A 740,561-nucleotide genomic window follows, 5' to 3' on the forward strand; every position below is an offset into this window, starting at 1 on the left:
TTTACAAAAACTTCCAGGCCGCCGATGACTTTGACAAATTCGTCAGCGAGCTGCGCCCGGACATCCCCACAGAAGACGAGTAAGCGCCGATGAGGACGGACAAGACAGGCGCTGACCTTCGGTACATGCGCCTGGCACTGTCGCTCGGGCGGCGTGGGTTCGGGCGCGTTTGGCCCAATCCCGCAGTTGGCTGCGTGATTGTGCGGGATGGGCGGATTGTTGGCCGGGGTTGGACCCAGCCAGGTGGTCGCCCTCATGCCGAGGTTGTGGCGTTGGCGCAGGCTGGGGACGCTGCCAAGGGCGCGACGGCCTATGTCACGCTGGAACCATGCGCCCATCACGGAAAAACGCCGCCTTGCGCCGAGGCTTTGATCAACGCCGGTATCGCGCGGGTGGTTTGCGCGCTGGGTGATCCTGACCCGCGCGTGGATGGCGGCGGGTTCGATATGTTGCGGGCAGCGGGGATCGAGGTTCAGACCGGGCTGTGCGAGGCCGAGGCGCGCGCCGATCAAGCGGGTTTCCTCAGCCGCGTCACCCGTGGCCGCCCGATGCTGACCCTGAAACTGGCCAGCAGCTTTGACGGGCGGATTGCGACTGCCAGCGGCGAAAGCCAGTGGATCACCGGGCCCGAGGCGCGCCGTCACGTTCACGCGATGCGCGCCACACATGATGCAGTGATGGTTGGCGCCGGAACCGCCCGCGATGATGACCCGTCACTGACCGTGCGTGGGCTGGGCGTGGATCACCAACCCGTCCGCGTGATCCTGTCCCGCCATCTGGATTTACCCTTGGACAGTCAACTTGCCCGCACTGCGCGCGAAATACCTGTCTGGATCTGCCACGGTCGCCGCGCCGCGCCCGAGCTTGTGTCTGCTTGGGAAGGGATTGGGGCCGTGTTGATCGCGGTTGACGAAGCGCAGGCGACGTTGGACCCAGCCTCTGTTCTGCAAGCGCTTGGTGAACGTGGCCTGACCCGCGTCTATTGCGAAGGGGGCGGGGGCCTAGCGGCCTCGCTTTTGGTGGCCGGGATGGTGGACGAGCTTGTGGGCTATGGGGCCGGGCTGGCCATCGGGGCCGAGGGCCGCCCGTCGCTGGCTGCGATGGGGATCAGTCGATTGGCGGAAGCGCCAAGGTTTGATCTTGTGGAATGTCGTGACATAGGTGGCGATGTGTTGCACCGTTGGAGGCGTAAGAACGCCTAGCGCCACAGATAGGCGTAGCTCGCGAACACCCCCTGCAACTTCGCCAACAGCCGCGTTCCACTTCGTCCCTTCGGTAAGTCACCCGAGGCCAGACGATCCACCACCACCTCGACCGGGCAGGCGGTTTTCGTCACCGGATCGAAATAGCGCGGATAGTCGATCAGCACCGCATGGGTCAGCGCGATCAGATCCGGGCGTGCGGTGCGGCGATCCGGAATCTGCCCAAGATCCGTGGTCAGCCCCCAACCGGCATAGAAGGGCGCCCCCAAGCAGGTCACAGGCACGCCACGCAACAGCGCCTCGAACCCCATTGTCGAGGTCATGGTCCACAGCGCGTCCACGTGGTCCAGCAGTGCAATCGGGTCCGCCTGATCGGCAATCAGGTCGGCATATTTCGCAGCCTCGTCCGGCGGAATGCGCCCATCCCGCAGGCCCGCTTCGACATCCGGGTGCGGCTTATAGATGATCACTGCTTTCGGATTGTTTGCGCGTACGCGTTTCAGCAGGTCTAGATTGGTGGCCACACTGGTCGTCCCCAACCGGATCGAGGCATCATCCTCAACCTGACCCGGCACCAGAATGCGCGGGCCATCCGGCAGCGCGTCCAGCCCGGCAGGCAGGGGACGGTCCAGATTGTACTTGCCCAATCGAGCTTCAGAGATTTTTGCAATCAGGCGCGCGGCGCGGTCGCGGGCGTGGTCGGGCAAGGTGGTTGCGGCGGCGATGTGACGCTCTAACCGGCTTTCGCGGGTCGGGTCATAATAGATGCCCAGATCATCGCGCACCAAAGACAGGGGCGGCACAAGCTCGGCCCCCAACCCGCGCGAGCGCAGGAAGCCGTCCTCAACGCGCAGGGGCAGGCGGTGTGAGGCGTGGACGGGTTGTTCTTTCCCGGCCCAAACCATCAGGGGGCGTTCGGATGTTTTCGCCCCATCTGCTGCCCGCTTGGCATTGTCGTCGAACACCATGGCCGCGTCCGCCTTGAAGAACTCGGCCAAGGGGCGGCGTTTCCACAGGCGCATGCCGCTGGCGACATAGCCTTGGCTGTCCTCGCGCCACGCGCGTGCCCGCGCCTCGAGCGTGTCCAAGACCTGCTCGATCTCGCACAACTGGTCGCGATAGGGATCGTACCAAGTTGGGTACAGCATCATAGCGCCTGCAAACAGTTGAGCGCGGGTCAGGGCGCGGCCGCGTCGGTTCACGGGTTGCTGATCCTCGGTCAGGCCCCAACCGGCGTAGAAGGGCTGCCCGAAAACGTGGGGTTTGTGCCCGGCCAGTATGGCCTCGAACCCCATGCCGGAGCTGACTGTATAGACTGCCATGGCCCCATCCAGCAGTGCCCACGGACTGACCGGGTCCGAGATCAACTGGACCTGTTCATTCTCGTCCTCGAGCCCAAAATGGCCGGTGCGATGACCCGCCATTGTTTCGGGGTGGGTCTTGATCAGAATGCTTGCGTGGGGATGGTCCAGACGCGCGGCGACCAGCATGTCGCGGAAGGTCGCATCCGCTGCGCCGCCATAGCGGATCGAGGCATCGCCCGCCGTCTGATCCAAAACCAGCACATAGGGCGCGTCCGGCACGGGCAGATCGGGGTGGAAAGCGTTGTACTTCGACAGATGGCCGGACTTCATCCGGTCTATCGCCGCACGGGCGCGGTTCAGAAGGTCGCTGTCATCCAATGGGTCGTGTTTCAGGATGTGTTCAAGCCGGGACGGGGCGGAGCCGTCAAAATGGACGCCCAGATCATCCAGCATAAGGCCCAACGGTGGCTCGCCCGAGCGGCCCGGAAGGACGGATCGCAGGAACGCATCCTCGACCCTTAAAACCGGGTGGTCTTTGCGACCGGCAACAGCCTCGCCTCGGCTGGATGTTGGGCTTTTGCCCCATGTTCCGACCCAATCCCCGTCGCTGGGCAGGCCCAGCCGGATCTGCCAGCCTGCAAGCTCAAGAATACGCTTCACCCGCGTCTGGGTCAGAAAGCCGCCATTATAAACGAAAAGCCGCCGGGGCTGCGAGCGACCGGCGGCAAGATGTGCTGTGGTGTCTGTGGTCAAGGGCAATGGCCCGATTAATTGGACAGGCTTTGGTTCAAGGAGGAGATCGAACCCGCCGTCGACAATGTGCCCGTCAGCGCCGACACCACCTTGGACCACTGCGTATACGGTGCTTCGGTCACGTAAACCGTATCACCATCGCGGATTACAAAGTCACGCGCCATGAACAGCCCATCGGCTGCGGTCAGGTCCAAAACATAGACCATGCGCTGTGGCGACTTCAGGTCTTTGCGCCCAAGAACCGCATTTGCGACCTCGGGACGTTCATCGCGCAGAACGAACACGCCTGTCGGATCGGCAGTCGCAGGGGACAAGCCGCCCACTTGGGCGATGGCTTCTACAGCAGACAGGGTCTGGCTTTCAAAGCCGACGCGGCTTTGGGCTCCGGTTGCACCAAGGGCGGTGAAAGTGCGGGTGTCGGCTTCGACCAGAATGCGGTCGCCGCCACGCAGGGCGATGTCCATCTGCGGGTGCTTGAACAGATCTTCAAACCAGATCTCCCCCGTTTTGTTGCCGCGGATAACTTTGACTTTGGCAATCTCGGGTTCGATCGACACGCCACCGGCGCGCGCCAGCATGGCGTTCAATGTGCGAGTCGGGCGTTCAATCGGATAGACGCCTTGCCCGTTGATGGCCCCCGTGACCGACACGGTCGCCCCGTCACCAGCCATACGGGTAACCGTGACTTGCGGGTCGGGGGTTTGTTCAGCCAGTTTGCTGGTGATCACGCGGCGAATGGCCTCGGGTGCGTTGCCGGCGGCTTTCACACGCCCTGCATAGGGAATGAAGATGTAGCCTGCGCCATCGACCTGCACCTGTTCAAGCGCGGCGGGCGCGCCTGCGGTGGTCAGAATGCCGTCTTCGACGTTTTCCCAGATCGCGATACCCAGCGTGTCACCGGCGCGAATTGTGTCCGATCCGACCACAGCGCTGCTTTGGAAATCAGAGCTAAACCCAAGGGCGGGGACGACCGAGGTGGCGCGCGTAACGTGATCGTTGACCTCAACGATATGAGAGCTGCCGTTGTTCTGGACCGAACCGGCGTAGATCTCTTGCTTGTTCGGACCGGTGCGCGGAAGCGCGCAAGCCGCAAGTGCAACAACAGCGGTCGCCAAGATCAAGTGCTTGGTCCAATTGGATTTTCTGGTCGTCACTGCCCGGACCCCTTCATGGAGGTTTGATTCATTCCCGAAAGAATACAGCGTGACGGGGCAAAACTCCAGCAACGCAGAAGGCGCGTTAATTAACCACGCTTAACTGTTGCCGTGGTGCCGCTGTCCCGTGTTCCAGCGCCTGATAGGGGTCGTCTTCGGCCAGCATCATGTCCACCACTTGCCGCAGCAATTGTCGGCGCCCGCGCGACGAATAGAACCCGCCCGCCACTTGACTGGTTTCCAGCAGGTAGTGGCGATAATCGCGATAGGCGCGTTTGTCGGGGCGGGTGGGCGTGTCGAAGAACTCGGCCAGGGGCTGTTCGGACACGAATTCAGGCTTGGCATAGACGGCGTTTCCAAACAGCTTAAGCGGCAACCCGCGCCACAGCACTTGCTGCGCAGCGGTCGAGTTGATCGTCACCGCTGAACGCGCATGATCCAGAAGTTTCGCCAGCTTGCCGCCGCGTACATAGTGTACGCGATCCGCGATCCCGTGTGCCTGCGCCAATCTGCGAATTTCACGTCGTTGCGGGACGCGCCCATCCTCAAGCGGGTGGGCTTTGAAAACCAGATGGTGATGGGTGGGGGCACCTTCGGCAAATCCCGCGATCACCAGCTCAAGAAACTCGGTCATTGTGGAAAACGGGCTGTGCATTTGAAAGCTGGAATCATGTTCCAATTGCAATAGCGCCAAGTGATAGGGAAAGCCGCCGTAGCGAATGCGCAACGAAGCCCGGATCCGGGCCGCCGCGATGAAAGGCATCAAAACAAGGCGCTGCAAATAAAGAAGAAACTCGTTTCCGACGCTTAGTGCGCGATGGGGACGGAAGTTGCGATAGCGTTGGTTCAAGAACATGACGAACCAGTGATACAGCGCGCCATAAAAGACGTGATGGCGCATGTCGCCCCAATGGGCCGGGGCCTCGGGCATGTCGGGTTCGACGTCCTGAAGGATCTGCTGCATATGCGCCACGTCATAACCCATCAGGCGCGAGTTTCCGTTGGATCCGTCCCGCTCGTATGTCACCCAGTAGGGGCGCAGATATCCTTCCTCGAACACATGAATGGTTAGGCCACGTGCACGGGCTTTTTCGATGGCCTGAGCGTGAATTGGACGGGTATCACCGTACAAAACGATGTCGGTGATGCTGTGATCGTCAACAATCTGCTCGAACCGATCCGCCCATTGATCCTGAGGGTCCGTGAAGGGAATGTAACTGTCTTTACCGTGCCAAAACGCCTGATCGCCGCGGTTAAACCCGACCCGCCACACCTGCGCTCCCGACCGACCAAGCATCTTGGCCAGCCGCCAGAAGAAAGGCCCATGCGGCCCTTGTAGGAACAGGAAGTTCCGGTTTTCGCCTGTGATGCGCGCCATACCAGCCAGTTACCAAATCATTACGTGCGTTAACCGCGTTATAAACCTAGTAAATTTTGGTTATAGGGGAATTAACAGAGGCATGCGGCAAAATTTGGGCTGTGTGCGTGTTTTTGTGGGTCTGTCCGTCGGTGCGTGCATCTTGGCTTCTATCCGCGCCGTGTTTCCGTTAGAGCAGAAGCACAAACACGATGCAGGAGGCAACATGTTCACTGGGATCATTACCGATGTGGGGCGCGTTGAGGCGCTGGAGCAAGCAGGCGACATGCGGGCGCGGATCGTGACTGCGTATGACACAGCCGGGATTGATCTGGGGGCGTCGATCGCCTCGGACGGGGTGTGTTTGACGGTCGTGGCATTGGGCGAGAACTGGTATGATGTTGATATTTCAGCCGAAACCGTTTCGAAAACCAATCTGGGTAACTGGAATGTTGGCCGCCGCGTGAACCTTGAACGCGCCTTGAAAGTGGGCGACGAACTGGGTGGGCATATTGTGTCTGGCCATGTGGACGGGGTGGCGGAGATCGTGTCGATGAATGTGGAAGGTGACAGCACCCGCGTGCGCTTCCGTGCGCCGTCCGAGCTGGCGCGCTTCATTGCACCCAAAGGATCTGTAGCGCTGAACGGAACATCCCTGACCGTGAACGAGGTCGAGGGTGACGAATTTGGCGTGAACCTGATTTCGCACACCAAGGAGGTGACGAATTGGGGGCAGGTGCAGGTTGGGGATCGTATCAACCTCGAGATCGACACATTGGCGCGTTACGTGGCGCGTCTGGCGGATTACGGACAGTCTTAATTTCTGTTAGGTCTGATCTATTCGGTCTAATCTCTGTTTGAAATATTCGTATGTGGGCATATGATCGGCGAAATCCCTTTGTGACGGAGATCGCCCATGCCTCTTATTCGCCCCACTCGCCGTGATCTTCTGCGCTTGGCCGCAGTTGCCCCTGCCTTCGCCATGCCCACCACCGCGCGCGCCATGTTGGGGGCACCCACCGACGGCAATCCGGCGCATTTCAGCTTCACGCTGGGGCAGGCGAAAATCACCATTGTCTCGGACGGCTATTTCACCGTGCCCTTCGGCGGGCAGGCGATGAACGCCCCCGAGGACGAGAAACTGGCCTTCATGGCCGTGCATTACATCGACCCCGAGGTCGGCTATTCCCACACCAACCACATGTATATCGAGCTTGGGGACGCCAAGGTGTTGGTCGATGTGGGATCCGGCAATCGTTGGTTTGACACGACGGGGCAGTTGATGGGCAATCTCGAGTCCGCCGGGATCGACCCATTTGCCATCACACACGTGGCCATCACCCACGCCCACCCAGATCACATTTGGGGCATTCGTGACGATTTCGACGAGCCGATCATTCCTGACGCGGAATATCTGATGGGGCAGGCGGAACGCACCCATTGGCTGCAAGACGGTCTGGTCGACCGCGTGGCACCCGAGGATCAGCAATTCGTGCTGGGTGCCGTGAACTCGATCAACGCGGAAGGTCTGGAATGGACTCTGGCATCGAATGATCACGAAATCGCGCCGGGCATTCGCATGATCGACACGCCGGGTCATACGCCGGGGCATATGTCCGTGGCGGTGGAAAGCGACGGGCAGCAATTGATCGCGCTGGGCGACTGCATGACCCACGCCATCCTGAACTTTGCGCACCCCACATGGTTCTCGGGCCGTGATTCTGATGGTGCGCAGGTTGGGGAAACACGCCACATGCTTCTGGATATGGCCGCAACAGACCGTATCGCCGTCTTGGGCTATCATTTCCCGTTTCCCGGCGTGGGCCATGTCCGTCGCGACGGGGATGCGTATCAGTTTGTCCCGGCGCTTTGGCAGTTCTAGTCTGTTTTCGTGACGTCTCGGGGTGATTTCCCACCGCCTTTGGGCTGGCATTGACCGCGCAGCTGCGCTACTCACGCCCCGAGCTTTAAGGGGAACGCGCCATGTCTGAAAGCACCACATACGAAAAGCCGGGTCCGGTCGAAGCTGGATTGTCTGATGCCATTTCCTCGGCCGAGGAAATCATTGCCGAAGCCCGCGCCGGTCGGATCTATATCCTTGTGGACCACGAAGACCGAGAGAATGAAGGCGACTTCGTCATTCCCGCCGACGCTTGCGATGCTGCGGCAGTTAACTTCATGGCGTCTCATGGGCGCGGGCTGATCTGCCTGCCGATGGAATCGAAGCGCATTGATGAACTGGGGCTGCCAATGATGGCGATGCACAACTCGTCGCGCCATGAAACCGCGTTCACTGTTTCGATCGAGGCGCGCGAGGGCGTGTCGACTGGCATTTCTGCGGCTGACCGCGCGTTGACCGTCGCGACCGCCATCAACCCCGACAATGGCCCGGCCGAGATCGCGACCCCTGGCCACGTTTTCCCCCTTCGCGCGCGCAATGGCGGTGTGCTGGTCCGCGCGGGCCATACCGAAGCCGCCGTGGACATCTCGCGTCTGGCGGGCCGCAACCCGTCGGGCGTGATCTGTGAGATCATGAACGAAGACGGCACCATGGCACGTCTGCCGGAACTGGTTGAAATTGCAAAGAAACATGGCCTTAAGATCGGAACGATTTCGGACCTGATCGCCTATCGCCGCCGCCACGACAATCTTGTGCGCGAGACAGGTCGCGAGGCCATCACCTCGCAATTTGGTGGCGACTGGGAGATGCGCATCTTCACCGATATGACCCACGAGATCGAGCATGTTGTGCTGATCAAGGGTGACATCACCACGGATGAACCCGTGTTGGTCCGCACCCATGCGTTGCAGGAAGCCCAAGACGTGCTGGGCCTTGGTCCGAAACCGGCTGACGAGCTGCCGCGTGCCATGCAGATCATCGCGGACGAGGGCAGGGGCGTTGTCTGCCTGTTCCGTGAGCCGCGCAAGACGCTGCATGCGGACGAGGAGGAAGGCCCGCGCACCGTGCGCCAGATCGGCCTCGGCTCGCAAATCCTGTCGACATTGGGCCTGAATAAGATGGTTCTTTTGACCGACAGCCCCGAGACGCGTTATGTGGGGCTGGACGCTTATGGGCTGACCATCACCGCCACCCGCCCCATTCAGAAGGACTGAACCATGGCCACCGCAGAACAGCATTACATTCTGGACCGCCCCAGCTTTGACAAGCCGGTGAAGATCCTGATCGTCGTCGCGCCATACTACAAAGACATCGCAGACAATCTGGTCGCGGGTGCCAAGGCGGAAATCGAGGCCGTTGGCGGCACTTGGGATATCGTTGAAGTGCCCGGTGCGCTGGAAGTGCCCACTGCAATCTCGATGGCGGACCGTCTGTCGAATTTCGATGGCTATGTCGCGCTGGGCTGTGTGATCCGGGGCGAGACCACGCATTACGAAACCGTCTGCAACGACAGCTCGCGCGCGATCCAGTTAATGGGCCTGAACGGGCTCTGCATCGGCAACGGCATCCTGACCGTGGAAAACCGCCCGCAGGCCGAAGTCCGCGCCGACGTGAACGATCAAAATAAAGGCGCCGGAGCAGCCGCTGCGGCCTTGCATCTGGTCGCGCTTTCGCGCAAATGGGCGTCTGCAAGCAAGGGCGTCGGGTTCAAGACCCTCTCGGATTCGATCAAACTTGCCGGTGATACGAAGGATACCCCAACCGCATGACGCTTTCCGGCAATCAGAAACGCCAGATGAAATCCACTGCCCGCTTGTTTGCGGTGCAGGCGCTGTTTCAGATGGAAGCCTCAAGCCTGACCGCAGACCGCGTGATGGTCGAGTTCGAAGACTTCCGCTTTGGCGAAGAATTTGACGACTACACCATGGCAGAAGGCGACAGCCGTGTTTTCCGCAAGCTGGTGGGGGATGCGGTGAACCATCAGGCCAAGATCGACCAGATGACCGACCGCGCGCTGGTGGCCAAATGGCCGATTGCCCGCATCGACCCGACTTTGCGCGCGCTGTTCCGCGCCGCCGGAGCCGAGCTGATCGAAGGCGACACGCCCCCCAAGGTCGTGATCACCGAGTTCGTTGACGTGGCCCGTGCGTTTTTCCCGGAAGGGGACGAAGCGAAATTCACCAACGCGGTTCTGGATCATATGGCCCGCGAGGCGAAGCCCGAGGCGTTTTAACGCCGAGGTCGCCATCCGAGCAAATCAAGCGTGTGAGGCGAAGCCCGAGGCGTTTTAAGCTCCGGCGAAGCAGCAGATTTCAGAGGCCTTTGGGATGCGACCCATTGGCCTCTTTTCTTTTTGGGCAGGGGTCCGCATACTGGCCATATTCACCGAGGGGAATGTGTCATGCCAAAACTCGTCCGCGTCTATATCAAAAACGTTCTTGTCGGATTTGCGCTGTCCGCAGCTTTTGTTGCGGCGCTGCTTTACATGAACGTCGGCAATCTGTGGCACCTCATTTCGACTTCGGACATGGGATGGATTGCCGTCCTGATGCTGTTCATGTTCAACGGGATTGTCTTTGCGGGTGTGCAGTTTGCCTTTGTTATCATGCGGATGGAAAGCCATGATGACACGCCTAATGGCGGCAAGCGACAGCCCGTGATCACCGGCGAACCCGCCCGCGTGAAGGTGGCCGCAAACCGCTGAGCCCCTTGCAGGGCAGGCCGATTGCGGCGATGATCCCCTATCAATGAAAGGGATCCCATGGCTGGTGGTTGGGCGCGCGACGGCGCGGTAAGCGAACAGATAGAAGCATCCGTCTCGGACGAGCTAGCGCGGATGAAGTCCAAGACGCAGCCTGTCGGCGAAAGCTTTACCCATTGTGCAGAATGTGAAGAAGAAATCCCCCAAGCCCGGCGCGAGGCTTTGCCTGGTGTGAAGCTGTGTATCGACTGTGTGCAGGAACGCGACGCGGCCTTCAAAATGCGCCCGGGGATCAATCGGCGCGGGTCGAAAGACAGCCAGTTGAAGTAAATCCATCAATTTCAGTAATTTGAGTTTTCCGAGAACCTAATGACAACTGAAATTTCTGTGTCATTCCAAAAGTTAACTGCCCAAATTCGAGAAGTGCTCGACCCATTGGGTGTGAGAGAGGCTGAGCGTGGTGTGCTTATTACTGGCCATGTTCCGCATGTGGCACCCCACGCCTATCTCGCCCGCATATATGCGGGGTTGGATGAAAGTGGACTTGAAGCGGCGGAAGCAGAATGTGGCCGCTTTATCCCGGAAGTATATCGCGAATTCTTGCAATGCTCGAACGGCCTAAGGCTTGGGAATCTTAGCCTCCATGGAACGACCTTCGGATTAGTTGACCGGACCGACTATCTGGTCGGTCATCCGATCAGTCTTTCGTATCAGAACGTCCACGAACGCCCAAACTATATTCCCAATGGTCATATGGGGATCGGGGCGATGAACGGCGAGTGGCATTCGCAGGGTCACCTCTATCTCGCCTCTACTGGTGAGGTGGAGATGTACCATCGCGACGCGAATTTATTAGGCGCGCGATGGGCGTCTTTTGAAGAGTTTCTTCTAAGTGAGATCCCACGCCAGCTGTCTCTGTATGATGACGAAGGACGGATTAAGTCGGATGTTAAGAAGCTTCCGGGGGATATAGAAACATGGGAAGAAATTGCGAAAGCAAAGAAAAGTGAGCAAGCCCGTGCATCTGGTCTTCGCGGTAAGCTTGCCGGAATGTTCAGACGATAGGTTTCAAGCAGAGAAACAAAACCCGAATACTCCCATAACAGAATTCGTAGTGCTGAATGCCAATCAGGACACTGCGATGGCGCCGCCGCAAGTGGTAACTTCGTTTTTTGGACCGGCACGTGCATCGCACGGGCTGCGCCCGACCCTCCCCACGGGAGGGCGTCTTGCACGCTTGCTTGTCAAAGTGACGTTTCGATTGAAGCGCAGGGTCATTCCCCAGCTATTGGAGGTGTCGCCCTCCCAGGCTCGGGCGTCGCCCTATGGCTGGGAGGGGAGATTAACTAGGTGTGCTGATCCTTGGCTGGGGCCTCGGGTGTTGGGCACTGAAATCAGTCCATTATGCTGATTTCCGGGTCTGCCTCACTCCATCGCCTCAAGTTCGTCAATGAAGCCTTCGATCATCGACAACCCTTTGGCCCAGAAATTTGGATCCGACGCGTCCAGTCCGAAGGGGGCCAGAAGCTCTTTGTGGTGTTTCGATCCGCCAGCTTTCAGCATGTCGAAATACTTCTCTTGGAAGTCCGCGTCGCCTTCTTCGTAGACGGCGTAGAGCGCGTTCACCAAGCCGTCGCCAAACGCATAGGCGTAGACATAGAAGGGCGAGTGGACGAAGTGGGGGATATAGGCCCAGAAGGTCTCGTATCCGGGCATGAAATCAAAGGCTTCGCCCAGGCTTTCGGCTTGCACGGACATCCACAGCGCGTTGATGTCATCTGGCGTCAGCTCTCCTTCTGAACGGGCTTCGTGCAGTTTGCATTCGAAGTCATAGAAGGCGATCTGGCGCACGACCGTGTTGATCATGTCTTCCACTTTACCCGCCAGCATGACTTTCTTTTCGGCGGGCGTTTTTGCCTCGGACAGAAGTTTGCGGAAGGTCAGCATCTCGCCAAACACCGATGCGGTTTCGGCCAGCGTCAGCGGGGTGGATGACAGCATCTCGCCCTGATCGGCGGCCAGCACTTGGTGCACGCCGTGGCCCAACTCGTGCGCCAAGGTCATCACATCGCGCGGTTTGCCCAGATAGTTCAGCATCACGTAAGGATGCGCGTCGGTGACGGTGGGGTGGGCGAAGGCGCCGGGGGCTTTTCCGGGCTTCACGCCAGCGTCGATCCAACCATCGGTGAAGAAGGGTTTGGCGATTTCGGCCATGCGTGGATCGAAATCGGCATAGGCGTCCATCACGATCTTTTCGGCCTCGGGCCAATTGACCAGTTTGTCGTCTTCCATCGGAAGCGGCGCGTTGCGGTCCCAGACCTGCATCCGGTCAAGCCCCAGCCATTTGCGTTTCAGCTCGTAGTAACGGTGCGACAGGCGCGGATAGGCGTCGACCACCGCGTTGCGCAACGCTTCTACCACTTCAGGTTCCACATGGTTGGACAGGTGGCGTCCGGTCTGCGGGGTGGGCATGTTGCGCCACTGGTCCTCGATGGCCTTTTCTTTGGCCAAAGTGTTGTGCACGCGCGAGAAGATTTTGATGTTCTCACCAAGAACGCGGGCGATCTCTTCCGACGCCGCCTGACGCGTGGCGCGGTCCTGTTCGGTCAGCAGGTTGGCGGTGGCTTCCAGCCCACGCTCTTCTCCGTTCACGGTGAACATCAGCCCGGCGACGGTTTCGTCAAACAGCGTGTTCCACGCGGACGCACCGACCGAGGATTTGTCGTGCAGGAATTTCTCGAGCTCGTCCGACAGCTGATATGGGCGCATGGCGCGCAGGCGGTCGAAGACGGGCTTGTAGCGGGCAAGATCGGCGTTTTCTGCAAACCAGCCGTCCAGCACAGCGTCATCAATCCGGTTCACTTCCAGCGAGAAGAAGACCAAAGGCGCGGTGAACACGGTGATCTGCTCTTGGCAGTTTTGGAAGAACTGCGCGCGGTCGGCGTCGGTGGTTTCTTGGTAATACCGCAGCCCCGCGAAGGACATGATGCGCCCGCCGATCATCTCGATCTTTTCATAAGCCAGTACACAATCCAGCATGCCTGCCGCATCCAGATCCGCCAGTTTTCCTTGATAGGTTTGCGCGAAGTCCGCGCAGGCGGTCTCGAGCCAGTTCAGATCGCGCTCAAGCTCGGGTGCGTCTTGTGACGCGTACAGATCCGACAGATCCCATTCCGGCAGATCCCCAAACGGGTTGTCGCCTGTTCCAGCTGTGGCGTCGCGCAGAATTTGGGGGGGTAGGGTGGAAAACATGGGACCTCCAGAATGTGGTTTCCCAAGACATAGGCGGTGGGGGGCAGGGTTGCAATCGGGCGAAGGCATGTTCTGAACACCTGGCGCAAAGGGCGTGCTTTGGGGCAGGAATTGGCCGATTTTCCCCCCAGGGGGGTTTTGACCCGGCCCCATGGTCCCTTTATAGGAAGGGCAACTATCCTTAGGAGCGTGCGGCGTGATTAGATTCGTCCTTGGTATTTTCGGTGCCGTCTTTACCGGCATCACCCTTGCGATCTTCATGGCCGCCTTGGTCGTGGGGGGCGTTTTCTGGATGTATTCCAGGGACTTGCCCAGCCACGAGCAATTGGCGAATTATACGCCAGCAACGATTAGTCGGGTCTATTCTGGCGAAGGTCAGCTGATGGACGAGTTCGCGCGCGAGCGTCGCCTGTACACGCCTGCGGATGAAATTCCCGATCTGGTGAAGCACGCTTTCATCTCGGCCGAGGATAAAAACTTCTATAATCACGCAGGGTTTGACCCGCGCGGGATTGCGGCGGCTGCGATTGAAGCAGCGCGTGGTGGGGCCCTTCGTGGGGCGTCGACCATTCCGCAGCAGGTGGTGAAGAACTTCCTGCTGTCCTCGGAACGCTCAGCCGAACGTAAAATCAAAGAGTTGATCTTGTCGGTGCGTCTTGAGAACACCCTGTCCAAGGATGAAATTCTGGCGCTGTATCTGAACGAAATCTTCTTGGGCCAGAACTCGTATGGTGTGACCGCCGCCGCCCAGACCTATTTCAACAAAACGCTGGACGAGCTGGCCCCCCACGAAGCTGCAACCTTGGCCGCAATGCCGCAAGCTCCCAGTAAATATCATCCGGTGCGTGCGAAGGAACGTGTGACGAGCCGCCGCAATTATGTTCTTCGCGAAATGTACCAGAATGGCTATTTGGAGCAGGCGGTTTATGAGGCGGAAAGGGATCTGCCGCTGCGGTCGGTCCAGAATGGTGATTTTGAAAGCTTCCGCACAGCGCTTCCTGAACGTGACTATTTTACCGATGAAATCCGCCGCCAGCTGAGCCGGGATTTCGGTGAAGAAGAGTTCTTTACTGGCGGGTTGACCGTCCGCGCCACCGAGAACCCGAAACTGCAACGTGTCGCGGCCGCAAGCCTGCGTGCTGGGCTTGAGAAATTCGACCGTAGCCGCGGTGTTTGGCGCCCGACCGGTGTAACGTTGCCCGAAGCCGCGCTTTCAGACGAGGCAAGCTGGCGTCAGGCGCTGACGGACACCAAATTCCCGCGTGACGTGGAAGGCTGGTATCCTGCTGTGGTGCTTGAGGTCGGTGGCAATGACGCGCGCATCGGCATCGAAGGCGTTGAAGAAGACGAAGACGGCCATTGGATCCCCGCCAAGGATGTCACATGGGCGCGCCGCTTGAACAAGGATGGCAGCCTTGGTCGCAAGGCCCGCGTGGCGGGTGACCTGCTGAAGGTGGGCGAGGTCGTGCATGTGCGCCGTATGGTGAAAGACGACGATGGCAGCTTTATCCGCTGGACCCTGCGCCAGATCCCGGAAGTGCAGGGCGGCTTTATGGCGATGGACGTCAACACGGGCCGTGTGATCGCGATGCAGGGCGGGTTCAGCTATCAGCATTCGGTTTATAACCGCGCGACTCAGGCGCAACGCCAACCGGGGTCAAGCTTTAAGCCCTTCGTCTATGCGGCGGCTTTGGACAGTGGCTTTTCGCCCGCGACGATCGTAATTGACGCGCCGATCGAGGTTGAAAGTGGCGGCAAGATTTGGCGGCCCAAGAACGCCTCGAACCAGTTTTACGGCCCAACGCCTTTGCGCACCGGGATCGAGCAGTCTCGTAACCTGATGACAGTTCGTCTGGCACAGGAAATCGGGATGGATACTGTCGCTGGTTACGCCGAGCGTTTCGGCGTCTATGACCGGATGAACCCGTTCCTTGCGAACTCGCTTGGGTCCGAGGAAACGACGCTGTTCAAGATGGTTGCGGCTTACGCCATGTTTGCCAATGGCGGTGAACGGGTGGAACCCACTTTGGTGGACCGCGTACAGGACCGCTGGGGTCGTACTGTGTATCGCCATGACCGCCGCGACTGTGTGGACTGCACCAATCCGGTGCTGGCGGCAGGGGAAGAACCGACGATTGACAGCAACCGTGAACGCGTAATGGACGCCATCACCGCCTATCAGCTGACATCAATGATGCGCGGCGTTGTACAGCGCGGAACTGCAAGCCGTACTGTGAACCTGCCGGTGCCGACCGCAGGAAAGACCGGGACGACCAACGATGGACGCGATGCATGGTTTGTGGGCTTTACCTCGAACATCGTGGCAGGGTGTTACATCGGCTATGACCGCCCGCGCACCATGCCCGGCGCGTCTGGTGGCGGGATGTGTGGCCCTGTCTTCAATCGCTTCATGAAGGAAGCCATCAAAGAACTGGGTGGCGGTGATTTCGCCGTGCCTCCGGGTGGCCATTTCATCAAGATCGACCGTTTCTCGGGTGCGCGTCTTCCGAACAACGCGAGCGGCGATCACGTGGTGGCCGAGTATTTCCGCGATGGAGAAGAGCCGCTTTTCGGTGTGATGTTCGATGGTGGCTTTGCTATGGGGGCTAACTTGCCTTTGTTTGACCGCGGCGGATCGGATGCAAATGCGGCGAAGGTCAAGACTTCGACCGGGAAAACGGTTGTGGTGCCGGGCAAGGCGGACTTTGGGTCGCTATCCTCTGGCGGACTCTACTGATCCAGGTGCAGCAACCTTAAATAGAGTGAGTTTTGCAAAGGCAAACTGGGCTAAGGCGAAATCTTCTGCAAAGAAACGCATTTTGCCCATTGTCTTTCCCCGACCTCAACACTTATGTTCAGAGGACGGAGGTGCGTTTTGTGAAAGACTACCCCGGACCAGAGTTTCGCTGTCATGGCGACGGATGCCGGCCCGACAATGCCGCAGACCACATCATGACAGGCTAAAAGCGCTTCGGGACGCGTCCGCATGACGGACTGGCCGCTGAAGCCGGAAATTGATGACTCGGCAGCAGGTTAACAATACTTGCCCCGGTGTCTGAAAATACGCCCGATTTTGCATTGCAAAGTGGGTAAGTGAATGGGTTTCGCGCGAACCGCCGGGGTAACCGGACAGGATAGGCGAGGCCGGAGAAGAAACGCGATGATGCGTGCGAAGATCGAGCAAGGACAGGCAGGGGGGCGTATGCCCCTTCAATTGTTGTCCCATCCCCCGCATCTGCTCGCCCTGACAAGTCACCCCTTTCCTGTCGCCGGTCCACCGGGTCGGCGCGGCGATCCGGGTGCAGAAAGACAACATGGCAAAGAAGATGCTTATCGACGCCACCCACGCCGAGGAAACTCGGGTTGTGGTGGTCGACGGAAACAAAGTCGAAGAATTTGACTTTGAATCCGAGAACAAACGCCAGCTTGCTGGCAACATTTATCTGGCAAAAGTAACACGGGTTGAACCGTCGCTTCAGGCGGCGTTTGTCGACTATGGCGGAAACCGCCACGGGTTCCTGGCGTTTTCGGAAATCCACCCGGATTACTATCAGATCCCGGTTGCAGACCGCGAAGCGCTTTTGGAAGAAGAGCGTGCCTATGCTGAAGCGCTGGCCGCTGAAGAAGACAAGCCCAAAACCCGTCGCCGTCGCCGTTCGCGCTCGCGTTCCAAAGCGGAAGAGACCAAGTCCGATGATGCGGTCGCAACCAAAGAGATCGAACAGCCCGCAAGCGGGATGGATGTGATTGATCTGGACGATGGCGGATCGGATGCCGATGAAGGCCATTCGCCGATGGATCTGGTCGCCGAGACCCCGGTTGAGGAACCGACAGACGAGGCCACTGCCGACGCGCCTGAGGCTGCGGAAGCCCCAGCAGAGGACGCCGCAAAGGACGCTGCAGAGGCCAAGGACGACGCCGAGAAGGCCAAGGAAGCTTCGGCCAAGGATGCATCGGACGATGCGGAAGGCACCAGCAGCGACGATGATGACAGCGACGACGAAGACGAACCGCTGGAGGCATCCGAAAAGGATGACCAGATCGAGCGCGTCGCCGATGACGACTCGACCGAAGAAATCCGCCCGCGCCGCAAGCCGCGTCCGAAGCGCTACAAGATTCAGGAAGTGATCAAGGTCCGCCAGATCCTTCTGGTCCAGGTCGTCAAAGAAGAACGCGGCAATAAAGGTGCTGCCTTGACGACTTATCTGTCGCTGGCAGGTCGCTATTGCGTTCTGATGCCGAACACCGCGCGCGGTGGCGGGATCAGCCGCAAGATCACAAACGCCTCGGACCGCAAGAAGCTGAAGGAAATCGCCGCCGAGATCGATGTGCCGAAGGGCGCCGGTCTGATCGTTCGGACCGCGGGCGCCAAACGCACCAAGACCGAGATCAAGCGCGATTATGAATACCTGCAGCGCCTGTGGGAACAGATCCGCGAGCTGACGCTGGAAAGCATCGCACCCGCCAAGATCTATGAAGAAGGCAACCTGATCAAACGCACGATCCGCGATCTGTATAGCCGCGAGATCGACGAAGTGTTTGTGGAAGGCGAGGCCGGCTATCGCGTGGCCAAGGACTTCATGAAAATGATCATGCCGTCCCACGCCAAGAACGTGAAGCACTACCAGGATCCCATGCCGCTTTTTGCGCGCTATCAGGTGGAAAGCTATCTGTCGGGCATGTTTAACCCGACCGTTCAGCTGAAATCCGGTGGCTATATCGTGATCGGCGTGACCGAGGCCTTGGTTGCCATCGACGTGAACTCGGGCCGGGCCACCAAGGAAGGCTCGATCGAGGAAACGGCTCTGAAGACCAACCTTGAGGCTGCCGAGGAAGTCGCCCGCCAGTTGCGTCTGCGCGACTTGGCTGGTCTGATTGTGATCGACTTCATCGATATGGATGAGCGTCGCAACAACAACGCCGTTGAAAAGCGGATGAAGGACAAGCTGAAGACCGACCGGGCGCGCATTCAGGTGGGCCGCATCTCGGGCTTTGGTCTGATGGAGATGAGCCGCCAGCGTCTGCGCCCCGGCATGATCGAGGCGACGACCCAGCCGTGTAACCACTGCCACGGCACCGGCCTGATACGCTCGGACGACAACCTTGCTTTGAACATCCTGCGTCAGCTGGAAGAAGAGGGCGTGCGTCGCCGTTCGCGCGAGGTTCTGGTGAAGGCGCCTGTCGGCATCGTGAACTTCTTGATGAACAACAAGCGCGAGCATATCGCGCAGATCGAAGCGCGTTACGGCATGTCGGTTCGGATCGAAGCCGATCCGTTCCTGATCTCGCCGGATTACACGATCGAGAAGTTCAAAACCGCCACGCGCGTGGTGCCTGATGCAGCGCCTGTTGTGTCGGTGGATGCTTCTATCATGGCCGATATTGATGACGTCGAAGAGGCCGAGGTGATTTCGGAAGAAACACCCGAAGCCGAAGGCGAGGACAAGCCCAAGAAGCGCCGTCGTCGTCGCCGTCGTCGTCGCGGTCGCGGTGGGGATGATCAGCAGGAAAGCGGTCAGTCCGAGAACGGCGAGGCCGAACAGGCCGCATCTGAAGGCGATGGCGAAGCCGAGGCTGCTAAGGGCGCTGAAGATGCACCCAAAGAAGTCGCGGACGATGCCACCGAAGAAAAGCCCAAGCGCAAGCGCGCCACCCGGTCGCGTAAGAAGAAGACCGATGAGGTTGCGGCTGATGTCGATGGCTCGGATGCGGTAGCGGTTGAATCTGCTGACGCAGAAGCACCTGCCGAGGACGAAAAGCCCAAGAAGCCCACGCGCAAGCGTCGGACAACCAAAGCAAAGGCCGAGGAAGAGGCGAAAGCCGCTGAGGCTGAAACCTCTGACGAGGCCAAGGCGGAAGCCGCCGAGGACCCTAAAACAGAGGCGACCGAAGAAAAGCCGAAGCGCAAGCGCGCAAGCCGCGCCAAGAAGCCGAAGGCCGAGGAAGCTCCGGCCGAAGCTGAAGCCAAGGCGGAAGACGCGCCTGCCGAGGAAGAAAAGCCTAAGAAACCGGCCCGCAAACGCACGACGCGTAAAAAGGCAGAACCGGTCGCGGAAGCACCCGCAGCAGAACCCGCACCGGCTCCGGTCGAAGCTACGGTCGCAGAAGCACCTGCTGTGGCACCGGAATCTGCGCCAGAGCCTGCTCCGGTGGCCGAGGTTGCCTCGGACGAGCCGCCGAAGCCAAAGCGCAAGGGGTGGTGGTCGCTGAACCGCTGATCGCATGCACAGAAAGAAAAAGCCGGGCAGATCGCCCGGTTTTTTTCGTTCAGCTTCACGTTTATCCGTGTTTGATGAAGTAATAGGTTACGCCATCCGGGCCTGATGTCTCATCCTGCCTGATAAGCTCGTGCCCTTGTTCAGCGCAAAAATGTGGCACGTCGATCACGGCAGCGGGGTCGGTGGCTTGCAATCGCAGGATCTGTCCCTTTTCAAGAGATTTCAATCGCTTGCGGGCTTTTAGAACGGGCAGGGGGCAGAGCAGCCCGATTGCATCCAGATCGTCATCATAGGTCATAATTTTCCATAAACGCTGTGGATTTCCCTGTCCATCCGTTACGAGGTTGCGCTTTGTCGCGCAGATGTGACAAAGCGGCAGGTGACGCCGCCCAAAACCCACGTTATGTGAGGCATATGTTTGGAATTGAACTGATCGATGCAAGCCTTGTGCCTGCCCTGACCATCGCGTTTTTCGCGGGCATCCTGAGCTTTCTCAGCCCCTGCGTGCTGCCCATCGTGCCGCCCTATCTGGCCTATATGTCCGGCGTCAGCATGACGGAAATAAACGAAGGCAGTTCGTCGGGCCGGGGGAAGGTTCTGCTGGCAGCGCTCTTCTTCGTGCTGGGGCTGTCGACGGTGTTTCTGTTCCTCGGCTTTGCGGCCTCTACCTTCGGGGCAATGTTCCTGGCCAACCAGACGCTTTTCGCGGGCATCGCGGGCGTGGTTGTCATGATCTTCGGCGCGCATTTCCTCGGTGTGATCTCGATCCCCTTTTTGAACCGCGAGGCACGTCTGGACGCGGGCGACCAAGGTGGCAGCGCCTTCGGGGCTTACCTGCTGGGATTGGCCTTTGCGTTCGGTTGGACGCCTTGCATTGGCCCGCAGCTGGGCGCAATTCTAGCGCTTGCCGCCAGCGAGGGATCGGTTGCGCGTGGCACGGTGCTGTTGGGGGTCTACGCGATTGGCCTTGGCATTCCCTTCCTGTTGTTTGCCGCTTTCTTTGCGCGTCTTGGCGGCCTGATGAGTTTCATGAAACGCAATATGGAACGGATCGAACGGATCATGGGGCTGCTTCTGTGGACGATCGGTCTGTTGATGCTGACGGGCGGCTTCTCGCGCTTCTCTTACTGGCTGCTCGAGATGTTCCCGGCTATGGCCACGCTGGGCTAATCTAGCGCGTGATTTCTGCATCCCGGGGGTTATGTCCTTAACCATTCCGGTTTAACCTGCCAAAAAGTACAGGCCGGGCAGATGAGCAACCACGCCGACACATCAAAAATCGTGCGCCGTCGCCGGGTGTTTTACATCCCCGGTTACGACCCGATTCACCCGCGAAGGTACCGCGAGCTTTACCGCAAAGAAGGGGCCGCGCAGGCCGAGATCTCGAGCTATGAGTTGGACCTGATCGGGCGGCAAGGTGCTGCGACTTATGGCTGGCAAGTACTGGGCCGGATCGATGGTCACGAGGTCGAAGCCGAGTTCGACGTGCTGGTCTGGTCCGACATCGTGCGCGACAGCATGAATCTGAACATCGCGCAGACCTATTTGATGATGGCACGCACTGCGTGGACCTATATCAGCAGCGGGACGCTCAGGCGGCTGATGTGGCTGCGCAAAGGGCCGGTGATTGCGGCGCTGTATCCGGTGGTCGCGTTGATCCTGCAACTTGTCTTGGCGATGGTTGTCGGTGGGATTCTTGGCGGATTGACCGAATGGGCCGTGGGCGGGTTGTCACCGCTTCTTGGACGGGTGCTGGGCTGGGCGGTGACGCTGGCAATTATCACCGCGCTACTGATCTGGTTTCGCAAAATCGACAACAAGCTTTTCATTTACTACCTGATGCATGACTACAGCTATTCCGCGTCCACCAAGGGTGCCAACCCGCCCGAGCTTGAGGCGCGGATGGCGGAATTTGCCGACCAGATCGCCGAGGCGCTGGCCACCGATGTCGACGAGGTGTTGGTGGTCGGGCACAGCTCGGGCGCGCATCTGGGCGTATCGATCCTTTCTGACCTTCTGGCGCAGGGAAGGGTGCCAGAAGGCGGGCCGCAGCTGAATTTTCTGACCCTTGGGCAGGTGGTGCCCATGGTCAGCTTCCTGCCCAAAGCAGGGCGTCTACGGCGTGACCTGCACCTGCTATGCCAGCAGGATCAAATCGCCTGGGTTGACGTCACCGCGCCCGGTGATGGCTGTGCCTTTGCTTTGTGTGACCCGGTGTCCGTGTCGGGCGTTGCGCCGGATCGGGGCAAGCGCTGGCCCTTGGTGTTTTCTGCCGCCTTCACGCAGACCCTGACGCCCGAGCGTTGGGCAGAACTGCGCTGGCGCTTTTTTCGGCTGCATTTCCAGTATCTCTGCGCCTTTGATCGCCCTCGGGATTATGACTATTTCCAGATCACGGCGGGGCCGAAATCCCTGCGGGATCGCTATCGGGATCGTGCCCCGTCGAAAAGCCGTATTGACGTTCCGGCGTCGAAATACACATCAATGGTGCCATGACGGATCCGTTACCCCCAAAACCGCCTTCACGCCCCGGTCGGGTGTCTCTGTGGCGCTATGCGAAGCTCTTTCGCAAAGACATCCTGTCGGCGCAGCCTGCGCGACTGTACCACGCGTGGATGGCCGAGTTTCGGACCCCGTTTTTCCGCAGTTATATGTGCAATGACCCCGAGCTGGTGGATCTGGTACTGAAGGAGCGCCCGGACGATTTTCCGAAATCTGACCGCATCCGCGAGGGGTTGGCACCGCTTTTGGGTAACTCGGTCTTTGTGACGAATGGCGAGGTCTGGAAACGCCAACGCCGTATCATCGACCCAGCCTTTGAAGGTGGTCGCCTGCGCAAGGTTTTCCCGGCCATGTGGGATGCTGCCAACGCCGCCGTCGCGCGGTTCGAACCCCACGCCACTGGCCAGCCGGTCGAGGTCGAAAGCCACACCAGCCATGCCGCCGCCGATGTAATTTTCCGCACGCTGTTTTCCATTCCCATCGAACACAAGGTCGCGGGCCGTGTGTTCGACGAGTTCAAAAACCACCAACGCACCCAGCCTGTGTTGAACCTTGGGGCGTTCCTGCCCTTGCCAAAATGGTTCCCCCGCTTTCACAAGCGCGATACCAAACGAACGGCCAAGGTCATTCGTGGATTGATCCAACAGCTGACGCAGGACCGGATGAAAGCCATTCAGGCGGGCACCGCGCCCGATGATCTGGCGACCAAGATCATGACGACGCCTGACCCCGAAACCGGCGTCTGTTTCGACACGGACGAGATGGTCGATCAGGTCGCCATCTTCTTTCTGGCCGGCCATGAAACCAGCGCCTCGGCCCTAGCATGGGCGCTTTATCTGCTGGCGCTCTATCCCGATTGGCAAGACCGCGTGGCGGACGAGGCGTGGGGCCAGATCGACCCCGAGAAGATCTTCTTCTCGGTCATGTCCAAGCTGCAACTGTCGCGCGACGTGTTTCGCGAGACGATGCGCCTCTACCCTCCGGTTCCCATGATGGTCCGCGAGGCGACATGCCCCGAGCGTTTCCGCAAGCGCGATGTTCCTAAAGGCAGCCAGATTGTCCTTAGCCCTTGGCATCTGCACCGGCATGAACGGCTATGGGATCGGCCTGACAGTTTCGATCCGGATCGGTTCCAGACCCCCAATGGCAAGGAATGCCTCCGCAACGCCTATATGCCGTTCTCAGCGGGGCAAAGGGTCTGTCCGGGAGCGGGATTTGCGATGATTGAAGGGCCGCTGATCCTGTCCATGCTGGTGCGGTCCTATCGGTTTGAGCTGGTAAAAAACCGCCCCGCCATGCCCGTCGCCCACCTGACGGTTCGCGGAGAGGATGGAATTTGGTTGTCGATTACGCCACGTAAAGCGCCGGGAAATGCGCAAGCATAACAATAAGATATTTGGCCGGTCGCAGATCTGACAACTGATGCGGGTGTTTTCCCCGTTTACCCAAACGTCAACTGCGCCAATATCACCCCCATCAAGGCCATCACATTGGGGAATGTAACGATGCCGACAGCTGCCAAAATGACATCGCACAAGCGGGGTATGTATCGAATGGTTTTTCCCGCTTGGCGTATCTTGACCGTCCGTGACGAGACGGAAGACAAAGATAATACCTTGTCACGCGAAGAGATCGAAGGGATCTTCGAAGACGTTCTGCGTTGCGATCCTGACCAAAAGGGGCTGACCCCAGAGGAACTGCGTGAACGGACCCGTACCGATCGGATCCGTGCCGCGCTTATAAGCTGAAACGCCGCGGGTTAACCGCCTGCAAGATCCTGCGTGTACCTCAATACATAGACCCGGATGGCCGACGCCAATCCACGATCCACCCCACGGTCGTTGTCGATCTCGGCGGCCAAGGCGTTCAATGGCAGTCCGCGGGCTTTCGCGATTTCCTGAAAGGCTTTCCAGAATTCAGGTTCCAACGACACCGAGGTCCGGTGGCCGTGCAGGGTAAGCGAGTGCTTTTCTGGTCGGCTCATGTGTCGCGATCCTGCTTATGAGCGTCAAACAGCCGCGCAATCCGCGCGGTTTCCGCCTTGTCCGCGTCTTTTTGGGCCTTGGTCCGGCCGAATTTCACAGCATTCTCGGTAGCGCGCTGCTTTTTAGCAGTCCGCGACCGCTCTTTTCGTTTCTTTGAGAGAGAAACGACCTTGTCCGTCACTTGGGATCTCCACCCAAGCTTAGTTGCCACGAAATCCCATATCGGTCGTTCAACCATCCAAAGAGGGGCGAGAAGTCATAGGTTTCCAAGGGCATTAGGATCTGGCCATCGGCGGACAGAACTTTCCACGCGTGACGAAGATCGTCAGCGCTGTCATGTTCAACAAACAGCGAAACGGATGGGGTTGGGCCAAAGTCGTGGCCGATGGGGCTGTCGATCACATGCAGGGTTGATGCCCCGAGGGTGACCGTCGCGCGAAGGATCTTGCCATCCTCATAGTCCGTGCGCGATGTGATTTGCAGCTTGGGAAACGCTTGTGTCCAGAGGGCCAGCGCATCGGCTGCCTGGCCCTCGAACATGATTTGTGGATTGACGCGCATCAGGCTTTCGGACCGATCATCTGCTCGGGGCGGACGACCTCGTCAAAGGTTTTTTCGTCCACGAAACCAAGGGCGATGGCCTCTTCCTTCAGGGTGGTGCCGTTCTTATGCGCGGTCTTGGCTACGGTGGTCGCGTTGTCGTACCCGATGGTTGGGGCCAGCGCCGTCACCAGCATCAGGCTTTCTTTCATCAGCTTGTCGATGCGCGGCTCGTTGGCTTTGATGCCGTTCAGCATACGCTCGGTGAAGCTATCGGTCGCGTCGCCCAGAAGCTGGATCGATTGCAGCAGGTTATAGCTCATCATCGGGTTATAGACGTTGAGTTCGAAGTGGCCTTGCGAGCCTGCGAAGGTCATCGCGGCGTTGTTGCCCATGACGTGGGCGGCGACCTGTGTCAGAGCCTCGGCCTGTGTCGGGTTCACTTTACCGGGCATGATGGACGAGCCGGGCTCGTTTTCCGGCAGGATCAGTTCGCCAAGACCCGAGCGCGGGCCAGAGCCCAAGAAGCGGATGTCGTTGGCGATTTTATAGCAGCTGCCAGCAACCGTCGCCAAAGCGCCCGACATGAAGACCATGGCATCGTGGGCCGACAGGGCTTCGAACTTGTTGGGTGCGGTGACGAAGGGCAGGTCGGTGATGCGCGCCATATTGGCAGCGACTTCTTCGCCCCAGCCCATCTTGGTGTTCAAACCGGTGCCAACGGCGGTGCCGCCTTGGGCCAGCTCATAGATGCCGGGCAAGGCGGCTTTTACGCGCGCGATGCCTTGGCGGATCATGTGGGCATAGCCCGAGAACTCCTGACCCAATGTCAAAGGGGTCGCGTCCTGTGTGTGGGTACGGCCAATCTTGATGATGTCTTTGAATTCTTCTTCCTTGGCCTCAAGACCTTTCAGAAGTTTCTCTAGACCGGGCAGCAGCACGTCACGAACCGACATGGCGGTGGCGATGTGCATGGCGGTCGGGAAAGTGTCGTTCGACGACTGGCCCATGTTGCAGTGATCGTTCGGGTGTACCGGGTCTTTGGACCCAATTACGCCGCCCATGATTTCAATCGCGCGGTTGGCGATCACCTCGTTGGCGTTCATGTTCGACTGGGTGCCCGACCCGGTCTGCCAGACAACCAGCGGGAAGTTGTCGTCAAACTTGCCGGCCACCACTTCGCTGGCGGCCTGAATGACCGCATCAGCGATATCTGCATTCATCGCGCCCGAGGCTTTGTTGGCTTCGGCACAGGCCTGCTTGATCACACCCAATGCGCGCACGATGGCGACGGGCTGCTTTTCCCAACCGATGGGGAAGTTCATGATCGAACGCTGCGTTTGAGCGCCCCAATATTTGTCTGCGGGGACCTCGAGCGGGCCAAAGCTGTCGGATTCGGTGCGGGTCTGGGTCATGTCTTTGCGCCTTTGTCAAAAATACCGCGTTCTTCATAGCGGACCGGGCGCAAAGTTCAATCCTGTATACCGTGGGATACCGCTAACGTTGGCGGTATCCCCGTTGTTCACCAGATCTAGTGCGTCTGTCGGCGGAATTCATACACCCGTGCAGGGGGCAGGTTGTTCCAGACAATGCCGCGATGACGCGCAAAGATGCCCAGTTCGATCTGCATATCTTCCGAAATCGGGCAGTTGGGTGCATAGGTGATCTGGGTAAAGAAGCCGCGCGGCGACATCACGTCGAAGGCACGGCCCACGACTTCGCGCTGAATCTGGGGCCGGGCAAGAACAGGCACGCCGGACACAACAGCATCAATGCCGCGCAGACCCAGATCCCGAATGTCCTGAGCGGGTCTGTTCATAACAGTGACGCCGGGAAATTCCCGCTTCAGCGCTTTGCAAAACTCGAGATTGGTTTCCAGCAATGTAAGGCGTTCAGGTGCGACCCCGCGTTTCAAAATGGCGCGGGTGAAGCTGCCAGTGCCGGGTCCGATTTCCACCACAGGTCCGGTGGTGTTTTCCAACCCTTCGGTCATTTTACGCGCGACAGCGGCAGACGACGGTGCAAGCGCAACAACCTGCGTCGGGCGACGCAGCATTTGCCCAAGAAAAAGAGAGATATTTTCAGCCATAACAGTTCCCACAGAAGGTGTTTTGCGCAGTCTGTACGGCGAATGTAACGGCCGCATGGCGGCAGCCTGTGGAATTGGTTTTACTTGCGGAAACTGTCCAAGTTTACGATCTCGGCGTCGTGATGCTCTTCTTCTACATCTTCGGCAAAACCAGCTTCTGCATCGTCGTGTTCGGGGTCAGACACGGGCTGTTCTTCTTCGGCTAGATCTTCGTCTCCGGCCAAATGCAGGTCGGGATGGTGTTCTTCCTGAAGCTCAAACCGCAGGCCGAATTCGACGGACGGGTCCACAAAGGTCCGAATCGCGTCATAGGGCACATAAAGCGTTTCCGGGATGTCACCAAAGTTCAGCGTGACCGAGAAGCCATCCGGCCGCACGTCCAAGTTTTCGAACCAATGTTGCAATACAATGGTCATGTCGTCGGGAAAACGATCATGCATCCAGTCTGCAATTTCGACATCTTCGTGGTGAGTGTCGAAATTGATGAAGAAATGGTGCTCACCCGGCAGTCCATCACGTGCCACGTCGCTCAGAACTTTGCGGATCAAACTGCGCATGGCGTCATGCATCAGGTTTCCATAGTCGATCTGGTCGGGCGTATCTGACATGGGGCGGGACCTCTTGTGCTTTGGGTCAGAATAGGGGCAGGGCGCGGGGAAGGGAAGATGGGAAGTGATCAGGCGAACAGAAGATTTCCGCCCAACCCGGCCAGTGCCATACAGATCAGCGTAACCGGAAGGGACAGTCGGGTCAAAAGCAGAGCTGAAACTGCGCAAAGTCCGACGGCCATCAGGTCAACGGACGAAAGGACAGGGCGTGCACCGGGCAGTCCGTCCCAGATGGGGCGGGTTTGGTCGAAGAAGACCGTCAAGGCGAACCACAGCATCAGATTGGTGATGACGCCGACGATCGCGGCAGTGATGGCACGCAGGGCGGCATCTAGCCGGGGTTGGCTGGTCAGCCATTCCACATGAGGGGCCGCGGTGAAGATCCACAGAAAGCACGGCACGAAGGTGGTCCAAAGCGTCATCAAGCCAGCCGCAAAAGCAAGCCCAACGCCCGCCAGATTATACCCCGCCATGAAGCCAACGAACTGGGTGACAAGGATAAGGGGGCCGGGGGTGGTCTCGGCCAATCCAAGCCCGTCGACCATCTGGCCCGCGCTGATCCAGCCTTCGGCCTCGACCGCGGCTTGTGCCATATAGGCCAGTACGGCATAGGCTCCGCCAAAGCTGACCACCGCGAGCTTTGAGAAGAAAAGCCCGACATCCACCAAGAAATCCGCGCCCAGAAGGGCAGCAAGCGCGATGGGGGTCCCCCAAAGCACGCCCCATGTGGCGATGGTGGACAGGGTGTTTCTGGCTTGTGGCAATTGTGATGTTGCGGTTGTGGTTTGGCTGACTGGGCGCAGTGCGCCGAACAGAGCTGCCGCGACAATGACCAGCGGGAAGGGCAAGCCGAACAGATAAAGCGCGACGAAAGCCATCAGCGCCATTGCCCAGTGTAGCGGTCGTTTCAATGTCTTGCGGCCCAAGCGCCACAAGGCTTGCAGGACTACAACAACCACGGTGGCTTTGATCCCCAGAAACAGCGCCTCGACCGCTGGGACATTGCCCCAGTTGGCATAGGCCAGAACCAGTGCGAACATGAGCGCTGCTCCGGGCAGGACGAACAACAGCCCCGCGATCAGCCCCCCGAGCGAGCCGCGAAGTCGCCATCCCGCATAGGTACACAACTGCATCGCCTCGGGACCGGGCAGAAGCATACAGAAGGACAAGGCGCGCAGGAACTGATCCTCGGTCAGCCAAGGGCGATCCTCGACCAATTCCTTGTGCATGACCGCGATTTGCGCGGCTGGACCGCCAAAGGACATCAGGCCGATGCGGGTGAAAATGCGGGTCAGATCCGCCAAGCTGGGAGGTGTCATTTTGCCCCCCGGTTGTCGGGCCAGTCATGGGTTTCGTCCGCCCCGTCGCGTGCCCAGCGATAGAGCGCGTCATAGAAGGGCATCGCCGCGTCCAACTGTTGATTGTCGCTTTTGTATTGTCGCGACAGACCGACCGATAGGGCCAGAAGCCCTGCGGCCTCGGGCACCTCGGCAAGCCGATTGGTGTCGGCTGCACGCACAACATTCGCCAGACGCGACAGGGCCGGGGTCGCCAACGCGAACTCCTCGATCATCGTGTCAAAGCTACAGTTGGGCCCGCGATGGGACCAAAACGTATCCTCGATATCAAAAGGGGTGGCGTCATAGCGCGCGGCCACATCCTTAACTTGCGCAGGCGGCACGAACAGGAACCGTGCATTTGGATCCACAAAACGACGGATCAGCCATGGGCAAGCGATGCGGTCGATTTTAGGCCGATGGCGAGTTACCCAAAGTGTCGCGCCGTTCTGTTTGGCGGGGATCGATGCGGCGGGGACACGCGGAAGTTTGGCATCGCGCCAAGCATAATTGCCGCCGGCCAGAACCTCGGCCCGCAGCCCGGCATCGCGCATCATCGCGGCCGCTCCGTGGCTCTGCTTGCCGCCTTTCTGACAGATGGTGACAACAGGGCGGTCATCCAATGAGGGCAGCAAGTTACGAATACCAATGTGTGGATGGCGCACCGCGCCGGGGACCAGAAACGGGTCGGCGTCAAAGTCCTCGTCGATCGAGACATCAATTAGTACCGGCGCGTAGGGCGTGCCGATCAAGCGCATCAACTGTGCAGGTGAGATTTCGGAAAATGCAGGCATGGCTGGGCATCCTTCAAACAAAATTGGAGATGGATGCGAACCTTGAGCCTTGGCCTCACGGGGTGGTCACGCGAACCCCATAGGCAGTTTGTGCCAGACCCAAGGGGCAGGGGTCAAGGTCTTGAAGTACGGGGGAAATGGAAGTGCAGGTTTCTGTTGCCAGGTACCTGCGAACCCCGCCAAACGCGGCTAGGCGTAAGGACTTAAGTTTCGGCGACCCGAACTGCTTACGCAGCCAGAGCCATTGCCGGAGCTTTGTTGTCGTTTGCAACTAGCTTAATTGAACCGATAACGGTGGTATCTCACCGAAACAAAGCTAACCCCTTTAGACGTCCGTCGATCCTATTTCGCCCCCACGATATCAAGGTGTCCCCAAACGAAGGATGCCCCTGAGTGCATTATGGTGGAGGCGCCGGGTACCGCCCCCGGGTCCGATCCGCTTATTACGAGCGCGTTTATGTCCATAGTCCCCGAGGGGACAGATCATATGTAAGGTGTGAAGAGGGGATTGAAAAGGGGGTTAGAGTTTCAAAAGATCGTCAAATGACACAATGCGCTTCATCTCTGATTTTGACACAAGTTCAGCATTTCTGCCAATTCGATGTGCAAGCTGCGAGAAGCCATCTAATTGCTGTTTTGCAATAAAGTTCTGATATGAACAGCTAGCCAACATGCGATTGATAGAAGCTCCAGTTCGGAGAGCAGCACCCTTTCTAAGACCAATAATCGCTGACTTGCTCGATACCGGCAGAATTACTTGCTCTATTTGGTCCTTCTTTTGCGTAAAAGGCGCGCAACCACTGCTAAGAGCAAATGCCAGCGTAGTGTCAGGCAAAATGAAGTCGTCTTCTGCTCCGTGGGTAAAGTACTCTAGCTGGGAGTGAAGATTGACGCGCGGAGACTGTTCGAAGCTTTCTCTTAGTGATTTTATGTGAGCCTGCTTAGCTACCTCTGACAGGCTTCTTATGAATGGATCGAGTTCTGCATTCATCAGACCCACTATCTCCTTACCGCCTCGCCGAATGAGTTCCGGTAGTGCTAAGTCAACTAATGTACGTGTTGTTTGCCGAGCGTCGACCGGAACCTGATGTTCAGCAAGAATGTCATCCAACAATTCGGGATGATTTTTTAGGAAAGCTCTTAGAAGAACCTGAATGTGCTTCTCCGATGTCAAATGGTCTTTGAGAGTTTCAAATACTACGCGCCCAATGTTTGATATTTCTGTGCGGAGGAAGGCACTTCTCATCTCAAGATGTGCGATTACTGGGGCAACAATACTTGAATCTAAATCGTAGCCCGGTGGGGCCTTGCGCGCGATATGAACTAATTCTTGAGCGGAATTCTCGAAAGCAGTTATGTTTTCGTCTGCCTCTGACCCTTGAGGACCATAGAAGAAATCATCGCTACCAAACTTGTTGGTCGATGTTTGCCAAGCTTCACCAGATTGATCGTAAACCCAAATATGGTGGTGTTTTCCGCGTTTTGTCCCAAAACCACGTTGGAGCATTTGCCAAACATGGTGGTGGTTTTTCCCTGCCATCTTTACCCGAGCATTACTTTTTGAATAGGTTTGAAGCTAGTGATGTAGTGTAACTAGCAAGTCTATCTAGTGCCTTGTCTGTTCGAGGGCCATCTTGTGCTTCAACTGCATCGGCAATCTCGGTATGGAGCTCCACAATCCGGTCCCGATCCCTCTGCGTATAGGTGATCATGTTCATCAAGGGCTGCATCGCCTCGACCGCGCCCGCCAGTTGGTAGGACAGCACCGGATTGCCCGCGCCATCGACCAGCGCCCGGTGGAACGCCACGTCTGAGGCACAGAACGCCTCGTCGGTCAGGCCGGGTTGCGATTGGCGGTGGATTTCTGCCCGCATGGTGGCCAGTTGGTCCGGCGTGCGACGTTGGGCGGAAAGCGGCGCGCAGGAGCGTTCCAGGGCGTAACGCGCCTCGCACGCGGTCTCAAAATCCACGCGGTTCATCGACAGAAGCAGGGTCGAGGTGGTGATCTGCTGGTCATAGGCCTCTTCAAAGCTCATCCGATTGACGAATGCCCCGCCGGATGCCCCCCGCTGGGTGCGGATCAGGTTTTGTGCGGCCAGACGTTTCAACGCCTCGCGCACGGTGGAGCGGCCCACGTCGAATTTCTCGCACAGCTCGGCCTCGGAAGGCAGGCGTTGATCCACGATCAGGCTGCCCTCGATGATGGCGTCACGGATGGCCTCGGCGATCTGGGTCGAGAGGTCTTCGTTTTCGTTCAGGTCCGTTTTCATGCCGCGTCTTGCTGCCCAATTTGTAATTGTCTGACATTTTAATTGCCGTGCGATCAATTGTCAGACATTATTATCCCGACTCGCAAGATGGAGGAACCATGCCGCTCACGTCAAGGATAAGAACCATGGGCGCGCCACATTGGCTGGCGCTGTTCGGGTTGATCCTTGTGGGCTGGGTGCTGCTTTACGCGATGGCGCTGCCACCCGACGCGCTGGAGCTGTCACGCATCTATGGCGTCGAATTCTGGCGCACTCTCTGCGTGGTCGAACCCGACAAGGCCGGCTTCTGGGGGTTGTTTGCCATGTGGGCGGTGATGTCGGCTGCGATGATGGCGCCGACGGCGTTGCCGACCTTCGCCACCTATGACGACATGATCGCGTCTGGTGCCGGGTCGCAGCGCGGTTTTTTAGAGCTGGTCGCTGGCTATTTGGTGATCTGGCTGGGCTTTGCTGTCATCGCCGCTGCCGGGCAGTTGGTGCTTTTCCGTGCTGGGCTGCTGTCACCGCTGGGGCAAAGCATCTCGCCATGGCTGACGGGAGGGCTTCTGATCGGGGCAGGCGCTTACCAGTTCTCGTCCCTCAAAGACAGTTGCCTCAGCCAATGCCGTCAGCCGATGACCTTCTTCATGCAATATTGGCGCGAGACCCGTTGGAACGCGGTCGCGCTGGGCCTGCGGCTGGGGGCGATTTGTCTGGGCTGCTGCTGGGCGCTGATGCTTTTGGGCTTCGTCGGCGGGGTGATGAACCTCGCCTTCATGGGGCTCGCCACTCTTATCATGATTTTTGAAAAACTGCCCGATCTGGGCCGCTATCTGACGCGCCCCTTGGGCTGGGCGCTGATCGCGGGCGGGATCGTGGCGCTTGTCCAGGGAGGATAACATGGACGGATCGCAAATTGGCACGGTCGAATGGACCATCAAGGGGGAGCTGATCCTCAACTGTAACTGCACGGTCTTCTGCCCCTGCGTGGTCAGCCTTGGAGACCACCCGCCGACGGAAGGCTACTGCATGGGTTGGGCGGGTATCCGCATTGACAGCGGTCAGTATGGTGACGTGGATCTGTCGGGTCTGAATGTCGGTCTTCTGCTGGAAATCCCGGGCCGCATGGCACGCGGCAACTGGAAAGCAGCGGCCTATATCGACGACCGCGCCAATGACGAAGCGTTCGAGGCGCTCTGCCACATCTTCACGGGTGCTGCCAAAGGCACCACGGGCCTGTTCAAAATGCTGGTCAGCGAGTTTCTGGGCGCCGAGCGTGCGCCCGTGTCGTTTGAAACCGAAGGCAACACCCGTCGCCTGATCGTTGGCAAAGCCATTCGCGGATCGGTCACTCCGGTGCCGGGTAAGGGCGGGGCGGAACAGGTGATCACCAACACCAATTACTGGATGGGTCCGGACATTACCGTCGCCAAGGCAGACGAAGCGCGCGTGCGTGCCTTTGGGCGTGTGTGGGATTTCGATGGCAAATCCGCCGAGATCTGCCAAATCGATTGGAAGGGCCCCGGTCGCTAACGCGGCCGAAGGACCCCACGGGAGCGCGACCCATGGCAAATTCCGGTGCAATGATCTCACCCTCTCGCCGCCTGCGGCGCACCCCATTCTCGGACGGTGTCGAAGCCGCCGGGGTTAGGGGGTATACGGTTTATAACCACATGCTGCTGCCGACCGTCTTCAGGTCGGTGGAAGAGGACTATGCCCATCTGAAGCGGGCCGTGCAGGTCTGGGATGTGTCTTGCGAACGACAAGTCGAGGTGCGCGGTCCAGATGCCGCCCGTCTGATCCAGATGCTGACCCCGCGTGATCTGTCGAAGATGCAGGATGGGCAGTGTTTCTATGTTCCCATGGTGGACGAGACGGGCGGGATGCTAAACGATCCAGTCGCAGTAAAGCTGGGCGAGGACCGGTTCTGGATTTCGATCGCGGACAGTGATCTGCTGTTTTGGGTCAAGGGGCTTGCCTATGGGTTCCGGCTGGATGTGCTGGTGGACGAACCAGACGTCTCGCCCTTGGCCATTCAGGGGCCGTTGTCGGATGAACTGGCCGCGGCTGTGTTTGGCGATGCGGTACGGGATATCCGCTTCTTCCGCTACAAGCGGTTGGAGTTCCAAGGGCGTAGCCTTGTGGTTGCCCGGTCGGGTTACTCCAAACAAGGCGGTTTCGAGATCTATGTCGAAGGATCCGACATCGCGATGCCCCTGTGGAACGCGCTGATGGAAGCCGGCAAGCGCATGGATGTCTATGCGGGTTGCCCCAATGGGATTGAGCGCGTCGAAGGCGGGCTTCTGTCTTATGGCAACGATATGACCCGCGAAAACACTCCGCACGAGGCCGGATTGGGGCGGTTCTGTTCGACCGAAAGCGCGCTGGGCTGTGTAGGGCGTGATGCCTTGTTACGGGTGGTCAAGGAAGGCCCCGTTCAGCAGGTCCGCGCGATCGAGATCCTGGGCGGCGTACCACCCTGCGACCGGGCTTGGCCCTTGATGGATGGGGATCGGCAGGTGGGGCAGGTAACCTCGGCCGCCAATTCGCCCGACTTTAATACCGGTGTCGCCATCGGCATGGTGAGGATGACCCATTGGGACACCGGAACCGAGCTTGATGTGATGACACCCGACGGGCCGCGTGCGGCGACCGTCTATGACACTTTCTGGATTTGAGGAGACGACAATGTTCAAAGCATTGATGATGGAGCAAAATGACGAAGGGTTGGCCCAAGCGTCGATCAAGGAGATCGGCGAAGACGCGCTGCCCGAAGGCAATGTGACTGTCGCCGTGGAATACTCGACCGTGAACTACAAAGACGGGCTGTGCCTGTCGGCCAAGGGCGGCGGTTTGGTGCGCAACTATCCGCATGTGCCGGGGATCGATTATGCAGGTACCGTCGAGGCGTCGGAGGATGAGCGTTACAAGCCCGGCGACAAGGTCGTTCTGACCGGTTGGCGCGTGGGTGAAGTGTCCTGGGGCGGGTATGCCCAGAAGGCACGTATCTCGGCGGACAAATTGGTGCCGCTTCCCGAAGGCCTGACCACCCGTCAGGCAATGGCTGTTGGGACGGCGGGCTTCACCTCGATGCTGGCGGTGATGGCATTGGAAGACCACGGGCTGAAACCGGGGCAGGGGCCAGTACTGGTTACCGGCGCTGCGGGTGGTGTAGGCTCGGTTGCCACTGCCATTCTGGCAAATCTGGGATACGAGGTTGCTGGCGTAACGGGTCGCCCGGAGCAAGCAGACTACCTGAAATCCTTGGGCGCGACCACCATCGTTGCACGTGAAGAACTGAACGAAACCACCAAACGCCCTCTGGAAGCCGAGACATGGGCAGGCTGCGTGGACGCCGTGGGCGGTGACATGCTGGCACGTGTGTTGGGGCAGATGAAATATGGGGCCTCGGTATCTGCCGTGGGTCTGGCTGGTGGCGCTGGGCTGCCTGCGACCGTCATCCCCTTCCTTCTGCGCGGTGTGAACCTTCTGGGCATCGACAGTGTTATGCAGCCCTATGACAACCGCGTGCGTGCTTGGAAACGGATTGCCAGTGATCTGCCGATGGACAAGCTAGAGGCAATTGTGCAACCGGCCGCCTTGGCGGATCTTCCGGCGTTGGGTGCCGATATTCTGAAGGGGCAAGTCAAGGGCCGTGTCGTGGTGGATGTGAACGCATAAGGGGCTCTGCCCCAGAGGCAAATCGTGGATTTGCCTCTTCCCCGGGATATTTGAAACAAGAAAAAGGCGCGTGATGTAAAAGCCACGCGCCATTCTTGTCTGGTAGACAGAAGGTGGTTAGAAGTTAGTTGTCCGAATTTCGCGGACTGTCCCAGAACGCCGGTTAAGAGGTGTTGATGGGACTGGCTGGAAGACCTGCCTGACCTTGAAACTCAGGGGGCAGGGTGATCCCCCGAAAAACTGAAAAGGAGCTTTCCATGGCTGAACTTGACGTCAACTGGGTGCGCGCACAATTCCCGGCATTTGCGGAACCGTCCTTACAGGGGCAAGCTTTCTTTGAGAACGCGGGCGGGTCTTATACCTGCAAGCCGGTTTTGGACCGGCTCAATCGATATTACACCCAGCGCAAAGTACAGCCTTATGCCAATTTTGATGCTTCGCGTCTGGCAGGCGAAGAAATGGACGAAGCGCGTGCGCGTCTGGCAGAGATGATGGGGGTGGATACAGACGAACTGTCTTTCGGGCCGTCGACCACGCAGAACACCTATGTTCTGGCGCAGGCATTTCGGCAGCATTTGTCGCCGGGCGACGCCATCGTCGTTTCCAATCAGGATCACGAGGCGAACTCGGGTCCTTGGAGGCGTGTGGCTGACGAAGGGTTCGAGCTTCGCGAATGGCAGATTGACCCGGACACCGGCCATCTGGACCCGGCAGGTCTGGACGCGCTTCTGAGCGACGGGAAGGTCAAGCTGGTCTGCTTTCCCCATTGTTCGAACGTGGTGGGTGAGATCAACGACGTTAAATCTATTTGCGCCAAGGCGCGTGCGGCTGGGGCATATACTTGCGTGGATGGCGTCAGCTATGCCCCGCATGGGTTTGTGAACGTGGATGCGCTGGGCGCGGATATCTATCTGTTTTCGGCCTATAAGACCTATGGTCCGCATCAGGGGATCATGGTGATCCGCCGCGCGCTGGGCGAAGCACTGCCCAACCAAGCGCATTACTTCAACGCGGGCAGCCTCTATAAGCGTTTTACCCCCGCCGGTCCGGATCACGCTCAGGTGGCGGCTTCGGCCGGGATGGCGGACTATATGGAGGCCTTGGCCATGCATCATGGTGCGACGGGCAGTCCAAGCGATCTGGCCGCTGCCGCACACACGCTGATGCGCGATCACGAGGTGACGCTGCTACAGCCGCTTTTGGATTATGCTGCGGCCAAGAATTCGGTCCGGCTGTTGGGGCCTTCGGTGGCGGCCAGCCGTGCGCCGACTGTATCACTGGTCTCGGCCAAACGGGGCGAGGATTTGGCAGCTGCGTTGGCCTCGATGGGCATCATGGCAGGGGGCGGAGATTTCTATGCTGTACGTGCGCTGAAAGCCCAAGGGCTGGAACCCGATCACGGCGTGCTGCGGGTCAGTTTCACCCACTATACGACCGCCCAAGAGGTCACGAAACTGATTGACGCGCTGGATCAGGTACTGTGATCTGACCTGACCAAACCTCGGCCCAAGCGGGCCGGGGCATCCTTTGAAATACTGCGCCTGCAAAGCCGTTTTCCGCAGTTGCACAGCAGCCATCTTGCCAGCTTGCCCATCTCCGACATAGCCTTCCAGCAGATATCTATGTGTTTCTGGGGGGTGAAATGATCCTGACTGATACCAAAGATCAGGGCGATCTACCGCGGTATTTCGCGCAAGTTTTTGCGATTGCCAAACGTATGAACAAAGGGCGATTGGACTTTGTCATGCCGGATGGGCGCCGCTTTCGCGCGGACGGCGCCAAGCCCGGCTATGTGGCCGAGCTTCATGTCCATGACCCCGATATTTTCGCGCGCCTGATCCGCGAGGGCGATCTGGGCTTTTGTGACGCCTATATCGAGGGCGGCTGGTCCACGCCCGACCTGCAAGCCTTTCTGGACTTGGTGCAGGATGACAACGACATCATTTACGATGGGTTTCCCGGCCAGATTTTCCTGCGCGCCTATGAGCGGATGCGCCATCTGATGCGGGCCAATACCAAGAAACAGGCGAAGAAAAACATCTCGGCCCATTACGATCTTGGGAATGACTTTTACGGGGCGTGGCTGGACGACACGATGACCTATTCATCGGCCCTGTTTCGCACGGGCCAAGAAAGTCTGGAGCGCGCGCAGGAAGAGAAATACGCCTCGATGATCGACGAAATGGGGGTCGGGCCGGGGGATCATGTGCTTGAAATCGGCTGCGGATGGGGCGGGTTCGCGGAACACGCAGCGCGTAAGGGGATCCGCGTCACCGGGCTGACCATTAGCCAAGAACAGCATGATTTTGCAGTGGAGCGTCTGCGCCGTGCAGGCTTGTCTGACTTGGTCGAGATCAAAATGCAGGATTACCGCGACGAAACCGGACAGTATGACGGCATCGCATCGATCGAGATGTTCGAAGCGGTGGGCGAAAAATATTGGCCGATCTATTTCGACACGGTGAAATCCTGCCTGAAGCCCGGCGCGAAGGCGACCTTGCAGATCATAACTATCGCCGAGCGCCGATTTGCCGCTTATCGAAAGGGTGTTGATTTCATTCAGAAATACATCTTTCCGGGCGGGATGCTGCCGTCAAAAACCGTGCTTCAGGATGAAGTATCACGGGCGGGGTTGGACACGCGCAACCAGATTACGTTTGGCGAAAGCTATTCTGTGACGCTGCGCCGCTGGTTTGATCGCTTCAATGGCAGCTGGGGCAAAATCGCGCCCATGGGATTTGACGACAGGTTCCGACGGATGTGGAATTTCTATCTGACGTCCTGTGCCGCCGCGTTTCACGCGGGAAGCTGCGATGTCGTGCAGTTGACGGTGGCGCGGCGATCTGGATAATCTTGTGAAAAGCCGGTGCGTTACGCCATAATATGGCCATAAGCCGATCTTAACGATTAAATAACGATAACAGCCACCGAGAGGGCAGTGAACTTATGCCAACAGCCGCGAAACTTGTCTCTGCGATCCTTTTGGCCGCGGTCGGTTGGCTATGTGCCGAAATGGTAAAGCCCCTGATGCCCGAGGGCTCGGATCTGACCTATCTGGCGCCGACTTGCGCGGCCGTGGGGTTGGTTGTCGGCTGGTGGTTTCTTGGCCCACGGGCCGACCGTGGCCTTGGGACGGCTGGTGCAAACGCGGCGACCACTATTGTTGTACAGGTCTTCTGCACGCTGTTCGTGTTTTCATTCTCGGAAATGATCGATAATTCGCTGCGCAAGCGATACAATGGTGCGGTCGAGGCCGTTCAGGATATCTTCGTAATCGGGTACGAGTCTGCAATCGAATTTACCACGGCCGAGATCGCTGCCACCGCCATTCTGGGCGCGTTCATTGCGTCAACTTGTGCCTTTTACGCCGCCCGCAAATGGGGATAGTGGATCTGCGCGTGACATCCCACGTGCAGATGTGAAAGGGATTCTGTGACCTCGTTGTTCTTTTACGGCACCCTGTGCCACCGCCCGCTTCTGGATTTGGTTTTGGGGGGCGAAAGTGTGTGCCGGATTAGCCCGGCATTTCTGCATGGCCATGTAGCAAATTGGGTTAAAAATCAGCCATTTCCGATGATTTCCTCAAGCGACGCATCATCCCGCGTAGATGGGCTTTTGGTGCAAGATCTGTCTGACGAAGATGTGGCGCGGTTGGATTTTTACGAAGGCGGATTTGACTATGCGTTGAAGGATGTCACCGTGCAGACAGACCCCGACGGGGCCTCTGTTGCGACGCAGGTTTATTTCCCGACGCCCGGACTTTGGACGCCGGGAAAGACTTGGAACCTGACCGAGTGGGAGGCGCAATACGGCGCGATGACCGTCGAAGCCGCGACCGAGGTGATGGAGGGCTATGGTCATCTCACCCCCGCCGAGATCGCCCACCGCTTTCCTATGATCCGCACCCGCGCCGCCAGTCGGGTGCGCGCACGGACCGAGCCCGCGCCAACGACGTTGCGGGCAAGCTATGGCGTGCAAGATGTTTCGGTCCAAAGCCGGGGCCGCCCCTATGCCAAGCATTTCACGATGGAGGAACAGGTGCTGTCCTTCCGCAAATATTCGGGCGAGATGAGCGAGGTCGTGGACCGCGCCGCATTCGTCGGCGGGGATGCGGTGATCGTGCTGCCTTATGATCCCGTGCAAGACCGCGTAATGGTGATCGAACAGTTCCGCATGGGGCCTCAGATCCGGGGCGACGTGCACCCGTGGCTGCTGGAACCCATCGCGGGCCGGATCGACGGGGGGGAAACGCCTGAAGACAGCGCACATCGTGAGGCGATGGAGGAAGCCCGGCTAAAGCTTGACCGCCTGATCCCCCTGACTCCGCATTACCCGAGCCCTGGTGCCAGCACCGAGTTTTTCTATCCCTTCATTGCCCTGTGCCATCTTCCTGATGATGCAGGGGGAATTGCCGGTGTCGAAACCGAAGCCGAGGACATCCGTAGCCACGTTATTTCATTCGATCACCTGATGGATCTGATCACCTCGGGCGAGGCGAATTGTGGCCCGCTGGTCCTTGCCGCCTTCTGGCTGGCCGCCAATCGGCAGGGGTTGCGCACGCATTCGTGATGCTCGGCCCTTGAACCGCCTATTGTCTGGTCCTACAGATGGTAGAAACGACGCGCGATAAGGGGCTGAAAATGGACATCAAACGCGATCTTGAAGCAACCGTGGGCAATACGCCCCTGATCCGGTTGAATGCAGCATCCGAAGCGACGGGCTGTGAAATTCTGGGCAAGGCCGAGTTCATGAACCCGGGCCAATCCGTCAAGGACCGCGCGGCGCTGTTCATCATCCGTGACGCGGTTGCCAGCGGCGCGCTGAAGCCGGGCGGAACCATCGTGGAAGGGACTGCAGGCAACACCGGGATTGGACTTGCGCTGGTTGGTGCGTCGATGGGTTTTAAAACGGTGATCGTAATACCGGAAACTCAGTCGGAAGAAAAGAAAGACATGATCCGTCTGGCCGGGGCCGAATTGGTTCAGGTGCCTGCGGTTCCTTATAAGAATCCCAACAACTATGTGCATTACTCGCGCCGTCTGGCCGAAAAGCTGAATGAAAGCGAACCCGCGGGTGCGATTTGGGCCAACCAGTTTGACAATGTGGCAAACCGTCAAGCGCATATCGAAGGCACCGGGCCCGAGATATGGGCGCAAACAGGTGGCAAGGTGGATGGCTTCACCTGCGCGGTCGGGTCGGGCGGGACACTGGCCGGTGTCGGAATGGCACTTCAGCCAAAGGGCGTGAAGGTCGCGCTCAGCGACCCGATGGGATCGGGCCTTTATTCACTTTACGAATCCGGAACTGCCGCAGCTACGGGGGGCTCGATCACCGAAGGGATCGGGCAGGGGCGGATCACCGCGAACCTTGAAGGCTTCACGCCCGATATGCGGTTCCAGATCCCCGACGACGAAGCCCTGCCGGTGATCTATGATCTTCTGCAAAGCGAAGGGCTGTGCCTTGGCGGCTCGTCCGGGATCAACGTGGCGGGCGCGATGCGCATGGCGCGCGAAATGGGGCCGGGCCATACGATTGTGACGGTGCTGTGTGACTATGGTACGCGGTATCAGTCAAAGCTGTTTAATCCCAGCTTCTTGCGAGAAAAGGGCCTGCCGGTGCCGGATTGGTTGGATCGCGACCCGGCCTTCATGCCCGAGGTGTACGAGGACATTTGATGCGAATCGAAGAGCGATTGCACGGTTGCCTGCCAGTATTTCTGGTCGCGCTCAGGGCGTGGTGCATCGCGACCCTGCTGTCGCTGCCGCTGGCCGCTGCGGCGCAAGAGGCTGCGACCACCGCGAACACCCCATCCTATTTTCTAACCGATGATGGCGCGCCGGATTATCTGGTATGGTCGCGGGTCGCTGAACGCGCCGAACGGGTGCTTGAAATCGGTACGGCCTCGGATCAGGCGATGAACGATTTGCGTGACGAGGTCGCGAGTTGGCGGGGTTTGTTTGAATCTGCTCAAGAAGAAAACTCTATCCGTATCAATACGTTAAAGACGCAACTTGCCACGATTGGCCCGGAGCCCGAAGATCCCGGGAGCGAGCTTGCTGTGCTTACACAGCGCCGGGCCGAACTGAACGAAGAACTTTCCGAAGCGCAAGCGCCGGTCAACGAGGCACAAGAGGCATTTGCCCGCGCCGAAGTTCTGATCAACGAGATTGACGGCGAGCTTCGATCGCGTCAGGCGGATCAACTGCTGGAGCTTGGGCCGACACCGCTTAATCCCGCCTTGTGGCCCAGTGCAATTGCCGAGTTGAATGAAACCTTCGAGACCGCCATATCCGAAGTTCAGACCGCCTGGGGCAGTGAAGCGCAGCGCCGGGATTTGAAATCAGATCTTCCCGTGACGATCGCATTGCTTGCGGTTGGGCTTTTGCTGTTGATGCGGTCGCGAAGCTGGCTGATCCGTCTTGGCGGGCGGCTGCGCCAAATACGCAAGGGGCCTGCGCGTGGCGTTGTGGGGTTTGTGATTTCGCTTGGTCAGGTTATTGCACCGATGTTCGGTCTGCTGGCATTCCTGATCGCCCTGAACTTGGCTGGCGTGCTGGGGCTGCGCGGGCAGGTGATTGCGGATGCGCTGCCCGATGCGGGCCTGTTCGTCTTCATCTCACTTTGGATTGGCACCCGCCTTTTCGGGCCCGAGGGAAACCATGCTTCGCTTTATCTTCCGACGTCAGCGCTGCGGGCCGAAGCGCGCATTCATGTGGCGCTTTTGGGTGTGGCTTTGGGCCTGTGGACCATCCTAAGTGAAGTGGGAGATTACGAAGGGTATACCGATGCAACCATGGCGGTCTTGGGCTTCCCGCTGACGGCCGCCGCTGGGTTCGTGTTGGTGCGCCTTGGGCGTCTTCTGCGGCGTCATCTGGGCACGGGCGCGGCCAGTGCCACCAACCTGTTCCGGGCACGCACCATTGCCTTTATCGGCCGCGCCAGCGAAGTGGTGGGCTTCGCAGCGCCGGTGGCCGCGGCGGTTGGCTACTCTACACTGGCCGTGTCGATCTTGGTGCCGACGATCCTGACACTTGCTTTGCTGGCTATCCTCGAAATCCTGAACAGCCTTATCAAAGCAGTCTACGCCACCTTAATGCGACTGGACGGCGAGGCCACCGAGCAGGCGCTGTTGCCAGTGATCATCAGCTTCTGCCTGACCTTGGCCGCGGTGCCCGTGCTGGCCTTGATCTGGGGCGCCCGCGCCACCGAACTGGCCGAGCTTTGGTCAACCTTCCTGAACGGCTTCCAAATGGGTGAAACGCGGATTACGCCCCGCGCCTTTATGGTCTTCGCCATCATCTTTGCCATTGGGTATGCGGCCACGCGGGCTTTGCAATCTGCGCTACGCAACACGATCCTGCCGAAGACGCGCATGGACAAGGGTGGGCAGAATGCGATTTCTGTGGGCATTGGATATGTCGGGTTGTTTCTGGCAGCTGTGATTGCGATTACCGGGGCAGGGATCGACCTTAGCTCGATCGCGATCATCGCCGGTGCTCTGTCCGTGGGTATCGGTTTTGGTCTGCAAACCATCGTTTCAAACTTTGTATCGGGCATCATCCTGCTGATCGAACGCCCCATTTCCGAGGGCGATTGGATCGAGGTAAACGGCCAGATGGGCTATGTGCGCGATATTTCGGTTCGGGCCACGCGGATCGAAACATTTGACCGCTCGGATGTGATTTTGCCGAACTCTGACCTCGTGTCGGGGGTGGTGACGAACTATACGCGAGGCAATTCAATTGGGCGGGTGATCATTCCGGTGGGCGTGGCTTACGGCACTGATACGCTGCGCGTAGAAGCCATCCTGCGCGAAATTGCCGAGGCGCATCCGATGGTGACGGTCAACCCGGCGCCGTCCATTGTGTTCCAAGGTTTCGGCGCTGATAGCCTTGATTTCGAGATCCGCGCCATCTTGTCTGACGTAAACTTCATGCTGTCGGTGAAAAGCGAAATAAACCACGAGATTGCCCGCCGTTTCGTCGAAGAGGGGATCGAGATTCCGTTTGCTCAGCGAGACATCTGGCTGCGTAATCCCGAAGCGCTTGCAGGCGCGACGGCGGCATCGCCGGTGGCTGCATCTGATGCGTCATCGCAAAGTCCGAGCCGCGATGCGATGACTGTTGAAGATATGAACGGGGATGGAGAGGGCGATGAGTAAGCCTCTGTTTCAAGATGATGCCTTTCTAACCGAGGCCACAGGCCGCGTGGTCGCGCATACCGAGCAAAGCGGCGTGGTGCTGGATCAAAGCCTGTTCTATCCGACAGGAGGAGGACAGCCGGGGGATCGCGGAAGGTTGACGTGGGACGGCGGTGAAATGCTGATTGCAACCACTGTGAAAGGCGAAAACGGAGCGATTGTTATGGTGTCCGGTGACGGGCAGGGGCTGCCGCCAGTTGGGGCCGAGGTGAAACAGGCGCTGGATTGGGATCTGCGCCTGCGCCACATGCGGATGCACACAGCGCTTCACCTTCTTTCAGTGGTTATCCCGCTGCCTGTCACAGGTGGTCAGATCGGCGCCGAGAAGTCCCGTCTGGATTTCGCTATGGAGCACCCGCTTGAGGATAAACAGGCCGTTGAAGACGCACTGAATACGTTGATTGCGCGCGATCTTCAGATCACAACCCGCTGGATTTCCGATGCCGAGCTTGAGGCCAACCCCGGTTTGGTCAAAACCATGTCCGTCCAGCCTCCTAAAGGGGCAGGACAGGTACGGCTGGTGCGCATAGGGACCGATGACGAGCAGGTTGATCTGCAACCCTGCGGAGGAACGCATGTGGCGCGCACCTCCGAGATCGGTCGCGTACGCATCGGCAAGGTCGAAAAGAAAGGTCGTATGAACCGACGTGTGGCCCTGCATCTGGAGGACTAGCCCTGCCGCGCGGGATTGGCCCTGACGGGCCGCGCCCGCTTGGCGGAGGCCGCAGCAAGCTGCGGTAGATTTCATGCCTCCGGCGGGGATATTCAAAACAAGAAAATGCGTGGATCGTTGCGGTGTTCTGGGACGGGCGTATATTCGCGCCACCAGTTGTGAAAAGTGACAATGACCGCTTGAACCCCGCCACACTTCCGAATAACAACGTCGGCGGAGCGGTGGCCGAGTGGTCGAAGGCGCACGCCTGGAAAGTGTGTAGGCGGGAAACCGTCTCGAGGGTTCGAATCCCTTCCGCTCCGCCACCTTACCCTTTCCATCGATAGAGCTAAGTCAGCCTGACGGGGAAACACCCTTTATAAGGAAGGGTATATTTGCCGTGGTTTTGAGTTTCGCTCCGCTTCGATTGCATTCCGTCATTTTTCCCAGAAGCATCAAATTCCGATGGTGTTGGTTGAGTTTACGTTCCTGCTGCGCGATGCCATCGATGCGAAGTTCTTACTTCGTGGGCGGTGTTTCTTCGACCGTGTCGTCAGGGCGGAGTGGCCATTCGATTTGCAGAGCTTCGGTCAGATCCAAACGCTGAAGTTTGGTTTCAACCACTGTCACCTTCTCGACATTGATCTTGACCGAGGGCTGAAGATAGCCCGCAGAAATGCCCGTGATCTGGCGGTTTTGGATGGTTAGGGCAACGCCTGCCGCCTCGACGGAAAGTGTCACGGGAAGACGTACTTTGCGCAGGTCCATAGCCTCGCCAAATGTTAATCGGATTTCGGGTGTATGCGTGATCTTCAGCTTGTGTTTGATCAGCGCAGCGATACGTGGTTTGCCGTCTGTGGGACCCTTTTCACCCATCAGGGCACGTACCGACTTCATACCCTCCCAGGCTTTCAGGAACGTGTCAAAAAGCGAGATTTTTAGCGCGCTTTCAACCGCTTGGGCCGCGCTTTTATGCAACGTCTGACTGTCCAGCCCCGCGCCTGTAAGACGCACCCCTGCATCGCCTTTGGTCAGGGCAGATTTGACCGCCTCGACGATGTTGCTGAAATCGGCAGGCGGGATCGAGGTTACAAGCGTTTGAGATGTGTCGTTCATGATGCTTCGTCGCTTTCTTCCTCATTGATGATGGTGATCTCGGCGACTATTCCGGGATCAACCGTCAGTATGATTTCGGGCATTTCGGCTGGGATCGTTTCGATCTTTGGTGTGTTGTCAGGCTTTGCGTAAATCCGCGGCGTGGCGGCCAGCTTTGTGGGGGATTTGTCTGCAATCGGTTTCGGTGCCGTCATCTTGCGGATCGGCCAGATCGCGCTGCCCAGAAGCAGTACGGCCACCGCGGTTGGGACGATCCAATTCGCGACAGGGGCCGCCGTTCTTACAAGCATGATGCGTTGGGTTGCAAGCACGCGCGCATCAGGCCCCACTGCCTGTACCGTGACGGCCTGTGATGTGCCGCGTTCGGGCATGGGAAGCGCGCGGGTCCATGTCTGATCATCGGTGTAAGCGGCGGACAGGATCACGGCATCATTCTGATCCAAAACCTCGATCCGCGTGTCGGCACCGGCGCCTTGAAGCTGCACGCTCAGCTGACCTTCTTCGCCGTCCGACTGAAGCTCGGGGGCAGGGGTGACGGTCAGGGAGACGGCTGTGCGGACAAGGGTCAGGTCGACGCGATCATGATCGTGTCCAGCGCTGTCGCGCGCGACAAACGAAACCACGGATTGGGCACCCGGCGACGGCATTTTGACTGTGAACTCCGCCGCGCCCGCATAGTCTTGCGCTTTGTCGGGTCCATCAGTGCTATGATAAACCACGATGGTATCGGGCCAAGCGAGGGCGATATGGACTTGCACGGTGGCGGTCGGGGCACTGCTTTCCAGTTTGGCCCCGGACAGTCCTTCAGCAGTCAGGCTTAATGTCATCTGTGTTGCTCGCCTGAGTGTTACGGTCTGCTGAGCACGCGCCAGACCCTTATTGTCGCGCAGGGTGAATGTGATGTCTTGCCGGATGCCGGGGTCAGGCATGGCAATCCAAAAGGGTAAGGGCGTGTCTGTATAGGGCTCGGTTTGGGTGCGTGTGTCCGTTTGCAGTTGAACCGAAGCCCCCGGCCAGGGATTCGTCACGCGGGCCATGATATGAATACGCTGATCGGTGGTTTCAAGCTGCGCATCTTGCAAATTCGGCGATGCAAGGATCAAGGTCATGTCGGGCAATCTTCGAAGCGCAAATCGGGTCTGGGCAAGAGGTCTCGTCTGGGCGTCCAGCGCCTCGATCACCAATGGGCGCGTATCGCCCGGGGACAGTCGAAATGGGAAAGTGAGGTCGCGACCTTGATACTGTTGCTCTAGCACAGTGCCGCCCCCTTGTGCGGTCACGCGCACCCAAGTGACTGTCTGGCGGCGCGTCGGATCCGTGACCGAGACCACCACGGTTTGTTCTGCCTCGGTCGGGCCCGAAGAGGTGCGGGCGCTGATCGAGACTCCAGCGCGTGCGTCCTTGAAGCGGTCCAAATCTGCACGCAGGTCGCGCCAGGTTTCGATGCCCGTCGGGTCAAATCGCAGGATTGCGTTGCAGCTTCCCCGCCCGATAATGCCGTCGACAGTTCCTGCATTGAACCCCAGCTCGTTCAGCAATGCTTGGATATTTCTGGCTAGCCTGACATTCAAACCCGTCGATGGGCCGCAGGCGGGCAGGCGCCGGATGGACACACGCTTGGCGCTGGAGTTTCCAACGCGGTCCGTCGCCGTGATTGTGACGACCCGTGGTTCGTAATTGTTCGGCAAACCGAGCTTGAACTCATACTCTCTTCCGTCGCGACTGGACGGAAGCGCTCCGCCCGTCTCAGTACGGGCAACACCGCTTGGGTCAAAGATGTCGGCTATGATCGTCGCTGACCCGGACGAGGCGGTAAACTCTTGTTTCAACGGCAATATTTCCGGTCCTTGCTGGTCAGAAGGTGTGGGCGTCGGCGTGGGTGAGGGAACATCGTCAGTTGGTGAGGCGTCGCGAAGCAGCCTGCGCACCGCCCGCGCGGCCTGACCTTGGATCATCATGTCGCAAAGGCCTGTGCGAACGGCAAGTGGGGCAGCCTGTTCTGGCACCAGTTGCGTTCGAATGTCCTGTTCGTTCAGGAAACGCGCCAGGTTCGGATTCTTAACGCATATTGTTTGGCTCTGTAGAACGCTCAGTGCATTCCGATTTCCCTGTCCAGACAACAGATTGACGATCACTCGCTCGGTTCGGTCACTGCCAAAGATAAACCCATCCGGCAACGATTGAGCGGTGACAGATTGAAGTGTAGCGAACCAAAGGATCAGCGCGGCTGCGACACCGCGACATTGCGAGCGCATCTTAAGACCCATCCATGAAAATGCCGGTGTAAGGCGCTTTTAAATATCAAGATCATAGCACAACTCTGCGTGGAAATCTAATTCCGCCCGCAGAAAGGCCGCGGATGGATTGGCAAAACTCTAGGGCCAGACCCCATCTGACGCGTCAAAACTGGCTTGATTTCGACCCTGTTCGAGCGGCCGTTCTACTGTCAAAAATTACCGAACAATGAGCCCGAAAAGTAGAGACTGTTGCAAAAAACGGGATCTGCGAGGAAAATGGAAGCATAATTTTTAACTATAAATTGATTCCTTTTCTCATGTCGCACTGAGGAGTTTACCCATGTTACTCCGTATTTTTTCGCGGTTTTTTATGATGCTAGCGGTACCTGTCGCCGCATCGGCACAGCTTTTCTCTGGGCCGCTTGACGAGGCGCTTCTGGTTGGCCGGGACGAAACTACTTTTCCCCCCGCTGACGAAGATTACTTTGCCGAAATGGACAATGGCATCGCGTTGACGCCTGATGAAATCAAGGGCCGAAACATGTGGATGGTCTGGACAGGCGGCAATGATTTGCTTTGGGACACGCTGACTATCGACACGTTCGGGCAGTTTGATCTGCTTAAGACCCTGTCATCACATCCCAGCCTGCCGGCGCAGCGCAGTAATCGGTTTGAACAGTTGGGTCTGATCAACGAACCTTGTTTCGATCAGGCCGCCGGCCCGGGGGCGGATCGCTATGGCTTGTGGTTGGATGTCCGCCAACCCGATTGTGCCCCCGATCCATTTGCCAATGCCGACAAATACCCCGGCGTCGAGATCGGCGCACGCGGGCGCAATATGCCGGTCGGATCGTATTACGGCGAGCCAACGGGCGTGCTTGGCCTGCGCTTGTTCCCGAACCCAGAATTTGACGAACGTGCCCAGCAGGATTGGGATGCGGAACGGTTTTACACTGATCCCGATTACTACAACGACGACGATCTGATCCGTCCCTATCGCGTCGGCATGTCCTGCGCGTTTTGCCATGTGGGACCCAGCCCGATTAACCCACCCGAGGATCCCGAAAACCCGGCCATGAATAACCTGAACGCCACGGTCGGGGCACAGTATTTCTGGTTTGACCGGGTTTTTGCATGGAACCCGGATGACCGCCAATACATGGTCCAACTGATCCACACAGCACGTCCCGGTACGTTGGATACGTCCTTGGTGTCGCCGGACTATATCAACAACCCGCGCACGATGAACGCGATCTATCTGCTGGAAGAACGTCTGGCGGTTGCCCGTCGATTTGGCGAAGAAAGGTTGCAAGGGGGCGAACGCGACAACAAGCAGTTTCAGGACTATGTGGCCGAGGGCCCGCTGACCGAGCTTTTCGAGGAACCGGACCTGAGCTTTAGCCCGCGTGTCCTGAAGGATGGGGCGGATTCGGTGGGCGCTTTGGGCGCGCTGAACCGGGTCTATCTGAATATCGGATTGTTCAGCGAGGAATGGACCCGCCACTTCAATCCGATTGTGGGCGGTAAAGAAATCACGCCGATAAAGATCGAAACTGCGCAGAAGAACTCGGCCTATTGGCGGGCGACTGAAGATCAGTCGCCACTGACCGCATTGTATTTCCTGAAAGCGGGTCGGCCCGATCTGCTGAAAGACGCGCCGGGGGGCGAGGGGTTCCTGTCTGATGACGCCGAGACCGTGGATCGCGGCAAGACGGTCTTTGCGGAAAACTGCGCGGGATGCCATTCGTCGAAACTGCCCGAAAGCGCCTATGAGGCGATGCCCGGCGGCTGCTCGGGCCCCGGTTATCTGGAGTGCTTCCAGCGCTATCGCGACTTGGTGGGCTCGGACGCCTTCAAGGAAGAGATGCGTGCGATTGTTCATGCCGATGACTTCCTTGACGGGAACTATCTGTCGAACGAGCTGCGTATTCCCGTCACCCTGCTTCAGACCAACGCATGTAGCCCGCTGGCGACCAACGCGATCGAGGGCAACATATGGGACAACTTCTCGTCCTCCTCTTACAAGGCGTTGCCGTCGGTGGGGACCATAAAGGTGCATCACCCGAAAACCGGCGAAGAATATGATTACGTGATGCCCGCAGGTGGACGCGGATATACCCGCGTGCCGTCCCTGATCAGTCTCTGGTCCACGGCGCCATATCTGCTGAACAACACGGTGGGCTATTACAATCAGGACCCCTCGGTTCAGGGCCGGATGGAAGCGTTCGAGGACGGTATCACCAAGATGCTTTGGCCGGAAAAGCGCCTGCGTGACAGTGTGTTGGGGGACAAGGTGCCGGGCGTGATCGACCGGACCACCGAACAAAGTTATCTGATTATTCCCAAAGGGTTCCAGCCCGAGTTTCTTGTAAAACTCTTGACGCCTTTGCGCGACAACCTGCCTTGGCTGTTCACATTGGACGGAGATATCGAGCTTGGCCCGATCCCCGCAGGCACGCCTATCGGGCTTTTGGCAAACCTGAATATCCGGCTGGACAACGCGGACCTGCTAGAGCGCTTGGACCATGATTTCGAGCTGGCCAAGCTGGTGATCAAGATCAAGCGCGATTTGAAGGAACTGCCTGACGACGCCAGTGATGAACAGGCCCGCGCCATCTTTGCGGATTTGGTCGAGCCGTTGCTTGAACTTAGCAAATGCCCCGATTTCGTCGTCAACCGCGGCCATTACTTCGGCACCAAACTTGCGGATGAAGACAAAGAGGCCCTGATCGCCTTTCTTAAACGCTTCTAAGGAGCGGGACGGTGGAGCCAGAATATGACTATATCGTCGTCGGCTCGGGTGCCGGCGGAGGCACGGCAGCTGCGCGGCTGGCCGAGGAGGGCGCGCGCGTGTTGCTGTTGGAAGCAGGTGGGGATCCGCGGTCGATGTCGGGCGGCGTGCGGGATATGGACGAGGCCGCGAACCGGCTGCCCGACGACTATGATGTTCCCGCGTTTCATCCTTTCGCCACCGAAAACGAAGCGCTGCGTTGGGATTTCCATGTCAGCCATTACACGGATTCCGAAGCCCAAGCCCGCGACCCAAAGGCTGGGCCCGAAGGTGTTTTGTATCCGCGGGCGGGTACCCTAGGCGGCTGCACAGCGCATAACGCGATGATTTTTGTTTATCCGCACCGACAGGACTGGCAGAGGATTGCGGATCTGACAGGGGATGATGGCTGGTCGCCCGACGCGATGCACGCCATCTTTCGCAAGATCGAAAACTGCAAGCACCGACCTGTGCAGCGGACCCTGAACTCAATCGGGTTTGACCGCACAGGGCACGGGTATGACGGGTGGCTGACGACCGAGAAATCCATCCCGCGCGCTGCCCTGCGCGATGACGCGATCATGGATGTCGTGCGCACTGCGGTGCGCGAAAGCCGTGGCTCGACAGGCGATGTCCTTCGCCGCCTGCGATGGTTGGCCAACAGCGCAGCCGACCCCAATGACCGCGACCGGATCGAAGATGATGCCGACGGGATGATCTATACCCCGCTGACCACACGAGATGGGGTACGGATAGGATCGCGCGAGAGGGTGCTGGACGTGGCAAAGCGTTACCCTGATCGGCTGACGGTCCAACTGGACGCGTTGGCGGCCAAGGTGCTTTTGGACCACGAAAATCGCGCCATCGGCGTCGAGTATTTGAAGGGCGCGCGCCTTTACCGCGCCCATGCCAATCCCAGTGATAGGCCCGGCGAAACCATTCAAGCATTTGCGGCGCGCGAGGTCATCTTGGCGGGCGGAGCCTTCAACACGCCACAGCTTTTGATGCTGTCGGGCATCGGCGACCCCGCCGAGTTGACGCCGCATGGCATCGCCCCGAAGGTCTCTCTTCCCGGTGTTGGGCGGTCGCTTCAGGACCGGTACGAGGTCACGGTGGTAAATCGCATGAATTTCGACAGTTGGGAGAGTATGAAAGATTGCCGCTACAAGGTTGGCGACCCGCTTTGGCGGCATTGGAAAGATCAGGGCGCGGGGCTTTATTCCACCAACGGTGCCGCGCTTGCGGTGATCCGACGATCATCCGAAAACCAGCCCGTTCCTGACCTTTTCTGCATGGCGCTTATGGGCAAGTTCAGTGGGTATTACCCCGGCTATGCGGCCGATTTGGCGGCCAGCCGGAACCACCTCAGTTGGGCCGTTTTGAAGGCCCATACGCTGAATAGGGCAGGGCGGGTGCGCCTGGCCTCGGCCGACCCGCGTGATCGGCCGATCATTGATTTCAACTACTTCGCCGACGGAGGCGATGAAGACCTTTCAGCGGTTGTCGAAGGCGTCAAATTTGTCCGTAAGCTCTGCGCGCCGTTGCACAAGGACGGAAGCATCGCCGAAGAAGAACTTCCCGGCGCGGACGTACAAACCGACGCCCAAATTGCCCAGTTCGTGCGCGACCATTGCTGGGGGCATCACGCGTCCTGTTCCTGCCCCATCGGACCTGCCGATCAGGGCGGCGTGTTGGACAGCCGCTTGCACGTTCACGGCACCACGGGGCTTCGGGTCGCGGACGCGTCCGTCTTCCCGTACATCCCCGGATTTTTCATCGCATCCGCCGTCTACATGATCGGTGAAAAGGCGGCCCAGATGGCGCTGGCTGATGCGCAATCGCAACCAAAAACTAAGGGCAAACGATATGGCACATGATATCGAAACACTGATGGACTTGGAGCAAGAGGAGCTTGATGAGCTGTTCTCAAGCGTCGATGCCGGACCCATCCCTGATGGCGAGGCCGAAGGCACTGCGATTATCGCGCCCGGCACGCGGTTCACTCCAATCATTTCACATTTCATCAACAGCTTCGCGTGGCAGGGGAAGGTGTTCGACAGCGATAAAAGCGTGTTGAAAAACCGTATCCTACCCTTTGGGCTGAACGCCATTCTGGCCAAGGTCTACAAGGATAAAAGTTGGCTCGACGGCAAGGAGTGCATTGTTTTGGATTACTCCGACACGTCGATTGTCGCGCAATGGATCCGTGACGAAATTCGGCAAATCGGCCCGAATATGTATCTGGGAAAAGTCTATTGGGACGACAATCGCCTGATTGATTTCGCGCTTGAATTCAACATCGAGGCCTGAGGCAGACAATGACCCAGCAGGACACATTCTTCATCCTCGCCCCGGTCGCCGAAGACCGGGCGGATGAGCTTTTGTCTTTGCTGGAGAGCATGACCATCAAGCCCGGTTTCGCTGATCCGAATAACTCGTTTGTGCCCTTTGGCCAGTTTGACCGCCTGCACGTGGCCCGCTTCTTTCTGGTCGAAGCCAACACGTGGCGTGATATCGAGGTCTACGGCCAAACGCCCGAGCCTTTCCCGCTGCAGCTTGCCTTTCTTGGCGATGTCGATGGGGATCGACAGTCGTTTCTTAAGGATTTGGTGCAGCGCTGTTCTGATGGCTTGTTACAGATTTTCAGCCATTGCGAAGGGTTTTCGCAAGGCACCGACCTTCAGCGCTGGATGAACGATCACAATGTCGCCGAGGCCGCCAATTATGTGAACATGCGCGGGCGTACGGTGCGTCAGGTGCAGGAAGAGGACGCACTTGCTGCCGCGTTGCGTGGTGAGTTGGCTTCTGTGGTTCAGGCGCATGGGGCAGCGGATGTTCTTGGCCTGCATGAGCATCTGGTCGAGTTCGTGGACCGTCAGAAAGCCAATGGCGTGCTTCAACTGACCCCACCGGCGCGCGTGGGGCTGGGGCAGCGGATCTGGAACTGGATCGACCTTATCCACCTGCCGCTTTTACTTTTGCTGCTATCTCCGGTTTTGCTTCTGATCCTTCCGGTTTTCCTTTTTATCCTGCGCAGGCACGAACGCTCGGATCCCGAAATTCTGCCGCGTCCCGACGATGCCCACATCAAGGGTTTGGGCCGGTACGAGGATCACGACGTCACCAACCCGTTCTCGGCCTTTGGCGATGTTAAGCCCGGCCTGTTCAGGCGTGTGGTCACGACCGTTGCGCTCTATCTGCTGAACTACTCGGCGCGACATATCTTTGGGCGTGGCTATCTGACCCGTGTGCAGACCATCCATTTTGCCCGCTGGGTGTTCGTCGACAACAAGCGCCGCGTGATGTTTTGCAGCAATTACGACGGGGCGTTGGAAAGCTATATGGATGATTTCGTGAACAAGGTCGCGTGGGGGCTGAACCTCGTATTTTCCAACGGGGTAGGTTATCCGGCGACCCGGTTTCTGATCAAAGGTGGGGCCGAGCAAGAAGCGAAGTTCAAGCGATATCTGCGCAATCGCCAGCTGCCAACGCAGGTTTGGTATAAGGCCTATCCCGGCCTGACCGCGCGCGATCTGGCGCGCAATGGTGAAATCCGCAAAGGCCTTGAGACGCGCCCGAATGGCGCGAAGGCCCTGCGCAATTGGGTGTCAAAGATATGACCCAGCCGCCCGACATCCCCGCCGATCCCGTCGCCTTCGATGACATGCAAGGGTTGGTCCGTTTCGGACATGGCACTTTGGTCGAAGCCGAGTTTATCCTGTGCACCGTCAAAGACCCCGTCATGGCACGTGAATGGCTTCAAGGTGCGCCTGTCACATCCGCAGTAACCTTGGACAGCCCCCCACAAACCGCGTTGCAGATCGCCTTCACCGCAGCCGGGTTTCGGGCGTTTGGCCTGCCGGACGAGACGCTGTCGGGCTTTGCACAGCCGTTTTTGGCGGGCATGGCAGGCGAAGACAGCCGGTCGCGGCGGCTTGGCGATACGGGGGCGAACGCGCCTGATGTGTGGGATTGGGATGGGGCCGAGGCGCATGTTTTGGTCATGCTTTATGCCCGCAAAAACGGTCTTATGGGGTGGAAGGCCGAAGTGCTGACAGCCACGTTCAATGCCGCCTTCATGCAGGTCCAGACCTTTCCCACACGGCCCAGCGATGGGCTTGAACCCTTCGGATTTCGCGATGGCATTTCCGAGCCGAAAGTCGATTGGCAGAACGCCCATCCGCCCTCGAAACATGGGCGCGAGGATTACAGCAATTTTATCTCCCCCGGCGAGGTCATATTGGGGCATCGCAACGAATATAACGAACGCTCTGCCGCGCCGATTGTGGATGTGCCTGAACATCTCGATTTGGGGCTCAACGGCTCTTATCTGGTGTTTCGGCAGCTGGCGCAGGACGTGCCCGCGTTCTGGCAGTATGTCGATGCCGAGGCCAACGGCGATCCCGCGCAGCGCGAGGCGCTGGCGGCCAAGATGGTCGGGCGTAAGCGCGATGGCACGCCGCTTATTCACGGCAGGCGCGATATCGAGGGATCGCCGCGCCGCAATAACTTTACGTACGAGGATGACACCAACGGTGTCACCTGTCCGCTGGGCGCGCATATTCGCCGCGCCAATCCGCGCACGGGCGACCATCCGCACCAGCTTGAGGGGCGCATCGGTTGGCTTCTCAGTACTTTGGGGTTTAGGCGACGGCGTGACAAACTGCCGGGACGGCATGATCTTGTTGCCTCGACCCGGTTTCACCGACTGGTGCGGCGTGGGCGGGTCTATGGGCCAGAGATCACGCCCGAGGACGCCCTGTCAGGCAAGGGCGCATCAGACGCGCGCGGGCTGTTGTTCATATGCCTCTGCGCCGATCTGGTCAGGCAGTTCGAGTTCGTCCAGAACGCGTGGATCGCGTCGCCGACCTTCAACGGACTGACCGGCGAGGCCGACCCGTTGCTTGGCGGGCGCACCCCCGTCTGTGGCGTTCCCAGCGACGGGTTTTCAGTGCAACGCGCGGACGGGATCGAGGATCGCCACACCTCGCTTCCTCGGTTTGTGACAGTGAAAGGCGGGGGCTATTTCTTCCTGCCTGGACTGCGCGCGCTTCGCTTCATCGCCAATCATGGCAGTTCGGAGGTTTGAATGCGTAAGATCCTGATCCCGATACGTCGCCTTATTCATTGGGCCACACAGGCCGGATTGCATTTTGAAAGACGGTTGGAGCCGTTTTTTCGCCGACGCTTGAACGGGCTTGTCCGCCAGCCCATTGCGCGATTGATCCAGCGGCTAAAGAACCGAAAGCGCGAAGATCTTGGGCTGAAACTGGCGGAAGAGAAGATTTTCGACTGGGAAGAAGAAGCGCTGCAAAACATCATTGATGAGATGCGCGCGCAGATGAACCTGCATTTCCAACCCGGCGCGTACGAGCGGGGCGGAAACACAAAGACGCACGGGCTGGTCAAGGCGACCTTCACCGTGCTTCCTGATCTTCCCGAACATCTGCGCCACGGGGTCTTCGCCACGCAGCGCGACTATCCAGCCTATATCCGCTTTGCGGGCCCCGGACCGGATGTACCCGAAGACATTCGTGACGTCGGTTTTGGATCAATGTCCGTTAAGCTGATGGATGTGCCCGGATCAAAGTTGATGAAGGAAGAACGCTTCACACAGGACTGGCCTGCTGTCGTCACCCCAACCTTTGTCACGCCCGATGTTCGCGAGAACGCGAAGCTGCAATACTGGAGCACCATTGACGAGCCGCTTTGGTATTTCCTCAACCCGTTCGACAGCCATATTCTTGATTTCCTGATGCAGGGTCTGTGGAACGAAACGCAATACAACCCGTTAGGGCAGCGCTATTACAGTTGCGTGCCGTATCTGCTGGGGGAAGGGCAGGCGATGCTCTATTCCTATGTGCCGCGCAGCGAGGTTCATATGGATATTCCCGGCGTGCCCTTTGGCCGGGTGCCGCCAAATTATCTGCGCGACAACATGGCCAAGACCCTGCGTGATGCGCCGGTCGAATTTGACATGGTTGTGCAGGTGCAGACCGATCCCCACCTGATGCCGATCGAGGATGCCTCGGTCCTGTGGCCCGAGGCCTTGTCGCCTTGGATCCCCGTCGCTCGTATCCACATTCCCATGCAGGATTTCGAACGCCCCGCCCAAATGGCCTTTGGGCGCAATATGCGGATCAACCCATGGCATTCCCTTCCCGAACACCGCCCCCTTGGCAACCAAAGCCGCGCGCGGCGACGGATGTATCAGGAACTGGCGGCGTTCCGGCAGCATATGAACCGGGCCGACCATATCGAGCCGACCGGGGATGAGGTCTTTGACTGAACGCGCCTATGTGGCCCCGGCCTTTCGCGTTGGATGTTCCGGCTGTGCAGTTACCCTGAGCTAGGGGGGCACAACATATGGTAGATTTTTGCGTGTTTTCAAATTGTTCTTCAAAGATGTTGCATTGCGAATACTCACGTGTTTCACTGTTTGCGCAGCCCGGAGCAGTGACGCCAATTGGTCGATACATCTGGGAAATCAGCCGCGAGGGCTGGTGACTGGCCGTGAAACCGAAGATCCGCGGCCCTTCAAGTCAAAAAAGATCTGGATAGGGAACCCCCCAACAATGAAGAAAACTGTAAAAAGCGCCCTTGGTGTATTTGGTGCCGTGTTTGCGTTTAGCCAAGGCGCGGCAGCAGAGGAATGTGGCGATGTCACCATCGCCGAAATGAACTGGGCCTCGGCCGAGTTGATGGCCAATGTTGACAAGATTATCTTGGAAGAGGGCTATGGCTGCGATGTCGAACTGATCCCCGGCGCCACGCAAACCACCTTTGCCTCGATGAACGAAAAGGGCCAACCGGATGTTGCGCCCGAACTTTGGATCAACGCGGTTCAGGCCCTTCTGAATCCCGCCAAGGAAGAGGGCCGCCTGGTCGCCCTGAATGATGACGTGATCCAAGGTGTAGGCGAAGGATTCTTCGTGACCCCGGCTTTCGTCAAAAACCACCCCGAGCTGGACACCGTCGAAAAGCTGCTGGCCCACCCGGAACTGTTCCCGGATGCTGAAGACCCCTCGAAAGGTGCTATGATGGGCTGCCCGTCGGGTTGGGGCTGTCAGTTGGCCATGAACAACCTGTTCAAAGCCTTCGACATGGAAGCCAAAGGCTGGACGCTGGTTGATCCGGGCTCGGCCGCTGGTCTGGACGGCGCAATTGCAAAGGCCGCCGAGCGGGATGAAAACTGGATCGGCTATTACTGGTCGCCCACCGCTGTGATCGGCCGCTATAAGCTGGTGCAACTGCCCACAGAAGCCGAATTCCAGGGGCAAGAACACTGGGACAACTGCATCGTTCAAGAAGAATGTGCTGATCCCAAAATGACCAGCTATATCGCGTCGGCAGTTGAGACCGTTGTGACCAAAGACTTCATGGACAACGCCAGCGCTGCTTCGGAATACTTCAAGGCGCGCACCTTCCCCAGCGACGCCATGAACGGCATGCTAGTCTTCATGAACGAAAAGCAGGCCGGTGGCGAAGACGCAGCCTATGAGTTCCTTGAGCAGCATATGGATATCTGGACGGCTTGGGTGCCTGCAGATGTTGCCGAGAAGGTTAAAGGCGCGCTCTGATCCGCTTGATGTAAAAACAAAAAAGGGCTCGCGCAGGTCGCGGGCCCTTTGCGCAAGGACAGGGTAAAACAGGGGGAAACCATGGATTGGTTTTTTGAATTCCCAGAGATGAAGCGCCGGGATCTGGCCGATCTCAAGACCTTCATCGACGACGGGTTTCGGGATTTTTCGCGGGCATACGGAGAGTTGCTGGAAGCATTCTTCTATCCGCTTTTGAAGTTTTTGGTGTGGTTCGAGAAGCTGTTGCAAAACTCGCCTTGGCCGCTGGTCATTCTGGCGCTTGCCGCGTTGGCATGGCTGGGATCGCGGTCGTGGAAAATCACCACAGGGGCGGTGATCGCGCTGTTGATCATCGGCTATCTGGGCATGTGGGAAGACACGATGTCGACCCTTGCGATGATCTCGGTTGCGACGCTTTTATGCATCGTGTTGGGTATTCCCGTTGGCATTCTGATGGCGCGCTCCAATCGGGCGCAAGCTGTCATCACGCCCATTCTGGACATCATGCAGACCATTCCGGCTTTCGTGTATCTGATCCCGGTTGTGATGCTTCTGGGCATCGGCAAGGTGCCGGGCCTGATCGCCGTCTGCATCTATGCGCTGCCGCCGATCGTGCGCCTGACCAATCTGGGCATCCGTCTGGTCGACAAGGACGTGATGGAGGCCGCAGAAGCCTTTGGCGCGTCCTATAAGGAAAAGCTTTTCGGGGTACAGATCCCACTGGCGCTTCCCAACATTTTCGCAGGCGTCAACCAAACGATCATGATGGCCCTGTCGATGGTCGTTGTGGCCTCGATGATCGGTGTGAAAGGGCTGGGACAACCGGTTCTGAAAGCGATTACCAACCAATATTTGGCGCTGGGTCTGATGAACGGTCTGGCCATTGTTGTGCTGGCGATCATCTTCGACCGCGTCAGCCAAACCTATGGCAAACGCCTGCAAGCCTATCGGGAGAGCGGACATGGCTGATGATGTAAAGATTTCGATCCGTAATCTGTACAAGATTTTTGGCAAGAATCCGTCGCGCGCCATGCAGCGCGTGCGCGAAGGCCTGTCCAAGGACGATTTGTTGGAGCAAACCGGCCATGTGCTGGGGATCAACGATATCTCGCTAGACATGAAAGCACGGCAAATTCAGGTGGTTATGGGGCTGTCGGGGTCGGGGAAATCCACCCTGATCCGTCACCTGAACCGCCTGATCGAGCCCACGGCGGGCGAGGTCATTGTCGATGGCGAAAACGTTCTGGAAATGAACGAGGACAAGCTGCGCGACCTTAGGCGTTTCAAGATGTCGATGGTATTTCAGAAGTTTGCGCTTCTGCCGCACCGGACCGTTTTGCAAAACGCCGAATACGGGCTGCTGGTGCAGGGCGTGGATGAAAGCGACGCGGCCAAGCGCGCACGTCACTGGTTGGATCGTGTGGGGCTGTCGGGGTACGAAGACTATTTCCCCGGTCAACTGTCCGGCGGGATGCAGCAACGTGTGGGGCTGGCCCGCGCGCTGGCCACTGACGCTGATATCCTGCTGATGGACGAGGCATTTTCTGCCCTCGACCCGCTGATCCGCATGGATATGCAAGGCATCTTGCTGGAACTTCAGGAAGAGCTGCACAAGACCATTGTCTTCATCACCCACGACCTGGACGAGGCTCTGCGCATCGGCGACAACATCGCCATCCTGCGCGACGGGGCGTTGATCCAAGCGGGCGACGGGCAGGACATCGTGCTGCACCCGGCGGATGATTACATCGCGGACTTCACGCGCGAGATCAACCGCGCCAAAGTGGTGCGCTTGCGCGCGCTTCAAAAGCCGTTGAACGGGTCAATTCCAGCGGGTGACGCGCTGGCTGATACCACGGTTCTGGAAGACGCGCTGGAAGCGATTGCCGGGGCCGAGGGTCATCAGGTGCCCGTAAAAGACGCCTCGGGCAAAGTGACCGGTCAGGTTCATCTAGCCGACGCAGTGGCGGCGATGCACGTCTGATCTGTCATATCAAAAACACATATCAAAAACACGAAAGGGCGGCCATTTGAGCCGCCCTTTTTTGTGGGTTGAAGCCTGTTACTTGCCCTTCCAAACCGGATCGCGCTTTTCGGCAAAAGCTCGTGCGCCTTCCAACTGGTCCTCAGACCGATAAAGCTTTTCGACCGTTTCAAACTGGCTTTTGGTGATCTTGTTCAGGGCATCTTGGAATTTCATGTCTTCGGCCTCGCGCACCACTTCCTTGATGGCCGCATAGACCAAGGGCGGGCCTGAGGCGAGCAGATCCGCCATCTCGCGCGCCTTCGCCATCAGATCGCTTGCCGGATAGACATGGTTGATCATCCCCCAACGGGCGGCTTCCTCGGTGTCCAGCCAGCGCCCGGTAAACAGCATCTCCATCGCGATGTGATAGGGGATCCGTTTGGGCAGCTTGATCGAGGCCGCATCCGCCACCGTGCCCGACCGAATTTCCGGCAGGGCGAAGGTTGCGTGGTCTGCGGCCAGAATAATGTCGGCGGACAGCGCCAGCTCTAGCCCGCCGCCGCAGCAAATACCGTTCACTGCGCAGATCACCGGTTTGTTCAGCCCCCGCAGCTCTTGCAGCCCGCCAAAGCCACCGACGCCATAGTCACCATCCACCGCATCGCCCTCTGCCGCTGCTTTCAGGTCCCAACCGGGGCAAAAGAACTTTTCGCCCTCGGCAGTCAGAAGTGCCACGCGCAGGTCGGGATCATCGCGAAAGGCAGTGAAGACATCACCCATGATCCGGCTGGTGGCCAAGTCGATTGCATTGGCTTTAGGCCGGTCAAGCGTGACCTCAAGCACGTGGCCATTGCGGGCTGTGCGGATGGGGCCACTCGATAGGTTTGTAAGGTCGGTCATGTCTTTCCTCCGGTGCGGATCAGGGCGTCAGCCGCCACAGCACCATGTGCCATAACGATCAGCGGGTTCACTTCAATTTCGGCCACGGGATGCGCCGTGACATAGGCTTGCAGGGCGTCAATGGCGTCCAGCACAGCATTCAAATCGACAGGCGGTGCGCCGCGATAGCCTGCCAGAAGTGGGGCGATTTTCAAACGCTCAAGGGCAGCTTTCATGTCGTCGCGCGGGGCAGGGACCATCAGGGCCTGATTGTCCTTCATAATCTCGGTCAGCGTGCCGCCTGCCGCGACGGTCAGAACATAGCCATGGGCTGGGTCATGGGTGATACCGATCAAAAGCTCGGCCAGACCGCCTGTGATCATCTCTTCCACCAGAAAGCCGCTGGCGGGCATGGCGTCGGCTGCAGCCTTTACAGCCTTGCCCGAAGTCAAGTTCAACACCACGGCACCGGCTTCGGTCTTGTGGGCGATGCCTTCGCCTTTCAAAACGACGGGGAATCCAATCTCGGTGGCCGCCTGCGCCGCTGCGTCTGGTGTCGAGGCCCGCGCAGTCCCCGGCACCCGCAGCCCGAAGCCGGCCAGTGCAGTTTTCGCCTCCGCCTCGGTCAGGGTGGCGCCGGTGTCGGATGGGGCCGCGTGCAAAACGGGCACTGGGCAGGGGGCGTTCAGGTTCGCCGCAAGCTCGATCGCGGCCATCGCCTCGGTCATGCCGGAAAACGGCACGATCCCGCGTCTGATCAGATCCGCTGCGACATTCTCCGGCATGGTGTCGGGCAGTGATGCCAAGATCCCCATCGGTCGCTCGGTTGCAGCCATGGCGTTTTCCACCGCTTGGATAACTTTATCCCATTCCGCAGTGTCACAGCGGTCTGCACGAGGGAAGTCCAGAACCACCAGTCCCAATGCCAGATCGCCCTGCATCAATGCGGTGAATGTGGTGCTCATGGCGTTCACGTCGCCCCAGATATATGTATGGTAGTCCAACGGGTTAGCCAGCGCCACTTTCGTTCCCAATACCGCCCGCAATCCAGATTTTTGCATGTCGCCAAGGGGCGGGAATTCAATCGCTCGGTCGTGGCCTGCATCCGCGATCAAGCTGGCCTCTCCTCCCGAGCACGAGGCCGAAGCAATCCGGTTCGATCCAAGCGGCCCGGTGATATGAAGCAACTTCAGCGCCTCAAGTAGGCTTGCCAAATCGTTCGCCTGACCGATGCCAAGGCGCGACAACAGCGCCTGCGCGCCCGCATCGCTGCCGGCCAATGACGCAGTGTGCGAGATCGTCGCCGCCTGCGCCTGTTCGGACTGCCCCACTTTCAGCGCGACAATCGGCTTGCCAAGCATATGGGCATGTTTGGCCAAGGCCTCGAACGCGGTGATGTCACCTATGCCTTCAATATGCAGGCCAAGGGCAGTCACACGCGTGTCATCCAGCAATGCGCGCCCGATTTGGGAAAGATCCGTCTGTGCCTGATTGCCCGCTGTGACCACATAGGCCAAGGGCAGGCCCCGGCGCTGCATGGTCAGATTGATTGCGATGTTCGAGCTTTGGGTGATGATCGCCACGCCTTTGTCACAGCGGGTCGCGCCATGCTGGTCGGGCCAAAGAGCGGCACCGTCCAAAAGGTTCAGAAAACCATAACAGTTGGGGCCGATGATCGGCATGTCGCCAGCGGCATCCAGAAGCGCCTGTTCCAGCGCAGCGCCATCTTCCAACTCGGCGCTGGCTTCACGAAACCCCGACGCAAAGCAGATCGCGCCGCCTGCACCGGCAGCAGACAGCGCTGTGACGGCTTCGATCGTCACGTTGCGGTTAACGCCGATAAAACTGGCGTCGGGGGCTGCGGGCAGGGCTTCGATCGACGGAAAGGCGGGGATCCCGCCGACTTCGGGCTTTGTCGGGTGGACGGGCCAAATGTCGCCCTGAAAGCCGACCTTGCGGCATTGCTCTATGACATTTGCACACCACGTGCCGCCGCCGATCACCGCGATCGAGCGGGGGCGAAAGAGGCGATCAAGGGGTGCCTCTGTCTGCGCCATTTAGCCCTTATCCTGATGTGTGGCAGAGCTGTCGATATGCCCCAAATCCCTGCCAGGATCGATCCGATCACGTACGATCTGCTTCAATACGCGCGCGTCGGGAAAACCGCCATCGCGTTTACGCTCCCAAATCAGATCTCCATCAAGCGTTATTTCGAAAATCCCGCCAATCTCGCCGGGAACAAGCGCCACGCCCCCAAGGTCAGCGCCAAAGCTTTGCAGAAGCTCCTGCGCCATCCAGCCTGCCCGCAACAGCCAGTTGCAGCCGGTGCAATATGTGATTGTGATTTGCGGTTTGATCTTTTGGTCTTGTGTCATGTCTTAAGCTCCTAGTGGCCGGAACAGGTCGCGACTGATGATGTGGCGCTGGATTTCCGAGGTGCCATCCCAGATGCGTTCCACGCGGGCGTCACGCCAGAATCGTTCGATGGGGAAGTCGTCCATCAACCCCATGCCGCCAAAGACCTGCAGGCTGGCATCGGTGACGCGGGCCAGCATTTCCGAGGCATAGAGCTTGGCCGAGGCGATCTCGCGGTTGGCGGGCAGGTTCTGGTCCAGCCGCCATGCGCCCGACAGGGTAAGCCAATCGGCGGCGTCGATTTCCGTGATCATGTCGGCGATCTGGAAACTGACACCTTGAAACTTGGCGATGGGTTGGCCGAATTGCTTGCGTTCGGCGGCGTAGTCGACGGCAAGGTCAAAGCAACGGCGTGCACGCCCCACGCAGAAGGCGGCGACGGTCAGGCGGGTGGCATAAAGCCATTCGTTCATCACCGCGAACCCACCATCAACCTCGCCCAGAACCTGTGCGTCAGGCAGGCGGCAATTGTCGAAATCCAGCACATAGTTTTTATAGCCGCGATGGCTGACGGATTTGTAGCCTTCGCGCACGTCAAAGCCCGGCGTGCCGCGATCCACCAAGAAACAGGTGATACGTTTCTTTGGGCCTTTGGGGGTTTCGTCGACGCCCGTCGCGATGAAAACAATAAAGAAATCAGCGTGCTCCGCGCCAGAGATAAAGTGCTTGGACCCGTTCAAAACCCAATCACCGCCATCCCGCATCGCGCTGGCTTTCATGCCGCGCACGTCCGAGCCAGCATCGGGTTCCGTCATGGCCAGCGCATCCATCTTCTCGCCCCGCACAGCGGGCAGAAGATAGCGTTCGCGCTGCTCACCCTCGCAGGCCATGAGGATATTCTGGGGGCGTCCGAAGAAATGGGTCAGCGCCATGGACCCACGCCCCAGCTCGCGCTCGACCAGAGTGAAATCGAGGTGAGATAGCCCCGCGCCGCCAACCTCTTCCGGGAAGTTGCAGGCGTAGAAACCAAGATCGATACACTTTTGCTTGATCTCCATCCCAAGCTCATGCGGCACCTGTCCGGTGCGCTCGACCTCGGCCTCATGTGGGTAGATTTCATTTTCCACGAAGGACCGCACAGTCGAAACGATCATTTCCTGCTCGTCAGACAATCCAAAATGCATCACGCGTCTCCTTCTGCGTGGAGTTTGGCCAGCGCCTCGACCCGCGCCTGAACGGCAGGGGCAGGTGGGCAGGACTTGCGGGTGTTAAGGTCAACATGCAGCAAAAACTGGTCGCATGTTGCCAGCGTTCCGCCGTCTGATGCGCGCTTCATCTCGTGCCACAGGCGCAGCTTCTTGCCTTCACCAAGGGTGATGCGGCTGTCCACATAGAACGCGTCGCCCGCGTGGCATTCATCCAGATAATTCACGGTGGTTTCTGCGGTGAAATAGCTAAGGCCTGATGCGATATAGCCCGCATCCGCGCCCACATGCACCATAACGCGGTCGGCGGCGTCGGAAAACACCTGCCCATAGCGGCTTTCGTTCATGTGCCCGTTATAGTCGGTCCAATCGATGGGCACGTCGCGGGACATGGTGCGCAGCGGGGCGGCGTCATTCATGCCCGGCACCAAAGCGGCCTCGTGGTCGCGGATGACTTTGCCTGCGCCAGACCCTTGCCCGCGCGCTTTCAAGGCTCGCATCATCGACACCAGATTGTCGTCGCGCAGTCGTTCCAATTCGCGGATCGAGAGGTGACCGGATTGCGCATCGGATTGACCCGCAATCAAGTCGACCAGCTCATCCGTGAACTCGGGCACGTCCATCAGTTTGGTCCATGGCCATTCAAGGGCGGGGCCGAATTGCGCCATAAAGTGTTTCATGCCCGCTTCTCCACCCGCGATGCGATAGGTTTCAAACAGGCCCATCTGCGCCCAGCGAAGGCCAAAACCCATGCGGATCGCCTCGTCGATTTCCTCGGTCGTGGCGACGCCGTCTTTGACCAACCACAGGCTTTCGCGCCAAACGGCTTCCAGCAGGCGGTCGGCGATATGGGCGTCGATTTCCTTGCGCACGATCAGGGGGAACATGCCAATGTCGCGCAGGATTTCGGCAGCGCGGGCGCAGGTGCCAGCGTCTCCGACCAGCTCGATAAGCGGCAGAAGATAGACCGGGTTGAACGGATGCGCGACGACAGCGCGCGCGCCTTTTTCGTTCAGTTCCGAGGGTTTAAAGCCCGATGTTGAGGATCCGATGATGGCTGTGTCGGGGGCGAACTCTGTCAACCCTGCATGCACCTTGTGTTTCAGGTCTAACCGTTCCGGCACGCTTTCCTGCACCCAATCCGCACCCGCGACAGCCACTGCCAGATCGACGTGATAGGTCAGCACCCCTTCGGTTGGCAGCGCTGTATCGTACAAACCGGGCAGAGACCGACGGGCATTGTCCAGAACCTCGCCGATCTTGCGTTCAGCTTTCGGGTCGGGGTCAAACACCGCGACGTCCCAACCGTTCAAAAGGAAGCGCGCGGCCCAGCCGCCGCCGATGACGCCACCGCCGATGATTGCTGCTTTTTGTGTCATGGTGCCAATGTCTCCGTATGGCCGTCGATGGACAGAACCTGTCCCGAGATTTTATTTCCAGCGTCAGAGGCCAGGAAATGAATGCTGTTTGCGATGTCCTGCGCTGTGACCCAGGTCTTCATAGACACGCCCTTTACGTATTGGGCGCGGGTTTCTTCGATGCTGCGACCGGCGGCTGCACTTTCACGCTCTAATACCCGCTCCATCCGGGGTCCTTCTACGGCTCCGGGGCAAATCGCGTTGACGCGGATGCCATGGGGGCCAAGTTCCATCGCCAAGGTCTTGGTCATTCCGATCACCGCCCATTTCGCCGCCGCATAGGGCGCGCGCAAGGGATAGCCAAGGATGCCGGCCGTTGACGACGTCATGGTTATCAGACCATGCCCTTGCGCCTTCATCACGCGCGCGGCCCAACGGCAGGTCAGAAAGGAGCCATGTACATTGGTGGCGATGCAGCGCTGCCAGTCATCATAGTCCAGTGTTTCGACACTGCCCGCGGGACCACCCGTGCCTGCATTGGCGCACACCACATCGACGCCGCCCCAGCGGGTTTCAAGATCAGACAGGAATGCGTGCATCTCTGGTTCTGATGTGACATCTGCCACACCTGCGATGGCATCTGGGTGAGCGCTGGAAAATTCCGCAACAGCTTCGGGGTCCGCGTCGCAGACAGCAACCTGATCACCGTCCGCAATGAAGCGTTCAGCAATGGCGCGTCCGATCCCGGCAGCGCCCGCAGTGACGAGTATCCGGCGGCTCATCTTAGACCGGGGCACGTTTTGTCAGCCCCAGTTTCTCGCGCACCTCAGTAGGGCCAATTACGCGTGCGCCCATGTTTTCGATGATGGTGACCGAGCGTTCAACCAGTTGTGCATTGGTCGCCAGCACGCCTTTCTCGAGCCACAGATTGTCTTCCAGACCGACGCGCACATTGCCGCCCGCCAGCACCGCAGCGGCGACATAGGCCATCTGATCGCGGCCAAGCGAGAAACCCGACCATGTCCAATCGGACGGCACATTGTTCACCATCGCCATGAAGGAGTTCAGGTCATTCGGCGCGCCCCACGGCACGCCCATACACAGCTGAACCAGCGCGGGACTGTCCAAAACGCCTTGTTCCACTAGGGTTTTCGCGTGCCACAGGTGACCGGTATCGAAGGCTTCAATCTCGGGCTTGACGCCAAGCTCGGTCATCATGCGGCCCATGGCTTCCAACATGCCGGGAGTGTTGGTCATGACATAGTCCGCTTCTGCGAAATTCATCGTGCCGCAATCCAGCGTGCAGATCTCGGGCAGGCATTCGGCCACGTGGGCCACGCGTTCCTCGGCCCCGATCATGTCGGTGCCAGCCGCGTTTACAGGGAAGGGCGCGTCGGGAGAGCCAAAGACGATGTCGCCGCCCATCCCGGCGGTCAGGTTCAGCACCACGTCGACCTCGGCGTCGCGGATGCGGTCAGTGACTTCACGATAGAGCTTTAGGTCGCGGGCAGGGGCGCCCGTTTCCGGGTCGCGCACGTGGCAGTGGACAATAGCGGCGCCTGCTTTCGCGGCGTCAATGGCGCTGTCGGCGATCTGTTTAGGGCTGCGCGGCACATGGGGCGAACGATCCTGCGTGCCGCCCGATCCGGTCACGGCGGCGGTGATGAAAACCTCGCGGTTCATTTGAAGCGGCATCCTGGTCCCTCCTGATGCGGAAATTCACATGTTCATCACAGGGGGAATTGACGCTGAGCAATGTGCGAAGTTAGTAGATACTATGCGAAATTGGTCAAATTCAACCGCTGCGACGCGGCAAATTACCTTTCTGGCGTTCCAGCAGTTTTCGAACCACGGGCTTGCCAACCTGATGGAGCCGTTTCGCGCGGCCAATTCCCTGTTGGGCAGACCTGCCTATCGGTGGGAGATTATCACCCCCGATGACGGGCCGGTCACGTCTTCCAGTGGATTGCCGGTGATGCCCACAATATCGCGCAAGGATATGGGGCGGGGGGACCTGCTGTTCGTGATCTCAAGCTACGGTCAGAAGGATCTGGCGACCCCTGCGGTAAGCGCCATGTTGCGCGGGCTTTCACGTCAGCATGGGCGTGTGGGCAGCATCGACACGGGCAGTTGGTTGCTGGCTCAGGCGGGGCTGTTGGACGGGCGGCGGGCCACCATCCACTTTGATCTAAGCGACATTTTCGCCGAGCGCTTCCCGAATATCGAGGTCGAGCGGATGCGTTGGGTCGAGGATGGCGATCGGATCACTTGCGGCGGCGCGATGGCTGGCTTCGATCTGTCTTGCGAGTTGATTGGGCAAGATCACGGCGCGGCTTTGGTGCTGGAAATCGGGCAAATGTTTATGTCGGGCATGCCCAGCCAGCCGCGCACGGTGTCGCGTTTGGGTGGGGATCGGCGGGCGGATCGTTGTCTGTCGGAAATGGCCGCGAACATCGAAACGCCTTTGCCGATGCCGGAACTGGCCCGCCGGGCGGGTTGTCGTCAGCGCGATCTTGAACAGCGGTTTCGCAAGCTTTTTGGCGCGTCGCCGCAGAAGGTCTATCGACGGCTCAGGCTGGATGCAGGCAAGAGGATGTTGCAAGAGGGCGGGCTGGCAGTGGCCGAGGTCGCGCTTCGCTGTGGATACGCGGACGCCAGCGCCTTCGCCCGCGCCTTTCGCGAGGAATACGGAGCGCCGCCCCGTGCGTTTCTAGATCGCGGCATAGGTTACGGCAGCGGGTAGGCGCCGATGATGGGGCCATGCAGGGCGATCAAAGCCGCATAGGCGGCAAGGCCGATTGCCACCCGAAACAGCCCGTTCAGGCTGGGGCGAAACTGCCGCGTGGTGTTTGCCAGCTGTTGCCATTCCGCGGCCCCCAAAACACGTTTTTGTCGCCGGTCGATGATCCTCATCCCAAGGGCAGAAAACCCTGCGAAAATGCCAAACAGGATCACATGGGCAAGGTTGCCATTGGGCAGAAGATGCCCCACGGCCCAGATCAGCAGTACCACCAAAAGCGGGTGGCGCATCCAACCTATGATGCCGGGGGCAAGCGGATCATACAGGTGATTGTTGCGCCCGCCGAAGGACAGCGGATTGGGACGGGCGATGGCGAGGGCTGCGATAATTGTCGCCAGTGCCATTGCAAGAAGTGTCACGTGGTTTCGCCACGGCGCCCACGGCCAAAGCTGCACGATTGGCGCGTGGTTTGCGGCGTAGATCACAATGCCAAGGGCGGCGATGGACAGCGCCGAATAGGCAAGCGTGAACCCGCGCGCACCGATGCGGGCTACGATCCACGCCTTGTTGGTAGGTCGCACTGGGATCGAATGCGTCAGGAAAAACAAAATGATCGCAAGGGTATAGAGTATCCATCCCGCCATGTTTGCTTGTCCTTGCTTGGGGTGTCTTAGCCAGCAGAGCGCTTAGTGCGTGATGCGGAATTCTTCCAGAAAACAGGCACAGCCTGTCAATGCCGCATAGTCGTCAGTCACAAGGCGGATGGGGAACTGATCCAGAAATGGCCCAAAGCGCCCCTTGTCCTGCCATGCCGCTTCGAACCCGGTCTGATCCAGCCATGGGGTGATGGCGCGTGACATGCCGCCCACCAGATAGATGCCGCCAAAGGGCAGGGTGGTCAGGGCCAGATCACCCAGTACGGTGCCAAGGAATTTTGCGAACAGGTCAATGGCCTCTTTCGCTATGGCATCCCCGCCCGCTGCGGCGTTAAACACCTGCGCCGAGGTCGCGCCAACGGGCTGGCCCGCCTTGTGGCGCAGCCAATCGTGGCAATGTCCAAGACCGCGCCCGGACAGCGCGTCTTCGATGGCGGCATGACCGAAACGGGTGCGGATATAGTCCGCGAAGACAAGCTGTTCCGCATTGCTGACGGGCAGGGTGGCGTGACCGCTTTCGGCAGGGGGCACCAGCCGTCCGCCCGGCGCTTGATAGGCCACGGCCGAGTTGAACCCGGTGCCGATGCCAACGACAAGATGCGCAGCCTCGGGGCTGGCGGATTGGCCCGGGCGTATCACCTCGATATTTGTGGGGGCGATAGAGCCGACCGCATGGGCCTGCGCCTGAAGGTCGTTCAGCACATGTGCATCCTGTGCGCCTGTTGCTTCGGTCAAAGACACGCCGTCGATGGTCCAGTCCAGATTCGTCAATCGCCCGGCGCCATCGCGCACGGGACCGGCAATGGCGACAGCCACTTGTTCCAGCGGCACATCAGCGTGCTGGTCGCAGTAAGTCGACAGGATCTCGGTCAGGCTGGCGTGGTCCGCATTGGGGAACTTACGAACGCTATCGGGCAAAACTTGTCCGTTTTGCGCGATGGCAACGCGCGTGTTTGTGCCGCCGACATCCGCGACGATCGTGTGGTGGGGCATCAGCGTTTCAAAGCCTCTTTGACAGCGTCAAACGATGCCTTCGGATAGCGGTTTAGCGTCTTCCAGTCCACATGTAGCAGACCAAATCGTGGCGCATATCCCAGCGCCCATTCGTAATTGTCTAAAAGCGACCAGATGAAATAGCCTTTCACCGGTAAACCTTGCGCCAATGCAGCCTGTACTTGTTCCAGATGAGCAGCCAAATATGAGATGCGATCAGGGTCGGACAGTGGATCGCCCGTCAGTTCCGTTTGCCCGGCCATCCCGTTTTCGGTCACATAGATCGGCAAGTCGCCGGTGTATTCGCGCTGCACCATGATCAGAAAATGTGACAGGCCTTCGGGATAGACCTCCCAACCCATCGCGGTTTTGGGCAGGGGACCTTCGACCTCGACCGTGGCGGGCCAAGGGGTGCCCTCGGGGGCGGGGTCATAGAGCTTGCGGGTATAGTAATTCAGCCCGATCCAATCGAGTGGCTGGGTGATCGTATCGAAATCATCCTGCCAACCCTCCGGCAGATGCGTGCCAAGACCGTCCAATACCTCGTCCGGGTAGCAGCCTTTGGTGATGCCGGAAATGAAGAAGCGATTATAGATCGCATCCTGCACCTTTGCAGCTTGTCGTGCCCCATCGATTTCGCTTGCAGGGGCTGCGAACTCCATATTGCAGACCGCGCCAAGGTTCTTCATGCCCAGCCCGCGCATGACCTGCGTGGCGCGCCCGTGGGCCAGCAGCACGTGATGCATGGCGCGGGCGGTGGCGCGGATGTCACGCAGACCGGGCGCGTGGGCCCCTTCGAAATGCGACAGCCACGACACACACCAAGGTTCGTTGATGGGGGCGGCGGACCAGACGCGGTCTCCGATCCGGGACATGAGAACCTCGGTATAATCCGCGAACCAACTGGCAATATCACGATTGCGCCAGCCACCAAGGTCAGACAGGGGCGAAGGAAGTTCCCAGTGATAGAGCGTCGCGGCGGGTTTGATCCCGCGCTCTAACAGCCCGTCGACCAAGCGGTCATAGAAGTCCAGCCCCGTGGCATTGGGCGTGCCGCGCCCCTCGGGCAACACGCGGGCCCAACTGGTCGAGAAGCGGTAGACGTCGAAGCCTGCATCCTTCAACAGGTCCAAATCCTTGTCCAGCCGGTTCAGATGATCGCAGGCGATGGCTCCGTTTTCCGCCCCCACCACATTGCCAGGAGTGGCCGCGAAATCGTCCCAATGGGTGCGCCCGGCACCCCCTTGGGCGTGGCCTTCAATTTGATAGGCCGAGGTTGCGGCGCCGAACAGGAATTCGGCTGGAAAGTCAGAGCGATGTGGCAGCATCATCAAGTTACCTTGGGTGAGGGATTGATTAGGGATCACGGCGCGCGGGGCCGGTTGACATTCCCAAAGTCAGCTCGGCTTCAAGCAGGATTTCGGTCGGGCTGTCCTTGCCGTTGATGATGTCGATCAGCATCTGTGAAGCGCGCCGTCCCGCCTCGCGGACCGAGGAACGGGTGGCGGTAAAGACAGGGATATCTGCGCCGTTTCGGAAGTAACTCAGGTCGTCGTCATAGGTGATTAACGACACGTCGCGCCCCATGGTCAGGCCCATTTCCTCGATCCCGCGACGCACGCCAATGGCCATGATGATCGAGCTGGCAAGGATCGCGGTGGGGGGGGCTGGACGCGCCAAAAGGGTGCGGGTCAGGTCGTGACCCTGTGCTTCGGTCATCTCGCCAGAAAACATCAAGGAGGGATCCGGGGCGATACTGCGCGAGGTTAGAGCGGCCTCGTACCCTGCACGGCGGCGGGCGGCAAAGTCCATATGCTCCAGCCCGTTCAAAAGTGCGATACGTTGGTGTCCCAGATCCAACAACAGCTCGGTCGCACGCTGAAAAGCGCGTGTGTTGTTCACGTCGACCCATGCGTAAGGGGCGGTGGCGTTGGTGCTTCGCCCATGCACCACGTAAGGAAGGCCCAGATCGTTCAGAAGGGGAATACGCGCATCATTCAGGCTGGGCGCGTGGATGATCAACCCGTCCACATTCCGCTTGGTGGCAAAGCTGCGATAGGCCTGTTCCTCGTCATCATCGGACACAACCGACATCAGCATGTCAAAGCCATTTCGGGAATACACCTCGCCTGCGCCAGCAGTGAAATCCGCAAAAACTGGGTTTACCATCTCGTGCTTGGCGCTGATGGGAATTACGTGCCCGATGGCCATGGCACGACCCGTGGCCAGCGCGCGGGCGCGGGTATTGGGGGCGTATCCATGGGCGCGGGCGGCGGCGGCGACCTTCTTGCGTGTAGCTTCGGATACTTCGGGATAGCCGTTCAAGGCACGGCTGACCGTTGTCGGGGAAAGACCGAGCAGATCAGAGAGTTCCTTGAGTGTCATAGCGGGTTATCCAAAGCGTTTTGGGTGTCGATTTTGGTCGGAAACCAATAATGCTGTGCCCTAAGCTATTCCTGCGTTTGCTGAGATGTAAAGGTAAAAAACATCAAAATGGTGGCGCTAACACACCTGTTGACAGGAATCGCTTTAGGGGCGACTGTTGGTTATTCAAAGCGCTTTGGGGATTTTCTGTAACCCCTCGGGCGCACCGGCTTAGTTCGGTGAAACATCATCGAAACCGATGAAATGTCGTGGGAGGACATTATGAAGAACGTGTTTTACGCAAGCGCCGCGGCGCTGGCCTTGTCGGCTGGTGCAGGTTTTGCAGATGATCATCTGAAATTTGCGCCAGGCGAAGGCGCGTTCACCTGGGATAGCTTTGAAGCGCTAAAGTCTATGGACCTGTCAGGCGAGGTAATCACCGTCCTTGGCCCATGGCTTGGCCCAGACAAAGAACTGGTGGAAAGTGTTATCCACTATTTTGAAACCGCAACTGGCGCGGATGTACAATACTCTGGCTCGGACAGCTTCGAGCAACAGATCGTAATTGATGCCGAAGCCGGCAGCGCGCCCAATATCGCTGTCTTCCCGCAGCCGGGCCTTGCGGCTGATATGGCGTCGAAAGGGTTTTTGGCGGCCTTGCCGGCTGGCTCTGACGACTGGGTTCGCGAAAACTATGCCGCCGGGCAAAGCTGGGTTGATCTGGGAACCTATGATGGGAAAGACGGAACGCCGGCACATTACGGGTTCTTCTATAAAGTCGATCTGAAATCTTTGGTCTGGTACGTGCCTGAAAACTTCGAAGATGCGGGCTATGACGTGCCGCAGACGATGGAAGAGCTGAAGGCGTTGACAGATCAGATCGTGGCGGATGGCGGCGTGCCGTGGTGCATCGGTCTGGGATCAGGTGGGGCAACGGGTTGGCCTGCGACGGATTGGGTCGAAGACATGATGCTGCGCACGCAGACGCCTGCCGACTATGACGCTTGGGTGTCCAATGATCTGAAGTTCGATGACCCCAAAGTGGTCGCCGCGATCGAAGAGTTTGGCGCGTTTGCCCGCAATGACGCCTATGTCTCGGGCGGGGCGGGGGCTGTTGCCACCACCGACTTCCGCGACAGCCCGCAAGGCATGTTCGCGTCGCCTCCGCAGTGTTACATGCACCGTCAGGCCAGCTTCATTCCCAGCTTCTTCCCGGAAGGCACCGAAGTGGGTGTGGACGCAGATTTCTTCTATTTCCCGGCCTATGAAGGCAAGGATCTGGGCAAGCCCGTCTTGGGCGCTGGCACCGTCTGGGCGATCACGTCTGACAGCAAAGGCGCGCAGGCCTTTATGGATTTCCTGAAATCCCCCATCGCACACGAGGTTTGGATGGCGCAAACTGGCTTCTTGACCCCGCATAAGGGCGTGAACAGCGGTGTCTATACTGACCCGACTGTGGCCAAGATGAACGACATATTGCTGAATGCAGACACCTTCCGTTTCGACGGGTCAGACCTGATGCCGGGCGCGGTTGGCGCGGGTGTTTTCTGGACCGGCATGGTTGACTATGCGGGTGGCAAGGATGCCGCCGAGGTTGCAGCGTCGATCCAGTCTACTTGGGACTCGATCAAGTAAGATGAACTGATAAGCACGTCCTTGGCGGATATATCCGCCGGGGACATCCAAGCCGATTGCCCATCGGTTGGAGGGAGGGGACATGCAACAAGCCATCTTCGCGCTATCCACGATCATCATCGGTGTCTTTGGATGTGTCGCCTATTTTTATTTCTCGAACATCATTCTGGATCGGCTGTTGCCCGCAAAGGGTCCGAACGCTGGACGGAACATCAACCGGGCGAATGCCATCCGCCCTTGGCTGTTCGTCTTCCCGGCGCTGGCGATCCTGTCGATCTATCTGCTTTATCCCGTGGTCTCGACCTTTCTGCTCTCGCTGCGTGATACGAAGGGCGAGTTTATTGGCGCGGGCAACTACACATGGCTGGCCGGGGACGAGAAGTTCCGCGAAAGCCTTGTAAACAACCTGCTTTGGCTTCTTGTTGTGCCCGCCGCCTCGACCTTCTTTGGTCTGGTGGCCGCCGGTCTGACCGACCGCATCAAATGGGGGCAGGCGGCGCAAAGTCTGATCTTCATGCCCATGGCGATCAGCTTCGTCGGAGCGGCGGTGATCTGGAAGTTCATCTATGACTATCGCGGCGCGGGTCAGGGCGAGCAGATCGGCCTTCTGAACGCGCTGGTTCAGGCGTTTGGCGGCGAGCCACAAGCGTGGATCACGCTGCCGTTTTGGAACAATTTCTTCCTGATGGCGATCCTGATCTGGATACAGACGGGCTTTGCCATGGTGATCCTGTCAGCTGCCCTGAAAGGCATCAGCGAAGAAACGATCGAGGCCGCGTATCTGGACGGCGCAAGCCCGCTTCAGGTCTTTTTCAAGATCAAAATCCCTCAGATCTGGGGCACGATTGCGGTGGTCTGGACGACCATTACAGTGACCGTCCTGAAGGTCTTTGACATCGTCTTTGCCATGACCAACGGCCAATGGGGCACGCAGGTTCTGGCCAATCTCATGTATGACTGGATGTTCCGCGGCACGCCTGATTTCGGGCGCGGATCGGCCATTGTTGTGGTGATCATGCTTCTGGTCACGCCGGTCATGGTCTGGAACATCTACAACGCTCATAAGGAGACACGCTGATGGATATGGCAGGGGGCAAATCCCGCCTGACATGGGCGGTCAATCTGTCGGCAGCCGCGCTGGTGCTGTTGTGGATCATCCCGACGGTGGGGCTTTTGATCAGCTCGTTTCGGGATCGGGACGCGATTTCGACCTCGGGCTGGTGGACGGCTTTGTCGGCGTCTGAGAAGAACGTGATCGAACGCGCCTTGGCGCCCGGCGAGGCGAAGCTGGAAGGCGACATCTGGGTGCTTGAAGGGCAGGTGCTGGCAGGGCAGGGCGTGAGTGTCACGGCCTTTGGTATCACCTCAAAGGAGCCGGAGGCCTTCGCGCCCGGCGACACCGCAACCCACGCGCGTGGGCATAAGATCACCGTGCAGGCGGATGGGACCTATCGCATTGAATATGCGGAAGAACCCAGTGGAAGCCGGGGCCAGCGCCTGTTCGTGCGGGCCGAAACGCCACCGGGCTTTACCTTGGACAATTACCGCGAGGTGCTTTTTGCCGAGGGCATGGGGCAGTCGCTGATGAACACGCTGACCGTGACCATCCCTGCCACCATCATTCCCGTGCTGGTCGCCGCCTTCGCCGCCTATGCGCTTGCGTGGATGGAGATGCCGGGCCGCGCACTTCTGGTCGCAGCCGTGGTAGGCCTGCTGGTCGTACCGCTTCAAGTCGCCTTCATCCCGCTTCTAAAGCTGCATAACGGGGTCGGGCTGGGCAAAGGCTATCTGGGCATCTGGCTTGCGCATACGGGATTCGGATTGCCCTTGGCGGTCTTTCTATTGCGAAACTATATGGTGGGCCTGCCGGGCGAGATCATCGAAAGCGCCCGCGTGGACGGGGCCACAGATTTCCAGATCTTCCGTCGTATTATTCTGCCGCTTTCCTTCCCGGCGCTGGCCTCTTTCGCGATCTTCCAATTTCTGTGGGTTTGGAACGACCTTCTGGTCGCCAAAGTCTTCCTTGGCACCGGCGAGGACGAGCTGGTCATGACCGGTCGCATCGTGGAGCTTCTGGGCTCGCGCGGGGGGGATTGGGAAATCCTTGCGGCCTCGGCCTTCGTGTCCATCGCGGTGCCAATCTTCGTTTTCTTCTCACTCCAACGCTATCTCGTGCGCGGCCTGCTGGCCGGTTCCGTCAAAGGGGGCTGACACATGAACGCAACCGTTTCTCAACAAGATATGAGACACCTGACCAAGGACACCGATTGGTGGCGCGGCGCGGTGATCTATCAGATCTATCCGCGCAGTTATCAGGACGATAATGGCGATGGGGTGGGGGATCTTGCAGGGATTACGCGCCGTCTGCCACATATCGCGTCGCTGGGCGTGGATGCAGTTTGGATTTCTCCGTTCTTCAAGTCCCCGATGAAGGATTTCGGCTATGACGTGTCGGATTACTGCGACGTGGACCCGATGTTCGGCACTCTGGATGCGTTCGACCAGCTGATCAGCGCGGCCCATGGGCTTGGGCTGAAAGTGATGATCGACTTGGTGCTCAGCCACACGTCAGACCAGCACGCATGGTTTCAGGAAAGCCGTCAGGATCGCGAGAACGACAAAGCCAACTGGTATGTCTGGGCCGAGCCGAAACCCGATGGCACCGCGCCGACCAACTGGCTGTCGATCTTCGGCGGTTCGGCGTGGCAGTGGAACGGGAAGCGGCAGCAATATTACATGCACAACTTCCTGACCTCGCAGCCTGATCTGAACTTCCACGAACCCCAAGTGCAAGAGGCGCTGCTGGACGTGGCGCGGTTCTGGCTTGAGCGCGGCGTAGACGGGTTCCGCCTGGACACGATCAATTTCTACACCCACGACGCCCAACTGCGCGACAACCCACCGCTTGCGCCCGAGGATCGCAACAGCACGATTGCGCCCGCGGTGAACCCCTATAACCACCAAGAACATCTCTATGACAAGAACCGGCCCGAAACGCTGGACTTCCTGCGCAAACTGCGCGCGGTGATGGAGCCTTATGGCGCTGCGGCAGTGGGCGAAGTGGGGGATGCCCAACGCGGTCTGGAAATCATGGGCGACTACACCCGTGGCGATGATCTGGTGCAGATGTGCTATGCGTTCGAGCTGTTGTCGGGCGATCAACCTGATGCGGGTTTTATCGCCGATCTCATGAACAAAGTGGCCGATGTCGCGCCGGACGGCTGGGCCTGCTGGGCTTATTCGAACCACGATGTCGCCCGCCACGCCACCCGCTGGGAGCTGTCCGATCAGGCGCAACGCCTGTTCATCACGCTTCTGATGTCCTTGCGTGGCTCGGCCTGTATCTATCAAGGCGAAGAGCTGGGTCTGGCCGAGGCCGAAGTCGCGTTCGAAGACCTTCAAGACCCCTATGGCATTGAGTTCTGGCCCGAATTCAAAGGCCGTGACGGCTGCCGCACGCCGATGGTGTGGGACAGCACCGCGCCGCAAGGGGGGTTCTCGTCCAACGCTGACACGTGGTTGCCTGTGGCCGAGGATCACTTGCCCTTGGCGGTCGATCAGGCCGAGGCCCAGAGTGACGCGTTGATCCATCACTATCGCGACGTCATCGCTCTGCGCCGCGCCCATCCCGCGCTTGCTAAGGGCGAGATGCTGGATCTTCTGTCGGATGGGCCGCTTTTGCAGTTTGAACGCCAGCACGGGGACGAACGGATCCTATGTCAGTTCAATCTTGGCAACACCCCGATCATCGCGGACCGTCTCGGCGGTGACTGGCAAATGCTGATCGGCGATGACACAGCCGGCATCCCCGCTTGGGGCGCTCGGATTATGAAAGAAGAGGTATAGCCATGGCTGATCTGAAGCTAACAGATGTTGTTAAAAGCTATGGTAATGTGAATGTCCTGAACGACATCAATTTGGACATCCAAACGGGCGAGCTGATCGTCTTCGTCGGGCCGTCTGGCTGCGGGAAGTCGACGCTTCTGCGGATGATTGCTGGGCTCGAGAAGATCACCGACGGCACTTTGGAAATCGACGGGCAGGTCGTCAATGACGTCCCCCCCAGCCAACGCGGCATTGCGATGGTGTTCCAATCCTACGCGCTCTATCCGCATATGACGGTGCGCGATAATATGGCGTTTGCGCTGAACATCGCGAAGAAATCAAAGGCCGAGATTGACGCCGCCGTCGACAAAGCCGCCAGTGCATTGCAGCTTGGGCCATATCTGGATCGCCTGCCAAAGGCGCTTTCCGGCGGGCAACGGCAGCGCGTCGCCATTGGCCGCGCGATTGTGCGCGATCCCAAGGTCTATCTGTTTGATGAGCCGCTTTCGAACTTGGATGCAGCCCTGCGTGTCGCAACCCGGATCGAGATCGCGCAGCTGAAAGAGGCGATGCCCGACAGTACCATGATCTATGTGACCCATGATCAGGTCGAGGCGATGACGCTGGCCGACCGTATCGTGGTTCTGGCCAACAAGGGCATCGCGCAGGTGGGCAGCCCGCTGGAACTTTACGAACGTCCCCGGACCGAGTTCGTGGCACAATTCATCGGCTCGCCTGCGATGAACCTTCTGCCTGGCAAAATCACCGCCACTGGCGCGAACACGCAGGTCACTCTGGACGCCGGCGGTGTGGCCACGACCCAGATCGCCACGACCGAGGCCGACATGGGCCGCGTGGTCAATCTAGGCGTCCGCCCCGAGGATTTCGTGATTGCCGAGGATGACGCGATCTTCGAAGGCGAGGTCGAGATTGTCGAAGCCTTGGGCGAGGTTTCGCTTCTGTATCTTCCTGCGAAAATGTCCGTGGGCGAGGGCGCAGACAGCGCCAACCAGACCCACCTGATCGCCAAACTGCCCGGCATTCATGATGGGCTGAAGGGCCAGAATGTGCGCCTGACGGCGGAACCGTCGAAGCTGCAAATTTTCGCGGATGGCGTGACGATGCGAACCTGAGGACTGGCCAACCTCTCCCACACCACTCACATGGCCAAAGGGTCGCAGAGGATGCTCTGCGACCCTTTCAAATGCAAGGCAGCGCCCCCATCCGCGCTTGCCCATCCGCGCCCCGGTTGCTATTGCGGGGGACGAGATTTCGGACAGGGAACGAACCCATGCGGGCAGAGGCTCAGAACAACGTTGATGCAATCGAGAAATCCTTGGCGCTTTTGCGGCAGCGGATCGGTTGGGAAACGGCGGAACATCGGTTGGAGGAATTCAACGCGATGACCGAGGACCCTGACCTGTGGAACGATCCCGACCGGGCGCAGAAGCTGATGCGCGAACGTCAGTCTCTGTTGGATTCCGTCAATGGTTACAAGGCCATGGCGCAGGACATGCAGGACAACATTGACCTGATCGAACTGGGCGAAATGGAAGAAGACGACGAAGTCGTTGCCGAGGCCGAGGCCGCTTTGGCTGCTCTGGTCAAGAAAGCCGCCGCCGCCGAGCTGGAAGCGCTGCTGGACGGCGAGGCGGACAGCAATGACACGTTCCTCGAGATCAACTCGGGCGCGGGCGGGACGGAAAGCTGTGACTGGGCGTCGATGCTGGCGCGGATGTATGTCCGCTGGGCTGAAAAGCAGGGCTATAAGGTCGAGCTTCAGTCGGAAAGCGCGGGCGAAGAGGCGGGGATCAAGTCCGCGTCTTACAAAATCTCAGGCCACAACGCCTATGGCTGGCTGAAATCGGAAAGCGGTGTGCACCGTCTGGTGCGGATTTCGCCATATGATTCCGCGGCCAAGCGGCACACCTCGTTCAGCTCGGTCTGGGTCTATCCCGTGGTCGACGACAATATCGAGATCGAGGTGAACCCGTCCGATATTCGCATCGATACCTACCGGTCCTCGGGCGCGGGCGGCCAGCACGTAAACACGACGGACTCGGCGGTCCGGATCACGCACATTCCAACGGGCATCGTTACGACCAGCTCGGTGAAATCGCAGCACCAAAACCGCGACATCGCCATGAAAGCGCTGAAATCGCGCCTGTATCAAATGGAACTGGATCGTCGGAATGCCGCCATCAACGAGGCGCATGAAAACAAGGGTGATGCAGGCTGGGGCAACCAGATCCGGTCCTATGTGTTGCAGCCTTATCAGATGGTGAAAGACCTGCGCACGGGGCACGAGACCTCTGACACCAAGGGCGTGCTGGACGGCGATTTGAACGCGTTCATGGCGTCGGTTCTGGCGCAAGATGTGGCCGGGAAATCGCGGGCCGAAGCCAACACGGACGAATAATCCCGCCCGAAAGACGGTAAAAAGCCCCGGTCAGGATCTCTGGCCGGGGCTTTGTTTTTCAAGCTGTTAGCCGTCGATCTTCGCCGCCATAATCGCGATGGCCTGCTGATAAACCGTCGCCGCGTTCCATTCCTTAATCACGCGGAAATTCGGCTGTCCTTGCTGATAACCTTTGCCAGGCTTCCAGCCTTTCTTGCGTAGAAAATTCGCCGTGGTCGCCATCGCGTCCGCCAGATTATACAGATCCACGCGCCCATCGCCCGAGGCATCGACGCCGTATTTATAGGCGTTTCCGGGCAGGAACTGAGTGTGCCCCAGCTCGCCATGTTTTGCGCCGCGCGTGTTGCCGGTGATTGTGCCCTGATCCACCAGTTTCAAAGCACCGATGGCGTGGGGTTTGAAGAAGTCCGAGCGGCGGCAATCGAAGGCCAGCGTGGTGATTGCGGACACAACCGGCGTGTTGCCCATGAAGCCGCCAAACCCGGTCTCCATCCCGTGGATGGCCAGCAGAACGCCGGCGGGCACTCCGTATGCTTTCTCAAGCGACTGATAGAATTTCGGGTTCTGCGCCAGTCGCTTGCGCCCCTGCGCTTCGATCGTGGCGGACCCTCGGATCTGCATGAATTTGGACAGGGAATAGCGGAAAGACTTTTGGTTGCGATCCGCGCTGATTGTGGCGGACGAATACTTGGCCGAGGCCAACGCCTGAAGCCCGCGTTTCCCCACGCCCGCCTTCTGCGCCTCTTTCGCGAAGCTGGCTTTCCACGCGTCAAACCCGGCCGAGGTATTGCTGCAATTAGCAGCCATGGCAGCGCCCGAAGTTAGGCAGATGGTACATCCAATGGCGATGAACTTTTTCATAAATAGCATGTCGAAATTCCTGTCACACAAAACGGCACGGGGCGCAGCGCCCTTGAAGCCATCCCTACGAAAGCGCGTTCGCGGTATCCGGGTCAAGCTTTTGTTCATTCTCGTCATGGGGCAGACGCGAATTTCTGGCCCAGATGTTCGTCGGCTGCATTCCTTAACACATTCAGAAACTTGACGGATGCCAAATGACCCGCAACACTCGGCCTGCGCGCGAAAAGAAAAACAATAACGTGCACGGAGGAGATATGTCTGACGCAACCCAATTGGAGGCCTCGCCGCCGCCAAATATCCAATCCATTTCCGTCTCGGATGTGCTGTCAGCCCTAAAGTCAGGAATTCAGGACTTCAAAACCGCACCCGCGTTCGGGCTGTTCTTTGCACTGTTTTTCGTGCTGGGCGGGATTGTTCTGTTTCTTCAACTCAAGGTGATAGATCAAAGCTATTCGATCATTCCTGTCGCCTTCGGCTTCCCGTTCCTTGCGCCCTTTCTGGCCGTTGGCATGTACGAGGTCAGCCGTCGGTTAGAGGCCGGAGCGCCGCTGGACTGGCCACAGATCTTGGGCGTGGTGTTTAATCAGAAAGACCGGCAGTTTCCATCGATTGCGATGGTGCTGATCATGGGCTTTCTGTTCTGGATCTTCGTGGCGCATATCGTCTTTATGCTTTTCATGGGGTTGCACCCTATGACCAACATCACCTCGAACTGGCAGGATGCGCTGCTGAGCAGAAACGGAATTACGATGCTGGCCGTGGGCAGCGTGGTTGGCGGCATCATGGCTTTCGTGGCCTTTGCCCTGACCGTGTGCAGCCTTCCGATGCTCTTAGACCGCGAGATGGATTTCATCTCGGCCATGATTTATTCGTTTCAGTCGGTGGTGCAGAATTTTGTCCCGATGTTGATATGGGGCGCGCTGATCGCGGTTCTGCTGGTGCTGGCGATGCTTCCTTTGTTCTTTGGCCTTTTCATCGCGTTGCCCATACTGGGTCATGCAACCTGGCACCTGTATCGCAAGGTCATGTCGTTCGACGATTGATCGCTGCAAGACTTGCAACAAAAAAAGGCCGCCCACGGGGCGGCCTTTGCATTGGTATGTCCAAATAAGCTCTGGCTTAGGCTTTCTCGGCCGGGGCAGGGGCCGCGGTCTGAACCTTTTTCGAGGCACCCGAAAGCGGGTCGTCTTGACGTTGAACCGAGCCTTCGAAATGCGCACCGCTTTCGATGGCGATGGTTTTGTGGATAATATCACCTTCGACACGCGCGGTCGCGGTCAGGCGGACCTTCAGGCCACGCAGCCGGCCAATGATGCGGCCGTTGATCACAACGTCATCACCAATCACTTCACCGCGTACGGTGGCGCCTTCGCCAACGGTCAGTTGGTGGGCGCGGATGTCGCCTTCTACGGTGCCTTCGACGATGATGTCGCCGGTCGATTTGACGTCGCCCTTGATGACAATGTCAGACGACAGCGTCGATGCGGGCGGCTTGGCTTTCGGGGTCGAAGACGGCACGGGCGGTGTTGATGCCTTGGGGGGCATCGCTGGCTTTTCAGCCGCGGGAGCCGCCGCAGTTGTGTCCTGTCCGCCGGCTTTCGGGCCGGGCTCGTTGATCTTGCTTTTAGAAAACATCGCGTGCTGCCTTGATATAGATCATGGGGTTGATCGGACGTCCGCCCACGCGCACTTCATAGTGAAGATGCGGCCCGGTCGAGCGTCCACTGTTTCCAATATCACCAATTCGCTCCCCGCGCGAGACCCTTTGTCCTTTGCGCACGTTCATGCGCGACAAATGGGCGTAACGGGTTTCAATACCGAACTCGTGTTGGATTTTGATAAGCCGTCCATAGCCCGAAGACCATGCGGCGTGAATGACGACCCCATCTGCCGGTGCATAAACCGGGGTTCCGATAGGGGCGGCAAAATCTGTGCCATTATGCATCCGGCCCCAGCGGGTGCCAAAGCCAGACGTGAAGCGGAAGTTCGACTTCACAGGCATGCCAAAGGGCATTTTCTGGGCGGCGATGCGATAAAGGTTCATGCGGTCAAGCTCGCCCAGAATGCGGTTAGCGCGTTCTGTGTAGGCGTCAGGTGCACCGCCGCTGGTCGATAGGATCAGCGGGGTCAGCGGGCCACCCTGACCCGAGTATCCTCGGCGGATCTGCCCAAGAATGTTGTCTACAGACATACCCGACTTGGCAAACATTTTGTCCAGTGGTTCCAGCGAGATTGACACCGCGTCTTCCAGTTGGCGGAAAATCTGGTCGTTGCGCTCTTCGCGCAGACGGGCCTCGTACATCATGTCTTGGGCGAATTGCTCGGACTGGGCGGCGTTGGCAGCGATCTTGTCGCGCTCGGCAGCGGTGCGGGCCAGTTCCTCGGTCATGAAGGCCAGCGTTGCGTTGCTGGCGGCAGAGGGGGCGCCGGGGGCGGCGCTATCCGCGTTTTCACGCGCTGCGGCCAGCATCTCTTCCAAGCTGCCTTTGGCCTGATCGCGCTCGCCGATGGTGCGGCGCAGGGTGGACTGGATGACGCCAATGCCGGTTTCCAGCTCGCGGCGACGTTCTTCAGATGCCAACAGCTCGCTTTGCATTTCCGAAATCTGCGAAAGCGCCAGATTGAAGCGTTCTTGGGCGGCAATCGCCTCGACGCTGCGGGCGTCGCGTTCTTCGGACAGGGTTTGAACGCGCTGTTCGTAAAGCTGTTTGTCCCGCTGGGCTTGGTCGCGCAGGTTGCCCGATCCAATCGAATCCATCAGCAGCACGGCGGTTGCGATAATCGACCACGCAAAGAACGCGGCCGAGCCGGTCCAGCCAAGTGCTTGTGTCAGAGGAGACAGTCGAATGAATCGCGTTCCGTCCTCGGATCTCAGGAAAAGTCGCTGCTCGGGGAAAGCCCGCTCGAGCAGATGATTGGTCTTGGTGATCAAGTGGTTATGCAATGTGCAATTCCCAGTGTCGTCCCTAGTTCCCCTGTCTGTGGCGGTTGGATGCTCTTGAAGGCATTCCGACAGACCCGTGGTGCTTAGCGTGGAGCCTTCGCGCACGCAAGAAAATTTGGGGAATTCATCAACTTGCCGCAGCGAAACGGGCAATTTTCTGCCGATTTATTGCTATCAGAACAGGTGTGATGTGGTCAGGAAATCCTGTCCCACAATATCTGGTGTCAGATCTTGCGGGGCATTCTGATTTTCAGCAAGCGGTTGCGTCAATTTGGCGTACCGCGTTGACGGTCCAAGGCTTCCTCGGCAAGGGGCCAGTAAAAGTCCGGCGGCAACCCGGCCTCGGCGCGTTTTTCTTCGTTGAAAGGGGGCTTTAGCGCGCCGTGGAAATAGGTGAGCACAAGCTGGTGGAACGTGTCTTTCGGGTCAAGTTCGTGACGCCCACAAAGGAAGTGAAACCACTTGGACCCATAGGCCACATGGCCGACTTCCTCGGAATAGATCACTTCCAGCGCGGCCACCGTGTCAGGCAGGTTTGCCTTGCGGAAAATCTCGATCATGCCGGGGGTGACGTCCAGCCCGCGTGCTTCCAGTACCATCGGCACCACAGCGAGCCGACCCAGAAAATCTGTGGCCGTATCTTCCGCCGCGCGCCACATGCCCGCATGAGCGGCCAGCGCGCCATAGTGGCTGTCCAAGGCTTCAAGACAGTCGCATACAAGATTGAAATGCTTGGCTTCTTCATCAGCGGCTTTCACCCAGTCATCATAAAACCCAAGCGGCATCGGCGTGTCGGTGAACCGCGCGATGATATCCCAATGAAGGTCCACCGCGTTCAGTTCGATATGTGCCACGGCGTGCAGCAAGGCGATCTGACCGGGACGCGCACCCGGACGGCGGCGGGGTACATCGCGCGGGTCTTTCAGCTCGGGCTTTTCCGGACGCGCGGGGAAGTCAGGCGGGGTGGCCTGACCGATGACGCGCTCGCGGTCCTGCAAGGGGGATGTGATCTGACCCGCCTCGCGTGCAGCAAACCATGTGGCGGCGTATTTGCGTGCCAAGGCGGTTTTTTCGCGCCCGTCTGCGGTGCGAAGAATCTCGTTTGCCATTTCGGCCAAGGGCTTTGGCAGGCCGGTCATGCGCCCGCCACCAGTTCGCGCGCAGTGTCCAGAACATCCTGCGCGTGGTCTTTCACTTTCACCTTGGTCCAAACCTGCGCAATGCGGCCATTCGCGTCAATCAGAAATGTCGAGCGCGTAATGCCCATATAGGTGCGACCATAGTTCTTCTTTTCGCCCCACGTGCCATAACGTTCACAGACGTCACCTTCGGCATCAGAAAGCAAAGGAATGGCCAACGTGTGCTTTGCGCGGAAGTTCTCGTGCTTTTTCAAGCTGTCTTTCGACACGCCCAACACCTGCACGCCAAGCGCTTGGAACTCGGGCAGCAGCGCGGTGAAGTCCAGCGCTTCGGTGGTGCAACCGGGGGTGTTGTCCTTGGGATAGAAGAACAGAACCACCGGCTTGCCTGCCAATTCGGACAGGGTCACAGGGTCGCCGCCATCCTGCGGAAGGGTGAAATCCGGCGCGATGTCGCCAATTGCGGGCAGGGTCTGGGTCATGTTTCTGGAACTCCTTCCGTTAAGCCGTTAGAACCGTTGCAAAACATATGCTGGCGGTGCTGAGCGTAGCAACGAACCGATTTGCGCGGTGGCATTGTGCCGATGGGGCGGTAAATCCGGGCTCGTGCCCTTATTCAGGACTTTCCCCGTCTTGGTATTTTGGGCAGAATGATTGAAAAGACAGGGGGCTGCAAGGCCGGTCCGACAGGCAGAATGACCAGTGATACGACGCCAGATGATGACCTGACTGGCGTGCCTCCGAAAGGCGGTGCGCAAGGGACGGCGTCGCAGGGTCGCGAAACTGCCGGTGAAATGAGCATCGAACAGGCCGAGGCTGCCGTGCTGGCGGCCAGCGCCCGCCGCCTGCCATTGCGTGGGCTGGTTGAACAAGCCTTCATGCGCCTTCGCAAGCCGCGCCGAGTGGAAAACTTGGTTCGCTCCGACCGCGATGATCAGCCCCGCCGAAAGCGTGACCTTCCTAAACTTCGCCGGTCGGAACCGGCTGCGTCCGAGGCCGCAAGCCTCGACGTTGTGCCCTCGCGTGATGTGCCTGATGCGACACCGGTGGCCGCGCCCACGCCAAAGCCCAAGTTGCCCCGTAAGTTGAAACGCCGCATGGGCGTCTGGACCGTGTTCCTGTTTGGCGCTGCGGCATTGTTTCTGGCGCTGGTGTCTTTGTCCGTTTCGGGTCGCGTGGTTACGATGCCCGATTGGGTGGCCCAGCGGGTCGAACAGCATTTGAATGCGCAATCGGATGCGGTCGGCCTTTCGCTTTCACGGATCGAGCTTGGCGTGTCCGGCAATGGACGCCCCCGGTTGCGGCTGATCGATCTGGGTATTCGTGACGAAACCGGATTAGAGATCGGGCGTCTGAACGCGGTCGAAGGCTCGGTTTTGTTCTGGCCGGTTTTGTCCGGGAGGTTGGAACCAGCGTCGCTGGAACTTTCGGGTGCGCAGATTACTGTGCGCAGACAAGCGGACGGGGCTTTCGCCCTCAGCTTTGGGCAGGGGGTCGGCGCGACTGGCGACTTTGCTAGTGTTCTGGACGGCATTGATAAGGTCTTTGCGGCTGGCGCGCTGGCTTCTACTGACGAAATCCGCGCCGGTGGGCTGACCATCACGCTTGAAGACGCTCGCACAGGCCGGATTTGGCAGGTGACCGACGGGGCGCTGGTCATCACGCAGGACGCTGATGATGTCCGCATGGAAGTGACTTTCGACGTTTTTAACCAGACCGAAACTTTGGCCGAGACAGTGCTGGAATTTCGGAGTGCCAAGAATTCCTCGGCGGCCGAGTTTACGGCGCGATTCAAGAATGCGCTTTCCGCCGACATTGCCGCTCAATCTCCGCTTTTGACCTTCCTTGGGATCGTGGATGCGCCGATCTCGGGCGAGCTGTTGACCACGATGGACGAGGATGGAGCGATTTCCGACTTGTCCGGGTTTATGGAGTTCGGCGCGGGCGCGATTTCGCCCGATGCCGGGGCAAAACCGGTGCGGTTCAATGGGGGGCGGGTTCAGATTGACTATGACCCTGAACGCGAGCGCATGGATTTCTCGGAAATGTCGCTGTCGTCTGAATGGGTGCAGGCCCAAGCGGCCGGGCATGCTTATTTGCGCGGTTGGTCGGGTGGTTGGCCGACCGAACTGATCGGTCAGATCCAGCTTTCCGAGGCTGAAGTGAACCCGTCAGACCTGTTTGAAAAGACTGTACTGCTGGGGCAGGGCAGCGCGGATTTCCGGCTGCGGCTGGACCCGTTCGAAGTGATGATCGGCCAGGCCTATGTCACCCATGAAGACCGCCAGATTGCTGGATCAGGCCGGATTTCGGCGGACAGTGACGGGTGGTCCTTGGGATTTGACAGCCGCGCGGACGAAGTTACACCCGCGCAGGTTATCGCCCTGTGGCCCGAGGCGCGAAGCACGCAAACCCGTGAATGGATCCGCAAGAACGTGTCGGATGGCCGTTTTCAGGACGTCGCGGTTGCGTGGCGCAAGCACGGCGATGCGCCTGCACAGCTGAATATGAGCGCGTCTTATAAGGATATGACGATCCACGCGGTCAAAGACATGCAACCCATTGAAAATGCGGATGGACGTCTGGTGATTGAAGGACGGAGATTGTCCATCGTGGCAGATCGCGCTGTGGTGCGTCCGCTGGATCAAAACGGAAAGCTTGCCAGTGTTCTGGACGCATCGGGTACTCAGTTCATCATTCCGAAATTGGCGAAACCCCGCCCGGCGGGCGCTGATCCCAACATCGCCCGGCCGCCGGTCCCAGCCGAGGTTCACCTGTCTGTCTCTGGAACGATGAGTGCTGCGCTGAATCTGCTAAACGCCAAACCCTTCCGCGTGTTTCGTGCAAGCGAGGGCAAGATGGGGCCGGACATCGCCACCGGCCGTGCGACTGTCAGGGGGCGTATTGATGTTCAAATGCAACCGAAGCTGCCGCGGGATGCGATATCTTACGACCTGACCGCCGATCTTCGTAATGTCGCCAGCTCTAAGATCGTGCCCGGCCACGATTTGGAACTGCCCAAAGCTTTGATGCGTTTTGATGACAAGCAGCTAAGCCTTCAGGGGCAGGGAACCTTGTCGGGCCTACCGGTCACAGGTCTGTGGAAGTTGCCGTTTAAGGCCGGGAAAGCCGCCGAACAATCCACCGTTACCGGGCAGTTCCCTTTGAACACCAAGATGCTGGATGTCTTTAAGGTCGGCCTGCCCGCCGGAACCGTGCAGGGTGAAGGGCGCGGAGATTATAAGATCGTGTTGGCAAAAGACACGACCCCGCGTCTGACGCTCGAGGGCAATCTGAATGGCGTCGGTTTGTCGATCCCAGCTTTGGGTTGGTCCAAATCCAAAGGTTCGGACGGGCAGGTCACGCTCACCGCAGATCTGGGCGAGGTCCCAAGGATCGACCAACTGGCGCTGACGGCTCCGGGTCTTACGGCGGCGGGGCAAGTGAACATCCGCACGGAAGGCGGTTTGGATACAGCGATATTTGACCGGGTGAAGCTGGGCAATTGGCTAGACGCTAAGGTTACGCTGACCGGGCGTGGTGCGGGCGTTCCGGTGGCTGTGACGGTTAATGGCGGCTCGATTGACATGCGCGGGGCCACGTTTGGCTCGGGCGGGGGCGGTGGATCTTCCGGGGAAACCCCGATTGATTTGAAACTGGATCGGCTGACCATTTCGGAAGGCATCGTTCTGACCCCGTTCGAGGCCAATCTGAAAACCACGTCACAGGGATTATCTGGCCGGTTCGAGGGCCGCGTATCCGGCAAGCCCGTGATCCGTGGCACTGCAGCCCCGCAACCCAACGGCACCGCCTTCCGTATCAAGGCCCGCAACGCAGGCGCTGTCATGCGCGAGGCCGGGCTGTTCAAATCCGCCAAGGGCGGCAAGATGGAGCTGGTTTTGGCCCCGGCCGGCGGAAAGGGCGTCTACGACGGAAACCTCGAGATCACCGACGATATCTCGGTCCATAATGCACCTGCGATGGCCGAGCTTTTGTCCGCCATCTCGGTCATTGGTCTTTTGCAGCAACTGGGCGGGCAGGGCATACCCTTTACCGATGTCGACGCCCGCTTCCGGCTGGATCCCGAAAAAGTCACCATTTACGAGGGCGCGGCCTCGGGCCATTCAATGGGGATTTCGATGGACGGGTATTACTATCTCGGGGCCAAGCAGATGCAGATGCAGGGCGTCATCTCTCCGTTCTATCTGGTGAACTCGGCGGGGCGCATTTTTGCACGGAAGGGCGAAGGGCTGGTCGGGTTCAACTATCAGCTTGGCGGTTCGGCCACCGACCCGCAGGTGTCAGTCAATCCGCTGTCCGTCCTGACGCCCGGAATTTTCCGCGACATTTTCCGGCGATCGCCTCCGCCCAAGCCGGAATGATTGACGCGGGCGCGGATCAGCCATATGTGCGCGGCCATGAAACTGAGTGATTTTGACTTTGACCTGCCCGAGGATCTGATTGCGACCCGCCCCGTGCGCCCGCGCACGGCGAGCCGTCTTTTGGTCGCAACGCCTGACAGGCTGACCGACGCCCATGTAGGCGACCTGACCGATTGGCTGCGGCCGGGGGATCGGCTGATCCTGAACGACACCAAGGTCATTCCGGGCCGTCTGTTTGGCACCCGCACCCGTCCGGGTGGGGCCCCCGGCGAAGGCATTGCCAACATCGAAATCACGCTTCTGTCGCCCGATGGACAGGGCCAATGGCACGCGATGGCCAAGCCGCTTCGCAAGTTGAAAGAGGGCGATGTGATCGCGTTCTCGGACGATCTGAATGCTGAGTTTCTTGGCCGTGACGATGATCAGGCGGTGCTGCGGTTCAATCTGGAAGGCGACGCGTTTGACGCAGCGATTGCCGAAGCCGGGAAGATGCCCCTGCCGCCCTATATCGCTGCCAAACGCGCGGCGGACGCGCAGGATAACGAGGACTATCAGACGGTGTTCGCCCGCAACTCGGGTGCCGTGGCCGCGCCCACAGCGTCGCTGCATTTTGACACTGACCTTTTGGACCGCATCAAAGGGATGGGCGTCGGCCTGACCCATGTCACGTTGCATGTGGGGGCGGGGACGTTCCTGCCTGTGAAGGTCGATGACGTTTCAAAGCACAAAATGCATGCAGAATGGGGCGAGGTGAGCCAGAAAGCGGCGGATCAGATCAACGCAACTCTTGCCGAAGGCGGGCGAGTGATCCCGGTAGGCACAACGGCGTTGCGCCTGATTGAAAGCGCCGCCATCGCAAAGGGGCAGATCGCCCCGTGGACGGGCGAGACCGACATCTTCATCACACCGGGTTTTGAGTTCTCGATTGCAGATGGATTGATGACCAACTTCCACCTGCCCAAATCCACGTTGATGATGCTGGTCTCGGCTTTGATGGGCACACAGCGGATGCGCGACATCTATGCCCATGCGATAGCCGAAAAATATCGCTTCTTTTCTTACGGAGACAGCTCGCTTCTGTTGCCGCACGGTGCCGATCGGGGCGCGTAAAGGCCGGAACGCGACTCTACGAGGTCGCGAAAATGCGTTTCTGAACGGACAGGGTCGGTTAGACTGAACATCTCGGATTGGCGGAGGACTTCATGCTTCAGGTTCTGGCAAGCTCTTGGGCGCTTCTGTTGGGCGTCATGCTTTTGATGGTTGGCAACGGCGTGCAGGGCACGTTGTTGGGGATTCGTGGTGGGCTGGAAGGCTTTTCCACATTCGAGCTGTCCTTGGTCATGTCTGGCTATTTTGCAGGCTTCCTGTTTGGCTCGCGGATGGCTCCGGTGATGATCCGCCGGGTCGGGCATGTGCGGGTCTTTGCGGCACTTGGGTCGTTTATCTCGGCCGTTCTGATCCTCTATCCGGCGATGACCAACCCGATTGCCTGGACGCTTCTGCGCGTTGCGGTCGGCTTTTGTTTTTCGGGCGTGTATGTGACGGCGGAAAGCTGGCTGAACAACGCCGCTGACAACGAAAACCGCGGCAAAGCCCTGTCGCTTTATATGTTCGTACAGATGGTGGGCATTATCGCCGCACAGGGCCTTTTGGTGCTGGGCGATCCCAACGACTTTATCTTGTTCATCATCCCGTCAGTGCTGGTTTCGATTGCCTTTGCACCCATCCTTTTATCAATCAACCCGACCCCCGCCTTTGAAACCACTAAGGGCCTAAGCCTGCGCGAGCTTTTCACGATCTCGCCCTTGGGCTGTGTGGGCTTCTTTATCCTTGGCGGCGTCTTTGCGGCGCAGTTCGGAATGGCCTCGGTCTATGGTCAGCAGGCGGGGCTGAGCGTGGCGCAGATTTCGGGCTTTGTGTCGACTTTTTATATTGGCGGGCTGGTGCTGCAATATCCGATCGGCTGGATTTCTGACAGAATGGACCGCCGCATCCTGATCCTGGTTGTCACCGCCGTCGCGGCGTTCGCTGGGTTCCTGCCGGTACTCCTGTCTTCAAGCTATTCCGTGCTTTTGGGCGCTGCGTTCCTGATGGGCGGTATGACCAACCCGCTTTACGCCCTGCTTCTGGCCTATGTGAATGACTTTCTTGAGCCCGATGACATGCCCGCGGCCTCGGCCGGTTTGATTTTCATCAACGGGATCGGCGCGATTGCCGGGCCGATCATCTCGGGTTGGGTGATGGGCGTCATCGGCCCCAGCGGGTTCTGGGCCTATATGGCGATTTTGCTTCTGGCCTTGCTGGCGTATGGCCTGTGGCGTTCGACCCAGCGTTCTGCCCCTGCGCCTGCCGAGACCGGTGCGTTTATGACCATGGCCCCAGCGACGTCCCCCGTTGCGGTGGACATGGCGCAAGAGTTTTGGGCGGATGAAGCCGAAGCCAGTGACGAGGACGAAAGCTGAGGGCGCTAAATGCCGACAGGGCTTGCAGTGTTCCCCACGCCCGTTAGGGTAATGGGTGGGAGGACAATATGGCCACAGCGCAAACGATCATCCACTTCTGGGTCGACGAAACCGGGCCTGACGGCTGGTATAACGGCACCGAGGCGTTGGATGACACCATCCGCGACAGGTTCCTACCCAGTTGGGAGGCAGCGCAGGCAGGCGCTTTGGATCAATGGCAGGACACAGCCGAAGGTGCCTTGGGTTTTCTGATCCTGACCGACCAATTCCCCCGCAACATGTTTCGCGGCGACGCGCGGTCTTTTGCGACGGATGCTGCAGCCTTGGCCTGCGCCGAGCGTGCAATTGATAACGGGCTGGATTTGCAGATCGACCTGCCCACACGACAGTTCTTTTACATGCCATTCATGCATTCGGAAGAGATGGCGATGCAGGACCGTTGCATCGAACTGATGCAAAACCGCATGTCGGAACCGCGCGGGGCGGGGGATACGCTGCATGCCCGCGTGCATCGTGAAATCATTCACCGCTTCGGGCGGTTTCCCTATCGAAATGACGCTCTTGGGCGCGACAGCAGTGCCGAAGAAAAGGATTTTATCACCAATGGTGGCTATGGAAGCATCCTTCACGCGTTGCAAGATGAACAGAAGTAAGGCGATTTTCCCGGTTTTCGCTGAGCGAATAGCAGGGTTTCGCTGAGGTAATTGATCCATTGAACAAAATAGTTTAATGCCAAACTATCTTGGATGAGGAGGAGCCACCCATGGCAGGACAGAGTTTTGATACGATCGTGATCGGCGCAGGGCCGGGCGGCTATGTTGCAGCTATTCGGGCGGCGCAGCTGGGCCAAAAGGTGGCCATCATCGAACGCGAGCATCTGGGCGGTATCTGCCTGAACTGGGGATGTATCCCGACCAAGGCGCTTTTGCGCTCGGCCGAGGTGTTCCACTTGATGCACCGCGCCAAGGAATTCGGCCTGTCGGCTGGCAAGATCGATTATGATTTGCCCGCTATTGTAAAGCGCTCACGCGGCGTTGCAGCTCAGCTTTCGGGCGGCATTGGCCACCTGATGAAGAAAAACAAAGTGACTGTTTTCATGGGGGAAGCAACGATCCCCGCCAAGGGTAAAGTCTCGGTCAAAACCGAGAAAGGCACAGAAGAGTTAACCGCCAAGAACATCGTTCTGGCGACCGGCGCCCGTGCTCGTGAACTTCCGGGGCTAGAGGGCGACGGCGATCTGGTTTGGACGTACCGAGATGCGCTGAACCCGCCGCGCATGCCGAAGAAGCTTTTGGTCATTGGATCGGGCGCGATTGGCATCGAGTTTGCCAGCTTCTTCAACACCTTGGGTGCAGACACCACCGTGGTCGAAGTGATGGATCGCGTACTGCCTGTGGAAGACGCCGAGATCTCAGCCTTCGCCAAAAAGTCTTTCGTCAAGCAGGGCATGAAGATCATGGAGAAAGCCATGGTCAAACAGCTGGACCGCGCCAAAGGCAAAGTCATCGCCCATATCGAAGCTGGCGGCAAGGTAGAAAAGCAAGAGTTCGACACTGTGATTTCTGCCGTCGGGATCGTCGGTAATGTGGAAGGTCTGGGGCTGGAAGAACTGGGCGTCAAGATCGACCGCACCCATGTTGTGACCGACGAATACTGTCGAACCGGCGTCGATGGCCTTTATGCCATTGGCGACATCGCCGGCGCACCGTGGCTTGCCCACAAAGCCAGCCACGAAGGCGTCATGGTCGCCGAGCTGATCGCGGGGCTGCATGCTCATCCGGTGAAACCCGAAAGCATCCCCGGCTGTACCTATTGTCACCCGCAGGTGGCCAGCGTCGGCCTGTCCGAAGCCAAAGCGAAAGAGCAGGGGTTGGACATCAAAGTCGGCCGCTTCCCCTTCATCGGCAACGGCAAGGCCATCGCGATGGGCGACGCCGAGGGCATGATAAAGACCATCTTCGACGCCAAAACAGGCGAGCTTCTGGGCGCGCATATGGTCGGCCCGGAAGTGACCGAGATGATCCAAGGCTATGTGGTTGGCAAAACGCTGGAAACCACGGAAGAAGAGCTGATGCACACGGTCTTCCCGCACCCGACGATCTCGGAAAGCATGCACGAGGCTGTGCTGGACGCCTATGATCGCGTCATTCACATTTAAGATGATGATAATTAAAGGAAAAGGCCGGGTTGATCGCCCGGCCTTTTGCGTTTCTTAGGCCGCCACCTTAAGTCCCGCCAACATGTCCAGAATACGGGTCCAGCCGCCCTTATGGTCCTGAAGACTTTGTTCCGATGGGAAGCGGACGTGGCGCAAAGTCAGGTCGGTTCCGCCATCTTTGGGCGCGAAATCCAGCGTCACGACTGAATCTTCCTGACTGTTCTGCGACATCCACGTAAAGGCCAGCTGATTGGCACGGTCGATCACACGATACTCGCCCGTATGGGGCAGGTCGCCCGCGTTTGGCACACGCATCATGATCAAAAACTGCCCGCCGACTTTGGCGTCCACCTTGGCCTCGGGGATGGTCACGCCTTCGCCGGGTATCATGAATTTTGCCAGCATCTTGGGGTCCAGCCACGCGTCAAATACGCGTTCGGGTGGGTGAGGGATGTGGCGGGTGATTTCCAGGGAAAGTTCAGTCATTGGCGTCCTCCTTCAAGGCAGCTTCAAGGGCGTCCAGGCGCAGCGCCCAGATCGACCGGAGTTCGTTAAACCATTGATCGACAAGTAAAAGAGGTTCCAGTTGAACCTCGATCAAGTGTTCACGCCATTCGGTGCGGCGTGTCACCAGCCCTGCGGCTTCAAGCGCTTTGATGTGTTTTGATACGGCGTTCAGACTGATGTCGAACCGCGCCGAGACATCAGTGATCCGCAGCGGACCTTCCTGCGCGAGCAGCGTCAGGATGGCGCGGCGCGTCGGATCAGATGCCGCTTTTAAAACCGTGGACAGGGTGTCTGTATCATGTCGTTCAACCATATGGATGAATAACATGCTGAATGCCTTCAGTCAACCCGTGGGGTGAATGATGAATTCGGCACAGAAAACCCGCGCTTGAAAGATCCAGCGCGCAATTGAGCGCGATAGGTCAAAAAATCTAAAGCTGGCATGTAGTGCTAATCCTGTCGGTAGTTGGCAGCATGTTCCTGCAATGTTCTAACTTTTCGATTGTCTCGCCGCGGGCTTTGCCCTAACCGTTACTGAAGTGTGAATTGGGGGTCAGAATGGCCGAGTTGAAAGAAATACAGGTCCGCGGTGCGCGCGAGCATAATCTGAAATCGATCGACGTGGATATCCCGCGCGATAAGCTGGTGGTGATCACTGGGCTGTCGGGTTCAGGCAAGTCGTCCTTGGCGTTTGATACGATCTATGCGGAAGGGCAGCGGCGCTATGTGGAAAGCCTGTCAGCTTATGCGCGCCAATTCCTTGATATGATGGAGAAACCCGACGTGGATCACATCGCGGGCCTGTCGCCTGCGATTTCCATCGAGCAGAAAACAACGTCGAAAAACCCGCGCTCGACTGTCGGCACGGTGACCGAGATTTACGACTATCTGCGCCTGTTGTTTGCCCGCGCGGGGACGCCGTATTCCCCGGCCACGGGTCTGCCCATCGAAGCTCAGCAAGTGCAGGACATGGTCGACCGTGTGATGGCGATGGAGGAGGGCACCCGTGCCTATCTTCTGGCCCCGATCGTACGCGACCGGAAGGGCGAATATCGCAAGGAATTTCAAGAGCTTCAGAAGAAGGGCTTCCAGCGCGTCAAAGTAAATGGCGAGATGTACGAGCTGGATCAACCGCCCACACTGGACAAGAAATACCGGCATAACATCGACGTTGTGGTGGATCGCGTGGTTGTGCGCGATGGGATGGAGCAACGACTGGCTGACAGTTTCCGCACGGCGTTGGATCTGGCCGACGGAATCGCATTGTTCGAGACCGCCCCGAAAGAAGGTGATCCCGAGATTATAACCTTCTCGGAAAACTTCGCCTGTCCGGAAAGTGGCTTCACCATCCCCGAGATCGAGCCGCGTCTGTTTTCCTTTAACGCCCCCTTTGGCGCCTGCCCGGAATGCGATGGGTTGGGAAAAGAACTGTTCTTTGATGAACGCCTCGTGGTGCCGGACGCCACGCTGAAGGTCTATGACGGCGCGCTGGCTCCATGGCGGAAGGGTAAGTCGCCATACTTCCTGCAAACGATTGAATCGATTGCGAAACATTACGAGTTCGACAAGAACACCCCGTGGAAAGACCTGCCTGCCCATGTGCAGCAGGTGTTTCTGTATGGCTCGGGCGAGGAAGATATCAAGTTCCGCTTTGATGAAGGCGGGCGGGTCTATGAGGTCACGCGGCCCTTTGAAGGCGTCATTCCCAATATGGAGCGCCGCTATCGCGAGACGGATTCGAACTGGATCCGCGAGGAATTTGAGCGGTATCAGAACAACCGCCCTTGTGGCGCTTGTGGCGGGTATCGCCTGCGGGACGAGGCATTGGCGGTCAAAATCGGTCCCGCCGATGATGCTGACAAGCTGCTTCACGTAGGGCAGGTGGTCGAGATGTCGATCCGCGAGGCTTTGGCTTGGGTCGAGGACGCGCCGAACCATCTGAGCGTCCAGAAAAACGAGATCGCGCGCGCAATCTTGAAGGAGATTCGCGAGCGCCTTGGGTTCCTGAACAATGTGGGTCTGGAGTACCTGACACTCAGCCGCAATTCAGGCACGCTTAGCGGCGGGGAAAGCCAGCGGATTAGGCTTGCCAGCCAGATCGGTTCGGGCTTGACCGGGGTGCTTTACGTGTTGGACGAGCCCTCGATTGGCTTGCACCAGCGCGATAATGACCGGCTTTTAACCACGTTGAAGAACCTGCGCGATCAGGGGAATACTGTCATTGTGGTCGAACATGACGAAGAAGCCATTCGCGAAGCAGATTTCGTCTTGGACATCGGCCCCGGTGCCGGTGTGCATGGCGGCGAGATTATCGCTCAAGGCACGCCCAAAGATATCGCGGAAAACGAAAATTCTGTGACAGGACAATATCTTACCGGTGTGCGCGAGATCGCAGTGCCGACCAAGCGGCGCAAAGGGAATGGCAAAAAAATCACCGTGAAGAAGGCCACGGGGAATAATTTGCAGAATGTCACGGCGGACTTCCCTTTGGGCAAGTTTGTTTGTGTGACGGGCGTGTCGGGCGGGGGTAAATCCACCCTGACGATTGAGACTTTGTTCAAGACCGCCTCGATGCGATTGAATGGTGCGCGCCAGACCCCGGCACCCTGTGAAACCATCAAGGGGCTGGAGCATCTGGACAAGGTGATCGACATCGACCAGCGCCCCATCGGGCGTACACCGCGATCAAACCCCGCGACCTATACCGGGGCGTTTACGCCTATTCGCGAGTGGTTTGCTGGTCTGCCTGAAGCGAAAACCCGTGGCTATAAGCCCGGTCGCTTCAGCTTCAACGTCAAAGGCGGGCGATGCGAGGCGTGTCAGGGCGACGGCGTCATCAAGATCGAGATGCACTTCCTGCCCGATGTGTATGTACAATGCGAGACCTGCAAGGGGGCCCGCTATAACCGCGAAACGCTTGAGGTTACGTTCAAGGGCAAGTCCATCGCGGATGTGCTGGATATGACGGTCGAAGACGCGCAGGAGTTCTTCCAAGCCGTGCCCTCGATCCGCGACAAGATGGACGCGTTGATGCGGGTCGGGCTGGGCTATATCAAGGTGGGTCAGCAAGCAACGACCCTGTCCGGCGGCGAGGCGCAGCGGGTGAAGCTGTCCAAGGAATTGTCCAAACGATCGACCGGTCGGACGCTTTACATTTTGGACGAACCGACCACGGGGCTTCACTTTGAAGACGTTCGTAAGTTATTGGAAGTGCTTCATGAATTGGTTGATCAGGGGAATTCGGTTGTGGTGATCGAACACAATCTGGACGTGGTGAAAACCGCCGACCATATCATTGACATCGGCCCCGAAGGCGGCGATGGCGGAGGCACGGTGGTAGCCAAAGGCACACCCGAGCAGGTGGCGAAGGTGGCCGAAAGCCACACTGGGTATTATCTGAAAGACCTGCTGAAAAAGTCGTGATACATCAGGCGAAAATCGGTGTTGGAGGCAACGAATTGCGGGCAAAACTGTTTGGGGAAGTGCATTTGCACCTTGGGGCGCATCGAACTGGTTCGACGTCGTTTCAGACGCTACTAGGCGAGAACTTCGACAATATTCAGTCTCAGGGAATTCGCGTGGGTTATTCCCGCCGCCATCTGGCTCCGAATGGCCATCTAGAGCTAAGGCTGCGCCACCAAGAGCTTGCGAAAGGTAAGCAAAAGCGCAAGCAACAGATTGCGAAAAGCCGATCTCAGATTGTTCCGGTCGTAAAGAAGGGGATTGGTCAACAGGCCATTCTGTCGGAAGAAAACATGATTGGCATCATGGCCTCGTTCGAGGAAGGTCGGTTTTACCCGCACACGCGCGCGCGTTTGACGCTGTTGCGCAAAGCGCTTTATCCAAGTGCAGTTGGGAATGTTTTGTTGTTGGTGCGGTCTTACGATTCCTTTTTCGAATCGGCGTTTCGTAAACGTGCCGAGGTGAACGCACTTCCCGAGTTTGTGGAAGTTGCGAAACTTCAGGCTGCATTTAGTGGGGGGTGGCCGGATGTGGTTGAAGATATCCTTGCGGCTCTTCGTCCAAAGCGATTGATTGTTGCTGCCTATGGCCGCAATCGTGATGATTTGGATTTGTTAAGCCAGCTTTGCCCAAAACTGGATGTCGCGTCCATGAAGCGACCGAAAAAGTGGGTAAATTCCAGCTTCTCGGACAGAGCATTGTTCGAGTGCCAGAAGATGTTGAACGCGGGGGAAGAGCTTCCGCGTGAGGTCGCAAGAGAAATCAGGGACGCGTTTGCAGACGCAACTTCGGACAGGCCCTTCGCAAAATTTTCACCCGAACAAGCCCGCGCGTTGCAGGATCGGTATCAACAAGATCTGGAAATTTTGCGCCGACATTCGGGTATTCGATTGATCGACGCCTAGTGCGGGCAGGGTGGTTGAGCCGGTCTGACCTGCGTTGCAACTGGGATGTTCCGCGCGGCAAAATGGCGTTCTGTTTGGTCACAAAAAAAGCCCGGAGGTGATCCGGGCTTTTCTATTATTTCTATATGGTTAACCGTCGAAATCGACTTCTTGAATTAGTTTCAGAGCCTCGGCGCGATTGCCGGCCACTTCCATCAAGTTTACACCATCTGCTGTGAAATCACCCCAGCTTTTGACAACGGGATCGGCTTCAGTTCCCGGTGCGATCGGGTATTCAAAGTTCTGCGACGCATAGATTTCCTGTGCTTTCGGCGAAGACAGGAATTCCATCAGCTTGATGGCGTTGTCTTTGTTCGGTGAATGCTTGGCCAGCGCCATACCAGACAGGTTCACATGCGTGCCCGAACCTTCGAAAACAGGGAAGATGACGTTCACGCTGTCGGCCCATGCTTTTTGCTCTTCATCGGCCAGCATTTTGCCCATGTAATAGGTGTTGCCGATCGAGATATCGCATTCACCAGCCCAAATCGCTTTGACCTGAGCGCGGTCGTTGCCCTGAGGCTTGCGCGCGAGGTTGGCTTTCAGACCTTCCACCCACGCCTTGGTCGAGGCTGCGTCGTGATGGGTCAGGTGAGCTGAGACAAGACCCAGCGTATAGCTGTGCGTGCCAGAACGGGTGCAGATGCGACCCTTCCATTTCGGGTCTGCCAGATCCTCATAGGTCGTTACTTCACCTTCGGCCACGCGATCCTTCGAGGCATAAACGATCCGCGCACGCGAGGTCAGGCCGAACCATTGGTCCGCCGGATCGCGATAAGCGTCGGGAATGTTGGCTTCCAGTGTGTCGGATTGCACGGGCTGGGTCAGGCCGGCCTCGACCACACCAGCAAGGCGCGAGATGTCGACGGTCATGATCAGGTCTGCGGGGCTGCGTTTGCCCTCGGCTTCCAGACGCTCGACTACACCTTGTTTCAGAAACGCCACGTTGACGGTGATGCCAGTGTCTTCCTGAAACGCATCCATCAAGGGCTGGATCAGCTCGGGCTGACGATAGGAATAGACATTCACTTCGTCAGCGCTTGCGACGGCGGGGGTTAGGGCTGTGGCACCAACAAGGGCCATTGCAATCGTGCGAGCAGGTTTCATCGCGCGGTTCTCCTTCGATTACGTTGGGGTGTTTAAATCCGAGTATTTTGCTTGGGTCAATGCCTGATAGATTTGATAGGAAAAATGCCGCAGGTCACTTTTGGGCGCGTTCGGCGGCTTTCTCGGCCTCCCACATTGCGTCCATTTCTTCCAGGTTGGATTGCTCGGGCGTGCTGCCTTTTTCGGCCAATCGGCGCTCGATCCCTTTGAAACGACGCTCGAATTTCGCATTGGCGTGACGCAGGGCTTCTTCGGGTTCCACGTCCAGATGACGTGCCAGATTGGCGACGACGAACAGAAGGTCGCCGACTTCCTCGCGCAGTTCGTCCTGTCCCAGCGTGTCGCGTGCCTCGGCCACTTCCTGCGCCTCTTCGGTGATCTTATCCAGAACCATGCCGATTTCGGGCCAATCGAACCCCACACGGGCCGCACGTTTTTGCAGCTTCACGGCGCGCAGCAGGGCGGGCAGACCGATGGCGACCCCATCCAACACGCCCTGTTGCGCCTTGGCAGCGCGTTCGGCTGCTTTGATGGTTTCCCAATCGCGGGTTTGTTGTTCGGCAGACTTATCCCGGTTCTCGTCTCCGAATACATGGGGATGCCGCGCAACCATTTTGTCCGACATGGTGTCGGCCACGTCGTCAAAGCTGAATAGACCTTTTTCCTCGGCCATCTGGGCGTGGAAGACGGATTGGAACAGCAGATCGCCCAACTCGCCCTTCAACTCGTCCCATGCCTCGCGTTCAATCGCGTCGGCGACCTCGTAAGCCTCCTCGATCGTATAGGGTGCGATGGTGCTGAAATCTTGTTCAATGTCCCACGGGCACCCCGTTTCGGGATCGCGCAGTCGGCGCATAATCTCGCGCAGGCGGTCCATTCCGCCGTTTGGGTTGTGCACAAGCTGGTCGGACGAATTGGTCATTGCATTTGCCCCTTTTTCAGGAAACCTTCGACCCAATTCAGGAGGGCCCCATGGCTGTTATCAACCGTATCGCTGATTTTGACAAAGATATGAAGGGCTGGCGCCGTCACTTGCATCAGAACCCTGAATTTGGATTGGAGTGCCATCAGACCGCGGCGTTTGTCTGTGACCGGCTGCGCGAATTCGGCGCAGATGAAATTCATGAACAGATCGGCGTTTCAGGTGTTGTCGCGATCATCAACGGGCAGGGCGAGGGGCCGACCATAGGCTTGCGCGCCGATATGGATGCCCTGCCAATGGACGAGATGACAGGGCTTGACTATGCCTCGAAAAATCAGGGGCTTATGCATGCGTGCGGCCATGACGGGCACACCACGATGTTGCTGGGGGCTGCGCGGTACTTGGCTGAGACGCGGAATTTCCGGGGGCGGGTCGCGCTGATCTTTCAACCGGCCGAGGAAAACTTCGGTGGGGCCAAGCATATGTGCGACGAAGGCATGATGGATCGTTTTGACATATCCGAGGTCTATGCCCTGCACACCATGCCGGGGATCGAGCTTGGCCATTTTGTGACCACGCCCGGTCCGGTGATGGCGGCCGTTGACACTTTGCGCGTGACAGTCACAGGTGTTGGCGGGCATGGCGCTTACCCGCATGAATGCGTCGATCCGATCCCGGCGATGGTTGCGATGGTGCAGGCGCTGCAAACCATCGTCAGCCGCAACCTGCGTCCCTTGGACGAGCTTGTGGTCTCGGTCACGGAACTCCATGCAGGCACGGCGGACAATGTGATCCCCGAAGCGGGCTGGTTCGGTGCGACGATCCGGTCCTTCACGCCAGACGTGCGCAAGATGGTCGAAACCCGCATTCGCGAGATTGTGGAGGGCCACGCGGCCAGTTTCGGCGTCACAGTCGAAATTGACTACGAGCTGGGCTATCCGCCGATGATCAATAGCGCAGACGAAGTTGCAAAGGCCGCTGATGCCGCCCGCGATGTGTCCGGTGCAGAGCGCGTCGACGACGCCGCCGGGCGCGAGATGGGGGCCGAAGATTTCGCCTATATGCTGGAAGAGCGTCCCGGCGCGTATCTGTTCCTGGGGCAGGGCGAGGGGCCTGGGGTGCATCACCCGAAATTTGACTTCAATGACGAGGTTGCAGCCCATGGTGCCAGCTTTTTCGCCCGTCTGGTCGAGCGTCTGAACCCGGCCACTTAAATATGATCAAATTGCTGGTGCAGGTCACCGGGCTGTGTTAGCAACGCACAGCGAAAAGGAGAAGCGACATGGCATTGGAAGACGCCGCCAAGCAGGTGGATACAGCGATCACGCGCGATGGTTTTAAAGGGCTTTCCTATGAAAACACCTTTGGGGGCGTGTCGTCCTTTCTGCGCCGGACCTATACCAAAGATCTGACTGACGTGGACATCGCCGTGACCGGCGTTCCATTTGATCAAGCGGTGACAAATCGCCCCGGAACCCGGCTTGGACCGCGCGCCATTCGCGAAGCGTCGAGCCTTCAGTCGCCGGATCCGGCCTATGGTTGGGATTTCGACGTGCTGTCGGAATTTGCGGTCGCGGATTACGGTGATTTGGCTTTTGATTATGCCCGGATCGACCAGTTTCCAAAGACGCTCGAGGCACATATTGCGTCGATCCTTGATCAGGACGCGGCCTGCCTGACGCTGGGGGGGGATCACTACATTACTTTCCCGATCCTGCGGGCGCATGTGAAGAAGCACGGGCCGCTCAGCCTGCTGCAGTTCGATGCTCACACGGACACTTGGGCGGATGATGACATGAACCGCGTCGATCACGGCACCATGTTTTATAAGGCGGTAAAAGAGGGGCTGATTGACCCCGCGAAATCCGTTCAGGTGGGGATCCGCACCACGAACGAAGACACTCTGGGCGTGAACATCATCGACGCGCGCGAGGTGCATGAAACCGGCCCCAAAGCCGTGGTCGAAAAGATCAAATCCATTCTGGGCGATAGGAAGACCTATCTGACCTTCGATATTGACGGTCTGGACCCGGCTTTTGCCCCCGGTACCGGTACGCCGGTTTGGGGCGGTTTGACGTCTGCTCAGGCGTCGATCATCCTGCGTGATCTGGCTGGGATCAATGTGGTTGGGGGCGATGTGGTCGAGGTGTCTCCGCCCTTCGACACCACCGGCGCGACGGCCATTGCAGGCGCGCATGTGGCGATGGAGATTTTGAATCTCATTGCCTATAACAAGCGCGTATAAAGCGCGCTTCGCAACGCCTTTTGTGGCAGGAAAGGCCCGTTTATGAAAATTGCCCTGTGGATTTTGGCGTTGGTAGCGGCTTTGGCCGCGCTTTTGGCCATATACGCCCGGTTGAAGCCTATTGATCCGGTCCGGTTCACAGCCCAGCCCGGACCGATGGAACCGGGGAAGCATGCGCTGGATGGTGGGGTGAAATGGGTAATCCCTCTGGCGGATTTGCCCGAAGAAGCCATGGGTAAGTTGTTGAAGATCATACGGAATACGCCGCGCACGCGCGAAGTGGCCTTGGATCAGGGCAATACCTTCATCACCCGATCCCGCGGCTTTGGGTTTCCGGATGTGACGCGGGTGTGGGTCGCAGGCAACGCCCTGCACATACACGCACATCTTGTGATCGGAAAATCAGATCTTGGGGTCAACGGGAACCGAGTGGGACAGTGGATTGATCAGCTTCAATCCTCGATCCGCTGACACGCAGCCGTCGCCCGTTTCGCGCCACATCGGTACGTTCAGGCTCATCTCGCAGCGGGCGGTGAAGGCGCGGCCGTTCACATAGAGGCAGATGGACTGCCCCAGCTCGACCCGGCCGCCAGTGCTGTCTGTGCAAAAGCAGTCGATGACCTTGCCTCCTGGCCCGGTCACATCCGCGAAAACCGGCGCGGCGACCATCGCTGCACCAATTGCTAGTCGATACATCATACCAACAGTCTAGCACGCCTGCGCCTCTTGACCAAATCCGCGTAATCATAGACACCATCCCTATGGTTCCTATGGAAAAACTCAACGCGATCACCGAGCGCTTTCAGTATCTTGAAGCTCGCATGGCCGAAGGGCTATCGGGCGATGAAATCGCGGCCCTTGGACGCGAATATGCCGAGCTGAAGCCAGTGGTGGACGAAATCGCCCTCTATCAGCAGCTTCTGGACGACATCGCCGAGGCTGAGCTGATGATGGACGATCCCGACATGCGGGAATTGGCCGAAGAAGAACTGCCCACCCTACGTGAACGTCTGCCCGAGATGGAGCAATCCATGCGGCTGGCGCTTCTGCCCAAAGACGCCGCCGATGCGCGCCCTGCAATGATTGAAATTCGTCCCGGCACCGGAGGTGACGAGGCCGCATTGTTCGCGGGTGATCTTCTGCGCATGTATCAACGCTATGCCGAGGCACGCGGGTGGAGCTTTGATATCGTTGAACAAAGCCTGTCCGAGCTTGGTGGTATCAAGGAAGTCACCGTCCATGTGAAGGGCGAGGGCGTCTTTGCGCGACTGAAATACGAAAGCGGTGTGCACCGCGTTCAGCGTGTGCCGGAAACGGAAAGCGGCGGGCGGATCCATACGTCGGCAGCAACCGTTGCGGTGCTGCCGGAAGCCGAGGATGTGGACATTCAGATCGACTCCGGAGACTTGCGGATCGACACGATGCGCGCGTCCGGGTCTGGTGGCCAGCACGTGAACACGACGGATTCGGCGGTGAGGATCACCCACCTGCCCACGGGCATCATGGTGGTCAGTTCGGAAAAGTCTCAGCACCGCAACCGCGAGATTGCGATGCAGGTTCTGAAAACGCGGCTTTACGATTTGGAACGTCAGCGCGTCGACAGCGAACGCGCGGCGGACCGGAAGTCTCAGGTCGGGTCGGGGGACCGGTCCGAACGGATCCGCACCTATAATTTCCCGCAGGGCCGCATGACCGATCACCGTATCAACCTGACGCTCTATAAGCTGGATCAGGTGATGAACGGCGATCTGGACGAGATTGTGGACGCCCTGACCGCCGAGGACCAAGCTGCGCAGCTTGCGGATCTGGACGCGTGACGACCGGGTCCGTTCTGTTGGCCGCGGCCGTGGGGCGATTGCGCGCTGCTGGGATAGACGATCCGGCCCGTGATGCGCGTATTCTGCTGGCACATGCGTTGGGGGTGGATCGCAGCCGCCTAACCTTGGTCGTGCAGGATGATGTGACGCCTGAACAGGAAAATGCGTTTGAGCGGGCCATCAAGGCCCGCGTCTCCCGCCAACCCGTCTCACAAATCACTGGTCAGCGCGCGTTTTATGGGCGGGATTTCATTGTGACTGGGGACGTGCTGGACCCGCGCCCAGATACCGAGCTTTTGGTTGATCTTGCGCTGTCTTCGCCGTTTGAAACAGTACTGGACCTTGGAGCAGGATCGGGCTGTATCTTGTTGTCTTTGCTGGCAGAACGACCTGAAGCAATGGGGCAGGGGGTGGACCTGTCCGATGCGGCCTTGGCCGTTGCCCTGCGTAATGCAGACCAGCTTGGCCTGCTGGATCGGGCCGCGTTTCACGAGGGTAGCTGGTTTGCACCAATCGACAATGTGCGGTTTGATCTGATCGTTTCGAACCCGCCTTACATCACCCAAGACGAGATGGTCGAGCTTTCGCCTGAAGTGCTCGATTGGGAGCCGCATATGGCACTGACCCCCGGCGGGGATGGGCTGGACGCCTATCGGACCATTGCGCAAGCCGCGCCTGCATATCTTGAAGCCGGTGGGCGGCTTTTACTTGAGATCGGGCATCTGCAGGGGCAAGCGGTTTCGGATCTCTGCGCTGCTGCCGGGTTTCGGTCCGTCACTGTTCATCAGGACTTGGCCGGGAAGGATCGCGTTGTGGCGGCTTCGGGCTTTTCGGTGGCATGACCTTCAGATCGTGCCCTAAACCCCTCGAAAACCCGCAAAACATCGCCAAATCACGTAAAAATACCATATAAGGCTTGTGTTTTTCCGGGCCACATGGTTAGCAAGGATACCAGCGCCGCAGTCCACACGGACCGCCGCTGGGAACAAGCCCTAAAAATCGGATCAACGGCTGCCAAGCAGTCAACGACCGAGACAACAGCGCGGCAAAGGCCGCAAGACTGTGCTGAAACCGGATACTTATATATGAGATCGTCGAAATCACGTTCGCGCAACAAGTCGAACCGCAACCGGAACAACCCGGGTAACATCATCAACCGCGTGTATGATAGCTCGGGCCCTGAAGGGAAGGTGCGCGGTACGCCGCAGCAGATTATCGACAAGTACAACCAGCTGACGCGGGATGCGTTCTTGTCGAACGACCGGGTGGCTGGTGAGAACTTCCAACAGCACGCGGAACACTATACCCGCCTTCTGGGTGAAGCGCAGCGCGAGATCGAGGCCCGCCGCCAGCAGGCAGATCAGCAGAACCGCGAACGTCAGCAGCGTGATAAAGATGCGCGCGCTGAACGCGCCGAAGCACAGTCCGCCGCTGCCGCAACAGAACAACCCGTACCGGGCGAGGGCGATCAGCCCGATCTGGCACAAGCGCCACAGCCTGACGTTGCTGAAGGTGGTGATAACGGTCTGGTCGAAACGCCGGAAAGCAAACCGCGTCGCCAACCATCGCGCGCGCGCAAACCGCGTAAGCCCGCCCGCAAGGATGACGCTGCCCCCGCGCCCGAGGCAACGGATCCGTCAGGCGAAGCCGCCGAATAATCTGCCAGCGATATGGCAATAAAAAACCCCGGCTTGGCCGGGGTTTTTTGTTTTTATCAGAATGGTTTAGTCTGTACCGCGATAGGGCTCGACATATTGAAGCGCCATATCCCACGGGAAAAAGATCCAGGTGTCTTGGCTGACTTCCGTGATGAACGTGTCCACCTGCGGACGCCCTTTGGGTTTGGCATAGACCGTTGCAAAATGCGCCTTGGGATACATCTGACGCACCAGTACCAGTGTTTTCCCGCTGTCTACCAGATCGTCGATGATCAGAATGCCTTCGCCATCCCCCATCAACTCTGCATCCGGAGATTTCAGCACTTGGGCTTCGCTCTGCTGATCGGCCTTGCCGCCGCCCGCATGATAAGATTTCACACTGATCGTATCGACGGTACGGATGTCCAATTCGCGGCTGACGATCATTGCGGGGGCCATGCCGCCACGGGTGATCGCCACAACCGCGCGCCACGCGCCGTTATCCGGCCCTTGCCCGTCCAGACGCCACGCCAGCGCACGGCTGTCGCGGTGGATCTGATCCCAGCTGATGTGAAAGCCTTTTTCGTGCGGCAGACGATGGTCGCTCATGACATGCGTTCCTTACTTGCGGCCGGTGGTCACGTCGATATCGGGTGCGTCGACGGCCTTCATACCAACCACGTGATAGCCCGCGTCGACGTGATGCGTCTCGCCGGTTACGCCCGCGCCCAGATCCGACAGCAGGTACAGGGCCGAATTGCCCACATCGTTGATCGAGACGTTGCGGCGCAGGGGCGAGTTCAGCTCGTTCCATTTCAGGATATAGCGGAAATCACCGATACCAGACGCGGCCAGCGTTTTGATCGGTCCTGCGGAAATCGAGTTCACACGGATGCCGTCCTTGCCCAGATCCTCGGCCAGATATCGCACAGAGGCCTCAAGAGCGGCTTTCGCCACGCCCATGACGTTGTAGTGTGGCATGACCTGTTCAGCACCGTAATAGGTCAGCGTCAGCATCGAGCCACCTTCGGTCATCAGATCAGCCGCGCGGCGCGCCACAGCGGTGAAGCTGTAAACCGAGATGTCCATAGTCATGCGGAAGTTTTCCGGGCTGGTGTCGACGTAACGGCCACGAAGCTCGTTTTTGTCCGAGAAGCCAATGGCATGGACGATGAAGTCCAGCTTGCCCCATTTCTTTTCCAGCTCGGCAAACAGCGTGTCGATCGAACCCTGATCAGCAACATCGCATTCCAATACGATGTCCGATCCCAACTGCTCGGCCAGTGGCAGAACGCGTTTCTTCAGCGCGTCACCTTGATACGAAAAGGCAAGCTCGGCACCGGCATCGGCGCAGGCTTTTGCGATTCCCCAAGCAATGGATTTGTCATTTGCGAGACCCATAATCAGGCCGCGCTTTCCCTTCATCAATTCGGTCGACATAAATATTCCTTGTCCCGAGATACTGCGTTAAGACCGTTTAGGCGATTGACGGTGCGTCTTCAAGTGTGGCTTCGCGCTATGTGCTTGTGAAAGGGCGGGATTTGGCCCACCAATCCGGGGTGTTTATGCGAACTTGATCCCAGTCAGAAGGAAAGCAAATGTCTGAACGTGAAGGAATTTTTGCAGGCGACGATCCCTTTGCGATTGCGCGAAGCTGGTTGGCCGAGGCTGAAAAATCCGAACCGAATGATCCGAACGCCATCGCCTTGTCGACGGTGGATGCGGACGGCATGCCCAATGCGCGCATGGTCCTTTTGAAGGATATCGAAGACGATGCCTTTGTTTTCTATACGAACTATGGATCCGTCAAAGCGCAGGAAATCGAACAGGGCGGCAATGCGGCCTTCGTAATGCACTGGAAAAGCCTGCGCCGGCAGATTCGCGTCCGAGGAACAGTTTCCCGCGAAGAAGGCGTGCAGGCGGATAATTATTTTGCGTCGCGTTCTTTGAAAAGCAAGCTGGGGGCGTGGGCCTCGCGGCAGAGCCAACCCTTGGCCTCGCGTGCCGCACTGATGGCAAAGGTCGCCAAGGTCACTGCGCAACATGGCCCGGCCCCGCAACGTCCTGATTTCTGGGGTGGATATCGGATCCAACCTGTCGAAATCGAGTTCTGGGCGGATGGTGCTTTCCGGCTTCACGACCGGTTTCGTTGGACCCGCGAAGCGGCCGATCAGGGCTGGCAGGTATCGCGTCTGAATCCTTGAAAAACAAATTACTTTTTGAGTTTACCTACCCAAAAATACAGGGGGTTAGGGCTTGCGTCGCCTCTGTAAACACCCCAATAGTAAAACGGGGATGAAAATTGCTTGAGGTTAATATGGCGCAGATCGGTGACGCTCGCGTGCCTGATGTGGTACAGGGGCAGGTTAAATGGTTCGATCCGAACAAGGGGTTCGGGTTCGTCGTCTCGAATGAAGGCGGCGCGGATATTCTGTTGCACGCCAATGTCCTGCGTAATTTCGGCCAAAGCTCGGTCGCCGATGGATCGAGCATTGAAATCACCGTTCAGGCGACGGATCGCGGGCGTCAAGCTGTCAGCGTGTTGTCGATTTCTCCTCCGGAAGGGGAAAGCGATCATCAGCTAGAAGAAATCGTTGAAGGGCTGGTTGATCCCGAAAGCATCGGCGAAATGGAGCCCGCGCGCGTCAAATGGTTCGACAAGGCCAAAGGGTTTGGGTTTGCCAACACCTTCGGCAGCTCGGAAGATATTTTCGTTCATGTCGAAGTGTTGCGTCGGTCAGGGTTGGCCGATCTTCAACCCGGCGAGGCGATCAGCATTCGTACCGCCGACGGCAAGCGCGGCAAGATGGCTGTGTCGGTCCACGCTTGGGATGCCGCTGTCGAAAGCGGATCCGACAGCTGATGTTTGCCCGGTGGGCCGGCGGTGTGCTTGGCTGTGGGGTGGCCGCTTTCTGCGCCCCTGCATTTGCTGGTGATTGCAGCCCTGACCGGATCAGCATCCGTGGCGACTGGGGGCAGGCGGCCTTTACCATAGAAGTCGCGGACGATCCGAATGAGCGCGCACAGGGCTTGATGCATCGCGAATCCATGCCGACGACCCATGGTATGTTGTTCGTGTTCGACGCGCCGCAGCGGGCCAGTTTCTGGATGAAAAACACGCTGATCCCGCTGGATATGATCTTTGTGCAGTCTGACGGCACAGTTTCGCACGTTCACCACAACGCCATTCCCCATGATACGACGCCGATTGATGGAGGCACCGGCGTCTATGCGGTGCTCGAGGTGAATGGTGGGCTGGCCAAACGCTTTGGTATTGCTGAAGGCAGCGAATTGCAGCACCCGGCCTTTGATCCGGCGACTGCTGCATGGGCCTGCGATGGGGCCAACTCAGAATAATCGACTTACGATGCAGTTTGTGCGGTTTTCTCTCTTTTCATTGCCGAAACACATCGGTAAGGAGGGGGCGTTCGGGGCGTAGCGCAGTCTGGTAGCGCACCTGTTTTGGGTACAGGGGGTCGCAAGTTCGAATCTTGCCGTCCCGACCACTTTTCAACATCTTAGGCCGTCAGAGGCCGGTGGTCGGAAACACGTCCCCCGATGTCGACGCGAGTCGTCGTAAGATCGTTTTGAATGCCTCTTCCGATTTGGTAGGAGTCTGACCGTTGCGGCTTAGAAGCCCAACCGGGCGTGCGATTTGAGGGTGCGCGACTGGCTTGTAACCGATGACGTCGCGGGGAATTCGCAAAACCGCCGATTTTGGCAACAGGGCTAACCCGATGCCCTCGGTCACCAATTCCAACGCTGTTGTCGAGCGCCGGAACTCGTAGGACCATTGCAGGGGCAGCCCGGCGCTGGCCATCGCCTCGTCTATCAAAAGCCGGTTCCCTGTGCCACGTGCGGGCACGATCAAGTCTTCCTCAGCAATATCGCTCCAGGTTACTTTGTCTTTCTTTGCAAGGGGATGGGTCGGAGGGAACACGATCACGATCTGATCGTCGAACAATGGTTCAAACTGGGTGTTGGGTTCCAGTTCCGGGATCGAGCAGATGCCGAAATCAGCTTCACCCTTGGCGACGGCCTCGGCCACGGCATTGGCAGTTTGATCCAGAAAACGGAACCGTGCGGCATGCCCTTCGCGCCGGAAAGTCTTGATAGCATCTGGCAGGATCAGGCCCGCAACGGTGGGGATGACCGCGACGGTCACCAGAGCGTTTCGCTGATGTTCAAAGGCAACGCTTTCATCGCGCATTGCCAGTGCCGTTTCATGAGCATCCGCCAAAATAGCTTCGGCGCGGGCTTGCAGACGTTTCGCTGCCAGTGTCGGCTTCACCGCGCGCGTGGTCCTTTCAAACAGCGTGGTGTCCAGCGCGGTTTCCAGCTTTTGAACCCGGCGGGTGACGGCGGATTGTGACATGTTCAATCGCGCCGCGGCCAAGTGAAAAGATCCTGTTTCCTTGACGGCCAGGAACGCTTCGAGATCGTTGAAATCATAATTGATGAGCATTTCGCATTAATTGCGGAACTTATGGCATTGGTCAAATTAAAACCACTTTGCTATCCGGGTTTTGTGAGGACACCAGACATGAAAACCCAATACGACATCGCAGTTATTGGCGGCGGCAACGCGGCGCTTTGCGCAGCCATGACCGCCGCCGAGGCAGGCGCCAAGGTGCTGATCCTTGAAACTGCACCCAAAGAATACCGTGGCGGCAATTCGCGCCACACCCGTAACTTTCGCTGTATGCATTCCGGGCCGCTTGGTCCCTTGGTCGAAAGCTATAGCGAGGAAGAATACTTCGCCGACCTGATGAAGGTCACGGCAGGGAAGACCGACGAACACCTTGCCCGCTTGGCAATCCGCACTTCGGAAGAATGCCTTCCTTGGATGGAACAGCACGGCGTACGCTTTCAGCCCTCACTGTCGGGCACGCTGTCCTTGGCGCGCACGAACGCGTTTTTCATGGGCGGGGGCAAGTCGCTGGTGAACGCCTACTACCGGACGGCTGAAAAGCTGGGCGTGGACGTGCTTTACGAGGCTGCGGTGACGCATCTTGAGCTGGACGGCGATCAGATCACCCGCGTCGATTACACCCACGATGGACAATCCCACTCGATCAGCCCTAAATCCGTAGTCGTCGCCTCGGGCGGGTTTCAGGCCGATACAGAATGGCTGACCCGCGCTTGGGGGGAGCCTGCCAAGAACTTCTTGATCCGCGGCACACCTTATAACCGGGGTGTCGTTTTGGCGGATCTGTTGGACCAAGGCGTTCAGTCTGTTGGCGACCCGACGCAATGCCACGCCGTGGCGATCGACGGGCGCGCGCCCAAGTTTGACGGGGGCATCGTGACCCGGCTGGACTGCGTTCCGTTCTCGATTGTTGTGAACAAAAACGCCGAGCGCTTCTATGACGAAGGCGAGGATGTCTGGCCCAAACGCTATGCGATTTGGGGCCGTTTGGTTGCCGCGCAGCCCGATCAGGTGGGCTATGTGATCATCGACGCCAAGTCCTTGAATTTGTTCATGCCTTCTGTGTTTCCACCGTTGAAAGCGGACACGCTGGATGAACTCGCAGCTATGATGGATCTGCCCGCCGACAAGCTGACCGCCACGGTTGACGCGTTCAACGCCGCCTGTGGCGACACCTCGAACTTCCACCCGACCGAACTGGACGGCGTGGCGACCAGCGGGATCGCTCCCGCCAAAACCAACTGGGCGCGGCCGATCACCGAGTCGCCCTTTTATGGCTATTCCCTGCGCACCGGCGTGACCTTCACCTATTTGGGTTTGAAGGTGGACGACAACGCGCAGTGCAGCACGGAAGACGGACTGATCAAGAACCTGTGGGCCGCCGGGGAAACCATGGCCGGGTCCATCCTGGGGCAGGGCTATTTGGCCGGGTACGGCATGACAATTGGAACCGTCTTCGGACGCATCGCAGGACGAGAGGCCGCCGCATATGCAAACTGATCTGCTTCAAGAAGCCCGCCGTCAGGCGGAAATCTGCAACGCCTGCCGCTATTGCGAGGGCTATTGCTCGGTTTTCCCGGCATTGCACCGCGAACGCGCGTTTTCGGACGGGGATCTGACCCAGCTGGCGAATCTCTGCCATAACTGCCGGGGCTGCTATTACGCCTGCCAATACACCGCCCCGCACGAGTTCGATTTGAACCTGCCCAAAGCGCTGGCCGAGGTGCGTCGCGACAGTTGGGAAAGCTATGCTTGGCCCGGTCCGTTCGCCCGCGCGTTCCAGACCCACGGGATGCGCATCGCACTGGCCTGTGTTCTGGGCTTTGCGGTGCTGTTTTTCGCCATCCGCGCCATCGGATCCGCCGGGGGCGAGGGCTTCTATGCCGCGTTGTCCCACAACGCAATGGTTGCGATTTTCCTGCCTTCCTTCCTGTTCCCGCTTCTCAGCCTTGCCATCAGCCTGCGAAATTACTGGAAATCGGTGGACGGGCAGCCCCTGCGTCTGTCCCATATCGTGGCCGCCTTTGGGTCGGCTGCGAAGATGAAAGACCTTGCCGCCGGCCACGGCGATGGGTGCAATTTCGAGGACGAAGACCGGTTCAGCCACGCGCGCCGTCACGTGCATCAGGCGGTTATGTATGGCTTCCTGCTGTGCTTCGCCTCGACCGCGTCGGGGACCGTGATGCACTATGCGTTTGGCATGCACGCGCCTTACGGCTTCTTTTCGCTGCCCAAACTGCTGGGCATACCCGGAGGCATCCTGTTGACCGTCGGAACAATCGGCATGGCCATGCTGAAGCTGAAAGCGGATCGCAACCTTGCGGACGCCAAGGCGTGGGGGGGTGAAATGGCCTTCATCGCGCTTCTGGGCTTTGTCGGTTTTAGTGGCTTGGTGCTCTATGCCTTGGGTGGAACGCCGATCATGCCCGCGCTGCTTGCCATCCATCTTGGCGCTGTGCTCAGCTTTTTTCTACTGACGCCTTACAGCAAAATGGCGCATGGATTCTATCGCTTGACCGCCTTGATCCGGGAAGAACAGAACAAGCAACCGACCCCTGAATTGAGCGCCAAGCCCGGCGCGCGAAATGCGCTGCGCAATCAATGACGAGGTGACAATGACCGATCGATTGATGCAACAAAGAATGATGGGTCCGAAGGGTTGGACCAAATACGGCAGAGGGCGGAAATGAGTAGTAATGCACGCTCCCGTTTGTTGACGCTTGCCGCGTCCTTGGTCGGTCTAGGGATCTTCTATGTCTTAGGCCTGCCGCTGCCTTTCCTGTTTGGACCCATGTCCGGCTGCTTGATTGTGGCGCTGGCGGGCGGAAAGATGCAGGGGTTCGGACAGGCCTCGGTCGGGGCGCGCACCATTCTGGGCGTGGCGGTCGGCGCGACAATCACGCCCGAGGTGTTGGGCCAACTGCCGCAAATGGCCGGGTCGGTCGCGCTGGTTCCGATCTATATCTTCACCATTGGGCTGGTCGGTGTTCCCTTCTTTCGGCGCGTCTGTGGCTTTGACCGGGTGACGGCCTATTACGCGGCAATGCCCGGCGGGCTGCAAGACATGATCATTTTTGGGCAAGAGGCCGGGGGCAACCCACGCACACTGTCTTTGATCCACGCAACTCGCGTGTTGATCATTATCAGCATCGCGCCGATCCTTTTGACCTCATTCTATGGCGCGAGCCTAAGCAATCCCATGGGCCAACCCGCCGCCGAACTGCCCCCGCACGAGCTTGTGCTGATGGTTCTTGCCGCTTTGATTGGCTGGAAAGGGGGCGAAAAGATCGGCCTTTTTGGAGCATCCATTCTTGGTCCCATGATTGTCTCTGCAGCGCTGACCCTGACCGGGTTCCTGCATTCACGTCCCCCCGCCGAAGCCATTCTGATTGCTCAGTTTTTTATCGGGTGCGGGGTCGGTGTGCACTATGTGGGTGTCACGCTGTCCGAGCTGCGGAAGGTGGTTTTTGCGGGGGTGGCATTCGTCTTGATCCTTGCTGTGCTTGCGGCCGGATTTGCCCAGCTTGCGGGCGCATTGGGCGTCGCCGGCGGGATCGAAGCTTTCTTGGCCTTTGCGCCGGGTGGGCAGGCGGAAATGACCGTGCTTGCCATCGTCGCCGGGGCGGATCTGGGATTTGTGATTGCGCACCATTTGACACGGATCGTGCTTGTAATCACCGGCGCGCCACTGGTGGCCGCCTTTATGCGCCGGACCAGATCTGAGGATTGATCATGTGGATTGGCGCGCCGTCGGCGAAGGCGTTGATCTGCGCATAGATGTCCGAAAACTGCTTTTCGAACTCGTCTTCCGTCACGAAGCCGATATGCGGCGTTGCGATCAAGTTAGGATGCGCCAGCAGGGGATCGCTTGGATCGGTCAAAGGCTCGGTGTCGAAGACGTCGATGGCGGCCATGCCGGGGCGGCCTGCGTTCAGGGCATCTAGCAAAGCGCCCGGCGCAATCAATCCCGCGCGTGATGTGTTCACCAACAACGCATCAGATCGCATTGCAGCAAGATCCTCAGCGGTGATGACCCCTTTGGTTTCGGGCTTTAGGCGCACATGCAGCGACACGATATCGCTGTCTGCAAAGAACGCAGCGCGATTTGGCGCAACGTTCTGCCCATCAGCAACAGCGCGCGCGCGGCCTTCCTCGGACGCCCACCAGATGACCTGCATTCCGAACGCCTGCGCATAGCCCGCCACAGCCCGTGCAATCCGGCCATAGCCATAAAGCCCCAGCGTCCGGCCATGCAGCGTTTTGCCCACGCCCGCCTGCCAGGTCCCGGCTTTCGCGCTGGTCATCTGTCGGGGTAGATCCCGCATTCCGGCCATGATCAGGGCCCAGGTCAGCTCGGCCGCTGCATGGTTGGTGCCGCCGCCTGACGGAATTTTCGAGCACAGAAGCACGTTCTGATCGGTGCAGGCATCCACATCCACATGGGGATAGACTCCGCGCTGGCTGATCAGACGCAGGTTGGGCAAGCGCTCCAACAAGGTGCGCGTCACTTGGGTGCGTTCGCGAAACAGAACCAGAGCGTCGGCATCGGACAGGCGCTTGGCAAGCGTATCCACATCCTTTGCGTGGTCGGTCCAGACGGTCACGTTATGATCGGTCAACAACTGAAAGCTGGGCAAATACCGCAGCGTGTCAAACCAATCGTCCAGAATGTGGACGCGCATGTTTACTTACCGCGCTTATAGGCTTCGATCGCCAAGGCGACCCGGTCATGAAGCTCGGAAAGTTGCTTGGTTTCGCTTGATTGGCAGCTTCGCTCAGCCAAGCTTTTCCCAAGAGAATCGCGCACCATACGCAAGCGTTTCATCGCGTCATTTACTTCGCAAATTGCATCGGAAGAAGTCATAATCGTTATCTTTCAATGTGATAGCAGAACAGGAACAAGTGTACCGCGCAGCACGCGCGCTGTCACGCCTCCGAAGAAATCCTCGCGGAACTTCGAATGCTCATAGGCGCCCATGACCAAAAGACAGGGGTCTGTCTCGCGGCAATAGTCGATCAGCGCGCGGGCAATGCCCGGCTCGGCTGGGATGGCCTTATGTGTGGCTTGGACATTGTGGCGGGACAAGTGGGTCATCACGTCGTCAACAGGGCGCGGGGTGGGCTCGTCGCCTACGGTCAGGACGGTGACGCGGCCTTGATCTTCCAAAAGCCCAAGGCTGTCTGACAGTGCCCGCGCTGCCGCCCGGCTTCCGTCCCACGCCAAGGCGGCGTGAGAGTGCCGGACATCCGCGTCGTGATCGCGTGGCACGATCAGCACGGGGCGACCGCTCATCAAAGCGATGCGGTCCGGGTGGATCGAGACATGTTCGTCCACCTCTTCCGTGCCGTCATGACCGACGACCAGCAGGTCAAAGTTGCGGGCCGTTTCAGACAAAACCGCATCGACCCGGCCCGAGGCTTGCGCAAAATGCAGCCGATCTCCAAGTCCCAGCTTGGGGCGCAGCGCGTCGAACCGGTTTTGGATTTCCGACAGGATATCGGCATTGGCCTGCGCAATGATCTCGCGGGCTTTGGCAGGGACCCACGCGGCGTTGCTGTTGACGGCCTCGTGTTTCGAATGGGCCAAAAGCGCGGTGACATGGGCACCGCCCTTTGCCAGTGATACAGCGTATTTCAGAGCCGAGACCGAGCTGTCAGACCCGTTGAAAGCAACAAGTATATTGTGGATGCTCATGTAATCTCTCCTTGTCCCGGCCAGATACTGGCGGGCACGTACACATTACCATCCGCCAGTTTGCGCGCAGTACGCACCAGCCCGGCCGAGTTCAGCGAAAAGCCGTCTTCGTTGGAAAAGTCGACCAAGACTTCGATGGTGCCCGAGGCATGTTCCAGTACCAATCTAGCGGGGTTCTGATTGGGGCGTGCCAACAGCCCGTCCGAGACGCTGCCCGGCGTCAAGGCGCAAGAGGCCAGACATTGCGCACCCGTGACAGCCATGGTCGGGTGGGTTTTCCACGGCATGAAATACCGCACTGCAATGCTTCCACCGTCCCGCGCCGGGGCCAGCAGGCCAAATTTTGGCGTCACGGATTTCGTCACATCGCCCATGCCCATCTTTTCGCCCGCGGCGATGCGGATGGCTTCCATTCGGGTGAAGAAGTCGGTGTTGGTATCCAGATCCTCGGCGCTTTCGTGTCCGGTCAGGCCGAAATCCTCGGCCCGTGCGATGACGATGGGCATGGCGACATCCATGCAGGTGACCTCGATCCCATCAATCGTGTCGCGCAGATTTCCGGTGGGCAGGAATGCTCCGGTCGACGATCCGACCACCCCCATAAAGCTGAGCTGGATGGGCGCGGACCTACCGGGCGTACCTGCGATCTGTGTCGTGCCTTCATAGGTCAGCTTCCCGCCCGGCGTTTGCACTTTCGCAAGCACTTTGGCCCCGGTGTTCACAGCGCGAATGCGAATCTCGGTCTCGTCGCCCGTGGGCGTGATCAGACCCATTTCAATGGCAGCAGGGCCGACGCCGGACATGATGTTTCCGCAGGTGGGTTTGTAATCGACCAGTCGATCCTCAACCGAGACTTGGGCGAAGAAGTAATCCACATCCGCCCAGTCATCCATGCTTTTTGACAGCATGGCGACTTTGGTGGTCACGGCGGCCCCGCCGCCGATCCCGTCGATGTTCAGCGTATGGCCCGAGCCGACCGCTGCGATCAGCACCTCGGACAGAGTGTCCAGATCTTCCGGCAGATCTTCGCGCCGGAAATATGGACCTTTCGAGGTGCCTCCACGCATGTGGATATAGGGGATGGCTGTCTGGGTCATTTCAGCGGCCATGGCAGGTCAACTGCCCCTTGCAACAGGCCCGGAGGGAAGTCGCGGTTCAGCGCCCCTGCCATCAGGCACATAAAGCCGATGCCACAGGCGGTCAGGATCAGGGTTTTGCCCCAACCCGCGCCCGCGCGCACCCTAAGGAAGGTGATCAGGAAGCCCACCAGCGCAAGGATGAAGCCGACAAACCACGTGGCAGCGATCAGGCCTGCGAACCATGCCAGCGTGGACCACAGACCGTAGGGTGCATCCGCGTCCTCGCCCGCGACTTCCTTATCTGCAAAGATCGCGTCGCCTTCCGGGCGGCGCATCATCTGTACCAGCAAGATCAGGCAGCACAGCAGCGCAAGGCTTCCCACCACCAGTGGGATGATTTTGTCGGTCAGGTTATAGTCCGGGATCATGTTGGCGTTGATCAGGGCGACCACCAGATAGGCGGCGATCACCAGAAGGAAGATCAGCGGCGCGCGTTTCGAACCCGACTGAACCTCGCCCTCGGCCATGATGGCTTTCGCCTGACGAAGGCCCAGCACCACCGACACAAGAGTGATGATGATCAACACGATCACGATGGGCGAGAAGACATAATCGATGCCTTCCTCAAAGCTTTTGCGGAAGCGGAAGGAGGCGATCTGGAACGCTTGGTTCGAGAACTTCTCGACCGGGTTGGACAGCACGAAGCCAATCAGGAAAGCCGGGCGCGACCAGTCAAAGCGGCGCAGGAAAATGCCGATCAAGCCGATGGCAAACAGCGCCAGAAGGTCTTCGAAGTTTTGGCCCGACTGGAAGGCGGCGAAGCTGATCAGCATGAACAGGAACGGCGCCAGATAGGTGAAACGGATCGTGGTCAGCTTGGCGATCCCACCTGAAGCCGCGATGCACAAGACGGTGCCCACGACGTTTGCCAGCGCCAGCAGCCAGACGATCGAATAGGTGATGTCGAGGTTGTTTTTCAGCATCGCTGGGCCGACTTCGATGTCGCCCGAACCCAGAAGGGCAATCGCGCCGATGAAAATCGCCATCGAGCCTGAACCGGGAATACCGAACAGAAGGGTGGGGACCAGACCGCCGCCCTCTTTCGCGTTGTTCGAGCTTTCCGGCCCGATCACGCCGCGCACTTCGCCTTTGCCGAAATTCGTTTTGTCTTTGGTGGTCTGCACCGTGTGCCCGTAGGCGATCCAGTCGACGACCGAGCCGCCAAGACCGGGGATGATCCCCACGACCACACCGATGATAGAGCAGCGTACCGACAGCCATTTGTTGGCCATCCAGTCGCGTACACCGTCCATCCAGCCTGCGCCCAGCGAGGCGCCCTTGGCGATGGAACGGTCCTGACGCAGCAGGGACACGATCTCGGGGATGGCGAAGATGCCAAGGCCCACGATGACCAGTTTCAATCCGTCCGTCAGATAGGGGATGTCATAACTCGCCATACGCAGCGAACCGCCGGCGTCAGCCTCGCCAATGGTGCCGATCATCATGCCCAGCCCAGCCGCCGCCAGACCTTTCAGGGCAAAGCGGCCGGCAAGGATGGCGACCATCGACAGGCCCAGAATGGTGATCATCAGCATCTCGGGCAGGCCGAACGCCAACACGATGGGTCGGGCGACCAGAATAAACATAGTCAGGAAGGTAGCGCCCACAAGCCCGCCAAATAGGGACGAGGTAAAGGCCGCGGCCAAGGCCCGTGCGGCCTGACCGTTTTTGGCCATTGGAAATCCATCCAGAACAGTTGCCTGTGACGCGGATGATCCGGGGATCCCCATAAGGACCGATGCGAATGTATCCGAAGTAGGCACAACGGCGACCATGCCGATCATCAACGCTAGACCAAGCACCGGGTCCATGCCGAACATGAAGGGCAAAAGCAGGGACAGGCCCGCGATGCCGCCCAGACCGGGGAACACGCCTACGGCCAGACCCATCACGACGCCAAGAACAAGATAACCCAGAACGACGGGTTGCAAGATCAGGGCCCACGCTTCTCCAAGCGCGGGAAGTGCGGTGGCGAAGATCTCCATCGGAGCCGCCTTTCTATTAGGAAATGTTGGAAAGGGCGCGCGGCCAGCGTTGGGCCGCGCGCCAAGGGTGGGTTACTTCAGCGACACGCCATAGGCGTTTTGCAGCCAGTCGGTGACATAGGCTTTGGCGCTGTCCGGAACCTGCGTGGCCGTGCCCAATGCAGACTGAGCACCTTCACCAGTGAAGACCGGGTATTTGCCAACGCGCTTGGACGAGATCTCGGCAAAGTCAGCGCGAGCTACAACGTCTTGGAACGCTTTGGTGTAGGTGTCGATCACATCTTGCGGCGTGCCAGCAGGCAGGAAGGCCAATTTCTGAACCGGGAAGCCGGCGACAAAGAAGGCTTTCCACGCGTCCCACGCATCGCCCGAGGTTTCGCAGCCATCTGTGGCTTCGCAGACCTCTTTGAAGGTCGGGATGTCGGGGAAGGTCGGGTCACGCACGATGTTGCCATCGGCGTCCAGTGCACCCCATGTCATCATCGGAACAGCCTTGCCATCATTGACCAGCGCAGTCGATCCGCCCAGATAACCCGACGAGGTCTGATAGTCGATATTGGCTTCGCCACGTTCAAACATCAGGCGGCCATCACCACGGCCTTTGATGCCGAAGACGGGCTCGACATTCATACCCAGCATTTGCCAAGCCAGCAGCGGCACAAGGTCAAGACGGGTCGCGCCTTGCGAGCCATAGATGAAATCGGTGTCCTTCAGCGCGTTGGCCGAGCCGTCGAACTTAGCGCCATCTTCGGCGTTCAGGTAAGCCACGCCGCCGGTGCCCGAGGCCATGACCGGGTTCCAGTCGTTATATTCGTAACGCACGCGCGGATCGTCCAGCAGATACGGGAATTGCGTCGATCCCGAGGTGCCGAACAGCAGCGTGCCGTCTTCGTGCTCTTGTTCTTGGAACCAGTTGGCCCCTTTGGTCGAACCAGCACCGGGCATGAATTTCACGACCACGGTCGGCTTGCCGGGCAGGGCTTCCGACAGCAGCGGGCCGAAGAAGTTCGCCCATTTGGCCGATCCACCGGTTTCCGAGAACGGGATGACCCATTCAACGGTTTTGCCCGAGAAATCGACCTCGGCGGTGGCGGGTGCGGCCACTCCAGCAGCAGCGATCAGGCCCATCACAGCACGACGAGTAAAGTTTGATACGGTCATTGGTTCCTCCCTGTTGACCAGACAATCACAAGGACGTCCTCTGCGCCATCATGATTGAATTATATCTTTCGAGGGTTGATTCCCCCCGCAATCTCTTGAACATGGTGGGCCAACCTTGCGTGAACCTTGCGGACCTCAATATGCGAATAGTCGTCGTTGAAGATAACGAACCCTTGGCCAAGGCGATCTCGTATCGTTTGCGGGACCGTGGGCATTCGGCGGATGTTTTACATGATGGGGCGGATGCGGATGCGTTCCTAAAGCAGGAAAGCGCGGATCTGATCGTGTTGGACATCAACCTGCCGGGCAAGTCGGGGCTCGAGGTGCTGCGGGATCTGCGCGCGCGGGGGGACAATGCGCCGGTGATCCTTCTGACCGCGCGAAGCGAACTGAGCGACCGTGTGGCTGGGCTGGACCTTGGGGCGGATGACTATCTGGTGAAACCGTTTGAAATGGACGAGCTCGAGGCCCGCATCCGGGCGCTCTCACGCCGCCGGAACCTAGAATTTGGCGCGGTCGAGACCATTGGCGATCTGTCCTTTGACCGCAACGCGCGTCAGGTCTCGGCGAACGGGGCAGCCATCGACATTCCGCGGAAGGAATTGGCGGTATTTGAATGCCTGTTGGAACGCCGAGGGCGTATTGTGTCAAAGCCCGTCTTGACTGACCACGTGTACGGCATTGGGGCAAATGTGGACGACACAGCGGTCGAGCCTCTGGTCTCGCGCTTGCGCCGCCGATTGTCAGACCACGGCGTTGTTATCAAAACGGCGCGCGGGCTTGGCTATATGCTGGATGTGGTCGCCTCATGACGCGGGTTTTTTCCCTTCGCCAGCGGCTTTTCACCCTCATCCTTGTGCCGCTTTTGCTGATGGGTTTGGTGCTGGGCTATTGGCGTGTCTCGGTCGCGCAAGACACGGCGGAAGAGCTGTTCGACCGTTCCCTTCTGTCCGCCGCCTTGGCGATTTCGCGGGACGTGGCGATTTCCGGCGGCGATGCGCTTTTGCCGTCCACCAGCGACTTGATCAGCGACGCCACCGGGGGCGAGGTGTTCTATCACGCAACGGGACCGGACGGGATCTATGTGACCGGCTATGCCTATCCGCCCGCAGGGGCCCGGCCGAATGCGGATCCTTTCACGCCTCACTATTATAAGGCCATGTATCGCGGCGAACCCGTCCGGGTGTTACAGATCAGCGAGCGCGTGACCATCGAAGGCGTAACAGGCAATGCCACCGTCACCGTCTGGCAAAGACTATCGGAACGCAGCCGTTTTGCCACCCAGCTTGCCTTGCGGGCTGCGGGCTTGATCGGCGGGTTGCTGATCACCTTGGCGCTGGTCGTCTGGTTCGGCGTGGCGCGTGGTCTGCGGCCATTGCTTGACCTGCAAGGGGCGATCGAGATCAGATCGCCAGATGACCTCAGCCAGATCCGGCGCCCCATTCCTATAGAGGCGCAGGGGATCGTTGATAAGCTGAATCGCCTGTTTTCCAAGGTGCAGGGAAGTATGAATGCCCAGCAGGTCTTTATTTCAAACGCAGCACACCAGCTGCGCAATCCGGCGGCGTCGGTGCAGTCTATGGCGGAAAGCCTACGGGATGCGCCAACGCGCGAGGATCGACAACAACGGATCGAGGATCTGGTGGTTGCAGCGCGTGCATCCGCGCGTGTCACCGAGCAGCTGTTGTCCATGGACCGACTGCGTCAGCCCATGCCCGACAGCCGCCGGTCCAGCTTTGACCTGACCTATTTGCTGCGGCAGGTCTGCGCCGAAGTCGGCCCAGATGTGCTGTCTCGCGGTGTTGAGTTTGAATTCATCGCCCCTGAAGTGCCCCTTCAGATTACCGGCGATCATGTGTTCATCGCCGAAGCGGTGAAGAATATGATCGACAACGCGTTGAAACATGGCGGGGCCGGGCTGAGCGCCATCACCGTCGAATTGCAAAAGTCTGGGGATAAGGCGCAAATCACAGTTCGCGACGATGGAAAGGGCTTGTCACCCGAACAAAGCGCCGCCGCCTTGGGCCGGTTTTCGCAGGTCGAACCCTCGCAAGGCAGCGGGTTGGGGTTGGCGATTGCCGCATCCGTGGCCGAACGTCACGGCGGATCGCTTCGGATCAATCGGGTTGCCAAGGGGGCAAGTCTGACTCTTGGTTTGATGCTGGACCCTGCTTTTAACTAGGTTAGCCTTCACACCATGCGCTTGGTCCTCAGCACTACATATAGTGGTATCCCCTGGAATTGTTCGCGAAAAAGAAACAATCGCGATGGCAACCATTCATGGAAAATGAATCGGCAACTCTTCGTCCAAGGGGGCATACGTCCGGTGATTCTCGGCCTTGGTGGTGCGTGGGGATATTGCCTGTGGCGTAAAACCCGCAGCTAAGTGCTAAGGTGGCCATAGCTACTAGTGCGAATGTAACTTCAAGCAACATATAGTGTTTGAAGCGTAAACCAGCTAATTTGCTAGCAAAAGATATCTTCCCGTTAAAATTGAGTATGAATAAGAATCAACCGAAGCTAGCCCGATGCCCGCACGACTAGGCACGTCAACAGAAAAGAGTTGGGGATATCTTTGAATTAGTCGTTGACGGTATAGGGCGGTCTACGCCAGATTGTGGGGGCTAGTCGGAATGGCCACAATATATAGTGGCCCGCGGTTGGTAGGGCGAGACAGGGACCATGCTTCAATCTTGAAGTCAAAAGGGTGTGCCACCTTGGTGTGCGGCACTCAGCGATATTCCTGTGTCTGATCCTCAGCCTCTACGACTAGCACGAATTTGATGGAATAGGGCAGATCCCATGCGTTGACCGGGCGCAGGGAGCCACTGAAGGGACTGGACAGGGCACAATGAAGATTGAACGCAAATTCACAAAATCGGGGCAGGGCGCATACGCAGAGTTGGAGTTCACGACGACGTCGTCCGAGATTCGCAACCCCGACGGCACCATCGTTTTCAAACTGGACGATTGCGAAGTGCCGACTAGTTGGAGCCAAGTGGCTTCAGACGTGATTGCGCAGAAATACTTCCGTAAGGCTGGCGTCCCGGCGGTTCTGAAAAAGGTCAAGGAAAAGGGTGTGCCCGAATTCCTGTGGCGCTCGGTTCCTGATGAAAAGGCGATGGAAGACCTGCCCGAAGATCAGCGTTTCGGCGGTGAAACCTCAGCCAAGCAGGTGTTTGACCGTCTGGCAGGCGCGTGGGCGTATTGGGGTTGGAAAGGTGGCTATTTCACCACCGAAGAAGACGCCCGTACCTATTTCGACGAAATGCGCCACATGCTGGCCAGCCAGCGCGCCGCGCCGAACAGCCCGCAGTGGTTCAACACCGGTCTTCACTGGGCCTATGGCATCGATGGGCCTGCACAGGGTCACTATTATGTCGATCACAAGACCCGCAAGCTGACCCGTTCGAAGTCTTCCTATGAGCACCCGCAGCCCCATGCCTGCTTCATCCAGTCGATCGGCGATGATCTGGTGGGCGAGGGCGGCATCATGGACCTGTGGGTTCGCGAGGCACGTCTGTTCAAATACGGCTCGGGCACCGGCACCAACTTCTCCTCCCTGCGGGCAGCGGACGAACCGCTGTCGGGCGGCGGCAAATCCTCGGGCCTGATGGGTTTCCTGAAAATCGGTGACCGCGCGGCTGGCGCGATCAAGTCGGGCGGCACCACCCGTCGCGCAGCAAAGATGGTGATCGTGGACAGCGACCACCCGGATATCGAGGAATACATCAACTGGAAGGTCAAGGAAGAGCAGAAAGTTGCATCGCTGGTCGCCGGATCGAAGATGCACGAACAGCATCTGAACCACATCTTCGCCGCCATTCGTGCATGGGACGGTAAGGAAGAAGACGCCTATGATCCCAAGGTCAACGATACCCTGAAAGACGCCGTACGCGCCGCGAAAAAGGTCGCAATCCCAGAGGTTTACGTTAAGCGCGTTCTGGACTACGCCAAGCAGGGCTATGGCTCGATCGAATTTCCGACCTATGACACCGACTGGGATTCCGAGGCTTACGCCACCGTTTCGGGCCAGAACTCGAACAACTCGGTGCGTGTCACCGACGCCTATCTGAAAGCCGTCGAGGCTGACGCGGATTGGGAATTGATCCGCCGCACAGACGGCTCGGTCGCCAAGACCATTAAAGCGCGCGATTTGTGGGATCAGATCGGACACGCTGCTTGGGCCTGTGCCGACCCCGGCATCCAGTATCACGACACGGTTAACGCATGGCACACCTGCCCGGAAGACGGCCAGATCCGCGGCTCGAACCCGTGCTCGGAATACATGTTCTTGGACGACACCGCCTGTAACCTGGCGTCGATGAACCTGCTGACCTTCTTGAAGGATGGCGAGTTCCAGGCCGAAGACTATATGCACGCGACCCGCCTGTGGACCATCACGCTGGAAATCTCGGTCATGATGGCGCAATTCCCGTCGAAAGAGATCGCGGAATTGTCGTATGTTTTCCGTACCTTGGGTCTGGGATATGCCAATATCGGCGGTCTTCTGATGAATATGGGTTACGGCTATGACTCGCCCGAAGGTCGTGCGCTGTGTGGCGCGCTGACTGCGATTATGACCGGCGTTTCCTATGCCACTTCGGCCGAAATCGCCGGAGAGCTGGGCGCGTTTGAAGGCTATGAGCGCAACAAGGACCACATGCTGCGCGTGATCCGTAACCACCGCAACGCCGCCTATGGTGCCAGCGAAGGCTACGAAGATCTGGCCGTGAAGCCGGTTCCGCTGGACCTGAAAAACTGCCCCGATGCCAAGCTGGTCGATTTGGCCATGGGCGCATGGGACGAAGCCTATGCGCTTGGTGAAAAGCACGGTTATCGCAACGCACAGGTGTCTGTGATTGCGCCGACCGGCACCATTGGTCTGGTGATGGACTGTGACACGACCGGGATCGAGCCGGACTTTGCGCTGGTGAAGTTCAAGAAGCTGGCCGGTGGCGGTTACTTCAAGATCATCAACCGCTCGGTACCCGCGGCCCTTGAAAAGCTGGGTTATGACAGCGCACAGATCGAAGAGATCATCGCCTACGCCGTGGGTCACGGCACCATGGGCAACGCGCCTGCCATCAACCACACGACCCTGATCGGCCACGGCTTTGGTCAGAACGAAATCGAGAAGATCGAGGCAGCATTGCCATCGGCCTTCGACATCCGCTTTGTATTCAACCAGTGGACGCTCGGCGAGGAGTTCTGCACCAACGTTCTGGGTATCCCGGCTGAAAAGCTGAACGATCCCGAGTTCAACCTGCTGCGTCACTTGGGCTTTACCCGTCAGGACATCGAAGCCGCGAACGATCACGTGCTGGGCACGATGACGCTGGAGGGCGCGCCGTTCCTGAAGGAAGAGCACTATAACGTCTTCGACTGCGCCAACCCGTGCGGCAAAAAAGGCAAGCGTTTCCTGAGTGTTGACAGCCATATCTACATGATGGCCGCAGCACAGTCGTTCATATCGGGTGCGATCTCGAAAACGATCAACATGCCGAATGACGCAACCATCGAAGACTGCCAGAAAGCTTACGAACTCAGCTGGTCGCTGGGTGTTAAGGCCAATGCGCTGTATCGCGATGGCTCGAAACTCAGCCAGCCTTTGGCGGCGGCTCTGGTCGAGGATGACGAGGAAGCAGAAGAAATTCTGGCCTCGGGCTCGGCCCACGAGAAAGCCGTTACACTGGCCGAGAAGATCATCGAGAAAGTGGTGATCAAAGAGGTCGCACGCGGACGCGAGAAGCTGCCTGAGCGTCGCAAGGGCTATACTCAGAAAGCCATCGTTGGTGGTCACAAAGTGTACCTGCGCACCGGCGAGTACGAAGACGGCAATCTGGGCGAGATCTTCATCGACATGCACAAGGAAGGCGCTGGCTTCCGTGCAATGATGAACAACTTCGCGATCGCCGTGTCGGTTGGCTTGCAATACGGTGTGCCACTGGAAGAGTTCGTGGACGCCTTCACCTTCACCAAGTTCGAACCGGCAGGCATGGTTCAGGGCAACGACTCGATCAAGAACGCGACGTCGATCTTGGATTACATCTTCCGCGAATTGGCTGTGTCCTATCTGGACCGCACCGACCTGGCACATGTGAAGCCGCAAGGCGCTGCCTTCGACGATCTGGGCCGAGGCGAAGAAGAAGGCGTATCCAACGTCCAAGAACCGTCCGAGACGGCAGCCACTAAGTCTTTGGAAGTGCTGAAACAAATCAGCTCGACCGGCTATCTGCGCAAACGTCTGCCGCAGGAATTGGTGGTGCTGCAGGGCGGTGCCGAAGCGGGTGCTACGGCGCTTAGCGGCTCTGACCCGATCGGCGCGTTGAACACGTTGGTGCCAGAAACGGCAGGCGGTGAAACCGCTGTGGTCGAGATGTCAGTGACCGAGACTTCGGTTTCGACCGGGACGGTGAACACCATCGACGCGCGCACCAAAGCCAAGATGCAGGGCTACGAAGGTGATCCCTGTGGCGAATGCGGAAACTATACGCTGGTACGCAACGGCACCTGCATGAAGTGCAACACCTGTGGGTCGACCACGGGCTGTAGCTAAGAGAATTGAGGGTTGGGGCGCAGAAGTACCAGTTCTGCGCCCCGGCTCATCCCTCGCTTGATCAGTGTGGGCGAGAGAGAAACCTATTCGACCGCACTGGTCGACTAAATAAGGAAACCACAGCCGAACTAGGCAATCAATGACGCACTGACTTACCCACAGGTTTGCCACCAAGAAATGCTCGCAGCCTGTGGATAACTAGAAGGAGGTTAGCATGCCTCGTAAACGGATCATGGTTACCCGTGAAACAGAAACCGGATTGAATACCCACTTCAATGTACCTGGAAGGGGAGAAGTTCCGCGAGGACGGCTCGCCAGCGAGGTGGAAAGGGGGCTTCACGAAGGCTACCACGTGCGTCGTGTGGAGGGTCGCCGGATTATCGCGTCTAATCCAAATGGGTCAGAACGCGACAATCTAGGTTAACAGTTTCGTCTGGGCCGCCCTGTCCCAAGTGGCGGCCCGGGCAAGGTTAGGGTGGGTCTGGGGGATGCCCGCCATCCTAACACGGGGCAGGTGCGCTTGCCCCAGACACAGGTAGGGCCGCAGGCAATAAATCAGAGCGGTACCAATGATGAGCCCTATCAGTGAAACTGGGGTGTCCTTCGGGACACCCCGTTTTTCTTTTGCCAAGAAAAACGCCCGGTCGCAGGTGCAACCGGGCGCTCGTCATTTTCAGGATCGTTTGCTTATGTGCCGCGGGACAGGGCTGCGACGCCGGTCCGTGCAACATCACTTAGGCCCAAGGGGCGCATCAGATCGGCGAAGGCGTCGATTTTCTCGGTCGTGCCGGTGATTTCAAAGACAAAACTGTCCAGCGTGCTGTCCACCACATTGGCGCGGAAAATATCGGCCAGACGCAGCGCTTCAACACGCTTGTCGCCCGCGCCTTCGACTTTTAACAGGGCTAGTTCCCGCTCGACCGCAGGTCCTTCGACGGTCAGGTCATGCACTTCGTGGACTGGAACGATACGGCCCAGTTGCGCTTTGATCTGTTCGATTACGGCGGGTGTTCCGGTGGTTACGACGGTGATGCGCGACCGATGTCCTTCGTGATCAACCTCGGCCACGGTCAGGCTTTCGATGTTATAACCACGGCCAGCAAACAACCCGATCACGCGCGCCAGAACACCGGCTTCGTTGTCAACAACACAGGCCAGTGTGTGGCTTTCCACGATGTCCAAATGTGGGTCACGCAGATCATATGCCGACTTGCGCGAAGAGCCTTTTTTAATTTTGAGTGCAGACATTTAGAGGCCCTCCTTAAACCAGTGTTGCGCCAGCGGCACCGATAACGCCCTGCGTCTCGGCCTCGCCCATCAGCATGTCGTTATGGGGTGCGCCCGAAGGGATCATCGGGAAGCAATTGGCGTGTTTTTCAACCAGAACGTCCAGAATGAACGGACCGTCATAATCCAGCATTTCCTGAATCGCGTCGTCCAGTTCCGCCGGGTCCGAGACCTGACGGCCTTTGCAGCCAAACGCCTCGGCCAGCTTCACAAAGTCCGGCAGGCTTTCCGACCAGCTGTGCGAATAGCGCTCGCCATGCAGCAATTCCTGCCACTGGCGCACCATGCCCAGACGTTCGTTGTTCAGGATGAACTGCTTGATCGGTGCGCGGAATTGAACCGCGGTGCCCATTTCCTGCATGTTCATCAGCCAGCTGGCATCGCCTGCCACGTTGATCACACAGGCGTCGGGATGCGCGATCTGCGCGCCCAGCGATGCGGGCAGGCCATAGCCCATCGTGCCCAGCCCACCCGAGGTCAGCCAGCGGTTCGGATCTTCAAAGCCAAGGAATTGTGCGGCCCACATCTGGTGCTGGCCGACTTCTGTGGCCACATAGCGATCCTTGTCCTTGGTCAGCGCCTCAAGTCGTTCCAACGCGTGTTGCGGTTGGATGACCTTATCGGTGTTGGTGTAGCTTAGGCAGCGGCGCTCTTTCCATTCTGCAAGCTGCGCGCCCCAATTGGCCAGACCGTCTTTATTGGTCTTGCGTCCGCGGGCTTTCCAGACTTTCAAAAGGTCTTCCAGCACGTGGCCCACATCGCCAACGATCGGCAGGTCCACATGGACCACCTTGTTGATCGAGCTGGGATCAATGTCTATATGCGCCTTTTTCGAGTTCGGGCTGAACGCGTCCAAGCGGCCGGTGATCCGGTCGTCAAACCGCGCACCAACGCAGATCATCAGGTCACAGTCATGCATCGCCATGTTGGCTTCATAAAGCCCGTGCATGCCCAGCATTCCCAGCCAGTGTTCACCCGAAGCAGGGTAGGCGCCCAGACCCATCAAGGTCGAGGTGATCGGGAAGCCGGTCGCATCCACCAGTTCACGCAGAAGCTGGCTTGCGGCAGGGCCAGAATTGATGACGCCTCCGCCAGTATAGAAGATCGGACGCTCGGCGGTTTCCATCAGCTCGGCCAGCTCGGTGATCGCCTCTATATCGCCGCGCATTTGCGGCTGATAGTGGCTGGTTTCGATCTTGGCGGGCGGGGTGTAGCTGCCGGTGGCGAACTGAACATCCTTTGGGATGTCGATCAGCGTCGGACCCGGACGGCCAGAAACCGCGACATGGAAAGCCTGATGTATGGTGTCGGACAGCTTGTCGGTCTCTTTCACCAGCCAATTGTGCTTGGTGCAGGGGCGGGTGATGCCAACGGTGTCTGCTTCCTGAAAGCCATCGGTGCCGATCATAAAGGTCGGAACCTGACCGGTCAGAACAACCAGAGGGATCGAATCCAGCAACGCATCGGTCAGCCCGGTCACGGCGTTTGTCGCGCCGGGGCCGGATGTTACCAGCACTACGCCGGGCTTGCCGGTCGCACGGGCATAACCTTCGGCGGCGTGGACTGCGCCTTGTTCGTGACGGACCAGGATGTGACGAATGTCATTCTGCTGAAAGATCTCGTCATAGATCGGTAGGACAGCGCCCCCGGGATAGCCAAAGACTGTGTCCACACCCTGATCCTTCAGGGCTTGAACTACCATTTTCGCTCCGGTCATCTGACGTGTCATCTTCTTCTCCGTTCCACGTGCGCTTCTCACAAAAAAGCCCCCGATCTTCTCGGGGGCGCATGGGGTTCCATTATGGTTCCGTTACCGGCCCATGCGCCAATTTTCAACAATCACTAGGACGCCGCCCATTGCAGTTTTCCCATGTTCTTGCCCAAGGAGATCCTTGAAGGCTTCTTCCATCTGTGCGCGGGACATTATGAGCGGTGGACGGACGCGTCAACAGCGAAAGCACGTATAAAATGTCGCGCAGGTGAATTTTTTGTAATTTTCGATCATTTTTGGGTGGGATTGGCGCAATTATTGGAAATTCAGATCGCGATCTGTCCGGTTTTCCATGATTTCAGCGCGCGATACCATGCGCGCGCAGCAATACTTCTGGTCTTTGCAGGTGATCAGGTCTCGCGTTGAGCCTTGCTGGCGGTGTCGGGCAGGGTGATGCTGGCGACTTGTTCAGCGATGGGATCGGTTGACAGAGGGTGCAGCTCGGCCGAGTAATCTTCGTCGACATTCAGCGGCGTCCAGTGATTGTCGCGATAGATCTCGATTGACGAGAACGTGGCCTTATAGTCCATCTTCGGGCTGCCGGGCACCCAATAGCCCAAATAGACGTAAGGCAAGCCCGCCTCGCGCGCGATGTCTATATGATCGAGGATCATATAGGTGCCAAGGGATTTGCGGTGCCAATCTGGATCGTAGAAGGAATAGACCATCGACAGCCCGTCTTCCAATACATCGGTCAGGCAGACAGCGCGCAGGGGGCCGGTGGCGTCATCACCGGGTTTTTGATCGGGCCCACGTTCGGCATATTCAATCACGCGGCTTTTGATCGGGGTTTCTTCGATCATGGCGGCGAATTCGAACACATCCATATCCGCCATACCGCCCTCGGCGTGGCGATTGTCCAGATAGCGGCGGAAAAGCTCATACTGGTCTTCGCTGGCCCAAGGTGCGCGAGCGCGGCGTTCCAGCATTGCGTTGCGTTTCGCAGTGCGCCGTTGGCTTTTGTTGGGTTCAAAGTCTGCCACCCGGATCCGTGCGGACAGACAGGCCGAACATTCGGCGCAGGATGGGCGATAGAGAACGTTTTGCGACCGTCGGAACCCTTGCTTTGACAGGGTGTCATTCAGCGTTTCCGCATGTTCGCCTTGCAGGGCTGTGAACAGCTTTCGCTCCATCCTCCCGTCAAGATACGGGCATTCCTGCGGGGCAGTCACATAGAACTGAGGGGCAAGCGGAAGTGTATGGCGCATGGGTTCTCGGTTTTACGTCAGATCGGGACGAGCCTAGCCTGACCAAGAGGGATCGGGCAAGCCCCCGCTTACCAACACAGTAAACAAGGGCTTTTAGTTGCTGATTTGGCCTTAGCGGCGTTCAGAGGCGCGGTTGATCGCGGCGGTGCCCAGCACCATGTCGCCCAGACCCTGACCGCGTGCGGTGGTGAACATCATCACGAGCGAGATCATTTGCAGCACCACAGTCGACATCGACAGGTAATACCCCAGCGTATGCAAGGCAGCGGTCTGGCGGTCAAAGCGCTGCCCGTCATGGCGGCGCAGCTCGATCGCGGTCAGGCGCATCCCGATTGTGGCGGACTTCCGGGTCAGGGCAGTCATGCGATAGACAAAGCCCACCGCCAGATAGACCAGACCCCACAAGAAGAACCCGATGCCAAGGGTCAAAAGCCCAATCAGGATACAGATCGCAACAATCAGCACGACGTCGATGACCCACGCCAGTAGGCGCTTCAGCGTCACGTCCTGATAGAACTCGGCCTGGGTGTCCGGGTCCGGCAAACCCCAAAGGCCTGCGCCGTGGGTGTTGCTGTTGTGGTCAAAGGAATGCGTCATTCGGGGTCTCGGGTCTTTCTTGTCAAAGGGAACCCGGCCCACTGGGGGCCGGGCAGAACAGCAAACTTAGGGGCAGTTTACTTCTTTTTGCGCTTGGGTTCATCCAAGATTTCGACATCCTCGGCCGTGTCTTCGGCGTCATCGTCAGACATGTCTTCTTCGTCGATGGTCGAATTGCGGGCGGCTTCGGCGCGTTCGTCCATGAACTGGTCGAACTCGGACTTGTCCTTTGCAGCGCGCAGGCGTTCAAGGAAGGCTTCGAAAGCTTCCTGTTCGCTCATCAAACGACGCAGGGTTTCTGCCTTATAAGCGTCGAAGGCCGAATTGCCCGAGGTTGCAAAGCCGTGGCGATGCGACATGTGACGGTCCTGCCAAGCCTGACTTTCATGGTGGTGGCGGTGAGAACAGGATTTCGAAAACATGCGTTTGCTCCAGATCATATAAGCCAAGAGGGCAAGACCGACGGGCCAGAACAGGATGAAGCTGACGACCATCGTAGCGATCCAAGCGCCTTTACCGCGTGCGTCCAGCCACGCCTCGGCGCGCGAGAACCAGCCGCGGGGGGCGGTGTCATAGTGGGTGGTGTGGGTTGCGGTGTTCATTGCGGTCTCCATCGTTCTGTCTGTGTTGCGTTTGAATGTGAATGCCTTTCACATGAGTAAGAGATGGGGGTTTCGGGGCTGGGTTCAAGGAGAAATGTGAAAGTATTTTACATTATTCGAGGATCGCGCTGATAATAAACGAAAAAAGCCGCCAGATTTGGCGGCTTTTTGTTTTGGTGTCGTCGCAATTAGTTGCGCGACCCGAACCACATGCGGCTGAAAAGCCCGTCTTTCAGCATGAATTGGTGATATGCCCAACCCGCGATATGGGCCAGAATGGTGAGCATCAACAGTTTTGACAGAACACCATGCGCCCTGCGCGCAGCGAGATGGTCAAAACTTTCGGGCAGGGGGCTATCCGCGCCGAAGAACACGATATCATGCAGTCCCGCGCCCAACGAGATCGCCATGCCGCTGGCGACCATCAAGAACACAAGTATATAAAGCGCCCAATGCGCCGCGGCGCCGGCAAGGTTCAAAAGCCCGTTTCCCGTTTCGGCCTTCGGCGGATGTGCGCTGCGCAATCGCGTCACAAGGCGCAGGATCATCAACACACCTACGATTATGCCGATAGACATGTGGCCCCGCAGGCTGAACATTTTGTCAGGGTGATCATTGGGCAAGGCGGCCAGCACGTTCGACCCCATGACCAACGCGACAATGACCATTAGGGCGACAAGCCAGTGGATGGCGACGAGAAGAGGGTGATAGCGTTTCATGGCGTTCCTCTTGTCTGTTGTGTCTGCCACGATACTTGCGATTGCAAATACATTAAGGGGAAAGTTGCAACTGCAAATGTCGTGACCTATGTTGTGAACCAAAGCAATGTAGGTCTGCCAAGGTGCCCTTATGAACAAACCCGACTCTGTGCATCCAACTCTGCGCGATCAGGCCAATATTACGCGCAGCACCAGTGCGGGCTGGATGTTGCAACGACTGGCTTGCATGACGGAAACCCAGATGCAGGCGCGGCTGAAGGCGCATGGGTTGAAGATGGATCACTTCATCGTGCTTATGGCCCTGACCGAGAAAGAAGGCGCCAGCCAGACTGAAATCGGCGCAGGGCTGCGGCTTGCAGGCTATACCGTCTCGCGTGCGCTGGATGCGCTGGAAAAACAGGGGCTGGTCACGCGCAAGCAGGACGAACAGTCGCGGCGCACGCATCGCGTATTTCTGACGGGCGAGGGCAGGGCGCTGATGCCCTTAATCTTCGGGATCGTTGGCGAGCAGAACAAGGATCTGTTGGATCTGCTGCCCCCAAATGATCAGCGCGAGTTTTTGCGACTTCTGACGCTATTGAGCAAAGCTGCGGGGTCCGGCTGCGGCTGACGTTCAGGTAAATTCACCCGGTAGCGCCCCACAGATGCGGATCAGATCATGTGGCGTTGCGGGGAACACGTGTCGTGGCGTACCCGCTGCGGCCCAAACCTCGTCAAAGTCCAAAAGACGCGCGTCATAAAAGGCGCGTACGGGATTGGTCAAACCCACGGGCGACACGCCCCCGATGGCAAATCCGGTTTCGGCGCGGATCAGTTTCGCGTCGGCTTTGCCCAAGGCCTCGCCTGCCAAGGTCGACGCCTTTGCTGCATCCACTTGATTGCCGCCCGCTGTCAAAAACAGCACCACATGGCCCGAGCTTTCGCCGCGAAAGATGATGGATTTCGCGATCTGGTCGATCTCGCAACCGCACGCGCGGGCGGCATCTGCGGCGGTGCGCGTGCCGTCCGACATCTCGACCACTTCTGTGGCGATGCCTGCGTCTTCAAGCGCGGCTTTGACCCGTTTCAGGCTTTTGGACATGGTGCTTCCTGTCGTCGTTTCTGGTCCGTTCCGCGACCATAGCCATTCGGCGCCAGCAAACAAGCTGCACAGAATGGTCGCAACCCCGTTTCCCATGTTGACCCGACCCGCCGCCCGGCGCAGTTTGCACATATGAGCCAGAAACCCTTCGCCGCCCGCATCTCTCGTACTCCCATCGCGTACGAGGCCGAACCCGCCGCAGATATCGACACGCTGTTCGCGGATCTGACGCCGGATCTGCGCGGCGTGCTGTCTGGGGCGGCAGGCTGTTCGCCTTACCTGAAAGGGCTGATGGAGAAGCAGGCGGATTGGTTGCGCGAAGCGCTGAGCATCGCCCCCGAAGACGCCATCACTGCTGCCATGCAGGACATGAACCGCGACAGCGACAGCGCTTTGCGAAAGTCCTTGCGCATTGCCAAACAGCGCATCGCGCTTATGACAGGGCTGGCGGATCTGGCAGGCGTCTATCAGCTGGAGCACGTCACCGGCGCGCTGACTGATTTGGCGGATTTCGCCACCCATTCTGCCATGACCTTCCAAGTCGGCCATGAAATCTCGCGCGGCAAGCTGCCCGGCATGACCGAAGATGACATCGAGGCCGCTGGCGGCATGGTCGCATTGGCAATGGGCAAGATGGGCGCGCACGAGCTGAACTACAGCTCGGACATTGACCTGATCATGCTGTTTGACGACAGCAGGTTCGAGGGCGCGGATTTCCACGAAGCCCGCGCCAGCCATGTGCGCGCCACCCGTAAGATGAGCACGATGCTGTCGGAACTGACCGAGGACGGATATGTTTTCCGCACCGATCTGCGCCTGCGTCCGGATCCGTCTGTGACGCCCGTCTGCGTCTCGATGGAAGCTGCCGAACGCTATTATGAAAGCCTTGGCCGCACGTGGGAACGCGCGGCCCACATCAAAGCCCGCCCTTGTGGCGGCGACATCGCAGCGGGCAACGCCTATCTGACCCGCCTGCGCCCCTTCATCTGGCGCAAGCATCTGGATTTCGCCGCCATCCAAGACGCTCATGACATGCGCTTGCGCATTCGTGAACACAAGGGGCTGCATGGCGACATCACGCTGCCCGGCCATGACATGAAACTGGGACGCGGTGGCATTCGCGAGATCGAGTTCTTCACACAAACCCGCCAGATCATCGCGGGCGGACGCGATGAAGGGTTGCGGATGCGTGGCACCGTGCCGGGGTTGGCCGCGCTTGCCGAGAAGGGCTGGATCCCCTCGGATGTGGCTGAAATCCTGACCCGCCACTATCGATTCCACCGCGAGGTTGAACACCGCGTCCAGATGTTCCGCGACGCCCAGACACACAACCTGCCTAAAACCGACGACGAGTTCGACCGTTTGGCCCGCATGATGGGCGAGGGCGACACGGATGTGCTGAGAGCCCGTATCCACGACGCGCTGGCTGAAGTTCACGAAGTGACTGAAGGTTTCTTCGCCCCCGACGGCACCTCGGCCGACAGTCGCGAGTTGTCGGAAGGCGAGGCCGAAATCGTCAGCCGTTGGGAAACCTATCCTTGCCTGCGCTCTGCTCGGGCCGTCGAGATTTTCAACCGCCTGAAGCCCGACCTGCTGGCTCGTCTGGCCGATGCACCACGTCCGCATGACGCGCTGATCCAGTTTGACGGCTTTCTCAGCCGTTTGCCTGCGGGGGTGCAGCTTTTCTCGTTGTTCGAGGCGAACCCGACGCTGGTCGATCTGATCGTCGACATCGCTGCCACGGCGCCCGCGTTGTCCGCCTATCTGGGTCACAACGCGCAGGTGCTGGACGCGGTGATCGGTGGCGGGTTCTTTGAACCGTGGCCCGGTGGCGCGGCACTTGAGGCCGAATTGGTGGCGCGACTGGACAATGCCCCGGACTATGAGACCAAACTGGATGGCGCGCGGCGCTGGATGAAGGAATGGCATTTCCGCATCGGCGTTCATTTCCTGCGCGGGTTGATCCATGCGCGCGAGGCGGGTGCGCAATATACCGACCTTGCGGATGCGGTCATTCGCGGGCTGTGGCCGGTGGTCGTGGACAATTTCGCGCAGAAACATGGCACACCGCCGGGGGCAGGTGCCGCGATCATTGGCATGGGGTCTTTGGGCGCGCGGTCTTTGTCTGCGACCTCGGACCTTGATCTGATCATCATTTATGACCCGGAAGGCGTGGATATGTCGGACGGGAAGCGCGTTTTGGCGACGCGCCCTTATTATGCCCGGTTGACGCAAGCCTTCCTGACCGCGCTATCCGCACCTATGGCTGAAGGGCGGCTTTACGAGGTCGACATGCGCCTGCGCCCATCCGGGCGACAGGGGGCTGTGGCGACTTCGATCGAAAGTTTCAAAGCATACCAACGGGACGAGGCGTGGACGTGGGAACACCTGGCCCTGACCCGCGCACGCGTGGTGACGGGGCCCGAAGGGCTGACCAAGGATTACAATCAGGCGCGAGCCGAGGTTCTGGGCTTACAGCGCGACCCGGCCAAGGTGATCAACGACGTGATCGAGATGCGCAATCGCATTGCGGGGGCTAAACAGGCAGGCGGCGCGTTGGACGCCAAGCTGGGCGAAGGACATCTTCAGGACGTCGAACTGGTGGCGCAAGCTGCCGCCCTTTTGGCCCCGCAAACGCCCCGCGCCCCAGACGAGCAGATCGCCCAAGGTGTCGCCATTGGCTGGTTTTCTGACGCGCAGGGGCGCGATATGGCAAAGTCCCATGACCTAATGTGGCGATTGCAGGCCGCGTCCAAACTGCTGTCTGACGGTCCCTTGGACCTTGAAACCTTGGGGCAGGGCGGGCAGGATCTGCTTCTGCGCGAGACCGGGGCGAAAAGTAAGGCCGCCCTGATCGAGGATCTTAAGAATAAAGCAAGGGCCGCCGCCCGAGCCATTGATAAGGTGCTGGCCAACCCGCCCGGGTGACGCCAGCCGGAGGACCACATGACCGACCTAATCGCTGCCATTGATCCACGCGGGCTGATCCGCGACAGCTATGTGATCGAAGGGATCACCCCGGGGGAATGCCGCTCGATCTTTCTGGATTGGGCGTTGTTTGATGATCATGACATGGCGCAGGCAGAGCGGATCAAGACCCTGCTTGATCACTATGGCCCCACGGACCCGAACCATCCGATGACGATGGTTTTGACAGATGCGTTGGAGGAAAAAGCCGAACCGAAGCGGCGCGGCGGGCGCAAGGCGCGGGTCGGGAACTAGCACCACACAAGCTCTTTTATATGGAAAGACCCGCCAATCAGGGCGGGTCTTCTTGGTTTTGATCTGATGGCCAGCCGGGCTTACGCTTCGATATGCTCGGCTTCTTTGGGCAGGATCAGGTTCAGGATGACACCAGCCACGCCCGCAAGGCCGATACCCGCCAGCGAGAAGCCTCCGCCAAACGGGATCGACAGCCCCCCAATCCCGATCACCAACACGGTCGAGACGATCACCATATTGCGGCTGTCGGTCAGCGCATCCGCGCCGATCCGCACCAGCACGGTCAAGCCGACCACCGTCACCATTCCGAACATCAGGATCATTATACCGCCCATGACGGGCATGGGAATGGTCCCCAGCGCGCCCGAGACCTTGCCCACGAAAGCCAAGGCAATCGCGAAAATCGCCGCCCATGTCATCACCGCCGGGTTGAAGGCGCGGGTCAGGGTGACGGCTCCGGTGACCTCGGAATAGGTGGTGTTGGGCGGACCGCCGACCAGACCAGCGAACACGGTCGCCAGACCGTCGCCCAGCATGGTGTTCTGGATGCCCGGCTCTTTCAGATAGTCCTTCTTGGTGACCGAGCTGATGGCCATCACGTCCCCGAAATGTTCAATTGCCGGGGCGATGGCGACGGGCAGAATGAACAGGATCGCGGCCAGATTGAACTCGGGCGCAACAAAGCCGGGCGTGGCAAACCATGCCGCATCTGTCAGGCTTTGGAAGTTCACAAGGGTCTCGCCGGTGATGGCGCCAAGGATCAGCGCCGAGACATAGCCTGCAATGACGCCAAAAATGATCGGAACTACTTTGATCATACCACGACCACGTATCGCGATCAGCATGGTGGTGCCAAGCGAAATGGCGGCCAAAATCAACGCATAGGATTTCGGCATGATCTGCGTGTCACCCGCCAGACCTGTGGCCATATTGATGGCCACGGGGGCCAGCGCCAAGCCGATCACCATGATCACCGGTCCCACCACGACGGGCGGCAGATAGCGGTGCAGCCAGTCAGAGCCCCAAATGCGGATCGCGAAGCTGATCACCACATAGAACAGACCCGCTGCTGCAAGCCCGCCCAAGGTGGACGGAAGACCCCACGTCTGCACCCCATAGATGATCGGCGCGATGAAGGCGAAACTGGATGCCAAGAACACCGGCACCTTGCCGCGTGTGACGATCTGGAAGATCAGCGTTCCGACGCCTGCGGTGAACAGCGCCACGCTGGGATCAAGCCCCGTCAGCAGGGGCACCAGCACAAGCGCCCCGAAGGCCACGAACAGCATTTGCGCGCCTACAAGCGCCTGTCCGGGCCCGAATTTATAGTCGGTCTGAGTGATGTCGCGATTCATTCCCACGTCCCTTTGTCTGAGTTCTCCGCTGTTTAGCGGTTCTGCCGCGAAGGGACATCCCAAAAGGGGACTGGCTGGATTAAGCCTCGTCTTTTGGACGCATCATCAGCCAGATCAGCGATGCGCCTGCAAGGGCTAGGAAGGGAACCATGGCGATGTTCACCGCGCTCCAGCCTTCAACGGCGGTGCCGCCCGAGCAATTCATCAACCCGCCTGACGCCAGCGACGCGATGGTCACGCAGCCAAAGACGATCATGTCGTTCATGCCTTGCACGCGACCGCGTTCTTCGGGTGCGTGGGCGCTGCCAAGCATTGTGGTTGCGCCGATGAAGCCAAAGTTCCAGCCAACACCCAAAAGGACAAGCGCGATAAAGAAGTTCTCTAACTCGACCCCTTGCAGGGCGACGACGCCGGACAGCGCAAGAATGACAAGGCCCGAGGCGATCACCGTGCGCACCCCAAAGCGTGCGATCAAGTGGCCGGTGAAGAAGCTGGGTACGAACATTGCCAACACGTGGGTTGTCACGATATTGCCCGCCATTTCGGTTTCGAACCCGCAGCCCACAACAGCCAAAGGTGTCGAGGTCATGACAAGGTTCATTAGCGCATAGGACACCATCCCGCAGATGATCGCGACGGCAATGACAGGATCACGCAAAAGCTCGAGCCGAGTGCGCCCTTTGGGATCATCCGCCTTCGGAGCTTCGGGTTTGGGAATGTCCAATCCCAGAAACAGGAATGCGCCGATGACGTTGATCGCGACCACGGCAAGATAGGCCCCAAGGAAGGGCACAACCATCAAATCATTGGTCACATTGAAAAGCTGCGGGCCGATCACAGCCGAGGCTAGCCCACCCGCCATCACATAAGAAATCGCTTTGGGGCGGAACTCTGGGCTGGCTGTATCAGTCGCGGCAAAGCGATAGAAACCTTGGGCGGACATGTAGATGCCGGTGAAGAACGAGCCCAAAAGGAAAAGAAGGAAATCAGATTGAGTTAGCGCATAAGCACTGATAGCCGCCCCAATGGTGCCACCTGCACAGCCAACCCAAAACCCGGCGCGTCGTCCATATTTCTGCATGAAACTGCTGAGCGGGTTTGCCCAGATCATCGTGCCACCGACCATCATCGAAATCGGAAGCGTCGCCCAGCAAGCATTGCTGGCAAGACTTTGCCCAGCAAGTCCTGCCATGGTGAACAACAAAGGCATCTGCGCACCAAGAAACGCCTGCGCAAGCACAAGAATGGTCACATTGCGCTTGGCGCGCGCGTCGTCGGCAGGTGTCAGGGTCGCATCGGTCATGCGCATATGCGTATCCATGCATGCCAGCTTTGACCAGAGCGAAATTGTACCCTTTGGTGGGGGGGATTGTCGCGCCTACGCCTTGTCGATCAAATGCGCAAAACTGCCAGACACGTGCCCCTCGATCAGCCCCATCGGAGCCAAAGCGCGGCCTTCTGCGTCGGTGGCATCAAACAGCGGTGCGCCTTCGGCCAAAAGCGTTGTGGCATAGTGGAATTCGTGGGCGTTCCAGTGACCGGAAAAAGGGCCGTTGGCCGCGTTGAGGGCGCGGTATCCAAGATGCAGCTTGCGTTTGGAAAAGCTGGTTTCCAAACCCAAAAGTCCCAGCATTTCATGACGATCGCCGTTTTTGTCGGTGATCGCGCGCCCAAGCGTCATATAGCCGCCGCATTCACCATAGATCGGGCAGGTGGCCGATTGCATTCCCTGTTTGAAGTTTTGCGCGGCGGCCAGTTTGCCTGCGTGCAGTTCGGGATAACCGCCGGGCAGAAAGATGAAATCTGCGTCGGGGGCGGGGGCGTCGTCGGCGAGCGGCGAGAAGGGCAGAACCTCGGCCCCGGCGGTGCGCCAGTCCGACAGGATATGCGGATAGGCAAAGGCAAACGCCTTGTCAGACGCCACCGCAATCCGCTGACCCGGAGGTGTCAGGCGCGTGGCAGCTCCCGGGTTAGCAGCGGTTTGACCCGCCAAAGCCACCAGCGCGTCCAGATCAAGTGCCGTTTCAACCACATCCGCGACACGGTCCAGATAGGCTTGCAGATCGGGATGTTCCTCGGCCTGAACCAAACCAAGATGGCGCGAGGGGTGTTCAAGGCCGGACTGACGGTACACGGCCCCCAGAACCGGGATCAGGCTGTCTTGCAGGCTGGCGCGCAGCATCGCCTCGTGCCGTGGACTGCCCACATGGTTCAGGATAACGCCTGCGACGCGGACATTCGGGTCGTGCTGTGCAAAGCCGTTCACCAAGGGGGCGACCGAATGGGCCAGACGGGCGCAATCGATCACTAGCACAACAGGAAGCCCAAATATACGCGCCAAATCAGCGGTTGCGCCACGTCCTTCCGGTGGTGCGCCGTCAAACAAGCCCATCGCACCTTCGATCAGCAGTAATTCAGCGCCAGAACGGGCCAGATCATGCAGACGCGCGGGGCCCATCGCCCAAGCGTCTAGATTGGGGCATTCGCGCCCACAGGCGGCGGCGTGAAACCGGGGGTCGATATAGTCGGGGCCGGATTTTGCCCCGCTGACATCCACGCCACGTCGAGACAGCGCGCGCAACAGGCCAAGCGTCAGGGTGGTTTTGCCACTGCCCGAGGATGGCGCGGACAGGATCAGGCCCTTGGGCGAAGGCATCAGCGATCCTCGGCCGGGCGGCCACGGCCCAGCGGATCGGTGTTTCTCGGGTCCAGACCGGCGGCCAGTGCCTGCCAATCCAGCGCCTGCCGCATCAGAACAGCACGTCCCACACAGATGATGGCGGGCGCACCGATGCCTTCGCGATCCGCGTCTTCAACGCAGGTGCCAAGGGTGGTTTCCAAGACGCGCTGATCGGGCGTTGTGGCATTCATGGTGATGGCGACGGGTTCGTCTTTCGCACGACCAGCGGCCATCAGCTCGGACCGGATGCGGTCCAGATGCTTCATTCCCATATAGATCACAATGACTTGCGACCCCTGTGCGATCGCTGGCCAGTTCAAAGATCCGGTGGCGTTGCCAGACTGGTCGTGACCCGTGACAAATGTCACGGACTGGTTCACATCGCGGTGGGTGACGGGGATGCCTGCATAGGCCAGCCCGCCAATCCCGGCGGAAATGCCGGGAATGATACGGATCGGGACACCGTGTTGCACAAGCGTCTGGCCTTCCTCGCCGCCACGCCCAAAGACAAACGGGTCGCCGCCCTTCAGACGCAAAACGCGTTTGCCTGCGCGTGCCAGATCCACCAGCCTTAATGAAATATCACGCTGTTTCGCTGACGGTTTCCCGCCGCGCTTGCCGGCATAGATTACCTCGGCCTCGGGACGCGCCCAGTTCAGGATCTCGGGCGAGACCAGCGCGTCATGCACGATCACATCTGCCTGCATCAGCGCGTTTACGGCGTGAATCGTCAAAAGTCCGGGATCTCCGGGGCCAGCGCCGCACAGCCAAACCCAGCCGGGTTCCAGCGTGGGCCAGTTGTGGCCGGGCAAAACAGGGGCGGTATAGGTGTGCGAGTCGGTCATGCGCCCCTTATGCACCCGTTGGCCGCGCACGAAAAGCCGAACTGCGACGTCACAGAACGGATTGGCGGCGCTGATTTGCCAGCCTATAGTCAGTACGATGGAACAGACAGCCCCCCTCGAGTTGCGCCGTGGATGGACCACGGGCGCCTGTGCGACCGCCGCAGTGAAAGCGGCGTTGGACGCGCTTTGGGGGCAGGGCGCACCGTCGCGCGTGACGATCACGTTGCCGCGCGGAGAAACCCCCGATTTCCTGATTTATGACCTGATCTCCGGTGACACTTGGGCGGAAGCGGCAATCGTGAAGGACGCGGGTGACGACCCTGATGTCACCCACGGGGCAGTGATCCGTGCGCGCGTGACCCCAGCCAAGCCGGGGCAAGGCGTGTTCTTTGTCGCGGGTGACGGCGTGGGCACAGTGACAAAGCCCGGCCTGCCGATTCCTGTCGGTCAACCTGCCATCAACCCGGTGCCGCGCCAGATGATCAAAGGTGTCGTACACGAAGCCTCTGCCACCTATGACCAGCCTGCCGACGTGATTGTCACCATCTCGGTCGAAGACGGGGCGGCGCTGGCGGAAAAAACGTGGAACCCGCGGCTTGGCATCAAGGGCGGGCTGTCCATTTTGGGGACGACGGGCATCGTGCGGCCGTTTTCGTGTTCGGCCTGGATCGCCTCGATCCATAGGGGGATTGATGTTGCGCGGGCCGAAGGGCTGACCCATGTGGCGGGTTGTACCGGAGCCACGTCCGAGAAGGTCGTGCAGGGGCTGTTTGGCTTGTCAGACGGGGCGATGCTGGACATGGGCGACTTCGCGGGTGGAATGCTGAAATATCTGGCGCGCAATCCGGTGGACCGCGTGACCATCGGGGGCGGCATCGGTAAGCTGACCAAGCTGGCGCAGGGCGCGCGGGATTTACATTCGGGGCGCAGTCAGGTGGATTTTGATGTGCTGGCAGAGTGGCTGGAGGATCCTGAGGTTGCTGGAATGAATACAGCCTTGCAAGTTTTTGAAAAACATGGGGAAGTCATGTCTTCCATGATTGCCGAAAAGGCGAAGGAACAGGCACATCAAATCCTACGTGGTGCACCAATTACCGTAGACATCACTGTGATTGACCGAAAGGGCGAGATTATCGCGCAAGCCCTGTGAAGATCCTTCTTTTGGCGGGAACGGGCGAAGCACGCGCACTTGCGCAGCTTTTGGCGGATCAGGGGCAGGACGTTCTGGCTTCGTTGGCTGGTGTGACGCACTCTCCTTTGGCCTATCCGGTGCCGACGCGGGTCGGTGGGTTTGGCGGAGAGGCTGAACAACAGGGCTTTATGGCCGCCCAAGGCTTTGACGCAGTGATCAATGCGACGCATCCGTTTGCGGCGCAGATTTCTGAGCGTAGCTTTCGTATATGTCGTTCATTATCAGTGCCTTACCTTCGCTTGTTAAGAGCGGAATGGTGTGCGGATAGCGGCGATGACTGGCATCTGATCGACCATATCAACACGGCGTCCAAGCATGTACCGCCCGGCGCACGAGTTCTTCTCGCAACCGGGGCAGCTTCGGTCGCAGATTGGGCCGCGCTGGCCGAGGGGCGGACGCTGTTTTGCCGCCGCGTGGATGCGACAGACGATCCTTTTCCTTATGATGGCGGCTGGATCGTCGGACGCCCGCCATTCTCGCTTGAAGAAGAGTTGGAGACGTTGCGCAGCCACCGCATCACCCATTTGGTCAGCAAAAACGCAGGTGGGCCGACCAACGCCAAATTGCTGGCCGCACGCCAGTTGGGCGTGCCGGTGGTGATGCTGAACAGGCCTGCTTTGCCCGGTTGCGACTGCGTAGAAACCCCTCAAGAGGCGCTGGAATGGCTGATACGGTTGACGCATTGATCCAAGGGCAGGGCTGTCTGCAACGCGAAGCGGGTGCGCTTTGCGGGATCGAGCCGCGGTTCCGGCCCATTTGGGATCAACTGGACGAAATTCCGTTGCGGTTGCGCCCGGACGGATTCGCCGCCCTGATGTTCGCCATCGTGGGGCAGCAGGTCTCGACCGCATCCGCCGCCGCGATATGGGGCAGGGTGCAACAGGCAGGGTTTGAGGATCCCGCCAATGTCATCCGCGCCAGCGATCAGGATCTGGCCGATGTGGGCCTATCACGCCCGAAAATCCGCTATGCTAAGGCTTTGGCTGAAGCGGGAATAGACTATCCCGCGTTGCACTACCTGCCATCCGATCAGGTGATCAAGACCCTGACCTCCGTGCCCGGGATCGGCGCGTGGACGGCCGAGATCTATGCGCTGTTTGCGCTGGCCCGCGCAGACGTGTTCCCAGCAGGCGATTTGGCCCTGCAAGAGGCGGCAAAACGGCTGTTTGATCTGCCCGAGCGGCCCAAAGAAAAGGCTATGCGGGCCATGGCGCAGGCGTGGTCCCCCAACAGGGGCGTTGCGGCGCGGTTGCTCTGGGCCTATTACCGCATGGAAACAGAACGCGAAGGGATAGGCGAATGACCCGGATCTTGGAAAGCAAACGGCGCGAAGCGGCCTCGGGCACCACGAAATCAGTGGTGGTGTTTCTGCACGGCTATGGCGCGGATGGCGCGGATTTGCTTGGGCTAGCCGATCCTTTGTCGGAACACATGCCCGATACCACCTTCATCGCCCCCGATGCGCCCGAGAAATGTTTGGGCAACCCGATGGGATACCAGTGGTTCCCGATCCCGTGGCTAGACGGTTCATCCGAAGAAGACAGCATGCGCGGCGTTGAAATGGCGACGGGCGACATCAACGCCTTTCTTGATCAGGTTCTGGAGGATGAAGGCATCGAGCCTTCGCAACTGATCGTGTTTGGCTTTTCGCAAGGTTCGATGATGTCCATGCGCGTATTGCCCCGCCGGGACGAGCCGATTGCCGGTCTGGTCGCGTTCTCGGGTCGGATGTTGGAGCCGGATCAGTTTGCTGAAAACGTGGTGTCGAAACTGCCCATTCTGCTGGTGCATGGTGATCAGGACGACATGGTGCCTCCGGGTCATTTCAGTGAAAGCGGCGAGGTGCTGCAAGCTGCCGGGTTCGAGACCTATGGCTTCATTATGAAAGGCACAGGCCACGGCATTGCGATGGACGGTTTGTCGGTCGCGCTAAGCTTCATGTTGGACAAGCTGGGGCTGGCCCCGGCCGAAGCCGCCAACTGATCACATCTGGCCCACTGCCTGTCACATCCCTGAGATAATCCGATGTTATCCCGCTGATGACCCCATATGTTGGGGTTGTCAGGTTGCCTTATCAATATATAGTCAGCCTATAAGCATGGGGCGGGCGTCCCCGCCCCGATAACCTTTTGAGGGTTTATACGGGCGAGGATTGGATGCGTCATGGATGGAGATTTCAGGACTGATTTTGTACGGGAAGGCGGCGGCGTTAAACAGCGTTCCGCCTTGGTGTTGAACGCGGATTTCAGGCCATTGTCCTATTATCCGCTGTCTCTCTGGCCTTGGCAGGAGGCCGTGAAGGCCGCCGTGCTGGATCGGGTCAATATATTGGCCGAGTATGACGAGGTGGTCAGAAGCCCGTCGCTTGAGCTGAGGATCCCCTCGGTCGTGGTATTGAAAGACTATGTGAAACCTCAAAAGCGCGTGGCCTTCACGCGCTTTAATTTGTTTTTAAGGGACGAATTTTGCTGTCAGTACTGTGGGGCGAAGGGGGATTTGACCTTTGATCACGTGGTGCCACGGGCTGCGGGCGGCGTGACCAGCTGGGAAAACGTTGTTGCCGCGTGTCAACGTTGCAATCTGAAGAAGGGGTCGAAGCCGCTTCGGCATTCGGGGCTGACATTGCGCAAACCTGCGCGCCAGCCCACGGCAGAAGAGTTGCGCAATGTGGGGCGGAAGTTCCCGCCCGGTCACTTGCATGACAGTTGGATGGACTTTCTGTACTGGGATACCGAATTGGACGCGTAATCCCTTCTCGGAACAGCGCGCAGCGCCCGAGCGTTCGTCTGCCCGTCCCGGCGGGCTGGTGAAGTCGCTCTGGAAGCGTGTTCAGATGGGGCAGTCGGATTTCGCACAGATAAACTGCCTGATAGGCAGGTTTGGTCGCCATCCCACGGGCAGATCAACGCTCTTTGTTTCTCGACTTCGCATCTTTTCCCATGACGCCGCAGCCCATTCCCGCTAGCGTTTCCGAAACAGCAGCGAGGCTTCCATGTCAGACCCATTTTTCACCCCTGTTTCAGGCTTTGACCTGCCGCGCTTTGCAGGCGTCCCAACTTTTATGCGGTTGCCCTATGTGGATTTTGATCACCCGCGGCTTGCCGAGGTGCAGGTCGGCCTGATCGGCGCTCCTTGGGATGGCGGCACAACCAATCGTCCCGGCCCGCGCCACGGTCCACGCCAGTTGCGCGACATGTCCACCATGATCCGCGCGCAAAACGGGGCAACTGGCGTGCGCCCGTTCGAGGCGATGAACTGCGCGGATCTGGGCGACGTGGCCCCGAACCCGGCCGATGTGATGGACAGCTTGAAACGGATGGAGGCGTTCTATGCCCGCGTTCACAGTGCCGGCATTCGCCCCCTGACCGGGGGCGGGGATCATCTGTGCACCCTGCCGATTCTGCGCGCTCTGGCCAAGGATGGGCCGCTTGGCATGGTGCATTTTGACAGTCACACGGACCTGTTCCATTCGTATTTCGACGGCACCATGTACACGCACGGCACCCCCTTCCGCCGCGCAGTTGAAGAGGGGCTGCTTGACCCCAAACGCGTGGTGATGATCGGTATTCGTGGCACAGCCTATGACAGCGAAGATCGTGATTTCGCCGAAAGCGTTGGCATACGGGTTATCCCGATCGAGGAGTTTCACGCTCGTGGTGTTGACGATGTGATGGTTGAAGCGCGCGAGATTGCCGGGCAGGGCGCGACATATGTCAGCTATGATATTGATTTCGTTGATCCGGCCTTTGCTCCGGGCACCGGCACGCCCGAGGTGGGAGGCCCGAATTCCTATCAGGCGCTTCAGGTCGTGCGCACCCTTCAGGGGATGAACATTGTCGGGGCCGATCTGGTCGAAGTCTCGCCCCCGTTCGATCCCAGCGGTGCGACCGCATATCTGGGTGCATCGATCATGTTCGAGCTTCTTTGCGTAATGGCCGGATAAGGCGAGCCTTTATCCGTCATACACTTGTGACCTTTCATAAGAATGCTAGACTTGACGAGGCGAAGTGGTTAGAAGGCCATTGAGCAAGAAAGTTAGCGCTAACATAACTGGAGTTCCCAATGGTCTCGCGTGTTATTCCTGTCGATCCGTTTGATCTGGTGATTTTTGGCGGTACAGGGGATCTGTCGCGCCGAAAAATCCTGCCCGGTCTCTATCGGCGCTTCCTTGATGGGCAGATGCCGGAAGGCGCACGGATCATCGGGGCGGCGCGCAGTGATCTGGACGATGAAGGCTTTCGCGATTTCGTGGAAGAGGCCGTGCGCAAGTTTGTGTCCAAGCGCAAATGCGATCCGGACACGTTGGCTGCCTTCCGCGAAACGCTGTTCTACGTGCAGGTCGACGCGATGGGCGATGGCGGTTGGGAAGATTTGAAAGCCAAAAGCCAATCGGGCCGGGTACAGGCGTTTTACTTTTCAGTCGGGCCGCGCCTGTTCGGGCCAATTGCCGAGCGTTTGCACACCAAGGGCATTGCCGGTCCCGAGGCGCGGATCGTGGTGGAAAAGCCCTTTGGTCACGACCTTGAAACTGCGCGCGCCTTGAATGCCACGTTGGCCGAGCATTTTGATGAAAGCCAGATTTACCGCATCGACCATTATCTTGGCAAAGAGACCGTGCAGAACCTGATGGCTCTTCGTTTCGGCAACATGCTGTTCGAGCCGCTTTGGAACGCGCAATACGTGGATCACATCCAGATCACTGTGGCTGAAACCGTCGGCGTCGAGGGGCGGGGCGAGTATTATGACAAGTCTGGCGCGATGCGGGACATGGTGCAAAACCACCTGATGCAACTTCTGTGTCTGACCGCGATGGAGCCGCCCTCGAAGTTTGATTCGGACGCTGTACGGGACGAAAAGCTTAAGATTATCCGTGCCTTGGACCCTGTTGCGCCCGAAGACATGGTGCGCGGGCAATATGCGGCGGATGGTGATGTGGCGTCCTATCTGTCCGATGCGGATACAGACAGCAGCGACACGGAAAGCTTTGTGGCGATGAAGTTGCATATCTCGAACTGGCGCTGGAATGGCACGCCGTTCTATCTGCGCACGGGCAAACGCCTGAAGGCCCGCATGTCCGAGATCGTCGTGCGTTTCAAGGAACCACCGCATTCAATTTTTGAAGCTGATACCGGCCAATCTGCTAACGAGCTGTCCATTCGTCTTCAGCCTAATGAGGGCATGGACTTAAAGGTTACGATCAAAGAACCGGGGCCGGGCGGGATGCGTCTGATCGACGTGCCCTTGGACATGACCTTTGCCGAGGCATTGGGCGAAGAAGCTGCCGATGCTCCAGATGCTTATGAGCGCCTAATCATGGACGTGATCCGGGGCAACCAGACGCTGTTCATGCGTGGGGACGAGGTCGAGGCCGCTTGGGCCTGGACCGATCCGATTATTGAAGATTGGGAACGTCGCCGCGACAAGCCTGCCAGCTATGAACCCTTCTCGACCGGACCGGAAGAGGCGCTTATGCTTCTGCATAAAGATGGCCGCCGCTGGAGGGAGATTCGCGAATGAATCTGGTTGAATACCCCGATCGGGACATGATGATGCTGGATCTGGCAGATGTGCTGGCGTCCGAGCTGACCCAAATGCTGGATCACGAAGACCGGGCGTCTTTGGCGGTTCCGGGGGGCACAACACCCGGGCCGGTGTTCGATGCGCTTAGCGCCGTGGATTTGGACTGGGCGCGGGTGGATGTTTTGCTGACGGACGAACGTTGGGTGCCAGAAAGCAGCCCGCGGTCCAATACGGCGCTCTTGCGCAAGCGCCTGTTGGTTGGACCTGCTGCCAAGGCCAATCTGGTCCCCCTTTACGCCGACACCCCGCGGCCCGAGGACGCTTTGCAATCGCTTTCGCAAGGTGTTCAGGCGATTACGCCGATCTCGGTTCTGCTTTTGGGCATGGGCGAGGACATGCATACGGCCAGCCTGTTTCCAGGGGCCGATCATCTGGACGAGGCTTTGGCCCGCCACGCGCCGCCTTTGCTGCCCATGCGCGCACCGGGTGCAGACGAGCCGCGCGTCACACTGACTGCGCCCATTTTGAACGGGGCCATGGCCAAGCACCTGTTGATCCTTGGCGATGCAAAACGGGTCGCGCTGAAAGGCGCGATGGCCGAGAAACACACCCAACTTGCACCTGTTAAGGCCGTAATGTCGGATATGACCGTGCATTGGGCGGAATAATCGCGGGCTGACGCCAAGCCCTTGGGGAAGAATATGACAATTGAAACGCTGACTGCCCATCACGGCAGATTGACCGAAACGCCTTTGAAAGATTTGTTCGACGCGGACCCAGATCGGGCGGCACGCTACAGCTCTCGGGCCGTTGGGATGCATCTCGATTGGTCGAAAACCGGGTTGGATGATCAGGCAGTGGATCTGCTGTTGGAGTATGCGGACAAGGCAGGGATCGCCGAACGCCGCGCCCAGATGTTTCAAGGCGACAAGATCAATCTGACCGAAGATCGTGCTGTGCTGCACACAGCCCTGCGCGCCGGCCCCGACGCACAGGTGTATGTCGATGGCGAAGACGTCATGCCCGGTGTGCGTGACACTCTGGAACGGATGCGGGATTTCGCGACGCGCCTGCGCTCGGGCCAGATCCGTGCGCCGGGGGGCGGACGGTTTCGCGATGTGGTAAATATCGGCATTGGCGGCTCGGACCTTGGGCCTGCGATGGCGGCACAGGCGCTGTCGCCCTATCACGACGGGCCGCGCGTGCATTTCGTGTCCAACGTGGATGGGGCGCAGATCGCTGATGTTCTGCGCGGGCTGAACCCGGCGGAAACGCTGATCATGGTGGCCTCGAAGACGTTCACCACCATTGAAACCATGACCAACGCCGCAACTGCGCGCGACTGGTTGCTGAGCGATGTGCCAGTGGATGCAGTTGGGCTGCATTTCGCGGCTTTGTCCTCGAACCTCGAGAAAACTGCTGAATGGGGCATTGCTGCCGAGCGTGTCTTTGGGTTCGAAGATTGGGTCGGTGGGCGCTATTCGATGTGGGGGCCGATTGGTCTTTCGCTGATGATCGCAATTGGCGCGGATCGTTTCGATCAAATGCTGGCAGGTGCACGGGCGATGGATCAGCATTTCCAGACTGCTGAGGGCCGCACCAACATGCCGTTGATGCTGGCTTTGGTCGGGTTCTGGAACCGTCAGGTCTGTGGCTATGCCACGCGCGCCGTATTGCCCTATGAGCAACGTTTGGCGCGTCTGCCTGCCTATCTTCAGCAACTGGAAATGGAGAGCAACGGCAAGCGCGTGGCGCTTGATGGGACCGTGCTTAAGCTGCCTTCAGGCCCTGTGGTCTGGGGCGAACCGGGGACCAACGGTCAGCATGCGTTTTATCAGTTGATTCATCAGGGTACGGACATCATCCCGTGCGAATTCATGGTCGGCGCAGAAGGGCACGAACCCGATCTGGCGCATCAGCATCAGCTTTTGGTTGCCAATTGCCTTGCCCAGTCGCAAGCCCTGATGATGGGGCGCAGCATGGATGAAGCCCGCGCGTTGATGGCTGAGAAAGGCTTTGAAGGGGACGAGCTGGAGCGCCAAGCTGCGCATCGCGTTTTTCCGGGCAACCGGCCTTCCACCACCTTGGTCTATCCCAAGCTGACACCCGAGGTGCTGGGCGCGATTGTCGCGCTTTACGAACACCGCGTGTTTGTCGAGGGGGTTCTGTTGGGCATCAACTCGTTCGACCAATGGGGCGTCGAGCTGGGCAAAGAGCTGGCCGTAGCACTGACCCCTGTATTGCAGGGCGAAGCCTCGGCCAAGGGGTTGGACGGATCAACACGCGCGCTTATTCAGGTTTTGGACCAGTTTAAGGCGTAAGGTCTTTGATTTAGAAGCGAAAAATCAAGCTGCGTTCACGCTTCCGCTGGCGCTGGCCAAGTTCTGAATGGCGTCGTAAACCTGCCTGCGTTTGGGCTCGGCCTCCATCAGCACTTCGTGCTCGCAGCCCTGCATCAACACCAGCCGCCCATTGTGCCAACGCTCCATCAAGTCATGGATCGGCTTGGGCTCGACGATGCGTTCTTGCGTGCCAAGGAAGGTAACGGTTTGCGTGCTTGGGGCGGGCAGTTTCATCAGGTCTGTCGTCTCGCGCAGCGCGGCGTACAGCCAGCCCGCAGTGGGGCCGCCAAGCGTAAGTTCTGGATGGGTGCTGGACTGTCGCTGCATCAGCGCGTACATCTCGGGGTCGGTGGTTAGCATGTTGTCGTCAAAGGGCTGAATGTCGACATAGGTTTTGCGCGCGGTGCCGGGGGTCAACATCTGCTTCCATGGGGTGTGATGCAGCGCCCAAGACACGCCCCATGCGATTGGGCGCAAGAACGAAGTGATGGTGATGCCCCACATTGGCGCGCTGAAACAGGCGCCGTTTACGTCCAGCCCCTCGTGCAGAGACCGCAAACCGATGCATCCGCCCATAGAATGCCCCAGAAGGACGAAGGGGCGGGGCAGGTCCAATTCCTTGGCCAGCTCCATCATGGTGGCGACGTCCGTCTGATACTCGGCAAAATTGCCAACATGGCCCAAAAGTCGATCTTGATCGGCGCGATCCGACAGACCTTGCCCACGCCAGTCAATGGTCAGCGTCGCAAATCCTTGATCAGCCAGTTCAGAGGCAATCAGGCCATATTTCTCGATATATTCGGTGCGACCGGGGAAAAGCAGAACCGTCCCGGCCGCGTGGGATTCCGGCGCGGCTGGCCAATATCCAAGCCGTATCTTCACTTGGTCCGAGGTCATGCGCCAGAAAGCCCGACCATTGGCCGGGCCTTGCGCGATGTCTTCGAACAATGGAGCGTTGGAGTTGTCCATGCCGCGTCTTCCAGTCGTTCCCTTTGGGGATCCTGTCAGGATCGTCAGGCCAGAACAGCACCCAGCTGCATGGCAAGCCCCATATTTCCGTCGACCGCCAGTTTGCCGGTCATGAAAGCGGTGGTCGGGTTCAATTCGCCCGACAGCATTTCCTGAAAGACATCAGCATCTGCAGTCAGGGTCACATCGGCTTCGTCATCGCCTGCGCGCACACCGTCACCGTCGATGATGATACCACCTTCGCCATTGATCACAAACTTGGCGGTGCCACCGTCAAATCCGCCATTTACTTTTTCGCTCAGGGCGGCCACTGCCGCGTTGATCACGTCGCTCAAGTCTAATCCTCCGAAAATTGCCCGTCGGGCAGTGATGTTGCTTGCATGCTAAATCAAAGTTTCCGTTCACGTAAACCTGTATTCCATCAAAGGACGCAAGGGAACTTGTTAGAATTTTCATCTATGGTTTGGGATACACGCGAAAGTCACTGTGCGCGAAGCATATCGTGCGCTAACATTCGGTATGCGCATGTTCTTGCTGATCTTGCTGTTTGTCGTGACGATGGGGGCCGTTGGGCCGTCCCAAGCGGTTGCGCAGGATCGGCAGGCGCAGTTGGACAACCTGTTCTCACAGCTTCAAACCGCCGATGCCAGCAATTGGGAAGCGTTAGAGGATGAGATTTGGGAGCTTTGGTCCCGGTCCGGTTCGGATGCGATGGATCTTTTGCTGCAGCGCGGGCAAAGCGCGATCGAGGCCGGGGATCTGGGCCGCGCAGTCGCGCATCTAAGCGCCTTAACAGATCACGCGCCGGGCTTTGCGGAAGGGTGGAACGCCCGCGCGACGGCCTTTTATTTGCAAGGTCACCTTGGCCTGTCGCTGGACGATATCGCCCGCACTTTGGCGCTTGAACCCCGCCACTTCGGCGCGTTGACGGGGCTGGGTTTGATTTTGGAAGAGCTTGGTGACGAAGCGCTTGCCCTAGATGCTTATCGCCACGCCCTTGCTATACATCCGCACAGTGACGACATAAAAGACGCCGTGACCCGTTTGGAACAGAAACGGGTGAAGGATATTTGACCGCCATAAGGCGGGGCGTCGAAAGGGCAGAGCATGGTTTCCGACAGCGCACGGGGTGGCCCGCGGATCACTGCCGTTTTGGGTCCGACCAATACCGGCAAAACGCATTACGCGCTTGAACGCATGTTGGGCTATCGCTCGGGCGTGATCGGCCTGCCGCTGCGCCTTTTGGCGCGCGAGGTCTATGACAAGCTGGTCGCCCTGCGCGGTCCCAACGCGGTGGCGCTGGTCACCGGCGAGGAACGCATCGTGCCCGACCGCGCCCAATATTGGGTCGCCACCGTCGAGGCGATGCCGCTGGGGCTGGGCGCGGATTTCGTCGCCATTGACGAAATCCAGCTCTGCACAGATGCCGAGCGGGGGCATGTCTTCACCGACCGTCTTCTTCATATGCGCGGCACACAGGAAACGCTGTTCATGGGGTCAGACACGATGCGCCCTGTGATCGCTGGCCTGATCCCGGACGTACAGTTCCTGCGGCGTGAACGGTTTTCCGAACTGATCCATTCCGGCTCGAAAAAGCTCAGCCGGATGCCGGGGCGCTCTGCCATCGTGGGCTTCTCGGTCGACAACCTCTATGCGATTGCGGAGCTGATGCGCCGCCAGAAGGGGGGCGTGGCCGTAGTGATGGGGGCGCTTTCCCCACGCACACGCAATGCGCAGGTCGAGATGTATCAGAACGGAGATGTCGACTATCTGGTCGCCACGGATGCCATCGGCATGGGGTTGAACCTTGATATCGACCATGTGGCGTTCTCGGCTTTGACGAAGTTTGATGGTCATCGGATGCGTCGTTTGCTGCCCAGCGAGCTGGCACAAATTGCGGGCCGGGCAGGGCGGCATATGAACCACGGCTCTTTTGGGGTGACGGGCGAAGCTCCGCTTTTGTCCGACGAGGTCGCGGACGCCATCTGTTCGCACCAATTCGCGCCCGACAAGAAGGTTTTTTGGCGCAACCGCGATCTGTCCTTTGGGTCTGTATCCGCACTGATCCGGTCACTTGAAGCGCCAACCGGCAATGACTGGCTGACCCGCGGGCGGGATGCGGACGACGTCATGGCGCTGAAACTTTTGGCTAAAGATGCCGAGGTGACAGCGCGCGCCAGCGATGGGCGCTCGGTCTCGTTGTTGTGGGAACTTTGCCAACTGCCGGACTTCCGGGGTATCAGCCATGGCGAACATGCAGGCCTGATCACCCAGCTTTTCAATGACATTCACCAATATGGCCGCGTCAAACGCGACTGGTTTGCGCGTCAGGTCAAGCGGATCGACCGCACCGACGGTGATATTGACGCGCTGTCTAAACGGCTGGCTTATATCCGCACATGGACCTATGTGGCGCAACGACGCGACTGGCTGGACGATGTTAGCCATTGGCGTGGCGAGACTCGTGCTGTAGAAGATCGCCTGTCAGATGCTTTGCACGAGCGTCTGACCCAAAGATTTGTTGACCGGCGCACCAGCGTTTTGCTGCGCCGGTTGAAGCAGAAGGAGAGCCTTGTGGCTGACGTGAACGATAAAGGTGAAGTTACGGTAGAAGGCCAATTTGTTGGTCGGTTGGAAGGGTTCCGGTTCAGCCAGGACTCTGCCCAGACACCGGAAGAGGCGAAAACCCTGCGGGCGGCCAGCCTGAAGGCCTTGGCGCCGGAATTTCACCTGCGGGCGGACCGTTTTTATAACGCGCCCGACACGGAAATGGATTTCACCGAACAAGGTGGCCTGATGTGGGGCGAACATGCCGTTGGCAAGTTGGTCAAGGGCGACGACGTGGCCAAGCCGCGCGTGCATGCTTTCGTTGATGACGAAGCCGGATCGGACGTGGCTGAAAAGGTCGCTCGCCGTTTGCAGCATTTCATCGACCGCAAGGTTCAGGCGCTGTTCGAGCCGCTGACAGCGATCGAGAAGGACGAGGCCATGACCGGCATGGCCCGTGGTTTTGGGTTCCGCATGATCGAAAACCTCGGCATCATCCCGCGCGATCAAGTCGCGGCCGAGGTGAAAGATCTGGACCAAGACGCTCGTGGCGCGCTGCGCAAACACGGTGTGCGCTTTGGTCAGTTCACCATCTTTATGCCGCTGCTGCTGAAACCCGCGCCCACGCGTCTGCGTTTGGTGCTGGACAGCCTGTGGAAAGGTCTGGCCGAATTCCCCGAAAGCCCGCCCCCCGGTCTGGTGACGATCCCTGTGATCGAGGGCGTGGATCACTCGGCCTATTTGCTGTCGGGCTATCGCCCCGCAGGCGCACGTGCGATCCGCATCGACATGCTGGAACGTTTGGCCGACCAACTGCGTGTGGAAGACAGCCGTGGCGGTTTTGAAGCCAAGGCAGATATGTTGTCGATCACTGGCATGACATTAGAGCAGTTCGCTGATCTGATGCAGGGTCTCGGCTATAAAGCCGAGAAGGGCGAGCGCGAGAAGGTAAAGGCTGCGGTCGAAGCCACCGCTGAGCCTTCGACCGATGCGCCCGCAACTGAAGAGGCAACCGCCGAGGCACCTGCCGCAGAAGAAGCACCTGCTGAAGCCGTTTCCGAAACTGCCGAAGACACCGGTCCTGAAATGGAAACCTTCTTCACCTTCACATGGGGTGGCTTTGGCCGCGCGCGTCAAGGTGGTGCAGGCAAACCGCGTGGCGAACGTGGGCAGGGCAAGCCGGGTGGCAAGCCCCGTGGTGACCGCGCAGGCGGCAAGCCCAAGCGCGGCAAGGGTCCGAACAAAGGCCCGCGCGACATGAAGCCGAAAAGCTATCAGTCGGGTCCGAAGAAGGAAAAAGCCATTGATCCGGACAACCCGTTTGCAGCGGCCCTGATGGGGCTGAAAGACAAAGGCTAAGCCGCGATGGCGGATACACAGGGGAAGGGCGGCAGGCCGCCCGCCCCGGACACCACAAAAATGCGCGTGGACAAGTGGTTGTGGCACGCGCGTTTTTTCAAGACCCGCGGGCTGGCCACCAAGCTGGTCACGGCTGGGCATATGCGGGTCAACGGCGACAAGATCGCGAAAGCCTCTTATGGAATCACCCAAGGCGATGTGCTGACCTTTCCGCAAGCGAAACAGGTCCGTGTGATCCGTATTCAAGCGCTTTCAACGCGTCGCGGCCCAGCACCCGAGGCCCAAGCGCTTTATGAAGACCTTGATCCGCCCACTGCGACGGCGGATAATGTTCCGCAATCCAATGCCGCTGCGCTAAAAACGGTCGGGAAGGGCCGCCCTACTAAGAAAGATCGTCGCATCTTAGATCAAACCCGTAGGTCCATGCTTGATTGATCCCGCGCGCTGTCCTAAGTGAGGCCAAGACCAACCTGAAGGTGCCCCAATGACCTATGTCGTCCAAGACAACTGCATCGCCTGCAAATACACCGATTGCGTGGAAGTTTGCCCCGTAGACTGTTTCTATGAAGGTGAAAACATGCTGGTCATCCATCCGGACGAATGCATCGACTGTGGTGTGTGCGAGCCAGAATGCCCCGCAGACGCCATCCGCGCGGATACCGAGCCGGGGACCGAAAAGTGGGTCGAATTTAACCGCAAGTACTCGGAACTGTGGCCGGTGATTATCGAGCGTAAAGACCCGCTGCCCGAAGCGGAAGAGCGTGACGGTGAAGATGGTAAGCTCGATAAGTATTTCTCGGAAGCGCCTGGCGAACAGTAAGCCGGTTTCCTAACCGAAAGGTGGGGCGCATGTCGTGGAATTTGACCAGCCGGTCAGGGTTCTGCGATGCAGCGCTTTTCCACACTTGGTTTTTGTGGTATTCTGTATCTTAAATACGGGTCGACTGTGACGCTCTGTTCCTGAGGCAGGGCGTTTTGTTTCGGAAAATGATGCGACGGATCACGCGCAAAGACTGCGCCGCCAAGCCGTTTGCGCGCAGTTTCAAGAACCATGACGCCCGACTGTAACAAAGACGCGAAGGATCGCCTGTAATGAGCAAGAAAAAGCTGGATTTCCGCCCGAACGAATATGTTGTCTATCCCGCCCACGGGGTTGGCCAGATTGTGTCGATCGAAGAGCAGGAAGTCGCTGGCATCGAGCTTGAGTTGTTTGTGATCTCGTTTGAGAAAGACAAGATGACTTTGCGCGTGCCCACCGACAAAGCCACCGAAGTTGGGATGCGTGGGCTGTCCAGCCCCGACGAGATTTCCAAGGCCATGACCACGCTGAAAGGCAAGGCCCGCGTGAAACGCGCCATGTGGTCGCGCCGTGCGCAGGAATATGAACAAAAGATCAACTCGGGCGACCTGATCGCCATTGCCGAGGTCGTGCGCGATCTTCACCGCACCGATGACCAGCGCGAGCAGAGCTATTCCGAGCGTCAGCTTTATGAAGCTGCGTTGGAGCGTTTGACCCGCGAAGTTGCCGCCGTGGGTGGCGGGGACGAATTGGCCGCGCAGAAGAAGGTCTCGGACGTTCTGATGTCGCGCGCTGCGTAAGCAGATACACTGAAAATTCAGAAAAGCCGTCTGCCACCGTGCGGGCGGCTTTTTCTATGCGATCAGGTGGATCATGACGGCGAGCGCGATGATCTCGCTGATTTGTTGCGAGGCGCCCAGTACGTCGCCGGTTTGCCCGCCGATTTTAGCTTTCGTCAACGCGGCTAATGCGACAGTGCCAAGACCGATGCAGGCTATAAGCGCGGGCAGGGCACTTGGTATCAGGATCAGCACCACCAACGCCGTCACGCCACAGGCAATCCAAGCGGTGCGCGCGGGCGGGCGTCCCACTTGGTTGGCCAGCCCCGCGCCGCGCGCGTTGGGAAGGGCCGCCATCAGAAGCACCATGGGAAGGCGGCTGGTAACCGCGATGACCACCAGCGCTGGAAGCACAGAAGGGGCGGTCAGAAGCGCGGCAAGGGCCGAGGCGCGCAGGCCCAGTGACAAGACCAACGCGATGACGCCATAGGCGCCGATCCGACTGTCTTTCATGATCTCAAGCCGCCGCGCGCGCTCAAATCCACCCCAAAATCCGTCGGCGACATCGGCCAGACCATCTTCGTGCAGAGCACCTGTCACCATGATCTGTCCCAACAGCGTCAGACAGGCCGCAAAGAGCGGTGGCAGGCCGACAGACACAGCCCCGACCCCCAGTGCCCATCCGATCAAAGCAGGCACCAAACCAGCCAAGGGCCACGCCCAAGCCGACAAGGCCGCTCGCTGGGTTGCCAGCTTGGTATCCACCCGTATCGGTAGACGCGTCAAAAGCCCTATCGCCGCTGGGATATCCGCTGGATGCAGGATCGACGTCGATCTGTCGTGTTTGGTCATATTTGGTCTTTTGCAGTCTGGTTGCAGTTGTCCCCCATCGGTAAAGAGGGTGGGGAAATGAATCAATCAAGGAGTCTCGCCATGTCGCAACAGCCATTCTCGACCCTGGCCGAGTTCAAGGCGCTGCTTGAGGCGGCGAAAGGCCCGGACGCGGCGGCGATTCAAGCGGCCCAAGAGCGCAATGGCCAGCTGACAAAACCTCCCGGCGCGCTGGGACGGTTGGAGGAGCTGGCGATCTGGATGGCAGGCTGGCAAGGCAATGGACGTCCTGAATTGACTGCGCCTCAGGTCGTTGTGTTTGCGGGCAATCACGGCGTGACTGCGCAGGGCGTATCGGCCTTCCCGGCGGAAGTGACCGAACAGATGGTTCTGAACTTTCAGCACGGCGGGGCGGCGATCAACCAGCTGTCCAAGGTCGCTGGGGCGTCGATGGACGTTCATGCGATCGATCTGGACCGCCCAACGCGGGATTTCACCCAAGGCGCAGCCATGAGCGAAGACGAGGTCGTCGCGGCGCTTCTGGTGGGGTGGAACGCGGTCAGCGACAGCGCGGACCTTCTGGTGACGGGCGAGATGGGAATTGGCAACACGACCTCGGCCGCCGCGCTGTTCTTGGCGCTTTACGGTGGCGAGGCCGAAGATTGGGTCGGGCGCGGCACTGGCGTGGATGACGATGGTCTGGCGCTGAAATCTCGCGTGATCCGCGAGGGGCTGGCCGCGAACCCTTCGGCATCCGGCAACGGGCTGGAAGCACTTCGTTGTTTAGGTGGGCGCGAGGTCGCTGCAATGGCTGGGGCCATGGCGCGCGCCCGTGTGCTTGGTGTTCCGGTGATCATCGACGGGTTCATCTCGACCGCTGCGGCGGCCTGTTTGCATCAGGCCGTCCCGGGTGCGCTGGACCACGCAGTGGCGGGGCACGTTTCGGCAGAGGCGGCCCATGCCAACGCCTTGGACCGTCTGGGAAAAGAACCGCTTTTGTCGTTGGGCATGCGGCTTGGCGAGGGCTCGGGCGCGGGGGTTGCGATCAGCATCCTGAAAGCCGCCGTGGCCTGTCATTCCGGCATGGCGACCTTTGCCGAGGCTGGGGTCTCGGACGGGTAAATTGCTTAGAATATCGAAGAAAACGGCCGAGGCGTTGCTGCGCCTCGGCCTTTTATGTTTCAGGTCATGCGGCGAGCGCGTCAATCACCCAAATGGCAGCACGTCCAATGTGACCGTGCGGCTTCCTTTCTGGTAAATCAGTTTGGTGGTCGAGATCGACACGACCTTGCCGCCATCCAAACGGCTGCCAACGCCCACCTTCACATAGCGGCCCGATGGCATACGGATCAAAGCACGGCGCGACGAGGCCGAGCCGTAGATCCCAATCAAGCTGATTTTCCGCAAGTTGATCGCGTTCTTGATCGTGGCTTGTTTCGCGACCGACGCGCGGGTTGGGATCGCGGGCGACGTGGTTTGGCGCGGAGATACGGCGGCCACGGCAACCGTCCCGTCCGAGGCATTTCCATTCGGGCGCGCCTTGGCGACAATGCGCGAGAAGTTCTTGGGCCGTGCCTTTGGGGCCGCCGAGCGGTTGACGGCCAGTGCTGTTGGCGCAATTCCAGCGGCTGCAGCGTTTTCCCCCGCCAAAGCGGCGGCAATTGCGTCGGCTTGTGCTTGGGCTTGAGCCTGCGCGGCGGCAATGATCGCGTCAGGTCGGCCACGTGGGCGCAGTTGCGCAAGTTCCGTGCGGGTTCGTCCGCCCAACAGCAGCCGTTCATTGCCCTCGACCAGTCCTTCCGGGCGGGCGCGGGGGCGCACAGACGGCTCGGCCTCGGCCAGCTCGGTCGGGGTGTCGGCGGTGTCTTCAGGCGTATCTTCGGCAACTTCTGGCTGGGCCACTTCGGGCCGCGGCGCTGGGGCTGGGACAACGTCAGGTCGGCCAGCAAAGACCAACGCCCCCGCCGGGGTCAACGCGCCTTCGGGCGTGGCTTCGACAAAGCCGCGGTCGTCCAATGTGAACACGGTTCCAAGGGGCGGTGGCGGGTTGGTGTTAGGCGTCGGCCCGCCTAACGGACCCGCCGTCAGTGCGGTCAGCGCCACTGCGTCATGCCCGCCGGTCTTCGGGTCAATCGAGGCCACATAAAGGTCATCGATGCGTCCCGCCGTGACGTCCTCCAACGGTGCGGGGGCACGTTGCCAGATCCCTGTCGCGGCATAGCGCGCTTGCGCGGCTTCCTCGGACAGGGGGGCAGGTGTTTGACTGTCTTGAATATCGTTTTCGACCAAGGCGGGATCGACAAGGTCGCTGTCTGCGCCAAAGACCGCATTGTCATCTGCATCCGATTGCGCCGTTGTGATCGCATCTTCAAACGGATCTGCCTGTCCCGATCTGCTCGCAGTTGTCGAATCCGATAGAAACAGCATCGACCAAATGACCAAAATGGCCATGAAAAGAAGCAGACCAAGCACCAAGTATAGTCCAAGGAAGCGGGGCTTTCCGCCCACTTTCTGGGTCTGGCGGGCTCCGAAGACGGTCAGCGCTTCGGCCTCGCGCGTCCAGCTGCCTTTCGGGGCTGCTGTGGCGTCGCCAGCCGCAGCGGGGGGGGGCGGCGCGACGGGTGTGACCTGCGGCGACGGGGCAGGATCAGGTTTTGTCTGCCCCTTGCGCAGGATTTGCCCGGCTAAGGCTGCTGCGCCCCCCGGCTTGCCTTCGGCAGGCGAGGTTTTCCCTGCGTTTGGCTTGGGCGACGGTATCTTGCTGGCAGCCTGTCGACCCAAAGCACTGGCGCGCTCGGCGGCGGCGCTTAGGCCAGCAGCACCTTTGCGCGCAGCCTTGCCAAGGCTTTCCTTGCTGCGCTCGGCTGTGGCTTTCGCCTTGGCCTTGGCATCGGCGGTTTTCGAAGGCTTAGGGGCTTCCTCAAAGGCCACTGGGGCCGTGACGGGCACGTGAACCTTAGTCGGAGGGGCTTTGGGAATGGACCGTGCGGGTTCCTCGGGGGGATCAATCTCGGTTTCGGTCTGGGCAAGCCCAAGCGACAATCGCGGCTCGGCGGGCAGAGGCTCAGGTTTCGGCGCTGGAGGCGACACCGGGGGCTTCGGCGCACTGCCGGCAGGTTTTGCTGGCGCCACATCTTTGGGCGCATCAACATTGCGGCTGGAAGCAAATCCGATTGCAGGAGCGGCAGGGGGTTCAGGAGCGGGGTCAGATACTGTTTCTGGCGTTGCGACCCGAGGCTCCTCGGCAGGCTCCGGCGGTGTCTTGGCTTTAACCGGCGGCTCTGGCTTCGGCTCGGGCACTGGAGGGGCGAGCTCTGTGGCGTCGATCCCGGCGGGCAGGTCCGGCGTCGGGGGGAAGGGGGCCAGCGCGGGAATGTCGGTAGCAGGCGGGGTGCTTTCGCCCAGAACTAGCGGCGCTTCGTCGGGCGCAGGCGCAACCAGTTCTTCGATCTCATTGGTTTCGGTCTCAAGCGCCGCTGCATCCAGAAGCTTGGGCACGGGGCGGGCTTCGCGCTCCAGCGTGGTGGTGCTGCCGTCTACGGAACCGAAATAGACTTCGCCAGAAAATGCGCCTTTGGGGCGTGCTACGAAACCGACCGGGTTCATCCCGTGTTCGTCCGCAAAGCCCAAAGCCTCGTCCAGTGTTTCGCGGGCGACGACGGCCACATGCACCATCGCGTCTTCACTGCTGTCGGACTGCCAGTCAAAGACTAGATCCTCGACCGGATAGGGGGTCAGCCCTTCCAGCCCCTCGCGAATACGGGCTTCGCGGGTGACGTCATCAGGCCCGGGCGCGGTCATCGAGGTGAACAGGATTTGCGATCCAGGCACGATCAGTTTGGTGGAAAGCGTCCCTGATCCAAGCGCCGCCGCCTTGTCGCGCAATGCAGCAAAAGCCGCCCCAAGGTCAGGCTCGTCCAGCCCCACCTTGCCAACAAGCTGCCACCCGCCCTTGCCGCGATGGACAAGGCCGATCCCATCGTGATTGAGATCAAGCGCAAAGCTTGGTTTCATTGGGACCCCGTCCTTCTTAAATTGCCCCAAACCGGGCACACCTTTTGCGGCGATGCAGTCGCCAAATACCGCTTTGAAACTATAGCAGGAAATTGCCCATGGGAAGGGGGGGCATCGTCGCGGGCTTGCCTATGGCGAAAGACAGCGCAATCTGACCGAAAGAAGGAGATCAAGATGCGGAAACTCTTATCAATTATTGCGATTACCATCGCCGCAGCCGGTGTTTCACAGGCCGAAACCGCCCCGCAGCTGACCGTGACCGGGCAAGGTGTTGCGCAGGTGGTGCCGGATATGGCGCGGATCAGCCTTGGAGTGAACGAACGCTCGGACGATGCAGGCCAAGCGCTTGAAGCAGTGGCCGGGTCAATTGCCCGTATGCTGGAAAAACTGACCGAGGCCGGTGTGGCCGAGCGCGATGTGCAAAGCACGCAGGTCAACCTGTCGCCGCAATATGACTATAACCGCAAAAGCGACGGCGCGCCCGAACTGGTCGGTTTTATCGCCAGCTCGACCTTGTCGGTGAAGGTACAAGAGCTGTCGACGCTTGGGGCGATCATGACCGCAGTAACGTCGGTCGGGGCGAATGAAATCCATGGGCTTCAGTTTGATGTGAAGGACCGCGCAGGGGCCGAAGACACGGCGCGCAAACTGGCTGTTGATGACGCGATGAGCCGCGCCAAAGTTCTGGCCGAGGCTGCGGGGGTGAAACTCGGGTCCGTCCTGACGATGCAGGAAGGCGGTGCATCGCCCGGTCGCCCGGTCATGATGGCGATGGAACGGGCCTCGGCCGACATGCCGATTGCCGCTGGTGAGATGGGCATCAATTCCAGCGTGACGATGGTGTTTGAACTGGTTGAGTGAACGGGGTCTAAGAAGCTGTAAGCAAAAAAGAACCCCGCCGATTTGGCGGGGTTCTGTGTTTTGGATGTGGCGCGACTTACGCTGTCGCCGCCGTCAGCGCTTGATCCAGATCGGCGATGATGTCGGCAGCGTCTTCTGTCCCGATTGAGATCCGGACCACGTTGGGGGCCGCGCCTGCTGCGACCTGCTGCTCTTCGCTCAGCTGACGGTGCGTGGTCGAAGCCGAGTGGATGATCAGCGACCGCGTGTCACCAAGGTTGGCCACGTGGCTGAACAGTTTCAGGCTGTTAACCAGCTTCACGCAGGCCTCGTACCCGCCTTTCACACCCACGGTGAACAGCGCGCCCGGACCTTTGGGCGCAATCGCCTTGGCTCGGTCGTGATAGGGTGACGAGGGCAGGCCCGCATAGCTGACGCTTTCGATGCGGTCGTCGGCCTCCAGCCATTCGGCAACTTTCTGGGCGTTCTCAACGTGTTTCTGCATGCGCAGCGACAGTGTTTCGATCCCCATCAGCGTGTAATGCGCGCCCTGCGGGTTCATGGTCATGCCCAGATCACGCAGGCCAATGGCGATGCCGTGGAAGGTGTACGCCATCGGGCCAAGTGCCGCACCGAAGGTCAGCCCGTGATAGGCGGGCTCGGGCTGGCTGAGCGACGGGAACTTGTCCGACGCCATCCAGTCAAACTTGCCGCTATCAACTACTGCGCCGCCGGTCACCGTGCCGTTGCCGGTCAGGTATTTGGTGGTCGAGTGCACGACGATGGTCGCGCCCAGCTCGATCGGCTTGACCAGATAGGGCGTGGCCGAGGTGTTGTCGACGATCAACGGAACGCCTGCTTTGTCGGCAATCGCAGCCATGGCGGGGATGTCGGTGGGCACGCCCGCCGGGTTCGCGATGCTTTCGCAGAAGACAGCGCGGGTGTTGTCATCGATGGCGGCTTCTACTGCGGCAGGATCGTCAAAGTCCACCAGTTTGGCTTCCCAGCCGAAACGTTTGAAAGTTTGGGTGAACTGCGTGACGGTGCCACCATAAAGCTTGTTCGACGCGACGATGTTCAGGCCCGGACCCATCAGCGGGAACAGCGCCATGATCTGCGCCGCGTGACCCGAGGAACAGCAGAACCCGCCTGCGCCGCCTTCCAGCGCGACGATGCGATTGGCCAGTGCGCCAACAGTCGGGTTTGTCAGGCGCGAATAGATATAGCCAACTTCCTCGAGATTAAACAAACGCGCCGCGTGGTCTGCGTCTTGGAAGACATAGGCGGTGGTCTGGTAAATCGGCACCTGACGGGCGCCTGTGGCCGGATCAGGTTCAGTGCCTGCGTGGATTTGCAGCGTGTCAAAGCCCTGTGGGCGCTCGTCGGACATGGTTCTCTCCCTCATTCGTGGTCTCGGGAAGGCTAGGGGAAAGGGGGCCGGGCTTCAACGCCTCAGCGGGGCTTAACCCATGAAATTTGTCGCTTTAGACGGCCCTTCGCCTTTTCCGGGCGGGCTGGTCCTTTGTTCTGGATTTGCTAAGCTCGGCGGGAAACCATTCCAGAGGACCCAATGCTGATCCCATTCCACCTTGCAATCAACGTGCGTGATCTTGACCAAACCCGTGCTTTCTATGGCGATCTTCTTGGCTGTACCGAGGGCCGATCCACCGACACGTGGGTCGATTTCAGCTTTTTCGGCCATCAGCTGAGCTTTCATCTGGGTGAACCCTTTGCAACCTCCAACAGTGGAAAAGTCGGCGCCCATATGGTGGCCATGCCGCATTTCGGCGTGGTGCTGGCCTATGACGACTGGCGCGCACTGGCGGATCGGCTTGAGGCAGCTGGCACCGACTGGGTCATCGCCCCCACAGTGCGTTTTGAAGGCGAACCCGGCGAGCAATGGACGATGTTCTTTCGCGATCCAAGCGGCAATCCGATCGAGGTGAAAGGCTTTCGCGATATGGGCGGGGTGTTTGACTGACAAAGGAAGGCTTGGCAACGCCTGCCGTCGTCAAATCGGTTGCGTATAAGTTTCTATTTCGGTATTTCATGAAATATGGAAATAGAAGTATCGAATCGCTTGGCCATCCTAGGTCACCCGCTACGCCTTAAGATCTTTCGGCTGCTCATGCGTCGCTATCCGGATGAGCTTTCGGCGGGCGAAATCTGTGACGTTCTAGCGCTTAAACCCAGCACGGCGTCGAATTATCTGTCGGCGCTGATGGGGGCGGGACTAATTGCGCAGAAGCGGGATGGGAATTCGCTGCTTTACGCAATTGACATGAAGCCATGCCAACAAACCTTCAATTTCCTGCTGAACGACTGCTGCCGGGGCCGCCCCGAGCTGTGCCAGCCTACCAATCTGATCTCACATGAAGGAGACACCAAAATGCCAGATCAGAAATATAATGCCCTGTTTATCTGCTCGGGCAACTCTGCCCGCTCGATTTTTGCCGAGGCCCTTCTGCGGGATCTGGCCGGGGACCGCTTCAATGCCTATTCAGCCGGCACCAAGCCGACATCCGAGCTGAATTCCTTTGCCGTGGATGTGCTTGAACAAAAGGGGCATGACGTGACCGTGTTGCGGTCGAAAAATGTCAGTGAGTTTCAGGCAGATGACGCACCGAAAATGGATTTCGTCTTTACCGTCTGCAATCAGGCTGCAAACGAAGAGTGTCCAAGCTGGCAGGGGCAACCAATCAGCGGTCATTGGGGGTTGCCGGACCCGGTGAAAGCCACCGGGACGGATGCAGAAATCAGTCTGGCTTTCCAAGGCACGTATGGTGCACTGCGCAACCGTATTATGGCGTTTGCAGCCTTGTCGGTCGAAGCGCTTGACCGTGTGTCCTTGCAGAAAGCTGTGGACGACATAGCCAGGCTGGACCAGTGATCACCGCATCCAAAACCCTTCACGCTTGATCGTATTGCGGATGGCTTGCTCTTTCTTGGGCAGGTTATCCCGATCAAACAGTGCACGGACTTTCTGCCCGCGCCCCTGAAAGATCATCCGTTTCATCGGGTCGTATTCCTTCAGAACCTTCTTGATCTTGTTGGGGGCGGTGGAGGCTTCGATGACCTCGACCACGCGGTCGCTTTCACGGGCATAGGCTAGGGGTAGGATGCGCCAGTGGCAACTAATGTCGCCGTCCAGACCGTTCAGTTCCGGGCCGGGGCGCCCCCCGCCAAAGCTTGAGATCACAAGGGGCAGGGCGATTTGATCGAGCCACGGGTAAAGCGTCTGGCAGACCAGTTCTTCGGGGCCATCATGATGGATTGCAACGGCGTAGTCTTTGAAGCGGCGACCAAATTCGCGCGGGCAGGGGCCAAAGAACCAGCCGGCGTTGAAATACATATAGCGTTGCCAGTATTCGTCGGGCCAGCTTTGGTCCAGCGAGGCTTCGAAATCTAGTTCGAACTTGTCATAGAGTGATTTCCAGATCTGGGTATAGCCGGGGCCATAAAGCTCGATCGTGGGCCACGTATCCTCGCGTTTCATCGACGCCGACGGGCGGTCAATCGGGATCGGCAGTTCGGATAGTTTTCCCGTGATCACCGTATCTGTGTCAAAGAACAGAAACGGCTCGCTTTCGGGCAGGGCCAGCAGCGCTTCGATCTTGTTGCCATAGGGATAGTGGCGACCAAATTGCTGGGCCTCAAAAGGCACGATCTCGGCCCCGAGCATTTCCAGCGTCTCGCGGATATGCGGTTTCAGGCGTGGGTCGTCCAGCCACAGATCACCGGGCTGCGGTTCGGCGACCAGAAGGCGGCCCTGAAAATCTGGGTCGCTGTGGCGCAGGCTGGCGGCGAACAAAATTGCTTCATACGCCAAGCGGCCATCTTGGGCGACAATCACGATATTGGGCGAAGTCGTGGTCTTTTCGCCTGTTTTCTTGGAAGTCGCCATCACTGCTTTGCCCGCGTTGTTCTTTGAGGCAGTATAGGCAGGTAATTACCGAGTCTGAAAGAGCGTGTTGGTCGCTTTGAAAGGTTCAATGGAATCTGTCCAAAAGGGGGATCTTATGCGCAAATACATGGTTTTGGCGGCAATTTGGGGCGCGATGGTGATCCCCGCATCAGCGCAAAATATGACCACCGCCGCCGAGGTGCGCCCGATCTTGAACGCCACGCAGGGAAACTGGGTGGCTGTGCGCGAATACAATGGGCAGGATCTGCTGTATTTCACCCATCTTTTGGCGTGGCGCTGCGGGCTTGAATCGATCCATTTCAGCATCAATGGCGGCGAGGAGCGCCCGTTCAAGGCCGAACCGTGCTACGAAGACGAAGCCACGCCCAACGCGCTGAAAGTCACCGACTTGTTGCCCTATCAGCAGTTCGAGCTTCAATCCGTCGACACGGTTGAAGTGCGTATCGTTTATGATGACGGGGCCGAGACCGTGGCAGGCTATAAACGCGCTCAGATCCAGATTCAGTAAGTCTTAGCCGATGGGTGTAAACCGCCCGAAATGGCCTGCCTGAAAGGCCAGCGGCGCGCCAGGGTCAAGCGTTACGCGCAGCACTTCGCCGATCATGATCGAGTGATCTCCGCCCACGTGAACGGTGTGGGTCGCGCATTCGAACCGGGCCAGACAGTCCTCGAACAAGGGAACGTCATGGGCGCCGTTGATCAGATCAACAGGCGAGAAATCGGCGCCGTTCATCGCGAAGTGGCGTGCCAGCTCTGTCTGATTTTCTTTCAGCACATGGATTGCGAAATGCGGGGCTTTGACGAAAGCGTCATGACGCTCGGACACATGGGCGGGGCACCACAGGATCAGCGGCGGATCCAGCGAGACCGAGGTGAAGCTGTTTACCGTCATGGCAATCGGACCGGCGTCCGAGCCCGCCGTCACCACTGTGACGCCCGTCGCGAACTGACCCAAAGCCTGACGGAACTCGCCCGCGTGATCGGGGCTTGGGGTGAAGCTGGTCATCGACAATTCGTCCTGTGTTCGCGCGGTCAGCAGAAGCTGCGGTTCGGCGCGGACACTAGCCCGAGAGCACCGGCGTGGAAAGGTGAAAAGCGACGTTCACAGGCGTGCGAGGGTCACTCGGCTACGGCAAATCCGTGGATCAGCTGGCGAAGGCCCAAGGCAGCACCCGCGATGATCGCCAGAAACGTGACTGGTGCCCCGTAATACAGAAGCGAAAACGCCGATAGCCCTTGCCCGACCGAGCAGCCAAACCCGACCACAGCGCCGATCCCCATGATCACCGCCCCGCCGATCTGGCGCTTCAATTCGCGCGGATCTTCGCAGGCTTCCCAGCGGAAATGACCCTTGAAAAGGCTGCCAATGAAGGCGCCTGTCAGTACGCCTACCACGGATCCCACGCCGAAATTCAAGTTATTGCCCGACGAGGTCATCAGATAGATCATCATGTCACCCAAAGGCGCGGAATATGTATGGCTTTCCACGGGGATAGCGTCGAACCCATTTGCCAACACCCAAGCAGTTCCACCCCAGCCAGTGACGACAGCGATGCCTGCAATGGTGGCCCAGAACAGCTCGGGTTTCGAATGGCGGAGTTCATGGTTGGCGAGCATTGCCAGCAACAGAATAAGCCCCACGACGATGCCGATATGGGCGGCAGACAGGCCAGTTAGCCTCTCAAGTCCAAAGGCGAGCGAGGGCAGGGCAGAGGGGTCAGCGGGCGTTTCGGGGAACAGCGTGACGCGCAGGCCCGCCAATGGCCCCGAGATGGCCACATAGGCCGAAAGGCCCATGACAAGCACTATGACGAACGAGCGAAGGTCACCGCCCCCCAGCCGCGCCAGCGCGCCGAAGCCGCAATTGCCCGACAGCGCCATGCCATAGCCAAAGAGCAGTCCACCGATGATCGAGGCCAAGGGGTTCCAGCCCAGTCGCAGGTAAACCGTATCCGCCGCAGGCAAATGGCCTGTGGCAATCAGCAGATGGCTGCCGATCATGGCCACACCAATGGCCACGCCCCACATGCGCATCCTTAGGCCGGAACCCGCATAAAGCGCGTCCTCAATGGCGCCCAATGTACAGAAACGTCCAAGTCGGGCGGCGAGCCCCAAAAGAATACCGCCGATTAAACCGACAAATGCGGCAAGGCTGGTGTCGCTGATCCAGTCGAACATGGAACCTCCCAATTCCAGTGGGTCGTGGATCGGCTAGGGTTGCAAAAGGGGCAGAGGTTATTCGGCCGCCTTACGCTCTTCCGAAGCCGGGGTGTCGATCGAGCAGAACAGCTCGTAAATCACTTCCAGAATGCGCCGGGGGCGATCATCCGTCAGCGAATAATAGATCGTTTTGCCGTCGCGGCGCGGGGTCACAAGACCTTCCAGACGCAAGCGGGCCAGTTGTTGCGACACGGCGGCCTGACGGGCGTGCAGCAATTTCTCAAGCTCGGTCACGGATTTCTCGCCGGTCACCAGATGGCACAGGATCATCAATCGCCCTTCGTGGCTGATCGCCTTCAGAAGGGTCGACGCATCGCAAGCGCTGGTCATCATCTTGTCCAGCTCTTCGCGCGACATGTCTTCTTTTATGACGGGCAATGCCATTGCGACTGGTCCTTGTGGTCCGTTACCGTTTCCGGCCTCATTTAATAGGAGGCTCGGTTTTTTGCAATCATCGTTGCGGTTAGATGACTAAGTCGTGTTCTGGTGGCCATAGTCTTGAAACACAGGCGTTTGGGGCGGGTTCAGCTGCCTTGATCCGCCGTGGGGGCTGTGTAGTCCGTGTTCTCGATCAACATCTGCTCTAAAAGCGCCCAAAAGAAATCTTCCCCCGGATAGCCCTGAAGCCGGGCAAGTTCTTTACCGTCCTCAACCAGAAGGAAAGTTGGCGTGAAGACAACAGGGGTAGCTGGCATCACGCCCAGCGTTTTGGGCCCATCCTTGCGTTTCAGGTCACTCAGCTCGATCTTGCGCAGGGGCGCGTACTGGCCTTCCGAAGTCTTCGGATAGATATCGCCCAACTCTTTTTCCCATTTGGCGCACCATGCACAGCCGGGCTCTTCGACCATGACCAGCTCGGCAGCCTGAGCCATATAGCCAATACAAATCATGGCTGTAGACAGCAAGCTTAATGTAAATCTACGCATTCCGCAGCCCTGTTCTTGACATCTGGTTGACCTTCGTTTCATCCAATAGGTAAATTGAATATGTTCTGAATTCAAGGAAGCCTTCATGCTGGACATATCCTTTGCCGGAGCGGCGCTTGCAGGGCTTCTGTCATTCTTTTCGCCTTGTATCCTGCCGATGGTGCCGTTCTATCTATGTTACATGGCCGGGCTGTCAATGACCGAGCTGACGGGCGAGGGCAAAATCAACCCCGGAGCGCAACGCAGGTTGGTTGCGGCGGCACTTGCGTTTGCCTTTGGTGTCACCTCGATCTTCATGCTGCTTGGGCTGGGGGCGACTGCTTTGGGTGCGGCCTTTGCACGATATCAGCAAGAGCTCAGTTATTTTGGCGCGGGTATTTTGGTGCTGTTCGGGCTACATTTCTTGGGAATCATGCGCATACCTTTTCTTTATCGTGAGGCGCGATTGGATGGGCTATCACAGCCCAGCTCGATCCTTGGCGCCTATCTGATGGGGTTGGCGTTTGGTTTCGGATGGACGCCCTGCGTTGGGCCGGCATTGGCTTCGATCCTGATGATAGCAAGCGGCATGGGGGATCTGATGCGCGGGACGCTGTTGTTGGCGGTCTATGGGCTGGCAATGACGCTGCCTTTTGTACTAGCAGCGATGTTTGCACGCCCGTTTTTGGCGTGGGTCGTACGCAATCGGAAGTATTTGCCGTGGGTCGAAAAGGGGATGGGCGCGATGCTGATCTTGTTCGCTGTTCTGATCGTTTCAGGGCAGGTGAACCGGATCGGGCAGTGGCTGCTCGAAACCTTCCCAGCGTTGGGATCTGTCGGGTAAAGCACCTTTCTGGCGGACGCAGATGTTTGTCAAATCGTGCGATTAACAGGCGATATATGTTCGAAATATAATATTAATTCAAATAACGGAATTTGATGTTGCGAAAGTTGCTTCTCCTGCGTAGTTTGACCAGATAACGGTTTATGGGAGGAAACATGAAGCGGACAACGATCTCGCTTTGCACCCTGTTGATTGCAGGGCTGGGAGCGGCAAATGCCGAAACGGTGGCACCTACCTCCGTCGCGTTTGAAGACGGGGCCGTGGCCCAATCTTTGACCGGCGTTGCAGGCAATGCAGAAGAGGGCGCCAAAGTCGTTTCGACCAAATCGCTAGGTAATTGCGTTGCGTGTCACGAGATTCCTGATCTGGCAGATGTGCCATTTCACGGAGAAGTCGGCCCTATGCTGGAATACACCGGGGAAACTTGGAGCGAAGCCGAGCTTCGCGGAATTCTGGTAGATGCCAAGATGACCTTTGAAGATTCGATGATGCCATCGTTCTACAAGGTCGAAGGCTTCACACGTTTGGGCAACGCCTATACCGGAAAAGCGCATGAGGGCGAGGTGGAACCGCTTCTGACTGCTCAGCAGATCGAAGATGTGGTCGCCTATCTTATGACGCTGAAAGAATAACAGCGGAATTCGCTGTTCAATCACTCACAGGAGACTAGAGATGAAATTCACTCGACGTGATGCTCTGGCACTTGGGCTCGGCGCGACCGCCGTTGCCATGCTGCCGATGCGCGCACTGGCTGCTGCCGACGAAGCGATTGCCGCTTTCACCGGTGGTGCTGATATGGGCGAGGGCGGGATCACCCTGACTGCGCCGGAAATCGCTGAAAACGGCAACACTGTTCCGATCTCGGTCGACGCCCCTGGCGCGGCTTCGATCATTGTTCTGGCCGCGGGCAACCCGACCCCGGGCGTGGCGCAGTTTAACTTTGGTGAAGCAGCCGGTTCGCAGGCTGCATCGACCCGTATGCGTCTTGCCGGCACACAGGATGTTATTGCCATTGCCAAAATGGCAGATGGCAGCTTCGTTAAGGCGCAATCGACTGTAAAAGTCACTATCGGCGGCTGCGGCGGCTAAGCGCGGAGCAATCCCAGCAAAAGTAGATACCGGTTTTGCGGTTCGGGATTGCGACCAAACAGATACTGGAGAACAGAGATATGGCAAAAGGTTCAAAACCCCGCGTTAAGGTCCCCAAGACGGCTGCTGCCGGTGATGTGGTGACCATCAAGACCCTGATCAGCCACAAGATGGAGTCGGGTCAACGTAAAGACAGCGACGGCAACCTTGTTCCGCGCTCGATCATCAATCGCTTCACTTGCGAGTTTAACGGCAAGTCGGTCATCGACGTGACGCTGGAACCTGCAATTTCGACCAACCCGTATATCGAATTTGACGCTAAGGTTGATGAAGCAGGTGATTTCAAATTCACTTGGTACGACGATGACGGTGACGTGTACGACACGACCAAATCGATCGCCATTGGCTGAGGCCAGCGCAGGGAGGAGACAATAATGAAAAAAGGCATCGCAGCTATACTGACGGCCTCGACCATCTTCGGGGCAGCCACAGCCACGGCCGACGAAAGCGCTGAACTCACCATCAACGGCGAGATTGACATCGTAACAAAAACCGCCGCGCCTGCTCATCTTTCGGATGTGTTGGACGAGGTTATGTCTGGCTGGCGTTTCCGGTCCGATCAGACGCAAGAAATGCAGATGGATGATTTCGACAACCCCGGCATGCTGGGTGTTGAAGCAGGGATCGAGATCTGGAACACCGTAGACGGCTCTAAGGGCAAATCCTGTGCGGATTGTCATGGCGAGCCCGAGGAAATGGCAGGCGTGAAGCCGGTTTATCCCAAGTGGAATGATAACCGCGAGCGGGTGGAAACCATTCAGATGGCCGTGAACAACTGTCGCGAAAACGCCATGGGTGCTGAGCCTTGGAAGTATGACGCTTCTGACGCGATCAATGTCGAGGCCCTGCTGGCGTCGGTATCGCGTGGCATGCCCGTGAACGTTGCCATCGACGGCCCGGCCGAAATCGTGTGGGAGCAAGGCAAAGAGCTTTACTATACCCGCACCGGTCAGCTGGAGCTGAGCTGTGCCAACTGTCACGAAGACAATTACGGCAACATGATCCGTGCCGACCACCTTAGCCAAGGTCAGATCAACGGGTTCCCGACCTATCGTTTGAAAAATGCCAAGCTGAATGGGGTGCATTCGCGCTTTAAAGGCTGTATTCGCGATACGCGTGCCCACACCTACAGCCCCGGTTCGGACGAGTTTGTAGCTCTGGAACTATATGTCGCGTCGCGCGGCAATGGTCTGTCGGTCGAAGGCCCATCGGTCCGCAACTAAATCAAAGACCCCGCCCAAACAGGATTTGGGCGGGGTTTGCTTTATTCGAACACATTCAATCCCCGGCATGGGTGAGGCGTGCAAGGGGTTGAAAACCAAGGAAAACCGCTCATGATTTCTCGCCGCGACTTTCTTCAGGTCTCGATGGCCGCGTCTGCGCTGTATGGCGCGTCGGGCTTTGGCAACTGGGCCAAGCTGGCTGCACAGCAGGCGCTGACCCAAGATGACCTTCTGAAGTTTGATACGTTTGGCAATGTCAGCCTGATCCACATCACTGACATTCACGCCCAGCTGAAACCGATCTATTTCCGCGAGCCCGAGATCAATCTGGGTGTCGGCGCGGCCAATGGCCAGATGCCGCACGTGACCGGCGCGGATTTCCGCAAGGCCTACGGGATCGAGGATGGCTCGCCCAATGCTTATGCGCTGACCTATAACGACTTTTCGTCGCTCGCGCAGGCCTATGGCAAAGTGGGCGGCATGGATCGTGTGGCGACCGTTGTGAACGCCATCCGCGCGGAACGTCCTGATGCGCTGCTTCTGGATGGCGGTGATACGTGGCACGGGTCTTATACCTGCCACCACACCGAAGGGCAGGACGTGGTCAACGTGATGAATGCGCTGAAGCCCGACGCGATGACCTTCCACTGGGAATTCACCCTTGGGTCCGAACGCGTGAATGAGATCGTCGAGGGATTGCCCTTCGCCGCCCTTGGTCAGAACATTTTTGACGCTGAATGGGACGAGCCCGCCGAGCTGTTCAAGCCCTACAAGTTCTTTGAGCGTGGCGGGGCGAAGGTTGCCGTGATCGGTCAAGCTTTCCCCTATATGCCGATCGCTAATCCGCGTTGGATGTTCCCGGAATACTCCTTCGGGATCCGCGACGAGAACATGCAGGCCATGGTCGATGAGGTGCGCGCTGCCGGTGCGGAACTGGTTGTTGTGCTCAGCCACAACGGCTTTGACGTGGACAAGAAGATGGCCAGCCGCGTGAAAGGCATCGACGTTATCCTGTCGGGTCACACCCATGACGCGTTGCCCGAGCCGGTGCAGGTCGAGCAGACCTTTATCATTGCCTCGGGGTCGAACTCGAAATTCGTTAGCCGCGTCGACCTAGACGTACGCGACGGGAAGATGATGGGCATCCGTCACAAGCTGATCCCGATTTTTGCCGACGTGATCACGCCGGACGCCACGATCACCAAGCTGATCGACGAACAACGCGCGCCTTATAAAGAGCAGTTGGAAGAGGTGATCGGCACGACCGACACCCTGCTTTATCGTCGTGGCAACTTTAACGGATCATGGGATGACCTGATCTGTGACGCTCTGATTTCCGAGCGCGAGGCCGACATTGCCATGTCGCCGGGCGTCCGTTGGGGGCCGAGCATTCTGCCGGGGCAGGAAATCACCCGTGAAGACATCTGGAACGTGACCTCGATGTCTTACGGCGAAGCGTACCGCACTGAAATGACAGGTGAATTCATCCATACGATCCTCGAGGATGTGGGCGACAACCTGTTCAACCCTGATCCCTATTATCAGCAGGGCGGCGACATGGTGCGCATCGGTGGCATGGGCTATCGCATCGACATCTCGAAGCCGCAGGGCGAGCGCATCACCGATATGACGCTTTTGAAAACCGGCGAGGCGATCGACCCGTCTAAGACCTATGTGGTTGCGGGCTGGGCCAGCGTCAACGAAGGCACCGAGGGTCCACAGATCTGGGATGTCGTTGAAAGCCACATCAAGAAACAAGGCACTATCAAGTTGGATCCGAACAACTCGGTTCAGGTTGTAGGCGCTTAAAACCATTGGCTCGGGCGCATGTGCATCCGGGCCATTTTTTCAAGTCTATTCATGCAAATAGACGAATATGGATATGTAATGGGAGAGATGCCAGATGAGTGACAGCTCGAACAATCACAGCACCAACCGGCGCGGGTTCTTGAAAGGGGCCGCTGCAACAGGTGCAGCGCTTGGCGCCGCGGGCGCGGTAAAGGCAGAAGGTGATCCGCTGATCACCGAAGTGCAGGACTGGGCATCTGGCCTTGGCGATGGCGTCGATGCCACGCCTTACGGCATGCCGATCGAATTTGAAGACGACGTTGTGCGCCGCAATGTGGAATGGCTGACGGCTGACACGATATCCTCGATCAACTTCACGCCAATCCACGCTCTGGATGGCACGATCACCCCGCAGGGCTGTGCGTTTGAACGCCACCACTCGGGCGCGATCACACTGAAGAAAGAAGACTATCGCCTGATGATCAACGGTCTGGTCGATACGCCGCTGGTGTTCACCTATGAAGACCTCGAGCGTTTCCCGCGGTCGCAACAGACGTTCTTCTTGGAATGTGCGGCGAATACCGGCATGGAATGGGCGGGCTCGCAGCTAAATGGCGCGCAATACACCCACGGCATGATCCACAACATGGAATACACTGGCGTCAGCCTGCGGACCTTGCTGGAAGAGGCTGGTCTGGATGCTGCAGGCGAGTTGAAAGACAAATGGGTCTATGTCGAAGGTGCGGATGCGTCGTCGAACGGCCGCTCGATCCCGATGGAAAAAGCGCTGGATGACTGCATGGTCGCCTTCAAGGCCAACGGCGAAGCCTTGCGGATGGAGCATGGCTATCCGGTTCGTCTGGTTGTGCCCGGTTGGGAAGGCAACATGTGGGTCAAATGGCTGCGTCGGATCGAGGTGATGGACAAGCCGGTTGAAAGCCGAGAAGAGACCTCGAAATACACGGACACGCTGGAAGACGGCACTTCGCGCAAGTGGACGTGGGCGATGGATGCGAAATCCGTTGTCACCAGCCCCAGCCCTCAGATGCCGATTAAGCACGGCAAAGGCCCCTTGGTCATCACCGGTCTGGCATGGTCGGGCAATGGCGCGATCACCGCGGTCGACGTGTCGCTGGATGGCGGCGTGACGTGGCAAGAGGCCCGCTTGGCCGAGCCTGGCAAGAAGATGGCGCTGACCCGCTTCTATCTGGATATCAACTGGGATGGGTCCGAGATGTTCCTGCAATCCCGCGCGATGGATGAAACCGGATATGTTCAGCCCACCAAAGCGCAACTGCGCGAAGTGCGCGGGTTGAACTCGATCTATCACAACAATTGCATCCAGACGTGGCACGTCAACGCAAACGGGGAGGCAAACAATGTCGAAGTTTCCTAAATTCCTGATGGCAGCGTCTGTTGCTGCTTTGACCGCTGCCCCTGCGATGGCAGAAAAGCTGGGTCTGGGCCGCACCGCAAGCGAGGCCGAAGTGGCTGCGTGGGATCTGGATGTGTTCCCGGACGGATCGAACCTGCCTGCGGGTTCGGGTGACGTTTTGACCGGGGAAGAGGTCTTTGCCGAACATTGTGCCGCTTGTCACGGTGATTTTGCCGAAGGCGTGGACAATTGGCCGAAGTTGGCCGGGGGCATGGATACGCTGAACCACGAAGACCCGCTGAAGACGGTTGGATCCTATTGGCCGTATCTTTCAACAACGTTCGACTATGTGCGCCGCTCGATGCCGTTTGGCGCGGCGGGGACGCTGTCGGATGACGACACCTATGCGATCGTGGCCTACATCCTGTACTCGAACGATCTTGTGGATGACGATTTTGTCCTGTCGAAAGAGACCTTCTTGGATGTCGAGTTGCCGAATGCAGATGGCTTCATCGTGGATGACCGCGAAGCCACGGAATATGGCAAATTCACCAATCGCTGCATGAGCGATTGTAAGCCCGGCGCGGTGGAAATCACGGCGACTGTTGTGTTCCCCGGCGACCCGAACTCGGGCACGGATGCGACGCCGATCAGCCAAGCTGTGATGGGGACAGCCGCTGTTGCGGCGGAAGCTGAAGCGCCCGCTGCTGCCGAGGAAGCTCCGGTCGAGGAAGCCCCGGCTGAGGAACCTGCCGCTGAAGAAGCTGCCGCACCTGCCGCGATGGCCTTGGATGAGGAGTTGGTCGCCAAGGGTGAGAAGGTATTCAAAAAGTGTAAGGCCTGTCACAAAGTTGGCGACAAGGCCAAGAACGGCACCGGCCCGATCCTGAACGGCGTTTACGGTCGTGAAGCTGCGGTCGTGGACGGGTTCAAATACTCGAAACCCATGCTGGCCGCCGGCGAGGGTGGTCTGGTTTGGGATGAGGCCGAGCTGACCGCTTATCTTGCCAACCCGCGCAAATACATGAAGGGCACCAAAATGTCCTTTGCGGGTCTGAAGAAAGACAAGGACATCACTGCGGTACTGGAATTCCTGAAATCGCACAGCCAGTAAGCTGGCGGAAGTGAACCTGAAACGGGCGTTGCCATCACGGCAACGCCCGTTTTTCGTTGGCGCAACAATTGTTCATGTTATGCACGAATTTGTATATGAAAATTATTGAGTGGATATACTTCACTCGTTAAACTCTTGCCTATGGGACGGATTCGAAACGCTGCGATAGGGGTTGCGGTTGCGCTTTGCACCGCAACGCCTTCTTTTTCTAATGAAATTGGGGATGCATCCGAGGGCGAAAAGCTGTGGAAAGAATGCAAATCCTGCCACTCGGTTGGTGAGGGCGCGAAGGACCGCGTTGGGCCGCATCTGAACGGTATTTTCGGGCGTCGTGCAGGTGCGCAAGAGGGGTTTAGATACTCTAAGGGTCTGGTCCGCATGGGCAAGGATGGCTTGATTTGGGAATTCGATCTGCTGGATCGCTATATCGAAAACCCCAAGGCTTTTGCGTCGGATACGCGCATGTCCTATCGCGGATTGAAGGACGAACAGAAACGGGCTGATTTGCTGGCGTTCTTGCGACGTTATTCGGATAATCCGGGCGATATTCCTGAAGCGGCACCGACTGCGGCAGGGACGGACCATTCGGTCGATCCAGCCATTTTGGCTATTCAGGGCGATCCGGAATACGGCGAATACCTGTCGTCGGAATGCACTTCTTGCCACCAACTGTCGGGCGACAATGACGGCATTCCGGGCATCATCGGCTGGCCCACAGAAGACTTTGTGATCGCCATGCACGCCTATAAGGACAAGTTCCGCCCGCATCCGGTGATGCAGATGATGGCGGGCCGCCTGTCCAATGACGAGATCGCGGCTTTGGCTGCCTATTTCGAGGTGGTGAAGCCATAGAAAAACACACGCGGGCCGGGAGGGGTCCGCGTTTTTGCGACGGTCGCGCGCTTACGCGACCAATAGGGAGGAAAACATGAAAATTAACAGACGTTTGTTTATGGGGGGCGCAGCCGCCGGGGCCGCGGCCACCACGCTGTCGGCGCCGATGGTACATGCTGCCGGTCACGGCAAGCCGAAGGTCGTTGTGATTGGCGGCGGGGCAGGCGGGGCGACTGCTGCGCGCTATATCGCTAAAGACAGCAAAGGCGAGATCGAGGTCACGCTCGTTGAGCCTACCCGCAGCTACTACACCTGCTTCTTCTCGAACCTATACATGGCGGGTTTCACCGATCTGGGATCAATCGCGCATAGCTACGGCAAGCTGGCAGCTGAATACGGCATCAATGTTGTGCATGACTGGGCGATTGATATCGACCGCGAGGCGCGCACCGTGTCGCTGGCCGGTGGTGGTTCGTTGAACTATGACCGTCTGATCCTGTCGCCGGGCATCGACTTTGTTGACGGCGCGGTTGAAGGTTGGGATGTCAGCCATCAGAACGCGATGCCGCATGCCTATAAGGCCGGTTCGCAGTCCGAGCTCTTGAAAGCGCAGGTCGAGGCTATGCCGGAAGGCGGCACCTTTGCCATGGTTGCCCCACCCAACCCGTTCCGCTGCCCTCCTGGGCCGTACGAGCGTATCTCGATGATCGCCAACATTCTGTCGAAGAAAAACCCGACGGCCAAGATCATCATCGCCGACCCGAAAGAGAAATTCTCGAAGATGGCTTTGTTCCAAGACGGCTGGTCGCGTCACTATGACGGTATGATCGACTGGATCGGCAGTGATTTCGGCGGCGGCAACGTGTCTGTAAACCCGCATGATATGACCGTAACCATCGACGGCGAAGAGACCAAGGTCGATGTCTGCAACGTTATCCCAGCGATGAAAGCGGGCAAGATCTGCGACATGGCTGGAATCACCGAAGGCAACTGGGCGCCGGTGAACCCGCACACAATGCAGTCGCGTGTGGATGAAAACATCCATGTTTTGGGTGACGCCAGCCAGCAAGGCGATATGCCGAAATCGGGTTTCTCTGCGAATTCTCAGGCCAAGGTGGCTGCAATGGCCGTGCGCTCGGCTTTGACTGGATCGAAACTGTTCCCGGCGAAGTTCACCAACACCTGTTGGTCTTTGATCAGCGACGATGACGGTGTGAAAGTGGGCGCAAGCTATGAAGCCACGGACGAGAAAATCGCCAAGGTTGATGGCTTCATCAGCGCCGTCGGCGAGGACGCTGAACTGCGTCAGGCCACATATGAAGAAAGTGTTGGCTGGTATTCCGGGATCACCTCGGACATGTTTGGCTGATATTCTTGCCAGTATTCGCGGTTGCGAATATGTTCAGATCAACACGGGGCCCGGATGTCTGGGCCCCGTTTTTCACGGGGCTTTGCGCGAACGGCCCTCAAATCAAGAGGAGCACTTATGCGCAAATATCTTGGAACGGCGTTTTTGGCTGCCGCTGCATTGGCCGCCCCGGCCTTGGCGGATGACCACGGCAAACAAATGAGCGATCAGGCCATCACATACGCCTTTGACGGCAGTTTCGACGATGCGACCTTCGCGGTTGAAAGCGCCATCGTGGGGTTGGGGTTGGTGATTGATCATGTCAGCCATACTGGCGAAATGCTGGAACGCACCAAGGGCGATGTCGGTTCTGACGTGAAGATCTTCGAGGCCGCTGATATTTTCCTGTTCTGCTCGGCCAAAATCAGCCGCGAGGTGATGGAAGCAGATGCCGCAAATATTTCGTTCTGCCCGTACAGCATCTTCGTGACCGACACGAATGGCGAGGTACGGGTAGGGTACAGCACTTATCCCGAAGGCGAGATGCAGAAGGTGCAAGCGCTTTTGGATGGGATCGTGCTGGAAGCAATCTCTGAATAAAGACAATTTGTCTTGAAAAACAAGGCCCCGCGTGCCGCAATGACACGCGGGGCCTTTTGCTTGACGTCTGGTTGTCAAAGAAGCATTCGTAAAGATGAATGTTAATCTTGTTCCCAGTGTTTGGCTGACCTAAATTTAACAGGTGAACGGAAAACCTGCTGAGGCATGACATGATCGAAACTGAATTTACACCGCTGGCAGCATCGCTGGGGGGCGCGCTGATCGGGCTGGCCTCGGTTGGGCTGATGTGGGTGCGCGGCAATATTCTGGGGGCCACTGGCATTTTAGCTGGTTTCATGCAGCCCAACAGCTCGGCTGATTGGGCATGGCGTGCGGCCATTTTGGCCGGGATGCTGACGGGTCCGTTCGTTTATCTGTTCGCCACCGGTGGGTTCCCCGAGATCCAAGTGCCGGTTAGCCGGCTTTCGATGATCGTGGGCGGCGTGATCGTCGGGATCGGCGTGACCTATGGATCCGGCTGTACCTCGGGTCACGGTGTTTGCGGCATGTCGCGCCTGTCGCCGCGCAGCATTGTCGCAACGCTCAGCTTTATGGCTGGCATCACCGCTATGGTGTTTGTCATACGCCACATCTTTGGCCTGTAAAGAGGAACCGAAATGCAGTTGATCTTCATCTATGTCATCGGCCTTATCTTCGGTCTTGGGATTTCGATCTCGGGCATGGCAAATCCGGCCAAAGTGCTGAATTTCTTTGACTTTGCTGGCACGTGGGACCCCAGCCTGATCTTCGTGATGGGCGCGGCCATTCTGGTCACTGCGCCCGGGTATTTCCTGGTTCTGAAGCGCCCAAAACCTGTCTTCGGCACAGGCTTCACTTTGCCCGGCACAAAGCTGATTGATCGCCGTCTGGTCGGTGGCTCCTTCACTTTCGGTCTGGGCTGGGGCTTGGCGGGCTTTTGCCCCGGTGCTTCGCTTCCGGTGATTTCGACAGGCAACCCAGATGTTTTGATTTTCACGGTGTCTCTTATCGTCGGCATCTTCGCTGCCCGTTTCATGATCCAGCGATCCGCGCAACGGCGCGACGCCGCAACTGCAAATTAACCCCGGTCCATCCGGGCTCTAAGGAAAGGACATGTCATGATTGACCATCCCGTAAGCACCGACCTGATCCCCGAGATCAAGGCGTTCTTCGAGCCTGAGTCCAGCACGATTTCTTACGTGGTCAAAGACCCGACCTCGGACGCCTGTGCGGTGATCGACAGCGTGATGGACATCGACTATGCCGCAGGCCGGGTTTCATCCGAGCACGCAGACGAGATCATCGACTATATCAAAGCCGAAGGGCTGAAGCTGGAATGGCTGATCGAAACGCATGTGCACGCAGATCACCTGTCGGCCGCCCCCTATATTCAACAGAATCTGGGCGGAAAGATCGGCATCGGCAGCCAGATCACGGTTGTGCAGGACGTCTTTGGTAAGGTCTTCAATGAAGGGACTGAATTCCAGCGCGACGGCAGCCAGTTCGACGCATTGTTCGAGGATGGCGACACCTACAAGATCGGCAATATGGAGGCTTATGCGATCCATACTCCTGGCCATACACCCGCCTGTATGGTGCACGTGATTGGCGATGCTGGATTTGTGGGCGACACGCTGTTCATGCCGGACGGAGGCTCGGCGCGTGCGGACTTCCCCGGTGGGGATGCGGGCATCTTGTATGACTCGATCCAGAAGGTTCTGGCGTTGCCGGATGATACCCGTCTGTTCATGTGCCATGATTACGGCCCCAATGGCCGTGACATTCAGTGGGAGACCACAGTGGCCGCCGAGAAAGAGCACAATATCCATGTCGGTGCAGGCAAATCCCGCGAGGAATTCGTAAAATTTCGCACCGAGCGCGACGCCCAGCTGGACATGCCGCGATTGATCATTCCGTCGCTTCAGGTCAACATGCGCGCGGGCGAGATGCCCCCGGCGGATGAGGACGGCAAGACTTTCCTGAAGGTTCCGGTAAACGCGCTTTAAGAGGTTCCGATGCAAACCAAGAAACTGGATGACACGATCACGGTAGCTTACCAGATCGCAATTGAGGATGTGAAAACCATCCGCGATCAAGGGTTTACCCTTTTGATGTGCAACCGCCCGGATGGTGAGGATCCGGGCCAGCCGCTTTGGGAAGACGTGAAAGCTGCGGCCGAGGCGGCTGGGATGAAAACAGCCTTCCTGCCCATGTCTTCGCGTGAAGATGTGATGGCATTGAAAGAGCCGTTCCGTGCGGTGATTGAGGCCGCGGATGGTCCGGTCTTTGCCTATTGCCGTACTGGCACACGTTGCGAAATCCTGTGGAACTTCGCAATGAGCTGATCCGGCCAGACTTTCGTCAACAGGTTTAAAACAAACGGAATTTAGCCATGGGTGTGAACAGGGCTATGGCGGCGCTCGGCGCTGCCATTTGACCATTTTTGCCCATTCATGACTGGGAACGCTGCTAAGATCAGGGGCGTGTTCCGGCCGGGCATTTTGGCAAGATTCTTAAGCCACACGGTGATTGCCGGGTTCATTACCGCTTCGGGTTTGCTGATCGAAAATGCGGATCTGAGGGCCAGCCCCTTTGGCGTGGCTTTGCTGGTGCTCGGTTTCGGGGTGAGATCGGCGTGTCTGCTGGTGTGGTCCTGTCAATTTGATGCAACACGCCGCGATGTGTGCTTTTGGACCCGTGGATTAAAGGCGACGCTGCGTAACCTAGGGCAGGGTGGCCAGATTTATTGAACGCTTGTACAATTCTTGCTAGGGCGGGCCAACATTTTACGGAGGCTTGCCCATGCACATCACAGAAAACACCGTCGTCACCGTTTCAGGCGGAGCATCCGGACTGGGTGGCGCTGTCGCTCAGGCGCTTGCTGCCGCTGGGGCCAAGGTTGGCATTTTCGACCTGAATGAGGAAGCCGGACAGGCCATGGCTGAAAAGCTGGGCGGCGCCTTTGCCAAGGTGGACGTGTCTGACGCGGCATCTGTCGCCGAAGGGTTCAAGACCCTGCGCGCGGCCTTGGGCCAAGAACGTGTGATGGTGAACTGCGCGGGCATCGCGCCAGCCGCCAAGACCCAGTCCAAGGGCGAACCCCATGATGCGGGCCTTTATGCCAAGGTGATTGGCGTAAACATGATCGGTACGTTCAATTGCGCCAGTCAAGCCGCAGCCGGCATGGCAATGGCTGACCCCGTGACCGATGATGGTGAACGTGGTGTGATCGTCAACACTGCCTCAATCGCGGCGATGGACGGCCAGATCGGCCAGCTGGCCTATGCCTCGTCCAAGGGCGGCGTGGTAGGCATGACCCTTCCCATGGCGCGTGACCTGATGCGTGACGGCATTCGCGTGATGGCCATTGCGCCGGGCATCTTCAAGACACCGATGGTTGCAGGCTTGCCGCAAGAGGTTCAGGACAGCCTTGGCGCTCAGGTTCCATTCCCCTCGCGCCTTGGTGACCCGGCGGAATTCGCCGGTATGGTGCGCCATATCGTCGAAAATTCCTTCCTAAACGGCGAAGTGATCCGTCTGGACGGCGCTGTGCGCATGGCGCCGCGCTGAAGGCTTTACTTGTGTGAATGAAAGAACGTGACGTGAAGCGAAAGTCTGTTATAGACCCTTCGGAAATACGCTGGGCTTCCCGTCAGCAATATGTGACGCAACGATAACTGGAAAGGGCGCGAATATGTCGATCACCACCGAAGAGCTTAAAACCGCACGCGACGCATGGGGAAATGGCAAGGTCGTTATCTCAAAAGCATTTGAAGAAGGTGGAATCGAAGCGGCGCGAGTTGTCGCCGGAGAGCACCTGGATGCTTTGTATGGGCATGCTATGGGCCCAGTCCTTTTCAAACCGACCATGGCAAGCGGGGAACAGACCTTTCGCACAACCAAACCCGGAGCGCTTGCCTATTTTTGCGGACATTCCGAGGAATATCCTCTGGATGCAGGCTTTGCAATTCAGGGGTGGCGCTCGACGGAAAGTGTGACCGCGGCCGAATTCATCGAAGGTGATGTGGCAATGTGGATGGGCTGGATCATGCTGACCGACAAGAATGGTGATGTCACTAAGGTCGACAAGAGCTTCGGTTATAAGAAAGATGCAGAAGGCGTGCTGCGTATTGTCCTGCACCACTCGTCGCTTCCTTATCAGCCCTAATCCAAGCGCGATCCGAGAAAACAACCGATACGCGGCTTGGCCCGTGTATCGGATACGTTGGGCATCTATTGATTTGTAGCGCCAAACGCACATCTATATCCTTTCGTCGACAGAGCGCGGAATAGGCTGCGTTGGTCAGCATGGAAAAGCGTATGAACGACATCCAACAAAGCGCCCGTTTGTCCGTGGCCCCCATGATGGACTGGTCGGACCGCCACTGCCGGTATTTCCACCGACTGATGAGCCGTCGCTCGTTGCTCTATACGGAAATGGTCACAGCCCCCGCTTTGGTGCGGGGCGGAGCATTGCATCTGCTGGACTATAATACCGAAGAACACCCCGTGGCTGTGCAGCTGGGCGGGTCGGATCCGGTGGAACTTGCCGCAGCCACCAAACTGTGTGTCGAGCGTGGCTATGACGAGGTGAACCTGAACGTGGGTTGCCCGTCGGATCGGGTTCAGTCGGGGACATTTGGGGCCGTGTTGATGCGCGACCCAAATCTGGTGGCAGATTGCATGGCTGCAATGAAAGACGCCGCACAAGATATTGAAGTTACGGTAAAATGTCGTATCGGCGTGGACGATCAAGTGCCGGACGAGGTGCTGCCGGATTTCCTTGAGAAGGTCCAAGCCGTCGGTGTCAATCGTTTCACCATCCACGCCCGGAAGGCATGGCTTCAAGGGCTCAGCCCGAAAGAAAACCGGGACATCCCGCCCTTGGACTACCCGCTGGTCCATCGCATGAAACAGGATTTCCCGCATCTGCATCTGTCGATTAATGGCGGAATCACAACGCTCGAACAAACCCGCGCACATTTGGAAGTGATGGACGGGGTGATGATCGGACGTGCAGTTTATCACGACCCGGCCACCGTGCTGCTGGGGGCCGATCAGGCGATCTTTGGCGACACTGCCCCTGCGCGATCAGCGCATGAGGTGGTCGAGTCGATGTACCCCTATATCGAGGCCCGCTTGGCCGAAGGCATCCGCTTGCATTCCATCACTCGCCACATGCTGGGCATCTTTACCGGCCGTCCCGGTGCGCGCAAATGGCGGCGCATTCTATCGGAAGGCGCGCCCAAACCGGGGGCAGGGGTTGCGCTGGTCGCTGAAGCCCTGTCATCTGTGCCTGAACACGTCCCCGTTGAATAAGGCCGCCCAATGCCAGACCTATCCTTGCTTCTGCCTATGACCGCGCTTTTGGCGGTGATCGGAGCGTTTGCGGGTGTCTTGGCGGGGCTTTTGGGCGTAGGTGGTGGGATCGTTTTGGTGCCTGCGTTTTTCTATGCATTCTCGGCGCTTGGCTATGGCTCGGATCAGTTGATGCAGATCTGCTTAGCGACCTCGCTTGCGACGATTATCGTGACCTCGATGCGTTCGGTCCTGTCTCATAACAAGAAGGGCGCGGTGGATTGGGGGATCTTGAAGGCGTGGGCGCCGGGGATCGCGGCGGGTGCGCTGATTGGGGTGATCGTCGCCTCGGGCCTGAAATCCGTTGTTTTGCAGGCGATTTTTGGCACGCTGGGCTTGGGCATCGGCCTGTATCTGGGACTGGGCAAAGCCGATTGGAGGCTGGCCGAAGATATGCCCAAAGGCCCGCGCGTTGCGATCTTCGCCCCCATTCTGGGCTTTCTGTCCGTCCTGATGGGTATCGGAGGGGGCAGTTTCGGTGTTCCTTTGATGACCCTACATGGGCGGCCTATTCACAAAGCGGTGGCGACGGCGGCAGGTTTTGGTGTGCTGATCGCAGTGCCATCCGTTTTGGGGTTCCTGTTCGTCAATATTGACCCGGCAGTGCGCCCGCCTTGGACCGTCGGGGCCGTTAACTTGCCTGCCTTCGTGTTGATCGTGTCGATGACCCTGTTTACCGCACCTTTGGGGGTGAAATTAGCCCATGCCATGGACCCGAAACCGCTGAAACGGGTGTTCGCCGTGTTCCTGACGTTGGTGGCGTTGAACATGCTTCGCAAAGCACTGGGATGGTAGACCACCTGCACGCCTTTGACCGCCAAGGCTGGGTCAAGTTTCCATATGATGACGCCATCGCAGGATGGGTCGAGCACGTCACACCATACGCCCGTCAATCACGCAACGATCCCGACCAGATCGCCAAATGGCTGCGCGCTGGGAGGACGTGGTTTGTCGGTGTGAATGCAATCGACAATGATGGGGAAGGGCGTGTGGATGGCGGGCCCGCACTTGCTGGTAAATTGCGAGATTTCATCGAGAGCCGATTTGGCTGGCACGATCTGGATCGGGCGCAGGTGTCGATCACCTATCCCGGCTATCCTCAACCAGACCCGCACGACAGCGCCGCTGGGTTTCGTTATCGCCGTGATCGCGACGCCGCGCATCTGGACGGGGTCAAACCCGAGCTTCCGGGCAATGCGCGCTGCGTGGACGAGGCGCATGCCTTCGTCATTGGCATCCCTCTGAACCAGACAGATGACCGCGCCAGCCCCTTGGTCTTGTGGGAGGGCAGCCACCGGATCATGCGCGACGCGATGAAAACGGCGTTTGACGGCGTCCCCGCCGACCAGATGTGCCGCCACGACATTACCCAAGCCTATCAGGCCGCGCGCCGCGAAGTGTTTGAAACCTGTCCGCGCATCACACTCCATGCAATCCCGGCGAAACCTATCTGCTGGATCGGTTTACGCTTCATGGTGTGGCTCCGTGGAAAGATGGGGCCAATGCGCCGCCCGAGGGGCGCATGATCGCCTATTTCCGCCCGGACATGCCCGGCGGAGTGCGCGACTGGCTTACCCTGCCTTAGTTGCCCCGTCAGCCGTCAGAGCAGCAATAACATTGGCGCTTAGTGGGCGTTTCGTTTTGCCGTCATGTTCCAGTGTGACCACCACTGTTTCGCCCGAGCAGCGTAGCTCGCCGTTTACCCAGACGCCGTATTCCAGCACGAACGAGCTGTTGCGAAAACTGGTGCAGCGCGCCGTAACCACATAGGTCTCGCCCAGAAACATCGGCTTGAGATAACGGGCGAAATTCGTGGCCAGCACGACCTGCGGGTCATCTGCTGTGCTATAGCTGCTGACCTTATGCGTGTGGAAATACGGGACACGGATGTCTTCAAACCATCGCAGATAGACGATGTTGTTCACATGGTTCAGTGCGTCCAGCTCGTGAAAGCGCACGCGATCCATTTGCCCAAAAATTCCAGCCCTCGGGCACACCTGCGCTTTGCAGTTGCTGGGCGTTCAATGGGGTGACCAACGGGATGTTGGAAAGCGGATCAGTCATGGAAACCTCGGGCGGACGATCTATGCGGGGAACTTGGAGCGGGTGAAGGGAATCGAACCCTCGTCGTCAGCTTGGGAAGCTGCTGCTCTACCATTGAGCTACACCCGCCATACCTCATGAGCTATGCCAAAGGACAGGGAAGTTCAAGCGCTTATCGGGTTATCCCCGGCGACGACGTCGGCGGCGACCGCCCCCGTCTTCATCCCCGCCCCCGGTGTTGAAGCTGGGGTTCGGCAGATCAACGACCGAGCGCAAAATTGGGAAAGGATCGGCCGAGTTCGGCATCGCCGAGGCATTCACAAAGTGCTCTTGGAACTTTTCTTCCACAGCGGTTTCGATCTTGGTGATTTTGCGCACTGTGTCCTCAATCTCGGACCGCGCGGCGCGGTTCAGAAGAGCGATGCGTGCACCGGTGCCAGCCGCGTTCCCAGCCGACGTCACCTTGTCTAATTCGCAATCCGGGATCATACCAAGAACCATCGCGTGTTTGGCCGAGATATGCGCGCCGAACGCGCCCGCCAGAACCACGCGGTCCACCTTGTCGACGCCACGCTTGTCCATCAACAGACGTGCCCCGGAATAAAGCGCCGCCTTGGCCATCTGGATGGCGCGGATGTCTCCATTGGTAACGGTGATCGGTTTCTGATCCTCGTCCCCGTCCCACAGTCGATAGGCGTTGGTGCGACCATCGGCAAAACAGCGGTCGGTGCCGGTTTGCTCGGCCGATCCGATCAGCCCGCCCGCATCCACCAACCCGGCCATACGCATTTCTGCGATCACCTCGATGATGCCCGAACCGCAGATGCCGGTGACACCCGTGACAGCGGTTGCGGCAGAGAAACCTTCCTCGTCCGACCAAATATCCGAGCCGATCACGCGGAAACGGGGTTCCTTGGTGATGGGGTCGATCTCGACCCGCTCGATGGCACCGGGGGCGGCGCGTTGACCCGCGCTGATCTGCGCGCCTTCAAATGCAGGGCCCGTGGGCGAGGAACAGGCCAGCACGCCGCCCTTATCACCCAGCAGGATTTCCGCATTGGTGCCTACATCGACGACCAGCACAAGATCGTCGGATTTGTCCGGCGCTTCTGACAGCGCCACGGCAGCTGCATCCGCGCCCACATGGCCCGCAATGCAGGGCAGCATGTACAGACGCGCAAGGGGATGGATGGTCAGGTCAACATCCGTCGCCCGCAGCCGCATCGCGTCCGAGGTCGCCAGCGCGAACGGCGCCTGTCCCAGTTCGAACGGATCAATGCCAAGGAACAGGTGGTGCATCACCGGGTTGCAGACGACAACCACGTCCATGATCAGGGATTTGTCGATCTCGGCATCGGCGGCGATCTGGGTGAAAAGCGCGTCCATGCCTTCACGCACAGCGGTTGTCATCTCTTGCGCGCCGTCGCTGTTCATCATCGAATAGCTGACCCGGCTCATCAGGTCTTCACCGAAGCGGATTTGCGGGTTCATAAGACCTGACGAGGAGACCACTTCCCCTGTCGACATGTCGCAAAGGTGCGCGGCAATGGTCGTCGACCCAAGGTCCACGGCCATGCCATAGACGCTGCCCTCGTGATAGCCCGGCCAGACATGCATAACGCGCGGCGGATTTTCTTCGTCACCCAAATGGACGGCGACAGTGACCTTCCATTCGCCCTTGCGCAGGCAAGGTTGGAGTGTCGAAAGAATGTGAAGGTCTGCACGTACACCTTTGATTTCCCACTGCTTTTCAAGGGCCGTGACAAGGCGTTCCAAGTCGCCCGATGGTTCGTGCATGTCGGGCTCTTCGACCTCGACATAGAAAAGTTTCACAACTGGATCCAGCGTGATGTCCCGTGCCTCGGCCCGTTTGCGGACCACCTGTTTGTGGACTTGGCTTTCCGGCGGCACGTCCACGACCACGTCGCCTTGTACCGTGGCCTGACAACCCAGACGGCGGCCCTTGGGCAGGCCGCGAATGTCGTCATAGCGTTGCTCGACCTTGTTCCACTCGGACAGGGCGTTCTCTTCGACGGTGACGCCATGTTTCGTGAATTCGCCAAAGCTGGGCGTCACCTGACATTTCGAGCAGATGCCACGCCCGCCACAAACAGAATCCAGATCCACGCCCAATTGCCGGGCGGCAGTCAGAATTGGGGTGCCAACCGGGAAACGGCCCCGTTTGCCCGAGGGGGTAAAGATGACCAAAGGATCCTGAGACATTGCGCGCGTCTTTCCTGTTGATTTTCCATCAATTTAAGGAACGCACCGGCGCGCGCAATGCCTGCATGCGGCATAAAATGCCCGGAAACGCCGTTTTTTGCCGTGGTTCGCCGATCAGCGCTCTTGTTCGGCCAACCAATCCAGAATTGCATCGCGATTCCCGTCCAGCAGGGGGGCTGGGCCGGGTTGCTCTGTGTCGTCGATGCTGCCCATCTTGATCGGGTTGCCGGCCGAGACGAAGGGGTTTTCGCCGTCGGGCGCTGGAAGATACTTGACCATGTTGCGGGCCAGAATTTGCGGATCCTGCATGGCTTCGGCCACATTCTGGATCGGTGCGCAAGGGATGCCTTCTGCGGTAAGGAGCTTCAGCCAATGGTCGCGCGGATGGGCCAGTGTCATCGTCTCGATCCGACGGCGCAGAAGCATTACGTTTTTGCACCGCGCAAGGTTGTCTTTGAACGCGGGCAGGGTGGCCCATTGTGGCTTACCCAACACCTCGCAAAGTTTGGCGAACAGGACGTCATTGCCGCAAGCGATAACCATCAATCCATCGGCGGTGTGATATGTCTCGAACGGCGCGATCGAGGGGTGGCGCGCGCCCGAGGGTTCCGGCGAGATGCCGGTTTCGCCCACGATGGCAATGGCATGTTCGATGATGGCCAACTGGCTGTCCAGCATCGCCACATCCACTTTTTGCCCCTTGCCGGATTTTTCCCGCTGGAAAAGTGCTGCCAGTAACCCGTGTCCCAGAAACATGCCCGCGACAATATCCCCGACCGACGCGCCCACACGCACAGGTTCGCGGTTTTTCTCGCCGGTGATCGACATGACGCCGCCACGTGCCTGCACCACCATGTCATATGCAGGTTTTAACGCGTCCGGCCCGGTGTGCCCAAAGCCCGACACCGCGCCATAGATCAGATGCGGGTGGCGTTCCGACAGGTCATCCCACCCATAGCCCAGACGTTCCATCACGCCGGGGCGATAGTTCTCCATCACCACATCGACCTGCGCCAGAAGGCGCTCAAAGATGGCGCGATCGGCGTCGTCTTTCAGGTTCAGGGCAATGGATTCTTTATCACGGTTGATGGTTGCGAAATAGGCGCTGTGACCGTCGCGGAAGGGCGGGAAGTGACGCGTATCATCGCCGGTTCCAGGCTGTTCCACTTTAATGACCTTCGCGCCCAGATCCGACAGGATCATAGAACAATACGGTCCTGCCAGAACATGGGTTAGGTCCAGAATGGTAACGTCGGAAAGAGGGGCGGCCATGGGATGTCCTTTGGGTTTTTGTGATCGCTAACGGGACGAGGCGCTTTAGACTTTGCTATAGATCAAGTTTCACAAATCCATCACAGAAGAATGAAAAAAAACGCGCCCGATTGGACGCGTTTTTCAGAATCTCGTCGTGTCAAAGCTTATCCCCGACGACGACGACCGCCGCGGCGACCACCGGCGGCCCCTGCGCCCCCGGCATTGGTCGAGTTGAACTTGATCCACTCGGCGCCGCCTTCGTCGTTGTTGGTCAGGAAGTTGGCGGCGCGGATGGCCTCCATTTCCTTACCTGCTTTAGGCTTGGTCGAGCCAAGACCAAAGAGCTGGCAGAAGGTCTCGTCATCCATATCTGCCGGGATCACGATGCCCTTTGCTTCCACTTCGGCCTTCTTTTCAGCCAGTTTCTTGGGGCCAACGGGCAGGGCGATTGGGTTCATGATCGCCGAGGTCATACCGGTGGCCATGGCCATCGGCAGGAACGCGTTGTTGATGCCGTGGCGGTTTGGCAGACCGAACGAGATGTTCGAGGCGCCACAGGTCGTGTTCACGCCAAGCTCTTCGCGCAGTCGGCGGTTCAGTTCAAACACCTGCAGGCCAGCGGTGCCCATCGCGCCAATGGGCATGACCAGCGGGTCGACCACGATGTCATGGGCGGGAATGCCGAAGTCAGCTGCGCGTTCTACGATCTTCTTGGCGACCGCAAAGCGCACTTCCGGGTCTTCCGAAATGCCGGTGTCGTCGTTCGAAATCGCCACAACAGGCACGTTGTACTTCTTGACCAGCGGCAGGACGATTTCCAGACGCTCTTCCTCGCCGGTGACCGAGTTCAGAAGCGGACGACCATTAGCGGCTTCCAGACCAGCCTCGAGCGCGCCGGGAACCGACGAGTCGATGCAGAGAGGGCAGTCGGTGACGGCTTGCACGGTTTCAACCAGTTTGCGCATCAGGTCGGGTTCAACAAAATTGTTGTCGGCATAACGCGGATCTTCGGCCATTTTGTTCGAGAACACAGCGCCCGAGTTGATGTCCAGAATGGTCGCGCCAGCGGCCACCTGCGCCAGAGCGTCAGCTTCCACACGGCTGAAATCGTCGCGCTCCAGCTCTTCGTTCAGGATTTTGCGGCCAGTCGGGTTGATGCGCTCGCCGATCACGGAAAACGGCTGGTCAAAGCCGATGATCGAAGTCTTGGTCGCGCTTTCGACGATGGTACGTGTCATTCTTGATTATCCTTTGGTCGCGTTCACAGGGGCATTTACTGGGGCGGTGTTGTCTCCGCCATGCTCGATGGCCCAGTTGGCGTTGGTCTTGATCCCACCCAGCGGGAAGAAGTGCACTTGGGTGATGTTGAAGTCGGGGTTGGCGGCTTTGTGCAGCGCCAGATTGTTCAGAACTTCGGTCGGTTCATGCGGCAGCAAAAGCTTCGACACGTCCTTGGCGCGCTTTTGCAGTACTTTCAGGGACGGGCCCACGCCGCAGGCAATCGCGAATTTGATCATGGTCTGTAGCTTGGCCGGGCCTGCGATGCCGATATGGATCGGCAGGTTCATGCCGCGCTCGGCCAATTCGTTGGCCCATTCGATGACCGGTTCGGCCTCGAAACAGAACTGGGTGGCCAGCGCCATGTCCGCGTCGGTGCGGTTCGAGAATTTCTGCTTCCAGTCCAGCGCCGCATAGGTGTTGGCGCGACCGCCTTTGGGGTCGATGTCCAGATTGGGCTCGGGGTGACCGGCAACGTGCAGGTTGGTGAACCCCGCCTGATCAAACAAACCCGTTTCCAAAAGCTGCATCGAGCTGTCGAAGTCACCGACCGGCTCGGCTACGCCACCTGCAAGGATCAGACCCTGCTTCACGTCAGCTTCGCCCTGATATTGGGCAATCCAGTCGGCCAAGGTGGCTTTGTCCTTGATGATGCGCGCCGGGAAGTGGGGCATCGCGTCGAAGCCTTCTTCCTTCAGGCGCTTGGCGGTGGCGACCATGTCCTCGATCGGCGTGCCTTCGATATGGGCGATATATACGCGCGTGCCTTCGGGCAGAAGATCACGGAAGTCTTCGACCTTGCCAGCCGTGCGGGGCATGACTTCGATCGAATAGCCCTTCAGGAAGGCCTGCAGTTCGGGGGAAGCGGCATTGGCCTGACCTTCGGTCGGCTTCTTGCGGAAGTTCAACAGCGCCATGGCTGCCTCCTTGATAGAGGGTGGGATCAAGCCCATCCGTCGTTGCCAATCAGAGCGACAAGACGCTCTTTGTCATATTCCGCATCCAGACGCGCGGCCTCGGCCGTTGCGATCTCTTGCGGGTCACCTTCGACAGAATAGGGGTCGGCCTTGCGCCACTCTGCCAGATAGGCGTCGCTGTCTTTTGCGTTCACCTTCATGGCAGCCCGGTCAATGGCCTGTTCGAAACGCTCGGGCAGGGGGGCTTTCGACCCACGGCGCCCTTTGCCCACGATCACTTGGGCGGGGATGTCCCTCCAGTAAACGATGGTGACGTCTGGCATTGCGATTCTCCCTGTTCTTCGTTCTCTATTCGTAATCGCGCACGGCCCTTGCCTTGTGTCGGTTTTCGACACGCCGCGTTTCAACAGCGACTTCACAGGGCGGCGTTCAAACGATCCGCGCCAATGGAATACGAAAAACAACGCGGGCAGGCTATGCCCTGCGCGGTGAAAACCATTCATGTTGATTATGACGTAAGAGCGTTACATTTGCCGTTCCGCAGGGATTGCCAGCGCGGGCCCAGCACCCTATCTTGAAGGTAACTCGAAAAATGGAGGGCGTGTTCAATGGCGCCCAAGCGTCCCAGAGGTGCGGGCGCGTTCCCGAAAGCGGTAGAAACCCCCGCGCCGTCCCCCGTGGATCCGGCCAGCCTGTACGCTGCTCTGGACCTCGGTACAAACAGTTGTCGCATGCTGATTGCCCAACCAAAGGGCAGTCAGTTTCACGTCGTGGACAGTTTCTCGAAATCGGTGCAGCTGGGTCGGGGGCTTGAAGCGTCCGGGCGACTCAGCCGGTCATCCATGTCGCGCACCATCCAAGCGCTGCGCATTTGCCGCAAGAAACTGATCAAGCATGATGTGAAACGGATGCGCCTTGTCGCAACCGAGGCCTGCCGTCGCGCGACCAACGGAAAAAGCTTCATGTCAAATATCCGGCGCGAAACGGGCCTGGATCTGGAGATCATCAAGCCCGAGGAAGAAGCCCGCCTTGCCGTGGTGTCCTGCGCGCCTTTGGTGTCCACCAAGACCGAACAGCTTTTGGTGGTGGATATTGGCGGCGGCTCGACCGAGCTTGTCTGGATCGACCTGTCCAAAGTGCCCCCGTTGGAGCGCTCGCAATCCATTATGCGCATGGGGCGTGGTTTTTCTGGCGGTGTGGGCGATTTCCCAACCGCAAGCGTGGTCGACTGGATTTCCGTCCCGCTGGGGGTGGCAACCTTGCGCGAGATGTTTGACGACGTGGAAGACGACGCGGGCCGCTATGCCCTGATGTCGGTCCATTTTGAAGAACAACTGGCCGATTTCAGCCCCTTCTATCACGAACCGCCCCGCGAAGGGTTCCAGATCATCGGTACCTCTGGCACCGTCACGACCGTCGCTGCGACCCATCTGGGCCTGCGCCGCTATGATCGAACCCGCGTGGACGGGCTGCGCATGACGTCCGAGCAGATCGAGCGCGTCATTCAGGGCTATCTGGCAATGGGCCCCAAAGGGCGGCGCGTAAATTCGCACATCGGACGAGACCGGCAATCGCTGATCATGTCCGGCGCGGCCATTTTGCAAGCTCTTCTTCGTGTCTGGCCGACTGATCGCTTGTCAGTTGCGGATCGTGGCCTTAGAGAAGGCATCCTTTATTCTCAAATGTCCTCGGACGGCGTGTTGGAAGGCGGACCTTTCTGATGTCTCAAGACGGTGGTAACTCGGGCGGCTCCCAAGGGGGTGGCAATAAGTATTCGAAGCGCACGCGCAAAAGCTCGGGCCGGGGGCAGCGTGACCTGACCGTGAAGGTGAAAACCGCGCGGGGGCGGCGCAGCTCGTCGACACGTTGGCTTCAGCGCCAATTGAACGATCCTTATGTGCAACGTGCCCAAGCGGAAGGTTTCCGCGGTCGCGCCGCTTATAAGATCATGGAGTTGGACGACAAACACCGGTTCTTGGTGAATGGCGCCCGTGTGGTGGACCTCGGCTGCGCGCCGGGTGGCTGGGCGCAAGTTGCCGTGCCGCGGATTAATGCGTTGGGCGAAAAATCCGGCAAGCGCATCGGCACCTATCTGGGTGTTGATCTGCAAGAGGTCGAAGCACTGGCCGGTGCCCGGTTCGAGCAGCTAGACTTCATGGAAGACGATGCCGACCAAGTGGTGCGCGACTGGCTGGGCGGCAAAGCCGACGTGGTCATGTCCGATATGGCGGCTGCCAGTTCGGGCCACAAACAAACTGACCATTTGCGGATTATCTCGCTTTGCGAAGCGGCGGCTTATTTCGCATTCGACGTGCTGGACGAAGGCGGAACCTTTGTCGCCAAAGTGCTGGCAGGTGGGGCAGAAGGCGAGCTTCAGAAGCTCTTGAAGACCAAGTTCAACAAGGTGATGAACGTCAAGCCGCCCTCAAGCCGGTCCGACAGCTCGGAAAAATTTGTGGTCGCGATGGGCTTTAAGGGCTGATCTAGGTTTGGGGCCGCACGGCGCGTGTAGCCCTTAGCCTGTCGTCTTTTGAATAGCCCTTAGGCCTCACATCTGACACAACCTTATCAAACTGAATTATCGCCCCGCCACAGGGCTGGGGAAAACTGGAAAGGTGCAACATGCGCGCACAACCTCAAGCCAGCCATTTCATCAATGGCGAATATGTGGAAGACACCGCCGGGGCCGAGATCGACGTGATCTTCCCGGCCACGGGCGAAGTGATTGCCAAGCTGCATTCGGCCACGCCTGCGATTGTGGAACAGGCTATCGCCTCGTCGTTGGCGGCACAGGCCGATTGGGAAGCGATGACAGGGACGGAACGTGGCCGCATCCTGCGCCGCGCCGCCGATATTATCCGCGAACGCAACCACGACCTGTCGGTTTTGGAAACGCTGGACACCGGCAAGCCATATCAGGAAACCAGCGTGGCGGATGCGACCTCGGGTGCGGATGCGTTGGAATATTTCGGTGGTTTGGCCGCGTCGCTGACCGGCGAGCACATCCAGATGCCGGATGGGGATTTCGTCTATACCCGCCGCGAAGCGCTTGGCGTGTGTGTGGGCATCGGCGCGTGGAACTATCCCACCCAGATCGCCTGCTGGAAGGCCGCACCTGCGCTGGCTTGCGGCAACACGTCGATTTTCAAACCTTCGGAAACCACACCGCTGTCTGCCCTGAAAGTGGCCGAGATCATGATTGAAGCGGGTGCGCCTGCGGGCATCTTCAATGTGATCCAAGGCTATGGAGACGTTGGGGCCGCGCTCGTTACGGATGACCGCGTGGCCAAAGTGTCTCTGACCGGGTCGGTGCCGACGGGCCGCAAGGTCTATGCTGCTGCTGCCGAGGGAATGAAACACGTCACGATGGAACTGGGTGGCAAGTCGCCGATGATCGTTTTTGATGACGCGGATGTTGAAAACGCCGTATCGGGTGCGATCCTTGGCAACTTCTATTCGTCTGGGCAGGTTTGCTCGAACGGCACACGGGTTTTCGTTCAGAAAGGCGTCAAAGAAGCCTTCCTGAAACGTCTGGCCGAACGTTTGGACGGCGCCGTCATCGGCGATCCGCTGGACCCCGAAACCTCGTTCGGGCCGATGGTCAGCGAAGGGCAGATGAACATCGTCCTGAACTATATCGAAAAGGGCAAGGAAGAGGGTGCGCGTCTGGCCTATGGCGGGGCGCGGATCGACGGTGAAGGCTTCTATCTGCAACCTACTGTTTTTGCCGATGTGACTGACGACATGACCATCGCGCGCGAGGAAATCTTTGGCCCCGTCATGTCCGTTTTGGATTTCGAAGACGAGGCCGAGGTCATGGCCCGCGCCAATGACACCGATTTCGGGCTGGCCGCAGGTGTATTCACCAATGACCTGACCCGCGCGCACCGTGTGGTCGCCGGGTTCGAGGCTGGCACTTGTTATATCAACACCTACAACGATGCGCCGGTTGAGGCACCGTTCGGAGGCTCGAAAGCATCGGGTGTGGGGCGCGAAAACTCGAAAGCGGCGATCGAGCATTATTCCGAGCTGAAGACGGTTTACGTGCGTCTGAGCGATTTGGAAGCGCCGTTCTAAGCGTTTGACCTGAAATGATAAGCCGCCCAGCCGCATGGCTCGGGCGGCTTTTATTTGCCTAGTGATTATTGTGCCGATCTAACTGCATCAGCGCCAGCGCAAGGCCTGAACAGATTGTGACACCTGTCATCAATGGAAGGGGGGTGCCATTAAAGGCCAGCCCGATGGGCGCGGCGATGGCCATCGCCGACATCGTCGGAAGCGCGCCGATGATCGCGGCTGCGGTCCCGGCGACATGACCCAGCGGCTGGATGGCCAGCGCGTTCAGGTTGCCGAAGCTCAGCCCATTCAAGAAGAACAGGGTTGCAGCCCAGAGGCAGAAAATGACCAATGCGCACGTTCCTTGTGGCTCGAACATACACCAGAAGGTCAGGGTCAGACCGGCCAGTACGGTTTGCGTCGCGAAACCCGCTTGAGCCAAGCGGCGCATGCCGATCCGCATCACCAACTGCGCGTTAAGCAGGCCAGATGCCGCTGAAAAGACGGTAATGAGCGCGAAATAGATCGGCCATCTTGTCCCTGCGTCCAACACATCGACGAAGATCTGCTGGGCAGAGCTGATAAAGGCGATCAACTGCGCGAACGCAAAGGTGATCACCCCCATATACAGCAGCGTGACTCGGCTTTTCATAACGATTGCAAACGATTCCAGCGTGGGGCGCGGGGATAGTGGGCGACGGCGCTCGGGTGGAAGCGTTTCGGGCTGGCGCAGTAGGAACCATGTCAGGATGGCGATGGCCACAAGGATGTAAGTGGTGAACATATGGCGCCAACCAAAGCCCAGCACCACCCATTGCCCGATCAACGGTGCAACCGCAGGAACAAGGACGAAAAAGGTGAAGGCCATCGAGTTGACCCGCGCCATTTGGCGCCCTTCATATAGGTCTCGGGTCATGGCCATACCACAGGTTCGTGGACCAGCGGCGCCGACACCTTGGATGAAGCGCCAGAACAAAAGAGCTTCCAGCGTTTGTGCCCAAAGGGCCGCAAAGGCCGCAAGCATGTAAAGCACCATGCCCAGCGCCAGAGAGTAGCGCCGCCCAATCGCGTCAGACAAAGGGCCAAAAATTAACTGCCCGGCACCGGCTCCGATTACGAAGGAACTGATCAGAAGTTGCGCCCGGTTGACGTCTTCAGGGACCAGAAGGGCAGCGATTTCCGGCAGGGCGGGCAAGATCGAGTCGATCGAAAACGCAACCATCGAAAACAGGGCTGCCATCAGCAGCACATATTCCCGCAAGCTTAGGGGCTTGACCGGAGGGTTGGTCATCAATCTCACTGAATGGGCGCCCCACTTTGATTATCCTGCGCATCCAACTGCGCAGTGATGTCGTCGATAACCTGTTGCCACAGCGAAATTGGTTGCGCACCGGGCACAACGTGTTGGTTGGCGATCAGGAAGGTCGGGACCGAGTTCACGCCCTTTTGTCGCGCATCCATATCGCGGGCCAGAAGATCGCTTGCATCGGCTGAAGACGCCAATAGGCGGGCGACCACGTCACGCTCCATTCCAGCGGCTGCGCCGATATCGGCCAGAGCATCGCTTTGGCCAATGTCCTGACCGTCCACGAAATAAGCGCTGAACAGTCGGTCGACCACGGCGTTCTGCTTGCCTTCAAGCCCAGCCCAATGGATCAGTCGATGGGCATTCATCGTGTTGGGCGTGCGCTCGATCCCTTCAAGGTTCATCTCAAGTCCCGATGCGGCAGCTTCTTCAACCACCGGCATATAGGCTTTGATCGCGCCATCCTTGCCGCCGAACTTGCCTTCCAGATAGGCACGACGATCCATGCCTTCAGGCGGCATTTCCGGGTTCAGCTGAAACGGGTGCCATTGAACCTGAAACGGGTGGTCCGGGCGTGTTTCCAATGCTTTATCAAGTCTTGTTTTTCCGATGTAACACCAAGGGCAAATCGGATCAGAGAAAATATCCAGACGGATCATGTGGTACTCCTGTGGCGCTAGCTCTATCTGGGATTGAAAGGTTTGGAAAGGGCTCAGTTGATTTACCCTGACGTCCTCTCAATCAATAGGCGCAAAGCTGCGCGTGAAAGTTTGTTGTTTGTGGACCGGGGCAAGTTGTCGACAGGCCGGAATATCCGCGGGCATTTATAGTGCGCCAGCAGGGCGTGGGCGTGTTGGGACAGCTCGTCTTCGGTCACGGTCGTATCCGAAGGGATATAGAAGCATCCGATTACGCTTGCATCGGCCTTCACAGAAATTTCAACACAGGCGGCTTCGATGATCGCGGGGTGCTGGGCCATGACGGCTTCGACCTCGATCGGAGAAACGCGAAAGCCGCCCGCGTTCATGATATCATCCGAGCGGCCTTCATAGGTGAAAGCTCCGTCTTTGGACATCGAGGCGCTGTCGCCGGTTAGAAACCAGTCGCCTTGAAACTTAGCTTCGGTGGCGTCGGGTGCGTTCAGGTACTCCAGCATTAATCCGGGGTCGTTGCGGTGGATTGCAAGCGTTCCGGCTTCGCCCAAGGGGGTGGGCGTGCCGTCTTCGCCCAGCACCGCCAGATGCCGTCCGGCCTGCCCAAAGCCCAGCGCGCCGTCGGGTGCAGGGCGCGCGGGCGAACCTGAGATAAAGGTCGAGCATTCAGACATTCCGAACGCCTCGTGAATGGGGGTGCCTGTCTGATCTTCCCATCGGGTGCGGGTGGTGTCGGGCAGTTTCTCGCCCGCAGATAGGCCGTGGCGCAGATTGGGCAGCGGAGGCAAATCACGCTTCAGTATCTGTCGGTAAACCCCCGGTGCGGCTGCGAAAATCGTGATATGTTTGCGGTGCAGAAACTGCGCCAGCTGGTCTGGCGTACTGCCAGAAGCAGGGATCATCGCCGTTGCGCCAACCGACCACGGATCCATCAATCCCGTACCCAGCGTATAGGTCCAGTTGAAGGCGCCTGCATGCATCACGCGGTCGTCCGAGGTGATCCCGTACCACCCATCCCACATCATCTGCCGCGCCCAAATGGCCCTATGCGCGTGCAACACCGCGCGCGCTTGGCCGGACGTGCCCGAGGTGAAGATGATATAGGCCGGACGTTCCGGGTCGCCTTGATGATAGGGGGCCGGGGGCAGGTCGGTGAAACCGTGCAGGGTTTCGGTGGTAACAACCGGGCATGACACTGGTTTGGGCAGCGCGATGCCGGGATCTGCGATGATCAGCGCGGGGGTGACCAACTTTTCCATGCGCGTGATTTCGGATTGGGTCAGTTGGGACGAGCTTGGGATCGGCACCAGCCCCGCTGCGATCGCCCCTAGAAAGCCCAACGGGAAGTCCAAAGTGTTGCCAAGGCGAAGAAGAACGCGATCCCCTGGTGCCAATCCTTGCTCCAGAAGGCCCGTCGCCACGCCCAGCACCGCACGCTCAAGCTGCGCATAGGTCCATGTGGCATCCTGTGCGGAGTCTGTTGATACGATTTCCAATGCGGTCTTGTCGCCCAAACGCTCTGCGTGTTGCAGCACGTATGCGGCCATGTTGAATGGCGTCGGGGGGGAACGCAGAGGGGCAGAGGGGATAAGTTGCGAAATCATCGCCCTGATGTGCCAAGGCTTGGCCCCTGATGCAAGCCGTGTGGTTGCATCAGCCCAGATTGTCTGTATGCAAGAAGCATGACGAAGCCAGACCAACCCAGCCTGATCAAACTTGCCCGCGAAACCGGGGAAGACCTGCCCGATCCCAATCCTCTGAACTTGGGCGAACGCGTGCGCGATCTGCGCAAGTCGCGCGGGTGGACGTTGGAGCAGGCCGCAGGGCAGGCGGGGCTTGCCCGTTCGACCCTGTCCAAGATCGAGAACGGGCAGATGTCACCGACTTATGAGGCGTTGAAAAAGCTGGCCGTTGGGCTTGAGATTTCAGTGCCCCAACTGTTCACCGCGCCCAAATCGGCGCAAGTGTCAGGTCGCATGGCGATCACCAAGTCAGGTGAAGGCGCGGCCCATCCCACCACAACTTATGAGCACGAGATGCTGGCAGGTGCTTTGACCAAAAAAGCCATGCTGCCTTACCGTGCCCGTGTCCGCGCCCGTTCGTTTGATGAATTTGATGGCTGGGTCCGTCACGATGGCGAGGAATTCCTCTATGTCCTGACCGGCGCCATCCGCCTGATCACCGAGTTCTATGAACCGGTCGAGATGCGCCGCGGCGACAGCGCCTATTACGATGCCTCGATGGGGCATAACGTAATCTCGGTCAGCGAAGAGGATGCGATGATCCTGTGGGTGACCTCGCTGACCTGAGGGTCACGCCTCGGGGAACCAGTGGCGGGTGCGGTTGGCTATGGCGACCAGCGACAGCATCACAGGCACCTCGACCAACACCCCGACCACAGTTGCCAGCGCTGCGCCCGAGTTTAGGCCGAACAGAGAAATCGCCACAGCCACTGCAAGTTCAAAGAAGTTCGACGTCCCGATCATACAGGCCGGGGCCGCGATGTTGTGCGGCAGCTTCATCGCTTTCGCAGCGCCATAGGCGATGACAAAGATGCCATAAGTCTGGATCAAAAGCGGCACTGCGATCAACACGATGGCCAGCGGTTTGGCCAGAATGGTCTGCGCCTGAAAGCCGAAAAGCAACACGACAGTGGCCAGCAACCCGACCACAGACCACGGTTTCAGCCGCGCAAGAAAACCGTCCAATGCGGCGGGGCTTTTCTTGATCAGGCGCGCGCGGGTGACGATCCCTGCCGCCAGCGGCAGGACCACGTAAAGGATCACCGACAGAAGCAGCGTTTCCCACGGGACGGTGACGTCCGAGATACCCAAAAGGAAAGCTGCGATGGGGGCGAAAGCGAAGATCATGATCACGTCATTCACACTGACCTGAACCAGCGTGTAGGCCGGATCGCCTTTGGTCAGTTGGCTCCAAACAAAGACCATCGCCGTACAGGGTGCCACGCCCAACAAGATCATGCCCGCGATGTATTCATTGGCGGTTTCAGGCTCGACCAGACCGGCAAAGATCACTCGGAAGAACAGCCAGCCAAGGGCCGCCATGGTGAAGGGCTTGATCAGCCAGTTAATCACCAGCGTCAGCACCAGCCCCTTGGGGCGGCGGCCGATATCCTTGATCGAGGCGAAATCAACCTGAACCATCATCGGGTAAATCATCACCCAGATCAGCACGGCAACCACCAGGTTGACCTTCGAGATCTCAAGTGCTGCGATGGTTTGGAAAAGCCCGGGCAGAAGGTTACCCAGAAACACGCCCGCGATGATACACAAGCCCACCCAGACGGACAGGAAACGTTCGAAAATACCCATGAGACCTCCGGGCGGTAGATGATCGTGTTATGCGATGCCTAGCCGCCGACAGAAGTCAGTTCAACCCAAAAGCGTTTCTGGTTAGATTGGCGTCCGACATGAAACTGAAATGCCCACACGCCATGTATGCTGCATACCGTTTCTACACCATGTTTCGCCAAAAAAATGTGGACAGGATCTTATTCCTCGTACCACCAGATTTCTGGCTGGAAGCCCAGATAGTCGCCATACATGGGAATGCGCTCGGGGAAGTGTAATTCCTTGGCGTGGGCGATCCATGAAACATCGCGATACCAGACCGGAATGACATATCGCCCGGCCATCAGTAGGCGATCCAGCGCTTTGGTGGCAGCGCGGAAGTCTTCTTGCGTGGTGGCGGTGGGGATGGCTTCAATCATCGCGTCAATGGCGGGGCTTTGCACGCCCATCAGGTTGCGGCTGCCCACTTCATCCGCCGCAGCGCTGCCCCAGTTGAACGTCTGTTCATTGCCTGGCGACAGGGATGCAGCGCGTTCAATATAGGTCATGTCGAAGTCAAAAGAGCGGGTACGTTCTTTGTATTGGGCGCTGTCGATCGAAGTGACCGAGGGCGCGATCCCCATGCGGTCCAGCGCCGCAATGAAGATATCCATCGTCTGGCGGGTCTCGTTTGCGCCTTGCTGCAAGACGATCTCAAAGGTGAAGGGCTCGCCGTCTGCGTTTTTCATCTTGCCGTCCTGAATGGTCCAACCTGCTTCCTCCATCAACGCCATCGCCTTGCGGATGCCCGCGCGGTTACGCTCGGACCCGTCTGACACTGGCAGTTGATAACCGTCCATCGCGGCGGCGGGGATCTGTTCTGCAAAAGGCTCCAACAACGTGCGGACCTTGCCTTCAGCTGGCGCGCCAACCTCCATGCCCAGAACCGAGTTGCCGAAATAGCTGGGGATCCGCTTGCGGTCGCCATCATTGATGGTCTGGTTGATGAACTCATAGTTAAACGCGTGGATCATCGCGTCGCGTACACGCAGGTCCGCGAAGACCGGGTTGCGGGTGTTCATGACATAGCCATAGAGCCCGCTGGGACGCTGATGGGTGATCTCGGACAGGACAATGTCGCCTGATTGCACCGAAGGGAAGTTGAACTGCGTGGCCCATTTCTGGGCGTTGAACTCGCGGTGGGTGTTGGCCTCGCCGGCCTTGAAGGCCTCAAACGTCACGCCGCCGTCGCCGTAATAGTCAAACCGTATCTCGTCCAGATTGGCTTGGCCGCGCATGAAGGGCACGTCTTTACCCCAATAGTCTGGATTGCGCTTAAGGGTCAGATAGCGGCCGGGCTCGAAATCGCCAATGGTATAGGGGCCCGAGGTGATGGGCAGCACGTCAACGCCCGAGGCTTCGAAGTCTTTGCCTTCCCACTGGGCCTTTTTCAGAATTGGGCGCATACCGGCCAGCAGAACCAGCTCGCGGTTGGCTTCGGTGAAGGTGAATTTCACGCTGCGTGGGCCGGTTTGTTCAAGCGACGCAACCTGCTTCCAAAACCCGTGATAGCGGGGATGGCCGATGGTGCCCAATGTCTCGTAGGACCAGATCACATCTTCGACTGTGACGGGCGACCCGTCCGAGAACGCGGCCTCTTCACGAAGCTTAAACTCGACCCAGCTGCGGTCCTCGTCTGTTTCGATGGATTCGGCCAGCAATCCGTAAAGCGAGAACGGCTCGTCATAGCTGCGGCCCATCAGACTTTCAGCCAGCATGAAACGCAACTGCCACGGGGTGCTGCCTTTGCGAATATAGGGATGCAAGCTGTCAAAAGTGCCGGATTCGGCAAAAACGATTCGGCCTCCTTTGGGCGCGTCCGGGTTCACATGGGGCAATGCGGTGAAGTCAGCGGGCAGGGCTGGGTCGCCATACATCGCGATACCGTGTTGCGGTTCTGCAAGGGCAGTCAGCGTCGATGACAGCGTCAAAATGCCTGTTGCGATCATCCCGCGAAACTTTTGGTGTATATTTGCTCTCATTGCGAAAGGATCCTTCACGCCCCTGATTTGTTTAGGGAAACACTAGAGGTGGAAAACAGCCTTTTCAAACTTTTAGCTTGGATAAAGGCGCTGAACCGCTTATAAAGAATTCACTGCTCGATAGGTTTCTTGCCTGTATGAAACCTGCCTCAATAACTTTGCGCCCGCCTTGTGCGGGCGTTTTTTTTATGGCGATTCTGTCGACAGGTTCCACATCTAGCCCGGTTTGCGAGGCATGAAGAATCGGGTGATTCCTTGCCGTGCTTTCCCCGCCGAAATCGCTGGTGCCTTGGATTCCTTGCGCTATGCTGCATCGCAACAGAATTCTCTTCGTGGATAAGGAACGCAAAAATGGCCATCACTACGTCGTTGGAGGGTAAAACCGCAATTGTCACCGGATCGAACTCGGGCATTGGGCTTGGGGTCGCGCGGGAACTGGCGCGTGCGGGCGCGGATGTCGTCCTGAACTCGTTCACTGATTCTGCGGATGATCACGCGATCGCGGATGCCATTGGGCAGGAATTCGGCGTGACGGCACGCTATATCCAAGCCGACATGTCCAAGGCGGATGACTGCCGCGCGCTGGTCGAAAAATCTGGGCGTTGCGACATTCTGGTGAACAATGCGGGCATTCAGCATGTCGCCCCGGTCGAGGATTTTCCCGTAGACAAGTGGAACGCGATCATCGCGATCAACATGAGTTCGGCTTTTCACACCACCGCTGCGGCGATCCCGCAGATGCGTGCCAACGGTTGGGGGCGGGTGATCAATGTTGCATCCGCGCATGGTCTGACTGCGTCGCCCTATAAGTCGGCCTATGTTGCGGCCAAGCATGGTGTGGTTGGCTTGACCAAGACCGTTGCGCTCGAGACCGCCGAGGATCCGATCACCGTGAACGCAATCTGCCCCGGCTATGTGCTGACCCCGCTGGTAGAAAGCCAGATCCCTGACACGATGCGCGAATACGATATGAGCCGCGAAGAGGTGATCAAGAACGTAATGTTGAAACGGCAGCCATCGAAAGACTTTGCTACAACCGAACAGATGGGCGGAACCGCGATCTTCCTGTGCTCGGACGCGGCTGCACAGATCACCGGGACGACGATCTCGGTCGATGGTGGTTGGACGGCGCTGTAACCGATGGCCAAGCCAAAACGGATTAACCTGGCCCTGCAAGGGGGCGGGGCGCATGGCGCCTTTACCTGGGGTGTGCTGGATTGCCTTCTGGAAGACGAAGGTATTGAAATCGCCGCGATCTCGGGCGCGTCGGCGGGGGCGCTGAATGGCGCCGCCGTAAAATCGGGATTGGTCGCAGACGGGAAGGGCAATGACCGTGACGCCGCCCGCGCGCAGTTGGATGCGCTGTGGCACCGCCTTGCGGGCGTAAATGACCTGCGCCTGACCACGTGGCTTGCGCAATTTGCCCCACAAAGCGACCTGATCAGTCAGGCGCTGGAAAAGACGCCCGTCTTCGCCTGGGCTGATATGGCCAGCCGGATGGTCAGCCCCTATGACTATGGGCCGTTCTATATGAACCCGCTGAAATCGGTTGTGGATGCGTTCGACTTTGACCAAGTCTGCGCCTATACTGGCCCGAAGCTGCACATCTCGGCCACGAATGTGCGCACCGGTAAAATCCGGGTGTTTCAGGGAGAGGAAATCTCGACCAACGCAATTTTGGCATCAGCTTGCCTGCCGACCATCTTCCAAGCGATCGAGATGGAGGACCCGAAGACCGGTAAGGTTGAGGCTTATTGGGACGGCGGTTACACCGGAAACCCGGCACTGTTCCCGTTGTTTGACCGCTCGCTGCCGGCAGATGTGGTGGTGGTGAACATCAACCCATTGTTCCGGCCTGATGTGCCCACCACCGGGCAGGATATTCAGAACCGTATCAACGAGATCAGCTTTAATACTTCGCTGTTGCGTGAATTGCGCGCGATCAGTTTCGTGAAGCGATTGATTTCCGAAGGTCAGATGTCATCGGATCAAATGCGGGACGTGTTGGTCCATATGATCGCCGATGATGTGTTGATGCGTGATCTGTCCATCGCAACCAAGCTTATCCCAACGGCAGTGATGTTGTCGCGGATGAAAGAGGCTGGGCGCAATGCGGCAAAAACTTTCTTGTCCGCGCATCGCGGGGATTTGAACTCTCGCAGTACAGTTAATCTGGAAGAGATGTTTGGCTAGCGGCTAGTGCAGGGTTCCATTCAGGACGCCAAGCAACAGCTTTGCGGCAATTGCCCACATCACGACACCTATGATCACATCAAGAACCCGCCACGAGGCGGGTTTTTGCATCACAGGCGCTAAGAAACGTGCGCCATAACCCAGCGAGAAGAAGAAAACGAAGCTGGAAATCACCGCGCCCGCGCCAAAGGTGAACCGGGTGGGCCAGTCGGGGTAGGACGTGGAAATCGCGCCGATCAAGCCCAGCGTATCCAGATAGACATGTGGGTTGGCCCAAGTGAAGGCCGCCGCGATGGCCAAGGTGGCCCAAAGCCCACGGGATTTGCCCGCGATCTCCATCGCATATTCACCTTTCCATGCCGCGATGAACCGCAACAGGCCGTAGACGATCAAAAAGGCCGCACCCGCCAGTGCCATGACTGTGGGCAGGGACGGCATGGCTTCGACCAGCGCGCCGAAACCGGCCACGCCAGCGGCGATCAAGACCGCATCAGAGGTTGCACAGAACAGGCACAGCCAGAAGACATGCTGTTTCATCAGCCCTTGGCGAAGGACAAAGGCGTTTTGGGCACCGATCGCAAGGATCAGGGAAAACCCGGTGGCGAACCCGGTCAGTGCAGGGGCGAAACTCATGCGTCTGGGATCTCTTCCGGTGGAAGGCTTGGATCCTTGGAATTCGGATAGACCAGCCCGGCTGAGATCACCAGTTTCGCAGCATCTTCAACCGTCATGTCCAACTCGACCACGGAATGACGTGGAACGAAGAGCAAAAAGCCCGAGGTCGGGTTCGGCGTGGTCGGCAGAAAGACCGAGATGATATCCTCGTTCACCGGAATCCGCGCGTCAATCTCGCCTTTGGCTTTGGTCGAAATGAAGGCAATCGCCCAAATCCCTTTGCGCGGATATTCCACCAGACAGGCCTTGTCGAACTTCGTTTCCGTCGATTGGCTGAACACGGTTTCGGCAATCTGCTTCAACCCATTGTAAAGCGAGCGCACAACCGGCATGCGGTCGACCACGCGCTCTCCCCAAGCCAAGAAGGACCGGCCAATCAGACCCTTGGTGATCCAACCCACCAAAACCGTGAATGCCAGAAAAACAACCACGCCAAGACCGCGTACATTGACCCGCACATCCTCGCCGAACAGCATCTTGAACCACTCGCTGTCGCCGAAAAATCGGTCGATCAGGGCGTCGGGGTGATAGATTCCCGGGACAAAAGGCAGAACCCAACTGTCGATCCAGCCCACAAAGGTCCAGATCATCCAGATCGTGATGGCAATGGGAACCACAACCACCAATCCCGCAAGGAAGTTATTGCGCAGACCGGTAAAGGGGCGCCACTTGCGCCTGTGTTGGTCGTCCTGTTCGCTCATGAAGGTGGGTTCCCGTATCGTCTTCGCGCAAAACTTATGTGCTTGGGGCTGGATCGGCAATAGCCCTAGCGTCAATTTGACCTGTGAAGCGGGGATTTTCAGGGGCTTAGGTACTGTGCGCACCGGTTGGGGCTGGACGTGCTGTTGCGGATACGCATATCACTTTCCTAAGTAACCCATTCAGAAAGCACCAAACCCAGATGAGCGCGCACCGTGAAACCGCCGTATCAGACCTGACCGAAGAACAGGCGAAAAACGAACTTGCCCGACTGGCGGACTTGCTGGCCGCTGCCAATACGGCCTATCACGGCGAAGATGCGCCACAAATCTCGGACGCTGAATATGATGCCGCCAAGCGCCGCAATGCCGAGATCGAAGCACGTTTTCCGCATTTGAAGCGCGCAGACAGTGCCTCGGACCAAGTGGGGGCGGCCCCTTCGGAGGGTTTTGGTAAAATCGCCCATGAGGTGCGGATGCTGTCCTTGGGCAATGCGTTCAGCGACGAAGATGTCGCGGAATTTGTCGGGCGCATCCGTTCGTTTCTGGGTTTGGACGCCACAGCCCCGCTGGCCCTGACCGCCGAACCCAAGATCGACGGGTTGTCGCTGTCGATCCGGTACGAGGGTGGCAAGCTGGTCCATGCGGTGACACGCGGCGACGGGTCCGTGGGCGAGAATGTCACCGAAAATGCACTGACAATCAAAGACATACCGAAGGTTCTTGAAAATGCACCCGAGGTGTTGGAGGTGCGGGGCGAGGTCTATATGTCCCATGATGACTTCACCGACCTGAACGCACGTTATACAGCGCGCGGCGGCAAGAGCTTCGCCAACCCGCGTAACGCAGCGGCGGGGTCTTTGCGACAGCTGGATGCCTCGATTACCGCAGATCGACCACTGCGCTTCTTTGCCTATGCGTGGGGTGCGCTGTCTGCTCCGCTGTCTGACACCCAGATGGGCGCGGTCGAGCGACTGGCTGAGCTTGGGTTTCAGACCAACCCGCTGACCCAGAAATTTACCGATCTTGAAGACCTTCTGGCGCATTATCACAGCATCGAAGTGCAGCGTGCCACGCTGGGCTATGACATTGACGGGGTGGTCTACAAGGTGGACGATCTGGCGCTTCAGGCGCGGCTTGGCTTTCGCTCGACCACGCCGCGTTGGGCGATTGCGCATAAGTTCCCCGCTGAGAAGGCGTGGACGCGGCTGGAAGCGATCGACATTCAGGTTGGGCGCACCGGCGCGTTGTCACCGGTTGCGCGATTGCATCCGGTCACGGTGGGCGGGGTGGTCGTTTCGAATGCCACGCTTCACAATGAAGATTACATCGCAGGACGTGACAATACCGGGGCCGAGATCCGGGGCGGCAAAGACATTCGCGTCGGCGACTGGGTCGAGGTCTATCGCGCGGGCGATGTGATCCCCAAGATCTCGGATGTGGATCTGTCGAAACGGCTTGATGATGCGCAGGTCTATGAGTTTCCCAAGATCTGTCCCGAGTGCGGATCAGACGCGATCCGCGATGAAGGGGACGCGGTGCGTCGATGCACAGGCGGCATCATTTGTCCGGCACAGGCCGTTGAAAAGCTGAAACATTTCGTGTCGCGGGGGGCGTTTGATATTGACGGTCTGGGCGCAAAACAGGTCGAGATGTTCTATCACGACGAGGTTCTGCCGATCCGCGAACCTGCCGATATTTTCACGCTGAAAACCCGCGATGCGGGGCAGTTGGCGCGCTTGAAGAACCGCGATGGCTGGGGCGAGAGAAGCGCAGAGAACCTGTTTCAAGCGATTGAAGAACGGCGCGTAATCCATTTGAATAAAGTGATATTTGCGCTTGGCATTCGTCACGTGGGTGAAAGTGCGGGCAATCTTTTGGCGCGCCATTATGGCACGTGGGACGCGTTCGAGACCGCCGTGACAGCCGCCACACCGGGCACACCTGAATGGGATGATCTGGTGTCCATCGATGGCGTCGGCGCGGTGATGGCGGGATCTCTGGTTGCCGCCTTCGCGCAGGACCGTGAACGCGCCTCGATCGACCGGTTGGTAGCTGAATTGGACGTTCAACCCGTCGAAGCGCCGAAAACCGATGGAAGCCCCGTCGCGGGCAAAGTGGTCGTCTTCACCGGTTCGCTGGAGAAGATGACTCGTGCCGAGGCCAAGGCGCGGGCGGAATCTCTGGGCGCGAAGGTGTCGGGCTCGGTTTCTGGCAAGACGGACCTTTTGGTCGCGGGACCGGGCGCGGGGTCCAAAGCCAAGAAAGCCGCCGATTTGGGGATCGAAACCATCGACGAAGACGGCTGGTTTGAGCTCATCGGAGACGCCTGATGTCTACCCGGCCCGAAATCCTATTCCCTCTGTTCGCCAAGCTGGAAACGCTGGGTGGGATCGGGCCGAAGACTGCCAAGTCACTGGAAACGCTTGGGATTACTCTGCCGCGTGACCTTCTGTTCTGGCTGCCTCATGCAGGCATCGACCGAAAGTTCCGAGCATCAGTTACCGAGGTACAACCCGGCGACATGGCCACGGTCGAAGTCGAGGTTGGACCGCATCGTCCCGGACGGTCCCGCAACGCGCCCTATCGGGTCGAGGTCTCGGATCCGCTGACCACGTTTGAGCTGGTGTTCTTTCACGCCAATGCACGTTGGCTGGAAGGGCAGCTTCCGGTTGGGTCGAAACGCGTGATTTCGGGTAAAGTCGAACATTTCGATGGGCGCGCGCAGATCGTGCACCCAGATTTTATTCTGCCGCCGGGTGAGGTCGGGCAAATTCCTGATTTCGAGCCCGTTTATCGTCTGACTTCTGGGGTTACCGGCAAAACGGTGATCAAGGGCGTCGGCGATATTCTGACCCGTCTGCCGATGTTGCAGGAATGGGTCGACCCGGCGCTGAAGGACCGTGAGCACTGGCCCGATTGGCACGAAGCTTTGCTCGCAGCTCATACGCCCGACGGCCCGGATGATCTGTCGCCGCAATCGCCCACACGCCGTCGCTTGGCTTATGACGAGTTTTTCGCCCATCAGCTAACGCTAGCTTTGGCGCGGGCCACGGTGCGACGGGGCAAGGGGCGCGTCAGTGTCGGCACTGGTGTGTTGCGCGACAAGGTTCTGGCGGCTCTGCCCTATACGCCCACCGGCGCGCAATCCCGCGCGGTTGAAGAGATCGCAGAAGATATGGCCGCTGGCACCCGTATGAACCGCCTGTTGCAAGGCGATGTGGGCGCGGGCAAGACTTTGGTGGCGCTTCTGTCGCTGCTGGTCGCGGTCGAAGCAGGTGGGCAGGGCGTGATGATGGCCCCCACGGAAATTCTGGCCCGCCAGCATTTGGAAGGGCTGCGGCCTTTGGCCGATGAGGCGGGCGTGGTGGTCGAGATCCTGACCGGGCGCGACAAGGGTGCAGAACGCCGGTGCAAGCTTGAGGCGCTGAAAGCCGGCGACATTCATATTCTGGTCGGTACACACGCCGTGTTCCAGAAAGACGTGGAGTTTCAAGATCTTCGCCTTGCTGTCGTGGATGAACAGCACCGGTTTGGCGTGGCCCAGCGGATGGAGCTGGGCGCGAAAGGCGCGGCTTCCGACGTGTTGGTAATGACGGCCACACCGATCCCCCGCAGCCTTGCTTTGGCGCAATATGGCGACATGGATGTATCCGTGCTGGACGAGAAACCTCCGGGGCGTAAGCCGATCAAAACGGTGCTGATCAACACGGGACGATTGGACGAGGTGGTCGAACGGCTGCGCGGGGCCATTGCGGAAGGGGCCCAGTGTTATTGGGTCTGCCCTCTGGTCGAAGAAAGCGAGGTCATGGACATGACCGCTGCCGAGGAACGGTTTAAGCACCTGCGTGCCGCCTTGGGCGAGGGCGTCGTCGGCATGGTCCACGGTCAGATGCCGGTGGCGGAAAAAGACGCCGCGATGGCCGATTTCGTGGCCGGTAAGACCAAGCTTCTGGTCGCCACCACGGTGATCGAAGTTGGGGTCGACGTGCCCAATGCCTCGATCATGGTGATTGAACGGGCCGAGCATTTCGGCTTGGCGCAGCTGCACCAATTGCGCGGACGGGTGGGGCGCGGGCAGGCGGCGTCAACCTGTCTGTTGATGTACCAAGCCCCGCTGACCGAGGGCGGCGAAAAGCGCCTGTCGGTGATGCGCGATACCGAAGATGGGTTCGTGATTTCTGAGGCTGATCTGGAAATGCGCGGGGCGGGTGATGTGTTGGGCACGGCGCAATCCGGTCTGCCGCGATTCTGGGTTGCTGATTTGGAACATCAGGCCGGGTTGATGGCTGTAGCGCAAAAAGATGCGCGACTGTTGCTTCAACAGGATCCGGATCTAAGCACCCCGCGCGGACATGCTGCGCGTGTTCTTTTATGGCTCATGCGACAGGACGAAGCGATCCGTTTGATTTCAGTGGGTTAGCGCTTTTGTTCTCAAAAGTTCACAAATGTTCTTAAAAAGTTCTTTACAAACTGTTCCCTGGTATGCGAACAAAATAGCAACACGGATGCAGCGACACACGCTGCCCAGCACGTCAGAGAGCAGGAGTAACCCCATGTTGAACGATGTCAAAATCGCTTTGTCCCGGTCCACCAGCACGATTGTGTCGGACACGCTTGGGGCCATTTCCCTGCTTGTACTGCTTTTGGGTGCGCTGCATCTGCCCGGGATGATTTGATCCCACACAGTTTTCTGCCTGCGGATGGTCTGATCCTGCATCATGTCCCACCGAAGGCTTCTGTCCCGAAGCCTTCACGATGCCTAGATGACCTGCCTGTCATTTGCCTGTCGGTGTTCCTGCCTCTTACACCGTCCCGGACGACCCAAACCGCATCACTTCCGCCGCCTCCCTGCCAGGAGCGCGGCGGTTTTTTTATGCGCTCGTTTTTGCGTCGTTGAAGGCGTCTATGGAGGCGTCAAAGGCCAGAAGGATCGAAGCATGGCGGTTCTTGAACTCGCGCGCGGGCTGTAGCACCTCGTAGCCATCGAACGGGGCTGAGGGGACGGGGCCTTCGTCTTTCAACATAGTTGCCAACTGGGCGCGGCCACGCTGTAAAGTTGGGCGATCCAGCCCGACGATTACCTTGCCAAGGATCGACGCCGACGCCTGACCCAGCGCGCAGGCTTTGACGTTTTGCGAGAAATCGGTGATGCGATCATCTTCAAGCATAACCGACGCTGTCACCGTAGATCCGCACAGCGGCGAGCGCACTTTGGCGCTGCCCTGAGGGGCGTCTAATGCGGCTTGATGTGGGATGGATGCCGCCAAGGATAGGATCTGCTTTGAATAAAGCTTGATCAGGTCGGTATCGCTCATATCCGGGCCTTTCATCGGGCGTTTATCCGCTCTACATAGAAGCGCAGTACCGGAAAGAAAAGGACGGGTCATGACATTTGATGCAAGCCAATTGAAGTTTGACGACAAGGGTCTGATACCGGCGATTGCGCAAGATGACGAAACCGGTGAGGTTTTGATGATGGCTTGGATGAACCTTGAGGCGGTGGAAAAAACGCTTGAGACTCGGCGCGTCACCTATTGGTCGCGCTCGCGTCAGTCGTTTTGGATCAAGGGCGAGACGTCGGGCCACGTGCAAGAGCTGGTGGACTTCCGGTTTGACTGCGACAAGGATTGCCTGCTGGTGCGGATCCGTCAAACTGGGGCGGCCTGTCACACCAATCGGCGCTCGTGTTTCTATACTGCGGTGCGCGATGGGGAAGAAGTTGAGCTGATGAAGCCCATGGCGTGAGCCAAGCCGGGGGTTTTGCACCCTCGGACCCCCGCAAGGTATTTATGACAAGAAAATGAGGGTTAGAGGCCGACCATCCGGCGGATGTCGTCGGGCGTTTTGCCTTCGGCGCGATAGGTCGCGATAGCGCGGGCGTCGTCTCGTTTCGCAAGGCGCTTGCCGTTTTCGTCGCGGATCAAGCGGTGGTGGTTATAGATGGGGGTGGGCAGACCAAAGAGCGTTTGCAACAGGACATGGATCTGTGTGGCGGGCTGGATGTCTTGCCCCCGGATCACATGGGTGATGCCTTGGGCCGCGTCGTCCAGCACCACGGACAGGTGGTAGGACCCGAGGAAATCGCGGCGGGAGAGGACGATGTCTCCGACCTCTTTGATCATGTTCCCTGCAGGGGCGCACAAGATCTCGCCCTTACCAGACGATTGCTCGGTGTAGCAGAACTCTGGCTGGTTGGCGGCGTTGAGTGCGTCTTGCATGTCCAAGCGAAGGGCTTCGTGCTCAGGGAAGTCTGAGCGGCGGTCGGTTTTCGCGCGGCAGGTGCCCGGATAGATCAGCCCATCAGGGCCAAAAGCGGGTTCGGTGCCTTCTTGCGGTGCGCTGGCGGCGGCGGCGATGTCGCGTCGGGTGCAGGTGCAGGGATACAGAAGCGTGCGGTCCCAGAGGGTGTGTTGAGCGTCTTTGTAGGCGGGTAGGCGATCTGACTGGCGCATCGGCGTGTCGTCCCATGTGATGCCAAGCCATATAAGGTCGTCATAGATCTGATCCTCCCACTGGGTGCGGGATCGCGTGCTGTCGATATCCTCGATCCGAAGCAGGAATGTTCCGCCCGCAGCGCGCGCCATGTCATGCGCCAAAAGCGCAGAATAGGCGTGGCCCAGATGCAGGGGGCCAGTGGGACTGGGCGCAAATCTGGTTATGAATTCCGACATTTGCGCGATGCCTTTATGCGAAATTCGACAGCCAGTCCGACCAGTCCGCTTTGGCGCGGTCGGTATAGGCTTTATAGCGATCCTTGCGGCCGCGCCGCCCGCCTTTCAGCCCGTCAACGGGTTGAAACAAGCCGAAATTTACGTTCATCGGCTGGAATGTTTTTGCCTCGGCGCCGCCGGTGATGTGGTGGATCAAGGCACCCATGGCGGTGTCTTGCGGCACGGCGGGCAGGTCGAGGCCAAGGATCTCGGCCGCGGCCAGACGGCCTGCGAGCAGACCCATTGCAGCGCTTTCCACATAGCCCTCGACGCCCGTCACCTGACCTGCAAAACGCAGGTTCGGGCGGGATTTAAGGCGCATTTGATCGTCTAGAAGTGTGGGCGAGTTCATGAACGTGTTGCGGTGGATGCCGCCCAGACGCGCGAAGCTGGCGTCCTCAAGCCCGGGGATCATCTTGAACACCTCAGCCTGCGCGCCGTACTTCATCTTGGTTTGGAAGCCGACGATGTTGAACAGCGTCCCAAGTGCGTTGTCGCGGCGCAACTGCACCACAGCATAGGGCTTGTTCTCGGGATCATGCGCGTTGGTCAGGCCGACGGGTTTCATGGGGCCGAAGCGCAGGGTCTCGCGACCGCGCTCGGCCATCACCTCTATCGGCAAGCAGCCGTCGAAATAGGTGGCGGTTTCGCCCTCGTGGAACTCGGTCTTGTCGGCAGCCAGAAGTGCGTCGATGAAGGCTTCGTACTGATCCTTGGTCATCGGGCAGTTCAGATAGGCTTTCTGTTCTTCCTCGGTCTCGCCCTTGTCATAGCGAGACTGCGCCCAGGCAACGTCCATATTGATCGTGTCGGCATAGACGATGGGGGCGATGGCGTCGAAAAAGGCTAGCCGCTCAGCGCCGGTCTCGCGAGCAATCGCCTCACCAAGGGCGGGCGAGGTCAGGGGGCCGGTGGCGAAGATCCAGTGGCCGTCTTTGGGCAGGTCCGAGACTTCGCCATATTCCACGCGGATATTGTCGCGGGCACGCAGTTTTTCGGTCACGGCAGCGCTGAAGGCATCGCGGTCGACAGCCAGCGCGCCACCGGCGGGCAGCCGGTGCTTGTCGGCGGTGGTCATGATCAAACCGTCTGCCTGACGCATCTCCCAATGCAGAAGGCCTACGGCGTTTTGTTCGTCATCGTCCGAGCGGAAAGAGTTCGAGCACACCATCTCGGCGAAATCGCCGGTTTGGTGGGCGAAGGTTTCGACCTTTGGGCGCATTTCGTGCAGCACCACGTCCACACCCATATGCGAGGCCTGCCAGGCCGCTTCCGATCCGGCCATTCCGCCGCCGACGATATGTAATGTCTTGTCTGTCATGCCCCGCAGATAGGACATCGCCTGACAAATGAAAAGCCCGCCATGGGGAATGGCGGGCTTTTCTGGGTGAGGGGAAGTTCACCCTTGCCCCGGTAATCGGGGACGCCCTTTCTGACCTTTTGGGGTGGGGTGGGGTCAGTCGGGGATCGAATGTCGGTGGGCGGCTTTTTTTGCGTTAGATGTCGTGTGTATTAAGCGGACGGTGTATCCAAACACGATGACGAAAAACCCCTTTCGCGCCCTATGGTTGAGAAAATCTAAGTTCTGAAATAGGGCGAAACTGTGAAGTTTTCCAGCAGAAAAAGTGGATTGGCGCGGAAAGTCGCCTGTTGGGCGGCTTTCTGCCGTTCCACCGCTGGGGGAGTATTTTTTAGGGCGTATTGGGCTGCATCAAATCCCACGGATTTCCGTGCAGATCTTCGAAGACGACGACCTTACCATAAGGTTCGTCCCGGGGTGCTTCGCGAAATGTCACGTCAGCGTCCAGCATCCGGGCATACATTTCGTCGAAATCATCCGTGAACAGGAAGTGGCCGACGCGGCCTCCGGCTTGTTTCCCGATGGTTTTGGCCTGTTCTCCGGTCGCTTTGGCAATCAAAAACGCCGTGTCCGCCGAGGCATAGGGCGCCATGCGGACCCAGCGTTTGCCGCCGCCCATGTCGGTGTCTTCAAGCAGGACAAATCCCAGCGCGGATTGGAACCACGCGATGGCTTTGTCGTAGTCGTCGGTCAGGAAGGTGATCAGAGCGAGCTTATTTTGCATTTCGGGCTTCGAGGGCCGCGGCTATGCGTTCCTGTGCCTCAGCCTGACGGATCGAAAGCGTGATCAGCTGTTCCTGCCCTTGCCGCAGTTCATCGGTTTTGGCGACGTGTTCGGACAGATAACGGCGATACGCGTTCTGCTGATAACGGGAAAGGACGGCCATCGCGATGATGAGCGCCCCCCCGAATATGAACAGCGTCAGAGAATAGCTCATTCCTCTGTGCCGCCGTCTTCGTCTTCATCTGAGCTTTCGACGATCCGTGCGACGGATACGACCTCTTCCCCTTTGCCGGTGTTGAAGACTTTTACGCCACCTGCACCGCGCGAGCGGAAGCTGATGCCGTCAACAGGGCAGCGGATCGATTGGCCTTTCGAGGTTGCCAGCATGATCTGATCTTCGATTTCGATCGGGAAGCAGGCGACAATGTCGCCGCCTTTCATGGCTGCCACACCCTGACCACCACGTCCGCTGACGCGGTAGTCGTGGCTGGTGGTCAGATTGCCTATGCCGGTCTTGTTGATCGTGACCAGCAGGTCGTTTGCACTCAGCATGTCCTGATAGCGTGCGTCTTCCAGATCACCGGACGGCTCTTCGCCGGTGTCGTCGTCGCCATCGCTGCCAAATTCAGTGCGGAACCGCTTGATAAAGGCGTTCCGTTCGTCTGGCGTCGCGTCAAAGTGGCGGATGACCGAGGCCGAGACGACCTCGTCCCCGTCATTGATTAACTTGATCCCGCGTACACCGGTCGAAGAACGCGAATTGAAGACGCGAACATCCGTAACTGGGAAGCGGATCGCGCGACCGCCGGATGTCACCAGCATCACGTCGTCGTTTTCGTCACAAATGCGGGCGTTGATCAGGCGGGTGCCTTCGTCGTCGCCCTCAAACTTCATCGCAATCTTGCCGTTCGACTTCACATTGGTGAAGTCTGACAGGCGGTTACGACGGACCGATCCCTTGGACGTGGCAAAGACGATCTGCAGGTCATCCCATTCTTTCTCGTCCCGATCGACGGGCAGAATGGCGGCGATCGACACGCCGGTTGGGATCGGCAGGATGTTGACCAGCGGCTTGCCTTTGGCGGTACGACCACCTTGGGGCAGGCGCCATGTCTTCAGTTTATACGCCATACCGTCATCGGTGAAGAACAGAAGCTGCGTATGTGTGTTGGCGACGAAAAGCGTTGTGATCACGTCCTCGTCCTTGGTCTGCATCCCCGACAGCCCCTTGCCACCACGCTTCTGCGCGCGGAAGTCGGCCAACGGCGTCCGTTTGGCCCAACCCGAGGCGGTGATGGTCACGACCATATCTTCGCGCTCGATCAGATCTTCATCGTCCATGTCGCCCGACCAGTCCACGATCTGGGTGCGACGGGGCACAGCATAGGCGTCTTTCACTTCGTTCAATTCGTCCGAGATGATCGACATGATCCGCTCGCGTGAACGCAAAATATCCAAGTAATCCCGGATCTTTGCGGCGAGTTCTTGAAGTTCGTCCGTAACCTCTTTCACGCCCATTGCGGTCAGACGTTGCAGGCGCAGTTCCAGAATGGCGCGGGCCTGTGTCTCGGACAGGTTATAGGTCCCGTCGTCGTTCATCTTATGGGTCGGATCGTCGATCAGCTGGATATATTCCGCGATGTCGGCGGCGGGCCAACGACGCGACATCAGCTTGGCGCGGGCATCTGCGGGATCTTGCGAGGCGCGGATCGTCGCGACGACCTCGTCCACGTTCGATACGGCCACTGCCAGGCCACATAGAATGTGACTGCGTTCACGCGCTTTGCGCAGTTCATACGCGGTGCGACGTGTGACAACTTCCTCGCGGAAGGTGATGAAATGGCTTAGAAAATCGCGAAGCGTCAACTGCTCGGGACGGCCGCCGTTCAGGGCCAGCATGTTGCAGCCAAAGCTGGTCTGCATTTGCGTATAGCGGAACAGTTGGTTCAGCACGACTTCGGGTGTCGCGTCGCGTTTCAACTCGACCACCACGCGGACACCGATCCGGTCGCTTTCGTCCTGAACCGAGGAAATGCCCTCGATCTTTTTCTCGCGCACCAGCTCGGCGATCTTTTCGATCATCGAGGCTTTGTTCACCTGATAGGGGATCTCGTCCAGAACGATGGCATAGCGATCCTTGCGGATCTCTTCCACACGGGTTTTCGCGCGTGTGATCACGCTGCCGCGCCCTTCCAGATAGGCCTTGCGCGCACCGGACCGGCCCAGCATCACACCGCCGGTCGGGAAATCGGGGCCGGGGATATACTCCATCAACCCTTCCGATGTCAGATCCGGGTTCTCGATCAGTGCCAGCGTGCCGTCGATCACTTCGCCAAGGTTATGCGGTGGGATGTTCGTGGCCATACCAACAGCAATACCACCGGCACCGTTGACCAGCATATTGGGGAAGCGAGCGGGCAGGACGGTCGGCTCAAGATCCTTGCCGTCATAGTTGTCGGTAAAGTTAACCGTGTCTTTTTCGATATCCGCCAGCAGGGATGCGGCAGGCTTGTCCATTCGGACTTCGGTGTAACGCATGGCCGCCGGGTTATCGCCGTCCATCGAGCCAAAGTTACCCTGACCATCCAGCAGTGGCAGCGACATGGAAAACGGCTGTGCCATACGGACTAGCGCGTCATAAATCGCGCTATCGCCATGCGGGTGATACTTACCCATCGTGTCGCCCACTGGACGGGCCGATTTGCGATACGGTTTGTCGTGGCTGTTGCCGGTTTCGTACATCGCATACAGAATCCGGCGGTGCACCGGCTTCAACCCGTCGCGCAGATCTGGGATGGCCCGGCTTACGATCACGCTCATCGCGTAATCGAGATACGAGCTTTTCATTTCCTCTTCGATGGAAATCTGGGGGCCGTCATAGACGGGGCGCTCGGGCATTTCGTCCATGTTTTCCGGGGTATCAGGAGTATCTGTCACGTTGTCCGCCGTTTTTGTGCGTTTCACACTATATATAGGTCACGCCACCTTAACAGAACGCCGGATATGGGGGCAACCAAAAGGGAGCGTTTCGGGGCATCTGCGGGCGATTTTTTGCATCATTTCCCGCGCTTTGGCCCCTTGGCTTTCGCGGGCCTTAGGGCCATTATCGCGCAAACGCGAAACGGAGAGCCAGATGCCCAAGCCCCGCAGCATTTTCGAGGAAGTCAGCGACACGAATGACCAGGTGCGCGATACCCCTAAGACCGGCGTGATCGAGCGCGGATCGGGCGGGGGTGGCGCGCGTGGGGCCATCCGGCTGTGGCTGATATTGCTGTTTGCGTTGGTGGCCGGGATGGTCGTCGTGGGCGGTCTGACGCGCCTGACTGATTCTGGCTTATCGATCACCGAATGGGCGCCGTTTACGGGGGCGATGCCTCCGATGGATCAGGCTACGTGGGAATCTGAGTTCGCGAAGTATCAGGAAATACCCGAGTTCAAGCTGCAAAACAGCCATATGGATCTTGAAGCGTTCAAATCGATTTATTGGTGGGAATGGGGCCACCGCCAGCTAGGCCGTTTCATCGGCCTTGTCTGGGCCATCGGCTTTTTCGGCTTTCTTGCCGCTCGCAAGATCCCCAATGGCTGGACTGGCCGACTGTTGCTTCTGGGTGCTCTTGGTGGGCTTCAGGGGGCGATTGGCTGGTGGATGGTATCCTCGGGCCTGACGGGGGATCGTGTGGACGTCGCCTCGTACCGTTTGGCGGTGCATCTGGGGTTGGCCTTTGTGATCTTGGGAGTCATCACATGGTACGTGCTTCTTCTGGGTCGGAAAGAGGCCAGCCTGATGGCCGCGCGGCGCCTGCGCGAGCGAAAACTCTTTGGTATGGGCACAGGGCTGTTGCATTTGGCCTTTCTGCAAATCCTGCTGGGCGCATTGGTGGCTGGCATCGACGCTGGCCGGTCTTTCGTTGATTGGCCGTGGATGGGTGATCAGTTCTTTCCACCGGACGCCTTCGACATCACGCCGCTTTGGCGTAATTTCTTTGAGAATCCAGGTCTGGTGCAGTTCATGCACCGCATGGTTGGTTATCTGCTTGTGATCTTCGCTGTGGTCGTCTGGCGCGCCTCGCGCAAGTCTGGCAACCAAATGGTGCGCACTGGCTTTAACTTGGCTTGTGTGATGATTGGTGCTCAGGCGGTTCTGGGGATCACAACGGTCTTGCAAGCCTCGCCCTTGCACGTGGCCATCACCCACCAAATCGGCGCAATGCTGGTCTGGGTTCTTGTCCTGAACGCCCGCTTCCTTGCCGGCTATCCCACCGAACAAAGCATCCGGAGCTGAACATGAGCGCGTTTGACGATCTGATGGAGTATACCCGCGACACCCAAGCCTTGGGCGAAGTCGCGGGCCGTTTGGGCTGGGATCAGGAAACGGTGATGCCTGATGGGGCAGGGCCACAGCGGGCCGAGGAAATGGCCGCGATCGAAAAGATCCTTCATGCTCGCCGCAACGATCCGCGTGTCAGTGATTGGCTTGAAGCCATCGACGAAAGCGCCTTGGACGATGCAGGCCGCGCGCAAGTACGCGAAATTCGCCGCGCCCGCGACCGTGCCGCGAAAGTACCTGTGGCGCTGGCGGCGGAATTGGCCCGCGTAACATCTGCCGCGCAAGGCAAATGGGCCGAAGCGCGGGCAGCGGATGATTTCGCCGCCTTCCAGCCGGTTCTGGAAGAGGTCGTTAAACTGCGCCGCGAGGAAGCGAGCGCGCTGTCGGATGGTGGCGATCTATATGACGCGCTGCTGGATGACTACGAACCCGGCATCACCGGCAGCGACATCCAGACACTTTTTGATGCGATGCGCCCGCGTCTGGTAACCCTGCGCGACAAGGCGTTGGGGGCGGCCAACCAGCCTGAAATTCTTGTGGGAAACTGGGCCAATAAGAAACAGCTGAAGCTGTCGACCAAGCTGGCCAAGACGTTTGGCTATGATTTGAACCATGGACGGATCGACAAAGCGGTACATCCTTTCAGCTCGGGCTCGGGCCTTGATGTGCGCATAACAACGCGGACGTCGAAAGAAGATCCGTTCAACTGTTTCTATTCCACGATCCACGAAGTCGGACATGCCTGCTATGAGCAAAACATCGACAACGCTTATCTGCTGACACCCATCGGGCGCGGCGCGTCTATGGGTGTGCATGAAAGCCAATCGCGTATCTATGAAAACCAGCTTGGCCGCTCGCGTGCTTTTACCGGCTGGCTGTTTGACCAAATGGAGAAAAAGTTCGGCAAGACACCTGCCAGCAATGCGGAAGCATTTTACCGCATGGTGAACCGTCTGCAAAAGGGCTTTATCCGCACCGAGGCGGACGAGGTTCAGTACAACCTGCATATAATGCTGCGCTTTGATCTGGAACGCCGCCTGATCGGAGGTCAGCTGGACGTGGCGGAACTGGAAGCCGCGTGGAACGAACGGTTCGAGGCTGATTTCGGGTACGAAGTCGATAAGGCATCACACGGCGTGTTGCAGGACGTGCATTGGTCCGTTGGGCTGTTTGGTTATTTCCCGACCTATGCGCTTGGCAATATCTATGCAGGTTGCCTGTATGATGCGTTGCAGGGTGATTTGCCGGATCTGGAAGCCCGATTGGAGCAGGGGGATGCAACCTATGCTACGGCGTGGCTGACCGAGAAGCTGCAATGCCATGGCAGCTTGCGCACTCCGCGGGAAACGATCGAGCACGCGACGGGCAAGCCAGTTTCAGTCGAGCCGCTTCTAATCTATCTGGAAAACAAGTTCGAGAATATCTACCCACTTTAGATTTTTCACGCTTAGGGGGAAATTCCAGATTCTATACCCTATTCACGCGCGATATTGGGCTGCCATGCTAGGGCGTGGTCGGCGGATTTACGCGCGTCAAAGTCTCGTGGGTTTGGTGCCAATCGCAAAAATGTTGCACTAAGGCCTAACGTAGGACCGTTTTTAGCCATTTTTCACGTTCAGTGTGTCGTCTTACAGGGGGGACAGCAGGGTTGCTGAAGCCAAGGGGCACGAATTGTAAACGTTTGTGCGCTTAAGCTTGCAACCGATGGAGGTTGAAGAATGGTCCAGTTCACTGGTCTTGATAAGATACGTCTGCCCGGACGCAACGCGTTACGTGCAATTGCCTTGGCGGCTATGGCTGTAATCACATCCCCAGTGGATGGATTTGCCAGTGGGTCTGGCTATTTGAAAGCGCGTGGACAGGGGGCAGCGCCTCCGGGTGCGCAGCGCCTGTGTTCGACTTACAACTGGGCCTGTGCCCGTGGTGCTTCCAACGGCGTCGTCTCGCAGGGGCAAATGGGCGTCGTGCGCGCTGTGAACTCGCATATCAACCGTTCAACCCGCGCCATCGAAGACCGCCAACAATATGGCGAGGCCGAGCGTTGGGCCATGCCCACCAGCCGTGGTGGTGATTGCGAAGATTATGCTTTGGCCAAAAAACGCGCGTTGATCAGTAAGGGGATTGACCCGCAGCGTTTGTTGATCGCCACTGTTCTGGACCGCAGCCGCCGCCCACATGCTGTGCTGGTCGTGCGTACGGATCGCGGGGACATGGTATTGGACAATGTCACGAACTCGATCCGCAGCTGGCGCGAAACACGCTATGTGTTCCTGCGGATGCAAGATCCCAAGCGCCCGTCGCGTTGGGTGAATGTTTTGGCAGGGGGCTGATCAGGTCAGCGAAGGGAAGTTCGCCTGTTACCATGGATCGGACATGTAAAAGGCGCGCCGATGGCGCGCCCTTTTTTTCGTCAATAAGCTGCAGGTTAGTTACAACCGCCCTCGCCACCGCAGCCTTCAGGGCTAACGATATCACCGGGGTTGTCACCGCCACCACCGCCTTCAGGATTGTCCCCGGGGTTGTCACCGCCGCCGCCACCTTCGGGATTGTCGCCGGGGTTGTCACCGCCGCCACCTCCTTCAGGATTGTCGCCGGGTTCGCCACCGCCACCGCCGCCCCCAGGATTGCCGCCGGGTTTATCGTCCGGTTTGTCCTTAGGTTTCCGGTCCGGTTTTTTCGGTTTGTCATCCGGCTTTTCAGGCTTATCGTCATCATCTGGCCCCGTTGTCGAAAAGTCATCCAGGCCGTCATCACGATCACGAGGTGATCGCGTAGGAACCACCGACGCGGTCGGCAACGCGTTTAGAGCGTTTGCAAAGGCTGGACATTCTTCTGTGACATTAGCCAAGACGGTCAGGAACTCATCCTGCCGCTGAATGTATCTCAGCATCTGTGTTGTGACGACTTTACATTCGCAGAGCACCTCGGGTTTCAGCGATTGCTTCGCCGTTGCCACATTACATGTGCTCTGTGCTTGCGCGATCTGCGTGGATCCACCCCAGACCGCACCGGCCATTGAAAGCGCGGCCAGCGCTGTCTTACGTTTAAGCATTTTCACCCCTCTTAAACTTCTGCTTCTCAATTTCGTTGGTCAAAAAAGACACGAACATAAGCTAAATAATGCTTATTTTTACACAAATGCCGCGGGATTGCCATAATCGAGTGTGAAATGTGACCGAATTACGGCCAAGTGACCATAATTTCAGGGTAAATTGTCGTCACACATGGAAGTAATTGATCGGAAAAAGCGCAAAACGAACGGCTGCCTTTATCAGAGATAAGGGTGAAGGCTGACCCTAGGTAAGTTAGGGCTTGACTGATTCACGCCTGTCCGGCGCTTAGTCCTGCTTTTGGTTTTTCAAAAGCTGGCGCAGCGTTTCCCGGCCGCGCGCCTCGGCGCGGCGGATACGGACGGCTGTCATGAACGCCTCTTCCAGTGTGGTGGACGAAGCGCCGATGGTTTTCTTCACCTCGTCCACAAAGGAATCGTCGCCAGTGATACGCACCGCTTCAAGAACTTCCTGAGCCAGCTGGTCCGAGACTTTTTCAAGCAGATCCATAGCGGCCTCAGCGCGTGGTTTCAGTCAGGCGGCGACGGACATATTCGTCAACATTGGTGATCATCGTGTCCATGTGGTCATCTTCAAAGAAGTGACCCGAGCCCTGAATTTCTTCATGGGTGATGGTGATGCCCTTCTGCTCGTGCAGCTTGTTGACCAGCGTATGCGTGTCGGCCGGAGGGGCCACACGGTCGGCGGTGCCATTGATGATCAAACCCGAGCTGGGGCAAGGCGCCAGAAAGCTGAAGTCATACATGTTGGCGGGCGGGCTGACGGATACAAAACCCGTAATTTCGGGCCGGCGCATTAGTAGCTGCATGCCGATCCATGCGCCAAACGAAAAGCCTGCCACCCAGCAATGCTTGGCGTTCTGGTTCATAGACTGAAGGTAATCCAAGGCCGAGGCCGCGTCCGACAGCTCGCCCACGCCTTGGTCATACTCACCCTGGCTGCGGCCAACGCCACGGAAGTTGAAGCGCAGCACGTTGAAGCCCATATTGTGGAAGGCGTAGTGCAGATTATAGACGACCTTGTTGTTCATCGTGCCGCCAAACTGCGGATGCGGATGCAAGATGATGGCGATGGGGGCGTCTTTTTCTTTCTGAGCGTGATAGCGGCCTTCAAGTCGGCCCTCGGGGCCTGCAAAAATCACTTCGGGCATTTGGTCTGGGCCTCTTTTCGTCTGTCTGGGGCAGCCTTGGTCCGAAAACCGGTTTTCTTGACGCTGGCCGACCCGCACCATAATACGTAGTTGGTGATCCGGGCGGAATTTGGCCGCATTGTCACCAGTCTTAAGTGACCTAGAGGTCGAGGCCGAAAAGGTCAATGTTTTTGCAGGGGGAATGGTATGAAGCTGTCCACAAAAGGCCGATACGCAATGGTCGCGCTGGCGGATCTGGCGATGCAGGATGATGGCGCGCTTCTGTCGCTGACTGATCTGGCCAAACGGCAGGATATTTCGCTTCCCTATCTTGAGCAGCTTTTCGTGAAACTGCGACGCGCCGGACTGGTGGAAAGTGTCCGTGGCCCGGGCGGTGGTTACCGCTTGGCGCAGCGCCCATCCGATATCCGCGTCTCTGCAATTCTTGAAGCCGTGGATGAGACCGTATCAGCGATGCACAAGGGCGCGGGTGCGTCCGGTGCGTCTTCGGGCTCGCGGGCGCAATCCATGACCAACCGGTTGTGGGAGGGCCTGTCAGCCCATGTCTATGTGTTCCTGCATCAGACCCGTCTGTCGGATGTGGTGAAGAACGAACTGACCCCATGTCCCGCCGTTCCCACGTTGTTTTCGGTGGTAGACGAGGATTGATCAGTGGAGATTAGCAATCTCGCTGCGCTACGAGAACAACCGGAAGCTCTCTATCTAACTGGCGTGCCGAGTGAGTTGCCAGTTTGGAGCTCGGGTGAAGACCAAAAAGCTTATCTCCGGGCTCGTATTGAAGCAACCGCACTCGCGGGAATGACCCATGATGAGCTGCATGTCTACTTTGCGCGTCACCGCGTTGAGGCGATGCAATCGTGGAACAGACACCAAACTTTTTTCGGCCGTTTGTTGAACCGTTTAACTGTGTCTCGGCGTGGATATGTCAGGATTAGCGCACGCGTGCTTCGGCAATTCTATGATGCGTTCGGGGTGCAGGCAGACGAGTCCTTTATGGCAAGCGCAGAAGTCTATCTACGTGCGGACATTGTTGCCGAGATCGCCACTCTTACTCAGTCAAAAGGAGCAGACCGGTGAGCCGCGTGTATCTGGATTGGAACGCCACGACACCTTTGCGCTCTGAGGCTAAGGCCGCGATGGTTGAGGCGATGGAGCTTGTGGGCAATCCGTCATCGGTCCACGCCGAGGGGCGCGCGGCGAAAGGGTTGATCGAGCGGGCGCGCAAGGATTTAGCGGCGACACTGGGGGCCGAGGGGGCGGACATCATATTTACGTCCTCGGCGACCGAGGCTGCGGCGCTTGCCTTGGCTGGGCGCGGGCTTTCCTGTGCAGGGATCGAGCATGATGCGGTGCGATCTTGGTGCGAGGAAAACTTGGAAATTGACGGGCAGGGCGCAGTCAGCGTTTCCGATCCGGGGCACAGCTCGTTGCAATTGGCCAATTCCGAAACGGGGATCATCCAATCATTGCCCGAAGGCTTATTGATGACCGATGCCACGCAGGCTTTCGGAAAAATCCCCTTTGCCTTCAACTGGTGCGGGGCAGACATGGCCATCGTCTCGGCCCATAAACTTGGCGGCCCGAAAGGTGTTGGCGCATTGATCGTGAAGCGTGGCACGGATATCGAGGCGCGGATCAAGGGGGGCGGGCAGGAAATGGGCCGCCGCTCGGGCACCGAGAACGTCATTGGTATTGCGGGTTTTGCCGCCGCTGCGGTCGCCGCACAGAAGGATCTGGAGGCGGATACGTGGGCGCGCGTTGAGAAACTTAGAAAGATTCTAGAAAACACCATTGCGGAATCGGCGAATAAGACTATTTTTGTCGGGAAAGACGCGAACAGGCTTCCCAACACCTCGTGCTTCATCACTCCGGACTGGAAGGGCGAAACGCAGGTGATGGTGATGGACCTGGCCGGATTTGCGGTTTCCGCAGGCTCGGCCTGTTCATCCGGGAAGGTAAAAACCAGCGCTGCCTTGGCAGCAATGGGATTTGATCAGGATCAAGCGGGATGCGCATTGCGTGTCTCGCTTGGACCTACGACAAGTGAGGATGATGTCCGAGCCTTTGCACAGGCTTGGCTTCGCGAACACGAAAAATTCCGCGCGCGGGGACGCTGATCCCTGGTCGGATTGAAAGGATAAAACGTGGCCGGTTTGGACGAACTGAACGTCAAGGAAGGCGTTGAAGAAGAGACCGTGGAAGCGGTGAAATCCCTTGCCGGGACTTATAAATACGGCTGGGAAACCGAGATCGAGATGGAATACGCCCCCAAAGGCGTAACCCCCGATATCGTCCGGCTGATTTCCGAGAAAAACGAAGAACCCGAGTGGATGACCGAATGGCGTCTTGAAGCGTTTTCGCGTTGGGAAAAGCTGGATGAGCCTGCTTGGGCGCTTTTGAACTATCCGGAGATCGATTTTCAGGATCAGTATTACTATGCCCGTCCCAAGTCGATGGAGGAAAAGCCGAAGTCGTTGGACGAGGTTGACCCCAAACTGTTGGCAACATACGAAAAATTGGGCATCCCGCTGAAAGAGCAAGCTATTCTGGCCGGTGTCGAAATGCCGGAAGAAGAACGCAAAGTCGCTGTGGATGCCGTATTTGACTCGGTCTCGGTTGGTACGACCTTTCAAGCGGAACTGAAAAAGGCTGGCGTTATCTTCTGTTCGATCTCGGAAGCGATCCGCGAACATCCAGAGCTGGTGAAAAAGTATCTTGGGTCCGTGGTTCCGGTGTCTGATAACTATTATGCGACGCTGAACTCGGCCGTGTTCTCGGACGGGTCATTTGTCTATATCCCGCCCAACACCCGCTGCCCGATGGAGCTGTCGACCTATTTCCGCATCAACGCGGAAAACACCGGCCAATTTGAGCGCACGTTGATCATCGCCGATAAAGGCAGCTATGTCAGCTACTTGGAAGGCTGTACCGCGCCGCAGCGCGACACCGCACAGCTGCACGCGGCTGTGGTCGAGATCATTGTCGAAGAAGACGCCGAGGTGAAATACTCGACCGTTCAGAACTGGTTTCCCGGCGATGAAGAAGGCAAGGGCGGTATTTATAACTTCGTGACAAAGCGCGCGGATTGCCGTGGGGATCGCTCGAAAGTGATGTGGACGCAGGTGGAAACCGGGTCCGCCGTGACGTGGAAATACCCGTCCTGCATCCTGCGCGGCGCGGAAAGCCAGGGCGAGTTTTACTCGATCGCGATCACCAACAACTATCAGCAGGCCGATACCGGCACGAAGATGGTGCATCTGGGCCGCGATACGAAATCGCGCATTGTGTCCAAGGGGATCAGCGCGGGTAAAGCACAGAACACCTATCGTGGTCTGGTGTCGATGCACCCGAAAGCCAAGAACTCGCGCAACTATACGCAATGTGACAGTCTTCTGATCGGTGATAAATGCGGGGCACACACTGTTCCGTATATCGAGGTGAAGAACAACTCGTCCCGCGTCGAGCACGAGGCGACCACATCCAAGGTGGACGAAGAGCAGATGTTCTATTGCCGCCAGCGGGGCATGGACGAAGAAGAGGCTGTGGCCCTGATCGTCAACGGTTTCGCCAAGGAAGTGTTGCAAGCCCTGCCAATGGAATTTGCCATGGAAGCTCAACAGCTTGTGGCGATTTCGCTTGAAGGGTCGGTCGGGTAAATACGGCCTAAGGAATATATGACCGCCACAGCGCTGGCGATGGTCTTGAAGGACAATAAAATGCTGAAAATCAATAACCTGCACGTCAAACTTGAAGAAGAGGATAAGCGTATCCTCAAAGGCGTGGATCTGGAAGTGCCTGCTGGCAAAGTACATGCGATCATGGGGCCGAACGGGTCGGGTAAGTCGACCTTGTCTTATGTGCTGTCGGGCCGCGATGGCTATGAAGTGACCGAAGGTGACGCGACGCTGGATGGTGAAGAGCTGTTAGATATGGAACCGGAAGAGCGCGCCGCGGCGGGTCTGTTTCTGGCCTTCCAATACCCGGTCGAGATCCCCGGCGTGGGCAACATGACTTTTCTGCGGACCGCTGTGAACGCTCAGCGCAAAGCGCGCGGGGAAGAGGAAATGTCGGCTGCCGATTTCCTGAAGTTCATCCGCGCCAAGGCAAAAGATCTGAAGATCGACGCCGATATGCTGAAGCGCCCGGTAAATGTGGGCTTCTCGGGCGGTGAGAAAAAACGCAACGAAATCCTACAGATGGCGATGTTGGAACCCAAGATGTGCATCTTGGATGAAACGGATTCGGGTCTTGACGTCGATGCGATGAAACTGGTGTCGGAAGGCGTGAACGCGCTGCGCGACGAAGGCCGTGCCTTCTTGGTGATCACCCACTATCAGCGCCTGCTGGACCACATCAAACCCGACGTGGTGCACATCATGGCCGAAGGCCGTATCGTGAAATCTGGTGGTCCTGAGCTGGCGCTTGAAGTCGAACATAACGGCTATGCCGACATTCTGGCGGAGATCGACGCATGAGCACCGCTGTGAAACCGCAGGCAGGTCAGATCAGCGCCGATGCGCGTCCGGCCTCGGGCGCTTGGGCGGCGGATGCCCGCGCGGATGCTGCAAGCCGCTTGGCCACGATGGGTCTGCCCACGCGCCGGGATGAATATTGGAAATGGACGCGTCCTGACAGCCTGATCAGTGCTGCCGCAGAGGCCGCAGAAGTCCTTGATCGTGAAGGCGAATTGCCGCTGTTCGATCAGATCGACCGCCTGAAAATTGTCTTTGTCGACGGTGTGTTTGACGAAGGCGCATCCGACGCGCTGGATGGCGAAGGGCTCGAGATCGATCGTCTTGCCGATGCCGCCGCCAAGGACATTCACTGGGCTAAGGATCTGTATGGCGTGTTGGAAACCGCCGGTCAGTCTCCGGTTCAGCGCCCACTGGCGGCGCATAACACGGCGATGGCCACCGATGGTGTCGTGATCCGGGCTACGGGTCCGGTCAGCCGCCCGGTCAGCTTGATCTATCGCCATGAAAGCGCCTCGTCAGACGCTGTGTTGCATAGCGTCATTCGGATTGACGAAGGCGCTAAGCTGACTTTGCTTGAGAACGGCCCCGCTGCGGCGCGTTTCTCGAACGTGACCGAGGTGGACGTGGCCAAAGGGGCCGAGTTCCATCACGTGCGCGCTCAGGGCCGCGATCATGCCCGTCAGGCCGTGACCCATATTTTCGCCCGCGTGGATGCCGAAGCTGTTTTCAAAAGCTTCACCATGACGGTGAACGGCAAACTGACGCGCAATGAATGCGTGATCGACATTGTCGGTGACGAGGCCGTGGCGCATGTCGCGGGCGCTGCACTTGGCGACGGGGCAGAGCATGAATTCCATCACGACGACACTGTGTTTATCACCCATGATGCCGTAGCTTGTGAAAGCCGTCAGGTCTTTAAGAAAGTGCTGAAAAACGGCGCTAAGGGTGTTTTTCAGGGCAAGATCCTTGTGAAACCCGATGCGCAGAAGACGGATGGCTATCAGAAGTCTCAGTCGCTGCTTTTGGATGACGACGCCAGCTTCCAAGCCAAGCCCGAGCTTGAGATCTACGCCGATGACGTGATCTGTTCGCACGGCTCGACCACTGGCGCAATCGACGAAGAGGCGCTGTTCTATCTGCGCTCGCGCGGGGTTCCGACGCCGATCGCGACCGATCTTCTGGTGCTGGCTTTCTTGGCCGACGCCATTGAAGAGATCGAAGACGAAGAGATTGCCGCCGAAGTCACCAATCGTCTGGACGCGTGGTTGGCGCGCCGTCGCGGTTGAAGTGAAGGGAACGCCCGGTGTCGGTCCTACAGGATATGATGCAAACCTACCGCAACCCGCGCGCGGTGTTTCGTCGCCGCGTGTCCGATGGACCGCGCGAAGACCGTGCGCTGGCGGTCTTGATGTTCGCCTGCGCCTTGGTTTTCGCAGCGCAATTGCCGCGCCTGGCGCGACAGGCACATGAGACCGGGGAAGAGCTGAACATGCTGATGGGGGCGACGCTGTTGGCGTGGCTTTTTATCATGCCCTTGGTGTTGTACGGCTTGGGCACGATCACCCACATGATCGCCCGTATGTTTGGTGGCAAAGGCAATGGGTACACGGCGCGGTTTGCGCTGTTCTGGGCGCTTTTGTGTGCGGCCCCCATTTGGCTTCTTTGGGGGCTGGTTGCGGGCTTCATCGGTCCGGGCGTCCAATTGTCGCTGGTGGGGCTGGTGGCCCTTGTGGTGTTCATCCTGTTCTGGTCTATCAATCTGCGCGAGGCCGAACGTGTCCTGCGCGAGACAAGCAAGGCAGAGTGATGCAATTCACCCCCGGATATCTGTTTGGGATGGCGCTTCAAACCGTGCCAGAACCGCGCAAAGTGGCGCGTGACCTGTTCGCGCTGGGGCTAAGCCGCGAGGTGCTGTGGACCGCGCTTTTGTTGAGTGTGGTTCTATCTACGGGCTTGGTCATCATCGGGTCGCTATTGCCCCCATACGCGCCCGATCATGCCGCTGTCTTGGTGATCAGCCCGATCATGCTTGGATTTCTGAATGGTCTTTTTACATTCGGACTGGCTTTGGCCCTTTACTTCATTGGGCGATTGATGGGCGGGCAGGGCAGTCTTGAGAACTCGATCATGACGGTCGTTTGGGGCCAGTTTATTCTGTTGGGAATACAGGCGCTTACTGTCTTTTTGTTTGTGATCGCTCCTGCTATGGCGGTGCTGGTTACCTTCGCTTCGGCATTTATCTCATTCTGGATTCTCAGCCATTTCACTGCTGAAAACCACGGCTTTCAGTCGGTCGGGCTGGTCTTCGCCTCGATCCTTGTGTTCATGGTGCTGGCGGTGTTTGTCCTGTCCTTTATCCTTGTTCTTCTTGGGGTTGGACCAACCCCGATTCCCGCTTAACAATCGGAACTGACCATGTATGACATCGACAAGATCCGCAGTGAGTTTCCGATCCTTTCGCGCGAGGTAAACGGCAAACCCCTGACCTATCTGGACAATGGGGCGTCGGCGCAGAAGCCTCAGGTGGTGATCGACGCGATCACGCGCGGCTACGGCGAGGAATATTCCAACGTCCATCGCGGGCTGCATTATCTGTCGAACCTGTCGACCGAGCGCTACGAGGCCGTGCGCGGGATCGTGGCGAAGTTCCTGAATGCGGGATCTGAAGACGAGATCGTCTTCAACTCGGGCACGACGGAGGGGATCAACCTTGTGTCTTACGCTTGGGCCGCGCCGCGGATGCAGGCGGGGGACGAGATCATCCTGTCCACGATGGAACATCACGCCAATATCGTCCCGTGGCATTTCCTGCGCGAACGTCAGGGGGTGGTTCTGAAATGGATTGATCCGGAACTAGACGGATCGTTGGATCCGCAGAAGGTGTTGGAGGCGATCACCGACCGGACCAAGCTGATTGCGGTCACGCAGTGCTCGAACGTGTTGGGGACTGTGGTCGATGTGAAAACCATCTGCGCAGGCGCGCGTGCGCAGGGCGTTCCGGTGCTGGTGGATGGGTCGCAGGGCGCGGTGCATATGCCGGTGGATGTGCAGGACATTGGCTGTGATTTTTATGCCATCACCGGTCACAAACTCTATGGCCCGTCTGGGTCCGGCGCGATCTATATCCGGGCAGACCGTCAGGCCGAGATGCAGCCGTTTTTTGGCGGCGGAGACATGATCAATGAGGTCACGAAAGACAATGTGACCTACGCCAAACCCCCGCTGAAATTCGAGGCTGGTACGCCGGGCATCGTGCAAACTATCGGCATGGGTGCCGCGCTGGAATATATGATGGATCTGGGCATGGAAAACATTGCCGCCCATGAAGCCGCGTTGGCAGCTTATGCGTCCGAGCGCCTGGCTGGGCTGAATTGGGTGAACGTGCAGGGGCACGCGCCGGGCAAGGCCGCGATCTTCTCGCTGACCATGGACGGGGCGGCGCATGCGCATGACATCTCGACCATTCTGGACAAGAAGGGCATTGCCGTACGGGCCGGGCATCACTGTGCCAAGCCTTTGATGGAGCATATGGGCGTGGCCGCTACGGCGCGCGCGTCCTTTGGTCTTTACAACACCAAGGACGAGGTGGACACGCTGATTGACGGGCTGGAGCTGTGCCACAAGCTACTTGCTTAACATCGGCTCACATCTAGCCCGCCCGACTAAATAGTAGAAAAGATCCCCATCTTCTTCCTTACGTCGTTCAAGACAAGCAGTCTTGATTGTCTCGTTCGCGATCGCCATCAACTTGGTTCTCACGGTCACAGTTTTTTCGTCGGGTAACTGTACGATTGCTGTAAATGTGAACCCTCCATTCTCAGAGGTGACAGAGTTGGTAAACAGCACTTCTCCGTTAATATAGCCATCATGTACGTGTTTGTCTGGGCTGAAGGCCGCAACCCAAATCGCTGCCAGCGGGATCAGTAACACCGTTAGTCCTACCAGAGGATTTATATCATGTAGCCATGTGTAGAACCGGATGTAACGTTTATGTCCGAGTAGGCGGATCAGCGTGTTTTCAATCATCCGCCTTAATCAATCCAAGCCCGCGCAGATAAATCCCGATCCCGCTTTCCAGAAGCTCTTCCGGCGGGAAGGGGCTTTTCTGTCCGGGGCTACCGCGCCCGAACAGTTCGACCACGCCGTGGCTCATGGCCCAGATATGGGCGCTGACCATGCGGGCGGGAGGGCGTTTGTCCTCGGGCATGTTTTCGGTCAGTGTGCTTGCGGCTTTTTCTAAGACGCCCATCGCGCGGGAGGACACCATCGCCAGCTCCGGCGAGTGATTGACTGAAATCCCACTTTCGAACATCGAGATATAGTGGCCCGGATATTTGCGCGCGAAGGCCAGATAGGCGCGGCCGGTCGCTTCGAAACTGGCAAGCGCCGAGGGTTGGCCCTTGTCATAGGCGTATTCCATCAGATCCGCGAAAATCTCATATCCCTGACGGGCGGCTTCGGCGATCAGGTCTTCACGGCCTGCAAAGTGGCGATAGACGGCGGCGGGGGTGACGCCAGCCTGCTTTGCGGCTTCAGACAGGGTAAAGCCGGTCGGGCCCTTTTCCTCGATCAGGGAGAGGGCCGCGTCGACCAGAGCTTGGCGCAGATTGCCGTGGTGATAGCCGCGCTTAGACATTGCCGCTGTCATTCCAAAGTTCTGGCCCGCCGCAAATTTGGTCATCGGGCGCATTGGCAACACTACTGTCTTTACCTGCGTAATCAATGCCTTGCAGGACGGCTTTCAGGGCTGACAGACGGGCGCGTTTTTTGTCGTCGGAGCGAATAACCGTCCACGGTGTCTTCGGGCGATGGCTGCGATCAAAGGTTTCCTGAATGGCGTCGGAATAGGCATCCCATTTCTTTAGGCCTTCGACGTCAATCCAGCTGAGCTTCCACTGCTTCAACGGGTCTTTTTCGCGCGACAGGAAGCGGCGGAGCTGTTCGGCCCGGCCAACGTTCAGCCAGATTTTGACAAAATGGATGCCTTCGTCGACTAGCATGTCCTCGAACTCGGGCAGTTGGCGGAAGAAGGCCTCGCGTTGCGTATCCTCGCAAAAGCCAAAGACCTTTTCGACCACGCCGCGATTGTACCAGCTGCGATCGAACAGAACGATCTCGCCTTCGGTTGGCAAGTGCTTGATATAGCGTTGGAAATACCACTCTCCAGCCTCGCGATCCGAGGGTTTGGACAGGGCCACGACGCGCGCAACGCGCGGGTTCAGGTTCTCTCGGAAGCGCTTGATCGTGCCGCCTTTGCCTGCCGCATCGCGTCCTTCAAAGACCACAACCACGCGCTTTCCAGTCGCTTTCACATCCGCCTGAAGCTTGACCAGCTCAAGCTGAAGGGCCTCGATCTCGGCCTCGTAGATGTCTTTGTCTATGGGCTTTTTGTACGGATAGTTTTCGGACAAGATGTCCTTCTTGGATGCGCCTTTGATGGCGTCGCGCACCGCATCGGGTGCTGTGTTGCGAAAGAACTCGGAAATGGCTCCGTCAAACGGCAATGACATGGCAAACTCCTGATTTCACATCAATATGGGGGCCGGGGCCGCGTTTGGCAATCGGCTTAGACGCGGCGATCTTTCATGGCCATGCCGATTTGATTGATGTCATAGGGCGTGGTCATGTACATTTCCGAGATCCAGTTTTGATACAGAAGATGCGCGTGGCTGCGCCAGCGGTTCTCGGGTGGCTTGGTGGGATCATCATCAGGGTAATAGTTCATCGGAACATTGATCGGTGCGCCCTTGGCCACGTCGCGGTCATATTCACCCTTCAGGGTCAGGTCGTCATACTCGAAATGGTTGAAGATATAGAGCGCGCGATGGGCCTTGTCTTCAATCAAGCAGGGGCCGGTATCGTCTGAGCCCAGCAGGGTCTTCAGGCCGCTGGCGGCGTCCACTTCGGTTTGCTTCATTTCTGTCCAACGGCTGACGGGTACCACGCAAGTATCAGAAAACCCACGTAAATAGGGCGATGCAGGAGCCAAGTTCTTTTGCGGGAAGCAGCCGAAGGCCTTGGCGTCCAGAATGTGTTTCTTAACCCCGTGGAAGTGGTAAATCATCGCCATCCCACCCCAGCAGACGCCGAAGGTGGAGTGCACGTTGGTCTGGGTCCAATCAAGGATCTGAGTCAGTTCGTCCCAATAGGTCACGTCCTCGAACGGGAGGTGCTCGATCGGTGCGCCAGTGATGATCAGACCATCAAACTTCTGGTCCTTAACCTCGTCCCATGGCTGATAAAACGCACCGATATGGGCTTCGCTGGTGTTTTTCGAGGTATGTTCAGACGGGCGCAGCAATGTCAGCTCGATCTGAAGTGGATGCGAGCCGATTAGGCGTGCAAATTGGGTCTCGGTTTCGATCTTTTTGGGCATCAGGTTCAACAACGCAATCCGCATCGGGCGGATGTCCTGCTTGGCGGCCTGATCCTCGGGCATGACCATCACGCCTTCGTCCTTCAGCACATCTACGGCTGGCAGGGTCGAGGGGATCTTGATGGGCATGGAACCGGTCCTTTTATCGTTTGGTTAAGGGGTATAGATGGGGCGCGATCAGCGCGCGTCAATGGCAGCCGAGATCATGCGGTCGAAGTCCTGTGGGGACTTGATCTGCGCGACCTCGTGCGCGCAGAGCGTTACGCCATAGCGCGCCATATGTTCGTAAAGCGGCTGGCGATGTTCCAGCGCTTGGGCATAGGTCCAGCGGATAAAGGCGTCGGGATCAACGTCGCCTTCTTTCACATTGAATTCATTCAGATACTTGTCCCAAGCGCGGGCCAGAAACTCGGGCTGATAGGCCATAGGTTTGGGCGCGCGATCGAACCGTTCGACCAGCTTTTGGGTGTGCGCTTCGTCGCCCTTCAGCCAGACCAGAAGGCAATGCTGGGAAAGCTCGGCCAGAAGGGGGTCATGCTCGCAAAGTGCCGCGTCGATCCATTCGCAGATCGAACCTCCGCTGTCGCAGATAAAATGCGGATAGCCATAGATACGCTCGGCGCGGTCAATGAAAGACGCGGTGTCCATCAGGGCTGAAACCTCGGCCGTTTTGAATTGATCCTGACGGCGGCGATACTCGTCGATGGGCAAACCACCTTTGCCGGTGTCACCGGGCTTGCCAAGATAGGTTGCCACAGGCGTCAGATTTTCGAAGCTGATCTTCGAGGTGATGCGGATCGAATCCGACATCAGAAGCTCGCGCAGGAAGGGGACTTTCATCGCCTCGGCTTTGAAGTTGTCCGCGATGTGTTCACCCATATACCGCGTGCCAATGCGGTAATCGATCGAGTAATGAAACCAATCCCCCTGATCTCGCAGTAGGTTAGACAGATAGGTCTTGCCCAGCCCAGACATGCCGAAAAACAGCACGCGTTTATGCGGGGCGTTTTGCCAGTCCTGAGCGGTTTGATAGATCATCTGCGGCCTCGTTCGTTCAGCCTTTGGTAATGGGCCGGGCCGGGCGGGTCAAACCCTTAGCCGCAAAAGAAAACGCCCCGCAGCTGGGCGGGGCGTTTGCATGTCAGTTTACGGTGGGTTTAGAACCCGATGCCGACGCTTAGGCCGACGGACAGTGCGTCGCCTTCAAACGGGACGCCGTTCACGACTTTTTCGTCGAACTTGGTATAACGAACACCGCCTGAGACCTTGATGTTCTCATGGGTGTAGGTTGCGCCAAGGCCGATCGACGTTGCCGAACCAGCCGGGGCCAGGAAGGTCGTTCCGGTCGAGGCACCTTCTTCATAGCCAAGCATCACTGCAACCGACCAGTTGTCGTTCAGCTTGCGGCCAAGACCCAGCTCATAGCTGGTGACGTCATCCACGAAGTTCACCCAGTTGACGGTGCCAAGCGGGCTGGTTGTGTCCAGCGAGATGCCGTCATACTTGGCGTGGCGGACCGAACCGAACAGCAATGTGTTTGGGGCGATGCCAGTTTGGAAGTCCAGGTTGAACGCCTCGGGCATGGATACGGTGCCCGTTGCCGGGGTTACCAGACCAGCGGGCAGAAGGGGGTTTACGCCCGGTGGAATTGAATGGGTGCCGGTCAGCGTGTGATCGATACCTTGGAAATAGGTCAGCGCAACGCGCAGTGCGATATCGGGCCGTTCATAGGCCACACCGGCCACGCCACCCCATTCACGGTCGCTTTCTGCTTCCAACAGGCCACTGCTGGTCAGAATGCTACCGGAAACTTTCTGCGCAAAGGCACCACCATGAACCGAGAAGCCGTTGTCAAACTCGTAGCGCAGGATACCGGTGATCTGTTGGCTGTCGATATAGGCATAGCCCCCAGCCGCAGGACCGTCGATATACGAGATATCAGCACCATAGGGTTGGTCCCAGATCAGCGAGAAGCTCAGGTTTTCGGTGAACTGATGTTTGTACCCAAACGAGAAGGTCGAGAAATCGACCGCCGATTGAGAGGTGCCGAAAGCGTCGCTGGTGATGTCCGGGCTGACATTGGCAAAGCTAAATTTGAAATAGCTGCCTTCTTCAAACAGGATACCAACATCCTGACCCGAGCGGTCGATCCCGGCATGTGCGGATGTTGCCGCAGCAGTCAATGCTGCTGCAAGGGTTAAGGTTTGTTTCTTCATGTTTCCTCCCTGGGACTTCTTCATGTCGTGGCCATCTCCTCCGGGACGGCGGTATGGAAAAAAGGTATTTTGGGGGGGCTTATCGGGTCAATCTTTACTTGGGGTCATGTGACGTAGGGTTGCGAATTGGCTTCGCAGCGATGTGGAATTGACACGGTTTTGCCGATTTTCTTTGCTTTTACATACGTTTGAACGTTTATGCAGCGCGTTGCCGTTCTGACAGGCGAATGCTGAAAATGTTGGCAGTGACAATGATCAGGCCGCCGATGACCAGCGTGATCCCGATGGGTTCATCATAGAACAGGGCGCCCGCCAATGCGATCAGGGGCAGGCGGGTGAAGTCTATGGGGATCACAACTGATGCAGGGGCCAGGGACAGGGCTTGTGTCAGGCATGTATGGGCCAGAAGGCCAGCGCATCCGATGACGAACAGCCATAGCAGGTTTACCCCGTGCGGGATGGCGATGGATCCGTCGATGCCAGAGCAGATGATTCCCAGGGCCAATTGCATCAGGGTCAACCAGAACAGGATCGACAGTGTTGAATGTGTGCGGGTCAACTTGCGGGTGAAGACGGCGGTCATCGCAAAACAAATCGCTGACAGGGCCGCAGTAAGGGTTCCGGTGGCCGTTGTCGGCTCGATCAAGGAGGGCGCTGTGATGATCAGGATACCGACAAAGCCGCTTGCGACACATAGAAGCTGAGCCCGCTTCAAGCGTTCGCCCAACAAAAGCGGGGCAAGGAACACGACCCAAAGGGGCGAGGTGAATTCTAGCGCGAAGACCTGTGCCAAGGGGATCAGGGTAAGTGCATAGAACCACAAGTTTTGACCCGCAAAATGGGCAAGGTTTCGGGTGAAATGCAGCCCGAGGTTCTGGCGCGAGACCATGTGCCAGCGGCCTGTAAATGTTAGGGCTGCAAGGACTATGGTCAGCCCGACAAAGGACCGGTACATCATCAGCTCGAACGTATCGAGTTGCAGGCTGACCGCGCGGCCCGCGATGGCCATGACGGAAAACGATCCGATGGCCCCTGTCATCCATATTGCGGCGCGGAGGGTTGGGGTCACGAATTGGCCTCGGTCACGGTATAGTGACGCGGGATACCCGCTGTGATCTGCGCCCAATCCGAGGCTTTCATGCGTTCTTGGTGCGCGTCGAAGGCGGCGTGATCAGTGAAACGTTCCGAGACATTGAACCGGCCGGGATGGCACCGATCTTCGACCACCTGAAAAGACAGGCACCCCGGTTCGGCGCGGGTCAGTTCGATATGGGCGGGCAAGGCGGCGCGGATGGCGTCAATTCGATCTTCGGGCACGTCGATATGGCCGGTCAGGATGATGTTCGGTGCTTTGCTCATGCGACAGAGCTAGCAAGCGAGGCCCAAATTGGCGAGCGGAAAAGAAAACGCCGCCCGGAAGGACGGCGTTTATGTGTTTTTTGGGGTTGGTGGCCCTCGGCCGAGGCCTCGGGGGTTCGCCACTTGAACATGTCCACCGGACAAATTCATTCCTTTGGGTCGTGCGACGGTGCTGAAAATCGATTCACTGGATCAATTTTCGGGCTTCTAACCTTCAGGTGTTCGCACCTAAAATCAGTCCACTGGACTGATTTTCCCTTACGGGTCGGTACTCACTCCCATTCAATCGTGCCTGGAGGCTTGGAAGTCACGTCATAGGTCACCCGGTTGATGCCCTTCACCTCGTTGATGATCCGTGTGGCGGTTTCGCCAAGGAATTCGTGGCTGAACGGATAGTAATCCGCCGTCATTCCATCGACCGAGGTTACGGCGCGCAGAGCACAGGCATAATCATAGGTCCGCCCATCGCCCATCACACCCACGGTGCGTACGGGCAGGATGGCCACGAAGGCCTGCCAGATTTCGTCATACAGTCCATGCTTGCGGATCTGGTCGATATAGACCGCGTCGGCCTCGCGTAGGATGTCCAGTTTCTCGCGGGTGATTTCGCCGGGGCAGCGGATCGCAAGACCCGGTCCGGGGAAGGGGTGGCGACCGATGAAGCTTTGCGGCAGGCCAAGTTCCCGACCCAGCGCGCGCACTTCGTCTTTGAACAGCTCGCGCAGCGGTTCGACCAGCTTTAGGCCCATCTTTTCTGGCAAGCCGCCCACATTGTGGTGCGATTTGATCGTGACCGAGGGGCCTCCCGAAAAGCTAACGGATTCAATGACATCAGGATAGAGCGTGCCCTGCGCCAAGAATTCAGCACCGTCGATGGTGTCGGCGTGTTTCTGGAACACGTCAATGAACAGTTTGCCAATGATTTTGCGCTTGGTTTCGGGATCGGATTGACCGTCCAATTCCCCCAAGAACAGCTCTTGTTCATCCGCGTGGATCAACTGCATGTTATAGTTGTCGCGGAACATGGTGACGACTTCTTCGGCCTCGCCTTTGCGCAGAAGGCCGTGATCGACGAACACGCAGGTCAGTTGATCGCCAATGGCTTCGTGAATCAAAACCGCCGCAACCGAGCTGTCAACGCCGCCGGACAGACCACAGATGACTTTCTTGTCACCAACCTGTTCCTTGATCTGACGGATCGCTTCCTCGCGGTAAGCCCCCATGGTCCAGTCGCCTTTGAAACCCGCCAGTTTGACGAATTGCTCGTACAGCTTCGCGCCGTTTGGCGTGTGGTGCACTTCCGGGTGGAACTGAACCGCATAGAAGTGGCGTTTCGTGTCCGCCGTGATCGCGAAAGGCGCGTTGGGCGATGTTCCGTAAACCTCAAAACCCGGAGCGATTTCCGAGACATGGTCGCCGTGGCTCATCCAAACCTGTTCGTCGCCGTCCTCAAACCAACCGTCCAGCAAATCCAACTTGCCGTTGGGGGTTACATAGGCGCGTCCAAACTCGGCCGTGCCATGTCCGCTTTCGACCTTGCCGCCCAGTTGCGTCATCATCGTCTGCTGGCCATAGCAAATGCCAAGGATCGGCACACCATAGTCAAAGATCTCCTGCGGTGCGCGGGGCGACCCCTCACGTGTCACGCTGTCCGGCCCGCCCGAGAAGATCACCGCTTTCGGTGCCATCTCGCGCACGAACTCCATCGTGACGTTTTGATAGGGGTGGATTTCACAATAGACATTCAGCTCGCGTAGGCGGCGCGCAATCAGCTGCGTCACCTGGCTTCCGAAGTCGATGATAAGAAGGCGGTCATGGCTCTGATCTGTCATGTTGACCGATTAGGGCAGGGGACGGGTTTGCGCAAGCCCCAAGCCGGGCGGGAATGGACAAATCCGACGAAGTTGAACCGCGAAACAGCACCAACCGCCCATTCCGGCATCAGAATGGTCGTATTTGCTCCATCGTCAGACCTGCACAGCGCAGACAATCTGCTAAAAAGGGGACGCGCATGACACCAGACGCCATCACATTGGAAATAGCCGCCATAAACCTGACCGCCGCCGTAATTTTCGGCGCGCTGGTCGGGTCTGAACGACAGGTACGCCAACGTATGGCGGGGCTTCGCACCAATGCGCTTGTGTCGCTGGGTGCGGCAGGATTCGTCGTGTTTGCAGCGCTTTTCCCGCACGAGGTCAGCCCGACGCGCGTTGCTGCCCAAGTCGTCTCTGGCATTGGCTTTCTGGGCGCGGGCATCATATTTCGACATGGGTTCACGGTTCACGGGTTAAACACAGCAGCAACTTTGTGGTGTTCCGCGGCCGTCGGGGTCATGGCGGGTGTTGGCGCCATCGGGTTTGCCGCACTGATGTGCGGGCTGATCATATTTGTGAACCTTGGCCTGCGGCCCTTGGTGAAGTTCTTGAAACGCAAAACCCGTGCAGGACAGCCCTTGTTATTAGAGTTCCGCCTGTGGATTTCCTGCCGTTCCAAGCATGAAAACAAGGTTCGATCGACCATCGTGCACAAGCTGGCCTTGCCCGGCTTGGCGCTTGTTTCCATTGATGCGACGGAAAGCGGCGAAGACTGCACGATCGAGGTCTTGGTCAATGTGGAAGACAACAGCGACAGCCTGATCAAGACCGCCGTCGCCCCCTTGATGCTGGATCCAAACATCCGCTCACTGTCTTGGGAGCCGGCGAATGACGACTGAAAGTGAAGCGACAACAGTTTAAAAACGTCAAATCTGCCGGAATGTCGTTTTTGCCTCTGCATGGCCGCTTGGGGACAGCTTTACCGACTGGGGTCGCTTATCTAAGGCTCAACAAGTCAAATTGGAGGTTTCCCATGGCCGAGGCTCGAACACGCCGCCGTGGTGGCGGTGGTGCCGCCCGTCGCGCTGAACGCACTGCTGTCAAAATCGAATGTGCAAAGTTCATCACGCGCAACATCCCGAATCTCGAAATCCTCAATGAAGAGGCGATGGAGATCATCGAATACAACGCGGAAACCGTGTTGGAAGAGGTGGGCGTTAATTTTGTAGAGAACCCTGCCGCGCTTGAGCGGTGGAAAGAAGCCGGCGCCGATGTGGATGGTGAACGCGTGCGCATCCCGCGTGGACTGGCGCGCGAGCTTTGCAAGACGGCGCCGTCCAGCTTTACCCAGCACGCCCGCAACCCGGAACGTAACGTGGAAATCGGCGGAAAGAACCTTGTTCTGGCCCCGGTCTATGGCCCGCCTTTCGTGCGCGATGCCGATGGCGGTCGCCGTTACGCCACGATTGAAGATTTCCGCAACTTCGTGCGTCTGGGCTATATGTCCAAATGGCTGCACCATTCTGGCGGGACGGTGTGTGAGCCGACCGACGTGCCGGTGAACAAGCGTCACCTTGATATGCTGCACGCCCATATGACCCTGTCCGACAAGCCCTTCATGGGGTCGGTTACGGCGCCAGAACGCGCGCAGGACAGTGTCGATATGTGCGGCATCCTGTTTGGCAAAGAATTCGTGCAGCAAAACACCGTCATGACCTCGCTGATCAACATCAACTCGCCGATGCAATTCGATGACGTAATGATGGGCGCGATGGAAGTGTACGCGGCGAACAACCAAGCTTCGATTGTTTCGCCCTTTATCGTGGGCGGTGCGATGGCCCCCGTGTCGGTGGCGGGTACGCTGACGCAGGTTCTGGCCGAGGTTCTGGCTGGCGTTGCTTACAGCCAGCTGGTCCGCAAAGGTGCGCCGGTGATTGCGGGTACGTTTGTCAGCTCGATCGACATGAACTCGGGCGCGCCGACCTTTGGCACGCCGGAAGCGGCGAATGTGACCTATGGTGCGGGCCAGCTGTTCCGCCGTCTTGGGTTGCCTTATCGTTCGGCGGGGTCGTTCAACGGCTCGAAACTGCCTGACGCGCAGGCGGCTTATGAAACTGCGAACAGCTTGAACACTGGGCTTTTGTCGGGCGTAAACTTCATGCTGCACTCGGCCGGGTGGCTGGAAGGCGGTCTGGTTGCCTCGTTCGAGAAATTCGTTATGGATGCCGACCAGCTGGGCGTGCTGCATGGCATTGCCAAAGGCGTCGAGGTCGACGTGAACGGGCAGGCTATGGACGCGATCCGCGAAGTGGGGCCGGGCGGTCACTATCTGGGCTGCGATCACACCCAGAAGAACTTCAAATCGGCCTTCTGGCGTTCAGAATTGCTGGACTACAAACCCTTTGAGACCTGGGAAGAGGAAGGTGCGCGCGATACGCAAGCGTTGGCCACTGCTAAGGTCAAGAAGATGCTGGCGGACTATCAGGAGCCAGCTCTGGATCCGGGCATTGCGGAGGGTCTGAAAGACTATGTCGCCGAGAAGAAGGCGTCGATGCCGGATGCATTCACCTAAAGCGTTTCGCGACAGTCTTGCGCCTAAAGTGTATCCCGAAATGCTTTAGGGTGTTGCGCGTCCCAAATGGTTAACAGTTTGGAAAGGGGGCTTAACGGCCCCCCTTTCGTTTTTTGTATCCAGTGTCAGGGCTTACGCCTGATGCGAGCTGCGTGGAAGCAGCTGAAGCTCGGCCAGCAGGGCGATCAGAACCTCAACATGGCGCGAACAGGAATAGGATGCATCCCCGGATTTTCGTGTGTCTTCCAACTGTGCTTCAGTCACAAGAAGCCCATCAACAGCTTGCGAGGGCGTCGGAGTCGCGGCAGTTTTCATGAGCTTTTTTAGGTCTTTATCGCGATTGTATTCGCTTTGGCCAAATCGGGCAGCCCGTACAAGAAGGCGGGGGCGGCGTAGGGATTTCAGCATGTCAGTGGTGGTGGTCATGTTTGCCTCGCTGTTGTGATTCAGCGGCATCTTGACTCAACCTTAAGGGGTGTTGCGTTTCCAAGACCGGCGTACGGCAGCGTTAATATTTGTTATCATTTTGGAAACTAGTGTTGAGGGGACTTGGCATGGTTAACCAACCAGTAACCATAGATCGATAGGTCTGTTCGGCTCGATAACAACCGGGGGTTGCGTGGTCGGGAGGTTCGGTACGTGCCACGGTGTACAAACTGGAAGGGGCGTAGATGCACAACACAATCGGGACCGAAATCAACTGCAAGGCTATTATTAACTGGCTGCCAAATGAAGTTCACACCTATCTGAAACACACTGAAGAGGGCGAATCCATTCGTGCCATTGCGCGTGGGATGGGGGTTCATGCTTCGACAGTCTTGCGGCAGGTGCGCAAGACCGAAGCGCGTCGCGACGATCCCTTGGTGGATTCGCTGCTGACACGGTTGGGGGACGAGATCCGCGACAGCGCAGATCACGTGGCATTTTCGTTTGACAATGCGGGCGATGATCCGATGACGCCGCATCTAACCCGCGTAGTGCGCGCCTTGTTGGCACCGGGCACCAGCCTGGTTGTCGGTGAAGGCGTCGAGACGGCGGTCGTTCTGAAAGCCAATCCCGATGGAAACCCGGCGGCGGTCGCGAAGGCACCGGTCAGCGTGGTCGAGTTGATGGCGCTATTGGAGTGGATCGAGGGGGGAGCGAAAGGCCGCGTTGTCTGCTTTCAGGTCACTCAGGCAGGGCGGCAAGCGTTGAACAAGTTGCTGGCCCAACAGGAAGCGCGCGCCGCTGGGTTTGCGGAAAGTCAGGCTGGTTTTTTGGCTGGACCAAGCCGCGTGACGGTGCAGAAAACTTCAGGCTCTCGTTCACGGTCGCGAGCCGCAAGTGCAGAAACGCCAGTGCGCGTGTTGGCGCGAAAGCGGGGCAAGGATAAGCCGTATCTGGATAAGGATTTGGTTGTTTCGGCCGAGCGCTTAAACCGCGATTTTGCGCTTGGGCAGTTCGAACACTCGGAAGTGCAAGGAAGTTGGGCAGCGTGGATGCGCAAAGGCGAGGTGATGACCGCAATGGATCCGGCAGGCCATCCTTCGGATCGCAAATTGGACGCGCGCCGCCGGTTCGCCTTGGCTATCAAGGCAATCGGGCCGGAATTGGCAGAGCTGGCCGTGGCGGTCTGTTGTCATGAAAAGGGCATGGAATGTGTCGAGCGCGAGCTGTCGATGCCTGCGCGGTCGGGCAAATACATGCTGCGGATCGCCTTGAAGTATCTGGCCCGCCACTATGACAGTCAAACCGGCGAAGATCACGAGCTGATCTACTAAGCGTGACTAGATCGAGAAGGGATCGGTGACGACCCGAATGTCGATGCCGGGACAGGCTTGCGTGATCTCGTTGCTGATGATTTGTGGGTTCGGCAGGTCTGGCACCAGCACATAGTATCGCCCAGAAAATCCTGCATTGGCAAGGCGTTGGCTGATCTCGAGACAGTCAAGTGAGCCGCAGATGAACTTCGATACCACCACGTCTAATGCAAGGTCTGCGATTTGCTGTTCGTTTAGTTGTTCAAACACGCTGCATGGCATGAACACTTCTTGTCCTGAAGCATTCCCTGCGTATGCCAGATCCCTGGCGGTTTCCAGTAATAGAATCTTCTTTGAAGACGTCACGACCTGACTTCTTTGATAGTGTTTGTAAGTTTAGGGTCTGGTCTGTTCAGACCAGAAGATGGCCGCAGTAACACCAATTAAAGTGGCTATGAAGGCCCATTAACACTTTTTACGAATATAATTTCTGTGATTGACCCAAGCCGGGGGAAAGGTCATGTCTTGCAGGACTGCAAAACAGATGATCTGGCGAAAAGGCAGGGCAGATATGGTTGCGCGTAACATGCTGGATGCATTGCCGATCCCGGCGATTTTCATTGGACAAGACAATCGGATTCGCCAGTCGAATGAAAAGGCTCAGAAGCTGTTGAATATGCGGTTTGACGGGCGTCACTATGTGACTGTTTTGAGGCAACCCTCGCTTCTGAACCAGATCGAAAAGACTCTGGCCGATGGCGTCGCCGGGCAGGTCAGCTTTATTCTGACCGAAGCAGGTCGCGAGGTCGTGTACGAGGTGTATCTTGAACGTGTCGTTGGCGGAAACGACGCGGAGAACGGCGTATTACTGAGCTTCATGGATGTGAAGCCGCATGAAGAAGCGGGGCAGATGAGATCGGATTTCGTGGCTAATGTTAGCCATGAATTGCGGACACCTTTGACCGCGCTAACTGGGTTTATCGAAACGCTGCGGGGGCCTGCACGCGATGACGCCGAAGCTCGCGAGCGGTTTCTGGCGATTATGGAGGCCGAGGGTAAGCGCATGAACCGCTTGGTGACGGATCTTCTGTCACTCAGCCGGGTCGAGGATATGGCGCGCATACGTCCGACCGAGAGCGTTGATATTAACGCAGTGTTACAATCGGTCCGCAATGCTTTGTCACAAACCGCCGAAGCGCGTGGGGTCACAATTGTACTCGACACGGACCTTGAGCCCCCTATCTTGGTCGCAGGCGATCTGGATCAACTGGCACAGGTTTTCACAAATCTGATCGAGAACGCGATCAAATATGGACGGCAGGATGGGACGGTGACGGTCACGATCACCCAATTGTCAATGCTTCCCGCCTTTAAGGGGCCGGGAATTTGCGTTTCCGTTCAAGATGATGGGCCGGGAATCGCTGACCATCATCTGTCGCGATTGACCGAGCGTTTCTACCGCGTTGACAATCACCGCTCGCGCGAGTTGGGCGGAACCGGGCTGGGTTTGGCGATTGTGAAACACATCATAAACCGCCACCGCGGACGGCTGTTGATAGAAAGCAAGTTGGAGCAGGGTACCAAATTCTCGGTCCTATTGCGCAACGATCTGTAACTGCTTGGATCGAGCCTGATTTCCCTTAGGTTACCTAGTTTCTTTGCCAGAAACCGCCAATTGTCACACTCCTGTTACAAAACATTCACAAAAGCTTTGATCAATGGCTTTAGGACGGCGCCAAGACGTCCAAGGGCGTCGCAATGTATAAACAGGAGTTACCCATGTCCTTCGTGAAACTGACCGCCTCTGCTCTGGCGATTGCTGCCGTTTCTGCCACCGCTGCTACCGCCCGTGATCAGGTGCAGGTTGCTGGTTCCTCGACCGTTCTGCCCTATGCTTCGATTGTTGCTGAAGCCTTCGGTGAAAACTTTGACTTCCCGACCCCGGTTGTTGAATCGGGCGGCTCGTCTGCTGGTCTGAAGCGTTTCTGCCAAGGTGTTGGCGAAGAGCACACCGACGTTGCAAACGCATCGCGCGCCATTCGCGAAAAAGAAATCAAAGCCTGTGCCGAAAACGGCGTAACCGACATCATCGAAGTTCGCATCGGTTATGACGGCATCGTATTCGCGTCGCAGCTGGACGGCCCGGCTTACACCCAATTCACTCAGTCGGATATCTTCAACGCTCTGGCTCCGAAAGTCATGGTTGACGGTGCTCTGGTCGACAACCCCTACAAACAGTGGGCCGACTTCAACGCTGATCTGCCTGCCGAAGACATCCTGGCCTTCATCCCGGGCACCAAGCACGGCACCCGTGAAGTGTTCGAAGAAAAAGTTGTTGCTGCTGGATGTGAAGCCACTGGCGCAATGGAAGCCATGATTGCTGGCGGCATGTCGGAAGACGATGCTGAAGATGCATGTCTGGCAGTTATGTCTGACGGCCGCGCAGTGGACATCGACGGCGACTATACCGAGACGCTGGCCTCGATCGAAGCCAACGCAAACGCCATCGGCGTGTTTGGTCTGGCCTTCTATGAGAACAACACCGACAAGCTGAAAGTCGCTACGATGGCTGGCGTCGCACCGTCGACCGAAACCATCTCGACCGGTGAATACCCGGTATCGCGCCCGCTGTTCTTCTATGTGAAGAAAGCCCACATTGGCGTTATCCCCGGCCTGAAAGAATATGCCGAGTTCTTCATCTCGGACGAAATCGCTGGCCCCGACGGCCCGCTGTCGGAATACGGTCTGGTTGCTGACCCTGAACTGTCGGTTACTCAAGCCGCTGTTTCTGGCGAAGAAGTTCTGACCAACTAAGCACTATCGCGGCGCGGGGGGAACCTCGCGCCGCACACTCCTTTCAGTGGGTCGGGACAATGCCCCACATCTCCTCTGCAAGAGTTTCCTATGACTGCATTCTGGCTACTTGTGATCTTGTTGGGGTTGGCGTTCGCTGGCTTCATAATTGGTCGAAGCCGCGCACTCGCCTCGGTCGATGGTGATCAACGCAAGCTTCATTCCCTTCCAAATTACTATGGCTTCAATGTCGCAATGCAGGCCGCCGTGCCAGCTTTGCTGGCTTTGCTGCTTTGGCTTGTTGTTCAACCAATGGTGATCAACAATTCAGTTTCGAAATACATTCCATCCGATCTTTACGAGAATAGCGGTCAGTTGGGGCTGGTGATGAGTGATGTGAAACGCATCTCGACCGGCCTTGATCTTGCTGTTGAGCAAGGCGTTCTAAGCGTCGCTGAAGCAGCTCAAATTGACATTGAAACAACCGATGTGCGCGCACTTCTTGGTGACGTTGGGGTCGCACTTGGGTCTGACATCCAGCAACCTGTTCTGGCCGCTGCGCAAGACATGCGCACAAAAGTCAAAAGCGGAAATCTGTTCCGCGCGATTGTCGTGCTGGCCATCGCAGTGATTGGCCTTGTTTATGCACTTGCAAAAACCAACGGAGAGCTGCGCGCCCGGAATTTGGTGGAGCTTGGTGTTCGGGCGCTGCTGATTGGTGCTGCGTCGATTGCCATTCTGACCACAGTTGGCATCATTCTGTCGCTAATCTTCAACACGCTCGAGTTCTTCCGACTGTATCCAGCAAGTGACTTTTTCACCCTTCTGGAATGGGCGCCCAGCTTCTCGGGCCGTGGTGGGTCATCCGCACTTGGTCTGCTGCCGCTGTTGTGGGGCACGCTCTATATCTCGGTCGTGGCTTTGTTGGTCGCTGTGCCGATTGGTCTGTTCTCGGCGATTTATCTGGCCGAGTATGCCGGGCCTAAAACCCGCAGCGTTGCAAAACCCTTGCTTGAGGTCTTGGCGGGTATCCCAACGATTGTTTACGGCCTGTTTGCTTTGTTGACCGTTGGTCCGATGCTGATGAGCGTCTTTGGCGATGACGGGCTTGGTTGGATGCAGGGCCAGCGATCGGTCATGACGGCTGGTCTTGTGATGGGCATCATGTTGATCCCGTTTGTATCGTCGCTGTCTGATGACATCATCAACGCGGTGCCGCAGGCCATGCGTGACGGGTCTTATGGGCTTGGCGCGACGCAATCGGAAACGGTTCGTCAGGTGGTTCTGCCAGCGGCATTGCCCGGCATCGTCGGCGCGGTTTTGTTGGCTGCATCGCGTGCCATCGGTGAAACCATGATCGTCGTCATGGGGGCAGGGGCCGCGGGCCGGCTTGGTCTGAACCCCTTCGAAGCCATGACCACAGTTACAGCAAAAATTGTAAGCCAGTTGACTGGTGACAGTGATTTCGCCAGCCCCGAGGCGCTTGTCGCCTTCGCGCTTGGCATGTCTCTGTTCCTGATCACGCTAGGCCTTAATGTCCTTGCGCTTTACATCGTGCGCAAATACCGGGAGCAATACGAATGAGCGACGCAAGCCTTCAGAACGGTCCCGAAATGGGTTCGCCGCGCGCCACCAGCTCGATCCTTGAACTGGACCAACGCACCAAGAAACGCAACGCCGCCGAGGCCCGCTTTCGCGCCTATGGAATCGCGGCCATCGCCGTGGGTCTGGTCTTTCTTGTGGTGCTGATCACTTCGATCATTTCGAAGGGTGTGGGCGCGTTTCAGCAGACCTTTATCACGCTCGAGGTCGAGCTTTTGGAAAGCAAGTTGGACAAGACTGGCGAACGGGACATCGAGAAGATCAAAAAGGTCACGACCTTTGGGTATAATCCGCTGATCGAAAACGCGCTTACAACAGCGATGGAAGAGGCTGGCGTTGAAAACCCCTTCGCCAAGGGCAAGGATCTGCGCAAGATGCTGTCCTCGGGTGCGGCTGCTGACCTTCGTGAATTCGTAGTCGCCAACCCCGACCGGATCGGTGAAACTGTGCAGTTCCGTCTGCTGGCATCGTCCCGTGTGGATGGTTATCTGAAAGACCGTGTGACCCGCGAAAGCCTTGCCCGCGACAAAAACCTGACCCCAGAGCATTTGGATGTGGTGGATCAGCTGAAAGACGCAGGCATTGTGGCCAAAAGCTTCAACCTTGGCTTCATCACTGGCGCGGATGCATCCGAAAGCCGGCCCGAGCAAGCCGGGATCGGTGTCTCGATGCTGGGCAGCTTTTACATGATGCTGGTGGTGCTGGCCTGTGCCTTGCCTATCGGGGTTGCTGCTTCCATCTATCTGGAAGAATTTGCCCCGCAGAACTGGATCACGGATCTGATCGAGGTGAACATCTCGAACCTGGCCGCCGTGCCATCGATCGTGTTCGGTATTCTGGGTCTGGCCGTGTTCATCCAGTTCGCGCATTTGCCACAATCGGCCCCTCTTGTCGGTGGTCTGGTGCTGACGCTGATGACACTGCCGACGATCATCATCTCGACCCGCGCGTCGCTGAAAGCGGTGCCACCGTCGATCCGCGAGGCCGCATTGGGCATCGGCGCCTCCAAGATGCAGACTGTGTTCCATCACGTGCTGCCGCTGGCCATGCCGGGTATTCTGACCGGGACCATCATCGGTCTGGCACAGGCACTGGGTGAAACCGCGCCGCTGCTTCTGATCGGGATGGTGGGCTATATCGCCTCGAACTATCCGGGTGGGATCATCGAAGGCTTAATGTCCCCGAACTCGGCCATGCCAGCCCAGATCTATGAATGGGCAAAACGTGCGGACCCTGCGTATTATGAACGCGCCTGGGGCGGCATCATCATCCTTCTGGTGTTCCTGATGACCATGAACATCATTGCAATCATTCTGCGCCGCCGATTTGAGCGCCGCTGGTAATAAGGGCCGCAGACATGAACGATATGACGAAACTCGAAAGGGCTGTTGAGATGAATGAAATGAAAATCTCGGCCAAGAATGTGCAGGTCTATTACGCAGACACGCACGCGATCAAAGACGTCTCGGTCGAGATCGAAGACAAGACTGTCACTGCCTTTATCGGCCCGTCGGGCTGTGGCAAGTCGACCTTCCTGCGGTGCCTGAACCGGATGAACGACACGATTGATATTTGCCGCGTGGAAGGTGACATCCTGCTGGACGGCGAAGACATCTATGACAAGCGCGTCGACCCGGTGCAGCTTCGTGCCAAGGTGGGGATGGTGTTCCAGAAACCCAACCCGTTCCCCAAGTCTATCTATGACAATATCGCTTACGGCCCGCGCATTCACGGTCTGGCCAAGAACAAGGCTGAACTGGACGAGATCGTCGAGAAATCCCTGCGTCGCGGCGCCATCTGGGACGAAGTGAAAGATCGCCTGCACGCTCCGGGCACCGGTCTGTCCGGTGGTCAGCAGCAGCGCCTGTGCATCGCGCGCGCCGTGGCGACCGAACCGGAAGTCCTGTTGATGGACGAACCCTGTTCTGCGCTTGATCCAATTGCGACGGCTCAGGTTGAAGAACTGATCGACGAACTGCGTCAAAGCTATTCGGTGGTTATTGTAACGCACTCGATGCAGCAGGCCGCGCGTGTCAGCCAGAAAACGGCCTTTTTCCACCTTGGAAATCTGGTTGAGTATGACGACACGACCAAGATCTTCACCAATCCCGAAGATCCGCGCACAGAAAGCTATATCACTGGCCGTATCGGCTAAGCCCCTATAAGGGCAGGAGAAAAGACATGATTGACCAACATATTGCATCCGCTTTCGACCGCGATCTGGAAGAAATTCAGGCCCACCTGATGAAGATGGGCGGCATGGTCGAGGACTCGATCCGTGAAGGCGCGAAATCGCTGAAGCGCCGGGACGAGGAGCTGGCCGATGAAGTGCGTCGCGCCGACAAGAAAATCGACGCTCTGGACCTGCAAATTCAGGAAGAATGCGCCCGCGTGATTGCGCTGCGCCAACCTGCTGCCTCGGACCTGCGTACGATTTTGACGGTGATGAAAGTGGCCGCCAACCTTGAACGGATTGGCGACTATGCCAAGAACATGGCCAAGCGGACCACTGTTTTGGTGCATATGCAGCCGATTGATGGCGCCTCGGGCGCGATCAAGCGGATGGCCAGCGAAGTACGCCAGATGCTGACCGACGCATTGGATGCCTATATCCGCCGCGACGAAGAACTGGCCCAAGACGTGCGTCACCGCGATCTGGAAGTGGATCAGATGTACAACGCGCTGTTCCGCGAGTTCCTGACCTTTATGATGGAAGATCCGCGCAACATCACGTCCTGCATGCACCTGCATTTCATCGCCAAGAATATCGAGCGTATGGGGGATCATGTGACCTCGATCGCGGATCAGGTGATCTATCTGGTCAGTGGTGAACTGCCGGAAGAGGCACGCCCGAAAGGCACCTCGGCCAACTATGAAATGCCCAAGGAGGGCGCTGATGAGGCCGAGGCATGAGTACAGACAAACCATGCGTTTTGCTGGTGGAAGACGAACCAGCACAGCGCGAAATCCTGCGCTATAACCTGACCTCCGAAGGATACGATGTCACCTTGGCCGAGAACGGGGATGACGCGCTGATCTTGGTGGACGAAGTTATGCCGGATCTGATCTTGCTGGATTGGATGCTGCCCGGCGTCTCGGGGATCGAGATCTGCCGTCAGGTAAAAAGCCGTAAGGAAACCCGCGCCATTCCAGTGATCATGCTGTCCGCACGGTCCGAGGAAGTGGACCGTGTACGTGGGCTGGAAACCGGCGCCGATGACTATGTGGTGAAACCCTATTCCGTGGGCGAGTTGATGGCACGGATCCGCACCCAACTGCGCCGGACCCGTCCGGTGTCTGTGGGGCAAAAGCTGGAATATACTGACATCATTCTGGATGGTGAAAGCCACCGCGTCACCCGATCGGGCGAGCCCGTGAAACTGGGTCCGACCGAGTTTCGTCTGCTGTCGACCCTCATGGAAAAGCCCGGCCGGGTTTGGAGCCGCGAGCAGCTTTTGGATCGTGTCTGGGGACGTGATGTCTATGTGGATACGCGCACAGTGGACGTCCATGTGGGGCGGTTGCGCAAAGCGCTTTGCCGCAACGGTGGAGACGATCCGCTGCGCACTGTACGCGGTACCGGGTATGCCCTGGGGTGATGTGAACATCGTCCTCTAAGGTATCGATAAGATATATAATCGCCCAGCGTCACCGTTGGGCGTTTTCCTTTTGAGGCCCCACCAGAACCTTGTGAACACAGGCCATACAAGGTGGCAAACCAGCCTTTGATTTGGGGCAATTCTGGGGGAGTGCGCATCTTTCCAGAGAAGGAAAGTGGCGGAGAGACAGGGATTCGAACCCTGGGTGGGCTTGCACCCACAACGGTTTTCGAGACCGCCCCGTTCGACCACTCCGGCACCTCTCCGCGGGGGTCTGTGAAGGGGGGGATAATTCGACCACGCCGCATGTGCAACCACTTTTTTTGCCTATTTTGGAAATGCTGGAAAAAACGTGAACGGCAATTGCTTGGCAAGGTCGATACCCGGCGCTAGTCTGATGTCGAAAACCTAGGTGGGAAACATATATAATACTATGATTGTAAACAAAATTATAAGTTTCACAGCGGCTGTTCTTGTGACCGCAACCAGTGCATTTGCCAGCGACCAAGATCAAATTCGGACCTTTCTGAAGATCACTGGCTTCGATGTGGCGATTGAATCGATCCAGTTGGGCGCGATGGCAGGGCCGGGCATGACCGGCGAAGACCCTGATGTCTTTGGCCGTCAATGGCAGGATCTGGCGCGCGAGGTGTTCGCGCCCAAGGACATGGTGGATGATGCCGTTGAAATGCTTTCCGCCGTGTTGCCGCAGGACGTTCTGGATCACGGCATGTCGTTTTACGAAAGCCCCCTTGGACAACGTCTGGTCGAGGTGGAGAACGAAAGCCACATGACTGATGACGACGTGAAATACACCGAAGGCGCTGCAATCGCGTCCGAATTGATGGAAACTGGCGACTTGAGGGTGCAGCTTTACAAGGCGATGGGGGATGCGATCGGTTCGACCGATGTAGCGATCCGATCGCTGATTGAAATACAGGTGCGATATCTGATGGCCGCGATGGCGGCAGGTGCCAGCGACCTTGAGCTTGACGAGGATGACCTGCGCGGCATTCTGTTAAGCCAATCAGATTTGATGCGGGACAGCATTGAGGAAAACAGTTTGATTGCAAACGCTTATGCCTATCGCACCATGGACGAGGCGGATCTGATCGACTATCTGGCTGCGCTTCAGAACCCCAAGATGGGGCAGGTCTATGAGATCCTGAACGCCGTGCAGTTCGAGATCATGGCGAACCGCTATGAAACCATGGCCAGCCGTCTGGACGAGCTGTCGCCGGAGACCGAACTGTGACTCGCGGCGCTAGATCTCTTCGCCTGCTGGGCGCAGTGCTGGCGGTGTCCTTGTCCAGCCAGGCAAGCTTTGCTGAAGGAACAGGCCAGATTCAGGGGCAGGTACTGCGTCTTGTTGCAAATCAATCCCAGTCTGCCGAACCGCAAAGCGTTGAAGAGCTTTGGCAGCTTCTTGGTCTGTCTGACATGGTTTCGATCCTGCATGATGAAGGGGTTTCGATGGCCTTGGCCTCGGATATGGACCTTCTGGGGTACGAGGGCGGGCCGCGTTGGGAAAGCGCGGTTCAGGCTATTTATGACCAAGGCGTGTTGCAGGACGAATTGCAGGCGCAGTTCAAATTACATCTCGCGCAGGACCATCTGTCAGCGTTGTGTGATTTCTACAAAACGGCTGACATGCAGGATATTATTCTGCACGAGATTGCCGCCCGCCGCGCTTTTCTGGACATAGATGCCGAGCAGACCGCGCGGGATCGCTGGCTTCAAGGTGAAACGTCCGATCAATTGGATGATACGATCCGCGAATACGTAGACAAAAACGATTTGATCGAACTGAATGTGATGGGGGCGCTGAACTCGAACTTCGTGTTCCTGACGGCATTGAATCAGAACCTGCCCGAGGCGGTAGGCCAGATGACCGAGCAAGACATTCTATCCCATGTCTGGTCGCAGGAAATTGATATCCGCACCGATACGACCGAATGGATGTACGCCTATCTTCACACGGCCTATGAAGAGATCGACCTCGATGCGCTGGACCGATATGTCGCGTTTTCCGCGACGGATGCGGGGCAGGCGTTGAATCACGCGCTGTTTGCAGCGTTTGACGTCATATATTTACGGCTGTCAGACGATCTGGGCCGCGCGGTGGGGACGTTTTCGCTTGAGCAAGAGCTTTAACGCTCAGCTTTTTCCGATCTCGAGCTTTTTCAATCCGTCCAGAAGTTCTGACAAATGTTCGGCATAGGGTTCCCATTTGCCGACCGAGCTTTTGTACAGCGGTTGGCGTACCTGCGCGATGGATAGCGTTTTTACGTCGCGCTTGGTCTTGTGGAAGTCCAGACAGGCGTCCTCCCATTCCAGTTCACAGAACTCTAGCAGCTTGCGGATTTCGGTCTCGGGATCGTCGACTAGATCTTCGTAAGAGATTTCGTAAATCCGATCTGGGGCAAGGGCGCGCCACTGGTCCAGATATTCATTGTACAGGCGATAGGTCTGAACCAAGGCCTCCTGAGAATAGCTGTAGCGGTGCAACCCGGGCACAAAGCGGTTCTTCAAGATTGACCACAGATTGTCCCGTGGATCGCGGCGCAGGGCGACGATTTTGGACTTGGGCATAGCAAGCCAGACCAAGGGCGCAATCTGATAAGTCGAGATCGTTTTGTCGGTAATCCGATCCGCGCCGGGTACGCGGGTGTCGATGGCATCTTGATAGGCGCGGCCAAGGTCTTCAAACTGGGTGTCGGTCATGTCGCCCACTTGGCCACCCGCTTTGGCCACCTTGGCGACCTCGGCAAAGCCCATCGGATGGAAAATGCCCAGTTCGTCCCCGCCGGTGACGGTCGAGTGGCTTGCTAGGATTTGCTCAACTAAAGTGGTGCCAGACCGTGGCAATCCGGTAATGAAAATCGTGTTGTTCTGATCATAACCACAGCTGCCGATCCGTGCCGGATCGAACCCTTCTAGGAAGGCGGTGAACCGATCGAAATCGCCTTGTTCCTTGGCCGCGTCATGTGGGTAAAGGCGGGCCATAACTTCGTTCGCGCGTGACAGATAGGTCCAGACCGCATCCGCGTCCTTCTGGTCCTCCATCACCTTCACAAGCCCATAGCCCAAGTCAATTCGGGCGTCATCTGGCAGGTCTGAACGGTCCCACAGCGCTTTCATCTCGGCGATCAGCGGATCCTCGGGATCGAGTTTGCGCCCCTGAGCGACCATACGATAGACGGCCCCCGAGCGGACACCGCGGGCAATTGCGTCGCGCAGGACCTTTTCGGCGGCCTCGAATTCGCCGCGTTGTTGCAGAAGGTTTGCGGCGATGGTGACCACCCGCAAGTGGTTGGGATCTGCTCCCAGCGCGGCGTCGATGGCCTGTTGCGAGGCATCCAGATTACCCCGAAGTTTCTCGGCGACAGCCCGCAGGGCCAGCATTTCGCCGGTTGGCGCTGTTTGCGCGGCCAGCGCGTCCAAATCTTCCAGCGTCCCGGTCGCATCTTCCAGCGTCAGGCGTGCTTGGGCCCGTGTAAACAGCCCTGCCGGGTTATTGGGGGCCACTTTCAGCAGCGCATCAAGGGCCTTGATGGCATCACTTGGGGCGTTGATATCAGCATAAAGCTTGCCCAGATTGCCCAACACAATGGGGTTGTCTGGGATGATCTGGCGGGCGTGCTCCAGAACCTTTCGGGCTTCCGTGCGGCGCTTGTGTTGCAGCAGAAATTGTCCGTATTGCGCCAGCGCCTCGCCATAGTCGGGATCGGCGGAGATTGCTGTCCGAAACGCCGCATCGGCCGCGTCCGTTTGCCCCAAAGCCGCCAACGCCACACCGTGGATCATCGAAACGACTTCGTTCGGGCCGCGTGCCAGCAGTGCACAGGCCTTTGCCTCGACATCTTTGGCGCGACCCGCATTCAGAAGCGCGGTTAAGGCGTCGATTTCGGCTTTCGTGGCGGTGGTACTGACGCGCTTGGTGTTTGCGCTGGTGCCTTTTAGCAAACCAGTCAGCCGCTTACGCTCGGCCGTGGGGATCTTTGCGGATTTCAGCTGTTTCTCGACCGTCGAGCGCGCCGCGCCATCAAGGCTGAGCGCAAGGGTGACATAGGCCCGCCAGACGGCAAGTTCCCCGGGGGCCAGATGCGCTGCCTTCTCAAGCGCATTCATTGCGGCGTCCATGCGCCCCATCTTTTGATGTATCTGCGCCATCTGGAACGGTACCTCGGCCCGCTTGGGGGCCATGGTCTGTAGCTGCTCAAGCACTTTCAGCGCCTCATTCGGCTTGCCCGCCCGCGCTAGATTGCCCGCTTTTTGAAACAGGGCAGGGATCTGATTTGAGTTCAAAGGCAGCATGGAGGATCCGTTTAAGCTGGAACAACGTTAGGCTCTTCGCTATTATGTCCCACCAAGACCTGCAAGAGCCAGCCGAAGGGCATGAAAATATGCGCCCAAGCGCGGCTTAAATGTCTTGACTTTAACCCCAATCCACCCGATAAGCCGCCATTCCTGCCGGGATTATCCTGTGCGGGGTTTGAAAACTATGTCCAAAACGTAAGTGGCGGGCGCGCAGTTCGAGGCAATGGAAGGGATGGGCCCTTCGACAAACGCCGGAGCATTCCGGGGCCATAGGACGCGGATTATGAAGGAAGATCAAATGTTTGCGGTTATGAAAACCGGCGGCAAGCAGTATAAGGTCCAAGCTGGCGACGTTCTGCGCGTTGAAAAGCTGGCGGCCGATGCTGGCGAGACAGTCCAGTTCAACGAGATTCTGATGGTCGGCTCGACTGTTGGTTCGCCCACCGTAGAAGGTGCTGGCGTCCAGGCAGAAGTCATCGACCAGATCAAAGGCGAAAAAGTCATTCACTTCGTGAAGCGTCGCCGTAAGCACAGCTCGAAGCGCACCAAGGGTCACCGTCAGCAACTGACGCTGCTCCGCGTGACCGACATCCTTGAAAAGGGTGCCGACAAGTCGGGCGTGAAATCTGCCATCGGTGCAGGTTCGGTTTCGGGTGCTGCTGTTGCAGCCGCTGCGAAGCCTGCCAAGAAGGCTCCGGCCAAGAAAGCAGCACCGGCGAAAGCCGCCAAAGCAAAAGCAGAAGCACCCGCTGGTGCTGACGATCTGAAAAAGCTGTCGGGCGTTGGCCCCGCGCTTGAGAAGAAACTGCTGGAAAATGGCGTTACCACCTTTGCTCAGATCGCCGCATGGGGCGAAGCCGAGATTGCCGAGTTCGACGAGAAACTGTCGTTCAAAGGCCGTATCGAGCGTGAAGGCTGGGTAGAGCAGGCCAAAGAATTGGCCAAAGGCTAACAAGAGCTAAGGAGAGATAGCATGGCACATAAAAAAGCAGGCGGTTCATCCCGTAACGGCCGCGACTCAGCCGGTCGTCGCCTTGGTGTAAAGAAATACGGTGGTCAGGTTGTGATCCCGGGCAACATCATCGTGCGTCAGCGCGGTACCAAGATGTGGCCGGGTGACAATGTCGGCATGGGCAAAGATCACACCATCTTTGCAACCAGCGAAGGCACCGTCAAATTCCACAAAGGCCTGAAAGGCCGCACCTTTATTTCGGTTCTCCCGGTGGCGGAGGCCGCTGAATAAGCCGAACCTCACAAGGTAGTGAATTTAAAGGGGCCGGCTTTGAATAGCCGGCCCCTTTTCTTTTTGTTTGGAGTACTTACCTGCCTGTTCATCCAACGTTCACACGAACGCCCTAATGCTGCCTGAAACACAGGCTAAATATTGGACTTCGGAGCGGAGCACGCGGTGCATTCAGCGCTTTTTCAGAGGAGGGAAAGCCATGAAGCATGTTGATATTAGAACACAGCCGATCATTCAGGCGGAGCGTTTTGTGCTGCGTCCTGTGCGGCAATCCGATCTTGGGGCATTGGAATTGTCTGTATCGGACAAACGTGTGGCCGAGGCCACGCGCTCGATCCCGCATCCGTTGCCACCCGGCCTGACCAAGGCGTTTATCGAACGTGCCATGGCCGATGATCGCAACGAAGATGTCTGGGTCATGGACAGCCTGCGCGAAGATCAGGACGAGGTTCTGGGCGTGATTACGTTGAACAAGCTAGATCGCGGGCAAAGCCAGCTTGGCTATTGGGTCGCTCCGGGCTTTTGGAATGCTGGGTTCGCGTCCGAAGCTGTTTGCGCGTTGATTAATGAAAATCCGCAAGGCAACTGCACCATTTTTGCCGAGGTCTTTCAGGACAACCCGGCCTCGGCCCGTGTTCTGACCCACGCTGGGTTCGAATATATCGGTGACGCAGAAAGCCATTCGGTTGCGCGCGGCGCCAATGTGCCCACATGGACTTACATCAGGAAGATGGTGTAACGTCTTGCCATGGAACAGAATATCCAGATTGAAACGGAGCGGTTTACGCTTCGCCCTTTGACGTCTGAGGACGCAGGTCAGGTCGTCGCGCTGCTTGATGATTTCGAAGTCGCGCGCTGGCTGACCGTCGTTCCACATCCCTATACACGCGCCGATTTCAACGGAGTTCTGAACTATCTTGCCAGCTCCAATCCGCTGGGTGGCTTGGCCATAGACGAGGACGGTCAGGTGCTGGGCGTGGTCGGTTTGGACCCGACGCTTGGATACTGGTTGGGACGTAAACACCATGGCCGCGGTGTGATGCGCGAAGCTGCATCGGCGCTTATCTCCCATGTTTTTGCCTCAACCGATAAAGACCAGATCGGCTCGGGATACTTTCCTGGCAACGACGCATCGCGTTCTGTGCTGACCGGGCTTGGTTTTCGCGACACCGGCAAGACAGAACCCGCACACTGCGTTTCGCGCGATTGCGACGAAGTGCTGATCAAGCTTAGCTTGTCCCGTGCGGACTGGGAGGCGCGCCGATGAAAACCCGTCTTTTCACAGAGCGTTTGGAGCTTCGGCGCACGCAACCCACAGATTTCGAGGCGATGCACGAGATGGTCTCGGAATACGAGGTGGCGAAGATGACAGGCACCTGGCCGTTTCCAGCAGACCCAGACGTGACCAAGTCGCGCTGTGTGCCGTCTGACCCGGAATTGGGTATGACGGGCGTGATCCTGCGCGATGGTGTTCTTGTGGGCTCGATGGGAATAGCCATTCGAGACGGTGAACATCCCGAGCTAGGCTATATGCTGGCCCGCGCGCATTGGGGGCAGGGATATGCCTCGGAAATGGCGCGCGCGCTTATCGATCATTGCTGGACGCGCTATGACTGGTCGCTGATCCGTGCCGGGGCGTTCATGGACAATCCTGCCTCGGTCCGAGTTTTGGAAAAGCTTGGGTTTACAGAACTTGATACAAGCACCGGCGAAAGCCGCGCCCGTGGAGTGTGTCATCCCCTGCGCAATTTCCAGCTTTTGCGACCACAAAGCTGATCGAATTGCCCTGGCCGTTGGCTCCACCCTTGAGCCTTGGCCCATTTCCCTCTATCGCCTGTGACATAACAGAAAGGCGCGCGTCATGAAGTTTCTCGATTTAGCAAAGGTCTATATCCGGTCCGGTTCGGGCGGATCTGGCTGCGTGTCTTTTCGGCGCGAGAAATACATTGAATATGGCGGGCCAGATGGGGGCGACGGCGGGCGTGGCGGCGACGTCGTGGTCGAGGTGGTCGAAGGCCTGAACACCCTGATCGATTTCCGCTATCAACAGCACTTTTTCGCGGGCAATGGCATCCCGGGCATGGGCAAACAGCGTACCGGTGCGGATGGCGATGATATCGTGCTGCGCGTTCCTGTAGGCACCGAAATTCTGGATGAGGACGAGGAAACCGTCATCGCCGACATGACCGAAGTCGGTCAACGTGTGGTGATCGCCAAGGGTGGCAATGGTGGTTTCGGAAACCTGCATTTCACCAGCGCGACCAACCGTGCGCCGCGGCGTGCCAACCCTGGTCTTGCAGGTGTTGAGCGCACCATCTGGCTGCGCCTGAAGCTGATCGCGGATGTGGGTCTTTTGGGGCTGCCCAACGCGGGCAAATCGACGTTCTTGGCGGCAACCTCGAACGCGCGGCCGAAGATTGCGGATTATCCCTTTACCACGCTGCACCCCAATCTGGGTGTCGTTGGTGTGGATGGGGCTGAATTCGTGGTGGCCGATATTCCCGGCCTGATCGAAGGCGCATCCGAGGGCCGGGGGCTGGGCGATCTGTTCCTTGGTCACGTCGAACGCTGCGCCGTGTTGCTTCATCTGGTGGATGGTACTGCCGAAGATGTGGTTGCCGACTGGCAGACCATCATCACCGAGATCGAGGCCTATGGTGACATACTGGGCGACAAGCCGCGCGTCACCGTGTTGAATAAGATCGACGCCTTGGATGACGAAGAACGGGCCGAGAAACTGGCCGCCCTTGAAAAGGCCGTTGGTGGTCCGATTATGCTGATGTCCGGTGTGGCTCAGCAGGGTACGACGGATGTTCTGCGTGCGCTGCGCAAGGAAATTTCGGAAGATCGCATTCGGCAAAAGCCGGAAGAGGAAGAAGAGACGTGGCAGCCCTGAGCACGGCAAAACGTGTCGTTGTCAAAATCGGCTCGGCACTGTTGGTGGATGCCAAAACCGGAGCGCTGAAGGCGGACTGGCTGGGATCGCTGTGCGCGGATGTGGCAGCGTTGAAGGCGCGCGGTGCGGATGTTGTTCTGGTGTCCTCGGGCTCGATTGCTTTGGGCAGGGGGGTGCTTGGCTTGCCGATGGGTGCATTGTCGCTTGAGCAATCACAGGCTGCCGCGGCCGTTGGGCAAATCCGTCTGGCCCGCGCTTATGAAGAAGCCTTGGCACCGCTGGGAGCAACCACCGCGCAAATTCTTGTAACCCTGGAAGACAGCGCAGATCGTCGCCGTTATCTGAACTCGCGCGCGACGATGGAAACGCTTCTGTCGTTAGGTGTGGTGCCGATTGTGAATGAAAACGACACCGTGGCGACCGACGAAATCCGCTTTGGCGACAATGACCGCTTGGCGGCCCAAGTGGCCGTGACCATCGGAGCGGACCATCTGGTGCTGCTCTCGGATGTTGACGGGTTCTATTCCGGCAATCCCAAGGACGACCCGACCGCCACGCGCTTTGACGTGATCGACCAGATTACACCCGAGATCGAGGCGATGGCGGGCGATGCCGGCACCGGCCTGTCGAAAGGCGGGATGAAGACCAAGGTCATGGCTGCGAAGACTGCAACCGGGGCAGGGTGTGACATGACGATCACCGAAGGGTCACGGATGAACCCGCTGACTTCGTTGATCGAAGGCGCGGCAGCGACGCTGTTTACCGCGCAGACCACGCCGAAAGCAGCACGCAAGCACTGGATTGCATCGATGAAACCGCAGGGTGTGTTGGTGCTGGATGAGGGCGCTGTGGCGGCGCTCCGGTCTGGAAAGTCGCTGTTGTCGGCGGGTGTAACGGATGTGGTTGGAGCGTTTCTGCGCGGCGATCCCGTTGACATTCAGGGCGCAGATGGCACCCATCTGGGCGCAGGTCTGGCTGGCTATACGGCGGACGAGGCGCGTGCCATCAAGGGCCAGAGGTCTGACCAAATCGAACGCATTTTGGGTCACCCGGGCCGTGCAGCCCTGATCCATCGGGACGATATGTCCCTTTAAAGACAAGAAGATATAGAACCACCTTATTGGAGAAAGCAAGATGAGTGACGACATCAAAACCATGATGACCGACATTGGCACCCGCGCCCGCGCGGCCGCACGTGACCTTGCTTTCGCGCCAGCCGAAGCCAAAGAAAAGGCTTTGATGGCCGCTGCGGATGCCTGCTGGGACCGCCGTGATCAGATCATTGCCGCCAACGTTAAAGATATGGAGTTTGGCCGGGACAAAGGTCTGTCTGATGCCATGATGGACCGTCTGATGTTGGACGAAGATCGCATCAAAGGCATGTGCGACGGACTGCGGGCCGTGGCGGCGCAGGACGATCCTGTGGGCGAGGTGATGGACGAATGGGACCGCCCGACGGGTCTGAACATTCGCCGCGTGCGTACACCGCTTGGTGTGATCGGCGTGATCTATGAAAGCCGCCCCAATGTGACCGCAGATGCGGGCGCGCTGTGCTTGAAAGCCGGGAACGCGGTGATCTTGCGCGGCGGTTCGGAAAGCTTTCATTCTGCTGGGCTGATCCATGAGTGCCTGCAAGACGGGCTTCGTGCCGCCGGCCTGCCCGAGGATGCGATTCAGTTGATCCCGACCCGTGATCGCGCGGCAGTGAGCGAGATGTTAACCATGACCGACCATGTGGACGTGATTGTCCCGCGTGGCGGCAAAGGCCTTGTGGGGCTGGTCCAACGCGAGGCCCGCGTGCCGGTTTTCGCGCATCTGGAAGGCATTGTGCATATCTATATCGATAAGGACGCGGATGCTGAGAAGACCCGCAAAGTCGTGATGAATGCCAAGACCCGCCGGACCGGGATTTGCGGTTCGGCGGAATGCTTGCTGATCCATCGTGATGCACAAGAGTTGGGGCAGGCGGTGATCAATGATCTGATGGCTGCCGGGGTCGAGGTGCGCGTGGGCGAAGGCCTTAACGGAAGTGTTCCCGCGACCGAAGACGACTGGGGCACCGAGTATTTGGACAGCATTATTGCCGCCAAGCTGGTCGATGATGTGGACGGGGCGATTGAGCATATTAACCGCTATTCTTCGTCCCACACAGATGCGATCATGACCGAAAACGACGCGACCGCAGATCATTTCTTCAACCGCCTCGACAGCGCGATTCTGATGCGCAATGCCTCGACCCAGTTTGCCGATGGCGGCGAATTTGGCATGGGCGCCGAGATTGGGATTGCCACCGGTAAAATGCATGCGCGCGGGCCGGTAGGGGCCAAGCAATTGACATCGTTCAAGTATTTGGTGATTGGAGACGGAACCACACGCGCCTAAAACCTGAAAAATCCGCCCTAATCCGGGCGGCTTTCTTCTTAGAAGGACAGGGTGATCGTCTGATCCGTGGTCTGCACGGCGGCAACGCGATTTTGCCGCTGAAGCTCGGGCCGGATCAGTGCGAAATGAACTTGGGCAGGTGGGACATCAAGATTTGGGTTCGCCGCTGACAGCAATCCCCACAGGTCCGGGTCGATGTTCAACCTGTCTCCGCGCGCTGACATCTTCCAATGCCCGTCCTCGCGTGTCACCGACAGCTGACCGCCCCACGGCATCGCGGTTTCAAAACACTGAAGTGCAAGGAAGGCCAGCTTCGCCTCGGCCCGGGGCAGGTCGCCCGCGGGTTGCCAGTCAATCTCGATCTTGCGGCCATCCACGCCGGGCGCGAGCACGGCACGTATTTCACGTTCCGACAGGGATTGGCCATCTGCAGCGGCGCCGAAGGCCACGCGAAAAAAACGGATGCGCAGGTTTGCATTGGTCACGCTTTCCGCAATCAGCGCCATTTCCGGACTGTCGCCCATGCCTGAAAGCTGCAACAGCTCTACCCCATTGCCGATTGCGCCCAAAGGGCTGATAAGGTCATGGCAGATACGGGATCCGATCAATGCGGTCAGGTCGCGGTCTTGTTTGGTCATGTTGAAAGCCTGATAGGGAAGAATGTCATGGGATTGGGATCACTTCTGGAGCCGGGAATGCTGGTGCGCCACCCTGATAAACCCGATTGGGGTTTGGGGCAGGTGCAATCCAATATCGGAGGGCGCGTCACGGTGAATTTCGAACATGCCGGTAAGCAGGTGATCATGATTGAACATGTTGACTTGATGCCTGTATTTACGCCTCCTGAGCGGTAAGGTGCCGCGCGGATGCTGCGTTGTACGTCCGTTGTCTGAGCCATATTAGCTGAACAAGGTTAGCAAATGGTTAATCCCACATGATTGCGCCCAAATTTGAACTGAGATTGGCCCAGAGTGACGCAGATCTGATCGCAGCACAACGACTGCGTTATGATGTTTTCGTGCGCGAGCTGGGTGGGGATGGGCCCTTGGTGGATCATGATAACGGGTTAGAGCGAGACGCATTCGACCCGTTTTATGACCATCTGATCCTGTTTGATCACGCGCGCGCGGGATCGCCAGCGGTCGGGGTGTATCGGCTGTTGCGTGGCGACAAGTTGGATACGCCTGCCGGGCCTGATCACTTCTATTCCGAAGCTGAGTATGACCTAAGTGTTTTGAAAGCTTCGGAGCGTAAGTTGTTGGAATTGGGCCGATCTTGCCTTCATCCCGATTATCGCGGTGGCGCTGCGATGATGCATCTGTGGGGCGGTCTGGCGACCTATGTCGAGGAACACGGCATCGAAGTTCTGTTCGGTGTGGCCTCGTTTCACGGGACCGATATTAACGCGCTGAAGGCTCCTTTGTCGCTGCTGCATCACCGGCACCTCGCCCCCGAAGTGATCCGCGTGCGCGCGCAACCTGACACGTTTCAATCAATGGACCTTATGCGCGAGGCCGACATCGACCGTCCCGCCGCGATGCGCGCGGTGCCCGCACTGATCAAAGCCTATCTGCGCCTTGGTGGATTTGTGGGCGAGGGCGCCTACATAGATCATGACTTCAACACCACAGACGTCTGTCTGATCATCGATATGAGCTTGGTGAATGAAAGATCGCGCGCCATCTATGCGGGGGGCAAGTCATGAGCGGAACCTGGCAAAGCAACCAAGAACCAGAGGCGTTTCACCCCTCGGGGTTGGATTATCTGCGCGTCATCCGTCGGGGTCTGCCGCTTGGCCTGTTGGTTTTCGGTGGGCTGCTTTTGCTTCTGCTGCTCCGCTTGATTGAGCGGCCGATTTTCGGGATGCAGCGCCCAATCACGCCGCATATCACCCAGTTTGTCTGCCGCAACGCGTTTCGGATCCTTGGCATTCGATTCTCTACAAACGGCGTCCCGATGCACCAGAAAGGTGCAGTGGTGGCCAATCACGCGGGCTGGCTGGACATCTTTTCTCTGAACGCGCGCAAGCGGGTATATTTCGTATCGAAATCCGAAGTCGCGGGCTGGCCCGGCATTGGCTTGCTGGCACGTGCGACAGGGACGGTGTTCATCAATCGCGACCGGAAAGAAGCGCAAAACCAGATCGAGGTTTTTCGCACCCGTTTGATGGCCGGGCATAAGCTGCTCTTCTTTCCCGAAGGCACATCCTCGGACAGTCAGAGGGTTTTGCCATTTAAATCAACCCTTTTCGCGGCGTTCTTCGCGCCAGAGCTGCGCGATTTCATGTGGGTTCAGCCCGTCACCTTGCGCTATTTCGCCCCCGAAACACGCGATCCACGCTTTTATGGCTGGTGGGGCGACATGGATTTCGCACCACATCTGTTGCAAACCTTGGCGACCAAGCGGCAAGGGCAGGTGGAGCTGGTTTATCACGACCCGGTTAAGGTCTCGGACTTCAAGGGTCGCAAAGAATTGGCCGCCTATTGCGAAGCGGCCGTGCGCGAAGGTCTGGGCGAGCTGAACGTCGAACGTTAACCGTTCATCGCCGACAGCAGGCGGTGCAACGTGGCGGAAGGGTCCTCGGTGCGCCAAATCTCTTCCCCTATGGCGAAGAAATCAGTGACGGGGGTCAGGGCGCGGATCGTGTCTTCGTCCAATGCGCCCTCGGCGACCACGGGCACTTCGATCATCTGGCTCCACCACGCGAAAAGTTCTTGTTCCGCGCGGGTGCCATCGCCAAGGGGGGTCGATCCTGCGGGGCCAAAACTGACATAGTCCGCACCAACTTCGCCTGCATTCATCCCGTCATGGCGCGATGCCGAACAATATGCGCCGACAATCGAATCCGCGCCCAGATCGTCACGGGTTTTACGTACACGGCGCGCGCCATCACCCAGATGCACTCCGTCCAGTCCCAGACGTTCGACCAGCACCGCATGTTCGGCGATCACGATCGGCACGTCACGGGCATGGGCAACCTCGCGGCAGGCGTCAGCAGCGCGCATGATGCGGTCTTCGTCCGTGGTTGCCAGCGACAGGCGCAGGCAGGCGGTTTCGAACGCGTCCAGCACCTTCGCCAGTTCCGTGGGAAAGCGCGACAGTTCGATCTCGGGCGGGGTCACAAGATAAAGCTGTGGGCGGTCCTGGTCAGTGTCGGCCATCTGCGCGATCCTTTTTAGTCGTTCTGTGGGGCTTCATAGCCGGGTTTGCCGCTATTGCAAGCACAGGCGTCACTTTGCGGGCAGGCTGGACACGAAATCGACTGCTAGATGCAACAATTCGGCGCGGGTGTCATCATCTGCCATTGCCTCTTCACCTGCGTCAATGAACCCACCCATCGGCCGCCCGGTGAAATCCATCTTACGCGCACCTGGCAGGGCAAGTGCTTGGGCTTCAAGCTCTTTTCCGACGCGGTACATCGCGCCATCTTTGTGAACTCCGCACAGCATGTTGCCGTTCAGCATGAAGGCGATGCCGCCAAACATCCTCTTTTCCGCCAGACCGGGCTGGTCGCCCAGATCATCTTTCAGGATTTCATAAAGACCGCTGTCATAAGCCATGAAAAGCTCCTGCTTGCCGAATGATCCCGCTCAGCGTATCACGCGCCCGAGCAAATGAAAGAGACCGCCGTGATGGATACCCCCGAAACCCAGCTGGGACCTCAGCCCGAAATCGTACTGGTTCGCCCGCAGATGGGAGAAAATATCGGTGCAGCGGCACGCGCGATGCTGAATTTCGGGTTAGAGCGTATGCGGATCATTGCCCCACGTGATGGCTGGCCGAACCAAACAGCTGTGGCGATGGCGTCTGGTGCGGGGCGGGTTCTGGATGCGGCAGGGGTCTACGACACGCTCGCCGAGGGGATTGGCGATTGCGATTATGTCTATGCGACCACCGCCCGGTCGCGGGATCTGGCAAAACCAGTGCTCAGCCCCGAACGTGCCATGGAAGAGGCGCGTGAAATGCGCCTTCAGGGCAAAAAGGTTGCGGTGCTGTTTGGGCCGGAACGTACTGGCTTGGAAAATGACGAGGTTGCACGAGCGAACGCCCTGATCTCGGTCCCTGTAAACCCGGAATTTGCGTCGCTGAACCTTGCGCAATGCGTGCTTCTGACGGCCTATGAGTATCGCCGCCAGACCCATGACACCGCCCATCACGTGATGGAATGGGCCAGCAGCGAACCCGCCAGCGCGATCGAGATCGAGAAGCTGGCCGAGCACTATGAAAAGCGTCTGGACGAGGCCGGGTATTTCTTCCCCGAGACCAAGGCCGAAGTGATGAAGATCACCCAGCGCAACATGTGGAGCCGTCTGAACCTAAGCCGTCTGGATGTGCAGATGTTCCACGGCATCCTGCGCCAGCTGTTGCGCAATAAGGGCTAAGATCAGTCCGCCCGACGCGCCGCCACGATCCACATCGCCATTAAGACCAAAGACCCAACGGCGTTGAAATTCGCCATGGTGATGTCCAATGCCTCGATCGGGATCATGTCTGACAGGCGCCACGGGATTTCGTCGCAACGCACCAGGGGCGCGGCTTGGATCTGCGCCAGAAGGTCTTCGACCGACAGATTGCCAACGCCTCCGCCCGAACACGATGCTGGACCGTCCCACAACTTCCGCTCGACGCCGGAATGAAAGATCCCAAGGCCTGCCGATACGGCCATGGTCAGGGCTCCTACCCAGCGAAGAAGGCGCATTTTGGTGGCAATCGCTGCACCACCCAGCACGAAGGCGATCGCATGGGGCCAACGCTGCCAGAAGCACATTTTGCATGGCGCATAGCCCAGAGATTGAAAGACAAATGCGCCCGCCAGAATGCCAGCCGAAGCCACGGCGGTCACGATGATCAGGGTTTTGGTGGGAAAGCGATCAAGCAATGTCATAGGAATTTCACCACATAGAAGCCGCCAATCAGCAGGATGCAGAACAGGGCGAACATCAGGCCCAAACGGCGTTCGATGAAGTCACGGATGGGCTCTCCGAATTTCCATAGAAGGGTGGCGACGATGAAAAACCGCAGCCCGCGTGCGATCACACTGGCGACCATGAAGACGCCAAAGTTCAGCCCGGTCGTACCCGATAGGATGGTGATGACCTTGTATGGGAACGGGGTTACGCCCGCGATCAGCACCGCCCATGCGCCCCATTCGTTATAGCGCTCGGCGAACTCGCCGAAATAGGCGTCTTTGCCATAGAATTCCAACACCGGGCGGCCGACGGTCTCGAACAGTCCCCAGCCGATGTAATAGCCGAACATGCCACCCAGAACGGACGCAACCAGCGCCACGCCCGCAATCACAAACGCGCGCGAGGGGCGGGCGATGATCATTGGGATCATCAGAACATCAGGCGGGATCGGAAAAACCGAGCTTTCCAAAAAGGCCACCACCGCCAGCGCCCAAAGCGCGTGGGGTGTGTTGGCCAGACCCATCGTCCAATCGTAAAGCCGCTTAATCATGCTAATGCTCGAATAGTTTTTCCTTAAACTTGACGAACCACGAGCGGGGCGCGACGTCAAGTCGGTCATGCTTGAAGCCTGTGGGAAGGTCGGTAAACTGCTTGTGAATGTAACGGGTGAGGGGGGCTAGACTATGAAATGGCAAGGTCGGCGTGGAAGCCGCAATATCGAAGACCGTAGACGGGCTGGCGGAGGTAAGGCGCAAGTAGGCGGGCTTGGTCTGCTTGCCATTCTGGCCATCGGCTATTTCATGGGTGTGGATGTAACGCCTTTGTTGCAAGGCGGCGGGATATCTGGCGGCAGCAGCAGCGGCGAAATTACCGAGGCCGACCGGCAGGCAGGCGAATTCGTCTCGGTTACTTTGGCGGATACGGAAGAGGTCTGGTCTGATTTGTTCCGCACGCAGGTGGGTGAAAGCTATAATCCCGTCACGCTGGTGCTTTACAAAGGTGTGACTCAAAGCCCGTGTGGTGGCGCGTCGGGCGCGACCGGGCCGTTTTACTGTCCCGGGGATCGAAAGGTCTATTTAGATACGGCGTTCTTCACCACCATGTCACGTCAACTGGGGGCCAGCGGGGATTTCGCCGCGGCCTATGTGGTGGCGCATGAAGTCGCCCATCATGTTCAGAACGAACTTGGCATCCTGATGCAAGCCAACCGCATCCGTCAGCAGTCCAGCCAAGAGAGAAGCAACGCCATCTCGGTTCGGATCGAGCTTCAGGCCGATTGCTATTCCGGCATCTGGGCCCGCGAGGCGCAGGCGCGTTTCGGGTCACTGGAGCGCGGGGATATCGCCGAGGCGATGAACGCCGCGCGCCAAATCGGGGATGACACGTTGCAGCGCAATGCAGGGCGGGTGCCTATGCCGCATACGTTCACGCATGGCACGTCTGAACAGCGCGAACGCTGGTTCACGCGTGGTTTGGAAAGCGGAGACATGCGGGCCTGCGATACGTTCTCGGCGCGCAGCTTGTGATTCCTTTTTGGTTCACTATGTGATCCGCCTGGTCAACAAAAGTTTCTTCGTTCCGACGCTGCAACCGCAGTAAAACTTCAGGAAATACGCGCCTTTAGTTATAATGTTGCGAACGCAACGAAAATTGACTGCAAAAATTTCAGAGACAGGATTGAACAAAGCTGACCGACCGGTCGAAAAAGCTTGCGCGAGTCAGCAGAGCCTGCTTGAATTGTCGCCAATTGCCGGGGCAGGTGCCCTTGCAGTCGAAACATATCGCGTTTGGGAGGAAGCGAAATGAAACTTACCATGAAAGCCACCTTGGCCGGAGCCCTTGCTCTGGGTCTTAGCGCTACAGCCATCTTTGCGCAGGATGTGACATTGCGCTGCCAGCACTTCCTACCGCCTAAAGGCTCGACCCCGCTGTATTTCATGGCGCCCTGGGCTGAAAAGATCGAGAAAGACTCGGGTGGCCGTATCAAGGTAGAGCTTTATCCGGCGATGCAGCTGGGCGGCAAACCACAAGCGCTTTATGACCAGATCCGCGATGGCGTAATTGACTGTGGCTGGGCGCTGCCCGCTTATACGCCGGGCCGTTTCCCCGAAGCCGAAGCCTTTGAACTGCCCTTTATGACCTCGCGCAACGCTGCCGCATCGTCGAAAGCCGCTTGGGAGTTTTCGGAAAAGTACCTGATGGAGCGTATGGGCGACGTCAAACTGCTGGCTGTCCACGTACACGGTCCGGGCATCGTTCACAAAAAGGGCGATCCCGTAATGGCGCTTGAGGATTTCAACGGTCTTAAACTGCGCGGCCCTTCGCGTCAGGCCAATGCTTTGCTTGAAACCTTGGGGGCGTCACCGATCGGAATGCCCATGCCGACCTTCCCTGAAGCCTTGTCCAAAGATGTCGTAGACGGCGGTGTAACACCATGGGAAATCGTGCCGCCCTTGAAGCTGCACGAACTGGCAGACAGCCACACGGAATTCCCGGGTGATCGCTCGCTCTATAACACCTTCTTCATTTGGGCTATGAACAAAGACACCTATGCTTCACTGCCGGATGATCTGAAAGCCGTCATCGACGCGAATTCGGGTCTGGAAACGTCGGCTTGGGCAGGTGCGTCCTTCGACACAGGTGATGTGGGCGGTCGCGAGATCGTTGCAGCCACCGATAACAAAATCCACGAGCTGGACCCAGCGCTGGTCGCTGAAATCCGCGCCATGGGTGATAAGCAGGTGGAAGCTTGGGCTGCTGATATGACCTCGAAAGGTCTGGATGGCGAAGGCATGGTCGCTTTCGCGAAAGAGCTGGTTGCCAAGTACTCTGCCCAGTGATCTGGTGCAAATGAACGCTCCGGGTGGCCAGACCGGCTACCCGGAGTTTTTCTTGCGACGCGGCCTGCATTGTGCGGCGTAGGATGAAAAGGGGGGAACCATCGTGGCAATCGCGAAATCTGCCGAGCTCCGAGTGGGGCGCTTCATGGAAGTTTTAAGCCGTTGGATGGCCTATTCGGGCGGGGCCGTTTTGGTCGGGATCGCCATGACGACCGTGGTCTCGATCATCGGGCGGGCGCTGTCGGGCTATGGCTTGTCGCCGGTCAAAGGCGACTTCGAGATCGTCGAGATGGGCTGCGCCGTCGCCGTCTTCGCTTTCCTGCCGTGGTGCCAATTCAAGCGCGGCCACGTGACTGTTGATATCTTCATCACCCGTCTTCCCGAACGCATCCAAGCCTTTCTTGGCTTTATCGGAGACGTCTTTCTGACAGGAGCAGCCTTTGTCATCCTGTGGCGTCTATGGCTGGGTTTCGGCGAGAAATTCCCCTTCGGCTCGGACGCTTTTCGCAACGCCTTGGGCATGGGGTCGAAACCCTTCTTCGCCGAAAGCAGCTATGAACTTGAGGTTCCGCTTTGGATCCCCTTCGGTCTGTGCTTGATCGGTGCTGCATTCTTCCTTTTGGTTGCCGTTTATACGATGTGGCGATCATTCAATTGGGTTCTTGACGGTAAGGAACAACACGTATGACCGGTATCGAACTTGCAATCGTCGCCTTTGCGCTGATGCTGCTTGCGATTTTCCTGCGATTGCCCATTGGTCTGGCGATGGGCATGACCGGTTTTTTCGGCATTTGGTATCTGATGGGGCGTCCTTCGGTGACGCTGAGCCAGATGAAGACGCTGACATATGACACGTTTTCCAGCTATTCGCTGTCGATTGTTCCGCTGTTCCTGCTGATGGGGCAGTTCGCGACAAAGTCTGGCATGTCCGGCGCGCTGTTCAGTACGGCCTCGGATTGGTTGGGACATCGCAAGGGTGGGGTTGCGATGGCCGCCGTGGGCGCTTGTGCGGGCTTCGGTGCTGTTTGTGGCTCGTCGCTGGCGACGGCGTCGACCATGGGGCAGGTAGCCTTGCCCGAGATGCGCAAGCGCGGTTATTCCAATGCGCTTTCCACCGGCGTTCTGGCCGCGGGCGGGACGTTGGGCATCCTGATCCCTCCATCCGTCATTCTGGTGATCTATGCGATCCTGACCGAGCAAAACATCGTAAAGATGTTCATTGCTGCTCTGGTGCCGGGCATTCTGGCGGCTCTTGGCTACATGCTGACTGTCGCCGTGATGGTGCGCATCAATCCGGACAGTGCGACGACGGCCGAACGCGTGCCCTATGTACAGCGTTTCAAGACACTTCTGTCGATCTGGCCCGTTGTGGTGATCTTCGGCCTTGTGATGGGCGGTATCGCGGGCGACTGGAACTGGACGAAAACAGGCGTGCAAGCGCTGTTCACCCCGACCGAGGGCGCTGCCGTGGGCGCCGTCGCCACAGGTCTGTATGGCGTCATTACCGGTGGCCTGACATGGAAAGGCTTTCTAGACAGCATTCTGGCCACGGCCCAATCCACCGCCATGATCTTTTTCATCGTGCTGGGCGCGCAGATCTTCAATTCGTTCCTTGCTTTCACCCAAGCGCCGCAAATGCTGGCCGATTGGGTGTCCAGCCAAGGCTATGCACCGCTTCTGGTCCTGTCGATGATGCTGATCGCTTATTTGATCTTTGGCTGTGTCATGGACAGCCTGTCGATGATCCTTCTGACCATCCCAATCTTCTATCCCATCATCGAGGTCTTGGATTTCGGCCTGACCCCGGAAGAGGCCGGCATCTGGTTTGGCATCCTTGCCCTGATCGTGGTCGAGGTTGGATTGATCACGCCACCCGTGGGCATGAACCTTTTCATCATCAATTCGATGGCCCGCGACATCCCGATGAGCGCCACCTATCGTGGCGTTGCCCCCTTCGTGCTTTCCGACCTGATCCGCGTGGTTGTGCTGGTGGCTTTCCCGGGGATCACGCTGTGGCTGGTCGGGGTGTTGTTCTGACTTAAAAAATGCGCGGGGCAGGGGCAGAAATGCCGTTGACCTTGCCCCGTGGCTTGGGTATCCCAACCAAACAGTGCCCAAGTGGCGGAATGGTAGACGCAGGGGATTCAAAATCCCCCGATGGTAACATCGTGAGAGTTCGAGTCTCTCCTTGGGCACCAACTTCCCGCCGAATTCGTGATTCATGACTGCCGGTGGCAAACCGGAGGAAGACATGAACGAAACATCCAGCAAAACCAATCAGCTAAACCGCGCCGCCAAGTTGTTGCACCACCGTGGGCAGGGGCTGGCCAAGGGCGATCCGATTGCGCTTCCGATCACCACAAGCTCGATGTTTCATCTGCCCGGCGATCCGGCGGATACACCCGGATATGGCCGCGTTGACAACCCAACATGGGAGGCGCTGGAAGACGCGCTGGCAATCTTAGAGGATGCACCCTGTGTGGCGTTGCCATCCGGCATGGCGGCCATCTCTGCTGCTCTTTTTGCCTGTTTGGGGACGGGGAAGCGCCTGTTGGTGCCCTCGGACGGGTATTACGTGACCCGAGTGTTGTCGTCCGAGTTTCTGGCCGCATTCGGCGTGGATGTGATCGAACGCCCGACGGCGCAGTTTGCCGAAGGTGGGTTTGACGGGATCGACGTGGTATTCATTGAAACACCATCAAACCCGGGTCTGGACCTGTGCGACCTGCGTGCCATCTGTGTAGGTGTACGCGCGGCTGGTGGGATCAGCATCGTTGACAACACCACGCTAACACCGTTCGGGCAACGTCCTTTGGATCTGGGCGCGGATGTGGTGGTGGCGTCGGACACCAAAGCCCCGGGCGGGCATTCGGATCTTTTGATGGGCCATGTCGCCACACGCGATCCTGCGCTTCTGTCACGCGTTAAAGATTGGCGCAAAATGTCTGGCTGCATCCCGTCGCCGCACGCGGCATGGGCGCTCTATCGCGGGCTCGAGACGCTGGAATTGCGCTTCACCCGCATGTGCGACACAGCCGAGGTGATTGCGCCGGTTCTGGCCGCACACCCTGCCGTAAAAGCCGCGCGCTTTCCCGGCCTTCCGACTGATCCATCGCATAATCTGGCGGCAAGCCAAATGGCGCGATTTGGGTTCCTGATCGGACTTGATTTTGGCTGCGAAGACCGCGCCGAGCGGTTCATAGAAGCCTGTAACTATCTGCGTCCCGCAACCTCGTTTGGGGGCGTTCACAGCTCGGCCGAGCGGCGGGCGCGTTGGGGGGATGAGGTATCTGCGGGCTATGTCCGGTTGTCGGTTGGATGCGAACCGGCTGCGGCACTTTTGCAAGACTTAACTGATTCTCTGGATGGGTTAAGCGACTGATTTCCATTCTGAGTTGTCGTCAGTTTCTAGTATCTGCGCGATTGAAATCCACCAAAAGTTATTGCTGTAACAGGGCAATCTCGGAATGCGGGTGCGAACAGCAGAAATTTGATCACGTTTATGTTTTGGGTACGTTTTCCCTGTATATTCCCCTTTAATAATAGATGGAGAAGGAAGTAATCAGGGTCCAGTGTTGAGTAGTGGGTAAATCCTTTGGTTTTTCGTGATGTAAAAAGTGAAAGCAGTTTGTACGTGGCGTGGCCTGGCGTCCCGAACGTTTTCGATGACACCTCCGTATCATCGCAAAATGAATCACGCCGTGCGAAGCTCGGTGGTTCCTTGTCAGGCATTTCGGCCAACACCATGGTCGAAACTGCACGCGGGGTTGTTCCTGCGCGGGGCTTGCAAGTCGGTGATCAAGTCAAGACATTGAAAGGGCGATTTTCGCCCATTCGGTGGGTGGGTCATTCGTCGATGCCCAAGAGCAAAACCGCCTTTCCAATTCGTTTTCCTGGCCTGACCGATGGCCAGTCCGGTGCGCTTTTGACGCCGGGCAGCCTTGTTTTGGTGGACGACCCTGTTTGCGAAATGCTGACCGGCGAGGCCAATGTGGTCTGCACGGCTGATATGCTGGCCGAAGTCGGACAGGGTGAAGCTGACGACAGCGTAACCCCCATGATGGTGCACATCCTTCTGGACAAGACCGAGATGATCCGCTGCGGCGATTATTGGGTCGAAAGCCTGATCCCCGAAATCGATCAGATCCGTCAAGACGCTCCGGAACTAGCACAAGAGATTCTGGATGCCTGCCCAAGGCTGCGAAGCCGGCAGGGGATTGCGTCCTATCTGCGCGAGTATCTTGTGATTGACCGGCGCGAAGCCAGTGTCATTTTCGCGGGTGCGTAGACACGTTTTCCCAATCGGCCCAATCTTGTGGCGTGTCCAGATCCCGAACGGCATTCTGACCGGGTAGTGGATGCAGCACGACAGTTTCCGCCCCAAGCAGCGTCTTCGCACCTTGATCGTCCGATAAATTCTCTAACTGCGTCCGATAGCGGCGGGGAAAAATCACGGGATGTCCCGGCTTCCCGTCGTGATCGGCTGCGCGCAGGATAGTTTCCCCATCGAAGCGGGCAATCATGTCTTTCAGATCATCTGCGGTCACGTCGGGCAGGTCCGTCAGCATAACCAAGATTCCATTGATCTGATCCGGCAGAGCGCGGACAGCGACGGATAGGCTGTGTCCAAGACCTTTTGCATGGCCCGCTATGGGCACCGGGATGGCTGACAGTTGGTCAACGGTCTCTGCTTTCTTGGAACCGCTGGGCACCGCCACATGGGGCGTGATTCCAGCGGATTTCACCATCCGTATGCGATCCTCAAGAAGGCTTCGTCCGGATGGCAGGATACGCAGAAGTTTGTCCTGCCCCATGCGACGGGACAGGCCGGCGGCCAACAGCACCACTTCGATGTTGGCCGCCGTCATGGCTTACTTCTCGGGGATCAGGCCGCGTGGGCTGAACCGCAGCACCAGCAGCAGAACGATTCCCATCGAAAAGAGACGCATATGTGCCGCCGAGTCGATCAGATGCGTTTTCAGCGCCGAGCCATCCTCGAGCCCCATGGTTACGACCGACATCAGCCAGTTGCCGATGGGCTCGACCTGTATCCACAGGAACCAGATCAGGAACGCACCCAGAACCGAACCAAGGTTGTTGCCAGACCCGCCGACAATCACCATCACCCAGATCAGGAATGTAAACCGCAGGGGCTGATAGGTGCCGGGCACCAGCTGCCCGTCCAGTGTGGTCATCATCGCACCTGCAAGCCCGCACAGCGCCGAGCCCAATACGAAGATTTGCAGATGCCGCTTGGTGACGTCCTTGCCCATCGCTTGGGCGGCAACCTCGTTGTCGCGAATGGCACGCATCATGCGCCCCCAAGGCGAATTCAACGACAGCTGCGCCAAAATGATCAACGCCACAAGAACCACGGTGAACAGTGCGGAATAGGACAGTTTTACGGCCAAGGTCGAGGCCGTGGTGGCGTCCAATCCAAGGCTGTCCGCACGGGCCACGAAGTCAGCACTTTGTTGCAGGTCAACCTCGTAGGGGACGGGGCGGGGCAGACCGATCACGTTTTTCACGCCACGCGCCAGCCAGTCCTCGTTCTTGATGACAGCAATGACGATCTCGGAAATCCCTAGTGTGGCAATCGCCAGATAGTCCGAGCGCAGCCCCAACGCGGTTTTGCCCACGACCCATGCGGCGCCAGCGGCCAGCAGACCGCCCACGGGCCATGCCAGAAGGGTCATGTATCCGTGCGCCTTATAGTTTTCGGGCCCGCCGGGGTTCAGACCGCCGAGGTAGCCTGTCTGGGCCGGGTTGATCGCCTCGACCCCCGCAACACCTGCGTCAAAGATGAAACGGTAGATGAAGAAACCGACAACAAGCGTGGCGATCGTAGCAAGGGTGCGGTTGCGGCCAGCGGCCATGCGGGTGTGGATCAGAACGGCAGCCACAACCGTCGCAGCCCCAACCAAAAGGCCAAAGATGATGCCAACGCCACCTTGGCTCCACGCACCGGGCGTGGCTGGCATGGACACAAGTACAGTCGCCAGCCCCCCAAGCGCCACAAAACCCATGATGCCGACGTTAAACAGGCCCGCATAACCCCATTGCAGGTTCACGCCCAAGGCCATGATGGCGGAGATCAGCGCCATGTTCAGAATGGTCAGGGACGCGTTCCAGCTGCCCGCAAAGATCCACCAATTGGTCGACCCTTGAAGGATGAACAGCAGCGCAACAGCGCCGAACAAAAGCGGTGTACGAAGGGATTGGCTCATACCGATTGCCCCTTGAATAGACCCGTAGGTTTGAACAGCAGTACGACGATCAGGATGACGAAACTGACCGCGAATTTATAGTCGGTGGACATCAGTTGGACGAGGCCTGATGGCTCGAGGCTTTCGGGCAGCAGATAGACCGCGACTTTCTTCCACGCATAAGTGATTGTGACCTCGGAGAACGCGATGACGAAGCCGCCTGCGATGGCGCCCAACGGGTTGCCCAAGCCGCCTACGATGGCCGAGGCGAAGATGGGCAGCAGAAGCTGGAAATAGGTGAAGGGTTTGAAGGTCTTATCTAGCCCGTAAAGCGTGCCCGCGATGGTGATCAGGGCAGCCACGATGATCCATGTGATCATCACCACGCGCTCGGGGTTGATGCCCGACAGCAGCGCCAGATCTTCGTTGTCCGAGAACGCACGCATCGACTTGCCGGTGCGTGTACGGTTCAGGAACCAAAACAGCGCGGCCACAACGATGATCGCGGTCACGATGGTGATGCCCTGCGAGGTTTTGAAGGCCAGACCTTCGCTCAGCCCAGTGGCATTCTTGAAGTCCCGCGCGCGGATGATGAACCGCTCGCCATCGGCAAAGCGTTGATCGCCCGGCCCGATGATGAAACGCACCACGCCGTTCATGATGAACATCACCCCGATCGAGGCCATGACGAACACAATCGGCTTGGCCTTCACGCGGCGATAAAAGCGATAGACGACACGGTCCGTGGCGATCAGCAGAAGTGCCGTAAACAGGATCCCGAAGGGCAGGGCCAGAAGGGCTGTCGGCAAGGGCGAGATCGAGATGCCCATCGACTGGAACCACCACGTAAACAGGATCGTCACCATCGCCCCAAAGGCCATCGTGTCGCCATGTGCGAAGTTTGAAAACCGCAGGATCCCATAGATCAGCGTGACCCCAAGCGCGCCAAGCGCCAGCTGGCTGCCATAGGCAATCGCGGGGATCAGAACAAAGTTGGAAAGCGCCACAAGCGCGTTCAGAAAGTCCATCAGAACTCTCCCTTACAGGTGCCCAAATAGGTGATCGCCGCCGGGCCTTCATTGGCATGAGCTGTGAAGCGGGCGGTGTCACCGTTGCGGGACAAAAGATATTCAGCGCCATCGCCGGTGGCGAAAAGCGTGGTCAGGTTGCCGGCCTGTTTGACGGCAACGATAGCCAAATCACCAAAATCGGTGATCAGTCGCTCGTTGGTCAGATCGGCGGTCACAGAGAACGACGTGTCCTGACAGGCCTCGGCCTCGTAGCATTCGGTTACGAAGGTGCAGTCTTGGGCATAGGCGGGCAACGACAAAGTGGTAAGGATTAGGGACAGGGCGATACGCATTTGTTATCCTCCCAAGAACGACTGGCGGACTTCGGGATCGGCCAGAAGCTCTTTCCCCGATCCCGTATGCGCGTTGCGGCCCTGCACAAGCACATAGCCTTTGTCAGCAATTTCAAGCGCTTGGCGGGCGTTTTGTTCGACCATCAGGATCGAGATGCCGGTGCGGGCGACCTCGATAATCCGGTCGAACAGCTCGTCCATCACGATGGGGCTGACGCCTGCGGTGGGCTCGTCCAGCATCAACACGGTCGGCTTGGTCATCAGCGCGCGGCCGACGGCAACCTGCTGACGTTGACCGCCTGACAGCTCTCCGGCGGGTTGGTTGCGCTTTTCGCGTAGGATCGGGAACAGATCATAGACTTGCTCGATCGTCTCGCGAATGTCGTCGGTGCGGATGAAGCCCCCCATCTCGAGGTTCTCTTCCACTGTCATCGAGGTGAAGATGTTGTGGGTCTGCGGCACAAAGCCCATGCCCTTGCGCACACGGGCCTGAGGCGACAGTTTGGTGATGTCCTCACCGTCCAGCCGCACCGCGCCCGAGTGTATGTTCAGCATGCCAAACACGGCCTTCATGCCGGTCGATTTGCCCGCGCCATTGGGGCCGACGATCACCGCGATCTCGCCCTTGTCTACGGCGATGGTGCAGTCATGCAGAATGTCCGGACCCTTGCCATAGCCGCCGGTCATGCTGTCTCCGATGAGGAAGGGTTCGCTCATTATGCGTCCTCTTTCTTATTCTTCAAGCCGGTCCCCAGATAGGCCTCGATCACCTGTTCGTTGGCTTTGATCTCGGCCAGAGTGCCTTCGGCCAGCACTTTGCCTTCGGCCATACAGATCACGGGATCACAGATTTTCTCGATGAAATCCATGTCGTGTTCGATGACGACGAAGGTATAGCCGCGCTCTTCATTCAGGCGCTTGATCGCGTCGGCGATGGTATAGAGCAGCGTGCGGTTTACGCCCGCGCCGACCTCGTCCAAAAACACGATCTTGGCGTCGACCATCATGGTACGGCCGAGTTCAAGAAGTTTCTTCTGTCCGCCCGAGATCTCGCCCGCGCGCAGGTCGGCGATATGTGAAATCGTCAGGAACTCCAGCACCTCGTCGGCTTTGGCTTTCAACGCGCGTTCTTCGTCGGCGATGCGTTTGCGGCCAAACCACGTGTCCCACAGGCGTTCGCCGGATTGACCGCCGGGGACCATCATCAGGTTCTCGCGGCAAGTCATCGACCCGAACTCATGCGCGATCTGGAAGGTGCGCAGAAGGCCTTTGTGGAACAGCTCGTGCGGGGGCAGGCCGGTGATATCCTCTCCCGCCATGGTGATCCGCCCCGAGGTCGGTTTCAACACACCTGCGATGACATTAAACAGCGTCGTTTTGCCCGCGCCGTTGGGGCCGATCAGCCCGGTGATGGACTGATCCTGGATGGTCAGGGTTGCCCCATCAACGGCGCGAAAGCCGCCAAAATGCTTGTGGACATCCTCGATGACGATCATGTGAATTCTCCTGCCACTTTAAGTTTATGGCGTAACCTACGGAAACAGCCCGGAAAACTCCGGGCTGTTTCTTGGTTTGTCAGGTCGGTTTAGTGGAAGCCGACTTCTTTGAAAGCGCCGCCTTCAACGACGACTTCACGGTAGCTGCCGCCGCTTTCGCCGGGTCCAATCAACTCGACATCCGAGCCGCCGACATAGTCGATGTCGCCACCGTTCGACAGGATTTCCAGCGCTTTAGCCAGTTCACCCGGTCCAATCGGCTCACCCGGAGCGTTGGCCACTTCGGTGATCGCAGCTGCTACGGCCGCACCATCCGTGGAGCCGGCTTTGTGCATGCCCAGAAGCAGTACAGCGGCCGAGTCGTAGCCTTCTTTTGCATAGACGGATTTGCCATCAATGCCAGCGGCTGCCAGCAGTTCTTCCAGCTTACCAGCACCGTCGTTTTGCGACGCAGGGTGCTGACCGAAGCTGCCGTCCAGATCCGCGCCGAACTTCTTGGTCAGTGCTTCTGCAACCATGCCGTCGGGCAGGACGAAGGTCTCGAACGCACCTGAATCAAGGGCACCTTGGATCACGCCAGCGCCACCTTGGTCGGCATAGCCTGCAACCACCAGAGCGTCGCCACCGGCCGAGGCCAGCGCGCCAACTTCAGCCGAATAGTCGGCTTTGCCATCTTCGTGTGCTGCGTTGATGGTGACTGCGCCACCAGCGGCTTCGAATGCGGCTGCAAAGCTGTCAGCCAGGCCTTTACCGTAGTCGTTGTTGGTATAGGTCACGGCAACCGATTTGATGCCTTTGCCCATGATGATGTCTGCCATCAGCTCGCCCTGACGGGCGTCCGAGGGGGCGAGACGGAAAAACAGACCGTTGTCTTCCAGCGTCGACAGGGCAGGCGAGGTGGCCGAGGGCGACACCTGAGCGATCCCGTTGGGCATCGACACGCCGGTCAGAACAGCGCCGGTCGCGCCCGAGCACATGGCGCCCACGATGCCAGAAACGCCTTCACCAGTGACCAGACGTTCCGCAGCCGCCGTGGCAGCCGCCGAGTCCACACAGGTCGAATCGCCACGGACTGCCATGACTTCTTTTCCGCCCATGAAGGTGCCGCTTGCGCTGACTTCCGCGATGGCGGCTTCAGCACCACCAGCGATCGGCGGGGCAAGGCTTTCCAGCGGGCCAGTAAAGCCCAGCAGAACGCCGATTTTGACAGCATGGTCGTCGGCATAGGCCGCACCACAGGTCAGGGCGGTGGCCGCAGTGGCCAGCAAAAGTTTTTTCATATTTGTTCTCCCAATTGGAAAATTTCCAGCTCGACCCTAGGCGCGGATATCGAAAAAGAAAAGGCCGAAGCAGGCGATTTGCTTAAAAAAGCGGCGGGGGTTATCGCGCGTCAGGATCCGGGTGCAACAAGGCATAGTAATCGCTGTCGCACCATTCGCCAGCGACCTTGATCGTTGCCTGTGCGGAATGCGTATGAGTAAACCCAAGATGCGCCAGCAACCGGGCGGAAGCGATGTTTCTGGGATCAATTTCGGCGGTGATTTCTGCCACGTTGGGATGACGGTCCCAGGTGGCGTCAATAATGGGCTTCAACGCCTCACACGCCAGCCCTTGGCCCCAATGATCGGGATGCAGGATGTATCCCAGTTCAGCCAAACGCCACAAACCCGCCTTGCCGATCAATGCGCCGTCGCGTTCGATCACGAATTCCAACCCAGTCTCATTATGGGACCAAAGCATTCCGTCTAGGGTGTTCTGTGTGGTGTCAATGCTGTCATGGGCAGGGTGGCTCCAATACCGCATGACTTTGGGATCTGAAAAGATGCGATGCAACGGCGTAAGATCGTCCGGCTGCGGAGGCCGCAACACAAGTCGTTCGGTACGCAGGATCACGCGGGCTTGGCCCCGCGGCTGCCACGCTCGCGGTAGGGGGTGGTGTCATAGTGCGACCGATAGCATTTCGAGAAATGCGAGGGGCTGGAAAACCCGCAGGACAAGGCCACGTTGATTACGCTCATATCCGTCTGCATCAAAAGGTTGCGCGCTTTTTGCAGACGCAGCTCCATGTAGTAACGCTTGGGCGAACGGTTCAAATAGCGGCGAAACAGCCGCTCTAGCTGGCGGGTGGACATGCCAACCTCGCTGGCCAATACGGAAGGCGAGATAGGTTCTTCGATATTGGCTTCCATCTTGCGGATCACCTCGGACAGTTTGGGGTGACGCACACCGATGCGGGTCGGCACAGACAAGCGTTGGCTGTCGCTTTCGGTGCGGATGGTGGTATAGATTTGCTGGTCGGCAACCACATTGGCGACATCCTCGCTCTGATCTTCGGCGATGATCTTCAGGACCAGATCAATCGCGGCGGTGCCGCCCGCGGCGGTCATGATCTTGCCGTCCACCACAAAGACGCGCTTGGTCAGGTCGACCTCGTCAAACTCCTCGGCGAAACTGTCGTGGTTTTCCCAGTGAATGGTTGCGCGCTTGTCGTTCAGAAGCCCGGCCTTGGCCAGAATATGCGCCGCCGTGCACAGGCCCGCGATCCGCACCCCGCGACGCGCCTCGCGCCGCAGCCAGTTAAGCAGCTTCGTCGAGCATTTGCTTTGCACATCCACGCCCGATACCAGAACCAGTGTGTCATCTCGGCGAAGTTCTTCAAGCGGACAATCTGCCATGAAACTTGGGCCCGCAGATGATGTGATCTGTCCACCATCTTCGGTTTGGATCACCCAGTCATACAGCTTTTTCCCGCTGGCCCGATTGGCAATCCGAAGCGCATCGACTGCGCCTGCGAAACTAAGAAGGGTGAACCCATCGACCAAAACAAAAACGAACCGGCGCGTGGCCTGTTCATTCATTTCAGACAGCTTGGTCATGCGACTCACCCTTTTTCTTTACGGGTTCACTAAAGGTAGCGAGGAATTCAGCAGTTTTATCCCTCTGCGGCAAGACGATTTTTTCACAATCATACGTCACCAAAGCCCGCACGACAAACGAAGCTAAATTCCCGTCACGAAACGGATACACAACATTGTTTGCACGTTAGCGCCGGACAGGTTAGAAGGGGCGTCGCCCGAATAGCGGGCGAAGACTGATATTTTACGGAGAAAACCATGACGGAGTGGGACAAGTCGACCTGGCGCAACAAGCCAAGGGTACAGATGCCAGACTATACCGATCCGGCCGCGCTGGCCGAGGTCGAGGCGCAGCTTGCAAAGTATCCGCCCTTGGTTTTTGCCGGCGAAGCCATGCGCCTTCGCGAAGAATTGGGCCGTGCATCGCGCGGTGAAGCGTTCCTTCTGCAAGGCGGCGACTGTGCCGAAAGCTTCGCCGATTTCTCGGCTGATGGCATTCGCGACACGTTCAAAGTGATGTTGCAGATGGCGATGGTTCTGACCTTCGGTGCGAAAGTGCCGGTGATCAAGGTGGGCCGTATGGCTGGTCAGTTCGCCAAGCCGCGCTCGGCGCCCACGGAAACAGTGGAAGGCGTAGAGCTGCCCAGCTACCGTGGTGACATCATCAACGAACTGGACTTCACTTCGGACGCCCGGATCCCGGATCCGCAGAAAATGTTGCAAGCCTATACGCAATCGGCGGCGACGCTGAACCTGTTGCGCGCGTTCTCGACCGGTGGTCTGGCGGATGTGCACCAAGTGCACCAGTGGACGTTGGACTTCACCGCCTCGGGCGAGGCGGAAAAGTACCGTGCCATGGCCGAACGTATTCAGGACAGCCTTGATTTCATGCAGTCGGCTGGCGTGACCGCCGACCGGATGCACACGCTGCAAACGGTGGATTTCTACACCTCGCATGAAAGCCTGCTGCTGGAATATGAAGAGGCTCTGACCCGTCTGGACGCGACCACTGGCAAAACTGTTGCAGGTTCCGGCCACATGCTGTGGATCGGCGACCGCACACGTCAGCCCGACGGTGCGCATGTGGAATTCCTGCGTGGCGTGATCAACCCGATCGGTCTTAAATGTGGTCCGACCACCACTGCTGAAGACCTGAAAATTCTGCTTGAGAAGCTGAACCCGGAAAACGAAGCAGGCCGTCTGACCCTGATCGCCCGTTTCGGGGCTGGCAAAGTGGCCGAGCACCTGCCGCGTCTGATCAAGACCGTGCAGGAAGAGGGCGCTAACGTGGTTTGGTCCTGTGACCCGATGCACGGCAACACGATCAAATCGGCTTCGGGTTACAAAACCCGGCCCTTCGACAGCGTGTTGAAAGAAGTGCAAGAGTTCTTCGCTGTACACAAGGCCGAGGGATCCGTCCCCGGTGGCGTGCATTTCGAGATGACCGGCTCGGACGTGACCGAATGCACCGGCGGCGTGCGTGCCGTGACCGACGAAGATCTGTCGGATCGTTACCACACTGCCTGCGACCCGCGCCTGAACGCCAGCCAATCTTTGGAACTGGCTTTCTTGGTGGCGGAAGAGCTTTCGGCGCGACGCAATGGGGGTGCATTGGCGGCCAAAGCCAGCTGACCCCACGCGCGGATTTGAAACAAGTAACGCCCCGGTTAACTGCCGGGGCGTTTTTCTTTGTCTGACGAAGACCGCTACATCAGTTGGATTTGACCAGCTTCAAATGCGATGGCTTTGCGGATGGGCCGCCCCTTTGGGCCGACCGGTCCGGCATCACGAAATGGCTTTGCGCTTCGGCAAATTCGCGAAACACGTCACCTGCGATGCCGCTGGTGTCGCGAAGGACGTGTCCACCACGCCCGGCGCTGGTCCCAACGCGTGCATCCAGCTGCGCCCTTGTGGTTTGTGTTGCTTCGACACCTTCCTGATAGGCTTCTAAGGCCTGCGTCTGATCTTGGCTTGCGACGATGGGCGTCACCTCGACCGACTTAATATCAAATCGCTGAGGGCCGCTCTTTAGCTCTCCGTCGACTTGCAGGGCACCAAGCACGCGGGTGATCAGGCCGTCTTCATCGCGCAGGGGCAAAAGCACCATCTGCGCCTGAAGCGGCTTGCGAAACGCGCGTGGTTCCGTGGTCAACGACAGCGTGACCTGCGCTGGCATGTCGAACAAAGCCTCAAGCGCGCGGTGCAGTTCTTTGCGGGCATCGTTCACGAAAAAGGCCGAGATCGGTATCCCGCGCACTTCCATATCCAGCACATCGTTTAGATGCTGCCCGGCCAAGCGTATGCGCGCCAGACCCGGAGCGATCTTTTCAAGAATGAATGCTTCGTGCAGGGCGCCCGCAAAGCCGCGCGGGTCAACCTCGTTCCGGGTTGGGCACAGACGGCCATTGCGCAGCCCGTCCCAATAAGCCTCGACCAATGCGATCGACGGATAGGTTTTCGTCTGTCGGGCGGACAGCAGAGACACAACATTCCCGTCACGCAAATACTCGATTCTCATCTCTTAGTTCCCGGCAATCTGGTCCCCGTTTATGGATCAGTCTGATCCTTGTTCAATCGGTGACCGTTTGTTAACGAATACGTAGCTTATGCTTTCTGATGTCTTAATATGTCATAATTCTGTTCGAATTTGGCGGAAAATCTTATCAAATGGTTAACCACCCATGATTTACTCGATGACCGGATACGCCAGTGCCACTGGAGAGCTGAACGGATTTACTTGGATATGGGACATGCGATCGGTCAATGCGCGCGGTTTGGATATCCGACTTCGGCTGCCCGACGGGCTGGACGGGGTCGAGGATGCCCTTCGTAAGTCATTGAAACAAAAGATCGCTCGCGGGAATGTCTCGGTGACGTTGCGCGTGTCGCATCCCGAGGATGACGGGCAATATGCAGTGAACCCGGAACGGCTGGGGCAGGCGGTCACGCATCTTCTATCCATCGCAGCCGAGGCGGAAATGCGCGGCTTGCAGGTCGCGCCAGTTTCCGCCGCCGACATTGCCCAATTGCGTGGCGTGATCGAAATGCGGGCCGCAGATGCCGACAGCCGCGCGCCTCTAATCGAGGCGTTAAAGGCGCAGATTCCCGCGCTGATCGACAGTTTCGTAGCTTCCCGCCAGGAAGAGGGTCAAGCGCTGGCCGAGATTATGGTGGGTCAGGTCGATCAGGTGGAAACACTGGTCGGACAGGCCGAGGCATTGCTGGACGACCGTGCTCAGGCGCAAGCCGACGGGCTGCGTCAAGCGCTCGCCCGGATTATGGATTCGACCGAAGGCGCAGACCCCGACCGGGTATCACAGGAACTTGCCCTGATTGCCGTGAAAACCGACGTGCGCGAGGAATTGGACCGCCTAAAAGCACATGTCGCCGTCGCGCGGTCCCACTTGACCGCAGGTGAGCCCGCAGGCCGTAAGCTCGATTTCCTGATGCAGGAGTTCAACCGCGAGGCCAATACCTTGTGTTCCAAGGCACAATTCAACGAACTGACCCGCGTGGGGCTTGACCTGAAGCATGTGATTGATCAGATGCGCGAACAAGTTCAGAACGTGGAGTGACCCCATGAGCGCCCCCAACAGCCGTCGCGGCCTTCTTATTATCCTGTCCTCGCCATCCGGCGCGGGGAAGTCGACATTGGCCAAGCGGCTTATCGAATGGGACCCAACGCTCAGCTTCTCGGTCTCGGCCACGACGCGTGCACCGCGGGAAGGCGAGGTGGACGGCAAGGATTACCACTTCGTCGAAGAACACAAATTCAAAGACATGGTGATCAAGGGCGAGATGCTGGAACACGCCCACGTCTTCGGGAACTTTTATGGTTCCCCCGCCGAGCCCGTCCGACAGGCCATCGAAAGCGGCCGCGACGTGCTGTTTGACGTGGATTGGCAGGGCGAGGTGCAGATCCGCAATTCATCCATGGCATCGCATTCCCTGTCGATCTTTATCCTGCCGCCCTCGATCACCGAGCTGCGCTCTCGTCTGGTGGGACGCGGACAGGACAGCGACGAGGTGATCCAGAAACGGATGCAAAAAAGCTGGGACGAGATCAGCCACTGGGGCAGCTATGATTACGTGCTGGTGAATGACGATCTAGAGGCGACCACGCAAAAGCTGATCACCATCGTCGAAGCCACCCGCCAGCGCCGCAACCAGCAGCCGACCCTGCTGGATCACGTACGCAAACTGCAAACCGAATTTGATGAGGGCAACGCATGATCTATGAACTGGACGGGATCGCGCCCGAAATTGCCGAAGATGTCTTTGTCGCCGCCGATGCCAATGTCATTGGACGGGTGAAGGTCGGGGACAAAGCCTCGGTCTGGTTTGGATCGACCATCCGTGGCGACAATGAACAGATCACCATCGGCGCGGGCACGAATGTGCAGGAAAACAGCGTGTTTCACACCGATCTGGGCTTCCCGCTGACCATCGGCGAGAACGTCACCGTCGGCCATAAGGTGCTGCTGCATGGCTGCACCATCGGAGACAACAGCCTGATCGGCATGAACGCCACCGTGATGAACGGCGCGGTGATCGGCAAGAACTGCCTGATCGGAGCAGGGGCGCTGGTGACCGAGGGCAAGGTGATCCCCGACGGATCGATGGTTCTGGGCGCACCGGGCAAAGTGGTGCGCGAGTTGGATGACGCGGCGATCAAGGGGATCGAGGCGTCTGCAGTGCATTATCAGCAGAATGCAGCTCGGTTTTTGAGCAGATTGAAGCCGGTTGAACAAGGCGAAGTCGAATAGCTCTCCTGATGCACTATCGCTCTCAGAACTCAGGTTTGAAAGTACTCGGCTTAGGGGCTGCCAAGAGATTAAGTCGCTGGTTGCTGCAACAGTTTGATGAAAGCAAAGTTAAGTATGCGCTGTTGTGGTTTCCTATCTATCAGACTGCCGTATTCTTGATCGTCATAGCGCTTTTCATGCTCACTAAGCTGGCCGCGAATTCGTGGATTTTTACTGTGATTGCAATCGCGCTCACAACTGTGGTGGCCGTACCAATTCTGGCGAGCTGGTACGTGGCTTTCGTCTTACTTTTATATTGCTACTTCTCTTTGCTCGCACGGCTAGGCGTTCCTTTAATGAGATGGTGCTTAAAAGAGCTAGACCCATCAATCGAATGGTTTCGATCGAAAGTGTAACCGCCCGTGTGTCACTGCATTGATTTCTGTACCACCAATTGAAAAGGGCCACCCAATCGGGCGGCCCTTCGTCATTCCATGAGCACTCGCTTATGCGACGGCTTCTTTGGCCTCTTTCAGCCATGCCAGAACGGTTTCCGGCGCGCTTTTGCCATAGGGGTCTTCGCCGTGGTTGTCGCAGCGGCCCGGCTCTTCGAACCATGCTTCTACCACACCGTCATTGATAACGGCGGCATAGCGCCACGAGCGGGCGCCGAAGCCCAGGTTGTCTTTCTGAACCAGCATGCCCATCAGGCGGGTGAACTCGCCCGAGCCGTCGGGGATCACTTTGACGTTTTCCAGTTCCTGGTTGCGGGCCCAGGCGTTCATGACGAAGCTGTCATTGACCGACATGCAGTAAATCTCGTCGATGCCTTCGGCGGCGAAATCGGCAAAGCCGTTCTCGTATCCGGGCAACTGATAGGTCGAGCAGGTCGGGGTGAACGCGCCGGGCAGCGAGAACAGAACAACGCGCTTGCCTTTAAAGTAATCGTCCGAGGTCATGTCCTGCCAGCGGAACGGGTTCGGGCCTTCGATGCTTTCATCACGAACGCGGGTGCGGAAGGTGATGTTGGGGACGTTAACGCCTGCTTTCATTTGGATATTCCTTTGCTTTTCGGGCGCGTGGCTGGGAATCGCTGCGCGCGTCAGGATAAGGATTAGAACGATTCCAAATGCCACTCAACGGGGTTTTTCTGCAGTGCAACATTTTGATGCCATTGGCGACCATAATCTGCCCAAAACTGTTTCGGCTATGCATCTGCTGCATATCGGAAAACAAGTTTTCAAGGTGACTTAGCGGCACAGGGCACTTATATAGGTCAGAACCACTTGGCCCGGAGGAAAGCCATGCGTGATCTGAAAATCCCTGAAAGCCGCCATCCCGAGAAGGCGCATCGCAAGGACAACGCACAGCCTAAAAAACCCAGCTGGATTCGCGTGAAAGCGCCCGGAGGGAAGGGCTATGCCGAGACGCATAAGATCATGCGCGAGAATAATCTGGTTACCGTGTGTGAAGAGGCAGGATGCCCCAACGCAGGCGAATGCTGGAGCCAAGGCCACGCCACCATGATGATCATGGGCGAGATCTGCACCCGCGGTTGCACCTTCTGCAACGTGGCCACCGGCAAGCCGGATACTCTGGACGCCTTCGAACCGGGCCGCGTCGCGCATGCGGTGAAGAAACTGGGTCTGAACCATGTTGTGATCACATCCGTTGACCGCGATGACCTGAAAGATGGCGGGGCCGAGCATTTCGCCCAGACGATCCGCGCTGTGCGTCACCAGTCGCCCAACACAACGATCGAAATTCTAACGCCGGACTTCCTGAAATGTGAAGACAGCGTTCTGGAAACTGTCGTCGAAGCGCGCCCTGACGTGTTCAACCACAACCTTGAAACTGTGCCGGGCCTTTATCCTGAAGTGCGCCCCGGTGCGCGTTATTTCCACTCGCTGCGTCTGCTTCAGCGCGTGAAAGAGCTGGACCCCTCGATGTTCACCAAATCCGGCATCATGGTCGGGCTGGGTGAGGATCGTCAGTCCGTCATGCAGATCATGGATGACATGCGTGCCGCCGACATCGATTTCCTGACCATCGGTCAGTATCTGCAGCCCACACCGAAACACCATGCGGTCGAACGGTTCGTGCATCCTGACGAGTTCAAGGATTACGAGACGGCTGCCTATGGCAAGGGCTTCCTGATGGTCTCGGCCACGCCACTGACGCGGTCGTCCTATCACGCGGGCGACGACTTTGCACAGTTGCGCAAGGCACGTGAAGAAAGCCTTGCAAAAGCCTGATATGGCTAGAATTTCGGCCTTCTGACGCGCTCGATCTGCATCCAGTCGGGCGCACCTATGAAGTATTCATAGGCAAACAGCGCCAGACAGATTGCGATCACGATCAACCCAAACACAACCCGCTTGGTCGAGGGCGGGTTGCGAGCCCATTTTGACATGCGAAACAGCCAAAGTGGGTTCATTTGTCAGCTCTCGCCGTCTTGAGGGTCTAAGAACCGCACCTTGCCGATATGCGGCAAGTTGCGGTTGCGTTGGGCAAAGTCGATGCCATAGCCCACGACGAACTCATCTGGGATCTCGAACCCGGTCCAATCGGCCTTTACATCGACCTCGCGCCGGGATGGTTTGTCCAGAAGGGCGATGGTGCGCAGCTTGGCTGGCCCCTTAGCTTTCAACAGCTTGATCACGTGCTTCAGTGTAAATCCGGTGTCGACGATATCCTCTACCACCAGCACGTCACGCCCAGAAATCTCGCCGCGTAAGTCCTTGAGAATACGGACTTCTCTGCTGCTTTCAGTCGAATTCCCGTACGAGGACGCTTCCAGAAAATCGACTTCAACCGGCAGATCCAGCTCGCGGACAACATCCGCGATGAAGACGAACGAACCCCTCAGTAACCCGACAACAACCAGTTTGTCGGTACCATCAAATTCGTCGTGAATTTCTTTCGCCAGTTCTTCCACCCGCGCGGCGATTTGCTTGGCAGAAATGAGCGTATCAATGACATATGGTCGCTGAACCATGGCTTCCCCCTTGATTCTCGACTGCATTCCTAAGACATGTGCGTCTGACAAAGAAGGAAAAAACCGAACCATGCCCACACATGGCGAAAAACGCGTAATGCCCTATACCGTGGCCCAGATGTACGATCTTGTGGCGGATGTGGGCAGGTATCCAGAGTTTCTTCCGTGGAACTCGGCCGCGCGGGTGCGTCGGGTGGTGCCGTTGGACGATGGACGGCAGTTGATGGAGGCCGATCTGGTGATCAGCTTCAAGGTCTTTCGCGAACGGTTCACCAGCCGCGTGACCTTGGATCAGGCCGGACAGCGGATTGATACCGAATATCTGGATGGCCCGTTCAAGTATTTGAAATCCTTTTGGATCTTCAAAGAACACCCGCAGGGTTGCGAGGTCGAATTCTTCGTAGATTTCGAGTTCAAAAGCCGGATGCTGCAAAAGGTAATTGGCCTCGTGTTTAACGAGGCGATGCACCGGATCGTGGTGGCGTTCGAGAAACGCGCTGCCGCGCTCTATTCCGACTGATCAGCTGATCAAAAGAACCGCGATGGCGATCAGGGCGGGCAGGGCTTGCACCTGAAAGATCTTCTTGGAGGCAGTGGCGGCCCCAAAAATACCGGCGACGGCGACGCAGACCAGGAAAAACAGCGCCACGTTCTGCGCCCAAACAGGGTCAGAAATCACCCGAGACCAGATCAGGCCGGCTGCCAGAAAACCGTTATAAAGCCCCTGATTGGCAGCCATCGCTTTGGTCGGCGAAAAGAGATCGCGCGGGAAACTGCGAAAGACCTTCGGGCCACGGCTTTCCCAAGCGAACATTTCGAACCATAGGATATATAGATGCAGCGCGGCGATCAGCAGGATCAAGATGGTCGCAAGGTTGCTCATGGTTCAGTCCTTTTCAGCAAGGGGATGGTGGGTGAAAACCAGCTCGCGCAGGCGTTCTTCCAAAACATGCGTGTAAATCTCGGTCGTGGCCAGATCCGCGTGCCCCAACAGCGCCTGAATGGATCGCAGATCCGCACCATGTGCCAGAAGATGCGTTGCAAATGCGTGGCGCAGACGGTGGGGTGTGACGTCATTGGGCGCGACCCCGGCGATCACCGCAATCTCTTTGATAATCGCATAGAAACGGTGTCGCGTGAGATGGCCTAATGATCCCGTCGATGGGAACAAGAAGGGCGAGGGCTTCGCGCCCTTTTCCATCCGCGCGATGTCCTCGGACTTATCTCGGCAGAACAGCCAATCGGATAAGGCTGCGCGGGCCTCGGACGACAACGGGACCAACCGGTCCTTATCGCCTTTGCCGCGGATCAACAGAAGTTGCGGATCACCCCGGGCGGCAGAGACGGGCAGGGTGACAAGTTCGCTTACGCGCATTCCAGTGGCGTAAAGAAGCTCCATCAGACAGGTGTTTCGCAGACGGTCGGCTTCGGTACGTCCGACCTCGCGCGCGGCGCCCAGAAGGGCTTCGACCTGATCCTCGGAAAGCGTCTTGGGCAAGGATTTCATTTGGCCGGGCCCACGGATTTTCAGCGCGGGATTGTCGGTGCGCCAGCCTTCTTCGTAAGCAAAACGATAAAGCTGTTTGATCGAGGACAGCCTGCGTGCACGTGTCGAAGCCGCCAGTCCCTGCACGTCACAATCGACCAGAAAGTCTTCGATATCCGCGCGCGCCAACGTGTCAAATGCCAACTTCTTGCGTTCAAGGAATTCTGTAAACGCCTTCAGGTCCCGGCCATAGGCCAATCGCGTGTTTTCTGACGCCCCAAGCTCGGCCGCTTGGGCATCCAGAAAGGCAGAAATCCACCGCGCGTGATCTGGGGTCATCCGCGCCTCTCGAGGATCAGAACCTCAAGCGCGGCTTGTCGGGCGATACGTTCCAACCCAATGTGGCGGAAGAAGGCCAGCGCATCTGCGATTTCGTCCAGATTTCCGTGTGTTCCGTTTTCGTAAAGTGCGATGGCCCGCAGGATCGCCTCGCCCATGCGATCGCTGTCCATAAGGGATTTCAGCCGAACAGGCACTTCATTTGCGTTTAACCCTTCGACCACGGCGCGCGAGGTTGCGTTATACGCCGTTGCGCTGTCGGTCTCGCCCAAGGCTATGGCAGTCAGTAGGCTTTCCCGTTCGTCTCGTCCAAGTGCGGGCCACGCGGCGGCAAATTCCTCGCTCTCGGCGGACAGAAGCCCCAGCGAAAGCGCGACACTCCGTGCGCCAGAATCGGTTGGGATTTTCGAGATCAACCGGCTGCCGAACAAACGCGCAAAAGGCACCTCAAGTGCTGCGTCTTCGATCTGAGGCCACAGCATATTCAGCGATGCTGACAGGGCGGCCTCGTTCCCGTTGTTCAGGCTTTGCTCGAACCGTCGAACGGTTTGCATCCGGTCCCATATCCCACCCGATGCCGCCGGTCGGCGCTCGGTATACAAGCCCAGCAATTGGTTCGGCGTGGCCGAGCCCACACGCGCCAAACGCTCGCCTGCTTCAGCGCGCGCTTTCCAACCTACATTGGCGCGCAGATCGGCCTGCGCGAACGCCAAGGGCAGGTTGCCGGTTGGGATGTGCTCGCCGATGGCTTCGAACACGCGATAGGTCAGGGGGGTGAGATCCGGTGGGCGCCGCAAGGGCGGCTCGCCCTCGAACAGTTCCGGGTCCAGAAAACGGGCCAGAAGCGCGTCCTCGAAATCGTTGATGTATCCCAAGGCGCGTCCGGTCTCGAGCGTCAAAACTGCCGCGTCCCATTCGCCTGATCGCGCCAAACAAAAGACGCGCGCAGGATAGGTGGGGCTAAGGTCGGGCGAGTTCTTTAATACCTCGCAAAACCGATCCTCGGATCCCAGCAAAAGTGCCGTGTCAAACCCACGTCTGAAAACGCGCGGGTTGGTGTTGCCAGCGCGGTCCAAAAGCGCCTCGGCCTGATCCAGCGCTCCGACAGCCAGCAGACGGTCGACACGGGCCATGAACAGACGATCATCTCCTGTACGTGCGCCTTTGGGCGGGTTCAGCTCGGTCAACAGCAGCGTGTTCAGCAGGTCCTGCATCGCAGGGTACAGGTAAAGCGGCATCCCGGTGATCCGGCGGGCCAGATCATCAGGGCGCGATTGGCCCCACAGGTCGCGGGCAAAGCCGGTGGTCGAACTGGACAACAGGCCCACCGCATCCAGAACAGGCGTCTCAATCAGGCTCATGGTGACCTGCGCAACCGAAGCACCGGTCGCGGTCTCGGGTTCATTCGGGTCGGGGGGTAAAACGGCGCTGTCGATAGACGGCGCGGGCAGGGCCACACTATCCGAAAGCCAACCAATCGCAGACATCGGTGCCGAGCCTTGCGTGCTTTGCGCCTGCGCAGCCCCGATGGACAGGGCAAAAACCGCGCCTAACGCCGCGGCCTTGTGACACCCGTTAACCGCCATTCAGCGTCACGGTGCTGCTTTGCGGCGCGCTGGGGGGCGACATATCGCCAAGATAGGCATAGCCCGACAACCCAATCACGCCCAGAATTGCCAGAAAGAACAAAAGCTTGATCAAGCGGATCAGCATAGAGAGTCACCTATTTTTCTGCCTCGGGTATCGTTTTGCTGATTTTATATATGGTATTTTCCCCAAGATCACGCCATTCAGGAAAGAAATCTGGTTTTGGGCAAGTGGGCGCCGCTTTGGCATTTAACGTGAAAAAATCCATCGTCATGGTGGGCATGATGGGGGCGGGTAAAACCGCTGTCGGACAGGCGCTTGCCGCCCGTCTGGATGTGCCGTTTCTGGACAGTGACGAGGAAATCGTGCGCGCCGCGAACATGTCCATAGCTGAGATCTTTGAACGTGATGGCGAGGCGTTTTTTCGCGACCGCGAGACCGAGGTAATCGGGCGCCTTCTGGATGGTGAACGCGCCATCCTGTCAACTGGTGGCGGAGCCTTTATGGCCGAGCGCAATCGCCAGATGATCAGCGAACGCGGCGCGTCCGTCCTGCTGCGCGCGGATCTGGAGCTTCTGTGGAACCGGGTCAAGCACAAGGACACGCGGCCTTTGTTGCGTACTCCCGATCCCAAGGCCACTCTGACCGAGATTTATGACGCGCGCGTACCGGTTTACGAGCTCGCCGATCTGGTTGTGGACGCCCATCCTGACTTTACCATCGCACAGATGACCGACGCTGTGATCGAGGTTCTGAAAACCCGTCCCGATGTGCTTGAGGAGACCCCCGCATGACCACCGTTCACGTCCCCTTGGGGGATCGCGCCTATGACGTGCGGATTGCACCGGGATTGATTGCACGCGCGGGCGCTGAAATCGCGCCTTTGCTGCCGCGCTCCAAGGTCTGGATCGTGACCGAAGAAACCGTCGCAGGGCTGCATCTGGAGGCTTTGAAAGCCGGACTGTCCACCGAAGGCATCGCGTCCGAGGCGTTGATCCTGCCGCCCGGGGAAGCCACCAAAAGCTGGCCTTACTTGATGCAAACCGTCGAATGGCTGCTGGATCAAAAGGTTGAACGCAAAGACGTCGTTGTGGCCTTCGGTGGCGGTGTGATCGGGGACCTTGTGGGCTTTGCCACTGCAATCCTGCGGCGCGGCGTGCGGTTCGTGCAGATGCCAACTTCGCTTTTGGCTCAGGTCGACAGCTCGGTCGGTGGCAAGACTGGTATCAACGCGCCACAGGGCAAGAACCTGATCGGCGCCTTCCATCAGCCCTCATTGGTGCTGGCCGATATCGACGTGTTGGGCACGCTGAAACCCCGCGATTTTCTGGCTGGTTACGGCGAAGTTGTAAAATACGGCGGCCTTGGCGATGCGTCTTTCTTTGACTGGCTCGAACAGAACGGCCCCGCGCTGGCAGCTGGCGATCAGGCCCTGCGGGAAGAGGCCGTGCGCTGGTCCGTCCAGATGAAGGCCGACATCGTAGTGCGCGATGAAACCGAACAAGGCGACCGTGCGCTTCTAAACTTGGGCCATACCTTCGGCCACGCGTTGGAAGCGGCGACCGGCTATTCAGACCGTCTGCTTCATGGCGAAGGCGTTGCTATCGGCTGCGCACTGGCTTTTGAAACCTCGGCGCGGTTGGGGCTGCTTAGCCAAGAAAGCCCCTCGCGGTTCCGTCAGCATCTGGCAGCGATGGGGATGAAAAAAGACATCAGCGACATCCCCGGCGATCTGCCCGATGCAGATGGGTTGATCGCGTTGATGGGGCAGGACAAGAAGGTCGTGCAGGGCCAACTGCGCTTCATTCTGGCGCGCTCTATCGGGGACGCCTTCGTCGCCGATGACGTGGACATGGGCGTGGTCAAGGACGTCCTAGAAGACGCGCTTAAGTAACTCTATTTTCTTACAAAAATGTCCTGGAGCGCGAGGCCGAGTCACGCATCCGCCCGTGCTCCAAAAGGCAAGACATAAAAAAGGCGCCCAACCGTGAGGCGGGCGCCTGAAATTCTGTCATGCAATGCGCGATTTAGAACGGGATTTCGTCATCGAACCCGCCGCCGCCTGCCGGAGCAGGACCGCCGCCACCTTGGTTGTCGCCGCCAAAGCCTCCGCCTTGGTTGCCACCGCCGTAGCCACCTTGACCGCCGCCATAGCCGCCACCCTGACCACCTTGGCCGCCACTGCGGCCGTCCAGCATGGTCAGTGTGCCGTTGAAGCCTTGCAGGACAACCTCGGTCGAATAGCGATCATTGCCCGACTGGTCTTGCCATTTGCGGGTCTGCAACTGTCCTTCCACATAGACTTTCGAGCCTTTGCGCAAGAATTGCTCACACACGCGCACCAAGCCTTCCGAGAAGACTGACACAGTGTGCCATTCCGTCTTTTCGCGACGCTCGCCCGTGTTGCGATCTTTCCAGGTTTCCGAGGTCGCAATGCGCAGGTTGCACACTTTGCCACCATTCTGGAAGGTCCGTACCTCGGGATCTGCGCCCAGATTACCAATAAGCATGACCTTGTTAAGCGAACCCGCCATCCTGCGTCCTTTCGATTCTAGATTGGGCCATATGGTTACACCATAAATGGGCGAGGGGAACGCGATTTCTGCCGTGCAAACGGCCCAATTCGCCGAGTTTCGCGCGATCAATCGCGCAACCCTTCCCAGAGCCACCTATTACCCCTATATTGTCGCTGTATTCAAACTGGGGGCGGGACATTGCGCCAACGCGTATTCACCATCGCCGGGCTGAGCATTGTAGCAGCCCTTTCAATCGAGGCACCGCGCAACGTGGCCATGGCCGAAAGCCTGTTTGGCTCTTCGGGCAGTCGAAGCACGTTTAACTCACAGCTGAACGTGCTGGATTCTCGTGCTGCGCAACAATACTCAAACTCGTCGCGTCTTAAGCCGAATGCGCCCAAAACACCGGCCAGCTATGGCATTCCCACCTATTCGGGAAATTATAAGGGTCAGTTCCTGCCGGTGGCACAAGCAATGGCGCGGCGACACGGTATCCCCGAGGACCTGTTCCTGCGCCTTGTGCAACAGGAAAGCGGCTGGAACCCGAAGGCGAAAAGCCATGCGGGCGCTATTGGCCTTGCACAGCTTATGCCCTTCACCGCGCGCAAACTGGGTGTAGATCCTTGGAACCCCTCGCAAAATCTGGAAGGTGGCGCACGATATCTGCGCCAGCAATATGACCGCTTCCGGTCATGGCGTTTGGCCCTTGCAGCGTATAATGCCGGCCCGGGTGCTGTCGAAAAATACAACGGTGTCCCGCCATATCGCGAAACCCAAGGCTATGTAAAAGCCATTTTGGGCAGCTAAACCCCGCGACCTTCCGGACCGGAATAGGCGCGTTCCACCTTGGCAACGCGCAAGTGATACTGCGCATACCACCGTGTCTTCCCAAGTTTCTGCGCCATCAGATGACCAACATCCGCTTTCCACGCGGAAATCGCAGCCTCATCACGCCAATAGGATACGGTTATTCCAACCCCGAACGCATCCCGCGTGCTTTCGACACCGATGTAACCTTCTTGCTTTTCGGCCAGCTCGACCATCTTGTCGGCCATTTGTTCATAGCCCTGCGTATTCGCGGTCAGCTGGTTGGTGAAAATCACCGCATAATAAGGCGGTTCAGGCAGGGGGGCGAAACGGGTGTCGTCAAATGACATCGGCGCATCCTTTCAAAGATACGCCTATGCTTAGTTCAAATGACACGCGTCGTCACTCGGCGTTTGGCAACACTTTCTTGCGCAGCCAATCAGCGCGCTTCTTAACCCCGCTTGCGGAATTGGGATGGAGTCTGCCCGGTTTGCTTCTGAAAGGAACGCGTGAAATAGGCTGCCGAGGCAAAACCAAGCGAAGCCGCGATGTCCTTGATTGGCACGCGAGTTTCGGTCAACAACCGCCGCGCTTCATAGGTCACACGGTCTTGCAAAATCGCCGAGGCCGGTCGCCCGCAGGCACTGTTGCACACACGGCTAAGATGTGTGGGCGTAATGCCCAGATCGGCCGCATAATCCCGCACGGTTTTCGCGCTGTGAAAGTCTTTCTCGACCAATGCTGTAAAGGCATTGACCAGACGCTGCCCGGATTTGCGTTTGATATCGTCTTCGTCAATCGCTTCGATCTGACGCTCCAACCAGACCGAGATCAATCCCGCATGGCACATCATTGCGCGGTCGGCACGCTCGGTGCCTTTGCCCATCTCGCGCTGAAGGTCATCCACCAGATTGCTAAGTTCGATCTGCCGATCCGCCTCGCGCAGGCGCAAATGGACGGTGTCCTGAGGCAAGCCCAATTGCACTTCGCTGTCTTGTGGGAACACGATGATTGTGCCCGACACTTGGCTGGTCATTTCGAACCCATGCATCGTGCCGGCAGGCAGATAGATGCAGTTATGCGGGCCATAACCCGCCGTCACGCCGTTTACCGTGATACGGCCTTGTCCGCGCGTGAACCACAAAAGGACCGGCGCACCATACGAGCGCATGGCTTCCGTACGCCAGCGCCCACCAGCGCCCAGACGTACCAAAGGAAGCACTCGAAAAGGGGATTTCGGGATGTTTGAGTCAGTCATAAGAATACAATCGCAGCAGCCAGCAAAAATCACTTTACCGCTCAATCGCTAACTTAACCTGTTCGACCTGTCTCAGTTTTTTTGACACATTACAACTTTTCCACAGGGTCATCCACAAGATAAGTGGCTTTGCTGTGGATAACTTAGCGGGCGTGGAATTCCTTGTGCCGTTAGTGATCGGTCCCAAGGGGAATCACCTGCCAGTTCTTCATACGCTTTCGAAACCACGTGCGTTGGCGTTTGGCGTATTGCTGGCTGGCGATGATGGCGGCGGCGCGGGCCTGATCCAGCGCGATCTCACCCTTCAGATGCGCGATCAGTTCCGGCGCGCCAATGGCTTTCGAGGACGGCGCCTTGGGATCCCATGTGGCAAGGTTCTGGCGCGCCTCGTCCAGCGCGCCTTCTTCCAACATAATGTCAAACCGCCGCTCGATCCGGTCGCGTAACCAATCGCGTTCAGCATCCAGATGGAAGGCGCGGGCCGAGGTGAGGGGCAGAAGGGGCGGGGGGGTGTCGTCCTGCCAACTGGCCAGCCCGAGGCCTGTCGTATGCTGAACCTCCCACGCGCGGGCGACGCGGGCGGGGTTGCGGGTGTCGATCCGAGCCAGAGTATCCGGGTCCAGATCCGCCAGAAGCGCGGATAAGCCACCTTCGACCAAGCGTGCTTCACCCTCGGCCCGGATGGCGGGCGGGGTAAGCGGGATGTCGGCCAACCCCTCGGTCAAAGCGGTCAGGTTCAGCCCCGTGCCACCGACAATGATTGGCCGCTTGGGGCCTTGCAAAATTGGTGCAACTTCGCGCAGCCAATGCCCCACGGAATAGTCCTGATCGCCAGCAATATGCCCGTACAAAAGATGCGGCGCACGGGCTTCATCCTCCACCGAGGGACGCGCGGTCACAATGCGCCAGTTTGCAAAAACTTGCAGCGCATCTGCGTTCACAATCACTCCGCCCGAGGCTTCGGCAATCGCCAATGCCAGCGCCGATTTGCCCGACGCGGTGGCCCCTGCAATCAGCACAGGTTGATCACCGCCAACCTGACGGGCCAGTGCATCTATGCTGTCTTCTGCGCTCGACACGTGAAGTCGTCCTTAATTTTTTGAAGCCACAAGCGGATCGCTCATTGATCATCCGGCCCTAATCGGTCAAATTGCCGGGCAACACAATCACGACAATCAGAGAGTGGCAACAGATGAGTGATCAGGCCCAGACCACGGCAGAGGGTGAAACCCCGCAGCCGACCTATAAACGTGTCATGCTGAAAATCTCGGGCGAGGCCCTAATGGGGGACCAAGGCTTCGGCCTGAACCCACCCACAGTGGAACGTATCGCGCGCGAAGTGAAGTCGGTCCATGACATGGGGGTCGAGATCTGCATGGTGATCGGCGGCGGCAACATCTTCCGCGGGCTTCAAGGCTCGGCGCAGGGGATGGAGCGGACCACGGCGGACTATATGGGAATGCTGGCCACGGTTATGAACGCGCTGGCAATGCAATCCGCGCTGGAAGGGCTAGGGGTGTATACCCGCGTGATCTCGGCCATTCCGATGGATCAGGTCTGCGAGCCTTACATTCGCCGCCGCGCCGTACGCCACCTTGAGAAAAAGCGCGTTTGCATCTTCGCCGCGGGCACCGGTAACCCGTATTTCACCACCGACACAGCCGCCACACTGCGCGCCAACGAAATGGCCTGCGAGGCGATCTTCAAGGGCACCAAGGTGGACGGCGTTTACGACAAAGACCCGGTCAAGAATGACGATGCGGTGCGCTATGACACGGTGTCTTATGACGATGTGCTGGCGAAACGACTGGGCGTCATGGACGCGTCCGCCATCGCGCTGGCGCGCGACAACAACCTGCCGATCATTGTGTTTTCGCTGGATGAACCCGGCGGCTTCCGCGGCATTCTGGACGGGCAGGGCACCTATACGCGGGTTGGTGGATGACACCAAAACGGGGCGGAAAATCGCCCAGATGAACTTGTTTGCCACCGTCAGAGGAACCTGACCTATACAATCAGGGGGTGGTGGCGTTATACCGGGCGAAACACGCTCGGTTTATAAGAGCTTGAAAGACGAAGGGAACGCCAAGCGATGGCTGACGAAGAGTTTGAACTGGATATCGACGATCTGGAACGCCGGATGGAGGGTGCGCTTGGCGCTTTAAAGACTGAATTTGCATCGCTGCGCACTGGGCGTGCTTCGGCCTCGATGCTGGATCCGATCACGGTCGAGGCGTATGGCCAACGCACACCCTTGAATCAGGTCGGTACCGTGAACGTGCCCGAACCGCGCATGGTGACGGTCAATGTCTGGGACAAAAGCATGGTTCAGGCGGTTGAAAAGGCCATTCGCGAAAGCGGTTTGGGCATCAACCCGCAGCTCAATGGTACAATCATCATGCTGCCGATCCCCGAGCTGAACGAAGAACGCCGTCGCGAACTGACCCGTGTCGCTGCTCAGTACGCTGAACACGCCCGTGTGGCCGTGCGCAACGTGCGTCAGGACGGTATGCAGCAGATCAAAAAGGGCAAGGACAACATGTCCGAGGATGACGCGAAAATGTGGTCGGACGAGGTTCAGGAACTGACCGACAAATTCGTTGGCGTCGTGGATAAAGCCTTGGAAACCAAACAAGAAGAGATCATGCAGGTCTAAGCCTGCATTCTTCTTATGTTTTTTTAATAGGTATTGGATCAGTTGATGGATATGGCAAAGTCGGAGAAACCGGCCAAGGCAAAATCGCCCGGGCATGTTGCCATCATCATGGATGGCAATGGTCGCTGGGCGCAGCGCCAAGGCAAGCCGCGCTTGTTCGGGCATCGGGCAGGGGCCAAGCGCGTGCGGGAAATCGTGCGCGCCTGTCCAGATCTGGACGTGAAGTACCTGACCATCTTTGCCTTCTCGACCGAAAACTGGAAACGATCCGAGGTCGAAGTCACCGGGCTGATGAGCCTGTTTCGTCGTTACATCAAGAAAGAAGCCCGCGCCCTTGTCGACGAAGGCGTCCGCGTACGCTTCATCGGTGATCGCGCCCGGCTGGGCAAAAAGCTGACCAAGCTGATGGCCGAGCTGGAAGAGATGACGGCAGGGAATGATCACGTCAACCTGACCATCGCGCTGAACTATGGCGGCCGGGACGAGCTGACCCGCGCTTCGCAACGGATGGCGCAGGACATTGCAAGTGGTGTGCTTTTGCCGGAAGCGGTGGATGAAGAAACCGTTTCAACCTATTTAGATACAAGATCTTTACCGGATCCAGACCTTGTCATTCGCACATCGGGCGAGACACGGATCTCGAATTTTTTGCTGTGGCAATCCGCCTATGCCGAATACGAGTTCATCGAAACGCTGTGGCCTGATTTCTCGGAGAAAGTGTTTGGCGAGGTCGTGGATCGCTTCTCGGGCCGTGACCGTCGGTTTGGTGCTGTGAAACAGGCCGCCGAATAGCAGCGCGCAGGGCACTCTTTGAACTTGAGACCCAGACCGCGCAATGCGATAACCTCCTAATGAGTTCTGAAACATCCCCTTCAAAATGGGCCGATCTTGCGCCCCGCTTGTTATCAGCGTTTGCTATGGCGGCAATCGCAGTGGCGGCCATCTGGCTGGGCGGCGCGGCCTATCTGGCGCTGATCACAGTCGTCATCGGCCTTTGCATGTGGGAATTTGCGCGTCTGTTACAATCGCCCCCGACAGCCTTGCCCATCGTGCTTGGTTTGGCGGCCGCCGGTGGTATCCTGTTGTGCAGCTTTGGGCCGATCAATGCGCCCGGTGTCGTTCTGTCACCGCAGATCGCATCGCTGTTCATCGCACCTTTGATGGGAGCGATTTTGGCCAACCAGCACCGTGTTTTGTTCTTTGCTTACGGGCTATTGATCATGCTGGCCGGGCTTGGTTTTCTAGCGATGGGCCCTGGCGCCGTGCTGATCTGGTTCATCCTGATCATCATCATCTCAGATGTTGCCGGATATTTTGCGGGCCGCATGATCGGAGGCAAGAAATTCTGGCCGCGCGTCAGCCCGAAGAAAACCTGGTCCGGCACAATCGCAGGCTGGGTAGGCGCCTTGATCCTTGGCGTTATCGGCGCGTCTCAGGGTGTGTTCACACCGCTTGAAGCTGCCTTTGTACCCCTGATCGCCTTCGCAGGCCAAATGGGGGACATCGCCCAAAGCGCAATCAAGCGGATGGTGGGGGTGAAAGACAGCTCGAACCTGATCCCGGGCCACGGCGGTGTGCTGGATCGGTTTGACGCCATGATCGGCGCGGCAGGGGCCTTGGTGCTGCTGTCGGGCATCGCATCGCTGATCTTTGCAGGATAAGCAAAATGAACGCCCGCAACCGCATTTCAATCGCCTTGGCGACCTTGATAAACCCGCAATCACTGACCAGATGAAACCCGAGCCGAAGCTCCAAGCGCCCGAACCGAAGGACACGACCAACACATGGATCTGATCAGCTTCCTGCCCGATTTCGGCAATATTGCCTTCACGATCCTGGCTTTTGTGGCCGCCCTGACGGTAATCGTCGCGGTGCACGAATACGGCCACTACATCGTTGGCCGGTGGAGCGGCATCAAGGCAGACGTGTTTTCCATCGGGATGGGGCCGGTGCTGTTTGCCCGCACCGACCGCCACGGCACCCAATGGCAGATCGCCGCCTTTCCCGTTGGCGGATATGTGAAATTTCGCGGTGACGCCAACGCGGCGTCTGCCGGGGCGGATGAGGCTGCACTGGCCGAACTGTCGATTGAGGACCGCCGCCACACCATGCATGGCGCGCCCCTGTGGGCACGGACAGCCACCGTGGCTGCTGGGCCGATCTTCAACTTTATCCTGTCCACGTTGATCTTCGCGGGGCTGATGATGTCCACGGGCGTCGCCCGCGATCCGCTTGCAGTAAAAGCCGTCATGGACGTGCCGGGGATGGAGCAGGGGCTGCGTCCGGGCGACGAGGTTCTGTCCATCGCGGGCATCGACACACCGCCCTTGGCCGAGTTTTACACTGTGATCGAAAAACTTCCTGAAACCGATCTGGTCGAGTATCGCGTCAACCGAGATGGGCAGGAACTGACGGTTTCAGCCACCCACCCCTATCCGGCGCTAGTCGGATCGGTCAGCCCGCAATCCGCGGCGTTCGAGGCGGGCCTGAAAGAGGGCGATCTAATTCGCACGGTCAATGGTGAAACCGTTCCAACCTTCAACGCCCTGCGCGAGATCGTGGTGAATGGTGACGGGGAAAAGCTGTCTTTGGGCATCTATCGTGATGGCGCTGCTATGGACGTAACCCTGACCCCACGCCGTCAGGATGTTCCCACGGCGGATGGCGGGTTTGAAACCCGTTGGCTGATCGGCATCACCTCGGGCATGGTGTTTGAACCTGCGACCCGTCCGGCCGGTGTCTGGGAAAGCCTTTCGTCGGGTGTTGAACGGGTAATCTACATCATTCAAAGCAGCCTTTCGGGCTTGTGGCACATGATCACTGGCGCGATTTCCAGCTGCAACCTGTCGGGACCGCTTGGTATTGCACAGGTCTCGGGGCAGGTGGCGTCGCAGGGCGCTGTCAGTTTCGTGGCCTTCATCGCCATGCTGTCCACCGCCATCGGCATGTTGAACCTGTTCCCCATCCCCGTTCTGGATGGCGGGCATTTGGTATTCTACGCGTGGGAGGCCGTAACCGGCAAACCACCCGCCGAAAAAGTGCTGAACATCCTTCTGGCCATGGGGTTGGCGGTGGTGCTGACCTTGATGGTGTTCGGCCTTTCAAACGACCTCTTCTGCCCCTGATCCAGACGCCTTTGCGGCCCGTTTGACGCAATCCGCCATTCGGTGAAACTGCTGCGCCAAAGGCGAGCTTGCCCGCCAAACCATACCGATGGTGCGGCTTGGCTTGGGCGCGTCAAAGCGGGATACGGTAACAGGGGCAGATCGAGTTTCGACCGCAACGGCCATATCCGGGATCAGCGTCACGCCCATTCCTGCGCCGACCATTTGCACCAATGTGGTCAGCGCGCTGCCGTCTAATGTCTCGCGCGGGTTAGAGCTTTGCACATCGCAAAACGACAGCGCCTGATCGCGGAAACAATGGCCTTCTTCCAGCAGCAAAAGCCGCATCTCGCGCAAACCCTCGCGATTGGGGATGGGTTTGTCTTTGTCGGCCAGCGGTCGCACAAGAACGAATTCCTCGTCAAACAGCTGCACTTCGGTCAGGGCGGGGTCTGATATCGGCAGGGCCAGAATAGCCGTGTCAATTCGCCCATCCACCAGCTCTTTGATCAGGTTCGAGGTCATCGTCTCGCGCATATAGATCTCGGCGCCGGGAAACGTACCGGTCAGTTCCCGCACAATCGTGGGCAACAAATAGGGCGCGATGGTGGGAATCACACCGATCCGAAGTTCGCCCACCCAATGATCTTTTGCAGCACGTGACACGTCCTCAAGCTCGTCCACAGAGCGCAGAATATCCTGCGTTCGCCGTAAAAATTCGCGCCCCAGAGTGGTTAGGCGCACCTGACGCGGCATCCGTTCACACAGAACACATCCCAGCGCTTCCTCAAGCTCTTTAATTTGCACTGACAGGGCGGGTTGCGACACAGCACAGGCATCCGCCGCGCGCCCGAAATGGCCGTGCTCAGCCAAAGCATCGAAGTATCGAAGCTGGCGTAGGGTGATATTACTCATAATGTTTACCTATTGCCGGGATTAAAAGGTGTAATTTCCTCTTATCAATCGACAGCGCTAAGGTGAAGCCTATACGGGACGGGAATCACCGTCGCCAGCCAATCCAAACTTATGGGAGTCGCAAGATGGACGGAAACTCGATGGGCAAATGCCCGATCGCACATGGCGCAACGAATGTTGGAATGCGGTCGAACAAAGACTGGTGGCCCAATCAGCTGAACCTGCGGATACTGCACCAGAACTCGACCAAGTCGAACCCGATGGGGAAAGACTTTGATTATGCCGAGGAATTCAAGTCGCTGGACCTTAAGGCTCTGAAAGCAGACCTGACTGCGCTGATGACTGACAGCCAAGACTGGTGGCCCGCAGACTATGGTCATTATGGTGGTTTCTTCATCCGCATGGCGTGGCACAGCGCAGGCACCTATCGTACGGCAGACGGTCGTGGCGGGGCAGGGACCGGGCAGCAGCGTTTCGCTCCGCTGAACTCGTGGCCTGATAACGTGAACCTCGACAAGGCGCGGCGCCTTCTGTGGCCGATCAAGCAGAAATACGGAAACAAGATTTCATGGGCGGATCTTATGATCCTTGCTGGCAACGTCGCCATCGAAAGCATGGGTGGGCCGACCTTTGGTTTCGCCGGAGGCCGCGCAGATGTGTGGGAGCCTGAAGAAGACACCTATTGGGGCGCCGAGACCGAATGGCTGGCCGAAAGCGGCAGTGAAAACAGCCGTTACTCGGGCGAACGCGACTTGGAAAACCCGCTGGCCGCGGTTCAGATGGGTCTTATCTATGTGAACCCGGAAGGCCCGGATGGAGAACCGAATATTCTGGCCTCGGGCCGCGACATCCGCGAGACCTTTGCCCGCATGGCGATGAATGACGAAGAAACAGTCGCACTGGTTGCTGGCGGCCATACGTTCGGTAAGGCACATGGGGCAGGGGACCCGGCACTGGTTGGCCCCGAACCCGAAGCCGCCGGGATCGAAGAAATGGGCCTTGGCTGGACCAGCAAACACGGCACAGGCAAAGGTGACGACACAATCGGCTCGGGGATCGAAGGCGCGTGGACTGCGAACCCAACCCAATGGGACAACGGTTATTTTGATCTGCTGTTTGGCTATGATTGGAACCTGACCAAATCGCCTTCGGGCGCCTGGATCTGGGAACCCGTCGGCGTCACCGAAGACCACATGGCCCCAAAGGCGCATGATCCGTCGAAGAAAGTTCCGACCATGATGACCACGGCGGATATGGCGATGCGGATGGACCCGATCTATGGCCCCATTTCCAAACGGTTCCATGAAAACCCGGACCAGTTTGCCGATGCCTTTGCGCGTGCATGGTTCAAGCTGACACACCGCGATATGGGACCACGCGCACGTTATCTGGGCGCAGAGGTCCCCAGTGAAGAGCTGATCTGGCAGGATCCGATTCCGGCCTCGGAAACGGACCTGAGCGACGCGGATGTGACTGCTTTGAAGGCGGCCGTTCTGGATACCGGGCTGAGCATCTCGGACCTTGTGAAAACCGCGTGGGCGTCGGCCTCATCTTTCCGGGGTTCAGACATGCGCGGTGGAGCGAATGGTGCGCGTATCCGTCTTGAGCCGATGAAAAGCTGGGAGGCCAATGAGCCCGAAGCGCTGGACCGCGTCCTGACCCGCTTGGAAGAGCTGCGTGAGAGCTTTGGCAAGCCCGTGTCGATGGCTGATCTGATCGTCATCGCTGGGGCCGCCGCAGTGGAACAAGCCGCTGCCGATGCGGGCCAATGTATTCTGGTTCCGTGCACTTTGGGTCGCGGAGACGCGACACAAGAGATGACTGAAATCGTAGGTTTCGAGTATCTGGAACCAGAAGCGGACGGTTTCCGCAACTGGCAACGGACCGAATTCACAATCTCGCCCGAAGAGCTGCTTGTTGACAAAGCACAGCTGTTGGGACTGAGCGCCCCCGAAATGACAGTGCTTGTCGGCGGATTGCGGGTTCTTGGTGCCAATCACAGTGGCAGCGCGCATGGTGTCTTTACGCAAAACCCTGGCAAACTGAGCACGGATTTCTTCGTGAATGTTCTGGATATGCGTACCAAGTGGGCAGACCAGGGCGACGGCACCTATGCAGGCACTGATCGCGCGACTGGCGACCAAAAATGGACTGCCACACGCGTCGATCTTGTCTTTGGTTCAAACTCGCAACTGCGCGCACTGTCCGAGGTTTATGCCCAAGACGACGCTGGCCAGAAGTTCGTGAAGGATTTCGTCGCAGCCTGGACCAAAGTGATGAATGCCGATCGGTTCGATCTGAACTGATAGCGACGTTCGCTACCAAAACCCCTTGAGCGATTAAGGGACATAGTGGTTACCACCGGAGGGGTTATTCGGTGGTGGCCCAACTATATTTTTGCCGCTTTTTTAAGCAGAGGTTCACAAACCCGCGAGAAAGCCAGATCTTTACCCGCGGAAAGAATTTACTTTAAAGTGACCCACAACGACTATTCGAAACGAACGAGTTGGACAGTCTTGTCTAAAGGGTCTTGAATATGGTTGCCTATAACTTCAATCTTCCGATCTATGGGTTTGACCAATGGTCGGGCGCCAGTACCAACAACACAGTTCAATACCAATCAGGAACGTCATTCTCGCTTAATCCTGGCGCGGCTTTGACAATTATTGAAGTCGAAGATGATGACGGAAACCCAGCTGGATCGCCGAACAATGCGTTTTCCGATGGGTACATTGATGTCACAGGCGATGGGTCACCATCAAACACCGCAAACAACGACCAGGTGTTGACACAACCCGTTACGATCAACGGGACCACCTACCAAGCTGGTGATCAGGTAGAGCTCGAGTTCGCATTTACCACAACAACCGGTGAGACTTTTTGGATTATCCGGATTGATGGCACCAATGTTGGAATAAGTGGGCCGACACTTCCTGTTCCTGGTACGTCTTACACCGTCGCAAGCAGCCAAGATGGGCAGCAAACGCCGATCGAGAACATACCGTGCTTTGTCTCTGGCTCGCTTATCGAAACGTCACGTGGACTGGTCAAAGTTGAAGATATATCCGTTAACGACCTTGTTCTGACGAAGGACAATGGATTTCAACCCGTTCGTTGGGTCGGAAAACGCCAGCTAGACAGCGTAGATCTGGCACTTAGCCCAAACATACGACCGATAAAGATCTCTGCGGGGGCGCTTGGTGATGGCATACCGTCGCAAGACCTGTTCGTTTCACCCCAGCATCGTGTTCTGGCCAGCTCAAACATTGTGCGCCGGATGTTTGGGACAAACGAAGTCTTGGTTTCGGCAAAATCACTTCTTGCTTTGGACGGAGTCGATGCTGCTGCTCCGGCAGACACGGTCTGCTATGTACATCTTCTTTTCGATGCGCATCAGGTGATTTTCTCTAACGGGGCGCTGACCGAAAGTCTGTATCTTGGACCTGAAGCGCTGAAATCTGTCCCCGAGAAAGCGCGGGATGAACTGCTTTTGCTTTTTCCAGAGCTAAAAGATTCAGATTTCAAAGACGTTCCTGCTGCGCATATCCCATCAGGCCAACGTCAGCGCGGGATGATCGCGCGGCATGTTAAAAACGGACGATATCTGGTTTCGTAGTCATGTTTGCCTCAGAGGTCGTTGTCAATCAATGAAACGACTGCTGGGCGCGTGAGGCGTAATACCTGTGAAGGCCGAGATCATACGTCTTGCAGCCTTGGGTGTTTTGCGAGGGCAGGGGACGCAGACCTTTGCGCACGAACAAGGCAATATCGGACGGTCACCCAGTTAACAGTACGTTCTGCGCAAACTGGGCGCCATCTTTCCTTTACTGGATCTATGACCCTTGTTCGCAGAACCTCAAACGATTGCCGAAGGGATCATGCACTTGCATTTGCAGCCCCCATGGCATCTTTTCCAAGCCGGGGCGGTTAAAGGTATACTGTTTGTCCATCAGTTCTAGATGGAATGCGCGTAGGTTCGTCGTCGGAATGAACGCATTTGAACCCGGGCTGGCATCATTGTGATGTTCAGACAAATGCAATTGTAATCCTGCCCGTTCTACCGCCATGTAAAGCGGAAGATCGTCTGCAATGCGATGTTCAAAGGCAATGGAAAACCCAAGAAATCCGCAATAGAACTCGCGCGCTTTGTCCTCGTCGAAGAACCTTAAGATTGGGTTGCAATCGGTGAACTCGATTGCCTCAGGTGCTGCACGTTCGAGCACGGCCGTTGCTGTGTTCCAGTCAGCAAACCCGAGACTGGCAGCAATAAGTTCCAGCGCTTTGCCATGTGGAACGTGAATGTCGTCAGCACTTAGGGCTACACGCAGTTTTTTGGCCATGGACTTGGCCTGGTCAGAGCTGATCATCTATCTCTCCATACCAGCACATATTCAGCGGTGCGCGCGTTGCCGACCGAATGCTGGTCGGAAAATCAAACGAAGTTATTCAAGGCGCTTTCACCGTTCCCGAGGGATGCGCGCGGCAGATAGCGCTGACCGCGTGGAACTTGAAGACATGCCCACGAATTGTCAACGACGGCATCCATACAGCCGCGTGGACCACTCGATATTACTTTCGATCAACGACAGGGCGTTGCCGCGCTTTAAAGCAGCGCATATCTTGGTGTGGACTCACGGTGAAGTGCAACAACTGAGATTAAATCCTATCATCTCGGTCGGCGATTTTGAACTGACGTTTGTTAAGCGCGGCCGGGGAGCGCGGAGACATCAAAAATCGCAGCGTTCACCGGCTGCGCGATGTGGTTGGCTGGTTGAGTTTCGAAGCTACTTGGGTTGGCAAAGCGAGAGATACTACTTAGGGTATAAAAAAGAAAACTATTGCATATTCTGGTTTTGCCGCGCTCTGTCTTTTTGGTGTTGGCGCTATTATTTTCGACTTCCGTAAGAAGGCCAATCGTCCTCCCAAACGCATAAGCAGCCAAGAACATAAGCCCCACTCCTCAATAGAACCGACGGCCGAAGCCAGGCGACTACAGAATGGCGGCACGATTGGACCGGGTCAAACTGGCGGAGGTGCTGATTTTGGGCTTTCTTAATGAATAGGCGGCCTCAAGACTGCACTACTGCCGCACATCCCCCGTCATCTTATGATCTCCCCGCCGCTTCCCAGAGGCACTCACGAAACACTTCAGCCGGTGTCCGCCAACCGAGACATTTGCGTGGTGTCGCATTGAGATGGTCGCCGATCGCTAGAAGTTCTTCGTTTGAAAGGAACGTTGGGTCTTTCTTACGCGGTAGATAGCGCCGTAGCCGGTTGTTTGTGTTCTCAACCGTGCCTTTCTGCCAAGGTGCTTGTGGGTCGCAGAACCACGGATCTACACCAAGCCCGGCCTTGAGATGGGCCCAAGCTGTGAACTCTGTGCCACGATCGAAAGTGATCGAGCGGCGTGCTTCAGCGGGCAGGGGACTTAGGCTTCTGATCAGACCTTCCATCACTGGCTTCGATTGCCGATCCTGATTCTTAAGAACCACGGTATATCGGCTGACACGTTCGACCAGTGACGTGATGTTTGCCTTGCCGAACTCCTTGCGAAACTGGACCAGATCACATTCCCAGTGTCCAAATTGCTGGCGATCTGAAATGACGTCCGGCCGTACTGAGATCGACAAGTGAACAGGGAAGCGAACCCCATGATGACGACGCATTCCGCGCCGGCGCCTTAAGCGGCGCTGTTCTGGCAGATGCTTGAAAAACTGCTCCGCGCGACCTTCCTTCGAGTAGGCATAGCGATAGATCGTCTCGTGACTGATGCGGGTCGGATGGTGTTCAAACTTCATTCGCCCCGCAATCTGTTCCGGCGACCACCCAGCTCTTAGACGATCTTCAACCGCGGCCTTCAACTGCGGCGATCTGACAAGCTTTCTGTGAACAGCGCGTCGGCGTTCATAGGAACTTTGCGCCGCCAAAACATAATAGCCATTCAGTTGTGGAAGTTCAGTATCACGATGCGCGTAGCGCCGGATCTCCCGATAAAGCGTGGAACGGTCACGGCCCAGATATTCCGCGATCTCTCGCACAGGAATCTTGGCTTCAAGTGACTTCGCCAGTATCTTGCGTTCTTTTAGGTTCAAGTGGGGGTAACAACGGCCCATCGGAAAACTCCATGTAACAACTTGTTTTAATACAGAAGTTGCACTTCATCTGTGAACCCACCTGGCTACACATATTAAACGCATAATACATATTATGTTAATATTTGATGTAACAAACATCGAATTTCATTCTCGAACCTGCCAACTATTCAAATATCTCGACAACAAGATAAAAAATGCTGATAAATCAGTGTCCGCATAAGGAAAACGATATGAGTTCACTGTTAATTTTAAACGGCCCCAACCTGAACATGCTTGGGACGCGGCAGCCCGAGATTTATGGCGAAATGCGTTTGGATGACATCAAAAACGCCTGTATTGCCTATGCGGAAAAGCTGGGACATTCTTGTCAGTTCGAGCAAACGAATGACGAAGGCACACTTGTGACGATGATCCAGAATGCGCGCGGTGTGCATGATGCGATCATTTTGAACGCTGGCGCCTATACTCATACATCTATCGCGCTTATGGATGCGATTGTCGCATCCGAAGTGCCTACGATCGAGCTTCACTTGTCGAACATCCACGCACGCGAGGAATTTCGCCACAAATCCTACATCGCGCCTGTGGCGATTGGGCAGATCTGCGGGTTTGGCGCCAAAGGGTACATTCTGGCGATTGACGCCGCCGTGGGTGGCGCCGAGTTTCCCTGATGCTTCAATATGTTAAAAGCATCTGTGAATGTGAAACAATGGCCGACGTCTGGGAGATCCATTGCGATAAGATGGAGAGTTTCGGCTTTGATCGGCTGATCTATGGCATCACGCATTTCATGACACCGAATTCGTTCGGGCCACGCGAAGACGTGATGACCCTGTCCTCGCATGATCCAGAATATATGGAACACTATTATGGGCTAGAGCTGTATCGCTCTAGCCCTATGCTTATGTGGGCCGCGGAAAACACAGGCTCTTGCAGCTGGTCCTGGATTCAGGACAACATCGACATGATGGACAGCAACAACCGTAAAGTTATGGAATTGAACCGGAAAATGGGTGTAACCGCCGGCTATACTCTTTCGTTTCAAGAGACGTCGCGCCGATCCAAAGGCGTCATTGCTTTAACGGCAAAACCCGGGCTGACCCAAGATGCCGTGGATGCCATTTGGGGCGAACACGGCGAGATGATCGAAGCGCTAAACAACATCGCGCATCTTAAAATGATCTCACTGCCACTTAGCACCGAGCGCGCCACCCTGTCTAAGCGGCAACGCGAGGTTCTGGAATGGGTTGGCGACGGGAAAACCAATCAGGACATTGCCACCATTCTTGGCGTCACCCCGGCGACAGTTGAGAAACATCTGCGCATTGCACGAGACAAGCTTGGCGTCGACACCTCGGCACAGGCTGTTTTGAAGATGTCGTTCCTGAATCAGATATTCACGCCCGACAAACCCTAGAAACCTGATCTTATGGTTATGTAGGCGCGCTTATCTGCAACAAATTTCCTCATAAAGATCAGTTTGTTTACCTAACGGAAGGAAAGGTAGGGATTCCCGTACTTCCCTATTTTACACGAATCAGGCATGTTTAATGCGTTCCGTGAGTGGTGGCTTTGGCCTTGGGACATTTTGGGGTGAACGGACTGTGATTTCAGATCGCGTTTCATTCTTCCGGTAAAACGGAGCTGGTGCTGATGGAGTATTGATCCCAAAGGCACCAGCACTTACCAGATACAGTTTATCTGCTTGCAAAGCGCTGACCTTGGTCGGCGCTTTTTGCTTTCGGTGGGCCATTCAATATGGTTCCAGCAGCCAGTCATTCGTAAAAGAAAAGGCCGGTCACAAAGACCGGCCTTTCAATTCTCAGGCTGTTGGCGGGGCAAGCGCCCTGCCCTGTCTTGGCTTAGCCTTGAACAGCAGCGGCGACTTCAGCAGCGAAATCGACTTCTTCTTTCTCGATGCCTTCGCCAACTTCCATGCGAACGTAGCCGACGATCTCGGCGCCAGCTTCTTTGGCAGCAGCTTCAACAGTCAGATCTGGGTTGATGACGAAGTCTTGGCCCAGCAGGGTAACTTCTGCCAGGAACTTCTTCATGCGGCCCTTGATCATGTTCTCGATGATGTTCTCGGGCTTGCCGCTTTCACGGGCCTGATCGGTCAGAACCTGACGCTCTTTCTCGACGATGGCCGGATCCAGAGCAGCTTCGTTCAAAGCCTGCGGGTTTGCAGCAGCGATGTGCATTGCGATCTGACGACCGAATGCTTCGTCGCCACCGTTCATTGCAACCAACACGCCGATCTTGCCCATGCCGTCGGTGACAGCGTTGTGGACGTAGGTCACAACGTTTTCGCCTTCGACCGACGCCATGCGACGCAGCGACATGTTTTCGCCGATGGTGGCGATTTTGTCGGTGATGGTGTCGGCAACGGTTTTGCCACCCATGTCCGCGCCATTCAGCGCGTCAACATCCGAAACGGTCAAAGCAGCGTTTGCGATGCCCGAAACCATGTCTTGGAATTCAGCGTTTTTCGCAACAAAGTCGGTTTCCGAGTTCACCTCAACCGCGACGCCTTTGCCATCAGCCACGGTCACAGCGACCAGACCTTCAGCGGCGGTACGGCCAGCTTTCTTGGCGGCTTTCGCCAGGCCTTTGGTGCGCAGCCAGTCCTGAGCGGCTTCCATGTCGCCGTCGTTTTCGACCAGGGCTTTTTTCGCGTCCATCATGCCAACGCCGGTGGATTCACGCAGTTCTTTTACGAGTGCAGCAGTGATTGCCATGTCTCTACTCCTTGGGGTCTCCGATCGGGTGATAATCCCGCCGGGTATCAATTCAGTGACAGTTGCGCGGACCAGTCCCCTGCCCCGCGCACGCGGTCTGTCTTATTCTGCCGGAGCAGCTTCTTCAGCAACGGCTTCTTCTGCCGGTGCTTCTTCCATCGCACCCAGGTCGATACCAGCAGCGCCCATCTGGGCCGACATGCCGTCCAGAGCCGAACGGGCAACCAGATCACAGTACAGAGCAATTGCGCGTGCAGCGTCATCATTGCCCGGGATAATGTAATCCACACCTTCCGGCGGGCAGTTGGTGTCCACAACAGCAACAACCGGGATACCCAGTTTGTTTGCTTCTGCGATGGCCAGGCTTTCTTTCTTCACGTCAATGACGAACAGCAGATCAGGAACGCCGCCCATTTCGCGGATCCCGCCCAGCGACGCTTGCAGTTTCTGCTGGTCACGCTCCATGCCCAGACGCTCTTTCTTGGTCAGGCCTTCAGCACCCGACGCCAGCTTCTCGTCTACCTCTTTCAGGCGGTTGATCGACTGCGAAACGGTCTGCCAGTTGGTCAGCGTGCCGCCCAGCCAACGGTGGTTCATGTAGTACTGAGCCGACTTTTCAGCCGCATCAGCGATCGGGCCAGCGGCCTGACGCTTGGTGCCGACGAACAGAACACGACCGCCTTTAGCAACGGTGTCACGAACAGCGTTCAGTGCAGCGTCCAGCATCGGCAGGGTCTGGGTCAGGTCGAAAATGTGGATCCCATTTCGTTCACCATAGATGAACGGAGCCATACGGGGGTTCCAACGTTGGGTCTGGTGACCAAAGTGAACACCAGCTTCGAGCAGCTGGCGCAGCGAAAAATCAGGCAATGCCATTTCTATATCCTTTCCGGTTTCATCCTCGGCGCTGCGTTTCGAAGGTTCCCCTTCAACCGGTGGACACGATGGGGATGTCTCCCCCAAAGGCCCGCACAGCACCTGTGGTTTGTGAGCGCGCGTATACAGCCCGGTTTCCGTCCGCGCAAGCCCTAATCGACGACCGGCAGTCTTCGCTTGTCCTTCCCCGAGTTTCGCGGCACAAAACGGTCATGACACAGGATATTCTCTGCATCGGATCGGTCCTTTGGGACGTGATCGGGCGCACGCCGCACTCTATGCATGTTGGCTCGGACGAGCCGGGCCGGATCACACGTCTGCCCGGCGGCGTCGCAATGAATATTGCTATGACCTTGCAGCGGTTTGGGTTGCGTTCGGCCTTGTTGACGGCCGTTGGACGGGATCGCGAGGGCGACGAGCTGTTGGATGACTGCGCGGCGCGCGGGATGAATACCGATTTCGTCTACCGCCCCGAAGCGCTGCCCACCGATCGCTACATGGCTATCGAAAGTCCCGAGGGTCTGATCGCCGCCGTCGCTGATGCGCATACGTTGGAAGCGGCAGGCGATGCCATTCTCGCCGCGCTCGAGGACGGAAGATTAGGTAGTGCGACCACGCCCTATTCGGGAACGATTGCGCTGGACGGGAACCTAACGCGCGTGCTTTTGGAAGACATCGCCAAACGCGAAAGCTTTGCCCGTGCGGATCTGCGCGTGGCCCCTGCCAGCCCGGGCAAAGCCCGCCGTCTGGCCCCTCTGATGCAACACCCCGGGGCGACGCTTTACGTAAACCGTGAAGAGGCAGGCTATCTGACCGATGCACAATATGACAGCGCAGGCACCGCAGCGCAGGGGCTGTTGGACGCGGGCGCCACGCGGGTTCTAGTCACCGATGGAGGCAGTTTTGCCGCCGACGGCCATCATCAGCGCGGCGTTATCCAGACGCCCTGCCCCTCGGTCCGCGTCCGTCGGATCACCGGCGCAGGAGATACGTTTATGGCAGCCCATATTGCCGCCGAATTGGCTGGCAACGCTCCTGACGTCGCTTTGGAAATGGCTCAAAAAATCGCAGCCCAATACGTATCAGGAGAAGACCTATGACCCTGCCCCTGCATTTCTCGGACGAGGTCGCCACCGCGCGTGCGTCTGGCGCGCCCATCGTGGCGCTGGAAAGCACCATCATCACCCACGGGATGCCGTTTCCGCAAAACGTCGAAACCGCCCGTGCGGTAGAAGCGGTTATTCGTGAAAACGGCGCGGTTCCCGCAACCATCGCGGTATTGGATGGAAATCTGCATATCGGGTTGAACGACGCGCAACTGGACGCGTTGGGTCAAGCCCAGGGCGTCGCGAAACTGTCGCGTGCCGATATGGCCGCTTGCATTGCGACTGGTGGCACCGGAGCGACCACCGTGGCCGCCACAATGATTGCCGCGCATCTGGCTGGTATCCACGTTTTCGCGACCGGAGGCATTGGCGGCGTGCATCGCGGTGCGGAGACCAGTTTCGACATCTCGGCGGACCTGCGAGAGCTATCGAAAACACCCGTCACCGTGGTAGCCGCCGGGGCCAAAGCGATCTTGGATCTGCCCAAAACGCTGGAGGTTTTGGAAACGCTGGGCGTTCCGGTAATCGCCTATGGGCAAGACAGTTTCCCGGCCTTCTGGTCGCGTGTCTCGGATCTGGCCGCGCCTCTGCGTATGGACCATGCCGATCAGATTGCCGCGTCTGCTAAGACCCGCGCCCTGATGGGGCTTGAGGGTGGTCAACTGGTGGCAAACCCGATCCCGGCCGAAGCTGAAATCCCGCGCGAGGTTATTACCCCGGTGATCGAGGAAGCCCTCGCGGCCGCTGAGGCCGAGGGCATCTCTGCCAAACAGGTCACGCCCTATCTTCTGGATCGCATTTTCCATGCGACCGAGGGGGCGTCGCTGACGGCCAATATCGCATTGGTAAAGAACAATGCGCGATTGGCTTCTCAGATCGCACAGGCGCTGGTCGCGGTCTGAAACTGCGGCATCAGAAAAGGGCGGCCAAGCCGCCCTTTATCGTGCAGATCTTAGATGTTTTTTTACTGATCAGCCCATTAGGCCCCAATCGCAATTTGCGAATCCAGCTCGACCGGGTCAGGATCACGAAGCACATAGCCACGGCCCCAGACGGTCTCGATATGGTTTTCGCCGCCGGTGGCGGTCGACAGTTTCTTACGCAGTTTGCAGATAAAAACGTCGATGATTTTCAGTTCCGGCTCGTCCATGCCGCCATAAAGGTGGTTCAGGAACATCTCTTTCGTAAGAGTGGTGCCTTTACGAAGGGAAAGCAGCTCTAACATTTGGTATTCCTTGCCGGTCAGATGCACAGGACGGCCATCCACATCCACGGTCTTCGCGTCCAGATTGACACAAACCTGCCCGGTCTTGATCACAGATTGCGAGTGCCCCTTTGATCGACGAATGATCGCGTGAATACGGGCGATCAGCTCTTCCCGGTGGAAGGGTTTGGTCATGTAGTCATCTGCCCCAAAGCCAAAACCTTTGATCTTGTTTTCCGTATCATCCGCACCTGACAGGATCAGGATCGGCGTGTCGATCCGCGCAAGACGCAAATGACGCAAAACTTCGTGCCCGTTCATGTCGGGAAGGTTCAAATCAAGAAGAATTAGGTCGTAATCGTAAAGCTTTGCCAGATCGATCCCTTCTTCGCCCAAGTCAGTTGCATAGACGTTCAGGTTGGCATGTGTCAGCATCAATTCAATGCTGCGCGATGTGGTTGGATCATCTTCAACAAGAAGGATTCGCATAATGGGCTTCTCCGCATTTGGTTCTGTCTTGGGTAGAACATTGCGTGAAATGGTTAATCACAGGTTACCCTAGAAGAACTTTTAGCGAATTCCACTTATGGTTGTCTATATCTTTGTAAAGCTGTGGCTTTTAGGGCAGCCTCGCCATGGCGATCAACCGCATTCAACCATTCAGATAACTCTTCTTCTGATAACTCGTACATCGAGCATGCCTCATCCGCAGTCAAAAGCCCGTTTTGAATGCCCTTAACCACGGTTGCTTTCCGGCTGGCCACCCATCGACGCGTGTCTTTTGGCGGCAAATCTGCCCGTGTTAGAATCGAGCCGTCCGGCAGTGTAACTGCACGCGGCCCTTCGATTTTTTTCAGATACATAGTGAACCCTCGTGACTCATCTGCGCCAACTCTGCCCAGACAGGCTTAAAGATCCGTGAAGGCCCCTCTTGTTGTTCGTTCGAATTTTCTTATATTCCGTTACTCTTCGAAAAGGATCCCACAATGTCGGTTAACGTATCCGTCGCGCCCGCGCTGAATTCTCTTGGCTTTGCCAAATCCCCTGCGGAAACGCGGGTCGTTGTCGCCATGTCCGGAGGCGTCGACAGCTCGGTCGTCGCCGCCATGCTGGCCGAAGAAGGCTATGACGTGATCGGCGTTACACTTCAGCTTTACGACCACGGCGCTGCGCTGGCCAAGAAGGGTGCTTGCTGTGCTGGGATCGACATCCATGACGCACGCCGCGTGGCAGAAGACATGAACTTTCCCCACTATGTCCTTGATTACGAAAACATCTTCCAGGATGCGGTGATCGAGGAATTCGCCGATAGCTATCTGGGCGGCGCGACCCCTGTGCCTTGCATTCGCTGCAATGAACGGGTGAAGTTCAAAGACCTGCTTGAAACCGCCCGCGATCTGGGCGCTGACTGCATGGCAACCGGTCACTATATTCAGCGTGCGATGGGCAATCGCGGAGCGGAATTGCATCGCGCCGCAGACCCTGTGCGCGACCAAAGCTATTTCCTGTTTTCCACAACGCCCGAGCAGCTGGACTATCTGCGCTTCCCTCTAGGTCACTTGAAGACCAAGGCGGAAACCCGTGAACTTGCACGAAAATATGGGCTTGAAGTTGCGGACAAGCCCGACAGCCAAGACATCTGTTTCGTGCCCGATGGCAATTATGCTGGCGTGATCGAAAAGCTACGCCCCGGTGCCGCCGAACCCGGTCAGATCGTCCATACGGATGGCCGCGTTTTGGGAGAACACGAGGGCGTCATTCACTATACGATTGGCCAGCGTCGCGGCCTTGGCATTGGCGGATTGTCCGAGCCGCTTTACGTGGTGAAACTGGACGTCGACAACAAACAAGTCGTTGTCGGCCCGAAAGAAATGCTGGCCACCCGGATAGTGCCGGTGCGCGAGATCAACTGGTTGGGCGACGAGCCCTTCACGTCGCGCAAGGAATGGCATCTTGGCGTCAAAATCCGCTCGACCCGCCCCCCGCGCGAGGCGATCATCCGCCCGATCTCGGACACCGAGGCCGAGGTGGAGCTTTTGACCCCCGAGGAAGGCGTCAGCCCCGGTCAGGCGTGTGTCTTCTATGACATGGACGGCCCGCGCATCTTTGGCGGCGGGTGGATCTGGCGGGGTTAACGGACCAAGTCAAGCACGGCTCTGGCTGCGCGCAGTCCCGGTGCTTCGCCGCCCTGCCCCAGACGTTCCATCGTAAGGCGCATCGCCTCGTTTTGTGCGTCAGGGGCGTCCAAAACAGACAAAAGTGCGGGCGTGATACGATCAGGGTCACAGTCGGCGCCAAGGAATTCCGGTACCGCGCGGGTCTCTGACACGAGATTAACCAACGTTACCGTATCGATTTTCAACATACGCCCGATCAGGAATCGGCTGAGCCAGTTCATGTCATAGGCGATGACCATCGGCGTATGGGCTGCGGCCAGTTCCAACGACACGGTGCCGGAAGCGGCCAGCGCCACATCAGCGGCTTTGAAAGCGGCCTGCTTGTCCTCCTGCGCCGCGGCAGGGATCAAGATCGGCTGAACGGACCATTTCGCGGTCTCATCACGCACCAATTCTTCGACGCCCTGCGCCATCGGCAAAACCACCTGCAGGTCCGGCTTGGCGCGTTTGGAATGGGCGATCACCTCTCCAAATCGTTCGGCCAGACGCGAAACCTCGCCCTTGCGCGACCCCGGCAGGACCAGCAAAAGCGGAGCGTCCCCGATCCCATGTGCGGCGCGGAACGCCTGCGCGGCTTCGTCATCGGCCTGCGGTTCGGCCACAACCGGGTGGCCTACGAAGTCGCAACCCATGCCGGCGGCCTGCATATACGGCGGTTCAAACGGCAAAAGCGCCAGCACATGATCCACCCAGCGCGCCATCTTGGCAGCACGTTTCGGACGCCACGCCCAGACCGACGGGGCCACGTAATGCACAATCGGGATGTCGTGACCGAATGTCTGGCCTTCAATTTCTTCTTCCTTCACGATCCGCGCCACGCGCAGACAGAAATCCGGGCTGTCGATGGTGATTAACACGTCCGGGTTCGCCTCGACCACGGCCTCGGCAGTTTCGCGAATACGGCGTTTCAGGTGGAAGTATTTCGGAGCAACCTCGGCAATACCCATGACGGAGAGTTCAGACATCGGAAAGCGCGAGGTAAGGCCTTGCGCTGCCATGGCGTCACCGCCAATTCCCAGAAATTCCACGTCAGACTGTAGGGTTTTCAAGCCTTCCATCAACGCCGCGCCCAAGCGGTCGCCCGAGGGCTCGCCCGCAATCATGAACACCTTCATGACGCCCCCTTTCGCACGTCCAGAAACAGATCATGCTCGGCCAGAAGCTTTTCGACCGTTGCGCGCTCCAAAACGATCACGCCCTCTTCCAGCACAATTCCACCCAAACCAGCAGCTGCCACGGCGCGCACCGTTTCCGGCCCGATGGTCGGGATGTCCATTCGCCCGTCCTGCCCAGGTTTGGGGCGTTTCACAAAGACGCCACGCGCGCCCTGCTTCAGGTGTTCTGGCGTTTGTCCCGCGAAACTCAACAGAGCATTCGTGCCTTGTATGCTCTCAATGCCCAAACATTGCCCGCCCGCAAACACAACGCCTTGCGCCACGTCTTGTCCGGCCAATGCGTCCAGAAGCTGCCAACCCCGGTTCGCATCATCGCGATCCTGCGCGTTCATCGCGCGACCGGCGTGACTGGCCTCGATGGCCAGCGCGGCGGTCACTTCTGTTGCAGAAACGACGGAAAACCCCTGTTCTTCGAACACCTCGGCCACAAGACGCAAAAGCGCATCATCACCCTTGCCCAACACTGCTTTGACCCTTGGAAACAAGGCCAAGGTCACGCGGTCCATCCGCAGGGGATTCAGCTTGGGCCGATCAACCTTGCCGGCAAAGACAACGCGGCCAACCCCTGCCCCGCGCATCGCCTTGAACAACGCGCCCAGCTTTTCATAGCTCGCCGCAACATGCTCAAACCCAGCAGGAACCTCCACATCCACGCCCTTAATCGTCACGAATAAAGCGTCGGCGTTAGCTGCCGCAATTTGCTGCGGCAGCTCGCCCGTTCCTGCAATGATGGCAAGGCGGTCTGACATGGCTGCTTACTTCGGCGTCAGGAAGCCACGGTCGCTGTCACCGGTGATGAAGGCAACCATTTCGCGGACATATTCGCTGTCACTTTCATCGGCCAACCGCGCGGCGCGTTCCTGAAACGAGCCTTCGCCCTGCTTCAACATCAAAAACGCCGCCCGCAAAGCGGTTATATCTGACCGCGCTACACCGCGCCGTTTCAGGCCAACAAGGTTCAGACCGTCAAGTTCTCCGCGCGGGCCTTGGACCAGCGCGTGCGGCAGGACATCTGCGGTGACCATAGACAGCGCACCGATGATGGCGCCGCGCCCGATACGCACCCATTGGTGAAGCCCTGACAGCCCACCAACGATCACGTCATCCTCGATCACCACATGGCCTGCGACGGCCACGTTGTTCACCAAAATCACGTTGTTGCCGATCTGAGCATCATGGGCCACATGGCAGCCTGCCATAAACAGGCCATCGTCGCCGACGCGAGTGACATAACCGCCGCCTGCGGTGCCTGTGTTCATCGTGACATGCTCGCGAATGCGGTTGCGCTTGCCGATCACCAGCTTTGTGTTCTCGCCCGCGAATTTCAGATCCTGAGGGATCTCTCCGATCACCGAGAACGGAAAGACCACGGTTTCATCTCCGATCTCGGTATCCCCGGTGACGATAACATGAGATTTAAGCACCACGCCTTCGCCCAGCTTGACCTGAGCCCCAATGGTACAGAACGGCCCAATGTCACAGCCCGCGCCAATCACAGCCCCTTCGTCGATGATGGCACTGGCATGGATCTTGGCCGAGGGATCGATCCCCATGTTCAGCCCTTCCCGCCGGTGACGTCGATCATCGCCATGAATGTTGCCGTGCAGGCAACTTCGTCCCCGACTTTTGCGACGCCGTCAAATTTCCAAACTTTCGCGCCACCGCGCACGGTGGTCACTTCCAGTTCAAGCACATCGCCGGGCACAACCTTGCGACGGAACTTAGCTGAATCAATGCCCATGAAATAGACCACAGCCCCGGACCCAACCAGATCAAGCGACAAGGACACCATCACAGCCGAGGTCTGTGCCATCGCTTCGATGATCGTGACACCCGGCATGATGGGCAGACCGGGGAAATGGCCCTGGAAATGCGGCTCGTTCATCGTGACCATCTTGATGCCGCGAGCGAACTCGCCTGCGCGGATGTCTTCAACCCGGTCGACCAACAGGAACGGATAACGATGAGGGATACATTCCTGAATAAGCTGGATATCAGCTGTGCTGGGCACGTCGACCATATGTGTCTTCCTTTTATTTCAGTGCGCTTTCCGCGCTATCTGTCTGGCATAAATGAATAACAGCCCGTGTGTCTTGAAACAATCCGAATTACTCGGTGTCAGAGGGCACAGAGCTGTCTTCACTCGCCGCTGGATCTGCTGGATCTGCTGAGTTTGCGTTGTCCTCGGTCGTGGACGGCGTCAAACCATCACCCAAGATTTCATCAATCCGTTTCGTGGCCAGTTCTGTGATGTCGATATTCTGTGTCGACAACAGGATTGCGCGCCGGTCCAAAATGACCACAGCACCAAGTTCACGTACAAGATCGCCAAGCACCGGACCGATACGTTCAAAAAACGCGGATTGTTCCCGCTCAAGAACTGCGACGAACTCCTGCTCGCGTGCCTGCCCTTCAGACCTCAGCGCTTGAACTTTCGTATCGAAAGCGTCCGCCAGTTCGCGGAATTCGGACGGGTCCAGCGTCTCGCGCTGTTCGGTCAATTGCTTCTCTTCTTCTGCCAGAACAGCTTCTGAATCGCGTGTTTCTTGAGCCAGCCGCTGACGTTCATTTTCAACCGTACTGACAATACGGCGCCCGTACAGCGTCTCGGACAACAATCTTTGACGGTCGATTGTCACGATTTGCGACACCGATTGAGCCGCACTTTCCTGAGCAAAACTGGGCGTGATGGAATAGCTTCCAACCACCACCGTGCTAGAAATGCAGAGTTTTACACAAAGCCGAAAAAAAGTGCCCCGGACCCGCCGAGGCACTTTCCGATCAGAACTGAGCCGAGATCGTAAGCTCGAAGTTGTTTTCTTCGTCATATTCTTCCTTGGCCAGAACCTTGGAATAGTTAAAGCGCAGCGGACCGATGGGGGTATCCCAGAAGATCGAAGCGCCGATGGATGAGCGCAGATGTGCGCTGTCATCAATGGTGCCACCAAGCGTGTCATCCAGCCCCCAAAGCGCGCCCGCGTCTGCGAACAAACCGCCCGAGATGCCGTATTCTTCCGGCAGACCCAGCGGGAACTGGGCTTCAAGGCGCGCAACGGCAAAATAGTTACCGCCAAGCGTGTCTTCGTTCGCCGCATTCAGATCGCGGGGACCAAGCCCATTGGTGGCAAAGCCACGCAGCTTGGACGGCCCCAAACGGAAGCGATCCGTCACGCGCGAATCTGCGCCGTTCAGGCTGCTTAGCACGCCGCCTTCGACGGTGGCCAAAAGCGTGACTTGGTCGTTCCAGACCTTGGTTTGCGCCTGCCCCAAAGCCGAGACGCGCGCATATTGATAATCCGAACCCAGACCGCCGATATCGCCGTCCAGCTGGAACAGGAACCCGCGGTTCGGATCCAGCCCCGTGCGGCGCGTGTCATAGCTGTAGGACAGACCAAAGCCAGCGCCGATCTGGCGTCCGCGTGCTTCGTCACTTTTCAACAGGTCCGAGCTGTCATCAGAAACACTGGTGATCTCGGTACCTTCCACGAAGGCCCGCACGCCAAGGCGCGAGTATTCGTTGATTGGGAAAGACAGAGACGGACGAACGGCCAGCGACGTGGTGTCATAGAAGGACGATGCCTGTTCTGTTGTTTGGAAGAAGGTTTCGAACCCGAATTCCAGATCACGGCCCAAGAATGCCGGCTCTGCAAACTTGAACGAGAAGTTCAAACTGTCCGACGTGTTCTGGAAACTGGCCGAGATGTACTGACCACGGCCCAAGAAGTTGCGTTCAGTGAAAGCAAGGTTCAGGCCGAACCCGTTCTCAAGGCTGTAAACACCCCCAAGACTTAGCGACCCGGTGGGCGCTTCTTCCACATCCACATCGATCACAACCTGATCCGGCGCAGAACCCGGACGCGCTTCTACCTGCGCATCAGAGAAGAACCCCAGCGCGCGAACACGTTCCGAGGCTTCGCGGATCTCACGCGGGTTGAAAGGATCGCCCTCAACTACGCGGAACTGGTCGCGCACAACGCGGTCCAATGTGGTGGCGTTGCCTTCAATGTCGATACGCTCGACGATGATGCGCGGGCCGCGGGTCAGAACCAGCTCAATGTTCAAAAGCTGGTTGCGCTCGTCACGGGTCACACGCGGATCGACGCGCAGGAAATCAAGACCTTTGCGAATGGCCAGACGTTCCATCCGGGCGATCGCGTTGTCCAAATCTGCGGGGCTGAACACACTGCCAGATTGGATGTTCTGTGCGGCGTGGAATTCACCTGCATCGACACCGTCGATCTCGGATACGGTGGTGATTTCACCAAAGCGGTACTGCTGACCTTCCTGCACCTGGAAAGTGATAAAGAAGGCATCGCGTTCACGCGAGAACTCGCTTGTGACACCAGTGGTTTTGAAATCCACATAGCCGCGCGACTGATAAAAGTCCTTCAGAACCTGCTTATCAAACTCGATCCGGTCGGGCACATAGGAATCCCTTTGGATCAATGCGCGCAAAATACCGGCCTGCTTGGTTTCAAGAACGCGACGCAGACGCGCATCCGAGAACTTGCGGTTTCCGGTAAACGAAAGGCGCTCGACCTCGGTGTTTTTGCCTTCGATCACTTCAAAGACCAAATCGACGCGATTGTTCGAGCGGCGGATGATTTTCGGCGTGACACGTGCCGACAGACGGCCCTGTGCCTGATAGACCTCGACGATGGTCTGAACGTCTTGTTCTGCAGTGGCGGGGCTGAAAACCTGACGAGGCTGGGATTTCAGAAGCGGCGTAAACACGTCGTCCTTTACCTTGCGATTGCCTTCCACAGACACGACGTTGATCGTCGGATATTCGCGGACCTTGACGACCAGAACATTGCCTTGCGGGATGATCTGAACATCCTCGAACAGGCCCGATCCGACAAGACGCTGATAGCCGTCGTTCAGCTGTGCGGCGCCAACAGTCTGACCCTGAGCGATTCCCAGATAGGACAGAATGGTCGCAGCTTCGATCCGCTGCGTGCCCTCGATCTCGACCTTGTTGAACGAATATGCCTGCGCCTGTGCGGGCATTGGGGTGGTGGCAGCCCCCCCTGAAATTGCAAGGAAAATGACCAATCCACTGCTGCTGGCCAAACCTTTAAGCGACGTGATTGCCGGTTTACCGGCTGCGCTGCCCGACCCCTCGAAAAATGTCATGCTTCTATCTTTCTTTAGACATCCCAGTAGTCACGTGGATAAGGGGTCGAAACTCTGTTGTCAAAGCGCGAAACACGGTGTTTGCAAGCTGTTGCACATCTGGCCATTCACAGGCGCGACTTCATGTAGGGACCAAACAGCGTTTAGAGAGGTTTTCTAGCACCCAGTATCATGTGGACAAGCGGCAAAAACCCCTTCGGTTGAAGGGTCAAAGCGCCATTCGCACCGCCAAATCCGCAGCGGCATCAGGCCGAAATCTCGCCCTGTTCATCCGTCATTGGGGCATTTTGGCTTGCATGAAAAAGCTGAAGCAACGGCTGCCCGTTCTTCACATGCCGCGCAATCAACTGTTTTTGCAGCTTGCCCGGCGGCATCGATAGCGCGGGTTTGATTTCACCACCCGTCTTCGCAAGCTCGATCAGCATCTTGGACAGTGACTTGCGCGCCTCTGGCCCGATTGCTTCAAGCGCTTGCTTGCCTGTAAAGAAGCTTTCCGCCGGCGCACCTTCGGCAAAGATCACCTCGTGGCGCGTAAGAAGAATGTGGTAATATTCGACCGCGTCGACGGTGTGATCGAAAGCAATACCCGCGACCTCGGTCAATTTTACGGCCGATACCAGAACCGCGTCCGCACCGAATATCCGCTGCGCAATCTTAGAGCTAACCACCATACGGTGCTGCCGCGACACCGATAAATCACGCATCGGAAGCCCCTGCCCCAGCGCGCCTTGGCGAATGCGAACAGGATACAGGTTAGGCGACGCCACAAGCTGCTCTTTTGAAAATCGCGTTTTCCCAATCCAACGAATACGCTGTAGCCCGTTATCTTCGGTTCTGATCAGATCGCCGACTTGCAGGTCTTCAATAGGGATTTGGCCCGCTTCCGCATCAATCAATGTGCCGCGTGCAAAACAGGGCACATCAACAATATTAGCTGGATCAACCGCATTGAAAGGTGTGACGTTTGACGTCGAATATGAATAATTGACGCCCGCCTCGAGTGGCTCGGATGAGATGTAACCGACGAGAACCCCGTCTACCTCGACCCGGTAGACATCTATTGTCCCGCCGCCAGGTTTGGTCAGAGAATAGCTTTCTTCAAGGTACATGTTTCCCGAAGCATAGGTCGTTGAACCATCAAGACTGGTAGCCACACCTGTTTGCGTCGAGTCATCACCGGTTTCATTGTTGTATCTATCACCATCAAACAACACGCCATCGTCAGCCCTGCCGCCGAGAACTGTTCCCCCAGCACCATCTGTGACATCAAATATGCGGCGGTTTACATTCGGATCATACGACCCGGAAACCGAAACTGTGCCGCCGGAAAACACGAGTGAACCGGGATCGTAACCGATTATACTATAGTTTGCCATTTCAACTCACCTCTAAAATCGTTAACTCGTTGTGGGTGCTTACTGATCACTTCGTATTTGTATAATGTAACACAAGTATCCGAGATTACCTACACGGCAATCACGCACGCGCAGCTCTTCGCTTGCGGGATGACAATTCTCACACATCGCCAGAAGCCAAGACCCAACAGTAAACGGGATCAAGACGGCTTGCTGCGCGCCTTGGCCTCTTTCACCTTCATGGCTAGATCCTGCGCAATGGCAAACGCGCCGCGGATCTTGTCCGATGTTTTGCGCCAGTCGCGCCGAACGACGATCTTGTTGTCACGCACCTTTGCCAGACCATTTTGCGCCTGAATAAACTCGACCAATCCCTCGGGCGAGGCAAACTTGTCGTTATGGAACTGGATCGTAGCCCCTTTTGGTCCGCCATCCAGTTTGGCAATCCCCGCGCGTTTGCACATGCCCTTGATACGGACGATCAGCATCAGGGTGTTTACCTCTTTCGGAAGCGGGCCGAAACGGTCGATCAGTTCAGCTGCGAAACCTTCAAGCTCGACCTTCTTGGACAGGGATGACAGGCGACGGTAAAGGCCCAAACGCACATCAAGGTCGGGGACGTAACTATCTGGGATCAATACAGGAACGCCCAGATTGATTTGCGGCGCCCAGCCCGTGTCAGCTTCCGAAAGACCCTCGAGTTGACCAGACTTCATCTTGGCAATCGCCTCTTCCAGCATCTGCTGATAAAGCTCGTATCCCACTTCACGCATCTGGCCGGATTGTTCTTCGCCGACCAGATTGCCCGCGCCCCGAATATCCAGATCCTGAGACGCCAGCGTAAACCCAGCCCCCAACGTGTCCAGCGACCCTAACACGCGCAGACGCTTTTGCGCGGTCGGCGTCAAAGGAACGCGCGGCTTGGTGGTCAGATAGGCATAGGCGCGGGTTTTCGACCGCCCGACCCTGCCCCGGATTTGGTAAAGCTGTGCCAGACCGAACATATCGGCACGGTGCACGACCATCGTGTTGGCGGTCGGAATGTCGATGCCGCTTTCAACAATCGTCGTCGCCAGCAGCACGTCATATTTACCATCATAGAAGGCGTTCATGCGATCATCCAGCTCGCCTGCGGCCATCTGTCCGTGGGCAGTGACGAAACTGACCTCGGGGACATGGTCCGTCAGGAAGGCCTCGATATCGGGAATGTCCTTCACACGCGGCACCACATAGAAGCTCTGCCCGCCGCGATAATGTTCGCGCAAGAGCGCCTCGCGGATGGTGACACCGTCAAATTCCGAAACATAGGTGCGGATCGACAGGCGGTCGACAGGCGGCGTTCCAATGATCGACAGATCCCGCACCCCGGACAGCGACATTTGCAGCGTGCGCGGGATCGGTGTGGCCGAGAGCGTCAGAACGTGCACGTCCGAGCGCATCTCTTTCAGCCGCTCCTTGTGGCTTACGCCAAAGCGCTGTTCTTCGTCCACGACCAGCAGTCCAAGGTTTTCAAACCGCACATCTTTCGCCAGCAGCGCATGAGTGCCAACGACAATGTCCATTGTGCCGCGCGACATGCCCTCGCGGGTGCGTTTTGCTTCGGCCTGCCCCACGAAACGCGACAACTGCCCGACATTGATCGGAAAGCCCCGGAATCGTTCGGAAAAACTCTTGTAATGCTGACGCGCAAGCAAAGTCGTCGGCGCAATCACCGCCACCTGCTGGCCGGACATCGCTGCCACAAAGGCCGCACGCATCGCGACCTCGGTCTTGCCAAAGCCCACATCGCCACAGACCAGACGGTCCATCGGTCGGCCGGATGCCAGATCCTCGATTACGTCTTCGATGGCAGACAGTTGATCGTCAGTTTCCTGATAGGGGAACCGGGCCGAGAACTCCTCCCACGCGTGATGGGGTGCTTCCAGCGTGGGGGCCTTGCGCAGCTCGCGTTCCGCGGCCAGCCGGATCAGCTTGTCCGCTATTTCACGGATACGCTCTTTCAGCTTGGCTTTCTTAGCCTGCCATGCGCCACCACCCAGCTTGTCCAGAAGGCCGGTATCCTGGCCGAATTTCGACAGAAGCTCGATGTTTTCAACGGGCACGAACAGGCGATCCCCGCCCGCATATTCCAGCGCCAAGCATTCATGCGGTGCGCCCATCGCCGTGACGGTTTCAAGCCCGTTATATTTACCGACGCCATGGTCCACATGGACGATCAGGTCACCCGGGGAAAGGCTTTGCGCCTCAGTCAGGAAGTTTTCGGCACGGCGTTTGCGCTTGGGCGCGCGGATCAGGCGGTCGCCCAGCACGTCCTGTTCCGAGATCACGGTCAGTCCCGGACCTTCAAACCCGTGCTCCAACGCCCAAACCGCCAGATAGATCCCACCCGGCTTGTCTGGCACATCGCGGTAATTTGTGATCACACTGCTTGTGATCACACCTTCATCCGCCAATAAGCCCTGAAGCCGCTCTCGCGCACCTTCAGAATAGGAAGCGACGATGACAGATGTCTCATGCTTTGCCTCAACATGATCCGCCAAAGACTTGAAAAGATTTACATCTTCTTTTTGGCGTTCAGGCGAAAAATTGCGCCCGATGCGCCCGCCACCATCCACAACCCCTGCGCCTGTTGGCTGAGGCAACGCAGACAGTTGCACAACCCGCCGGCCATCCAACGCCGTCGCCCAAGCCGGATCATCCAGATACAACAGATCCGGCGGACAGGGCTTATAGACGCTGTCCATCCGGTTCTTCGCATTCATCGCGATCTTGCGGGTCTCGTATTGATCTGTAATCGCCTCCCACCGGGCAAGCCGGGCGGGGTCCAGACCATCATCCAACATGATGGACGCCTCGGGCAAGTAATCGAATAGCGTTTCCAACTCTTCATGGAAGAAAGGCAACCAGTGTTCGATTCCCTGATGTTTGCGCCCTGCTGACACGGCTTCGTAAAGCGGATCGTCCGACCCGGCGGCGCCGAACTCGATCCGGTAGTTCTGTCGGAACCGCGTGATCGACGTTTCGTCCAGAATAACTTCCGAGACCGGCGCAAGTTCGATCCCCTTTAGGCTTTCCGTGGTGCGCTGGGTGGCGGGATCGAACCGGCGTACGCCATCCAGAACATCTCCAAACAGGTCCAACCGCACCGGGCCAGTTTCGCCTGGAGGGAAGATATCAATGATGCCGCCGCGCACTGCAAAGTCTCCGGGCTCCATCACTGTGGGCGATTGCGAAAAGCCCATGCGCACCAGAAATGCCCGAAGCGTATCCACATCCAAAAGGTTGTCCACACTGGCGACAAAGCTTGCCTCGGCAAGGGTTGCACGGGCAGGCAGGCGCTGGGTCGCAGCGTTCAGCGTGGTCAGAAGGACCAGCCGCCCCTTGATCTGATCCGTTGCCAACCCCGCCAATGTCGCCATCCGCGCAGCAGACACATCCGCATTGGGTGACACCCGATCAAATGGCAGGCAATCCCAACCGGGAAACGTCACGCAGGCAACATCCGGCGCAAAGAAGGCCAATGCAGCCTGCATCGCTGCCAGTCTCTTTTCATCGCGCGCCACATGAACAACTGGCCCGCCGGACCGGTCCAGTTCCTTCACCAGAAGCGTCGCATCAAAGCCCTCGGGGGCGCCAGAAAGAAGAAGTTTTTCCATGCGGCGGATGTATCCGTGCGTTTAGGGCCGCGCAAGGGCCGGGTCTGTCAGGTCTATCTCAGCACGCCATAGGCAAGGTTGTGATACATCCCCCAAAGCGCGGTCACAAATATGGCCATCATCCCAATCACCTGCACCGCCAGCCGGTGCCGCAGCAGATACCGGCGCAAATCGCTGCCATTCAGCGCGCGCCTTTGGATCATCACCGCAGTGCGCACCGACAAAAGCCCGACAAACATCATGGGGAACATCAGCAAAAACACCGCTTGGGCGAACTCGACACTGTACCAGAAGCCTAGAATGATCAAAGAGGACAGAATGGTCGAGGCGACAGCGACCAGTGACATCCCCGATCGACCAGACAGCGATGTGATCCGGTTACAATTCACCCGTACGATCGTTTCCAGATCATCTTGTGCCTGCCCTTCAACACGGGCCGCGCGCTGGATCATGTCATAAGGCACCCCCATGACCCAATAGCTTGCCATGGACCACGCCACGGCAAGCCCGATCCAATACCAAAGATTGGAAAAGGACCGCATGTCGATGATCTCGAAAACGGTGGCGTAAATATCCAAAACCGGTCCTTCATTCTTGGGCACGACTTGCGTCACCCTAGCGTCGGGAGAAACCGGGTTCCAGCGGGAATGATAGGATTTTTCCGAGATTTGCAGACTTGTGATGACGTCAGTCCCGTGGCAGTACATTTCAGATGAAAAGATCCGCCCGATCCGCAAGGTTGGGCATGCCCGCCAAGGAGAGCCCCGTGAACCGCATTTCTCAGCCCAGTACCGTTGCCCCTTTCCCCGCCACGCGCTTGCGCCGCACGCGGTCGTCCGGCGCGTTGCGCGATTTGGTGCGGGAAAACACGCTGACGGTGTCGGACTTGATCTGGCCGGTTTTTGTGGTCGAAGGTAAAGGTGTCGAGCAAGAGATCCCCTCGATGCCCGGCGTCACGCGCAAGTCGGTGGATCTGGTGGTGAAAGCCGCGCGCGAGGCCGCTGATCTTGGCATTCCGGCCATTTGCATTTTTCCCTACACCGATCCTGCCTTAAAGACCGAGGCCTGTGAAGAGGCCTGGAACCCAGACAACCTGTCCAACCGCGCCATTCGCGCGATCAAGGCCGAAGTGCCCGAGATTTCTGTAATGACCGACATCGCGTTGGACCCATACAATGCCAACGGCCATGACGGGATTGTCCGGGACGGCGAGATCGTGAATGACGAAACGGTCGAGGCGTTGGTCAAGATGGCTCTGGCGCAGGCCGATGCAGGCGCAGACATTCTTGGGCCGTCTGACATGATGGACGGGCGCATCGGCGCAATCCGCACCGCGATCGAGGCCGCCGGTTATCACAACCTGACGATTATGAGCTACACCGCCAAATATGCCAGCGCGTTCTATGGCCCGTTCCGTGATGCGGTCGGGGCGTCTGGCGCGTTGAAAGGCGACAAGAAGACTTATCAGATGGATCCCGCCAACAGCGACGAAGCGATGCGTCTGGTCGAGCGTGACCTGCAAGAGGGCGCAGACATGATCATGGTCAAGCCCGGCATGCCCTATCTGGATATCTGCCGCCGCGTGAAAGACAGCTTTGGCGTGCCGACCTTCGCCTATCAGGTGTCGGGTGAATACGCGATGTTGATGGCAGCATCGCAGAACGGTTGGCTGGATGGCGACAAGGTGATGGCCGAAAGCTTGATGGCATTTAAGCGCGCCGGCTGCGACGGCATTCTGACCTATTTCGCCCCGCGCATGGCCTGCCTTCTGACCGAAAGCTAACCCTGCGATCCCGACAGGCGATTTTTCGCAATCGGCCTTAGTTCTGGGTGACAGCCCGCAGCCGATCCGCTATATTTTGCAGCAAAGCGGACAAAGAGCCGCGTTCGAGCAACCCGGTCGATCCTGTGCCTTGGCGGTATGGCGACCCAGCATGAGGCACAAAGGCAAACACATGCATACATCAAAACTTTCTCGCCGTGGTTTTCTGGCCGGCGTAGGCGGCGCGGGCGTTACGCTTGCAGCCTGTGACAACAGCATTGGCTCCAGCGGCGGCGCACGGATCGACGCGCGGGCCGACAGCACGCTGAACTATCTTTACAACCGCTATCCCGATGCACGGCAATTGTCCGAGAAATCAAACGGTCAACTGGTGATGCCGCTTGTCACCGAAGCAGGCTTTGGCCTTGGCGGCGCTTACGGGCGCGGCGCGCTGCGCATCAATGGCGTGACGGTGGATTACTATTCGCTGACCCAAGCCAGCGCGGGTCTTCAGATTGGCGCACAGCAATTTGCGCATGTGCTGTTCTTCATGACCGACGACGCGCTGCAGGACTTCCGTGCAGATGCGGGCTGGGTGGCTTCGGCGGACATCAAATACGCATTCCAGAACGAAGGCGACCGTCTGACAGCAGACACGATCACCGCGTCCTCGCCGGTTGTGGCCGTGGTGTTCGGTCAGACCGGCCTGATTGCTGGTGCCTCGATCGAAGGTGCGAAATACACGCGGATCATTCCCTGATCTAACGCACACCTGATCTAACGCACATAGGATAAAGAAAGGGCGGCCCCGATGGCCGCCCTTTTTGTTTAGTCCAGCGCACGCAGCCGCTTGATCAGGCTTGAAGTGTCCCAACGACCTCCGCCCAGTTTCTGTACGTCTTTATAAAACTGGTCGATCAGTGCCGTGACGGGAAGGCTCGCGCCGTTTTCATTGGCGGTGTCCAGACAGATCCCCAGATCCTTGCGCATCCAGTCGACCGCGAACCCGTGGTCAAAGTGATCGTCTGCCATGGTTTCGTGCCGGTTCACCATCTGCCAACTGCCCGCAGCCCCGCCTTGGATCACGTCCACGACCTGACGAATGTCCAACCCGGCCTTCTCGGCGAAATGCAGCCCTTCGGAGAGGCCTTGCACCAACCCTGCAATGCAGATCTGGTTGACCATCTTGGTCAGCTGGCCCGCACCGCTTTCACCAAGCCGTTTCACCGTTCGGCCATAGGCCTGCATGATCGGCTCGGCCGCGTCATAGGCAGGCTGATCGCCGCCGCACATGATCGACAACACGCCGTTCTCGGCCCCCGCCTGACCACCCGACACCGGCGCATCCACGAAGGACACGCCAGCGGCTTTCGCGTCGGCATAAAGTTCACGGGTCACGGCGGCGGACACAGTGGTGTGATCCACAAACACCGCGCCCTCGGCCATTCCGGCGAGCGCGCCCTGATCTCCCAACACGACCGAGCGCAAATCGTCGTCATTGCCGACGCAGGCCATAACGAAATCCGCGCCCAATGCCGCCTCGCGCGGGGTCGAGGCCCATTTGCCGCCATGTTCCTTGGCCCAAGCTTCGGCCTTAGCGGTTGTGCGGTTGTAAACCGTCACCTCGTGGCCCTGCGCCACAAGGTGACCCGCCATCGGATAGCCCATCACTCCCAAGCCCAAAAACGCACATTTCGCCATACCAAGACCCTTTCGTTGAATTCCCGTTCAGTTCACAGTAGTTACCGCTCACGAAAGCAAGTTCAACCTGCGTTTCAGGCGCATGGGACAGAAATTAGGTTTGAGTATGGGCAAAGTCATACTGTGGATGATCCGCGGCACCGCCGCAATTGTGGCATTGGCCGTCGCGGTTCTGGGGCTGGTCTATTATCTGGCCGCGCAGTCCCTGCCCGACTATGACGTCACCCGCGAAACCCCGGGCATCACCGCCCCGGTCGAGATCGTGCGCAACAACGCCAACATCCCGCATATTCTGGGCGAGAATGACAGCGATGTCTTCTTTGGACTTGGCTATGTCCACGCGCAGGACCGGCTGTGGCAAATGATGATGATGCGCCGCACCGTGCAGGGGCGTCTGTCCGAAGTTTTCGGTACCCGCACTGTAAAAACGGACGAGCTGATGCGGCGGCTTGACCTTTATACGCTGGCACGCGGATCGCTCGCGTATCAGGACGATGACACCAAGGCTGCTTTGGATGCATATGCGTCAGGCGTGAACGCATATCTGGCACGTGTAAACTCCGAGGCTCTGGGCCGTGGCGCGCCCGAGTTCTTCTTGTTCTCAAACGAAATCTCGCCTTGGCAACCCGTAGACAGTTTGGCGATCCTGAAGCTGATGGGCGTGCAACTGGCGGGTCATTTGGAGGACGAGGTGCTGCGCGCCCGCGTCTCGCTGACCCTGCCCGAGGATCGGGTGCGTGACATCCTGCCGGATGTGCCGGGAACCGGGGTTGCGGCGCTGCCGGACTATGCTGCATTTTTCGATGGCGACGCTCCGCGCTTCGCCACAACTGAAGACCTCGCGCGCCCTGCCCTGTGGCCCAGCCCAAAACGCGGCTTTGCGGGGGCATCAAACGCATGGGCTGCCGCCCCGAACCGCTCGGCGGCTGGCGGCACGCTTCTGGCCAATGACCCGCATCTGGGCTTTACCGCGCCGTCTATCTGGTATCTGGCGCGGCTGGACCTTAGCACCGGCAGTGTGATCGGCGGGTCGATCCCAGGAATGCCCTTGATCTTGGCGGGTCGAACGGACGGGTTCGGTTTCGGCGTCACGTCGTCCTATCTGGATGATCAGGATCTTCATCTGGAGAAGTTGAACCCAGACAATACGAATGAAGTACTGACCCCCGATGGCTATGTCCCGATCACCACTCGCGGCACGATCCTGAAAATTAAGGACCAAGCGCCCAAGACAGTGACGCTACAATGGACGCCAAATGGGCCGATCCTGCCCGCTGATATGTATGGTCTTGGCCTGATCACGCCCGTGGGTCATGCTATGTCCCTATCTTGGACGCTGCTGACGGAAAAAGACCGCTCGATGAGCGCGGGGATCGGTGTGATGCGCGCGAAAACAGTGATGGAGGGCATCGCCGCCGCCGCCGATTACGTTGCACCGAGCCAGACCCTGACACTGGCGGACAAGGATACGATCGCCATGAAAGTGATCGGTCAAATGCCCGGCCGCAACGCCCGTCACCAAACGCAGGGCCGCATTCCCAGCCCCGGCTGGATCAAGGACAACCTGTGGGGCGCGCCGCTAAGCTATAGCGCCAACCCGGAATTCGTGCAGCCCTCGGGCGGGATCCTTGGCAATACGAATAACAAAATCATCGACCGGCCCTTTCCGGCGCATATGAGCTTTAATTGGGGTGACAGCCAGCGCATCCAGCGGTGGCAGCGCCTGATGCAAGCACGCGAGGTGCATACGCGCGACAGCTTCATAGAGGCACAGCTAGACAGCGTATCTGTTACCGCCCGCACGCTGTTGCCGCTTGTGGGCGCGGATCTGTGGTTCACGGGTGAAGCCGCCCCTGCTGGTACGCAAGAACGCGAACGACAAAACGCGCTGACCCTTCTGGCCAACTGGAATGGCGAAATGAACGAGCATATGCCCGAGCCTTTGATCTATTCGGCTTGGATGCGCGCGCTGCAAAACCGTCTGATCCGGGACGAGCTTGGCCCGCTGGCCGAGGCCTTCACCCATGTGGACCCCCTATTTGTCGAACGTGTGTATCGTGACGTCGATGGCGCATCGGTCTGGTGTGACGTCATTCAATCCGCTGCGACCGAGACCTGCACCGACATCGCCCGCGTGGCGCTGGACGACGCGTTGCTTTGGTTGTCCGAACATGCAGGCGGCAAGCAAGAAAGCCTGCGCTGGGGGGATTACCACCAAGCGGTCCACAAACATGCGGTGCTGGGCGACGTGCCCTTCCTAAGGTGGTTCGTGAACATCCGCCAGTCGACCTCGGGCGGGGACAATACGCTTCTGCGCGGGCTGACTTCGGGCTCTGGAAAGAACCCGTTTCAAAACGTCCACGGTGCGGCCTATCGCGGCATCTATGACTTCTCGGACCCGGACAGCTCGCTTTTCGTGACCTCGACCGGTCAATCCGGACATCCGCTGTCGCGGCATTACGACGATCTGGGAGAGCTTTGGCGGCGCGGCGAATTCACGCCCATGTCGCTGGATCCCGAGCTGGCGCGTGCGGCTGCGGTTGGCGTCACTCGGCTGGTTCCGCGACCCTAATCTGCTTTGTTTCAAGGCGCCGGGGTTAAATCCCGGCGTCTTTTCCCCTTAATACAAGGCCCGCGCCATCGTTAGATCACCCCAACTGAATGCAGATAGATGGGGAAACCAGCATGGAAAACGTCTCGCAAGGTATGGGCTGGCTGCAAGCCAATGCACTGAACGTGATCTACGTGATCATCATCGCCATCGTCGCCTATTGGCTGGCCGGTTTGGTGAAGCGACTGATCATCCGGGTTGGTAAAAGCCACGAAGCATTGGACGAGACCCTGTTTCATTTCCTTGGCTCGATTGCCCGGTATGCGGTTCTGGTCTTCGCTGGGCTGATCGTTCTGGATCGGTTTGGCATCGAAACCACATCGCTGATAGCCATTCTGGGTGCCGCAGGTCTGGCGGTGGGTCTTGCCCTTCAGGGCACTCTGTCCAGCCTTGCAGCCGGTATTATGCTGATCGTATTCCGCCCCTTTAAAGTCGGCGATTTCATTGATGCGGCAGGGACGTTTGGCAAGGTGGACGCGATCACGCTGTTCACCACTGACATGATCACCTTTGACAACCAGCACATCATCATCCCCAACTCCGAGATCTGGGGCGCTAAGATCACCAACCATTCGCACCACGCCATTCGCGGTGTCGATATGGTCGCATCCGTAGCCTATGGCAGCGATATCAAGAAGGTGAAAGCGTCGATTGCTAAGGTTCTAAAGGCGCATGAGCATGTGCTGGCCGAGCCCGCCCCCTTTGTCGAGGTTGAGACCCTGAACGCGTCTTCCGTTGACCTTCTGGTCCGGCCCTTCGCCGAGGGCGCACATTACTTTGATGTGAAGTACAGCCTGCCCCAAGCGATCTACGAGCAATTCCAGAAAGACGGGATCGAGATTCCGTTCCAGCAGATCGTCGTCCACAACGCCAACTAGCGCGTCCCCACAACTGGACGATGTGTGGCCACTCACGGCCCGAAGGCCACCCTTTGGGGTGGTCTTCACTGTTTTGGGTTAAAGGGCTGTGTATTCCGCGGCCTGCCTGTCGGTCCAGGTCACGGTGATCTTCCAACCGGTCTCGCCCGGCTCCTCTGTTTCCACGATGCCCTTGTCAAACAGCCACGCCCGCTTGCGCCCGTCCGAGAACGCCAAATCCAGCGTGACGGTTTTGCGCGGAGCATCCAGTGCACGGTCGATGGCTGCGATCAGATCGTCAAAGCCTTCGCCGGTGATGGCGGAAAGGGTCAGGATATCGTCCTGACGCGCAGCCTCGCGTCGGCGGGCGTCGGCGTCTTCTTCGTCCAACAGATCCAGTTTGTTCCAAACCTCAAGCTGAGGCGTTTCCTCGTCAACACCCAGTTCGGCCATGATGGTGACTACGTCCTGCGCCAGCTCATCCGTGCCTTCATGGCTGATGTCGCGCACATGCAGGATCAGATCGGCGGCCAGAACTTCTTCTAACGTGGCGCGGAACGCGGCAACTAGCTGTGTCGGCAAATCCGAGATGAAGCCCACCGTATCCGACAAGATTACCTTGCGGCCACCACCCTGACCGGGCGTCTTGCCCAAGGCGGGAAGCTCGATCTGGCGCATGGTTGGGTCGAGCGTGGCGAAAAGCATGTCTTTCGCCAGAACCTTTGCCCCCGTCATCCGGTTAAACAACGTCGATTTACCCGCGTTGGTATAGCCCACCAACGCGACAATAGGGAACGGAACCTTAGCACGCGCTGCGCGATGCAGTTCGCGGGTTTTCACAACCTTTTCCAGCTGCTTACGCAGACGGTTCATGTGGTCGTCAATGGCGCGGCGGTCAGCCTCGATCTGGGTTTCACCGGGGCCGCCCACAAACCCAAGCCCACCACGCTGGCGTTCAAGATGGGTCCAGGCCCGCACAAGCCGGGTGCGCTGGTAAGACAGCGCGGCCATTTCAACCTGCAACACACCTTCTCGGGTGCGCGCGCGGTCGGAAAAGATCTCCAAAATCAGGCCCGTCCGGTCCAAGATTTTGACGCCCCATTCCTTTTCAAGATTTCGTTGCTGCACCGGGCTGACGGGACCATCGATCAACACCAGATCAACCTCGGCCGCTTTCAGGCTGTGGCTAAGATCGTCCAGTTTACCCTTGGAAAAAAGCTTCCCCGGATGTGGATCGCGCAGGCGCACGATATCCGCCCCCGCAACTTCCAAATGCGGGAGCGCCGCCGCCAAGGACACGGCTTCTTCCAACGCGGGACCAGCGGTCCGGCGGTTGGGATCTGAGGTCAGTTCGGGGTGAAGGACCCAAGCTCGGGTGGCCTTCTCCTCGCGTTCAATAAGGTCTGTCAGCTTTCTTCGCCGTCATAAAGATTGATCGGTTGGCCCGGCATGATGGTCGAGATCGCATGCTTATACACAAGCTGCGACTGACCATCGCGACGCAGAAGGACGCAGAAATTGTCGAACCAGGAAATCACACCCTGAAGTTTCACGCCATTGATCAGAAAGATCGTCACCGGAACTTTTGATTTGCGCACATGATTCAGGAATGCGTCTTGTAGGTTTTGCTTATCGGCAGCCATCGTTTTTTGCCTTTTTTGTCTCGTGCTGCCGGAATCCGGCAGGAATTTCACCTGAAAGCCACTATGGCTTGCTCTTTTGGCGGTTTCCACCCCCAATTTGCGTGGGTTCAGTTCGGGTATGGCATGTAAACAACAGCCCAAACAGATTGGTTCTGTTGCAAATTCTTCAACGGCGCCAGATATCTGGGCTGAGAAGCGCGATGATTGCCAGCGTTTCCAGACGCCCAAGGATCATTGCACCGGAAAGAACCAGTTTGGCTGGGACATTCAGGTCAACAATGGACAAAGGTTCCACGGCGACGACATCGACCATTGGGCCGGTAGTGGTCAGGCTGGCGATGGTCAGGATCATCGCGCTTTCGAAATCCTGCCCAGTCAGAGCGAACAGCGCCATAATCAACGCAACCGACAGTGTCATCAACATGAAGAACACCCATGCCATATAGGCCCCGCGCCCGCGTAGGTGGCGCGCCTCGGTCCCTGCCCCGCCGATCGAGTTCGGATGAACCAGCTTCTCCATCTCGCGCAGCCCATGCAGATAGAGCGCATAGACGCGCATCAGCTTGGCCCCCCCTGCGGTGGTTGCAACGCCGCCCCCGATCAGGGCCAGCCCCATCAACAACAGGCCGGGTGTTTCAAGGCCGGACCAGTTGCGACTTGCCTCCCACGCTTGGCTTTCAAAACCGGCGGTGGTCAGGAAGGACAGAACAGTGAAAAAAGAGCCCCAAAGCGATGTCAGACCTGCGACCATGTTCAGTTCCTCGTCGACCTCATATGCGCCAACCCAGTGGCGTAAGAACAGAAAGGCAGTCAGGGACAGGATAATCACCAAAGCCAGCCGGATTTCAGGGTCGCGCCATAGCGACGGAACATCGCTGTGCTGCATGTCACTGGCAAAGGTCTGTCGCGAGATTGCGAAGGCCAGAAAGGCAGCGATCATCACCTCGCCTCCGAAGCCTGCAACGCCGCCGGACAAGCCTCCGACCGGAGAGATCCCGCTGGTCGCCAAAGTCGACATAGCATGGCAAAAGCCCACAAAAGGCGTTTCCCCGGCGATGACCAACCCAATCCAAAGGGCTGCGGTCAACCCGGTATAGATCGGCAACAACCGCACGCCATAGGTGCGGATCCGATCAGAAAAATCAGCAACCCGCGTGATCTGGCTGTGCCCCGCCCCAAGCCGCGTGTCCAGCGCCGACCCGCGAGCACCAAAGCGCGTGCGAACCTCGAACCCGCCAAGGGCCATCGGGGCCAGAATGGCAATCGCGCCGACCCAGATATAGAAACCACCCATCCAGCCGACCAGTGCCCGCCAAAGATGCAGGGATTTCGGAAGGCGGTCAGCATCAGGAAACAGCGTCATCCCGGTGGTCGTCAGGGCCGAGACCATCTCGACATAGGCATTCAGGAAGGTCGTGGTGCGCAGCGCCTGATGAAATGGCACCGCCAGCATGACCGGCAGCAGCACAAACAGCCCCAGAAGCGCCATGAGGTGACGCCGGTGACGCGTCGATCGGGGCCGGTCTGCCATGGCAATCGCCAGAAAGAAGGTCAGAAACCCAAACAGCAACGCACCATATAGGAACACGCGGCCCTGATAGTACTCCGCCACCGTCCACGCAAAACCTGCGGGCAGGAGCATCGACAACACGCTGATCCCCATCAGGATCACGAGCAGCGGCAATTTGGTGATCTGGGTCAGCATGCGCGCGCCTTAGAAAAAGTCGATCGTGACCTGCAACAAGCGCTCGACCTCGGGCACGTCGGCAGCCATACAAAAGAGTACCACCACGTCACCTTCGTCAATGCGGGTCTTGCCCGTGGGTTTGACCACGGTTTCGCCTTTCAATACCGCCCCGACCAGCACGCCTTCTGGGAAATCCACATCCCGGATCGCTTTGCCTGCAATGGGCGATGTCGACAGAACCTGTGCCTCGATCAACTCGGCCTCGGCGTCGCCAAGCGAATAAACTTCGCGCACCTTGCCGTGACGAATGTGCCGCAAGATCGAGCTGACGGTCTGTGTACGCGGGTTGATGTATGCGTCGATATTCAAGGGCTCCATTAGGCCTACAAGCGACGGGTCATTGACCAACGCGATGGACATGGCACAGCCTTCCGCTTTGGCCCGAACCGAGGACAGAAGGTTCACCTTGTCATCATCCGTCACAGCCAAAATGGCGTCTGCGCGTGGAACCCCGGCTTCTTTCAAAAGCTCGCGATTCATCCCGTCGCCGTGCAGAACCACCGTGCGTTCCAGCGTGTCTGCTGCATGTTCGGCCACATCGCGGTTCAGCTCGATCACCTTGGCGCGGATGCGGTCGGTTCGGGTCTCAAGCTCGCGCGCAACGGCAAGGCCGACATTGCCGCCCCCAAGGATCACCACACGTTCTTGCCGCTTGGAAGTTTTGCCAAACACCTCAAGCGTGCGGTTCACATCCTCGCTTCGGGTCACGACGTAAATCTGATCGCCCGCAAACAGCTGGTCGCCCGGTTCGGGGGCAAACAACCCCTTTTCGCGGCGCACGCCCACCACAATGGCGCTGAGGGTGGAAAACAGGTCAGTCAGCTGTCGCAATGGGGTGTTCAGGACTGGACAGTCCTCGCCCAATTGCACGCCCAAAAGCTGCACTTTTCCGCCCAAAAAGCTTTCAATATCAAAGGCCGAGGGCGCTTGAATGCGTTTCAACACCGCCTCGGCAACCTCGCGTTCGGGGCTGATAACCACGTCAATCGGCAAGTGATCACGGCGATAAAGGTCAGAATAGATCGCATCCAGATAACTTTGCGACCTGAGACGCGCAATTTTGCGCGGAATTGAAAAGACCGAATGCGCCACCTGACAGGTGACCATATTCACTTCGTCCGAATATGTGGCCGCGATGATCATATCCGCGTCGCGCGCATTGGCGCGGTCCAGAATATCCGGGTGCGAGGCATGGCCCGCGATCCCCTGAACATCCAGCGTATCCGTCGCCCGCGCCACCAATTCAGGGTTGTTGTCGACAACGGTCACATCGTTCTTTTCGCCTGAAAGATGGCGGGCGATTTGCCAGCCCACCTGTCCTGCACCGCAAATGATAACCTTCATCCGGCTCTCCTTGGAACGCGATCCCGTGATTTGTCAGGAACCGCTTCGACCGCATGTGACATGCGCAATCCTGCCCGAAGGGATGGCAGATGGGCGCGGCAGGGTCAATGGCCTGCCCCGCGACGCACATAACCTAGGCTCACGCCTCGGCTTCTTCTTCCTCTTCCCCTGCAACGTAAGCCATCCGCGCGCCCGCCTTGGATCCGGTTACGACGCCCAAGGATTTCAGCTTTCGGTGAAGTGCAGACCGCTCCATCCCGACGAAGTTCGCAGTGCGCGAAATATTGCCCCCGAACCGGTTGATCTGCGTCAGCAGGTATTCCCGTTCAAATGCCTCGCGCGCCTCGCGCAAGGGCATCATTGCAAGCGCGCCGGAGACGACCACGGCCTGATCGGCAGTATCTTCGGCGGCAGCCTCTTGCCCCGGCAGTTCAGCCGCGGTTATGGGATCAGTGCCGTCACCAAGGATCAACACCCGTTCAACCACGTTTTTCAGCTGCCGCACATTGCCCGGCCACTGCATAGTTTGCAGCATCGCCTGCGCATCCTCGGCCAGCGCACGCAGGGGCAAGCCCTGCTCGGAATTGAACATCGAAATGAAATGCGAGGCCAGTTCAGGAATATCCTCGCGCCGTTCATCCAAGGGCGGCACGGCAATCGGCACCACGTTTAGACGGTGATAAAGCTCTTCTCGGAAGCTGCCCGCCGCAATTTCAGCCTGAAGATCCCGGCTGGTCGATGAAATCACCCGCAAATCGACCGAGATCTTGTCGCCCCCGCCTACCCGCTGGAACCGTTGATCCACCAGCACGCGCAGGATCTTGGATTGGGTGCCGATGGGCATGTCCGCCACTTCGTCGAAATAGATGACACCGCCATTTGCCTCTTCCAACAGCCCAGGCTCGACGCCACGATCGTCACTTTCGCGTCCAAATAAAACCTCTTCCATCCGGTCCGCTTCAATCGAGGCCGAGTTGACCACCACCAGGGGCGATGACGCCCGGTCGGAATTGGCATGAATGAAGCGTGCCGCCAGCTCTTTCCCGACACCCGAGGGGCCGGTCAGCATCACACGACCATTGGACTTCGTTACCTTTTCAAGGTTAGATTTCAAGGCCTTGAAAGCCGAACTTTGTCCAACCATCTCGGATGGAAGGCTGTCACGGCGTTTCAGCTCCGTGTTCTCGCGACGCAGACGGCTGGTTTCCATCGCCCTTGTGATCACAACCATCAGCTGGTCGATATTAAAGGGCTTTTCGATGAAATCATACGCCCCCTGCTTGATCGCCGCGACGGCAATTTCGATATTGCCATGCCCTGAAATGATCACCACCGGCACTTCGGGATGTTCGCGTTTGACCATTTTCAGGATATCGATCCCGTCCATCGCGCTGTCTTTCAGCCAGATATCCAAGATCATCAAGGCTGGAAGCTGATCTTTGACCTGTGCGACCGCCTCGTCCGAGGTGCCGGCCAATCGGGTCGTAAAGCCTTCATCCTCTAGAATATCAGAGATGAGTTCACGGATGTCCCGTTCGTCATCAACAATCAGAATATCGCTCATGTCGCTGCTCCTGTCACTGCGGCTTTGGCGTTGCGTTCTACGCTGCTCATCGGCAGGAAGATGCGTGCCATGGCGCCAAAATGAGCGCCGCCTTTCTTGAGTTCACTTTCAAAAACGGGCGCATCTTCCAGCGTCAGACGCCCGCCATGTTCTTCGATGATTTTCTTAACGATGGGCAGGCCCAATCCGGTGCCCTTTTCCCGTGTCGTTACATAGGGTTCGAACAGACGCGCGCGGTCTTCGGGCAAGCCGATGCCGTTATCTGCAATCGTGATGCTGACGCCCCCATCTGCCTCGGCCATGGTCACATGGATCTCGGGTGTGTGCCCAACAGGTTTTCCATTTTCATACAAAGTTTCAATGGCTTCACCTGCGTTCTTAATAAGGTTAGTTAAGGCCTGACCAATCATGGTCTGGTCAATCTCGATCAAGACTGGATGGTCCACGATCTGCGCCTCAAACCGCACGTCCTCTTGCCCGGTTTTCTGCAACAACAAAATGTCCTGCAACAATTTGGTCAGATCGGTCTCGCGCCGCTCGGGCTCGGGCATCCGCGCGAATTTCGAGAACTCATCCACGATCCGGCGCAAGTCGTTGGTCTGGCGCACAATCACGTCTGTATATTGCTCAAGCGCCTCGACATCCACGCCGTCCACGCGCGAAAATTTGCGCTTGATCCGTTCGGCTGACAGTTGGATCGGAGTCAGCGGGTTCTTAATCTCATGTGCGATGCGGCGCGCCACGTCGCCCCAAGCGGCCATCCGCTGGGCCGAGACCAGATCGGTTACGTCATCAAACGCAATCACATAGCCTTCAAGCCCGCCTTCATCGTTTCGCCGCGTCGCAATCCTCACTAGAAGGTTTTCCTGTTTGCCGTTCCGAGTCAGGCGCATCTCTCGCTGCGCACTGGGCTGGCCCTGCGCAACCGCATCCAAAAGCGGTTGGAATTCAGGCACGACCAAGGACAGCTCGTGCTCGTGGTCATTTTCGTCCTGCACATCTAGCAGCAGTTCGGCAGCGCGGTTCAAGAAAGTCACCTGCCCGTCCGCATTCAGACCAATAAGCCCGCCCGTCACGGAACTAAGCACGCTGTCAAACAGACGCCGACGACGCTCGATCTGCTCAGTGTTTTCAAGCAAACGATCCCGTTGCCCCTTCAGGCGTCCAGTCATCTGGTTGAAATACCGCCCCAGCATCGAGATCTCGTCATCGCCCTCTTCCTCGATCACGCGCACGTCCAGATCGCCAGCCCCGACGCGCTGCGCCGCACTGGCCAGACGGCCCACAGGGCGCGACAATCGTTCGGCAAACCACATCCCCATCCAGATCGCAGCGAGGATCAGGATGGCGGCAAATCCCAGATAAATAAGGCCAAACTGGAACAGACGCTGGCCGCGTTGCGATTCCAGCTGGGTATAGACCCGAGCGGCCTCTTGCGTTTCGTCCACCAGATCAAGGATGTCGCCATTTACGTCGCGGGTCAGCAGAATGTAGTGATCAGTGAAATCCTTCAATCGGATCAACACGCGAAATTCGTTGATGGCCCAATCCTCGATCACCACAATCTCGCCCGCTTGAGCTTGGGCAAACTGCTCGGGCGTGGGCTGTTCATAGTCAAACAGATAAGACCGCGTGCCGCGCACCCGGATCGAGCCGTCGCCCGAGATCACATAAGCCTCGCGCAGTCCACGCTGAATACGTTCTTGAGCCTGTTTCAGAAGTTGCCCCAATTCGGCATCGGTTAGCAAAAGCTGAGATTGCCGTTGCAACTCGAAAAACGCCGCGATTGCCCGGGCGTCTTGCACCAGCCCATCCCGGCTTTCTTGTTGATAAGCTTCGGCCGCCGCGCGCGAGTTTCCGACAACTGTGCGCACCCGGTCCGAAAACCAACCTTCGAGCCCCATATTCAGTGTCAACATCGCGAAGATCGCGACAAGGATTGTAGGGCTAAGCGCAATCACCGCAAAAACGCCCGTCAGGCGAATATGCAATCGTGATCCCGCACTTTCCTTGCGGCGTGCGACAATCATACGGCTGACGCCCGACAGAACGAAACCCGCCACCAAGATCACATAGATGATGTCTGCCAGAATGATCGCCCGAAGCGCCTGACTGTCCGCCCCTTGGGCAAACGGACCAAGCGCAAGGAAGGTGGTCACCACCAAAATCGGCGCGAACACGATCATTGCAAATGCGCCGTAGGAACTGTACTTGCGCCAACGACGCAAGGACAAATAACGCTCGTAATTCGACTTCCGCACCGCGCGCTGCGCCACTGTGCTCGCCCCTATAAAAACTCCGCCTGCCGCCTCTTGCAGACAGTTACCGCCAATGCGACTCGGATCTTGTGCCCGAATGTCACTCTTGTTGCTCTTTTACATCAACTTGCGCCGGCGTGTCACCTCGATTCCCAGTTCGGTAATCTTTTTGCGCAAAGTATTGCGGTTGATGCCAAGCAAATCAGCACATCTAGCCTGATTTCCGCCCGTCGCGTCCAGCGCGATTTCGATCAACGGAAGCTCCATTTCCTGCAAAATCCGTTGATACAGCCCGGTTGGAGGCAACGCGCCGCCGTGAAGATCGAAATATCTCTGCAAATGCTGAGCGATCGTGTCGGCCAGACGGGTGCCGGCAACGTCTTGCCCATTGACACTTGCGCCAGGGGTGAAGTTGCTGGGCGGCGCGCCCGGCGCACCCAGGGCGGCTTCGATCTCGGCGGGGTTGATTGTGTCATCCACACCCGTCACCGCAAGACGGCTGATCAGGTTCTCAAGCTCGCGCACATTTCCCGGCCAGGAATAGGCGCGCAGCACCGCCGCCGCGTCATCGGGCAGCCTGCGTTTGGACAGCCCATCTTGCGCCGCGCGGGTCAGGAAATGCTCGGCCAATCCGACGATATCCTCGATCCGGTCGCGCAATGGCGGCACCGGGATTACGATCCCTGCCAAGCGATAATAAAGGTCAGAGCGGAACGTCCCATTGGCCGCTGCACTGCCCAGATCGCCCTGAGAAATGGACAAGATGCGCGTGTTGTTTTCGGCCACCGCGTCTAAAACGCGTGCCAAACGCCCTTGAGCGGCGTCATCCAGATCCTGAATCCCGTCAAACAAGATCACCCCGTCACGCGCACGTGACAGCAGGGATTGCACCGCGTCAGGACGGCTTAGATCGTCGGGCGAGGCAATGACAAACGGCGCATTGCCGCGATCCGAGAAATCATGCAAAGCCCGCGCAATCAACGACTTACCCACACCGCTTTCACCGGTGATCAAGACCGGCAGGTCGACGTTCAGAACCCGCGCGACAACGCGGTAAAGTTCTTGCATCGCCGGGCTGTGCCCCACCAAAGGCAGGTCGTCCACATCACGTCCCGTGCGCACCTGTGGCCGCTCGGGTTCGACCGGGCGGACACGTTTGCGTTCCAACGCGCGGGCGGTGCGCTTCATCAACTCCGGCAGATCGAACGGCTTGGGCAGATAGTCAAACGCGTCCGCCTCGGCTGCCTGAATGGCAGTCATGATGGTGTTTTGCGCCGAAATCACGATCACCGGCAGGTTTGGCCGCATCTTAAGGATGCGCGGCAGAGCCTCCAGCCCATTGCCATCCGGCATCACCACGTCCGAGATCACAACATCTCCGCGACCCTCTTCCACCCACTTCATTAGGGTCTGCATCGAGCCCGTCGCATGAACCCGACAACCAGCGCGCGTCAGCGCCTGCGTCAAAACCGTGCGGATCGTGCGATCGTCATCAGCGACCAGAACTGTGCCATCCATGGGGTGTCTCCTTACGGGCTAGTATTCGGGTTAGAGGTTGATTTTGCGAGCGGGAGGCTGATGCGAAATGCCGTGCGCCCGGGCTGGCTGTTAACTGAAATCAGCGCGCCGTGATCCGTGATAATCTTGGACACCAGCGCCAGCCCGAGGCCGGTGCCGTTTTCACGCCCCGACACGAATGGATCAAAGATGCTGTCAGCGATATCGGGCGGAATGCCGGGCCCATTGTCGATGATCTCAACTTGTATTGGCAGATGTGCCTGATCCCCGTTTGGAAGGGGCACGCGCAGACCGCTGTCATAGAAGGTCTTCATCGTGATTTTACCAATATTCTCGGCGACTTCCGAAGCGTTCTTAATCAAATTTAAGAACACCTGTTGGATCTGGTCTGCATCGACAAACACATCCGGCAGGGACGGATCATAAAGCTTGTCAAACTCCATGCCCGAGGCATAGCCCAATTGCGCGCTTGCACAGGCACGGTCCAACAAGTCGTGGATGTTGGTGGGCTGGCGCTCGGGTGGACGCAAGTCTCCGAACCGCTCGACCTGATCCAACAGAGCGACAACGCGGCGGGTTTCGGCCACGATCAGGTCGGTCATCTCTTGATCTTCCGGTGACAAAGACATGGACAAAAGCTGCGCTGCGCCAGCAATCCCGGCCAGTGGGTTCTTGATCTCGTGCGCCAACATTTCGGCCATGCCGATGGCCTGACGCGCGGCGGATTTTGTCCCTTGCACCTGCCCCAGCGTGTCCGACCCGTTGCGAGGTTGCAGGACCACGATATAGCCACCGGACACGTCCGCGTCTTCGGGAACAGGGGCGATGTTCAGGTTGACCTCGCGCTTGGTTCCATCGGTCAAGTGCAGCGTGACGCCGTCCACGTAAAGCCCGTTTTCGCTTTGATGTACGCGTGTCAGCAGGTCATCAAAATCAAGCGATAGACCAAGCGTCACATTGGGGTGCCGGCCAATCAAGCGGCGTTCGGACATGTTCAGGTACGTCTCGGCTGCCCCATTGGCGCGCAGCACAAGGCCCTGCCCGTCGACCAAAAGCCCCGGCACAGGCAAAACAGACCAGATGCGATCATCGCGGGTCATGCTGCCATCCTTTCAGGGTTCAGGGCGTGGGGAAGAAGATCAACGACTTGTTCAGGATCGCGCGACGATAGGATTTGGCGGCGCAGATCCGGGTCGGTTTGTGCGCCATCCATATACCAGCCAAGGTGCTTGCGAATGACGCGTGCACCCAGGTCGGAGCCATAGAATTCAAGACTGGCGCAATAGTGGTCGACCACCAGTTGCGCCAGATCCTCGCCGGTGGGGATCTCGGGCGCGGGACCGCCATAAAGGTCATGCGCGACCTGAGCCAGCAACCAAGGTCGCCCGCCAGCGCCACGTCCGATCATCACGCCATCTGCGCCGCTTTGATCAAGCGCTTGTCGCGCGGTTGCACTGTCTACGATGTCTCCGTTTGCGATGACGGGGATCGTCACGGCATCCTTCACCGGACGGATCGCCGCCCAATTGGCCGTTCCTTTGTAGAATTGACAGCGGGTGCGCCCATGAATGGTGATCAGTTGAATGCCTGCGTCCTCGGCCAGTCGGGCCAATTTGGGCGCGTTCAGGCTGTTTTCATCCCAACCCAACCGGGTTTTCAGCGTGACGGGAATACTGACTGCGCCCACGATTGCTTCGATCAAGCGAGCCGCATGATCCAAGTCGCGCATAAGGGCAGATCCAGACATGCCTCCGACGACCTTACGCGCCGGGCAGCCCATATTAATGTCGATCAAACGCGCGCCGTTCTGTTCGACCATACGCGCGGCCTCTCCTGCCCAATAGACATCCCGTGCCGCCAGTTGGACAGAGGTCTTATCCAGCCCAAATCCCAGCTCGGCCCGCTCGCGAACGCCGGGCTTGGCTTGCACCATTTCCTGACTTGCGACCATTTCAGACACGACAAGACCCGCCCCGAACGAGGCGACCAGATTGCGAAACGGCAAATCGGTAATCCCGGCCATGGGGGCCAGAATCACGGGCGCTTCCAGTTGAAGAGGTCCGATGGAAAGGGACATGCTTATTCCTTGTGCACTGCGGAGAGATTGGGCTGACTTGCGGAAATATATCAATAATTCGCACGGGATTCGAGCGCTGGATTTATTTTCCGCATAATTTTTGTGCAGTTATTGACCGCCAGACTGCCCTGTTGTCCTTCCTCTAAGCACAGCCTAAACATCATTAAAGCAACCCGGCCACCAGATCGGAGCATGATATGACCCCCACGTCCGCAAAGCTGATCGCCACCTTCTTTTACTCCGGCCTTCTGCGCCCGGCCCCCGGCACATGGGGCAGTCTAGCCGCCCTGCCCGCTGCGTGGCTTTTGCATATGATCGGCGGCCCTGTTGCCCTGACCGGAGCGACCATACTGGCGTATCTGATCGGCGTGAAGGCGACCGAAGCTTATACAGCGGGCAAATCCGATCACGATCCGTCCGAGGTTGTGATTGACGAGGTTGTTGGCATGTGGATCGCCCTTTTCCCGGTCTCGTTTGGCGCGCGGATGATGGGCGCGGACATTCTGGCGCTCTATCCCGGTTGGATCGTGGCTTTTCTGGCCTTCCGTCTGTTTGACATCACCAAATGGGGCCCAATTGGCAAAGCCGACCGGCGCGGAGACGCCACGGGCGTTATGATGGATGACGTCTGGGCGGGCGTTGCTGCTGCGATTGTGGTGGTCGTTCTGGCCTATGCCGCGCACGGGGTGATGGCATGAGCGACGCTGCCACCCTTCTGGACCTTTGCCGCGCGCATGGCTTGAAGCTGGCCACGGCAGAAAGCTGCACCGGCGGAATGGTCGGCGCGTGGCTGACCGAAGTTCCCGGCAGCTCGGACGTGGTAGACCGCGGGTTCATCACCTACTCCAATGCCGCAAAGCAGGACATGTTGCGGGTCAAGGCGGCCAGTCTGGACGCATTCGGCGCTGTATCAGAACAAGTGGCCCGCGAAATGGCGGCTGGCGCGCTGGCCCGATCACAGGCCAACATCGCCGTTTCGATCACCGGGATCGCTGGTCCCGGCGGATCAGACCACAAGCCCGAGGGCCGCGTTTGCTTTGGACTGGCCTATGGCAACATTGTCCATGTGGAAACACAAGAATTAGGCGCATTGGGCCGTGACAAGGTGCGCGAAGCAGCCGCCCAACATGCGCTCGACCTGCTTAGACAAGGGGCAGTTGCGGTATCGAAACAGGTCTAGCACGTTCGAGTATCGCGCAATCTCTGCGCATGGCGCCCGATTTTCCGCTGATAATTTATGCAGTTTATAATCTTAACACGCATAACCGCTGTCATACGCACGTTCAGGGTGCTTTGCGCCTGATTTTCCATCACACACCCTTTCCAAAGGTTTAAAAACCCAAGGAGGGGAATATGAACGGCGCAGATACCGCCTGGATCATCGTAGCAACCGCATTGGTGCTCTTCATGTCATTGCCGGGATTGGCGCTGTTTTACGGCGGCCTTGTTCGGGCACGAAATGTGCTAAGCGTCTTCATGCATGTCTATGCCATCGCTTGTTTGATGAGCATTCTGTGGTTGGCCTTTGGCTATACCATCGCATTTGGCGACGCATCGCATGGCTGGTTCGGGTCGCTGGATAAGGCATTCCTGTCGGGCGTCACCGCAGACAGCCTGTCGGGCACCCTGCCCGAGGTTCTGTTCTTTGCCTTCCAGATGACCTTCGCCATCATCACACCCGCGTTGATCGTCGGCGCATATGTGGAACGGGTAGGCTTTGGCTTCGTCCTGACATTCTCGTCGTTGTGGATGCTTCTCTGCTATGCGCCCGTGGTTCACTGGATCTGGGGCGGCGGCGCGCTGGCTGATGGTGGCATCTTTGGCGAGGTCGGCACACGTGACTTCGCAGGCGGCATTGTGGTTCACGAGACTGCAGGCATCGCAGCCCTGATGATTGCCGTAGCGCTTGGCCCGCGCAAGCATCGCACCACCCCGCCCCACGCACCGTGGATGGTCTTTGTAGGCGCGGCCATGCTTTGGGTCGGTTGGTTCGGCTTCAATGGCGGCTCGCAACTGGCCGCAGATGGCGGCGCTGCGATGGCAATCACCGTGACGCATATCTCGGCCGCGACCGCGTCGCTTAGCTGGGCACTTTATGAAAAGATCAAATACGGCAAGGCCAGCCTTGTGGGCATCGTGACCGGCACCATCGCGGGCTTGGCCTCGATCACGCCGGCATCTGGTTTCGTTGGTCCCATCGAAGCCCTGATCATCGGTGCCGTCGCAGGTGTCTTGTGCCAAGAGGCCGTGAACGTCATCCGCAACAAGCTGAACATTGACGACACGCTGGACGTCTTCGCAGTGCACGGTGTGGGCGGGATCTTCGGTACGATTATGATTGCAGTCTTCGGTCAGGGCAGCTTTGTCGCCCAGTTCGGTGCGCTGGCAATTGTCGGTGTCTTCACCATCGTTGTCACCTATGTGTTGATCAAACTGACCGCCGCCATCACGCCCCTTCGCGTCGATGCCGAGACCGAGGTCAACGGGCTGGACCTGTCCGCCCATGGCGAACGCGCCTACGATATTACATCGTAACCACCCACCACTCGCAGCACCGAAAAAGGCGGAAGCGTAAGCTTTCGCCTTTTTGCTTTTTACGGCTGGTCTGGGACGCTCTCTTGAAAGCCTCTGCGCAAGTGCCCATAAGATGTGGCAACAAAGGAGAATATGATGGACCTCGACAGCGGCTTTTGGATCTCTTGCGCGGCGATTGCCGGGCTTTTGGTGCTGTCTGCATTTTTTTCCGGCTCGGAAACCGCGCTGACAGCCGCGTCGCGCGGCAAGTTACGGTCGCGCGCTGATAAGGGCGAGCGTGGCGCCGAACGCGCGTTGAACATCACCGAAGACAATGAACGTCTGATCGGATCTGTCCTTCTGGGCAACAACCTTGTGAACATTCTGGCGACCTCGCTCGCCACTGCCCTGTTCACCCGCCTTTTTGGCGACAGCGGCGTGGCGCTGGCCACTTTGGTCATGACACTGCTGGTCCTGATCTTCGCCGAGGTACTGCCCAAGACATATGCCATCACGCGGCCTGAAATGGCGGCCTCGCATGCGTCGGGCCCTATCGCGCTGATCATCCTAGTATTCGCGCCCATCGTGTCGGCGGTACGGATGATCACCCGCGGCGTTTTGCGCCTGTTTGGCGTGGAAACAGACCCCGACAGCCAAATCCTTGCCGTGCGCGAGGAAATCATGGGTGCGATCGCGCTGGGCCACTCGGAAGGTGCCGTGGAAAAGGAAGACCGTGATCGTCTGCTGGGCGCGCTGGATCTGGGCGACCGCGCAGTCGAAGAAATCATGCTTCACCGCAGCCAGATCGAGATGATCGACGCCGACGCCCCGGCGGTCGAGGTGTTGGAGCAGATCTTGGAATCGCGCCACACCCGCCTGCCCGTCTATCGTGGCGAACCCGAAAACATCATCGGCGTCATCCACGCCAAAGACCTGTCTCGTTCCATGTATGCCTTCCAGCGCGAAGGCAAACCGATCGACGAATTCGATGTGCTGCACGTGGCGATGGAGCCGTATTTCATCCCCGAAACCACCACGCTGGACGACCAGATGCGCGAGTTTCTGAAACGCCACACGCATTTTGCGCTTGTGGTGGATGAATATGGCTCGCTTGAGGGCCTGATCACGCTCGAGGACATTCTGGAAGAAATCGTAGGCGAGATCACCGACGAGTTTGACGTCCAGACCGAGCACGAAATCAAGTCACAAAGCGATGGCAGCTTCATGGTCGAAGGCGGCGTAACCATTCGCGACCTGAACCGCGCGAAAGACTGGAACATGCCGGACGAAGAAGCGAATACCATCGCAGGACTGGTTATTCACGAGGCGCAGATGATCCCGAATGAAGGCCAGGTTTTCAGCTTCCACGGCTTCCGGTTCGAGGTCGTGAAACGCGACGGAAACCGGATTGAGATGCTGAAAATTCGGCCTCTTTAAATGCGAGGTACAAAAGGGGGCGTTGCCCCCTCACGCTTGTAGCGCTCACCCCCAAGGTATTTGAGGCAAGAGGAAAGGGCGCGAGGGCTGGATTTGCTTTGCGAGCACATCAGCGCCCTTTGAAAAACGATCCCAGAATGCCGCGCACGATGCGTTTGCCTGTGGTGCCTTTCAGCTCTTTCAGGACAACATCGGTGACGGCTTTGCCAAAGCCGCCTGACGACGACTTGCTGCGCGAGGTCGAGCGGCCTACTTTGCTGCCCGAATAGCGGCGGCCCGCGCGGTATTCACGTTCAGCAGCGCTTTCAGCTTCTTCTTCAAGGCGTTCGGCCTCTTCAGCCTCTTTCGCGGCATCAGCGGCGCGTTTGGTCAGAACCTCATAGGCGCTTTCGCGGTCTTGCAAGGTTTCGTATTTCCCAGCAATCGGCGAGGCGTCGATGAACGCTTTTCGCTCGCCGGGTTCAATCGGCCCCAGCTGCGAGGATGGCGGGCGGATCAGGGTGCGTTCCACCACGCCCGGCGCGCCCTTGGATTCAAGGAACGAGGTCACAGCCTCGCCCACCCCGACCTCGCGGATGGCGTCTTCGGTCGAGAAACGCGGGTTGTCGCGATAGGTCTCGGCCGCTTGTTTCAGCGCGCGGCGATCTTTGGCGGTGAAGGCGCGCAGGGCGTGCTGCACACGATTGCCAAGCTGGCCCAGAATGTCTTCGGGCACGTCTGCCGGGTTCTGGGTGACGAAGTAAACACCAACACCTTTGGAACGGATCAAACGCGCGACTTGTTCGACCTTATCGACCAGTGCTTTAGGCGCGTCGTCAAACAGCAAATGTGCCTCGTCAAAGAAGAAAACCAGTTTGGGTTTGTCGGGATCGCCGACCTCGGGCAGTTCTTCGAACAGTTCGGAGAGCAGCCACAGAAGGAAGGTCGCATAAAGACGCGGCGCGCCCATCAGCTTGTCAGACGCAAGGATCGAAATCCGTCCGCGCCCATCCGTGTCGGTGCGCATGATGTCGGAAAGCTCGAGCGCGGGTTCGCCAAACAGCTTGTGACCGCCCTGATTTTCCAGCACCAACAGCGCGCGCTGAATAGCGCCAATGGACGCGGTCGAGACGTTGCCGTATCGCAGCGACAGTTCCTTGGCATTCTCGCCGACCCAGACCAAGAGCGCTTGCAGGTCTTTCAGATCCAGAAGCCCAAGCCCCTGTTCGTCGGCCACGCGGAAGGCGATGTTCAGCACGCCCTCTTGTGCGTCGGTCAGTTCCAGAAGGCGAGCCAGAAGCAGCGGCCCCATTTCCGAGACAGTGGTGCGGATCGGGTGGCCTTGATCGCCGTAAAGATCCCAGAACGTGACCGGGAAAGGCTCGTAGCGATAATCCTGAAACCCGATCATTTCGGCGCGCGAGGTGAAGGCCTCGTGCAGTTTGAACCCTTCGCTGCCCGCTTTGGCCAGCCCTGACAGATCACCCTTCACGTCTGACAAAAACACCGGCACGCCTTGCGAGGCGAAGCTTTCGGCCATGATCTGAAGCGTGACGGTCTTCCCGGTCCCGGTCGCACCCGCTACCAGACCGTGGCGGTTGGCATATTTCAGCAAAAGCCCCTGTTTTTCGCCATAACCTTCGCCGCCACCACCAATGAAAATCGTACCGTCCATTTTTGCCTGTCTCCTGGCCTGAGTAATCGTCTTGTCTGCGACAATACTAAATTAACCAGACGAGGCCATACTGGAATCATTTCCACAGGCCATTCGGGTCTGGGAACATTTCCTCCCTGTCAGACTGCCGCGCCTTCGGGCGCGGTTTTTTTAACACGTTCAGCAAGTTGCGCGATGGGATCCAAAATTGCGCCAAAGGTCGCAGCCCCCCGCAAGAATGTCGAAAACAGGCCAAAATGATACTTGACCCCTCAATTCAAGTGACATAGCGTCACACCCATAAGCCGGTCAGTCCGGCAGGGAGAGAAATTCGAAAGAGACCTGCTTGCGGGTCTCTTTCTTATTTTGGGGTCTGAATTCACGGCAGTGCTAAGCGTGATCCTGCATCTTTAAGCAGCCCATCGGCGGTCTGCCGCCGTACCCGGCCCCTCGCCCTTAAATCGCGCCAAACACGTGCATTTGCACCTGACACCCCTGCTGCGCCATGTTATCCAACCTCAAACAAAATTTGATTTCGAAACAAGGAAAGATCATGAAGATCGAGCTGATCAAATCCCTCTCGCTGGTGGCCGCCCTTTCGCTAAGCACCGCTGCCTTTGCACAGGAAACTTCGGAAGCAACGACAGACGAGGCAACCGAAGAAACAACAGCAGAGACCACCACTGGGCAGCCCAAAGTGGATATGGGCGAACCTGTCGACAACTCTCGCCAGCCCGGCCAGACCTATGTTGAAAGCGTCACCGGAGATTGGGAGCGTAAATGTATCGCCCTGCCGGAAGGCCAAGGTGACGATCCCTGCCAGATGTATCAGCTTCTGAAAGATGAGACCGGCAACCCCGTGGCCGAGATTTCGTTGGGCAAACTGCCCGCAGGTGGTCAGGCCGCCGCTGGTGCCACCGTTGTTGTTCCGCTGGAAACATTGTTGACCCAGCAGCTGACCATTTCGGTTGATGGCGCCCAAGGGCGTCGCTATCCCTTCCGCTTCTGCGCCCAACTGGGCTGCGTGGCCAATATTGGCTTCACTGCAGACGAGATTGCAGGCTTTAAGAAAGGCGCGAAGGCCAGCGTTTCGATCGTGCCCGCCGCTGCACCGGATCAGCGCGTAAATCTTTCCATGTCGCTGTCGGGCTTCACCGCAGCCTATGACGCCTTGGCCGTGCCGCAAGCCCCGGCTGCGTCCCAGTAATCGTCAGGCATTACAACACAAAACGCCGCCCACTGGGCGGCGTTTTTCCTTGAAACCAATGGAGATCAATGCCCGTCAGTGCGCTCGCAAGGCCAGCACTGCATTCAGTCCTCCGAATGCGAAGGCATTTGACAGAACCGCCCTGACCTTCACATCCCGAGCCACATTCGGCACCACATCCAGCGCGCATTCCGGGTCGGGTTCCTCATAGCCGATCGTGGGCGCAATCACCCCTTCACGAAGCGCCATGATACAGGCCAACAGCTCGACCGCGCCGGTGCCGCCGATCAAATGCCCATGCATGGATTTGGTCGAGGATATCATCAACTCGTCTGCATGGTGCCCGAACGCATCGGCCACCGCTGCGCATTCGGTTTTGTCATTGGCTGCCGTGCCAGTGCCATGGGCGTTGATATAGGTGACTTCCTCCGGGTTCATGCAGGCGTCACGCATTGCCCCTGTGATGGCGCGCGACGCCCCCTGTTTTGACGGCATCACGATATCCGCTGCGTCCGAAGTCATGGCAAAGCCCACCACCTCGGCCAAGATTTCGGCCCCGCGTGCTTTTGCATGCTCGTATTCCTCGAACACAAAGATGGCAGAACCTTCGCCCTGCACCATCCCGTTGCGATTGGCGGAAAACGGGCGGCAGGCATCTTTGGACATGACACGCAGCCCTTCCCAAGCCTTGATCCCGCCAAAGCACAGCATCGCCTCGGACCCGCCGGTGATCATTACATCTGCCATGCCCGACCGGATCATCTGCATCGCCTGCCCCATCGCGTGATTGGAACTGGCGCAGGCCGTCGCCACGGTGAAACTGGGCCCTTTCAGGTTCCATTCCATCGAGACATGGCTGGCGGCGGCATTGTTCATCAGCTTGGGCACAACAAAGGGGTGCACCCGGTTTTTGCCGTCCTCATAGACCGAGCGATAGTTCTCGTCCAATGTGTTCATCCCACCACCGGACGTCCCCAGAACCACGCCAGATCGCGCGGCCAACTCGCCCGAGAACGAAAGCCCAGACTGTCCAATAGCCTCGCGCGTGGCGATTAGAGTAAACTGGGTAAACCGGTCGTAAAGCGCGATTTGCTGACGGTTGAACGTTTCTTCCGGCTCATAGCCTTTGACCTGCGCACCGATACGGATCGACAGGCGGTCCACGTCCTGAAACTCAAGATCCGAAATCCCACAGCGACCTTCGCGCATGGCATCCAGCGTTTCGGACACGTTGCGGCCAAGCGCGTTGATTGTACCTTGGCCGGTGATGACAATTCTTTTCATGGATTAGGCAGCTTGATCCGCGACCAGACCTTCGACAGCACGGATGATTGCCGAAACAGACGAGATGTCAAACTCGCTTTCCGAAGGATCATTCGCGTTGAAAGGCACGGAAATATCAAAGGCTTCTTCGATGGCGAAAATGCTTTCGACAAGGCCAAGACTGTCGATCCCCAGATCTTCCAAGGTTTGATCAAGGCTGACATCACCCGGTTCCAACACGGCCTGTTCAGCAATGATGGTGATGACGCGGTTCTGAATGGTTTCAGACATGTGCTCCCCCTTTTCGCGTTGGCGAATTTCTAGCCCTTGTCTACCAGTTTTGTAACTGTTTTTTGAAGCTCACGCAGCGTCTCGGCCAGACGTGGCAGACGGCGGAGTTCGCGGCGGATGGCCATCTCGGTCTCGATCTTCACGGCGGGGCTGCCAAGCACGGCACGCCCGGCGGGCACGTTGGTATAGATGTTGGTGCCGCCCCCGGCGATCACGTCATCACCAATGAAGATATTGTCACTGACGCCAACCTTGCCACCCAGCACGACGCGGTTGCCGATTTTGGCCGATCCGGACACGCCGACATTGCCGCACATCATAACGTCTTCACCGACCTCAGCGTTATGGCCGACCTGAACCTGACAGTCGATCTTGGTGCCGCGCCCGATCCGGGTCGCACGGATGGTGCCCCGGTCGATGGTCGAGCTTGCGCCAAGTTCCACGTCATCCCCGATCTCGACCCCGCCCAGCGAATGGACCCGCGCCCAATGGGCGCTTCCTTCAACCGACGCGGAAGTCTCGCCTTCAGCCATGCCGCCCCGCAGGCTTTCAACCGCGCTTTCTTTGTCCAAAGTCACAAAGGAAAACCCGTCACCGCCCACGACCGAGTTCGATTGCCCGGTATAGCGGTTCCCAATGATACACAGATGCGCGATGCGCGCGCCCGGATGCAGGGTCAGGTCATCGCCAATCACCGTGCCATATCCGATGGACGCATGCGCCCCGACCTGCGCATTTGCACCGATTTTCACACCCGCCCCGATCACCGCAAGCGGACCGATGCGTGCGCCTTCTCCGATCTTGGCGGTTTCATCGACAACGGCTGTCGGGTGAATGCCCGGCGCGATGCCCATTCCCGGATCCAGCGCGCGGGTCAACAGCGGCATTGCAGTCTTGCCGCGTGCCATGCAAATCGCGCCGTCCAGACCAAGCGACTTCCAATCCGCATCGTCCCACAACAGCGCTGCACGGGCTTGCCCTTTGGCGATCCCATCTGCGTATTTCGGGTCCATCGCCAAAGCCAGCTGGTCCGCGCGCGCGTCTTGCGGCTCGGCCGCGCCAGAAAGGGCAATGTCTCCATCACCTTGGAACTCGGCCCCAAGGGCGGCTGCAATTTGGGAAAGGGTGAAAGTCATTCAACGCTCCTTTAAAGGTGTCGGGCTCTCGCGCCCGAACACCGCACTAAAGGATTTAACCATCCACGGCGGGAAGTGCTACCCCGGCGTTCTTCAAAGCGGCCCAAACTTTCGCATCGCGGTCGTAAATATCGCGGCGATAGTTCACACGGCCCTTCGCCGGCGCCACCGCGGTGCGATAGACGATATGCACCGGAACGTGCTGCTCCAGATTGATCCGGGTCTCGCGTTTGGTGTTCAGTGCCTTGTGGAAGGTCGCCTTCGGATTGTCGCTTTGCTTGGCCAGAAGCGCATAGGCGAAGTCGAACGGATCGCTGAGGCGGATACAGCCATGGCTGAACGCACGGACCTCGCGTGCGAACAGATTTTTCGACGGTGTATCATGCAGATAGATGTTGTACTTGTTCGGGAACATGAACTTCACCAGCCCCAACGCATTGCGCGAGGAGGGAGGCTGTTTGATCGCATACGGGAAGCTGCGTGCGGTGAATTTGGTGAAATCCACAGCGCCGCGATTGACCACCCGGCCGCGGCTGTCGATCAGCTTTAGATGGCTGACCGCGTGGCGATTGCGCTTGAGCATCGGCAGATACTCTTTCGTCGCAATCGAGCGCGGCACGTTCCACGTCGGATTGATGACCATATGCTCCATCACGTCCGAGAATTCGGGGCTGCGACGGTCCGAGACATTCTTGCCAATGACCGAGCGGGTCTGGAAGGTCACAGCACCCCCATCCACAATTTGAGCGGTGAAATCAGTGAGATTCACCCAGACGTGACGCTGGCCGCGATCGAAATTGGTCCAGCGTTCACGCTCCATCGCGACCAGGATCGAGGCCAAACGTTTCACAGGCGCGACGTTGATCTCGGCAATCGTGCCAGCACCCGCGACACCGTCATCGGTCAGCCCATGATCGGCTTGAAACTGCTGCACGGCCTTTTGGATCGACGCGTCGTAGCTGCGGCTGGCGGAACGGTTCAGATAGCCCATCCGAACCAAGCGGTTACGCAGCGCGATGACCGCATCCCCCGCGTCGCCGGGTTTCAACGTTTTTGCCGAAACGGTTTTGCCCCAACCACCATGCAGAATTGTGTCTTCCAGACGCAGTTTTTCGCGCATCAGGCGGGCATATTCAGCATTCTTGGGCGGCAATGTTTTCAGATACTTGGAAGGTGCCTTGCTGGCGAATGCGGTCAGGATGTCCGCGCCATCCTTACGTTCGATCTTGCGCACGATCCCGCTGTCGACCTTCACCGGCGTCAGAATGCCGGTGTTCACGCCCTGCGCATAGTCCACCAGAAGCTTGGACAGCTCGACCTCAAGCGCGCCCAGTTCGCGTACTGACGACACATTGGCCATACGTGCTTTCAGATCCGCAAGATCGACGCGCGGAAGTCCGTGATCCTCGGCCCCGGAAAGTGCGCCCAGCAGAGCCTTTCTGCGGGCCATATCTGTGTCCGACTGGCCAGTCCAAATCGGCTGATAGCCATTGGCGCGATAGAAGGCGGCGACGTCATCATCACGGGCGGCTGCCTCGGCGACCGATTGAGCAAAGGCCGATACGACCCCATTGGCTTTGGCAGGCGAAGCGCTGCTAAGATATGCAGCTCCGACAGCAGCAAATGCGAAGGTCAGAAAGGGTGAACGCGCGCGCGCAAGAAATGGTTTCGTCATGTCATGTCCGAAATGAATAGTCGTGCTGATACTCAGTATTCCAACATCTCGTTAAAGGTGTCTATTCACAATAGCGAAAACTGGGGCAGGAATTTGGCCGGAGCCGAAAAACATTTCTGGAATACCCTACCCTGTCCGCTCCAAGTGCTGCCCTCGCGCCACGATTAACCACAGTTTCATAACTTTCAGCAAATTCCCGCCGATTTTTCTTGAACCCGTTAAGGGAGTGAAAACTGCACTTGGCGCACGATTCGAGTTGTGTCATAAGAAGGCACATCTGGGGATTAGGCAAACGCATCGCCCCGATTTGACCACAGAGTCAGGCGGGTATGGTGACAGGCAAGCGACGGGACACGCTAAGACAATGACCTACGGGACTTCGAACGGCTTGAAATCGGGCATCACTCGGCGCGGATTGCTGGGTGCATTTGCAGCGACCGCTGTGACTTCCGCCCCCATGTATGCCAATGCAGCCGGATTTTTGCGCGGTGGCGGTGATGTTCGCCGCCTTGCCATGTATTCGGGCCGCACCGGTGAAACCATCAACATGATTTATTGGATCGAAGGCAAATACATCAAAGATGCCTTGAAAGAGATCAACCATTTCATGCGTGACTGGCGGACCGACACCTCGATCAAGATCGACACCCGCACCATCGACATTATGGCCGCCGCCCATGGCCTGATGGATGTTCGCGAACCTTACACAATGCTGTCGGGCTATCGCTCTCCGAAAACCAACGCCATGCTGCGCGCACGTTCAAGCGGAGTGGCAAAGAACTCGCTTCACATGAAAGGTCAGGCCGCTGACCTGCGTCTGAAATCGCGTTCTGTTAACCAGATGTTCAAAGCGGCTGTGGCCTGTAATGGTGGTGGCGTCGGCAAATATTCGGGATCGAACTTCGTACATATGGATTGTGGCGTGGTCCGCTCGTGGGGGCGCTAAGCCCCGCCGGCCCTTACCTTGCTAAGCAATGCAAAGCGCCCTCGGGCGCTTTTTTGTTGTGGCGCAGTAAGTTGTTTGGCATCAATCTTTGAACGACCGACGAGGCTTTGATGAAACCGTTCCTGATCCTGCAACTGCGCCCGGAAACCGATGCCTCGGATGATGAGTTTCAGGCGTTTTTGTCAAAGGGCGGCCTGACGGCTGATCGGGTGCACCGCATCCGTCTGGATCAAGACGACATCCCCGCCGATTTGGATCTGTCCGCCTATGCGGGTGTCATCGTCGGCGGAGGCCCCGGTTGCGTATCCGACGCGCCCGAAAAGAAGTCCGCCGTTGAGGCCAAGATCGAAGCGGAATGCCTGTCCTTGATGCCGCAGATTACCGCGCACGATATCCCGTTTCTGGGCTGCTGTTATGGGATCGGTATTCTGGGCCACCATCTGGAGCCCGGCGCTGTTTCAAAAGAGAATTACGGCGAGCCCGTCAGCGCCAGCCCCTGCCGCGTGACTGATGACGGACGCGCAGACCCGTTGCTCGCCGGCATCCCCGACACGTTCGAAGCCTTCGTCGCCCACAAGGAAGCCATGCAGCACCTACCTGAAGGCTGCGTGCAACTGGTCACGTCCGCCCCCTGCCCGTTCCAAATGATCCGCTACGGCCAGAACGTCTATGCCACGCAGTTCCATCCAGAAGCTGACGCGAACGGGTTTGAAACCCGGATCGGCATCTACAAACACCACGGGTACTTCCCGCCAGAAGAAGCGGAAGCGCTGGTAAAGATGGTCCACGCAGCAGACGTCCACGCCCCTGCGCAGGTTTTGAGGAATTTTGTGGATCGGTATCGGAACAGATAAACGAGCCGATCAGAGAATCTTCAACTGCGGTAAAAACGCTTTCAACCAAATCTCACCATATGACTTGTTCATATGCGTGTCGTCTGTATCTGGGTGTACTTTGTCCGACATTCTAGAGCTTTCTAGGCGAATGGAACCAGTAGAGTATTGGGCTTTTGTGGCGAATCCGCCTTCAACAAGCGTTTCGGGCGGCTGCCAGATCAGTTGAGCACCATTCTTCTCAGCCACGCATTCTTCCAAGATTTCACGCAGCCCATCTATTGGAAGCAACAACTCACCTCGTTCCCGGTATGAGGGGGCTGGAAGTGGAGCGGTTGATGCAATCAGTGGTTTCTGAGTGCCTTTGGAAAGCATACTAAGATGCCGGAGAAGATTCGATCCCTTCACGACCTCTTTTGCTACTTCGTATCGAAACGCAGAGGACATAGGTGAGTCACAAAGCGGCATCCATCCGAATGTACCGTAGCAAAGAAAGGCGTCATATCGGGACAGATCGATTTCCGTCAGCCCTCCGGACGTCATCTTGAAGCTCTCTTCAACACGCGTATTCGTAGGGGTAATCTTCCGACCAGATGTGTTTAACTTACTTGTGCTGCGCCCTGGGCTTGCAAAGAAAGTTAGCTCTATTTCTGGATAGCTTTCCCTGACGTCTTCCCATGCAAGTTTCAATGCACCAACATGGCTATTTCCAAGAACACACAAGTTGAACGTCTTCCTGGTCTTCAATTTAAAAATCTTGCTGATCATTTTGATTTGGGTCCGAATGCTGCAAGAAGCTCTTCTTCGCAAACTTCCGCGTTGCTTGAAGCCTCGGTGCCGTTCGAGCCAGTCGAAGTATCCCCGCTTTCTATAGATTGTTGTATGCTGGGTTCTTTCTCGGCCCCGAATACACTTGCCAGATCCCTGAAGAAGTTGCCCATAACAAAACTTACGCCTTCTGCTTTCACCGATCTAAGGTTCTCAGCATAGAACGCCCCCTTAAAGACCGGACTCGTAATGATCTCGTAAGACGGGAAGTAATCGACATGACTGTGCTCATCGCAAAGCTCTCCTGCGACGGACCGCAGAACGGATTTGGAATAGGTCGTAGCAGTCAGTACATGGGTTGAAGATGCCGTCGCCGTTAGCGGAACGGGTGAAACCGTAAGGATCACTTTCAGATCAGGATTAACTGATTTGAAGACCCCCAAAACCTCTTCCAAGGCTTCTTTTACGGCACCATGCTTCAGGTTATCGAACTGATGAACATCCTGATCGAACTGACCAGCCAGAGTTCCCGGGCACATTGGATATTCATAGCCATGGACGCTGTTTATCCATCTCTCGGTCAATCCAAGCGTGAAAACAAAGTAGTCCGCTTCGGTGACACTTTGCGCGAATGCGTCAAGCACAACTTTGCGCATGGTCAGTAGTTCATCCTTCGATGAAAATCCATTTGGCTCGATACCCGGTCGGAATGGATCATAAAAACGCCCGTTAGATTCCCAAATCTCGTCAGGAACCGGTTCGCCCTGAAGTGCCCACCTCACCCACTGCAGAAGCAGAGTCGTTGTGTAAATGTTTGCTGTTCTTGAAGAAAAAACGTCATAGTTATACTTCTTTCGCAGCTTTTCGGACACTGATTTCGGAGCGCTCTCTGTGCAAAACCAACTATAACCCCGCGCCTTCAACGCACGCCCGATATGCTGGGCAAAACACGATCCGTAGGTTGATACTTTTTGATCGGGTTTTATGTCGAATTTCGGTTGCCAAAGGCCTGAAATGGCCTCGCGCTGAGGATCTGCCACAGCCACCTTCCAGAACGCGTGTGGGGGCAAATCTTCGTATGGGTTTTTCACAGCATCACCATTGAAAAAACTCATTGTTTGATGCTTGAACTATCATTTCAACATAAGCGTTACAACAGAACAATTATGCTAACGCAGACATATAAGACTGTAGAAAATGGCGCACCCGAGAGGATTCGAACCTCTGGCCTCTGCCTTCGGAGGGCAGCGCTCTATCCAGCTGAGCTACGGGTGCCTAATGGCGGGATATAGGCCATCGCCCTGCCCCCCGCAACATGAAACAGCGCCAATTCCGATGCGCGCAAAAGAAAAGGGCCGCCGAACCGGCAGCCCTTTTCAAATTCTGTTTCTCGGCGATTAACGCTTCGAGAACTGGAACGAACGACGTGCTTTGCGGCGGCCGAACTTCTTACGTTCAACAACACGCGAGTCACGGGTCAGGAAGCCAGCAGCTTTCAGTGCACCGCGCAGCGAGGGTTCGTAAAGCTGCAGAGCTTTCGAAATCCCGTGTTTAACGGCACCAGCTTGGCCCGACAGACCGCCGCCTTTAACGGTGGCAACAACGTCGAATTCGCCTTCAACACCAGCAACTTGTGCGGGCTGACGTACGATCAGCTGCAGCACGGGGCGTGCGAAGTACTTGTCCATTTCTTTACCGTTCACGGTGACCTTGCCGGAGCCCGGCTTGATCCACACGCGGGCAACAGCGTCTTTACGCTTGCCGGTGGCATAGGAACGACCCAGCTCGTCACGGACGGGCTCACGGGGGGCGGCAACCTCAACAACAGCTTCGGTGCCTTCTGCGACGGCGTTCAGCTCGTCCAGCGATTTGATCTCTTCAGTCATGATCAGCCCTCACGTGTGTTTTTGGGGTTCATCGACTTGACGTCCAGCACTTCGGGGCTCTGGGCCTCGTGGGGGTGCTCGGCGCCGGCGTAGACGCGCAGATTGGTCATCTGCTGACGGCTCAGCTTGCCGCCGGGCAGCATGCGCTGAACGGCTTTGGTCACTAGACGCTCGGGGTGGTCACCCTCGAGGATCTGACCGGCTGTGCGCGACTTGATGCCGCCCGGGTAACCGGTGTGCCAGTAGTGCACTTTGTCGGTGCGCTTCTTGCCGGTCATCTGGATTTTTTCCGCATTGATCACGATGACATTGTCACCCATGTCCATATGCGGCGTGAACGTGGCTTTGTGCTTGCCACGAAGACGCATGGCGATAATCGATGCAAGGCGGCCAAGAACAACGCCTTCGGCGTCGATGATGATCCACTTTTTGTCGATATCTGCAGGCGTTGCAGAGAAGGTTTTCATTGATTCAGCCCTGATTGGGTTTCGGATGGGGTGGTTTTAGTGATTTTGCAGTGCGGGTCAAGCGCAGTCTTTCCGCATAAACATATCAAAAACAATGACTTACAAATATGGTATTATTTTACCCCATATATATTGCACCGATTTCACGCCCTAGACGCTTAGGGTGTCAGTCGGATTGTCCAAAAGTTCGACCAATTCAGCCAAAACCTGACGAAACCGTTCGGGCGACATCTGCCCGTTGACAGAAATGCGCACCGCTTGGGGCGACGGGCCATTGCGCAGCGCGAAATCATCGCCGGGCCGAATGCGGATGCCTTTGTTTTCCGCCTTCTGGCAGAAGCTGGACACGCGCCAACCGTGAGGCAATTTCAGCCAAAAGAACGGGACATCGTGGCTCCAGCCAAGATCAAACCGTCCCAACATGTTGACGGCGATCTGAATATACTCGCGATTGCGGCGGCGCATCTCGGCCAAGGACCGTTCAAGATCGGGGTGTGTCAGCACTTGATAGAGGATCTCAGCTGTCGGGGATGAAACTCCGAAATAGTTCACATCTACCACCCGGCGCATTTTTCCAGCCCAGCCAGATGGCGTCACCACATAACCCGCCCGCAAGGACGGAGAGATCGTTTTTGAAAAGGAAGAAATGAACCAGGATTGTTCCGGCAAAAGGGACCGATAGCTGGGCCCAAGCGCCGGGCCCAGACGATAGCAATCGTCCTGCACAATATGGAACCCTTGTGCGCGTGCAACGTCCACGACTTCGTGCCGCCGGGCAGTATCCGTGACGCGACAGGTCGGGTTATGCGCCTCGGGCATGGTGAATAGCAGGCTTGCGCCCGAGCTTCTGGCGACATGCTCTAAAGCCTGCGGATCAATCCCCTGCTCGTCCATTGGCACGGCGACGACCTTGGCACCCAGCAATTCGACCGCGCGGCGCAGGCCGGGATAAGAGTGTTCCTCGACCATCACCACCCGCGTGCCTTCCGCCAAAAGGGTTTGCATGGACAGCATGATCGCGTTCTGCCCCCCATTGGTGACAACAATGTCGTCGGGGCTTATCCCGCCGCGTTTGTGTTCGGGGATATGTGCCAGCAACGCCTCGCGCAGATAGGCTTGTGACCCGTTGAACGGATAGCGCAGCAATAATGGGTCCGGCAGGTCCGCCGCAGCCCGGATCGCATCACGGATAATGTCGAGCTGCCCGACATCCGGCAGGCGCGGGGCGAACAGGAAATCCGTTTCGGGTTCGCTGTGAAGCGCATGCGCCTGATGCTTCAAGTAGGCATCGCTTGGTGTAGGCCTCGTTTTGGGACGCGCGCCAAGGGGACGCACATAGGTGCCACGGCCAACCTCGGCCAAGACCCAGCCTTCCTCGCCAAGAATGGAATAAGCGCGGGCCACCGTCCCCGGGGTGATCTTCAGCTCCCACGCCAGTTCGCGCACAGGGGGCAGCTTCTCACCTTCAGGCAAATCACCTGATGTGATGGCGGCCACCAGACCGTCCACAAGCCGTCGGTATTTCGGCCCCTGCCCGTCCATAAGTCGCTCTGAGAAAATTGTACCCATAACAATATTCCAATTGTGTGGCTTAGATTCGCTTTGTATCAGTAAATCATGGCACTAATGCCATATTGTATCAATACAATTTTTGGAGTTCAAGATGGAACACGGAAACACGTACCGGCATGACCGGCTCGCCTTTCTCGACACGAACAGCCCGCTGCCCGCATCGGCAGAAGCCTTTCTGGTTGTCGCCGTGACCATCACCAAATGGCGCCAACGAATGACCACCCGACAGGCTTTGAAGGATCTTCCGGATCATATTCACAAGGATATTGGTGTCACCAAGCTCGACGCGCAGTTTGAGGCGGAAAAGCCCTTCTGGCGCGGGTGAACGTAAAAGTTACCTCTTACTGGGCCGGGGATTTCCCCGGCCGATTTTTCATTCGGGCTTTTTACTCGGGCACGCAGATCTCGTCCCGCATGATCGCCTTGCCGGTGCGCCAGATCAGGCCAGCTACTACTAAAACCAGTACAATCAGCAGGATGAAGCCGATATTGTGATGCGTGCGTGACCCGTCCAACTGCGCGAAGCGGAAGGATGCAATCGACAGGGCCGCAATCGGAAAACTCAGCGCCCACCAACTAAGCGCGAAGGGCAGTTTTGCCAGTCGCGGTACCTGCGCGACAACGAGGGCCGCGAAGATATAGCCCGCATAGATCAGCAATCGCGCCACGCCGTCGACACCTCCGGTCATGCTGACATAAGCCAAAAATGCCACCGAAGGCGGGGCGATCAGGATAACCATGGTCGGAAACAACCGTGCCACGATGGGGTCGTGGAAAATCAAGCGGTTCATCACCAAGGTCAGAAGCACGATCCAAAAGATCATACCGCCGGAAAAGAAAAGCCATGACGTTTCAATGTACCCCATGCGGGCGCCCAGAACGGGTACAATCACGTTGCCCACCGCTGGAATGAACCATGCGGGCGTCAGATGCCCCACCTGAAAAGATCGATGGCTGATCCAACCCGAAATTACGGCGATGGTCAGCACCCCCTGCCCCGCAACCCCTGCCAGCCAGACATATTCCGCCAGCGCGGGATTATACGGGAACGTCGCCGTCGCCAGCAAAAGCAGTGAAATCGAGATTGTCGGGAAGAAGGCCAGCTTGACCGGATGGTGCCATTCCTCGGCCACTGCGGCGGGATGGCGCAGCGCCTTGGCGACATAGATGATGGCAATCACCGCCATCACGGTCGCCCCTATCAGAAGCATCAAAGACGACGCGGGTTCCAGCACCGGCATGGTGGGCGCGCCGGCATGCATCGCCAGTGTCAGGCCCATCAGCCCCATCACGATGGCAAAGAAGGTCACTGGGAAATGTGCGAGACGGCTGAATTCCTCGGGGGCCGTGTTCGGTTCGGGGGCTTGGGTCGTGTCAGACATGGGCGAATGATACCTCGCGCGACATATTGCAATTTCCTAATGTCGTGCGCCTTTCGCCTGCCCGGGTCAACCCCGTTCCGGCGGGATCGAGTAGGTCAAACTGGCGCGGGCCACCGGGCGCACGTCCCCTTCTGAAAAGATCAGCACATCCCCCACGGCCAGCACTTTGCCCAGCTTGTGGATGGTCGCATGTGCCATCAGGTCCGCACCGGACGCAGGCTTTCGCATGAAATCGATCGAACAATTGGTCGTCACCGCCAGCGCCTTGGGGCCGATCATCGCGAGCACCGCCAGATAGATCGCCACATCCGCCAGCGCGAACATGCTGGGACCGGACACGGTTCCGCCGGGGCGCAAATGTTTGTCGCTGATCCGTTTGCGAATGATCGCGCGCATTGGGGCCACTTCGGCAACCTCGAAATCATTCGCGACCTGCGGAAATTCGGCCTGTAAGAAAGCCTGCAATTCACGTTGCGTCATTTTCAACTGCATGGTTTCCCCCAAGTCACTTCCCGCCTATCGTGGGCCTGACTTTGAGGGAGGACAAGATGGCAGACCCAATTCTGATCCGCGAGGACGCAGCGTCAATTGCGCGATTGACGTTGAACAACCCCGGCGCGTTGAACGCGTTGTCGGATGCGATGCTGGCGGCTTTGAAATCCGAACTTCAGGCACTGGCCGACGATAACTCGATCCGGGCGGTTGTGATCGCAGGTGCGGGCAAAGTTTTCTGCGCAGGCCATGATCTGAAGGAAATGACCGCTGGACGGGCTGCTGATGATGGAGGCCACGCCTATTTCAACGACCTGTTCGCTCGCTGCGCCGAGGTTATGACCCTGATCCCTCGCCTGCCCCAACCTGTCATTGCCGAAATCCACGGCATTGCCACCGCCGCGGGCTGTCAGCTGGCTGCGACCTGCGACATGGCCGTCGCCGCCCAAGGTACGCGCTTTGGCGTGAATGGCGTGAACATTGGTTTGTTTTGCTCCACACCCATGGTCGCTTTGACCCGCAACGTCCCGCGCAAAGTCGCCTTCGAAATGCTGACCACGGGCGAGTTCATCGATGCCGACCGCGCCCGCGAAATTGGGCTTGTAAACCGCGTCGTGCCGCATGAAGACCTGCGCGCTGCGACAGACGAGCTGGCGGCAACAGTCGCCTCGAAACTTGGGGCCGCAGTGAAAATCGGCAAATCCGCCTTCTATGATCAGGCGCTGATGGAGCTTGAGGAAGCTTATGCCTTCACTGGCAGCGTCATGGCGGAAAACATGATGTTGCGCGATACAGCCGAGGGCATTCAGGCCTTCATCGAAAAGCGCAAGCCGGATTGGGCACAGAACGAAGACGCTTAAGGCTGAAACGGCTCCACCGTCACATCGCGCCCGTCAAAGCGTACGATGTGACCGGGTGGCAGACTGATCCAATCATCTTCATGCCGGTCCAATGGCTCTGATACGACAGCCCATCCTTTCCGGCTGTCGGACCAACGATAATAGACTGATGGTGCATACTTATCCGACGCGCATCGCGCCGCCCACAGGGATGTGCCATCTGACAATGCCGCAGACAGGCGCAGATGCGGTGCTGAACCATTTTTGCGCGAAAGATCTAGCAGAGCTCGCGTTGCTTGCTCCAACGCTTGCTGTACTGGTGCGCCTTGCTCGATCGCCTCGATCGTTAACAGAAACAGCACTTCGCTGTCCGTCGCCCCTTGGCGTTTGCCGTAAAGCGCTTCGGGGATCAGCATGTCAGCTCGCTTTCGGAACGTTTCAAACCCGCCGATCTGGCCGTTATGCATGAAGCTCCACCGCTTATAAGCAAAGGGATGGCAGTTGTTGCGGCTGGTCGCCGATCCGGTCGAGGCGCGCACATGGGCCAGAAACAGACGCGACTTCACCTGATGCGCAATGGCGCGCAGGTTCGGATCGGACCACGCAGGCAACACATCGCGATACAGCCCCGGTTCGGCGCGATGATCATACCAAGCGACGCCAAACCCATCTGCATTGATGGCGGTCTTTGCCTCTTCTGCTTCCTGACTTTGCTGGATCAGCGAGTGGCCGGGCTGTACCACGACCTCTTCCATGAAAATCGGTGCGCCCAAATAGGCTGCCCAACGGCACATGCTGCCCCCTTACATTACAGTCTTGAACCGGCTTTACTGACCACGATTATGGGTCTTTGCATAAAGCCTCGCAATGATGCGGCTTCCTGTCTTTTCAAACGCGGCTGGAATGATGGCATGTATAAGCGCAGCGCCCGCCGCCAGAAAGAGCCAAAAGCTGAACGTGGCCGCAAATCGGGCATGCTGGAAATAGGTCTCGTCTACGGACTGCGGGTGCTCGATGAAAATGCGATTGATCATGGGGGTCTCCTGTCTGCGTGTGAACATGATACCAGCGCGCGCATTACAGATATCCCAAAGTTGCGTCATATTTGATTGATTGTGTGATTTTATCCCACTATTATTCGATAATGCATAACATTGACACAACAGACCGGAAAATCCTAAGCGCCCTTCAACAGGATGCCGACCAAAGCCTTGATGACCTGGGCGCAAAGGTTGGTCTTTCGCGCAATGCCTGTTGGCGGCGCGTGCGCATACTTCAAGACAGCGGCGTTATTCGCAAACGCGTCGCCCTTTTAGATCCACAAAAACTGGGGCTTGGTCTGTCTGTTTTCATTCAGGTGCGCACGTCGAACCACGACCCCGACTGGCTGCAGAAGTTCTCGCGCGCGGTCAAGCTGATGCCCGAGATCCTTGGCGCTTATCGCATGACCGGAGATCTGGACTATCTGATCCACGCGCGTGTTAACGATGTGAAGGACTATGATGCGCTTTACCAACGGCTGATCGAAAAAGTGGACCTCAGCGACGTGTCCGCCAGTTTCGTGATGGAAGAGTTGAAAGAAACGACAGAACTGTCGCTTTAGGACCTGACGTGCTGATTTGGACGCTTTAGAACAGAGCTGAAACTGAAAGCGAAGCCATGCCCTATCTGATCCTGATCCTTGCCGTCATCGCAGAAACAATCGGCACCACCGCCCTTCAAGCCAGCCAGCAATTCACGCGGCTTGGGCCGTCGTTGACCGTGGTTGTGGCCTATGGGGTCAGCTTTTTCCTGCTGGGTTGGGCGTTGAAATACATGGCTGTCGGCGTGGCCTATGCCATCTGGTCGGGTCTTGGGATCGTGTTAATTGCCGCCATTGGGTATGCACTTTTCGGCCAAAAACTGGATCTGCCCGCGCTTCTGGGCCTGTCTTTGATCCTTTGCGGGATCTTGATTATTCACCTGTTTTCTAACTCGGCCCAGCACTGAACCCGCGAAATCCCCCGAAAAGGCGCTTTTGTTCTGGCAATCGCGCCGCAACCGGGCTATGCGCGCCCTAACTTATCCCATTACCCGTAAAAGGTGGCCCTTATGGACCTGCGCAATATTGCGATCATCGCCCACGTTGACCACGGCAAAACGACCCTTGTTGACGAGCTTTTGAAACAATCCGGCGCGTTCCGGGAAAACCAAGCCGTGGCCGAACGCGCCATGGACAATGACGCGATTGAACGCGAGCGGGGCATCACGATTTTTGCCAAGCCGACCTCGGTTGAATGGAAAAACACCCGGATCAACATTGTTGACACCCCCGGCCACGCCGATTTCGGTGGCGAGGTCGAGCGTATTCTGTCGATGGTGGACGGTGTTGTCCTGCTGGTGGACGCCGCTGAAGGCCCGATGCCGCAGACCAAGTTCGTGACCTCGAAAGCGCTGGCGCTGGGCCTGCGCCCCATTGTGGTTCTGAACAAAGTCGACAAGCCCGATGCCGAGCCCGACCGCGCGCTGGATGAATGCTTTGACCTTTTTGCCAACCTTGAAGCCAACGAAGACCAGCTGGACTTCCCGCATATGTATGCCTCGGGCCGGTCGGGCTGGGCCGATCACGAGCTGGACGGACCGCGCAAAGACCTGCACGCGCTGTTTGACCTGATCGTCAACCACGTCCCTGCCCCCAAACAGATCGCGCATCAGGACGAAGATTTCCGCATGCTGGCCACTACGCTGGGTTCGGACCCGTTCGTGGGCCGCATTCTGACCGGTCGCGTTGAAAGCGGCACGTTGAAAGTGGGTGCGACCGTGCAGGCACTCAGCCGCATCGGCCAAAAGATCGAACAGTTCCGCGTCACCAAAATTCGCGCGTTCCGTGGTCTGGAAGAAGCCGACATCGACGAAGCACAAGCCGGTGACATCGTGTCGATCGCAGGTATGGCGAAAGCCACCGTGGCCGACACGATCTGTGCGCTGGCCGTGGATGAACCGCTGGACGCTCAGCCCATCGACCCGCCCACCATCACCGTAACCTTCGGCATCAATGACAGCCCCTTGGCGGGTCGTGACGGCAAGAAAGTCCAGTCGCGCGTCATCCGGGATCGCCTGATGAAAGAGGCGGAATCAAACGTCGCAATCAAAATCGAAGACACCCCCGGCGGCGAAGCCTTCGAGGTCTCGGGCCGTGGCGAACTTCAGATGGGCGTTTTGATCGAAAACATGCGCCGCGAAGGGTTCGAGCTGTCGATCTCGCGCCCGCAGGTGATCATGCGCGAAGAAAACGGCCAGCGTGTTGAACCGATCGAGGAAGTCACAATCGACGTGGATGACGATTACTCGGGCGCTGTGATCGAGAAACTGACCGGTGCGCGCAAGGGCGAGCTGGTCGAGATGCGCCCCGCAGGTGCTGGCAAAACCCGCATCATCGGCCACGTGCCGTCGCGCGGTCTGATCGGCTATCACGGCGAGTTCCTGACCGACACGCGCGGCACTGGTGTGCTGAACCGCGTGTTCCACGGCTGGGCTCCGCACAAAGGTTCGATCCCGGGCCGTCGCGCTGGCGTACTGATCTCGATGGAGAACGGCCAGTCGGTCGCTTTCGCCCTTTGGAACCTGGAAGATCGCGGCAAGATGTTCATCGGCGCACAGGAAGACGTTTATCAAGGCATGATCATCGGCGAGCATTCGCGCGAAAACGATCTGGAAGTGAACCCGCTGAAAGGCAAAAAGCTGACCAACGTCCGTGCCTCGGGCACCGACGAAGCAGTCCGCCTGACCACCCCCGTCACCCTGTCGCTGGAAGAGGCCATCGCCTATATCAACGACGACGAACTGGTTGAAGTCACGCCTGAAAACGTGCGCCTGCGCAAACGCTATCTGGATCCGCATGAACGCAAGCGGATGGCGAAAGCTGCACAATAAAAGGAAGGGGCCGAAAGGCCCCTTTTCTTTTTCTTCAATGTGTTAGGCGAATTTACTCATCCGTCTCGACAATCAACAATTCGCGCTCAGACGCATTACGCGCATGGCTCAGCGCCTCTTGATATTCTGGCGAGTGATAACATTTCTCTGCCGCCTCTACGCTGTCGAACTTGGCGACCACATTGCGCGGGCGGTCTTTGCCCTCAAGCTGAACATAGCGGCCTGCACGGGCAATAAAATGCCCGCCATGTTTGGCAATCGCGGGTCCGGCCAGCTTGGCATATTTGCCGTAAGCCTCTTCATCCGTGACGGTGACGTGAGCAATCCAAAGGGCGGGCATGAGGGGTCTCCTTAACGAAAAAAGCCGCGTATCGGGGAAACGATACGCGGCCTTTTTGTGTTTGGAAAGGGTGGTTTAGCCTGCGATGGCAGCCTCGGCAGCTGCAATGGCTTCCGCTGCTTTCGATGCGTCTGCACCGCCGCCCTGCGCCAGCTCAGGCCGGCCACCGCCGCCCTTGCCGCCCAGTTCCGGCACAGCCGCCTTCACCAGATCGACGGCCGACAGGTTGTCGGTCAAATCCGAGGTCACACCAGCGGCCACAGCCACCTTGCCGTCATTGTCCGAAATGATCAGAACCGCACCGGATCCCAGCGCATCTTTCTGTTCATTCACAAGCGCTTGCAGGTCTTTCCCACCTACGCCGGAAATCGACATCGCCAGGAATTTCACCCCATTGATATCCTTGGCTTCTGCCCCCGCACCCGCAGCTTTGGCAAGCTCGCGTTTCAGGGCCGAAATCTCGTTCTGCAACGCTTTGCGCTCGTCCATCAGACCTTTTACACGGTCCACGACCTGCTCGGGCTTGGCTTTCAGCATGCCTTGAAGTTCAGCCCCACGTGCGGCTTCGGCTTCGATATGGGCGACAGCGGCTTTGCCGGTCAGCGCCTCGATCCGACGGATGCCCGCAGCTGATGCGCCTTCGGACAAGATGACGCAGATACCGATATCGCCGGTCTGTTTGACGTGAGTACCGCCGCAAAGTTCGATCGAATAGGTCTCGCCATTCGTGCCCTTACCGGTGGCCGCATGGCCCATCGAGACCACGCGAACCTCATCACCGTACTTTTCACCAAAGAGCGCCTGCGCGCCCATGTCACGCGCATCATCCGGTGTCATGATCCGGGTCTCAACGGGCGTGTTCTGGCGGATATAGGTGTTTACCTCGCGCGCGATGTTGCCCAGTTCTTGCGGGGTAACCGCCTTGTTATGGCTGAAGTCAAAGCGCAACCGGTCGTCGGCATTCAACGATCCGCGCTGCGCGACATGTTCGCCCAGTTCGTTGCGCAGCGCCTCGTGCAACAGGTGCGTGGCGGAGTGGTTGGCGCGAATGGCACTGCGACGCAGGTGATCCACGGCCAGTTCCGCGCCCTGCCCGTTCGTGATCTCGCCTTCGTCCACCTTGGCCACGTGGATAAAGACATCCGCCACCTTCTTGGTGTCCGTCACATGGGCCGAGCCGCTTTCGGTGCGGATCAAGCCCGTGTCACCCACCTGACCACCGCTTTCGGCATAGAACGGCGACTGGTTCACAACGATCTGAACCTCATCTCCGGCCTTCACGGCATCGACGGGCTTGCCGTCCTGCACCAGCGCCAGAACCTGACCCTCGGCATGTTCGGTGTCATAGCCAAGGAATTCAGTCACGCCATGCTGTTCGGCCAGATCAAACCAGATGGTCGCATCCGCGGATTCACCCGATCCAGACCAAGCCGCACGCGCACGGGCTTTCTGCTCTTCCATCGCAGCGTCAAAGCCGGGCTGATCCACGCCGTGGCCTTTTTCGCGGAGCGCATCCTGCGTCAGATCCAGCGGGAAGCCATAAGTGTCATACAGTTTGAACGCGGTTTCACCCGGAAGGTCAGCACCTTCCTTAAGGTTGGACACCTCGTCATCCAGAAGCTTCAAACCACGATCCAGCGTCTTCTTGAAGCGCGTTTCTTCGTTCAGAAGCGTCTCTTCAATCATCGCCTGACCGCGCCCCAGTTCCGGGTAGGCTTGTCCCATTTGGGCCACCAACTCGGGCACCAAACGGTGCATAACCGGATCCTTCGCGCCCAAAAGGTGTGCGTGACGCATGGCGCGACGCATGATGCGGCGCAGTACATAACCGCGGCCTTCGTTGGACGGCATCACACCATCCGCAATCAGGAACGAGGTCGACCGCAGGTGATCCGCGATCACGCGGTGATGGACGTTCTTGTCGCCATAGGGATCAACGCCGGTCGCGTGGGCCGACGCCTCGATCAGAGATTTGAACAGGTCGGTGTCATAGTTGTCATGGCTGCCCTGAAGCAGCGCGCCGATACGCTCCAGCCCCATGCCGGTGTCGATCGACTGCATGTCCAGATCAACCATCGAGCCGTCCTCGAACTGCTCGTTTTGCATGAACACGATGTTCCAGATTTCGATAAAGCGGTCGCCATCTTCCTCGGGCGAACCCGGAGGGCCACCCCAGATGTGCTCGCCGTGGTCATAGAAGATCTCGGTACACGGACCACAGGGGCCAGTTGGGCCCATCTGCCAGAAATTGTCCGAGGTCGCGATGCGGATGATCCGATCCTCGGGCACGCCAAGGCTTTTCCAGATATCAAACGCTTCGTCATCCGTGTGATAAACGGTAACATAAAGACGTTCCTTCGGGATCCCGAATTCCTTGGTGATCAGGTTCCAAGCAAAGGGAATGGCATCCTTCTTGAAATAGTCGCCAAAGCTGAAATTTCCCAGCATCTCGAAGAACGTGTGGTGACGCGCCGTATAGCCCACATTGTCCAGATCGTTGTGCTTGCCGCCCGCACGCACACATTTTTGCGCGGTCGTGGCCCGCACATAGTCGCGCTTTTCCACCCCGGTGAAGAGGTTTTTGAACTGCACCATGCCCGAATTAACGAACATCAGCGTCGGGTCGTTTCGCGGCACCAGTGGAGAGCTGTCCACGATTGTGTGCCCTTCGCGTTCAAAATAGTTCAGAAAGGTCGAACGGATATCGTTGAGGCTGGCCATTTTGTCTCGTCTCTTATGCGCTGTCGATCTCGTTTACCCTTGCGCGCGCGTGCTGTCCACAGCGCGCAGCACCTTCGTGGGGATCAAAGAAAAAAGGACCGGCCGGGGCCAGTCCTTTGATCAAATTATGGGATGATTTTACGCTTCAAGAAGCCCGTCATCATCTTCGCCCTTTTCATGCTCGGGCATGTCGAAATCCAGACCGTGGGCGGCGCGGATCTTGTCTTCGATATCTAGCGCGGTGCGTTTGTGTTCGCGCAGGTAATTTTTGGCGTTCTCACGCCCCTGCCCGATCCGCTCGTCGCCATAGCTGAACCAGGCGCCGGATTTCTCGACCACGCCTGCTTTGACGCCAAGGTCCAGAAGTTCGCCCATTTTCGAGATGCCTTCGCCATACATGATGTCGAACTCGACCTGTTTGAACGGTGGGGCCACCTTGTTCTTCACGACTTTCACGCGGGTTGCGTTGCCAACCACTTCGTCGCGGTCCTTGATCGCGCCGATACGGCGGATGTCCAGACGGACCGAGCTGTAGAATTTCAGCGCGTTGCCGCCGGTCGTCGTTTCCGGGCTGCCAAACATCACGCCGATTTTCATTCGGATCTGGTTGATGAAGATCACCATGCAGTTCGAACGTGCAATCGAGGATGTCAGCTTGCGCATAGCCTGGCTCATCAAACGGGCTTGAACACCCACATTGCTGTCGCCCATGTCGCCTTCCAGCTCGGATTTCGGGGTCAAGGCGGCGACCGAGTCGACCACAACCATGTTCACAGCCCCCGAACGCACCAGCGTGTCGACAATTTCCAGCGCCTGTTCGCCGGTGTCGGGTTGCGAAATCAGCAGCTCGTCCAGATCAACGCCCAGTTTCTTGGCATAAAGCGGGTCCAGAGCGTGTTCCGCATCAACAAAGGCACAAACGCCGCCCTTTTTCTGTTCTTCCGCAACGCAATGCAGTGTAAGTGTCGTCTTGCCCGAGCTTTCCGGACCATAGATTTCCACGATCCGGCCCTTGGGCAGGCCGCCAATGCCAAGTGCAATGTCCAGCCCCAGCGATCCGGTCGAGGTGCTTTCGATCTCGGCCACCGGATTGTCCGCGCCAAGTTTCATGATCGAGCCCTTGCCGAACTGTCGTTCGATCTGGGCCAGCGCGCTGTCGAGCGCCTTTTGCTTGTCGCCGTCTTTTTTCATCTGGAAAATATCCGCTGTTGCCATATCTCGACCTCACTTATTCCACACCCGCCCGCACGCGGCAATCGCAGGATTGTTCTTGTCTTGTTCTTATTTTCTGTATGAGTACAAAAAAGGAACAATTCAAGTAAAGTTTTCGCTTACAGTGAGATTAGGATGCAATGGTAACCAAGTTCTTAACGTCTGGGCTTTTGTTGACTCATGCGCTCGAAAACAGGTTTATTCGTTTGCTAACAATAGGTTGCGGAACACTCAAAACCTCGAAGCCCCACTGGCAAGCTCGGTCAGTGTATTTGATCAGTTACCGTTGCAGTCAGCTCCGTCAACGAGAATGGCTTGGGCAAGAAGACCGAATTCGGGATCCGGGCCTGATGATCTGACACCGAATCCTCGGCATAGCCCGATACGAAAACCACCTTCACGTCTGGCCGATCTTCCAGCGCCTTCGCCACCCATGTGGGGCCGTCCATTCCCGGCATGATCACATCTGTCACGAACACATCCACTTTCAAGGCGGTTTCGTCCAGAACTTGCAACGCTTGCTCGGCGCAATCGGCTTCCAGCACCGTGAAACCGCGCATGCGAAGCGCGCGCGAAGCAAAGGCGCGCACCGGGGCTTCGTCTTCGACCAACAACACAACACCGCCCGACTGCTCTGATGTCTGTTCTTCAACAGCAGGCACAACCTGCGTCAGGCCCGAGACCGTTTCTGGTGGCATAGTGACAAGCTCGTCCAAGACGTCCGAAGGCGTGTCCCCCAGTATTTCGACCTGGTCGTGGTCAGACATCTCCGCCTCGGTATCCTCTACAGGAAAGTCCGTTTCGTTGCTGACCGGGAAATACAGCGTAAATGTTGTACCCTGACCCGGAAGGGAATCCACAAAGATATACCCGCCCATCTGCTTGACGATGCCATATGCCATCGACAGCCCCAGACCGGTGCCCTTACCCGCCTGTTTCGTCGTAAAGAACGGCTCGAAAATCTTTCCGATTTTGTCCGCTGGAATACCGGTTCCCTGATCAATTACGCGAATGGCGACATAGTCCCCTGCCGGAACGCTAGCACGGTCGCGTTGCAGGGCGCTTTCCAAGATCACATTGCGCGTTTCCACACGGATCATTCCCCCATCTTGCATCGCATCGCGCGCGTTCACCACAAGGTTCATGATCACCTGATCCAACTGCCGGCGATCAGCGCGGATGGGCAGAAGTGCGACGTCGTGATCCAGTTGCAGCGTGATTCTTTCGCCTACCAGACGGTTTAGAAGATGGGTCAGGTCGGACAGCGAATCTGTCAGCAAGAGCTTTTCAGGACGCAAGGTTTGCTTGCGCGAAAACGCTAGAAGCTGACGTACCAACGCGGCCGCGCGATTGGCGTTCTGAACAATCTGCGACAGGTCGGAATAGGCCGGATCTTGTTCGTCCCTCCCCATCATCAGAAGATCGCAATGGCCCGAGATCGCAGTCAGCAAGTTGTTGAAATCATGAGCAACACCACCTGCCAGTTGACCGATCGCCTCCATCTTCTGGCTTTGAACAAATTGCGCTTCCAACGATTTCAACTCGGTCGCGTCTTGCAGCACGGCCACAAGCGCAGTGCCGTTTTCTTCGCTGATCTGTGCCAGTGAGATCTGGATGAACACGTCTTCATCGTCACGGGTGGCGCGCACGACCTCGGACCGGCCCAGATGGCGACCGGCATGTGCCTCGCGCAGCCATTCGGACACAGGGCGCCCCAGCCCTTCCACCTGATCCGCCATCAAGGTTCCGATCACTTCGCCATCGCCCAGCAAATCGCGTGCACGGCGGTTGGCCATAGTGATGCGCCCGGCAATGTCGAGCTTCAACAATGGCACCGGAAGACCGTCGATAAAGGCCCATTCTTCATTCGTCAGTTCAGGAGCTGAACTTGGTGGCAGCAAGTAAAGCTCGCGCCGCCCGGCGGTGGCCGGAAGCTCGCACACCAAGGCAGGCACCTTCCCATCCCGGCCCGAGACCTGCATGATGGTGCCGGGCTGAATGGGCAAGTCGGTGAAGATGCGATCCAGCGTGGTTTCCCGCCCGCCCAAAAGATTACGCGCAGCCTCGTTCATAGATTGCACGGTTCCAGTTTTCGTAACCGTCATCATCGGCAAGCTGATATTGTCGCCCGCGCGCATGCCTAGGGAGCCATCTGAGGGCTGTTCGAACCTCCACAAATACCCATAGCCTTGAACAAGATGGACCCGAATGCGCATCCTGCCGTGAATCGTATTTACCTCGTCACTGGCGTTTCCCTTGGCCAGCGCGCGCCCTTGCAAACGATAAAGGACCGAGGCCGGGGCCGCGAACATGTCCGCCAGTTGAGACGACAACACATCGTCCGCCGTTCCTTTGGAAAGTTGCGTGGCGGATGCGTTGCAATAGAGCACCGCCCCATCGGCATCCGTTAGAAACGCTGCTGTTTCCTCATGTTCGACCAAGCCTGACATGAACTCTGCCAGTCGATCCCGGCGCAGATTCTGCGCAATCAAGACAGCACGAACGATCATCGCCAGACATACGAAGGACAATCCGGTTACGATCAGGCCCAGCCCCACAATGGGGACTGCGACGAACCACGACGCACCCAGCAACACCGCGCCGGTCATCATCAACACGAATGTCCGAGGTGCCAGCCGCAGCGCGGTTTGCGTAAGCGGATGCATGGAGAAGGCAGAGGTCTGCAAGGTTGTTCCTTCTTAGAATCGCCCTCTTTTCTGATGGAAGAGGGTTAATGCCCGATTAATGAAGGAAGGTTAGCAACCTAAAGTTGTTAATGAAAAGCGCTAATTTCGCGAAAGTAGGGCCAGAAAGAACCCATCCCCGCCATCGAGCGGCGTGAATTGGTGATCTTCAGTCATTCCGAAATCCGAGTGACGCCCTAGAAAACCATGCACCTGATCCCCGTTTTCACTGCGAAGGACAGAGCATGTGGCATAGGCCAACCGCCCACCCGCATTCATGAAGCCGGGCATGGCAGACAGAATGTCTGTTTGGGCCTTGTGGATCCTGTCCAGCTTCTCAGGGGTCAAAAGCCATTTGCCATGCGGCGCACGGCGCCATGAGCCACTGCCGGAACACGGGGCATCTGCCAGCACCAGATCGAAGCCACCAAGCCCGTTCAGTTCTTCATGCCGAACACGCTTGATCGACACACCGGCCCGCTCAGATCGCGCAGGAATGTCTTTCATCCGCTCCCATGACAGGTCGTGCGCGGTCACATCCGCCCCCAGAGCAGCCATGGCAAGCGCCTTGCCGCCACCGCCTGCACAATAGTCCAACACGCGCATTCCGGGTTGGATATTCAGCGCTTCAATGACGGCTTGGGACGCGGCATCCTGAAGCTCGACAAATCCTTCAATAAAAGCGCGTGACATCTTGATTTTGCGAGGGTTTTTCAGAACTTCGAGCGCGGTGCCTGCCAGAGGTGATGGCCGCGTTTCGATCCCATCTTCGGCAAGCATTTCTGCGGCGTGGTCTCGGTCACCCTTCGCCAAATTTGCGCGCACGAAGACCGGCGCGCGGTGGCGTAGGCTGTCCAGAACGGCATCGGTATTGTCGCCAAGGCTTGCGTCGAATTCAGGCAACAGCCAGTCAGGGCAGTCCAACCGCTGCGCACGGGTCATATCAGATGTACCCGTCACTTCGGCACCGCTCAGAACCGTTGGTGCGTGGCCTTCTCCGGTGAAAAACTCCGCTGGATCTATCCCCTGCCCGCGCAAAAGCCCGATCATCACGGCGCGACCGTCCCGGCCGCCGCCAAGCGCTTGCGACGACGCCAGCCGCCGGACCGCGTCAAAGACGTGATCGCGGATGGCAGCGCGGTCTTTTGATCCCGCAAACCGGTGGCTGCGCGCCCAGCCGGTCAAGGCTTGCTCGACCGGGGTGCCGGACAGATAGCTGTCCAGCACTTCTATTGCGGCGGCCACGCGGGCTCCGGGTGTCATAGCAGGCTCCCCGTCACCGGCTTAGCCGATCCGATAGTTCGGGCTTTCGCGGGTGATCTGAACGTCATGCACATGGCTTTCCTTCAGACCCGCGCCGGTGATTTTGACGAATTTGCAGTTGTTGCGCATCTCGTCCACGGTGGCACAGCCGGTATAGCCCATAGCAGCCCGCAGACCGCCCACCAACTGGTGAATAACGGTGCCAGCAGGGCCTTTATAGGGCACCTGACCTTCAATACCTTCCGGTACCAGCTTGTCCGACGCCGCATCCTTCTGGAAGTACCGATCCGCCGAACCACGGGCCATCGCGCCAAGCGATCCCATACCGCGATAGGCTTTGAACGAGCGGCCCTGATACAGGATCACCTCGCCCGGGCTTTCATCCGTACCTGCGATCATCGAACCGACCATGGCGCAGCTTGCGCCCGCCGCAATCGCCTTGGCGAAATCGCCCGAGAACTTGATGCCACCATCAGCGATCACTGGGATGTCACCAGCCGCGTCGGCACAATCCGAGATTGCAGTCAGCTGAGGCACACCCACACCGGCGACCATCCGCGTGGTGCAGATGGATCCCGGGCCGATGCCCACCTTCACCGCATCTGCGCCCGCGTCGATCAGAGCGCGTGTGGCGTCTCCGGTCGCGACGTTGCCCGCCACGACCTGAACATTGCTCGACAGTGCTTTCACACGTTTCACCGCTTCAATGACGCCTTCCGAGTGACCGTGTGCAGTATCCACAACAACAATGTCCACGCCCGCATCAATCAGCATCTCGGAGCGCGCAAAGCCGCTATCCCCGACCGAGCTTGCGGCAGCCACGCGCAGACGGCCCAGATCGTCCTTACAGGCAGTCGGGTTCAATACGGCCTGTTCGGTGTCCTTCAGGGTCAGAAGGCCGGTCAGCTTGCCGTCACCATCCGTGACCAGCAGTTTCTCGATCCGACGCGCGCGCATCAGGCTTTTGGCCTCTTCCAGCTCGGCTGGTTCTTGCAACATGGCCAGATTTTCCGAGGTCATCATGACGCTGACCGGTGTGTCATCGCTTTCGGCAAAACGCATGTCGCGGTTGGTCACGATGCCCACAACGCGGCCCTCGGGACCAACCACCGGGAAACCGGTGACGCGGTAACGTTCCTGCAAGGCCTTGGCGTCGGCAAGCGTCTGATCCGCGGTCAGCGTAATCGGGTTATAGACAATCCCGCTTTCAAAACGCTTCACGCGGCGCACCTGACGGGCTTGTTCTTCCGCATCGAGGTTCTTGTGGATCACACCCATGCCACCAGCCTGCGCCATTGCAATGGCCATGCGCGCCTCGGTCACCGTGTCCATCGCCGAGCTGAGCAGCGGGATATTCAGCTCGATCGAGCGGGTCACATGGGTCGACGTATCCGCGGTCGAGGGCAGCACGTTGCTGGCTGCCGGAACCAGCAAAACATCATCAAAGGTAAGGGCCTCGCGAATCTCCATGAGCGTTCTCCTTGGGAGTTTTCGTTTGGCACGTCCCTATCTCATGGGTTGGGGCATTTGGAAAGGGGGAAGGCGATATTTCTGCACTCTGACGGCCCTGATTTGCTGAACTGTGGCAATTCCGGTCAAATTTCCGAGTTTGACAATCCCCCAAACCCATGAGCTTCTAAACTGGAACAAACGCGAACATGGCGAGGCACAGATGAAATTGTCAGCCCGAATTCAAGGCATTCTGGACCGAGGAGATGACGGTTGGGGCGTCTTCTACAATGCCCGCGCGATGAAGGCGTCTGGCGTGGATGTGACCATCGAAGACGACCGCTTTCTGGACGCGGTTGAACGACTGATCGCATTTGCAAACGCCCTAAGCGGAGGAGACACGATATGACCGGCCTGAACCGAGGCACCGCCTTTCGCGCCCTGCACCAAAAGGGCAATCCGTTCATCTTGGCCAACGCGTGGGACATTGGCAGCGCAAAGATGCTGGCGGCCCTTGGGGCTGAAGCCATTGCCACGTCCTCGGCCGCCCATACCTTCACGCTGGGCCGCCCCGATATGGGCCATGTGACCCGCGACGAGGCTTTGGCCCACGCACAGGATCTGGTGGCGGCGGTCGACGTCCCCGTCTCGGGCGATTTTGAAAACGGGTTTGGCGATGATCCCGACACCTGTGCTGAAACGGTGCGTCTGGCTTATGAGGCCGGGCTGGCCGGGATTTCCATCGAGGACACCGCCCTGCCCGAAGCCACGCCCTATACCCTCGACATCGCCATTGAACGCATCCGCGCCGCCGCAGCCGCCGCCCGCGCCCTTCCCGGAGATTTCGTGCTGGTGGCCCGCGCGGACGGCGTGATGAACGGACAATATGATCTGCTCGATGCGATGGCGCGCATGAAGGGCTACGAAGACGCTGGGGCGGATTGCCTCTACACGCCCCTGCCCGGCACGCTTGAAGATCAAGCCGCCATCTGCGCGTCAACAGACCTGCCCGTGAACGCCTTGGCCGCTGGTCCGTTCACCAAACACAGCCGCGCGGATTTCGCACAAGCAGGCATCGCCCGGATCTCGCTTGGATCGGCACTGGCGCGCGCGACGCATCGGGTGATCTTTGATGCCGCCAAAGACATGTTTGGCGACGGAGACTTCAGCCTGCTGGGCAAGGGCATCTCGGGCGACAAGGTAGACGCGCTGCTGACCTTGAACGAACGCTGACTGGTCCTAGTTTTCAAACGTTCTAACAAGGCGAAAGCCGTAGGTGCTGTCGCGATTGTCATTTTGCGGCCGGGTACGATGAGCAAGGCGCAGACCATCCATGGCCATATTATACGCCCCCCCTTTGGCCATATATCTGTCGCAACCCTGTGCGGCATGGGCCAGGTAAGCGCTGTTTGTGGGCAGGCTGATGTCATGCTCCAGATTGCAGGATAACGTGATCTCATAGACATTCCCGGACATATGTCGCAGCCCCCAGGGGTTGGCGGCGTCGAGTTCTTGTACGGGAACCGGGATTGCGCGGGTCAGCAATTCGGGAAATGGACGACCCCGGTTGTGTTCTGTTGTATCACTCGAAAAATTCGCCTGATCCGAAGTTAAGACGTCCCCTTGCGCAAAGCGCGTGGTTGTCCCGGCGCGCGCGGCATATTCCCACTCGGCCTCTGTTGGCAGGCGGTATACGTCCGCGCCAACATGTGCATTCAGCCATGCGACGTATTCTTCAATATCCAGCAGCGAAACATTGATGACTGGATGATCCGGGCCGAGTTGAACGTATCCTTTCCTGAAAACCACAACACGGTGATCAGGCGTATGGCTGCACCCGCCCTCGTTCACACAGACCATCCATTCAGCATGGGTGACTTCGTTCACAGCCATTGCATAGCGTGTGTCCATGAGAACCCGGTGCTGCGGGCCTTCATGCGGAAGGTTGTAAAGACCGTCCGGCCCTTCGTACCCAACCGGCCCCTTCTGCTCACCCCAATCGTCCCAAAGTGACGACCACGACTCTCCTTCGCGCGGGCCCATCATGAACGACCCCGGCGGCATCACGATCATTTCAGGGCATTTATCGCATTCTCGAAATGCCTCAAGCGCAGAAAGTTCGACGCCGCTAACCAGTGATGCGAAATTGGCATCAGTATCTTCCGCCGCCGCGATTGCGACGGATGCAACAAGAATACCAAGAAATTTCAACACGACGTGCATGATACGAATCCCTAAAGGCAGTTTGTGTATTTAATTACAACACTTTGCCAAGCACCCACAGGGACGTTAGCAACAGGGTTTACGCCGATCGCCGCGACCTAGTCCGACGTGACATCCATGTCATAAATCCAATCATAGCGCCGCATCAGCACCTGCGGCGCAATCCGCCCGACCGTGCGCAGCGCCATGTGCCCCGCGCTACGTACCAGCGGGTTGGCGTAATGATAGTTGCGTGCGTTCTTGTGCGCTTCGGCGACGATTTTAGCGGTGCGCGGGCGCCGTTTGTCCTGATAGACCGCCGGGCCGCGCTCCAGCCCGAAACGATCCAGACAATCGGCCAGCACCCAAGCGTCTTCCAGCGCCATCACCGCACCTTGTGCCATGAAGGGCAAGGTGGGATGGGCCGCATCGCCCAGCAAAACCGCCTGCCCCTGATGCCAGCGTTTTGCCACGGGATGCAGGTGTAGCCCCCAGATATGTGCCTGCTCGACCCGTTCAAGAAGCGCCAACGCATCGTCGCAAAAGCCACGGAAAGCCGCCATCAGATTGGCGGGGTCGTCCGCGTGGAACCAGCCTTCCTCGGCCCACGTATCGCGTTCTTCGACTGCGACGATATTCACAACGCTGCCTTCGCGCAGCGGATAGGTGACCATGTGACGCCCCGGCCCCATGAAAACCGTGGCTTCCGACTGTTCGCGCCCCGTGGCCGGCACCAGCGCGCGCCACGCCACCTGACCAGTGAATTCGGGCGCAGCGTGGCCGTTCAGCGCGGGCCGCATAACCGAATGCAGCCCGTCGGCTCCAACCACAAATCCCATATTCACCGGATCTTGCCCTTGAAGCGTCACTTCGGTGCCGCCTGCGCCCGGATGCGCCGCCTGAACCTGTTGCCCGCAAAGGACCGTCACGCCCGCCTGAAGGGCCGCATCATAGAGAAGCCGTTGCAGATCCGCGCGGTGGTAAAGAAGAAATGTCTCGCCGGGTTTCAGCTTGCGAAAATCCAAATCCAGCACACCGTGGCCAGACACGCCGTCACGCAGCCAGACGCCCTGCCCTTGGATCGCATGGGCGCGCGCCTTGTCGCCCAGACCCAGTGCATCCAATACCCGCACGCCATTGGGGCTGACTTGCAGCCCCGCGCCGACCTCGGTGATGGCGGGGGCTTGTTCCAAAACGGTCACTTTCGCACCGCGCTGGGCCAAAGCGACCGCGGCGGCCAGCCCGCCAATCCCGGCCCCCAAAATGGTGATTTGCTGATGCTGGATCATGCTGTGTCTCTGTCCCTGTTCAGCGCATTACCGCTGGATCGGCCCTGTACACGCCTTGCCAAACAACAAAGGCGACGGAAAGCCCGCCGCCTTTGTGACATGGTTCTTTCGCCAAGGGTACGTGACAAATTGCACCGCCACCCGGACCGCGCAATCGTAGTTCCCCGGATCAATCGTCGCGATGCACTTTCTCGCGGCGTTCGTGACGCTCTTGCGCCTCAAGGCTTAGTGTCGCGATAGGGCGTGCATCCAGACGTTTCAGCGAGATCGGCTCGCCAGTGTCTTCGCAATAGCCGTATTCACCTTCGTCAATCCGGCGCAGTGCCTGATCAATCTTGGCAACCAACTTGCGCGCACGGTCACGTGTACGCAGTTCCAAAGCGCGGTCTGTCTCTTCCGAGGCGCGATCGGCAATGTCTGGAATATTACGTGTTGTGTCTTGCAAGCCTTCAATCGTGTGACGGCTTTCGTCCAGAAGCTCGGCTTTCCAAGCTTCGAGTTTGCGCCGGAAATATTCCAGCTGCTTGTCATTCATGAATGGTTCGTTTTCGGCTGGCCGATAATCGTCGGTCAGGAATGCCTCAGCTTTCATACCAACTCCCTCTTCTACCGGATCGCAATCTCTGCCAAACCCTTCGGCAGTGGACGCCCGGTTACTTCTGGGCGCGGTATACGCCCGCAAAACGGGAATGTCACGCCTGAAAAACCTAACGCCAGACAGCTTGAATTGCCCTTCGGCTAAGTCCCTGATAGCGCACGACATCTTTCATACAATCTGGGTGTTATCTGGTCAGATTACGTGCAACCAATGATTTCAGAACCATGTCGCTGCGTCAGAGCGTCCTGCCCTTGCAAAATTGACCCCCGACGTTTACCCCGTCCCGAGTTGCACGAACCGGATGTAAGGACCGAACATGACCAATCGTTTTGACGGAACCGACAGCTATGTGGCGACCGATGACCTGAAAGTCGCCGTGAACGCCGCAGTGACATTGGAACGTCCGCTTCTTGTGAAAGGCGAACCCGGCACCGGCAAGACCGAGCTGGCGCTTCAGGTCGCCAGTGCGCTGGGTGCGCGTATGATTGAGTGGAACATCAAGTCCACCACGAAGGCACAGCAGGGCCTTTACGAATACGACGCCGTGTCGCGGCTGCGCGACAGCCAGCTGGGCGACGAGCGTGTGCATGACGTGAAAAACTACATCAAGCGCGGTAAGTTGTGGGAGGCCTTCGAGGCCGACGAGCGTGTCGTCCTGCTGATCGACGAGATCGACAAGGCAGATATCGAATTTCCCAACGACCTGCTTCAAGAGCTGGATAAGATGGAGTTTCACGTCTATGAGACCGGTGAAACCATCCGTGCGAAACACCGCCCGATCATCATCATCACCTCGAACAACGAAAAGGAACTGCCCGATGCGTTCCTACGGCGCTGTTTCTTCCACTATATCCGCTTCCCTGATGCCGACACGATGGCCCGCATCGTCGAGGTCCACCACCCCGGCATCAAGCCGCGCCTGCTGACCGAGGCGCTGACCCAATTCTACGAGATCCGCGAGCAGCCGGGACTGAAGAAAAAGCCCTCGACCTCCGAGGTGCTGGACTGGCTGAAACTGCTTCTGGCCGAGGATATCGACCCGGCCGAATTGAAGCGTGACGGGGCCAATGCGCTGCCGACCCTGCATGGGGCGCTTTTGAAGAACGAACAGGACGTGCATCTGTTTGAACGGCTGGCATTTATGGCACGCGGACAGCGCTAGGCCGGTCTGAATTCAAAGCAAAACGAACTCGGGGTCAGGGCAACTTGGCCCCGTTTGTGATTCGGCGGTTTGGAGGCCAAAAGACGTCGGCGGATTTGTGCTGATTGAATTCCACCCCACAACATATTGACGAAATTTACTTTTTCCGAAGCATGAATCTGTAGAAAACCGAGTTTTTCTTGGGTTTACCACAGCAACACCCTAAGGTGGTTCGGTGCCTGGGGGGGCATGAAAACGGTGTGTTTGTATTGTTATGGGAAGCAATGCCTGCATTTCCGTTCAAAGATTGACGTGGCGCGCCGCCTTGGCGCCTTGTGACCCGTGGGACGGTCGCTGGCGCAATGGTGTGAAACGCTCAGGATCCGGGGGACATGAAACCTCTCCGCCCTGTGCAGGCTTTGTCACTTTGAACGAGACCCTGAGGTATCGGGCCCCGCCCGACAGGGATCGCGTCTGCCTGACGCGACTTAACCGGCGATCTGGGAACAGGTCGGCCGGGTGCTTGCATATAAATGGGCGACCCCGCCCGCTCCTGTCACATCACATCCGTGGTGGCCCGCCTTGGCGTTTGGTCACCGACAGTTGAGGAAGGAGCCTGATATGCGGTTATCTCGCCCATCATTTCTGATCCCGCTCGCTTTGTTCGCGGCGGGCTGTATGGCCCCTGTGTCCAATACGCATGACGCTGCGCCAGCCGCTGGCGTACAGCGCAGCGTCAGTGCGGGCGACGTGGCCACGCGGCGTGTCAGCCTGCCTTCAACCTTGCCTGCGATGAAAGCCTTTCCGACGACGAAAATCCAACGGCCCATCCGTTCGAACAGTTTGATAATGGGGGATTTTTTGGATCTAAGCTTCCAATTGGAAAGCGGCCGCCCCCTGCCCGTTCTGTCCCGATTTGAAGGCCCGATCAGCATCAGCGTCACTGGCCGTGCGCCTGCCCGGATGCAGGCCGATCTAGACCAGCTTCTGATCCGCCTGCGCCACGAGGCCGGGATCGACATTCGCCGTGGTGCCACCGCATCCGGCAACCGCATCTCGGTCGAGATGATCCCAAAGCGCAAGCTGCAAAAACACGTGCCCCATGCGGCCTGTTTTGTCGCCCCGAACGTGAGCGGCTGGGCAGATTATCTGCGCAACCGAGGGACCGCGCTGACCGACTGGACGCGGCTGCGACACCGCAAGCAAATGGCGGTGTTCATCCCATCTGATGTCAGCCCGCAAGAAATACGCGACTGCCTGCACGAGGAAATCGCCCAAGCGCTGGGCCCCGTGAATGACCTCTATCGCTTGGAAAACAGCGTCTTCAATGACGACAATTTCCATACGGTCCTGACCGGGTTCGACATGCTTATTCTGCGCGCCTACTACGCGCCCGAGCTGCAATCCGGCCAATCGCAAGCCGAGGTGGCTGAGCGCCTGCCCGCCGTGCTGGAACGCCTGAACCCCGCCGGCGGCACCGGCACCCCGCGCCTGACCCCGGCCACGCCAACCGCGTGGAAACAAGCCATCGTGGACGCTTTGGGACAGGGCAAACCAATCAAGATCCGCCAAGCTGCAGCCCGTCGCGCTGTGTCGATTGCTCGTCAAAAAGGCTGGCAGGACACGCGCATGGCGTTCAGCCTGTTTGCCTTGGGTCGTCTAAGCATGCAGACCGATAGCCAAGCCGCTTTCGCCGCCTTTAACGAGGCCGAGGCGATCTATCGCAAGCGCACGGGCACTGGACTTCACGCGGCGCATATGGGCGTACAAATGGCCGCCTATGCCCTGTCCGCAGGCCACGCGGACCACGCCATCACCACCATCGACCGCCACCTGCCCGCGGTCCGGCAGGCGCAGAATGCTGCGCTTCTGGCGACACTTCTGATGATCAAAGCCGAAGCGCTGGATCATCTGGGTCACGAAAGTGACGCTGCGCGCGTACGGCTCGACAGTTTGGGCTGGGCGCGGTATGGCTTCGGCTCGAACGCCCAAGTGGATGCGCGGCTTCAGGAAATCGCAGCCATCGCACCCGGTTAGGCATGACGTTTGGTCCTCAGAAACTACGGGGGACCGCAGGCCAAGGATGCGAAAATGATTGTTATTGTGGCTTTTCTTGCGGGCGCGGCGCTTGGCGTGTTTCGTGCGAAGAAACAAGATGGAAACCGGCTGGACATGGCGCAATATGGCGCGGTCTATGGGATCGGTTTCGCACTGGTCACCATCTTCCTGACCATCATCCTTACCCGCCCCTAAGGTCCGCCCATGTTCCTGCCTTTCTTTGAAAACCTACGCGCGGCCAATGTTCCGGTATCCTTGCGCGAATACCTCTCGTTTCTTGAGGCAATGAAGGCCGGGCTGGTCACCTATGACATCGAGGGGTTTTACTATCTCGCCCGCACCGCGATGGTGAAGGACGAGCGGAACCTAGACAAGTTCGACCGTGCCTTTGCTGCCAGTTTTGAAGGGCTCGAGGCGATCAGTGCCAAGCAGATGCTGGAAGCGGTCGACATCCCGCAGGAATGGCTGGAAAAAATGGCCGAGAAGTTCCTGACCGAGGAAGAAAAGGCCGAAATCGAGGCGCTGGGCGGTTTCGACAAGCTGATGGAAACGTTGAAAGAGCGTTTGAAGGAACAGGAAGGTCGCCACCAAGGGGGCAACAAGTGGATCGGCACGGCGGGCACCTCGCCCTATGGGGCGTATGGGTACAATCCCGAAGGCGTGCGGATCGGGCAAGATCGCTCGCGTCACCAACGCGCCGTAAAAGTCTGGGACAAGCGCGAGTTTCGCAATCTGGACGATTCCATCGAACTTGGCACCCGCAACATCAAGGTGGCCCTGAAACGTCTGCGCAACTGGGCGCGGGACGGCGCCCATGACGAGCTGGATTTGGACGGCACCATCCGTGCCACGGCAGAGCATGGCTATCTGGATGTGAAGACCCGCCCGGAACGAAGAAACGCTGTTAAAGTACTGTTATTCCTTGACGTTGGCGGATCAATGGACCCGCATATCAAAGTGGTCGAAGAGCTGTTCTCGGCCGCGCGGGCCGAGTTCAAGCATCTTGAATACTACTATTTCCATAATTGCCTGTACGAGGGCGTCTGGCGCGACAATGCCCGCCGCTGGACCGATCAAATCCCCACTTGGGATGTGCTGCGCACCTATGGCTCGGATTACAAATGTATCTTCGTGGGCGACGCGTCGATGTCGCCCTATGAAATCGCTTATCGCGGTGGTGCCAACGAGCATTGGAACGACGAAACCGGTCAGGTTTGGCTGGAACGCGCACGCGAGCAATGGCCGGACAATATGTGGATCAACCCCCTGCCCGAGCAGCATTGGCGCTATACCCAGTCCGTGCAGATGATCAGCCAAATTTTCGAAGGCCGCATGGTTCCCATGACCATCGACGGTATCGAACGCGGCATGAAAGAGCTGGGGCGTTAAGCAGCGTCGCGCAGCCGCACAGCCTCTTCTTCGCGTTTCAAATACGGATCATGCACGAAAGTGCCGAAAGGCAAGAGGCTTGCCAGAATGGCCCAGTTCACCCGCGTCATTGACAAGCCACCGTATGTCGACGCGAAGACCAGCGCGCCCATATAGGCGATGAACAGCCAGCCATGTGCCATCCCAACCAAGGGCACGATGTCCGTCATGCCGGCCCAGTATTTCAAGGGCATGGCGACGAACAGCAGCGCCAGATAGCTCCACCCCTCGATGGACGCGATTTTGCGAAACAGCCAAATGGAACGGGCTTTGGTCATGTCGGTGGTCCTTGTCGTTCGGGCTGCGCTGGAAATAGACGTGGCAGGGGTTCTGGCGAAACCCGGCGAAATGTCGCAGAAATAACGACGGAATGCCCGCTGTCATGCGTGTAACCTACACAAGAAGGAGAAATCCAGTGATCGCATCCCTGCGCCGTATGTGGGCCGCCGCGCCCGTTGCAACGGTTGTTCTGGTCGTAGCCCTGTCGGCCTCGGCCCTGTTTGGGGTGCGCACGGTCAGCGATTGGGTCTATTGGAACGATCCCAAGCATATAGACCAACCCATCGCAGGGTGGATGACCCCACGCTATGTCGCGCATTCTTGGGATGTGCCCCGCCGCGTTATGGTCGAAGCGCTGAGTTTGGACGATGAAGATCCGAAAGGACGCAATCTTAAACGCCTTGCCGAAGCGCAACGCATCCCGCTGGACGAGATCATCGCGCGGATCGAACTCGCCATTGACACGCATCGAACCACTGCGCCGGCCGAGGGCACACGGCCATGATCTCGACCGATCTCGTCTTTACGCTCTTGTCCGATTACGGCCCTTGGGTGGTCTTCGCCTCGGCCTTCCTGTCCTGCCTTGCCCTGCCCATCCCGACCTCGCTGATGATGCTGGCGGGCGGCGCCTTTGCCGCGACGGGGGATCTGGAGCTGACCTATGTAGTCGCGAGCGCCTTCATAGGCGCAGTGATCGGAGACCAAACCGGCTTTGCCATCGGGCGCTTCGGCGGCACCCCGGCGCTGGAACGTCTGGCGCGCAACCCAGCCCGCAAAGCGGTGCTGGCCAAAGCACATGCCTTTGTGGACAAGCGCGGTGGCCTGGGCGTGTTCCTGTCCACATGGGCCGTGGCGCCCCTTGGACCCTGGGTGAACTTTGCCGCCGGGGCCACTGGGCTGGGCTGGCTGCGTTTTGCCATCTGGGACATTCTGGGCGAAATCATCTGGGTCACGCTTTACGTCGGGCTGGGGTTCATGTTCGCCTCGCAGATCGAAAGCCTTGCCGAACTGATGGGCAACATCGCGGGCCTGCTGGCCGCTTTGGTGATCTCGGCTGGGGCGCTTATGTGGATCCGGGCTATGATCCGCGCGCGTGAGCGTTTGAAATCAGCAGACGGCACGACGGCGAACGCGGCCCCCTAACCCCTTCCATGCCCATGGTTTTGCCCCCATATAGGGGACATGACCAAACTTCTGCCTATCCTGCTGCCAATCCTTTACGGCCTGATCCTGTATCGCTTTTCCGTCTGGCGCACCCATCGCGAGCTGGATGCCAAATCCACCCGGCTGGCCGACCCAAAGCTGAAGGCTTTGACGGATCGCATGGCGGCCAGTTTGGATTTGGCAGACATTCCTGTGCACATCTATGAAATCCAACCGGTGAACGGGCTTGCCGCCCCGGACGGCCGGATTTTCATAACGCGCGGCTTTTATGACGAATACCTAAAGGGCCGCGTCACGGGCGAGGAACTGGCCAGTGTGATTGCGCACGAATTGGGCCACGTCGCGCTTGGCCATGCGCGCAAACGGATGATTGATTTTTCCGGCCAGAACGCCCTGCGCACGGTGCTGACGATGATGATCTCGCGCTTTTTGCCCGGGGCTGGCGTCTATGTCGCGCGCATCCTGACACGGCTGGTGGCAGCGGGGCTCAGCCGTGGCGACGAATACGAGGCCGACGCCTATGCCACTGCACTTTTGATAAAGTCGGGCATCGGGGCCGAGGGGCAGAAAAGCCTGTTTGGCAAGCTGGACGATTTAACCAAGGGGCGCGGCGGCGTCATGCCCGCGTGGCTGATGAGCCACCCAAAAACCGCTGACCGCATCGCCGCGATCGAGAAAAATCAAGCGAAATGGGTTTAGTCTAGATTTTCCAACGCTTTGCCCAGTCGAGGCAATCTTGCTTTTTTCATCAGTTTGCGCAGGGTCCAATCCTCGCCCGACAAGGTCCGGGCTTGCGACAAGACCTGATCAGCCACATCTCGGATCTGATCCGGATGGCTGTCCAGAAACGCGCGTAAAAACAGATCCGGGCCTTCACGGCGCAGCCCTTCCTCGGCCAGGGTATGGCGCGGGAAATCGGCGTTGTTCAGGGTTAGAAGCACATCCGCCCCACCCGTCACGGCAGCGGCCAGCACGTGGATGTCGTTTTCATCGGGCAGCCACAGACGCGCCTCGACGCCCGCGCCCGGCAGGACACTTGCCTTGGGCCAATGGGCGTTCAACAGCGCAATCTCGCCGCGCGCGAACGCCTCTTGTTCGGGGCCAAGACGGGCGGCTGCGCGCGCCCATTCCTCGTTTATGCGGGGCGACCACAGGGGCGTGAACAGTCCCGCTTTCGCTGCGCCCAACACCATCTCGCGCATGACGGTCGGGTAAAGAACGCAGGCGTCGATCAGAACCTTCACGGCAGAATCCGAAAGAAAAGAGATTTCAGATAGCCGCTTTCGGAAAGCTGCGGATGCATCGGGTGATCCGCCCCGGCAAAACCCGTATGGATCAACTGGCTGGCGCGCCCTGCCCGTCCGATCCCCCGGATCGAAGCATTGCGGAACTTGTCAATCGTCGCCGCATGTGAACAGGAACACAGGCCCAGATAACCGCCGGGTGCGACGAGCGGCGCGGCCAGACGCGCAATCCGTTCATAGGCACGCAAGCCGGGCTCTAACGCCTTTTTGGACGGCGCAAATGCAGGCGGATCGCAGATCACCACGTCGAATTGCGCCCCTTCGTCATTCAGCGCGGTCAGCATGTCGAACGCGTCCCCCTGACGGGTCGCGAACCGTTCAGACGCGCCCATCGCCTTAGCCCCGCCTTCGGCCAGCGTCAAAGCAGCCGCAGATCCATCCACCGCCACGGCCGAGGACGCTCCGCCCGCCAAAGCCGCCAGTGAAAACCCGCCCACATGCGAGAACACGTCAAGCACCCGCGCATCTTTCGACAGACCAGCAGCGAAGGCGTGGTTAGGGCGCTGGTCGTAAAAAAGCCCTGTTTTTTGCCCGCCCGTCAGGTCCGCCATATATGTCGCGCCGTTCATCGGCACATGGACAGGAGCCTCGGGGGCAGCACCACGTAACACGACGTTTTCAGCGTCCAGCCCTTCCAATTGCCGCGACCGGCCCAAGGCGTTTTTCAGCACATTGGTCACGCCCGTGACTTGCACCAAGGCCTCGGTCAGCTGATCCAGATGCACCTCGGCCCATGCGGCGTTGGGCTGCACGACGGCGGTATCCCCGAACCGGTCGATGATTACGCCGGGAAGGCCATCAGCCTCGGCGTGGATCAGGCGATAGAACGGAGCATCGAACAGGCGCGCGCGGTGATCCAGCGCGGATTGCAGTTTGGCTTTGAACCAATCCAAATCAATCTGCACAGCCGGATCCCGATCCAAAATCCTCGCGAAAATGCGCGAGCCGGGGGTGACGGCGACGGTGCCAATCACCTCGCGCCCTGCGTCCTCCAGCGTCGCAATGCTTCCCGCCGCGATTTTCTTGGTGCGGCGATCTGTGACCAGCTCGTTATCATAGACCCACGGCGCCCCATGCCGGATGGCGCGCGCATTGGCCTTGGGCTTCAGGCGGATCACGGGGCGGTCGGTGTCTTGGGTCATACGGGGCCTGCGAAATTCAGTGCGGTTCGCGACCTCCCTACCCCGAGGCTTTGGCAACGGAAAGGCAAAACGCGCCTGCCCTGCCCATCAACAATCTTCCTTTGCGGCAAATCGAGCTGTTGTTAGCGCTATCATTTTCTGTTATCTGAGGCACAAACAGGTTAAACTTAACCTCACGCGCAACCGTAAGCATTTGGAAAGGCAGGAAATGGCCACCCATCCGACCCTTACCGCAATCACCGACCGTATCATGGAACGCTCGCGCAAAAGTCGAGACACCTACCTGAAAAAGATCTCAGGCGCGGTCGAGGACGGGCCGCGTCGCGCCCATCTCAGCTGTTCGGGACAGGCGCATGCCTATGCGGGTGCAGGCGTGGATCAGGCCAAACTGGCCACCGAACGCGCGCCAAATATCGGGATCGTCACGGCATATAATGACATGCTTTCGGCCCATGCGCCCTTTGCGTCGTACCCCGATCTGATCAAACAGATCGCCCGCGAACAAGGCGCCACCGCGCAGGTTGCGGGCGGTGTTCCGGCCATGTGTGACGGTGTTACGCAGGGCGAAACCGGGATGGAGATGAGCCTTTTTTCTCGTGACGTGATCGCCATGGCTGCGGCCGTCGCAATGAGCCACAATACCTTTGACGCAGCGCTGTATCTGGGGGTCTGCGACAAGATCGTGCCGGGCCTGATCATTGCCGCCGCCAGCTTTGGTCACATCCCGACCGTGTTTCTGCCTGCGGGGCCCATGACCTCGGGCATCACAAACGATGAAAAGGCCGAAACCCGCAAGCGGTTTGCCACAGGCGACGCCACACGGGCAGAGCTGATGGCGTCCGAGATGGCCGCCTATCACGGCCCCGGCACCTGCACCTTCTATGGCACAGCGAACACCAATCAGATGCTGATGGAGTTCATGGGCCTGCACCTGCCCGGCGCATCCTTTGTGACACCCGGCACCCCCCTGCGTGACGCCCTGACCGCCGAGGGCACCCGCCGTGCGCTTCAAATCGCCCATGGCACCGAACAATTCACCCCTGTCGGCCATGTGCTTGACGAAAAAGCCTTTGTAAACGGGCTGGTTGGGCTGATGGCGACGGGCGGCTCGACAAATCTTGTGCTTCACCTGCCCGCCATGGCGCGCGCCGCTGGTGTGATCCTGACGCTTGAAGACTTCGCCGACATCTCGGCTTTGGTGCCCCTGATGGCACGGGTCTATCCCAACGGGCTGGCCGACGTGAACCATTTTCACGCAGCCGGCGGATTGGGCTATATGATCGGCAACCTTCTGGAAGAAGGCCTGCTGCATCCCGACGCGACCACCAACGCAGGCGACCTGACCGCCTATGCGCAAGAGGCAAAGCTGGACGGCGACCGCGTTCGTTGGGAACCTGCACCCCGCGAAAGCCTGAACGACAAGATCCTGCGTCCTGCCAGCGATCCGTTCCAGAAAACCGGAGGCCTATCGCAGCTTTCGGGCAATCTGGGTCAAGGCGTGATCAAAATCTCTGCCGTCGACCCCGAGCGTCACGTGATCGAGGCCCCCGCCCGTGTTTTTCACGACCAGGCAAGCGTCAAGACAGCGTTCAAAGCGGGCGAATTGACGGGCGACATTATCTTTGTGGTCCGCTTCCAAGGCCCCCGCGCCAATGGCATGCCAGAACTGCATGGCCTGACCCCGATCCTGTCGGTTCTACAAGGGCGAGGCCAACAGGTTGCACTGGTAACAGACGGGCGCATGTCTGGTGCCTCGGGCAAAGTGCCCGCGGCCATTCACGTGGCCCCTGAAGCGGCTGATGGCGGTCCCATCGCACGCATCCGGGACGGTGACATCATCCGGCTTGACGCCACCAATGGCACGCTAGAGGTTCTGACCGAAGGCGCAACAGACCGTGCCGCAGTTCAGGTGGACCTAACCGACAATGGCGACGGCTGCGGCCGCGAACTCTTTGAAACCTTCCGTCGCGCCGCACGTCCGGCGACCGAAGGCGCAACATCGATATTCTAACGGAGACAGCGAAATGACCCCCGAAATGGCAAGTACCATCGCCGAAGAAATCTGCCGCTTGGCCCCTGTGGTACCTGTGCTGGTGGTGAAGGACGTGGCCCATGCCGCCCCCTTGGCGCAAGCCTTGGTCAAGGGCGGACTGCCCGCGCTCGAGGTCACTTTGCGCACTCCAGTGGCGCTGGACGTGATCCGTGAGATGGCCCAGATCGAAGGCGGCATGGTCGGCGCGGGTACGCTTTTGACCTCGCAGGACGTTGAAAACGCAAAGAAAGCCGGTGCAACCTTCGGCGTATCCCCCGGCGCGACCGACCGGCTGCTGGACGCGTGCGAGGCCAACGACCTGCCGCTTCTGCCCGGCGCGACGTCGGCATCTGAAAGCATGCGACTGCTGGAACGCGGCTATTCGGTGCAAAAGTTTTTCCCCGCCGAGGCCGCAGGCGGCGCGCCCTTCCTGAAATCGCTCGCCTCGCCCCTGCCGCAGATCCGCTTCTGCCCCACCGGAGGCGTCAGCTTGAAGAATGCCATGGACTATCTGTCGTTGCCCAACACGCTTTGCGTCGGCGGGTCTTGGGTGGCCCCGGGCGATCTGGTCGAAGCAGGCGATTGGACCGGGATCGAAACCCTTGCCGCCGAGGCCGCTGCGCTGAAAACCTGACATCCCGAGCGTGGCTTGCTATGATCCGGCATGGCCGCAAAATATGACAGTATTGGCATCGACTATGCGCAGTTGCGCAAGCCCGACCCGCGCATTGCGGCGCGGATCGAAGTCGCTTTGGGCGATGCCCGGACCATTCTGAATGTCGGCGCCGGGGCCGGCTCCTATGAACCTAAGGGGCGCACCGTAACCGCCATCGAGCCCTCGGCCAAGATGATCGCACAGCGCTTACCCACCCCCACCCATGTGGTGCAGGGTGTGGCGGAAGATCTGCCCTTTGACGACAACAGTTTCGACGCTGCGATGGCCGTTTTGACCATCCACCACTGGACCGACCAAGCCAAAGGCCTGTCCGAGATGCGGCGCGTCACCAAAGGGCCACTGGTCATCCTGACCTACGACCCGGCGTTTCGCGATTTCTGGTTGCTGGATTACATCCCGCAACTGGCCGCGCTTGATGATGGGCAGATGCCGCCGATGAATGCCTATGCCGGCTGGTTGGGCAAGGTAACGATAACGCCGCTGCCGATCCCCCACGACTGCACGGACGGGTTTCTGGCCGCGTATTGGCGCAGGCCCGACGCCTATCTGGATCCACGTATCCGCGCCGCTATGTCGTCTTTCCACGCAATCAAAGACATCACGCCAGAACTGTCCCGGTTGGCCAGCGATCTGGCAGATGGGACATGGGAACGTCGCAACGCGGACCTGCTGAGGCTCACGGAACGCGACTGCGGCTATCGTTTGGTTACAACACGTTAATTCGCCATCTCCTCGGCCCCTTTGCGTCGCAACCAGTTGCGGAACGTCGCAGCATTCTGGGTCACGGCACTGGGACGGGTAACGATATAATAGCCAAGCTCGGACTGCGAAATGCGATAGAGCGACACGACCACCCCGGCCTGAAGCTGTGCTTCAATCAGGGATCTGGGCTGCACCGAAACCCCCAGCCCCGCCGACACCGCCGAGGACACAAGATCGCTGGACTGCATCATGGTCATTTTCACATCATCCAGATCAATCCCTTCTTCTTCAACGATCCTGCGACGCTCCATCATGTGATCTTCCATCACCCAAGGCAGGTCCACCAGATCCGATAGGCTGTTCACCTGCCGCCCTTGCACCAAATCGGGATGAGCGACGACGACAAATTCGCCATCGGTTAGAAGCTCGGCCTCAAGACCCGGCCAGTTGCCATCGCCATAGCGCACCGCCAGATCCACCCCATCGCGGCGCAGGTCCACCAAATCCGCGCTGGGATTGATGTTGATCTGGATCTCAGGGTGTTCAGCCCAGAAAGACCCGATCCGGGGCATCAACCAATGCGATGCAAAGGCAGGCGTGACCGAGATCTGGACCGCCCGATCCTGCCCCCGCTGTCGAATCTGATCGACCCCGTCTGCGATGGTCGCAAACCCGAGCCCAAGATTTTCCGCCAACAGTCGCCCTGCATCGGTCAACGCCATGCCGCGCCCCTGCCGCAGCAACAGAGGTTCGCCCAAATCCTCTTCCAACTTGCGAACATGCTGGCTGATCGCCGCATGTGTAACGTTTAGCTCGCGCGCTGCTTCGCTTAGGTTTTGGTGCCGCGCGGCAGCCTCAAAAGCACGCAAAGTGGCAAGGGATGGCACAGATCTCCAATCCATATTGTTACCTCAGCTTACATTATGAAAATCATACTGCTTTGCCAAACGCGGCCCATCAACCCTATTTTCATACAAAGACGCAGATATAAGGGAGAGCGAACATGATCTCGATACTTTCAAATACATTCCGCACAGCGACACGGACCGATCACCGCACAGATGGGCAGAGACCCACATTCAGGGACGAACGGAAGGTGCAGAACGACAGCCAAGTCCGTGCCGAAAAAGAGCTTCGTCGCTGGCATCGAAAGTGGTTTGCAGGCTAAGCGCGTGGCCTACCAGCGGCCGGTTAGACCCAACCACAGCATATGGCCACGCCGGGCAATCTCGGCGCGGCCAAGCGTGCCTTCCCCAACCAGCGCGGGCTGTCTCAAAGCCTGTTTCAGAATCCCACGCGCCCGCCATGCGCTGCGCAAGGTGGGATTTCCACGCCTGCCCAAACTCGCACGCGCAGTGCTGAGCTGGCTCAGCCCGTGTGCGCAAAGCTCTTGAATTGTGCCAACATCCGGCACCACATGCCCCCGCCCGGCCTTGGCCAATGCAGGTTGGGCCAAAAGCCAGTTTGCCAGCCCGGCGGCCTCGCCCAGATCTTCCAGCGCGGTGTCGACCTCGTAATCGCCGGCAAACTCGGTCATACCGCAAAGCTGCCCGCCCGCCAGCATCAACGCACCCGAAGTTGCCCGCAAATAGGCGCGGATGTCTTCGACGCTTTGGGCCGGATTGCCCTGCACATCGCCCTCGCGTGCTTCAATGATACGCAGCAAAGGCGCGGCCCGCATGTCGCCCCAAATCACCAGCTGTGACAGCGGCGTCGCCACGTCGTGACGCGGGGATTCGGTCCCGTCCTCTGCCGCCGTGATCACGTCGCGCCAGAACTGAAGCCGGATCAGCGAGACCATGGGTTCCTGCGACATGTAAGGGGCGCGGGCGACTTCCAGATTGAACGCATAAAGCGGGAAAAGCCGCTTTCGTTCCTCGACCGAGCCGCTCATCACCGCCAGAAAACGATCCGGGTCACCATTCATCACCTGCTCGGCGCAGGCAGCGATGGGGTCGTAATCGTCCGGCGCATCCGTCATGCGGGACTTGCCCCATCACGCAGAAGTTTCCAGATGATCGCGTCCAAAAGCGCCTCGAACGAAGCATCGACTATGTTAGGACTGACGCCCACCGTCGACCAGCGATGTCCCGCTGCGTCTTCGCTGTCGATGATGACACGGGTCTGCGCCTCGGTCCCACCTTGAGTGATACGCACTTTAAAATCAACCAGTTGCATGTCTTCGATGATCGCCTGATACGGCCCCAGATCTTTAGCCAGCGCTTTGGCCAACGCGTTCACCGGGCCACGATCCGTGCCCGAGGCATCTACGCTTTCCGACACGGACAATTTCTTTTCCTCACCGATTTTTACGACCACGATCGCCTCGGACAGGCTGATCATCTGGTTGCGCTTATTTTTGCGCCGCTCGACCGTGACCTTATAGCGTTTCACTTCGAAGAATTGCGGCAGCTGGCCCAGAACATCGCGCGCGACCAGCTCGAAACTGGCTTGCGCACCGTCATAAGCATAGCCCTGATCTTCGCGCTCTTTCACACGGTTCAGGATTTCGCCCAGTCGCGGATCGCCCTTTTCAACGTCGATCCCGGCATCAGCCAGACGGGCGCGCAGGTTCGACTGCCCGGCCTGATTGGACATCGGCACGATGCGTGTGTTGCCCACGGTCTCGGGCGGGATGTGTTCATAGGTGGTCGGGTCTTTCAAAATCGCCGACGCGTGCAGCCCCGCCTTATGCGCAAAGGCCGATGCGCCAACGAAAGGCGCCGACTTGTTCGGCACGCGGTTCAGGATGTCATCCAGCTGACGCGAGACTTTGGTGATCCGCTCCAGAGCGTCCTTGGACACCCCCGTTTCAAACTGACTGACATAGGGTTCTTTGGTCAGCAGAACCGGGATAAGCGTCGTCAGGTTGGCGTTTCCGCAGCGCTCGCCCAGCCCATTCAGCGTACCTTGCACCTGACGTGCGCCTGCGTCGATGGCGGCCAGCGAACAGGCCACCGCATTGCCCGTATCGTCATGGGTGTGGATGCCCAGATGGTCTCCGGGGATGCCTGCGGCGACAACAGCTTTGGTGATCTCGTGCACTTCATGGGGAAGCGTTCCACCATTGGTGTCACACAGAACAACCCAACGCGCACCGGCATCATAGGCGGCTTTCACACAGGTCAGCGCGTAATCAGGATTGGCCTTGTACCCGTCAAAGAAATGCTCGGCATCATAGAGCGCCTCGCGACCTTCTTTGACCATGTAAGCCATTGTCGCACGGATGTTTTCCACGTTTTCGTCCAGCGTGATGCCAAGCGCCGTGGTGACGTGGAAATCGTGGCTTTTGCCCACCAGACAGACGGCAGACGTGCCCGCGTTCATCACGCCCGCAAGCACATCGTCATTTTCAGCCGAGTACCCTGCCCGCTTGGTCATGCCAAAGGCAGTAAAGGTCGCGCGGGTCTTGGGCGCTGCGTCGAAAAAGTCGCTGTCGGTCGGGTTCGCCCCGGGCCAACCGCCTTCGATGTAATCTATACCAAGCGCGTCGAGGGCCGTGGCGATCTGTTGTTTCTCAGCTAGCGAAAATTGAACCCCTTGGGTTTGCTGGCCGTCGCGGAGAGTGGTGTCGTAGAGATAGAGGCGTTCGGTCATAGAAAATGCCCTCGATAAGTTCCGTCCGGCCGACAGGCCGGACAGCGCCCGACCCTCCCACAGAAATCTATGGCGGGAGGGCGCTTCGCACCCACCCAGGGTCGTGCGCTGTCCTTAGTGAAATTCAGCATCACAGACCCTCCAGTTTGGAAGGATCGAAACCCGGACCGGGCTCAAGCTCGACGCCCTCCTTGGACATGCGAATTTGCACGCCTGCCTCGGTCAGCGCGGCCTTTAGCGTGTCAACGGTGGTGAAGTCTTTGGTTTCCATCGCGGCCACGCGAGTCTCGTGGAGCTTTTGCGCCAACGATCCCAAATCGATTGGTTGAACGAAACCTTCGATCTTTACGCTAAATGTTGGTGAATAAACTGCAGACATACTCCCCACAATTCCCTTCCAATCCCAGGCCCCTAAATCATTTGAGAGGATCCCTAGAAATCTTGCGGATGCTAGCAGCAAGGAAACTTCATTTCGCTTTGCCAGCTTGTGCAATTCGGCCAAGGCACCTGCCGTGTTTAAGTCATCCGCCACCGCAGCCACAACGGCAGGCGAAGGCTTCGGTGCTGGTTCAACACCATCGGTCAATTTGCGCCACTTGCGCAGGGTCGCCTCAGCCTCGACCCGCTTCTTCTCGGTCCAATCCATCGGCTTGCGATAATGCGTACCCAAGAACACAAGGCGGATGACTTCACCCGGCACGCCTTGCTCCAGCAAATCAAGCACAGTGAAGAAATTGCCCAGCGACTTGGACATCTTCTTGCCTTCGACCTGCAACATCTCGTTATGCAGCCAATAGCGCGCGAATTGCCCTTCCGGGTGGGCGCAGCAGGATTGCGCAATCTCGTTTTCGTGGTGCGGGAACTGAAGGTCGTTACCGCCACCATGAATGTCGAACGACGCCCCAAGCAGGTCGTGGCTCATGGCGGAACACTCGATATGCCAGCCCGGACGGCCGCGACCCCACGGGCTGTCCCAGCCGGGCAGATCATCGGTGGATGGCTTCCACAGCACGAAATCCATCGGATCGCGTTTGTTGTCCGCGATTTCAACCCGCGCGCCTGCAATCATATCATCAACCGAACGGCCCGATAGTTGACCGTAATCGTCATAGCTTTTGACCGAGAACAGCACATGTCCTGCCCCGTCAGGGTAGGCATGACCCTTGGCGATCAAATCCTCGATCATGTCGATCATTGGCTGAATGAACTCGGTCGCGCGGGGCATCATGTCGGGATCCATCGCCCCCAGCACGCGCATATCGTTCAGATACCAGTCGATCGTCTCGTTCGAGCGTTCGTGGACCAGTTCTTCCAACGTGCCCTTGGCACCCGCTTCCTTACGCGCCAGCGCGGTCGCGTTGATCTTGTCATCCACGTCGGTGAAGTTGCGCACATAGGTCACATGATCCGGCCCATAGACATGGCGCAGCAGCCGATAGAGGACGTCGAACACCACAACCGGGCGCGCGTTGCCAAGATGGGCGCGGTCATACACGGTCGGCCCACAGACATACATGCGGACGTTTTCGGGGTCGATCGGGATGAAGTCCTGCTTCTCCCGTGCCATCGTGTTATAAAGCTTGATGTCCGTCATGTTGTCCTCGTGCGTCCGCGCATAGGTGATCTCGCGGCGGGCTTACCAAGTTCCTGACATGTATGGAATAGAAGAACGGCCCGCCTGAGTATCTCAGTGGGTAATGCAGCAGATAATGATGTTGCTTTTCCGTGTCATGGGAGCACGCTAGCACCCTTCCCCGCGCCTGCCAAGCGGGTTATCGTGCCCGCATGTCACGCGAGACTGTGAACAAAATTTGTGGCGCACTTCCGGGTGCCGAGTGGTCAGAGCCATTTGGGCCGGGGCACGATGTGTGGAAAGTGGGCGACAAGATTTTCGCGGCGATGGGGGCGAAAACTCCCGGAGTGTCGGTGAAAACGCCCGATATCGAGACCGCATCCATGTTGATTGAGTCCGGCGTCGGCGTCAAAGCGCCCTATTTTCACCGTTCATGGGTGAACCTGCCGTTCGACACGGACCCGGAAGAGCTGATCCACCGGATCCGCCGATCCTATGCACTGGTACGGGCCAGCCTGACCAAGAAGGTACAAGTCGCCCTGCCCGATTTCGACGATCAGGCCACAAATTAAGCCTGCGCCGCGTTGGTTTTCATCGCCAAGATGCCCTTCGACCACATCATCAGAACCTTAAAGGCGATGGGTGGGATGATCAGGCTGGCCGCCACAAGGCTAAGCCCCGCTATGATGCGCAGCACGTCAGATCCTGTCGCCACGGCGGCGATTTGCATCAGGGTGCAAAATGCCGCCAGCGGGAAGGTGAACGCGCCCCAGAGCGGGCTGAACCCGGCTGTGGTCAACCAGCGGGCACGCAGGACAAGAAAGCTCAGCAGCACGACGGCCAAGAGGCTTAGCACATAGGCGATCTGAACCTGACCGATCAGGAAGGCGACCGTTCCCAAGACGCTCGCGGGCGCCAGATGGATCGCCAGAAGCGGACGCAAGGGCGGCGGGACGTCCGCGCGGATGAACTGCGCAAGGCTGGCGCCCCAAATGGCCAGCGCGATGGCAAGGCTGATCCAGAAGACGACCGCGGAATAGGCTTGCAGCCCAAGTGGCAGCGCGGCCAGCGGGCTTAGGATGAAGCCCACAAAAATCAGGTGCCAGACAGGTGTGACAGACCGCGCCTCGACCGGGCCGGTGATCAGGCGGTGTGCCACGCGTATGACCACGACAATATGGGCGGCCAATGCCAGACCAAAGATGATCGTCGCCATAGTGGCCGAGAACGGTACCACCGTGGCCGCCATCAAGTATCCCGACAGCACCATCGCAATGATACCTGCGCGGCCTGGCAAAATCTTCAAGTCTTCGCCAAACGTGGATGCGCGTTGGATTAACTTCGCCACGTAAGCCACTAGACAAAATAAATAAAGTAGCGTAACGGCCCCAAGTATCATATCCCCGAATGCCCCCGATACGCCGAACCCGTCAGCAGCGCGGCGCCATGCCAAACCCAGCCCAAACGCGCCCATGATGGGCGGAAAGATCGCCGGAGGCGTTCGTTGAAACAGGCGTGTCTTTTCAGGAATGGGCGGCGGAGGCGGGAAAAAGGGCGGTTTGCTCATGCGGGATCCTTTCGGCTTTCCCTGATGTAACGCGCGACAAGACGGCGCGAAAGCCCGCCCAAGGCGTGCTATTGTCGCATCATGCCCCGCCTATGTCAGTCGCTGACCGCGTTTCGCGCGTCCGAGAGCGTCTGATGCACCGCTGCCCGCAGGATCGAGGCCTCGGACCCAACCCCAAGGAACGTCACCCCCAGATCACGGTAATACGCGAAGTTCGCGCTGTCATAATGCAGAATGCCCGCCGCCTTCCCCGCCGCGCGGATCGTGGCAATCGCCGCTTTCACATCTGGGTGGCCCGGATTGCCGCGATGGCCCATATCGGCGGACAGGTCTGCCGGGCCGATAAATACGCAGTCGACGCCCTCGACCGCGGCAATCTCGTCCAAATTCTCCATCGCCAGACGGGTTTCTGCCTGAACGATCAGGCAGACTTCGTCATTGATATTGCTGCCATAATCCGCAACGCGGCCCCAACCCGAGGCCCGCGCCACCATCGCCCCCATGCCGCGCCGCCCTTCCGGGGCATAACGCGTCGCCGCGACCATCTGGCGGGCGTGATCTGCTGTGTCGACCATCGGCACCAGAACGCTCTGCGCGCCCAGATCAAGGACTTGCTTGATCACCCAATCCTCGCCGATGGGAACGCGCACGATGGGGTGGCTGTCATAGCCCGTCATCGCCCGCAGCTGGTTTTGGATCGTGACCGGATCATAGGGCGCGTGTTCGCCATCAATCAGGCACCAATCAAACCCTGCCGCTGCCACGATTTCCGTGGCGGACACGTCGCCAAGGTTGAGCCACAGACCAATTTGCATGTCGTCTGCGGCCAAGTTCTTTTTCAGTGCGTTGGGTGATGCTGGCACTGCGCCCTCCATTGCTTAACATCGCAACAATAGGCTAGAACATCCCCACGCGTCCGGCAAGACTTTCCGTCGACTAGCTTAGGTAATCCGAGCGCTGAAGCCCGTATTTCGCCATCTTCTCGTTCAGGGTTCGGCGCGGCAGGCACAGCTCGTCCATTACGCCCACAATGGACCCTTTATGACGCCGCATCGTGTTGTCGATCAACATTCGCTCAAACGCTTCTACGTATTCTTTCAAGGGCTTACCCTCGGTCGTCATGACGGGCTGGACCTCTTCATGGTCCGACATCAGAAGCGACGAGATCGTGCCCGAGCCGCGACGCGATTGCAGCACGGCGCGTTCAGCGATGTTTTCAAGCTGGCGGATGTTGCCCGGCCACGGGGCTTGCAAAAGCTGCGCGGCCTCTTGCGCGCTGACACCCGGCGCTGCACAGCCATATTCGTCAGCGAACTGGTCTGCGAAGACGGTAAAAAGCATCAGGATGTCTTCCCCGCGCTGGCGCAGCGGCGGCAGAGTGATCTTCATGGCCGCAAGGCGATAGAACAGATCGGGACGTAAGCAATCCTCGCAGGTTTTGCCCTGCTCTTGCAGATTGCAGATCGCCACCACGCGGGTCTCAGCCGGGCTGCCCTGATCATTCATCCATGTCAGCAAACGGGCCTGAAGCCCCATCGGCATGCTTTCGATATCTTCCAGAACCAGCGTGCCGCCGCGGGCTTCCTCGACCAGAGGAATCGCGCCGCCTTCGTCAATCGGGCCAAAGAAACGACGGGTCAGTTCGTCTTCTTCGACACCTGCGCAAGAGGTCACGACAAAGCGTTTCCCTGCCTTAGCGCCAACTGCGTGCAACGCGTGGGCCACAAGGGTTTTGCCGGTGCCGGTTTCGCCCTCGATCAGCACATGACCATCAGATTGACCGATGTCCAAAATGTCTTCGCGCAAGCGCGACATGACCGGGGACGCGCCGATCAGTTTTTTCATAATGGTCGAGCCATCGCCCAGCTCGCGCCGAAGCGCGCGGGCATCCATCGCCATACGGCGCTTATGGGTCGCGGTTTTCACCAGTTTGGTCAGTTGATCCGGGTTGAACGGCTTTTCAAGGAAATCATAAGCGCCCACGCGCATCGCCTCGACCGCCATCGGCACGTCGCCGTGACCCGTGATCATGATCACCGGAAGGCTGCTGTCCTGGCTCATCAGCTTCTTCAGAAAGCCCATGCCATCCAGTCCCGGCATCCGAATGTCGGACACCACAATGCCCGGAAAATCCGGCCCAATGGACTTCAGCGCATCCTCGGCGGATGGGAACGTGTCGGTTTCAAAACCCGACAGGGACAACCATTGAGAAATGGACTGTCGCATATCCTGTTCGTCATCGACGATTGCGATTTTTATTGCCTGTGCCATGGCGCCCTCCTGCGTGCGCTTCTTTTCTGCTATTCAGCAGCTTCGATATCGGCGTCTTCAGCCTTTAAGATAGGAAGCTCGACCTCGAATACAGCCCCCCCGTCCTGACCATTGCGCGCGGTCAGCCGTCCGCCAAGGTCAGACACGATGCCCGACGAGATCGCCAGACCCAGCCCGACCCCGTCACCCGGGGCCTTGGTGGTGTAGAAGGGTTCAAATAGACTGTCCAAATCGTCCACGCCGTTTCCGTTGTCACGCACCGTAACCAAGGCATAGTCGCCAAGGCTGACGATGATATCGACCTGTGGCAGCTCGACCGATTTGGTCGCATCCAGTGCATTTCGCAGCAAATTGATCAGGACTTGCTCAAGACGCAACCGATCGCCCATCACCATCACCGGATCGCGCGGAATATTGCGCGTGATGCGGACTTCGCGACGTTTCAGCTGCGGTTCCATCATCGACAGGGCCGAGGATACGCAGTCGCGCACATCCATCGGCTCGAAGGAATCGCCGCCCTTGCGGGCATAGGATTTCAGCTGGCGTGTAATCGCGCCCATACGTCCGATCAGATCGTCGATCCGCTGGAAGCTGGAAAGCGCTTCATCGGGCCGTTTTCGCTGTAACAACAGGCGCGCACCCGCCAGATAAGTTTTCATCGCCGCAAGCGGTTGATTCAATTCGTGACTGACCGCCGCCGACATCTCACCCAATGCCGCCAGTTTCGAGCTTTGGGCCAGCGTTTGCTCCGCCACTTGCAGGTTTTCCTCGGCGCGTTTGCGCTCGGCGATCTCGCGTTGCAGGGCAATGTTCAGCTGGCGAAGCTCGGCGGATTCCTGTGCGAACTCGGCGCTGCGCCATTGGGCACGACGGCTGATCAGATAGAAGAGTAGCGACAGAAGCATTGCGAAGGTCATGATTTCCAAAGACAGAACCGTGTTCACCTTTTCGCGGACCGAGGCATATGAGGTAAACGACGTCATCCGCCAGCCTTGGAACGGCACACGGGTTTCGTGGCGCATCACCGACTCGCCCATATACAAAACATCCGTCGGCAGGCCCGACCAGTCGATGGTTTGGCGGGCCGAGCGGCGGATGGCCTCAGGCGCCGACACGGTTGCCAGCGCCTCGCCTTCCAGTTTGCCCCGCCAGCGCGGCTCGGTGGACAGAATCACATTACCTTCGCTGTCGGTGACCAATACCGCATCCGAAATACCGGCCCAGCTGGTTTCGAACTTGCGCAGGTCCACACCCACGACGATCACACCCAGCAGACGCCCCGCCTGTTCGATCTTGCGGGAATAGGTAAAGACATATTGTCCGGAATCGGTCTGTACCGTGGTAAAAACAGTGTCGTTGCTGCGCAGCGCTTCGATAAAATAGGGATCGGATCGGTGCTGCGAGCCCAGAATTTCGCGATTTGTGGTGGCCACCGCCCGCCCGTCACGGTCCAAAAGCAAAAGCGACGCGGCCTCGATTTCATCAAGATAGGAAATCAAACGTGCGGTGCTTTGCGAATAGTCCGACGTGTTCAGCGCTGAAATCAGAGCGGGATCGCGCGACAGCAACAGCGGAACGACGGAATTTCTCTGAAGTTCGCTAATCAGGTTGCCGGAATAAAGCGCCACGCGCAGTTCCGCCCGGTTTCGGGTGGTTTCCGTGTAGCGCTCGGTCAGAAGTTGGTTCGAGACATAGACAACCGCGACGGCCAGTGTGATCAGGACGATCAGCACCAGCCGGGCGCGTATGCTAACCCCAGGGCGCGGCGGCCGCGGGGTGGGCATGGTCTGTGTGGTCTCATCCCCCATAGGGGAAAGATAGGGCGCATCCCGCCCCATCACAATCAGGCAGCGACGACGCTGTCCACCAACGAGCGGAACATTGCCACCCCGTCAGTGCCGCCATGCAGTTCATCCACACAGCGTTCCGGGTGCGGCATCATGCCAAGAACGCGGCGGTTCTTGGAAATCACGCCCGCAATATCGCCGGTCGAGCCATTGGGATTGTCGGTGTAAGTGAACGCAATCCGGCCCTCGTCACGCAGCTGTGCCAGCTTTTCATCCGTGACGTTATAGTTGCCGTCATGGTGGGCCACCGGCACTGTGATCTCTTGTCCTTGCTCATAGCCGGACAAGAAGTCACAATCCGCGGTTTCTACTTTTAAACCAACGGGTTTGCAGATGAACTTAAGGTTCGCATTGCGCATCAAAGCACCGGGCAGGATGCCGGTTTCGGTCAACACCTGAAAGCCGTTGCAAATGCCAATGGCATAGCCACCACGTTCGGTGTGTTTGATCAGAGAACGAGTGATCGGCGACTGGGCCGCGATGGCTCCGCAGCGCAGATAGTCCCCAAACGAGAACCCACCGGGCACACCAACGATGTCCAGATCGGTTGGCAGCTCGGTTTCCTTGTGCCAGATCATCTGGACCTGTGCACCCGCGCGCTCAAACGCGACCGCCAGGTCGCGGTCACAGTTCGAGCCGGGAAAGACAATTACGCCGGCCTTCATCACAGCACCTGAATGGCGTAGTTTTCGATCACGGTGTTGGCCAGCAGCTTCTCGCACATATCCTTGATCTGATCTTCCGAGGTGCCCGGAGCCACGTCCAGTTCGATCACTTTGCCCTGACGGACTTTCTCGACGCCTTCAAAACCCAGATTGCCAAGCGCGTGGCGCACGGCCTCGCCCTGAGGGTCCAGAACGCCGGTTTTCAGCATCACATCAACACGTACTTTCATGGGTACACTTCCTTAGTTGATCAGGGTCGGTTTGGTGGCGGCGTGCGTCACGTTCGAGGGCAAAACCCCCAGGCGGCGCGCAACCTCGGTATAGGCATCGTTCAGGCTGCCAAGGTCTTGACGGAACACGTCTTTGTCCAGCTTCTGGCCGGTCTCGATGTCCCACAAGCGGCAGCTGTCGGGGCTGATTTCGTCAGCAACGATCAGACGCGGGAAATCACCTTCATAGACGCGGCCGAATTCGATCTTGAAGTCGATCAGCTTGATGCCCACGCCGTACATGGTGCCGGACATGAAATCATTCACACGCAGCGCCATGGCGACGATATCGTCCATATCCTGCTGGCTCGCCCAGCCGAAAGCGATGATATATTCCTCGGGCACCAGAGGGTCGCCAAGCGCATCATCCTTATAGGAAAACTCCACAATGGGACGCGGCAGGCGAGTGCCTTCCTCAAGCCCCAGACGTTTCGCCATGGATCCGGCGGCATAGTTGCGCACGATTACTTCCAGCGGCACGATTTCGGCCGCGCGGACCAGCTGCTCGCGCATGTTCAGACGTTTGATAAAGTGGTTCGGCACGCCGATTTGGGTGAGCCCGTTCATGAAAAACTCGGACAAGCGGTTGTTCAACACGCCCTTGCCTTCAATCACGTCCTTCTTTTCGGCGTTGAACGCGGTGGCATCATCCTTGAAATACTGGACGATGGTTCCGGGCTCGGGGCCTTCATACAAAACCTTTGCCTTGCCTTCATAAAGCTTCTTGCGCCGTGCCATCTGGTCCCTCGCGTCAGGTTTGACGGGTCTCAGCGTCACGAGCCCCCTGCCCGTCGCGACTCCGTCGTTGTCCGCCCTATAAGGGAAAGGCCCATGTGGGGCAAGAATATCGCCCGCCAAATCCTTACAGAAACAACAAATACAGGAAATCCCCCCCGTGAGAGCGCTAGCGGGGTTGCGATGCGCGCCTGTGATTGGCATATCAGACAGGAACGCGGACGCAGGCGCCTGTTGCTTGCGCACGGTAAGACCAAGACCCCGCCGGTTGATAAGGCCCGCCAGTTGATAAGGGAAAACTATGACCACTTTTGACGATCGCGAAAGCGCGTTTGAAAACAAGTTCGCGCATGACGAGGAAATGCAGTTCAAGGCCGAAGCCCGCGCAAACAAGAAACTTGGCCTGTGGGCCGCTGAAAAACTGGGCAAATCCGGTGATGACGCCGAGGCTTACGCCCGCGAAGTCATCGTGTCCGACTTTGAAGAAGCCGGCCATGAAGATGTTGTGCGCAAAGTGACCGGAGACCTGAGCAGCGTCACCGCTGACGAAGTTCGCGCCAAGCGCGCCGAACTGCTGGCTCAAGCCAAACAAGAGATCATGAACGAGGTTTAAGCCCCTCGAGCATATACAAAAATCAGAAACGGTGCGTCCACAGGGCGCGCCGTTCTTTTATAAGGGGGATCGCACGCGGACCAGGGTCAGAGCGGCGGGAAAAACCCTGAAATATTGAGCTATTAAGACTTCTTTCGTCAGCTTTTGCGATGCTGGTCGCAGCAATGTGGGGCACGATTGGGGTATAAGATGAAAACGCAGGCAGAGGGCGCGGATCGCGCGGCCAAGCGCGGATTGGCGGCGGCGCTGACGCGCAGTGCGGAAAGCGGGTTGGATCTGCGCCGCGCAGCGCTGCGTCAACTGTTGCCTCTTGGCCTAACCATCGGGCTGGTCGTTCTTTTGTGGCAACGGATGGAGGGGTTGGACCTGCCCTATATCTATGCCGCGCTGAAAACGGTGTCACCGGCGCAATGGCTGGGGGCTGCGCTGTTCTCGGCCATCTCGTTCTGGGCATTGGGAAAATATGACGGTGTGGTGCATCGGCTAATCGGCACGCGCGTGTCGTCCAAAGCGGCTGAACGTGCTGGCATCACCGCCATTGCCTTGTCACAAACCGTGGGATTGGGTGTCATATCCTCGGCCCTTGTGCGCTGGCGCATGTTGCCGGATTTGTCGTTGATGCAAGCCATGCGGATTTCGGCCATCGTGGCGGCATCCTTCCTGTCGGCTTGGGCAGTCGTGGCCGCGCTGATCTCGTTGACGGTGCCGATGATCCTGCCCTGGACGGGCTGGATTGCTTGGGCGGTCTTGGGCGGGGCCGCTGTGTTCGCCCTTCTGTCTGTCCTGCGCCCATCCTTTATGTCCGCGCTTCGCATCCCACCCCTGCGCGCGATGGGGGCGTTTCTGGCGCTGGCCCTGATCGACACCGCCGCAGCCGGGGCCGCCCTGTGGATGGTCCTGCCTGATGGGTGCGATGTGGCGATGCTGCCCCTTCTCGCCGCCTATCTTCTGGCCTTGGGGGCTGGGCTGATCAGCAGCACACCGGGTGGTATGGGCGCGTTCGAGCTGACCCTGCTGGCCCTGCTGCCCACCCTCGATGCCGAGCCGCTTTTGGCCGCTGTTCTGGCCTTCCGCACCATTTACTATGCCCTGCCCGCGCTGATTGCGGCTGTGATCACCATACGCGGTCCGCAGACCAAACAGGGTCAGATGGACAGTAACCAAACGCACTTTATGGCGATGAAATCCGTGCCAATCCTGCCCGCCCATATGGCCCAGATCATCGACGAAGCCCCGCGTGCCGAAGCTGGTTTGCTGCGCCATCGGCAATTGTCTTTGATCACCGCAGGCAACGGGGCGGCGGCGATGGGCGCTTCTGCTGGGCAAAGCCTTGTGATCCTGTCGGACCCCCTGACGCCAAGCGCCGACAAAGCAGCCCTGCTTTCGGATCTAAACGGTTTTGCAAAACGCAGTTTTCTGTCTCCGTTCCTCTACAAAGCCGGGGGTCGTTGGGCCGCAACTGCGCGCAGCAATGGATGGCGCGTTCTGCCCATCGCGCGCGAGGGCTGGATTGACCCAACCCATTTCACCTTGGACGGCTCACGCAAACGCCAGCTGCGCCGTAAACTGCGGCAGGCCGAGGCATCAAGCCTGACCACCTGCGAAGCCGGTTCTGAACTGCCTTTGGCGGACATGCACACTATCGCCGAGGAGTGGCGCAATTCGCGCGCGGGCGAGCGTGGCTTTTCCATGGGCAGATGGCACCCTGATCACCTACCCCATGCCCGCGTCTATCTGGCATGGCAGCAAGGCGAGCTTATGGGCTTCCTGACCCTGCACGAGAATCGGACCGAGCAGACGCTGGACCTGATGCGGATGCGCCCGAATGCCCCTGACGGCACCATGCACGCGCTTTTGACCCGCGCGATTTCGCATGCAGCAACGGAAGGTTGCACCCGTCTGTCACTGGCCGCCGTTCCGCTGGAAGATCGAAAAAACGAGCCTTGGGCCCTCCGCCACGCACGGGCAAAGCTGGACCAAATCAGCGGGGCCGCCGGATTGCGCCAATTCAAGTCCTCTTTCGCGCCCCAATGGGAAACACTTTACGCAGCAGCACCTACACGCGCGGCACTGGGGTTCGGGGCGTTGGACGTCACGCGCGAAATTTGCCGCAAGGCTGAGATTGGCCTGTTCAAACAGGGCGGCTAGCCGCAACCTGGGCCAACTGGCTTGCCCTACAAATTGAGCACCTTTCAAATGCAACATGAGCCTATTGCATTTGCACCCACGCGCGTTCCGTGGCAGGTAGCACCCAGACCAGCGGTGAACGGAGACACCCATGACAGATGCCCTGACGAAACTGATGAACGAACGCGATTGGCTGATGGCGGATGGCGCCACCGGGACCACCTTGTTCAATATGGGCCTGACCTCGGGCGACGCGCCGGAACTGTGGAACGTAGACAAGCCGGACAACATCCGCGCGCTTTACCGCGGCCCGGTCGAGGCTGGATCGGACATTTTCCTGACCAACACATTTGGCGGCAATGCCTCGCGTTTGAAACTGCACGACGCGCAAGATCGCGTGCGCGAGCTGAACCGCGTGGGCGCCGAGCTTGGCCGCGAAGTGGCCGACGCATCAGGTCGGACTGTCATCGTAGCAGGCTCGGTTGGTCCAACCGGCGAGATTATGGAACCGATGGGATCGCTGACTTTCGACGGTGCGGTCGAGATGTTCCACGAACAGGCCGAGGGCTTGAAAGAAGGCGGCGCAGATGTGCTTTGGGTTGAAACCATTTCTGCCCCTGACGAATACAAGGCCGCGGCGCGCGCTGCCGAACTGACCGGCATGCCCTGGTGCGGCACGATGAGCTTTGACACCGCCGGACGCACCATGATGGGCGTGACATCGTCCGACTTGGCGAAAATGGTGGAAACCCTGCCGAACCCGCCGATCGCCTTCGGGGCCAATTGCGGCGTGGGCGCGGCCGATCTTCTGCGCACGGTTCTGGGCTTTGCCGCCCAAGGGTCTGAACGTCCCGTGATTGCCAAAGGCAACGCGGGCATTCCGCAATATGTGGACGGCCATATCCACTATGACGGCACGCCCGAGCTGATGGCAGATTACGCCGTTTTGGCGCGTGATTGTGGCGCAAAGATCATCGGCGGTTGCTGCGGCACCACGCCTGAGCATCTGCGCTCCATGCGCGAAGCGCTCGAGACGCGTCCAGCCTCTGGCTCACGCCCGACGCTGGATCAAATCTCGGACGCGATTGGTGGATTCTCGTCGGCTTCGGACGGGACCGGCGATGACGCATCTCAACCCGCGCGCCGCTCGCGTCGCCGTCGAGGTTGATACGCAAAGACATACTCCAGTCTGGCGCGCGCACAGCGCGCGCCCTGCCCGCCACAGGCACGGGTCCGTCTACGGATCCAATGCGTTTCGACGTATTGTTCTGCGCCAACGGCAAGCCGAAACGCTCCTAGAACAGACTGAGCTGATCGCCCTGCTGCAACGGCGCTTGGAACAGATCACAACGCATATCTGGCAAGTGTTTTGTCAGACCCAACCGCTGACAGGCCTTCTGAAATCTTTGTTTCAAAAGATCGGCCACCACACCGCGCCCCACAAACCGCTCTCCAAATTCGGATTGATAGTCCTTTCCATCACGCATCTCGCGCACTCGGTTCATGACGCGGTCGGCGCGATCTGGGTAATGCTCGTCCAGCCAGTCTTGGAATAAAGGTGCGACTTCGCCAGGCAAACGCAGCAGAATATAACTGGCCGCCACCGCACCCGCGTCTCGCCCCGCTTCCAATATCGGCTCCAACTCGTGATCCGTCAGCCCCGGCACGATGGGCGAGGCCATAACGCGCACGGGCACCCCAGCATCGGACAGGTTCTGGATCATCCGCACCCGCCGCGCCGGACTGGGCACGCGGGGTTCCATTTTGCGCGATAGATCGGCTTGCAGGCTGGTGACCGAGACCCCCACCTGCGCCAGCCCCTTGGCCGCCATCCGTGAAAGGATGTCCAGATCCCGCTCGATCAGTGTGCCCTTGGTGATGATCAGAACCGGGTGATGAAAGGATTCCAACACCTCAAGCACCTGCCGGGTGATCCTATGCTGAGCTTCAATCGGTTGATAAGGGTCGGTGTTCGTTCCCATCGCCAAGGGAGCCACCTGATAGGATTTGCGCCGCAATTCCTTTTCCAGCTGCGACGCCGCATCTGGCCGCGCGATCAGGCGGGTTTCAAAGTCCAACCCGGCGGAATAGCCCAACCACGCATGGGTCGGCCTTGCATAGCAATAGATGCACCCATGTTCGCAGCCCCGATAAGGATTCAGGGACCGATCAAAGGCCAAATCGGGCGAGTTGTTGCGCGTGATGACCGAGCGCGGGCGCTCAATCGACACCTCGGTTCTGAAGGGCGGCAAAGGTTCCTCGGTCCAGCCATCATCGACGCGTTCGCGCTGAAATTCCTCGAATCGGCCGGCCTTGTTCGACCCAGCCCCACGTCCCCGGCGGCAATCTGCGTCAATTCTGTCAAAACCCGTCTCATCCATGAGGTTAAAATAAGAACATTTGCAGAACAATCAAATGAAATTCACAATCATAGCGCAGAATATTCATTTGCCATCAGGTCGGTGACAGGGCACTCCATGTCGCAAATCGTCCAGACCTATCGCGCTATCATGTCGCATTAGGGAATATGAAACAGACCTCCAGCCAGGGAAAGACGCACATGTCTGATGAAGAAGAAGATATCATCCTGAGCGAACTCAATGATGAAGAGTTGGTGCAGCAGATGCATGACGACCTTTATGACGGTCTTGCGGAAGAGATCGAAGAAGGCGTCAACATTCTGCTGGAACGTGGCTGGCAGCCCTATGATGTGCTGACAAACGCGCTGGTTGGCGGCATGACCATCGTGGGCATCGACTTCCGCGACGGCATTCTGTTTGTGCCCGAGGTTCTTCTGGCCGCGAACGCGATGAAATCCGGTATGGCGATCCTGAAGCCTCTGCTGGCTGAAACGGGTGCGCCGCGCATGGGCAAGATGGTGATCGGCACTGTAAAGGGCGACATCCACGACATCGGCAAGAACCTTGTATCGATGATGATGGAAGGCGCTGGTTTCGAGGTCGTGGACCTTGGCATCAACAACGCGGTCGAATCCTATCTGGAAGCCTTGGAAAAAGAAGAGCCCGATATTCTGGGCATGTCGGCCCTGCTGACCACCACCATGCCCTACATGAAAGTGGTAATCGACACGCTGGTCGAAAAAGGCATTCGCGACGACTATACCGTTCTGGTAGGCGGCGCGCCGCTGAACGAAGAGTTCGGCAAGGCCATTGGTGCTGACAGCTATTGCCGCGATGCGGCAGTCGCGGTCGAAACCGCCAAGGATTTCATGTCCCGCAAGCACAACCAGATGGCCGCTGGCTGATCTTTGTGCGGGGATATCCCAAGGATTTGGGCCTCGCCTTCTGGCGGGGCCTTTTCTTTTTCACGGCCCGACCCCAAATTGATCCTATGAGCAAAACACGTTTCATCTTTCTGATCACGATGGTGATCCTTGCGGGCGGTCTGACCGTTCTGGTGGCTGGATGGGCCGCGGCTTCGGGGCAGTTGAACGGACAGGTTGCGATGGCGTTGCTGCCACTGGTGATGCTGGCGTCGATCGCGTGGCGGGCGTTAAGTGCAAGGCAGGACGACTGATGCTAAGCGACGACGCGCTTACCCATGACGGGTTGGAAGTGACCCAAGGTTCAGGATCGGTACTGATCCTTGCCTGTGGAGCTCTGGCAAACGAAATTCTGGCGCTGATCCGTCTGAACGGGTGGGAACACATGAGCCTGACCTGCCTGCCCGCCATCCTGCACAATTCGCCCGAGAAAATCCCCGATGCAGTGCGTGCAGCCGTGGGGAAGCATCGCGACGAATATGACCACGTATTTCTGGCCTATGCCGATTGCGGAACGGGCGGTCAGCTGGATGCAATTTGCGCGGAAATGGGGATCAAGATGATCCGCGGCCCCCATTGCTATTCGTTTTTCGAAGGCAACGACGCTTTCGCCGCCCGCGCCGAGGGCGAGATTGATGTGTTCTATCTGACCGATTTTCTGGCGCGCGGGTTCGAGAGTTTCGTGATCAAGCCCTTGGGCCTGGACCGGCATCCACAGCTGCGCGACATGTATTTCGGGCATTACACCAAGCTGATGTATCTGGCGCAGACCGACAATCCCGAGCTGGACAAGATGGCAAAAGCCGCCGCCGAGCGTTTGGGGCTGGCGTATGAGCGGCAGTTTACCGGGTATGGTGATCTGGAAGTCGCGCTAAGGGGGCTCACTTCGTGAGCCTGAGGGGCGCTGCCCCTCTGCGCTACGCGCATTCACTCAGAGGTATTTATTACTATAAAATAAAGACTTAGGCCGCTTCCGACGCATATTGGCGGATCCGTTCGACCATCGCACGTAACCCGTTGGACCGCTGCGCGGACAGGGCTTCGTTCAAACCTAGGCGGGCCAGTTCGGCGGGGGCGTCGATTTTGGCCACTTCAGATACGGGTTGATCGGTGTACAGCGCGGACAGGACTGCAATCAGCCCTTTCACGATCATCGCGTCGCTGTCGCCTGCGAAGCTGAACTTGCCGTCGGTGATTTCCGGGTGCAACCAAACCTGACTGGCGCAGCCTTCGACCTTGGTGGCGGGCACTTTCAGGGCCGGGTCCATGTCCGGCAGCGATTTCCCCATGTCAATCACGGTCGCATAGCGATCTTCCCAGTCATCTAGGAAGGCGAAATCTTCGACAAGCTCTTCAAATGCCGGGCTGGCCATAGGGGATCCTTTCGTGCTTTTGCTTTGACTAAGCGCTGCGCGGCCAAAGGTCCAGCCTTGGTGCGGATTGCTGTCTTTTCAAAGGGGCCGACATGGGCTAACCCTTTGGGCAGAGATAAAGGAGCCGACATGAATTTCCGCCGATTTGCTGCCCCTGCCCTGTTGACCGCGTCTTTGCTGGCGCTGACGGCTTGCGGCGGGAATGCGAACCTGAACCCGCTGGGTTGGTTCAATTCGAACCGGGTCGAGCAAGTCGCCGTGATTCCCGAAGGCGGGTTCCTGGACGAGCAGGAAAATCGCGGGCTTGTGAGCGACGTGGTCGATCTTCAGATCCTGCGCGCACAAGGGGGTGCCATCATCCGCGCGAAAGGCTTGCCGCCGCGTCTGGGCTATTGGGATGCCGAGCTGGTGCCGGAAAACTTCGAGCGGGCGGAAAACGGCGTCCTGACCTATATGTTCCGCATCACCGAGCCCTATTACCGCACCCAAACCGGGCGTCCGCAACAGCGTGAGGTCTATGTGGGTCACTTCGTGTCTGACGTAAAACTGCAAGGCGTGCGCACGATCCGCGTGGTGGGCGCGAATAACAGCCGAACCGCCAGCCGCTGATCAGCTTTTAGACTTCAAAGACTTCGACGCGTTGGCCTTTTGCGGCCAGCGCCAGTTTACCTTCGCAGAGGCGCAGGGCGTCGTCGCCGAACACTTCGGCGCGCCAGCCGGTCAAGGCTGCAACGTCGCGTTTTCCAGCTGCTAATGCGTCCAGATCTGCGGCCGAGGCGATCAGTTTCTGGGCCACTTTTTCCTGTTCACAGCGCGCTTTCAGAAGCACACGCAGAAGGTCGGCCAGCGCCGGGTTCACTTGCAGTTTTTCCTTCGACCGGTCAGGCGCCTTGGGCAGCTGATCTTGTGGCAGCTCCATCCCAACTGCGATGGCTTTCAGGATTTCTTCCGCCACCTCGCCCTTGCGCGCCTCACGCAAAAGCAGGCGCGAGCGTCCAAGTTCTTGAATGGTGCGTGGCTTGGTTGAAGCCAATTCCAGCAGTGCGTCATCCTTCATCACCCGGTTACGGGGAATGTTCCGCGACTGTGCATAGCCTTCACGGAAGCGCGCAAGCTCCTTCGCAACACCAAGGAAACGCCCGGAATTCGTACGTGTTTTCAGACGCTTCCACGCATCTTCCGGGTGGATTGTATAGGTCTCGGCGGCGGTTAGGCTGGACAGTTCTTCCTGGACCCAATGGGCACGACCCGATTTGTCCAGCTCGGCCGACAGGTATTCGTAAATGCCGCGCAGGTGGGTCACATCCCCCAGCGCGTATTTCTTTTGCGCATCTGTCAGCGGGCGGCGCGACCAGTCGGTGAAGCGGCTGGATTTGTCCAACTGCGCGCGCGAGATTTTGCGCACCAAGGTTTCATACCCCACCTGATCGCCAAATCCGCAGACCATCGCGGCAACCTGTGTGTCAAACAGCGGGCGCGGGAAGACGCCTGCCTCGACAAAGAAGATTTCCAGATCCTGGCGGGCGGCGTGGAAGACTTTCACGACGCGTTCATCGCGGAAAAGCTCGTAAAGCGGCTCCAGCGACAATCCCTCCACCAGCGGGTCGACCAGCACGGCGTCCTGTTCGTCATCGCCCGGCACTGCCAGCTGGATCAGACATAGTTTCGAGTAATAAGTGCGTTCGCGCAGGAACTCGGTATCGACGGTCACATAGGGGTGCGAGGTAGCCCGGATGCAAAATTGTTCCAGCGCCTCGGTCGTCGTGATCGTGATCATAAGTACTTACCTGCTCTTCTAAGCGCCCCAAAACTTAGGCTTCGCTCGGGTTTAAGGGTAAACTGCGGGAAAGGGAAGCCTTGCACAACTTTGCAACGAACTGGTGCCCTATGGCAGCAAGGTCGGGGCGCGGTCCCCATCTGCAAAGCGGCGCAACACCGCGGGGTAAAGCTGGTGTTCTTGTATCAGCACCCGTGCGGCAAGCGTGTCCGCGGTGTCACCGGGTTCGATGGGTACACGGGCTTGTCCAAGGATCGGGCCGCCATCCAGTTCGGCGGTGACTTCATGCACAGAACAACCCGCTTCCGCATCCCCGGCATCCAGCGCACGCTGGTGGGTATGCAGGCCTTTGTATTTCGGCAAAAGCGACGGGTGAATATTCAGGCAACGCCCCGCCCAGTGGCCAGTGAAGCCTTCGGTCAGAATGCGCATAAAACCAGCCAGACAGATGATGTCGGGATTGGCGGCATCCAACACAGCGTTCAGGGCCGTTTCAAACCCTTCGCGGTCACCTTTGAAGTCGCGGTGATCCACAACGGCGGTGGGAATACCCATGGCGCGGGCCTTGGCCAGACCACCCGCATCCGGCACGTTCGACAGCACCAGACAGGGGCGCGCCGGGTGATCGCCGGTCATGGAACTGGCCAGCGTCACCATATTCGAGCCGCCGCCTGAGATCAGGATGGCGACCCGTTTCTTGGTGGCGTCACTCACGCGAGCGATCCCAGATAGCTGACGCCCTCGCCCTTCTGGATACGGCCCAGTTGGGTCACGGTCTCGCCGGCATTGGTCAAAAGATCGGTCAGCGGTTTCGCGGCCTGCGCGTCTACAACCAGCACCATGCCCTGACCCGCGTTGAAGGTCTTCAGCATCTCGGCCTGATCCATTCCGCCAGTTTCTGCCAGCCATTTAAAGACGGGCGGCAGGTCCCATTCGTCCAGATCAACCAAAGCACCCAAACCTTCGGCTAGAACGCGCGGCAGGTTTTCGGTCAGGCCACCGCCGGTGATGTGGGCCAGCGCATGCACGCCCCCTGCCCGCACGGCCTCGAGCGCCTGACGCACGTAAAGACGCGTCGGGGCCAACAGAGCCTCGCCCAGCGTGATGTCAGCGTCCCACGGACAGCCTGCGTCCCAGCCAAGGCCCGAGACCTCAACCAGCTTGCGCACCAGCGAATAGCCGTTTGAATGCACACCGTCCGACGCCAGACCCAGAAGAATGTCACCGTCTTTGACGCCTTTGGGCAAGTCTTCCCCGCGCTCCATCGCGCCGACCGAGAAGCCAGCAAGGTCAAAGTCGCCATCTTCATACATGCCGGGCATTTCGGCAGTCTCGCCGCCAATCAGCGCGCAGCCCGAAAGCTCGCAGCCCTTGGCAATGCCTTCGATGATCCGCGCGGCCTTGTCGGTTTCCAGACGGCCCGTGGCGAAGTAATCAAGGAAGAACAAAGGCTCTGCGCCCTGACACACAAGGTCATTTACGCACATGGCCACCAGATCGATGCCGATCGTGTCCACATTGCCGGTGTCAATCGCGATGCGCAGCTTGGTGCCCACGCCATCGGTGGCCGAGACCAGAACCGGATCCTTGAACCCTGCGCCTTTCAGATCAAACAGCGCGCCGAAGCCGCCAAGACCAGCCATCACGCCCGGACGGTTGGTGCGTTTTGCGGCAGGTTTGATGCGCTCAACCAGCGCGTTGCCCGCGTCGATATCCACGCCTGCGTCTGCGTAGGTGATGCCCTTGGATGCGTCGCTCATGTCTGTCCCCCATGGTGGCTGTGGTCGCGCGGCAAATTTTCTGCGCCTGCGATAGCGTAAGGGGCAGAAAGAGTCTACGGCTTGCTTGACGCTGGCCACCAGTTTGCTAGCTATGGCGCCACCAAGAGTAACAGTGGGCCTGTAGCTCAATTGGTTAGAGCAGAGCGCTCATAACGCTTTGGTTGCGGGTTCAAGTCCTGCCGGGCCTACCAAAAATCTCCGATCTGTGCCGATGGTTGTATAGCTGAGGTTTAAGGATCACTCGCTGATGTATGGATTCTTTTCGTCATGCATCAGATGTCCGGTAAGAGCCCATACTAGTCATTTTCTGCATTCTGACGAACGTCCGCTTTGGCGAGGCGGTATTGCCGTCGAACCGCGCCTAGCGTCGCAGGCGCGATGCAAGCCGCCGAGAGAAGCGCAATGACCGAAAAGTCATACGCTTCGAAAACCACTTTGAAGACCGTCGTGCCTACGAACATGGCGGCATAGGTGACCGCACTATAAAGACCGAGAATAGTTGCACGCTGCCCCGGAGACAGCGCCGTCAATTGGCCCACAAGAATGTTCAATCCAAGATGGTTTGCAGCGCCCCACATGAAACAGAACACAATGAGGGCCATACCGAACGGTGCCAGCAACGAAAGCCCGACATATACGCAAAGCAATGTAACGAAGACGACCGGAGCGGCTTTGGTTGCTCCATGCTGGTCAATGAAGCGATCAAGGGGCGCGACAACGCCAAAGCCAACACCATATGAAAGCGCAGCAAGACCCGCGATACCGGTCGCAATCCCCAACACTTGCGTAAGATGTGTGCCCAAGTAGGCATAGAGCCCGTAGAAGGCCGCCATGTAGCAAGCTACGGCAAATAGGATCGGGGGAAGGCCTGTTATTCGTATAGCCTCAAGCGGCGAGGTTGCTTTCTCGGTTGGGCGCGTTTCCGAAATCTCAGCCTGCCTAAGTGCGATAAGCAAAATCAGACCAGTCGCGCCAAGGATCACAAAAACGATGCGCCAATGCAGGAAATCAGTGAGAACGGCCGACAGGCTTACACCAGCGACGAGACTGAGCGTCCAGCCCGTCAGAACTTTGCCAAGGGTTTCGCTTTCATGTCCTTTTGGTGCGATTTCGGCTGCGAGCCCGTAGATTGCAGGCAAGGCGAGGCCCGCTGCCAATCCGGCCAATGCTTGGCCCACGATCAGGACCCACAGCACTGTTGCCGATGCGCAGACCGCCATCGTCAAGCACAACCCGATGAGCGCAAAGAACAATGCGCGCCGCAGCCCGATCTGATCTGCTTTTGGTGCAAGCGTCAGCGCGCTGATCGCTGTTGCCGCGCCATAGACAGCCGAGGCAAACATGACGTCGGTCGCGGAGCTGCGCGGCAAGGACACCGCAACGTCCGTTGCGATTGGACTGAGGACCAAAGAGTTTGATCCGACAATACTGATGCCTAACATCAGGAGCCAAACTGGGTTCATCGTGCCCCCCTTTCGAGGACAAACCGGTAGACGAATTTGCTCCAATACGATACTAGATTCTGTAATTTCTTGAAAAAATCGAATGAGGTTCGGTAAATGGCCAAGGATGCCTACGGTTTGGATGAGATTGACCGAAACCTGTTAGGCCTTCTGGCGAAGGATGCCGAACAGAGCTACAGCGATTTGGGTAAAGCGGTAGGCCTGTCTGCGCCGGCTGTCCATGAACGTGTAAAACGCTACAAATCCAGTGGGCGGATCAAATCCGTTTCGGCGCAGCTTGACCCGAAAATGACTGGAAAGCAGTTCTTAGCGTTCGTTCACATTAATACGAGCGGCTGGGGAAAAAGTGACGCGCTGATGCAAATCGAAGAGCTTCCTGAGGTCGAAGAGATTCATTCTGTGACAGGTGACACGTGCATGATCCTAAAAGTCCGGATGGAAAGTACACAAGCGATGGAGGCACTACTCGCGCGCCTTTACGCGCTTCCCGAAGTGATTTCGACCAAGAGCTATGTGGCTTTGTCGACATACTTGGAACGCCCGGTCCAAGCCGGTGTTTCCGATCTTTGAATTAGACAAAGCGGAAATTGCCTGCATGGCAGCTCCGTCCGCAAAGATGACACAGCGCGCTCTCAACTTGCTGCCGTCCCACATTTTGCGAACTTCGAAAGTATACGCCCCCCCCTCACGACGCATAATTGCTCCCCTCCTCATCCAAAATCGCGCGTAGTTCCGCCATATGCCGGTCGCCCTGATCTGGGTACTCTTCCAACTCCTGCGCGGTTTTCTCGGCAACGTCATCAGACAAAACCCGCAGCGGCTTGCCGGTTTGTAGGGCGCGGATAAAGGTCTCGGCGGCGCGTTCGAAATAATAAAGCCGGTTGAACGTGTCCGCGACGCTGTCTCCGATCACCAAGACGCCGTGATTGCCCATGATCATGACTTTCACTTTCGGGTCGGTCAGAAGCGCCGCACAGCGCTCGCCTTCATCCTCGAACGCCAAGCCGCCATAGCCGTCGTCGATCACATAGCGGTTGAAGAAGGTCGCGCAGTTTTGGTCAATGGGCGGCAGATTGCTGTCCGCCAAAGACGCCAGAACCGTTGCGTGGATCGAATGCACATGCATCACGCAGCGCGCGTGGGGGCAATGGCGGTGCACGCCACCATGCAGGCCCCATGCGGTCGGGTCTGGCGCATCAGGGCGGTCCATTGTGGTTGGGTCGTCCGCGTCAATCTCAAGCAAATCTGATGCTTTAACCCGTGCAAAATGCATCTGGTTGGGGTTCATCAGGAACTTGGTGCCGCTGTCATTCACCGCAAGGCTAAAATGGTTCGCCACGCCTTCATGCATGTTCAAGCGTGCGGTCCAGCGAAAGGCCGCGGCCATATCAACGCGTTCATTCCAATGGGCAATGTTTGGCACGGGGGCAATCACAGACATGGGGGCTCTTTTTCGGTCAGGTCCAGAAGACAGGTCATTTTGCGCCCTGTCGAGCCCGTTTGCGACCCGACCCTGCAATTGTTCAAAGCGGCAAAACCAGCTCGACCTTCAACCCGCCCAGATCTGCGCTGTCCCCCAACCGCAAATGCCCACCATGCCCGCGCGCAATGTCGCTGGCGATGGCAAGGCCAAGCCCGACACCCGAGCCCTTGTTCTGGTTGCGGGATTCGTCCAGACGGGCGAAAGGCTTCAGTGCCTCGTCGCGATCCTTGATCGCGATGCCCGGCCCATCATCTTCGATCACGAACCGAAGATCCCCGCGGCCAAGCAACAAAGACAACCGCGCGCGCGACCCGTAACGCGTTGCGTTTCCAAGCAAATTGTCCAATGCCCGCTCCAGCGAGGTGCGTCTAAGGGGCCGCTCGCCCGGGTCCGCAAGCTCGCCCAGTGTTACGTCCATTCCAGCCCGCTGCGCATTCTCGGCCAAATGATGGACCAGCGCCAGTGGGTCCACGGGTTCGGGCGCATCTTCCAGTGCGTCAGCCTGAGCAAAACCAAGAAAGCCATCGACCAGACGCTCCATGTCTTCGACGTCCCTCTCAAGATCCTCGCGCGTATCGTCATCAATCATCGACAGACCCAAACGCAACCGGGTCAGAGGCGTGCGCAGATCATGGCTGACGCCGGACAGCATCAGAGTGCGCTGTTCGATTTGACGTTCAATGCGGGATCGCATGTCCAGAAAGGCCTTGCCCGCCGCGCGCACTTCGGTCGCGCCGGCCAGACGGTACGGCAGAACCTGCCCCTTCCCGAACGCTTCTGCAGCGCGCGCCAGTCGCCGAATCGGACGCAATTGATTGCGCAGAAACAGATAGGCGATCAGGGTCATAAGGAACCCGGTGACGACCATCAAAACCAACAATTGATGCGGATTGGTGGCGGACATTCGGTCGCGCCCCAGCACGATACGCAAGATGCCATGATCGGTCGTGACAGCCAGCGTCACCACAGATCGATCCGTTTCCAGATCCACGCCGATCAGGTCCGGCAACCCTTGTTCTAACGTGCGCTCGACCCGCAATCCGGTGAAATCGGTGAACCTGCGCCGCGTGGTTACGGGATCCGAGGGCAAGTCCACTCGCGTGTTCAGCGGGCCCGCAATGCTCTGCGCTTGGCTTAGTGCCAGCTCAGCCGTTGGGGCAGCGTTTATCTGACTGACAATCAACGATACTTCGGCGGCCACGGCCTGGGTCATCTGAACGGTGATCCGGTTGAAATGCCGCTGAATGAACACGACCGACACCACCAATTGCAGCGTCACGATGGGCACGATCAGAATCAACGCGGCCCGGCCATACAGACCGCGCGGCATAAATCGTTTCAGCCATGCAAATTCGCGCCAACTGGCGCTTTTGGGGCGGTTCACCTGCGACATGGTCCGACCCTATGACGCGGCGACGCGCTTGCCAAGCAATGGGTGGCGCGGCAGGAAGGTACCAATACAGTGAAAGGACAGCCGATGGCGATGGATCCCAAGGCGCGCCCGCAAGCAGGCATCATGCAGAGAATGGAGCCCGGTATTCGCCGGATTATCGCGCCAAACCCCTCGCCCATGACCTATTGGGGCACAAACACATTCGTGCTGGGCGAAGGTGATGTGGCCGTGATCGACCCAGGTCCTGCGGATTCGTCGCACATGCAGGCCATTCTTGATGGATTGGCGCCCGGAGAACGCATCACGCAAATCCTTGTGACCCACACACATCTGGACCACTCGCCGCTGGCACGCCCCTTGGCGCAGGCCACCGGCGCGCCGGTTATGGCCTTTGGTGACGCGCAGGCCGGCCGCAGCGAGGTTATGCGCGACCTTGTTGCCCGGGGCTTGTCGACCGGAGGCGAAGGCGTGGATGCCAATTTCACCTGCGACATCACCCTGTCCGATGGCGAAGTTTTCACCGCAGGCGATATGCAAATCGAGACGATCTGGACCCCCGGCCACCTTGCCAACCACCTAAGCTTCGCATCTCAAGACGTTGTTTTTACAGGAGATCACATCATGGGCTGGGCCAGCTCCTTGGTTTCACCCCCTGACGGAGATCTGACCGCCTTCATGGCCTCCTGCCACAAACTGGCCGCGCGTGACGACCGCGTATACTACCCGGCTCATGGCGACCGGATCGAAGACCCCGCCGCGCGACTGGATTGGCTGATCACTCACCGCCTTAACCGCGAGGCCGAGATCATCGCAACACTGTCCGACCTTCCCGACGCAACCGTCCCCACCCTGACCCGCGCGATTTATACCGATACACCCGCCGCCCTGATCCCCGCCGCCGAACGCAATGTCTTCGCTCACCTGATCGACCTGGCCACCCGCGAAATCGTCGCGGCAAGCCCCAGATTAGAGGCCAACGCAGTTTTTCGAATGAAGGACGAAAAAAAGTAATTTCGCCTCTTGCGGCCCGGAATCGCCCTTGCTATATCGCCCCACATGTTCCGGCGTAGCTCAGCGGTAGAGCAGTTGACTGTTAATCAATTGGTCGTAGGTTCGATCCCTACCGCCGGAGCCATAAAAAACCTTCAAGCTCAATAGCTTGAAGGTTTTTTGGCTTTCAGGGCTACTGGTCTAGTTTGAACCACGGAAGCACTACGGAAGCACCGCGACACCTAAAGTGTTGTTGCTGATTTGTCGCAGCGATGTTTTCGGCTTCATCCTCCTCGAAGGCGCTGTACCTAGTTCGTTTCGCTTCGAAGCATCTTCATGGAAACCTTCATTGACGAACTAACCACTCAAGTACAGAGTGATCAGATAGTAGCAAATCCCGTTCAACAAGCCGGTTTTGGAAATGCAAAGGCATCTAGGCGACGCAATAAAGTTTCGCGATCATATTATTAAAGACCTGAGTAAAAAGCATTGCCTGCAAGTTTGGAATGGCGATCGGACATTCGCTGACGCTCTTGCAGATCGCATTACTAACGCACACCCGTTTTACCTCCGGCGAGAAGCCGTTCAATTTCTCAAAGAACACAGTATGGCTCTTGGCGAAGAGGAGTTCTTTACTGCTATCGCAAATATGCGACTGCCCTTTCATTCAGTTTGGATCGAGTTCGACGCTGCAGCACCGAAGGGATATCCAGATGGTCGGATTGGGGCCATGATCGATTTCATAGATGACGGATTGAACGTAAACACCGCTAAGTTGATAAAGCTACCCAACGGTGGAAACTTGGTTGTGCTCTATTCGGGTTCCGAGGTGTTGTTTAAACGCGACGGAGGTGTCGAGTTATCAGATACACCCATTACATTTGTCCAAGATTTGATGACGGAGGAGGAGAAAGGGCGATATCGACGCTCGGACAACCTCTATGACCCCATTCCGCTCGATACCGTACAGGAGCGGGAGCAAGAGGCCTTGCGAAATGCAATTCAATGCGTGGCGAAACTCTTGTCGATTTCAGCGCTGCACAACCGTCCTGAAATACTTGAGATTCCAGAGCCAACTCCAGTCAGCACGAGCAAAAGAAGGAAGTTCGAACGACAAGGTGAAGTCGCCCCAAAACTCGATCTATCTATAGTCCGTCTCGGCAAAGAAGGACGAGTGCAATCCTCGCCCGAAACCAACGAAGAACAAAGCTCCGGCACCACGAAACGAGCTGCCCATTGGGTCCGTGGACACTTGTTCTTGGCGCGAAATGGAAATCTGACTTGGCGCAGGCCACATGTACGAGGCGTAGGCAAACCTTTGAAAACACCGAAGGATTTTCGCGCTTAAAAAGACTGCTAACCTCATTACACAAGCTTCAGTGAACTACGCGGGCAGCGCATTCGAATACTAGACACGCAAACATAGGGCGTCATGCCACCCTCTAAATCACTCGAATCTCTGGGCTGGTTGCTCGGCTCAACTATGCTAGAAAATGACCCACGCGCCAATTCTGTATATACAACGTGGCCGGACCTTCTCGATAAAGCGTTTGGAGCGTGTCAAGTACCGCACGTGTATCTGCTCCCTGAAACCTGGTTAGGTTGCCAAGTAAGATACTGGTAGCCCTTTCTCGGACCGAAGTGAGGGAGTCAATTGTCCACAATCCGTCGATCGTCGCCAGCGATACCTGAATATGTGAGCGCATATCCGCGCCTTTCTGTCCCAGCAGCGAACTATATTTGGCAAAGTCGCCTTCAGACAACTCACCCGTTGCCATCATTTCTGCGGCGACCAGAAGGCGATCAGCATTGGTGCCGAGAGCGTCCTCACCCAAAAATTGTAGTTGAAGCGTACCTTTGATCACCGCCTCGGCAGAAATGCGTTTTTGCTCTTCCAAATAAAATAGTAACGCTTGCATCCAAGCACCGGCAATACCAAACAAGCCCTCTGCCCACTTCCTCAAGTGGTAGTCATCGGAAATTAGAACGCGGTCTGATCCGTCCGCGGCAAAAATATCATCGAAGAAGCGACCACCAGCTTCTCTGCGGAAACGAACTACTTCATCTGGCGGATCAATCTTAGCGACAGCGGGCAACACAGCGCATCTTGATTGAAGCCAGTTCAAATCAGCGCGCACAGAGTTAAGTTTCGCGTTTACGTCTTCTTCCGATTTTTCGGTCATTATGATCTGACCATTTTGGATAGAGATGCTACCAGCCTTTCTTTCGCCGGTATTGCTTTCAAAAAAGCTCGTATCTTCAATTTCTCGCAATCGCCGAAGGAAGACGTCTACAGTTTCTTGGGTTACTCCGATCTTGCCAAATTCCTCTTCCACAGCCGTTTCAATTTCTAAGCGGCGTATCAAATAGAAGGCCGCGGCATCAACAATCACGCCAGACTTCTTTGCCGAGAGTAGCGATTTTTGCGCCGTCTCTTGATCTGCGTGTGTGCATGACGAAACCTTTGGGGAAACGCCGCATTCCGAGTAGATGCCCAGTAGCGCGTCAATGGGGTCAATCCCAAGGTGATAGCCCAAGATGTAAATTGGGTATGACCCTTCAAGATATTCCGCAGCCTTGCTTTGCGCATAGTCCACCCTTTGTTTGAGCATCGCCTTCATTTCATCAAGGCCGGACGGGTCCTCAAAATTCACCGATACTGACTTGAACCCTGAAACGTTAGGGAAACGCTCCTCAAACTTATGAGTGATTTGGTGAAATGCCGCCAACGCCTTGTGCTTTACAGATGTTATTCTGGCTGTGCTGTTTCCTTTGAAAGGCCAATCAAAATCATCCCCTACGGCTTTGCCAAGTGCGGCGACAGCAACAGGATGGTCCAGCGGAATGTTACCCTCTCTGAGGGTGAACAAGTCGCTCTCCGTTTCAATTGTAAAGGATTGTATTGAACCATCGCTTAGCTCTATTTCGAATGACGCGCCATCCTGAACTTGATCGACTTGGAAACTATCGTCGGTATCTTGGGGACGTCCAAAAGCTAGGACACTAGCGCTAAGCGCTAACCAAGCCTGTGCGTCGTTTTGGTTTTCACAAAAGAGCCGATAGGCAAAAGCTCGTGCGCGTTCCAACTCACCACAAAACACAAGAAGCTTTACGTAGTTTGATCTGTCTTCGACCGTTCCTGTAAGTTTCGCATCGTCTAAACTGGCGACAACGCGGTTAACCCTGTTCTTGTCGTTTGCACGAAGAAGTGCTTGTATGTACCATTCCAACGCGCTTATTGATTTCGGATTGTCCTCGAATAGCTTCCTAGCTGGTGGCACAGCATTTGCAGCGACACCACTTAAATACGCGACGTTTGAGCTGAATCGCCATCCGAAGACAGATTCTTTGACTTGAGGCGACAGGGCATCATCAATTTCCTTCGCAAGTGTTCCCAGATGGCCCCTTAGACAGGCGTCGCAAAGCGTTACCAAGGCTGGGCTTGCATTGCGAAAGCTGACTCTATCTCGAAGAAGATCAGTACATTCTCGATAGAAGCCACGAGCAAGGAGTTCGTCGGCTGTTTGAAGCAAAGTGAAGAAGTCTAAGTCATCCGCTTCGTTGAGAGAAGCCAAAAGGTTCTCTTGCTCCTGCGATTGCTCGTGACTTTGAATTGGAAGGCTTTCAAAGTCCTTGGGATCGGTCTGAATTTCAAATGCTCTCTCGTACGCTGACTTCAACAACATCAATTCCGTTGAATCCGGACTAAGGGCGGCCAATTCATCGAGCGCTTGGTCAGCCGTTTCACGGACTAGCGAATTGATACCGATCCTAGCTTTTGTGGCGAGAGCATGTATTCGGAGACCATCTTCAGTTCCAGCTTTCAAGACCTTATCAATTCTTTCTAATGCGGTCGAAACGATACCATTTTTGGCTTCGATTTCTGCCGCCATGATTTGGAGATCCAAGGCGTCAGTTTGCGGACCAATTAACGCCAACGCCTCATGATCTTTGTCATCTTGAAGATATAGGACTGCTCTCACTTGAGCGATGTCGCTTTTCAAAGCCGGAAATGCCTCGATAGCACCATCCAACAACTTTGCAGCCTCGGCTGTTTTACCGACAAGTCGAAGCGAAACCGCCGCATTGTTCGCCTGTGAAGGAAGTAGAAGCTTGTTTGGTGGACGTCGCTTCAACGAAACTTCGAGATCGTTCCGCAATATCTCAGCACATGTTTCTACTTCATCTTCGAATCCTTCAGGCATCTTTGCTCCAAGCAAAAACGCTTGGTTCTGCTTAATGTCGTCAAGGATCGATAGCGCCCACATAGTCGCAATTGCATCGTTCTTAGGTGTTTCTGCAAACGCGCGGTCTAGTTCGGCTTTGTAGGAGTCTGGGCGAACTTTTCGGCAGTATTCCAAGTAGGCAGCTTTGACATCAGTTGAGTCCAATTCGTTTAAAATGATGTCTTCGGCGGGAATCTCTTCACCAAGGTTTCGTGCGGCGTTGAATACAATGCACGCAGCTAAGTTGCGGTGATCTCCGTCGAGTTTTAGAAGTTCTTTTGCCCGCTCCAATGCGGGCCTATCCTCTCCATCAAGTAGGTCGGCAAACGCTAAGGCAGTTTTGGCTTTCGGATGTTCAGGAAAGAATGCGTACGCGGTTCTTAGCGAAGTGCTTGCGCTGGAGAGATCACCGATATCTTGCTGGATAACGCCAAGGTTGAAGCTAAGCCGAAAGGCAAAGTAGCCGCTAGAGTACGGCGCTTCGGATCTAAGTTTCTGCAGCAGTTTTATGGCAGTGTCGCCGTCACCCTCACGCGCAATATTTCGATATTCCAGTATGCGTTGGATTTCAGGTCGGTCATCATCATCTAAAGAGTCCACTGCTAATGACTGGACATCGGTTTCTTCGCTTCGGTTGTGAAGATTATTCAAGATTTTTCGACTTAACGGGGAGTCTTTATCTGTTATGATGACATTCTGAATTGACTGGTCGACCGTGTTCCCGTCGCCACTGACCTCAACGGATTGAGTATTGGTCGATTTCTGAGTCTGGAACAGCCTCTTGACAGGCGACGGTAGACCGATTTTCATCAGTCACCATTGCTCTCGCTGCTATCATTATCCAAGCGTTGGTTTACGGTGTTTCCTTGGCCAGAAACCTTAGCGTTTTGACCGATATTGGTTGTTCCTTTCCACCGCCGAACGAACAACCCTACAAAAGCCACAATAGCTGCTACGATTCCTGCAATCCAATAAACTTGCTCTAACATCGACTTCTCCTCGCATTCAGTGCCAACAACATTATCGGTCGTTCGACGCACACCAAATGCATCCAGCAACAGGTATAATACCCACGATATATAGTGATTACAGCAAGGAATCCAGAGCAACCTGTGGTGGATTGATATACTGAAATCCAAGAAGTTGATAACAGTGAAAATGCAAAAAATCAGAGAACGTTATCTAAGCAAGGCTTGTATTAGATTCTAACTGTAGGGTTTTGCAATAACTTCGATAATGGTCCCCTTACACAAACTTAAACCGCGAACCTTCTGACTTCAAATTAGTTGACCGAATGTCCAAGTTATCAACTCGTTTTATTCAACTAGCGCAGTGACAGCAATAAGATTGAAAATCTCCCCAAGTTAATAAGGATTCGTTCTACTTGAGAATTTGTTAAAACGTAGTTTTTCTACGTCTTTCACTCTCTATTCAAATACCCGGTTTCAGACACCCGCTCATCGCCCATGACTTCACGCATGATCTCAACTGCTCTTTGGGGAGTTACGCGCTGTCTTATCGGCTCCTCTTCACCAGCTGCGCTCAGCACATCATTGTTACTTTCTTGTGTTCTTTCAAGTGTTCCTCGGTTGATCCGATCCGCGCAGAGCGGTTTTTGGGGACCGCTCGGACCGGAAGGAGACCTCCCCTCACTCCGGTCCCGTGGAACTTCTCTGACCGGTTCAAACGATCCGCTCTCATAGAGGACGGGTGTGATCTCCGTCTCCTGTAATACAATCCTGTAGCGATTAGTCTGCCGCCCTCCGCGAAACTCGCTCACACAGGTCAAATGCCCTCGTTCCTCCATGAGCTTGAGAGCGGCCCGAACACTGCGGACTTGCGAATTTGTCACTTCGGCAAGCGTCGATTGCGCAGGCCATGCGAGCAGGCTTTCGCGATTGAGCCACTTGGGAAACGCGAGAGCTATTCGCAGGGCGATCCCAGTCAATGCTTTGTCAGCAGCGACTTGCTCCGCCCAAGCTTGCTTTACCTCTGAATAGCTCGCCGCCTTGCTCTTGCTGATGGGGCTCAAAGCTTTGCTTTGGCCCCTGCCCTGCACTTCCGACACAACGGAACCGATGCTTCGTGGTGCTCTGGAATTGGTGCCGTCATGAACTGACATATCAGAACCTCGGTTCGCTTCATTCAGAGGTATTGGCAACAATGCGCGCTTCGACCCATTCCAGAAGATCGCGGCGACGATAACGCACCGAGCGCGCCGATACTTTCACGAATTTTGGCCCGCCTCCGCGATGACGCCAATTCTGCAAAGCACGTACCGAGTAGCAAAGGATCGATGCTGCTTCGCGTTCGTCCATCAGCTAATCAAGATCACTATCCGCAGCTTTGAGGATTTGTGTTGAGTAGTTCATTTTCATGTTCTCCGCTTAGAAACGTTTAATGTCTCTGTTCTGCGGAAGTCCTGAACCACAAAAAACAACAATAAAATGGCACCGAATTTATTGTTTTTTGGCCTGATCAAAGAGGGGTTTTATGATGCGTCGAATGGTTTCATCATTTGGCGCGTAAGGCGTTACCGTTATTTCTGAGCAATGCACTGCAAGCCACTGCCTTATAAGGATATAATTTCTTTTCATTGGCGCTGTAGTATCGACACTTCCCTCTTTCAAAAGCGCATTGAAAGCTGCTTCGATCTGAGGTTTGATTGTGGGACGTCCAACGGGTTTGGCAGGCTCAGCAAACTTCACGCCTGTACGATTTAGAGTTTCAGCATGCAGTTTCTTGGCAAGACCCTCCGCTCGCTCTGCCGAAATAAAGCGGACCTCTATGGTATGTAGGCCTTGCGAACGCAAGGTGCCTAGATCCCAGCGAAAACGTGCAGCACCGCCAAAATCCGAAGCTTCCAGCTTAATCGGCACATCCTGACGCTTTCGAGGGTAATCAAATCCCAAAGCAAGTACATTACGCGCCGCCAGCGCCTGCAATAACCGTGCTTTGCCGGCTTCAGTTAACCGGTTGCGATCGTTATCAAGAGCGCTCGTTTCAGCAACCGATTGACTTAGAATAGCCAAGGGATCGCCATTCGCAGCTTCCTTCGCATCCGCTTGCGACTGGAGATTAGCGACCAGTGCAGAAAAGGTGAATTTCGGCTTGGCAAAATCAGCGTGTGTTTTTCCTTTGGGCAGGTAATCTGACGGAAGGAATGACAATGGGGCTGTTTGGGATGGAGTAGCGTTTTCCCAAAGGTTGATCAGAAGTGACGTTTCAAAGGGGGACAAAGTAATCTCAATCGAGTTTAGAATTAGGTGCCTTTAGATTACCTTATGAAGCGAAAACACTGCCAGTTAAATCCCTATGTAATGTAAGGTTACGCCTTCGGACACAAAGAGACCTATCCAGACCGAGCACCAAGTGTCCGATTGACCTGCCCCCCCCTGTTCGGTGGGTTAACCCGATACAACACGAAGATTGGGATTGGCAGTCGCTCCACCCTGTTGGCGAAGCGCGCCAGCAAGCCGACTGGCCACTGATCCAGCCGCAGCTTGCACAGCATGGTCTGCCAAATGCGAATATCGCAATGTCGTTTGCAGACTCTTATGACCCAAGATTTCTTTAAGCATGAACGGATCAACACCGTTCATAACCGCAACAGAGGCGTAGGTGTGTCGCAGATCATGCATTCGAACATCAGAAATCCCAGCTTTCTTGCGGACACGCAGCCATGTCTTTTGCAAGTTCACAAGGTGCTGCCCTTCAACCTCTCCGACGATAACATAAGGATTTCCCGGTACGCGCTCCAATGAACCAAGAATTTCGCGTGCCTCTGCGGGCAAAGGGATACGCCGACGTCCTGTTTTACTGTCTGGAAGTTCTAAGTGAAACGGCCCGACGTGATCCCATTGCAACGTGAGGATTTCCCCAAGGCGGCATCCCGTGAGGAGTAGCAAGAAAATCGCAGAGACCGCATAGGGGCTTTCCTCACCTTGCTCCAACGCATCCAGCAGCACACCACCAAGGCGACCTTGTTCATCATCGCTTAGATAACGCTTCTTTTCCTCTTCCTTGAACTTCTTGATACGCCGCGCCGGGTTGGTTCCGTCGCTGCGAAGCCCCCAATCCTCCGCCAAATTGAACATTTTCGACAGAATGCTAACCGCGCGATTAGCCATATAGGGTTTCTCGCGCAGCTCATGGTGAAACGTAACGATATCTGCACGGGTCACATCTATAATTTTTCGCGGTCCTAGTTTGGGGCGAATACAACGGCGAATGACGATCTCATAACCGTTTCGAGTATTGGGTTTGCAGTGATGCTCCGCATATTCGTCAAGAAACCGATCACAGAGCGAGGCCACAGTAGGTGCTTGCAGGCGGCTCTTCCGCTCCTCTGAGGGGTTTCCCCCCTTAGCGACCTCTCCAAGCAGTTTACGTGCCTCTTTACGCGCCTCTTCTGCAGTTAATGCGCCATGCTGCCCGATTGAGCGGCGTCGGGTCCGTCCATCCGCCCGATACTGCACAAGGTAGCTTCGCCGCCCAGAAGGAAAAACCCGCACACCAAATCCGGCAAGATCATCGTCCCAGAGAAGATAATCCCGCGCTTCAGGCTCCAACCCGTCCACAAGCCGCTTGGTCAATTTCACCATGTTCCGCCCTCTCCTCTTTGGCCTCCCTTGCTCCGATTTACGGAAGCACTACGGAAGCACTGTGCAGCGTTTCATAGAGTATTGAATGAATCTTCAGCGTGGATTTCGTCAAGAATTATCGTTCACTGTCAGTTACTTATGTCAGACGGGCGCGTTTTGGCGAAAACCGGAGAAACCCGGTTTTTCCGGCTGTTAATCAATTGGTCGTAGGTTCGATCCCTACCGCCGGAGCCATAAAAAGCCTTCAAGCTCAATCGCTTGAAGGCTTTTTTGCTTTTTGAATCCACGTGCGAAAAGCGCCCTTCAGCGCATCAAATGACGACTTCACACCGTCCATCTCGATCGCCGTATTGAAGTGGCTGATGTTGGAGGCGTCAAAGAAATGTGCTTTGGAAAAGACCTCGTATTCTTTGATGCCGCATGGTCGCCCGCATCACCGAACGCACATTCACGGCGCTGCACTTCAGGTTGCCGAGGCCAACAAAGGCGGCTGCGATGCGCTTTTGATTGCCTACGCCAACCTGCACTGCCCGAGCGTCATTCCAGCGCTTGAAACCCAGCTAGGCATCCCGGTTCTGTCCAGCAACACCGCCTTGATGTGGCACATGTTGCGCCTTGCTGGGATCATGGATGAGACCCCTAATATCTGCCGCCTGTTCTCCACGCCATTGACGCACTAGACGACCCTGCCCCGTGCAAGGCGAAAAGCCGCCGACCTCGCAATTCCTGTGGTGCTTGGCGCGGTGACAGTCTAGGCTTTGGCCAACTGGGGAAGACTTTGCTGCCACAAGGATTCTGGGTTTGAGAAAGTTGAGTTTCGCGCCTGTTTGGCGACAGATATGTGCGTCTGCCGCGCTTGTCGTGTTTGGTCAATCAGCAATGGCGCTTGAAGATGTTCAGATTACCGTTTTGGGGTCCGACAGCGATCTGGAAAGCGCGATCAAATCCGCATCCCTTGTAAAAACCGCCAAAGATGATGGCGAGACCGATCCCCGTGATGTCATCGCCGCAGCTTTGGCTGAATATGGCCGCCTGACCGAGGTGCTCTATGCCAATGGCTATTACGGCGGCGTGATACGGGTGTCCGTCGATGGGCGCGAGGCTGGGCGCATCCCCGTCTTCAACCTGCCCGCCACCATCAACACCGTCGCGATCACCGTGGATCCGGGCAACCCCTTCACCTTCGGCACCGTGCGCGTAGCCCCCTTGGCCCCTGACACAGCGTTGCCCGATGGCTTTCGCAGTGGCGAACGCGCTGAGAGCACGCAAATTCAGGCGGCTGTTGACGCTGCCCATCTGGCATGGCGTCAAGCCGGCCACCCAAAGGCAAACCTGACCCGCCAAAACATCACCGCCAATCACAACCGCAGCACCTTATCGGCGGATCTTGGGTTCACCCCCGGCCCGAAAGCACGGTTTGGCGACATGACCCAAACCACGGGCAGCGCTGTCCGCTCGGACCGCATCGCACGGATTGCCGGCTTCCCCACAGGCGAGGTCTATTCCCCCGAGGCGCTGGACACCGTCGCCACGCGCCTGCGCCGGACGGGCGCATTCTCATCCGTTGCATTGACCGAGGCTGAAACCCTGAACCCCGACGACACGCTGGACGTGGGGCTGGCACTGGCTGACGAAACACCACGCCGCTTTGGCTTCGGGGCCGAGCTGTCGTCGCTTGAGGGGCTCGGCGTGTCGGCGTTCTGGATGCATCGCAACTTTCTGGGCGGTGCTGAACGGTTCCGGGTCGAAGGTGAAGTATCGGGCATTGGGGGGCAAGATGGCGGCATTGATTACCTTCTGAGCACGCGGTTGGAACAGCCTGCCACGTTCGGCCCAGACACAACGGCCTTTGGATTCGCCACGGCCGCCTACGAGGACGAACCTGCCTATATCTCGCGCAATATTGACGTGGGCGTTGGGATGACGCGCATCTTTTCAGAAACCCTGACGGGCGAAATTGGCGTCGGGCTGCATTATTCGGACACAACCGATGTGTTTGGCAATCGCGAGTTCTTTCACCTGACCCTGCCGGTGGGCCTGACTTGGGATCGGCGCAACGACCTGCTGGATCCCACATCCGGCACCTATGTCCGGGCCGAGGTCACGCCGTTTCTGTCCCTGAACGATGGCGGCAGCGGCGCGCGAGGCTTTGTGGATGCCCGCGCCTATCGAGGAGTGGGAACCGGGGATCGCTTTGTGCTGGCGGGGCGCGTTCAGGCGGGATCCGTCTATTCGGACAGCATTCAGGACATCCCGCCGGAATACCTGTTCTTCTCGGGCGGAGGGAACTCGGTCCGTGGGCAGCCTTATCAATCGCTGGGCATCCCGGTGGGGACCGACGGTCTACGCGGTGGACGGTCTTATCTTGCCGTGTCGACCGAACTTCGCGCGAATATCACCGACACAATCGGCGTGGTGGCCTTTGCCGATGCCGGGCATATCAGTGATGACAGCTTGTTTGCGGGCGATGGCGATTGGCATGCCGGGGCGGGTCTTGGGCTGCGGTACAAAACGCCCATTGGCCCACTCCGCTTGGATGTGGCTGGACCGGTCTCGGGCGATACCGGGGATGGCGTGCAGATTTACCTTGGGATTGGGCAGGCGTTTTGATGTTTCTTCGTATCCTTCTGACCCTGACTGTTCTGCTTGTGATGCCCTTCGCCGCTTTGTCGCAAAGCTCGGATGACGACCGGGGCTATTTGCAGGCGCTTCTTGAAGACAACCTGTCCGACACCGGGCGCGAGATCAAAATCATCGGCTTTCAGGGCGCGTTTAGCTCGGAAGCCACGGTGGACGAGATCACCATTGCGGACCGCGAAGGGGTCTGGCTGTCTTTGCGTGGCCTGACACTGACATGGACGCGCAGTGCGCTGTTGACCGGGAACATCAAAATCGACGCGCTGGTGGCTGAGGAAATCACCCTTTCGCGCCAACCCATCCCGGAGCCCGGACTACCCACGCCCGAAGCTACAGGCTTTGCCCTGCCCGAACTGCCCGTGTCTTTGAACATCGGGACCATCCGCGCCGACCGGGTTAATCTGGGCGAAGACATTCTGGGTGCGGCGGCCGCAATCACTTTGGAAGGCTCGGCGTCACTCGAGGCAGGCGCTGGCAACGCGGATCTCAGCATCACGCGGTTGGACGGCCCGCAAGGTGCGTTGGAATTCTCGGGCAGCTATGACAACACCAATCGTGTCCTGTCGCTGCTGCTGTCGCTGGAAGAAAACGCAGGCGGCTTGGCGGCGAACCTTCTGAACATTCCCGACCGCCCTGCCCTTGGCTTGACGGTCGACGGCTCGGGCCCCTTGTCTGACTTCAATGCCCAGATCGCATTGGCGACGGATGGGCAAGACCGGCTGAACGGCACGGTCAGTTTGCTCGAGGTTCCGGCGGACAAAACAACCGCCGACACCCCGGCCTCAGACCACCAATTCGCGCTGGATTTGTCTGGCGACATCTCGCCCCTGCTGAATTCGGACTATCAACCCTTCTTCGGTGACGCTGTGCACCTGACCGCGCGAGCCGCGCAACTGTCGGATGGAACGACCCGGGTTGACGCACTGTCGATGCAATCGGCGTCATTGGATCTGACTGGCGATCTGGTGCTGGCCCCCAGCGGCTGGCCCGAGCGTTTGGCCCTGCGCGGCAAGATCGCGGCCCCCGATGGGCAGCCGGTACGTTTGCCGATCTCGGGTCCGCGCAGCTTGGTGTCCTCGGCCGATCTGATCATCGCCTATGATGCAAGCACGGGGGATTTGTGGACCGCCAGCGCCAACCTTGCCGAATTCACCCAAGACGATCTGAAGATCGAATCCGCCAAACTGACCGGTTCGGGACAGTTGCGCGCGGGCACGGATGGCGCAGCCCCGGTGATCGACGGAGCAATGCAGTTTGACGCGCGCAACGTGCAGCCTGACAGCCCAGAACTTGCCTCTGCCATTGGGGCGGATTTGACCGGGCAATTGCAGTTTAATTGGCTCGAGGGCGACGTTCTGGCCATTTCCAATTTGAAACTGGCCGGCGAAGACTATGACCTGTCGGGCGACCTAAGCCTGTCTGACTTCGCCGAGGGCGTAATCGCCCGCAGCGACAGTTTGCGCCTGAGCGCCAGCGATCTTGCCCGTTTTTCCGGCGTTGCAGGCACACCGCTGACGGGTCGCGTGGCGCTGGACCTGACCGGCGAAAGCAACCTTCTGGGCGGCGCGTTTGACATGCGATTGGACGGACGCGGGACTGGGCTTGGGGTGAACCAAAAACAGTTTGACGCGGTGATCGGCGGGGACAGCACGCTGGCCCTGCACGCGGTGCGCGACACAACCGGCATGCGGATTGAAGCGCTGGACATTGAAACTGCCAAAGCGCGGCTTCAGGCTTCGGCGGATCTGAAAACCCAAGGCTCGACCGCGGACCTGTCGCTGGCCCTGCCCGACGCAAGCGCCTTCGATCCCAAGCTTTTGGGCCCTGCCCGCCTGATCGCATCGCTGGCGCAGACCGGCGACGATTGGCAGGTGGACGCGAAGTTCACCGGGCCCGGGGATGCCGCTCTAAGCTCCTCAGCCTTGCTGCGCCTTGTTGATGGCGCGCCCCAGAAAATCGACGGCACCTTAAGCGGAGAGATCGCACGCCTAACCCCCTATAGCGGCTTGGCGCAGCGCCCCCTGTCGGGCGGATTGCGCTTTGACGCCACGGGTCAGATGGCCCCGGAAAGCGGCGATTTCACGGTTGAACTGGACGGCACAGCGCAATCTCTTGGCACAGGCATCGCGCAAGCGGACGCGCTGCTGCGCGGAACCACAACCCTTGCGATGAAGGCCCATCGCGATGGCAACGCGCCGGTTCTGCTGGATCGCCTGAACGTGAACAACAGCGCGCTGACCCTATCCGCTACGGGCCAGCCATCGGATAGCGGCACCCGTGTGACGTTCCAATCGCGCCTTGCTGATCTGGGTCTGGTGGCCGATGGCATTTCTGGCCCAGTTGAAGCGCAGGGCAGCGCCGAGCTGACCACCGACAACTGGCGTATTTCCATGAACGCCACCGGGCCTGCCGGCGTAAACGGGCGCATCGACGGCACAGTCAGCGCTGATGGCGCGCAGGCCGATTTGGCCTTGTCCGGTACCGCGCCGCTTGCGCTTGCCAACCCGATGATCCGCCCCCGACTGGCGACCGGCACCGCCAGCTATGACCTGGCCTTGCGCGGGCCGCTTCAGCTTGCGTCCCTGTCCGGGACGGTCACAACGCAAAATGCCCGCGTGGCGCTGCCACGGCTCAAGCAATCCATCGACATTGACAGCGGCAACGTGTCTTTGACCCAAGGCACCGCCACACTGAATGTCCAAGCCTCGATCCCCACCGGAGGGCGCATTTCGACCACGGGCACGATCGGTCTGACCCCACCGATGCAGGCGGATCTGTCGATCCTACTGGACCAGCTGAGCCTGACAGATGGCGAGCTTTATGAAACCACCGTGGATGGCACCGCCAACATGCGCGGACCGCTGCAAGGCGGCGCCACCCTGCGCGCCAACCTAACCCTTGGCCGGACCGAGCTGCGCATCCCCGAAACCGTATCCGGTACCCTGCCCGTCATGGAAGGCCTGACCCATGTCGGCGAGCCTGCCGCCGTACGGCAAACCCGTCAGTTTGCAGGCCTGATCGTCGAGGCATCCTCGTCCGATCCCGGCCGCCCCTACCCTTTAGACATCACGCTGAACGCACCCGGCCAGATCTATGTACGCGGGCGCGGATTGGATGCGGAACTGGGCGGCCAGCTACGCGTCACCGGGACCAGCGCCGAAGTCATCCCTCAGGGCGAGTTCAACTTGATCCGGGGGCGTCTGGACATGCTGGGCAAGCGCCTTACCCTGACCGAAGGCGAGGTTAGCCTTCAGGGCGACTTCAACGCCTATCTGAACTTCTTGGCCGAAGCCAAGGCCGAGGACACGGACGTCTATATCGGCGTGACGGGTCCGGTATCATCGCCGGAAATCAGCTTTACTTCGTCGCCGGAACTGCCCGAGGACGAGGTGCTTGCCCGGCTGCTCTTTGGCAAGGACATCTCGCAAATCTCGGCCATTCAGGCGCTTCGGCTCGCAGCTGCGGTGCGCACACTGGCGGGCAAAGGCGGTGAAGGCGTGTTGGGACGTTTGCGCGGGAACTTCGCGCTGGACGATCTGGACGTGACCACCGATGAAACGGGGGCTGCGTCCGTTCGGGCGGGCAAATACATCTCGGAAAACATCTATACCGACGTCACCGTCGGCGCTGAGGGCGAGGCCGAGGTGAATTTGAACCTGACCTTGACCCCATCCCTGACCGCGCGCGGCACTTTGGGGTCTGATGGGGACACAGGTCTTGGGATATATTTCGAGCGCGACTACTGATCCTAAAATCCCCTTTCTTTCAGCACATTAAGACAAAGCCCTGCTTTCAGACGCGTGGGTCACGCTGGTTTCGCCCGGCCCGACCTTTGTCGCAACAGCGCCACACCTTTTCACTTTGGAAACAATTTGTGTACAAATTTTTACGATTATTGCGCGGCGATATGTTAACATGTGAAGGCCGAAAGGCTCCTGTGGGGAAACTGGTGCGTGTATTGCAGCGCACTCCTAATGAGTATCGGAGCAAGGATATGGCTGGGGAAAAAACCGAAGAAAAGCATAAACCACCGTCTGGCGGCACGCGTTACGTGCATGTCAAGGCACCGCCCAAACGGGATCGCACCCGCACGGACGAGCCGAAAGAGCCGACGGTTCTATTTACCGATTGGGCCAGCATCTGATTTGTCAGGAATGATTCAGATCTGAACGCGATACGGGTTTAAGAAATTTTCTGTACCGATTAACCTCGGCGCATGAGCGACCCTGTATCAACCATCCGAAATCTTGGCGAAGCCTCGGACGCGGTCTATGCCCGCGCAGGCATCCATACGGCCGAAGAGCTGCGTACCTTAGGGCCCGACGAGGCCTATCGCCGCCTGCTGGCCACAGGCTCCCGCCCCCATTTCATCGCCTATTACGCAATGGTCATGGGCCTTCAGGGCCGTCCTTGGAATGACTGTAAGGGCAAGGAAAAAGACGCCCTGCGCGCACGGTTTGATGCGTTGAAGGCCGAGGCTGCTGCGAAGAAACCTCCCGAAGACAAATTTGAAGCGATTTTGGATGAGATCGGGATACGGGCGCGATGAGTATTCCGCCAGTATCGGTTTTTTCATTCGTTCTAAGCCACTGATCACTCATCAATACTGAATGGTATTTCGATTTCTTGACCTGTGTATACTCTGGGCTGAGGAGCGTAACTGTGTGCCGTAGATCGAGCCTCCACATGAACTCGCGTTTGCCCATGTGAAAGCCTGCTACAATCGACGACAGGGACCCACATCGAAACTTTGAACGGTGGTCTAAAAATCTCATGAATATCGGGAATTTTAGGTGTCTCGGCGTTAGAGAATTGATCCTCAAGATCAATTTCGCGAGACAGAAAATACGCTGATCGTGGCGCGATCCGAGTAACTTTCATCTCCCAAGGCAAGTCATTCTCGACAATCAACCCCGCGTCTGTAGGAAGTCGATGCTCCAAAGTTGGAAGTGGTATTCCCTGATAGTAGACACCTGCAACTCCCCTTGGGTTAAGACAGATTTCGTCGCTGGTATTGTTCTTTAGTGGGACAACTACCCGATATCTGTTTTCTGAGAGATGTGAAATCTGGACCGGTTGGATTTCTAGCCCCCTAATTTTTGTGGATTTAAGGGTACTGTCTAAACACGCAGTAAGGCCTACCAACACTACTGGCAGCAGAATGAAGTGTTTCAAAACAGACAGATTTCGTTTCATGTTTTTAGCCACTTTCAGAACCTCTTAGCTCAAATTCAAAGACGACCTGACCACGAACCACATCCCGCCACAATAGAAAAAGCCGCCCGAGTTTCCCCGCGCGGCTTTTAAGTCTTCTAGAAAAGTGGCTTAGCCAACCAGTTCCAGACCCGAGAAGAAGAATGCGATTTCTTCTGCTGCGGTTTCCGGGGCGTCCGAACCGTGGACCGAGTTTTCACCGATCGACAGGGCGAACTCTTTACGGATGGTGCCTTCGGCAGCTTCAGCAGGGTTGGTTGCGCCCATAACTTCGCGGTTTTTCGCGATGGCGTCTTCACCTTCCAGAACCTGAACAACGATCGGCTCCGAGATCATGAACTCGCACAGTTCGTCAAAGAAGGGGCGTTCAGAGTGGACGCCATAGAACTGCTGAGCTTGAGCCAAGGTCAGTTGGATGCGCTTCGAAGCAACGATGCGCAGGCCAGCTTCTTCGAACTTGGCGGCGATTTGGCCGGTCAGGTTGCGTTTGGTGGCATCGGGTTTGATGATCGAGAATGTGCGTTGAATGGCCATGATGGTCCCTTTTACGTTTGAGGCATCAAGACCCCTGCCCTGATGCGCGTGTGATTTGCGCCCCCGTAACATGGGATCGTCATTTTGAAAAGCGGCGATTGACGGGCTGGCGCAGGTCAGGCACATGGGGACATGCTTAAAATCTCTGACATCACATATTCCATCTCGGGCCGTACCTTGGTCGAAAACGCGAGCGTAACCATTCCGACGGGTCACAAAGTGGGCCTTGTGGGGCGCAATGGCTCGGGCAAAACGACGTTGTTCAAGGTCATCCGCGGCGAGATGGTGTTGGACACGGGCACGGTCTCGCTGCCCAAAGGGTGGAAGATTGGTGGTGTCAGCCAAGAAGTGCCCGGTAACGAGGTGTCGCTGATCGACACGGTTTTGCGCGCGGATACGGAACGCGAAGCCTTGATGGCCGAGGCCGAGACCGCCACCGACCCGACTCGAATTGCCGAAGTTCAGACCCGCCTGTCTGATATTGATGCGTGGTCGGCGGAAGCACGGGCGGCCTCGATCCTGAAAGGGCTTGGGTTCACACATGAAGAACAGCAAATGCCGTGTTCGGCATTTTCGGGCGGTTGGCGGATGCGGGTTGCATTGGCGGCGGTGTTGTTTTCCGAACCGGACCTGCTGCTGCTTGACGAACCGACCAACTATCTGGATCTGGAAGGCGCGTTGTGGCTTGAGGCCTATCTGGTCAAATATCCGCACACCGTTTTGATTGTCAGCCACGATCGCGAGCTTTTGAACCGCTCGGTCGGGGGCATTCTGCATCTGGAAGACAAGGGCCTGATCTACTACACCGGCACCTATGACATGTTTGCCAAACAGCGTGCGCAGAAACGTGCATTGCTGGCATCGGCAGCCAAGAAACAAGACGCGCAGCGGGCGCATTTGCAGGCCTTTGTGGATCGCTTCAAAGCCAAAGCATCTAAGGCGAAACAGGCGCAGTCGCGGGTGAAGGCCCTTGAGAAGATGGAGACAATTCGCGCGCCTGAAGACGCCGCGCGTACCGTCTTTACCTTCCCCAAACCAGAAGAGCTTTCGCCCCCCATTATCGCCACCGAAAAGGCGGCTGTGGGATATGGCGAAACCGTTGTTTTGCGCAATTTGAACCTGCGCATCGACCAGGACGACCGCATTGCGCTTTTGGGGCGCAATGGCGAGGGAAAATCCACACTTTCCAAGCTGTTATCAGGTCGTCTTGATCTGATGGAAGGCAACATGGTGTCGTCCTCGAAGCTGCGCATCGGGTTCTTTGCACAGCATCAGGTGGACGAGCTTTACGTCGATGAAACGCCCCTGCAACACCTGATGCGTGAACGCGCATCTGAGGGCCAAGCAAAGTTGCGCGCACGACTGGCGGGCTTCGGTCTGGGAGCGGATCAAGCCGACACCGAAGTTGGACGCTTGTCTGGCGGCCAAAAGGCGCGTTTGTCGCTTCTGTTGGCCACCCTGCCCGCCCCACATCTGTTGATCCTCGACGAGCCGACCAACCACTTGGACATCGAAAGCCGCGAGGCGTTGGTCGAGGCGCTGACCGCCTATAGCGGCGCTGTCATTCTGGTCAGCCACGACATGCATTTGCTGTCGATGGTCGCGGATCGTCTGTGGTTGGTGAAAGGCGGCCATGTCGCCCCGTATGAAGACGACTTGCAGGCCTATCGCAAGATGCTGTTGACGCCGGATACGGCCAAGAAAACCGACAAGAAAGCCGCTGCAAAGCCTAAGCCGAAACGCCCAAGCCGGGATCAGGTGTTGGCGCTGCGGGCCGAGGTGCGCAAATGCGAAGCCCGCATGGTGAAGATCGAAGAAATGCGGGACAAACTGGCCACGAAACTTGCCGATCCCGAGCTGTATGAAGATGGGCGCGCGGGTGACCTTGGGGTTTGGCAAAAGAAATACGCCGAGGTGATGGAGGCCATGGACAAGGCCGAGGACCTTTGGATGACAGCGCAAGATAAACTCGAAAAAGCAGAGGCTTAGGGATGGACTTTGATCTTTTCATACCGTCTTTCGTGACGCTTTTTGTGGTGATGGACCCGATCGGGATTTCACCGTTGTTCATGGCCCTGACCCAAGGGATGAGCGCTGCCAAACGCCGCGCCGTTGCCATCCGTGCTTGCATCATCGCGGGCGTGCTTCTGACGCTTTTTGCTTTCCTTGGCGAAGGCGTGCTGAACTTCCTTGGCATCTCAATGCCCGCCTTCCGTATCGCGGGCGGGATCCTTTTGCTGCTGACAGCGCTGGACATGCTGTTTGAGCGGCGCACCCAGCGGCGCAAAGACCAGTCGGAAGAGGCTGAAAGCGACGATGATCCGTCCGTATTCCCTCTGGCCATGCCGCTGATCGCCGGTCCCGGCTCCATCGCCACGGTCATCCTGCTCGCAGGCCAAGGGGACGGGTTGGCGGGCGTTGGTCTGGCCTTGGTTGTGATGACACTTGTGCTGGTCATCGCCTTTGTGCTGTTCAACGCGGCCCCTCTGCTGGAACGTCTGCTGCGCGAGACGGGCATCAAGGTGGTTACACGACTTCTGGGTATGCTCTTGGCCGCTTTGGCCGTACAGTTCGTGCTGGAAGGTCTGCGTGACTTTGGCCTTATGGGCTAACACGCGTCATGCTGACCCGGTGACATTTTGCCCCGCCGTTCCTATATCAAACATATGACCGGAGACGACATCGCCAGATTTGCTTATCTTGCCCTGCTGCTAACAGCTGTGGGCGGCTATTTCGTGGCCGAAAGCCGCGCCAATCTGGGGCAGAATCTACGCCATGCGTTGATTTGGGTGTTGATCTTCGTTGGCGTGCTAGCCGGGGTCGGGCTGTGGAGCGACATTCGCAATGACATCTCGCCCCGCCAAGGCGTTGTTCAAGACACGGGCGAGATCGTGCTGCCCCGCGCCTTTGACGGTCATTTCTATGCGACCCTCTTAATGAACGGGCAACCCGTTGATTTCATAGTAGATACCGGGGCCAGCAACATTGTACTGACCAAAGAAGACGCGGCCCGGATCGGCGTCGAAATGGACGCCCTTCGCTTTTATGGGCGCGCGATGAGCGCCAATGGCGAGGTCCGCACCGCCCCCGCCCGCATCGCCAAGGTCGAGCTTTTGGGCGTGCAAGATTTTGGAGTTCAGGTCTGGGTGAACGAGGGCGAGATGCCGCGATCACTTCTGGGCAACGATTATCTGCAACGGTTCGAGAAGATCGAGATCAGTCGCAATCAGTTGATCCTTACGCGCTGACAGCCGAAACCGGGTGAACCTGAGGGGCGCTGCCCCTCGTCCGGGCGGCCTCATACCGAGGTATCTTTGGCAAGAGGAAGGGGCAGCCTATGCGTCTTCGGGCGAGGTCGAGGCTTTCATCTCCCACCTTCCGCTTTCTTGGCTCCAGTATTTCGCAGTGACGCCCGCATTCTTGACCGCCATCCATTGGGTGCGCGCGTGCGCCACCGCGTCGGGATCATTGCCATCGAACACGACGAAGACGCGGGTATGCCCGCGCATGTCGCTCTCGGACAGTTCAGCCCCGTCGATGGCCATCAGCGCTTGCGCGTCATTGGGGTTGTCCATCCCGCTGGTTAACAGGATCGGTTGCTGTGCATCTTGCGGGCCACCCGCCAGACCATGCGGCAGAAAGCCATCCTCGGGATAGAGCCACAGCCGTTCATCCAACCAATTCAGCCGCGCCGCATGTGGACCCCGCACGCAGACACGCCAGCCCGCTTGCAGGCTGCGCTCCAGCAGCATCGGGAGCGCTGCTTCCAGCGGGGACCGGGTCAGGTGATAGAAGAAGACTTCGCCTTGCGCGGCGGCATCTTTCACCGTTTCGGTCCCCGCTGTGTCAGTCATACCCTCAGCCCTCGAACTGGTCTTTCACCAGACGGTTCAGCGCCAAAACGCCCCAACCGGTTGCACCCTTAGGGGCCAGAGGGCTTTCGCTGGACAGTTGCGCGGTGCCTGCGATGTCGAGGTGAATCCAAGGTTGATCGTCTTTCACGAAACGGCCAAGGAATTGGGCAGCCGTGACAGACCCGGCCGCGCGGCCCCCAACGTTTTTGATGTCGGCCTTATGCGACTTGATCAGCTTGTCATAGGCGGGGCCCATTGGCATCCGCCACGCACCTTCGCCTTCGGCTTCGGCAGCCTTTAGAAAGCTATTGCAGAATGCATCGTTATTGGAAAAAACGCCTGTGTTTTCATGCCCCAAGCCGATAATAATCGCGCCGGTCAACGTGGCCAGATCGACCATCGCGGCGGGTTTGTATTCTTCCTGCGCATGCCACATCACGTCGCACAGGACCAAACGACCCTCGGCGTCGGTGTTAATCACTTCAATCGTGGTGCCTTTCATGGATGTCACGATGTCGCCCGGGCGTTGCGCACGCCCGTCCGGCATGTTTTCCACCAGACCGACAAGCCCGACCACATTGGCCTTCGCCCCGCGCAGCGCCAGCGTTTTCATCACGCCCGAGACGGTGCCCGCCCCGCCCATATCCATGGTCATGTCTTCCATGCCCGCGCCGGGCTTTAGGCTGATGCCGCCGGTGTCAAAGACAACGCCTTTGCCGACCAAAGCCAGCGGGGCCGCGCCTTTTTCGCCTTTCAGCCACTCCATGATGACCACTTTCGACGGGCTTTCAGACCCCTGCCCCACGCCCAAAAGCGCGCGCATACCAAGAGCCTCCAGTTCGTCTTCTTCCAAAACCTTCACGGTGACGCCGAGGTCCGACAGAGCTTCCAGACGTGCAGCGAACTCGACCGTGGTCAAAACGTTGGCAGGCTCATTCACCAAGTCGCGACTGAAAAACACACCTTCGGACAGCGCGTTGATGTTGGTCGTCGCGTCTTCGAAGTTCTCTGGTTTCGAGACCATGAGTGACAGGCTTCCACCCTTGGGCGCGTCTTCGTTGGTTTGGTGATCGTCGAACGCATAAGCACGCAAAGTGGCCCCCAGCGCCAGTTCATCTGCGTATTTCAGCGACCCGGCCAGCACCAGAATATCATTACCCAACAGGGACTTGCCGACTTTTCCACCGGCCTTGCGGGCGGTATTCTCGTCCGCGCGCGGCGACAGGCGGATGACCTGAACAACCTCGGCCTCCATCCCGACGGGCCACGCAATGTCCAGCGCATCGCCGTCCTTCATTTTTTCAAAAGCCTCGCTTTCAGTGAAGCGCACAAGCGCCCCACGCATCAGCTTGTTCACCCTTCGCGCGGCCGGGTGCAGCTTGCCGGGTTCGGACAGAACCACAGTGACGCGACCCTTATGGGTGCCGATCGTATCAAGGTTGATTTCGGTGAAACTCGGAAGGATCGGAGCGGTCATAATGGGTCCTTTTTCTGGCAGGTTCCTGCCATTGGTAGCGGCCCTGTCGAGGTTTGACCAGATAGCAGTTTTCCCCGCTCGTCGGATGGTTTAGAAAACAGACCACAAGATATTGAGTTCTCAGGGGGGAACGTGGCCAGATTCGACCGTTATATGCTGTCGCAGCTTATGATGCTGTTCGGCTTTTACGGGCTTGTCCTGGTGTTGCTCTTTTGGGTGAACCGGGCGGTGCGGCTGTTTGATCAGCTGATCGCCAACGGCCAAACGGCGCTGGTTTTCCTTGAGTTCTCGGCGATGATCCTGCCCGCCGTGATCGTGTTCATCGTCCCCATTGCGTCCTTCGCGGCGGCGGTGTCTGTCACCAACCGGCTGAATTCGGAAAGCGAATTGGTGGTGGCGCAGGCGGCTGGCTATGGCCCCTTTCGTCTGGCCCGTCCGGTGCTGGTCTTTGGCGTCCTGACCGCGCTTTTCATGTTGATCCTGACCCATATCCTAGTCCCAATGAGCCAGCTTCGCTTCGCCGAACGTCAGGCCGAAATCGCCGAGAACGTCACCGCGCGGTTCCTGACCGAGGGCAGCTTTGTTCACCCCGCGGACGGCATCACGCTTTATATCCGCGAGATCAGCCCGGCGGGCGAGTTGTTTGACATCTTCCTGTCAGACGAACGCGATGACGAACAACACTATACCTATACCGCCCGCCGAGCGCTGATCGTGAAGACCGATCTTGGCCCGCGGCTGGTGATGTTTGACGGGTTGGCGCAGGTGATCAACATCGAAACCCAGCGCCTGACCACCACCGGATTCGAGGACTTCACCTATAACATCGCAAACCTTCTGACAGGCAGCGCGGAAACGTCGCGCAAAGTCCGCCAGATCTATACGCCCGAGCTGTTGAACCCGCCCGCCGCTACGTTGGAAGAAACCGGTGAAACCCGCGCCGCTTTGCGGGCCGAAGGCCATTTCCGCAATGCCCAAGCGCTTTATTCCATCGTGACCGCCATGGCCGGATTTTCCATGCTGATTGTCGCCGGGTTCAGCCGGTTTGGGCTGTGGCAACAGGTCGTGATTGCTTTGGCTGTGGTGGCACTGTTGCAATCACTGGACAACACCATGCTGGACATGGCGCGTCGGACCGAAGGCGGCGTCTGGATGGTGTACTTGGCCACGGTTGTCGGAGCAGTTTTCAACATTGCCGTGCTGTTCAAAGCCACACGGCCCTCGTTTTCCGATATGCGTCGGCGCCGCTGCACCCTTCGCGAACGCAGCCGTCAAATGACCGAGGCAAACACATGAGGTTGCATTTCTATATCGCACGCCGCTTCCTGCGTGCCTTCCTCAGCATGATCTTTGTGCTCGCGATCATTTTTGTCTTGTTGGACATGGTGGAAAGCATGCGCAAGTTCGACGCGGCGTCTGTGGGGTTCATGAATGTGCTGGGTCTGACGCTTTTGAACGCGCCGGTCTGGATGTATCGCATCCTGCCCTTGGTTGTGATCCTGTCGACCCTGTGGATGTTCCTAAGCCTTGCGCGCAGCTCGGAAATGGTGGTGACCCGGGCGGCGGGGCGATCTGCACTGATGACGCTGATTTCGCCGGTTTTGACGGTGTTTCTGTTCGGTATTCTGGCCGTCGCGGTGGGCAACCCAATTGCCGCTGGGACCGCTAAGAAATACGAGCGTATCGCGGCAGAATATGAAGGACGCGGGGCATCAGTTCTGTCGATTGCGTCAGATGGGGTGTGGCTGCGTCAAGGGAATGACACGGGCCAGACTGTGATCCGCGCGGACCGATCAAACCTTGAAGGAACCGAGCTTTACGACGTCACCTTCTTTTCCTTCGCGCCCGAGGGCCCGCCCACCCTGCGCATCGAGGCCGCGAGCGCGCGGCTTGAACCCGGATACTGGGCCATTCGCGGCGCAAAGGTCTGGGATCTGGTCACCGAGACCAACCCCGAGGTCACTGCCATCCAGTATCCGATGTTCACACTGGCCTCGAACCTGACGATCGAACAGATCCGCGACAGTTTTGGCAAACCCAGTGCGATTTCGATCTGGGATCTGCCTCAGTTCATCCAACAGCTTGAAGCTGCTGGTTTCTCGGCGCGGGCGCATCGGGTCTGGCTGCATATGGAATTGGCGATGCCGTTCTTTCTGGTCGCCATGGTGCTGATCGGGGCCGGGTTCACCATGCGCCACACGCGTTTTGGCCGCACCGGGATCATGGTTTTGTTTGCGCTGATGTTGGGGTTCGGGGCCTATTTCATTCGCAATTTCGCCCAGATCCTTGGGGAGAACGGTCAGATTCCGATCATATTGGCCGCTTGGGCACCGCCGATTGCGGCGATCATGCTGCCCTTGGGCCTTCTTTTGCATCTGGAGGACGGATGATGAGCCTGTCAAAGCACCTTCGTGCCGGACGTCTGGCGTTGGCTTTGCTGGCGGGCTCTGTCAGCGCGGTGGCGCTTGGCGTGTCCCCTGCCAATGCCCAATCCGCCAGCCTGATCGCGGATCACGTGCGCGTCGTTGGCAATGGCGGTCTGGTGGCCGAAGGCAACGTGGTGGTGCTGTTTGACGGCAGCCGCCTGTCCGCCACGCGCGTCAGCTATGACAAAGCGACGGACAGTCTGACCATCTCGGGTCCGATCACGATCACCCGCCCTGACGGCACCATTCTGGTCGCGGACGAAGCACAATTGTCTGCCGACCTGCGCAACGGCATCCTGACCAGCGCGCGATTGGTGTTGGATCAACAATTGCAGATCGCTGCAGCTCAGATCAACCGTGTGCAGGACCGTTATACTCAGCTGTCACGGGTCACTGCCTCGTCCTGCCATGTCTGTAAGAACAACCCGGTGCCGCTGTGGCAGATCCGGGCGGACCGGGTGGTCCATGATGAAGAGACCCGCCAGCTTTACTTCCATGGTGCGCAGTTGCGGGTGGCGGATGTGCCAATTTTCTATCTTCCGCGCCTGCGCCTGCCCGACCCCACCTTGACCCGCGCAACCGGCTTCCTGCCGCCCAAGATCCGCTCGAATACTACGCTGGGATTTGGCTTGGCCGTTCCCTATTTTATCAGGCTGGGAGATCACGCAGACCTGACCTTGTCGCCCTATATCGCAGACAAGACCCGCACGCTCGAGCTGCGCTATCGCCATGCCTTCAGCGCAGGGGATCTTCACGCCGAAGGAGCCATCAGCCAAGACAGTATCATCGGCGACACAACGCGTTTTTATGTGTTTGGCGAAGGTGAGTTTGATCTGCCACGCGACTTCACCTTGTCGTTCCAGCTGCAAGAGGTCTCGGACGCGGGGTATTTGCTGGAATACGGCTATTCTGATCAGGACCGTTTGCGCAACGCGATCGAGGTGATGCGTGCCCGTCGGGATGAATTCGCCTACGCGGGGATCACCCGCTATGACACGTTGCGCGAATCCGAAATTCCGATCTCGGACGAACTTCCCTTTGCCCAGATCGACGCCTTCTATGAGCGCCGTTTCCACCCCGGTGGCTTTATCGGTGGCGAGCTGCGCACAAACCTGTCTTGGCAGGCGCATTTCCGCGAAAGCACACTGGATGTGGTGGGACGTGACGTGGCACGCATCGGGGTTGGGCTGGATTGGCGGCGCGACTGGACAGGCCCTGCCGGGCTGGTGTTTGAAACCCGTGCCGGCGTCGATACGGATATCTATTGGATCGAGCAGGACAGTCGCTATCAAAACGAGCAAAGCTTCGCCACACCCTCGGCCGGTGTCACCTTGCGGTGGCCCCTGTCGCGCGTCACTGCAAGTGGTGCGGTAGACGTGCTAGAGCCCGTCGCGTCACTGGCTTGGTCCGAATATGTCGGTGCGGATATTCCCAATGAAGACAGTCAGTTCGTCGAATTTGACCAAGCAAGCCTGTTTGACCTGAACCGCTTCCCCGGCAGCGACCGGCGCGAAGAAGGCCTGCGCGGGGCTGTGGGGCTTAGCTGGACGCGCAGCCTTCCTTCTGGCTGGGGCTTCACACTTGCCGGTGGACGCGTGTTCCGCGAGGTCGATCTGGGGCAATTCACTGATGCTTCGGGTCTGGCAGGTGAAAAATCTGATTGGCTGTTGGGCGCCGCCGTTAATCTTGGTGGGCAAGTTTCCGTGCAAGGGCGTGCGCTTTTGGACGACAATTTCGACCTGACAAAATCCGAAACCCGCGCCGCTTGGCTGACAGACGAGTTCCAACTTAGTGCTGCCCATATCTGGATCATCGACGACGCAGCTGAAAACCGCCTGTCCCCCACCCATGAACTGCGTTTGGACAGCGTCTGGAAGGTTGGCGACTATTGGACCGTCACAGCCGATGGCAGCTTTGACATCGAGGCTAATCAGGCCACTCGCGCCAGTTTGGGGCTGGAATACCGAAATGAATGCCTTTCGGTTGATCTTTCCCTCTCGCGTCGCTTCACAACCTCTATTAATGTAGAGCCAACAACCGATATTGGTCTGCAATTCGAACTGATCGGATTTGGAAGCGGCCGCGGAGCATCGGTGAATAAATGCAGTGGTTGATGACAATTCGACCAAACCGCAGCAGGTCTGGATCTGAGGATACGAGCACTATGCGAAACAGGAAAACACCGATGGGATTTCTTCGCCAATCTAAAGCGCAGCAAGGGCTGCGCAAATCGACGGCTTCGGCATGGACCTGTGCCGCCTCGGGTCTCGTTATGGGGCTGGTGTCATTGGTCGGGCTGGGGGCAACCCCTGCGCAGGCGCAAAACCTGTTTGCCCCGGTGAAAAAGGTCAATGACCGCGTAATCACCGCCTATGAGCTGTCGCAGCGGATGGCCTTCCTGACCCTTCTGCGCGCACCGGGCAACCTGCGCGAGGTGGCGCTACAACAGCTGACCGACGAGGCCTTGCAACGTCAGGCGGCGGAAACGGCCGGTGTTTCGGTCTCGGCTGAGGAAGTTCTTGCAGGAATGGCCGAGTTCACGGGCCGCTTCAATCTGGAAGTCGAAGATTTCAACAAGATCATCGCACAGGCGGGCGTCGCGCCTGAAACCTTCCGCGACTTTGTCTCGGGCGGTCTGGCATGGCGCACCGTGGTACGCGAACGCTGGCAGGGGCGCATTAACATCACCGAGGACGAGATTGATCGCCAATTGTCACTGACCGCGCCGGGCCAGAATGTCCGCGTGCTGCTGTCCGAGATCATCCTGCCCGCCCAAAACCCCGAAGCCATGCAGATCGCAAATGCGCGTGCTGCGGAACTGTCAGAAATCACCACTTTGGGCGCTTTTGCATCTGCTGCGCGCAATTCGTCGGTTGCGCCTTCGCGTGGCCGGTCGGGCCGTTTGAACTGGACCGAGCTGTCCGATCTGCCTGCCGCTGTGGCCGCGCAGGTCGTTGCCTTAGAGCCCGGTCACGTGACCGAACCTATTCCTGTGAAGAACGGCGTGGCCGTGTTCCAACTGCGCGCCATTGAAGAGCTTGACCGCCCTACCCCGACAGACGTCACCGTCGAATACTCGGCCCTGATGATCCCCGGTGGGCGCAGCGCCGAAGCCTTGGCGCAGGCGGCAGATATTCGCACCAAAGCAGACAGCTGCAATGACCTTTTTGGCTTGTTCCCCGGCTCGACCGAGGCACAGATCCAACGCGAATCCCTGCCGATTGGCGAGCTGCCCACACGCTATGCCGTCGAGCTGGCCCAGCTGGATGAAGGCGAGGTTTCGACCGCATTGACTTCGGAGAGTGGGCAAAGTCTTGTCTTCTTGATGCTGTGCTCGCGCAGCCGCGAATTGCCCGAGGAAATCAGCCGCGAACAGTTGAAGCTGCGCCTTCAGAACCAGCGTTTGGCAGCGTTCTCGGCCGCCTATTTGGAAGAACTGCGCGCCGAAGCCTTTGTCGAGGAATATGATCCGCAATGACCGCTGAAAGCGCGTCTGACATCATCCCGCCCGTGGCCCTGACCATGGGCGAGCCTGCGGGCGTTGGACCGGAAATTGCAGTCAAAGCCTTCGCGGCTTTGGGGGGGGATGTTCCCTTCTTCCTGATCGGTGATCCGCGCCACCTGCCTGACGGGGTCGCGTTCACCCAGATCACAACGCCGGACGAGGCCCTTGGGGCAACAGCCCTGCCGGTGTTACCGCATGATTTCCACACGCCGCGCCGTCCCGGCATTGCCCAGCCCGAACACGCCCAGCCTGTGATCGACGTGATCGCCCGCGCGGTCGAGATGACCAAACAGGGACAGGCGCTTGCGGTCTGCACCAACCCGATCAACAAGAAAGCGCTGAAGGACGGGGCGGGGTTTCCGTTTCCCGGCCACACCGAATACCTGTCGCATCTGGCTGGTGGCGCGGATGTGGTGATGATGCTGGCCTGTGACGCGCTTCGAGTGGTCCCTGCCACGATCCATATCGCCCTGTCTGACGTGCCCAAGGCGCTGACCCGCGACACACTTGAACAAGTAATCCGCACCACCCATGCTGCGCTGATCCGCGATTTTGGCCTTGCCGCGCCGCGCATTGCCGTTGCGGGTCTGAACCCCCATGCGGGCGAAGGCGGCGCGATGGGGATGGACGAGATCGACATGATCGCGCCACTGCTGAACGAGTTGCGCGGTCAGGGTCTGGTCCTGGTTGGTCCCCTGCCCGCCGACACGATGTTTCACGCCCGTGCGCGCGCGGGCTATGACGCAGCGATCTGCATGTATCACGACCAAGCGCTGATCCCAATCAAGACCATCGATTTCGAGGGTGGCGTTAACGTCACATTGGGCCTGCCCTTTGTGCGCACCTCGCCTGATCATGGCACGGCCTATGACATCGCGGGCAGCGACACAGCGGACGCTACATCCTTGATCAACGCCTTGCGCATGGCCCAGAAAATGGGCCTTGCCCGCCGACAGGAGAGCCCCTCATGAGCCAGATCGACGGTCTGCCCCCGCTGCGCGAGGTGATCAACACGCATGGGTTGGTGGCCAAGAAATCTCTGGGCCAGAACTTCCTTCTGGATTTGAATCTGACCGCCAAAATTGCGCGGATGGCAGGGGATCTGTCGAACTGTGACGTTCTGGAAGTCGGTCCCGGCCCCGGCGGGTTGACCCGAGGCCTTCTGGTCGAAGGCGCACGTAGGGTTCTGGCGGTCGAAAAAGACAGCCGCGCGATGGCCCCCTTGGCCGAGATTGCCGCGGCCTATCCGGGGCGGCTTGAGGTGGTGAATGCGGATGCGTTAGAGCTGGACCCGCTTCAACATCTGACCGCGCCCATCCGCATCGTCGCCAACCTGCCCTATAACGTAGGGACCGAGCTTTTGGTCCGTTGGTTGACCCCACCCAGCTGGCCGCCCACATGGTCAAGCCTGACCTTGATGTTCCAAAAAGAAGTGGCCGAGCGCATCGTTGCTCAGCCGGGATCAAAGAAATACGGACGTCTGGCGGTTCTGGCCCAATGGCGCACCACCCCGCGTGTGGTGATGGAATTGCCGCCCGAGGCCTTCACACCCCCGCCGAAAATCCATTCCGCCGTGGTGCATCTAGATGCGCTTCCCGCGCCAAGATTCGAGGCGGATGCAGCCAAATTGCAGGCGGTTGTCGCCAAGGCTTTCGGGCAACGCCGCAAGATGTTGCGGGCGTCATTGAAGGGGCTGCATCCTGAAATTGAGGACGTTCTGACCTCGGTCGGGATCAAGCCGACCTCGCGCGCGGAAGAGATCGACGTAGAGGCGTTCTGCGCATTGTCGCGGGCATTGGGGTAAGGGGTTACTGGGGCTTAGCCCCTCTGCGCTTCGGCTTGGGCTCCGCCCGTTCTTAGGCGAAACTGTCCCCCGGACAGTTTCCAGGAAGCCTTCGAACCCCGAAATATTTGTGACAAGAAAATGCGATGTGTTGGGCACTAGGAGTGCTCTTCTGCCGCTGTTTCCGACAACGCGCGGGTGAAGGCTTTCAGCGCGTCCACCTGGAAAACCGCGCCCCACAGCTCGGGCGGGTCGCCTTCACCGCCAAGGGTCACAACGGGAACATAGCGCTCGCCAGTGGCCTCGAACATGGGCATGACAACTTCCAGCGTGGTATTGCCGTCCACATAGATGCCCGCCTCGATCAACTCCCAGCAATGTTCTTCGGCAGCAGCGCGGGCGTGGTCGCGGTCGCGCATAACCTGGGCCACGCGCACGGTGGACAGCAGATAGGCTTGCGGGCCGGCGGCAAGGTGGATGTTGCGGCGTTCAAGCTGGGTCAGGAAGAAGCTGCGGTCCACCAACTGGCTGGCCAGCGCAGTGGACAGGGACACGGCGGACATCACAGCGATCCCGGTCTGCCAGTCCCCTGTCAGTTCGAACACAATCATGCTGGTCGAAATCGGCGCGCCCAAGACAGCGGCGGCGACCGCCCCCATGCCAGCAAGGGCGTAAAGCGTCTCGGACCCCGAGACATCTGGGAATATCGCGGTGGCGATGATGCCAAAGGCCAGCCCGGTCAGCGCGCCGACCATCAGTGCGGGAGAAAACACCCCGCCCCCCATGCGCCCTGCCATGGTGATGGCGACAGCCGCAACTTTCACCGCCACGAACAAGATTGCGACACCGGCAGTCAGGTTGCCCGTCAGCGCGGCCGAGGTCGTTTCGTACCCAACCCCGATGATATGCGGAAAGAAGATCGCGATCGCGCCAAGCAGGAAGCCAGACAGCGCCGGGCGCAGAATGCGTGGCAGGCGCAGTCGATTTTGCACGCTGTTGCCCAGATCCTCGGCCCAAAAGATCGAGCGCATCAGAATCACGGCAACGATGCCCGACAGAAGGCCAAGGATCAGGAAAGCGGGCAGTTCGATATAGAAGGCGAGCGTGCCTTCGGCCGGTAGGACGAACTCGGTCACGCCGCCATATTCAAGACGGTTGATCACGGTTCCTGACACCGCGGCAATGGCGATGGGGGCAAAGGCGTGGACGGCGAAGTGGCGCAAAACAACCTCGAGCGCGAAAAGCGCGCCTGCGATGGGCGCGTTAAAGCTGGCCGAGACCGCGCCTGCCACCGCACAGCCCAAAAGGTCGCGGCCGGTGATGCCATTGGCGTTGATCCGCGCCGAGATCCAGCTTGAGATCACGGCGGCCAAGTGCACGACAGGGCCTTCGCGGCCCGTCGAACCGCCAGTTGATAGCGTCACAAGAGATGCCAATGCCGACCCAAGACCCGCGCGTTTTTCCACGCGGCCTTCCCACAGGGCCGCGCCCTCGATCACATCCGCAACGGATCGTACACGCCCGTCATGGGTAAACCAGTTCAGGATCAACCCAACCACCAACCCACCCAACGTCGGCAGGGCCAAAATCCAGTACCACGGCAAGGTCTGGGCGAAGCTGTGAAGGCGGGTCAGGTCGTCCGTGCCGTAAAGCGCGGCTTGCAGGATTTCGATCCCCTTGCGAAACCCCAGTGCAGCCGTCCCCGAGGCCACACCTATCACCAACGCGATCAGCCAAAACTGAATCTGACTTGGGCCTTTTTCAATCATAACAGCCCATGCATTACGCACGCTCGCGCCAAGATTTTGGGCGCTTTCGACCATCAACAATTTTATCTGTTTTATCATTGCGCTGCGCGTGTAGAACCCTTCCCAAGGTCCGCCATTTACCATAAGTTGATCCGGTTTCTCAGGGGAGGATGGGATGGCCATCGACACCGCGTTCACCGAGCTTTCGTCTTTTCTAGGCGATCGGATCAGCCGGTCCAAGCCTGTTCTGGATCAACATGGCGGATCCGAGACTCATTTTGCCCCCGCCCCGCCCGATATCGTCGTCTGGCCTGAGAATACCAATGAAGTCAGCAAGATCCTGAAGATTTGTGGTCTGGCCGGATTGCCGGTGATCCCCTTCGGGGCTGGTACGTCTTTGGAAGGGCATACAAGTGCGACCAAGGGCGGTGTCTGTCTGGACATGACGCGGATGAACCGGGTTCTGTCAAATGATCCCGGCGACATGATTGCGCAAGTTCAAGCGGGGCTGACACGCGAAGAGCTTAACAATGAATTGCGCACATTAGGCATGTTTTTTCCGGTCGATCCCGGCGCAAATGCCACCTTGGGCGGCATGGCGGCCACGCGCGCTTCTGGGACAACCACGGTGCGCTATGGATCGATGCGCCAGAACGTGCTGGGCCTGACGGTTGTCTTGGCAGATGGGCGTGTTTTGCACACAGGATCGCGGGCGGCCAAATCCTCGGCCGGGTATGATCTGACCGCGCTTTTTCTGGGGTCAGAAGGGACGCTTGGGATCATCACGGAACTGACCCTGCGCCTGCATGGCCAGCCCGAGGAAATCCGCGCAGGTATCTGCGCGTTTCCCGACATGGCCTCGGCTGTGGGCGCAGTTCAGCAAGTGGTCCAATTGGGCATCCCCGTTGCCCGGATCGAGTTTGTGGACGACGCCACCGCGCGTGCCTTCAACCAATATGCCGGGACCGAGATGGACATTTGCCCGCATCTTCTGGTCGAGTTTCACGGCTCCCCCGCTGCCGTGTCTGAGGCCAGCGCGGTGTTTGATGAGATAAGTCAAGATTTTGGCGCAATCGGCTATGAACACGCCACAAAAACCGAGGACCGCAACGCGCTATGGAAAATTCGCCACCACGCTTTTTACGCCGTACAAAGCCTGCGCCCCGGCGCGCGGGCTTTGGTGACGGATATCTGTGTGCCGATTTCTCAGCTCGCGCAGGCGGTCGAGGAAACGCGCGCAGATATCGAGGCTTCGTCCCTGCCCGGCCCCATTCTGGGCCATGTCGGGGATGGTAATTTCCACGCCATCTTATTGATCGATCCCGACAACCCCGCCGAAATGGCTGAAGCCAAAGCCCTTGCCGAACGGATGAGCCGTCGGGCGTTGTCGCATGGTGGGACGATCACCGGCGAGCATGGCGTGGGTATGGGAAAACTGCATTTGATGGAGGAAGAACACGGGATCGGCTGGGCGCTGATGGGCGACATCAAGACCACGCTGGACCCCGGCAATATCCTGAACCCCGGCAAGCTGGTGCCGCAGGCGAGATAGATCAGCCTGCCAACAGCTCTTTTGCAGCGGCCTTGGCAGCGTCCGTGATCGTATCGCCAGAAATCATCCGTGCGATTTCATCGACACGCTGGTCAGATGACAAGGGCGACACGGTGGACAGCGTCATGCCATCTGTCACCGACTTGCTGACCCGCCAATGATGCCCGCCAAGGGCAGCCACTTGCGGGCTGTGGGTGACAACCAGAACCTGTCCGGCATCGGCAAGATCTGCCAATCGCCGCCCGACCGCATCTGCGGTGGCGCCGCCGACGCCGCGGTCAATCTCGTCAAAGATCATGGTCAGGCCGGTGGCGTCGCGGGTCAGGCAGACCTTAAGGGCCAGCAGGAAGCGGCTAAGCTCGCCGCCCGATGCGATTTTGTTCAATGGCCCCGAGGGTGCGCCAGGGTTGGTCGCGACGGTGAAAGTGACCGCGTCCACGCCATCCGGTCCGGGATCCATGGCGGTGATTTCCGTTGTGAAAACAGCGCGCTCCATCTTTAGCGGCGCAAGCTCGGCCCCCATCGCCTGATCCAGCCGGGTGGCGGCATCTTGCCGTGCTTTAGACAGAGATTGCGCGGCTTGGTCGTACTGCGCGCGTGCCTGGGAAAGTGCGGCTTCAAGGCCCGCGATCTCGTCTGCGCCCGCGTCCAGTGCCGCCAGACGTCCGCGCAGATCCTCGGCGAACACGCCCAATTCGTCGGGTGTGGTGTTGTGCTTGCGAGCCATGGCGCGAATGGCGAACAGGCGTTCCTCGACCTGCTCCAACTCGTGCGGGTTGAAGGACAGGCTGTCCATCGCGGCCTCGACGCCCGACACGGCCTCGCCCAATTCGTCCATCGCGCGGCTTAAGGCGGCCAGCGGCGCGTCCAACACGTCGCCCGCCTGCTCGGCCGCGCCTTCCAGCCAGCGCAGGGCGTCGCCCAAACGGGCCTCGGCCCCCTCGCCCGTGCCAAGCGCTTGATGCGCGCGTTGGATATCCTCTCCGATCTTCTCGGCGCCTTGCATCAGCCGGCGTCGCGCGTCCAGCTCGGCGTCTTCGCCGGGCTGAGGGTCCAGTGTATCCAGCTCGTCCACCGCATGGCGCAGGAACTCTTCCTCGGCCTTTGCGGCTTCAATCCGCGCCCGTGCCTCGTCCAGCGCTTTTAAGGCGACGGCAACGGACCGCCACGCGGTCCTCACCCCGTCGACCTTGCCCCCAAGCCCTGCAAATTCATCCAGAAGTTGCCGGTGGACGCGCGGGTTTAGAAGCCCCTTATCATCCTGCTGGCCGTGCAGCTCGACCAATGTATCCGACAAGGCGCGCAGCACTTCGCCGCTGGCGCGACGATCATTGACCCACGCCGTCTTGCGCCCGTCCGCGCGATTGACCCGGCGCAGCACAAGTTCGTCATCTAAGGGGATCCCGGCTTCGTCCAACACATCGCGCGCAGGATGGGCGTCAGGCAGATCGAAGACGGCGACAACCTCGCCTTGATCGGCACCGGTGCGCACCAGATCTGCACGCCCCCGCCAGCCCAGCACAAAGCCCAGACTGTCCAGAAGAATTGATTTGCCCGCGCCGGTTTCACCGGTCAGCACATTCAGCCCCGGCTGGAACTCAAGCTCCAACCGGTCGATGATAAGCATATCCCGAATGTCTAAAGACCGCAGCATCCTAGGCCCCGCCCGTCCTTAACCCGCAAACCGTCCGGCGGGCCATGTGGCCCAACCCGATCAGAGCCATTCGCCCTTGATCATCTGACGATGCACCTGACGCAGCCAACCATTGCCCTTGGCTTCCGGCTTCAATCCGCGGTCGGTCAACAGGCGATAGCTGTCTTGATACCATTCGGTCGATTGGAAGTTGTGGCCCAGAATGGCCGCGGCGGTTTGGGCTTCGTTCACCAGCCCCAAGGACAGGTACGCCTCGACCAGACGGTGCAAAGCTTCCGCCACGTGGGTTGTGGTCTGGAACTGCTCAACAACCACGCGGAAGCGGTTGATCGACGCAGAATAATGCTTGCGTTTCAGATAGTAACGCCCGATCTCCATTTCCTTGGCCGCCAGATGGTCAAAGGCCAGGTCAAATTTTAGAACAGCAGATTTGGCGTATTCCGTATCGGGATAACGCTCGATCACCTCGCGCAGGGCTTGTAGCGCCTGGAAGGTCAGCCCCTGATCGCGCCCGATCAGGTCGATCTGATCGTAATAGCTGATCGCCAACAGATATTGCGCATAGGCCGCGTCTTCGTCACCCGGATAGAAGTCGATATAGCGCTGCGCGCTGGCGCGGGCCAATTCGTATTCGCGGTCCTTGTGATGCGAGAACGCCTGCATAATCAACGCGCGTTTTGCCCATTCAGAATAGGGATAGAGGCGCTCGACCTCGCCAAACCATTTGGCGGCTTCAGATGGGTCGCCACGCTCAAGATCATATTCGCCGCGCTTGAAGATCTCTTCCGCGCTCCACTGATCAATCGGGCGTTTTTCAACGCGGCTGCCAAAGATGCCACCGCCAGTGCCACCGCCCCCGAATCCCGAACTGCCGCCAAGACTTCCGAATCCCAAGCTGCCCGAGCCACCGCCGCAGCCCGTCAAAACCAAGCCGGATACCAGTGCAATGCTGATGGATTTGCCCAATTTCACGCGGATCATAACCCGTGTTACCCCAATTGCTCTCTGCCGATAAAAAAGTTCCGGCATGTTCCAAGAAGTCCTAGCACAGAATTTTTCAGGGCAAAATGGTTTGCGCGCCAAAATTCGCCTGTGTTGAAAGAGTTTATCGGAAACTGGCGGCCCATCGCCGTTGCGCCGCGCCTGGGATCAGTACTTTGCCCATTGACGACGCGCACCAATTGCCCCGATCAGGCGGTCATCGGCAGGTCGGAACGGCGTACGCCCACGCCGGGCAGCTTGCGTGCATCTTGGCCGTGGCATTCGACCAAACGCCACGCGCCTTGCGTGTCAAACAGGGTGCGCAAAAGCTTGTTGGTCATGGCGTGACCGGCGCGATGCCCTGTATAGCGTGCGCGCAGCGGGGCACCCGCTAAGGCCAAATCGCCCAATGCATCCAACATCTTATGGCGCACAGCCTCGTCCGTGCGGCGCAGGCCGCCAGGGGACAGTACTTGGTCGCCATCGACGACGACGGCGTTCTCATAAGTGCCACCAAGGGCCAGCCCTGCTTCGTGCATCGCATCCACATCGGCCTGACGGCAGAAGGTTCGACAATCGGACAATTCGCGCACGAAGTTGCCGTTGGACATGTCCAAGCTCATTTCCTGTGTGCCGATGGCTGGGTCCGGGAACGAGATATGAAAATCGATAAAGAACCCGTCCGACGGCTCAAGACGCGCCCAAGCGTCGCCATCGCGGTATTCCACGGGCTTCAGAACTTCGATCACGCGCACAGGCGCTGCCAGTTCGCGTTGACCAGCTTTGACCAGCCCGTCCACAAACCGGGCCGAGCTTCCGTCCATGATCGGCACTTCGGGGCCATCAATCTCGATCAGCGCGTTGTGGATGCCGCAACCTGCAAGGGCCGCCATGATATGTTCGATGGTGCGAACTTCTACATCCGCTTCGTTGCGGATCATCGTACACAAGGGCGACGGCACGCCGGATGCCCAATGAACCGCAATCAGGTTGTCGCGATCATCAACGTCGGTGCGTTTGAACCAGATGCCATATTCCGCAGAGGCAGGCTGAATTTTCATGCGTACCGGACGGCCGGAATGCAATCCGGTGCCGTTAAAACTGACTGTGCTGGCTACAGTGGTTTGCACGTGACGCCTCTTTCTTTGCCTCGGTTCTGGTGCGGGGCCCTGCCCTTCGGCAGGTTCGCCTTATTGTCTTTGCGCCCCTCGGTATCAGTCCGGCTGGGTCGTCCACCCCCGTGTGGAGTAATCACGGGGCCGGCCCAACCAATCCGAAGGCTCTGCCATTCTGGCAGGTTTTGGCGCGGGTCATCCCTCTCAGCTGGATATGCGATCCGACGCCCCAACGGGTACGCACCAATCACGTTGAATTGGTGACCTAGTGGGTAATTGCCCCAAGCATTAAGCACAATTCAAACCTCTGTAACGGTTTGTAACATGCCCCAAGAGGTGGGCGAAAATCCGCAAGCGCGACGTGATGATCGACCTAACCCATTGATTTATAACTCACTATTACACTCGCAGACCAACCACGCGTTGCTGCCGCGCCCGACGTCATTTCCGGCAATCCTTCGCTTATGCAACATAAGCGAGCGTTAATGTTTCGCTCGGCACTGAGGTTTCCCCGCCCCCCACAACAAAAAAAACCGCCGCGCATTTCTGCGCAGCGGCTTGATTTTCAATCGGTTCTATCCGTCGTTCAGTTGGCCTGGCGGCGTAGGAACGCGGGGATTTCAACCTTGTCTTGCTCGGGATCAGCGGCTGGTGCCTGATGCTGAACCGGCTGCTCGCTTTGTACCGGAGGCTGCGTGCGGGCAGCACCCTCGGCAGCACCAGAGCCAGTCATGCGGTTGATCAACGAGTTGATGCCAAACCGGGCTTTCTCTTGTGGAGCTTCGGCCTGCGGTGCAGGTGCTGCCGGTTGGCCAGCGCGCGGCTGGTTTTGCACGGCGGCTTGCAGGCGGGCCATCGCCTCGGGCGACGGGGTGCCGGGGGCCGGAGCTTTCGGCGCTACGAACTGCGCGACAGCAGGCTCTTCCTGATACGGTGCCGTGGCTGCGGGGGCTGTATAGGCCTCTTCCTCGCGCGGTTGATAGACCGGCGGGGGCACGTCGCCACCTGCAGCTTCTGCCGGGAAGCTGTTCTGCATCTCGGGCTGTTCCACAGCAGGTGCGGCTTCCATCTCGGTGAAAAGCGACGGTTCTGCCGGAGCTTCGGCCACGGTTTCATGGGCGGTTTCAGCAGGAGCTTCTACCGGTGCTGCATCAATTTCAGCCGCGGCAGCGATGGCTGCGGGGGCTTCAGATTCCAGCTTCTGCTCGACCTCGATCGGTGATTGCAGCGGTGTTGCCAGCTTGCGGCGCGGAACCGGAACGTCCAGCGGGATTTCCGACGCATCGATGCCGGTGGCCACAACGGACACGCGCATGCCGCCATCAAGGCCGTCATCCAACGTCGAGCCAACGATGATGTTGGCGTCCGGGTCCACTTCCTCGCGGATGCGGTTGGCTGCTTCGTCCAGTTCGAACAGGGTCAGATCGTAGCCGCCGGTGATGTTGATCAACACACCTTTTGCGCCACGCAGACTGATTTCGTCCAACAGCGGGTTGGCGATGGCTTTCTCGGCCGCTTGAACCGCGCGATCTTCGCCGGTGCTTTCGCCGGTGCCCATCATTGCCTTGCCCATCTCGTCCATGACGGCGCGAACGTCAGCAAAGTCGAGGTTGATCAGACCGGGGCGAACCATCAGGTCCGTCACACCCTTAACACCTTGATAAAGCACGTCATCTGCCATCGAGAACGCCTCGGTGAAGGTCGTCTTTTCGTTGGCCAGACGGAACAGGTTCTGGTTCGGAATGATGATCAGCGTGTCGACCATTTTCTGCAGGGCTTCGACACCGTCTTCCGCCTGCTGCATGCGCTTGGCACCTTCGAATTGGAAGGGCTTGGTGACGACGCCAACGGTCAGAACACCCAATTCACGCGCAGCCTGCGCAATGATCGGAGCCGCACCCGTCCCGGTGCCGCCGCCCATACCGGCGGTGATGAAGCACATATGTGCACCCGCCAGATGGTCTACGATCTGTTCAATGCTTTCTTCGGCAGCCGCAGCGCCAACCGTTGCTCGGGCACCCGCGCCCAGACCTTCGGTGACTTTCACACCCATTTGGATGCGATCTTTGGCGCGCGAGTGCTGAAGCGCTTGCGCGTCTGTGTTGGCTACAACAAATTCTACGCCCTCGAGTTCCTTCTCGATCATGTTGTTGACTGCGTTGCCACCGGCACCGCCTACGCCAAACACCGTGATACGAGGTTTCAACTCTTCCTGACCGGGCATGGTAAGGTTCAAAGTCATGATTTTTCCGCCTGTATAGGTCTGTGCCGCTTCGATGTGCCCCGAAGGCGGCTGGTATGTTGTTATTCCGACTGAATCGCCGGTAACTGCCTCTTTTTTTCCATGTTAACTCAAAATTGCACGTGTCGTCACGCCCAAAAGGGGCGTTAAACCGCAAAATATTGAGGAAATATTGGGAATTTAAGCAGGATTTCGCCGAAGACACAGCATGTTGCGATGCGGCGAGAGACTCACCAATTGTCCTTGAACCACTTAAAGGCCCGACGGAAGCTGCGCGCCGGATAGCTTTCGGCCGGCATTTCAAAGTCCCACCATTCGTCCTGCGGGTGTGCAGCAAACAGACACAGCCCCACGGCCGAGGCAAATCCCGCCCCTGTCGCGGCCTGTGGCAGGCCCTGCACCCGCAACGGACGTCCGATGCGCACATTCTGGCCAAGGATTTTCGGCGCAAGCCCATCCAGACCGGGGATCTGGCTGCCTCCGCCGGTCAAAACGATGGATTGGCTGGGCAGATGGTCAAACCCGGCGGCATCCAGGCGCATCCGGACCTCTTCCAAAATTTCTTCGACGCGGGGGCGCATGATGCCGATCAGCTCGGCCCGGCTGACGGTCCGACGGTCATGTTCCCAATCGCCGGTATCTCCGCCGATCTCGATCATCTCGCGATCATCCATGCCGGTGGCGATGACACCGCCATAGAAAGTCTTGATCCGCTCGGCCGTCGAAAGCGGCACTTGCAGACCTTTCGAGATGTCCGAAGTCACATGATCCCCGCCCAGACGCACGCTGTCGGCAAAAATCATGTGTTTTTTCATGAAGATAGAGATGCCAGTTGATCCACCACCTAAATCAATACAGGCCGCACCAAGCTCTTGTTCGTCTTCAACCAGCGCCGAAATACCCGACACATAGGCCGAACTGGCCAGCCCTGCGACCTCAAGATCGCAGCGCTTGATACAGTAAAGCAGGTTCTGGATCACGGCTGAATCAACGGACAGAACATGCAGGTCCACCGCCAGACGGTTGCCAATCTGCCCGCGCGGATCCCCAAGGCCCGAGCGATGATCAAGTGCAAAGTTCACAGGCTGCGCATGCAACACCTCGCGTCCGTCGCCAATATCGGGCATGTCACAGGCGGCCAACACGCGGGCCACGTCGTCTTCGGTGACAGCACGGCCATCAAGCTCGACCACCCCGTCCAGCCCATAGCTGCGCGGGTTCGCGCCCGAGAAACAGGCGATCACGTGATCCACACGGATGTTTGCCATCTTTTGCGCGGCTTGCACAGCGGTGCGGATGGCGCGCTCGGTCTCGGCCATGGCGTCAATCTCGCCAAAGCGGACACCACGCGAGCGGGTCGTTGCAGCGCCAATTACGCGAAAGGCACTTTGCCCCGCCAAGGACCCGACCCCGTCGCTTTCGCGGAACTGATCCGGCCCGTCAAAGCGCAGGATCAGGCATCCAACCTTGGCGCTTCCGATATCCAGAATGGCAATCACGCCCCGCTGCATGGCGGCTTCGCGCATGGCCCGCATGGCACGTTGCTGGCTGTAAATATCGGTCATTGGGAAACCTCTTCAATCTCGAACCCGTTCATGCGGCGCAGCTCGGTCATGGCAGTTTCGCCAAGACGCAGCGTGGGGCGCTGGGGGTTTCTCATATCAATCACAACTAAATCGCGGCCAAACAGGTCTTGCGCCTGATGCAAGGCAATCACTTGTTCAAGCGCCGCCACGGGGTTTTCAGCGGGCAGCTGAATACGCTGATCACTTTTCAGAACAACATCCCAACGGCGCTCGCCCACGCGGATCAACCCGCGAAGCTGACCACGCAACGGGCCGGCAGTGTCAAGGATGGCGCGCGCTTCGGGAACGGCTTGGGCCGCGCCCTCGCCCGTGATCAAAGGCAGGTCCGAGCGCGCGTCACGATCCAACAGACTGGCCACGCGATGGCCGCCCGCGTCCAACATGTCAATGACGCCCGCATGCCGCCACAGGATCACCGGCTGACGCTCGGTCAGAGCGACTTCCAGTACACCGCCCGGACGAATGCGCAGATCGGCATCCTCGATCACATCGAGCTTCATGATTTCCGTCCGCATCCGCTCCAGATCCAAATCAAAGCTCGAGATTGGGAAGTCGATGGGCAGGATCTGACGCACAGCGTTGTCGACCACAGGGGTCGCGCCTTCGACAGCCATCAGTTTGACCAGAAACTCGGGCCGTTCCTGAACGGAGCGCTTTACATTGGTCAGCTTCTCGCCGATCGCATAGCGGTTGGTGGGGTTCGCCAGATACCAGCCGGTCGCCATAAGGATCGCAAAGACCGGCAGGCCAACACGCAGGAAGGCGCGAAACACGGGGGTCAGCCACAGGCGATGCGCCTTATAAGCAAGACGCGAGGGCGCGGGATCGCGGCGTTGTGCTTCGGCTTTATCTTGTGAAGGGGTCATCGGTTGCACGACGCGTCCTCCACCATCCATGCGCAGAATTGCCCAAAACTCATCCCCTGATGCGCGCCTTGTTCAGGCGCAAGCGAGGTCGGCGTCATGCCGGGCTGCGTGTTGGTTTCAAGAATGATCAGCCCATCCAAACCGCGCGCCTCGTCCCAGCGGAAATCAGTGCGGCTGACACCCCGGCAGCCAAGCGCCGTGTGCGCGCGCAGGGCAAAGTCCAGACAGGCGTCTTTGATTTCAGTGGGGATGTTGGCGGGGATTTCGTGGCGCGATCCGCCTTCAGCGTATTTCGCGTCATAGTCATACCAGCCATCGGTGATGATGTCTGTCACGCCAAGCGCGCGATCGCCCATGACGGTGGTGGTCAGCTCGCGCCCCGGGGCATAGGTTTCGACCATCACCGTGTCGGGCATCGTGGCGGCCAGTTTTGGCGGCGTGTTCGCGCCATCTTGCACGATATAGATCCCGACCGAACTGCCCTCGTTATAGGGCTTCACCACGTAAGGAGGCTCCATCACATGGCGGGCCTGCACCTCGTTCTTGTCGGCCAGAACAGAGGCTACCACCGGCAGCCCCGCAGCGCGGAAGGTTTCCTTGGCGCGTTCCTTGTCCATCGCAAGCGACGACGCCAGCACGCCCGAATGGGTATAAGGGATTTGCAGCCATTCCAGCACACCCTGCACGCAGCCATCTTCGCCCCAGCGACCGTGCAACGCGTTGAACACAACGTCAGGCGCTTCGGCTTTCAACCGCTCGGCCAGATCGGGGCCCGCGTCGATTTTCACGACCTCATAACCCTCGCCCGACAGCGCTTTGGCGCATTCCTCGCCCGAACTGAGGGAAACCTCGCGCTCGGCCGATGGACCGCCCATCAAAACCACAACCTTGCTGACGGAAGACCCCGACATGCCTGTAATGCCTCGTTACCTGGCCGCAATGCGGCCAAAATGCCCATGCCGTTTCCGGCGCCAATCCCGTGTAACCACGGTGTCTGTCATGAGGCGTACCGCCCCGAACCGAGATATCGCGCAGTTTTCTGCGTCTGTTTTTTCGGCTTTCAGGGCCTGCCCGACCCCTCAATTTTCGGCCTTTTCGACCGTCCTTATCGCATCTTGCGCCCGGCTTATTTTGCCGCCGGTTCGCCTATGCGCTTAATTTCCCACTTTAGCTCTATGCCGCTGTGTTCGTAAACCTTTTTTCTGACCTCTTCGCCCAATCCTTCAAGGTCAGCGGCGGTGGCATCGCCGGTGTTGGTCAAAAAGTTCGAATGCATCTGGTTCATCTGCGCCCCACCCCGCACAGCACCGCGCATTCCGGCGTCGTCAATCACCTTCCACGCTTTCAATTCATGGCTGTCATCGGCCCGTCCGGTCGAGCTGAACCCAGCCGGATTACGGAACGTGGACCCCGCCGTGCGGTCTTTCGTAGGCTGCGTTTCATCGCGCTTGGCCAGTTGCGCCTCCATTCGCGCGGCAAGCTCGTCAGGGTCGCCTTTGAGGCCTTTCAGGATGGCCTTGGTCACGACCCAGCCTTCCGGCAGCGCGCTTTGGCGGTACTGGAACTGCAAGTCGTCAGCTGTCAGCGTCACACGCTTTCCGTCCCGCGTGATCGCAGTGGCCGATTGGAAAACGTCAGCGATATAAGAGCCATAGCAGCCCGCGTTCATGCAAACCGCACCGCCAATCGCGCCCGGAATGGTGCGCAGGAAGGTCAGGTCCACGCCCTCGGCAGCGGCCTTTTTGGCAACCTGAGCGTCCAACGCTGCAACGCCAGCTGTCACAGTCTGGCCGTCAATCTCGAACCCGTTGAAGCCACGTCCCATGCGGATCACGACGCCACGAATACCTCCGTCACGTACGATCAGGTTGGACCCGACCCCCATTGGGAAAACCGGTACATCTGCATCAAGTTCTGACAAGAAATGCGCCAGATCATCCTCGTCTGCGGGCATGAACAACCAGTCGGCGGGACCACCCACGCGCAACCATGTCAGCCCGGCAAGTTCCTTATCCGCCATCAGGCTGCCGCGAATGGTGATCTGGTCAGGACGGGCCATCTGCTACCTCTTTTTCAACCAACGCGTCAGGTAGATCACTGGCCAGCGCAGGATCGACATCGCGCCCAGCAAGACCAGAAGCCCCACCCACGGGCCGTTTTCGTAAATCACGTACCCCAATAGCGGAATGCCCACGGCAATCAAGACGTAAGCCACCCTCCAGTGATGATTACGCGAGGGTGTCAGGGCGATCAGTTGCGCCGAAAGCGCCCAAAGGCAGGCGAGGATCAGGGACAGCGTCATGCCCGGCCCACCGCTTTGCGGGCCAGATACCACAGCGGGCGGCGGAACATGGACAGGAAGGCGGCCAATCCAAGCCCCGCCCAGATCCAGCCATGCGTAGCCCCGATCCAAAGCACCAGAAGCGGTGCTGCAATCAGCAGGATAATCCCCGGAGGGAACTGCATCCGGATCGGCATAAGCGCCACAATCGTCGCGGCGACGGCCCAAAGGGCTCCGGCAATCAGCGACGGGCTCAATGCGTTGCTCCTGTCAGGAAAGACGCTGCAAGCGCCACCAACGCACCGATCAGGCCCAACCACGGCACCCAATTGGCGGTGCAGAACGGGGCTTCGGGCTCGCGCCGTTTCAATACGATGAGCGAGACGTTCACGATTGCGAAGACGATCAACAGCACGGTTGAGGTGACAGTCGCCAGTTCAGACACGGGCAAGGCCAAAGCCGCCCCGATCACCCCTGCCCCCAACAGCACCGTCGCCAGCACGGGCGTGCCAAACCGGGGATGGGCGCGGTAAAAGAAGGACAAGAGCTTGTCGCGCCGACCAAGGCCGAAGAGCACACGCGCCGCCATGACGATCTGCGCCAACACGCCGTTCAACGCAGCGACCACAGCGATGGCCCCCAGCACGGATGCCGAGGCCGTAAAGCTGCTTTCCCAAACCAGCACCAAGGGCCGGTCCGAGCTGGCCAGTGCATCCACCGGCACCGACCGGACGGCGGCATAGGACACCAGCGCGTAAAGCAACGTCGTAACGATCAGGGCGATCAGAATGGCGCGCGGGACGGTGTGGGTCGGATCTTTCGCCTCTTCCGCCATGTTCACCATGTCCTCGAACCCGATGAAAGCGAAGAAGGCCAGCGCGGCGGCACCTGCAACTCCGGGCCAATAGATCTCGGGCATATCGGTCAGTACGGCCACAGGTGACGCGGTGAACCCGGCATAGACCACAGCGATCAGGCCCAACACCTCGACCACGGTGAAAATGGCGGCCAAGGACAGGCTTTCCAACACGCCCACCAGCGCCACGAGGGTCAGGGCCACGCCGATCCCGATGATGGCCCATTCGCTCGGAATATCGACCAATGCGGTCAGATAGCCCACGCCTCCGCGCAATACAGCAGCGGCGGACACGGTGCCCGCAAGCACAATCGCCAAGCCGATCAGCACCGCCAAAAGGTGGCTGTTCAGGCCTTTTTCCACGTAAGCCGCCTCGCCCGAGGCTTCGGGGATGCGCGAGCTGAGTTCGGCATAGCTGAGCGCTGAGGGCGCGGCGATGGCGCCCGCCAGAAGGAAGGCCAATGGGGCCCAAACGCCAGCTTCGGCCGCGACAGCGCCCACCAGCACATAGATGCCCGCGCCCACCATGACACCAACGCCATAGACGGTCAGAAGGCCAAGGCCGAGAGTTCGTTTAAGGGGTGCGGGCTGCATAGGGTCACCTGTGGGTACAGAAAATCTTCGAGGTGTCGCGCGGGATTAACCCATCACGAAATACGCCCCTGTTCAAGATCTCCCTTGTGCAAAAACGGATCTACCCCAAGCGCCCCGGCAAGTTGTTCGCCCAAGCGCTGATCGTGCCTGCACCCAGACAGACAACCATATCGCCCGGCTTGGCATGTTCCTTGACCAGAGCGGTCAGGGCGTCTTCGTCCTTTACCGCCATCGCGTGGCGGTGGCCGTGGCGAACCAGTCCGGCGACCAGATCGTCGCGCGATGCGCCCTCGATCGGGTCTTCTCCGGCGGCGAAAACTTCTGCGATTCCAACGACATCTGCTTCGTTAAAGCAGGCGCAGAAATCCTCGAACAGATCATGCAGACGGGAATAGCGGTGGGGTTGGTGCACAGCGATCACGCGGCCCTCGGTCGCTTGTCGTGCGGCTTTCAGGACGGCGGCGATTTCAACAGGGTGATGGCCGTAATCGTCGATGATGGTGACACCATTCACCTCGCCCACTTTGGTAAAGCGCCGGTTCACACCACCAAAGCTGGCAAGTGCCGTGCGGATTTCGTCGCGTTTCATCCCAAGATGACGAGACACCGCCACGGCAGACAACGCGTTCGAAACGTTGTGATCCCCCGGCATCGGCAGCGTGCAGCCCTCGATCTTGGTGCCTTCGTGGTTCAGCTCGATATCAAAATGCGCAACACCCGCCTTATAGGTCAGGTTCACAGCCCGCACATCAGCCTGCGCGTTGAAGCCATAGGTTACGACGCGGCGGTCAGTGACTTTTCCCACCAGCGCCTGCACCTCGGGGTGATCGGTGCAGCACACAGCCAGACCGTAAAACGGGATGTTCGAAACGAAATCAAGGAAGCCCTGGCGCAGAGTGTCAAAGTCGCCCCAATGCTCCATATGCTCGGGGTCGATATTGGTCACGATGGCGATGGTTGCGGGCAGGCGATTGAAAGTGCCGTCGCTTTCATCAGCTTCCACGACCATCCATTCGCCCTGCCCCATCCGCGCGTTGGATCCATAGGCGTGGATGATCCCTCCATTGATCACGGTCGGGTCAATGCCGCCCTTGACCAGCAGTTCGGCCACCATGGTTGTGGTGGTGGTCTTGCCATGCGTTCCCGCGACAGCAATGTTTGACTTCAGTCGCATCAGTTCGGCCAGCATCTCGGCCCGGCGCACGACAGGCAGGCCCTGTGCACGGGCGGCGTCCAGTTCCGGGTTGCCCGGCTTGATGGCGGACGAAATCACGACGACCTCGGCGTTCTCAAGGTTTTCGGCGCGTTGACCGACAAAGATCTCGGCCCCAAGATCCTTCAAACGGTCGGTGATTTTCGAGGCCTTCAGGTCCGACCCCTGCACCAGATACCCATGGTTCAGCAGCACCTCGGCGATGCCCGACATGCCAATCCCGCCAATGCCCACAAAGTGGATTTTGCCCATTTCTGTGGGAAGCTTGGTGGCTGCTGCGTTCATCTATTTATCCTTCAAATTCAATCTTTAAGCTTGCCCGGCCAAATCTTCGACCAGCGCGACCAGCGCATCGGTTGCATCCGGGCGACCATGGGCCAATGCAGCGCGGGCCATCTGTTCGGCCCCTTCCGAGTTTTCCAGCACCAGTGCCACCTGCTCGGCCAGACTGTCTGGCGTCAGGATGCTTTCTGGCAGTAAGATCGCGGCGCCCGCATCCACCAGCCCGCGCGCATTGGCGGTTTGGTGATCATCCGTGGCCGTTGGCAACGGGATCAGGATCGAGGGACGTCCGATGACGGAAATATCCGCCACAGACGAGGCCCCAGCCCGGCTAATCACCAGCTGGGCTTCAGACATGCGGCGAGGAATGTCGGTGAAAAAACTCTGCACATCAGCACGGATACCGTGGGTGTCGTAATAGGCGCTAACGCGCTCCATATCTTCTTCGCGCGCTTGGTGACTGACCGAGATATGGCGTCGCAAATGGTCCGGCAGGCTGGCCAGTGCGGCAGGCACATGGTCAGACAGCGCGCGCGCCCCTTGCGAGCCGCCGATCACAAGGACCGACATGGGATAATCCCCCGGCGCGATATAGCCCGCGCCCTGACGCGCCATAACAGCGCCGCGCACGGGATTGCCGGTATAAACGCCCTCGACCCCTTCGGGCAGATCGGTGGGCCATGTGCCGCAAGCCACGCGATTCACGCGGGTGGAAAAGATCGTATTCACGCGGCCCAGAACACCGTTCTGTTCGTGGATCATCCGGGGCAAATTCAGCAGCTTGGCCGCGCTTAATGCGGGGATCGACGGGTAGCCGCCAAAGCCCACGACGGCTTTGGGACGGTCGCGACGCATCTCCATGACGGCGCCCAAGACGCCTGCCCCAATACGAAACGGGACCAGAGCTTTCGCCAGAACACCACCACGCTGGAAGGTCGCAGAGCTGACTTGCTCGATCTCGACCACATGGGGAAAGCCACCAGTATAGCGCGCACCGCGCGCATCCGTGGACAGTTTCACACGCCAGCCTTTGCGCAGCATTGCCTCTGCCAGCGCCTGCGCGGGAAACATGTGGCCGCCGGTCCCCCCGGCTGCGATCACAAGAAGCGGTTGATCTGTGCTCATCGGCCCTGCCTGTTTGCAAATACGTCCTGCATCCGGCCCTGAGGCCGTGTGCGGGTAAAGGCCAAAAGCATGCCAAGTGCAATACCCCCGGCGATCAAAGACGAGCCGCCATAGCTGACGAAGGGCAAGGTCATGCCTTTCGCGGGCAGAAGACGCACCGCCACACCCATATTGATCAGTGCCTGCACGCCAAACATGGCCGCAAGGCCCGATCCGGCCAGACGGATAAACGTGTTCCGCTCACGGATCAGGCGCAGGAAACTGCGCACGACGATCGTGGCGTAAAGCGCGATGATGATCAGCACCAAAAGCAGGCCGTATTCCTCGGCTGCGACGGCGATAATGAAATCGGTGTGTGCATCCGGCAGCGACCACTTCACCTGTCCTTCGCCGACACCTACTCCAAAGAAGCCACCTTCGCGGATGGCGTTGGTCGCGTATCCCAGCTGCGTGGTGGGGTCGACCTCGGGGTTTAGGAAACCGTCAATCCGGCGCGCAAAGTGCTGCGAGTTGTGATAGGCAAACGTGCCGCCCAGCACGACCAACCCAGCTGCGCCTACCAGAAGAAGGATCGGGGCGCCTGCAAGGAAATACATCACGCCCCAGCCAAACAGGATCAGCGCAGATTGTCCAAAGTCCGGCTGCATAGCCAGAAAGAGGACAATTACCATGACCAGACCTGCGGACATGGCGCGACCGGGCGGGCCGTTAATCTCTTGACTGGCGGCCATAAGCCACGCGGCAACCACGACAAATCCCGGCTTCAGAAACTCGGACGGTTGAAGCGATGCAAAGCCCAGCGAATACCAGCGCGTGGCCCCTTTTCCGAAATCCGTGCCCAAAACGGGCAGAAGCATCACAGCGACCATCGCCACGACAAACCCAATTACGCCCAAACGGCGCACCATCTGGGGCGACATCATTGTGAAGGCGAACATGGTGATCAGGGCAGCGACACCAAAGATCAACTGGCGTTCAACATAATGGAAATAGCCCAGCCCGTTACGCTCGGCCAAAGGAGGGGATGCCGCCAACCCCAAAAGAATGCCGATCCCGAACAGGATCAAGATGCACGAGACCGACCACTTGTCGATCGTCCGCCACCAACGGGGAAGAATGGGGTCGCCGCTTTGTGCGGGGACCGCGCCATAAACCATTTCAGTCATGAATAACCGCCTGCAATTTGCCTGTACCGCTCATAATATCCGGCCCATCCCTTTGCGGGTTTTTGGTGCCGATGCCTGTGGCCCCGTCTTGCGCGAGGTCTCGGGCCAAGAATAGTTGAGTTTCGGTAATAATTCCAGTGGTTTTACGCAGGCGTTGCGACCTTTCGGCAATCAGCCGCTTGACGGACCTGCCGCGCGCGATTTTGCGCGGTCTTTGCCCAGACGCGCCTCGCGCCAGATGATGACAATGCCGGCGGAAATCACGATGGCGGCGCCCAGAAGTGTTTGGGCTGTCGGCAGGTCGCCAAAGAAAAGGTATCCAAAGGCCAGCGCGAAGATCATCGATGAATAGTCAAACGGCGCAATGGTCGAGGCTTCGGCGTGCGTATAGGCGGTGGTCAGCATCAACTGTCCAACGCCGCCCGCCAATCCTGCGGCCAGAAGCAGCGCGAACTCGGGTCCTGTGGGCCAGACCCAACCGAAGGGCACCGTCAGAAGCGACAGCACAATCGCCGTGAAAGATGCATAGATCACCACGGTCGAGGGCGGATCCACCCCTACCAGCTTGCGCACAAGTATCTTAGCGACCGCGATGAAACAGGCGGCGATGATGGCCAGCATGGCCCCAAAAGCGCGCAGGTCGTCCCCATCGCCCCAGCCCTGAAGCTGTGGCCACATAACGACCATAACGCCGACGAGCCCGGCCAGCACGGCCCCGATGCGCACTGCGCGCACCTGTTCGCCCAAAAAGATAGCCGCCAAGATCACCGTGATGATTGGCGCGGCATACAGGATCGCGGTGATGTCGGGCAGCGCCAGATAAGCGACGGCGGTAAAGTTCAGACCCATCGCCATCACGCCCACTGTCCCCCGGCTGACATGCCCCCAAAGCTGCTGAGTGCGCAGGGCTGTATGCAGCCGCCCCTCGTAAGCCAACCACGCGGCGATAACTGGCAGCGCAAAGAGCGAGCGGAAAAAGACGATCTCTCCGGCGGGGACATGGTCCGATGCCGCCTTGATCATGGCCTGCATGGACATGAAGAACGCCACCGATCCAAGCTTTAGGTATATTCCGCGGTTTTGGGTCATTCCCCCGGCATACGCGCTTGAGCAGGTGGGGGAAAGGGAAACTGTCACGCAGCCTAACTTGCAGAGCACAAGGCGGGCTTGCCGCATCCTCCCCCGGGGGATAATCTATAGGTATGGAACACACGCATACACACACCAGCCACCCGAAAATCTCGGCCCGCCTGAAACGCGCCGATGGGCATCTTCGCTCGGTGGTCGAGATGATCGACCAAGGCCGCCCCTGCGTCGAACTTGCACAGCAATTACAAGCAGTTGAAAGCGCCATTCGCAATGCAAAGCAAGCGTTGATCCACGACCATTTGGACCATTGCCTGGGGGACGAGACGTCGGACGCGATTGCCGAGTTGAAGGCCATCACCCGATATTTGTGAGGCACACATGTTCGACGTCCTTCGCAACCGCACCTATCGCAACCTGTTTCTGGCGCAGATCGTCGCCCTTCTGGGTACCGGACTGGCAACGGTCGCACTGGGCCTTTTGGCCTATGATTTAGCGGGCGATAATGCGGCGCTGGTTCTGGGCGCGATCTTCACGATCAAGATGATCGCTTATGTGGTGCTTGCGCCGATTGCCAGCGCGATGGCCGACCGGGTGAACCGACGCGCGCTTTTGATCGTGCTGGACGTGATCCGAGCCTCCGTCGTGCTCTGCCTGCCCTTCGCCACAACACTGTGGCAGGTCTATGGGCTGATTTTCGTGTTGCAAGCGGCCTCGGCTGCGTTCACGCCGACATTTCAGGCCACCATTCCAGACGTTTTGCCGGATGAAGAGCAATACACAAGGGCGCTGTCGCTGTCGCGGCTGGCCTTTGATCTGGAAAACATCTTGTCCCCTACAATGGCCGCGCTGATCCTGACCATCGCAAGCTACAACAGCCTGTTCTTGGGCACGACACTGGGCTTTGTGATCTCGGCGCTGATGGTCATGTCGGTGCGCCTGCCCGACCCGAAACCCGCCGCACCCCGAGACTTCTATGCCCGCACCACGCTGGGCATCCGCATCTATCTGCCCACTCCACGTTTGCGCGGGCTTTTGGGACTGAACCTGGCTGTATCCAGTGCAGGGGCGATGGTGCTGGTGAACTCGGTTCTCTTGGTGCGTGGCCAATTGGAGTTGGGCGAAACCGCGCTGGCCTGGACCATGTTTGCCTTCGGACTGGGAGGTATGGTTGCGGCAGTCGCCCTGCCCCGCATCCTTCACATCGCTCCTGAACGCCCGCTGATGCTGGGCGGGGCCAGCCTGATGGCCGCCGCTCTTTTAGGCCTAGGCGGCGTTATAACCATGTGGGGGCTCGGCTGGCCCGTCTTGCTGATTGCATGGGCTGTGATCGGGCTGGGATACTCGACTGTGCTGACACCCTCGGGTCGCCTTTTGGCACGTTCCGCCCATGCCGAAGACCGCCCCGCAATTTTCGCCGCCCAGTTCGCCCTGTCGCACGCCTGTTGGCTTCTGACCTATCCGCTGTCTGGCTGGCTTTTGACCAGCTTCGGAACCGTGCCGACGCTGTTCACCCTCGCGAGCCTCGCGTTGATCGGGATCACCGCCGCCCTGCGCCTTTGGCCCGCCGATGACCCGGTCGAGGTCGCCCATACCCATGACAACCTGCCTTTGGATCACCCACATCTAAAGGGCCACCGTCGACACACCCATGCGCTGGTGATCGACGATGCCCACCCGCAATGGGATTCGCATTTCTGACAAGCAAACCTGCGTTTCATGCCGGCAGTTTCCCTGCCAAAGACATAATTTTGGCGGAAAACTGTGGACAACTTGGCAGGAAGTGGCAATCAAGCCTACACGCGGCGTTTAATCTGTGACGATCCGCCAAAAAGACCCACCGCGCACCAAGACCGACGCAGGAGCACATATCGCAATGAGCTTAGATACCAAACCGCGCGCGCCGACCGAGGTGCAAACAGACGAGTTTTGGTCCAGATTGCGCATGCTTTTCGCAGCCGCGCCGGATTATCCGCTGATTTACCAATCAGATGACGCCGCACGCCAAGCCGTGGCGGATCTGGATGACAGCCATATTCTGGTGTTGATCAAGACAGACACCGGTTTCGAATATCGCAACCGGTACGAACCGAACCGTCCGCTGTCTGATACCGGTGATCCTTGGGGCGTGGCCGCCGAGGTCGCGGGCGAGATCACGAAGCGGCATCACCATAAGAAAAACAAGCTGACGGTTTTTGGGGACAGCGCGGTCCCCGACGACACAACGGCGGACCTGTGTATCAATATCTTGGATGGCGTGCTTACCCTTTCTGATCGAAATGAGGACGACGCGTGGACCCTTGATGCCACCCTAAAATCGCCATGGTTGACCGCGGATCCGGACGAATTTCAGGCCTATCTCGAGGCGTTTCGTTGGGATCTAAACCAGCAGAGCCGCTTTTTGGCCGATACGGAAGGCAAGCGCACATTTCAGGGCTTTGGCCGCTATATCTCGCGACTGCGCCATCAAACCACTGGCCGCCCGACCCCATCGCGCGGACGCAAGCAGTTGGACGTGAAAGACACGCTGGATTTTCCCAAGGGTGCCACAGATTGCGTCACCAAGGATGATGGCACGCTCGAGTTCACTTCAAGCGACGAATTCGGCACACCCGCGCGCTATCGTCTGGATCGGGCGGGCAACTGGCGGGCGCAGGTGGATGAGACCATCATCATCATGCATTTCGGCCAATCCAATGCGGGCGTAAACGAAGCCGGAGGCGAAATCCCCGAGGCGATCCGCCTGCACAGCCATGTCGTAAACCTGAATGACGGCTATGGGGTACGCGGGTTGTTGGGTCGCTTTCCGAAGTTTGAGGCCACCGCCCTGACCCCGTTTGATCAGAACGTCGATGCGTCCATTCAATCGATTGTTGGCGTCAGCGCCGGGATCTATCTGGAAGGCCGTCGCGATGCCGGTCGTGCGCCTCGGCAAGTGGCCGTGCGATCGGAAGCCAAGGGCGGGCAGGCCTTTATCGGGCGTGTGGGCGACGGGCTGCGCCCGGGCATTCACCGCCGCGGAGAGGGCGACTATTCCCCCAGCTTCCTGAACCTGATTGCCTCCCTGCGCAAGATGATCGAACTGGCCGCGCAGGAAGGCGCGCCGGTCAAGCACATCTATATCCCCTTCACCCATCAAGAGGCCAACCGGCAGGACAGCATCGAAACCTATTGCACCGAGGCGATGAACCTGTTTAACGATGTCGAAGACCACATCCGCGATCTTGACGTGCCCGTGACTTGGCTGCTGGATCAGGCGCCGGGCTCGACCGCGGCTGGTGCGGGGTCGCATTGGAATGCACGCCTTGCGCTGCACGAACTGTCGCGCCGCGCGCCAAATATCGAGCTTGTCCAGCCGCGCTATCCCTATCCGATGTTCGACAAAAGCCATTGGAGCAACGTGGGCAAAGCGCTGTATGGCGAGTTTCTCGGCCATATTATTCTAGAGCTTGAGGACGGAAAATCCGTCCACGCCGCCGAACTGGTGGAGCATGAACAACACGACCGTCAGATCATGTTGCGCTTCAACAACCTGACCCCGCTGGCCTTCGATCTGGACCATCACCCGGTGATCAACTCGGTCAAGGGTTTCACGCTTGAGCAGGCACCGGACATTCAAATCGACAGCGCCGAGGTGACGGGTGCACAAGAGGTTACCCTGACCACATCTGCCCCTCTGCCATCCGGGGCGCGGGTCTGCTATTCTTTCCGCCCGCGCACGCAGGACGAATACGAAGATCCGATTGACTGGGCGGTTGGTGCTGGTGGCTTGCGCGAAACATGGTCACGTCCGTGCAAATTCGACCCCAGTGAAACGCTGTATCGTTGGGTGCCCGCCTTCCGGGTCGAAATCACATGACCTTGAGCAGCGATGCAGACCGCGCAATCAACTTGAATATTCACGCCTCTTGCAACACATTGCGGCGATAGTTTTGGCCTTGGGTCATCCAGTTTTACCCCAGTATGAGTACCTTGAGATAAATCAGCATGTCAGCATCCACAGACCCCCGGGAAATACCTATCGAACAGCCGGATCGCATCCTGTCTAAATGCCTTCAGATGGTGTCATGGGCGCAGCGCCTTCCCAGCCGTTTTGCGTCACGTGAACAGGCGATTGACGTGCTCGGGTCCATTGACGACCCCCAATTTGCGCTTTCGGTCGTGTCGCCTGATGGGGATCACCTGTCTTTCTATCACCGCCATTTTGACGATCCCAACGTGCCTGTGCTGGGGGATAACGTGCCGGGATGGTGCCAGATTTTGGCCGTTGATGGTGACCTGACCCAGATCGAGGATATACGTCAGGCCGAGGCGCGCATGTCCAAGGATGGCAACCCCAATGCCATTCTGGAAACCCTGTCCCCAGATCAGACGCAATGTTTGATGATCTCTGAGGGGCGCATGACGCTCTACAAGCGCGATGCATTGGGGGACTGGCATTATGGGCTGCATTTCTCGGGCGGTTTCATCTCGACCGATGTAGACAAGCTGGCCTCGTATCTGGGCACGCTACATTCCGACTTTGGCGCCCATGCGCGCGGAACGCTTCAGGACCTGCCCCCGGTGGGAAAGTTCCTGACGGTTTGGCGGGCCACCATTCGCCGTTCCGCGATGCAAGCAGTCCAGAACGCGATGAAGGATTACAGGCCAAAGCGCTTTCAGAATTTTCCGGCTGACAGCCGGGATCAGGACATCGTTGACGGGCGCAAGCAGTTTCAGATCGTCGCCGGCCATGGCGCGTGGCAGCCCTGCTACCTGTCTGATGACGGCTTTGTGCGCCCTATGGCTGATCGCTCTATCCTGTTGATGCACGCGGGGCAGTCTAATGCAGGGATCCACCCCGCAGGCGGCCCCATTCCCGGCGTCGTCAAAACTCCTTATCACATCCTAACGCTGAATGATGGCCGTAGCGCGCGCGGATTGATGGGCAAACCACCAACAACCGAAATCACAGGGTTCACACCCTTGGACGAATGCCTTCCCCTGCCCTTACAGTCGGTGACCTCGACTGCGGCCAGCACCTATCTGGCGCAAATGCCCGAGGGGCAAAACTGGCCGCAATTCATCGTGCGCTCGGAGGCCATCGGGGGTCAGGCGATCATCGGAGATTCTACGTCACCGCGCCGCCCGGGTCTGCACATGAATGAATTGGGCGAGCGCTCGCAGTGTTTCCACAATCTGATCTCGACCATCTCGCGCACGGTTACCCTTGCGGCACAGGAAGGCGCACCGGTTCAGACGATCTATATCGCTTTCACTCACCAAGAAGCCGACCGCGCTGCTGAACGCGAGGTTTATGCCCAGCAGGTCACTGCCTTCTTCGCGGATGTCGAAGCCCATCTGGAAAGTTTGGACACCCCGATTGTCTGGCTTCTGGATCAAGTCCCCGGCACCATCCGCTTTGGCAACTGGCGCGTGCGCCTTGCGTTGCAGGATCTGGCAGATGCTTTGCCAAACGTGCACCTGATCCAGCCGCGATACCCTTATCCGCTGTTTGATACCACTCATTGGAGCAACCGCGCCAAAGCGCTATACGGCGAATATCTGGGCCATGCGATCTGGCAACTGGAACAGGGGCAGCGCTTTCAGGCCACCAAGTTGGTTCACGCTGAACGTGTTGGCCGCGAGATCACGTTGCGTTTGGACAACATCTCGCCGCTTGTGTTGGATGCAGAGTATTACCCATCACCTCCGCGCAATTTCGGCTTCCATGTCATCGGCCCCAAACGCGCACCCGGATTGTCCGAACTGCGCGTGACGGCCGCGAATGAAATCACGTTGTTCCTTGAGGACACGCCTGACCCGTCACTGGATGGGAAACTGGGCGTGCAATACGCGATGAACCGCATTTCGAATGACGAAGTCGTGCCCGGTTGGGCGGCTGGCATTGGCTGCCTGCGCGAAGAACGCGGATTTGAAAGCCCGGGTTTCGATGGTGTGACCCATCACCCTTGGGTGCCCGCCTTCGAGGTCAAAGGGCTCTAGAAGTACAGAACCCAGCTGCGCAGCGTATTCATCTCGGCCGCCAGCAAAAGGGCGAAGGCGATGCGCCAGCCCCAATTGCTGAACCTGCGCCACAGGATCACCGTGCAGACAAGCGACACCAGCGCTAGAATGGGACCGACCCACAGCGCATGGTGGGAGCTGTCCCAATAGCTTAGCGGGCTCTCAAAAACCCAATCGCTGAGCGGCCAGAAATGCATCCGCCCGTCATCGTGGTGCAGCAGAAAATCCGACCCGATATGCACAAGCCCCGAACCAGCAAAGGCCACAACTGGCCGAGCTTTCAAAGAAAGCCCCGCCGCCAACACCGCCCCCCACAGGAAAAACGAATTGTCGATCGAGAAGATGCGCTGCCAGCTGTCTGAAAAGTAAAGCTGGTTGAAGATCACGCTTTCCGGGATCTGCTGGATGAACATTGCCCAAAACACCAATAGGTACAGCGACAGATCGGGCAATAGCCCCCCTGCCAGTGCAGCCCAAAGGGTTTTGCGGTCTCGGCCAAATGCGACGGAGCCAACGATCAGATGTGCTGGTGTGTTCATGTCTTATCCTGTTTGCTGACGTGAGCATGGCAGAGAAGAGCACGCGCTCAAAGGGGGCTAACCACAAAGTGACAGGTTCCGGAATGCTGAATTGGTATTTTGGACAGCTAGCAATAGGAGGCGTGTTCCAACTGCTCCCAAGATGGCCAAAGCGGAACGCCTCGTGCGCGTTACTTAATTGGAAATCCCATATCTTGCAGATCTTTAAGTCTTGCCTTTGATCCCCTGCCCCACATCAGTTTTAGCGGGCGTTTCCGGCAAACGAGGTGAAGTAGTAATTCATAATCTTCACCGTCATAGGTAAGCTCGGCTGCTTCGACATCCTCAAATTTATAGCCCCATGTCCGTGGCTTGCGCCAAGGAAGGCTGTGATCAACAGTCAGCACGCGACGATCTGGATCGAAGCTGACAACTTGATTGGGTTGGAAGATCGCCTCGCGCAAAGTCGCGACCACCATGATGCTTGGAACGATCACGGAAAGAAGAAAGATCACCATAAATCCAAGAAAGTTGCCAAAACGCGTTGTATCACCGCGAAAAACCGAGGCAATAAGCTCGTAAGATTCCCGGCTAAAAACCCCGAAAGAACTGGCAAGCACCAGCCCGATGATTGCAGCAAACGGGCACATAAGAAGAACGACAATTCTATTTTTGATGCTTAAATCGTTTGTGAATTTGGCAACCATAAACTTTCCTTATCCATCACAGCGCTAAACCGTAAAGTTTTGGCGGCAAGATCTGGGTCGTTACAGCTTTCTTCAAGCAGATGAATTTCAAAACTCTTCACGTCGCATTCTGAGTAACCTCATACAATTTGTCACGAAAAAAGCCCCGCCAATTTGGCGGGGCTTTCTGTATTTCAAAGTCTGACGAGCTTACTGGATAAGGGTCAGCAGCGTATCCAGAGACTGCTTGGCGTCGCCATAGAACATGCGCGTGTTCTCTTTGAAGAACAGCGGGTTCTCGATGCCCGAATAGCCTGCACCCTGACCACGTTTCGACACGAAGACCTGCTTGGCCTTCCAGCATTCCAGCACCGGCATACCAGCGATGGGGCTGTTGGGGTCGTCTTGAGCCGCAGGGTTCACGATGTCGTTCGAGCCGATGACGATGGCGACATCCGTTTCCGGGAAGTCGTCATTGATCTCGTCCATTTCCAGCACGATGTCATAGGGCACTTTGGCTTCTGCCAGAAGCACGTTCATGTGACCGGGCAGACGGCCTGCAACCGGGTGGATTGCGAAGCGGACATTCTTGCCTTTGGCGCGCAGACGGCGGGTCAGCTCGGCCACGTTCTGCTGGGCTTGTGCCACAGCCATACCATAACCAGGGATGATGACCACGCTGTCAGCTTCCTCAAGCGACGCAGCCACACCATCGGCGTCGATGGCGATCTGTTCACCTTCGATTTCCATGGCCGGACCGTCCGAGCCGCCACCAAAGCCGCCCAGAATAACCGAAACGAACGAGCGGTTCATCGCCTTACACATGATATAGGACAGGATCGCACCAGACGAACCAACCAGCGCGCCCACAACGATCAGAAGGTCGTTGCCCAGCGAGAAGCCGATCGCCGCAGCCGCCCAACCCGAGTAGCTGTTCAGCATCGACACAACCACCGGCATGTCGGCGCCGCCGATGCCCACAATCAGGTGATAACCGATGAACAAAGCTGCGATGGTCAGGATGATCAGCGGCAGGAAGGCTGCCGTATTCAGATACCAAATCAGGCAGATCAGAGACAAAGCCGCCGCGCCTGCATTCAGCATGTGACCGCCCGGCAGCTTTTCAGCCGACGAGGTCACTTTGCCCGACAATTTGCCATAGGCGATGACCGAACCCGTAAAGGTCACGGCACCGATCCAAACGCCCAAGCTGAGTTCAACCAGCAGGATGTTGATCTCGACCGAGGATTTCTTGGCGATCAGCTGGCCAAAGCTGCCCAGCTCTTTCACCGTGCCATCCATCAGGGCCTGCGCGGCGTTACCGATCTCAAAATGCGCATTGAAGCCGACAAACACAGCGGCCAGACCGACCAGTGCGTGCATGCCCGCAACCAGTTCCGGCATCTGGGTCATTTCGACCTTGGATGCCAGCTGGTACCCAATGACACCGCCCGCAGCGATCAGCGGGATCGACAGCCACCACAGGCCGGCACCGGGGCCGATCAGGGTCGCCGCCACCGCCAGCGCCATGCCGACAATGCCATACCATACCGCGCGTTTCGCGCTTTCCTGTCCCGACAGACCGCCAAGGGAAAGGATGAACAGAACTGCTGCAACAACATATGCAGCCGTGGTGAAACCAAATTCCATGATCCCTACCCCCTTACGATTTCTGGAACATGGCGAGCATGCGCCGTGTCACGAGGAAGCCGCCGAAAATGTTGATCCCGGCCATAAAGACCGAGGCCGCGGCCAACAAGATCACCAAGAACGAGCCTGATCCGATTTGCATCAGCGCCCCCAGAATGATGATCGACGAAATGGCGTTGGTCACAGCCATCAGCGGTGTGTGCAACGAGTGGCTTACGTTCCAGATCACCTGGAAGCCCACAAACACGGCCAGAACGAACACGATGAAGTGCTGCATAAAGCTGGCGGGCGCATAAAGCCCCAGCAGCAAAAGCAGCGCACCGCCAACCGCCAGCAAGGTCACCTGCTGTTTGGTCTGCGCTTTGAACGCGGCGGCTTCTTGTGCCTTGATTTCCTCGGGCGTCAATTCCTTGACCTCGGCCTTCGGCTGGGCCGCGATGGCCTGCACTTTCGGCGGGGGCGGCGGGAAGGTGATTTCGCCTTCATGGGTCACGGTCGCGCCACGGATCACGTCGTCTTCCATATCGTGGACAACCTGACCGTCCTTCTCGGGCGTCAGGTCAGTCATCATGTGACGGATGTTGTTGGCGTAAAGCGACGACGACTGCGCGGCCATGCGCGATGGGAAGTCGGTATAGCCGATGATGGTCACGCCGTTGTCGGTCACGACCTTCTCGTCCATCACGGTGCCTTCAGCGTTGCCGCCTTTTTCGGCCGCAAGGTCAACAATGACCGAGCCCGGCTTCATCGCGTCGATCATATCCTTCAGCCAAAGCTTGGGGGCTTCGCGGTTCGGGATCAGCGCGGTGGTGATGACGATGTCAACTTCGGGGGCCAGCTCGCGGAACTTAGCCAGCTGAGCTTCGCGGAATTCGGGCGAAGATACAGCGGCGTAACCACCGGTGGCAGCACCGTCTTGCTGCTCTTCTTCGAAGTCCAGATAGACGAACTCGGCGCCCATCGATTCAACCTGCTCGGCCACTTCCGGGCGCACGTCGAACGCGTAAGTGATCGCACCCAAGCTGGTCGAGGTACCAATGGCGGCCAGACCGGCAACGCCAGCACCGACAACCAGAACCTTGGCAGGCGGAACCTTACCAGCAGCGGTCACCTGACCGGTGAAGAAACGGCCAAAGTTGTTGCCGGCTTCAATCACGGCGCGATAGCCCGCAATGTTCGCCATGGACGACAGAGCATCCATTTTCTGCGCACGCGAAATACGCGGCACCATTTCCATTGCGATCACGCTTGCGCCGGACTTCTTGGCCTTTTCCAGCCCGTCCTCGTTGCCGCCCGGATTAAAGAAGCTGATCAGCGTCTTATCTGCCGACAAACGCTTCAGTTCCGTATCGTTGGGCTGACGCACTTTGGCGATAATATCTGCCGCTTTCCACAGCGCCGCGGCGGTCTTAACGACCTCGACACCTGCTTCCTTATAAGCTGCGTCCGAGAAGCCAGCATTTGCGCCCGCTTTGGTCTCGATCACGCAGTCATAGCCCAGCTTTTGCAGCATTTTGGCGCTTTCAGGCGTCATCGCAACGCGATTTTCGCCCTCGAACACTTCCTTGGGTACACCGATTTTCACAGTCTCTTCCTTCTCCCGTCGTGTGCCGAACGAGGGGTGATCCCTCGGCCCCGGCGGTTTCATGGCGCATTCTATACGCATCCCCTGCGCAAGAAGCTATCGTTTAGGCGGTCATCGCGACAATTTTATTTCAATACCCGACAGCGCGTCGCAGCGCAATGCCGCTTTGCAGCAATTTACAGCCAGCGACGTACAGTCGCGGACCAGTTTTTGAACTCGTCTCCAAACAATTCGGTCAGTTGGGCCTCTTCTCCGATGATGAAGCGGGTTGTGATGATTCTTGTAAAGATAGGAACCAAGACCAGTGCAGGCAGCACGTCCCAGCGCAGAACCAAACCGCCTAAAATCAGCGCGTCGCCCAGATAGATGGGGTTGCGGGTCAGCCGATAGATGCCCGAGCGCAAGAACGCCGTGGGAGTCTGCCGCGGGATCAGCGTCGTGTGGGCACGCTGGAATTCCCATACCGCCAGCGCCATCGCTCCGATCCCTGCCCCGAGCAGCCCATTTCCCAGCCAGCGCGTCCAATCCAGCCCTAAGCCAAGCCCCGGCACAACCCGGTCCAGCCCGAATGCAGCGGCGGCCATCGCAATCAACCAAATGGGGGGCAAATCAACAAGACGGAGCAGTCGGGACATTTAACCAGTTAAGTAGGGCAGCGTTCCTGTCCTTGTAACAATTCGTCAGATTTATGCAATGACCGACAGGTTAAAATCCAAATGCGACACGTTTCTAGTGCGCGGGCCGGATAAACGTCCCATTCCGAAGATCGCTCATGGCTTGGCGCAGCTCGTCCTTGGTGTTCATGACGATAGGGCCGTGCCACGCGACGGGCTCGCGGATCGGCGCGCCTGCGACCAGCAGGAACCGTACACCTTCTGGCCCGGCTTGCACCCGCACCTCATCGCCCGCGCCGAAGCGGACCACAGTGCGATTGCCGGACAGATCGCGGATGTTGACCTCGTGGCCCATGACTTCTTTCTCCAACAACACGCCTTCGGGTGTGGCGGCATCGGTGAACGCCCCTGCCCCTTCGAACACATAGGCAAACGCCTGACGGCGTGTGTCCACGGGAAGCGTCTTGGTGACGCCAGCCGGTACGCTTACATCCAGATAAAGCGGATCGGCGGCAATCCCGTCAACCGGCCCCGAGCGCCCCCAGAAATCGCCCACGATCACGCGCACCTTGGTGCCGTCGTCTTCTTCGATCACCGGGATCTCGACTGACGGCACGTCTTGATAGTTGGGAGCAGTCATTTTCAGGTCGCGCGGCAGATTGGCCCACAGTTGGAACCCATGCATCTGCCCGCGCGCGTTCGCAATCGGCATTTCCTGATGCATGATGCCCGACCCGGCAGTCATCCACTGAATGTCGCCCGCGCCCAGACTGCCCTTGTTCCCTAGGCTATCTTCATGCTCTACTTCGCCCGCCAGAACATAGGTAATGGTCTCGATCCCGCGATGGGGATGCCACGGGAAACCTTTTTCAGACAGGCGCGGGTCATCGTTGCGGAAATCGTCAAACAACAGAAACGGATCATAGGCCGCAGGGTCGTGAAACCCGAAAGCCCGGTGCAAATGAACCCCGGCCCCTTCCATTGTGGGCTTGGACTGATCAGCAGACAGGACAGGTCGAATGGACATCGAAACCTCGCTTTCTATGCGTTTCGCTTAGAAGCAAGTTAGGCTTCGGTTCCTCTTCGCGCAATTTGCGGGATTGAACAGAACTGCGTTGAGAAATGCACAGACCTATCAAAATTGAACAAGGCGCGCTGAAGTTACCTTGGGCTGATTAGCCGCTATCGCCGCCCGTCCCAGTGGTCGGTGTTGCAATACAAGACGCTTCATCCGGATAGCACAGAGTGTCGAACTCACGGGGGCTTGTGACCGTAACGTTTCTTAGACGGGGTTCATAGATACCGGTCCACCGTCCCGCAAATGTCGGCTGAAAACTGGCGGATGTCTCAACAACAATCACATGCTCGCCTTGGTATAAAGGCGGAATTTTCGCCGCTAGATCAGTGCGAATATCTGTATTCGTCAACCTATCTTGGCCGTCAGTCGCGTAGGAGTTTCTGACATTGGTTTGCACCGGTTTCGCAATGTGAATTCTCCGGTCATCTGGATTATTACACTTATCAACCGTACGCTTACATTCAACAACAGTGACGCGCACCCAGCTGTCATCTTCGCTATTGGTCATATACTGAAAAAGCGAATCCAAACCTGCGAGAGTTGTGGAATCGTAATATGGAAACCGAGAAAGGTAGTCAGCAACCGCATAGTTGGCTTTCAAAGATATGCTCTTTGCGCGATAACTTTCGAAAAATGCAAAGGTCGCCTGCAAACAGAATAATAGGATCGGCAGAATGATGACGCTTTCAACTGTTACGGTCCCTGAATCTGAGCGTGTGAAACACGCAACACGACGCATTAAACGCCCCATGCCACCTTCGCTAACTCTGCTTCCATTCTGTCTCATATCAAGGTTCTTTCACATAGGTCGACATAGCGATCAAAGCAATTTCGCCTTCAGGATTGCGGGGGATCCCCATTACCCAAGCCGTGCTTGAAAAAAACGGCTTCTTTTGCCAACAAACCCGCAACAACATCAGATCGCCACCTCCCCCGATTGCAAATCCATCCAGATCGGGTGGCTCGATAGGTTCATTGCGGTCAATGCACTGTACACTATCAGCCGGCAAAGCCCAATTGCTTGACGAAACACGGATTTGCTCGAGCTCTAGATCTTCTTCGCAGGTGCCAGCAATCAGCATGTTTTCGCAAATCATACCTTTAAAATCTGCTGTCGTCATTTTGCCGTCACCGTCCATTTCGACAAGTCTTCCCAATCGGAAATCACGGACTGTCATGTCAACGGCACGCTCCAAAAATACCGACCGCAACGCGAAAAAGCTTAGTTCAAATGACGTCATGAACAGTGTCATGAACAGGGGGAACCACATTACAAACTCAATCGTGGAACTGCCACGCTGATCGCGCAGCCAGTTAGCCCGCTTTCTCTGCCGTTTGAATATGTATCGTTTGATTGCCACGACATGTGTCTCCAAAACTGATCAATCTGGGTATGATCGACCAAGATCGACCAAACCCATTATTCACATCGACGCTGTTAATTCGTCAGGCGCAAACGGTTGATGTCTTCTGCGATACCCGCAAACACTGTCGAAAGCTGGATAATGTCTCCGTCAGCATCTGTATCGCCAACCCGATGGTGAGTTGTGGTGCCCGGAATATCCGACGCACACGAATTCATAATCGTGCTGGAATCATCATCATCTGCCACCATCGAGATCGTATAAATGGTGATGCCCATATCCTTGGCTGCAGTGCACTGTTCAATCAAAAGATCATCAACAGCCGTATTCGTCAGGGACCTGAACCCGGTGGATGTCCCCGGTGTATCAACCTCGTTTCCGATATAGTCGCCGAAGCTATCAAAGATGCGGGTAGAATAGCCTTTTTTCCAGTACTCTTGCCAGGTCAACTGTTTTGTGCGGCTATTCGCAGCGCCCCTGTACGGCACACAAACATCGCTGTTCCAGCTACGATCATCATCATCAAAGCAGTGGTTCTTACCTTCGTTTCCAAAAGGCTCGTTTTTCCATTCACCGTACGGAAGGTTTCGCGAATTATTCTTCGTTTCCGCCGGATTGAACCAATACCACCGATCATCACTATCGTTGTCGGGAGTTCCCCGGTTATCACGAACTGACAGGATATCTTCTTCCGAATTATACCAAATCGGAGATGCTCCGGTTCTGAACCCATCTTTCAGGAAGCTACTGGTAGAGTTTACGCCATCCGTCATCAACACGATGATCTTAGAGGACAGCGTGTTTGCAAAATTGTATGGGCGACCACGGAAATCTGAATGGACAAGACCATCATCATCAATCAACGAGGTTATCGCCGGTTGCGCATCTTGATGCAGCAACGCGGTTCCCCACTTCATCCCAACATGGATTGCCGTACCGCCAAGAGCGCTGAGCTGAGAAATTTCGCTTGCCATTTGCTGTGGTGAATTCTCAAATGGCACGATGTCGCGCCAAGAGGCGTTGAAGCAGCTCCACCACGTTTCATACCATTGCGCATTGGATTGGATATCCGGCTCTTCCCAATTGCTTGTATCGAAGATGTAGCGGTTGCTCTGGGCACGCTCGCCACCACGTACGTACTGAGCTGTTTGATGAAGGGTGTCGGTTGTCGAAATACCGGCGACATCAAATTCATCAGGGTCAAACGTTACGCAGGTCGATTCACTATGCGTATCTGCCACTGTGAACTTGCTCAGCAGATTTGCACCGACCGAGACCTGTGCCGAATACGGAACAAGTGTCAGGGACGTCTTGTTGTCCTGAATTGGGCATGTGCTCCAATCCGTCGGAGAGGCCGAGTTATTCGGATCGCAAAGGATCAAGTTCGAGAATTCCGTTGCTGCAGTTTTCAACTCGTCGATCTTTCGAACACCATTGACGGAGTTCGACTCCATCGACCCTGACACATCAACCACCAACGACACTTCGGTCAGAACAATGGATTTTTCGGCGCCACCGCCGGCCGGAACAGGCAAACTGCTGACACCCACCCAATCCATGAACGGTGTATTCATTGTGCTTCTTGAGGTCGCCTTTACGCTGGTCCCATCAGATGCAACGGAAACAGTGACGTCTTCGCGTTCGACAATCCCGTCCAAGCCCGCGCTGCTAAAGTAGTCAAGGACGACGCTTTTCCGGTCGCGTTCCTGATCAGGGTTCGCCGCGGCCAGAAGAGCACGGTCCATTGTGGCTTGGATGCGCGTGCGCTGATATTCGTGTCGCATCAAATCAATCGCGACACCTGCAAAGATAAACATCGCCAAGAACAAGAAAAGCGAGAAGCCGATCATGGCCCCCTCTTCTTGTGTTGCGAAGTTTTTGACACGCGAAAGCGGCCTGCAATCTGCAAGCCGTTTTTTGGATCCCGATACAATCATACTCTTACGCTCCAAAATATGAGCCATCAAACTACCCTTCCCGCACACGCCATTGCGCCCACCAGGACTCTTACACCCATTCTTAGCATGGCCTTAAACAATAGATTTCCTGTGTCAAAAATAAGGCGTCTCTAAGAACATTGAAACCTAAATCGACTTTTGGCGGGATGAGTTGTTGATTTTATTAACTAATATAGCAACAAACGAGCGGTTAATTTTCCATTAAACCAGCCCCGGAAACAATTACCCCCGTATCACGACCATACAGTCAGGTTTGTTAAGGGGTGGTACTTTGGTCATTTCTTCATAACCTCTGTATCGTAATGTCGCAATTCTAAAGCGATTCTGCGGCGCTGCAGCAAACCAATGCTAAACCTGTACAGAGGTACAAAATGTCCCTTACGAATGAGCCGAGTTTTCGAGAGTCCGTTGAACTGATGTTCAATCGGGCGGCGTCCCTGATGAACCTTCCTTCGGGCTTGGAAGAAAAGATCCGCGTCTGCAATGCGACCTACACGGTCCGTTTCGGCGTGCGTCTGCGGGGTGAAATCAAGACCTTTACCGGCTATCGCTCTGTCCATTCAGAGCATATGGAACCTGTAAAAGGCGGTATCCGCTATGCGGTGGCCGTGGATCAGGATGAGGTCGAGGCGCTGGCGTCCCTTATGACTTTCAAATGCGCGTTGGTTGAGGCCCCGTTTGGTGGCTCGAAAGGCGGGCTGTGCATCGACCCGCGCGAGTATGAAGAGCACGAGCTGGAGCTGATCACCCGCCGTTTCGCCTATGAGCTGGCCAAGCGCGACCTGATCAACCCGTCGCAAAACGTCCCTGCCCCCGACATGGGCACCGGCGAGCGAGAGATGGCGTGGATCGCCGACCAATATGCGCGCATGAACACCACCGACATCAACGCTAAGGCCTGCGTCACGGGCAAGCCCCCCCACGCGGGGGGGATCTCGGGCCGGGTCGAAGCGACCGGGCGCGGCGTGCAATTTGGCCTGCGCGAGTTTTTCCGCCACCCAGAGGACGTGAAGATCGCCAAGCTGGACGGCAAGTTGAAAGACAAACGTGTTGTCGTTCAGGGGCTGGGCAATGTGGGCTATCACGCTGCCAAATTCCTGTCGCATGAAGATGGTGCGAAGATCATTGGCATCATTGAACGTGATGGGGCGCTGTATGACGAAAACGGGCTCGACGTCGAGGCGGTTCACCAATGGATCGCTGGCCATGGCGGCGTGAAGGGCTTTGCCGATGCGCAGTATGTGGAAAACGGCGCCGAGCTGTTGGAAGTTGAATGTGACATCCTGATCCCTGCCGCCCTTGAAGGCGTGATCAACCTGTCCAATGCAGAACGCATTCAGGCCCCGTTGATCATCGAGGCCGCAAACGGTCCGATCACATCGGGCGCGGACAAAGTCCTGCGCGACAAGGGGGTGGTGATCATTCCCGACCTCTATGCCAATGCGGGCGGTGTGACCGTGTCCTATTTCGAGTGGGTCAAGAACCTAAGCCACATCCGTTTTGGCCGCATGCAACGCCGTCAAGAAGAAGCGCGCCACCAGCTTGTCATTGACGAGCTGGAACGTCTGGACCGTTATCTTGGTGATGCGTGGTCGATGACGCCCGAGTTCAAGGACAAGTACCTGCGCGGCGCGGACGAATTGGAACTGGTGCGCTCAGGCCTGGATGACACGATGCGCACAGCCTATCAGGCCATGCGTGACGTTTGGCATTCCCGCGAGGACGTAGATGACCTGCGCATGGCGGCGTATATCGTGGCCATCGACCGGGTCGCAGCGAGCTATCGCGCGAAGGGTCTGTAACGCCAAAAAATCGCAGAAACGGCCGCCGATATCGGTGGCCGTTTTTCATTTATTTACAAACTATTATGCCGAATTATTGACGCAAAAGGTCAGCCTGACCTGCATCCTGCAAAACCCAGTATTGTAACGCCTCGCGAATGCCTCGCGCTGCGTCCGCGCGCCATTCGCGCGAGGTCAGCAATTTACGGTCCCTCTCGGAGGAGAGGAAGCCAAGTTCGATCAGAACGGAAGGAATATCCGCCGCTTTCAAGACCGAAAATCCGGCCTGAAGTCGCGGGGTTTTATAAGTGGATCCGGTGGCGCTGTGGATGCCTTCGACCAGACTGTCGGCCAGTAATTCTGACCGGGGTGCGGTGTCCGTACGCGCCAGATCCATCAGAACCAAAGTCACCGCATCGTCCTGCTGAGACAGATCCACGCCTGCCAGAATATCACTGCGATCATGGCGCTCGGCCAGTTTGCGCGAGGCTTCGTCCGAGGCCTCTTGCGACAAGGTATAAACGCTGGCCCCGGTCGCCCGTCCTTGCGCCAAAGCATCCGCATGCAGCGACAGGAACACGTCCGCACCTGCACCTCGCGCGATGGATACACGCTCTTCCAGTGGCACGAATTCGTCGGCATCGCGGGTTAGGACCACGTTGAAGCCCCCTGCCCGCAGCAGTTCTTCCTTCAATTCGCGCGCAAAGCTCAACATCAAATGCGCCTCGACCACGCCACCGCGTTCAGCCCCGGGATCAATGCCACCATGGCCGGGGTCCAGTACAACGGTCACATCGCCAAACCCGCGCTGACGCGTCTTGGGCGACGGCATGGGGCGCGCGGGTCGGTCAAAAACTGCGTCCTTGGGCGCACCAGCGGCGGCGGCGTATTCGGCCTCGGTCCCCGTGGTCAGCTCGACCCGCAGGCGCGCGGCCTCGGTACGTCGGGACACTCCCGCGGTCTGGTCTTGCGTGGCAAGCCCAGCCGAAGCCACCTGATAGGGCGCATTCAGATCAAAAACGATCCGCGTCCAACCCGGCCGGTACAGACCCGCGCGGATATCTGTAAACCAATCACCCTGCGAAAGTAGCGCAGCAATATCAATACCTTGCCAGTCCAGTTCCGAGAAATCCAGCACCAGACGCTTAGGCGAATCCAAGGTGAAGACACGCCACGGCACGGCCTGCGTCATCGGCACTTCAATGGCAACGCCACGCCAGCGATCTGACAATTGAACCCCGTCGCCTGCCAAATACGCCAGCCCGCTGAGCGTGCCTGAGGGACGCACCGAAACCGGCACAGATGGCGCGGCCGCGTCCCCTGCCCCAGCGGTCACAGCGACAGGCGCGGACACAGCTGGGCGTGCCTTGGGAGGAATGGACGTTTCGGGCGCAAGATCGCTGGCAAGGGCGGCCACCGGACACAATACGGCAAGTGCTGTACGCGCCAGCCAGCCTTGGCCCCTGCCCCCAAATTTCTTCACCACCATGAGCACCGACTTTTTATTGCTTCTTATGTCACCGGCAGCTTACTGCGCGGCGCGGCCTTGCGATACAATATATTCCATCTGTTCCAGCTCCATATAGCCGCGCGCCATGGTGTCATGCATGACGAAAGCTGGCGTGCCGGTGATACCAAGGCGCTGACCCAGATCGCGGTTTTCATTCAGCACGCGATCAACCTCGGGCGCATTCATACCCGCGGCGATGGCCGCGCCGTCCAGATCCAGATCATTGGCCAGTTCAACCAGACGATCTTCAGTGACGGCGCCACGAAGCGAGATCAGTTCGTCATGCAGCTTGGCATAGGCCTCTTCCCCGAAGAGCTGCTGGGCCGAAACGGCGAATTGCGCCGACATCAGGCTGGCTTCGCTGAGAATGGGAAATTCTTTTAGGATCAAGCGGATATTGCCGTCTTCCTCCAACAGATCCTGCAAAACCTCATAGGCTTTGCGGCAGTAACCGCACTGATAGTCAACGAACTCGACGATCGTGTAATCACCATCCGGATTGCCCGCCACGTGGGAATAGCCATCATTGAAAATGTCCTCGGCGTTCACCGTGACAAGATCTTTGTCCTGTTGAACCTGAGCCTCGGCTTGACGTTGCTCCAAAATGCCGATGGCCTCCATCAGCACTTCGGGGTTGTCCAGAAGATAGGCGCGGACTTCGTCACGGAAGGCGTTGCGCTCGTCTTCTGTCAGCGCGGACAGATCCATAGCCGAGACAGGAAAAGCCGTGGCCAAACCAAGGGCTGCGGTCAACGTGGCAATGCGCAGGGCGCGTGGCAAAGCAAATGTCATCGGGCGTCAGATCCTGTTTGGGCGTCCTTTGCGGACGAAATTGTAAACACTTGCCCCGGATGTAAGCCAAGATAGCTCCCCTGCCAACCACCGCAAAGCGCCGCACCAGTGGATCGGTGCGATCTGGCGCATTGACTTCGTCAACGGTGACGGGCAGGCAGCGCATTAATGACCGTGCCGTTTCGGTTGGTGGTTGGTATGACGTCTACGCCCGCTTTAGACAGCGGCGGTTTGTGAAAGGGAAACGATGAAAACATCTGATCGGGGCAACGTGGATCCTTTCATCGTGATGGACGTCATGGAAGCCGCCCGCGCGGCCGAGGCATCAGGCCGCCACATCATTCATATGGAGGTCGGACAGCCCTCGACCCCTGCGCCCGAACAAGCGCGTGCCATGTTGACGAAAGCGATGGCTGAGGACGCGTTGGGATACACCGTTGCCCTTGGCCTTCCGGCACTTCGGGAAGGCATCGCAAGCCTTTATAAAGATTGGTATAATCTGGATCTCAATCCAGAACGAGTGGTGGTCACACCGGGCAGCTCCGGGGCCTTTATTCTGGCCTTCACAGCGCTTTTCAACGCCGGTGACAAAGTCGGATTGGGCGAGCCCGGATACCCGTCCTATCGCCAGATTCTGAAGGCGTTGGACCTGACGCCAGTGGGGCTTCAGACCAAGCCAGAAAACCGCCTGCAACCGGTGCCTTCCGACATTCCCGATGGGCTGTCCGGGTTGATCACCGCCTCGCCGGCGAACCCGTCGGGCACCATGCTGGATCACGCCGCCCTAGAGGGACTGATCGACACCTGCCGGGCCAAAAACACCAGCTTCATCGCGGACGAGATCTATCACGGTTTGCAATATGAGGGGCGCGCGATTTCGGCTTTGGAAGTGTCCGATGACATCTATGTGATCAACAGTTTCTCCAAGTATTTCTCGATGACGGGGTGGCGCGTGGGCTGGATGGTTGTCCCCGAGGATCACATCCGCACCATCGAGCGTTTGGCGCAAAACATGTTTATCTGCCCAACCCACGCAAGTCAGATCGCCGCGCTGGCCGCGTTGGATGCACGTGACGAACTGGACGCGAATTTGGCCACTTATCGTACCAATCGGCAGCTGATGTTGGAAGAATTGCCAAAAGCTGGCTTTGACAAGATCGCGCCGCCAGACGGGGCGTTTTACATCTATGCCGATGTCAGCGAACACACGAATGACAGCCGTGCTTTTGCCGCCGAGATCTTGGAAAAAGCTGATGTGGCGGTCACGCCAGGCATGGATTTCGACCCGATCCGAGGCCACCAGACACTCCGGTTCTCTTACGCCCGCTCAACCGAGGATATACGCGAAGGCCTGGCTCGTCTGAGTCGTTTTATGTTGCGAAGGTGACTTAAGACCACCCGCATAAGCTGCTTGGCGCAGCGCCCCTTCAGCCAGAGCTAAACCAATCTTAACCAATGCGCCAAGATTGAGACCATTTTCTCCCTAAATGTACGTTATTGATCGCGAATTTTCCTTGAATTGGACGTTTTTAGAGTGTCTTTATACTTGGAAGCTATACCGGGTGTTTAACGGATCGAAAGCGCGCTGCTGCAAACATTAATTTGCGCTGTCGACCAACCTAAAGCTGAATGAGTGAGTTTTGAGTGTCGGGTGGCTTTGTTGCTGTTTTCAGGCGCTTTACGAGTGGACTAATCTTGGGGTGATTTGAAATGGCAACGCTGGACAATGCTGTTTGGCTGACCGGTTCGGGCGGGACAGCTCAAAACGGCAGCACAACTATCAATGACGGATCTCTGAACACCGAGGTTACAGCAAGCTTCACAGGCAACTGGGATGCTTCGCAGGGCGGTAACAACGTGTCCGAGTTCGGGGCCTTTGGCGTCACTTCGCCCATCACGGCTGATTACAACTTTTCCAATCCGGTCGAGAACCTTTCGTTCGATCTGAACCACGTCAATGACGATGGCGGGTCAACCTATGACGACTATTGGACCATCGCCGCCTATGACGAAAACGGCGACTTGTTGGATTCCGCCGATGTTATTGCCGGGATCTCCGGGCTGGTCGATGAAAACATAATCGTCAACCCGGACGGCACGGTTTCGATCGAATCCGCTGGCACGACGGCCAACGATATCTCGATAAACCTGCCGGGTCAGATTTCACAGCTTACAATGCAGCTTGAGGCTGGCCCCGGTGGGACGCAGTCGGGCGGCACGGGCTTTTCAGACTTCACCTTTAATGTCGCTGCGCCCGCAGGTGGTCCGGACACCGATGGGGACGGAGTTCTGGATTCTGTCGATCTGGATACCGACGGCGACGGCATTCTGAACGAAGACGAGATGGACACCCCGACGACCATCACGGTTACCGTTGATGGCGACCAATATGTTGCCAGCGACAACACCCGCTGGGAGCTGCGTGATCCGGATGGCAATCTGATCGCATCAGGCGACGTGACCAGCTCGGGCGTGCAAAGCTGGGATGTCCCGGTCGCCGGGTTGGGCGACTATGAGTTTACCATTCTGGATGACTTTGGCGACGGTTTGGCGGGCGGCAATACTGCCAGCTACTCTATCGCAATTGATGGCACGACAGTCGTTGACAGTGGTCCAAATCCCAATTTTGGCACTGGCACGACTGACACCTTCTCGGTCGAATCTACATTTGTAGATAGCGACGGTGACGGCATTTATGATCACCTCGACCTTGACAGCGACAATGACGGCATCACCGACAACGTCGAAGCGCAGACCTCTGACGGGTATATCGCCCCGACGGGCGTAGATACTGATGGCGACGGCGTCGACGACGCCTATGACGCCACGCCGACGACCGGTGCGGCTGGATCAAACGGTCTAAGCCCGGTCGATACGGACGGCGACGGCATTGTCGACTATCTGGACTTGGACAGTGACAATGACGGCCTTAGCGACACAGTCGAAGCTGGTCACGGCGTAGACCAAGCCACCATCGACGCCTCGGGCGACAGCGACGGTGACGGCATCATGGACGCCGTGGACGACGTGGTTGGCTGGGATGTGAATGACGCGGATGTTGACGGATCAGGAAATCTGACGCTGGCCGACACGGATGGCGATGCCGGAACGGGCGGTGACTTTGATTTCCGTGACGACACAGGATTGAACTATGTCGTCGAAGGGACTGCCAGTGATGACGTCATTAACGCCGGTTATACGGGCGACCCCGACGGTGATCTTGTTGACAACAATGACGCCCTTGATGGGTCGCATGACGATGTAATTCTGGCGGGTGCTGGTGACGACACCGTCTTTGGCGGGTCGGGCAACGACGATATTGATGGCGGCACAGGCAATGACACGATTTACGGCGATGGCCTTGCCACGACCGGAACGGGCGGCACCAACACGGTCAGCCTGAACTATACCGTCATCAATCTTGGCACCTTTGCCGATATTGACCCGAATGAAGGCGACGCCGGTCAAACCGACAACGCCACCGACTTGCTGGGCACCTATGGTGGACCGGGGGCCGAGCTTTATAACGAGCTACAGTCCATGACTGCCACCGATCCCAACGGCAATGGCAATCTGGACGACAACGACAATGGTACCACCGCCGAGGCGTTTACCATTGATGGCACAACGTATTATTTGGACTCGACCACGGTTTATGACGCTTCCGTGACTTTCACGGATGGCGAAACGAAGGAATTCACCGCGGTTGTCTTCCAAACGACCACTGGCGAAGTGTTCATGGCGCCCGAGTTCTCGGACAATGCCGACAACACGCTTCTGACCAGCAAAGCGATCGAGTCGATCTCGCTGGACGGCGTTAGTGTAGACAATACTGACCTCTATGCTGAACGAGTGGACGCGGATTATCAGGTGCCAGACGACACTGTTGGAGGCAACGATACCATCGACGGCGGCGAAGGTGACGACACCATCTATGGCGGTGCGGGCGATGACAGCATCACGGGCGGTGAAGGTGCGGATACGCTTTATGGCGGTGAAGGCGACGATACGATCAACTTTGGCGCTGACGATACCGCCGAAGGTGGCCTTGGATCGGATACGTTCAATCTGGATCCGGCCAATGCGACCGGCGGCCCCGGCGTTGTCATCAATATTGACGGGAATGAAGACCCGGACAACTCGGACGTCGATACGCTGTACCTGAGCGGCTTGGCCACGCACGAGGATATTGTCTATGACCCGAACGACCCGGAAAGCGGGACGGTCACCCTGTCTGATGGCACGGTCATTAACTTCACCAATATCGAGAATGTCATCATCTGCTTCACGACGGGCAGCATGATCCTGACCGATCGCGGGGAACGCCCTGTCGAAGATCTGCGCATGGGCGACATGGTTGTCACACGCGACCACGGACTTCAGCCTATTCGCTGGATTGGCCAGAAAGCCACCAAAGGCCACGGCAAACTTGCCCCCATTCGCATCCAGAAAGGGGCCTTTGGCAACCACAGCGATCTGATCGTGTCACCGCAGCACCGCATGGTGTACGAGGGACCGCAGGCGAACCTGCTGTTTGCCCAGCCCGAGGTTATGATCCCGGCGGTTCACTTGCTGCAAAGCGGCTGTGCCACGCAGACCGAGGTGGAACAGGTGACCTATTTCCACGTCATGTTTGACCAGCACGAAGTGATCTTCGCCAATGGTGCCGCGACCGAAAGCTTCCACCCCGGCCACCAGGGTCTGGGCGCAATTGACGACGCGGCCCGCGCCGAGCTGTTCACCCTGTTCCCCGAGCTGCGCAGCGAACCGCGCCAGTATGGCGACACGGCGCGCATGGTGCTGAAAGGGTATGAGGCCCGCGTGTTGGACCTGGCACGCTAAACACGGCTACATATTCTTATCAAAAGGGCCCCAGACTGCTGGGGCCCTTTTGCGTTCAGAAGATCCCGTTGGCCCGTTGGACCGCACGCAGGTATTTTACGATCTCGGCGGTTTCTGCCCGGGTGATGCCGTCGACAGGGGGCATATTGCCAAATCTCCAGTGATGCGCCCGCACCCCCACTTCTGCGGCGCGAAAGAAGGCCGCATCGGCGTGGTGCGAAGGCTCATAGATCTTGTGAATCAGCGGCGGACCTGCCCCGTCCAGCCCCCCTGCCGAAGGTCCGTGGCAGGCGGCGCATTTCGCCGTGAATGCCCGCGCGCCGATGGCAAAGTCGCTGCCCAGTTCGGGCAAGATCACTTGAACTATCTCACTTGGCGCGTCATCCGATATTGCCGCGCCGTCCATCTGTTTGACCGCAGGAGAATTTGTGGACGCGCCAAAGCCAATCCATCCCGCCACGGCGATCCCCGCAAGCGCCATTCCATAGAAATATGCTGGTTTCATTTCGATCCCTTCTCGCTAACTGCCATCAGGATCAGCGATACGGGTTCCAGCAGGGGGAAGGTCAACGCAGAACAAAGGCGCTGGGGTCAAGACACGGGGATGTGATCACGCGGGTCTTCGCGCCGCCCAATCCCGCACAGCATCGCCAAAAGCGGTAAACAAAACGCGCGAGACGGGATCTTCTGCCGCGCGGTATTCCGGATGCCACTGCACCGACAGCGTAAAGCCCGGCGCGTCTTTGATGACGATGGCCTCGGGCGTGCCGTCATCGGCGTGGCCTTCGATGATCACGCGTGGCCCCGAAGTTTTGATCCCCTGCCCGTGCAGCGTGTTGGTGCGCACTGTTTCACCCAGCAGATCGCAGAACACGCCGTCCTTTTCGAAATGCACGTCATGGCGAATGGCGAATTTCTCGTCGATCGTGCCATCGGGCGGCATGCGGTGGTTCATCCGTCCCGGAAGCTCGCGAATTTCAGGATAGAGCGAGCCGCCCATGGCGACGTTCACCTCTTGAAAGCCACGGCAGATCCCGAAGAACGGCTGACCACGATCCACACAGGCGCGGATCAAGGGCAACGTGATGGCGTCCCGGCAGCGGTCAAATTCGCCATGCGCCTCGGTTTCGTCCTCGCCATATTCCTCGGGGTGGACATTGGGGCGTCCGCCGGTGAACAGGAACCCATCGCAAGTGTCCAGAAGCTCGTCGACAGTGACAAAGCGCGGATCGGTGGGAACGATCAGGGGCAAACAGCCTGCGACCTGCGAAATGGCCTCGGAATTCATGGTCCCGCCCGCATGGGTCGGGTAGTTGTCGTTCAACAGATAGGAATTGCCGATGATGCCGACGATTGGGCGTTTCATGTCTGCTCCGACGCTTGTTACTTGTTCATTTCCCGGAACGTAAAACAGCGCAAAGGGAAGTTCAAACCCCTTACGCTGCCCGTCGTCCGAGTGTGATCACTGCTGATCAGCCGTCGGCCGTCAGCCCTACGGCTGTGATCCCGACCGATCCGGCCTCAAGATCGTTTTCCGAGGTGTCACCGGTGACGCCCACTGCCCCGATCACATCGCCCGCATCATTGCGCACCAGAATGCCCCCCGGCACCGGCACCAGTTTGCCGTCATAGGCCGCACCGGCGGCTGCGATGAAATAGGCCTGCGCCTCGGCCCGGTCGCGTTGCGCGGTGCCACCGATCCCCAGCATGACCGAGCCATAGGCCTTGCCACGCGCGATGTCGAACCGGCCCGGAGGCGTCCCGTCTGCGCGTTCAAAGGCCAGCACATGCCCGCCTGCATCGACCACCACAACCGACAAGGGTTTCATCCCCTTGTCTTTGCCATAGGCCATCGTGTTGTGAATGATAACGCGTGCTGCGTCCAAAGTGATACGATCCATAATTTCCCTCAAACCTTTGATTTCTTTTCCAGACGGCGTGCGTGCAGCACAGGTTCAGTATAGCCAGACGGCTGCACACGGCCCTTGAACACAAGGTCGCAGGCGGCCTTAAACGCGACCCCGTCAAAGCCCGGAGCCATCGGCTGATAGCTGACATCACCGGCGTTCTGTGCATCCACTTTCGCAGCCATTTTGCGCAGGGCGGCCATGACCTCGTCTTCCGAGACGACGCCGTGATGCAACCAGTTTGCCAGCGCTTGGCTGGAAATCCGGCAGGTCGCGCGGTCCTCCATCAGGCCCACATCGTGGATATCCGGCACTTTCGAGCAGCCGACGCCAGCATCAACCCAGCGCACCACATAGCCAAGAATGCCTTGGGCGTTGTTTTCGATTTCCTCTCGGATTTCATCCTCGGACCAGTTCACGCCCGCGGCCACGGGGATCGTCAGCAGGTCCTCCAGCGTGCCGCGCGCGCCGCCTTCAAGCAGCTCGTCCTGACGCGCAAGCACATCCACTTGGTGATAATGCGTCGCGTGCAGGGTCGCGGCGGTGGGGCTTGGCACCCACGCGCAATTCGCGCCTGACATGGGGTGACCGATTTTCTGATCCAGCATATCCGCCATCCGGTCGGGTGCGGCCCACATACCTTTGCCGATCTGCGCCCTGCCCTTCAGACCACAGGCCAGCCCGATATCCACATTGCGATCTTCGTAAGATGCAATCCAAGGCGCGTTTTTCATGTCCCCCTTGCGGATCATCGGCCCAGCTTCCATCGAGGAATGGATTTCGTCGCCGGTGCGGTCAAGGAAACCTGTATTGATGAAGGCCACGCGGTGTTTGGCGGCGCGGATGCATTCCTTCAAGTTCACGGATGTACGGCGTTCTTCATCCATGATGCCCAGCTTCACAGTGTACCGCGGTAGGCCCAACAGCTCTTCAACCCGTGTAAATATCTCGTCTGCAAACGCGACTTCTTCTGGCCCGTGCATCTTGGGTTTCACCACGTAAAGCGAACCGGTGACCGAATTCCCGCCCTCGCGATTCAGATCATGCATGGCGCAAAGCGTCGTGATCACCGCGTCCATCAGCCCTTCCGGCACTTCCGAGCCGTCCGGCAAAAGGATTGCCGGGTTGGTCATCAAGTGACCCACGTTGCGCACCAGCATCAGCGCGCGGCCCTTCAAAGTGACTTCACCATCGGGGCCGTCGAAAGTCAGATCGTCATTCAGCTTACGCTCGAAGGTTTTGCCGCCTTTTGTGACCTCTTCCGTCAGCGAGCCATTCATCAGCCCCAGCCAATTGTCATAGGCCAGAACCTTATCTTCGGCGTCCACAGCCGCGACGCTGTCTTCGCAATCCATGATCGCGGACAGGGCGCTTTCCAAACGAACGTCGGACAAGCCCAGCGGATCAGAGGCACCGATATCCGTCGTTTCATCAAAGTGAAGAACGATCTTCAAGCCATTGTTTTCATAATAATAGCTTCCGTCGCGGCTGCCCAAGAACTGCCCCGGATTGGCCAGCGCGGGCGGGGTCTTTCCGATCATCACAGCCTCTGACCAGCTGCCATCTGCAAGGGGCAGCACGCCGTCCAGAAACCCTTTCACTGCTGCAATCACGCGCGCCCCGCGCACGGGGTCATAGCCGCCGCCTTCTGGAAGGTCGCCCAACGCGTCGGTGCCATAAAGCGCGTCATAAAGACTGCCCCACCGGGCATTCGCCGCGTTCAGCGCATAACGCGCGTTCATGATCGGCACCACAAGCTGTGGGCCAGGGATCAGGGCAATCTCGGGATCGGTGTTCTCGGTCTCGATCGCGAAATCGGGGCCTTCGGGCACCAGATAGCCGATTTCCTCGAGAAACGCGCGATAGGCGTCGGCATCGTGGGGCTGACCTGCGCGGGCTTTGTGCCAGTCATCAAGTTGCTGCTGAATCTGCGTCCGTTTCTCCAAAAGCGCGCGGTTTTTCGGGGTCAGATCAGACAGGATCTGCGCAAACCCCTTCCAGAAATCGTTATAGCGCAGCGCAGTTCCCGCCAGCGCCCGTGTTTCCAGAAAGCGGCCCAGCTCGCGATGAACCTGAAGCCCTGCCCGTTCGATATAGTCGCTCATCCCGACCCCTCTTGTGAAACCTGTGTGTTGGCGCAAGAGTTTCCGATACGAAACAGATGCGCAAGTGGGTTTATTTTGAACTCGGTTAAGCGCGACTTACCTGAACCGGGCGGCGGGGCATCAGCACGGGCTTGCAGCCCTGCCCGCACAAGCATAGGTTTCGGGTCTGGACTCATGCTTGAAGGATTTCTCATGAAAGACGCAGCCCCTCAACCGATCTATCTGGCCGACTACACGCCCCCCGCATATCTGATCGACGCGGTCGAGCTGGTCTTTCACCTGCACCCAACCGCAACACGCGTGGTGTCGAAAATCCAGTTCACGCCGAACCCCAAGGCCACATCCAAAGAATTTTTCCTACACGGAGAAGGGCTTAGGCTGATCCGCGCTGCGATTGATGGCACCGACATCACGCCCGAACTGGTCGAAACTGGCTTGAAGGCAGACGTCCCTGACGCGCCCTTTACGTGGGAGGCCGAGGTCGAAATCAGCCCCGAAACCAACACTGCGTTGGAGGGGCTTTACATGTCGAACGGCATGTATTGCACCCAATGCGAGGCCGAGGGCTTTCGCCGCATCACATACTATCCCGACCGCCCCGACGTGATGGCGCCGTTCAAGGTGCGCATCGAGGGGCGCGAGCCTGTGATGCTGTCAAACGGCAACCCGGTGGCCTCGGGCGATGGTTGGGCCGAATGGGACGACCCGTGGCCCAAGCCGGCCTATTTGTTTGCTCTGGTAGCTGGCGAATTAGTTGCCCGCGAAGACAGTTTCACCACCATGTCTGGCAAAGATGTGGACCTGAAACTGTGGGTCCGCCCGGGCGACGAAGGCAAGACCGCGTTCGGGATGCAGGCGCTGAAAGATTCGATGAAATGGGATGAGGAAGTCTATGGCCGCGAGTATGATCTGGACATTTTCCAGATCGTCGCTGTGTCTGACTTCAACATGGGGGCGATGGAAAACAAGGGGCTGAATATCTTCAACACCTCCGCTGTTTTGGCCAGCCCCGAAACCTCCACCGACGCAAATTTTGAGCGGATCGAGGCCATCATTGCCCACGAGTATTTCCACAACTGGACCGGCAACCGCATCACCTGCCGCGACTGGTTCCAACTGAGCCTGAAAGAAGGGCTGACCGTGTTCCGCGATCAGCAGTTTTCGGGCGATATGCGGTCGGAAGCCGTCTGCCGTATCAACGATGTGTCGGCCCTGCGCGGGCGTCAGTTCCGTGAAGACAATGGCCCGCTGGCCCACCAAGTCCAGCCCGACAGCTTTGTCGAGATCAACAATTTCTACACGGCCACGATCTATGAAAAAGGGGCCGAGCTGATCCGCATGTTGCGGGTTTTGGTGGGCGATGATGCTTATGACAAGGCACTGGACCTCTATTTCACTCGCCACGATGGCGAGGCCGCGACGATCGAAGACTGGGTGAAAGTGTTCGAAGACAGCACCGGGCGCGATCTGACGCAGTTCCGTCGCTGGTACAAACAGGCCGGCACGCCGCGCGTCGCTGTATCTGACGATTGGAACGACGGCACCTATACGCTGACGTTCAAACAGTCGACGCCCCCCACTCCGGGTCAGGACGAAAAGCTGCCGCAGCATATTCCTTTGGCGGTGGGGTTGTTGGGTCCGAATGGCGACGAAGTGCAGCCGACGCAGATCCTTGAAATGACCGAGGGTGAGCAGAGCTTCACCTTCGAAGGGCTGGCGGCGAAACCCGTGCCCTCAATCCTGCGCCATTTCTCGGCCCCAGTGATATTGGAGCGCGAGACCTCGGCCCATGAACGTGCGTTCTTGCTGGCCCATGACACGGACCCGTTCAACAAATGGGAAGCCGGGCGGACGCTGGCCAAGGACGTGCTGGTTGCCTTGATCACCGGTGAAGACGCGCCGCTGGACGACTATCTGGGCGCCATCGCCGTTATGCTGCGCGACGACAACCTTGATCCCGCCTTCCGCGCATTGACGCTGGGATTGCCCAGTCAGGACGATCTGGCGCAGACCCTGTTTGACGCGGGCGCGACGCCGGACCCGATGAAAATCTATCGTGCCCAGCAAACCTTGTGGCAGGCGATGGCGGAACATCTGCAAGACCTGCTGCCGCGCCTGATGGCAGAAATGGAAGTGACCGAACCGTTCCAACCCAATGCGGAACAAGCGGGCAAACGCGCGCTTGGGTTGGGTCTGATGAACCTTCTGAACCGTCTGGATGGCGGGACCGCGGCACAGGCGCTTTATGACCGGGCTGACAACATGACGTTGCAGCTGGGTGCACTGGGGTATTTGCTTCAGGCCCAGAAAGGCGACGCCGCTCTGGCCGATTTCCGCAAGCGCTTTGAAGACGATGAGCTGGTGATGGACAAATGGTTCTCGATGCAGATCTATCACGCTGCACCAGAGGACGTTGTATCAGTGACTGAAAAGCTGACCAAAGATAGCGCGTTCAACTGGAAAAACCCCAACCGGTTCCGGGCGGTCTTTGGCGCATTGATGACAAACCCCGCTGGATTCCACATCGCTTCCGGCGAAGGATACAAGCTGTTTGCGGACTGGCTGATCAAACTGGACCCGGTGAACCCTCAGATCGCGGCGCGCATGTCGTCTGGGTTCGAGACTTGGCGGCGCTATGACGTTGACCGCCAAGAGCTGATGAAAGCCCAGATCGAACGTGTTCTGGCCACGGAAGGTCTAAGCCGCGACAGTCAAGAGATGCTGGGGCGCATTCTGAACGGCTGAGGCCATTAAAAAAGGGCGGGGAACTTCCCCGCCCTTTCCATTCTGACCGACCTCAGGACCGGTCTTAGTACTGTTCGGTCCGGGCTTAGCCGGTGGTGCAATAGTTCTGCGCGCGCACCCATTCCCGCATGCTTTCGCGTTTGCGCTTGGAATGGAACGGGCCCCAATCGGCGGCGACGCCTTTCATCCCGCGTGAAACCACGTTGTCACGCGGCACGGTCACCGACATGATACGCACGGCACAGCTGAGGTTCAGCTCGCCATTTTTCAGCGCCTCGCCCGAGCGTGCTTCGCAGCCATAGCCGCGGGCTGTGGCGGGCAGGATCTGAACCAGCCCGTACCATTTGCCACCGCCGCCAACGGCAGTCTGGCGCCATGTGCTTTCATAGAAAGATAGCGACGACAGAAGGCCCGCCCAGAAGGCGTTGCGCCCTTCGGTGTCCTGATTTACGTAATCCGGGCACCAATCGGCAATGTCAGCAGGCACGCTTTGCGACAACGCGGTGCCGTGGTTTTCCAAAGCAGCGATGGTCGCATCGGTCCAGGCTTTCGCCTGCGGCTTCTCATCCCACTTCATGGTCAGTACTGGCTGACGCGTCGCGCTCGTGCCAAAAAAGTTCTCGGCCGAAGCAGAGTTCGACAGCATCACTGTGGCCACAAGGCCCATCATAATCCGTTTCATTTTCCCACCTACATCGGTTTCAGACGCTTCCCCGGCGCCTGATCAGGGGCAGATAAGGAGGTTGGTTGCGTATTGCAACCCCTCTATTGCGGCATTGCAGCATAGGCCGAAACTTGCTGATATTCCTTATTTGCAACGCTGATATGCATTCACCTTGGCATGTCCCCGAAAATACAACCTTGACGATACAGCTCAAATTGCTGCATCGCAGCATTTCTTGCATTCATCGGCAAGTTCGCCCACACCCCGCCCGCCTGCCCTCTTGCCCCTGCGCGCAGGCTCTACTAGAACCCGGACAGGTTTTGATACTTGGGAAAACACACATGCTTGATCATCTCGCCTATGAAAGCCCGCAACCAAAAGTGATTGCAGGGGCAAAGGACGACTGGGAACTGGTCATCGGGATGGAAATCCACGCTCAGGTCAGCTCGAATGCGAAGCTGTTTTCGGGGGCTTCGACCAAATTTGGCGCCGAGCCGAACTCGAACGTTGCCTTCGTGGACAGCGCCATGCCGGGCATGTTGCCGGTGATCAACGAATTCTGCGTGGAACAAGCGGTGCGCACGGGTCTGGGTATGAATGCCCAAATCAACCTGTTTTCCGCCTTCGACCGCAAGAACTATTTCTATCCGGACCTGCCGCAAGGCTATCAGATTTCGCAGCTTTACCACCCCATCGTGGGCGAAGGCGAAGTGATCGTGGATATGGGCCCCGGCATTGCGCGCAAAGTGCGGGTCGAGCGGATCCACCTTGAACAAGACGCCGGTAAATCCGTGCATGACATGGACCCGAACATGTCCTTCGTCGACCTGAACCGCACGGGCGTCGCGCTGATGGAGATCGTGTCGCGCCCCGACATCCGTGGCCCCGAGGAAGCCGCCGCCTATGTCACCAAAATGCGCCAGCTTCTGCGCTATTTGGGCACCTGTGATGGCAACATGCAGAACGGCAACATGCGTGCCGATGTAAACGTGTCTGTTTGCCGCCCCGGCCAGTATGAAAAATACATGGAAACGCAGGATTTCGGCCATCTGGGCACACGCTGCGAGATCAAGAACATGAACTCGATGCGTTTCATTCAGGCCGCGATTGACTATGAAGCCCGCCGCCAGATTGCCATTCTGGAAGATGGGGGCGAAATCGTTCAGGAAACCCGCCTGTATGACGCGGACAAGAACGAAACGCGCTCGATGCGGTCCAAGGAAGAAGCACACGACTATCGTTACTTCCCCTGCCCTGACCTGTTGCCGCTCGAGATCGAACAAGCGTGGGTGGATGACATCGCCAAGACCCTGCCCGAGCTGCCCGATCAGAAGAAAGCCCGCTTCGTGAACGAGTTTGGCCTGTCGGAATATGACGCTGACGTTCTGACCGCCGAAGCCGAAAACGCCGCTTTCTTTGAAGAAGTGGCTGAAGGTCGCGATGGCAAGCTGGCCGCGAACTGGGTGATCAATGAACTCTTTGGTCGTCTGAAGAAAGAAGACCACTCGATCACCGAAAGCCCGGTTACGCCTGCGCAACTCGGCGGCATCATCGCGCTGATCACCAAGGGTGACATCTCGGGCAAGATCGCCAAGGATCTGTTCGAAATCGTCTATACCGAAGGTGGCGATCCGGCCGAGATCGTGGAAGCGCGCGGCATGAAACAAGTCACGGACACAGGCGCCATCGAAGCCGCCGTGGACGAGGTGATCGCCGCAAACCCCGCGCAGGTCGAAAAGGCCAAGGAAAACCCGAAGCTGGTCGGTTTCTTCGTTGGTCAGGTGATGAAGGCCACCGGCGGCAAGGCCAACCCGAAAGCGGTGAACGAGATTGTGTCGGCCAAGCTGGGCCTCTAATCCACTTACAAAGCACACAAAAAAGCCGGGCCGCGTGTCCGGCTTTTTTGTTTTGCGCAACATGCACTGGTCGCGTTTCGGCTGGTCAGCCGCAACCCGGCGGTCCAAGCTGCACCAAACCAGAACGGAGTTTGAGAATGGCCAACGAAGTAATGACCGGCGTGCTGCTAACCGGACATGGCGATTATGACCAACTGTCCTATCGGACCGACCTGCCCATTCCGGCCCCCGGACCGGGCGAGGTGCAGATCCGTGTTGGGGCGGCTGGGGTCAACAACACCGACCTGAACACCCGGATTGGCTGGTATTCCAAAGGTGACAATGACGCCGAAGACGCCAGCTGGGGCGGTACAGCCTTGAAGCTTCCCCTGATTCAAGGGGCGGATGTCTGCGGGCGTATTTCAGCCGTCGGCGATGGCGTGGACGCCTCCCGGATCGGCGAACGCGTCTTGATCGAACCCAGCATGCGCGCGCCGGATGCACCGTTCAGCGACGCGATGTATTTCGGGTCGGAATGTGACGGAGGTTTTGCGCAATTCACCAAGGTCGCCGCCCGCCACGCGCACAAGATCGACAGCCCGCTCAGCGATACCGAGCTGGCGTCTTTCCCTTGCTCGTACTCGACATCGGAAAATATGCTGACCCGCGCGGGCGTTGGTGAAGGCGACCGTGTGTTGGTTACCGGCGCCTCGGGCGGTGTAGGGTCTGCCACCGTGCAACTTGCCCGCGCCCGCGGGGCCGAAGTGATCGCGCTGACCAGCCCGGCCAAGATCGCTCTGCTGGAAGATCTGGGCGCGGCAAAGGCGCTGGATCGCAACGCCGATCTGGTGGCCGAACTTGGCGAAAACAGCATTGACGTGGTGATCGACCTTGTCGCCGGCCCTGGCTGGCCTGCCCTTCTGGACGTGATGCGCCAAGGCGCACGCTATGCGGTGGCAGGCGCAATCGGCGGGCCCGAGGTCACGCTGGATGTGCGCACACTTTATCTGAAAGACCTCAGCTTTTTTGGCTGCACGGTGCTGGAGCATGAGGTGTTCCCCAACCTAATCAAGCGCATCGAAAGTGGCGCAATTCGCCCGCTTGTCGCCGAGACCTATCCGCTGAAGCAGATCGTCGACGCGCAAAAGAGCTTTGCCAGCAAGGGGCACATGGGCAAGATCGTGTTGGACATCCCCTGACCTTGGCCCTGACCTTGGCCCTGATCTTACGCACTGGAAATGTGCGCGCGTGACTGATAGAAGCGCGCCACATCCACAAACGCGAACGGATCAACATGTCACAGCGACGCTCGGAACTTCTGATGCCTGCGGGCAATCTGCGGAAATTGAAAATGGCCGTACTTTACGGCGCGGACGCGGTCTATCTGGGCACGCCCGATATGTCGCTGCGCACCAAGTCGCAGTTTTCTCTGGAAGAGGTGATCGAGGGCGTTCAGTTCTGCCACGACCACGGCCGCCGCGCCTATTTGACACTGAATTTGTTCAGCCATAACAAAGACATCCCGAAACTGGACGAATATATCGACACCGTCCGCAAGGTGAAGCCCGACGGGTTGATCATCGCCGATCCCGGCGTGTTCCAATACGTGCGCACCCGCGCGCCTGAACTGCCGCTGCACATCTCGACGCAGGCGAATGTCTGTTCGTGGCTGTCGGTGAAATTCTGGGAAGATCAAGGCGCGGAACTGGTCGTTCTGGCCCGCGAAGTCTCGTATCCCGAGCTGGTTGAAATTCGTGAAGAATGCCCGGATGTAAAGCTTGAGGCCTTCGTCCACGGTGCCATGTGCATGACCTATTCGGGCCGCTGCTTGCTGTCCAACTTCATGGCCGAGCGCGGTGCGAACCAAGGCAACTGCGCAAATTCCTGCCGTTGGAACTATGGCGTCAGGATGCGCCTGAAAGACGGCACGATCGAAGACCTGAACATCACCGAAGACAACGCCGACATGTTCGAATTCCTGCTGGAAGAAGGCTGCCGCCCCGGGGAATTCATGCCGATCGAGGAAGATGGGCGTGGATCTTACATCCTGAACTCGCGCGATCTGTGCATCATGCCGAAGCTGGATGAATATCTGAAGATCGGCGTCGACAGCCTGAAGGTCGAGGGCCGCGGCAAGTCCGAATATTACTGTGCCATCGTTGCCCGCGCCTATCGCATGGCGATTGATGACTATTACGAAGACCCCGAAAACTGGGATCCGAAGCCTTACATGCGCGAGCTTGAGGCCGTCGGAAACCGCGGCTACACGCTGGCCTTCCACGAGGGTCGCCTGACCAATTACGCCCATGACTATGAACACACTGCCGCGCTGGCGCAGTGGGAATATGCGGGCGTTGTAACGGACGTGACCGAGGATGCGTTCCTTGTCGAAGTGAAGAACAAGTTGGAAGCCGGCGAGGTGCTGGAATTCATCTCGCCCATCGCGCGCGAGACGGTCCTGTTGCGGATGTACGAATTCGAAGACTACCACAAGGGCGACATCAAAGAGGTCGTCCATGGCAGCACCAAAACCACGATCCGCGTGCCGTTTGCGCTGTTTGATCACGAAGATCTGGACGACCTGAAAGCCCGCTTCCCCGCCTTCACTGTGCTGCGCAAGGAAAAGGCCCTGACGGACGAGCAATGGAAGCGCATTCGCTTTGACAAGCTGACGCAAGGGCTTGAAATCTCAGGAAAAGAGAACACCAAAGCGTATGAGAAACGCCGCGACGATCTGGCCGACGCCATTGCAGAAGACGGGCGCGAAACCCGCCTGAAAACCAACCGTGTCGGTACGGATGGCTGCTGTGGCAAGGGTTGCAATGGCTGCTTGATCTTTTGGGAAGACGACCAATACGCCCGCGCCCGCGAGGTGCTTCTGAAGCGCAAACAAGGTGAACAACTGTCCCGCGCCGAAGCCACGGCCCTAAAGCAGGACACCCCTCCGCGTTTGGTGGGGTAGCCCAATCGGGGCAATCCGCCGCTTATGTGGTTCCCTCTTGGCCCTTGCGCCGAAAACCGTCTATACGGCGACAAGCCAGACAAACTGAAAAGGTCAGCCCATGACGCGCTACGAATACCAAGTGATCCCTGCCCCGCGCAAAGGCAAGAAAGCCCGTGGTGTGAAAGGGTCCGAGGCCCGCTTTGCCCTTGCCATTCAAGACGTGCTGAACGAGGCCGGTGCCGAAGGATGGGAATACCTGCGCACCGACACGCTGCCCAGCGAAGAACGCTCGGGCCTGACGGGGCGCTCGACCGTGTATCAGAACATGCTGGTGTTCCGCCGCGCCATTGCTGAGCTGTCTGAAGACCAAGTTGCAGATGCTGATTTTGCGGCTGTCGCGGTCGTGGCTGATGAAGAGACCCATGCGACGGAAGAGAACTTTGCCCCCTCGCTGCCTTCAGCCACCGATGCGAACGAAACCAACGACGCCGCGCCCAGTGTGGATCGCGACGAACGTTAAGCCGAAAGCCGGTTAACCCGAAATCTCAAGCGCAAGGGCGTGGATCTCGGCGACCAGATCCGCGCCGATGGCTTTGTGCACGGCGCGGTGGCGCGCAATTCGCGACATGTCGGCAAACTCTGGCGCACCGATGATGACACGGAAATGGCTTTCGCCCCCGTCCTGATAGCCCGCATGCCCCCGGTGCTGCTCGCTTTCATCAATGACTTCAAGATGTTCCGGGGAAAACGCGTCACTAAGCGCCTGATGAATTCGTTCCAATCTGTTCATTTCTTCGCAGTTCCCTCTTCAATCCCTGTGAAAAAGCACTAAACTCTCGGGTCCGAGTCGAAAAGAGTAGTTATCATGTCCAACGACGATCCTTTTGGTTTTGATATGTCGGTTTCCGCCGCCAAGAAAAAGAACCCACGCGGCAAGCGAGGGATGTCTGGCGCGTTCGAGACCTCGAAACGCGTGTGCGAGCATCCGGGCTGTCAAGAGCCGGGCCAATACCGCGCGCCCCGCTCGCCCGATCATTTGGACGAGTTCAAGTGGTTTTGCAAAGATCACGTGCGCGAATACAATCTGAAATGGAACTTCTTCGACGGCGCGTCCGAAGAGGAAATGGACGAGCAGATGGACAAGGACCGCGTGTGGGAACGCGAGACCAAACCCTTCGGCACCAAGGACGAACAGCGTGCTTGGGCGCGTTTGGGCGTGGACGATCCGCATCAGGTTCTGGGCGCCAACGCCACGCAAAACCCCGGCAAATCGATCACCGGCACCCGCAAGCTGCCCCCCACGGAACGACGCGCCATCGACATTCTGGAAGCCAAGGATCACTGGACCAAGGCCGAGATCCGCAAGTCCTATAAGAAGCTGATCAAGGTTCTGCACCCAGACATGAATGGCGGCGACCGCAGCCAAGAAGACCAGCTGCAAGAGGTCCGCTGGGCTTGGGATCAGATCAAGGAAAGCCGCAGCTTTAAGTAAAGCTGGCCGTTTTATATCAGAAATGCAGGGTGCCCTTTTCGGCGCCCTGTTTCGTTTTCAGACCAGACACGCTGCGTCACTAAGGCCAGCCTTGCCCAGCGGTACCTTTTCCAATCCCTTCCCCTTGCACGACCGCGCATCATCGGGCATCACGGGCGCAACAACGTGCAATAGGCGCGCAATGCGGCGCGCGACAGAAGGATCACCCACATGGCAGACGGCACCCTGGATATGAACGCGAAACCGACCGAAGACATCTCGGTTCGTGAAGTTTTCGGCATCGACAGCGATATGATCGTGAAGGGCTTCGCCGAGCGCACCAGCCGCGTGCCCGAGATCGACAGCACCTATAAATTCGACCCGGACACCACACTGGCCATTCTGGCGGGTTTTTCGCACAACCGCCGCGTGATGGTTCAGGGCTATCACGGCACGGGTAAATCGACCCATATCGAACAGGTTGCGGCCCGTCTGAACTGGCCCGCCGTGCGTGTGAACCTGGACAGCCACATCAGCCGGATCGACTTGATCGGGAAAGACGCGATCAAGCTGAAAGACGGGATGCAGGTCACCGAGTTTCAGGAAGGCATCCTGCCTTGGGCGCTGCGTAACCCCACGGCCATTGTGTTCGATGAATACGATGCAGGCCGTGCCGACGTGATGTTCGTCATCCAGCGTGTGTTGGAGCATGACGGCAAGCTGACCCTTCTGGACCAGAACGAGGTCATCACCCCCCACCCGTCCTTCCGCCTGTTCGCCACTGCGAACACCGTGGGTCTGGGCGACACAACCGGGCTGTACCACGGCGTGCAGCAGATCAACCAAGCGCAGATGGACCGCTGGTCACTGGTCGCCACGCTGAACTATCTGTCGCATGACGCAGAAACCAACATCGTGCTGGCGAAAAACCCGTTCCTGAACACCGAAACCGGCCGCCAGACCGTCAGCCAGATGGTCACCGTCGCGGACCTGACCCGCACGGCCTTTATGAACGGCGACCTGTCCACCGTCATGAGCCCACGGACCGTGATCAACTGGGCGCAAAACGCGTCGATCTTCCGCTCGGTCGGCTATGCCTTCCGCCTGTCCTTCCTGAACAAATGTGACGAGCTTGAACGCCAGATCGTCGCCGAGTTCTATCAGCGCTGCTTCGACGAAGAACTGCCGGAGAGCGCGGTGAGCATGAGCTTGGGGTGATGATGTGTTCCGGACAGTGGCGGTAATAGCAACAATTGCTTCTCAATGCTGGGTCTCATCCGCATGGGGTGAAGTGGATTTTACAGACACACCAGTATGCGCCACTGTTGATAACAGCGACAAATACGCACCCGAACGTCTTGAAGATTTGTCTAGGTTTACTGACGACGTTGTTGCCTATTGCTCTGTAGAATACTTCTTTACGTCTTGTTCGCGACCCGGAGTTGACTGCAAGGTGAGGAACAGAAATTCGTCGCACCCCTCTCCTCGTGAGCTCTGCCCCAGAGGCGCCGCAACCGACATGATTGTTATGTTCGACGGCAAGAAATATGCGCGAATCCGAGAGTACCCTCAGCTTCAGCCTTACGTTGAGCCAAAAACCACCTACTTGCTTTTGGATGAACAATCGAGATGCAGCGATCTACCTTTGAAGCCGATCGACAAAGTGGAGACGGCAAACGGTTCACGCACAGAACTAAAATGGCCTGACGAAATCACAAACCAAAAAGACGGCGTAACGGTCACCGATCATGGCGTCATCATGAAATTCTAAGGCGCTCAGACAGAAACGAAACGCGATGAAAAAACCCACCGACAACCCTGCTGATCCGTTCAAGAAAGCGCTGGCTGAGGCGACGAAAACGCTTGCCGACGAGCCGGAGCTGTCGGTCAGCTTTACGGTGGACCCCTCGGGCGTCAGCCGCGACGCGATGCGCCTGCCTCAGGTCACGCGGCGGATGACCAAGGACGAGGTTCTGTTGGCGCGTGGCACGGCGGATGCCTATGCCATGAAGCTGCGGTACCACGACGAAGCGACCTTTGTGAAATACGCCCCCGCGGGCAACATGGCGCGCGAGATCTATGACGCCATAGAAACCGCCCGGTGCGAAGCTCTGGGGGCCCGCGACATGCCGGGCACCGCGGGCAATATCGACGCCAAGATCGGGCACGAAGCGGAACGTGCGGGCTATGACCAGATCACCGCCGCCGCCGACGCCCCCCTGCCCGTCGCCGCCGGATACCTGATGCGCCATCTGGCCACGGGGCGCGAGCTTCCGGCTGCCGCTAACAACGTGATGGGTCTGTGGCGCGACTTCATCGAAGCGCAATGTGGTGAACATCTGGATGACCTGACCAGCGCGCTGCAAGACCAGCAAGCATTCTCGCGCTTTGCGCGCCAGATCATCGAGGATCTGGGCTATGGCGATCAGCTGGGCGACGACCCGGACGCCGAGGACGAGGAAAACGAGGACGAAGCGCAGGCTGAGGAAGAAGAACAGCAGGACGATCCGAACTCGGAACAATCCCCGGACGAGGAAGAGGCCGAAGCCGATCCCGAACGCTCGCAAGACGAGCAGATGGATCAATCCGAGGCGCAGGTCACGATGGATGACATGGCCGAGGACGAGATGGGCGAAGAGGCTGAAATGCCCGACGCCGAAGCGCCGCTTGAGCCGCCCACGCCTCAGCCCGCATCGGATGCGGACCCGGATTATCTGGTTTTTCACAACGAGCATGATGAAGAGATCATGGCCGAGGATTTGGCCGAGCCTGCCGAATTGGAGCGCCTGCGCGCCTATCTGGATCAGCAGTTGGAGCCGTTGAAAGGCGCCGTGTCGCGTCTGGCCAACAAGCTGCAACGCCGTCTACAGGCGCAGCAGAACCGTTCGTGGTTGTTCGATCTTGAGGAAGGCATTCTGGACGCAGGTCGTCTGGCCCGTGTGGTGGCAAACCCGACCACGCCCTTATCTTTCAAGCAGGAAAAAGACACCGAGTTCCGCGATACGGTTGTGACGCTGCTTTTGGACAACTCGGGGTCCATGCGCGGGCGTCCGATCTCGATCGCGGCGATCTGCGCGGATGTGCTGTCGCGCACGCTGGAACGCTGTCAGGTGAAGGTCGAGGTTCTTGGCTTTACCACCCGCGCCTGGAAAGGTGGCCTTGCGCGTGAAAAATGGTTGGCAGACGGGAGGCCACAGCAGCCCGGTCGCCTGAACGACCTGCGCCACATCATCTATAAAAAGGCCGATGCCCCGATGCGCCGCACGCGAGACAATCTGGGCTTGATGATGAAGGAAGGCCTGCTGAAGGAAAACATCGATGGCGAGGCCTTGGAATGGGCGCATCGCCGGATCGTAGCGCGGCCTGAGCAGCGCAAGATCCTGATGGTGATTTCAGATGGCGCTCCGGTGGACGATTCAACTTTGTCCGTTAATCCCGCGAATTATCTGGAAAAACACCTGCGCGACGTGATCGAAATGGTCGAGAAGCGCAAGCAGGTGGAGCTTCTGGCCATCGGGATTGGCCATGACGTGACGCGCTATTACGACCGCGCGGTGACGATCACGGATGTCGAACAATTGGCGGGTGCTATGACCGAGCAATTGGCGGCGCTCTTTGACAGTGATCCCCGCGCCCGCGCCCGCGTTATGGGTATCAAGAAAGCGATGTAGGCTCTTTTCATCCTGCCCGTTTCGCGGCATGTTGCGCCCAACACGCGCCCGCCTTTCGCGGGCGTGTCTTGTTTTCGCCACCTGACTTCGGAGACAGAGATGTTCCAGACCTTCGCAACCACTGCTGACCCAAGCAAAGGGGCTGCCCGGCTCGAACGTCTGCGCCGCGCGATGGGGATGAAGGGGCTGGATGGTTTCTTTGTGCCGCGTGCCGACACCCATCAAGGCGAATATGTCGCCGATTGCGACGCGCGATTGGCGTGGTTGACCGGGTTTACCGGGTCGGCGGGGTTCTGCATTGCATTGAAGGGAACCGCTGGGGTGTTCGTCGATGGGCGATACCGTATGCAGGTGCGTGAACAGGCTGATATGGCGGCATATACCCCTGTCGATTGGCCCGAAGTGCAACCGGGGGATTGGCTAAAAGACCTGATCAAAGGCAAGGCGCGGATCGGATTTGACCCATGGCTGCACACGAAATCCGAGATCGAGAAGATTGAAAAAGCGCTGGAAGGGACCGGCGTCACGTTGGTTCCGACCGACAATCTGGTGGACCAGATTTGGGAGGATCGCCCTGCCCCTCCGTCTGGCAAAATCGTAGAGCAACCAATTGAATTTGCTGGTCAATCCAGTGCTGCGAAACGAAGCGAACTGGCGGACGAGCTGCTGGCCAAAGGGCAGAAAACCTGCGCAATCACCCTGTCTGACAGCATCGCGTGGCTGTTGAACATTCGCGGCAATGACATCCCCAGCATCCCGGTTGTGCAGGGCTTTGCAGTTTTGGCTGACGATGCCTCGGTCCAATTTTTCGCCACCGAAGGCCGCACAGTCGAGGCGCGGTTTGATGCGGATGTAAGCTTGCATCCGATCCGCGAGTTTCGGTCCGCTCTGACACGTCTGGAGGGCCCGGTGCGCGTGGACCGTGGCTCGGCCCCCTATGCGGTCTGGCAAATCCTGTCGGAAGCCGGGATCGACATTGACTGGGCCAAGGATCCCGCGATCCTGCCCAAGGCGCAAAAGAACCCGACCGAGTTGAAGGGCGCACGCGCCGCGCACACGCGCGATGCCGCTGCGGTTGTTGAATTCTTGGCGTGGTTCGATGCGGCCGACAAAACCAGCCTGACCGAAATCGATTTGGTCAAACAACTGGAGGAAAAACGCCGTGCAACCAACGCGCTGATGGACATCTCGTTCGAGACCATCGCAGGCGCTGGCCCCAATGGCGCGATCATGCATTATCGCGTGACCGAGGGCACGAACCGCCCTCTTGAAGACGGCAATCTGGTGGTTCTGGACAGCGGCGGGCAATATCGTGATGGTACCACCGACATCACCCGAGTCTTACGTGTCGGCGAGGTGGGAGAGGACGAAAAGCGCTGTTTTACCCGTGTTTTGCAGGGGATGATTGCCCTGTCTCGCACGTATTTTCCCAAGGGTCGTACGGGCCGTGATCTGGACGCAATTGCGCGCTATCCGCTTTGGGCCGCGCATCAGGATTTCAATCACGGAACCGGGCATGGTGTGGGCGCTTATCTTTCGGTGCATGAGGGGCCGCAAAGGTTTTCGCCCATTTCGGATGTGGAACTTCTGCCGGGCATGATCCTGTCCAATGAACCGGGATATTACCGCAATGGCGCTTTCGGCATCCGGCTGGAAAACCTTGTCGTCGTGCAGAACGCCAACGTTCCTGCAGGCGGCGACGCCGAGCGCACGATGCTGAACCTAGAAACCCTGACCTATGTGCCCATCGACACGTCGCTGATCGTGGCTGAAATGCTGTCAAGCGACGAGCGCGACTGGCTGAACGCCTATCACGCCAAAACACTGAAAATGCTGACGGATCAAGTCTCTGACGCAGCGTCGGATTGGTTGAAACGGGTCTGCGCGCCAATTTGACACGCGATTTTCACACAAGATCTGATAAGGTGCCGCGCAAACGCAAAGAGAAAGAAGAATAATGGCTGACCACATCAACATTCGCGCCGCTGAAGGCAAATGGACCGTTCGCGCCGGGGGTGCTGTGATTGGGGAAAGCCGCGATGCGTTGGAGTTGCGCGAAGGGGATCTGCCGCCGGTGATCTATTTCCCGCGCGATGACATTGCGACGGCGTTTTTGGACAACAGCGCGACGGTCACCACCTGCCCTTACAAAGGCGAGGCGAAGCACTTCTCGATCCAGACGAAATCGACCGTGATCGAGGACGCGGCGTGGTCCTATGACGCCCCGATTGAGGATCTTGAGCAGATCAAGGGGCATATGGCGTTCTATACCGACAAGGCGACCGTCGCGCGTACCTAGACAAATTCAACTATCTGATGGATGCGAGATCCGACCTCCGCAGGTCGGAAAGCTGACGCCTGTGGTCGTCGGACCCGATATCGGCATCCCACGTGCGACACGCACCGCCAAATAGGCAAAGGCTTGGGCTTCCAGCATGTCTCCGTCCAGTCCCGTGTCGTCTATGTCTTGCACCGGGACAGATAGGCGGGCCGTCAATTCCTGCATGAAAGCCGCGTTCTTGCGGCCTCCGCCGGTGATTAGCAGCCGGGTCGGCGCGCTTGGGCAGTGGCTCATGCCTTGGGCGATGGCCTCGGCTGCGCAGGCAACCAGCGTGCGGACAGCATCCGCGTCGGGCAACATCTTGACCGATGGCAGAAGATCGGGAAACCCATCCCGATCCAAGGATTTTGGCGGTTGGCGTGTGAAATAGGGATGTTGCAGAAAGCTCTGCACGATCCGCTCATCCGCCGTGCCTGACAGGGCCAGTGCGCCACCTTGGTCCAGTGCTTTCCCAAGCCGGGTCTGCATCAGATCGTTGATCGGTGCGTTGGCTGGTCCAGTGTCGAAGGCAAGACAGGCATTGGGCGCCTCGGGCGCGGCGATGCGCGGGTCGACCCATGTGACATTGCCGACGCCGCCCAGATTCAGGAAAGCGATAGGGGAATCTGCCCCGATGAAGCGCGCACAGGCGTGGTGGAAGAACGGGGCCAATGGTGCGCCCTCGCCCCCTTGCGCCACATCTTCGCTGCGGAAATCCCAGACCGTGGGCAGGTTCAAAGCATCCGCCAACACCTGCCCATCCCCCGCTTGGTGCGTACGCCCACCCACTGGATCATGGGCCAGCGTTTGCCCGTGATAGCCCAGAAGATCGGCGCGATTATCCGTCAGCAGCGTCCTTGCCACGGCAATATGCGCGGCGTCGCTGACTTTGGCGGCCGCAGCCACTTCGGGCCCGTCCGGCCATTGTCCAAGGGCCGCGCGCAGATCGGCCCGCTGAGCGCCCGTGTAGTTCGAATACGTGCTTGCCCCAAAAGCGTGAATGCGCGTGCCATCGGTTTGCACAAGTGCGGCGTCCACCCCATCCAACGACGTGCCAGACATCATCCCCAACGCCCAAATCGGCTTGTTCTCAGTCACCATTGCCAACACGCTCTTTCCCTTTTCGCGGCCCCCGTCTATACGGAAGGCCAATGCAGACAGGATGGACCGAAAAACGATGACCTACCACCCGAAATCCGACTTCATGCGTGTGATGATCGAGCGCGGCTTTCTGGCCGATTGCACCGATTATCAAGCGCTGGACGAAGCTTTGGTTGAGGGTGTCGTGCCTGCCTATATCGGATATGACGCGACCGCGCAGTCTTTGCATGTCGGGCATCTTATGAACATCATGGTGCTGCGCTGGCTACAAAAATGTGGCCATAAGCCCATTACCCTGATGGGCGGTGGTACAACCAAAGTGGGCGATCCGTCTTTCCGTTCGGATGAGCGCCCGTTGCTTGGACCCGAGCAGATCGAAGCGAACATCAACGGGATGCAGCAGGTTTTCGCAAAGTTCCTGGCCTATGGCGACGGCGCGACGGATGCCATCATGCTGAACAATGCAGAATGGCTGGACGAACTGAATTATCTGGACTTCCTGCGCGACATCGGGCGGCATTTCTCGGTCAACCGGATGTTGTCGTTTGAAAGCGTGAAGTCGCGCCTGGACCGTGAGCAAAGCCTAAGCTTTCTCGAGTTCAACTATATGATTCTTCAGGCCTATGACTTTCTTGAACTGAACCGCCGCTATGGCTGTCTGCTTCAGATGGGTGGCTCGGACCAATGGGGCAATATCGTCAACGGGATCGACCTGACCCGGCGCGTTTTGGACAACCAGATTTTCGGTCTGACGACACCTTTGTTGACGACCTCGGACGGGCGCAAGATGGGCAAAAGCCAAGGCGGCGCGATCTGGCTGAATGGCGACATGCTAAGCCCTTATGAATTCTGGCAATTCTGGCGCAATACCACGGATGCCGACACAGGTAAGTTCCTGAAGATTTTCACAGAACTTCCCGTCGAGGAATGCGACCGTCTGGGCGCTTTGGAAGGCGCGGAAATCAATGAAGCCAAGATCATTCTTGCCAATGAGGTCACGACCCTTCTTCACGGGAAAGAGGCAGCTGCCGCTGCTGAGGCGACCGCGCGAGAAGTGTTTGAAAAAGGTGGTGCCGGTGATGATCTGCCGACGATCACTTTGTCGGCTGATGATATGGTCGACGGGATCTCGATCATTCAGTTGTTTGTGAAGGCGGGGCTGGTGAAATCGGGCAAGGAAGCCAAGCGCTTGATTTCTGAGAACGGCGCCAAAGTGAATGATGAAGCTTTGACGGAAATCCGGATGATCGGGGCGGATGATTTGGCTGCACCGATGAAGCTGTCTGCGGGTAAGAAGCGGCACGCGTTGGTGGTGCTGGAAGGCTAAGCCGTTCGGTGGCTCACTATGTGAGCCTTGAGGGGCGTTGCCCCTCTGCGCTTTGCGCATTCACCCCAAGGTACTTTGTGCAAGAGGAAGGGCGCGCAGATCTTCGATTGTCGCGCTCTTTTATCGTTGCTAGGGTCGCCGCGGACAGCGATACGAGAGACCGCCAATGCTTTTGAACCCCAACCTTGCCAACACGTTTTCGCCCCCGGTGATGGAGGCACGGCGTTGGTTGGAGGGAAAGAGCTTTTCGCCGGATCGTCCTTTGATCAATGTCAGCCAAGCTGCCCCGGTGGATCCGCCCCCAGAACCCATGCGCGAAGCAATGGCCGAGGCCGTGCTGCGCCAGCCCGAGACGCATTTGTACGGGCCTGTATTGGGCTTGCCTGCATTGCGGAACGAGCTTGCATATAACATCAACCGGCATTACGGCGCCGCGGTGTCTGCGCAGAATGTGGCGATCACCTCGGGCTGCAATCAGGCCTTTGCGGCAACGATTGCAACATTGGCTGCGCCGGGAAATGAGGTTATTCTGCCAACCCCATGGTATTTCAACCATAAAATGTGGCTCGACATTGGGGGAATCACGGCTGTGCCGCTGGCCACTGGCGATGATTTGCTGCCCGATCCCGACAAGGCGGCGGCCCTAATCACGCCCCGCACGCGCGCCATTGCGCTTGTGACACCGAACAATCCGACTGGCGTGGAATACCCCGCCGATCTGGTTGCGGCATTCCGCGATCTGGCGCGCGCGCATGGGATTGCGTTGATCGTGGACGAGACCTATCGCGATTTCCACAGCGGCGAGGGCGCGCAACATGATCTTTTGACCGATCCTGAATGGGACGACACGGTCATTCAGCTTTACAGTTTCTCGAAATCTTATCGCCTGACCGGGCACCGGGTCGGTTCCGTGCTGACCTCGCCCATGCGATTGATCGAGGTTGAGAAATTTCTGGACACAGTCACCATCTGCCCCGCCCAATTGGGCCAACACGCGGCCCTTTGGGGCTTGCGCAATCTGGACGCATGGCTGGCTGGGGAGAGGATCGAAATCCTGACCCGCGCGCAGGCAATGTGCGACGGGTTCGCCCCTTTGGCTGAACGGGGCTGGAAACTGATGGGCTGCGGGGCCTATTTTGCCTATCTTCAACACCCGTTTGACATGCCGTCGGACCAGTTGGCGCAGGCATTGGTCGGCAAGGCCAGCCTGCTTGCCCTGCCCGGCACGATGTTCACGCCCCAAGGTGACAAAAGCGGCGCGCAACAGATGCGTGTGGCCTTTGCCAACATTGACGCGGCAGGCATTCAGACCGCTTTGACCCGGCTGGTTGAATTTCAACCTTAGTCCTCAGTCTTAATCCCTTGCGCGGGGCGGCTTGGCATTCCGCGATGAACCGCCTACAAACCTCGGCAACAGTCAGATGAAAAGGAAAGCGTCCATGGCGACTGGCAAGGCTTCTCGTACCTTCGGTTGGATCCTGATGGGTCTTGTGATGGTGGGACTCGTAGGGTTCGGATCGACCAATTTCGGAGGCGCGGCCGGGGCAGTTGGCACGGTGGGCAACACCGAGATCGACGCGCGCCGGTATTCGCGCGAGTTGCAGTCGGAGTTGAACGCGTTCGAAGCGCAAACCGGGGAACGGTTTACCATGCAGCAAGCCCAAGCCTTTGGGCTGGATCAACGGGCGCTGGCGCGGGTGATCGCTGCTGTTGCGCTTGAGGATGAGACCGCGCGTCTTGGCATCTCGGTCGGTGACGAGCAGTTGCGCGCGCGCATCGTGGATATTCCTGCGTTTGCGGGTGTGGACGGGAAGTTTGACCGCGAAAGCTATCGCTTTGCGTTGGAACAATCGGGGCTGACGGCCTCGGAGTTTGAACAAAGCCTGCGCGCCGAGGTCAGCCGCCAAATCCTGCAAGCCGCTGTCACCAATGGGATCGTGGCCGATGACACCTATGTCGACACGCTTTATGGCTTTGCACGCGAGGCGCGGAGCTTCACCTGGGCCGAGCTGCCCCTGTCACGCCTGACCACCGCGCTTCCCGATGCAAGCGAGGAGGAATTGACCGCCTATTACGACGCACATCCGGCAGATTTCACCCTGCCCGAGACCAAGCAGATCACCTATGCGTGGCTGGACCCGCAAACTTTGGTCAGCGACATTCAGGTAGACGAGGCGCAGGTCAAGGCGCTCTATGACGAGCGTGACGCCCAATATAACCAGCCCGAGCGTCGCTTGGTCGAGCGTCTGGTTCTGGGAACCGAGGAAGAGGCGCAGGCCGCTTTCGACGCGATTACCGCGGGCGAAACCACCTTTGAAGACGTGGTTGGCGAGCGTCAGTTGGAGCTGTCGGATATTGATCTGGGCGATGTCAGCAAGGCCGAACTTGGCGCTGCTGGTGACGCCGTTTTTGCATTGACCGAACCGGGCATTGTTGGGCCGCTTCCCAGCGACCTTGGTCCGGCCCTGTTCCGCGTCAACGCCATTCTGGCCGCGCAGAGCACCGCGTTTGAGGACATCCGCGACGACCTGAACGCAGAACTTGCTGCCGACGCCGCCCGACGCCGCGTGGGCGACATGGTGGCCGAGCTGGACGACCTGATGGCCGGGGGCGCAACGCTGGAAGAGATCAGCGAAAGCCACAACATGGCGCTGGATCAAATCAGCTGGACCGCTGACAGCTTGGACGGCATCGCCGGTTATGAAGCCTTCCGCGAGGCCGCGGCGGCTGCCACGGAAGGCGACTTCCCCGAGATCACCTTGATGTCCGATGGCGGCGTTTTTGCCCTGCGCGTAGACGCGCAGGAACCGTCGCGCGTACAAGACCAAGCCGAAGTGGCTGAGGCCGTTTTGGAAGGCTGGAAGGCTGAAAAGCGGCTGGAGCTTCTGGCCGAGGAAGCACGCGGGTTGATCCCCTCGCTTCAGGGGGATGAAAGCCTTGCCTCGCTTGGTTTGACAGAAGTGGTCGAGGAAGGCCAAGAGCGCGACGCCTTTGTCGAAGGCACCCCGCCTGCCTTCCTGACCGAAGTTTTTGAGATGGAAGCGGGCGATTGGCGGGTCATTCCGTCGGTTGACGGTGTAATCCTTGTACGTCTGGACGCGGTTGAACCCGTTGATCAGGACAGCGACGAAGCCACCGCGATCAAGGCCAATTTCGCCGCGCAGACCGCGCAGGAAATCGCCATCGACATCGAAAGCGCGTTCTCGCGGGCCATCGAAAACAAGGCGGGGATCGAACTGAACCGCCCGATGATCGACGCCGTGAACGCGCAGTTCCAGTAACATCCGACCCGGGAAGACATCCATGTCCCTTACGCCCTCGTTTGAAGAGTTCGAAGCCGGTTGGAATGCTGGCAAAAATCAGGTGGTCTATACTCGGCTGGCCGCAGATCTGGACACGCCTGTCAGCCTTATGCTGAAGCTGACCGAAGCGCGGCGTGACAGTTTCATGCTGGAAAGTGTGACGGGGGGCGAAGTGCGCGGTCGATACTCGATCGTGGGCATGAAGCCAGACCTGATTTGGGAATGCCGGGGCAAGACAAGCCGCGTGAACCGCATGGCGCGGTTTGATGCGGATGCGTTCGAGGATATGCCGGGCAACCCGTTGGATGCTTTCCGTGCGGTTCTGGCTGAAAGCCAGATTGATCTGCCTGCTGACCTGCCGCAGGCTTCGGCGGGGCTGTTTGGTTATTTGGGCTATGACATGATCCGGCTGGTTGAACATCTTCCTGATGTGAACCCTGACCCGCTGGGCGTGCCGGATGCTGTGATGATGCGTCCCTCGGTCGTGGCGGTTCTGGATGGTGTTAAGGGTGACGTGACGCTTGTCTCACCCGCTTTTGTTAGTTCGGGCCTGACAGCCAAGGCCGCCTATGCGCAAGCCGCCGAACGCGTAATGGACGCGCTGCGCGATTTAGACCGTGGCACAGCAGCCGAGACACGTGATCTGGGCGAGGCGCAGGAACTTGGCCCGCTTGTGTCCAACTTCACCAAGCCTGACTATTTGGCAGCGGTTGAGAAAGCCAAGGAATACATCCGCGCGGGCGACATCTTTCAGGTGGTCCCAAGCCAGCGCTGGACCCAAAGTTTCCTGCTGCCGCCCTTCGCACTTTACAGAAGCTTGCGGCGCACCAACCCCTCGCCCTTTATGTTCTATTTCAACTTCGGCGGCTTTCAAGTTGTGGGCGCGAGCCCTGAAATTCTGGTCCGCGTCTTTGATGGCGAAGTCACGATCCGCCCCATCGCGGGCACTCGTCCCCGTGGCAAAACGCCCGAGGAAGACAAGGCGCTTGAAGCCGATCTGCTGGCCGACCAGAAAGAGCTGGCCGAGCATCTGATGCTGCTGGATTTGGGGCGCAACGACACGGGCAAGGTCTCGAAGATTGGGACGGTCCGCCCGACCGAAGAGTTCATCATCGAGCGCTACAGCCACGTCATGCACATCGTGTCAAACGTGGTGGGTGAGTTGGCCGATGATCAGGACGCACTGTCGGCGTTTATGGCCGGGATGCCAGCCGGAACAGTTTCCGGCGCGCCGAAAGTCCGCGCGATGGAGATCATCGACGAGCTGGAGCCAGAGAAGCGTGGCGTCTATGGCGGAGGTCTGGGATATTTCAGCGCGGGTGGCGACATGGACATGTGTATCGCGCTGCGCACGGCCGTGGTGAAGGACGAAAAACTTTATATTCAGGCGGGCGGCGGCGTTGTCTATGACAGCGACGCCGAGGCCGAATATGAAGAGACGGTGAACAAGTCGAAAGCCATCCGGCGCGCGGCAGAAGATGCGGCGATGTTTAGCGGGCGCGGCAACGGGTAAGGGGCTTTGCCCCTCTGCGCGTTGCGCATTCACCCCAGGATATTTCTGACAAGAAAAAGAGGGCGCGGCGGTGCGCGGCGCTTTCATTCAATGTGTGGGGGATCATTCCCCCAACATCCATTTTCCATCCGGCCAAAAGGCATGGAACGCGAAGGCGAAGAGAACGTCATGGGGGACGTCCCTGCCCTGCGCATCGCGCACTCGGATTGTACCCACATCGCGCCCCTTTGCGATTTGGGCCGTGTCTAAGGCCGAGGCTTGCCCGGCAGTCCAGCTGATGGTTACGCCCGCCTCTGTAATCTCGCTTTCCTGTGCCAGCCTTTCAACGGGCCATGCGCGCGCGCCAACGCGCACCACACGGGCCAGTGCAGGCACACCATGCGGGGGCTGTTCGCCTGTAAAAAAACCATAAGGTCGATCACGGCTGTCATAGCCCGCATAAGGGTTGCGCCCATAGGAACGGTTGGCGCGCGGTTGATCCATAACCAATCCGTTAGGGTTGCGGCGGGCAAATTCCGCCCAGCTTTCCATCCACGCGGGCAGCTGTTTCAGCTGGGTGCCCGTGTGCTTGCCCACGATCCCCTGCCCCAGCGCCTGTTGCCACCAGCTTTCGGTCTGGAGGTCATACATCACCATGTCCGAGTTGCGCAGCTTGCCGGTCACGCGAAAGCTCAGTTCTTGTCCGCCCACGCGGCGGTCAAACACCATGCCTGAATTGCAAAGCGGGCAGAAGGTGACGGCAACGGGCACGCCGCCAACAGTGTCGTTCACGATTTCATGCCATGTTAGGTATCGCAGCGGATAGGCGCGCGGGGTGGCGCCCTTGATCTCGACCGTCAGGACGGGTTCGCGGGGGTCGATGCGGGTCTCATCCCCGACTTTACGAAAGGCGGGATCGGTAAGCGCCGGGATGCCATCGCGACCGGGACCGCCGGACAGGATTTCATTCCAGCCGCCAATATCAGATTGCGTGAAATCAGTTTTCGGGAACTCGCGTTCCCACTGGGCGGGGTTTGCGCGCACATCTTGCGCCCAAAGCCCAACGATGATCGCAAGCAGGGTCACCAAAATACGCATAAGGCCGCTCCTTTGTTTCTGTCGGACCCAGCCTGACAGAGAAAGAAGCGGCCCCATAGCCCCCCTCACGAGGGTTTGAGCGTTCGTGCGCGCAGGTTTATTCCACCACGCGCACCGAGGTCATGACGTCCGGTTTGCCCAGCACGGCCCCGTTCGGGCCTTCGCCAAGTTTGATCGCCTGCACAACGTCAAAGCCTGCTGTCACATTGCCCACCACGGTGTATTTCCCGTTCAGGAAATCGCCAGGCGCGAACATGATGAAGAACTGACTGTTGGCCGAGTTCGGGCTTTGCGAGCGCGCCATGCCCACGGTGCCGGCCACATAGGGCTCGTCCGTAAACTCGGCAGGCAGATTGGGATAGGACGATCCGCCCATGCCCGCGCGGCCACCGTTCCCGTCGGCCTTGCCAAACTCGACATCGCCAGTTTGGGCCATGAAGCCTTCAATGACGCGGTGGAAGATCACATTGTCATAGGTGCCTTCCTTGGCCAGCGTGACGATGCGTTCCACATGCTGCGGGGCCAAATCAGGGCGCAGTGTGATTTCGATCACACCATTGGCCTCGCCAGCGACGGTGATCTCGACCTTTGGGAAATCGCTTTGCGCGATGGCAGCGTTGGGTTCGAAGCTTTGCGGCCACAACGTGTAGACCGCATAGCCAACCACAAGCGCCACACCTGCAAGGAACACCGCCCAGAAGGTACGGCCTTCGCGCGGAGTATAGTTGTCGTTAGACATCTGCAGCCACCTTGACCGAAACCATCAGGTCGGGCTCTGCTGGCGGCTCGCCACGCACGATCGCGTCGACATGTTCCATGCCCGAAGTCACGCGGCCATAGACCGTGTACTGACCGTTCAGGAAGTGGTTGTCCGAGAAGTTGATGAAGAACTGGCTGTTGGCCGAATTTGGGTTCTGCGAACGCGCTGCCCCCAGCGTGCCACGGTCGTGGGGAAGCTTTGAGAATTCAGCAGGCAGATCAGGCAGCGACGAGCCACCGGTGCCAGCGCGGCGCAGGCTCATCGGGTCTTTGCCGTTGGCCACGTCGCCGGTCTGCGCCATGAAGCCGTCGATCACACGGTGAAAAACCACGCCGTCATATTCGCCCGCGCGGGCCAGTTCTTTCATGCGCTCGGCATGTTTGGGGGCCACATCGGGCAGCAGCTCGATCACCACGGTGCCGTTTTTCAGCTCCATCAGGATGGTGTTTTCGGGATCTTTATATTCGGCCATTGGGGCCTCCTTCACAGATATTGTGTTTCGTTGGCGCCAAACTAAGCACGCGGGCGAAAAGATGAAAGGGTGTAGCCACGCATTTTCGCCCGCGCCTGTTGACCCGCGCACGCTTTTGGTGTGCAACACGATCAAAGCTGATGGAGATATCGATGGCCTGGAAAACACTCGACGAGATGGACCTGAACGGCAAAACCGTTCTGACCCGTGTAGACATCAACGTGCCGGTGAAAGATGGCGTGGTCACAGACGACACCCGCATCCAGCGCATCCTGCCCACCATTCGCGATATTCTGGCCGCTGGCGGCAAGCCAGTGCTGCTAGCACATTTTGGCCGCCCCAAGGGCGAACGCGTGGCTGAGATGAGCCTGTCGGTCGTGAGCCCGGCCCTCGAGGCTGCCCTTGGCACTCCGGTAAAGTTTGCAGACGACTGCATTGGTGGGCCTGCGAAACAAGCCGTTGCTGCGCTTGAGACAGGCGAGGTTCTGCTTTTGGAAAACACCCGCTATCACGCGGCAGAACCCAAGAACGATCCGGCCTTTGCAGCAGCTTTGGCCGCGTTAGGCGATGTCTATTGCAACGACGCGTTTTCGGCCGCGCACCGCGCCCATGCCTCGACCGAGGGCGTTGCACGGCTTCTGCCGTCCTGCGCTGGTCGCCTGATGCAGGCTGAACTGTCCGCGCTCGAGGCCGCCTTGGGCGAGCCTGTGCGCCCCGTGGTCGCCGTGGTTGGTGGCGCGAAGGTGTCGACCAAGCTGGACCTTCTGGGCAATCTTGTTGCCAAAGTGGATCATCTAGTCATTGGTGGCGGCATGGCCAACACCTTCCTTGCCGCCCAAGGCATCGACGTTGGCAAGTCCTTGGCAGAACATGACATGACCGACACTGCCTTAGAAATTCTGACCAAGGCGCAGGAGGCGGGCTGCGAGATCATTTTGCCCACAGATGTAGTTGTCGCCCGTGAGTTTGCCGCCAATGCCGCCAACGAAACCGTTGCCGCCGACGCCTGTCCCTCGGACGCGATGATTTTGGACGCTGGCCCAGCATCGGTTGCGAAAATCGCCGAGGTGTTGGACCACGCCAAAACGCTTATCTGGAACGGCCCCCTCGGCGCGTTCGAGATCGAGCCGTTTGACGCAGCCACCAATGCCGCCGCTCTGAAAGCCGCCGAACTGTCCGACGCAGGAAACCTGACATCGGTCGCGGGTGGCGGGGATACTGTGGCCGCCCTGAACAAGGCTGGCGCGGCTGATCGCTTCACCTATATCTCGACCGCGGGCGGCGCGTTCTTGGAGTGGATGGAAGGCAAAGAGCTTCCGGGCGTCGCCGCTTTGGGCTGACCCTTCCCACTAAACATTGAAATTTCAACGTCTTGCGCAGAGATGCGCGGGGCGTTTTTCTTTTCAATATTCTCGCTTGACTGTTACCCGAGTATTTTTGTAGGAATTACATATCAGCCAGTCGCGCACCGAAGCGATCAGCCGGAGACCTGAGGGGCACCCCTACCCCATATTCAGGAGCGCGAAACATGACTGACTTTGAAAGTGGACGCCTAAGCGCCCGCACCGACATTCCAAGTCCCGTACCTTTTATCCCCGGCCTGAAAGCACTGGCCGCGTGGATTGAGGCTGCCATTGAAGGAGACCGCAAATGACTGCCCCCATCACCAGCGCCGTATTCGACACCGCCCTGCGGAGCACCCCTCCCGAGCATGATGCCCTTGAGCTGACCCAAAGCGGCAAAACTGCCCGCATCGTTCTGAACGACATGGTCTATACGCTGACCATCACCCGCGCAGGCAAGCTGATCCTGACCAAATAATCAAAAAGCGAACGCACAGGCGCATGGCGACAGGTTTCCCCCCGTCGTCCGAATATTCCCTCGCGCCCGTCGTAAGGGGGGCAAGGCCCATATCCGTTTCATCCAACCTTGCCCCTCACCAAATTTCCCACATCTCTGTTAGCGCCAGCAGAATTGCATGCCGCCGTCCGCTCGCCTATGAACGGGGTAATTCAGACCTTTTCTTTACACGTGGGATCGACATGCCGAACCAAGCACAAATGGACAAGATTAAAGCCGGTCAGGGCTTCATCGCAGCACTGGACCAGTCGGGCGGCTCGACCCCGAAGGCTTTGCGCCTTTATGGGATCGAAGAAGACGCCTATTCGGGCGACGCCGAGATGTTTGACCTGATCCACGGTATGCGCTCGCGGATTGCGCAGGCCCCCGCTTTCACCGGCGAAAAAGTCATCGGCGCGATTCTGTTCGAGATGACAATGGATCGCGAAATTGGCGGCAAGCCGACTGCCACTTACATGTGGGACGAGCGCGGCGTGGTGCCTTTCCTGAAAGTCGACAAGGGCCTTGCCGACGAAGAAAACGGCGTTCAGGTGATGAAGCCGATGCCGGAACTGGACGCGCTGTGCGAACGCGCTGTGAAAGCGGGCGTGTTCGGCACCAAGATGCGCTCGGTCATCAATGCCGCGAACGCAGAGGGCATCAAAGCCAACGTTGCGCAGCAATTTGAAGTGGGCAAACAGATCATCGGCCACGGGCTGGTCCCGATCATCGAGCCCGAGGTGAACATCACTATCGCCGACAAGGCCGCTGCAGAAGACATCCTGCTGGCCGAGCTGAAAGCCCAGCTGGACGCGCTGTCGGACAACCAGACCGTGATGCTGAAACTGACCCTTCCCGAGGCCGCCAACCATTATAAAACGCTGATCGACCACCCGCGTGTGGCATCGGTTGTGGCCCTGTCAGGCGGATACACTCGCGAAGAAGCCAACAATCGCCTGTCGCAGAATGCTGGCATGATTGCCAGCTTCTCGCGTGCATTGACGGAAGGCCTGTCGGCTCAACAAAGCGATGACGCGTTCAACACCACAATCGCAGACACGATCGACAGCATCTATCAGGCATCGATTGCTGGCTGATCTCGTATAACTGACAAGAAGAAAGGCGTCTGGTTACCCCATGCGCCTTTTTTCGTTGGGGAACGCCGCCACTTCTCAAAATCCGAAAACGCGAATACACTCTAGTCTGTACTTTAGCGAGCTTTCTTCAGTATCGGGGCAATCTACCCATGCCTGACAGTCTTCGCGGCGGCATTGTGATCAATGAAGTACTCGTCGATCCAAACGGGGCGACGAACTATGATACTGATGGCAATGGAAACGCCGTAGGCGGTGATGAATTTCTTGAAATTGCCAACACATCGAACACCGCCATCGACATCTCGGGATTAGAACTGTGGGATCAGGGGCGTGGAAACTGGTTCACCTTCCCCCCCGGCACCATTCTGGAACCCGGCGCGGTCGCAGTCGTCGTGCGCAATGTCCAAAGCGGAGGCAGCCTGCCAGCCGTCACCGGAGACAATCTGGCCTTTGACGCGAATTATGGCTCGAACGTGTTTAACAACGGCGCGGATAATATCGTCATCTATGACCCGACCGCGGATGAATTTATTCAATCCTACTACAACGGGGACAGCCTGGATGACCCGGTGAATGGCAGCGGGTATTCAGGGTTTTCGTCCACCGCCACGCGCGTTGGCTCGGGCGAGGATATGGGAAATGACAGTGATGGGTTCTCGATCCAACGGACGTCGACGGGGTTCACGGGAACAGACGCCCCCACGCCAGGTACTGCAAATGTGTGTTTCGCGAATGGGACACAGATCCTGACCGATGGCGGCTTCACCCCCATCGAGCGGCTGCGCGCGGGCGATTTGGTGCAGACCTTAGATGCGGGATTACAGCCCTTGCGCTGGATCTTTGCGCGGCGTGTTAGCCCGGCGCAGCGGATGCACGATGCAAAGCTACACCCAATCAAACTTCAGCTGATACAGCCTGACCAGAAAGGATCGCAGTCCGCTCTGGTCGTGTCGCGTCAGCATCGCATCTTGGTGCAGGGCAAAATTGCGCAGCGTATGTTCGGTGTGGATCAAGTGCTGGTGCCTGCGAAGGACCTTCTTGGTAGCGATGTGGCGACGCTGTGCACGGACCCCCGACCCGTTATCTATTTTCACCTCTTATTTGACGCGCATCACATTCTGAACGCCAACGGAATAGCCGCCGAAAGCCTGTATCTTGGCGCCGAAAGCTCGGCCGCGCTGACGCAAGCCGCCCGCGATGAGCTTGAGATCCTGTTTCCAACAGATGGTCCGGGATTGACCCTGCCCGATATGCGCCCCGCGCGCGCTTTTGTGGCCGGGCGTCGGGCGTGTAAACTGGTTGCGCGGCACATGAAAAACGACCGCGCCCTGACGGTGCCTTTCAACAGATAACAGGGCATAAAGCGCCCTGCCCCAGAAGGCAGCATTTTTCTGCCGAGCGATTCGTTTTTGGGATTCACAAGCCGAATCACCTGTGGCATAGTCCTTTTGCACCGCCCGAAAAGAGGTGGGCAAGAGGCAGTACATACAGGCGGGAAACCTATGGGCGCACCTCGCGCACAAGCTGGAATTGGTGGAGTGATCTACTTTGTCGGGGCCGTTGGTCTTGGCCTTTACTTCACGTTTGCCAGTGTGCAGGGCGACTATGGCGTTTTCCGACGCGTACAGATCGAGGCCGAGACGCAAGCGCTTTTGAAAGAGCGTGATGCGCTCTCGGCTCAGATCGCTGAATTACGCAACAAGACCAAACGCCTGTCAGATGATTTCCTTGATCTAGATCTGCTGGACGAACAGGCCCGCGATGTGCTGGGCGTTGTGCGCGCGGACGAGGTCGTTCTGCGCTGATCCGCGCATATCCTCCCGATTAAACTTGACGAAAACGTAAGCTTTGCATTCGGCGCAACCCTGCCCCGCACAAGGATTTGCAAGTTTTTGTCGACCGGTGGCCGTGAAGGTTGTATAAGATAGTTTAACACTAAACTATTACCCGAAGCCAGTTGACGCCAGGAGGAGGACGCCACATGGCAGCCCGCAAAAGCGCTCCAAAAAAGACCGCGAAATCAAACACATCCAAAGAAGAGCTTCTTGAATACTATCGCGAGATGCTCTTAATCCGTCGATTCGAAGAAAAGTCGGGCCAGCTGTATGGCATGGGCCTGATCGGCGGGTTCTGCCACCTTTACATTGGTCAAGAGGCCGTAGTCGTTGGGCTGGAAGCCGCCGCAAAGGAAGGTGACAAGCGCCTGACCTCTTATCGCGACCACGGTCATATGCTGGCCTGTGGGATGGACCCCAAAGGCGTCATGGCCGAACTGACGGGCCGCGAAGGCGGCTATTCGCGCGGCAAAGGCGGCTCGATGCACATGTTCTCGAAAGAGAAACACTTTTACGGCGGTCACGGGATCGTTGGTGCGCAGGTGCCAATCGGCACCGGCTTGGCCTTCGCCGACAAGTATCTGGACAATGGCGGCGTAACTTTTGCCTATTTCGGGGACGGTGCGGCCAACCAAGGTCAGGTCTATGAAAGCTTCAACATGGCCTCGCTGTGGGAACTTCCGGTGATCTATGTGATTGAAAACAACCAATACGCCATGGGCACCTCGCTGCAACGCGCAAGCTCGACCCCAGACATCTACACCCGTGGCGAAGCCTTCGGCATCCCAGGTGAAGCAGTGGATGGCATGGACGTCATGGCAGTAAAAGACGCCGGCGAACGCGCAACCGAACACTGCCGCTCGGGCAAAGGCCCTTACATTCTGGAAATGAAAACCTATCGCTACCGTGGCCACTCGATGTCGGATCCGGCCAAGTACCGCACCCGCGAAGAGGTTCAGAAAATCCGCGAAGAACGCGACGCCATTGAACATGTGCGCGAGCTTCTGCTGCAAGGCAAACATGCGTCCGAGGAGGACCTGAAGGCCATCGATAAAGAGATCAAGGCCGTCGTGAACGACGCTGCCGAGTTCTCGAAAACCAGCCCCGAGCCTGCGCTCGAGGAGCTGTGGACCGACATTTACGCCTAAGCCTAGGACAGAGGAGAAAAGATATGGCTGTAGAAGTACTGATGCCCGCCCTGTCCCCGACGATGGAGGAAGGCACGCTGGCCAAATGGCTGGTTAAGGAAGGTGATGAAGTCGCATCGGGCGACATCCTTGCCGAGATTGAAACTGACAAAGCGACGATGGAGTTCGAAGCCGTTGATGAAGGGATCATCGGTAAGATCCTGATCGCCGAAGGCACTGAAGGTGTGAAGGTGAACACACCGATTGCTGTGCTGGTGGAAGAAGGCGAAAGCGCAGATGATGTGGCGTCGTCGGCCCCTGCCCCGGCTGCGGAAGCGCCTGCTGCAGCTGCTCCGGCGGCTGCTCCGGTCGCGGCTCAGCCCGTCACCTCGGAAGATCTGTCCGATCCGGAAATCCCGGAAGGTACCGAAATGCGATCGACCACCGTTCGCGAAGCTTTACGCGACGCGATGGCGGAAGAGATGCGCGCAGATGACACTGTCTTCCTGATGGGGGAAGAAGTTGCTGAATACCAAGGCGCCTATAAGGTCAGCCAAGGTCTGCTGGACGAGTTCGGTGCCCGTCGCGTGATCGATACGCCCATCACCGAGCACGGCTTTACAGGTCTGGCAACGGGTGCTGCGATGGGTGGTCTGAAACCGATTGTCGAGTTCATGACCTTCAACTTCGCTATGCAAGCGATTGACCACATCATCAACACCGCCGCCAAGACCCGATATATGTCGGGCGGACAGATGTCCTGCCCCATCGTATTCCGCGGCCCGAACGGTGCAGCGGCGCGAGTGGGTGCCCAGCACTCGCAGGACTATGCGGCTTGGTACGCGCAGATCCCCGGTCTTTATGTGGCGATGCCTTATTCGGCAGCCGACGCAAAGGGTTTGATGAAAACCGCAATTCGTGACCAGAACCCTGTGGTTTTCTTGGAAAACGAGCTGCTTTACGGTCAAAGCTTCGACGTACCGGTGATGGACGATTACGCCATCCCCTTCGGCAAGGCGCGCATCTGGCGTGAAGGTTCGGATGTGACCATCGTCAGCTTCGGCATCGGCATGAAATACGCGCTGGAAGCAGCGGATAAGCTGGCGGAAGACGGTATCTCGGCCGAGGTGATCGACCTGCGCACCCTGCGCCCGATTGATTACGACACGGTGATCCGCTCGGTCCAGAAAACCAACCGCTGCATCACTGTGGAAGAGGGCTGGCCGGTGGCATCCATTGGCAATCACATCACCGCCCAGATCATGGAACGTGCGTTCGATTACCTCGACGCGCCGGTGATCAATATGACCGGCAAGGATGTTCCGATGCCCTATGCTGCAAACCTTGAAAAACTGGCGCTTGTGACCACTGCCGAGGTGGTCGAGGCCGCCAAAGCTGTGACCTATCGTTAAGGAGACCGAGATATGGCAACCGAAATTCTCATGCCCGCCCTGTCCCCCACGATGGAGGAAGGCACGCTGGCGAAATGGCTGGTTAAAGAAGGTGACGAGGTCGCTTCTGGTGATCTGCTCGCTGAAATCGAAACCGACAAGGCGACGATGGAGTTCGAAGCCGTTGATGAAGGCATCATCGGCAAGATCCTTGTGGCTGAAGGCACGGAAGCGGTGAAAGTAAACACCGCCATCGCCGTGCTTTTGGAAGAAGGTGAAAGCGCGGATGACATCACTGCAAGCGCCCCCGCAGCGCCTGCTGCTGCCGAGGCTGAGGCCGCTCCTGCAGCGGTTGAGGCATCGGCACCCGCTGCCGCGGCACCCGCCGCCCCTGCCCCGCAAGCTGCTGATGGCACGCGCATTTTCGCGTCCCCCTTGGCCCGTCGCATCGCGGCGGATAAAGGACTGGATCTGACGCAAATCACCGGATCAGGACCTAAAGGCCGGATCGTGAAAGCAGATGTGGAAAATGCCACAGCCGCTCCGAAAGCAGCCCCTGCGGCGGCTTCTGCTGCGGCACCTGCGGCGGCGGCGGCACCCACCGGCCCCTCGGCCGATATGGTCGCTGCGATGTATCAGGACCGCGAATACGAGGAAATCACCCTCGACGGGATGCGCAAGACGATTGCCGCGCGTCTATCTGAGGCCAAGCAGACCATCCCGCATTTCTATCTGCGTCGAGACATCAAGCTCGATGCGCTTCTGGCCTTCCGCAGCCAGTTGAACAAACAGTTGGAAGCACGTGGTGTGAAACTGTCGGTCAATGACTTCATCATCAAGGCCGTCGCCAACGCGCTGCAAGCCGTACCGGAAGCCAATGCCGTTTGGGCGGGTGACCGTGTGTTGCAGATGAAAGCTTCGGATGTGGCGGTTGCCGTCGCGATCGAGGGCGGATTGTTCACCCCTGTTCTGCAGGATGCAGATCAGAAGTCGCTGTCCAGCCTGTCGACCCAGATGAAAGATCTGGCGTCGCGTGCACGCGAGCGCAAGCTGGCCCCGACCGAGTATCAGGGCGGCAGCTTTGCGATCTCGAACCTGGGTATGTTTGGCATCGACAATTTCGACGCCATCGTGAACCCGCCGCACGCTGGTATTCTGGCTGTCGGTTCGGGTGTGAAAAAGCCCGTCGTGGGCGAGGACGGTGAGCTGACCACCGCCACAGTGATGAGCGTCACCATGTCGGTCGATCACCGCGTGATTGACGGCGCTGTTGGGGCGAACCTGCTGAAGGCAATTGTCGACAATCTGGAAAACCCGCTGACAATGCTGGCATAAATATTCGCAATCGCGAATTTATTGACATGGCTCAAGGCGGTCTTCCCTGCCTTGGGCCATTTGCTTTTCCGAATACTAAATTTCGGAGAGATTACATGGACTTCAAAGCCCTGCTGGACGACACATCCGCCAACACCAAAACATTCGCCGCCGCGCATCCTGACGGGGCTAACGGCTTTCGCGCCATGCACAGGGCCGCATTGGTCGACGGAGCACTTTCTGTGAAAGACAAAGAACTTCAGTGCATTGCCATCGGCATCGTCAAACAGTGCAATGACTGCATTGGTTTCCACGTTCGTGCCGCGATCAAGGCGGGCGCCACACGTGACGAATTGGCCGAAACCGTATCCGTCACGATCCTGATGGGCGGCGGCCCCGCCTATATGTATGGCGCTCGCGCGATGGAGGCGTTTGACCAGCTTTCAGCCTGATCCCTGCGCCCAAACACACAAAAGGGCGGCGCAGATGCGTCGCCCTTTTTGATATGTGACCGTCTTTGCGGTTTTTCTTTCTGCCTCTGTTCGTTGCGTGGTCAGACCTGTGGTTCAGGTCTTTCGCGCGACGATTAACCGGCCACTGCTACAAGAAACACTGCAGAAAATGCCACCACGGTGGCAAGCCAGATTTGTTTCATCTTCGGGGTCTCCCAAGGTTAATACCCGGCCCTCATAGATGAAACCTGCGCTGCAATACATTGATTTAGTGAAAGTTTGCGGAAATCCGCCGATGGCTTTCGCGGCCACCGGCGGGTGCAGCTCTTATTGGATCAGGGTCTGGTCCATGCTGAGGGCTGGGCGGTCGCATCCAGCCTCGCCTACGATGCGGGCGGGAACGCCAGCCACGGTCTTGTTGCGCGGGACGTCTTCCAGCACCACAGATCCCGCCGCAATGCGCGAGCATTCCCCAACCTTGATATTGCCCAGAACTTTGGCCCCGGCCCCAATCAACACGCCATCGCCAATCTTCGGATGGCGGTCTTCATCTTCCTTACCGGTCCCGCCCAGAGTGACCGAATGAAGCATCGAGACATTGTCGCCCACAACAGCCGTTTCACCGATCACGATGGAATGGGCGTGGTCAATCATGATCCCGCGCCCGATACGTGCGCCGGGGTGGATGTCGATGCCGTAGACCTCGGAACAGCGCATCTGGATGAAATAGGACAGATCTTTGCGACCCTCTTTCCACAGGTAATGCGCCAGGCGATAAGCCTGCATCGCTTGGAAACCTTTGAAATACAGAACCGGCTGCAACATGCGATGGCAGGCAGGGTCACGATCCAGAACGGCAGTGATGTCGGCGCGGGCGGCCTCGGCCAGTTCGGCACAGCTGGCATAGGCTTCGTCGGCGATTTCGCGCAGCAGAACCATGCTCATCTCGTTCGAGCTGAGCTTGGCAGCAAAACGATAGGACAGCGCCTTTTCCAGCGTTTTATGGTGCAAAACACAGGCCCCGATCAAACCGCCCAGAAGGGGTTCTTCGGCGATGGCCAGTTTGGCTTCATCGGTGATCCGGTCCCAGACAGGATCAATCCGGGTGATGACTGCGCGTTTCTCGGCCATGATGTCTCCTGCGTTGAACGGCTAGAATACACCAGATAGGCTTGAATTTCAAAAATGCAAAGCAAGAATTGTCAGGATCAGCGCGAGCCCGGAAGACGTACAGAAACACAAAGACCGGTTGTTGGCGAATTTGGATATTGCGGGGATTGCGGGGACGAGATTGCAAAGGGGCGGCTGGATCTGGATCCCACCGCCCCGAAATGTATTAACTGTGCCGCTGGATTAGCCGCTTATGTCGCGCCTTTAGGGCAGCATAAACCGTCAGCAAACAATCTAGAAAATCCGGGTCGTCATGCAGCGGTTCCGCCTGCCTTGGCAGGGACATAGCAACCGAGCCAAGGCTTCCGTTGCCCCAGCGCGGATGCACCCGGCCCAGCGCTTTGCGATATCGGTCCGCAGCGTCCGCCCGGTGTAACATCGCCAGCATCACGCCGGGGCGTTTGCGCGGCCCAAGCGCCAGAAGCGCGCAGGCCGCTGCGATGGCATCTCCGGGAAGAACCGGTCGCATTTACAGGCTGACCTCGAGCCGCGTATACGGCCCCGGCCCGAACCGTTCCGAGATCTGGGCGACCTCGACCGCGTATGGCCCCGTCACCAGATCGGCAGCACGCAAGGCGGCATCATAGCTGAAACTCGCGCTGGTCAGATCCAGTTCGCGCTTCACGGTGGGACCGTCAATGATCCGCAGGCGATAGCGTTCGTCCACTTCGCCTAAGGGCACTTCGGTCTCGCCCCACGGATCACCATCAATCCGCGTACGACGGATCCAGTTGATCTGGTGATCCCCGGCTTGTTCGCTCACCTTCAGGTGCGCAGGCGCATAGGGTCGCAACCCAATGCCGTTAAACGCCAAAACCTGATGCAAATAACTGCCATCCGTATAGGCCTTGCGTGCCGGTCCAATGCGATAGTGACGGCTCAAACCGCGCGCAGAGGATGGCAAGGGGATCTGCTCGGGCGTCCCATTCAGCACCACCACATAGCTGCCAGCGGGCCAGTTCGAAGGCGCCGTCGCGTCCGTTCCCGCCTGTCCACGCAGACGCAAGCTTAGGTCATAGGTCTGTTCGCCAACCAGATCGGCTGTGGCAAATTGCAAGACCTCCCAGTTTTCAGGGCTGCCATCACCGATGGCAATCACATTAGCCCCGTTCAACAGGTCATCGACCGAAACCGAGGACAGTGTCGCATCTGAGGACAGCTTGACCCGCAGGGCTGGCCCGCGATCCAGCACGCCCGAAGGGGCGGCCACTAGATCAGTTTCAGTGACGCCAACGATCGACCGCTGTTTGATGGTCTCAATCCGATTGTACCCGTTGTCGCTGGTCGAACGATAGATCGCCACATTCCCCGGCCATGGATCAGCCGTAATCGCGATATGCGGCGCGCGCGGCACCTCGTCCCCAGTCAGCAAGGGCAAGTCCATGAACAAGGGGAATACGGGCGCCGGCGGGATATAGGGCTTCACTGCGGGCGCAGGTTCGCTGCTGTCTGACGGCAGGAACACCCCCGGTTCGACCCGGACGGCGCGGATGTTCTGCACACCTGCATGTTCCACATGATCCACGCGGAAATGCTCGGTCCCGGCGTCGGTTTCCAGTTTCAGCACATCCCCTGCCCCTTTAGACAGCTCAGACGGAGGCAGTGCGAAGCTGGCGCTGTCGCGCGCAACGCGGGCCTCGGACAGCCAGCGTTCGGTGATCGCACGCGCCTCGGCCCGGGTCAGTATCAATGGGATCTCGGATGCGGACACCGAGAAGCTGGTTTCATCCGGGAAAATCGCCTCGACCGCGCGGATATCATAGTCGCCACCGTCTTCGATAAAGTTCAAGCGGACCCGCCCTGCCAATTCAGCTTCCGGTGCACGGATGCGTTCCAGCGTCGTGTCGCGATCCTGAGACAATGCCATTTTTTCAGGGTCAAGAATGTGATCTGGCCGTCCGGTGCGCGAGGCAAAGATCAACACGCCTTCGCGCTCTGAGACTTCGAACCCATAGGCCAGCATCAATGGCTGAAGTGCTGCCCTTGCGCCGCCAATCTGATCCACAATGTACCCCCGAACCAAGCCATAAAGCTTGGACACGTCATAGCGCGTCACACCGGACCGGTCACAGATCTCGCTGACCACAGATGCCAGCGACCGCGAGGACGCACGCCCGTTCAGCCAGTGACCACGGTCGTAATTGGCCCCATCGCTCCACAACCCTTTGCGGTTAGGGAATTGCGGGAAGGGGCGCGTGTCCCACGCCCAGACATGGGCACGGTCCATGTCCAGCATCTTCACGCCGGTCCCGGAATGCGTCGGGTTGTTCGATGCATCGCGCCAATACTCATACATCGCACGCAGATATTGCGCCTGCATCAGGTCATCACGCCGCCCACTGGAATAGCGCGGCTTGGCACTTTCCGAGCTTTTGGGATCAAGGAACTTGTTGGGTTGATTGGTGCCCTTGTCGATGGCCGCACATCCCAGTTCGGTGAACCAGAAGGGCTTCGATCCCGGCTGCCAATCGGTCGGCGTCGATTTACGCACGCCTCCGACACGGTTGTGGTGTGTGTTTTCCCACCAGCCGCGCAGGTCTTTATAGCGATACACCCAATCCTCGCCATGGGCGCCATCGGTGATGGGGCTGCGGATCTGAAGCTCGCGGGCGTCTGCGGTCTTATAATACCAATCATACCCCTCGCCGCCTTCAATGTTGGCTTGGAGATAGTCGAGGTTATAGATCGATCCATAGTCAGCATCCGCGTGGTCAAACCCGTCGCGCCAATCGGACAGCGGCATATAGTTGTCGATGCCGACGAAGTCGATTTCGTTGTGGCTCCACAAGGGATCGAGGTGAAAGAACACATCCCCTGACCCATCCTGCGGCTGATAGCCGAAATACTCGGACCAATCGGCAGCATAGGATATCTTGGTCGCATTCCCCAGAATGCCACGCACGTCATCGGCCAGCTGTCGCAGCTGGTCCACCACGGGAAAGCTGTTGCCCGGACCACGGATCTGCGTCAGGCTGCGCAACTCGGACCCGATCAGGAAGGCATCCACGCCCCCCGCAGACGCGCACAAATGGGCATAGTGCAGGATGAAACGCCGATACGAAAACTCGTTCGGGCCAGTATAGTTCACTCCATGCGCCGTTACGCTAAAGTCCGACGGCTGGGCATCCCCAAAGAACGCATCCACCTGCGATACCACCCCAGACGTCCCATCCGGCGAGCCCGGGTGGTTCGGGGCCAGCGTGGTGGTGATCCGACCGCGCCACGGCAGTTCGGGTTGGCCGATCTGGGCGGACCACGGATCGAACAGAGTGTTGCCCTCCATCTGCTCCATCAGGATGAAGGGATAGAAGGTGGCCTTGCGATCATTGCGTGAGGCAAACTCGATCGCTTCCTTTACTGCCTGATCAGACGGCGTACCGCCATAGACCGGACGGTCGTCATCGTCACGCGGCACCAATCCAGCCTGCGCGCGTGACACGCCGCTGACGGTCCAGGGCATCGAACCGCCATCTGTTTGCTTTTGTTCAACCCGCGGACGGATCTGACAGGATCCACAGCGCAAATCGTCACCGAACCACGATACGACCAAAGCCGTGTTCTTGCAGTTGGGCATTTCGTCCCGCATCTGCCGATACGAGGTCACGAAATCGGTTACGCCGGACGGGCTGTTCATATTCGACCCGCCACTGATGCCCAATCCGCCATCATAATGGACCGGGCTTGTGGCCATCGCGTATTCGCCCGTACCCGGGATCAGCGCCACCGCTTTGGTGCCGCGCGAGACTTCCCTATCCTGATAGGGTTGCTCGGGGCGGAAAACCTCGAAACTAAACTGCGGCACACGGTTGCCGAACTGCGTGATGTCCAGATCTTCAATCACCACATAGGCGATCCCACGATAGGCCGGCGCCTTGCCCGCGCCCTTCACGGCTTCGATCTTGGGGTCAGGCAACTGGCTCTCGGTTCCCTTATAGACACGCATGTTGATATCACTGGTCGAAATCTGGTTGCCATCGGCCCAGATCCGACCCACCCGCGTGATCTGCCCCTCACACAAGGCGACAGCCAGACTGACCGAATAGCTATAGGTCGTCACCTCGGGCTCGGGCGGCTTGGGTGGGCCTTTACCCCCGCCGCCTCCGGTCGTGGTCGAGCTTTCCTTGAAGCGTGTTGACCAAATCACCTGACCGCCCAAACGCGCGCGGCCATAGACCATCGGGATCGCCGTGCCCTCGGACGCGCCAGACAGGCGCAACCGGTCCACGCGGCCCGTCTCGATCGGCTCGGATCCCTGTCCCAGAATGCGGTTGTCGATGGCCTGACCCAACGAGGCCCCAATGGCCTTGCCAATCACAACCGAGGACAGCCCCAGAAAACCACCTCCAATCGAGGCACCCGCCGCCGCACCAACTGCAGAAAGAAGTATCGTCGCCATCAGCTTGTCCTTTCAGGAAATTCAAAACACGCCACAATGCGGCGCGCCCAAGGGGTCGAAAGTGTGCTTTCGACAACCCCGTGCCCGCTATAGGCGTGGATAAACGAAGGGGTTGGGCCAGTGCTGGCCACAAACCCAAGATGCTTGGCCACCGCATCTGAGCGCATCCGAAACAGCAGGATGTCCCCCGGCTGCCGATCTTCGACCGGCTTGGGCCGCAGATGTGCCTTGGCGGCCTGCCACAGGGCTTCCTGTCCGTCGGTTTCCGACCAGTCCGAGGTATAGGGCGGCACGTGGGCAGGCTCACGCCCCAACACCGCGCGCCAAACCCCACGCACCAGTCCCAGACAGTCGCACCCTGCCCCTTTTTGCGAGGCCTGATGCACGTAAGGCGTTCCAAGCCAACCCTCTAGCTCGTTTAAGATCAACTCGTTCGGCTCCACCATGTCAGGCGCCCCCTATCGGGGAGAACGGATTGTCGTCATCGTCACTATCATGGTCCACAGTCTCGCGCCCATCGCCCCCATCGTTGCGTTCAGATGGGATGGGATAGGACATCAGCCAATCCTCGCCGGGGATGTCCGGGAAGCCTCGAAAGTTCAGGAAGTTGTTGAATTTCTTGCGACAGGTGACTGGTCGCTTGTCGCAGCCCGCTTCCAGCCGCACCCGATCACCCGGTTGCATGTCGGCGCGCAAAGCTTCCCACAGCTCGATGGTCCGCGCGCCATCTGCGCCCTTCTCATCGTTCTTGATGATCCCACTCAGCCCCTCGGCCTCGCCGGTCAGCACCACAAATCGCCCGCGCTCAAACCAGTTGCGCGGATACAGCGCCATGTCTGCGAAACGAAACACGGTTTCGTCTTCATTCGAGACCAAATCCAGTTCGACCGAATATCCGTTCTGGCCAAGGTTAAACCGGCACACGCCGTCCCCCAGCACAGCCGAGCATGGGGTCTGGAACGACCGCCCCTGTGGCTGGTTCATCGCCTCGCTCAAACCGTTCAGTTCCGCGCGAAAGCCACCGGCCTCGCGCGACAATTCTCCGACCGTGCCACGAAATCGCAGATAACGCTGCGAAACGTCGCGCCAATTGACCAGCCAGGCTGTGACCTCGGCCCCGTCATAGCGCCCGGCCCGAATGTCCTTCTCGCTGATCGCGTCCGAGGACAACACGCCCAAGGCTTCGGTGTTATCGACCGACAGGCCGGTTGTTTGGCTAAGAGCATGGGCCGTAAGGCCCGTGTCGGCCTTATAGATGACGCTGCCGATCTCGATGTCCAGATCGTGATCTGTGAACCCAAAGATCGCCCCATCCCGCCGCTTGACCTTCCACAGCCGCGCGATAGTGGTGACGCCCTGATCAAGATGGGTTTGAAATTCCGTTGAAACCGCCATCAGATACGCACCTCGACCACGGGAACGTTCGGGGCTTCGCCCGCTTGAAACGACGCGACCGAGGTGTGCACACGGTCGGTATCAAAGCGCACGGGCACGTCGAATTCGTACCCAGCCGTCACCTCAGCCCCGATTTCTGGGGCTGTGAAGAAGGTAACCATCCCTGTGGTCAGATCCACGCTGTACTGCGTGCCCTCGATCTGCGGATCGCCCTGAAGGCCCAGCTTCACCGTGCCCTCGACCGGTTTCTGAACCGGGCGCGCATATGTATCCGTGCCCGACCGATAGGTCTTGATCAGCTGGTATTCAGTCGTGACCCCATCGCCCCAGCCGATGATCTGGTCGGTAAACGCCACATCCGCCGAGGGCAGACCGCTTTTGTAATCCGACCAGTCCTTCCAGCGAAACGCGTGCAACTGCCCGCGCCGCGCCTCGAAAAACGCAATCAGCAGCTCGACATCGTCAAGCGAGCGCATGCCGATCCCCGCGTCATAGCGGCGGCGGGAGTGTTCCCACGGCGTATTGCGTTCTTCAAAACCGTTGGCCAGCGTCACCACTTCGGTGCGCCGTTCAGGACCACCGACCGAACCGAAGCTCAGATTGGCGGGGAAGCGGATTTCGTGAAAGGACATGATGAACCCTCCTAAGGTCGTAAATTCAGACGATCAGCGGTGACGTTGCCCACGCGCAAGGGCGCGCTGCACATTCGCCGCGATCTGGCTTTGCGACCGACGGAAGCTTTCCACATCCGGGGTCGAGATATTCATGGTGATGCTGACGGGCGCGCCGCCGCCTGCCGAACGGACGCCCAGACGGCCATCCGCCCCGCGGCTCAGCGGCATAATGGCCTCGGGCCCTGCTTCGCCCATCAGGCCTGTACCGCCCCGCATCGGGAAGGTCGTCGCTTGAGACACAACGCCACCCTTGGCAAAGGGCATTACACGACCTTGCGCAAAGGCACCGCCATTTGCGAAAGGCAAAAACGCGTTGGTCAGCGCCCCCACCCCTTGTCCAAGAATGTTACCAAAGTGATCCGTGACCGGATTAATCGCGGCGTTGAACGCCGCATCGGTCATCGAGCGCGCGACCTCTTTCAAGGCGTCCGAAAGCTTCATGCCGTCAAAGGCCAAGCCTTCGAAAGCCCGCCGCAGCCCTGACGAAATGCCCGAGGACAAGGTGCTGACATCCGCGCTCAGGTCCGAGACGGTCGAATGCATGCCCTTAAGCTCAAAAATGAACCCGGTCGTCATCTGTTGTGCGCCGCCAAGCGCGGATTCCAGCGCGTCAATCTGGTCTTCGAAACTGTCAATGCTGTCTAATTCAGCCATCACATGCCCTTTCCAGTGGGGCACGCGGTTCATCGGGGAACGCGCGTGCAAGCTCTTCCAGCCGGGATCGCAGGCAGGAGGCAGGTTGCCCGTCCAGCCCGGCCATCACAGCCAATTCGATGGGGGTCAGCGCCCAGAACTGATCCGGGCGCAGCCCCAATTTTCCAAGGCCAAGGCGCATCAAGCCCGGCCAGTCGAACCCGCCGGGCTCAGACACCGGTGGCCTCGCTCGGGGTCAGGGCGAAGGCGCGGGTCAAAAGCTGACCTGCCGCCTTGGCCGCTTCCACCGGACCGCCCTGAATTTCGGCGGCCAGCAGATCCGTTGCCGTCCCCTGCCAGCCCCCGCCGCGCAAGCCCGCCACGATCAGCGCCAGCACATCGCGGCTGGAAAACTGGCCGTGTTCGAACCGCTCGACCAAGGACACGATGGATGCCTCGCCCAACTGTTCTTCCAGCTCGGCCAGCGCCCCCAGCGTCAGCTTCAGCACATGGGAAGTGCCGTCGATCACCAGCGCCACTTCGCCCGTCCACGGGTTCGCCATGATCACAGCGCCGTAAAGGTAAGTTCGCCGGCCGAGGCCATCGACAGCTCGTACGTTGCCTCGCCGTTATGCGATCCCGCATATTCGATCGAGGTGATCATGAACGGGCCTTCGACCACGCCGAAATCGGGTACGATCACCTGAAAGTTCGGCACTTCATTGTCGAAAAAGATCTGTCGCGCTCGTTCGTCGGTCGAGGCGTCCTTGAACACGCCCGAGCCCGAGATCGAGGCCGATTTCACGCCCGCGCCGCCTAGCAGTTCACGCCAGCCGCCTGTGCTTTCCAGGCTGGTCACATCCACGCTTTCCGCGTTGAAGCTCAGGCGCGTGGCCCGAAGGCCCGCAATGGTCTCGAACACGCCGGTATCGGTCATGTCGAGCTTGATCAGAAGGTCTTTGCCGTTTTGCGCAACCATAGGATCACTCCGTTTTGAAAGGTTTAGTTGTCTTCGACACGTGCGCGGAAGATCAGGTCGATACGACGCACATCCGCGTCTTCAACCCGACGCGCCCGCGCACGATGAAAGTTCAGGTAAACAAGGCTGCCGCGCGCCAGTGTCAGGCTGGCATCCACCAGCGCATCACTGACCGCCGCCGCGACCTCTTTGGCGGCCTGAAAGCCTGCCGCATCGGTGACCACGCTGATCGTGACCTCGTGCAACGCGCCATGCCCGGTTTTGTCTGACCGTTCACGCACATCCTCAGGCCCAAGGCTGACATAAGTGCCGGTGATGATGCCCGCAGGCACCGCGTCATAAATCGCGCCCGACACCAATGCGTCCAATGCCGTGTCCGCGGCCAGATGCTGGAAAATGGCCTGTTGCAGGGAAGCTGAAACGCCATAGCTCATGCCGACACCTCCTCTTGTGCGAAACAGGTTAGGTATTGCGCGCCCGCGTCGGCCTCGGTCACTGCAAGGATGCGAAAAATGCGCGAGCCTTCGCGAAAGCGCTGATCAGGCTTAGGGCGCGACGGCGCGCCGTCAGGCGCGGCCCGCACCGTGATGCGAAAGGCGATGGACGACACGGTGGCAAACCCCGCCGCGCGTTCCCGGCCCGAGCCATGTTTGACCTCGGCCCACAGCTCGCCCAGCACCTGCCAGCTTTGGGTGAAACCACCCGCGCCATCCGCAACGCGCACGGGCTCTTCCAGCGACAGTTTGCGATTCAGGTTGGGACGTGTCATGCCGCCCCTCCACCGCCAAACAGGCGCACAGTGCGATAGCGTTGCAGAAGGGCTTCGATGGCCGCAGGCAGATCGCCCTGCCCCGTCACACCGCCATCTGCGCGGTTCTCATAGTAACTCGCGGCCAGCATCATCACGGCTTGCGCCAGATCAGCGGGCAGATCGCTCCAGGCGGCACCGAAACCGGCCTCGAAACCGATCACGGCTTGGCCACCCACGGGAATGGCGGGCAAACACAGGCCCGTCGATACAAAGCGCGGGCGGTGCATGTCTGGCTCCAACCCATAGCGGTTGGGGTTGATCACCTCGGTCCCGCCCAAGCGGTCGTGGATTTCAAGGCTTAGAACTTGCGTGACTGGAGCCACCGGCAAAGCCTGCGACGCCAGATCGCGCCAAGCGGTCAAGGTCCAGGTAAACGCACGCGACAGAAGGATCTTTCCGGTGCGGGCCTCGATCGCGGCCATAGCGGCCCGAAGGTAGGTTTCCAGCACCTGATCCTGCACCCCGTCATCGGCAAACCCGGTGCCCAGCCGCAGGTGGTCCTTGAATTGGGCGACCGGAAGGGCCGTGCCCGGCACTGTGGTCTGCTCGACTAACATCATGGATCATCTCCGAAATTCGGGCCCCTCACGTCATTGGGGAAAGGGTGGGCGCGCACCGTCCGCATTGCTCGGACGGAGGGGGAGCAGCTAGACAACACGGGGGTGGTCGGTGCGCGCCCTGCCCCGTGATCGCCCGAAGGCCATCACGGGATCAGGTCCGGCTCTTACGAGACCGAGAACTTCAGCAGCTTGATCGCAGCAAAGTCGCTGACATCACCGCCTACGCGCTTGGTGGCATAGAACAGGACATGCGGCTTGGCCGAGAACGGGTCACGCAGGATGCGCGTGTCGGGACGTTCCGCGATGGTGTAACCGTTGGCGAAGTCACCAAAGGCGATCGACATGCTGTCAGCACCGATATCGGGCATATCTTCAACGATCAGAACCGGATAGCCGATCAGACGGGCGGGTTCGCCAGCCACGGTCGCATCCGACCACAGAAAGCGGCCATCCGCGTCCTTCAGCTTGCGTACAGCGCCTACGGTTTTCGAATTCATCACGAAGACAGCGTTTGCACGGTAATCCGCACCCAGCGCATAGATCAGGTCGAAAATCGCGTCTGCCGGGTTGGTGGCGTTGAAGTCGCCGGCCTCGCCAGTGGCGACGTAACCCAGATTGCCCCAGCTCCAGTTGGCGTTGTCGACGGCGGTATGGTTCAAAATGCCCACGGGCTTCTCAACACCGTCACCGTTGATGAACGCACCGCTTTCCGCGCGCGAGAACTTGTCGGCGATCCGGCCAGCCAGCCAGTTTTCGATGTCAAACGCGCTGTCATCCAGCAGGCGCTGCGAGACCTTCGGCAGGGCCGACAGTTCGTGCAGCGGGATCGAGATACGATCGATCTGCGGAGTGCCGGTTTCCGTGGCCGAGCCCGTTTCCGACGCCCAGCCGGTGACCAGATCACCTTGGTCGATCAGCACGTCATAGGCGGTGCCTTCGACGTTCACCACATTGGCGACCGAACGCAGGGATGCTGCGTTGTTCAGCACACCCTTGATGGTGTCAGCGGTCACCGGATCAACCAGATAGCCACCGTCAGCAGCCACGGCCGACGACATTGCTTTGCCTTCCAGATCAATGCCGCGCAGCGCGTCATCGTCGCCCGAACGCACATATGCCTCGAAGGCTTTCTGATGGGGCGCTTCCAGATCGGCAGCGGCGGCAAGGTGCGGGCGGCCCGCGATGGTATTTGATTTACGATCCAGCATGGTCAGTCGCTCTTCCTGTTTTTGAAGTTTGGTGGAAATGTCGTCGTGAAACTGATTGATATCGCTCACGAAACCAGCCAGCGCGGTCTTCACCTCGGCAGCCGGAGTGGGGTCTGAAACCTGGCCAGCAGGCGCAGCCGACTGGCCCAGAGCCTTCGTCTCTTTGTTGCTCATCTTTGGGTCCTTTTCAGGGGTTCAGATCGCTGGCTCAGGCTTTGCGGGCCAGCATCAGGCGCGCGTCCACAAGGGTCGCGGCCAGTTCACGCAAGGTGGCATCACCGGCATAAGGCAAATCGCCCTTCGCCCCCACCCGCGCTGTCGGAAGCATGGGGAACGTGACAAGCGACACCTCCCACAGCTCCAATTCCGTCAACAGTCGTCCGCCTGTCTGGGTCTTGGCCGACTTCTTGGTGCGATAGCCGATGGACAGCCCGTCAATGGCGCCCGCCTCGACCAGAGCAGCGGCCTCGCGGCCTTTCTCAACATCGCTCAGGATGCGGCCTTTCACGTACAAGCCCTTGGCATCCTCGCGCACCTCGTCCCAGATCCCGATGGGTTGGGCCGGGTCGTGCTGCCACAACATCTTCACGCCGCGCCCTTTGGCCTTCAGCTCGTCCAACGACTTGCCATATGCCCCGCGGGCCACGGTATCGCCGCCATTGTCGACCTGATCGAAGAAGCTGGCATAGCCGTCGATCTGAATGCCCTCGGCGGTTTGGACCGTCTCGCCCAGCTTGACGAACTTGTGCTCAAGCCCGAAGTCAGTGTGATATTCACTCATGATCTACGCCCTTTTTTGTTATTCTTGAGCCAGCGGCGGCAGGCCCAGCAGGCTGCGCTTTTCGGCATCTGTCAGAAAGCTCGCCTCGGCCACGCGGGCCCATTGCTGATCACGTTCCGCAGCCAGTGCAGGCACCTGATCCAGATCCGGCTTCAGCTTCACCGCCTCGTCCGTGAACCCCGCCAGCCAATGGCCAACACTGGCCGCAACACGCGACACCAACGGCACCACGGTCAGGCGATAGAAGGCACGGCTGGCCTCTTGGTAATTGGCGTAAGTCGCGTCGCCCGGAATGCCGATCAGCATCGGCGGCACCCCGAAGGCCTGCGCGATCTCGCGCGCGGCAGCTTCCTTGGTTTTCTGGAATTCCATGTCCGAGGGGCTGAACCCCATCGGCTTCCAATCCAAGCCCCCTTCCAGCAGCATCGGCCGTCCGGCATTGCGCGCGCCTACGTGGTGGCTCTCCATCTCGCTCAGCAGGCGATCATATTGATCCGCACTCAGCTGCGCCTGCCCGTCCGCACCCTTGAACACAATCGCGCCCGAGGGTCGTGCTGCATTGTCCAACAGCGCTTTGGACCAGCGACTTGCCGCATTGTGCACGTCAATCGCCGTGGCCGCGGCCTGAAGCGGAGACAAGCCGTAATGGTCATCCTGCGGGTGGAACGCCTTCACATGACAGATGGGCGACGTGCCTTCCCCCACATGAAAGCGGTGTTTGCGCGACCCGACCGTATAGTCATAGGCCACCGGCCAACCATCCGCGCCAGGCACCAAAGCCATCCGGTCCGAGCGCAGCACATGCAGCTCGCGCGGCTGGCCATCTTCGCCCAACACGGCTTCCAAATAGCCATTCCCGGTCAGCAGAAGCTGCCCAAAGAACGCCTCGAACAGTTCCGCCCGGCCCTGCGCCGCATTCGGGCGCGCCAGCAGCTCCAGAAGCGGGTGCATGTCATAGCGCTGCTGGTCGTCCTGCAGCACCAAAGGCAGCGCGCTGGCGGCTTCGGCAATCAGCTTGACCGAGCGAAAGCCGACAGGGTTTGCCGAAAATCCGGTGCGGGTCAGGCTGACCGTGTCGCGCGGGCTCCAGGCTACGCGGCCCGCATTGCCATAGGCGATGACCGGCCCGGTGGCCGAAGCCTTTGCTTCGCCCGGCATCTCGGCCTTTGCGTCATCCGCGCCTCGCTTCAGAAAATCAAATACCATGCGCCTTGGCTCCTTGGTTTCGGTTTCCGGTCCCCCGGCAACCCCGGGCAAACCTGTCCTGTCCGGGCAAAACGCATGCGCGCCGCCCAGCGGTCATTCTTGTCATTTCGTGATCAGGCGGGGCTTAGGACCCATCGGGCTTTTCGCCCCGCCTTTCGATGTTTGGCACTTTGCCAGTGAGGGTTAAAAAACTCTTTAACCCAGCGAACGCACCTGAGGTCTGCGGTACGATGCAACGGGCTCGATGATCAGCTCATGCAAGGCCCAGACCAGCGCATCCACGCGGTCGGGGCTGCCTTTGGCCTGATAGCCTTGGCTGGTCATTCGACACATCTGATCCTCAAGCTGGGCCATGTTTCCAGCGTGGCTGACCCGCCCCTGCTCGTACAAAGCGGCCACAGGCTCCGCCCGCGTGGCCTTGCCCCGCGTCGCGCGCACGGCCTTATAGGGCACCGTCGCGTCGATCTGCCGGATCACGCTTTCCACAAGGTCTCCGCCTTGGTTCACCTCGGCCACCAGACGGTCCGCCTGATGACGCTCCATCGCGTTCAGCGCGGCCTCGGCCCATTCTGATGGGCTGGCCGCCGTCACAGTGGCATCTTCCAGCACAACTGCCTTCCACTCCCCCGGAGGCCCCTTGGCAAAGACGCCGGCCACCACGATCCCACATTCGTCGGATCCTTTATGGCCCGTGACCGGAGGGTCCACCGCGACCACGATCCGATCCAGCACCGGCGTCTCAGTCCCCAAACGATGCTTGTCCAGCATCGCCATGGTCCACAACGCGCCCTCGGTGTCTTCCAAAAGCACGCCGTCCAGCTCTTGCCGCCCCAACCGCGTATCCGCATAACGCGTCCGCACCTCGTCCAGAAAGCTTTTGGCCAGATAGGCGCGGTTGGCTTCCGTCGGCGCGTGCGTTGTCACGGTCGAGGGGTTCTTCAAGATCTGCTTCAGCACCCTAACATTGCGCGGCGTGGTGGTGACACATTGCCTTGGATGCGCCCCAAGGCGCAGCCCGAACTGCAACATGTCCCATGTGTCCTCAGCCTTTTTCCATTTGGCAAGCTCGTCCACCCAGGCCGCATCAAACTGAGGGCCACGCAGGCTTTCCGGCTCATGTGCCGAAAACACCTGAGCAATCGCGCCGTTGGGCCAGACCAGCCTGCGTCGCCCGGCCTCCCACACCGGACGCCGGTCAGGGGGCGAACACGCAAGGATGCCGCTTTCGCCAAACACCATCACCTCGCGCACCTGATCAATCGTCTCGCCCACCAATGCGACCCTACGTGAGCGGCCGGGGTCCAACGGCCCCGCCCCCTCGACCTCGGCGCGGACCCATTCGGACCCGGCGCGGGTTTTCCCCGCGCCACGTCCGCCCATGATCACCCATGTCCGCCAATCTCCCTCGGGCGGCAATTGGTGATCAAGCGCCCAAAACTCGAACAAATAGGGCAGCGCCATCAGTGCCCCGTCACTCAGGTCGTTCAGAAAGCTCTCGCGCTCGTCTTGCGTCGCGCAAGCAAGCCAGTCTGCGCCCGATTTCGTCTAGGGCCTGAGCAAGGTTAAGCTCTGGTGCCCCTCCGCCGCCAAATCCGGCTTTACCACTTTGTTCAAGGCGTTTCCTTTCCTCAAATACTGTTTGCATGGCGCGGCGCACTTCGGTCATGGCCTTCGCCAGTTCCGGAGTGGTTTCGCACCCATCTGTTTCTGCCGCCGACAACTGGCGGTCCAACTCTTTCAAAACACGCAGAAAAAACGAGTCTGCAATCTTCAGATAGTCTTCCGAAGCTGCGTCCTTCCCCAAGGGCGTGATAATTGTCATTCTTTTTTGTTGCCTCTCATGCTCTTGCCCGCACAAGCGACATGAAAAAACGGCCTCGGGCGGATGCCCAAGGCCGTTGAATTCACGTCTTCTAGCGTATGTCAGAGACTACACTGGACCGTACGTTCGGTCAAAAAGCAACGGGCGGATGCCGCCCGCTGCGGTAAGAAACGCTTTACTGATTGGCGCGTTCGGCTTCGATCTTGCGCCATTCCGCCACGTTGGCGTTATGCTCGGCCAAGGTTTCCGCGAAGGCGTGACCACCAGTGCCATCTGCCACGAAGAACAGATACGGCGTACTGTCAGGGTTCAACGCGGCCTCAATCGCAGCACGGCCCGGATTGGCGATCGGCGTCGGCGGCAGCGCATCAATCACATAGGTGTTGTAAGGCGTCTCGCGGCGCAGCTCGCTTTGACGCAGACCGCGCCCAAGGCTGCCCTGCCCTTTGGTGATGCCATAGATCACCGTCGGGTCGGTTTGCAGACGCATCCCTTGGTTCAGGCGGTTTACAAAGACGCTGGCGACCTGACGACGTTCCTCGGCCAGTCCGGTTTCTTTTTCGACGATGGACGCCATCACCAGCGCCTCATCGGCACTCGCATAAGGCAGATCAGCCGCACGGTTGTTCCATGCCTCGGCCAGAATCTCGACCTGAGCGTCCTGCATCGCCGCAATCAGCCCGGCGCGATCCGCACCGACCTTCACTTCATAGCTATCGGGCGCAAGGCTTCCCTCGGCCGGAAGGCCTGCGATCTCGCCTGCCAGAAAATCCGCGCGGTTCAGGCTGTCGACAACTTGCCAGCTGGTCACACCTTCCGCCAACGCAATGCGGAACCGCGTGTCGCTTTCGTCGCGTTTTTCCACATAGGTCGCAGGCGCTTCGCCCTCAAGCTCGGCAGGTTTGAACTCGGCAGTGATCACGTATTCCTGCGTCGCTGGATCCAGCTCTCGCACCTGCACTTCTGACGACAAAACACCCACCCGGTACAGAATTTCCGTCCCACAGGTCGATGCCCCACCACGCGTGACAATGTCCACGATCTCTTCCATCGAGGCACCTTCCTGCACAAGGAATGACCCCGCCTTCAGCGCACCCGCTTTGTCAGAATACTCGACCCCGATGCGGAAAATGGACGCGTTTGAGATCGCCCCCTGCGCTTCAAGATCTCTTGAGACCCGCGAGAACGAACTGCCACGCTCGACCCGCAAGCATACAGTCTCCGCCAGCGGACCTTCAGACGTATATTGTTTCTGGCCCCACGCAACGACGCCAACCGCAACGATCAAAACAACAATGAACAGGCTCAGCGCGTTCGAGGCGATATTGCGCCACATCAGTCAGAAACCTTCCCCATGACAAGGCTGGCATTGGTGCCGCCGAAGCCAAAGCTATTGGACAGCACCACGTTGATCTCGCGCTTCTCGGCCTTATTGGCGGCCAGCGATAGGCGCGGTTCAATTGCTGGGTTGTCCAGGTTGATGGTCGGTGGCGCGATCTGGTCACGGATGGCCAGAATGCAGAAAATCGCTTCCACAGCACCCGCGGCACCCAACAGGTGCCCGATCGACGATTTGGTCGAGGACATCGTGGCCGTGTCTGCCGCATCGCCCAAAAGGCGCTCGACCGCGCCTAGTTCGACGGTGTCGGCCATGGTCGATGTGCCATGCGCGTTGATATAGTCAATCGCTGACGGTTCCAGCCCGGCTTTACCAAGCGCTGCTTGCATGGCGCGGAATCCACCGTCGCCATCTTCGGCAGGCGCCGTGATGTGATAGGCATCGCCCGACAGGCCATAGCCAAGAACTTCGGCATAAATCTTCGCGCCACGCGCCTTGGCGTGTTCGTATTCTTCCAAAACCAAGATGCCTGCGCCCTCGCCCATCACGAACCCGTCACGGTCTTCGTCATAGGGGCGGCTTGCGGCCTGTGGATCGTCCTCACGTTTGGTCGACAGCGCTTTACACGCGTTGAATCCCGCGATGCCCAGCTCGCAAATCGCAGCCTCGGCCCCGCCAGCAATCATCACATCCGCATCACCCGTTTGGATCAGACGGCTCGCGTCACCAATAGCGTGCGCACCTGTCGAACAGGCCGTCACAACCGAGTGGTTCGGCCCTTTGAAACCAAACTTGATCGAAACCTGACCGGAAATCAGGTTGATCAGCGAACCCGGAATAAAGAACGGCGACACACGGCGCGGACCACGTTCATTCAGCGTGATCGAAGTATCAGCAATTGTGGCCAACCCACCGATCCCAGACCCGATCATGACGCCGGTGCGCAGGCGGCTTTCTTCGTCCTCAGGCATCCAGCCTGCGTCCTTGACGGCCATTTCTGATGCCGCAAGCCCATACAGGATGAAATCATCGACCTTGCGGCGCTCTTTCGGCTCCATCCAGTCGTCAGGGTTGAACGTGCCATCGGTGCCATCGCCCAGCGGGACTTCGCAGGCATATTTCGTGGTCACCCGCGACGCGTCAAATTTCGTGATCGGGCCTGCGCCGGACTGTCCGTCCAAAATACGCTCCCATGTCTCCTCGACGCCGCTTGCCAGCGGAGAAACCATGCCCAATCCTGTTACAACCACTCGACGCATTCTGTTGCCCTTTCCCAGGTTTTCAAATGTCCCGGCGGTGATAGCGTGCCTAGGTATGATGGGGCAAGCCGAATCCGTGCGCAGGTGAAAGCTCGCCTATTCACCCCATCACCCTTTCAAGCAGCGAAAGTAAGGTCTGCGCACAAAAAAACGGCCCATCCGAAGATAGGCCGTCTTTGAAACTCTAAGTCCTGAAAGATCAGGCAGCTTCGGTGATGAATTTCACAGCGTCGCCGAAGGTCTGAATGGTTTCTGCAGCGTCGTCCGGGATTTCAATGCCGAACTCTTCTTCGAAAGCCATAACCAGCTCTACGGTGTCCAGGCTGTCTGCGCCCAGGTCATCGATGAACGAGGCGGTCTCGGTGACCTTGTCCTCTTCAACACCCAGGTGCTCAACTACGATTTTCTTCACGCGATCTGCGACGTCGCTCATGATAAATCCTCACGTTAGTTCAGGGCTTGGCCCTTTTCGTTTGACCCGAATGGGCCGTTAAGTTTCCCGCGCGTAACGCCGAGATCCCCGACCCATTCAGGTTGATGGGGTAAACCTGCGCCGCCTATAGCACATCGGTGAAGATAGGCAAACGCTTTCGCCACACAAGGGCAAAGACAAAATTTAGCTGCAACCCGCTATGGGATTACAGCATCGCCATACCGCCATTCACGTGGATCGTGGTGCCAGTGGTATAGCCCGCTTCGTTCGAGGCCAGATACAGAACTGCCGCTGCGATTTCCTCGGGCGTCCCCATGCGGGCGGCCGGGATTTGCGACAGCGTGCCCGACTTTTGATCGTCGGTCAGTTTTTCGGTCATCGCTGTGCCGATAAAGCCCGGCGCGATGCAGTTTGCGGTGATGCCACGGCTCGCAACTTCGTAGGCAACCGATTTGGTAAGACCGACCATACCAGCCTTGGACGCGGCATAGTTCACCTGCCCCGGATTGCCCGTCGACCCCACGATCGAGCCGATATTGATGATCCGGCCCCAACGCGCCTTCATCATCGGGCGCATCACGCCCCGGCACAGACGCATGGTCGAGGTCAGGTTTACGTTGATCACGTCATCCCAGTCTTGATCCGACATGCGCATGAACAATTGGTCACGAGTGATGCCTGCGTTATTCACCAAAATGTCGACGCTACCCATGGCTTCCACAGCCTGTTTGGGCAAGGCATCCACGGCCTCACCATCCGACAGGTTGCAGGGCAGCACATGGGCACGTTCGCCCAATTCGGCAGCCAGCGCTTCCAGCGGCTCGACCCGCGTGCCAGACAGCGCCACCGTTGCGCCCGCTGCGTGCAGCGCTTTGGCAATCGCACCACCAATGCCGCCAGACGCGCCGGTCACAAGGGCATTTTTTCCAGTCAGATCAAACATCTGCTTATCCTTCTTCACGTTTTCGGACACCCTTTCAGGGCCTTAATCCGGCTGAATTCCAGTGATTATCCGTTCAGCGCTTCTACAGCCGCTTTCACATCGTCGGGCGACCCGATGGCGCGGGTGGCGACCGATTTGTCGATCCGTTTGATCATGCCGGACAGGGCCTTGCCCGCGCCGATCTCCCAAATCTCGCTCACGCCATGCTCGGCCATATAGGAAACACTTTCACGCCAGCGTACCGAACCGGTCACCTGCTCGACCAGAAGCGAGCGGATGATCGCAGGATCTGCAACTTCGGCAGCGCGCACGTTGGCCACAAGCGGCACGGCGGGGGCGTTCATTTCCACATGCGCCAGCGCCTCGGCCATCACTTCTGCGGCGGGCTGCATCAAGGCGCAATGGAAAGGTGCGCTGACGGGCAAAAGAACTGCACGGCGCGCGCCCTTACCTTTGGCGATCTCGACCGCGCGTTCTACGGCTTCCTTATGGCCGGATACGACCACCTGAGCCGGATCGTTGTCATTCGCCGCTTGGCAAATCTGATCATGCGCCGCTTCCGATGCAACCTCGGCAGCGGTTTCAAAGTCCAGCCCCAGAAGGGCTGCCATGGCGCCCACGCCCACCGGCACAGCCTCTTGCATGGCCTTACCGCGGGTGCGCAACAAGCGCGCGGTGTCTGCAACCGTCAAAGCACCAGCCGCCGCAAGGGCCGAGTATTCACCCAGCGAATGCCCTGCAACGTACGAGGCTGCCGTGATGGACACGCCTTCCGCCTCTAGCGCGCGCAGGGTGGCCAGCGACGTGGCCATCAGCGCAGGCTGCGCATTTTGGGTCAGGGTCAGTTCGTCCTGCTCGCCTTCCCAGATCAGCGAAGACAACTTTTCCCCAAGCGCCTCGTCGACTTCATCAAAGACAGCTTTTGCCGTGGGATAGGCTTCTGCAAGCGCCTTGCCCATACCAATGCTCTGGGCACCCTGCCCGGGAAATACGAATGCGCGGCTCATGGCCCCTCCTGTTTATGCCAATGGCTTTACAAAAGGGGATACCCCGCGGTGACGCGGGGTGCAAATGGTTTGGAGATATTGATAGTGTGATCAGGGCGCGATCAGGCGGCGCAGAAAGCCATTCCGCTGGCCCGCGACGGCATTCTGGCAATCCGACGGTTTTCAAAGCTGGGCAAGGGCAACCCGCCACGATCATTCTTCAGATCGCTCAGCACGCGTTCACGGATCGGACGCAGCAGATCTTCTGGACCCGACAGAATCTCGATCGCGGTCATGTCACCTACCCCATCATCAAGGCGCAGATACAGGCGCGAGCGCAAGCCGCGCCCGGCTGTTTTATTCGAGCTCAAAAGCAGCCCGGTAACGTCCTCGAACGGGATCGACACGTCGGCCTCGAACTCGCCCTTGGTATTGATACGCCCCCGGCGAATGGTCCGGTCGTCAAGATCAACCTGTGTCGAAGCGACCCCCTCGTCCCGGCCGAAAAGGTAAAGAAGACCACCCAAGCCAACAAACAAACAGGTCAAAGCCAGTTTCATGATCAAAAGAACAGTGTCATCCGCGACAACCGCATTTGGCAGAACCCACAAACCAACCGACGAGATGATCAATGCGCCCCCCAAGAAACGACAGAATGCACGTAGCATTGTATCGCCACCCTGTACCCCACCATGATCCGTCAGCGAATAACCCCACTTTGCGGGGCTAAGTAGAACCGGATCCGCCGCTTGCGGAGCTTCCGAGCCAGACTGAGGAAGTGGTGAGACCATTGTCATGGGGCAAGACCTTCTTGTTGCAGTGTGCGGTTCAGACCTATGGCAGCAGGTCGGACCACTTAAACGCGCCCCTGCGTGGGGCCTGTGACAATTGTTCCCCTGCAAGTGTGACAGCAATTGGGCAGCCGATAGGTTAAAGCGAGGCCATAATTTGCACGACATGTTGCCCAGACGTCTTTTTGCCCTCAGAACAGGCCTCAAACGCCTTGCGCCACTTGGTCAGACGTGTATAAGGCACCGTCCTTTCCGTAAGTGAATGAACCGCGTAGCCTCTCGTGGATGGGTCGCGGAAAGGTTCTGACCCATTCTTTGAAGCGCGCTTGAAAATAGAACTGGAGTTCACATGCCCCTTTACGAGCATGTCTTCATCTCGCGTCAGGACTTGTCCAACGCGCAGGCTGAGAACCTCATCGAACATTTTGGCACCGTACTGGGTGACAACGGCGGTAAAGTCGTTGACAGCGAGTACTGGGGCGTCAAGACGATGGCTTATAAGATCAACAAGAACCGCAAAGGCCACTATGCCTTCCTGAAGACCGACGCCCCGTCGACGGCTGTTCAGGAAATGGAACGCCTGATGCGCCTGCATGACGACGTTATGCGCGTTCTGACCATCAAGGTCGACGATCACGCCGAAGGCCCGTCTGTTCAAATGCAAAAACGTGACGAACGCGGCGACCGCCGTGGCCGTGACCGTTAATCGGAGGTCTAACTCATGGCAGCTAAACCGTTTTTCCGTCGCCGCAAGGTATGTCCCTTCTCGGGCGACAACGCACCGAAGATCGATTACAAAGACACCCGTCTTCTGCAGCGCTACATCTCTGAGCGTGGCAAAATCGTTCCTTCGCGTATCACCGCCGTTTCGGCAAAGAAGCAGCGTGAACTGGCCCGTGCTATCAAGCGCGCCCGTTTTCTTGCCCTGCTTCCCTACGCCGTTAAGTAAGGGGACCTGATCAATGCAAGTTATCCTTCTGGAACGTGTGGCCAAGCTGGGCCAAATGGGCGACGTCGTTGACGTAAAGCCCGGTTACGCACGCAACTTCCTGCTGCCCCAGGGCAAAGCCCTGTCAGCTTCGGACGCAAACATCGCGTCGTTTGAAGCTCAGAAAGCTCAGCTGGAAGCCCGCAACCTTGAAACCAAAAAAGAAGCAGAAGCTCTGGCTGAAAAGCTGGACGGCGAGCAGTTCATCGTGATTCGCTCGGCTTCGGACGCTGGCGCTCTGTACGGCTCGGTCACCACACGTGACGCCGCCGACGTTGCAACCGCTGGTGGTTTCTCGGTCGACAAGAAGCAGGTTATCCTGACCGCTCCGATCAAATATCTGGGTCTGCACACCGTCACCGTACGTCTGCACCCGGAAGTCGAAACCGAGATTGCCCTGAACGTGGCACGCTCGGAAGAAGAAGCCGAACTGCAGGCTTCGGGCAAATCGATCCAAGAACTGGCCGCCGAAGCAGAAGCTGAAGCCGAGTTCGAGATCGCCGAGCTGTTCGACGACATCGGCGCAGCCGCATCGGAAGACGACGAACTGGCCCCGGCAGCTGAAGAAGCACCCGCCGAAGAGGCTTCGGAAGAAGAGTAATCTTTCTTCGATACAAGATCAGAAAGGCCGCTCATTTGAGCGGCCTTTTTTTGTGCCTAATAACACAGCCTCACGCGACAAGCGTTTGACAATAAGATCAGCGGCAGCAATGACTTTCTATAACGATTGGAAAGCCGATGATTGTAAAAAACCAACCTTCGTCACTGCAGTTGTTCTTTGCAATGCAAGGATCAATTGTTCCGAAAATCCGCGCAAAACTCTTTCTTATCGCGGCATTATCCTTTGCGATCTTCTTGATTGACCAATATGTGAAAACGCTGCCGCGTATTTCGATCACTGCAATGGGGATATTTGGCGTCGCCCTATCCCTGTTTCTGGGCTTCCGTAATAACGCCGCTTATGATCGCTGGTGGGAAGGGCGCGTCCTTTGGGGCAAGATGATTGCCGATATGCGTAATCTGGGGCGCAACTCGCAGATCTTCGTCTCTGATGCCAAACAACGAGAGCACCTCATCACGCTTGTCATGGCCAGCATCCATTTTCACCGGGGCTTCCTGCGCACGGTAGATGTGCGGCCCGAGGTCGATCAGTGGATAGCACCCGCCACCAGTCAAGAGCTTTCCCAATATCAGAACCCAGCGAATGCAGCTTTGCAGAAAGCAGCAGATCAGATCGGCGCATGGTCGCGTTCCGATCAGATATCCGGTTTTGGGCAATTGGAGCTTTCCCGCAATCTTGCCACCCTTACTCAGTCGCAAGCCGGGTGCGAGCGTTTGGCGACCACCCCCCTACCTTATGTCTATTCGCTTCTCATCCGACGCACGACCTATCTCTACTGTTGGCTGTTGCCCTTTGCGCTGCTGGACACATCAGGCGGCTTTGCCCCAATTCTGTCCGCGATCGTTGCCTATGTCTTCTTTGGATTGCAGGCCGTAACGAACGAGCTGGAAATGCCCTTTCAAAATATCGAAAATGGTTTGCCACTTGATGCAATGTGCCGGACAATCGAAATATCAGCGGCAGAGGCACTTGGACGTGTCCCACCGGCCCCGCTGGTTCCTGTCAACTACGAGCTTACATAGCCATGCCTCAACTCACTCGACGCTCTTTGATTGCCTCAATTGCAGCATTTCCGCTGACCGCATGTGGTGGCCGCTCGCGGGAAACATCTGCCCCTTCTGCGGATTCGGACGGCTTCAATCCCCCGCTCTACCCTAACGAAACGCCCGAGTTGCGCGCGCTGATCAACAAATGGGCCGACCATTACGAGATCCCGCGCGAGCTTGTGCACCGCCAAGCCATCCGCGAGAGCACACACCGCCCTTGGGCGCGCAACGGACCCTATTGGGGATTGTTGCAGATCCTACCCCAAACTGCCCGGACCATGGGTCATCGCGGCCCTGCAAGCGAGCTTTTAGACCCGGATGTAAACCTGAAATACGCGGGCAAATATCTTAAGGGTGCGTATTTGGTTTCCGGCGGCAGCATTGAAGGTGCGATGAAGTGGTATGCCCGCGGGTATTATTACGAGGCCAAGCGACTGGGGCTATTGGTCGAGACCGGCCTCAGACCGGGATAAAGTCTGATGGTGGCTCACTCCGTGAGCCTCTAGGGGCTTTGCCCCTCGGCCACTCGATACTCGAGCGGCCTCACCCCAAGGTATTTTCGACAAGAAAATGAGAATATGAACAAAAAAGGCCGCCCCGGATGGAGCGGCCTTTTGAATGTTTGTCAGGAAAGACTTATTCGTCTTCCAGTGCCTCAACGGCCTTCTGCAAATCGTCTTTCGAGACTTCTTTTTCCGAAACTTCGGCCAGTTCAACAATGTAGTCCACGACCTTGTCTTCGAAGATCGGGGCCTGCAGCTGCTGACGCATCTGCGGGTTTTGCTGAACAAATTCAAAGAACTGACGTTCCTGGCCTGGGTACTGACGGGCTTGGTTCATCACAGCCTGGGTCATCTCGGCGTCGGTGACCTCGATCTCGGCTTTCTGGCCCAGTTCGGCCAGCAGCAGACCAAGGCGCACGCGGCGACCGGCAAGGGCTTTGTGTTCATCCGTAGCTTCGATTTCCGGGTGGTCGTGACCTTCCACGTCCGGGTTTTCCTCGTGCCACAGCTGATGTGCGATCTGACCGGCTTCGGCGTCCAGAAGCGACGGCGGCAGGTCGAAGGACACCAGTTTGTCCAGCTCGTCCAGCAGGCCACGCTTCATGACAGCACGGGCGGCACCAGCGAATTCTGCTTCCAGACGTTCGCCGATCTGCTCTTTCAGAGCGTTCAGATCTTCGGCACCAAATTTGGTTGCCAGCTCGTCGTTTACTTCCGCAGCAACAGGCTCTTTGACCTCTTTCACGGTGCATTCAAACACAGCGTCTTTGCCAGCCAGATTTTCCGCACCATATTCGGCAGGGAAAGTCACTTTGACTTCGACTTCTTCGCCAGCTTTCACGCCAACCAGCTGCTCTTCGAAACCCGGAATGAACGAGTTCGAACCCAGAACCAGCGGGTAGTCTTCAGCAGCGCCACCATCGAAGGCTTCGCCGTCTACTTTACCAAGGAAGTCGATCACAACTTGGTCGCCGTCTTTCGACTTGGTGCCTTTTTTGCGGTCTTTGAAGTCCTGAGCGGTCTCGGCCAGATTGGCCAGCGCTTCTTCAACTTCGCCTTCACCGGCTTTGACAACCAGCTTCTCCAGCTTGATGCCTTTCAGGTCGACCTCGGGGATCTCGGGCAGAGCTTCGTACGACATTTCGATTTCAACGTCGTCGCCTTCTTTCCAGTCCTCGTTGGTCATCTTCACGTCAGGCTGCATGGCCGGACGGTCACCCGATTCTTCGAAGTGCTTGTTCATGGCGCCATCGACAGCTTCCTGCATGGCTTCGCCCATCAGGCGCTGACCAAACTGCTTTTTCAGCAGAGCCATCGGCACTTTGCCTTTGCGGAAGCCTTTCATTTCGACTTCAGGCTGCGCTTCGACCAGCTTTTCGTTGACTTTGGCGTCCAGATCAGCGGCCGGAACCACGATCTTGTAGCCGCGTTTCAGACCTTCGTTCAGGGTCTCGGTGACCTGCATCGTCTCGTCCTTCTTTCAATTTTGGTGCGGGTGGAGGGACTTGAACCCCCACGCCTTGCGGCGCCAGAACCTAAATCTGGTGCGTCTACCAATTTCGCCACACCCGCTAAAACCGAGGACGGCCCGCGTTTTCAGGACGGGGCCGTCCAAATTCGCGCCCTTCTAGCACCAGTGCGCGCGGGATGCGAGAGGAAAAGCGCCCTTATCCGCCGGTAGATTTCGCGATTTTTTGCACTTTTGACGGGGAGGCCCCGCGGAAGGGCAAGAATCAGGCGCTCACGCCTCCAGTTTTCGGAACACGGCGGGCAGTTGTTCGGGCAGATCCTCGGCGATCAGGCCCGCCCCAAACTCCAGCGCGCATTCCGCATGCAGCCACGCGGCAGTTTCTGCCGCCTGCATCGGCGCGAAGCCCCGCGCGAGCAGTCCGGTGATGAAGCCCGCCAGCACGTCGCCCGACCCTGCGGTGGCCAGCCACGGGGCGGAGCGTTCATAGGCAGCGGAGTTGATCGAGCACGCGCCATCCGGTGCAGCGATCACCGTGTCCTGGCCTTTGGACAGGACGACACAGCCTGCCCGCGCTGCGGCGTCTCGAGTCGCGTCCACTTTAGAGTACGCCGGGCCTTTGGTTGCTGGTGCATCCAGCTTCTCGGCAATGTCGGGAAACAGCCGCGCGAACTCGCCCGCATGAGGGGTCAGCACGCAGTTCTCGTGCAGCATGTCGAACAGAACAGAGGGATTGTCCTTGAATGCCGTCAGAGCATCCGCATCCAGCACCGTCGCGCGCTTGGCGGCCAAAGCCACCGGCACCAAGTCCCGCGCGCGTTCCAGGCCCAATCCGGGGCCAAGGCACAGCGCATTGAGACGTTCATCCGCAAGCACAGTCTGCAAGGTCTGCGCATCTCCCACCGGAGACAACATAACCGCATCCAACCGCGCCGCGTTTTCTTGCAACGCGCCGGGCGTGGGGGCGACGGTGACCAGCCCTGCCCCGATGCGCAGCGCCCCACGGGCCGAGAGCCGCGCAGCACCGCCTTTGCCGGATGGGCCGGACAGGATGAGGGCGTGGCCGTGGGAGAATTTGTGTTCATCGGTCAGTTTGCTCAAATACGGGCTAAGCGGCAGCCCCACAGAATGACACAGAACACGTCCCAATCGTTCCTCTCCGGTTTCTGCAACCAATGCCCGGCGAGAAAGCGAGCCGGGATCTCGTGCCGATGACAATCCAATTTCCGCGACTTTGACCTCGCCACAACTTGGTGGACCATCTTCAAGTATGTGCCCTGGTTTTTGAGAATGAAATGTAACAGTTAGATTTGCCAGATTGGCAAAGTCGAGCGGTTGATCATCACCCAACCACTTCCCTGAATCTGAGCACATACCGCTGGGAACATCTATTGCAACTACCCTCGGCAAACCACCGACCACTTCCCACGAAGAAGAGCTGTAGTTCAACGTCATAGATAGGTGCCTAAATCCCAAGAAAGGTCGTGCTAATCCAGTCCCAAACAGAGCGTCTACAATGAGCGCCACTCCGTCCGCCTCGTCCGGCCAAGCATCAAACCTATCATCTAAAAGCGGTTGAACATCCCCCAACTCCATCCACCGCTCATAATTCACCCGCGCATCCGGGGGCAGCTTCTCAGCATCCCCATACAGGAACACCGCAACCTCCCAGCCCCATTTCTTCAACAGCCGCGCGACGACAAACCCGTCGCCGCCATTATTCCCCGGCCCGCACAGCACCACCGCTTTATGAAAGGTCTGGGCCAGCTCGGGCCATTCCTCGAAAATCGCCTCGACCACCCCCCTGCCCGCGCGCTCCATCAGCTCAAGCCCGGTGACCTCGCCCGAGTCGATGGCGGCCGCCTCGATGGCGCGCATTTGGGCAGCTGTCAGCAATTCCGTCATCTCAATCTTCTCACTCTGCTCAATATTCGCGCGCACTGCTCAATTTTTGTGCAACTGCACAGATTTTCACACCGTCCTGTGCGCTACCATCACCCTAGCCAATTGCCCCCCGCCAAGGAAAGTGGTCACTGATCCCCAACACGATGTTTCGAACCGGGGGGCTATTTATGAAAAAGATCGAGGCCATCATCAAGCCGTTCAAGCTGGATGAAGTGAAGGAAGCACTGCAAGACATTGGCGTTCAGGGCCTGTCGGTGATCGAGGTCAAAGGTTTTGGCCGTCAGAAAGGTCACACCGAGCTTTATCGCGGCGCCGAGTATGTGGTCGACTTCCTGCCCAAGGTAAAGATCGAGATCGTGCTGGCCGATGATCAAGTCGACGAAGCCATCGAGGCCATCGTCGACGCGGCCAAAACCGACAAGATCGGCGACGGCAAGATCTTCGTCAGCCCCGTAGAACAAGCCATTCGCATCCGCACCGGTGAATCCGGCGACGATGCTCTGTAAATCACACGAATACACACGAACTAAAGGAACTTGATATGAGCGCTCAAGACGTACTCAAGCAGATCAAGGATGAGGACATTGCCTATGTCGACATCCGTTTCACCGATGTGCGCGGCAAGCTGCAGCACGTAACCGTGGATAGCGACCTTGTCGACGAAGATTTCCTGGAAGAAGGCTTTATGTTTGACGGTTCGTCGATTGCCGGCTGGAAATCGATCGAAAGCTCGGACATGAAGCTGATGCCCGACACGGACAGCGCTTATGTTGACCCCTTCTATGCCGAAAAGACTCTGTGTCTGCACTGCTCGATTGTCGAGCCCGACACAGGCGAGAAATACGGCCGTGACCCGCGCGGCACCGCCGAGAAAGCCGAAGCTTACCTGAAGTCCTCGGGCATCGGTGACGCGGCCTACATGGGTCCGGAAGCTGAATTCTTCCTGTTCGACGACGTTCGTTACTCGAACACCATGAACAAGGTTTCGTTCGAAGTGGACGCCATTGACGCTGCTTGGAACACCGACACCGAATACGAAATGGGCAACACCGGCCACCGTCCGGGCGTCAAAGGCGGTTACTTCCCCGTGAACCCGATCGACGAATCGCAAGACCTGCGTTCGGAAATGCTGACCACGATGAAGAACATCGGCATGAAGACCGACAAGCACCACCACGAGGTTGCTTCCTGCCAGCACGAGCTGGGCCTGATCTTTGACAGCGTCACCAAGCAGGCTGATGAACTTCAGAAGTACAAGTACATCATCCACAACGTGGCACACGCTTACGGCAAAACCGCAACCTTCATGCCCAAGCCGATCGCAGGCGACAACGGCACCGGCATGCACGTGAACATGTCGATCTGGAAAGACGGTAAGCCGCTTTTCGCTGGCGACAAATACGCTGACCTGTCGCAGGAAGCCCTTTGGTTCATCGGCGGCATTCTGAAGCACGCCAAAACGCTGAACGCTTTCACCAACCCGTCGACCAACAGCTACAAGCGTCTGATCCCGGGCTTTGAAGCCCCCGTTCTGCGCGCTTACTCGGCGTCGAACCGTTCGGGTTGCGTGCGTATTCCGTGGACCGAAAGCCCGAAAGCCAAGCGCGTCGAAGCTCGCTTCCCCGATCCGGCAGCGAACCCCTATCTGTGCTTTGCAGCCCTTCTGATGGCCGGCCTTGACGGCATCAAAAACAAGATCGATCCGGGCCCCGCGCAGGACAAGAACCTGTACGACCTGCCGCCGGAAGAGCTGGAAGGCATCCCGACCGTTTGCGCATCGCTTCGCGAAGCTCTGGAAAGCCTGGAAGCCGATCACGACTTCCTGCTGGCTGGTGATGTGTTCACCAAAGACCAGATCGACGGTTACATGGAACTGAAATGGGAAGAGGTCTATGCCTACGAGCACACCCCTCACCCAGTGGAATACCAGCTGTACTACAGCTGCTAATCCCAGCGACAAACACACGAAAAGGGCACCGTTTGCGGTGCCCTTTTTTGTTGCCGCAATCGACTGCCGCAAGTCAAGCATCTGCGGCGCCAACAAAAAAAGGCGCCCCCTCAGGCGCCTTTTTTTCAAACTGTCAGACCCGTTGGGTCTTATGCCGCTTACGAACCGTTGACGGTACGAACAGCGCTGCGTGCCGAGCGATATTGCCGGTGGCCTTCCTGAATGCAGTATGCATCACCCTCGGCCTTGGTCATGCCGGCCGGAACTGCAATCGATTCATCCCACTGGACACGGTCACGTGTGTACAACTGACAGGTCACGACACCTTTCGGTGTTTCGATTTGCACAGGGTTGGTTTCATACCCAATTTTACTGACGCAGCCCGCCATCACGCCAGTGGCTGCAACAGCCATCACCAAAGTAAGTTTTTTCATGATTTCTTCGCTCCACTTTCACTCATGATCTGCCTGTAAGGCACTACTTGTTGTAAGCCACTCATATTGAGGAACTTATTTCATTTCAAGCTCTCGCATTTAATCCATTACGAAAGCGAATTTATTCATTCGTGTTCAGGTAGCGAGCCCCCCAACGCTTCCAACCTTTGCTGTGACACGACATAGGTATGGATGGTGAAAACCACGGCTTGGGTTTGGGGCAGCCGTTTCATCGCCTGACGCTCGACCCGCAGCCATTTTGGCTTTCTGGCGTCAAAGTCGCGTCGGTCCTCTTCTTTACGGGGTTGGAACAGTTCGGGATCATTGTAGAACAGGTAATTCGCCCGCCACATGGGACGGTCCACTTGGATGCCGTCAAACAGGCGTTGCACCCGGCGTGCAATGTCCGGCGTGTACACATCCACCGGATTGTGTATTTTCACCAATGATTTCATAAACTTCTGATCCAAAGACCAACTGGCAGGGAAGCACAGGATCGCGCCCGTCATCACATGTTCATCGCCCTGTTTTTGCAAGATAACGAAGTCCTCTTGCACCAGCGCGCCGAGCGTCAAAAGCGGGTTTTTGCGGTCCAATTTGACAAGCCGCCCATCGGGGCAACGCACCGTATTACCCTGAAGATCAAACCCGTCTTTTTCCGTGATTTCGGCAAGGACCGCGTGCAGTAATTCGTCGGCCGCAGCGCGTGCGTCATCTGACAATCTGTGAACGAATTCCTTCCGTTCCTTCATCAGAAACAATCTGTGTGCCATTTGCGCACTATAAACGTCGTCAATCAGCAACCATTCGCCGGGCGTCACGGGATGTACACCCGGAAGGCGAGCGGTTTTCGGGTCCGCCCAAGGCAGAATCGGAAGATAGTCCTGACAAATCTCGACCATGTGAACCTCGGCAAACTCCCCCCCAGACAGTGAGCAGAGGCAGGCATCCACGCAACCGTTTTCTGCAACGCATGGCTCATCGGATCCTACATTTCATCACCCTTCCGTGAGGTTATCCCAGCACCTCTTGCCCCAAGGGGTCCCCTACTCCACCTTCATCAAACCGACCCACATCGTCGGACGAAGAAACGGGGCGTTCTCCGCCACAGCTGCCTCGTCCTTGCCGATCACGACAGGAGCTGCCATGCCCACTGAAAAGTTCACATTCCCCGGACATGCCGGTCACGATCTGGCAGCGCGTTTGGATCTGCCGGACGGTCCGCATCTGGCAACGGCGCTCTTTGCGCATTGCTTCACGTGCGGCAAGGACATTGCCGCCGCGCGCCGGATCTCAGCCCGGTTGGCGGCGCTTGGCATTGCGGTTCTGCGTTTTGACTTCACCGGGCTGGGTCATTCGGATGGGGATTTCGAAAACACCAGCTTTACCTCGAACGTGCAGGATCTGGAAAGCGCTGCGAAGGCACTGCGCGACCGGGGTCTGCCCCCCACCCTTCTGATCGGCCATTCTCTGGGCGGCGCGGCGGTGATCAAGGCGGCCTCGGACATGCCAGACATTCAGGCAGTCGTCACCATTGGCGCGCCTGCCGACCCATCCCATGTGATTGAAAACTTCGCCCACGCACTGCCCGCCATTAAATCTGACGGCGCGGCCGAGGTCTCGCTGGGTGGACGCCCCTTCCGCATTGGCTCGGATTTTGTCGAGGATGTGCAGCAGACCCAGCTAGACGCAGCGCTAAAGTCGCTAAATGCGGCGCTTCTGGTTTTGCACGCTCCGCGCGACCAAATCGTATCGATCGACAATGCTGCAACGTTGTTCATGGGGGCCAAGCACCCCAAAAGCTTCATCACTTTGGACGAAGCCGACCATCTGATCAGCCGCGCCAGTGATGCCGAATATGTCGCCGATGTGATCGCCACTTGGGCCACCAAATACGTAAACCTTGCCCCACCCGCGCCCCCCATCGGCGCGCCCGAGGGCATTGTTCGCGTGTCCGAGGCCGACCCGCGCGGTTTTCTGCAAGATATCCAATCCGGCCCCAAACACCACACCGTCGCCGACGAACCCCTTGCCTATGGCGGCACCAATAAGGGCATGTCGCCCTATGGATTCCTGTCCGCCGGGCTGGGGGCGTGTACCTCGATGACCATTCGCATGTATGCGCGCCGCAAAGGCTGGCCGCTGGATCATGTCCGGGTCGAGGTCAGCCACGACAAAGTCCACGCCCAAGACGCTGAAACCGGGGCGAAGAACCGGATCGACACGTTCCGGCGCGAAATCCATCTGACCGGCGAATTGGACACGGATCAACGCCAGCGCCTTTTGGAAATCGCCGACCGCTGCCCGGTCCACCGCACCTTGGAAAACTCTAGCGTGATCAAGACCGTATTGGCCCCCAAATAGCGGGGAAAACCGCGTGCTGACGCGCACGCCCCGCTTTTTACCTTGACCCGGGCCACTGGTCCGTCAAAAACGCCTTTATGAGTACGGGCAGACTGACAATTGATCTAGATGCAGTGGTCGCAAACTGGCGGTCACTGGATGCAAAAAGTGGGGCAGAGGTTCAGACCGCTGCCGTGGTGAAGGCCGACGCCTATGGATTGGGCGTGGGGAAAGTAGGCCGCGCTTTGGCCGCTGCCGGCACGCGCCGTTTCTTCGTGGCCGCTGCCGAAGAAGGGGCCGCCCTGCGCGAGGCACTTGGCCCGGGTCCGGAAATCAGCGTCTTTTCCGGCCACATGTCTGGCGACACCGATATGATCCACGATCTGGGTCTTGTGCCGATGCTGAACTCGGTCGAACAAGTGACCCGCCATCTGGAAGCCCTGCCCGGCCACCCGTTTGGCATTCAGCTGGACACAGGCATGAACCGTCTGGGCATGGAGCCCGCCGAATGGGCCGCCCTGCGCGACATCCTTCTGCCGCAGAACCCGCGTCTGATCATGAGCCATCTGGCCTGCGCCGATGCGCCTGATCATCCGATGAACCACCAACAGCTTTCGGCCTTCCACGACATGACGGACGGGGTCGAGGTGCCGCGCAGCCTTGCTGCCACCGGCGGCATCCTTCTGGGGCCGGACTATCATTTCGACCTGACCCGCCCGGGCATTGGCCTTTATGGCGGTCTGCCGTTCGAGGACGCCCAAACCGTTGTCCAACTGGACCTGCCCGTCATCCAGATCCGCGACGTCGCCGAAGGTGAAACCGTGGGCTATTCAAATACATGGGTGGCCGAAACGCCATCCCGTGTGGCCACCGTTGCCGCAGGCTATGCAGATGGTTTGAACCGTCACCTGTCCAATCAAGCCGTGATGTTCCACGAGGACACGCCCTGCCCCATCTTGGGCCGTGTTTCGATGGATCTGATCGGGGTCGACGTGACACATCTGCGCGAGACGCCTAAATTCCTGACCATGCTTTCAGACCAACAAACCGTCGACGATCTGGCCGAGATTGCAGGCACCATTGGCTATGAATTCCTGACCCAACTGGGTCATCGATATCACCGCCGCTATGCTCGGAGGGGCGCATGAACGCCGTGACCACACCGCTGGCCACCATCGGCCGTGTTACGCTAGGTTTTCTGGCGCTTGTCGGGCGCGTGGCGATCTTTTCGGGCCAATCGATTGCCCATATCGTCCGCCCGCCCTTTTACCCGCGCGAGCTTTTGACCGCGATCCTGAACATCGGCTATTTCAGCCTTCCGGTCGTGGGCCTGACCGCCATCTTCACCGGCGCGGCACTTGCCCTTCAGATCTATTCCGGCGGCCAACGTTTCTCGGCCGAAGCTGTGGTGCCCCAAATCGTCGCCATCGGCATGGTGCGCGAACTTGGTCCGGTGCTTGTCGGCCTGATGATTGCCGCCCGTGTGACGTCATCCATCGCCGCCGAAATCGCCACCATGAAAGTGACCGAGCAGATCGACGCCCTTGTCACCCTATCCACCAACCCAATGAAATATCTAACCGCCCCGCGCGTTTTGGCCGCCACCTTGGTCGTGCCTGTGCTGGTCGGCATCGGAGACATCATCGGTATCATGGGCGGCTTTATCGTCGGCACCCAACAACTTGGCTTTGCCACCGGTCCCTATCTGACCAACACGTGGAATTTCCTTGAAACACCCGACATCGTGTCCTCACTGGTCAAGGGCGCTGCCTTTGGATTCATCGCCGCCGTCATGGGCTGCTATCACGGGATGCGCTCGGGCCGTGGTGCGCAGGGCGTGGGCCGCGCCACCAAAACCTCGGTCGAGGCCGCAGCCGTCCTGATCCTTGCCGCCAACTTCCTTCTTACCAGCATCTTCTTCGCCACATGATTGAACTTACAAACGTCCACAAAGCCTTTGGCCCGAAACAAGTTTTGGATGGGGTAAACCTGACCATCAATCGCGGCGAAAGCATGGTTATCATCGGCGGCTCAGGCACAGGGAAGTCGGTGCTGCTGAAATGCATTCTGGGTCTTATGACGCAAGACAGCGGCTCGATCACGCTGGATGGTGAAGACACCGCAAAAGCCGAACGCGACGCCTTTCTGGCCCGTTTTGGCATGCTCTTTCAGGGGGCCGCTTTGTTTGACAGCTTGCCCGTCTGGCAAAACGTAGCCTTCCGCCTCTTGCGCGGATCGCTGGCGAAACCCAAGGAAGAAGCCCGCGAGATCGCGATCGAGAAACTGCGCCGCGTGGGCCTGACCCCCGACGTGGCCGACCTGTTCCCCGCCGAACTCTCGGGCGGCATGCAAAAACGCGTTGGCCTTGCCCGCGCCATCGCCGCCGAGCCCGAGATCATCTTCTTTGACGAACCCACCACTGGCCTGGACCCGATCATGTCTGGCGTCATCAACGACCTGATCCGCGAGATCGTCGTCGAAATGGGCGCCACCGCCATGACCATCACCCACGACATGTCATCCGTCCGCGTGATTTCCGACCACGTGGCGATGTTGCACGCAGGCAAAATCCAGTGGACCGGCCCTGTGGGCGACATGGACAACTCAGGCGATCCTTACGTGACGCAGTTCATTTCAGGCAGTGCCGAGGGGCCGATTGAGGCTGTGAGGTAAATTTTCAACCGGGAAGATTTCCAGACTTCTCCCCGAACTGACCACTTGAGAATTCGACCACAAGGACTTTCATAGGTCTCATGAAACTGCGTTACCTCAACATCGCCCTCCTCATCGCCTTCCCCATCGCATGGTTCGCGCCCCTTATGCATGCGGGCATCAACCTGCCGCTTTTCGGGCTAAAAGAGGTCAGCGTGATCTCGGGCCTTCAGGCATTGTGGGACACCGACGTGGTCCTCGCGCTCATTGTCACCTTCTTCGCCGTCTTCGCGCCGATCATGAAAGTATTGGGACTGGCGCTGATCCAGTTCGGCATGATGCGCCGACGGATGCTGCCGGTCTTCAACATCCTAGGCAAACTTGCCATGGCCGACGTGTTCCTGATCGCGCTTTACATCGTGATCGTGAAAGGCGTTGGGCTGGCCAAAATCCAGACCGGCTGGGGCCTTTACCTGTTCACCGCCTGCGTGTTGGCGTCCATCGCGCTTAGCCTTGCAACTGCGAAACGGGCAAAAGCCTGACGGGTCAGCCGCCTAACCCCTTGCGCACACGCGCCCAACCGGGCAGAAATTCCGAATGGCAAAAGCACAGAAATCCTTCACTTGTTCGGCCTGCGGGGCCAGTTCCTCGAAATGGTCCGGGCGCTGCGAGGCGTGCGGGGAATGGAACACGATTTCGGAAGAGGCACCGCTGAGCGCGGGGCCAGCATCGAAATCTTTGGGCGGCAAGCGGGGCGCATCGATTGCCCTGACCGATCTATCCACCGAAGAAGCCCCGCCCCCACGCACCGAATGCGGCATGGGCGAACTGGACCGCGTGTTGGGCGGAGGTCTGGTCCCCGGCTCGGCCATCCTTGTGGGCGGTGACCCCGGCATCGGGAAATCCACGCTGCTGTTGCAGGCCGCCGCACGATTTGCGCAGGCCGGTCTGCCCACGATCTATGTCTCGGGCGAGGAAGCCTCGGCCCAAGTGCGAATGCGCGCGCAACGGTTGGGGCTGGCGGATGCGCCCGTACGGCTGGCCGCGGAAACCAACCTGCGCGACATCATGACGACGCTGGACAATGAACGCCCTGCGTTAGCGATCATCGACTCGATCCAAACCATGTGGGCCGATAATGTGGACAGCGCACCGGGATCCGTCAGCCAGGTTCGCGCTGCTGCACATGAACTGACCACATTCGCCAAGAAGCGCGGAATTTCCGTTATTCTGGTGGGTCACGTCACCAAAGAAGGCCAGATCGCTGGCCCGCGCGTGGTCGAGCACATGGTCGACACTGTCCTTTATTTCGAAGGCGAGCGTGGCCACCAGTTCCGTATCTTGCGCGCCGTGAAGAACCGTTTCGGCCCGGCAGACGAAATCGGTGTTTTCGAGATGACCGGGGCTGGCCTGTCCGAGGTTGTGAACCCCTCGGCCCTGTTCCTGTCAGATCGCGAAGATCCGGCACCCGGCTCGGTTGTCTTTGCTGGCATCGAAGGCACGCGCCCGGTTTTGGTCGAGCTTCAGGCCCTCGTCGCGCCCTCGCCGCATTCCCAACCCCGCAGGTCCGTTCTGGGATGGGACAGCGGACGTTTGGCAATGATTCTGGCCGTGTTGGAGGCCCGTTGCGGCATCCCATTTGCCGGGCTCGACGTCTATCTAAACGTGGCGGGTGGCATGAAAATCTCGGAACCTGCAGCTGATCTGGCTGTGGCGGCGGCGCTACTTTCTGCGCGCGAGGATGCCTCGATCCCCAAAGATACTGTGGTTTTTGGCGAAATCAGTCTATCAGGGGCATTGCGGCCTGTCGGCCAGACGGAAAACAGGTTGAAAGAAGCGCAAAAACTTGGTTTCACTTCTGCAATCGCGCCAACGCGCAGCAAAACCGGCTCGGGTTCCGGGCTGAGCATTCAGAAGATGTCGGACCTGACGGGGTTCGTCGGAGATATATTCGGGGCCGGATAGGCCCGATAATAGGGACGGTATCGGGCCAAGACCTGAACCGATGTGACGAAGATGGAAGGTTTCACCTTAATCGACGGGATCGTGGCTGCGGTCATTCTGATCTCGGCCATTTTGGCCTATTCGCGCGGCTTCGTGCGCGAAGGCATGTCGATCCTTGGATGGGTCGCTGCAGCCGTTCTGGCCTATATTTTTGCGCCCCGAGCGCTTCCGCTGATCAAAGAAATCCCGGTCCTGAAGGACTTTGTCTCTGACAGTTGTGAGCTGTCGATGATTGCAGCCTTTGCTGGCGTCTTTGCCTTGGCGCTGGTGGTCGTGTCGATCTTCACGCCGCTGTTTTCGTCCGCTGTGCAACGCTCGGCCCTTGGGGGGCTGGATCAGGCGCTTGGCTTCATCTTTGGTGTGCTACGCGGCCTTGTTCTGGTGGCGATTGCACTGGTTGTCTATGACCGCATCGTGACCACCGACACCATCCCGATGGTCGATGACAGCCGCACTGCCAAGATCTTCGCCCGCACGCAGGATCGCATCAACGAACAGATCCCCGAGAACGCCCCCGGCTGGATCGTCGGCAAGTACGAAGAGCTGGTCGGCGAATGTTCCGGCGATTTGCCAACCGTTGAAAACAACGACACCTAATCATCCTACAACGCGCCTTCGGGCGCGTTGTTTCGTTCTGGCCAACAGAAAACGCATCTTGTTTGTGATAGTTTGATGACACGGCGCAGCCTCTCCAGTAAGAGAGGCCCAACGCCACGGAATCGGAGACCGCTGCTCATGTCCGACACCTCGCCCGCCTGCCCTTCCACCATGCCATTCGCGCATCCGTTTGATGACGACAAGCTGAAAGAGGAGTGCGGCGTATTCGGCGTCATCGGCCTGAAAGACGCTGCCAACTTCGTCGCCCTTGGCCTGCATGCCCTGCAACACCGCGGGCAAGAGGCAGGCGGCATTGTCTGCCATGACCCGGTCGAAGGCTTCAACTCGGCCCGTCGCTTTGGCTATGTGCGTGACAACTTCACCAAGGCCAGCGTGATGGAGACCCTGCCGGGTCCGCTTTCCATTGGTCATGTGCGCTATTCCACCGCAGGGTCCAAGGGCGCCGTCATCCGCGACGTGCAGCCCTTCTTTGGTGAATTTTCCATGGGCGGAGCCGCGATTGCACACAATGGCAACATCACCAACGCTGACGCGCTGCGTCGCGAGCTGATCGAGCGCGGTTCGATCTTCCAAAGCTCGTCGGACAGTGAATGCATCATTCACCTGATGGCCCGGTCGCTGCAACGCACCATCCCTGAGCGGATGGAAGACGCGCTGCGCCGGGTTGAGGGCGCGTTCTCGGTCGTGGCAATGACCCGCACGAAACTGATGGGTGTGCGCGACCCGCATGGGGTACGTCCGCTGGTGCTGGGCAAGCTCGGCGAAGGCTGGGTTCTGTCATCCGAGACCTGCGCACTGGACATCATCGGGGCCGAGTTCATCCGCGAGATTGAACCGGGCGAGATGGTTGTCATCACCGAAGAAGGTGTCGACAGCAGCTTCCCCTTCCGTCCGCAGCCGTCAAAGTTCTGCATCTTTGAACACGTCTATTTCTCGCGCCCGGACAGCATTTATGGCGGTCGCTCGGTCTATGAAACCCGTCGTCAGATCGGGGTTGAACTGGCCCGCGAGACTGCGGTCGAAGCGGATCTGGTTTGCCCGATTCCGGACAGCGGCGTGCCTTCGGCGATCGGTTACAGCCAGGAAAGCGGCATTCCCTATGCACTTGGGATCATTCGCAACCAGTATATGGGCCGTACCTTCATCGAACCGACCGAACAGATCCGCAACATGGGTGTGCGCCTGAAACTGAACGTGAACCGCGCCCTGATCAAGGGCAAGCGCGTGGTGCTGGTCGATGACAGCGTGGTGCGCGGCACGACGACGCGCAAGATCAAAGACATGCTGTTGGATGCTGGCGCCAAGGAAGTCCACTTCCGCATCGCATCGCCCCCCACCGCTTGGCCCTGTTTCTATGGCGTCGACACGCCCAACCGCGACAAGTTGCTGGCCGCCCAGATGAATGAAGACGAGATGTGTGCACATCTGAAGGTCGACAGCCTGAAGTTCATCTCGCTCGACGGTCTATACCGCGCGGTTGGCGAAGCAGAAGGCCGCAAGAAAGACTGCCCGCAATATTGCGACGCGTGTTTCTCGGGTGAATATCCGGTGACGCCTGCGGACCAGATCGAAAAAGGGTTCGAGCTGAAGGCGGCGGAGTGAAATGTCTGACCTCGATGTGCTGATCGAAAAGCTGCAAAAGCGCATTCCGCACATTGATGGTCATATGAATGGCCCTCAGCCCGAACCGTCCCCCTCTCTGACAGACGCAGCTCTGGCAGAGTGCGAGGAACAATTGGGCTTCGCACTGCCAACGTTGTTGGTCCGTATCTACAAAGAAATTGGCAATGGCGGTTTCGGGCCGGGATATGGACTGATTGGCATTGGACCAAATGGGTTTCCCGACGACCTAGATGCTACGGTAGACTCTCGATATCTGGACGACACGCGTGTCATCCCCGGCACGCGATCATTCGGATGGCCCAAAAAGCTTCTGCCCATATGCCACCATGGGTGTGCGATGTATTCGTGCGTTCAGGCCGACACCGATCAAATGATCTATTGGGAGCCGAACTACTGGCAAGATGGAAAACCAGCCCGTTCAGCCCTTTTCCCCATGGATATGACGCTTTTTCAGTGGTTTGATCGATGGGCAGACGGGCATGAACCCTTCGAATTTCCGTTTGAACCCGGCACTGGGACGCCAAAAATTTCATCATTGTATGAGCTGGATCCTCCTGCGATACGAAAACGTGGCTATCCACGTGCGCAGTTGAACTTCTTTGACACACTAGAATAGCCTCAACAAAGTCTCGACATTCTTGCCGTTCAGGACTAAGCCGCCAACATGACCGACACACAGAAAATCGCCCTCGTAACCGGTGCTTCGCGTGGCCTTGGGGCTGCCCTTGCGCTGGAGCTGTCAAAAACCCATCACGTTGTGGCCGTGGGCCGCACCACGGGGGCATTGGAAGAGCTTGATGACAAGATCAAGGCTGCTGGTGGCTCGGCCACGCTGGCCCCGATGGATGTGACCAACAAGGACGCAATGGCGCATCTGTGTCGCTCGATCCATGATCGTTGGGGGCCGATTGATGTCTGGGCGCACACCGCCATTTACGGCCCTGCCCTGATGCCGACACCTGATCTGGACGACAAGGGCTGGACACAGGCGTGGAATACGAATGTCGAGGCGACGCGCAACCTAATCTTTATGGTCAATGCGCTGATGACGGATGACAGCACTGCGCTGTTCTTTGCAGACGACCACGCGGGCGAAAAGTTTTTTGCGGGCTATGGTGCGACCAAAGCCGCCCAAGTCGCCATGGTGCGCAGCTGGGCAGCGGAAAACGCCAATATCGGCCCTCGTGTGGTTGTCGCAGAACCTGCACCGCTGGCGACGTCAATGCGCGGGCGGTTCTTCCCCGGCGAAGACCGCAGCGGCTTGGCCCCCGTTGAAGACGAGGCAAAGCGCATCCTGTCCGAGGCGAACCTTGCCTAAAACTCTGGCCTGATCGCAACGGTCTTCACTTCGTGATCCCATGATTGCCCGCCACGCTTGCTGCGCGGGCGCGCCTGTCCTATTGAAGGGCAAAGGCCCATAAAAAGGGGCACGGCCAGAAGGCGGCGGAAAGGGCGAACCATGCGTATCCTCATCACCAATGACGACGGGATCAATGCTCCGGGCCTGAAAGTGGCCGAGGCTATCGCCCAGCAGGTCGCACAAGAATTGGCAGGCGAGAAAGCCGAGATCTGGACCGTCGCCCCTGCGTTCGAGCAATCCGGCGTGGGCCACTGTATTTCCTACACCCGCCCCTTCATGGTCGCCCAACATGGCGAGCGCCGCTTCGCCGCCGAAGGCAGCCCTGCAGATTGCGTTCTGGCCGCACTGAACCACGTGATGCCGGATCGGCCCGATTTTGTGATCTCGGGCGTGAACCGGGGCAATAATTCGGGCGAAAACACGCTGTATTCAGGCACCGTTGGTGCGGCGATGGAGGCCGCCCTTCAGGGTATTCCCGCGATCGCCCTGTCGCAATTTATGGGCAAAGGCACCATGGGCCTTGGCAGCGTGTTCGAGGCTGCAAGCACACATGGCGCAGGCGTGTTGCGCCGCCTTCTGTTGGATGCACCTTGGCAGTCTGACATGGATTACCCTTTGTTTTACAACGTAAACTTCCCGCCTGTCGGAGCAGATAAGGTTCTGGGGGTACGTGCCTCGACCCAAGGAAAGCGGCAGGATTACGTCTTTTCAACCACGACGCAGGAAAGCCCCTCGGGGCGCGAGTTTCTGTGGATCAAGGGCGGATCGCAATTGGCCCCGTCGCCCGAAGGGTCCGACGTGGCGCATAATCTGGACGGCTATATCTCGGTCACGCCGATGCGGGCTGATCTGACGGCGCATGACCAGATGGCCGCAATCGGGGCGCTGTTCGCATGAACCAAACCGGGCCTGATACCGAGACGATCTGGGACGCAGAGCAGAAGATGCAATTTCTGTTCGCCCTACGATCAAAGGGCGTCACAAACCCGCGCGTCCTGTCAGCGATGGAGGAAATCGACCGTGGCCCCTTCGTGCGCGGCGTCTTCGCCCGACGCGCCTATGAAGATATGCCCCTGCCGATTGCCTGCGGGCAGACAATCTCGCAGCCTTCAGTCGTTGGGTTGATGACGCAAGCGGCCAATATCTCGCCCCGCGATAAGGTGCTCGAACTGGGCACGGGGTCTGGCTATCAGGCGGCGATCCTGTCCAAGCTCGCCCGCCGCGTCTACACCGTCGACCGCCACCGCCGCCTTGTGACTGAGGCGCGCGAGCTGTTCGAGGCAATGGACCTGCACAACATCACCGCAATCACAGGCGACGGATCACGCGGCCTGCCCGATCAGGCCCCGTTTGATCGCATCATCGTGACGGCGGCTGCCGAAGACCCGCCCAGTCCGCTCTTGGCGCAGCTGGCCGTTGGCGGTATCATGATCGTACCCGTAGGGCAGTCCGATACTGTTCAAAGCTTGATCAAGGTCACAAGAACCGAGACGGGATTTGAATATGACGAGCTTCTGCCGGTGCGGTTCGTACCCCTTTTGGAAGGGCTGGGGCGCGAATAGCGATTTTCCCCGCGACGGCGGGTTCCGGTTGGGATATGCCAGCCACATCACAATAAGGCCCACAAAAAGGGTCACATGCAGAGCCTGACAAACAGGCCCATGGATTGAGGAAGAGACGAGCAATGCCACTCCACAGCACAATTGCGTGCCCGAAACCCCGTGTCGATCAGAGCCGCGGGGCGAAAACACGTGCCACACTTCTTTTTGGTTCGCTTTTGGTCTTGTCGGCCTGTAGCGATGGGTTTGACCTGGATTTCCGGGGTTTGGCTGGGGGGGAGCTTTCCACATCCACCGCCGCGCAATCCATCACCACCGCCCAGCGTCCCAAGCCCGACGCGCGCGGCGTGATTTCCTATCCCAGCTATCAGGTAGCCCTGGCAAAACGCGGTGACACTGTTGCCGACGTCGCCGGACGCATCGGGATGAACCCGGCCGAGCTGGGCCGTTATAATGGTCTGGCGCTGGACGCCCCGTTGCGCGATGGCGAACTTCTGGCCCTGCCCCGCCGCGTTGCGGAACCTGCGGGTGGCGTGATCAAGCCCCAAGGCGAAATTGATATCACCACCCTTGCCGGCGACGCAATTGACCGCGCGGGGAACACCGCGACCACTGCGACTGCGCCCACGACCTCGGGCGAACAGCCTGTTCGTCACCGCGTAAACCGGGGCGAGACCGCATATTCCATCGCCCGCAGCTATGGCGTTTCGGTGCGATCCTTGGCCGATTGGAACGGTTTGGGCGCGGATCTGACCGTGCGCGAGGGCCAGCACCTGTTGATCCCCGTGAAGGTGGATACCCCGGTGAAAGAAACACGCGTGACACAACCCGGTCAGGGATCATCTACGCCGACGCCGCCCTCTGCAGCAGCCGCGCTGCCCAAAGACGAGGTTCAGCAGCCTGCACCCAAGGCCCCGGACGCGCCGAAACTGTCCGAGACCCGCACCCAAGCCAGCGCGTCGCGGATGTCTCTGCCCGTTGCGGGCAAAGTGACCAGCGTGTTTGACGCCGAGAAAGCCGGTTACATTCTGGTTTCCGCCAATCCGGGCGACCCGGTGAAAGCAGCGGCCAGCGGCACAGTTCGGTTGGTGTCGAAAGATGTCGAAGGGGAAGAGATCGTGGTAATCGACCACGGCAATGGCACCCAGACGGCATACAGCTTTGTGTCAGGAATCAGCGTGAAGAAGGGTCAAAAGGTCAAGCGCGGTCAGCAGATCGCGGTTGCAACCAAGAACCGCTATAACGCGATTCAGTTCCTAGTGTTCAAGGGCACGGAACCTGTGGACCCGATGCCGTATCTGAACTGACGGGATTAGGGGCTTTGCCCCTCGCCCCTTCGGCTTGGGCTCCGCCCGTTCTCAGGCGAAACTGTCCCCCGGACAGTTTCCGGAAAGCCTTCGAACCCCAAGGTATTTAAGACAAGAAAATGAGGGCCGCCAATTTCGGGCGGCCTTTTTATGCGCGCGCGGTTACAGCGTGATGCGGAAAAGCGCAAAACCGGTGTCGCTGGTGCCAGCCTCTTCGATCGACACGCCTTCCACAGTGCCTGCATGGGCCGCGGCGGCTGGGCCAGTTTCGAACAGAACCGTTGTGCCCTCTAGCGGAGCAAAGCGCCAATTGGCGTCGGCCTTGGGGCTTACGGTGCCTTGCTCCACGATATAACGCACGATCACGTCGCGGTTGGTATCGGGCCCTTCGAACACGGTGGTCGAGCCATCGGCACCCGGGAAACTGCCGCCCCCACCCGCGCGGTAGTTGTTGGTCGCGACGATGAATTCCTGTTCTTCATCAATAGGCTGCCCGTTGAAGCTGAGGTTTTTAATGCGGTGTGCGTCGGGGGCCGCGACCTCGCCTGCTTTGTTATAGCGCGACGGCTGGCTTAGATCGATTTCATAGGTCACACCATCGATCACGTCGAAATTATAAGACGGGAATTCAGGGTTCAACAGGACGGCATCGGTGCTGCCTGCCTCGATCTGGTTGAACATGCCTGCAGAGCGTTCCAGCCATTCGCGCACGGTCGCCCCATTGATGCGCACGGCCCGGACGGTGTTAGGATAAAGATACAGGTCTGCGACATTCTTGATCGCCACATCACCCACGGCCACATCTGTATAGTAATCCGGCCCGCCCCGGCCACCCGCCTTGAAGGGCGCAGCGGCAGAGAGGATCGGCAGCCCCTCGTGCTCGGTCCCTTGCATCATTTGCTGGATGTACCAAGTCTGGGCGTTGGACACGATCTGAACGGAGGGATCATCCGCCACCAGCGCGAAATAGCTGTGCAGCGGCGCGTCTGTCTTGCCCACGGCGCGGCGCACATAGGCCAGCGTTTCGTCATGTTCGGCCTGAACAGATGCCAAAACGGGCGCTACATCCTCGACCAACGGGGTGATCGAGCGGTCTTCGTTGCGCTTGTAGATCGGGCGTGCCTCGGAGGTGTGAGACACCACGCGCCACGCGCCACCATCATGTTCGATCAGAAGGTCGATCAGCCCCATATGCGAGCCCCAGAAGCCCCCCATCACGGCGGGGGTGCTCATGATCGTGCCGCGTTCGACGTCCACGCCGGGGGTCTCGGCATAGGTTGAAGATGGGAAGACCAGATGCGAATGCCCGGTCAGGATCGCGTCGATGCCATCAATGGCCGCCAGCGGGATCGAAGCGTTTTCCATCCCATCCGAATGATCCGCCGCGCCAATGCCCGAATGGGACAATGCGATGATCAGATCCGCGCCTTCCTCGCGCATTTGCGGGATATAGGCGTTGGCGGCCTCGATAATGTCGCGCGCCTGTACGTTGCCTTCCAGATGGCGGCGGTCCCAGTTCATGACCTGAGGCGGCACAAAGCCGATAAAGCCCAGCTTGATGGGTTGCGTGGTGCCAGCGCCATTGGTGATGGTGCGTTCGACAATTACGTAGGGCGGCAGCAAGGTCTCATCCTCGCGCGGGGATGCGCCCAGCTTCTTGGCGACATTGGCACAGACCACGGGGAAGTTCGATCCGGCCAAAGATTTCATCAGGAAATCAAGCCCATAGTTGAACTCGTGATTGCCCAGAGTAGAGGCGTCATAGCCCAGCGTATTCATCGCGGTGATGATGGGATGGGTGTCGCCTTCCTTCATGCCACGCTCATAGGCGATGTAATCGCCCATCGGGTTGCCCTGCAAAAAGTCGCCATTGTCCAGAAGCAAAGAGTTCGTCGCCTCGGCCCGGACATCATTGATCAGGGCCGCCGTACGCGCCAGACCCACGCGGTCTGTTTCCTTGTCCGAATAATAATCATAGGGGAAGACATGCACGTGCAGATCGGTTGTTTCCATAATGCGCAGATGTGCTTGGTTTGTGGCTGCTTGAACAGAGTACGGATGAAGCGCAATGAAGCCAGCCGAACCGGCAAGAAAACCGCGGCGAGTCAGTGTAAGGGGCATGGGAACCTCGGTCCTGTTGTTTGTTTTGGAACGATATACAGACAGCATGACAGAGAAATGACTTGATCCGAAGGATTCTTTCGCCAGAAAAGCGAAACTCCGCCCGCTGGACGACGGACGGAGTTTTGAAATTTTAGCAGGATCAGCGCGTTGACTATTCGTCCGCACGCCCCTTACCAAGGTGCTTACGCAATCGCGAAGGCGTTGATTTTTTGCGGTTTTTATAGGGGTTCTTGTCCCCCTGCCCGCGCATAGTCAGACGGATCGGCGTCCCCGGCATGTCGAAATCTTCACGAAGTCCGTTGATCAAATACCGCGAATAGCTGTCGGGCAATTTGTCGGGGTGTGAACACATGACAATGAACCCCGGCGGGCGCGTTTTGGCCTGTGTCATATAGCGCAGTTTGATACGACGGCCACCCGGTGCGGGTGGCGGGTGCGCCGAGACCATCTCGGCCAGCCAACCGTTCAGATGTGCAGTCTTCACGCGGCGGTTCCACACATCATAGGCGCGCATGACGGCCTCGTGCAGACGATCCATCCCCCGGCCGGTCTTGGCAGAAATCGTGATCAGTGGTGCGCCACGCAACTGCGGCAGCAGACGGTTGAAGGCTTCCACCAGACCTTTCAACTTGGCCTGTTTCTCGGGCTCGACGTCCCATTTGTTCACGGCGATCACCACGGCGCGACCTTCACGTTCAGCCAAATCGGCGATGCGCAGATCTTGCTGTTCGAAGGGGATGGCGGCGTCCAGAAGGACGACCACAACTTCGGCGAATTTTACCGCGCGCAGCCCGTCGGATACGGACAACTTTTCAAGCTTTTCTTGCACTTTCGCACGTTTGCGCATCCCGGCTGTGTCAAAGATCCGCGTGGGCGTGCCGTTCCAGTCGAATTTCAGCGAAATCGAGTCCCGCGTGATCCCGGCTTCGGGGCCCGTCAGCAAACGCTCTTCCCCAATCAACTTGTTGATCAGAGTGGATTTTCCGGCGTTCGGGCGGCCAATCACAGCGACCTGAAGCGGCTTTTCGCGTGTGGGAAGAACCGGGGCATCTTCGTCGCTGTCCGCGTCGATCTCGACCTCGGTTTCAGGCGCGGTTTCAGCAGCGCGGGCTTCAAATTCCTTGGCGATGGGTTCCAGCGCCATCAAAAGCTCGCCCATACCTTCGCCATGTTCAGCGGACAGGCGGACAGGCTCGCCCAGCCCCAAAGAATAGGCTTCAATCACGCCAGCGTCGGCGGCTTTGCCTTCGGCCTTATTGGCAGCCAGAATGACATGGGCGTTCTTACGGCGCAGGATATCGGCAAAGACCTCGTCTGCGGGCAGGATTCCGGCGCGGCCGTCCACAAGGAACAGGCAAGCGTCGGCCATTTCCACAGCGCGTTCAGTCAAGCGTCGCATCCGGCCTTGAAGGCTTTCATCCGTCGCTTCCTCAAGCCCCGCCGTGTCGATCACGGTAAAGCGCAGATCGCCCAGCCGTGCCTCGCCTTCGCGCAGGTCACGGGTCACGCCTGGCTGGTCATCCACCAGCGCAAGGCGCTTTCCAACCAGTCGGTTGAACAGGGTCGATTTGCCCACATTCGGGCGTCCCACGATGGCGAGGGTGAAGCTCATTTTGCTAACCGTGTTTTGTCATGCGTCACATCAAGCGCCCCGCATACACGGTTTTTACATCAGCGCAAAGCCAGAAGTTTGCCGTCGCGGGCCACTACATAAACGACGCCGTTCACAACAACGGGCCGCGTGGCCGCGCCACCTGGCACAGCGGTTTGTGCAATCAGGCTGCCATCCACCGGGTTAAAGCCGCGCATGATCCCGTCCGAGGACGCGACCCACAGCTTTCCACCGGCCAGAACCGGACCAAGATTGGCGTGGATGCGCTTGATCTTGCGGGCTTTTCGCTTGGTGAAATACGGCAAGCGCGTGCCCCAGACCCGCTCGCCGGTCTCGGCGTCAAGGCGCACAATCTCGTTTTCATCCGACACAAGGAAGACCGAGCCACCGGTGACCCAAACAGGGCTGGTGGCGCCTTCGGTGGCCGTCCACAGGCGTTCGCCCGAAAGGTTCAGCGCCACGGTGCGCCCCGCCGAGTTGCCAGTATAAATCACGCCGTTCTTCACAACTGGTTCGCCTGTGACGTCCGAGATCTGCGTATAGGCACGGCCGACGCGTTCGCCGGCGATCAGACTGGACCATGTGCGCGTTCCGCCTTTGCGCAGGGCGGCCACAACCTCGCCCGAGGCGAAGGGCAGAAGAACCACGCGGTCGGTCACAGCAGGCGAGGATACACCCACCACGCCGTCTTGGCTGGGGGTGCCGGTCAGACGCCATTTCACCTTGCCGGTCGCAGAGTCCATCGCCCAAGCGGTGTTGTCGCGACTGATAACATAGACCAAACCGCCCACGGCGGCGGGGGCACCCGATCCGGGCGCGTCCATACGTTGCTGCCATTTCAGTTTGCCGGTTGCCGCGTCCAAGGCGGACACAAGCCCAAAGCCTGAAGACACGAACAGCGTTCCATTCGCAAAGGCCAGACCTCCGCCAGATGCATCATCCGAGTTGTCCGAAGGGGGTGTCAGGTCGCGCGTCCAAACCGCAGCGCCCGAGGTCGACGTCGCCACCACTTGCGCGCGGCTGTCCAGCGTATAGATACGGCCGTTCGCCACCACGGGTTCAGCGGTAATGCGGTGCTTACGGTCATTTCCCTGCCCGATCGGAGCGCTCCAGATCAGTTGCGGGGTCGATGACAGGGCGGCGTGTTGCACTTGGTGGGTGGGTGAACCGCCCAGATGGGTCCAGTTTGCGTGATTCACAACGCCCGGCAGGCTGATTGGGCGGGGGCCATCTTCGCCCTCGACCTCGTCGCGCGCGGCGATGGCTTCAGCGGCGGCTTCTTCGCCCAATGTCTGCGGGTTAGGGCTGCGCAGCCCTTCGCGTTCCCCCGGCAAGATGTATTCCGGGGTCGAGCAGGCTGTCAAAAGGCTTACCGATGTCAAAAGCGCGGCGCTGAGTTTGAATTTCACGACAATCCCCCCAAAGGATCACTTATAAATTTCGTCAAAGGCTTAAGACAAAAACCTGACCGTCAGGATGCCTCGGGTGTGCCCCCTAGCGCCACAATCAACTGAGTTGCGCGGCGACGCAAGGCCCCCGATGCCTCGTCATCCTGCAAAAGCGCCTGAAGACGGGTCATTGCTGCCTCTTCTTCACCGGCGCGCAGTTCGGCCAACGCCAGGGCTTCCTCGCCCAGCACGCGATAAGGCGCGCCTGCGACAACCACTGGGGCCAAGGTGGCGCGAGTCTCGTCCAGCGATACGCTGTCATCTTGCATCTGTGCAATGCGCAGCATCGCCAGATGGCGGAAATGGTCGGGAAGCGAAGTATCGCCCGACACTGCCGCCAGAGCATCAGCGGACACCTCGTCCCCGTTGCTTGCCAGCAGCAGGTTCAGAACGGCGTTCTGTTCGCCTTCACCCGCAACCGCTTGAAGGGCTGAAGCGCGTTCGCCTGCATCCTCGATGCCTTCAGCGGCAAGGATCGCATCGCCAAACGCCTGTGCAGCCGTGCGTTCGCCCGCCTTGCGCCATTCATTATAGGCCGCACCACCCACCACGGCGACAATCGCCACAACAGCAATCCAGCCATACCGGCGCATCATGCTGTAAAGTTTGTCGCGGCGAACCTCTTCGCTCACCTCGTCAATGAAACTATCTGTGTCGCTCACGGGCTGTGCCTCCGATTTCAGTCGCTTTCTTTTGCCCCAATGAAGCCCCCTTGCCAAGAGGCATCGGGGAACTGCGCGGATAAAGCGCCTAATGCGATCAGGTCGATCACCAACGCTGATCTTTTTCACCTATACGCGAACTTGTTACCGCGAACGGGAACACCTATGTTCAAACGCAAAATATTACCCGACAGGAGGGGTCATGCGTTTTTTCCCAATTCTAACCGCATTGCTGGTCGTCGCGGGCTTGTTCATGCTTGTATTTCAGCGTGACACCCTTGACGAAGCTGCGGGCGTGACCGATGCCTCTGACACAGTTGCGGAAACTCAGGCCGAAGCCACAGATGAGCAGACCGGATTGTCGGTCGTCGTCTTGAAATCCGAAGCGCGCGAGGTCGAGACCCCAATCGTGATCCGCGGCCGCACCGAAGCCACCCGCCGTGTCGAGTTGCGCGCCGAAACCACGGGTCAGGTGATCTCGGACAAGTTGGCCAAGGGGCTGACTGTTGCCAAGGGCGATGTGATGTGCCGCCTTGATCCCGGCACCCGCGACGCCAGCCTTGCCGAAGCCAAGGCCCGTCTGGCCGAAGCCAAAGCCCGCGCCCCCGAGGCCGAGGCCCGTGTCATCGAAGCACAGGCCCGCTTGGACGAGGCTACGATAAACCTGACCGCTGCCGAGAAGCTCTCGCAGGGCGGGTTCGCCTCGGACACCCGCGTCGCCAATGCCCGTGCAAGCGTCGAAGCCGCACGGGCGGGCGTCATTTCGGCCCAATCGGGCGCGGCCAGTTCGGATGCGTTGATCCAATCCGCCGCTGCCGCTGTGGCCGGTGCCGAACGCGAAATCGAACGGCTTGAGATTCGCGCCCCCTTCGCGGGCGAACTGGAAACAGATACCGCCGATATCGGCACCCTTCTGCAAGCGGGCGCGCAATGTGTCACCTTGGTGCAGTATGATCCCGTGCGTGTCGTGGGCTTTGTGTCCGAGCTGTTGGTCGATCAGCTGTCGACCGGGCTTGAGGCAAATGTCCGACTGTCTTCGGGCCGGACGTTGCAAGGTAACGTGACCTTCGTGGCCGACACCGCCGATCCCATCACCCGCACTTTCCGTGTGGATGTGGAAGTAATCCCAGCCGAAGGCGAAGCCTCCGTTCGTGCAGGTCAAACGGCAGAAATCGTCGCCACTGGCCAAGGCACTGTGGCACATCTGCTGCCGCAAAGTGCGCTCACGCTGAATGACGACGGAAATCTGGGTGTACGTATCGCACTGGAAGACAAAACCGCCGGATTTATGCCCGTCACCGTGGTACGCGATAGCCTGCAAGGCGTCTGGGTCACAGGACTGGGCGACACAGCCGACGTCATCACCATCGGCCACCACTATGTGACTGACGGATCTGCCCTTGCGATCACCTATCAGGAGGCCGGGCTATGACGGCCATCATCGACTGGGCTTCTGAACGGGCCCGAATGGTCATAGCTTTCGTGATCCTGTCTATTTTGACGGGCACGATTGCCTATGTCAGCCTGCCAAAAGAAGGAGAGCCGGACATCGAAATCCCGGCTCTGTTCGTATCGGTCCCCTTCCCCGGCATCTCTGCCGCCGACGCCGAACAACTGTTGGTCCGCCCGATGGAGACCGAACTGGCCGACATTGATGGCTTGAAAACCATGTCCGCCACCGCCGCCGAAGGCTATGCAGGCGTGGCATTGGAGTTCGAGTTCGGCTGGGACAAGACCAAGGTCATGGCGGACGTGCGCGACGCGATGAACAACGCCGAGGCCGATTTCCCGATGGGGGCCGACAGCTATTCGGTCAATGAAATCAACTTCTCGGAATTTCCGATCATCATCGTGAACCTGACCGGCAATGTGCCAGAACGCACGCTGGTTCAGATCTCGCGCGATCTTCAAGACCGGCTCGAGGCTTTGGACAGCGTGCTGGAAGCCTCGCTTGCTGGTTATCGCGACGAGATGATCGAGGTCGAAATCGATCCCCTGAAGCTGGAAGCCTACAACGTGACCGCGGGCGAGCTGATCTCGGTTGTGCAGAACAACAACCAGCTGATTGCGGCGGGGGATATCAAGACGCCCACCGGGTCCACAGCGGTCAAGATCCCATCCTCGTTTGACGAGCTACAGGACATTTATGACCTACCCATCAAAGTGAACGATGACAGCGTGGTAACGCTGGGCGATCTGGCGTCAATCCGCCTGACCTTTGAAGACCGCGAGGGCACGGCGCGCTTCAACGGCGACACCACCGTTGCGCTTCAGGTGGTCAAACGCAAAGGGTTCAACCTGATTGGCACCGCCGCCGAGGTGCGTCAGATCGTGGAAGAGACCCGCGCCGATTGGCCGCCCGAGCTGCAAAAAGCCGTCTGGGTTGGCACGTCAAACGACCAATCCATCATCGTGGACAGCATGGTGCGCCAGTTGGAAGGCTCGGTCGTCACCGCGATTGCGCTGGTGATGATCGTGGTCTTGGGCGCCTTGGGCACCCGTCCTGCCCTGCTGGTGGGTTTCGCTATTCCGACCTCGTTTCTGTTGACCTTCGCCCTGTTTGGAGCCCTTGGGGTTACGATCTCGAACATCGTGATGTTCGGGCTGATCTTGGCCGTCGGGATGCTGGTCGACGGGGCGATTGTGGTCGTTGAATATGCCGACAAAAAGATCAAGCTGGGGGTCGGCCCCATGCAGGCCTATACGATGGCCGCCAAGCGGATGTTCTGGCCCATTGTCAGCTCGACCGCGACAACGCTTTGCGCCTTCCTGCCTATGCTCTTTTGGCCCGGCATCCCGGGTCAGTTCATGGGCTGGCTGCCCAAGACGCTGATCTATGTGCTGTCAGCCTCGCTTTTGGTGGCGCTGGTTTACCTGCCCGTTGTTGGCGGCGTTTCAGGACGCATCAGCCGCCTTTTCGGCACGCTGTCGAAAGCCCTGTCCTTTGCCCCGATCTGGGTGCGCGTGCCGCTGGCGGTGATCTTTGCCTATGTGCTGTTCCTTTCGGGCCTGCAACTTCTGAACCCCGGCTATATCTTCGGCGGCACCAGCCCGATCCAAGGCGCGATGTCGATCCTGCCCGGTGCGCTGATGTTCCTGATCGGGGCCTCTGGCACCTCGATCGCGATGGGGTCCATAGACTGGCACATGCCGTGGCATCGCACGGATGACCACATCCAAGGCGGCTATCAGCGCACTGCATTTGGCCGCGTCATTCATTTCATCGCAGGCAATCCGATCATGCCGGTGGTCTCGATCGTGTTGGTTATTGCCTTTGTGATCGGCACATTCTCCACGTTCAGCCGCAACAGCCTTGGGGTCGAGTTCTTTACGGACAGTGAACCGGAACAAGCCATCGTCTATGTACGTGGGCGCGGCAATCTAAGCCTCGCCGAAAAAGACGCTATGGTGCGTCAGGCGGAAGAGATCGCATTGAACACCAAAGGCATCGAAAGCGTGTTCGCCTTTGCGGGCGCTGGCGGTCTGAACCAAAACACCGGCGGCGCGTCTGGCCCGCGCGACACTGTGGGTCAGTTGCAGATTGAACTTGTCGCTTGGGCCGACCGCCCTTCCGTCGAAAAAGACGCGCCGCTTTTCGGGATCATTCCCTTCAAAACGCACGAGATCGACCCGGAATATGACGGCGACGCGGTGATGCTGCAGCTTGAAGAGAACCTGAAAACCATCCCCGGTATTCGGATCGAGGTTCTGAACCTGAACCGTGGCCCAGCTTCGGCCAAGCCCGTGCATATGCGTCTGAAAGGTGATAGCTGGGACAGCCTTCAGGCCGCGACCGCCACAGCTGTGGCGAAGTTCGAAAGCACGCCGGGGCTGAACGCTGTTGAAGACACCTTGCCCCTGCCCGGCATCGACTGGCAGCTTCAGGTTGACGTGGCCGAGGCCGGGCGCTTTGGCACCAACGTTGCCACCGTGGGCGGCATGGTTCAGTTGATCACCAACGGGATCCTCTTGGACACGATGCGGGTCGACAGTTCGGACGAAGAGATCGAAATCCGCGTGCGCCTTCCGGAAGAGGACCGCGTTCTGTCTACGCTGGACACGCTGCGTCTGCGCACGCCGGGTGGTCTGGTGCCGCTTTCTAACTTCGTAACCCGCACGCCGGTGCCCAGCTTCGCCCAAATCGACCGGGTGGATCAAAGCCGCTATTACGACGTGAAAGCCGCCGTGATCAGCGATCTGGTGCAGTTGACCGACGAAGACGGCACCGACCGCTATGTCACCCGCGCCGAGGCGGACGAGATCCTTGCCAGCGACGAAGGGCGCAACCTGACGCAGTCCCCCGTCACCCCGGCCACGCGCATCGCCGCGCTGACCGATTGGATCGAGACCACCGGCCTGCCCGATGGCGTCACCTATGAATGGACCGGCGATCAGGAAGACGAAGCCGAAAGCCAAGCCTTCTTGGGGCAAGCCTTCATTGGTGCGTTGGGGCTGATGTTCATCATCCTTCTGGCGCAGTTTAACAGCATTTATAACTCGATTCTGGTGCTTCTGGCGGTGGTTCTGTCCACCACGGGCGTCTTGATCGGGATGATGGTGATGCAACAACCGTTCTCGATCATCATGACAGGCACCGGGATTGTCGCGCTGGCAGGGATCGTGGTGAACAACAACATCGTTTTGATCGACACCTATCAGGACTATTCAAGCCACATGCCCCGGATCGAGGCCATCACCCGCACTGCCGAGGCACGGATTCGTCCCGTCCTTCTGACCACCATCACCACGATGGCCGGTCTGGCCCCGATGATGTTCGGCCTGTCGCTGGATTTCTTCGGTGGTGGCTATTCTATCGACAGCCCCACGGCGCTGTGGTGGAAACAATTGGCAACCGCTGTAGTCTTCGGCCTTGGCATTGCGACCGTGCTGACGCTGGTCTTCACGCCGTCGATGCTGGCGCTTCGGTATTGGATTTCGGCAGGTGCCTATCGGTCGTTCACGACTTTGGAAAGCCTTGCCCACAGTTCGGGCCAGATCGCACGCGACCGGACACTTGAAAAGGCCGCCAAAAAGCAAGAGCTGCACGAGCTGCAATGGGTCGATCTTGACCCGGCTCCTGCACCAGCAACCGCCGCCACTGAGGTCGTCGTCACCCCAGAACCCGCTGAGCCTGACCCAGAACCGGCAAAGCCCGGCAGCGGCAAAGAAGCGGCAGAATAAACGAAAGGCGCGGAGGGATCCGCGCCTTTCATCTTTTCAAAGCCTTGGGCCCGGTCAGCCCGCCAGCGCCGCCGGCTCGTCCTCGCTGGCTTGACGCGCCCACATCGCGGCATAGCGGCCACCGCGCTCCAAAAGCTCGTCATGGGTGCCTTGCTCGACGATGATGCCTGCTTCCAACACCACGATCTCATCCGCATCTACGATGGTGGACAGGCGGTGCGCGATGGTGATCACCGTGCGTCCCTGCCCCATCTCGCTGAGGCTGTCCTGAATGTCGCGCTCGGTCTGGCTGTCCAAGGCGGATGTCGCCTCGTCCAACAGCAGGATCGGTGGGTTCTTCAAAAGCGTGCGCGCAATGCCCACGCGCTGCTTTTCACCACCTGACAATTTCAAACCGCGCTCGCCCACTTGGGTCTCATAACCTTCGGGCAAATCCATAATGAAGTCGTGAATCTTGGCGGCCTTTGCAGCGGCCTCGATCTCGGACCGCGAGGCTTCTGGGCGGCCATAGGCGATGTTATAAAGCACCGTATCGTTGAACAGCACTGTGTCTTGAGGCACCACGCCGATCTGCGCGTGCAGGCTGTCTTGGGTCACGTCGCGCACGTCTTGCCCGTCGATGGACAGGCTGCCGCCGTTCACATCATAAAACCGGAACAAAAGCCGCCCAATGGTGGACTTGCCCGACCCGGACGGACCCACAATGGCCACGGTTTTCCCCGCGCCCACATCCAACGAAACACCTTTCAGAATGGGCCGCGCGGCGTCATAGCCGAAATGCACGTCTTTGAACGACAGCGCACCGCCATTCACCGAAATCTCGGCCGCGTTTGGCTTGTCGGTCACGTCGGCGGGCTGCTCCAGCAGGTCAAACATCTCGCTCATATCCACCAGCGCCTGCCGGATCTCGCGATAGACCGTGCCAAGGAAATTCAGGGGCATGGTGATTTGGATCATATAGGCGTTCACCATGACGAAATCGCCAACGGTCAACTGGCCATTCTGTACGCCAACAGCCGCCAAAACCATGACAGCGACCAAGCCGCCGGTGATCAAAAGCGCCTGCCCGAAGTTCAGGAAAGCCAGCGAATAAGACGTCTTCAAGGCGGCCTGTTCGTACCCCGCCATCGCGCTGTCATAGCGTTCCGCCTCGCGCTTTTCGGCACCGAAATACTTGACGGTCTCGAAGTTCAGCAGTGAATCAATGGCCTTTTGGTTGGCGTCCGTGTCTTGGTCGTTCATTTCCTTGCGGATACGCACGCGCCATTCGGTCACTTTGAAGGTGAACCAGACATAGGCCCAGATCGTGACCACGACGACGGCCAGATACCAGACGTCGAACGTCACAAACAGGATCAGCGCAATCAAGCCCAGCTCGAGTATCAGCGGCCCCATCGAAAAGAGCAGGAAGCGCAACAGGAACTCGACCCCTTTCACGCCACGCTCGATGATGCGGCTTAAACCGCCGGTCTTTCGCGTGATGTGATAGCGCATGGACAGGCGGTGAATATGAGTGAAGGTTTCCAGCGCCAATTGGCGTAGCGCACGTTGGCCAACACGGGCGAAGATCGCATCGCGCAGTTGCTGAAACCCGTTGGTCATGACCCGCGCCATACCGTAAGCCAAGGTCAAACCGACGGCCCCAATCCCCAGAAGATAGGCTGGGGCGGTGCCCTCGCCTGCCAACTCGTTCACGGCCCAACCATAGAACCAGGGTGTTGTCACGGCGACAATCTTGGACAAAAGAAGTGCCAACATCGCCAGCACAACGCGGCGTTTCACCCAAGGCTGATCCTCGGGCCAAAGGTAAGGCGCGACGCGCCTGATGGTGCGCCAATTGTTGTCTGGAAGCTCGGTTGAAGTGATTTGGCTTGGCGCCATTGCGTTAGGTCCTAGCAGCTATGAGAAGTCGGGCGACGCAAGGTTCTGGCTTGCGTCGTTTCAATATTTCATCAATATTTGAACTATGAAACAGAGTCGAGTCCTGAAATCCCTGTCTGCCATGGCCCATGACACACGGCTTGAGATCGTGCGTCTGCTGGTACCGCGTGGCGATGACGGGCTGTGCGCCGGAGAGATTGCGCAGACGCTTGGGGTGTCCGCCTCGGGTCTGTCGTTTCATTTGTCGCAGCTGGAACAAGCGGGGCTTCTAACCTCGCGCAAAGAAAGCCGGCATGTGATTTATGCGGCGGATCGGGCGGCACTTGGGGGCGTGATTTCTTATTTGCTGAATGATTGCTGCGCAGGGGCTGCCGAGATTTCCGGCTGTATTGTTCCGACTGCGCTTGCCAAGTAAGGGGCTTTGCCCCTCGCCCCATTGGGGCTCACCCCAAGGTATTTAGAACAAGAAAATATGGGCGCTGAGCTATTCCGGAATGGTGAAAACCTGCCCCGGATAAATCAGGTCGGGGTCCTTAATCTGATCTTTGTTGGCGTCAAACACACGCACGTAAAGCAGCCCCTCGCCCCATGTCTCGCGCGCGATGGCCCAGAGGGTCGAACCGGGTTGAACCGTGACGGCCTCGACTTTGGCAGAGTTCTCGGAAGTCGGGGCCGTTGCGGCGATCTGCGACACGTCTTCGCGTTTGAACGGGGTTTCGGTGCGCGAGGTGACGGTGCCATCAGCGGCAAGCTCATCCACACGCAGCGTATAGACCCCGGCGGCCACATCCGGCAGCGGCAGACGCCATTGGCCGTTTTCCGGTATGGGCGCAGTTTGGATCGGATCATTGTCCAGATAAACTCGCAGTGCGCCCCCGCCCGAGGCGCGGCCGGACAAGGCGACCTCGCCCTGATCATCGTACGAGATGGCGTCGATGATGATGTTCTGAACGGTCAGGTCGCTGACCTCGTCTTGCAAGACGGTGATACCGTCGTCGTCGGCCAACAGCACGCGGGGTGCTTCAGATTGCGGTGCGGTGACGTCGTTGCCAGCTGCGGCGGGTGCGTCCGGCACGGGCTCCGGCATCGGCAGTGGCGCGCGGGGTTCAATCAGGACAGTTTGGGCTGGGGCCGCGTCTTGGGTCGCGTCGCCGGTCTCATCCATCGTTTGCAGGCTTAGCTGGCCCGGCTCAGTGATCGACAGGTCCAGCAGGGCGACGAAATTACCTGCGTCATCGGCATTCAGCATCTCGATCGGCTCGCCGTTCATGGAAAGCTGCACGTTTGCGCCGGGTGCTGCGTGGCCTGCGACCACGGTGCGGCCTTCGGGATCGACGCGGACCACGTCAAATCCGGGCGCATCGGCCAGAGGCTTGGGCGTTGCCTGTGCGGCTGGGGTGTCTTCGGCGCCCGTTTCCGGGGTCGCTTCTGAAGTGGATTCTGTGGTGGTTTCTGTGGTTACTTCCGGAACCGGATCCTGCAATCCGATGGCAAAAAACCCCAGCGCCGCGACGACCGCAGCGGCCCCAATTCCGATCCACACCTTACCAGCGCCCGAAGCGCTGCCTGCGTTTTCCGCCATCTGGTTCCCCTGTTGCGATCTTACTGTCGCCATCATCTTGTCCGAGCCTAGCAATACCGCTAACACCGGTCAAAAGATCATTCCAAAATCGGCGTTTCGGGGGCCCTCATGACACAACACACTGCTTCGATTTGCGTTTACTGCGGCTCGCGTATGGGCAAAGATCCGGCCTATCGCGCCAGCGCCGAGGGGCTGGGAGCAGCGCTGGCCGATAATAACTGGCGGCTGGTATACGGTGCGGGCGATGTAGGCCTTATGGGCGCCGTTGCGAAAGCCGCCCAGCATGCAGGCGCGGACACGTTCGGCGTGATCCCCGAACACCTTCTGAACTGGGAGGTCGGCAAGCGCGACCTGACCAGCTTTATCGTGACCGAGAACATGCACGAGCGCAAAAAGGTCATGTTCATGAACTCGGACGCGGTGGTTGTGCTGCCCGGCGGGGCAGGATCGCTGGACGAGTTTTTTGAGATCCTGACATGGCGCCAGTTGGGGCTGCATGACAAGCCGGTGTTACTTCTCAATGTGAACGGGTTCTGGGATCCGTTGATCGGGCTGCTGGATCACGTGATCGCAGAAGGCTTTGCCGAAGACAGCCTGAAAGGCTTCGTCACGGTTGTGGACGACGTGGATCAGGCTGTGGCTGCTTTGCGCGCGGCTCTGTCCTGACGGTAAGCACCTGCCGAGTAGATCGCCAGCGCCGCCCAGATCATCGGGAAGGCAATCATGTGCCAAAGCGTGACGGTCTCGCCCAATATGGCAACGGCGCAGAGGAATTGAAGACTGGGGTTCAGGTATTGCACCACGCCCACAGTCGATAAAGTCAGGCGGCGCGAGGCATAGCTGAACAGCATCAGCGGGCCGCCGGTCAGCAGCCCTGACCCGATCAACATAGCGCTCGTCACAAGGTTTGACCCAAAAACAGCCCCATTGCGGCCCACAATCCCGTCCCAGCCCTGCGTATGTGTGCCCCAAAGCCAGATCAGCGCAAGCGGAGCAAGGAACAGAACCTCGGCGGTGACGCTGACCACCGGGCCAGCTGCGATCAATTTCTTAATCACGCTATAGGCTGCAAAGGTACCACCAAGCAGCAGCGCCAGCCATGGGGCGACGCCCAGACCCAAGGTCAGGACCAGCACCGCAACAGCGGCCAAAAGCACCGCGGTCAGCTTGCTGGCAGAAAGGCTTTCGGAAAAGAAAACCACCCCCAGCGTTGCCATGATCAGCGGGAAGATGAAATAGCCAAGGCTGGCCTCGACCACCATGCCGACTTGTACCGACAGGATGAACCCACCCCAATTGACCGAGATCATCACAGCCGCCAACAACACCAAAAGCGCCGTGCGCCCGGTCATCAGGGCGGGCAGCTCTTTCAAGCGGCCTTGCAGCGTCAGATAGAGCCCCAGCAGCACCAGTGACCAAAGCGAGCGATGGCTGAGAAGCTCCAAAGGCGGCACATGAGCAAGCGCATAATAGTATAGCGGCGACAGGCCCCAGACGGTGCAGGCCACGATGATGGCAATAACGCCTTTGGTTGTGTCACTCATGCGGCCCTCCTGCCCTCCTGCCCCGCAGACTTGGCACAAAAAAAGCGGCCACCCAAGGGGCAGCCGCATCTTGTTTCGTGATCTGGGGCATCACGCCCGCATGGGTTACAGGCGCGAAGCCACGTTTTCCCAGTTGACCAGATTGTCGAGGAAGTTCGACAGGTAAGCGGGGCGCTTGTTGCGGAAGTCGATATAGTACGAGTGCTCCCAAACGTCGCAGCCCAGAAGCGCGGTCTGACCAAAGCACAGCGGGTTCACGCCGTTTTCGGTTTTGGTCACAGCCAGAGAACCGTCAGCGTTCTTCACCAGCCATGCCCAGCCCGAACCGAACTGACCAGCGCCAGCAGCCGAGAACTGCGACTTGAACTCGTCAACCGAACCGAAGCTTTCGGTGATCGCTTTTTCAAGCTCACCCGGCATGGCAACTTTGCCCGGGCCCATCATTTCCCAGAACTGGTTGTGGTTCCACAGCTGCGAGATGTTGTTGAAGATACCGTTTTGCGCGACAGCTTTGTCGTCATAGGTGCCAACAATGATCTCTTCGAGGGTCTTGCCCTCCCACTCGGTGCCGGCGATCAGCTTGTTGCCGTTGTCGACATAAGCCTTGTGGTGCAGGTCGTGGTGAAACTCCATGGTTTCAGCCGACATGCCAAACTCGGCCAGAGCATCGTGTGCGTAAGGAAGATCGGGAAGTTCAAAAGCCATAATAGGGCCCCCTGTTCAATGCGTGTTTCCGTTGCCTATTAGATGGGGCAGCGGATGGGGGAAGGTCAAGGGGGACCTCCCCTCATCGCGCAAGATTACTTGGTGATTTTGCAGCCGCCTTTGCCACGAAACGTGTTTGAATAGCGAAGAGGCTTGCCGGAAACAGTTACCCGACCGTCCGGGAAGACTGTGGCAGAGTAGACCACGCTGATATTTGTCTGACCGGCGCTTGACGACTTGGCCCCTTTCAATCTCCAACCGAACGTGATGCGCTTGTCGTTTTTTGTGTTCACTTTACCGGCAATTGGGCCACCCATCCAGTGATTGATCATTCCGTCAATCACGCTGACATCACCTGTATTTTCATCATGCTTGATAACAATACGTTCTGGGATCCAGTTCAGGTTACCTTGATCCTTCACGCTGCAATCGTATGTTTTGGCAGTTGCAGGGGCAGCTGCGATGGTCAATGCGGCCATCAGTCCGAAGGTCGGGATGAATTTCATTTGATGTATCCTCAATACTACGCCAAGCAGTTCGAGCACCTCATTTCACTTGGGGATGATCGAACCAGAACTCGTCAAAACTCTGATATCTCTGCTCAACAAATTTACTGCGTGCAGGGGTAAATCGAAACAACCGCAACTTCAACCAATACAAGATCACACATAGGTTGAGCGAACAATGCGGTGAAAATTGGTCATCAGTTCGCAATCCGGAAACGCCCATGGTTGTTTTATGGTTGTTTTAAAGCCAGATCAGCGCCCCGCCGCGGTGGACGCTGGTATTCGCGCGTTTTGAATCCGATTCTCATGCAAAGAGGATTTCAGCAACGCCGCCCCGGATTGTAAGGCGAAGCAACATGTCTCTTGACGGCAACCAGGTTCGTCAAGCCCCTGAAATCCCGCAAGAATGTTTCACGCCTGGCGTTATTCCAATCACGCGCACATGTTTTGGGTGCCCGACGAAATACCGGATAAAGGGATCCCAGAGCTCGGATCTGATCACATCAATACGGTGATCCAATAGAATGCGCTTCGAGAATCAGTATCCCGGCCCGCTTTACCTGTCACAATGTCGAAAAAACCTCGGCCTGCACCATCTCTGGCAACAGGTCGAGGTAGACAATCATTACCGTTTTACACGGTGCGAAAATAGACATTTTCCCGCAAAGGTAGCAAGTATTTATATCCTAAAGAGGGGGCCGACTTACCAGACCTCGCCACCAGTCCGCGCCGCGTCTTTCAGCAGATCGAACGCGTATTGCGCGACTGATCGGAAGCAGACCAACACCACGGTTTCGTCGTCTTCCAGATAGAACGCCGCTGGGATCTGCGCAATGCGGGTACGGCGCAGCATACCGGGTTGCATGACGGAAGTGTCGGCGGGCGTCAGTTTGGCGATCACCTCGCGACAGGCAGCACCTTTCACGCGATAAACCGCGCGGGCGTCGGACACGTTCACCACCAATGAATGCTCGTCGCCCAACGACTCGGTTGCTGCGTCAACAATGGCCTCGGCGTCAGTGTAATCGACGATCAACAACAGCTCGTCCGGTGACATCCAGCCAACGCGGCCCTTGGCGCCTTCTGTAACCTCGCCCTGCCCCGGAATAGCAGCCCCTGTGGCGGCTTTCACCGCCTTGGCAACGCCCTTGGAAGCAAGGTCCCCGCGCAGGGTGATCATACCAGTCAAGCCGGCCTCTTCGATCTTACAATAGCCGTCAAACGACGCGCCTTGGAGTGCGGATACAGCGTTAGACATTCTGCTTCTCCCCGTCCTTGTCATAGAAGACCGGATCGCAGATCCGCGCCTTGATCACCGTGTTCGAGCCATCGACAGTCGGGAAGTCAATGACTTCACCCATCCGGTCCGGCCCGTGCTTGACCAACCCCATCGCGATGCCTTTCTTCAGCGTCGGCGAATAATAGGTCGAGGTCACGCGCCCAATCATGTTGCGTTGGCCGTGGACATTGTTGCCCTCGCCCACAGCATAAGCCCCGTCTGGCAGGACAGAACTGTCTAGCGTTTCCAGACCCACCAGCTTCCAGCGCTCGGGATCTGTCATGTGTGACCGCTGCTGCGCGCGTTTGCCAAGGAAGTCTTCCTTTTTCTTGGAAATCGCCCAGTTCAGCCCCAGATCCTGCGGGATCACGGTACCGTCGGTTTCGTCCCCGATCATGATAAAGCCCTTCTCGGCGCGCATGATGTGCAGACACTCGGTGCCGTAAGGCATCACGCCGAACTCTTCCCCGGCCTCTAGAAGCGCATCCCAGAAGGCGCGGCCTTGGCTGGCGGGCACGGCGATTTCATAGGACAGCTCGCCCGAGAACGAGATGCGATAGACGCGTGCGTCGAACCCGCCGATGGTCCCGTCCTTCCACTGCATGAAAGGCAGCGTTTCTTTCGACACGTCCATCCCGCCAAGCTTTTCCAGCACCTTGCGGGCGTTGGGGCCAACCACGGCGACCTGCGCCAGCTGCTCGGTCACGTTGGCGACATAAACTTTCCAATCCCACCATTCGGTCTGCAGCCATTCCTCCATCCACGCGTGGATGCGGTCCGCGCCACCCGAGGTGGTGTGGCAAAGCCATGTATCCTCGTCGATGCGCGCCACAACACCATCATCCGACAGGAACCCGTTTTCCGAGCACATCAGACCGTAACGGCATTTCCCGACAGCCAAGTTCGACATCATGTTGGTGTACATCATGTCCATGAACTTGCCCGCGTCGGGGCCTTTCACGATCAGCTTGCCCAGCGTCGAGGCATCCAGCAGCCCGAGGTTTTCGCGAGTGTTCAGAACCTCGCGATGCACGGCCTGTTCGTTGGTTTCACCCGGCTTGGCATAGCAATAGGGACGACGCCAGTGACCGACCGGCTCCATATAGGCGCCCGCATCTTCGTGCCACTGATGCATCGGGGTGCGACGGATTGGCTGGAAGATTTCGTGGCGGGCTTCGCCTGCAATCGCACCGAAGCTGATCGGCGTGTATGGCGGGCGGAAGGTGGTGGTTCCGGTGGTCGGGATCTCTTGATCCAGAGCATCAGAAAGAACCGCCAAGCCATTGATATTGGAAAGTTTCCCCTGATCGGTCGCCATGCCCAACGTGGTGTAACGCTTGGTATGTTCGACACTTTCATAGCCTTCGCGGGCCGCCAGCTGAACGTCGGAAACCTTCACGTCGTTCTGATAATCCAGCCACATCTTCATGCGCTTCTCAGGACCCGCGCCTTGCGGCATGATCCAGACAGGCGCCATGGGCTGTGCATCCTCGGCGTCCGCTTTCGGACCCGCCTTGCGTACTGCTTTGCCGCCCGCCGCTTTGGCCGCCGCCTTACCTGCGCCGTAAGCATCTTCCAGCGTGTCAGCCAATGACATCGCGCCCGAGGCCGTGCCTGCCGTCACAACAAACGCTTCGCCGTCATGGCTGGTCGGCGCGCGGTTTGAATCGGGGCGGAAATGCGCTTGCGCCTCGTCCCAGATCAGTTTGCCACCGCAATGGGACCACATGTGCACAACCGGGGACCAGCCGCCGGACATGGCAACCGCGTCGCATTTGATCTCTTCCAATGCCGAGCCCTCGCCCGCCTGAAGACAGATCGACACGCCGGTCACGCGCTTGCCGCCATGCACCTTGGCGATGGCGCGACCCGGTTCGACCCGGATACCAGCGGCGCGGGCGGCTTCGGCCAGCGGGCCGGATGCCACGGGCCGAGCGTCGAGAACCGCAGGCACGTCCAGCCCGGCCTCTTTCAGCACCAGCGCGGTGCGATAGCCGTCGTCGTTGTTGGTCACAACCACGGTGCGGTCGCCAATGGACACGCCCCAGTTCACCACGTAATCGCGCACGGCCGAGGCCAGCATGACGCCGGGAATGTCGTTGCCTGCAAAGGACAAGGGCCGTTCAATCGCGCCGGTTGCGGTCACGATCTGCTGGGTGCGGATGCGCCACAGACGGTGACGCGGACGCCCATCGCCCGGCGTGTGATCTGCCACACGCTCGTAGCCCAGCACATAGCCGTGGTCATAAACGCCCGAGGCCATCATGCGGGTGCGCAGGGTGACGTTCTCCATCGCGGAAAGCTCGGCCAGAGTGGCCTCGATCCACGCGTCCACCGACTGCCCGTCGATCTCGCCGCCATCAACAGCTGCGCGGCCACCCCAGTGATGGGTTTGCTCCATCACCAAAACTTTCGCGCCCGAACGGCCCGCGGCCAGAGCCGAGGCCAGACCGGCCACACCGCCGCCAATGATGACGACATCAGTGTGGTGATAGTAATGCTCGTAGCGATCTACATCGGCCTCGGTCGGAACCTGTCCCAGACCGGCGGATTTACGGATCACCGGTTCAAAAACGTGCTTCCACGCAGCCGCGGGGGCCATGAAGGTCTTGTAGTAGAACCCCGCCGGCAGGAAGCGCGCGGCATAGTTGTTCACCACACCCACATCGAACTCAAGGCTCGGCCAGTGGTTCTGCGAGGTGCAGGTCAGACCGTCAAACAGCTCGGTCGTGGTGACGCGCTGGTTGGGTTCAAAGCGATCGCCCTGCCCCAGATTGACCAAAGCGTTCGGCTCTTCCGCGCCAGAGGCTACGATCCCACGCGGGCGGTGGTATTTGAACGACCGACCCACCAGCATCTGGTCTTCGCCCAGAAGTGCAGCGGCCAGCGTGTCGCCCTCGTAGCCCTTCATACGTTTGCCGTTGAAGGTGAAGTTTTTCGGTTTCGAACGGTCGATCAGACGACCGCCTTGTGCCAGACGGGTGCTCATTCGTAGCCCCCCCACTCAGGATGTTTCTTCTTGATCTTGGCGACCAGCTCTTTCGGCGGCTCATAGGTCTGGGCCGCGTACGTGCCGTAAACCTCAAGCGTCAGGGTGTTGCGCGCCGCGTGAAACCATTTGCCGCAACCCGAGACATGCCGCCAGCGTTCAAAATGAACGCCTTTCGGGTTCTTGCGGTGGAACAGATAGGTTTCGAACTCGTCATCAGACGAGCCGGGACCAAAGCGCTTCAGATGCGCTTCGCCGCCGCCATGCAGGTCCGTTTCATCGGCCATTACGCCGCAATAGGGGCATTCAAGGATCAGCATTACTCTGCCTCCGGATTTGTACTGCAGGGGATCGGTCTAAGTGCATATTCAGGATCAACTTCTTCTGGCAGCCCCACCTGCAGGCTGAAACCACCGCTGCTATTTCGTGTCACCACAAAGCTTGGCGGCCTTGGCTCCCACGACTCCTGACGCCCCCTTGGATCAACATAGAAAACTGCGACCCCTCCGATGGGATCAGTTATACGAAGGTCAACATCCCAGCCTCTATGTCGCTTAAAAGACATCGGTTCGATCCCTCTCGGGGTCAGGATATCCTCGTTTTTGAAATCAACATAAAAACCCTTGGGAATGTCTGGTTCAGCAAATACTTGGCCGTATGTGCAATCCAGAAACTCCGGAAATGGTGAAAAATCACGACCCTGCTTCATGCAAGCTGCCAGCGTCATGCTCGAAGCGAGAAGCAATATTGGCGTGAGAAGCTTGCCCATCAGTGAGCCACCCCCGCAGCCACGCTTTCATCGATAAAGCGTCCCTCGGTGAAGCGGTTCAGACCGAACTCGGCGGCCAGCGACCCCGGCTCGCCCTTCGCAACGGTCTCGGCCATGGCCCAGCCCGATCCGGGGATCGATTTGAAGCCGCCGGTGCCCCAGCCGCAGTTGATGAAGCAGTTGCCCAAAGGCGTCTTGCCGATGATGGGCGAGCGGTCGCCGGTCACATCCACGATGCCTCCCCATTGGCGCAGCATCTTCAGGCGCGAGATGATCGGGAAGGTCTCGACCAGAGCGCGGACGGTCTCTTCCACGTGGTGGAACGATCCGCGCTGGGTGTAGTTGTTGAACCCGTCAGTGCCGCCGCCAATCACCAACTCGCCCTTGTCGGATTGTGACATATAGCCGTGTACGGTGTTGGCCATGACGACCACGTCGATACAGGGTTTGATCGGTTCAGAAACCAGAGCTTGCAGGGCAACGCTTTCCATCGGCAGACGGAAGCCCGCCATCTCGGCCAGGTGGCCCGCGTTGCCCGCGACAACCATTGCTAGCTTATCGCAGTCGATCTGACCGTGTGTGGTTTCGACGCCGGTGACGTTGCCGCCTTCTTGGCGCACGCCGGTCACTTCGCATTTCTGGATGATGTCCATACCCATGTCGGAACACGCACGGGCATAGCCCCACGCGACCGCATCGTGACGTGCGGTGCCGCCACGGGCCTGCCACAGCGCGCCCAGAACAGGATAGCGCGGGCCGTTGATGTTCATGATCGGCACCAGTTCCTTCACACGCTCAGGCGAGATGAACTCGGTCGCCACACCTTGCAACGCGTTGGCATGCGCCGTGCGCTCATAGCCGCGCACTTCGTGCTCGGTCTGGGCCAGCATCATGACGCCGCGGGGCGAGAACATGACGTTATAGTTCAGATCCTGCGACATGGTCTCGTAGAGCGAGCGCGCTTTCTCATAGATCGCCGCCGAGGGATCCTGAAGATAGTTCGAGCGGATGATGGTGGTGTTACGACCCGTGTTGCCGCCCCCCAGCCAACCTTTTTCGATGATCGCCACATTGGTGATCCCGAAATTCTTGCCCAGATAAAACGCCGTGGCCAGTCCGTGGCCCCCAGCCCCTACGATCACCACATCGTATTTCTTCTTGGGTTTGGGCGATTTCCAAGCCCGCTCCCATCCAGTGTGATAGCGCGCGGCCTCCCGCGCGATGGCAAATGCCGAATAACGTCGCATGCGATTCCCCTGTCTGGGTTTTCGGTTTGTGTCGGTTTTACGCCCAAGCGACACGACACCATCCAAGGCCAGCGTCATTTGATTGGAAAAAGACGACATATTCCACAAATCACGTCACTTTTACGGCAAGCCGATTGTCGCAGGTCCGCATCTGGGGTTTTGCGACAGGCCATAGCGCATTACATGGTGTGAGCTAGTGATTGCAAAGCCGCGCGGAGGATACATGGAAAACTTGGCATTCTGGGCCATAATTGGCGCTGCCACTTTCGCGACCATTCTTCTGCTGGCGCGGCGGATGCTGGCGCGCCCTGCGGCAGATCCGACCGAGGACGGCGCGACGATCACATCCGACATGAAGGTCTATCGTGATCAACTGTCTGAGCTCGACCGCGACATTGCCCGTGGCACCGTGTCGAAGGAAGACGCCGACCGCGCCCGTGTCGAGATCTCGCGCCGATTGCTGGACGCTGACAAGGCCGCACAGGCGCGTAAAACCTCGGGTGAAACGCCTCAAGGTCTGACCCGCGCAACGATGGGGATCATCGCCCTTGTGTTGGCGGTGGGCAGCTTTGGACTTTACTGGACTATCGGCGTTCCCGGCGCCCCGGATTTCGGACGCGCCAAACGCATCGCCATCAGCGACGAGATGCGCCAGAATCGCCCGTCGCAAGCGCAGGCCGAAGCGCAAATGCCAATTTGGGCAGGACCGCCTGCCGATGCCCCCGCGGATTATCTTGAACTGGTCGATGGCTTGCGCAAGGCTGTCGCTGGTCGCCCCGATGACCCGCGCGGTTTGGACTTGTTGGCACAACATGAAGCCGCCCTCGGAAACATGGTGGCCGCGCGCACGGCGATGGGGCAACTGCTTGATCTCAAAGGCGATACTGCCACACCGGATGATTACGCCCGTCAGGCCGAGCTGATGATCAACGCCGCTGGCGGCTTTGTCTCGCCCGAAGCGGAAGGAATGCTGCGCAGCGCGCTGGAGCGCGACCCGCGCCATGCTTTTGCCCGCTTCTACTCGGGCTTGATGTTCGCCCAGAACGGGCGACCGGATCTGGCGTTCCGCATGTGGCGTCGTCTGTTGGAAGAAGGCCCTACAGACGCGGAATGGTGGCCTGCCATCCGCGAACAGATCGGAGACCTCGCAGCACTCGCAGGCGAAGACTATATTCCGCCCGCCGCCCCTGACACGGAACTCAGCGGTCCCTCTGCCGATGACATCGAAGCGGCCTCGGACCTGTCCGAAGAAGATCGCGCCGAGATGATTCAAGGCATGATCACCCGCCTGTCCGACCGGTTGGCAGCTTATGGCGGCACGCCTGCGGAATGGGCCCGCCTGATCATGGCACTAAGCGTTGTGGGCGATACGGAACAAGCCTCGGCAATCTATGCCGAAGCACAATCCGCCTTTGCGACCCAACCCGAGGCTCTAACCATCGTGACCCGTGCGGCCCAACAAGCAGGAATCGCGCAATGATCTTTGAAACCATCGAGGATTTCGCCGCCGCCCTGCCCCCAATGACTGCCCTTGCCGGTCTGGATCTGGGCACAAAAACCATTGGCGTTGCGGTTTCGGACAGTTTCCGGCAGGTGGCGACACCATTGGAAACCATCAAGCGTAAGAAGTTTACGCTGGACGCAGAACGACTGCTTGAAATTGCCAAAGACCGACAATTGGGCGGGCTCATTTTGGGTCTGCCCCGCAACATGGACGGATCCGAAGGCCCGCGCTGCCAATCCACACGCGCTTTTGCCCGCAATCTGGAAAAACTGACCGACCTGCCGATTGGCTTCTGGGACGAACGGCTGTCCACCGTCGCTGCCGAACGCGCGCTGCTCGAGGCGGATACGTCCCGAAAGCGTCGCGCCGAGGTGATCGACCACGTTGCCGCCGGGTATATCCTGCAAGGTGTATTAGATCGGTTGAGGCATCTAGGATGACAGACGACGTCTGGAAACGAAACGAGATCGCAAGCCCCTGCGTAAAGATTTGCGTGGTCCATCCACAGGCGCGGATCTGCACCGGTTGCTATCGCTCGATCGAGGAGATCGGCGGCTGGTCAGGCATGTCCGACGAAGAACGCGCGCGCATCATGGACGAATTGCCGGCCCGCAAATCCAGCTTGACCAAACGGCGCGGCGGTCGACGCGCGCGGTTGAAGAACTCCTGATCACCCACCTTCACTGCAACGTGACTGCACGGCATTGTACGCCGCGCTATGGTAACCTGAGACATTCAGGTGCCTCTCATGCGCACACTTCCACTGGTCCTAATTCTGTGCAGTCAGCCAACCTTTGCTCATGCTCAGGACTGGGGCACTCGCCCGGATGATCAGCCTTTGTCCGTTACAGAACTGCAAGACCAACTTGTGGGGAAGACGCTTGTTTTCTTTGACAGTGGACGGTCGGTCTATTCCGAAAATGGCGAATATTCCTACACTTACGGCGAAGGTGGCACGTGGTTGGGGCACTACGAATTGAATCCCGATGGGACTGCCTGCACCACCTTTGTCACTGGAAGCACCCGCTGTGATCTGATCGTACAAAGCGGCACACGCCTGACCTTAATCACGGAAGAAGGCATGCGCTTTCCAATCCGCGAGATCCTGTCTTCAAAATAACCAAGCGCGCGCGGCTGTGCCTTGCGCCCCGCGGGGCGGTGGCCGGCTGCGCCGGTTGGGGCGCTGCCCCCGCATGAGGTATTTAGAACAAGAAAATGAAAAGGGAGGCGCGAAGCCCCCCCGAAATGAATGTCTCATTTCCTTGTACGGCCATCGGCGCCACCGCCTGTACCGCATTTATAGGTATAGTCGAACAAGGTTAACGAACCCTTATTTTCGTGTCGTAAATACCTTGGGGGGGCGAGGGCTTCCCGGAAACTGTCTGGGAGACTGTTTCGCCTGAGAACGGGCGGAGCCCTGAGCTGGCTCGAGGGGCAAAGCCCCCTTCCCGCGAACCATTTAGATCAAAAAGGTTATTCTCCGGCCTGAAGCTCGGCCACGACGGTGGCCAGATCGGCATCGCCTTCCAAATCGGCCAGGGCGAAGTTCTCAATCACCGCGTCCTGCGACAGGGCCACGTTCTTGACAACCGACGGGCCATCGCCCGCCGGACCATAGGCGGATCCGTTCACGGCGAAATAGACCGACCCGGCATTGCCCGAACGCAGCACAGGGGCTTGTTCGGTCTTGGGCAAGACATAATGTTCGCCTGCATCCAAAATCTTTTCAAAGATCACGCTGCCATCAGCGGCCTGAATACGCACCCACGAGGGGCGAACGGCGAAGACGGCCACATCTGCCGCATCCGCGCCGAGCACTTGAACGGTGCTTTCAGGCGTTTCGACAGGCAGGGCAGCCGCAAGGCGCGTGTCACTTTCGGGGAACGTCTCGGAGCCAAAATCAACTTCGGGCGTTTCCAGCCCAGCCAGAACGCCAACCGAATTGGGGTTCAGCGTCGAAATCGGCGCATCGCGATGGGTCAGGACCGGCACTTCCAGCGCCTGCGGACGATAGAGACGATCCAACGCTTCGACCGTGGGCGGGGTGCTCAGACCAGCAGCAGCAACCTGCGTGGTTTCGCCATCCAAGCCGTCCACCGTTGGCGTCGCAGACGCCAATTCAGGCAATTCAGACAAAACGCCTGGTGTCTGTTCAATCGGGGCAAAGTCGACGCGTTGAACTTCTTTCAACAGCGACCAGCCGCCATAGCCAAGCCCGCCAATCAAAACCAACAGCATCGAAATCGATCCGATGGCCCCCGGTTCGATTCCGGTAAAAATGCTTTCCTTCTGGGGCACCCAGCTTGCATTCGGGTTGGCCAAAGGGTCACCACGATGTTCAACTTTGCGCTGGGGCGCCTTTTCGCTGACCAGGCCGTTCGACAACCCGCGATCAACTTCGAACCCGGCTTCGGAACAGAAGGTGGAATAGGCCCATTCGGGATCCAGCCCCAGATAGCGCGCATAGGACCGCACATAGCCCGCGATAAATCCTTGCGATGCGAAGGCCGTGGGGTCTGCGTTTTCGATGGCTGCGATATAGGTGGCTTTAATTTTCAGCTCGCGCTGAACATCCAGCAAGGACTTGCCCAAAGTGGCGCGTTCGCCGCGCATGACGTCGCCAAGAAGCACCTCGTAGGAATCGAACCCCGTAGGTTGTTCTTCTTCCTCGACCTTAGACGTGCTCCAACGCCCGATCATACGACTGCTCCTGATGCCTTCTTTGTCCCTAGGGCACGATTCGTGGTCCATCGTTTCCCTGAAGGGAAAGTAACACATCACGCGAAATTGTGCACATTAACTTTCAGCTTACGCTGAGAGTTCGGCACGATTTAGCTCACAATGTGACCATAGGCTGTCAAGCGCACGCACCAGCGTGTCCATTTCGTCTGGACCATGCACCGGCGACGGCGTGAACCGCAAACGCTCTGTGCCGCGCGGCACAGTCGGGAAGTTGATGGGCTGGACGTAAATTCCGAAGTTTTCCAACAACATGTCGGACAGCTGCTTGGTGTGGACCGGGTCGCCCACAATCACCGGCACGATATGCGAGCCGTGATCGATGATCGGCAGGCCCATGCCCTTCAGGCGCGTCTTCAGGATCTTCGCTTGGGTCTGGTGCTGCTCGCGCAGTGCGGTATCGGTCTTCAAGTGCTTGACCGACGCCGCCGCTGCTGCTGCCACAGATGGCGGCAGAGAGGTCGTGAAGATAAACCCGGGCGCATAGGAGCGTACCGCATCACACATCTTGGCCGAAGCCGCGATATAGCCGCCCATCACGCCATAGGCTTTCGCCAGCGTGCCGTTGATGATGTCGATCCGGTGGGCCAAGTTGTCACGTTCCGCAACCCCTGCCCCGCGCGGGCCATACATGCCAACAGCGTGTACTTCGTCGATATAGGTCAGCGCGCCGAACTCGTCTGCCAAATCACAGATTTGTTCAATTGGGCCGAAATCGCCATCCATCGAATAGACGCTTTCAAAAGCGATCAGTTTCGGAGCTGCGGGATCATCGGCTTCCAGAAGCTCGCGCAGATGGGCCACGTCATTGTGACGGAAGATACGCTTAGCACCGCCATTGCGACGCACGCCTTCGATCATCGAAGCGTGGTTCAGCGCATCCGAATAAATAATCAGGCCAGGGAACAGCTTGGGCAGCGTCGACAGGGTCGCGTCATTCGCAATGTAGGCCGAGGTGAACAGAAGCGCCTCTTCCTTTTGGTGCAGATCCGCAATCTCGGCTTCCAGACGTTTGTGATACACTGTGGTGCCCGAGATATTGCGCGTGCCGCCAGATCCGGCGCCGGTGGCGTCGATGGCTTCGTGCATGGCTTCAAGCACAACCGGATGCTGGCCCATACCCAGATAGTCGTTGCCACACCAAACGGTGACCGGCATTTCGTTTCCATCGGGTTTGGTCCAAGTGGCATGAGGGAACTGCCCTTTACGGCGTTCAATCTCGATAAAGGTGCGATAGCGACCTTCCTCATGCAAGCGCGACAGCGCTTCGTCCAGCTTGTGATTATAGTCCAAAGTACCCTCCCGGGCCGTTTCATCCTGTTCCCTGCGCAACCTTATACAGGGATTCCCCCGCAAAACGCATTCAAAAAAACGTATATTGCGCCTGTTCGCTTACCCATCTACCGGGATTGCACGCGGTTTTACATTGATCCATCTCAAACGAAAGTACTTTCCGCCCAAACGCGACAACTCGTCCATAGGACCTTTGGGCAGGATCGTATCTGGACAGTGGCAATGGCGGTGATAGGCTCACCACAACTTTCCCGAGACCCGGAGACACGATATGTCGCTTGACCCCGTCCTTGACCGCATCGATGCGGACCTTCCCCAAGCCCTTGATCGCTTGACTGAACTACTGCGCATCCAGTCGATTTCCACTGACCCTGCCTTCGCCGATCACTGTGTAACGGCAGCGGATTGGCTGGTGGAAGACCTGAAAGCCATTGGTTTTCAAGCAGATAGACGCGACACACCCGGCCATCCGATGGTGGTGGCGCATGGCGGCGAAGGGGATCGCCATCTTCTGTTCTATGGTCACTATGACGTGCAGCCGGTCGACCCGCTGGACAAATGGGACCACGACCCGTTCGCCCCTTTCATCGAAGACACGCCCAAAGGCAAAATCATCCGTGGACGCGGCGCGTCGGACGACAAGGGCCAGTTGATGACTTTCGTCGAGGCCTGCCGCGCGTGGAAAGAGGTGCACGGTTCACTGCCCGCGAAACTGACGATCTTTTTCGAAGGCGAAGAAGAATCAGGCTCGCCATCCCTTGTGCCCTTCATGGAACAGAATCGCGACGAGCTGACCGCCGATATCGCGTTAATCTGTGACACCGGCATGGTCAGCCCCGGCGTACCCTCGATCGCCAGCCAACTGCGCGGCATGTTGAAGGATGAATTCACAATTGTCGGCCCAAAGCTTGACCTCCATTCTGGCCATTATGGCGGCCCCGGCCTGAACCCCCTGCGCGAAATGTCCCGCATCATCGCCAGTTTCTATGATGAAGAAACCGGTAAAGTTGCCATTGATGGCTTCTATGAAGGCGTCCACGACACTCCGACCCAGCAATTGCAGGGATGGGAGAATTCGGGCTTCGACGAAAAGGCCTATCTGGACAATGCAGGCTATACGCAATGCCACGGCGAAAAAGACCGCTCTTGCCTGGAACAGCAATGGGCACGCCCAACGCTGGAAGTGAACGGCATCTGGGGGGGCTACAACGGTGTCGGTTCAAAAACCGTGATTCCGTCGGAAGCGCATTGCAAGATCACCTGTCGCCTGGTGGGCGATATGGACCCCGACAAATTGCGCGACCGGCTTCGCGCCCATGTCGAGGCGCATTTGAAGCCCGATATGAAAGTGATCTGGGACAACGATATGGAAGGCTCGCCCGCGTCGGTGATGGACATCACCCGGCCCGAGTTTAGCGCAGCCCAGAAAGGGTTGTCGGACGAATGGAACCGCGAGGCAGTTTTTGCCGGCATGGGCGGATCGATTCCGATTGCGGGCTTTTTCAAGTCTATCTTGGGCATGGAAAGCATGTTGGTCGGCTTTGCCAATGATGACGACAAGATCCACTCCCCAAACGAGAAATACGATCTTGAGAGCTTCCATAAGGGCATACGCAGCTGGGCACGGATCTTGGCCGAGCTGGCCTAAGCCTTATTGCACCACGAAAACACCAAACCCCGGAGGGCTCACCTTCCGGGGTTTCTTATGTCCGTTTCAAGCGCGTCAGTTTCAGGACCAGCAGCAACCACGGCGCACTGTGCATCAGCAGGTCGAAAATATCGACAGGCGCGGTCAGCGTGCCGGATGCCAGCATCCCCAACTTCTCCCAGATATGCGGCGGCGTGAAGGGCGCCAGTCCCAAGGTCAGGCAAGCCACAAGGATTAGGGACAGCGGTATTTCGTCGATGAACTTCACGCAAAAGCTCCTGAACCAAGGGGATACGCGGCACAAGGCCACCCCTGCCCTAACAGGCCGGTTCATTTGACAAAATGTGGTGAAGTGGCGCGGTTGACGGGGCTCGAACCCGCGACCCCCGGCGTGACAGGCCGGTACTCTAACCAACTGAGCTACAACCGCGCGTGGCGGCTGGAATAGCTTGGCGCGGCGGGGCGGTCAATGGGGAAAAACGCGCTGAGCTGTGAAAAAATGTCGGCCCCATTCGGGTGAACTTATCAGCGTTCAGCCAAAGAAAAACCCCGCCAAAGGCGGGGCTTCTTTCAGGCAGTGGTGGCGCGGTTGACGGGGCTCGAACCCGCGACCCCCGGCGTGACAGGCCGGTACTCTAACCAACTGAGCTACAACCGCTCACTGCCAGTCTTGCGACTGTTTGGGCGTTCTAGGCGTACCCGCCGGGGGCGTCAAGCGGCCTTTTGCAGTTTTCGAATTATTTTTCGGTCACGCGGTGCTCATGGTCGGGATGCAGGTGGAAAACAGCCCCTTGCCCGCCTGTTGCGACGTCTAATTACATCTGCCCCGTGGGGACCATGCAAAACCTGAAAGGAAGGAATGGTGGGTGATGAGAGGCTCGAACTCCCGACATCTTCGGTGTAAACGAAGCGCTCTACCAACTGAGCTAATCACCCGCCGTGGGACGCGACATATCGCTATTCGCCGGGGCTTGGCAAGGGGTGAAATCCATTTTTTTCAATTTCTGACGCGGACGTCTTAAAACTGGACGTTGCACCGCTTTGTCTGCACAGAAATTGGCGCTAGACTGCACCCGTTAGCCAGCAGGATTGCTATGCAAGAACCCGTCGTTCCCAAGGGCGTCGCCCATGTCGCCGTCCCCCCTCCGACCGAGTCCGAAACCATTGTTTTCGTGCTGTTGCACAATCTGTCGATGCTGGCCTTTACGTCTGCCATCGAACCCCTTCGCATTGCCAACCAGCTGACGGGACAGATCTTGTATCGCTGGACCACCATGTCCAAGGATGGTCAGAATGTGCGCTGTTCCAACGGAATCGAAATCGGCATTGATCGACCCATTGGCGAGACACCCGCCAACGCCCGCGTTTTTGTATGCTCGGGGGTGCAGCCCGAGAAATCTGTGTCCACCAAAGTCTCGGATTGGGTGCGATTGCAGTGGCGCCTTGGGCGCACGGTCGGGTCGCTGTGCACCGGCGCCTATACGCTGGCCAAGGCGGGCATTCTGGGCGGGCATAAATTCACCCTGCACTGGGAAAACATCGCCCCGTTTCGCGAGCATTTCCCGGACCTTGATCCGGTCGAACAGCTTTACACCATCGACAACCGCGTCCTGACCTGCGGCGGCGGCGCGGCCGCGACCGATCTGTTCCTGCGTCTGATTTATGACACCCACGGGCCGGTTCTGGCGCAGGCTGTGTTGAACATGTGTCTGCATACGGTCCAGCGGTCGGAAACAGATCGCCAGCAAAGCTCGACCTCGGCCACGATTGGGGTGCGCAACGACAAGCTGGTGCGGGTGCTGACCTATTTTGAAGAAAACCTTGAGGACAGCGTCAATCTGGATATCGTTACCGATGAGCTGGGCATCTCGCGCCGCCAGATGGAGCGATTGTTCCGCCATCATTTGAACACAACGCCCAAGAAATACCTGCAAGATCTGCGCCTGCAACGCGCCCGCATTCTGCTGGCTGAAACCGATATGCCGGTGGTCGATGTGGCCATCGCCTGTGGCTATGATTCTGCGGCATACTTCTCGAAACGATTTCGCGAGACCTTCGGCATGTCCCCCCACCGGTTTTCCACGGGCGGGGGGTAAGCCCCCCCGGTTCTCCAACTGTGGAAGATGAAGTCCAGGAAGTTCAGCAAAAGCTGCGCCGCCTGAATTTGTGTGCTTTCAGTCGGGTCATAGACCGGAGCGACCTCGACCAAATCGATGCCAACCACTTCCCCGCCTTTGCTGAGGCCTCGTAGGATTTCAAGCACGTCGTAATAGGCAAAGCCCCCATGGCTGGGCGTGCCGGTTCCCGGTGCAATCGACGGGCAGAACGCGTCAATGTTGATGGCTACCCCCAGCGCGCCTGCGTCCATGATCTTCTTCACGCCATATTCGATACTGGCGTGGCTTTTATCAGTCAGCGTATGGACGATATCCGCGCCGCCCAGATCGACGATGCGAATGTCTGTGCCAAGATGGGTCGCGTCATCCTCGTGATCCGCTGCACTTGGGCTTGAACCGGACACTGTCCGCGCCCTAGGTTGCGTTCGCGACCTATGATGATGGAATCTATGCGTGCCCAATTCGACCGAACTTCTTTTTGATGGTGCATCTCTTCGGGTAATCGGATGCGCGGTCGACCGACCCAAGCTGTTCGTCACGTTTGACCACTGGCGCCGCGACAGGACATCCTTCCCAGATTATGCCCCGTCAAAGACCGCCCTGAACCACGGATTTGGGCATATCTATATCCAGACGGCGCAGAATGACTGGTTCCTAAACCAAGACACCGCGCGAATGCACGCGTTTCTGACCGAGTTGTGTCAGGGTAAGGAAAGCTGCTCGGTCGGGTTCTCGATGGGGGGCTATGGAGCGCTTTTGTTCGCCAACGCGTTGCGCCTGCGCCGGGCATTGCTGCTGTCGCCGCAATATTCGATCATGCCAGACAAAGCCCCGTACGAAACGAACTATCACGACGAAGCTGCCACGCTGGATCCCACGTTGGACAAGCTTGAACCTCTGACGGATGGAAAGCGCCTTCAGGGTATCATCGCCTATGATCCACGACTTGCCCCGCAGGATCGCTTGCACGCCGACAAGATCCGCGCCCTGCACCCGGATCTTCAACCCGTCGCCCTGCCCTTCGGCGGTCACACAGCGCTGAAACATATGGAGGGCACCGGCGTCACCCATGAAATCATGCGCGCCTTTATCGAAGATGACCTGTCGGTTGGTGCGATCCGTGGTGTGCATGGTTTAATCGGGCGTGGCTCGGCACGATACAAACAACGCTTGAAGGCCTATTTGGCCCAACGGCGTGCGCGTACTGCCCCATAGATAAGGGCGAAATCTCTTTGATATAATGGGAAATGGTGGGTGATGAGAGGCTCGAACTCCCGACATCTTCGGTGTAAACGAAGCGCTCTACCAACTGAGCTAATCACCCGACAGGGCGCTATTTAGCGTCGCCTTTCTGGCGGCGCAAGAGCAAGAATGCACCAACACCCCCGGAATAGAAAAAGGGGCGCGACGTTTGCCGTCGCGCCCCATGTTTGTTTGATCCAGTCAGGATCAGTGCGCAGCCGCACCCGAGCCGCCAGCCTTGTTGGCCAGCGCCTGTGCCGCGGCCTCTTCTGCGACCTCGTCCCATTCGACGGCTTCAGGCTTGCGCACCAAAGCGTGTTCCAGGACCTCGGACACGTGGCTGACGGGAATGATGGTCAGCCCCTCTTTCACGTTGTCCGGGATCTCGCGCAGGTCTTTTTCGTTCTCCTGCGGGATCAGAACCGTCTTGATACCACCGCGGAGGGCCGCCAGCAGCTTTTCTTTCAAGCCGCCAATGGCCAACGCATTGCCGCGCAGGGTAACCTCGCCCGTCATGGCGATGTCTTTCTTCACCGGAATGCCCGTCAGGACAGACACGATGGACGTCACCATGGCCAGACCCGCTGATGGACCATCCTTGGGCGTCGCGCCTTCCGGCACGTGCACGTGGATGTCCCACTTTTCGAACTGCGGCGGCTTTACACCGATTTCAGGCGCAATCGAACGGACATAAGAACTGGCCGCATCAATCGATTCCTTCATGACGTCGCCCAGTTTACCGGTGGTCTTCATCCGACCTTTACCCGGCAGACGCAGCGCTTCGATCGACAGAAGGTCGCCGCCAACACTGGTCCAAGCCAGACCGGTGACGACGCCCACTTGATCCGCCTCTTCCGCCAGACCAAAGCGATGCTTGCGCACGCCCAGATAATCATCCAGCAGATCCGGCGTAACCTCGACGGTTTCGACCTCTTTCTTCACCAGCTTGGTCACGGCTTTGCGTGCCAGTTTCGCCAGTTCGCGCTTCAGGTTCCGCACCCCGGCTTCACGGGTGTAATAGCGGATGATGTCGGTCAGAGTGCTTTCCGGCACTGCAAACTCACCCTTTTTCAGACCGTGATCCTTGATGGTCTGAGGCAGAAGGTGACGCGAAGCGATCTCGCGCTTTTCATCTTCGGTGTAGCCGGCCAGCGAAATAATCTCCATCCGGTCCAGAAGCGGCCCCGGCATGTTGTACGAGTTCGCCGTGGTCAGGAACATCACGTTCGACAGATCGTATTCCACTTCAAGATAGTGGTCGACGAAGGTCGAGTTCTGCTCCGGATCAAGCACTTCCAGCATCGCCGAAGCCGGGTCGCCACGGAAATCCTGCCCCATCTTGTCGATTTCATCGAGCAAAATCAGCGGGTTCGTGGTTTTCGCCTTTTTCAGCGCCTGAATGATCTTACCGGGCATCGAGCCGATATAGGTCCGGCGGTGACCGCGGATCTCAGATTCGTCACGCACGCCACCCAACGAGATGCGAATGAACTCGCGACCTGTGGCCTTGGCAACCGACTTCCCAAGCGAAGTCTTACCCACACCCGGAGGGCCAACAAGGCACATGATCGGGCCTTTCAGCTTCTTCGAACGCTGCTGAACCGCCAGATACTCGACGATGCGTTCTTTGACCTTCTCGAGCCCATAGTGATCGGCGTCGAGCACTTTTTGTGCGTTGTTCAGATCTTTTTTCACGCGGCTTTTGGTGCCCCAAGGCAGACCCAACATCCAGTCCAGATAGTTGCGTACAACCGTGGCTTCCGCCGACATGGGCGACATATTGCGAAGCTTCTTCAGCTCGGCATCGGCCTTTTCGCGGGCCTCTTTCGACAGCTTGGTGCCATCGATCTTCTCTTCAAGCTCGGCCAGTTCGTTCTGGCCTTCCTCTCCGTCGCCAAGTTCCTTCTGAATGGCCTTCATCTGTTCATTCAAATAGTACTCGCGCTGGGTACGCTCCATCTGCGACTTGACGCGGGTCTTGATCTTCTTCTCGACCTTCAGAACGGACATTTCACCCTGCATCAGGCCAAAGACTTTCTCAAGCCGCTCGGACACGACGAAGGTTTCTAGAAGCTCTTGTTTCTGGTCCACCTCGACGCCCAGATGACCGGCCACAAGGTCAGCCAGCTTGTCAGGCGCGCGGGTTTCAGAAACGGCGGCAAGTGCCTCTTCTGGAATGTTTTTCTTGATCTTCGCGTAACGCTCGAACTCTTCCCCGACCGAGCGCAGAAGCGCTTCGATTTCGTTCGGGTCGCCCGGGCGTTCTTCGATCACCTCGGCAAAGGCTTCGAAATAAGCGTCGTTTTCAACATAGTCGGTAATGCGGACACGCGACTGGCCTTCGACCAGCACCTTCACGGTGCCATCGGGCAGTTTCAGCAGTTGCAGCACATTGGCCAGCACACCAACCTGATAGATGCCATCCACGTCCGGTTCGTCAATCGCCGGATCGATCTGGCTGGACAGCAGGATTTGCTTGTCATCCGCCATCACCTCTTCCAACGCACGCACGCTTTTTTCGCGCCCCACGAACAGCGGAACGATCATGTGCGGAAACACCACGATGTCGCGCAAGGGTAGGACCGGGAAGGATTGGCTCAGTTGCTCACTCATTGATCTTCCTTATGGTTGGGCAGTCCGCATGTCCCCGATTGTCGGCAGATCACGCGTCCTCCTGTAATTTGGCCTTGGGTTTCAGACCGGTCACGCAGAAATGGGAGCGTGAAGCGGGTATTTCAACCACGTCTGGCCTGTGCCTGACTTCATTGTGACCAGCAATTTCCCGATCCACAAGGCAAGCGCAGCATTTATCCACAGGAAATTTGCACGCTGCTTAAAAGACGCCCAGCGCAAGGCCTGCCGCCATAGCAGCACCCAGTTCAGCACAAGGCGCCAGTTGGTCGTCGCTCAAATGTTTGCGGGCAAGGATTTCCGCCTCGCTCTGCGCATGGGTGCACAGGATCAAGGGCGGCTGCACCTCACGCAAACGCCAGCCCGTCGCGATCCGCGCCAACTGCCGCGCGGCCCCCTGCCCGTCCGAGCCCGCGCATATCATCTGCGCATAGGGACGGCCCTCAATCCGGCCCAACACCGGGTAATAGCAGCGGTCGAAAAACTCTTTCATCTGCCCAGACAGGCTGGCCAAGTTTTCCGGCGCACAGAACAGATAGCCGCTTGCCGCCAGCAAATCCTCCGGCCCCGCCTCCTCGGCAGTCAGTATGCGCGCCGGACCTTCAGCGCGCGCGGCCTCATAAGCAGCCTCGGCCATCTGCCGCGACCCGTTCGTACGCGAATGCCAGACAATCAAAAGTTCCGTCATAGCCTTATTTACCAACCCGCTTATTTTCTTGTCAAAAATATCTCGGGGGAGCGTGATTTGCACAGCAAATCAGGCGGGGGCAGCGCCCCCTCACAAGGGATCGATATCCCCCTGCGCCCGACCGGCATGGAACTCTGTCTCCCACGCGTCAAAGCGGCCTTCGGAAATCGCATCTCGCATCCCCTGCATGATCTCTTGGAAATAATGCAGGTTGTGCCAGGTCAACAGCATGCCCGAGATCATCTCGTTCGAGCGGAACACATGGTGCAGATAGGCACGCGAGTAGTTCTGGCACGCCGGACAGGTGCAATTCTCGTCAATCGGGCGCGGGTCATCTTGGTGACGGGCGTTCTTGATGTTCAGAACACCATGGCGCGTCCAGACTTGCCCCGTGCGGCCCGAGCGTGACGGCAGCACGCAGTCCATCATGTCGATCCCGCGTTTCACAGCACCCACAATGTCATCCGGTTTGCCCACGCCCATCAGATACCGCGGCTTGTCTTCAGGCAGGAAACCGGGCGCATAGTCAAGGCAGTCGAACATCGCTTCTTGCCCCTCGCCCACAGCCAGACCGCCGATGGCATAGCCCTCGAACCCGATCTTGCGCAGCGCTTCGGCGCTTTCCTCGCGGAAATCTTGCTCTAGCCCGCCCTGCATGATGCCGAACAGCGCATGACCTGGACGATCCCCAAACGCATCACGCGACCGCTGTGCCCAGCGCATGGACAGGCGCATGCTTTCGGCAATCCGTTTGCGATCGGCCGGCAGCGCGGGACATTCGTCAAAGCACATCACAATGTCTGATCCCAAAAGCCGCTGGATCTCCATCGAGCGTTCAGGCGTTAGCTCGTGCTTGGAGCCGTCGATATGGGATTTGAACGTCACGCCTTTCTCGGTCAGCTTGCGTAGGCTGGCCAGCGACATAACCTGAAACCCGCCGCTATCCGTCAGGATTGGCTTGTCCCAGTTCATGAACTTATGCAGCCCGCCCAAACGGTCGATCCTTTCGGCCGTGGGGCGCAGCATCAGGTGATAGGTATTGCCCAGCAGGATATCCGCGCCAGTGGCCGCCACACTTTCCGGCATCATCGCCTTCACCGTGGCTGCCGTCCCCACCGGCATAAAGGCAGGCGTACGAATATCCCCGCGCGGCGTGTGAATGACACCGGTGCGCGCGCGCCCATCGGTTGCGTTCAGCGTATATGAAAACTTGGTCGTGCATTGATCAGTCATGGCCGAGATGTGACCCAACGCGGCCCGAAAGCCAAGGGCAATTGTCAGTTCAACCTAACCTTCGGCCTATCCTTCGGTGGGAATTTCCGCGTCGCCCAAGTGTCTCAACGCATTTATCACTCTTGGGTCTTTCGCCAATTGTTCGGCCAGACGCTCTAATCTTCGGCTGGCCAGCATCAACTCAGTTGTTATGAACGGGTCAAGATGCACTGCCAGATCATAGGCAAATCCCTGAACCATCTCGGCTGCGTCCGACAGTTGCTCTATTCGGCTTGCTCCCTCGGCCCCCTGTTCAGACGAACCTTTAATATCCGTGGTCATTGCGCCACGCACCCCTTATCTTTTCCCCTTGCCTATACCTGGCAGTCGACCCAACATGATGTTTATGAAGTAAAATTGACCTACAACTATGGCGAAATTTAGCCGCATATTCGTCAATATAAAGCTGTATATATATCTCAATTCGGCGATGACAACCCTGCCATATTGCACGCATTTTGCGATGTCCGTCCCGGCGCCTCTGGACGTTGTGCACCGAGAACCTTATATGTTCGCTCAGGATTAGAGCGAGACCAGCATGACCGATACAGCCGATACAAGGATTGAAGGCGATCCCCTGATCAAACCGTCCAGCGTAGAGCACCCGCTCTACGGCGCGGTGGTCGAGGCATGCCGCACCGTCTATGACCCGGAAATCCCGGTAAATATCTTCGATCTTGGCCTTATCTATACGATCGAGATCAACGACCAGAACGAGGTCGACCTGATCATGACCCTGACCGCCCCCGGCTGCCCTGTTGCAGGCGACATGCCCGGCTGGTTGGTCGAAGCGATCGAACCGGTTGCGGGCGTCAAGCAGGTGAATGTCGAACTGACATGGGAGCCCCCTTGGGGCATGGAGAATATGTCGGACGAGGCGCGGCTGGAGCTGGGCTTTATGTAAGCGCCCCGAAATACCTTCTGCCAGCACATACTGGCCCAGCGCAACCCAAACGGGTTGCGTTTTGCGTTTTGCAGCCCTTTTGGGATGCACTTAAGGCATAGCAACCTAAAAAGGTTGCATTTCTGCATTCGCAACCTATTATGGTTGCACTATGAGTGAAAACCTGCCCCATATCGCCGTCCTGACAGGGGACATCATCGGCTCGACCAAAATGTTGCCCGAGGACTTGGAACGTGCGTTTGAAGCGCTCGCTGCCTCGGCCGAAGTTCAAGCCGACTGGCACGGAGAAGATCTTCACTTCACCCGCCAGCGCGGAGATGGGTGGCAGGTGAGACTCGCGCGCCCCGAGCTGGCCTTGCGGTCTGCGCTGGCATTTCGCGCAGCGCTAAGGTGTGAAGGGAAGAGGTTTTCGACCTTTATGGCAGTGGCAGAGGGAGAAGCCTCATCGACGGATCCCGACAGGAACCTCAACTACCTTACTAAAATGCCATTTGTTCAAAGCGGCCGAATGCTGGACAACCTGAAAAACAATCCCACCACGCGTGAGATCGCACATACAGCGCAAAATGCAAAAGGTGCATCGTTTACACTTGCCGACCATATCTCGCAAAGCTGGACCCCAGCCCAAGCTGCTGCCATCCTGCCGATGTTGGCACTGGGCAAACCGCCAAGCCATTCCGAAGTTGCGCGCGGGTTGGGTAAATCCCGACAAGCTGTCACCAAAGCTCTCGAAGGTGCTGGATTGGAAGCTATCCTCATGGCGCTAACAGCGATCGAAAACGAAGAGGCCCAAAATGATTGAAACCTTCACAGCCCTCCTCTTTGCCCATGTCCTCGCTGATTTTGTCTTTCAGAACAATTGGATCAATAACAACAAGCAGCGCCCCCAAGTCCTGCTCCTCCACGCGCTGATCGTACTTGCAACCGCGCAACTCGCGCTGGGCGTTTATAATGCGCCTGAACTGCTCGCCCTCGCCCTTACACATCTGATCATCGATGCGGTTAAGTCCTATGGCGGGTTTCGCAAGCTCTCCGGATTTCTATGGGATCAGGCAGCGCATCTTCTGAGCCTCGTCGCGGTGGCATTCTACGCACCCACCCTTTGGAGCACGTGGTCCGACACCGCCCTGCCCCTTATGGCGCTGGCTGCAGGGGCGATCCTTGCCACGCGGGCGGGCGGATTTGCGGTTGGGCTTCTCATGCAGCCGCACTCCATGCGCATCCGCAACAATGGGCTGAAAGGTGGCGGCTGGACCATCGGCATTCTTGAGCGCGGGTTGGTCTTTGTCCTGATTCTGGCCGAGCTCCCCCTTGGCGTGGGCTTTCTGGTCGCTGCCAAGTCCATCCTGCGTTTCGGCACAGCAAGCCGCGATCAGCGCACTGCCGAATATGTGATCATCGGCACTTTGGCCAGTTTCGGCTGGGCGATCCTGGCCGGTTTCGCCACCCAAGGCCTTCTTTCCCTTCTGCCCCCGCTTGAGATTGCCGTTTGGCTTCCCTAAGTTAGAGGTAAGCGACAAGGATCACAGACATGTTCGGTATTCCCGGCACTTCACCCATCACCATGACCCCAGCAGCCGAAGCGCAAATTGCCAAGCTGATGGAGAAGGACGGCCACAAAGGCCTGCGCATTGGCGTCAAGAAAGGCGGCTGTGCGGGGATGGAATACACCATGGATTACGTGGACGAGGTCGAGCCCCATGACGAGGTGGTCGAACAGGGCAATGCCCGCGTGATGATCGCACCTATGGCGCAGATGTTCCTGTTTGGGACCGAGATCGACTATGAAATCTCGCTTCTGGAAAGCGGCTTCAAGTTCAACAATCCCAACGTGACCGAGGCCTGCGGCTGTGGCGAGTCGATCAAATTCGACGACACCTTGTCTGCCGCACCTGCCGATCTTAACGCCCCTCCGAAATTCTAAGCGCGCCCAACCACGCGCGCTCTTTTTCTTGTCATAAATATCCCGGGGTAGAGTGAAAACCCACAGGGCTTTCACTCAAGGGGCAGAGCCCCTCAGGCTCACGAAGTGAGCCACCGCGCGCGTTAACCTTCCGCCTGCGCCATCAAGTGCAGGTAAGTCTCGTCAAACCGCTTCTTCATGTGATCCCCAGCCATGATCGGCTGATCAGACCCCTTCGGGGCCACATTGGTATCGTGGTTGGGATTGAAGAACATCGGCACAGAAATCCGCTCGTCCCCCGACCCGACGACACGGTGCAAGGTCGCCTTCACACGGCCTTCGGTCCACATCTCAAGCATTTCGCCGAAGTTGATCACGAAATCCCCAAGCGGTGCACTCACTGGCAGCCAGGTGTCATTCGCCCCCTGCACTTCAAGCCCCGCGACACCGTCGGATGCCAACAGCGTCACACAGCCATAATCCGTATGCGCTGCGATACCGAAATCCTTGTCCCCCGCCCAATCCGGGCGTGGTGGGTAATAGTTCCCGCGCAACAGCGCCATGGGGCGGGTGAAGGCCGCATCGAAATAGGTTTCATCCTCGCCGATGGCCGCCGCGATCCCGCGCAGAACCCTCATCGCGACGCCCAGCGCTTTGGTGTAATAGGACTGAATGGCCTCGCGAAAGCCATCCGTTTCAGGCCATTGGTTGTCGCCATACACCGACAGGTTCTGCGCGCGCAGAGGATCATCTGGGGCCAATTCGAACCCGCAATCAAAGACCTCTTTGAAATCGGGGTTTGCGTCAGGATCCACCTGTTCGCTGCCCGGAGCGCCCCAACCGCGATTGGCCCCTGTGCGCGCCATGTTCACAGTTTCCTTCACCACCTTGGGTTCGTGAAAAAACGCGCGATACATGGCAATCGTTGCCGACAGCTCGTCATTGCTGATCGCGGTGTTGTGCACAGTCAGAAAGCCCACCTCTTGCACACCGCGCAGCAGCTCGGCCATCGTGGCGGGATCACGGGCATCAATCAGGGCAGCGTCCAGTCTGGGGATCATCGGGGGCCTCGCAAAACAAACTTGTTCGCTTCTACAACACGCGCCCCACGGATCAATGGCAAAATGCCCGCAGGGCTTGACGCCCCGTGCCCCGCGTCGGAAAACGGGCTGACATAAAATGGGAGATCGACATGCGGCGCAAAATGGCAGCAGGCAACTGGAAAATGAACGGCCTGCAGGGCAACCTAACCGAGCTGGACGCGCTGGCGCAGGGATTTGGGGACGTGGAATGCGACATCCTGATTTGCCCACCCGCCACATTGATCGCTCAAGCCGCCACCACCGGCGGGAACGCCATCGCCATTGGCGGGCAAGATTGCCACACAGCGGAAACCGGCGCGCATACGGGCGATATCTCGGCGCAGATGCTGAAAGACGCAGGCGCAAGCCATGTGATCCTTGGCCATTCCGAACGGCGCGAAGATCATCAGGAAAGCGACCATGATGTGCGCCTTAAGGCCAATGCCGCAATTGACGCCGGCCTGAAGGTCGTGATCTGCTGTGGTGAAAGCCTGGAAGAGCGGGACGCCAACAACACGTTGGACATTATCGGCGGGCAACTTGCGGGCTCGATCCCCGATCAGGTCACCGGCGAGAACCTGATTGTCGCTTACGAACCCATCTGGGCGATTGGCACAGGCAAAGTGCCGACGTTGGACCAGATCGGCGAGGTACATGACTTCATCCGCGCCCGCCTTGAACGCCGCTTTGGCGAGGGCGTGGGGCGCTCGACCCGTCTGCTTTACGGTGGATCGGTCAAACCGTCCAATGCGGCCGAGATCTTTGGCGTGTCCAACGTTGATGGCGCTTTGGTCGGCGGGGCCAGCCTGAAGGCCGAGGATTTCGGGCAGATCATCTCGGCGCTGGCATCGTCCTGATCCCAATCTATATGCAAGCTTACAGCCCCGGCCCTTGTGTCGGGGCTTTTCACATCTTGACAGGGCGTAACGCTTAATTAACATCGCAACCAATTATCACAGGAGCCCGCAATGAACTTTGACGATCTGGCCGACTGGCAAAAGCGCGCTGCCGATTGGGCGCGGGATTATCATGCAGGCTTGCGCAACCGCCCGGTGCGGCCTGACATCGCGCCCGGCGACTTTCTGGCCAAGATCGAAGCCCCTGTTCCAGAAGCCCCCGAAGCGATGGAAACCATTTTCGACGACTTCACCCGGCTGGTCCCCGACGCCATGACCCACTGGCAGCACCCGCGCTTCTTTGCCTATTTCCCAGCCAATGCCGCCCCTGCCTCGATGCTGGCCGAGCAATTGGCCAACGCCATGTCGGCCCAAGCGATGCTGTGGCAAACTGCGCCCGCCGCCAATGAAATGGAGGATCTGGTGATCCGTTGGCTGCGCGACGGAATGGGATTACCCGATGATTTCACCGGCACCATCCATGACAGTGCGACAACCGCCACGTTTTCCGCCGTAACCACGATGCGCGAGCTGGCGCTGGAACATACCGGCATCACCAAGGGCCTGTCCGGTGCGCCGCAGCTGCGCATTTATGCCAGCGCGCAGACCCATTCCAGTGTCGACAAGGCCGTACGTCTTTCGGGGATCGGACAGGACAATCTTGTAAAGGTGCCGACAATTCCCGGCCATCCCACTTGGTCGATGGACCCGGACGCTCTGGATCGCTTAATCCGTGAAGACGAGGCCGCCGGGCACAAACCTGCGGGCGTTGTACTCTGCGTTGGCGGCACATCCATTGGGGCATGCGACGACATTGCGGCCTGCATCAAGGTCGCCCACGGCCGCGGACTGACCGTGCATGTGGACGCTGCATGGGCCGGTTCAGCAATGATCTGCGAGGAGTTCCGGTATCTTTGGGCGGGGATCGAGGACGCCGACAGCATCATCTTCAACCCGCATAAATGGCTTGGCGCGCAGTTTGATTGCGCTGTGCAATTCCTGCGCAACCCCGGCCCGCAAATCGGTGCGATGGGCCTGCGACCGGAATACCTGAAGACCCAAGGCGCGGACGAGATCGTGAACTATAACGAATGGACCCTGCCCCTTGGCCGCCGCTTCCGCGCGCTGAAAATCTGGTTCCTTCTGCGCGCCGAGGGCCTGTCGGGCCTGCGCACCCGCATCCGAAACCACGTTGCGTGGGCAAATGAAGCAAGCGAAGCCATCGCCGCCCTGCCCGGCTTTGAAATCACCACGCCGCCGATCCTGTCGCTCTTCAGCTTCCGCTTTCACGACGACACCAAAACCGCCGAGCTTTTGGAACGTGTGAACCGCGACGGACGCATCTATCTGACCCAGACCTATTACGACGGAGACTTCGTCATTCGCGTGTCTGTAGGACAATTCACCTGCACGCGAGAAGACGTGATGGCGATCCCCGCCGTTCTATCCGACCTTGCACAAGATCTGTAATGTCAGGAAATATTTACATTTTTCTGAATATGCTCTATAGTATAGGGGCTGGTGTCACGGGCAACTGACATTTTATTGACCAAAGCTCGGCACACCGAAGCCTGTATCGCCCCTTATATTAGAGGCAAGCGAGAGAGGGTATTCACATGGATGATTTCCGTGAACATTTTCTGGGCCGACACGCTGAAAACCTGACGGACAGCTGCACCGCCCACCACGCAGATATTCTGCCGGACCGGCGCCATTTCGGGCAGAATTTCACCTTTCATGAATATGTGGTCGATGGGGTCGTGCATGGGCTGGGGGTTGTCGCGGCCCTGATCGGGTCGATCACGCTGATCCTTTGGGCGTCCGGCGACGCGCCGATGGGTCATCTGCCGCCGCTTTTGATCTATGGCATCGGGATGGTCGCCAGTTTCGCACTGTCCGCTGCTTATAACATGACCCTGCACACCTCTGCCCGTTCTGTCCTTCGCCGCTTTGATCATGCGGCGATTTTTCTTTTTATAGCTGCGACTTATACACCCATTGCCCTGATCGGGATCGGAGGCAGCACTGGTCTGGCATGGGCCGCCCTGATCTGGAGCGTGGCATTGTTTGGCATGATGCTGAAGCTCTTCTTCCTGTGCCGGTTTGAACGCACGGGCTTTATGCTGACCCTGATGCTGGGCTGGATGGGCGTGTTGATGATCGGGCCGTTGCTGGCCAGCGTCAGCCTTGGGGTGTTGGTGCTTTTGGTGGGCGGGGGGTTCCTGTTCACCATCGGAACACTCTTTCACCTACGAGAACACTGGCCTTTCAACCGGGCCATCTGGCATGTGCATGTGCTGTTGGGGGCCGCGGCCCATTATGCGGCTGTGGTTATGGTGGCCTGGTCCTGAACCGGCCCCAAGCCTGCACGAAAAACGTCACCTGTTGACGCAAACAGGACAGAAGCGCCCCGATTGCCATTCCTATCCTGAGGTCGGAGGGCCCTATGGATCGACTTGATTGGAAGATCTCAATCGTTGTGCGCACCATTGGTGCTGAGCGCGGTCGCGCGGCGCGTGGACGTCCCTGCTGATGTCATTTCCCGGAAATTGACACATCAGCAGGAAGGACATCCCACTTATGACAGTAAGAACTTCACGCCGCTCGGGTGGTCGGCAAGCCCGTCAGGCGCTTCGCGCAGCCCCCTTGGCTAAGGAAACCCGCCCAGTGCGCGCGGGGCTTGAGGGCGGCACTTACAAGCCGCTGACCCCAGAAGGAATAGAACGCATACACCAAGCCGCACTGGATGCGCTGGAACAGATCGGTCTGGCCGATGCTCCCCCGTCTGGCATCGAGATTATGACCAGCGTCGGCGCGATTCTAGGCGATGACGGTCGGCTGCGTTTCCCCCGCGCCTTGGTCGAAGACATGCTGGCCAAGGCTGCCAAGGACATCACACTGCGCGGGCGCGACCCACAGCATGATCTGGACCTGACCGGCACGCGGGTGCATTACGGCACCGCAGGTGCGGCGGTGCATATGGTTGATGTAGACGGGCGCGAGTACCGCGAAAGCACCGTGCAAGACCTGCATGACGCCGCCCGCATCGCAGATCAGCTGGACAACATCCACTTCCTGCAACGCCCAATGGTCTGCCGCGACATTCCCGACAACCGCGAGATGGACCTGAACTCGATCTATGCCTGTGTGTCGGGCACGACCAAACATATCGGCACGTCCTTCACCGAGCCGGACTTCGTCGATGACGGGATCGAGCTTTTGCACATGATGGCAGGTGGAGAAGACGCGTGGCGTGCGCGGCCTTTTGTGTCAAACACCAACTGCTTTGTCGTGCCGCCGATGAAGTTTGCCACCGAAAGCTGTCAGGTGATGGAGAAGGTCATCGCTGCCGGAATGCCCGTGCTGCTGCTGTCGGCAGGTATGGCCACCGCCACCGCCCCACCCACGCTGGCGGGCGCGATCGTGCAAGCCGTGGCGGAATGCTTGGCGGGTGTTGTCTATGTCAACGCGATCAAACCGGGCCACCCGGCGATCTTCGGCACATGGCCCTTCGTGGTCGATCTGCGATCCGGCGCGATGTCAGGTGGGTCGGGCGAACAGGCGCTGATGACAGCGGGGTGTGCGCAAATGCACCAGTTTTACGGCCTTCCGGGCGGCGCGGCGGCCGGGTTCTCGGATGCGAAACTACCAGATATGCAGGCCGGGTGGGAGCAGATGTGCTCGAACGTGATGGCGGGGTTGTCGGGGCTGAACATGGTCTATGAAGCCGCTGGGATGCATGCGTCATTGCTGGGCTTTTGCCACGAAAGCCTGATCCTTGGGGATGACATTATCGGGCAGGCCTTACGCTGCGTGCGCGGGATCGAAGTGACCGAGGATGCCGTCAGTTTGGATATGATGCGGTCTGTCTGTTTGGGCGGACCGGGCCACTATCTGGGCGAGGATCAGACGCTGAGCCTGATGCAGACGGAATTTGTCTATCCTACATTGGGCGACCGCACGTCCCCCAAAGAATGGGCCGAAGTTGGAAAGCCAGATCTGGTGCAGGCCGCAAAGGCAAAGAAAGAGGCCATTCTGGCCGAACGCGCGCGCGCGCGTTTGGATCCTACGGTGGATGAGGCGATCCGCGCGCGGTTCAACATTCACTTGCCGAAATAGGCCGCTATTTGGCCAGCTCAGGACCCGGGGGTTTTGCACCCCCGGACCCCCGCAAGGTATTTACAACAAGAAAATAAGGTTAGCCCGAGGTGGTTTCGGCTTTCTCTTCCAGTTCCAGCCACTCTTCCTCGGCAGCGGCGAGTTTTTGTTGGCGTTCGGCCAACCCTTCCGACGCCTTTTTGAATTTTATCGGTTCCTTGGTGAACAGGTCCGGGTCCATCAGGAATTCTTCCAACTTGGCGATTTCGGCCATCAAGCGGTCGATTTCGCCGGGAAGCGCTTCGAGCCGGTGTTTTTCAGTGAAGCTCAGGCCCGTTGCGGGCGGGCTTTCTTTAGGCTTGTCTTTGGGCGCGGCTTTCGGCTTCTCGGGTTTCTTCGCAACGGGCGCGTCTTCTTCCTGACGCTGCGCGCGATAGTCCGACCAACCGCCGGCATAGGCGGTGGCGATCCCGTTGCCCTCCATCGCGATGGTGCGTTCGGCGACGCGGTCCAGAAAATCCCGGTCGTGGCTGACCACCAGCACGGTGCCATCAAAACCCGAGATCAGCTCTTGCAGCAGGTCCAGTGTTTCCACATCCAGATCGTTGGTGGGTTCATCAAGCACCAAAAGGTTAGATTGCCGCGCCATGATGCGGGCCAGAATCAGGCGGGCTTTTTCGCCGCCGGACAGCGAGCGCACGGGCGCGCGTGCTTGTTCGTCCGAGAAGAGAAATTCTTTCAGATATCCGACCACGTGCTTGGGGTTGCCGCGCACCATCACCTGATCGGATTTGCCCGAGATGCGCATATCCGGGTCCGAGGTCAGGTTCTCCCACAGGCTGGCATTTTCATCCAGTGTCGAGCGGTTTTGGTCGAACACTGCCATCTCGATGCCCGTGCCGTGGGACACGCTGCCGGTGTCGGGTTCTTCCTGCCCAGTCAGTATTTTCAGAAGCGTGGTTTTGCCCGCGCCGTTAGGGCCGACAAAGGCGATGGTTTCGCCGCGCATCACGCGTAGGTCGAAGGGTTTCAGAATCACCTTGTCGCCGTAAGACTTTGAAATTCCCTTGGCCTCGATCACCTTGCGGCCAGACTTCGGTCCGGCCTCAAGTGCCATTTCTGCGGCACCCTGCCGTTTAATCTGCGACGCGCGTTCATCCTTCAACGCATGAAGCGCACGCAGGCGGCCTTGGTTGCGCTTACGCCGGGCCGAGATGCCTTCGACGGCCCAGCGGGCCTCGGATTTGATTTTGCGGTTCAGCTTGTGGCGGTTTAGGTCTTCCTCTTCCCAGACCTTATCGCGCCACGCTTCGAAATTCTCGAAGCCTTTTTCCTGGCGGCGCACCTGCCCCCGGTCGACCCAAAGCGTCGCGCGGGTAAGAGCGCGTAAGAAAGCACGGTCGTGGCTGATCAGGACAAAACCCGCGCGGGTTTGTTTCAGTTCATTTTCCAGCCATTCGATGGCCTGAATGTCCAAGTGGTTGGTCGGTTCATCAAGCAACATCAGCTCGGGCGCTTCGGCCAGAAGTTTGGCCAAAGCAGCACGACGCCGTTCCCCTCCGGACGCCGTGGCAACAGGAGTATCAAGCTTCATTTTCAGCCCTTCGGCGACACGCTCGACCAGATATTCCTGCCCCGGTTCAAGGTCCGATGCCGCAAAATCGCCCAGTGTTTCAAAGGCTGACAGGTCCGGGTGTTGGTCCATATAGCCCACAGTGACGCCCGGAGACAGCACGCGCGTGCCCGTGTCAGGTTCCACCATCCCCGCCATGATCTTCATCAGGGTCGACTTGCCCGACCCATTGCGCCCAACCAGCGCCACGCGGTCGCCGGGCTGCACCACAAGGTCCAAGCCATCAAAAACAGGGTCGCCGCCAAAAGTCAGGGCGATATCGTTCATCTGCAAAAGGGGTATACGTGCCATGTGCCCGGGTTACGGGCTTGTGTCAGTCTGGTCAAGCGGGCGTGGCCACGGCTCGCAAAAGTCGTGCGCGGGCGGGCGGCACGGACGCGATCTCGACCCCGGTAAAGACGTGCAACGTGTTCAGGTCGTGATCCACAACCGCATGGTCCGACACCCAGCCGCCCATCATCAGATAGGTGCGCAGAAGCGGCGGCAGGCCCAGGGTGGCGCGCTTGGCATCAGGGGCGCGGCGCAGGCGTTGGGCAAAGCGGAAAACCTTTGGGGCTTTCACGCGTGGTCGCCAGCGTTTGGGGGCGATATGGCGGTCGCGAAGCAGCGCGAATGTGTCCAGATATTGCGCCTCGTCCGTGCCGAAAAAGGATGAACACCCAAACATCAGCCCGATCTTTTCCTGATCCACGAAGCGCGTCATCGCCCCCCATGCGACACGCAGAATGTCGGCGCTGTCAGGGGCATCGGGGTCAATGCAGAAGCGCCCCATTTCAATCATCGGGTCCGAATAGTCGCTGAGGGCGGACAGCTCGTAAAACTGGGCGGAATAGCTTTCGCCTATGGATTTGCCGTTCTCAAAGGGCATCAGGCGAAAACAGGCGACCAGCTTGCCAGTGGCAACCTCTTCCACCAGCATATGGTGGCAGATGTCGTCAAACGCATCGGCGTCCAGCCCTGTCCCGCCACGAAAGCATCGGTGGCGCAGCGCCTGAGCGGCCATGATATCGGCGTAAGATTCGCTGAACCGCGCGCGATATCGGATTGCTTTGTGCTTCGGCATGTAAAGCCCCTGCCCTTGGCGCAAAACGCCTTTGCCTTGATATGCGTATTAGACACTCTGCCTGCAAGATATGACAAAGGGGTGACGACACGAAAGGGAAAGCTGCACGCTCTGTCCCCGCATATGAAAAAGGCGCCGGAGAACCGACGCCAATTTACAGGATTTATGCGGCGATTAGCTGCCGCCCAGCTGCTCGGCCAGGTCGATCCGACCGAATGAGCCAAAGAGCTGACGCAGGAAGCTGACGCCCTTGATGTTGCTGGCAGTCACGCGACGTTCCAGAACGACGACGCGTCCTTGATCCAGCCCGAAACGTTCGATGTTTTCAACGCGCCCTTGGCTGTCAAAGCTGATGGCCAGAACTTGGCGGTCGATCTCTTTCGGAGCGTTATAGAGGTAATGCTCGAACTGCGAACGGACATAATAATACCCGCTTTCGGACAGCAATCCGGCGGTTCCGGGCTTGCCGATCGCCTCGGCCACGGTTTCCTTGGTGTCTTTTCCGACCACCAAAAGATCCACATCTTCCGCAGGCGGCATATAGCCGTGGTTGCGATAGGTCGCGGCACAGGCCGTCAAGGCGATGGCAAGCGTTGCAACGGCGATCGCCTTGCCTGCGCGTTTCACCCTATCCGTCAGATAAGACATATGCTCCCCTTGCGTTCTGCCCTTGCTTCTGGGTATCGGCTTATCGCAGGAACGGCGTTGGTTCAAGAAACGATCCAACTGATCCTTGTCTGCGGCGAGGATTCCCACCATATCCGAGTTGCTTAGAACGTCAGGAGACACCGTCATGAGCACCGATACGCCCAACACCGGCCCCGACGCGCCCGTGTATCAGCACGTCCTGCGTGTGGCCGATTTGTCGACCAACGTCGAAACCACGTTCGAATTGATCCCGACCGATGCCGAGTGCAAGGCGATAGCTGCCGACCTGGGCCTTCCTGCCCTGCGCAAAGTGCGTTTCAAAGGGGCGTTGACGGCACGTGGCAAGACCGATTGGCAACTGAAGGCGCATCTGGGTGCCACTGTGGTTCAAGACTGTGTTGTCACGCTGGACCCCGTTACTACTCGGATCGAGGAACCCGTCGCCCGCCGATGGATCCGCGACCTGCCCGAGCTTGAGGCCGGCGACGAGGTCGAGATGCCCGAGGATGAAACGCTAGAGCAGCTTGGGCCGGAAATTGATCTGGGGGCGGTTCTGACCGAATCTCTTGCCCTTGCCCTGCCGCTTTTCCCGCGCGTCGAAGGGGCCGAACTGGACCAGACCAACTTTGCCGCCCCCGGCATCGCGCCAATGCGTGACGAAGACGCCAGACCTTTTGCGGGCCTGTCTGCGCTGCGGGACCAGTTGGCCTCTAAATCCGACTCAGAGGATGGTTCGCAATAAGCCCCGCGCGGGTTTATCGGGTGAAAATCGCCGGAAAACCTGCAGATTTCGGTGAAATCGGGCCAATCTTTGCTTGCAACAAAAAAGAATCCCAGTATTTTCCCGGCTTCTTCCACAAGATGGGTTGGACAGCGCCCCGCAAACAGCGTATGAGGCGCCAGACTCAGACACGAGGATAAGCAGGCTTCCCTGAAGCCTAATGAATTCACCGGGCCGTGCGCCCCCAAAATCGAAGGTTGAGACCATGGCCGTCCAACAGAACAAAGTATCCAAGTCGCGCCGCAACAACCGCCGCGCACATGACGCTCTGGTTGCTGCGAACCCGAACGAATGTTCGAACTGCGGCGAGCTGAAGCGCCCCCACCACGTATGCCCGTCCTGCGGTCACTATGACGACCGTGAAGTCGTTGCCATGGCCGACGAAATCGACCTGGACGACGAGGACGCTGCGTAAGGCACTTGCCCCGCGCGGGTGGGCATGTCAGAAAATCCCCGAGCATGGGATAAAGAATGACAATGAACGCCCCCAAACGCACAATCGTATCGGTCGACGCCATGGGCGGAGATCTGGGACCGGCAGCAGTCGTTGCCGGTCTTGCGCTGTCTGCAGATAAGAACCCGAATATCGGGTTCATTCTGCATGGCAATAAACCCGAACTTGAAAAACTGGTCGCCCGCACCAAAGACCTGGCCGATGTCTGCGATATCCGTCACGCTGACGAAGTCGTGACGATGGACGCCAAGCCCAGTTACGTGATGCGCAATGGTCAGAACACATCGATGTGGTCGACCATTGATGCGGTGCGTAATGGCGAGGCTGATGTGGCCGTCAGCTGTGGCAATACCGGCGCCTTGATGCTGTTGTCGATGGTGCGTCTGCGCAAGCTGCCCGGCGTGAACCGTCCTGCGATTGCCTGTCTCTGGCCCTCGCGTAATCCGGCAGGCTTCAACGTGATGCTGGACGTGGGCGCAGATATTCGTGCCGACGACACCGACCTTCTTCAATATGCCATGATGGGCGCATCCTATGCGCGCAACGGCCTTGATATGGCCCGCCCCCGCGTTGGCCTGTTGAATGTCGGCACGGAAGAGCACAAAGGCCGCCCCGAACTGAAAAGCGCACACGAACTGATCGCCAACGCCTCCGAAAATGCCAATATCGACTATGTTGGTTTTATCGAAGGTGGAGACATCCCCTCGGACCGCGTCGACGTGATTGTCACAGACGGGTTCACTGGCAACGTAGCGTTGAAAACGGCCGAGGGCACGGCGGGCTTGGTTTCGGGCTTGCTGCGCGATGCGTTCAACGCGACGATTCTGTCCAAGATCTCGGCCCTTTTGGCGATGACGTCACTGCGACGCCTGAGCAAACGGGTGGACCCACGCCGCAACAACGGCGGCGTGTTCCTTGGTTTGAACGGCACCGTCGTGAAAAGCCACGGCTCGGCTGATGCGACCGGCATGTCGGCGGCCATCAAACTGGCCTTCCGCCTGGCCGATAGTGGCTTCAATCAGAAGCTGGCAGCTCGGGTTGCATCTGCCGGCGCGTCAAGCCAAGATGCCGCAACGAAAAGCCCGGAAAGTGAAGAACAAGAATGACAATACGCGCCGTGGTCAAAGGCGTCGGGCATTACCTACCCGAACGCGTGGTTCCGAACTCGTATTTCGAAGACATTGTCGACACGTCCGACGAATGGATTCGCACCCGCTCGGGGATCGAACGTCGCCACTTCGCTGCTGAGGACGAAACGACGTCGCAAATGGGCGCACATGCGGCGCGCGCGGCGCTGGCCGATGCGGGGCTGGACCCAGATGACATCGATGCCATCGTTTTGGCCACCTCGACCCCAGACCTGACCTTCCCGTCTGTCGCCACCATGGTACAAAACGAGCTGGGCATGACACGCGGTTTTGGCTTCGACGTGCAGGCCGTCTGCGCAGGCTTTGTCTTTGCTTTGACCAACGCCAATGCGCTGATCATATCAGGTCAGGCCAAGCGGGTGCTGGTGATCGGGGCCGAGACGTTCTCGCGTATTTTGGACATGAAAGACCGCTCGACCTGTGTGCTCTTTGGTGACGGCGCAGGAGCGCTGGTGCTGGAGGCGCAAGACGGCGAAGGCACCAACACAGATCGCGGCATCCTGTCGGCAGACCTAAACTCGGACGGGCGCCTGCGCGAGATGCTGTATGTCGATGGCGGCGTGTCGACCACGCAAAGCTCGGGCCATTTGCGGATGCAGGGCAATCCCCTGTTCCGCCAAGCGGTTGGCAAACTGGCGAAAACCGCAGAAACGGCGCTGACCAAGGCTGGATTGACCGACGATGACGTGAACTGGATCGTGCCCCATCAGGCCAATATCCGCATCATCCAAGGCACCGCCAAGAAACTTGGCGTCCCTATGGACCGCGTTGTTGTCACCGTACAGGATCACGGCAACACCTCGGCCGCGTCCATCCCGCTGGCCATGTCCGTGGCGCGTTCCGAGGGCAAAATCAAAGACGGCGATCTGCTGGTCGCCGAAGCCATTGGTGGCGGTCTGGCTTGGGGGGCTGTGGTGCTGCGCTGGTGATCCCCCACCCAAGCGCTTTCCGCACCCCAAAATCACAACTCAACCATAAATTGTTCAGGCAAGCTTCTGCTTTCGCAAGTCATTGATATTGACTCGGAAATTCAAACCTTCCATGTTTCATAACAGTATCTGATCATGCCCGGCGCCCGTACGCCAATAAAAGGGCAGCAAAAAACATTCAGGGGGACAATATGAGTGAAAAGACTTTGACCCGCATGGACCTCAGCGAGTCCGTGTTTCGCGAAGTCGGCCTGTCGCGCAATGAAAGCGCGCAATTGGTCGAAAACGTCTTGAACCACATTTCGGACGCGCTGGTGTCCGGCCAAAGCGTCAAAATCTCATCCTTTGGGACATTCTCGGTCCGCGACAAGGCTGCCCGTGTGGGCCGCAACCCGAAGACCGGGGAAGAGGTGCCGATCCTGCCACGGCGCGTATTGACCTTCCGCCCCTCGCATCTGATGAAAGATCGCGTCGCGGATGGCAACAAGCGCTGATCGCGCCCCCCTTTCACCCACACGCCACGGATAAAGAGCAGGCAACAACATGGACAAGAAGTCTCCTGACGCCTTTCGCACCATCAGCGAGGTGGCCGATTGGCTGGGTGTGCCCACCCATGTGTTGCGCTTTTGGGAAAGCCGGTTCACCCATGTGAAGCCGGTGAAACGTGCGGGCGGACGGCGGTATTATCGCCCCGCTGATATGGAGCTGTTGGGCGGCATTCGCAAGCTGTTGCACGAGGATGGAATGACCATTCGCGGCGTGCAGAAATTGCTGCGCGAACAAGGCGTTAAGCACGTCGCCGCCATGTCACCCGCGCTTGATGACATGGACCGGAACGCAACGGACGGGTCGAACGTGGTGCCGTTGGCAACTGCGCGAGACACTGCCGAGGAAGCCGCGCCGCAAACCGAAGACATCAGCCCAGAGCCCGTGGAAGAAACCCCGATTGCCGAGCCGGAACCCGAGCCCGAGCCTCAGCCAGAACCCGAAGTCGCCGTGTCGGATAGCGCGCCGATCTTGGCCGATGCGGTGGACAAAGCGGACGAGGTTCAACCAGACCAGAACGTTCCCGAAGCCCCTGCCGTCCCCCTTGCAGGCCCTGTCGAACGCGATCTGTTCGCGCCCGAGGTTGCGCCGGAACCCGAGCCTGTGGACGCAGCCCCCGAACACACGCACGAGCCGAACGAGCTTGAGGCAGACGTCGCCGAGGCCAGAACCACAGTCGAGGCCGAAGCCTCCGCAGGCGAAGACATCTCTGCCGACGCGCCCGTTCCAGAAGACGTGCCAGCCCCGGTGGCGGAATCCGGCCCAGCCTATGTCGCGCCACCTCCGCGTCCGATCGACATCTCTCATGTCGCGGCGGATGTGGATGATGATGCATTCACGCCCTCAGCCAGCGTCTCGACCATCGCGCAGCTGCGCGCGCTTCGGGCACAGGGTGGCAGCTTCCCAGACGTTGCGTTGCGCTTCCTGACCGCGCGCCTGACCGATCTGGCGGCCCGCATGGCCCCTACCCCATCCGGCACTGACACCGACACCGGGCAGGCAGAATGACCCTGCACGGGCCCATGGCGATTTCATTGGAGAGAATGCGCAATTTCGGGGCTTTTCTCGCTTGCCCTGCCCGTGAAAATCACTATGTAAGGGCCTCAGTCGGGCTATGGCGCAGCCTGGTAGCGCGTCCGTCTGGGGGACGGAAGGTCGCAGGTTCGAGTCCTGCTAGCCCGACCAAATCAAGAAACGCCCGCCCGGCATTCGGGTGGGTGTTTTTGTATGGATCAGGACCCTTTGCGGTCTGCGGCGAAGGAGGAACGCCATGAAATCCGGTGTGCTGGCCGATCATCAGATCCGGCAGATGATCACAGAAGGCGGCATTTCCGCGTCCTCTCCCATTTTGAACGAACAGATTCAGCCGGCGTCGCTTGATTTGCGTCTGGGTGAAAAAGCCTTCCGCGTGCGCGCGTCCTTCCTGCCGGGCAAGGACGCCACAGTGGCTGACCGCCTGTCGGAACTGACCATGCACGAGCTGTCGCTGACCGGCGGCGCGGTCTTGGAAAAGGGCTGCGTCTATGTGATTCCCTTGATGGAGCAGTTAAACCTGCCCGAGGGCATGACCGCCGCCGCTAGCGCCAAAAGCTCGATCGGCCGCGTGGATCTGATGACCCGCGTAATCACCGATCAGGGGATCGAGTTTGACCGCGTGCCCGAAGGCTATGATGGCCCGCTTTATGCGGAGCTTTGTCCGCAAAGCTTTTCTGTTGTGGCGCAACCGGGGCAGTTGCTGAACCAGATCATTTTCCGGCAGGGCAAAACGATTCTGTCCGATGACGAGCTTCGCGCTGTGCATGACCGTAGCGCCATCGTGTCGGGCGACCCGGTCATATCGGACGGTCTTGGCTTTTCCGTCGATCTGAAACCTGCCGAGGGCGATTTGGTCGGCTATCGCGCCAAGCGTCACACCGGCGTCGTGGATCTGTCAAAACTGGCCCATTACGACCCCGCCGATTACTGGGAAGAGGTCCGCACAACCGAGGGCCGGATCATCCTTGACCCCGGCGCGTTCTATATCCTCGTCAGCCGCGAAGCCATCGCCATCCCGCCCGATTGCGCCGCCGAAATGGCCCCCTATCTGGCGATGGTTGGCGAATTTCGCGTACACTATGCGGGCTTCTTCGACCCCGGTTTCGGTTATGATGCGGCGGGCGGATCAGGATCGCGCGGTGTGCTTGAAGTCCGCTGCCACGAGGCCCCATTCGTGTTGGAACACGGGCAGGTGGTTGGCCGCCTTGTCTATGAAAAAATGAGCGAAATTCCCGAAGCGCTTTATGGTGTCGACATCAAGTCGAACTATCAGGGCCAAGGGCTGAAGCTGTCGAAACATTTCAAGTAAGGCGGCGGAAGCGAAAGTCGAGCCGTCGCTGCTTGCGAAGTGTTACGTTATATCATAAATTCCCCCTTGACCGACGTAGGCTGACACCCATCGCGGCATTTTTTTAGGTGTAAGGGCTGGACCATGGGGCACAATCGCGGCGCGACATCATTGAAAAGTAAGCGAAAATCGCGAAACCCAATGTCGGATTACGACCGTCTACCAGCCCCACTGCGCAGCTGGGTTGCCACTGCCGCCCTGCCTTGGCGAGCGAAATCGGTGCAGTCCGCGTATGAAAAAGCACTGAAACGTACCAATGACCCGGCCCGCGCCTTGCAAGAGCTGGACCGCCTTCAGAAGAACCTTCTGGCCAAAGATGCCCGGCACGTTTGGGGGGATCGGTATCCTGCCTGACTCCCGAACACTTAGCCAGCTGAATATACTGTTTTAAGGAGTGCTTCGCCTACTTCATCGTATTTCACAGCTGCCCAAAGACCTATAAGTCGCTCTTCATCAGTGATTTGATGGGTGAAGACATAGCTTTTCTGAACCAGCCCATCCGATAGCTTGTTGTCTGGCTTCGTTATCTTTGGGGTCAGGTTTGAAAACCGAAGATACATATAGACAAGCACCAGCAATGACCGTTTGCCGATACTCTCTAAGTACTCCTCGATGTCGCCCGCTGCGGCGAGGACAGCATCAAAACTGCGATCTATCACTGCTCTTTCGAGGGCGACGAACATCGAAAGCAGTTTCAGATCTTCGAGAATCAGCTTTCCACGCTCTGACTTTTCGACGCCGTGGGTTCTAAGCTTCTCAACCACATATCTATGAATACTCACAGCGCACCACCGGCCTAAAACAAGCGTCGCCCAATCCGAGAGGCCTGCCGCCCCCGCTTGGCGATTTCGCGTGCTTTACGGGCTTCTTCGCGTTCTTCCGGCGTCATGTCTTCTTTGGCTTTGCCACGGCGGGCGGCCAGATCAATGCCTGCGTTGACGCCTTTGTTCATCAGGCGTCGCGTGACAATGCGGACGATCATGTTGATAAGCTGATTGACGTTCATAGCACTTAATCCTCGAACAGTTCCGACTGACCTTCTGGGCTTTCCTCTTCGTCGTCCGTTTCCGGGCCGGGCATTGCACCAGGGGGCGGACGGCTTTCCAATAGACCGGCCGAGCGGAGTTCTTTCAGCCCCGGCAGATCGCGTGCGCTTTCCAGTCCGAATTGATCCAAGAAGCCCGGCGTGACCACGAATGTCACCGGGCGGCCCGGCGTCATGCGACGACGGCCAAAGCGGATCCACTCCATTTCGATCAGTTGATCAATGGTACCACGACTGACCGACACACCGCGAATCTCTTCGATCTCGGCGCGTGTAACCGGTTGATGATAGGCGATAATTGCCAAAGTCTCGATCGCGGCGCGGCTGAGTTTGCGCTGCTCGACAGTTTCCTTTTGCATCAGATACCCAAGGTCCGGCGCGGTGCGGATGGCCCAGGCATCGCCCACTTTTACCACCGACACGCCCCGCCCTTCATAGCGTTTTCTCAGGTGGACCAGCGCCTCGGCGGCGTCGCAGCCATGCGGCATTCGGTCTTCCAGCTCTTTCACGCTGACCGGTTCGGCCGACGCAAACAGGATGGCTTCCACCATCCGTTCCTGTTCACCCATCGGGGGTGCCTCGAACAGGCTTTCCTCGCGGGTTTCTTGTCCGTCGCTGGGCCCCTCACTGGGCGTGTCACTGATCACATCATCCGTCATTCGATTTCCTGCGGATTTGAATGGGCGAGAACGTGTCGCCCTGTCTAAGCTCAAGCTCGCCTCGTTTGGCCATTTCCAACGTGGCGGCGAAATTTGCAGCCATCGCCGAGCGGCGCTTGGCGGGTTCGACTTCCCAACCCTCGGGCAGGTACGAGGTCAGCTCGGTCCAATCGCCAGCGAAGTTGATCAGCCCGCGCATCCGGTCCAGCGCCTGCTCCATCGTCATCACCGCGTCGCGGTCCATAACGAAGGGGCGGAACTCGTCCTTTGTGCGGATCCGGGCATAGCCCTGCATCAGGTCAAGAAGCGTCGCGGTATAGGTGACGCGGCGCACGCGGGTCACGTCCTCGGGCACGCCGCGGGCGAAGAAGTCGCGACCCAACTGGTCGCGCGCCATCAGCTTGGCGGCCGCATCACGCATGCCCTGAAGGCGTTCCAGCTGGAAGGCAAGGTGGGCGGCCAGTTCCTCGCCGGTTGGCCCTTCTTCGGATGGGTCCGGCGGCAACAGAAGGCGCGATTTCAGGAAGGCAAGCCACGCCGCCATCACCAGATAGTCGGCAGCCAGTTCAATGCGCAAATGCCGTGCGCGTTCCACGAAGGCCAGATACTGCACCGACAATTCGAGGACTGAAATCTTGCGAAGATCTACTTTCTGGGTGCGGGACAGAGTCAAAAGCAGGTCAAGCGGGCCTTCAAACCCCTCGACGTCAACGATCAGCGCCTCGGCGGCCAGCCGCTCGGACACTGATAACTTGTCTTCTTGAAACTCTTCAGTCTCGCTCATCACCTGCCTGTGGTGTTGTTTCACCAGTCATCAGGCTTTGAAATTCAGCGTCTAAGGCGTCAATGTCAATGGGAACGGGCGGTTTGCGCCACGAAAGCGCGGTTTCGGCGCGTGAAAGCGCGTCGCCAGACAGATCTCCGCTGGCATCTGCGACCTCTTCCATCTGTTCAAGCTGGCCGTTGCAATGCAAAACCACGTCACATCCGGCACGCAAAGCAGCGCGGGACCGCACGGACAAAGCGCCAGACAGCGCCTGCATCGAGATATCGTCCGTCATCAAAAGCCCGCCAAACCCGATCTTGTCGCGGATCACCGCGATCATGTCCGGGCTTAGGGTTGCAGGAAGATCCGGGTCGATGTCTTCATAGACAATATGCGCGGACATGGCTAAAGGCAGACCTGCCAATGCTTCGAACGCCATGAAATCGGTCCGGCCCAGTTCCTTGGCTTTGGTTTTGACGCGGGGCAGTTCCAAATGGCTGTCCAGCGTGGACCGTCCATGTCCCGGGATATGTTTCACCACCGGCAACACGCCGCCATCCAAGCAGCCTTGCGCCACGCTGGCGGCGCGTTCGGCAACTTTAACCACATCCTCGCCATAGCAGCGGTTGTGCAGGATCGGGTGGGTTTCGGCCGTGGCAATATCGGCCAGCGGCGCGCAGTTTCCGTCGATACCGACCGACAAAAGCTCGTCCGCGATCAGGCGATAGCGGATATAGAGGCTGCGGACCGAGGCTTTGGGGTTCAACTGCACCTGATCCAAAGCAGGCAGCCATTCGCGCCAATGGGGCGCGCTCATCCGCGCGACACGGCCACCTTCCTGATCAATGAAAATCGGCACGTCGCGCCCAACCGCTCCGCGCAGCTCGCTGGTCAGGGCGCGCAGCTGATCAGGCGTGTCCACGTTGCGGGCAAACAGAATAAAGCCCCACGGCTGGGCGCGTTCAAAGAAATCACGCTCGGCGCGCGACAGAGATGTGCCTTCGCAGCCAAGGATATATGCGCCAATGCGGGACATAATTATCGGGTCGCGACGGGGATGCAGGCAGCCTTGGCGGCCATCAACACCGAACAGAAACGACGCGAGTCGGCCAGATCTGCAAAGCCCATTGCGCGCAGGCGATAGAAGGTCTTGCCGCCGGTCTGCGCTTTCTCGATCACGCGGGATTTGCCGCCCATATAGTCCTCGAACCGGGCTGACAGGATGTCCCACTGCTCGCGGGCCACTTCGGCGCTGTCAAAGGCACCCAATTGCACAAGACGTGTGCCAGCGGGCAGCGTCGCGGGGTCGATGTCTTTCACTGCCGTCGGCGCAGTCGGTGCGGGGGCAGATACTTTGGTGTTCAGGTCAGCAGGGCGCAAATTTGGGCGCAGAGATTTGCTGACACCGGGCACGGATGTCGGAATGATCTTGACGCTCGGCTCGGCTGGAACTGCGGGTGCTGCGACCTCGGCCACGGACGGCACCGGGATGGCGGTCGGCGCGATCGAGGCAACAACCTCGGTCGGTTCGACCTCGGGGGTGGCGCTAAGCGCGGGTGCATCTGCGGCAATCTGTTCAGCAATGGCAAGTGCTGCGGCCACCGGGTCAACCTCGGCGGCGGTTTCGGTCACATAAGCCTGAATGGCAGCGGCGGGCACGGTCACATCGGTATCGGCACGGGCGACTTCCGCCACGGTCGCGTCATCACCCGACAGCGACGCGGGCTCGGGTGCCAGCACCAGACGATCGGCGGGGCCGGAAGCCTCGCCTTCCGCCTGCACCGCGTTCACGGCAAGTCCCTGATGGTCCGCCGATTGTCCGCCGGGATTATCTGGCTGCACGCGCATAGGCCCTTCCAACGCGCGCACCACCGGAATGCCGGTCACGTCGCGCATCGCCAGTTTATAACCCCAAACACCAAGGCCAACGATCAGCGCCAGCGACACGGCGGCACCTGCATAGTTCAACAGCCCCCCACCACCACGCGATACGGCGGGCCCATCGGGTTGGGCGTAATACCCCTGATCTTCAAAAGGCGCATCCTGATAGCCACCATATCCGGCCTGCATCTGAGCAGGCTGAGGGGCCGGGCCACCATGCGCTGGATGCACATAGGCAGACCCCGCAGTTGTCACCACAGGTTCGGGACGATGCCCATAATCGGGATGATTTTGATACGCGGGATGCGGGGCGCCATGCCCCCAATTTGCTTCTGCCATCTTGCCTCACACCCGGACATTAGGGGCTTGGCCTTATGGCTCTTTCCACACCCTGCGCCGGTCAAACTGCTCTACTCGCACTCGACCGGGGCGCATTATGTCAGCGCATTTCCTCGGCCGGAGTGACGCCCAAAATACCCAATCCCGACGAAATGACAACGGCGACTGCACGCGGTAGGGCAATTTTTGCCGCCGATGAGTCATTATTGCCATCCTGAAGGAACCGCAGCTCCGGTTTGTCATTTCCACGGTTCCACAGCGCATGGAATTCCGAGGCCAGCTCGTACAGATAGAACGCGATCCTGTGCGGCTCGTGGGTCCGCGCGGCGATCTCGACCAAACGCGGCCATTCGGCCAGCTTCTTGGCCACGGCCAACTCGGCCTCGTCCTGCAAATTCGGGGTGTCAGACAGGGTCACGCCCTGCTCGGCCGCTTTACGCAGCACCGAACAGACCCGCGCATGCGCGTACTGCACATAGAAAACGGGGTTGTCCTTGGACTGCTCCAGAACCTTGTCAAAATCAAAGTCCAAAGGCGCGTCGTTCTTGCGGGTCAGCATCACGAATCGCGTCACATCCGAGCCGACCTGCTCGACCACATCACGCAAGGTCACGAAATTACCCGCCCGCTTCGACATTTTGAACGGCTCGCCGTTCTTCCACAGCTTCACCAGCTGAGTCAGCTTGATGTCCAACGGCACCTTGCCATCCGACAGCGCCGACACAGCGGCTTTCATCCGCTTCACATAACCACCGTGATCAGCCCCAAACACGTCGATCAGCGCGTCAAAGCCGCGTTCCACCTTGTCGAAATGATACGCGATATCCGGCGCAAAATAGGTCCAGCTGCCATCCGATTTCTTCACCGGCCGGTCCACGTCGTCGCCATGTTCGGTAGACTTGAACAGGGTCTGCTCGCGCGGCTCCCAATCCTCGGGCTTCTTGCCCTTGGGCGGCTCCAGCACGCCTTCATAAATCAGGCCCTTGCTCTGAAGCGCTTCCAAAGCGCCTTCGATCCGGCCCGTGCCATACAACGATTTTTCCGAGAAGAAGACATCCATCTTCACACCCAGCTGCGCCAGATCCTCGCGGATCAGATCCATCATGGCTTCCGTCGCGAACTCGCGGATCTCGACCAACCAGTCGGCTTCCGGCTTTCCCACATAGGCGTCGCCCACCTTGGCTTTCAGTGCCTCGCCCACCGGGACCAGATAGTCGCCGGGATAGGTGCCGTCCTCGAACGCCACTTCTTGGCCATGCGCTTCCAAGTACCGCAGATACACCGACCGCGCCAACACATCGACCTGCGCGCCGCCATCGTTGATGTAATATTCGCGTGTCACGTCATGACCGGCGAAATCCAACAAACTGGCCAGAGCGTCACCAAAGACAGCACCCCGCGTGTGGCCCACATGAAGCGGACCCGTCGGGTTGGCGGACACGTATTCCACGTTCACTTTCTGCCCGGCGCCCATGGCTGACCGACCAAAGCTAGGGTCCGCCAGCACGCCCTCGACCAAGGCCGTCCACACGGGCGCAGCCAACCGCAGGTTCAAGAACCCCGGCCCCGCCACTTCGGCCACGTCGACACGCGCATCTTCGGCCAACTTACCTGCCAGCACATCCGCGATGTCGCGCGGCTTCATCTTGGCGGGTTTCGCCAAAACCATCGCCGCATTCGTCGCCATATCCCCATGCGCCGCATCGCGCGGAGGCTCAACCGCCACGTTGTCAAAGCTCAGCCCCTCGGGCAAAGCGCCTTCGCTGACCATCTGAGTCAAGGCATCAATCACAAGCGCGCGAATATCGGCAAAGAGGTTCATCATCTCGGTCCTTATCTGTCCCGCGCACTCCTAACAGGCCCGCCCCAAAGGTCAAGCGATGCTGGGGCCGAACCCGACCCTCGCGCATTTTCTTGTTATGAATATCCTGGGGTGAATTGGCTGAAAGCCAAGAGGGGCGACGCCCCTACCCGCCCAACCCCAGACGGTCATGTTCCTGAAGCGCGAACCGGTCTGTCATCCCCGCGATATAGTCCGACACCAAACGCGCCAAGGCCGTTTCGCCTTCAGCCGCTTCAATCTCGCGGTACCATTCCTCAGGCAGCTCCATCGGATGCGCCATGAAATGTCCGAACAGATCGCCCACCACAGCCGTGACGCGGGTGCGCATCTCGATCACGGATGGTGCGCGGTACATGCGAGTGAACAGGAACTTGCGGATCACTTTCAGGTCGGCCCACAATTCGGGGGAAAAGCGGATGACCGCGTGGTCAAGCGCGCGGATGTCTTCGACGGATTGCGGATCAGCTGCCACCAACAAGCTTTGCGAGGTGCTCAGCACATCTTCGACCATCACGCCGAACACGCGGCGCAAGGCCTCGTGCCGACGACGGCCTGCATCCAACCCGGGATAGAGCCTGTCCACTTCGGCAATCGCAGCACCCACGATGGGCAGCTCGGCGATTTCCTCCATGGTGAACAGCCCCGCCCGCAATCCGTCATGCAGATCGTGGTTGTTATAGGCAATGTCATCGGCCAACGCCGCGACCTGCGCCTCTGCGCCCGCATGGGTGGACAGTTCCAGATCATGCAGGGCGTTATACTCGGCAAGCGCATAGGGCAGATCACCCACCACCGGGCCGTTATGCTTGGCAATCCCCTCCAAAGTCTCCCAGGTCAGGTTCAGCCCGTCCCATTCGGCATAGTGTCGCTCAAGCGAGGTCACGATCTTCAGCGCCTGCGCGTTGTGATCAAAGCCACCAAAGGGGGCCATCAGCTCGTCCAGCTTATCTTCGCCCGTATGGCCGAAAGGCGTATGACCCAGATCGTGCGCCAGCGCCACGGCCTCGGTCAGGTGGCTGTTCAGCCCCAGCGCGCCCGCGATGGTTCGCGCCACCTGCGCGACCTCGATTGAGTGGGTCAGCCGCGTGCGGAAATAGTCGCCTTCGTGCTCAACGAACACCTGCGTCTTGTGCTTCAGCCTACGAAAGCCCGAGGAATGGATAATCCGGTCGCGATCCCGTTGATAGGGTTCACGAAATTCGCTTTCCCCTTCCGCATGAAGCCGCCCCCGGCTGGCGCCGGGATGGGTTGCAAAGCTGGCAAGCATGGCTGCCCCTTTCCGCCTGTCATTTCTGGCGCCTAACAGATGTCCCGTCCGCATATCGCCGTTCAGAGCGTCTTGTCGCGCCCGTCCGGCAAACCTATATTGCCTTTTGCGTGAACATGAAACGGAATTCCCGATGGACCTGAACCTGCCCCCCAAAGTCACAGACCGAGCCTTCGCCCGCCTGTCCGAGATCGGCGCGAGCCAACAAGGTAAAGCTTTGCGCGTCGCTGTCGAAGGCGGCGGCTGTTCAGGGTTTCAGTACGAGATCTCTCTGGATGACCCGGCCGAAGGCGACCTGGTGCTGGAAGGCGGCGGGGAACAAGTGGTGGTGGATGAAGTGTCCCTGCCCTTTTTAGCCGACGCTGTGATTGATTTCACCGAGGAACTGATCGGCGCACGTTTCGTAATCGACAACCCGAACGCCACGGCGTCTTGCGGCTGCGGCACGTCCTTTTCGATCTAGCGCGTTACGCCGCCAGCAATTCTGCCCCGTCGGCCATTGCATCCAGCGCCTCGTCCTTAGCAATCCGCCACGCATAGGCGAAATCTGCCTGCCACGAATTGCCCAACTGACGTTTCAGCGTGCCGATCAGCGTGTTTACCAGCACCTCGGCATAATCGGGGCCCAGCCCGCGCATCGCCATGCGACATCCAATCAGGCGCAGGCCCGCAACCTGCGTTACTTCGTTCCCGGCAAACGCCATCATCAGACGATAAAGCACCCGCACCTGTTCGGCGTGGTCTTCGATATTCTCAGGAAACAGCACCCGCAATTCGGGCGCGCGTTGGAACAACAGTGGGAAAAACGCATGGGCGAACACGTCCTCTTGTCCGACGAGAAGGTCCAGGCTGTGCAGGCATTGGGCGCGGGTCAGATAATCCATGGCGGTGATCTTTCCTTTGAAACGTCAGATTTGCCCTAAACCTGACCGATCTCAGTTAACAAAATCTGACAATGCCCGAAGAAAAACACGCCCAAGCGCATTTTTCTTCCCCCCAACGGGTGAACAGGTTACGACGCGCGCATGAAACAGGATTGGCATACGATCATCATCGGCGCAGGTGCGGCAGGGCTGTTTGCGGCGCCCTTTGCGGCCAAGGCTGGGCCCACGCTGGTCATCGACCACGCCAAGAAACCCGGAGAGAAGATCCGCATTTCCGGCGGCGGGCGCTGTAATTTCACCAACATGTATGCCGAGCCGAAGAACTTTGTCGGCCAGAATCCGCATTTCCACAAATCCGCGCTGGCCCGGTACAGCCAGTGGGATTTTGTCGCGCTGGTGGATCAGGCGAGCATTGCGTGGCACGAAAAAACGCTGGGACAGCTGTTTTGCGATGGAAAATCGACGCAGATCGTCGAGATGCTGACCGACCGGATGGCGAAAACGGGGGCCGAACTGGCGCTGAATACTTCTGTCGGTACGGTCACAAAGGCCGAAAGCGGCTTCCTGCTTGAGACCTCGCAAGGCCGTATGTCATGCCAGAACCTGATCATCGCCACTGGTGGCAAGTCGATCCCCAAGATGGGCGCGACGGGATTTGCCTATGATATTGCAAGACAATTCGGGCACCAGATCGTCGAGACCAGCGCCGGGCTTGTGCCCTTCACCTTCCCGGACGGGCGGTTTGCGGCGATTTCGGGCGTCTCGCTGCCGGTGCGGGTCTGGAACGACCGCGCCAGCTTTGAGGAAGCGCTGCTGTTTACCCATCGCGGCCTGTCGGGCCCGGCGATCCTACAAATCTCGTCCTATTGGCAACCCGGCGAGGCGGTTCACATTGACCTGACCCACGGGCTTGCCTTGCGCGATGCCCTCCGCGCCCAGCGCCAGACCGAGGGCCGTCGCCAGCTGTCCACCGAATTGTCCCGCCACCTGCCCGCGCGTCTGGTCGAACATCTGACCGCCGAATTGGCCGGTCGTTTCGACCTGACCGGGCGGCTGGCGGATCAGTCCGACAAAGCTCTGGATGCGCTTCTGGAGCAACTTTCCAACTGGCAACTCACCCCCTCGGGCACCGAAGGCTATCGCACTGCCGAGGTTACATTGGGCGGTGTGTCCACCGATGGGCTCGACAGCAAGTCCTTGATGTCAAAAACCACCCCCGGCCTTTATTTCATCGGCGAGTGCGTTGACGTCACCGGTTGGCTGGGCGGGTTCAATTTCCAGTGGGCCTGGGCCAGCGCGCATGCTGCCGGGCGGCATATCGCCGAAGCCTGACTCGCTTTGCTTGCGCCCACCCGCATTTGCCCCCACAGTGCCCACAACAACAGGAGAGCCTCATGAAAATCGCCAGCTTCAACATCAATGGTATCAAGGCCCGTTTGCCCGCATTGATGGATTGGCTGGACGAGGCGCAGCCGGACGTGGCGATCTTGCAGGAAATCAAGTCAATTGACGAGAACTTCCCCCGAGAAGTCTTTGAAGAAAAAGGGTATAATGTCGAAACCCACGGGCAGAAAAGCTTCAATGGCGTGGCACTTTTATCCAAGCTGCCGCTTGAGGATGTAACGCGCGGATTGCCCGGAGACGACGAAGACGAACAGGCCCGTTATATCGAGGCAACTGTGGTGGGCGATCACGCCGTGCGAATTTGTGGCCTCTACCTGCCCAACGGCAACCCGGTGCCCGGCCCCAAATACGACTACAAGCTTGCTTGGATGGAACGTTTGCGCGCCCGGGCCGAGGAGCTTTTAGCCGAAGAAATCCCTTTCTTGATGGCCGGTGATTACAACATCATCCCGCAAGCCGAAGATGCCGCCCGTCCACAGGATTGGACCGAAGACGCCCTCTATCGCCCCGAAAGCCGCGAGGCATGGCGCAATATCCTGAACCTTGGACTGACCGAGGCGTTCCGCGCCCGCAACCAAGCGCCCGAGCAGTATTCCTTCTGGGACTTCCAGCGTGGGTCGTGGCAGCGCAATGATGGCATTCGCATTGACCATTTCCTGCTGTCCCCGGAATGCGCGGATATGCTGGAAGATTGCCAGATTGATAAAGAGGTGCGTGGGCGCGACAAGCCCTCGGATCACGTGCCGATTTGGGTGAAGCTAGCTGCGTAAGGTTTTGGAATGACACGCAAGATCATCATTGACACCGATCCTGGCCAGGACGACGCTGTTGCCATTCTTCTGGCGCTGGCCAGCCCTGAAGACGTGGACGTACTGGGCATCACCGCTGTTGCGGGTAACGTGCCGCTATCCCTCACCGCCAAGAACGCCCGCATCGTGTGTGAGCTTGCGGGCAAGCCTGAAACCCGCGTCTTTGCGGGCTGCGACCGCCCCTTGCGTCGCGATCTGGTAACGGCTGAATATGTGCACGGTAAAACAGGGCTGGACGGGCCGACCTTGCCCGATCCCACCATGCCCCTTCAGGACCAGCACGCGGTTGACTTCATCATCGAGACCTTACGCGCCGAGCCTGCCGGCACGGTAACACTCTGCCCTCTGGGGCCGCTGACCAACATCGCCACCGCCTTTGAGCGTGCGCCCGACATCGTGGATCGCGTACAGGAAATCATCCTGATGGGCGGCGCGTATTTCGAGGTTGGCAATGTCACGCCCGCCGCCGAGTTCAACATTTATGTCGACCCGCAAGCTGCTGATATCGTGTTCAGATCCGGCATTCACATCGTCGTCATGCCGCTGGATGTCACGCACAAAGCCTTGGTTACAAGGCCCCGCAATGACGCCTTCCGCGCCCTATCGGGCGACGTGGGCCATGCAGTGGCCGAGATGACGGATTTCTTCGAACGGTTCGACATCCACAAATACGGATCCGAGGGCGCGCCCCTACACGACCCAACCGTCATCGCCTATTTGATCAAGCCCGACCTGTTCTCTGGCCGTCACGTCAATGTTCAGATCGAAATCCAATCCGAGCTGACCATGGGCATGACCGTCGCCGATTGGTGGGGGGTCACCGATCACACCCCCAACGCCATGTTCATCGGCGACCTTGATGCAGATGGCTTTTTTGACCTTCTGACCGAAAGGATCGCCCGCCTATGAGCAGTCTGCGCCTTGCCACGATGGAAGACCTTGACCGACTGATCTCGCTTGTTGCTGGGTTTCACGCAGAAGAGGGGATCGAACAGGATGACGACACGCGGCGCGACGCGCTGGTGCCTTTATTAGAAGGTTCCCCCCACGGCGCAATCTGGATGATCGGCCCGCGCGTGGCCCCTGTGGGCTATGTCGCGGTAAGCTTTGGCTGGTCGATCGAGTTCGGCGGGCTGGACGCCTTTCTGGACGAGCTTTACGTGCGTGAACGGGTCCGAGGTCGTGGCATGGGTTCTGAAGCATTGGCAGCGCTGGTCCGCGCCCTGTCAGGCCAAGGCATCACAGCGATGAGCCTTGAGGTCGATAAGAACAACGACCGCGCCCGTGCACTTTATGAACGCATAGGCTTTCAGTCCCGCAGCCGCTATCATCTGATGACTCATCAGTTTTAACGGGCCCACGCGGGCTGCAATGCCATGGATCTGAAAATCGCCACTTACAACATGCGCAAAGCCATCGGGCTGGACCGCCGACGTGATCCGCATCGCATTTTGAACGTGCTTAACGATCTGGAAGCGGATGTTCTGGTGTTGCAAGAGGCCGACCGCCGCCTCGGCCCCCGCCCCACGGCAATTCCTTTCAAGCTGATCGAAGACGAGACCGACTTTGCCCCCGTCCCCTTCGCAACCAACGGCCTGTCACTTGGCAGTCACGGCAACGCGGTTCTGGTGCGCAAAGGGCTGACATTTCACGATGCACGGACGGTCGAGCTGCCGGGTTTGGAACCGCGCGGCGCGGTGTCTGTCGGCATCGAGGGAAAATTACAGGTCATCGGCACCCATCTGGGCCTGCTCCGCCCCTATCGCCACCAACAAATGCGCGCGCTGGCCAAGCATTTCGACCATATCGACCTGCCCACGGTGATTCTTGGCGACTTCAACGAATGGTCCCATCGGCGCGGATTTGAACCGCTTGAACTGCATTTCGACGTCCACTCGCCCGGTCGGTCCTATCACGCCTCGCGGCCCATGGCGGCGCTGGACCGGATCGCGACGTCCGAGGGGGTAGAACTGCGCGACGCGGGCGTCGATCAGTCCAAACTGGCCCGCGTTGCATCTGACCACCTGCCAGTCTGGGCCAAGCTGCGCATTACAGACTAAAGGAAATCGTCGCAATTTCGCATGTTTGTCACCGCCTGCGCACATGCTAAGAGGCGCGCAAACGCGACTTTCGATGACACGGGTTCGAGTATGACTTTTCTGCAAATTGCTTCTCTTTTGATCGTTCTGGCCGGCCTTTTCGGCGCGATTAACTATCTTTTTCTGAAACTGCCCTCGGCCATCGGGATCTTGGTGGTCTCGCTTTTTGCATCGGTGGCTATCCTTGTTCTGGATCTTTTGGCACCCGGCCTTGGCGTTGCTGATCAGGTACGCACGCAAGTGACCAGCATCGACTTTTCGGATGCGCTTTTGGAAGGCATGTTGGGGCTGCTCTTGTTTGCGGGCGCACTGCACGTCAAAATCTCGGACCTGCGCGAGCAATGGCGGTTGGTCTTCCTTATGGCCACGATGGGCGTTGCGCTTTCAACCGCTGTGGTCGGCGTGGGGTTCAGCTGGATCACAGGTATGCCGATATTGATCGCGCTGGTTTTCGGGTCGCTCATTACCCCCACCGACCCCGTAGCCGTGCTGGGCGTCTTGCGCGAGGCGAACCTGCAAAAATCATTGGAGACTAAGATCGCGGGCGAAAGCCTGTTCAATGACGGCGTGGGCTATGTTGTCTTCCTTGTGCTGGTCGGGCTGGCCTTCCCAGACCAAGGCAGCCATGGCGGCGGGCACGAGGAAAGCGCGGCCGTAAGCGCGGTCATCTTGTTTCTGCAAGAGGCCGTGGGAGGTGCCGTTCTGGGCGTGGCCCTTGGCTGGCTGACCTTCCGCATCATGCGCCGCATCGACGACTATTCGCTTGAGGTTCTGTTGACCCTTGGCCTTGCGTTCGGTGGATATGAATTGGCCGTCGCCTTGCACTTCTCGGCCCCGATCACGGCCGTCTGCGCGGGCCTTCTGATTGGCGACGTGGGCGCAAAACATGGGATGAGCGAAGAAACCCGCAAATATGTCGACGCCTTCTGGAAGCTGATTGACGAGATCCTGAATGCCGTCCTGTTCCTGATGATCGGGTTCGAGGTTTTCGCCGTCGCCTTCACCATGGACGCGGTCGTTGCAGGCACCATGGCCATCGCATTGGCGCTGGTCGCGCGCCTGACCGCTGTGGCCGTACCGGTGCTGCTTTTGAAACCCTTCCGCAGCTTCTCGCGCGGGGTGGTCCCGATCATGACATGGGGCGGGTTGAAGGGCGGGATTTCGGTTGCGCTGGCGCTGTCCCTGCCGGACAGTGAGTGGAAACCGCTGATCCTGACCGCGACCTATATCGTGGTGATCTTCTCGATCATCGTGCAAGGGCTGACCGTGGCCCCGATGGCTAAACGGGTCGGCCGCGAACCGGAGCTGATGTGATGCGCGACTATGCCGTCTATGATGTCTTCACCGACACGCCGTTCGGCGGCAACCAACTGGCCGTGATCCCGGACGGCGAAGGGTTGACGGACGCGCAGATGCAGACCATCGCGCGCGAGTTCAACTTCTCGGAAACGACCTTTGTTTTGCCGCCCGAGGATCCGAAACACACGGCCCGCATCCGTATCTTCACGCCCATGCGCGAGCTGCCCTTTGCAGGCCATCCGACGATCGGAACAGCCGTGATGCTTGCGGATATGGGATATGGCCCCGACATGGTGCTGGAATTGGGCGTCGGCCCCCTGCCCGCCCATGCTGAAGCCGGGCAGGCCAATTTCGTGACCGAGGTCCCGCTGGAGCGCAAAGGCACCCCCGCGCCCGAACTCGTCGCCCGCGCCATCGGCTGTGTGCCCGATCAGATCATCACCCTGCCCGAGATCGCCTCGCTGGGCGGGGATTTCGTCTTTGCGCAACTCGACAGTCGCAACACCCTGTCCGCCCTGTCCCCCAATGTTGACGCGATGCGCGAAGGGGCCGCGCTGTTCCCGGGCAATCACGATTTCGCCGTCTATGCGTGGGTCGAGGATGCGGATGGCACAATCCATGCCCGCATGTTCGCGCCTTTAGACGGCACCCCCGAGGATCCCGCCACCGGGTCCGCCGCCGCGCCCTTGGCCGCGCTTTTGTGCGAAGCCCGCGGGGCGGTGCAAAGCCTGACCATCCATCAAGGTTATGACATGGGGCGCCCGTCGCAGATCCACCTGAAAGCCGAACCCGGACGGGTCACCGTCGCCGGGTCTGCTATCCGCACCATGTCGGGCAAGCTGATCCTTTAACCCTGCTTGGGCGCGTTCATCACCGCCTCAAGGATCAATCGCGCCGACGGCTCGAAACTGGGCGCAAAGGCGTGGGCCGCGAAAGCTTCGCGCATGTCATCGGGCAGCCCTTCCAAGTCACGCTGAGCCGAGATGTCGAACTGCGCGGCCCCAAGCATGGTCATGGTGATTGTGCTGGCCAAAACATGGACCTGATCCGGCCCAGCGCCAATGACATATCCCAGATGCGCGGCCCATTCTTCCCCGAGCGCCAGCAATCGACGTTTGGCAGCAAAAAGCGGTTCATCCGCCACATTGGCCTCGATCACCGCGACAAGACGGGCAAAGAGCGGCAGGAAAAGCGGCGTGGTCTGCGCGCGCTCCGTCATCAATTGCGCCAGATGCGCGGCGCTGTCTCCGGGATGCGCGTCAGATTTGAAGCGTTCGACCACCTTTTCCATCGCCTCGATGAACAACAGCAGGAACAGCTCTTCTTTCGACCGGACATAAAGATACAGCGTCCCTTTCGCCAAGCCCGCGCGCTTGGCCAGCGCGCTCATCGTCACGCCGTCAAAGCCCGATTCGTCGATCATTTCCCGTGCAGCCGCCAATATCGACGCCTGCCGTTCGGACTTCTGATCATCCGACCGCGCTCTTTTCCCTTTCTCTTCCAGTGTCATACCCTAATTTGTGACGACCATGTCGCCTTCCCCAGTCAGCCAACCGCCAGCTCACACCAATATTGACCTGCGGGCACTTAATTTGTGTATCTCGTCCCGACAGTGAAAGGCAAATATCACGGAAAGGAAAGCCGCGCCAAACCCGACGTGGAACTGACGATACCTATGCCCTACCCCCTTTGCCTGCCCGAATTTTCACGGCATAAGGGGCGAACACCAAACCGGGGGGGCAGATGTCAGGCGCATCCATTTTGAAACGTTGTGAAGATATGGGGCTGCGCATGACCGACCAGCGCCGCGTGATTGCGCGTGTGCTAGAGGATGCCCATCACGACCACCCGGATGTGGAAGAGCTGCATGCCCGCGCCTCGGCAGTCGACAATCGCATCTCACTGGCGACCGTCTATCGTACTGTGAAACTGTTCGAGGAAGCCGGCATTCTGGTGAAGAACGAGTTTGGCGATGGGCGGGCGCGCTATGAAAGCGCGGATCGTGACCACCACGACCATCTGATTGATCTGACCACTGGCGAAGTGATCGAGTTTCTCGACCCTGAAATCGAAGCGCTTCAGGAAAAGATCGCCGCCAAGCTGGGTTATGAGCTGAAGGGCCACCGGCTGGAACTTTACGGCGTGCGCAAAAAAGACTGAAGCGCGCCGTCTATCACGTGTTGTGATTGAACATATCAAAGAATCCCCCCTTGTCGCGTTTGGGCAAATCGGGTTCTGTCGCCTGAAGACCTAGATGGACCTGAAAATGCAAAACATTCGCGGCATTCTGTTTGTAATCTTCTCGATGGCGGTTTTTGCCGGCGAAGATGCGTTCATCAAGTCGATGTCGCGCGGCATTCCCGTGTCCGAAGTGCTGATCTTTCTGGGGCTTGGCGGGATGATCGCATTCGGCACGTTAACCTTTATACAGCGCGGCACGCTGGCCCCGCTGGTGCACCGCGACATGCGCTCGCCTCTGATGTTGTGGCGCAATGCGTCCGAGGCCGTGGCCGCCATGTTCTTCATCACGGCCCTGTCGCTGGTGCCCCTGTCCACGGTCGCGGCCGTCTTCCAAGCCACGCCGCTTGCCATCACCGCAGGGGCGGCACTGTTTCTGGGCGAACAGGTCGGCTGGCGACGTTGGAGCGCCATCGGCCTAGGCTTTATCGGTGTCTTGATCATCATCCGGCCCGGAGGTGACGCCTTCCAACTTGCTGCTCTTCTGCCCCTGGGCGCGGTGATCACCATCGCATTGCGCGATCTGTTGACCCGGCAAATGGATCCGTCGATCCCATCCCTCAGCGTCGCCTTCTATGGCTTTTTCGCCGTCATCCCAGCCGGGCTTTTGCTGGCTCCAATCAACGATCCTTTCGTGATACCGCAAGGCGTCGAATGGGCATATATGCTGGGCGCGATCGTCTGTGGCGTGTCGGGATACTATGCCATCGTGCAGGCGATGCGGATTGCCGAAACCTCGATCATCATGCCGTTTCGATACATGCGGCTGATCTTTTCGATGGCGCTTGGCATGTTGGTCTTCTCCGAACGCCCGGATTTCTGGACCTATGTGGGGGCCACCATCGTTATCGGCACTGGCGCCTACACATTCTGGCGTGAACAACGCGCCCGCGCGCGCTAACATTCCCCTGCGCTGTTGCCCGAGACGGCCTGACGCGCTAAAGACGCCTCAACTGAAGTTTTCTTCTTATTGGGAGCGCTAACATGAGCACCATCATTGATATTCTCGCCCGTGAAATTCTGGACAGCCGCGGCAACCCCACCGTCGAAGTGGACGTGATCCTTGAAGACGGCACGCTGGGCCGCGCTGCTGTGCCCTCGGGCGCGTCAACCGGTGCCCACGAAGCCGTAGAAAAGCGTGACGGCGACAAGTCGCGCTACATGGGCAAGGGCGTTCTGGCCGCTGTCGAAGCCGTAAATGGCGAGATTGCCGAGATGCTGATCGGTTTCGACGCGACCGAGCAGGAAGCCATCGATGCCGCCATGTGCGAGCTGGACGGCACCCCCAACAAAGGCCGCTTGGGCGCAAACGCCATTCTGGGCGTGTCGCTGGCCGTGGCGAAAGCTGCTGCCGATGCTTCGGCCCTGCCGCTTTACCGCTATGTTGGCGGTGCTTCAGCCCGCGTTCTGCCTGTGCCTATGATGAACATCATCAATGGCGGTGAACATGCCGACAACCCGATCGACATTCAGGAATTCATGATCATGCCCGTTTCGGCCGCGAACATCCGCGAAGCCGTGCGCATGGGATCGGAAGTCTTCCACACTCTGAAAAAAGAGCTGTCCGCCGCTGGCCTGTCCACCGGCATCGGCGACGAAGGCGGCTTTGCCCCCAATATCGGCTCGACCCGTGACGCGCTCGACTTCATCATGAGCTCGATCGAAAAGGCTGGCTATAAGCCCGGTGAGGACATCTATCTGGCCCTCGATTGCGCCGCGACCGAATACTACAAGGACGGCAAATACGTTCTTGCTGGCGAAGGAAAATCGCTGTCCAGCGAAGAGAACGCCGCGTACCTGAAAGCGCTGTGTGACGACTATCCGATCATCTCGATCGAAGATGGCATGGACGAAGACGATTGGGATGGCTGGATCGCCCTGACCAATGCCATTGGCGACAAGGTGCAGCTGGTGGGCGACGACCTGTTTGTAACCAACCCCGAGCGTCTGGCGATGGGCATCGAAAAAGGTGCTGCGAACTCGATGCTGGTGAAGGTGAACCAGATCGGGTCGCTGTCGGAAACGCTGAAAGCCGTCGACATGGCCCACCGCGCTCGCATGACCAACGTCATGTCGCACCGCTCGGGCGAGACCGAGGACGCCACCATCGCAGACCTTGCTGTCGCCACCAATTGCGGCCAGATCAAAACCGGCTCGCTGGCCCGTTCGGACCGGTTGGCGAAGTACAACCAGCTGATCCGCATCGAGGAAAGCCTGGGCGCGACTGCTGAATATGCGGGGCGCAGCATTCTGAAGTGATGTCCATGAAATCAAGGATCACCCCAAACCTAAGGACCGCATTCCTAAAGGCCATGGTGATCCTTGGCCCCTCCTATTTCGTCGCGTTTTTGACGGACAAGATGGTTTATGTTGTTCCAACCTTGGCAGCGGCAGGGATCTTCGCGTCAACTATCGAAACACGCGACGTGAATCGACTTCTCGATGAAGGCGGAGATCAGCATGACGACAATCACCAACAGTTGGATTCTTAAACCAACGGCTGCACCATAATAGTCAGGCCGGGGATTTCCCCGGCCTTTTTTCTGCGCCCACATGACAACTTCGTCATCCCGGTTGCTCCACGCCGGTCAGCGCCTAAACTTCCTCCATGGCAAGTATTGCGCAATATCAGGTTCATCTCATTCTGCTCTGTTTTGCTGTGGGCGCGTTGGGTGCTGCGTTCCTGTTTCGCAAACCGCCCGGCCACGCAGCGTGGAAACTGGCGGATTTGGTCTGGGTGCTTTTGGGCGGGCTTGGTGCGCTGATTGCCATCTTCGCGGGGCTTTACACGGCGGACAGCTCGCGGCTGGATCGGCAGATCGACGTGGCCTATACGGTCACGCGGGCCTTTGACGGGGACGCGGCGCGGTTTCGGCTGCGGTATTGCGAGGGCGCGGAGGATGCGGATCTTCTCACCCTTTGTGAAAAGATCGAGTTCCTGTCTGCTTCGACCGCCGCCAATGCAGATCTGCCCTTGTTTATCGAAGTCACGCAGTCCGCCGCCCCGCTTGCGAGCCTCAGCTTTCTGCTTGGCAAACGCGCGACCGCCCGCGAGGAGGAAATGCAGGACATGCGCGCGCAAGCCGACGCGTTCAGCATCGAGCGTTTCCTTGTATTCGCAGCCACCGACAACAAGACCAAAACCGCCGCCACCGCCCTTGCCCCAACCCGTCCCGAAGTTGTGGGCGATTTCAACGTGCTGGCGCGCGCCTATGAAGATCTGGTGACCGAGGTCGGCGCGCTGAAGAACGAATGGGAATATCTGCAACAGCACGCGGGCATTCTGATCTGGCAGGTCATTGCGCTGTGCATGGTCAGCTTCGCGGCCCCCTTCCGGCTGGGAAAATCCATCACCGAACTGCGCCACAGTTTGTGATGGGCAGGTTGTGATGGTCGCGGTACAGCGCAGTTGCGCGCGTTCTTAAAATCGCGGGCAACGTGCCGCGGCGTGCGCACGGACTGTCGCAGGATGCGCATCACCACTTGTCCAAGTGCACCCTCATGCGCATGCTGGCCCAAGGACGCGCACAAGGAATTTGATATGAAGGTTTTAAGATCCATCGCCCACTCTTTCATTAAGCGCGCCGAGCGCCGGGTGGGCGTGCAGTTCGACTATATCCACGCGATTGCGAACACGGATATTGGCTTGCTGTCGCGCTATAACCGGTTGTTTGGCTTTCTGGACCCGCGCAAACACCTGCCAGCCGAGGCTTACCACGCCGCCCGTCTGCGCGGGGCGTTGGCGGCCGATTGTGGCACCTGTGTCGAGGCCGAGATCAATCTGGCCCTGTCTGCTGGGCTTTCGAAAAACTGGATCAAGGATGTGCTGTCGGGCACAGGCGACGGCCCTATTGCCGAGGTCATTGCCCTGACCGATGCAGTGGTGCGCGACCGGGCCGATCTGCCCGAGGCCCGCGACGCCATTATCTCTGCCTATGGACAGGCAGGCTTGATCGAGCTGAGTTTTGCCATGAACGGCGCGGCCCTTCTTCCCGGCGTCAATCGCGCGATGGGATATGCGACCGCCTGTAACCTGTCGATGATGAGCAAACTGGCATGACCCCAGACCAGATCATTCAACACCTGAACCTCTCCCCGCATCCTGAAGGCGGGCATTATCGCCAGACTTGGGTGGACGGCGACGCCGATGGGCGCCCCAGCGGCACCTGCATCTATTTTCTGTTGAAGAAGGGCGAGCGCAGCCATTGGCACCGCGTCGACGCGACCGAGATTTGGCTTTACCACGCAGGCGCACCTTTGGTGTTGTCCATGGCAGAAGGCGATCAAGGTCCAGCGGTCGAGCATATGCTGGGTCCGGATCTGGCTGCGAGCCATACCCCGCAGATCATCGTTCCAAAGGACCACTGGCAAGCGGCGCGCACGACCGGCGCCTTTACGCTGGTCAGTTGCACCGTTTCGCCGGGGTTTCAGTTCGAGGGCTTCACACTGGCCGAACCGAGGTTCGACATTCCGACAGGTTGATTACGAACCGCCCAACAGGACTGTGGACACCGGCACCATCGCGACCGAGCTGACGCGGTTCCCCACGCTCCATTCGATCAAAGCGGCAATGGTCTGTGGCACCGCATGGCCCATCAGGATCACACCGTCCTCTTGATCGGCCTTGAAGGCGGCATTGTCCAGAAAACGTCGGATCACCTTGTTGTCTTCACCTGCGCCGTCCAGCTCGCGGAAGATCAGCCCAGCGGGCACGCCAGTTTTAATCGCGTTTTTGTGCCCCGTGTTGAGCCCCGCGGGCTGGGTGATCAACCCATGTCCCGACGCCACAAGGATTTCAGCGATCTGGCGCGACAGCGGCGCGTTGGTCTGAAAGCCGATGTCCGGCGACATATAGACCGCAACCCCTTGGTCCAGCTTGGATTGCTGCACCTGAAAGTTCACTTCGGCATCCGTCGGGGTTGCCGCGGGCGGCAGCCCCGCTTGAATGACCAGCTCGGCCCCGGCATCACGATAGAAAGCAATCGCCTCGTCCAGATCGGGGGCGTTCACATCTACGATGACACTGACAGGAAATGGCAAGCTGTCGAGCCCTTGCAGCTGGGCACGCTCGGGGCCCATGTCTTTCAGCACAATCGCCATCAGGGGGCGACCTTGCGTGTCGCCCGCAGGCACCGCGTTACGTTCGATTGCCAGAGGCGAATTTGATTGATCGGATCTCGGGGTCTGCAAGGCGGCCTCGTCATCGCCCCCCTGTCCTTCCCCGCCCGGGGTCAGGTCATTTGTGCCAATGCTGGGCAGACGGTTTGTGGTCACACCAGTGGCCTGATCTTCCAGCGGAGCCACCGACGTGCCCAATCCGCTTTGCTGATCGTTGGTCACTTCCGGCTCGGCAGTTTCGGGTTCGGTAACGTCCGGTTCGGCCACATCGGGTGCTGTCTCGGGTTCGGGCGCGGTTTCAGGTTCGGGTGCGGTTTCAGGTTCGGGTGCAGGTTCGGGGACCAAGGCGCTTTCGGTATCGGCACCATCGTCCGCGACCGATGGCTCTTCTTCAGGTGTGGCCGTTTCCGGAGCGTCAGCTTCGGTGGGAGTGTCGGTATTTCCTTCTGGAGCGTCAGTGCTTTCTGTGGTCACATCTTCGGTAACCGGATCGGCAACCGGGGTTTCCGCCTCGACCGGTGCAACCGGCGCGGCGCCCATTTCGACCTTCGGCAACATCGGAGACACCAACGCCAACCCAACAGCAGACACAACACCGCCAGAAATCACACCTGTAAGGAAGCCTTTTGCCATGGCTGCTACCCCCAATTTGCTCAATTGATACCGCGCCGCTCTTGACCCTCGGCGCTTGCCTGGACCATGTATAGCCCGACAAGGGCTTTTCGTAACCCCTTCTGATACAACTTTGGCGAAAGGCCGCAAGATGATCCTGCTGATCGACAATTATGACAGCTTTACCTACAACCTCGTCCATTATTTTGGCGAGCTTGGGGCCGATGTGGTTGTCCGCCGCAACGACGCGCTGAACGTGCAAGAGGCGATGGGCATGGGCGCAGATGGGATCGTTTTGTCCCCCGGCCCCTGTGACCCGGCACAGGCGGGCATCTGCCTGCCTTTGACCTTGGCCGCAGCCGAGGCGAAAGTGCCTCTGTTCGGTGTATGTCTGGGCCACCAGACGATTGGCGAGGCGTTCGGCGGCGATGTCATCCGCGCGCCTGAAATCGTACATGGCAAGATGGGCACCGTTCTTCACGAAGGCAAAGGCGTGTTCGAGGGCTTACCGTCACCGCTTCAGGCCACGCGCTATCACTCGCTGGTGGTGGATCGCGCCACCCTGCCAGATAGCCTCGAGATCACGGCCGAGCTGGACAATGGCTTGATCATGGGCCTGCGCCATAAAGAGCTGAACATTGAAGGCGTACAGTTCCACCCCGAAAGTATCCGGTCCGAACACGGCCACGCGATGCTGGAAAACTTCCTCAAGAAAACAAAGGTGCCGGCATGAGCGACGCGATGAAACCTCTGATCTACGCCGCAACCGAAGGCCCGCTGTCGCGCGCCCAAGCCGAGGCTGCATTCGAGGAGCTTTTTGAAGGCCGCGCCACCCCTGCCCAGATCGGTGCGCTTCTGGCTGCCATGCGGGCACGTGGGGAAAGCGTTGCGGAGTATTCGGCCGCAGCTGCCGTCATGCGCGCGAAATGCGCCAAGGTGAACGCGCCTAAAGGGGCGATGGACATTGTGGGCACGGGCGGCGACGGGATGGGCACGCTGAATATCTCGACCGCGACGGCGTTTGTTGTGGCGGGCGCAGGCGTCACGGTCGCCAAACACGGCAATCGTAATCTGTCGTCAAAATCCGGCGCAGCGGATGCGTTGACGGAAATGGGCGTGAACGTCATGGTCGGCGCAGACGTCGCCGAGCGCGCGATCAACGAAGTCGGTATCGGCTTCATGATGGCCCCGATGCACCACCCCGCAATGAAACACGTCATGCCGGTCCGTCAAGAAATGGGCTGCAAGACCATCTTCAACATCCTTGGCCCGCTGACAAACCCCGCTGGTGCCAAACGCCAGTTGACCGGTGCTTTTGCGGCTGACCTGATCTTCCCAATGGCCGAGACCCTGCAAGCGCTGGGATCTGAAAAAGCGTGGTTGGTCCACGGTGCGGACGGGATGGACGAGATTTCGATCACCGGGGCAACCTCGGTTGCGGCGCTTGAAGATGGCAAGATCCACGCCCGCGAGATCCACCCAGAAGATGCAGGGCTGCCCGTGCATCCTCTGGCGTCCATTCTGGGCGGAGAACCCGCTGAAAACGCCGTCGCATTCCGCGCCCTTCTCGACGGAGAGGCCTCGGCTTATCGTGATGCAGTTCTGTTCAACGCCGCCGCGGCGTTGGTCGTGGCCGACAAGGTGGACGATCTGAAATCGGGTGTCGAGATGGCCGCCGAAAGCATCGATAGTGGCGCTGCGAAAGCCAAGATCGAAGCGCTGGCCGCCCTGACCTCGGCCGCCTGACTTGCCCCTGCCCCCTCAAGGAACTAGACCAAGCCCATGAGCACCGTTCTGGATAAAATCAAAGCCTACAAACTTGAACATGTGGCCGCGTGCAAAACCGTTCGCCCCCTGTCCGAGGTCGAGGCCGCCGCCCGCGCCGCAAGCCCCACCCGTGGCTTTGCAGACTCCCTGATGAAAGACGCCGAAAACGGCTATGGCCTGATCGCCGAAGTTAAAAAGGCCAGCCCCTCTAAGGGCTTGATCCGCGAAGACTTCAACCCGCCCGAGATCGCCAAAGCCTATGAAGCTGGCGGCGCGTCCTGCCTGTCGGTCCTGACCGATGCACCGTCCTTCCAAGGGGCTGACGAATTCCTTGTGGCCGCGCGGTCCGCCGTGTCGCTGCCAGCGCTGCGCAAGGATTTCATGTATGACACCTATCAGGTCGCCGAGGCCCGCGCCTTAGGCGCAGACTGCATCCTGATCATCATGGCTTCGGTCGAAGACACCCAAGCACAAGAGCTTGAAGACGCAGCTTTTTCTTGGGGCATGGACGTTCTGGTAGAAGTCCACGACGAAGAAGAGTTGGAACGTGCCACGATCCTGAAATCCCCTCTTCTGGGCGTCAACAACCGCAACCTGAAAACGTTTGAGACCACACTCGACACCACCCGCCGCCTATCGAAACTGGCGGGCAGCGAACGTCATCTGGTCTGCGAAAGTGGCCTTTTCACCCCGCAGGATCTGGCTGACATGGCCGCGCACGGCGCCCGCAGCTTTCTGATCGGCGAAAGCCTGATGCGTCAGGACGATGTTCAGGCCGCAACCCGCGCGATCCTTGCTGACCCGGTGCCCGCATGAGCGACAGCCCCCTGACCCATTTCGACGCTGAAGGACAGGCGCATATGGTCGATGTCTCGGACAAGGCTGTGACCGATCGCGTTGCGCTGGCCGAGGGCTTCGTGCGCATGACGCCGGACACTTTGGCGCTGGTGACGTCCGGCACCGCCAAGAAAGGCGACGTTCTGGGCATTGCGCGACTGGCGGGGATTATGGGGGCCAAGAAGACCTCGGACCTGATCCCGCTGTGCCATCCGCTGCCGATCACCAAGGTCGCGCTGGAGCTTGAACCGCAGCCCGACTTGCCCGGCGTGCGCATAACAGCGACCGTGAAGACTGGTGGCCAGACAGGCGTTGAAATGGAGGCACTGACTGCCGTTTCGACCGCTTGCCTGACGGTCTATGACATGCTGAAAGCGGCCGAGAAGGGCATGGAGATCACGGGAATTCGCCTTCTGCGCAAAGAAGGCGGGAAATCAGGGATTTACACGGCAGATTCTGGGGCAGACTGATGATCACTGTGAACGAGGCTTTGGACGCAATCTTCGATCTGGTCACGCCTTGTGGAACAGAAAATGTGACACTGGCCGAGGCCGCTGGCCGCGCCCTTGCCGCCCCCGTCACCGCGACCCGATTGCAACCGCCCTTTGCCGCCTCGGCCATGGATGGCTATGCGCTGAACGGCGTGGAAGCCGACCCCGAAGCGATGTTCCGCGTGATTGGCGAAAGCGCGGCTGGTCATGGATATGAAGGGCGCGTTGGTTCCGGTGAATGCGTCCGCATCTTCACCGGCGCGCCCCTGCCTGAAGGCACCAATCGCGTCATCATTCAGGAAGATGTAAGCCGCAAAGGCAATCTAATCACCCTCGCCCGAAAGCTTGACGAAGGCCCCCATGTGCGCCCTGCCGGAGCGGACTTCAAACCCGGCGACACGATCCCTGCCCCGCGCGTTTTGACGCCCGCCGATCTGGCGCTGGCGGCCGCGATGAACGTGCCCGACCTAACCGTTTCCCGCAAACCTGTCGTGGCGCTTTTGGCCACCGGGGACGAGCTGGTCATGCCGGGCGAGGAACCGGGCCCGGATCAGATCATCGCCTCGAACAGTTTCGGCCTGAAAGCTCTGATCGAGGCGAACGGAGGCCACGCCCGCATGCTTCCCATCGCGCGCGACAATGCAGAAAGCCTGCGCACCGCGCTGGAGCTGGCAGCGGATGCAGATCTGATCGTCACCATCGGCGGTGCATCCGTCGGCGATCACGACATCGTTGGAGATGTGGCGGCCGAGATGGGCATGGATCAGAGCTTTTACAAAGTTCTGATGCGCCCCGGAAAGCCGCTTATGGCGGGCCGTATGGGCGATGCTGTGATGATCGGCCTGCCCGGAAATCCCGTCTCTTCAATGGTTTGCGGCCATGTCTTCCTTGTGCCTGCGCTGCGCGCCATGCAAGGACTGGGCGAAGCCGCTGCCCCGCGTTTCTCGGCCACGCTTGCCGCGGATATCAGCCCAAATGGCCCGCGCGAACACTATATGCGAGCCCGGGTCGAGAACGGCGAGATTACCGTTTTCGACAGCCAAGACAGTGCCCTTCTGTCCGTTCTGGCGCAAGCCAACGCGCTTTTGGTGCGCCCCGTGTCCGCCCCGGCGCTGACAGCAGGCGCGCAAGTCGATTACCTTCCGATCTGAGCACTTTCCTGTCCCACCGCCATGCTTGACACAAAAAGGGAACAGGGGTAGAACATAGCTTGAACGCCCCGCGACGAGGGCTTTGGGCAGAAGGTAGCATATCACTCCTTGCGCCTTCATGAACGAGGACGGAGGAACGCAGATATGCTGACCCGCAAGCAGTTGGAACTTCTGGAATTTATTCACATCCGCATGCAAAAAGACGGCGTATCGCCCTCTTTTGACGAGATGAAAGAGGCGCTGGACCTGCGCTCGAAGTCCGGTATTCACCGCCTGATCACAGCGCTTGAGGAACGTGGGTTTATCCGCCGCCTTGCCCACCGCGCCCGCGCGATCGAGATCGTGAAACTGCCTGAAACCATGGAAAATTCTGGCCGCGCCGGGTTTGAACCGCGTGTGGTGGATGGGGGCCGTCCTGAAAGCACGCCCGCAACCGCGATGCCGCTGGACGCGCTTGGCGTGAACGAACTGCCACTTCTTGGCCGGATCGCCGCTGGTGAGCCGATCGAGGCAATCACCGACGGGGCGCACCATGTGTCCGTCCCCGGTGCGATGTTGGGTGCTGGCGGGCGTCACTATGCGCTTGAAGTTAAAGGCGACAGTATGATCGAGGCGGGCATCAACAACGGCGATGTTGTGGTGATCCGAGAGACCAACCAAGCCGACAATGGCGACATCGTTGTCGCACAAGTGGACGGGTACGAGGCCACGCTGAAACGCTTCCGTAAGAACGGCGATATGATCGCGCTTGAAGCGGCAAATCCTGCCTATGAAACCCGCCTTTTGCCGGAAGGCCAGGTGAAGGTGCAGGGTAAACTGGTCGGGTTGATCCGCACCTATTAAGGCGCGGCAGCAGCCACGAACAAAAAAGCCCGGATCATACCGGGCTTTTCTAATTTGGTCTGTGGCCTTCGACTAGCTGAGTTTGGACAGTTTCGACTGAAGCTCGACCAGCTGTTTTTTAATTTTGTCCAGCTCGTCAGCGTCCCCGGACTTCTCGTCCGCTTCGCCTTCTTGAGCCGGGCCAGATGATCCGGAAAAGCCGCCCATCATCGCTTTCATAAAGGCTTCTTGCTGCGCCTGCATCGCTTCGAACCCCGGCATATTTGCCATCGGGTTCCCCATCGTGCCAAGGTTTTCCATCATCTTCGACTGCCCATCGCGCAGCATTTCAAAGCTGGCGGCCAGAAATTGCGGCACGACGCTTTGCGCCTGCGTGGTATAGGACCGAACCAGATCGGTCAGCACATCCACGGGCAGGACGTTTTCGCCCCGGCTTTCATGTTCGGCAATGATTTGCAGCAGATACTGACGTGTCAGGTCATCGCCCGACTTCAGGTCGATGATCTGAACCTCGCGCCCATCGCGGATGAAGCCCGCAATGTCGTCCAAGGTCACGTAATCGGACGTTTCCGTATTATAAAGCCGCCGACTGGCATAACGCTTGATCAGCAGCGCGTCCTGAGACTTGGTCATGTTACTTCTCCCCGCAGAAATTCATCTTTCTGCACCGCAAAAGCCTAGCAGCGCGGGACATAAAGGCAAGACTTTTGCTCAAATTGTATGCATAGGCCCAAAAAAGGAAAAGGACGGGCCAATGACCCGTCCTTCAGGAAGTTGCCGGGGGGAGGAGTGCTCCGGCAGATATCCTAGCTTATTTCGCAGTTGCCTTTTTGGCAGCTTTCGAAACTTCGTCGGTTGCTTTTTTGACAGCAGCCTGAGCTTCTTCGCCCATCTCTTTGCCAGCAGCCATCATCAGCTCAACGGTTTCAGCCTGAACTTTTTTGGCAACTTCAGCGAAAGCAGCCATATTTTCGGCAGCCAGTTCGGCCTGAGCCGAAGCGAAGTCGGTCATGGCTTTCGAGTAGTCAGCTGCTTCTTCTTTAGCAGTCGCAACATCGCCCATTTTGGCCAGAGTTTCTTTGGTCCACTTGGTCGAGATCTCGGCCGATTTGTCAGCAGCCTGCAGCGCTACGTTCGACAGTTTCTCGCCCAGGGCGGCCTGGTTTTTGAAAGCGTCCTGAGCAACGGTCATGTCCAGCGGGAAGTTAGCCATCATGTCCTGGAACATTTTGGTGAAGTCTTGAGTCTTAGTCATTTCAAAGCTCCTAGAGTTTCGGGGGCGCCGGGAGGAAGCGCCGGTCTGTTTCTGAGGAACAATATGTATGCTGCAGTGCAGCAAATCAAGTTTTTTCTGCACTGCAGCATGTAACAATTTTAAGTTGTTGGTTTCCAAGCCTTTAAAGACGGCTATTCCTTGGGAACCGCCTTTACGTATGTGCCGGGTGCTGGCGCAAGCGGCTTATGGGTCGAATCACCCGGCTGTCGCGCATCAACCTTTTTGCCCGACTTTTTCGCCAGCCATTTATCCCAGCGGCCCCACCACGATCCCTCGTGAAAGCTGGCACCTTCCAGCCAATCCGCGGACGCTTCGGGCCAATCTTCATTGGTATAGTGGCCGTACTTCTTCTTGGAAGGCGGGTTCACGATCCCGGCGATATGGCCGCTTTCCGAAAGGATAAAGGTCTTGTCCTTGCCCGACATCTTCCGCATCCCGTTATAGGATGACTTCCACGCGGCGATGTGGTCGGTCTCGCACGCGATGGCGCAAATCGGGGTATCCACGTCCGACAGGGCCAGATGTTCGCCCAGCAGCTCGAAGTCGCCACGCGCGAATTCATCGTTCTGACACAGGCCGCGCAGATACTCGACCGTCATCTTTGCAGGCAGATTGGTGCTGTCGCCATTCCAATAGAGCAGATCAAAGGCCGGGGGCGTCTTGCCAAGCATATAGCTGTTGATCGCGGGACCATAGATCAGGTCATTAGGCCGCAGATACGAAAAAGTGCGCGACATGAAGAAACTGTCCAGATAGCCGCTTTCGTTCACCTCTTCCTCGATGCCGTCGATAAAGTCGTCATCCAGAAACACGCCAACCTCGCCCTGATCCGAGAAATCGGTGAGCGTGGTAAAGAAGGTGGCCGAGTTGATAGACTTGTCGCCGCGCTTCTTCATCAGCGCCAGCGTCAGGGACAGCGTCGTGCCCGCGATGCAATAGCCGACCACGTTCACTTTCTTCTGTCCGGTGATCTCTTTCACCTCGCGGATTGCAGCCATATAGCCGTCTTCCACATAATCCCCCAGCCCCACATCGCGATAGGACGCGTCCGGGTTGACCCAGCTGACCACGAACAGCGTATAGCCCTGATCGACGATCCATTTGATCAGGCTATTCTGTTCCTTCAGGTCCATGATGTAGAACTTGTTGATCCAGGGCGGGAAGATGATCAGAGGGCGCGCGTACACCTTTTCGGTCGTGGGCGTGTACTGGATCAGCTCCAACATGCGGTTGCGATAGATTACCTCGCCAGGAGTGGTGGCGATATTGGCGCCGACCTCAAAGGCGCTTTCGTCAACCAGCTTGACCAAAAGCTCGCCATCATTGGCCTCAAGATCTGTCACAAGGTTTTCCAACCCATCGACCAGAGACTGGCCGTTGGTCTCAATCGCGCGTTCCATCGCGTCGGGGTTGGTGCCCAGAAAATTTGTCGGGCTCATCATGTCGATCATCTGCTGGGTAAAGAACTCCATCCGCTTGCGTTCATCCGCATCCAGCCCTTCAACTTGCTGCAACGAGTCCGACATTGCATCCGAGGTGATCTGATACTGCCGCTTCAGATAGTTGAAGTAAGGGTGCGTTTCCCAAAGGGGGTTGGAGAAACGGCGGTCCTTGGGGGCGTGATCTTCGGGGGCCTTGAATTCGCCCGACAACAGCGCCGATTGCGCTTCGACGGCATGTTCCAAGGTTTTACCCCAGAAGGCGGCCTGCTGTTCGATCATTTTGGCGGGGTTGGCCATCATGTCCGACATCATCGAACTGGCCGCTTTCATATAGAAATCCTGCCCCGGCCCCTGAAGACTGGCGCGCACTGGTTTGTGATGCGACATGATCTCGCCCAGACGGGTGGTTAGCGCTTCAATCTTAGCTAGATTCGCGCCCAATTCGCTTATTTCCAGCACCTCAGATGACGAACTTTCCTTTTGATCTGTTGTCATAGATCGAATTCCCCCCTATCCTTTCGCTGGTGCAGCATTACAAAAACCGCATATGTTTACGACTATGCGAATGCAGGCGCGAAAAAGCAAAGGCTAATTAGGGGGCAGCACATGCGTTACATGGCGACCTACGACCTGATGGAAACCATCCGCAACACGAATCAGTGGCTTGGGGCCACGGCGGCTGCGATGGGGTCCTACCCAGCAACAGCGTTGTTTCCCAGCCCGGTCTTCCAAATGATGGCCGCTTGGGGTGAAGTGACCGAGCGCAGCTTTCACCGCATGATTGTAAAGCCCGACTGGGGCATCACCAGCGTCGTGGCAGAAGACGGCCGCGATCACGTGGTTCAAATTGAAAAACTGGTCGAACGTCCCTTTGGTGACCTGATCCAGTTCAAGGTGTTGGGCCGCCCAGAAAAAGCACGCCGCGTTATGCTGGTCGCGCCCATGTCTGGCCACTATGCAACCCTGCTGCATTCCACCGTTGCCAGCCTTCTTCCCGATGCCGAGGTTTATGTGACCGACTGGCACAACGCCCGCGACATCCCTGTCAGCGAAGGCAAGTTCGACGTCGAAGATTACACCCTTTATCTGGTGGATTTCATGCGCCACCTTGGCCCCGACATCAACGTCGTGGCCGTGTGCCAACCGGCCCCGCTGACACTGGCCGCCACCGCCTATTTGGCCGAGATTGATCCCGAGGCGCAGCCGCAAACCCTGACCTTGATTGGCGGCCCGATCAACCCGGACGCCGCCGCCACCGACGTAACCGACTTTGGCCGCCGCGTGACGATGGGCCAGCTGGAAGAACTGGCGATCCAGCGCGTGGGCTTCAAATATGACGGCGCGGGCCGCTTGGTGTATCCGGGCCTTCTGCAGTTGGCTGGTTTCATGTCGATGAACTCGGAAACGCACTCGAAAGCCTTTGCTGACCAAATCATGCGCGTCGCCAAGGGCGAAGCTTCTGACCATGACAAGCACAATCGCTTCTATGACGAGTATCTTGCCGTCATGGACATGACCGCGGAATTCTATCTGTCCACGGTCGAGCGGATCTTTAAAAACTGCGAGATCGCCAAGAACGAATTCGTCGTCGATGGCCACAAGATCGACATTGGAAAGATCACCGATGTTGCGGTGAAAACCGTCGAAGGCACCAAAGATGACATCACCGCACCGGGCCAGTGCATCGCCGCTTTGGACATGCTGACAGGCCTGCCCGACGACAAAAAGGCCAGCCACGTCGAAGACGGCGCGGGCCATTACGGTATCTTCGCGGGCAAAAGCTGGCGTAACAATATCCGTCCGCTGGTTCTGGACTTCATCGACCAGAACGCCGGACGTCACGCGGCACAAGCCGCCAAGAAAAAGGCTGCCAAGAAAGGCAAGCCGGTTGCATTGAAAGCGGTTAAGAAGGCTGCAAGCTAAGCCCTTCTACATTCCAGAAACACAAAAACGCGCCTGCCCTTCAGCATGGCGCGTTTTTTTCATGTCCTGTGGTCAGGCCTCAGGCAATGGCGCGTTCGCGCAGTTGAAGCGGCAGCTCCATCCATGCGCGCAGACCGATGTTCACGTGTTCGGGCGTTTCCAGCGTCGGCAGATGGCCTGCCTCGGGCAGGATCACAAGCTCGGCGTCTTGAATCAGCCCGGCCATGGTTTCATGACGCTTGGGTGGGGTCAGCGTATCATGCCCGCCGCACATTACCATCGTGGGGATTTTCAACCGTTGCAACGCGCGTTGCGCGTCCGGCCTGCGTTGCAGTGCACGGGTCTGGCGTACAAAAACCTCGGGGCCCATATCGCGGGCCATTTGATATACAAGCTCTAGAATCTTCAGGCGGTTCTCGGTCGGTGCCAGACAATCGGGCGAGAAAGCCTCGGCCATCGCCTGATCCAAACGGCCAATATTGGCATGCACAATCTGAGGTTCCCGCCAAGCGGCCTGTTCGGGACTGTCGGACAAGGGTGTGGTCGAGATTAGCGCCAATCGGTTCACCCGATCGGGCGCGCGCCGGGTCATCTCCATCGCGACGATGCCGCCAAGACTTAACCCCGCCAGCGCAAAGCGCGTGGGCAATTGGTCCAACAGGCGCGACGCTATTTCGCGCACGGTTTCGCCTTGCGTCGGCGCGGCAACGATAACCGTGTGATCCCGTGATAGGTCGTTGATTTGCGGCCCGAAAACGCGCGCGTCGCACATCATCCCGGGTATCAAAACCAGAGGTTCCCTCATGCCTGCCTCGTATATTTTTTGTCTTCTTTAGCAGAACTGTGAGGGCAGGCCCGGATGGGCGCAAGTTATAACCCGCGCGCCCAGTCCAGAATTTTTGCGACCGTGGGATCTGTGCCATTCGGGCTGGCAATGTCGCCCGCCAGAACATGTGCCGAAGGCTCGATCCCCGGCCCCGGTTCAACCACATACCGGTGCACGATTCCGCCCCAACCTGCGGCGACTTTTTCCGTCGCCTCGGCAGACACCACCTGATCCGCCTTGGAATAGATGAACAGTGCAGGGACTTTCACGATCCCATAGCTTGAGTTCACGGCAGATTTCACCATCGCCGCCATCGGCATCAACGCAGTTGTGGGATAGCTTTCGGTCCAGAACTGGGCCTGCCTGTCGTTCATCGGCCTAAACCCACGCGTCGCGCCCGTCACCAACGGCACCCAATGGCGGGCAGCTGGGAAGGTTAGAAGCGGTGCGGCGCTGTGGTTGATCCCAAAATTGGGCGAGATGAAGGTAATCCCCTTCACGCTCTGCGATGCCACCTCGTCAAACATGCCCAGCGCTGCGATCGTGCCCCCGGTCGAGGTCGCGATGATCAGCACTTCGTCCCCAATGGCGCGCCCGATGGCCATGGCCTCGGCGAAGTCGACCATCCAGTCGTTGACGGTGGGACCGTCCATCGCTTCGGCACTGCGGCCGTGACCCGCCAGACGGGCGTTGTAAAGGTTGGCGCCCAGCCCTTCGGCCACGCGCTGTTGCACCGGGCTGATTTCTTGATGGCTGGCCGAGAAGCCGTGGATATAGACCACCGAAATCGGCGTCTTCTCCCCTGCCTCGCCCGCCCAAGTGATCTGTTTCTCGGTACCCTCTATCAGATCGTCAAACACCCCTTCCCGCCGCGCCAGATAGGCGTCGGGATCAGGGCCAATCGCGGCCGCGTCAAACTGAACGTTCAGGTCAACCGGTTCATAAGGGCCGATCACGAACAGGGCCGCAACAACAGCGGATACGCCCATCGCAGCGCGTAATGCGCCCCTCATGATGCACCACGGGCCAAGACGACCTTGACCATCTTTTGGATCGTGCGCAGGCATTCGTCGTCCGAGAACCGATGATCTGCCCCTTTCACAAGGATCAGACGGATGTCATCGCCCTCGGCATGCTCCAACAGCTTAACGGCTTGCGAAGTCGGAACCGCATCATCTTCGGTCCCCTGAAGGAAACGCACGGGCATATCCAACTTAAGCGGCGAGCGCAGAACAAAGTTCTCGCGCCCATCTGCGATCAGACGTTTGGTGATAATATAATCTTCGTCATAGTCAGAGGGGATCGACAGGAACCCTTCCCGCTCCATTTCAGCCTTTTGGTCATCCGTGAAGCCAGCCCAGTATCCGTCCTCGGTAAAGTCAGGTGCGGCGGCGATGGTAACAAGCCCCATGATCCGATCAGGCCGGGCGCGCGATAGCAAAAGCGACTGCCAACCGCCCATCGAACTGCCCACGGCCAAGATCGGCCCCTCGATCAGCTTGTCCACGACTTCCAGCGTGTCTTCATGCCAATCGCCAATGCTGCCTTCTGCAAACTCACCCGAGCTGACACCGTGGCCCGAGTAATCAAACCGCAGAAACGCGTGGCCCTGTTCCTTCGCCCACGCCTCAAGCGCGACGGCCTTAGTGCCTTCCATGTCCGATTTCAGGCCGGATAGGAAAACAATCGTCGGCCCCTGCCCCTCTGTTTTTACATAGGCAATGCGACGCCCCTGCGCCGTGTCGAGATATGCGGTCAATCTTCTGTCCTTCTTAGTCGATACTATATGCTAAAACGCGCGAGATTTCGGTGAAGCTGCGCCCGCTTTCTTCGTGCCAAGTGTTGAACGCAGCCTGCACCGCAGCCTTGGCGGCTTTCGAGGTCGGCGCTTTGTCGATCACCCCTTCAGCAACCAACCGCGCCACAACATCGCGGGTCATCATAAACCCATCACGCCCCATCATCCGAAGCGCATATGCACCAGTGTTCCCGCCCAATCGCGCACCGTTGGCTTTCAGCCAATCCAGTAGCCCGAAATAGTCTTGTTCGGGCCAATCCCCGATCTTGCGCCCGAAGCTGCCAGCCTCGTCCGCAACGGATTGAATGAACACGGCGTTCTCTTGGATCGAGCGGATTTTGGGGGCGCTGCGAATGACGCGCGTGTCGGCCAGCAATTCGTCAAACCAATCGTCCGACATCATCGCGCAGCGGCCAATGTCGAACCCGTGGAATGCCTCTTCGATGCCGCCCCACTTATTGACGATCACCTGCCAGGCTAGCCCCGCTTGAAAAATCCCTTTGGCAAAACAAGCAAGCCAAGCGCTGTCATCCAGCGCGGCCAACTCGTCTGCAGATTTTGGCTGGGCGATGTCATCGAACACAGCCCCGAACGAGCCTTTGCGTTCGACCGCCATCATCAGAATGTCGTCAAATCTGCGCATACGCCCCTCCTGCCCCGCATCTTGCCCCCGCCCCGGATGAATGCAAGCCGAATTTCCAAACGCGCCCGTTGACTTCGCGGCGCGCGCGGGTCAAAACGCGGCTACACATAACCCGCAACCGGGCGTTCCGTGGGCGCCAAAACGACGAGGAGCTAGGCCAATGAGCCAGATTTCCCTTACATTCCCCGATGGCAATGCGCGTGAATTCAACGCAGGTGTAACCCCTGCAGAAGTCGCCGCTGGCATCTCTAATTCGCTGGCCAAGAAGGCCATTTCCGCCACTGTGAACGGGGCCCATTGGGACCTGCAATGGCCGATCAATGACGACGCAGACATCGCCATCCACACGATGAAAGATGCCGAACCTGCACTGGAACTGATCCGCCACGACTTTGCCCACGTGATGGCGCGTGCGGTGCAAGAAATCTGGCCGGACGTCAAAGTCACAATCGGACCGGTCATTGACAATGGCTGGTATTATGACTTCGATCGCGAAGAACCCTTCACCCCAGAAGATCTGGGCGCGATCGAAGCCAAGATGAAAGAGATCATCAACAAGCGCGACCCGGTCACGACCGAGATTTGGGAACGCGACCGCGCAGTGAAATTCTATGAGGCCAACAACGAGCCTTATAAGGTCGAACTGATCGAGGCCATTCCGGGTGACGAACCGCTGCGCATGTATTGGCACGGGCATTGGCAGGACCTTTGCCGTGGTCCGCACCTGCAGCACACCGGCCAACTGCCCGCTGATGCTTTCAAATTGATGAGCGTGGCTGGGGCGTACTGGCGTGGGGATAGCGACCGCGCCATGCTTCAGCGTATCTATGGTGTGGCCTTCCAGAACAAGGACGGGCTGAAAAAGCACCTGCATATGTTGGAAGAGGCCGCCAAGCGCGACCACCGTAAGCTGGGCAAGGAAATGAACTTGTTCCACATGCAGGAAGAGGCCCCGGGTCAGGTCTTCTGGCACCCCAACGGCTGGACCATTTATACCGAGCTTCAGGACTATATGCGTCGCCAGCAGCGCAAAGGCGGCTATGTCGAAGTGAACACGCCTCAGGTCGTGGACCGCAAATTGTGGATCGCGTCGGGTCACTGGGACAAGTACCAAGAAAACATGTTCATCGTTGAGGTGGACGAAGAGCACGCCCGCGAGAAGGCTGTGAATGCGCTGAAACCCATGAACTGCCCCTGCCACGTGCAGGTGTTCAATCAAGGTCTGAAATCCTATCGCGACCTGCCCCTGCGCATGGCCGAGTTCGGATCCTGCGCACGTTACGAACCTTCTGGCGCTTTGCATGGCATCATGCGGGTTCGCGGGTTTACGCAGGACGATGGCCACATCTTCTGCACCGAAGACCAGATCACCGATGAAACCGCGCGTTTCATCGAGTTCCTGTCCAAGGTCTATGCCGATCTGGGCTTCCACAACTGGACCATCAAGCTGTCGACCCGTCCAGAAAAACGCATCGGGGAAGATGCAAGCTGGGACCGTGTTGAAAAGGCGCTTGGGGACGCCTGTAATGCCGCTGGCTATGAATACGAGATCCTTGAAGGTGAAGGTGCTTTCTATGGTCCGAAGCTTGAGTTCACCCTGACAGATGCCATCGGCCGTGACTGGCAGTGCGGCACCTTGCAGGTTGACCCGTTCCTGCCAGAGCGTCTGGATGCAACATATATCGGCGAAGACGGCGCCAAGCACCGCCCGGTCATGTTGCACCGCGCAACACTGGGGTCGTTCGAGCGTTTCATCGGCATCCTGATCGAAGAACACGCAGGCAAGCTGCCCTTCTGGTTGGCTCCGCGTCAGGTGGTTGTCGCGTCCATCGTGTCGGATGCGGATGACTACGTACACCAGGTTGTGGAAACCCTGCGCGCTCAAGGCATCCGCGCCGAGGCCGACATCCGAAACGAGAAGATCAACTATAAGGTCCGAGAACACTCGGTTGGCAAAGTACCGGTCATTCTGGCAGTCGGCATGAAAGAAGTCGAAGACGGCACCGTGTCGATGCGCCGTCTGGGCGAAAAGCATTCGAAAGTGCTGCCTTTGGATCAGGTCGCCGCCGATCTGGCCAAGGAAGCGACGGCCCCTGATCTGGTTTAACCTGCACATCACTCTAAAAAAGCGCCCTTTGACCCGGTCAGAGGGCGCTTTTTTGTGTTACACACCATTACAACCACTCACAAATGCCGTGAGCCACGCGACGCCGCGTCGCAGAAAACTGTAACATTACAGAATTTCAAGCCGTGATTTTTGAAAGATGTGAACAGCGCGTCGGCGAATTTCGTTACAATCCGTTACAGCCCCGCTAAAGTTAACCCAAGGGAAACTCATGTTTTCTTGGCCCGGCGCAATTTCCTCACCCGCACGACCGCTCACGCACGCGTTATGTTCCGCTCGCGCTGACATGACAGGCCCGTGATCTACGTTTTCGTGAGTGGAGACAGTCCGTTTCCCCGCTTAGCTTTTCCTTACCGCTTTGAGGCGGATCGAATTACAAACCCGAAAGGAAAATCGATGTCGAAGAAAACTGTAGCCATCCTGGGCGCCGTCACCGCTGCTGTAGCTGCCAACGCTGCCCCTGCTTTTGCTGAAGATAACGAAAAGTGCTTCGGCGTTTCGCTGGCAGGCCAGAACGACTGTGCCGCTGGCCCCGGCACCACCTGCGCCGGTTCGTCGACCGTCGACTATCAGGGCAACGCTTGGAAACTGGTTCCGGCTGGCACCTGCGAGACCATGGAAATCACCGATGCAGACGGCAAGAAGCACATGGGTTCGCTGGAAGCGACCGAAATGAACCTGCCGGGCTAATCCTAGCGGATTTCTGAACAGTCCCAAGAATACCGCTCTGGCCGACACCGCTTGGCCAGAGCGACCTTAAAAGAACACGAAGGGCTTTGATATGTTGGAACAACGCGCACACACAACGCTTCCCGATGGCGCTGGTGTTGGCTACAAACCACAGCATTTCCAAGACCTTCTGAACGCGCCTGGAACAGTTACTTGGCTGGAAATCCACGCCGAAAACTATATGGGCGAGGGAGGCCGCCAGATCGCGCAGCTGCGTCATCTGGCCGAGAACTTTCCGATTTCCGTCCACGGCGTCGGCGCTTCAATCGGAGGCGAAACCCGTTTGGACCCTGAACACCTCGCCCGGTTGAAAAAGCTGGTGGATTGGCTGAACCCCGCCAGTTTTTCGGAACATCTGGCCTGGTCGACCCATGACAGTGCGTTTCTGAACGACCTGCTGCCCCTGCCCTATACCAAGGACACGCTGACCCGCGTCACCGCCCATATTAACGAGGTTCAGGATCTTCTGGGCCGCAAGATGCTGCTTGAAAACCCGTCCTCTTATCTGGCATTCGCGGAAAGCACTTGGTCCGAGCCCGATTTCATCCGAGAGGTCGCCCGCCGCACCGGTTGTGGCCTGCTTTTGGATGTGAACAACGTCTTCATCTCGGCAACCAATCTGGAATTCGAAGCGCTCGATTATCTGGACGCTTATCCGCTGGAATTGGTCGAGGAAATTCACCTTGCCGGTCATGATGAAGACGCGGACGAGTTGGGTCGTAAGCTTCTGATCGACAGCCACGGCAAGCCGGTGGACGAACCGGTATGGGCGCTGTTCGACCACGTTATTGCCCGCACCGGCGCCCGTCCGGCGCTTGTCGAATGGGACAATGACGTGCCCGCATGGGACGTGTTGGAACGCGAAGCCGCCCGCGCGGCCTTACAAATGCAGTCCGTCGTCACCGGCCAACCCCAAAAGGTGCCCGCATGACCCAAGACACGCTGACCCAATCGCAAGCTCGCGCCAGTGTTTCGCAAGCCGAATTCCGCGCTGCGATCCTGGACGCGCAAGTTGATGTGCCCGAAGGTTTGTTGAACCCGGACGGAGAACAAGCCTCAAAGCGCTTTTCGGTCTATCGCAACAACGTGGTCCACAGCCTGTCCGAGGCGATGTTGACCGGCTTCCCGGTGCTAACCAAGCTGTTAGGTGACGAGTTTTTTCGTGAGATGGCAAAGGTTTACCTGCGCATCCATCCGCCTGCCTCGCAACTGATGATGCATTACGGGGCGGCCCTGCCCGGCTTTCTGGAAAGCTTCGCCGGCACGCTGCACCTGAAATACCTGCCCGACGTGGCGCGTCTGGAACTGGCCCTGCGCCGTGCTTATCACGCGGGCGACGCTGATCCGATTGATCCAGCCAAGCTGACCGATCTTGGGCAGCACGAATTGATGGAGGCCCGCCTGACCCTCGCCCCGGCTTGCGAGGTGCTGCGCGCCAAATGGCCTGCGAAATCCATCTGGGATTTCAACATGCATGACGGCCCGAAACCAAGTGCGGGCGGCGAAGACATCCTGATCTCGCGCATCGGTTTTGAACCTGTGACACACCTGCTGCCCGAAGGGGCTGCGGCCTTTGTCAGTTCGCTTCTAAAAGGCCGCAGCTTTGGCACTGCGCTGGGGTTGGCCACATCTGACACACCAGATTTCGATCTGACCGCCACGCTGACGATCCTGATCGCAGCGCAGGCCATAACCGGCATAGACCGGTAAATAATAGAAGAAGGAAGGACCACACCATGCAAGCCTTGGTGCACATACACAACCGGCTGGCCGGACTGGCGGATCGCGCCGCCCCGGAAGCCCTGCCCCTGCTGGCGCGCTTTACTTTTGCCGCCACGCTTCTGGGCTATTTCTGGGCCTCGGCGCTGACCAAAGTTGGACCGGGTATCTTTGGCATCTTCAAGCCCTCGCTTGGTGCCTATGCCCAGATCTTCCCCAAAGCGATGGAGGCCGCCAGCTATAATGTCGGCGATCTAAGCTTCTTCCACTGGGCCGTCGTTTTCGCAGGCACCGTGGCCGAGTTCATCCTGCCGCTTCTGATCGTGATCGGGCTGTTCACGCGTCTGGCCTCGTTGGGCATGATTGGCTTTGTGATCGTGCAAAGCCTGACCGATCTTTACGGCCATGGCGGGATCGAGCACGCCGAAACGCTGGGCGCGTGGTTTGACCGTATTCCCGACAGCCTGATCCTTGATCAGCGCTTGTTCTGGGTCGTGATCCTGCTGATCCTTGTTGTGAAAGGCGCTGGATCGCTTTCGGTGGATCGCCTGTTGAAGCTTAAGTAACCAGTAATGTGTTTGCTTGTGGGAGAGGGCACCTTTCGGGGTGTCCTTTTTCCGTTTCGACAAACGAAAACACCCGCAAGGCGGCCCTGCGGGTGTCAGACGTTCAAGTTTACTGCGGCCTAGTGTGGGTCAGGCTTTACAGCGACCAGCGCCAGAATGCCGCCCAACGCGGCCAGCGCGATGGGGAACATGGTAAAGACGCCGTATCCAAAAGCGAAATACATCCCTGCGGCCGAGGCCAACATCAGCCCGCCGCCGATCTGCGCAACCGAACGCGCCATCGCCCCACCGGCCAACGCCAGAAGCGGCGCGATCAGGGCAAAGGCCCGCACGCGCCCAGGGTTCTCGACCTGTTCGGCCAGGTCTGGCAATTCGCCAAACCGGTCGATCACTTCCGTGTATCCATATCCAAAAAATCCGACGATCATGCCCAAAACACCTGCAATCACACCCAAAACCAACGCGGCATTACGCATCACAATTCTCCTGCTCTTTCATCCCAGATAAGGGATCAGACGCTGTTCTCCAACCATTTGGCTTGCGTTTTTACGTCCCAACCCAGCGTCAACTGGCCACCTGCCTCGATCACCGGGCGCTTCATAAGTGTGGGATGCTGGGCCAAAAGCGCTACCGGATCCCCTGCCCGTTCGCCTTCTGACAGCCCGCGCCACGTGGTTGAACGCTTGTTGACCAGCGCGTCACCGAACGCCTGAAAAAACCGTTCAAGATCAGCGGCGTCCACCCCGTCGGCGCGCACGTCGACATAGTCCAACGCCTGCCCCGAGGCCTGTAACGCCTTCACGGCCTTTCGGCAGGTATCGCAGTTTTTCAATCCCCAGATGCGCATTTCGCCCCCTGTCATATTCCTGTCACGCGGCCCGCACAATGTGCCGCCAGCGCCCGTTATGACCGTAATTGGCGTGAAACGAAAGGACGCAGAGACCCGCTGCAAATCCGGCATCGCAAAGGTTTCCCTTGCATTTTGCCGCCCCGTCCCCACATTAGGCCGGGTAAGACAGAACTATCTACCGCCTCCTTTCATGCAGTCGGACGATACCTGATTGCAAACGAAAGCCCGCAAACTGTAGGGTTAAACATAGGAGAAGCGGACATGTCCGATAAACAAACCGGCACCGTAAAATGGTTCAACACCACCAAAGGCTATGGCTTCATTGCACCCGATAGCGGCGGCAAAGATGTGTTTGTACACATCTCGGCTGTTGAGCGTTCGGGCCTGACCGGTCTGGCCGACAACACCAAAGTGGCTTACGAGCTGCAAGAAGGTCGTGACGGTCGCCAGTCGGCTATTGATCTTGAGGTTCAGGGCTGATTTAGCCTTTACCTACTAGAATTTCGAAACCCCGCGGAGTGAAAGCTCCGCGGGGTTTTTCTTTGGGGAATGAGGCATTTGCTGAGAGCTCCGTCCGACCTCGGCTGGGTGCGGTGCCAGCCCGTCACCAAGTTTGCTGAGGGCGGCGCCTGACCCTGGGATGGTGCGAAGCGCCCTCCCGTGGGGAGGGTCGGGCGCTGCCCGTGCGCGGCACGGGCGGACACTCTGAAGTGAATACTCTCTCAGAACTTACCGGTCTCTTTTATTAACCCAAACAGATAGATTGGGCATTTGCAGGCCACAACTTTGCTTTCCTCGATTATACGTCGGTTTAATTTGCGAACTTCACTGGTACCGAAACCCGCAAAGTAATGCTTATCTGGCACGGAATTACCTAGCTCAACAAAACAAACGGCCAGATCAGGTGCAAGAATTGTCCAGATCTCGGATCCGCTTCTGTTTTTCCCTGCGATAGGTATTCCAAACCTTATTGGAAGCGCATCCCCGAGAACAAACTGATCAAAGCCACTTGTTGGGCTAGAGATTATCAAAGAGAATTTCTTCAGTTGGTCGATAACTTCATCAACTTCTACCGCAGCTAAATTAGCTCTAAGCGCATCGCTATAACTTACTGGATCGCTGGGTTCTCCATTTATTTGCTCGTAAGCATGTCTGGAAAGGCCTAATTTTTCGAAGGAATAATCGACTATTGAATCCAGATCATAAATTCTATCAATTTCAGCTCTAAAGCTTGGCTTCCGAATTAAGGAAGAGCAAAGATACTTTGCTAATAAATCTCTATCTTCAGGGACCAACTTAATCTTCCCATACAATTGAAGCTCACTACGTAGCTTATCGACCAGGCAAGCGATCTTGTTGTCTATATTCTGATCAAGCCAGCGTTCGGCACCGTCATTTCGTCGTCCTGATTGCGTCATAAACGAGTTGGAGTGGAATGACTGAAATGATTTATCCGTGTTTCTTTGGTGGATACCACGATCAGCGTCCTCGAAATCGAATCGAAGCAGAGAACTTCCTTCAAAACAAAAGTTTTTTAAGATTCCTTTGGGAATAAAATGGTGGTTCTTTGAACCACCATAATGCTCCATCACCCCTTTAACTCCGCCTCAAACTCGCGCCATTCCCCCTTGGACATGCCCGAGGTCTCCTGCGTAACCTCTTCGCCTTTCAGCATCCGGCGGATGCAGTCCATGGCGCGGCCGGACAGGTTGGCGCCACCAAGGCGGTAGTCCTCGAACGCGCCGTAGGCCGCCGGCACCCAATCCGCGACGACTTTGCAGATCGCGTCGGCATAGACGCGGATTTCGTATTGGGCGTGGTGGTCGGCGCGCAGGCGCAGGAAGTGGAACAGGTTGTGCAGGTCCACCTTCCAGTACCATTGGGTATAGATGTTGGCGGGCAGGTTCATCCGCGCCAGTTCGCGGGCCAGACCGTCCTGCCCCTCGTCCGAGATCATTTCTTCATAGTGATCATAGGCGCGGTTGCTGTCGGCTTTCAGGATCTCCAGCACGCGGGCGGCTTCCTCGCCCTGCAGCGCAGCACCCCGACCTTGGTTGTTCACCACCGATTGCGCGGCGACATGTTCGGGCGCGGGGATATAGAACTCGCGGTCGAGGATCGAATAACGCGCCGAGTATTCGTTCACATTCGCCGTGCGGTGACGGATCCACTGGCGCGCAACGAAGACGGGCAGTTTGACGTGCAGCTTGATCTCGCACATCTCGAACGGGGTCGAGTGCCAGTGGCGCATCAGATAGCGGATCAGCCCTTCGTCGTTCTGCACCGACTTGGTGCCCTTGCCATAGCTGACCCGCGCGGCCTGACAGATCGCGGCGTCATCGCCCATATAGTCGATCACGCGAACAAAGCCGTGGTCCAGCACTTCATGCGCGGTATAAAGGTGCTTTTCCATCCCTTCGCTGATGGCGCGGCGGGTTGTGCCGGTCTGGGCGCGTTGTTCTTCGATTTCTTGAATCTGCTCGGGGCTCAATGACATTGCGAATCTCTTTCTATTGACGGCCCCGCCACTATATCTAGTTGCGGCTTTCGGAAAAACAGCCATATGCCGGTGATTGCGTGTTTTGGCTGTTCTTGCCGCGCTCACCTGATAGGCTGGCCGCGAAACCAGCCAATCTTCGGAGAAAGATCAATGAAACTTCGCTATCTACACACAATGATCCGGGTGAAGGACCTTGAAAAAGCCATTCGCTTCTTCGAGCTTCTGGGCCTCGAGAAAATACGGCATTCGGATTATGAAGAAGGACGGTTTTCCCTGATCTTCATGGCGCCTCCTGGACAGCCGGAATGCCCGGTCGAGCTGACATATAACTGGGATGGTGACGAGGGTCTGCCATCGGACAGCCGCCATTTCGGCCATCTGGCATACGAGGTCGAGGACATCTATGCCATGTGCCAACACCTGCAAGACAATGGTGTGGTCATCAATCGCCCGCCGCGCGATGGCTGGATGGCGTTTGTACGCTCGCCTGACAACGTATCGGTCGAGCTGCTGCAGGCCGGCGATCGTCTGCCCCCGCAAGAGCCTTGGGCCAGCATGGAAAACACCGGGCACTGGTAATGCCTTGGCAGGTCAAATCTGTCGCAAAGCGGCTGCGCATTCTAAATCGCACAGCCTTGATGGGTCTGGCCTGCCTGCTTCCCCAACTCGCATATTCAGCCTCCCAATGCCGGCAAGCGCTGGCTTTGGGATTGGACGTGTCCGCATCCGTGGACAGTCACGAATACCTTCTGCAACTCGACGGGCTGGCCGCTGCGCTGGAAAGTCGTTTGGTGTTGGACAAACTGCTCGCCTCGCCTGACACCGTGATTGAAGTAAGCGTTTTTGAATGGAGCGGTCCGGGCAATCAGCGGATTTTGAAAGACTGGACCGCCCTGACCTCGGAAACCGTGTTTTCTAACATCGCGGATGGCCTGCGTCAGGTCACGCGCGTACCTGCCGACCCCTCGACGGGTATTGGCCGGGCGATGCTGTTCGGGGCCGACCTGCTGTCACAACGCCCTGACTGCTGGTCGCATTCTCTGGACCTGTCCGGCGATGGGCAATCCAATTCCGGTCCGCGTCCGCAGGACGTGCAAGCGGATCAGCGCCTTGAAAACATCACCGTGAACGCGCTGGACATCGGCGCCTCGGTGCCGGGCCGCGATCTGGCCTCGTATTTCGAGGCCTATGTCCTGCACGGCATCGGCAGTTTGGCCATGAAGGCCGACAGTTTCAAAGAGTTCGAAGCCGCCATGATCAAGAAACTGCTACGCGAGGTCCAAGGCGTGATGGTGTCCGGCGCCCCCGCCCCAACCGATCAATAGATATAGCGGATCTGATCCGTCCAGTATCGTTCAACCCGTTTCAACGCGGTGTTGATGTCTGTGATACCATCAGACGTCAGCACATCACGCGATTGAAGCCCGTCGGCGTGGCGTTCAAAAAGCCCCTCCACCGTGTCACGAATAGACCGACCTTTCTCAGTCAAGCGCACCCGCACCGAGCGGCGGTCAATTTCGCAGCGTTGATGGTGCATATAGCCCATATCGACCAGTTTCTTCAGGTTATAGGACACGTTCGAGCCCTGATAATAACCGCGGCTTTTCAGCTCGCCGGCCGTGACCTCGTTATCGCCGATATTGAACAGCAAAAGCGCCTGAACAGCGTTTACTTCCAACACGCCGACCCGTTCAAATTCATCCTTGATCACATCCAACAGCAGCCTGTGCAAACGCTCGACCAAGGCCAGCGCTTCAAGATATTGCACGACGTAGCCGTGATTGACCGATTGCCCAATCTGGGAATGCATGCTCATACGTCTCTCCGAACCGTTACTGTGACGATACTTGAGACTGAAAAAAGAACATTCAGTTAAATATGTCAGAAAACCGTCGCGAAGATTGGGACAATTTTCAGAAAATCAGGCTGCAATCAGCGTGACTGCATGTGGTTGGCAATGTGCGAGATCAGCTCGGACAGGGCTTCGGGCGCATCCTGCTGGCCCGACACCCACTGATAGAGATCCTGATCATTTTCGCCCAACAGCGCTTCGTACAGGTCAAGCTCTTCGGTGGTCATCCCCGCCAGATGATCATCGGCATAGCGCGACAGGATGATATCCATTTCCTTGATCCCACGCCGCATCGAACGCATGGCCAGACGCTTGACGCGATGTTCAGGCGTCTCGCCTTCGCGCGCGCCGGGGGTTTCCTTCAACTGATCCAAGGGAATGCCGCTCATGTCTTATCCTTCCAGACGCTTGCGCAGGCGTTTTTCCAGCCGACCCAGTTGGTCAGCCGAGCGGTTCATCTGCATTTTGATGTCACGGATTTCAAGCAGCAGGTCACGCACTTCCGGGGCTTCACCATCCCCAATCGACGGTTCGTCCACGCCTTCGCCTTCACCGGTCAGAAGCCAGCGCATCGAGACGTTCAGCACGCCCGACACCATCTGCAATTTATTCGCACGCGGCTCGGACAGATCTTCTTCCCATCCGCGCAGCGTTTTCAACTTAATGCCCAACCGTTTGGCCAAGGCCGATTGGGTCATATTCACGGCTTCGCGGGCGGCGGCCAGACGATCCCCGAAAGTGGCAGCCTCCTCGGAATACCAATCCGCGTTTGTGGTTGTCTGCTCCATGCCTGTCTCTCCTCTTAACAATGTCGATACGCGGCATCGGATGATGCTTGATCAGCTTCGCGGCGCACCCTAGAAGAATTGAGACCAACATACAAACCGAGGCCGCCATGTCTTTCCTCTCCGCGACACTTGAGCGCGTAAAACCATCCCCGACCATCGCTGTTTCCACCCTGGCAGCCGAATTGAAAGCCGCTGGGCGCGATGTGATTGGACTTGGCGCAGGCGAGCCTGATTTCGACACGCCAGAAAACATCAAGACCGCGGGCAAAGCCGCGATTGATGCGGGCAAGACGAAATACACGGCACCCGATGGGATGCCTGAGCTGAAGCAGGCGATCTGCGACAAGTTCAAGCGCGAGAACGGGCTGGAATACACGCCCGCGCAGGTGTCCGTTGGGACGGGTGGCAAGCAGATCCTCTATAACGCACTGATGGCGACGCTTAACCCGGGGGACGAGGTGATCATCCCGGCCCCTTATTGGGTGAGCTACCCTGACATGGTGCTGCTGGCGGGCGGCGAGCCTGTCGTCGTCGAATGCCCTATTGAAACGGGCTTCCGCATGACGCCCGAACAGCTTGAGGCCGCGATCACGCCGAAAACCAAATGGCTGATCTTCAACTCGCCCTCGAACCCCACGGGCGCGGGCTATTCGCGCGACGAGCTGAAGGCGCTGACCGACGTTTTGATGCGCCACCCGCATGTCTGGGTGATGACGGATGATATGTACGAACACCTAGCCTATGGCGACTTCGAGTTCTGCACCCCTGCCGAAGTCGAACCGGGCCTTTATGACCGGACACTGACCTGCAACGGCGTGTCCAAAGCCTATGCCATGACTGGCTGGCGGACCGGCTATGCAGCAGGTCCGGTGGAATTGATCGCTGCCATGCGCAAGATCCAGTCGCAATCGACATCAAACCCCTGCTCGGTCAGCCAGTGGGCCGCAGTCGAAGCGCTGAACGGTCCGCAGGATTTCATCGCAGAGAATAACAAGATGTTCGTGCGTCGCCGTGATCTGGTCGTCGAAATGCTGAACGCTGCAAACGGCATCGAATGCCCCGTGCCGGACGGAGCATTCTATGTCTATCCATCCATCAAGGGCTGCATCGGTAAAACATCGGCAGGCGGCGTGAAGATCGACACCGACGAGGCCTTCGCCAAGGCGCTTTTGGAAGAAAAAGGCGTAGCGGTCGTGTTCGGATCGGCCTTTGGCCTGTCGCCAAACTTCCGTGTCAGCTATGCCACGTCGGACGAAGCGCTTACCGAAGCCTGCACACGCATTCAAGATTTCTGCTCGTCGTTGGTATAGAACCAAGGGTGATCGAATCGAAAGGCCTGCAATGACCGCCGAGTTGCCAGATTACTATTTCCGCATCCGTGAAAACGGAGCGTTTGTGTTCAAAGTTGATACCGAAAACAGGCACCGTCGGATCGAGCTGGACCAGATCGCGGTTGTGAACATTAAAAACGGCGAGGTGAAGCCCCAAGGCGGGCGCGAACTTTCTGAGGAAGACAACGCCGCAATTTCCAATTGGATGGACAGCCGCCGCGCCCAGCTAAAGCAGCGCGATATCGACGACATCCTGCGCACGGTCGATCACCTGAACCTGACGACCCATTGGGCGCAGGCCCGTGCCTCGGACGACGAGCTTGAGCAGGTGACGGATGCGCTTTTGCTGGCGATGCATGACCTGCGGTCGATGCTGGTTCGCAAAAAGGCGGATCGGTTGATCAAAGGATAACGAGGCGCGCGCGTTAGGGGCGCTGCCCCTCGTCGTTTTTTTCTTGTCCCAAATATCCTCGCCGAAGGCATGAAATATGCCGCGCGTCTGCGCGGCCACCTCCAACCGGAACGGACCATCGCAGATGGGCCAATCCGGGCGGAAGTCCCTCAGCCGGCGCCTCCAATCCGCGAGGTCTTCATCCAGAAGCGCCACGTCATGAATGCGCCCGCGCAAACAAGGCCCAGCAAAAGTCCCCACCAGACCCCCACCGCGCCGAAGCCAAGCGTGATACCGAACAGGTAAGACGACCCCATCCCTACCAGCCAATAACTTAGCCCCGCGATCACCATCGGAACCCGCGTATCCTGCACGCCGCGCAGCAACCCCATGGCAATCGCCTGCGCGCCGTCAGCAAACTGGAATAAAGCAGCAACGACGAGAAGCGTGGTGCCAAGCGCGACGATCTGGTCGCGCAGACCTTCAGCCGGGTCCAGGAACAACTGGATCAATGGTGCAGGGAAGACAAGGAACAGGATCACAGTCAGGCCGCCAAAGATCACGGACGCCAGCGTTGCTGCCAACGCACCGCGACGCAGGCCAACTTCGTCCCTGCGGCCCAGCGCACGCCCTGCACGCACTGTGGCTGTCATCGACAGGCCCAGATGCACCATAAAAAACAACGCCGTGATCTGAAGCGCGATCCCGTGGGCGGCCAGTTCAAGCGTGCCGATCAGCCCCACTACAACGGTCGAAGCCGAGAACATCCCGACCTCGGCCAGCGTGGTCAGCCCGATGGGAATGCCCAGTTTCAACAGATCGACCAGCGCCTCCCAATCCGGCTTCCACAACCGTTGGAACAGGGCTTGCTCGGGGTTCAGACGAGCGGCATAGATCCACAGCACGACGCCTGCCGCAATCTGGATCGTGACGGACGCAATCGCCGCGCCGCGCACACCCAGTTCTGGCGCGCCCCAATTGCCGAAAATCAGCGCATAGTTGATGACCCCGTTCATGATGGCCGCGATGATCGTTGCCCACAACACAATGCGCGCGTGTTCCAGTGCCGACAGGTAACTGCGCAAGCAGTTCACGCCCAGCGCTGGGATCATACCAAACCCCGCGATCCGCAGATAATCCTGCGCAATCAGGCTTAACCCTTCATCCTGCCCCATCGCCCGAAGGATCGGCGCGGACATCCACATCAGGGGCAACACCGCCAAGGCAAACCCGATGGAAATCCAAAGCGCCATACGGGTCAGACGACGCACACGCACATCGTCCCCGGCCTCGGCCGCTTCGGCGACCATGGGCATCAGAGCAAAGGCAGGCCCCGACCCCATAATCAGGAAGATGAAAAAGAATGTGCCAGCCAAAGTGACGGCGGCCAGTTCCTCGACCCCGTACCAGCCCAGCATGATTGTATCGGTAATCTGCACCGAAAACTGCGCCAGCTGCGAGGCCACCAAAGGCGTTCCAAGCACCAGTACGGCACGCATGTGTTGGGGAAGGGTCATCACCTGTGTCATGCCCCACCTCTATTCCTGGTGGTGCGGCGGGGCAAGCAAAGAGTGGTGACGCTATCGCAGCATCCCAAGCAGTGCTTTCGACGGCGTGCCGGTCACAGCCAACCCGCGCGACCGCTGGAACGCCTCGATGGCAGCAAAGGTCTTTTTGCCCAAGACGCCATCTGCCTCGCCGGTGTCAAAGCCCGCACGGGTCAGACCCTGTTGCAGCGCCTTGCGATCGTCCAATGTCAGCCCGTATTCATCCGGTCCAAACGATGCCCGCAACGCCGGGCGTCCAACCAGCCGGTCCGACAGATGCCCCACGCCGATGATATATTTCTGTGCGTTGTTGTAGCGGCCCAGAACGGAATAGTTGTGATAGACCTCGAAGACCGGGCCACCCTCGCCCGCGGGCTTCATCACGCGACCCTGCCCTGATGGCGCACGGCCGGTGATTTCTTCCCCCCAACGTTGCCCACGTCTCCAGCCAGATCGGCTGAGATAGGCGGCGGTCGAGGCCAGCGCATCCGTCGGGTCGTCCGACCAGATGTCGCGCTTGCCGTCGCCGGTGAAATCCACCGCATAGGCCAGATACGAAGTCGGGATGAACTGCGTATGGCCCATCGCACCGGCCCAGCTTCCGGTCATGCGCTCGGGCGTGACATCGCCACGTTCAAGGATCTTTAGGGCCGCCATCAGTTGGCCTTCAAAGAACCGCCCGCGCCGCCCGTCATAGGCCAGCGTCGATAAGGCCGAGATTACAGGCACATCCCCGCGCCGTTCGCCATAGCGGCTTTCCAGCCCCCAGACCGCGACGATCACTTCTTTCTCGACGCCGTATTTGGCTTCTAGCTGGCTTAGCACGCCGGCATGTTTGCGCAGCATGGCGCGGCCTTTTTCGATCCGCGCGTCCGAGGCGGCAATGGCCAGATAATCTTCGAAACTGCGGGTGAACTCGGCCTGATTGCGATCACGTTCGACCACGCCGGGCAGGTATCCGACACCTCGGAAAGCGCGGGTGACAGTTGACCCACTGATCTCCTGTGCACGGGCGCGGGCCTTGGCGCCTTCGACCCATGCGTCAAACCCAGCATTGTGCACCGCGCGCATGTCTGACGACGGGCGCGGTGCGCTGACAGCCCCTGCCCCTCGCGACTGACACGCGGCCAGCGACAGCGCGGAAATCCCGGCCAAAAAGAAACGTCTGGAATAGATCATGACACCACCTGTACTGCTTTACCTAATACGGCCCAGTTCTACGCAGAGACCGCTTTTTTTCCAGACTACCCCGCTTGAACACAAGATTGAACGAAAAAAGGGGCGCAGATCGCGTCCCTTTTTCGTTAATGTTCTGACGATCAACCGCGGCGCTGATCCGGATGCAGGCTTGCGCCCAGAATGTGATCAGCGTTGTGGATCACTTGGCTTGCGTGACCCACGATCAGCGGATCGGGCGACCCGACCAGATCATAGTCCTTGTCAGGATAGTCGATGGTCGACAGGAAGTGACGCATGCATTCCAGACGGGCGCGTTTTTTGTCGTTCGACTTGATGATGGTCCACGGTGCGTCGGCAGTGTCGGTATAGAAGAACATCGCCTCTTTCGCTTCGGTATAGTCATCCCATTTCGACAGCGATGCAACATCAACCGGGCTTAGCTTCCAGCGTTTCAGCGGATCATCCTTGCGGCTGTCAAAGCGGCGCTTCTGTTCCTCGCGCGTGACCGAGAACCAATATTTGTACAGACGGATACCTGAACGTGTAAGCATACGCTCAAATTCCGGCGTCTGGCGCATAAACTCGAGGTATTCGCTGGGTGAACAGAAGCCCATCACTCGCTCGACACCTGCACGGTTGTACCACGAGCGGTCATAGAAGACCATTTCGCCTTCGGTGGGCAGCTGGCTGATATAGCGTTGATAGAACCACTGGCCGCGCTCCTCGTCAGTGGGCTTGTTCAACGCCACAACGCGGGCTTCGCGGGGGTTCAGATGCTCCATGAACCGTTTGATCGTACCGCCCTTGCCAGCTGCGTCGCGGCCTTCAAACAACAGAACGAATTTCTGACCCGTTTCACCAACCCAACGCTGCACCTTCAGAAGCTCGGCCTGAATGCGCGCCTTTTCAGCCTCGTATTCCTTGCGGCCCAGTTTGGTATCATAGGGATATTTACCGTTCTCAAAGGTCTCGCGGATCTGGTCGGCGCTGACTTTTGGGAAAGGCTTTGCGGCAGGCGCGGCAGGCGCTGCGGTGGCAAGCTTGGGGGCGGCTTTCGCGGCAGTTTTCGGTGCAGCTGTACGGGTCTGAGTCTCGGTCATTCGCATCTCTCCTTCATTTTCCAGTTTGCCTTTACCAAGACGCCTCGCAGCGTGCTTTGATCCGCATCAATAAATTTGAAGATGCTTAGCCATTTCCCGTTTAAGAAGATGCAAAAAAGGCCCGCCAACTGGCAGGCCTTTCGCGTTCACGATCAGACCGGATTGTCGACCCGCAAGGTTACATGGACGGTTCCGCGCACGGGCTTGGACCATTTCAGCCGTGCCAACTGCGCCGAGCTGCCCTGGTTCACCAGAACATGCGGGTTGTTCCAGACCTGATTGCCCGAACCATCGGTCAAATTCCCTTCGACGACAACTGATGTAACGGTGCGCGCATTGCCTGCAAACGGGAAATAGTCCGACCCATCCAGGTTCCAGGTATCCGCTTCCGTGTTTTGATTGAACTCCAACGTAACGGGCGAGATCGTGCGCTGATTGACACCGAAAAAGGCGTTGTTCTCGAACGTCACGTCCCGCATGCCCCACCCGTTCAGAGCACCGTGGGTGGTCGACACGCTTTCGACGCGATCAATGTTTCCGTTCAAAGACCGGAAGGTGTTGTTGCTGACATGCAGTCCCGACAGGTAATGCCCCGTGCCAAAGGGCTTGATCATTATCCATGTAAACCACGGGGCAACATCATTTGCGGTAAAGATGTTGTCGGTGATCGTCATACCGCCAAACGCATATTCGGTGCCGAAATCGGGCGTTGGATCATGTTCGTTGTTCCATTCGACTAGGCAATTGTCGATGTAATTTCCGGTCAAAACCGTCTTGTTGTTTTCAAGCGTGAACACGATCCCAGCCACACGAGGGCCGTCGCTGACTTCATCCCCCTGATACAAGTGATTGCCCTGAATGATATGGCCCGAGCCATAGATCACCATAGACGTCCCCATACGTTGAAACTGCGTGTCGCGGATTTTGGAATCGTTGGCGTTAACGTTCACCGCCACCGATACGCGATCCGTCGCAGGCAAGTCTTGCTCGTTTGAAATGAACTGGCAGCGGTCCACCTGAAGCCCTTGACACGCTTTCCCGATCGAACTGATCCCGTGATTTTTGGGTTTGATAAAGTGGCAATCTTGGAACACCATATTCTCGCCGTCACACGCCAACATCACCGCTGATCCGTGGCCGTTGCACTGGAACTCGATCTCGATCAGGTTCATGCGGCGCAGCTCGGCAAATCCGCCGAAATCCAGCACATATTTGTGGCGTTTGAACGTATAGGTCTGGTTGGAACTTGCCCCCCAAAGCGGTTGGCTCAGCTCAAGCTCACTGGCGCTGACATCGACCGATTTCACATAGACCTCGCGCCCAACGCCATTGCCCGTGACAATCGAGCCCGGCTGAATTGCCGAGATCCCCGGCACATTGGTCAGCTTCTTCGGATTGGCCGGGTTGTATTGTGCGGTCGAGGTTGTGACCTCGTCATCCCATGGCGCGCCACCAATAACATAGAACTGTCCGTTCCTGATCGCGCGCCGGATCAGAAAGGTATCCCCGGTCGAATAGGCCCCTTGCATGTCGATCGGCTCGGTCACATCGATGCGGCGACCACACATGTCCAGAACCTTGTGGTCGGTATAATGCAGCAGCGCTTGGAACGCCTTGCGGAAGCCCAGAATCTCGTCCCCGAAGGCGTCGATATAGGTGGGCAAATCGAAGCTGCGGGTCAGCGACAAATAGACATTGTCCGCCATGGTCACCGTGCCCTCGAACCGAATGTCAGTATGAAGGGTCAGGTTAGCGCCAATGTAGAACGTGCCTTCGGGCACCAGCAAAGTGCGCCCGCCGGCTGCCGCATCCGCCGCCTCGAACGCGGCGCGATCATCGGTGACGCCATCACCCGCCGCGCCAAAGTCGCGTACATCGACCCAATCCATCATATCGCGCAGATAGGCACCGGTGACGTCCTCGACGATCATGTCGTCAATGCGCACCGCTGCTCCGTTCGATCCGATCAGATCCAACCCCACATGGGCATAGTCGACATCATCCCCCCAAACCATGTCCACGCTGGACCGGCTGCCCGAACCGATGATGGCCGAGACCTCGACCACCTCGCCATAACTGGTCAGCGGCACGACCGGCCCAGTTTCAACATAGCCCCCCGCATAGCCCCCGCTCGACAAGCTGGGACGCGTCGCAATGCGCACCGACGGCAGCGGCCCCGAGATCACCTTGACCCGCGCGCGCACCCGCAGGTAACACCCTTGCTCGAACGGCGTCTGACCCATGAAGCGCAGCGTTTGGGTATTTTGGTCCTTGAACAGCTCTAGGCAACTGTCGAAATCCTGATCCGCCGGAACGATGGCCGCATTCCCAGCCCCGTCATAGGTCAGACTGCCGGGGGTGCCGTCCTCGCTTGACCAGACATCCAGCCCATCCGTAAATTCAGGCGGCATGAACACCACCCCTTCGGTAATCGCCTTGTTCATCAGGTTCCCTTTCCGGTCGATATCCACGCGCAGCCCCACACAGACGCGACAGGCGCACTGGACAGGGCGAGAAATGACAAAAGGGGTAGGTGTTCGGGGTTAATGGGTGTTAAGAGCGGCGCACGTTGCGCACGTCCCACAACAAAGAACGGCGCCCGATTTCTCGGACGCCGTCATTATTTTCAAACCCTTACGGGCGTTACTTCACCAAGTCACCCTTCAGTGCGCTGTCGATCAGACCCGCGGTTTCCTCGGCCCCATAAAGGGCTGCGAACCCGCCAAACCGCGGACCTTGGCTGGTGCCCAGAAGCACCTCGTAAAGCGCTTTGAACCAGTCGCGCAGGTTGTCAAACCCGTGCAGTTTTCCCACTGCATAGACCACGGATTGCAGGAACTCGTCCGACCCGAAATCGACCGCAGGCAGCGGATCTTCGCTGCCCATCATCTCGTTCTTCTTTGCGACCAGCGACAAAGCCGCCTCGCCATCGCGGAACCCGCCCGCCAGAGCCTCCAGCGCGCCGCGCTCCTGATCGGTGGGCAGGCGGAACACCTTCGCAGGCTCTACGAAATCCTCATAATACTTCACCGCATAGCCCGCCGCCGCATCCAGATCAGGGTGCGTTTCTGGCGATGCATCCGGTGCATACCGCTGGATAAAGCCCCACAGCTGCGCCTTGTCATGGGCATGCGCCACTGATGCCAGGTTCAGCAGCATCGAGAACGGAACCACCAGGTTCGACACCGGCACGTCGCCGCCGTGAATGTGCCATACCGGGTTGTTCAACTGCTGCTTTAGATCCTGCTTGTGGTACGCATTCAGCTGCTGGTGATATTCGTCCATCGCCTTGGGGATCACATCGAAATGCATCCGTTTCGCGGTCTTGGGCTTCAAGTACATGAAATACGCCAGGCTTTCCGTCGAGGCATAGGTCAGCCATTCGTCAATCGAAATCCCGTTGCCCGAAGTCTTCGAAATCTTCTGGCCATTGGCGTCCAAGAACAGCTCGTATGTAAAATGCTCTGGTGCGCGATGACCCAGAATGCGGCAAATCTTGTCGTAGATCGGCGTGTTCGTGCTGTGGTCCTTGCCATACATCTCGAAATCGACTTCCAGCGCCGCCCAACGTGCGCCAAAGTCCGGCTTCCACTGCAGCTTCACGTTGCCACCCGTGACGGGCAGCGTCCATTCTTTGCCGTCTTCGTCGTCAAAGGTGATCGTGTGGTTTTCCGCATTCACCTCTTTCATCGGAACGTACAGAACGCGGCCGGTTTCCGGGTGGATCGGCAGGAAGATCGAATAGGTCTGGCGGCGCTCTTCACGCAGAGACTTCAGCATCACCTCCATGATGTCGTCATACTTTTCGACCGCGCGCTTAAGCACTTCGTCAAACTGGCCCGACCCATAGAATTCTGTGGCCGAGTAGAACTCATACTCAAACCCAAACGTGTCAAGGAACCGGCGCAGCATGGCGTTGTTGTGATGACCAAAGCTTTCGTGGGTACCGAACGGATCCGGCACGCTGGTCAGCGGCTTTTGCAGGTGATCATGCAGGCTTTCGGAATTCGGCACATTGCCCGGCACTTTCCGCATCCCGTCCAAATCGTCCGAGAAGCAGACCAGCTTGGTCGGGATGTCGCTGATCACCTCAAACGCGCGCTGGATCATCGTTGTGCGCGCAACCTCGCCAAACGTGCCGATATGGGGCAGACCCGACGGGCCGTAACCCGTTTCAAACAGCACATATCCCTTCTCAGGCGCGCCCTTTTGATAGCGTTTCAGCACCCGGCGCGCTTCTTCAAAGGGCCAGGCTTTCGAACTCATCGCGGCGTCACGCATTTCGGACATGTGCTTTCCTTTCACTTCGCGCCTCTCGCGCTAAGTGTTCTCCCTATTGCGAAGGGCGCGCGGGGTCAATATTCTGCACTGCAACAGAGGAGCAATTCCAAGTGCAAGATATTCCCCATTCCCTGACCCCTCAGGACTGTCTGATCGCCGTAATGATGGCAGTGTCAGCATCAGATGAAGAAATCACGTCCGCCGAGCTTTTGACCATCGAGCGTATCGTCAACCACCTGCCCGTCTTCGCGACCTATGACCCCGACCGCTTCAAAACCGTGTCGCAAACGGTATTTGACCTCTTCGCGGTCGAAGATGGTTTGGATGCGCTGTTCGGTCTTGTCCGCGACAACCTGCCTGAAGGTCTATGGGAAACCGCATATGCGCTGGCCTGTGACGTCGCCGCCGCTGATGGCGTATTGCACGGGCCCGAACTGCGCATTCTGGAAGAAATCCGCTATGAGCTTAGCATCGACCGCCTGCATGCCGCCGCGATCGAACGTGGGGCACGTGCTCGTCACATGTCGCTATAAGGCGGCTTTTTTCAGCTAAAACGACGCAAAGGGGCCACGCGGCCCCTTTATCTTTTCCCCTGCGCCCCTGTCCAAACCCGTGTCTGAAAAGTCACCACGCGCCCGTGAACATCCCACGTCTTGAAGCCATGCCGTGTTCGGCCCATATTCGGCTTCAACACAACATCACAGCACCTTTAGCAGGATTAAAGCCCGGCTTTTTCCGCCTTCAAAGGTATCAACTTCAGGAACATCCATGCTGCAAGATTTCAAAATCACCGAACGCTGGCCCGCCACCCGGCCCGACGTCATCCAGCTTTATTCTCTGCCCACGCCCAACGGTGTGAAAGTGTCCGCAATGCTGGAAGAAACTGGCCTGCCTTACGAGGCGCATCGCGTCTCAATCATGGATGGCGATCAGTTCACGCCCGAGTTTTTGTCGCTGAACCCAAACAATAAGATCCCGGCGATCATCGATCCCAACGGCCCGGACGGGAAGCCATTGGCCCTTTGGGAAACCGGCGCAATCTTGATATATCTGGCTGAAAAGTCAGAGAAGTTCCTTCCCACCGACCCCGCCAAACGGGCAGAAGTTCTGCAATGGCTGATGTGGCAAATGGGTGGCTTTGGCCCCATGCTGGGCCAATTCGGCTTCTTTTATGCCTTCGCAGGGAAAGAGATCGAAGACAAGCGCCCGCTAGAACGCTACCGCGACGAGGCCAAGCGCCTTTTGGGTGTTCTCGATAAACGTCTGGACGGGCGCGAGGTTGTGGCTGGCGATGAGTATTCGATCGCCGACATCGCCATCTGGCCCTGGGTCCGCGCGCTGTTTACCGGCTATAACGCTGGCGAAATTCTGGAACTTGAAAGCTTCCCCAATGTGTTGCGCTGGCACACGACTTGCGCGGATCGTCCGGCGTCGAAAATCGCGGTGGATGTGCCGGCAAAGCCCTAGCAAAGCTAGACAATCATAAATTCAAAAGGGGCCGCACGGCCCCTTTTTTTCATGTCTCGAACAGCACCGACCAGCGGGCAATCAGATCGTGCTGAAGGCGCCGCGACCGGCGGCTCCATCCCCGCGCACCTTCTGGACGCTCCCGGAACGCCTTCGGTATTGCCTCGCGTCGTTTCATATCCGCTGTAAAGATCGCAAATGCCAGCTCGCGCCCATTTGGCGTGGTCGCATAGCCCGCCAGCGCGGACACGAAATTCAACGTACCGGTCTTGGCCCGGATCACGTGGTTTCCGCCATCCGGTAGCAGCTTGGAATTCGGCTGGATGTTCTTCAAAAGCGGCGCAAGATCCCCGTCAGGTGACAGTGAAATCAACGCCTTAACCATATCGCGTGCGGTGACAATGGATTGATCGCTCAGCCCGCTGTGATCGGCGAACTTCAAACGGCGCGTGCCCAATGCCCCATGCGACCAGTCCGACATCATGGCCGCCGATCCCGCCAGATCCGCCGGGGTTCCCCCCGCCTGAACGCTGGCAGCCATGCCCACGACCTCGGCCGTAAGGTTGGTCGAGTATTTCAGCATTCCTTGAACGATTTCTGAAACTTGGCCGGATTGGTACGTGACCAAAACCTCACCCGTCGCCACGCCTTCTTGCGCCATGGGTCGAGGCAGTTTCACCCCGTGTGCGCGCGCAAGCACCTGAAGCACCTCGCCCGCGTAAATGTCAGGCCGCCGCACCGGCAACCAACGCGATCCACCTTTACCAAGCGCACCCCGCGCAACAGTCCAACTGTCGACGCCCGCCGAATCCTTGTAGGTAAAGATCGGAAATTTGCGGTCCACCACCTGCATTTGCGCAACCTTCACCGCCGGGCGCAGCGTCGCGGATCGCGCATCCATCGCGACGTTCCATCCCAGCCCTTCGCGCTTCCATTCAAAATGCACCCGGTTGAAGTTCAGGTTCAGCCCGGAAATCGAAGGATTATACCCCAGATGATCTGGCTGCCCGGGATCGATAACCCGTTGATATGGAAGATAAGTTCCGTTCACATAGAACGCGCCGGTAATCCCTATGACGCCCTGCGTGCGCAGATCCTTCACCATGTTTGACAGGGCATCCGTATCCAGTGTCGGGTCCGCCCCGCCCACAAGGATCAGGTCGCCTTGAATGACCCCATTCTGCACCGGCCCGGTGGCCATCAAGCGCGTTTGAAAGCGATGTGCCGCGCCAAAAACCGACAGGGCATAAGCCCCTGTCACGGACTTTGCCACACTGGCTGGCGGCAAGGGCAGCACGGGGTTGTGAACCTCCAACACCTCTCCGCTGCGCGCGTCTGCGACCATGAACCCGATCTTGCCACCAAGCCCGGCGTCGGCGACCAAAGCTGCGACCGAAGGAAGGCGCCTTTTGGCATAATCGCCCGGTTTCGGCATTGGAAACAACGAGGTATCAGGCGCATTGGTAAACGCAGGCGTCGCCACGCCTGCCCCAATCCCCGCCAGAAATGCGCGTCGTGAAAAAAGGTTCGTCATGGGGCGAGTTAAGCCTCTGGCGTCCGGGCATTCAACCCAGAATCCCGCGCTTCGGCATGTTCTTTCTGATAGGTCTACCAGTCGCCGCGCGCCCGGATCTGCGAAGACGAGACATCCAGCATCGGCACATTCACCAAGGTCCACGCGGGCGCTTGTGACACGCGCAGTTTCGCCGCCTGCCGCCCGGTGATCTGTGCCGCCCGAAACCGGCGCGCCGCCTTGGACATCCGCGCAGCCCCGCGGTCCCCCGGTCGCGCCAGAACACCAACGGGGATGTTTGACATGATCCACTCCCACCGCTCCCATCGGTGGAAATCGGCCAGATTGTCGGCGCCCATCAGCCAGACAAACTGCACCCCCGGGTAACGCGCGATCAACGCTTCCAGCGTTTCCGCTGTATAACGCGTGTCGGTATGCGCCTCGACATCGGTCACCCTCACCCGTGGGTGCTGCATCATCTCGCGAGCGTGTTTCATGCGCTGATCCAAAGGCGCAGGCCCCTGCGTTTTCAACGGGTTACCCGGCGTGACCAGCCACCACACCTGATCCAGCCCGAACCGTTTCAGTGCCTCGCGCGTAATGTGAACATGGCCTTCGTGAGCCGGATCAAAAGAACCACCCAAAAGGCCAATCACCTGCCCTGCCGGCGCGTATGGAAATTCGTGACGCATCGCCCACCTGTGAAAACCGCAACTTCCCTAGCGTGTGGCAATTGCCCTCGTCCAGCGAAATCGCTATTTGCATGGGAACCGCGCAAATCAACCTGCGTGTACGGAACAACGGGCAAGAGCCCACGCAACGGAGCATTCACATGGCCGCTTATCAATATGTTTACCACATGGACGGCGTTTCCAAGACCTATCCGGGTGGCAAGAAATGCTTTGAAAACATCCGCCTCAGCTTCCTACCCGGCGTGAAAATCGGCGTCGTCGGCGTAAACGGCACCGGTAAATCGACGCTGATGCGCATCATGGCGGGCATTGACAAGGAATTTCAGGGCGAGGCTTGGGCCGCCGAGGGTGCCAAAGTCGGCTATCTGCCGCAAGAGCCCGAGCTGGACCCGTCGCTGGACGTGCGCGGCAATGTCATGCAGGGCGTCGCAGAAAAGAAAGCCATTCTTGAGCGCTATAACGAACTCGCCATGAACTACTCGGACGAAACCGCCGAGGAAATGGCCAAGCTGCAGGACGAGATCGACGCCCAGAACCTTTGGGATCTGGACGCGCAGATCGACGTGTCGATGGAGGCGTTGCGCTGCCCCCCCGATGACGCGGACGTCACGACCCTCTCGGGCGGCGAGAAACGCCGCGTCGCGCTGTGCAAGCTGCTGTTGGAAGCGCCCGACATGTTGCTGCTCGACGAACCGACCAACCACTTGGACGCCGAGACCATCGCGTGGCTGCAACAGCACCTGATCGACTATAAAGGCACCATCCTGATCGTGACCCACGACCGTTACTTCCTGGATGACATCACCGGCTGGATCCTTGAACTCGACCGTGGCTCGGGCATTCCCTACGAAGGCAACTACTCGGCGTGGTTGGAGCAGAAAGCCAAACGGCTTGAGCAAGAAGCCCGCGAAGACAAATCCAAGCAGAAAACGCTGGAGCGCGAGCTGGAATGGATGCGTCAGGGTCAGAAAGCCCGTCAGGCCAAATCCAAGGCCCGTATCGCCGCCTATAACGAGATGGCGAACCAGTCCGAGCGTGACAAAGTTGGCCGCGCTCAGATCGTCATCCCCAACGGCCCCCGTCTGGGCGGCAAGGTGATCGAGGTCGAAGGCCTTAAGAAAGCCATGGGTGACAAGCTTCTGATCGAGAACCTCGACTTCTCGCTGCCCCCCGGCGGCATCGTCGGCGTGATCGGTCCCAACGGCGCCGGTAAATCAACGCTCTTTAAAATGCTGACCGGTCAGGAACAGCCAGACGAAGGCACCGTGGAGCTTGGCGACACCGTGAAACTGTCCTATGTCGACCAGTCGCGCGATGACCTGAATGATGGCGACACCGTCTGGGAAGCGATTTCCGGCGGCGCCGAGATCATCGAACTGGGCGACGCGCAGGTGAACTCCCGCGCCTATTGTTCCAGCTTCAACTTCAAAGGCGGCGATCAGCAGAAGAAGCTGAGCCTGCTGTCAGGCGGTGAGCGCAACCGCGTGCACATGGCGCGTCTGCTCAAAGAGGGCGGCAACGTGCTCCTCCTCGACGAACCGACCAACGACTTGGACGTGGAAACCCTGCGCGCGCTGGAAGACGCGCTGGTAGACTTCGCCGGCTGCGCCGTCGTCATCTCGCACGACCGCTTCTTCCTTGACCGTATCTGTACCCACATCCTGGCCTTCGAAGGCGACGCCCATGTGGAGTGGTTCGAAGGCAACTTCGAGGATTACGAAGAGGACAAGAAGCGCAGGCTGGGACCGGACGCACTGGAGCCCAAGCGCTTGAAGCATAAGAAGTTTACGAGGTAAAAGAGCGGCCCCTTCGGGGGCCGTTTTGTTTGATGGGATTGCAACCGAGCTTTTCAACGAATGAGTATATCGACCGAAAAAATTCAGAAGCGTCTTACCGACCACCTTTTCAAGGACAAGATCCTAGACAATAGCTTTCGAGGGTTCTGGTGCGAAGCAATGGTTGCAGAAGCGTTGGGACAAGAATGCTCTATTGTCGGAGATGGCTGGTTCCCTTGGGACCTTCAAATAGGCCCGCTGACTGCGAGTTTTCCAGAAAGAATTCGAATTCAAGTGAAGAATACAGCTAGCCTTCAGCCATGGAACCTTCATGATGGAATTCAGTCCAAAGGTGCCTTTAACCTGACTTACCGAAATCTATCAAAGTATCTGAAGTTCGAGGAGCGTGGGATTCCATGCGAGTCACGTGGGTTTCTTTGTGATGCATTCATCCTTTGCGAGCACCCAGAGAGCGATTCAAGACGAGCTGATCAGAAAGACCCAAACCAGTGGCGATTCTATGTTCTTCCGGTTCGTGGACGAAATAGCGGCGTAACAGAAAAAGAAAAACAGTACCTAGAAGGAAGGCTTGCGGCTGGCAGCACAAGCGCGAGCACTCAACGGCATCCAAGAACGCTAGCAAGGGGAATACGTGGGCGCCCTCAAATCCATTCGATTGGTTTCGCTGAGCTAACACTTCGCAATCTGAAACAGCTGCTAGATTTGAGCTAACATTGGATGACTTTAGGTGTTGAACACCGCCCGTCCCTAGCGCCAAACCTGCATTTATGGCATACTCCTCTTATTTAAGGAGAGTATTATGCTCCGGCCATTCATACTGATCTCGCTTCTTCTTACCGTCCTCGGCTGCGCCTCATTTCCCTATGACAAGGCCCCGAAAGGGATACTAAGCGGTGGTGTTCTGGTCTATTGGGTTGGTGGGAACGACACAGGTTTTGGGGATGGTCGGTTCATTTACATCCCCTCGCCCGGACGCGAGTTGACGTTCACCTACACCTCAACCTTTGACCAAACCAAGCGCGTGCTTCGACCCGAGCCGATTTACACTGATGGTGGCTCAATCCCGCGCCCGCTTCAAATTTTCAAAGGCTTTGCACCTTGGGCCTATGCCCCGGCCTATGTCATTCATGACTGGGCCTTTGTCGCCAAACGCTGCATGACGGACAACCAAGTAACCGAGGCGCGAAAGCCTGTGGGGGATATGACATTCGAACAAAGCGCCGAGTTGTTGGCCGCAGTTTTGCAGACAATGGTTGATCAGAAGATCGTCAAAGAAGATGCGCTGACCGAACGCCTTTTGACACAAGGCGTTTCAACCGGATTTTCCCGTCCGCTTTGGGAGGCAAAAGGCCAGTGTGACGGTGACAAGCTTTCGGATGATGATCAACAAATCGTTAATGATCTAACACGACTGCGCAGTTCTCGCAGCTTTGGGCGGACGATGCTTGTTCGTGGAAACACCGTCCGCTTTCTAGGAGAGTTCGTGTACTAATCGCTACCCCTTCTCCACCGCCACTGGCTGCCCGTTCTCATCCAGCGCCACAAACACAAAGACGCCCTCGGTGACTTTGTGGCGGCCTCCGTGGCGGCCTCGGCGGACCCAGGCTTCCAGCTCGATGGACATGGATGTGGTGCCGACCCGTCCGACTTTGCCATAGACGCACAGCACGTCGCCCACTTTCACCGGGGCGATGAATTTCATGGCGTCCACGGCCACGGTGGCAACGCGTTCTTCGGCGTACTCGCCCGCCATCAGACCGCCTGCGATGTCCATTTGCGACAGAACCCAACCGCCGAAGATATCTCCGGCCACGTTGGTGTCCTTGGGCATGGCAAGCGTGCGCAGGACGATCTCGCCTTCGGGTTCGGTTTGTGTGTCGGGCATGGGGGCTCCTGTATTCGTGTGACCTTGCGGTAAGGTTACAGCCCGCCCCCCAGGACACAAGCCCCGTTTACATCGACCAGATCAGGCCGCGCGGGCCACGTCCGAAAGCTCGTTCAGCAGATCCAGAAGCGTTTCCATTTTCTCGGTCCCGAAACGGCCCTCAAGATCCTCATAAATCCCAGCGGCTTTCCGCGACATGGCAGTGTATTTTTTGCAGCCCGTCGTCGAAATCTGCACGCGGCGGCGGCGCGCGTCGCTGTCTTCGACGCGTTCGATCAGCCCGCGTTCGGTCAGGGTTTTCAGGATGCGCGACAGGCTGGGGGGCATCAAAACGCAGCGGTCGGCCAGTTCCGTGGCGCAGCAAGCCTTGCCTTCGGCCAGCACGCGAATGACGCGCCATTGCTGGACGGTCAGACCGATATCATCAAGTTCCTGCCGGAAGGGTTTCAGGGTTGCCTCACGGGCGTGGAGGAGAGCCAGAGGCAGTGCGCGATCGAGTTTCTTCATCATTATCAGTCCTTTCGCGGATGGCCGCGTGGATCGTGCTCCAGCTTTTGCTGCTGAAGCGGGTTGTGATTTCCTGAACCTCAAGGCTTAGAATGAAAGGCGTATCGCCCATCTGCGGGCGCAGCGCGTCCTCAACCGCGCTGTAAAGGGTGTCGGCGATGGCCTCGCGCGTGGCCTCGTCCCGTCCCTGCCCAAGCCTTAGGATCATATCAAGGAAGTGATACCCGCCTGCCCCGTCGCCAATGGCATCAACATCCGCTTCGAACCCACGCACGCGGATGCCGCCGATGGGGCATTGCCCCGTGGCGACCAATGCAGCGCGCATGGTTTCAGCCAGTGCTGGCAAGTTTGCCCGCTGACCCAGACCGTTGCTGTATTCGAAAGACAGGTGTGGCATGTTCACTCCTTAACACCGGTAGTAAATACCTGTCGCTCGGAAATTGCAATTCATTGCAGGTGCAACAAGTTGTCTCAGGCCGATACAATGCCTGCGGCGAGCCAGGCATCGAACTCGGCCAGCACCCGGTCCGAGAACACGTCGTCGTTGATATGGCTATCCAGCTCGATCAGCGTCACGTTGTCGGGGCAATGGGCGCGGATCTCGTCGATGAAGGCGGACAGCCCGTTGGCATCGTGTAATAGCCGTTCGGGTCGTCATCCCCCTTGTCACGGGCATGGGCCTCGCAGGCTTCAACAATCTGCATCAGATCCGCGCCATCCTCGGCCCCGATCCGGCGCGCCGCCAACCCAGCGGCTTGCCCCTCCAGCTGAGCGTTTACTTCCAAAATGGCCAGAAACTCTTCGAAGCTAGGTTTGAACAGCACCGCCCCTTTACGCGGCGGACGCGTTACCAGCCCCATTGCTTCCAGCCGCAACAGCGCCTCGCGCAGCGGTGTGCGCGAAACTTCGTATTGCGCAATCAGCGCGTTTTCGTCGATCGATTCACCGGGCGATAGTTCGCCCTTATCGATAGACGCAAGAATTGCATTCAGAACGGTTACGGTTTGACCAGCCATACGCGCAGTTAAGCAATTCCTGCCGCAATTTCCAGCATTCGCTGAAGAACCGTGGTAGAATTCAGAAAAGGTAAGCCACCCTTCCCAGAAACACGCGCCAATCGCGGCCCATTCTGGACATATTCTAATCAACGGCTGGCCCTATTTTCGTTTCTAAATTCCGAGAAGATATTTGATCAATGAATCACTGTTCCCACGGCCCGCTTCGCACGGGGAACCTTCAAACCCGGAGGACGTCATGGACGGTCAAATCAAAGAAAACGACATCAGCCACGTGGTCGAGGCCGACAAGGCCCATGTCTGGCACCACCTGACCCAGCACAAACCTTTTGAATCCAGCGATCCGCGCATCATCGTCGAAGGCAAAGGCATGCGCGTCTGGGATCAGAACGGCAAAGAATACATCGACGCCGTATCAGGTGGAGTCTGGACCGTGAATGTCGGCTATGGCCGTGAAACCATCGCCGATGCCGTACGCGATCAGCTGGTCAAGATGAACTATTTCGCAGCCGCCGCCGGTTCAATTCCGGGTGCGCTGTTTTCCGAGAAACTGATCGAGAAGATGCCGGGAATGAGCCGCGTCTATATCGTGAACTCGGGATCTGAAGCGAATGAAAAAGCCTTCAAGATGATCCGCCAGATTGCACATAAGAAATATGGCGGCAAGAAGACCAAGATCCTGTATCGCGACCGCGATTATCACGGCTCGACCCTGGCCACCATGTCAGCGGGCGGTCAGGATGAACGCAACGCGCAATACGGCCCCTTCGCACCTGACTTCGTCCGTGTGCCGCATTGTATGGAATATCGCAAGCATGAGCTGGGGCTGGAGCATCTGTCGGGCGCCGAGTTCGGCCGCGCCGCTGCCGATGCCATTGAAGAAGTCATCCTGCGCGAAGGCGCCGACACTGTCGGTGCGCTGTGCCTTGAGCCGATCACCGCGGGTGGTGGCGTCATCGAAGCCCCCGAAGGGTACTGGCCGCGCGTGCAAGAGATTTGCGAGAAATACGACATCCTTCTGCACATTGACGAGGTCGTCTGCGGACTAGGCCGTACCGGCACGTGGTTCGGCTATCAGCACTATGGCATCAAGCCCGATTTTGTGACGATGGCCAAAGGTGTGGCCTCGGGCTATGCGGCGATTGCCTGCTGCGTGACCACCGAACGCGTGTTTGACATGTTTAAGGAAGACCCCTCGGACCCGATGAGCTATTTCCGCGACATCTCGACCTTTGGGGGCTGCACCGCTGGTCCGATTGCTGCTTTGGAAAACCTGCGCATCATCGAAGACGAAAACCTGCTGGAGAACACCACCAAGATGGGCGAGCGGATGCTGGCCAATCTGAAGGCGCTGGCTGACAAGCATGCCGTCATCGGTGACGTGCGCGGTAAGGGTCTGTTCCTTGGAGTCGAGCTGGTCAAAGACCGCGAAACCAAAGAGCCCGTGGCCGAGGCCGATGTAGGTGCGGTCGTTGCAGATTGTGGGGCGCAGGGCGTGATCATTGGGGCGACCAACCGATCGGTCCCCGGAAAGAACAACACGCTGTGCTTCAGCCCGGCCCTTATCGCGACCGAGCAGGACATTGATCGGATCTGCGAAGCCGTCGACAACGCGCTGACCAAGGTCTTTGGTTGATCCCACCCAACCGTGTTGACTAAATACTAAAGGCGGCTCTGGCATATGAGCCGCCTTTTTTCTTGCGCTTCAAATATTGCCAAAGGACTTACATCATGTGGCCCGCCCCCATCACGCTGACCGGTACTCACGTCATTCTTGCACCTCTCAGCGTTGATCATGCGCCCGCGTTGAAAGACGCTGCCGCAGACGGCGAGTTGCACCGCCTGTGGTACACAACAGTTCCCAAACCCGAGGACATGGAAGATGAAATCGCCCGCCGGCTGTCCTTGCAGAACGCTGGGTCGATGTTGCCCTTTTGCGTAATGACACCGGATGGCACCCCCGTCGGCATGACCACTTTCATGAATATCGATGCCGACAACAAACGGGTCGAGATCGGATCGACCTGGTATCGAACCTCGGTTCAGCGCAGCCCGTTGAACACCGAAGCGAAGCGGCTTCTTTTGTCGTACGCCTTCGACGATCTGAACTGCATCGCGGTCGAGTTTCGCACCCATTTCATGAACCACCAAAGCCGTGCCGCCATCGAACGATTGGGGGCGAAACTGGATGGGGTTCTGCGCAGCCACATGGATCAGGGCAACGGTGTTTTGCGCGACACAGCGGTTTATTCGATCATCGCATCGGAATGGCCTGCGGTGCGGGCCAACCTGACATGGCGGCTTGAAAAGCCAAGGAAATAAGGGCGCTCACCAACCCGTGATCCTGCGGGGCTGGACAATTAACCATTTTGTTCTATATTTGTTCCCATTGATTGAGAACAAAGGAACACGCTATGGCCCAGCCCCAAAGCCTGCCCCCGACGCCAAAACAGACTGATTATGCACGCGCGATTGCATTCAAGCTTGGCGCGGCAATTCCTGCGGATGTTGCACAGGACCGCGTAGCCCTGTCAGGCTGGATTGGCGAACATCAGGCGAGGCTGAAAGCCCGCGCGTCGCAGCCGCGTGATACTAGGGCGACCTCGAAACAGGTGGCCTATGCGGAACGTATTGCACGGGCCAAGCGCCGGTCTGTTCCGGATGAGTGTTTTCGCGATGCGGGGCTGATGTCCGCGTGGATTTCGTCAAATCGCTAAGATTTCGGGTATATCCAGATTGCACTCCAACTAGGTCCAATATATGCTGCGCCTCATGGCAGCACCCGTAGAGACCTTTTTCTTGGACCCCGACGCGCAAGGTACGCTTCAGGCCCAGATCCAACAAATGATCGCCGAGGCGATCCTGTCGGGTCGCCTGCCCCGCGGAGAAAAGCTGCCTTCGACCCGGAAATTGTCGGCCCATCTTGGGGTTAGCCGTATCACCGTCACGCTGGCCTATACCGAACTTCAGGCAAACGACTACCTGTCCTCCAAGGGGCGGTCGGGCTTCTATGTGTCGGATAACGCACCGGAACCACCCAGTTTTCAGCCCCGTGCGCGCGGCGAAGACAAGGTCGACTGGCATCGCGCCATTGGCAACCATTTCACCGGCGGCAGCACGCCAACGAAGCCGCAAAACTGGCGGCAACATAAGTACCCGTTCATCTATGGGCAGGCCGATCCCAAGTTGTTTGACCACAACGCGTGGCGGCTGTGTGCCCTGCGCGCGCTTGGTCACAAGGATCATGCGGTGATGATGGGCGATTACTATGATCAGGACGACCCGCAACTGATCGAATTCATCGCCCGCCACATCCTACCCCGGCGTGGCATTCTGGCCCGGCCCGAAGAAATCCTGATCACCCTTGGTGCGCAAAACGCTTTGTGGATGGCGGCGCAGATCCTGCTGACACAGCGGCGCACGGCGGCCATCGAAGACCCGTGTTACTATTCCCTGCGCGACGTGCTGACCCAAAGCCGCTGCCATTTGGTGAATATTCCGGTAGACCGCGACGGTCTTCCGCCCGAGATGCTGCCTGATGGCACCGACGTCATCTTTACCACGCCCAGCCACCACAGCCCGACCACCGCCACCATGCCAATCGAGCGACGCAAGGCGCTTCTGGCGCGCGCCAAGGAATTGGACGCAGTGATCGTCGAAGATGACTATGATTTCGAAATGTCGTTCCTGAAGCCCCCCTCGCCCGCGCTGAAGTCTTTAGACCGTGAAGGGCGGGTCGTCTACGTGGGCAGCTTTTCAAAATCGCTGTTTCCCGGGCTGCGGCTGGGATACATGGTCGGGTCCGAGCCCTTCATCCGAGAGGCGCGCGCGCTGCGCTCGGCCGTGCTGCGCCACCCACCAGGATTAATCCAGCGCACCGTCGCCTATTTCCTGTCGCTTGGGCACTATGACGCGCTGATCCGGCGTATGGGAAGCGCGTATCAAGAGCGGCGCGAGGTGATGAATCAGGCGATTGAGACCTCAGGCCTGACCATCGCCGGGCGTGGAGTTTTTGGGGGGTCGGCCTTTTGGATGCGCGCACCGAAAAGCGTGGATATGGGCCAGTTGGCTGGATCGCTCAAAGACAAAGGCGTTTTGATCGAACCCGGAACGCCCTTCTTCCGCGGCCCCAACCAACCCACAAATTTCTATCGGATCGCCTACAGCTCGATCCCAGCGGCACGTATCCCCGAGGGGATTTCTCTGATCGCCGACGAAATTGCCAACAAAGTAGCGCCTGGCGCCAGATAGCCGATGTATCTGGCCCTATAGGCAAACAGGTCTGCTGCTAAAAAAGCCACAGGAAAACAGACTGCAGGGCGAAGGTAACTCCTCTGCCCCATATCATCATTTCAATGGAGAACGCCAAGATGAAAATGACCACCGAAGAAGCCTTCGTAAAAGTGCTTCAGATGCATGGGATCGAACATGCCTTTGGTATTATCGGATCCGCAATGATGCCGATTTCGGACATTTTCCCCGATGCTGGCATCACTTTCTGGGACTGTGCCCACGAAGGCTCGGGCGGCATGATGGCCGACGGCTATACCCGCGCGACCGGCAAGATGTCGATGATGATTGCGCAAAATGGCCCCGGCATCACCAACTTCGTGACCGCCGTAAAAACCGCATACTGGAACCACACGCCACTGCTCTTGGTCACCCCGCAAGCCGCAAACAAGACCATCGGTCAGGGTGGCTTTCAGGAAATGGAACAAATGCGCATGTTCGCCGACTGCGTGGCCTATCAGGAAGAGGTCCGCGACCCGACCCGCGTGGCCGAGGTTCTGAACCGCGTGATCATGAACGCCAAGCGCGCTTCGGCGCCTGCTCAGCTGAACATCCCACGTGACATGTGGACCCAAGTCATCGACATCGAGCTTCCCGCGATTGTCGAGTTCGAGCGCCCCGCAGGCGGCGCTGATGCGGTTGCCGAAGCGGCCAAGCTGATTTCGGACGCCAAGAACCCGGTCATCCTGAACGGCGCAGGCGTCGTTCTGTCGAAGGGTGGCATCGAAGCCTCGAAAGCTTTGGCTGAACGTTTGGATGCGCCTGTCTGTGTTGGCTATCAGCACAACGACGCCTTCCCCGGCTCGCACCCACTGTTTGCTGGCCCCTTGGGCTATAACGGCTCGAAAGCGGGCATGGAATTGATCAAGGAAGCCGACGTCGTTCTGTGCCTTGGCACCCGCTTGAACCCGTTCTCGACCCTGCCCGGTTATGGCATGGAATACTGGCCCGCTGACGCCGAGATCATTCAGGTCGATATCAACCCGGACCGCATTGGCCTGACCAAAAAGGTCTCGGTTGGCATCATCGGTGACGCCGCGAAAGTCGCGGAAGGCATTCTGGCACAGCTTTCCGACACAGCCGGTGACGCGGGCCGCGAGGAACGCAAAGCCAATATAGCGCAGAAGAAATCGGCGTGGGCCCAGCAGCTGACCGAAATGACCCACGAAGATGACGATCCGGGCACCACCTGGAACGAACGTGCCCGCGCGGACAAGCCCGACTGGATGAGCCCCCGCATGGCGTGGCGCGCGATCCAGCAGGCGCTGCCGAAAGAGGCGATCATCTCGTCCGATATCGGCAACAACTGCGCGATCGGCAACGCCTATCCGTCGTTCGAAGAAGGTCGCAAGTATCTGGCCCCCGGCCTGTTCGGTCCCTGTGGCTATGGCCTTCCAGCGGTTGCTGGCGCAAAGATCGGCTGCCCGGACGTACCAGTCGTCGGCTTCTCGGGCGATGGCGCCTTCGGCATCGCGGTGACCGAACTGACCGCCATTGGTCGCGAGGAATGGCCCGCCATCACTCAGGTCGTCTTCCGCAACTATCAGTGGGGCGCAGAAAAGCGCAACTCGACCCTGTGGTTTGACGACAATTTCGTCGGGACCGAGCTGGACCAGCAAGTGTCCTATGCTGGCATCGCCAATGCCTGTGGCCTGAAAGGCGTGGTCGCCCGCACCATGGACGAGCTGACCGACGCGCTGAACCAAGCGATCATCGATCAGAAGAACGGCATCACCACCCTGATCGAAGCCATGATCAACCAGGAACTGGGCGAGCCCTTCCGCCGCGACGCGATGAAGAAGCCAGTTCGCGTGGCAGGCATCAGCAAAGACGACATGCGCCCGCAGCAGGTATGATCACTCTTTCTGGGCGCGGGATTCCTCGCGCCCGGAGCTTTTCGCCGGCCCTGACCGGCACTCTGCCCCTGAAACAGCCCCCGAGGTACCGATGAAACCGCTTGAGACCCTTTTGAAGAACGCCGCTCGCACCAATCTGCGGATTATCCTGTCCGAAGGCAGCGATCCACGGGCTGTGACGGCGGGGTATCAGGCCGTATCGCAAGGGATTGCACGCATTGGGCTGGTTGGCGACAGTGCTGCCATCCAAAACGAGTTCGCGGTACAAGGGATTGAAATCCTTGATGGGATCGAGATCCACGACCCCGCAACATCGCCCTTGCGCGACGAAATGGCCGAGCTTTTCCACAGCCTGCGCAAGCACAAGGGTGTGACGCCCGAAGACGCTCAGGCAGCGGTCGATCTGCCGCATATTTTTGCGGCCCTTTTGGTGAAATCCGGCCATGCGGACGGCACTGTTGGCGGTGCTGTTGCGACCACAGCGGATATCGTTCGTGCGGCTATTCAGATCATCGGGACCAAACCCGACACAAAGTTGATTTCCTCGTTCTTCCTGATGTTGTTCTGTAAAGAACACCACAACCGCAAAGGCGCGATGATCTTTGCTGATAGCGGGCTGGTGGTGGACCCGACCGCTGACGAAATGGCGCAGATCGCAATAAGCTCGGCCAATTCACTTGAACGACTGATCGGCGAAACGCCCCGCGTGGCGATGCTGTCCTTCTCGACCCGTGGCAGCGCGAAACATGACGCTGTGTCTAAAGTCGTCACCGCCACCAACACCGCCCGCGAACGCGCGCCCGACCTGCTGATCGACGGCGAGCTTCAGTTTGACGCGGCTTTCGTCCCGGATGTGGCCGCAAGAAAAGCCGAAGACAGCCCGCTACAGGGCAACGCCAACGTTTTTGTTTTTCCCAATCTAGATAGCGGCAACATCGCCTATAAAATCGCACAACGTATGGCCGGTGCCGAAGCCATTGGCCCGGTGCTTCAAGGCCTGGCCAAACCAGCCAACGACCTGTCGCGCGGGTGTTCCTCGGAAGATATTCTGCACATGATCGCCGTCACCGCAGCTCAGGCCAGCGACAGCGAATAAGGGCTAGCGACGGTCGGTACTTGCGATTGACAGGACGGTGGCCGCGACGATCTCGTCGACCGTTGCGCCTCGGCTAAGGTCGCAAACCGGTTTTCTGAACCCTTGCAGGATAGGGCCATAGGCCTTGGCGCCAGCCAGTTGCACCATCAATTTATAGGCAATGTTCCCCGCATCCAGATCGGGGAACACCAGCACATTTGCGCGACGTCTGACAGCCGCCTGTTTCTTCTGTGCTGTGTGAATATCCAGCGCCGCGTCCGCCTGAACCGGACCGGGAAATCCGGTGATTTCAGCAGCTTCATGCACCCGATCGACCGATGCCCCTGCCCCGGAATGCCCGGTCGAGAAGGACAGAAAAGCGACATCGGCTTCGCCCCACAGGGATTTGGCCGTCTTGGCGCTGGCCGTGGCGATATCCGCCAATTCCTGCGCGCTTGGGGACACGTTCACCGCGCAGTCAGCAAAGATGAACTCTTGTCCGTCTGGAAGAACCATCAGAAAAAAGCTCGACGGCGTTTTGATACCATCATCCAGACCGATCACCATCGACGCAGCCTCGATCACGCGGCGGGTGGGGGCTATGGCCCCCGCGACCAGCAGGTCGGCCTCGCCTGTTGCGACCATGGCGGCGGCACGCATCAGGGGGCGCTCCAGAAGGCGTTTTGCAAGAGCGCTGCGCAAGTCACGGTTCGCGGTCAGCGCATCCACGTGATGCTCGGCCAGTTCGACAAGGGGAACCGGCTGCGCCAGCCCTTCGGCCTGTAAGCGTTCAGCCGCCTCGACAATATGGGGATCGTCCGTTTCAGGCAGCACTACGCGCGGTTTGCGCGAGGCGGCGATCTTGAAGGCGCGATCCAGCGTGGCCGTCATCGGCTGTCCTATCAAACAGATTGGTTGCGGATCGTCCTATAACCGGTTGTCAGCACAAAAATCAACGCCGCTGCCACGATGATGGATGGCCCAGCGGGCGTATCCAACCGAAGCGAGGCCCACAAGCCCGCCCCGCTGGCGGCCCAACTGACTAAGACAGACCCGATCACCATTTGGATGGGCGACGACGACACGCGCCGCGCGGCGGTGGCTGGAATAATCAGCATCGCAGACACCAAAAGCGCGCCGACAACTTTCAGCGACACTGCCACGACCAGCGCGATGGCCACTGTGATGACAAGGCTTTCGCGATTGGGGTGCACGCCCGAGGCCGCTGCCAGATCTGGGCTGAGCGTGGTCAAAAGCAGTTTGGACCAGCGCCAAGCGATGACGCCGGCAATCAAACCGGCACCGCCCCAAATCAGCAGAAGGTCCGACCGTGTGACGGTCAGAATGTCCCCGAACAGATAGGCGGATAGATCAACCCGGACGTTGGGCACAAAAGATATCGCGACCAGACCCGTTGCCAGCGCACCAAAGGACAAAACGCCCAGCCCGCTGTCAGGTGATTGCCCCTGCGCCATCATCCAACTGATCGCTCCCGCCATCGCAAGGGCGACAACCAATGTGCCAAGACTGATTGGGACCGAGAAGATCAGCGCAAACGCGACGCCCAGAATGGCCGCGTGCGCCGTGGCGTCACCGAAATAAGCCAGCCTGCGCCACACAACGAACGCGCCCAAGGGGCCTGTCGCGATGGACAGGCCGATCGCTGCCAGTGCCGCACGGACAAGGAAATCATCCAGCATGTTCGACCTCGTCCTGCGATATTTTGTGGGTGTGATCATGGTTGTGATCATGCCCGCAACCATCATCGTGTTCGTGGTCATGCGCGTGCTGATACAGTGCCAGCGCACCTTGTGTTCCGTGTCCAAACAGCGCGCGATATTCCGGCGCGTTTTGCACCACATGGGGTTTGCCCTGACAGCAGATATGCCCATTCAGGCAGATCACCCGATCCGAGGCGCTCATCACCACATGAAGATCGTGCGAGACCATTAGGACGGCGACACCCGTGTCACGGCGTACATCCTCGATCAGACGATAAAAGCCCGCCTCGCCCATCTGGTCCAACCCTTGTGTCGGCTCGTCCAGGATCAGGATGTCGGGATGTTCCAGCAAAGCCCGCGCCAGAAGGACGCGTTGTAATTGCCCGCCGGACAAATCCTGTACCTGACGGTTTTCAAGCCCCAGCACACCGACACGATCCAGCATCGTCGCGATCTGGTCCGCGCTGTGTGGCTTGGGCAGGTTCAGAAAACTGCGCACCGGAAGCGGCAGCGTGGGATCCAGTGCCAGTTTCTGCGGCACATAACCGACCACCAGCCCCCGTTTCCGCGTGACCTTCCCTTTGGACGGCGTCAGCCCCAAAAGCGCACGCAGAAGCGACGTTTTGCCGGACCCGTTGGGGCCGACAATGGTCACAATCTCGCCGGGCGCTACGGACATATCAACATGGTCAAGCACGGTGTTTGCGCCGTGGCGAACGGTCAAGCCCTTGGCCTCGATCAAGGTCATGCGGGGGCCTCGTCCTGACACGAGGGACAAAGGCCCAGCGCCTCGACATTGGCGCGTTCGACGGCGAAACCAAGGTTTGCACCAGCCTGATCAATCAAGGCACGCAGCGATTGCGCGGGGATCTCGGCCACCGATTTGCAGACCCGGCATATGAAGAAAGCCGGCGCGTGATCGCAGCCTTGCGTTGTACAGGCAGTAAAGGCATTCAAGCGCCGAATACGGTGGGCAAGCCCTTGATCTACAAGGAACTCTAAGGCGCGATAGGCAACGGGGGGCTGGCTTCCAAACCCGTCTTCGGCCAGACGTTCCAATACGTCATAGGCCCCCATGGCGCGATGCTCTTCCAACAGAATTTCCAGCGCGCGACGGCGCACAGGTGTGAATCGCGCACCGGCCTCGCGGCAGATATCCTCGGCCCGGGTCAGCGCGTCGCTGGCGCAGGTTGAATGGTCATGACTGTGGAACGCACTGGCTGGATCCGGCATAGGTTGACACCAATTTTGTGTAATATTATCACTTCCGTCAAATGCTATAACATCACAAAAACCGGAGCAAGCCCCGATGACATTAACCCGCACCACGATGGCGCTGTGCCTCAGCCCTACTTTGCTGATGGCCGAAGCGCCCAAAGTTGTGACCGATTTCGCCCCGATCCACTCGCTTGCCGCGCAGGTGATGGAGGGCGTTGGTGAACCTGATTTGCTGCTGCCCCAAGGGGCCGACCCGCACGGCTTCCAAATGCGCCCGTCGCAGATGCGGTCCTTGTCGGATGCTGATCTGTTGATCTGGATTGGTCCGGCCATGACCCCGTGGCTTGAGCGCGCCGTCGAAGGTGCATCGTTGGATCACAGCATGGCGCTGTTGTCCGCAACAGGTACGGTGCTGCGCGAAGGCGGGCATCATGATCACGACCATGGCGATGCTCACGCAGACCATGACGATCATGACCACGACGATCATGAAGGCGAAAAGCATGACGATCACGCTGGCCATGATCATGACGAAGAAAAACACGATGGTCATGACCACGAGAAACATGACGAGCATGAAGAACACGCCGACCATGACCATGACCACGACCACGACCACGACCACGACCACGAAAAACATGATCACGACGATCACGACCATGAAAAGCATGATGAACATGGCCATGATGAACATGCAGAACATGTCGAAGGCGTAGACGAGCACGCGTGGCTATCGCCCAAAAACGCGCAGGTCTGGTTGGAAGCCATCGCCGAAGAGCTGGCCGAGCTGGATCCCGAAAACGCCGAGCGCTATCACGAAAACGCCCATGAAGCGCAAGAGAAGATCGCTGCTCTGGACGCCCGCATTCAAGCGCGGCTTGAGCCGGTTCACGAAAAGGGTTTTGTGCTGTTCCACGACGCCTTTGGCTATTTCTCGGATCACTATGACCTGAACAGTCTTGGTGCGATCCGCGAAGGGGACTCGGCTCCGCCCTCAGCGGCTCAGCTGGCCGAGATTTCCGAGCGGGTCAAAGGCGGTGAAGTGTCCTGCATCTTCTCGGAACCGGCGCAGGGTGAATCCCAGGTGCTGGAACTGGCGACAAGCGCGGGAGCCGGTACCGGGGTGTTGGATCCAGCCGCATCAGCGATTGAAATCGGACCGATGCTTTATGAGAATCTGCTTTGGAGCACGGCGGACACCATCGCCACCTGCTTGGAAGGCAAGTAAACAAAAACGGGCGCCAACGCGGCGCCCGTTTTCTTTTTATCTGTGTAGCGATCAGAAGAACGCCTGCAACCCGGTCTGCGCCCGCCCCAAGATCAGAGCGTGGACATCATGCGTGCCCTCATAGGTATTTACCGTTTCCAGGTTCACCATGTGGCGGATCACATTAAACTCCAAAGAAATTCCGTTTCCGCCATGCATATCACGAGCATGGCGCGCGATTTCCAGCGCCTTCCCGCAATTGTTGCGCTTGATGATCGAGACCATCTCGGGTGCGGCTTTGGCTTCGTCCATCAGGCGACCGACGCGTAGCGCGGCCTGAAGGCCTAGCGAAATCTCGGTCTGCATATTCGCGAGCTTCAGTTGGAACAGCTGCGTTTGTGCCAGTGGTTTGCCGAACTGTTTGCGGTCCAACCCGTATTGGCGCGCAGCTAGCCAGCAGCTTTCAGCAGCCCCCATCGCGCCCCACGCGATGCCATAGCGTGCACGGTTCAGGCAGCCGAACGGTCCTTTCAGGCCCTCAACATTCGGCAGCAGCGCGTCTTCCGACACTTCCACACCGTCCATGACGATCTCGCCGGTGATGGATGCACGTAGGCTCAGCTTGTTTTCGATCTTGGGCGCGGACAGACCTTTCATGCCCTTCTCAAGCACGAAACCTTTGATCTTTCCGCCATGCGCGTCCGACTTGGCCCAGACCACGAACACGTCCGCGATCGGCGCGTTCGAGATCCACATTTTCGAGCCATTCAGCACATATCCCCCATCGACCTTCTTGGCCGTGGTTTTCATGCTGCCGGGATCCGAGCCCGCATCGGGTTCGGTCAGGCCGAAACAGCCGATCCACTCGCCAGTCGCCAGCTTTGGCAGGTATTTCTTGCGCTGCTCGTCCGAGCCATAGGCATAGATCGGGTACATCACCAAGGACGATTGGACCGACATCATCGAGCGATAGCCGCTGTCGATGCCTTCGACTTCGCGCGCGACCAGACCATAGGTCACATAGCCTGCGCCGATGCCGCCGTATTCCTCGGGGATGGTGGTGCCCAGCAGGCCCATCTCGCCCATTTCGGCGAAAATCTCAGGATCCGTGGTCTCGGTCGCATATGCCTCGGTCACGCGGGGGGCCAGTTTCTCAGCGCAATAGGCCTTGGCCGCGTCGCGCACCATACGTTCGTCTTCGTTCAGCTGGTCTTCCAACAGGAACGGGTCTTCCCAGTTAAAGCTGGACAGACCGGGGCGGGATTGAGGGGCAAGATCGGCCATATCTCAGGCTCCTTTCGCGTTGATGGCGGCTTCGATGGAAGCTTCCAGAATATCAAGGGCTTCGTCCAGCTGATCAGCCGGAACAGTCAGTGGCGGCAACAGACGTACGGCGTTGCCACGGGTGCCGCAAGGCAAGATGATCAAACCACGCGCTTCGGCCTCGGCCACGATGGCCATGGTCAGGGCGGCATCGGGTGCGTTGGTGTCGCGATCCGTGACCAGTTCAAAGGCCACCATCGCGCCCAGACCGCGCACGTCGCCGATGGCTTCCATGCCCTGACGGGATGCGATGTCGGTCAGGCGGGCGTTAATTTTCTCGCCAATCTCGGTGGCGCGATCACAAAGGTTTTCTTCTGCGATCACATCCAGAACGGCGTGCGAAGCAGCTACGGCCAGCGGGTTCCCGGCGTAAGTGCCACCGATGCCACCTGTGGGGGCGGCATCGACGATCTCGGCCCGGCCTGTGACGGCGGACAGAGGGAAGCCCCCCGCCAGACCCTTTGCCATGGTCACCAAATCGGCGGCGACGCCTGCGTGATCGAAAGCAAACATCTTGCCGGTCCGTGCGATGCCTGCCTGAACCTCGTCGGCAATCAGAACGATACCGTATTCATCGCAGATAGCGCGGATCGCTTTAAGGAATTCAGGCGGCGCGATGTTAAAGCCCCCCTCGCCCTGTACGGGTTCGATGATCATCGCGGCGACACGCTCGGGATCGATCGAGCTTTTCAACATGTTGTCCAGAACGGCCAGCGATTGTTCCACCGAAACACCGTGGAAGGCGTTCGGGAACGGGGCGTGCAGCACCTCCGGCGGCATGGCCCCAAAGGCTTTCTTATAGGGGTTCACCTTACCGCATAGCGCCATGCCCATCAGAGTGCGGCCGTGGAACGCGCCCGAGAACGCAATCACGCCCGAACGGCCTGTGTAAGCCCGCGCCATCTTTACAGCATTCTCGACGGCCTCCGCGCCGGTCGTGACCAGCATGGTTTTCTTGTCGAAATCGCCCGGCGTGGCGGAGTTCAGACGCTCTGCCAGTGACACGTATCCTTCAAAAGGGGCGACGTGGAAACAGGTGTGGGTGAAGGCTTCAGCCTGCTGGGCTACGGCGGCCATCACCTTCGGATGACGATGGCCCGTATTATTCACCGCAATTCCAGCGGCGAAGTCGATGAAGCGTTTGCCATCGACATCCCACAGTTCGGCGTTTTCGGCGCGCGCAGCATAGATGCCACGGGTGGCGACACCGTTTGCCACCGCATCTGCGCGGCGGGTCATAAGAGCTTCTGTATTCGACATGCGAACCCCCAAGACAGATTTGATTCCGCTTCATATTGCGCAAAATACTGAGCAATGCTATCAAAATTTTGCGCAAGATATAGAAAAGCCGAGACTCGCCACGGGACCAGATGACCGAGGCAAAGGGGATCAAAAATGCATGATGAGTTTGACGTAGGCACCCGTCTGAAAGAGCTAAGACAGCAATTCGGCTTGTCTCAAAGGCAGCTGGCCGAAGCAGCTGGGGTCCCGCATGGTCAGATCTCGATGATCGAACGCAACCACTCGTCACCTTCCGTCGCCAGCTTGCGCAAGATATTGGGCGGCCTAAACATGTCCATGTCCGAGTTTTTTGAGCCCGAAGCCCCCGCCACGCAGCAGGTTTTCTTCACGCCTAGCGAGCTTCGTGACCTGACTTCTGCGCTGTATCAAGACAATGAAGCCGCACGGAAGATGATCACCATTAAGCAGGTGGGCGATGCGAAAGCGCATGGGCTTCAGGTGCTGCAAGAGCTTTATGAGCCCGGCGCAGACACGGGCGAAACCATGATCGAGCACGAAGCCAACGAGGGCGGGATCGTGATCGAGGGCGAGCTGGAAATCACCGTGGGCGCGGAAACCCGCGTGTTGAAAGCCGGCGATTCCTATCTGTTCAACTCGCGCGAGCCACATCGGTTTCGCAATATCTCGGACCGGCCGGCGCGCGTCATCTCGGCCTGCACGCCACCATATCTATAGGAGCACCCATGCACCCGCTTGAAGGACTGAAAGTCGTTGAACTCGCGCGCATCTTGGCCGGGCCGTGGATCGGTCAATCGCTGGCCGATCTGGGCGCAGATGTGATGAAGGTCGAGGCCGAGACTGGGGATGACACCCGCACCTGGGGGCCACCCTTTATCGAGCGCGACGGCGACAAGACCGCCGCCTATTATTACTGCGCCAACCGGGGCAAGGACGTAATTACCGCCGATTTCCGCACGCCCGAGGGGCAGGAAAAGGTGCGCGATCTGGTCAAGGACGCCGACATTCTGATCGAGAACTTCAAGGTTGGCGGGCTTGCCAAGTACGGGCTGGACTATGACAGCCTGTCCAAACTGAACCCGCGCCTGATCTATTGCTCGGTTACAGGGTTCGGACAAGATGGGCCGTGGGCCAAGCGGGCGGGCTATGACTTTCTGTTGCAAGGTCTGTCGGGGCTGATGTCTGTGACGGGTGATCCAGCAGGGCAGCCTCAGAAGGTGGGCGTCGCGATCACTGACATTGTTACCGGGCTTTACGGAACCATTGGCATTCTGGCCGCCGTGGAACAGCGTCACCGCACCGGGCGCGGGCAGCATGTGGATATGAGCCTTCTGGATTGTGCCACGGCGCTGATGGCCAATCAGGCGATGAACTTTCTGGCGACAGGGAACAGCCCAACGCGGCTGGGCAACGAACACCCGAATATCGCGCCGTATCAGGTGTGCCCGGTGAAGGACGGACATATCATTCTGGCGGTTGGCAATGACGGGCAGTTTCAGCGGTTTTGCAAGGTCATTGGACGCGAGGATCTGGCGACGGATACCCGGTTCGGCACCAATTCCGACCGCGTGGCCCATCGCGATGCGCTGACCCCAGCGATCGAGGACAGCTTGTCAGGGTGGACCATGGGCGAACTTCTGGCAGCCTTGGAAGATGCTACTGTCCCCGCTGGCCCCATCAACACGATGGAACAGACCTTCCAGAACCCGCAGATCCTGCATCGCGGGATGCAGATCACGCCTGAAGGCGTGCCGGGTGTGCGTGGGCCATGGGTGTTCTCGGACGCAGAGTTAAAGCTGGAGCAAACAGCACCAACCCTACCCAAGCGCAAAGCATGAAAAAAGGGGCAGACGCGACGCGCCTGCCCCTTCCCTGTTGAACTTATCAGTTCTTATTCGAAAACCGCGGCTTCGTTGTCCAAGCTGTCGGACCCTTCAACTTCGATCTCGCCTGCGCCAACGGCGGCAACTGCGCGTTCGATGTTGCGTGTCTGATCAACCAGACGGTCAATGGCGTTCTGCACCAGAGCACCACCGGCATGGCCTGCGCCCAGCATCTGGTCATAGGAGGTACCGGCTTCGGCTGCGGTGCGGATGTCACCCAGCGCGATCATGGTCGAGTTCATGTCGCCCAGCAGGTTGTCGGCCAGCGCTTCGTCAGAGGCTTTCACCAGATCATACAGCGACGCACCTTCAACAACCGACCCGTCCACGCGCACGTAACGTCCGGTATAGACGTTGCGGATGCCCAGACCGTCGAAATAGTGCGAGTTGTGGGTGTTGTCCGAGAAGCAGTCATGCTCTTCCTCGGGATCGTTCAGCAACAGGCCCAGCTTCATACGCTCGCCCGCTTGTTCGCCATAAGACAGCGAGCCGATGCCAGTGAAAGCCATTTTCACGCCTTGGGCTGCGTCGGTGGTAACGTCGGTGCGGCCTTGGCCACCTTCCGACCAGTTGGCAACCGCGTCTTCCAGATCCGAGATCAGCAGATCGGTAGCAGCAACCAGATACTGAACGCGGCGATCACAGTTGCCACCGGTGCAGTTCGCGGTGTCAAAATCCGACGCCGGGCGGGTGCCTGCGCCGTGATCGGTGCCCGACAGGTCTTGGCCCCACAGCAGGAATTCGATGGCGTGGTAACCGGTGGCGACGTTCGCTTCGATGCCTTCAACCTCGTGCAGGCTTTCCAGCAGTTCAGGCGTGATGGTGGCGGCGTCGATCATCGACCCACCTACGCTGAGCTTGGCGTTGGCAATCACGTTCGCGGTCGAGAACGGGTTTTCGTCATTCGCGCCGTAATCCGCGGCGATATAGTCGATCAGGCCCTCGTCCAGCGGCCATGCGTTCACTTTGCCTTCCCAGTCATCGACGGTCGGGTTGCCAAAGCGGAACGCCTCGGTTTGTTGATAGGGAACGCGGGCGGCTAGCCACGCGTCCTTGGCAGCGTTCAGCGTGGCGTCAGAAGGTGCTGCGACCAGCGCGTCAACGGCGGCTTTCAGCGCCTTGGCAGTGGTCAAGCTGTCTTCGTAACCGGCCAGTGCAATATTGGCATAGTTGGTGACAACTTCTTCAGGGGTGGCGGCAAATGCGGTAGATGTGGCCAAGCTGGCAACACAGGTGGCCAAAAGAGTTTTGCGGATCATGAGAACCTCGTAAATTTTCAGTCCCCGCTGGGTTAGCAGAGCATTTTTGTCAGGTAAAGAATATTCTTTATGTTTTTAGTCGGATTTACACCTCTGTTACGACCAATAGAAAACCCGGCCAAGTTGGCCGGGTTGTGTTTCGCGAATGCAATTCGGAAGGCTGATCGGATTGCGGTGCAGGCGACAGGTTAGTCGTTGCTGATAAGTTCAAGAAGCAAGGATTGAGCGCCATCCGAGATCAATTCAACGATACGTTTGCTGGCCCGATCTTCCGCGCCAAACCCCAGAACCCGAACACTTTCGGCGCGCGGCTCCAGTGCTTCTCCCAAGGTCCGCAGATCCCGCCCAACTTCAGGCGTTGCCTTCACCAAGATCAAATGCGTATTGTCTGGCCACGTGATCTTTGGCCGTTGCAGATTGCTGTTATCTGGCCCTTGCTCGCGCAAACTGCCACCAGACAGAACAACAACGAATTGCCCGATTGCGCGCGTTTCCAACTTGCGGCTGGTCGTGTGCAGCGCATGTAATATTGGTTCTTTCGGAGGAGATGCTTCCGGGTCATAGCTTTCGATAAGCGCCTTGATCTCATTTGCGTCGATATCACGCTGGCGATCAACGCGGGTGTCCAGCCCATTACCAAAGGCAACAAGAGAAAGCTCTACGCGTTTCCAGACATCACCAAGTTCTTCCTCGATGTCGCGTACCAAGCGCTGCGCCTTGCGAGCAGTCATGGATTGTGCATCCCCGCTAACATCCGCGACAATCGTCAGACTCACCCCGGTTTCCAGCTGTGCCCCTGCCTGAGCCTGTGCCGGTTGCGCAAAGCCAGTCACCACCGCCAGTGCGACAGCAGCGGTGCAATTCATAGCCGTGTACATAAGTTTTTTCATCGGCTTCATCCTTATCTCAGCCACTCGCGAATGCGTGGGCGGTCGCAATCGTTAGCCATTTTGTTGAAGGCGGCAGTGAAGCCCAATGCCGAAAACCGGACCACGTGTTTCGCTTTCCCGTTCATTCCAGTGCCCCGGATCACAACCTCTTTTCCGCGACGAATGGCCCGCACGATGTCGGCAGAGGCGAAACCATTGCGTAGATCGACAGGCCGAACGCGGCCGTCTTCGATATGCAGCCGGATCTTGCGGCCATCGACAGTGGCCGTGATTGGAAAGTCATTGTTGAATCGATTGGGTGTCACGAAATCAAAGAAAAGCGAATTCCCACGCGCCGAGGGGTCGGCGTGGATCTCCATCCGTGGCACTGTGTAGGTCCTGAACCCCTTGTTTTGCTTGGCGAAACTTACGATGGCACAAGTTTGGTTTTCGCCATCATCATAACTGATCCAGTCTTCAAACCGCTTGAATCCCGGTTCACGGCGAAGGTTCTTGCGCTTGGGCTTGAAGGTTTCCGCCTTCAATCGCGCGGCAAGGTCCGCGTTCAAATACCGTGATGGTTCCATCTGCCGTTCCGCGGCATACCGCGCCAGCATATCCCGTTCAGCGTCCGTCATGGCACCCCGGCCCACATCCACCGCATCCGAGTATTTCTGGTGCAGAACCCAACGGATATGGCGGATCTCTCGCGGCTTCAGGCCCAGTGCTTTTTCCTCTTCAAGGCTGCCAATTTCGCTGGGCTTGAACGGCCCACCCTTGGCGTCGCATTCCTCGGCCAAGATTGTGGCAACTTCGGGCATAGACAGCGTGTGATAGCTGGACGAGTGGAACTCTTCGTTCGCATCTCGGCCTGTCAGGTGGAACAGCACGGGCTTGTCGGGATTTTTACCCAAGCTCGTCCAAAGCGGCTCATCCTCAAGGTCTTTTGGCCGGACCTCGTCGATGCCCTCGAAATTCTGGCGTTGATTGCGATGAACCAGTTGAAGCAGGTTCCAGTCATCCGGCCGCTCGACACCAAGCGATACCAGCCCGCGTTTGCCCGAACTTGCATAGCTCGCCACAAACTGAGGTGACGATTTTGACGTCCGTTCTGTCGGCTCAAAAACCACCGAGCAATTGCCCTTTTTGTTCTTGATCACCGAATAATCGGTGTCCGCCTGCGCGCTCGAGGCCAAGGCCAACACCGCCCCAATCCCCCCAAGAAGCGCAGACCACCGGGACCGTCGATACCGTAGGCCCGAAAACTGAGATCTGGTCATGTCGTGATCCATCCCTTCGTGAATTAATTTCTTACAATTAACCGCAGCATAGCCCCTGCCCCGCGCAAGTTTCAAAGATTCATCCAAGAAATTTGTCCGTTTTCAAATAATTTAGTCCTCTGGTGCCGGGCCACGCTGTGCTTTACCACCGATGCCAAGAACCCAAAGGACACAAATGCCTCTGAAACTCGACACATTGGCGAGCCTTGCTACGCTGAACGCGGATGACATCATCGACGTACGCGCGCCATCCGAATTTGCCGAGGATCACATCCCCGGCGCCATCAACCTGCCCGCGCTCAGCGACGCGGAACGAGCGCGTGTGGGCACGATCTATGTGCAGGACAGCCCGTTTAAGGCGCGCAAGATCGGGGCAGCTTTGGTGGCGCGAAACGTGGCCAGCCATTTGGAAACCGTGCTGGCCGAGCATCCGGGCAGCTGGAAACCCGTGGTCTATTGCTGGCGGGGCGGGCAACGGTCTGGCTCGGTCGTGTCGATCCTGTCGCAAATCGGTTGGCGCGCCCAGCAGCTTGCAGGCGGGTACAAAACCTATCGCCGCTTGGTGAAGGCGCTGCTTTATGACGATCCGCTGCCGCACCCGTTGGTGTTGATCGACGGAGGCACAGGCACCGCCAAGACCCGGTTGTTGCAGGCGCTAAACAAGGCGGGTGCGCAGGTGCTGGACCTTGAAGCCATGGCCAGCCATCGCGGGTCTCTGTTCGGGTTGGTTGGCCAAGCGCAGCCAAGTCAGAAATGGTTCGAAAGCCAGTTGGCGATGGCGCTTTGCCGGTTCGACCCGACCCAACCCGTCTTTGTCGAGGCCGAGAGCAACAAGATCGGTCGCCTGATCGTTCCGCCCAGCCTGTGGCAAAAGATGATCCGCGCAGATCGGTTTGCGTTGTCTGCCCCCTTGCCCGCCCGTGCGGCACATCTGGCACGCGATTATACGGACGTGATCGAAGATCCTGCGCGGCTGTCGGACATCTTGGACCAGCTCGTTCCTTATCATGGGCGCGAACAGGTGGGCCTGTGGCATGGGCTGGCGCGCGACGGTGACATGCAGACCTTGGCGGCAGGGCTGATCGAAACTCATTATGATCCACGCTATCGTCGCATCACCCGCAAGGACGCGCCGAAACCCATGCATATTGCGTTACCCGACTTGTCGGACGAGACCTTGAACGCCACCGCTGCAGACCTGATCCTACGAACGAAAACAATCACCTAGCGGCAGCAAATACCCGGCGCTCCGCTTTCCAGCCGCCCGACAAGGAAAGCACCACGCCCTTCTGCGGTGAAGGCATCCATGGCCTCTTGCACGGCCTGTTCCGGCACCGCCGCCAGAAACCCACCAGCCGTCTGAGGGTCATGCAACAACACGGCCTTAGGGCCGTCTGCACCGACGACCGGAGCGGCCATTTCGTTCGCGGCGTGGATGGTTGAACGGATGCCGTCAGCGGCCAGTGCCTCAGCCCCCGAGTGGGTCGGGATGGCGGCCAAATTCAGCTCGGCTGCAACGCCCGAGGCGCGGCAAATTGCCATCAAGTGCCCGGCAAGCCCAAAGCCCGTCACGTCTGTCATGGCCGTTGCAAAGGGGCGCAAGATCCGCGCCTCATCCCCTTGCGAGCGCGCCATATTTTGCATCAGCCGCACCACATCGCGCCCATCGGCGCGCCCCTGCATCTCGCCCGCCAATATCGTGCCCGAGCCGATGGGGCGGGTCAGGATCAGACAATCCCCCGGCCGCGCGCCTGCGGTGGTCAAAGCCTGCGCCCCCTCTGGCAGCTCGCCGGTCATGGAAACGCCGATGGTCATCTCGGCCCCCATGCTGGAATGGCCGCCGATCAAGGCGACCTGTTCGTCGGCAAGAAAATCCGAAACCTGCATCAGCACTTCGTCCATGGTGCGGGACTGAAGCGCGGTGCTCATCCGGGTTAATATGACCGACAGCATTGCGGTTTTCGGCTGCGCACCCATCGCCCAGATGTCGCCCATGGCGTGATTTACAGCAATCCGTGCAAGCACCCCATGATCATCCGTAAACGCGCGCAGATGGTCGGTGGTCAGCACCTGTCGCACGCCCCCCACCTGCAGCACAGCGGCATCGTCGCCCGGCCCGGTCAGAACCTTGTCTGGCAGAGCTAGATCCAGCTTGGACAAAGCGTCAGTCAGGTTGTCCGGCGCGATTTTCGACCCGCATCCCCCACACAACGGCAGCACATCCGCCTCACCCTCGCCCAAAGCGCGTTCACCGAGGAATGGCGTGGGCGTCATGGTTGGGAGGTCTCGGAATTTCTGCATGAATTTTTGGTCGATATGGTTCTTCCAGCGCCACAAGCCGGGCAAGGTGACTGCACGGCCCCATTTCTCGGCCAAGGCACGTTTGTCGCCCATCGAAATCAGTTTCAGATAGTCATCTTGCGGCTTGAAAGGGCGCAGGGTGCCGCCCGTCAAGGACGCGCGCAGGTTATGAGCCAGCACCGGTGCTGCGCGCACGGCGAAAACACCTGCCTTTGGGCGCGGGTCGGGCAGCTCGGCGCAGTCGCCGACCGCGAACAGCCCCTCACAACCTTGCACCTGAAAACTGGGATCGACTGGGATAAACCCGTCCGTGGTCAAGGGCAGCGGTGTGTCTTGCAACCAGCCATGCGCAAATGCGCCCGCCGTACCGACCGTGAAGCAGCTGTCCAGCTCGGTCCCGTCCGCAAGCTCCACATGATCCGCCGCGATCCGCGCGACCGAGGCATTGACGTGCAGCCCCACCCCCAAACCATCCAGCGCCGCCCGCAACGGAGCCCGCGCCGCCTTGGCGCGCGCTGTAATGTCAGGCCCGGCTTCGATCAAATGCACCTTCGTGTCGGATTTAGCCCTAAGCGCATGTGCCATTGCCAGCGCCAATTCCACCCCAGCCACGCCCGCTCCGATCACCGCCACATGCGGTGCGGCTTCCCCTGCGCGGGCAGTTTGCAAAAATGCCTGCCACCGGGTTGCATAAACGTCCAGCGGCTTGGCCCCACAGGCATGTTCGGCGAACCCGGGAATGTCCGGCATCTGCGCGTGGATACCCACATCAATGGACGCGATGTCATAGCCGATCTGCCGCCCGTCCTCGACCGTGACGGTTTTGGCCGCAGGATCAATGGCGGTGGCATGGCCTATCACCAGCCGCGCGCCAGCAAACCGCGCCAATTTCACAAGGTCGATATCAAGTGCATCGCGCGTATAATGCCCAGCAATATGACCCGGCAACATGCCCGAATAGGGCGCGGTCGGGGCCGGGTTGATCAACGTAAGACGCGCGCCGGGCAATGGCTTCATCCCCCATTGACGCAGCACAAGTGCGTGGGCGTGACCGCCTCCAATCAGCACAAGATCTTTGGTCAGCACAGGCAGGGCTTGCATGATGGATCACCTTTGAAACGACACCCAAGGCGATATCCGAACATGCGCAGATTGGCCACCACCCAGCCCATCACAAGGGCGCGACAGATCAGCCGGAAAACAACAGCCACCAGACAATCAGGCGCCTGTGTCAACAGAACGCCCCATGCACATGGTAATTTTTATGATGCGCAGGGCTCACAAACGAAGAAAAGGACTAGATTGGTGGATAACTGGCAATCTTAAGGTTATTAGCACAATCAACACGAGAAACGATTCCCCACTTAATCCAGTGCTATTACCCAAGAAACCAAAATGGCGGTGCTGCCAGACGACTTCGAACCAGTCTCTGGTTAGACAGTGAAACTACCCCTTGTTCCGCAATGAGACCGCGCACACGGCTAGAGCAGCGGCGCGATTCCGCTTGAAATTGGATCTGGCGCAAAGGTTACGTTCCGAGTTGAAGAGGTTGTAGATTGAAGCGTAAACGGAGCCAAACTTCTGCAAATTTCGCATGCGCCTGAACTTGCTCCCTCGGCACGCAGGTGAAGACCTGTTGTTTTCTGTAGACTGACTGATTGCTTCAAGGGTGCTTCCAACCGATCACGAACAACGATTGGCAGTTCTCAGGACGCAAATTAACACCCTTAGGACGCCTGCTATGGGCCGCCCTTGAAGACGGCCCGTTTCATTAGATTTCAATGGTCTCAGCTATTGCTAGCGCGTCCTCCAACTCGACGCCTAGATACCGGACGGTGCTATCCATCTTGGTGTGGCCCAGCAACAGTTGAACCGCCCGCAAGTTGCCAGTCTTTTTGTAGATCTGGGTCACCTTTGTTCGCCTCAGAGAATGCGTGCCATATTCGCTCACCTCCAGACCGATAGATGTGACCCCATCGAGGACGATCCGCGCATACTGGCGTGTCGAGATATGCAGGCGTTCGTGGAAGCGGCCAGGCCAAAGGTACTCGGAACCGATCATCAGCTCGTCTTCTATCCACTTCTCGACCGAGGCTCGAGTGCATTCTGAAATCTCGAAACGCACCGGTTTCTGGGTTTTGCTTTGCAGAACGGAAGCGCGCTCTTTGATTTGGCCCGACGCCATGACATCGACGACTTTCATCTTCACCAGGTCACAGCCGCGCAGCTTGCTGTCAATCGCCATGTTGAAGATTGCGAGGTCGCGATGGTTTTCTGCCAATTCAAGTCGAACACGGATTGCCAAGACATGCTTTGGCTTCAGTGGCCGTTTCTGACCGACAATGCGGCCTTTGTTCCATGCAGGGCGACGTACTCGAATGGCTGGTAAGTTTGGTGTTTCCATGACTGATCCTCCGATCCTCCATGCCCGCCCACAACGACAACCCGACGTTGACGAGGAACCATATCACGGGTTTGCTGCGCTGCCTCCGATGGCGGTAGTGAGCCCAATTTGACCGATGCTGCACGGGCGACAAATGTCGGCTTTCCTGATGTGGACGCTTCGCTCAGAATGCTCTCCGCGGCATCAATGCATCCATTCCAGGAATTCGAAAACTACCAGATCGATGTCGGGAAAGGGAGCACCGTTACCCCAAAAGAGAATGCCGTCTGTGACACCCCCAAACGTATCGATGCATCCTGATCGTTTTTCTATTGGCCGGCAGCGGCGGGCTTGATAACTGTCGAACTTTCAGGTCGCACCACAAAGTACCAAACCCACCAAACCAAGAGCGCCTGAAGAGGAACACGAACCAGGAGGTATACTGGCCCCCAAGCATGGCCACCCATGCCGGTGTGATTAAGCGCGGCATAGATATTCGCTGGGAAGAACCCAATGAGCACAGCGATGGCAGCGAAACCAGCCACCCGTCGGCTTGCGGGATGCAAAAGCGCTCCTGCAATTGCCATCTCAAGCACACCGGTTGCGAAGACTAGGGTCGTCGCAAAAGGAACGAAGGGCGGAAGCATCTGTGTCATGGCTTCAGTCTCAACGTAATGGCCGGTGCCAAAGAATGCGAAGGCGAGCGCAATACCGATCGTGCCGCCCAAATGCAACTTCCTGGCGCGGCTGCTGAGCCATGTTGCCATGAGAGGGAGGAAAAGGAGAGAGAGGACGATCATCGGTGTAATCATGTGTCAGGTTCCAATTTTGAAGCGAATAGGGGGGTGATGAGGCTTTGAGCCGAGAGGCAAATGTTCGCGGCGGAAGGCTCGTGGCCTTACTGCCAAGCGTTAGAAGCAGCAGCGCCAAGGCGGACAAGGCTGCCGCAAGCGAGAAGGGCATTCCGGCATTCCAGGTCCCGCCTGAAGGGTATTCAAGCCGATTGGCAAACAGTTGCGTCATAACCGGAAAGGCGATCAAGGAGGCAAGCGCCGCAATGCTTGCGAAAGTACCCTGCAGTTCTCCTTGCCGGGTTTGGTCGACTTTTACCGAGCTTTCGCTGATGATCGCTGTCGCGGCGATCCCGCGGAACGCAAAGAGCGGAAGTAGCGCCCAGGTGATCCAATTGGACTGGATCCAGACCAGCGCTAGAAACCCAATGGTTCCCGTAAGAATCGCCAACCGGGCGGTGTGTAGGTTGCCCATCCAGTTAGTAAGGCGGCCCAGCAGAACAGCTTGGAATAGCGCATAGTAAAGCCCCATCAGGCCCAAGCTTAGTCCGATCATTGTGCTGTCCCAGCCAAACCGAACAGCCCCGAAATAAACCCAGACTGCCGGGAAGACGAAGCCGGCGAATGCATCGAAGAAGAAGACAGCGAAGAGGAGCGTTGATGTGCCCGCCGCGCGCCGCAGCAGAGGGGCAAGCGGATTGACAATGCCCCAGGAGATCGGACGCCGATCCTCCTCAGACATTGACTCGTGCAGGACCTTCAGCGTGCCCAATAGGGCCAACAGGGAAAGGACAGACGCAGCCACGAATGGTGCGCGCGGGCCTATCAAGCCCAACAGCCCTCCGACAAAGGGTCCCTTAACAAAACCAATGCCTGCGGCTGCCCCAACGATCCCGAAGGATTTGGCGCGGTCTTGTTCGGAAGATCGGTCGGCGAGATAGGCGTTCGCAACCGAGACGGTCGCTGAGCTTGCGCCAGAGAGCATTCGGCCGATGAAGATCATCCAGAGATGCGGCGCCATCGCCATAAGTAGGTAATCGGCAGCAGCGAGCCCAAGCGATCCGATAAGCACTGGGCGGCGGCCGAACCTGTCGGACAGCGCGCCCAGAATTGGGCTGAAGACAAACTGCATTGCGGCGAATACCAAAGATAGATAGCCGCCGATCGCTGCTGCGTTTGCAATCGAACCGTCGCCGAGTTCCGATAGCAATTCGGGCATCACGGGCACGATGAGCCCGAGCCCCATCGAATTCAGCATGGCGATCAGGCAGATCACCATGGTGGGTTGGTCGACCTTACGAAACATGGCCTGCTCCAGCGGTTTGAGAATTGGCGGGCGCGAGCGTCCTGCTTGTGCGCCAGAAAAGGACCAGGACGGTCAGGGCGAGCAGTAGGGCGTCACCTACGGCCCATGCGAGCCAAAGACCCATCTCACCCAGAGCAAGCGGCAGAACGAAGATCATCGGGATGACAAAGAGATAAGGCTTTGACAGGCCGAGCAGGATCGACGTCCGCGCCTTGCCGATGGCTTGGAAATGCGCGCTTACGATCATCAATGGCCCGGTCAGGACAAATGTCAGGAAGACAAGTGGCAAGATGCCCGTCAGCTCCGCCGCAACGGCAGGATCATCGACGAACAGGAGGCCGAGCTGTTCGGCGAAGAGGAACAGCCCCAACTGTATCGTTGCGCCATAGGCGAGCGCGGCAACGACCGCGATGCGCAGGCTCGTGCCGACACGGCACGTGAGCCCTGCGCCATAATTGTTGCCGGTGATCGACTGCATGGCTTGGCTCAACCCCAAGAGGGGCAGAAACGCAAAGGTCTGGACCCGCGTAACGATGCCGTAGGCCGAGACGGTGTCGGCGTAGGTATCGATAGCAAACCCTTGCAGCACAGTGATGATTGACAGCGACGCGATCGAAACGCTCAGAAGGCCCAAACTATGCGAAGCCCCAAGTGCAAGGATGCTGCGCCATGTCGCAAGAAGCCGACCGACGATGACGTCCGTTGGCGACAGGGTCGTGGCCTTGGAAAGGCCAAACGCGTAGATGATCCCCAGGCCCAAAGCCTGTGCCGCGGCCGTACCAAGGGCAGAACCTGCCACACCGAGGCCCATCCCGACGATAAAGGCATAGTTGAAGCCGATATTCGCCGCCGACACGATCAAGCTCATCCCGGTCATAAAGCGGATACGGCCCTGGTTCTGCAGGGCCCGGGTGTTGAGCGCGAGCAGGAATGTAAGCGGAGCGGACAGGACAGTGATTTTCAGGTAGGGCATGGCCAGAACGACGAGCGAGACATCGCCGTCAGCCGCCAGGCGCACGGATGCTTCGCCAAAAAGCGAGAAGAGCACGAGCAGCCCAAGGCTCAGCACCAGCAAAAGGCCATGCGCCTCGGTGAAGACCTTGCGTGCACGATCCCATCTGCCGGCGCCAAGGTGCCGCGCCATTAAGCTCGAACACCCAGCGGATACAAGCGACGAAAGCGCGACGACACCCATGTAAAACGGGAAGATCAGCGTCACAGCGGCCAAGGCTTCCGCCCCCACGAAACGGCCGAGAAACCACGCATCGGCTATGGCAATGAAGCCATGCACCGCAAGGAGCATGATGATCGGAAAGGCCGTGCGAAGGTACAGTACAACCAGAGGCCTTTCGAGAAATGGGTTTTGTGGAGCGCCGTTCACGGTGATGGGCTTTCAGTCTGGTCCTCGCACCCATCGCCAATGCGAACGATGTTGAACCCTTCATCCGTCGTTGGCGCCTTAAAGTAGCTTGTGACTTCGAGGAACTGAGCGTCTGTCACCGTGAAAGGATGGGTCCCAGCGGTATTGCGCGCGTGGAGCCGCTCCAGGCAGACCTCGTCCGAGACGTCGAGGAAATGAAGGGTGTGGGGAACGCCGGTGGTCTCGAGGATGTCCTTGAACCAGCGGCGCTGGCCAGGTGTATTTGCCGGGAAATCCAGAACGACCGACATGCCAGAGGCAAGTAGCGCTTCCACATGTGGGCCCATGGCGCCTTGGAGCTTCGACGAGCACCGAACGTAATCTTCGACAGACTGTAGTTCGCTTGAGAAGAGAGCGCCAAGCCAAGTGTCCTCGGCGATGATGACGGTTTCCGGTTGGCTGCCGAGGCGAGCCGCGAGTGTTGACTTGCCCGCAGCGATCTTACCGCAAAGGATGTGTAAAGTAGGCTGGTGGGCATGCATAGGCTTGGTCTCCTGGTTCGACATACCTCTAGCCTGGCATTTAAATTTGGAAAATTGCAGGAATCTCTTCATCTGCTATACGCAGATGTATGAACTGGCAGGCTGTTTCATTCGACTGGAACCAAGTGCGCGCCTTCCTCGTAATCGCCGAGGAAGGGTCATTCAGCGCAGCCGCGCGTGTGCTTAAAACCAGCCAACCAACCATGAGCCGGCAGATCGGTTCCTTGGAGGAAACTCTTGGTGTTACCTTATTTGAGCGGAGTGTCAGGGGTCTCACGCTGACTGAAACTGGTCGGGACCTCATCGACCATGTCCGTGTGATGGGGGAAGCGGCCACGTTGATCTCGATGGTCGCCGAAGGGAATTCGCAAGATATCATAGGAGCGGTTACTGTCACCTGTACCGATCTGATGTCCACGACCATTCTGCCCCGCGTGCTCAAGCCGCTGCGCGAGACCGCGCCGGGCATTCAGGTCCGCGTGCTTGCCTCTCGCAAGGTGGAGGATTTGACGGACCGCGCGGCCGACATCGCGATCCGACATGTTAGACCAGATCAACCCGATCTTATCGCGCGGCGTTTGGGGGATTTCAGTTCCAATCTCTATGCTGCGTCGAGCTACTTGGACCGTGTAGGCCGCCCGTGCAACCTAAGTGAAATTGCTGACTATGAATTCATCGGGAATTCCGACCCCGAACAGCTCATTGCCCGACTCAATCACATAGGGCTTCCAGTTCGACCGGAGCGCTTCGTGATTTCGAACGCGAATGGCGTGGTCGCATGGGAGCACGTCAAAGCGGGTTACGGTGTGGCGTTGCTACCAGAGGCGATCGGCGATGCGGAGCCGACTGTCGAAAAGGTCCTTGCTGATTGCCCGTCTCTGTCGTCACCGGTATGGCTTGTCACACACAGGGAACTGCAGACGAGCCGGCGTATCCGGATTGTTTTTGATACGCTGGCACAAGAGCTTGGCGAGCGGTTATCGCGCCGGACCAGAAATGGTTAACACGGCCTAAAGAAACAGGCTGGAGCCGCAAATAAAGCTGGAAGGTGCTGTCAGACGAATTCGAACTCGTCTCAAATGCCAGCTGCTCCAACTTCTAGCAAGCAAACAAATTGCACCAATCGGTTAACGATTGGACGCGGAGTTCTTTAAATCTGATACGGGTCTCGAGGTGACGTTGGTGGCTAAACTGATTGAAAATGGCGGCGTGGATTGACGTGAATTTCTGCAGACTTCGCATCGATCGGA

General features: G+C 58.4%; 714 protein-coding genes, 14 tRNA genes, 1 other RNA gene and 2 pseudogenes (1 of these 731 running past the window's edge). 371 read left to right on the forward strand and 360 right to left on the reverse strand.

Translation table 11 applies throughout. The annotated features are described in order from the left end of the window. A protein-coding gene (nrdR, locus tag ACXAH3_RS02305) for a transcriptional regulator NrdR (protein WP_474860452.1) crosses the window boundary here: on the forward strand, positions 1-83 show its 3' portion. It extends 388 nt beyond the left edge of the window; the window shows 83 of its 471 coding nt (coding positions 389-471); its start codon lies off the left edge, out of view; the stop codon is at positions 81-83. 6 nt (positions 84-89) lie between these two features. Next, on the forward strand, positions 90-1,202 hold the full coding sequence (ribD, locus tag ACXAH3_RS02310; protein ID WP_474860453.1) for a bifunctional diaminohydroxyphosphoribosylaminopyrimidine deaminase/5-amino-6-(5-phosphoribosylamino)uracil reductase RibD: 1,113 nt from the start codon (positions 90-92) through the stop codon (positions 1,200-1,202). Here the strand turns inward: ribD and ACXAH3_RS02315 are convergent. The 3 genes from ACXAH3_RS02315 to ACXAH3_RS02325 all read right to left on the reverse strand — a co-directional run bounded on the left by ACXAH3_RS02315 (position 1,199) and on the right by ACXAH3_RS02325 (position 5,791). Beyond that, on the reverse strand, positions 1,199-3,265 hold the full coding sequence (locus ACXAH3_RS02315) for a capsular polysaccharide biosynthesis protein (protein ID WP_474860454.1): 2,067 nt from the start codon (positions 3,263-3,265) through the stop codon (positions 1,199-1,201). The two genes, ribD and ACXAH3_RS02315, sit on opposite strands and share 4 nt — an antisense overlap. Before the next feature lie 8 nt (positions 3,266-3,273). Beyond that, the gene (locus ACXAH3_RS02320) at positions 3,274-4,413 is read right to left on the reverse strand and encodes a polysaccharide biosynthesis/export family protein (RefSeq protein WP_474860455.1); all 1,140 of its coding nucleotides are present in this window, start codon (positions 4,411-4,413) and stop codon (positions 3,274-3,276) included. An 85-nt stretch (positions 4,414-4,498) separates the two neighbouring features. Next, complete coding sequence (locus ACXAH3_RS02325; RefSeq protein ID WP_474860456.1) at positions 4,499-5,791, reverse strand: capsule biosynthesis protein; 1,293 nt, start codon at positions 5,789-5,791, stop codon at positions 4,499-4,501. Positions 5,792-5,996: 205 nt separating this feature from the next. On the opposite strand from ACXAH3_RS02325, the gene ACXAH3_RS02330 reads away from it, so the two are divergent. From ACXAH3_RS02330 to ACXAH3_RS02365, 8 genes are all read left to right on the forward strand, one after another. After that, on the forward strand, positions 5,997-6,590 hold the full coding sequence (locus ACXAH3_RS02330; RefSeq protein ID WP_474860457.1) for a riboflavin synthase: 594 nt from the start codon (positions 5,997-5,999) through the stop codon (positions 6,588-6,590). Between the two features lie 96 nt (positions 6,591-6,686). Further along, a complete protein-coding gene (locus ACXAH3_RS02335; protein WP_474860458.1) occupies positions 6,687-7,652 on the forward strand; it encodes an MBL fold metallo-hydrolase in 966 nt (321 codons plus the stop codon). A 101-nt stretch (positions 7,653-7,753) separates the two neighbouring features. After that, positions 7,754-8,884, forward strand: coding sequence for a 3,4-dihydroxy-2-butanone-4-phosphate synthase (gene ribB / locus ACXAH3_RS02340; protein WP_474860459.1), 1,131 nt, complete (start codon positions 7,754-7,756; stop codon positions 8,882-8,884). Positions 8,885-8,887: 3 nt separating this feature from the next. Then, a complete protein-coding gene (locus ACXAH3_RS02345) occupies positions 8,888-9,439 on the forward strand; it encodes a 6,7-dimethyl-8-ribityllumazine synthase (RefSeq protein ID WP_474860460.1) in 552 nt (183 codons plus the stop codon). Next, entirely contained in the window at positions 9,436-9,903 is a 468-nt protein-coding gene (gene nusB / locus ACXAH3_RS02350; protein ID WP_474860461.1) for a transcription antitermination factor NusB, read from the forward strand. Before ACXAH3_RS02345 ends, nusB begins: the two co-directional genes overlap by 4 nt. 168 nt (positions 9,904-10,071) lie before the next feature. Continuing rightward, positions 10,072-10,374: a hypothetical protein gene (locus tag ACXAH3_RS02355; protein ID WP_474860462.1), complete on the forward strand. Its 303-nt coding sequence runs from the start codon at positions 10,072-10,074 to the stop codon at positions 10,372-10,374. A gap of 57 nt (positions 10,375-10,431) precedes the next feature. Further along, a complete protein-coding gene (locus ACXAH3_RS02360) occupies positions 10,432-10,701 on the forward strand; it encodes a DksA/TraR family C4-type zinc finger protein (protein ID WP_474860463.1) in 270 nt (89 codons plus the stop codon). A 39-nt stretch (positions 10,702-10,740) separates the two neighbouring features. Further along, a complete protein-coding gene (locus ACXAH3_RS02365; protein WP_474860464.1) occupies positions 10,741-11,436 on the forward strand; it encodes an SMI1/KNR4 family protein in 696 nt (231 codons plus the stop codon). A 360-nt stretch (positions 11,437-11,796) separates the two neighbouring features. Here the strand turns inward: ACXAH3_RS02365 and ACXAH3_RS02370 are convergent, their stop codons facing one another. Further along, on the reverse strand, positions 11,797-13,623 hold the full coding sequence (locus ACXAH3_RS02370; RefSeq protein ID WP_474860465.1) for a M3 family oligoendopeptidase: 1,827 nt from the start codon (positions 13,621-13,623) through the stop codon (positions 11,797-11,799). Positions 13,624-13,819: 196 nt separating this feature from the next. Between ACXAH3_RS02370 and ACXAH3_RS02375 the strand changes: the two genes are divergently transcribed. Both ACXAH3_RS02375 and ACXAH3_RS02380 read left to right on the forward strand, forming a co-directional pair. Further along, a complete protein-coding gene (locus ACXAH3_RS02375; protein ID WP_474860466.1) occupies positions 13,820-16,360 on the forward strand; it encodes a penicillin-binding protein 1A in 2,541 nt (846 codons plus the stop codon). Between the two features lie 577 nt (positions 16,361-16,937). Further along, positions 16,938-19,841, forward strand: coding sequence for an Rne/Rng family ribonuclease (locus tag ACXAH3_RS02380; RefSeq protein ID WP_474860467.1), 2,904 nt, complete (start codon positions 16,938-16,940; stop codon positions 19,839-19,841). A gap of 61 nt (positions 19,842-19,902) precedes the next feature. Here ACXAH3_RS02380 and ACXAH3_RS02385 read toward each other — a convergent pair whose 3' ends face one another. After that, positions 19,903-20,139 (reverse strand): sulfurtransferase TusA family protein, encoded by a 237-nt coding sequence (locus ACXAH3_RS02385; protein WP_474860468.1) that lies wholly within the window; start codon positions 20,137-20,139, stop codon positions 19,903-19,905. A gap of 116 nt (positions 20,140-20,255) precedes the next feature. On the opposite strand from ACXAH3_RS02385, the gene ACXAH3_RS02390 reads away from it, so the two are divergent. From ACXAH3_RS02390 to ACXAH3_RS02405, 4 genes are all read left to right on the forward strand, one after another. After that, positions 20,256-21,011 (forward strand): cytochrome c biogenesis CcdA family protein, encoded by a 756-nt coding sequence (locus tag ACXAH3_RS02390; protein ID WP_474860469.1) that lies wholly within the window; start codon positions 20,256-20,258, stop codon positions 21,009-21,011. A gap of 81 nt (positions 21,012-21,092) precedes the next feature. After that, positions 21,093-22,337: a hypothetical protein gene (locus ACXAH3_RS02395; RefSeq protein WP_474860470.1), complete on the forward strand. Its 1,245-nt coding sequence runs from the start codon at positions 21,093-21,095 to the stop codon at positions 22,335-22,337. Then, positions 22,334-23,728, forward strand: coding sequence for a cytochrome P450 (locus ACXAH3_RS02400; RefSeq protein WP_474860471.1), 1,395 nt, complete (start codon positions 22,334-22,336; stop codon positions 23,726-23,728). The genes ACXAH3_RS02395 and ACXAH3_RS02400 overlap by 4 nt, the downstream gene beginning before the upstream one ends. Positions 23,729-23,896: 168 nt before the next feature. Continuing rightward, positions 23,897-24,091, forward strand: a complete 195-nt coding sequence (locus ACXAH3_RS02405) for a hypothetical protein (protein WP_474860472.1) — start codon at positions 23,897-23,899, stop codon at positions 24,089-24,091. Between the two features lie 11 nt (positions 24,092-24,102). Here the strand turns inward: ACXAH3_RS02405 and ACXAH3_RS02410 are convergent, their stop codons facing one another. The 11 genes from ACXAH3_RS02410 to ACXAH3_RS02460 form a co-directional block, all read right to left on the reverse strand. Beyond that, complete coding sequence (locus ACXAH3_RS02410; RefSeq protein ID WP_474860473.1) at positions 24,103-24,327, reverse strand: ribbon-helix-helix domain-containing protein; 225 nt, start codon at positions 24,325-24,327, stop codon at positions 24,103-24,105. Next, positions 24,324-24,566, reverse strand: coding sequence for a DUF4169 family protein (locus tag ACXAH3_RS02415; protein ID WP_474860474.1), 243 nt, complete (start codon positions 24,564-24,566; stop codon positions 24,324-24,326). The genes ACXAH3_RS02410 and ACXAH3_RS02415 overlap by 4 nt, the downstream gene beginning before the upstream one ends. Beyond that, on the reverse strand, positions 24,506-24,889 hold the full coding sequence (locus ACXAH3_RS02420) for a VOC family protein (RefSeq protein ID WP_474860475.1): 384 nt from the start codon (positions 24,887-24,889) through the stop codon (positions 24,506-24,508). Before ACXAH3_RS02420 ends, ACXAH3_RS02415 begins: the two co-directional genes overlap by 61 nt. Continuing rightward, a complete protein-coding gene (gene fumC / locus ACXAH3_RS02425; protein ID WP_474860476.1) occupies positions 24,889-26,283 on the reverse strand; it encodes a class II fumarate hydratase in 1,395 nt (464 codons plus the stop codon). The genes ACXAH3_RS02420 and fumC overlap by 1 nt, the downstream gene beginning before the upstream one ends. A gap of 116 nt (positions 26,284-26,399) precedes the next feature. Continuing rightward, complete coding sequence (locus ACXAH3_RS02430) at positions 26,400-26,957, reverse strand: class I SAM-dependent methyltransferase (RefSeq protein WP_474860477.1); 558 nt, start codon at positions 26,955-26,957, stop codon at positions 26,400-26,402. 80 nt (positions 26,958-27,037) lie between these two features. Beyond that, a complete protein-coding gene (locus ACXAH3_RS02435) occupies positions 27,038-27,565 on the reverse strand; it encodes an SspB family protein (protein WP_474860478.1) in 528 nt (175 codons plus the stop codon). Positions 27,566-27,633: 68 nt separating this feature from the next. Then, positions 27,634-28,884: a chromate efflux transporter gene (chrA, locus tag ACXAH3_RS02440; RefSeq protein ID WP_474860479.1), complete on the reverse strand. Its 1,251-nt coding sequence runs from the start codon at positions 28,882-28,884 to the stop codon at positions 27,634-27,636. Then, the gene (locus ACXAH3_RS02445; protein WP_474860480.1) at positions 28,881-29,696 is read right to left on the reverse strand and encodes a chromate resistance protein ChrB domain-containing protein; all 816 of its coding nucleotides are present in this window, start codon (positions 29,694-29,696) and stop codon (positions 28,881-28,883) included. Before ACXAH3_RS02445 ends, chrA begins: the two co-directional genes overlap by 4 nt. A gap of 142 nt (positions 29,697-29,838) precedes the next feature. After that, positions 29,839-30,215, reverse strand: a transfer-messenger RNA (tmRNA) gene (gene ssrA / locus ACXAH3_RS02450). A gap of 1 nt (position 30,216) precedes the next feature. Beyond that, a complete protein-coding gene (locus ACXAH3_RS02455) occupies positions 30,217-31,236 on the reverse strand; it encodes a hypothetical protein (RefSeq protein ID WP_474860481.1) in 1,020 nt (339 codons plus the stop codon). A gap of 13 nt (positions 31,237-31,249) precedes the next feature. Continuing rightward, positions 31,250-31,966, reverse strand: coding sequence for a FadR/GntR family transcriptional regulator (locus tag ACXAH3_RS02460; protein ID WP_474860482.1), 717 nt, complete (start codon positions 31,964-31,966; stop codon positions 31,250-31,252). A 125-nt stretch (positions 31,967-32,091) separates the two neighbouring features. Between ACXAH3_RS02460 and ACXAH3_RS02465 the strand changes: the two genes are divergently transcribed. The 12 genes from ACXAH3_RS02465 to ACXAH3_RS02520 all read left to right on the forward strand — a co-directional run bounded on the left by ACXAH3_RS02465 (position 32,092) and on the right by ACXAH3_RS02520 (position 44,804). After that, complete coding sequence (locus tag ACXAH3_RS02465; RefSeq protein WP_474860483.1) at positions 32,092-32,844, forward strand: DUF2182 domain-containing protein; 753 nt, start codon at positions 32,092-32,094, stop codon at positions 32,842-32,844. 1 nt (position 32,845) lies between these two features. Continuing rightward, the gene (locus ACXAH3_RS02470) at positions 32,846-33,478 is read left to right on the forward strand and encodes a DUF1326 domain-containing protein (RefSeq protein WP_142852704.1); all 633 of its coding nucleotides are present in this window, start codon (positions 32,846-32,848) and stop codon (positions 33,476-33,478) included. 32 nt (positions 33,479-33,510) lie between these two features. After that, positions 33,511-34,623: a dimethylsulfoniopropionate demethylase gene (locus tag ACXAH3_RS02475; RefSeq protein WP_474860484.1), complete on the forward strand. Its 1,113-nt coding sequence runs from the start codon at positions 33,511-33,513 to the stop codon at positions 34,621-34,623. A 10-nt stretch (positions 34,624-34,633) separates the two neighbouring features. Next, entirely contained in the window at positions 34,634-35,626 is a 993-nt protein-coding gene (gene acuI / locus ACXAH3_RS02480) for an acryloyl-CoA reductase (RefSeq protein WP_474860485.1), read from the forward strand. A gap of 257 nt (positions 35,627-35,883) precedes the next feature. After that, complete coding sequence (locus tag ACXAH3_RS02485; RefSeq protein WP_474860486.1) at positions 35,884-37,110, forward strand: aminotransferase class V-fold PLP-dependent enzyme; 1,227 nt, start codon at positions 35,884-35,886, stop codon at positions 37,108-37,110. Between the two features lie 158 nt (positions 37,111-37,268). Beyond that, on the forward strand, positions 37,269-38,477 hold the full coding sequence (locus ACXAH3_RS02490; protein ID WP_474860487.1) for a class I SAM-dependent methyltransferase: 1,209 nt from the start codon (positions 37,269-37,271) through the stop codon (positions 38,475-38,477). 95 nt (positions 38,478-38,572) lie between these two features. Beyond that, entirely contained in the window at positions 38,573-39,013 is a 441-nt protein-coding gene (locus ACXAH3_RS02495; protein ID WP_474860488.1) for a TrgA family protein, read from the forward strand. 45 nt (positions 39,014-39,058) lie between these two features. Continuing rightward, positions 39,059-40,195 (forward strand): gamma-glutamylcyclotransferase, encoded by a 1,137-nt coding sequence (locus ACXAH3_RS02500; RefSeq protein WP_474860489.1) that lies wholly within the window; start codon positions 39,059-39,061, stop codon positions 40,193-40,195. A 71-nt stretch (positions 40,196-40,266) separates the two neighbouring features. Continuing rightward, a complete protein-coding gene (locus ACXAH3_RS02505) occupies positions 40,267-41,301 on the forward strand; it encodes a cysteine synthase A (RefSeq protein WP_474860490.1) in 1,035 nt (344 codons plus the stop codon). Next, a complete protein-coding gene (locus tag ACXAH3_RS02510; RefSeq protein ID WP_474860491.1) occupies positions 41,301-43,787 on the forward strand; it encodes a DUF3772 domain-containing protein in 2,487 nt (828 codons plus the stop codon). Before ACXAH3_RS02505 ends, ACXAH3_RS02510 begins: the two co-directional genes overlap by 1 nt. After that, positions 43,780-44,499, forward strand: coding sequence for an alanyl-tRNA editing protein (locus ACXAH3_RS02515; RefSeq protein ID WP_474860492.1), 720 nt, complete (start codon positions 43,780-43,782; stop codon positions 44,497-44,499). The genes ACXAH3_RS02510 and ACXAH3_RS02515 overlap by 8 nt, the downstream gene beginning before the upstream one ends. Positions 44,500-44,714: 215 nt before the next feature. Next, positions 44,715-44,804: transfer RNA gene (locus tag ACXAH3_RS02520), tRNA-Ser, on the forward strand. 193 nt (positions 44,805-44,997) lie between these two features. Here ACXAH3_RS02520 and ACXAH3_RS02525 read toward each other — a convergent pair. Continuing rightward, on the reverse strand, positions 44,998-45,594 hold the full coding sequence (locus ACXAH3_RS02525; RefSeq protein ID WP_474860493.1) for a hypothetical protein: 597 nt from the start codon (positions 45,592-45,594) through the stop codon (positions 44,998-45,000). After that, on the reverse strand, positions 45,591-47,552 hold the full coding sequence (locus ACXAH3_RS02530; protein WP_474860494.1) for a peptidoglycan-binding domain-containing protein: 1,962 nt from the start codon (positions 47,550-47,552) through the stop codon (positions 45,591-45,593). Before ACXAH3_RS02530 ends, ACXAH3_RS02525 begins: the two co-directional genes overlap by 4 nt. A gap of 619 nt (positions 47,553-48,171) precedes the next feature. Between ACXAH3_RS02530 and ACXAH3_RS02535 the strand changes: the two genes are divergently transcribed. From ACXAH3_RS02535 to ACXAH3_RS02575, 9 genes are all read left to right on the forward strand, one after another. Continuing rightward, positions 48,172-50,583 (forward strand): c-type cytochrome, encoded by a 2,412-nt coding sequence (locus tag ACXAH3_RS02535; RefSeq protein WP_474860495.1) that lies wholly within the window; start codon positions 48,172-48,174, stop codon positions 50,581-50,583. 11 nt (positions 50,584-50,594) lie between these two features. Beyond that, entirely contained in the window at positions 50,595-52,478 is a 1,884-nt protein-coding gene (locus ACXAH3_RS02540) for a GMC family oxidoreductase (protein WP_474860496.1), read from the forward strand. Then, a complete protein-coding gene (locus tag ACXAH3_RS02545) occupies positions 52,468-52,911 on the forward strand; it encodes a hypothetical protein (protein WP_474860497.1) in 444 nt (147 codons plus the stop codon). The genes ACXAH3_RS02540 and ACXAH3_RS02545 overlap by 11 nt, the downstream gene beginning before the upstream one ends. An 8-nt stretch (positions 52,912-52,919) precedes the next feature. Then, positions 52,920-54,221 carry a hypothetical protein gene (locus tag ACXAH3_RS02550; RefSeq protein WP_474860498.1) on the forward strand — a complete coding sequence of 434 codons (1,302 nt, stop codon included), beginning with the start codon at positions 52,920-52,922 and terminating at the stop codon, positions 54,219-54,221. Next, the gene (locus ACXAH3_RS02555; protein WP_474860499.1) at positions 54,218-55,690 is read left to right on the forward strand and encodes a Dyp-type peroxidase; all 1,473 of its coding nucleotides are present in this window, start codon (positions 54,218-54,220) and stop codon (positions 55,688-55,690) included. The genes ACXAH3_RS02550 and ACXAH3_RS02555 overlap by 4 nt, the downstream gene beginning before the upstream one ends. Beyond that, on the forward strand, positions 55,691-56,890 hold the full coding sequence (locus ACXAH3_RS02560; protein WP_474860500.1) for a catalase family protein: 1,200 nt from the start codon (positions 55,691-55,693) through the stop codon (positions 56,888-56,890). A gap of 286 nt (positions 56,891-57,176) precedes the next feature. Further along, positions 57,177-58,181, forward strand: a complete 1,005-nt coding sequence (locus ACXAH3_RS02565; RefSeq protein WP_474860501.1) for a glycine betaine ABC transporter substrate-binding protein — start codon at positions 57,177-57,179, stop codon at positions 58,179-58,181. A gap of 81 nt (positions 58,182-58,262) precedes the next feature. Further along, entirely contained in the window at positions 58,263-59,150 is an 888-nt protein-coding gene (locus ACXAH3_RS02570; RefSeq protein WP_474860502.1) for an ABC transporter permease, read from the forward strand. Continuing rightward, complete coding sequence (locus tag ACXAH3_RS02575) at positions 59,143-60,165, forward strand: quaternary amine ABC transporter ATP-binding protein (RefSeq protein ID WP_474860503.1); 1,023 nt, start codon at positions 59,143-59,145, stop codon at positions 60,163-60,165. Before ACXAH3_RS02570 ends, ACXAH3_RS02575 begins: the two co-directional genes overlap by 8 nt. 78 nt (positions 60,166-60,243) lie before the next feature. On the opposite strand, the gene ACXAH3_RS02580 is transcribed toward ACXAH3_RS02575, so the two are convergent. The 7 genes from ACXAH3_RS02580 to bcoG are packed head-to-tail and all read right to left on the reverse strand — an operon-like array spanning position 60,244 to position 67,639. Beyond that, the gene (locus ACXAH3_RS02580; RefSeq protein ID WP_474860504.1) at positions 60,244-61,047 is read right to left on the reverse strand and encodes a carnitinyl-CoA dehydratase; all 804 of its coding nucleotides are present in this window, start codon (positions 61,045-61,047) and stop codon (positions 60,244-60,246) included. After that, complete coding sequence (locus ACXAH3_RS02585) at positions 61,044-63,083, reverse strand: acetate--CoA ligase family protein (RefSeq protein WP_474860505.1); 2,040 nt, start codon at positions 63,081-63,083, stop codon at positions 61,044-61,046. The genes ACXAH3_RS02580 and ACXAH3_RS02585 overlap by 4 nt, the downstream gene beginning before the upstream one ends. Further along, positions 63,084-63,401: an Rdx family protein gene (locus ACXAH3_RS02590; protein WP_474860506.1), complete on the reverse strand. Its 318-nt coding sequence runs from the start codon at positions 63,399-63,401 to the stop codon at positions 63,084-63,086. It abuts the gene before it with no gap. 3 nt (positions 63,402-63,404) lie between these two features. Next, positions 63,405-64,565: an acyl-CoA dehydrogenase family protein gene (locus ACXAH3_RS02595; protein ID WP_474860507.1), complete on the reverse strand. Its 1,161-nt coding sequence runs from the start codon at positions 64,563-64,565 to the stop codon at positions 63,405-63,407. Continuing rightward, positions 64,565-65,965 (reverse strand): carnitine 3-dehydrogenase, encoded by a 1,401-nt coding sequence (locus ACXAH3_RS02600; protein ID WP_474860508.1) that lies wholly within the window; start codon positions 65,963-65,965, stop codon positions 64,565-64,567. Before ACXAH3_RS02600 ends, ACXAH3_RS02595 begins: the two co-directional genes overlap by 1 nt. Then, the gene (locus tag ACXAH3_RS02605) at positions 65,962-66,726 is read right to left on the reverse strand and encodes an SDR family oxidoreductase (protein WP_474860509.1); all 765 of its coding nucleotides are present in this window, start codon (positions 66,724-66,726) and stop codon (positions 65,962-65,964) included. The genes ACXAH3_RS02600 and ACXAH3_RS02605 overlap by 4 nt, the downstream gene beginning before the upstream one ends. Before the next feature lies 1 nt (position 66,727). Further along, on the reverse strand, positions 66,728-67,639 hold the full coding sequence (bcoG, locus tag ACXAH3_RS02610; RefSeq protein WP_474860510.1) for a 3-dehydrocarnitine:acetyl-CoA trimethylamine transferase BcoG: 912 nt from the start codon (positions 67,637-67,639) through the stop codon (positions 66,728-66,730). Positions 67,640-67,721: 82 nt separating this feature from the next. Here bcoG and ACXAH3_RS02615 point away from each other — a divergent pair, with 82 nt between their 5' ends. Continuing rightward, positions 67,722-68,687, forward strand: a complete 966-nt coding sequence (locus tag ACXAH3_RS02615) for a GlxA family transcriptional regulator (protein ID WP_474860511.1) — start codon at positions 67,722-67,724, stop codon at positions 68,685-68,687. On the opposite strand, the gene ACXAH3_RS02620 is transcribed toward ACXAH3_RS02615, so the two are convergent. Genes ACXAH3_RS02620 through ACXAH3_RS02635 form a run of 4 tightly spaced genes read right to left on the reverse strand, consistent with a single transcriptional unit; the run spans position 68,672 to position 72,718 of the window. After that, positions 68,672-69,328 (reverse strand): NnrU family protein, encoded by a 657-nt coding sequence (locus tag ACXAH3_RS02620; protein ID WP_474860512.1) that lies wholly within the window; start codon positions 69,326-69,328, stop codon positions 68,672-68,674. The two genes, ACXAH3_RS02615 and ACXAH3_RS02620, sit on opposite strands and share 16 nt — an antisense overlap. 42 nt (positions 69,329-69,370) lie before the next feature. After that, the gene (locus tag ACXAH3_RS02625; RefSeq protein WP_474860513.1) at positions 69,371-70,333 is read right to left on the reverse strand and encodes a glucokinase; all 963 of its coding nucleotides are present in this window, start codon (positions 70,331-70,333) and stop codon (positions 69,371-69,373) included. Continuing rightward, positions 70,333-71,661: a GH1 family beta-glucosidase gene (locus tag ACXAH3_RS02630; RefSeq protein WP_474861141.1), complete on the reverse strand. Its 1,329-nt coding sequence runs from the start codon at positions 71,659-71,661 to the stop codon at positions 70,333-70,335. The genes ACXAH3_RS02625 and ACXAH3_RS02630 overlap by 1 nt, the downstream gene beginning before the upstream one ends. 28 nt (positions 71,662-71,689) lie before the next feature. Next, the gene (locus tag ACXAH3_RS02635) at positions 71,690-72,718 is read right to left on the reverse strand and encodes a substrate-binding domain-containing protein (RefSeq protein WP_474860514.1); all 1,029 of its coding nucleotides are present in this window, start codon (positions 72,716-72,718) and stop codon (positions 71,690-71,692) included. Positions 72,719-72,979: 261 nt separating this feature from the next. Between ACXAH3_RS02635 and ACXAH3_RS02640 the strand changes: the two genes are divergently transcribed. The 6 genes from ACXAH3_RS02640 to prfB all read left to right on the forward strand — a co-directional run bounded on the left by ACXAH3_RS02640 (position 72,980) and on the right by prfB (position 80,576). Then, the gene (locus ACXAH3_RS02640) at positions 72,980-74,332 is read left to right on the forward strand and encodes an ABC transporter substrate-binding protein (protein WP_474860515.1); all 1,353 of its coding nucleotides are present in this window, start codon (positions 72,980-72,982) and stop codon (positions 74,330-74,332) included. 82 nt (positions 74,333-74,414) lie between these two features. Continuing rightward, positions 74,415-75,410, forward strand: coding sequence for a carbohydrate ABC transporter permease (locus ACXAH3_RS02645; protein ID WP_474860516.1), 996 nt, complete (start codon positions 74,415-74,417; stop codon positions 75,408-75,410). After that, entirely contained in the window at positions 75,407-76,543 is a 1,137-nt protein-coding gene (locus tag ACXAH3_RS02650; protein WP_474861142.1) for a carbohydrate ABC transporter permease, read from the forward strand. Before ACXAH3_RS02645 ends, ACXAH3_RS02650 begins: the two co-directional genes overlap by 4 nt. 3 nt (positions 76,544-76,546) lie before the next feature. Next, a complete protein-coding gene (locus ACXAH3_RS02655; RefSeq protein ID WP_474860517.1) occupies positions 76,547-78,178 on the forward strand; it encodes an alpha-glucosidase in 1,632 nt (543 codons plus the stop codon). Positions 78,179-78,180: 2 nt separating this feature from the next. Further along, positions 78,181-79,290, forward strand: coding sequence for an ABC transporter ATP-binding protein (locus ACXAH3_RS02660; RefSeq protein WP_474860518.1), 1,110 nt, complete (start codon positions 78,181-78,183; stop codon positions 79,288-79,290). A gap of 158 nt (positions 79,291-79,448) precedes the next feature. Then, positions 79,449-80,576 (forward strand): peptide chain release factor 2, encoded by a 1,128-nt coding sequence (prfB, locus tag ACXAH3_RS02665; protein ID WP_474860519.1) that lies wholly within the window; start codon positions 79,449-79,451, stop codon positions 80,574-80,576. 66 nt (positions 80,577-80,642) lie between these two features. Here the strand turns inward: prfB and ACXAH3_RS02670 are convergent, their stop codons facing one another. After that, positions 80,643-81,437, reverse strand: coding sequence for a lytic murein transglycosylase (locus tag ACXAH3_RS02670; RefSeq protein ID WP_474861143.1), 795 nt, complete (start codon positions 81,435-81,437; stop codon positions 80,643-80,645). Positions 81,438-81,691: 254 nt separating this feature from the next. Between ACXAH3_RS02670 and ACXAH3_RS02675 the strand changes: the two genes are divergently transcribed. Beyond that, positions 81,692-82,480 carry a DUF2189 domain-containing protein gene (locus ACXAH3_RS02675; protein ID WP_474860520.1) on the forward strand — a complete coding sequence of 263 codons (789 nt, stop codon included), beginning with the start codon at positions 81,692-81,694 and terminating at the stop codon, positions 82,478-82,480. A 76-nt stretch (positions 82,481-82,556) separates the two neighbouring features. On the opposite strand, the gene ACXAH3_RS02680 is transcribed toward ACXAH3_RS02675, so the two are convergent. From ACXAH3_RS02680 to bcp, 4 genes are all read right to left on the reverse strand, one after another. After that, a complete protein-coding gene (locus tag ACXAH3_RS02680) occupies positions 82,557-83,072 on the reverse strand; it encodes a bactofilin family protein (RefSeq protein WP_474860521.1) in 516 nt (171 codons plus the stop codon). After that, positions 83,062-84,381, reverse strand: coding sequence for a DUF5930 domain-containing protein (locus ACXAH3_RS02685; protein WP_474860522.1), 1,320 nt, complete (start codon positions 84,379-84,381; stop codon positions 83,062-83,064). The genes ACXAH3_RS02680 and ACXAH3_RS02685 overlap by 11 nt, the downstream gene beginning before the upstream one ends. A 266-nt stretch (positions 84,382-84,647) precedes the next feature. Beyond that, positions 84,648-85,520, reverse strand: coding sequence for a ferritin-like domain-containing protein (locus tag ACXAH3_RS02690; RefSeq protein WP_474860523.1), 873 nt, complete (start codon positions 85,518-85,520; stop codon positions 84,648-84,650). Then, positions 85,517-86,002, reverse strand: coding sequence for a thioredoxin-dependent thiol peroxidase (bcp, locus tag ACXAH3_RS02695; RefSeq protein WP_474860524.1), 486 nt, complete (start codon positions 86,000-86,002; stop codon positions 85,517-85,519). The genes ACXAH3_RS02690 and bcp overlap by 4 nt, the downstream gene beginning before the upstream one ends. 213 nt (positions 86,003-86,215) lie before the next feature. On the opposite strand from bcp, the gene ACXAH3_RS02700 reads away from it, so the two are divergent. The 5 genes from ACXAH3_RS02700 to lpdA all read left to right on the forward strand — a co-directional run bounded on the left by ACXAH3_RS02700 (position 86,216) and on the right by lpdA (position 94,522). Continuing rightward, positions 86,216-89,902, forward strand: a complete 3,687-nt coding sequence (locus ACXAH3_RS02700; RefSeq protein WP_474860525.1) for a hypothetical protein — start codon at positions 86,216-86,218, stop codon at positions 89,900-89,902. A 36-nt stretch (positions 89,903-89,938) separates the two neighbouring features. Further along, positions 89,939-91,012 carry a tRNA preQ1(34) S-adenosylmethionine ribosyltransferase-isomerase QueA gene (queA, locus tag ACXAH3_RS02705; protein ID WP_474860526.1) on the forward strand — a complete coding sequence of 358 codons (1,074 nt, stop codon included), beginning with the start codon at positions 89,939-89,941 and terminating at the stop codon, positions 91,010-91,012. A 92-nt stretch (positions 91,013-91,104) separates the two neighbouring features. Further along, positions 91,105-92,364 (forward strand): MFS transporter, encoded by a 1,260-nt coding sequence (locus ACXAH3_RS02710; protein ID WP_474860527.1) that lies wholly within the window; start codon positions 91,105-91,107, stop codon positions 92,362-92,364. A 68-nt stretch (positions 92,365-92,432) separates the two neighbouring features. Further along, positions 92,433-93,017 (forward strand): DUF924 family protein, encoded by a 585-nt coding sequence (locus ACXAH3_RS02715; RefSeq protein ID WP_474860528.1) that lies wholly within the window; start codon positions 92,433-92,435, stop codon positions 93,015-93,017. Positions 93,018-93,127: 110 nt separating this feature from the next. Further along, positions 93,128-94,522: a dihydrolipoyl dehydrogenase gene (lpdA, locus tag ACXAH3_RS02720; RefSeq protein WP_474860529.1), complete on the forward strand. Its 1,395-nt coding sequence runs from the start codon at positions 93,128-93,130 to the stop codon at positions 94,520-94,522. 54 nt (positions 94,523-94,576) lie between these two features. Here the strand turns inward: lpdA and ACXAH3_RS02725 are convergent, their stop codons facing one another. Both ACXAH3_RS02725 and ACXAH3_RS02730 read right to left on the reverse strand, forming a co-directional pair. Beyond that, positions 94,577-95,008 carry an SRPBCC family protein gene (locus ACXAH3_RS02725; RefSeq protein WP_474860530.1) on the reverse strand — a complete coding sequence of 144 codons (432 nt, stop codon included), beginning with the start codon at positions 95,006-95,008 and terminating at the stop codon, positions 94,577-94,579. After that, entirely contained in the window at positions 95,001-95,357 is a 357-nt protein-coding gene (locus tag ACXAH3_RS02730) for an ArsR/SmtB family transcription factor (RefSeq protein WP_474860531.1), read from the reverse strand. The genes ACXAH3_RS02725 and ACXAH3_RS02730 overlap by 8 nt, the downstream gene beginning before the upstream one ends. Before the next feature lie 230 nt (positions 95,358-95,587). Here ACXAH3_RS02730 and uvrA point away from each other — a divergent pair, with 230 nt between their 5' ends. Together uvrA and ACXAH3_RS02740 are read left to right on the forward strand one after the other, a co-directional pair. Then, complete coding sequence (gene uvrA, locus ACXAH3_RS02735; RefSeq protein WP_474860532.1) at positions 95,588-98,452, forward strand: excinuclease ABC subunit UvrA; 2,865 nt, start codon at positions 95,588-95,590, stop codon at positions 98,450-98,452. 155 nt (positions 98,453-98,607) lie between these two features. Next, complete coding sequence (locus ACXAH3_RS02740; protein WP_474860533.1) at positions 98,608-99,396, forward strand: hypothetical protein; 789 nt, start codon at positions 98,608-98,610, stop codon at positions 99,394-99,396. 129 nt (positions 99,397-99,525) lie between these two features. Here the strand turns inward: ACXAH3_RS02740 and ACXAH3_RS02745 are convergent, their stop codons facing one another. Both ACXAH3_RS02745 and mazG read right to left on the reverse strand, forming a co-directional pair. Continuing rightward, on the reverse strand, positions 99,526-100,542 hold the full coding sequence (locus ACXAH3_RS02745; RefSeq protein WP_474860534.1) for a Fe(3+) ABC transporter substrate-binding protein: 1,017 nt from the start codon (positions 100,540-100,542) through the stop codon (positions 99,526-99,528). Between the two features lie 94 nt (positions 100,543-100,636). After that, positions 100,637-101,464: a nucleoside triphosphate pyrophosphohydrolase gene (gene mazG / locus ACXAH3_RS02750; protein ID WP_474860535.1), complete on the reverse strand. Its 828-nt coding sequence runs from the start codon at positions 101,462-101,464 to the stop codon at positions 100,637-100,639. Positions 101,465-101,514: 50 nt separating this feature from the next. Between mazG and ACXAH3_RS02755 the strand changes: the two genes are divergently transcribed. The 3 genes from ACXAH3_RS02755 to ACXAH3_RS02765 all read left to right on the forward strand — a co-directional run bounded on the left by ACXAH3_RS02755 (position 101,515) and on the right by ACXAH3_RS02765 (position 104,180). Next, complete coding sequence (locus tag ACXAH3_RS02755) at positions 101,515-102,678, forward strand: M20 aminoacylase family protein (RefSeq protein ID WP_474860536.1); 1,164 nt, start codon at positions 101,515-101,517, stop codon at positions 102,676-102,678. A 68-nt stretch (positions 102,679-102,746) separates the two neighbouring features. After that, positions 102,747-103,709: an agmatinase gene (speB, locus tag ACXAH3_RS02760; protein WP_474860537.1), complete on the forward strand. Its 963-nt coding sequence runs from the start codon at positions 102,747-102,749 to the stop codon at positions 103,707-103,709. Positions 103,710-103,751: 42 nt separating this feature from the next. Then, positions 103,752-104,180 carry a DUF1499 domain-containing protein gene (locus ACXAH3_RS02765; RefSeq protein ID WP_474860538.1) on the forward strand — a complete coding sequence of 143 codons (429 nt, stop codon included), beginning with the start codon at positions 103,752-103,754 and terminating at the stop codon, positions 104,178-104,180. Here ACXAH3_RS02765 and ACXAH3_RS02770 read toward each other — a convergent pair. Continuing rightward, the gene (locus ACXAH3_RS02770) at positions 104,112-104,408 is read right to left on the reverse strand and encodes a hypothetical protein (protein WP_474860539.1); all 297 of its coding nucleotides are present in this window, start codon (positions 104,406-104,408) and stop codon (positions 104,112-104,114) included. The genes ACXAH3_RS02765 and ACXAH3_RS02770 overlap by 69 nt on opposite strands. A gap of 62 nt (positions 104,409-104,470) precedes the next feature. Here ACXAH3_RS02770 and prfA point away from each other — a divergent pair, with 62 nt between their 5' ends. The 3 genes from prfA (at position 104,471) to ACXAH3_RS02785 (ending at position 107,184) form a co-directional block, all read left to right on the forward strand. Then, the gene (prfA, locus tag ACXAH3_RS02775; RefSeq protein ID WP_474860540.1) at positions 104,471-105,526 is read left to right on the forward strand and encodes a peptide chain release factor 1; all 1,056 of its coding nucleotides are present in this window, start codon (positions 104,471-104,473) and stop codon (positions 105,524-105,526) included. Next, entirely contained in the window at positions 105,523-106,368 is an 846-nt protein-coding gene (gene prmC, locus ACXAH3_RS02780) for a peptide chain release factor N(5)-glutamine methyltransferase (RefSeq protein WP_474860541.1), read from the forward strand. Before prfA ends, prmC begins: the two co-directional genes overlap by 4 nt. A 243-nt stretch (positions 106,369-106,611) precedes the next feature. Further along, positions 106,612-107,184: a DUF4167 domain-containing protein gene (locus ACXAH3_RS02785; RefSeq protein ID WP_474860542.1), complete on the forward strand. Its 573-nt coding sequence runs from the start codon at positions 106,612-106,614 to the stop codon at positions 107,182-107,184. 66 nt (positions 107,185-107,250) lie between these two features. Here the strand turns inward: ACXAH3_RS02785 and gpt are convergent, their stop codons facing one another. Both gpt and fabI read right to left on the reverse strand, forming a co-directional pair. After that, the gene (gpt, locus tag ACXAH3_RS02790; RefSeq protein ID WP_474860543.1) at positions 107,251-107,772 is read right to left on the reverse strand and encodes a xanthine phosphoribosyltransferase; all 522 of its coding nucleotides are present in this window, start codon (positions 107,770-107,772) and stop codon (positions 107,251-107,253) included. A gap of 12 nt (positions 107,773-107,784) precedes the next feature. Further along, a complete protein-coding gene (gene fabI / locus ACXAH3_RS02795) occupies positions 107,785-108,603 on the reverse strand; it encodes an enoyl-ACP reductase FabI (RefSeq protein ID WP_474860544.1) in 819 nt (272 codons plus the stop codon). 158 nt (positions 108,604-108,761) lie between these two features. Here fabI and pdxH point away from each other — a divergent pair, with 158 nt between their 5' ends. The 4 genes from pdxH to ACXAH3_RS02815 all read left to right on the forward strand — a co-directional run bounded on the left by pdxH (position 108,762) and on the right by ACXAH3_RS02815 (position 110,669). Next, the gene (gene pdxH / locus ACXAH3_RS02800; protein ID WP_474860545.1) at positions 108,762-109,367 is read left to right on the forward strand and encodes a pyridoxamine 5'-phosphate oxidase; all 606 of its coding nucleotides are present in this window, start codon (positions 108,762-108,764) and stop codon (positions 109,365-109,367) included. Between the two features lie 113 nt (positions 109,368-109,480). Further along, on the forward strand, positions 109,481-110,026 hold the full coding sequence (locus ACXAH3_RS02805) for a cold-shock protein (protein ID WP_474860546.1): 546 nt from the start codon (positions 109,481-109,483) through the stop codon (positions 110,024-110,026). Next, complete coding sequence (locus tag ACXAH3_RS02810) at positions 110,026-110,520, forward strand: DUF192 domain-containing protein (RefSeq protein ID WP_474860547.1); 495 nt, start codon at positions 110,026-110,028, stop codon at positions 110,518-110,520. Before ACXAH3_RS02805 ends, ACXAH3_RS02810 begins: the two co-directional genes overlap by 1 nt. Positions 110,521-110,592: 72 nt before the next feature. Continuing rightward, positions 110,593-110,669: transfer RNA gene (locus ACXAH3_RS02815), tRNA-Pro, on the forward strand. Positions 110,670-110,689: 20 nt separating this feature from the next. Here the strand turns inward: ACXAH3_RS02815 and ACXAH3_RS02820 are convergent. Next, positions 110,690-111,628, reverse strand: coding sequence for a LysR family transcriptional regulator (locus ACXAH3_RS02820; protein ID WP_474860548.1), 939 nt, complete (start codon positions 111,626-111,628; stop codon positions 110,690-110,692). 78 nt (positions 111,629-111,706) lie between these two features. Between ACXAH3_RS02820 and tcuA the strand changes: the two genes are divergently transcribed. The 3 genes from tcuA (at position 111,707) to ACXAH3_RS02835 (ending at position 115,322) form a co-directional block, all read left to right on the forward strand. After that, a complete protein-coding gene (tcuA, locus tag ACXAH3_RS02825; RefSeq protein WP_474860549.1) occupies positions 111,707-113,092 on the forward strand; it encodes an FAD-dependent tricarballylate dehydrogenase TcuA in 1,386 nt (461 codons plus the stop codon). Continuing rightward, the gene (tcuB, locus tag ACXAH3_RS02830; protein WP_474860550.1) at positions 113,082-114,197 is read left to right on the forward strand and encodes a tricarballylate utilization 4Fe-4S protein TcuB; all 1,116 of its coding nucleotides are present in this window, start codon (positions 113,082-113,084) and stop codon (positions 114,195-114,197) included. Before tcuA ends, tcuB begins: the two co-directional genes overlap by 11 nt. Positions 114,198-114,278: 81 nt before the next feature. After that, entirely contained in the window at positions 114,279-115,322 is a 1,044-nt protein-coding gene (locus tag ACXAH3_RS02835) for an AbrB family transcriptional regulator (protein WP_474860551.1), read from the forward strand. Here ACXAH3_RS02835 and ACXAH3_RS02840 read toward each other — a convergent pair. The 6 genes from ACXAH3_RS02840 to ACXAH3_RS02865 form a co-directional block, all read right to left on the reverse strand. After that, entirely contained in the window at positions 115,294-116,274 is a 981-nt protein-coding gene (locus ACXAH3_RS02840) for a D-2-hydroxyacid dehydrogenase family protein (RefSeq protein WP_474860552.1), read from the reverse strand. The two genes, ACXAH3_RS02835 and ACXAH3_RS02840, sit on opposite strands and share 29 nt — an antisense overlap. Before the next feature lie 2 nt (positions 116,275-116,276). Beyond that, positions 116,277-116,456: a hypothetical protein gene (locus ACXAH3_RS02845; RefSeq protein ID WP_474860553.1), complete on the reverse strand. Its 180-nt coding sequence runs from the start codon at positions 116,454-116,456 to the stop codon at positions 116,277-116,279. Positions 116,457-116,468: 12 nt separating this feature from the next. Continuing rightward, the gene (locus ACXAH3_RS02850) at positions 116,469-117,287 is read right to left on the reverse strand and encodes a universal stress protein (RefSeq protein ID WP_474860554.1); all 819 of its coding nucleotides are present in this window, start codon (positions 117,285-117,287) and stop codon (positions 116,469-116,471) included. After that, entirely contained in the window at positions 117,284-118,384 is a 1,101-nt protein-coding gene (locus ACXAH3_RS02855) for a 4-oxalomesaconate tautomerase (RefSeq protein WP_474860555.1), read from the reverse strand. Before ACXAH3_RS02855 ends, ACXAH3_RS02850 begins: the two co-directional genes overlap by 4 nt. Continuing rightward, positions 118,381-120,411, reverse strand: coding sequence for a tripartite tricarboxylate transporter permease (locus ACXAH3_RS02860; protein WP_474860556.1), 2,031 nt, complete (start codon positions 120,409-120,411; stop codon positions 118,381-118,383). The genes ACXAH3_RS02855 and ACXAH3_RS02860 overlap by 4 nt, the downstream gene beginning before the upstream one ends. 72 nt (positions 120,412-120,483) lie before the next feature. After that, positions 120,484-121,572: a tricarboxylate transporter gene (locus ACXAH3_RS02865; protein WP_474860557.1), complete on the reverse strand. Its 1,089-nt coding sequence runs from the start codon at positions 121,570-121,572 to the stop codon at positions 120,484-120,486. 140 nt (positions 121,573-121,712) lie between these two features. On the opposite strand from ACXAH3_RS02865, the gene ACXAH3_RS02870 reads away from it, so the two are divergent. The 3 genes from ACXAH3_RS02870 (at position 121,713) to ACXAH3_RS02880 (ending at position 128,131) form a co-directional block, all read left to right on the forward strand. Beyond that, the gene (locus tag ACXAH3_RS02870) at positions 121,713-122,384 is read left to right on the forward strand and encodes a response regulator transcription factor (protein WP_474860558.1); all 672 of its coding nucleotides are present in this window, start codon (positions 121,713-121,715) and stop codon (positions 122,382-122,384) included. Next, the gene (locus tag ACXAH3_RS02875; RefSeq protein ID WP_474860559.1) at positions 122,381-123,754 is read left to right on the forward strand and encodes a sensor histidine kinase; all 1,374 of its coding nucleotides are present in this window, start codon (positions 122,381-122,383) and stop codon (positions 123,752-123,754) included. The genes ACXAH3_RS02870 and ACXAH3_RS02875 overlap by 4 nt, the downstream gene beginning before the upstream one ends. A 669-nt stretch (positions 123,755-124,423) precedes the next feature. Next, positions 124,424-128,131 (forward strand): vitamin B12-dependent ribonucleotide reductase, encoded by a 3,708-nt coding sequence (locus ACXAH3_RS02880; RefSeq protein WP_474860560.1) that lies wholly within the window; start codon positions 124,424-124,426, stop codon positions 128,129-128,131. Between the two features lie 687 nt (positions 128,132-128,818). Here ACXAH3_RS02880 and ilvN read toward each other — a convergent pair. The 6 genes from ilvN to ACXAH3_RS02910 all read right to left on the reverse strand — a co-directional run bounded on the left by ilvN (position 128,819) and on the right by ACXAH3_RS02910 (position 134,315). Then, entirely contained in the window at positions 128,819-129,379 is a 561-nt protein-coding gene (ilvN, locus tag ACXAH3_RS02885) for an acetolactate synthase small subunit (RefSeq protein WP_474860561.1), read from the reverse strand. Positions 129,380-129,392: 13 nt separating this feature from the next. Continuing rightward, positions 129,393-131,147 carry an acetolactate synthase 3 large subunit gene (locus ACXAH3_RS02890; RefSeq protein ID WP_474860562.1) on the reverse strand — a complete coding sequence of 585 codons (1,755 nt, stop codon included), beginning with the start codon at positions 131,145-131,147 and terminating at the stop codon, positions 129,393-129,395. A 392-nt stretch (positions 131,148-131,539) separates the two neighbouring features. Further along, entirely contained in the window at positions 131,540-132,397 is an 858-nt protein-coding gene (locus ACXAH3_RS02895) for an arginyltransferase (RefSeq protein WP_474860563.1), read from the reverse strand. 111 nt (positions 132,398-132,508) lie between these two features. Then, positions 132,509-132,994, reverse strand: a complete 486-nt coding sequence (locus ACXAH3_RS02900; RefSeq protein WP_474860564.1) for an RDD family protein — start codon at positions 132,992-132,994, stop codon at positions 132,509-132,511. A gap of 77 nt (positions 132,995-133,071) precedes the next feature. Continuing rightward, the gene (locus ACXAH3_RS02905; RefSeq protein ID WP_474860565.1) at positions 133,072-133,596 is read right to left on the reverse strand and encodes a DUF2852 domain-containing protein; all 525 of its coding nucleotides are present in this window, start codon (positions 133,594-133,596) and stop codon (positions 133,072-133,074) included. A gap of 188 nt (positions 133,597-133,784) precedes the next feature. Beyond that, positions 133,785-134,315 carry a cytochrome b gene (locus ACXAH3_RS02910; RefSeq protein ID WP_474860566.1) on the reverse strand — a complete coding sequence of 177 codons (531 nt, stop codon included), beginning with the start codon at positions 134,313-134,315 and terminating at the stop codon, positions 133,785-133,787. Between the two features lie 130 nt (positions 134,316-134,445). On the opposite strand from ACXAH3_RS02910, the gene ACXAH3_RS02915 reads away from it, so the two are divergent. Next, the gene (locus ACXAH3_RS02915; protein ID WP_474860567.1) at positions 134,446-134,925 is read left to right on the forward strand and encodes a MarR family winged helix-turn-helix transcriptional regulator; all 480 of its coding nucleotides are present in this window, start codon (positions 134,446-134,448) and stop codon (positions 134,923-134,925) included. Positions 134,926-134,928: 3 nt separating this feature from the next. Here the strand turns inward: ACXAH3_RS02915 and ACXAH3_RS02920 are convergent, their stop codons facing one another. Then, positions 134,929-135,396, reverse strand: a complete 468-nt coding sequence (locus ACXAH3_RS02920; protein ID WP_474860568.1) for a YbaK/EbsC family protein — start codon at positions 135,394-135,396, stop codon at positions 134,929-134,931. A 132-nt stretch (positions 135,397-135,528) separates the two neighbouring features. Between ACXAH3_RS02920 and ACXAH3_RS02925 the strand changes: the two genes are divergently transcribed. Together ACXAH3_RS02925 and ACXAH3_RS02930 are read left to right on the forward strand one after the other, a co-directional pair. Further along, positions 135,529-138,324 carry a bifunctional [glutamine synthetase] adenylyltransferase/[glutamine synthetase]-adenylyl-L-tyrosine phosphorylase gene (locus tag ACXAH3_RS02925; RefSeq protein WP_474860569.1) on the forward strand — a complete coding sequence of 932 codons (2,796 nt, stop codon included), beginning with the start codon at positions 135,529-135,531 and terminating at the stop codon, positions 138,322-138,324. Positions 138,325-138,342: 18 nt separating this feature from the next. Continuing rightward, complete coding sequence (locus ACXAH3_RS02930; protein ID WP_474860570.1) at positions 138,343-138,618, forward strand: hypothetical protein; 276 nt, start codon at positions 138,343-138,345, stop codon at positions 138,616-138,618. 80 nt (positions 138,619-138,698) lie between these two features. Here the strand turns inward: ACXAH3_RS02930 and ACXAH3_RS02935 are convergent, their stop codons facing one another. The 4 genes from ACXAH3_RS02935 to cobA all read right to left on the reverse strand — a co-directional run bounded on the left by ACXAH3_RS02935 (position 138,699) and on the right by cobA (position 143,498). Then, entirely contained in the window at positions 138,699-139,973 is a 1,275-nt protein-coding gene (locus ACXAH3_RS02935; RefSeq protein ID WP_474860571.1) for a uracil-xanthine permease family protein, read from the reverse strand. 79 nt (positions 139,974-140,052) lie between these two features. Next, positions 140,053-141,276, reverse strand: a complete 1,224-nt coding sequence (locus ACXAH3_RS02940) for an MFS transporter (RefSeq protein ID WP_474861144.1) — start codon at positions 141,274-141,276, stop codon at positions 140,053-140,055. Positions 141,277-141,351: 75 nt separating this feature from the next. Then, on the reverse strand, positions 141,352-142,629 hold the full coding sequence (locus ACXAH3_RS02945) for a cobyrinate a,c-diamide synthase (RefSeq protein ID WP_474860572.1): 1,278 nt from the start codon (positions 142,627-142,629) through the stop codon (positions 141,352-141,354). Continuing rightward, the gene (gene cobA / locus ACXAH3_RS02950) at positions 142,629-143,498 is read right to left on the reverse strand and encodes a uroporphyrinogen-III C-methyltransferase (RefSeq protein ID WP_474860573.1); all 870 of its coding nucleotides are present in this window, start codon (positions 143,496-143,498) and stop codon (positions 142,629-142,631) included. The genes ACXAH3_RS02945 and cobA overlap by 1 nt, the downstream gene beginning before the upstream one ends. Positions 143,499-143,595: 97 nt before the next feature. Between cobA and ACXAH3_RS02955 the strand changes: the two genes are divergently transcribed. From ACXAH3_RS02955 to pgi, 9 genes are all read left to right on the forward strand, one after another. Next, positions 143,596-144,648, forward strand: coding sequence for a cobalt-precorrin-5B (C(1))-methyltransferase (locus ACXAH3_RS02955; protein WP_474860574.1), 1,053 nt, complete (start codon positions 143,596-143,598; stop codon positions 144,646-144,648). Beyond that, positions 144,645-145,376 (forward strand): cobalt-precorrin-6A reductase, encoded by a 732-nt coding sequence (locus ACXAH3_RS02960; protein ID WP_474860575.1) that lies wholly within the window; start codon positions 144,645-144,647, stop codon positions 145,374-145,376. The genes ACXAH3_RS02955 and ACXAH3_RS02960 overlap by 4 nt, the downstream gene beginning before the upstream one ends. Then, positions 145,352-145,993, forward strand: coding sequence for a DNA-3-methyladenine glycosylase family protein (locus ACXAH3_RS02965; RefSeq protein WP_474860576.1), 642 nt, complete (start codon positions 145,352-145,354; stop codon positions 145,991-145,993). The genes ACXAH3_RS02960 and ACXAH3_RS02965 overlap by 25 nt, the downstream gene beginning before the upstream one ends. Next, on the forward strand, positions 145,990-146,673 hold the full coding sequence (locus tag ACXAH3_RS02970) for an alpha/beta hydrolase (protein WP_474860577.1): 684 nt from the start codon (positions 145,990-145,992) through the stop codon (positions 146,671-146,673). The genes ACXAH3_RS02965 and ACXAH3_RS02970 overlap by 4 nt, the downstream gene beginning before the upstream one ends. A gap of 180 nt (positions 146,674-146,853) precedes the next feature. Further along, positions 146,854-147,438 (forward strand): HNH endonuclease, encoded by a 585-nt coding sequence (locus tag ACXAH3_RS02975; protein ID WP_474860578.1) that lies wholly within the window; start codon positions 146,854-146,856, stop codon positions 147,436-147,438. Between the two features lie 244 nt (positions 147,439-147,682). Continuing rightward, the gene (locus ACXAH3_RS02980; protein ID WP_474860579.1) at positions 147,683-148,633 is read left to right on the forward strand and encodes an agmatinase; all 951 of its coding nucleotides are present in this window, start codon (positions 147,683-147,685) and stop codon (positions 148,631-148,633) included. A 119-nt stretch (positions 148,634-148,752) separates the two neighbouring features. Then, the gene (gene zwf, locus ACXAH3_RS02985; RefSeq protein WP_474860580.1) at positions 148,753-150,207 is read left to right on the forward strand and encodes a glucose-6-phosphate dehydrogenase; all 1,455 of its coding nucleotides are present in this window, start codon (positions 148,753-148,755) and stop codon (positions 150,205-150,207) included. After that, on the forward strand, positions 150,204-150,878 hold the full coding sequence (pgl, locus tag ACXAH3_RS02990; RefSeq protein ID WP_474860581.1) for a 6-phosphogluconolactonase: 675 nt from the start codon (positions 150,204-150,206) through the stop codon (positions 150,876-150,878). Before zwf ends, pgl begins: the two co-directional genes overlap by 4 nt. A 33-nt stretch (positions 150,879-150,911) precedes the next feature. Beyond that, positions 150,912-152,531 (forward strand): glucose-6-phosphate isomerase, encoded by a 1,620-nt coding sequence (gene pgi / locus ACXAH3_RS02995; protein ID WP_474860582.1) that lies wholly within the window; start codon positions 150,912-150,914, stop codon positions 152,529-152,531. 24 nt (positions 152,532-152,555) lie between these two features. On the opposite strand, the gene ACXAH3_RS03000 is transcribed toward pgi, so the two are convergent. Next, entirely contained in the window at positions 152,556-153,521 is a 966-nt protein-coding gene (locus ACXAH3_RS03000; RefSeq protein ID WP_474860583.1) for an alpha/beta fold hydrolase, read from the reverse strand. Positions 153,522-153,565: 44 nt separating this feature from the next. After that, positions 153,566-153,856: an SCP2 sterol-binding domain-containing protein gene (locus tag ACXAH3_RS03005; RefSeq protein ID WP_474860584.1), complete on the reverse strand. Its 291-nt coding sequence runs from the start codon at positions 153,854-153,856 to the stop codon at positions 153,566-153,568. 151 nt (positions 153,857-154,007) lie between these two features. Between ACXAH3_RS03005 and ACXAH3_RS03010 the strand changes: the two genes are divergently transcribed. From ACXAH3_RS03010 to ACXAH3_RS03030, 5 genes are all read left to right on the forward strand, one after another. Next, positions 154,008-154,595: a tetratricopeptide repeat protein gene (locus tag ACXAH3_RS03010; protein ID WP_474860585.1), complete on the forward strand. Its 588-nt coding sequence runs from the start codon at positions 154,008-154,010 to the stop codon at positions 154,593-154,595. Between the two features lie 33 nt (positions 154,596-154,628). Next, positions 154,629-157,427, forward strand: coding sequence for a helicase-related protein (locus ACXAH3_RS03015; protein ID WP_474860586.1), 2,799 nt, complete (start codon positions 154,629-154,631; stop codon positions 157,425-157,427). A 6-nt stretch (positions 157,428-157,433) separates the two neighbouring features. Continuing rightward, positions 157,434-157,862, forward strand: a complete 429-nt coding sequence (locus tag ACXAH3_RS03020) for an RNA-binding S4 domain-containing protein (RefSeq protein ID WP_474860587.1) — start codon at positions 157,434-157,436, stop codon at positions 157,860-157,862. Between the two features lie 49 nt (positions 157,863-157,911). After that, positions 157,912-158,247, forward strand: coding sequence for a ferredoxin FdxA (gene fdxA, locus ACXAH3_RS03025; protein ID WP_474860588.1), 336 nt, complete (start codon positions 157,912-157,914; stop codon positions 158,245-158,247). Between the two features lie 272 nt (positions 158,248-158,519). Continuing rightward, positions 158,520-159,026 carry a CarD family transcriptional regulator gene (locus ACXAH3_RS03030; RefSeq protein ID WP_474860589.1) on the forward strand — a complete coding sequence of 169 codons (507 nt, stop codon included), beginning with the start codon at positions 158,520-158,522 and terminating at the stop codon, positions 159,024-159,026. 54 nt (positions 159,027-159,080) lie between these two features. Here the strand turns inward: ACXAH3_RS03030 and cobS (ACXAH3_RS03035) are convergent, their stop codons facing one another. Next, positions 159,081-159,857, reverse strand: coding sequence for an adenosylcobinamide-GDP ribazoletransferase (gene cobS, locus ACXAH3_RS03035; RefSeq protein ID WP_474860590.1), 777 nt, complete (start codon positions 159,855-159,857; stop codon positions 159,081-159,083). A gap of 81 nt (positions 159,858-159,938) precedes the next feature. Here cobS (ACXAH3_RS03035) and cobT (ACXAH3_RS03040) point away from each other — a divergent pair, with 81 nt between their 5' ends. After that, positions 159,939-160,958, forward strand: coding sequence for a nicotinate-nucleotide--dimethylbenzimidazole phosphoribosyltransferase (gene cobT, locus ACXAH3_RS03040; protein WP_474860591.1), 1,020 nt, complete (start codon positions 159,939-159,941; stop codon positions 160,956-160,958). Positions 160,959-161,042: 84 nt separating this feature from the next. On the opposite strand, the gene ACXAH3_RS03045 is transcribed toward cobT (ACXAH3_RS03040), so the two are convergent. Beyond that, on the reverse strand, positions 161,043-163,850 hold the full coding sequence (locus ACXAH3_RS03045; protein WP_474860592.1) for a hypothetical protein: 2,808 nt from the start codon (positions 163,848-163,850) through the stop codon (positions 161,043-161,045). Positions 163,851-164,024: 174 nt separating this feature from the next. Between ACXAH3_RS03045 and ACXAH3_RS03050 the strand changes: the two genes are divergently transcribed. Next, positions 164,025-164,711 carry an SIMPL domain-containing protein gene (locus ACXAH3_RS03050; RefSeq protein ID WP_474860593.1) on the forward strand — a complete coding sequence of 229 codons (687 nt, stop codon included), beginning with the start codon at positions 164,025-164,027 and terminating at the stop codon, positions 164,709-164,711. Positions 164,712-164,787: 76 nt separating this feature from the next. On the opposite strand, the gene ACXAH3_RS03055 is transcribed toward ACXAH3_RS03050, so the two are convergent. Then, positions 164,788-166,080, reverse strand: a complete 1,293-nt coding sequence (locus ACXAH3_RS03055) for an O-acetylhomoserine aminocarboxypropyltransferase/cysteine synthase family protein (RefSeq protein ID WP_474860594.1) — start codon at positions 166,078-166,080, stop codon at positions 164,788-164,790. Positions 166,081-166,260: 180 nt separating this feature from the next. Here ACXAH3_RS03055 and ACXAH3_RS03060 point away from each other — a divergent pair, with 180 nt between their 5' ends. Then, positions 166,261-166,671 (forward strand): VOC family protein, encoded by a 411-nt coding sequence (locus ACXAH3_RS03060; protein ID WP_474860595.1) that lies wholly within the window; start codon positions 166,261-166,263, stop codon positions 166,669-166,671. A 75-nt stretch (positions 166,672-166,746) separates the two neighbouring features. Next, a complete protein-coding gene (locus tag ACXAH3_RS03065) occupies positions 166,747-167,580 on the forward strand; it encodes an arsenate reductase/protein-tyrosine-phosphatase family protein (RefSeq protein ID WP_474860596.1) in 834 nt (277 codons plus the stop codon). Here the strand turns inward: ACXAH3_RS03065 and ACXAH3_RS03070 are convergent, their stop codons facing one another. After that, positions 167,581-168,594, reverse strand: a complete 1,014-nt coding sequence (locus ACXAH3_RS03070; RefSeq protein WP_474860597.1) for a hypothetical protein — start codon at positions 168,592-168,594, stop codon at positions 167,581-167,583. It lies immediately after the preceding gene. Between the two features lie 115 nt (positions 168,595-168,709). Between ACXAH3_RS03070 and ACXAH3_RS03075 the strand changes: the two genes are divergently transcribed. Then, positions 168,710-169,123 carry a hypothetical protein gene (locus ACXAH3_RS03075; RefSeq protein WP_474860598.1) on the forward strand — a complete coding sequence of 138 codons (414 nt, stop codon included), beginning with the start codon at positions 168,710-168,712 and terminating at the stop codon, positions 169,121-169,123. Between the two features lie 3 nt (positions 169,124-169,126). Here ACXAH3_RS03075 and ACXAH3_RS03080 read toward each other — a convergent pair whose 3' ends face one another. The 4 genes from ACXAH3_RS03080 to ACXAH3_RS03095 all read right to left on the reverse strand — a co-directional run bounded on the left by ACXAH3_RS03080 (position 169,127) and on the right by ACXAH3_RS03095 (position 171,761). Continuing rightward, positions 169,127-169,621 carry a flavin reductase family protein gene (locus ACXAH3_RS03080; protein ID WP_474860599.1) on the reverse strand — a complete coding sequence of 165 codons (495 nt, stop codon included), beginning with the start codon at positions 169,619-169,621 and terminating at the stop codon, positions 169,127-169,129. Positions 169,622-169,734: 113 nt separating this feature from the next. Then, on the reverse strand, positions 169,735-170,793 hold the full coding sequence (locus ACXAH3_RS03085) for a YeeE/YedE family protein (RefSeq protein ID WP_474860600.1): 1,059 nt from the start codon (positions 170,791-170,793) through the stop codon (positions 169,735-169,737). 57 nt (positions 170,794-170,850) lie between these two features. After that, positions 170,851-171,219, reverse strand: coding sequence for an ArsR/SmtB family transcription factor (locus tag ACXAH3_RS03090; RefSeq protein ID WP_474860601.1), 369 nt, complete (start codon positions 171,217-171,219; stop codon positions 170,851-170,853). A 140-nt stretch (positions 171,220-171,359) separates the two neighbouring features. Next, on the reverse strand, positions 171,360-171,761 hold the full coding sequence (locus ACXAH3_RS03095; protein WP_474860602.1) for a hypothetical protein: 402 nt from the start codon (positions 171,759-171,761) through the stop codon (positions 171,360-171,362). A gap of 85 nt (positions 171,762-171,846) precedes the next feature. Here ACXAH3_RS03095 and ACXAH3_RS03100 point away from each other — a divergent pair, with 85 nt between their 5' ends. The 20 genes from ACXAH3_RS03100 (at position 171,847) to ACXAH3_RS03195 (ending at position 188,878) form a co-directional block, all read left to right on the forward strand. Next, positions 171,847-172,584, forward strand: coding sequence for a cytochrome c biogenesis CcdA family protein (locus tag ACXAH3_RS03100; protein ID WP_474860603.1), 738 nt, complete (start codon positions 171,847-171,849; stop codon positions 172,582-172,584). Positions 172,585-172,739: 155 nt separating this feature from the next. Next, complete coding sequence (gene soxX / locus ACXAH3_RS03105) at positions 172,740-173,216, forward strand: sulfur oxidation c-type cytochrome SoxX (RefSeq protein ID WP_474860604.1); 477 nt, start codon at positions 172,740-172,742, stop codon at positions 173,214-173,216. A 40-nt stretch (positions 173,217-173,256) separates the two neighbouring features. Beyond that, on the forward strand, positions 173,257-173,673 hold the full coding sequence (gene soxY, locus ACXAH3_RS03110; protein ID WP_474860605.1) for a thiosulfate oxidation carrier protein SoxY: 417 nt from the start codon (positions 173,257-173,259) through the stop codon (positions 173,671-173,673). 80 nt (positions 173,674-173,753) lie between these two features. Beyond that, the gene (gene soxZ / locus ACXAH3_RS03115; RefSeq protein ID WP_474860606.1) at positions 173,754-174,083 is read left to right on the forward strand and encodes a thiosulfate oxidation carrier complex protein SoxZ; all 330 of its coding nucleotides are present in this window, start codon (positions 173,754-173,756) and stop codon (positions 174,081-174,083) included. A gap of 24 nt (positions 174,084-174,107) precedes the next feature. Continuing rightward, positions 174,108-174,956: a sulfur oxidation c-type cytochrome SoxA gene (gene soxA / locus ACXAH3_RS03120; protein ID WP_474860607.1), complete on the forward strand. Its 849-nt coding sequence runs from the start codon at positions 174,108-174,110 to the stop codon at positions 174,954-174,956. Positions 174,957-175,067: 111 nt separating this feature from the next. Beyond that, entirely contained in the window at positions 175,068-176,765 is a 1,698-nt protein-coding gene (gene soxB / locus ACXAH3_RS03125; protein WP_474860608.1) for a thiosulfohydrolase SoxB, read from the forward strand. A gap of 94 nt (positions 176,766-176,859) precedes the next feature. Then, positions 176,860-178,140, forward strand: coding sequence for a sulfite dehydrogenase (soxC, locus tag ACXAH3_RS03130; RefSeq protein WP_474860609.1), 1,281 nt, complete (start codon positions 176,860-176,862; stop codon positions 178,138-178,140). Then, on the forward strand, positions 178,124-179,233 hold the full coding sequence (locus tag ACXAH3_RS03135; RefSeq protein WP_474860610.1) for a c-type cytochrome: 1,110 nt from the start codon (positions 178,124-178,126) through the stop codon (positions 179,231-179,233). The genes soxC and ACXAH3_RS03135 overlap by 17 nt, the downstream gene beginning before the upstream one ends. Before the next feature lie 141 nt (positions 179,234-179,374). Beyond that, positions 179,375-180,085: a c-type cytochrome gene (locus ACXAH3_RS03140; RefSeq protein WP_474860611.1), complete on the forward strand. Its 711-nt coding sequence runs from the start codon at positions 179,375-179,377 to the stop codon at positions 180,083-180,085. 76 nt (positions 180,086-180,161) lie between these two features. Beyond that, entirely contained in the window at positions 180,162-181,436 is a 1,275-nt protein-coding gene (locus ACXAH3_RS03145; protein WP_474860612.1) for an FCSD flavin-binding domain-containing protein, read from the forward strand. 117 nt (positions 181,437-181,553) lie between these two features. Beyond that, positions 181,554-182,015, forward strand: coding sequence for a DUF302 domain-containing protein (locus ACXAH3_RS03150; RefSeq protein WP_474860613.1), 462 nt, complete (start codon positions 181,554-181,556; stop codon positions 182,013-182,015). Positions 182,016-182,185: 170 nt separating this feature from the next. Then, positions 182,186-182,620, forward strand: coding sequence for a YeeE/YedE family protein (locus ACXAH3_RS03155; protein WP_474860614.1), 435 nt, complete (start codon positions 182,186-182,188; stop codon positions 182,618-182,620). A gap of 12 nt (positions 182,621-182,632) precedes the next feature. After that, entirely contained in the window at positions 182,633-183,076 is a 444-nt protein-coding gene (locus tag ACXAH3_RS03160) for a DUF6691 family protein (protein WP_474860615.1), read from the forward strand. A 36-nt stretch (positions 183,077-183,112) separates the two neighbouring features. Then, positions 183,113-184,000: an MBL fold metallo-hydrolase gene (locus tag ACXAH3_RS03165; RefSeq protein ID WP_474860616.1), complete on the forward strand. Its 888-nt coding sequence runs from the start codon at positions 183,113-183,115 to the stop codon at positions 183,998-184,000. Positions 184,001-184,009: 9 nt separating this feature from the next. Continuing rightward, a complete protein-coding gene (locus ACXAH3_RS03170) occupies positions 184,010-184,339 on the forward strand; it encodes a protein tyrosine phosphatase family protein (RefSeq protein WP_474860617.1) in 330 nt (109 codons plus the stop codon). Between the two features lie 457 nt (positions 184,340-184,796). Then, on the forward strand, positions 184,797-185,564 hold the full coding sequence (locus ACXAH3_RS03175) for an SDR family NAD(P)-dependent oxidoreductase (protein ID WP_474860618.1): 768 nt from the start codon (positions 184,797-184,799) through the stop codon (positions 185,562-185,564). A 124-nt stretch (positions 185,565-185,688) separates the two neighbouring features. Continuing rightward, entirely contained in the window at positions 185,689-186,162 is a 474-nt protein-coding gene (locus ACXAH3_RS03180) for a phosphoribosyl-AMP cyclohydrolase (RefSeq protein WP_474860619.1), read from the forward strand. 152 nt (positions 186,163-186,314) lie between these two features. After that, positions 186,315-187,313: a tRNA dihydrouridine(20/20a) synthase DusA gene (gene dusA / locus ACXAH3_RS03185; protein ID WP_474860620.1), complete on the forward strand. Its 999-nt coding sequence runs from the start codon at positions 186,315-186,317 to the stop codon at positions 187,311-187,313. Positions 187,314-187,322: 9 nt separating this feature from the next. Continuing rightward, positions 187,323-188,147, forward strand: a complete 825-nt coding sequence (locus ACXAH3_RS03190) for a sulfite exporter TauE/SafE family protein (RefSeq protein ID WP_474860621.1) — start codon at positions 187,323-187,325, stop codon at positions 188,145-188,147. Next, positions 188,141-188,878 carry a hypothetical protein gene (locus ACXAH3_RS03195; RefSeq protein ID WP_474860622.1) on the forward strand — a complete coding sequence of 246 codons (738 nt, stop codon included), beginning with the start codon at positions 188,141-188,143 and terminating at the stop codon, positions 188,876-188,878. Before ACXAH3_RS03190 ends, ACXAH3_RS03195 begins: the two co-directional genes overlap by 7 nt. A 45-nt stretch (positions 188,879-188,923) precedes the next feature. On the opposite strand, the gene ACXAH3_RS03200 is transcribed toward ACXAH3_RS03195, so the two are convergent. The 7 genes from ACXAH3_RS03200 to ACXAH3_RS03230 form a co-directional block, all read right to left on the reverse strand. Continuing rightward, on the reverse strand, positions 188,924-189,319 hold the full coding sequence (locus tag ACXAH3_RS03200; RefSeq protein WP_474860623.1) for an acyl-CoA thioesterase: 396 nt from the start codon (positions 189,317-189,319) through the stop codon (positions 188,924-188,926). A 131-nt stretch (positions 189,320-189,450) separates the two neighbouring features. Continuing rightward, positions 189,451-189,524, reverse strand: a tRNA-Gly gene (locus ACXAH3_RS03205). Positions 189,525-189,575: 51 nt separating this feature from the next. Then, a complete protein-coding gene (locus tag ACXAH3_RS03210; RefSeq protein ID WP_474860624.1) occupies positions 189,576-191,618 on the reverse strand; it encodes an ASKHA domain-containing protein in 2,043 nt (680 codons plus the stop codon). Positions 191,619-191,732: 114 nt separating this feature from the next. Beyond that, a complete protein-coding gene (locus tag ACXAH3_RS03215; protein WP_474860625.1) occupies positions 191,733-192,890 on the reverse strand; it encodes a CaiB/BaiF CoA transferase family protein in 1,158 nt (385 codons plus the stop codon). Between the two features lie 146 nt (positions 192,891-193,036). After that, the gene (locus ACXAH3_RS03220; RefSeq protein ID WP_474860626.1) at positions 193,037-194,110 is read right to left on the reverse strand and encodes a methyltetrahydrofolate cobalamin methyltransferase; all 1,074 of its coding nucleotides are present in this window, start codon (positions 194,108-194,110) and stop codon (positions 193,037-193,039) included. Positions 194,111-194,116: 6 nt separating this feature from the next. Continuing rightward, positions 194,117-195,067: a methylenetetrahydrofolate reductase gene (locus ACXAH3_RS03225; RefSeq protein WP_474860627.1), complete on the reverse strand. Its 951-nt coding sequence runs from the start codon at positions 195,065-195,067 to the stop codon at positions 194,117-194,119. Between the two features lie 26 nt (positions 195,068-195,093). Next, entirely contained in the window at positions 195,094-195,390 is a 297-nt protein-coding gene (locus ACXAH3_RS03230; protein WP_246937473.1) for a virulence factor, read from the reverse strand. A 285-nt stretch (positions 195,391-195,675) separates the two neighbouring features. Here ACXAH3_RS03230 and ACXAH3_RS03235 point away from each other — a divergent pair, with 285 nt between their 5' ends. The 3 genes from ACXAH3_RS03235 to betB all read left to right on the forward strand — a co-directional run bounded on the left by ACXAH3_RS03235 (position 195,676) and on the right by betB (position 199,144). After that, positions 195,676-196,788, forward strand: a complete 1,113-nt coding sequence (locus ACXAH3_RS03235; protein WP_474860628.1) for a Ppx/GppA phosphatase family protein — start codon at positions 195,676-195,678, stop codon at positions 196,786-196,788. Further along, positions 196,788-197,549 (forward strand): RlmE family RNA methyltransferase, encoded by a 762-nt coding sequence (locus ACXAH3_RS03240; RefSeq protein WP_474860629.1) that lies wholly within the window; start codon positions 196,788-196,790, stop codon positions 197,547-197,549. Before ACXAH3_RS03235 ends, ACXAH3_RS03240 begins: the two co-directional genes overlap by 1 nt. Before the next feature lie 140 nt (positions 197,550-197,689). Continuing rightward, entirely contained in the window at positions 197,690-199,144 is a 1,455-nt protein-coding gene (betB, locus tag ACXAH3_RS03245) for a betaine-aldehyde dehydrogenase (RefSeq protein ID WP_474860630.1), read from the forward strand. A 58-nt stretch (positions 199,145-199,202) separates the two neighbouring features. On the opposite strand, the gene ACXAH3_RS03250 is transcribed toward betB, so the two are convergent. The 3 genes from ACXAH3_RS03250 to ACXAH3_RS03260 form a co-directional block, all read right to left on the reverse strand. Further along, the gene (locus tag ACXAH3_RS03250; protein ID WP_474860631.1) at positions 199,203-200,414 is read right to left on the reverse strand and encodes a multidrug effflux MFS transporter; all 1,212 of its coding nucleotides are present in this window, start codon (positions 200,412-200,414) and stop codon (positions 199,203-199,205) included. A gap of 5 nt (positions 200,415-200,419) precedes the next feature. Then, positions 200,420-201,088 carry a DsbA family oxidoreductase gene (locus tag ACXAH3_RS03255; protein WP_474860632.1) on the reverse strand — a complete coding sequence of 223 codons (669 nt, stop codon included), beginning with the start codon at positions 201,086-201,088 and terminating at the stop codon, positions 200,420-200,422. 62 nt (positions 201,089-201,150) lie between these two features. Beyond that, positions 201,151-202,629 (reverse strand): class I adenylate-forming enzyme family protein, encoded by a 1,479-nt coding sequence (locus ACXAH3_RS03260; protein ID WP_474860633.1) that lies wholly within the window; start codon positions 202,627-202,629, stop codon positions 201,151-201,153. A gap of 135 nt (positions 202,630-202,764) precedes the next feature. Between ACXAH3_RS03260 and ACXAH3_RS03265 the strand changes: the two genes are divergently transcribed. Continuing rightward, entirely contained in the window at positions 202,765-203,391 is a 627-nt protein-coding gene (locus tag ACXAH3_RS03265) for a helix-turn-helix domain-containing protein (protein WP_474860634.1), read from the forward strand. A gap of 3 nt (positions 203,392-203,394) precedes the next feature. Here ACXAH3_RS03265 and arsB read toward each other — a convergent pair whose 3' ends face one another. Together arsB and ACXAH3_RS03275 are read right to left on the reverse strand one after the other, a co-directional pair. Next, entirely contained in the window at positions 203,395-204,414 is a 1,020-nt protein-coding gene (gene arsB, locus ACXAH3_RS03270; RefSeq protein ID WP_474860635.1) for an ACR3 family arsenite efflux transporter, read from the reverse strand. A gap of 179 nt (positions 204,415-204,593) precedes the next feature. Then, on the reverse strand, positions 204,594-206,414 hold the full coding sequence (locus tag ACXAH3_RS03275; protein ID WP_474860636.1) for an extracellular solute-binding protein: 1,821 nt from the start codon (positions 206,412-206,414) through the stop codon (positions 204,594-204,596). A gap of 351 nt (positions 206,415-206,765) precedes the next feature. Between ACXAH3_RS03275 and ACXAH3_RS03280 the strand changes: the two genes are divergently transcribed. Continuing rightward, positions 206,766-207,551 carry a 3-hydroxybutyrate dehydrogenase gene (locus tag ACXAH3_RS03280; protein WP_474860637.1) on the forward strand — a complete coding sequence of 262 codons (786 nt, stop codon included), beginning with the start codon at positions 206,766-206,768 and terminating at the stop codon, positions 207,549-207,551. A 3-nt stretch (positions 207,552-207,554) separates the two neighbouring features. After that, positions 207,555-208,607 (forward strand): patatin-like phospholipase family protein, encoded by a 1,053-nt coding sequence (locus ACXAH3_RS03285; RefSeq protein WP_474860638.1) that lies wholly within the window; start codon positions 207,555-207,557, stop codon positions 208,605-208,607. A 3-nt stretch (positions 208,608-208,610) separates the two neighbouring features. On the opposite strand, the gene ACXAH3_RS03290 is transcribed toward ACXAH3_RS03285, so the two are convergent. After that, positions 208,611-209,240 carry a LysE/ArgO family amino acid transporter gene (locus ACXAH3_RS03290; RefSeq protein ID WP_474860639.1) on the reverse strand — a complete coding sequence of 210 codons (630 nt, stop codon included), beginning with the start codon at positions 209,238-209,240 and terminating at the stop codon, positions 208,611-208,613. After that, positions 209,237-209,983, reverse strand: coding sequence for a DUF502 domain-containing protein (locus tag ACXAH3_RS03295; RefSeq protein WP_474860640.1), 747 nt, complete (start codon positions 209,981-209,983; stop codon positions 209,237-209,239). Before ACXAH3_RS03295 ends, ACXAH3_RS03290 begins: the two co-directional genes overlap by 4 nt. Positions 209,984-210,183: 200 nt before the next feature. On the opposite strand from ACXAH3_RS03295, the gene ligA reads away from it, so the two are divergent. The 3 genes from ligA to ACXAH3_RS03310 all read left to right on the forward strand — a co-directional run bounded on the left by ligA (position 210,184) and on the right by ACXAH3_RS03310 (position 214,659). After that, positions 210,184-212,313, forward strand: a complete 2,130-nt coding sequence (gene ligA, locus ACXAH3_RS03300; protein ID WP_474860641.1) for an NAD-dependent DNA ligase LigA — start codon at positions 210,184-210,186, stop codon at positions 212,311-212,313. Continuing rightward, complete coding sequence (gene recG, locus ACXAH3_RS03305) at positions 212,313-214,403, forward strand: ATP-dependent DNA helicase RecG (RefSeq protein WP_474860642.1); 2,091 nt, start codon at positions 212,313-212,315, stop codon at positions 214,401-214,403. The genes ligA and recG overlap by 1 nt, the downstream gene beginning before the upstream one ends. Before the next feature lie 133 nt (positions 214,404-214,536). Continuing rightward, positions 214,537-214,659 carry a hypothetical protein gene (locus ACXAH3_RS03310; protein WP_474860643.1) on the forward strand — a complete coding sequence of 41 codons (123 nt, stop codon included), beginning with the start codon at positions 214,537-214,539 and terminating at the stop codon, positions 214,657-214,659. A gap of 195 nt (positions 214,660-214,854) precedes the next feature. Here ACXAH3_RS03310 and ACXAH3_RS03315 read toward each other — a convergent pair whose 3' ends face one another. Beyond that, complete coding sequence (locus tag ACXAH3_RS03315) at positions 214,855-215,298, reverse strand: iron-sulfur cluster assembly scaffold protein (RefSeq protein ID WP_474860644.1); 444 nt, start codon at positions 215,296-215,298, stop codon at positions 214,855-214,857. 70 nt (positions 215,299-215,368) lie between these two features. Between ACXAH3_RS03315 and hisI the strand changes: the two genes are divergently transcribed. Further along, positions 215,369-215,728: a phosphoribosyl-AMP cyclohydrolase gene (gene hisI / locus ACXAH3_RS03320; RefSeq protein WP_474860645.1), complete on the forward strand. Its 360-nt coding sequence runs from the start codon at positions 215,369-215,371 to the stop codon at positions 215,726-215,728. Positions 215,729-215,790: 62 nt separating this feature from the next. On the opposite strand, the gene gluQRS is transcribed toward hisI, so the two are convergent. The 5 genes from gluQRS to gyrA form a co-directional block, all read right to left on the reverse strand. Further along, entirely contained in the window at positions 215,791-216,654 is an 864-nt protein-coding gene (gluQRS, locus tag ACXAH3_RS03325) for a tRNA glutamyl-Q(34) synthetase GluQRS (RefSeq protein ID WP_474860646.1), read from the reverse strand. Positions 216,655-216,667: 13 nt separating this feature from the next. Then, positions 216,668-218,032: a methylenetetrahydrofolate--tRNA-(uracil(54)-C(5))-methyltransferase (FADH(2)-oxidizing) TrmFO gene (gene trmFO / locus ACXAH3_RS03330; RefSeq protein ID WP_474860647.1), complete on the reverse strand. Its 1,365-nt coding sequence runs from the start codon at positions 218,030-218,032 to the stop codon at positions 216,668-216,670. Between the two features lie 352 nt (positions 218,033-218,384). Further along, complete coding sequence (locus ACXAH3_RS03335; protein ID WP_474860648.1) at positions 218,385-218,777, reverse strand: VOC family protein; 393 nt, start codon at positions 218,775-218,777, stop codon at positions 218,385-218,387. Next, complete coding sequence (locus tag ACXAH3_RS03340; RefSeq protein WP_474860649.1) at positions 218,767-218,991, reverse strand: hypothetical protein; 225 nt, start codon at positions 218,989-218,991, stop codon at positions 218,767-218,769. The genes ACXAH3_RS03335 and ACXAH3_RS03340 overlap by 11 nt, the downstream gene beginning before the upstream one ends. Then, positions 218,988-221,714: a DNA gyrase subunit A gene (gyrA, locus tag ACXAH3_RS03345; RefSeq protein WP_474860650.1), complete on the reverse strand. Its 2,727-nt coding sequence runs from the start codon at positions 221,712-221,714 to the stop codon at positions 218,988-218,990. Before gyrA ends, ACXAH3_RS03340 begins: the two co-directional genes overlap by 4 nt. A gap of 196 nt (positions 221,715-221,910) precedes the next feature. On the opposite strand from gyrA, the gene ctaA reads away from it, so the two are divergent. The 3 genes from ctaA to ACXAH3_RS03360 all read left to right on the forward strand — a co-directional run bounded on the left by ctaA (position 221,911) and on the right by ACXAH3_RS03360 (position 225,434). Next, positions 221,911-223,059 carry a heme A synthase gene (gene ctaA, locus ACXAH3_RS03350; RefSeq protein WP_474860651.1) on the forward strand — a complete coding sequence of 383 codons (1,149 nt, stop codon included), beginning with the start codon at positions 221,911-221,913 and terminating at the stop codon, positions 223,057-223,059. Between the two features lie 2 nt (positions 223,060-223,061). After that, on the forward strand, positions 223,062-224,540 hold the full coding sequence (locus ACXAH3_RS03355; protein WP_474860652.1) for a carboxypeptidase M32: 1,479 nt from the start codon (positions 223,062-223,064) through the stop codon (positions 224,538-224,540). 282 nt (positions 224,541-224,822) lie between these two features. Further along, on the forward strand, positions 224,823-225,434 hold the full coding sequence (locus tag ACXAH3_RS03360) for a transglutaminase-like cysteine peptidase (RefSeq protein WP_474860653.1): 612 nt from the start codon (positions 224,823-224,825) through the stop codon (positions 225,432-225,434). A 95-nt stretch (positions 225,435-225,529) separates the two neighbouring features. On the opposite strand, the gene ACXAH3_RS03365 is transcribed toward ACXAH3_RS03360, so the two are convergent. From ACXAH3_RS03365 to ACXAH3_RS03375, 3 genes are all read right to left on the reverse strand, one after another. Further along, on the reverse strand, positions 225,530-226,156 hold the full coding sequence (locus ACXAH3_RS03365) for a hypothetical protein (protein WP_474860654.1): 627 nt from the start codon (positions 226,154-226,156) through the stop codon (positions 225,530-225,532). Positions 226,157-226,442: 286 nt separating this feature from the next. Further along, positions 226,443-226,664, reverse strand: coding sequence for a hypothetical protein (locus ACXAH3_RS03370; RefSeq protein WP_474860655.1), 222 nt, complete (start codon positions 226,662-226,664; stop codon positions 226,443-226,445). Between the two features lie 7 nt (positions 226,665-226,671). Beyond that, the gene (locus ACXAH3_RS03375; protein ID WP_474860656.1) at positions 226,672-227,325 is read right to left on the reverse strand and encodes an alpha/beta hydrolase; all 654 of its coding nucleotides are present in this window, start codon (positions 227,323-227,325) and stop codon (positions 226,672-226,674) included. A gap of 186 nt (positions 227,326-227,511) precedes the next feature. Between ACXAH3_RS03375 and iscR the strand changes: the two genes are divergently transcribed. The 9 genes from iscR to ACXAH3_RS03420 are packed head-to-tail and all read left to right on the forward strand — an operon-like array spanning position 227,512 to position 235,436. Next, entirely contained in the window at positions 227,512-227,973 is a 462-nt protein-coding gene (gene iscR / locus ACXAH3_RS03380) for a Fe-S cluster assembly transcriptional regulator IscR (protein WP_474860657.1), read from the forward strand. A 3-nt stretch (positions 227,974-227,976) separates the two neighbouring features. Next, positions 227,977-228,402: a hypothetical protein gene (locus tag ACXAH3_RS03385; protein ID WP_474860658.1), complete on the forward strand. Its 426-nt coding sequence runs from the start codon at positions 227,977-227,979 to the stop codon at positions 228,400-228,402. Continuing rightward, the gene (locus ACXAH3_RS03390) at positions 228,399-229,442 is read left to right on the forward strand and encodes a cysteine desulfurase family protein (RefSeq protein WP_474860659.1); all 1,044 of its coding nucleotides are present in this window, start codon (positions 228,399-228,401) and stop codon (positions 229,440-229,442) included. Before ACXAH3_RS03385 ends, ACXAH3_RS03390 begins: the two co-directional genes overlap by 4 nt. A 27-nt stretch (positions 229,443-229,469) precedes the next feature. Beyond that, positions 229,470-230,981 (forward strand): Fe-S cluster assembly protein SufB, encoded by a 1,512-nt coding sequence (gene sufB, locus ACXAH3_RS03395; protein ID WP_474860660.1) that lies wholly within the window; start codon positions 229,470-229,472, stop codon positions 230,979-230,981. A gap of 60 nt (positions 230,982-231,041) precedes the next feature. Then, entirely contained in the window at positions 231,042-231,800 is a 759-nt protein-coding gene (gene sufC / locus ACXAH3_RS03400; RefSeq protein WP_474860661.1) for a Fe-S cluster assembly ATPase SufC, read from the forward strand. Then, the gene (gene sufD, locus ACXAH3_RS03405; RefSeq protein WP_474860662.1) at positions 231,797-233,086 is read left to right on the forward strand and encodes a Fe-S cluster assembly protein SufD; all 1,290 of its coding nucleotides are present in this window, start codon (positions 231,797-231,799) and stop codon (positions 233,084-233,086) included. The genes sufC and sufD overlap by 4 nt, the downstream gene beginning before the upstream one ends. Before the next feature lie 38 nt (positions 233,087-233,124). Next, entirely contained in the window at positions 233,125-233,607 is a 483-nt protein-coding gene (locus ACXAH3_RS03410) for a YIP1 family protein (protein ID WP_474860663.1), read from the forward strand. Continuing rightward, positions 233,607-234,200: a Yip1 family protein gene (locus tag ACXAH3_RS03415; RefSeq protein WP_474860664.1), complete on the forward strand. Its 594-nt coding sequence runs from the start codon at positions 233,607-233,609 to the stop codon at positions 234,198-234,200. Before ACXAH3_RS03410 ends, ACXAH3_RS03415 begins: the two co-directional genes overlap by 1 nt. A gap of 15 nt (positions 234,201-234,215) precedes the next feature. Then, positions 234,216-235,436 carry a cysteine desulfurase gene (locus ACXAH3_RS03420; RefSeq protein ID WP_474860665.1) on the forward strand — a complete coding sequence of 407 codons (1,221 nt, stop codon included), beginning with the start codon at positions 234,216-234,218 and terminating at the stop codon, positions 235,434-235,436. 382 nt (positions 235,437-235,818) lie between these two features. On the opposite strand, the gene ACXAH3_RS03425 is transcribed toward ACXAH3_RS03420, so the two are convergent. From ACXAH3_RS03425 to guaA, 8 genes are all read right to left on the reverse strand, one after another. After that, positions 235,819-236,436, reverse strand: coding sequence for a TetR/AcrR family transcriptional regulator (locus tag ACXAH3_RS03425; RefSeq protein ID WP_474860666.1), 618 nt, complete (start codon positions 236,434-236,436; stop codon positions 235,819-235,821). Beyond that, entirely contained in the window at positions 236,429-237,310 is an 882-nt protein-coding gene (gene ppk2 / locus ACXAH3_RS03430) for a polyphosphate kinase 2 (RefSeq protein ID WP_474860667.1), read from the reverse strand. Before ppk2 (ACXAH3_RS03430) ends, ACXAH3_RS03425 begins: the two co-directional genes overlap by 8 nt. 56 nt (positions 237,311-237,366) lie before the next feature. Then, positions 237,367-238,305, reverse strand: coding sequence for a homoserine O-acetyltransferase MetA (gene metA / locus ACXAH3_RS03435; protein ID WP_474860668.1), 939 nt, complete (start codon positions 238,303-238,305; stop codon positions 237,367-237,369). 48 nt (positions 238,306-238,353) lie between these two features. Continuing rightward, positions 238,354-239,214, reverse strand: a complete 861-nt coding sequence (locus ACXAH3_RS03440; RefSeq protein ID WP_474860669.1) for an ATPase — start codon at positions 239,212-239,214, stop codon at positions 238,354-238,356. Between the two features lie 119 nt (positions 239,215-239,333). Next, a complete protein-coding gene (locus ACXAH3_RS03445; protein WP_474860670.1) occupies positions 239,334-240,392 on the reverse strand; it encodes a hypothetical protein in 1,059 nt (352 codons plus the stop codon). A 196-nt stretch (positions 240,393-240,588) separates the two neighbouring features. Next, positions 240,589-241,461 carry a DMT family transporter gene (locus ACXAH3_RS03450; RefSeq protein ID WP_474860671.1) on the reverse strand — a complete coding sequence of 291 codons (873 nt, stop codon included), beginning with the start codon at positions 241,459-241,461 and terminating at the stop codon, positions 240,589-240,591. Continuing rightward, positions 241,458-241,751, reverse strand: coding sequence for a putative quinol monooxygenase (locus tag ACXAH3_RS03455; protein WP_474860672.1), 294 nt, complete (start codon positions 241,749-241,751; stop codon positions 241,458-241,460). Before ACXAH3_RS03455 ends, ACXAH3_RS03450 begins: the two co-directional genes overlap by 4 nt. A 272-nt stretch (positions 241,752-242,023) precedes the next feature. Then, positions 242,024-243,583 carry a glutamine-hydrolyzing GMP synthase gene (guaA, locus tag ACXAH3_RS03460; RefSeq protein ID WP_474860673.1) on the reverse strand — a complete coding sequence of 520 codons (1,560 nt, stop codon included), beginning with the start codon at positions 243,581-243,583 and terminating at the stop codon, positions 242,024-242,026. Positions 243,584-243,762: 179 nt separating this feature from the next. Between guaA and ACXAH3_RS03465 the strand changes: the two genes are divergently transcribed. Together ACXAH3_RS03465 and ACXAH3_RS03470 are read left to right on the forward strand one after the other, a co-directional pair. Beyond that, positions 243,763-244,464, forward strand: a complete 702-nt coding sequence (locus tag ACXAH3_RS03465; RefSeq protein ID WP_474860674.1) for an MgtC/SapB family protein — start codon at positions 243,763-243,765, stop codon at positions 244,462-244,464. Between the two features lie 134 nt (positions 244,465-244,598). Next, positions 244,599-246,137 (forward strand): trimethylamine methyltransferase family protein, encoded by a 1,539-nt coding sequence (locus ACXAH3_RS03470; protein WP_474860675.1) that lies wholly within the window; start codon positions 244,599-244,601, stop codon positions 246,135-246,137. 132 nt (positions 246,138-246,269) lie between these two features. Here the strand turns inward: ACXAH3_RS03470 and ACXAH3_RS03475 are convergent, their stop codons facing one another. Next, positions 246,270-246,563: a DUF6477 family protein gene (locus ACXAH3_RS03475; RefSeq protein ID WP_474860676.1), complete on the reverse strand. Its 294-nt coding sequence runs from the start codon at positions 246,561-246,563 to the stop codon at positions 246,270-246,272. A 245-nt stretch (positions 246,564-246,808) separates the two neighbouring features. Here ACXAH3_RS03475 and ACXAH3_RS03480 point away from each other — a divergent pair, with 245 nt between their 5' ends. Beyond that, positions 246,809-247,897 carry a DUF6456 domain-containing protein gene (locus ACXAH3_RS03480; RefSeq protein WP_474860677.1) on the forward strand — a complete coding sequence of 363 codons (1,089 nt, stop codon included), beginning with the start codon at positions 246,809-246,811 and terminating at the stop codon, positions 247,895-247,897. 6 nt (positions 247,898-247,903) lie between these two features. On the opposite strand, the gene ACXAH3_RS03485 is transcribed toward ACXAH3_RS03480, so the two are convergent. Continuing rightward, entirely contained in the window at positions 247,904-248,146 is a 243-nt protein-coding gene (locus ACXAH3_RS03485) for a hypothetical protein (RefSeq protein WP_474860678.1), read from the reverse strand. Between the two features lie 301 nt (positions 248,147-248,447). Here ACXAH3_RS03485 and ACXAH3_RS03490 point away from each other — a divergent pair, with 301 nt between their 5' ends. The 7 genes from ACXAH3_RS03490 to phoB all read left to right on the forward strand — a co-directional run bounded on the left by ACXAH3_RS03490 (position 248,448) and on the right by phoB (position 255,870). After that, positions 248,448-249,491: an ATP-binding protein gene (locus ACXAH3_RS03490; protein WP_474860679.1), complete on the forward strand. Its 1,044-nt coding sequence runs from the start codon at positions 248,448-248,450 to the stop codon at positions 249,489-249,491. A 164-nt stretch (positions 249,492-249,655) separates the two neighbouring features. Further along, positions 249,656-250,690: a substrate-binding domain-containing protein gene (locus tag ACXAH3_RS03495; RefSeq protein WP_474860680.1), complete on the forward strand. Its 1,035-nt coding sequence runs from the start codon at positions 249,656-249,658 to the stop codon at positions 250,688-250,690. A gap of 90 nt (positions 250,691-250,780) precedes the next feature. Then, a complete protein-coding gene (pstC, locus tag ACXAH3_RS03500; RefSeq protein WP_474860681.1) occupies positions 250,781-252,253 on the forward strand; it encodes a phosphate ABC transporter permease subunit PstC in 1,473 nt (490 codons plus the stop codon). Then, on the forward strand, positions 252,250-253,614 hold the full coding sequence (gene pstA / locus ACXAH3_RS03505; RefSeq protein ID WP_474860682.1) for a phosphate ABC transporter permease PstA: 1,365 nt from the start codon (positions 252,250-252,252) through the stop codon (positions 253,612-253,614). The genes pstC and pstA overlap by 4 nt, the downstream gene beginning before the upstream one ends. Before the next feature lie 14 nt (positions 253,615-253,628). Further along, on the forward strand, positions 253,629-254,426 hold the full coding sequence (gene pstB / locus ACXAH3_RS03510) for a phosphate ABC transporter ATP-binding protein PstB (RefSeq protein ID WP_474860683.1): 798 nt from the start codon (positions 253,629-253,631) through the stop codon (positions 254,424-254,426). Positions 254,427-254,452: 26 nt separating this feature from the next. Continuing rightward, complete coding sequence (gene phoU / locus ACXAH3_RS03515) at positions 254,453-255,184, forward strand: phosphate signaling complex protein PhoU (RefSeq protein WP_474860684.1); 732 nt, start codon at positions 254,453-254,455, stop codon at positions 255,182-255,184. Continuing rightward, positions 255,181-255,870 (forward strand): phosphate regulon transcriptional regulator PhoB, encoded by a 690-nt coding sequence (gene phoB / locus ACXAH3_RS03520; RefSeq protein WP_474860685.1) that lies wholly within the window; start codon positions 255,181-255,183, stop codon positions 255,868-255,870. The genes phoU and phoB overlap by 4 nt, the downstream gene beginning before the upstream one ends. Before the next feature lie 176 nt (positions 255,871-256,046). On the opposite strand, the gene ACXAH3_RS03525 is transcribed toward phoB, so the two are convergent. Further along, positions 256,047-256,136: transfer RNA gene (locus ACXAH3_RS03525), tRNA-Ser, on the reverse strand. A 209-nt stretch (positions 256,137-256,345) separates the two neighbouring features. On the opposite strand from ACXAH3_RS03525, the gene ACXAH3_RS03530 reads away from it, so the two are divergent. Both ACXAH3_RS03530 and ACXAH3_RS03535 read left to right on the forward strand, forming a co-directional pair. Next, on the forward strand, positions 256,346-257,125 hold the full coding sequence (locus ACXAH3_RS03530) for a DUF2059 domain-containing protein (protein WP_474860686.1): 780 nt from the start codon (positions 256,346-256,348) through the stop codon (positions 257,123-257,125). Then, entirely contained in the window at positions 257,122-258,024 is a 903-nt protein-coding gene (locus ACXAH3_RS03535; RefSeq protein WP_474860687.1) for a hypothetical protein, read from the forward strand. Before ACXAH3_RS03530 ends, ACXAH3_RS03535 begins: the two co-directional genes overlap by 4 nt. Positions 258,025-258,027: 3 nt before the next feature. Here the strand turns inward: ACXAH3_RS03535 and ACXAH3_RS03540 are convergent, their stop codons facing one another. Beyond that, a complete protein-coding gene (locus ACXAH3_RS03540; protein WP_474860688.1) occupies positions 258,028-260,187 on the reverse strand; it encodes a tetratricopeptide repeat-containing sulfotransferase family protein in 2,160 nt (719 codons plus the stop codon). Between the two features lie 301 nt (positions 260,188-260,488). On the opposite strand from ACXAH3_RS03540, the gene ACXAH3_RS03545 reads away from it, so the two are divergent. From ACXAH3_RS03545 to ACXAH3_RS03580, 8 genes are all read left to right on the forward strand, one after another. Next, a complete protein-coding gene (locus ACXAH3_RS03545; RefSeq protein WP_474861145.1) occupies positions 260,489-261,142 on the forward strand; it encodes a 50S ribosomal protein L21 in 654 nt (217 codons plus the stop codon). A gap of 21 nt (positions 261,143-261,163) precedes the next feature. After that, entirely contained in the window at positions 261,164-261,433 is a 270-nt protein-coding gene (rpmA, locus tag ACXAH3_RS03550) for a 50S ribosomal protein L27 (RefSeq protein WP_108856322.1), read from the forward strand. A 199-nt stretch (positions 261,434-261,632) separates the two neighbouring features. Next, positions 261,633-262,172: a GNAT family N-acetyltransferase gene (locus ACXAH3_RS03555; protein ID WP_474860689.1), complete on the forward strand. Its 540-nt coding sequence runs from the start codon at positions 261,633-261,635 to the stop codon at positions 262,170-262,172. Positions 262,173-262,181: 9 nt separating this feature from the next. Next, positions 262,182-262,700 carry a GNAT family N-acetyltransferase gene (locus ACXAH3_RS03560; RefSeq protein WP_474860690.1) on the forward strand — a complete coding sequence of 173 codons (519 nt, stop codon included), beginning with the start codon at positions 262,182-262,184 and terminating at the stop codon, positions 262,698-262,700. After that, a complete protein-coding gene (locus ACXAH3_RS03565) occupies positions 262,697-263,209 on the forward strand; it encodes a GNAT family N-acetyltransferase (RefSeq protein ID WP_474860691.1) in 513 nt (170 codons plus the stop codon). Before ACXAH3_RS03560 ends, ACXAH3_RS03565 begins: the two co-directional genes overlap by 4 nt. A gap of 85 nt (positions 263,210-263,294) precedes the next feature. After that, positions 263,295-264,329 (forward strand): GTPase ObgE, encoded by a 1,035-nt coding sequence (gene obgE / locus ACXAH3_RS03570; protein WP_474860692.1) that lies wholly within the window; start codon positions 263,295-263,297, stop codon positions 264,327-264,329. Further along, complete coding sequence (gene proB, locus ACXAH3_RS03575) at positions 264,317-265,423, forward strand: glutamate 5-kinase (protein ID WP_474860693.1); 1,107 nt, start codon at positions 264,317-264,319, stop codon at positions 265,421-265,423. Before obgE ends, proB begins: the two co-directional genes overlap by 13 nt. Before the next feature lie 40 nt (positions 265,424-265,463). Continuing rightward, positions 265,464-266,711: a glutamate-5-semialdehyde dehydrogenase gene (locus tag ACXAH3_RS03580; RefSeq protein ID WP_474860694.1), complete on the forward strand. Its 1,248-nt coding sequence runs from the start codon at positions 265,464-265,466 to the stop codon at positions 266,709-266,711. A gap of 38 nt (positions 266,712-266,749) precedes the next feature. Here the strand turns inward: ACXAH3_RS03580 and ACXAH3_RS03585 are convergent, their stop codons facing one another. Beyond that, complete coding sequence (locus ACXAH3_RS03585; RefSeq protein ID WP_474860695.1) at positions 266,750-267,349, reverse strand: histidine phosphotransferase family protein; 600 nt, start codon at positions 267,347-267,349, stop codon at positions 266,750-266,752. Positions 267,350-267,376: 27 nt separating this feature from the next. On the opposite strand from ACXAH3_RS03585, the gene ACXAH3_RS03590 reads away from it, so the two are divergent. The 3 genes from ACXAH3_RS03590 to olsA all read left to right on the forward strand — a co-directional run bounded on the left by ACXAH3_RS03590 (position 267,377) and on the right by olsA (position 269,246). Then, positions 267,377-267,565, forward strand: coding sequence for a DUF3553 domain-containing protein (locus ACXAH3_RS03590; protein WP_474860696.1), 189 nt, complete (start codon positions 267,377-267,379; stop codon positions 267,563-267,565). 80 nt (positions 267,566-267,645) lie between these two features. Continuing rightward, positions 267,646-268,416, forward strand: a complete 771-nt coding sequence (olsB, locus tag ACXAH3_RS03595; RefSeq protein WP_474860697.1) for an L-ornithine N(alpha)-acyltransferase — start codon at positions 267,646-267,648, stop codon at positions 268,414-268,416. Further along, positions 268,413-269,246 (forward strand): lyso-ornithine lipid O-acyltransferase, encoded by an 834-nt coding sequence (olsA, locus tag ACXAH3_RS03600; RefSeq protein ID WP_474860698.1) that lies wholly within the window; start codon positions 268,413-268,415, stop codon positions 269,244-269,246. The genes olsB and olsA overlap by 4 nt, the downstream gene beginning before the upstream one ends. Here olsA and ACXAH3_RS03605 read toward each other — a convergent pair. After that, a complete protein-coding gene (locus tag ACXAH3_RS03605; protein WP_474860699.1) occupies positions 269,243-269,872 on the reverse strand; it encodes a thiamine phosphate synthase in 630 nt (209 codons plus the stop codon). The genes olsA and ACXAH3_RS03605 overlap by 4 nt on opposite strands. Before the next feature lie 69 nt (positions 269,873-269,941). Beyond that, positions 269,942-270,271, reverse strand: a complete 330-nt coding sequence (locus ACXAH3_RS03610) for a TfoX/Sxy family protein (RefSeq protein ID WP_474860700.1) — start codon at positions 270,269-270,271, stop codon at positions 269,942-269,944. A 72-nt stretch (positions 270,272-270,343) separates the two neighbouring features. Between ACXAH3_RS03610 and ACXAH3_RS03615 the strand changes: the two genes are divergently transcribed. Then, complete coding sequence (locus ACXAH3_RS03615) at positions 270,344-271,093, forward strand: RNA methyltransferase (RefSeq protein ID WP_474861146.1); 750 nt, start codon at positions 270,344-270,346, stop codon at positions 271,091-271,093. A 2-nt stretch (positions 271,094-271,095) separates the two neighbouring features. On the opposite strand, the gene ACXAH3_RS03620 is transcribed toward ACXAH3_RS03615, so the two are convergent. Further along, positions 271,096-271,596, reverse strand: coding sequence for a disulfide bond formation protein B (locus ACXAH3_RS03620; protein WP_474860701.1), 501 nt, complete (start codon positions 271,594-271,596; stop codon positions 271,096-271,098). Next, positions 271,593-272,171, reverse strand: a complete 579-nt coding sequence (locus ACXAH3_RS03625; RefSeq protein ID WP_474860702.1) for a YqaA family protein — start codon at positions 272,169-272,171, stop codon at positions 271,593-271,595. Before ACXAH3_RS03625 ends, ACXAH3_RS03620 begins: the two co-directional genes overlap by 4 nt. Before the next feature lie 133 nt (positions 272,172-272,304). On the opposite strand from ACXAH3_RS03625, the gene ypfJ reads away from it, so the two are divergent. From ypfJ to ACXAH3_RS03660, 7 genes are all read left to right on the forward strand, one after another. After that, a complete protein-coding gene (ypfJ, locus tag ACXAH3_RS03630) occupies positions 272,305-273,147 on the forward strand; it encodes a KPN_02809 family neutral zinc metallopeptidase (protein ID WP_474860703.1) in 843 nt (280 codons plus the stop codon). A 276-nt stretch (positions 273,148-273,423) separates the two neighbouring features. After that, the gene (locus ACXAH3_RS03635; RefSeq protein WP_474860704.1) at positions 273,424-274,461 is read left to right on the forward strand and encodes a TRAP transporter substrate-binding protein; all 1,038 of its coding nucleotides are present in this window, start codon (positions 273,424-273,426) and stop codon (positions 274,459-274,461) included. Positions 274,462-274,606: 145 nt separating this feature from the next. Beyond that, on the forward strand, positions 274,607-275,149 hold the full coding sequence (locus ACXAH3_RS03640) for a TRAP transporter small permease (protein WP_474860705.1): 543 nt from the start codon (positions 274,607-274,609) through the stop codon (positions 275,147-275,149). Further along, complete coding sequence (locus ACXAH3_RS03645) at positions 275,146-276,498, forward strand: TRAP transporter large permease (RefSeq protein WP_474860706.1); 1,353 nt, start codon at positions 275,146-275,148, stop codon at positions 276,496-276,498. The genes ACXAH3_RS03640 and ACXAH3_RS03645 overlap by 4 nt, the downstream gene beginning before the upstream one ends. A gap of 75 nt (positions 276,499-276,573) precedes the next feature. After that, a tRNA-Leu gene (locus ACXAH3_RS03650) sits at positions 276,574-276,659 on the forward strand. A 53-nt stretch (positions 276,660-276,712) separates the two neighbouring features. Beyond that, on the forward strand, positions 276,713-277,843 hold the full coding sequence (locus tag ACXAH3_RS03655) for a cystathionine gamma-lyase (protein WP_474860707.1): 1,131 nt from the start codon (positions 276,713-276,715) through the stop codon (positions 277,841-277,843). Between the two features lie 363 nt (positions 277,844-278,206). After that, a complete protein-coding gene (locus tag ACXAH3_RS03660) occupies positions 278,207-278,749 on the forward strand; it encodes a Hint domain-containing protein (protein ID WP_474861147.1) in 543 nt (180 codons plus the stop codon). Here ACXAH3_RS03660 and ACXAH3_RS03665 read toward each other — a convergent pair. The 9 genes from ACXAH3_RS03665 to ACXAH3_RS03705 form a co-directional block, all read right to left on the reverse strand. Next, positions 278,730-279,329, reverse strand: a complete 600-nt coding sequence (locus ACXAH3_RS03665; RefSeq protein ID WP_474860708.1) for a nucleotidyltransferase family protein — start codon at positions 279,327-279,329, stop codon at positions 278,730-278,732. The genes ACXAH3_RS03660 and ACXAH3_RS03665 overlap by 20 nt on opposite strands. A gap of 3 nt (positions 279,330-279,332) precedes the next feature. Continuing rightward, a complete protein-coding gene (locus ACXAH3_RS03670) occupies positions 279,333-280,688 on the reverse strand; it encodes a branched-chain amino acid ABC transporter permease (RefSeq protein ID WP_474860709.1) in 1,356 nt (451 codons plus the stop codon). Further along, the gene (locus ACXAH3_RS03675; RefSeq protein ID WP_474860710.1) at positions 280,685-281,695 is read right to left on the reverse strand and encodes a branched-chain amino acid ABC transporter permease; all 1,011 of its coding nucleotides are present in this window, start codon (positions 281,693-281,695) and stop codon (positions 280,685-280,687) included. Before ACXAH3_RS03675 ends, ACXAH3_RS03670 begins: the two co-directional genes overlap by 4 nt. Then, on the reverse strand, positions 281,695-282,030 hold the full coding sequence (locus ACXAH3_RS03680; RefSeq protein WP_474860711.1) for a hypothetical protein: 336 nt from the start codon (positions 282,028-282,030) through the stop codon (positions 281,695-281,697). Before ACXAH3_RS03680 ends, ACXAH3_RS03675 begins: the two co-directional genes overlap by 1 nt. Before the next feature lie 3 nt (positions 282,031-282,033). Next, positions 282,034-282,747, reverse strand: a complete 714-nt coding sequence (locus tag ACXAH3_RS03685; RefSeq protein WP_474860712.1) for an ABC transporter ATP-binding protein — start codon at positions 282,745-282,747, stop codon at positions 282,034-282,036. Continuing rightward, positions 282,747-283,526 carry an ABC transporter ATP-binding protein gene (locus ACXAH3_RS03690; RefSeq protein WP_474860713.1) on the reverse strand — a complete coding sequence of 260 codons (780 nt, stop codon included), beginning with the start codon at positions 283,524-283,526 and terminating at the stop codon, positions 282,747-282,749. The genes ACXAH3_RS03685 and ACXAH3_RS03690 overlap by 1 nt, the downstream gene beginning before the upstream one ends. A gap of 89 nt (positions 283,527-283,615) precedes the next feature. After that, positions 283,616-284,806, reverse strand: coding sequence for an ABC transporter substrate-binding protein (locus ACXAH3_RS03695; RefSeq protein ID WP_474860714.1), 1,191 nt, complete (start codon positions 284,804-284,806; stop codon positions 283,616-283,618). 100 nt (positions 284,807-284,906) lie between these two features. Next, positions 284,907-285,419, reverse strand: a complete 513-nt coding sequence (locus ACXAH3_RS03700; RefSeq protein WP_474860715.1) for a GNAT family N-acetyltransferase — start codon at positions 285,417-285,419, stop codon at positions 284,907-284,909. Then, complete coding sequence (locus ACXAH3_RS03705; protein ID WP_474860716.1) at positions 285,416-286,402, reverse strand: GlxA family transcriptional regulator; 987 nt, start codon at positions 286,400-286,402, stop codon at positions 285,416-285,418. The genes ACXAH3_RS03700 and ACXAH3_RS03705 overlap by 4 nt, the downstream gene beginning before the upstream one ends. Before the next feature lie 237 nt (positions 286,403-286,639). Here ACXAH3_RS03705 and ACXAH3_RS03710 point away from each other — a divergent pair, with 237 nt between their 5' ends. Then, complete coding sequence (locus ACXAH3_RS03710) at positions 286,640-288,013, forward strand: class II 3-deoxy-7-phosphoheptulonate synthase (RefSeq protein ID WP_474860717.1); 1,374 nt, start codon at positions 286,640-286,642, stop codon at positions 288,011-288,013. Positions 288,014-288,092: 79 nt separating this feature from the next. Here the strand turns inward: ACXAH3_RS03710 and ACXAH3_RS03715 are convergent, their stop codons facing one another. After that, positions 288,093-288,899, reverse strand: coding sequence for a PAS domain-containing protein (locus ACXAH3_RS03715; protein ID WP_474860718.1), 807 nt, complete (start codon positions 288,897-288,899; stop codon positions 288,093-288,095). Between the two features lie 175 nt (positions 288,900-289,074). Between ACXAH3_RS03715 and ACXAH3_RS03720 the strand changes: the two genes are divergently transcribed. The 4 genes from ACXAH3_RS03720 to ACXAH3_RS03735 are packed head-to-tail and all read left to right on the forward strand — an operon-like array spanning position 289,075 to position 291,542. Further along, on the forward strand, positions 289,075-289,956 hold the full coding sequence (locus ACXAH3_RS03720) for a YicC/YloC family endoribonuclease (protein ID WP_474860719.1): 882 nt from the start codon (positions 289,075-289,077) through the stop codon (positions 289,954-289,956). A 4-nt stretch (positions 289,957-289,960) separates the two neighbouring features. Continuing rightward, the gene (gene gmk / locus ACXAH3_RS03725) at positions 289,961-290,614 is read left to right on the forward strand and encodes a guanylate kinase (protein ID WP_474860720.1); all 654 of its coding nucleotides are present in this window, start codon (positions 289,961-289,963) and stop codon (positions 290,612-290,614) included. Next, the gene (locus tag ACXAH3_RS03730; RefSeq protein ID WP_474860721.1) at positions 290,611-291,147 is read left to right on the forward strand and encodes a gamma carbonic anhydrase family protein; all 537 of its coding nucleotides are present in this window, start codon (positions 290,611-290,613) and stop codon (positions 291,145-291,147) included. Before gmk ends, ACXAH3_RS03730 begins: the two co-directional genes overlap by 4 nt. An 8-nt stretch (positions 291,148-291,155) precedes the next feature. Next, a complete protein-coding gene (locus ACXAH3_RS03735; protein ID WP_474860722.1) occupies positions 291,156-291,542 on the forward strand; it encodes a hypothetical protein in 387 nt (128 codons plus the stop codon). A gap of 90 nt (positions 291,543-291,632) precedes the next feature. Here the strand turns inward: ACXAH3_RS03735 and ACXAH3_RS03740 are convergent, their stop codons facing one another. Then, positions 291,633-292,178, reverse strand: a complete 546-nt coding sequence (locus tag ACXAH3_RS03740) for a redoxin family protein (RefSeq protein ID WP_474860723.1) — start codon at positions 292,176-292,178, stop codon at positions 291,633-291,635. A 252-nt stretch (positions 292,179-292,430) separates the two neighbouring features. On the opposite strand from ACXAH3_RS03740, the gene lipA reads away from it, so the two are divergent. After that, a complete protein-coding gene (gene lipA / locus ACXAH3_RS03745; RefSeq protein ID WP_474860724.1) occupies positions 292,431-293,381 on the forward strand; it encodes a lipoyl synthase in 951 nt (316 codons plus the stop codon). Positions 293,382-293,386: 5 nt separating this feature from the next. On the opposite strand, the gene ACXAH3_RS03750 is transcribed toward lipA, so the two are convergent. Together ACXAH3_RS03750 and hpt are read right to left on the reverse strand one after the other, a co-directional pair. Next, positions 293,387-293,563 carry a hypothetical protein gene (locus ACXAH3_RS03750; protein ID WP_474860725.1) on the reverse strand — a complete coding sequence of 59 codons (177 nt, stop codon included), beginning with the start codon at positions 293,561-293,563 and terminating at the stop codon, positions 293,387-293,389. A 3-nt stretch (positions 293,564-293,566) separates the two neighbouring features. After that, positions 293,567-294,124, reverse strand: coding sequence for a hypoxanthine phosphoribosyltransferase (hpt, locus tag ACXAH3_RS03755; RefSeq protein WP_474860726.1), 558 nt, complete (start codon positions 294,122-294,124; stop codon positions 293,567-293,569). 70 nt (positions 294,125-294,194) lie between these two features. On the opposite strand from hpt, the gene ACXAH3_RS03760 reads away from it, so the two are divergent. Next, the gene (locus tag ACXAH3_RS03760; RefSeq protein ID WP_474860727.1) at positions 294,195-294,644 is read left to right on the forward strand and encodes a type II toxin-antitoxin system RatA family toxin; all 450 of its coding nucleotides are present in this window, start codon (positions 294,195-294,197) and stop codon (positions 294,642-294,644) included. On the opposite strand, the gene ACXAH3_RS03765 is transcribed toward ACXAH3_RS03760, so the two are convergent. From ACXAH3_RS03765 to ACXAH3_RS03780, 4 genes are read right to left on the reverse strand one after another with little or no spacing between them, the layout of a single operon-like run. Continuing rightward, positions 294,645-295,007: a DUF1304 domain-containing protein gene (locus tag ACXAH3_RS03765; RefSeq protein ID WP_474860728.1), complete on the reverse strand. Its 363-nt coding sequence runs from the start codon at positions 295,005-295,007 to the stop codon at positions 294,645-294,647. Between the two features lie 3 nt (positions 295,008-295,010). Further along, on the reverse strand, positions 295,011-295,949 hold the full coding sequence (locus ACXAH3_RS03770) for a site-specific tyrosine recombinase XerD (protein WP_474860729.1): 939 nt from the start codon (positions 295,947-295,949) through the stop codon (positions 295,011-295,013). Then, complete coding sequence (locus tag ACXAH3_RS03775; protein ID WP_474860730.1) at positions 295,946-297,535, reverse strand: hypothetical protein; 1,590 nt, start codon at positions 297,533-297,535, stop codon at positions 295,946-295,948. Before ACXAH3_RS03775 ends, ACXAH3_RS03770 begins: the two co-directional genes overlap by 4 nt. Beyond that, positions 297,525-297,662 carry a hypothetical protein gene (locus tag ACXAH3_RS03780; RefSeq protein WP_247091798.1) on the reverse strand — a complete coding sequence of 46 codons (138 nt, stop codon included), beginning with the start codon at positions 297,660-297,662 and terminating at the stop codon, positions 297,525-297,527. Before ACXAH3_RS03780 ends, ACXAH3_RS03775 begins: the two co-directional genes overlap by 11 nt. Positions 297,663-297,712: 50 nt before the next feature. Here ACXAH3_RS03780 and ACXAH3_RS03785 point away from each other — a divergent pair, with 50 nt between their 5' ends. Both ACXAH3_RS03785 and aroB read left to right on the forward strand, forming a co-directional pair. Beyond that, positions 297,713-298,330, forward strand: coding sequence for a shikimate kinase (locus ACXAH3_RS03785; RefSeq protein ID WP_474860731.1), 618 nt, complete (start codon positions 297,713-297,715; stop codon positions 298,328-298,330). After that, positions 298,327-299,430, forward strand: a complete 1,104-nt coding sequence (gene aroB / locus ACXAH3_RS03790; protein ID WP_474860732.1) for a 3-dehydroquinate synthase — start codon at positions 298,327-298,329, stop codon at positions 299,428-299,430. The genes ACXAH3_RS03785 and aroB overlap by 4 nt, the downstream gene beginning before the upstream one ends. A 133-nt stretch (positions 299,431-299,563) precedes the next feature. Here aroB and ssb read toward each other — a convergent pair whose 3' ends face one another. After that, the gene (gene ssb / locus ACXAH3_RS03795; protein ID WP_474860733.1) at positions 299,564-300,070 is read right to left on the reverse strand and encodes a single-stranded DNA-binding protein; all 507 of its coding nucleotides are present in this window, start codon (positions 300,068-300,070) and stop codon (positions 299,564-299,566) included. 258 nt (positions 300,071-300,328) lie between these two features. Here ssb and ACXAH3_RS03800 point away from each other — a divergent pair, with 258 nt between their 5' ends. Beyond that, a complete protein-coding gene (locus ACXAH3_RS03800; RefSeq protein WP_474861148.1) occupies positions 300,329-300,859 on the forward strand; it encodes a lytic transglycosylase domain-containing protein in 531 nt (176 codons plus the stop codon). Here the strand turns inward: ACXAH3_RS03800 and ACXAH3_RS03805 are convergent. The 3 genes from ACXAH3_RS03805 to miaA form a co-directional block, all read right to left on the reverse strand. Next, the gene (locus ACXAH3_RS03805) at positions 300,856-301,209 is read right to left on the reverse strand and encodes an antibiotic biosynthesis monooxygenase family protein (protein ID WP_474860734.1); all 354 of its coding nucleotides are present in this window, start codon (positions 301,207-301,209) and stop codon (positions 300,856-300,858) included. The genes ACXAH3_RS03800 and ACXAH3_RS03805 overlap by 4 nt on opposite strands. Positions 301,210-301,310: 101 nt before the next feature. Then, positions 301,311-302,117, reverse strand: a complete 807-nt coding sequence (locus tag ACXAH3_RS03810; protein ID WP_474860735.1) for an AraC family transcriptional regulator — start codon at positions 302,115-302,117, stop codon at positions 301,311-301,313. A gap of 170 nt (positions 302,118-302,287) precedes the next feature. After that, positions 302,288-303,196, reverse strand: coding sequence for a tRNA (adenosine(37)-N6)-dimethylallyltransferase MiaA (gene miaA, locus ACXAH3_RS03815; RefSeq protein WP_474860736.1), 909 nt, complete (start codon positions 303,194-303,196; stop codon positions 302,288-302,290). A gap of 113 nt (positions 303,197-303,309) precedes the next feature. Here miaA and pyrH point away from each other — a divergent pair, with 113 nt between their 5' ends. The 5 genes from pyrH (at position 303,310) to rseP (ending at position 307,898) form a co-directional block, all read left to right on the forward strand. After that, positions 303,310-304,062 carry a UMP kinase gene (gene pyrH, locus ACXAH3_RS03820; protein ID WP_474860737.1) on the forward strand — a complete coding sequence of 251 codons (753 nt, stop codon included), beginning with the start codon at positions 303,310-303,312 and terminating at the stop codon, positions 304,060-304,062. 147 nt (positions 304,063-304,209) lie between these two features. Next, positions 304,210-304,773: a ribosome recycling factor gene (frr, locus tag ACXAH3_RS03825; protein ID WP_474860738.1), complete on the forward strand. Its 564-nt coding sequence runs from the start codon at positions 304,210-304,212 to the stop codon at positions 304,771-304,773. A gap of 51 nt (positions 304,774-304,824) precedes the next feature. Beyond that, positions 304,825-305,565: an isoprenyl transferase gene (locus tag ACXAH3_RS03830; RefSeq protein WP_474861149.1), complete on the forward strand. Its 741-nt coding sequence runs from the start codon at positions 304,825-304,827 to the stop codon at positions 305,563-305,565. A gap of 59 nt (positions 305,566-305,624) precedes the next feature. Further along, positions 305,625-306,434, forward strand: coding sequence for a phosphatidate cytidylyltransferase (locus tag ACXAH3_RS03835; protein ID WP_474860739.1), 810 nt, complete (start codon positions 305,625-305,627; stop codon positions 306,432-306,434). 123 nt (positions 306,435-306,557) lie between these two features. Beyond that, the gene (gene rseP / locus ACXAH3_RS03840; RefSeq protein ID WP_474860740.1) at positions 306,558-307,898 is read left to right on the forward strand and encodes an RIP metalloprotease RseP; all 1,341 of its coding nucleotides are present in this window, start codon (positions 306,558-306,560) and stop codon (positions 307,896-307,898) included. Here rseP and ACXAH3_RS03845 read toward each other — a convergent pair. Then, a complete protein-coding gene (locus ACXAH3_RS03845; protein ID WP_474860741.1) occupies positions 307,875-308,792 on the reverse strand; it encodes a LysR substrate-binding domain-containing protein in 918 nt (305 codons plus the stop codon). The two genes, rseP and ACXAH3_RS03845, sit on opposite strands and share 24 nt — an antisense overlap. Positions 308,793-308,917: 125 nt before the next feature. On the opposite strand from ACXAH3_RS03845, the gene katG reads away from it, so the two are divergent. Both katG and ACXAH3_RS03855 read left to right on the forward strand, forming a co-directional pair. After that, entirely contained in the window at positions 308,918-311,098 is a 2,181-nt protein-coding gene (gene katG / locus ACXAH3_RS03850) for a catalase/peroxidase HPI (protein ID WP_474860742.1), read from the forward strand. A 230-nt stretch (positions 311,099-311,328) separates the two neighbouring features. Further along, on the forward strand, positions 311,329-312,408 hold the full coding sequence (locus tag ACXAH3_RS03855) for a Hint domain-containing protein (protein WP_474860743.1): 1,080 nt from the start codon (positions 311,329-311,331) through the stop codon (positions 312,406-312,408). 217 nt (positions 312,409-312,625) lie between these two features. On the opposite strand, the gene ACXAH3_RS03860 is transcribed toward ACXAH3_RS03855, so the two are convergent. From ACXAH3_RS03860 to ACXAH3_RS03870, 3 genes are all read right to left on the reverse strand, one after another. Further along, a complete protein-coding gene (locus tag ACXAH3_RS03860; RefSeq protein ID WP_474860744.1) occupies positions 312,626-313,159 on the reverse strand; it encodes a glyoxalase superfamily protein in 534 nt (177 codons plus the stop codon). Positions 313,160-313,491: 332 nt separating this feature from the next. After that, positions 313,492-313,740: a hypothetical protein gene (locus ACXAH3_RS03865; protein ID WP_474860745.1), complete on the reverse strand. Its 249-nt coding sequence runs from the start codon at positions 313,738-313,740 to the stop codon at positions 313,492-313,494. 157 nt (positions 313,741-313,897) lie between these two features. Continuing rightward, complete coding sequence (locus tag ACXAH3_RS03870; RefSeq protein WP_474860746.1) at positions 313,898-314,905, reverse strand: IS30 family transposase; 1,008 nt, start codon at positions 314,903-314,905, stop codon at positions 313,898-313,900. Positions 314,906-315,117: 212 nt separating this feature from the next. Between ACXAH3_RS03870 and aroQ the strand changes: the two genes are divergently transcribed. Next, positions 315,118-315,558 carry a type II 3-dehydroquinate dehydratase gene (gene aroQ / locus ACXAH3_RS03875; protein ID WP_474860747.1) on the forward strand — a complete coding sequence of 147 codons (441 nt, stop codon included), beginning with the start codon at positions 315,118-315,120 and terminating at the stop codon, positions 315,556-315,558. A gap of 38 nt (positions 315,559-315,596) precedes the next feature. Next, positions 315,597-316,304: a helix-turn-helix transcriptional regulator gene (locus ACXAH3_RS03880; RefSeq protein ID WP_474860748.1), complete on the forward strand. Its 708-nt coding sequence runs from the start codon at positions 315,597-315,599 to the stop codon at positions 316,302-316,304. A 445-nt stretch (positions 316,305-316,749) separates the two neighbouring features. On the opposite strand, the gene tsf is transcribed toward ACXAH3_RS03880, so the two are convergent. Together tsf and rpsB are read right to left on the reverse strand one after the other, a co-directional pair. Continuing rightward, the gene (gene tsf, locus ACXAH3_RS03885) at positions 316,750-317,625 is read right to left on the reverse strand and encodes a translation elongation factor Ts (protein ID WP_474860749.1); all 876 of its coding nucleotides are present in this window, start codon (positions 317,623-317,625) and stop codon (positions 316,750-316,752) included. Positions 317,626-317,727: 102 nt separating this feature from the next. Next, on the reverse strand, positions 317,728-318,501 hold the full coding sequence (gene rpsB, locus ACXAH3_RS03890) for a 30S ribosomal protein S2 (RefSeq protein WP_474860750.1): 774 nt from the start codon (positions 318,499-318,501) through the stop codon (positions 317,728-317,730). Positions 318,502-318,713: 212 nt separating this feature from the next. Here rpsB and ACXAH3_RS03895 point away from each other — a divergent pair, with 212 nt between their 5' ends. Together ACXAH3_RS03895 and ACXAH3_RS03900 are read left to right on the forward strand one after the other, a co-directional pair. Next, on the forward strand, positions 318,714-319,601 hold the full coding sequence (locus tag ACXAH3_RS03895) for a PfkB family carbohydrate kinase (protein WP_474860751.1): 888 nt from the start codon (positions 318,714-318,716) through the stop codon (positions 319,599-319,601). Then, positions 319,598-320,509, forward strand: coding sequence for a pseudouridine-5'-phosphate glycosidase (locus ACXAH3_RS03900; RefSeq protein WP_474860752.1), 912 nt, complete (start codon positions 319,598-319,600; stop codon positions 320,507-320,509). Before ACXAH3_RS03895 ends, ACXAH3_RS03900 begins: the two co-directional genes overlap by 4 nt. Positions 320,510-320,586: 77 nt before the next feature. Here ACXAH3_RS03900 and ctrA read toward each other — a convergent pair whose 3' ends face one another. Both ctrA and sciP read right to left on the reverse strand, forming a co-directional pair. Then, the gene (ctrA, locus tag ACXAH3_RS03905) at positions 320,587-321,300 is read right to left on the reverse strand and encodes a response regulator transcription factor CtrA (RefSeq protein WP_474860753.1); all 714 of its coding nucleotides are present in this window, start codon (positions 321,298-321,300) and stop codon (positions 320,587-320,589) included. Between the two features lie 95 nt (positions 321,301-321,395). Beyond that, complete coding sequence (gene sciP / locus ACXAH3_RS03910) at positions 321,396-321,674, reverse strand: CtrA inhibitor SciP (RefSeq protein ID WP_474860754.1); 279 nt, start codon at positions 321,672-321,674, stop codon at positions 321,396-321,398. Between the two features lie 123 nt (positions 321,675-321,797). On the opposite strand from sciP, the gene mnmA reads away from it, so the two are divergent. Then, positions 321,798-322,946: a tRNA 2-thiouridine(34) synthase MnmA gene (gene mnmA / locus ACXAH3_RS03915; RefSeq protein WP_474860755.1), complete on the forward strand. Its 1,149-nt coding sequence runs from the start codon at positions 321,798-321,800 to the stop codon at positions 322,944-322,946. Here the strand turns inward: mnmA and lpxB are convergent. From lpxB to ACXAH3_RS03960, 9 genes are all read right to left on the reverse strand, one after another. Next, positions 322,943-324,103: a lipid-A-disaccharide synthase gene (lpxB, locus tag ACXAH3_RS03920; protein WP_474860756.1), complete on the reverse strand. Its 1,161-nt coding sequence runs from the start codon at positions 324,101-324,103 to the stop codon at positions 322,943-322,945. The genes mnmA and lpxB overlap by 4 nt on opposite strands. Continuing rightward, complete coding sequence (locus tag ACXAH3_RS03925) at positions 324,100-324,912, reverse strand: LpxI family protein (RefSeq protein ID WP_474860757.1); 813 nt, start codon at positions 324,910-324,912, stop codon at positions 324,100-324,102. Before ACXAH3_RS03925 ends, lpxB begins: the two co-directional genes overlap by 4 nt. 6 nt (positions 324,913-324,918) lie before the next feature. Next, entirely contained in the window at positions 324,919-325,716 is a 798-nt protein-coding gene (gene lpxA, locus ACXAH3_RS03930) for an acyl-ACP--UDP-N-acetylglucosamine O-acyltransferase (RefSeq protein ID WP_474860758.1), read from the reverse strand. A 2-nt stretch (positions 325,717-325,718) separates the two neighbouring features. Then, positions 325,719-326,183, reverse strand: a complete 465-nt coding sequence (gene fabZ, locus ACXAH3_RS03935; protein ID WP_474860759.1) for a 3-hydroxyacyl-ACP dehydratase FabZ — start codon at positions 326,181-326,183, stop codon at positions 325,719-325,721. Positions 326,184-326,271: 88 nt separating this feature from the next. Continuing rightward, positions 326,272-326,991, reverse strand: coding sequence for an OmpH/Skp family outer membrane protein (locus tag ACXAH3_RS03940; protein WP_474860760.1), 720 nt, complete (start codon positions 326,989-326,991; stop codon positions 326,272-326,274). After that, positions 326,945-329,299, reverse strand: a complete 2,355-nt coding sequence (bamA, locus tag ACXAH3_RS03945) for an outer membrane protein assembly factor BamA (protein WP_474860761.1) — start codon at positions 329,297-329,299, stop codon at positions 326,945-326,947. The genes ACXAH3_RS03940 and bamA overlap by 47 nt, the downstream gene beginning before the upstream one ends. A gap of 245 nt (positions 329,300-329,544) precedes the next feature. Beyond that, positions 329,545-330,675, reverse strand: a complete 1,131-nt coding sequence (locus tag ACXAH3_RS03950) for a Hint domain-containing protein (RefSeq protein WP_474860762.1) — start codon at positions 330,673-330,675, stop codon at positions 329,545-329,547. A gap of 179 nt (positions 330,676-330,854) precedes the next feature. Continuing rightward, entirely contained in the window at positions 330,855-334,310 is a 3,456-nt protein-coding gene (gene mfd / locus ACXAH3_RS03955; RefSeq protein WP_474860763.1) for a transcription-repair coupling factor, read from the reverse strand. A 53-nt stretch (positions 334,311-334,363) separates the two neighbouring features. Further along, positions 334,364-334,912, reverse strand: coding sequence for a component of SufBCD complex (locus ACXAH3_RS03960; protein ID WP_474860764.1), 549 nt, complete (start codon positions 334,910-334,912; stop codon positions 334,364-334,366). A 164-nt stretch (positions 334,913-335,076) separates the two neighbouring features. Here ACXAH3_RS03960 and hemB point away from each other — a divergent pair, with 164 nt between their 5' ends. Beyond that, positions 335,077-336,093 carry a porphobilinogen synthase gene (hemB, locus tag ACXAH3_RS03965; protein WP_474860765.1) on the forward strand — a complete coding sequence of 339 codons (1,017 nt, stop codon included), beginning with the start codon at positions 335,077-335,079 and terminating at the stop codon, positions 336,091-336,093. A 172-nt stretch (positions 336,094-336,265) separates the two neighbouring features. Beyond that, the gene (locus tag ACXAH3_RS03970; RefSeq protein ID WP_474860766.1) at positions 336,266-336,832 is read left to right on the forward strand and encodes a lipid-binding SYLF domain-containing protein; all 567 of its coding nucleotides are present in this window, start codon (positions 336,266-336,268) and stop codon (positions 336,830-336,832) included. 68 nt (positions 336,833-336,900) lie between these two features. Here ACXAH3_RS03970 and ACXAH3_RS03975 read toward each other — a convergent pair whose 3' ends face one another. After that, complete coding sequence (locus tag ACXAH3_RS03975) at positions 336,901-337,773, reverse strand: NAD(P)-dependent oxidoreductase (protein ID WP_474860767.1); 873 nt, start codon at positions 337,771-337,773, stop codon at positions 336,901-336,903. A gap of 106 nt (positions 337,774-337,879) precedes the next feature. On the opposite strand from ACXAH3_RS03975, the gene ACXAH3_RS03980 reads away from it, so the two are divergent. Together ACXAH3_RS03980 and ACXAH3_RS03985 are read left to right on the forward strand one after the other, a co-directional pair. Beyond that, positions 337,880-340,345, forward strand: a complete 2,466-nt coding sequence (locus ACXAH3_RS03980) for a penicillin acylase family protein (RefSeq protein WP_474860768.1) — start codon at positions 337,880-337,882, stop codon at positions 340,343-340,345. 113 nt (positions 340,346-340,458) lie between these two features. Then, positions 340,459-341,262 carry a mechanosensitive ion channel family protein gene (locus ACXAH3_RS03985; RefSeq protein ID WP_474860769.1) on the forward strand — a complete coding sequence of 268 codons (804 nt, stop codon included), beginning with the start codon at positions 340,459-340,461 and terminating at the stop codon, positions 341,260-341,262. A gap of 78 nt (positions 341,263-341,340) precedes the next feature. On the opposite strand, the gene hflX is transcribed toward ACXAH3_RS03985, so the two are convergent. The 9 genes from hflX to dusB form a co-directional block, all read right to left on the reverse strand. Beyond that, complete coding sequence (gene hflX / locus ACXAH3_RS03990) at positions 341,341-342,639, reverse strand: GTPase HflX (protein ID WP_474861150.1); 1,299 nt, start codon at positions 342,637-342,639, stop codon at positions 341,341-341,343. A gap of 8 nt (positions 342,640-342,647) precedes the next feature. Beyond that, complete coding sequence (gene hfq, locus ACXAH3_RS03995) at positions 342,648-342,884, reverse strand: RNA chaperone Hfq (RefSeq protein ID WP_133488330.1); 237 nt, start codon at positions 342,882-342,884, stop codon at positions 342,648-342,650. Positions 342,885-343,050: 166 nt separating this feature from the next. Beyond that, positions 343,051-344,589: a TrkH family potassium uptake protein gene (locus ACXAH3_RS04000; RefSeq protein WP_474860770.1), complete on the reverse strand. Its 1,539-nt coding sequence runs from the start codon at positions 344,587-344,589 to the stop codon at positions 343,051-343,053. Positions 344,590-344,598: 9 nt separating this feature from the next. Further along, positions 344,599-345,975 carry a Trk system potassium transporter TrkA gene (trkA, locus tag ACXAH3_RS04005; RefSeq protein WP_474860771.1) on the reverse strand — a complete coding sequence of 459 codons (1,377 nt, stop codon included), beginning with the start codon at positions 345,973-345,975 and terminating at the stop codon, positions 344,599-344,601. 139 nt (positions 345,976-346,114) lie between these two features. Then, positions 346,115-347,539, reverse strand: coding sequence for a nitrogen assimilation response regulator NtrX (ntrX, locus tag ACXAH3_RS04010; RefSeq protein ID WP_474860772.1), 1,425 nt, complete (start codon positions 347,537-347,539; stop codon positions 346,115-346,117). Then, complete coding sequence (locus ACXAH3_RS04015; protein WP_474861151.1) at positions 347,536-349,800, reverse strand: sensor histidine kinase NtrY-like; 2,265 nt, start codon at positions 349,798-349,800, stop codon at positions 347,536-347,538. Before ACXAH3_RS04015 ends, ntrX begins: the two co-directional genes overlap by 4 nt. A 114-nt stretch (positions 349,801-349,914) precedes the next feature. Continuing rightward, positions 349,915-351,315: a response regulator gene (locus ACXAH3_RS04020; protein WP_474860773.1), complete on the reverse strand. Its 1,401-nt coding sequence runs from the start codon at positions 351,313-351,315 to the stop codon at positions 349,915-349,917. A gap of 11 nt (positions 351,316-351,326) precedes the next feature. Beyond that, positions 351,327-352,415: a two-component system sensor histidine kinase NtrB gene (locus ACXAH3_RS04025; RefSeq protein ID WP_474860774.1), complete on the reverse strand. Its 1,089-nt coding sequence runs from the start codon at positions 352,413-352,415 to the stop codon at positions 351,327-351,329. After that, on the reverse strand, positions 352,412-353,392 hold the full coding sequence (gene dusB, locus ACXAH3_RS04030) for a tRNA dihydrouridine synthase DusB (RefSeq protein ID WP_474860775.1): 981 nt from the start codon (positions 353,390-353,392) through the stop codon (positions 352,412-352,414). Before dusB ends, ACXAH3_RS04025 begins: the two co-directional genes overlap by 4 nt. 197 nt (positions 353,393-353,589) lie before the next feature. On the opposite strand from dusB, the gene ACXAH3_RS04035 reads away from it, so the two are divergent. The 4 genes from ACXAH3_RS04035 (at position 353,590) to ACXAH3_RS04050 (ending at position 357,343) form a co-directional block, all read left to right on the forward strand. Continuing rightward, entirely contained in the window at positions 353,590-354,090 is a 501-nt protein-coding gene (locus tag ACXAH3_RS04035; protein ID WP_474860776.1) for a phosphatidylglycerophosphatase A family protein, read from the forward strand. Beyond that, complete coding sequence (locus ACXAH3_RS04040) at positions 354,087-354,572, forward strand: CinA family protein (protein WP_474860777.1); 486 nt, start codon at positions 354,087-354,089, stop codon at positions 354,570-354,572. The genes ACXAH3_RS04035 and ACXAH3_RS04040 overlap by 4 nt, the downstream gene beginning before the upstream one ends. A 173-nt stretch (positions 354,573-354,745) precedes the next feature. Further along, entirely contained in the window at positions 354,746-355,927 is a 1,182-nt protein-coding gene (locus ACXAH3_RS04045) for an ammonium transporter (RefSeq protein ID WP_474860778.1), read from the forward strand. Between the two features lie 135 nt (positions 355,928-356,062). Further along, positions 356,063-357,343, forward strand: a complete 1,281-nt coding sequence (locus ACXAH3_RS04050; RefSeq protein ID WP_474860779.1) for an HlyC/CorC family transporter — start codon at positions 356,063-356,065, stop codon at positions 357,341-357,343. 109 nt (positions 357,344-357,452) lie between these two features. Here the strand turns inward: ACXAH3_RS04050 and ACXAH3_RS04055 are convergent, their stop codons facing one another. Beyond that, positions 357,453-358,997, reverse strand: a complete 1,545-nt coding sequence (locus ACXAH3_RS04055; protein WP_474860780.1) for a helicase HerA-like domain-containing protein — start codon at positions 358,995-358,997, stop codon at positions 357,453-357,455. A 532-nt stretch (positions 358,998-359,529) separates the two neighbouring features. Between ACXAH3_RS04055 and ACXAH3_RS04060 the strand changes: the two genes are divergently transcribed. After that, positions 359,530-360,183 (forward strand): invasion associated locus B family protein, encoded by a 654-nt coding sequence (locus ACXAH3_RS04060; protein ID WP_474860781.1) that lies wholly within the window; start codon positions 359,530-359,532, stop codon positions 360,181-360,183. Between the two features lie 75 nt (positions 360,184-360,258). Here ACXAH3_RS04060 and ACXAH3_RS04065 read toward each other — a convergent pair whose 3' ends face one another. Genes ACXAH3_RS04065 through ACXAH3_RS04080 form a run of 4 tightly spaced genes read right to left on the reverse strand, consistent with a single transcriptional unit; the run spans position 360,259 to position 364,548 of the window. Next, a complete protein-coding gene (locus ACXAH3_RS04065) occupies positions 360,259-361,467 on the reverse strand; it encodes a beta-ketoacyl-[acyl-carrier-protein] synthase family protein (RefSeq protein ID WP_474860782.1) in 1,209 nt (402 codons plus the stop codon). 3 nt (positions 361,468-361,470) lie between these two features. Then, complete coding sequence (locus tag ACXAH3_RS04070) at positions 361,471-361,737, reverse strand: acyl carrier protein (protein ID WP_474860783.1); 267 nt, start codon at positions 361,735-361,737, stop codon at positions 361,471-361,473. 29 nt (positions 361,738-361,766) lie between these two features. Then, on the reverse strand, positions 361,767-362,873 hold the full coding sequence (locus ACXAH3_RS04075; RefSeq protein ID WP_474860784.1) for a UDP-3-O-(3-hydroxymyristoyl)glucosamine N-acyltransferase: 1,107 nt from the start codon (positions 362,871-362,873) through the stop codon (positions 361,767-361,769). 55 nt (positions 362,874-362,928) lie between these two features. Then, entirely contained in the window at positions 362,929-364,548 is a 1,620-nt protein-coding gene (locus ACXAH3_RS04080) for a L,D-transpeptidase family protein (RefSeq protein WP_474860785.1), read from the reverse strand. Between the two features lie 364 nt (positions 364,549-364,912). On the opposite strand from ACXAH3_RS04080, the gene mepK reads away from it, so the two are divergent. Together mepK and ACXAH3_RS04090 are read left to right on the forward strand one after the other, a co-directional pair. Next, a complete protein-coding gene (mepK, locus tag ACXAH3_RS04085) occupies positions 364,913-365,494 on the forward strand; it encodes a peptidoglycan L,D-endopeptidase MepK (RefSeq protein WP_474860786.1) in 582 nt (193 codons plus the stop codon). 110 nt (positions 365,495-365,604) lie between these two features. Continuing rightward, on the forward strand, positions 365,605-366,348 hold the full coding sequence (locus ACXAH3_RS04090) for a glutamine amidotransferase (protein ID WP_474860787.1): 744 nt from the start codon (positions 365,605-365,607) through the stop codon (positions 366,346-366,348). 9 nt (positions 366,349-366,357) lie between these two features. On the opposite strand, the gene ACXAH3_RS04095 is transcribed toward ACXAH3_RS04090, so the two are convergent. From ACXAH3_RS04095 to ACXAH3_RS04120, 6 genes are all read right to left on the reverse strand, one after another. Beyond that, a complete protein-coding gene (locus ACXAH3_RS04095) occupies positions 366,358-367,095 on the reverse strand; it encodes a hypothetical protein (protein ID WP_474860788.1) in 738 nt (245 codons plus the stop codon). Continuing rightward, on the reverse strand, positions 367,092-368,210 hold the full coding sequence (locus tag ACXAH3_RS04100) for a GSCFA domain-containing protein (protein WP_474860789.1): 1,119 nt from the start codon (positions 368,208-368,210) through the stop codon (positions 367,092-367,094). Before ACXAH3_RS04100 ends, ACXAH3_RS04095 begins: the two co-directional genes overlap by 4 nt. Before the next feature lie 83 nt (positions 368,211-368,293). Further along, positions 368,294-368,370, reverse strand: a tRNA-Arg gene (locus tag ACXAH3_RS04105). 122 nt (positions 368,371-368,492) lie between these two features. Beyond that, a complete protein-coding gene (gene rpsI, locus ACXAH3_RS04110; RefSeq protein ID WP_142853027.1) occupies positions 368,493-368,981 on the reverse strand; it encodes a 30S ribosomal protein S9 in 489 nt (162 codons plus the stop codon). Positions 368,982-368,983: 2 nt separating this feature from the next. Then, complete coding sequence (rplM, locus tag ACXAH3_RS04115; protein ID WP_474860790.1) at positions 368,984-369,448, reverse strand: 50S ribosomal protein L13; 465 nt, start codon at positions 369,446-369,448, stop codon at positions 368,984-368,986. A 150-nt stretch (positions 369,449-369,598) separates the two neighbouring features. Then, complete coding sequence (locus ACXAH3_RS04120) at positions 369,599-371,017, reverse strand: aminotransferase-like domain-containing protein (RefSeq protein ID WP_474860791.1); 1,419 nt, start codon at positions 371,015-371,017, stop codon at positions 369,599-369,601. Positions 371,018-371,111: 94 nt separating this feature from the next. Here ACXAH3_RS04120 and ACXAH3_RS04125 point away from each other — a divergent pair, with 94 nt between their 5' ends. Next, positions 371,112-371,345, forward strand: a complete 234-nt coding sequence (locus ACXAH3_RS04125; RefSeq protein ID WP_474860792.1) for a DUF1127 domain-containing protein — start codon at positions 371,112-371,114, stop codon at positions 371,343-371,345. 61 nt (positions 371,346-371,406) lie between these two features. On the opposite strand, the gene ACXAH3_RS04130 is transcribed toward ACXAH3_RS04125, so the two are convergent. Together ACXAH3_RS04130 and ACXAH3_RS04135 are read right to left on the reverse strand one after the other, a co-directional pair. Continuing rightward, entirely contained in the window at positions 371,407-372,402 is a 996-nt protein-coding gene (locus ACXAH3_RS04130) for an SLAC1 anion channel family protein (RefSeq protein ID WP_474860793.1), read from the reverse strand. Between the two features lie 66 nt (positions 372,403-372,468). Beyond that, the gene (locus tag ACXAH3_RS04135; RefSeq protein WP_474860794.1) at positions 372,469-372,894 is read right to left on the reverse strand and encodes a PaaI family thioesterase; all 426 of its coding nucleotides are present in this window, start codon (positions 372,892-372,894) and stop codon (positions 372,469-372,471) included. 56 nt (positions 372,895-372,950) lie between these two features. Here ACXAH3_RS04135 and ACXAH3_RS04140 point away from each other — a divergent pair, with 56 nt between their 5' ends. Beyond that, complete coding sequence (locus ACXAH3_RS04140; RefSeq protein ID WP_474860795.1) at positions 372,951-373,754, forward strand: enoyl-CoA hydratase; 804 nt, start codon at positions 372,951-372,953, stop codon at positions 373,752-373,754. On the opposite strand, the gene ACXAH3_RS04145 is transcribed toward ACXAH3_RS04140, so the two are convergent. Next, positions 373,751-374,527: a class II glutamine amidotransferase gene (locus tag ACXAH3_RS04145; RefSeq protein ID WP_474860796.1), complete on the reverse strand. Its 777-nt coding sequence runs from the start codon at positions 374,525-374,527 to the stop codon at positions 373,751-373,753. The genes ACXAH3_RS04140 and ACXAH3_RS04145 overlap by 4 nt on opposite strands. A 33-nt stretch (positions 374,528-374,560) precedes the next feature. Continuing rightward, positions 374,561-374,767, reverse strand: a complete 207-nt coding sequence (locus ACXAH3_RS04150) for a DUF6356 family protein (RefSeq protein WP_203564879.1) — start codon at positions 374,765-374,767, stop codon at positions 374,561-374,563. Between the two features lie 110 nt (positions 374,768-374,877). Between ACXAH3_RS04150 and ACXAH3_RS04155 the strand changes: the two genes are divergently transcribed. The 3 genes from ACXAH3_RS04155 to typA all read left to right on the forward strand — a co-directional run bounded on the left by ACXAH3_RS04155 (position 374,878) and on the right by typA (position 377,645). After that, the gene (locus ACXAH3_RS04155) at positions 374,878-375,336 is read left to right on the forward strand and encodes an Lrp/AsnC family transcriptional regulator (protein WP_474860797.1); all 459 of its coding nucleotides are present in this window, start codon (positions 374,878-374,880) and stop codon (positions 375,334-375,336) included. Between the two features lie 56 nt (positions 375,337-375,392). Beyond that, positions 375,393-375,722, forward strand: a complete 330-nt coding sequence (locus ACXAH3_RS04160) for a DMT family transporter (protein ID WP_474860798.1) — start codon at positions 375,393-375,395, stop codon at positions 375,720-375,722. A gap of 102 nt (positions 375,723-375,824) precedes the next feature. Beyond that, positions 375,825-377,645: a translational GTPase TypA gene (typA, locus tag ACXAH3_RS04165; RefSeq protein ID WP_474860799.1), complete on the forward strand. Its 1,821-nt coding sequence runs from the start codon at positions 375,825-375,827 to the stop codon at positions 377,643-377,645. A 52-nt stretch (positions 377,646-377,697) separates the two neighbouring features. Here the strand turns inward: typA and ACXAH3_RS04170 are convergent, their stop codons facing one another. The 6 genes from ACXAH3_RS04170 to guaB all read right to left on the reverse strand — a co-directional run bounded on the left by ACXAH3_RS04170 (position 377,698) and on the right by guaB (position 387,335). Next, a complete protein-coding gene (locus ACXAH3_RS04170; RefSeq protein WP_474860800.1) occupies positions 377,698-377,985 on the reverse strand; it encodes a DUF1330 domain-containing protein in 288 nt (95 codons plus the stop codon). Positions 377,986-378,060: 75 nt separating this feature from the next. Then, a complete protein-coding gene (alaS, locus tag ACXAH3_RS04175; RefSeq protein ID WP_474860801.1) occupies positions 378,061-380,706 on the reverse strand; it encodes an alanine--tRNA ligase in 2,646 nt (881 codons plus the stop codon). Between the two features lie 138 nt (positions 380,707-380,844). Continuing rightward, positions 380,845-381,921: a recombinase RecA gene (gene recA, locus ACXAH3_RS04180; RefSeq protein WP_474860802.1), complete on the reverse strand. Its 1,077-nt coding sequence runs from the start codon at positions 381,919-381,921 to the stop codon at positions 380,845-380,847. A 260-nt stretch (positions 381,922-382,181) separates the two neighbouring features. Next, entirely contained in the window at positions 382,182-384,584 is a 2,403-nt protein-coding gene (locus ACXAH3_RS04185; protein ID WP_474861152.1) for an ATP-binding protein, read from the reverse strand. 120 nt (positions 384,585-384,704) lie between these two features. Beyond that, entirely contained in the window at positions 384,705-385,865 is a 1,161-nt protein-coding gene (locus ACXAH3_RS04190; protein ID WP_474860803.1) for an RsmB/NOP family class I SAM-dependent RNA methyltransferase, read from the reverse strand. A gap of 21 nt (positions 385,866-385,886) precedes the next feature. Then, positions 385,887-387,335, reverse strand: coding sequence for an IMP dehydrogenase (gene guaB, locus ACXAH3_RS04195; protein ID WP_474860804.1), 1,449 nt, complete (start codon positions 387,333-387,335; stop codon positions 385,887-385,889). Between the two features lie 202 nt (positions 387,336-387,537). On the opposite strand from guaB, the gene ACXAH3_RS04200 reads away from it, so the two are divergent. Together ACXAH3_RS04200 and ACXAH3_RS04205 are read left to right on the forward strand one after the other, a co-directional pair. Continuing rightward, the gene (locus ACXAH3_RS04200; RefSeq protein ID WP_474860805.1) at positions 387,538-387,723 is read left to right on the forward strand and encodes a hypothetical protein; all 186 of its coding nucleotides are present in this window, start codon (positions 387,538-387,540) and stop codon (positions 387,721-387,723) included. Beyond that, positions 387,720-388,547, forward strand: coding sequence for an isocitrate lyase/PEP mutase family protein (locus tag ACXAH3_RS04205; RefSeq protein ID WP_474860806.1), 828 nt, complete (start codon positions 387,720-387,722; stop codon positions 388,545-388,547). Before ACXAH3_RS04200 ends, ACXAH3_RS04205 begins: the two co-directional genes overlap by 4 nt. A 6-nt stretch (positions 388,548-388,553) precedes the next feature. On the opposite strand, the gene ACXAH3_RS04210 is transcribed toward ACXAH3_RS04205, so the two are convergent. The 3 genes from ACXAH3_RS04210 to dksA all read right to left on the reverse strand — a co-directional run bounded on the left by ACXAH3_RS04210 (position 388,554) and on the right by dksA (position 391,397). Beyond that, positions 388,554-389,537 carry a formylglycine-generating enzyme family protein gene (locus tag ACXAH3_RS04210; RefSeq protein ID WP_474860807.1) on the reverse strand — a complete coding sequence of 328 codons (984 nt, stop codon included), beginning with the start codon at positions 389,535-389,537 and terminating at the stop codon, positions 388,554-388,556. Between the two features lie 98 nt (positions 389,538-389,635). Then, a complete protein-coding gene (locus tag ACXAH3_RS04215; RefSeq protein WP_474860808.1) occupies positions 389,636-390,805 on the reverse strand; it encodes an FAD-dependent monooxygenase in 1,170 nt (389 codons plus the stop codon). 169 nt (positions 390,806-390,974) lie between these two features. Continuing rightward, positions 390,975-391,397, reverse strand: a complete 423-nt coding sequence (gene dksA, locus ACXAH3_RS04220; protein WP_474860809.1) for an RNA polymerase-binding protein DksA — start codon at positions 391,395-391,397, stop codon at positions 390,975-390,977. Positions 391,398-391,719: 322 nt separating this feature from the next. Between dksA and ACXAH3_RS04225 the strand changes: the two genes are divergently transcribed. From ACXAH3_RS04225 to ACXAH3_RS04240, 4 genes are all read left to right on the forward strand, one after another. Further along, positions 391,720-392,565: an AAA family ATPase gene (locus ACXAH3_RS04225; RefSeq protein WP_474860810.1), complete on the forward strand. Its 846-nt coding sequence runs from the start codon at positions 391,720-391,722 to the stop codon at positions 392,563-392,565. Between the two features lie 600 nt (positions 392,566-393,165). Next, the gene (locus ACXAH3_RS04230; RefSeq protein WP_474860811.1) at positions 393,166-394,581 is read left to right on the forward strand and encodes a DUF2927 domain-containing protein; all 1,416 of its coding nucleotides are present in this window, start codon (positions 393,166-393,168) and stop codon (positions 394,579-394,581) included. A 54-nt stretch (positions 394,582-394,635) separates the two neighbouring features. Continuing rightward, a complete protein-coding gene (locus ACXAH3_RS04235; RefSeq protein ID WP_474860812.1) occupies positions 394,636-394,797 on the forward strand; it encodes a hypothetical protein in 162 nt (53 codons plus the stop codon). A 9-nt stretch (positions 394,798-394,806) separates the two neighbouring features. Beyond that, the gene (locus ACXAH3_RS04240; protein WP_474860813.1) at positions 394,807-395,991 is read left to right on the forward strand and encodes a vWA domain-containing protein; all 1,185 of its coding nucleotides are present in this window, start codon (positions 394,807-394,809) and stop codon (positions 395,989-395,991) included. Here the strand turns inward: ACXAH3_RS04240 and ACXAH3_RS04245 are convergent. Further along, positions 395,988-396,308: a DUF3817 domain-containing protein gene (locus ACXAH3_RS04245; RefSeq protein ID WP_474860814.1), complete on the reverse strand. Its 321-nt coding sequence runs from the start codon at positions 396,306-396,308 to the stop codon at positions 395,988-395,990. The two genes, ACXAH3_RS04240 and ACXAH3_RS04245, sit on opposite strands and share 4 nt — an antisense overlap. Positions 396,309-396,445: 137 nt before the next feature. Here ACXAH3_RS04245 and ACXAH3_RS04250 point away from each other — a divergent pair, with 137 nt between their 5' ends. From ACXAH3_RS04250 to ACXAH3_RS04260, 3 genes are read left to right on the forward strand one after another with little or no spacing between them, the layout of a single operon-like run. Continuing rightward, positions 396,446-396,814, forward strand: a complete 369-nt coding sequence (locus ACXAH3_RS04250; protein WP_474860815.1) for a hypothetical protein — start codon at positions 396,446-396,448, stop codon at positions 396,812-396,814. Next, positions 396,811-397,452, forward strand: a complete 642-nt coding sequence (locus tag ACXAH3_RS04255) for a DedA family protein (RefSeq protein ID WP_474860816.1) — start codon at positions 396,811-396,813, stop codon at positions 397,450-397,452. Before ACXAH3_RS04250 ends, ACXAH3_RS04255 begins: the two co-directional genes overlap by 4 nt. A gap of 39 nt (positions 397,453-397,491) precedes the next feature. Then, entirely contained in the window at positions 397,492-398,172 is a 681-nt protein-coding gene (locus ACXAH3_RS04260; protein WP_474860817.1) for a M48 family metallopeptidase, read from the forward strand. Here ACXAH3_RS04260 and ACXAH3_RS04265 read toward each other — a convergent pair. Next, positions 398,169-398,717 carry an RSP_2648 family PIN domain-containing protein gene (locus ACXAH3_RS04265; protein WP_474860818.1) on the reverse strand — a complete coding sequence of 183 codons (549 nt, stop codon included), beginning with the start codon at positions 398,715-398,717 and terminating at the stop codon, positions 398,169-398,171. The genes ACXAH3_RS04260 and ACXAH3_RS04265 overlap by 4 nt on opposite strands. After that, on the reverse strand, positions 398,714-399,919 hold the full coding sequence (locus ACXAH3_RS04270) for an RSP_2647 family RNA methyltransferase (RefSeq protein ID WP_474860819.1): 1,206 nt from the start codon (positions 399,917-399,919) through the stop codon (positions 398,714-398,716). The genes ACXAH3_RS04265 and ACXAH3_RS04270 overlap by 4 nt, the downstream gene beginning before the upstream one ends. Positions 399,920-400,127: 208 nt before the next feature. Here ACXAH3_RS04270 and edd point away from each other — a divergent pair, with 208 nt between their 5' ends. From edd to ACXAH3_RS04285, 3 genes are read left to right on the forward strand one after another with little or no spacing between them, the layout of a single operon-like run. Then, complete coding sequence (edd, locus tag ACXAH3_RS04275) at positions 400,128-401,930, forward strand: phosphogluconate dehydratase (RefSeq protein WP_474860820.1); 1,803 nt, start codon at positions 400,128-400,130, stop codon at positions 401,928-401,930. A 13-nt stretch (positions 401,931-401,943) separates the two neighbouring features. Continuing rightward, a complete protein-coding gene (eda, locus tag ACXAH3_RS04280; RefSeq protein ID WP_474860821.1) occupies positions 401,944-402,585 on the forward strand; it encodes a bifunctional 4-hydroxy-2-oxoglutarate aldolase/2-dehydro-3-deoxy-phosphogluconate aldolase in 642 nt (213 codons plus the stop codon). A 30-nt stretch (positions 402,586-402,615) separates the two neighbouring features. Beyond that, entirely contained in the window at positions 402,616-403,347 is a 732-nt protein-coding gene (locus tag ACXAH3_RS04285; protein ID WP_474860822.1) for a class I SAM-dependent methyltransferase, read from the forward strand. On the opposite strand, the gene ACXAH3_RS04290 is transcribed toward ACXAH3_RS04285, so the two are convergent. The 4 genes from ACXAH3_RS04290 to cysS form a co-directional block, all read right to left on the reverse strand. Further along, entirely contained in the window at positions 403,344-404,231 is an 888-nt protein-coding gene (locus tag ACXAH3_RS04290) for a LysR family transcriptional regulator (protein ID WP_474860823.1), read from the reverse strand. The genes ACXAH3_RS04285 and ACXAH3_RS04290 overlap by 4 nt on opposite strands. A gap of 275 nt (positions 404,232-404,506) precedes the next feature. Then, positions 404,507-405,310: a squalene/phytoene synthase family protein gene (locus ACXAH3_RS04295; RefSeq protein ID WP_474860824.1), complete on the reverse strand. Its 804-nt coding sequence runs from the start codon at positions 405,308-405,310 to the stop codon at positions 404,507-404,509. Beyond that, the gene (gene cimA, locus ACXAH3_RS04300; RefSeq protein WP_474860825.1) at positions 405,307-406,926 is read right to left on the reverse strand and encodes a citramalate synthase; all 1,620 of its coding nucleotides are present in this window, start codon (positions 406,924-406,926) and stop codon (positions 405,307-405,309) included. The genes ACXAH3_RS04295 and cimA overlap by 4 nt, the downstream gene beginning before the upstream one ends. A 130-nt stretch (positions 406,927-407,056) precedes the next feature. Continuing rightward, the gene (gene cysS, locus ACXAH3_RS04305; RefSeq protein WP_474860826.1) at positions 407,057-408,520 is read right to left on the reverse strand and encodes a cysteine--tRNA ligase; all 1,464 of its coding nucleotides are present in this window, start codon (positions 408,518-408,520) and stop codon (positions 407,057-407,059) included. Between the two features lie 191 nt (positions 408,521-408,711). Between cysS and ACXAH3_RS04310 the strand changes: the two genes are divergently transcribed. After that, the gene (locus ACXAH3_RS04310) at positions 408,712-409,071 is read left to right on the forward strand and encodes an MmcQ/YjbR family DNA-binding protein (protein WP_474860827.1); all 360 of its coding nucleotides are present in this window, start codon (positions 408,712-408,714) and stop codon (positions 409,069-409,071) included. Here ACXAH3_RS04310 and ACXAH3_RS04315 read toward each other — a convergent pair. From ACXAH3_RS04315 to purC, 7 genes are all read right to left on the reverse strand, one after another. Next, positions 409,068-410,066, reverse strand: coding sequence for a TDT family transporter (locus ACXAH3_RS04315; protein ID WP_474860828.1), 999 nt, complete (start codon positions 410,064-410,066; stop codon positions 409,068-409,070). The two genes, ACXAH3_RS04310 and ACXAH3_RS04315, sit on opposite strands and share 4 nt — an antisense overlap. Positions 410,067-410,161: 95 nt before the next feature. Beyond that, positions 410,162-410,929, reverse strand: coding sequence for an HpcH/HpaI aldolase family protein (locus tag ACXAH3_RS04320; protein WP_474860829.1), 768 nt, complete (start codon positions 410,927-410,929; stop codon positions 410,162-410,164). A gap of 73 nt (positions 410,930-411,002) precedes the next feature. Next, positions 411,003-412,337: a sigma-54-dependent transcriptional regulator gene (locus tag ACXAH3_RS04325; protein WP_474860830.1), complete on the reverse strand. Its 1,335-nt coding sequence runs from the start codon at positions 412,335-412,337 to the stop codon at positions 411,003-411,005. Between the two features lie 29 nt (positions 412,338-412,366). After that, entirely contained in the window at positions 412,367-414,121 is a 1,755-nt protein-coding gene (locus ACXAH3_RS04330; protein ID WP_474860831.1) for a sensor histidine kinase, read from the reverse strand. A 59-nt stretch (positions 414,122-414,180) separates the two neighbouring features. Beyond that, on the reverse strand, positions 414,181-414,849 hold the full coding sequence (gene purQ / locus ACXAH3_RS04335; protein WP_474860832.1) for a phosphoribosylformylglycinamidine synthase subunit PurQ: 669 nt from the start codon (positions 414,847-414,849) through the stop codon (positions 414,181-414,183). Beyond that, positions 414,849-415,079, reverse strand: a complete 231-nt coding sequence (purS, locus tag ACXAH3_RS04340) for a phosphoribosylformylglycinamidine synthase subunit PurS (RefSeq protein ID WP_474860833.1) — start codon at positions 415,077-415,079, stop codon at positions 414,849-414,851. The genes purQ and purS overlap by 1 nt, the downstream gene beginning before the upstream one ends. Before the next feature lie 12 nt (positions 415,080-415,091). After that, positions 415,092-415,856, reverse strand: coding sequence for a phosphoribosylaminoimidazolesuccinocarboxamide synthase (gene purC / locus ACXAH3_RS04345; RefSeq protein WP_474860834.1), 765 nt, complete (start codon positions 415,854-415,856; stop codon positions 415,092-415,094). A gap of 298 nt (positions 415,857-416,154) precedes the next feature. On the opposite strand from purC, the gene ACXAH3_RS04350 reads away from it, so the two are divergent. The 3 genes from ACXAH3_RS04350 (at position 416,155) to bmt (ending at position 419,761) form a co-directional block, all read left to right on the forward strand. Further along, positions 416,155-416,466, forward strand: a complete 312-nt coding sequence (locus tag ACXAH3_RS04350; protein ID WP_474860835.1) for a DUF1476 domain-containing protein — start codon at positions 416,155-416,157, stop codon at positions 416,464-416,466. A gap of 189 nt (positions 416,467-416,655) precedes the next feature. Beyond that, positions 416,656-418,614 carry a phosphatidylglycerol lysyltransferase domain-containing protein gene (locus ACXAH3_RS04355; RefSeq protein ID WP_474860836.1) on the forward strand — a complete coding sequence of 653 codons (1,959 nt, stop codon included), beginning with the start codon at positions 416,656-416,658 and terminating at the stop codon, positions 418,612-418,614. A gap of 130 nt (positions 418,615-418,744) precedes the next feature. After that, positions 418,745-419,761, forward strand: coding sequence for a betaine--homocysteine S-methyltransferase (bmt, locus tag ACXAH3_RS04360; RefSeq protein ID WP_474860837.1), 1,017 nt, complete (start codon positions 418,745-418,747; stop codon positions 419,759-419,761). A 127-nt stretch (positions 419,762-419,888) separates the two neighbouring features. On the opposite strand, the gene ACXAH3_RS04365 is transcribed toward bmt, so the two are convergent. Continuing rightward, positions 419,889-420,974: a PA0069 family radical SAM protein gene (locus ACXAH3_RS04365; protein ID WP_474860838.1), complete on the reverse strand. Its 1,086-nt coding sequence runs from the start codon at positions 420,972-420,974 to the stop codon at positions 419,889-419,891. A 179-nt stretch (positions 420,975-421,153) separates the two neighbouring features. Between ACXAH3_RS04365 and ACXAH3_RS04370 the strand changes: the two genes are divergently transcribed. The 3 genes from ACXAH3_RS04370 (at position 421,154) to ACXAH3_RS04380 (ending at position 422,768) form a co-directional block, all read left to right on the forward strand. Continuing rightward, positions 421,154-421,858, forward strand: a complete 705-nt coding sequence (locus tag ACXAH3_RS04370) for a corrinoid protein (RefSeq protein WP_474860839.1) — start codon at positions 421,154-421,156, stop codon at positions 421,856-421,858. An 86-nt stretch (positions 421,859-421,944) separates the two neighbouring features. Continuing rightward, positions 421,945-422,130, forward strand: a complete 186-nt coding sequence (locus tag ACXAH3_RS04375; protein WP_474860840.1) for a hypothetical protein — start codon at positions 421,945-421,947, stop codon at positions 422,128-422,130. After that, positions 422,130-422,768, forward strand: coding sequence for a DUF1638 domain-containing protein (locus ACXAH3_RS04380; RefSeq protein WP_474860841.1), 639 nt, complete (start codon positions 422,130-422,132; stop codon positions 422,766-422,768). The genes ACXAH3_RS04375 and ACXAH3_RS04380 overlap by 1 nt, the downstream gene beginning before the upstream one ends. A 70-nt stretch (positions 422,769-422,838) precedes the next feature. Here the strand turns inward: ACXAH3_RS04380 and ACXAH3_RS04385 are convergent, their stop codons facing one another. Next, positions 422,839-423,249: a SufE family protein gene (locus ACXAH3_RS04385; protein ID WP_474860842.1), complete on the reverse strand. Its 411-nt coding sequence runs from the start codon at positions 423,247-423,249 to the stop codon at positions 422,839-422,841. A gap of 129 nt (positions 423,250-423,378) precedes the next feature. Between ACXAH3_RS04385 and ACXAH3_RS04390 the strand changes: the two genes are divergently transcribed. Beyond that, entirely contained in the window at positions 423,379-423,858 is a 480-nt protein-coding gene (locus ACXAH3_RS04390) for a hypothetical protein (RefSeq protein ID WP_474860843.1), read from the forward strand. Positions 423,859-423,865: 7 nt separating this feature from the next. Here the strand turns inward: ACXAH3_RS04390 and rnd are convergent, their stop codons facing one another. The 3 genes from rnd to purM form a co-directional block, all read right to left on the reverse strand. Next, on the reverse strand, positions 423,866-425,026 hold the full coding sequence (gene rnd, locus ACXAH3_RS04395) for a ribonuclease D (RefSeq protein WP_474860844.1): 1,161 nt from the start codon (positions 425,024-425,026) through the stop codon (positions 423,866-423,868). Positions 425,027-425,134: 108 nt separating this feature from the next. After that, positions 425,135-425,740, reverse strand: a complete 606-nt coding sequence (gene purN / locus ACXAH3_RS04400; protein WP_474860845.1) for a phosphoribosylglycinamide formyltransferase — start codon at positions 425,738-425,740, stop codon at positions 425,135-425,137. After that, positions 425,737-426,786, reverse strand: a complete 1,050-nt coding sequence (gene purM / locus ACXAH3_RS04405) for a phosphoribosylformylglycinamidine cyclo-ligase (RefSeq protein WP_474860846.1) — start codon at positions 426,784-426,786, stop codon at positions 425,737-425,739. Before purM ends, purN begins: the two co-directional genes overlap by 4 nt. A 135-nt stretch (positions 426,787-426,921) precedes the next feature. On the opposite strand from purM, the gene ACXAH3_RS04410 reads away from it, so the two are divergent. After that, a tRNA-Ile gene (locus tag ACXAH3_RS04410) sits at positions 426,922-426,998 on the forward strand. A gap of 105 nt (positions 426,999-427,103) precedes the next feature. On the opposite strand, the gene ACXAH3_RS04415 is transcribed toward ACXAH3_RS04410, so the two are convergent. Further along, a complete protein-coding gene (locus tag ACXAH3_RS04415) occupies positions 427,104-428,270 on the reverse strand; it encodes an MFS transporter (RefSeq protein WP_474860847.1) in 1,167 nt (388 codons plus the stop codon). 96 nt (positions 428,271-428,366) lie between these two features. On the opposite strand from ACXAH3_RS04415, the gene ACXAH3_RS04420 reads away from it, so the two are divergent. Then, positions 428,367-428,840 (forward strand): Lrp/AsnC family transcriptional regulator, encoded by a 474-nt coding sequence (locus ACXAH3_RS04420; protein WP_474860848.1) that lies wholly within the window; start codon positions 428,367-428,369, stop codon positions 428,838-428,840. A 115-nt stretch (positions 428,841-428,955) separates the two neighbouring features. Here ACXAH3_RS04420 and ACXAH3_RS04425 read toward each other — a convergent pair whose 3' ends face one another. Together ACXAH3_RS04425 and ACXAH3_RS04430 are read right to left on the reverse strand one after the other, a co-directional pair. Then, positions 428,956-429,711, reverse strand: coding sequence for a class II aldolase and adducin N-terminal domain-containing protein (locus ACXAH3_RS04425; protein WP_474860849.1), 756 nt, complete (start codon positions 429,709-429,711; stop codon positions 428,956-428,958). Positions 429,712-429,793: 82 nt separating this feature from the next. Next, complete coding sequence (locus ACXAH3_RS04430; protein ID WP_474860850.1) at positions 429,794-431,146, reverse strand: ATP-binding protein; 1,353 nt, start codon at positions 431,144-431,146, stop codon at positions 429,794-429,796. An 84-nt stretch (positions 431,147-431,230) separates the two neighbouring features. On the opposite strand from ACXAH3_RS04430, the gene ACXAH3_RS04435 reads away from it, so the two are divergent. From ACXAH3_RS04435 to ACXAH3_RS04445, 3 genes are all read left to right on the forward strand, one after another. Then, positions 431,231-432,157 (forward strand): MBL fold metallo-hydrolase, encoded by a 927-nt coding sequence (locus ACXAH3_RS04435; protein WP_474860851.1) that lies wholly within the window; start codon positions 431,231-431,233, stop codon positions 432,155-432,157. Between the two features lie 49 nt (positions 432,158-432,206). Then, positions 432,207-432,281 (forward strand) — tRNA-Asn (locus tag ACXAH3_RS04440). Positions 432,282-432,743: 462 nt separating this feature from the next. After that, a complete protein-coding gene (locus ACXAH3_RS04445) occupies positions 432,744-433,484 on the forward strand; it encodes an AcrVA2 family anti-CRISPR protein (protein WP_474860852.1) in 741 nt (246 codons plus the stop codon). 133 nt (positions 433,485-433,617) lie between these two features. Here ACXAH3_RS04445 and ACXAH3_RS04450 read toward each other — a convergent pair whose 3' ends face one another. The 6 genes from ACXAH3_RS04450 to ACXAH3_RS04475 all read right to left on the reverse strand — a co-directional run bounded on the left by ACXAH3_RS04450 (position 433,618) and on the right by ACXAH3_RS04475 (position 440,966). Beyond that, positions 433,618-437,172, reverse strand: coding sequence for a PIN domain-containing protein (locus ACXAH3_RS04450; RefSeq protein WP_474860853.1), 3,555 nt, complete (start codon positions 437,170-437,172; stop codon positions 433,618-433,620). Beyond that, positions 437,172-437,351, reverse strand: a complete 180-nt coding sequence (locus ACXAH3_RS04455) for a hypothetical protein (protein ID WP_474860854.1) — start codon at positions 437,349-437,351, stop codon at positions 437,172-437,174. The genes ACXAH3_RS04450 and ACXAH3_RS04455 overlap by 1 nt, the downstream gene beginning before the upstream one ends. Positions 437,352-437,782: 431 nt before the next feature. Continuing rightward, positions 437,783-438,484, reverse strand: coding sequence for a hypothetical protein (locus ACXAH3_RS04460; RefSeq protein ID WP_474860855.1), 702 nt, complete (start codon positions 438,482-438,484; stop codon positions 437,783-437,785). Positions 438,485-438,503: 19 nt separating this feature from the next. Beyond that, positions 438,504-438,680 carry a helix-turn-helix transcriptional regulator gene (locus ACXAH3_RS04465; protein WP_474860856.1) on the reverse strand — a complete coding sequence of 59 codons (177 nt, stop codon included), beginning with the start codon at positions 438,678-438,680 and terminating at the stop codon, positions 438,504-438,506. 141 nt (positions 438,681-438,821) lie between these two features. Next, the gene (locus ACXAH3_RS04470) at positions 438,822-439,601 is read right to left on the reverse strand and encodes a hypothetical protein (protein ID WP_474860857.1); all 780 of its coding nucleotides are present in this window, start codon (positions 439,599-439,601) and stop codon (positions 438,822-438,824) included. Between the two features lie 168 nt (positions 439,602-439,769). Then, complete coding sequence (locus tag ACXAH3_RS04475) at positions 439,770-440,966, reverse strand: tyrosine-type recombinase/integrase (protein ID WP_474860858.1); 1,197 nt, start codon at positions 440,964-440,966, stop codon at positions 439,770-439,772. Between the two features lie 287 nt (positions 440,967-441,253). Here ACXAH3_RS04475 and ACXAH3_RS04480 point away from each other — a divergent pair, with 287 nt between their 5' ends. The 5 genes from ACXAH3_RS04480 to ACXAH3_RS04500 all read left to right on the forward strand — a co-directional run bounded on the left by ACXAH3_RS04480 (position 441,254) and on the right by ACXAH3_RS04500 (position 448,152). Further along, positions 441,254-441,646, forward strand: a complete 393-nt coding sequence (locus ACXAH3_RS04480) for an aspartate racemase/maleate isomerase family protein (protein WP_474860859.1) — start codon at positions 441,254-441,256, stop codon at positions 441,644-441,646. A gap of 199 nt (positions 441,647-441,845) precedes the next feature. Further along, a complete protein-coding gene (locus ACXAH3_RS04485) occupies positions 441,846-443,576 on the forward strand; it encodes an autotransporter assembly complex protein TamA (protein WP_474860860.1) in 1,731 nt (576 codons plus the stop codon). Beyond that, positions 443,576-447,349, forward strand: coding sequence for a translocation/assembly module TamB domain-containing protein (locus tag ACXAH3_RS04490; protein ID WP_474860861.1), 3,774 nt, complete (start codon positions 443,576-443,578; stop codon positions 447,347-447,349). Before ACXAH3_RS04485 ends, ACXAH3_RS04490 begins: the two co-directional genes overlap by 1 nt. Positions 447,350-447,597: 248 nt before the next feature. After that, positions 447,598-447,747 carry a hypothetical protein gene (locus ACXAH3_RS04495; RefSeq protein WP_185960845.1) on the forward strand — a complete coding sequence of 50 codons (150 nt, stop codon included), beginning with the start codon at positions 447,598-447,600 and terminating at the stop codon, positions 447,745-447,747. A 72-nt stretch (positions 447,748-447,819) separates the two neighbouring features. Then, entirely contained in the window at positions 447,820-448,152 is a 333-nt protein-coding gene (locus ACXAH3_RS04500) for a TfoX/Sxy family DNA transformation protein (protein ID WP_474860862.1), read from the forward strand. 776 nt (positions 448,153-448,928) lie between these two features. Here ACXAH3_RS04500 and ndk read toward each other — a convergent pair. Then, positions 448,929-449,351 (reverse strand): nucleoside-diphosphate kinase, encoded by a 423-nt coding sequence (gene ndk, locus ACXAH3_RS04505; RefSeq protein ID WP_474860863.1) that lies wholly within the window; start codon positions 449,349-449,351, stop codon positions 448,929-448,931. Positions 449,352-449,483: 132 nt separating this feature from the next. Here ndk and ACXAH3_RS04510 point away from each other — a divergent pair, with 132 nt between their 5' ends. From ACXAH3_RS04510 to ACXAH3_RS04520, 3 genes are read left to right on the forward strand one after another with little or no spacing between them, the layout of a single operon-like run. Beyond that, the gene (locus ACXAH3_RS04510) at positions 449,484-451,340 is read left to right on the forward strand and encodes an ABC-F family ATP-binding cassette domain-containing protein (RefSeq protein ID WP_474860864.1); all 1,857 of its coding nucleotides are present in this window, start codon (positions 449,484-449,486) and stop codon (positions 451,338-451,340) included. Between the two features lie 2 nt (positions 451,341-451,342). Continuing rightward, positions 451,343-451,963, forward strand: a complete 621-nt coding sequence (locus ACXAH3_RS04515; RefSeq protein ID WP_474860865.1) for a MarC family protein — start codon at positions 451,343-451,345, stop codon at positions 451,961-451,963. A gap of 27 nt (positions 451,964-451,990) precedes the next feature. Next, positions 451,991-452,599, forward strand: a complete 609-nt coding sequence (locus ACXAH3_RS04520; protein WP_474860866.1) for a retropepsin-like aspartic protease family protein — start codon at positions 451,991-451,993, stop codon at positions 452,597-452,599. An 87-nt stretch (positions 452,600-452,686) separates the two neighbouring features. On the opposite strand, the gene ACXAH3_RS04525 is transcribed toward ACXAH3_RS04520, so the two are convergent. Continuing rightward, on the reverse strand, positions 452,687-453,205 hold the full coding sequence (locus ACXAH3_RS04525) for a DNA polymerase III subunit chi (protein WP_474860867.1): 519 nt from the start codon (positions 453,203-453,205) through the stop codon (positions 452,687-452,689). Positions 453,206-453,209: 4 nt separating this feature from the next. Further along, on the reverse strand, positions 453,210-454,682 hold the full coding sequence (locus ACXAH3_RS04530) for a leucyl aminopeptidase (RefSeq protein WP_474860868.1): 1,473 nt from the start codon (positions 454,680-454,682) through the stop codon (positions 453,210-453,212). Positions 454,683-454,814: 132 nt separating this feature from the next. On the opposite strand from ACXAH3_RS04530, the gene lptF reads away from it, so the two are divergent. The 6 genes from lptF (at position 454,815) to rsmA (ending at position 462,417) form a co-directional block, all read left to right on the forward strand. Continuing rightward, positions 454,815-455,978, forward strand: coding sequence for an LPS export ABC transporter permease LptF (lptF, locus tag ACXAH3_RS04535; protein WP_474860869.1), 1,164 nt, complete (start codon positions 454,815-454,817; stop codon positions 455,976-455,978). Further along, positions 455,975-457,072: an LPS export ABC transporter permease LptG gene (gene lptG / locus ACXAH3_RS04540; RefSeq protein WP_474860870.1), complete on the forward strand. Its 1,098-nt coding sequence runs from the start codon at positions 455,975-455,977 to the stop codon at positions 457,070-457,072. Before lptF ends, lptG begins: the two co-directional genes overlap by 4 nt. Beyond that, complete coding sequence (locus ACXAH3_RS04545) at positions 457,072-459,222, forward strand: LPS-assembly protein LptD (protein ID WP_474860871.1); 2,151 nt, start codon at positions 457,072-457,074, stop codon at positions 459,220-459,222. Before lptG ends, ACXAH3_RS04545 begins: the two co-directional genes overlap by 1 nt. 71 nt (positions 459,223-459,293) lie before the next feature. After that, positions 459,294-460,586 carry a peptidylprolyl isomerase gene (locus ACXAH3_RS04550; RefSeq protein ID WP_474860872.1) on the forward strand — a complete coding sequence of 431 codons (1,293 nt, stop codon included), beginning with the start codon at positions 459,294-459,296 and terminating at the stop codon, positions 460,584-460,586. Further along, entirely contained in the window at positions 460,583-461,584 is a 1,002-nt protein-coding gene (pdxA, locus tag ACXAH3_RS04555; RefSeq protein WP_474860873.1) for a 4-hydroxythreonine-4-phosphate dehydrogenase PdxA, read from the forward strand. The genes ACXAH3_RS04550 and pdxA overlap by 4 nt, the downstream gene beginning before the upstream one ends. Continuing rightward, entirely contained in the window at positions 461,581-462,417 is an 837-nt protein-coding gene (rsmA, locus tag ACXAH3_RS04560; protein ID WP_474860874.1) for a 16S rRNA (adenine(1518)-N(6)/adenine(1519)-N(6))-dimethyltransferase RsmA, read from the forward strand. Before pdxA ends, rsmA begins: the two co-directional genes overlap by 4 nt. A 137-nt stretch (positions 462,418-462,554) precedes the next feature. Here rsmA and ACXAH3_RS04565 read toward each other — a convergent pair whose 3' ends face one another. After that, positions 462,555-464,165: a chloride channel protein gene (locus ACXAH3_RS04565; RefSeq protein ID WP_474860875.1), complete on the reverse strand. Its 1,611-nt coding sequence runs from the start codon at positions 464,163-464,165 to the stop codon at positions 462,555-462,557. A 154-nt stretch (positions 464,166-464,319) separates the two neighbouring features. Here ACXAH3_RS04565 and ACXAH3_RS04570 point away from each other — a divergent pair, with 154 nt between their 5' ends. Beyond that, the gene (locus ACXAH3_RS04570; protein WP_474860876.1) at positions 464,320-465,696 is read left to right on the forward strand and encodes an FAD-binding oxidoreductase; all 1,377 of its coding nucleotides are present in this window, start codon (positions 464,320-464,322) and stop codon (positions 465,694-465,696) included. Position 465,697: 1 nt separating this feature from the next. On the opposite strand, the gene recN is transcribed toward ACXAH3_RS04570, so the two are convergent. The 15 genes from recN to ACXAH3_RS04645 all read right to left on the reverse strand — a co-directional run bounded on the left by recN (position 465,698) and on the right by ACXAH3_RS04645 (position 482,746). Further along, positions 465,698-467,350, reverse strand: coding sequence for a DNA repair protein RecN (recN, locus tag ACXAH3_RS04575; protein ID WP_474860877.1), 1,653 nt, complete (start codon positions 467,348-467,350; stop codon positions 465,698-465,700). Between the two features lie 60 nt (positions 467,351-467,410). Then, positions 467,411-468,331, reverse strand: coding sequence for an outer membrane protein assembly factor BamD (locus ACXAH3_RS04580; RefSeq protein ID WP_474860878.1), 921 nt, complete (start codon positions 468,329-468,331; stop codon positions 467,411-467,413). 209 nt (positions 468,332-468,540) lie between these two features. Further along, on the reverse strand, positions 468,541-469,461 hold the full coding sequence (gene lpxC / locus ACXAH3_RS04585; RefSeq protein ID WP_474860879.1) for a UDP-3-O-acyl-N-acetylglucosamine deacetylase: 921 nt from the start codon (positions 469,459-469,461) through the stop codon (positions 468,541-468,543). 571 nt (positions 469,462-470,032) lie between these two features. Further along, positions 470,033-471,688, reverse strand: a complete 1,656-nt coding sequence (gene ftsZ, locus ACXAH3_RS04590; protein WP_474860880.1) for a cell division protein FtsZ — start codon at positions 471,686-471,688, stop codon at positions 470,033-470,035. A 230-nt stretch (positions 471,689-471,918) separates the two neighbouring features. After that, positions 471,919-473,253, reverse strand: coding sequence for a cell division protein FtsA (gene ftsA, locus ACXAH3_RS04595; protein ID WP_474860881.1), 1,335 nt, complete (start codon positions 473,251-473,253; stop codon positions 471,919-471,921). After that, positions 473,250-474,140 (reverse strand): cell division protein FtsQ/DivIB, encoded by an 891-nt coding sequence (locus ACXAH3_RS04600; RefSeq protein WP_474861153.1) that lies wholly within the window; start codon positions 474,138-474,140, stop codon positions 473,250-473,252. The genes ftsA and ACXAH3_RS04600 overlap by 4 nt, the downstream gene beginning before the upstream one ends. Next, complete coding sequence (locus ACXAH3_RS04605) at positions 474,137-475,051, reverse strand: D-alanine--D-alanine ligase (protein ID WP_474860882.1); 915 nt, start codon at positions 475,049-475,051, stop codon at positions 474,137-474,139. The genes ACXAH3_RS04600 and ACXAH3_RS04605 overlap by 4 nt, the downstream gene beginning before the upstream one ends. Positions 475,052-475,266: 215 nt before the next feature. After that, on the reverse strand, positions 475,267-476,199 hold the full coding sequence (murB, locus tag ACXAH3_RS04610; protein ID WP_474860883.1) for a UDP-N-acetylmuramate dehydrogenase: 933 nt from the start codon (positions 476,197-476,199) through the stop codon (positions 475,267-475,269). Positions 476,200-476,202: 3 nt separating this feature from the next. Then, positions 476,203-476,442: a DUF2484 family protein gene (locus ACXAH3_RS04615; protein ID WP_474860884.1), complete on the reverse strand. Its 240-nt coding sequence runs from the start codon at positions 476,440-476,442 to the stop codon at positions 476,203-476,205. After that, positions 476,439-476,678 carry a DUF2484 family protein gene (locus ACXAH3_RS04620; RefSeq protein WP_474860885.1) on the reverse strand — a complete coding sequence of 80 codons (240 nt, stop codon included), beginning with the start codon at positions 476,676-476,678 and terminating at the stop codon, positions 476,439-476,441. The genes ACXAH3_RS04615 and ACXAH3_RS04620 overlap by 4 nt, the downstream gene beginning before the upstream one ends. After that, the gene (locus ACXAH3_RS04625) at positions 476,675-477,871 is read right to left on the reverse strand and encodes an APC family permease (protein WP_474860886.1); all 1,197 of its coding nucleotides are present in this window, start codon (positions 477,869-477,871) and stop codon (positions 476,675-476,677) included. Before ACXAH3_RS04625 ends, ACXAH3_RS04620 begins: the two co-directional genes overlap by 4 nt. Positions 477,872-477,971: 100 nt before the next feature. Then, positions 477,972-479,369 (reverse strand): UDP-N-acetylmuramate--L-alanine ligase, encoded by a 1,398-nt coding sequence (murC, locus tag ACXAH3_RS04630; RefSeq protein WP_474860887.1) that lies wholly within the window; start codon positions 479,367-479,369, stop codon positions 477,972-477,974. A gap of 24 nt (positions 479,370-479,393) precedes the next feature. After that, complete coding sequence (murG, locus tag ACXAH3_RS04635) at positions 479,394-480,491, reverse strand: undecaprenyldiphospho-muramoylpentapeptide beta-N-acetylglucosaminyltransferase (protein ID WP_474860888.1); 1,098 nt, start codon at positions 480,489-480,491, stop codon at positions 479,394-479,396. Then, on the reverse strand, positions 480,488-481,657 hold the full coding sequence (gene ftsW / locus ACXAH3_RS04640; protein ID WP_474860889.1) for a putative lipid II flippase FtsW: 1,170 nt from the start codon (positions 481,655-481,657) through the stop codon (positions 480,488-480,490). Before ftsW ends, murG begins: the two co-directional genes overlap by 4 nt. A 171-nt stretch (positions 481,658-481,828) precedes the next feature. Then, positions 481,829-482,746, reverse strand: coding sequence for a DMT family transporter (locus ACXAH3_RS04645; protein WP_474860890.1), 918 nt, complete (start codon positions 482,744-482,746; stop codon positions 481,829-481,831). 113 nt (positions 482,747-482,859) lie between these two features. On the opposite strand from ACXAH3_RS04645, the gene ACXAH3_RS04650 reads away from it, so the two are divergent. The 4 genes from ACXAH3_RS04650 to ACXAH3_RS04665 all read left to right on the forward strand — a co-directional run bounded on the left by ACXAH3_RS04650 (position 482,860) and on the right by ACXAH3_RS04665 (position 488,728). After that, positions 482,860-483,117, forward strand: coding sequence for a metal-sensing transcriptional repressor (locus ACXAH3_RS04650; RefSeq protein WP_474860891.1), 258 nt, complete (start codon positions 482,860-482,862; stop codon positions 483,115-483,117). Between the two features lie 7 nt (positions 483,118-483,124). Then, entirely contained in the window at positions 483,125-484,444 is a 1,320-nt protein-coding gene (locus tag ACXAH3_RS04655) for an MFS transporter (RefSeq protein ID WP_474860892.1), read from the forward strand. A 175-nt stretch (positions 484,445-484,619) separates the two neighbouring features. Then, a complete protein-coding gene (locus ACXAH3_RS04660) occupies positions 484,620-486,602 on the forward strand; it encodes a hypothetical protein (protein ID WP_474860893.1) in 1,983 nt (660 codons plus the stop codon). A gap of 128 nt (positions 486,603-486,730) precedes the next feature. Further along, on the forward strand, positions 486,731-488,728 hold the full coding sequence (locus ACXAH3_RS04665) for a hypothetical protein (protein ID WP_474860894.1): 1,998 nt from the start codon (positions 486,731-486,733) through the stop codon (positions 488,726-488,728). Here ACXAH3_RS04665 and ACXAH3_RS04670 read toward each other — a convergent pair. The 9 genes from ACXAH3_RS04670 to ACXAH3_RS04710 all read right to left on the reverse strand — a co-directional run bounded on the left by ACXAH3_RS04670 (position 488,725) and on the right by ACXAH3_RS04710 (position 498,208). Continuing rightward, the gene (locus tag ACXAH3_RS04670; protein ID WP_474860895.1) at positions 488,725-489,288 is read right to left on the reverse strand and encodes a cobalamin biosynthesis protein CobQ; all 564 of its coding nucleotides are present in this window, start codon (positions 489,286-489,288) and stop codon (positions 488,725-488,727) included. The two genes, ACXAH3_RS04665 and ACXAH3_RS04670, sit on opposite strands and share 4 nt — an antisense overlap. A 170-nt stretch (positions 489,289-489,458) precedes the next feature. After that, the gene (locus ACXAH3_RS04675; protein WP_474860896.1) at positions 489,459-489,974 is read right to left on the reverse strand and encodes a hypothetical protein; all 516 of its coding nucleotides are present in this window, start codon (positions 489,972-489,974) and stop codon (positions 489,459-489,461) included. Between the two features lie 189 nt (positions 489,975-490,163). Beyond that, positions 490,164-491,603 (reverse strand): NAD(P)(+) transhydrogenase (Re/Si-specific) subunit beta, encoded by a 1,440-nt coding sequence (locus tag ACXAH3_RS04680; RefSeq protein WP_474860897.1) that lies wholly within the window; start codon positions 491,601-491,603, stop codon positions 490,164-490,166. Positions 491,604-491,616: 13 nt separating this feature from the next. Then, on the reverse strand, positions 491,617-493,188 hold the full coding sequence (locus tag ACXAH3_RS04685; RefSeq protein WP_474860898.1) for a Re/Si-specific NAD(P)(+) transhydrogenase subunit alpha: 1,572 nt from the start codon (positions 493,186-493,188) through the stop codon (positions 491,617-491,619). A 176-nt stretch (positions 493,189-493,364) separates the two neighbouring features. Continuing rightward, positions 493,365-493,823, reverse strand: a complete 459-nt coding sequence (locus ACXAH3_RS04690) for a methyltransferase family protein (RefSeq protein ID WP_474860899.1) — start codon at positions 493,821-493,823, stop codon at positions 493,365-493,367. Between the two features lie 94 nt (positions 493,824-493,917). Then, positions 493,918-494,829: a pirin family protein gene (locus ACXAH3_RS04695; RefSeq protein ID WP_474860900.1), complete on the reverse strand. Its 912-nt coding sequence runs from the start codon at positions 494,827-494,829 to the stop codon at positions 493,918-493,920. 148 nt (positions 494,830-494,977) lie between these two features. Next, positions 494,978-495,667 (reverse strand): TadE/TadG family type IV pilus assembly protein, encoded by a 690-nt coding sequence (locus tag ACXAH3_RS04700; RefSeq protein ID WP_474860901.1) that lies wholly within the window; start codon positions 495,665-495,667, stop codon positions 494,978-494,980. Between the two features lies 1 nt (position 495,668). Further along, positions 495,669-496,241, reverse strand: a complete 573-nt coding sequence (locus ACXAH3_RS04705; protein WP_474860902.1) for a TadE/TadG family type IV pilus assembly protein — start codon at positions 496,239-496,241, stop codon at positions 495,669-495,671. A gap of 77 nt (positions 496,242-496,318) precedes the next feature. Beyond that, entirely contained in the window at positions 496,319-498,208 is a 1,890-nt protein-coding gene (locus tag ACXAH3_RS04710; RefSeq protein ID WP_474860903.1) for a TadE/TadG family type IV pilus assembly protein, read from the reverse strand. Positions 498,209-498,573: 365 nt separating this feature from the next. Here ACXAH3_RS04710 and ACXAH3_RS04715 point away from each other — a divergent pair, with 365 nt between their 5' ends. Continuing rightward, on the forward strand, positions 498,574-500,004 hold the full coding sequence (locus ACXAH3_RS04715; RefSeq protein ID WP_474860904.1) for a Glu/Leu/Phe/Val family dehydrogenase: 1,431 nt from the start codon (positions 498,574-498,576) through the stop codon (positions 500,002-500,004). 73 nt (positions 500,005-500,077) lie between these two features. On the opposite strand, the gene ACXAH3_RS04720 is transcribed toward ACXAH3_RS04715, so the two are convergent. Beyond that, entirely contained in the window at positions 500,078-501,472 is a 1,395-nt protein-coding gene (locus tag ACXAH3_RS04720) for an N-acetylmuramoyl-L-alanine amidase (protein WP_474860905.1), read from the reverse strand. Between the two features lie 39 nt (positions 501,473-501,511). Next, complete coding sequence (locus tag ACXAH3_RS04725; RefSeq protein WP_474860906.1) at positions 501,512-502,285, reverse strand: DsbA family protein; 774 nt, start codon at positions 502,283-502,285, stop codon at positions 501,512-501,514. 247 nt (positions 502,286-502,532) lie between these two features. Here ACXAH3_RS04725 and ACXAH3_RS04730 point away from each other — a divergent pair, with 247 nt between their 5' ends. Together ACXAH3_RS04730 and ACXAH3_RS04735 are read left to right on the forward strand one after the other, a co-directional pair. Then, entirely contained in the window at positions 502,533-503,672 is a 1,140-nt protein-coding gene (locus tag ACXAH3_RS04730; protein WP_474860907.1) for a pyridoxal phosphate-dependent aminotransferase, read from the forward strand. Between the two features lie 323 nt (positions 503,673-503,995). Next, the gene (locus tag ACXAH3_RS04735; RefSeq protein ID WP_474860908.1) at positions 503,996-507,127 is read left to right on the forward strand and encodes a Hint domain-containing protein; all 3,132 of its coding nucleotides are present in this window, start codon (positions 503,996-503,998) and stop codon (positions 507,125-507,127) included. 55 nt (positions 507,128-507,182) lie between these two features. Here the strand turns inward: ACXAH3_RS04735 and ACXAH3_RS04740 are convergent, their stop codons facing one another. The 4 genes from ACXAH3_RS04740 to ACXAH3_RS04755 form a co-directional block, all read right to left on the reverse strand. Next, entirely contained in the window at positions 507,183-507,632 is a 450-nt protein-coding gene (locus tag ACXAH3_RS04740) for a c-type cytochrome (protein WP_474860909.1), read from the reverse strand. Positions 507,633-507,737: 105 nt separating this feature from the next. Next, positions 507,738-508,493 (reverse strand): gamma-glutamyl-gamma-aminobutyrate hydrolase family protein, encoded by a 756-nt coding sequence (locus ACXAH3_RS04745; RefSeq protein WP_474860910.1) that lies wholly within the window; start codon positions 508,491-508,493, stop codon positions 507,738-507,740. A gap of 106 nt (positions 508,494-508,599) precedes the next feature. Further along, positions 508,600-509,028 carry a GlcG/HbpS family heme-binding protein gene (locus ACXAH3_RS04750; protein WP_474860911.1) on the reverse strand — a complete coding sequence of 143 codons (429 nt, stop codon included), beginning with the start codon at positions 509,026-509,028 and terminating at the stop codon, positions 508,600-508,602. An 8-nt stretch (positions 509,029-509,036) separates the two neighbouring features. Beyond that, positions 509,037-511,139, reverse strand: a complete 2,103-nt coding sequence (locus tag ACXAH3_RS04755; protein WP_474860912.1) for a malate synthase G — start codon at positions 511,137-511,139, stop codon at positions 509,037-509,039. Between the two features lie 192 nt (positions 511,140-511,331). On the opposite strand from ACXAH3_RS04755, the gene pepN reads away from it, so the two are divergent. Further along, positions 511,332-513,884 (forward strand): aminopeptidase N, encoded by a 2,553-nt coding sequence (gene pepN, locus ACXAH3_RS04760; protein ID WP_474860913.1) that lies wholly within the window; start codon positions 511,332-511,334, stop codon positions 513,882-513,884. A gap of 85 nt (positions 513,885-513,969) precedes the next feature. Here pepN and ACXAH3_RS04765 read toward each other — a convergent pair whose 3' ends face one another. Beyond that, positions 513,970-514,566: a transglycosylase SLT domain-containing protein gene (locus ACXAH3_RS04765; protein ID WP_474860914.1), complete on the reverse strand. Its 597-nt coding sequence runs from the start codon at positions 514,564-514,566 to the stop codon at positions 513,970-513,972. Positions 514,567-514,889: 323 nt separating this feature from the next. Between ACXAH3_RS04765 and gatB the strand changes: the two genes are divergently transcribed. The 4 genes from gatB (at position 514,890) to ACXAH3_RS04785 (ending at position 519,847) form a co-directional block, all read left to right on the forward strand. After that, positions 514,890-516,404, forward strand: a complete 1,515-nt coding sequence (gatB, locus tag ACXAH3_RS04770) for an Asp-tRNA(Asn)/Glu-tRNA(Gln) amidotransferase subunit GatB (RefSeq protein ID WP_474860915.1) — start codon at positions 514,890-514,892, stop codon at positions 516,402-516,404. A gap of 137 nt (positions 516,405-516,541) precedes the next feature. Next, positions 516,542-517,582, forward strand: coding sequence for an alcohol dehydrogenase family protein (locus ACXAH3_RS04775; protein WP_474860916.1), 1,041 nt, complete (start codon positions 516,542-516,544; stop codon positions 517,580-517,582). 95 nt (positions 517,583-517,677) lie between these two features. Beyond that, positions 517,678-519,345, forward strand: coding sequence for a U32 family peptidase C-terminal domain-containing protein (locus ACXAH3_RS04780; protein WP_474860917.1), 1,668 nt, complete (start codon positions 517,678-517,680; stop codon positions 519,343-519,345). A 100-nt stretch (positions 519,346-519,445) separates the two neighbouring features. Next, entirely contained in the window at positions 519,446-519,847 is a 402-nt protein-coding gene (locus tag ACXAH3_RS04785; protein ID WP_474860918.1) for a DUF4177 domain-containing protein, read from the forward strand. Positions 519,848-519,859: 12 nt separating this feature from the next. Here the strand turns inward: ACXAH3_RS04785 and ACXAH3_RS04790 are convergent, their stop codons facing one another. Then, entirely contained in the window at positions 519,860-520,117 is a 258-nt protein-coding gene (locus ACXAH3_RS04790) for a BolA family protein (RefSeq protein WP_474860919.1), read from the reverse strand. Positions 520,118-520,192: 75 nt separating this feature from the next. Here ACXAH3_RS04790 and ACXAH3_RS04795 point away from each other — a divergent pair, with 75 nt between their 5' ends. The 6 genes from ACXAH3_RS04795 (at position 520,193) to ACXAH3_RS04820 (ending at position 526,768) form a co-directional block, all read left to right on the forward strand. Further along, positions 520,193-520,819 (forward strand): DnaJ domain-containing protein, encoded by a 627-nt coding sequence (locus ACXAH3_RS04795; RefSeq protein WP_474860920.1) that lies wholly within the window; start codon positions 520,193-520,195, stop codon positions 520,817-520,819. 210 nt (positions 520,820-521,029) lie between these two features. Then, entirely contained in the window at positions 521,030-522,016 is a 987-nt protein-coding gene (gene cobS / locus ACXAH3_RS04800) for a cobaltochelatase subunit CobS (RefSeq protein WP_474860921.1), read from the forward strand. A gap of 301 nt (positions 522,017-522,317) precedes the next feature. Next, positions 522,318-522,569 (forward strand): hypothetical protein, encoded by a 252-nt coding sequence (locus tag ACXAH3_RS04805; RefSeq protein WP_474860922.1) that lies wholly within the window; start codon positions 522,318-522,320, stop codon positions 522,567-522,569. A gap of 25 nt (positions 522,570-522,594) precedes the next feature. Beyond that, on the forward strand, positions 522,595-524,469 hold the full coding sequence (gene cobT, locus ACXAH3_RS04810) for a cobaltochelatase subunit CobT (RefSeq protein WP_474860923.1): 1,875 nt from the start codon (positions 522,595-522,597) through the stop codon (positions 524,467-524,469). Between the two features lie 99 nt (positions 524,470-524,568). Next, on the forward strand, positions 524,569-526,365 hold the full coding sequence (locus ACXAH3_RS04815) for an aminopeptidase P family protein (protein WP_474860924.1): 1,797 nt from the start codon (positions 524,569-524,571) through the stop codon (positions 526,363-526,365). Between the two features lie 61 nt (positions 526,366-526,426). Next, complete coding sequence (locus tag ACXAH3_RS04820) at positions 526,427-526,768, forward strand: DUF427 domain-containing protein (protein ID WP_474860925.1); 342 nt, start codon at positions 526,427-526,429, stop codon at positions 526,766-526,768. 6 nt (positions 526,769-526,774) lie between these two features. On the opposite strand, the gene ACXAH3_RS04825 is transcribed toward ACXAH3_RS04820, so the two are convergent. Next, the gene (locus ACXAH3_RS04825) at positions 526,775-527,887 is read right to left on the reverse strand and encodes an anhydro-N-acetylmuramic acid kinase (RefSeq protein ID WP_474861154.1); all 1,113 of its coding nucleotides are present in this window, start codon (positions 527,885-527,887) and stop codon (positions 526,775-526,777) included. Positions 527,888-527,966: 79 nt separating this feature from the next. Between ACXAH3_RS04825 and tyrS the strand changes: the two genes are divergently transcribed. The 4 genes from tyrS to trpE all read left to right on the forward strand — a co-directional run bounded on the left by tyrS (position 527,967) and on the right by trpE (position 534,032). Next, complete coding sequence (tyrS, locus tag ACXAH3_RS04830) at positions 527,967-529,217, forward strand: tyrosine--tRNA ligase (protein ID WP_474861155.1); 1,251 nt, start codon at positions 527,967-527,969, stop codon at positions 529,215-529,217. A 166-nt stretch (positions 529,218-529,383) separates the two neighbouring features. After that, positions 529,384-530,562, forward strand: a complete 1,179-nt coding sequence (locus ACXAH3_RS04835; protein WP_474860926.1) for an aminotransferase — start codon at positions 529,384-529,386, stop codon at positions 530,560-530,562. A gap of 94 nt (positions 530,563-530,656) precedes the next feature. Next, positions 530,657-532,498, forward strand: coding sequence for a SurA N-terminal domain-containing protein (locus ACXAH3_RS04840; RefSeq protein WP_474860927.1), 1,842 nt, complete (start codon positions 530,657-530,659; stop codon positions 532,496-532,498). Positions 532,499-532,520: 22 nt separating this feature from the next. Further along, on the forward strand, positions 532,521-534,032 hold the full coding sequence (trpE, locus tag ACXAH3_RS04845; RefSeq protein ID WP_474860928.1) for an anthranilate synthase component I: 1,512 nt from the start codon (positions 532,521-532,523) through the stop codon (positions 534,030-534,032). Between the two features lie 102 nt (positions 534,033-534,134). Here the strand turns inward: trpE and ACXAH3_RS04850 are convergent, their stop codons facing one another. The 3 genes from ACXAH3_RS04850 to ACXAH3_RS04860 form a co-directional block, all read right to left on the reverse strand. Beyond that, on the reverse strand, positions 534,135-535,109 hold the full coding sequence (locus ACXAH3_RS04850; protein ID WP_474860929.1) for a DUF3179 domain-containing protein: 975 nt from the start codon (positions 535,107-535,109) through the stop codon (positions 534,135-534,137). A gap of 97 nt (positions 535,110-535,206) precedes the next feature. After that, a complete protein-coding gene (locus tag ACXAH3_RS04855) occupies positions 535,207-535,848 on the reverse strand; it encodes a peptidylprolyl isomerase (protein ID WP_474860930.1) in 642 nt (213 codons plus the stop codon). Continuing rightward, complete coding sequence (locus ACXAH3_RS04860; RefSeq protein WP_474860931.1) at positions 535,841-536,341, reverse strand: peptidylprolyl isomerase; 501 nt, start codon at positions 536,339-536,341, stop codon at positions 535,841-535,843. The genes ACXAH3_RS04855 and ACXAH3_RS04860 overlap by 8 nt, the downstream gene beginning before the upstream one ends. Positions 536,342-536,493: 152 nt before the next feature. Here ACXAH3_RS04860 and ACXAH3_RS04865 point away from each other — a divergent pair, with 152 nt between their 5' ends. The 10 genes from ACXAH3_RS04865 to ACXAH3_RS04910 all read left to right on the forward strand — a co-directional run bounded on the left by ACXAH3_RS04865 (position 536,494) and on the right by ACXAH3_RS04910 (position 545,396). Further along, positions 536,494-537,681, forward strand: a complete 1,188-nt coding sequence (locus tag ACXAH3_RS04865) for a phosphoglycerate kinase (RefSeq protein WP_474860932.1) — start codon at positions 536,494-536,496, stop codon at positions 537,679-537,681. 188 nt (positions 537,682-537,869) lie between these two features. Beyond that, the gene (locus ACXAH3_RS04870; RefSeq protein ID WP_474860933.1) at positions 537,870-537,995 is read left to right on the forward strand and encodes a hypothetical protein; all 126 of its coding nucleotides are present in this window, start codon (positions 537,870-537,872) and stop codon (positions 537,993-537,995) included. Continuing rightward, a complete protein-coding gene (gene hemP / locus ACXAH3_RS04875) occupies positions 537,992-538,162 on the forward strand; it encodes a hemin uptake protein HemP (RefSeq protein WP_474860934.1) in 171 nt (56 codons plus the stop codon). The genes ACXAH3_RS04870 and hemP overlap by 4 nt, the downstream gene beginning before the upstream one ends. Before the next feature lie 221 nt (positions 538,163-538,383). Then, positions 538,384-539,277 carry a fructose bisphosphate aldolase gene (locus ACXAH3_RS04880; protein ID WP_474860935.1) on the forward strand — a complete coding sequence of 298 codons (894 nt, stop codon included), beginning with the start codon at positions 538,384-538,386 and terminating at the stop codon, positions 539,275-539,277. Positions 539,278-539,426: 149 nt separating this feature from the next. Further along, the gene (locus ACXAH3_RS04885; RefSeq protein WP_474860936.1) at positions 539,427-540,629 is read left to right on the forward strand and encodes a Hint domain-containing protein; all 1,203 of its coding nucleotides are present in this window, start codon (positions 539,427-539,429) and stop codon (positions 540,627-540,629) included. Positions 540,630-540,779: 150 nt separating this feature from the next. Then, the gene (locus tag ACXAH3_RS04890; protein ID WP_474860937.1) at positions 540,780-541,082 is read left to right on the forward strand and encodes an FtsB family cell division protein; all 303 of its coding nucleotides are present in this window, start codon (positions 540,780-540,782) and stop codon (positions 541,080-541,082) included. A 176-nt stretch (positions 541,083-541,258) separates the two neighbouring features. Further along, a complete protein-coding gene (gene pdhA / locus ACXAH3_RS04895; protein WP_474860938.1) occupies positions 541,259-542,260 on the forward strand; it encodes a pyruvate dehydrogenase (acetyl-transferring) E1 component subunit alpha in 1,002 nt (333 codons plus the stop codon). Positions 542,261-542,283: 23 nt separating this feature from the next. Beyond that, positions 542,284-543,651, forward strand: coding sequence for a pyruvate dehydrogenase complex E1 component subunit beta (locus ACXAH3_RS04900; RefSeq protein WP_474860939.1), 1,368 nt, complete (start codon positions 542,284-542,286; stop codon positions 543,649-543,651). A gap of 12 nt (positions 543,652-543,663) precedes the next feature. Further along, a complete protein-coding gene (locus ACXAH3_RS04905) occupies positions 543,664-544,965 on the forward strand; it encodes a pyruvate dehydrogenase complex dihydrolipoamide acetyltransferase (protein ID WP_474860940.1) in 1,302 nt (433 codons plus the stop codon). A gap of 95 nt (positions 544,966-545,060) precedes the next feature. Then, positions 545,061-545,396 (forward strand): carboxymuconolactone decarboxylase family protein, encoded by a 336-nt coding sequence (locus ACXAH3_RS04910; RefSeq protein WP_474860941.1) that lies wholly within the window; start codon positions 545,061-545,063, stop codon positions 545,394-545,396. Positions 545,397-545,723: 327 nt separating this feature from the next. On the opposite strand, the gene cysE is transcribed toward ACXAH3_RS04910, so the two are convergent. Continuing rightward, a complete protein-coding gene (cysE, locus tag ACXAH3_RS04915; protein WP_474860942.1) occupies positions 545,724-546,527 on the reverse strand; it encodes a serine O-acetyltransferase in 804 nt (267 codons plus the stop codon). 54 nt (positions 546,528-546,581) lie between these two features. On the opposite strand from cysE, the pseudogene ACXAH3_RS04920 reads away from it, so the two are divergent. Continuing rightward, positions 546,582-546,701 (forward strand): annotated as a pseudogene (locus ACXAH3_RS04920) (hypothetical protein); the annotation flags it as partial. 31 nt (positions 546,702-546,732) lie between these two features. Here ACXAH3_RS04920 and ACXAH3_RS04925 read toward each other — a convergent pair. The 23 genes from ACXAH3_RS04925 to ACXAH3_RS05035 all read right to left on the reverse strand — a co-directional run bounded on the left by ACXAH3_RS04925 (position 546,733) and on the right by ACXAH3_RS05035 (position 566,788). After that, the gene (locus ACXAH3_RS04925) at positions 546,733-547,035 is read right to left on the reverse strand and encodes a DUF7742 family protein (RefSeq protein WP_474860943.1); all 303 of its coding nucleotides are present in this window, start codon (positions 547,033-547,035) and stop codon (positions 546,733-546,735) included. Continuing rightward, complete coding sequence (locus tag ACXAH3_RS04930; protein ID WP_474860944.1) at positions 547,036-550,962, reverse strand: baseplate multidomain protein megatron; 3,927 nt, start codon at positions 550,960-550,962, stop codon at positions 547,036-547,038. Next, positions 550,962-551,408: an NlpC/P60 family protein gene (locus tag ACXAH3_RS04935; RefSeq protein ID WP_474860945.1), complete on the reverse strand. Its 447-nt coding sequence runs from the start codon at positions 551,406-551,408 to the stop codon at positions 550,962-550,964. The genes ACXAH3_RS04930 and ACXAH3_RS04935 overlap by 1 nt, the downstream gene beginning before the upstream one ends. 1 nt (position 551,409) lies before the next feature. After that, the gene (locus ACXAH3_RS04940) at positions 551,410-552,357 is read right to left on the reverse strand and encodes a DUF2163 domain-containing protein (protein WP_474860946.1); all 948 of its coding nucleotides are present in this window, start codon (positions 552,355-552,357) and stop codon (positions 551,410-551,412) included. Beyond that, positions 552,357-552,989 (reverse strand): phage distal tail protein, Rcc01695 family, encoded by a 633-nt coding sequence (locus tag ACXAH3_RS04945; RefSeq protein WP_474860947.1) that lies wholly within the window; start codon positions 552,987-552,989, stop codon positions 552,357-552,359. Before ACXAH3_RS04945 ends, ACXAH3_RS04940 begins: the two co-directional genes overlap by 1 nt. A 33-nt stretch (positions 552,990-553,022) precedes the next feature. Further along, entirely contained in the window at positions 553,023-553,685 is a 663-nt protein-coding gene (locus ACXAH3_RS04950; protein WP_474860948.1) for a phage tail tape measure protein, read from the reverse strand. Then, complete coding sequence (locus tag ACXAH3_RS04955) at positions 553,678-553,902, reverse strand: rcc01693 family protein (RefSeq protein WP_474860949.1); 225 nt, start codon at positions 553,900-553,902, stop codon at positions 553,678-553,680. The genes ACXAH3_RS04950 and ACXAH3_RS04955 overlap by 8 nt, the downstream gene beginning before the upstream one ends. After that, a complete protein-coding gene (locus ACXAH3_RS04960; RefSeq protein WP_474860950.1) occupies positions 553,895-554,227 on the reverse strand; it encodes a gene transfer agent family protein in 333 nt (110 codons plus the stop codon). Before ACXAH3_RS04960 ends, ACXAH3_RS04955 begins: the two co-directional genes overlap by 8 nt. A gap of 2 nt (positions 554,228-554,229) precedes the next feature. After that, the gene (locus ACXAH3_RS04965) at positions 554,230-554,643 is read right to left on the reverse strand and encodes a phage major tail protein, TP901-1 family (protein WP_474860951.1); all 414 of its coding nucleotides are present in this window, start codon (positions 554,641-554,643) and stop codon (positions 554,230-554,232) included. 23 nt (positions 554,644-554,666) lie between these two features. After that, entirely contained in the window at positions 554,667-555,077 is a 411-nt protein-coding gene (locus ACXAH3_RS04970; protein WP_474860952.1) for a DUF3168 domain-containing protein, read from the reverse strand. Beyond that, the gene (locus ACXAH3_RS04975) at positions 555,074-555,412 is read right to left on the reverse strand and encodes a phage head closure protein (protein WP_474860953.1); all 339 of its coding nucleotides are present in this window, start codon (positions 555,410-555,412) and stop codon (positions 555,074-555,076) included. The genes ACXAH3_RS04970 and ACXAH3_RS04975 overlap by 4 nt, the downstream gene beginning before the upstream one ends. Further along, positions 555,409-556,014, reverse strand: coding sequence for a head-tail connector protein (locus tag ACXAH3_RS04980; RefSeq protein ID WP_474860954.1), 606 nt, complete (start codon positions 556,012-556,014; stop codon positions 555,409-555,411). Before ACXAH3_RS04980 ends, ACXAH3_RS04975 begins: the two co-directional genes overlap by 4 nt. A 164-nt stretch (positions 556,015-556,178) precedes the next feature. Beyond that, complete coding sequence (locus tag ACXAH3_RS04985) at positions 556,179-557,396, reverse strand: phage major capsid protein (RefSeq protein WP_474860955.1); 1,218 nt, start codon at positions 557,394-557,396, stop codon at positions 556,179-556,181. Between the two features lie 34 nt (positions 557,397-557,430). Further along, on the reverse strand, positions 557,431-558,003 hold the full coding sequence (locus ACXAH3_RS04990) for an HK97 family phage prohead protease (RefSeq protein WP_474860956.1): 573 nt from the start codon (positions 558,001-558,003) through the stop codon (positions 557,431-557,433). 18 nt (positions 558,004-558,021) lie between these two features. After that, positions 558,022-559,209, reverse strand: coding sequence for a phage portal protein (locus tag ACXAH3_RS04995; protein WP_474860957.1), 1,188 nt, complete (start codon positions 559,207-559,209; stop codon positions 558,022-558,024). 195 nt (positions 559,210-559,404) lie between these two features. Then, entirely contained in the window at positions 559,405-560,670 is a 1,266-nt protein-coding gene (locus tag ACXAH3_RS05000; protein ID WP_474860958.1) for a DNA-packaging protein, read from the reverse strand. 10 nt (positions 560,671-560,680) lie between these two features. Continuing rightward, positions 560,681-561,031, reverse strand: a complete 351-nt coding sequence (locus ACXAH3_RS05005) for a hypothetical protein (RefSeq protein ID WP_474860959.1) — start codon at positions 561,029-561,031, stop codon at positions 560,681-560,683. Between the two features lie 175 nt (positions 561,032-561,206). Next, entirely contained in the window at positions 561,207-562,367 is a 1,161-nt protein-coding gene (gene mltG / locus ACXAH3_RS05010; protein WP_474860960.1) for an endolytic transglycosylase MltG, read from the reverse strand. Beyond that, positions 562,367-563,629, reverse strand: a complete 1,263-nt coding sequence (fabF, locus tag ACXAH3_RS05015) for a beta-ketoacyl-ACP synthase II (protein ID WP_474860961.1) — start codon at positions 563,627-563,629, stop codon at positions 562,367-562,369. The genes mltG and fabF overlap by 1 nt, the downstream gene beginning before the upstream one ends. 199 nt (positions 563,630-563,828) lie before the next feature. Then, the gene (locus ACXAH3_RS05020; protein WP_108856591.1) at positions 563,829-564,062 is read right to left on the reverse strand and encodes an acyl carrier protein; all 234 of its coding nucleotides are present in this window, start codon (positions 564,060-564,062) and stop codon (positions 563,829-563,831) included. A gap of 205 nt (positions 564,063-564,267) precedes the next feature. Continuing rightward, positions 564,268-565,005: a 3-oxoacyl-[acyl-carrier-protein] reductase gene (gene fabG / locus ACXAH3_RS05025; RefSeq protein WP_474860962.1), complete on the reverse strand. Its 738-nt coding sequence runs from the start codon at positions 565,003-565,005 to the stop codon at positions 564,268-564,270. A 65-nt stretch (positions 565,006-565,070) separates the two neighbouring features. After that, positions 565,071-566,012: an ACP S-malonyltransferase gene (fabD, locus tag ACXAH3_RS05030; RefSeq protein ID WP_474860963.1), complete on the reverse strand. Its 942-nt coding sequence runs from the start codon at positions 566,010-566,012 to the stop codon at positions 565,071-565,073. 101 nt (positions 566,013-566,113) lie between these two features. Next, the gene (locus ACXAH3_RS05035) at positions 566,114-566,788 is read right to left on the reverse strand and encodes a hypothetical protein (RefSeq protein WP_474860964.1); all 675 of its coding nucleotides are present in this window, start codon (positions 566,786-566,788) and stop codon (positions 566,114-566,116) included. Between the two features lie 343 nt (positions 566,789-567,131). Here ACXAH3_RS05035 and rpsF point away from each other — a divergent pair, with 343 nt between their 5' ends. The 5 genes from rpsF (at position 567,132) to ACXAH3_RS05060 (ending at position 569,911) form a co-directional block, all read left to right on the forward strand. After that, on the forward strand, positions 567,132-567,488 hold the full coding sequence (gene rpsF / locus ACXAH3_RS05040; RefSeq protein WP_133486495.1) for a 30S ribosomal protein S6: 357 nt from the start codon (positions 567,132-567,134) through the stop codon (positions 567,486-567,488). 15 nt (positions 567,489-567,503) lie between these two features. Continuing rightward, positions 567,504-567,731, forward strand: a complete 228-nt coding sequence (gene rpsR / locus ACXAH3_RS05045) for a 30S ribosomal protein S18 (protein ID WP_005982441.1) — start codon at positions 567,504-567,506, stop codon at positions 567,729-567,731. A 13-nt stretch (positions 567,732-567,744) separates the two neighbouring features. Beyond that, a complete protein-coding gene (rplI, locus tag ACXAH3_RS05050) occupies positions 567,745-568,371 on the forward strand; it encodes a 50S ribosomal protein L9 (RefSeq protein ID WP_474860965.1) in 627 nt (208 codons plus the stop codon). A 137-nt stretch (positions 568,372-568,508) separates the two neighbouring features. Then, complete coding sequence (locus tag ACXAH3_RS05055) at positions 568,509-569,414, forward strand: bestrophin family protein (protein ID WP_474860966.1); 906 nt, start codon at positions 568,509-568,511, stop codon at positions 569,412-569,414. A gap of 2 nt (positions 569,415-569,416) precedes the next feature. Beyond that, positions 569,417-569,911, forward strand: a complete 495-nt coding sequence (locus tag ACXAH3_RS05060) for a transglycosylase SLT domain-containing protein (RefSeq protein ID WP_474860967.1) — start codon at positions 569,417-569,419, stop codon at positions 569,909-569,911. Between the two features lie 163 nt (positions 569,912-570,074). On the opposite strand, the gene tig is transcribed toward ACXAH3_RS05060, so the two are convergent. The 3 genes from tig to ACXAH3_RS05075 all read right to left on the reverse strand — a co-directional run bounded on the left by tig (position 570,075) and on the right by ACXAH3_RS05075 (position 573,314). Continuing rightward, positions 570,075-571,406 carry a trigger factor gene (gene tig / locus ACXAH3_RS05065; RefSeq protein WP_474860968.1) on the reverse strand — a complete coding sequence of 444 codons (1,332 nt, stop codon included), beginning with the start codon at positions 571,404-571,406 and terminating at the stop codon, positions 570,075-570,077. A gap of 22 nt (positions 571,407-571,428) precedes the next feature. After that, a tRNA-Leu gene (locus ACXAH3_RS05070) sits at positions 571,429-571,513 on the reverse strand. Positions 571,514-571,682: 169 nt separating this feature from the next. Further along, positions 571,683-573,314: an NAD(P)H-hydrate dehydratase gene (locus tag ACXAH3_RS05075; RefSeq protein WP_474860969.1), complete on the reverse strand. Its 1,632-nt coding sequence runs from the start codon at positions 573,312-573,314 to the stop codon at positions 571,683-571,685. A gap of 167 nt (positions 573,315-573,481) precedes the next feature. Here ACXAH3_RS05075 and ACXAH3_RS05080 point away from each other — a divergent pair, with 167 nt between their 5' ends. After that, complete coding sequence (locus tag ACXAH3_RS05080; protein ID WP_474860970.1) at positions 573,482-573,820, forward strand: P-II family nitrogen regulator; 339 nt, start codon at positions 573,482-573,484, stop codon at positions 573,818-573,820. A gap of 35 nt (positions 573,821-573,855) precedes the next feature. Then, positions 573,856-575,262, forward strand: coding sequence for a type I glutamate--ammonia ligase (glnA, locus tag ACXAH3_RS05085; protein ID WP_474860971.1), 1,407 nt, complete (start codon positions 573,856-573,858; stop codon positions 575,260-575,262). Between the two features lie 158 nt (positions 575,263-575,420). On the opposite strand, the gene ACXAH3_RS05090 is transcribed toward glnA, so the two are convergent. After that, positions 575,421-575,696 (reverse strand): hypothetical protein, encoded by a 276-nt coding sequence (locus tag ACXAH3_RS05090; protein WP_474860972.1) that lies wholly within the window; start codon positions 575,694-575,696, stop codon positions 575,421-575,423. Between the two features lie 125 nt (positions 575,697-575,821). Further along, positions 575,822-576,598: a heme-dependent oxidative N-demethylase family protein gene (locus tag ACXAH3_RS05095; protein WP_474860973.1), complete on the reverse strand. Its 777-nt coding sequence runs from the start codon at positions 576,596-576,598 to the stop codon at positions 575,822-575,824. 244 nt (positions 576,599-576,842) lie between these two features. Between ACXAH3_RS05095 and ACXAH3_RS05100 the strand changes: the two genes are divergently transcribed. The 13 genes from ACXAH3_RS05100 (at position 576,843) to ACXAH3_RS05160 (ending at position 589,162) form a co-directional block, all read left to right on the forward strand. Then, positions 576,843-578,060, forward strand: a complete 1,218-nt coding sequence (locus ACXAH3_RS05100) for a bifunctional alpha/beta hydrolase/OsmC family protein (RefSeq protein ID WP_474860974.1) — start codon at positions 576,843-576,845, stop codon at positions 578,058-578,060. 77 nt (positions 578,061-578,137) lie between these two features. Next, entirely contained in the window at positions 578,138-579,187 is a 1,050-nt protein-coding gene (alr, locus tag ACXAH3_RS05105) for an alanine racemase (protein ID WP_474860975.1), read from the forward strand. Next, complete coding sequence (locus tag ACXAH3_RS05110) at positions 579,184-579,969, forward strand: MlaE family ABC transporter permease (RefSeq protein WP_474860976.1); 786 nt, start codon at positions 579,184-579,186, stop codon at positions 579,967-579,969. Before alr ends, ACXAH3_RS05110 begins: the two co-directional genes overlap by 4 nt. Then, the gene (locus ACXAH3_RS05115) at positions 579,966-580,712 is read left to right on the forward strand and encodes an ABC transporter ATP-binding protein (RefSeq protein WP_474860977.1); all 747 of its coding nucleotides are present in this window, start codon (positions 579,966-579,968) and stop codon (positions 580,710-580,712) included. Before ACXAH3_RS05110 ends, ACXAH3_RS05115 begins: the two co-directional genes overlap by 4 nt. An 80-nt stretch (positions 580,713-580,792) precedes the next feature. Then, a complete protein-coding gene (locus tag ACXAH3_RS05120) occupies positions 580,793-581,233 on the forward strand; it encodes a paraquat-inducible protein A (RefSeq protein WP_474860978.1) in 441 nt (146 codons plus the stop codon). Between the two features lie 55 nt (positions 581,234-581,288). After that, complete coding sequence (gene radA, locus ACXAH3_RS05125; protein ID WP_474860979.1) at positions 581,289-582,656, forward strand: DNA repair protein RadA; 1,368 nt, start codon at positions 581,289-581,291, stop codon at positions 582,654-582,656. A 51-nt stretch (positions 582,657-582,707) separates the two neighbouring features. Next, the gene (locus tag ACXAH3_RS05130; protein ID WP_474860980.1) at positions 582,708-583,292 is read left to right on the forward strand and encodes a CvpA family protein; all 585 of its coding nucleotides are present in this window, start codon (positions 582,708-582,710) and stop codon (positions 583,290-583,292) included. Positions 583,293-583,463: 171 nt separating this feature from the next. Beyond that, positions 583,464-584,915 carry an amidophosphoribosyltransferase gene (gene purF / locus ACXAH3_RS05135; RefSeq protein WP_474861156.1) on the forward strand — a complete coding sequence of 484 codons (1,452 nt, stop codon included), beginning with the start codon at positions 583,464-583,466 and terminating at the stop codon, positions 584,913-584,915. Position 584,916: 1 nt separating this feature from the next. Then, the gene (locus ACXAH3_RS05140) at positions 584,917-585,552 is read left to right on the forward strand and encodes an SMI1/KNR4 family protein (protein ID WP_474860981.1); all 636 of its coding nucleotides are present in this window, start codon (positions 584,917-584,919) and stop codon (positions 585,550-585,552) included. Between the two features lie 48 nt (positions 585,553-585,600). Beyond that, positions 585,601-586,254: an SDR family NAD(P)-dependent oxidoreductase gene (locus ACXAH3_RS05145; RefSeq protein WP_474860982.1), complete on the forward strand. Its 654-nt coding sequence runs from the start codon at positions 585,601-585,603 to the stop codon at positions 586,252-586,254. A gap of 141 nt (positions 586,255-586,395) precedes the next feature. Next, positions 586,396-587,193 carry a 5'/3'-nucleotidase SurE gene (gene surE, locus ACXAH3_RS05150; RefSeq protein ID WP_474860983.1) on the forward strand — a complete coding sequence of 266 codons (798 nt, stop codon included), beginning with the start codon at positions 586,396-586,398 and terminating at the stop codon, positions 587,191-587,193. Continuing rightward, entirely contained in the window at positions 587,190-587,858 is a 669-nt protein-coding gene (locus ACXAH3_RS05155) for a protein-L-isoaspartate(D-aspartate) O-methyltransferase (protein ID WP_474860984.1), read from the forward strand. The genes surE and ACXAH3_RS05155 overlap by 4 nt, the downstream gene beginning before the upstream one ends. 122 nt (positions 587,859-587,980) lie before the next feature. Beyond that, positions 587,981-589,162 carry a peptidoglycan DD-metalloendopeptidase family protein gene (locus ACXAH3_RS05160; RefSeq protein ID WP_474860985.1) on the forward strand — a complete coding sequence of 394 codons (1,182 nt, stop codon included), beginning with the start codon at positions 587,981-587,983 and terminating at the stop codon, positions 589,160-589,162. A 162-nt stretch (positions 589,163-589,324) separates the two neighbouring features. Here ACXAH3_RS05160 and ACXAH3_RS05165 read toward each other — a convergent pair whose 3' ends face one another. From ACXAH3_RS05165 to ACXAH3_RS05180, 4 genes are all read right to left on the reverse strand, one after another. Next, positions 589,325-591,283: a bifunctional 2',3'-cyclic-nucleotide 2'-phosphodiesterase/3'-nucleotidase gene (locus ACXAH3_RS05165; protein WP_474860986.1), complete on the reverse strand. Its 1,959-nt coding sequence runs from the start codon at positions 591,281-591,283 to the stop codon at positions 589,325-589,327. A gap of 154 nt (positions 591,284-591,437) precedes the next feature. Further along, entirely contained in the window at positions 591,438-592,898 is a 1,461-nt protein-coding gene (der, locus tag ACXAH3_RS05170; RefSeq protein WP_474860987.1) for a ribosome biogenesis GTPase Der, read from the reverse strand. Between the two features lie 59 nt (positions 592,899-592,957). Then, the gene (locus tag ACXAH3_RS05175) at positions 592,958-594,307 is read right to left on the reverse strand and encodes a PQQ-like beta-propeller repeat protein (protein ID WP_474860988.1); all 1,350 of its coding nucleotides are present in this window, start codon (positions 594,305-594,307) and stop codon (positions 592,958-592,960) included. Between the two features lie 62 nt (positions 594,308-594,369). Continuing rightward, on the reverse strand, positions 594,370-595,008 hold the full coding sequence (locus tag ACXAH3_RS05180) for a tetratricopeptide repeat protein (protein ID WP_474860989.1): 639 nt from the start codon (positions 595,006-595,008) through the stop codon (positions 594,370-594,372). A gap of 202 nt (positions 595,009-595,210) precedes the next feature. On the opposite strand from ACXAH3_RS05180, the gene ACXAH3_RS05185 reads away from it, so the two are divergent. Both ACXAH3_RS05185 and ACXAH3_RS05190 read left to right on the forward strand, forming a co-directional pair. Beyond that, complete coding sequence (locus ACXAH3_RS05185) at positions 595,211-596,440, forward strand: efflux RND transporter periplasmic adaptor subunit (protein ID WP_474860990.1); 1,230 nt, start codon at positions 595,211-595,213, stop codon at positions 596,438-596,440. Then, entirely contained in the window at positions 596,437-600,189 is a 3,753-nt protein-coding gene (locus ACXAH3_RS05190) for an efflux RND transporter permease subunit (protein ID WP_474860991.1), read from the forward strand. Before ACXAH3_RS05185 ends, ACXAH3_RS05190 begins: the two co-directional genes overlap by 4 nt. A 54-nt stretch (positions 600,190-600,243) precedes the next feature. Here the strand turns inward: ACXAH3_RS05190 and ACXAH3_RS05195 are convergent, their stop codons facing one another. Continuing rightward, a complete protein-coding gene (locus ACXAH3_RS05195; protein ID WP_474860992.1) occupies positions 600,244-602,070 on the reverse strand; it encodes an ABCB family ABC transporter ATP-binding protein/permease in 1,827 nt (608 codons plus the stop codon). An 85-nt stretch (positions 602,071-602,155) separates the two neighbouring features. Between ACXAH3_RS05195 and ACXAH3_RS05200 the strand changes: the two genes are divergently transcribed. Next, positions 602,156-602,485, forward strand: coding sequence for an ArsR/SmtB family transcription factor (locus ACXAH3_RS05200; protein ID WP_474860993.1), 330 nt, complete (start codon positions 602,156-602,158; stop codon positions 602,483-602,485). Between the two features lie 69 nt (positions 602,486-602,554). Here ACXAH3_RS05200 and ACXAH3_RS05205 read toward each other — a convergent pair whose 3' ends face one another. Continuing rightward, the gene (locus ACXAH3_RS05205; RefSeq protein WP_474860994.1) at positions 602,555-603,652 is read right to left on the reverse strand and encodes a LysM peptidoglycan-binding domain-containing protein; all 1,098 of its coding nucleotides are present in this window, start codon (positions 603,650-603,652) and stop codon (positions 602,555-602,557) included. A 108-nt stretch (positions 603,653-603,760) separates the two neighbouring features. Between ACXAH3_RS05205 and ACXAH3_RS05210 the strand changes: the two genes are divergently transcribed. Next, positions 603,761-604,318 (forward strand): LOG family protein, encoded by a 558-nt coding sequence (locus ACXAH3_RS05210; RefSeq protein ID WP_474860995.1) that lies wholly within the window; start codon positions 603,761-603,763, stop codon positions 604,316-604,318. On the opposite strand, the gene rarD is transcribed toward ACXAH3_RS05210, so the two are convergent. The 8 genes from rarD to ACXAH3_RS05250 form a co-directional block, all read right to left on the reverse strand. Continuing rightward, a complete protein-coding gene (rarD, locus tag ACXAH3_RS05215; RefSeq protein WP_474860996.1) occupies positions 604,282-605,196 on the reverse strand; it encodes an EamA family transporter RarD in 915 nt (304 codons plus the stop codon). The two genes, ACXAH3_RS05210 and rarD, sit on opposite strands and share 37 nt — an antisense overlap. Before the next feature lie 105 nt (positions 605,197-605,301). Continuing rightward, positions 605,302-605,901, reverse strand: coding sequence for a superoxide dismutase (locus tag ACXAH3_RS05220; RefSeq protein ID WP_133486430.1), 600 nt, complete (start codon positions 605,899-605,901; stop codon positions 605,302-605,304). A gap of 95 nt (positions 605,902-605,996) precedes the next feature. After that, complete coding sequence (locus ACXAH3_RS05225) at positions 605,997-606,407, reverse strand: hypothetical protein (RefSeq protein WP_474860997.1); 411 nt, start codon at positions 606,405-606,407, stop codon at positions 605,997-605,999. A 703-nt stretch (positions 606,408-607,110) separates the two neighbouring features. Then, a complete protein-coding gene (locus ACXAH3_RS05230; RefSeq protein ID WP_474860998.1) occupies positions 607,111-607,665 on the reverse strand; it encodes a sarcosine oxidase subunit gamma in 555 nt (184 codons plus the stop codon). Further along, positions 607,658-610,675 (reverse strand): sarcosine oxidase subunit alpha family protein, encoded by a 3,018-nt coding sequence (locus ACXAH3_RS05235; protein ID WP_474860999.1) that lies wholly within the window; start codon positions 610,673-610,675, stop codon positions 607,658-607,660. The genes ACXAH3_RS05230 and ACXAH3_RS05235 overlap by 8 nt, the downstream gene beginning before the upstream one ends. Beyond that, entirely contained in the window at positions 610,672-610,995 is a 324-nt protein-coding gene (locus ACXAH3_RS05240; RefSeq protein ID WP_474861000.1) for a sarcosine oxidase subunit delta, read from the reverse strand. The genes ACXAH3_RS05235 and ACXAH3_RS05240 overlap by 4 nt, the downstream gene beginning before the upstream one ends. Then, positions 610,995-611,444 (reverse strand): hypothetical protein, encoded by a 450-nt coding sequence (locus tag ACXAH3_RS05245; protein ID WP_474861001.1) that lies wholly within the window; start codon positions 611,442-611,444, stop codon positions 610,995-610,997. Before ACXAH3_RS05245 ends, ACXAH3_RS05240 begins: the two co-directional genes overlap by 1 nt. Then, the gene (locus ACXAH3_RS05250; protein ID WP_474861002.1) at positions 611,444-612,691 is read right to left on the reverse strand and encodes a sarcosine oxidase subunit beta family protein; all 1,248 of its coding nucleotides are present in this window, start codon (positions 612,689-612,691) and stop codon (positions 611,444-611,446) included. The genes ACXAH3_RS05245 and ACXAH3_RS05250 overlap by 1 nt, the downstream gene beginning before the upstream one ends. A 223-nt stretch (positions 612,692-612,914) precedes the next feature. On the opposite strand from ACXAH3_RS05250, the gene ccmI reads away from it, so the two are divergent. The 4 genes from ccmI to ACXAH3_RS05270 all read left to right on the forward strand — a co-directional run bounded on the left by ccmI (position 612,915) and on the right by ACXAH3_RS05270 (position 615,315). Then, a complete protein-coding gene (gene ccmI / locus ACXAH3_RS05255) occupies positions 612,915-614,171 on the forward strand; it encodes a c-type cytochrome biogenesis protein CcmI (RefSeq protein ID WP_474861003.1) in 1,257 nt (418 codons plus the stop codon). Next, a complete protein-coding gene (ruvX, locus tag ACXAH3_RS05260; protein ID WP_474861004.1) occupies positions 614,168-614,635 on the forward strand; it encodes a Holliday junction resolvase RuvX in 468 nt (155 codons plus the stop codon). The genes ccmI and ruvX overlap by 4 nt, the downstream gene beginning before the upstream one ends. Then, positions 614,632-614,865: a DUF1289 domain-containing protein gene (locus ACXAH3_RS05265; RefSeq protein WP_474861005.1), complete on the forward strand. Its 234-nt coding sequence runs from the start codon at positions 614,632-614,634 to the stop codon at positions 614,863-614,865. Before ruvX ends, ACXAH3_RS05265 begins: the two co-directional genes overlap by 4 nt. A 78-nt stretch (positions 614,866-614,943) precedes the next feature. Further along, positions 614,944-615,315 (forward strand): hypothetical protein, encoded by a 372-nt coding sequence (locus tag ACXAH3_RS05270; RefSeq protein WP_474861006.1) that lies wholly within the window; start codon positions 614,944-614,946, stop codon positions 615,313-615,315. A gap of 353 nt (positions 615,316-615,668) precedes the next feature. Here ACXAH3_RS05270 and ACXAH3_RS05275 read toward each other — a convergent pair whose 3' ends face one another. Continuing rightward, complete coding sequence (locus tag ACXAH3_RS05275) at positions 615,669-616,895, reverse strand: helix-turn-helix domain-containing protein (protein ID WP_474861007.1); 1,227 nt, start codon at positions 616,893-616,895, stop codon at positions 615,669-615,671. Between the two features lie 108 nt (positions 616,896-617,003). After that, the gene (gene hemA / locus ACXAH3_RS05280) at positions 617,004-618,227 is read right to left on the reverse strand and encodes a 5-aminolevulinate synthase (protein ID WP_474861008.1); all 1,224 of its coding nucleotides are present in this window, start codon (positions 618,225-618,227) and stop codon (positions 617,004-617,006) included. A gap of 271 nt (positions 618,228-618,498) precedes the next feature. On the opposite strand from hemA, the gene ACXAH3_RS05285 reads away from it, so the two are divergent. Continuing rightward, positions 618,499-619,875 carry a M20/M25/M40 family metallo-hydrolase gene (locus ACXAH3_RS05285; RefSeq protein WP_474861009.1) on the forward strand — a complete coding sequence of 459 codons (1,377 nt, stop codon included), beginning with the start codon at positions 618,499-618,501 and terminating at the stop codon, positions 619,873-619,875. Positions 619,876-619,930: 55 nt separating this feature from the next. Here ACXAH3_RS05285 and ACXAH3_RS05290 read toward each other — a convergent pair whose 3' ends face one another. The 4 genes from ACXAH3_RS05290 to ACXAH3_RS05305 form a co-directional block, all read right to left on the reverse strand. Continuing rightward, positions 619,931-620,143: an RND transporter gene (locus ACXAH3_RS05290; protein ID WP_474861010.1), complete on the reverse strand. Its 213-nt coding sequence runs from the start codon at positions 620,141-620,143 to the stop codon at positions 619,931-619,933. Positions 620,144-620,228: 85 nt separating this feature from the next. After that, positions 620,229-620,305, reverse strand: a tRNA-Asp gene (locus ACXAH3_RS05295). Between the two features lie 151 nt (positions 620,306-620,456). Next, a tRNA-Asp gene (locus ACXAH3_RS05300) sits at positions 620,457-620,533 on the reverse strand. Positions 620,534-620,735: 202 nt separating this feature from the next. Continuing rightward, positions 620,736-620,811 (reverse strand) — tRNA-Val (locus ACXAH3_RS05305). Between the two features lie 158 nt (positions 620,812-620,969). Between ACXAH3_RS05305 and ACXAH3_RS05310 the strand changes: the two genes are divergently transcribed. Then, positions 620,970-621,971: a GlxA family transcriptional regulator gene (locus ACXAH3_RS05310; protein WP_474861011.1), complete on the forward strand. Its 1,002-nt coding sequence runs from the start codon at positions 620,970-620,972 to the stop codon at positions 621,969-621,971. A 17-nt stretch (positions 621,972-621,988) separates the two neighbouring features. Here the strand turns inward: ACXAH3_RS05310 and ACXAH3_RS05315 are convergent. Continuing rightward, positions 621,989-622,375, reverse strand: a pseudogene (locus ACXAH3_RS05315) (arginase family protein); the annotation flags it as partial. Positions 622,376-622,445: 70 nt separating this feature from the next. Between ACXAH3_RS05315 and ACXAH3_RS05320 the strand changes: the two are divergent. Further along, a complete protein-coding gene (locus ACXAH3_RS05320; protein WP_474861012.1) occupies positions 622,446-623,207 on the forward strand; it encodes a hypothetical protein in 762 nt (253 codons plus the stop codon). Between the two features lie 33 nt (positions 623,208-623,240). Here the strand turns inward: ACXAH3_RS05320 and ACXAH3_RS05325 are convergent. The 5 genes from ACXAH3_RS05325 to ACXAH3_RS05345 form a co-directional block, all read right to left on the reverse strand. Then, a tRNA-Val gene (locus ACXAH3_RS05325) sits at positions 623,241-623,316 on the reverse strand. A gap of 125 nt (positions 623,317-623,441) precedes the next feature. Beyond that, complete coding sequence (gene lon, locus ACXAH3_RS05330) at positions 623,442-625,847, reverse strand: endopeptidase La (protein WP_474861013.1); 2,406 nt, start codon at positions 625,845-625,847, stop codon at positions 623,442-623,444. A 220-nt stretch (positions 625,848-626,067) separates the two neighbouring features. Next, entirely contained in the window at positions 626,068-626,553 is a 486-nt protein-coding gene (locus ACXAH3_RS05335; protein ID WP_474861014.1) for a flavodoxin family protein, read from the reverse strand. Positions 626,554-626,643: 90 nt separating this feature from the next. Beyond that, complete coding sequence (gene tgt, locus ACXAH3_RS05340) at positions 626,644-627,786, reverse strand: tRNA guanosine(34) transglycosylase Tgt (protein WP_474861015.1); 1,143 nt, start codon at positions 627,784-627,786, stop codon at positions 626,644-626,646. Between the two features lie 66 nt (positions 627,787-627,852). After that, on the reverse strand, positions 627,853-628,107 hold the full coding sequence (locus tag ACXAH3_RS05345; protein ID WP_474861016.1) for a hypothetical protein: 255 nt from the start codon (positions 628,105-628,107) through the stop codon (positions 627,853-627,855). Positions 628,108-628,363: 256 nt separating this feature from the next. Here ACXAH3_RS05345 and ACXAH3_RS05350 point away from each other — a divergent pair, with 256 nt between their 5' ends. The 4 genes from ACXAH3_RS05350 to ACXAH3_RS05365 all read left to right on the forward strand — a co-directional run bounded on the left by ACXAH3_RS05350 (position 628,364) and on the right by ACXAH3_RS05365 (position 630,653). After that, positions 628,364-628,729 (forward strand): SUF system Fe-S cluster assembly protein, encoded by a 366-nt coding sequence (locus ACXAH3_RS05350; RefSeq protein WP_474861017.1) that lies wholly within the window; start codon positions 628,364-628,366, stop codon positions 628,727-628,729. 151 nt (positions 628,730-628,880) lie between these two features. Continuing rightward, the gene (locus tag ACXAH3_RS05355) at positions 628,881-629,531 is read left to right on the forward strand and encodes a MarR family transcriptional regulator (RefSeq protein ID WP_474861018.1); all 651 of its coding nucleotides are present in this window, start codon (positions 628,881-628,883) and stop codon (positions 629,529-629,531) included. After that, on the forward strand, positions 629,524-630,231 hold the full coding sequence (locus ACXAH3_RS05360) for a DUF3307 domain-containing protein (RefSeq protein ID WP_474861019.1): 708 nt from the start codon (positions 629,524-629,526) through the stop codon (positions 630,229-630,231). Before ACXAH3_RS05355 ends, ACXAH3_RS05360 begins: the two co-directional genes overlap by 8 nt. Positions 630,232-630,260: 29 nt before the next feature. Next, the gene (locus tag ACXAH3_RS05365; RefSeq protein WP_474861020.1) at positions 630,261-630,653 is read left to right on the forward strand and encodes a HesB/IscA family protein; all 393 of its coding nucleotides are present in this window, start codon (positions 630,261-630,263) and stop codon (positions 630,651-630,653) included. A gap of 122 nt (positions 630,654-630,775) precedes the next feature. Here ACXAH3_RS05365 and ACXAH3_RS05370 read toward each other — a convergent pair whose 3' ends face one another. After that, the gene (locus ACXAH3_RS05370; protein ID WP_474861021.1) at positions 630,776-631,693 is read right to left on the reverse strand and encodes an isopenicillin N synthase family dioxygenase; all 918 of its coding nucleotides are present in this window, start codon (positions 631,691-631,693) and stop codon (positions 630,776-630,778) included. 131 nt (positions 631,694-631,824) lie between these two features. On the opposite strand from ACXAH3_RS05370, the gene tpiA reads away from it, so the two are divergent. The 4 genes from tpiA to ACXAH3_RS05390 all read left to right on the forward strand — a co-directional run bounded on the left by tpiA (position 631,825) and on the right by ACXAH3_RS05390 (position 636,729). Next, complete coding sequence (tpiA, locus tag ACXAH3_RS05375) at positions 631,825-632,571, forward strand: triose-phosphate isomerase (RefSeq protein WP_474861022.1); 747 nt, start codon at positions 631,825-631,827, stop codon at positions 632,569-632,571. Between the two features lie 111 nt (positions 632,572-632,682). Beyond that, complete coding sequence (locus tag ACXAH3_RS05380) at positions 632,683-634,080, forward strand: pyridoxal phosphate-dependent decarboxylase family protein (RefSeq protein WP_474861023.1); 1,398 nt, start codon at positions 632,683-632,685, stop codon at positions 634,078-634,080. A gap of 146 nt (positions 634,081-634,226) precedes the next feature. After that, positions 634,227-634,961 carry a PAQR family membrane homeostasis protein TrhA gene (gene trhA / locus ACXAH3_RS05385; RefSeq protein ID WP_474861024.1) on the forward strand — a complete coding sequence of 245 codons (735 nt, stop codon included), beginning with the start codon at positions 634,227-634,229 and terminating at the stop codon, positions 634,959-634,961. Between the two features lie 229 nt (positions 634,962-635,190). Further along, a complete protein-coding gene (locus tag ACXAH3_RS05390) occupies positions 635,191-636,729 on the forward strand; it encodes a trimethylamine methyltransferase family protein (protein ID WP_474861025.1) in 1,539 nt (512 codons plus the stop codon). Positions 636,730-636,808: 79 nt separating this feature from the next. Here ACXAH3_RS05390 and ACXAH3_RS05395 read toward each other — a convergent pair whose 3' ends face one another. The 3 genes from ACXAH3_RS05395 to ACXAH3_RS05405 all read right to left on the reverse strand — a co-directional run bounded on the left by ACXAH3_RS05395 (position 636,809) and on the right by ACXAH3_RS05405 (position 640,052). Continuing rightward, a complete protein-coding gene (locus tag ACXAH3_RS05395) occupies positions 636,809-638,632 on the reverse strand; it encodes an ABC-F family ATP-binding cassette domain-containing protein (RefSeq protein WP_474861026.1) in 1,824 nt (607 codons plus the stop codon). 31 nt (positions 638,633-638,663) lie between these two features. Continuing rightward, the gene (locus ACXAH3_RS05400) at positions 638,664-639,404 is read right to left on the reverse strand and encodes a GNAT family N-acetyltransferase (protein ID WP_474861027.1); all 741 of its coding nucleotides are present in this window, start codon (positions 639,402-639,404) and stop codon (positions 638,664-638,666) included. A gap of 174 nt (positions 639,405-639,578) precedes the next feature. Next, positions 639,579-640,052, reverse strand: a complete 474-nt coding sequence (locus ACXAH3_RS05405) for an outer membrane protein assembly factor BamE (RefSeq protein WP_474861028.1) — start codon at positions 640,050-640,052, stop codon at positions 639,579-639,581. 145 nt (positions 640,053-640,197) lie between these two features. Here ACXAH3_RS05405 and ACXAH3_RS05410 point away from each other — a divergent pair, with 145 nt between their 5' ends. From ACXAH3_RS05410 to ACXAH3_RS05450, 9 genes are all read left to right on the forward strand, one after another. Further along, complete coding sequence (locus ACXAH3_RS05410; protein ID WP_474861029.1) at positions 640,198-640,794, forward strand: YceD family protein; 597 nt, start codon at positions 640,198-640,200, stop codon at positions 640,792-640,794. A gap of 244 nt (positions 640,795-641,038) precedes the next feature. Next, on the forward strand, positions 641,039-641,248 hold the full coding sequence (gene rpmF / locus ACXAH3_RS05415) for a 50S ribosomal protein L32 (protein WP_108856658.1): 210 nt from the start codon (positions 641,039-641,041) through the stop codon (positions 641,246-641,248). 56 nt (positions 641,249-641,304) lie between these two features. Continuing rightward, complete coding sequence (gene plsX, locus ACXAH3_RS05420) at positions 641,305-642,393, forward strand: phosphate acyltransferase PlsX (RefSeq protein ID WP_474861030.1); 1,089 nt, start codon at positions 641,305-641,307, stop codon at positions 642,391-642,393. Continuing rightward, entirely contained in the window at positions 642,390-643,364 is a 975-nt protein-coding gene (locus ACXAH3_RS05425; RefSeq protein WP_474861031.1) for a beta-ketoacyl-ACP synthase III, read from the forward strand. Before plsX ends, ACXAH3_RS05425 begins: the two co-directional genes overlap by 4 nt. A 176-nt stretch (positions 643,365-643,540) precedes the next feature. After that, positions 643,541-643,858, forward strand: a complete 318-nt coding sequence (gene ihfA / locus ACXAH3_RS05430; protein WP_474861157.1) for an integration host factor subunit alpha — start codon at positions 643,541-643,543, stop codon at positions 643,856-643,858. A gap of 49 nt (positions 643,859-643,907) precedes the next feature. Then, the gene (locus tag ACXAH3_RS05435; protein WP_474861032.1) at positions 643,908-644,918 is read left to right on the forward strand and encodes a MerR family transcriptional regulator; all 1,011 of its coding nucleotides are present in this window, start codon (positions 643,908-643,910) and stop codon (positions 644,916-644,918) included. Between the two features lie 100 nt (positions 644,919-645,018). Further along, positions 645,019-645,095: transfer RNA gene (locus ACXAH3_RS05440), tRNA-Pro, on the forward strand. Between the two features lie 85 nt (positions 645,096-645,180). Further along, a complete protein-coding gene (locus ACXAH3_RS05445; protein WP_474861033.1) occupies positions 645,181-646,254 on the forward strand; it encodes a 2'-deoxycytidine 5'-triphosphate deaminase in 1,074 nt (357 codons plus the stop codon). A gap of 123 nt (positions 646,255-646,377) precedes the next feature. Further along, positions 646,378-646,647 carry a DUF6525 family protein gene (locus ACXAH3_RS05450; RefSeq protein WP_474861034.1) on the forward strand — a complete coding sequence of 90 codons (270 nt, stop codon included), beginning with the start codon at positions 646,378-646,380 and terminating at the stop codon, positions 646,645-646,647. An 11-nt stretch (positions 646,648-646,658) separates the two neighbouring features. Here the strand turns inward: ACXAH3_RS05450 and ACXAH3_RS05455 are convergent, their stop codons facing one another. The 8 genes from ACXAH3_RS05455 to ACXAH3_RS05490 all read right to left on the reverse strand — a co-directional run bounded on the left by ACXAH3_RS05455 (position 646,659) and on the right by ACXAH3_RS05490 (position 654,093). Beyond that, positions 646,659-647,075, reverse strand: coding sequence for a hypothetical protein (locus ACXAH3_RS05455; protein ID WP_474861035.1), 417 nt, complete (start codon positions 647,073-647,075; stop codon positions 646,659-646,661). Between the two features lie 14 nt (positions 647,076-647,089). After that, complete coding sequence (locus ACXAH3_RS05460) at positions 647,090-647,299, reverse strand: hypothetical protein (protein ID WP_474861036.1); 210 nt, start codon at positions 647,297-647,299, stop codon at positions 647,090-647,092. 5 nt (positions 647,300-647,304) lie between these two features. Beyond that, positions 647,305-647,997, reverse strand: coding sequence for an SMC-Scp complex subunit ScpB (gene scpB, locus ACXAH3_RS05465; RefSeq protein ID WP_474861037.1), 693 nt, complete (start codon positions 647,995-647,997; stop codon positions 647,305-647,307). Then, entirely contained in the window at positions 647,987-648,781 is a 795-nt protein-coding gene (locus ACXAH3_RS05470) for a segregation and condensation protein A (protein ID WP_474861038.1), read from the reverse strand. The genes scpB and ACXAH3_RS05470 overlap by 11 nt, the downstream gene beginning before the upstream one ends. After that, a complete protein-coding gene (locus ACXAH3_RS05475; RefSeq protein WP_474861039.1) occupies positions 648,768-649,799 on the reverse strand; it encodes a glycoside hydrolase family 3 N-terminal domain-containing protein in 1,032 nt (343 codons plus the stop codon). The genes ACXAH3_RS05470 and ACXAH3_RS05475 overlap by 14 nt, the downstream gene beginning before the upstream one ends. Positions 649,800-649,801: 2 nt before the next feature. Further along, positions 649,802-650,983 carry an SPOR domain-containing protein gene (locus tag ACXAH3_RS05480; protein ID WP_474861040.1) on the reverse strand — a complete coding sequence of 394 codons (1,182 nt, stop codon included), beginning with the start codon at positions 650,981-650,983 and terminating at the stop codon, positions 649,802-649,804. Between the two features lie 100 nt (positions 650,984-651,083). Further along, entirely contained in the window at positions 651,084-652,805 is a 1,722-nt protein-coding gene (argS, locus tag ACXAH3_RS05485) for an arginine--tRNA ligase (protein ID WP_474861041.1), read from the reverse strand. A 145-nt stretch (positions 652,806-652,950) separates the two neighbouring features. Continuing rightward, positions 652,951-654,093: a deoxyguanosinetriphosphate triphosphohydrolase gene (locus tag ACXAH3_RS05490; protein ID WP_474861042.1), complete on the reverse strand. Its 1,143-nt coding sequence runs from the start codon at positions 654,091-654,093 to the stop codon at positions 652,951-652,953. Between the two features lie 139 nt (positions 654,094-654,232). On the opposite strand from ACXAH3_RS05490, the gene ACXAH3_RS05495 reads away from it, so the two are divergent. Next, positions 654,233-654,556, forward strand: coding sequence for a HesB/IscA family protein (locus ACXAH3_RS05495; RefSeq protein ID WP_474861158.1), 324 nt, complete (start codon positions 654,233-654,235; stop codon positions 654,554-654,556). 4 nt (positions 654,557-654,560) lie between these two features. On the opposite strand, the gene ACXAH3_RS05500 is transcribed toward ACXAH3_RS05495, so the two are convergent. After that, positions 654,561-654,977 carry a globin family protein gene (locus ACXAH3_RS05500; protein ID WP_474861043.1) on the reverse strand — a complete coding sequence of 139 codons (417 nt, stop codon included), beginning with the start codon at positions 654,975-654,977 and terminating at the stop codon, positions 654,561-654,563. Positions 654,978-655,118: 141 nt separating this feature from the next. On the opposite strand from ACXAH3_RS05500, the gene ACXAH3_RS05505 reads away from it, so the two are divergent. From ACXAH3_RS05505 to ACXAH3_RS05535, 7 genes are all read left to right on the forward strand, one after another. Then, entirely contained in the window at positions 655,119-656,309 is a 1,191-nt protein-coding gene (locus ACXAH3_RS05505) for a BaiN/RdsA family NAD(P)/FAD-dependent oxidoreductase (RefSeq protein ID WP_474861044.1), read from the forward strand. A gap of 62 nt (positions 656,310-656,371) precedes the next feature. Further along, on the forward strand, positions 656,372-657,151 hold the full coding sequence (gene xth, locus ACXAH3_RS05510; RefSeq protein ID WP_474861045.1) for an exodeoxyribonuclease III: 780 nt from the start codon (positions 656,372-656,374) through the stop codon (positions 657,149-657,151). 9 nt (positions 657,152-657,160) lie between these two features. After that, the gene (locus ACXAH3_RS05515; protein WP_474861046.1) at positions 657,161-658,099 is read left to right on the forward strand and encodes a nucleoside hydrolase; all 939 of its coding nucleotides are present in this window, start codon (positions 657,161-657,163) and stop codon (positions 658,097-658,099) included. Then, complete coding sequence (locus ACXAH3_RS05520; RefSeq protein WP_474861047.1) at positions 658,096-658,542, forward strand: GNAT family N-acetyltransferase; 447 nt, start codon at positions 658,096-658,098, stop codon at positions 658,540-658,542. The genes ACXAH3_RS05515 and ACXAH3_RS05520 overlap by 4 nt, the downstream gene beginning before the upstream one ends. Positions 658,543-658,566: 24 nt before the next feature. Next, complete coding sequence (locus tag ACXAH3_RS05525; protein WP_474861048.1) at positions 658,567-659,250, forward strand: endonuclease/exonuclease/phosphatase family protein; 684 nt, start codon at positions 658,567-658,569, stop codon at positions 659,248-659,250. Between the two features lie 90 nt (positions 659,251-659,340). Then, positions 659,341-660,603, forward strand: a complete 1,263-nt coding sequence (locus ACXAH3_RS05530; protein ID WP_474861049.1) for a cation:proton antiporter — start codon at positions 659,341-659,343, stop codon at positions 660,601-660,603. Continuing rightward, on the forward strand, positions 660,603-661,439 hold the full coding sequence (locus ACXAH3_RS05535) for a PhzF family phenazine biosynthesis protein (RefSeq protein WP_474861050.1): 837 nt from the start codon (positions 660,603-660,605) through the stop codon (positions 661,437-661,439). The genes ACXAH3_RS05530 and ACXAH3_RS05535 overlap by 1 nt, the downstream gene beginning before the upstream one ends. Here the strand turns inward: ACXAH3_RS05535 and ACXAH3_RS05540 are convergent. Beyond that, a complete protein-coding gene (locus ACXAH3_RS05540; protein ID WP_474861051.1) occupies positions 661,436-662,098 on the reverse strand; it encodes a TetR/AcrR family transcriptional regulator in 663 nt (220 codons plus the stop codon). The two genes, ACXAH3_RS05535 and ACXAH3_RS05540, sit on opposite strands and share 4 nt — an antisense overlap. 233 nt (positions 662,099-662,331) lie before the next feature. Here ACXAH3_RS05540 and ACXAH3_RS05545 point away from each other — a divergent pair, with 233 nt between their 5' ends. The 7 genes from ACXAH3_RS05545 (at position 662,332) to ACXAH3_RS05575 (ending at position 667,308) form a co-directional block, all read left to right on the forward strand. Then, entirely contained in the window at positions 662,332-662,748 is a 417-nt protein-coding gene (locus tag ACXAH3_RS05545) for a Fur family transcriptional regulator (protein WP_298907279.1), read from the forward strand. 106 nt (positions 662,749-662,854) lie between these two features. Continuing rightward, a complete protein-coding gene (locus ACXAH3_RS05550) occupies positions 662,855-663,727 on the forward strand; it encodes a DMT family transporter (RefSeq protein ID WP_474861052.1) in 873 nt (290 codons plus the stop codon). An 83-nt stretch (positions 663,728-663,810) separates the two neighbouring features. Next, positions 663,811-665,085 carry a phosphopyruvate hydratase gene (eno, locus tag ACXAH3_RS05555; RefSeq protein ID WP_474861053.1) on the forward strand — a complete coding sequence of 425 codons (1,275 nt, stop codon included), beginning with the start codon at positions 663,811-663,813 and terminating at the stop codon, positions 665,083-665,085. 5 nt (positions 665,086-665,090) lie between these two features. Further along, positions 665,091-665,318: a hypothetical protein gene (locus tag ACXAH3_RS05560; protein WP_474861054.1), complete on the forward strand. Its 228-nt coding sequence runs from the start codon at positions 665,091-665,093 to the stop codon at positions 665,316-665,318. Between the two features lie 116 nt (positions 665,319-665,434). Then, complete coding sequence (locus ACXAH3_RS05565) at positions 665,435-666,202, forward strand: hypothetical protein (RefSeq protein ID WP_474861055.1); 768 nt, start codon at positions 665,435-665,437, stop codon at positions 666,200-666,202. Between the two features lie 165 nt (positions 666,203-666,367). Further along, complete coding sequence (locus ACXAH3_RS05570; protein WP_474861056.1) at positions 666,368-666,886, forward strand: hypothetical protein; 519 nt, start codon at positions 666,368-666,370, stop codon at positions 666,884-666,886. After that, positions 666,883-667,308 carry a cupin domain-containing protein gene (locus ACXAH3_RS05575; protein ID WP_474861057.1) on the forward strand — a complete coding sequence of 142 codons (426 nt, stop codon included), beginning with the start codon at positions 666,883-666,885 and terminating at the stop codon, positions 667,306-667,308. The genes ACXAH3_RS05570 and ACXAH3_RS05575 overlap by 4 nt, the downstream gene beginning before the upstream one ends. Here the strand turns inward: ACXAH3_RS05575 and ACXAH3_RS05580 are convergent, their stop codons facing one another. Further along, complete coding sequence (locus ACXAH3_RS05580) at positions 667,309-668,577, reverse strand: divergent polysaccharide deacetylase family protein (RefSeq protein WP_474861058.1); 1,269 nt, start codon at positions 668,575-668,577, stop codon at positions 667,309-667,311. 130 nt (positions 668,578-668,707) lie between these two features. On the opposite strand from ACXAH3_RS05580, the gene ACXAH3_RS05585 reads away from it, so the two are divergent. The 6 genes from ACXAH3_RS05585 (at position 668,708) to lexA (ending at position 673,645) form a co-directional block, all read left to right on the forward strand. Next, positions 668,708-669,289, forward strand: coding sequence for an anthranilate synthase component II (locus ACXAH3_RS05585; RefSeq protein ID WP_474861059.1), 582 nt, complete (start codon positions 668,708-668,710; stop codon positions 669,287-669,289). Next, the gene (gene trpD, locus ACXAH3_RS05590) at positions 669,286-670,302 is read left to right on the forward strand and encodes an anthranilate phosphoribosyltransferase (RefSeq protein ID WP_474861060.1); all 1,017 of its coding nucleotides are present in this window, start codon (positions 669,286-669,288) and stop codon (positions 670,300-670,302) included. Before ACXAH3_RS05585 ends, trpD begins: the two co-directional genes overlap by 4 nt. A gap of 36 nt (positions 670,303-670,338) precedes the next feature. After that, positions 670,339-671,139 (forward strand): indole-3-glycerol phosphate synthase TrpC, encoded by an 801-nt coding sequence (gene trpC / locus ACXAH3_RS05595; protein ID WP_474861061.1) that lies wholly within the window; start codon positions 670,339-670,341, stop codon positions 671,137-671,139. Then, entirely contained in the window at positions 671,136-671,630 is a 495-nt protein-coding gene (moaC, locus tag ACXAH3_RS05600; protein WP_474861062.1) for a cyclic pyranopterin monophosphate synthase MoaC, read from the forward strand. Before trpC ends, moaC begins: the two co-directional genes overlap by 4 nt. Continuing rightward, positions 671,630-672,802: a molybdopterin molybdotransferase MoeA gene (locus ACXAH3_RS05605; RefSeq protein WP_474861063.1), complete on the forward strand. Its 1,173-nt coding sequence runs from the start codon at positions 671,630-671,632 to the stop codon at positions 672,800-672,802. The genes moaC and ACXAH3_RS05605 overlap by 1 nt, the downstream gene beginning before the upstream one ends. A gap of 144 nt (positions 672,803-672,946) precedes the next feature. Continuing rightward, complete coding sequence (lexA, locus tag ACXAH3_RS05610) at positions 672,947-673,645, forward strand: transcriptional repressor LexA (RefSeq protein ID WP_474861064.1); 699 nt, start codon at positions 672,947-672,949, stop codon at positions 673,643-673,645. A 72-nt stretch (positions 673,646-673,717) separates the two neighbouring features. Here lexA and phaR read toward each other — a convergent pair whose 3' ends face one another. The 3 genes from phaR to ACXAH3_RS05625 all read right to left on the reverse strand — a co-directional run bounded on the left by phaR (position 673,718) and on the right by ACXAH3_RS05625 (position 676,858). Beyond that, the gene (gene phaR / locus ACXAH3_RS05615; protein WP_474861065.1) at positions 673,718-674,278 is read right to left on the reverse strand and encodes a polyhydroxyalkanoate synthesis repressor PhaR; all 561 of its coding nucleotides are present in this window, start codon (positions 674,276-674,278) and stop codon (positions 673,718-673,720) included. A 178-nt stretch (positions 674,279-674,456) separates the two neighbouring features. Continuing rightward, positions 674,457-674,900: a phasin, PhaP gene (locus ACXAH3_RS05620; protein ID WP_474861066.1), complete on the reverse strand. Its 444-nt coding sequence runs from the start codon at positions 674,898-674,900 to the stop codon at positions 674,457-674,459. A gap of 152 nt (positions 674,901-675,052) precedes the next feature. Further along, on the reverse strand, positions 675,053-676,858 hold the full coding sequence (locus ACXAH3_RS05625) for a PHA/PHB synthase family protein (RefSeq protein ID WP_474861067.1): 1,806 nt from the start codon (positions 676,856-676,858) through the stop codon (positions 675,053-675,055). A gap of 111 nt (positions 676,859-676,969) precedes the next feature. On the opposite strand from ACXAH3_RS05625, the gene phaZ reads away from it, so the two are divergent. After that, a complete protein-coding gene (gene phaZ, locus ACXAH3_RS05630) occupies positions 676,970-678,286 on the forward strand; it encodes a polyhydroxyalkanoate depolymerase (RefSeq protein WP_474861068.1) in 1,317 nt (438 codons plus the stop codon). A gap of 79 nt (positions 678,287-678,365) precedes the next feature. Here phaZ and ACXAH3_RS05635 read toward each other — a convergent pair whose 3' ends face one another. From ACXAH3_RS05635 to ACXAH3_RS05650, 4 genes are all read right to left on the reverse strand, one after another. Further along, positions 678,366-679,091 carry an alpha/beta fold hydrolase gene (locus ACXAH3_RS05635; protein WP_474861069.1) on the reverse strand — a complete coding sequence of 242 codons (726 nt, stop codon included), beginning with the start codon at positions 679,089-679,091 and terminating at the stop codon, positions 678,366-678,368. Positions 679,092-679,156: 65 nt separating this feature from the next. Further along, positions 679,157-680,179: an alpha/beta hydrolase gene (locus ACXAH3_RS05640; protein ID WP_474861070.1), complete on the reverse strand. Its 1,023-nt coding sequence runs from the start codon at positions 680,177-680,179 to the stop codon at positions 679,157-679,159. Continuing rightward, a complete protein-coding gene (locus ACXAH3_RS05645; protein ID WP_474861071.1) occupies positions 680,122-680,871 on the reverse strand; it encodes an alpha/beta fold hydrolase in 750 nt (249 codons plus the stop codon). Before ACXAH3_RS05645 ends, ACXAH3_RS05640 begins: the two co-directional genes overlap by 58 nt. 13 nt (positions 680,872-680,884) lie before the next feature. Then, a complete protein-coding gene (locus ACXAH3_RS05650) occupies positions 680,885-681,553 on the reverse strand; it encodes a DNA-3-methyladenine glycosylase I (protein ID WP_474861072.1) in 669 nt (222 codons plus the stop codon). 160 nt (positions 681,554-681,713) lie between these two features. Here ACXAH3_RS05650 and thrS point away from each other — a divergent pair, with 160 nt between their 5' ends. The 5 genes from thrS to ACXAH3_RS05675 all read left to right on the forward strand — a co-directional run bounded on the left by thrS (position 681,714) and on the right by ACXAH3_RS05675 (position 686,692). Further along, positions 681,714-683,660 carry a threonine--tRNA ligase gene (gene thrS / locus ACXAH3_RS05655; protein ID WP_474861073.1) on the forward strand — a complete coding sequence of 649 codons (1,947 nt, stop codon included), beginning with the start codon at positions 681,714-681,716 and terminating at the stop codon, positions 683,658-683,660. 414 nt (positions 683,661-684,074) lie between these two features. Continuing rightward, positions 684,075-684,368, forward strand: a complete 294-nt coding sequence (locus ACXAH3_RS05660; RefSeq protein WP_246936518.1) for a BufA1 family periplasmic bufferin-type metallophore — start codon at positions 684,075-684,077, stop codon at positions 684,366-684,368. A 91-nt stretch (positions 684,369-684,459) separates the two neighbouring features. After that, complete coding sequence (gene bufB / locus ACXAH3_RS05665; protein ID WP_474861074.1) at positions 684,460-685,338, forward strand: MNIO family bufferin maturase; 879 nt, start codon at positions 684,460-684,462, stop codon at positions 685,336-685,338. After that, positions 685,335-686,117 (forward strand): HvfC/BufC family peptide modification chaperone, encoded by a 783-nt coding sequence (locus tag ACXAH3_RS05670; RefSeq protein ID WP_474861075.1) that lies wholly within the window; start codon positions 685,335-685,337, stop codon positions 686,115-686,117. The genes bufB and ACXAH3_RS05670 overlap by 4 nt, the downstream gene beginning before the upstream one ends. A 26-nt stretch (positions 686,118-686,143) precedes the next feature. Continuing rightward, a complete protein-coding gene (locus ACXAH3_RS05675; protein ID WP_474861076.1) occupies positions 686,144-686,692 on the forward strand; it encodes a DoxX family protein in 549 nt (182 codons plus the stop codon). A gap of 119 nt (positions 686,693-686,811) precedes the next feature. Here ACXAH3_RS05675 and ACXAH3_RS05680 read toward each other — a convergent pair whose 3' ends face one another. Next, positions 686,812-687,168: a hypothetical protein gene (locus ACXAH3_RS05680; protein ID WP_474861077.1), complete on the reverse strand. Its 357-nt coding sequence runs from the start codon at positions 687,166-687,168 to the stop codon at positions 686,812-686,814. Positions 687,169-687,203: 35 nt separating this feature from the next. Further along, positions 687,204-687,539 carry an arsenate reductase family protein gene (locus tag ACXAH3_RS05685; RefSeq protein ID WP_474861078.1) on the reverse strand — a complete coding sequence of 112 codons (336 nt, stop codon included), beginning with the start codon at positions 687,537-687,539 and terminating at the stop codon, positions 687,204-687,206. A gap of 264 nt (positions 687,540-687,803) precedes the next feature. On the opposite strand from ACXAH3_RS05685, the gene ACXAH3_RS05690 reads away from it, so the two are divergent. Beyond that, positions 687,804-688,022 carry a cold-shock protein gene (locus ACXAH3_RS05690; RefSeq protein ID WP_474861079.1) on the forward strand — a complete coding sequence of 73 codons (219 nt, stop codon included), beginning with the start codon at positions 687,804-687,806 and terminating at the stop codon, positions 688,020-688,022. A gap of 242 nt (positions 688,023-688,264) precedes the next feature. Here ACXAH3_RS05690 and ACXAH3_RS05695 read toward each other — a convergent pair whose 3' ends face one another. Together ACXAH3_RS05695 and thyX are read right to left on the reverse strand one after the other, a co-directional pair. Then, entirely contained in the window at positions 688,265-689,131 is an 867-nt protein-coding gene (locus tag ACXAH3_RS05695; protein ID WP_474861159.1) for a DUF4238 domain-containing protein, read from the reverse strand. Then, positions 689,131-690,039, reverse strand: coding sequence for an FAD-dependent thymidylate synthase (gene thyX / locus ACXAH3_RS05700; protein WP_474861080.1), 909 nt, complete (start codon positions 690,037-690,039; stop codon positions 689,131-689,133). The genes ACXAH3_RS05695 and thyX overlap by 1 nt, the downstream gene beginning before the upstream one ends. A gap of 153 nt (positions 690,040-690,192) precedes the next feature. On the opposite strand from thyX, the gene ACXAH3_RS05705 reads away from it, so the two are divergent. Together ACXAH3_RS05705 and ACXAH3_RS05710 are read left to right on the forward strand one after the other, a co-directional pair. Beyond that, positions 690,193-690,621, forward strand: coding sequence for a VOC family protein (locus ACXAH3_RS05705; RefSeq protein ID WP_474861081.1), 429 nt, complete (start codon positions 690,193-690,195; stop codon positions 690,619-690,621). A 59-nt stretch (positions 690,622-690,680) separates the two neighbouring features. Continuing rightward, entirely contained in the window at positions 690,681-691,367 is a 687-nt protein-coding gene (locus ACXAH3_RS05710; protein ID WP_474861160.1) for a DUF1194 domain-containing protein, read from the forward strand. Here ACXAH3_RS05710 and ACXAH3_RS05715 read toward each other — a convergent pair. The 3 genes from ACXAH3_RS05715 to ACXAH3_RS05725 all read right to left on the reverse strand — a co-directional run bounded on the left by ACXAH3_RS05715 (position 691,361) and on the right by ACXAH3_RS05725 (position 692,682). Beyond that, on the reverse strand, positions 691,361-691,858 hold the full coding sequence (locus tag ACXAH3_RS05715; protein ID WP_474861082.1) for a MarR family winged helix-turn-helix transcriptional regulator: 498 nt from the start codon (positions 691,856-691,858) through the stop codon (positions 691,361-691,363). The genes ACXAH3_RS05710 and ACXAH3_RS05715 overlap by 7 nt on opposite strands. 116 nt (positions 691,859-691,974) lie before the next feature. Beyond that, positions 691,975-692,283, reverse strand: a complete 309-nt coding sequence (locus tag ACXAH3_RS05720) for a succinate dehydrogenase assembly factor 2 (protein ID WP_474861083.1) — start codon at positions 692,281-692,283, stop codon at positions 691,975-691,977. Between the two features lie 3 nt (positions 692,284-692,286). After that, positions 692,287-692,682, reverse strand: coding sequence for a helix-turn-helix domain-containing protein (locus tag ACXAH3_RS05725; RefSeq protein WP_474861084.1), 396 nt, complete (start codon positions 692,680-692,682; stop codon positions 692,287-692,289). Between the two features lie 107 nt (positions 692,683-692,789). On the opposite strand from ACXAH3_RS05725, the gene ACXAH3_RS05730 reads away from it, so the two are divergent. Together ACXAH3_RS05730 and ACXAH3_RS05735 are read left to right on the forward strand one after the other, a co-directional pair. Next, complete coding sequence (locus ACXAH3_RS05730; protein WP_474861085.1) at positions 692,790-693,992, forward strand: pyridoxal phosphate-dependent aminotransferase; 1,203 nt, start codon at positions 692,790-692,792, stop codon at positions 693,990-693,992. A gap of 31 nt (positions 693,993-694,023) precedes the next feature. After that, positions 694,024-694,425 carry a hypothetical protein gene (locus ACXAH3_RS05735; protein ID WP_474861086.1) on the forward strand — a complete coding sequence of 134 codons (402 nt, stop codon included), beginning with the start codon at positions 694,024-694,026 and terminating at the stop codon, positions 694,423-694,425. A 149-nt stretch (positions 694,426-694,574) separates the two neighbouring features. Here ACXAH3_RS05735 and ACXAH3_RS05740 read toward each other — a convergent pair whose 3' ends face one another. The 5 genes from ACXAH3_RS05740 to ACXAH3_RS05760 all read right to left on the reverse strand — a co-directional run bounded on the left by ACXAH3_RS05740 (position 694,575) and on the right by ACXAH3_RS05760 (position 702,520). Further along, on the reverse strand, positions 694,575-695,921 hold the full coding sequence (locus ACXAH3_RS05740; protein ID WP_474861087.1) for an MATE family efflux transporter: 1,347 nt from the start codon (positions 695,919-695,921) through the stop codon (positions 694,575-694,577). 63 nt (positions 695,922-695,984) lie between these two features. Then, a complete protein-coding gene (locus ACXAH3_RS05745) occupies positions 695,985-697,130 on the reverse strand; it encodes a lytic murein transglycosylase (RefSeq protein ID WP_474861088.1) in 1,146 nt (381 codons plus the stop codon). Positions 697,131-697,270: 140 nt separating this feature from the next. Continuing rightward, positions 697,271-698,230: a polyphosphate kinase 2 gene (gene ppk2 / locus ACXAH3_RS05750; protein ID WP_474861089.1), complete on the reverse strand. Its 960-nt coding sequence runs from the start codon at positions 698,228-698,230 to the stop codon at positions 697,271-697,273. Between the two features lie 152 nt (positions 698,231-698,382). Then, complete coding sequence (locus tag ACXAH3_RS05755) at positions 698,383-700,674, reverse strand: glycosyl hydrolase family 28-related protein (protein ID WP_474861090.1); 2,292 nt, start codon at positions 700,672-700,674, stop codon at positions 698,383-698,385. Positions 700,675-700,873: 199 nt separating this feature from the next. Then, positions 700,874-702,520 carry a lysine--tRNA ligase gene (locus tag ACXAH3_RS05760; protein ID WP_474861091.1) on the reverse strand — a complete coding sequence of 549 codons (1,647 nt, stop codon included), beginning with the start codon at positions 702,518-702,520 and terminating at the stop codon, positions 700,874-700,876. Positions 702,521-702,672: 152 nt separating this feature from the next. On the opposite strand from ACXAH3_RS05760, the gene ACXAH3_RS05765 reads away from it, so the two are divergent. Together ACXAH3_RS05765 and ACXAH3_RS05770 are read left to right on the forward strand one after the other, a co-directional pair. Then, the gene (locus ACXAH3_RS05765; RefSeq protein WP_474861161.1) at positions 702,673-703,044 is read left to right on the forward strand and encodes a tellurite resistance TerB family protein; all 372 of its coding nucleotides are present in this window, start codon (positions 702,673-702,675) and stop codon (positions 703,042-703,044) included. Between the two features lie 235 nt (positions 703,045-703,279). Then, positions 703,280-703,978 (forward strand): glutathione binding-like protein, encoded by a 699-nt coding sequence (locus ACXAH3_RS05770; RefSeq protein WP_474861092.1) that lies wholly within the window; start codon positions 703,280-703,282, stop codon positions 703,976-703,978. A gap of 49 nt (positions 703,979-704,027) precedes the next feature. Here ACXAH3_RS05770 and dacB read toward each other — a convergent pair whose 3' ends face one another. Both dacB and ACXAH3_RS05780 read right to left on the reverse strand, forming a co-directional pair. Continuing rightward, entirely contained in the window at positions 704,028-705,512 is a 1,485-nt protein-coding gene (gene dacB, locus ACXAH3_RS05775; protein WP_474861093.1) for a D-alanyl-D-alanine carboxypeptidase/D-alanyl-D-alanine endopeptidase, read from the reverse strand. A 74-nt stretch (positions 705,513-705,586) separates the two neighbouring features. Further along, positions 705,587-706,183 (reverse strand): nicotinate-nucleotide adenylyltransferase, encoded by a 597-nt coding sequence (locus ACXAH3_RS05780; protein ID WP_474861094.1) that lies wholly within the window; start codon positions 706,181-706,183, stop codon positions 705,587-705,589. Between the two features lie 140 nt (positions 706,184-706,323). Between ACXAH3_RS05780 and ettA the strand changes: the two genes are divergently transcribed. The 3 genes from ettA to ACXAH3_RS05795 all read left to right on the forward strand — a co-directional run bounded on the left by ettA (position 706,324) and on the right by ACXAH3_RS05795 (position 709,471). Beyond that, entirely contained in the window at positions 706,324-707,979 is a 1,656-nt protein-coding gene (gene ettA, locus ACXAH3_RS05785) for an energy-dependent translational throttle protein EttA (RefSeq protein ID WP_474861095.1), read from the forward strand. 60 nt (positions 707,980-708,039) lie between these two features. Next, positions 708,040-708,690 (forward strand): hypothetical protein, encoded by a 651-nt coding sequence (locus ACXAH3_RS05790; RefSeq protein ID WP_474861096.1) that lies wholly within the window; start codon positions 708,040-708,042, stop codon positions 708,688-708,690. A gap of 88 nt (positions 708,691-708,778) precedes the next feature. Beyond that, positions 708,779-709,471, forward strand: coding sequence for a hypothetical protein (locus ACXAH3_RS05795; protein WP_474861097.1), 693 nt, complete (start codon positions 708,779-708,781; stop codon positions 709,469-709,471). 3 nt (positions 709,472-709,474) lie between these two features. Here ACXAH3_RS05795 and ACXAH3_RS05800 read toward each other — a convergent pair whose 3' ends face one another. The 5 genes from ACXAH3_RS05800 to ACXAH3_RS05820 all read right to left on the reverse strand — a co-directional run bounded on the left by ACXAH3_RS05800 (position 709,475) and on the right by ACXAH3_RS05820 (position 711,387). Then, positions 709,475-709,864: an acyl-CoA thioesterase gene (locus ACXAH3_RS05800; RefSeq protein ID WP_474861098.1), complete on the reverse strand. Its 390-nt coding sequence runs from the start codon at positions 709,862-709,864 to the stop codon at positions 709,475-709,477. A gap of 81 nt (positions 709,865-709,945) precedes the next feature. Beyond that, on the reverse strand, positions 709,946-710,371 hold the full coding sequence (locus tag ACXAH3_RS05805; RefSeq protein ID WP_474861099.1) for a MarR family transcriptional regulator: 426 nt from the start codon (positions 710,369-710,371) through the stop codon (positions 709,946-709,948). Next, a complete protein-coding gene (locus ACXAH3_RS05810; protein WP_474861100.1) occupies positions 710,322-710,768 on the reverse strand; it encodes a hypothetical protein in 447 nt (148 codons plus the stop codon). The genes ACXAH3_RS05805 and ACXAH3_RS05810 overlap by 50 nt, the downstream gene beginning before the upstream one ends. 74 nt (positions 710,769-710,842) lie before the next feature. Next, entirely contained in the window at positions 710,843-710,992 is a 150-nt protein-coding gene (locus ACXAH3_RS05815; protein ID WP_474861162.1) for a hypothetical protein, read from the reverse strand. Continuing rightward, positions 710,944-711,387 carry a GntR family transcriptional regulator gene (locus ACXAH3_RS05820; protein ID WP_474861101.1) on the reverse strand — a complete coding sequence of 148 codons (444 nt, stop codon included), beginning with the start codon at positions 711,385-711,387 and terminating at the stop codon, positions 710,944-710,946. The genes ACXAH3_RS05815 and ACXAH3_RS05820 overlap by 49 nt, the downstream gene beginning before the upstream one ends. Before the next feature lie 238 nt (positions 711,388-711,625). Here ACXAH3_RS05820 and ACXAH3_RS05825 point away from each other — a divergent pair, with 238 nt between their 5' ends. The 6 genes from ACXAH3_RS05825 (at position 711,626) to pta (ending at position 718,629) form a co-directional block, all read left to right on the forward strand. Further along, positions 711,626-713,023, forward strand: coding sequence for an aminotransferase family protein (locus tag ACXAH3_RS05825; protein ID WP_474861102.1), 1,398 nt, complete (start codon positions 711,626-711,628; stop codon positions 713,021-713,023). Between the two features lie 95 nt (positions 713,024-713,118). Continuing rightward, positions 713,119-713,709: a GNAT family N-acetyltransferase gene (locus tag ACXAH3_RS05830; RefSeq protein WP_474861103.1), complete on the forward strand. Its 591-nt coding sequence runs from the start codon at positions 713,119-713,121 to the stop codon at positions 713,707-713,709. A 92-nt stretch (positions 713,710-713,801) separates the two neighbouring features. Continuing rightward, entirely contained in the window at positions 713,802-714,104 is a 303-nt protein-coding gene (locus ACXAH3_RS05835) for a hypothetical protein (RefSeq protein ID WP_474861104.1), read from the forward strand. A 55-nt stretch (positions 714,105-714,159) separates the two neighbouring features. Continuing rightward, a complete protein-coding gene (pdxR, locus tag ACXAH3_RS05840) occupies positions 714,160-715,638 on the forward strand; it encodes a MocR-like pyridoxine biosynthesis transcription factor PdxR (protein WP_474861105.1) in 1,479 nt (492 codons plus the stop codon). A 119-nt stretch (positions 715,639-715,757) separates the two neighbouring features. Beyond that, positions 715,758-717,533, forward strand: coding sequence for a sulfoacetaldehyde acetyltransferase (xsc, locus tag ACXAH3_RS05845; protein WP_474861106.1), 1,776 nt, complete (start codon positions 715,758-715,760; stop codon positions 717,531-717,533). A 91-nt stretch (positions 717,534-717,624) separates the two neighbouring features. Next, positions 717,625-718,629 (forward strand): phosphate acetyltransferase, encoded by a 1,005-nt coding sequence (pta, locus tag ACXAH3_RS05850; protein ID WP_474861107.1) that lies wholly within the window; start codon positions 717,625-717,627, stop codon positions 718,627-718,629. A 3-nt stretch (positions 718,630-718,632) separates the two neighbouring features. Here pta and ACXAH3_RS05855 read toward each other — a convergent pair whose 3' ends face one another. Genes ACXAH3_RS05855 through ACXAH3_RS05870 form a run of 4 tightly spaced genes read right to left on the reverse strand, consistent with a single transcriptional unit; the run spans position 718,633 to position 721,562 of the window. After that, the gene (locus tag ACXAH3_RS05855; RefSeq protein WP_474861108.1) at positions 718,633-719,499 is read right to left on the reverse strand and encodes a phosphate acyltransferase; all 867 of its coding nucleotides are present in this window, start codon (positions 719,497-719,499) and stop codon (positions 718,633-718,635) included. A gap of 11 nt (positions 719,500-719,510) precedes the next feature. Next, entirely contained in the window at positions 719,511-720,308 is a 798-nt protein-coding gene (locus ACXAH3_RS05860; protein WP_474861109.1) for a metal ABC transporter permease, read from the reverse strand. After that, positions 720,298-721,077, reverse strand: coding sequence for a metal ABC transporter ATP-binding protein (locus tag ACXAH3_RS05865; RefSeq protein WP_474861110.1), 780 nt, complete (start codon positions 721,075-721,077; stop codon positions 720,298-720,300). The genes ACXAH3_RS05860 and ACXAH3_RS05865 overlap by 11 nt, the downstream gene beginning before the upstream one ends. Continuing rightward, positions 721,074-721,562 carry a Fur family transcriptional regulator gene (locus ACXAH3_RS05870; protein ID WP_474861111.1) on the reverse strand — a complete coding sequence of 163 codons (489 nt, stop codon included), beginning with the start codon at positions 721,560-721,562 and terminating at the stop codon, positions 721,074-721,076. Before ACXAH3_RS05870 ends, ACXAH3_RS05865 begins: the two co-directional genes overlap by 4 nt. Positions 721,563-721,638: 76 nt before the next feature. On the opposite strand from ACXAH3_RS05870, the gene ACXAH3_RS05875 reads away from it, so the two are divergent. Beyond that, a complete protein-coding gene (locus ACXAH3_RS05875) occupies positions 721,639-722,775 on the forward strand; it encodes a zinc ABC transporter substrate-binding protein (RefSeq protein ID WP_474861112.1) in 1,137 nt (378 codons plus the stop codon). 51 nt (positions 722,776-722,826) lie between these two features. Here the strand turns inward: ACXAH3_RS05875 and ACXAH3_RS05880 are convergent, their stop codons facing one another. Together ACXAH3_RS05880 and gabT are read right to left on the reverse strand one after the other, a co-directional pair. Continuing rightward, positions 722,827-724,038 (reverse strand): acyl-CoA dehydrogenase, encoded by a 1,212-nt coding sequence (locus ACXAH3_RS05880; RefSeq protein ID WP_474861113.1) that lies wholly within the window; start codon positions 724,036-724,038, stop codon positions 722,827-722,829. 3 nt (positions 724,039-724,041) lie between these two features. Continuing rightward, the gene (gabT, locus tag ACXAH3_RS05885; protein ID WP_474861114.1) at positions 724,042-725,337 is read right to left on the reverse strand and encodes a 4-aminobutyrate--2-oxoglutarate transaminase; all 1,296 of its coding nucleotides are present in this window, start codon (positions 725,335-725,337) and stop codon (positions 724,042-724,044) included. Positions 725,338-725,472: 135 nt separating this feature from the next. Between gabT and ACXAH3_RS05890 the strand changes: the two genes are divergently transcribed. Next, positions 725,473-726,054 (forward strand): cupin domain-containing protein, encoded by a 582-nt coding sequence (locus ACXAH3_RS05890; RefSeq protein WP_474861115.1) that lies wholly within the window; start codon positions 725,473-725,475, stop codon positions 726,052-726,054. Positions 726,055-726,062: 8 nt separating this feature from the next. Then, entirely contained in the window at positions 726,063-727,175 is a 1,113-nt protein-coding gene (locus ACXAH3_RS05895; RefSeq protein WP_474861116.1) for a CaiB/BaiF CoA transferase family protein, read from the forward strand. A 53-nt stretch (positions 727,176-727,228) separates the two neighbouring features. Here ACXAH3_RS05895 and ACXAH3_RS05900 read toward each other — a convergent pair whose 3' ends face one another. The 3 genes from ACXAH3_RS05900 to ACXAH3_RS05910 form a co-directional block, all read right to left on the reverse strand. Then, positions 727,229-728,479 (reverse strand): imelysin family protein, encoded by a 1,251-nt coding sequence (locus ACXAH3_RS05900; protein WP_474861117.1) that lies wholly within the window; start codon positions 728,477-728,479, stop codon positions 727,229-727,231. Between the two features lie 188 nt (positions 728,480-728,667). Further along, positions 728,668-729,369 (reverse strand): hypothetical protein, encoded by a 702-nt coding sequence (locus ACXAH3_RS05905; RefSeq protein ID WP_474861118.1) that lies wholly within the window; start codon positions 729,367-729,369, stop codon positions 728,668-728,670. Between the two features lie 11 nt (positions 729,370-729,380). Next, positions 729,381-730,628, reverse strand: coding sequence for an invasion associated locus B family protein (locus tag ACXAH3_RS05910; RefSeq protein ID WP_474861119.1), 1,248 nt, complete (start codon positions 730,626-730,628; stop codon positions 729,381-729,383). A 175-nt stretch (positions 730,629-730,803) separates the two neighbouring features. Here ACXAH3_RS05910 and mnmH point away from each other — a divergent pair, with 175 nt between their 5' ends. Beyond that, on the forward strand, positions 730,804-731,856 hold the full coding sequence (gene mnmH, locus ACXAH3_RS05915) for a tRNA 2-selenouridine(34) synthase MnmH (RefSeq protein WP_474861120.1): 1,053 nt from the start codon (positions 730,804-730,806) through the stop codon (positions 731,854-731,856). Here the strand turns inward: mnmH and selD are convergent. Both selD and ACXAH3_RS05925 read right to left on the reverse strand, forming a co-directional pair. Beyond that, positions 731,853-734,030 carry a selenide, water dikinase SelD gene (gene selD, locus ACXAH3_RS05920; RefSeq protein WP_474861121.1) on the reverse strand — a complete coding sequence of 726 codons (2,178 nt, stop codon included), beginning with the start codon at positions 734,028-734,030 and terminating at the stop codon, positions 731,853-731,855. The genes mnmH and selD overlap by 4 nt on opposite strands. Positions 734,031-734,700: 670 nt before the next feature. After that, complete coding sequence (locus tag ACXAH3_RS05925; protein ID WP_474861122.1) at positions 734,701-735,333, reverse strand: tyrosine-type recombinase/integrase; 633 nt, start codon at positions 735,331-735,333, stop codon at positions 734,701-734,703. A gap of 108 nt (positions 735,334-735,441) precedes the next feature. On the opposite strand from ACXAH3_RS05925, the gene ACXAH3_RS05930 reads away from it, so the two are divergent. Next, the gene (locus ACXAH3_RS05930; RefSeq protein ID WP_474861123.1) at positions 735,442-735,633 is read left to right on the forward strand and encodes a hypothetical protein; all 192 of its coding nucleotides are present in this window, start codon (positions 735,442-735,444) and stop codon (positions 735,631-735,633) included. An 8-nt stretch (positions 735,634-735,641) separates the two neighbouring features. Here the strand turns inward: ACXAH3_RS05930 and ACXAH3_RS05935 are convergent, their stop codons facing one another. The 4 genes from ACXAH3_RS05935 to ACXAH3_RS05950 are packed head-to-tail and all read right to left on the reverse strand — an operon-like array spanning position 735,642 to position 739,335. Next, positions 735,642-735,968, reverse strand: a complete 327-nt coding sequence (locus tag ACXAH3_RS05935; protein ID WP_474861124.1) for a DoxX family protein — start codon at positions 735,966-735,968, stop codon at positions 735,642-735,644. A gap of 10 nt (positions 735,969-735,978) precedes the next feature. Next, positions 735,979-737,409 carry an MFS transporter gene (locus ACXAH3_RS05940; protein ID WP_474861125.1) on the reverse strand — a complete coding sequence of 477 codons (1,431 nt, stop codon included), beginning with the start codon at positions 737,407-737,409 and terminating at the stop codon, positions 735,979-735,981. After that, positions 737,399-738,790 carry an MATE family efflux transporter gene (locus ACXAH3_RS05945; RefSeq protein ID WP_474861126.1) on the reverse strand — a complete coding sequence of 464 codons (1,392 nt, stop codon included), beginning with the start codon at positions 738,788-738,790 and terminating at the stop codon, positions 737,399-737,401. The genes ACXAH3_RS05940 and ACXAH3_RS05945 overlap by 11 nt, the downstream gene beginning before the upstream one ends. Beyond that, positions 738,787-739,335: a P-loop nucleotide/nucleoside kinase family protein gene (locus ACXAH3_RS05950; RefSeq protein WP_474861127.1), complete on the reverse strand. Its 549-nt coding sequence runs from the start codon at positions 739,333-739,335 to the stop codon at positions 738,787-738,789. The genes ACXAH3_RS05945 and ACXAH3_RS05950 overlap by 4 nt, the downstream gene beginning before the upstream one ends. Positions 739,336-739,400: 65 nt before the next feature. On the opposite strand from ACXAH3_RS05950, the gene ACXAH3_RS05955 reads away from it, so the two are divergent. Then, the gene (locus ACXAH3_RS05955; RefSeq protein ID WP_474861128.1) at positions 739,401-740,315 is read left to right on the forward strand and encodes a LysR family transcriptional regulator; all 915 of its coding nucleotides are present in this window, start codon (positions 739,401-739,403) and stop codon (positions 740,313-740,315) included. Positions 740,316-740,561: the final 246 nt, after the last annotated feature.

This window comes from Aliiroseovarius sp. ABM4_368 (assembly GCF_056161205.1).

What these genes read in the sequence shown, in the direction of transcription:
- ACXAH3_RS04675 (WP_474860896.1), bottom strand. Translation starts at nt 489,974, where the DNA reads ATGGTTGCCAAATTCACAAACGATTTAAGCATCAAAAATAGAATTGTC.
- ACXAH3_RS03150 (WP_474860613.1), top strand. Translation starts at nt 181,554, where the DNA reads ATGCGCAAATATCTTGGAACGGCGTTTTTGGCTGCCGCTGCATTGGCC.
- ACXAH3_RS05755 (WP_474861090.1), bottom strand. Translation starts at nt 700,674, where the DNA reads ATGAACAAGGCGATTACCGAAGGGGTGGTGTTCATGCCGCCTGAATTT.
- ACXAH3_RS04260 (WP_474860817.1), top strand. Translation starts at nt 397,492, where the DNA reads ATGACCAAACTTCTGCCTATCCTGCTGCCAATCCTTTACGGCCTGATC.
- ACXAH3_RS05335 (WP_474861014.1), bottom strand. Translation starts at nt 626,553, where the DNA reads ATGACGGAACTTTTGATTGTCTGGCATTCGCGTACGAACGGGTCGCGG.
- ACXAH3_RS02525 (WP_474860493.1), bottom strand. Translation starts at nt 45,594, where the DNA reads ATGAACGACACATCTCAAACGCTTGTAACCTCGATCCCGCCTGCCGAT.
- argS (WP_474861041.1), bottom strand. Translation starts at nt 652,805, where the DNA reads ATGAACCTCTTTGCCGATATTCGCGCGCTTGTGATTGATGCCTTGACT.
- ACXAH3_RS02670 (WP_474861143.1), bottom strand. Translation starts at nt 81,437, where the DNA reads ATGAAAAAGTTCATCGCCATTGGATGTACCATCTGCCTAACTTCGGGC.
- ACXAH3_RS02395 (WP_474860470.1), top strand. Translation starts at nt 21,093, where the DNA reads ATGAGCAACCACGCCGACACATCAAAAATCGTGCGCCGTCGCCGGGTG.
- ACXAH3_RS05625 (WP_474861067.1), bottom strand. Translation starts at nt 676,858, where the DNA reads ATGACAACAGATCAAAAGGAAAGTTCGTCATCTGAGGTGCTGGAAATA.
- ACXAH3_RS03225 (WP_474860627.1), bottom strand. Translation starts at nt 195,067, where the DNA reads ATGGCGCTGTTGAACTTCCGCAAGAAGCCGACCGAAGGTCAGGCCAAT.
- ACXAH3_RS04390 (WP_474860843.1), top strand. Translation starts at nt 423,379, where the DNA reads ATGAATTTCCGCCGATTTGCTGCCCCTGCCCTGTTGACCGCGTCTTTG.
- ACXAH3_RS03685 (WP_474860712.1), bottom strand. Translation starts at nt 282,747, where the DNA reads ATGAGCGAACCCTTCCTCATCGGAGACAGCATGACCGGCGGCTATGGC.
- rnd (WP_474860844.1), bottom strand. Translation starts at nt 425,026, where the DNA reads ATGATCACGATCACGACGACCGAGGCGCTGGAACAATTTTGCATCCGG.
- ACXAH3_RS05265 (WP_474861005.1), top strand. Translation starts at nt 614,632, where the DNA reads ATGACAGACGACGTCTGGAAACGAAACGAGATCGCAAGCCCCTGCGTA.
- radA (WP_474860979.1), top strand. Translation starts at nt 581,289, where the DNA reads ATGGCAAAAGCACAGAAATCCTTCACTTGTTCGGCCTGCGGGGCCAGT.
- ACXAH3_RS05140 (WP_474860981.1), top strand. Translation starts at nt 584,917, where the DNA reads ATGTCTGACCTCGATGTGCTGATCGAAAAGCTGCAAAAGCGCATTCCG.
- cimA (WP_474860825.1), bottom strand. Translation starts at nt 406,926, where the DNA reads ATGACCGAACGCCTCTATCTCTACGACACCACTCTCCGCGACGGCCAG.
- ACXAH3_RS04720 (WP_474860905.1), bottom strand. Translation starts at nt 501,472, where the DNA reads ATGGTGGTGAAGAAATTTGGGGGCAGGGGCCAAGGCTGGCTGGCGCGT.
- ACXAH3_RS03635 (WP_474860704.1), top strand. Translation starts at nt 273,424, where the DNA reads ATGAAACTTACCATGAAAGCCACCTTGGCCGGAGCCCTTGCTCTGGGT.
- ACXAH3_RS04885 (WP_474860936.1), top strand. Translation starts at nt 539,427, where the DNA reads ATGCCTGACAGTCTTCGCGGCGGCATTGTGATCAATGAAGTACTCGTC.
- ACXAH3_RS04025 (WP_474860774.1), bottom strand. Translation starts at nt 352,415, where the DNA reads ATGACCCGCGATGATCGCATCTGGTCTGTTTTGCCTGTGCCGGGGCTT.
- purC (WP_474860834.1), bottom strand. Translation starts at nt 415,856, where the DNA reads ATGGCACGGCGCAAGAAGCTTTATGAAGGCAAGGCAAAGGTTTTGTAT.
- ACXAH3_RS03740 (WP_474860723.1), bottom strand. Translation starts at nt 292,178, where the DNA reads ATGAAAGCAGGCGTTAACGTCCCCAACATCACCTTCCGCACCCGCGTT.
- ACXAH3_RS02755 (WP_474860536.1), top strand. Translation starts at nt 101,515, where the DNA reads ATGGCTGTTATCAACCGTATCGCTGATTTTGACAAAGATATGAAGGGC.
- ACXAH3_RS04450 (WP_474860853.1), bottom strand. Translation starts at nt 437,172, where the DNA reads ATGAAAATCGGTCTACCGTCGCCTGTCAAGAGGCTGTTCCAGACTCAG.
- ppk2 (WP_474861089.1), bottom strand. Translation starts at nt 698,230, where the DNA reads ATGACCGAGACTCAGACCCGTACAGCTGCACCGAAAACTGCCGCGAAA.
- phoU (WP_474860684.1), top strand. Translation starts at nt 254,453, where the DNA reads ATGATTGACCAACATATTGCATCCGCTTTCGACCGCGATCTGGAAGAA.
- ACXAH3_RS04210 (WP_474860807.1), bottom strand. Translation starts at nt 389,537, where the DNA reads ATGCACGTCGTGTTGAAATTTCTTGGTATTCTTGTTGCATCCGTCGCA.
- ACXAH3_RS02435 (WP_474860478.1), bottom strand. Translation starts at nt 27,565, where the DNA reads ATGTCAGATACGCCCGACCAGATCGACTATGGAAACCTGATGCATGAC.
- pdxH (WP_474860545.1), top strand. Translation starts at nt 108,762, where the DNA reads ATGTCTGAACGTGAAGGAATTTTTGCAGGCGACGATCCCTTTGCGATT.
- ACXAH3_RS02855 (WP_474860555.1), bottom strand. Translation starts at nt 118,384, where the DNA reads ATGACCCAGACAGCCATCCCCTATATCCACATGCGTGGAGGCACCTCG.
- ACXAH3_RS04730 (WP_474860907.1), top strand. Translation starts at nt 502,533, where the DNA reads ATGAAAACATCTGATCGGGGCAACGTGGATCCTTTCATCGTGATGGAC.
- rarD (WP_474860996.1), bottom strand. Translation starts at nt 605,196, where the DNA reads ATGAGTGACACAACCAAAGGCGTTATTGCCATCATCGTGGCCTGCACC.
- ACXAH3_RS04545 (WP_474860871.1), top strand. Translation starts at nt 457,072, where the DNA reads ATGAGCCTGTCAAAGCACCTTCGTGCCGGACGTCTGGCGTTGGCTTTG.
- ACXAH3_RS04385 (WP_474860842.1), bottom strand. Translation starts at nt 423,249, where the DNA reads ATGGCCAGCCCGGCATTTGAAGAGCTTGTCGAAGATTTCGCCTTCCTA.
- ACXAH3_RS03845 (WP_474860741.1), bottom strand. Translation starts at nt 308,792, where the DNA reads ATGAGTAATATCACCCTACGCCAGCTTCGATACTTCGATGCTTTGGCT.
- ACXAH3_RS04420 (WP_474860848.1), top strand. Translation starts at nt 428,367, where the DNA reads ATGGCCAAGGATGCCTACGGTTTGGATGAGATTGACCGAAACCTGTTA.
- ACXAH3_RS03855 (WP_474860743.1), top strand. Translation starts at nt 311,329, where the DNA reads ATGGTTGCCTATAACTTCAATCTTCCGATCTATGGGTTTGACCAATGG.
- aroB (WP_474860732.1), top strand. Translation starts at nt 298,327, where the DNA reads ATGACCACCGTTCACGTCCCCTTGGGGGATCGCGCCTATGACGTGCGG.
- mazG (WP_474860535.1), bottom strand. Translation starts at nt 101,464, where the DNA reads ATGACCAATTCGTCCGACCAGCTTGTGCACAACCCAAACGGCGGAATG.
- trmFO (WP_474860647.1), bottom strand. Translation starts at nt 218,032, where the DNA reads ATGTCCTATCTGCGGGGCATGACAGACAAGACATTACATATCGTCGGC.
- ACXAH3_RS02630 (WP_474861141.1), bottom strand. Translation starts at nt 71,661, where the DNA reads ATGCTGCCACATCGCTCTGACTTTCCAGCCGAATTCCTGTTCGGCGCC.
- ACXAH3_RS02835 (WP_474860551.1), top strand. Translation starts at nt 114,279, where the DNA reads ATGAGTAGTAATGCACGCTCCCGTTTGTTGACGCTTGCCGCGTCCTTG.
- ACXAH3_RS02725 (WP_474860530.1), bottom strand. Translation starts at nt 95,008, where the DNA reads ATGACTGAACTTTCCCTGGAAATCACCCGCCACATCCCTCACCCACCC.
- ACXAH3_RS05680 (WP_474861077.1), bottom strand. Translation starts at nt 687,168, where the DNA reads ATGCGTAATGCCGCGTTGGTTTTGGGTGTGATTGCAGGTGTTTTGGGC.
- ACXAH3_RS05410 (WP_474861029.1), top strand. Translation starts at nt 640,198, where the DNA reads ATGAGCACCGATACGCCCAACACCGGCCCCGACGCGCCCGTGTATCAG.
- ACXAH3_RS05795 (WP_474861097.1), top strand. Translation starts at nt 708,779, where the DNA reads ATGCTCCGGCCATTCATACTGATCTCGCTTCTTCTTACCGTCCTCGGC.
- ACXAH3_RS03050 (WP_474860593.1), top strand. Translation starts at nt 164,025, where the DNA reads ATGCGGAAACTCTTATCAATTATTGCGATTACCATCGCCGCAGCCGGT.
- ACXAH3_RS02635 (WP_474860514.1), bottom strand. Translation starts at nt 72,718, where the DNA reads ATGACACTCAAGGAACTCTCTGATCTGCTCGGTCTTTCCCCGACAACG.
- ACXAH3_RS05275 (WP_474861007.1), bottom strand. Translation starts at nt 616,895, where the DNA reads ATGATCGGGCGTTGGAGCACGTCTAAGGTCGAGGAAGAAGAACAACCT.
- ACXAH3_RS03095 (WP_474860602.1), bottom strand. Translation starts at nt 171,761, where the DNA reads ATGCGTAGATTTACATTAAGCTTGCTGTCTACAGCCATGATTTGTATT.
- ACXAH3_RS02710 (WP_474860527.1), top strand. Translation starts at nt 91,105, where the DNA reads ATGCTTCAGGTTCTGGCAAGCTCTTGGGCGCTTCTGTTGGGCGTCATG.
- ACXAH3_RS05035 (WP_474860964.1), bottom strand. Translation starts at nt 566,788, where the DNA reads ATGACAATGGTCTCACCACTTCCTCAGTCTGGCTCGGAAGCTCCGCAA.
- ACXAH3_RS03080 (WP_474860599.1), bottom strand. Translation starts at nt 169,621, where the DNA reads ATGACCAGCTTCACCCCAAGCCCCGATCACGCGGGCGAGTTCCGTCAG.
- ACXAH3_RS04035 (WP_474860776.1), top strand. Translation starts at nt 353,590, where the DNA reads ATGACCCCCACGTCCGCAAAGCTGATCGCCACCTTCTTTTACTCCGGC.
- ACXAH3_RS03170 (WP_474860617.1), top strand. Translation starts at nt 184,010, where the DNA reads ATGCAAACCAAGAAACTGGATGACACGATCACGGTAGCTTACCAGATC.
- ACXAH3_RS04140 (WP_474860795.1), top strand. Translation starts at nt 372,951, where the DNA reads ATGGCAGACCCAATTCTGATCCGCGAGGACGCAGCGTCAATTGCGCGA.
- ACXAH3_RS05470 (WP_474861038.1), bottom strand. Translation starts at nt 648,781, where the DNA reads ATGAGCGAGACTGAAGAGTTTCAAGAAGACAAGTTATCAGTGTCCGAG.
- dusB (WP_474860775.1), bottom strand. Translation starts at nt 353,392, where the DNA reads ATGTCCCTTTCCATCGGACCTCTTCAACTGGAAGCGCCCGTGATTCTG.
- sufD (WP_474860662.1), top strand. Translation starts at nt 231,797, where the DNA reads ATGAGCACCGCTGTGAAACCGCAGGCAGGTCAGATCAGCGCCGATGCG.
- ACXAH3_RS03410 (WP_474860663.1), top strand. Translation starts at nt 233,125, where the DNA reads ATGCAAACCTACCGCAACCCGCGCGCGGTGTTTCGTCGCCGCGTGTCC.
- ACXAH3_RS05285 (WP_474861009.1), top strand. Translation starts at nt 618,499, where the DNA reads ATGTCGCTTGACCCCGTCCTTGACCGCATCGATGCGGACCTTCCCCAA.
- rsmA (WP_474860874.1), top strand. Translation starts at nt 461,581, where the DNA reads ATGAGCCAGATCGACGGTCTGCCCCCGCTGCGCGAGGTGATCAACACG.
- ACXAH3_RS03975 (WP_474860767.1), bottom strand. Translation starts at nt 337,773, where the DNA reads ATGGCGAAATGTGCGTTTTTGGGCTTGGGAGTGATGGGCTATCCGATG.
- ACXAH3_RS03000 (WP_474860583.1), bottom strand. Translation starts at nt 153,521, where the DNA reads ATGGACAACTCCAACGCTCCATTGTTCGAAGACATCGCGCAAGGCCCG.
- ACXAH3_RS04160 (WP_474860798.1), top strand. Translation starts at nt 375,393, where the DNA reads ATGCCCTATCTGATCCTGATCCTTGCCGTCATCGCAGAAACAATCGGC.
- ACXAH3_RS05515 (WP_474861046.1), top strand. Translation starts at nt 657,161, where the DNA reads ATGACACGCAAGATCATCATTGACACCGATCCTGGCCAGGACGACGCT.
- guaB (WP_474860804.1), bottom strand. Translation starts at nt 387,335, where the DNA reads ATGGAGATTCGCGAGGCCCTTACCTTTGATGATGTTTTGCTGGTTCCG.
- ACXAH3_RS03585 (WP_474860695.1), bottom strand. Translation starts at nt 267,349, where the DNA reads ATGACCAAACAAGACCGCGACCTGACCGCATTGATCGGATCCCGTATC.
- ACXAH3_RS02920 (WP_474860568.1), bottom strand. Translation starts at nt 135,396, where the DNA reads ATGTCCAAAAGCCTGAAACGGGTCAAAGCCGCGCTTGAAGACGCAGGC.
- ACXAH3_RS02575 (WP_474860503.1), top strand. Translation starts at nt 59,143, where the DNA reads ATGGCTGATGATGTAAAGATTTCGATCCGTAATCTGTACAAGATTTTT.
- ACXAH3_RS04055 (WP_474860780.1), bottom strand. Translation starts at nt 358,997, where the DNA reads ATGGACGGTACGATTTTCATTGGTGGTGGCGGCGAAGGTTATGGCGAA.
- trhA (WP_474861024.1), top strand. Translation starts at nt 634,227, where the DNA reads ATGGATGATTTCCGTGAACATTTTCTGGGCCGACACGCTGAAAACCTG.
- ACXAH3_RS05690 (WP_474861079.1), top strand. Translation starts at nt 687,804, where the DNA reads ATGTCCGATAAACAAACCGGCACCGTAAAATGGTTCAACACCACCAAA.
- ACXAH3_RS04155 (WP_474860797.1), top strand. Translation starts at nt 374,878, where the DNA reads ATGCATAACATTGACACAACAGACCGGAAAATCCTAAGCGCCCTTCAA.
- ribD (WP_474860453.1), top strand. Translation starts at nt 90, where the DNA reads ATGAGGACGGACAAGACAGGCGCTGACCTTCGGTACATGCGCCTGGCA.
- rpsF (WP_133486495.1), top strand. Translation starts at nt 567,132, where the DNA reads ATGCCCCTTTACGAGCATGTCTTCATCTCGCGTCAGGACTTGTCCAAC.
- ntrX (WP_474860772.1), bottom strand. Translation starts at nt 347,539, where the DNA reads ATGAGCGATATTCTGATTGTTGATGACGAACGGGACATCCGTGAACTC.
- ACXAH3_RS02845 (WP_474860553.1), bottom strand. Translation starts at nt 116,456, where the DNA reads ATGACTTCTTCCGATGCAATTTGCGAAGTAAATGACGCGATGAAACGC.
- ACXAH3_RS03580 (WP_474860694.1), top strand. Translation starts at nt 265,464, where the DNA reads ATGAGTGACGACATCAAAACCATGATGACCGACATTGGCACCCGCGCC.
- ACXAH3_RS03220 (WP_474860626.1), bottom strand. Translation starts at nt 194,110, where the DNA reads ATGACACGTACCATCGTCGAAAGCGCGACCAAGACTTCGATCATCGGC.
- ACXAH3_RS03660 (WP_474861147.1), top strand. Translation starts at nt 278,207, where the DNA reads ATGGTCGAAACTGCACGCGGGGTTGTTCCTGCGCGGGGCTTGCAAGTC.
- ACXAH3_RS02475 (WP_474860484.1), top strand. Translation starts at nt 33,511, where the DNA reads ATGGCAAATTCCGGTGCAATGATCTCACCCTCTCGCCGCCTGCGGCGC.
- lpdA (WP_474860529.1), top strand. Translation starts at nt 93,128, where the DNA reads ATGGCAGGACAGAGTTTTGATACGATCGTGATCGGCGCAGGGCCGGGC.
- ACXAH3_RS04940 (WP_474860946.1), bottom strand. Translation starts at nt 552,357, where the DNA reads ATGGCGGTTTCAACGGAATTTCAAACCCATCTTGATCAGGGCGTCACC.
- bufB (WP_474861074.1), top strand. Translation starts at nt 684,460, where the DNA reads ATGTTGGAACAACGCGCACACACAACGCTTCCCGATGGCGCTGGTGTT.
- ruvX (WP_474861004.1), top strand. Translation starts at nt 614,168, where the DNA reads ATGATCTTTGAAACCATCGAGGATTTCGCCGCCGCCCTGCCCCCAATG.
- alr (WP_474860975.1), top strand. Translation starts at nt 578,138, where the DNA reads ATGAGTACGGGCAGACTGACAATTGATCTAGATGCAGTGGTCGCAAAC.
- pdxR (WP_474861105.1), top strand. Translation starts at nt 714,160, where the DNA reads ATGGCAGCACCCGTAGAGACCTTTTTCTTGGACCCCGACGCGCAAGGT.
- ACXAH3_RS03690 (WP_474860713.1), bottom strand. Translation starts at nt 283,526, where the DNA reads ATGATCGTCATCGAGGATGTCCACAAGCATTTTGGCGGCTTTCGCGCC.
- ACXAH3_RS02490 (WP_474860487.1), top strand. Translation starts at nt 37,269, where the DNA reads ATGATCCTGACTGATACCAAAGATCAGGGCGATCTACCGCGGTATTTC.
- ACXAH3_RS03490 (WP_474860679.1), top strand. Translation starts at nt 248,448, where the DNA reads ATGGTTGCGCGTAACATGCTGGATGCATTGCCGATCCCGGCGATTTTC.
- ACXAH3_RS04975 (WP_474860953.1), bottom strand. Translation starts at nt 555,412, where the DNA reads ATGACACGTCCCAACCTGAATCGCAAACTGTCGCTGGAAGAGCCCGTG.
- ACXAH3_RS04725 (WP_474860906.1), bottom strand. Translation starts at nt 502,285, where the DNA reads ATGACATTTGCTTTGCCACGCGCCCTGCGCATTGCCACGTTGACCGCA.
- gmk (WP_474860720.1), top strand. Translation starts at nt 289,961, where the DNA reads ATGAGCGCCCCCAACAGCCGTCGCGGCCTTCTTATTATCCTGTCCTCG.
- ACXAH3_RS05100 (WP_474860974.1), top strand. Translation starts at nt 576,843, where the DNA reads ATGCCCACTGAAAAGTTCACATTCCCCGGACATGCCGGTCACGATCTG.
- ACXAH3_RS02915 (WP_474860567.1), top strand. Translation starts at nt 134,446, where the DNA reads ATGAACAAACCCGACTCTGTGCATCCAACTCTGCGCGATCAGGCCAAT.
- ACXAH3_RS04835 (WP_474860926.1), top strand. Translation starts at nt 529,384, where the DNA reads ATGCTTTTGAACCCCAACCTTGCCAACACGTTTTCGCCCCCGGTGATG.
- ACXAH3_RS04600 (WP_474861153.1), bottom strand. Translation starts at nt 474,140, where the DNA reads ATGACCCCTTCACAAGATAAAGCCGAAGCACAACGCCGCGATCCCGCG.
- ACXAH3_RS04435 (WP_474860851.1), top strand. Translation starts at nt 431,231, where the DNA reads ATGGCGATGGATCCCAAGGCGCGCCCGCAAGCAGGCATCATGCAGAGA.
- ACXAH3_RS04475 (WP_474860858.1), bottom strand. Translation starts at nt 440,966, where the DNA reads ATGGTGAAATTGACCAAGCGGCTTGTGGACGGGTTGGAGCCTGAAGCG.
- ACXAH3_RS03440 (WP_474860669.1), bottom strand. Translation starts at nt 239,214, where the DNA reads ATGATCTATCAAACCGCTCAGGACTGGCAAAACGCCCCGCATAAACGC.
- metA (WP_474860668.1), bottom strand. Translation starts at nt 238,305, where the DNA reads ATGCCCATCAAGATCCCCTCGACCCTGCCAGCCGTAGATGTGCTGAAG.
- aroQ (WP_474860747.1), top strand. Translation starts at nt 315,118, where the DNA reads ATGAGTTCACTGTTAATTTTAAACGGCCCCAACCTGAACATGCTTGGG.
- ACXAH3_RS04565 (WP_474860875.1), bottom strand. Translation starts at nt 464,165, where the DNA reads ATGATTGAAAAAGGCCCAAGTCAGATTCAGTTTTGGCTGATCGCGTTG.
- ACXAH3_RS03200 (WP_474860623.1), bottom strand. Translation starts at nt 189,319, where the DNA reads ATGGATCGCGTGCGCTTTCACGAGCTGGACGCACTGAACCATGTGAAC.
- ACXAH3_RS05390 (WP_474861025.1), top strand. Translation starts at nt 635,191, where the DNA reads ATGACAGTAAGAACTTCACGCCGCTCGGGTGGTCGGCAAGCCCGTCAG.
- ACXAH3_RS02325 (WP_474860456.1), bottom strand. Translation starts at nt 5,791, where the DNA reads ATGGCGCGCATCACAGGCGAAAACCGGAACTTCCTGTTCCTACAAGGG.
- uvrA (WP_474860532.1), top strand. Translation starts at nt 95,588, where the DNA reads ATGGCCGAGTTGAAAGAAATACAGGTCCGCGGTGCGCGCGAGCATAAT.
- ACXAH3_RS02595 (WP_474860507.1), bottom strand. Translation starts at nt 64,565, where the DNA reads ATGCATTTTGGATTGTCTGACGAGCAGGAAATGATCGTTTCGACTGTG.
- ACXAH3_RS04680 (WP_474860897.1), bottom strand. Translation starts at nt 491,603, where the DNA reads ATGGAATTTGGTTTCACCACGGCTGCATATGTTGTTGCAGCAGTTCTG.
- ACXAH3_RS03065 (WP_474860596.1), top strand. Translation starts at nt 166,747, where the DNA reads ATGGAAATAGAAGTATCGAATCGCTTGGCCATCCTAGGTCACCCGCTA.
- ACXAH3_RS04355 (WP_474860836.1), top strand. Translation starts at nt 416,656, where the DNA reads ATGAAAACGCAGGCAGAGGGCGCGGATCGCGCGGCCAAGCGCGGATTG.
- ACXAH3_RS04295 (WP_474860824.1), bottom strand. Translation starts at nt 405,310, where the DNA reads ATGACGGATGCGCCGGACGATTACGACCCCATCGCTGCCTGCGCCGAG.
- ACXAH3_RS05530 (WP_474861049.1), top strand. Translation starts at nt 659,341, where the DNA reads ATGACTTTTCTGCAAATTGCTTCTCTTTTGATCGTTCTGGCCGGCCTT.
- ACXAH3_RS05820 (WP_474861101.1), bottom strand. Translation starts at nt 711,387, where the DNA reads ATGGCTGGTCAAACCGTAACCGTTCTGAATGCAATTCTTGCGTCTATC.
- eda (WP_474860821.1), top strand. Translation starts at nt 401,944, where the DNA reads ATGACCCCCGAAATGGCAAGTACCATCGCCGAAGAAATCTGCCGCTTG.
- ACXAH3_RS04120 (WP_474860791.1), bottom strand. Translation starts at nt 371,017, where the DNA reads ATGGGTACAATTTTCTCAGAGCGACTTATGGACGGGCAGGGGCCGAAA.
- ACXAH3_RS05955 (WP_474861128.1), top strand. Translation starts at nt 739,401, where the DNA reads ATGAACTGGCAGGCTGTTTCATTCGACTGGAACCAAGTGCGCGCCTTC.
- ACXAH3_RS03870 (WP_474860746.1), bottom strand. Translation starts at nt 314,905, where the DNA reads ATGGGCCGTTGTTACCCCCACTTGAACCTAAAAGAACGCAAGATACTG.
- purF (WP_474861156.1), top strand. Translation starts at nt 583,464, where the DNA reads ATGCCATTCGCGCATCCGTTTGATGACGACAAGCTGAAAGAGGAGTGC.
- ACXAH3_RS05080 (WP_474860970.1), top strand. Translation starts at nt 573,482, where the DNA reads ATGAAAAAGATCGAGGCCATCATCAAGCCGTTCAAGCTGGATGAAGTG.
- ACXAH3_RS02965 (WP_474860576.1), top strand. Translation starts at nt 145,352, where the DNA reads ATGGCTGATACGGTTGACGCATTGATCCAAGGGCAGGGCTGTCTGCAA.
- ACXAH3_RS02745 (WP_474860534.1), bottom strand. Translation starts at nt 100,542, where the DNA reads ATGAAACCTGCTCGCACGATTGCAATGGCCCTTGTTGGTGCCACAGCC.
- ACXAH3_RS03655 (WP_474860707.1), top strand. Translation starts at nt 276,713, where the DNA reads ATGAACGAAACATCCAGCAAAACCAATCAGCTAAACCGCGCCGCCAAG.
- ACXAH3_RS03800 (WP_474861148.1), top strand. Translation starts at nt 300,329, where the DNA reads ATGGCCGAAAGCCTGTTTGGCTCTTCGGGCAGTCGAAGCACGTTTAAC.
- ACXAH3_RS04245 (WP_474860814.1), bottom strand. Translation starts at nt 396,308, where the DNA reads ATGACCAAAGCCCGTTCCATTTGGCTGTTTCGCAAAATCGCGTCCATC.
- ACXAH3_RS04900 (WP_474860939.1), top strand. Translation starts at nt 542,284, where the DNA reads ATGGCTGTAGAAGTACTGATGCCCGCCCTGTCCCCGACGATGGAGGAA.
- ACXAH3_RS02860 (WP_474860556.1), bottom strand. Translation starts at nt 120,411, where the DNA reads ATGGAGATCTTCGCCACCGCACTTCCCGCGCTTGGAGAAGCGTGGGCC.
- trkA (WP_474860771.1), bottom strand. Translation starts at nt 345,975, where the DNA reads ATGAAGGTTATCATTTGCGGTGCAGGACAGGTGGGCTGGCAAATCGCC.
- ACXAH3_RS05115 (WP_474860977.1), top strand. Translation starts at nt 579,966, where the DNA reads ATGATTGAACTTACAAACGTCCACAAAGCCTTTGGCCCGAAACAAGTT.
- typA (WP_474860799.1), top strand. Translation starts at nt 375,825, where the DNA reads ATGGACCTGCGCAATATTGCGATCATCGCCCACGTTGACCACGGCAAA.
- alaS (WP_474860801.1), bottom strand. Translation starts at nt 380,706, where the DNA reads ATGGCCAGCCTCAACGATATCCGTTCGACCTTTCTGAACTATTTTGAA.
- ACXAH3_RS04455 (WP_474860854.1), bottom strand. Translation starts at nt 437,351, where the DNA reads ATGTTAGAGCAAGTTTATTGGATTGCAGGAATCGTAGCAGCTATTGTG.
- ACXAH3_RS03070 (WP_474860597.1), bottom strand. Translation starts at nt 168,594, where the DNA reads ATGGCGACTTCCAAGAAAACAGGCGAAAAGACCACGACTTCGCCCAAT.
- ACXAH3_RS02875 (WP_474860559.1), top strand. Translation starts at nt 122,381, where the DNA reads ATGACGCGGGTTTTTTCCCTTCGCCAGCGGCTTTTCACCCTCATCCTT.
- ACXAH3_RS04990 (WP_474860956.1), bottom strand. Translation starts at nt 558,003, where the DNA reads ATGAGTGAATATCACACTGACTTCGGGCTTGAGCACAAGTTCGTCAAG.
- chrA (WP_474860479.1), bottom strand. Translation starts at nt 28,884, where the DNA reads ATGACACCTCCCAGCTTGGCGGATCTGACCCGCATTTTCACCCGCATC.
- ACXAH3_RS05710 (WP_474861160.1), top strand. Translation starts at nt 690,681, where the DNA reads ATGGGTCTGGCCTGCCTGCTTCCCCAACTCGCATATTCAGCCTCCCAA.
- ACXAH3_RS02365 (WP_474860464.1), top strand. Translation starts at nt 10,741, where the DNA reads ATGACAACTGAAATTTCTGTGTCATTCCAAAAGTTAACTGCCCAAATT.
- ACXAH3_RS02660 (WP_474860518.1), top strand. Translation starts at nt 78,181, where the DNA reads ATGGCTGATCTGAAGCTAACAGATGTTGTTAAAAGCTATGGTAATGTG.
- ACXAH3_RS03750 (WP_474860725.1), bottom strand. Translation starts at nt 293,563, where the DNA reads ATGAACCCACTTTGGCTGTTTCGCATGTCAAAATGGGCTCGCAACCCG.
- soxX (WP_474860604.1), top strand. Translation starts at nt 172,740, where the DNA reads ATGAAGCGGACAACGATCTCGCTTTGCACCCTGTTGATTGCAGGGCTG.
- lipA (WP_474860724.1), top strand. Translation starts at nt 292,431, where the DNA reads ATGCGTGATCTGAAAATCCCTGAAAGCCGCCATCCCGAGAAGGCGCAT.
- ACXAH3_RS03355 (WP_474860652.1), top strand. Translation starts at nt 223,062, where the DNA reads ATGAGCGCGTTTGACGATCTGATGGAGTATACCCGCGACACCCAAGCC.
- ACXAH3_RS05545 (WP_298907279.1), top strand. Translation starts at nt 662,332, where the DNA reads ATGTCAGGCGCATCCATTTTGAAACGTTGTGAAGATATGGGGCTGCGC.
- ACXAH3_RS05155 (WP_474860984.1), top strand. Translation starts at nt 587,190, where the DNA reads ATGAACCAAACCGGGCCTGATACCGAGACGATCTGGGACGCAGAGCAG.
- ssb (WP_474860733.1), bottom strand. Translation starts at nt 300,070, where the DNA reads ATGGCGGGTTCGCTTAACAAGGTCATGCTTATTGGTAATCTGGGCGCA.
- ACXAH3_RS04665 (WP_474860894.1), top strand. Translation starts at nt 486,731, where the DNA reads ATGTCAGCATCCACAGACCCCCGGGAAATACCTATCGAACAGCCGGAT.
- ACXAH3_RS02675 (WP_474860520.1), top strand. Translation starts at nt 81,692, where the DNA reads ATGTCTGACGCAACCCAATTGGAGGCCTCGCCGCCGCCAAATATCCAA.
- ACXAH3_RS05745 (WP_474861088.1), bottom strand. Translation starts at nt 697,130, where the DNA reads ATGATCTATTCCAGACGTTTCTTTTTGGCCGGGATTTCCGCGCTGTCG.
- ACXAH3_RS03880 (WP_474860748.1), top strand. Translation starts at nt 315,597, where the DNA reads ATGGCCGACGTCTGGGAGATCCATTGCGATAAGATGGAGAGTTTCGGC.
- sciP (WP_474860754.1), bottom strand. Translation starts at nt 321,674, where the DNA reads ATGTATCTGAAAAAAATCGAAGGGCCGCGTGCAGTTACACTGCCGGAC.
- mnmH (WP_474861120.1), top strand. Translation starts at nt 730,804, where the DNA reads ATGCCTCTGAAACTCGACACATTGGCGAGCCTTGCTACGCTGAACGCG.
- ACXAH3_RS04780 (WP_474860917.1), top strand. Translation starts at nt 517,678, where the DNA reads ATGTCACAGCGACGCTCGGAACTTCTGATGCCTGCGGGCAATCTGCGG.
- ACXAH3_RS02455 (WP_474860481.1), bottom strand. Translation starts at nt 31,236, where the DNA reads ATGGCAGGGAAAAACCACCACCATGTTTGGCAAATGCTCCAACGTGGT.
- ACXAH3_RS04000 (WP_474860770.1), bottom strand. Translation starts at nt 344,589, where the DNA reads ATGCTGACCCAGATCACCAAATTGCCGCTGCTCGTGATCCTGATGGGG.
- soxC (WP_474860609.1), top strand. Translation starts at nt 176,860, where the DNA reads ATGAGTGACAGCTCGAACAATCACAGCACCAACCGGCGCGGGTTCTTG.
- ACXAH3_RS03980 (WP_474860768.1), top strand. Translation starts at nt 337,880, where the DNA reads ATGGGCAAAGTCATACTGTGGATGATCCGCGGCACCGCCGCAATTGTG.
- lon (WP_474861013.1), bottom strand. Translation starts at nt 625,847, where the DNA reads ATGAGTGAGCAACTGAGCCAATCCTTCCCGGTCCTACCCTTGCGCGAC.
- ACXAH3_RS03365 (WP_474860654.1), bottom strand. Translation starts at nt 226,156, where the DNA reads ATGCTTAAACGTAAGACAGCGCTGGCCGCGCTTTCAATGGCCGGTGCG.
- ACXAH3_RS04240 (WP_474860813.1), top strand. Translation starts at nt 394,807, where the DNA reads ATGTTCCTGCCTTTCTTTGAAAACCTACGCGCGGCCAATGTTCCGGTA.
- ACXAH3_RS04855 (WP_474860930.1), bottom strand. Translation starts at nt 535,848, where the DNA reads ATGTCTAACGACAACTATACTCCGCGCGAAGGCCGTACCTTCTGGGCG.
- rseP (WP_474860740.1), top strand. Translation starts at nt 306,558, where the DNA reads ATGGATCTGATCAGCTTCCTGCCCGATTTCGGCAATATTGCCTTCACG.
- ACXAH3_RS02905 (WP_474860565.1), bottom strand. Translation starts at nt 133,596, where the DNA reads ATGAACACCGCAACCCACACCACCCACTATGACACCGCCCCCCGCGGC.
- ACXAH3_RS05190 (WP_474860991.1), top strand. Translation starts at nt 596,437, where the DNA reads ATGACGGCCATCATCGACTGGGCTTCTGAACGGGCCCGAATGGTCATA.
- thyX (WP_474861080.1), bottom strand. Translation starts at nt 690,039, where the DNA reads ATGTCATTGAGCCCCGAGCAGATTCAAGAAATCGAAGAACAACGCGCC.
- ACXAH3_RS03970 (WP_474860766.1), top strand. Translation starts at nt 336,266, where the DNA reads ATGCATACATCAAAACTTTCTCGCCGTGGTTTTCTGGCCGGCGTAGGC.
- tyrS (WP_474861155.1), top strand. Translation starts at nt 527,967, where the DNA reads ATGACCTACCACCCGAAATCCGACTTCATGCGTGTGATGATCGAGCGC.
- bcoG (WP_474860510.1), bottom strand. Translation starts at nt 67,639, where the DNA reads ATGCCGCTTCAAATGAACCGCGAGGTTTTCATCACCGCCGCCGTGACC.
- ACXAH3_RS05550 (WP_474861052.1), top strand. Translation starts at nt 662,855, where the DNA reads ATGCAAAACATTCGCGGCATTCTGTTTGTAATCTTCTCGATGGCGGTT.
- ACXAH3_RS03805 (WP_474860734.1), bottom strand. Translation starts at nt 301,209, where the DNA reads ATGTCATTTGACGACACCCGTTTCGCCCCCCTGCCTGAACCGCCTTAT.
- ACXAH3_RS04510 (WP_474860864.1), top strand. Translation starts at nt 449,484, where the DNA reads ATGCTTAAAATCTCTGACATCACATATTCCATCTCGGGCCGTACCTTG.
- queA (WP_474860526.1), top strand. Translation starts at nt 89,939, where the DNA reads ATGAAACTGAGTGATTTTGACTTTGACCTGCCCGAGGATCTGATTGCG.
- ACXAH3_RS04690 (WP_474860899.1), bottom strand. Translation starts at nt 493,823, where the DNA reads ATGTCCCGACTGCTCCGTCTTGTTGATTTGCCCCCCATTTGGTTGATT.
- ACXAH3_RS05790 (WP_474861096.1), top strand. Translation starts at nt 708,040, where the DNA reads ATGAGTATATCGACCGAAAAAATTCAGAAGCGTCTTACCGACCACCTT.
- ACXAH3_RS03295 (WP_474860640.1), bottom strand. Translation starts at nt 209,983, where the DNA reads ATGAGCGAACAGGACGACCAACACAGGCGCAAGTGGCGCCCCTTTACC.
- ACXAH3_RS02430 (WP_474860477.1), bottom strand. Translation starts at nt 26,957, where the DNA reads ATGGCTGAAAATATCTCTCTTTTTCTTGGGCAAATGCTGCGTCGCCCG.
- ACXAH3_RS05685 (WP_474861078.1), bottom strand. Translation starts at nt 687,539, where the DNA reads ATGCGCATCTGGGGATTGAAAAACTGCGATACCTGCCGAAAGGCCGTG.
- ACXAH3_RS04850 (WP_474860929.1), bottom strand. Translation starts at nt 535,109, where the DNA reads ATGCGTATTTTGGTGACCCTGCTTGCGATCATCGTTGGGCTTTGGGCG.
- ftsZ (WP_474860880.1), bottom strand. Translation starts at nt 471,688, where the DNA reads ATGACTTTGAACCTTACCATGCCCGGTCAGGAAGAGTTGAAACCTCGT.
- rpmF (WP_108856658.1), top strand. Translation starts at nt 641,039, where the DNA reads ATGGCCGTCCAACAGAACAAAGTATCCAAGTCGCGCCGCAACAACCGC.
- ACXAH3_RS02360 (WP_474860463.1), top strand. Translation starts at nt 10,432, where the DNA reads ATGGCTGGTGGTTGGGCGCGCGACGGCGCGGTAAGCGAACAGATAGAA.
- ACXAH3_RS03175 (WP_474860618.1), top strand. Translation starts at nt 184,797, where the DNA reads ATGCACATCACAGAAAACACCGTCGTCACCGTTTCAGGCGGAGCATCC.
- ACXAH3_RS04970 (WP_474860952.1), bottom strand. Translation starts at nt 555,077, where the DNA reads ATGAGCTATGGCGTTTCAGCTTCCCTGCAACAGGCCATTTTCCAGCAT.
- ACXAH3_RS03590 (WP_474860696.1), top strand. Translation starts at nt 267,377, where the DNA reads ATGGGATTGGGATCACTTCTGGAGCCGGGAATGCTGGTGCGCCACCCT.
- ACXAH3_RS02570 (WP_474860502.1), top strand. Translation starts at nt 58,263, where the DNA reads ATGGATTGGTTTTTTGAATTCCCAGAGATGAAGCGCCGGGATCTGGCC.
- ACXAH3_RS03545 (WP_474861145.1), top strand. Translation starts at nt 260,489, where the DNA reads ATGTTTGCGGTTATGAAAACCGGCGGCAAGCAGTATAAGGTCCAAGCT.
- ACXAH3_RS03360 (WP_474860653.1), top strand. Translation starts at nt 224,823, where the DNA reads ATGGTCCAGTTCACTGGTCTTGATAAGATACGTCTGCCCGGACGCAAC.
- ACXAH3_RS05500 (WP_474861043.1), bottom strand. Translation starts at nt 654,977, where the DNA reads ATGGATTATCTGACCCGCGCCCAATGCCTGCACAGCCTGGACCTTCTC.
- ACXAH3_RS05395 (WP_474861026.1), bottom strand. Translation starts at nt 638,632, where the DNA reads ATGGCACGTATACCCCTTTTGCAGATGAACGATATCGCCCTGACTTTT.
- ACXAH3_RS02935 (WP_474860571.1), bottom strand. Translation starts at nt 139,973, where the DNA reads ATGAATCGCGACATCACTCAGACCGACTATAAATTCGGGCCCGGACAG.
- ACXAH3_RS03865 (WP_474860745.1), bottom strand. Translation starts at nt 313,740, where the DNA reads ATGTTCTTGGCTGCTTATGCGTTTGGGAGGACGATTGGCCTTCTTACG.
- ACXAH3_RS04380 (WP_474860841.1), top strand. Translation starts at nt 422,130, where the DNA reads ATGCTAAGCGACGACGCGCTTACCCATGACGGGTTGGAAGTGACCCAA.
- purQ (WP_474860832.1), bottom strand. Translation starts at nt 414,849, where the DNA reads ATGAAGGCCGGCGTAATTGTCTTTCCCGGCTCGAACTGTGACCGCGAC.
- xsc (WP_474861106.1), top strand. Translation starts at nt 715,758, where the DNA reads ATGAAAATGACCACCGAAGAAGCCTTCGTAAAAGTGCTTCAGATGCAT.
- ACXAH3_RS03985 (WP_474860769.1), top strand. Translation starts at nt 340,459, where the DNA reads ATGGAAAACGTCTCGCAAGGTATGGGCTGGCTGCAAGCCAATGCACTG.
- ACXAH3_RS02585 (WP_474860505.1), bottom strand. Translation starts at nt 63,083, where the DNA reads ATGGCGCAGACAGAGGCACCCCTTGATCGCCTCTTTCGCCCCCGCTCG.
- ACXAH3_RS03640 (WP_474860705.1), top strand. Translation starts at nt 274,607, where the DNA reads ATGGAAGTTTTAAGCCGTTGGATGGCCTATTCGGGCGGGGCCGTTTTG.
- nusB (WP_474860461.1), top strand. Translation starts at nt 9,436, where the DNA reads ATGACGCTTTCCGGCAATCAGAAACGCCAGATGAAATCCACTGCCCGC.
- ACXAH3_RS03275 (WP_474860636.1), bottom strand. Translation starts at nt 206,414, where the DNA reads ATGAGAGCAAATATACACCAAAAGTTTCGCGGGATGATCGCAACAGGC.
- ACXAH3_RS02910 (WP_474860566.1), bottom strand. Translation starts at nt 134,315, where the DNA reads ATGAAACGCTATCACCCTCTTCTCGTCGCCATCCACTGGCTTGTCGCC.
- ACXAH3_RS04735 (WP_474860908.1), top strand. Translation starts at nt 503,996, where the DNA reads ATGGCAACGCTGGACAATGCTGTTTGGCTGACCGGTTCGGGCGGGACA.
- ACXAH3_RS03045 (WP_474860592.1), bottom strand. Translation starts at nt 163,850, where the DNA reads ATGAAACCAAGCTTTGCGCTTGATCTCAATCACGATGGGATCGGCCTT.
- purM (WP_474860846.1), bottom strand. Translation starts at nt 426,786, where the DNA reads ATGAGCGACGCATCCAAGGGCATCACCTACGCAGACGCAGGCGTGGAT.
- ACXAH3_RS05205 (WP_474860994.1), bottom strand. Translation starts at nt 603,652, where the DNA reads ATGGCGGAAAACGCAGGCAGCGCTTCGGGCGCTGGTAAGGTGTGGATC.
- ACXAH3_RS05660 (WP_246936518.1), top strand. Translation starts at nt 684,075, where the DNA reads ATGTCGAAGAAAACTGTAGCCATCCTGGGCGCCGTCACCGCTGCTGTA.
- recA (WP_474860802.1), bottom strand. Translation starts at nt 381,921, where the DNA reads ATGGCAACAGCGGATATTTTCCAGATGAAAAAAGACGGCGACAAGCAA.
- ACXAH3_RS03090 (WP_474860601.1), bottom strand. Translation starts at nt 171,219, where the DNA reads ATGGCATTGCCCGTCATAAAAGAAGACATGTCGCGCGAAGAGCTGGAC.
- ACXAH3_RS04815 (WP_474860924.1), top strand. Translation starts at nt 524,569, where the DNA reads ATGTTCCAGACCTTCGCAACCACTGCTGACCCAAGCAAAGGGGCTGCC.
- ACXAH3_RS05765 (WP_474861161.1), top strand. Translation starts at nt 702,673, where the DNA reads ATGATGGCAGTGTCAGCATCAGATGAAGAAATCACGTCCGCCGAGCTT.
- ACXAH3_RS04040 (WP_474860777.1), top strand. Translation starts at nt 354,087, where the DNA reads ATGAGCGACGCTGCCACCCTTCTGGACCTTTGCCGCGCGCATGGCTTG.
- ACXAH3_RS03140 (WP_474860611.1), top strand. Translation starts at nt 179,375, where the DNA reads ATGGGACGGATTCGAAACGCTGCGATAGGGGTTGCGGTTGCGCTTTGC.
- ACXAH3_RS02555 (WP_474860499.1), top strand. Translation starts at nt 54,218, where the DNA reads ATGACCCAGCCGCCCGACATCCCCGCCGATCCCGTCGCCTTCGATGAC.
- ACXAH3_RS04485 (WP_474860860.1), top strand. Translation starts at nt 441,846, where the DNA reads ATGGCGCTTGAAGATGTTCAGATTACCGTTTTGGGGTCCGACAGCGAT.
- ACXAH3_RS04960 (WP_474860950.1), bottom strand. Translation starts at nt 554,227, where the DNA reads ATGGCGAACCCGTGGACGGGCGAAGTGGCGCTGGTGATCGACGGCACT.
- ACXAH3_RS05890 (WP_474861115.1), top strand. Translation starts at nt 725,473, where the DNA reads ATGCATGATGAGTTTGACGTAGGCACCCGTCTGAAAGAGCTAAGACAG.
- cobA (WP_474860573.1), bottom strand. Translation starts at nt 143,498, where the DNA reads ATGACCGACTCGCACACCTATACCGCCCCTGTTTTGCCCGGCCACAAC.
- ACXAH3_RS05780 (WP_474861094.1), bottom strand. Translation starts at nt 706,183, where the DNA reads ATGCGTCACGAATTTCCATACGCGCCGGCAGGGCAGGTGATTGGCCTT.
- ACXAH3_RS03705 (WP_474860716.1), bottom strand. Translation starts at nt 286,402, where the DNA reads ATGACCAAGCTGTCTGAAATGAATGAACAGGCCACGCGCCGGTTCGTT.
- ACXAH3_RS03060 (WP_474860595.1), top strand. Translation starts at nt 166,261, where the DNA reads ATGCTGATCCCATTCCACCTTGCAATCAACGTGCGTGATCTTGACCAA.
- ACXAH3_RS04490 (WP_474860861.1), top strand. Translation starts at nt 443,576, where the DNA reads ATGTTTCTTCGTATCCTTCTGACCCTGACTGTTCTGCTTGTGATGCCC.
- ACXAH3_RS04530 (WP_474860868.1), bottom strand. Translation starts at nt 454,682, where the DNA reads ATGACCGCTCCGATCCTTCCGAGTTTCACCGAAATCAACCTTGATACG.
- olsB (WP_474860697.1), top strand. Translation starts at nt 267,646, where the DNA reads ATGATTGCGCCCAAATTTGAACTGAGATTGGCCCAGAGTGACGCAGAT.
- ACXAH3_RS02945 (WP_474860572.1), bottom strand. Translation starts at nt 142,629, where the DNA reads ATGCCTTCGCCCAAGGGCCTGATCCTGTCCGCGCCATCCTCGGGCAGT.
- guaA (WP_474860673.1), bottom strand. Translation starts at nt 243,583, where the DNA reads ATGACAGATCAGAGCCATGACCGCCTTCTTATCATCGACTTCGGAAGC.
- ypfJ (WP_474860703.1), top strand. Translation starts at nt 272,305, where the DNA reads ATGAAATGGCAAGGTCGGCGTGGAAGCCGCAATATCGAAGACCGTAGA.
- ACXAH3_RS04765 (WP_474860914.1), bottom strand. Translation starts at nt 514,566, where the DNA reads ATGAAACGGATTATGATGGGCCTTGTGGCCACAGTGATGCTGTCGAAC.
- ACXAH3_RS05345 (WP_474861016.1), bottom strand. Translation starts at nt 628,107, where the DNA reads ATGACCACGGATATTAAAGGTTCGTCTGAACAGGGGGCCGAGGGAGCA.
- ACXAH3_RS04945 (WP_474860947.1), bottom strand. Translation starts at nt 552,989, where the DNA reads ATGTCCTTTCACGAAATCCGCTTCCCCGCCAATCTGAGCTTCGGTTCG.
- lpxA (WP_474860758.1), bottom strand. Translation starts at nt 325,716, where the DNA reads ATGGGGATCGATCCCTCGGCCAAGATCCATGCCAGTGCCATCATCGAC.
- rpsR (WP_005982441.1), top strand. Translation starts at nt 567,504, where the DNA reads ATGGCAGCTAAACCGTTTTTCCGTCGCCGCAAGGTATGTCCCTTCTCG.
- ACXAH3_RS03190 (WP_474860621.1), top strand. Translation starts at nt 187,323, where the DNA reads ATGCCAGACCTATCCTTGCTTCTGCCTATGACCGCGCTTTTGGCGGTG.
- tpiA (WP_474861022.1), top strand. Translation starts at nt 631,825, where the DNA reads ATGCGGCGCAAAATGGCAGCAGGCAACTGGAAAATGAACGGCCTGCAG.
- ACXAH3_RS05380 (WP_474861023.1), top strand. Translation starts at nt 632,683, where the DNA reads ATGAACTTTGACGATCTGGCCGACTGGCAAAAGCGCGCTGCCGATTGG.
- ACXAH3_RS02505 (WP_474860490.1), top strand. Translation starts at nt 40,267, where the DNA reads ATGGACATCAAACGCGATCTTGAAGCAACCGTGGGCAATACGCCCCTG.
- ACXAH3_RS05445 (WP_474861033.1), top strand. Translation starts at nt 645,181, where the DNA reads ATGAAATCCGGTGTGCTGGCCGATCATCAGATCCGGCAGATGATCACA.
- ACXAH3_RS05000 (WP_474860958.1), bottom strand. Translation starts at nt 560,670, where the DNA reads ATGGCGCTGCCCTATTTGTTCGAGTTTTGGGCGCTTGATCACCAATTG.
- pgi (WP_474860582.1), top strand. Translation starts at nt 150,912, where the DNA reads ATGACAATTGAAACGCTGACTGCCCATCACGGCAGATTGACCGAAACG.
- phaZ (WP_474861068.1), top strand. Translation starts at nt 676,970, where the DNA reads ATGCGTTACATGGCGACCTACGACCTGATGGAAACCATCCGCAACACG.
- ACXAH3_RS05670 (WP_474861075.1), top strand. Translation starts at nt 685,335, where the DNA reads ATGACCCAAGACACGCTGACCCAATCGCAAGCTCGCGCCAGTGTTTCG.
- ACXAH3_RS04270 (WP_474860819.1), bottom strand. Translation starts at nt 399,919, where the DNA reads ATGACCCAAGACACCGACCGCCCCGTGATCCGCCTGAAGCCCAAGGCC.
- ACXAH3_RS02620 (WP_474860512.1), bottom strand. Translation starts at nt 69,328, where the DNA reads ATGGCGGGATGGATACTCTATACCCTTGCGATCATTTTGTTTTTCCTG.
- fabF (WP_474860961.1), bottom strand. Translation starts at nt 563,629, where the DNA reads ATGCGTCGAGTGGTTGTAACAGGATTGGGCATGGTTTCTCCGCTGGCA.
- ACXAH3_RS05520 (WP_474861047.1), top strand. Translation starts at nt 658,096, where the DNA reads ATGAGCAGTCTGCGCCTTGCCACGATGGAAGACCTTGACCGACTGATC.
- ACXAH3_RS02785 (WP_474860542.1), top strand. Translation starts at nt 106,612, where the DNA reads ATGAGATCGTCGAAATCACGTTCGCGCAACAAGTCGAACCGCAACCGG.
- ACXAH3_RS05540 (WP_474861051.1), bottom strand. Translation starts at nt 662,098, where the DNA reads ATGACACTGGAAGAGAAAGGGAAAAGAGCGCGGTCGGATGATCAGAAG.
- ACXAH3_RS05350 (WP_474861017.1), top strand. Translation starts at nt 628,364, where the DNA reads ATGACCGATACAGCCGATACAAGGATTGAAGGCGATCCCCTGATCAAA.
- phoB (WP_474860685.1), top strand. Translation starts at nt 255,181, where the DNA reads ATGAGTACAGACAAACCATGCGTTTTGCTGGTGGAAGACGAACCAGCA.
- ACXAH3_RS03260 (WP_474860633.1), bottom strand. Translation starts at nt 202,629, where the DNA reads ATGGCCGCATACGTGCTGCAACACGCAGAGCGTTTGGGCGACAAGACC.
- dacB (WP_474861093.1), bottom strand. Translation starts at nt 705,512, where the DNA reads ATGACGAACCTTTTTTCACGACGCGCATTTCTGGCGGGGATTGGGGCA.
- ACXAH3_RS03290 (WP_474860639.1), bottom strand. Translation starts at nt 209,240, where the DNA reads ATGAGTTTCGCCCCTGCACTGACCGGGTTCGCCACCGGGTTTTCCCTG.
- ACXAH3_RS02640 (WP_474860515.1), top strand. Translation starts at nt 72,980, where the DNA reads ATGAAGAACGTGTTTTACGCAAGCGCCGCGGCGCTGGCCTTGTCGGCT.
- gluQRS (WP_474860646.1), bottom strand. Translation starts at nt 216,654, where the DNA reads ATGTCGGAATTCATAACCAGATTTGCGCCCAGTCCCACTGGCCCCCTG.
- obgE (WP_474860692.1), top strand. Translation starts at nt 263,295, where the DNA reads ATGAAGTTTCTCGATTTAGCAAAGGTCTATATCCGGTCCGGTTCGGGC.
- ACXAH3_RS03085 (WP_474860600.1), bottom strand. Translation starts at nt 170,793, where the DNA reads ATGTTCGACTGGATCAGCGACACCAGCCTTGCCGCATTTGTCGGTTTA.
- ACXAH3_RS03925 (WP_474860757.1), bottom strand. Translation starts at nt 324,912, where the DNA reads ATGTCAGACCGCCTTGCCATCATTGCAGGAACGGGCGAGCTGCCGCAG.
- scpB (WP_474861037.1), bottom strand. Translation starts at nt 647,997, where the DNA reads ATGACGGATGATGTGATCAGTGACACGCCCAGTGAGGGGCCCAGCGAC.
- ACXAH3_RS03735 (WP_474860722.1), top strand. Translation starts at nt 291,156, where the DNA reads ATGCACTATCGCTCTCAGAACTCAGGTTTGAAAGTACTCGGCTTAGGG.
- ACXAH3_RS05730 (WP_474861085.1), top strand. Translation starts at nt 692,790, where the DNA reads ATGTCTTTCCTCTCCGCGACACTTGAGCGCGTAAAACCATCCCCGACC.
- murB (WP_474860883.1), bottom strand. Translation starts at nt 476,199, where the DNA reads ATGGCCCGTCCTGACCAGATCACCATTCGCGGCAGCCTGATGGCGGAT.
- ACXAH3_RS02400 (WP_474860471.1), top strand. Translation starts at nt 22,334, where the DNA reads ATGACGGATCCGTTACCCCCAAAACCGCCTTCACGCCCCGGTCGGGTG.
- ACXAH3_RS02940 (WP_474861144.1), bottom strand. Translation starts at nt 141,276, where the DNA reads ATGACCGATGCGACCCTGACACCTGCCGACGACGCGCGCGCCAAGCGC.
- ACXAH3_RS05925 (WP_474861122.1), bottom strand. Translation starts at nt 735,333, where the DNA reads ATGGAAACACCAAACTTACCAGCCATTCGAGTACGTCGCCCTGCATGG.
- ACXAH3_RS03055 (WP_474860594.1), bottom strand. Translation starts at nt 166,080, where the DNA reads ATGTCCGACGAGCGCCCACAGGGCTTTGACACGCTGCAAATCCACGCA.
- pgl (WP_474860581.1), top strand. Translation starts at nt 150,204, where the DNA reads ATGAATCTGGTTGAATACCCCGATCGGGACATGATGATGCTGGATCTG.
- ACXAH3_RS04925 (WP_474860943.1), bottom strand. Translation starts at nt 547,035, where the DNA reads ATGCGACCGGTTCTTCCCGGAGATGCCATCGCAGCGGCCTGCGCGCTT.
- fdxA (WP_474860588.1), top strand. Translation starts at nt 157,912, where the DNA reads ATGACCTATGTCGTCCAAGACAACTGCATCGCCTGCAAATACACCGAT.
- ACXAH3_RS03195 (WP_474860622.1), top strand. Translation starts at nt 188,141, where the DNA reads ATGGTAGACCACCTGCACGCCTTTGACCGCCAAGGCTGGGTCAAGTTT.
- ACXAH3_RS05490 (WP_474861042.1), bottom strand. Translation starts at nt 654,093, where the DNA reads ATGCTTGCCAGCTTTGCAACCCATCCCGGCGCCAGCCGGGGGCGGCTT.
- cobS (WP_474860590.1), bottom strand. Translation starts at nt 159,857, where the DNA reads ATGACCAAACACGACAGATCGACGTCGATCCTGCATCCAGCGGATATC.
- ACXAH3_RS05900 (WP_474861117.1), bottom strand. Translation starts at nt 728,479, where the DNA reads ATGATCCGCAAAACTCTTTTGGCCACCTGTGTTGCCAGCTTGGCCACA.
- ACXAH3_RS03465 (WP_474860674.1), top strand. Translation starts at nt 243,763, where the DNA reads ATGACACCAGACGCCATCACATTGGAAATAGCCGCCATAAACCTGACC.
- ACXAH3_RS02615 (WP_474860511.1), top strand. Translation starts at nt 67,722, where the DNA reads ATGCGAAATTGGTCAAATTCAACCGCTGCGACGCGGCAAATTACCTTT.
- edd (WP_474860820.1), top strand. Translation starts at nt 400,128, where the DNA reads ATGGCCACCCATCCGACCCTTACCGCAATCACCGACCGTATCATGGAA.
- frr (WP_474860738.1), top strand. Translation starts at nt 304,210, where the DNA reads ATGGCTGACGAAGAGTTTGAACTGGATATCGACGATCTGGAACGCCGG.
- ACXAH3_RS02545 (WP_474860497.1), top strand. Translation starts at nt 52,468, where the DNA reads ATGGCACATGATATCGAAACACTGATGGACTTGGAGCAAGAGGAGCTT.
- rplI (WP_474860965.1), top strand. Translation starts at nt 567,745, where the DNA reads ATGCAAGTTATCCTTCTGGAACGTGTGGCCAAGCTGGGCCAAATGGGC.
- ACXAH3_RS05770 (WP_474861092.1), top strand. Translation starts at nt 703,280, where the DNA reads ATGCTGCAAGATTTCAAAATCACCGAACGCTGGCCCGCCACCCGGCCC.
- ACXAH3_RS04070 (WP_474860783.1), bottom strand. Translation starts at nt 361,737, where the DNA reads ATGTCTGAAACCATTCAGAACCGCGTCATCACCATCATTGCTGAACAG.
- ACXAH3_RS05880 (WP_474861113.1), bottom strand. Translation starts at nt 724,038, where the DNA reads ATGGCCGATCTTGCCCCTCAATCCCGCCCCGGTCTGTCCAGCTTTAAC.
- der (WP_474860987.1), bottom strand. Translation starts at nt 592,898, where the DNA reads ATGAGCTTCACCCTCGCCATCGTGGGACGCCCGAATGTGGGCAAATCG.
- ACXAH3_RS04580 (WP_474860878.1), bottom strand. Translation starts at nt 468,331, where the DNA reads ATGATCCGCGTGAAATTGGGCAAATCCATCAGCATTGCACTGGTATCC.
- ACXAH3_RS02580 (WP_474860504.1), bottom strand. Translation starts at nt 61,047, where the DNA reads ATGACCGACCTTACAAACCTATCGAGTGGCCCCATCCGCACAGCCCGC.
- ACXAH3_RS02330 (WP_474860457.1), top strand. Translation starts at nt 5,997, where the DNA reads ATGTTCACTGGGATCATTACCGATGTGGGGCGCGTTGAGGCGCTGGAG.
- ACXAH3_RS04930 (WP_474860944.1), bottom strand. Translation starts at nt 550,962, where the DNA reads ATGGCGACGATACTTCTTTCTGCAGTTGGTGCGGCGGCGGGTGCCTCG.
- ACXAH3_RS05450 (WP_474861034.1), top strand. Translation starts at nt 646,378, where the DNA reads ATGGGGCACAATCGCGGCGCGACATCATTGAAAAGTAAGCGAAAATCG.
- ACXAH3_RS02870 (WP_474860558.1), top strand. Translation starts at nt 121,713, where the DNA reads ATGCGAATAGTCGTCGTTGAAGATAACGAACCCTTGGCCAAGGCGATC.
- acuI (WP_474860485.1), top strand. Translation starts at nt 34,634, where the DNA reads ATGTTCAAAGCATTGATGATGGAGCAAAATGACGAAGGGTTGGCCCAA.
- ACXAH3_RS03620 (WP_474860701.1), bottom strand. Translation starts at nt 271,596, where the DNA reads ATGACATTGCTTGATCGCTTTCCCACCAAAACCCTGATCATCGTGACC.
- ACXAH3_RS02415 (WP_474860474.1), bottom strand. Translation starts at nt 24,566, where the DNA reads ATGGTTGAACGACCGATATGGGATTTCGTGGCAACTAAGCTTGGGTGG.
- ACXAH3_RS04655 (WP_474860892.1), top strand. Translation starts at nt 483,125, where the DNA reads ATGTTCGACGTCCTTCGCAACCGCACCTATCGCAACCTGTTTCTGGCG.
- ACXAH3_RS05405 (WP_474861028.1), bottom strand. Translation starts at nt 640,052, where the DNA reads ATGTCTTATCTGACGGATAGGGTGAAACGCGCAGGCAAGGCGATCGCC.
- ACXAH3_RS03100 (WP_474860603.1), top strand. Translation starts at nt 171,847, where the DNA reads ATGCTGGACATATCCTTTGCCGGAGCGGCGCTTGCAGGGCTTCTGTCA.
- ACXAH3_RS03895 (WP_474860751.1), top strand. Translation starts at nt 318,714, where the DNA reads ATGACACAGGATATTCTCTGCATCGGATCGGTCCTTTGGGACGTGATC.
- ACXAH3_RS02895 (WP_474860563.1), bottom strand. Translation starts at nt 132,397, where the DNA reads ATGCGCCATACACTTCCGCTTGCCCCTCAGTTCTATGTGACTGCCCCG.
- ACXAH3_RS05235 (WP_474860999.1), bottom strand. Translation starts at nt 610,675, where the DNA reads ATGAGCACCCGTCTGGCACAAGGCGGTCGTCTGATCGACCGTTCGAAA.
- ACXAH3_RS04570 (WP_474860876.1), top strand. Translation starts at nt 464,320, where the DNA reads ATGGCCATCGACACCGCGTTCACCGAGCTTTCGTCTTTTCTAGGCGAT.
- ACXAH3_RS02805 (WP_474860546.1), top strand. Translation starts at nt 109,481, where the DNA reads ATGGCGCAGATCGGTGACGCTCGCGTGCCTGATGTGGTACAGGGGCAG.
- ACXAH3_RS04755 (WP_474860912.1), bottom strand. Translation starts at nt 511,139, where the DNA reads ATGAGCGACTATATCGAACGGGCAGGGCTTCAGGTTCATCGCGAGCTG.
- ACXAH3_RS03135 (WP_474860610.1), top strand. Translation starts at nt 178,124, where the DNA reads ATGTCGAAGTTTCCTAAATTCCTGATGGCAGCGTCTGTTGCTGCTTTG.
- ACXAH3_RS02485 (WP_474860486.1), top strand. Translation starts at nt 35,884, where the DNA reads ATGGCTGAACTTGACGTCAACTGGGTGCGCGCACAATTCCCGGCATTT.
- ACXAH3_RS05460 (WP_474861036.1), bottom strand. Translation starts at nt 647,299, where the DNA reads ATGAACGTCAATCAGCTTATCAACATGATCGTCCGCATTGTCACGCGA.
- xth (WP_474861045.1), top strand. Translation starts at nt 656,372, where the DNA reads ATGAAAATCGCCAGCTTCAACATCAATGGTATCAAGGCCCGTTTGCCC.
- ACXAH3_RS04095 (WP_474860788.1), bottom strand. Translation starts at nt 367,095, where the DNA reads ATGATCAGCAAGATTTTTAAATTGAAGACCAGGAAGACGTTCAACTTG.
- ACXAH3_RS02810 (WP_474860547.1), top strand. Translation starts at nt 110,026, where the DNA reads ATGTTTGCCCGGTGGGCCGGCGGTGTGCTTGGCTGTGGGGTGGCCGCT.
- ACXAH3_RS03810 (WP_474860735.1), bottom strand. Translation starts at nt 302,117, where the DNA reads ATGACTGACTCAAACATCCCGAAATCCCCTTTTCGAGTGCTTCCTTTG.
- ACXAH3_RS02625 (WP_474860513.1), bottom strand. Translation starts at nt 70,333, where the DNA reads ATGCCCCACCACACGATCGTCGCGGATGTCGGCGGCACAAACACGCGC.
- ACXAH3_RS05095 (WP_474860973.1), bottom strand. Translation starts at nt 576,598, where the DNA reads ATGGTCGAGATTTGTCAGGACTATCTTCCGATTCTGCCTTGGGCGGAC.
- ACXAH3_RS05480 (WP_474861040.1), bottom strand. Translation starts at nt 650,983, where the DNA reads ATGGCAGAAGCAAATTGGGGGCATGGCGCCCCGCATCCCGCGTATCAA.
- ACXAH3_RS05370 (WP_474861021.1), bottom strand. Translation starts at nt 631,693, where the DNA reads ATGATCCCCAGACTGGACGCTGCCCTGATTGATGCCCGTGATCCCGCC.
- ACXAH3_RS04350 (WP_474860835.1), top strand. Translation starts at nt 416,155, where the DNA reads ATGACCACTTTTGACGATCGCGAAAGCGCGTTTGAAAACAAGTTCGCG.
- ACXAH3_RS05535 (WP_474861050.1), top strand. Translation starts at nt 660,603, where the DNA reads ATGCGCGACTATGCCGTCTATGATGTCTTCACCGACACGCCGTTCGGC.
- ACXAH3_RS04375 (WP_474860840.1), top strand. Translation starts at nt 421,945, where the DNA reads ATGAGCAAAACACGTTTCATCTTTCTGATCACGATGGTGATCCTTGCG.
- ppk2 (WP_474860667.1), bottom strand. Translation starts at nt 237,310, where the DNA reads ATGTCATTGCCGTTTGACGGAGCCATTTCCGAGTTCTTTCGCAACACA.
- ACXAH3_RS02930 (WP_474860570.1), top strand. Translation starts at nt 138,343, where the DNA reads ATGACCGACCTAATCGCTGCCATTGATCCACGCGGGCTGATCCGCGAC.
- ACXAH3_RS04710 (WP_474860903.1), bottom strand. Translation starts at nt 498,208, where the DNA reads ATGGCTCATATTTTGGAGCGTAAGAGTATGATTGTATCGGGATCCAAA.
- ACXAH3_RS04255 (WP_474860816.1), top strand. Translation starts at nt 396,811, where the DNA reads ATGATCTCGACCGATCTCGTCTTTACGCTCTTGTCCGATTACGGCCCT.
- dksA (WP_474860809.1), bottom strand. Translation starts at nt 391,397, where the DNA reads ATGAAAGCTGAGGCATTCCTGACCGACGATTATCGGCCAGCCGAAAAC.
- cysS (WP_474860826.1), bottom strand. Translation starts at nt 408,520, where the DNA reads ATGACGGACATCAAGCTTTATAACACGATGGCACGGGAGAAGCAGGAC.
- ACXAH3_RS03215 (WP_474860625.1), bottom strand. Translation starts at nt 192,890, where the DNA reads ATGGCCGCCCCTCTTTCCGACGTTACCATTCTGGACCTAACCCATGTT.
- ACXAH3_RS04460 (WP_474860855.1), bottom strand. Translation starts at nt 438,484, where the DNA reads ATGTCAGTTCATGACGGCACCAATTCCAGAGCACCACGAAGCATCGGT.
- ACXAH3_RS02380 (WP_474860467.1), top strand. Translation starts at nt 16,938, where the DNA reads ATGGCAAAGAAGATGCTTATCGACGCCACCCACGCCGAGGAAACTCGG.
- ACXAH3_RS02465 (WP_474860483.1), top strand. Translation starts at nt 32,092, where the DNA reads ATGGGCGCGCCACATTGGCTGGCGCTGTTCGGGTTGATCCTTGTGGGC.
- ACXAH3_RS04790 (WP_474860919.1), bottom strand. Translation starts at nt 520,117, where the DNA reads ATGAACAGATTGGAACGAATTCATCAGGCGCTTAGTGACGCGTTTTCC.
- ACXAH3_RS05145 (WP_474860982.1), top strand. Translation starts at nt 585,601, where the DNA reads ATGACCGACACACAGAAAATCGCCCTCGTAACCGGTGCTTCGCGTGGC.
- ACXAH3_RS04750 (WP_474860911.1), bottom strand. Translation starts at nt 509,028, where the DNA reads ATGGATCGTATCACTTTGGACGCAGCACGCGTTATCATTCACAACACG.
- ACXAH3_RS05585 (WP_474861059.1), top strand. Translation starts at nt 668,708, where the DNA reads ATGATCCTGCTGATCGACAATTATGACAGCTTTACCTACAACCTCGTC.
- ACXAH3_RS05360 (WP_474861019.1), top strand. Translation starts at nt 629,524, where the DNA reads ATGATTGAAACCTTCACAGCCCTCCTCTTTGCCCATGTCCTCGCTGAT.
- ACXAH3_RS04785 (WP_474860918.1), top strand. Translation starts at nt 519,446, where the DNA reads ATGACGCGCTACGAATACCAAGTGATCCCTGCCCCGCGCAAAGGCAAG.
- ACXAH3_RS02970 (WP_474860577.1), top strand. Translation starts at nt 145,990, where the DNA reads ATGACCCGGATCTTGGAAAGCAAACGGCGCGAAGCGGCCTCGGGCACC.
- ACXAH3_RS04145 (WP_474860796.1), bottom strand. Translation starts at nt 374,527, where the DNA reads ATGTGCCGTTGGGCAGCCTATTTGGGCGCACCGATTTTCATGGAAGAG.
- ACXAH3_RS04880 (WP_474860935.1), top strand. Translation starts at nt 538,384, where the DNA reads ATGCCGAACCAAGCACAAATGGACAAGATTAAAGCCGGTCAGGGCTTC.
- ACXAH3_RS02975 (WP_474860578.1), top strand. Translation starts at nt 146,854, where the DNA reads ATGGATGGAGATTTCAGGACTGATTTTGTACGGGAAGGCGGCGGCGTT.
- iscR (WP_474860657.1), top strand. Translation starts at nt 227,512, where the DNA reads ATGAAGCTGTCCACAAAAGGCCGATACGCAATGGTCGCGCTGGCGGAT.
- rpsI (WP_142853027.1), bottom strand. Translation starts at nt 368,981, where the DNA reads ATGACTGAAGAGATCAAATCGCTGGACGAGCTGAACGCCGTCGCAGAA.
- thrS (WP_474861073.1), top strand. Translation starts at nt 681,714, where the DNA reads ATGAGCCAGATTTCCCTTACATTCCCCGATGGCAATGCGCGTGAATTC.
- ACXAH3_RS05935 (WP_474861124.1), bottom strand. Translation starts at nt 735,968, where the DNA reads ATGACACAGATGCTTCCGCCCTTCGTTCCTTTTGCGACGACCCTAGTC.
- ACXAH3_RS05195 (WP_474860992.1), bottom strand. Translation starts at nt 602,070, where the DNA reads ATGGCGCCAAGCCAAATCACTTCAACCGAGCTTCCAGACAACAATTGG.
- ctrA (WP_474860753.1), bottom strand. Translation starts at nt 321,300, where the DNA reads ATGCGAATCCTTCTTGTTGAAGATGATCCAACCACATCGCGCAGCATT.
- ACXAH3_RS04050 (WP_474860779.1), top strand. Translation starts at nt 356,063, where the DNA reads ATGGACCTCGACAGCGGCTTTTGGATCTCTTGCGCGGCGATTGCCGGG.
- pdxA (WP_474860873.1), top strand. Translation starts at nt 460,583, where the DNA reads ATGACCGCTGAAAGCGCGTCTGACATCATCCCGCCCGTGGCCCTGACC.
- ACXAH3_RS02560 (WP_474860500.1), top strand. Translation starts at nt 55,691, where the DNA reads ATGCGTAAGATCCTGATCCCGATACGTCGCCTTATTCATTGGGCCACA.
- ACXAH3_RS02335 (WP_474860458.1), top strand. Translation starts at nt 6,687, where the DNA reads ATGCCTCTTATTCGCCCCACTCGCCGTGATCTTCTGCGCTTGGCCGCA.
- ACXAH3_RS04065 (WP_474860782.1), bottom strand. Translation starts at nt 361,467, where the DNA reads ATGAAAAGAATTGTCATCACCGGCCAAGGTACAATCAACGCGCTTGGC.
- bamA (WP_474860761.1), bottom strand. Translation starts at nt 329,299, where the DNA reads ATGACATTTTTCGAGGGGTCGGGCAGCGCAGCCGGTAAACCGGCAATC.
- ACXAH3_RS03720 (WP_474860719.1), top strand. Translation starts at nt 289,075, where the DNA reads ATGACCGGATACGCCAGTGCCACTGGAGAGCTGAACGGATTTACTTGG.
- ACXAH3_RS05400 (WP_474861027.1), bottom strand. Translation starts at nt 639,404, where the DNA reads ATGCCGAAGCACAAAGCAATCCGATATCGCGCGCGGTTCAGCGAATCT.
- hemP (WP_474860934.1), top strand. Translation starts at nt 537,992, where the DNA reads ATGACTGCCCCCATCACCAGCGCCGTATTCGACACCGCCCTGCGGAGC.
- ACXAH3_RS03480 (WP_474860677.1), top strand. Translation starts at nt 246,809, where the DNA reads ATGCACAACACAATCGGGACCGAAATCAACTGCAAGGCTATTATTAAC.
- ACXAH3_RS05060 (WP_474860967.1), top strand. Translation starts at nt 569,417, where the DNA reads ATGCCTCAACTCACTCGACGCTCTTTGATTGCCTCAATTGCAGCATTT.
- ACXAH3_RS04465 (WP_474860856.1), bottom strand. Translation starts at nt 438,680, where the DNA reads ATGGACGAACGCGAAGCAGCATCGATCCTTTGCTACTCGGTACGTGCT.
- tcuB (WP_474860550.1), top strand. Translation starts at nt 113,082, where the DNA reads ATGCAAACTGATCTGCTTCAAGAAGCCCGCCGTCAGGCGGAAATCTGC.
- ACXAH3_RS05525 (WP_474861048.1), top strand. Translation starts at nt 658,567, where the DNA reads ATGGATCTGAAAATCGCCACTTACAACATGCGCAAAGCCATCGGGCTG.
- ACXAH3_RS02410 (WP_474860473.1), bottom strand. Translation starts at nt 24,327, where the DNA reads ATGAGCCGACCAGAAAAGCACTCGCTTACCCTGCACGGCCACCGGACC.
- speB (WP_474860537.1), top strand. Translation starts at nt 102,747, where the DNA reads ATGGCATTGGAAGACGCCGCCAAGCAGGTGGATACAGCGATCACGCGC.
- ACXAH3_RS05565 (WP_474861055.1), top strand. Translation starts at nt 665,435, where the DNA reads ATGGCAAGTATTGCGCAATATCAGGTTCATCTCATTCTGCTCTGTTTT.
- prfB (WP_474860519.1), top strand. Translation starts at nt 79,449, where the DNA reads ATGCGGGCAGAGGCTCAGAACAACGTTGATGCAATCGAGAAATCCTTG.
- ACXAH3_RS02345 (WP_474860460.1), top strand. Translation starts at nt 8,888, where the DNA reads ATGGCCACCGCAGAACAGCATTACATTCTGGACCGCCCCAGCTTTGAC.
- ACXAH3_RS03830 (WP_474861149.1), top strand. Translation starts at nt 304,825, where the DNA reads ATGGCAAAGTCGGAGAAACCGGCCAAGGCAAAATCGCCCGGGCATGTT.
- ACXAH3_RS03940 (WP_474860760.1), bottom strand. Translation starts at nt 326,991, where the DNA reads ATGACGAAGAAAACAACTTCGAGCTTACGATCTCGGCTCAGTTCTGAT.
- ACXAH3_RS02530 (WP_474860494.1), bottom strand. Translation starts at nt 47,552, where the DNA reads ATGATGATCCAAGGTCAGGCCGCGCGGGCGGTGCGCAGGCTGCTTCGC.
- ACXAH3_RS05240 (WP_474861000.1), bottom strand. Translation starts at nt 610,995, where the DNA reads ATGCTGATCCTTGAATGCCCCTATTGCGGCGTAATGGCCGATGAAACG.
- ACXAH3_RS03230 (WP_246937473.1), bottom strand. Translation starts at nt 195,390, where the DNA reads ATGCCAGACGTCACCATCGTTTACTGGAGGGACATCCCCGCCCAAGTG.
- ACXAH3_RS02765 (WP_474860538.1), top strand. Translation starts at nt 103,752, where the DNA reads ATGAAAATTGCCCTGTGGATTTTGGCGTTGGTAGCGGCTTTGGCCGCG.
- ACXAH3_RS03670 (WP_474860709.1), bottom strand. Translation starts at nt 280,688, where the DNA reads ATGAGCCAATCCCTTCGTACACCGCTTTTGTTCGGCGCTGTTGCGCTG.
- ACXAH3_RS03015 (WP_474860586.1), top strand. Translation starts at nt 154,629, where the DNA reads ATGGTTTCCGACAGCGCACGGGGTGGCCCGCGGATCACTGCCGTTTTG.
- ilvN (WP_474860561.1), bottom strand. Translation starts at nt 129,379, where the DNA reads ATGTCTGCACTCAAAATTAAAAAAGGCTCTTCGCGCAAGTCGGCATAT.
- ACXAH3_RS02445 (WP_474860480.1), bottom strand. Translation starts at nt 29,696, where the DNA reads ATGCCTGCATTTTCCGAAATCTCACCTGCACAGTTGATGCGCTTGATC.
- ACXAH3_RS04365 (WP_474860838.1), bottom strand. Translation starts at nt 420,974, where the DNA reads ATGGATGAGACGGGTTTTGACAGAATTGACGCAGATTGCCGCCGGGGA.
- ACXAH3_RS03775 (WP_474860730.1), bottom strand. Translation starts at nt 297,535, where the DNA reads ATGGCGGTTAACGGGTGTCACAAGGCCGCGGCGTTAGGCGCGGTTTTT.
- ACXAH3_RS03020 (WP_474860587.1), top strand. Translation starts at nt 157,434, where the DNA reads ATGGCGGATACACAGGGGAAGGGCGGCAGGCCGCCCGCCCCGGACACC.
- ACXAH3_RS04500 (WP_474860862.1), top strand. Translation starts at nt 447,820, where the DNA reads ATGAGCGACCCTGTATCAACCATCCGAAATCTTGGCGAAGCCTCGGAC.
- arsB (WP_474860635.1), bottom strand. Translation starts at nt 204,414, where the DNA reads ATGGGTATTTTCGAACGTTTCCTGTCCGTCTGGGTGGGCTTGTGTATC.
- ACXAH3_RS03420 (WP_474860665.1), top strand. Translation starts at nt 234,216, where the DNA reads ATGTATGACATCGACAAGATCCGCAGTGAGTTTCCGATCCTTTCGCGC.
- ftsA (WP_474860881.1), bottom strand. Translation starts at nt 473,253, where the DNA reads ATGACCGATATTTACAGCCAGCAACGTGCCATGCGGGCCATGCGCGAA.
- ACXAH3_RS05675 (WP_474861076.1), top strand. Translation starts at nt 686,144, where the DNA reads ATGCAAGCCTTGGTGCACATACACAACCGGCTGGCCGGACTGGCGGAT.
- ACXAH3_RS05605 (WP_474861063.1), top strand. Translation starts at nt 671,630, where the DNA reads ATGATCACTGTGAACGAGGCTTTGGACGCAATCTTCGATCTGGTCACG.
- ACXAH3_RS04020 (WP_474860773.1), bottom strand. Translation starts at nt 351,315, where the DNA reads ATGGATGGCACAGTTCTGGTCGCTGATGACGATCGCACGATCCGCACG.
- ACXAH3_RS04045 (WP_474860778.1), top strand. Translation starts at nt 354,746, where the DNA reads ATGAACGGCGCAGATACCGCCTGGATCATCGTAGCAACCGCATTGGTG.
- ACXAH3_RS02590 (WP_474860506.1), bottom strand. Translation starts at nt 63,401, where the DNA reads ATGACACAAGACCAAAAGATCAAACCGCAAATCACAATCACATATTGC.
- ACXAH3_RS05110 (WP_474860976.1), top strand. Translation starts at nt 579,184, where the DNA reads ATGAACGCCGTGACCACACCGCTGGCCACCATCGGCCGTGTTACGCTA.
- recG (WP_474860642.1), top strand. Translation starts at nt 212,313, where the DNA reads ATGTCTACCCGGCCCGAAATCCTATTCCCTCTGTTCGCCAAGCTGGAA.
- cobS (WP_474860921.1), top strand. Translation starts at nt 521,030, where the DNA reads ATGGCAGACGGCACCCTGGATATGAACGCGAAACCGACCGAAGACATC.
- ACXAH3_RS04130 (WP_474860793.1), bottom strand. Translation starts at nt 372,402, where the DNA reads ATGTCTGACACGACCCAAGCCCCCGAACCGAACACGGCCCCCGAGGAA.
- mltG (WP_474860960.1), bottom strand. Translation starts at nt 562,367, where the DNA reads ATGTGGCGCAATATCGCCTCGAACGCGCTGAGCCTGTTCATTGTTGTT.
- ACXAH3_RS04950 (WP_474860948.1), bottom strand. Translation starts at nt 553,685, where the DNA reads ATGGCTGAATTAGACAGCATTGACAGTTTCGAAGACCAGATTGACGCG.
- ACXAH3_RS03710 (WP_474860717.1), top strand. Translation starts at nt 286,640, where the DNA reads ATGACGGAGTGGGACAAGTCGACCTGGCGCAACAAGCCAAGGGTACAG.
- ACXAH3_RS03445 (WP_474860670.1), bottom strand. Translation starts at nt 240,392, where the DNA reads ATGAAGAAACAAACCTTAACCCTTGCAGCAGCATTGACTGCTGCGGCA.
- zwf (WP_474860580.1), top strand. Translation starts at nt 148,753, where the DNA reads ATGGTCTCGCGTGTTATTCCTGTCGATCCGTTTGATCTGGTGATTTTT.
- ACXAH3_RS03665 (WP_474860708.1), bottom strand. Translation starts at nt 279,329, where the DNA reads ATGACGGCGGCCAACATCGAAGTGGTGCTGTTGGCCGCCGGCCTGTCC.
- ACXAH3_RS04840 (WP_474860927.1), top strand. Translation starts at nt 530,657, where the DNA reads ATGGCGACTGGCAAGGCTTCTCGTACCTTCGGTTGGATCCTGATGGGT.
- pstA (WP_474860682.1), top strand. Translation starts at nt 252,250, where the DNA reads ATGAGCGACGCAAGCCTTCAGAACGGTCCCGAAATGGGTTCGCCGCGC.
- ACXAH3_RS05075 (WP_474860969.1), bottom strand. Translation starts at nt 573,314, where the DNA reads ATGACGGAATTGCTGACAGCTGCCCAAATGCGCGCCATCGAGGCGGCC.
- ACXAH3_RS05355 (WP_474861018.1), top strand. Translation starts at nt 628,881, where the DNA reads ATGAGTGAAAACCTGCCCCATATCGCCGTCCTGACAGGGGACATCATC.
- ACXAH3_RS05835 (WP_474861104.1), top strand. Translation starts at nt 713,802, where the DNA reads ATGGCCCAGCCCCAAAGCCTGCCCCCGACGCCAAAACAGACTGATTAT.
- ACXAH3_RS05575 (WP_474861057.1), top strand. Translation starts at nt 666,883, where the DNA reads ATGACCCCAGACCAGATCATTCAACACCTGAACCTCTCCCCGCATCCT.
- ACXAH3_RS05830 (WP_474861103.1), top strand. Translation starts at nt 713,119, where the DNA reads ATGTGGCCCGCCCCCATCACGCTGACCGGTACTCACGTCATTCTTGCA.
- pepN (WP_474860913.1), top strand. Translation starts at nt 511,332, where the DNA reads ATGAAAGACGCAGCCCCTCAACCGATCTATCTGGCCGACTACACGCCC.
- ACXAH3_RS04795 (WP_474860920.1), top strand. Translation starts at nt 520,193, where the DNA reads ATGTCCAACGACGATCCTTTTGGTTTTGATATGTCGGTTTCCGCCGCC.
- ACXAH3_RS05580 (WP_474861058.1), bottom strand. Translation starts at nt 668,577, where the DNA reads ATGGCAAAAGGCTTCCTTACAGGTGTGATTTCTGGCGGTGTTGTGTCT.
- plsX (WP_474861030.1), top strand. Translation starts at nt 641,305, where the DNA reads ATGACAATGAACGCCCCCAAACGCACAATCGTATCGGTCGACGCCATG.
- tgt (WP_474861015.1), bottom strand. Translation starts at nt 627,786, where the DNA reads ATGACTGATCAATGCACGACCAAGTTTTCATATACGCTGAACGCAACC.
- tcuA (WP_474860549.1), top strand. Translation starts at nt 111,707, where the DNA reads ATGAAAACCCAATACGACATCGCAGTTATTGGCGGCGGCAACGCGGCG.
- ACXAH3_RS04695 (WP_474860900.1), bottom strand. Translation starts at nt 494,829, where the DNA reads ATGTCCATTCGACCTGTCCTGTCTGCTGATCAGTCCAAGCCCACAATG.
- ACXAH3_RS04190 (WP_474860803.1), bottom strand. Translation starts at nt 385,865, where the DNA reads ATGACACCCGGAGCCCGCGTGGCCGCCGCAATAGAAGTGCTGGACAGC.
- fabI (WP_474860544.1), bottom strand. Translation starts at nt 108,603, where the DNA reads ATGTCGACCGAATTGATGAAGGGAAAGCGCGGCCTGATTATGGGTCTC.
- ACXAH3_RS02820 (WP_474860548.1), bottom strand. Translation starts at nt 111,628, where the DNA reads ATGCTCATCAATTATGATTTCAACGATCTCGAAGCGTTCCTGGCCGTC.
- hpt (WP_474860726.1), bottom strand. Translation starts at nt 294,124, where the DNA reads ATGGTTCAGCGACCATATGTCATTGATACGCTCATTTCTGCCAAGCAA.
- ACXAH3_RS05200 (WP_474860993.1), top strand. Translation starts at nt 602,156, where the DNA reads ATGAAACAGAGTCGAGTCCTGAAATCCCTGTCTGCCATGGCCCATGAC.
- ACXAH3_RS03900 (WP_474860752.1), top strand. Translation starts at nt 319,598, where the DNA reads ATGACCCTGCCCCTGCATTTCTCGGACGAGGTCGCCACCGCGCGTGCG.
- ACXAH3_RS03555 (WP_474860689.1), top strand. Translation starts at nt 261,633, where the DNA reads ATGAAGCATGTTGATATTAGAACACAGCCGATCATTCAGGCGGAGCGT.
- ACXAH3_RS02535 (WP_474860495.1), top strand. Translation starts at nt 48,172, where the DNA reads ATGTTACTCCGTATTTTTTCGCGGTTTTTTATGATGCTAGCGGTACCT.
- pdhA (WP_474860938.1), top strand. Translation starts at nt 541,259, where the DNA reads ATGGCAGCCCGCAAAAGCGCTCCAAAAAAGACCGCGAAATCAAACACA.
- ACXAH3_RS04605 (WP_474860882.1), bottom strand. Translation starts at nt 475,051, where the DNA reads ATGTCGGGGTCTTCCGTCAGCAAGGTTGTGGTTTTGATGGGCGGTCCA.
- gpt (WP_474860543.1), bottom strand. Translation starts at nt 107,772, where the DNA reads ATGAGCGACCATCGTCTGCCGCACGAAAAAGGCTTTCACATCAGCTGG.
- recN (WP_474860877.1), bottom strand. Translation starts at nt 467,350, where the DNA reads ATGCTGCGGTCTTTAGACATTCGGGATATGCTTATCATCGACCGGTTG.
- ACXAH3_RS04285 (WP_474860822.1), top strand. Translation starts at nt 402,616, where the DNA reads ATGGCCGCAAAATATGACAGTATTGGCATCGACTATGCGCAGTTGCGC.
- ACXAH3_RS05365 (WP_474861020.1), top strand. Translation starts at nt 630,261, where the DNA reads ATGTTCGGTATTCCCGGCACTTCACCCATCACCATGACCCCAGCAGCC.
- ACXAH3_RS03770 (WP_474860729.1), bottom strand. Translation starts at nt 295,949, where the DNA reads ATGACCCCAGATCACGCGCGGTGGATTTCTGCCTTTCTGGATGCCCAA.
- ACXAH3_RS05725 (WP_474861084.1), bottom strand. Translation starts at nt 692,682, where the DNA reads ATGGAGCAGACAACCACAAACGCGGATTGGTATTCCGAGGAGGCTGCC.
- ACXAH3_RS02495 (WP_474860488.1), top strand. Translation starts at nt 38,573, where the DNA reads ATGCCAACAGCCGCGAAACTTGTCTCTGCGATCCTTTTGGCCGCGGTC.
- ftsW (WP_474860889.1), bottom strand. Translation starts at nt 481,657, where the DNA reads ATGACTGAAATGGTTTATGGCGCGGTCCCCGCACAAAGCGGCGACCCC.
- ACXAH3_RS03375 (WP_474860656.1), bottom strand. Translation starts at nt 227,325, where the DNA reads ATGCCCGAAGTGATTTTTGCAGGCCCCGAGGGCCGACTTGAAGGCCGC.
- soxA (WP_474860607.1), top strand. Translation starts at nt 174,108, where the DNA reads ATGAAAAAAGGCATCGCAGCTATACTGACGGCCTCGACCATCTTCGGG.
- ACXAH3_RS03495 (WP_474860680.1), top strand. Translation starts at nt 249,656, where the DNA reads ATGTCCTTCGTGAAACTGACCGCCTCTGCTCTGGCGATTGCTGCCGTT.
- ACXAH3_RS03605 (WP_474860699.1), bottom strand. Translation starts at nt 269,872, where the DNA reads ATGGCCGACACTGACCAGGACCGCCCACAGCTTTATCTTGTGACCCCG.
- ACXAH3_RS05505 (WP_474861044.1), top strand. Translation starts at nt 655,119, where the DNA reads ATGAAACAGGATTGGCATACGATCATCATCGGCGCAGGTGCGGCAGGG.
- ACXAH3_RS03950 (WP_474860762.1), bottom strand. Translation starts at nt 330,675, where the DNA reads ATGGCAAACTATAGTATAATCGGTTACGATCCCGGTTCACTCGTGTTT.
- ACXAH3_RS02550 (WP_474860498.1), top strand. Translation starts at nt 52,920, where the DNA reads ATGACCCAGCAGGACACATTCTTCATCCTCGCCCCGGTCGCCGAAGAC.
- katG (WP_474860742.1), top strand. Translation starts at nt 308,918, where the DNA reads ATGGACGGAAACTCGATGGGCAAATGCCCGATCGCACATGGCGCAACG.
- purS (WP_474860833.1), bottom strand. Translation starts at nt 415,079, where the DNA reads ATGAAAGTACGTGTTGATGTGATGCTGAAAACCGGCGTTCTGGACCCT.
- ACXAH3_RS03160 (WP_474860615.1), top strand. Translation starts at nt 182,633, where the DNA reads ATGCAGTTGATCTTCATCTATGTCATCGGCCTTATCTTCGGTCTTGGG.
- ACXAH3_RS04495 (WP_185960845.1), top strand. Translation starts at nt 447,598, where the DNA reads ATGGCTGGGGAAAAAACCGAAGAAAAGCATAAACCACCGTCTGGCGGC.
- ACXAH3_RS03310 (WP_474860643.1), top strand. Translation starts at nt 214,537, where the DNA reads ATGTTGAACGATGTCAAAATCGCTTTGTCCCGGTCCACCAGCACGATT.
- lpxB (WP_474860756.1), bottom strand. Translation starts at nt 324,103, where the DNA reads ATGAAGGTGTTCATGATTGCGGGCGAGCCCTCGGGCGACCGCTTGGGC.
- ACXAH3_RS05165 (WP_474860986.1), bottom strand. Translation starts at nt 591,283, where the DNA reads ATGCCCCTTACACTGACTCGCCGCGGTTTTCTTGCCGGTTCGGCTGGC.
- ACXAH3_RS04670 (WP_474860895.1), bottom strand. Translation starts at nt 489,288, where the DNA reads ATGAACACACCAGCACATCTGATCGTTGGCTCCGTCGCATTTGGCCGA.
- ACXAH3_RS04890 (WP_474860937.1), top strand. Translation starts at nt 540,780, where the DNA reads ATGGGCGCACCTCGCGCACAAGCTGGAATTGGTGGAGTGATCTACTTT.
- bmt (WP_474860837.1), top strand. Translation starts at nt 418,745, where the DNA reads ATGACAGATGCCCTGACGAAACTGATGAACGAACGCGATTGGCTGATG.
- ACXAH3_RS05715 (WP_474861082.1), bottom strand. Translation starts at nt 691,858, where the DNA reads ATGAGCATGCATTCCCAGATTGGGCAATCGGTCAATCACGGCTACGTC.
- ACXAH3_RS05055 (WP_474860966.1), top strand. Translation starts at nt 568,509, where the DNA reads ATGATTGTAAAAAACCAACCTTCGTCACTGCAGTTGTTCTTTGCAATG.
- tig (WP_474860968.1), bottom strand. Translation starts at nt 571,406, where the DNA reads ATGCAGGTCACCGAGACCCTGAACGAAGGTCTGAAACGCGGCTACAAG.
- ACXAH3_RS05570 (WP_474861056.1), top strand. Translation starts at nt 666,368, where the DNA reads ATGAAGGTTTTAAGATCCATCGCCCACTCTTTCATTAAGCGCGCCGAG.
- ACXAH3_RS03780 (WP_247091798.1), bottom strand. Translation starts at nt 297,662, where the DNA reads ATGCTGATCCGCTTGATCAAGCTTTTGTTCTTTCTGGCAATTCTGGGC.
- ACXAH3_RS02840 (WP_474860552.1), bottom strand. Translation starts at nt 116,274, where the DNA reads ATGCGCGTCCACATTCTGGACGATTGGTTTGACACGCTGCGGTATTTG.
- ACXAH3_RS04860 (WP_474860931.1), bottom strand. Translation starts at nt 536,341, where the DNA reads ATGGCCGAATATAAAGATCCCGAAAACACCATCCTGATGGAGCTGAAA.
- ACXAH3_RS04310 (WP_474860827.1), top strand. Translation starts at nt 408,712, where the DNA reads ATGTCACGCGAGACTGTGAACAAAATTTGTGGCGCACTTCCGGGTGCC.
- murG (WP_474860888.1), bottom strand. Translation starts at nt 480,491, where the DNA reads ATGAGCACAGATCAACCGCTTCTTGTGATCGCAGCCGGGGGGACCGGC.
- ACXAH3_RS04775 (WP_474860916.1), top strand. Translation starts at nt 516,542, where the DNA reads ATGGCCAACGAAGTAATGACCGGCGTGCTGCTAACCGGACATGGCGAT.
- ACXAH3_RS05875 (WP_474861112.1), top strand. Translation starts at nt 721,639, where the DNA reads ATGACATTAACCCGCACCACGATGGCGCTGTGCCTCAGCCCTACTTTG.
- hisI (WP_474860645.1), top strand. Translation starts at nt 215,369, where the DNA reads ATGACATTTGATGCAAGCCAATTGAAGTTTGACGACAAGGGTCTGATA.
- ACXAH3_RS04325 (WP_474860830.1), bottom strand. Translation starts at nt 412,337, where the DNA reads ATGGCACAGGCAATAAAAATCGCAATCGTCGATGACGAACAGGATATG.
- gabT (WP_474861114.1), bottom strand. Translation starts at nt 725,337, where the DNA reads ATGTCGAATACAGAAGCTCTTATGACCCGCCGCGCAGATGCGGTGGCA.
- ACXAH3_RS05090 (WP_474860972.1), bottom strand. Translation starts at nt 575,696, where the DNA reads ATGAAAAAACTTACTTTGGTGATGGCTGTTGCAGCCACTGGCGTGATG.
- ACXAH3_RS05650 (WP_474861072.1), bottom strand. Translation starts at nt 681,553, where the DNA reads ATGCGCAGATTTGACGACATTCTGATGATGGCGGTCGAACGCAAAGGC.
- fumC (WP_474860476.1), bottom strand. Translation starts at nt 26,283, where the DNA reads ATGACCCAGACCCGCACCGAATCCGACAGCTTTGGCCCGCTCGAGGTC.
- ACXAH3_RS04625 (WP_474860886.1), bottom strand. Translation starts at nt 477,871, where the DNA reads ATGCAGCCCGCACCCCTTAAACGAACTCTCGGCCTTGGCCTTCTGACC.
- ACXAH3_RS03145 (WP_474860612.1), top strand. Translation starts at nt 180,162, where the DNA reads ATGAAAATTAACAGACGTTTGTTTATGGGGGGCGCAGCCGCCGGGGCC.
- ACXAH3_RS03565 (WP_474860691.1), top strand. Translation starts at nt 262,697, where the DNA reads ATGAAAACCCGTCTTTTCACAGAGCGTTTGGAGCTTCGGCGCACGCAA.
- ACXAH3_RS02880 (WP_474860560.1), top strand. Translation starts at nt 124,424, where the DNA reads ATGAAGATTGAACGCAAATTCACAAAATCGGGGCAGGGCGCATACGCA.
- selD (WP_474861121.1), bottom strand. Translation starts at nt 734,030, where the DNA reads ATGCAAGCCCTGCCTGTGCTGACCAAAGATCTTGTGCTGATTGGAGGC.
- ACXAH3_RS04660 (WP_474860893.1), top strand. Translation starts at nt 484,620, where the DNA reads ATGAGCTTAGATACCAAACCGCGCGCGCCGACCGAGGTGCAAACAGAC.
- rpsB (WP_474860750.1), bottom strand. Translation starts at nt 318,501, where the DNA reads ATGGCATTGCCTGATTTTTCGCTGCGCCAGCTGCTCGAAGCTGGTGTT.
- ACXAH3_RS05020 (WP_108856591.1), bottom strand. Translation starts at nt 564,062, where the DNA reads ATGAGCGACGTCGCAGATCGCGTGAAGAAAATCGTAGTTGAGCACCTG.
- ribB (WP_474860459.1), top strand. Translation starts at nt 7,754, where the DNA reads ATGTCTGAAAGCACCACATACGAAAAGCCGGGTCCGGTCGAAGCTGGA.
- ACXAH3_RS04425 (WP_474860849.1), bottom strand. Translation starts at nt 429,711, where the DNA reads ATGTCTGTGATTGCCCCCGTGCCAAACATTGCCCATTGGAATGAACGC.
- ACXAH3_RS03680 (WP_474860711.1), bottom strand. Translation starts at nt 282,030, where the DNA reads ATGCGTATCGCCCTGTCCCTAATCCTTACCACTTTGTCGTTGCCCGCC.
- ACXAH3_RS02690 (WP_474860523.1), bottom strand. Translation starts at nt 85,520, where the DNA reads ATGACCGGCCTGCCAAAGCCCTTGGCCGAAATGGCAAACGAGATTCTT.
- ACXAH3_RS04985 (WP_474860955.1), bottom strand. Translation starts at nt 557,396, where the DNA reads ATGAGCAACAAAGAGACGAAGGCTCTGGGCCAGTCGGCTGCGCCTGCT.
- ACXAH3_RS04370 (WP_474860839.1), top strand. Translation starts at nt 421,154, where the DNA reads ATGTCTGATGAAGAAGAAGATATCATCCTGAGCGAACTCAATGATGAA.
- mfd (WP_474860763.1), bottom strand. Translation starts at nt 334,310, where the DNA reads ATGGAAAAACTTCTTCTTTCTGGCGCCCCCGAGGGCTTTGATGCGACG.
- ACXAH3_RS03340 (WP_474860649.1), bottom strand. Translation starts at nt 218,991, where the DNA reads ATGAGCTATTCTCTGACGCTGTTCATATTCGGGGGGGCGCTCATCATC.
- ACXAH3_RS02925 (WP_474860569.1), top strand. Translation starts at nt 135,529, where the DNA reads ATGAGCCAGAAACCCTTCGCCGCCCGCATCTCTCGTACTCCCATCGCG.
- glnA (WP_474860971.1), top strand. Translation starts at nt 573,856, where the DNA reads ATGAGCGCTCAAGACGTACTCAAGCAGATCAAGGATGAGGACATTGCC.
- ACXAH3_RS04080 (WP_474860785.1), bottom strand. Translation starts at nt 364,548, where the DNA reads ATGACGAAACCATTTCTTGCGCGCGCGCGTTCACCCTTTCTGACCTTC.
- ACXAH3_RS04525 (WP_474860867.1), bottom strand. Translation starts at nt 453,205, where the DNA reads ATGACTGACACAGCGGGGACCGAAACGGTGAAAGATGCCGCCGCGCAA.
- ACXAH3_RS04090 (WP_474860787.1), top strand. Translation starts at nt 365,605, where the DNA reads ATGAAACCGTTCCTGATCCTGCAACTGCGCCCGGAAACCGATGCCTCG.
- hfq (WP_133488330.1), bottom strand. Translation starts at nt 342,884, where the DNA reads ATGGCTGCCGATAAGCAAAACCTACAAGACGCATTCCTGAATCATGTG.
- ACXAH3_RS04615 (WP_474860884.1), bottom strand. Translation starts at nt 476,442, where the DNA reads ATGACGCTGTCCCTGATCCTCGCCTGCCTTTGGGCGCTTTCGGCGCAA.
- ACXAH3_RS02715 (WP_474860528.1), top strand. Translation starts at nt 92,433, where the DNA reads ATGGCCACAGCGCAAACGATCATCCACTTCTGGGTCGACGAAACCGGG.
- ACXAH3_RS02700 (WP_474860525.1), top strand. Translation starts at nt 86,216, where the DNA reads ATGACCAGTGATACGACGCCAGATGATGACCTGACTGGCGTGCCTCCG.
- ACXAH3_RS04700 (WP_474860901.1), bottom strand. Translation starts at nt 495,667, where the DNA reads ATGAGACAGAATGGAAGCAGAGTTAGCGAAGGTGGCATGGGGCGTTTA.
- ACXAH3_RS03610 (WP_474860700.1), bottom strand. Translation starts at nt 270,271, where the DNA reads ATGGCTTATGACAGCGGTCTTTATGAAATCCTGAAAGATGATCTGGGC.
- pyrH (WP_474860737.1), top strand. Translation starts at nt 303,310, where the DNA reads ATGAGTGATCAGGCCCAGACCACGGCAGAGGGTGAAACCCCGCAGCCG.
- ACXAH3_RS05250 (WP_474861002.1), bottom strand. Translation starts at nt 612,691, where the DNA reads ATGCGACGTTATTCGGCATTTGCCATCGCGCGGGAGGCCGCGCGCTAT.
- ACXAH3_RS04215 (WP_474860808.1), bottom strand. Translation starts at nt 390,805, where the DNA reads ATGATCCAGCATCAGCAAATCACCATTTTGGGGGCCGGGATTGGCGGG.
- ACXAH3_RS03560 (WP_474860690.1), top strand. Translation starts at nt 262,182, where the DNA reads ATGGAACAGAATATCCAGATTGAAACGGAGCGGTTTACGCTTCGCCCT.
- ettA (WP_474861095.1), top strand. Translation starts at nt 706,324, where the DNA reads ATGGCCGCTTATCAATATGTTTACCACATGGACGGCGTTTCCAAGACC.
- ACXAH3_RS02680 (WP_474860521.1), bottom strand. Translation starts at nt 83,072, where the DNA reads ATGTTTTCTAAAAGCAAGATCAACGAGCCCGGCCCGAAAGCCGGCGGA.
- dusA (WP_474860620.1), top strand. Translation starts at nt 186,315, where the DNA reads ATGAACGACATCCAACAAAGCGCCCGTTTGTCCGTGGCCCCCATGATG.
- ACXAH3_RS04445 (WP_474860852.1), top strand. Translation starts at nt 432,744, where the DNA reads ATGGCTCTTGGCGAAGAGGAGTTCTTTACTGCTATCGCAAATATGCGA.
- ACXAH3_RS04125 (WP_474860792.1), top strand. Translation starts at nt 371,112, where the DNA reads ATGGAACACGGAAACACGTACCGGCATGACCGGCTCGCCTTTCTCGAC.
- ACXAH3_RS05225 (WP_474860997.1), bottom strand. Translation starts at nt 606,407, where the DNA reads ATGAAATTCATCCCGACCTTCGGACTGATGGCCGCATTGACCATCGCA.
- ACXAH3_RS05810 (WP_474861100.1), bottom strand. Translation starts at nt 710,768, where the DNA reads ATGCCACACCTGTCTTTCGAATACAGCAACGGTCTGGGTCAGCGGGCA.
- ACXAH3_RS05735 (WP_474861086.1), top strand. Translation starts at nt 694,024, where the DNA reads ATGACCGCCGAGTTGCCAGATTACTATTTCCGCATCCGTGAAAACGGA.
- ACXAH3_RS02370 (WP_474860465.1), bottom strand. Translation starts at nt 13,623, where the DNA reads ATGTTTTCCACCCTACCCCCCCAAATTCTGCGCGACGCCACAGCTGGA.
- ACXAH3_RS02900 (WP_474860564.1), bottom strand. Translation starts at nt 132,994, where the DNA reads ATGACGCATTCCTTTGACCACAACAGCAACACCCACGGCGCAGGCCTT.
- ACXAH3_RS05160 (WP_474860985.1), top strand. Translation starts at nt 587,981, where the DNA reads ATGCCACTCCACAGCACAATTGCGTGCCCGAAACCCCGTGTCGATCAG.
- trpD (WP_474861060.1), top strand. Translation starts at nt 669,286, where the DNA reads ATGAGCGACGCGATGAAACCTCTGATCTACGCCGCAACCGAAGGCCCG.
- tsf (WP_474860749.1), bottom strand. Translation starts at nt 317,625, where the DNA reads ATGGCAATCACTGCTGCACTCGTAAAAGAACTGCGTGAATCCACCGGC.
- ACXAH3_RS05910 (WP_474861119.1), bottom strand. Translation starts at nt 730,628, where the DNA reads ATGACCAGATCTCAGTTTTCGGGCCTACGGTATCGACGGTCCCGGTGG.
- ACXAH3_RS05865 (WP_474861110.1), bottom strand. Translation starts at nt 721,077, where the DNA reads ATGACCTTGATCGAGGCCAAGGGCTTGACCGTTCGCCACGGCGCAAAC.
- ACXAH3_RS02355 (WP_474860462.1), top strand. Translation starts at nt 10,072, where the DNA reads ATGCCAAAACTCGTCCGCGTCTATATCAAAAACGTTCTTGTCGGATTT.
- fabG (WP_474860962.1), bottom strand. Translation starts at nt 565,005, where the DNA reads ATGTTTGATCTGACTGGAAAAAATGCCCTTGTGACCGGCGCGTCTGGC.
- ACXAH3_RS04415 (WP_474860847.1), bottom strand. Translation starts at nt 428,270, where the DNA reads ATGAACCCAGTTTGGCTCCTGATGTTAGGCATCAGTATTGTCGGATCA.
- betB (WP_474860630.1), top strand. Translation starts at nt 197,690, where the DNA reads ATGCGCGCACAACCTCAAGCCAGCCATTTCATCAATGGCGAATATGTG.
- ACXAH3_RS02955 (WP_474860574.1), top strand. Translation starts at nt 143,596, where the DNA reads ATGGAACAGACAGCCCCCCTCGAGTTGCGCCGTGGATGGACCACGGGC.
- pstB (WP_474860683.1), top strand. Translation starts at nt 253,629, where the DNA reads ATGAACGATATGACGAAACTCGAAAGGGCTGTTGAGATGAATGAAATG.
- fabZ (WP_474860759.1), bottom strand. Translation starts at nt 326,183, where the DNA reads ATGGTCGACGTGCCCAGCACAGCTGATATCCAGCTTATTCAGGAATGT.
- ligA (WP_474860641.1), top strand. Translation starts at nt 210,184, where the DNA reads ATGAGCGCGCACCGTGAAACCGCCGTATCAGACCTGACCGAAGAACAG.
- ACXAH3_RS03695 (WP_474860714.1), bottom strand. Translation starts at nt 284,806, where the DNA reads ATGAAAAAACTTTTGCTGGCCACTGCGGCCACCGCCCTGACCTGTGGT.
- phaR (WP_474861065.1), bottom strand. Translation starts at nt 674,278, where the DNA reads ATGACCAAGTCTCAGGACGCGCTGCTGATCAAGCGTTATGCCAGTCGG.
- ccmI (WP_474861003.1), top strand. Translation starts at nt 612,915, where the DNA reads ATGGAAAACTTGGCATTCTGGGCCATAATTGGCGCTGCCACTTTCGCG.
- ACXAH3_RS03255 (WP_474860632.1), bottom strand. Translation starts at nt 201,088, where the DNA reads ATGATCCGTCTGGATATTTTCTCTGATCCGATTTGCCCTTGGTGTTAC.
- ACXAH3_RS03730 (WP_474860721.1), top strand. Translation starts at nt 290,611, where the DNA reads ATGATCTATGAACTGGACGGGATCGCGCCCGAAATTGCCGAAGATGTC.
- ACXAH3_RS04515 (WP_474860865.1), top strand. Translation starts at nt 451,343, where the DNA reads ATGGACTTTGATCTTTTCATACCGTCTTTCGTGACGCTTTTTGTGGTG.
- ACXAH3_RS04170 (WP_474860800.1), bottom strand. Translation starts at nt 377,985, where the DNA reads ATGCCCGCCCTTTGGATTGCTCACGTCACCGTCACGGATGAAGAGGCT.
- ACXAH3_RS02865 (WP_474860557.1), bottom strand. Translation starts at nt 121,572, where the DNA reads ATGACCGTATCAAACTTTACTCGTCGTGCTGTGATGGGCCTGATCGCT.
- ACXAH3_RS02645 (WP_474860516.1), top strand. Translation starts at nt 74,415, where the DNA reads ATGCAACAAGCCATCTTCGCGCTATCCACGATCATCATCGGTGTCTTT.
- mepK (WP_474860786.1), top strand. Translation starts at nt 364,913, where the DNA reads ATGACCTACGGGACTTCGAACGGCTTGAAATCGGGCATCACTCGGCGC.
- ACXAH3_RS04965 (WP_474860951.1), bottom strand. Translation starts at nt 554,643, where the DNA reads ATGGTTGCGCAAAACGGCAAAGACCTTCTGATCAAGCTCGACATGACC.
- rpmA (WP_108856322.1), top strand. Translation starts at nt 261,164, where the DNA reads ATGGCACATAAAAAAGCAGGCGGTTCATCCCGTAACGGCCGCGACTCA.
- ACXAH3_RS04870 (WP_474860933.1), top strand. Translation starts at nt 537,870, where the DNA reads ATGACTGACTTTGAAAGTGGACGCCTAAGCGCCCGCACCGACATTCCA.
- ACXAH3_RS04100 (WP_474860789.1), bottom strand. Translation starts at nt 368,210, where the DNA reads ATGAGTTTTTTCAATGGTGATGCTGTGAAAAACCCATACGAAGATTTG.
- ACXAH3_RS05435 (WP_474861032.1), top strand. Translation starts at nt 643,908, where the DNA reads ATGGACAAGAAGTCTCCTGACGCCTTTCGCACCATCAGCGAGGTGGCC.
- ACXAH3_RS04230 (WP_474860811.1), top strand. Translation starts at nt 393,166, where the DNA reads ATGCGGTTATCTCGCCCATCATTTCTGATCCCGCTCGCTTTGTTCGCG.
- eno (WP_474861053.1), top strand. Translation starts at nt 663,811, where the DNA reads ATGAGCACCATCATTGATATTCTCGCCCGTGAAATTCTGGACAGCCGC.
- ACXAH3_RS02770 (WP_474860539.1), bottom strand. Translation starts at nt 104,408, where the DNA reads ATGATGTATCGACTAGCAATTGGTGCAGCGATGGTCGCCGCGCCGGTT.
- ACXAH3_RS02385 (WP_474860468.1), bottom strand. Translation starts at nt 20,139, where the DNA reads ATGACCTATGATGACGATCTGGATGCAATCGGGCTGCTCTGCCCCCTG.
- ACXAH3_RS02655 (WP_474860517.1), top strand. Translation starts at nt 76,547, where the DNA reads ATGAACGCAACCGTTTCTCAACAAGATATGAGACACCTGACCAAGGAC.
- ACXAH3_RS05825 (WP_474861102.1), top strand. Translation starts at nt 711,626, where the DNA reads ATGGACGGTCAAATCAAAGAAAACGACATCAGCCACGTGGTCGAGGCC.
- ACXAH3_RS04225 (WP_474860810.1), top strand. Translation starts at nt 391,720, where the DNA reads ATGACCAATCGTTTTGACGGAACCGACAGCTATGTGGCGACCGATGAC.
- ACXAH3_RS05895 (WP_474861116.1), top strand. Translation starts at nt 726,063, where the DNA reads ATGCACCCGCTTGAAGGACTGAAAGTCGTTGAACTCGCGCGCATCTTG.
- ACXAH3_RS05270 (WP_474861006.1), top strand. Translation starts at nt 614,944, where the DNA reads ATGCGCACACTTCCACTGGTCCTAATTCTGTGCAGTCAGCCAACCTTT.
- ndk (WP_474860863.1), bottom strand. Translation starts at nt 449,351, where the DNA reads ATGGCCATTCAACGCACATTCTCGATCATCAAACCCGATGCCACCAAA.
- ACXAH3_RS04865 (WP_474860932.1), top strand. Translation starts at nt 536,494, where the DNA reads ATGGCCTGGAAAACACTCGACGAGATGGACCTGAACGGCAAAACCGTT.
- murC (WP_474860887.1), bottom strand. Translation starts at nt 479,369, where the DNA reads ATGAACGCAGCAGCCACCAAGCTTCCCACAGAAATGGGCAAAATCCAC.
- ACXAH3_RS03075 (WP_474860598.1), top strand. Translation starts at nt 168,710, where the DNA reads ATGCGCAAATACATGGTTTTGGCGGCAATTTGGGGCGCGATGGTGATC.
- ACXAH3_RS03265 (WP_474860634.1), top strand. Translation starts at nt 202,765, where the DNA reads ATGACGAAGCCAGACCAACCCAGCCTGATCAAACTTGCCCGCGAAACC.
- ACXAH3_RS05760 (WP_474861091.1), bottom strand. Translation starts at nt 702,520, where the DNA reads ATGTCCGAAATGCGTGACGCCGCGATGAGTTCGAAAGCCTGGCCCTTT.
- ACXAH3_RS03335 (WP_474860648.1), bottom strand. Translation starts at nt 218,777, where the DNA reads ATGCAAAATAAGCTCGCTCTGATCACCTTCCTGACCGACGACTACGAC.
- soxY (WP_474860605.1), top strand. Translation starts at nt 173,257, where the DNA reads ATGAAATTCACTCGACGTGATGCTCTGGCACTTGGGCTCGGCGCGACC.
- ACXAH3_RS02600 (WP_474860508.1), bottom strand. Translation starts at nt 65,965, where the DNA reads ATGACACAAAAAGCAGCAATCATCGGCGGTGGCGTCATCGGCGGCGGC.
- ACXAH3_RS03240 (WP_474860629.1), top strand. Translation starts at nt 196,788, where the DNA reads ATGTCTCAAGACGGTGGTAACTCGGGCGGCTCCCAAGGGGGTGGCAAT.
- ACXAH3_RS05425 (WP_474861031.1), top strand. Translation starts at nt 642,390, where the DNA reads ATGACAATACGCGCCGTGGTCAAAGGCGTCGGGCATTACCTACCCGAA.
- ACXAH3_RS03625 (WP_474860702.1), bottom strand. Translation starts at nt 272,171, where the DNA reads ATGATTAAGCGGCTTTACGATTGGACGATGGGTCTGGCCAACACACCC.
- ACXAH3_RS05230 (WP_474860998.1), bottom strand. Translation starts at nt 607,665, where the DNA reads ATGTCTAACGCTGTATCCGCACTCCAAGGCGCGTCGTTTGACGGCTAT.
- ACXAH3_RS02605 (WP_474860509.1), bottom strand. Translation starts at nt 66,726, where the DNA reads ATGAGCCGCCGGATACTCGTCACTGCGGGCGCTGCCGGGATCGGACGC.
- ACXAH3_RS03765 (WP_474860728.1), bottom strand. Translation starts at nt 295,007, where the DNA reads ATGAGCAACCTTGCGACCATCTTGATCCTGCTGATCGCCGCGCTGCAT.
- pstC (WP_474860681.1), top strand. Translation starts at nt 250,781, where the DNA reads ATGACTGCATTCTGGCTACTTGTGATCTTGTTGGGGTTGGCGTTCGCT.
- ACXAH3_RS05210 (WP_474860995.1), top strand. Translation starts at nt 603,761, where the DNA reads ATGACACAACACACTGCTTCGATTTGCGTTTACTGCGGCTCGCGTATG.
- ACXAH3_RS02420 (WP_474860475.1), bottom strand. Translation starts at nt 24,889, where the DNA reads ATGCGCGTCAATCCACAAATCATGTTCGAGGGCCAGGCAGCCGATGCG.
- ACXAH3_RS04235 (WP_474860812.1), top strand. Translation starts at nt 394,636, where the DNA reads ATGATTGTTATTGTGGCTTTTCTTGCGGGCGCGGCGCTTGGCGTGTTT.
- ACXAH3_RS04645 (WP_474860890.1), bottom strand. Translation starts at nt 482,746, where the DNA reads ATGACCCAAAACCGCGGAATATACCTAAAGCTTGGATCGGTGGCGTTC.
- soxB (WP_474860608.1), top strand. Translation starts at nt 175,068, where the DNA reads ATGATTTCTCGCCGCGACTTTCTTCAGGTCTCGATGGCCGCGTCTGCG.
- ACXAH3_RS04200 (WP_474860805.1), top strand. Translation starts at nt 387,538, where the DNA reads ATGAAATTGTCAGCCCGAATTCAAGGCATTCTGGACCGAGGAGATGAC.
- ACXAH3_RS03285 (WP_474860638.1), top strand. Translation starts at nt 207,555, where the DNA reads ATGGCCAAGCCAAAACGGATTAACCTGGCCCTGCAAGGGGGCGGGGCG.
- ACXAH3_RS03785 (WP_474860731.1), top strand. Translation starts at nt 297,713, where the DNA reads ATGGTATTTTCCCCAAGATCACGCCATTCAGGAAAGAAATCTGGTTTT.
- ACXAH3_RS03280 (WP_474860637.1), top strand. Translation starts at nt 206,766, where the DNA reads ATGGCCATCACTACGTCGTTGGAGGGTAAAACCGCAATTGTCACCGGA.
- ACXAH3_RS03315 (WP_474860644.1), bottom strand. Translation starts at nt 215,298, where the DNA reads ATGAGCGATACCGACCTGATCAAGCTTTATTCAAAGCAGATCCTATCC.
- surE (WP_474860983.1), top strand. Translation starts at nt 586,396, where the DNA reads ATGCGTATCCTCATCACCAATGACGACGGGATCAATGCTCCGGGCCTG.
- ACXAH3_RS05130 (WP_474860980.1), top strand. Translation starts at nt 582,708, where the DNA reads ATGGAAGGTTTCACCTTAATCGACGGGATCGTGGCTGCGGTCATTCTG.
- ACXAH3_RS03180 (WP_474860619.1), top strand. Translation starts at nt 185,689, where the DNA reads ATGTCGATCACCACCGAAGAGCTTAAAACCGCACGCGACGCATGGGGA.
- ACXAH3_RS05220 (WP_133486430.1), bottom strand. Translation starts at nt 605,901, where the DNA reads ATGGCTTTTGAACTTCCCGATCTTCCTTACGCACACGATGCTCTGGCC.
- ctaA (WP_474860651.1), top strand. Translation starts at nt 221,911, where the DNA reads ATGCCCAAGCCCCGCAGCATTTTCGAGGAAGTCAGCGACACGAATGAC.
- ACXAH3_RS04150 (WP_203564879.1), bottom strand. Translation starts at nt 374,767, where the DNA reads ATGATCAATCGCATTTTCATCGAGCACCCGCAGTCCGTAGACGAGACC.
- ACXAH3_RS04205 (WP_474860806.1), top strand. Translation starts at nt 387,720, where the DNA reads ATGACCGGCCTGAACCGAGGCACCGCCTTTCGCGCCCTGCACCAAAAG.
- cobT (WP_474860591.1), top strand. Translation starts at nt 159,939, where the DNA reads ATGTCGCAACAGCCATTCTCGACCCTGGCCGAGTTCAAGGCGCTGCTT.
- ACXAH3_RS04315 (WP_474860828.1), bottom strand. Translation starts at nt 410,066, where the DNA reads ATGAGCAAACCGCCCTTTTTCCCGCCTCCGCCGCCCATTCCTGAAAAG.
- ACXAH3_RS03470 (WP_474860675.1), top strand. Translation starts at nt 244,599, where the DNA reads ATGGCCGAGGCTCGAACACGCCGCCGTGGTGGCGGTGGTGCCGCCCGT.
- ACXAH3_RS03860 (WP_474860744.1), bottom strand. Translation starts at nt 313,159, where the DNA reads ATGATCAGCTCTGACCAGGCCAAGTCCATGGCCAAAAAACTGCGTGTA.
- ACXAH3_RS04935 (WP_474860945.1), bottom strand. Translation starts at nt 551,408, where the DNA reads ATGGTGGAGCCGAACGAGTTGATCTTAAACGAGCTAGAGGGTTGGCTT.
- fabD (WP_474860963.1), bottom strand. Translation starts at nt 566,012, where the DNA reads ATGAGCCGCGCATTCGTATTTCCCGGGCAGGGTGCCCAGAGCATTGGT.
- sufC (WP_474860661.1), top strand. Translation starts at nt 231,042, where the DNA reads ATGCTGAAAATCAATAACCTGCACGTCAAACTTGAAGAAGAGGATAAG.
- ACXAH3_RS05705 (WP_474861081.1), top strand. Translation starts at nt 690,193, where the DNA reads ATGAAACTTCGCTATCTACACACAATGATCCGGGTGAAGGACCTTGAA.
- trpE (WP_474860928.1), top strand. Translation starts at nt 532,521, where the DNA reads ATGTCCCTTACGCCCTCGTTTGAAGAGTTCGAAGCCGGTTGGAATGCT.
- ACXAH3_RS03210 (WP_474860624.1), bottom strand. Translation starts at nt 191,618, where the DNA reads ATGTCTCAGGATCCTTTGGTCATCTTTACCCCCTCGGGCAAACGGGGC.
- ACXAH3_RS03165 (WP_474860616.1), top strand. Translation starts at nt 183,113, where the DNA reads ATGATTGACCATCCCGTAAGCACCGACCTGATCCCCGAGATCAAGGCG.
- ACXAH3_RS05905 (WP_474861118.1), bottom strand. Translation starts at nt 729,369, where the DNA reads ATGAAAAAACTTATGTACACGGCTATGAATTGCACCGCTGCTGTCGCA.
- ACXAH3_RS05560 (WP_474861054.1), top strand. Translation starts at nt 665,091, where the DNA reads ATGAAATCAAGGATCACCCCAAACCTAAGGACCGCATTCCTAAAGGCC.
- ACXAH3_RS04805 (WP_474860922.1), top strand. Translation starts at nt 522,318, where the DNA reads ATGATTGTTATGTTCGACGGCAAGAAATATGCGCGAATCCGAGAGTAC.
- ACXAH3_RS04430 (WP_474860850.1), bottom strand. Translation starts at nt 431,146, where the DNA reads ATGTCGCAGGTGAACCGCCCCAAAAGCGCCAGTTGGCGCGAATTTGCA.
- ACXAH3_RS04135 (WP_474860794.1), bottom strand. Translation starts at nt 372,894, where the DNA reads ATGCAGTTGAAAATGACGCAACGTGAATTGCAGGCTTTCTTACAGGCC.
- ACXAH3_RS05640 (WP_474861070.1), bottom strand. Translation starts at nt 680,179, where the DNA reads ATGCCTGCGCACGATCCAAAAGATGGTCAAGGTCGTCTTGGCCCGTGG.
- ACXAH3_RS05950 (WP_474861127.1), bottom strand. Translation starts at nt 739,335, where the DNA reads ATGTCGAACCAGGAGACCAAGCCTATGCATGCCCACCAGCCTACTTTA.
- ACXAH3_RS05940 (WP_474861125.1), bottom strand. Translation starts at nt 737,409, where the DNA reads ATGTTTCGTAAGGTCGACCAACCCACCATGGTGATCTGCCTGATCGCC.
- ACXAH3_RS02510 (WP_474860491.1), top strand. Translation starts at nt 41,301, where the DNA reads ATGCGAATCGAAGAGCGATTGCACGGTTGCCTGCCAGTATTTCTGGTC.
- lexA (WP_474861064.1), top strand. Translation starts at nt 672,947, where the DNA reads ATGCTGACCCGCAAGCAGTTGGAACTTCTGGAATTTATTCACATCCGC.
- ACXAH3_RS03250 (WP_474860631.1), bottom strand. Translation starts at nt 200,414, where the DNA reads ATGACCAACCCTCCGGTCAAGCCCCTAAGCTTGCGGGAATATGTGCTG.
- ACXAH3_RS04910 (WP_474860941.1), top strand. Translation starts at nt 545,061, where the DNA reads ATGGACTTCAAAGCCCTGCTGGACGACACATCCGCCAACACCAAAACA.
- ACXAH3_RS04330 (WP_474860831.1), bottom strand. Translation starts at nt 414,121, where the DNA reads ATGCCCACCCCGCGGCCGCCGCGCCCTGGGGTTAGCATACGCGCCCGG.
- ACXAH3_RS03615 (WP_474861146.1), top strand. Translation starts at nt 270,344, where the DNA reads ATGGATACCCCCGAAACCCAGCTGGGACCTCAGCCCGAAATCGTACTG.
- mnmA (WP_474860755.1), top strand. Translation starts at nt 321,798, where the DNA reads ATGTCGGTTAACGTATCCGTCGCGCCCGCGCTGAATTCTCTTGGCTTT.
- ACXAH3_RS02890 (WP_474860562.1), bottom strand. Translation starts at nt 131,147, where the DNA reads ATGACACGTCAGATGACCGGAGCGAAAATGGTAGTTCAAGCCCTGAAG.
- ACXAH3_RS03235 (WP_474860628.1), top strand. Translation starts at nt 195,676, where the DNA reads ATGGCGCCCAAGCGTCCCAGAGGTGCGGGCGCGTTCCCGAAAGCGGTA.
- cysE (WP_474860942.1), bottom strand. Translation starts at nt 546,527, where the DNA reads ATGGCCGAGAAACGCGCAGTCATCACCCGGATTGATCCTGTCTGGGAC.
- gatB (WP_474860915.1), top strand. Translation starts at nt 514,890, where the DNA reads ATGCTTGATCATCTCGCCTATGAAAGCCCGCAACCAAAAGTGATTGCA.
- ACXAH3_RS02980 (WP_474860579.1), top strand. Translation starts at nt 147,683, where the DNA reads ATGTCAGACCCATTTTTCACCCCTGTTTCAGGCTTTGACCTGCCGCGC.
- ACXAH3_RS05185 (WP_474860990.1), top strand. Translation starts at nt 595,211, where the DNA reads ATGCGTTTTTTCCCAATTCTAACCGCATTGCTGGTCGTCGCGGGCTTG.
- ACXAH3_RS04075 (WP_474860784.1), bottom strand. Translation starts at nt 362,873, where the DNA reads ATGACTTTCACCCTTTCCCAAATTGCAGCCGCCCTTGGGGCCGAGTTC.
- ACXAH3_RS03475 (WP_474860676.1), bottom strand. Translation starts at nt 246,563, where the DNA reads ATGACCACCACCACTGACATGCTGAAATCCCTACGCCGCCCCCGCCTT.
- ACXAH3_RS05720 (WP_474861083.1), bottom strand. Translation starts at nt 692,283, where the DNA reads ATGAGCGGCATTCCCTTGGATCAGTTGAAGGAAACCCCCGGCGCGCGC.
- ACXAH3_RS04740 (WP_474860909.1), bottom strand. Translation starts at nt 507,632, where the DNA reads ATGAAACCAGCATATTTCTATGGAATGGCGCTTGCGGGGATCGCCGTG.
- cobT (WP_474860923.1), top strand. Translation starts at nt 522,595, where the DNA reads ATGAAAAAACCCACCGACAACCCTGCTGATCCGTTCAAGAAAGCGCTG.
- ACXAH3_RS04185 (WP_474861152.1), bottom strand. Translation starts at nt 384,584, where the DNA reads ATGCATCCGCTTACGCAAACCGCGCTGCGGCTGGCACCTCGGACATTC.
- ACXAH3_RS03540 (WP_474860688.1), bottom strand. Translation starts at nt 260,187, where the DNA reads ATGCTGCCTTTGAACTCAAATCAGATCCCTGCCCTGTTTCAAAAAGCG.
- ACXAH3_RS05635 (WP_474861069.1), bottom strand. Translation starts at nt 679,091, where the DNA reads ATGAGGGAACCTCTGGTTTTGATACCCGGGATGATGTGCGACGCGCGC.
- soxZ (WP_474860606.1), top strand. Translation starts at nt 173,754, where the DNA reads ATGGCAAAAGGTTCAAAACCCCGCGTTAAGGTCCCCAAGACGGCTGCT.
- ACXAH3_RS05120 (WP_474860978.1), top strand. Translation starts at nt 580,793, where the DNA reads ATGAAACTGCGTTACCTCAACATCGCCCTCCTCATCGCCTTCCCCATC.
- ACXAH3_RS03715 (WP_474860718.1), bottom strand. Translation starts at nt 288,899, where the DNA reads ATGAGAATCGAGTATTTGCGTGACGGGAATGTTGTGTCTCTGCTGTCC.
- ACXAH3_RS05695 (WP_474861159.1), bottom strand. Translation starts at nt 689,131, where the DNA reads ATGGAGCATTATGGTGGTTCAAAGAACCACCATTTTATTCCCAAAGGA.
- ACXAH3_RS02850 (WP_474860554.1), bottom strand. Translation starts at nt 117,287, where the DNA reads ATGAGCATCCACAATATACTTGTTGCTTTCAACGGGTCTGACAGCTCG.
- ACXAH3_RS02730 (WP_474860531.1), bottom strand. Translation starts at nt 95,357, where the DNA reads ATGTTATTCATCCATATGGTTGAACGACATGATACAGACACCCTGTCC.
- ACXAH3_RS04550 (WP_474860872.1), top strand. Translation starts at nt 459,294, where the DNA reads ATGGGATTTCTTCGCCAATCTAAAGCGCAGCAAGGGCTGCGCAAATCG.
- ACXAH3_RS05855 (WP_474861108.1), bottom strand. Translation starts at nt 719,499, where the DNA reads ATGACGGCCACGCTGGATCGCGCCTTCAAGATCGCCGCCTCGCGCAAA.
- ACXAH3_RS04980 (WP_474860954.1), bottom strand. Translation starts at nt 556,014, where the DNA reads ATGATGTTAGTCGAGCAGACCACAGTGCCGGGCACGGCCCTTCCGGTC.
- trpC (WP_474861061.1), top strand. Translation starts at nt 670,339, where the DNA reads ATGAGCACCGTTCTGGATAAAATCAAAGCCTACAAACTTGAACATGTG.
- ACXAH3_RS04650 (WP_474860891.1), top strand. Translation starts at nt 482,860, where the DNA reads ATGGAACACACGCATACACACACCAGCCACCCGAAAATCTCGGCCCGC.
- ACXAH3_RS05620 (WP_474861066.1), bottom strand. Translation starts at nt 674,900, where the DNA reads ATGACTAAGACTCAAGACTTCACCAAAATGTTCCAGGACATGATGGCT.
- ACXAH3_RS03425 (WP_474860666.1), bottom strand. Translation starts at nt 236,436, where the DNA reads ATGTCTAAGCGCGGCTATCACCACGGCAATCTGCGCCAAGCTCTGGTC.
- ACXAH3_RS04715 (WP_474860904.1), top strand. Translation starts at nt 498,574, where the DNA reads ATGTCCCTTACGAATGAGCCGAGTTTTCGAGAGTCCGTTGAACTGATG.
- ACXAH3_RS05475 (WP_474861039.1), bottom strand. Translation starts at nt 649,799, where the DNA reads ATGTCCCGCATTGGCGCATATATCCTTGGCTGCGAAGGCACATCTCTG.
- ACXAH3_RS04905 (WP_474860940.1), top strand. Translation starts at nt 543,664, where the DNA reads ATGGCAACCGAAATTCTCATGCCCGCCCTGTCCCCCACGATGGAGGAA.
- ACXAH3_RS05870 (WP_474861111.1), bottom strand. Translation starts at nt 721,562, where the DNA reads ATGCCGGATCCAGCCAGTGCGTTCCACAGTCATGACCATTCAACCTGC.
- ACXAH3_RS02515 (WP_474860492.1), top strand. Translation starts at nt 43,780, where the DNA reads ATGAGTAAGCCTCTGTTTCAAGATGATGCCTTTCTAACCGAGGCCACA.
- ACXAH3_RS03835 (WP_474860739.1), top strand. Translation starts at nt 305,625, where the DNA reads ATGAGTTCTGAAACATCCCCTTCAAAATGGGCCGATCTTGCGCCCCGC.
- bcp (WP_474860524.1), bottom strand. Translation starts at nt 86,002, where the DNA reads ATGACCCAGACCCTGCCCGCAATTGGCGACATCGCGCCGGATTTCACC.
- ACXAH3_RS04745 (WP_474860910.1), bottom strand. Translation starts at nt 508,493, where the DNA reads ATGAAACGCCCAATCGTCGGCATCATCGGCAATTCCTATCTGTTGAAC.
- ACXAH3_RS03455 (WP_474860672.1), bottom strand. Translation starts at nt 241,751, where the DNA reads ATGAGCAAAGCACCGAACATCATCCTGACCGGCCATATCGACGTGCCC.
- ACXAH3_RS04995 (WP_474860957.1), bottom strand. Translation starts at nt 559,209, where the DNA reads ATGGTATTTGATTTTCTGAAGCGAGGCGCGGATGACGCAAAGGCCGAG.
- ACXAH3_RS02565 (WP_474860501.1), top strand. Translation starts at nt 57,177, where the DNA reads ATGAAGAAAACTGTAAAAAGCGCCCTTGGTGTATTTGGTGCCGTGTTT.
- ACXAH3_RS05245 (WP_474861001.1), bottom strand. Translation starts at nt 611,444, where the DNA reads ATGGGCAAGCTTCTCACGCCAATATTGCTTCTCGCTTCGAGCATGACG.
- ACXAH3_RS02470 (WP_142852704.1), top strand. Translation starts at nt 32,846, where the DNA reads ATGGACGGATCGCAAATTGGCACGGTCGAATGGACCATCAAGGGGGAG.
- ACXAH3_RS05005 (WP_474860959.1), bottom strand. Translation starts at nt 561,031, where the DNA reads ATGACAATTATCACGCCCTTGGGGAAGGACGCAGCTTCGGAAGACTAT.
- ACXAH3_RS04290 (WP_474860823.1), bottom strand. Translation starts at nt 404,231, where the DNA reads ATGGATTGGAGATCTGTGCCATCCCTTGCCACTTTGCGTGCTTTTGAG.
- ACXAH3_RS03030 (WP_474860589.1), top strand. Translation starts at nt 158,520, where the DNA reads ATGAGCAAGAAAAAGCTGGATTTCCGCCCGAACGAATATGTTGTCTAT.
- pta (WP_474861107.1), top strand. Translation starts at nt 717,625, where the DNA reads ATGAAACCGCTTGAGACCCTTTTGAAGAACGCCGCTCGCACCAATCTG.
- ACXAH3_RS05860 (WP_474861109.1), bottom strand. Translation starts at nt 720,308, where the DNA reads ATGCTGGATGATTTCCTTGTCCGTGCGGCACTGGCAGCGATCGGCCTG.
- ACXAH3_RS04060 (WP_474860781.1), top strand. Translation starts at nt 359,530, where the DNA reads ATGAAGATCGAGCTGATCAAATCCCTCTCGCTGGTGGCCGCCCTTTCG.
- ACXAH3_RS03760 (WP_474860727.1), top strand. Translation starts at nt 294,195, where the DNA reads ATGCCCACACATGGCGAAAAACGCGTAATGCCCTATACCGTGGCCCAG.
- prfA (WP_474860540.1), top strand. Translation starts at nt 104,471, where the DNA reads ATGGTTCCTATGGAAAAACTCAACGCGATCACCGAGCGCTTTCAGTAT.
- ACXAH3_RS05805 (WP_474861099.1), bottom strand. Translation starts at nt 710,371, where the DNA reads ATGAAGAAACTCGATCGCGCACTGCCTCTGGCTCTCCTCCACGCCCGT.
- moaC (WP_474861062.1), top strand. Translation starts at nt 671,136, where the DNA reads ATGAGCGACAGCCCCCTGACCCATTTCGACGCTGAAGGACAGGCGCAT.
- ACXAH3_RS02460 (WP_474860482.1), bottom strand. Translation starts at nt 31,966, where the DNA reads ATGAAAACGGACCTGAACGAAAACGAAGACCTCTCGACCCAGATCGCC.
- ACXAH3_RS05740 (WP_474861087.1), bottom strand. Translation starts at nt 695,921, where the DNA reads ATGACCCTTCCCCAACACATGCGTGCCGTACTGGTGCTTGGAACGCCT.
- ACXAH3_RS02390 (WP_474860469.1), top strand. Translation starts at nt 20,256, where the DNA reads ATGTTTGGAATTGAACTGATCGATGCAAGCCTTGTGCCTGCCCTGACC.
- ACXAH3_RS03370 (WP_474860655.1), bottom strand. Translation starts at nt 226,664, where the DNA reads ATGGATCTGCTTGAAAAAGTCTCGGACCAGCTGGCTCAGGAAGTTCTT.
- olsA (WP_474860698.1), top strand. Translation starts at nt 268,413, where the DNA reads ATGAGCGGAACCTGGCAAAGCAACCAAGAACCAGAGGCGTTTCACCCC.
- ACXAH3_RS05310 (WP_474861011.1), top strand. Translation starts at nt 620,970, where the DNA reads ATGCAAGAACCCGTCGTTCCCAAGGGCGTCGCCCATGTCGCCGTCCCC.
- ACXAH3_RS04820 (WP_474860925.1), top strand. Translation starts at nt 526,427, where the DNA reads ATGGCTGACCACATCAACATTCGCGCCGCTGAAGGCAAATGGACCGTT.
- ACXAH3_RS03675 (WP_474860710.1), bottom strand. Translation starts at nt 281,695, where the DNA reads ATGGACTTTCTGAACGCGCTTGTGGCGCTTTCCAACTTTGTTCTGATC.
- rplM (WP_474860790.1), bottom strand. Translation starts at nt 369,448, where the DNA reads ATGAAAACCTTCTCTGCAACGCCTGCAGATATCGACAAAAAGTGGATC.
- lptG (WP_474860870.1), top strand. Translation starts at nt 455,975, where the DNA reads ATGAGGTTGCATTTCTATATCGCACGCCGCTTCCTGCGTGCCTTCCTC.
- ACXAH3_RS02405 (WP_474860472.1), top strand. Translation starts at nt 23,897, where the DNA reads ATGGTTTTTCCCGCTTGGCGTATCTTGACCGTCCGTGACGAGACGGAA.
- ACXAH3_RS03155 (WP_474860614.1), top strand. Translation starts at nt 182,186, where the DNA reads ATGATCGAAACTGAATTTACACCGCTGGCAGCATCGCTGGGGGGCGCG.
- ACXAH3_RS03415 (WP_474860664.1), top strand. Translation starts at nt 233,607, where the DNA reads ATGCAATTCACCCCCGGATATCTGTTTGGGATGGCGCTTCAAACCGTG.
- ACXAH3_RS03645 (WP_474860706.1), top strand. Translation starts at nt 275,146, where the DNA reads ATGACCGGTATCGAACTTGCAATCGTCGCCTTTGCGCTGATGCTGCTT.
- ACXAH3_RS05800 (WP_474861098.1), bottom strand. Translation starts at nt 709,864, where the DNA reads ATGCCCGACACACAAACCGAACCCGAAGGCGAGATCGTCCTGCGCACG.